We start from the raw sequence: 904,128 nt of genomic DNA on the forward strand, positions 1-904,128 counted from the left end.
CCGGCGGCGTCAGGGGAATGCCCATGGCGTTCTCCTCCGGCCCTTGGCGGTCCTGGTGAAAATGGGCCGCTTCCGGCGCAACGGGCCCGGAAGCCTGGGGCTCAGTTCCAGTCATGGCGGCTGAACAGGTAGCCCTTACCCCGCACGGTCTTGATCCGGGAAGGATTGTCCGGATCATCCCCCAGCTTTTTGCGCAACCGGGAAATACGGGCATCGATGGAGCGGTCCAGGCCGTCGAAGCCGATGCCCCGCAGGCGTTGCAACAGATCGTCCCGGGACAGCACCGTGCCCGCATTGCAGGCCAGGAGCCAGAGCAGGTCGAATTCGGCGGTGGTGAGGTCGATGGGCTCCTCCCCCAGGGTGGCGGAGCGGGTGGCTTGGTTGATGTGGAAACGGCCGAAGCTCAGCTCGTCCCCATGGCTCCCTTCCGCCCCTTCCCCGACCGCCGGGGCCCGGCGCAGCAGGGCCCGAATCCGGGCCAGCAGCACCCGGGGCTGAACCGGCTTGGAGATGAAATCGTCCGCCCCCAGTTCCAGGCCCAGAATCTGGTCCATGTCCTCGTCCCGGGCGGTAAGCATGAGGATCACCCCGGCGTAGGTGGGGCGCACGCTGCGGCAGACCTCGAAGCCGTCCTTGCCCGGCAGCATCACGTCCAACACCACCAGGTCCGGAATTTCGGCGGGGATACGGGTACAGGCCGTATCCCCCCGGGGTTCGATGGCCACTTCAAAATCGTTTTTACGCAGATATTCGGCGGTCAATTCCGCCAGACGTTCGTCGTCTTCGACCAGCAGGATGCGGGGAGATGCCATGGTGCGCCACTATGCCTTGGTTGGTTGGGCCCGAGGGCGGAAAAGCCCGAGTTTACCCCGAGTTGCCGCCCGACAGGAGGCCATTCCGCCTGGCTCCCGGCGGGGAACTGTTTCGCCCCCGGGCAGTCTCAACGGGGGCTTGCCCAAAGGGGCGGAAAATCTGGGCAGACCCCCCTTTCCAGCGCCCGCTTAGCCACTGCCGGCGGATGCCCCTTTGCCCTCCCACCCTCGACCCAAGGACTCCCACTCCCATGTACACGGGCCTGATCCACCTCCCCTGGTGGGGCTTCCTCCTGGTAGCCCTGGCTTTGACCCACGTCACCATCGCCGCCGTCACCATTTTTCTCCATCGCCACCAGGCCCACCGCTCTCTGGAACTGGGGGCCCTGCCCGCCCACTTTTTCCGGCTCTGGCTGTGGCTCACCACGGGCATGGTGACCAAGGAATGGGTGGCCATTCACCGCAAGCACCATGCCAAATGCGACACACCGGAAGATCCCCACAGCCCCCAGACCCGGGGCCTGAGGAAGGTGCTCACGGAAGGAGCGGAGTTGTACCGGGCCGAGGCCAGCAACCCGGAAACCCTGGCCCGCTACGGCCAGGGCACCCCGGATGACTGGCTGGAACGTCACGTCTATGCCGCCCATCCCCTGGGGGGCATCCTCCTCACCCTGGCCCTGGACGTGCTCTGCTTCGGCCCCCTGGGCCTGACCCTGTGGGCCATCCAGATGGTGTGGATTCCCTTCTGGGCCGCCGGGGTCATTAACGGTCTGGGCCATTACTGGGGCTATCGCAATTTCAATTGCACCGATGCCAGCACCAATCTCATCCCCTGGGGCATCCTGGTGGGGGGAGAGGAGCTGCACAACAATCACCACGCCTTTGCCAATTCGGCCAAGCTTTCCAACAAGTGGTACGAATTCGACATCGGCTGGGCCTATATCCGGGCCATGGAAATCCTGGGCCTGGCCCGGGTAAAGAAGGTGGCGCCCCGGCTCAAGCTGGCGGCCCTGCGGCCCCAGGTGGACATGGCCACCCTCCAGGCCCTGCTCACCCACCGCTATGACCTGCTGGCCCGCTACGCCCGCAGTCTGCGGCGCAGCTATGGCCAGGAACTGCGCCGTTGGCGGGGCCATCTGGCCCGCCCGGAATGGCGGCGGCGCAAGGAACTCCAGCCCTGGCTGCTGAAAGATCCCCGGCAACTGCCCGGGGAATGGCAGGCCCGGGTGGAGGCCCTGCTCCAGGATCACCCCCAGCTTCGCACCCTTTACGCCATGCGCCAGGAGCTAATCCAGGTCTGGGAACGGAGTTCCGCCAGCCGGGAACAGCTCCTGGCCCAGTTGCAGGACTGGTGCCGCCGGGCGGAAGCCAGCGGCATCCGCCAGCTGGCCGAACTATCTTTCCGGCTGCGCCGCTACGCGGTGAGCTAAAGACCGGTTTAGAATGCCCGGACCCCAAGGCAGGGGTCCGGCCCATGCTCCCCCAGGCCGCCCCAAGGCGGCTTTTGCATTTCAGGTCGCTTCTGGCCATTAGCGCCGGCCCTGCCCCCGAACAAGAAGGAGAAACCCATGTGGCAAAAACTGCGCGGCCGCCCGGCCTTCGCCCTGCTCGCCGTCGGCTGTCTGGGCCTGGTTGGTACGGGCATGGTCATCCAGGACCTGGACAACCTTCAGCCCTGCCCCCTGTGTATTTTTCAGCGCCTGCTCTACCTGGTCATCGCCCTCTGGGCGCTCCTGGGCCTGGTGCTGCCCCGAGCCCATCGGCTGGCCCTGGTACTCACCGGGCTCACTGCCCTGGGAGGCCTGGCCACGGCGGGCTACCAGACCTGGCTCCAGTGGGTGAATGACCCGGCCCTGGAATGCTCCTACACCAACCCCAATCTCATCGAACGCCTGGTGGATTGGCTGGGCACCCGCTTCCCCAGCCTGTTCCTGGCCACGGGCTTCTGCTCCTCCCGGGACTGGACCCTGTTCGACCTATCCATGGCCAACTGGTCCCTGATCTGCTTCGGGGCCATAGTGGGCTGGCTGTGGGTCATCGGTAAAGGGCGCCGGTAGGCCCTCCGGGCACAGCAAAAAGCCACGCGTTTGCGTGGCTTTTTTTATGGGACGCCGAGCGAAGGCCTGCGCGGCCTGGCCAAGGGAACACCCGCCCCGCCCCAACGATCAAGCTGCCAGGGTTTGGGGCTGGGCCTGTTTTTCGTAAAGGAAAGACAGGACGGCCGTCCGGTAGGCCACATAGGCAGGATCATTAGCCAGGGTCAGCCGGTTCCGGGGACGGGGCAACTTCACTTCCAGGATTTCCCCAATCGTTGCCGCTGGACCATTGGTCATCATCACAATTCGGTCGGCCAGCAGCACGGCTTCATCCACATCGTGAGTCACCATGACCACCGTGGCATGGGTGGCCTCGCAGATTTTCATCAGCTCATCCTGCAGTTTGGCCCGGGTCAGGGCATCCAGGGCACCAAAGGGCTCATCCATGAGCAACACCTTGGGTTCCATGGCCAGGGCCCGGGCAATCCCCACCCGTTGCTTCATGCCCCCGGAAATTTCCTGGGGATATTTCTGCTCCGCATGGGTCAGCCCTACCAGGGCCAGGGCCTCCTGGGTGCGCTGCTTCAGTTTGGCCTTACCTTCCTTGCCCCCGAAAACCCGCTCCACCCCCAGATAAACGTTGTCAAAGCAGGTCAGCCAGGGCAACAGGGAGTGGTTCTGGAAGACCACCGCCCGCTCCGGGCCTGGGCCGGCAATTTCCCGACCATCACAGATCAGTCCCCCTTCCGTGGGCCGGGTCAGACCGGCGATCAGGTTGAGCAGGGTGGATTTGCCGCAGCCGGAGTGGCCGATCAGGGCAATGAATTCCCCTTTGCGAATATCCAGGTTGACCTCCTGAAGCGCCACAAAGGGACCTTTTTTGGTGTGGAAGCCCATACCGGCCCGTTGGATCTGTACAAACTTTTCCATGTCAGTTCTCCCCGTAGCTGAAGCGATTCGCCACCAGCACCAGCAGCTGTTCCAAGAGCAGGCCAACCACCCCCACCACGAAAATGGCGATGATGATGTGTTCCACGTTCAGGTTGTTCCACTCGTCCCACACCCAGAACCCCAACCCAACGCCGCCGGTCAGCATTTCCGCCGCCACGATCACCAGCCAGGCCACCCCGATGGCCAGACGCACCCCGGTCAGCATGTAGGGCAGCACGGAGGGGAAGAGAATCTTGGTGAACACCTTCCATTCGGACAGATTGAGCACCCGGGCCACGTTCAGGTAATCCCGGGGGATGCGTTGGACCCCCACGGCGGTGTTGATGATCATGGGCCAGATGGAGGAGATGAAAATCACCCAGATGGCCGCCGGATTGGCGGATTTGAACACCAGCAGGCCGATGGGCAGCCAGGCCAGGGGCGATACCGGGCGCAGCAGACTGATCACCGGGGCGCTCATGCGGTGGAGAAACTCAAAGCGCCCCAGTAGGAAGCCGGCGGGAATCCCCACCAGGGCCGCCAGACCAAAACCAATCCCCACCCGCCCCAGGGAATTGAGGATATTCCAGCCAATCCCCAGATCATTCGGACCATTGCGATAAAACGGATCCGCAAACACCTCCACGGCGGAATGCCAGGTTTTCACGGGCCCAGGCAGCTGGGGGCTGGTCATGGATACCAGGGCCCACAGTCCCACAAAGACAGCCAGGCCCAAAAGGGGGGGCAACAGGATTTTGATAAAAGCCCGCAACCGGCTTTCCCCCTGGCGAGGGGGGCGGTGGCTGCCCTGGGCAGGTTTGCTCTTTACCGGCGCCACGGCCGCCGGGGATTCCGGGCTGGCCGCTGCCATGGCTACGGTCTGGTCTGGGGAGGAAGCCTCCGGGTGGGGGGCTTCCTGGAGGAGAGTCAGGGTGGTCATGGAATAGTCTCCCATTCAGTCAGAATCGGCGGCCACCGGCTTCCGTCCCGGCGGCCCGAGGCGTGATTAGGCGCGGACCTTAAAGGAGGCCGCGTATTTCTTGGGATCTTTACCGTCCCACACCACCCCATCAATAAGCCTGGATGTGCGCATATCGCTCTTGGGCAGGGGCACCCCGACCCGGGCGGCAGCCTGCTTATAGAGGGCGATCTGGTTAATTTTCCTGGCCACCCCCAGATAATCCGGGTCCTGGCGCAACAGGCCCCAGCGCTTGTGCTGGGTGAGGAACCACATGCCATCGGACAGGTAGGGGAAATTGACCTGACCGTCGTTAAAGAACTTCATGTGGTGCTTGTCATCCCAGGTCTTGCCCAGGCCGTTTTCATAGCGCCCCATCATGCGCCCCAGAATCACATCGGCCGGCGTATTCACGTAGGCTTTGCCGGCAATGACTTCCGCCGTTTCCCGGCGATTGGCCAGGTTGGCGTCAATCCAGCGGGAAGCTTCCAGGACCGCACAGGTCAGGGCCAGGGCGGTCTTGGGATACTTGGTCACAAAGTCCGAGGTAGTCCCCAGGACCTTTTCCGGATGATCGGGCCAGACGTCCTGGCTGGTCGCCACGGAAAAACCCACCTTATCCACGATGGCCCGCTGATTCCAGGGTTCCCCTACACAGAATCCATCCATATTGCCGATCCGCATATTGGCCACCATTTGAGGGGGCGGCACCGTAATGGTTTTCACGTCATGGATCGGATTAATGCCGTAGGTCGCCAGCCAGTAATACAGCCACATGGCGTGGGTACCGGTGGGAAAGGTCTGGGCAAACACATATTCCCGCTTTTCCGTGGAAATCAGCTTGCGCAGGGAGGCCCCGTCCGTCACCCCCTTCTGGTGCAGCTGGTTGGAAAGGCTGATCCCCTGGCCGTTGTTATCCAAGGTCATGAGAACGGACATGTCCTTTTTCGGGCCGCCGATCCCCAGCTGCACCCCATAGACTAGGCCATACAACACGTGGGCCGCATCCAGTTCCCCATTGACCAGCTTGTCCCGCACCCCGGCCCAAGATGCCTCCTTGGACGGAATGATCTTGATGCCGTACTTTTTATCGAAGCCTTTGACCGCGGCCATCACCACCGAGGCACAGTCCGTCAGGGGGATAAACCCCACCCGGACTTCCGTTTTTTCCGGCCCATCCGAGCCTGCCGCCCAGGCGGAGGAGGCTGATCCGACACCCAAGCCCATCATGGCCGCCCCCGCACCAAATAAGCCGGCGGATTTGACGAACTCCCGGCGAGACAATTGCACCTCATCTTGGCGCTCCTGTTTCTTGTCCATTTCAGCTCCTAGCCACCAAAAAAAAAAGAAGGCGTCACACCCCCAGCGCTGCAACAAAAGTCGCAGCGTGGAGATGGACGCCTTTGTCCATCAACTCCGGTCACTGATCGCCAAATCAGACCGACATCGGATTGAACCGCCGTTGGTTCAATTGATGAGCAGCATTAAGCAAACCGTATGCCAGGGGCCAAATTATCCAATCATCTACTTATAAATCAAAACATTACACAACACAATGCAAGCAAGCTTTATCCTGAGATCCTCTTTCTAGCCGTTGTCTATCGCACAAGCTCGGTGCAGATTGGCGGCAATCACGCACAAGGCCAGGGAATCGGCCAGGCGCCTCCCCTTCAAATTCCCGTAACACGCCCTCTTTAGGATAAAGCCTTCCCGGAACTGCGCCCCAGGGGCGCCGCAAGCTAGGCCTTTCTCCCTATGAATCTGCCCTTCACCGCCCCCTCCACCCTGCCCCTCCCCCCGCCGCCGTCTGCGGGAAGAACCGGGCGCCGCCTGCCCCATCCCCTCTGGGCCTGGCTGCTGATTATGTTACCGGGGGCCACTTTTTCGGCTTACATGGTGGCCTATCTGGGCACCCATATGTCCTCCCTCCAGGAACTCCACCCGGCTTGGGAATGGAACGCCCTGGCCCTCCGATTTGGGCTGACTCAGTTGCTGCTCCTACCCCTGGTGGCCCTGCTGTGCCGCACCATTGGGCGGCGCTTTCATTTTTCCTTGGGATTACGGGAAGCCATGGTCTTAATTGCCATCACCCCCATTCCCCTGTGGCTTTCCAGCTTCGCCCTGCTCATTCCCAGTCTTTTTTACAGCGAAGTGTTCATTGGCTTCGCTCTGCTCTCCAGCATCCAACTGTGCTTTTCCGGGGTAGATCGGCTCTGTGGCGAGGGGGATGAGGTGGCCAAGTTTCTCCTGGCGGGCCTCACCTGCCTAGGCGGCACCCTAGGGGGGACCCTGACCCTGGCCTCCCTGTTGCTGGCTTAGTCCCCGCCTCGCGCCCCGCCCAAAAGAAGGGACGCTGTCCAGGGTCCCCTTCCCACTTTGCCACCAGCCTCGGGCAATTTTGCGCCCGGGAGGCCTCCAGCCGACCCCGGCCCTTGGCACCCCGAAATATCGGGTCCGCTCCCCTCTACCGCTAGAGTTCTCCCCCTGGGGGCCATCCTCCTGCTCTTACATCAGAGCAAGAGCTTGGCCATAGCCACCATATCCTGAGCCACCTTGGAGAGGCTCTGCCCCCGGTCCATGGCAAGACGGCGGAGGGTGTGATAGGCCTGATCCTCATCCAGCTGACGGGTTTTCATCAAAAGGCCCTTGGCCTGATCGATGATCTTCCGGTCAGAAAGCTTTTGCGTGGCCTGTTCCAGCTCCCGGCGCAGGGCCTGGGTTTCCTCGAAGCGGACCCGGGCCACCTCCACAATAGGCTTGATTCGGGACGGGTCCAGGCCATCCACCACATAGGAAGCAACACCGGCTTTGACCGCCTTGCGGATCACATCCCCGTCGTCGTCATTGGCGAAAATAATCACCGGCCGGGGCATATCCCGGTTCATGGCGGAAAGGTGTTCCAGGGTGTCCCGGCTGGGACTTTCGGTCTCAATCAGGATCACGTCCGGCTTTAGTTCTTCCACCCGCTGGGATAAATCCAGGGCCGAAGCCAGGACGGCTGCCACCTGATGACCGGCCAGCACCAGACCGGCGCAAATATCCGCCGCCCGGCTTTGGGACTCATCGATCACCAGCACCCGCAGCATGGCATCAGGCCCCACAGACTGAGTCGGGCCCGCCGCCCCGCCCTTTCCCGGGAGGGGCCCATCGCAAGCAGAGGAGGTTGGACGTTTGCTACGCACCATAATGGAAAAATTCCACGACCGTTAAAGGGAATCCCCGCAAATTTTGGCCCTTTTTTGCAGCAGAAACCCTGGGCCCCGGGCTACCCCCATCACCACCGATGACAGGCGGTAGCCATGCAAAACACATTCCAGCAAAACAGCAAGGAGCGCCCGCCCGGACGCCCACTCCAGCCCGATCTGAACAATACGCCACCGGCAGCCATCTCCTGGGCACAGTTTCACCCGCCCGCCACCATACGCTTCAGTTCCGGAACACAGGAACCGCAGCTGGTACCGCACTTGAGCTGGTCTTTTAGCCCCTCCACGTCAGCCCCCCGGGCAATGGCGGCGCGGATTTCTGACTCGGAAACATTCAGGCAGTTGCAGATGGTCTTGCCCCGACCGCAGGCCCCGGCGGGAGGCTGGGCCAGGGGCGCCAGCAGCCAGGCGCGGAACTGGGCGACGGGCTGTCGCGCCACGATCAAATCCCGCAACCAGGGTTCCGCCGCCGTTTCCCCGATCAGGCTCAGGCCCATCAGCACCTCCCCCGCCATCAGGGCCCGTTTGGCAATGCCCCGGCAGCTATCCCGATAGGACAGGCAGTCCGGCTGATCCAGGTCCATCAACCGATTCAGAGCCTCCAGCCAAGCCTCGGGCAGCGGGCGATCATGGGCCAGCCGCAGCACCACCGCAGGATGCTCCCGTCCGGCAAGAAACACGGCGCCATAGGCAAAATGGGGCAACCAGCGGGCACAGGCCGCCCCAATTTCCAAAGTGCGCCCCACGGCTTCCTTGGCTTCGGGGAAAGTCCGCATAAACAGGGCCTGATAGGGCAAGGACACCGTTTCTACCCGAACCGCAGCCTGCTTCAACTCCGGCTGCATGGAAAAGGGATCCACCTGATTCAGGGTCAGTTCGTTGGCGCCACTGGAATTGAGCACATTGCGCCCCCAGTGCATGGCCACGAAGGCGTGTCCCGGCTGCAAGCTGTCCGCCGACTGGGCGCGCAGCACCACACTCCCCCGGCGACTGGAAACCCGCACCAGATCCCCCTCCTGAATCCGAAAGCGGGCCATGTCCTCAGGATGAAGTTCGATCCTGGGCTCATCCACATGGCTATAGAGGCGGGCCACTTTGCCCGTGCGGCTCATCCCGTGCCACTGATCCCGCAGACGCCCGGTGATGACCCGCAGGGGGTAATCCCGATCCGGTTCCTCCGCCGCCACCTCCAGGGTGGGCACCAGGAAACGGGCGCGCCCCGAGGGGGTGGGAAAGCGGCCACTCCCATAGAGCCGGGCCTGCCCGGCCCGGGCGCCCCGGGGAAAGGGCCACTGCTGGGGCCCCAGGTCCTCCAGAAGGCCGTAGGTCAGCCCGGAAATATCCAGATCCCGCCCCTGGGTACTGGCGGCATGTTCCAGAAACACCGCCTCCGGTCCGGCGTAGGGAAAGAGGCGTTGGGCCTCCGCCTCCCGGCCCAAGGCGCGCCCCAGGGCCTGGGCAAAGTCCACACCGATGCGCCAATCCGCCCGGGCTTCGCCCAGGGGCGGGACCGCCGGATTCACATGGGTAATGCGGCGCTCCGAATTGGTGACCGTGCCTTCCTTTTCCCCCCAGGTGGCCGCCGGCAACAACAGGTCCCCATAGGCGGCGGTCTCCGTATTTCCGTAGGCTTCCTGAACCACCAGGAATTCGCAGCGCTCCAGGGCTTCCCGGATCAAGGCCTGGTCGGGCATGGAATGGGCCGGATTGGTACAGGCCACCCAGAGGGCCTTGATCTCGCCCCGGCGCACTGCCTCGAACAGGGCCACGGCGGAGGGCCCGGGCTTGCTGGGGACGGAGGGCACCCCCCAGAAATGGGCGATTTCCGCCAGATCCTGGGGATTTTTCATATCCCGATGGGCCGACAACAGATTAGCCATGCCCCCCACTTCCCGGCCCCCCATGGCATTGGGCTGGCCGGTGAGGGAAAAGGGGCCATTGCCCGGCGTTCCCAGACGGCCGGTGGCCAGGGACAGGGCAATCAGGGCCGCCCCGTTGTGGGTGCCATGAACCGACTGGTTTAGGCCCTGACACCAGAGGGACAGGGCCCGGGGGGAGGCGCCCCACCAGCGGGCCGCCTGCACGATGTCCGCCTCTGGCACCCCGCAGATCCGGGCCGCCACCGCCGGCCCCATGTCTTGCACATGGGCCTGCAGCGCCGCAAAGCCTTCCGTATGGGCCTCCAGATAGGTCCGATCCACCAAGCCTTCCCAGATCAGCACATGGAGCATGGCATTGAACAGCCAGATATCGGTACCCGGCCGAATGGCCAGATGCAGGTCCGCCATGGCCGCCGTATCGGTACGGCGAGGGTCCACCACAATCAGGCGCATGTCCGGGCGTTCGCTCTTGGCCGCCTCAATGCGCCGAAAGGCGATGGGATGGGCATAGGCCATGTTGCTGCCCACAATCAGCAGACAATCCGCCTGTTCCATGTCCTCGTAGGAGCAGGGTGGGGCATCCACCCCCAGGGTCTGCTTGTAGGCGGCGACGGCGCTGGACATGCATAGGCGGGAATTGGTATCCACATTGTTGCTGCCGATAAATCCCTTCACCAGCTTGTTGAAGACGTAGTAGTCCTCCGTGAGCAACTGGCCCGACAGATAGAAGCCCACGGATTCCGGACCCTCCCGCTGGATCAGTTCGGCGAATCGGCGGGCAGCCGTTTCCAACGCCTCAGACCAGCTGACCCGCGCCCGGGGCAAATCCCGGGAACGCCGTAATTCCGGGTAGAGCAGGCGGGTTTCGGGCCGGGTACTCAAGTGAAGAGACGCCCCTTTAGTGCACAAGCGCCCCCAATTGGCCGGATGGTCCGGATCCCCCCGCACCCCCAGGATCTGCTGCCCGTCGTGCTGAATCCATACCCCGCAGCCCACCCCGCAATAGGGGCAGGTCGCCCGGGTTTCCTGTAACGGCTGGGGAGCATTCATGGAGCGAAAGACCTTTGTTGGAGTGAAAGAAAAATACCCAAGGTCAGGAGGAAATGCCTTGCCCTGGGACAGGGGAACCGAGAGACCGCCCAGGGAAAGTCATTGCCGCCACCCTCACGGCAGTTGAACCCACACCTGATCCGCCACCAGGGAGACCGGATAGGGGGGCGTACACCCCACATCGGGGGCCACCGCCTGACCGCTCGCCAGTTGAATCTTCCAGCTATGCAGGGGGCAGGTGACAACGTCGCCATGCACCATGCCCTGGGACAGGGGGCCCCCCTTGTGAGGGCACTTGTCGTGCACCGCGAAAATGCGATCGTCCCGGGTACGGAACAGGGCCACGTCCAGGCTACCCAGGCGCATCACCCGGGAGCCCAGGACGGGGATTTCCGCCAGGGAACAGGCCGAGTGCCAGCCTTCACCGGCCGGTGGCTGATTTTGAGTCGTGATATTCATGATTTAAGCCTCCAGAATTTGAAATTCCCGCTGTAGCGCCCCATCGCCCTCGGGCTTGGTCCGTTCGGCCCAGGGGTCCTCCGCCCGCGCCAGGGCATCCTTCAGTCGGGCGTAAAGCTCCCGGCGCCGTTCCGGGTTATCCACCACCTGGGCCTTGATGCTATCCAGCCCCACCCGGGCCACGTAATGCACGGTGCGCTCCAGGTAGAAGGCCTCCTCCCGGTAGAGCTGGAGGAAAGCGCCGGAATATTCCATCACCTCCTCGTCCGACTGCACCTTGCAGAAGAACTGGGCCACTTCGGTCTTGATGCCCCCGTTGCCAGCCACATACAGCTCGTAGCCCCCATCCACACCGATCACCCCCACATCCTTGATGCCGGATTCGGCGCAGTTCCGGGGACAACCGGAGACGGCCAGTTTCACCTTGTGGGGGCTCCACATGCCGAACAGCATTTTTTCCAACTTGACCCCCAGGTCCATGGAACGCTGGGTGCCGAAGCGGCAGTGTTCCGCCCCCACACAGGTCTTCACGGTGCGCAGGCTTTTACCGTAGGCATGGCCGGAAACCAGCCCGGCCTGGGCCAGATCCGCCCACATATGGGGCAGGTCTTCCTTTTTGACCCCCAGCAGGTCGATCCGCTGGCCCCCGGTCAGCTTGACCGTGGGCACCTGGTATTTTTCTGCCGCATCCGCAATGGCCCGCAGTTCCGCCGGGGTAGTCAGCCCGCCCCACATCCGGGGCACCACGGAAAAGGTGCCGTCTTTCTGGATGTTGGCGTGGGCCCGTTCGTTAATGAACCGGCTCTGGGGATCGTCGGCAGCCTCCTGGGGCCAGGTGGATAGGCAGTAATAATTCAGGGCCGGGCGGCAGGTGGGGCAGCCATCCGGATTTTTCCAGTCCAGGGCAGCCATGGCCCCCCGGGCCGAGAGCAGATGCCGCTCCCGAATGGCCTGACGCACTTCCCCGTGGGAAAGCTCGGTGCAGCCGCATACCGGCTTATCCTTGCTGTCCGTGGTTTGGTAAGCCCCGCCAACGGTGGAAGCCAGAATCTGCTCCACCAAGCCGGTACAGGAACCGCAGGAACTGGAGGCCTTGGTGTGCTTACGCACCTCTTCCAGGGTGAACAAGCCTTTTTCCTTGATGGCCTTGACGATGGTGCCCTTGCACACCCCGTTGCAGCCACACACCTGGGCGTCGTCCGGCAGGGAGGCCGCCAGGTTCTCGCCCTTGTGCCCCGTATCCCCCAGGTGGGACTGGCCGAACAGCAGATGGTCCCGAATCTCGGACACATCCTGCTTGTCTTTCAGCAATTGGAAATACCAGGAACCGTCCGCCGTATCCCCGTACATCACGGCACCGACCAGATGCTTGCCCTGAATGACCACCCGCTTGTATATCCCGGCGCCCGGATCATGGAAAACCACGTCTTCCATTCCTTCCCCGCCGGAGAAATTGCCGGCAGAGAAGACATCGATCCCGGTGACCTTGAGCTTGGTGGAGGTCACGGACCCCTGGTAGCGGCCAATCCCCATCTGGGCCAGGTGATTGGCGCACACCTTGGCTTGGTCGAAGAGGGGCGCCACCAGGCCATAGGCGATGCCCCGGTGTTCCGCGCATTCCCCGACGGCGTAGATGGAGGGATCGTAGGTTTGCAGGGTATCGCTGACCACCACCCCCCGGTTGCAGTACAGACCGGCGGCCTTGGCCAAGTCGATATTGGGACGGATACCCGCCGCCATGACCACCAGATCGGCGGGCAAAATTTCCCCATCCTTGAATTCAATGGCGCCGACTCGCCCCGCTTCGGAGGGCAGCAGGGCCGCCGTCTGCTTTTCCAGAGCGAACTTCAAGCCCTTCTTTTCCAAAGCCCCCTGGAGCATCCTGGCCGCCGTGCGGTCCATCTGACGCTCCATGATCCATTCGGACAGATGGACCACGGTAACGTCCATACCCCGAATCGCTAGCCCGTTGGCAGCTTCCAAGCCCAGCAGCCCGCCACCGATCACCACCCCATGACGGTAATCCCGGGCCGCCTCGATCATGGCCTGGGTATCCGCAATATCCCGATAGCCGATCACCCCGGGCAGCTCCTTCCCGGGAACCGGGAGAATAAAGGGGCTGGAGCCCGTGGCCAGCAGCAGACGGTCGTAATGGGCAACCGTTCCGTCTTCGCCGATCACCTTTTTATGAATCCGGTCGATAGCCACGACCTTGGTGCCCGCATGCAGGGTAATGCCGTTTTCCTGATACCAATCCAGGTCGTTGAGCATGATGTCGGGGAAAGTCATTTCCCCGGACAATACGGGGGACAACATGATGCGGTTGTAGTTACCGTATGGCTCTGCGCCGAATACCGTAATCTCGTACATATCCGGTGCCAGCTTGAGCAGCTCCTCCAGGGTCCGCACCCCGGCCATACCGTTTCCCACCATTACCAGTTTCTGTTTTGCCATCGCCGTTTCTCCAAAAAACAATCTAATTTCCAAGGGGTTCAAGCCACCCGGCGCTGGGGGCAAAGGGGGGCAGGTCCATCTTTAGCCCCCGGCGTGCCGGCTATCGCCGCTTGCCAGGCCAACCCCACCACATCTCCCACCACGATCAGGGCCGGTGCGAGCAGACCGGCGGCATTCACCCGAGCCTCCAGATCAGCCAGGGAGCCGATCACCTGCCGCTGCCCCGGCAAAGTCCCCTGGGCGATCACTGCAGCCGGGGTTTGAAAAGGCAGGCCACCGGCCAATAGGCCCTGACAAATGGAGGGCAGCCGGGAAAGCCCCATGTAAATCACCAGGGTGGTGCCGGTTTTGGCCAGGGCAGCCCAATCCGGCTCACCGTTTTCCCGGGTATGGCCGGTGACCAGGGTTACCCCATGGCAGTAATGACGATGGGTGACAGGAATGCCCAGGGTGGCAGGCACCGCCAGGCCGGAGGAAATACCCGGCACCACTTCCACCGGGATGCCCTGCTGCCCCAGAAACGCCAGTTCCTCGCCGCCCCGACCGAATACCAGGGGATCTCCCCCTTTCAACCGGACGACCCGCCTTCCCTGGCGGGCATAGCGCAGCATTAAGCGTTGGATGAAATCCTGGGGGGTGGCTTTTCCCCCGCCCCGTTTGCCGACCCGAACAATGCGGGCATGGGCGGGGACGTAGTCCAGCACCTCGGAGCCAACCAACTCATCCACCAACACCACCTCCGCCTGCCCCAATCGCTGGGCACCCCGCAGGGTCAACAAATCCCCAGCGCCAGGCCCGGCCCCAATCAGGCATACCCCGCCCGTCCCAGCCGCCCTGATTCCTTGCTTTTGGGCCATACCGATAAACCTCCCGGGCCAGACCAATCCGCAAAAAAAAACGCCTGCCCGCGAGTAATCGCAGGCAGACGTCTTTGTCCTGAGGTAACACCGCCGTTGGCGTTACCGATGTCCTTTTAAAGCATGGCCCGTGCCATTCTGCTTTTTTCCCCGCCAGAGGCCGAATGGGCGGCTGCAGCCCTATTTCCCGTCACGCCCCAAAGCCAGCCCCATGCACCATGATGAACACGCATTCCAGGAATCACGCTCCAAATGAGGGCTTAAAGAGGGACACCCCCACCCGGCTGGCAGCACAGTCCCCCTCTCCGATTCCGCCCCCCCGGTTCCGCCTCCGGAGACACCGCCCGTTCTCCCATCTTCACCCAACCGAGCGGCTGGCTTCCCAGGTAAGGATTGGAGTCGGCCGATATCCCGCCACACTCAATGGGGAGTAGAGATCAGGGACTCCGAACGGCATTCAGGGGCAAATTTCCCACAAGCCCACCGTTATTTCCCAATCTGGCGGCTAACACCATTTTCCTGCTGGTTCAAAGTATGCCGCTCTTGCCCCGTAATGTGCCCGCCATTCTGTCGAGCCATGTCCCGTTCTTCCTGGCGGATTTGATGGTCTTCGCGGTGCAACTGATGGGCCTGTTGTTTGGAGATTTCCCCTTCCCGGACCTCTTTGTTAATCCGCCGATCCTGGTCATGCAGGCGTTGATTCACCGCTTCCCGGCGGGGATGCGCCTTCTCCCACTGACTCTCCCCGGCAAAGGCTGATCCTACAGCCCCGAGAGACATGATGGCGATCAGGGTCAGGGCGGCGATTTTCCCGGTCATTTTCGGCATTTGGAAACTCCTTAAGCGGTTTGATTGATTCACCAGGGAAATGTCCTGATGTGCAGAAATTAACGCCCAGCCCAGATCTCGGTATGACCGTACAGAGGTAACAACTTAGCGCCAAAGGTTACGAAAAGTTTCCGTGCCCCACCATAATCAATGGCCACCCCACTCACTCCGCCCGAGCAATTGCCATCGTTGCTCTTTAAATCCGCCCCATGACGGAGCCCGCCCTCAGTAGGGCTAGCGCAAAAGTGCCTTTTTCCGCAACAAAAGCCCACCGCCCCATCCCCCTTCAGGTATTCGCAAAAGAAATCAGGGGAACCAGGAGAAAAATCGGGTTGCGCCCCAAAAGCTCTTTGAGACAAAGGAATTCGCAACAAAACCCCGTATCTGACAAAGCTGATAGGCCCACTATTACTCTTAGCCCCCGCCGGTCTTCCAGGATAGCCAGGAGGCCCCAGGAAGGTTCTAAAGTAAATAAACGGCAGAGCGGGAATGAAAAGCTATAGGCCGCCCCGAGATTTTGGGCTTGTAGGCGCACCAAGGGCGTTCAAGTCTCACTGAGGGCTTGAGAACCAGGGATGGAATGGGCTTCTTGGAAAAGGCAGTGGGTGATTTTGTCACCCTGCTGCCACCCTAGCGTCACTCTGAAACCGATGCGGGGAGGCTATGGGGGAAATCTGACAAGGATAGACAGAAAAGAAAAAAGCCCTGATTTCTCAGAGCTTTTCTTGAATTCCTGGTCGGGGTGAGAGGATTCGAACCTCCGACTCCTGCGTCCCGAACGCAGTACTCTACCAGGCTGAGCTACACCCCGACGGCTGTTGGCGAATGAGACGACGCTTACGGGGAACGTCGTTCAGTAGCTTCTCGCTACAGCGAAGAGGGCTAATTCTATCAGCGAATCTTTGTATTGAGAAGCCGGAAGGGTATCCAGGGCCCGGATAGCGGCCTGGGATTCCACGTCCGCCTGCTTCCGGGTGTGGTCCAGGGCACCCGTGGTCCGGATGGCGGCCAGCACCTTGGCGAAATCGTCCCGGCCCCCTTCCTCGATGGCATGGCGCACACAGGCGGCCTGCTCGGGGGAACCGTGTTCCATGGTGTAAATAAGCGGCAGGGTAGGCTTGCCTTCCGCCAGATCGTCCCCCAGGTGCTTGCCGGTTTCCGCCTCATCGGCGGAATAATCCAGCACATCATCGATGAGTTGGAAGGCGGTGCCCAGGTGCATGCCATAGGCCGTCAGCCCCGCTTCCACGGCGGGAGACGCCTGCCCCAGGATGGCGCCAATCTGGGCCGCGGCCTCGAACAACTTGGCGGTCTTGTAATGGATCACCTGAAGGTAGCGGGTTTCATCCACGTTGGCGTCGTGGCAATTCATCAATTGCAGCACTTCCCCTTCCGCAATGATGTTGGTGGCGTTGGCCAGCACCTGCATGACCCCCATGTTGCCGGTAGCCACCATCATCTGGAAAGAACGGGAATAGAGAAAATCCCCCACCAGAACGCTGGCGGCATTGCCAAACAGGTTGTTGGCAGTCTCCCGGCCCCGGCGCAGATCGGACTCATCCACCACGTCGTCGTGGAGGAGCGTGGCGGTATGGATAAATTCCACCACCGCCGCCAGGTTGTGGTGTTCCACCCCCTGATAGCCCACGGCACCGGCGGCCAGCAGCACCATGGCCGGGCGCAGCCGCTTGCCGCCGCTGTTAATAATGTATTCGGCCACCTGCCGCACCAGCACCACATCGGAATGGAGCTGACGGCGGATAACCGCGTCCACGGCCCCCATGTCGGGGCCAATCAGGGAATACAGCTTGTCTAGCGCCACAGGATTTCGAGAACAAAGGAGTGGAAAGGGGGCTTCTTCAACCACGAAAGGCGAGGGAAAAGATAGCCAAACCGCCGCATCTTAGGCGCCCGCGCTTAAGGCCGTCAAGGGAAGCCAGGAGCGGGAAAGCCGCGCCCGCCCTATCCCGGCCGCCGCCCCCCGGAAAATCCGCCGAAGCCTTTGACTAACAACCAAAAATCCGTATAATGCGCGGTTCTGCACTTCAATCCGTTTTTTGGAGCTTCCAACAATGTATGCGGTCATAAAAACCGGCGGCAAGCAGTATCGCGTCGTCGCTGGCGAAAAACTTAAAGTAGAACAGATACCGGCAGAAGTTGGCGCGCAAGTCACCCTCGACCAAGTCCTCATGGTAGGCGAAGGCGAGTCCGTGAAAATTGGCGCCCCGCTGGTTCAGGGTGCTGCCGTTCAGGCCACCGTGTTGGCCCACGGCCGCCACGACAAGGTCAAGATTTTCAAGATGCGCCGTCGTAAGCATTACCAAAAGCATCAAGGACATCGGCAAAACTTCACCGAGATCCGCATCGACGGTATCTCGGCCTGATCGAGGAGTAGCACAGCATGGCACACAAAAAAGCTGGCGGTAGTTCCCGTAACGGCCGCGACTCAGAATCCAAACGCCTGGGCGTCAAGCGCTACGGTGGCCAAGTGGTAGTGCCGGGTAACATCCTGGTGCGCCAACGGGGCACCGAGTTTCACCCGGGTGAAAACGTAGGTATCGGCAAGGATCACACCCTGTACGCCCTGACCGGCGGCCGGGTGGAATTCACCATCAAGGGTGAAAAGCGCCGTCGCACGGTGCGCATCGTTCCCGTTGCCGCTGCCAACTAAGCAATTTTCCTGACAGCCTTAAAAGCCCTATCCTGGTGATAGGGCTTTTCTATTTCTCAGCCATGAAATTCATCGACGAAGCCAAAATTCTGGTCATCGCCGGCAAGGGCGGCAACGGTGTTGCCACCTTCCGGCGGGAAAAATACATTCCCAAAGGCGGCCCGGACGGCGGCGACGGCGGCCGGGGCGGCAGCATCTACGCCATTGCGGATCGCAATATCAACACCCTGATCGACTACCGCTATACCCGGAAATTTCTGGCGCAGAACGGGGAAAGCGGCCGGGGCGCCGATTGCTACGGCAAAGGCGGGGATGACATCACCCTGCGCATGCCCGTGGGCACCGCCATCAGCGACCTCAACACCGGGGAGCTGATTGCCGACTTGGATACGGACGGAAAAAAATTCCTCATCGCCAAGGGTGGTCAGGGCGGCTTGGGCAATATCCACTTCAAGTCCAGTACCAACCGAACCCCTCGCCAGTGCACCAAAGGTGAACAGGGGGAAGAGCGGGAACTGAAGCTGGAGCTCAAGGTTCTGGCCGACGTGGGCCTGCTGGGTCTCCCCAATGCGGGGAAAAGTACCTTCATCCGCTCCGTTTCCGCCGCTAAACCCAAGGTGGCCGACTACCCCTTCACCACCCTGCACCCCAATCTGGGCGTGGTCCGGGTGGATGACAACAAGAGTTTTGTCATTGCCGACGTACCGGGCTTGATTGAAGGCGCGGCGGATGGGGCCGGCCTGGGACACCGCTTCCTCAAGCACCTCTCCCGCACCCGGCTATTGCTCCACATTGTAGATTTGGCCCCCACGGACCCAGACGCCGATCCGGTGGCCGAAGCCAAGGCCATCGTGGCCGAGCTGGAAAAATTCAGTCCGGACCTGGCGGCCAAACCCCGCTGGCTGGTGCTCAACAAGCTGGACCTGGTTCCGGAAGAAGAACGGGAAATCCGGCAGACCGCTTTCCTGGAGGCCTATCAGGCCGCCACCGGCACAGCTCCCCGCCACTTCGCCATCACAGCCATCAGCGGTGACGGCTGCCGCCCCTTGGTCTATGCCATCCAGCAAACCCTGGAGACCCTGGTGCCGCCGCCCCCGCCAACAGACGACGAAGAGGATGAGGATGCCGGGGATGCCCCGGCCACCCCGGACAGCACTACCCAAAATCCAGCAGACGAGGTTTAATTCTGCCCGGGCGTCCCGGGGAACCGGGCGCCCTGTCATTCCCGTCACCTAAGACGCGGAAGGTGGGACCGGCCTAACCGCTCTCGCACCCGGGTTTTCGCCCGGCAACCCCGCCTTCCTCGTGTTGTTCCCGCACAAACAGGAAGGCTTCATGTCCCCCACTTCCCGCATTGCTCAAGCCAAACGACTGGTGGTCAAAGTCGGCAGCGCTCTGGTCACCAACAACGGCAAAGGTCTGGATCTCCCGGCCATTCACGCCTGGGCGAAGCAAATCGCCCAACTCAAGGGCCACAAAAAAGAAGTCGTACTGGTCTCATCCGGCGCCATCGCCTGCGGCATGCAACGCCTGGGCTGGGATAGCCGCCCCAAGGCCGTCCCCGAGCTTCAGGCCGCCGCCGCGGTAGGGCAAATGGGCCTGGCCCAGGTCTATGAGACCGCCTTCTCCGAACACGGCATCAAAACCGCCCAGATTCTGCTCACCCACGATGACATGGCGGACCGCAAGCGCTATCTGAACGCCCGGGCCACCCTGACCACCCTGCTGGCTTTGGGAGTGGTGCCCATCATCAACGAAAACGACACGGTGGTGACGGACGAAATCAAGCTGGGGGATAACGACACCCTGGGAGCCCTGGTGGCCAACCTGGTGGAAGCGGACGCCCTGATTATCCTTACCGACCAGGACGGGCTGTTCACCGCCGACCCCCGCAAGGACCCTGCCGCCACCCTTATTCAGGTAGCCGCCGCCGGAGACAAGCAGCTGGAATCCATGGCGGGCGGCGCCGGTACCAGTATCGGCAAGGGGGGCATGATCACCAAAGTTCTGGCCGCCAAGCGGGCAGCCCGCAGCGGCGCCGACACAGTCATCGCCAGTGGCAGGGAAGCCAATGTGCTGCCCCGCCTAAGCCAGGGCGAAAGCGTAGGTACCCTGCTCCAGGCCGAACACCCCCCCATCGCCGCCCGCAAACAATGGCTGGCCGATCACCTGCAAATGGCGGGGCGGATTTTCCTGGACGCAGGCGCCGTCAAAGCCCTGCGGGACGGCAGCAGCCTGCTCCCAGTGGGAGTAACCCGTATCGAAGGGGAATTTGAACGGGGCGCAGCGGTGCGCTGCATGACCCCAGAAGGCAAGGAACTGGCCCGGGGCCTAGTGAACTACAGCAGCGACGACGCCAACAAAATCGCCCGGCAATCATCGGACCACATAGAAGCCATCCTGGGCTACGCCGGAGAGCCGGAGCTGGTGCACCGGGATAATCTGGTACTGGTAGGTTAAAAGGAACTTTGACCGAGTTTTGTCCGAAGAAAAGGGCCCCAAACTTCAACCATTCTGAGACTAGATTTTAAGCATAAAAAAACGGGCGCCGAAGCGCCCGTTTTGCTTTCTGATCGGAGAACCGATTAGAAGGAGTGACGGATACCAACACCCAGGACTTGGGGATTGGAACCAGCGGCAACGCCAGTATCCAGACCACCGGTGGAAGAGTAGCCAACCGGGCCATTGGCGAAGTTGAAGTTGGACTTATCCTTGTTGTCGATGCGGGTGTACAAAGCATAGACTTGGGTGCGCTTGGAGAAGTTGTAACCATAGCGCAGGGTCCATTGGTTCGCACCGGTATCGCTGTTGCCTTGCCCCGGATGCAGCGTGGACACCAGATTGCCACCCAAATCGCTAGCGTGTTGATAAGACACCGCAAATTCATGGGCACCCAGAACGTGCTTCAAGCCCAAGAAATAGGAGTTACGGTTCAGGTCGGTAGAACCACCAGAGGTGATATCCATATCACCTTTGTAATGTTGGTACATACCGACCAAGGTGGTACCTTGACCGAAGTCATAGGAAGCAGCCAGCAAGTTGGCTTTGTGGTCTTCGGCGCTCAGACCAACACCAGCAGCAGCACCAACGCCAACATCATTCAGTTTCAGGTAAGAATAAGCCAGCTTCAGGCCACCATTGGCGTAATTCAAAGCCAAGTTCCAGCCGTAGGGGTTGGTGGTGGCAGTGTTAGTAGCCACATCTTCAGAAGACTTGGCGGCGTTAGGCACGTAGGCGATCACACCAGAAAAGCCGTTGAAGGAAGGAGAAGCGTAGGCGATAGCGTTGGTACGGAACACCAGGTTAACAGCGCCCAGAGCTTTACCGAACACACCATTGTCAGAGCCAGACCCAGCGGACCCGGGAACCACGTCAAAACCGGTCACGATGGAACGGTAGGGAGTGGAAACATAGCCACCCAGCACGGTACCGAAGTTGCCGGACAGAGCAACGAAGGTGTCACGCTTGGAACCGAACAGGCTACCGGTGTTGGCGCCAACGGCGGAAGGAGCAACGGTATTGCCGTTGTTGGCGGAGGTGCTGTTAGCCAGATCGACGGTGGATTCGAATTGGAACAGAGCCTTCAGGCCATTGCCCAGATCTTCACTACCCTTGAAGCCCAGCAGGGAAGAATTAGTGTTCAGGCGGGTGCGGGAGTTAACGTTGGTGCCGTTGTCGGCAGCGCTATCAGCCTTAACTTGTTCGAAAGAAGCATCAGCAACGCCATAAATGGTGACGTTGGACTGGGCGAAGGCACCGGCGGAGGCCAGGCCGGCAACAGCCAGGGCGATCAGTTTCTTTTGCATTAGAGAATCTCCTTTTGAGATTTGGACAAGGTCTTCGGCAGATGCCTGGACCCCGAAATTACCTTCCCCGAGAGGAAGCTGGCTGCATTGTGGCAAAGGGCCAGGGGGGGAGCAACGGTTGGATGGCTTTCTTTATAGCGCCCGGGCAACAGTGTTGTGTTTTTGCAACACACCGTTTTTTAGGGCGCTTGCATAGGCAAACAAAAGGCCTAGATACCAATCAGGACGGGCCGGATCAGGGGAAGGGGAGAGACTTATCCCTTGCTGACGCGGCCTGTTTAACAAAAGCATCCGGAGGTTTTCTGAGGCCGCCCCGATTTCCCTTCGGGACAAATTAAGCTCTCCCAGCAGGCAATCGCCGCCCCATTGGCCTCTGTAGTAGAGAAGAGTAGGCGAAATTAGAGCCCTTCCCCTGGGTTGGCTGGCCGGCGTTCCCGAAGCGCCCCAAACGCGCTCCGCTATGCCAGCAAACGGCCTACATAGACAGAAGGGTGGAGAGGGAAGCCAGCTGGGCCACTAGGGGGCACCATTACTTCTAGCACTAGACTTGGAAGGCGCACCTTTCAGGCAAGGCGTTTCCGCTGCCCCCCAGCCTGCCCACCCGCCACCAAATAACCTGGGACTACTAAGTGGAATTTCCACAAACAGGCGCCCCAAAGGCCGGAGCCCCAAATTTCCCTAGCCCTCCGCCGCCCCGCTTCCTGCAAAAAACAGCCGTTCCAGGGCCTCACCCGGGTCCGGCTCCCGCATGAAGGCTTCCCCCACCAGGAAGGCGTGGATGCCCTTACCGGTCATGAGAGCCACGTCGGCGGGGGTGTGGATGCCGCTTTCCGTAACCACCAGTTTGTCGGCGGGCACCCGGGCAGCCAGGTCCAAGGTGGTTTGCAGGCGGGTCTGGAAGGTACGCAGGTTGCGGTTGTTGATGCCCACTAGGGGCGTTTGCAGGGCTAGGGCCCGGTCCAGCTCAGGGGCGTCGTGGGATTCCACCAGCACGGCTAGGCCCAGGCTCAGGGCCAGGGCTTCCAGCTCCACCATGAGGCCCTGGTCCAGGGCGGCGACGATGAGCAGTACGGCGTCCGCCCCCATGGCTCGGGCTTCGTATATCTGGTAGGGATCCACCACGAAGTCCTTGCGCAGCACGGGCAGGATAACCGCAGCCCGGGCGGCCTGGAGGTATTCGGGCGCCCCTTGGAAATACTGGCGGTCGGTGAGCACGGAAAGGCAGGTGGCACCGTGGGCGGCGTAGCTTTTGACAATTGCGGCGGGATGGAAATCGGGCCGGATGATGCCTTTGGAGGGGCTGGCCTTTTTCACCTCGGCGATGACCGCCGCCTGGCCTGCTTTGGCACGGCCCATCAGGGCCCCGGCGAAATCCCGGGCCGGGTTGTCCCGCACCGCCGCTTCGGCTTCCGCCCGCAGGGCGGCCAGGGGCTTAAGGGCGGAGGCGGTGGCGATTTCCTCGGCCTTGGTGGCCAGAATTTTTTCCAGTATGTCGCTCATGATGGGGGCAAAAAAAGAAGGAAAAGAAAGGGGTCAGGGGAAATCGCCCCCTGGCAAAGGTTGCGTGGAAAAGGGAGGGGAAAGCCCCTGCCCCTAGGCGTTGGTGAATTTCACGAATTCATCCACCTTGGCCCGGGCGGCACCGCTGGCAATCACGTCCAGGGCGGTTTCCACCCCGCCGGCCAAATCCTGGCTGCGGCCCGCCACGTAGAGGGCAGCCCCCGCGTTCAGGGCCACCACGTCCCGGGCCGGGCCATGGGTGCCCTCCAGGGCCGCCAGGAGCATGAGGCGGGACTCTTCCACATTGGCCACCCGGATCACCTTGGGATCGTGCACCGGCAGATTGAAATCCTCCGGATGAACGTCGTATTCCCGAATGCGCCCGTCCTTCAATTCCCCCACCAGGGTGTGGCCGGAGATGGAGATTTCATCCAGGCCTTCCCGGCCACAGACGGTGAACGCCCGCTGGGAGCCCAGGCGTTGCAGCACCCGCACCAGAATGCCCACCAGATCGGGGTGAAAGACCCCCAATACCTGGCGCTCCGCCCCAGCCGGATTGGTCAGGGGACCCAGGATATTGAACAGGGTACGCACCCCCAGTTCCCGCCGCACCGGGGCCGCGTGTTTCATGGCCCCGTGGTGGTTGGGGGCGAACATAAAGCCCAGGCCCAAGGTTTCGATACTTTCCCCAATACGGTCGGGGGACAGGTTGAGATTGACCCCCAGGGCTTCCAGTACATCCGCCGAACCGCTTTTGGAAGAAACAGAGCGGCCGCCGTGCTTGGCCACCTTGGCCCCGGCGGCGGCGCAGACAAACATGGAGGCGGTGGAAATATTGAAGGTGTGGGCCCCGTCACCGCCGGTGCCCACAATGTCCACCACTTCCCCTGGGTCTGCTACCGGGACCCGGGTGGCAAATTCCCGCATCACCTGGGCGGCGGCGGCAATTTCCCCCACGGTCTCCTTTTTTACCCGGAGACCGATGGTGAGGGCGGCGATCATGACCGGAGACATTTCCCCCGTCATGATCTGGCGCATAAGGTCGAGCATTTCGTCGTGAAAAATTTCCCGGTGCTCAATGATCCGGGTCAAAGCCTCTTGTGGATTCATGATGTCCTCGAAATAGGGGAAAACCAGGGCGGAGGCGGCGGGGGCCGGCCTCCCGAGCCTCAGCGGTTTTCCTCGAGAAAATTGCGCAGCATGTCGTGACCGTGTTCCGTGAGAATGGATTCGGGATGGAATTGGACCCCTTCCACCGCCAGGGTCTTATGGCGCACCCCCATAATTTCCCCGTCTTCGGTCCAGGCGGTGATTTCCAGGCAATCGGGCAGGCTTTCCCGCTCAATGGCCAGGGAGTGGTAGCGGGTGCAGATCACCGGATTGGGCAGGCCCTTGAACACCCCCTGGCCCAGGTGATGGACCGGGGAGGTCTTGCCGTGCATAAGGCGCTTGGCGTGCACGATGCGCCCGCCGAAGGCTTCCCCAATGGACTGGTGCCCCAGGCAGACCCCCAGGAGAGGAATCTTGCCCGCGTATTCCCGAATGGCGGCCAGGGAAATACCCGCCTGGGCCGGGGCGCAGGGCCCGGGGGAAATCACCAGATAGTCGGGCTTTTGCTGCCCCACTTCTTCCACCGTAATGGCGTCGTTGCGGAACACCCGCACCTCCTGACCCAATTCGCCAAAGTACTGGACCAGGTTGTAGGTAAAGCTGTCGTAGTTGTCGATCATCAAGAGCATGATTCCATCCCTTTCCTGCCACGGCCGGGCCTTTGCCCCACCGCCGGTTTTACCGTATTCACCCGATGGAGGCGGAAGCGGGGCCTCGCCCCTTCCGCCGTCCTTTCAGCCGAGCCGGGTATCCAGCCCGGTTTCAGCGATTTCCGCCGCCCGCAGCACCGCCCGGGCCTTGTTCTGGGTTTCCTGCCATTCGGTCTGGGGATCGGAATCGGCCACGATGCCCGCCCCCGCCTGGACGTGGAGCTGGCCGTCCTTGATCAGGGCGGTACGGATGGCGATGGCCAGGTCCATATCCCCCTGGAAGCCCAGGTAGCCAATGGCGCCGCCGTAGAGGCCCCGCTTCATGGGTTCCAGCTCGTCGATGATTTCCATGGCCCGCACCTTGGGGGCGCCGGACAGGGTTCCAGCGGGAAAGGCCGCCTTGAGCACATCCAGGGAGGACAGCCCGGCTTGCAGCTTGCCTTCCACGCAGGAAGTAATGTGCATCACATGGGAGTAGCGCTCGATGACCATGTTGTCCGTGACCCGCACCGAACCGGTCTGGGACACCCGGCCCACATCGTTGCGACCTAGGTCCAGGAGCTGGACGTGTTCGGCCCGTTCCTTTTCGTCGCCGATCAGCTCGGCGGCCAGGGCATTGTCCTCTTCCGGAGTGGCGCCCCGGGTGCGGGTGCCGGCGATGGGCCGCACCGTGACCGTGTCCCCTTCCAGGCGCACCAGGATTTCCGGGGACGCCCCCACCACATGGAAATCTTCAAAATTGAAGTAGTACATGTAGGGGGAAGGATTGAGGCTGCGCAGAGCCCGGTAAAGGGCCAGGGGACTGGCTTTGAAGGGCTTGGTCATGCGTTGGGAAAGGACCACCTGCATGATGTCCCCTTCCGTGATGTAGGCCTTGGCCCGTTCCACTGCGGTCTGGAAGGCCGCTTCCCCCACCACGGACTGGGCCGGCAGGGAAGGCGCCGGGGATTCGGTGGGAACGGCCACCGGCTGGCGCAACTGGGTCAGCAGCTCCTTCAGCCGGTTCTGAGCCTTGTGGTAAGCCCCAGGCACATCGGGTTCCGCGTACACCACCAGGGTCAGCTTGCCGGACAGGTTGTCCACCACCGCCAGTTCCTCAGAGAGGAGCAGCAGCACGTCCGGCGTGCCCAGGTCCCCGGCCTTGGGGCCCTGGTGCAGCCGGGGCTCCACGTAACGCACCGTGTCGTAGCCGAAACAGCCCACCAAGCCGCCGCAGAAGCGGGGCAGGCCCGGGGTGGGAGCCACCCGGAAACGTTGCCGGTAACGGGCCAGGAAATCCAGAGGATTGGTGTCCTCTTCCTTTTCCGCCACCCGCTGGCCGGTGAGCACCAGCACCTGGCGGCCATAGACCGCAATGCGGGTCTGGCTGGCCAGACCGATGAAAGAATAGCGGCCAAACCGTTCCCCCCCCTGGACCGATTCCAGAAGGTAGGAATAGGGGGCGTTGGCCAGCTTCAGATAAATGGAAAGGGGAGTGTCGAGATCGGCAAAGGTCTCGAGGGTCACCGGGATACGGTTGTAGCCCTGGGTGGCAAGCGCCTGAAATTCGTTTTCTGTCATGGAAGACCTCGCAAGAGAGGGGAATTACTCAATGCTTACCCGGGAGTCTGGTTTCAACTCGCCGCCCGGGCCCGGACGGGTCATCAGTCAAAGTTGGCGCGGGGAGCGCCACCAGGCACCACGCCAGCTCCAGGCGGCGTGGGAGACCATCAGATAAGCATTGAACTTGCAGGTCACGATGAGTGGGATATCTTTTTTTGTCTCACGCCCCGGGGACAATCCACCGGGCTGCGGCGACGAGGTCTGATACTAGCGCATCGCATTCGCCCCTGTCTACGGGCCTTCCCTCGTTGTAGCCATAGGGAACGGCCAGGGCCGGGCATCCTGCGGCCCGGGCGGCGCGAAAGTCATTCACCGAATCCCCCACGTGCACATTGGCGGCGGGCACCGTGCCCAGGGCCCGGCAGGCATAGACCAGGGGCTCGGGATGGGGCTTGCGATGGGGGGTGGTGTCCCCCCCCACCACACATGCGAAATAGGGGCTGAGGCCCAGCTGTTCCAGCAGGGGGAAGGTAAAGGCTTCCGGCTTATTGGTCACCACCCCCAGGGCCAGGCCCTGGGCCCGGCACAGGTCCAGGCCTTCCTTCACCCCGGGAAACAGGCGACTGGCCTGGCCGTTGAAGTGGGCGTAATGGCGGCGGAAGACCACCAGGGCCGCTTCCACCTGGGCGGGCTCGGGAGCCTGGCCCCAGGTAAGGCAGCGTTCCACCAGGGACGCCATGCCCTGGCCCACAAAGCGGGCGATATCCCCGTCACTGCGAGGCGGCAGGCCCAGTTCAGCCAGGGCGGCGTGGGAAGCGGCGGCCAGATCCGGCAGGGAATCCACCAGGGTGCCATCCAGGTCGAAGGTAACGGAGCGATAGGTCATGGGGGCAATCGGGCAAAAATCCGGGGCCGGGCTCCCCCCAGGGGACACCCAGACCCAACAACGGAGAAAGGGGGCCTCAGACCTGGGCCAGGGCGCCCCGCAGGGCGGCGATCACCGTATCGTAGCCATGGGCATCGGTGGCCAGGGCGGCGCCGAAGACGGCGGAACCGGCCACGAAGGTATCCGCCCCGGCCCGAGCGATAGCGGCGATATTGTCCGTCTTCACCCCCCCATCCACCTCCAGGCGAATGGCCCGGCCAGTCCGGGCCGTGTAGGCGTCGATACGGGCCCGGGCTTCCTTGAGCTTATCCAGGGTGCCGGGGATGAACTTCTGACCGCCAAAGCCCGGATTGACGCTCATGAGCAGAATCACGTCCAGCTTATCCATGACGTAATCCAGGTAATGGAGGGGGGTGGCCGGATTAAACACCAGCCCGGCCTGACAGCCCTGGTCCCGGATCAGGGCCAAACTGCGATCCACGTGGTCCGAGGCTTCCGGATGGAAGGTGATGATATTGGCCCCAGCCTTGGCAAAGTCCGGAATGATCCGATCCACGGGCTTGACCATGAGATGGACGTCGATGGGAGCCGTGGTGTGGGGACGGATGGCCTGGCAGACCAGGGGGCCCATGGTGAGATTGGGCACATAGTGGTTGTCCATGACGTCAAAGTGAATCCAGTCGGCACCGGAGGCGATGACAGACGACACTTCCTCGCCCAGGCGGGCGAAGTCGGCGGAAAGCAGGCTGGGGGCGATAACGAACATGGGCACACCGGAACGGGGATAAAAGAGAGATTTTACGCCCAAACCCCCGCCACTCCCCTGCCCCACCAGCCCGCCGGTCGCCCCGGCGGAAGGCGAAAATGGCGGCCCATCTTGTCAGGGGGCGCCTTTCCTGGGCACACTCTCCCCACCCCAACCCCTTGGTTCCCCTCATGGCCGACAGCAAAAAATATCAGATCGCCGTGGAAACCCTGCCCCAATATCTGGCGGACCAGTCCGACTCAGAGCAGGACCACTACGTTTTCGCCTACACCATCACCCTGCGCAATACGGGTACGGAAGCGGCCCAGCTCATTTCCCGCCACTGGATCATCACCGACGCCAATCAGGAGGTTCAGGAAGTGCGAGGCCTGGGCGTAGTGGGCCAGCAGCCCCTACTTCAGCCCGGCGAAGAATTTAAATACACCAGCGGCTGTGCCCTGGAAACCCCGGTGGGCACCATGCAGGGCAGCTATCAGATGGTGGCGGCAGACGGCACCCCCTTCGCGGCGGACATTCCGGAATTCGTCCTGGCCGCCCCCCGGGTACTGCACTGAGTCCATGAGCCTGCGCCACAGCTACACCCTGATCGCCCCGTTCTACGACGTCCTGCTGGCTTCCGCCACCGGGGGAATGCGGCGCCAAAGCCTGGCCCAGCTCCCCGCCACCCCGTCCCGAGTGTTATTGCTAGGCGTGGGCACGGGCCTGGATCTGCCCTATCTGCCGCCCCAGCACCACTACACCGGCCTGGACCTGACCCCGGCCATGCTGGCCCGGGCCCAACGCCGGAGCGGCTCCCTCCCCTTCTCGCCCCTGCAAGGCGATGCCCAAGCCCTGCCCCTGGCGGACGGTGCCTTTGACGTGGTGGTGTTACACCTGATTCTGGCCGTTGTGCCCGCCCCCCTGGACTGCCTCCGGGAAACGACCCGAGTATTACGCCCGGGGGGCCAGCTGCTGGTGCTAGATAAATTTCTCCGCCCGGGCCAGCGCGCCCCTCTGCGCCGCTGGCTCACCCCCCTCTCCCGCCATCTGGCGACCCGCCTGGATGTGGAATGGGAGCCCCTGCTGGCCGCCGTCCCCGAGCTTATCCTGGAGGATGACCAGCCCGCCCTGGCGGGGGGCTGGTTCCGCCGTATCCGGGCCCGCCGCCTAGGCTAGACGCCGCCCGCCGGGCAGGTGCTGGTAGCAGGGGTTATCCAGGCGGGCCACGGCCTGGCACAAGGCCTCCAGGGCTTTAAGCCGGGGGAAACCTTCCCGCCAGGCCAGGGCAATGCGCCGGGAGGGGGCCGGGTCGGAGAAGGGGATAATGCGCAGAAAGTCCGTGGAATAGGGCTTGCACAGGGCTCCCGCGGGCAGCACGGAAATACCGAAGCCGGAGGCCACCATGCAGCGGATGGTCTCGATGGAATGGCCCTGGCGCACCTCCGTATCCGCCCCGCTGATCTGGGGACAGGCGTCCATGACCTGATCCCGGAAGCAGTTGCCCGCCTTGAGGAGCAGCACCTCCTCCCCATCCACCTCCTCCGTACTCACCAGGGGCCGGTCCTGCCAGGGGTGGCCGCAGGGCACCACCACCTTGAAAGGCTCGTCGTACAAGGGCCGCACCCGGATACCCGGCTGGGCGAAGGGCAAGGCCAAAATAGCGGCATCCACTTCGCCCCGGGCCAGCATTTCCGCCAGGGTGGCGGTCATGCTTTCCTCGATGGCCAGGGGCATGGCCGGGGCCAGGGTGCGCAGGGAAACAATCAGATCGGGCAGCAGATAGGGCCCCACGGTGTGGATAACCCCCAGCTTCAGTTCCCCTTCCAGGGGATTGCGGCCCCGATGGGCAATCTGGCGCACCCGTTCCGCTTCCTCCAGGGTGCGGATGGCCTGGGCCACCACCTGTTCCCCCACCTCGGTGAGGGAAACCTGGTTCTTACCCCGCTCAAAGAGAGGCACCTCCAGCTCCTCTTCCAGATGCTGGATGGCCACACTCAAGGTGGGCTGGCTCACGGAACAACGTTCCGCCGCCCGGGAAAAACGGCCTTCTTGGGCTAAGGCCACGATGTAGCGCAGTTCGGTCAAAGTCACGGATCCTCCCTTCTTGTTATGTATCCGGCCCTGGCTGGGTATTAAAGCTTATAGGTTTTGGCTATCGGCCCGATAGGCATTTACTATCATAAGTCATTGATTTAAATCAACATTATACCCTTTTGCCACCCGGAGAATGGGGCCTTGAAGCTCTCGCTTCAAACACCTGCAAATTAGGGAGAAATTATGAAAAAACGCGCTTTCATCCCGGTCCTCCTGGCCGGGCTCGTCTGGATGGGCAGCAGCCATGCCGCCGATCCCTTTGAACGGTACAAGGCTTTATTCAAGCCCCTGCCCGCCATTCCCCCCATTCCCGCCAACAACACCCAGACCCCGGCCAAGGTGGAACTGGGCAAAATGCTGTTTTTCGATGCCCGCCTGTCCAGCGACGGCAATATCGCCTGCGCCACCTGCCACAACCCGGCCCTGGGCTATACGGACCGGGTTTCCCGGGCCATCGGCCACGGCGCCCAGCGGGGCCCCCGCAATTCCCCCACGGTGCTGAATGCGGCCTTCCTTTCCTCCCAATTCTGGGACGGACGGGCCCCTAACCTGGAAACCCAGGCCCTGGGCCCCCTGCAAGCGGCGGTGGAACACAACACCACACTGGAAAAGGCGGTAGCCACCCTGAAGAGCTTCCCCGAGTACCAGAAGCGCTTTAGCGAATCCTTCGCGGAAAAGGACCCGATTACGGCAGAAAACCTGGCCAAGGCCATCGCCGCCTTCGAGCGCACCCTGATCACCCCCCATTCCCCCTTCGACCGCTATCTGGCGGGGGATGAACAGGCGCTCAGCCTGCAGCAGAAGCAGGGCATGAAGTATTTCGTGGAAAAGGGCTGCGTCGGCTGCCATAGCGGTCCCAACTTCACCGATGGCCAATTCCACGCCATTAAGGTGCCCGGCTCCACGGACGAGGGGCGTTATCTGGTCACCAAGAAGGACAGCGACAAGCACGCCTTCCGTACCCAGACCCTGCGCAACGTGGCCCTCACCTACCCCTACTTCAACAACGGCTCCGTCTGGAAGCTAGATGAAGCGGTGAAAATCATGGGCAAGGAAATGCTGAAAACCGATCTGAAACCCAATGAGGTGGACGACTTGGTGGCCTTCCTCCACAGCCTCACCGGGGAAATGCCTAAATTCACCATCCCGGCCCTGCCCTAGGAAAAACCGGCAAAAAGAAAAGGGGAGCCAGCCGGCTCCCCTTTTTTATCCCTCGGCCCGGGCATCAAAGCCCGGGAGCAAGGATTAACTCCGGTAATCCGCGTTAATGGTCACGTAGTCGTGGGACAGATCGCAGGTATAAACCCGGCTTTCCGCCTCACCCCGAGCCAAATCCACCCGGACATCGATTTCCCCATTGGCCATGATGCGCTGGCCGTCCTGTTCCGTGTAGCTGGCGGCCCGGCCGCCCAGTTCCGCCACCAGCACCTGATCCTTGCCACTGCCCAGCCAGACCCGGATTTGATCCACGTCCAGATCGTCGATCCCGGCGTAGCCGATGGCCGCCAGAATCCGCCCCAGATTGGGGTCGGAAGCAAAGAAGGCGGTTTTCACCAGGGGGGAATGGGCGATGGCGTAGGCCACCCGACGGCATTCTGCCCGGGTCTTGCCCCCTTCCACCTGGATGGTGATGAATTTGGAGGCTCCTTCCCCATCCCGCACCATGGCCTGGGCCAGTTCTTCCGCCACGGCGATGACCGCCTGACGCAACTCCGCCCAGGCCGGATCGGCGGCCCCGGCAATTTTCAGTTCCCCCTGGCCGGAGGCCATGAGAATGAAGGAGTCATTGGTGGAGGTATCCCCATCCACCGTAATGCAGTTGAAGGAGTGGTCCGCCGCCTCCTTCACCAGGCCGTCCAGCAGGGCCTGGGGCACGGCGGCGTCGGTGGCGACAAAGCCCAGCATGGTGGCCATATTGGGGTGAATCATGCCCGAACCTTTAGACATGCCGGTCACGGTCAGGGTCTTGCCCCCCACCGTGAGGCGGCGGCTGGCGGCCTTGGCCACCGTATCCGTGGTCATGATGGCGTGGGCAGCGCTGTGCCAGTTGGCTTCCGCCAGATCGGCAATAGCCGCCGGCAGGCCCCCTTCCAGGCGCTCCACGGGCAGGGGTTCCAGAATCACCCCGGTGGAAAAGGGCAGCACCTGGGCACCGCCGGACAGGCCCAGGAGCCCGGCCAGGGTAGCGCAAGTCCGCTCCGCCGCCTGGCGCCCCGGTTCCCCGGTGCCCGCATTGGCAATGCCCGTATTGATGACCAGGGCCCGGATGCCCGGGCCGCCGGCCAGGTGCTGGCGGCAGAGCTGGACCGGCGCGGCGCAGAAACGATTCTGGGTGAAGACCCCGGCCACCGTGGCCCCTTCCGCCAGGGTGATGACCGTCAGGTCCCGCCGCCCCACCTTGCGGATGCCGGCCTGGGCAACGCCCAAGCGTACGCCGGCCACAGGATAGAGGGCTTCAGGTGCAGGAGTCTGGTAATTGACGGTCATGGATTTTCCTTTTTCAACGAAAAAAGACGCCGCCCGCCGGGCCCGCCCATTCCCAGGGGAAGGGGCGGACGGTGGGGCGGGCGGCGCCTTGAATCACAGGGGCAACGGAGCGATCAGCTCAATTTGCCGTGGCAATGCTTGTATTTCTTGCCGCTACCGCAGGGGCAGGGATCGTTACGGCCCACCTTGAGGCCGTCCCGCTGGGCCGGTCCCTGGGCTTTTTCGCCTTCTTCGACCGCTTCCTCTTCCGCCTCTTCCCCATCAAATTCCGGGTGGTCGAATTGGAGATTGGCCAGTTCGGCAGCCGTCTCTTCTTCCACATCCTCGTCCGCCTCTTCCACGGAACGGATCTGGACGGTGAGCAGCAGGCGGGTCACTTCGGAGCGGATGCTGTTAAGCAAGGCTTCAAACAGCTCGAAGGCTTCCCGCTTGTATTCCTGCTTGGGATTTTTCTGAGCATAGCCCCGCAGGTGGATGCCTTGGCGCAGATGGTCCAGAGCGGCCAGATGTTCCCGCCATTGGGAATCCAGGGTCTGCAACATCAGATCCCGCTCGAACTTGTGGAATACCTCGGGCTCGGCCACCTGGGCGATTTTTTCCCCGTATTCCTTCTCCACGGTTTCGATGAGGCGCCGCGCCAGGTCTTCGTCGCTCAGGCTGGTGTCGGACTTGAACCATTCCCCTACCGGGGCCTTGAGGTGAAATTCGGATTCCAGAGCGGCTTCCAGGCCCGGGATATCCCACTGCTCATCCACGCTGTTTTCCGGCACATAGACCCGGAACATGTCGTAGAGCACGCCCTGACGCATGGCCGTGATGGTTTCGGAAATGTCGTCCGTTTCCAGGAGTTCGTTACGCTGGGCGTAGATCACCTTGCGCTGGTCGTTGGCCACATTGTCGTATTCCAGCAATTGCTTGCGGATGTCGAAGTTGCGGGCTTCCACCTTGCGCTGGGCGGATTCCAGGGAGCGGCTCACCAGGGGATGCTCAATGGCTTCCCCTTCCGGCATCTTCAGCCGGTCCATGATGGCTTTCAGCCGATCCCCGGCGAAAATACGCAGCAGAGCGTCGTCCAGGGACAGGTAGAAGCGGGAAGAACCCGGATCCCCCTGACGCCCGGCCCGGCCCCGGAGCTGGTTGTCGATACGCCGGGATTCGTGGCGTTCGGAGCCGATGATGTGCAGACCGCCAGCGGCCAACACCTGGTCGTGACGGGTTTGCCAGGCGGCCTTGATGGCCTCCACCTGCTGGGTCTTTTCTGCATCGGAGAGGGCTTCGTCCGCCTGAACCTGGGCCACCTGCTTATCCACATTGCCGCCCAGCACGATGTCCGTGCCCCGACCGGCCATGTTGGTGGCGATGGTAATCACCCCGGGCTGCCCAGCTTCCGCCACGATGTCCGCTTCCCGGGCATGCTGCTTGGCGTTCAACACCTGGTGGGGCAGCTTTTCCTTATCCAACAGCTGGGACAGGAGCTCGGAATTTTCGATGGAGGTGGTCCCCACCAGCACGGGTTGGCCCCGGCCATAACATTCCCGGATGTCCGCGATAATGGCCGCGTACTTTTCCTGGGCCGTGCGATACACCTGATCCTGCAAATCCTTCCGCTGTACCGGCCGATGGGTCGGAATCACCACGGTCTCCAGACCGTAGATTTCCATGAATTCGTAAGCTTCCGTGTCGGCGGTACCGGTCATGCCGGCCAGCTTGCCGTACATGCGGAAGTAGTTCTGGAAGGTGACGGAGGCCAGGGTCTGGTTCTCGTGCTGGATTTTCACCCCTTCCTTGGCTTCCACGGCCTGATGCAGGCCGTCGGACCAGCGCCGACCCGGCATCAAGCGGCCGGTGAATTCGTCCACGATGATCACTTCCCCGTTCTGCACCACGTACTGCTGGTCCCGCAGATAGAGGGTGTGGGCCCGGAGGGCGGCATTCAGGTGGTGCACCAGGACAATGTGGGCGGCGTCGTAGAGGCTGCGGCCTTCGGTGAGCATGCCCATGCCCACCAGAATTTCTTCCACGTGTTCATGGCCCTGCTCGGTGAGATAGACCTGGTGGGCCTTTTCGTCCACCCAGTAATCCCCGGGAGCAGTCTCGTTCTCAGCCCGCACCAGTTGGGGCGCCACCTCATTGAGGCGGATATAAAACTCGGTCTGGTCTTCGGCCTGGCCGGAAATAATCAGGGGGGTCCGGGCTTCGTCGATGAGGATGGAGTCCACCTCATCCACGATGGCGTAATTGAGGCCCCGCTGCACCCGGTCTTCGGCGGCGTAGACCATGTTGTCCCGCAGATAGTCGAAGCCGAATTCGTTGTTGGTACCGTAGGTGATGTCGGCGGCGTAGGCAGCCTGCTTGGCATCGTGGTCCATCTGGGACAGATTCACCCCCACGGTGAGTCCCAGGAAGCGATGCAGGCGCCCCATCCATTCCGCATCCCGCTGGGCCAGATAGTCATTCACCGTGATGACATGGACCCCCTTGCCGGCGATGGCATTGAGGTAGGACGGCAGGGTGGCCACCAGGGTTTTGCCTTCCCCGGTGCGCATTTCGGAAATTTTGCCATGGTGCAGCACCATGCCCCCGATCAGCTGCACATCGAAGTGGCGCATGCCCAACACCCGCTTACCCGCTTCCCGTACCACAGCGAAGGCTTCCGGCAGCAGGTCGTCCAGGCTCTGGCCCTTGGCGTAGCGCTGTCTGAATTCCTCCGTCTTGGCCTTTAGGTCCGTGTCGGAGAGGGCGGAAATGCCCGCTTCCAGGCTGTTGATCTTTTGCACCACCTGGAAGTACTGCTTGACCAGCCGATCATTGCGACTGCCAAAGATTTTTTTGAGGAGACCGGAAATCATTGTGGGGGACGGCGTGCGTCGCGGAGAAAAAAAGGGATTCTATCATGGGCAACCCGCCCCACATCGCCCCGCCACTTCCCCGGGACGCCGCCCCCTGGACGCCCGCGTCCAGAAAGCCCGGCAGGCTTAACGCCGGGCCACCCGAATACCGTAGCGGGCCGCCAGATCCAGATATTTGGCCGGGTTCTGGGCCGCCCCCTGATAACGCACCTCAAAGTGCAGATGGGGCCCGGTGGACCGGCCCGTATTCCCGGACAGGGCGATTTCCTGCCCCCGGTTGATCATCTGCCCGGGACGCACCAGGATTTTGGACAGGTGGGCATAGCGGGTGGAGAAACCGTTGCCGTGATCCAGCTCAATGAGATTGCCATATTCCGGGTGATGCACTGCCTCCTTCACCACCCCGCCGGCAGAGGCGGCCACGGGGGTGCCCACGTCGGCTACAAAGTCGATGCCTTCATGCATGGCCCCCACCCCCGCAATGGGGTCCACCCGGCGGCCAAAGGGGGAGCCAATGCCCTTGGCCTGGATGGGCAGGGCGGAGGGCAAGAGAATCTGGCGGATACGCCGATCCATGAGCCGATCCTCCAGATACCGAAACATCAGGGTCTGCTCGCTGACCTGGGCTTCCAGGCTGGACAGGGTGCGGGCCAGGCTTTCCGGAGAAAGGGGCGCCGGGGTACGGGCTAGCACCAGGGGACCGCCCTGCCCCCCCTTAATCAGGGCCAGGGGCGCCTGCACGGGGGTGGTCCGGATCGGGTCCCCGGGTTTAAGACCGGCCAGGGTGGTCAAATGCTGACCCAGGGTATTGAGGTGCAGGAGCTGGGCCTGGAGCGTGCCCACCTGCTTGGCCAGGGCATTCAGGCTGCCCTTGAGGGCCCCTTCCCGATCCACCTCCCGGCTTTGGCTGGCGGAAGCCAACCAGGCCTGAGCGCCGGGCACCTGATAGCGCAGGGCCAGCCAGGACAGGCTCAGGGAGGAAAACACCACAGCCAGGGTCAGCACCGCCAGCCCCAAAGCCAGACGGGTAGGGGTTAAAACAATGCTCTTGGCCGTTGCCAGCCGATTGGAGACGAGAATAATATGCACGACGCTCCTCCAAGAAGATATCGATGCACCATCCAGTTGAAAAATACCTCAATACCGGCAATGCGGCCGCCAGCGTTCTCGCCCATGGATGGCAGGTGTTGCAGGCGCAGCGCGCCTACCAGGAATTTGCGCCGGCCTTTCTCGGGCAGGGCAGTACGGTTGCCAATATCAAGCAGGGAATTGTGGTGATTCACGCCGAAAGTGGCGCTATCGCCGCCAAATTGTCCCAGATGACCCGGTCGTTGGCTGGCGAGTTTGCAAAAAGAGGGTTCGAGTGTAGTGAGGTCAAGGTGAAAGTACAAGGGCGAATTACTACGCCCCTGCCGCCCCCGCCCCAGGTCCATCCCATTTCCCAGAGCGCCGGTTCCCAGCTCACCGATCTGGCCCATGGGCTGCCGGAGCAATCCTCCCTGCGCCGAGCCCTGGAAGAACTGGTACAGCGGGCCGCCATCAAAGCATAGGCAGGAGGCGCTCCAGGACCAACAGGGCGAACACCAGCAGGGCCACCATCAAGGCATAACGGAAGAGACGCCAGGCCCAGTCCAGATAACGGGAATTACGGGTAAACAAAAAGAGCGCCACGGCGGCGCCCACTCCCAGCAAAACCAGGATTCCCAACAGTCTCAGCAGCAACATGGCTTCTCCCGTGCCGCCCCCAAGGGACTTACGCCGCCTGGGCAGGCAATTCCAGCCAGCGCAGGACACCGGCGGGCGCCGTTGCCTGATCCTCGAAGGTAACGATTTCCCAGGCATCCCGCTCCTTGAGCAGTTGCCGGGCCAGCTGGTTATTCAGGCCATGACCGGACTTGTAGGCGGAAAAGGCCGCCAGCAGAGGATGGCCCAGGAGATAAAGGTCACCGATGGCGTCCAGCACCTTGTGTTTGACGAACTCATCCCCGTAGCGCAGGCCGTCCGCGTTAAGCACCCGGTATTCGTCCAGGACGATGGCGTTTTCCAGACCGCCCCCCAGGGCCAGACCATTTTCCCGCAGCATTTCCACATCCTGCATGAAGCCGAAGGTGCGGGCCCGGGCCACTTCCCGAGGATAGGACTGGTCAGCGAAATCGATGGTGACGGACTGGGCCGATTTGTCGATGGCCGGGTGGTTGAAGATGATGGAAAAGGACAGCTTATAGCCGTCGTAGGGCTCGAAACGGGCCCACTTGTCCCCGTCCCGCACTTCCACGGGCCGGGTAATCCGGATAAATTTCTTCGCCGCCGCCTGTTCGGCGATACCGGCGGATTGAATCAGGAAAACGAAAGGCGCCGCCGAACCGTCCAGAATGGGCACTTCCGCCGCATCCAGATCGATATAGACGTTGTCGATGCCCAAGCCCCCCAGGGCGGACATCAAATGTTCCACGGTCCCCACCTTAACCAACCCTTCCGGGGTTTGCTGCTCCAGGCAGGAGCAGAGGCGGGTGTCCCCCACCAGCAAAGCATCAGCGCGAAGATCCACGGGCTCCGCCAGATCTACCCGGCGAAACACGATCCCCGTGTCCGGTGCAGCCGGACGCAGCACCACATTGACCCGGACGCCGCTATGGAGCCCGACGCCGGAGGCGCGAATCAGGGATTTGAGGGTACGCTGCTTTAACATGGCATGGGAATAAGAGAAGAGGGGCGCATTTTACCACGGGCGCCCCTCCCCTTAAGGAGGCGATTGTTACAGTCTGTTGCCGGCTGCCGACGTCGGGGCCTGACCCGGCACGGCGTGGCGGGAGGCGACGCCAGCCGTGGCCCGCTGGCGAAGCGGGACGGCGGGGTCAGCTTCCCCGAAGCGCCGGAGCCGGATCAATCCGCCTGCTTGCGCAGGAAAGCCGGAATGTCGTAGCGATCCACGCCGCTGTTGGCCAGGGCTTCCACCGTGGCGTTGCGGCCCTTGCGGATCACAGCGGGCACTGCGTCCAGCTGGCCGTAATCCACGGTCAGGGCCGCGTCGTCCGTCCCGGTCCGCACCGTGGTGGCGGTGTTGATCACTTCCAGGGGCTGGCGCTTGGCCTGGGCTTGGCCCAGACCGGTGGCCACCACGGTGACCCGCAGCTGTTCGCCCATTTCTTCGTCAAACACCGCACCGAAGATGATGTGGGCGTCCTCGGCGGCGAATTCCTTGATGGTATTCATCACCTCGTTCACTTCCTTCATCTTCAGGCTGCGGGAGGCGGTGATATTCACCAGCACGCCCCGGGCGCCGGACAGATTGACCCCTTCCAGCAGGGGAGAAGCCACGGCCTGTTCGGCGGCGATACGGGCCCGATCCACGCCGGAGGCGTAGGCGGAGCCCATCATGGCCATGCCCATTTCCCCCATGACGGTGCGCACGTCTTCAAAGTCCACGTTCACCAGGCCGGGGTAGTTGATGATTTCCGCGATGCCGCCCACGGCGTTGCGCAGCACGTTGTCCGCCGCCTTGAAGGCTTCTTCCATGGAGACGTCGTCCCCCAGCACGTCCATCAACTTGTCGTTGAGGATGACGATGAGGGAATCCACGTGCTTTTGCAGCTCGGCGATGCCCGCTTCGGCGATCTTGGCCCGCTTGCCTTCAAAGGCGAAGGGCTTGGTGACCACGCCCACGGTGAGGATGCCCTTTTCCCGGGCCACTTCCGCCACGATGGGGGCTGCGCCCGTACCGGTACCACCGCCCATGCCGGCGGTAATGAAGACCATGTGGGCCCCTTCCAGCTGCTCGGCGATGCGTTCCCGTTCTTCCAGGGCCGCATTACGACCGGCTTCCGGCTTGGCCCCGGCCCCCAGACCGGAACTGCCCAATTGCATCTTTTCCGCGGCCAGGCTGCGACCCAGAGCCTGGGCGTCGGTGTTGGCGGCGACGAACTGCACCCCCTGCACCTCTTCCCGGATCATGTGGTCCACCGCATTGCCCCCCGCCCCACCGACACCGATGACTTTGATCACGGTGCCGGCGTTTTCTTCCTTATCGATGATTTCAAACATGGACTTCGCCTCCTACGGATGATTCACTGAAAACAAAAATTGCGTTGAAAGATTGATGCTTAAAAGTTTTTTTCGAACCAGGACTTCATGACGCCAAAAATCTGCTTCACATTCCGCGTTTCCTGCACCTTCTGACCCCGCTTACGCTGCGCCTGGGCTTCCAGAAGCAGGCCGTAGGCGGTGGAAAACCGGGGGCTTTGCACCACATCGGCCAGGGCCCCCGTGTATTTGGGCACCCCCATGCGCACCGGCATGTGGAAAATCTCCTCCCCCAGTTCGATCATGCCGGGCATGACGGAAGCCCCACCGGTGAGCACGATGCCGGAGGACAGCACCTCGTCGAAGCCGGAGCGGCGCAGCTCGGCCTGGACCAGCTCGTAAAGCTCCTCCACCCGGGGCTGGATCACGTCGGCCAGGGCCCGGCGGGACAGCTTGCGGCTGGGACGGTCGTCCACCCCGGCCACTTCAATCACGTCTTCCGGATCGGCCAGTTGGGACAGGGCGCAGCCGTACTTACGCTTGATGTCTTCCGCTTCCCGGGTCGGGGTGCGCAGGGCCATGGCGATGTCGTTGGTCACCTGATCCCCGGCAATGGGGATGACGGAGGTGTGGCGGATGGCGCCCTGGGTCCAGATGGCGATGTCCGTGGTACCCCCACCGATATCCACCAGGCACACTCCCAGGTCCTTTTCATCCTCGGAGAGCACGGCGTAGCTGGAGGCCAGGGGCTGGAGCACCAGGTCATTCACCTCCAGGCCGCAGCGACGCACGCATTTGACGATGTTCTGGGCGGCGGAGACGGCACCGGTGACGATGTGCACCTTCACTTCCAGGCGGAAACCGCTCATGCCGATGGGCTCCCGGATACCGTCCTGGTCGTCGATGATGAATTCCTGGGTGAGGATGTGGAGGATTTCCTGATCCGCCGGAATGGGCATGGCCCGGGCAGTCTCGATCACCCGATCCAGGTCCATGGTGGTCACTTCCTTGTCCTTGATGGCCACCATGCCGTTGGAGTTGAAGCTCTTAATGTGGCTACCGGCGATCCCCGTATAGACGTTGGTGACCTTGCAGTCGGCCATCAGCTCCACTTCCTGGACCACCCGGGAGATGGCGCTCACCGTTTCCTCGATGTTGACCACCACGCCCTTGCGCAGGCCCCGGGATTCCTGACTGCCCATGCCGATGACGTTAAGGTGCCCCTCCGGCGTGACTTCGGCCACCAGCGCCACAATCTTGGAGGTGCCGATATCCAGGCCGACAATCAGATCCTTGCTATCCCTGCTCATGCTACTTTCCTTTGCCATCAACGCCCGCAGCCGCCAGCCGCAGGGCAAAACCATTGGGGTACCGCAAATCCACCGCCCCGGGCTTGCGCTCCGCCAGGGTGGAGGAATACACCGCTACAAACCGGGACAGCCGGGTAGCCACCGGGGACTTGGGCTGCTCCCGCCCCAGTTCCAGCACCATGCCGTTGTCCAGAACCACCTGCCAGGCCAGCCGGGGACTCAGCACCAGCTGCCGGGGCTGGTGGCCGACGGGCCCCAGGGCCCGGGTAAATTCATCAAAGCGCCGCAGCACGTCCTGGCTGGAGCCCGTGGGCCCGGCCAGCTCGGGCAGGGCGTCCATCTGGGTCTGGGGCATCACCGCCTCAAACACTTCCCCGTAGGAATTCACCAGTTCCGTGCCGCTGGTTCCCCAGCGGGCCACGGGCTGTTGCTCCTCCAGGCGGATTTCCAGCTTGCCCGGCCAGCGCCGCCGCACTTCCACCTTGCGCACCCAGGGCAGCTTTTCCAGGGACTGGCGCAGCAGATCCAGATTGACGCTGAAAAAGTTGCCCCGCAGCAGACCGGACAGGGTGCGTTCGATTTCCCCCCGCTGCACTTCCTTCAAGGGCTGGACAAAATCCACTTCCTTGAGGGGAAAGAGGGGCAGGCGCATGGCGCCCAGGGCCAGGGCCGCCAGCAACGCCGCCGCCCCTGCTACGAAGAGCAGGTCAGCGATGGCGGTCATGAGCTGGGGCTTGTGCCACATGGCGGAGGCGTCCTTATCCTTAACCCAGGCTGGCCAGGGCCAGAACCTGCATCACCAGGTCTTCGTAACTGATGCCGGCCACCCGGGCGGCCATGGGCACCAGGGAATGGTCGGTCATGCCCGGGGCCATGTTGGCTTCCAGGAAATGGGCCTGACCCGCTTCATCCATGAGGAAATCCACCCGGCCCCAGCCCCGCCCGCCCAGCACCTTAAAGGCCCGCAGGGCATCAGCTTGGATGGCCCCTTCCCGGTCAGCAGGCAGGCCGCAGGGGCAGAGGTAACGGGTGTCGTCCCGGAGATACTTGGCTTCGTAGTCGTAGAAGGCGTTGGCCGGCTCGATTTTGACGATGGGCAGCACCTGTTCCCCCAGGATGCCCACGGTGTATTCCCCTCCGGTCACCCCCTGCTCCGCCAGCACCAGCTTGTCGTGGCGGGCCGCTTCCCGGTAAGCCCCTTCCAGGCCGCCGGGCAGGGTCACCATGGAAACCCCGATGGAGGAGCCTTCGCAGGCGGGTTTGACGAACAGGGGCAGGCCCAGTTGTTCTTCCACTTCAGCGAAATTGCTTTGGTCGTCCAGCAGGGCGTAGTTGGGCACCCGCAGGCCAGCGGCTTGCCAGAGCAGCTTGGTGCGCCATTTGTCCATGCCCAGGGCGGAGGCCAGTACCCCGCTGCCCGTGTAAGGGATGTCCATCAGTTCCAGGGCGCCCTGGATGGTGCCGTCTTCCCCGTAGCGGCCGTGGAGGGCGATAAACGCCCGGTCATAGCCCTTCAGCTCGTCCAGAGACCGTTCCGCCGGATCAAACCCGTGGGCATCCACCCCCTGGCTGCGCAGGGCGGAGAGCACCCGGGAGCCGCTGGAGAGGGAGACCTTGCGCTCCCCGGACTTGCCGCCGAAAAGCACTGCCACTTTGCCGAAACTGCTTGCTTGACTCATTGTTCTAACCTTTCATGGGGCAACCGTGGCCGCTTGCAACCAGCCGGTCTGGGTTTTCACGGTCGCCGTGCATCATCGAATCCTTCTGCCTTCAAACCTTGCCGGCGGCCAACTTGCCGGGCACGGTGCCGATGGAGCCAGCACCCATGGTGAGCACCACGTCCCCGTCCCGGACCAGGTCCAGAATGGCCTGGGGCATGGCCGCCACTTCTTCCACAAAAACCGGTTCCACCTTGCCCGCCACCCGCAGGGCCCGGGCCAGGGAGCGGCCGTCCGCCGCCACAATGGGGGCTTCCCCGGCGCCATAAACCTCGGTGAGCACCAGGGCATCCACGCTGGACAACACTTTGACGAAATCTTCGAAGCAATCCCGGGTGCGGCTGTAGCGGTGGGGCTGGAAGGCCAGCACCAGGCGGCGTCCCGGGAACGCGCCCCGGGCGGCGGCCAGGGTGGCGGTCATTTCCCGGGGATGGTGGCCGTAATCGTCCACCAGGGTGAACGTGCCCCCCTTGGGGCAAGGCAGTTCGCCGTAGCGCTGGAAGCGGCGCCCCACCCCCTTGAATTCGGCCAGGGCTTTGACGATGGCGTCATCGGACACCCCCAGCTCGGTGGCCACGGCAAAGGCGGCCAGGGCGTTAAGCACGTAATGGCGGCCCGGCAGGTTGAGGGTGATGGAGACCCGGTGTTCGCTGCCGTTTTTGCGCACCGCGTCGAACTGCATCTGGCCACCGGCTTCCCGGACGTTTTCCGCATAGACGTTGCAGATGGCCGGGTCAAAACCGTAGCGCAGCACCTGTTTCGGCACCTGGGGCAGGATGTCCCGCACATTGGGATCATCCACGCAGAGCACGGCCACCCCGTAGAAGGGCAGGCGATTGAGGAAATCCACAAAGGCCTGCTTCAAACGGCCGAAATCGTGGCCGTAGGTCTCCATGTGATCCGCGTCGATATTGGTGACAATGGAAATCACCGGGGACAGGTAGAGGAAGGAAGCGTCCGATTCGTCCGCCTCGGCCACCAGAAAATCCCCCGTGCCCAAGCGAGCATTGGCTCCCGCCGCATTGAGGCGGCCGCCGATAACGAAGGTGGGGTCCAGCCCCCCTTCCGCCAGGATGGAGGCCACCAGACTGGTGGTGGTGGTCTTGCCATGGGTCCCGGCCACGGCGATGCCCTGCTTTAAGCGCATCAGCTCGGCCAGCATCTGGGCCCGGGGCACCACGGGCACGTGGGCGGACCGGGCCGCCACCACTTCCGGGTTGTCTTCCTTGACGGCGGTGGAGACCACCACGGCGTCCGCCCCAGCAATATTTTCCGCGCTGTGGCCCTGGACCACCCGGGCGCCCAGCCCGGCCAGACGGGCGGTCGCCGCGTTTTGGCCCAGGTCGGAACCGCTCACTTCGTAGCCCAGGTTGAGGAGCACTTCGGCAATACCGCTCATGCCAGCGCCGCCGATACCGACGAAGTGCAGGTGTTTGATCATGTGTTTCATGCTGGCAACCTCTTGCTAGGGAAAAGCCCGGCAAGCAACAGGCCCCGCCGGGGGGCCGGGATTATACGCAGGGAGAAGGGTTTCCGGGTCATTTGGCCACCTCGGCGCAAACTTGGGCGACCCGGGCAGTGGCATCCGTCTTGGCCAGTTCCCGGGCCTTGGTGGCCATAGCGGCCAGCTGGGTCCGATCCAGTCCCGCTAGGAGGCTAGCCAGGGATTCAGCCCCCAGTTCCCCCTGGGGCAGAAGGCGGGCCGCCCCCTGCTCGGAAAGGAAACGGGCGTTGCCGGTCTGGTGGTCATCCACCGCATGGGGATAGGGCACCAGCAGGGAGGCCACCCCAGCGGCGGCCAGCTCGGCCACGGTCAGAGCCCCGGCCCGGCAGATCACCAAATCCGCCCAGGCGTAAGCCCCAGCCATGTCTTCGATGAAGGCCACGCAATGGCCGCTTACCCCCACCTGGGCGTAGGCGTCCTTGAGAGCCTGGATATGCTTTTCCCCGGCCTGATGCACCACCTGGGGCCGACGCTCCGGCGGCAGCAGGCTCAAGGCCTGGGGCACCGCATCGTTGAGGGCCTTAGCCCCCAGACTGCCGCCCACCACCAGGATTTGCAGAGGACCCTGGCGCTCCGCGTAGCGGGTGGCTGGATCGGTCAGGGCGGCGATTTCCGGACGCACCGGATTGCCCACCCACTCGCCTCCGGCAATTACCCTGGGAAAGCCGGATAGCACCCGGGTGGCCCAGGAGGCCAGGGCCTTGTTGGCCATGCCGGCCACGGAATTCTGTTCATGGATGACCAGGGGCACCCCCCGCAGCCGGGCGGCCACGCCCCCGGGGAAGGTGATGTAACCGCCCATGCCCAGCACCACGTTGGGCCGCACTTCCTTAATGGCCCCCAGGGCCTGGCCCAGGGCCCGGGCCAGATTGAACGGCAGAGCCAGCTTGCGCAGCAAGCCCTTGCCCCGCAGGCCGCCAAAGCTCACCCCAGCCAGGGGGAAATGGTGGGCGGGCACCAGACGGCCTTCCATGCCTTCCGGATTGCCCATCCACACCACTTTCCAGCCCTGATCCCGAAGCCGTTCGGCCACCGCCAGGGCGGGGAAAATATGGCCACCGGTACCACCGGCCATGACCAACAGGGTTTGCCCGCTCATACCTTGGCCCCCCGCATCAACTGGCGATTTTCCCAATCCACCCGCAGCAGAATGCCCAGGGCGATGCAGTTGGCTACCACCCCGGAACCGCCGAAACTCATCAGGGGCAAGGTCAGCCCCTTGGTGGGCAGCAAGCCCATATTCACTCCCATATTGATAAAGGCCTGGACGCCAAACCAGATGCCGATCCCCATGGCCACCAGGGCCGGGTAGAGGCGATCCAGAGCCACGGCCTGACGGCCGATGAGAAAAATCCGATGCACCAGGAGGGCGAAGAAGAAAATCACCGCCAGCACCCCGGCAAAGCCCAGTTCCTCCGCAATCACGGCCAGGAGGAAGTCCGTATGGGCTTCCGGCAGATAGAAAAGTTTTTCCACGCTGGCCCCCAGACCGACGCCGAAGAATTCCCCCCGGCCAAAGGCGATCAGGGCGTGGGACAGCTGGTAGCCCTTGCCGAAAGCGTCCTGCCAGGGATCCATAAAGCCCAGGAGCCGTTCCCGCCGGTAGGGGGACGTCCAGATCATGATCAGGAAGGCCACCACCAACACAGCAATGAGGATGGCGAAAAGCCGGGCCCGCAGGCCGCCCAGGAACAGGATGCCCATGGAAATACTGACAATGACCACGAAGGCGCCGAAGTCCGGCTCCCGCAGCAGCAGGGCGGCCACCACCACCATGGCCGCCGCCAGGGGCAGGAAGGCCTTTTTCAGGTCATGCATGAAAGCCATTTTGCGCACCGTGTAATCGGCGGCGTAGAGCACGGCGAAGAGCTTCATCAATTCGGAGGGCTGGAGATTGGCGATCCCCAGGGAAATCCAACGCCGGGAGCCGTTTACCGAGCGGCCCAGGCCGGGCACCAGGACCACCGCCAGGAACACCACCCCGATCATGAACAGCCAGGGAGCCCATTCCTGCCAGGTTTTGGTGGGCACCTGGAAGGCAAAGGCTCCCGCCACCAGGGCAATGGTCAGGAACACCCCGTGGCGGATGAGGAAATAGGCGGGCTGGTAGCCGGTGGTGCGGCTGCCTTCGGCGGTGGCGATGGAGGCGGAATAGACCATCACTAGGCCGGTGAATAACAGGGCCAAAGCCGACCACAGCAGCACCATGTCCACCTCAGTGGGCATGCGCCGGGGGCCGTGGATGGCGCTCATCACATTCACGACCGGTCTCCCGGCAAGGCGCCCACGGCGGCGATGAAGTCGGCGGAGCGTTCAGCGTAATTGCGGTACATGTCCAGGCTGGCGCAGGCCGGGGAGAGCAAGACCCCGTCTCCGGCCTGGGCCTGGGCGGCCAGCCAGGTCACGGCCTCGGCCATAGTGGCAAAGGAGGCCAGGGGCAGTTCCAGTCCCGCCAGGGCCTGACCGATGGCTGGGCCATCCCGGCCAATCAGGGCCACGGCGCGGCCATGCTGGGCCAGGGCGGCTTTGAGGGGGGAAAAGTCCTGCCCCTTGCCGTCGCCGCCCAGGACAATGGCCAAGGGACGGCCCAAGCCCTCAATGGCGGCCAGGGTGGCCCCCACATTGGTGCCCTTGGAATCGTCGTAATAATCGGCGCCGTTTACCCGGGCCACCCATTCCACTCGATGGGGCAGCCCCTGGAAAGCCTTCAGCGTCGCCAGCACCCGTTCGGGAGCGATCCCCACGGCTTCCAGCAGGGCCAGGGCGGCCATCACATTGGCCGCGTTGTGCAGGCCGGTGAGCTTCAGGTCTCGGAGGGCGATCAGGGCTTGGCTCCCCCGGCAGATGGCACCATCCACCAGGCCGTAATCCTGCTCCCGAGCCGGCCGGTCCAGGCCGAAGGAGACAAAGGCTTGGCCGCAGGCGGCCTGACCCAGGCTCCGGTCATCATCCCGGTTCAGGACCATGACCCGGGCGCCCTGGAACACCCGGGCCTTGGCCTGGGTGTAAAGGTCCATGGAACCGGCGTAACGGTCCAGGTGATCTTCCGACACATTGAGGAGGGCCGCCCCGTCCGCGTTCAAGCTGTGGGTGGTTTCCAGCTGAAAGCTGGAAAGCTCCAAGGCCCACAGTTCGGGCATTTGGCCCGTTTCCAGGGCTTCCATCCAGGCATCCAGGGCGGAGGGAGAAATATTGCCCGCCACCTGGGTTTTCACCCCGGCCCCGTTGCCCAGGGCACCCACCAGGGTAGTGGTGGTGGTTTTGCCGTTGCTGCCCGTTATGGCGACCAGCTTGGCCCCGGGAGTCTTTTCCCGCAGGGCCCAGAGGAACAGTTCGATTTCGGAGACCAGGGGCTGATCGGCCCGGAGGTGGGGCTGTACCTGCTGCACCGGCACCCCGGGGGAAACGGCAACCAGATCCCCGTCCCCAAAGGTGGTATGGCTGAAGGGGCCGCACACCAGAGTGGCGGCCGGAACGGCTTGCTGCAAAGCCTCCCGATTGGGAGGCGCAAGGCGGCTGTCGGCCACCCGAACCCGGGCGCCTTCCCGGCTCAGCCATTTGGCCATGGCCAGGCCGGACTCCCCGAGTCCCACCACCACCGCCAGTTTGCCTTGGAGTTTCATTTCCGCGTTTTCCTCTTTGTTCCTTAGCGCAGCTTCAGGGTGCTCAGGCCGAACAGCACCAGAATGATGGTGATAATCCAGAAGCGCACCACCACCTGGGTTTCCTTCCAGCCGCTCAATTCATAGTGGTGATGGAGGGGGGCCATGCGAAAAATGCGCTTGCCCCCGGACCATTTGAAATAGCTGACCTGTAGGGCCACGGACAGGGTTTCCGCGACGAACACCCCGCCCATGATGGCCAGGACAATTTCCTGGCGGACGATGACCGCCACCGTGCCCAGGGCGGCCCCCAGGGCCAAGGCCCCCACGTCCCCCATGAACACCTGGGCCGGGTAGGCGTTAAACCAGAGGAAACCCAGCCCGGCGCCGCACAGGGCACCCATGAATACGGCTAGTTCCCCGGCGCCCGGCACATAGGGCATGAAGAGGTAATGGGAATAGACGGCGTGACCGGCCACGTAGGCGAAAATCGCCAGGGCGCCCCCCACCATGACGGTGGGCATAATGGCCAGCCCGTCCAGGCCGTCGGTAAGATTCACCGCATTGGAAGAGCCCACGATGACGAAATAGGTGAGGATGACGAAGCCCACCACGCCCAGGGGATAGGCCACGGTCTTGAAGAAGGGGACGATCAGTTCCATCTGGGTGGGATGGATGGAGGAAAAGCCCAGATAGAGGGCGGCGCAGAGCCCCAGCAGGGATTGCCAGAAGTATTTCCAGCGGGCCGCCAGACCCTGGGGATCGTGATAGACCACCTTTTTCCAGTCGTCGTACCAGCCCACGGCGCCAAAGCCCAGGGTAACCACCAGCACCACCCACACATAGCGGTTGGAGAGGTCGCCCCAGAGCAGGGTGGTAATGGCAATGGCGATGAGGATCATCACCCCACCCATGGTGGGGGTGCCGGACTTGGCCAGGTGGGTCTGGGGACCGTCGGTCCGCACCGCCTGACCGATTTTCTTGGCGGCCAGCCAGCGAATCACCCCGGGGCCGGAAACGAAGGAAATGGCCAGAGCCGTCAGGGCCGCCAGCACGGTACGCAGGGTGATGTAATTAAAGACGTTGAACAGGCGCACGTCCTGACCAAGCCATTGGGCAAGTAGTAACAGCATCAGGCTTTCTCCCCGTTTCCGATCTGGGTCAGGGCATCCGCCACCCGTTCCATACGCATGAAGCGCGATCCTTTCACCAGCACCGTGGTGCTGGCGGTCAATTCAGGCCGCAGGGCGGCCAGCAGCTCTTCCAGTTTCTTGAAATGGCGGCCACCGCTACCGAAGTTGCGGGCCGCCAGGGCGGAGGATTCCCCCAGGGTGAAGAGCTGGTCGATGCCCTGGGACTTAGCGTATCCGCCGATTTCATCGTGGAACTGGGCGCTCATTTCGCCGATTTCCCCCATGTCCCCCAGAACCAGGATCTGCTTGCCCACGGTGGCGGCCAGCACATCAATCCCGGCCCGTACCGAGTCCGGATTGGCGTTGTAGGTGTCGTCCAGAATCACCGCCCCTTGGAGACCGGGTTTCCGTTGCAGACGCCCCTTCACCCCGGCAAAACCTTCCAGCCCCCGGCGCACCGCGTCCATGGAAGCACCGGCAGCCAGGGCGGCGGCGGCAGCGGCCACCCCATTGCGGGCGTTATGGAGACCGGGCACCTGGAGGCGGATATCCGCCTCCCCTTCCGGGGCCCGGAGATGGAGCTGGACTTCCAGGCCGTGGGCCTGGACCGTGCCAGTCACATCGGCCCCGGGTTTCAAGCCGAAGGTACGCACCCGGCGCCCCTGGTTAATGCCCAGCCAGTAATCGGCGAAGGCGTCATCCCGATTCACCAGGGCCACCCCGTCGGTGCCCAAACCGGAATAAATGGTGCCTTTTTCTTCCGCGATACCGGACAAATCCCCCATGCCTTCCAGGTGGGCCCGCTGGGCATTGGTCACCAGAGCCACGGAAGGCTGGGCGATGCCCACCAAATAGGCAATTTCCCCCGGATGGTTCATGCCCATTTCGGCCACGGCGTAACGGTGCTGCTCCATCAGTTGGAGCAGGGTCAGGGGCAGGCCGATGTCGTTGTTAAAGTTGCCCCGGGTGGCCAGCACCCGGTCGGCTCCCACTTCGGCCTGGAGAATGGCGGCCAGCATTTCCTTGGTGGTGGTCTTGCCGTTGGAGCCGGTCACCGCCACCAGAGGCAGGGCAAAGCTGGCCCGCCAGGTCCGGGCTAGGTCGCCCAGAGCCAGACGGGTATCGGGCACCGCCACCAGGGGCAGATCCAGGGCTTCCAGCCCGGCGACCGCGTCTTCCGCCACCAGGGCGGCCACCGCCCCCTGGGCTTTGACTTGAGCCAAAAAGGCATGACCGTCGAACCGTTCCCCGCGCAGGGCGATGAACAGTTGCCCGGCGCCGATGGTCCGGCTGTCGGTACTCACCGAGGCAAATTCCCGGTTTTCTCCGATCAGACGTCCCTGGGTCGCCCCGGCCAGCCGTTGCAAATCCATCATCATCAAGCTTCCTTTTCCCGACGTAAGCCTAGAGCGCGCTCCGCCGTCGTCACGTCCGAATAGGGGAGACGCACCCCTTTAATTTCCTGATAGGGCTCATGGCCCTTGCCCGCCACCAGCACCACATCCGGGGCGGCGGCGTTGATTACGGTCTGTTCCACGGCCCGGGCCCGTTCCGGTTCCACCGGCGCTTCCGGGGCCCCCGCCCGGATGTCTGCCAGGATGGTCAGGGGATCTTCGTTGCGGGGGTTGTCGTTGGTGAGCAGCACCTGATCCGCCAGCCGCTGGGCGATGGCGCCCATCTGGGGCCGTTTGCCGTGATCCCGGTCGCCGCCGCAGCCAAACACGCAATGGAGCTGGCCGCCCCGGGCCGTGGCCACTTCCCGCAGGGCGGTGAGGGCGTTTTCCAGGGCGTCCGGGGTGTGGGAGTAATCCACCACCACCAGGGGCTCATCCCGCCCGCCCAGGCGCTGCATCCGCCCGGGGGGCGGCAGCAGGGCGCTGAGGCGTTCCCCCACCTGGTCCAGGGGCAAGCCCAGGGCCAGCAGGGTGCCCGCCACCGCCAGGAGATTGGAAACGTTGTAGCCGCCTACCAGGGCCGTCCGCACGGCCACGGCGCCCCCGGGGGCCACCAGGGTAAAGGCCATGCCTTCCGGGGTATGGGTCAGGTCCCGGGCTTCCAGCAGCCAGTCGGCTTCGGGGGCCTGGCGCCCTTCCCGGGTGTAGCCGATACGCAGTCCGGCGGTGGTTTGGGCGATCAGGTGGCGACCGAAGGGGTCATCCAGATTGATCACCGCTTCATTCAATTCGGGCCAGGAGAACAGGCGGGCCTTGGCGGCCCCGTAGGCTTCCATGGTGCCGTGATAATCCAGATGATCCCGAGTTAGGTTGGTGAACACCGCCACGGCAAAACGAGCGCCGTTGCAACGGCCCTGATCCAGACCGATGGAAGAAATTTCCGCGGCGCAGGCCCGGGCGCCCTGGGTCAGGTAGTCTGCCAGGAGCCGGTGCAGGGCCAGGGCGTCCGGGGTGGTATTGGCGCTGGCGTCCAGACCCCGGTTCAACAGGCCGTTGCCCAGGGTGCCGATGACGGCGCAGGGCTGGCCCGCTCCGTCCAGGGCTTGGGCAATCCACTGGCTGCAGGAGGTTTTGCCGTTGGTGCCGGTGAGACCCACCAGCTTGAGCTGTTCCGAGGGGCGGCCATAGACCAGATGGGCCAGGTGCCCGGCAAAGGACTGGAGGCCTTCCACCCCTACTTGGGGCACGGTCCAGTCCGTCGGCCAGACGAAATCCCGGGCCTCCCAGAGCACGGCCACGGCGCCCCGCTCCAGGGCCATGGGGATGAATTTCCGGCCGTCCGCCCCGTGGCCCGGATAGGCCACGAACACGTCTCCGGGCTGCACCCGGCGGCTGTCATTTTCCAGCCGGGTCACCTGGACGCCCTGGGCGGTGAGCCGGTCGAGGAGCATTTGGGCCATGAGGGTCTGGGTCACATGACCTCCTTGGCCGAATCTTCGGCGGCAGCGGGCTTGTCCCCGGCGGTCTGGGGCGCATCCTGGGGAATGCCCAGCACCCGCAGGGCCCCACCCATGATGTTGGCGAAGGCTGGACCGGCCACGTCGCCCCCGTAGTGCTTGCCGTTGGAGGGCTCGTCGATCATCACCGCCACAATCAGGCGGGGATTGGACATGGGGGCGATGCCCACAAAGGAAGCCACATATTTCTTGGCATAGACGCCGTTTTCCAGCTTGTAGGCGGTTCCGGTCTTGCCCCCCACCCGGTAGCCAGGCACCTTGGCCATGGGGGCGGTGCCCCCGGGCTGCACCACCAGTTCCAGCATGTTCCGCATTTCCTGGACGGTCTGAGGCGAAAACACCCGCTTGCCCGGCACCGGCCCGTCCCCGACCCGGGTCAGGGACAGGGGCACCACGTCCCCGTCCCGGGCGAAGACCGTATAGGCATGGATGAGCTGGACCAGGCTCACGGAAATACCGTGGCCGTAGGACATGGTGGCCTGCTCGATGGGGCGCCAGTTTTTCCAGGGCCGTACCCGCCCGGTCACTTCCCCGGGGAAACCCAGATGGGGCACCTGGCCGAAGCCCAGGTTCTGGAAGTTTTCCCACATTTCCTGATAGCTCAGGGTGGCGGCGATCTTGGCCGTGCCCACGTTGGAGGATTTTTGGATCACCTGGGCCACGGACAGGTCGCCGTGGGCGTGGGAATCGTTGATGGTGGCGGTGCCGATGGTGAGCCGGCCCGGCGCGCAATGAATGATGGTGCCGGGCTGGACCCGGCTCTTTTCCAGGGCCAGAGAAACGGTGAAGGGCTTCATGGGGGAGCCCGGTTCGAAGGTATCGGTCACCGCCCGGTTGCGCAGCTGGGGCCCGGTGAGATGCTGGCGGTTATTGGGGTTGTAGGTCGGCCAGTTGGCCAGGGCCAGGATTTCCCCGTTGCGGGCATCCACCACCACGGCACCGCCGCCCTTGGCGTCGTTGTCCTGAACGGTTTTTTGCAGCTGGCTAAAGGCCAGATACTGGATTTTGGAATCCAGGGCCAGGGTGATGTCCTTGCCGTCCTGGGGCGGCTTGGCGGCGCCCACGTCTTCCACCACCTGGCCGCGCCGGTCCTTGATCACGGTTCGGCTGCCGTCATGGCCCATGAGCTGGTTCTGGAAAGCCAGCTCCACCCCTTCCAGACCCTTGTCGTCAATACCAGTAAAGCCCACGATGTGGGCAGTCATTTCCCCGGAGGGGTAGTAGCGGCGGTATTCCTTGTCCTGGTGGATACCCGCCAGTTTCATTTGGGCGATGCGCTCCCCGATTTCCGGGGGAATCTGGCGTTTGAGGTAAACGAAGTTCCGGTCCTCCGCCAAACGCCGCTTCAATTCCCGCTCGTCAATTTCCAGTAGGGCGGCCAGGCGCTGGGACTGTTCCGGCGTCAGCTTCACGTCCCCGGGGATAGCCCAGATGGATTTCATGGGGGTGGAAACCGCCAGAATTTCCCCATTCCGGTCCGTAATCCGGCCCCGGGAGGCGAACACGTCCAGCTCCCGCCGGTAGCGGGAATCCCCCTTCTCCTGAAGAAAATCGTTATTGATGATCTGGAGATAGAAGGAACGGCCCACCAGGGCAGCAAAGCCCAGGAGCAGCATGAGGGCCACAAAGCGGGAGCGCCAGGCCGGCATGCGCAGCTGGAGCACGGGGCTTTCGGCGAAGCGGTGGGCTTTGGGCTTATTGACCCGCATTAGGGCCGCCCCCCTTGACCGGCGGGCAGGGAGGCATTGATCACCTTGCTGGAATCCGGGCCGTGCATTTTCAGTTTTTCCCGGGCGATTTTCTCGATCCGGGGATGGGCGGCCCAGGTGGACAGTTCCAGCTGGAGCTGGCCCCATTCCACATCCAGGCTGCGGGACCGCTCCTGCTCATTGTCCAGATCCTGGAAGAGCTTGCGGGCCTTGTGCTGGGAGGTGACCACCCCCATGGCGCAGATGGTGGCCACCAGCAGGAGTACCAGATTCACTCTCAGCATGGCCGGCTCCCCGCCGGGGCACGGAACGGAACCGGGGCGCTCATGCCGACACCTTTTCCGCCACCCGCATAATGGCGCTCCGGGCCCGGGGATTGGCCGCCACTTCCGCCTCCGAGGCCCGCACCGGCTTGCCCACCAGATGAATCTTGGGGGGCGGCAGCTGGTCGGCCCGCAGGGGCAGGTCCTTGGGCAGCTTATCCGGCTCGGCCTGCTCTTTGAGGAAGCGTTTGACGATCCGGTCTTCCAGGGAATGGAAGGAAATGACCACCAGGCGGCCGCCGGGTTTCAGCAGCTCCAGGGCCTGGGGCAGGACTAGCGCGAGCTCCTGGAGTTCTTGATTGATATGAATCCGTATAGCTTGAAAGCTTCGCGTCGCCGGGTCCTGGCCTGGCTCACGGGTCCGCACGGCCTCAGCGACGAGCGCGGCAAGCTGCCTTGTGGTTGCAATAGGCCGTTCGGACCGAGCAGCCACAATCTTCTTTGCAATCTGCTTAGCAAACCGTTCTTCCCCATAATCTTTTATGACCTCCGCGATTTCAGATTCTTCCGCCCGCGCCAACCATTCCGCGGCAGTCTCGCCCCGGCTGGTATCCATGCGCATATCCAAGGGGGCATCAAAACGAAAGCTGAAGCCCCGCCCCCCCTCGTCAATCTGGGGTGAGGACACCCCGATATCGAACAACACCCCATCCACCTGCCCCAGCCCCTCGCCCCGGGCCACTTCGGCCAGCTGACTGAAGGGAGCGTGACGCAAGGTAAAGCGGGAATCCACCAGACTCGCCCCAGCCACCACGGCCTGGGGGTCCCGATCCAGGGAGAGGAGACGCCCCCCTGCCCCGAGCCGGGACAGAATGGCCCGGCTATGACCGCCCCGGCCGAAGGTGGCGTCGATGTAACGACCTTCCGGGTTCACGTGGAGAGCCGCCACTGCCTCCTCCAGGAGGACCGTGACGTGTTGGTTGCCACCGGCACTCACAGCGCGATTCCCTCGAAGCCTGGTATTGGTTGATCACTTTGGAGCGCCGCCAGGGCCGCGTCGTTTTGCCGCTGCCAGCCCTCGTCGCTCCAGATTTCAAAATGGGAGCCCATGCCCACCAGCCAGACCTGTTTCTCCAGCTTGGCGAAGCCGCGCAATTCGGAAGCCACCAGGAGACGCCCCGCCCCGTCCATTTCCTCTTCCCGGGCATTACCCACCAGGACGCGCTTCAGCGCTGCGGAACGGGGATCGAAACTGGGAGCCTTGAGTATCTGGTCGCGAATGGGTTCCCAGGCGGGAACCGGATAGAGCAGCAAGCAGCCATGGGGGTGGGCGGTGAGGACCAGGGTGCCGTTCGCGGTCTGGGCGAGCGCTTCCCGGTAGCGCGCCGGAATGGCGAGCCGACCTTTAGCGTCGAGACTCAGCGAAATCGTCCCTTGGAACATTACTCCCCCGTTACTTGCTTTGTTCCACCGAGCTGGCCCCGACCCTCTCAATTTGGTCGAAGCAAACCCTGTTTACCCACTTTTTACCACCTTTTCCCACTTTAGAGTAATTACCCTACCCGGTCAAGGGAATTTCCAGATTTTTTTCAATGGAGACAAGGACTTAAAGCGTCTTTGTCAGAAAAATCACAGAAAATTTTCCCCTTAAAAAACAATGCAGATAGGGAAATATGTGAAAGTGCTTTATGAGAAACGGCAAGAAATTGCCGCCGCCCGCGGGGGCGCATGCCATGAACATGGAACGGAGGGGGAAATATCCCGGGGGAAAGGGCCGAAAGGGGATTTCGTCCTTGGGGAAAAAGAAGTGTGAAGCCGACCGATAAGCCGGGTTCTGTCGCACGCCTTGCGGCGCCGTGGCAGCCATTCCTCTAGGCGCACCGTTACCAGTGCGCTCCAGCAACCTACCCGGAAGCAGCGCGAGCCACGCCTAATGCTTCCCTATTTGGTCTTGCTCCGGATGGGGTTTACCGAGCCAGTCCTGTCGCCAGTCCTGCGGTGGGCTCTTACCCCACCGTTTCACCCTTGCCTGATCTTCCCGAGGGAAGCCATCGGCGGTCTACTCTCTGTTGCACTTTCCGTCGCCTTCGCCTTTCGGCTTATAGCGCCCGGCCGTTAGCCGGCATCCCGCTCTATGGAGCCCGGACTTTCCTCCCGGCCCTCCCCGAAGAGAGGTCCCAGCGGCTGCCTGGTCGACTTCACCGGCCCATTATACCTGGGATAGGCCCGAAGACCGGCGCCCGGGGCGAAACTGCCAGGTATCCAGGTAATACTCCGGGCACTCGCTCTCCGGCATCACCCCGGGAATGCCCAGGAGGGGCACGGGATGGAGTTCCCGGGGGCGGGCGTAGTGCCCCGCCGCCAGATCGGCGGCCAGCCGGGCATCCACCTCCCACAACTCGCCCCGATCCACCGCCCCCAGGGTTGCCGCCGTCACCTGATAGAGCACCGCCTTGGCGGTAAGCCCCCGATAGGGCTGAAACAGGGCTTCATAGGTGGCATGGCCGAAGACCAACCAGCGCATGTCCCGGCGCACCCGGTCCCGGGCCTCCCAGAACAGTTCCCGCCAGCGAAAGTCCGCCAGCAAGGCCAACAGGGAAGGATCGGCGGCAAGCACCACCAAGCCACATTCGTCAAAATGGGTCATGGCATCCCGTACCGCGCCCCGGGGGGCGGGGGAAGCCCCCAGGTTTTCCTGGTGACGCCCGCTCAGGGCCGCCTTGGCCGCCGGGAAGGCGCACCAGACTAATCCGTTGAAAAAGTCATGCCAGTTGTCTGGTCGGGTCTCCACCTCCCCCTTGGCGGCAATCCGGGCCTCGTAGCCCAGGCCGTCAGCCTGGGGCGACACAAAGCGCAGAGGCAATCCCCGGGCCGTAACCAATTGCCTTTGACGCGCCAGGGTATTCAACAGCGCCGTATCTGGCCGGTCAGGCCAGGGCGGAGACAAGTTCGACAGCAGGGGGGCCAGGGGCGCAAAAAGGGGCCCCTGGTAAGGCGGAGGAAAACTCACCGGGACGTGGTAGCGGGCGCCCCATCCCCTTGGGCGGAAGCTCCCGCCCCATCGGCACCATCCGGGCTAGAGCTGGGAACGACCCCAGCCCCACTCCCGGTTCCTGGGGCTGCCCCAGGGGCGGGGTTAGCCGGAGCGGGCGCCGCTTGAAAGCGCAATCCCTGGCCCTGGCCTTGATCCCGGAACACCCCCAGCTTGGTGCCCATGCCCCCCGGGGGCGGGCCATCCAGGCGCCGGAAGCCTTCGCAAGTCTGGGTTTCGCTCAGGAACACCTTATCCCCCACCTGGAGCAAATAGGTTTCCGGCCCGGCCTGCCACAGCTCGATCTGGCTATTCAGGGGAGCCGTGGTGATTTTGTGGCGCCGCTGACAGTCCGGCAGCCGGGCGGCCACCACGTCCAGGGTCACGGTCTTTTTCCAGAAATAGGGCTGTTCCCGGATGATGGTCAGAGCGTGGTCCTTGCCATCGATGAGGTAGGACGCCGCATCATCCACACAGCCCGCCAACAGGGCCACCCAGGGCAACAGCAAGTAGATTCCCCGTTTCATCTCGGATCTCCGAAAAAATCAGACCAGCCGCCAGGCCAGGGTTTCCCCGGCACAGAGGGGGGTCAGGGTGGCCCCATCCCCGTAGGGCAGGGTCAGGGGCACAGTCTGGGCTTCCTTCACCAGGGTAACCGTCTCCCGATTCCGGGGCAGGCCGTAGAAATCCGGACCGTGGCAGCTGGCAAAGCCTTCCAGCCGGTCTAAAGCCCCGGCATCCTCAAAGGCCTGGGCATAGAGTTCCAGGGCCGTCAGAGCGGTATAGCAGCCAGCGCAGCCGCAGCCGGTTTCCTTGGCCCCCGTGGCGTGGGGAGCGGAATCCGTGCCCAGGAAAAACTTGGGGTTGCCACCGGTAGCGGCCTCCACCAAGGCTTGCCGGTGGGTTTCCCGCTTCAGCACCGGGAGGCAGTAATAATGGGGACGCAGACCACCGGCAAAAATGGCATTGCGGTTGAAAAGCAGGTGATGGGCAGTAACGGTGGCGCCCACCCGGGGCCCCGCCTCGGTGACAAAGCGGGCGGCGTCGGCGGTGGTGATATGTTCAAAAACCACCTTCAGATCCGGATGCCGGGTCAGCAGGGGCAGCAACACCCGGTCGATGAAGGTTTTTTCCCGATCAAAAATATCCACCGCCGGATCGGTCACTTCCCCGTGCACCAGCAGGGGCAGGCCCGTTTCCGCCATGGCCGCCAGGGTAGCGTCGCAACGGCCCAGATCGGTCACCCCGGCGTCCGAATTGGTGGTGGCGCCAGCGGGATAGAGCTTAACCGCCTTGATGCACCCGGCCGCCACCGCCCGATGGATTTCTTCCGGCGGGGTGTTGTCCGTCAGATACAGGGTCATCAGGGGCTCAAAACTGGCCCCCTGGGGCAAGGCCGCCAGAATGCGCTGACGATAGGCCAGGGCCTGTTCCACCGTGGTCACCGGGGGCTTCAGGTTGGGCATGATGATGGCCCGGCCGAACTGGCGGGCGGAATGGGGCAACACGGCGGCCAGGGCGGCACCGTCCCGCAGGTGCAGATGCCAATCGTCGGGGCGAAGCAGGGTGATTTCCATGGAAAAGTCCCAAGTGGGCCCGGACCGGACGGCGCCGGGCACAGCAATATCATTCAATAGCAGGGGGGGCGCCGGAATACCGGGCCTGTGCCGCGAGACGGGAAACGCTCCACGCACCCGGGCGTTGGGCCCCGATTCTAGCCATTTTTCATGGCCAGGGCGCGGGCGTACAGGTCATTTTTTCCCGCTCCCGTAATTTCCGCCGCCAGCTTGGCACATTGCTTAACCGGCAGACCTTCGGCCAGGAGCAGGGCCAATACCCGCTCCCCTTCCCCGCCCCGGTCAGCCTCCGGCGCCCCCTGGACCAGGAGCACGAATTCCCCTTTGCGCCGGTTGGCGTCCGCCGCCAGCCATTCCGGCGCATCCCCCAGGGCCAGGGGCTGAATGGTTTCGAAGAGCTTGGTCAGTTCCCGGCAGATGACGATTTCCCGATCACCGCCCAGCACCTGGGCCAGGGCCCCCAGGGTGTCTTCGATGCGATGGGGGGCTTCGTAGAAAACCAGGGTATAGGGCAAGGCCGCCAGGCTTTGCAGTTCCCGCTCCCGCTGGCCAGCCTTGGTGGGCAGAAAGCCGTAGAACAGGAAATGGGGCGCATCCAGGCCGGAAGCGGAAAGGGCCGTAATGGCAGCACAGGCCCCGGGCAGGGGCACCACCGGGTAGCCCGCTTGCCGCACCCGGGCCACCAAGCGAGCCCCCGGGTCGGAAACCGCCGGGGTACCCGCATCGGTCACCACCGCCACCGATTCCCCCGCCGCCAGTTTGGCGATCACCTGCTGGGCTGCGTGCTCCTCATTGTGTTCGTGGGCCGCCAGGAGCTTGGCCTGGGAGCCGAAATGGCGCAGCAGGGGCTGGCTGTGGCGGGTGTCTTCGGCCGCCACCCAGGGCACGGCCTTGAGCACCTCCAGGGCGCGCAGGGTAATGTCCCCCAGGTTTCCCAAAGGGGTGGGAACCACATACAATGCAGTATATTCGTTTGTCATATTTTCATCATGTCCATGCCGCCCAAAGATACCACGCTCACCGCTCCCGGGAAGGGACGCTTGGCGGAAAACCAGGCAGCTGCCTATCTCACCGCCCGGGGCCTGGCCATTCTCGCCCGCAATTACCGGGTCAAAGGGGGAGAGCTGGATCTGGTGGCCATGGACGGCCCGACCCTGGTGTTTGTGGAGGTACGTTTGCGCAGTCGGATGGATTTCGGCGGCCCGGAAGCCAGTGTCACCGGGGCCAAACGCCGCCGCCTCAGCCTGGCCGCCCGCCATTGGCTGGCGGGCCCGGGAGCCCGGCACCGGGGCCCCTGCCGCTTCGACTGCCTGCTCCTGCGCCGGGTGGATGACCCGGCGCCGGAATGGTTGCGCCACGCCTTCGACGAAGAAGGCCATGAATAGCCGGTCCCGCCCCGGCCCCCTCCTCCTGGCAGCCCTCCTGACCGGACTGGGCGGGCCGGGGCACGGAGCCGAAGGGCCGCCCACCCTGCGCATCCTGATCCAGACCTCCCCCCTGGCCGGGGCCCAATACTATGCCGCCAACCGGGTCTGGGACCAGCTCCGCCCGGGGGACCGGCTGACCTTAGCCCGGGAAGGGGAAAATCCCCACGATTCCCGGGCCATCCGGGTCGCCTGGCACGGGGTACAACTGGGTTACCTGCCCCGTCTGGAAAACGACGCAGTAGCCGATGCCATGGACCGCCACGCCCCCCTGGAAGCCCGTATCAGCCGCCTGCGCCCGGACTCGGATCCCTGGCGTCGGGTGGAAGTCCAGGTCTTTCTGGTGATCCGGAGGAGCGTGTTAGAATGAGCTTCCAATTTCACCTGCAAGTGCCTCACTTAACGATGGATTTAATCGCCCGCATCAGCCAAAACTTCCAGGACAGCGCCCAAACCAAACTGGACGCCATGGAGTTGCTCGCCGCCCCCATCGCCGGTGCCGTGGAAACCATGGTCACCGCCCTGGTCAATAACGGAAAAATCCTGGCCTGTGGCAACGGGGGCTCCGCCGCCGACGCCCAGCATTTCGCCGCCGAGCTGGTGGGCCGCTTTGAAGCGGAACGCCAGGAATTGGGCGCCATCGCCCTGACCACGGACAGTTCCATTCTCACTGCCGTGGCCAACGACTACAGCTACAACCAGATTTTCGCCAAACAGGTCCGCGCCCTGGGCCAGCCCGGGGACGTGCTGCTGGCCATTTCCACCTCCGGTAATTCCGCCAATGTGATGGAAGCCATCCAGGCCGCCCACGACAACGACCTGCGGGTGGTAGCCATGACCGGCAAGGGCGGCGGCAAAATCGGCGAAATGCTGAAGGACGGAGACATTCACCTCTGCGTTCCGGCGGATCGCACCTGCCGTATCCAGGAAACCCACCTGCTTACCATCCACTGCATCTGCGACGGCATCGACTGCCTGTTGCTGGGAGTTGAAGAATGAAATCCACCATGCGCCGTCTGGCCCTCCCCCTGCTACTGGCCGCCGTCACCGCCGGTGTCCAGGGCTGCTTTCCCTTTGTCGCCGGGGGCATGACCGCCGGCGCCCTGATGATGGCGGATCGCCGCTCTTCCGGCACCTACGTGGAAGACGAAGGCATTGAGCTGAAAATCGGCAATCGGATCAGCGAACAGCTGGGGGACCAGGTCCATGTCAATGTGACCAGCTACAACCGCAAGGCCCTCATCACCGGGGAAGTGCCCAGCGCCGAAATCAAGGACAAGGTGGGCCAGATCGCCGCCGAGGTGCCCAACGTCACCGGCGTGCATAACGAAGTCCAGGTGGCCGGCATCAGCTCCTTCTCCGCCCGCAGTTCGGACACCCTGATCACCTCCAAGGTCAAAGCCCGCTTCGTGGATGGCAAGCGTTTCAGCGCCAACTGGGTGAAGGTGACCACGGAAGCCGGCGTGGTCTATCTCATGGGCCTGGTTACCCAACAGGAAGCGGATGACGCCATTGAACTGGCCCGCACCACCTCCGGAGTCACCAAGGTGGTCAATCTGATGGAAATCATCAGCTACTCCCAGGCCAAGGAACTGGGCACCCGCTCCAACGACAATCCGGGCGTCCCCTCCCCCAACAATACGGCCCGGTAATAAGGCTTACGGCCAAGGGCCACGGGGCGCGGCGCTCAAGCTAAAGCACCGCGCCTGTGCCACGCCAACGCTAGCACAAGCTTCGGACCTTCGAGCCAAAGCTGCCTCGGTTGGGCAAACCAGGGCCGACAAAAAAAGGGCGGGATATCCCGCCCTTTTTCTTTGCCAATTTTCCGATCAGCGGATGCGCCGGACCCGGGCGCCCAGGCGGGAGAGCTTTTCTTCAATGCGCTCGTAGCCCCGGTCCAGGTGATAAATACGCTCAATCACCGTTTCCCCGTGGGCCACCAGACCGGCGATCACCAGGGATGCGGAGGCCCGCAGGTCGGTAGCCATCACCGTGGCGCCCTGGAGCTGTTCCACTCCCTTGACCACCGCCGTGTTGCCGGTGATATCGATATTGGCGCCGAGCCGGGCCAATTCCACCGCGTGCATGAAGCGGTTTTCAAAAATGGTTTCCCGAATGGTGGCCGCCCCTTCCGCCACCGTATTGAGGGCCATGAACTGGGCCTGCATGTCCGTGGGGAAAGCCGGGTAGGGGGCGGTACGCAGACTCACCGCCTTAAGCCGGGCGGGGGCTTTGAGATAGATGGAATCGGCCTCGCAGCGGACTTCGCAACCCGCTTCCAGCAGCTTATCCACCACCGCCTCCAGATAGGAACAGGAGGTGCCGGTAAGGCGCACCTCGCCCCCCGTGGCGGCGGCGGCACAGAGATAGGTGCCCGTTTCGATGCGGTCCGGCATGATGCTATGGCTGGCACCGTGGAGTTTTTCCACCCCCTGGATACGGATTACGTCCGAGCCAGCCCCGGTAATTTTGGCGCCCATGGCGATCAGGCAGTTGGCCAAATCCACCACTTCCGGTTCCCGGGCGGCGTTTTCCAGCACCGTTTCCCCATCCGCCAGGGCGGCGGCCATCATGAGGTTTTCCGTACCGGTCACGGTCACCATGTCGGTACAAATCCGGGCCCCCTTCAGGCGACCGGCCTTGGCGTGGATGTAGCCGTGCTCCACCCGCACCTCCGCCCCCATAGCCTGCAAGCCCTTGATGTGCTGATCCACGGGCCGGGCACCGATGGCGCAGCCACCGGGCAGGGACACCTTGGCCTGGCCGCAGCGGGCCACCAGGGGCCCCAGCACCAGGACGGAGGCCCGCATGGTCTTCACCATGTCGTAGGGGGCTTCCGGATTGTTCATGGCCTGCCCGTCCAGCACCACACCATCCGTGCCTTCCAGGGTGACCGCCAGCCCCATCTGGCCAAGCAGGCGGAGCATGGTGGCCACGTCGTTCAGATGGGGCAGATTGGTCAGGCGCAGCACGTCAGCGGTGAGCAGCCCGGCGCAGAGAATGGGCAGGGCGGCATTCTTCGCCCCGGAAATGGGCACTTCGCCCCGCAGGGGCACGCCGCCCTGAATCGCCAGCTTATCCATGTTGCAGTTCTCTCCATTCTTCCGGGGTATAGGTGCGCATGGACAGGGCGTGTATTTCCCCGCTATCCACCCGCCCACCCAGGCATTGAAAAACCCGTTGCTGCCGCTGCACCCGGTTCATGCCGGCAAATACCCCGCTCACCACCAGGGCCTGGAAATGGCGGCCATCGCCTTCCACTTCCAGGGTCTGGCAGGGCATGCCTTCCTGAATATAGGTGCGAATCTCTTCCACCTGCGCCATCTTAACCTCTCAACTTGTAACCGCGCCCCAGCAATAGGAGACTTCCCCCCACCACCAGGAGCAACACACCGCCGGATACCGCCAGACTGAGCCAGGGGTCCGCATCCCCCACCCCGAAAAAACCGTAGCGGAAACCGTCAATCAAATAAAACACCGGATTGTAATGGGAGACGCCCTGCCAGAACGGGGGCAGGGAATGAATGGAATAGAACACCCCGGACAACATGGTCAGAGGCATGATGAGGAAATTCTGGAAGGCGGCCAGCTGATCGTATTTATCCGCCAAGATTCCGGCCACCATACCGGCGGCCCCCATGAGGGCGCCCCCCAGCAGGGTGAAGGTGAGAATCCAGAGCGGATGGGCAAAGGTCAGGGGAGCAAAACAGGCAGTCATGGCCAGCACCCCGGCCCCCACCGCCACGCCCCGAACCACGGCCGCCGCCACGAAGGCAAGAAAGAATTCCCCATAGGACAGGGGCGGCAGGAGCACGAACACGATGCTGCCCGTGACCTTGGACTGGATCAGGGAGGAAGAGGAATTGGCAAAGGCGTTCTGCAGCACGGACATCATCACCAGCCCGGGGGCCAGAAAGGCCGTATAGGGCACCCCGTGGACCTGGAGGCGACCTTCCAGCACATGGGCAAAGATGAGCAGGTACAGGAGGGCGGTCAGCACAGGGGCCGCCATGGTCTGAAAGCCCACCTTCCAGAAACGCAGCACTTCCTTGCGGAACAGGGTGAGAAAGCCGGTCATGGAGCCCCCTCTCCCCTTCGGACATCGGCCCCATCCCCTTCCATCAAATGGAGGAAGACGTCTTCCAGGTCCGGCGCCAGCAGGCGCACATCCTTGACCGGGCAGGCGGCCTCCTGGAGGCGATTCAACAAGGGCCCCATTTCCTGCCAGCCCGCCAGGGGAATGCGGATCTGGCCCGCCCCATCCTCCCGCCCCCGAGCCGCCAAATCCGCAGGCAGACGGCCACCGGGCAACAGACGCAGGGCCAGGGTGTGGCCGGAATAGCGGCGCAGCAGGGCCTCCGTCCGATCCAGGGCAATCAGCTGCCCGCCCTTTAACATGCCAATGCGGCCGCAGAGGGATTCCGCTTCTTCCAGGTAATGGGTGGTAAGAATGATGGTGTGGCCGTCCCCGTTCAGGCGGCGGATGAATTCCCACAGGCCTTGGCGCAATTCCACGTCCACTCCGGCGGTGGGCTCGTCCAGGACGATCACCGGGGGCCGGTGTACCAGGGCCTGGGCCACCAGCACCCGGCGCTTCATGCCCCCGGAAAGGCGGCGCATATTGGTGTCTGCCTTGTCCGTCAGATCCAGATGGAAAAGGATTTCGTCAATCCAGGCATCGTTGTGGGCCAGACCGAAATAACCGGACTGGAGACGCAGGGTTTCCCGCACGGAGAAAAAGGGATCGAAGACCAGTTCCTGGGGCACCACACCCACCAGGCGCCGGGCGGCCCGGTAGTCCCGGCCCACGTCGTGGCCGAGAATGGCAATGCGCCCGGAGGAGGGCCGGGTAAGCCCGGCCAGACAGGAAATCAGGGTAGTTTTGCCGGCCCCGTTGGGGCCCAGCAGGCCGAAGAATTCCCCGGCCTCAATGTCCAGGGATACCCCGTTCAAGGCGGTAAAGTCGCCGAAACGCTTGACCACCGCCTCAAAGGAGACCGCCACCGTCATGGGGAAACACCCCTGGCGTCAGGCCAGGGGCAGTAACTCGGTGACGCCGTATAAGCCGGCCAGACTCAGAAGGCTTTGGGGAGCATGGGCGATCTTGAAGCTGTGGCCCCGAGCCGCCCCTTCCCGCAACCAGGCGAAGAGCACGGTGAGGGCGGAGGAATCCGCCTCAGGCACTTCCGCCAGATCCACGATCTGCACTCCGGCATTGGCCGCCAGCAGCGCACTGCCCTGCTCGGCCAGATCCCGGGCCGTATCCATGCGGATGGATTGCTTCACCCGCAGGGTGGCACCCGCCAGTTCCATCATTTTTTGCCGTTACCCGAATCCAGGGCCTTGTTCTTGGCCTGGAGCATCTTGATCAAGCCGTCCATGCCGTTGCTATGGACTTCTTGGCTGAAGGAGCTGCGATAGTTGGTCACCAGGGAGACCCCGGCCACCACCACGTCATAGACCTTCCAGCCGTCCGCTTCCTTTTCCAGCACGTAATCCAGCTGAATGGGCTTGCCCCGCTTCTGATTGACCTGGGTACGCACGGTCACGTCCGTATCCCCGGGGGCCATCTTGAAGGGCTTGTATTCCACGGTCTGATCCCGATAGGCGGTCAGGGCGTTGGAATAGGTACGCACCAGCAGGGTCCGGAATTCCTGGGTCAGCACCCGCTTTTGGTCCGGGGTGGCCTTGTTCCAGTCCCGGCCCAGGGCCAGGCCGGTCATGCGGGTGAAATTGAAGTGGGGCAGCACCTTGGTTTCCACCAGGGCAACCGCCTTCTTGGTATTGCCGTTCTGGAGGTCCTTATCCTGCCGGACAATGGTCAGCACTTCTTCCGTTACGTTTTTCACCAGCACGTCGGGGGTGCTGGTATCCACGGAAGCGAAAGCGGAAGCGGCACAGGCCAGAGCGCCGATAAATAGGCCAATTTTTTGCAGAAGCTTCATCACTCAATCCATCTCAAAACAGTTGTAATCGCTCACCGCCTCAAGGCTGGGCGGCAGGAGCGGCGGGCGTGGCGTCATCCCCGGAAGCGGCCCCTGTGTCGGCCGACCCGTCATCATCGGTCGCGGCCGGCGGATTGCCGTCATAAATCAGGCTGCGACGATTTTGCAGGTACGCATCCCGGATATAGGAGTATTTGTCGATGGCGGCTTCGTCGATCACCTGTTCCGCCGGCAGGGCGGCGGCCCGGGCATCGATCACCCGAAGCAGGAGCAGGCTGTTCCGGGTGGGAATGTTGCTCACATTCCAGACCGGATCAAAGTGGGCGTCCATGGCGTAGCCAAAGGAGTCCCGCAGCGTCCGGGGCCCGATCACCGGCCACACCACATAGGGGCCATCTCCCACGCCCCAGCGACCGAAGGTCTGACCGAAGTCTTCCTCATGTTTTTCCAGCCCCGCGTTGGAGGCCACATCGAAGAGACCGAAAATCCCCACCGTGGTGTTAATCAGGAAACGCCCCGTATCGGAAGCCGCATCCTTGGGCTTGCCTTGAAGCAGGTCGTTCACCGCGATAAACACATCGCCCACGTTGGAGAAGAAATTGCTCACCCCGAGTTTTACCGGGTCAGGAAGCGCCGCATCGTAGCCCTTGGCCACCGGCTTCAACACCGCTTTGTCCAGGCCTTCATTGAAGGAGAACATGGTGCGGTTGAAGCCCTCCCACGGATCCCGGGGATTCTGAGCCGAAGCGCAGCCCCCCAGAATGAGCAGGGAAGACAGCAGCAGGGCAAGGGAAGCTGTGGGCTTCTTGGCGATTTTTCGATCCACGACGTTTCCTTTGTATCCGTTCAGGCCCCTGGGGCCCTATTGTTTTTCCGCCGCATCCGTTCCTTCGGACGCCTTGTTGAAGAGGAACTGGCTAATCAGCTTCTCCAGCACCACGGCGGACTGAGTCTTGGTAATGGTGTCCCCGGGGGCCAGCATCTTTTCATCGCCCCCCACATCCAGGCCCACGTATTGTTCCCCCAGCAGACCGGAGGTCAGGATGGAGGCAAACGTGTCCTTGGGGAATTTGTAGCGGGAATCCACATCTAGGGTCACCACCGCTTGGTAGCTCTGGGGATCAAAGCGGATGGCGGAGACGCGGCCCACCAGCACCCCGGCGCTTTTCACCGGTCCCCGGACCTTGAGCCCGCCGATGTTATCAAATTTGGCCTGGAGCTGGTAAGTCTCGGCGAAATTGGAGCCGGACAGGTTGCCTACCCGCAAGGCAAGGAAAACCAAGGAAAAAAAGCCGATGACGACGAACACACCGACCCACAGGTCGAGTACTTTGCGATTCATTGATTACGCTCCCCGGAACATAAACGAGGTAAGAATAAAGTCGAGAGCCAGGATCACCAGGGCGGAAGTCACCACCGTACGGGTGATGGCGCGGGACACGCCCTCCGCCGTGGGCTGGGAATCATAGCCTTCGAAAACTGCAATCAGGGTAACGGCCATACCGAAGACGAAGCTCTTGATGACGCCGTTCAGCACATCGGTCTGGAAGTCCCCGGAAGCCCGCATCTGGGACCAGAAGGCGCCGGAATCCACCCCGATGAAGACCACCCCGATCAGGTAGCCGCCAAACACCCCCATGGCGGAAAACAAGCCCGCCAGGAAAGGCATGGAAATGACCCCACCCCAAAAGCGGGGCGCCACAATGCGGGCCAAGGGATTGACGGCCATCATGTCCATGGCGGTGAGCTGCTCGGTGGCCTTCATCAAGCCAATTTCCGCCGTCAGGGAAGTCCCGGCCCGGGAGGCAAACAGGAGCGCCGCCAGCACCGGCCCCAGTTCCCGGGTCAGGGCCAGGGCCACCAGGGTCCCCAGAGCTTCGGAGGAACCGTAACGCTGGAGAATTTCATAACCCTGCAAGCCCAGCACCAGGCCAACGAAAAGCCCGGACACCAGGATAATCACCAGGGACAGCACCCCGCAGAAATAGATTTCCCGGATGGTCAGGGGAAAACGCCGGAAGGACTGACCGGAGTAGCGCAGGATGGCCCAGAAAAAGCGGGTGGCGAAACCCAGGCGCCAGACCCGGTCCATCACCCCCGCGCCGATGGAAGTAAAAAAGCGCTTAAGCATGGGAGCCCGCCAGATTCAAATCTTCGCCCAGGGCACCGGCCGGATAGTGGAAGGGCACCGGCCCGTCCGCTTCCGCGTGGACGAATTGATGCACAAAGGGGTCTTGGGAGGCCCGGATTTCTTCCGGAGTCCCTTCCGCCACCACCCGACCGCCGGACATGAAGTAGATGTAATCCACAATTTGCAGGGATTCCTGCACATCGTGGGTCACCATTACCGAGGTGGCTCCCAGGGCATCGTTCAGGGCGCGGATCAACTGCCCCACCACCCCCAGGGAAATGGGGTCCAGACCGGTAAAGGGCTCGTCGTACATGACCAGGGCCGGGTCCAGGGCCACGGCCCGGGCCAGAGCCACCCGCCGGGCCATGCCGCCGGATAGTTCGGCAGGCATGAGTTGGGCGGCCCCCCGCAGTCCTACGGACTGGAGCTTGAGCAGTACCAAATCCCGGATCATGGCCTCGCTCAGATTGGTGTGTTCCCGCATCTGAAAGGCCACGTTGTCGAACACGGACATGTCGGTGAACAGGGCGCCGAACTGGAACAACATGCCCATGCGTCGACGCAGGGCATAAAGATCGGCGGTGGAGAGTTCATGGACCACCTGACCGTCCACCCGCACCTCGCCCCCGGTGGGGCACAGCTGGCCGCCAATCAGACGCAGCAGGGTGGTTTTGCCACAGCCGCTGCCGCCCATGATGGCGACCACCTTGCCCCGGGGGAAGCGCATGTTGATGCCGTCCAGAATACGGCGATGCCCTTCATCCGTGGGGTAAGAAAAGGTCAGATCGCGAATTTCAACCAGGCTGTTTGCCTGCACGTTCAAATCCAGAAGAAGTATTAGAGCTTGCTATTCTATCAGATACACCCCGGATTCCTGGCAGCACGCCAACGGAATAAGTGGCGCCCGGCTTAACCCGGCCCCCGTTCCCGGCCTTTCCACGTCCCCTGGGCATCCAGCGCCCCACCGCCTGGCTTTCCGGAATTTTTGCGACCCACCTCTTGCGCAATATATTCGTATGGGATATTTTTCCCGCAGAAGCCGTTACAAATCATTACATTAATTACACACATCTATTTTTCCATCCTTTCCCGAGGCGCCATCGTCCATGCACGCCCCTTGGCTTTTCCGCCGCCCCCTGCCCACCTGGGCGGCACTTGCTTCCTGGATAGGATGGCTCAGCGGCTGCTCCACGCCCCTGGCACCCCCGCCCGACCCCGCCCATCTGCAACAAGCGGCCACCATCCCAACCGCTAGGGCGCCCATTCCCCCCATCTCCCGCGGTGAACTCCTACCGCCTCCACCCATTCCCGGGCAGGAGGAAGAAACATACAACGTGGTGGTGCATCAGGTGGAACTCCCTGACCTCCTCTTTGCCCTGGCCCGGGACGCTAGGATCAACGTAGATATTCACCCGGGCATCCACGGCGTCGTCTCCCTCAACGCAGTGAATCAGACCCTGCCCCAGATTCTGGACCGGCTGGCCCGCCAGGCGGATATCCGCTACCGGCTGGGGGACGGCCTTCTGGAAGTAATGCCCGACACGCCCTACCTCCACACCTACAAGGTGGATTACGTGAATATGGAACGGGATACGGCGGGTACGGTGGCGGTCACCACCCAGATCGCCACCGCCGGACCGGGCGCCAATCCGGCGGCGGGCACGGTCACCCCCACCAATGCCACCCAGGGGAGCGGCAACAGTTCCATCACCCGGGTGGAAAACAAGGCCCACCACAAATTCTGGGAATCCCTGATCCAGAATCTCAAAGACCTGTTGCGGGAAACGGACAAAATTCTTCCCGAAGGTTCCAGTGAAACCGTGGTGGAACAGGCGTCGGCCCAAACCACCACGGGCACGGGCAGCACAGCCCCGGCTCCCCGGGGCAAAGGCAGCACGGTGCAAAATGGCCTGGCGGCCAGTCCCAATCCGGCCACCTTGCAAAACAGTGGCACCACCATCGTGCGCAAAACCACGTTCCGGGAGGCCGCCTCGGTAATCGCCCACCCGGAAACCGGCACCCTCACCGTACGGGCCACCCAGAAGCAGCAGGAAAAGGTGCAGGAGTACCTGGATGCGGTCATGGCCAGCGCCAAGCGTCAGGTGCTCATTGAAGCCACCATTGCGGAAGTCCAGCTGTCCCAGAACTACCAGCAGGGTATTGACTGGCTGCGACTCAACCCGGGCTCCGGCTGGTCCGTGGTTCAGGAAGCCTCCGCCAATCTGACGGACCTGAACGCCAATTTCTTCCAGCTCAGTTACACCCGGGCAGGGGACGGGCGTAGCAACCAGGGCACTCTGAAATTGCTGGAATCCTTTGGCGTGGTGAAAGTCCTCTCCAGCCCCAAGATCAGCGTCATGAATAACCAGACGGCGGTGATCAAGGTCATCGACAACGAGGTCTATTTCACCATCAAGGCGGACACCACCCAGAACCAGACCACCACGGTCACCACCTACACCACCACCCTCAACTCCGTCCCGGTGGGCTTTGTCATGAACGTCACCCCGGAAATCAGCCACCACGACAGCGTGCTGCTCAACATCCGCCCCAGCATTTCCCGCATCGTCAGCTATGTGGCCGATCCCAATCCGGCCCTCCGGGCCAATGCGGCCAATGGTCTGCAAAGCGATATCACCAGCCAGATTCCGGTCATCCGCACCCGGGAAATGGAAACCATGATCCGGGTGGAAAACGGCAACATCGCCGTCATGGGGGGCCTGATGGAGGAAGGGCTGCGCAACGCGGACAACACGGTCCCCGGCCTGTCTCGCATTCCCCTGCTGGGCAATCTCTTCACCCATCGGAACGACGCCACCAGCAAGACCGAGCTGGTTATTTTCCTGCGCCCCACGGTCATCCGGGAAGCCAGCCTGGACGGAGACTACCGGGGGCAAAAGCGGCTTTTGCCCGATCCGGAATTTTTCCGCCACAACCCGGGGCCCCGCCAGCAAATGGCCCCCTCCGGAGGGGAGAACGCCCCATGAAGCCCGGTGCCTGCTCCCAATTTCCGGCCCCCGGCTATCAAGCTCCGGAAGAAAAGCTACAGGGTCCCAAGCCCTTTCTGATCCTGGACGTCCTGGGCCTTTTGCTTGCAGCCACCCCCTCGTCCCCGCTCCTGGCCGGAGCTCCCTCCCTGCAGGAGGCGCCAGCCCAGGCCCAATCCTCCCCCCCCGCCCCTAGGGCCAAGCCCGCCGCTCCCTCCGCACGGCTTCCGGCCCATCCGACTGCAACGAAACCGGGATTAGCCGGGAGAGCCAGAGTCCGCGCCCCTGCCAGCGACATTCGTATCACCCCCAACCCGGCCCCCACGGATCTCCTAACCCAGGCCTATCAAGCCCTGGTGGCCGGTCAGGACGGGCCCGCCGGAGCACTTTACGCCCGAATACTGGCCCACCACCCCCATCATCCGGACGCCATGAACGGTTTGGCGGCCCTGGCCCTACGCCAAGGGCAATACGGTCCGGCAGCGGCCTGGTATCAAAAAGCCCTGGCCGCCCATCCCCAGGATGTGACGGCCCGGGTGGGCCTGCTCCGGCTCAAGGGAGAAATCAATCCCATGGCCACGGAAAGCGCCCTGCACCAGCTGTTGCAGGAAAGTCCGGAGGCCTGCGACGGCTACCAGGCCCTGGGCATCCTCCTCGCGGATCAAGCCCGCTGGGGAGAAGCTCGAGAAGCTTTTCAGCAGGCCAACACCTGTCGGCCGGGGAATCCGAATACGCTGCTCAATCTGGCCGTCAGCCTGGATCACCTGAGTAAAAGCCAGGCCCGGGACTACTACCGGCAGGCCTTGCAGGCTGGAGAACCCGGGGCTGCCCATTTTGACCGGGAAGGAGCCCGAGCCCGACTAGCGGCCCTGGAAGGGGCCGAGGCCTCCACCCCATGAACGAGCCCCAGTCCCGCCCGGCCCTGCAACGGCCCCTGGGCCAGGAACTCCTGGCCCGGGGGGCGATTTCACCGGATCAACTGGAGATTGCCCTGCGGGAACAACTGCGGGAGCGGGCGCCCCTGGGGCGGCTGCTTACCGGTCTGGGTTTCATCTCGGAAGCCACCCTGCGGGATTTGCTGGCGGAACACCAGGGCATCCCAGGCATCGACCTGGATCAGGTCCTGATCGCCCCGGAAGCCTTGGCCCGCATTCCCAAAGCCTTTGCCCAGCAACACCATCTCCTGCCCCTAAACCTCAGCACCCGACCTCCCCGGCTGAGTCTGGCCATGGCCAATGCTTGGGACGTGGTGGCTAAGGATCGGGTACGGGCCCTGCTGGGGCCGGAGTGGGAGCTGGACATTTATCTGGCAGGAGAATCGGAAATTGCCCAGGCGGTGGAGCAGCATTACGGCGGCGCCCTGTCCATCGACGCCATCCTGAAGGAAATCGAAGAAGGCCCCGCCCCCGCCGCCGATCCGGGGACCGCTCCCCGGGATTTTCAGCAGCCAGTGATCCGCCTGGTGGATGCCCTGCTGGCGGACGGGGTACGGCAACAGGCCTCGGATATTCATTTCGAACCGGAGGCAGGCTTTCTCCGCATCCGCTATCGCATTGACGGCCTGTTGCGCCAGATCCGGGCCCTCCATCTGGCCTACTGGCCCGCCATGGCTGTCCGTCTCAAGGTCATGAGCGGCCTCAACATCGCGGAAAGCCGGGCCCCCCAGGATGGCCATTTTCAACGCCAGCTGGGGGGCCGCCGGGTGGATTTTCGGGTCTCCACCCACCCCACCCTGCACGGGGAAAACCTGGTCCTACGTATCCTGGACCGACACCGGGGCCTGCTGCCCCTGGCCGCCCTGGGCCTAGCGGAAGACCACCGGACCACCCTGGAGCGCCTGTTGCATCGCCCGGAAGGCATCCTCCTGGTCACCGGCCCCACGGGCGCGGGCAAAACCACCACCCTCTATTCCCTGCTGGCCCAGCTGAACCAGGAAGGGGTGAATCTCATGACCCTGGAGGACCCGGTGGAATATCCCACGGCCCTGATGCGGCAAAGCTGTGTCAATGAAGGGGCCCGGCTGGATTTCGCCAACGGCATCCGCACCCTCATGCGCCAGGATCCGGACATTATTCTGGTAGGGGAAATCCGGGACCCGGATACGGCCATCATGGCCTTCCGGGCGGCCATGACCGGCCATCAGGTGTTTTCCACCCTGCACGCCAATTCCGCCCTGGGCGCCATTCCCCGGCTCAAAGACCTGGGCATCGGCCCGGACATCCTGTCCGGCAACCTAATCGGGGTAGTAGCCCAGCGCCTGGTGCGGAAAATCTGCCCCCATTGCCGGGAAACCTATACCCCCACGCCCCAGGAGTCCCTGCAACTGGGCCTCCCCGGGGAAGAACTGGTGCTCTATCGGGGCACCGGCTGTGATCATTGCCAGCACCAGGGCTACCGGGGCCGGGTCGCCATTATGGAATTGTGGGAAAACACCCCGGAGCAGGATGATCTGATCGCCCAGGGCGCCTCCCTTCCCCTGCTCCGAACAGCCGCCCGCCAACAGGGCCTACGCAGCCTGCAGGAGGACGGCTGGCGGCGGGTCCTGGACGGCACCACCACCCTGGCGGAACTCCTCCGGGTGGTGGGTCTTCCTCCCCGGGAGCCGGCACCATGACCCTCTACCGCTATCGGGCAGTCGATCCCCGGGGCCGTCGCCAGGAAGGCCAGCTGGAGGCCGCCCACCTGGAAGACCTGGAAGCCCGCCTGCACCGTCTCGGGCTGGATCTGATTGGAGCCCGCCCCGGCACTTATCGCCGGCGGGGAAGGGGCACCCTGGGCCGCCGGGATCGCATCCTCCTCTATTTCCATCTGGAACAATTGCTCCACGCTGGCCTTCCCCTCTGGGAAAGCCTATTGGAAATCCGCCATGGAGAAGAAAGCCCCGCCCTGGGGGATGTGGTCACTGGCCTGATCGAAGGTCTGGAAGGGGGACTGACCCTGTCCCAGGCCATGGCCCACCACCCCGGCCCCTTTCCCCCCACGGAAATCCAGCTGATCCGGGCCGGGGAACTATCCGGACGGCTTCTGGAAATTCTCCGGGAACTGACGGAAACCCTGAAATGGGAAGACGAAATTCACGCCCAAACCCGCCGCCTGCTCCTCTACCCGGCCCTGCTGGCGGCCATGGTGCTGGGAAGCAGCGGCTTTTTACTCATCTACCTGGTGCCCCAGCTACAGAGCTTTGTCCGCCACCTGGGCCATGAGCTGCCCCTCTCCACCCGCCTGCTGTTCGCCCTCTCCGATCTGCTGGTGTACCACGGTCAGGCCCTAGCCCTGGGCCTGCTGGGACTGGGATGCCTGGGAATCCTCCTGTCGCGCTGGACGCCCCGATTCCAGGACTTTCGGGACCGTTGGCTGCTGCGCCTGCCGAAAATCGGCCCCCTCTTGGAAAAAAGCCTGCTGGCCAGATTTGCCCGCAGTCTTGCCCTGCTCTACGGCGCCGGCATTTCCGTGCTGGAGGGGCTCCAGGCCTGCGCCACCCTGGTGGGCAACCGCCATGTCCATGGCGGCATTGTTCGGGTGGGGGAACAGATCGCCGCCGGCACCAGCCTGAGCGGCGCCTTTGCCAGCGCCCACCTGTTTCCGCCCCTGATGCTGCGCATGGTGCAGATGGGGGAAACCACCGGCGCCCTGGACCAGGCCCTGCGCAATGTAGCCTATTTCTATGACCGGGATATCCGGGAACAGCTGGGGCGCCTGCAAGCCCTACTGGAGCCCTGCCTGACCCTCATCCTGGGAAGCCTGCTGGGCTGGATCATGGTCGCCATCCTGGGGCCCATCTACGACGCGGTGGCAACCCTGGGACACTGACCGCCATGGGCCTCCACCGCATTCTCTACCTCACGGATCAGGGCCTGATCGTCTTCCGCCGGGAAAAAGGGTGGGTTCGGGAAGAGGCCCGCTTTTCCCCGGACCCGGAGGGGCAGACCCGGTACACCCGCTTTCTGGATCTGTCCCCGGGCCGCTATGACCTGCTCTGGGATCTGGGACAGGAAGTCTATCGGGAAGAAGCCCTGCCCCGACTCCGAGGTAGGGAGCGGCAGCAGCTGATACAGCGCAAACTGGCCCAGCACTTTCCCCACAGTCCCTTTCGCGGCGCCCTGCCCCTGGGCATTAGCCAGCAGCAGCGGGAAGAAGAAAGTTTCCTCTTCCTGGCCCTCACCGCCCCCGAAGTCACCCAGGCCTGGGTCGCCCCCCTGGAAGCCCGACAGCTGCCCGTGGGTCAGGTCACCTGCCTGCCCCTGATTCTGGCCCAGTTGGTGCGCCAGGGCTGGCTGCCGGGCCAGGGTCTGCTCCTCACCCGGCAGGGGGACCGCCTGCGGCAAAGCTATTTCGCCCAGGGCCAACTCCATTTTTCCCGTCAGGTGAACCTGCCAGCGGGGCCGGAAGCCTGGCCCCAACTCCTGAGGGAAACGGCCCACTGCCACCAATATCTGCTTGGACAGCGGCTCCTGGAGCGGCACCAGCCTTTGGCGGTCCATCTGCTTTCCCCGGGGGAGGAGGAGCCCGAGGGCAGGGCAGAAGGCCAGGAGCCGCCCTGGTGCCGCCTGGACGCCACGGCCCTTGCCCGCCATCTGGGCGCCTCCCCGGCCAGTCCTTCCATCACCCTGCCCCAGCTTTGGGCCCAGGCCCTGGTGCGCAAGCCCCCCTCCACCGCCTTCGCCCCCGCCGCCCTGGGCCAGACCTACCGTTGGCAACGTTGGGAACGGACCCTGGTGGGGGCCGGAGCCGGCAGCTTTTGCCTCGGCCTCGCCCTGGGGGCCCTGGATCTGGGGGAAGCACGCCAATGGCAACAGATAGCCACCGCCAACCAACAGGCCCTGATTGCCTCCCCGGAGCTACTCCCCACCGGGGAAACCCAGAGCCCCACCCCTCCTTCCGTACCGCCAACCTTGCTGGCCCGGCTGGAGCAGCAGGAAGAACAACGCCCCGATCCCCGCCGCCTGCTCCATCAGCTCAGTGGGCTGCTGGACCAGGCCCCGGGCCTTCGGCTAACACGCCTGGAATGGACCGGTGAAGAGGCGGGAGAAGCGCCCTCTCCCCTGTCTGCCTCCACCAAACACCCTCTCCCCCAGGGCCCCCATTTGGCCTTGGAAGGGGAAATCCAGGAGGAGGAAGGCCCGTCTCCCGTCCGCCGGGAGGCTGACTTCGCCACCCCCCTAAATCAATTCCGGGCAGCCCTGGAGGCCAACGCCCAACTTCAGGGCCGAATTCAGGGCGATGCCACCAGTTCATCCCCAGCTTTCCGGGGCGAAATCTGGTCCAGGAACAAGCCATGAGACAGCTTCCGCCACAATTCGCCGCCCTCCGCCGGGGCATCCTGGTGGCCCTCCTGGGGGTGGGGGGCGGGCTGATGATCTGGGGCGGCAGTCATTCCGCCTACCTGAAAGCCAAGGATCAAGCCCAAGCGAGCCAGGCCCAGGTGGAACAACAGGGCCTGGCCCGGCAGCGGGGGATTCAGGCTCAGAAACAGCGCCAACATCTGGCCCAGCGCCTGAGCCAGGCCCAAGGAAAAGGCTGGATCACCGCTTCCCGGCCAGGGGAAGATCGTCCCCTGGCCCCCCTCCTTTCCCCTGCCCGTTATCCCGGCCTTACCCTGCGCCCTGCCGAGCCCCGCTTTCTGGCTCAGGAAGCGGGCTGGCGTCTGGTTTCCCAGTCCATTCAGATTCACCTTCCCCTGCGTCATGAAGCTCAGTTGCTTGATCTCCTGGGGCAGCTCCAGTCGCCCGGCCAGGGGCTGCTGCGGGTACAAAACTGCCAAGTGGCCTGGGCCGAGCCCCCGGAGGAAGGGGGGCTCACCGGAGAGCCTCCCCAGCCTGGAGCCCTGGCAGCCGACTGCCGGGTGGAGCGGCTCACCCTCCAGGCTCCCCCTCCAGGGGAGACATCACCATGACCCGGTCCCAGGCCGAACTCCTGGCCGCCTTGCTGCTGGGCATAAGCCTGCCCGTCCCCGGGGAGGAGGAACTGGGGCGCCTTTTCTATACTCCGGAGCAGCGGCAACTGCTGGACTGGCAGGCCCTGCACCCGGGAGGGGCCCCGGCACCAGCGCTGGGCGCCCCCACCCTGGTGCTGAACGGCCTGGTACAACGCTCCCGAGGCCCCCAGACCCTGTGGATCAACGGTCAGGCCCTGTCCGCCCCGGGCCGGGAGGCGCCCCCGCCTTTCCGCTACCTGCCCCGGCATCCGGGAGCCCTTCTCCTGCCCGCCTCCCCCCGGCGCCCGGCCCTCAGTTTCCGGGTGGGGGAAACATGGCAGCAGGGCCATGCCCGTCCCCGCTCCCTCCTGGAACCGGGCCATGCCGCCAGTCCCTGAGCGGCGCTGCCCTGAAAATCGGGGGCTACGGGGCGGCCACCTTCCGCAACAAGGCGCCGCCTTGTTGCTGCTTCTGGTCCTAATGGCCGGATGGCTGGCCCTGGTCCCCTGGTTTTTCCCCCGCCCCGCCAGCCCGGACCCGGCCCTGAGCCAGGCCAAGGAAGCCCTGATCGGCTTTGCCGCCACCTATCGGGATCGCTATCCGGACCAGATGTTCGGCTACCTGCCCTGCCCCGACCGGGATGGGGACGGGGTGGCCGATCCCCCCTGCGGCGCCCAGGAGCAGGCCGCCATGGGCTATCTGCCCTACAAGACCCTGGGGCTTCCGGCCCTCACGGACAGCCAGGGCAACTGCCTCTGGTACGGAGTGGCCGGGGGCTTCAAGGACAATCCGGCCAGTGCCACGCCCCTGAATTGGGACACGCCGGGCCAATTTCTCCTCCCTGCCCCGGCGGGCGCCACTCCCCTGGAGGGGGCCCTGGCCGCCGTGATTTTCGCCCCCGGACCGCCCCTAACCCCGCAGCGGCGCCGCCCGGGAGCGGGCAACTGCGGCGGAGATCGGGCCGAGGACTGGGCCCAATACCTGGAAAGCCTCAGCCCCGGCGCTGATCTGGCAGCCCCCCTAACCCTCCGCCCGGGACTCCCCGGCCAGGGCGACAACAATGACCGGCTGCTGGGCATCGGCACGGAGGAGCTGTTTTTCCGCCGCATCCGCCTGCGCCGGGATTTTCAGGGGCCCGGGTCGGGGCGCCGGGGCATCAACGGCTGGCTCGCCAATATCCGGGACTGCCTGCAAAGTGGGGCCGCCTTGCCCCGGCCCTCGCCCGCGGCCCCCCAGGCCGCCAATCCGGAACTGGTCACCGGCCGGATACCGGCTTCCTGCGCCAATCTGGCACCCCTGGGCTATGGCCGGGCCTTTGGCGATCACCTGTTCTACTCCCTGTGCGCCAGCAACCGGACCTGCCTCTCGGTCAATAGCCAGGCTTGCAGCGGCGCCCTGGTCTTCGCCGGGGAGCGGCAGACGGGCCAGGCACGGCAAACTCCGGCCCAGCGGGAACGGTGGGAAAACTACCTGGAAGCCCCCAATCTGACGACTCTGACCCGGACCGGACTGACCCTGGCGGGGGCCAGCACCTACACGGTCAGTGACGTGAGCCGCCCCGCCGCCCAGGACGTGGTTCTCTGCCTCAATCCACCCGCCGACCGGCTGTCCTTTGCCCAGAACATGGACAAGCTGCTGCCCGGCACGCCCTCTGGCGGCCCGTCGCCCGCCCTGGCCACCCCGGACGGCCCCCAGCAGACCCTCACCCTGGGCGCTCTGGGGGCAACCACTAGCCACGGCCTTCCCGCCGCCAGCCTATCCGGCTGTGCCTGGTTTGGGGATACCCTGGCCTTTGACGGGGGCCTGCGCCTTTATTTTCGCTTCCAGATCAAGAAAATCGGGGAGGGCTTCACCCTGGTCCTGGCGGACGGGGAGCGGAATTCCGGGGCCGACCATTGTGGCGGCGGGGGCGGCCTGCTGGGCTATGGGGGGCAAAGCCCGGGCAGCGGCATCGCCCCCATCCTGGCCCCCAAAATCGGTCTGGAAGTGGACACCCGGGCCAATCCGGGCTGGGCCGCCCCGAGCGCCCCCAACGGGGGACGGAACGATCCGGACAATCGGCACGCCGCCCTGGTGTTCTGGGGCAGCGCGCCCTACCCGGCCAGCCCCGACAATCCGGGACCGGGGGACGACAATGTGCATGGGGCCGGGGCCAATCCCACCAATCCCTCCGGCCCGCCAGGGCTGGCATCTCTGGCCGCCCTCCAGGCCAGCAGCGCCGCCCAGCGGGCTTTCCACCTCCGCCTGGACGTGGTGCGCCAAAGCACCGCCCAGGGCGCCACCTTCCTGATCCAGGCCTGGATTCTGGATGTAAATCAACCCGCCCTGACCCTCCCGGTGCTGGAAGCCATGGGGGATATAAACCAGGATTTCTCCCCCCGTTTTCCCCGCCTGGCGCCGACCCTCAGCCAGACCCTGACTCTCCCTGCCCTCTCCGGGCAGGACCTCTGGCGCCGGGTGCGCCTGGGCTTTACCAATGCCCAGAGCTCGGTGGATCAGCAAATTCTCATCACCCTGTTCGCCGCCCGCAGTCGACCATGAACCACCCCCGCCCAACCCCGCCCCAGCCCTTCATGACCGGCTTTTCCCTGGTGGAACTGGCCCTGGTCCTCATCGTTGCCGCCCTCCTGGCGGGCAGCCTGATGACCGCCGCCCGGGGGCAACGGGACCAGACCGCCCGCCAGCAGACCCAGCAGCAACTGGTGGACGCCCAGGAAGCCCTGCTGGGCTTTTTCCTCGCCCAGGGCCGTTTCCCCTGCCCCATGCCCCCGGGCCAGGGGGGCGTTGCCCGGGAAATGCCCGAGGGGGGCGGGGATTGCCTGGCTTGGAGCGGCTATCTGCCCGGCACTACCCTGGGCCTGGGGCCCACGGATGAAGCGGGTTATGTGCTGGATGCCTGGGGCCAGCGCCTGCACTATCAGGTCAGCAGCGTTGCCATTGGCGCCCAGAGCCACGGTTTCACCACCGCCAACGGCCTGCGCAGTAACTGGGCCTCCCTGGCCGCCCCTCCGGCCCCGGACCTCTGGGTCTGCCCCGGGGCCGATACCTGTAGCACCACCACCGCCCTGACCCGGGAAGGGCTGGTGGTGGTTTTTTCCACCGGGGCCAACGGGGAAACGCCCCGGGGGGCGGACGAAACGGCCAATCTGGATGGGGACAACCGCCTGGTCAGCCACCCGCCCACCCCGGCGGACCATCCCCAGGGGGCCTTTGATGACCAGCTGCTCTGGCTCTCCCCGGTGATTCTCTACAGCCGTCTCACGGCGGCGGGGCGGCTCCCTTGACCCGACCCGGAGGGGGCTGTCAGTATTGTTGCGTCACCTCTCTCTTTTCCCGACGCCGCCGCGCTCTTTCTTCATGACCTTCGGTTCAGGCTTTCGCCATTCCCTGGAGACCCTGGGCATTCGCCCGGAAGACCCGCCCGCCCTGCAAACCGGCAAACTGATCCTGGTCCTGGCCACCGTGCTGGTCTGCGCCGCCGCCATGGCCTGGACCCTGCTCTACAGCTACCTGGCCCCCCAACTGCCCCTGGGCACCGCCCTGGTCTTTCAAGGCCTGCTTCTGGGCAACCTGGCCTTTTTCCTCAAAAACGGCAATTTCCCCCTCTTCCGCCTCACCCAGCTGGGCCTCTTCATGGTGCTGCCCTTTGTCGCCCAATGGCGCCTGGGCAATTTCATCAACGGCAGCGGCATCAGCCTGTGGGGACTGCTGGGGCCCATCGGCGTCATTCTGGTCTCCGGGGTAAAAAAGTCCGCCCCTTGGTTCATCGCCTACCTGCTCCTCACCCTGCTCACCGGGATCTGGGACATTCTCCAGACTTCCCTGCCGGGCCACGGCCCCGTGGCCATTCCGGAAGCCACCCAGCTGATTTTCTTCACCCTCAATTTCGCCTGTGTTTCCTCCATCGCCTACCTCATGCTGCGCTTCGCCGCCCAGGAAAAGGACCGGATCCAGGCCCGCATGGAAGACACCCTGCACATGCTGGAGCAGGAGCAGGAACGGGCCGAAGCCCTGCTCCTCAACGTGCTGCCCGAGCCCGTGGCCAAGCGCCTCAAATACGAAGACGCCATCATTGCGGACGGCTTCGCCGAGGTGTCGGTCATGTTCGTGGATATCGTCAATTTCACCCGGGTGGCGGAAGGCCTTTCGCCCCAGCAGGTGTTTTCCATGCTCAACCGGATTTTTTCCTCCCTGGACGAGCTGGCCGAGTCCTTCGGTCTGGAAAAAATCAAAACCATCGGGGACGCCTACATGGTGGCCGGGGGCTTGAACGGGGATCAGGGGCCTTACACCCAGGCCATGGCCAGCATGGCCCTGGCCATCCAGGAACTGCTGCACCGGGATTTCGACATCAACCGCATGCATCTGGAAGTCCGCATCGGCATTGCCACGGGGCCGGTGGTGGCCGGGGTGGTGGGCAAGAAGAAATTCATCTACGACCTGTGGGGCGACACGGTGAATACGGCCAGCCGCATTTCCAGCGAAGGCTCCCCGGGCAATATTCTGGTGGATGCCCCCACCTACCAGCGCCTAGCCAGCCAATTCTCCTTTGCCCCGGCGGAAACCCTGGAACTCAAGGGCAAAGGCCCGGTCCCAGTGTACCGGCTGCAGGCCCCCTCCAACCTTTAGCGGGGCCGGTAGTTCCGACAAAAATATTTATATGGCATTATTTTGACCTCCTCTTCTCTCCTGCTGGAGGCGGTCCATGCCCACCCGGAACCGGGGTTTTACCCTCATCGAAATCGCCATTGTGCTGGTCATCATCGGTCTCCTGCTGGGCGGGGTGCTCAAGGGCCAGGAGCTGATTACCCAGGCCAAGATTCGCAACATCGCCAATGACCTGAACGGCTTGTCCGCCGGCATCCTGTCCTACCAGGACCGGTACCGGCGCCTGCCCGGGGACGACCCGGGAGCCACCCGCTGGAGCCTGATTACCGCCCCGGGCAACGGCAACAGCATCATCGAAGGAAGCTATCAGGACACGGATGCCGCCCAGGAAAGCCGCCTGTTCTGGGCGGAAATGCGCCTGGCCGGTTTTCTCGCCGGGAACACGGCCACCCTGGCCGCCGCCACCCAACCGGCCACCAACGCGGCCAACGGGATCATGGGGGTGCAATGGGGCGCCCTGGGCCTTTCCGGCCTGGTGGTCTGTTCCGGCAATCTGCCGGCCAAGGTCGCCCAGGCCCTGGATGCCCAGTTCGACGACGGGGCTCCGGCCACCGGCAATCTCCGGGCAAAACTGGAAACCACCGTCCCCACCAGCGTGGGCGCGGGGGAAAGCCCGGCGGGGAATTACCAGGACAACAACACCAATCTCTACGTGGTCTGCAAGAGTGTCTGAGCTGGGCCCGACCTCCGCCCCTCAGCCTTTCAGGAGGCGCCGCTCCGCCCCATCCAGGGCCTCGTCGGTGCCGAGGAGCACCACCACATCCCCGGCCAGAAAACGGGTTTCGGGCAGGGGCTCCATGGCCCGAATGTCCCGGCGGCGAATGGCGCTCACCTCCACCCCCAGGGGCGCCAGAGCCAGTTCCCCGATGCTTTTGCCCACCCCGTAAGCCCCTTCGGGCAACACGATGGAATGGAGACGGGATTCCTGGCCTTCCGGCTCCTCCTCTCCCCGCAGACCGCCCTTAAAAAAGCCCCGCAGCAGTTTGTAGCGCTTGGCCCGAATGGCCCGCAGGCGCCGCAACACCCGCTTCATAGGCACCCCGAGCAGCACCAGGGCGTGGGAGCCCAGCATCAGGCTGGCTTCCAGGGATTCGGCCACCACCTCCGCCGCCCCGGCCCGGGACAGGACTTCCAGACTGCCCTCGTCCGCCGCCCGTACAATGACCGGCAGGTCCGCCTTGATTTCCCGGGCATGGAAAAGAATTTTTTCCGCCATGGCCACATTGGCAAAACTGACAATGATGACGCTGGCCCGGGCCGCCCCCACGGCCATGAGGTTTTCCCGCTGGGAAGCGTCCCCATAGACCACGTTTTCCCCGGCGGCGGCGGCCTCCTGAACCCGTTCCGGGTCCAGGTCCAGGGCCACGTAGGACACTCCTTCCTGGGCCAGATAGCGGGCCAGGTACTGGCCGCTGCGGCCAAAGCCGCAGATGATGGCGTGTTTTTCCGTGGCCATGGTCTGGGCCGCCATGCGGGTCAGGGCCATGGAACGGAGCATCCATTCGCTGCGGGCGAAGCGCAGCACAATTTTCTCGCTGAACTGGACGATCAAAGGCGCCAGAAGCAGGGACAGCACCAGCACGGACAGGGTTACCTGCAACACCCGGGCGGGCAGCAGGTGGGCGTCGGCAATGTCCGTGAGGAGCACAAAGCCGAACTCCCCCCCAGCGCACAACCACAGGCCTGAGCGCATGGCATTGCCCGGAGTCGCCCCAAAAGCCCGGGAGAGCAGGGCCACAATGCCGAACTTGGCAGCCAGCAGGGCTACCAGCCCGGCGGCTACCCAGGGCAGGGCGCGCAAAACCTCGTGGAGATCCAGCAACATGCCCACGGTAATGAAAAACAGGCCCATGAGCACATCCCGGAAAGGCTTAATGTCCTCTTCCACCTGATACCGGTATTCGGTTTCCGATATCAACATCCCGGCCACAAAGGCCCCCAGGGCCAGGGACAGACCCGCCATTTCCGTAATGTGGGCCAGCCCCAGGGTGATGAGGAGAATGTTGAGGATAAAGAGTTCCGCCGACTTGCCCCGGGCCACGATGAAAAACCAGGGCCGCACCAGTTTTTGCCCGAGGAACAAGACCACGGTCAGCACCCCCGCCGCCTTGAGCAGGGCCCAGGCCAATTCCAGGGCCATGGCGGAAGGGGGCTGGGTAAAGGCGGGAATCAGAATCAACAGGGGCACCACGGCCAGATCCTGGAACAGGAGCACCCCCAGCACCTCCCGGCCATGGGGAGATTCCAGCTCCATGCGCTCGGCCAGGAGCTTGGAAAGCACGGCGGTGGAAGACATGGCTACGGCGCCCCCCAGGGCCACCCCGCCCTGCCAGGACAATCCCAGCCCCAGGGCCAGGGCCGCTGCCACCGCCATGGTCAGCAGCACCTGGGCCATGCCCAGGCCAAACACCAGGCGCTTCATGGCGTAGAGCTTGGGCAGGGAAAATTCCAGGCCAATGGAGAACATGAGGAACACCACCCCGAATTCCGCCAGATGCTCCGCCCCCCGCACGTCCTTCATGATGGAGAAGGCGTGGGGACCCACCACCACTCCCACCACCAGGTAGCCCAGGATGGGAGGCAGACCCAGGCGGCGGAAAAAGATCACCACCAGAACGACGGCCAGCAGGAGGAAGAGGAGAAATTGCAGGGAGTGCATGGAAAGACTAGGCGTAGGGGGTGAAACCGCAGGGCGGAGGGCCCGGCCGGGGGGCCTCCGTGGGCAATGGTATACTGCAACGCATCATAATCGCTGTCAGAACATGAACCAAATTTCTCCCAGTCCGGAACACCCGATCCAGCCCAGCCCCCGGGCCCTGGACCTGGCCCGTCAGGTGCTGCGCATCGAGGCCGATGCGGTGGCCGGACTCATTCCCCGCATCGACGACGCCTTTCTCCGGGCCGTGGGCCTGGTGCTCAATTGCCGGGGCCGGGTGATCGTCAGCGGCATGGGGAAATCCGGCCACATCGCCCGGAAAATCGCCTCCACCCTGGCCAGCACCGGCACCCCGGCCTACTTCGTCCATCCCGGGGAAGCCAGCCACGGGGATCTGGGCATGATTCTTCGGGAAGACCTGGTCATCGCCCTCTCCAATTCGGGGGAAAGCGACGAACTGCTGGCCATCCTGCCCAGCGTCAAACGTCAGGGCGCCAAGCTGGTGGCCATCACCGGCCATCCGGAGTCCACTCTGGCCCGGGAGGCTGACGTACACCTGAACGGGGCCGTAGCCCAGGAAGCCTGTCCCCTCAATCTGGCCCCCACCGCCAGCACCACCGCTGCCCTGGCCCTGGGCGACGCCCTGGCGGTGGCCCTGCTGGACGCCAAGGGTTTCGGCCCGGAAGACTTCGCCCGCTCCCATCCGGGGGGCGCCCTGGGGCGCAAGCTCCTCACCCATGTACGAGACGTGATGCGCCCCGGCCCGGAAGTGCCCCAGGTGCGACCGGAAGCTTCCCTGGCGGAAGCGGTCCTGGCCATTTCCCGGGGCGGCTTGGGCATGACCACGGTCACCGATCCAGAGGGCCGGGTGCTGGGCATTTTCACCGACGGGGATTTGCGCCGGGCTTTTGAACGGGATGTGGATCTGCGCCGGGTGCCCATCGGTCAGGTCATGAGCGTCCAGCCCCGCAGCATCCGGGAAGACAAGCTGGCCGTGGAGGCGGTGGAAATGATGGAACGGCACAAGATCAGCCAACTGCTGGTCACGGACGCAACGGGGCACCTCCTGGGGGCCCTGAACATGCATGACCTGTTCCAGGCCAAGGTGATCTGATGCCCACCTCCTGCAACGATCTGCGCCTCATGGCCTTTGACGTGGACGGGGTGCTCACGGACGGGCGCCTCTATTACAGCGACCAGGGGGTGGAGCTGAAGGCCTACCACGCCCAGGATGGCCGGGCCATGAAGCTCCTGCAAAAGGCCGGCATTACCCTGGCCCTCATCACCGGCCGCAACACCCCCGCCGTGGCCAACCGAGCCCGGGACCTGGGCATCGACATCGTGCTCCAGGGCATTCTGGACAAGCGCACCGCCATGGGCGAACTGCTCGCCGCCCGGGGCCTGGATTTCAGCCAGGCCGGTTACATGGGGGACGATGTGCAGGACATCAAAATCCTGGCCGCCTGCGGCTTTTCCGCCGCCCCCGCCGACGCCCACCCCCTGGTCAAGGACCATGTGGCCTATGTGAGCACCCTGGGGGGGGGCCACGGCGCGGTGCGGGAAGTCTGTGAACACATTCTGGCGGCCCAAGGCCGTCTGGACGCCCTCTTTGCGAGTTATCTGCCATGAAGCGTTTTACCGGCGCCCTTTTCCCCCTGGTCCTGCTGGCCGCCCTGGCCGGGCTCACCTTCTGGCTGGCCAAGGCCGTGGAATTGCCGCCCCTGGATTCGGGAGGCCGTTTCCGCCATGATCCGGATTACGAGGTAAGCAATTTCACCGTGCGCAAGTCGGACGAAACCGGCACCCTGCGCTACACCCTGACCGCCAAAACCCTGGTCCATTACCCGGATACGGAAGGGTCGGACGTGCAGCAGCCCAAGGTGGTCTTCCTTAAACCCGGCCAGCCCCCGGTGAGTCTGGGGGCCGACTGGGCCAAGCTCAACAGCGATGCCAGCGTGGTCAAGCTCTACCGCAACGTCACCCTGATCCGGGCCGCCACCGCTGACCGGGAAACCCTGGTGGGCACCGCTCCGGACCTGACCATCCTGCCCGATGCGGAAACCGCCCACACGGACAGCCCAGTACAACTGGTCCAGGGCCAGTCCTGGCTCAAGGGCAAGGGGCTGGACGTGGATAACGCCACCATGACCTACACCCTCCGTTCCCGGGTCACCGGGGAATTTCAACCCCATAAGCACTAGCCATGATCCCATTCCTCTCCTCCCCCCGCCTTTCCTCCCCCCTGCTCCTGGCCGCCTGTCTGTTGTTTACCGGCACCTCCGCCCTGGCGGAAAAAGCCGACCGGGATAAGCCGGTGACCCTGGACGCGGACCGGGCCTCCGTGGATGACGCCAAGAAGCAGCACATTTTCGAAGGCAACGTGGTGCTCACCCGGGGCACCCTGGTCATCCATGCGGACAAGCTGGTGGTGACCCAGGACCAGGACGGCTTCCAGAAAGGGGTGGCCTACGGCAAACCGGCCCGCTTCAAGCAAAAGCGGGAAGGCAAGGATGAGTACGTGGAAGGGGAAGGGCTGCGCATCGAGCACAACGAGCGCACCCAGGTAACGGAATTCTTCGACCGGGCCTATGTGAAGAGCGGCCAGGACGAGGTGCGGGGCCAGTACATCCAATACGACGGCCTCACGGAGCAGTACTACGCCACTGCCAGCGGTAAAAAAGGCAATGGTCCCGGCGCTTCCTCCGCCCCCACCGGGCGGGTACGCGCCATCATCCAGCCCAAGAATGGGCCCCAGGCGCCGGCCCCCAAGGGTCGTGGCATGACCTTGAAGCCGGCCTCCCAACTACCATCAGAAACGGAGTAAGCCCCATGTCTTACGAATACATCACCGTGGAAACCAAGGGCAAGGTCGGTCTCATCACCCTGAACCGGCCCAAGGCCCTGAATGCCTTGTGCGACGCCCTGGTGGACGAACTCGGTGAAGCCCTGACCCAGTTCGAAGCGGACGAAGCCATCGGTGCCATGGTCATCACGGGCTCCGACAAAGCCTTCGCCGCCGGGGCCGACATTGCGGCCATGAAGGATTACAACTACATGGACGCCTACAAGGGCGACTACATCACCCGCAACTGGGAAAAGGTCAAAACCTGCCGCAAACCCGTGATCGCCGCCGTGGCCGGTTACGCCCTGGGGGGCGGCAATGAACTGGCCATGAGCTGCGATTTCATCATCGCCGCCGACACCGCCCAGTTCGGCCAACCGGAAGTGAAGCTGGGCATTCTCCCCGGCGCCGGCGGCACCCAGCGTCTGCCCCGGGCCGTGAGCAAGGCCAAGGCCATGGACCTCTGCCTCACCGCCCGCATGATGGATGCGGCGGAAGCGGAACGGGCCGGTCTGGTCTCCCGGGTGGTCCCCGCGGACCGGCTGCTGGACGAAGCCCTGGCCGCCGCCACCAAGATCGCCTCCTACTCCCTGCCCGTGGTGATGATGATCAAGGAAAGCGTGAACCGGGCTTTTGAAGGCCCCCTCCACGAAGGCATGCTCTTTGAACGCCGCCTCTTCCACTCCTGCTTCGCCCTGGAAGACCAAAAGGAAGGCATGGCCGCCTTCCTGGAAAAGCGCAAACCGGCGTTCAAAAACGCCTGAGCGCCAAGCGCCCACAAAAAAGCCGGGGAATCTCCCGGCTTTTTTTTATGGCTCCTTCGGCACTTCCGCTGCCCCCTGGGAATCGCAGCCCCAGCCTTCCCCGATCCAGCGCAATATCAACCGCCGGAAGAGGGGCAACCAGGCCTCCGGCAGGCCGGGCACCAGGCGCCGGGGATCTTCCGCCAGGCCGCAACTGTAACGCCCCAGGGAAGCCCGCCAGATCAGAGCCGGACAGGGCCCGGTGCGGCGCAGGTAGCGCAGGCGCCCCAGGGGACAGGTGGTAGAAGCGCAACAAACGCCGCAGCCGTTGCAGCGAGCGCCATAGGAGGGTTTGGCGGGAGCGGAGCCTTGCAGCTCCACCCAATCCGGATTTTCTGGGGCTTTCATGGTCTCAGGCGCCTCCCAACGGGGACCGGCGACGATTCCCCGCCCAATCATCCCCCGTGCTCGGGAAAGCCCTGCGGGTGGCAAACCTGAGCCCGGCCCACCAGCCAAGCGCCAACCGCAGCACCAGGCCTAAACGCCCCCCGGTCTTCTGGCTCCCCAGGAGCCGCCCGTCACCCCCCATACCCCGCCCCCGTTAGCGCCAGCGGTTAATGCTGTTCCGGGTTTCCAGGGCCGCCTGGCGGGAAACCTGGGCGAAATCCTCCCCGGTACCCGCGTAGAGAATGGCCCGGGAGGAATTAATCATCAGCCCGGTACCGGCGCCGGTACGGCCCGCTTTCACCGTGGCTTCAATATCCCCGCCTTGGGCGCCGATGCCGGGCACCAGCAGGGGCATGAAACCGGTGATTTCCCGTACCCGGGCGATTTCATGGGGATAGGTGGCGCCCACCACCAGGGCGCATTGGCCGGTCCGGTTCCATTCTTCCGCCACCAGCCGGGCCACCCGTTCGTAAAGCCGCTCCGGTTCTTCCCCGGCCTTGCCTCCCTGCACGTGGAGGAATTGGAGGTCGCTGCCCCCCGGGTTGGAGGTGCGGCACAGCAGAATCACCCCCTTGTCCGGATAGGCCAGATAGGGCTCCACCGAGTCCCGGCCCATATAGGGATTGACCGTTACCGCGTCGGCACGGAAGCGCTCAAAGGCTTCCACCGCGTACTGCTGGGCGGTACTGCCGATATCTCCCCGTTTGGCGTCCAGAATCACCGGAATGCCCGGATGGCGCTCGTGGATGTGGGCGATCAGGTCTTCCAGCTGGTCTTCGGCCCGCCGAGCGGCAAAGTAGGCAATCTGGGGCTTGAAGGCGCAGACCAGATCGGCGGTGGCATCCACAATGGCTTTGCAGAATTCCAGGATGGCGTCGTCCCGGCCCTTGAGATGGGCGGGGAATTTGGCCGGGTCCGGGTCCAGGCCCACGCACAACAGACTGTTGTTGCGCTCCCAGGCGGAGGCCAGGGTCTGGGTGAAGGTTGCGCTCATTTCTTGTCCTCGGTTGGCGTCGCGGCGGGCTCCGGAACAGGCTGGGCCGGCCGCGGCGGGCGATTCTTGTCGTCGTTGGCAAAACGGAAGCGGCCGTAGAGCACGCAGCCCTTCATGCCCGGATCGCAGGGCAGGCCCTTGATCCGGGTGCAACGGTCATCCACCTCATGGGGGCATCCCCAGCCGCCGCCCATCTTTAGGCTCCCACCTTGCCCCAGGAGTCCTTCAGGGTCACGGCCCGGTTGAACACCGGGGCGCCGTCCCGGGAATCCACCCGGTCGGCGACAAAATAGCCGTGCCGCTCAAACTGGAAGCGGTCTTCCGCCCGGGCTTCCTTCAGGGAAGGCTCCAGCTGCGCCCGGATGACCACCTTGGCATTGGGATTGATGTCGTCCAGGAAACTCCGTTCCAGACCTTCCGGGTCCCCTTCCCGCCGGGCGCCCGGGGCAGGCACGCTAAAGAGGCGGTCGTAGAGGCGCACATCGGCCGGGTAGGCCTGGGCCACGGACACCCAATGGAGGTTGCCCTTGACCTTGACGCTGTCCGCCCCCGGGGTGCCGGACTTGGTGTCGGGCAGATACTCGCAGAGCACGGCGGTCACGTTGCCGTCCCCGTCCTTTTCACAGCCGGTGCATTTCACCACATAGCCGTAGCGCAGCCGGGCCATGTTGCCGGGGAAGAGACGGCGGTAGCCCTTGCTGGGCACTTCCATGAAATCTTCCCGTTCGATCCACAGTTCCCGGGAGAAAGGCATGGGCCGATGGCCCAGCTCCGGCTTCAGGGGATGGTTGGGGGCCTGGCATTCTTCCACCTGGCCTTCCGGGTAATTGGTGATGATCAGCTTCAAGGGGTCCAGCACCGCAATGCGCCGCTGGCAGGAGTCATTCATAGTCTCCCGCATGCAGTCTTCCAGCAGACTGTAGTCGATAAGGGAGTCGGACTTGGAGACCCCGATGCGCTCAGCGAAGAGGCGGAAGCCTTCCGGGGTATAGCCCCGGCGCCGGGCGCCCACCAGGGTGGGCATGCGGGGATCGTCCCAGCCTTCCACGTGCTTTTCTTCCACCAGCTGAATCAGCTTGCGCTTGGAGAGCACCACATAGGTGAGGTTGAGCCGGGAAAATTCGTACTGCCGGGGCAGGGGCTGGTTGAGGCAGCCCATTTCCCCCAGACGCTCGTTGAGCCAGTCGTAGAGGGGGCGGTGATCCTCGAATTCCAGGGTGCAGATGGAGTGGGTAACATTTTCCAGGGAATCGGACACCCCATGGGTGAAGTCATACATGGGGTAAATGCACCACTTGTCCCCGGTGCGGTGGTGGCTGGCGTGACGAATCCGGTAGGCGATGGGGTCCCGCAGGGTGACGTTGGGACTGGCCATGTCGATTTTCAGGCGCAGCACGTATTTGCCGTCGGGGAATTCTCCCCCCTTCATGCGCCGCAGCAGGTCCAGGTTTTCCGCCACGGGCCGATCCCGCCAGGGGCTGTTCTTGCCCGGCTCGGTGAGGGTGCCCCGGTTGGCCCGGATTTCTTCCGGGGTCTGCTCATCCACGTAGGCCAACCCCGCTTCCACCAGCTTTTCCGCAAAGGCATAGAGGTGGTCGAAATAGTCGGAGGCGAAATACTGGTGGGAAACTCCGTTCCATTCCCAGGTAAAGCCCAGCCATTGCACCGCATCCACAATGGAATCCACGTATTCCTGGTCTTCCTTGGTGGGATTGGTGTCATCGAAACGCATGTGGCAGACGCCGCCAAAATCCCGGGCCAGGCCGAAATTGAGGCAGATGGACTTGGCGTGACCGAAGTGCAGGTAACCGTTGGGCTCGGGGGGAAAACGGGTGCGAATCTTGGCCGGGTCCAGGGGGCCCTGGGCATGCTCGGCGGCGGTGCCAGGATGGCCGGCCCAATGGCGGGTGGCGTATTTACCGGCCGCCAGGTCGGCTTCCACCACATTGCGAATGAAATTGGCAGCCGGCGCGGCAGCGGCGGCTTCGTTGGCTTGACCCTTGTTGCTCACGGCGAGTTCCTTGATTGGGGATGGGGTATTTTACCGGCTGCCACGGCAAAATCCCTAGAAATCCAGCCATCTCCCCCGGTCTCGCCCTCAGAACCGGCTTTTTTCAGGCCCTGCCCCACCCGTTAATAGGTGGTATCGGAAAAGGAGTCTTCCTTGCGGTGAGCGGCCAACCAGCGGTGGCGCAGGCCGTGGGTGAACACCACAAATAGGGAAACCAGACCGGCCAGCAGCAGGAAGGCCATGAGCATGGCGCCGAACCAGCGAACCCAAACGCTGTGGCCGGATAGGGCGGCCAGGGTGAACCCAGCGACCAACAGAAACAGCAAGGCAAAGCCGATACGGGTCAAGAATTTCACGGCGTTCTCCTCATGCCGGCGGCGGATCATTCCCCTCTGTCCGCCCCCTTATTAGGCTCGCCCGCTTAGGCGGCGGGCCCGCAAATTATGCCTTTCGGATAGACCGCCTACCATTAGACAAAAGTCAGATTTGCCCGGCTTTCCCGGGCCTATTTCTCCGCCGGGAGGAGCCTCTCCGGTACTCCCGGGAAGAGAACAGACGCCCTCCCCTCCGGTGAGTGGATTTTTAGCCCCGGCGCCCCTTGCCCAAACCGGCTTTTGGCGGGAGACTTGGGCCCTTTTTCCCCTTTGCGGCCGTTCTTTTCGGGACGGCTTTGGATGCATCGCCCATGAAGTCTGCCCCCCCCCGCTCCGCGCCCCTTCCGGATTTTTCTGACTGTCTGACCACGGATCGCCCCCGGCTGCGCGCCCTGGCCCGGACCGCCGCCCAGGGCGGGCCCCGGGGCGATCAGGCCCGGGAAGATTTAAATGCCCTGGTGGAGCGCTCCCAGGCGGCCTGTGGGGAACGTCGGGCCCGGCTGCCCAAGCCTGAATTTGCCAAAGATTTGCCGGTCAATCTCCGACGGGAGGAAATCAAGGAATTAATCGCCGCCCATCAGGTGGTCATCGTCTGTGGGGAAACGGGCTCGGGGAAAACCACCCAGTTGCCCAAAATCTGCCTGGAACTGGGCCGGGGTGCGGCGGGCCTCATCGGCCACACCCAGCCCCGGCGTCTGGCGGCCCGTTCCGTGGCCAGCCGGGTGGCCCAGGAGCTCCACACCCGCATCGGGGAAGGGGTGGGGGTGAAAATCCGCTTCCATGACCGGACCGGACCCGCTTCCTACCTGAAGCTCATGACCGACGGCATTCTTCTGGCGGAGACCCAGACCGATCCCTACCTCAACGCCTACGACACCATCATCATCGACGAGGCCCATGAGCGCAGCCTGAACATCGACTTTCTTCTGGGCTATCTGAAGCAGCTCCTGGTCAAGCGCCGGGACCTGAAACTCATCATCACCTCCGCCACCATCGACGCGGAACGCTTCGCCTCCCATTTCGCCCACCAGGGCCGGCCCGCCCCGGTGATTGAGGTTTCCGGCCGTCTTTACCCGGTGGAAATGCGCTATCGCCCGGTACAGGACGACGGGGAGGACGAGCGGGATCTTTACGACGCCATCAGCGACGGGGTGGATGAGCTGTGCCGCCTGGGCCCAGGGGACGTGCTGGTCTTCCTGCCCGGGGAGCGGGAAATCCGGGAGGCTGCGGAAACCCTGCGCAAGCGCCGTTTCGGCGGGCCCCAGCCGGAAATTCTGCCCCTCTTTTCCCGGCTTTCTGCGGCGGAGCAGGACCGGGTTTTTAAGACCGGCGGCGGGCGGCGCATTGTGCTGGCCACCAATGTGGCGGAAACCTCCCTCACCGTGCCGGGCATTCGCTACGTGGTGGACACGGGCCTGGCCCGGGTGAAGCGCTATTCCTACCGGAACAAGGTGGAACAGCTCCAGGTGGAGAAAATTTCCCAGGCGGCGGCTCGGCAACGGGCCGGGCGTTGCGGCCGGGTGGCTTCCGGGGTCTGCGTCCGGCTCTACGATGAGGCGGATTTCAAGGCCCGCTCCGAATACACGGACCCGGAAATCCTGCGCTCTTCCCTGGCCGGGGTAATTCTGCGCATGAAGGCCTTAAAACTCACCGAAGTGGAGAGCTTTCCCTTCATTGAACCGCCCTTGCCCAAAGCAGTGGCGGACGGCTACACCCAGCTCCAGGAACTGGGCGCCCTGGATGAGCAGAACCGGCTCACGGACGTGGGCCGGGCCCTGGCCCGCCTGCCCCTGGACCCGGCCATCGCCCGCATGATCCTGGCGGCCCGCCATTACGGCTGCCTGGAGGAAATGCTGGTGATTGCCGCTGCTCTGTCCGTGCAAGATCCCCGGGAGCGGCCCCAGGAAAAGCAGCAGGCGGCGGATCAGGCCCATCACCGCTTTGCCGACGACAAGTCCGAATTTCTCACCTGGCTGAAACTGTGGCGCTGGTACAGCGAGGAACTGGAACACAAAAAATCCCAGCGCAAGCTCCAGGACCATTGCCGGGCCAATTTCCTCTCTTGGCTGCGCCTGCGGGAATGGCGGGAAGTGCATCAGCAGCTGCGCTCCATGGCTGCCGAACTGGGCTGGTTGCCCCATGCCGCCCCGGCCCCCCGGGACGAGGATGGGGCTCGCCCGCCCCTGCCGGAGGCCAAGCTCCCCGACCTGCGTCCCGAGCTTTACGCTCCCCTGCACAAGGCCCTGCTCACGGGGCTCCTGGGCAACATCGGCTGCCGCTCCGACGAGTCGGCCCATTATCTGGGGGCCCGGGGCATCAAATTTCTTATCCACCCGGGCTCGGCCCTGCATAAAAAGGCCGGGAAATGGGTGGTCTGTGCCGAATTGACCGAAACCAGCCGGCTCTACGCCCGCTGCGTCGCCCGCATTGAGCCAGACTGGCTGGAAGAGGTAGGTGCCCACCTGATCCGGCGCAGCTATTTCGACCCCCACTGGGAAAAGAAGTCCATGCAGGTGGCGGCCTACGAGCGCACCACCCTCTACGGCATCGTGGTCAATCCCAAGCGGCGCATTAACTACGGCCCCCTGCACCCGGAGGAAGGCCGGGAGATTTTCCTGCGCCAGGGGCTGGTGGGGGGGGAAATCGCGGAGGATTACGCCCGCCGCTGGCCCTTCTGGCAACACAATCAGAAACAGATCCACGCCATTGAAAACCTGGAGCACAAACAGCGCCGCCAGGATGTGCTGGTGGATGACGAGCTCATCTATGCCTTCTACGACCAGCTAATTCCGGCGGGCCTCTACAACGGAGCGGACTTCGACAAGTGGCGCAAGGAGGCGGAGCGGGACAATCCCCAGCTGCTGTTCCTGGCCAAGGACGATCTCATGCGCCACGAGGCGGCGGGGGTCACCACCGACGCCTTCCCCTCCCGCATGCGCCTGGGGGGCTTGGAATATGCCCTCAGCTACCACTTCGAGCCGGGCAGCCCGAAAGACGGGGTGACCCTGGTACTGCCCCTGGCCCAGCTCAACCAGGTGCCCGCCCCCCGTTGCGAGTGGCTGGTGCCCGGCCTGCTCAAGGAAAAAGTGGTGCAGCTGGTGAAAACCCTGCCCCAGCGCATCCGGGCCAAGCTGGTACCGGTGCCGGAATTTGCCGAAGAATTCATCGCCTGGGCTAGGGCGGAAGACAAGCGCATGGCCCCGGGTCTGATTGGCCCCCTGATTGACTTCATTCTCAGCGCCCGAGGCCTAAACGCCCGGGGCTGGTCCGTGACCCCGGATGCATTCCGTCCAGACCAGCTGCCGGCCCACCTCACCATGAATTTCAAGCTGGTGGATGAACATGGGCGCCAACTGGACATGAGCCGCAGCCTCAGCGCCCTGCGGGCCGAATGGGGCCGGGAAGCCAAGCAGGAATTCGCCGAGGCCCACGAAACACCCCGGGAATACACCGGGCTTACCGACTGGACCTTCGACGCCCTGCCCGAGCTCATGGAAGTCACCGTGGGGGGCCAGCGCCTGTTGGGCTACCCGGGGCTGGTGGATGAGGGGGACAGTGCCTCCCTGCAAGTCTTCGATTCCCCGGAGGAAGCCCTGGTGGCCCATCGCAAGGGCCTCTCCCGCCTGTTCCAGATCCAGCTCAAGGAGCAGGCCCGGTACTTTGAGAAAAATCTTCCCGGACTCTCCCAGATGTCCATGCAGTACATGGCCCTGGGCTCGGCGGAGGACCTGCGGGATCAGCTGGTAGGCCTGATTTTCCAGCGGGCCTGTCTGGGGGATCCCCTGCCCACGGACGCCCGCAGTTTCAAGTCCCGCTGCGGCGATGCCAAGAACCGGCTCGGCCTGCTGGCCCAGGAAATCTGCCGCTTGGTGGGGGCCATTCTGAGCGAGTGGCAGGGGCTGGAGAAAAAACTGGGAGCCACCAAAGGCCACCCGGAAGCGGTACAGGACGTCCGCCAGCAGGTGGGCCGCCTGATCCACAAACAGTTTGTGGCGGCCACCCCCTTTGAGCGTCTGCAACACTTCCCCCGCTATCTGAAGGCCGCCGCCCTGCGCCTGGATAAGCTGAAAGCCAATCCAGCCCGGGACGCCCAGCAGTTAAAGGATTACACGCCCCTGTGGAGTCACTACGAGCGCCGGGCCGTGCAGGTGGCCCGCCAGGGCGTCCCCAACGCCCAGCTGGAGCAGTTTCGCTGGCTGCTGGAAGAGCTGCGGGTTAATCTCTTCGCCCAGGAACTCAAAACCCCCGTGCCCGTTTCGGTGAAACGGCTGCAAAAAATGTGGGAAAGCATCCAATATGGTTAATTCGGGCCTTTGCCCCCGGCGTCCCGCCTTATCTGGCGGGGTCGCCCTTTTCCAGCCTGCCCGGCTCGGCGGGCCCATTTTCCTGGGAGTCTCCCCATGTCCGGTCTGATCCTGGCGTTCATGCGCAGCCTCAACACCCTGGGCCGGGGCCGAGCCTGGGCTTTTTTACTGGCTCCCGCCGGCATCGCCCTGGTGGCCTGGGCCCTCCTCACCATTTTCGGTCTGGAGCGGCTGACCACCCTGTTCCTGGAATTACCCCCCATGAACTGGGTAGCCTCCTGGGGCTGGCACGGTTTGGCGGGCTTCATGGCCCGGGTGGGCGCCTGGCTGACCCTGCTGGCCCTGGCCTATTTTCTCGCCATCGCCCTGGCGGGGGCCTGGATTCTCCCTTGGCAGCTGGGCTGGCTGGCCCAGGCCGAATATCCCCGGTTGACGCCTCTGGGTCGGGCAAGCCTGATCGGCTCCACCGCCAACAGTCTGTGGGCGGGAAGCCTGTTTCTCTGCGGCTGGCTGGTGACCCTGCCCCTTTGGCTGATCCCGGGCCTGGGCCTCATCCTGCCCGTGCTCTGGACTGCCTGGCTTTACCGTCGCACCTTCGCCTATGAAGCCCTGAGCACCCACGCCACTCGGGAAGAATGGGCCCAGTTTCGCCGGGAACAGGGCCAGCCCCTGCTGCTCATCGGTCTGGCCCTGGCCATTCTTTCCCCGATTCCCCTGGTGGGGCTCCTGGCCCCGGGCTTCGGTGCCTTTGTTTACGGTCACTTTGCTCTGGGCGCCTTGGCGCGTCTGCGGGCCGAGTCCGCTGAATCCGGCCCCACCGTTATCGACGGCGAAGCCATCCTCATTGATCCCTAAAGGAGTTCCCATGGAAGTGTCCGCCACCCGCTTCGGCGCCCTCATCATTGGCGACGAGATCATCTCCGGCAAACGCATCGACAAGCACTTCAGCCGATTGGCGGAGATTCTCGGCGCTCGAGGCCTCCAACTGACCTGGGCCGAATACCTGGGGGATGACCGGGCCCGGCTCGCCGCCACCCTGCAACGCACCTTTGCCAGCGGCGAAGCGGTGTTTTCCTTCGGCGGTATCGGCAACACCCCGGACGACCACACCCGTCAGGCGGCCGCTGCTGCGCTAGGGGTGGATTTGGTCCTGCAACCCGACGCGGAGCGGGAACTACGGGCTCGCTTCGGGGAGGAAACTACGGACGTGCGGCTCCTCCTGGGCACCTTCCCCCGGGGAGCGGAAATCATCCCCAATCCGGTAAATCGCATCGCCGGTTTCATGATCCGGGAGCATTACTTTGTCCCCGGTTTTCCCCAGATGGCCCATCCCATGGCGGAGTGGGTACTGGACACCCATTACCCCCACCTCTTCCATCAAAACATCAAAGCCGATAAGGCGGTCCTGCTCTCCGGCCCCAACGCCTACGAAAGCGCCCTCCTGGACTTAATGGAACGGATAGTAGCCACCTACCCGGACCTGCGCCTTTATTCCCTCCCTTCCATGAGCGCGGAAGGGGTGCGCCGCCACCTGGAGCTGGGCGTGGAAGGTGCCCCCGCCCGGGTCGATGCGGCAATGCAAGATATCTTGCAGGAAGTAGCAGCTCGCCAGCTCACCTGGCAGTGGCGGGACCCGGTCAATCAGTGAGTAACACCGGCGTCTTTCCGAGCCAGGGAACCGCACCCCAAACCTTTGTTATATATAAAAAATAATTTCCAATTTGATCATCTGTTAGGTGTTGACAGTGGAAGCAAAGCCCATATAATGACTTCCACATGTTGCATCGCAGCAACGATTCCGCAGACGCAATAAGAGAATCGTCATCTTTGGCGAGCATCATCCACCTTTCCGCAGGCCTTCTATCTTGGAGATGAACATGACTTTCTTCGCTACCCCCGAACAATTTGCTGCCGCCAACAAAGCCACTGTCGATTCCCTGCTGACCCTGGCCAACACCGCTTTCGCCAGCGCCGAACGTATTGCCGCCCTGAACCTGCACACCGCCCGTTCCGTACTGGAAGACGGCGTTGCCAACGCCAAGACCCTGCTGGGCGCCAAGGATGCTCAAGAAGCCCTGGCCATCCAAGCTTCCCTGGCCCAACCCAGCGTGGAAAAGGCCGTTGCCTACTCCCGCAGCGTCTATGAAATTTCCGCCCAGACTCAGGAAGAACTGTCCAAGCTGGTGGAAACCCAATTCGCCGAATTCAACAAGAACGTTGCCGGCCTGCTGGACAAGGTCTCCAAGACCGCTCCCGCCGGCTCCGACGTGGCCGTGGCCGCCGTCAAGTCCGCCATTGCCGCCGCCAACTCCGCCTACGACAGCCTGAACAAGGCCGCCAAGCAAGTGGCCGAAATCGCCGAAGCCAATGTAGCCGCTGCCACCAACGCCACCGTTAAGGCCGTGGGCGCCACCACTTCCGCTGCTGCCTCCAGCAGCAAGAAAAAGGCCGCCTAAGCTTTACCGACAAAGCGCGCTACCGCGCCTTTTCTGCAACACCAAAAGCCTCGCCTAAGCGGGGCTTTTTCTTAGCCTCAGGCAAATTAGCTAACTAATTTCCGCCGACGCCCGGATTCATTGTGTAACGCCATGGAAAACATTTCCGGGGTATGCTAGTTTGATAGGGGTGGGAGACAAACTACCCCTGGTGTTTCGTTTCCCGACGCCAATGGAGACTGGCGGAATTTCATATTTTGACGCTACTTGGAGGACTACCCATGAGCAGCACGAACTTGGATCAAATTTCCGCAGCACAAAAAGCCAACGCCGATGCCTATGTGGCGCTCATTCGCTCCACCTTCGACGGAGTGGAGAAAATCGCTGAACTGAACCTCTCTGCGGCTCGGGAATTCCTCAACACCTCCGTGGAAACCACCCAGTCCCTCATGGGCGCCAAGGATCTCAAGGAAGCGACTGAACTGCAGACTTCCCTGGCTCAACCCAACCTCTCCAAGCTGACGGAGTATTATCGGAAGCTGTACGAGTTAATCACGGAGACGCAGAAGGACGTCACGGGGATCATGGAGGAGCACTACAACAGCCTGTCCCAGCGGGCGGCGTCGGCGATTGAAACGTCTTCGTCCAAGGCGCCGTTGGGAGGCGACGTAATGGCGGCCGCCATGAAGACCCTGATGGGAGCCTCCACCCAGGCTTTCGAGAACTTCACGAAGTTGAGCAAGCAGATCACAGAGATAACGGAGGGAGGGGTAACGGCGGGGAGCGTGACGGCGAAGGCAGCGCGGAGCACGGCGAAGAAAGCGTAAGCCAAGGAATAGGAAGAAATGGAACCCGGCGGAAGCCGGGTTTTTTTATGGGGGGGGCTGGGGGAAGGAGTTGGCGGGAAGCGCTGGCGGCGGGGAGAAAGGAAGCCTAGAGAGGGGATGCAGGGGTTTTCTCCGTCGGAGGCCGGGAAGCCCACAGCGGATAGCCTAGGCAGCAAGGAAACAAGGAGAGGGAGGAAGGTAAAGCGAGGAGAAACGAGTGGGGGGAGATACAAAAGTAAAAGCCCCCGCCAAGAGAATGGCAGGGGCTTTTGAGGAGGAGCCTGGCGGTGACCTACTTTCGCACAAGAGATATGCACTATCATCGGCGCAACTCCGTTTCACGGTCCTGTTCGGGATGGGAAGGGGTGGGTCCAGAGCGCTATGGCCGCCAAGCGTAACTTGTCCGTGCTCCGCTAGGCGGGGCACGCAAAAAGGAGAAAGAGTTGTGATTGCAGCTGAGTTGCTACTTAAAGTTATAGGATCAAGCCTCACGGGCAATTAGTATCGGTTAGCTTAACGCATTACTGCGCTTCCACACCCGACCTATCAACGTGGTGGTCTTCCACGACCCTACAGGGGGATTGAATCCCCAGGGAAGTCTCATCTTGAGGCGAGTTTCACGCTTAGATGCTTTCAGCGTTTATCTCTTCCGAACTTAGCTACCCGGCGATACGACTGGCGTCATAACCGGTACACCAGAGGTTCGTCCACTCCGGTCCTCTCGTACTAGGAGCAGCCCCTCTCAAACTTCCAACGCCCACGGCAGATAGGGACCAAACTGTCTCACGACGTTTTAAACCCAGCTCGCGTACCTCTTTAAATGGCGAACAGCCATACCCTTGGGACCGGCTACAGCCCCAGGATGAGATGAGCCGACATCGAGGTGCCAAACACCGCCGTCGATATGAACTCTTGGGCGGTATCAGCCTGTTATCCCCAGAGTACCTTTTATCCGTTGAGCGATGGCCCTTCCATACAGAACCACCGGATCACTATGACCTGCTTTCGCACCTGCTCGACTTGTGGGTCTCGCAGTCAAGCACGCTTATGCCATTGCACTATTAGCACGATGTCCGACCGTACCTAGCGTACCTTCGTACTCCTCCGTTACTCTTTGGGAGGAGACCGCCCCAGTCAAACTGCCTACCATGCACGGTCCCCGATCTGGATTCACAGACCAAGGTTAGAACCGCAAACAAACCAGGGTGGTATTTCAAGGTTGACTCCACCAGAACTAGCGTCCTGGTCTCACAGTCTCCCACCTATCCTACACAGGTCGGTTCACAGTCCAATGCAAAGCTACAGTAAAGGTTCATGGGGTCTTTCCGTCTAGCCGCGGGGAGATTGCATCTTCACAAACATTTCAATTTCGCTGAGTCTCAGGAGGAGACAGTGTGGCCATCGTTACGCCATTCGTGCAGGTCGGAACTTACCCGACAAGGAATTTCGCTACCTTAGGACCGTTATAGTTACGGCCGCCGTTTACCGGGGCTTCGATCAAGAGCTTGCACCCCATCACTTAACCTTCCGGCACCGGGCAGGCGTCACACCCTATACGTCCACTTTCGTGTTTGCAGAGTGCTGTGTTTTTATTAAACAGTCGCAGCCACCATTTCACTGCAACCCCATCGAGCTTCAATCGCGAGGATCTACACTCTACCGGGGCGCACCTTATCCCGAAGTTACGGTGCTAATTTGCCGAGTTCCTTCTCCTGAGTTCTCTCAAGCGCCTTAGAATTCTCATCCTGCCCACCTGTGTCGGTTTGCGGTACGGTCTCTTTGTAACTGAAGCTTAGAGGCTTTTCTTGGAAGCTTGGTATCAATCACTTCGCGGTCAAAGACCACTCGTCATCACGCCTCAGCTAAGCTTTCCGGATTTGCCTAGAAAGCACGCCTACACGCTTAAACCGGGACATCCAACACCCGGCTGACCTAACCTTCTCCGTCCCCCCATCGCATTACAAAGAGGTACAGGAATATTAACCTGTTTCCCATCGACTACGCTTCTCAGCCTCGCCTTAGGGGCCGACTCACCCTGCGCCGATGAACGTTGCGCAGGAAACCTTGGGCTTTCGGCGAGCGGGCTTTTCACCCGCTTTATCGCTACTCATGTCAGCATTCGCACTTCTGATACCTCCAGCATCCCTCACGAGACACCTTCGCAGGCCTACAGAACGCTCTCCTACCATATCTAAAAGATATCCGCGATTTCGGTGCATAGTTTGAGCCCCGTTACATCTTCCGCGCAGGACGACTCGACCAGTGAGCTATTACGCTTTCTTTAAAGGGTGGCTGCTTCTAAGCCAACCTCCTGGCTGTCTAAGCCTTCCCACCTCGTTTCCCACTTAACTATGTCTTTGGGACCTTAATCGGCGGTCTGGGTTGTTTCCCTCTTGACACCGGACGTTAGCACCCGATGTCTGTCTCCCAAGCTCGCACTCCACGGTATTCAGAGTTTGCTATGGCGAAGTAAGTCGCGATGACCCCTTCAACCATTACAGTGCTTTACCCCCGTGGGTGATACTTGAGGCACTACCTAAATAGTTTTCGGAGAGAACCAGCTATTTCCGGATTTGTTTAGCCTTTCACCCCTATCCACAGCTCATCCCCTAACTTTTCAACGTTAGTGGGTTCGGACCTCCAGTGCGTGTTACCGCACCTTCATCCTGGCCATGGATAGATCATCCGGTTTCGGGTCTACGCCATGCTACTAATCGCCCTTATCAGACTCGGTTTCCCTACGCCTCCCCTATTCGGTTAAGCTCGCAACATAACGTAAGTCGCTGACCCATTATACAAAAGGTACGCAGTCACCCCACGAAGGGGCTCCCACTGTTTGTATGCATGCGGTTTCAGGATCTATTTCACTCCCCTCCCGGGGTTCTTTTCGCCTTTCCCTCACGGTACTGGTTCACTATCGGTCGATCACGAGTATTTAGCCTTGGAGGATGGTCCCCCCATGTTCAGACAGGGTTTCACGTGCCCCGCCCTACTTGTCGCAAGCTTAGTTCCACTAAAGGGTTGTCGCGTACGGGGCTATCACCCACTACGGCGCAACTTTCCAGATGCTTCCACTAACCCTTCAGCTAAAACTTGCAGGCTGTTCCCAGTTCGCTCGCCACTACTTTGGGAATCTCGGTTGATTTCTGTTCCTCCGGCTACTTAGATGTTTCAGTTCACCGGGTTCGCCTCCCATACCTATGTATTCAGTATGGGATACTCCTTGCGGAGTGGGTTTCCCCATTCGGATATCTCTGGATCAAAGCTTTATTGCCAGCTCCCCAGAGCTTTTCGCAGGCTTACGCGTCCTTCATCGCCTGTGATCGCCAAGGCATCCACCACATGCACTTAGTCGCTTGATCCTATAACTTTAAGTCCTCCGAAGAGGCGTTATAGGCAACTCAGTTTGTGCGTATCGTGCTAGCTGTAACACGATACGATGCAATCACAACTTGTATCTGGTCTTCGGTTGTCGGCAACCAGATACATCTTTCTCCAATTTGTTAAAGAACGAACAGCATTTAAGCTTTCTGACCAAGGGTCAGAGATAAGAGCACTGCGTGCGCTTATCTCTAAGTCCTGGTGGAGGCAGACGGGATCGAACCGACGACCCCCTGCTTGCAAAGCAGGTGCTCTCCCAGCTGAGCTATGCCCCCGATAAGTTGGTGGGTCAGGTTGGAATCGAACCAACGACCCCCGCCTTATCAAGACGGTGCTCTAACCGACTGAGCTACTGACCCTGTTTGTCGGGGCCAGCGGCAAGACCAGGAGCCAGCACCTTTCGGTTACTCCTCACTCCTTGCTTCTTACCCCTTGCTGCTCTTTATTGACAACCGATAGGTTGTGGATACTTGGCGGATGCTTTCTCTAGAAAGGAGGTGATCCAGCCGCACCTTCCGATACGGCTACCTTGTTACGACTTCACCCCAGTCATGAATCCTACCGTGGTAATCGCCCTCCTTACGGTTAGGCTAACTACTTCTGGTAGAACCCACTCCCATGGTGTGACGGGCGGTGTGTACAAGACCCGGGAACGTATTCACCGTGACATGCTGATCCACGATTACTAGCGATTCCGACTTCATGCAGTCGAGTTGCAGACTGCAATCCGGACTACGATCGGCTTTCTGAGATTAGCTCCACCTCGCGGCTTGGCAACCCTTTGTACCGACCATTGTATGACGTGTGAAGCCCTACCCATAAGGGCCATGAGGACTTGACGTCATCCCCACCTTCCTCCGGTTTGTCACCGGCAGTCTCATTAAAGTGCCCAACTAAATGATGGCAATTAATGACAAGGGTTGCGCTCGTTGCGGGACTTAACCCAACATCTCACGACACGAGCTGACGACAGCCATGCAGCACCTGTGTCCAGGCTCCCTTTCGGGCACCAATCCATCTCTGGAAAGTTCCTGGCATGTCAAGGGTAGGTAAGGTTTTTCGCGTTGCATCGAATTAATCCACATCATCCACCGCTTGTGCGGGTCCCCGTCAATTCCTTTGAGTTTTAACCTTGCGGCCGTACTCCCCAGGCGGTCAACTTCACGCGTTAGCTGCGGTACTAATGGGTTTAACCCCACCAACACCTAGTTGACATCGTTTAGGGCGTGGACTACCAGGGTATCTAATCCTGTTTGCTCCCCACGCTTTCGTGCATGAGCGTCAGTACTGGCCCAGGAGGCTGCCTTCGCCATCGGTATTCCTCCACATCTCTACGCATTTCACTGCTACACGTGGAATTCTACCTCCCTCTGCCGTACTCTAGCCTCGCAGTCACAAGCGCAGTTCCCAGGTTAAGCCCGGGGATTTCACGCCTGTCTTACGAAACCGCCTGCGCACGCTTTACGCCCAGTAATTCCGATTAACGCTCGCACCCTACGTATTACCGCGGCTGCTGGCACGTAGTTAGCCGGTGCTTCTTATCAAGGTACCGTCATCTACACCAGGTATTATCCGGTGCAATTTCTTCCCTCGCGAAAGAGCTTTACAACCCGAAGGCCTTCTTCACTCACGCGGCATGGCTGGATCAGGGTTGCCCCCATTGTCCAAAATTCCCCACTGCTGCCTCCCGTAGGAGTCTGGACCGTGTCTCAGTTCCAGTGTGGCAGATCATCCTCTCAGACCTGCTACGGATCGTCGCCTTGGTGAGCCTTTACCTCACCAACTAGCTAATCCGACATCGGCCGCTCCAAGAGCGCGAGGCCCGAAGGTCCCCCGCTTTCCTGCTCACAGAATATGCGGTATTAGCGTAACTTTCGCTACGTTATCCCCCACTCCAGGATACGTTCCGATGCATTACTCACCCGTTCGCCACTCGCCACCAGGAGCAAGCTCCCGTGCTGCCGTTCGACTTGCATGTGTAAGGCATGCCGCCAGCGTTCAATCTGAGCCAGGATCAAACTCTTCAGTTCAATCTCTGCTTAAAACTCGCTTGACGGATGTGAATTCAAGTTTCCTTGAACTACATCTGTGTAAGCGCTCAATCTTTTGCCTGACTTACGTCAGTACATCCAACCAAGCACCCACACCTATCGGTTGTCTTCTTTTTAAAGAACTCTCTGCAAATTCAACTACTTACCGCTCTTTTGCAGCGCTGCCGTAGCAACGAAAGATGCGCATTTTAGAGAAAACCCAGAACCTCGTCAACTCTTTTTTGCAGCACCCGGAAAATTTTCTTTCCGTCTGTCGCGCCTTTCCAACGAATTCCCGGTCGCTTCCGCTTCCTTCACATCCGCCGTCAGTCACAACAGGCCGCGCATTCTATACGTTCCCCAATTACCGTCAACCCCTAGGGAACGCCGGAAAACGCCTTTTCACCCCGATCATCCCTCGAATCCCCACGCAAACAACACCTTAGCTTCCCTATATAAATACGAATTTTTTTAGAAAAATAGCTTTACCAGAGCGAATTGCCACAAAAGCCCCGAAGAAAAACAAAAGGCGACCGAAGTCGCCTTTCATTCCGTTCAGCAAGAAAATTAAACGGAAAAGGAAGAGCCGCAGCCACAGGTGGAGGTAGCGTTGGGGTTCTTGATGACGAATTGGGACCCCTCCAAGCCTTCCGAGTAGTCGATTTCCGCTCCGACCAAGTACTGGAAGCTCATGGGATCAATTAGCAGGGTCACGCCATTCTTTTCCATTAGGGTATCGTCTTCGTTGGCCGCTTCATCAAAGGTAAAGCCGTACTGGAAGCCGGAACATCCGCCACCGGTCACAAACACACGCAGCTTGAGGGCCGGATTACCTTCTTCTTCGATCAATTCCTTGACCTTGTTAGCAGCGCTATCGGTAAAAATCAAAGGGCCATTTTCGACAGCCGTATCCATGGTTCATCTCCAATAAGAGTCAAAACAACGCTATTCAGCAAGATCCACGCCAGTTGTCGAACCTGCTATTCACCCAAAAACCGCAAGGCACCGGAGACCACCGCCCCCTGGCGCACCTCCAAGCTTTTGTATTCCACGTTCCCTGTGACCTTCGCTCCCGCCTGTAGTTCCAGGGACTCACTCACCGTTAACGGCCCCGCCACTTCCCCGTTCAGGATAGCGTGGGCCACGGAAACGCTGCCTTCCACCCGGCCATGTTCGCTTAGCACCAAAATGCTGGAGCCCCCGTCTGCCGCCGTAATATTCCCGACAACCTCACCATCAATACGCAGACCGCCGGAAAACGAGACGTCACCACATACCTTGACTCCCCGCCCTATCAGCCCATCTATTCTTGAATGGGGCGAAGTCCCCCGCTTTCCACGACCAAACATTCCTGCCTCCCTGAAAACTACAGCCCCACTTCTTGATGAATCATCACCGCATCGCCATCCAGAATCTGCACATCCACTGAGGAGATCGCGGCCGCTTCCGGCACACGGAAAGCACCGCGCACACGGACAAAGCGCTTAACCACAATCAGAAATTCCTTGGAAGCGGCTTGATCGCCGGGGGATGGATAGAAAATCATAGCATCTTTCCCCCCCTGGTTTAGCTTGATCGCCAAACGCAGCCGCCCCCGGAATTCCCCCTTTGCAGGCCCAGCTCCGCGCTGAACAACGAACTCATAGACGTAAACGCCCTTGCCGCCAGCCCCCGGTTTTACGGAAACTCGAGCGATTTTTGGTAGAGCACTATCAGGGACTGGGCCAGGAGCATCCGGGAGCGCCCCGCCTTTCATCCGTTCATAAAAGGTGAGTCGCTCTTGAAGACGGGAATTTTTTGCCTCCAAATCGGCGATTTGCTGAAGCAAGCCCTGTTTTATCGATTCTTCTACCTTTTTCTGCCCCCCGTCCCGCGCAGAAAAAACGCTTGAACCGGCAGCTTTTCCCTCGGCAACTGGCCCCCACCAACGAGCAGCACCAACGCCCGCCACCGTCAGAGCACATCCCACGCAAACGCCAACCCCCACCTTGAGGTAATCCGGTACCACGCGGCCCACCGGCACCGTTGGGGCATCAATGCCAATCCCCAAGAGGCGCCGCAGCCAACGGAATCTGTGTTTAAGCGACCTAAGCATAGCGATATTATGAAGCACATGCCCGCGTCAAACCACATAAAAAAAGCCGCCAAAAGGCGGCTTTTTTCTGAATCCAGGCGATTAACGCTTGGAGAACTGTTTCCGGCGACGGGCTTTGTGGAAGCCGACTTTTTTCCGTTCCACTTCCCGAGCATCCCGAGTCACGAAACCAGCCTTGGACAGAGCAGGCTTCAGGGCGGCGTCGTACTCGATCAGAGCACGGGTAATACCGTGACGCACGGCACCGGCTTGGCCGGATTCGCCACCACCGGTCACGTTGACCTTGATGTCGAAGCCTTCCAGTTGTTCCACCAGGGCCAGAGGCTGACGCACAATCATGCGCCCGGTTTCACGGGAGAAGAATTCATCCACGGGCTTGCCATTCACGGTGATGGCGCCGCTGCCCCGCTTCATGAACACACGGGCAACCGCGCTTTTCCGGCGACCAGTACCGTAATAGTAGTTTTCAGCCATGACTTAACCTTAGATATCCAGAGTTTTGGGCTGTTGAGCACTGTGCGGATGGGCGGCACCGGCATAGCACTTCAGCTTCTTCAACATTGCGTAGCCCAGGGGGCCCTTCGGCAGCATCCCTTTGACCGCATTCTCCAGAACGCGAGCGGGGAAGCGCTGTTGCAGCTTGTTGAAAGTCGTTTCGTAAATGCCACCGGGGAAACCACTGTGCCGATAGTACTTCTTGTCAGTAGCCTTATTGCCCGTCACCCGAATCTTTTCCACATTGGTGACCACAATAAAATCCCCCGTATCCACGTGGGGCGTGTATTCAGCTTTGTGCTTGCCACGCAGCCGGCTAGCGATTTCGGTGGCGAGGCGACCCAGCACCTTGTCCGTGGCATCCACCACGAACCACTCGCGCTTCACCTCGTGCGGCTTGGCGGAAAAAGTTTTCATCTACCTCGTCCTTTAAATGCCTAATATCAGAAAGGCGCGGATTCTATCCTACAAATTCATGCACAGTCAAGCGCTTAACCCGCCGAGCAGGAAATCCCTAGCCCTCAGCCGCCCTTTAGACTCCTTTAGGCAAAAAAAAACGCGACTCACGAGGAGTCGCGCTAAATCCACACCAAAGGAGGAGGGTGGAGGAGACAAACAGTGGAAGTACGAACAACCGGTTTGGCTGCTATCCGCACTTCGGTCAGTTTCATTATTGACCAAACTCAAACCGGAGGCAAGAATTTTTTTGTGCAACGCACCAGCGCCCATTTTTCCTCAAGCGGGCCCGTGCCCGGAAAGCCAGTTTCCGTTTTTATTTTGCCGGGCTCCCCTTATAGCAAGCCCAGGCACTTAGACACACCGCCTTGACCAACCATACGTTGCCGTATCTTTTTGTGCGGCGCACAACACCGCCCCACCAGGCTCCAGAACCCGAAAATTCGGGGGACCGGTAAAATGAAGCACCTTTACCCTTTACCAACAGAGAGCCGATAACAATGGAATGCACCGTCAAGTGGGTAGACAACGTCACTTTTCTCGCCGAGACCGGCAGCAATCACGCCATTTTGATGGATGGCGCCCCGGAGGCGGGCGGGCGGAATCTAGCACCCCGCCCTATGGAGCTGTTACTGGCAGGGGCAGGCGGCTGCACCGCCTTCGATATTGTGCTGATTCTGAAGCGGGGCCGGCATCAAGTGTCTGGCTGCGAAGTTTCCCTGAAGGCCGGCCGGGCGGAAACCGACCCGAAAATATTCACCCACATTCACTTCCACTTCAAGGTAAGTGGCAAGCAATTGAAGCCCGAGGCCGTGGCTCGGGCCATCGACTTATCCAAGGATAAATACTGCTCCGCTTCCATCATGCTGGGAAAGACGGCCACTATTACCCACGACTACGAAATTATTGAGGAGGCCTAACCCTAGGCCTTATACATAATAGGTGAGCTTGGTCATCAGGCGAGACGTCACCTTCATGGCCAGCTTTACCGCACCGGGCAATTCGGCCGCCCCCAGAGACTCGGCCATACGGGAGTGGCCGATTTCATCTTCCTTCATCTGCTCCAGAATAGCCCGGGAGCGTTGATCCTGGGCAGGCAACACGGCCAAATGTCCCTGCAGGTGGCGCTCCACCTGCCGCTCCGTCTCCGCCAGGAAACCCAGATTAAAGGCATCCCCCGCCTTTCCCGCCAGCACCCCGATGGTAAGGGACCCCATATACCAGAGGGGATTCAGCAAACTCTTGCGGGAACCCAGTTCCGCCAAACGGCCAGCGGTCCACGCCAAGTGTTCCGTTTCTTCGTCGGCGGCGGCCGCCAGGTTTTTTTTCAAGGCTACGGAGGGAGAGGCGATGGCCTGCCCTTGATACAAGGCCTGGGCGCAAATTTCTCCGCAATGGTCGATACGCATCAAGCCCGCCACGTGGCGGCGCTCCGCCTCCGATAGCTCCGCCTCCGGCTTGTCCCCTCCCGGGAGAGGTCGTCGGGAGTGGGCGGGAGCAAACACGGCCCGGAGGGCCTTATCGAATTCCGTGATGACCTGATCCAACGCCATGCTATTTCTTACCTCCCGCCTTGAGCGCGGCCACACCTTCTTCCGCTTTCTGGATGGCGATACCGTCCGGGCAGAAAAACTCCCTGGCCAGGGTCTGGGCGTAGCCATTCACCGTATCGGTACGCAACCGGCGCCACTCATTGCCCCGAGCTTTAGACCAGCTGCCGTCTTCCCGCCCGAAGGCGTAGTAGCGCCGCTCATAGGTATCGCAGCGCAGGCCTTCGAAACTCACGTTTTTGGCGCCGGAGGGGGAAAGAATGATTGCCACATAGCGCACCACCCGGTCCGCCCCCACTGATAGGCTGGCTTCATCGACGAAAAAGCGATTGCGAGCCGTAGGCCCCAGGTCCAATTCCACCATGGATTTTTCCTGGGGAGCAGGGGGTAATTGGGCGGCGATTTCCGCCCAGGGCTTTTTCTCGTAGTCCTCTTCAAAGCCCGGGTTATCGATGCGGCCGTTCAAGCTTCTCAGATAATCCTGGTCCGCCCGGGCAAAAGGAATCAAGGCCCACAGCAGACCACACACCACACCTACCATTCTCAGATTGGGCGACACCCTAATCCTCCAGCTGATCCAGCGCTTTTTGCAAACGATTGGCATGGGCCCGCTCTGCTTTGGTGAGCGCTTCGAACCAGGCGGCGAGTTCCACCAACCCCTCTTCTCGCGCCTCCAGGGCCATGCGGGGGTACATTTGATCACAATCGGCCAGTTCGCTGACCAAGGCTGCTTTAAGACTTTCCCGCAGGGAAGAAAAAGGCAGATCCGTAACCGGATCACCACAGCTTTCCAGATATTCCAGATGGCCGTGGGCGTGCCCCGTCTCCCCTTCCGCAATGGCGCGGAACACCTCCGCCACTCCTGCTTGGCCCAGCACATCGGCCTTGGCAGCAAAATAAAGGTAGCGGCGGTTAGCCTGGGCTTCCTTGGCGAAAGCTTCCTTCAGGTTGGCCTCGGTACGGCTGCCTTTCAAACGCATGGTCGGCAACCTAGGCCTTGCCGCCGTCGGGACGGCGATTGTGGCCCCGATGGTGTGGACGATCGGCGTCAATGAAGCGCATCAATTCATTCAAGGCTTGTTCGTACACGCCCCGCTTGAACTCGATGACCGACTCCAGGGGCACCCAGTAATCGTTCCAACGCCAGGCGTCGAATTCCGGGTGATCGGTCGCCCGCAGGGAAACGTCCGAATCCCGGCCGGTGAGACGCAACAAAAACCAGATTTGCTTCTGGCCCTTGTAACTACCCCGCCACTCTCTCTTTATCCACTGCGTCGGCACATCGTAGCGCAACCAATCCCGGGTTCGCCCCAGAATCCGGACATGCTCGGGCATCAGCCCCACTTCCTCATGCAGTTCCCGGTACATTGCCTGCTCGGGAGTTTCACCGCGCTTGATACCGCCTTGAGGGAACTGCCAAGAATGTTCGCGTATCCGCTTACCCCAAAAAACCTCATTTCGGGAGTTGCAAAGAATGATGCCGACGTTCGGGCGATAGCCTTCGCGATCAAGCATGAAAAAACCTGCTAAAAATATTGGGTTACCAGCATTTTTTCACATTTCAAAACGCTTGGAAAGGAAACCGCCCCGGCCTGCCAGGCACCACCATTCCCCCTTCTCTCCCCACGTCTTGTAAAATTAGATATTTAGATACCCTTATAACCATTCATCATGCGCACCTCGCAATTTCTCCTCTCCACCCTTAAAGAAGCTCCGGCAGAAGCGGAAGTCATTAGCCACAAACTGATGATCCGAGCCGGCCTCATCAAGCGCCTGGCTGGCGGCATTTATACCTGGATGCCCCTGGGCCTGCGGGTGTTGCGCAAAGTAGAAGCCATTATCCGGGACGAAATGAACCGGGCGGGCGCCCAGGAACTGCTCATGCCCGCCGTGATACCGGCGGAGCTTTGGCAGGAAACGGGACGCTGGGAAAAATACGGCCCTGAGCTGCTGCGCATCAAGGACCGGCACCATCGGGACTTTGTCATCGGCCCGACCCACGAAGAAGTGATCACCGACGTGGTACGGCGGGAAATTAAGAGCTACCGCCAGTTGCCCATCCACCTCTACCAAATCCAGACCAAATTCCGGGACGAAATCCGTCCCCGTTTCGGCGTCATGCGGGGCCGGGAATTCCTGATGAAAGACGGCTATTCCTTCCACACCAGCTTTGCCGACCTGGAGCGGGAATACGGGAATATGTACGACACTTACCACCGGATTTTCCAACGCCTGGGGCTGAAATTCCGGGCAGTGGCAGCGGACACCGGCTCTATCGGCGGTACGGGTTCCCACGAATTCCACGTACTGGCGGACTCGGGGGAAGACGCCATCGCCTTCTGCCCGGATTCGGACTATGCCGCCAACGTGGAACTGGCGGAGGCCCTGGCCCCCACCACGCCCCGGGTCGCTCCCGACGCCCCCCTGGCTAAGGAACCTACCCCGGACAAAACCCAATGCGGGGATGTGGCCCAATTCCTCGGCACGGACGTTACCCAGCTGGTCAAATCCATTGCCGTGGTGGCCGCAGAAGGCGGCTTCACCCTGCTGCTCCTCCGGGGCGACCACGAGCTGAACGAAATCAAGGCGGAAAAGGTGATTGGGGAATTCCGCTTTGCCAAGGACGACGAAATTGTCACCGCCCTGGGCTGCAAGCCCGGCTACATCGGTCCGGTGGACATTGATGCGGGCATCCGGGTTATCGCTGACCGCAGCGTGGCGGCCATGGGGGACTTTGTCTGCGGCGCCAACCAAGCGGGTTACCACTTCACCCACGTCAATTTTGGTCGGGATCTGCCCGAGCCCGCTCAGGTGGCGGACATCCGCAACGTGATTGCGGGGGACCCCTGCCCGGACGGCAAAGGGCCTCTGGAACTTTGCCGGGGCGTGGAAGTGGGCCATATTTTCCAGCTCCGCACCCGATACTCCCAAGCCATGAACTGCAAGTTCCTGGACGAAAACGGCAAGGAGCAGGTCATGGAAATGGGCTGCTATGGCATCGGGGTTTCCCGGATTGTGGGAGCGGCCATCGAACAGAATTTCGATGATCGGGGCATTATTTTCCCCGCCGCCATCGCCCCCTTCCAAATCGCCATCGTCCCCATGGGCTATCATAAGAACCCGGTGGTGAAAGAAGCGGCGGACAAACTGCTGGTGGAACTGGAAAGCCTGGGCCTGGATGTGCTGCTGGATGACCGGAACGAACGCCCCGGCTCCATGTTCGCCGATATGGAACTGATCGGCATTCCCCATCGCCTGGTAATCGGTGAACGTACCCTCAAGGAGGGGCAGCTGGAATACAAGGGACGCCGGGACGAAGCCGCCACCCTGATCCCCGCCGGGGATGTGCAAACCTTTATTCGGGAGAAATTGTGCGCCGCCTAACGGCCTTGCTCCTGGTCCTGGGCCTGCCTTTGGTAGCCCAGGCCGGGGCCCAGCGTTACGAACCCCTGTCCGCCAGTGTCCAGGCCGCTTTGTCCAAAGCGGTGGCGGACCAGGCGCCGCCCTACAGTTCCTTCAAAAACCCCATGGCGGCCGCGGACTGGCTGACGGAAATGTCCCGTCGCCTGACGAAACGCATCCCGGACCAGAAGGAACGCCTGGAATTTCTGCGCTCAGTCCATTACGAAGCCACCCGGGCGGGGTTGGACCCCCAGTTGGTCCTGGGCCTGATCCAGGTAGAGAGCGGCTTCAAGAAATACGCCCTATCCTCCGTGGGCGCCCGGGGCTATATGCAGGTCATGCCCTTCTGGATCAAGCAGATCGGAACCCCGGGCAACGACCTGTTCCAGATGCGCACCAACCTGCGCTACGGCTGCACCATCCTGCGCTTCTATCTGGACATCGAAAACGGCGACCTGTACCGGGCCCTGGGCCGCTACAACGGCAGTCTGGGCCAACCCGAATACCCCAATATGGTCCGTGCCGCCTGGCAGGGCCAATGGTCCTACAGTACACGCATGGCCATGCAATAAAAAAGGCGGCTTCAGCCGCCTTTTTTATTGGGCAAACCCCAGAAACGATCTTCAGCGCATCCCGGGCATCATGCCCTTCATGCCCCGCATCAGCTTGCCCAGGCCACCCTTGGCAAAGGACTTCATCATTTTCTGAGTCTGTTCGAACTGGTTGAGCAAGCGGTTCACCTCCTGCACCTGCACCCCAGCTCCCGCCGCAATGCGCCGCTTGCGGCTGGCTTTGATGATTTCCGGCTTGGACCGTTCCCCCGGAGTCATGGAATTAATAATGCCTTCGATGCGCCGAATGGCTTTTTCCTCCGCCCCACCCTGCAACTGACCAGCCGCCTGGGCAAACTGGGCCGGCAACTTGTCGATAAAGGCCGACATGCCCCCCATGTTGCGCATCTGGGCAATCTGATCCTTGAAATCATTGAGGTCGAAGCCCTTGCCGGACTTCAACTTCTTGGCCATGGCCTTGGCCTTTTCCTCATCCACTCCCTTACGGGCTTCCTCCACCAGGGACAGGATGTCCCCCATGCCCAGCACCCGGGAGGCCATACGATCCGGGTAAAAGGGTTCCAGGCCGGAGAGTTTTTCCCCCACCCCGGCAAATTTGATGGGCTTGCCCGTGACCTGACGCACGGACAGGGCGGCGCCCCCCCGGGCATCCCCGTCCAACTTGGTCAGCACCACCCCGGTGAGGGGCAGGGCGTCATTAAATGCCTTGGCCGTATTCACCGCGTCCTGGCCCAGCATGGAATCCACCACGAACAGGGTTTCAATGGGCTTCAGCACTTCATGGAGGCGCTGAATTTCTGCCATCATGGCCTCATCAATGGCCAGGCGCCCGGCCGTATCCACCAGCACCACGTCGTGATAATGGCGCTTGGCCCAATCCACCGCCGCCAGGGCAATAGCTTCCGGTTTATCTTCCGGGGAAGAGGGGAAAAAATCCACACCAGCCTGGGCCGCCACAGTCTGCAACTGTTCAATGGCGGCGGGCCGATAGACGTCACAGGAAACCACCAGCACCTTCTTCTTTTGGGTTTCCTTGAGCCACTTCGCCAATTTACCGGTGGTGGTGGTCTTCCCCGCCCCCTGCAAGCCAGCCATTAACACCACGGCCGGCGGCTGGGTAGCCAGATTCAGGCTGGCATTGGCGCCCCCCATGAGGGCGGTCATTTCCTCGTGCACCACCCCGATCAGGGCCTGGCCCGGGGTCAGGGAACCCACCACCGCTTCCCCCACGGCCTTTTCCTTGACGGCGGCGATGAAGTCCTTGATGACCGGCAGGGCCACATCCGCTTCCAGCAGAGCCAGCCGCACCTCCCGGAGCGCATCGGCAATATTGGCGTCCGTGAGGCGGGCTTCTCCGCGCAGGGTCTTCATTACGCGGGCAAGGCGTTGGGTCAGGTTGTCGAGCATGGGAAATTGGGCTTGGTGTAAACTAATTAGATGTCGCCCATTTTACTGCACTTCCTGCCCCACTACCTGGCCGCAGCGGTCTTTGGCTTGCTGGGCGTTCATTTCTGGCGCAGCCGCTGGGCGAATACGGAAAACGCCCGGGTCGCCGTGCCCATGCAACCCTGGGAACGGCTCCTGATCCTGGGGGGGCTGGTCCTCCATGGCCTAGCCCTATACGACGGCATTATGGGTAACGGGGAAATGCGCTTTTCCTTCGCCCTGGCCCTGGCCCTCATGCTCTGGCTGGCGGTGCTAATCTACTGGCTGGAAAGCTTCCACGCCCGCATGGAAGGGATGCAGCCCATGGTGTTGCCCTTGGCCGCCGTCTGCGCCCTAGCCCCGCCCCTCTTTCCCATCGCCCACCCCTTACCCCACGCGGCCTCCTTGGGCTTCAAGCTTCACTTCATGGCCTCCATGCTGGCCTACAGCTTTTTCACCCTGGCCGCCATGCACGCCGTTTTCATGGGCTTCGCCGAGCGCAAACTGCATCGCCGGGCATTAACTAAAAGCCTGGCCAGCCTGCCCCCCATCCTGGTCATGGAATCTTTGCTGTTCCGCATGATTTTCCTGGGCTTCCTCCTGCTCACCGTCGCCCTGGCCTCCGGCGTCCTGTTTTCCGAGGAATTGTTCGGCAAAGCCCTGACCTTCGACCACAAGACCATCTTCGCCTTCATTTCCTGGGGCATTTTCGCCGCCCTGCTACTGGGACGCCGCATCTACGGCTGGCGCGGCCGCCTGGCCCTGCGCTGGACCATGACCGGCTTCCTCCTCCTGCTCCTGGCCTACATCGGCAGCCGCTTTGTTCTGGAAGTGATTTTGGGTAGGGCGGGTTAAAGCCCCACGCCCTAGCGCCCTGCGCGGCCCTTGCCTTCAAACTAGGCCTTATGACTTAAGGTTTACAATCCCAGACCACGCGGGCATCATCATCCCCACTTTGAGCGCGGGATTTGTCCTACACGTTTGCCCCAGCGCCCCTCCCTTCTAGTCAAGCCCAGCTGAATTCGAGAACTTTCATGGCAGCAACGCTACAGGTACCCCTCAGCGGTTTAGCGCGTGCGCTGGTACAAGCGGAACGGATAAAGGAATCCGAAGCCGATACCTTCATGGCTCAAGCATCGAGCACCGGGGGTACATTCATTGGCCAGCTAGTAGCCACCAAACGCTTTTCCGCCCGGGATATTGCGCTCTTTGCCGCAGAAACCTTTGGTTACCCCCTGCTGGACCTGGATGCCTACGACGATAGTCAAATCCCTACGGATGCCATTGACCGAAAGCTCATTGCAACCCACCGGGTCATCCCACTCAATAAGCGGGGCAACCGGCTCGCCATTGCTGTGGCCGACCCCACCAATCTGCGTGCTTTAGATGAGATCCGGTTTCAGACCGGCTTAGCCGTCGACCCGATTGTTGTTGAAGAAACAAAACTTACCCCCCTGGTCGCAAAACATTCCGAAGCCGCCGAAGACTCCTTGAAAGCCTTTGCTTCGGAAGATTTGAACCTTGAATTCGCAGAAGAGGAATCGGAAAAGGCGGACGAAGCCGTCACCTTAGAGGTGGACGATGCACCTGTCGTCAAATTTATTCAGAAAATATTGCTGGATGCTATTAACGATGGAGCCTCTGACGTCCATTTCGAACCCTATGAAAAGTATTACCGCATCCGCTTTCGTATCGACGGCGTATTAAGGGAAATAGCCACGCCCCCCTTGGTCATCAAGGAAAAAATCGCATCCCGGATTAAAGTCATTTCCCGTTTGGATATTTCCGAAAAACGTGTTCCCCAAGACGGCCGGATGAAATTGGTTTTATCCAAAAATCGGGCCATTGATTTTCGCGTTAGCACCCTCCCCACCCTGCATGGGGAAAAAATTGTTATGCGGATTTTGGACCCCACATCCGCCACCTTGGGTATTGAAGCGTTGGGTTATGAACCCGAGCAGCAAGCCGCCCTAATGGACGCCATCCACCGCCCCTACGGCATGGTGCTAGTTACCGGTCCTACCGGCTCAGGGAAAACGGTTTCCCTTTATACTTGCCTGAATCTGCTCAACGACCCAGGAACCAATATTTCCACAGCGGAAGATCCTGCTGAAATCAATTTACCGGGAATTAATCAGGTTAACGTAAACGAAAAAGCTGGCCTCACCTTTTCCTCCGCCCTAAAAGCCTTTTTGCGTCAAGATCCGGACGTCATCATGGTGGGGGAAATTCGGGATTTGGAAACGGCAGAAATCGCCATCAAGGCGGCCCAAACCGGGCACATGGTGCTTTCTACCCTGCACACCAACGACGCACCGACGACCCTGGAACGGCTAAAGAATATGGGGGTTCCTACCTTCAATATCGCCGCCTCGGTGATTCTCATAACTGCACAGCGCTTGGCCCGCAGGCTCTGCACTTGCAAGGTTCCCCTTGATGTTCCGAGAGATACCTTACTGGATGCGGGCTTCAAAGAAAGCGATCTGGACGGAAGCTGGACTTTGTTTGGCCCTCGAGATGGCGGCTGTGACCGCTGCAAGGGAACTGGCTATAAAGGCCGGGTTGGCATTTACCAGGTCATGCCGATTACCGAAGAAATTCAGCGCATTATCATGGGCAATGGGAATTCCATGGATATTGCGGCTCAAGCCCAAAAAGAAGGGGTAAAGAACCTTCGCCAATCCGGCTTGTTGAAAGTAAAGCAAGGAGTGACCTCCTTGGACGAAGTTCTTTCCACGACCAACGCCTAGCTTAGCCAGTCATTCGATAAAGGGAGCTGATTCATGAACAGCGCCGCAAAAAAACCGATCAAGAAAATTGATAGCGGCTTAAAAGAAAGTGTTTTTCTTTGGGAGGGGAAAGACAAACACGGCAAATTGGTACGGGGGGAAATGCGCAGCACCAGCGTTACCGTGGTGCAAGCCACCCTGCGCAGGCAAGGTATTATCGTCGCAAAAGTATCTAAGCAACGATTTCGTTCTGGAAGAAAAATCACGGAGAAGGATATTACCCTTTTCACTCGGCAACTTGCTACCATGATGAGATCCGGCGTCCCGTTATTACAGGCATTTGATATTGTTGGAAAGGGGCACGCCAACCCCTCCGTATCAAAACTTTTATCAGATATTAAAAGTGATGTCGAAACAGGTAGCTCGCTTAATCAAGCCTTTAAAAAATACCCTCTATATTTTGATAGCCTATTTTGTAACTTGGTTGCAGCCGGTGAGCAGGCCGGCATATTAGACAGCATACTAGACCGCCTTGCGGTTTATAAGGAGAAAATCCTTGCAATAAAAAGCAAAATTAAATCTGCCTTATTCTACCCAACGGCAGTGCTTGCTGTAGCTTTCATTATCACAGCAATTATTATGATTTTTGTAATTCCAGCCTTTAAAAAGGTTTTTAGCGACTTTGGCGCTGACTTACCTGCACCAACTGTTTTTGTAATAGCAATTTCTGATTTTTTCGTCGCTTATTGGCCGCTTATATTAATTGCCTTGGGCGGTGGCATATACGGCGCATTACAGGCATGGAAGCGCTCAGAAAAAGTGCAAATGTTTATGGACCGAGCGCTGCTAAGAGCACCGATATTCGGAGAGATTATCCGTAAATCCACTATCGCCCGTTGGACCAGAACCCTCGCCACGATGTTTGCTGCGGGAGTACCGCTGGTCGAAGCGTTGGATTCGGTAGGAGGCGCCTCGGGGAATTACGTATATAAAGTCGCCACCGCAAAGATTCAGAGTGAGGTCAGTACGGGCACCAGCCTGACCGCCGCTATGCAAAACGCATCCATATTTCCCAATATGGTGGTACAGATGGTTGCAATTGGGGAAGAATCCGGGGCTTTGGACGCCATGCTCTCAAAGGTCGCAGACTTCTTTGAACAGGAGGTAGACGACTCGGTAGAGGCTCTCTCCAGTTTAATGGAACCGATCATTATGGTGGTGCTGGGTACGCTGATTGGCGGTATGGTTATCGCCATGTATCTTCCTATCTTCAAACTCGGCTCTGTGGTTTAAATGTAAAGGGGCGGAAATAGAAGATGGTTGAAATCTGGCAATTACCTAATTCCCTGGGACCAACGCTACTGGCCGCCTTATTAGGCCTGTTGGTCGGCAGTTTCTTAAACGTCGTGATTTACCGTCTCCCCAAGATGCTGGAGCGGGACTGGCAGGGGCAATGCGCGGAATTGCGGGGGCTGCCGCCGCCGGAAGGGGAGCCATTCAATCTGGCCACACCCCGCTCCCGTTGCCCCCACTGCGATCACCTCATTTCCGCAAAAGAGAACATTCCCATCCTTAGCTACCTGCTGTTGGGGGGGAAATGTGCCGCCTGTGGCGCTCCCATTTCCATACGCTATCCCCTAGTGGAGGGCCTGACCGCCCTGCTTTCGGGCTTTGCCATCTGGATTTTCGGGGCTAATGGGGCGGGGCTGGGCGCCCTGTGCCTGCTCTGGGCCCTTATTGCCCTGACCTGGATCGACTTCGACACCCAGCTGTTACCTGACTGCATCACCCTGCCCCTGTTATGGCTCGGGCTGGCTTTCAATCTTTACGGCACCTACACCTCCCTGGAAGCCGCCGTCATCGGCGCCATGGCCGGGTATCTGAGCCTATGGACCGTTTATTGGCTGTTTAAACTGGCGACGGGCAAGGAAGGCATGGGCTACGGAGATTTCAAGCTACTGGCGGCCATCGGCGCCTGGCTGGGCTGGCAGATGTTGCCCCTGACCATTCTGCTCTCCTCCTTCGTCGGCGCCGTGGTAGGCATCGGCCTGATGGTGGCCACCAAACGGGGCCGCAATGTGCCCATTCCCTTCGGACCCTACCTGGCCACAGCCGGATTGCTGGCGCTTTTTTGGGGCAAGGACCTGACCCACGCCTATCTGCGCCTGCTATAAAAGCCTTGAAACCTGGGGCTCCGCCCCCATCTCCCGGAAAGGTTCCGGCAACCCGGGTTGCCGGTTCGGGTATAATTCCACCTTTCCGGAGTTTAGTGATGCCGATCTATTCTTATCGTTGCGAATCTTGCGGTTACGAAGACGATCACCTGCAAAAGATGAGCGACGAACCGCTGACCACTTGCCCCAAATGCGGCAAGGAAACTTATAGCAAGCAACTGACCGCCGCCGGTTTCCAATTGAAAGGAAACGGCTGGTACGCCACCGACTTCAAGGACGGAGGCAAAAATACGGATGCCCCGGCCTGCCAGGGCGGCAGCGGAGGCTGCGCGTGCGCGGGTCACTAATCAAGCGCTACTTCATTACCGGGTTGGTGATCTGGGTACCCCTGGCTATTACGGCCTGGGTACTCAACCTGATTATTGGCACCATGGACCAGTCCCTCCAGCTTTTGCCGGAGGCGGTCCACCCCAAGAATCTGTTTGGCTTTGACATCCCCGGAGCCGGGGCCATCCTGACCCTGCTGGTGATTCTCGTCACCGGCGTGGCCACCGCCAACTTCATCGGTCAGAAGCTGGTGCGCTGGTGGGAAAAGCTGTTAGCCCGCATTCCCGTGGTGAATTCGGTCTATAACAGCGTCAAGCAAGTTTCCGACACCCTTTTCTCCTCCAGCGGCCAGGCCTTTCGCAAAGCCCTGCTCATCGAGTATCCCCGCCGGGATTGCTGGACCATCGCCTTCCTCACCGGCCAGCCCGGGGGCGATGTGGTGAATACCCTGGAGGGGGAATACGTGAGCGTTTACGTGCCCACCACCCCCAACCCCACTTCCGGCTTTTTCCTCATGCTGCCCAAGAAGGATGCAGTGGAGCTGGATATGAGTGTGGACGAAGCCCTCAAGTACATCATTTCCATGGGCGTTGTGGCTCCGCCGGTCCGGCACAAGGACGCCACCGCCTCTCAGCACCCGTAACACCCCAACTATCTGGATCACCATGCGTACTCATTATTGCGGACAATTGAACGCTGGCCTCGTCGGCCAGGAAGTTTCCCTTTGCGGCTGGGCCCACCGTCGGCGTGACCACGGCGGCGTCATTTTCATCGACCTGCGGGATCGGGAAGGGCTGGCCCAGGTGGTCTGCGATCCGGATCGGCCCGAAATGTTCCAGGTAGCCGAATCCGTCCGTAATGAGTTTGTCCTGCGCATTACCGGCAAGGTCCGCCCCCGTCCGGCGGGCACGGTGAATCCCAATATCCCCAGCGGGGAAGTGGAAGTGCTGTGCCACGAAATCGAAGTGCTCAACCCGGCGGTCACCCCCCCCTTCCAGCTGGATGACGAAAACCTCTCCGAAACGGTGCGCCTCACCAACCGGGTGGTGGATTTGCGTCGGCCCCAGATGCAGAAGAACCTGATGCTGCGTTACAAGACCGCCATGGCCTTCCGTCGCTTCCTGGACAGCAAGGGCTTCATCGACATCGAAACCCCTATGCTCACCAAGAGCACTCCGGAAGGAGCCCGGGACTACCTGGTGCCTTCCCGGGTGCATCCGGGCCAATTCTTCGCCCTGCCCCAGTCCCCCCAGCTCTTCAAGCAAATGCTCATGGTGGCGGGCTTTGACCGCTACTACCAGATCACCAAGTGTTTCCGGGATGAGGATCTGCGGGCCGATCGCCAGCCCGAGTTCACCCAGGTGGATATCGAAACCTCCTTCCTGAACGAAACCCAGATCACCGGCCTCATGGAAGAGCTGATCTGCACCGTGTTCAAGGAAGCCCTGGGAGTGGATCTGCCCCAGCCCTTCCCCCGCATGACCTACGGGGAAGCCATGTCCCGCTTCGGTTCCGACAAGCCCGACCTGCGCGTCACCCTGGAACTCTCGGACGTGACCGATCTGGTCAAGGACGTGGCCTTCAAGGTCTTCTCCAACCCCGCCAATAGCGGCAACGGCCGGGTCGCGGCCCTGCGGGTGCCCGGCGGCGCCGCTGGCGACAAGGCCCTGACTCGAGGCGAAATCGACGAACTGACCAAGTTCGTGGGCATCTACGGAGCCCGGGGCCTGGCTTACATCAAGGTCAATGACGTTACCCAGCCTAACGAACAGGGCCTCCAATCCCCCATCGTCAAGAACCTCCACGAAGCCGCCCTGAAGGGCATTCTGGAAAAGACCGGGGCCCAAAGCGGCGACCTGATTTTCTTCGGCGCCGACAAGGCCAAGGTGGTGAACGACGCCCTGGGCGCCCTGCGTATCAAGCTGGGCCACGACAAGGGCTATGTCACCGGCGAAGCCTGGCGGCCCCTGTGGGTGGTGGATTTCCCCATGTTCGAATACGACGAAGAAGACAAGCGCTGGGTGGCCTGCCACCACCCCTTCACCAGCCCCAAGGACGAACACGTGGAGTTGCTGGCCAGCGATCCGGGCAAGTGCCTGGCCAAGGCCTACGATCTGGCCCTGAATGGCTGGGAAGTGGGCGGCGGCTCCATCCGTATCCACAAGGCGGACGTCCAATCCAAGGTCTTCGACGCCCTGAAGATCGGTCCGGAAGAAGCCCAGCTCAAATTCGGCTTCCTCCTGGATGCCCTGAAGTATGGCGCGCCTCCCCATGGCGGCCTGGCCTTCGGCCTGGATCGGATCGTCACCATGATGACCGGCGCCGAATCCATCCGGGACGTAATCGCCTTCCCCAAGACCCAGCGGGCCCAATGTCTGCTCACCAACGCCCCCTCCGAAGTGGACGAAAAGCAACTGCGGGAACTCCATATCCGTCTGCGGCAAAAGGCTGAAGCCCCGGCGGAAACGCCCAAGGCCTGATGAAACGCCTGCTCTGGTGGCTGAGTCTGCTGGGGGCACTGGTGTGCCTCCTGCCGACCCAGACCCAAGCCCGGGCCTTTTACAGTAGTGCCGGAGTCGTCCGGGCCCAGGACCTGCCCCAGGAAGCCTGGGATACCCTGTCCCTGATCAAACGGGGCGGGCCTTTCCCCTACGCCCGGGACGGGGGGGTGTTCGGCAACTACGAGCGACGCCTCCCTTCCCGCCCCCGGGGCTATTACCGGGAATACACCGTGCCCACCCCCGGCCTGCGCAACCGGGGCCCCCGTCGTATCATCGCGGGCCAGGGACCGGGCCAGGACGTGCGTACCTCGGGTGAGTATTACTACAGCGACGACCACTACCGCAGTTTTCACCGCATCCGGGAATAAGGACGTCAGGACCATGGTTTCCTCCCCCAACCACCCTCCCGCCGCTGCACCTCACCGGCTCCAAGCCCTGCCTCCGGCAGGATTGGACGCCCTTATCGCTCAAGCCCGGCAGCAGGGCTGGCAAATCTTCCATCTCGCTTTACAAGACGCCCGGCTAGACCACGCCCTGGTTGCCCTTGGCCGCAGTCTGGCCTTTCCCGAGTGGTATGGCGCCAACCTGGATGCCCTGGCCGATTGCCTGGGGGATCTTTCCTGGCTCCCGGAGACGGGGCTGGTCCTATGTCTGACCGGCGGCGCCGCCATGGCCCGGGAAGCGCCCCAGGACTGGCTAGCCCTCCAGGAGGTGCTCCAGGACGCCGCTACCACTTGGGCCGCCACCCAGCGCCCCTTCCAGGTCTATCTGGACCCGCCCCCCGGGCATCCCTAAGCCCATGCCGACGTACAAGCGCCCGGTTTCGGTACTGGTGGTAATCCACAGCCCGGATTTACAAATCCTGCTGCTGGAACGGGCCAGCCACCCCGGGTATTGGCAATCCGTCACCGGCAGCCAGGAAGGGGAAGAAAGCCTGGCTGACACGGCCCGACGGGAGGTAGGGGAAGAAACCGGCTTGGATTGCGACGCCTTCCGGCTCCTGGACTGGCACCAAACCCAGACCTTTGAAATTTTTCAGGAGTGGCGCCACCGCTACGCTCCCGGCGTCACCCACAACCAGGAACACGTGTTTTCCCTGGAATTACCCGCCCCCCAACCGGTGCGCCTCGCCCCCCGGGAACATCTGGCCTACCGCTGGGTACCCTGGCAACAGGCGGCCACGGAGGTCTTTTCCTGGACTAACCGGGACGCCATTCAGGCCCTGGGAGAGGGGTTCCGGCCTACCTAGGCCTTTTCCGCCCGGCCTTGCCCTTCCAGCCCCTTAGCCTCGCTACGGAATTTCTCCAGGCAAGCCGGGCAATAGCAGCGTCCGCCCCCGTCCAGCACCTTGCCACTGGGGGGTAGATGAAAACACCAACAGTCTTTTTCTCCCGCCGCCACCCCACAGGCCACCGGCGCTCCACAGCCGGGGCAAGGGTGGAGTGGGCCTTGTTGCTTGGCTTCCGTCATGGAGTCATTCCAGAGTGATCAGGGCGCCCATTATGGCCAATCCCTCGGGCCTTGAAAAATTACCCCCCGACGCCATATGGGAGTTATGCGATCGCCAAGTCGCTTCTGGCAAACAAACGGAAAGGAGATTCCCATGAGCAACCATCTGACCCGCTTCAGCCCGTCTCTGGATTCTTTGGACGATTTGTTGCACGGCTTTTTCGTGCGCCCCATGGAATTCCAAAGCCCGGTGACCACCCCCAGTATTAAGGTGGACGTGAAGGAGGATGCGGCGGCCTATCAGGTCCACGCCGAACTGCCTGGGGCCAAGAAAGAGGACATTCATGTGGCCGTGGAAGGCAATACGGTATCCATCAGCGCGGAAATCAAGCAGGAAAAGGAAGTGAAAGAAGGGGAACGGGTGCTGCGTTCCGAACGCTACTTCGGTAAGGTAGCCCGCAGCTTCCAGCTGGCCCAGGAAATTGACGACGGCGCCGCCGTGGCTAAATTCACGGACGGGGTGCTGGAACTGAACCTACCCAAGAAAGCCAGCGCCACCAGTAAGCGGCTGGAAATCCAGTAAAACCCTGGCCCCCTTCCTCTGGAAGCCGACGCACACTGCGTCGGCTTTTTATTTCCCTCCCCGGGCGGGTAAAATCCGCCCCACCATTGATTTCCTGCGGACCATGCCATGAGCGCCCTCACCCCCGATTCCAGCCTCCAGGCCGACATCCTGGCCGAGGCCCTGCCCTACATCAAACGCTTCCACGGCAAGACCATCGTGGTCAAATACGGCGGCAACGCCATGACCGACGAGCACCTGAAACAGTCCTTCGCCCGGGACGTGGTGCTTTTGAAGCTGGTAGGGATGAATGTGGTGGTGGTCCATGGAGGCGGCCCCCAAATTGAGCACCTGCTGAGCCGGGTCGGCAAAAAGGGCCATTTCATCCAGGGCATGCGGGTCACCGACGCGGAAACCATGGAAGTGGTGGAAATGGTCCTGGGGGGCCAGGTAAACAAGGAAGTGGTCAATCTCATCAACCAGGCCGGGGGTAAGGCAGTGGGCCTGACGGGCAAGGACGGGGCCTTTATCCGGGCCAAGAAACTGCTCATCCCCAACCAGGACAATCCGGAAGACCTGATCGACATCGGCCAGGTGGGCCAGATTACCCAGGTGGATCCCTCCCTCATCGGCCTCCTGGATTCGGGGGATTTCATTCCCGTGGTCGCTCCCATCGGCGTGGGTAAGGACGGGGAAACCTACAACATCAACGCGGACGTGGTGGCGGGCAAGCTGGCGGAAGTGCTCAAGGCGGAAAAGCTGGTGCTGCTCACCAACACCCCCGGGGTGCTGGACCAGGATGGCAAGCTCCTCACCGGCCTGACCCCCAAGCAAATCGACGACATGGTGGCGGATGGCACCCTGTCTGGCGGCATGCTGCCGAAAATCGGCTCCGCCCTGGACGCGGCCCGCAACGGGGTGAAAAGCGTGCACATCATCGATGGCCGGGTGGAACATTCCCTGCTGCTGGAAATTCTCACGGACGTGGGCATCGGCACCCTGATCAAGTCCCACTAAGCCTTTCCGCCCTGAATCGTCACCAGGGGCCCGGCACCATGCGGCCGGGCCATTCCCCATGTCCGCTCCCCACGCTGCTCCGGTCTGGATCTTCGATCTGGACGATACCCTGCACAACGCCAGCGCCCACATTTTTCCCCATATCAACCGGGCCATGACGGCGTTTATGGTGGAGCGGCTGAACCTGTCGGAAAGCGCCGCTTCCCAGCTACGCCAGCACTACTGGCAACGCTACGGCGCCACCCTGCTGGGGCTGATGCGGCATCACCACATCGCCCCGGAGGATTTTCTCCACCATACCCACCAGTTCCCGGACCTGAAGTCCATGCTGGTGCTGGAGCGGGGCCTCAAAGCCATGCTCCAGCATCTGCCCGGGCGCAAGCTGCTGTTTTCCAACGGCCCCTGGCAGTATTCCCAGGCCGTGCTCAGCCTCACCGGCCTGCGGGAACAGTTCGCCGCCGTCTATTCCGTGGAACGGGTGCGTTTCCATCCCAAGCCCGACACCCGGGGCTTCCGCTACCTGCTCCAGGCCGAAGGCTTGCGGCCGGAACGCTGCGTCATGGTGGAAGACAGTCTGGCCAACTTGGCCACGGCCAAGCGCCTGGGCATGAAGACGGTCTGGATCAGCCGCAGCACCCGCCGCCCGCCCTGGGTGGATTTGCGCCTGCCTTCCGTCCTGGCCCTGCCCCGGCACTACGCCCGCTTCCGTCCCCAGCCGCTACAGCCATAAAAAAAAGGGGCCCCAGCCCCTTTTTTTGGAAACAACGCCCCTCAGGCCTGTTTCAGCCACTCCGCCGCATCCAGGGCAAAATAGGTGAGGATGCCGTCCGCCCCGGCGCGCTTGAAGCAGAGCAGGGATTCCATGATGGCCGCCTTTTCCGCCAGCCAGCCGTTCTGGATGGCAGCCCGGAGCATGGCGTATTCCCCGCTCACCTGATAGGCGTAGGTGGGCACACCGAACTCGTCCTTCACCCGGCGCACCACGTCCAGATAGGGCATACCCGGCTTGACCATGACCATATCCGCCCCTTCCTGAAGGTCCAAGGCCACTTCCCGCAGGGCTTCGTCCGAATTGCCCGGGTCCATCTGGTAGGTGTACTTGTTGGCCTTGCCCAGATTGGCCGCCGAGCCCACCGCGTCCCGGAAGGGACCGTAGAAACAGGAGGCGTACTTGGCTGAGTAGGCCAGGATACGGGTGTAGATGAACTGCTTTTCATCCAACGCGGCGCGGATGGCGCCGATACGCCCGTCCATCATGTCTGAGGGGGCAATCACATCCACCCCGGCTTCCGCATTGGTGAGGGATTGCTTGATCAGCACTTCCACGGTTTCGTCATTAAGCACATAGCCGCTGTCATCAATGAGACCGTCCTGACCGTGGGTGGTGTAGGGGTCCAGGGCCCCGTCCGTAATCACCCCTAGCTCCGGGAATTCCTTTTTCAAGGCCCGCACCGTGCGGGGCACCAGACCTTCCGGGTTGTAGGCTTCTTCCGCGTTAAGGCTCTTACCCGCCCCGTCAATCACGGGGAACAGGGCCAGGGCCGGGACGCCCAGCTGCACCGCCCGTTCCGCCGTCTTCAACAGCTGATCAATGCTTTCCCGCTGAATACCGGGCATGGAAGGCACTGCCTCCACCCGATTCTGGCCGTCCAGCACAAAGACCGGGTAAATCAGATCATCCGCGGTCAATACGGATTCCCGCATCAAACGGCGAGAAAAATCGTCCCGGCGCATGCGGCGCATCCGCACTCCGGGATAGGCTCCAAGTTTGTCCAGATATTTCATGAATCACGATTCCTTTTATGGAAAAACGGACGGGTGCCCCCAAGAGCAAAACTCAAGGGCGAAAAATTATTAGCTCCGTCCGGGAACTTTTCCCCCGGCTCCCCATCTCACCACAAGATGGTTTACACCGTCTCCCGCTTTACCTCCCTGAGCGGGTGCCTTAATCACCTTAAGGCATTTTGCCCCCGGTTACCCCTTTGCCGGGGGCTTTTTTATTTGTCCCCTCTGTACCACCGCCCGTTTGCCACCAGGCGCATGGCGGGAATTGCGTTTGGCGCCGGCAGCGCTCCGGGCCGAACGAATCGGCCGGGGCGCCGGGGCGGGTTTCGCCTCGGGGATCTCCATGCCCAGCCACTGGGCGATCAGGGCTTCCGCCTCCTCCACCCCCAGCTTTTTCAGGCTGGAAAAAAGCTGCACCGTACACCGTTCCCCCAGGGACGCCAAGGCCTGGCGGACCTGACGCAGGGCCAGGGTCTGCTCCTGCCGGGTCAGCTTATCCGCCTTGGACAGGAGAATATGGATGGGCTTGCCAGTGGCGCCAAACCAGTCAATCAAATGCTGGTCCAGGTCGGTAAGGGGATGGCGGCTATCCATAATGAGCACCAGGCCCACTAGGGGCGCCCGCTCTTGCAGATAGGGGCCGAGGAGGTTTTCCCACTGGCTGCGGATTTCTTCCGGGGCCTTGGCGTAACCATAGCCGGGCAAGTCCACCAGATATTTGCCTTCGGCCAGGGTGAAATAATTGAGGTTCTGGGTCCGCCCCGGGGTCTTGGAGACAAAGGCCAGCCGGGTCTGATTGGCCAGGGTATTGATAGCCGAAGACTTGCCCGCATTGGAGCGTCCGGCAAAGGCCACCTCGCCGGTGGCGTCACCCGGCACATCCCGTAATTGGGCCACCGTGGTGAAAAATTGCGCTTTCTGAAACAACGCCATGGCGCGGCTCCCTCCCTTTCCTGCCTCGCTCACGAGGTTCAAAGTGTTATAGAATAACAGGATTTGCTAGGTTAATTTCCCTAGCCCCTGGTTTCCCAAGCTCGCAGGCCGGCCCGGTGGCCTGATCAGGCTCAAGATTTTTGAATCCTTAGAAGGAGTTGGACATGATTCGTACCACGGCACTGGCGCTCCTGCTCGCCGCCAGTTTCACCGCCTCCGCCGCTGACCCGGTCAAACCCAAAGCCGACCCCGCCAAGGGGCAGCCCATTGCCGCCAGCGTCTGTGTTGCCTGCCACGGCGCCGATGGCAACAGCCCGGTTCCCGTGAACCCCAATCTGGCCGGTCAAATCCCTGACTACATCTACAAGCAACTGACCAACTTCAAGGCCGGTGCGGACGGTAAGCCCCCGGTGCGTAACAACGCCACCATGAACGGCATGGTAGCCGCCCTGTCCGATGACGACATGCGCAATCTGGCCGCCTACTTCTCCCAACAAAAACTCCATCCGGACGTAGCCAAGGATCCCAAGCTGGTGGCGGAAGGCCAAAAGCTGTGGCGCGGTGGTGACGTGAACCGGGGTATCCCCGCCTGTGCCGGTTGCCACGGCCCCGCCGGTACCGGTCTGCCCGCCATGTTCCCCCGTCTGGCCGGTCAACATCCGGACTACACCACGGCCCAGTTGAAGGCCTTCCGTAACGGGGACCGGGCCAACGACCCGAGCAAGATGATGCAGACCATTGCCGCCAAACTGAGCGACAAGGACATCGCCGCCCTGGCCGATTACGCTGCCGGCCTGCGCTGAGCTTTACGCTTCCCCCAAAAAAGGCGGTCAATGACCGCCTTTTTTATTGCCGCTTTTCCACCCAGCTATTCGCGCACTGCCCGAGGCTAAATACCACTGCCCCAGGCAAAACCAGGCGCTTCTGGGGGAGCAACGCCCCCGTTTATTTGCCTTGAGGTTGAAAGCGGATGATGGCCCGGCCATCGGCGGTCTGCTTGGGGACGCCCTTCCAGGCGTGACCAAAGAGGATTTCCACGGTGGCGGGCAGTCGCCCCTCCCGACGCAAGGCCTCATAGCCCGCGGCGACCTGGGCCCACCATTGGCGCCCGCCCAATCCCTGGCGATGGCCCGGGGCGGCGCAGGCGTTGCCACCAAAACGGCACTCCCGAATCAGGGTAGCGAAATCCCCATAGGTGAGGGTCAGCATTTCCATGTCCATGACAGGATCGGCAAATCCGGCGGTCACCAGCATGTCTCCCCAATCGTGCATATCCAGGAAACTCTGGGTATGCACGTCCCCATCGGGAAACACGGAACGTAACTCCTTCAGAGTATCCGGTCCCAGGGTGGAGAACATGAGCAGGCCATCCACCGCCAGCACCCGGTGCATTTCTGCCAGGGCAGCCCGGGGATCGTCCAGCCAGTGGAGCATTTGATTGGACCAGACGAAATCTATCTGGTCGGAAGCCAGGGGCAGAGTCTCAGCCCGGCCGCTCACCAGGACGGTAGAAGGAGTGGATTGGCGGCCCAGCAGCCGCCGCAGGTAGGACGGGGCCCGGCAATGGGGACGGGCTGCCGCCACCATAGCGGGCGCCCCATCCAGGCCCATCAGGAGGGAGGCCTGGGGAAAACGAGCTTTGAGGTGGGGTAGGAAGGCCCCGGCGCCGCAGCCCAGGTCCAGAATGCGCTGGGGCTCCAGACGCAAATACTCCAGCCTTTCCCCCATGCGCTGCTGCACTTCCTGATCCAGGAAGCTGGAGAATTCCCCGGCCGCCGCCGCCCGGTCAAAGCGGCGGCGCACCAGGGCCCGGCTGCTAGCCGGAGGCGCCCCAAGGGAAAGCTCCGAGGAACTCAAACCGCTTTCAGGCCCAGTTTGGCAAAGAGGGCGTCGTCCTGGCCGAACTCCCCGTTAGGGGTGGTCAGCAGGGCTTCCCCGTAAAAAATGGAATTGGCACCGGCCAGGAAGCAAAGGGCCTGCTGCTCTTCCGACATCTGGGCCCGACCGGCGGAAAGCCGCACGTAGGAAGCAGGCATGGTGATCCGAGCGGCGGCGATGGTACGCACAAATTCAATGCCGTCCACCGGCTTGGCGTTTTCCATGGGGGTCCCCGCAATGGGCACCAGATTGTTGATGGGCACGGATTCGGGGGCCGGGTCCAGGTTGGCCAGTTGGGAAATCAGAGCCGCCCGATTACGCCGGCTTTCCCCCATGCCAATGATGCCGCCGGAGCAAATGTGGATACCCGCGTCCCGCACGTGGTGCAGAGTGTCCAAACGGTCTTCCTGGGTATGGCTGCGGATGACCTGGCCGTAAAAATCCTTGTCCGTATCCAGATTGTGGTTGTAGTAATCCAGGCCGGCTTCCTTGAGGCGGGAGGCCTGTTCTTCCTTCAACATCCCCAGGGTAACGCAGGTTTCCAGACCCAGGGCCTTCACGGCGCTGATCATTTCCGCCACCTGATCCAGGTCTTTGTCCTTGGGGCTACGCCAGGCGGCCCCCATACAGAAGCGGGAAGAGCCGTTGGCCTTGGCTACCTTGGCTGCCGCCACCACTTCATCCACGCTCATCAGCTTTTCCCGTTCCAGGCCCGTATCGTGGCGAGCAGACTGGGAACAGTAGCCGCAGTCCTCGGAACAACCACCGGTCTTCACGGACAGCAGGGTAGAACGTTGGATGGCGTTGGCGTCGAAATGCTGCCGATGCACCTGCTGGGCCCGGTAGATCAGGTCCATGAAGGGCAATTCATACAGGGCCAGCACTTCCTCTACCGTCCAAGCCTTGGCCGGCTGGGGAGAGGGGGCAGATGGGGACACAGAGGCGGGAGTGACAACAGCATTCATGGCAGAATCCTTACGAAAAACCCTACTGGCTTCCATACTACTCAGTATGGACGGTAATTATGAATAATCGGATATGGGAGGCTAAATGTCAATTTTAGCTCAGATATCTCATAGGCTTAGGGACTTGGGTGAGGACCTGACCCAATTGCTGCTCCCCGGCACCTGCCTGCTGTGCGGCAATGCCACGGCCCAGCCCCTGATCTGCCCAGGCTGCGAGGTGGATCTACCGGGTTTAGGGAGCGATCTTTGCCCGGCTTGCGGCCTGCCCTCCCCCGGTGCCCAGATTTGCCTCCATTGCCGCCGCCAGCCCCCAGCTTTCGATGGCGTTACCGCCCTGTGGCCTTACGACTTCCCTGCCGACCGGCTCATCCAGGCCCTGAAATACGGTCACCAACTGGCCGTGGGCGGCTACGTGGCACGGCGGCTGGCCCAGCGCCTGGAAGGGCCCCACTGGGACGGGATACTGGCCGTCCCCCTCCATCCGGACCGGCTGAGTCAGCGAGGCTTCAATCAAAGCATGGAAATCGCCAGACCCCTGGCGAGGCGCCTGGGCCTCCCCCTGCTACGGCAGGTTTGTGTGCGGGCCGTGGACACCCGGCCCCAGGCCGCGCTTCCCCACCGGCAGCGGGCCAAGAATATCCGCAATGCCTTTCTTTGCCACCAGGATTTGACGGGCCGACACTTACTGGTGGTGGATGACGTACTCACCACCGGGGCCACCCTCAATGAACTGGCCCGGATTCTGAAAATCCACGGGGCCGCCACGGTCCATGTGGCCGTGGCCTGCCGCACCCTGCCCCACCATTAGGTGGAAATTCAGCGGCTGTGCTGTTCCGCATAGTTGGCCAGATCCCCGGGCAAGCCCATGGCCTTGGCCGTGGCAAAAGCCTTTTTGGCCTCTGCCCCGTTACCCTCTGCTTCCAGGGCCATGGCCAGACCGAGCCACCAACGGCCCTCATTGGGGGCAATGGAAAGGGCGGCCCGATACTGGTCCGCCGCCTCATGGTGGCGCCCCAGGCGCTGGAGAACCGCGGCGGTCAAGGCGTGGTATTCCACACTGGCCGCCCCCTGGGAACTCATGCGTTGCAAGGTGCGCCAGGCACCGTCCCCATCCCCTTTTTCCATTTGCAGCCGAGCCAGGGCTAGGCCCCAGGAAAGACGTTCCGGATTCTGCTTCAAGCCCTCTTCCAATAAGGCTATCGCCTCCCCAAAGGCCCGCTGATCCACCAGCAGCTTAAGCAACAGCTGCCGGGAAGGGCCGTGGCCCGGGTTTTCCTTTAACACCGCCCGCAGCACATTGGCCGCCTCACTGCCTCGCCCCTGGCCAACCAGCCCGGCGGCCCGGCGATATTCCTGGTCGCTGTGTTCCTGGGCGCTCCCCCCCGGCAGACTTTTTTCTATCTTGCCCCGGGGAGCCCCATCCCCCAGGGCCACCCCTTTAGGCTTTTCTCCAGCAGGCAAAGGCATGGGGCCGCTCTTGGCGGCGGGGACCGGGGGAGTTTCGTTTTTACTAGAGGCCGGGGCCTTGTCCCCCACACCGGCGGCCCGGGGCGCGTTGGTAGCCACGGAAGGCTTGGCGGGAACCTCCTCCGCCGACCGGACCGGAGCGGCGGGCGGCGGGGAAAGGGTATCGTCCCACTTCAGGATGGGGTCGGCCTCAAGCATGGCGGTGGATACGGCCGCCGGGGCCGGAACGGGGGGAGTGGCAGAGGCCGCCACAGGCGGGGTGGGGGCACTCCCCACCGGGGCCTTACCGGCGGGCCCGGACAGGGGCCCGGCCCAGAACGCCCAGGCGGCGACGCCGGCAACCAATACCAGGGCGCCCCCCAAGGCCCCCCACAGGGCCCCGGACATACCGCCGGAAGACGGGGGAGGCAGATCCGGCAAAGGGCGCACCCCGGGGGGCAAACCACCCCGCTCCTCGGAGGAAGCGTGGCGGGCGTCCAGGTCTTTCAGCATCTGATTAATCAGGCTCATGATTCCCTACCACCAGCGGCCGATGGAACGGGCCCCTTCCGTATCCCGGGCCGCATCCCGCACATGGCGGCGCAGGGCCTGATGACGGCCTTCTCCGAATACGGACATGAGGGTCTTGTGGCCCAGGATATTGACCAGGCGGGGAATGCCGCCGCTGGCCTGGGCCAGGGCTTTGAGGGCCGCAGGAGAAAAGGGATTCTGGCCCAGCAGCCCGGCCACTTTAAGACGGTGGGCCACATAGGCGGCCACCTCCGTCCGGCCCAGGGGCTGAATGCGGTAATGGAAGGCAATGCGCTGACGCAGCTGACGCAGGCCTTCCTGGGCCAGTTTTTCATCCAATTCGGGCTGGCCGAACATGACCCATTGGAGCAGCTTGCGCTTCTGGGTTTCCAGATTGGACAGGAGACGGAGGGATTCCAGACTGGCCTCGGGCATGGCCTGGGCTTCATCGATGCACACCACGGCCGCCTTACCCGACTTGGCAATATCCAGCAGGCGCTGGTTGAGGGCCTTGAGCAGGTGATACTGGTCCGCATCCGGGTCCAGATCCGCCTCCAGCTCCTCCCCCACCGCCAGAAGCAGGGTCCGGGGTTCCAGATCCGGATTGGGCAGGTAGGCCACCTGATACCGATCCCCCATAGCCTGAAGCAGGCGGCGGCAGAGCAGGGTTTTCCCCGTGCCCACCTCCCCGGTAATCTTGATGAAACCTTCCCCGCTGTTCAGGGCAAAGGCCAAGGTATTCAGCGCTTCCTGGTGGGTGGCAGCGCGAAAGGCAAAGCTGGTATCCGGCGTCAGGCCGAAGGGCAGTTCCCGGAGACCGAAATACTTCAGGTACACCCGGTCACCTCAAGGCTGGCTACGGGGGGGATTCAAATCCTCCAGCCGGCTTTCCGTGGCTTCCAGATCCCCCTTCCAGTCTTCATCGTCCTGGATCACGGTGGGCTTGATGAGGATCACCAGTTCCCGCTTGCTCAAATTCTTGGAGCGCTGACCGAACAGATTGCCCACCACGGGAACGGTGGACACACCGGGCAAGCCACTTCGCGTGTCATCCTGATCCTGCTTCATCAAGCCGCCGATGGCCACAATATTGCCATCCCGCACCCGAACGATACTGTCCGTCTCGCTCACATCGCTACTGGCCATGGGTAGCTGGTAATTGCCCATGGAGCCCAAATTGATGGTGCGGTTATCCTGGGTCACCACCGCAATGGAGGGATGGATGTGCAGGGTAATCATGGAATCGTCGTCGATCTGGGGCGTCACATCCAGGGAAATACCGGAGAAAAAAGGCTGCAGGGTAATGGACGGAGTGGTCACCGTCCCGCTGCCAGAAGCGGTGGTAGTGCTGCTCACGTTAGTCACGTAGTAATTATCCGTACCCACCTTCAGCACTGCCTTTTGATTGTTGATGGTAGCGATGCGGGGATTGGACAACACATGAACGGTCCCCTGGGTATCCAGGAAATTAAGCAGGGCGGCAAAATTCCGGGTTTGTAGGGCTAAACCCGAGAAGCCGCCCCCCAAGGTATTGGTACCGGTGGTCGCCAAAGCGCCCTGGGCCACGGCCACCGTACCATTGGCGGTGGTAGCCCCAATGGTGGTGCCTGCTGGCCCCAGGGCTGCGTTGTTGCCCGCCACACCGATGGCCACATTAGGGCTGTTGCCCATTTTGAAGGAGCTCCAATTTACCCCGGCCTGATAGGAGTCGTTCAGGCGAACGTCCAGGATTTTGGCTTCCAGCATCACCTGGCGTTCGATCACCAGCTGGGTAGCTTTCAGATACTTTTCCACCTCCCGCATTTCCGTGGGGAAGGCCTTCACCACGATAACCCCGGACATAGCGTTGAGCACCACGCTGCGACCGTTTTCGTTGCCCACAATGGCCTCCAGGGAGGTCTTCAGATCCGGCCAGAAATCCGCGTCCTGGGTGGTAAAGACCCGGGCTGCGTCCTGGGCCCGGGTGCCCGCCGGGCTGTTGGGGTCGTTGGTGGTCTGGGTGCCCGTATTGCTGCCCGTACTGGTACCGCTCCCGGAGGTGCTCCCCGGAGCCACCACGCTGATGGAGCTGGAGGTGACCCGCACGTCGCTGGTCCCCCGACGCCGCCCGGACAAGTAATTCACCTTGAACACCCGGGTTTGCAGGGTGTTGGGCATGACCGTGATACGGGTACCCTTCACCCGATAATCGTAGCCGTACAAATCCCGCAGGGAATCCAGGGCTTCTTTCAGGGTGACATTTTTCAGGCTAATGGAAATGGAGCCTTCCACTTCCGGCGGCACCAGCATGCTGTAACGGGTGCCGGACACCAGGGCCATGAACACCTGGGGCGCAGGGGCGTTGCTGACGGAAAGGTCAAAGCGGGATTCATGCTTGCTGGGGGCCGGCATATCCACCTGGATGGGAGGCAGCAGGGCCTGGCTCACCGCATCCACGGAATCCTTCTTGCCCGCGCTGGCAATGGCCCCCTTCATCTCGGACTGAATCTGATCGTAGGTGGCCCCCGGGCGCCCGCCAATATTGCTGCAAGCCGCCAGCACCCACGCCAGACCAATTGCCAGATATGCGCTCTTCATCATGCACCGCCCCTATTTTTCTTGCTGTCCTGCCGAATCAGCGGAGACTTGACCGTTTGTTTCGCCACATCGGGCGTCAGATAGAGCACCTGAAGCCCCCCCGGCCCGCGCAACACGACCCGGTTCTGGGTAACCCGCACCAGGGTGGCGTCCCCCACCTTATCGCCCTGCATTACGGTCATGCCGTTGATCACCGCCACGGACTTGCGGCCATGGCGATACAAAATGGATTGCAACACCGGCGCCGCCCCTTCCCCTTCCGGGGCGCTTTCCCCGCTCGCCACGCTAGCGGGAGGCCGGGTGGGGTCCGCCAGACCGTCCTCCGCGAAAGCGGCTCCGGTCCAGAAAGCGCCCAGAAAGCCCAGCAGTACGGCAGCTTGCCAAAATTCTTGTTTCATAGCTTCAACCACACCTTGTCCAGACTCAGGGTATAGACCCGCAAGGTCAGTACGGTTTTGGGATAGGCATCCACTTTGAAGCTTGCCTGATCCCACAATAATCGCTCCGGTGCCTGCTCCAGCTCGGACAGATAGCCCAAGAGATCGGCGTAGGAGCCCACCAGTTTCAACTCCACCCCGTGCCGGTAAATATTGCCCGAATCTTCCCCCTTGGCGACCAAGGCTGGGGCCGGGGAGCCCCCATTCGGGGCTTTGCCGTCATCCGCCTTCTTGGGCCGTTGCAGCACCGGCTCCGGCGCCAGGGTTTGCAGGGATTGCAGGCGAATTCCCTTGCGGTGGCTGAGGAGATGCTCCAGCAGGGCATCCATGGCTTCCGGCCGCACCAGGGTGGCATCGTACTCATGGAGCTTGGCGTCCGCGTCGTCCAGTTCCTTTTGCAGACGCGCCATCTCCTGCTTATGGGTCTGGGTCAGGGAAGCCGCTTCCAGGGAAAGGTTCTTGATCTGTTGCTGGGTCGTCTGCAAGTCCGCCTGGCTTTGATCCGCCCCACTGGTTTGGGCGTTAACCTTTCGGCTCAGGGGAGTCAGGGCCAGCCCATCCATCAGGGAAAACAGGCAGACCAGCACCACGCCAGCCAGCAGGGCCCGTTCCCGTCGGCTACGGGCCTCAAATTTTTCGACCAGGGCTTTCCAATCCAGGGTCACGACTTACCTCCCACGGACGTGGATGCCGCCGGGGCGCTCACCGCACCACCTTTGGAATCGCCAACCGGGGGCACTGCGGCCACGGGCTTCAATACAAATTCCAGGTAATTGGCCGGAGTACCGGCCTTCGCCGTCCCGGCCCCACTATCGCCGCCCTCCTTCTTGCCGTCGGCATCCTCCGGCGTATTCACTTCCAGGGCGGAAAACTGAATGTTCTTGAAAACTTCTTCCTGTTCCAGGTGCCGGATGTATTCGGCCAGTACGGACTGGTCCGTCATCCGGCCCCGAATCTCGATCCCCGTACCACCTGCCCCCACGGTAAAGCCGGTCAGCCACAGGCCGGACACGGTGCGCTTGGCCAAACCGCGGAAATAGTCGGAAAAGCCCTTACCCTCTTCCGGGGAGCCTTTCGCCAGGTTATCCAGGATTTGCTTCCGGTCATCCACCCGCCCCTGAAGCGCGTCCCGGGCCTGGATCAAGACCGGGTTCTTACGGGCATCATCCACCTGCTTGGAGAGGGTATCCAGAATCGCCCGCTGCTTCGCCAACTCGGCGGCGGTTGTCTGGGCCCGGGCGGTTTCACGATGCAGGCGATAGGTCTGGATGCCCATCCAGGCGAAAAGCACTACGGCCAGGGCAACCGCCGCCACTAGGGTATTGCGGGCAGTTAGCCAATCCTTGACCGGCAGCAGGGCCCGATTGCAGAGATTTACCTGTTGGCTCATGACGAAAACGGCCTCAAGGCGGCCCCTATAGCCAACAGGGCAGAAGCCTGGACTTCAGGGCGCAGCAAATCCGGTTGCAGGGACAAATCCATCACATTGGAGAGGGCAAAGTTTTCCACCGGCACGTAAACGCTTTCCGCCAGTTCCTTTTGCAGTTCTTCCGCTCCAGGCAAGGGGCCCAGGTACAGGCGATCAATGGGCAGGTGGCCGAATTGGCGATCAAAGGTATCCAGGGTGCGCTGGATTTCCAGCACTACCCGTTCATAGAGCTGGGCCCGGCGCTCCCCATCCGCCTGACGCAGACTGGCCAGGGAAACTTCAATGCGTCGGGAGGCGTAAAGGTCGCCGCCCCCGGAGAAGGTCAGCAAGCCCCCCTCATCGCTGAGGCTGAAAAACGCTACACCCCGTCCCGGCTTTTCACACAGGATGGCCAGGTTACGCTGGGCCATTTCCGGAATATCCACCACGGCCAAATCCAGCTTGGCTTCGGCAAACGCCAACATGAGTGGACGCAAGGCACTGTTATTGGCGGCCACCGCATAGAGCTGACCGGGGCGTCCAGGGGCACCGGGAACGGTAAACACGTCCAGGGAAGCATCTTCCACGGGAAATCCCAAAGCGTCCTTGATCTGCCAGCGGACCGCCTCTTTCACTTCATCCACCGCCACTCCGGCGGGGGCCTCGGTCTGGACCAACTGATAATCCCCAGGCAACAACAGGGTAGTACAGCGGTAAGCGCCCCCCAGGGCTTTGCCCAGACGCAACAAATCCTGGGCCAGCACATCGCCCCGCTCGAAACTGGCAAAGGTCTCCACTTGGGGCAGGTTATCGGTGATTTGACGCACCCGAACCACATCTATCCTCCCTGGATAGACATTGACCGCCTGCCACCCTGCCGTACCGCCCGGTTTTTTACCTATAAACGGAAGTCCCATAGGGTTTTCTTCATGTTTTATGGGAGAAGGATAGCATAGCCCCCTAATAACACTCAGGAATTATTTCTCTTTAGTAGCGTTCCCGCATATAGATATAGGGGGCTTTGGAAGACCCGAAACGCAAGCGAGCATTAGGATCTTGGTAATAGGCGGCAGCATTGCGACAAGAGGTCGCCGGCCCCCAAAAACCGCGCAACCAGGGCATGCTGGCCGGGGTCACCGTTGTGGAACCTTGTAAGGACGACACGCAGGTATTGAAGGTATCCCCCACATTGCCCAAGTCCAGGGCCACATCCATACTTCCCGAGACCGGCGTACCGCCAGAAGAGGGGGCGGAGAAGGCCAAATAGCCCTGCCCCCCGCTAAGCTGTAACTTGGACAGGGAAGAAGACAAAGCACTGGCACCCAGGGTCGTGGCCGCCACGTTGTTCGTGGCTACCGTTGTGCAATTATCCAGACCATTTAGTTGAAAACCTGTATTGGTGTAATAAAGCGCCTGCATGGGCAGGTTCAGGCCCAACAGTTCAGAACCGTAGGCGCTGAGCAGGCGCAGGACTCCGAAACGCTCCTTGGTAGCGGTGGAGGCCACCCGGTCATTGGTGCTATCCCCATCCGCGCTGAGATTCAAGGCCTTGGGGTCCAATGTCACCTGATCCGCATCTTTGGGCACCACCCCTAAAGTAAAGTTGTCGTATGGGCCGTCGGGAGACGCGGCACGAGCGAGCTGGACACAAGCAGAAAATTTCCCCTTCCCAGCAGAAAAGCTCCCAGAAGGAAGGGCACAACTTCCTACGGACGCGCTATTTACCTGGATACGCCCAGCGGGAAAAGTGGTTTTTTGCCCCCCCAAATCAATGCCCCAAAGGTTTAAATTGGAGGCGGAAACGCTGCTAGCCCCAGTAGAAGAAATCCAGTTAGCAGCCACCGTACCGTCAAGACGAGCCCAGGAAGTGGAATTGCTATCCAATTTGCTGGTGTCGTAATTCACCGTGGGAGCGTTTGCCGAATTCCTCGCGGTAAGAATAAATGCCACCTGAATCGGCTCCCCCATATAAGTAAAGCCGTCCCCATTTCTGGAGTTGCAGGTCGTTTCACTTCGATTATCTAAGGTCACTGTGTCAACATCAAAATGGTCCGGCACGAACCTACCCCACAACGACTTTTGCGAAGTAGCAATATAACAACCTACTTTATCATTATCATTATTATCAGCCTGATTCAGATAGGCCGCCCCGCTAGTCTTATCGGTATAGCAATCCTGAATACCATTTCCCTGGTCTACAGCGGTAAAAGTAGTGTCAACTATCGCGTAGGGGTTAAGAATAAAATAACCAACTTCCCCATAATTACACTTCCCGCTGGCCGTACCGCTTACCGCAGCATCGATGGCACAAGTCAAAGGAGCGGGGGAAATAGAAGAAACACCTGTACTGGCATTAAAAGATGCCCCATCAAATATATTTGAGCTATCCAAACCAGGCGTACCGGAATAGCTGGATACGATGGCTGAGTTATTATCATAAGCTTGGATGCTCACGGAAAAATCCGCCCCAGCCTTAACCACCGAAGCCGTAGCAACCGTTCCACCGCCACTGGTGGGGCCCGTCGCAGAAAAGCTCAAATAGGCCGGACGGACAGAAAATGCATCAGTAGAGCAAGCCGGACCTACCTTAGAGGGAGATGTTTGAGTAACCTGCACATGGACTATTTTATACGCACTATTTAACGTTATATCGGAGGTAAGCCAATATCCATTCTGCCCATCATGGGAACCTGCTGGAATAGTTATAGTCTGAGGCCCTCCAATCGGAGCGCCTTTACAAGCGGTTGATGAGTTACTGTCATCAAACAACTGTACCTGAACCGTCTTCGGCACACTGGTGACATATCCGGAAAGAATGCTCGTAGCAACCCCCCCTGACACGTTTAAAGCAGCAATCACTAGCTTGAATGGCTGATTTACTAGCTTCGTGAAAATATGGCCAGAAATAGCATCCATATTACCCACATTACCATTGGTGCTAGTCCAATAATAGCTATCTATTGCATTAAAAGCCCCAGCCGCCGAGCCGTTAACCGGATATATCTTTAGTGCGCAAATACGCAACCCACTCAGCTCATGATAGTTGTAATTATCCCCAGTCGACCCAGTGAACGACAATTTCCAAAAGTCAGGCACCGCATTAATAGGTGTAGTTGGTTTAAGCGAATAAATATTACCCACATTCCACAAGGACGAATAAGCCGTTGGGCAAAAATCCGTTGTACATCCAGTAGTATTTATCTGAACGTTAGCCGATTGATTCGCTGCGGTATAATTTCTTGCATCGACGACAATCTGATAATAAGTGCCCACAGAATTATTGATAGGAACCGAGTTTGATTTACCTAAGAATGGATACCCATGCAAGTAGTCATTATAAAATGAGCCTCTAGCCGCCACCACCCCCGGGAAAGACCCGGGGCCACCAGTTCTGCCTTCACTATTGTTAGAATAATTACCAAATTCATCAAACCCCACCCCTAACCATCCCCCAGCAAAACCATTTATTCCGGTCTTTTGGGCATACCCAAGAGACCCCCCAAAGGCACCGGGGTTAGGCGTAACGTAGGAATCGGACAGTACCATCGCCAGCCCGTCGGCCCCATTGCCACCATAAGCATATTGGCGAAACTCTACGGAAATGTAATTACCCGCAGCAGGGAAAACCGCACCCAAAGTTGCGGAGGTCGACTCTTTTGTAGCCGCACTGGTCAAACGCAAGCGATTATTGATGAAATTTGGAGTATAGGCATTACTCCCGGAAGAACTTACCGTCCAAGCTGAATTCAATATAGCAGAACTAAGACTAGTTCCGTTGAAGCTATCGCAATAGCAGGTGACTCCTGCTGGGACGAAGGCAGGCGTGGGGCACTGTCCCGTTGGTGCGGAACAGCGGTCATAACTACGGGAGGCATCCCCCGGGTCTGTCAAGGAATTCAGGTCGGAGGAGCACACTCCCACAACCGAACTGGATTTATCAATAGTCAAAGCGCTGGACCAGGCACCAGCGGTAACATTTCCATAGACTGTAGTATTGGTACTCAAATTAACCGTATTATTGGTCGAAATACTTACAGAGTTAGTAGATGTACCAATAGTGCTCCCCCCAACCGAAATAGCGACACCATTTCCGCCCGCGACACTTCCTGACGGAATAGTCGTATTGGCAATACTAATGGTTCCCGCACTCGCCGTCACATTCCCGGTAACCGTACTCCCGGTCAAGGTTACGCCACTACTATTGCCATTGGCTCCGCTATTTAAAGTAGCGCCACTAGCAAAAACACCGTTACCACTTACAGCACCAGAAATAGTACCACCGGTAATAGACACTTTACCGCTACTATCGGTCACAGCGCCCGTTACACTGGTGTTTGTTAAGGTAAGGCCATTACCCTTTGCAGTCACATCGCCATAAATAATGCTGGAACTACCCGAATTAGGCTGATTGGCCGCCATGGAATTATTTGAGACGGAAATATCAACGCTATCGGTGGGGTCCCCGATAGTATTATTTCCATCCAGAACCAAGGTTCCAGAAGAAATCACAAGGGCAATGGAAGTTGACGCAGAAATAGTATCTCCATTTTTTAATTCAATACTTCCTGAGCAGGTGAACTGCGAATTGCCATATGTCCAGGTACCATTATTGCAATTCGGTAGATTGCTGGTCAGCCACCAGTTCCACCAATTAGCAGAAAAATAGTAATCCGTAGCACAGGCTAACGGAGAAACAAAAAAAGTTACCAACAGCAGCAAAACGGCTACCGACCTACGTTCAAAAAATTGTATGAACCGCCATTTCAGTAAATAATTCATAGCGTCACCTCAATTCTTCGCTCGATATAGCCAGCACCCGGATTAGTGGTATTGGGACAAGCCCCGTTAGTCGGTTGATTACAGGCCACGGCTACAATGGAATAGACCACGGGATTGGAAACGGCCGCCGTACAGGTCACAGACACCGTAAATCCGGATAAGGTCGGCGCCGCCGGGGAAAAAGACTGGGGGGTAGCCACACAGGAGCCGTTGATGGATTGCCGATAAAGCCCCCATTCAATCCCGGCTCTGGCCGCCTGATAGGCCTGGCTCCCCTGGGCTTCCATCCCCAGCCGGGCGTTTTCTCCGGAAAAGAGATTGACCATGGCCGCCGCAATGGCGGCTAAGACCACAAGAATAAACAGGGCGGTGGCGATGGCAAAACCCGCCGAGCGCTTCTGTAGCAACACTTTCCTTGGCGTACTCATGGGGTGTTATCCACGTGGATTTCCCGGAACAGGCTAACGCAGTCACCGCCCCCCTGCCCCGCAGCGGAAGAGACATTCAGGGTGATACTCAACAGGCCGGAACGGGTGGCCCCCGGGTTGTTGGTGTAATTCACCGAACAGGTGATATGGTCCGCGACCATGGCCGAGCTGCCCGCTCCGGTCTGGCCGCTGAATCCATATTTCCAGTAGCGCATCAACTTGCCCCCATTACTCTGAGGGCAGGCCCCATTGGAGATGGCAGCCGGACAGGTATAGGCCACCGCCTGCTGGCTGGCGGGGACCACCTGAAAGCGGCTATTGGGGGATGGCAGGGGGGGGCTTTGGGCGGCAAAGGGATTGGCGCTGAGGGTCACCGTATTACCGGCAATCTTGCTGATGGCCGCCCGATTGGTGCCTGCATAGGCATTGCCCGGGTTGTCCCCGATGTTGAAGACCACGATGGAATCCCCCACTGCCATGCCCTGGGGCATGGGCCCCACCACATCGAAGGAGGTGGCAGCGGTATTGGTGAAATCCAGGGGGTTGCCTGCCTGTCCATCCCCCATATCCCGGTAACGGCCGCCCCCGCTGGTCATAATGAACTCAATGGTATTCACGCCCCCTGCCTGGGTAACCCGCAGGGAATTGGGCAGGGCCAAGTGCACGTCCCGGGATAAACGGCGCAGCGCGGTATCCGCCACATCGGTCATATCCGCCCGGCGGGAGGAATCCATATAGGTGACGAAGGGCAAGCGCATGACGGTGGCGACAATAGCCACCAGAATGCCCATAACCACCATGGACACAATGGCTTCGACGAGGGTGAAGCCCCCCTGGCGGAGGATCGGTTGGAGAGGGGTATTCATGGCAAGGTCGTGGGAGCGTAGCGGGCCCGGTAGCCTTCCAGGGTGACACTGGCCGCCCCGTTGGTAACCGTTACCCGGATACGCAGTACGTTCATGGTGGAAGCATCGTTGGCAGAGGCGGGAGCGGCGGATCCAATCTGGGCGCCCCCAGGCCCCAGGGCTTCCGGGATTAGCTGGATGGAAGCGGAATACCCGGCCGGGCTCGCCCCAATGCCAGTCAGGTCCGGGATGGGGCTGGCCAGGGTATAAACGCCGCCGTTGGCGGTGGCATAGTCCGGCACGTTGTTGAAGGGATTGGTGCTACTCCCCCGCTGTTCCCCATTGGCCGGGCCCAGGCCCTGGACCATGGAGCTACATCCGGTACCGCCCTTGGTGGCGGATGTAGCCGTGGCCGCTTGAGCGTCCGCCGGGTCGCAGTAGGTGAAAGGCTGCATTTCCACCTCTTCCAGCAAGGCTTCCGCAATGGCCAGGCACTGCTTCTGCACCAGGGGGTCCGTATTGCTGCGGGTCACGTAATTGATGACGGAGAGTATGCCCAGCAGACCCACGCTCACCACCACAATAAAGACCAGCAGCTCAATCAGGGTCATGCCCCGGGCCTGGGCCGCCCCCACCCAACTGGGGCGAAAACTATTGGACGGAGCCATGGACATAGCCACTCTCCCCTTCCACGGTGACGCTCCAGGTGCCGCCCCTATTGATCTTATAAATTTGGGGGTCCACCAAGTTTCCTTTTTCGTCGGCCGGACGGCCCAGGGGGTCAAACTGGAGGCTAGCAGGCCCGGTGAGGGTCACCCCGGCGCCGGGGCAAACCTGATTGGTAACGTTGGCCGCACAATGACTATCCGCCACGGGCAGGGCCACCCCCACCCCTTTGTCGCCACAGGCGGAGCAGCTGCCCCCGGTATCAAAAGGTAGATTGTTGCCGTCCTGTAGTACGGCCAAACTACTGTCCTGCAACAACTGAACGCAGACACAACGACGGGAAGAAATGGCCAGCTGGTGGGCGAACTGGAGGGTGGAGCGGACCCGGTCGTAATAGCCCCGGTCTTCCACGGAAAGCATACTCAGCTTGGGGCCGATCACCGCCGCCAGGATGCCCACGATGACAATGGTGGTAATCAGCTCCACCAGGGTAAATCCCCGGCTGGGAACGGGGCCCGGCCCAATCCCGGCCCGCCTCCCGGTGCCAGCGGTACGGCGACGGCTCCCTTTCCCGACGATGCAAGCAAGCACTGCGCGCACTCCCTTTTTAGCCTTCCCCTGGGAGGAAGTATAACGGAACCACTCCGGCCCCATTCCGTTCCCTAGGGCTGGCAGACCTTCAAATCCGGGGCTTTCTGCCCTTCCGCCTTAGCCAGGGCCTTTGTCAAAGCCGCCAGCGCCTCTTCCGCCCCGGATTTCTTCTCCTTTTCCGCCGGGGTCCTGGTCCCCCGGGCAGCTAGGGCTAAATAGCGGCAAGCTTCTTCCGTCTTCCCCCGGGCCAGCAGGGTATTACCCAGCAGGCGCCGGGTAACCGGCTCCCCGGGCAGCACTTGCAGGGCGGCCCGCAGCTTGGCTTCCGCCGCGGCCCCCTTACCCGCCAGCCCCAGGTTAATGCCCTGAAGATTCAGACAGGTGCCCTTGAGGGGTGCCGGTATGGCCGCTTTTCCCCCCAAGGCCAGCACCTGATCACAACTGTGGGCGGCGGCGTTCAGGTCATTGCGCCCCAACTCCATGGCAATCATTTTCGCCAATACGGGGAAATTACCCGGATGTTGCTGGGCAAACTCCGCCAAGCTAGCTTCCCCTTCCTTGCCCTTGGCCAGCTGAAGAAAGCCCATGGCCCGGTTAATGGCCACATAGCCCGAATCCGGGTTATCCAACTGGGCCCAGGTCCACAGGGTCAAATCCCGCTGCCACAGGGGGGCCGTAACGCTCACCGTGTAGGCCGCTCCCATGAGCCACAGGCCCGCCACCAACAGTTTGGCGTAGGTAAAGGCCTGACGCCGGGTCTCCGCCCCGGCAGCCACGGGGCCATCGACCCAGGCCGCCACCGCCAGGGCAAAAAAGACAGCGGGCAGCATGAGGAAACGATCCTGATAGAAGCTGTCCGCAATGGTCATGGGGCGGAGGTTAATGACGGGCACCACCGCCACCAGGGCCAGCAGGGAGTAGCCGGCGATCCGCCCCCAGGGGCCGTTCCGGGCCACGCCCCCCAGCAGCACCCAGGGCAGCACCAGAGCACCGATCAGGGCCCCCAGGGCCCAGCGGTCATGGGCAGCAATGGGCAGCAGGGTGCTATGCACCGGGGAGACGGAGGCGAAGGGAAACACCATGGTGCGGCAATAGGCCATGAGGGATTTACCCACCAGCAGGGCATGCTGCCAGGGCGTACCGGCCCCCTGGGGAATCTGACGCACCGGATGGAGCAGATAGCCCAGCACCCCGTAGCGAATGGCCAGGTAGGCCAGACCGGTGACCAGGAGTCCAAGCCAGAGGCGCCATTGGGGCAACAAACTCCGCCCCAGGGCAGCCTTCAGGGACAGGCCACCCCGACGCTGGTCGAGAAACACCAACCCCACCATGAGCAGGGGGAAGGGCGCCACGGATTCCTTGCAGAAAGCCGCCAGGAAAAAGCCCAGGCAGAGCACCACGACGGACGTCCAGCGCCCCCGGGTCAGCCGCCAGGCCCAGAGGCCGAGCAGCAGAAAAAAGGTGGCCATCAAGTCGAAGCGGCCGGAAATCCAGGCCACCGCCTCCACCAGGGCCGGGTGGAGACCGAAAAACAGGGCGCCCAAAATGGCCCCCAGAAGGGAAGCGCCGCTACGCCGGATAAAGTCGAAAAGCAGGGCCGTACTGGCCAGATGCAAGACCAGATTGGTGACGTGGGGAATGGCCGGGTTTAGCCCCCCCCAGACCCCCTCGGGGAAAAAGGAGGCCAGCGCCAGGGGCCGGTAATAGTCCGCCGAGAGCACCAGGGGCGCCCCCAGGGTCGGCCAGAAGTGACGGAAGCTACGGAAGGTGTCCCCTTTGAGGAAGAAGGTGTAGTCATCCCAGACGTAGCCGTAATCCCAGACGCCCCAGTAGGAAAACAACACCATGAACAGGCACAGGGCCAGGCCCAGCAACACCCGGTGCCGGGCCACAAAGGGATTTTCGAGAATGGAAGACATGGCAACAGGCAGTTTCAAAAAGCGGGGGCACCGGCCCCGGGGACCAGGCGCACCAGGGCGCTCCCCGGTTCTCCGGACGCCTGGAAGCGGATAATGGCTGCCCGCAAGGCGGCGGCACTGGCCCCATCCACCCCATAAAGGGAAACCACGCTGGAAGCCGGGGTAATCCGGGGCGGGGGCAGGAGCAAGACCCCCACCTTGATCCAGGAGGAAGGCCGCCGGGGAAACCAGTTATCGTAAATGAAGGCGTAGCGCACCCCGTGGGCCGCCATGAGCTGGCCCATCCAGGCCCCATCCCGGGCCGTGCGGCGGTAATTGAGGGCCTCCCGGGAGCCTAGGCCCCACAGATCCAGCACATATTGTCCCGAGTTATAGGCCATCCATCCAAGGTCGTTCACCGCTACCGGGGACTTCAGAAAATCCCGGTTCAGCAGGCTCATCTGGTATTGCTGGTCGTGGATATTGCGGGCGGCAGCGGGGGTCAGCATGGTGCAGATGCGCAGCACGGGAAAAAACCAGAGCAGCACCATCACCATCAGGACCGCCCAGACGGCCTGACCCTTGGGAAGCCGCTCCTGTTCCAGGAACCGCCCCACCATGAGGAAACCGTACATCAGGAAAAAGACCTCATAGCGGCCAAACCAGCCATAGCGCCCGCCGGCCAGATACAGCAAGGCAGGACCAAGCAGGAGGAAAAAGACCTCCTCCGCCCGGCGCCGCACCAGAAGAAATATCGTGGCTCCCAGCAACAGGACCCAGTAGGGCCACAGGGCAAAAAGATTGGCCAGAGCATTGAGGCCCATGCCGCCCAGGGGATGGCCCTGGCCCAGGACGGACTTCACCATGATGGAAGCGGGCAGATAGTCCAGACCCAGGGCCAACAAAAAGAGGGAAAAAGCCCCCAGCAAGGCGACGGAAGCGCCCAGGGAAACCAGGGACGCCTTACGCTGCCCCCGCCAGAAGGCATAGGCCAGGAGGGGCAGGGTAATGGCCCCATCCTCGTAGCGCACCAGGGGCAGCAGTACGGCCAGCCAGTAAAAGAGCGGTGGAGGCTGATCCCGGTCCCACAACGTCACCAGCCACACCACCAGAAAGACCTGGAGGGAATGTTCCAGGCCGGTAAAAACCAGTCCGTAGATATTCAGGAGATAAAGCAGGGCCAAGCTTAGGATGGCACTCCACCACCACTTCCAGAAGCGGGAGAAATAGCGAAAGAGCAGGAGGGCGGTACCGCCGCAGGCCAGGGTGTTGATAACCAAGGGCAGCCAGTCGAAATGGGGCAGCCGGGCCCAGGGGGCCAACAGAAAGGGCCACAGGATGCTGGAAGACGGCGCATCCACTTCCCCCGGATTCAGGCCGTAATGGCCCAGGTTCAGTTGTTTCGCCAGGGCCAGATGGATGTAGGGATCATCCAGGGTATAGAACATTCCCCCGCACTGGGCGTAGATCAGCCAACCCAGCCAGACTAGAGGCAGGGACAGCAACACGGCCCAGCCCAGGGAAACTTTGAGGGATGAAGAATGAGCGCCAAACATGGGCAGAAACCCGCTCCCTTTCAGGGAAATTCAAATCCAATCCAGCCAACAAAAAACGGCCCCAAGGGCCGCTTTTTGTTGGTTCGGAAACGCCCTAGCAACCGGAAGACGTAATGGTGTAGGTGGGTTGGGTGCCAGCAGCAGTAGGCGCCGTATAGCTGATATTGCAATTGGCTTGGGCCGTACCCCCCGTACCGTAGGACAGGGTATTGGTGCTCACCACAAAATTCCCTGTGCTGGTGGTATCCAGCTGGGCAGCCTTGACCAGTTCGGTCAGGCTGGTGGCATAGCCGTAAGAGGTGCTGACAGAAGTAGCCGCATCAATAGCCACAGCCGTAGCCGTGGTGGAAGCCGTAGCACCCGCCAAAGCCGCCTTGCCGTACACCATGTTATTGGCGCCTTGCAGGGCCCCTTGGGCGCCCTTGACCACCGCCACCCGGGCATCCTTGCCGAAGTCAATGAACTTGGGCAGGGCCGTGGCGGCCAAAATCCCCAGAATCACAATCACCACGATCAATTCGATCAGGGTGAAGCCCGCTTCTTTGTATTTCATCTTTTTCTCCTAAAACAAAACCAAAAATTCAAAAACACGAATTAGATACAAGGCGACGTGGTGCTCGGCAGAGTCACCACGGGAGCCACCACCACATTGCTCGCCACGGTGGCGGCTTGATAGGTGAATTGGCAGGTGGAACCCGTGGCCCCAGGCACGGCAATAGTCAGGGTGTTCCCGGCAGCAGTACCACCGCCAGAAATCACGTAATCCACCCCGGTGCCCACGGAATTACCGCCCGCCACGCCGGCAGCCGCCAGAATCCCGGCGGAATCGGCGGTGGGATACTGGGCGATACCGGTGACGCTGGTCCCTTCCATATTGATAGAGATGGCGGTACCACTATCCGCCGGGCAGGCCGTTCCGGTGCTGGTGCCCGCCTGGGTCAGGCAGGTAGCGTGATAAAGGCTGGAAGCTGCCCGCACCGCAGCAACAGCGCCTTGCAGCTTGGCGTAGCGGGCCTGTTCTTGCAGGTTCACGAAGCGGGGCAAGGCCACCGCCGCCAGAATCCCCAGGATGATGATGACCACCACCAGTTCGATCAGGGTAAAACCCTGTTGCTTGTTCCGTTTCATGCTGTCACTCCCTTTTTATTACCGTGCGCTCGATTCTGTCAGCTGCGATGCACCCGCTTTAACCAAGCGCAGGCGCAATCCCCCGCAATGCCGATGCCGTTGAAGCCCCGTCTAGCCGAGCCCCCCGAATCATATAGAACTATTTGGAACTCTACGACATTCCTTTTGTCCCCGTCCATGAAAAAGTTGTCGTGAAATCGGGGTAAATAGACGATTTTTAAATTTTTAACATCAAAAAACCAACTTCCCGGCGCCCCCGTTCCCGGGCCCAGCCAGGCACCGCTATAACCAGGTATCCGCGCCTGGAGATGAAGAAAAGGATTTTCCCCAGCCAGGCGCACCACACCGCCCTCCCCCTCCCCCACCATGCGGGTAGCCGCCGCGGCCCACAGACCGGCTTGCAGGGAATCCAGGGCAGAGGAAACCGCCGCCCGCTCCGCCGCCTCCTGAACGTCTCGCAGCCGCACCAGGAAAGCCACAGAGAGGATGCCGATCAGGGCAATCACCAACATCAGTTCCAGGAGGGTAAAGCCCTTGGCCCGGGCCTTTCCGCCCCCGCCCCCCCTCCGGCAGGCGGGGGGCAGAAAAAGATCAATGTTTGCCAAGGGCCACCCGACCCAGGTCCCAGATGGGCAGGAAAATCCCCAGGGCCAGAATGAGCACCAGCACGCCGAGACAGACGATCAGGATGGGTTCGATCTGCTGGGAAAGGTTTTTCAGGTCGTATTCCACTTCCCGCTGATACATTTCCGCCACTTCCTGCATCATGTCATCCAGGGCGCCGGATTCTTCCCCCACGGCCACCATTTGCAGCACCACCGGGGTAAATACCTTGGCGTTGGCTGCCGTGCGCAGCACCGATTCCCCCCGTTCGATGCCCTCCCGCATTTTCTCGATTTTGTCCGCCACATAGACGTTGTCCACCGTCTGGGCCACCGTACTCATGGCCTGGATCACGGGCACACCGCTACGGGTAGCCAGGGCGAAACTGCGGGCAAAGCGGGCCAGGGTGGCCCGCAGGATAATTTTTCCCGCAATGGGGAAAGAGAGTTTCCATTTATCCCAGCCGTAATGGCCCGAGGGAGTGCGAATCCAGGAGCGAAAGGCAAAGGCTGTCCCCACGGCCCCGGCCAACATCAACAGGCCGTTACTCCGAACAAAATCGGAAAAGCCGATGAGAATCCGGGTCATAAGGGGCAACTGGGCATGGAATCCCTTGAATACCGTGGCGAAAGCCGGAATCACCCAGACATTGACCACCGCCAGGGCGATGATCATGGCGGTGACCACAAAAATGGGATAGCGCAGGGCGGATTTCACCTGATTGCGCATGAATTGCTCAAATTCCAGGTGATAGAAGAGGCGGAGGAACACTTCTTCCAGGCGCCCGGTCATTTCTCCCACCCGGATCATGGCCAGATAGAAAGGGGCGAACACCTCCGGATGGCGGGCCAGGGAGGCGGCCAGTTCACGCCCCGAATCCAGGCTTTCCCGCACATCCTGCAAGACCTTGCGCAGGGCCTGACTGCTGGAGGATTCCTGCAAGCCCGCCAGGGCCCGCATGATAGGCACCCCGGCCTTGAGCAGGGCGTGAATCTGGCGGCTAAACAGGAGAATGTCCTCGTGGCGGACCTTTTCCTTGAAAAAGGACAGGCCGCTCAGCACCGACCCGCCGGCCGCGCTTTTGCCCCCCACCTTCGCGGGTTTGATTTCCAGGGGCCGCAGCCCCTGGCCGAAGAGATTGTCGGCAGCCGCCGCCGAGGTAGTGGCTTCCACCATCCCGGTGACCAGCACCCCTTGAGGGTTGCGGCAGCGATAGGCAAAGAGGGCCATGGCTTAGCCTTCTTCCTCGGTCTGGCTGGCCACCCGCATGGCTTCTTCCACCGTGGTGCGTCCCAGGGTAGCCAGGCGCACCGCATCGCTGCGCAGGGTCTGGCCGGACATCTGCCGCCGACCGGCCTGCATGAACAGGGCCGGTTCTCCCTGATTCACCGCTTCCACCATTTCGTTGGTCATTTCCAGCATTTCCCAGATGCCGGTCCGGCTCTGGTAGCCCGTGTTGCTGCAATGGGGACAGCCCTTGCCTTTGACGAAGTGGTATTGATCCACCCGATCCCCCAGCTCATAGCGCAACCATTCCCGCTCATGGGCTTCCAGTTCGTGGGGCGCCCGGCAGGATTCGCAGACCACCCGCACCAGCCGCTGGGCCAATACTAGGTGGAGGGAGAGGGCCACCATGTAGCGGGGCACCCCCATGTCCAACAGGCGGATAGGCGTGGACAGGGCATCATTGGTGTGCAGGGTAGATAGCACCAAGTGGCCCGTCATGGACGCCCGCATACCGATTTCCGCCGTCTGCTGGTCCCGCATTTCCCCCACCAGAATAATGTCCGGATCCTGGCGCAGGGCGGTGCGCAGCACCCGCTCGAAGGACAGGTCGATTTTTTCATGGACCTGGACCTGGTTAATGCCCGGCAGCCGGTATTCCACCGGGTCTTCCACGGTAATGATCTTTTTTTCCGTGGTATTCAGCTCGGACAGGGCCGCATAGAGGGTGGTGGTCTTACCGCTCCCCGTGGGGCCGGTCACCAGCACAATGCCGCTGGGCCGGTGAATGGCGTTGCGCAACCGGTTGAGCATGTGGTCCGGCATATTCATGTGGTCCAGGCCAAGAATGCCGCCGGACTGGCTGAGCAGCCGCATCACCACCGATTCCCCGTACTGGGTCGGCATGGTGGAAATCCGCACGTCCACCGGGCTGTTGCGCACCTTAATAACAAAGCGGCCATCCTGGGGCAGACGCTTTTCCGAAATATCCAGGCCGGACATGAGCTTCAGGCGCAGGGCCACGGCGGTGGCAATTTTCGGGTCCGCGTCGGTCTGGATGTGGAGAATGCCGTCGATACGGAAGCGAATGCGCAGGGAGCTTTCCTGGGGCTCGATGTGAATGTCCGAGGCCCGGGTGCGCATGGCTTCTTCAAACACGGTCTGGAGCAGCTTCACCACCGGGGCGTCTTCCGCCCCCGGGGTGAGACCCAGCAATTCGCCGAATTCGATGGGGGCATCCCCCAGCTCCGCCTTCAGTTCCTTGGCCAGGCCGGAGATTTCCTCCGTACGCCGGTAAATGCGGTCAATGGTGGCCAGCAGGTCCGTTTCCGTCACCACCGCCAGTTCAATGCCCCGCCGCACAATCCGGGTAATTTCGTCGTAGGCCAGAAGGTCCGTGGGATCCACCAGCCCCACCAGTAGGGTATCGCCCCGGTCTTCCAGGGGAATGGCGCGGAAACGCCGGGCCTGGGCTTCCGGCAACAGCTTGGTGAGCGCCCCGGCCGGGGTATAGGTGTGCAGATCCACAAAAGGAATGCGCAGCTGGCGGGCCAGGGCCTGGGAAATCTGCTCTTCGCTGACAAAACCGCTATCGACGAAAATGCGCCCCAGCTTGCGACCGCTCCGTTTCTGCTCTTCCAGGGCTGATTTCAACTGCTCATCGCTGAGCAGACCCTGCTGAATCAGCAAATCTCCCAAACGGATTTTTTCCGGCCGCGCCATAACAACTCCAATTCACCTTAAAATAGTGGCGTAATTTTATGAACTATAGCGCCTTTTTAATTTCTAACGCCACTTTGTCGAGCCCATGATCGCCATCGTTCTTTATTGCCCGGAGATTCCCCCCAACACGGGCAACATTATCCGGCTCTGCGCCAATACGGGCTGTGAATTACATCTCATTGAACCCCTGGGCTTCGCCCTGGATGACAAGCACATGCGCCGAGCCGGGCTGGATTACCATGAGTACGCCAGCATGAAGCTCCATTCTTCCTGGGAAGTCTGCCGGGCAGCCCTGGCCGGACGCCGCTTTTTTGCCGTCACCACCAAAGGCGGGCAACGCCACGATCAGCCCCATTTTACGGACCAGGACGTTTTTCTCTTCGGTCAGGAAACCCGGGGCCTGCCCCCGGAAATCATGGCCCAGTTTCCCGAGGAGCAACGGCTGCGGCTGCCCATGCGGCCGGGGCAGCGCAGCATGAACCTATCCAATGCGGCGGCCGTCATGGCCTTTACCGCCTGGGGTCAGTTGGGCTATCCGGGAGGCGTCTAAAGGGCGCCCCCTTTACAGGCCTTCCAGCTTGGGATCCCGGGCCAGGAGCTGTTCCACCGCCAGGGCCGCCGACAGGCCCCGGTGCAGCACCCCATCCACGGCCTGGGTAATGGGCATGTCGATACCCAGGCGGGTAGCCAGCCCGGCCACTTCCCGGGCCGTATTCACCCCTTCCGCCACATGGCCCAGGTCCGCCAGGATTTGCTCCAGGGTCTTGCCCTGGCCCAGGGCCAAGCCCACCCGGCGATTGCGGGACAAATCCCCGGTGCAGGTGAGAATCAAATCCCCCATGCCCGCCAGGCCCATCAAGGTTTCCCGGCGCCCCCCCATGGCCAGACCCAGGCGGGCGATTTCCGCCAGCCCCCGGGTAACCAGGGCGGCCCGGGCATTGAGGCCCAGGCCCAGACCGTCCGCAATGCCGGTGGCGATGGCCAGGACGTTTTTCACCGCACCGCCGATTTCCACCCCCACCACATCATCATTGGCATAGAGCCGCAGACGGGGAGAATGGAGGGCCAGGACGGAACGTTTGGCGAAGTCCAGATTGGTGGAGGCCAGGGTTACCGCCGTGGGCATGCCCCGGGCCACCTCATCCGCAAAACTGGGGCCGGAGAGGGCGCCGCAGCAGCGCCCTTCCCCCAGCACCTGGGCCACTACCTGATGGGGCAGGAGTGCCGTTCCCGCTTCCAGCCCCTTGCAGGCCCAGAGCAGGGGCGCCTCCGAGAGGGGTGCCAGACGGCTCAGGGTGGGCCGTAGGCCCGCCGTGGGGGTGGCGATCAACAACAAATCCGCCCCCGCCACCGCCGCTTCAAAATCGTCCCCCACCTGAATGCTGTCCGGCAGGGCCACTCCGGGCAGATAGCGCTCGTTGCGCCGGGTCCGGGCCATTTCGGCCACCTGATCGGTTTCCCGGCTCCACAGCCGGACCCCATGGGCCGGCGCGAAGGCAATGGCCAGGGCCGTGCCCCAGGCGCCGGCCCCCAGTACCGCAAGATTCATGATGTTTTTGCTTTTCCAGACAAAAGACAAAGGGCGGTCAACACTGACCGCCCACCGGTTTCGGGACCTATCGTCCCGCGGTTCCTAGAGGCCCCAGACCTGATTGTCCCGCACATAGCCGGTGGTCCCGTCCCGATGCTTGACCTGGGCCCAGCCCGGCGGCCCCACCTGCACCAGTTCCAGGGCCACCCCCTTGGCGGCGCTGAAGGCGACGGGGGCATTGGCATCGGCGGACTGGCGAATCTGGGCGGTATCGGCCGTAACCTGCACCGTGCGCCGTTCCACCAGTTCGTTTTTGGCAATCCAGCAGAGGCCTCCGTCCCGGTCCCGCACCTTGACCCAGGCTTCCAGGCTCACCACCACTTCCACCGGGGTATAGCGGCGAATCAGGTAGAGCTTTTTGGCCTTGGAGGAAGGGGCGTCGTAAAGGATGGCAGCCTCTCCGGAGGCCGGTTCCACGGAGCGGAAATCCGCCGCCCAGGCGGCGACGGCCCACAGTCCGCCCAACCCCAGGAGCAACAGGCGGCGCCAGGAAAGGTATGGGACCATGGTCATTTCCTCCCCAAAACTTATTGAATGGGCACTTCCTGATTACCGGCAGCGGCTTGTTCTTCCGCCTTGCGGGACAGGTAAAGGGCTTCAAAATTGACCGGTTGGAGCACCACCGGGGCAAAGCCCGCATGGGCCACACAGGTGGAAACCACTTCCCGAGCATAGGGGAAGAGCACATTGGGGGCGGCGATGGCCAGCAGGGGCTCCATGTTTTCTTCCGGCACGTTGAGAATGCGGAACACCCCGCCCTGACCCACTTCCGCCAGGAAAACGGTCTTGTCCTCCAGCTTGGCGGTGACGGTCACGGTCAGCACCACGTCGTAAAGGCCATCCCCCAGCCCCTTGCCTTCGCTGCGCAGTTGCACGTCCAGTTCCGGAGTTTCCCGTTGCAGGAAAATTTCCGGGGCGTGGGGCACTTCCACGGACAAATCTTTCACGTACAACTTTTCGATGGCAAAAACGGGGCTGTTTTCTTCTTGGCTCATGGAGAACTTTCCAAATCAGTTTGGTTAAAAATCAATCGTTTTGCAGCAGGGGCAGCAAATCCCCGGCCCGATCCAGGGCGTAGAGGTCATCGCAGCCGCCCACGTGGGTGTCGCCGATAAAAATCTGGGGCACGGTGCGGCGGCCGGTACGGCTCATCATCTGCTCTCGTAATTCCGGCTCCAAATCCACCCGGAGTTTTTCAATGTCGGTCACGCCCCGGGCCCGGAGCAGCTGCTCGGCCCGGACACAGTAGGGGCAAACCCCGGTGGAATACATCTGCACCGGCTTCATGGTCAGGCCTTTTTCCGGGTCAGGGGGAGATTGGCTTCACTCCAGCGGCCCATGCCCCCATCCAGGTTTTTCACCTGGGTGAAACCGGCTTTGGCCAACTGGCCGCAGGCCGTGGCGGAACGCATACCGGAAGCGCACACCACCACAATGGGGCGATCCTTATATTGGGCCAGTTCGCTGATCCGTTCCCCCAGCTTGGCCAGGGGTACGTTTTTGGCTTCCGGAATGTGGCCCCCGGCGAATTCCGCCGGGTCCCGCACATCCAGTACCAGGGCGTCTTGCCGGTTAATCAACAGGGTGGCATCCACCACCGAAATGGCGGGGCCGCCGGAGCGACGCAGCAGGGAGGCCAGAAAAGCGCCGCCGCTCACCACCACCAGGCCGACGAGAAAAATATTTTGCTTAATGAATTCCAAAACCAGCTCCATGCAGAGAAAAAAAGAGGGGCGGGATGCCACCGGAGGGTGCCCGCCGGTTTAATTTCCGTCCCGGCGGCAGAACACTTCCCGCATCATCACAATCAGTTGCAGGGTACGGGCATCCCCGACCCGGTAAAACACACGGTTGGCGTCCTTACGGGTCAGCAGCACGCCCTTTTCCCGAAGAATGGCCAGATGCTGGGAAATATTGCTTTGAGAAGTGCCCACCGCATCCACGATTTCCTGGACGCAGACTTCCCCGTCCCCAACCACGCAAAGAATTTTCAGCCGCAGGGGATGGGCAATGGCCTTGAGGGCACGGGCCGCCTGCTCGATCTGCTCTTGCTTGTCGATAAATTGATTGAGTGATTCCACTAAGGACCGCCTTCTTAACCCAAGTTACGAAACCCGTTCCCCCTGGCGTCGGCTTGGGTGGACCGTCCTGCCCCCCAGGGGCTAGAAAAAACATTATAAAATACTCCGCTAGTCTAGCCTAAGACGGGCTTGAGGAGGGTTTTCCGACCCCGTTGCGGCGGCCCCGCCCCCTCACTCCTCCAGGCCCGCCCCCCCGGTCGTCATCCCCAGCCCCCATGTCTCCCCACTTCCCCTCCGCCCCATTCCCTGCCCCCTCTTCCCCCCGTCCGCCCCATGGCTGGAGCCGTCTGGCCGCCTGCTGCCTGATGCTGATCTGGGGATTGGGGGCCATCCAGCCCGCCCTGGCGGCCAAAGAAAAGGAACGGAGCCACAAGGAAAAAGACTCGCCCCCGGAAAAAACGGCGATCCGCAGCGCCCAGAAGCAGATGAATCAGAAGCAGGGTGATTTGCAGGATGTACGGGGCAAGCTCACCCATTTGCGCAAGGAAGTGGCCACCACGGAAAAAACCCGCTCCGATGTGGCGGACCAGTTGCAGGACGTGGAGCGGAATATTTCCTCCGCCACCCGGGAGCTGCGGGATCTGGCGGATCAGCGCAATAGCCTCCAGGACAAGCTGCACAGCCTGGCGGACCAATCCCGGGTCCTGTCAGGCACCCTGGATACCCAGCAGAACCAGCTCCAGAAGCTAGTGGTCCGCCAGTACACCCGGGGGGACACGGACTCCCTGCGCCTGCTCCTGAACGGTAACGACCCCAACCAGATCGCCCGGGACATGTATTACCTGGCCGCCGTGGCCAAGGCCCGCAGTGCCTTGATGCAGCAGCTGGGAGAATCCCTCAAGCAGAAGCAGGACCTGGCGGAAGAAACCAAGCGCCAGGAAGGGGAACTGGCCCGGGTGGAAGCCAAGCAAAAGGATGAGCAGGCTCGGCTGGAAAGCCTGAAACAGCAGCGCCAGGCCACCCTGGCCCAGCTCTCGGACCGGATTGCGGACCGGCGTAAGCAGATCACCTCCCTACAACAGGACGAAAAGCATCTCTCCGACCTAGTCGCCAATCTGTCCAAGTCCATCGCCGAAGCCCAGGCCCGGGAAAAGGCCCGGGCGGAGGCCGCTGCCCGGGCACGGGCCAAGGCTGAAGCGGCAGCCCGGGCCAAAGCGGAGGCCGAAGCCAAGGCGGCGGCCCGAGCCCAGGCCCTGGCCAGGGAAAAGGCGGCCAAAGCAGGTAAGCCCCTGCCGCCGCAAAAGCCCATCCCCCGCCCGGCTCCGCCCCCCCGGGAACCGGAGCTGCAAAACGAAAAAATTCCGGAAGCCGTTCCCAGCGGCGCCTTCGCCCGCCTCAAGGGCAGCCTGCACCTGCCAGTCCGGGGCGCGGTCAGCAACCGCTTCGGCAGTAAGCGTGGCGAAGGTGGCTCCTGGAAGGGCGTCTTCGTCCGAGCTGGCGCCGGCAGCGAGGTTCGGGCAGTGGCCGGCGGCCGGGTGGCCTTCGCCGACTGGATGCGGGGGTTTGGCAACCTGCTCATCATCGACCACGGGGATGGTTACATGACCATCTACGGCAATAACGAATCCCTCTATAAAAAAGCCGGGGATACGGTGAAAGGTGGGGATGTAATCGGGGCCGTCGGCAGCAGCGGTGGCAACGGAGAATCCGGTTTATACTTTGAACTTCGCCGTCAAGGACAACCGCTCGACCCATTGCAGTGGGTGGGCTTGAAGTAGGAGAGCAGGACAGATGGGTAAGCAGTTGAAAACGGTGGGTCTGGTCAGCGTCGGCTTTGTCGCCGGGGTGCTGTTGAGCTTGCAGATTTCCGCCATGGCGGAAAAGGAAAACCGGGCGGGCCTGCCGGTGGAAGAGCTGCGCACCTTCGCGGAAGTCTTCAATGCCATCAAACAGGGCTACGTGGAGCCGGTGGAGGATAAGAAGCTCATCACCAATGCCATTTCCGGCATGCTCTCCAACCTGGACCCCCACTCCTCCTATCTGGATGCGGATTCCTTCAAGGAACTCCAGGTCGGCACCCAGGGTGAGTTCGGCGGCCTGGGCATTGAAGTGGGCATGGAAGACGGCTTCGTCAAAGTGGTCTCCCCCATTGAAGACACCCCCGCCTACCGGGCCGGGCTCAAGGCCGGGGACCTGATCGTCAAGCTGGACGACACCCCGGTGAAAGGCCTCACCCTGTCCGACGCGGTAAAGCGCATGCGGGGCAAGCCCAAGACCCCCATTACACTGACCGTGGTCCGCAAGGGGGAACAAAAACCCCTGGTGATTACCCTGACCCGGGAAGTGATCAAGGTGCAGAGCGTCAAATCCAAGCTCCTGGACGGGGCCTATGGCTATGTGCGCATCACCCAGTTCCAGGAAAATACCGGGCCTTCCCTGGTGAAGCACCTCAATGATCTCTATAAACAGGCCAAGCTGAAGGGCCTGATTCTGGATTTGCGCAACGATCCGGGCGGCCTGCTGAACGGGGCCGTGGGCGTGGCTGGCGCCTTCCTGCCGCCCAAGGCTTTGGTGGTTTCCACCAATGGCCGCCTGGCGGATTCCAAGCACGAATTCCGGGCCGTTACCGAGGATTACGCCCGCAGCGCCAAGGAAGACTACCTGCAAGGCCTGAATCCGGAAGTGAAGAAGGTGCCCATGGTGGTGCTGGTGAACGGGGGCTCCGCCTCCGCCTCGGAAATCGTCGCCGGCGCCTTGCAAGACCACAAGCGGGCGGTGGTCATGGGCACCCAGACCTTCGGCAAGGGCTCGGTGCAAACCGTGCTGCCCCTGCCCAACAACACGGCCATCAAGCTCACCACGGCCCGCTACTACACCCCCTCGGGCCGCTCCATCCAGGCCAAGGGCATTGTGCCGGACATCGAGGTGGAAGAATCCGCCAACGGTGGCAATGGCCGGGATCATCTGCTGCGGGAAGCGGATCTGGAACACCACCTGAACAACGACAAGGACAGTGGGGCCGCTAAAGATTCTGCCCTGAAGCCGGCTAAGGACCTCAAAGACAACGGTAAGACCAAGGGCAAGTCCAAGGAAGAAGACGACAAGCTGGACATGCAGCCTCCGGTGGAACCGGCCTCCAAGGACGACTATCAGGTGAATCAGGCGGTCAATCTTCTCAAGGGCCTGCAGATCATGCAGAATCGCCAGTAGCTTTTCTTGCCAGGAGGTGGGATATGCAGCGCACCATGGACATCCCCGGGGGGGCGCCCCGAGACACCCAGAAGCGCCGGGAAATTCTCTTTTCCCGTTTCCCACCGGGCCAGGTTCCCGAGGCCCGGACCCTGCTGGAGGGCCTACCCGCCCTCCAGGTGGCGGATCACCGGGATAGGCCCGCACTCAGCGTGGCCTATCGGCTGGAAAACTACACCTTGCAGGGACTGGAAGCCGGGCTCACGGACCAGGGCTTTCACCTGGACAACACCCTCTTGGCCAAGCTGCGCCGGGCCCTGATCTACTACGTGGAAGAAACCCAGCTACACAACCTGGGCGCCCCCACCAAACCCCTGAAAGACAACAGCAGAGACGCTGCCTACGTGCAGGCCTGGGACCGGGAACTCCACGGTGACCGGGACGACACCCCGGAAGAATGGCGCCACTACCGCTGACCTTTCCCCTCCCCCTCTTCTTCCGGGCCGGTTCTACCGGCCCGATGTTTTCCCCATGGACGACCAGCAACTTCTCCACTACAGCCGCCACATTCTTCTAGAACCCATCGGTATCGAAGGTCAGGAGCGCCTGCTCCAATCCCGGGTATTAATTGTGGGAGCCGGGGGGCTGGGCTCCCCCGCCGCCCTCTACTTGGCGGCCGCCGGGGTGGGACGTCTGGTGCTGGCGGACGGAGATACGGTGGATTACACCAATCTGCAACGGCAGATTCTCCATAGCCCGGATACGGTGGGCATGGCCAAGGCCCTGTCCGGAGAACGGCGCCTACACCAGCTCAACCCAGAATGCCGGGTGGAGGCCCTGACCCGGCGCCTGGAAGGGGAAGACCTGGAAGCCCAGGTAGCCCTGGCGGACGTGGTACTGGATTGCTGCGACAATTTTCCCACCCGCCATGCCGTAAACCGGGCCTGCGTGGCCCAGAAAAAGCCCCTGGTGTCCGGTGCTGCGGTGCGCTTCGACGGCCAGATCAGCGTCTTTGACCAGCGCCAGGAAGATGCTCCCTGCTACCACTGCCTGTTTCCCGAAGGGGAAGATGTGGAGGAGCTGCGCTGCGCCGTCACCGGGGTCTTCGCCCCCCTCACCGGCATCATCGGCGCCATGCAAGCCGCGGAAGCCCTCAAGCTCCTGGTGCCCTGCGGTACCCCCTTGAGCGGCCGCCTATTGTTGCTGGACGCCCTGACCATGGAATGGCGCAGCATCCGCCTGGCGAAAGACCCGGACTGCCCGGTCTGCGGGCATCATTAGGGCTTCCCCTGCTTTGGGGCAGCCCGAGGTTGCCCCTGCGCTCCGCCGCCCGGACCCGGGCAAGCACCCACAGTCCCTGAGGGTTTCAGGCCCGCCGGGCCAGAATACGAAGATCCGTACCGACCTGGCGCAGGTCGTGGAAGCGCCAGTGGGGCGCCGCCTCCAGACTTTCCAGATCCGGCCAGTCCAGGAGCCCCCGGCCGCCCCCACCGATCAGGCAGGGAGCCAGATACCAGAGCAGTTCATCCGCCAAGCCCTGAGCAATGAGCGCCCCGTGCAGCCGGGCGCCCCCTTCTCCATGGACCTCATTTAAGCCCCGGCGCCCCAGTTCCGCCAGCAGACCGGGCAAATCCACCCGGCCATCGGCCCCTGGCAACACCAGCACCTCCGCCCCCTGATCCTGCAAGGAGCGGGCTTTGGCCCCGTCCTCACAGGCCGTCACCACCAGGGTGCCGCCCCCTTCCAGGATCCGGGCGTTCCCCGGGGTAACCAAATGGCTATCCACCACCACCCGCAGGGGCTGACGTTCCGTTGCCACGCCCCGTACCGTGAGTTGGGGATCATCCGCCAACACCGTGCCGCTGCCGGTGAGAATGGCACAGGCCCGGGCCCGCCAGCGGTGGCCATCCTGGCGCGCCGCCGGGCCCGTAATCCATTGGCTAACCCCGTTGGCCAGGGCCGTGCGGCCATCCAAACTGGCCGCCCCCTTGAGGCGCAGCCAGGGGCGCCCCCGGGTCATCCGGGCGATAAAACCAATATTCAGTTCCCGGGCTTCCTCCGCCAGCAGACCCGCAGCAGTGGCAATGCCCGCCGCCCCGATGCGGGCTAAGCCTTGTCCGGAAACCAGGGGATTGGGGTCTTCCATGGCCGCCACTACCCGGGCCACCCCGGCCTGGATCAAGGCGTCGGCACAGGGGGGAGTCCGGCCGAAATGGCTACAGGGCTCCAGAGTCACATAGGCGGTGGCGCCCCGGGCCGCTTCCCCCGCCGCCCGCAGGGCATGGACCTCCGCATGGAGGCCACCGGCTTTTTGATGCCAGCCTTCGCCAACGATCTGACCGTCCTTGACCAGGACACAGCCGACCCGGGGATTGGGGGAAGTGGAAAAAAGGCCTTGGGCAGCCAGGCGCAGGGCCCGCGCCATGAAGCGGTGATCCTGGGCGTCGAACATGGGAGGGAGAGAAATCAGGCGTCGCGGGAACGACGGGGAGGCTTGGGGGACACCGGGCTACGGGGGGTGACTTCCCGCACCGCGTGGGAAAACTCGTCCACGTCTTCGAAATTGCGATAGACGGAGGCGAAGCGGACATAGGCGATCTTGTCCAGTTTCTTCAATTCCCGCATGACCATTTCACCTAGCTTTTCCGAGGGCATTTCCCGTTCCCCCAAAGCCAGGAGTTTTTCTTCAATGCGGGCAATGGCCCCTTCCACGCTTTCCGTGGAAACGGGCCGCTTGCGCAGGGCCAGCCAGAGGCTGGCGGCCAGCTTTTCCCGGCTGAAATCCACCCGGGAACCGTTTTTCTTGACCACCTGGGGCAGGCGGATTTCCGCCCGCTCGTAGGTAGTGAACCGCTTCTCGCAGGAGAGGCAGCGGCGGCGACGGCGCACGATGTCGCCGTCGTCGTTGATGCGGGTATCGACGACGGTGGTGTCAGGAGCGTTGCAGAATGGACACTTCATCCGTCGGCGATTCCCTTTAGGCCCCGTAAACCGGGAACTTGGCGCAAAGAGCGGACACCTTGGCCCGCACTTCCGCCAGCTTGGCTTCATCTTCCGGGGCGTCCAGCACGTCGGCCACCAGATGGGCCACCTGTTCCGCTTCCAGCTCGGTGAAGCCCCGGGTGGTCATGGCCGGGGAGCCGATGCGAATGCCGGAGGTGACAAAGGGCTTTTCCGGGTCATTGGGGATGGCGTTCTTGTTCACCGTGATGTGAGCCTTGCCCAGAGCGGCTTCCGCCAGCTTGCCGGTGATTTTCTTGGCCCGCAGATCCACCAGGAAAACGTGGGATTCGGTCCGACCGGAGACAATGCGCAGGCCCCGTTCTTCCCCCAGCACCCGGGCCATGACCCGGGCGTTGGCCAGCACCTGTTCCTGATACACCTTGAATTCAGGGGACAGGGCTTCCTTGAAGGCCACGGCCTTGGCGGCGATGACGTGCATCAGGGGACCGCCTTGCAGGCCCGGGAAAATGGCGGAATTAATGGCTTTTTCGTGCTCCGCCTTCATCAGGATGACGCCGCCCCGGGGACCGCGCAGGGTCTTGTGGGTGGTGGTGGTCACCACATCGGCGTGGGGCACCGGGTTGGGGTAGCAACCGGCAGCTACCAGACCGGCGTAGTGGGCCATGTCCACCCAGAGGATGGCGCCCACTTCCTTGGCGATTTTGGCGAACCGTTCGAAATCGATGCGCAGGGAGTAGGCGGAGGCACCGGCCACGATAATCTTGGGCTTGTGTTCCTTGGCCAGGGCTTCCAGCTTGTCGTAATCGATTTCTTCCTTGGCGTTGAGGCCATAGGAAACGGCGTGGAACCACTTGCCGGACATGTTCAGAGCCATGCCGTGGGTCAGGTGGCCACCTTCGGCCAGGCTCATGCCCAGGATGGTGTCACCGGGCTTGGCAAAGGCCATGAGCACGGCCTGATTGGCCTGGGAGCCGGAATTGGGCTGCACATTGGCGGCTTCGGCACCAAAGATTTTCTTGACCCGGTCGATGGCCAGTTGTTCGGCCACGTCCACGTATTCGCAACCGCCGTAATAGCGCTTGCCGGGATAACCTTCCGCGTATTTGTTGGTCAGCTGGGAGCCTTGGGCTTCCATCACCGCCTTGGAAACGTAGTTTTCGGAGGCGATCAGCTCGATGTGATCCTCTTGGCGACGGTTTTCGTTTTCGATCGCCTGCCAGAGTTCGGAATCCACTTTTGCCAGGGTTTGTTGCGCGGAAAACATCGGGGGAGCCTTTCAAGCCATTGAAAAGGGGGGAAATTGTATCATGTCAATCCCCCCCGCAGAAAACCTCGTGCCCCTTTTTGGGGAAAACCCTTAGGCCGTTCCCGCCTGCCTCCCCGGGGAACCGGTCCTTGGCCCCCCAGCCCGCCCCGTTTCAGGCGTTGGCCAACTCGTCCAGGCTGCCGGGCTGGAGGTGTTCCGTGCAGGCCCAGGCTTCCACCACCCAGCCTTCCCCTTCCCGACGCACCCAGTTGAAGCCGGCGTTGGGAATCTGGAAATCCCGGGGCGCCTCCAGGGGCAAAGCCCGCAGGTAGCGGTTGAGAATATCCAGTACCCCGCCGTGGGTCACCAGCACCACCAGCCCCCCGGGATGGGCCTGGGCCAGGGCTTCCAGGGCCGGGGCCACCCGGGCCCGCATCTGCACCAGGCTTTCCCCGCCCCCGGGCACCCCGTAGGCCGGGTCCCGGATTTCAAAAGCCCGATAGGCCTCCGGATGCTGGGCCCGGGCCTCGTCGTAGGTCAGGCCCTCGAAAATACCGTAACGCCGTTCCCGGAACTGGGGCGCCAGCACCGGAGCCAGGCCCAGGCAGGCGCCGATGCGCTCGGCGGTGCTCCGGGCCCGGGTCAGATCGCTGCTGTAGAGGGCCGCCACCGGCTGCCCCGCCAGGGCCCGCCCGGCCAAAGCCGCCTGGGCCTGGCCGGTGTCGCTCAGGCCAATGTCGGTTTGACCCTGGATGCGCCGTTCCGCATTCCAGGGGGTTTCCCCGTGGCGGACCAGACAGAAGCGGGTGGCCGCCCCCATGGTCAGGCCCCGGCCACGGTCATGCGCTCGATGAGCACGGAGCCAGACTGCTTGGAGCCCCGCACCACCACATCGTTACCGATGGCGCCGATGTTGAGGAACATGTCCTTGAGATTGCCGGCGATGGTGATTTCTTCCACCGGATGGACGATTTCCCCATTTTCGATCCAGTAACCCGCCGCGCCTCGGGAATAGTCCCCGTTCACGTAATTCACCCCCTGGCCCAGCAGTTCGGTCACCAGCAGCCCCCGCTTCAGGCCCCGGATCAGGCCGTTCAGGTCTTCCTGGCCCGACTTCAGGATCAGGTTGTGGCAGCCCCCAGCGTTACCCGTGGTGGTCATGCCCAGTTTGCGGGCGGTGTAGACGCTGAGGAAATAGCCGTTCAGCACCCCATCCGTCACCACTTCCCGGGAACGGGTAGCTACTCCGTCGTTATCGAAGGGGCCGGAGGCCAGACCCTTGGGCAGATCGGGCCGTTCGCTGATCTGCACCAGAGGGGAAAACACTTTCTTACCCAGGCTATCCACCAGAAAGCTGGCCTTGCGGTACAGGCTGCCACCGCTGGCCCCATAGACGAAATTGCCCAGCAGGGCGCAGGCCACGGGGGCCTCGAAAATCACCGGCACCTGGCAGGTTTTCACCTTGCGCGCCCCCAGTCGGGACAGGGCCCGCCGGGCGGCGTAGTCCCCAATGGTTTCGGGGGCGGGGAAATCCGCCGGGTCCCGGTGGGTGGAATACCAGTCATCCCGCTGCATGGCGGCGTTTTTGCCCGCTTCCCCCGTAATCACGGAGCAGGCGATGTAATGCCGGGAGGTGGGATAACCGCCCCGGAAGCCCAGGCTGTTGGCCGTGGCGAACTGGCCTTCCTGCAAGGACAGGGAGGCCCCTTCGGAATTTTTCACCAGGGGACTTACGGCAAAGGCCGCCGCCTCGCAGCGCCGGGCCAGGTCGATAGCCCCTTCCACCGGAATATCCCAGGGGAAATAAAGGCCCGGGTCCTGCCAATCCTTGGCCAGCCATTCGGCCTCGGGCAGCCCGGCGCAGGGGTCTTCCGCCGTGTAACGAGCAATGTCCAGGGCAGCCGCCACCGTCTGTTTGACCGCCAGAGGGGAAAAATCGCTGGTGGAGGCGTAACCCTTGCGTTGGCCCAGATAGACCGTAATGCCCAGACCCTTGTCCCGGTTGTATTCGATGGTTTCCACCTCCCCTTGGCGCACCGTCACGGACTGGCCGAAACCTTCCGACACATCCGCTTCACAGGCTGAGGCGCCCCCCTTGCGGGCCAGACGGACCGCGTCGTCGGCCAGATTCTGCAAATCGGCCAAAGGCAGGGAAAAACGGCTGGAAACCGGGACCGGCGGGGCTTTTTTCGCGGAAGAGGAACGGGGGGAACGGACTTTGGCCATGGGGACTGCCAGCAGTGAGGGGTGGAAAGCCGCTATCATAGCAGTTTGGCGGCAGCCGCCGCCCCTTCCACCCCGTCTCTCCAAGCCGATCCCATGGACAAGCCCTCTTCCAACGACCAAGACCTGCCGCCCAGTAAAACCCAGCGCAAACGCGCCATGGAAGATTTGCAGGAACTGGGGGAAACCCTGGTAGCCCTGCCCCTGGACCGGCTCAAGCGCCTGCTGGATAAGCAGGACCTGCCCGACATTCTCCGGGACGCCCTGCTGGAGGCCTACCGCATCACCAGCCACGGAGCCCGTAAGCGTCACCTGCAATACATCGGCCGGCTTATGCGGGAAGTGGATCCGGAGCCCCTGCGTCTGGCCCTGGACGTAGTGAACGGCGCCTCCGTGGCGGAAAACGCCCGGCTGCACCGCCTTGAACACCTGCGGGAAACCCTGCTGGACGACGAGCAGACCCTGAACCACATCGCCACCACCTACCCGGGGGCGGACCTGACCCATCTGCGCCAGCTGCGCCGCAACGCCATCAAGGAAAAGGAACAGAACAAGGCCCCCCGTAATTACCGGGCCCTGTTCCAGGCACTCAAGGAGTTGGACGACCGGAGTCTTACGACTCTTGCCCCTCTCGCCCCCACGGGCGGGGAGGAAGACGGGGGGGAAATCTGATGGACCAGGAAATCCTGCGGGTCGGTCTGGTCTCCATCAGCGACCGGGCCGCCACCGGCGTGTATGAAGATAAGGGGCTGCCAGCCCTGGAAGCCTGGCTGGATCAGGCGGTGCTTAATCCCATGGAGCGGGAACGGCGGCTCATTCCGGACGATCAGGCGGGCATTGAAGCCACCCTGAAGGAGCTGGTGGATGAACGGGGCTGCCATCTGGTGCTGACCACGGGAGGCACCGGCCCGGCGCCCCGGGATGTGACCCCGGAAGCCACCCTGGCGGTGGCGGACAAGGTCATGCCCGGCTTTGGGGAACAGATGCGCCAGATCGGCCTGTGTTTCGTCCCCACCGCCCTCCTCTCCCGCCAGGTGGGGGTGATCCGGGGCGGGGCCCTGATCCTTAATCTGCCGGGCCAGCCCAAATCCATCCAGGAAACCCTGGAAGGCCTGCCGGCCCGGGACGGGCAAAAAGCGGTACCGGGTATTTTCGCCGCCGTGCCCTACTGCCTGGATTTGATCGGCGGCCCCTACGTGGAAACCCGGGAATCGGTGGTGGCGGCCTTCCGCCCCAAGTCCGCCCGGCGCCCCAAGGCCTAAGCCCTTCCCCAACCGCCCCCAAGGTCCGGAAGGCCCCACGGGCTTCCGGACACCCCATCCCCACCGGTCCTTGCCAGTCCTTATCCGGCGGCGCTCAGGGGCTGGGCCTGGCGGTAATGGGCGATTTCGTAATCCGACCCGGCTTCCGCCAGTTCCACCGGGGTCAGGAGACCGCCACCGTTACCGGGTAATTCCAGGGCTTCCCGGGGATCAAAGGTGGCCCGGGGCAGCACCAGACGCACCACCCCCGGTTCCCCGTCTTCCAGACGCAGGCCCGGCACCCCGCCGGACAGGGCGTAGGAGGCCGCCATCCGGGGCCGCAGGCTGAGACACTGGGCCTGACGACCCACGGTGCGAATGCCCACCTGGATCAGATCATCCCGCTCCTTCACATAGCGGCGCACCACCCCAATCACCCAGTTGTCCCCTCCGTCCGGGCGCATGGCCAGGAGGGCGCCGACCCGCAGCCAGTCCCCATGGCTGCCCGTCACCGTGGCGCCGAAGCCGCCCCGGCTCACGTCTTCCACAATCCAGCTTTCCGCCGCAGCCGGGTCCAGCCCGGGAAACTGCACCGCCTGCCGGGCCCCATCTAAGCCATGGACCACGGTCATGCGGCTTTTTACCCGGTGCCGGGGATGGTGGCGCTGGGGGGGAATGGGCTGCCAACATTGTTGCAGGTGGCGCAGCACGCCCAGCACCAGGGGCAGGGGATACTGCCCCCCCAGGTTGAGCTCCCCTGGCAGACGGCCCTGCTCCACTTCCCGGGTCAAGTTATTGAGCCGCTCCACCGCCCGGCCGGGGGCCAGAAAATGGAGGGTGGGGCTGGCCTCCGGCTCCATCACCAGACGCATGGGGGCCAGGCCCTGGGCCGGGTCCACCCAGTAAACGCTGTCCGGCCCGGATTGGCGGGAAAAGTTGAAGCCGCCGTAGAAATGGTTGATGAGGCGCTTGGCCAGCTCGATTTCCACGGGCAGCAGACAGTCCATGGAAGAGGCGTAGCACATCAGTACCTTGACGTATTCCCCCCCGGGGGAAGTGAGGCCGTGGGAAGCGGGATAGAGGCCCACCGCCTTGTCCCCCAGCCCCGCCCCTTCCGCCACCAGAAACAGGCGTCCCAGGCGCTGCCACAGTTCCCCGTCGATGGGGCCGTAGCGGAACAGCTGCCACTTGCAATAGACCCCCAGGGCGCCGATGGCCCGGCTCAGGAGCAGGGGCAGATCGCTTTTCAGGTTATCCGCCGCCCGCTTTTCGCCCCCCGTTTCCTGGCCCTCGTAACGGTCCAGACAGGTTTCGTAATTTTTCGCCAGATTAGCCCAGAAACCGGCGCACACGGCCCACAGGCGCTTTTCCTCGGTACGGGAAAGGCGGGGGGAAAGGAGATAGTCCCGGGTCAGGCGTCGCAGATGGGGCTGGGCCGCCTCGTCCAGAGCCCGCACCACGGCAAACAGCTTGTCACAGCGAAAGTCGGTGGCGGAAGGCAGGGATTCCAGCCAACCGTTTATTTCATCCACCGCCCGGAAGGTGTTGTCCAGGGGCAACTCGGCGATGGTGCGTTGCAATTCCTTGGGATCGGCCAGGGGATGATCGGGCTTGGGGGAAAAGAGGTCGAGAATCACGGCGGAAAGACCCTTGCAAAGGGGCTGTCTGGCAGCCAGGGGATGGGCGAAAGTATAACCGGGAATTCCGTTGGGATGGGGCCCGGGCCCGGCCCTAGCCCCCGCCAGGCCCCTTTCCCCCGGGGGAGGGACGGCCGGGGATAGGCTACAATAAGCCGTTTCCAATTCCTTGGGATTCCCCCCCATGCAGCAGTATCTGGACCTCATGCGCCATGTGCTGGACCACGGCCAGGTGAAAGCCGACCGGACCGGTACCGGCACCCGCTCCGTTTTTGGCTGGCAGATGCGTTTCGACCTGGACCAGGGCTTTCCCGTGGTCACCACCAAGAAACTCCACCTGCGTTCCATCATCCATGAGCTGCTGTGGTTTCTCCAGGGAGACACCAATATTGCCTACCTGAAGGCCAACGGGGTTTCCATTTGGGACGAGTGGGCGGACGACAAGGGCGAACTGGGACCGGTGTACGGCAAGCAATGGCGGCGCTGGGAATGCGCCGACGGCCGGGTGATCGACCAGGTGGCCCAGCTGGTAGAAAACCTGAAAAAGAATCCGGATTCCCGCCGTCACATCGTCTCCGCCTGGAACCCGGGGGACGTGGACGCCATGGCCCTGCCCCCCTGCCATTGCCTGTTCCAGTTCTACGTGGCTCCGGCCCCGGAAGGGGCGGCGGATGCCCGGCCCCGGCTGAGCTGCCAGCTCTACCAGCGCAGCGCGGACATTTTCCTCGGGGTGCCATTCAACATCGCTTCCTACGCCCTGCTCACCCTCATGGTGGCCCAGGTCTGCGGCTACCGGCCCGGGGATTTCGTCCACACCCTGGGGGACGCCCACCTCTACAGCAACCACCTGGATCAGGCCCGGCTCCAGCTGTCCCGCAGCCCCCGGCCCCTGCCCACCATGCGGATCAATCCGGAGGTGAGGGATTTGTTCGCCTTCCGCTTCGAAGATTTCCAGCTGGAAGGCTACGATCCCCATCCCCATATCGCCGCCCCGGTGGCAGTCTGATCCCACCCCATGCCCATGGATATCACCCACAGCCCGGAATGGCAGGCCCTGCTGGCCCACCGGGAACAGGTCAAACACCGCCATCTGCGGGACTTTTTCGCCGCCGACCCGGAGCGTTTCAGTCATTTAGCCCTACGCCACAACGACTTTCTCGCTGACTTTTCCAAGCAGCGGGTCAGTCAGGAAACCGTAGCGCTCCTGGTGGCCCTGGCCCGGGCCGCGGAAGTGGAAAGCTGGCGGGACCGGCTTTTTGCCGGAGAGGCCATCAATTTCAGTGAACATCGGGCGGTGCTGCACCCGGCCCTGCGCTTTCTCGGCCCGGGCCCCTTCCCCACAGCGACGGACAATGTGATGCCCCAGGTGCGCCAGGTGCGCCAGCACATGCGGGACTTTTCCGAGCGGGTGCGCAGCGGCCTGTGGCGGGGCTTTTCCGGGGAAGCCATCCGCAATGTGGTAAATCTGGGCATTGGTGGCTCGGACCTGGGGCCGAAAATGGCCGCCAAGGCCCTGTCCGCCTATGAGCATCCCGGCCTCCACGTCCATTTCGTTTCCAACCTGGACGGGGCCCAGCTGGCCCCCCTGCTGGAAACCCTGGATCCCCGCTCCACCCTGTTCATCGTCGCCAGCAAGACCTTTACCACCCAGGAAACCCTGCGCAACGCCCAGACCGCCCGGGAATGGCTGCTAGCCTCCGCCGGGGAAGAAAACCGGGAAGCGGTGATCGCCCGCCATTTCGTGGGGGTAACGGCCGCCACGGAAGAGGCTGGCCGCTTCGGCATTCCTCAGGAAAACCTGTTCGCCATGTGGGACTGGGTGGGGGGCCGCTATTCCCTGTGGTCCGCCGTGGGTCTGGCCCTGGTGCTAACCATCGGCATGACCCAGTTCGAGCGCCTGCTCACCGGCGCCCAGGCCATGGACAAGCATTTTCTGGAAACGCCCCTGGAACGGAATCTGCCCGTGCTCATGGGGCTGCTGGGCATCTGGAACACCAATTTCCTCGGCGCCGAGACCCTGGCCATCCTGCCCTACAATGAGTCCCTGCGCGCCCTGCCCGCCTACCTGCAACAGCTGGAAATGGAGAGCAACGGCAAGACCATTTCCCGCACCGGCAGCCCCCTGGGCTGTCAGCCCAACCCCATAGTCTGGGGAGAAATCGGCATCAACGGCCAGCACGCCTTTTTCCAGCTCCTGCACCAGGGGGGCTGGCTGATTCCCAGCGATTTCATCATTTCCGCCACCAGCGACTATCCCCTGCCCGGCCATAACGGCCCCCTGCTGGCTAATTGTCTGGCCCAGAGCGCCGCCCTGGCCTTTGGCCGCACGGAAGGGGAAGCCCGAGCCGATCTGGAAGGGGAAGGCCGCCAGGAAGCGGAAATCCAGGCCCTGCTGCCCTACAAGGTGTTTGCTGGCAACCAGCCCTCCACCACCCTGGTCCTGCCCCGTCTGGACCCCTATCACCTGGGTCTGCTCCTGGCCCTATACGAGCACAAGGTATTCGTTCAGGGGGTGGTGTGGGGCATTAATTCCTTCGACCAGTGGGGGGTGGAACTGGGCAAGAAACTAGCCCGCCGCCTCCAGCCCGCCCTGGAAGGCCATCCGGACGATTCCCTGGATGCTTCTACCCGGGGCCTGATCGCCTATTGCCGCCGTTACGGCCAGCTCTGAAGCGCCGCCTCTGCCGCCCCCTTTTCCGAACCTTATCGCCCCATGACCTCTGCCCCTGCCACACCCCCCCTGGCCCTCATCGCCGCCGTTGGCGCCAATCGGGCCATCGGTCTCAACAACCGCCTGCTCTGGTCCCTGCCGGAGGATATGGCCCATTTCAAGGCCCTCACCCAGGGGCGTACCGTGCTCATGGGGCGTAAAACCTGGGAATCCCTCCCCCCCCGTTTCCGCCCCCTGCCGGGACGCCGCAATATCGTCATCAGCCGCAACCCGGATTACCAGGCCCCTGGGGCAGAGCTGGCCCACTCCCTGGAAGCCGCCCTGGCCCTGGCAGCCCGCCCCCAAGGGGGGCAAGAGTCGGCCGCGGCCAGCCTGGCGGAGGTGTTTGTCATCGGGGGCGCCCAGCTTTACGGGGAAGCCCTGGCCCTGGCTGACCGCCTCTACCTCACCGAGGTGGCGGACAGCCCGGCGGCAGACGCCTTTTTTCCCCCGGTGGATGGGGCCCGGTGGCCCGAAACGGCCCGGGAAACCCACCGCACGGATTCCGGGCTGATTTACGCCTTCGTCACCCGGGAGCGGGCGGCCTAAGCCCCCGTCCCCCCAAAGAAAAGGGCGCCTCTTGGCGCCCTTTTTCATGTCCAGCCCGAAGCTGGCTTAGCGTTGCCGCACGCAATCCACGAAATAGTGGATTTCCCCTTCAATGTCCGTCTGCACCAGACCGTGGATATCGGTCTCGAAGCCGGGGAATTTATCGTTAAATTCCCGGGCGAATTTCAGGTACTGGACGATGGTCTGGTTGAAGCGCTCCCCAGGAATGAGCAGGGGAATACCGGGAGGATAGGGGGTGAGCAGCACGGAGGTGATGCGCCCTTCCAACTCGTCGATGGGCACCCGGTCGATTTCCCGGTGGGCCATTTTGGCGAAGGCATCTGCCGGACGCATGGCAGGCACCATGTCGGACAGGTACATTTCCGTGGTCAGGCGAGCCACGTCGTTTTCCTTGTAGACGTGGTGAATCTGGCGGCACAGGTCCCGCAGCCCCACCCGCTCGTAGCGGGGATGCTTGGCGACGAATTCGGGCAGCACCTTCCACAGGGGATGGTTTTTGTCGTAATCGTCCTTGAACTGTTGCAGCTCGGTCACCAGGGTATTCCAGCGACCCTTGGTAATGCCGATGGTGAACATGATGAAGAAGGAGTAGAGCCCGGTCTTCTCCACAATCACCCCGTGTTCCGCCAGGTACTTGGTGACGATGGCGGCGGGAATGCCCCGTTCGGCGAATTCCCCGTCCACATCCAGCCCCGGGGTAATGATAGTGGCCTTGATGGGGTCCAGCATGTTGAAGCCTTCGGCCAGATCGCCGAAGCCATGCCACCGGTCCCCGGCCCGCAGCATCCAGTCTTCCCGGTCCCCCATGCCTTCCGCGGCCAGGTAATCCGGGCCCCAGACCTTGAACCACCAGTCGGCGCCCCATTCCTCGTCCACCTTGCGCATGGCCCGGCGGAAATCCAGGGCTTCGGCGATGGATTCTTCCACCAGGGCCGTGCCTCCCGGCTCTTCCATCATGGCCGCCGCCACGTCACAGCTGGCAATAATGGCGTACTGGGGCGAGGTGGAGGTGTGCATCAGGAAGGCTTCGTTGAAGCTGTGCCGGTCCAGTTTGCGGGTCTTGGAATCCTGCACCAGGATCTGGGAGGCCTGGGACAGGCCCGCCAGGAGCTTATGGGTGGACTGGGTGGAAAAGACCATGGATTCCTTGCAGCGGGGCCGGTCCTTGCCGATGGCGTGCATGCCCTTGTAGAAATCGTGGAAGGTGGCGTGGGGCAGCCAGGCCTCGTCGAAGTGGAGGGTATCGATTTTGCCATCCAGCTCGGACTTGATGGCTTCCACGTTGTAGATCACCCCGTCGTAGGTGGACTGGGTAATGGTCAGCACCCGGGGCTTGCCCTTGGCTTCCTTGGCGAAGGGGTGGGCGGCGATCTTTTTCTGGATGTTTTCCCACTTGAACTCGGACTTGGGAATGGGCCCGATGATGCCGTAGTTGTTCCGGGTGGGCATGAGGAACACGGGGATGGCCCCGGTCATCATGATGGCGTGGAGAATGGACTTATGGCAGTTGCGGTCCACCAGCACAATGTCCCCCGGCGCCACGGTGGAGTGCCAAACGATTTTGTTGGAGGTGGAGGTGCCGTTGGTGACGAAATACAGGTGGTCGGCGTTGAAAATTCGCGCCGCGTTGCGCTCCGACGCCGCCACCGGACCGGTATGGTCCAGGAGCTGGCCCAGTTCTTCCACCGCATTGCAGACATCGGCCCGCAGCATGTTTTCCCCGAAAAACTGGTGGAACATCTGGCCCACCGGGCTTTTCAGAAAGGCCACGCCCCCGGAGTGACCGGGACAGTGCCAGGAATAGGAGCCATCCGCCGCATAGTGGGTCAGGGCCCGGAAAAAGGGCGGCGGCAGGGAATCCAGGTAGGCCTTGGCTTCCCGCACCACATAGCGGGCGATGAATTCCGGAGTGTCCTCGTACATGTGGATGAAACCGTGGAGCTCCCGCAGCACGTCATTGGGAATGTGCCGGGAGGTACGGGTTTCCCCGTGGAGGAAAATGGGAATTTCCGCGTTGCGGAAACGGATTTCCTTGACGAAGGTACGCAGGTCCGCAATGGCCTTATCCGCCGCTTCGGGAGAAAAGAATTCCTCATCGTCGATAGACAGAATAAAGGCGGAGGCTCGGCTCTGTTGCTGGGCGAAAGAGGACAGATCCCCGTAGCTGGTCACCCCCAGGACTTCCAGACCTTCATCCTCAATGGCTTTGGCCAGGGCCCGGATACCCAGTCCCGAGGCATTCTCGGAACGGAAGTCTTCGTCGATGATGAAGACGGGAAAACGGAATTTCATCGCAGACTCCTAAAGCAGACGCCCCGGCTGGCGGGGCGTCGCAAAAGTAAACGGTTCGGGTGACGGGACAATGACGGTCACTATATCTTGGGCAGGGTGACGCCCACCTGACCCTGGTACTTGCCGCCCCGATCCTTGTAGGAGGTCTCGCAAACCTCATCGGATTCAAAGAACAGCACCTGGGCGCAACCTTCCCCGGCGTAAATTTTGGCAGGCAGGGGGGTGGTGTTGGAAAACTCCAGGGTCACGTAGCCTTCCCATTCCGGCTCGAAGGGGGTGACGTTCACAATAATGCCGCAACGGGCGTAGGTGCTCTTCCCCAGGCACACGGTCAGCACATTGCGGGGAATGCGGAAATATTCGATGGTGCGGGCCAGGGCGAAGGAATTGGGGGGAATAATGCAGCAATCCGACTCAATTTCCACAAAGGACTGGGGATCGAAGGACTTGGGGTCCACCACCGTGGAGTTGATATTGGTAAACACCCGGAATTCCCGGGCACAGCGGATATCGTAGCCGTAGCTGGAAGTCCCGTAGGAAACGATCTTTTGGCCATTCACCTCCCGCACCAGTTCGGGCGCAAAAGGTTCGATCATGCCGTGTTCCTGCGCCATGCGGCGGATCCACTTGTCGGACTTGATGGACATCCGGGTTACCCCAATACCTTGGAAAAAGCGGGATTCTACTTGGTGTCGGGGGGCATAAAAAGCACAATTTTGCAACAAGGCCACGGGATGCCCGTCAGTGGGCGCCCCCCCGGGGCGCCCCTGCCGCTTCTAGGAAAGACGCGCCCAGCCCCATGGTACGCCTGCACCGCCCCCTCGGGGGCGGAGGCCAGCCCCCCCTCCCCCGCCTAGCCCCATAAAAACCGGGCCGGCCCGGTTACCCGGTGCCGGCCCTGGCGGGGGAAAGCCCCAACGGCCGCCTCAGGTGTTCTGCACCACGATATTGGGGAATTTGTTGGTCATGTCCTTGGCCCGTTCCCCCACCCGCACCGCCACCTTGCGGGCAATGGCCCGGTAGAGTTCCGCCGGACGGGAATCGGGGGCTCCCACCACGGTGGGTTTGCCGCCGTCCGCCAGTTGCCGGATGGCCATGTCCAGGGGCAGCTTGCCCAGGAACTCCACCCCGTAGTCCTGACACATCTTTTCCCCGCCCCCCACGCCGAAAATGGCTTCTTCGTGGCCGCAGTTGGAACAGATGTGGAGGGACATGTTTTCCACAATACCGAGAATGGGAATACCCACCTTCTCAAACATCTTCAATCCCTTGCGGGCGTCGATGAGGGCCAGATCCTGGGGCGTAGTGACAATCACCGCCCCGGTGACGGGCACCTTCTGGGCCAGGGTCAACTGGGTGTCCCCGGTGCCCGGAGGCATATCCACAATGAGGTAATCCAGGTCGCGCCAGTTGGTATCGTGGAGCAGCTGTTCCAGGGCCTGGGTGACCATGGGGCCGCGCCAGACCATGGGGGTTTCCGCGTCTTCCAGGAGAAAACCGATGGACATGGCTTGCAGGCCGTAGGCTTCCAGGGGCTCCAGGCTGTTGCCGTCCTTGGAATCGGGCTGGCGGCCGGAAAGGCCCAGCAGCTGGGGCTGGGAGGGACCGTAAATGTCCGCATCCAGAATGCCCACGGTGGCCCCTTCCTGGGCCAGGGCCAGGGCCAGATTGACGGCGGTGGTGCTCTTCCCCACCCCCCCCTTGCCGGAAGCCACGGCAATAATATTTTTCACCCCGGGCAGGAGCTTGATGCCCCGCTGCACCGTATGGGAGACGATTTTGCTATAGACGTTGGCGGACACGTTGCCAACCCCGGGCAGGGCTTTCAGGGCCTCGATCACCGCCTTGCGGATGAGGTCAATCTGGCTCTTGGCCGGGTAGCCCAATTCCACGTCCAGGGACACGTCATTGCCATCCACCCGGATATTACGAGCGGCTTTGCTGGTCACGTAGTCCTGCTGGGTATTGGGGTCCTGAAGGGACCGGAGGGCGGCTTCGACGGCCGCGACGGTAAGGGTCATGGGGGGCTCCTGAAGATACCTGAGTATTTACGTCAAGTATAAAACAAAAGGGGCCCCTCCGGCAGGGGCAGAAAGCACAGGGGGAAGCCCGGGCCCTCCGCCCACCCCGGGGGAACGGGAGTTTGACCGCCACACAAGGTAGAATGTGGTCTTTTCGCCCTCACCTTTCCCGCCATGAAGCGCAAGATTCTCGTCACCTCCGCCCTCCCCTATGCCAACGGCTCCATTCACCTGGGCCACCTGGTGGAGTACATCCAGACCGACATCTGGGTGCGCTTCCAGAAAATGCGGGGGCACGACTGCTGGCTGGTGTGCGCCGACGACACCCACGGCACCCCCATCATGCTGCGGGCTCAGAAGGAAGGCATTCGTCCGGAACAGCTCATCGCCCGGGTCTATGAGGAACACACCCGGGACTTCGCCGGCTTTCTCATTGGCTTCGACAATTACTACTCCACCAACACCCCGGAAACCCGGGAACTGGCGGAAGAGATTTACGCCAAGTTGCAGGCCGCCGAGCTCATCGAAGTGCGCTCCATCGAACAGTTCTACGACCCGGTGAAGGAAATGTTCCTGCCGGACCGGTTCATCAAGGGGGAATGCCCCAAGTGCGGCGCCAAGGACCAGTACGGGGACAACTGCGAGGTGTGCGGCGCCGCCTACACCCCCAATGAGTTGAAGCATCCCTATTCCGCCGTATCCGGCGCCAAGCCGGTGCTGCGCACCTCGGACCACTATTTCTTCAAGCTTTCCGATCCCCGCTGTCAGGGCTTTCTCCGGCGCTGGACCCGGGAACCGGGCCGGCTGCAGCCGGAAGCCGCCAACAAAATGCAGGAATGGCTGGGGGCGGAGGGGGAAAACAAGCTTACCGACTGGGATATTTCCCGGGACGCCCCCTATTTCGGCTTTGAAATCCCCAACGCCCCGGGCAAATATTTCTACGTCTGGCTGGACGCCCCCATCGGCTACATGGGCTCCTTCGCCAATCTGTGCGCCAAGCAGGGCCTGGATTTTGACGAATACTGGCGAAAGGACGCGGCCACCGAGCTGTACCACTGCATCGGTAAGGACATTCTCTACTTCCACGCCCTGTTCTGGCCCGCCGAACTGACCCACGCGGGCTTCCGCACCCCCACCAAGATTTTCGCCCACGGCTTCCTCACGGTGGACGGCCAGAAAATGTCCAAGTCCCGGGGCACCTTCATCACCGCGGACAGCTACCTGAAGCAGGGCCTCAATCCGGAATGGCTGCGCTATTACTTCGCCGCCAAGCTGACCAACACCCTGGAAGACATCGACCTGTCCCTCCCCGACTTCATCGCCCGGGTGAATTCGGACCTAGTGGGCAAATACGTGAATATCGCCAGCCGGGCCGCCGGTTTCATCAGCAAGCGCTTCGACGGCAAGCTCACTGTGGCCGATGAAAGCCTGGCCCCCTATGCCGCCATCCGGGAAGCGGCCCCCCGCATCGCGGAACTCTACGAAGGTCGGGAATACAGCAAGGCCCTGCGGGAAATCATGGCCCTGGCGGACACGGTGAATCAGTACGTGGATACGGTGAAGCCCTGGGAACTGGCCAAGCAGGAAGGCCAGGAAGCCGCCCTCCACGCCGCTTGCAGCAATGCCCTGAATCTCTTCCGCCTGCTCACCATTCTCCTGAAGCCGGTGCTACCCGCCCTGGCGGACCGGGTCGCCGCCTTCCTCAATGTGGCGCCCCTGGCCTGGAGCGACCTGGATAGTCTGCTGGCTGCCGGTCACGTAATCCAGCCCTACCAGCATCTGATGACCCGGATCGACCCCAAGCAGGTGGATGCCCTGGTGGAAGCCAACAAAGCCTCCCTGGCCCCCGCCCCGGCGGCGGCGCCCCACTCGGAACAGCGCCACGGGGAAAAGCAGCAGCAGGCCGCCAAGGACGGCGCCATGGCCGCTGCCGCTGGTCCCCACATCAGCATCGACGACTTCATGAAGGTGGATCTGCGCATCGCCAAAATCGTGGAAGCCTCCCATGTGGAAGGGGCAGATAAGCTCATCCGCCTGCTCCTGGACATCGGGGAAAAAAAGCCCCGTCAGGTCTTCGCCGGCATTAAGTCCGCCTACGACCCGGCCACCCTGGTGGGCCGGCTCACGGTGATGGTGGCCAACCTGGCGCCCCGCAAAATGAAGTTCGGCCTCTCGGAAGGCATGGTGCTGGCCGCCTCCGATCCGGAAGGTAAAACCGGCGGCCTCTACATCCTCTCCCCGGACAGTGGCGCCCAGCCGGGCATGCGGGTGAAATAGACAGAATTCCGCCCTTTCCCGGTGCCCGGCCCCTGTAAGGGCCATGTCAGCCCCCCGCCCTAGCCTGATTTCATGACCCGATCCGGCTGGGGCGTTGTTCCTTTCGGGACCGCCCGACACCCCCTCCTGCCAATCCGCCGCCCCCGCTCCTGGGCCCGGCCCACCTGCCGCCCGCTCCCTTGAGGAAAGGCGGCCCCCTCCCCATGTTCACCTTCCATCCCAAACTCCTGGACTGCCTGCCCGGCTATAACCGGGCCCAATTCGGCCGGGACCTTTCCGCCGGTATTACGGTGGGGGTCCTGGCCCTGCCCCTGGCCATGGCCTTCGCCATCGCCTCCGGCCTTAGCCCGGCGGCGGGTATCTGGACCGCCATTGTGGCCGGGCTGGCCATTTCCGCCTGCGGCGGCTCCCGGGTCCAAATCGGCGGCCCCACCGGGGCCTTCATCGTCATTCTCTACGGCATCGTGGCCCGCTACGGCCTGGCCAATCTGCTCATCGCCACCATGCTGGCCGGGATCATCCTCATCCTCATGGGGGCGGTGCGGCTCGGGGCCCTGATCCGCTTCATTCCCGTCTCCGTGGTCATCGGCTTTACCAACGGCATTGCGGTGCTCATCTTCCTCAGCCAGATGAAGGATTTTCTCGGCCTGCCCACGGGAGCCCTGCCGGCGGAATTCTTTGCCCGCATGGCCCAGTTGGGGGCGGCCCTACCCCACGCCCACTTGCCCACCCTGGCCCTGGCCGGGGCCTCCCTGGCCCTGCTCCTGGTCTGGAACCGGTTGGTGCGGGCCGGGGTGCCCCTGCTGCGCCTCATTCCCGGGCCCCTGGCGGTGCTGGTGCTGGGCACCCTGGCCCAGGCCCTGGGCCAGTTCCCCGTGGAAACCATCGGCAGCCGCTTCGGCGGCATTCCCCAGGGCCTGCCGCCCTTCCAGCTGCCCGCCTTCAGCCTTTCCACCCTGCACAACCTGATCGCCCCGGCCCTCACCATCGCCCTCCTGGGGGCCATTGAATCCCTGCTCTCCGCCCGGGTCACGGACGGCCAGATCGACGACCGCCACGATCCCAACCAGGAACTGATCGGCCAGGGCATCGCCAATCTCCTCGCCCCCCTGTGGGGCGGTTTTGCCGCCACCGGCGCCATTGCCCGTTCCGCCACCAATGTGCGGGCCGGGGGCCGCACCCCGGTGGCCGGGCTAATCCACTCCGTCACCCTGCTGGCCATCGTGCTCCTGGCCGCCCCCCTGGCCCGGCATATTCCCCTGGCCACCCTCTCCGCCATTCTGGTGGTGGTGGCGGTGAATATGGGGGAATGGCACGGCTTCAAGGAACTACCCCGCTATTCCCTCAATTACCGGGTCACCCTGCTGGCCACCTTTTTCATTACGGTGATTTTCGATCTCACCCTGGCGGTGGAAATCGGCATGGTGCTGGCCTCCCTGTTTTTCATTTACCGCATGTCCGAACTCACCCATGCGGACGCCCTGCCCCTGCCGGACTGGGCCCGGGGCCAGCCGGTCACCGCCTATCGGCTCTATGGCTCCCTGTTTTTCGGCGCCGTGGGCAAGCTTCAGACCCTGATTGACCAGAACGCCGCCCACACCCGCTGGGTGCTCCTGGATTTGCACCAGGTCATCAACCTGGACACCACGGGTCTGGACACCCTGGAAGCCCTGCACCGGCTCCTGGCCAAGCGGGACGGGGGCCTGATCCTGGCGGGGCTGCAAGCCCAGCCCCGTTCCCTGATCCACCGCTCCGGCTTCGCCGACACCCTGGGAGACGCCAATCTGGTGGACGACCTGGATCAGGCCTGGAGCCGGGTGGCCCTGCGCCTGCCCCGGGATGACGGGGCCCCCACCGAGGAAACCGACCATGACCGATAAAGCGGTGCGCCTGATCATCCACGGCCGGGTTCAGGGCGTGGGCTTTCGCTGGTATCTGAGCCGGGAGGCCGATGTCCTGGGCCTTTGCGGCTGGGTGCGCAATCGCCGGGAAGGCACGGTGGAAGCCCTGCTTCGGGGCCCCACGGAGGCGGTGGATTGTCTGGTGGGCTGGGCCCACAAAGGGCCACCCTCGGCCCGGGTCAGCCTGGTGGAGGTCCACCTGGCGGAAGAAGAGAGCCCCTTTCCCTGCCCGTTTGAACAGTACCCCACCCTCTGACAAAATAGCCGCTATGGATAATCTCCTGCGCGGCGACGCCCCCCTGGAACTCTATACCTGGCTACGGCCAGACGAAGAACTGCCCAACTGGAATTTCCAGAGCGGCGGCCCCTTCGCGGCCAATCTGGCGGCCCCCGCCGGGGGCGACCCCCTGCTGGTGCAAAGCTATTTTGCCGAATACAACCTGGAGTTTTTCCGCCAGCGCAGCTTCGGCCACTACCCCTCCCGGCTCCACGCCCTCTTTCTCTTCGCCACCCGCATCGACGCAGAAAACTACCGGCAGAAATTTCCCGCCCGGGTCTTCGGCAAACAGCTCACCCGGGTCTGCACCCGGGGCGCCTACCTGTGCTCCTACCACGACGCCAGCTGGATCGAATACCTCCACCTGCCCCACAACATGGACCTGGACACCCTGGGACAACTGGCCCAGGCCTATTGGTCGGGAACTTTAGTGGAAGAAGTTGGCCTTAGCTTCATGGACCAGCCCTGGCGGGAAGTGCCCGTCATCGAAGCCCTATTCCAGGGCAACCTGGTGGCCACCCCCGCGCCCTACTTGAGCGCCAGCCTGTTTCCAGGCCTGGGCGCAAATTGACAGGGACTTTCCGGGTCGGTTAGATTCTTCGGGTTCCTGCGGCCTTCGGGCCACTTCGACCTACAAGCAGCATTCCCAACTTTCATACATCAAGGAGAAACAACATGGCCGTTCTCGTCGGCAAGCAAGCTCCGGACTTCAGCGCCTCCGCCGTACTCGGTAACAACGAAATCAAGGACATCAAGCTGTCCGAATTCGTCAAGGGCAAGTACACCCTGCTGTTCTTCTACCCCCTGGACTTCACCTTCGTCTGCCCCTCCGAAATCATCGCTTTCGACCACCGTCTGGAGGAATTCAAGAAGCGCAATGTGGAAGTCATCGGCTGCTCCATCGACTCCCCCTTCACCCACCTGGCCTGGAAAAACACCCCGGTGGAAAAGGGCGGCATCGGCAAAGTGGGCTACACCCTGGTGTCCGATGTGAAACACGAAATCATCCAAGCCTATGACGTGGAATCCGCCGGTGGCGTGGCTTTCCGTGGCGCCTTCCTGATCGACAAGGAAGGGGTGGTGCGTCACCAATACGTGAACGACGGCCCCCTCGGCCGTAACGTGGACGAATTCATCCGCCTGGTGGACGCCCTCCAATTCACCGAAGAACACGGGGAAGTCTGCCCCGCCGGCTGGCAAAAAGGCCAATCCGGCATGAAGGCCTCCACCGAAGGCGTGGCCGACTACCTGGCCAAGAACGCCGCCAAGCTGTAAGCCCCGTAGCCGCAAGGCGCAAAAAAAAAGCCGCTCTTTGGAGCGGCTTTTTTTATGGGCAGCAGGCAGAATCGGAAGGCTAAGTGTAGAGCGGAGTTTTGGGGATGACGAAAACCGCGCTAACTAAGGCCTCCGGTAGCACGGGTCGTCTCCTGACTAAAAGCGGAAGTTGCCGGCTTGGAAAAGCAGACGTTCAACGTGGAGTTGAGGGGCCTCGCACGGTTTTTCGCGCGAGGCCCCTCTCGAACGCAGGGTTAGACCTCTTGGTAGCTACCGCTCGCATTTCAGTCCGAGCTTGAACCAACGATAACAACTGCCTCATTCTCTTTCCTGAGCAGAAACGCAAAATCCCAGAAAACAGGATAGGCGGGGTGCCCCTCCTTCAACCAGAACCGCTCAATTCGTGTTGATCGCGCAACGGCAGCACCTACTTCGGCGAGCACGGTATCAAGCAGCTCTGCAAAGTGCTCGGACTGCATTGCCTGTGGAGCGGGGCCAGCGCCACTGTCCCCTGCATAGGTAAGCGACTCTTTAACCTCTGCCAACGCCTCCGCAGGCGTGACCTCGCTGCAACCACCAACAACCGCCGTAGCACCCAGCGCACTATGTATGACCACCTCTGACGAGACGCTCGCAGCGAAGGGCGTGCCGTAGCTCTGAAGAAAGACGCTGTAGTTCCAGCCTGCAGCATTGAGGAACTCAGCTAGAGCAGAGAGAGCATCTTGGTTCATCGCGAAGAGGTCTAACGTCCTAACTAATCGGCGCTCCGCCGCTAGGCGGAGCGCCCGTGTTGATATCTATGGGCACACTGCTTCAACCGGGGTTCCTCTTAAGCTCAAGCTTTCCATTACGAATAGCGTCAATGAGCGTGTCGACACTTCCATCGCTCGGCTTGCGGCGCTTGTAGTCTTCAAGATTCTTTAGGGCCTGATCTTTGTCGCCAAGCATCAAATACGTCATACCGATAGCGTACGCTGCATCAACAACACCAACGGAAAGCGCTTTTTCAAGGTAAGTGAGGGCCTCTTTCGGCTTACCAATGCCCGCGAGAAACGTTCCATACATGTAGTTACCCCGCGGATCAGAAGGTATTGCCGCAAGGAGCTTGAGGAAGATTGAATTCGCTTTTTCAGCTGCCCCGGGAACATCAAGATTGTGGCCCATGCTATTGAGGTAGCCAGCTCGGATTAGAAGGTCTGGATTTGGGGTCGGGACGTTAATCATGATGTCTAGCAGTCCAGACACCACCTTCACGTCTTGGGCAGCGCGTTGTTTATCTTGTGGAGTATCAAATATGGGCGGGTAGTTCTTCGCATGGGCCGAGAGATCATTCAGTATTTGGTCAAGATACGCACCATTAAAACCATATTTCTTCCCCGAAGGAGTTTCTGAAATCGTAAGCAAACGCTTAGGATCGTAGTGTCCGTACTCCCTCGCACTTGCGTTGAATGCAACAAGTACTACGAGAACAGCAAGAGCAAGTTTTCGCATGATGTATAGATACATAACGTAATGTGGACGTTACTTCGCAAGGTTACTCAGACGTGTGACGGATAACCTAGCGCCCATCATTAGGTAATCAATTGTTTTAAACAATGAATCTCCGAATACTGTCAGCCAACACACAGTACTAAATATTTCGCCATCCCCCGCAAACACTCAAAAAGTGCCAATGGCATTATACGGCCGCTTTTCGGTAGTTTGATCTTTGAGCGCTCTTGGCCGAAGGCAGAAGCAAGCCCCCCCCCTATCTCCCGCCCCCACATCAGCCTCAAACCTCCCCCTTCACGGCTGCCCATCCACCACCAGTTGATACTTTTCCCCGCCCGGGGAAACGCAATCTCCCAAGGCCCGGGAGCCTCCAAAGAGGAACTGGCAGCTTAGTTGGGCGCCGTCTTCCGCTTTCAGGTAGGCCCGGGCGGCGTTGCTGTTGATGATGGTGGTGCTGTCCCGGGGGAAACCCCGCCAGGCGGGCCAGCTTTGGGTGGTGGTGGCCAGGCCGGTTTCCACCAGGTAGAAGCCCCGGTAATGGCGAGTGCCGATATCCACGCTCAGGGTCTGGGGCCCGGGCAGGAAGGTGCCCCGATAGACATGGGCCTGGCTATCCAGCAACTGGAAGGGCACGGGGGCCGGAGCGGCGCAGCCGGCCAGGGCGAGGCAGGATAGGGCGGCAGGCTTCCAGGGAAAGGTCATGGCAAGCTCCTGGGCAAAGGGTAAGCCTGCATCATAACCGCAGGGGCCGGCGCCTTCACCACCCCTGCGACATAAGGTCGCACCTGTGGTCTGGGGCAGGTTGGCGACAGGAAAGCTCCGTAGCATCGGCCCACTTTCCGGCTCCGGCCCCCTTTTTCACCTTCCGAGGCGCCCTATCCATGCCCCTGCATCGCCGCCCCTGCCCCGCCCCCCTTTCCCTCACCGCCCTGCTTCTCTCCCTGGCCTGGGCCCCCACGGCCCTGGCCTGCGCCGGTTGCGGCTGCACCTTGAGTTCCGACTGGGAAAGCCAGGGGTTTTCCACCACTTCCGGCTGGAAGGTGGATCTGCGCTACGACTATCTGAACCAGGATCAGCTGCGCCACAACCGGAGCAAAGTTAACGCGTCCCAGGTGCCGGACGGCCAGGAGCTAGAAACCTATTCCCATAACCGCTACTTGACCCTGGGCCTGGATTACAGCCCGGCCCCGGATTGGGGGGTGAATGTGCAGATTCCCCAGATTGACCGGGAACACGGCACCCTGGGGGAAGACCACGCCAGCCCGGACCATTCCAGCCACAACGATCTGGGGGATATCCGGGTGCTGGGCCGCTACCAGGGCTGGCTGCCCGGCCACAATCTGGGCCTCCAGTTCGGACTGAAACTGCCCACCGGCAGCCACACCCAGACCTTTGACAGCAGCGCCCCCCTGGACCGGGGCCTGCAACCGGGCAGCGGCACCACGGACCTGCTCCTGGGGGCCTACTTTTTCGATGCCCTTTCCCAGAACTGGGATTATTTCGCCCAGGCCCTGGCCCAAACGCCGCTGGATAGCAAGGACCAGTATCGGCCGGGTAAATCCCTCAATTTCAATCTGGGGGTGCGCTACATGAACGGGGGCAACTGGGTGCCCCAGGTGCAGATCAACGCCCGGGTGGCGGGCAAGGATCAGGGGGCCCAGGCAGACCAGGACAATAGCGGCGGACGCCTGGTGTACCTGAGCCCGGGGGTGACCTACAAGATCAATGCCCAGACCTCGGTCTATGGCTTTGTCCAGGTGCCCCTGTTCCAAGACGTGAACGGCTATCAGCTGACCCCCAAGACCACCGCCTCCCTGGGCGTACGCTATGCCTTCTAGGCTCCTGAGCCTGATTCTGGGGCTACTGCTCCTGGGCTTGAGTCTGAGCGCCCGGGCCCTGGAGGTAGGCAGCCCGGCCCCGGACCTATCCGGCACCCTGCTAGACGGCCAGCCCCTCGCCCTGCACCCGGCAGCACCGGGAACGGCCCGTGCCCCGGTGGTGCTGATCCATTTTTGGGCCACCTGGTGTGAGCCCTGCCGCCGGGAAATGCCGATTCTGGACGCCTACTATCGCCGCCACCGGGATCAGGGCCTGGTCATTCTGGCCATCAGCCTGGACGACCCGGGGGCCAGGGCCCAGGTGCGCCAGACCCTGGCCTCTTACGGCTTTGCTGGCGCCATGGCCCGGGACATGCATTACCCGGGCTGGGGGCGTATCTGGCGCATTCCGGTGAGCTTTGTGGTGGATCGCCAGGGCATCCTGCGGCACAACGGCTGGTCCGGCCCGGCGGAATGGACGGAAGCTAGCCTGGAAAGCCAGATCACGCCGCTACTGACGGCCGCCGAGGCCCCTTAAGCTCGGAGCGCAGGAAGCAGGCTCCTTCGCCCCACTTCCTACGGAGATTCAGGCGAACAGGGCTTCCAGGGAGGCCAGATAGGCCGCCGCTTCCGGGGCCCCCTCCGGGGGCGCCCAGGGGGCCTTTTCCGCCTCCGTCAGGGGCAGAAAGGGCCCGGCCTTGGCTTCAAAAAACACCGAGCCCGGGGCCAAAGAGAGGATGGCGTGGAAGCAGCCATGGGGAATATCCATGCCCAGGGCGGGCCCGCCCGCCGCCAGCACCACCCGGTCCAGCACCCGCCCCCCCTCATCGAACAACACCAGCCCGAAACGGCCCCGCAGCACCACCAGGGTTTCGTCCTTGGCCGGGTCCAGGTGCCGGTGGGGGCGGATGTAGGAGCCCGGTTCCACCCCGTTGAGCAGGCGGTGGGCAGGGAAGTCATCCGTGGGATGGAAGTTGCGATTGCGGCGCAGGCGGGGCAGTTGCCGGGCCTGGGCGCTGAGTTCATCCAGGCTGGCCTGGTCGATGAGGGTGGGAGCGGTCATGGGGATTCCAAAGGAACGAAGGGAGAGCCGGTGGGGCCACCAGGGGAAACAAACACCCCAGGCCCAGAAGCATGGCAGGGGCGGGAAACCAACACCGGAGCGGGATTAAGGCAAGACGGGGGCCCGCGGCCCGGCCCCGGTGGGAGACCGCCCCCGGCGCCCCGGATTACTTATGCAAGCCCTGGGCGTTGAGCTGCACCGCCTTGCCGTCCAGGAAAACAATGGTGATGCGCCTTTCCACACTGCCCCAGGAACAATGCTGTTCCACCAGGGAGTCATCGCAGCGGTCCGGGCTGCCCAGCACCGCCACCACCTGATCGTAGGTCTGGCCCACTTTCAAGCGGGCGTAATTGTCCTGGGTCACATGGACATGGCAGCCGCCCAGGCCCAGAAGCAGGGCCAGGGCACCGGCCCCCAGGGGGGCGGCGGCAATGGGGTGGGAGGGGAACATGGGTAGATTCCTTGGCGGGGGCCGGGGCGCGCCCCCTATTGATATTGCAAATCCACGGCTTCTGGCGTCAGCCAGTCCCGCAGGCTTTTGAGCAATTCCTCGTCGGGGCGCACCCGGGCCTTTTCCCCCAGGAGCAGTTCGCAGGACGCCACCGGGTTGGTGTAGGCAATGCGGATGGGGCAGCCTTCCGGGCTCACATAGGGGGCGATCAGGTTTTGCAGTTTGCGGGCATCCCCGTTGCCGTTCATGGCCAGGCGCAGCTGGCGGGCGAAACGGCCCCGGGCTTCGGCCAGGGTGTAAATGTTTTCCGCCACAATGCGCAGGCCGCCGGAAAAGTCGTCCTTCTGCACCTTGCCTTCCACCACCAGCACCTCGTCTTCCTTGAGGCGCTGCCGGTTGGCGTCGAAGGTTTCGCTGAAGACGGACACTTCCTTCATATCGCTGCCGTCGTCCAGCTGGATGAAGGCCATTTTGCCCCGCTGGGTAATTTTGGTGCGCACCCCGGTGACCAGCCCGGCCAGGAGCTGAAAATCCTTCTGGGGTTCCAGCTGGGACAGGTTGCGGCGCACGAAGCGGGACACTTCTCCCTTCACCGCGTCAAAGGGGTGGCCGGAGAAGAAAAAGCCCAGGGCCTGCTTTTCCTGCATGAGCCGTTCCCGCTCATCCCAGGGGGGCACGCTGACGAAATCCACCGCCGTTTCCACGGAGGCGGGACCGGCATCAAAGAGACCCGCCTGGAGGGCGTCCCGCTGGACCTGTTCTGCCGCTTCCAGGGCGATGCCCACGGAGGCCAGCATCTTGTGCCGGTCCGGGTCCAGGGAATCGAAGGAACCGGCCCGGATCAGGGCTTCCACCGTGCGCCGGTTCACCATGCGCTTATCCACCCGGCGGCAGAAATCGAACAGGTCCTTGAAGGGGCCGTCCGCTTCCCGGGCGGCCAGAATGCATTCCACCGCCTGCTGGCCCGTGCCTTTGACCCCGCCCAGGCCATAGCGGATGGTCTTGGGATCCACCGGGACAAAGCGGTAATCCGAGGCATTCACGTCCGGCCCCAGGATGGTCACCCCGTTTTTCAGGGTGTCCTCCACGAAAATTTTCACCGAATCCGTGTTGTCCATGTCCACGGACATGGTGGCGGCCATGAAGGCGGCGCAATGGTGGGCCTTGAGCCAGGCGGTCTGGTAGGTGACCACCGCATAGGCGGCGGTGTGGGACTTGTTGAAGCCGTATTCGGCAAACTTCTCCATCAAGTCGAAGAGCTGCATGGCCAGATTTTCATCGTAGCCTTTCTTGCGTGCGCCCTCCCGCATGATGTCCCGGTGCTTGGCCATTTCCTCGACTTTTTTCTTCCCCATGGCCCGGCGCAGCAAGTCGGCGCCCCCCAGGGTGTAGCCGCCGATGATCTGGGCGATCTGCATCACCTGTTCCTGGTACACGATCACCCCGTAGGTGGGCTCCAGGGCGGCTTTCAAGTCTTCGTGGAAATAGTCGATTTTCTGCTGGCCCTTTTTCCGCAGAATAAAGTCATCCACCATCCCGGAACCCAAGGGGCCCGGCCGGTAGAGGGCCAGCACAGCGATGATGTCTTCGAAGCGGTCCGGCTGCAGCTTTTTCAGCAGCTTTTTCATGCCCTCCGATTCCACCTGGAAGATGGCGGTGGTGTTGGCATCCTTGAGAATCTGGTAGGCCGCCTGGTCCTCGTAGCCCAGAGCCAGCAGATCGGGGCAGCTCCCGGTGAGCCGCTCCACGTAATCCACCGCCAGCTTGATGATGGTCAGGTTGCGCAGCCCGAGAAAGTCGAACTTCACCAGGCCGACTTTTTCCACGTCGTCCTTGTCGTACTGGGTTACCACGGAATCTGAACCCAGCTGGCAGTAGAGGGGGCTGTATTCGGTGAGCTTGCCCGGGGCGATCACCACGCCCCCGGCGTGCATGCCGATGTTCCGGGTGGTGTCCTCCAGCTTCATGGCCAGCTCGAAGAGTTCTTTGATTTCCTCTTCCGAGTCGATTTTTTCCTTGAGCTGGGGCTCGGCTTCAATGGCCTTGGTGAGGGACAGGGGCTTGTTCTGCTCCACCGGAATGAGCTTGGAGAGGGAGTCGCAGAGGCTGTAGGGCAGGTCCAGCACCCGGCCCACGTCCCGGATCACCGCCTTGGAGGACATGGTGCCGAAGGTGGCGATCTGGGACACGGCGTCCAGGCCGTAACGGTGGCGCACGTAGTCGATCACCCGGCCCCGGTTGTCCTGGCAGAAGTCCACGTCAAAGTCAGGCATGGACACCCGTTCCGGGTTCAGGAAGCGTTCGAACAACAGGGCGTAGCGCAGGGGGTCCAGGTCCGTAATGCCGATGCTGTAGGCCACCAGGGAGCCGGCCCCGGAGCCCCGGCCCGGGCCCACGGGCACCCCATTGTTTTTGCCCCAGTTAATAAAGTCCGCCACGATGAGGAAGTAGCCCGGGAACCCCATCTGGATCACCGTGTTGATTTCCCGTTCCAGGCGGGCATCGTACTCGGGGCGCCGGGCCAGGCGCTCCTCCGGGTCCGGGTAAAGCTGGGCCAGGCGCACTTCCAGGCCGTCCCGGGCGGTCTTGGCCAGGTAATCGTCCAGGCTCACCCCATCCGGCGTGGGGAACTGGGGCAGGAAGTTTTTGCCCAGCACCAGATTCACATTGCAGCGCTTGGCGATTTCCACCGTGTTTTCCAGGGCCTCGGGCAGGTCGGCGAAGAGTTCCGCCATTTCCCCCTGGGTCTTGAAATACTGTTCCTCGGTGAAATTCCGGGGCCGGCGCCGATCCCCCAGCACATAGCCCTGGGCAATACAGACCCGGGCCTCGTGGGCCTTGAAGTCTTCCCGATCCATGAACTGGATAGGGTGGGTGGCCACCAGGGGCAGGTCCAGCTCCGCCGCCAGGGCCACCGTATCCCGCACCATGGCTTCCTGCTGGGGCTGGCCGTAGCGCTGCACCTCCAGGTAGAAACTGTCGGGGAAACGCCGGGCCCATTCCCGGGCCCGCTCCGCCGCCAAGGCGGGCTTGCCGTTGCGCAGGGCTTCCCCGATGTCCCCGTGGTCGGCGCCGGACAGGGCGATGAGGCCGCCGCAGCCCAGCTCGTCCAGCCAGGCCCGGCGGATTTCCGCCCGCTCCGGCCGGTCCGGCACCAGATAGGCCTTGGAGAGCAGCTCGCAGAGGCGCAGGTAACCATCCTGGTCCCCCACCAGCAAGAGCAGCCGATAGGGATTGGTGGGGTCCGCCTCGTTGGCCAGCCACAGGTCGCTGCCGAAAATAGGCTTAATGCCGTGGGGCCGGGCCGCCCGGTAGAACTTCACCAGGCCGAAACCGGCGGCCAGATCGGTGAGGGCGAAGGCCGGCATGCCGTCCGTTTCCGCCCGCTCGATGGCCGCGTCCAGACGGACGATGCCTTCGGTGATGGAAAACTCGCTGTGGAGACGGAGGTGGATAAAGCGGGGATCGGTCATGGGCGGATTTTACCCCGGCCGCCCCCCCGGCGCATGGGCGGCGGCGGGGCAAGGGAGGCACAGGAGAAGACAAAAACGCCCCGGAAAGGGGCGTGGTTACTGGAAGAAAACAATCGGCCCCGGCATCGGGGCCTGGGGCTTTAAGGCCAGGGGAGGCTGCCGGGAGAAGACCGTCATGCGGCCCTCTCCACCGGAAGGAAATCTACAGGTCCAAAAGACGGCCCTTCCGGGCCGGTTTTCAGCCGCCGATGAGGGCCATGACTTCCGCCACGGTGGCGGGGGTCACGGGCTTTTTGATGAAATGGACGCCCATGGCCTGGGATTTATCCCGAATGGCGTCCTGCACATTGGCGGTCATCAGGGCCAGGGGCGCCATACAGCCCGCCAGGCGGAGCTTGGCCGCCAGGGTCAGGCCGTCCATGCCGGGCATGTTGAAATCCAGGGTCACCAGGTCGTAGGCCGCCTCGCTCACCTTGGCCCGGGCCTCGTCCCCGTTGGCCGCCTCATCCACCACCCAGTCCCCGTGCTTGTCCTGGACCAGGGCCTTGACCATCATCCGGCTCACCCGGCTGTCGTCCACCACCAAAATACGCTTGCTCATGCTGTTCTCCGGCCGGGGCGGGGCTCCGCCTGTCAGGTCCGCTCTTGGATCAGTTCGATTTTATAGCCATCCGGGTCTTCCACGAAGGCGATGATGGTGCTGCCGTGTTTCATGGGCCCGGCTTCCCGCACCACCTTGCCGCCCCGGGCCCGGATTTGGGCACAGGCCGCCGCCGCATCCGGCACCCCCAGGGCCACGTGGCCGAAGCCCGTGCCCAGGTCGTAGGCCGGTGTATCCCAGTTATGGGTCAATTCAATGACCGCCTGTTCCGCTTCCGGACCGTAGCCCACAAAGGCCAGGGTGAAGCGGCCTTCCGGGTAATCCTGACGGCGCAACAGGGTCATGCCCAGCACTTCCGTGTAGAAAGCCAAAGAACGGTCCAGATTGCCGACCCGCAGCATGGTGTGGAGGAGACGCATGATTTTCCTTTCAACGGAGGGTTGGTTCGGCCCAGCGGGGCAAGCCCGGGGCCAGGCGGCGCAGCTCGGCCCGGGCCTGACGGTGGTCCGGATAAAGGGAAGCCACCACCTGCCAGAACCGGGGGGAATGGTTCATTTCCCGTAAATGGGCCACTTCGTGGGCCACCACGTAATCCCCCAGGGCTGGGGGAAAGTGTAGCAGGCGCCAGTTGAGGCGGATGCCGCTTTGCTGGCTGCAACTGCCCCAGCGAGTACGGGCGGCGGACAGGGCCAGGGGAGGCACAGCCACCCCCAGGCGCTGGCAATAATCGGCCAGCCGGGGGGTGAAATAGTCCAGGGCCCGCTGGCGCAGGGCCCGTTCCAGCACCCGGGCCAAATCCCCGGCCCGGGGCTCCCGGGGATGGCCCAGCTGCAACAGCCAGCCCCCCTCCTGGCCCCGGGGAATCCAATGGGCGCCCCGCCGCCCGGGTTGCAGCCAGAGTTCCGCTTCCTGGCCCAGCACGGGCAGTTTCAGCCCGTCCGCCAGCACCAGGGGGGGAGGCTCGGCCGCCGCCCGCTGCTGCCACTCGGCAAGCTTGTTCAGGACCCAGGCTTGATGCTGGCGGATCACCCCCTCCACGTCCGTGAGGGAGGCTTTCAGGGGAGCCCCTACCCGCAGGCCCCGCTGGTCGATGGAAAGGCCGATGGAACGGCGCCGGCTGCGGCGCAGGGCGTAGGCCACGGCCTGGCCCGCCAGCAGGAGGCTGCGGCTGCTTTCCGCCGCCCCGCCCCGGGCCACGGAGGTCTCAGGCCCCCTGGGCTGGTTCCGCAGCGCGGCCATGGGATTTACGGTGCCCCCGGGAAATCTGGGCCATTTCCCCTTCGATCCAGGCTTCCACCTGGGCATTCAGGGCGGTTTCCGTCATCCCGGTGGGATCGATTACCGGGCCGATGCTCACCGTAATGGTGCCGGGGCGCTTGAGGAAAGCCTGACGGGGCCAGAGTTCCCCCGCGTTGTGGGCCACGGGCACCACCTTAGCCCCCGCATGGATGGCCAGATGGGCGCCACCGATTTTGTAGCGGCCCTTTTTGCCCGCCGCCACCCGGGTACCTTCCGGAAAAATAATGACGCCGATGCCCTGTTTAAGCCGTTCCCGGCCCTGTTCCACCACCTGCATGAGGGAATCCCGCCCAGCCCGGCGGTTGATGGAGATCATTTTCAGGGTGGCCAAGCCCCAGCCGAAAAAGGGCACGCTCAAAAGCTCCCGCTTCAGCACAAAGACCACGGGGGGAAAGTATTCCTGCAAGCCCACGGTTTCCCAGGCGGACTGGTGCTTGGCCAGCACGATGCAGGGTTCCTTGGGGACATTTTCCAGGCCCTTGACCTTGACCCGGATGCCCAGCACGTAGCGGGACAGCCAGAGAAAGCCTTTGCGCCAGGCCACGCCAATGCGATAGCGCACCCGGAACGGCAGGGGCCGGGCCAGGTTGAGGAGCAGGGAAATAACGATGGTGAGGGGTACCACACCCACCATAAACAACAGGGAGCGGAGAAAGATCATGGTTTGTCCGTTTTTTCTGCCTTTTCAGGCTTTTCCGCTTTCTCAGGCTTGTCTGCCTTATCGCCCTTCTCCGCCTTATCGGCTTTGTCAGACTTTTCGGGCTTTTCCGCCTTCTCCCCCTTATCCGGGGCCGTGGCCAGCAGGTGATCCACCAGGGCGGCCAGATCGGGGAACACTTCCGTGCCCTCGGGCAAATCCCCGTCCTCCCGGGTCTTTTCCCCCTTGCCGGTAAGCACCAGATAGGGCTTGGCCCCCACGGCGGCAGCGGCCTGGAGGTCCCGCAGGGAATCCCCCACGGCGGGCACCCCGGTCAGCTCCACGTTGTAGCAGGCGGCCAGGCGATAAAACATGCCGGGCTTGGGTTTGCGGCATTCGCACTTGGAATCCGCCGCATGGGGGCAGTAGAAAATGGCGTCGATGCGGCCCCCGGCGGCCTGGACCGTCTTGTGCATTTTTTCGTGGATGGCGTTCAGGGTGTCCATGTCGAACAGACCCCGGCCCACCCCCGACTGGTTGGTGGCCACCACCACCCGGTAGCCCGCCTGGTTGAGCCGGGCAATGGCTTCCGGGCTGCCCGGAATGGGTTTCCATTCCGCCGGGGACTTGATGAACTGGGCGGAATCGAAATTGATGACCCCGTCCCGGTCGAGGATGACCAGCTTCATATCACTTCTCCACGGCCAGCCGGGAAATGTCCGCCACCGCATTGAGCTGGTCGGACAGGGATTGGAGCAGGGCCAGACGGTTGGCCCGCACCAGGGGCTCGTCCGTCATCACCATGACTTCGTCGAAGAAGCCGTCCACCTCGGCCCGCACGGCGGAGAGGGCCTTCAAGGCGGCGGTGTAGTCTTCGTTGGCAGTGAAGGACTTGATCTGGGGGGCCAGATGGAGCACCCGCTCGAACAGGGACTTTTCCGCCCCTTCCTGGAAGAGGGCCACATCCGGCTCGCCCACCGGGCCTTCCGCCTTTTTCAGGATATTGCCGATGCGCTTGTTGGCAGCGGCCAGGGCCTGGGCTTCCGGCAGGGTGACGAAGACCTTCACCGCTTCCAGCTTGGGCACCACCCGGTCGATGCGGGTGGGCTTCTGGGCCAGCACCGCTTCCACCCCATCCTGGGCATAACCCGCGTCCTTCAGGTAGCCCCGCAGCCGGTCCAGCATGAAGTCCAGCAGATGGTCAGCAAAGTCCCCTTGCAGCACCCCGGGGACGAACCCGGCGGCGGCGTCCTGGATCAATTCACCCAGGTCCAGGGGCAGGGGCGTTTCCAGGAGAATGCGCAGCACCCCCAGGGCGGCCCGGCGCAGACCGAAGGGGTCCTTGTCCCCAGTGGGCACCTGACCGATGCCGAAAAAGCCCACCAGGGCATCCAGCTTATCCGCCAGGGCCGCGGCGGCGGCCACATTGCCCTGGGGCAAGGCATCCCCGGCAAAGCGGGGCTGGTAGTGGGCGGCAATGGCTTCCGCCACTTCCGGCGCTTCCCCGTCGTGAAGGGCGTAGTAGCGGCCCATGATGCCTTGCAATTCGGGGAATTCCCCCACCATGTCGGTAACCAGGTCCGCCTTGGCCAGACGGGCAGCCCGGGCCGCCAGGGAGGCGTTGCTTTGCAGGCGCACGGCGATTTTCTGGGCCAGGGCTTCGAGCCGTTCCACCCGTTGCAGCTGGCTGCCCAGCTTGTTGTGGTACACCACCGCCCCCAGCTTTTCCAGGCGGGAGGCCAGGGTGGATTTCCGGTCCTGGTTGAAGAAGAAGCGGGCGTCCGCCAGCCGGGGCCGCACCACCCGGGCGTTGCCGCCCACGATGTGCTTGGGATCGGCCACCGCCATGTTGGAGACGATGAGGAACTTGTTGATCAGCTTGCCCTGGGCGTCCAGCAGGGGGAAGTATTTCTGGTTCTGCTGCATGGTGAGGATCAGGCATTCCTGGGGCACTTCCAGGAATTCGGGCTCAAATTCCCCCACATAGACCACGGGCCATTCCACCAGGGCCGTCACCTCGTCCAGCAGACCTTCCGCCGGATTAATGGTGGCCTGGAGTTCCCGGGCCTTGGCATCCAGTTGGGCGGCGATGTTGGCCTTGCGCTGGGCGTAGGAAGCCATGACCTTGCCCTGATTTTCCAGGGTGCTGGCGTAGGCGTCGGCGGAAGGCAGGGTGATTTCCCCCCGGGAGAGGAAACGGTGGCCCAGGGTGGTCTTCTGGCTGGACAGGCCCAGCACTTCCCCGGGCACCACCCGGTTGCCGTGGAGCATCACCAGACCATGGACCGGACGCACGAAGAGCACGTCCCGGTCGCCCCAGTGCATGAGCTTGGGGATAGGCAGCTTTTTCAGGGCGTCGGCCACGATACCGGCCAGCACCTCGTCCAGCTTGGCCCCCTTTACGGTGGCCTGGTAGTAGAAGGTTTCCGACTTACCGTCCACCCGCTTTTCAAAGCTGGGGATGGCGCTTTCCGGAATACCCTTAGCCGCCAGCTTTTTCAGCAGGGCGGGGGAAGGATTGCCGTTGGCGTCCAGGGCCACGGACACCGGCATGATTTTCTCGAACACCTGGGCGTCCGGGGCCTGAACCAGGACCTGGGGCACCTGGATGGCCAGGCGGCGGGGGGTGGCGAACCATTCATAGGCGCCCCCGGCGGGGGTCAGGTTACGGCTGGAAAGTCCGGCATGGACACCGGCAGCGAACACCTCGCCGAGCCGGGCCAGGGCCTTGGGCGGCAGTTCTTCCGTGCGCAGTTCGATGAGCAGGGTCTGATTCATGTTATTTGCCCTCCCCGGCCCGCACCATGGGGAAACCCAGGGCCTCCCGGGAGTCGTAGTAGGCCTGGGCGACCTGGCGGGCCAGCGCCCGCACCCGGCCGATATAGGCGGCCCGTTCGGTGACGGAAATGGCGCCCCGGGCGTCCAGGAGATTGAAGGTGTGGGAGCACTTCATGACCATTTCAAAGCCCGGCAGGGGCAGGCCCGCCTCCATGAGGCGCTTGGCCTCGGCTTCGTATTCGTTGAAATGGCGGAAGAGCATCTCCACGTTGGAATACTCGAAGTTGTACTTGGACTGTTCCACTTCGTTCTGATGGAACACGTCCCCGTAGGTCACGACCCGGTCGCCGTTTCTCGCCCACACCAGGTCATAGACATTTTCCACGCCCTGGAGGTACATGGAGAGCCGCTCCAGGCCGTAGGTGATTTCCCCCAGCACGGGCTTGCAGTCCAGGCCGCCCACCTGCTGGAAGTAGGTGAACTGGGTCACTTCCATGCCGTCCAACCAGACTTCCCAGCCCAGACCCCAGGCACCCAGGGTGGGGGATTCCCAGTCGTCTTCCACGAAACGCACGTCGTGTTCCTGGAGATTGATGCCCAGAGCTTCCAGGGACTGGAGATAGAGTTCCTGAATATTGTCGGGAGAGGGTTTGATCACCACCTGATACTGGTAGTAATGCTGAAGCCGGTTGGGATTTTCCCCGTAGCGGCCGTCCTTGGGACGGCGGGAAGGCTGGACATAGGCGGCAGCCCAGGGTTCGGGGCCCACGGCGTGGAGGAAGGTGGCGGTGTGGAAAGTGCCCGCGCCCACCTCAATATCGTAAGGCTGGAGCAGCGCGCAGCCCTGCTTGTCCCAGAAATTCTGCAACCGCAGAATGACTTCCTGAAAAGTTGGCATGGTTTGCCCGGTGAGATTTGGTGAAACGGAGGATTTTACCTTGTCGGGCCCGGTTTGCCGAACCTAAGCGCCAGCAGGCAGAAACGGGGCCGAGGAGTCCGCTCACCCCGGGAACGGCGCCGGGGTAGGCTCCGGCCCCATGGGGGCAGGGGCAGGGGCCCCGCCGCCCTTTAGCGGGCAGAACCGGTCGGCCGGTCGCCCCAGCCCAGCACCCCGGGTAGCAGGCAGAGCACGGCCAGTATCAGCATCAGGACATTGCCCCAGCGGGCATAGGGGGTGAGCCCCTGGTAGCCCTGCACATCCCCCACCAGAGCGCCCCGGGTAAAGGGGGGCAGCTGGTCCTGGACCCGGCCATCCGGGGTGATGATGGCGGTCATGCCCGTATTGGTGGCCCGCAGCATGGGGCGGCCGTTTTCCATGGCCCGCAGGCGGGAAATTTGCAGGTGCTGGGGCTGGGCCAGGGAACGGCCAAACCAGGCGGTGTTGGACATATTCACCAGCAGGGTGGCCCGGGGCAGGGCCTGGCGGATTTCCTCGCCGAAGCCGTCCTCATAGCAGATATCCGGCGCCACCTGCTGCCCGGCCAGGGCCAGGGGGGGACGCCCCACCTGGCCCGGAGTGAAGTCGGACATGGGCATGTGCATCATGTCCAGGAACCAGGCGAAGCCCGGGGGAATGTATTCGCCGAAGGGCACCAGATGGGCTTTGTCATAGCGCTGCATGGGGGAAGCCCCCAGGCTCACGGCGCTGTTGGTGTAGCGCTCCCCTTCCCCATACACCACCCCCACCAGCACATCCCCCTTCTGGCGATGGACCAGATCCCGCAGGTCGGAGAGAAATTCCGGAGGCAACTGCTGGTAATAGGCGGGCAGCGCCGTTTCCGGCAGCACGGTGAGTTTGGCCGGGTTTTCCAGCACCAGCCGCAGATAGGATTCCAGGGAATCGTAAAATCGTTCCGGCTGCCACTTCATATCCTGGGCAATATTCCCCTGGAGCAGGGCCACCCGTACCGGCGCCCCCACGGGATGGACCCAGGGCACCCGGGTCAGGCCATAGCCGCCCCCCAGGATCAGGGCCACGGGCAGAAGCATGGTCCAGCGCCGGGAAGCCACCACCTCGGCGGCGCAGGCGGCCAGCAGGGCGGTCACCAGGCCCATGCCATAGACCCCCAGCACCGGGGCGAACCCGGCCAGGGGACTGGGGGGGGTCTGGGAATAGCCGAGACTGAGCCAGGGGAAACCGGTGAGGAACCAGCCCCGGGCCCATTCGGTCAGGGTCCAGAGACCGGCGAAGGCGAACACCAGAGCCCAGGGTCCCAGCCCCCGGCCCTTCAGGCGCCCCAGGCCCCAGGCGGCCAGGGCGGGGAAAAGGCCCAGATAGGCGCACAGCAAGGCGCTGGCGAAGGCGGCCATGGGCAGGGCCATGCCACCGAAGTCGTGAAGACTCACGTAAACCCAGGAAACCCCGGCGAGGAAATGGCCAAAGCCGAAGGTAAAGCCCAGCCAGCCCGCTTCCCGGGGGCTGTCGGCCCGGGACACGAACAGATAGAAACCGGCCCAGGCCAGCCAGGCCAGGGGAAACCAGCCGAAGGGGGCAAAGGCGGCCACGGCCATGGCACCCAGGCCGCAGGTGGCCACGCTGAAAAATCGACGACGGGGAATGGCAGCCATGAACGGCAACACTCTTCTGAATTCGGAAAACGTTTGAAAAGGCGGGGAAACCACCGGCCCCGGGTTCCCGGCCACCGGGAGCGCTCCCGCCACTGCGCCCGGCAGGATACCCGGAAGGGGCCGCCGGGGGAAATCAGGCAGCCGGGGCTTCCGTCCGGGGCAGGCGTTCCACCAGGAGGGTATAGAGGCGCCGGCTGTCCGCCCGCAGCACCTGGAATTTCAAGCCCTCCAGCTCCAGCACCTCATTGCGCTTGGGCACCCGGCCCAGGGCGGCCATCACCAGCCCCCCCACCGTATCGCAGCTCTGATCCTCGAAATGGGTGCCGAAGGTTTCGTTGAAGGCGTCGATCTCGGTCTGGGCCTTGACTCGGTAGCGGCCGGACTGGTCCTGGAGAATGTTGTCCTTGTCCTCATCGAAGTCGTATTCGTCTTCGATGTCCCCCACGATCTGTTCCAGCACATCCTCGATGGTCACTAGGCCAGCCACGCCGCCGTATTCGTCCACCACAATAGCCATGTGATTGTGGGAGACCCGGAATTCCCGGAGCAGCACGTCCAGACGCTTGGATTCGGGGATAAAGACGGCGGGACGAAGCCAGTCCCGGAGGGCGAAGGCCGGGTCGCCAAAGGCCCGCAGCAGGTCTTTGGCCAGGAGGATGCCCAGGATGTCGTCCTTGTTGTCCCCTACCACGGGGAAACGGGAGTGGGCGGTGGTAATGACCGTGGAAATCAGGGCCGGCAGAGGCTGATCCAGGGTGAGGAAATCCATCTGGGCCCGGGGCACCATCACGTCCCGCACGGCGGTTTCGGAGGCGGCCAGGGCCCCTTCGATAATGGTCAGGGCGTCCGCGTCGAGCAGGCTGCGCTCGAAGGCGGAATGGAGCAATTCCAGGAGTTGCTCCCGGTCCTCCGGCTCCCGCAACAGGAGGGAGGACAAGCGTTCAAGAAAAGTGGGTTTGGGGGTACTGGGGGAACTGTCCATGATGGAGATTTAGCGGCTCTCTGATCGGGGAAGGGAAGGCGCCTGGTCGGGAGGCTCGCCGCGTTCGGCGGCATAGGGGTCGGGATAGCCCAGGGTGGCCAGGATTTCCCGCTCCCGGCCCTCCATGACTTCGGCTTCCTGATCGTTTTCGTGGTCGTAGCCCTGTAAATGCAGCATACCATGCACCACCAGGTGGGCGTAGTGAGCCTCCGTGGGGATGCCCTGCTCCGCCGCTTCCCTGCGCACCACGTCCGGGCTGATGACCAGGTCGCCAAAGACCACCGGCTCCTGGTCATAGGGGAAGGACAGCACATTGGTGGTGTAGTCCTTGCCCCGATAGTCCCGGTTCAGGTCCCGGCCTTCTTCCGGGGCCACAAAGCGCACCGTAATCTGGCCCCCCTTCATGCCGTCCACATTGAGGGCCGCCCGGGCCCAGCGGAAAATGGCCGGACGGGCGGGAACGTCCTCGGGGCGGATGACGTATTGCACGGAAAGATTGAGGCGGCGGCTGGGGGTCACGAGGCTTGCTTCCGGGTGTGGTCTTCGTAGGCGGAGACGATGCGGGCCACCAGGGGATGGCGCACCACGTCTTCTTTGAGAAACTGGGTAAAGGCGATACCCCGCACGTCCTTGAGGATCAGGGCCGCTTCCTTGAGGCCGCTGCTGTGGCCCTTGGGTAAATCCACCTGGGTCAGGTCCCCCGTAATCACCGCCTTGGCGCCGATACCGATGCGGGTCAGGAACATTTTCATCTGTTCCGGCGTGGTGTTCTGGGCTTCGTCCAGGATGATGAAAGCGTGGTTCAGGGTGCGGCCCCGCATAAAGGCCAGGGGGGCGATTTCAATGGCGCCCTTTTCGTAGAGCCGGGTCACCCGGTCAAAGCCCATGAGGTCGTAAAGGGCGTCGTAGAGGGGGCGCAGATAAGGATCCACCTTCTGGGCCAGATCCCCGGGGAGAAAACCAAGCCGTTCCCCCGCTTCCACCGCCGGACGGGTAAGGACGATGCGCTCCACCAGATCCCGCTCAAAGGCATCCACGGCGCTGGCCACGGCCAGATAGGTCTTGCCCGTGCCCGCCGGGCCAATGCCGAAGGTGATGTCGTGTTCCTGGATGGCTTTCAGGTATTCCACCTGGCGGGGGGTGCGGCCATGGAGCTCGGTCTTGCGGGTCACCAGGGCGGGGGTGCCCACCGCCGGCGCCGGAGCCGCCGGGGCGGAGAGGCGCCGCACCGGCCGGTTAAGGATTTCCACCAGCCCCAGCTGCACGTCGTCCACCGTCAGGCCGTCCGCCGCCCGGTCGTAGAAATGGCGCAGGGCCTCCGCCGCTCGGGCGGTGTGCTCTGCCTCGCCGCGCAGGGTAAAGCGTTCTCCCCGGCGGGCAATGGTCACATCCAGGGCGGTTTCGATCTGGCGCAGGTTTTCGTCCAGGGCGCCGCAGAGGTTGGACAGCTGGGTGTTGTCCAGGGGGTCGAGAATGACTTCCAGGGGACGGGCCTTGGCCGCCCCCGTTTTGGCGCTGCCACGGGGGCTCATCGTCCTTGTTCCTTATCTGTCATGCCGTTCAGGCCTCGCGCTCCCGGGTCACAATCTCCCCCCGCAGGGAGTGGGGCAGGGCCGAGGTAATGGCCACTTCCACAAAATGGTGGATGAGCCGGGGATTGCCGACGAAATTGACCACCCGGTTGTTGTCCGTGCGCCCCGCCAGCTCCCCTGGATCTTTCTTGGAAACCCCTTCCACCAGCACCCGTTGCACCGAGCCCACCATGGTCTGGGAAATGGCCATGGCCTGGGCCTCTATCTGCTTTTGCAGCCGCATCAGGCGCTTTAACTTCACGTCCTGGGGCGTATCGTCGGCCAGTTCCACCGCCGGCGTGCCCGGGCGGGGGCTGTACACAAAGCTGAAGGAGGTGTCGAAATTCAGCTCCTCAATCAGGCTCATGGTCTTTTCAAAGTCCGCTTCCGTTTCCCCGGGGAAACCCACGATGAAATCGGAACTCAGGGACAGGTCGGGCCGGGCGGCCCGCAGCTTACGCACCACGCTCTTGTATTCCAGGGTGGTGTAGCCCCGCTTCATGGCCGCCAGCACCCGGTCCGCCCCGGCCTGCACGGGCAGGTGGAGGTGGGACACCAGCTTGGGCACCTTGGCATAGGTTTCAATAAGCCGGGCCGTCATTTCCCGGGGATGGGAAGTGGTGTAGCGGATGCGCTCCACCCCGGGCATGTCGGCGATGTATTCGATCAGCAGGGCCAAATCCGCCGTTTCCCCTTCCGAGCCGCCCACCTGGCCCCGGTAGGCGTTCACGTTCTGGCCCAGGAGGGTGATTTCCTTGACCCCCTGCTCCGCCAGCCCGGCCACTTCGGTGAGGATGTCCTCAAAGGGGCGGGATACTTCGCCGCCCCGGGTGTAGGGCACGATGCAGTAGGTGCAGAACTTGGAGCAGCCTTCCATGATGGAAACGAAGGCGCTGGCCCCTTCCGTCTTGGCCGGGGGCAGGGCATCGAATTTTTCGATTTCCGGAAAGGACACATCCACCGCCGCCCGGCCCTTGGTACGCCGATCCGCGATCAATTGGGGCAGCCGGTGCAGGGTCTGGGGCCCGAACACCACATCCACGTACGGGGCCCGGGCCACAATGGCCTCCCCTTCCTGACTGGCCACGCAGCCCCCCACGCCGATCACCAGATCAGGTTTGGATTGCTTCAGGTGGCGCACCCGGCCCAGGTCGTGAAACACCTTTTCCTGGGCCTTTTCCCGCACGGAACAGGTGTTGAAGAGAATGATATCGGCGTCTTCCGGGTTATCGGTTTTCTCGATCCCGCCCGCCTGGTTAAGCACATCGGCCATCTTGTCCGAGTCGTACTCGTTCATCTGACAGCCAAAGGTTTTGATATAGAGCTTTTTCGCCACAGGGTTTCTACACAGAAAGGGAAAAACAAAGCCGTTGGAACGGGAGCACCGGCCCCTAGTTCCAGGTCGCCGTTGCGGCGGTGGTCCGGTTGGAGGGGAGAGGCAGGGGCTGGGGCGGCATCCGCTTCGGGTCCAGCACCGCCAGTTCCTGGTTGGTCAAAATCCAAATCCGCTGCACATCCCCGTTCATGTCCGTCAAATAACGAACGTACAGGGTGCCGTTCAGATTTTGCAGCGCGCCCACCAGCACCAGAAAATTGTTCTGATCCCGGATCACCAGACCCGGCGCCAGGTGGTACGTATATTTGTCGATGGTCACGTAGCCATTGGCCGGCGCCGACATTTTGCCGAAGGCCGCCGTCACCGGAATGGGGCGCACAATCGTCTGGGCCTGTACCCCCAGACAGCCGCCCCCCAGGGCCAGACACAGCCCCATCAGGCACAACAGGCGACGCAACCCTGTCCGCAAGCCGGACTCCTTGGACTAAACGATTGAATAATTATACACAATCCCCCTCCCCCACCGCCCCGCCCCCGGATTTTTACGCCATCCCCGCGCCCAAACCTTGACCTGCCGCCCCCGCCCCAGATAGAATCTGCACCCTCCGTCTGCCGCCCTCCCGGGCGCAAAGGAAAAAAGGTGATGTAGCTCAGTCGGTTAGAGCGATGGATTCATAACCCATAGGTCGGCAGTTCGATTCTGCCCATCACCACCAAGAATGCCAAAAGCCGCTGATCCACAAGGATCAGCGGCTTTTTTCATTTGCAGAGCCCCCGCGCACCTGTCATTACAGGCCACAGATTCCCTTCAAGGGCGCCCCGCGGACATGCTTTGGTAGATGCTCTGCCCCGCCCCGAAGTAGTTCTCATAGATATGGGCGTAGGTCTTCACCCGCTTGTCCTTCTTCAGATCAGGGGTATAGGACTTGGGGAGATGAATATAGAAATCACGGATAGTGCGCTCCACATCCGCCTTGGTCTGGGTCTTCAAGCGCCAATCCAGGACAAGTTTCTCCGCCTTCAACTTGGCCAACAGGTCCTTGGCCACCTTCTTCACCTCGTTCTTGTCCTTATCGCTCAGTTCCGGTTCGTGCTGGGTCAGCAGGTCAAAGATAGCCAGTTCCTCCTCAGAGAGATTTTCCCGGTGTGCCCGCTGTTCTTCTTGGGTCAGAGTCTGGGCAAAGTCCATCAGCTCTTTGAAAAAGCTTTCCAGGTTGTGACTGGAGGCGTTGTAGCTTTCGATCAGCTTCTTGAACTTCTCCATGAAGTCGATCCGACCCTTGTTCTCACGGACCATCTTGTCCAGCTTTCGCTCGATCTGTCCCTTCAGTTTTTCGGTCTCGGTGGCCTTCTGGCCTGCCTCGAACTTTTTTTGAAGGGCGGCAAAGTCGATTTGGGACAGATCAATCAGACCTTCAGCGGCAGGACGCCCCCCAATGTGATACCCCTCGGTGGCGATGGAATTATCCAGCAGCGCTTCCAAGTCGCTCATCACCCCGGAAATATCAGGGACGGGGCGCAACGCCTTGATCATGGCTCCCAGGTAAGAGATCAACACCGACATGGGGGCATAAGCATTCGCCGCGCCATCGGGCAAAATGGCCTGGAAGGCACGCGCTATTTGCCCCGCCAAGAGCAAGTAGGCCCTAACCTTATCTTCCCCGGCGGCAAGAATAGCGTCCATGGCCTTCTGCAATGCTTCCAAACGTTTTTCCGGGGGGATGCTGACCAGCTGCTTGAGATCAACATCCAGGAGCGCACAGAAGGCTTCCGCCTGTTTGAGCAAGCCATCCAGCAGTTCGACCAGCGCCCCCTTGTCCTTGATCGGCAATTGTCCCGGCTGGTTGGGCTTGGCGTAGATACGCAGGGCATCCTGTAGGTTACGAAAGATACCCACGTAATCCACAATCAGACCGGCACTCTTGCCCGGCGCCACCCGGTTGGCCCGAGCAATGGTCTGCATCAGGGTGTGATTGCGCATCGGCTTGTCCAGGTACAAGGTGGAACAGGTGGGCACATCAAAGCCGGTAATCCACATGGCACAGACAAAGACCAGACGGAGAGAACTCTCCGGGTCTTTGAATTTCTCGTCCAAGTCCTCCTTCAGCATCCGCTGCCGGTGGAGAACGATGTCCAGCCCCTTGGCCTTCAGGTCTTCCACTTCATTCTGGGATTGGGACACCACCACCGCCATATCGGTGGTCTGCATGACCATAATCTTTTCCGCCAGCACCTCCTTGGCATCCCCGGTGGCTGTCTTCAGTTGCTCGCGCAGATCGGCCAACTGTTTCTTCCAGCAGGCCTGCACCTTGTCGTACATGCGCACCGCCGTGGCTTTGTCGATGCAGACCATCATGGCCTTGCCCCGGTAACCCCGGCCAAGGAAATGCTTAACCAGATCGGCGGCAATGGCATTTAGTCGATCATCCCGGGTAATCAGGTGATACTCCCGGGCAAATTCCCGCTCCAGCTTCTTCTCCTGGGCCTCGTCCAGTTCCGCCGCCTCAAGGAGCTTCTCCATATCCCGGTTGAGATTCTTGTTGGTGATCTGAAGCTCGGGTGTACGGTTCTCGTAATACAACGGCACCGTGGCCCCGTCTTCGATGGAGCGGGCAAAGTCGTAGACCGAAACGTAATCCCCGAACACTTCCCGGGTACGCTCCTCCTCCCCCGCAATCAGCGGCGTCCCGGTAAAGCCCAGGAAAGCGGCATTGGGCAAGGCATTCCGCATGTTCAGGGCAAAGATGTCGTACTGGCTGCGGTGGGCTTCATCGGTAATGACAATGATGTCGCTGCGGTCGGAAATCTGGGCATAAGTCTCCCCCCTATCCGTGTGGAATTTCTGGATGAGGCTAAAGACATAGCGGTGGTCCTGGGAGAGGAGCTGCTTCAGATGTTCCCCGCTGTTGGCCTGAACTTCCGCCCCCGTAATGGCGCCGGTGGCCGTGAAGGTCTTGTAGATTTGATCGTCCAGTTCGGAGCGGTCCGTGACAATCACAAAGGTCCACTTTCCCGGCAGGGTACGCAAAATTTTCTGGGTAAAAAACACCATAGAAAGGCTCTTGCCACTCCCCTGGGTATGCCAGAAAACCCCCAGCTTTTTCGCCGCTTCCCCGTCCCCGGATTCCCGCAGCTTGCGCATCTGGGCAATGGCCTTGTTCACCCCCAGGTACTGGTGGTTCTTGGCCACCTTTTTGATCAAACCACCCCGGGCCGTTTCGAACAGGGTGAAGTTCTCCACCAGGTCGAGCAGGCGCCTCTTGTCACAAAGCCCCCGAATGGCCGTCTCCAGACTGGTGGAGCCCGCCTCCTCTTCATCGTCAATGCGCCGCCACTCGAAGAAGTGCTCCCAGGGACTAGTCAGGGTCCCCACCCGGGTCTGCAAGCCATTAGAAAGCAGGATGAAAGCATTGGGGTGGAACAACTGGGGAATGCTCTGGCCCTTGTAGTCCTTCAGGTTGTCGTCGTAGGCAGACTTCAGGGGCACATGGGGCCCCTTTAGTTCGATGAAGACCAGCGGGATGCCATTGACAAAGCCCAGCAGGTCACAGCGGCGCTTGTACATCTCCCCCGACACCCACATCTGCTGGGCCAGGAAAAAGTCATTGTTCTCCGGGCGGTTCCAGTCGATGGCAGAAAGTTCCACCGTCAGGGGGTTGCCTTCGTTATCGGGGACCTCCACCTTCACCCGGTCCCGCAACAGCTTGTAGAAGGCCTGGTTGGCATTGACCGGAATCTGCTTGGAGCGATCCTCGGTCAGTTGCTCGATGGCCTGTTCGTAGGCGGAGGCCGGGTAACCGGGGTTGATGCGTTCCAGCGCCTTGCGAAGGCGAGGCACGAAGATGACTTCGGCGGCAGACTTGCGGCCCTCCGTGCCGTCCGGGCCGAAGGTCTCGTTGTAGAGGTTAGCCGTCTCCCAACCAAGGGATGCAAAACAGTTGATCGCGGGTAGCTCGACCAGAGCCAGTTCCCCGTAGGTGGCTGTGACTTCCTTGGCTGTGAGAACATTAGTCATGCCGCGACGGCCTCCTCAGGTTCAGGTAGGGTAGAAACGTCGAGTTCGCCGGAGATGAGCTTGGGGAGCAGGAGGTCTCTTGTTTGCCGAAGAATTCGATTCTTCTTCGCAAGGTTTGTTATGGACGCAAGCATTGGCTCTACGGTCTTATCGAAAGATGCTGCAAGATTTTTATCTGGTAATACCAACGAGAGCCAACTCACTGTCTTTTGATTGATACCGGGCTGAGCGGCATTCGCATTTGTTGCTCGAATGGCATCTACCGTTTCAGTGCGCTGTAACCAAAGATACAGTTGGTTCTGGGTCAGATGAATTCCCGATGAGCGGAGAAGAAAGACGTGTTCGTTGACTGCACAGACACGATGAGGAAATGAGTCTCTGAAGTAAGTTGACCTTCCTATGTAGGCTCCGTCCTTATAGACAGCGACATCTCGATCAGCGACAACCCCTTTTTTCATCGAGGCGAAAAACTCCTTGGAAATTAGCTTCTCAGAATCGAAATTGTGGCGACCAATCGAAATCACGTTTTCAGCCCCAATACTTGGCACCCCTTCGTCTATTTCGGAAATTCCCCCTTTGGGACGCTTCCCTGATTCAATCGATATCAAGTGCTCCCCGAGCTTTCCTGCAATCCACCCCTCCGGGATCAACCCCAGTTCCGACTCCACCATCTTCACCTGTTCATGCCCCGGAAAACGGAAGCGGACGAACCACTCCTCGTAGATTCTCCGCGCCATTTCCTCAAGGATGGCGATCCGTCGCGTGTTGTTTTCGATCAGGTCGTCGTATGCGGAAAGGATGGAGACGATGCAGCGTTGAGTTTTCAATGGAGGGAACGGCACCTCCAGATCAGATATTTGCTTTGCACTTACATTTGGCTGTCCGGCTCCAAGTCCTTGGGCATACAAGGTCTTCTCATAATTCGGCAGCGACAGAACATAAAAAACAAAGGCCGGATCACACTTGGCCTTATCAGGTCGAATAATTCCAACACGCTGATTGACCAAAAACCGTTGTGAAACTTTTAGCATCCGACCAAACTTGCCTACACTTCCGGCTCCGGTCATAGCAACTAAGCTGTCTCCCTGCTGTAAAACGTATCGGTTTAATTTGCCGGTAAAAAGCTCTCTCGGGAAATGGTCCGCACAGCGAGACTGGACGCACCCAGCTTGGATGTTCCCAATCTTGATCACGGGTATTCCACTACTTCCGAGGTCGGAACTCTTAAATGCAAACCCGGAGAAAACAGTAGCAATTTCTCCTAATTGCACCTTTGTATGGCCAGTTTTCTTCATGAGGCCGAAATGGAGAGAAGATTTGATGCGTTGTCACTAATGGCTTTTTCCAATTCGCCAGCTTCGAAGTTCAGCAACTCCAACTCTTCCGTCAATGCTTCAAATCTCTCAACAAAATCAAAGTCGTCCGCCCCCTTATCTGCAACCCCAACATAGCGTCCTGTATTGAGACTCCAACCTTGCGTCTCAATCTCGGCGAGGTTCACTGCTCTGCACACCCCAGCGATGTCCCGATAGACCCCTTCCGGGAACTGCTGCTGGAGCATTTCTTGACTACCTGCACCAGTCTCGATGGCCTCTCCACGCCACAACCGCACGATGTTGGAGAGAAATTCGATCTGTTCTGGCAGGAAGTCACGGATCGCACGGCTGACCTGCCGGTAGTAACCCCGCGCATCGATGAACAGCACTTGATCCTTGCGTTTTCCTCTGGTCTTGGCCTTATCGAAGAACCACAGGGTACACGGCAAGGTTACCGTGTAGAAGAAGTTGGAGCCCACCGAGACGATCACATCCACGCCCCCGGTCTGGATCAGCTTCTTGCGGATTTCCAGCTCCGTCCCCCGGGCATCCCCCGCCGAGTTGGCCATGACAAAACCCGCCCTGCCCGATTCGCTTAGGGTTGTGTAGAAAAGCTGTATCCAGAGGTAATTGGCGTTGTCCGTGGATGGAATACCGAAGGGGAAGCGAGGGTCGTCCTTCAACCGTTCCTTATCCACCCCCGAGACATTGAACGGAGGATTGGCCATGACAAAGTCGAACCGGCCCAGGGCATGGTGGGGGTCTTCGTAGTAGGTATTGGCTTCCCGGATATCCCCGGAAAGGCCATGCACCGCCAGATTCATTTTGGCCAGCTTCACCGTGTCATTGGCCTTTTCGGTACCAAAAACGGTGAGTTCTTCCCCGGCCCGTTTGTGACGACGCTGCACGAAGTCCGCACTTTGCACAAACATGCCCCCGGAGCCACAGGCCGGGTCAAAAATCTTGCCGTGAAAGGGCTCGATGATTTCGACGATAAGTTTGACGATGCTGGTGGGGGTGTAGAACACGCCCCCCTTCTGACCTTCCGCCAGGGCGAACTTGCCCAGGAAATATTCGTAGATTTTGCCGAAAGCGTCCCCTTCGATTTTGCCCAGGTCGTTCATCAGGCGCAGCAGCTCGATCAGGACCGGATTGGGGAGCTTGCCGTAGGAGCGGGGCAAGACACCTTTCAGCTCTTCGTTCTCCAGCTCCACCGCCGCCATGGCTTCATTGACGGCTCGCCCCACATCCAGGCCCTCGGCCAGATCCAGCAAATAGGAAAACCGGGCCTGAGGGGAAAGGTACAGCGCCCCTTCCGCCTGATAATCGAATTTCTCGATTTCGCTGGGGTCCATACCGCGCTGGATCAGCTTTGCCTCAGCCTCCCCAAAACGCTTCTCGGCATAACGCAGAAAGAGCAGCCCCAGAACGGGATTGGAAAATTCAGCGGGTTTCAGGCCGGTATTGGCCCACAGTTGGTCAGCAGCCGCCCATAGGCGGGATTCAATCTGGTTCTGGTCAATGGTCATTGTTCTTGTAATTGCCAAGCAAACGGATACGGGAGTCGATTGTACCCCGTGACCTATCCAGACCTCGCCTCCTCAAAGGAGCCGCACCTTCCGGCAAATCCTCCAAGCTTGGTAGTCCCCAAAGGGCGAGTATTACCAAGCCACAATATTGCCACCCAACCGATGGCCAGCCACCACCCTGGCACCAGAAGACCGTTCCTATTATGATGAATCCGTTTTTTCGATCATCAACGGCTCGGCATGGGCTTTCCCTCTACTTCCTATCCTGCAAATAGCGTTATCAGCTTCCCCCTTTCCCCCTCACCGGCTTTTCTCGGCTCCAGCCGCAGCGCGGGTCAGGGGAGGGTCGGGCCTTTACGGAACGCCGGTTTCACCCTGGTGGAGCTGGTCATTTCTATTCTGGTCCTGGGGATTTTGGCGGCGGTGGCCCTGCCCATTTATGCGGATTACCGATCCGCCGCCCGGGCGGCGGCGGTGAAGGGGCTGGGGGGATCGGTGAATTCGGCCATGGGCATTGTGAATTCCCTGATTGCGGTGCGGGGGGCGGGCACGGTGGGGAAAGAGACCAACATTACCTGGGTCACCATGACGGACGGCTCCCAGGTGCGGGTCTGGAGCGGCTATCCGGACCGGTGGTGCGATGGCATCGGGGCCACCCAACTGGGGATGGAAGCCCCAGCCAATGATGGCTGCTATTTATCCACGGCGGCGGTCAAAAATGGCCAGTTCAATTTCTACGGCTATGGCAATGGCTCCATTCCCAACGGGGACGCGGGCTGGCGCCTGGAAGACGCCACGGACCCCATGTATTGCTCGGTGCAATACACCTATAACGGCACCACGCCGCCGGTGGTGACTTTGAATACCAAGGGCTGCTAATAGTTGGGGTCAGGGCCCCGGGTAAGACCGCGATGCCCTCTTTGCTTCTGGCCCGGCCCAGCCTCTCCTTGTAGCCCTTTTCCCTCCTTGCCCCTTCGGGACTGGTTTATTCCTGCTCTTTCTGAGCACCCCATACCGGGGCATCCCTTGGAGAAGGCCGTCCCTGCTGGTTCTTCCCTAATTATGGCGAATAGCCTAGAGGCCCCATTGGGTTACACTCTTCCGATTAAGGGCTTGTTGCGTTGCTGACAAGCCCCTCATGAGCCGGTTACCTACGAAAGCACGATCCCATGCCAAGAGCTGTGCCTGCGAACAGCCATGAGGTGAAGCTGCAACCCCATGAGCTCATCGTCACCAAGACCGATCCTAGCGGTCACATCACCTACGCCAACCGGGTATTCATGCGCATTGCGGAATATGCGGAATACCAGTTGCTGGGCCAACCCCATAACATCATCCGACACCCGGACATGCCCCGGGGGGTGTTTCGCCTGATGTGGAAGACCCTGCAAGGGGGCAATGAGTTTTTCGGACTGGTGAAGAACTTCACCGCCAGCGGCAACTATTACTGGGTCTTCGCCAATATCACCCCGGATTACGATGCCCAGAAGCAACTGGTGGGCTATTACTCGGTACGCCGCCCGCCCCTGCGGGCGGCGGTGGAAACGGTGATTCCCCTGTATCGCGCCATGTGCGACATCGAGGCCCAGGCGGGCAAATCCGCCGGGCCGGATGCTTCCGTCGCCTGGCTGGAGGAACAGATGGCCCAGCGCCAGATCAGTTATGAACAATTTGTCCTGCAACTGAATGGGGATGCCCTGGGCTGTAAGGCGGGAGGACGGTCATGAGCACGGCACGGAAATATCCACCCTTCCTCAAAACCCAGATCGGCTACTGGCTCATCGCCTTCAACACCATGATGGTGCTGTATGTAGCCACGGAACTGCTGCTACCCGGTCCAGCCCACATGGTGGTGGGCGTGTTCCTGGCCCTGCTGTCCATCGGTCTGGCCCTTTACGTCTGGCGCAATCTGCACCGGATTTTTTCCCTGCTCTCCTCCCTCCATGAACAGTTGGGGCTGGCGGGCAAGGGGGAATTCCACCACCGGGCGGTGCATACCCGGGACATGGGGGAAGTGGGGCTGGTGGCCTGGGAATTGAACGATCTGCTGGATTTGATCGAAACCTACTTTAAGGAAATCAACACCTGCTTCCGTCGGGTTAGTGCCGGGGATTACAGCCGGCGGCCCATCAGCGCCGGGTTGCCGGGCATTCTGGCCGAATCCCTGAAGGGCATGAATCAGTCCATCCAGGCCATGGCGGACAACAGCGCCTTTGTGCATCGTAACCGGCTCGCCTCCCAGCTGGCGGCCCTGAACAATCCCCATCTGCGCAACAACCTGTCCGGCAGCCAGAACGATCTAACGGAAATCAGTCATGCCATGGAGCAGGTGGCAGACATTACCCGGGACAACGCCTCCGGCGCCCGGGCCAGCCTGGAAAGTGCCCAGGAACTGTCCGGGGAGCTGGACACCATCGTCCATTCCGTCAATAACATGAACGAGGCCAGCCACGCCCTGGCCACCGAATGGCGAGGCATCGAAACCTCCCTGGCGGACATTTCTGCCATTGCGGACCAGACCAACCTGCTCGCCCTGAATGCGGCCATTGAAGCGGCCCGGGCCGGGGAATCGGGCCGGGGCTTCGCGGTAGTGGCCGACGAGGTGCGCAAACTGGCGGAGCGGAGCAAGAGCACAGCCAACCAGGTGCAGGGCATTCTCGCCACCCTCTCCGGCCGCATCGACGACATGCAGCAACGGGCAGGCAAGGCGGGCTCGGTGGCAGATACGGTGAAGGATTCGGTGGAATCTTTCCGGCAGCGCTTTGAAACCCTGGCCCAAAGCTCGGATCAGGTGCTGCGTCGGGTGGTGCGGGTGCGGGACAAATCCCAGACCACCTTGCAGAAGGTGGGCCACATCATGCGCAAGCAGCTCACCTACACCTCCCTAGAAGAAGGCCAGACCCACGAAATGAGTTCCGACCTGAGCAGTTGGCGCACCGAGGAAGGGCTACGGGAATTCGGCGACACCGCCGCCTTCGGCGCCATGCAGGCCCCGGAAGCCCGGATTCGGGAACAGGTGCGCCTGGCCCTCACGGAAGGGGGCAAGGAAATTCCGGACGAGGCCGTAATCCTGGCGGCCATGACCGTTCTGGAAGGGGAAAGCGACCGGCTCCTGGCCCTCTTCGACCGCATGGTGGAAGAAAAGCACCTCCAGGCTTAGGCTCCCGCCGAAGCAAAAACCGGGGCGGAGAACATTTCGCCGCCCCGGCCTTCTCTTCGAAAACAGGGCAGAACACCCGCCCCGCCGTTTATTTCCCAGTATCCGCCTGATCCGCCGCCAGGGCCTTCAGGCGACGCAGCAGGGCCTGATCCCGATGGGCCACGGCCCGGGCCAGTTGGTCCGGATTCGGGGGACCGAAGGCATCCACCAGCATGGCCCGGGTAGGTTCATCCAGATGAACTTCCCCCAAGGCGGCCCACCAGGTTTCCATGGCTGGGCCCAGGTGGTCGAGAAAGTGGGCCATGCCCCCCTGGCCGCCGGCCAGATGGAAGGTCAGGCTGGGGCCCATGATGGACCAGCGTTGCCCCGGCCCGGCGGCCACCGCCAAATCAATGTCTTCCACCGAGGCTACCCCTTCCCGGGCCAGATAGACCGCCTCCCGCCAGATGGCCGCCTGCAGCCGGTTGGCGATATGGCCCACCACTTCCTTGCGCAGGCGGATGGGGGTCTTGCCCAGGCGGCGGTAGAAATCCATGGCCAGGGTCACATAGGGCTCGGTGGTGGCCTGCCCAGGCACCACCTCCACTAGGGGAATGAGGTGGGGCGGGTTAAAGGGATGGCCCACCAGCAGGCGTTCCGGATGTTGCAAAGAGGCCTGGAGCTGGCTCGGCATAATGCCGGAAGTGGAGGAGGCAATCAGGGCCTGGGGCGCCAGCACGGCTTCCAGGGCAGCATAGGTTTCCCGCTTCACGTCCAGGCGCTCCGGCGCATTTTCCTGCACCAGATCCGCGCCCCGGGCCGCTTCCCCTCCATCGGCACAAAACACCAAAGCCCCCTGGGCTGCTTCCAGGCTGCGCCCGCCATGACGCCCCAGGCTGACCATGTCCGGCCAGGCCTGGGCGACAAAGTCCCGCAACCGGCCTTCGGCCCCGGGGGCCGGGTCCGTGGCCCGTACCGTCAGCCCGGCACCAAGAAAAGCCACGGCCCAGCTGGCCCCGATCACCCCCGTCCCCACCAGGGCTACGGTTTTGATGTCATCGGCTTGCATAGGAAAATCCTCCGAAATAAGGAAAGGCCGCCCGCTTCGGTCTTCCGGCAGCGGAGCCAAGGTCCGGCGCCAGACCGGAAGAACGGCCAAGGAAAAGGGCCCGGCAATGCCGGGCCCCCGTTGGAATCAACATCGCGCCGAAGCCAGCCCAGGGAGACCTGGCCTCCCCGGAGACTCAGGCCCGGGCTTCCGCCCCCGCCACGTCCGGGTGGAAGGTGGTGTAGACATACACCTTACCCGGATAGTCCGCCAAAGCCTGGGCGACCAGGGGCTGTACCGCCGCCCAATCCAGGCCGCCCACCCCCGTGGCCAACCGGGGCAGGGCCAGGGACTGGATGTTTTCCGCCGCCAGCCAGCGGGCCAGCTCTTTCAGGCTGTGGCGCACATTTTCCACCGTGGCCTTGCCCGGTTTGCCCCCCGGATTGTCGCTACCGGCTTGGGTGAAAAGGCAGACGATGCGGGGCCCGCCCACCCCGCTCCAGGCCCAGAGGCTCCCGGGACGGGGGGAATGGAGATGGCAATAGTGGCGGAAATCCTTGTACAGGGCCGGCCACCGCTCCCGCAGACTGAGAGCCAGACCGCTGTCGAAGTTGTCGTTGGGGGCTATGCCGTGGGCAATAGCCTGGGCTTGGGAAAGAAGGAGATCGCCGTCGAGTTCGATAATCATGGGTGGTCCTTTTTTTAGGTTTTGCGAAAGTGCGTGTGTTGTCGCTTGCCTAGGCCAACCAACGATTTCATCCTACCCCCCGGCCCCTCCCGTTCTTTGATGCGGGTCAACAAACGGGCCGGCCCGCCGCCCGCCGAGCCACGCCCCCTCAGGCTTTCAGCAGCTCTTCCCGGCTGCCCAGCCAGCGCCGCAGGTGGCGGGCCGCCACCTCGGGGGCCTGACGCAGCAGGCTTTCCGCCAGGCCCCGGGCGGCCTCCACCAGATCCTGGTCCTGCTCCAGGTCCGCGTAGCGCAGGAGGGGGACGCCGCTCTGGCGGCTGCCCACAAATTCCCCCGGGCCCCGGAGCTGTAAATCCTGGCGGGCGATTTCAAAACCATCCGTGTTTTCGTAGATAATTTTCAGCCGGGCCCGGGCCGTTTCCCCCAGGGGACCGGCGTAGAGCAGCACACACACCGAGTCGTGCACGCCCCGGCCCACCCGGCCCCGCAGCTGGTGCAGCTGGGAAAGGCCAAAGCGTTCCGCGTGTTCGATCACCATCAGGCTGGCATTGGGCACATCCACCCCCACTTCGATAACCGTGGTGGCCACCAGGACCTGGATGTCTCCGGCGGCGAAGGCCCCCATCACCGCCGCCTTTTCCTCCGGCTTCAAACGGCCATGGACCAGGCCAATGCGCAATTCGGGCAGGTCTTCCACCAGGGCGGCGTAGGTGTCCATGGCCGCCTGAAGATCCAGCTTTTCGCTTTCCTCAATGAGGGGGCAGACCCAGTAGGCCTGACGCCCGTCCGTCACCCCGTCCCGCACCCGGGCCACCACCTCGTCCCGGCGGGCATCGGCCACCAGCTTGGTCCGCACCGGGGTGCGCCCGGGGGGCAGCTCGTCCAGCACGGACACGTCCAGGTCGGCGTAATAGCTCATGGCCAGGGTCCGGGGAATGGGGGTAGCGGACATCATGAGCTGGTGGGGATTCAAACCCTTTTTGCGCAATTCCAGGCGCTGGGCCACGCCGAAACGGTGCTGCTCATCCACGATGGACAGGCCCAGGCGGGCGAAATCCACCCCTTCCTGAATCAGGGCGTGGGTGCCCACAATGAGCTGGGCGTCGGCGGCGGCCTGTTGCTGGGCCGCCTTTTTCTTGGCGGATTTCAGGCTGCCGGAGAGCCAGGCCACCCGGATGCCCAGGGGCTCCAGCCAGGCCGAGAGCTTCTGGAAGTGCTGTTCCGCCAGGATTTCCGTGGGGGCCATGAAGGCAGCCTGATAGCCGCTTTCCATGGCCTGGCAGGCGGCCAGGGCAGCCACGATGGTCTTGCCGCTGCCCACGTCCCCCTGGAGCAGGCGCTGCATGGGATAGGGCTGGGCCAGATCGGCGGCAATCTCCCGCCACACCCGGTCCTGGGCGCCGGTGAGGCGGAAAGGCAGACGGGCCAGGAGCTGGCGGGCCAGCTCACCGGAAGCCGCCAGCCGGGGCGCCCCCTTTTCCCGCCGGGCCAGATAGGCGCGGCGCAGGGACAATTGCTGGGCCAGCACTTCGTCGAATTTAATGCGTCGCCAGGCCGGATGGTGGCGCTCTTGCAAGGCCCGCTCATCCACTCCCGGGGGGGGCCGGTGCAGCAGCCGAGCGGCCTCCCCGAAGGGCATGAGGTGAAATTTTTCCCGCAGGGCGTCGCTTAAGGAATCCCCCAGATCCGCTTCCCCCAGGGCCCGCAGCACCAGTTTGCGCAGGGCGGACTGGGCCAGACCGGCGGTGGTGGGGTAAATGGGGGTCAGGGCCTGGGGCAGGGCTTCCCCTTCCGCCACCAGTTTGTAGCGGGGATGGACCATTTCCCGGCCGAAAAAACCACCCCGGATTTCCCCGAATACCCGCAATTGCAGGCCCTCGTCCCGGGCCCGTTCCAACTGCTTGGTCTGGCTGCCGTAGAAATTGAGAAAGCGCAGCCACAGCTCACCGCTGGCATCCTTGACCCGAGCCAGTAGCTGGCGCCGGGGGCGGAAGTGGATGGCCACGTCCTCCACCCACACCTGGAGCTGGACCGGGGCGTCCCAGGGGGCCTCCTCCACGGTGGTCACCCGGGTCTCGTCCTCGTAACGCAGGGGAAAATGGAGCAACAGATCGTCCCGGGTCACCAGACCCAGGCGGCGCAGCTTTTGTTGCAGCGCCCCGGCGCCTTTGGAAGGCTTCTTGGCCGGGGCCGGGGCGGCTTTTTTCTCGGCCAAGGGAGAAGTCTCAGCCGACGTAGAGAACGGCGTCCGCTTCCACCAGGGCGCCCTTGGGCAGGGCGGAGATACCCAGGGCGGCCCGGGCGGGATAGGGTTGGGGGAAGTAGCGGGCCATGGTCTCATTGACCTTGGCGAAATTGGCCAGATCGGTGAGATAGACGTTGAGTTTCACCGTATGGCCCAGGGAGGCCCCCGCCGCTTCCGCCAGGGCCTTGAGGTTTTCAAAGACCCGCACGATCTGGGCGTCAATGCCGTCCACCAGGTTGCCGGTGGCCGGGTCCAGACCGATCTGGCCGGACAGATAAACGGTGTTTTCCACCTTCACGGCTTGGGAATAGGTGCCGATGGCGGCGGGCGCCTTGTCGGTGGCGATAATGGTCTTGCCCATGAGGAATCCTTTCAGAGAGGGGCTTCTCGCCCCGGAAAAACGGCGAACAGGGGCAAATGTTAACGGACCCGCCCCCACCGCGCCAGCCCGCCGCCCCCGGCATCCCCGCTCCGATGGCCCCTGTGGCCTCGGAAAAGCGCCCCACCGGGGAACGGAAACCAAGTCCCGGGTCTCCAAACAGGAGGGCAAGGTTTCCCCTTAGCCCTTATCGAGAAAGCCCCACCATGACTGCCTCCGTCATTGAAAATCTGGAAAAACTACTGGCCGGTCCCCGGGATGGCGCCCTGCTCCGCTATTCCCTGGGCAATGAATGGCTCAAAGCAGGGAACCCGTCCCGGGCGGTGGAACATCTGACCGAGGCGGTCGCCCGGGACCCGAACTTTTCCGCCGCCTGGAAACTCCTGGGCAAAGCCCGTCAGGAAGGGGGGGACCTGCCCGGCGCCCTGGCGGCCTACCGGCAGGGGGTAGCCGTGGCCACAGCCCGGAAGGATATGCAGGCCGCCAAGGAAATGACCGTGTTCGCCCGGCGCCTGGAAAAACAGCTAGCGGCGGAAGCGGAGGCAGGGTCCGGAGGGTGAAGGCTTAGGGAAAGCGGGACGGAACCGGACCCAGAGAAACGGCAGGCCCGGTTCGGGCAGGGGCAGCGGCCTCCGCCGGAGGCCGGTTTAAACCAGGGAAGCCGGGGGAACGCCCCCGGCGGTTCAGGGGTTCAACGGTTTAGGTGTTCAGCGGCTGCGGGGTGGCAGTAGGACGGAATCGATGCCCAGGGCTTTCAGCTTTTCCCGGGCCGCATCGGCCTCCGCCTTGGACTTGAAGGGCCCCACGCTGACCCGGGCTTCCATGTTGGCGGGAATACCGTTGAGCTGGAGTTTGGCGTACAGCTCTTCCGCCCGCTGGGCGCTGGTAAATACCCCGGCCTGCAACAGATAGCCGGAGAACAGCCGGGGCGGGGCCGGTAGTTTGGTCACCGGCGCGGGCACCACAGGAGCCGGCGCAGGCGCTTGGCTGGCGGCCGCCTGACTGGAGGTAGTGGTCTGGGTGCCCGGGTGACGGGCGGGGGCGGCCTGGCGGGTCACCTGGGCCGGGGCCGGGCTTTTCGCCACCGGGGCCGGAGCGGTGCTGGGGGCGGGGGCAGGAGCCGCGGCAGTCTTGGCGGCAGGGGCAGGGGCTGAAGTCTGGTCATGGACCCGACCCACCTTTTCCCCGCCCTTGCTTCCTTCCCGGGGCGTGGCGGCCTTGGCCGGAGGGGCGCTGTGGGTGGGTTTGGCACTCACCGCCGGGGTGGGCAGGGGCTCGGGCGCAGGAGCGCCCTTCTCCACCGGGGGAGCGCTCACGTCCGGCTCCGCCGGTTTTTCCGAATCCGTGGAAGTGCTGGGCGCGGTGCTGGTACTGGGGGCCGGGGTAACAGGCTGGGAGACTTCCTTGGGGGGGCTGGGAGGCAGGGGCGCGGCGGCCTCGGGCTGGGGCTCCGGCTCCGGGGCGCTGAGCCGGTCAAAAAGGGCCAGGGCCCCCAGGAGCACGGCGATCAGCACCCCGGCAAAGGCCATACGGCGGCCCAGCTGGCGCTTCATGTCCTCCTGGGCCTGATCCAGGGGATCGGGCGTGCCTCCCTTGCCCGGCTTGGGGGCGGCTTTGCCCTTTTGGGGAGCCTTGTTGCCCACGATTTTCATCTCAGCCATGACCTCTCCCTAAAATTCATTCGCTCCGGTTGGTGGCCAGGGCCACCACCAGTTCCGCCTCTGCCCGGGCAATACCGCAGCGCTCCGCAATGGTCTCCGCATCATGGCCCGCCATGGCCATCTGCATGGCGTCGCTGTAGAGGGGGGAGACGTTCTGGGAGGCTTTGAGCTGGCTCACCTGATTGCGGACTTCGTCCCGCAGCAGGGAAAATTCCTGACGTAGCATGGCCACCTCGTCCCGCAGCTGGTCCAGCTCCCGTTCCACCCCTTCGATGAACTTTTCTTCACCGAAGGTGGCGGGGGGCTCGTTCCAAGCGAAATCCCGGGGGGGAGTGACCGGCGCCGGGGCGGGGGCCGCTTCCGGGTCCGGGGCCAGGGTGCCGGTTCGGGTATACACATCCCCCAGCAGATCCGGATCGGTCTTATCCTGGTCCTTGAGCGGGGGCAGATCGGCGGCCCGCCCGCCAGGAGCGGCGGGATGGCGGATGCGGTTCAGGCGCAGGAAGGCCAGGACGATATAGACGCCGAGCAGGCCGATCAGGGCAATCACCCCATCCCGCCAGCTCAATCCGACGGACGCCAGCCACCCTTCCTGGTTCATTGTTTGTGCGGCCCCAAGTGAGTCATGGGCACGTATTATGCCAGAGGGCTCCCGGGGGGGCGGCCCTTGTTGCGTAATCTTTACCGCCCCGCTCCCTGGGAAAGGCTTCCCAGCCCCTCCCCGCCCTGCCCCGCCGCCCCTTTGCGGCGGAAAAAAGCCTTATCGGCAATATAAACGGTGCGCTCCACCTCCGTGTGCACCACCCCCTGGGAATCCTTCAACAGCACCGTGTAGGTCCGTTCACATTCCCCGTCCCGGGCCACCAGACGGCGCACTTCCGCCGCTTCCCCCGGAGCCAGGGCAAATTCCCCGTACAGGGTGGTCCGCCCCGGACGCCGGTAGCGGATGGCCCCGGCCTTGTCCCAGAGGATGTAGCCGGGCCCCAGCTGGAGGGCCAGGAGGGTGGGATGGATGCCGTCGGTGGCGGCAAACAGGGCGCCACCGAAAAGGGTGCCCATGGCGTTGCGGGTGCCCCGGTGCAGGGGCAGGGCCACCACCAGGGAGCCCATGTCCGGCGCCACCCGCAGTACCCGGGCGCCGGTGGCCCGCCAGGCGGGGAACCAGTTAAAACCAAGGCGCAGGGCCGTGGGCCGCCAGCGGGGCGGCAGGGCCATCCACCATTTGGGCAGCATGGTGACAATCTCCTAGCAAGGAACCGGGGGCCGATTCTGTCCCCGGTGGGTTCGAGGCCTAGGGGCGGCCCTTAAAGGGCCTGGAACAGGCCCGCCGCCCCCATGCCGGTGCCGATGCACATGGTCACCATGCCCCACTTGCCCCCGGTGCGGCGCAGGCCGTGGGTCAGGGTGGCGGTCCGGATGGCCCCCGTGGCCCCCAGGGGATGGCCCAGGGCAATGGCCCCCCCTTGGGGATTAACCTTGGCCGGGTCCAGATCCAGTTCCCGGATCACCGCCAGGGCCTGGGCAGCGAAGGCCTCGTTCAGCTCGATCCAGTCCAGGTCGGACTGGGCCACCCCGGCCCGGGCCAGCACCTTGGGAATGGCCGCGATGGGGCCGATGCCCATCACTTCCGGCGGCACCCCGGCCACGGCAAAGCCGGCGAAACGGGCCAGGGGCTGAAGATTGAAGCGCTTCAGCACGGCTTCCGAGACCAGGAGCACCGCCCCCGCCCCGTCGGACATCTGGGAGGAATTGCCCGCCGTGACGCTGCCTCCGGCGGCGAACACGGGCTTGAGCTTGGCCAGTTTTTCCAGGCTGGCATCCAGCCGGGGCCCTTCGTCCTGGTCGCAGACCTGTTCCAGAAGACGCACCGTGCCGCTGGCCAGGTCCGGCACATGGGCCCGCACCGTGTAAGGACTGATTTCCGCCTGAAAATGGCCCGCTCCCCGGGCGGCGGCGGCCTTCTGGTGGGAGGCCAGGGCAAAGGCGTCCTGATCTTCCCGGCTGACGCCCCATTTCTGGGCTACCTTTTCGGCGGTGAGGCCCATGCCGTAGGCGATGGCCAGATGGTCGTTGCCCTCGAAAATAGCCGGATTGAGGGAAACCTTGTTGCCCATCATCTGGGACATGAGGCTCATGGTCTCGGTCCCGGCGGCCAGCATCACCTCCGCCTCCCCTAGGCGGATGCGGGCCGCCGCATCGGCCACGGCCTGGAGACCGGAGGAGCAGAAGCGATTGATGGTCACCCCGGGCACCGTGTCCGGCAGGCCCGCCAGCAGGGCGCCGATGCGGGCCACGTTCATGCCCTGCTCCGCTTCGGGCATGGCGCAGCCCACGATCACATCCTCCACCAGGGCCGGGTCCAGCTGGGGCACCTGGGCCAGCACGGCTTGCAGGGCGTGGGCCAGCATGTCATCCGGTCGGGTGGTGCGGAACATGCCCCCCTTCTTGCCCACGGGCAGGCGGGTGGCGGCGACGATATAAGCGTCTTGTATTTGTTTCATGGTGTCTCCTCCGTAACGCGGGCTTAGCCGCGTGGTCCGGCGCCGGGGCAGTGGGAGCCCCGGCGCCCACCGTCAGTTGCGCAGGGGTTTGCCGGTGTCCAGCATGTGCCGGATCCGGGCCTGGGTTTCCGGGGTCTTCAGGAGGGCGAGGAATTCCTGGCGCTCCACGGTCAGAAGCCAGTCCTCGTCCACCCGGCTGCCCGGCTCCACGTCACCGCCGCAGAGGGCGGTGGCGGCGGCCTTGCTCACCCGGTAATCATGGGGGGAGATAAAGCCCCCCTCCCGCATATTCACCAGCAGCATTTCCAGGGTGGCGATGCCGGGACGGCCTGCCACTGGCACCTGGCGGGCCCGCAGGGGTGGCCGCCAGCCCGCTTCGGCCATGGCCCGGGCCCGGCGCAGGGCCACGTAAAGCAGCTCCCCGGCATGGAACAGCACATCGTCCCCGGCCTGGGCAAAGCCCTGGTCTTTGGCTTCCAGGGCACTCTTCATGACCTTGCCCATGGCGATGGTCTGGAAGACGTTTTGCAGGTAGGGCAGCACCTCTCCCCCCGCCTGCCGGGCCCCGACCCGGGCCGCCTGGAGAGCAAACTCCTTGCAGCCGCCCCCGGCGGGGATTAGGCCCACCCCCACTTCCACCAGGCCCACGTAGCTCTCCAGGGCCATGACCCGGTGGGCGGCGTGCATAACGAACTCGCAGCCGCCCCCCAGGGCTAGGCCCTGGACCGCCGCTACCGTAGGCACCTGGGCGTATTTGAGGGCCATGGAGGCCTGCTGGAACTTGGCCACGGTGGCTTCCAGGCGCTCGAACTGGCCGGCGGCACAGGCCTCGCTCACCTGCTTGAGATTGGCCCCCACGGCAAAGGGGGCCTCATGCCACAGCACCAGGCCGTCGAAATCCCGCTCCGCCCGAGCCACCGCTGCCAGCAACCCATCCAGCACCTCATCCCCGATGGTGTGCATTTTGGACGTGAAGGAAAGAATGGCAATTTTCGGGTCCAGGCCATGGACCCACAGGCGGACGCCCGGGTTTTCCCACACCGTCTCGCCCCGGCCCCGGGGCGCTTCCCCCAGCACCGCTTCCGGATAGAGCTGGCGCCCATAGACCGGCAGGCTGGAACGGGGCACCAGACTGGCCGTGACCGGGGACCAGGAGCCGGCGGGCTCATGGACTCCGCTGCGGGCCGTGACCCAGGCGGGCAAAGGCGCCGGGCTCAGGCTTTCCCCCGCCGCAATGTCCGCCTGAATGGCCTGGGTGATGTCCCCCCAGCCCGCCGCCTGCCAGGTTTCAAAGGGCCCCAGGCTCCAGCCGAAGCCCCAGCGCATGGCCAGATCCACATCCCGGGCGTTATGGGCGATGTCCGCCAGATGGTAGGCGCAGTAATGGAATAGATCCCGGAAAATGGCCCAGAGGAAACGGGCCTGGGGATGGGGGCAGGCCCGTAGGGCGGCAAACTTTTTCGCCGGGTCCCGCTCCCCCAGAATGGCCCCCACTTCCGGCGCCAGGACCGCCTCGGCGGAACGGGCGGGCACGTAGTCCCCCCGGGCCGGGTCCAGCACCTGGATTTCCTTACCCTGCTTGCGAAACACGCCGCAGCGGGTTTTCTGGCCCAGGGCCCCCTGGCTGATGAGCCCAGTCAGCCAGCCGGGAATCTGGAAATGGCCGTGCCAGGGATCATCCGGCAGGGTATCCGCCATGGTCTGCACCACATGGGCCAGGGTATCCAGGCCCACCACGTCTGCCGTGCGGTAGGTGGCGCTCTTGGGACGGCCAATGGCCGGGCCCGTGAGGGCATCCACCTCGTCAAACCCCAGACCCAGGCGCTGGGTGTGGTGCATCACCGCCAGCATGGAAAACACCCCCACCCGGTTGGCGACGAAATTGGGAGTGTCCTTGGCCCGGATCACCCCTTTGCCCAAGCGGCTGGTGAGCCAGGTTTCCAACTCGTCCACCATGGCACCGTCGGTGCTGGCCGTGGGGATGATTTCTACCAGGGGCATGTAGCGGGGCGGGTTAAAAAAGTGGATGCCGCAGAAGCGGGAGCGCCGGGCTTCCGGCACGGTCGCCGCCAGGGCACCGATGGAAAGGCCCGAGGTATTGGAAGCCAGAATGGCCTCCGGAGCCAGGTGGGGGGCGATTTTCCGGTACAGGTCCGCCTTCCACTCCATTTTTTCCGCGATGGCTTCAATGACCAGATCGCAATCCGCCAGCCGTTCCAGATGCTGGTCGTAATTGGCAGGCTCGATGTGGGCCAGCCGGTCCGGTGCCGCCAGGGGCGCCGGGTCCAGTTTTTTCAGCCCGGCCAGGGCTTTTTCCGCCACCCCGTTGGGGTTTCCTTCCGGGGCGGCCAGATCGAAGAGCAGTACGGGGATGTCCCCATTGGCCAGATGGGCGGCAATCTGGGCCCCCATTACCCCGGCCCCCAGAACGGCGGCACGGCGAACGATCAAACGGGTCATTGCAGGTCTCCTTTTATGTTCTGGTTATGTGCAGTCGGGGGCCGGGCGGCGGCCAGGCGCCGCCCGGCAACCTCTTAGAACTGCATGGAATACTGGACACCCAGGATTTGCACGTGGCTCTTGTAGGTCCCATCCAGCACACCGTTTTTCATGGCGTCGGCCGGGGTACCGGAGTCGTGAATCTTGGCGTCCTTGGCATTCAGATAGGCATAGCCCACGTCGATGGTGTGGCCAGGCATGAGCTTGTATTGCAGGCCCAGGGACAGCCACAGCCGGTCTTCATCGGGCAGGCGGGGGGTACGGTAGGTGCTGCCGTCCAGGGGGGTCTTATCCACCGCCACCCCGAACTTCAGCTTGGTCCGTTCGGACAGGGTGTAATTGGCTCCCAGGGCGACCCGCCAGGAATCCTTCCACTTGTAGGTGGAATATTTGTCCGGGGCGCCGTTGGAAAACTTGATGCGCAGTTCGGGCACGGAGGACCAACCCGTCATGCTCACATCCCCCAGCAATTCCCAACGGTCGTTGAGCTTGTGGGTGGCGCTCAGGATCCAGGTTTCCGGCAGCTTGATGGACACCTTGGCGTTACCTGAGGTGCTGGGATACCCCGCCGCGTTAATCACCGGGGTGGGCAGGCCGCTCAGGTTATAGTTGCCCTTCACCTCGTGCTGGATGGCGGAGCGATAGGAGACCCCGATCTTGGTCTGGGGGGACAGGGTAAACAGGGCCCCCCCATTCCAGCCCCAGGCCCAGTCATCCCCGTTCACCTTGAATTTGCCGTCCCCGTAAACACTGCCATTCACCGCGGAGGTCAGTTCCGCCTCGAATTTCTGGTAGTTCAGACCAAAGCCCAGGGACACCCAATCATTGGCCTTGTAGGCAATGCTGGGGTTGAGGTTGATGGCCTGGATGTCGGACTTCAGGGCCAGATACTTGCCCCGGAAATCCGAGGGATAGTCGGTGCGCAGGCCGAAGGGGCCGCCGGCGCCAAAGCCGATATACCAGTTGGGGGTGATTTCCTTGGTGAAGTAGAAATTGGGCACCACCGCCGCATCCCCCGCATCCCCCCCGTCATTGCTCAGGTTCCGGGCATAGGGGCCATAGGGATTGGCGGAATTGCCGTTGTGAAACTGGGTCTTCAGGGTGATGTAGTTAAAGCCCACGGACAGGTTGTTGCCCGCCAGTTGGGTCATACCCGCTGGATTGAAATAGACGGTGGAAGCGTTTTCCGCCACCGCCGCCGAACCGGCAAAGGCATTGCCCAGGCCGCTGGCGCTCTGCTCCAGCAATTGGAAAGCTGCGGCTCCCGCCTGGGCGGAAAAGAGCCCCAGCAGCGTAGCGGGCAGGGCCCGCGCCATCAGTGCTTTGTTCATGCGTTTGTCTCCTCTGGTTATTAGTGGGGGAGTTCCCTGCTCCCCTCGGTTTTCCACCCCCGGGCCAAGGGGCCCGGGCGGCAAAAAATCAGCTTTCTTCCGGCGGCAGCTCCCGCTTGTTGCCCCCCACGTCGATGGCCACATAGGTGAGAGTGGCTTCCGTCACCTTGACGGTCACCGGCCGGAAGTAATTGCGCTCAGCGAACACTTCCACGTCGATGGTGATGGAGGTGCGGCCCACCTTGATGATCTTGGCGTAGAGGCTGACCACGTCACCGATGGACACGGGCTGTTTGAACTGGAAGGAATTGACCGCCACGGTCACTGCCCGGCCCCGGGCCCGGCGCATGGCAACGATGCCACCGGCCATATCCACGTGGGACATGACCCAGCCGCCGAAAATATCGCCGTTCTGGTTCACGTCGGAGGGCATGGCCATGACGCGCAAAGTGGGTTCCCGGTCGGGAAGTTGGATGGGGTTATCAGACATTTCGGCTCCTTGCGTAATGAAGCGGTCCGCCCCGGAAGGGAGCGAAGCCGGTGCCGAATATTACCCCCCCGTCCGCCAGGTCCTGATCCGCCACCACCCCGTCGGCCACCAACTGGGCCGTGCGGGCGATAAGGGGCGCCAGCAAACGCTCCCCCAATCCGGCCGGAACGGGCCCCGCCGCCCCCTTGCGCACCTTGCCCCCCGGGTAGGGGTAGAAGCCCTGACCGGTCTTGCGCCCCAGATGGCCCTGCTGGAACAGGCGGGTCAGGCATTGGGGCGACGCCGCCCCTTGGCGGGTCAGGGCCTGACCGGCGGCCATGGCAATATCCAGGCCCACGGTATCCGCCAGTTCCAGGGGCCCCATGGGCATACCGAAAGCCAGGGCAGCCTCATCCACGGTCTCCGGCGTCAGGCCTTCATCCACACAAGCCATGGCCTCCAGAAGGTAGGGACCGAGCACGGCATTCACCAGGAATCCGGGGGCGCTTTTTACCGGCAGGGGCAGCTTGTCGATGCGCCCCACAAAAGCACAGGCCTTACGGGCCATGGCCGGGTCGCCCCCCGCGGCGCTCACCACTTCCACCAGGGGCATCCGGGCCACCGGATTAAAGAAGTGGAGGCCCACCAGCCGCTCCGGCCGCTGCAACACCCGGCTCAGGTCTTCCAGGCACAGGCTGGAGGTATTGGTGGCCAGCACCGCCTCCGGCTTCATCCGGGCCTCCAGGTCCTGGAGCAGGCGCTGCTTGGCCCCCAGGTTTTCAAAAATGGCTTCAATGACCACATCGGCATGGGCCGCCCCATGGCCTTCCGGGTCCGGGATGAGCCGGTCCATGACGTTCCGTAGTTGGAGCTTGTCCTTCAGGCGCTTGGAAAGGCTTCCGTAGGCCCGCTGGATGGCCGGGGCAATCCGGGCCACGGTCTGATCCTGCAATGTCACGGTGAGGCCCCGGGCGGCACACCAGGCGGCAATGTCGCCCCCCATGACCCCGGCCCCCACTACATGGACCCGGGCCGGAGCAAAATCCCCGCCCTTGCCAAAGGCCTTGAGCCGTTCCTGGAGCCGGAATACCCGCAGCAGATTGGCGGTGGTGGGGGAAGCCACGATGGACTCTAAAATTTCCGGCGCCCCCAGGGGGTTGCCGTCGTGCTTGGCCCACAGGTCGATGATGGCGTAAGGGGCCGGATAATGTTCGGGCCAGGCCCGCTTGGCCACCTGCTGGCGGGCCTGACGGGCCACCACCGGGCGCAGAGGCCCGAGGAAAAGGCGTTGCAGCAGGGGCAAAGGCTGATGCCGGGGCGGGGTCAGGGCCAGGCTACGGGCGGCGGCTTCCATCACCCGGGGCGGCACACAGGCGTCCGCCAGGCCCAGGCGCTTGGCCTTTTTGGCATCCACGGTCTTGCCCGTGAGCATCAGGTCCAGGGCCAGCCCCGGACCCACCCGCCGGGGCAGCCGGGCCATGCCTCCCCAGCCGGGGAAAATGCCTAGCATGACTTCCGGCAGGCCCAGCTTGGTCCCCGGCTCATCCACCACCACCAGGGTCCGGCAGGCCAGGGCCAGCTCCAGGCCGCCCCCCAGGCAGTGGCCCCGCACCAGGGCCAGGGTGGGATAGGGAACGGCGGCCAGCCGGTTGCAGAGCTCCCAGCCCCGGGTAACCATGGCCCGGGCCGCGGCAATATCCGCCAGGGCGTCAAATTCTCCGATGTCGGCTCCGGCGATGAAGCCGGCCGCCTTGGCGGAGCGCAGAATCAGGCCCCGGGGCGGATGGCGCTCCAGTTCGTCCAGCACCCCGGACAGTTCGGCCAGAACGGCGGCGGAAAGGGAGTTGGTACTCTCCCCCGCCTTATCCAGGGACAGCCAGGCAAGGCCTTCCCCGTCCCGGGTCAGTTGCCAGTGCTGCCAGGCGGTGGCATCGCTATGGATCATTTTCATGCGGGTTCTCCCCCGGTTTCCACCAGCATGGCGCCCCCCTGGCCGCCGCCGATGCAGATACTGGCCATGCCCCGGCCACCGCCCCGGGCCCTCAGGGCGTGGAGCAGATGCAGGACGATGCGGGCCCCGGAAGCCCCCACCGGATGGCCCAGGGCCACGGCCCCCCCGTCCACGTTGAGTTTGTCCGGATCCAGGCGTCCCAGGGCTCCAGGCAGGCCCAGTTCCTCCCGGCAATAGGCCTCATCTTCCCAGGCCCGGAGACAGGCCAGGACCTGGGCGGCAAAGGCCTCGTTAATTTCCATCAAATCCAGATCATTGGGGCCCAGACCGTGGCGTTGCAGGATGGGAGTCATGGCATGGACCGGCCCCAGGCCCATCTGGGCCGGGTCCAGCCCCGCCCATTGGACATCCAGGATGCGGCCCAAGGGTTGCAGATTCCAGCGCTTAACGGCGCTGGCCGAGGCCAGCAACAGCCAGGCAGCGCCGTCTGTAATCTGGGAGCTGTTGCCCGGAGTCACCCGGCCATAGGGCTTATCAAAAAAGGGCTTGAGCTTTTGGAGTCCCGCCAGGCTGGCGTCGGGGCGCACCCCGTCATCCTCGGCGTAAATCCGGCCGTCCATGTCCACCAGGGGGACGATTTCCCCCAGGGCTCCCGCCGCCCTGGCCGCCATAGCCCGCTGGTGGGAAACCAGGGAAAAGGCATCCATTTCCTCCCGGCTAATGGCGAAACGCCAGGCCAGGTTTTCCGCCGTCTGGCCCATGAGCAGGCCCACCACCGGATCGGTGAGGCCCTTCATCAGGCCAATGACCGGGTTGAGCAGGCGATTCGGACGCAGTTTGAGGAAATGGCGGGCTTTCTGGCCCAGGGTCTTCATCTGCATCATGGCGGCAAACCACAGCACCATGGCGTTGTTGTAGAGCAGGGGGGCCCGGGACAGGGCATCCACGCCCCCGGCCAGTACCAGCTGGGAGCGACCGGACTGAATGTTGGCCATGGCCGAATCCAGGGCCTGCATACCGGAGGCGCAGTTGCGCATCACCGTCCAGCCCGTCACCTTGTCGCCACAGCCCAAGCGCAGGGCCGCCACCCGGCCGATATTCACCTCGTCCGGGCTGGGGCTGGCACAGCCCAGGATCACCTCGTCCAGATCCTCCGGAGCGAAGGGCTGGCGGGCCAGCAGGGCGCGCCCGGCCTGGACCGCCAGATCGGCGGCGGCAAAGGGGCCAGGGCCGCTTTTCGCCTTGAGGAAGGGGCTGCGCGCCCCATCCACCACATAGACCGGCTCAAAGGCTTGCGGCTGGGCCATGTCTCTCTCCTAGGGTTGTTCTGCTTGTCGGTTAGGGGGCCGGGCTCTGGAAGCGTGGTGCGACGCCGCTTCCAGGGCAGGCGGGGGTCAGGCCGCCTTGCGGGCCTCCGGTTTATTTAGGGCCGAGGCCACACCAAAGTCCGACGGAAAATCATCCACCCGGATAACCCGGTCCCGCAGGGCATTACGGCGCTGGAGCAAGGCGTATTCGGCGGCATTCACCACACCGGCGGACAGGGCGGCCTGGGCCACATCCCGCACATTGGCCAGGGGATTGGCGTCGAACAGCCCCTGTTTTTCGGCTTCCCGAATTTTGGCTTCGATGGGTTCAGCCTCCAGGGTGGCGGCCAGGGCCAGTTCCACGGCCCCCACCGCATCCTCTTCCGTCTTGGCTACATAGCAGCCAGCGGTAAGCCGATCCCGGGTGGCCCCGGGGGCGATCAACGCCTTGGCCACATGATGGCCGATGGCATCGGCGGGGGCCCGGTGGGGGCGGCCCAGGGGGAACAGGAGCGCTTTCAGAGCCCAGCCCACCAGAGGCTTGGGGAAATTGGCCAGCACCCCCAGGAAGGCTTCCTGGGCCTGGACCAGGGCATCCTGAACCGACCAGTGCAACAGGGGGAGATCGGCGGACTGGCGGCCTTCCGACTCGTAACGCTTCAGGGTGGCGGAAATCAGATACATCTGGGCCAGAATGTCTCCCAGGCGGGCGGAAATCTTTTCCTTGCGCTTCAGGCTGCCCCCCAGCACCAGCATGGACACGTCGGAAAGAAAGGCAAAGGCAGCGGAAAAGCGGGTCAGCTGCCGATAGTAGGAGTGGGTTTCCGGGGCCACATCGGCGGCGACGGTGGCGAAGCGGGCACCGGTCAGTCCCAGGGCAAACGCCCGGAGCCCATTACCGGCGGTAAAGGCCAGATGGCCGAAGAGTGCCCGGTCGAAACCGGCCAGATCGTTCCCCTGGGCACTCTCCATTTCCGCCAGCACATAGGGATGGCAGCGGACGGCGCCTTGGCCGAAGATGATCAGGCTGCGGGTAAGGATATTGGCCCCTTCCACCGTGATGCCGATGGGAATCTGCTGATAAGCCCGGCCCAGGAAATTGGAGGGCCCCAGGCAAATGCCCTTGCCGCCGATCACGTCCATGCCGTCATTGACCACTTTCCGGGCCCGTTCCGTGACATGGTATTTGGCGATGGCGGAGACGACGGAGGGCTTTTCTCCCAGATCCACGGCCCCGGCGGTCATCACCCGGGCTGCGTCCATCATGTAGGTATGGGCGCCAATGCGGGTCAGGGCCTCTTCCACCCCTTCAAACTTGCCCACGGCCATCTTGAACTGGCTGCGCACCCGGGCATAAGCCCCCACGGCCCGGGCCGTCAGTTTGGCCATGCCCGTGTTGGAGGACGGCAGGGAAATGGAGCGCCCCGCCGCCAGGCATTCCATCAACATGCGCCAGCCCTGGCCCGCCATGGCCGGGCCGCCAATGATGAACTCCAGAGGCATGAACACTTCCTTGCCCCGGGTCGGGCCGTTGTGGAAGGCGGCGTTCAGGGGGAAGTGACGGGTACCGATTTCCACCCCCGGATGGTCGTGGGGCACCAAGGCACAGGTGATGCCCACGTCCTTCTTGTCCCCCAGAAGCCCCTGGGGGTCGTAGAGGCGGAAGGCCAGGCCCAGGACGGTGCACACGGGCCCCAGGGTGATGTAGCGCTTATCCCAGGTCACCTTCATGCCCAGGACTTCCCGGCCCTGCCACTGGCCCTTGCAGACCACTCCGTAGTCCGGGATGGAGGCGGCGTCCGAACCGGCCCAGGGGCTGGTCAGGGCGAAGGCGGGCACATCCAGGCCCCGGGCCAGGCGGGGGAGGTAATGGTTTTTCTGGGCATCCGTGCCGTAGTGGAGGAGCAGCTCGGCGGGCCCCAGGGAATTGGGCACCATGACGGAGACGGCCAGGGCGGAGGAGCGGGTGGATAGCTTGGTCACCACCTGGGAATGGGCGTAGGCGGAAAACTCCAGGCCACCGTACTTTTTGGGAATAATCATGCCCAGAAAGCCCTTTTCCTTGATGTATTGCCAGACCTCCGGCGGCAGGTCATAAAGCTCGTGGGAGACTTTCCAGTCGTCGGTCATGGCGCAGGCCGTCTCCACCTCATTGTCCAGGAAGGCCTGCTCCTCGGCGCTGAGCCGGGGCTGGGGATAGGCCATAAGCTTGGCCCAGTCCGGCTTACCCCGAAATAGCTCTCCCTCCCACCACACCGTACCGGCCTCCAAGGCCTCCCGCTCCGTATCGGACATCTGGGGCAAGATGCGCCGGTAGATGGCCAGCAAAGGCCGGCTCAGCAGGGGGCGGCGTAGGGGAGGCACTGTCACTAAGGCCAGAACGGCGGCCAGCAGGACCAGAGGTAAAAGCCAGAGGTTCAGGTGCATCATGGTTTGTCTCCTTTTAGGGTCTCCCACCGATCTACGTCGGCATGGGGAGTCGTGATTGATTCAGGGGCCAGCGGGGGGCAAGGGGGCACGCAGGCCGCCGAGCAGGAATGACATGAGCCGGGGTAGCAGCTTGGCCGGAGCCTCCTCGTCGTCCTGGGGGGGAATGCCCCAATCGGTGATGATGCGCAGGGCGTCAGTGCCCGCAATGGCGTAGGAAGTAGCCCCCAGCATGAAGTGGAAGCGCCAGACGATTTCCGCCTTGGGCACGTCGGGGAGGGCCGTAAACAGGGCCTGTTTGTAGTGCTCCACCACGGCCGCGTATTCCTCGGCAAAAAAAGCCCGGATGAATTCGGAGGGCTCGGTAAGGGTGCGGCCGATCAGGCGCATGAAGGTCCGGCCTCCCTGCTCGTCCTGCTCGGCCATACGGATCAGGGTGCCAAAAAAGGCATCCACGATCTGGGAAGGCTTTACCCGCCCGTCCGGCGACTGACGCTCCAGCTCATCCAGGAGCCGCAGTCGTTCCCGGTTCAGCCAGGTGAGGCGGCGCCGGAACACTTCCTGGATGAGCTGTTCCTTGGAGCCGAAGTGATAATTCACCGCCGCCAGATTGACCTCTGCGCCGCCGGTGATCATGCGCATGGACGTGGCGTCGAAGCCGTTTTCCGTAAAAAGACGCTCGGCCGTATCCAGGATCCGTTCCCGGGTAGCGGCGGCGATTTTGCTATCGTTGGTGGCAGCGAGGGCAGCCATGGATTTTCCAACCTTCTTATAATTTAAAACGAACGTTTGAATCATACCGAATGCATCCGCCTTGGCAAGAGTTTTTTTTCATTCTTTTGCCATTCTTTTTCCCCGGCGCGCCCCCTGGTCAAGGTGACGTAGCGGGCCTACACTTGCCCCGCCCTTTTTCCCTAGCGTTCTCTGCGCCTGCTATGAAGACCCTATTTCCTCGCCTCTCTCGCCTCCTCCCCCTTTTCCTGACCCTGCTGTTGGGGGCCTGTGCCACCCCAGGTAACCAACGGCCCGTGCTCTATCCCAATGACCACCTGAACCGGGTGGGCCAGGCCCGGGCCCAGGAAGACGTGGATCACTGCCAGGGCAAAGCCCAGGAAGCGGGCCTGTCTCCTACGGGAGGCAGCCAGGTGTTGCGTAGCGGTGCGGAGGGGGCGGCGGTGGGCGCTGCGGCGGCGGCAGCGGGCAGCCTGATCCGGGGCAGCAATCACTGGGGGCAGAATGCGGCAGCGGGCGCCGCTGCCGGTGGGGCAGCCGGAGCGGTACATGGGGCCTTCCGGGGGGACAAAGCTAATCCGGTGTATCGGAATTTTGTCCAGCGCTGCCTGCGGGATATGGGCTACGACGTTATCGGCTGGAACTGATTGCTCCGGAGGCACCGAAAGGGCGGGCCCGAGGTGGCCCTGAGCCGCCACCGGATAACGGGCACCCCGCTCCCGGCCTGATAAAATGGGCCATGCGCCATACCCTGCCCCCCGATCCCCAACGGCCTGCCCCGGAACTGCACATCTGGCCGACCCTGAAAGCCCTTTTCCCCTACCTCTGGCAATTCAAGGGCCGGGTTTCCCTGGCCATGGCCTGCTTATTGGGCGCGAAGCTGGCCAATGTGGCCGTGCCCATCGTTTTCAAGCACATCATCGACGCATTGACCGGGCCCCGCAGCCTTCTGGCCCTGCCCTTAGTGCTGTTGCTGCTCTACGGCTTGCTTCGCTTTGGCACGTCCCTGTTTACCGAACTCCGGGAAATGCTCTTTGCCCGGGTCACCCAGCGGGTGGTCCGGCACGTGGCTCTACAGGTGTTCGGCCACCTACACAGCCTATCCCTGCGCTTCCACCTGGATCGCCAGACCGGGGGGGTCTCCCGGGATATTGAACGGGGCACCCGCTCCATAGCCAGTCTGATCAGTTACACCCTCTATTCCATTCTCCCCACCCTGGTGGAACTGGCCCTGGTGCTGGGCATCCTCATTGCCCGCTATGACCCGGCCTTCGCCGTCATCACCGGGATCTCCCTGGTCACCTACATTCTTTACACCGTCTGGCTGAGCAACCGGCGCATCGCCATTCGCCGGGCGGTCAATGAAACGGACTCCCGGGCCAACACCCGGGCGGTGGATAGCCTGCTCAATTACGAAACGGTCAAATACTTCAACAACGAGGATTTTGAGGCCCACCGCTACGATACGGACCTGGCCCAATGGGAAGACGCCACCACCCGCAGCCAGATCAGCCTTTCCCTGCTAAATCTGGGGCAACAGGCCATCATCGCCCTGGGCATCACCGCCATGATGTGGCGAGCCACCCTGGGGGTACTGGACGGTTCCATGACCGTGGGGGACTTGGTGCTGGTCAATGCCTTCCTGATGCAGCTTTACATGCCCCTCAATTTCCTCGGCGTGGTCTACCGGGAAATCCGCCAGGCCCTGACGGATATTGAACGCATGTTCGCCCTGCTCAATGAACACCAGGAAATCGGGGATCGTCCCAACGCCCAGGTGTTGGACCGGGGCCCGGCGGAAATCCGCTTCCATCAGGTGGACTTCGGCTACCAACCAACCCGTTCCATCCTTCAAGGGGTCAGCTTTACCATTCCGGCGGGAAAAACTCTGGCAGTAGTCGGGGAATCGGGGGCGGGGAAATCCACCCTAGCCCGCCTGCTCTACCGCTTTTACGATGTGACTGGGGGAGCCATCACTATCAACGGCACAGACCTGCGGGACCTGACCCAACACAGCCTGCGCAGCGCCATCGCCATCGTTCCCCAGGACACGGTGCTGTTCAACAACAGCATTTTCTACAACATCCAGTACGGTCGCCCCGGGGCTTCCCGGGAAGAGGTCATCAAAGCCGCGGAGGCAGCCCAGCTAGGCGCTTTTATCGCCTCCCTCCCCGAGGGCTGGGACACCCCGGTAGGGGAACGGGGCTTGAAGCTATCCGGGGGAGAAAAGCAGCGGGTAGCCATCGCCCGGGCCCTACTGAAAAATCCCCCCATCCTCATTTTCGATGAAGCTACCTCTGCCCTGGATTCGGCTACGGAACAAGCCATCCAGGGACAGCTCACGGAAGCAGCCCGGGGCCGCACCACCCTGATTATCGCCCACCGCCTCTCCACCATCCGGGAGGCGGATCGGATTCTGGTACTCAAAGCCGGCCAGGTGGTGGAAAGCGGCAGCCACGAGGAACTCCTGGCTGCCCGGGGCAACTACTACACCATGTGGCAGCTCCAGCAGGCAGCGGATCAGGGAGAAGAAGATTTGCAGTAGGGCTTCTGCCCCCTGGCCCGGTTGAAGGCTGGCCCACTCCCGCCCCGAGTTCTCCCCCTCCCTACACGGTCCAGGATTGCTTCCCCACGGGGCCTTCCGCAAATAAAAAAGCCAGGCACAGGCCTGGCTTTTTTTGCTACGAAACCCTTGGCTTATTCAGCAGAGGCTTCCGCAGGAGCTTCAACGGCTTCTTGGGGCTCGGGGCGATCCAGCAGTTCCACGATGGCCAGGGGAGCATTGTCCCCGTCACGGAAACCGCACTTCAGGATACGCAGGTAGCCACCGTTACGGGATGCGTAACGGGGTCCGAGCTCGTCGAACACCTTGACGACGATTTCCCGGTCACGGAGACGGTCAAACGCCAGACGGCGGTTGGCCAGACTCGGCTTCTTGCCCAGGGTGATGATCGGTTCAACAACCCGACGCAACTCCTTGGCCTTCGGCAGAGTGGTCTTGATGACTTCGTGGCGCAACAGGGAGACGCTCATGTTGCGCAGCATCGCCAGGCGGTGGGCACTGGTACGATTCAATTTGCGGAGACCCAGACGGTGACGCATTTTCTATTCCTCTCTATTCGCGAAACGCGTTAGACCTTTTCCAGACCAGCGGGCGGCCAGTTTTCCAACTTCATGCCCAAGGTCAAGCCACGCGCAGCCAGAACTTCCTTGATTTCGTTGAGCGATTTGCGCCCCAGGTTCGGAGTCTTCAGCAGTTCGTTTTCGGTCCGCTGAATCAGATCGCCAATATAGTAGATGTTTTCCGCCTTCAAGCAGTTGGCAGAACGCACCGTCAATTCCAGGTCATCCACCGGACGCAGCAGCACCGGATCCACCTGGGCGGGTTTCTGGGCTTCCACTTGGGGAGCGGTGCCTTCCAGATCCGCGAAGACGGAAAGCTGTTCCATCAGAATCCGAGCAGCGGTACGGATGGCTTCTTCCGGATCAACGACACCGTTGGTTTCGATGTCCATGATCAGCTTATCCAGGTCGGTACGTTGCTCAACCCGGGCGCTTTCCACGGAATAGCTCACCCGGCGCACCGGGCTGAAGGAAGCATCCAGCACCAGCTTGCCGATGCTCTTTTCGTCCCCCAGGTTGCGCATGGTACCGGGAACATAGCCCCGGCCCTTGGAAACCTTGAGTTCGATAGCCAGTTTGCCACCGGGAGAAACGTGGGCAAGAACGTGATCCGGGTTGATGATTTCCACATCGTGGCTCAACTCGATATCACCGGCCTTCACCACACCTTCGCCGTCGTGCTTCAACTGCAGCACCACTTCATCCCGGCCGTGCAGCTTGAAGACAATACCCTTCAGGTTCAGAAGGATGTCCACCACGTCTTCTTGCACCCCATCGATCGTGGAGTACTCATGGAGTACCCCTTCGATCGCCACTTCCGTGGGGGCGTAGCCCTGCATGGAGGACAGAAGAATCCGCCGCAGGGCGTTGCCCAGGGTGTGACCGTAACCGCGTTCAAACGGCTCCATCACCACCCGCGCTTGCACCGGCGACAGACTTTGCACATCAATGATGCGCGGTTTTAAAAGTCCACTGCTTTGCATGTGCTGTCCTTTGTCCGTTCAGTCAAACTTCCCAAGCATTACTTGGAATAAAGTTCGATAACCAGGCTTTCGTTAATGGTGGACGGCAGTTCGGAGCGCTGCGGACGGGCCTTGAAGGTTCCCTTGCCGGCCTTGGCATCCACTTCCAGCCATTCGGGGAAACCACGGCCTTCAGCGGCTTCCAGAGCGGCTTTAACGCGCAGGGAGCCACGGGCCTTTTCGGTCAGTTCCACCACGTCCCCGGGACGCACTTGGAAAGACGGAATATTGACCCGGTGACCATTAACCAGAATGCCGTTGTGGCGAACCACTTGGCGGGACTCGGAGCGGGAGGCGCCAAAACCCATGCGATAAACCACGGAGTCCAGACGGCTTTCCAGCAGTTGCAGCAGATTTTCGCCGGTCACGCCCTTGCGACGGTCGGCTTCCCGGTACACGGACCGGAACTGGCCTTCCAGCACGCCGTAAATACGACGAATTTTTTGCTTTTCGCGCAGGTGAACGCCATAGTCGGAAAGCCGTTGGCCGGACTTTTGACCATGTTGCCCAGGGGCGTAGGACCGACGTTCAACGGAGCACTTGTCCGTAAAGCACTTTTCGCCCTTCAGGAACAGCTTTTCGCCTTCCCGGCGGCACTGACGGCACTTAGGATCGAGATTACGAGCCACGTTAAACTCCTATTAGATACGACGCTTCTTCGGGGGACGGCAACCATTGTGAGGAATGGGCGTCACGTCGGAGATGGCAGTGATCTTCATACCCAGAGCATTCAGGGCACGAACGGCGGATTCGCGGCCAGGGCCAGGGCCCTTGATCCGGACTTCCAAGTTCTTCACTCCGCATTCTTGAGCGGCCTTACCGGCAGCTTCAGCGGCCACCTGGGCAGCAAAGGGAGTGGACTTACGGGAGCCCTTAAAACCGGCACCACCAGAAGTCGCCCAAGACAGAGCATTGCCTTGCCGGTCGGTGATGGTGATGATGGTGTTATTGAAAGAAGCATGAATGTGGGCGATACCTTCGGCCACATTCTTTTTTACTTTTTTCCGTACTTTGGCAGCAGTCTTAGCCATTTCCTATCCTTTTATTTACCCTTTTGGATGGCCTTGCGCGGACCCTTCCGGGTACGGGCATTGGTCCGGGTGCGTTGCCCGCGGACGGGAAGCCCCTTACGGTGACGCAGACCACGGTAGCAGCCCAAATCCATGAGCCGCTTAATGCTCATGGTAACTTCACGACGCAGATCGCCTTCCACGGAGAACTTGGCGACCTCTTCGCGAAGCCGTTCCATTTCGGCGTCGGTCAGGTCTTTAACTTTGGTAGAACGCTGAACGCCCGCAACGTCGCAGATTTTCTGCGCACGGGAACGTCCAACACCGAAAATCGCGGTCAAAGCGATCTCGGTATGTTGATGGTTGGGAATATTTACCCCAGCGATACGGGCCATTGAGTCACCCCGAAGATGCGAAACTTGTGATTATACTGTTGAATTAACTTCAAATTCAACCCGAAAACACCACCAGGGACTTAGCCTTGGCGCTGTTTGTGACGGGGATCGCTGCAAATTACGCGAACCACGCCGTGGCGCCGAATGATCTTGCAATTGCGGCAGATTTTCTTGACAGATGCCAGCACTTTCATGATTTGCTCCTAAATACCGGGCGCCTGGCGCAGCCAGCCATTAACCCAATTACATCCAACTGCGTAGAGACTTGCTTACTTGACCCGGAAAACGATCCGGGCCCGGGACAGGTCGTAGGGCGTCAGTTGCACCGTTACCTTGTCCCCCGGAAGGATACGGATGTAATGCATCCGCATTTTTCCGGAAATAAAACCTAACACCATGTGTCCGTTTTCTAACTTGACACGAAAAGTCGCGTTGGGGAGGTTCTCGACCACCTCCCCTTGCATTTCAATCAGATCTTCTTTCGCCATGATCCGAGTAGCGTCGAAGGAATCCTACTTGGCTAAGGGAAACCCACCACCTTTGAAATTGGCTTTCTTCAGCAGACTTTCGTACTGGTGGGACATAATGTAAGCCTGTACTTGAGCCATGAAATCCATGGTCACAACCACAATAATCAGCAGAGAAGTCCCACCAAAGTAGAACGGCACGTTCCACTTCAGGATCAAAAATTCCGGCAGCAAGCAGACGATGGTGATGTAGGCCGCGCCCACCAGGGTCAAACGCATCAAAATCTTGTCAATGTAACGAGCCGTTTGTTCCCCAGGACGAATACCGGGAACGAAGGCACCGCTCTTCTTCAGGTTATCCGCGGTTTCCTTGGAATTGAACACCAGGGCGGTATAAAAGAAGCAGAAGAAAACAATGGCCGCAGCGTAAAGCAGCACGTAAATCGGCTGCCCCGGCGACAGGGTGGCGGCGATGTCCTTGAGCCAGTGCATGGAATCACTAGAACCAAACCAGCCAGCCACGGTAGCGGGGAACAGTATGATACTGGAAGCGAAGATGGGCGGGATCACCCCGGACATATTCAACTTCAGGGGCAGATGGGAACTCTGACCACCGTAAATCTTGTTGCCCACCTGGCGCTTGGCGTAATTCACCAGAATCTTGCGTTGGCCCCGTTCCACGAAAACAACGAATGCCGTAACCAGGAATACCAGGGCGGTGATGAAAATAGCCGTCACCGGATGCATGGCACCGGTGCGCACCAATTCCAGCAAACCGCCAATGGCGTTGGGCAGACCAGCGGCGATACCACCAAAGATGATAATGGAAATACCGTTGCCCAGACCCCGTTCGGTGATCTGCTCACCCAGCCACATCAAGAACATGGTGCCCGTGACCAGGGTAGTCACCGTGGTCAGGCGGAACATAAAGCCGGGGTCCAAAACCAGACTAGGCTGGCCTTCCAGCATCATGGCTATGCCCAATGCCTGGAAGAAAGACAGCGCCACGGTACCGTAGCGCGTGTACTGAGTAATCTTGCGACGACCGGCTTCCCCTTCTTTTTTCAGCGCTTCAAGCTGGGGGGAGGCGATGGTCATGAGCTGCATGATGATCGATGCCGAAATGTAAGGCATGATCCCCAAGGCAAACAGAGTGAACCGCTTCAAGGCACCACCAGAGAACATGTTGAACATGCCCAGGATGCCGCCCTGCTGGGTCTGGAAAAGATCCGCCAATACGGCGGGATCAATTCCAGGCACAGGGATGTGAGCGCCGATCCGATAAACCACCAACGCGCCCAAAAGGAAAAACAAACGACGTTTGAGGTCGCCGAACTTCCCGCTATTTGCGTTGAGATTGCTATTGGTAGCCAAAATCGAATCCTATCTCACGTAAAACTAATTACTCGGCAACGTTGCCACCGGCAGCTTCAATGGCTGCCTTGGCACCCTTGGTCGCGCCCACACCCTTCAAGACCACCTTGCGGGAGATTTCCCCGGACAGGATAACCTTGGCGGAGAGAGCGTTCGCGGGAATCACGTTCGCTTGCTTCAGCACCAGCAGATCGATTTCTTCCACGGGCAGCGCCTGGATTTCGGACAAGCAAACTTGCACGTTACGGGCGTTGGTGAAAGAGAAGAAGCCACGCTTCGGCAGACGGCGATACAAAGGCATTTGACCGCCTTCGAAACCGACCTTGTGGTAACCACCGGCACGGGACTTTTGCCCCTTGTGACCACGACCGCAGGTCTTGCCGAGGCCGGAGCCAATGCCCCGACCCACGCGACGCTTGGAGTGGGTCGCCCCCTCCGCGGGTTTGATGGTATTTAACTGCATCTTAGTTCTCCACCTTCAACAGGTAAGAAACCTTGTTGATCATCCCGCGCACGGCCGGGGTATCAATCAACTCGGAAGAAGAATTCAGGCGACGCAAGCCCAGGCCCTTCACGGTAGCACGATGGTCCTGTTTGGTGCCAATGACGCTCTTCACCAGCGTCACTTTGATCTTTTTGTCAGCCATAGTTCTTACCCCAGGATTTCTTCAACGGACTTGCCACGCTTGGCAGCAACTTCGGAAGGCGTATTCATGGCCTTCAGACCGTTCAGAGTAGCGCGAACAATGTTGTAAGGATTGGTGGAACCGTGGGCTTTTGCCACCACGTTGGTCACACCCATCACTTCGAACACTGCACGCATGGCGCCACCGGCAATGATCCCGGTACCATCAGGAGCCGGCATCATCAGAACGGAAGAAGAACCATGCTTACCCACCACAGCGTGTTGCAGCGTGCCGTTCTTCAGGCTCACTTTCACCAGCTTACGGCGAGCTTCGTCCATCGCTTTTTGGACCGCCACGGGCACTTCGCGGGACTTGCCCTTGCCCATGCCGATGCCACCGTCTCCATCACCAACCACGGTCAGGGCAGCGAAGCCCAGAATCCGGCCACCCTTAACAACTTTGGTGACCCGGTTGATGGAGACCATCTTTTCGCGCAGACCATCGTCCCGTTCGTCGGACTGCTGCGTTTTCTTGGTTTGCGGTTTAGCCATGTCTTACCTCGAATTTAACAGCCCGATCAGAACTTGAGGCCGCCAGCACGGGCCGCTTCGGCAAGCGCCTTGACTCGGCCGTGGTATTGGAAACCGGAGCGATCGAACGAAACCTGTTCCACGCCCGCCTGTTTGGCACGCTCGGCGATCAGGGCGCCAATGCGCTCGGCCGCGTTCACGTTGCCACCGTTGGCCATTTCCTTGCGCACTTCGGGTTCCACGGTGGAGGCAGCAGCCAGCACCTTGGAGCCGCAGGCGGAAATAACCTGGGCGTAAATATGGCTGTTGGTGCGATGCACACACAAGCGCACGGCCTTCAGCTCGGCAATTTTGGCCCGGGTTTTGCGGGCTCTGCGCAAACGCGCCTGCTTCTTGTCGATCATTTACCCACCTACTTCTTCTTGGTTTCCTTGATGATGACCACTTCGTCCGAATAACGGACGCCCTTACCCTTATAGGGTTCGGGACTGCGGTAAGAACGAATCTCCGCAGCAACCTGGCCGACCAATTGCTTATCCACACCCTTGATGACCACTTCCGTTTGGGAAGGGGTTTCCACCTTGATGCCGGCGGGCATCTTATGGACCACGGGGTGGGAGAAGCCGAGCGTCAAATTCAGCGCATCGCCTTGAGCTTGAGCACGATAGCCCACCCCAACCAGGGTCAGCTTACGTTCGAAGCCCTTGGAAACGCCTTGAACCATATTGTTCAAGTTGGCGCGCACCGTACCCCACAGCGCATCGGCGTTGGGATAATCCCCCGCCAGGCTGCAAACCAGTTGTTCACCTTCGGTTTGCACCGCAACAGCGGGCACGGCTTTCATCTTCAAAACGCCCAGAGGGCCCTTGACGGTGATTTCATCACCGACGGAAACCTCGACGCCTTTCGGCAGGGCGATGGGATTCTTACCTACGCGAGACATATTCCCCCCTTAGGCCACGATGCAGAGGACTTCGCCGCCCACGTTCTGGGTACGAGCCTTGCGGTCAGTCATGACGCCCTTGGGGGTGGAAACGATAGCCACACCCAGACCGTTCATCACACGGGGAATATCCTGGCTGCCCTTGTAGACGCGCAGCCCGGGACGGGAAATACGTTCGATGCGTTCGATAACCGGACGACCGGCATAGTACTTCAGCACCAGTTCCAACGTCGGCTTACCTTCCACTTCACGAACTGCGAAGTCGTCGATGTAGCCTTCGTCCTTCAATACCCCAGCGATCGCGACCTTCACCTTGGAAGAAGGCATCGCAACGTTAGCCTTTTCGGCTTGCTGGGCATTACGGATACGGGTCAGCATATCCGCGATAGGATCACTCATTGCCATTCCTATAACCTCCCGCTTACCAGCTAGCCTTGGTCAAACCGGGAATTTCTCCCCGGAAGGCAATTTCCCGGAGCTTGTTCCGGCACAAGCCAAACTTCCGGAACACGCCGCGAGGACGACCCGTTACTTGGCAACGATTACGCAGACGAGACGGGCTCGAGTTACGCGGCAGTTGTTGCAACTTCAGGCGAGCCTGGAACCGATCCGCATCGCTCAGCGCTTGGTCATCGATAACAGCCTGGAGCTCAGCCCGCTTTTTGGCGAACTTAGCCACAGTCTTACGACGTTTTTCATCCCGATTAATCAAAGACAGTTTTGCCATGATCGCCTCAGTTCTTGAACGGGAACTTGAAAGCAACAAGCAGGGCCCGAGCTTCTTCGTCCGTCTTAGCAGTAGTGGTGATGCTGATGTTCATCCCCCGCAGCGCATCGATCTTGTCGTACTCGATTTCCGGGAAAATGATCTGTTCTTTGACGCCCACGTTGTAGTTGCCGCGACCGTCGAAGCCCTTGCCAGAAATCCCACGGAAGTCGCGCACCCGGGGCAGAGCCACGGAAACCAGACGATCCAGGAATTCGAACATGCGGGGGCCACGCAGGGTCACCATGCAGCCGATGGGATAACCTTGACGAATCTTGAAACCAGCGATGGACTTGCGGGACTTGGTCACCACAGGCTTTTGCCCGGCGATTTTGACCATGTCGCCCACAGCGTTTTCCAGAACCTTTTTGTCCTGGACCGCTTCACCCACACCCATGTTCAGGGTGACCTTGGTGATGCGAGGCACTTCCATGATGGATTTGTAGCCGAACTGCTTGATCAGCCCGGGCACCACGGTTTCTTTGTAAAAATCAAACAAACGCGCCATGATTCCTTAAGCCTCCACGGTTTGACCGCTGGACTTGAAGACGCGCACTTTCTTGCCGTCTTCCAGCAGCTTAAAGCCAACCCGCTCCGCCTTACCGGTAGCAGGATTAACGAGGGCCACGTTGGAGATATGGATCGCCATATCCCTTTCAACGATACCGCCGGTCACGCCCTTCACAGGATTGGGGCGCACATGCTTTTTCACGCGGTTAACCCCTTCCACTACCAGATGGTCTTCATCCACCCGACGCAGAACGGTACCGCGCTTGCCTTTGTCTTTGCCTGCAATGACGATTACTTCGTCACCCTTGCGAATCTTTTCCATCTTCGCTCCTTACAGAACTTCAGGCGCAAGCGACACAATCTTCATGAACCGTTCGTTACGCAGTTCCCGCGTAACCGGCCCGAAGATCCGGGTGCCAATGGGTTCCAGCTTGGTGTTCAGCAGAACCGCCGCATTGTTATCGAACTTGATCAAAGAACCGTCAGCCCGACGCACACCCTTGGCGGTACGCACAACCACCGCGTTATAGACGTCGCCCTTCTTGACGCGCCCACGAGGAGCCGCATCCTTAACGGATACCTTGATAATGTCACCAACGCCGGCATAGCGACGCTTGGAGCCACCAAGGACCTTGATACACATCACTGAACGCGCGCCGGTATTGTCGGCCACATCCAGAATAGTCTGCATCTGAATCATTTTTCGCTCCAACTTTCCCGCACAAGTGCGGTTAGTCTTGGACCCCGTAGGGGGAGGATTAAAACGCGGGGGCCCGACGACGCGGGCCCCCGAAGAGGAGGCAGGATATTAACCAATACCCCGCCATAATGCAAGCACTATTTTTAGATGATCCGCGCTTTTTCCAGCAGCTTGGACACCTTCCAGGACTTGGTGCGGGAAAGAGGACGAATCTCCTCAATTTCCACCAGGTCGCCGGATTTGGCTTCGTTGCCCTCGTTATGGGCGTGATACTTCTTGGACGTGGTGATGATCTTGCCGTACATCGGATGCTTCACCCGACGCTCGATCAGGACCGTCACGGTCTTGTCCATTTTGTCGCTAACCACACGCCCGATGAGCGTGCGCTTGATGCTGGTAGCTTCAGTCATTGCTGCACCGCCTTTTCACCGAGAAGGGTACGCACCCGAGCGATATCCTTGCGCACCTTGCCCAGCTGGCTGGTGTTGGCCAGCTGTTGAGTCGCAGCTTGCATACGCAGGGAAAACTGGGCCTTCAACAGGTCGACAAGCTCTTGATTGAGCTCTTCGACGCTCTTTGCTCTGAGTTCTTTGGCTTTCATGATTACCCCAACTGACGGGTCACGAAGGTCGTCGTGAAAGGCAGCTTGGCGGCGGCAAGCGCAAAAGCTTCCCGAGCCAGGGCTTCATCCACACCGTCCATCTCGTAAAGGACCTTACCGGGTTGAATTTCGGCAACGTAGTATTCCGGATTGCCCTTACCGTTACCCATCCGAACTTCGGCGGGCTTTTTGGAAATGGGTTTGTCCGGGAACACACGGATCCAAATCCGGCCGCCACGCTTGATGTGACGGGTCATGGCACGCCGGGCGGCTTCAATTTGACGGGAGGTCAAACGGCCCCGCTCGGTCGCCTTCAGGCCGAATTCACCGAAGCTAACCTTGGCGCCACGGGTCGCCAGACCCGTGTTACGGCCTTTTTGCTCCTTACGATACTTTCTGCGGTTAGGCTGCAGCATCTTTGGTACCTGCCTTTCTTACTCGTTTCGCGGGAGCACCTTCGCCCTCGCCAGCCTTGGTGTTACGCCGAGGCTTACGAGCCGGCTCTTCTCCGGCGTTGTCGTTGGCGGCAACAGTGGACTCACCGCCCAGAGATTCGCCCTTGAACACCCATACCTTGATCCCAATCAGACCATAGGTAGTACGGGCTTCGGAGGTGGCGTAATCGATGTCGGCGCGCAGAGTGTGCAGAGGCACCCGGCCTTCCCGATACCATTCGGTCCGGGCAATTTCCGCACCGTTCAGCCGGCCGGAGCTCATGATCTTGATGCCCTGGGCACCCAAACGCATGGCGTTTTGCATGGCACGCTTCATGGCACGACGGAACATGATCCGCTTTTCCAGCTGTTGGGCGATGGAATCAGCAATCAGCTGGGCATCCAGCTCAGGCTTGCGGATTTCTTCGATGCTGACGTGAACCGGCACACCCATGATGCGTTGCAATTCGGTGCGCAGGCTGTCGATATCTTCACCCTTCTTGCCGATCACCACACCAGGGCGGGCGGAATAAACCGTCACCCGGGCGTTTTTGGCCGGCCGTTCGATCAGAACCCGACCCACGGAAGCGTGGGCCAGTTTCTTTTTCAGGTAATCCCGAACCTGGATGTCCTCACCCAGCATGGAGGAGAACGCTTGGCTACCGGCATACCAGCGGGAAGCCCAATTGCGGTTCACGCTCAGGCGAAAACCAGTCGGATTGATTTTTTGTCCCATTGCTGATCCTCAGTTCCCGACAGTCACAAAAATGTGACAGGTAGGCTTCAGGATGCGGTTGCCCCGCCCCTTGGCCCGAGCAGTGAAACGCTTCAGCGTCGTCCCTTGCTCCACGTGAATGATCTTCACCTTGAGTTCGTCGATGTCGGCACCGTCGTTATGTTCCGCATTAGCAATGGCGGACTCCAGTACCTTCTTGACGATCTTGGCGCCCTTTTGGGGGGCGAAGGTCAGAATATTCAACGCCTGACCCACTTGCTTTCCCCGGACCAGATCCGCCACCAAACGGCCTTTTTGGGCGGAGAGCCGGACGCCGCGCAAATTTGCACGAGTTTCCATATACGCTCCTTTACTTCTTCGCCTTTTTACCGGCGGTGTGACCCTTGAAGGTCCGAGTCAAAGAAAATTCACCGAGCTTGTGGCCAACCATGTTTTCGGTCACATAAACGGGGATGTGTTGCTTGCCGTTATGAACCGCAATGGTGAGGCCAACGAAATCGGGGAGAACCGTGGACCGGCGAGACCAGGTCTTGATGGGTCGCTTATCGTTGCTAGCGCGGGCAGCGTCCACCTTCTTGATCAGATGGGCATCGACAAACGGGCCCTTTTTTACAGAACGTCCCATGTTTTACCCCTTACCGTTTGTGACGACGCTGCACGATCATGGAGTTCGTGCGCTTGTTGCTACGAGTACGATAACCCTTGGTCTTGGTACCCCAGGGGCTGACCGGATTCATACCGGCAGCGGTACGACCTTCACCACCGCCGTGGGGGTGATCCACCGGGTTCATGGCCACACCACGAACGGTCGGGCGGATACCGCGCCAACGGTTGGCACCGGCTTTACCGATGGACCGCAGGGAATGTTCCTCGTTACCCACTTCACCGATGGTGGCACGGCATTCGACGTGCACCCGGCGAATTTCACCGGACCGCAGACGAAGCTGAGCGTAGGAGCCTTCCCGCGCCAGCAGCTGGACGGAGGTACCAGCGGCACGAGCCAGCTGGGCACCCTTACCAGGCAGCATTTCGATGCAGTGGATGGTGGTACCCACGGGGATGTTCCGGATCGGCAGGGCGTTGCCCATCTTGATCGGCGCTTCGGAACCGGAGATCACTTGCTGACCGACCACCGCACCCTTGGGGGCGATGATGTAGCGACGTTCGCCGTCGGCGTAGCAGAGCAGAGCCAGGTTGGCAGAGCGATTAGGATCGTATTCCAGGCGTTCGATTTTGGCCGGGATACCGTCCTTGTTGCGCTTGAAGTCCACAACCCGGTAGTGCTGCTTGTGGCCGCCGCCTTTATGGCGAGTGGTCACGTGGCCGTTGTTGTTACGGCCGGAGCCCCGGTTTTGCTTTTCCAACAGACCAGCAACGGGCTTACCTTTATGCAGGCCCGGGGTCACCACTTTCACGACCGCACGACGACCGGCGGACGTAGGCTTAACTTTGATCAGTGCCATAGCTTATTACTCCCCGGCCGCAAAGTTAATTTCTTGACCGGGCTTCAGGCTAACGAAAGCCTTCTTCCAGTCATTCCGGCGACCGATAAAGCGACCGAAGCGCTTTTGCTTGCCCTTGACGGTAGCGACCTGAACGGATTCCACCTGGACCTTGAAGAGCAGCTCGACCGCAGCCTTGATTTCAGGCTTGGTGGCGTCAGACGCAACCTTGAAGACGACCTGTTCGTTCTTGTCGGCAACGAAGGTAGCCTTTTCGGAGATTTGCGGTGCCAGCAACACCTGCAACAGACGTTCTTGGCTCATCCCAACACCTCCTCAAACTTGGCAACCGCACCCTTGGTCAGCAGGACCTTGGGGAAGCGCACCAGGGAAACCGGATCGGCCTCGGAGACTTCCAGCACCAGAACATTGGGAAGATTCCGGGAAGCCAGATAAACGTTCTCTTCCAGGGCATCCGTAATCACCAGCACGGAGTCGTAGCCCATGCCCTTCACCTTATTGGCGAACAGCTTGGTCTTCGGCGCTTCAACGGAGAGATTTTCCACCACAGCCAGGCGGTCTTCCCGGGCCAGCTGAGACAGAATGGCAGCCACACCAGCGCGATAAACCTTGCGGTTCAGCTTCTGGGTGAAGTTTTCTTCCGGAGAGTTCGGGAAAGTCCGACCACCTCCACGCCACAGGGGACTGGAAGACATACCGGAACGAGCACGCCCCGTCCCCTTTTGCCGCCAGGGCTTATGGGTGGTGTGCTTCACATCGGTACGATCTTTTTGCGCCCGATTGCCGCTACGGCCATTGGCTTGGTAGGCGACGATCACCTGATGCACCAGGGCTTCGGAGTATTCACGCCCGAAAAGCGCATCGGATGCTTGCAAGCGGCTAGCTTCTTGCCCTTGCTCGTTGATAACCTTGAGTTCCATCACGCCCCCTTACTTGGCCTTAACCGCCGGACGCACGATAACGTCAGCGCCCTTGGAACCGGGAACACCACCCCGAACCAACAGCAACTGCCGTTCAACGTCCACGCGAACCACTTCCAGGCTTTGCACCGTGCGTTTTACAGCACCCAGATGCCCAGCCATACGCTTGCCGGGGAAAACCCGACCCGGATCCTGGGCCATACCGATGGAGCCCGGAGCGTTGTGGGAGAGGGAGTTACCGTGGCTAGCACGGTTGGAACTGAAATTGTGACGGGTAATGGCGCCAGCGAACCCCTTACCTTGGGAGGTAGCGGTCACATCCACCTTTTGCCCGACAGCGAAGATTTCGGCAGAAATCTTGTCGCCAGCCTTCAGCCCGGACAAATCCTCGGCGGAAACCGGGAATTCCTTCTGCACGGAACCAGCTTCCACACCAGCCTTAGCAGCATGGCCAGCGAGAGCTTTGTTCACGCGAGAGGGGCGACGAGCACCGAAGGTCACCTGGACGGCGGAATAGCCGTCGGTTTCCGGCGTCTTAACCTGGGAGACGCGATTGTTCGACACATCCAACACGGTTACCGGGATCGCAACACCTTCCTCGGTAAACACGCGAGTCATGCCGACCTTGCGCCCAACAAGGCCTAGAGTCATGGTTATTCTCCTCTTTGCAGGCTACGATTGGCCTGCAAGAACGTCAAATGGGCAGTGCTGACGCACTGCCCGCCAAAGAGCGCGGATTATACGCGCAAGCTACTGATTATTGCAACTTAATTTCTACATCCACGCCAGCCGGCAGATCCAGCTTCATCAGAGCGTCCACCGTCTTGTCGGTGGGATCGATGATATCCATCAAGCGCAGATGGGTACGAATTTCGAACTGATCCCGGGAAGCCTTGTTAACGTGCGGGGAACGCAGCACGTCGTAACGCTGAATCCGGGTAGGCAGAGGAACTGGGCCGCGAACAACAGCGCCGGTGCGCTTGGCGGTTTCCACGATTTCCAGAGCAGACTGATCGATCAGACGATAGTCAAAAGCTTTGAGACGGATACGGATTTTTTGATTTGCCATGGTTGGTTTCCAAAAAGAACAACGGGGCGGAAACCACTCCGCCCCGACAATCAGAAAAAATTACTCGATGATTTTCGCAACAACACCGGCGCCGACGGTCCGGCCACCTTCGCGGATAGCGAAGCGCAGACCTTCTTCCATGGCGATCGGGCAGATCAGCTTCACGGTCATGGCGATGTTGTCGCCAGGCATGACCATTTCAGTACCGGCCGGCAGTTCGATGGTACCGGTCACGTCCGTGGTCCGGAAGTAGAACTGGGGACGGTAGCCGTTGAAGAACGGGGTGTGACGACCACCTTCGTCCTTGGACAACACGTACACTTCGGCGCTGAAGTGGGTGTGGGGGTTGATGGAGCCGGGTTTGGCCAGCACTTGACCCCGTTCCACTTCTTCACGCTTGGTACCACGCAGCAGCACGCCCACGTTGTCGCCCGCTTGACCTTGGTCCAGCAGCTTGCGGAACATTTCCACGCCGGTGCAGGTGGTCTTGACGGTGGGCTTGATGCCGACGATTTCGATTTCTTCGCCGACCTTCACCACGCCCCGTTCCACACGACCGGTCACCACGGTGCCGCGGCCGGAGATGGAGAATACGTCTTCGATGGGCAGCAGGAAGGGTTGATCCACAGCCCGTTCCGGGGTGGGGATGTAGGAATCCAGAGCAGCGGCCAGTTGGAAGATGGAGGGCTCACCGATTTCGGATTGGTCGCCTTCCAGGGCCTTCAGAGCGGAACCCTTGATGATGGGGATGTCGTCGCCCGGGAAGTCGTACTTGGACAGCAGTTCCCGAACTTCCATTTCCACCAGTTCCAGCAGTTCGGCGTCGTCCACCATGTCGCACTTGTTCAGATAGACGATGATGTAGGGCACGCCCACCTGACGGGCCAGCAGGATGTGTTCCCGGGTTTGGGGCATGGGGCCGTCGGCCGCAGACACCACCAGGATGGCGCCGTCCATCTGGGCGGCACCGGTAATCATGTTCTTTACGTAGTCCGCGTGCCCCGGGCAATCCACGTGGGCGTAGTGGCGGGTTTCCGTTTCGTATTCCACGTGCGCCGTGTTGATCGTGATACCGCGAGCCTTTTCTTCCGGAGCAGCATCAATCTGGTCGTACGCACGGGCTTCGCCGCCCCACTTCCGGGCCAGAACCGTGGTAATCGCCGCCGTCAGCGTCGTCTTACCGTGGTCAACGTGCCCAATCGTACCCACGTTTACGTGCGGCTTCGTACGTTCAAATTTTTCTTTGGCCATTTTTCAGATCCTCAATACAAAGTTATTTCTTGTTGATGACGGCTTCCGCCACATTCTTGGGAGCTTCGGAGTAGTGCTTGAACTCCATGGAGTAGGTTGCGCGACCTTGGGTCAAAGAACGCAACTGGGTGGAGTAGCCGAACATCTCGGCCAGAGGCACTTCCGCCTTGATCGCCTTCATCCCGCCGGGGATGTCATCCATCCCTTGCACGATGCCACGACGACCGGACAGGTCACCCATCACGTTCCCCATGTACTCTTCCGGGGTTTCTACTTCCACCGCCATCATGGGTTCCAGCAGGGTGGGGCTCGCCTTACGCATCCCTTCCTTAAAGGCCATGGAGGCCGCCATACGGAAAGCGTTTTCGTTGGAGTCCACGTCGTGGTAGGAACCGTCAAACAGGGTGAACTTCACGTCCACCACCGGGAAGCCGGCCAGTACGCCGCTACCGATGGCATCTTGCAGCCCCTTGTCCACCGCCGGGATATATTCCCGAGGCACCACACCGCCCTTGATGGCATCCACGAATTCGTAGCCCTTGCCGGCTTCGTTGGGCTCGATCTTGAGCCAAACGTGACCGTACTGACCGCGACCACCAGACTGCTTGACGAACTTGCCTTCCTGTTCGACCGCTTTCTTGATGCATTCCCGGTAAGCCACCTGGGGAGCACCCACGTTGGCTTCCACGCCAAATTCCCGGCGCATCCGATCCACAATAATTTCCAAGTGGAGCTCGCCCATCCCGGAAATAATGGTTTGACCGGATTCTTCGTCAGTACGTACGCGGAAAGACGGATCTTCCTGAGCCAGACGATTCAGGGCGATACCCATCTTTTCCTGGTCAGCCTTGGTCTTGGGTTCCACGGCCACGTGAATCACGGGATCGGGGAATTCCATCCGTTCCAGGGTGATGATGGCATCCGGATCGCACAGGGTTTCGCCCGTGGTCACTTCCTTCAAGCCCACGAAAGCGGCGATGTCGCCAGCGCGCACTTCCTTGATTTCCACCCGGTTGTTGGCGTGCATCTGCAGCAGACGACCAATCCGTTCCTTACGACCGCGCACGGGGTTGTAAACCGTGTCACCGGAATTCACCACGCCGGAGTACACCCGAACGAAGGTCAGTTGACCTACGTAGGGGTCCGTCATCAGCTTGAAGGCCAGGGCGGAGAACTTCTCATCATCGGCAGCCTTACGTTCGGCTTCCTTGTCATCGTCGTCATGGCCCGTAACCGGGGGAATATCCACCGGGGACGGCAGGAGTTCGATAACCGCGTCCAGCATCTTCTGCACGCCCTTGTTCTTAAAGGCAGTACCGCAGAGCATGGGCTGGATTTCGCAAGCAATCGTCCGAGCGCGCAGACCCTTGATGATGTCAGCTTCGGGCAGATCGCCGCTTTCCAGGTACTGATTCATCAGCTCCTCGGAAGCTTCGGCGGCGGCTTCCAGCATTTGTTCACGCCAGGTTTGGGCCAACTCTTGCAGGTCAGCCGGGATATCCCGGTATTCGAACTTCATCCCTTGGGACGCTTCATCCCAATAGATGGCCTTCATCTTAATCAGGTCCACCACGCCTTCGAAGTTTTCTTCGGCACCGATGGGGATCACGGTAGGCACAGGATTGCCCTTCAAGCGGGTCTTCATTTGGTCATAGACCTTGAAGAAATCCGCACCTTGGCGGTCCATCTTGTTCACGAAGGCCAGACGGGGCACTTTGTACTTATTGGCCTGACGCCACACGGTTTCAGACTGGGGCTGAACGCCACCCACAGCACAGTACACCATGCAAGCACCATCCAGAACACGCATGGAACGTTCCACTTCAATAGTGAAGTCCACGTGCCCCGGGGTGTCGATGATGTTGATGCGGTGCTCGGGGAAAGACATATCCATGCCCTTCCAGAAGCAGGTGGTGGCAGCGGAGGTAATGGTAATACCCCGTTCCTGCTCCTGCTCCATCCAGTCCATGGTGGCCGCGCCATCGTGCACTTCGCCAATCTTGTGATTGACGCCAGTGTAGTAGAGGATGCGTTCCGTCGTGGTGGTCTTGCCGGCGTCGATGTGGGCGCTGATACCGATGTTACGGTACCGTTCAATAGGAGTTTTACGTGCCACGTTAGTAACCTTCGCAGAGGGAATTGCGTCGCAAGACGATTAGAAACGGTAGTGGGCGAAAGCCTTGTTGGCTTCGGCCATACGGTGAACTTCATCCCGTTTCTTCACGGCACCGCCGCGGTTTTCGGAGGCTTCCAGCATTTCGGCAGCCAGACGTTGGCCCATGGACTTTTCGGAACGCTTACGAGCAGCTTCCTTCAGCCAGCGCATGGCCAGAGCCATACGACGAGCGGGGCGCACTTCCACAGGCACCTGATAGTTGGCACCACCAACCCGGCGGGACTTCACTTCCACCAGGGGGCGTACATTGTTGATGGCAGCCGCGAAGACTTCCAGAGGATCCTTGCCACCCTTGGCGGAGATCAGATCGAAGGCACCGTAAACGATGCGTTCGGCAACAGACTTCTTGCCGCTTTGCATAACCGCATTAACGAACTTGGAGACATCCACGCTACCGAACTTAGGATCGGGCAGGATATCCCGTTTCGGGACTTCACGACGACGGGGCATAACAACCTCTCAATTGACGATTCAGTTGACCCCCGGACTCCCATAGCCCGGGGCTCTTGGCTACCCAGCAGAGCAGCCACTTACTAAAGCTACCTAATGGATTAGGCAGCCTTCGGGCGCTTGGCACCGTACTTGGACCGGGATTGCTTCCGGTCCTTGACGCCTTGCGTATCCAGAGAACCACGCACGGTGTGGTAACGCACACCCGGCAAGTCCTTAACCCGGCCGCCGCGAATCAGAACCACGGAGTGCTCCTGCAGATTGTGGCCTTCACCACCGATGTAGGAGATCACTTCAAAGCCGTTGGTCAGGCGCACCTTGCAGACCTTCCGCAGAGCGGAGTTCGGCTTTTTCGGAGTGGTGGTGTAGACCCGGGTGCAAACGCCCCGCTTTTGCGGGCACTTGTCCAGGGCCGGAACCTTGCTCTTCAGGGTTTCAGCGACGCGCGGCTTGCGCACGAGTTGGTTAATGGTCGGCATAGCTAATCCTCAAGACGGCGGCCAGCGCCGCCAGAAACTGATCCGGCGCGGTAGAACCGCGCCGAGTCAGGTTTTTTTATACAAGCATAGGCAATGGTTAGCCTATGCCGCGAAAAGACCCGAGATTTTAGAGGTTGACAACCCCTAAGTCAACGCCGGGTCAAAAGTCAAGCCGCGTCGTTTTGCCCGGTACCGTCGGCTTCCACCGGAGTCTCGGCGGGAGCTTCGGGAGCCACATCCCCTTCCAGACCACGGCTTGCAGCCATGTCCTGGCCGGCGGTTTGGAAACGACGCACATTGTGGTAAGCCAAGCCGGTACCAGCCGGGATCAGGCGACCCACGATGACGTTTTCCTTCAAGCCACGCAGTTCGTCCCGCTTGCCCATGATGGCGGCTTCGGTCAGCACTCGGGTGGTTTCTTGGAAGGACGCGGCAGAGATGAAGGAATCGGTGGACAAGGACGCCTTGGTGATCCCCAACAGCATGGGTTCGTACACCGCGGGAATCTTGCCTTCCGCTACCATCCGGTCGTTTTGGTCCAGCACTTCGGCCCGTTCCACCTGTTCACTCTTGATGAACTTGGTGTCGCCCGGATCCACGATGGTGCAACGACGCAGCATTTGCCGCACGATCACTTCAATGTGCTTGTCGTTGATCTTCACACCTTGGAGTCGGTACACGTCCTGGACTTCGTCGGTGATGTAACGGGCCAGAGCCTCCACACCCTGCAAGCGCAGGATGTCATGGGGATCGGGCTCACCGTCCACGATGGTTTCGCCCTTGGTCACCAACTGACCATCGTGGACCATCACGTGCTTGTCCTTGGGAATCAGGTATTCGTGGGTAGCGCCATCGCCGTCGGTAATCACCAAGCGTTGCTTGCCCTTGGTGTCCTTACCGAAGCTGACCGTCCCGGTGATTTCTGCCAGCATGCCCACATCCTTGGGGGTACGAGCTTCAAAGAGCTCGGCCACCCGGGGCAGACCGCCGGTAATATCCCGAGTCTTGGCAGATTCTTGCGGAATCTTGGCCAGGACGTCGCCCATGCCCACCCGCTGACCGTCCACCACGGTAATGATGCAGCCCACCTGGAAGGTGATGGTCACCGGATGTTCGGTCCCGGTGATCTTCACTTCCTCGCCGTTTTCGTCCAGCAGCTTGACCTGGGGACGCAGGCCCTTGGTCTGGGCCTTGCCGCCCCGCTTGGGATCGATGACCACCAGGGTGGACAAGCCGGTCACGTCATCCAGCTGCTTGGCCACCGTACTGCCCTCTTCCACATTTTCGAAACGCACCTGACCGGCGTATTCCGTAATGATGGGACGGGTGTGGGGATCCCAGGTCGCCAGCTTGGTGCCGGCCTTGGTCACCTGACCGTCATTGACCGTCAGGGTGGCGCCGTAGGGGACTTTATGGCGTTCCCGCTCCCGGCCGTTGTCGTCCGTCACCAACACTTCCCCGGACCGGGTAATGACGATTTTCTCGCCCTTTTCGTTGGTCACGTAGCGCATGGCTTCGGTGAAGCGGATCACGCCGTTGGACTTGGTTTCCACCTGGGAAGCGGCCGCCGCCCGGGAGGCCGCGCCCCCCACGTGGAAGGTCCGCATGGTCAGCTGGGTACCCGGTTCGCCGATGGACTGGGCAGCAATAACCCCCACCGCCTCGCCCACATTTACGGGGGAGCCCCGGCCCAGATCTCGACCGTAACACTTGGCGCAGAGACCATAGCGGGTATCGCAGGTCAGCGGCGTACGCACCTTGACCTCATCCACGCCCCGTTCATCGATCAGGGTGCAGATGTTTTCATCCAGCAGGGTTCCGGCTTCCACCAGGGTGGCACCGGTTTCCGGATCCACGATATCCACGGCGGCAACCCGGCCCAACACCCGGTCACGCAGGGCTTCGATCACTTCCCCGCCTTCGATCATGGCCTTCATGGTCACGCCGTTGGTGGTACCGCAATCGTCTTCCACCACCACCAGATCCTGGGTCACATCCACCAGACGCCGGGTCAGGTAACCGGAGTTAGCGGTCTTCAAAGCCGTATCGGCCAGACCTTTCCGGGCACCGTGGGTGGAGATGAAGTACTGAAGCACGTTCAGCCCTTCACGGAAGTTGGTGGTAATCGGGGTTTCAATAATGGAACCGTCCGGCTTCGCCATCAGGCCCCGCATACCGGCCAACTGACGAATCTGAGCCGCGGAACCCCGGGCCCCGGAGTCGGCCATCATGTAGATGGAATTGAAGGATTCCTGTTTGACGGTCTTGCCGTGCCGGTCCACCGTTTCTTCCTGGCCCAGCTGTTCCATCATGACCTTGGCCACCGCATCCCCGGCCCGGCCCCAGATATCCACCACCTTGTTGTAGCGTTCGCCGAAGGTCACCAGACCGTTGGTGTACTGGGTCTCGATGTCCTTCACTTCCTTTTCGGCATCGGCAATGATCTGGTACTTCTTGGCCGGCACCTTCATGTCGTCGGAGCAGAAGGAAATACCGGCCTTGGTGGCCAGGGCGTAGCCGTTCTGCATCAACTTGTCGGCGAAGATCACGGTTTCCTTCAAGCCGCAGCGGCGGAAGGCCGTATTGATCAGCTTGGCGATTTCCTTTTTCTTCAGGGGCCGGTCAATGACGGAGAACGGCAGGCCCTTGGGCAGGATTTCGGAAAGGATGGCGCGACCGCAGGTGGTGTTGTAACGGGTGATCTTTTCCACCCATTCACCGCTTTCGCCCTTCACATATTCCTTCAGGCGCACGGACACCTTGGCGTGAAGGTGGGCTTTACCCGTATTCACGGCCCGCAGCACTTCGCTCACATTGGCGAAGTTCATGCCTTCCCCTGGGGCGTTGATCCGGTCCCGGGTGGCGTAGTAGAGGCCCAGCACGATATCCTGGGACGGCACAATGATGGGGTCCCCGTTGGCGGGAGACAGCACATTGTTGGAAGCCATCATCAGGGTGCGGGCTTCCATCTGAGCTTCCAGGGACAGGGGCACGTGCACAGCCATCTGGTCACCGTCAAAGTCGGCGTTAAAGGCCGCGCAGACCAGGGGGTGCAGCTGAATGGCCTTGCCTTCGATCAGCACCGGTTCAAAGGCCTGAATCCCCAGACGGTGAAGGGTAGGCGCCCGGTTCAGCATCACCGGGTGTTCCCGAATGACCCCTTCCAGGATGTCCCACACCACCGGCTCTTGGGACTCCACCATTTTCTTGGCTTGCTTGATGGTGGTGGCCAGGCCCATGACTTCCAGCTTGTGGAAAATGAAGGGCTTGAACAGTTCCAGGGCCATCAGCTTGGGCAGACCGCACTGGTGCAGCTTGAGCTGGGGACCCACGGTAATCACGGAACGACCGGAGTAATCCACCCGCTTACCCAGCAGATTTTGCCGGAAGCGACCGCCCTTACCCTTGATCATGTCGGCCAGGGATTTCAGGGGGCGCTTGTTGGCGCCGGTCATGGCCTTACCGCGACGGCCATTGTCCAGCAGGGAATCCACGGCTTCCTGCAACATGCGCTTTTCGTTACGCACGATGATTTCAGGGGCCTTCAGTTCCAACAGGCGCTTCAGCCGGTTATTCCGGTTGATGACCCGACGGTACAGGTCATTCAGATCGGAAGTAGCAAAGCGGCCGCCGTCCAGGGGCACCAGGGGGCGCAGATCGGGGGGCAGCACCGGGAGCACTTCCAGGATCATCCAGTCCGGCTTGATGCCGGACTTCTGGAAGCCTTCCAGCACCTTGAGGCGCTTGGCGATTTTCTTGTTCTTGGTTTCGGACCCGGTGGTTTCCAGCTCCCCATGGAGCCGTTCCACTTCGTGATCCAGTTCCAGGTTGCGCAGCAATTCCCGAACGGCCTCGGCGCCCATCATGGCGACAAAATCGTCACCGTACTCTTCCACCTTGGCCAGGTAGTCGTCTTCCGTCAGCAACTGGCCCCGGTTGAGGGGGGTCATGCCCGGTTCGATCACCACATAGGCTTCGAAATAGAGCACCCGCTCAATATCCCGCAGGGTCATGTCCAGCACCATGCCGAGCCGGCTGGGCAGACTCTTCAGGAACCAGATGTGGGCAACGGGGGAGGCCAACTCAATGTGGCCCATCCGTTCCCGACGCACCTTGGCCAGGGTGACTTCCACCCCGCACTTTTCGCAGATAACACCCCGGTGCTTCAGGCGCTTGTACTTGCCGCACAGGCACTCGTAGTCCTTGATCGGCCCGAAAATCTTGGCGCAGAACAAACCGTCCCGTTCCGGCTTGAAAGTCCGATAGTTGATGGTTTCCGGCTTTTTGACTTCGCCGTAGGACCAGGAGCGGATTTTCTCAGGAGACGCGAGACTGATGGTGATCGCGTCGAATTCCTCTTCCTGGGTCACCTGTTTAAACAGGTCGAGCAGTGCTTTCATCGTTCACTCCAAACGGAATGTGAATAGTGCAGACAAATTATTACGTATTGCGTGACGGCTACGGTCGGCTTTAGAAGCGATCCAGGTCGATATCGATCCCCAGAGAACGGATTTCCTTGACCAGCACGTTGAAGGACTCGGGCATGCCCGCGTCGATCTTGTGTTCGCCCTTGACGATGTTTTCGTACACCTTGGTACGGCCATTCACGTCATCGGACTTCACAGTCAGCATTTCCTGCAGCACGTAGGAGGCGCCGTAGGCTTCCAGGGCCCACACTTCCATTTCCCCGAACCGCTGACCACCGAACTGGGCCTTACCGCCCAGAGGCTGCTGGGTCACCAGACTGTAGGGGCCAGTGGAACGGGCGTGCATCTTGTCGTCCACCAAGTGGTGCAGCTTCAGGTAGTGCATGTAGCCCACGGTCACCGTGCGGTCAAACGGGTCGCCGGTACGGCCGTCGTACAGCTGCACCTGACCGGAGTCCGGCAGACCCGCCATTTCCAGCATGGCCTTGATTTCCTCTTCTTCCGCCCCGTCGAACACCGGAGTGGCGAAAGGCACGCCTTCCTTGAGGTTTTCCGCCATGTTCATGATTTCCTGGTCGTTCAGCTCGTCCAGGTTTTCCTTCTTGCCCCGGGTGTTGTAGATCTTGTCCAGGAAGCTACGGATTTCCGCCACGTTGGCCTGCTTTTGCAGCTTTTCGGCAATCTGCTTGCCCAGACCCTTGGCGGCCCACCCCAGGTGGACTTCCAGAATCTGACCAACGTTCATCCGGGACGGCACCCCCAGGGGGTTCAGCACGATGTCCACCGGCGTACCGTCAGCCATGTAAGGCATGTCTTCCACCGGAACGATGCGGGAAACCACACCCTTGTTCCCGTGACGACCGGCCATCTTGTCCCCGGGCTGGAGGCGGCGCTTCACGGCCACGTAGACCTTGACCATCTTCTGGACCCCCGGCGGCAATTCGTCGCCTTGGGTCAGCTTTTTGCGCTTTTCTTCAAAGGCAATGTCGAAGTCTTTCCGGGTTTGTTCCAGGGAAGCCTTCAGCTGTTCCAACTGCTGGGCCACTTCTTCGTCCGCCATGCGGATGTCGAAGCGGGTGTGGGGATCAATGCTTTCCAGGTAATCCTCGGTAATCACCGTGCCCTTGGCCAAACGCTTCGGGCCGCCATTGGCCACCTTGCCGACGATCAAACGGCCGACCCGGGCGAAGGTATCCCGTTCCACAATCCGCATCTGGTCGGCCAGATCCAGCTTGTAGGAACGCAGCTGTTCGTCAATGATGGACTGGGCCCGCTTATCCCGCTCGATACCTTCCCGGGTAAAGACCTGAACGTCGATCACCGTCCCGGCGATACCGGAGGGTACCCGCAGGGAGGTGTCTTTTACGTCGGAGGCCTTTTCACCGAAGATGGCGCGCAGCAGCTTTTCTTCCGGGGTCAGCTGGGTTTCGCCCTTGGGGGTCACCTTACCGACCAGTACGTCACCGGCTTCCACTTCGGCGCCGATGTACACAATGCCGGATTCATCTAGGCGGGAGAGCTGCACTTCGCCCAGGGAAGCGATATCCCGGGTGATTTCTTCAGGTCCCAGCTTGGTGTCCCGAGCCACCACGGTGAGTTCTTCCACGTGGATGGAGGTGTAACGGTCGTCAGCCACCACCTTTTCGGACAGCAAAATGGAGTCTTCGTAGTTGTAGCCGTTCCAGGGCATAAAGGCGATGAGCATGTTCTGCCCCAGGGCCAATTCCCCCTTGTCGGTAGAAGCACCGTCAGCCACCACGTCGCCCTTGGCGATAATATCGCCCACCCGGACTTGGGGCCGCTGGTTGATGTTGGTGTTCTGATTGGAACGGGTGTACTTGGTCAGGTTGTAGATATCCACGCCGACTTCACCGGGAACGGTTTCATCGTCATTCACCCGCACCACGACGCGGGAGGCGTCCACGTAGTCCACCAGACCGCCCCGGAGGGCTTGCACGGCGGTACCCGAGTCAACGGCCACGGTACGTTCAATACCCGTGCCCACCAGGGGCTTTTCCGGACGCAGGCAAGGCACGGCCTGACGTTGCATGTTGGCACCCATCAAAGCCCGGTTGGCGTCATCGTGCTCCAGGAAGGGAATCAGGGAAGCCGCCACGGAAACGATCTGACCCGGAGCCACGTCCATGTACTGCACCCGGCTGGGTTCGGCCAGAATGGTTTCGCCCTTTTCCCGGCAAATCACCAGTTCGTCGGTGAGCTTACCTGCGTCGTCCAGGCCAGCGTTGGCCTGGGCGATCACGTAATTGCCTTCTTCAATGGCGGACAGGTATTCGATCTGGTCCGTCACCTCGCAATCCACCACCTTGCGGTAGGGGGTTTCCAGGAAACCGTATTCGTTGGTCCGGGCGTAGAGGGCCAGGGAGTTGATCAGACCGATGTTCGGGCCTTCAGGGGTTTCAATTGGGCAAACACGACCGTAGTGGGTCGGATGCACGTCGCGGACTTCGAAGCCGGCGCGCTCCCGGGTCAGGCCGCCCGGGCCCAAAGCGGAAACCCGACGTTTGTGGGTAATTTCGGACAGGGGGTTGGTCTGGTCCATGAACTGGGACAGCTGGCTGGACCCGAAGAACTCCTTGATCGCGGCGGAGATGGGCTTGGCGTTGATCAGGTCATGGGGCATCAGGTTGTCGGATTCGGCCTGGGACAGACGTTCCTTGACCGCCCGCTCCACCCGGACCAGACCGGCGCGGAATTGGTTTTCCGCCAGTTCGCCGACGCAACGGACCCGACGATTGCCCAAGTGGTCGATATCGTCGATTTCACCCCGACCATTGCGCAGTTCCACCAGGATCTTGATGGCTTCCACGATATCCCGGGGAGACAGGGTCATCTGATCCTTGACGTCCACATGGGCGCCAGCAGCCTTCAGCTTGGCAGCCAGGGCATCGGCAGCTTCCCGGGTCATGTTTTCACAGGCAGCCCGGTGGCCGTATTGCAATTCACTCAGCAGTCCCTGGGCGGCGGCAGCGGTCAGGCCGACTTCATCCACCAGCACCTTGACGATGGCTTCGTTCTTGTTGGGAGCGGAGGTGATCATCACCTTGCTCTCCACCACATCGGCACGACCCACCCGGCGGTTGAACTTCATCCGGCCAACGGCGGAGAGGTCATAGCGCTCGTCGGAGTAGAACAGGCCTTGGAAGAGGATTTCCACCGCTTCTTCCGTGGGGGGTTCGCCGGGGCGCATCATGCGATAGATGGCCACCCGAGCCGCCTGACGGGAGGCGGTGTCGTCCAGACGCAGGGTGTTGGAAATGAAGGAACCCCGATCCAGATCATTGGTATACAACGTCTGGATGTCTTCCACACCGGCTTCCCGCAGCTTGGCCAGCAGGGATTCGGTAATTTCATCGTTGGCGTTCGCCAGCACTTCACCGCTGTCTTGGTCAATGATGTTCTTGGCCAGCACCCGACCGAGCAGGAAGTCGTCGGGCACGGCGATTTGGCGTACCTGGGCCGCATCCAGTTCCCGAATGTGCTTGGCAGTAATGCGCTTGTCCTTGGGGACAATGACCTTGCCGGCTTTGTCGGTAAAGTCGAAGCGGGCGATTTCGCCCCGCAGCCGTTCCGGCACCAGGGTGAAATCCACCCCGTTCTTGAGAATCTTGAAGGTGTCGAATTCGAAGAACTCAGACAGGATTTGCTCGTGGTTCAGACCAATGGCCTTGAGCAGAGTCGTGACCGGCATCTTGCGGCGACGGTCAACCCGGAAGAACAGGGTGTCCTTGGGATCGAATTCGAAGTCCAGCCAGGACCCCCGGTAGGGGATCACCCGGGCGGAGAAGAGCAGCTTGCCGGAGGAGTGGGTCTTACCCCGGTCATGCTCGAAGAAGACGCCGGGAGACCGGTGCAACTGGGAGACGATAACCCGTTCCGTACCGTTGATGACGAAGGAACCGGTGGTAGTCATGAGCGGAATTTCGCCCATGTACACTTCCTGCTCCTTCACTTCCTTGATGGTATCCGGGGATTCCCGGTCCATGATCACCAGCCGCACCTTGGCCCGCAGGGCGGAAGCCAGGGTCAGGCCCCGCTGTTGGCATTCCTTCACATCAAAGGTGGGTTCGGCCAGCTGGTAGCTGACGAATTCCAGCCGGGCGTTTCCGGAATGGGAAACGATGGGGAAGATGGAAGAAAAAGCAGCTTGCAGCCCATGGTTCTTGCGCTGGGCAGTGGGAATATCGGCCTGAAGGAAGCTGGTATAGGATTCGAGCTGGGTCGCCAGCAGGAAAGGCACGTCGAGGACGCTCGCACGCTTGGCGAAACTCTTGCGGATGCGTTTTTTCTCGGTGTAGGAGTAGGTCATGGTCGCTCCGAGCTCAAAAGACAAATTTCCTCAAAGAGGGAAACCGGCGGGACATCCCGTCGGGTGCAACGTGTAAATCAAAGCAGGGGTGGCTTGCTTGGATTTAAACGCTGGGGCAGAAACAGAAAAACGGCACCTAGGCCGACCTGAAAGCACAAAAGGGCTGGCAGCAAATCTGCGGCCAGCCCGATCCACGCAAGGGGAAATTACTTGATTTCGACCTTAGCGCCAGCGTCTTCCAGTTGCTTCTTCAGGGCGTCAGCATCAGCCTTGGACACGCCTTCCTTGATGGCCTTAGGAGCGCCATCCACCATGTCCTTGGCTTCCTTCAGGCCCAGGCCGGTAGCGGCACGAACCACCTTGATGACTTCAACCTTCTTGTCGCCGACAGCAGCCAGAACAACCGTGAATTCGGTTTGTTCTTCAGCAGCGGCAGCAGCACCACCGGCAGCGCCAGGAGCGGCAACAGCCATGGCAGCGGCGGAAACGCCAAATTTTTCTTCGAAGGCCTTGACCAGATCGTTCAGTTCCAGAACGGTCATCGCGCCAACGGCTTCCAGGATTTCTTCTTTGCTAATAGCCATATTGATAAACTCCTAAATCGTATATCTTGGGAGAGCGATTAAGCGGCAGCGCCTTCTTCTTCCCGCTTCTTGGCCAGAGCGGCCAAAGTGCAGGCGAGACCGGACACCGGAGCGAGCATGACGCCCAGCAACTTGGAAAGCAGCTCTTCGCGGCTCGGGATGGACGCCAGGGCTTGCACCCCCGCCTTATCCATCACGTTACCGGCGTAGGAACCCGCCTTCACTACCAGCTTGTCGTTCTTTTTCGAAAAGTCGTACAGCACCTTGGCGGCGGCAACCGGATCTTCGGAGATACCGTAGATCAGCGGCCCAGTCATTTGCTCGGCCAACCCGGCGAAGGCAGTGTCAGCCACCGCACGACGCACCAGGGTATTTTTCAGCACGCGCAAATAGACCCCAGATTCCCGGGCGTTTTTCCGCAGCGTCGTCAGGTCACCGACCTCGATACCACGGTATTCAGCCACGACAATCGTTTGGGCTTTGGCTACTTGTGCCGACACCTCGGCCACTACGGCCTTCTTGTCGCTAAGATTGAGACCCACAGGCCTTTCCTCCTTTCAAGTCAACTCATGCCACCCTACTGCTGGTGACACACCCACGGCGACCTAAAGCAGGAACACGATCGGCAATTGCCAATGGAGAATCCTGTTCGGGTAACACCGTCTGCGCAGGCACCTTGCGGCGCTTAGGTCAGACCAGGTCCAACACCTGCGGTCTTTGACGATCCTGGGACACGGAAACCGTGCCCCAGGCCCAAAGTTCTTACTATGCTACAGCGTGAATTAGGCGGAAACGGTGGCCTGATCAACGCGCACGCCGGGGCCCATGGTGCTGGCCACAGCAATTTTCTTCAGGTACTGACCCTTGGCGGCAGCCGGCTTGGCCTTCACCAGGGCTTCGATCAGGGCCTTCAGGTTCTTTTCCAGATTTTCCACGGAGAAAGAAGCACGACCGATGGTGGCATGGACGATACCGGCCTTGTCGGTCCGGTACTGCACTTGACCAGCCTTGGCGTTATTCACGGCGGTGGTCACGTCCATGGTCACGGTGCCGACCTTGGGGTTAGGCATCAAGCCCCGGGGCCCCAGGATTTGACCCAGTTGGCCCACAACCCGCATGGCGTCCGGCGTGGCGATAACCACGTCAAAGTTCAGATTGCCGGCCTTGACTTCAGCGGCCAGGTCATCGAAACCCACCACGTCCGCACCAGCGGCCTTGGCGGCTTCGGCTTTTTCGCCTTGGGCGAAAACGGCCACGCGAACGGTCTTACCGGTACCGGCGGGCATCACCACGGAGCCCCGCACCAGCTGGTCGGACTTACGGGCATCAATGCCGAGGACGACAGCCACGTCGATGGATTCATCAAACTTGGCGGTGGCGCATTCCTTGGCCAGGGCCAGGGCGTCGGGGGCGGAATACAGCTTGGCGGCTTCCACCTTGCCTTGCAGCGCTTGTTGACGCTTGGTCAGCTTAGCCATTTCACACACCCTCCACGTTGATGCCCATGGAACGGGCGGAGCCAGCGATGGTACGCACGGCGGCGTCCATGTCGGCAGCGGTCAGATCGGGCATCTTGGCCTTGGCGATTTCTTCGGCCTGAGCACGGGTGATGGTGCCCACCTTATCCACGTTGGGACGGGCAGAACCCTTGTCGATCTTGGCAGCTTTTTTGATCAGGATGGTGGCCGGGGGCGTCTTCATCACGAAGGTGAAAGACTTGTCGGCAAAGGCGGTGATCACCACAGGAATGGGCAGACCGGGTTCCATGCCTTGAGTCTTGGCATTGAAGGCCTTGCAGAATTCCATGATGTTCAGGCCGCGCTGGCCGAGGGCCGGGCCAATGGGGGGGGAAGGATTGGCCTTACCAGCCGGCACTTGCAGCTTGATATAGCCGATGATTTTCTTTGCCATGAATGGCTCCAGATGTGATTGAGTGGTAGCGCAATTTCGACCGAGGCCTACTTTTGCTCCTCTGTCCGGTTAGTTTCGCCAGGCACCGGACTGCCCTATGAACCGGCAACGACTCAGGACTTTTCTACCTGGCCGAATTCCAATTCCACCGGCGTGGCCCGACCAAAGATGGTCACGGACACCCGCAGCTTGTTCTTTTCGTAATTGACGTCTTCCACGGAACCATGGAAGTCGGTAAACGGGCCTTCTTTGACCCGCACGGTTTCGCCGATCTCGAACAGCACCTTGGGACGGGGCTTTTCCACCCCTTCCTGCATCTGCTGCATGATCTTGTCCACTTCCTTTTCGGAAATGGGGGTGGGCTTGGTGGCCGTGCCGCCGACAAAACCAGTCACCTTGGAGGTGTTCTTCACCAAGTGCCAGCTGTCGTCGTTCATTTCCATTTCCACCAGCACATAGCCGGGGAAGAACTTTCGTTCGGAGATGCTTTTCTGACCGCCCTTCATTTCCACCACTTCTTCGACCGGCACCATGATGCGCCCGAACATGTCTTCCATGCCCGAACGAGCAATACGATCGGTCAAAGCCCGCTGCACACTCTTTTCAAAGCCAGAGTAGGCATGGACGACGTACCAGCGTTTGCTCATGATTTTTTCCATCCCAAAACGAGGTCGTACAACACCCACTCAAGACTCTTGTCCGTCAGCCACAGGAACAAGGCCATGACCACCACGAAGGCGAAAACGATACCGGTGGTTTGCAAGGTTTCTTTACGAGAGGGCCAGACGACCTTTTTGGTCTCCGTAATGGCGTCCCGGGTAAACACCACAAAGCGCTGGCCGGGCTCAGTTTGCCAGCCCACCGCCAACGCAGCACCCACGCCCGCCAACACGCACAGCACACGCAGGATCATTGCCTGCTGGCCAAGCAGATAAAAGCCGGCCACGCCGGCAGCAAGAAGCAGTAGTGCCAGCGCAAACTTGATCTTATCGGCCATTTAGATTTGTCTTATAGGATGGCAGGGGCAGAGGGTCTCGAACCCCCAACCTTCGGTTTTGGAGACCGACGCTCTGCCAATTGAGCTATGCCCCTGCAGCAGAGACCACAAAAGCGCCCCGGGGTTACGGGGCGCTTCCTGTACAGCTTATCGAGGGTTACTCGATGATTTTCGCAACAACACCGGCGCCGACGGTCCGGCCACCTTCGCGGATAGCGAAGCGTAGACCTTCTTCCATGGCGATCGGGCAGATCAGCTTCACGGTCATGGCGATGTTGTCGCCAGGCATGACCATTTCAGTACCGGCCGGCAGTTCGATGGTACCGGTCACGTCCGTGGTCCGGAAGTAGAACTGGGGACGGTAGCCGTTGAAGAACGGGGTATGACGACCACCTTCGTCCTTGGACAGCACATACACTTCGGCGCTGAAGTGGGTGTGGGGGTTGATGGAGCCGGGTTTGGCCAGCACTTGGCCCCGTTCCACTTCTTCGCGCTTGGTACCACGCAGCAGCACGCCCACGTTGTCGCCCGCTTGACCTTGGTCCAGCAGCTTGCGGAACATTTCCACGCCGGTGCAGGTGGTCTTGACGGTGGGCTTGATGCCGACGATTTCGATTTCTTCGCCGACCTTCACCACGCCCCGTTCCACACGACCGGTCACCACGGTGCCGCGGCCGGAGATGGAGAATACGTCTTCGATGGGCAGCAGGAAGGGTTGATCCACAGCCCGTTCCGGGGTGGGGATGTAGGAATCCAGAGCAGCGGCCAGTTGGAAGATGGAGGGCTCACCGATTTCGGATTGGTCGCCTTCCAGGGCCTTCAGAGCGGAACCCTTGATGATGGGGATGTCGTCGCCCGGGAAGTCGTACTTGGACAGCAGTTCCCGAACTTCCATTTCCACCAGTTCCAGCAGTTCGGCGTCGTCCACCATGTCGCACTTGTTCAGATAGACGATGATGTAGGGCACGCCCACCTGACGGGCCAGCAGGATGTGTTCCCGGGTTTGGGGCATGGGGCCGTCGGCCGCAGACACCACCAGGATGGCGCCGTCCATCTGGGCGGCACCGGTAATCATGTTCTTTACGTAGTCCGCGTGCCCCGGGCAATCCACGTGGGCGTAGTGGCGGGTTTCCGTTTCGTATTCCACGTGCGCCGTGTTGATCGTGATACCGCGAGCCTTTTCTTCCGGAGCAGCATCAATCTGGTCGTACGCACGGGCTTCGCCGCCCCACTTCCGGGCCAGAACCGTGGTAATCGCCGCCGTCAGCGTCGTCTTACCGTGGTCAACGTGCCCAATCGTACCCACGTTTACGTGCGGCTTCGTACGTTCAAATTTTTCTTTGGCCATTCCGGTACCTCGAAATATAGAAGATTAACAAAACTTCCGGCGCGATATAGATGAGGGTAGTGGTGCCCATGGGCAGGATTGAACTGCCGACCTCTCCCTTACCAAGGGAGTGCTCTACCACTGAGCTACATGGGCATCGCTTACAACTTGTTGCCGCAACCTGGAGCGGGTGAAGGGAATCGAACCCTCGTCTTAAGCTTGGAAGGCTTCAGCTCTACCATTGAGCTACACCCGCAATCTCTTCACCTGCAACAAGTCGTTGCTGCAACAGCAACTGGTGGAGGGGGAAGGATTCGAACCTTCGAAGGCAGAGCCGGCAGATTTACAGTCTGCTCCCTTTGACCGCTCGGGAACCCCTCCGAAACGAAGCCGCGAATTATGGCGATTCAGCACAAAGCTGTCAAGCCGTTTCGCGAAGCGAGGGCGCATTATAGCAAAAGATTTCTCGACGTCCAGCCGCAAGTTGAAAAAAACGCCAGTCTCCGCCCTCGGCCCCCTATCGACCTCGTGTTCGCCCAAAAAATGGGCCAGTAGTAGACTGGCGAACTTCCCGCTGTATGCGGTTACCTATAATTGATCATGGCCTCTTCCCACGTTCTCACCGCCCGCCCCTGCCCTCTGAATTCCTCTCCCAACTCAAAACCCAGTTCGGCCCCCGCTTCTCCCAAGGGGATTCGGTTCGCCTGCAGCACGGCCGGGATGAATCCGTGCACCCAGAGATGCTGCCCGACGGCGTGGTGTTCGCCCAAAGCACCGAAGAAGTCGCCTGGGTAGTGCGCCACTGCAACCAATACCGGGTTCCCCTCATTCCTTTTGGTGTGGGTAGTTCCGTGGAAGGCCATGTGCTGGCCCCTCATGGGGGCTTGAGCCTGGACCTGTCCGGGATGAATCAGGTACTGGCAGTCCATCCGGAAGACCTGGATGCCACAGTACAAGCCGGGGTTACCCGGCTCCAGCTCAATCGGGAGTTGAAGGGCACTGGATTCTTTTTCCCCATCGATCCGGGCGCTGACGCCACCCTGGGGGGCATGGCCAGTACCCGTGCCTCCGGAACCAACGCGGTGCGTTACGGCACCATGCGGGAAAATGTACTGGCCGCCACGGTGGTGACCCCCACCGGAGAAATCGTCAAAACCGGCAGCCGGGCCCGCAAGTCCTCCGCCGGCTACGATCTCACCCGATTGTTCGTTGGCGCGGAAGGCACATTGGGGGTGATTACGGAGTTGACCCTGCGCCTACACCCCGTACCGGAGGCTATGTCCGCCGCCGTCTGCGCCTTCCCGGACGTGGATTCCGCCGTACAGACGGTCATCCAGACCATCCAGATGGGCATTCCCGTGGCCCGCATTGAACTGCTGGACAGCTTCACCCTCCAGGCCGTCAATCGGCACAGTCATACGGAGCTCCCCGAAGCCCCCACCCTGTTTTTTGAATTCCACGGCAGCGAGGCTAGCGTGGAAGAGCAGGCCCAACTCACCCAAGAACTGGCCAGCGGCAACGGCGGCCAGGGGTTCCAGTGGGCGACCCGGCCCGAGGACCGCTCCCGCCTCTGGGAAGCCCGGCATCAGGCCTATTTCGCCTGCTTGCAGATGAAGCCCGGTGGCAAGGTTTTCCCGACCGACGTCTGCGTCCCCATTTCCCGGCTGGCGGAATGTATTCATGCCACCAACCAGGATATCGCCCAGGTTTCCATTCCCATTGCCCTGTTCGGCCACGTGGGAGACGGCAATTTCCACCTGGTGGTGCTGGTGGATACCCAGAATCCCAAGGATGTGGCGGAGGCCCAATGGATCAATGAGCGGGTGGTGGAGCGGGCCATCGCCATGGAAGGCACCTGTACCGGGGAACACGGTGTCGGCATGGGCAAGCGCAAGTTTCTGGAACGGGAACACGGCGCCCCCGCCGTTGCCCTGATGCGCCAGTTAAAAGCCTGCCTGGACCCGGCCAACATCCTGAATCCGGGGAAAATTATTCCGGATTAGGTATTCCGCTCAATTAAAGTAAATAACTCGCTTTTTGACCAACTCGGGATTACCGCCTAAGGGGCTGGGGGCTTTACCGATCCAAAGACAAAATCTAGCTTCCTTTGTTTAACTCAGATCACAGCTCTAATAATAAAAGAGTCGAAAACCCTTAGAAGAGCCGCTCAAAAAACGCGGCCTTTTTTCCGTCCGCTCTTCCATCTTAGCAACTGCTCCTCAATGCAGTAAGTAATGGCAGCTTCGACGCCCCCCTTTGCGCCAACTAGGCATTTCGAAAGTTGCTTTTTGCTTCGGCCAAAACAGCCTCAAAAGCGCCTAGCTCAAAAGACCATACCCCCCCAATCGGGAGCCGCAAAAATTTCAATCTGAATTGCCTGGCCATCTTCACAAGAGATTTCTGCAACTTGGTCATTTCCAAGCCATATGTCGGACACAACATTTTTTTATCAGGAAGACTAGCGATTTGCAATGTTAGCGATTTCATTTTTTGGGGGGTTCCAAGAAGCCAATAAATTTGGCTTTCGCGTTATACCGCACACCTCGATCGTCGGGCACAACAATATCTGTTACCTGTCCGAAGCGTCCTGTATTCCTTTGGGTTGCAGTAATTGCCGAGTTGGTCAAATTTCCTTTAGCAATTTGTTGTGCTTGCTCGTTAACGGTCACAGGGCTTTCTTCTGCACTTGGGAAGCCAATGATCTGTTCTTCGATGAATCGCTTTTTCATGTCCAATCTCCTTGTCGTGGTGGATCGGACTCTAATGTCAGGCGCTACTCAATTTCGGGAGACGTCGAGGGTGACCAGCTAGTACCGGAAAGCCTCCTCCGGATATACCTATCTCCCCTCTCCCCCGCGTTCTGCGTGCTGATCCAAGCACAGTTAAAGTTTCAATTGTTCCAAGATTGAATTTATAGACTCCTCGTCTAACTCAACTTCCCTTAGAAGAATACGTGCATTTTCTACATTTTTTTCTTCGACCGCTTTGTAAAAATCATCAAATAACCCACTGACGTAAAGTCGTTCGTTAACTGTCATTCCAGAATATTTCATTTTCCAATACCTAGCGCTTAAGAACAGAGAAGTCAATTATTTTTACGTTTTTTGGATTAATAATCAACTCTGGAAGACCCCCCCTATTTCCATCCAAAGGTAGAGCCGGCCTTGACTTAATAACATCGACAGCTTTCACTCTTCCCTCAATCAAAAAGTTAGCTGTATTATTCGCCCCACTTGCCCCACCGGATGGCAGGCCAGCTACATCTCTATAATTCTGAACAACGAGAGGATTCTCTGTTGTCCACGAAAACCCTTCCGCTCGCGCATCTCCGCCAAAAACCCGATAAACAGCTACTTTATAAAGTGAATCATTTACTCCTTTATAAATAATTTTCAGGAGTCTTCCGCTCCCAATTAGATATAACTCCGGCGCCACCGCTTCCACACCCTCGCTTGGTGTTTTATAGGCTTGTATAAGCGAATCTGTTCTAAGTTTTAATCCCGCAAGTTCAAAAAAGTTCTTTTGGGCGGTTTCCTGTGCAGAAGCATTTTTCGCCGCCGCTAATGATCCAAATTCTTTTTGCAATACTTGACTATTTTGAACTCGGAACAAATTGGGGTCTTCGTATTGGCTTCTACTAGATTCAAAAGCCCGTAATATATTTCCGTCTGCGACAATCGGATTTCCATCTTTACCTAAGATTTCGGCCCCACTCAGCCCACTGACAATATTTCTTGCATACTGAGCATCCGACAGATATTTATTGATTCCTACCCTATCTCCACTCGCTTCCGCAGCCACCAATCCTGCCAGCTGTTGGTTTCTTATTTCGTTACCTTTTTTGTCAACTTTAGCCAGAGCTTCTGCTTCCAGTTGGTCATACCAATATTGCTCTAGCGCTTTCCTCTGATCAGAATCCAGTGTTTTTCCTGCATAGCGATCAGCCACTATCTTTTTCGCAGAGGCTTTTAGGGCATTTTCTTCCTGAATGTGCAGTTGGCGATTATTGGCATCAATATCAAACGCCATCGCGCCACCCGCATCGCTCTTACTGGCTATGGCCCCCAGGGCCGTAGCCGTTCCAGTCGCCATCAGTTGGCCCAAAGCCTGAGCTACCTCAGAAGAAATTCCTTGGTTTTCCAGGCCTGTTGCTACTCGATCTTGCAAATTACTCAGTAGCGGAGCCGCTGCTGCTGCCGTCCCGGCTCCTACCGCACCGCTTACCCCCCCGGCCAGCCCACCTATCGCCGTATGCAACATGCCCCGGTAGAGCCCACCTTCGCCCCACTTTGCCGCCTCGCTTCGATACCCTTCGGCTTCGTCAGATTTCCCTAATAGCTCTGCATTCTGTGCCAACGTTTTATATTTGCTAGCTTGCACTTCTGCATATTCGGCAATGACCTTGGGCGCTAGCTGTCCAAATATTTGGGTAATCTGTACCTGGGCATCTAGGCTGTCTTCCACCTTCTTGGCATCGAAGATTTTGCCTATCCCGGTTTCTTTGTCCCCGGTCCGGGCATTCTTATTACCGGCAATCCCACTAATGGCTGCCTGGGTCGTGCTGCTGGCAGAGCCGCTCTCACTTCCCACCCCGGCCATGCTTCCAGCCGGTGTCCAGGTACCCTTCTGATTTACCCCCGCACCAATGTTGAAGCCACTGGCATCGCCCTGATAATCCGCTTTGTTTTTCAGGTCCTGGGTACTGAGGGTGCCGCCGGTGCTGAACTGATTAGCGCCATCCTCCACCGCTTTCTGCGTGCTGAGTATGGCCCCCCCTTGTAGGGTCGTATCTCCCGTCACAGCCACCTGGAAGCCGCTATCCCCCGCTTTCAGGCCACTTTGTTCCGTGACACTCCGATAGTCACTATTGACGTTACGGGTGCTGGCACTCACGCTGCCGCTCAAACCCCCCGCGCCCAAGGGGACACTGATACTGAAACCATTGCTATTGAAGTGGCTGTCGTAGGTACTGGTATCTTGCAAGCTGACAATGTTCAGATTGCCACCCACCTGGGCAACCACCTGCCCGCCCTGGGCCACCGCGCCTTGCAGGGTGGTATCTCCCCCAGACTTCAGGGTCAGCTTTTGGCCAGCCTGGATTTCCGTATTGGTCCAGGTGAGGTCGTCCCCATTACTTTTTCCCTTACTACTATTGGCACTGGCTTGGATTGAGAATCCGCTGCTGGTGTTGTAGCCCACCCCCAGGCTGCCACTACTACTGGAACTGCTGCTCCGGGTGGAGTTGGTATTTTGGGCTGCCAACAGGCGAATGGCGTTCTCAGCCTCCAAATCAATGTCCCCCCCCGCCTTCAGGGCGCTGCCCTGTACGGTGACATTGCTGTCCTTACCTCCACCAACGGCTTTCACCGAGATATTGCCCCCGGCCACAATGGTAGAAGCGGAAGCCGTATCGCTATGCTGGGTGGTAGTGCTCTTGCTCTGACTGCTGCCTACACTAACGCTAATGCCAATGCCCCCCACTTTGTCGGCGGCATTAGCATCCCGAGAAGAAACACCCCCCTTTCCATCCTGCTGGGTAACGATCTGGTCGTTCTTAACCGTGCCGTCTTCGCCTGTAACGGTTACCCCTTGACCAGCCATTACCGCTTTTTCTGCATCCCGAGCCGCAAGGGCTGTCCCGGCCAAAGCCAGGGCCTTCATCCGAGGATCCGAAGTCTTGTCGCTGGCGTGAGACAGCTGACTCGCGGTCTGCAAGGCCCCCAGCACCGGGTTACTCACCGCCAGGGTCAAGCCGCTTTGCTCAAACTTGGTGTCTTGCCGGTAATCGTTGGTATTCCGGGCTTCCTGAATCGTGACCGTCTTGCCTTGAATGGCCACATTCCCGCCCGGGGTCTGGATACCACTGCCCGTTTGAGTATAAGCCCCCCCGGCCTGCATCACCACATCCCCAGAGACACTGCCAATCGTGCTCCCCACGGCTGTCGTCGCCGTATCCCGACTATCCGTCGTCAGCTTCTGAGTTCCCAGGGTGACACTGGCTCCGCTACTGAATATGCCTGAACTGGTTTTCTTGTAATAGTGCTGTTCGGTACGCGTCTCTGTCGCCGCATCCACCGTTAGGTCGTTGCCCGCTAACAGCGTCGTCCCTTGAGAAGAGACCACATTGCTGCCCGTCACATGCAGATCACGGCCGCTTTGCAGACTGACCTGATTGGCCGACAGCAGACTACCCGCCACCAACGTTTCATTGAGTTGATCCCGAGAGGTCTCGGTCTTGCTTGACAGGAAGCCTTTGCTTTTCTGTTGGTGGAAATCGTCCACGGAATCACTTCGGTTCGCCGCACTCACCGATATGTCCCGTGCGGCAACCACCGTTAGCTTCCCCTGATTGCTTTGAACTTGGGCTCCCCGAGCACTGACGTCCCGACCAGCGCTTAGCTGAATGTCGCCCCCCGTACTCAGGGTAGTACCCACTTCCGCCGTCTGGCTTTCCTTGTGGTAATTCTTGTCGTTCCAAACAATGGACTGCTGATTACGCTCCGTCACCGTCCCGAAATTGAGGTCCTGACCGGCTACCAGGGTTGTAGTCCCCGTACCATTGCTGACGGACGCCCCGTTGAAATTAGCTGTGCGACCCGCCACTGCTGTCAGGCTGCCTCCATCCCCGGTCACCGCCAGGGTGGCTACCCGGTCAATATTGGTCCGGCTGCCTTGGCTACTCTGACTATTCTGGGTGGTGGACACCACATTCAGGTCTCGCCCGGCACTGACCGCCAATTGCTTGGCCGCATCAATACGTCCCCCCAGGTTGTTGATATCCAACTGAGCGGTTGCCAGAACGTTCTGCCCGGTAATCCGCCCTTTAAGGTTATTCAGGGTGTCAGCCGTCAGAATGGCCGTATTGCTGGCAGCAATCGTGCCGCTGTTGTTCAGGGAGCCTGCCACGTTCAATTGCACATCATTGCCCGCAATCAAGGCCCCATTACCCGTCACCGTAAAGTCTTTGGCCTTGAGATATACCTCCGGCACCAAGGCCTTCACCTGACTGCCATCCGCCAGGGTGACGGTTTTCTCAACCAGCCACACCATGTCGTTAGTCAGCTGGGCCATCTGCTCCGCCGTCAGTGCCACCCCCGGGGTTAAATGCCAGGTGTCCCCATAGCTCACCCCACTGGCCATCAGGGCCTGATATTCCTGTTCCGTGTTGCTATACCCCGCCAGCAGACTTTTGCCGCTCAACTGACGAACCTGATCAGCGACCAGTTTTTGTTCGTAAAAACCATCCCCCAGCCGCTTCACCGCCGTATCCGGATTCACCCCCAGACGAGTCAGCATGTAATCGGAGGTAACCCAGGTCCGGTAATTCGCGAACCGAGGATCGGTTTCCACATAGCTGTGGGCGTTGGAACTGGGATTGACGGTATAAAGGCTGCTATTCGGCACCCAGGTATTGGGCGTGGTGGTCCGGACCTGGCTACCGTCGGTCGCACTGGCCTGAAGCACCGGATTGGCGGAAATGGGACTGACCTGAACGGAAGTGGCAGCGGATGCCGTGTTGGCTTCGTAAAGCGTCGGGGTCAGATCAACACCAGTTATGGTAGGCGCGGGGTTGTAACCGCTGGACTTCGATCCCTGAGCTCTCTTTTTGCCCCCGCCACGATGGCGATACCAGAAATAGGTAGAATCCCCGGAGTCACGCACCACATGCTGGCCATCTACAGCGGTATTAGTCAGCGCCCCAATGGTGCCACCTAAAGTCCCCCCCGCAATAATCTGACTTTTGTCATTCAAAACGGAAGTAGCAGTAAGTTGTATTCCACCCCCTGCCAGAATTTTTCCAGGGTCGGAGGTCATCACACGGTCTTCCGACACCGTCCGTGTGTAGTTATATTCGTAGAATTTTCCCTCGCTGCTGCTGCCCTCTGGGGTATAGAGAGTATGGGTACTCTCGTGGTTGTCCTGCTTCACATAGGCTTGGCCGGGCAGCCAACGTGTTGAATGACCAGGAAGCTGGTATTCCGTAATGTGGGTTTGGGAAAGCACCACGGTTTGGGTCGAGAAATGCTGATTGGTGTTGTTAAGTTGGGATGCACCAATCACCGCATTCCCCAGGGCTTCTATAGTTGCACTGGCGTTATTGATTTGCCCCGCTTGCCCGGTGGCCTGCCGATTGCTATCCAACGCCCCGCCGATTACCAAGTCACCCGCGCTCAGTAAAGTGGCGTGTTCCTGGTTGTTTAGGGTAGTTACCCCCAGGTCCAAGCGATTCCGGGCGGCAATAACCGGCGCACTTCCGTTTTCCGCGCTATTGGTTAGCGTGGTGGCCCCAATGGAAAGATGGTCTCCGTAAATCCGGCCCGTTCCCAGGTTATTCAGTGTCACCGCGTCCAGGGCGACCTCGCCCCCATCGATCAGCCCCCGGTTCGTCAAGGTATGGGTATCGGTAGCGGTCACATGAACCTGGTTTCCGGAAATTTCTCCCGTGCCCTGGTTATCCAGGGTAGCGGCCTTAACCGCCAGCCTCTGGCCGGCTTGAATCGTCCCTGAATTGGTCAGGAGTCCTCCCACTGTCAGGGAGAGATTTCCATTAGCCTGCACCTTGCCGCTTTGCAAATAGTCGCCGGAGAGATTCAAACTACCGTCGCCCCAACTCAGAATCTGCCCATTGCCCGCCAAAGTAGCGGCTTGCACAGTCAAAGAGGCGCCGGTACTACCGCTCTTTCCCACCACGACCGTGCCGTTATCGTTGTTGATAGTGAGACTGGGTACCCCTTGGCCATCCAGGATCGACAGGGTCGTGCCAGCAGACAGTTTCCCTTGGCTGTTGTCCAAGGTCCCGTGACTGAAGAGATCGGTTTCAAGGCCCGCTTGGAGGTTGCCCTGGCGGTTGCTGATTTGGTCCGCCGTAACGGACAGCTTATTCCCGGCCTGAATGCCCTGCCCGTTCCCTTGGGTGTTGGCGTTATCCACGCTACCGGCGGACAGCGTCACATTCCGGTTGGCCTGGATGACCCCGCCTTGGTTGGTCACGCTGCCAGACCCCGCCTCCCAGTGGAGGTCATTCAAAGCCACCACTTGGCCCCCCTGGTTACTCAGGCCCAAGGAGTTCCCGGTGAGGTCCGTAGCGGCGTAGAGCACCCCACCGTCGTTTTTGACCTGGCCCGCCACGGCGGAAAGGCTCAGCTTGCCCTGACCTTGAGTCGTTGCCTGGCGGTGATCAATATCCCCCTGGGTGGCAATCCAGGTAATGTCGCCCCCGGCCTGGGTTTGGGCCCCGGCCAGATTCAGAGCCCCCCCTTGGAAGCTCAGACTGCCCCCGGCCAAATTCCGGCCAACGGCCCGCAGGGTATCCACTGCGGTGACTTGAAGACCGCCTTTGCCCGTCACCGCCCCTTGAGTATCCATCCCGGCGGCAAATACCCCGCTGGCATCCACGGATTGGGCCGTGACCGCCACATCGGCCTGACTGGCGACCAGGCCAGTGTTCTGCAGAGTGCCCCCACTGGAAAGGGACACGCCCTGTTGTCCATACAAGGTTCCGGAATGGACCAGGTCTTCCCCTGCGGAAACAGTGGCCTGGCCGTTACCGATCACCGTCCCGGACAAGGTCACTTTCCCCGCGTTGGTCAGGGAGAAGTCCCCGGCCTGAGCGGCCAGCGTCCCTGCCACATTAACGCCCACCCCGGCTTCTGTTCCCACCAGCCGGATCTTGTTGGCGTACATCCCCCCCAGGGCAGCCACGTCGATCCCCACGGTGGGCTGGCCGGTCTGTCCCGGAATCAGCTGTACGCCCAAACTAGCGTAATCCACCCGATTGGGCCCGGTGATCACATTCAGGTTCTGGGCCCAAAGGTTAGCGTTGACCTGGACGGATCGGGCAATCAAGTCCAGTTGGTCCAGGTTGCTCCCGTTCAGGCCGTTCCCTTGCACGGCAATGTTGCCGCCGGTTACCCGGAAGGCGTCCAGACTGCCGCTCCCCCCAAACACCGGCGTACCGGTGGTCAGTACCCCCCGGCTGGTATTGATGAAGCCGCAGCCGTCACAGGTGATCCCGTTGGGGTTGGCAATCACCACCTCGGCCTTCTGCCCTGCCACTTCCGTATACCCTTTCAGGCTGGAGGGCAGATTGGAGGTGACTTCGTTGAGGATGATCCGGGCCATCCCGTTGTTCAGGTTGGCATTGCCTTCAATCCACCCGGCCTGCTGGGTCTGGGTCAGGGTCCGGCTGTTGTTCAGCACCACCCCCCGCTGGTCCACATTGAACTGTTGGTATTGGTTGTGGGATACCCCGGCCCCGTTGGGCGTGGCGATCTGCACCACCGGCACCCCGTTCTGGGCGGCCCCCACCCGGGTTCCCGGAGTCGATCCAGCGGCAACCACCTGGGCTGCCGCCGCCAGGGGCTGGCCCACAAAGGCGGTGAGCGTCAGCCAAAGGACCCAGCGCTTAAAGGGGGAAACCGGAGAGGTGGTCACCGCCAGGGAAGGAAGGGGAGTGGAGGAGGAAAGGGGTGCCATGGCTGGCCTTCAAGAAATCAGGGATTAAAACTGGTAGCCGATCTGGAATCCCGTGGCGGGATGAGCCGAGGTGAATCCATCGGGCTTTTGAATGGGGACACTCAGGAAGACGTCGTAATAGGCGCCCTGCCAGGCGCCCCGGAGGCCAAGAACGCCTCCGGTGAGGTGTTTGCCGGTCAGGGTTTCCGTACTGGGGCCACCCACCCGGCCATGATCCACCCCCCCATAGAGGGATTGGCCGCTGGCGCCCAGGGCAAATTCCAATTCGTTGCGGAGATACCAGCCCCGCTCTCCCGACAGGGTTTGTTCCCCATCGAAACCCCGCACGGTGTAGCGGTTGCCAATGGCGATCTGGTCCGCCGCGTAGAGAACGTCGTGGGTGGTCTGCCCATGAAAGGCGCCGATCCAGCGCACCGGTTGGCTCCCCAGATGGAAGGCAGCCAGCCCCCCCACATCAACCACGGTCATGGCATAGCGGTAGGTGGGGTTGGCGGAAGTATGGCCAGCGGGGTCGTCATAGCCACCGAACCAGGGAACCCCCTCCCGCCGGGCAAGGCTGGCGTCCAATTGGACGGGGCCCACGTATTGGCGTTGCTGGAGGGCCAGTTCGGCAAAGGCGGCACGACGGTGTTGGACCTGGATTTCCGTATCGGCGACAAAGCTTTGGGACAAGCGTTGGCCGGTACGGAACTGGAGGGTAGTTTTACTGCTTTGGTCCCGGTACATCAGGCGCTGAATTTTCAGTTCCTGGCTACGGGACGCGCCGCTGGAAATGAAGGATTGATTGATCCCTGAAACGGTCTGGTGATAGCGGTACACACTTTCCGAAGCACCAAAGGTCCAATAGCCCCAAGGAAGGGAATACTGCCAACCGTAGCCGGCGGTTCCCCGCCATTCGTCGTCTTGCTGGGCATCGCTGTTGAGATTGAGGGAGAAGAGATCGTTCAAGCCCAGGGGGTTGTCCCAGGCGTAGTTCAGGGACGCCTGCCGCTTGCCCGTGTCTTTCAGCCCGGAGTCGTCCAGGGATACCCCCAGGCGCCAGGCTTTGCTCCGCTTGATCTTCAGGAGGACATCGCTCTCTCCCGGTTTATCCCCCGGCACAATGTCCATTTCCGCATCCTGGGAAGGTACCCGCTTGAGTTGTTCCAGGCCCTGCTCCAGATCCCGAAGGTTGAGTAAATCCCCGGGTTTCATGGGGAAGGCGTTTTGCCAATGGGTATCGGAACTCCCTTCGGCGATACGGATGGCCCGCAGGACGCCGGGGACCAACACCAGTTTCAAGGTGCCAGATGAAAGGTCCTGGGCAGGAATCCCAATCCGGGTGGTGACGTAGCCCTCCGCAAGGAGTTGGGCACCGATCCGTTTGACGATCAGATTGATGCCTCCTTGGCCGATACAACGGCCGGCATAGTGCTGGAGGTAGGGGGCGATCCAGGCGAAGGGGCGGGCTTGGGCCCCGTCCACTTCCAGGGTATGGATGGGGAAACAGGGGCTTTCGTCCGGCAGGCTAAGATCATCCAAACGAGGCGCGACCTCTGCGGGAAGCCGGACATCCGGGGCGGACTGCTGTTGGGCCCGTTCCTGAGCTTGTTGTTGCGCCCGGCGCCGCTGTTCTTCCTGGTCTGTCATGCTTTGGCCCCAGGCATGAAGGGCCACGCTTAAACATCCGACGGTCGCCAATAGCCGGCTAGGAACGGGCGCAATCCGTCCCCAGGCCCGGTTCGGCCTTAGTTTTTGCATGAGTCGTGGAATTCTGGAATAAGGAAAATGACAATGGGCGGTCCCTGCCCGCCCATCTTTTTATGGCCGCATTCTAAAACTCGACAACTTCATATGCTATTAGACTTTATGGATAGCCGTTTCTGGTTATCCGGGCCTGGACTTTGCTTAATTTTCGAAATACCTCAGTGCCAGTTACCATCGATCTGTGTTTTCATCGGCATGCCACAGCACCCGGAATTGATACGCAAACTTTTTTCATCCAGCCTCAGGCTATATTCCAGCCTTCCCCGGAAGGCTTATCAGGAAGCAGACACAGGAAAATCCCATTGGTCTCTGATCTTCACTACGAATGGGGGGACTGGCTCCCTTCCGAAGCGGCCCGGTCCGCCGATAGGGTGATCCTGGCGGGGCATGTGGAACATGGCACCCTAGGTATCCAGTGGGCCAGTCCCCCCTTCCCCGGGCAAACCGTGGTCTATGTGGCCGGGAACCATGCGCTCTACCGAAACAGCCTGGACCTGGTGGAGAAGCTACGGGAACCGGAAAGGAAGGCCTACGGCATCCATTTCCCGGAGCAGCCCATGCTGGCCCCCCGGGGTACGCATCCTGCAGGTAATCACCCAAACACCTGTCTGATTGCCTGCTTTTAACTGTATTTTTCGGCTTTCGACTGTAATTTGTAAGAACATAGGCCCCGTCAAGGAAACTCCGGGAAGATTTAGCACTCTATTCATACGAGTGCTAAAATTGAATCTGTAAGCCCAGGAAGGGCTACGGATGTTAGGAGGTTTCCGGATGTCTCAAGCCATGACCTTATCGCAAGGATTCGCCCTGCCCTCCGCGGCAGGCAATCTGGACGCTTATATTCAAGCCGCCCAACGCTTCCCGGTACTGCGGGAGGAAGAGGAGTTGGCACTGGCCAAGCGTTTTCGGGATAACAACGACCTGGATGCCGCCCGGCAGCTAGTGCTTTCCCATTTGCGCCTGGTCATTGCCATCGCCCGGGGCTACCTGGGTTACGGCCTGCCCCATGCGGACCTGATCCAGGAAGGCAATATCGGCCTGATGAAGGCGGTCAAGCGCTTTGATCCGGATCGGGGGGTGCGTCTGGTGTCCTTCGCCATCCACTGGATCAAGGCGGAAATCCACGAATACATCGTGCGCAACTGGCGTCTGGTGAAGATTGCCACCACCAAGGCCCAACGCAAGCTGTTCTTCAATCTGCGCAGCATGAAAGCGGACACGGACACCCTGAGCCCGGCGGAAGCCGCCCAGATTGCCGCAAAACTGGCGGTGAAGCCGGAAGAAGTGGTGGAAATGGAAACCCGGCTGAGTGGCCGGGACATGGCCCTGGACGGCAATCCGGATGACGAAGAGGGGGAACGGCTGGCCCCCATCACCTATCTGGCGGACGGGGACCATGAGCCCACCCGGGTATTGGAAAACCGGGAGCGGGAACACCAACAAAACGAAGGCCTCCAGTCGGCCCTGGCCAGTCTGGACCCTCGCAGCCGGGAAATTGTGGAATCCCGCTGGCTGCGGGAGGAAGACCCGGCCACCCTGCATGATCTGGCCGCCCGCTTTGGGGTTTCCGCTGAACGTATCCGCCAGATCGAAGCCAAGGCTCTACAAAAAATGCGGGGCGCCCTGGGAGCCCCGGTCTGATTAGACCCGCTCTACCCTCCCAAAGGCCGGATATCTCCGGCCTTTTTTATTGGCACTACTTTTTCCCACCTATGGCAGAATCCTCCCACCTCATTTCCCTGTAGATACCGCCATGGACGCCACTTCCATTGTTCAATTTGGTCCGGAATTTTATGTCGGCGTCGGGGAAATCGATGACCAGCACCAACGCCTCTTTGACATTGTGGCCAAGATTCAGCACGCCCTTCTGGGAGATCCGGAGGCCACCCTGGCTACGGCGACGGAAGCCGTAACCGAACTGCTGGACTACACCCGCTACCACTTTTCCCACGAAGAAGCCCTCATGGCCGCCGCCGCTTATCCCGGTCTGGCGGAACATCAGCGCCTGCACCAGTCCCTGCTGGCCCAGGTCAACGATATGGAGCTGCGGGTAGGGCTGGGGGATGATTCCGCCGCCCTGGATCTTTCTGTCTTTCTTTCCCACTGGCTGATCAATCACATCCAGGCGGTGGACAAGAAGGTGGGGGCCTTCCTGCAGTCCCATAGCTAGACGGTAAAACCCAAAGAAAAAGGCCGGCAATGCCGGCCTTTTTTTGACGCTCGAAAAAGCTTATTCGAACTCGATGATCACTTCGTCCACCGACAGGCTGTCGCCCGCCTTGGCGGTGATCTTCTTCACCTTGCAGTCCTGCTCGGCCTTGAGGATGTTTTCCATCTTCATGGCTTCGATGACCGCCAGCTTTTCCCCGGCCTTCACTTCCTGACCGACCTGGACGGACACTTCCCGCAGTAGCCCAGGCATAGGAGACAGGAGGAACTTGGACAGATCGGGTGCGGGTTTGTCCGGCATCAGGGCCAGCAGTTCGGCGGCCCGGGCCGGCATGACCATCATGTTGGCCTGGGTGCCCCAGTGGAAGAGCCAATAAACCATGCGGTGGCGTTCCACTTGCAGGGTGAATTCCTCACCGTTGCAGGTACCGTTGAAAATGGGTTGGCCAAGGCGCCAGGAGGAAACGATCTCGTAGGTTTCACCCTTGTATTCCACCACGTAACCACCGGTGATGGGACGGGCCACCACGGGATGATGTTCCCCGTTGTAGATCACCACCCATTCGTCACCCACCTTGCGTTCATGGCCCGGCAGTTGGCCGGAGACCTTGGCGGCCCGGTCAATGTAGCGGCGATGGACGAAGGCAGCCACGGAAATCAGCAGGGCCGGATCATCGTGGGGCACCATGGAGGGATCGAAGCCGTTGGGGTATTCCTCCGCCAGGAAGCCAGTGTTGAAATTACCGGCCTGGAAGCGGGGATGCTGCATCAACGCGGCTTGGAACGGAATGTTGGAGCGGATACCACGAATCACGAAGCCGTTCAGGGCATCCCGCATCCGGGCAATGGCTTGTTCCCGGGTAGCGCCATGAACGATCAGCTTGGCGATCATGGAGTCGTAATACATGGAAATTTCGCCGCCGTCATAGACGCCCGTATCTACCCGCACCTGACCATCCACTTCCGCTGGCGGCAGGAAGCGCACCAGACGACCGGTGGAAGGCAGGAAGCCACGGAAGGGGTCTTCCGCGTTGATCCGGCATTCCATGGCCCAGCCTTGACGCTTCACGTCGGCCTGGGTGAGGGGCAGCTTTTCCCCAGCGGCCACGCGGATCATCAGTTCCACCAGATCCAGACCGGTGATGAACTCGGTGACCGGGTGTTCCACCTGGAGACGGGTGTTCATTTCCAGGAAGTAGAAGGACTTGTCCTTGCCCACCACGAATTCCACCGTACCGGCGGATTGGTATTGCACCGCCTTGGCCAGGGACACGGCTTGTTCGCCCATGGCCTTGCGGGTGGCTTCGTCCAGGAAGGGAGACGGGGCTTCTTCCAGCACCTTTTGGTGGCGACGCTGAATGGAGCATTCCCGCTCGTTCAGGTACACCACGTTGCCGTGGGCATCGCCCAGCACCTGGATTTCGATGTGGCGGGGTTCTTCCACGAATTTTTCGATGAAAACCCGGTCATCGCCGAAAGCGTTCTTGGCTTCGTGCTTGCAGGAGGAGAAGCCTTCGTAGGCTTCTTCGTCGTTGTAAGCAACCCGCAGGCCCTTACCACCGCCGCCGGCGGAGGCCTTGATCATCACCGGGTAGCCGATGTTCTTGGCAATTTCCACGGCGTGTTCCGGGGTATCGATGGCATCGTTGTAACCCGGAATGGTATTGACCTTGGCTTCCTTGGCCAGTTTCTTGGAGGCAATCTTGTCCCCCATGGCTTCGATGGCGTGGGTCTTGGGGCCGATGAAGACGATTCCGGCCGCTTCCAGCTTGGCGCAGAACTCGGAATTCTCGGACAGGAAACCGTACCCCGGATGGACCGCTTCGGCGCCCGTTTGCTTGCAGGCGTCGATGATCTTTTCCATCACCAGATAGGATTCCTTGGAAGCGGCCGGGCCGATGCAGACGGATTCGTCGGCCAGCAGCACGTGGCGGGAATCCTTATCGGCTTCGGAATAGACCGCAACGGTCTGAATACCCATCTTGCGGGCGGTCTTGATAACACGGCAGGCGATTTCGCCCCGGTTTGCAATCAGAATCTTCTTGAACATTGTCTGTGTCCTCCCGTCGCTTAAAGCGGAATGTTGCCGTGCTTACGCCACGGGTTTTCCAGTTTCTTTTCACGCAGCATGGCCAGGGAACGGCAAATGCGGCGGCGGGTTTCGTTCGGCATGATGACGTCGTCGATGAAGCCACGGTGACCGGCGATGAACGGATTGGCGAACTTGGCCTTGTATTCCGCTTCCCGGGCGGCAATCTTTTCCGGATCGTTCTTTTCGTCCCGGAAAATGATTTCCACAGCGCCCTTCGGGCCCATCACGGCAATTTCCGCAGAGGGCCAGGCAAAATTCACGTCGCCCCGCAGGTGCTTGGAAGACATCACGTCATAGGCGCCGCCGTAGGCCTTACGGGTAATCACGGTGACCTTGGGCACGGTGCATTCCGCGTAAGCGTAGAGGAGCTTGGCGCCGTGCTTGATGATGCCGCCGTATTCCTGGGCGGTACCGGGCATGAACCCGGGCACATCCACAAAGGTCACCACGGGGATATTGAAAGCATCGCAGAAGCGCACGAAACGGGCTGCCTTGATGGAGGACTTGATATCCAGACAGCCGGCCAGCACCAGGGGCTGGTTGGCCACGATGCCGATGGGGTGGCCGTCCATGCGGGCAAAGCCGGTAATGATGTTCTTGGCGTAATCCGGCTGGATTTCGAAGAAGTCACAGTCATCAACGATCTTGATGATCAGTTCCTTCATGTCGTAAGGCTTGTTGGCGTTGTCCGGCACCAGGGTGTCCAGGGACATGTCGCAACGGCTGGCCGGATCGTTGGTCTTTTGGACCGGAGGCATTTCCTTGTTGTTCGCCGGCAGGAAATTCATCAGGCGACGCAGGTAATGCAGGGCTTCCACATCATTTTCGAAGGCCAGATCGGCCACACCGGACTTGGCGGTGTGGGTCACGGCGCCGCCCAATTCTTCGGCGGTCACTTCTTCGTGGGTCACGGTCTTCACCACATCCGGACCGGTCACGAACATGTAGGAAGAATCCTTGACCATGAAAATGAAGTCGGTCATGGCCGGGGAATACACGGCGCCACCGGCGCAGGGCCCCATGATCATGGAAATCTGGGGAATCACCCCGGAAGCCATGACGTTACGCTGGAACACTTCCGCGTAGCCGCCCAGGGAAGCCACCCCTTCCTGAATCCGGGCGCCGCCCGAGTCGTTCAGGCCGATCACGGGAGCCCCCACCTTCATGGCATGGTCCATGATCTTGCAAATCTTTTCCGCGTGGGCTTCGGACAGGGAACCGCCGAACACGGTGAAATCTTGGGAGAAAACAAAGATCAGACGGCCATTGATAGTGCCGTAGCCAGTCACAACCCCGTCGCTGGGGATGACCTGTTCTTCCATCCCGAAGTCGGCGCAACGGTGGCCTTTAAACATGTCCCATTCCTCGAAGGAGTGGGGATCGAGCAACAGCTCGATGCGTTCACGGGCAGTCAGCTTGCCCTTCTTGTGCTGGCTGTCGATGCGCTTCTGGCCCCCGCCGAGACGCGCCGCCTCCCGCTTTTCTTCCAGCTGGCGGATGATGTCTTGCATGAGAACTTCTCCCTAACGGTCGAATGGTTAAACGTTACGTTTGCAGGTCCGCCAGCAGCTTGTAAGCAGCTGCGGCCGGCGTGGTGCGTCCCTCGGCCACCGCGTGGGTGAGGTCGGGCAGATCCCGGCGCACCGCCGGGTGGTTTCGGAAATATTGCCGCAAACCGGAGTCGATCAGACTCCACATCCAATCAATGGACTGGCGGTGACGGCGAGCCGCGAAATCCCCGCTGGGAACCAGGGCGGCCTGATAGGCCTCCACCTGCTCCCAGAACGCCTCGATGCCTTCCTTGTGCAAGGCCGACAGGGTGAGGACCGGGGGTTCCCAATGGGAACTCGTGTGCCGCAACATGTGCAGGGCATTGCGCCACTGGGCACGCACCACCTGGGCCGCCCGGGGATCAATGTCCGCCTTGTTAATCACCACCATATCCGCAATTTCCACAATGCCTTTTTTGATTGCTTGGAGGTCATCCCCCGCATTGGGCAACTGCAATAAACAGAACATATCCACCATGCCCGCCACCGTGGTTTCCGACTGGCCAACGCCTACGGTCTCCACAATGATGACGTCGAAGCCGGCGGCTTCGCAGAGCAGCATGGCTTCCCGGGTTTTTTCCGCCACCCCCCCCAGACTGCCCGAGGACGGGCTGGGGCGAATGAAGGCTTCTTCCCGCTGGCAAAGGTTTTCCATCCGGGTCTTGTCCCCCAGGATGGAACCGCCAGAAACGGAAGAGGAAGGATCCACGGCCAACACGGCCAGCCGGTGCCCCCGGTCGATTAACCAGGTGCCCAGGGCCTCGATGAAGGTGGACTTCCCCGCTCCCGGCACCCCGGAAATACCGATACGGATGGCCTTGCCCGTTTCGGGCAGCAGCCGTTCCAGGAGTCGGTGAGCCCGTTCCTGATGGTCCGGACGGGAGGACTCGATCAGGGTGATGGCCTTGGCCAGAGCCCGGCGCTGGCTGGCCAGCACTCCTTCCGCCAACGCTTGGTCGGCGGGAGGAAGCGCGGTCTGTCGGGGCTCGGCGGCCTCAAGCATGGACATGGAAACCGGGTTTAGGCGCGGGCCTTACGGATTTCTTCCAGCACCCGCTTGGCGGAATCTTCGATCCGGGTACCCGGCCCGAAGATGGCCTTGGCACCGGCCTGAAGCAGGAAGTCGTAATCCTGAACCGGGATCACGCCGCCGGCGAAGACGATGATGTCGTCCGCGCCTTGATCCTTGAGGGCCTGCACCAGGGCAGGCAGCAGGGTCTTGTGACCGGCAGCCAGGGAAGACACCCCGATGGCGTGCACATCGTTTTCAATGGCCTGACGGGCGGCTTCTTCCGGAGTCTGAAACAGGGGGCCCATGTCGATATCAAAGCCCAGGTCAGCGAAGGCCGTGGCCACCACCTTGGCACCCCGGTCGTGGCCGTCCTGGCCCAGCTTGGCGATCATGATACGGGGACGACGGCCGTCTTCTTCCGCGAACTTGGCCACGTCAGCCTTCAGACCTTCCCAACTGGTTTCACCTTCCACAACGCCTCCGTACACCCCGGAAATGGTTTGGTTGTTGGCGCGGAAGCGGCCGAAGACCTTTTCCAGGGCGTCGGACACTTCCCCCACGGTAGCCCGCAGGCGGACGGCCTTAACGGTCAGGTCCAGGAGATTGCCTTCGCCGGATTCGGCGGCTTGGGTCAGGGCGTCCAGAGCGGCTTGGACGGCAGCTCCATCCCGCTTGGCCCGGATGTCCTTGAGGCGAGCGATCTGGGCTTCCCGCACGGCAAAGTTGTCGATTTGCAGGATATCCACCGGATCTTCCGTTTCCCGGCGGTACTTGTTAACCCCGACGATCACGTCCTTGCCGGAGTCGATCCGGGCCTGCTTGTCGGCGGCACAGGTTTCCACCTGCATCTTGGCCCAGCCGGATTCCACGGCCTTGGTCATGCCGCCCATGGCTTCGATTTCCTGGATGGTGGCCCAGGCCTTGTCGGCCATGTCCTGGGTCAGTTTTTCCATCATGTAGGAACCAGCCCAGGGATCCACCACATTGGTGATGTGGGTTTCTTCCTGGATGATCAGCTGGGTGTTCCGGGCGATGCGGGAAGAAAACTCCGTGGGCAGGGCGATGGCTTCATCCAGGGAATTGGTATGCAGGGACTGGGTGCCGCCGAAGACGGCCGCCATAGCTTCAATGGTGGTCCGCACCACGTTGTTGTACGGATCCTGTTCGGTGAGGGACCAGCCAGAGGTCTGGCAGTGGGTCCGCAGCATCATGGACTTGGGCTTCTTCGGGTTGAACTGACTCATGATGCGGTGCCACAGCATCCGGCCGGCGCGCATCTTGGCAATTTCCAGGTAGAAATTCATGCCAATAGCCCAGAAGAAGGACAGGCGGCCCGCGAAGGCATCCACGTCCAGCCCCGCATTGACGCCGGTACGCACGTATTCCAGACCATCCGCCAGGGTAAAAGCCAATTCCAGAGCCTGGGTCGCCCCGGCTTCCTGGATGTGGTAACCGGAAATGGAAATGGAGTTGAACTTGGGCATGTTCGCCGCCGTATATTTGAAAATATCGGCGATGATGCGCATGGAAGGCTTGGGCGGATAAATGTAGGTATTCCGCACCATGAACTCTTTCAGAATGTCGTTCTGAATGGTGCCGGATAGTTTTTCCTGGGAAACGCCCTGTTCTTCCGCGGCCACGATGTAGCCCGCCAGAATGGGCAGCACGGCCCCGTTCATGGTCATGGAGACGGAAATTTTGTCCAGGGGGATGCTATCGAAGAGAATTTTCATGTCTTCGACGGAGTCAATGGCCACCCCGGCCTTGCCCACGTCCCCCAGCACCCGGGGATTATCCGAGTCATAGCCCCGGTGGGTGGCCAAGTCAAAGGCCACGGACACCCCTTGGCCGCCAGCGGCTAGGGCTTTGCGATAAAAAGCGTTGGATTCTTCCGCCGTGGAAAAACCGGCGTACTGGCGGATGGTCCAAGGACGCACCGCGTACATGGTGGCCTGGGGCCCCCGCAGATAAGGCGCGAAACCCGGCAGGGTATCGGCGTAAGGCAGGGCGTCCGTGTCCTTCTTCGTATACAGCGGCTTTACCGTAATCCCTTCCGGCGTCACCCAATTCAGGTGCTCCACATCCCCCCCCGCGGATTTGGCGGCGGCGGCGTGCCAGGCGTCCAGATTGTCGGAATTGAAAAGCTGCGGCTTATCAGACATACGAACCCTTCCTTTTTTATATATCTGCCGACCCTCTCGGGGGAATCCGGCATCAGCGTTCAGCATACCACCCGGTCCAGGCTTTTCATCCTAGGGAAAACGCTACATTTCCCTGACTGGAGCGGGACCTGGCCCAGGTTGACATCGAGAATCGGTAATAATACTGTATCCATAATTATGTATGCAAGGCTTGCTCTTTCCCGGGGCCGGTTATAATTCCCCACTTGCCAACGCATCTCATTTCCTTACTTTCATGAACGCCATCCGGATTGCCCAACCAGCCCTCTACGAGGAAGTCGCAGAGCGCTTGCGTGAGCGCATTTTTGCCCACGAACTCCCCCCGGGAACCTGGATTGACGAACAGGCTCTGGCCGAAGACTACGGTATTTCCCGCACCCCCCTGCGGGAAGCGCTGAAAGTGCTGGCCGCCGAGGGCCTGGTCACCCTGAAGCCCCGCCGGGGCTGCTACGTCACCGAATTGTCGGTGGACGACATCCAGGAAATTTTCCCCATCATCGCCATGCTGGAAGGTCGCTGCGCCTATGAAGCGACCCAGAAAGCCACGGCCACCGACCACGAGAAACTGGAGCAGTTCCAGAAGGTGCTGGAGCAGGCCTGCCTGGATAACGACATCCCGGCCTATTTCCAAGCCAACCAGGATTTCCATGTGGAACTGCAAAGCATCGCCGGCAACCGCTGGCTGCTGCTGGTCATTCAGGACCTGCGCAAGGTGCTTAAGCTATCCCGCTTCCAGTCCCTGTCCGTGGATGGCCGCCTGAAAAAATCCATGGAGGAACATCGGGAGCTCATGGCCGCCATCAAGGGCAAGGACCCGGTCCATGCCGAAGAGGTCATGCGCCGGCACCTGCTGGCAGGCAGCGAGGCTATGATCAAAGCCGCTTCCCGCTGATTTTTCCTTTCCTTTTCGCTTCAGTTCTCAGCCCACTGTTTTTACTATGACCGGAAGTATTCTCCTGGCCCGTGAGGCCAATGTCGCCACCGTTACCCTCTCCAACCCCCAAAAGCTCAACGCCCTGAACTTCTCCATGTGGGAAGAACTGGCCCGCACCATGGCCGAACTGAGCCAGGACCAGAGCCTGCGCTGTGTGGTGCTGCGCGGAGAAGGGGAAGCCTTCGCCGCCGGCGGAGACATCGAAGAATTTCTCACCCATCGGGCCACCCTGGAACAGGCCCTCCATTATCACGGCCAGGTGGCGGAAGCCCTGGACGGGGTGCGCAACTGTCCCCATCCCACCGTGGCCCTGATCCAGGGGCCCTGCATCGGTGGCGGCCTGGAAATCGCCGGCAACTGCGACCTGCGCATTGCCGCCGCTTCTTCCAAATTTGGCGCCCCCATCAATCGCCTGGGTTTTTCCATGTATCCGGGGGAAATGTCCGGCCTGCTGGCCCTGGCCGGTCCCGCCGTGATGGCCGAGATTCTCCTGGAAGGCCGTATCCTGACGGCGGAAGAGGCCCAGCAGAAAGGACTGCTCACCCGGGTGGTGCCTGACGCCCAGCTGGAAGCGGAGGTGAAAGCGACCACCCTGCGCATCGTCGCCGGCGCCCCCCTGGTGGCCCGCTGGCACAAGCAGTGGATTCGCCGCCTGCAGGAAAACCGGCCCCTCTCTGAGGCGGAAAAAGCCGCCTCCTTCGCCTTTCTGGACACGGAAGATTACCGCACGGGGCTCACCGCTTTCCTGGAAAAGCGGAAGCCCGAATTCAAAGGCCGCTAGTCCCTCCGGACGGCGTCGCCCCCATCCCTCTCCAAGGAGTCATTATGAGTCAGCGTCCCTTCAAGGTTCTCGGCGTTCAACAAATTGCCATTGGCGGCCCTTCCAAGGACCGGCTGCGCACCCTCTGGGTGGACATGTTCGGCCTGGACATCACCGGCAATTTCCAAAGCGAACGGGAAAACGTGGATGAGGACATCTGCGCCATGGGCAAGGGCCCCTTCAAGGTGGAAGTGGATCTGATGCAGCCCATGGACCCGGAAAAGAAGCCCGCCGTCCACACCACCCCCCTGAACCACGTGGGCCTGTGGATCGATGACCTGCCCAAGGCCGTGGAATGGCTCACCGCCCAGGGTGTGCGCTTCGCGCCCGGGGGCATCCGTAAAGGCGCCGCCGGTTTCGACATCTGCTTCCTCCACCCCAAGGCCAATGACCAGTTCCCCATCGCCGGGGAAGGGGTGCTGATCGAAATGGTGCAAGCCCCCCAGGAAGTTATCGACGCCTTCGCCAAACTGGCCGCCTAAGCTTTAGGCTGGCACCGGGGGCTCCCCGCCCCCGGCTCACCGGCCATGACCACTATTCATGCCCCCGTCCAGCGCCCTTATTCAAGTCTGCCGTGCGGCCCGCAGCCGCTACCAGCGGGGCATGCTCACCTGGCTGCACGCCGCCGGTGACCCGGCGGGGCTGCCGGAAATGCGGGGTGCCCTGCGGGATTTAGCCCCCCACCTGGAGGGCGACGAATACGCCCATCCCTTCTGGGCCACCGCCCAGACCTTTCTCCGCGCCATTTCCGACGGCGCCCTCACGGTCAACGGGGAAACCCGCCGTCTCTGCGCCCGCATCGATCTCCAGATGCGCAATGTGCTGGAAGACAGCCGGGAAGCCTTAACTTCCCTGGAGGAAGAACTGGGGGAACTGCTGCGCCAAGGCAGCGGCCATGCACCGCCCCCCACCGAACTCATCAGCCTGCTGCAACCGCCCCCGCCGCCCCAATTGGACGAAGCCGCGGTCGCCCAGTGGCAGGAAGGCTGCCGGGACCTGGAAGCGGCCTGGAACGACCCGGAAGACGTCCATGGCAGCGCCTTCCGCCGGGCCATCACCAGCCTGTGCAGCGCTGCCACCCAGCTCGGCCTGCCGGAGACCCTGGCCCTCACGGAAGGGCTGGCGGAAGTGGCGGATCGGCTGGAAAGCCCCGGTGCCGCCGACGATCCCTATCTGCGAGCCGCCATGGCCGCCACCCTGGAATTGCTGGGGGAAAAGGAACTGCTCGGTCTGGCCTCCTTCGCCCAGCGGGTGGAGCTGCTCCTACCCCGTCTCGCCGCCCCCCAACCCCAGGTTCCCCGCCCCTCCCCTACCCTGGTGCGGCTCTTCGCCCAGGAAGTGGGCGAACAGGTGGATTTAATCCGGGACGAACTGGACAAGCTGGACCCGGACCCGGAAACCATCGCCAAGGCCGCCCTGGCCCTGGCGGAGCAGGCGGGTCACCTGGGCCTCACCGCGCCCCGTCGGGTGGGAGAAGGCTTGGCCCGGGTCGCCGCCCACGCCCGGGGCCCCCACCCGTTTGAAGCCCCCACCCTGCGTCAGGTTTTGGAAAACACCCTGGGGGAACTGGAAACCATGGCGGAATTTCTCTCCGCTGGTCACGAATTGCCGGAGGGGGAAGAGGAAGAGTTGCTGCGGGAACTGAAAGCAGCGCTGTCTGCCTCCTGAACATCGCCGCCCTCTCTCAGAGGACCGCTGCCCCCAGAACGGCTTCGCCCTGGTCTTTTTCCCTTAACCGTTCTCCCGAAATAGAAATGGCGCCCTAAGGCGCCATTTCTTTAGCCAGAGCCCCTAAATACGGTATTGGCTAACCACCTGCTGCATTTCCGCCGCCAGGGTAGCCAGCTCGGAAGCCGTATCCGCCGTGGATTGGGCCGCGGCGCTGTTTTCTTCCGACATCTGGGCGATTTTTTCCACCTGCTGGGCAATGCTGGTGCTGGCCACGCTCTGTTCCCGAATGGCGTCGGAAATATCCCCCACCATGGCCACGGTCTGCTGGGAGCTGCCGCCGATTTCCTGGATGGCCTGATTGGCCTTTTCCGCTTTGGCCACCCCATCCTCGACCCGGCCCACCACCGCCTGGATGCCCTGCACCGCATTCTGGGAACCGGTCTGCATTTCCGTGATGGTGGCAGCAATTTCCTGGGTGGACTTGGTGGTCCGCTCCGCCAGCTTGCGCACCTCATCGGCCACCACGGCAAAGCCCCGACCCTGTTCCCCGGCCCGGGCCGCTTCAATGGCCGCATTCAGGGCCAGGAGGTTAGTCTGGTCCGCCACGTCCTTAATGACCGCCACCACCGCGTTGATGCGTTCGCTGTCCGTTTCCAGGCGGGCGATCTGCTCGGCCGCCTGGTGCACTGTTTCCGCAATACCGTTAATGCCTTCCACGGTCTGGCCAATGATGGCCTGGCCGCCCACCGCCAGTTCCCCGGAGGAAGAGGATAGCCGGTTGGCTTCCCCGGCCCGATCCGCCACATGGTTGATGCTCACGGTCATTTCTTCCACCGTGGCCGCCATGCTGGAGGCCGCTTCACTCTGGTAGCTAGAGGCGGTGGACATTTCTTTGGAGGCGGTAGCCACCCGATTGGCGGCGGAATTCACCGCCGCCGTGCGGTCGGCAATCTGGCGGAAACTGCCTTGCAGCTTCTCAACCAGGGCGTTGAACGCCACCACTGCCTTGCCCACCTCGTCGTCATGGCGCACTTCGATACGCCGGGTGAAGTCCAGATGGGCCATGACGGCTTCGAAGGCCTCCACCATGCGCGCCAGGGACCCGGCCACATGCTGGTAAACCCAGAAGCCGAACCCGGCGGTAAAGAGGGTTACAAACACCGTCACCACAATGGACACCACCACGCTGCTCTCATAGGTGGCCGCCGCGTTTTTTCCCTGCTCCTTAGCCAGATTCTCGTTGAACTGGTAATGGTTGGTGATATTGGACACCGTGTCGTCGGAGATTTGCTTACCGTTGCCGAACAGATAGTCCTTGGCCTGATCCACCTTGTTTTCCCGGGAAAGCTCCAGGGCATGATCCACTAGCTTGTTGTATTCCCCAATCAAACGCTTGCTGTTGGCCAGCAGACGGGCATCTTCGTCATTGCTGACCAAGCCCTCATACTCATGCATCAGGGTTTCCATCTTCTGCCGGTGATCCTGAATCAGCTTCTCGTCCGCCTGCTTCTGAGCCGGATCATTGTGGGCCAGGTGATACATGATCCGGGTCCGCATCCGCAGAAACTCGGATTCCACCGCCGCAGCCACTCCCAGGCTGGGCAAACTGTTGGTGGTGATGTATTCCAGGTTTTCATCGATCACCTTGGCCTGCCGTAATCCCCACAAGCCAATCCCCACGACCCCGAAAACCGCCACCAGGATCAGTACCAACATGCGTTTGGCAATAGTCATGAACATCCCCCACGTATTTGTGTATTATGGCCCGCTAATATGCCAAAGGTTATAGCTTCCGGCAATAGCAAAAGCGGGAAAAAGCCCTATAAAAATAACACGATAAACCCACCCTCCACCGCTCACCCACAGGACTTTTTTCGCCACTCGGCTGCGCTGTGGGAATAGACCTACTCCACCTTTCCGCAATGCAGCAAAAATGGGCAAAAAAAACCCGGCCAAAGGCCGGGCAAACAGGGGTTGGGTCAAACCTGGGGAGCCGCTTACATATTCCGTCGATACTGCCCTCCCACGGCGTAAAGGGCCGAGGTAATCTGGCCCAGGGAGCAGACCCGTACCGCCTCCATCAGCACCCCAAACACATTACCGTTGTCGATAACGGTCCGGCCCAGGCGTTCCAGCATGGCAGGGGCCTCATCCCCATGGCGGGCCTGGAAGTCCCGCAGCCGGGCGATCTGGGACTGCTTTTCCGCTTCGGAAGAACGGGCCAGTTCAATTTCCACGGGAACACTCCCCTTGGGATTGAGGAAGGTATTCACCCCGATGATGGGATAGGTGCCGTCGTGCTTCTGGTGCTCATAGGTCATGGATTCTTCCTGGATCTTGCCCCGCTGATAGCCGGTTTCCATGGCCCCCAGAACACCGCCCCGGGCGGCGATGGCTTCGAATTCCTTGAGCACCGCTTCTTCCACCAGATCGGTCAGTTCTTCCATGATGAACGCGCCCTGGTTGGGGTTTTCATTTTTGGCTACGCCCCATTCCCGATTGATGATGAGCTGGATGGCCATGGCCCGGCGCACCGATTCCTCCGTGGGGGTGGTAATGGCCTCGTCGTAAGCGTTGGTGTGCAGGGAATTGCAGTTGTCGTAAATGGCGATGAGGGCCTGGAGGGTGGTACGGATATCGTTGAAATCCATTTCCTGGGCGTGGAGGGAACGGCCCGAGGTCTGAATGTGATATTTCAGCTTCTGGCTCCGCTCATTGGCGCCGTATTTGTCCCGCATGGCCACGGCCCAGAGTCGGCGGGCCACCCTGCCGATGACCGAGTATTCCGGGTCCATGCCGTTGCTGAAGAAAAAGGACAGGTTGGGGGCGAAGTCGTCGATATTCATTCCCCGGGCCAGGTAGCTTTCCACATAGGTAAAACCGTTGGCCAGGGTAAACGCCAGTTGGGAGATGGGATTGGCCCCGGCTTCGGCGATGTGGTAGCCGGAAATGGAAACCGAATAGAAGTTCTGCACCCGGTTCTGCACAAAGAATTCCTGAATATCCCCCATCATTTTCAGGGCGAATTCGGTAGAGAAAATACAGGTGTTCTGGCCCTGATCCTCCTTGAGAATGTCCGCCTGCACCGTTCCCCGCACGGTGGATAGGACCCACTGGCGTAGGGCCGTGGCCTCCTCAACCGTAGGCTCCCGACCCCGCTCCCCCCGGAACTTTTCCCATTGCTGGTCCAGGGCGGTATTGAAGAAGCAGGCCAGAATAATGGGGGCCGGACCGTTGATGGTCATGGACACGGAGGTAGTGGGGGCGCACAGGTCGAAACCGTCGTAGAGCACCTTCATGTCGTCCAGGGTGGCGATGGACACCCCGGAATTACCGATCTTGCCGTAGATATCCGGCCGCTCGTCCGGGTCGCAGCCATACAGGGTGACCGAATCAAAGGCCGTGGATAGGCGATGGGCGGGCATGCCCTCGGAGACCTTCTTGAAGCGTCGGTTGGTGCGGAAGGCATCCCCTTCCCCGGCGAACATCCGGGTCGGGTCTTCCCCTTCCCGCTTGAAGGGAAACACCCCGGCGGTATAGGGGAAAGCCCCGGGCAGATTTTCTTCCATGAGAAAGCGGAGCAATTCCCCATCATCTTCAAAGCGGGGCAGAACCACCTTGGGAATGGGAGTTCCGGAAAGGGAGCGGGAAATCAGCCGGGTACGCACCTCCTTACCCCGCACCGTGCTCACATATTCCTCTCCCCCGTAGGTCCGCCGGGTTTCCGGCCATTGCTGCAAAAGATGGCGGCTCCGGGGTTCCAGTTCCCCCTCCTTGGTCGCCAGCAGCGCGTCAAATTGAGCCAGGGCGGACTGGGCCTCCCCCGAACCCTGGGCGAAGAGGGCTTTGGCCAGAGTCAGGGCCTGGCGCTCCCGGGCGACCCGGACCTGGGTTCCCACCTGCCGGTGGTAGCCCCGCAGGGTATCGGCGATTTCGGCCAGGTAGCGGGTACACTCCACCGGCACAATGGCCCGCCCCTGGGAGGAAGCTTTCACCGAGACCCGGGGCAGCTTGCCTTCCTTGCAACGGAGGCCAACGTCCGCCAGCTTGGGCACCAGGGCCTGATACAGGGCGGTGACCCCGTCGTCGTTGAAGCGGGCGGCCATGGTCCCAAAGACGGGCATGGCCTCAGGCGCCTGGGTAAACAGCTCCCGGTTGCGCTGATACTGCTTGCGTACATCCCGCAGGGCATCCTCCGCCCCCTTGCGGTCAAATTTATTGATGGCGACAAAATCCGCGAAATCCAGCATGTCGATTTTTTCCAGCTGGGAAGCGGCGCCGAACTCGGGGGTCATGACATAGAGGGACACATCCACCAGAGGCACAATAGCCCCATCCCCCTGGCCGATGCCCGAGGTCTCCACAATGACCAGATCAAAACCGGACAGCCGGCAGGCGGCGATCACCTCGGGCAGGGCGGGGGAAATTTCCGAGCCCGCTTCCCGGGTGGCCAAGGAACGCATGAAAATGCGGGGATGGGCGATGGCGTTCATGCGAATCCGGTCCCCCAGCAAGGCGCCGCCCGTGCGTTTGCGGGAGGGATCGATGGAAATGATGGCCATATTGAGGCCATCTTCCTGATCCAGGCGGAAGCGGCGCACCAGCTCATCGGTCAGGGAGGATTTGCCCGCCCCCCCGGTCCCCGTAATCCCCAGGGCGGGGGTGTGGGTCACCCGGGCGGCCTCCGTCAGCAGACGTTGCCGGAGGGTTTCCGGATAGGCCCCGTTTTCCAGGGCCGTGATTATCCGCGCCAGCTGGCGCCGGTCCCCGGAAGCCAAGGCGGCCAACACCGCCGTTTCGTCCTGGGGGGCGGCACTGGAGAGCTCAAAATCCGCCCCCTGTACCACCTCATTGATCATGCCCTGCAAGCCCAGGCGCTGGCCTTCTTCCGGGGAATAAAGCCGGGTCACCCCATAGGCCTGGAGCCCCTCGATCTCCGCCGGCACAATCACCCCACCGCCGCCACCAAACACCCGGATATCGGCCCCGCCCCGCTGGCCCAGGAGGTCGATCATGTATTTAAAGAACTCCACGTGGCCGCCCTGGTAAGAGGTCACCGCAATGCCCTGCACGTCTTCTTGCAGAGCCGCGTCCACGATTTCTTCCACGGACCGGTTATGGCCCAGGTGAATCACCTCCACCCCGGTGGATTGCAAAATCCGCCGCATGATATTGATGGAGGCATCGTGACCGTCGAAGAGGGCGGCGGCGGTGACAAAGCGCACCTTGTGGGTAGGCTTATAGGGCGTCAGATTCTTGGCAAGGCTCAGGTCCGTCATGGCAGTCTCCTCCGGTTCTTATTAGGAACTGGCATCTTAGAGGCGCCCCCCACCAGGATGCCATTGCGCTGGCCGCCGTAATTCGTGCAAACTCCGCCAATCTTCACCCTGCCATCCACGCCCCATGCCCACCACCCCCCTGCCCCCGCCGCAACGTACCGTGGCCCTGGGCTTTGTCACGGGCATGGTGGCGGCCCTGCCCCACCAGGGCATTCCCCCTGGGCCCCTGTTCCAGGCCGTGGGGCTGGGGGCCTGCCTGGGAGCGACGCCCCCGCCCCGCATTCCCCTCCAGGCCTATGCGGATCTCTATAACCGGGTGGTGGAAAGTCTGGGGGATGAGGGCTTTGGCCTCTTTTCCCGGGCCCTGCGGCCAGGCTGCTTTGAATTTCTCTGCCGCAGCCTGATGGGGGCCCCTTCCCTGGGGGTCGCCTTGGACCGAGCCCGGCGTTTTCTCGAACTGGTGCTCCCCGATCTCCACATGCGCCTGGAAATCCAAGGGCCCCGAGCCCGGCTCCTGCTGTGGGAAAGCCGGGATTTGCGCAGCCAGGGCGGGGAAACCGGGCGCATCTTTGCCTACGAATGGCTGCTGCGCCTCATCCACGGCCTCAGTTCCTGGCTGGTGGCCCGGGGCCTAGCCCTGGATCAGGTGGCTTTTCCCTATCCGGAACCGCCCCACGGGGGCGACTACCGGGCTATTTACACCGCCCGGCCCCGTTTTGGTCACCATCGGTTGGAAGCGGAACTGGCCGCCGATCTCCTGGACCTGCCCCTGCGCCGCAACGAGGCCGATCTGGCCGCCTTTCTCGTGGGCGCTCCCGGGCGTATCAGCACCCTCTACCGGCGGGACCGGGAAACGGTGCAGGCGGTACGGGACAGCTTACAGGACGCCCTCCCCGCCAGCCTCAGCCTGGAGGACGTGGCCCGCCGCCTCTACCTATCGCCCCGCACCCTGCACCGGCGTCTGGCCGAAGAACTGTCCAGCTTTCGCGCCGTCAAGGAAGCCCTGCGACGGGACCTGGCCCTTTCTCGCCTGATGCGCAGTGACCAGCCCGTGGCCCGCATCGCCCAGGATCTGGGCTATGGGGACCCCTCCGCCTTTTATCGGGCTTGCCAGTCCTGGACCGGGCGCTCCCCCACGGCCTACCGGAAATGGCGGCAGCACAGCCCGGCTGCCCCCCTTCAGGAGGTGGCGGGAGAGGAATGTTCCGGCGCCGGGGGCGTAAAGCCGGGGCGGCCGGGCAGCAAAAAATAGGTGAGCAGGCTGGAAAAACCGCAAATCAGCCAGAACAGGAAGAACCCCAGGGAATAGGTGGCGATGGGGGACAAATCTACCGGCAACCCCCGAAAATAGAGGTGCTCCGGTGCCATCACCAGGAAAAACAGCAGTTCAGCAAACGCCGCCGCCACAAAGGACGGCCAGGATACCCAAATCAGATGACGCATCGGAACCTCCTACACTGTTCCGGCCGCCTCCCAGCAGCTTCGGCCTGATTTATGGACGATTGTTGTGCTTCCATTTAAGCATAGGCGGCTCCAGGGGGAAACCCTGGCAAAGGCCCATGAATAAAGCCTCTCGTAAGAGGCTTTTGACGACGGTAATTCCAGCGAGGTTGGGGACAGCTCCCGACCCTTTGCTGCCGGTCGTGCCTTGGAATAGCGGACGTTCAGGAACGTAGAAGTGAGCGGCCTGCGCGGCTTTTCGCGCAGGCCCGGTGGAATGATAGGTTGGGCGGCGGATTACCACAACTTCCACCACGGCTTTGGTGGTTGTTCATCGGAGAGCTTAAACCCAGAAATCTTCGTTCCTGGTTTGAGATGGCACACCTGCTCATGAAGTTGCCCGCGAAGATTGAGCGCAACCACAAAATCTCTTGCCTCCACGTTTTCGTGTGCAATTTGGCCGCCTACTCTCGGGTGGAGTTTGAAGTCATAGCACTGGGTGGGGGCCAGACAAATATTGGACTTGACCAAGAAGTCGATCAGCGGAGACATCAAGTAAGTGTCCTGCCCATGCTCAGTGGCGAGTGCTTCGTTTAGCTCTTCTCGGGTTTCAAAGAGCCTCTTGATGTTTCCTTCGAGCGTATCAAGGAACCAGATTCCATCGCCGGCCGAGAGAAAGACATCGGCAAAGGCGGTAACGAGAATGACCTGCTTTCCATTTAGATCAAGCCAATGCCATGACTCAAGGGCGCGCTTCAGCGCCTGCGAGGAAGGAGATATGAAGTAGCTCATGTGATGTCCGTGTGCTTACGCCGCCCAACGTTTGACATGAGGGGCCGCCGTAGCGGCAACGCCGCGAAGGGAGCCTGCAAGCACAGCTTGCAGGCGGTCCCTCTCGACGGAATTGTTAGGCGTATACGGCATGCTCTTCTATCCTTGATCGAAGCTGAGGTAGTTAAGATTGCCGTTAACGACCCAGACGACACACCAAGTATTTACGTTGCTTTCATCAGTGAAGAGAAGCGTGTGCTCTAACGATATGGTGTCTTGAAACGCCTTTTTCTTGGCGTTAACAAAGTTGCAACTGTCACCATTTATATCGCTCGGTGTTTCATCATCACTCACAAGCCACGCGAAGTCTTCACCCCACTCTGGATTTAAAAGCACTTTCTTCGGCGGCTTCAAATTCAGCTTGGCAATAACCAATGACCAATCAGATGGAGTGAACTTGCAGCGGATAGCAAGCCTGTCATCGACGCCAATGCCCCCGCTATAGAAATTCAGTGAGTAGTCGAGCCCATTAGGTTCTGGATTAAAGCCCAAGACGTTCTTGATGATGCGGGTCGCCTTTTCTCTATCAGCATCGGAACTGTTGTAGCGGTAATCACCCCCATCATAGGGATGCATGTCAGTGTCTTTCATGGAGACGCCTAACGTGGAAGTGAGGGGCGCCCAGCCGTTAGGCGGAGCGTCCCTCTCGACTGAAGGGTTAGGCAAAGCACGATGGATAGTTTTTACTTCTTGCCACCGCCTGTCGGTGCATTACTGCGACCACCTCCCGATGGGTTGCCAGTACCGCTAGGCCAGCCGCCACCATTGCCTTGACCACGACCGCCGCCAGACGAGCTACCACCTTTACCGCCGCCAGCTCCACCGCCTTTACCTCCACCACTGCTTCCACCTTTACCTCCACCACCTGTAGCCATGATTGCTCCTTTTAGTCGTGAAATGCCGGATTCAGATTCCCGCTATCGGCCCGGCAAAACGATAGCGAGTGAATGATTCTTGTCGTGGGGGAACAGGCTCATGACAAATGGCCTAACGTTTGAATTGAGCGGCCTGCGCGGCTTTTCGCGCAGGTCCGCTCGAATGATGGGTTGGGCACCAGGTCACCGATGCTTCGCCAGGACAACTTCAATCGTGTGTTCAGCCGACTGGACACCCGCAGGATCAGTAGTTACCTTGTCCTTTAGCGCTATCTTTGCGCCATTCAGGGTACGGGGCGAAATTCCGTCCATGCTGATTCTGAGCTTCCCCTCTTGATCTTTGATCTTGAGGCTGGCCGTTGCCTCTTCAGCCCCCTGCGGTATTGCCTGAAAGTACCTCGACAGATATTCCCACAGTGCATCGTACGCAGTGGAAAGCGCCCAATCCAAAAGCCCGGTTTGCTGGAGAGCAACCAATATCGATACGTGCTGAGGCAACTCAGTAAGTTCAATGGCGGCCTTCATCATTGGCTCTGACAAATCTACCTCGTAACCAGCCGGATGGGCGGCACACCAAGCATCGTTACCGATCTTGAATTCCGCGTCGATGTACAGTTTATGCATCATGACTCCTGAAAGCGTGAGGGCGGTTTATGGTGCCCAACTTTGTTTTAGGGAGCAGTTTTGACGCATAACTTGGGCGCCTGCCTCCCTAACTTGGGGGCATCATATCGCCGGAAACTGTCACGCCTACAGGTTTTTGCGGGATTGGATTTGGAGGACATGGCTACTAAAAATCCGTAAAAAGTGGCAGGTCAGCACATTAGCATAAGCCCTCCTCAGGTGTCTGCTATGGGCAATTACAGCTAAGGTCTGCTCATGGCCGAGTGCTAACATTTGATGCCCGGTTCATGATCCTCAACTTTCACCGATTTCCCGAAGTTCCTTTCTCTTCGCGGCAAATAAAAAAGGGGCCTTTCGGCCCCTTCTGCTTGCTTATACCCCGACCAACTTTATGCGCTGATCTCCATGGCCGGGCCTCCCTTCCCTATTCCACGGTCACCGACTTGGCCAGGTTACGGGGCTTATCCACGTCCGTTCCCTTTACCAGGGCCGCGTGGTAGGCCAATAGCTGCAAGGGCACCACGTGGAGCAGAGGGGACAAGCGCCCCACGTACTCGGGCAGGCGCAGCAGGTGGAGGTTTTCCGAGGACTGGAAGCCGCTATCCCCATCCGCGAAAACGTAGAGTTCTCCGCCCCGGGCTTTGACTTCCTGGAGGTTGGATTTGAGCTTTTCCAGCAGGGCGTCGTTGGGGGCCACGGCAATGACCGGCATATCCCGATCCACCAGGGCCAGGGGGCCGTGCTTGAGTTCCCCGGCCGGATAGGCTTCGGCGTGGATGTAGGAAATTTCCTTGAGCTTGAGCGCCCCTTCCAGGGCAATGGGGTAATGGGCTCCTCGCCCCAGGAACAGGGCGTGCTGCTTCATGGCGAAGTGACCGGCCCATTCCTGAATCTGGGGTTCCAGGTCCAAGACCCGGCGCAGGGCTGTGGGCAGGTGGCGCAGGGCTTCCAGTTGGCGTGCTTCCTCTTCCTCCGGTAACCGCCCCCGGAGCTTGGCCAGGACCAGGGTGAGGAGGTAGAGGGCGGCCAGCTGGGTGGTAAAGGCCTTGGTGGAGGCCACGCCGATTTCTGGACCGGCCCGGGTGATAAAGCGCAGGGCACATTCCCGCACAATGGCGGATTCAGGCACGTTGCACACCGCCAGGGTCTTGGCTTGACCCAGGGACTTGGCATGGCGCAGGGCAGCCAAGGTGTCCGCCGTTTCCCCGGACTGGGAAATGGCGATGACCAACTGGTCCGGGTTCGGCACCGATTCCCGGTAGCGGTATTCGCTGGCCACTTCCACCGTACAGGGGAGACCGGCCATGGCCTCGATCCAGTAACGGGCGGTCATGCCCGCGTGACTGGAGGTGCCGCAGGCCAGGATGAGCACGGAGTGCACCTGGCTGAGCAAGCCTTCCGCCTCGGCGCCGAAGAGCCCGGGCTGGATCCGGCTAGCGCTGCCGATCATCTCCAGGGTGTTGGCCAGGGCGTCGGGCTGCTCGAAAATTTCCTTCTGCATGAAATGGCGGTAGGGCCCCAATTCCACCGCATCCGCAGACAGGGAGGATTGGGATTCGGCCCGTTCCACCGGGGTGCCGTCGGCCCGGCATACCCGCCAGCGACGCGGGGTCAGTTCGGCCACGTCCCCGTTATCCAGATAGACGATGCGCCGGGTCACCTGAAGCAGGGCGGAGGCGTCGGAAGCGGCGTAATTGCCCTGCTCCGACACCCCGAGAATAAGGGGAGAACCTTCCCGGGCCACCACGACCCGGCCCGGCTCATCCTCTTTCACCACCGCAATGGCGTAGGCGCCTTTTAGGCGCCGCACCGTGGCGCACACCGCCTTGAGTAAATCCGGTTCCTGCTTCAGGGTGTGGTGCAGCAGATGGGCGATGGTCTCCGTATCCGTTTCGGAGGTGAAGACGTAGCCCGCCGCCGTCAGTTCCTGACGCAGGGCCTCGTAGTTTTCGATAATGCCGTTATGCACCACCGCCAGCCCGCCGGAAACGTGGGGGTGGGCGTTGCGTTCGCAGGGCACCCCGTGGGTGGCCCAACGGGTATGGGCAATGCCCGTGGCCCCCCGGGCGCCAGCGGCTTCGGCCTTGGCGGCCAGCTGGGCGACCCGGCCCACGGCCCGCACCCGGGTCAGGCCCTGATCGATGACCGCTAGGCCGGCGGAGTCATAGCCCCGGTATTCCAGCTTGCGCAGGCCTTCCAGCAATACCGGAACCACATTGCCGTCAGCGGCGGCAGCCACAATCCCACACATGGCTTACTCTCCCCGATCCTGCTTTTGCTGTTCCATCTGGGCCTGATGCACGGCCCGCACGGCGAAATAGGGGCCGAAGGCATAAAGCGCTCCGGAGGCCACGGCCACCAGCAATAGGCCAATCATGAGCTGGCGGGCGGATTTGGCGAACTCGGTCCAGTGCTTCAGGGAGAAAATCAAAGAACCGGCCAGGGGCAGGCACAGGGTCAGGACCGCCCAGCGCCACCCGAAGGCGATGGAGGCGGGCACCGTGTCGATATAGCCGACCAGGAGCAGCATGGCCCCCACGGCAACGGTCAGGGCCACCACGGTGACAAACAGGGTGAAATAGATATCCATACTTACCTCTCAAACTTTCTTTTGCGGGCGTTGCCAGCCCGGAACGGCCAATTGCTTGGCACGGGAAATGGTCAGGGTATTCGGGGGCGCATCCTTGGTCAGGGTGGTGCCCGCCCCCAGGGTGGCACCCCGGCCCACGGTCACCGGTGCCACCAACTGGGTGTCCGAGCCGATGAAAGCATCGTCTTCGATCACCGTGCGGAATTTGTTCACCCCGTCGTAATTGCAGGTAATGGTACCCGCGCCAATATTCACCCGGGTGCCCACAGTGGCATCCCCCACATAGGCTAGGTGATTCGCCTTGGAGCCGGCCCCCAGGGTGGTGTTTTTCAGTTCCACGAAATTCCCCACATGGGCCCCGGCTTCCAGGGTAGTGCCGGGCCGCAGGCGGGCGTAGGGGCCCACCACCGCGTCTGGCCCCACCCGGGCACCGTCCAGATGGGAGAAGGCGGCAATGCGGGCTCCCGCCGCCACGGTGACATTTTTCAATACGCAGTAGGGGCCCACTTCCACCGCTTCTTCCAGCACCACCCGGCCTTCGAAGACGCAGCCCACGTCAATGCCCACATCCCGGCCGCAGACCAGTTCACCCCGCACATCCAGGCGGGCCGGATCGGCCAGACGCACCCCGGCTTCCAGCAACTGGGCCCCAATGCGCCCCTGGAGAATGCGTTCCAGCTCGGCCAGCTGGGTCTTGCTATTCACCCCCAGCACTTCCCAGGGGCCTTCCGGATGGGCTGTGCGCACCGGCACCCCCTGGGTCACCGCCAGACCGATCAGGTCGGTCAGATAGTATTCTCCCTGGGCGTTGTTATTGGAGAGGGCACCCAGCCAGTCGGCCAGATGGGCTGTGGGTATGGCCATAATGCCCGTATTCACTTCCCGGATGGCCCGCTGGGCGTCGCTGGCGTCTTTTTCTTCCACAATGGCGGTCACCTGCCCGGCAGGATTGCGCAGGATACGGCCGTAGCCCTGGGGGTTATCCAGGTCCACGGTGAGCACGGCCAGACCGTCTTGGGCTGCCGCCAGGAGGCGCTTCAGGGTGCTTTCCTGCACCAGGGGCACGTCTCCGTACAGCACCAGGGTATGGCTGCCCTGGCCCAGGTAGGGCAGGGCCTGCTGCACCGCATGGCCGGTGCCCAGTTGGGGGCTTTGCTCCCCGAATTGCACATCCGGGGCGGCTACGGCTTGGCGCACCACCTCGCCCCCGTGGCCCACCACCACGCAGAGGCTTTCCGGGGCCAAGGAACGGGCCGTATCCAGGACATGGCCCAGAAGGGGCTTGCCCGCCAAGGGATGGAGCACTTTGGGCAAATTGGAATGCATACGCTTGCCTTTACCGGCAGCGAGAATCACCACATTCATGAAAATATCCAGTTAAAGGAAACACCGCCCGGGACCGGGCGGTGGCGCGTCAATGCGAGTAAGGACAAGGGCTATCAGGCGCTTTTCTTTTCTTCCTGGCCCAGGATTTCCGCCAGCATCTGGCGGCCCTTGTTGGAAACAAACCAGTGGAGCACGTTCTTTTCGTTGATCCGGGTTTCGATAATCCCCTGGTTCTTGAGGATGGTCAGGCGCTGGCTGATCACGTCTCGGGCCAGGCCCGTCTTGTCTTCCAGGGCGGCCAGGTTGCCGTACACGTAGCAGTCGTCCGCCACGGCCCGGAGCAATTCCACATCATTATAGGAGAGGGCATCCTTGGGGTCCGGGCGGGGTTCCCGAACTTCCACCGGCTCTTTGACCGGGGCCGGCATCACCACCGGCTCGGGCTTACGCTCCTTGAGCTGGCGCACATCCCCCTTCACCTGATCCAACTGGGAGAGCAGCTTGTTAGCCATGTTTTCAAACAGGCGGCGGGAAGCCACCACGTAGAGAAGACAGAAACCGGCCACCACGAAGTAATCCACCGGGCGGGAACGGGCCCCCTCCAGCAGGGTGGAGGAAATCATATTGAGGAAAAGGGGGACGGTGAGAGCGGCCACCACCCCCAACACCGGGTACTTGAGCCCGTCGTTCCGCTCCCCGTCGTTTTGCCGGTCCCGCAGGAAATAATTGGCCAGGCCCCCCAGTATGCCCATGGCCACCAGAATGGCGCAGATGATCAGCAGGCTGATATCCAGGCCGCTGCTCGTCCCCATTTGTGTTGCCGTCTGCAAATCCATCTTTTCTGCCTCCCCGGATGAAGGTCGTAATATGCCACAGGGGACGGTCCCTGCCAAAACAAAACCCCGCACCAGGGCGGGGTTTTGTCGGTTAGGTACCTAAAGGCCTTAGCGGGGCAGCAGGGTTTTGCCGCCGTTCAGGAAAGCATCCACCGCCCGGGCGCATTGGCGCCCTTCCCGGATGGCCCAAACCACCAGGGATTGGCCCCGGCGCATGTCGCCAGCGGCAAACACCTTGGGCACGTTGGTGGCGTAGCAGCCTTCCCCTTCCGTGCTGGCAGCGATGTTGCCGCGCCGGTCCTTGTTCACCCCAAAAGCTTCCAGGATGGGGGAGATGGGATGGACAAAGCCCATGGCCAGGAGCACCAGATCCGCCTGCAATTCAAACTCAGAGCCGGGGACTTCCACCATCTTGCCGTCCTTCCATTCCACCCGCACCGCCTTCAGGGCCTTCACGTGGCCATTACCGTCGGTGACGAATTCCTTGGAAGCCACGGCAAATTCCCGCACGCAGCCTTCCTTGTGGGAAGAGGAGGTGCGCAGCTTGATGGGCCAGTAGGGCCAGGTCAGGGGCTTGTTTTCCTCTTCCGGCGGACGGGGCATCAATTCCAGCTGGGTGATGGACAGGGCGCCGTGACGGTTGGAGGTGCCGACGCAGTCGGAACCCGTGTCGCCACCACCGATAACCACCACGTGCTTGCCCTTAGCGGAAATGGGGTTAGCCCCATCCCCGGCCACTTCCTTATTCTGAGGAATGAGGAATTCCAGGGCGAAGTGGATACCGTCCAGTTCCCGACCCGGAATGGGCAGGTCCCGGGGCACTTCCGAGCCGCCAGACAACACCACCGCGTCGAAATCCTTCTTCAACTGTTCGGGGGTGACGAAATTGGAGGCATCGCAGGTGATCCCGGCGGGCACGGACTTGGCGCCCACCAGGGTATTGGTGCGGAAGCTCACCCCTTCGGCCTGCATCTGTTCCATGCGCCGATCGATCAGGCCTTTATCCAGCTTGAAGTCGGGGATGCCGTAACGCAGCAGACCGCCGACCCGGCCATTCTTTTCGAACACGGTCACATCATGACCGGCCCGGGCCAGTTGCTGGGCGGCCGCCAGCCCGGCGGGGCCGGAACCGACCACGGCCACTTTCTTGCCGGACTTGATCACCGGGGCCTGGGGCTTGACCCAGCCCTTCTCCCACGCCTTATCGATGATGGCGTGTTCGATGGACTTGATCCCCACGGGATCGCAGTTGATGCCCAGGGTGCAGGCGGCCTCGCAAGGCGCCGGGCAGATACGGCCGGTGAATTCGGGGAAATTATTGGTGGAATGGAGGACCGTAATGGCCTTCTCCCACTCGCCCCGATACACCAGGTCATTCCAGTCCGGAATGATGTTGTTCACCGGGCATCCGTTATTGCAGAACGGAATACCGCAGTCCATACACCGGGCCCCCTGAATGGTGGCTTGTTCATCGGTCAGGTGACCAACGAACTCCTTGTAGTTCTTCACCCGTTCTTCAATCGGCGCGTAGGACTCGGATTGACGGGGGAATTCCTTGAAACCGGTAGGCTTGCCCATTTACACGGCCTCCTGTTGCTTTTGTTGCTGGGCAACGATTTCCGTCAGCGCACGACGGTATTCGTTAGGCATGACTTTGACGAACTTGGCCCGGTAATTGGCCCAGTCGTCCAGGATTTGCTTGGCACGGGGCGAACCGGTGGCCGCCAGATGGCTTTCCACCAGCCCCTTGAGCAGGGCTTCGTCGGACATGGCCAGATGGCGCACATCCACCTTGCCGTGGCCGGAGAGGTCGCTGCAGGCGCCCAGGGCGGGAGCGGACTTTTCGTCCTTAACCCCGTCCAGGGAAACCTGGGCCAGATTACAACGGCTTTCGAAGTCCCCGTCCTCATCCAGCACAAAGGCTACGCCGCCGGACATCCCGGCCGCGAAGTTACGGCCGGTCTGACCCAGCACGACCACCGTACCACCGGTCATGTATTCGCAGCCGTGGTCGCCCACCCCTTCCACCACCGCAGTGGCACCGGAGTTACGCACGCAGAACCGTTCCCCGGCCACCCCGTTGAAGAACACCTCGCCGTCGATGGCGCCGTAAAGCACCGTATTGCCGACAATGATGTTTTCCGTGGAAGTGCCCCGGAAGCTTTCCGGCGACTTGATGATGATGCGACCACCGGACAGGCCCTTGCCTACGTAGTCATTGCCTTCGCCCACCAGCTCGAAGGTAATGCCCTTGGAGAGGAAAGCGCCGAAGCTCTGACCCGCGGTGCCGCTCAACTTCACCTGGATGGTGTTGTCGGGCAGACCGGCGTAGCCGTAGCGGCGGGCCACTTCCCCGCCCAACATGGCACCCACGGTGCGGTTCACGTTTCGGATCGGGGTTTCGATGACCACCTTCTCGCCCTTTTCCAGGGCCGGCTTGGCGGCCTGGATCAGGGTGTTGTCCAGGGCCTTGCCCAGGGCATGGTCTTGGGTTTCCCGATGCAGCCGGGCCACATCGGCGCTCACCGGCGGCATGTAGAAGATGCTGGAGTAATCCAGACCCTTGGCCTTCCAGTGATCCACACCGGCCTTCATGTCCAGCAGGTCAGCCCGCCCGATCATGTCGTCCAGTTTGCGGATACCCATGGAGGCCATGAGTTCCCGCACTTCTTCGGCAACGAAGAAGAAGTAGTTCACCACATGTTCCGGCTGGCCGGAGAAACGGCGGCGCAGTTCCGGATCCTGGGTCGCCACGCCCACCGGGCAGGTGTTCAGGTGGCACTTACGCATCATGATGCAGCCTTCCACCACCAGGGGAGCGGTGGCGAAGCCGAATTCATCAGCCCCCAGCAGGGCACCGATGACCACGTCCCGACCGGTCTTCATCTGACCGTCCACCTGGACCCGGATGCGGCCGCGCAAGCGGTTCAGCACCAGGGTCTGCTGGGTTTCGGCCAGGCCCAGTTCCCAGGGCGCACCAGCGTGCTTGATGGAGGACAGGGGAGAAGCCCCGGTGCCGCCGTCATGGCCGGAGATCACCAGGTGATCGGCCTTGGCTTTGGACACCCCGGCAGCCACCGTACCCACGCCCACTTCGGACACCAGCTTGACGGAGACGGACGCCATGGGATTGACGTTCTTCAGGTCGTGGATCAGCTGGGCCAAGTCCTCGATGGAGTAGATGTCGTGGTGGGGCGGGGGCGAAATCAGGCCGACACCCGGCACGGAGTGGCGCAGGAAACCGATGTATTCGGAAACCTTGTGACCGGGAAGCTGACCGCCTTCACCCGGCTTGGCGCCTTGGGCCATCTTGATCTGGATTTGGTCCGCATTGACCAGGTATTCGGAGGTCACCCCGAAGCGGCCGGAGGCCACCTGTTTAATGGCGGAGCGGAGGGAATCCCCTTCCTTCAGTTCCAGATCCCGTTCGATACGACCGGCACCGATGATTTCGGACAGCTTCTGCCCGGCCTTCACCGGCTTGAAGCGGTTCGCATCTTCGCCCCCTTCCCCGGTATTGGACTTGCCGCCAATCCGGTTCATGGCCACGGCCAGGGTGGTGTGGGCTTCCGTAGAGATGGAGCCCAGGGACATGGCACCGGTCGCAAAGCGCTTGACGATGTCCTTGGCGGATTCCACTTCTTCCAGGGCGACGGGGGGGCCCGCCGGCTTGATATCAAACAGACCGCGCAAGGTCATGTGACGCTTGCTCTGGTCGTTGATGATCTTGGCGTATTCCTTGTAGGTGTCGTACTTGCCGCTGCGGGTGGAATGTTGCAGCTTGGCAATGGCGTCCGGCGTCCACATGTGTTCTTCGCCGCGGATGCGGAAGGCGTAGTCGCCCCCTGCGTCCAGAGCATTGGCCAGCACCGGGTCCGGGCTGTAAGCGCCACGGTGGATGCGCAGGGCTTCCTCCGCCACTTCCTTCAGGCCGATGCCTTCCACCTGGGTGGCGGTACCGGTGAAGAAACGCTTCACGAACTCGGTGGAAAGACCGATGGCCTCGAAAATCTGGGCGCCACAGTAGGACTGGTAGGTCGAAATGCCCATCTTGGACATGACCTTACGCAGGCCCTTGTTCACCGCCTTGATGAAATGCTTTTGGGCATCGTAGGCAGTCACATTGCCGGGCAGCTGGGCCGCCAGATCGGCCAGGGTGTCCATGGTCAGCCAGGGGCAAACCGCTTCCGCGCCGTAACCGGCCAGGAGGGCGAAGTGGTGGGTTTCCTTGGCGGCCCCCGTATCCACCACCAGGCCGGTGGAAGTGCGCAGGCCCTTCTTCACCAGGTGATGATGGACGGCGGAGGTAGCCAGCAGGGCAGGAATGGCCACCCGGTCCCGACTCACGGAACGGTCGGAGAGGATCAGCACATTGAAGCCGGCCACCACACTCTTTTCCGCTTCGGCGCAGACCTTTTCCAGGGCCTTATCACAGCCTTCCGCCCCTTCGGCGGCGGGCCAGGTGATATCCAGCACTACGGACTTGTAACGGCCCGAGGTAGAACGGTCGATAGCGCGCAGCTTGGCCATATCCGCATTGGTCAGCACCGGTTGGTGCACTTCCAGACGGATCGGCGGGCAGGTTTCTTCCTCCCCCAGCAGATTGGGCTTGGGCCCAATGAAGCTGGTCAGGGACATGACGATCTCTTCCCGGATGGGGTCGATCGGCGGATTGGTCACCTGGGCAAAAAGCTGCTTGAAATAGTTGAAGAGGGGCTTGTTCTTGTCAGACAGCACGGGCAGGGAGGAATCATTGCCCATGGAGCCCGTGGCTTCTTCACCCTTTTCAGCCATGGGCTTGAGGATGAATTTCAGGTCTTCCTGGGTGAAACCGAAGGCCTGTTGCACGTCCAGCAGGGAATCATAGCGGGGAGGCAGTTCGCCACCGGCTTCCGGCAGTTCGCCCAGGAAGTAGCGGGATTGCTCGATCCACTGACGGTAAGGCTTGGCGGCGGCCAGGGATTGCTTCAGTTCCTGGTCATCGATAATGCGGCCTTGTTCCAGGTCGATGAGGAACATCTTCCCGGGCTGGAGACGCCATTTCTTGACGATCTTTTCTTGGGGGAAAGTCAGCACCCCCATTTCGGAGGCCATCAGCACCACGTCGTCTTCCGTTACCAAATAACGGGCGGGACGCAGGCCATTCCGGTCCAGGGTGGCGCCAATTTGACGACCGTCGGTGAAGGCCACGGCGGCGGGGCCATCCCAGGGTTCCATCAGGGCGGCATGGTATTCGTAGAAGGCGCGCCGTTCTTCGTCCATGAGGGGATTGCCGGCCCAGGCTTCCGGGATCAGCATCATCATGGCATGGGCTAGGCTGTAGCCGCCCATGGTCAGCAATTCCAGGGCATTGTCGAAACAAGCGGAATCGGACTGACCTTCCTGGATCAGGGGCCAGAGCTTATCCAGATCCTCAGCCAGCCACTTGGATTCCATGGCCTTTTGCCGGGCCTTCATCCAGTTCACGTTGCCCCGGACGGTGTTGATTTCACCGTTGTGGGCAATCATTCGGAACGGATGGGACAAATCCCAGGTGGGGAAGGTGTTGGTGGAGAAGCGTTGGTGCACCAAAGCCAGGGCGGAAACGCAACGGGGGTCCTCCAGGTCGGAGAAGTATTCACCCACCTGATGAGCCAGCAGCAAGCCCTTGTAAACAATGGTCCGGGAAGACAGGGACGGAATATAGAACTGGCTGCCGTCATCCAGCTTGAGCTTGCGCACCGCATGTTCGACCCGCTTGCGGATCACGAACAGCTTGCGTTCAAAGCCGTCCTGGTCCGCCACATTGGCGCCCTTGCCGATGAAGACTTGGCGCACCACGGGCTCGGAATCCTTGGCGGCCTGGGCCAGCCCCTGGTTGTTCCGGGGCACATCCCGCCAGCCGAGGAAAACCTGACCTTCTTCATGAACAATCCGGGCGACGGCGGACTCGCAGGCCAGCCGACCGTTGTCGGACTGGGGCAGGAAGATGTTGCCGCAGGCGTAGCTGCCGAACTCGGGCAGGGTAATGCCCAGTTTGGCCGCCTCGGGACGCAGCAGGGCGTCGGGCAGCTGCAGCAAAATCCCGGCCCCGTCCCCCAGCAGAGGGTCGTAACCGGTCGCGCCACGGTGATCCAGATTTTTCAGGATCTCCAGACCCTGTTCAACGATCCCGTGGCTCTTTTGGTTTTTGATATGGGCCACGAAACCGACGCCGCAGGCGTCCTGTTCGTTGACCGGATCGTACAGGCCCTGCCGTTCGGGGACGGCCCCACCTGGGACAACACTATCCATCACGCTAGAGTCCTCGTTCAAAAATGCCGACCGCATGGACACGGGGGCGGCAAAAAAGCCGGTGCGTGGACACCGGCTTTTATCGTTACAAATTTAAAGGGCAACTGCGGACTATAGCGCGAACGCCACGCCCCATCAAGCCCCTCTTTCTTAAGCGCTTTCACCGCTCACCACCGCAAAAATCCGTTGATGCTCCCGCATGGCATAGCGGTCCGTCATCCCCGCCACATAATCCGCTACCGCCCGGGGCCCATCCTCTTTGGCCATTTGCTGATACTGGGGCGGCAGCAGACGGACGTCATCCAGAAATACCCGGAACAGGTCCCGGATAATGCCCTTGGCCTTGGTGGTCATGCGCAGCACCTGGTAGTGCTGATACAGGTTGCGCCGCAGGAACTGCTTCATCGCCTGCTGGGAAGCTGCCATGGCGGCACCAAAGCCCACCATGGGCGGCGCCTGGCGCACCTCCGCCGGACTGGTTGCCCCCAGCTGATCCAGATTGCGCCGGGTGGTTTCCACCAGATCGGTCACCAGGGCATTAATCATGCGCCGGGTGGTTTCATGGAGACAGCGGCGGACAGCCAGATCGGGGTACCTGGCCCGCACTTCCCGGAAGAAGTCAGAAAAAAGACCGACCCCTTCCAGCTGCTCCACCGTGATCAGCCCAGAACGCAGGCCGTCATCTACATCATGGTTGTTGTAGGCAATTTCATCCGCCAGATTGCACACTTGGGCTTCCAGGGACGGACTGCCCCCTTCCAGAAAACGGCGCCCCACTTCCCCCAACTGACGGGCGTTTTCCTGGGAACAGTGCTTGATAATGCCTTCCCGGGTTTCGAAACACAGATTCAGGCCAGAAAATTCCGCATAGCGGTCTTCCAGCAAATCCACAATGCGCAGGGACTGGAGGTTGTGCTCGAAGCCGCCCCAACGGGCCATACAGTCATTCAGGGCTTCCTGGCCCGCGTGGCCGAAGGGGGTGTGACCCAGGTCGTGGGCCAGGGAAATGGCTTCCACCAAATCCTCATTGAGGTCCAGGGCCCGGGCAATGCCCCGGGCGATTTGGGCCACCTCCAGGCTGTGGGTAAGGCGGGTGCGAAACAGATCCCCCTCATGGTTCACAAAGACCTGGGTCTTGTATTCCAGACGGCGAAAAGCGGTGGAATGGACAATCCGATCCCGGTCCCGCTGGAATTCACTGCGATAGGACGGGGCCGGCTCGGGCCATTGACGCCCCCCACTCGTTGCTTCGGACACGGCGCAGGGACGTAGATTCATGACTCGCCCCTAATGGTCCGAGCGGCTGCGGATGGCGGCGAGAATCTGCTCCGGCGTCGCCTGATCGCTCACCACCCCATGACCTAAGCCCTGGAGCAACACTAGGCGCAGGTGACCATCCTGCACTTTTTTGTCGTGGCGCATGAGGGGCAGGTACTGGTCCGCCGTCATGGCGGCAGGCCCCCGCACGGGCAGCCCGGCCTGGGTCAACAGAGCCTCCACACGAGCCACGTCAGCCTGGGACAGCCAGCCCAGCTGGTAGGACAAATCCACGGCCATCATGGTACCCGCCGCCACCGCCTCTCCGTGGAGCCAGACCCCGTACCCCATACCCGCCTCGATAGCGTGGCCGAAGGTGTGCCCCAGGTTAAGCAGGGCCCGCTCCCCCCCTTCCCGTTCGTCCCGAGCCACCACTTCCGCCTTGTTTTCACAGGAACGGCGCACGGCCTCGGCCAGCAGGGATTTGTCCCGGGCCAGCAAGCCCGCCATATGGGCTTCCAGCCAAGCGAGGAAAGGCAGGTCCCGGATCAGGCCATATTTGATCACTTCCGCCAGTCCGGCCCGCAGTTCTTGGTCCGGCAGGGTATCCAGGGTATCCAGGTCGGCCAGTACCAGCTTGGGCTGGTGGAAAGCCCCGATCATATTCTTGCCCAAGGGGTGGTTGATGGCGGTCTTCCCCCCCACGGAGGAATCCACCTGGGCCAGCAAGGTGGTGGGCACCTGAATGAACGGCGCCCCCCGTTGGTAGCAGGCAGCGGCAAAGCCGGTCATGTCCCCCACCACCCCGCCCCCCAGGGCCAGAATCGGGGTAGAACGCTCGCAGTTGTGGCCGAGCAGACCGTCAAAAATTTGATTGAGGGTTTCCCAGTTTTTGAATTGTTCCCCGTCTGGCAGCACGACGGGGATCACCTTCTTACCCGCCCCCTCCAGCAAGGCGGTAAGCCGAGCCAGGTAAAGGGGCGCCACGGTTTCATTGGAAACCGCCGCCACCCGGCGGCCCGGCACATAGGGATCCAACCAGTCCGACTGGTCCAGCAAGCCACAACCGATCCAGATCGGATAGGAGCGTTGCCCCAACGCCACGTTCAATACCGTAGGATTCATGGGAATCGTCTCGTAAATTCCTTGGTCAGCAGATTAACCGTACCTGCTGCCGAATGCTTGGCCCCATCCACCACAAAATCCGCCACTTCCCGGTACAGGGGATCTCGCAGGGCGAGGAGATCCCGAAGCTTCTGCAACGGGTCTTGCACCTGAAGCAGGGGCCGGTTGCGGTCATTTTTAGTCCGTTCAAACAGCAGATGGGGGGGCGCACTTAGATAGACCACCCAGCCGTTGCGCTGCAAACAGGCTCGGTTCTCCGGGCTCATCACCACACCACCGCCCGTCGCCATCACCAGCCCCGTGCACCGGGCCAAATCCGCCACTACCAGCTCTTCCCGACGCCGGAAGCCCCCTTCTCCCTCGATTTCAAAAATCACCGGAATGGGCACTCCCGTACGGGCTTCGATTTCCTGGTCCACATCCACGAATGTCAGCCCCAGCCGCTTGGCCAAGAGCCGCCCCACCGTCGTCTTCCCGGCCCCCATGAGGCCTACCAGAAAAATATTGTGTCGATTCGCTTTCACGGCGGAATTCTAGCAGCAAAAAGGCCGGCAGAAGCCGGCCTTTTTAGGAGGTGAAGGGGGGGGATCAGCGCAAGGCCAGATTATCCGATACGATTTTCGGCGTAATAAAGACCATCAACTCTGTCTTGCTGTAATCCGTCTTGGTATTGCGGAACAGAAAGCCAACATAAGGCAAATCCCCGAGGAAAGGAATGCGGCTAACCGTCTTAGTATCGGATTCTTCATAAATACCGCCGATAACCACGGTACCGCCATTATCCACCAGAATATCGGTCTTAATATGCTTTGTCTTAATCGCTACCGCACCAGCCACACTTGTGGTATCTGGTTCATCCTTATTGATATCCAATGCCATGATAACCCGGCCATCCGGCGTGATCTGAGGACGCACCTTCAAAGACAAATTAGCTTTTTTAAATTGCACAGCCGTAGCACCGGAACTAGTAGCCTGCTGATAAGGAATTTCCGTACCTTGCTCGATTACCGCTTCAGCTTGATCAGACGTCATTACCCGGGGACTGGAAACCACTTTCCCTTTCCCATCTTGCTCCAGAGCAGAAATTTCCAAATTCAGGAATTTAGTTGCCGACGGATTAAATAAAGTCAAAGAGAACGCTCCGGCCTCAGTTCCATTAATCGACGACGCAGGCAAATTAACGCTTGTAGCGCTGTCGTTTGTAGAGACCCCACTAGTCAAAAAAGAAGGTTTATCAGATAACTGACCAGTCAAATACGCATTACTGTTTATCGTACCAATGCTAGATTGAATACGATTAGATCGTGTTGCTTTTTGCCCTGCATCAGTAACCCCCAGACGAGCCCCCAAATTTTTAGCGAAATCATCGCTAGCGATAACTATTCTAGCCTCAATCAATACCTGTCGCACCGGCACATCTACCTTAGCAATTATTTTCCGCAATTCTTCTAACCGCGCAGGCGTATCTTGGATAAATAAGGTATTGGTACGCTCGTCAATAACTGCGCTACCTCGTTTTGAAAGAATCCGCTGTTTGTCGTCAGTCAGAATCTTTTGGAAAGCTTCCGCCTTTTGATAATTGAGCTGGAAAGTTTCTGTGCGCAAAGGCTCAACGTCGCTGATCTGCTGAAGCGCCTGCATTTCCATTTCTTCTTTTTTCATCAGCTCGTCCTTAGGCGCCACGAGCAACACGTTACCACGCTTCCGCTTGTCCAAGCCCCCCTTCTCCAGAATCAGATCAAACGCTTGATCCCAGGGAACATCTTGCAAGCGCAAGCTGATAGAGCCCTGCACCGAGTCGGACATAACTACGTTATAGCCAAACTCTTCACCCAATGTCTGCAGCAATTGTTTAATGGGGGTATTCTGAATATTCAAAGAAATCTTATCTCCGGAATACTCCGCCGCACTATTTCCCTTGGTTAATTTATTAGGGTCTTGCACCGCTTTATGCAGTTCGATAATGAATTGATTATCCGCTTGATAAGCTTGGTGCTCCCAGTCACCCCCCGCTTTCACCACAAGATGCACATTCCCTTTTTCCCGGGAAACCAGGAAAGAATTTACCGGCGTTCCAAAATCCGTGACATCAAAGCGTTTGAGCAAATCGCCCGGCAAGGTCACGCCTTGGAAATCGGCCACCAAATCACGCCCTTGACGACGCACATCCACACCAACGGACGGATCGCTCAGGTCCACCAATATCCGGCCTTCCCCACTTTTACCCCGACGGAAACTAATGTCTTTAATGGAGTGGGTAGTTTTCGCATATACGGTAGGAGCGAAATGGGCAGGGGCCTCAGCATAATTAATAGCCGCTTGTACAACTTTCAAGGCCACAACGACGGCATTCCCCTCGACACGGGTATCGTAGCTGGCATTCTGGGAAAGATTGAGGACCACCCGGGTCCGGTTACCCACCTGGACCGCGTTAACACTTTTCAGCAATCCGGAAGACATTTGCTGGGCAGGCTTACCCAGGCCGTTGGCCACCCCCACGAAATCCAGGGCAATACGGGCCGGATTGGCTACGCTAAAGCTGTTGGGCGGCGTTGCAATCGCTTCCTTGAAATTCAACCGCAGGGTTACCGTATCCCCGGTCGTTGCCAGATTGACGCTTTCCAGGGTATTGGGGAGGTTATCATCCGCCACCGCACCCAGGACGACCCCCAGGGTTAACACCGCCCCCACGACCCAGCGCAGGATTTTATTAATACCCGTCATTTACCCGTCTCCTTATCCTGCAGCTGCAAAGAGCTTACACGTTCGCTCCAGTCCCCGGAGGTGTCCTGGACCAATTCACGAAGCTTTATTTCCGTCTCAGAAATGGATGTCACAATACCGAAGTCTTGGCCCAAGTAATTACCCACTTTTACCTGGAACAGAGCACCGTTTGCCAACACCATGGCATAGGGCACTTTGCCGCGATGTAAAAAACCCACATATTGGAGAGAATCCAGGGGATAGGCTTCCAATGGCTCCTTTGGCCGATTGAAATCAGGACGCATGCCGCCCCCACCTAATTCCCGGCCCTTTTCCAGTTTTATGTCATTAAACGGATCGGTCATCCCTGCCGCATCATAAGCAATAGGCACATAGGGATTGACTTGGGGCAACGGGGGAATTTTTCCCCGAAGATTTTGTTCCGAACTACGCATCCATTCTTTTATATCGTCATGGTTACCGCCACCACAAGCATTTAAGCCAAGCAGCACCAAGAAACAGAGGCCAAATAAACGCATCATTTTTTCTTGCCCCCCGCCGCTTTTGCCGCTTTTTTCTGTTCGGCAACTTCTTCTTCGTCCAGGTAGCGGAAAGTCTTGGCTGTTGCCTCCATCACCAACGGTCCGCCGCCTTTGGCACCGGTTTTACCATCTGGTGCGACAATACTGATGTTGTTCAGGGTAACGATACGGGAGAGTTTCCCCACATCTTCTGCAAATGCACCGAAATCATGGTAATTCCCGGTGAGCCGGATAGCGACCGGAAGCTCCGCATAGAAGTCCTTCAAGGCTTCCTGTCCGGGACGGAATAGATCAAAGGTCAGGCCCCGACCGATACCGGCCTGATTGATTTCGCTCAGGAGGGCATCCACTTCCGATTTATTGGGCAGCTGCTTCAGCAGGTTGCCAAAGGACCGGTCTATTTCATTAAGCTGTTCGGTGTACAAATCCAGATTGATGGCTTGACGCTTTTTATTCAGATACTCATCCCGCAGCTGCTGCTCTTCCTGCTGCTTGGTGCTCAGCTCGCTTAACTGGTCACTCCAGAAGAACCACCATCCGCCAGCCAGCACAAAAAGGAAAATGGCCACCAGCAAGGCCATACGGGGATAGAGCGGCCAAGCACCAATGTCATTGGGATTCAGCCCCCTGAACTCATTGGCAATGGTCTGAAAATCCAGATCTTTAAGTGATAAACGCCCCATTTTCATGGTTTAGCCCCCTTGGGCGGAGCCGGGGGAATAGGAGAAACTCCACCTTCTTTTCCTTCACCCCCGACGGTTCTGGTCACCGTCACCGTCATAGAAAACTCATTCAAGCGCTTCTTATTGACGTCCACCGCCTTGATTTCGATGAGATTAGGCTTCTCCAGCCACGGAGAAGCCTCCAGGTTGCGCATGAACACGGACACCTTGGCATTGGACTGGGTAAAGCCATCCAGGCTGACCTGCTGCCCGTCCTGTTTCATGGATTTCAGATAAACCCCATCGGGCGTCAGCTTCACCAGTTCGCTTAAGAGACGCACAGAATCGGAGCGATCCTGCTGCAAAGACTCGATAATATTTTTCCGCGCTAACAGTGCTTGGGTCTGATTCTTCAGTTCCTTGATTTGGGCAATCTGCTTATCCAGGCCGCTGATCTCCTTTTTCAGGAACTGGTTTTTGCTGTCCTGAGCACCGATGTATTCACCGATAGCCGAATACACCAGAACGACCAGCAGGGCAGCCAGGATAGCGACCCCCCCGGCCATGGTGTAGAACTGCTGGCGCCTAGCTTTGCGTTGCTCTTCCCGGTAGGGGAGCAGGTTGATACGAATCATGCGTCGAACCTCCGCAGCGCCAAACCGCAGGCCACCATCAAGGAGGAGGCATCCGCCACCAGGCTTCTCGCCCGCACCCGGTCCGAAACCGCCATTCCGGCAAAAGGATTGGCCACGATGGTATTCACCTGAGTCTTTGTGGCCACGACCTCGTCAACCCCCGGAATCACCGCACACCCACCCGCCAGGACAATGTGATCTACCTGATTGAACTGGGTCGAGGTAAAGAAGAATTGCAAGGAACGGGAGACCTCAAGGGCCAGGTTTTCCACAAAGGGCCGGAGCAGTTCCGATTCAAAATTGTCCGGCAAGGAATTGGCCCGCTTGGCGGCCTCCGCCTCCTCGTAGCTCATGCCATATTGCCGGGCGGCTTCCTGGGTCAGCTGACTCCCCCCGAAGGCCTGCTCCTTGGTATAAACCTGCAGCCCATTGCGCAGCACCGTGAGATTGGTGGCGTTCGCCCCCACGTCGATCAGGGCAATCACCTGATCTTTGCCCTGATCTGGCAGCTGGCTGAGCACCAAATCAAAAGCGGCCAGGGTGGCAAAATTTTCCACATCCATAACCAGAGGCTTGAGTCCTGCCGCCTCGGCCACCGCCACCCGGTCTTCCACCTTTTCCTTACGGGAAGCGGCAATCAGCACCTCCACCTCATCCGGGGAGGAAGGGGCGGCCCCAACGACCTGGAAGTCCAGATTCACTTCTTCCAGAGGGAAAGGGATGTATTGGTTGGCCTCGGACTCAACCATCACCTCCATTTCCTCCTCCCGCTGGCCGGAAGGGAGAATGATTTTCTTGGTGATGACGGATGCGGCAGGCAAAGCCAGGGCCACGTTGCGGGTGGTGGTGGCCATGCGTTTCCAGGCGCGCCGCACCGACTCGGAGGCTTCTTCCAAATTGATGATATTGCCGTCCGCGACCACGTCTTTGGACAGCACTTCGATGGTGTAGCGCTCTACGCGATACCCATCTTTCCCATTTCCCGACAGCTCCACCATCTTGACTGCGGAGGAGCTGATATCCACACCGATTAACGGCTTGGACTTGGGATTGAAAATAGAAAGGTCGAGCTGCAAAACAAGCCCCCCGCAAAAATCCCTGAAAAAATTTATAGTTAGGGAATATACGTATAATTCACTTTAGATGCTAGCAACAACCATAAGACCTGTAAAGCGATTCTACCGGCGCCCCTACGCCAGCTTATAATGCGCCATCCTTCCCCCTGGGGCTGCCGTCTTGTCTAATAACACCCGCTGGATACTCTATCCTTTCCTGGGCCTTCTCGGCCTAATGGTTTTCGGCATCGCCGTTATCGGTCTGATTGCCGTCTTTGCCTATCCCAACCTGCCGTCCCTGGACGTGCTTACCGATTACCGGCCCAAGGAACCCCTCCGGGTCTATACCGCCGACGGCTACCTGATCGGCGAATTCGGCGAAGAACGCCGCGCCGTGGTACGCATTCAGGATGTGCCCCCCATCATGAAAGAAGCCATCCTGGCGGCAGAAGATGAACGCTTCTACCAGCACGGCGGAGTGGACACCATGGGAGTGCTGCGGGCGGCGGGCGCCAACCTGATCAGTGGCGGCAAGCGTCAGGGGGCTTCCACCATCACCATGCAGGTGGCCCGGAACTTCTTCCTCTCCAGTGAAAAGACCCTTTCCCGCAAGCTCTATGAAGTGCTCCTATCCCTGAAGATTGAGCACAACCTGAGCAAGGATCAGATTCTTCAGCTCTACATCAACCAGATTTACCTGGGTCAACGGGCCTACGGCTTCGGCTCCGCCGCCCAGATTTATTTCGGCAAACCCCTCCAGGAATTGACCGTGGCGGAAGCGGCCATGCTGGCCGGGCTACCCAAAGCCCCTTCTTCCTACAACCCGGTGATCAATCCCAAGCGGGCCCGGCTGCGCCAGGAATATGTGCTGCGCCGCATGCATGAACTTCACTTCATCGACGACAAACAATATGGGGAGGCCCTGAAGCAGCCCCTGGTGGTCAAGCACGATGCCAACACCTTTGCCGTCCATGCGGACTACGTGGCGGAAATGGCCCGGCAGATCGCCGCCGCCCGCTTCCCCAACGACGTCTATACCCGGGGCCTGAAGGTGTACACCACCATCCTCAAGGACGACCAGGAAGCGGCCTACACTTCGGTGCGTAAGGGGGTCATGGACTACGACCGGCGCCATGGCTACCGGGGGGCGGAAGCCTATGTGGACATGAGCGACGTCAGTTCGGACCAGGACGATGAACTGGAAGACCTGCTCCAGGACTACAACGACGCGGACAATCTCCAGGCGGCCCTGGTGCTCCAGGCCGGGCCCAAGGCGGTGCGGGTCTACCGGCGCAACGGGGAAATCATCACCCTCTCCGGAGATGCCATAAAATTTGCCGCCAAGATGCTGGACGACAAGGCCCCCGCCAACAAGCGGCTGCGCCGGGGCGCCATCATCCGGCTGATCCAGGACGACAAGGGCAATTTCCAGATTTCCCAATTGCCGGAAGTGGAATCCGCCTTCGTTTCCGTGGATCCCAAGGACGGCGCTATCCGGGCCCTGGTGGGCGGGTTTGACTACAACCGAAACAAGTTCAACCACATCACCCAGGCCTGGCGTCAGCCCGGCTCCAGCTTCAAGCCCTTCATCTACTCGGCGGCCATGGAAAAGGGCTTCACCCCTGATTCCGTAGTGGATGACGCCCCCATCACCATTCCCTCGGCGTCCACCGGCAGCACCCCCTGGTCGCCCCATAACTACGACAACAAGTACGAAGGCCCCATGAGCCTGCGCCGGGCCCTGGCCAAGTCCAAGAACATGGTCTCCATTCGGCTGCTCCAGGCCATCGGCACCCAGTACGCCCAGGACTACATCACCCACTTCGGCTTTGACGCCGCCCGCCACCCCCCCTACCTGACCATGGCCCTGGGGGCCGGCTCCGTCACCCCCTGGCAGATGGTTACCGCCTACACGGTGTTCGCCAGTGGCGGCTACAAGCTGCAGCCCTATGTGGTGAAGAACATTGTGGATGAATCGGGCAAGGTGCTCGCCCAGGCCCAGCCCATCCAGGCCGGGGATGAGGAGCATCGGGCCATCGACGCCCGCAACGCCTATCTGATGGATTCCATGCTGCGGGACGTAGCCACCTATGGGACGGGGGCCAGGGCTTCTGCCACATTGAAACGCCACGATCTGGCGGGCAAAACTGGGACCACCAACGAATACGTGGATGCCTGGTTCTGCGGCTACCAGAAAACCGTGGTGGGTTGCGCCTGGATCGGCTTCGATCAGCCCCGTAAGCTGGGAGGCGGGGAAACCGGCGGCACCGCCGCCCTGCCCATCTGGATCGGCTATATGCAGCAGGCCCTGAAAAACGTCCCCGAAGCCTATATGCCCGTGCCGGAAGGTATGAGCAGCGGCAGCAGTAGCAACTCGGATGACAAGGACGGCAACGGCGGAGGCGCCCCTGGCGACTCCCCCACCGATGCCACGGACGACAGCGCCAAGCCTACGGACTAGGCCGGGCGCCGCCCCATCAGAAAGGAAGGCTCATGCAGAAAGTACTTATCATCGCCCACGGCGCTCCCTACGGCAGCGAACGGATGCTCTCCGCCCTGCGTCTGGCCACGGCCCTCACCGGTCAGGAGCCTGCCCCGGCGGTCAAGCTGTTCCTCATGTCCGACGCCGTGGTCACCGGCCTGGCAACCCAGGTGCCTGCTTCCGCCGGAGGCGGGCTGCGGGAAATGGTGGAAGGCCTGACGGCAGCCCGGGTCCCCATCAAACTCTGTCGTACCTGCGCCCAAGCCAGGGGAATCCACGAACTACCCCTGATCGCCGGGGTGGAAATCGGCACCCTGCCCGAACTGGCCCAATGGACTCTGGAGGCGGACAAGGTCATTACCTTCTGAAGCGCCCTAGCGCCAAGAACGTCACAAAAAAAGGGAGGATCAAGCCTCCCTTTTTTATTGCAGCGCCACCGGACTCCCGGCCTGCTCGGAAACCAGGCGGGAGAGTTTGGCGAACAACTCCTCCCCATCCCGGGTATCCAGCCAGCGCTCCCCGTCCCGCCGGAAGTGGAAGCCCCCGGAGCGGGCCGCCACCCAAATCTCCTGGGCAATGGCATGGCGGTTAATAATCATCTTGGAGCCGTCCTCGAATTCCACCTCTAGAACGCCGCCGGCCCCCAATTCATAATCCAACTCCGCCCCGGAATTTTCCAGGCCGTCCTGGATTCGCTCCAGAGTCGCCTCCGCCAGGGCGTTAAACTCGCTCTCATTCATGCTGAAATCCTTGTGCTACCATGCGCGTTTTGCAACCGTGAATCGCCTCCGCGAACCCACCATGCGCCGTCTGCTCTCCCTGCTGGGAATTTCCGCCGTCGTCGCCCTGGCCGGTTGCGGTACCCGGGGTCCCCTGGTACTGCCGCCCCGCCCCGGCGCTACGCCAGCGCCGACCAGCCCCAGCACCCCACTGCCGTCCCATGTTAGCACGGACGACGACTACAACCCCTGAATCGACCACCATGACTCCCTTCGCCTATCGGGCGGGTGAGCTGCACGCGGAAGACGTGCCCCTTTCCCGCATCGCCGAAGAATTCGGCACTCCCTGTTACGTCTATTCCCGGGCCGCCCTGACGGCCTCCTACCGGGAATTCCAGGAAGCCCTGGCCGCCCATCCGGCGGGCCGGGACGGCCTAGTGTGCTTTGCGGTCAAGGCCAATTCCAACCTGGGAGTGCTGTCCCTCTTCGCCCGTCTGGGTGCGGGGTTTGACATCGTCTCCGGCGGCGAGTTGCGCCGGGTCTTGGCCGCCGGGGCGGATGCGGGCAAGGTGGTGTTCTCCGGCGTGGGCAAGACCGAAGGGGAAATGGCCCAGGCCTTGAACGCCGGTATTTTCTGCTTCAACGTGGAATCCGCTCCCGAGCTGGAACGGCTCAACGGGGTAGCCCTGCGCCTGGGCAAGCGGGCCCCGGTAAGCCTGCGGGTCAATCCCAATGTGGATGCCCACACCCACCCCTATATTTCCACCGGTCTGCGCCAGAACAAGTTCGGCGTGGCCTATGAGGACGCCCTGGCCCTCTACCGTCAGGCCGCCGCCCTGCCCGGCCTGAACGTTACCGGCATCGACTGCCACATCGGCTCCCAGCTCCTGGACCCCAGCCCCTTTGCGGAAGCCCTGGACAAGGTGCTGGCCCTGGTGGATCAGCTGGCCGCCTCCGGCATTACCCTGCACCATATCGACCTGGGCGGTGGCCTGGGCATCCGTTACGGAGAAGCGGGGGAAGGGGAAGCCCCCCGGGTGCTGGACTACCTCACCCCCCTGCTGCAAAAGCTGGAAGGACGGGGCCTGCGGGTCATCCTGGAGCCGGGACGGCGCCTGGTGGGCAACGCCGGGCTGCTCCTGACCCGGGTGGAATACGTGAAGACCGGGGAAGAAAAGAACTTCGCCATTGTGGACGGGGCCATGAACGACCTGATGCGCCCGGCCCTCTACGAGGCCTACCACGACATCCAGGCCGTCAAGCCCCGGGGAGAAGCCCCGGAAGTTTATGACGTGGTGGGGCCCATCTGCGAATCCGGGGATTTCCTCGGCCGGGAACGGGAACTGTCCGTAGGGGGCGGCGACCTGCTGGCCATCCTTTCCGCCGGGGCCTACGGCTCTTCCATGAGCTCCAACTACAATTCCCGCCCCCGGGCCGCCGAGGTTATGGTGGAAGGGGAACGGGTGCACCTGGTCCGCCACCGGGAAAAGGTGGAAGACCTCTACGCCAGCGAAATCCCCCTGCCCCGGGAATAAGCCCGGCAAGCCCCCGGCGCCAGCCGGGTTACCTCCCAGGAAGGGGCGCACCATCAGGTAAGCGCCCCTTTTTCCGTTGAAGGGGCGCGAAACGGCGGGGGCTTTCTGGAATATCCCCTCCCAGGAGACTTTTGCTGCGGAGTTTCCTGGGAGGATTCTTTTTCCCCCTTGTGTGCTGAAGCTTTGCTACCAGCCAGCACACTCTGGGTTAGCCCCTAGCCCACAAAGTCGCCCCTGTTTTTCCTGGGGGTCCCTCCGTCCCCGCCGCCGCTGCGACAAATAGCCGCAGCGGCGCCTCTCCCCCTCCGTCCGTCCAGGACATAAAATGGGGCGGATGCCCCCACTCGATCTCACCGCCTCCCTGCAACGTCTCGCCGCCCTGCGCCGGGTGGAGGTCGTCGCCCAGTCCCTGGTCCTGATCCTGGCCGTGGGCTGGATGCGCTACCCCCTGCCCGTGCCGGTGATGGTGGGCGCCATTCTCGCCCTGGCCCTGGCCAACCTCCGCACCGACTGGCAGCTGCGCCGCAGCGCCGGCGTCTCTCCTCGCTGGTTCTTCCTGGAGCTGTGCCTGGATGTGGGAGTTCTTACCCTGCTCCTTTATTTCGCCGGGGGCTCGGCCAATCCCTTCGTCTCCCTCTACCTCATCCCCCTCACCATCGCGGCGGCGGCCCTGCCCTCCCGCCTCACCTGGGCCATGGCGGCGGTAACCCTAGGGGCCTACACCTTCCTCCTCTTTTTCAATCTGCCCCTGCCCGCTCCCCAGGGCGAATTCCAGCGTCTGGACGCCCTCCTGGCCCGGGCCAGCGGCATGCCGGCGGAACACGCCGGGCACAGCGGCGGCTTCGCCCTCCACGTCCTGGGCATGTGGTTCAACTTCCTGGTAAGCGCCCTCATCGTGGCCTATTTTCTTTCCAAGCTGGCGGCCAACCTGCGCCAGCGGGACCAGGAGCTGGCGAAAATCCGGGAACAGGTGCTGCGCCACGAACAGATCCTTTCCCTGGGCACCCTGGCCGCCAGTGCCGCCCACAAGCTGGGCACCCCCCTTTCCACCATGGCCGTGGTACTCCGGGAAATGGAACTGGCCCACGGGCCAACCCAGCCCGAACTGGCAGAAGACCTGGGTCTGCTGAAACAGCAGGTGGGGCAGTGCAAGGACATTCTCTCCAATCTCCTGGCCAATGCGGGGGCCTCCCGCCTCTCCGCCGCCGCTCCGGAGCCCCAACCCCTGGATCGCTGGCTGGCCCAGACCGTGGCGGACTGGCAGCTCCTCCGCCCCCAAATTCCCGTGGTTTGGGAAACCCCCTCGGGCCCGGCGCCCCAGGTCTGCCCGGACCGCACCCTGGAATACGCCCTCACCAACCTGCTAGACAACGCGGCCGATGCCTCGCCCCAGGGGGTCAGCCTGCAATGGGGGCCGGCCCAGGGAACGGAGACCCCGGCCTGGCAGATTCGTATCCTGGACCGGGGCCCGGGCATTTCCCCGGCGGTAGCAGAAAAACTCGGCCGTCCCTTCGTCTCCACCAAGCATCCGGATGGGGAAGGGGCGGGGGGCATGGGCATCGGCTTTTTTCTCACCAACGCCAGCATCGAAAACCTGGGGGGACGGGTGGAATTGCTGCCCCGCCAAGACGGCCCGGGCACCTGCACCCGTATCACCCTGCCCCTGGCCGCCCTCCTGCCCGGCCAGGGAGCCCTGCCGGCCCCAGGGGCCACCTCCCACCATGCCGCCCTCCACCCCTGATCTCATCCACCAAGCCCTAAATCCCATGACTGCGCCACTCTCTGACCCTGACAACGACCGTCCCAGCCTGCTGCTGGCCGATGACGACGAGGTGTTCCGCCGCGTCCTCACCCGGGCCCTGGAACGCCGGGGCTATGGGGTACAGGCCGCCGCCAGCGAGGCGGAAGCCCTGGCTCTGGCGGAAGCCAATCCCCCGGAATATGCGGTCATCGACCTGAAAATGGGCAACGACTCCGGCCTGCATCTGATCGAGCGCCTCGCCGCCCTGGATGCGGGCACCCGCATCGTCATGCTGACCGGCTACGCCAGCATCGCCACCGCCGTGGAAGCCATCAAGCTGGGGGCCACCCACTATCTGGCCAAACCCGCCGATGCGGACGAAATCGTCGCCGCCCTGCACCGCACGGAAGGGGACGCCAGCACCCCGGTGGCGGAAAATCCCCTGCCCGTGGAGCGCCTGGAGTGGGAACACATCCAGAAGGTGCTGGCAGAAAACGGCGGCAACATTTCCGCCACCGCCCGGGCCCTGAAAATGCACCGGCGCACCCTGCAACGCAAACTGGCGAAAAAACCGGTGCACGAATAGGCCCCAAGGCCTAGCCCCGACCCGGCCAGCCCCCCCTCCCCTGCCCCATCTCCGCCCCTCGCCCCTTTCCCTGGGCCTCGGGCCAGGGTATTGTTCCCTGCGCTTCGCCCTCTGCCGCCCCCAGGGGCCCTGAGAAGGCGGGGCTTTTCCTAACCAACTCCCCAATACCATGATCGACTTCTACCAATTCCCCGGCACCTGTTCCCAGGGCGTCTATGTGGCCCTGGAAGAAACGGCCACCCCCTACCGTCCCCATCTGGTCAATCTGCTGGATGGCAGCAGCCACCAGCCCGCCTATCTGGCGGTCAATCCCGCGGGCCAAGTGCCCGCCCTGGGCCTGGAAGACGGCCAGGTGCTCACGGAAGCCGGGGCCATTCTCTTCTGGCTGGGGGAAACCCACCCGGCAGCAGGCCTGCTGCCTAGCGCCCCCCTGGAACGGGCTCGGCTGCTGGAAACCCTGTCCTTCATCAGCTACAGCCTGCACGGCACGGCGGGCAATATCTGGAAACCGGAAAAACTCACCGATGACCCGGCCAGCGCCCCGGCCCTGAAAAGCCACGCCATCCGCCGCTATCTGGCCGCCCTGGCCATCCTGGAAGAACGCCTGGGGGACAAGCCCTGGCTGCTCGGGGATCGGTTCAGCCTGGCCGACTGCCATCTGCTGCCCTTCTGGCACTGGGCCAAGCGCTGGAAACTGGACCTGAGCAATTTGCCCCGGCTGAACGCCTGGCATGCCCGCATGCTGGCCCGGCCCGCCGTGGAAAAAGTGCTGGCGGAAGAAAAGGCCGCCCTCAAAACCCTGCTGGGCAAATGAGTTTGGACGAAACCGCTCCCCAGGCGGAAACCACCGCCCCCATTGACCCGGAAACGGTGCCCGGCTGGAGCCGGGAGGGGCGGCTGCGCCTGGACAAATGGCTGTGGGCCGCCCGCTTTTTCAAGACCCGGGCCCTGGCCCACGCCGCCGTGGAAGGGGGCAAGGTCAAGCTCAACGATGCCCGCCCCAAGCCTTCCCGGGAAGTGGTCGCCGGGGACCGGCTGGAAATCACCCTGGAAACGGAGCACTGGACGGTGGTGGTGGCCGGGCTCAATGAACACCGGCGCCCGGCGCCGGAGGCCCGCCTGCTCTATCGGGAAAGCGCCGAATCGGCTGCCCGCCGGGCGGCGGACGCCCTGGCCCGAAAAGGGGCGCCCCAGGCCGAACATGGGGGCCGCCCCACCAAAAAGGCGCGGCGCCAATGGGAGCGCTGGCAGGAAGGCTGAGGGCGACGCCCCAGGGAGCCCCAACCGGGCCCCTGGAAACACCGAAGTCACCCGGGCGGCACCCTTGCGGGCCTGGCTTTCCTGCCCCGGATTATCTCAGCGGGCTATTTTTCCCGATCCCCGCCACCCCTCCCCAAAAGCTGGTCCGACCCTCCGGAACGCTTTAGCAGAAGCCATCCCAGCCTCAGCGCTTCACCCAGCGCCAGCCCCCATCTCACCGGTAAAGGGCAAAGAAAAAGGGCGGCTAGGCCGCCCTTTTTTTCCGACGTTTGCCCCAACATCACAACACGTAGCGGGACAAATCCTCATCCTGGGATAGTTCCCCCAGGCGGCTTTCCACATAGGCCCGGTCGATGGTCAGGGTTTCGTTCCCCCCCTTGCCGGCGGTAAAAGACACTTCCTCCAGCAGCCGTTCCATCACCGTGTAAAGGCGACGGGCACCGATGTTTTCCGTCTTTTCATTAACCTCGTGGGCAATTTCCGCCAAACGGCGAATACCGTCCGGGGCAAATTCCAGGGTCACCCCTTCCGTGGCCAGCAGGGCCTGATACTGGCGGGTCAGGCAGGCGTCGGTCTGGGTCAGAATGCACTCGAAATCCGCCACGGACAGGGAATCTAACTCCACCCGAATGGGCAGCCGGCCCTGGAGTTCCGGGATTAGATCAGAGGGCTTGGCCAGATGGAAAGCGCCACTGGCAATGAACAGCACATGGTCCGTTTTCACCATGCCGTGCTTGGTGGAAACCGTGGTGCCTTCCACCAGGGGCAGCAAATCTCGCTGCACCCCCTGACGGGACACATCGGCCCCCTGCATTTCGGAGCGGGTGGCGATTTTGTCGATTTCGTCCAGGAAGACGATGCCGTTCTGCTCCACGTTTTTTAAGGCCGCTAGCTTAATTTCCTCGTCATTGACCAGCTTGGCCGCTTCCTCCTCCACCAGGAGCTTCTTAGCCTCGGCGATTTTCAGCTTGCGGGTCTTTTTACGGCCCTGGCCCATGTTCTGGAACATGCCCTGAATCTGGTTGGTCAGCTCTTCCATCCCCGGGGGGGCGAAAATCTCTGCCTGCATAGCGGGGGCGGCCACTTCGATGTCGATTTCCTTGTCGTCCAGTTCCCCTTCCCGGAGCTTTTTGCGGAATTTCTGCCGGGTGGAGGAATCCTCACTGCCCTGGTTTTCCCCGAAAAAGCCCGCGCCCCGGGCGGCAGGCAGCAGGGCGTCCAGAATGCGCTCTTCCGCCCCATCCTCGGCCCGAGCTCGGACCCGCTTCATGGCCTGTTCCCGTTCCCCCTTGATGGCGATTTCCACCAGATCCCGGATGATGGTGTCCACATCCCGGCCCACGTAGCCCACTTCCGTGAATTTGGTGGCTTCCACCTTGATAAAGGGGGCATTGGCCAGCCGGGCCAGGCGCCGGGCGATTTCCGTCTTGCCCACCCCGGTGGGGCCGATCATGAGAATGTTCTTGGGGGTGATTTCCTGGCGCAGGGGCTCAGCCACCTGGGCACGCCGCCAGCGGTTGCGCAGGGCCACGGCCACGGCCTTTTTGGCCGCCGCCTGACCGACGATGTGCTTATCCAGTTCGGAGACGATTTCTTGGGGAGTCATGGTGGACATGGGCAAACCTTTCCCGCCTCCACCCACCGGGCCGCCGGAGCGGAAAGCTCCGCCGCCGGTGGGGCGGCGGCTTAATCCAGAGTTTCTAGGGTGAAATTACGGTTGGTGTAGATGCACAGGTCCCCGGCGATTTCCAGGGATTTGCGCACCACGTCCAGGGGCGGCAGCTCGGTGTTTTCCAGCAGGGCCCGGGCGGCGGACTGGGCGTAGGCGCCACCGGAGCCGATGGCCACAATGCCCTGTTCCGGCTCCAGCACATCCCCGTTGCCGGTGATGATCAGGGAAGCCTCCCGGTCTGCCACGGAGAGCATGGCCTCCAGGCGCCGCAGGGCCCGGTCACTACGCCAGTCCTTGGCCAGTTCCACGGCGGAGCGCACCAGATTGCCCTGGTGCTTTTCCAGCTTGGCTTCGAAGCGTTCAAAGAGGGTAAAGGCGTCCGCCGTACCCCCGGCGAAACCCGCCAGAATCCGATCGTTGTAGAGGCGGCGCACCTTGCGGGCCGTGGCCTTGACCACGATATTGCCCAGGGTCACCTGGCCGTCACCGCCCATGGCCACGGCGTTGCCCCGGCGCACCGAGAGAATGGTGGTGCCGTGATACTGTTCCATGCAATTCCTTATTTTCTGAGAGGCAGGATGCGGGCCACCCCGGTGACCCCCACCAGGGCCAGGAGCTCCGCCACCAGCCGGTTGGCACCCCGCACGAAGACCGCCTTGCCCGCCTGTTTGGCCGGGGTCAGCACATTCACCAGGGCTCCGGCGCTGACAAAGTCGATGCGCACCACGGCGGCAAAATCCACCACCACCGGGTCCCGGGTGGCGGCAAAGTCCTTGAGATCGGGGAAACGCTCATTGCGAATTTCCCCCACACAGCGATACACGTCCCCCTGGACATGGCCCCCTTCCGCCTCTTCCGGGGATTTTTCCGGCGCCTGGCTCTGATCCTGGGGCTGAACCCGGTGGCCGTCCCAGGACGGGGGAGAAACCTCAAAGGTGACGGCGTAATCCACCGCCTTTTCCTCAAAGGCCTCCTGCTGGCCCTGGCGTTGCAGCAGCTCCAGCTGCAACAGCCAGCAATCCGGATCCTGGCGCTGGCCCGGCACCACCTTGGCACTCAGGAGGTGCTCCAGTTGGGCCAGTCCCAGCAGGGCCAGGGGCTGTTTGCGCTTGGCGCTTTGCAGCAGCAAATCCAGGAAGCGGGCCGCCCCTTCGTTGTCCAGGGACTGGACCTTGGATAAATCCAGACGCAGGCGGGCGGACTTTTCCAGGCTGTCCGCCAGAATGCCGAAGGCCGCGTGGTTGTTGCCCACCATATCCCCCCGGAAAACGGCGGCGGGCACCCGGTCCGGCGCCGGACCGGGCACCGCACAGGCGTTATGCCAGGAGGGGGAGGATTTTTCGAAAACCTTGGCAAATTCCAGGCTCAGGGATTCGAAGGATTCCTTCTCCCCAGCCATTTGATACAAATCCAGGAGCATCAGCCACAGGCGTTCCGCCGTGGTGCCGCTGCGGTAGCGGGCCACCGCATCTTCCAGGGTGGAACGGGCGACGCTGTCCTGACCGTTGGCGTAGAGCACCGCCGCCTGTTCCACCACGGATTGGAGGGGGTCCCCTTCGTCTTCCAGGAGAATGCCCCCGTTATCCAGGTCCCCCAGGGACAAGTCGGTGAAATCGGCGGAGGAAAAGCCGTGGGAATCCGTCACCGGCGCCCCCACCCCCTCTTCCCCCACAGCAGGGGCCGACACGGGGGCGCCGGAGGGCGTCACCTCCTGGGCGGCGGGCACCCGCACCACTTTCGCGGCGGGCACCCGGTCATCTTGGGATTTTTTCTTGAACAGCGAGAAAATCATGTCCGACTTTCAAACTGGCACCCGAGGAAAAGGGCGCTTGGGGCTAGGAATTTTGGCACACTCGGCCCGCCGACCGCAACGCGGGCAGGGCTTATCCACCTTGCATTGTGCCAAGGCCAGCGCCCCGGCGCAGCTTTTTTACAGCCCTGCCTCATACCTGACAAAGCAGACCCTTCAGATATTCCCCCTCCGGGAAGGCCAGGGCGATGGGGTGATCCGGGCCGGCGGCCAGGTGGCGCAGGATGCGGGCATCCACTCCCGCGTCCTGGGCGGCCCCGGCGACGATTTTCTGGAACAGGTCCACGCCGATGCCCCCGGAGCAGGAATAGGTGAGCAGATAGCCCCCCGGATTGAGCAGGCGAAAACCCAGGAGATTGATGTCCTTGTAGGCCCGGGCAGCCCGGGCCGCGTGGGCGGCGGAAGGGGCGAACTTGGGCGGGTCCAGGACAATCAGGTCGAAACGCCGCCCCTCCTGGCGCAACTGGCGCAGGGCCTGGAACACATCCGCCTCCCACCATTCCGCCCGCTCGGCGGGCAGGGCCGGATTCAGGGCCACATTGCGCTTGGCCGTGGCCAGGGCCGGGCCAGAGGAATCAATGGACAGCACGGAGGCGGCCCCGCCGGCCAGGGCCTGGAGACTGAAGCCCCCGGTATAGCAGAAGCAGTTGAGCACGGCCTTGTCCGCCGCCAGGGCCCCGGTGAGGCGCCGGTTTTCCCGCTGGTCCAGGTAGAAGCCCGTCTTATGGCCTCCCACCACGTCCACCAGCAGGCGCACCCCGTTTTCCTCGATGCTGATGTCTCCCGCCGGGGCTTCCCCATGGAGCCACCCGGTCACCGCCTTTAAGCCCTCCAGGGCCCGCACGTCCGAATCGGAACGCTCATAGACCCGGGCGCAACCCGTAGCCTGGACCAGGGCGGACACAATGGCTTTGCGCCATTTTTCGCCCCCCGTGGAGGTGAGTTGGAGCACCAGGGTGGCATCCGGCCCCAGGCCGTACTGGTCGCAGATCACCCCGGGCAGGCCGTCCGACTCCCCGTGGAGCAGGCGGATACCCTGCTCCCGGGCCAGTTCGGGCAGGGCCCGGCGGCGAGCCACCGCTTCGCCGATACGACGCTTGAAGAAAACGTCGTCCACGCTCACCCCTTCGGCAAAGGTCCATACCCGGGCCCGGATCTGGGAATCCGGGCTATAGGCCGCCCGGGCCAGAAAGCGCCCGTCGTCCGCCAGCACTTCCACCGTATCCCCGGCCCGGGCCTGGCCCTTGAGACGGCCCACGGAGCCGGCAAAAATCCAGGGATGGCGGCGCAGCAGGGAACGTTCCTTGCCGGGCAGAAGAATCAGTTGGGACATGATGGGGATAATCCAGAGAATAAAGGCCGGAGCAGCGCTCCCGGTTCTGAAGAGTCAGCCGGGCAACGCACAAAGGGGAAGTGTACGGGAAAAGCCCGGCCCCGGGCTAGGGCGACCGGGCCAAGCAGGGGAAAAACCGGAGGATCAGCCCACGCCTGGGGGATAACCAGGCTTGAAGCCGCCTGGCTCAGGAGGTCCGGCCGAGCTCCAAATCGGAGCCAAGGCGGCAAGCGCCCCTCGGTTTTAAGCCCCCAGCCAGCGCTCCACCGCCCAACCGGCCCCATAGGTGACGGCGGCAGCCGCCGCCCCGATGACCAGTTGGCGCAGGCCGGAGAACCACAGGCCCCGGCCGGTAAAGACGGAAATCCCGGCGCCGATGAGGAACAGGCCCAAAGCGCTGGCCAAAGCGCTGCCCAGCACGGCGCCGCTGCCATGGAGCACCAGGAGGGGCAACACGGGCAGCAGGGCCCCCACCACAAAGACCAGGAAGGAGGTCACCGCCGCCAGCCGGGCCGAGCCCCCCAGATCGTCCGGATTAATGCCCAGTTCTTCCCGGGTCAGGGTATCCAGGGCCGTATCCGGATTGCGGATCACCCGGGCGGCAATGGTGTTGGCCTCTTCGGCGCTAAAGCCCTTGGCCTGGTAGATCAGGCTCAGTTCCGTCTGCTCTTCCTCGGGCACCTGGGCCAGTTCCTCCGCCTCGGCGGCGATCTGGTGGGCGTACATTTCCCGGGAGCTTTGCACCGACACCCATTCCCCCATGGCCATGGAGCAGGCTCCGGCCAGCATCCCGGCCAGCCCGGCCGCGGCCACGGCGCCGGAGGAAAACTGGGCCCCCGCCACCCCCATCACCAGGCTGAGGGTGGACACCAGACCATCATTGGCCCCCAGCACGGCGGCCCGCAGGGCGTTGCCGCCCCCGGCTCCGTGCCGCCCTTCGATGCGGGCATAGGCGCTGCCGTCCCACCGGCCTTCGTGGCTGCCCACGGCCATGCGGGTGAGGAGGCGGGCATGGGAACGTTCCTCGTCGGGGAGACGGGTGTCCTGGGCTTCCTTCTGATCGTCGTAATTACCCTGATCCTGGGCTTCCTGGGCCGCCACGGTGGGCAGCACGGAGGCGGCCCCCAGGCGCCGGGCGGCCCAGATCAGCACCTTGGCCCGCCAGCCCGGATGGAGCCTGGGCAGTCGGGCCCCAGCCTGTTCCAGGCGGTGGCGCCAGAATGCCACGTGGGCTTCCTCCGCCTCCGCCAGACGCCGGTAAATGGTGGCCAACTCCGCCTTGGGCTCCACTGCCGCCATGGCCCGGTAGAGGGCGGCACTATCCACTTCGGCCTGGAGGTTGCGGCGGTAGCGTTGCAGGTCTTCCGGGGTGGGGGCGGTCACGGCTTGTCCTTGGCTTTACGTTTGGCCCGGGGGTGGGCGGCGTCATAGACCTGGGCCAGATGCTGGAAATCCAGGTGGGTATAGACCTGGGTGGAAGCGATGCTGGCGTGGCCGAGCATCTCCTGCACTGCCCGCAAATCCCCGGAGGACTGGAGCACGTGGGAGGCGAAGGAGTGGCGCAGCATGTGGGGATGGACCCGGGAGGGCAGGCCCTGATGCACGGCCCGCTGGGCCAGCCGGGCCTCAATGCCCCGGGGAGAAAGGCGGCCCCCCCGGTGATTGACGAACAGGGCCGTTTCCCCGGGGGCCGCCAGCACGGGGCGTTCCACGGCCCAGCGGGCAATGGCTTGACGGGCCTTGCTGCCCACGGGCACCAGGCGCAGCTTGCTGCGCTTGCCCAGCACCCGCACTTCCCCGGCGGCCACGTCTTCCAGGCAATCCACATTGAGACCGGCCAGTTCCGCCAAACGCAGGCCGGAGGAGTAGAAAAGCTCGAACATGGCCTGATCCCGGGCCTCCAGGGGCGTCTCCACCGGGGCATCCAGAAGCTGGGCGGCCTGATCTGGAGAGAGCACCTGGGGCAGGGCCTTGGGGCTTTTGGGCGCCCGAATGCCGTCCACCGGATTTTTGCTCACCAGCCCCCGCCCCCCCAGCCAGCGGTAAAAGCCCCGCCAGGCGGAGAGGGTACGGGCGATGGAGCGACCGGAAAGGCCCCGGCCATGGATCTGGCCCATGAAACGGCGCAACTGGAGGCCCTGGAGCCGGACCAGGGACACCGGGGGCTGGGCCTCCCGGGCCAGGGCCAGGAGGGCCGCCAGATCCCGGCCATAGCCGGCCACGGTCAAGGGGGACTGGCGGCGCTGATCCGTCAGTTCCGCCAGATAGGCGTCCACCAATTCCTGGTCCGTCATGAGGACGCCCCTCCCGCCTTCCGCCCCGCCTTAAGCCAGCGTCAGGCTCAGGCCGGGCGCAGGGCCCGGCTGATGGCGGCGGAAACCAGTTCCCCCAGCCGTTCCAGGTAGAGGGTGCCCATGTCGGAATAAAAGCGCTGGGGATCTTCGCTGCCCAGGGCCACCATGCCGAAGGTGCCATCCCCCTTTTGCAGGGCGATCAGGGCCTGGGAGCGGATCTGGGGCGAGGCTTCGCCAAACCAGGTGGAGGTCTCGAAGCCGGAGGTGGTACCGCAATAGGGCCGGGAAAGGGTTTCGGCAAAGACCTGGAGTTCCTCGGACACGGCGGCGAATTCGGGCAATTCCCCCACTCCCTGGGGCTGATCCCAGAGGCGCAGGGCCACGTGGGGTACGGCGAAATCCTCTTCCAGGTGGAAATCCAGCACATGGATCACCGCCTGGAAGGTGGACGCGGCCACCAAGCCCACAGCCAGGCGGTGCATTTTTTCGCTGATGGCGTCGTTATCCTCGCCAAACTGGATCAGTTCCCCCAGCTTGCCCGCCAGGGCCTTGTTCTTTTCCCGCAGGTCGATCATCTGCCGTTCGGTAATGGAAATGGTCCGGCCACCGTGGGGATGGGGCAGCACCAACCGGGTCAGCAGGTCCGGGTGTTCTTCGAAAAACTCCGGGCTCTCCAGCAGGTACTGGGCCACTTCGTCGCTGTTCAGGCTCATAGATCGATTTCTCCGCTAAAAACGGTGACCGCCGGGCCGGTCATGAGCACCGGAGTGCCCGCCCCCGCCCAGGCAATGGAAAGTTCGCCGCCCCGGGTGCTCACCCGCACCGGGGAATCCAAAAGGCCCCGGCGGATGCCGGACACCACGGCGGCGCAGGCGCCGGTGCCGCAGGCCAGGGTTTCCCCGGCGCCCCGCTCATAGACCCGGAGCTTGATGTGATGCCGGTCCTGGACCGCCATAAAGCCCGCGTTCACCCGTTGGGGAAAGCGGAGATGGGATTCGATGAGGGGACCTTCCTCCGTCACCGGATGCCGATCCACGTTCTCCACCACCTGCACGGCGTGGGGGTTGCCCATGGACACGGCGCCGATCTCCACGGTCCGGTCCCCCACCTTAAGGGGCTGGACCGGGGCATCCGTATCGCTGACAAAGGGAATGCGGGCCGGTTCAAAGATCGGGACGCCCATATCCACGGTCACCAGACCGTCCGCCTCCAGACGGGGGCCGATGACTCCGGCTTGGGTTTCCACCCGGATTTCGGACTTGGCGGTAAGGCCCTGGTCATGGACAAAGCGGACAAAACAGCGGGCGCCATTGCCACACTGCTCCACCTCGCCCCCGTCGGCGTTGAAAATCCGGTAGCGGAAATCCACCCCCGGCTGACGGGCCGGCTCCACCAGCAGCAGCTGGTCGCAGCCCACGCCGAAATGGCGATCCGCCAAAAAGCGGATCTGCTCCCGGGTCAGATGAACGGACTGACGCACCCCGTCGATCACGACAAAGTCGTTACCCAGGCCGTGCATCTTGGAAAATTTAAGCTTCATGATGGGAATTCGCTGTTATTAGGCGCAAGCCGCCGTTTGCAAAGGCTTGGCCATTATAAAGTCATCCATGACGAAGCCGTGGCCGATGTCACGGCACACTGCCGCCCGCTGCCGGAAACCGTAGGCCCGATAGGCCGCCAGGGCCCGGGTATTGCCCTTATTTACCGCCAGCACCAGGGTTTGCCCTCCCGCCTCCCGGGCCGTGGCGGCGGCCCAATCCACCAGGGCCCGGCCCACACCCCGGCCCTGGGCCTGGGGATGGACGTAGAGCTTGTCCAGCTTGAATTCCCCGGGAGTATCCGTGGTTTCCAGGCAGGCAAAGCCCACCATGGCATCCTCCAGACCAGCCGTCATCCAGCACACGGTCCAGCCCGGGCCGGGGGCACCAGCCTGGGCGGCCAAATCCCGGGGCTGGTAGCGCTCCGCCAGCATGTGGTCGATCTGGGCCTGGGGAATCAGGGCCGAATAGGTGTCCTGCCACACCACCCGGGCCAGGGCGATAAGCTCGGGCACCCGGTCCGGAGCTAGGGGCGCCAGATTCAGGGAGGAAGGGGTAGGGGCGGAGACAGCAGAGGAAACGGCGGTCATGGGCAGAAAAAGGTCGAAACTGGAGACAGAACCAGGAAGCCCCCATCTTACCCCCGCCCGAAGGGGGCGCTGCCCCGGGACTTAGGGGTAAAAGCGGGCTTCCCCGGGGGGACGGGTCTTGAAGCGCTTATGCAGCCAATAATATTGGGCCGGACACTGGCGCACCCGGGCTTCGATAAAGGCATTCATGCGCCGGGTGTCGGCATTAAGGTCCGGCCCCGGATAGTCCTCCCAGGGGGCTTCCAGGGTCACCCGATAGCCCTGGGGGGTCATCCGGGTCAGGCAGGGCAGCACCCGGGCATGGGCCAGCTTGGCGAGCCGGGGCACCCCGGTGATGGTCGCCGCAGGGGTACCGAAAAAGGGCACGAAAATGGCATCCCGGGGGCCGAAATCCAGGTCCGGCAGGTAATAGAAGGGACGACCGGAGGCCAGGCCCCTCACCGCCTTACGCAGGCCGTCCAGGCGGGAAAGAAGCTGGGGCTGGTTGAAGCGCATACGCCCGGCGTAGAGAGCGGCGTCGAAGACCAGATTTTTCTGGTTGGCGTACACCGACAGCATGGGCATTTCCAGGGTGAGCCGGGTCCAGCCCGCGTCCAAGCCGACAAAATGGGGACTGAGGAGTATCACCGGCGTTCCGTCGGTAGGCAGATGTTCCAGGCCTTCCAACTGGATCAGGCGGCGCAAACGCGCTGGCGAGGCCCACCAGAGCAGGCTCCGGTCCAGAAAAGACTGGCCGAAGGCGATGAAGTGCTGCAAGGCCAGGCGGCGCCGCGCCTCGGGTGCCAACTCGGGGAAACACAAGCCCAGGTTGGTGAGGGCCACCCGGCGCCGTTCCCGGCCCAGGACATAGAGCAGACGGCCAAAACCGGCCCCCAGGGCCCGCAGCCAAGCCAGGGGCAGAAAATGGAGGAGCCAGAGCAGGCCCACGGCCAGCCGGGTCATGGCCGCTCCTCCCCCACCGGGGCGGAGGCCCCGCCCTCCCTGGAAGGGGATCGCCCAGTCTCCATGGCCGCCGGCGCCACATGCCAGCCGGAGGCGGGCGCGGGACTTGGGGACAGGGCCCCGGCGGGGGGCGGCTCGGCGCCGGAGGGCCGCTTGTAACGGTTATAGCCCCACAGGTACTGGCTCGGACATTGGCGAATCAGGCCTTCCAGCTCCTGGTTGATCTGGGCCGCCCGAACTTCCGTGGAGCCCTCCAGAGGGTGGAGGGTTTCCTGAAGATGGAGATGGAAGCCCCGCCCTCCGGGCAGGCGCTCCGCGTAGGCCAGCAGCACCCGGGCGCCGGTTTCCGAAAGACGGGCGGCCAGGGTCATGGTGTAGGCGGGGCGACCAAAGAAATCCAGCCATTTGCCTTCCCCGGCTCCCGGCGCCTGGTCCGGCAGCATGCCCACCGCTTCCTTGCGCTTTAAGGCGCGGAGCAGGTGGCGCACCCCGGAGAGGTCGGCGGGGGCCAGTTGCAGCCGCTGATCCCGGGCCCGGCCCTGGACGATCAGGGGTTCCAGCCAGGCCTGTTTGGGGGGCCGGTAGAGCACCGTAATGGGGGATTCGGGACGGCAATGGGCGGCGTAATACTGGGCGGTCACCTCGAAGCAGCCCAGGTGGGGGGTGAGGAAAATAATGCCCCGGCCTTCGGCCCAGGCCGCTTCCACCAGCTCCCAGCCGGTCACCCGGACCACCCGGCCCGCCGCTTCTTCCAGGGGCCGCAGCCAGACCTTGGGCAATTCCAGCATGCCTTTACCCGCTTCGGCCACCGCCTGGGGCACCAGCCGGGCCGCCGCCTCCGGGGCGTAGGCCAGGGCCAGGTTTTCTTCCAGATGGGCCCGGTAGACGGGGGACAGGCGATAGGCCAGGCGGCCCACCAGGGCCCCCAGGGCGTGAAGCCAGGAAAGGGGCAGAAGGGAAAGGATACGGAACAGAGCGGCCAAGGGAGTGTCTCAGTACCAGGTCGCCCTGGTTTGACCCGGGGCGGGTGAAAAATTAGAATTATCGCGCCGCCGAGTTAATCAGGACAACTTGCAGGGCGGATCAAAAATTCTGCTAAAGCGTCGCCTGCTCCTCCCCCCGAGCGGTAACGCCATCCACCACAACAAAAGGGGAGAGGAGTATTTATCTTGGCAAAAGAGTTTCTGTTTACCTCGGAATCCGTTTCCGAAGGCCATCCGGACAAGGTCGCTGACCAGATTTCCGATTCCGTGCTGGACGCCATTCTGGCGGAAGACCCCAAGGGCCGGGTCGCCTGCGAAACCCTGGTATCCACCGGTCTGGTGGTCATGTCCGGGGAAATCACCACCAAAGCCAACATCAATTACCGGGACATCGCCCAGGAAGCGGTGCGGCGCATTGGTTACACCGATTCGGAAATCGGCTTCGACTACAAGTCCTGCGCCATTCTGGTGGCCATCAACAAGCAATCCCCGGACATCGCCCAGGGGGTGAATGAAGGGGAAGGCCTGGATCTGGACCAGGGTGCCGGCGACCAGGGGCTGATGTTCGGCTATGCCTGCAACGAAACCCCGTCCCTCATGCCCCTGCCCATCTACTACGCCCACCGCATCATGCAGCGTCAGGCCGAGGTGCGCAAGGATGGTCGCCTGCCCTGGCTGCGTCCCGACGCCAAGAGCCAGCTCACGGTGAAATACGTGGACGGTAAGCCGGTGGCCATCGACACCGTGGTGGTTTCCACCCAGCACAGCCCGGAAGTCTCCCACGCCCAGATTACCGAAGCGGTGGTAGAAGAAATCATCAAGCCCGTGCTGCCCCCGGAATTGCTCAACGGCAACACCCGCTACCTGATCAACCCCACCGGCCGGTTCGTAGTGGGCGGTCCCCACGGGGACTGCGGCCTCACCGGGCGCAAGATCATTGTGGACACCTACGGCGGTGCCGCCCACCACGGCGGCGGCGCTTTTTCCGGCAAGGATCCTTCCAAGGTGGACCGCTCCGCCGCCTACGCGGGCCGCTATGTGGCCAAGAACATCGTGGCCGCCGGTCTGGCGGACAAGTGCGAAGTCCAGGTAGCCTATGCCATCGGCGTGGCCAAGCCCGTTTCCCTGATGGTGAATACCTTCGGCACGGGCAAGATCGCCGATGAAAAAATTGTGGAACTGGTGGGCCGTCACTTCGACCTGCGTCCCAAGGGCATTATCCAAACCCTGGACCTGCTCCGCCCCATCTACGCCAAAACCGCCGCCTACGGCCACTTCGGTCGGGAAGAGCCGGAATTCACCTGGGAAGCCACGGACAAGGCGGCTGCCCTGCGGGCCGACGCGGGCCTATAATCCGGGGCGCGCCTGCGCCATACTGCTTTTGTCGTAGCTCAGACGCCCAGCCACCCGCTGGGCGTTTTTGTATCCGCCCACCCGGCGGCCGCCACCGGGCCCCAAGCCCCGCCTGTTCTTTTGCAAAGGTCAAACAACAATATGCCGGTCCAACTCGTCGCCGCCACGCCTTCCGCCTATGCCTTTCCCCTGCTCATCAAGCACCTGCTCCACTCGGCCCTGACCCAGCATCCGGATCAGGAAATCGTTTACCGGGACAAGGTGCGCCACACCTACCGGGATCTGGAACAGCGCATCGGCCGGCTGGCCAACGGTCTGGCCGGGCTGGGGGTGGAAGCGGGCAAGACGGTGGCCATCATGGACTGGGACAGCCACCGCTATTTGGAATGTTTTTTTGCCGTGCCCATGATGGGGGCGGTGCTGCAAACGGTGAATGTGCGCCTCACTCAGGACCAGCTCCTGTACACCCTGAACCACGCCCGGGCCGACGTGCTTCTGGTCAATAGCGAATTCCTGCCCCTCCTGGCCGCCTTTGCGGACAAGCTGGAAACGGTGAAGACCCTGGTACTGATCCACGGAGATCAGGCCGGGGAAAGCAAGGCGGGCCTGGACCTGCCCTTCGCCACGGATTACGAAACCCTGCTGGCCCAGTCTTCCCCGGACTACGATTTCCCTGACTTTGACGAAAACGCCAAGGCCACCACCTTCTACACCACCGGCACCACGGGCTTGCCCAAGGGGGTCTATTTCAGCCATCGCCAGCTGGTGTTGCACAGCCTTTCCGCGGCCACCGCCCTGGGCACCGCCGCCCGCCAGGGGCGCCTGCACCGGGACGACGTGTACATGCCCATCACCCCCATGTTCCACGTGCATGCCTGGGGCCTGCCCTACGTGGCCACCATGCTGGGCCTGAAACAGGTCTATCCGGGCCGCTACCAGGCGGACATGCTCCTCAAGCTGCGCCGGGAGGAAAAGGTGAGCTTTTCCCACTGCGTCCCCACGGTGCTGCACATGATCCTCAACCATCCCCACGCCAAGGACACGGACCTGTCCGGCTGGAAGGTGATGATCGGCGGCTCCGCCTTGGCCCAGGCCCTCGCCTGTACGGCCCTGGCCCGGGGCATGGACCTCTTTACCGGCTACGGCATGTCGGAAACCTGCCCCATCCTCACCATCGCCCACCTCCCCAGCGACCTGGTGGATGCCCCGGCGGAGGAGCAGGCGGTGTACCGGGCCAAGACCGGCCTCACCCTGCCCCTGGTGGATTTGCGCCTGACCGACCCCAACATGGGGGAACTGCCCCGGGACGGCCAGACCACGGGGGAAGTGGTGGTGCGCTCCCCCTGGCTCACCCAGGGCTACCTCCACGCTCCGGAAGCCTCGGAGGAGTTGTGGGAAGGGGGCTACCTGCACACCGCCGACATCGGTTTTATGGACGCCCAGGGCTGGCTGCAAATCACGGACCGGATCAAGGACGTGATCAAAACCGGCGGGGAATGGACCTCCTCCCTGCAACTGGAAGACATCGTGGGCCAACACCCGGCGGTCCATGAAGTGGCCGTGGTGGGGGTGCGGGACGACAAGTGGGGGGAACGGCCCCTGGCCCTGGTGGTGTTAAAGCCGGAATGGGAAGGCAAAATCACCGCCCACACCATCCGCAACTTCGCCGCCCACGCAGCGGAAGTGCAAGGCGTCACCCGCTACGGGGTGCTGATCCAGGTGAGCTTCGTCAAAACCCTGGCCCGCACCAGCGTGGGCAAAATCAACAAGCGCCAGATCCGGGAAGATTTGTCCAAGGCCAAGGGCTAAGACCGCCGGCCTATCGGACTTCCGGGTAACCTACCGCCGAACCTTCCGCATAGGGCATCCGGCCGCCCAGGGCCGCGGGAAGCCAATTTCCCTTCACCCCGCCGCAAGAATGGCTTCCAGCTTGGCTCTCCCGCCCGGCAAAAGTAAGAAGCCCGTCTTTCTTCCCTCTCCGGGCAGAAAAGAAAAGGGGCCGAATGGCCCCTTCATTGCAGCGATTGGGCCGCCCCGGGCGGCCTGCCTCACACCCGGTACTGGCCCACCACCTGACGCATGGCGCCAGCCAGTTCGTCCAGATGCCGGGCCGTGTCCGCCGTGGCGGCCGCCGCGGCGCTGTTTTCTTCCGTCATCTGGGCGATCCGTTCCACCTGCTGGGCAATGCTGGTGCTGGCCACGCTTTGTTCCCGAATGGCTTCGCTGATTTCCCCCACCCGGGCTTCCGTGTCCTGGGACACCTGGCTGATTTCCCGGATCGAGTCGCTGGCCTGGGCGGTACGGGCCACGCCGCTTTCCACCTGATCCACCGCCGCCCGCATGCCTTCGGCGGCGCTCTTGGCGCTGGTCTGCATGGAACCGATGGTGGAGGCGATTTCCTGGGTGGAAGAGGCGGTGCGTTCCGCCAGCTTGCGCACCTCGTCAGCCACCACGGCAAAGCCCCGGCCCGCTTCCCCGGCCCGAGCCGCCTCGATGGCCGCATTCAGAGCCAGGAGATTGGTCTGATCCGCCACTTCCCGAATCACCGCCACCACCGTATTCACCTTGGCGCTGTCCTGATCCAGCAGATCGATGTGTTCGGCGGCGCTGCGCACCACCTGGGCGATGCCGTTGATGTCTTCCACCGTATGGCCGATCACCTCCGCCCCTTCGGTAGCCACCTGGCCGGAACGCACGGCCAGCTGGTTGGTTTCCCCGGCCCGGTCCGCCACGTGGGTGACGCTCACGGTCATTTCTTCCACCGTGGCCGCCATGCTGGCCGCCGCATCGCTTTGCTGGGAGGAACTGACGGACACCTGCTGGGCCGCCGTAGCCATCTGGGCGGCGGCGTCGGACACTTCGGAGGCGTGCTTGGTAATGTCGGACAGGCTTTGCTGCATCCGGTCCAGCAACCGGTTGAAGGCCGCCGCCATAGCGGAAATTTCGTCCTTACCCGTGACCGGCACCCGGCGGGTGAAATCCAGCTCGCTTTCCACCTCTTCCACCAGCCGTTCCACGGCCACCAGGGGCCCTTCCACCCGACGGTAGGTCATGACCCCCATGACAATGGAAAATGCCGCCGCCAGACCGATAACCCCGAGCAGCAGAATAATGCTGTTGTGGTAATCCGCCGCCGAAGCCTGGGCCACTTTCCCGGTCAGGGAAGCCTCATAGGCCAGCAGGTTATTGACCGCCTGCATCATGGCCTTGATCTGGGCCCCATGGCTCAGAATCATCTCCCGGGCCGCCTCGTTTTTACCGTCATTGGACAGGGCCAGGGCCTGGTCCACCAGGGCGAAATAACGGCTCACCTGGGTATTGGCTTCCTGCAACAGGGCCCGGTCCTGGTCATCCAGGGGACGCTGGCGCCCCACCTTATCCAGGAAAGACTTGCGGGCTTCCTGGATGGATGCCATGACGGCCGCCTTGCGGGTGGTGTCAGTGACCAGGATATGGGTCAGCACCAGGGAACGGCTTTCAAACAACTGGGCCGCCGCCCCGTCCGTGCCAATGACGCTGGGCATGACCGATTCGTTAATTTCATTGAGGCGCCCGTCCAGGCGACCCGCCGTATCCAGGGCCACCCAGCCGAGTATGGCCAGGGCAATGAGGGAAGTACAAACCAGCAGAATGAGACGTTTGGCGACCGACATGGGGAACTCCGTAAGGCTGAAGGACAAAAGGGGCCGGGGCCCCACTCTGGCGCTATGTTTTTTATCGCGGTCCCGGATCTGCGCCGGGAGGCTGGCCGCCAGTTGGTCAACTTCCCTGTCACCAGGATCACTACTGTTGGCGATATTTTATCGGACAACGGCATATTACTTCATATTACTTTTGTATTAGATTGTAACTTGCACTTCTCCCCCAAGCCAGAAGAGCCAAGTTATAATGGCCGTCCTCCGAGGAGCGCTGCGAGATTATTGATCCCAGGCTCGGAGTTCCTGGCCACGGGCAGTCGCCCTGGTTGTAACAACGGCGCTCACCTGTTCAACCCTGCCGGCGCGGGGTGCAGCGTGAGTCCGCGTGAGTTCCTTATCTCCCGGTCCCCTGCTTCCCGTTTGTCCGGCTTCCGACGAAGGAGCCACACTGTGACCGCCCAACTCTCCCACGAATACGTCGTCGCCGACCTGAATCTGGCCCCCTGGGGCCGCAAAGAAATCCGCATTGCGGAAACCGAAATGCCCGGCCTCATGGCCATCCGGGAAAAATTCGCCACCGCCCAGCCTCTGAAGGGCGCCCGCATTACGGGCTCCCTGCACATGACCATCCAGACGGCAGTGCTCATCGAGACCCTGACCGCCCTGGGGGCGGAAGTGCGCTGGGCCTCCTGCAATATTTTCTCCACCCAGGATCACGCCGCCGCCGCCATCGCCCAGGACGGGGTGTCCGTTTTCGCCGTCAAGGGCGAATCCCTGGAAGATTACTGGAACTACACCCACCGCATTTTTGAATGGCCGGAAGCCAACGGTGCCCCCGTGTTCAGCAACATGATCCTGGACGATGGGGGTGACGCCACCCTGCTGCTGCACCTGGGCGCCCGGGCGGAAAAAGATCTGTCCGTGCTGGATCATCCGGACAGCGAAGAAGCCACCGTGCTGTTCGCCGCCATCAAGGCCAAGCTGAAGACCGATCCCACCTGGTATTCCACCCATCTGGCCCATATCAAGGGCGTCACCGAAGAAACCACCACTGGGGTGCACCGGCTCTACCAAATGCACGCCCGGGGCGAACTGAAGATTCCCGCCATCAACGTCAATGACTCGGTAACCAAGTCCAAGTTCGACAACCTCTACGGCTGCCGGGAATCCCTGGTGGACGGCATCAAGCGGGCCACGGACGTAATGGTGGCGGGCAAGATCGGCGTGGTGCTGGGTTACGGCGACGTGGGTAAGGGCTGCGCCCAATCCCTGCGCGGCCTGGGCGCCACCGTGTGGGTCACGGAAGTGGACCCCATCTGCGCCCTGCAAGCCGCCATGGAAGGCTACCGGGTGGTCACCATGGAAGAAGCCGCGCCCCTGGGGGACATTTTCGTCACCACCACGGGCAATGTGGGGGTCATCACCCACGACCACATGGCGGCCATGAAGAACAACGCCATTGTCTGCAACATCGGCCACTTTGATTCCGAAATCCAGGTAGCCAGCCTGCGCCAGTACCAATGGGAAAACATCAAGCCCCAGGTGGATCACGTCATTTTCCCCGACGGCAAGCGCATCATTCTCCTGGCCGAAGGCCGTCTGGTGAATCTGGGCTGCGCCACCGGCCACCCCAGCTTCGTCATGAGCAACTCCTTCGCCAACCAGACCCTGGCCCAGATCGAGCTGTTCACCAAGACCGCCCAGTACCCGGTGGGGGTGTATGTGCTGCCCAAGCACCTGGATGAAATGGTGGCCCGCCTGCACCTGGAAAAAATCGGCGCCCACCTGACCACCCTGACCGCGGAACAGGCCGCCTACATTGGCGTCCCCGTGGAAGGCCCCTACAAGGCGGAAAACTACCGCTACTAAGACCCGCACTGGATCGGCCTCCCCCCGGAGGCCGACCCAGTGCCCCCCATTCCGGCGGAAGCCGCGCTCTTCTTTGCTCGGCGCCGCTTCCGCCTTTTTCCAGGAGCCCCCATGACCCCGGAAATTTCCATCGAATTTTTCCCGCCCCAGACCAGCGAGGGCGTGGATAAGCTGCGGGCCGTGCGCCAGCAGCTGGCGGCGGCCCAACCCGCCTTTTTCTCCGTCACCTACGGGGCGGGCGGCTCCACCCGGGAGCGTACCGCTGCCGTGGTCAAGGAAATCGCTAGCGAAGGACGGGTCGCCGCCCCCCATCTTTCCTGTATCGGCTCTTCCCGGGATTCCATCCGGGCCATCCTGGACGACTACCGGGCCGCCGGTATCCGCCATCTGGTGGCCCTGCGCGGCGACCTGCCGTCCGGCATGGCCCAGTCCGGAGAATTCCGCTACGCCAACGAACTGGTGGAATTCATCCGCCAGGAAACCGGCGACTGGTTCCGTCTGGCCGTGGCCGCCTACCCGGAATGGCATCCCCAGGCCCCCAGCCCGGCCGCCGACCTGCAAGCCTATGTGGGCAAGGTCCAGGCCGGGGCGGACATCGCCATCACCCAGTATTTCTACAATGGGGACGCCTATTTCCGCTTTGTGGACGAGGCCCGGGCCGCCGGGGCGGATATTCCCGTGTTTCCCGGCATCATGCCTATCGCCAGTTTTTCCAAACTGGCCCGCTTCTCCGACGCCTGCGGCGCCGAAATTCCCCGCTGGATGCGGCGTAAATTCGAATCCTTCGGGGATGATGGGGATTCCATCCGGGAATTCGGCCTAGATGCGGTCACCGCCCTGTGCCAGCGCCTGCTGGACGGAGGCGCCCCGGGCCTGCATTTTTACAGCATGAACCAGTCCGGCCTGATCCTGGAAATCTGCCGCCGGCTGGGCCTTTCCTAAGCCTTTTCCCAGTCTTTCCCGGGCCTTTCGGCCCGGGACCGTTCCCCTGGACAGGGAAGCACGACATAATGCCGTCATGCTGCTCGTCCCCCTGCCTCGGCGCCCGGATTGGCGCCATCCTCCCCTGGTCACCCTGGCCATCATGGTGCTGTGCACCCTGATCTACTTTTTCTGGCAGATCCCGGGGGACAAGGTCCAGGAGCAGGCCCTGGATTACTACGGCAAGTCCGTGCTGCGGGAGGCGGAACTGCCCGCCTACCTGAACTATCTTTCCGAGCAAGGCGGAGAAAAAGCCCGCCGCCTACGCCAGGCCTACGCCCATGACCGGTGGCCCCTGGTGCTGGCCGCCATGGAAAACGACGGGGAATTCCAGCTTCGCCTGCATCGGGGTCAGGTCATTACCCCCCACTCCCCCCTCTATCCCCAGTGGCAGACCGCCCGCCGCCATTACGAAGATCTCCGCAATCGGGCCGTCACCAGCCGCTACGCCTTCACCCCCACCGATCCCCGCCCCATCACCTGGTTCAGCCACATGTTCCTCCACGGGGACGAAAGCCATCTGGTGGGCAATATGGTGATCCTCTTCATTACCGGCTATCTGGTGGAAGAGGCCCTGGGAAGCCGGCGCTACCTGCTCTATTACCTGCTCGCCGGACTGGGGGCCGCCGGACTGGATCTGGCTCTCCACGGCCAGCGCAGCACCGGCAGCATCGGCGCTTCCGGGGCCATTGCGGGGGTCATGGCCATGTTTGTGGTGCTCTTCGGCGCCCGGCCCATCCGCTTTTTTTACTGGATCGTTTTCTACTTCGACTTCTGCGTCGCCCCCGCCATCCTGGCCCTGCCCCTATGGCTGGCCAACGAGGCCTACCAGCTCTGGGCCCACCCGGAAAGCCCCATCAATTACGTGGCCCACATGGGAGGCTTTGTCGCCGGCGCCCTGCTGGCCGCCTGGTTCCGCTGGCGCCATCCCCACCAGGCCCTACCCGATCCGGGGGCTACGCTGACGCCCGCGCCAGGGGAGGCGGAGCCCGCCGCCAGCCTGGCCCGCATTCAAATCCTGATTCGGGAACTCAAGGTGGATGAAGGGGTGGAGGCCCTGCGCCGCCTTTCCCGCCGCTATCCGGAAGACGAGACGGTGGTGAATCCCTATTACCAGCTGGCCAAACTCCACCCGGCGGACGATCACTACCATCGGGCCGCCGCCCGGGTGTTTGCCCTGCCCGCGGGGGACGGGGCCCGGGAGGCCCGGGTGCGGGAGGTGCTGCTGGAGTACATGAGCCTGGCCCGACCCTGTGTGCGTTTTACCCCGGACGGCCTGGCCACCCTGGCCCGGCGCCTGATTCTGGCCGGTTACGGGGAAGACGGGGAACGCCTGATCCGGGCCTTGCAGGCCCGCAACCCGGACCATGCCCAGATCGCTCCCCTGCTCATGGTCCTGGCCCGGCACCACGCCCGTCAGGGCAATCAGGAAGCCTTCCGCCGGGGTCTGGAAACCCTGCGCCAGAATTTTCCCGAAACGGAAGAAGCCCGGCTGGCCACCCAGCTGCTGCGCTAGCCGGGGGAGGGGCGCCCCTCAGGCCTGGGCCAGACGGGCCAGGGTGGCCAGATAGCGTTCCGCCTCGGCCCGCAGGGGATGGTCCGGGTAGCGGGCTTTCAGGGTTTCCAGAATGCGCCCGGCCATGGGGTCCTGGTGGAACTGCTCGCAGAGGATTTGGGCGCTGAGCAGATAGACGGCGGGAATGTCCCCGTGGCCCGGATTGCGGCGATCAAAACCCTTCATCACCTCCAGGGCCCCCCGAAAATCCCGGCCCCGGGCGGCGGCCTGGGCCAGGCCCAGCACCGTTGCCTCGGGCGTCTCCCAGGCGGCGTCCAGCTGGCGGCAGCGGCGCCATAGGGCCCAAGCTTCCGCCAGCTGGCCCCGGGCTAGATACACGGGCAGCACGGACCGGGCGTGGCTCAAGAAACGCTCCGTCTTATGGCCTAGAAGCAGCAGTTTCAGGTACCGGTCCTGGGCCCGGAAATCCCCGGGGGCCAGACGCTGGGCCTCATAGGCCACATCCAGGGCCTGATCCACCTGCCCGGCGGAAATAAGGGCGGCGATCCGCTCCCCCGGGTCCGCCGCCCGCTCCCCTTCCGGCCCGGCCAGCCCCTCATCCCCCTCGGCGGCCAGACCCAGGTCTCCGTGGTATTGGTACAGCACGTAGCCCATCAGGTTGAACATGATGAGGGTGAAATACATGAGGATGAAATTGATGGCGGGCACCATGGCCCAGAGGGGCAGCCGGGGCGCCACCAGCTTGAGCAGTTCCGGTCCCCCCAGGGAGAGGAGGAAGAGGAAGGCGCAAAGGCCCAGATAGGGCAGGCCGATGCTCCGAATCACCCGCCACAGGCCGGCGGGGCTAAGGGCGGCCCCCATGCTGCCGGTCAGGGTCAGCACCATGATGCTGGCGGGCATGGACAGATTCACCACCCCCTGGGCGACAAACGCGGCAAAGCGACCCGCCAGGGAGCACAGCCCCAGGGCCAGGCCCATGACAAAAAACACGGCGAATTGCTTGTAGGGTAGGGAATTGCGATGGGAGGTATCGGTCCGGTCGTAATCCTCCGGCGTCAGGTGCCCCCGGGCCGTCTCCTCCAGCACCCCGTAGGCGTAGCGGGTCAGGGCCAGCCAGGCGCCGAGGCAGGCCACCGCCGTAATCAGCAATTTGAGGGGCTTGATCATGGGCAGGACCAGGCCCGCCCCGCAGCAGGCGGCGAGAAAGAGCAGATAGCCCAGGGTCCGGGGCGCCAGGGGGAAGAGAAAGAAGCGGGGCAGGCGCTGCCAGAACGGGGTGATGGGGGCGGCAGAGAGGGCCATGGCGGAAGCTTCCCGATGTGATGACAAAAGGGTAGCCGAGGCCCCCGCCCCTTGTCCATCGCGCCAAAGCCATAGGCCCCCTCAGGCAGACTTGGGGCGGCTCACCAGTAATACCCCCACCAGCACCAGCCCGGCCCCCAGCAATTGGGCCCCAGACATGGGTTCCTTGAGCAGCCACCAGCTGAAGAAAATGGTCAGCATGGGCCCCAGGGTACCGATCAGCACGGAGCGGGAGGCGCCGATGCGGCGAATTGCCGCAGACTGCATAAACACGGGCAGCACCGTGGAAAACAGGGCCATGCCCGCGCCGCAGGCGTAGATGGGCCAGGGCTGGATGAGGGCGCCCAGGGGCTGGGTGAGGACAAAATGGACCTGGGTGGCACCGGTGGAGACCAGCATGGCCAGGGCGGTGAAGCGGGCCGAGCCCAGGCGCTGGATGGCCCCGGCGCTGCCCGAGAGGTAGAAGGCGTAGCTCAAGGAGGAAGCGAAGACAAAGGCGCTGCCCACCAGCACCGTGCCCAGGTCGGCGGCGAAATGGAGGTCATGGGCAAAGGCCAGGCCGATGCCCAGATAGGAAATGGCCAGGGAGGCCACCTCCCGCTTTTCCAGGCGCTTGCCGAGAAAGGCCACGGCAATGAGCACGGTGAGGGTGGGATAGGTGAACAGGATGAGCCGTTCCAGGCCGGCGGAAATGTAGCGCAGGCCGTAGAAATCCAGCAGGCTGGAACCGTAGTAGCCGAGTATGCCCAGGGCCGAGAGTTTGAGCCATTCCCGGGCGCTTAAGGGGGGCGCCCCCCGGCTCGAGCGGATACCGATCCAGAGAAAGGCGGGCAGGGCCAGGACCATGCGCAGGGAAAGCAGGGTCACCGCATCCACCGGGGCGGCGGGGGATACCAGATAGGCCAGTTTGACGAAAATGGCCTTGAAGGAAAAACCCAGGGCCGCCAGGATGGCGAGGACAATACCCAGGCGTTCGGAGGACCAGGGGAGGCGGGACATGGCGGCACTTCAACGGGGGAAAAGGCCCATTAGGCCAGGGCCAAGACGGGAAGACAATTGGCCTTCCCCCAAGGTAGGATTCGTCCACATCGAACGCTTATAGAAAGCCTTCAAGCGCCATGCACTACGATCTCACCGATCTACGCCTCTTCCAGGCCATTGCCGAGGCGGGCAATCTGACCCGGGGTGCGGAAAAGACGAACCTTGCCCCCTCCTCCGCCAGCCACCGGCTACGCCAGCTGGAAGGGGATCTGGGCACCCCCCTGTTTCTGCGCCAGGCCCGGGGTCTGCGGCTCACCCGGGCCGGGGAAGCCCTGCTGCGCCACACCCGCCAGGTTTTCGCCCGGTTGGAACAGATGCACGCGGACCTGGCCCCCTACGCCCAGGGCATTCGCGGCCACGTAAGCCTGTGGGCCAACACCCACGCCACCCACAGCTTTCTTCCCGACGACCTGGCCGACTTCCTCCGGGCCCACCCCCAGGTCAGCGTCACCCTGGAGGAACACACCAGCCCGGTCATTGTGCTGGCGGTGGCCGCCGGGGAGGTAGAAATGGGCGTGGTGGCCGGGGGCGCCGAGGGGGCCGGGGTGGAACTCCTGCCCTACCGCCAGGACCGGCTGGTGCTCATCACCCCCGCCGCCCATCCCCTGGCGGCCCGGGCCCGCTGCGGCTTCGGGGAGGTGCTGGACTACCCCTTTGTGATGCTCCACGCCGGCTCCGCCATCCACACCTTCACCACCAACGCGGCGGCGGCCCTGGGGCGCCACCTCAATGTGCGCATCCAGGTGCGCAGCTTCGAGGCGGTCTGCCGCATGGTGGGGGCCGGGGTGGGCATCGGTCTGGTGCCCCGCTCCGCCGTGCCTGGCGCCAATCTCCGGGAACCTCCCACGGTGGTGGAGCTGGACGAGCCCTGGGCCCGGCGGGACCTCTCCATCTGCATCCGCCGCCGGGACGCCCTCACCGGCTTCGCCGCCGCCCTGGTGGAAGAATTGGCCCGCCAGGGCGGCACGGGCGAACCCTGACGCCCGCCCCTTGTCCACCCAGCCGGGACCCGGGACTTTTCCCGGCCCCGGACCGTCAGGACCCGTTATGCCCAATCTGCTTGCCCAAGAGACCTCCCCCTACCTGTTGCAACACGCCCACCAGCCCGTGGACTGGCACCCCTGGGGCCCCGCCGCCCTGGCTTTGGCCCGGGACCAGGACAAGCCCATCCTCCTTTCCATCGGCTACGCCGCCTGCCACTGGTGCCACGTCATGGCCCACGAAAGCTTCGAGGATCCGGACATCGCCGCCACCATGAACCGGCTGTTCATCAACATCAAGGTGGACCGGGAGGAGCGGCCGGACCTGGACCACATCTATCAGACCGCCCATCAGCTCCTCACCCGCCGCCCCGGCGGCTGGCCCCTGACCCTGTTCCTCACCCCGGAGGGAGACGCCTTTTTCGCCGGCACCTACTTTCCCCCCGAGCCCCGCCATGGGCTGCCCGCCCTGGGGGAACTACTGGAACAGGTGGCGGCGGTGTACGCCCACCGCCGGGCAGACATCGCCCGGCAGAATCAGAGCATCCGCCACGCCCTGGCGGCCACCCTGCCACGCCCCGGGCAAGAGCCTCCCCGCCTCAAGGCCGAGCCCCTAGCCGCCGCCCAGGCCGAACTGGACGCCACCTATGACCGGCGCCGGGGCGGCTTTGGCGACGCCCCTAAATTTCCCCGGCCCACGGATCTGGATTTTCTCCTGCGCCGCAGCGCTACCACCGGGGATGACCACGCCCGGACCATGGCCCTCACCAGCCTGGAGAAAATGGCCGCCGGGGGCCTGCAAGACCAGCTGGGGGGCGGCTTTTTCCGCTACAGCGTGGATGGGGCCTGGACCATTCCCCACTTTGAAAAAATGCTCTATGACAACGCCCAGCTTCTGGCCTGCTACGCCAACGCCTGGGCCCTGGACCACCGGCCCGCCTTCAAGGCAGCGGCGGAGGGCATCGTAGCTTGGGCGGACAGGGAAATGGCCCTGGCCCAGGGGGGCTACGCCGCCTCCCTGGATGCGGACAGCGCCGGGGAAGAAGGGGCCTACTACCTGTGGACGCCAGAAGCCGCCCAGGCGGCCCTGAGTCCGGAACAGTGGGCCCTGGCCGCCCCGGCCTGGGGCCTGGACCGGGTACCCAACTTCGAAGGCCAGGCCTGGCACCTCCAGCAGGTGCGCAGTCCGGAAGCCCTGGCGGACGACCTGGGTCTGGCCCCCACGGCGGTCCGAGCCGGGCTCCAGGAAGCCCGGGCTGCCCTCCTGGCCGCCCGGGAACCCCGTCCCCGCCCGGCCCGGGACCACAAACTCCTGACCGGCTGGAATGCGCTGATGATCAAGGGACTAGCCCGGGCCGGACGTATTTTCGGCCGCTCCGAGTGGATAGACCGGGCCCTATCCACGGTGGATTTTCTCCAGGATCACCTGTGGCAGGAAGGCCGCCTGCTGGCGGTGCGGGCCGGAGGCCAGAGCCGGCTGCCCGCCTACCTGGACGACTACGCCCTCCTCCTGGACGCATTGCTGGAATGCCTCCAGGCCCGCTGGCGGGAAAAGGACCTGGCCTTCGCCCGGCGACTGGCGGACGGCCTGCTGCACGACTTTGAAGATCCGGCGGCGGGGGGCTTCTTTTTCACCGCCCACGACCAGGAAGCCCTGATCCACCGGCCCAAGCCGGCCCAGGACAACGCCCTGCCCGCGGGTAACGGGGTAGCGGCCCAGGCCTTGGGGCGCCTGGCCCTGGTGACAGATCATGAGCCTTACGCCCGGGCCGCCCGGCGCACCCTGGACCTGTTCTATCCCCTGCTGGAGCGCCAGGCCATCGCCTCCGGCGCCCTCCTGGGAGCCCTGGAAGACGCCCTGACGCCCCCCACCCTGGTACGCCTCACTGGACCGGCGGCGGAGCGGGACCAATGGAACGCCGAACTGGGCCGCCGGTTCCTGCCCCAGACCCTGATTCTGGCCCCAGAACCCGCCCCGCAAGACCTGCCCCCCAGCCCCCGTGTCAACGCCTGGGTCTGCCAAGGCGTTAAGTGTCTGCCGCCGGTAAATGAGTGGGAGAGCTTGCTGGGCATTATTTCCAAGCCGCCCAAACTGCATTAGTATTGGCGGGCTAAACAACAGCAAAACCCAACCTTCCTTTACGGAGCGAGAGCATGAAAGCTATTTACGTATCCCTGCTGGCCGCCGCCGGCATCCTGGCTGCTGGCGCCGCCCAAGCCGCTGATGAAACCGCCCTGGCCCAAAAGAGTGGCTGTCTGGCCTGCCACGCCGTTGACCACAAGGTCGTCGGCCCGGCCTACAAGGACGTCGCCAAGAAGTACGCCGGTAACAAGGCCATGGTCGGCAAGCTGGCCGACAAGGTCATGAAGGGCGGCGCCGGTGTCTGGGGTCAAGTTCCCATGCCCCCCAACAACGTGAGCAAGGCCGATGCCACCAAGCTGGTGACCTGGGTGCTGAGCCTGAAGTAAGGCGCTCCGCCAAGAAAAAAACCGACCCCCGGGTCGGTTTTTTTCTGCCCGCCGTTTTCCTCCGGCTCCGCCCGTCCTTTGGGCGCCCATGCCCCAAGGGGAGGCATTGGGGGGATAAAAAGCCCGTTTTTCCCCCCGTCTTCACCTCGATCCGCCCCACTCTGGTGCCTTTTTCCCCAGCCCCCTGCCGGGCCCCGGGCGAAAGCTTCCTGGCGGCTTGAAGGGAGCGCCGATTGGCGGTTGACAGGGGCTTTCACCGGCCACCAAAATCAATGCCCATGCGTTACGCCCCCCTTTTCAGGAGATAGCCCATGTCTTCCCCCCGTCCCGGTACCGCCCTCTTGGCCATGGCCGCCGCCCTGGCCCTGGTCGGTTGCAGCAACAAGGACAGCAGCGCCCCCGCCCCAGGCAGCTCCACCGGTTCCGGGGAAAGAACGGTCCTCATCGGCCACGCCGCCCCCCTCACCGGGCCCCAGTCCCATCTGGGCAAAGACAATGAATACGGCGCCAAGCTGGCCATTGAGGAACTCAACGCCCAGAACCTCACCATCGGCGGCCAGAAAGTCCATTTTGAACTCCAGTCCGAGGACGACCAGGCGGACCCGAAACAGGGCACCATCGTCGCCCAGAAGTTCGTGGACGCTAAGGTGAACGGGGTCATCGGCCACCTCAATTCGGGCACCACCATGCCCGCCTCCAAGATTTACGCCGATGCGGGCATTCCGGAAATCTCCGGCTCCTCCACCACCCCGGCCTATACCAAGCAGGGCTTTAAGACCGCCTTCCGGGTCATGGCCAATGACGAGCAGCAGGGCCGGGCCCTGGGCACCTACGCCACCCACCAGCTGGGGGCCAAGAAAATCGCCATCGTGGATGACGCCACCGCCTATGGCCGGGGCCAGGCGGACGAATTTGAAAAGGGTGCCAAGGCAGGCGGCGCCACCATCGTCACCCGGGAATACACCAACGATAAGGCCACGGACTTCAAGGCCATTCTCACCAAAATCAAATCCACCCAGCCGGACCTGATTTTCTTCGGCGGCATGGACGCCCAGGGCGGCCCCATGGCCAAGCAGCTGAAGGAACTGGGCCTGACCGCCAAGTTCCTCACCGGGGACGGGGGCTGCACCCCGGAATTCATCAAGCTGGGGGGCGCCGCCACGGAAGGCCAGTATTGCTCCCTGCCCGGGGTGCCCCTGGACAAGATGCCCGGCGGCCCGGCCTTCCGGGCCAAGTACGAAGCCAAGTTCAAGTCCCAGATCCAGCTCTACGGCCCCTATGTGTACGATGCCGTGATGGTGCTGGTGGATGCCATGAAGCGGGCCAATTCGGTGGAACCGGCCAAGTATCTGCCGGAAATCGGCAAGACCGACTACCCGGGGGTCTCCGCCCGCATCCAGTTTGACGCCAAGGGGGACCTGAAGGACGGGGCCATTTCCTTCTATCAGGCCCGCGCCGGCAAGTGGGTCTTCCAGGAAACCCTGGGTACCACCAGCGCCCAACCTTAACCAGGAAACGGCCCGACCGCTGGACGGCGCCCCCGGGCGCCGTCCCCTTGTCAGGCCCACGAGTCATGGACATCTTTCTGCAACAAGTCATCAACGGCCTGGTTCTGGGGAGCATCTACGCCCTGGTGGCCCTGGGCTACACCATGGTGTACGGCATCATGGGCCTGATCAACTTCGCCCACGGGGAAGTGGTCATGATCGGCGCCCTCACCTCCCTCACGGTCATCGACCTGCTGGCCAATTCCGGCCTGCCCGGCCCCATCCGGGCCCTGATCGGTCTGGCCGCCGCCATCCCGGTGTGCATGGTGGTGGGCTACCTGATGGAGCGCATCGCCTACCGGCCCCTGCGCAAGGCGCCCCGGCTGGCGCCCCTGATCACCGCCATCGGCGTCTCCATCGTCTTGCAAAACCTGGCCATGATGATCTGGGGCCGGGATTACCACGCCTTCCCTCCCATTTTCCCCGCCAGCCAGCATCTGGTCCTGGGGGCCACCTTCAGCGATTTGCAGGTGCTCATCGTGGTAGCGGCAGCGGCCATGATGGGAGGCCTGCTCCTGCTCATTAACCGTACCCGCCTGGGCCGGGCCATGCGGGCCACGGCGGAAAATCCCCAGATCGCCCAGCTCATGGGGGTGAATGTGAACCACATCATTTCCCTCACCTTCCTCATCGGCTCCGCCCTGGCCGCCGTGGCCGGGCTCATGGTCAGCGCCAATTACTCCATCGCCCACTACTACATGGGCTTTATCCTGGGTATGAAAGCCTTTACCGCCGCCGTCCTGGGGGGCATCGGCAATCTGGCCGGGGCCATGATCGGCGGTATTCTCCTGGGGCTCATCGAATCCCTGGGGGCGGGCTATATCGGCGACCTCACCGGCGGGGTGCTGGGCTCCAATTACCAGGATGTGTTCGCCTTCTTCGTCCTGATTCTGGTGCTCATCTTCCGTCCCTCCGGCCTGGTGGGGGAAAAAGTGGCGGAGCGGGCATGAACCGGCCCCTTGCTCCCGCCGCCCCGGCCCGGTTTCTGGGCCACCCGACCCCTTTTGTCCCACCTAGCGGCCTCCCTTCCCTAAAGGATTTCCGGCCATGAACTGGCAGACCTTCAAACAAGACCGGCGCAGCCTCTGGCTGGGTTATGGCCTCCTGGCCGTGGCCCTGGCGGTGCTGCCCTTTGCCGTGGGGGCCGGGCTGGGCAACGCCTGGCTGCGCACCCTGAATTTCGCCCTGCTCTACATCATGCTGGCCCTGGGCCTGAATATCGTGGTGGGCTTTGCCGGGCTCCTGGACATGGGCTACATCGCCTTTTACGCCGTGGGAGCCTATCTCTACGCCCTGCTGGCCAGCCCCCACCTGGGCAATGCCTTCCCCGCCCTGTTCCCCGGCGGCCTGCACTGGCCAGTGTGGGCCATCATTCCCCTGGGGGCCGGGGTGGCCGGGCTGTTCGGCCTGCTCCTGGGGGCCCCCACCCTGCGCCTGCGGGGGGATTACCTGGCCATCGTCACCCTGGGTTTCGGGGAAATCATCCGGATTTTCATGAACAACCTGAGCGCCCCCATCAACATCACCAACGGGCCCCAGGGCATTTCCAGCATCGACCCCTTCCATCTGGGGGACCTGACCCTGGCCAAGCCCATTGCCGTGGCCGGGCTGGAGCTACCGTCCCTGCACGCCTACTACTACCTGTTCCTGGCCCTGGCCCTGGTGATCATTTTCATCACCGTGCGCCTGGAAGATTCCCGCATTGGCCGGGCCTGGGTGGCCATTCGGGAAGATGAGGTGGCGGCCAAGGCCTGCGGCATCAACACCCGCAACATCAAGCTCCTGGCCTTTGCCATGGGGGCCACCTTCGGCGGCGTGGCCGGGGGCCTGTTCGCCAGCTTCCAGGGCTTTGTCAGCCCCGAATCCTTCGGTCTCATGGAATCGGTCATGGTGCTGTGCATGGTGGTGCTGGGGGGCATGGGCCACATTCCCGGAGTCATCTTCGGCGGCGTCCTGCTCACCATCCTCCCCGAGCTGTTCCGCCATGCGGCGGCCCCCATGCAGCAGGCCCTCTTCGGCCATGTGGTGGTGGATCCGGAAAGTCTGCGCATGCTGCTCTTCGGCCTGGCCCTGATTGTGGTCATGCTCTACCGACCCGCCGGGCTCTGGCCCTCCGCCACCCGGCGCCGGGAACTGAAGGGAGGGGCCCAATGAGCGCCGCTCCCCTGCTCCTGGAAGCCTGCCAGATCAGCCGCCGCTTTGGCGGCGTCCAGGCCCTGAAAGATGTCTCCCTGACCATCCGGCAAGGGGAAATTTACGGGCTCATCGGCCCCAACGGGGCGGGCAAGACCACTTTCTTCAACTGCCTCACCGGCCTTTACGTGCCCAGCGGAGGCAGCCTGAACTTTGACGGCGCCCCCCTGAAAGCCGCCGCCCCCCAGCAGGCGGCCCAGCGGGGCATCGCCCGGACTTTCCAGAACATCCGCCTCTTCGCCAATATGACGGCCCTGGAAAATGTTATGGTGGGGCGTCACCTGCGCACCCGCACCGGGGTCATCGGCGCCATTCTCCGCACTCCGGGGGCCCGGGCCGAGGAACGGGCCATTCAGCGCCGGGCGGAGGAACTGCTCCATTACGTGGGCATCGCCGACCGGGCTCAGGATCTGGCCAAGCACCTGTCCTACGGGGACCAGCGTCGCCTGGAAATCGCCCGGGCCCTGGCCACGGAGCCCAAGCTCCTGGCCCTGGATGAGCCCGCCGCCGGCATGAACGGGGCGGAAACCCTGGAGTTGCGTCAATTGATTGAAGGTATCCGACGGGACGGGGTAACCGTGCTGCTCATCGAACACGACATGAAACTGGTGATGGGACTCTGCGACCGGGTGGCGGTCCTGGATTACGGCAGCAAGATTTGCGAAGACATCCCGGCGGCGGTGCAGCGGGACCCCCGGGTGATCGCCGCCTACCTGGGGGGTGATGCCCCCGCCGCCCCGGAGGAGACCGGCCATGAGTGAAGCCCTGCTCATCGCGGAAGGTCTGCGCATCGCCTACGGCGGCATTCAGGCAGTCAAAGGCATCACCTTCCACATTAATCCGGGGGAAACCGTAGCCCTGATCGGCGCCAACGGGGCGGGCAAGACTTCCACCCTGAAGGCCCTGGCCCGGCAACTGGACCCGGCGGGGGGCAGCATCCGCTACCGGGGCCAGGAAATCAGCCGCCTGCCGCCCCACGACGTAATCCGCACCGGCATCGCCCTGGTGCCGGAAGGCCGGGGCACCTTCGCCCGCCTGACGGTCACGGAAAACCTGGAAATGGGCGCCTACAGCCGCAATCAGCCCCGGGAAGCAGCCCAGGACATGGAGCGCATTTTCACCCTCCTGCCCCGGCTCAAAGAACGGCGCCACCAGCTGGCCGGCACCCTGTCCGGAGGGGAGCAGCAGATGCTGGCCATGGGCCGGGCCCTCATGGGCCGTCCCCAGCTCCTGCTCCTGGACGAGCCCTCCATGGGCTTAGCGCCCCTCATGGTGCAGAAGGTTTTTGAGGTGGTGAAGGAAGTGGCGGGCCAGGGCATGACCATTCTGCTGGTGGAACAGAACGCCCGCCTAGCCCTGGAGGTGAGCCAGCGGGGCTATGTGATGGAATCGGGCCAGATCACCCTCCAGGACGAGGCCCGGGCCCTGCTCCACAATCCCCGGGTCCAGGCCGCCTACCTGGGTGAATAGGGTCGGGGATTCGCCCCATTCGGGGCGACCTGCCCTATTCCATCTTATCCGCGAAGCTCAGGGCTTCCAGGTGGGCCCGATTCACGTCGTCCGCCTTTAAGCCCAGCATGGCCGCCGAGGCCGCCAGGCCTTCCCCGTCCAGGGCTTCCGTGGCCAGGGCCAGATCGTAGAAGGGCTGGTAGATGCCGCCCCGCCCCAGCAACAGGTCGGTAATGGTCTCGGGCAGGTGCATGGCTTCCAGCACCTGATCCATGGGCACCCCCAGCATGTGGTCCAGGAGGGAAAAGGCTCCGGCGATGAAAAGGTTGTCGTATTCCGCCCGATCCACCAGGCCGTGGCCCAGGGTTTCCATGAGCCGGCCCCGGGTCAGGGCGGTGTGCATCATGGCCGGCGCCATGGGGTCCTTGGAGGCGGTAACCAGGAGCAGGGACAGCCACTTGTTGAGCTTGTCGTAGCCGAGAATAGTCACCGCGTGCTTGAAGGACTGGATTTCACAGGACAGGCCAAAGCCCACCGAATTGATGTAGCGCAGCAGCTTGTAGGAAAGGGCCACGTCCTGCTTCAAGGCCGTCTCGATCTTGGCCACATCCTCGTTGTTCCGCACCAGATTGAGCACCCGGATGATGTGGGCGTGGCTGGGGTTGAGACTCTTGCCCGCGGGCACGGTGAGGCGCTTGAAAAACCAGCCGGAGGCGGCGGATACGCCGCTATCCATGGCCGCCTGGAATTCCTGGGGGGTATCCGTATTAAAGGCCAGGGGAATGCCGAAGGCCTTGGTTTTGGCCACCAGCCCGGAAATTTGGGCCGGGGAATAGCTGTCCACATCAAAGCCGATGAAACGGAAGGGCAGGCCGGACGCCAGGTTATCCGCTCCGTCCTCGCCAAAATCCAGGCTCAGGGCGCAGGGATGGGCCTGTAATTCTGCCCGCAGGGCCCCGTCCCCGTTCCCCAGGGCATAGGGGGGAATTTCCAGCACGGTGTTTTCCGGCGGCGCCCAGAGCAGGAGATCCGGCCCCAGAGGCGCGCCAGCGCTGATAAACACGGACTTTTCCCCCTGGGGCCAGACCTCGGCCAGGGCGGTGAGGGCCGCGGCGGCGGCGGACATATCTCCCTGGGGATCGGGGAAATTGAGCCGGAAGCGGTTGGCGATAATTTTGCCCTGGCGGTTAAGCACGGGCTGGCGGGACAGAAAAACCTCAGGCATGACGCCTCCAAAGGCGGTCGATTCAGGCGGAAAAGGTGAAGGAATCGGCGAAAAATTCCGTTTCAGGCAGGGCGCAGCGACTAGCAAAATCCCGCCGGGCCGAGTCGATCATGGCGGGCGCCCCGCAGGCATAGACCTGGAAGCCGGACAGGTCGGGAAAATCGGCCATCACCGCCTCGTGGACGAAGCCGGTGCGGCCGCTCCAACCGTCTTCCGGCGCCGGGTCGGAAAGCACGGGCACGTAGTGGATATGGCCATGGTCCGCCGCCCACTGGCGGGGCAAGGCGTCCATATACAGCCCGGCCCGGTTCCGGTTACCCCAGTAGATGTACAGGGGCCGTTGGTCCCCTTCCCTCAGGGCGTGCTCCACCAGGGCCTTGATGGGGGCGAAGCCCGTGCCCCCCGCCAGAAGAATGGCGGGCTTAGGGGAGTCTTCCCGCAGAAAGAAGGTGCCGTGGGGGCCGTTGAAGCGGAGGATGTCCCGCTCCTTCATGGTCTCAAACACCTGGGTGGTGAACAGGCCGCCGGGCACCAGGCGCACATGGAGCTGGAGCAGGTTGTCGTCCCGGGGCCCGTTTGCCAGGGAAAAGCTGCGCCGCTTGCCGTCCTTGAGCAGAATGTCGATGTACTGGCCGGCCAGGAACTGGAGCCGTTCGCTGGCGGGCAGGCGCAGATGGAGCACCATCACGTCCGGGGCCAGTTTTTCCATTTTTTCCACCCGGGCGGGCAGGGTTTTTACCGGAATATCTTCCTGGGAGCGCACTTCCCGGCATTCCACGGTGAGGTCGCTCTGGGCCTTGGCACAGCAGAAGAGCACCAGCCCCTGGGCCTGTTCCGCCTCGGTAAGGGCGTGGGGCTGGAAAGCCCCCAGTTCCACCTCACCGCACAGCACCTTGCCCTTGCAGGCGCCACAGGCCCCGTTGCGGCAGCCGTAGGGCATCACCAGGCCCTGGCGCAGGGCCGCATCCAGGAGGCTCTCCTCCCCTTCCGCCGTAAATTGATGTTTGCTGGGTTCAATGCTGACCTTGAAGCTCATTTCCCGTCCTATTCCCCATGGAGGTTGCCCTGCCCCCGTCCCGCCTACCCGACCGAAGAAGTCGGATAAAATCGGGGGGTGCAAAAATTATTGATCGTGGGCTGCGGCGACGTGGCCCAACGGGCCCTGCCCCTGCTCCTCCCACGTTACCGCATCTATGCCCTGGTCCGCCGGCCGGAGCAGGCCGACGCCTGGCGCCAGCCCGGCGTGACGCCGATTCTGGCGGACCTGGACCACCCGGCCAGTCTGCAGCGCCTGGCCGGACTGGCCGACCTGGTGCTGCACCTGGCCCCGCCGCCCAACCGGGGCGCGGTGGACACCCGCACCCGGCACTTGCTGGCGGCATTGGCTCGGGGAAAAAGTCTACCACAGCGTCTCACCTACATCAGTACCACGGGAATCTACGGAGATTGCCGTGGGGCCTGGGTTTCCGAGACCCGGCCAGGGGCTCCGGCAACGGCCCGGGGACAACGCCGTCTGGATGGGGAAAAGCAGTTGCGCGCCTGGGGAGCCCGCACCGGGGTAACCGTGACCATTCTCCGCGCCCCGGGTATCTACGCCGCCGAGCGCCTGCCCCGGGAACGACTGGCGGCGGGGACCCCGGCCCTGCGCCCGGAGGATGACGTCTTCACCAACCACATCCACGGGGACGATCTGGCCGGGCTCTGCGCCCTGGCCCTGCGCCGGGGCGGCGCCAACCGCTGCTACAACGCCTGCGACGACGGCCAGCTCACCATGGGGGACTATTTCACCCTGGTGGCCCGCCACCTGGGCCTGCCTCCGCCCCCCCGCATTTCCCGGCAGGAGGCAGAACAGCGCCTCTCCCCCCTGCTCCTGTCCTTCATGAGCGAATCCCGGCGCCTCTCCAACCAGCGCATCAAGACCGAACTGGGTTACCGCCTGCGTTACCCGGACGTCTCCCAGGGATTGGTCGGTCTGGGGCACAATACGCCCCTGGCCTGATGGCCGGACCCGCCGTCCTGCCGCCCCCACCGCCTTCTGGAGCCCTTCATGGTCTATAACGTTCTCAAAGCCCTGCACATCGCCTTTGTGGTCTGCTGGTACGCTGGTCTTTTCTACCTGCCCCGGATTTTCGTCAATCTGGCCATGGTGCCCGCCGACAGCGGGGCGGAACGGGACCGGCTCCTGCTCATGGCGGGCAAGCTGTACCGCTTCATGACCCCCCTGGGCATTCTGGCGGTGATTTTCGGCGCCTGGATGTGGCTGGGCTTCGGGGTCCAGGGAGCCTGGATTCACGCCAAACTTACCCTGGTGCTGGTGCTGGTGCTCTACCACGCCTATTGCGGGCGCCTGCTGACGGACTTCGCCACGGGGTCCAACCGGCGCAGCCACCGCTGGTTCCGCTGGTTTAACGAACTGCCGGTGCTGATCCTTTTTGCCGTGGTCTTCCTGGCCGTGCTCAAGCCTTTCTGAGGCTTTTCCGGCCCCGCCACCCTTTTTCCGGTTTCCCCGTTTTTGCCGTTGTGCCGAGCCCCGTGCCCGGACTGAAAGCCGCCCATGTTTAAACTGTTCGCCACCTGTCCCCGGGGCCTGGAAGCCCTGCTCGCCGAAGACCTAGCCGCCGCCGGGGCCAGCGATATCCGCATCGTCGCCAGCGGGGTCGCCTGCCGGGGCTCCTGGGAGACGGTGATGCTGACCAATCTCCATTCCCGCATCGCCACCCGCCTCCTGCTCCAGCTGTCATTCGGCAAATACGCCAAGGAAGAGGACATCTACCGCCAGGCCCGCAAGGTGGATTGGCCCCAGCATTTCGACGTGAGCCGCTCCATCCGGGTCTATGTGACCGCCATCAAATCCCCCCTGAAGAGCCTGGAATTCATCACCCTGCGCATCAAGGACGCGGTCTGCGACAGCTTCCGGGATACGGTGGGGGAACGGCCCAACGTGGATACCCGGGATCCCCAGGTGCGCATCCACGCCTTTCTCACCGCCGAGGACTGCACCCTCTACCTGGACACCAGCGGCGCCCCCCTCTATCAGCGGGGCTACCGGCAAAAGACCGTGGAAGCGCCCCTCAAGGAAAACCTGGCCGCCGGCATTCTGCGCCTGGCGGGCTGGCAGCCCGGCACCGTGCTGCTGGACCCCATGTGCGGCAGTGGCACCTTCCTCCTGGAAGCCGCCCAGCAGGTCTGCGGTATCGCCCCCGGCGCCCGGCGCAGCTTCGCCTTCGAGAATTTCCGGGAGTTTGACGCCCGCCGCTGGCGCCAGTTGCAGCAGGCCGCCCAGGCCAAGGAACAGGCGCCCCAGGGCCAGCCCACCCTCTTTGGCCGGGATCAGGCCCCCGCCGCCTATCGGGCCACCCTGGCCAATCTGGACCGGGCCGGGCTGCTCGGCGCAGTGAGCCTGAGCCAGGGAGACATTCTGGAAATGGAGCCCCCCACCACGCCGGGCATCATGGTCTGCAACCCGCCCTACGGGGAACGGCTGGAGGAAAAGGACACCCTGGCCGCCTTCTACCCGGAACTGGGCCACGCCCTGAAGCAGAAATATGCGGGCTGGACCTGCTATTTCCTCACCGCCGACACCGCCCTGCCCAAGGGCGTGGGGCTCAAGCCGGGGAAAAAGACCCCCCTCTACAACGGGGCCCTGGAATGCCGCCTCTACCAGTTCAAAATGGTGGCCGGCTTTAACCGGCGCAAAAAACCGGAAGGGGCGGAGGCCCCCGCCGCCGACTGAAACCCCGGGGCATCGCCCGGGAAGATGCCGGGAGGCCCCGTCCCCTTTCTCTTCGCCCCGGAGGCCTGGCATGTCCGGCATGTTCTTCCCCCGTTCCACCCCCCTGGGGCGTGCCGCCCCCTGGGGCACCATGCTCTCCCTGCTGGCCCTGGGCCTGGGGCTGGGCAGCGCCCCGGCCCAGGCCGACGATCCGGCCACCCCGGCGGCCCACCAGCGCACCTATTTGCCCGGCTATCTGGCCCCGGGGGCCCTACCGGATAGTCTGGCTCTGCTGCCCCCGCCCCCGGCCCCCGGTTCCGCCGCCCTGGCTGAAGACCGGGCCGTGGCCCAGGCCAGTTTTCAACTGCGGGGGACAGCCCGCTGGGCCCTGGCCGCCGCGGATGCGGATTTGTCCTTTCCCCACGCCGCCACCACCTTTTCCTGTGCCCTGGGCCTGCCCATCGCTCAAGCCACCAGTCCCCATCTCTACCAGCTCCTCCAGCGCAGCCTGAGCGATCTGGGACTGGCCACCCGGGCCGCCAAACAGCATTACCAACGCCCCCGACCCTTCCTGGAAAACGGCCAGCCCATCTGCACTCCCGATGAGGCGGCGGCCCTGGCCAAAAGCGGTTCCTATCCTTCCGGCCACACCACCGCCGGCTGGGGCTGGGCCCTGATGCTCAGCGAACTGGCCCCCCAGCGGGCCGATGCCCTCCTGGCCCGGGGACTGGCCTTCGGGGAAAGCCGCAATGTGTGCAACGTGCATTGGCATAGCGATGTGGTCCAGGGGCGGACTCTGGCGGCCGGGGTGGTGGCCAAGCTGCACACGGCCCCGGAATTCCTGGCCGATCTCACGGCAGCCAAAGCAGAGGTAGACGCCCTGGGGGCCCGGGGAGCCACCCCGGAGCAGGACTGCGCCGCCGAAGCCCGAGCCCTGGCCCTACCCCCGTCCCTGGCCCAGTAAGGCCCCGGGGACGGCGGGCCCCTTTCCCGGGGCCGCCCTTAGTCCTTGAGTTCGGCCCAGCACCGAGTCCGGGCCGCTTCCAGGGCCGGACGCCGGTCTTCGGGTACCAGGGGTTCAACCTGGGCGAAAAAGTCAGCCAGAGCCCGCTCCACCCGTTCCCGGGGTAGGGCGGCCCCAGCCCCGGGGGCGGCCTGAACAGGCTGATCTAAAGCCTGGAGCAACTGGTACTTAGGGAAAAACCGGGGGCCTGCCGGACCGGTGCCGATCATGGGACCGGTTTTCACATATTCCTGGCCTTCAAAAAGAAAGCGGGCCCCCAGGGGCAAAAGGTGGATTTTCATGGCGCGGGGGGACGGCCCGGAGCCGTCCGGGGAGATAGGCTAGACAATATCCAGGTGGCCGATGCCGGCGGACAGATCCCGGTCCTTGGATTCCTTGCCGTTAAGCTTGATCTGGAGGCGCAGGTCGTTCAGGGAATCCGCATTGCGCAGGGCATCCTCGTAGGAAATTTTCCCCGCTTCGTAAAGCTCGAACAGGGACTGGTCGAAGGTCTGCATCCCCAGTTCCCGGGACTTTTTCATGATTTCCTTAATCTCCGCCACTTCCCCCTTGAAAATCAGGTCGGAAATGAGGGGGGAGTTGAGCATGATTTCGATGGCGGCGCAGCGCCCCTTGCCGTCCTTCAGGGGAATCAGGCGCTGGGAGACCAGGCCCCGGAGATTGAGGGACAGGTCCATGAGCAGCTGCTGACGCTTTTCTTCCGGGAAAAAGTTGATGATCCGGTCCAGGGCCTGATTGGTGGAATTGGCGTGGAGAGTGCCCATGGCCAAGTGGCCGGTTTCGGAAAAGGCGATGGCGTGTTCCATGGTTTCCCGATCCCGGATTTCCCCAATCAGGATCACATCCGGGGCCTGACGCAGGGTGTTTTTCAGGGCCGTTTCCCAGGAATCCGTATCCACCCCCACTTCCCGCTGGGTGATGATGCAGTTCCTGTGCTCATGGACATATTCCACCGGGTCTTCGATGGTAATGATGTGGCCGTAGGAGTTTTCGTTGCGGTAGCCGATCATGGCCGCCAGGGAAGTGGATTTCCCCGAGCCCGTACCCCCCACGAAGAGCACCAGACCCCGCTTGGTCATGGCCACGTCCTTCAGGACCGGCGGCAGCCCCAGGGCTTCCAGGGTGGGAATGGTAGTGTTGATGGTCCGGCAGACCACCCCGATGCGCCCCATTTGGACAAAGGCATTGACCCGGAAACGGCCAATGCCGGCGGGGGCAATGGCGAAATTGCATTCCTTATGGGCTTCGAATTCCGCTGCCTGGCGGTCATTCATGATGGCCCGGGCCAGTTCCGCCGTGTGCTGGGCCGACAGGGTCTGGTTGGAGACCGGGGTGAGCCGGCCATCCACCTTGATGGCCGGGGGAAACCCGGCGGTAATGAACAAATCCGAGCCCTTTTTGCTGACCATGAGGCGCAGCAAATCGTGCATGAAATTAAGCGCCTGATCCCGCTCCATACCTTATCTCCTCAACGCGCCGGGCATGGGCCCGGGCACGGCAACTGGGGGGCTTAAGCCCCGAACATGTCCTTATTCACCGCTTTGGCCTTGGCTTCCACGGGGGCCACCAGATTGCGGCGCACCAGATCCAGGAGGCATTGGTCCAGGGTCTGCATGCCGTAGGACTGGCCGGTCTGGATGGAGGAATACATCTGGGCCACCTTGTTTTCCCGGATCAGATTGCGGATAGCCGGGGTGCCCAGCATGATTTCGTGGGCCGCCACCCGACCGTTACCATCCTTGGTTTTCAGCAGGGTCTGGGAAATCACCGCCCGCAGGGATTCGGACAACATGGCCCGAATCATGTCCTTTTCCGCCGCCGGGAACACGTCGATGATCCGGTCCACCGTTTTGGCGGCAGAGGAAGTGTGCAGGGTGCCGAACACCAAGTGGCCCGTTTCCGCCGCGGTCATGGCCAGCCGGATGGTTTCCAAATCCCGCAATTCCCCCACCAGAATCACGTCCGGATCTTCCCGCAGGGCGGAACGCAGGGCGTTGTTGAAGGACAGGGTGTGGGGTCCCACTTCCCGCTGGTTGATCAGGCTCTTCTTGGCTTCATGCACGAATTCGATAGGGTCTTCCACGGTCAGGATGTGGCCGTAGAAGTTTTCGTTCACGTGATTCACCATGGCCGCCAGGGTGGTGGATTTCCCCGAGCCCGTGGGACCGGTGACCAGCACAATGCCCCGGGGATATTCGGCAATATCTTTGAAAATTTTCGGACAGTTGAGTTCTTCCAGGGTCAGGACCTTGGACGGAATGGTCCGGAACACGGCCCCGGCACCCCGATGCTGGACAAAGGCATTGACCCGGAAACGGGCCAGATTGGGGATTTCAAAGGAAAAGTCGCACTCCAGGTTTTCCTCGTAATGCTTACGCTGGGAGTCGCTCATGATGTCGTACACCATGGCATGCACATCCTTGTGCTCCATGGGGGGCAGGTTGATGCGGCGCACGTCGCCGTTAACCCGGATCATGGGCGGCAGGCCCGCGGAAAGGTGAAGGTCGGAAGCCTTGTTTTTGACCCCGAAAGCGAGAAGTTCGGTGATATCCATGGAGGAAGTCCGGGAAGGGGAGGAAGGGAGAGGCACCGGGCGGCCCCGGGAACGCCTCAGGCGGGGCCGGGAAGGGGGACGGTGCTATACTTTTGGGCTATAGGATAGCTTTGGATTATGACGCCAATTTTTGCCAACCTGCAAGCCGTGGGGGCCCGTCTGGACGGGGCTGCCCGGGCCGCCGGACGCCCCCCGGAAAGCATCCGCCTGCTGGCCGTGTCCAAGACCAAGCCCGCGGAAGACGTGGTGGCGGCGGTGGCCGCCGGGCAGACCGCCTTCGGGGAAAATTATGTCCAGGAAGGCTGCGCCAAAATCGGCCAGGTGGCCGATCTGCTTGCCGCCCAGGGCACCCCAACGGCCCTGGAATGGCACTTCATCGGCCCCCTGCAAAGCAATAAGACCCGGCCAGTGGCGGAAAACTTTGCCTGGGTCCACGCCATTGACCGGCTGAAAATCGCCCAGCGCCTCTCGGACCAACGCCCGGCGGAACTGCCGCCCCTCCAGGTCTGCGTGGAAGTGAATGTATCCGGGGAAGCCAGCAAGAGCGGCTGCGCCCCGGAAGAGGCCCTGGCCCTGTGTCAGGCCGTGGCCGCCCTGCCCCGCCTGCAATTGCGGGGCCTGATGGCCATCCCGGCCCCGGCGGAGGACGAGGCGGCCCAGCGCCTGCCCTTCCGCCGCCTGAAAGCCCTCTTCGACCAATTGCAACAAGCCGGTCTGCCGGTGGACACCCTGTCCATGGGCATGAGCCATGATCTGGAAGCCGCGGTGGCGGAAGGCGCCACCCTGGTACGTATCGGAACGGCCATTTTCGGGCCGCGAATCAAAAAGGAAATCCCATGAAAATCACTTTTCTCGGCGGCGGCAACATGGCCAATGCCCTCATCGGCGGCCTGGTCAACAAGGGCTTTGCCGGCAGCGACATCCGGGTCATCGATCTGAACAAGGAAAACCGGGAACGCCTGAGCAAAACCTACGGCCTCACCGCCTTTGCCAATGTGGAAGCCGCTGCCGTGAGCGGCAGCGACGTGGTGGTGCTGGCGGTCAAGCCCCAGCAGATGAAGGAAGCGGTGGCCCCCCTGGCGGGCCTGCTGCAAGCCTCCCAGCTGGTCCTCACCATCGCCGCCGGCCTGCCCCTGGCCGCCCTCTCCCGCTGGCTCAAGGGCCACAGCAACCTGGTGCGGGCCATGCCCAACACCCCGGCCCTCATTGGCGCCGGCATCACTGGCCTTTACGCCCTGCCCAAGGTCTCCGACAGCGACCGGGAAAACGCCGCCCGCATCGTTCAGGCCGTGGGGGAAACGGTGTGGATTCAGAACGAAGCCCAGATGGATTCCATCTGCGCCCTCTCCGGCAGCGGCCCGGCCTATGTCTTCCTGTTCATCGAAGCCTTGCAGGAAGCCGGGGCGGCCATGGGATTCAATGAAGAACAGTCCCGCCGCCTGGCCATCGAAACCGTCCTGGGCTCCGCCAAGCTGGCCGCCCAGTCCGACGAACCCGCCAGCATTCTGCGGGAACGGGTGACCTCCAAGGGGGGCACCACTGCCGCCGCCCTCACCGTGATGGGGGAACGGGGCACCAAGGAAGGCATTATTGCCGGGGTCCGGGCCGCCGAAGACCGGGGCCGGGAACTGGGCCAGCAACTGGGCGCGGCCTAAGGCTCCGCCGGGCTTGTCCCGGGGACCGCAGACGGCGGCCCAGGCCGCCCATTGCGCCCCAGGCATCAGGTAAATCCGGGCATCCCGGCCGATCCCTGCCCCTGGCCGGGCCCCCGTTCCTTCCTGGCCTTCCCCCCTTCTTTCCTGATTCCGAACCGGCCTCCGGCCGCCCTGAGAGAGACCCATCATGCTGACGGACATCCTGAGCCTGCTACTGGAAGCCTGCGCCGGATTTTTCGGCTATCTCCTGCTCCTGCGCTTTCTCCTCCAATGGCGTCGCGTTTCCTTCGCCAATCCCCTGGCCGAACTGACCATGCGCACCACCAACTGGGTGGTGCTGCCCCTGCGCCGGGTTCTGCCCGGGCTTTTGGGTCTGGATCTGGCCAGCCTGGTTCCCGCCTGGCTGCTCCAGGTGCTGGCCAAGTACATCCAGCTCCTGTTCAAAGCCGCCTCCCTGGGCGCCGCCCCTTTCCTGGCGGTGCCCGCCCTGGTCCTGGGGGTCTTTGAGGTACTCCACATGGGGGTCATGATCCTGGTGGTGGCCATGCTGCTCCAGGCCGTGCTGTCCTGGGTCAATCCCTACTCCCCCCTGTCCGCCCCGGTGGCCGCCCTCACCGATCCTCTGCTGCGCCCCATCCGCCGGGTGCTGCCCCCCATTGCCAATTTTGACCTGTCCCCCCTGGTGGCCCTGCTCATCGCCCAGGTGGTCTTCATTCTCCTGGCCTACGCCAAAGCGGCGGTCATGCCCCTGGTGTTCTGATGTGGGCCCGGCGCGGCCCGGAGGGCCGCCTCACCCTGAGCCTGCATATCCAGCCGGGGGCCCGCAAAACCGAAGTCATGGGCTTACACGGGGAAGCCCTGAAAATCCGCCTCGCCGCCCCGCCGGTGGACGGCAAGGCCAATGAGGCCCTGCTGGCCTTCCTGGCCAAAACCCTGGGCCTGCCCCGGGCCCGGATCAGCCTGAAAAGCGGCCAGACCAGCCGGGCCAAGGTGGTGGAAATTCTGGAGGCCCCGGCGGATACAGAATCCCGTCTCTGGCCCCAGGCCCCGGCCTGAAGGGGCTGGCGCCCAGTCCCTCGCTCCGCGGCCCCGAACCACCGCCTCACCCGCCGTCCCGCCAGCCCCCTTTTCCCGCCATTACCCCACGGCAAGCGCCTCCCTAAGCCAGCCCCAGGCGTTCCGCCACCGCCGCCGTGCGGCCCCGGCTGATGGGTACCCGACTGGCGGGGAAGGTGGCCATCACCACCCACTGCCGATCCCCTTCCTTTTCCAGACGGGCCGCATAGGCCATGGCGATGATGTGGCTGCGATGCACCCGGAGAAAGGCCCCTTCCGCCAGACGCCGTTCCAGGGCCGCCAGGCTCAGGTGGCAGAGAAAGGAATCCCGGGCCGTAAAAATCCGGGCGTAATGGCCTTCCGCCTGGAGATGAACCGCTTCCTCCAAATCCAGCAGCACCGTGGCGCCCCCCTGCAGCACAGGCAGCTTGGCCAGGGGACGGAGCCCGCTCACCGGGGCGGGCAGGGCCTGGCGCCCAGCCCGGGGCAAATCGTAGAAAAAGAGGCAAAAGCCTTCCAGACCCTGACGATCGCTTAGCGCCGTGAGTTTGATGAGCAGGGGCCGGTCCGGCACATTGATCATCATGGCCAGGGGCGAAGCATCCCCGGGGGCCTGGGCGGCGGCTTCCTGCAACAGCCAGGCGATTTTTCGCCGGGCGGGCTCCGGGTGAAATTCGGTTACCGGACGGCCGATCCAGTCCCGGTGGTAATGGCCCAGCACCTGTACCGCCAGGGGATTGGCGGAGCGTATGCGGCCCTGGCGATCCAGGATCACCACCCCGGGCTCCGCTTTCTGTAGCTGATATTCCAAACTTTCCATGGTTTCACTTTCCCGACCCGGCCGCCGTTCACGCCGCTCCGCCGCCGTTGGTGCAGACCGTCGGCTATTGGTGCATTGTCCCTTGTTCCCCGGCGCCTCCCCGGCACAATAGAGCCCATCTTACCTTTGGGAACCGGGACCATGGCCAAAATCGACCGCTACGAATCCTTCCAGGGCATCGACTGCTTCCGCAATGCCAGCGCCGTCATCGAGCGGGTGCTGCTCCATGTGAACGGCCCGGAAAAGACCAATATCTACTGGGAGTACTTCGTCAAAAAAATCCCGGAAGGCTATTACTCCCAGACTCCCACGGAAGACCTGCTCTATCTGGTCTGCTCCAACACCTACTACATTGAGGAGCTGTTCGAGAAATTCGAGGACCAGGAAGGCTTAAGCCGCCTGCAGAAATGTGAGCTGGAATGCTGCTGACCCAGTCCTTCCTCCCATAAAAAAGCCGGCAGTAAGCCGGCTTTTTGGTTCTGGGAATCCGGCCACAAGGGCCTGGATCAGGCCTGATACACCACCTGCCCCCCCACCAGGGTGCTGCGCACCCGACCCCGGAGCTCCCGGCCCAGGAAGGGGGTGTTGCGGCCCCGACTGCGCAGGGTGTCGGCCCCCACGGTCCATACCGCTTCCGGATCGAAGACGGTCACATCCGCCACCGCCCCCACGCTCAGATTGCCCGCATGGAGCCCGGCTACCGCCGCCGCGTCGCTGGTAATGCGGGCCAGGGCCTGGGGCAGGGCCACCCCGGCATCCTTGGCCCAGGCCAGGGTCAGGGGCAGGAGCAGTTCCAGGCCGATGGCACCGGGTTCCGCTTCGTCAAAGGGCAGGAGCTTGTCTTCCGCACTACGGGGATAGTGGTCGGAACAGATGGCCTGGATGGTGCCGTCGGCCACGGCCTGAACCAGGGCTTCCCGGTCCCCCTGGGTCCGCAGGGGCGGATCAAAGCGGGCCAGGGGATCGAAGTAGCCGATATCCTCTTCGGTGAGGTGGAGGTGATGCACATCCACGTCGCAGGTCACGGGCAGGCCCTGGGCCCGGGCGGCGGCCACCAGGCGCACCCCGGCGGCAGAGGAAAGGCGCATCAGGTGGAGGCGTACTCCGGTGGTCCGGGCCAGTTCCACCAGAGTGGCCACGGCCACGGTCTCGGCGGCCACGGGAATGCCAGCCAGCCCCAGGCGGGCCGACACTTCCCCGTCGTGGGCCACCCCATCCCGGGACAGGGTGTAGTCCTCGGGTTGGAGCCACACCGCGTAACCGTAGGTGGCGGCGTATTGCATGGCCCGCAGCAGGGCCTGGAAGTCGGTCACCGGAGAGGAGGCCTGGGACATGGCGATACAACCGGCACCGGTGAGGCCGGCCATGGCCGCCAGACTCTGACCTTCCAGCCCCTGGGTCAGGGCCCCCAGGGGACGCACCCGGGCTTGGCCCTGGGCCTTGGACAGGCGCACCAGGCGTTCCACTAGGCCGGGTTCATCCAGTACCGGCTTGGTGTCCGGGGGGCAGACCAGGGTGGTGACACCGCCGGCTACGGCGGCCTGCAATTCGCTGTCCAGATTGGGCAAGCGGGCGGAAAGATCCACCAGTCCGGGGCAAACCACCGCTCCGGCGGCGTCTAGTTCCCGGTCCGCCGTGAAACCGACGGGGGCCGCGCCCACGGCGGCCACCCGGCCATCGGCCAGATAGAGGTTGTGCTGGCCGTCCACCCCGTTGGCGGGATCAATAAGGCGGCCGTTTTTGATAAGAATGTTCATGATCTTCAGTTTCCGGCGAGGATGCCCATTACCGCCATGCGCACGGCGATGCCAAAGGTGACCTGGTTGAGGATGACGGCCTGGGGACCATCGGCCACGGCGGAATCGATTTCCACCCCCCGGTTCATGGGGCCCGGGTGCATCACAATGGCGTCCGGCTTGGCCAGGGCCAGCCGTTCCGGGGTCAGGCCGTAGCTCTTGAAGTATTCCCCGGCGGAGGGCAGCAGGGCCCCGTTCATCCGTTCATTTTGCAGGCGCAACATGATGATCACGTCGCAGTCCTTGAGGCCTTCATCCATGTCGTAAAAGACCCGCACCCCCAGGGTTTCCAGGTAGCCGGGCAACAGGGTCTTGGGTCCCACCGCCCGGATTTCTCCGCAGCCCAGGGTACGCAGGGCGTGGAGATCGGAACGGGCCACCCGGGAGTGGAGAATGTCCCCCACAATGGCCACCCGCAGACCGGTGAAGTCCTTTTTGTAGTGGCGGATGGTGTACATGTCCAGGAGCCCCTGGGTGGGGTGGGCGTGGCGCCCGTCCCCCGCATTCACCACGTGGATGTCGTCCCGGCCCATGCGGTGGAGATGCTCCGCAATGAGGAAGGGGGCGCCAGAACTGGCGTGGCGCACCACGAACATGTCCGCGTGCATGGAGCAGAGGTTGTCGATGGTATCCAGCAGGGTTTCCCCCTTGGCCGTACTGGAGCGGGACACGTCCAGATTGATCACATCGGCGGAAAGGCGCTTGGCGGCAATTTCGAAAGTGGTCCGGGTACGGGTGGAGTTTTCGAAAAAGAGGTTAAAAACGCTCTTACCCCGCAGCAGGGGCACCTTTTTCACTTCCCGGTCGGACACTTCCAGGAAGGAAGAGGCCGTATCCAGCACCTGATTGACCACTTCCAAGGGCAGTTTTTCGGTGGACAGGAGGTGTTGCAAACCGCCTTCCGCATTCAATTGGGGATTACGCACGCTCCTGACCTCCCAGCTTCCAGTACAAACGGCCATCTTCCTGCCGTCCCAAAATCAATTCTTCCCCGTCTCCCAGCTGCACGTCCCAGACACAGAACTGGGGAGCGATGGGCAGTTCCCGCTCGCCCCGATCCGCCAGCACGGCCAGATCGATGCGGGCCGGACGGCCGTAGTCGAACAATTCGTTAATGGCCGCCCGGGTGGTACGGCCGGTGTAGAGCACGTCATCCACCAGAATCAGGGGCCGGCCTTCCACCTCGAAGGGGATGGCACTGGGCTTAACCTGGGGATGGAGGCCCTTGGCGGCGAAATCGTCCCGGTAAAAGGACACATCCACCGTGCCGGTGGCTTCGCTGACGCCGAGCAGGCTGCGCAGGCGTTCCGCGATCCAGGCGCCGCCGCTGTGGATTCCCACCAGAGCCGTGTCCGGCGTCAGGTGGGGGCGGATGCGGTCGGCCAGGGTGGCCAACTGGGCTTCCGCATCGGGAAGGGTATCAATGGGCATCGAAATAACTTTGCAGGATAAGTTGGGCCGCCACGGCATCCAGATGGGCCTTGGCGGTTTTGGCGGAATGACCGGTCTCGCGCAAGCGCTCCTCGGCATCCAGAGAGGTCAGCCGTTCATCGGCATAGGCCACGGGCAGATTGAAACGGCCCCGCAGCTGATTGGCGAAACGGGTGCAGCGGGCGGTCATGGCGTGGGCTTCCCCGTCCAGGGAGACGGGCAGGCCCACCACCAGCAGCACGGGACGCCATTCATCCAGCAGGGCCTGGATGGCGCCGAAACGTTCCTGGTTGGAGGGGGCGTGCAGGGTGGTGAGGGGATGGGCCTGGCCCAGCAGGGTTTCCCCGATGGCCACGCCGATGCGCTTTTCCCCGAAATCGAAGGCCAGCACCGTGCCGCTCGGGGTCTGGAGGGGGGGGTGCAGCGCCGCCTCAGGCATGCCCGGCTCCCCCGGCCAGATTGGCGAAATCAATGCCCAGGGCCAGCATGGCGGAGGCCAGACGTTCCTCCGGCGGCAGGTTAAACAGCACCTCTTCCTCCGCCGCCACCGTCAGCCAGGCATTCTGGGCCAGTTCGTTCTCCAGCTGGCCCGCCGCCCAGCCTGCGTAACCCAGGGTCATGATCACGTCCCGGGGCACCCCGTCCTGGCCCATGGACACCAGAATGTCCCGGGAACTGGTGAGGCCCACCCGGTCGGTGACCTTAAGGGTGGACTGCCAGGGCCCCAGGGGGCGATGGAGCACAAAGCCCCGGTCAGTCTGGACCGGCCCGCCGAAATAGACGGGCAGATCCCCATAGCCTTCCGCCTGGAGGGGCACATCCACCTTTTCGAAAAGCTGGGCCAGGGTCATGTCGATGGGCCGGTTCACCACCACTCCCAGGGCTCCCTGGTCGTTGTGTTCGCACACATAGACCAGGGATTTGGCGAAATAGGGGTCCGCCATCGCCGGCATGGCGATGAGGAAGTGGTTGGTGAGATTGACGCTGGGCATGGCGGCTCGAATTTTAATCCGGGAGAGGTGGGGAACAAAGCGCTTTCGCCCCCGCCTTTCCGGGAGTGGGGCGGGAAAGGCCACCGGGCGGGGCCCCGCCCCCATTTGGGCAGGAGGGGCTGACACCAGAGTACAGGAAGGCGGACGGAGGAACCACCCGGGGCTAGAGACATGGGCCCGGGTAGTCTGGCTATCCGGGAAATGACGCCCCCGGAGCCCATCAGAAAGCCGCCCCCACCCCTCAACAGCCCCACGAAAGCCAAGGCCCACCCCACCTTCCTAAGTACGGACAACAGGGGCTATGGGCCCGCCCCCGTTGCTCCCCGGCCCGGCTGAGGTATGCTTGACGGCCCCGGGCATTACCCCGTTCCCCGCCTTTTCCCACATGCTCGACAAAGCCCTCGTCTGGTTCCGCCGGGACCTGCGCAATTTCGACCACGCCGCCCTCCATGCCGCCCTCACTGGTGCCCGGCAGGTCTGGTGTGTGTTCGTTTTCGACCGGGACATTCTGGCGCCCCTCCCCCATCCCCTGGATCGGCGGGTGGAATTCATTCACCGCAGCGTGGTGGAACTCCACGCCGCCCTCGCGGCCCAGGGTGGCGGCCTGATCCTGCGCCACGGCCGCCCGGTGGAGGAAATTCCCGCCCTGGCCCGGCAGCTGGGCGTCCAGGGAGTATTCGCCAACCGGGATTACGAGCCCCAGGCCAAGGTCCGGGACCGGCAGGTGGAGACCGCCCTGGCGGCTGAGGGGATTAGCCTGCATCTGAGTAAGGATCAGGTGCTTTTTGACGGGGACGAAGTCCTGACCCGGAGCGGCAATCCCTATACCATTTTCACCCCCTACAAAAACGCCTGGCTGGCCCGTCTCGCCGCCCCCGAGGGGGACTTTTTCCTGCGCCCCTATCCCATTGAGGCCCACGCCCACCGCCTGGCGCCCCTGCCTCCCGGAGAAAGCTCCCTGTCCCTGGCCGATCTGGGTTTTGCCCCCACGGACCTGGATAAATTAGGCGTGACGCCGGGCATGGCCGGGGCCCAGGAACGCTGGGAGGATTTTCTGCCTCGCCTGGACGCCTACGGGGAAAAGCGGGATTTCCCCGCCCGCAAGGGAGTTTCCTACCTCTCGCCCCATCTCCGCTTCGGCACCCTGTCCCTGCGCCACCTGGCCGCCCAGGCCTGGCGCCAGGGCACAGCAGGGGCCACCACTTGGCTGGCCGAATTGGCCTGGCGAGACTTCTATTTCATGCTCCTGGATCATTTTCCCCAGTTGCCGGAGCGCTGCTTCAAACCCGAATTCGACGCCCTGGAATGGGACCAGGCCCCCCATCTGCTGGCGGCCTGGCAGGCAGGAGAAACGGGCTATCCCCTGGTGGATGCGGCCATGCGCCAGCTGACCCACTGCGGCTGGATGCACAACCGGCTGCGCATGGTCACCGCCTCCTTCCTCACCAAGGATCTGGGCCTGGACTGGCATCTGGGGGAAGCCCACTTCGCCCGGCACTTGCTGGATTTCGACCTGGCCGCCAACAACGGGGGCTGGCAATGGGCTGCCTCCACGGGCTGCGACGCCCAACCCTGGTTCCGCATTTTCAATCCGGTCACCCAATCGGAGAAATTCGATCCCCGGGGAGAATTCATCCGCCGCTATCTGCCCGAGCTAGCCCGGGTGCCGGACCGATACATCCACGCCCCCTGGCTCATGAGTGCCGCAGAGCAAGCGACCTGTGGCCTGCGCATCGGCAAGGATTACCCGGCCCCGGTGGTGGATCACGCCCAGGCCCGGCAGCGCACCCTGGCCCGCTTTGAGGCCGTCAAGCACCAGGGCAAAACCGCCCTCTAGGGCCCCTGGGCGCTTCCCAACGGAAGGAAAAGGAGGCGCCGCCCGCCCAAACAAAAGCCCCCTGCCGGAAGGGAGGGGGCTTGGGGAGGGAGAAAATCCGGGCCTAGACCGGTTTCACCCCGGTGTAGCCCCGGACCAGTTCCAGCAATTCATCTTCCCGGTAGGGCTTGCCCAGGTAGTTGTTCACCCCGATTTCGAAGGCGTAATTGCGGTGCTTATCTGCCGTCCGGGAGGTGATCATGATAATGGGGATGGCCTTCAGCCGAGCGTCGGCCCGCACATTGCGGGTCAGGTCGAAACCGTCCATGCGGGGCATTTCGATATCCACCAGGAGCACGTCGGGCAGGGTATCGATCATCTTTTCCAGAGCATCCACCCCGTCCTTGGCGGTAACCACGTGGAAACCTTCCCGGGTCAGGAGACGGCTGGTGATTTTGCGCACCGTCAGGGAGTCATCCACCACCATGACCGTGGGCAGGGTAGCGGTGACGCTCTCGGCTTCCGGCACGGGCGCCGCGGCCCCTGGCGCGGGGGTAGGCGCCACGCCAACGGCGGGAGCGGGAGTAGCGGTGGCCCGGGACACGGCCAGGGCCACCGGGTTCAGGATCAACAGCACCTGACCGTCCCCCAGTACCGTAGCGCCTGCAATGCCCACCACCCGGGCCAGTTGGGGCCCCACGTTTTTCACCACAATTTCCTGATTGCCGTCCAGTTCATCCACCTGGACCGCGGTGCGCTGGCTGCCGCTGCGCAGGTAGAGCACCCAGGAGAGGCGCCGGGGCTCGGGCTGGGCGCCCTTGTCCCCGAGCAGGTGGGGAAGGAAGTAGTAGGGATAGTGGTTGCCCATCCACACCGCTTCCCCGGCCTGACGCACGGTCTCCAGGCTGGAGGCGGAAATTTCCTGAACCTGTTCGATCAGGGCGGAAGGCACGGCATAACGCTGGCTGCCCACCCGCACGATGAGAGCCTGGGTAATGGCCAGGGTGAGGGGCAGATAGATGCGGAAGGTCAGACCCTTGCCCGCCTCGGACTGCAATTCCACCCGTCCCCCCAGGTTACTCACCTCGGTGCGCACCACGTCCATGCCCACGCCCCGGCCCGCCACCTGGGTCACCACCCCGGCGGTGGAAAAGCCGGGAGTGAAGATGAAGTCGGCCAGACGGGCGTTATCCACCGTTTCCCCAGGACTGAGCAGGCCCATGGATTCGGCCTTGGCGCGGATTTTATCCAGGTCCAGACCTGCCCCATCGTCGCTCAGGGACAGAATAATTTCGTTGCCCTGCTGGGCGGCCTTGAGCAGCACCGCCCCGGCTTCCGGCTTACCCAGCCCGGTCCGCACCTCCGGCGCTTCCACCCCGTGGGCCACCGCATTGCGCAGCATGTGTTCCAGGGGCGCCACCATTTTGTCCAGCACCCCCCGATCCAGTTCCACCTGACCGCCCTGGATGTCCAGGCTGACCTTCTTGCCCAATTCCCGGGCAGTCTGGCGCACCAGCCGTTGCAGGCGCTCGGCCTGGCTGGCAAAGGGCACCATGCGGACACTCATCAGTTCCTGCTGCAATTCCCGGTTAAGCCGGGCCTGGGCGACGATGGCCGCATTGGCCTCGTCCAGGTTTTTCAACAGATTCTGCTGCACCGTGGCCACGTCATTCACCGACTCGGCCATCATCCGGGTCAATTCCTGGAAGTGGGTAAACCGGTCCAGTTCCAGGGGATCGAAATCCGCCTGATGTTCCGTGGCCTGGGCCTGACGGGCCTGAATCTGGGTTTCGGCCTGGATTTCCACTTCCCGCACCTGGCGGCGCAGACGGATGACGTTTTCCGTCAAATCCAGGAGGGAATCCTTCAGGCTGCGCATTTCCCCTTCGATCCGGGAACGGGCGATGGAAATTTCCCCAGCCTCATTCACCAGCCGGTCCACCAGATCCGCCCGCACCCGCAGATTGGCCTTGAGGGCAGCGGTTTCCGCCTCCAGGTCGGGCATGGCGGGCACCACCCCGGGAGCCACGGGCCGCACCCCCATCACCCCGGGCTGGGGTTCGGGGGCGGGCGCCGGGGCGGCTTCTTGAGCAGGAATCTCCGGCACGGGGGCAGGGGCCGGTTCGGCCTCCGCCGCTTGTTCGTGCGCTTGTTCCGCCGCCCCATTCCCCATTTGTTCCGCCGGAATTTCGGCGGGAAGCTCGGGGGCGACCTCCGTACTGGCAATCCCTGGGGCAGCCGCCTCGGGATTCACCGGCGCTTCCTCCGGAGACTCGGTTTCCAAAGCCGCAACAGGCTCCGGCACCCCTAGGGCGGCCGGTAGCTCGTCTCCGGCGGTTTCCCCAGCATCAGCCAGGGTGGTTTCCTGCGCCGGTGCAGGCGTTTCTGTGGCCTCGGCAACGCCAAGGTCCCCATCAACAGGCGCATCCCCTTCCGGAGTCTCCAGGGCAGGAGCCGGGCTTTCGTCCCAGACACCGTCGTCCCCGCTATCCGGCAATTCGGGCAAGGAAATTTCTTCGGCGGGCAGTTCTTCCGTGCCCTCTTCCGCCGCCAGTTCTTCCAGGGATACCTGGGGCTCGGTGGCGGCTTCAGATAGGGCCGGGGGTTCGGGCAGGTCGATGGCTTCCGTTTCGGGCACAGGGGCACCAGTGACCGAGACCTCCAGCCCTTCCGCCAGGCTCAGTTCCTCGGCGGAGGCGGGCACTTCCAGCGCGGGCTCAAGCGCGGTTGCTCCGGGAACGGCGGGCGCCGCCGGAGCATCGGCCTGGGCGGGCACCACGGCGGGCACATCGGGCCGTTCCCCCTGTTGCAGCCGATCCACGATCTGGGCAATGACGTCGAAATCGGCCTGGACGTCGTCGATGGCTTCCGGGGTCACCGCCCCGGATTTATAGGCCTGTTCCACCCGGCTTTCCAGGGCGTGGGTCAGATCCCCCAGGGCCATGGCCCCGGCCATCCGGGCGCTGCCCTTGAGGGTGTGGAGCAGGCGCCCCAGGGCATGGCCCACATCCCCGTCATCCGGCCGTTCCCGCCAGGCTTCCAGCTGGGTGTTGATGTTCTGCACCAAATCCTGGGCTTCTTCCAGGAAAATGGGCAGCAACTGGTCGTCCAGCTCGTCCTGGGCGTCCCCGCTGGGTTCGGGCAGACCGGGGATTACCGCCGGAATGTCCTCCTGGGGCACACACACTTCCCCCGGAATAGGCGCAGGGTAGAGGCTTTCCAGGGCGTCGATGAGCAGGGGCTCGGCCACCGGAGGCTGCTGCTCGGCCACGGCGGCTACCATGTCTTCCAGGGAAGAGATGGACAGGCGCACCGTTTCCAGGGCTTCCAGGCTGGCGGGCTGGGCCGCCTGCTGGCGCCGCAGCAGGGCTTTTTCCAGGGCATGGGAGAGTTCGTTGATGGCCGTCAGGCCCACGGTGGCGGCAATGCCCGCCAGGGTGTGGGCCGCCCGGGCCATGGGCTCGGGGGTGGGCATAGCGGGAGCCGTTTCCAGCTCCCCGAACTGCTGTTGCAGGGTGACCAGATGGCCCCGGGCCTCATCCAGGAAAATCTGGTAGAGGGTGGCGGAAATGGTCAGGGTCAGCTTGGGCTTGGCCAGTACCTCTTCCGGGACAGGAGCAAAAGGAGCGGCAGCTTCGGCGGCAAGCGGCGCCTCGGGGGCGGAAAAGTCCAGGTCGGGCAGGGGGCTTTCCAGGGCCGGTTCGGCCGGGGCCTCGTCCCCATCGTCCAGGGGCGGCAGGCCGAAATTGATGACCGTTTCTTCCAGGGAGGGGGAAGTTTCCGCTTCCGGCACCACCGGGGCGGGCGCCACTTCCGGCTCTTCCACGGCGGGGGCGGCGGGGGTTTCGGCCAGACGCATCCGGTCCGCTTCCCCAATCAGGGCGGTAGGGTCGGGGACCGTGCCCTGGTGGCTTTCCAGGTAATGCACCCAGTCCCCGAAGAGGGCGTGGGCCTTTTCAATGAGGGCAAAGAGCGGGTCGGAAACCCCATATTCCTGGCGCAGCCAGAGATTGAGCACCTGCTCGATGGCCCAGGCGGTTTCCCCCAGATCCTTGAGGCCCACCATGCGGCCCGAACCCTTCAGGGTGTGGAAGCCCCGCCGGATATTGGTGAGGAAGTCCGCATTCTGAGGCTGCTGGTGGAGCAGGCCGATGTGTTCGCCAATGGTGGCCAGCACTTCCTGGGCTTCTTCCAGGAAGATGGAAAGGAGTTCCGCGTCCAGCTCTTCGCCGGAAGCCTGGGACAGGGCCAGGGTTTCGGCGGAGGGGGCGGGGGCGGCAGCGCTGGGGCCTTGCAGGGTGGCCACCGCGGCTTCCAAATGGGGCACCGCTTCCCCGTGGGCGGGGGGCGTGGCTTCCAGGGCGGAGAGGGCCGCTTTGGCCTGTTCCCCCAGGGTTTTGTCCGCCACCAGATCCGCGCCCTTTTGCAGGGATTCCAGATTTTCCTTCAATTCCTGGCGCAGGGACGGATCGGCGGGCTGTTCTTTCAGGGCGGAAAGCAGGTTCTGGGTTTCCCGCTTTTGCTTGACCAGCTCCTGCTCCACGGAAGGCATCACGGCCGCCGCTTCCGGCAGAGGGTCCGCCTCCTGGGTATCAGGCTGGGGCCCCAGATGGTGGGTGAAGGCGGTGAAATCCGCCGTACCCTTGGCCAGTTCCCGGGGCAGGGCCTCCACAAAGAAGCCGAGAGCGGAAAGCTGGTCGGCCACCCCTTCGAAATCCTGCTCCGTCGGCTGGTAGTCGTCCTGGGCGAAGCGGTCCACCTGGGCGGCGCAATCCCGCAGGGCGTTGGCGGCGGCTTCCTGGCCGAGCATACTCAGGGCGCCCACGGCCTGCTTGAGCAGGGCCTGGGCACTGGCCAGATCGTCCCGCCGGCTCGGGTCCCGGAAAAAGCTGTCCAGCACCTGTTCGATCTGAACCAGATTGGACTGGATTTCCTTGGCTACCTGGCTGTTAAGGAGCTTTTCCTGGGCCTGCCGGGACATTTCGTCCAGGCCCGGCACCTCGGCGCCAGCGGCGGGAGGCGTACCCGCCAGACAGGCGGACAGGCGGGCGGTCATGACCTCCACCTGATGGGGGAAATCGGCGCCCAGACGATGGAAATTTTCCAGGGCCTGGCTGACCAGCAGAATGGCGGTGGCCATTTCCATGGCCAGGGCTTCGCTGTGCCGGGAAGGCTGGGCCGCCACCCAGGCGGCAGCCTGGGCCAGGGCATCCGCCAGATGGGCCAGATCGGGCTGTTGCAAGCCCCGACAGCCCTGGGCCAAGGCACCGGTCTGATCCTTGAAGGTCCCCAGGGCGGAGGCGCTGCCGGCGCAGAACTTGCCCCAGGCTTCTTCCCCGCTCACCACCACTTCCCGCAGACGGCGCAGGAGGCCATCCTGGGGCGGACGTTCCGGGCGGCCAGCACTCTGCTGTGCAGGCAGCAGGGAGGTAAGGCCGTAGGATTGTTGTACCGCCGCCACCGCCGGGTCCGCCCCGTCGCTCTGGGCCACCTTGTAGAGCACGTCCCGCAGCAGGCGTTCGGCGAAATTTCGGGAGCCTTCGATGAGGCGGCGAATTTGCAGGTCGATGCGGGCGCAGAGGGATTTCACGTCCGTGCCTGCCGCCAGACTGCCTGCGGCCAGGGCCGCCAGGAAGCCCTGGGAGGCCCACCAGAAAGCCCGGGCCGACGGCACGTCTTCCTGGCTGGATTCGATGGCCGCCAGGGCCTGGCCCATGGTGGTCAGCCCAGCCCGGTCGCCCCGCAGCCAGGCCAGCAGGCCCCGCTGGAACAGGGCCCGTTGTTTTTTCAGATGTTTGGTCAGGGCCGCCGGGGCCAGGGGGGCCACCGGGGCGCTGCGCCGGGGAGGACGCACGGACAGGTCCGGGTAAAACAGGTCGGCACCACCGGCACTGTCCACACCCCGAGCCCGCTGCACTTCCTCATAGAGATCCAAAAGCCGCAGGGGCTGGTTGGGCTCCCCATTGAGGAGGTCGTCCAGATAGCGACGAATGGCCTGGAAGGCCCGGCGCACCAAGGCCAGGGCCGGTGCATCGGCAGGGCGCTTGCCCTGCTCCAGATCGTCCAGTTCCCCTTCCACCGCCTCGATGAACTGGGTCACCCCGTCCAGACCCACGATGGTCAGAGCGCCCTGGACCTGGTGCAGATGGGTACGGGCAAACTTGATCTGGGTGAGATCGCCGCCTTCGGCCGACTCATATTGGCCCAGGGCCTGCTCGGCCCGATCCAGGGCCGCGTCGATTTCCCCCTTCACCCAGGTGAGGGGCCCCACATCAAATTCGCTTGCTGCCGTCATCAGTGGCTTTCGTTTGAGTCAGGGGATCAGGACACCTTGAAGCCCGCCACCGAGCCCTTCAGTTCGGTAGCCAGACTGGCCAGTTCGCCGACGGCTTCGGCGGTCTGCTTGGTCCCGGCCGTGGTTTGTTCGGTCACCTTGAGAATGTCCTGCATGGCTTCCGCCACACCGGCGGCGGAACGGGCCTGTTCCTGGGTCGCGGAGGAAATGTTTTCGATCAGGCTGGCCAGGTTCTGGGACACGGTACCGATTTCCGCCAGGGCCTGACCGGCGGCATCAGACAGCTTGGCCCCTTCCACCACGCCCTGGGTGGATTGTTCCATGGCGGACACGGCGTCCTGGGTATCCGTCTGAATGGTCTTCACAATGGCCGCAATCTGCTTGGTAGCCTCGGCGGACCGTTCCGCCAAACGCTGCACTTCTTCCGCCACCACCGTGAAGCCGCGCCCGGCTTCCCCGGCGGAAGCGGCCTGAATGGCCGCGTTCAAAGCCAGTACGTTGGTCTGTTCCGTAATGTCGGAAATCAGTTCCACGATTTCGCCAATTTCCTGGGAGCTTTCCCCCAGCCGCTTAATCCGTTTGGCGGTTTCCTGGATCTGCTCACGAATTTCGTTCATGCCCTTGATGGAATCCTGCACGGCCTGGGTCCCCTTTTCGGCGGCGGACAGGGACTGGCGGGCCACCTGGGCGGACTGGGTGGCTTCCCCGGACATCTGGCTCATGGAATTGGCCACGGACAGCACGGATTCCCCGGCGTTCTGAATTTCCTGGGACTGGCGTTCGGCGGCCAGCAGCAGTTCTTCAGAGGTACGCCGGGCCATTTCCGTGGCCTGGGTCACCCGGTTGGCCGCGTCGTTGATCCGGCCCACCAACACCCGCAGTTCTTCAATGGTGTAGTTGATGGAGTCGGCGATGGCCCCGGTGATGTCCTCGGACACGGTGGCGGTCACGGTCAAATCCCCGTCGGCCAAGTCCCCCAGCTCATTCATCAGCCGCAGAATGGCGTCCTGATTCTGCCGGTTCTGTTGTTCCGATTCCTGGCGCATGCGTTCGGATTCCGTCGCCCGGCGCCGGGTGTCATCCAGGTAAATCTTGGCCATCAGCACCAGGGCAGCCAGGGCGGCCAGCACCAGGAGCACCAGCAGCACAATGTAGATGGCCCGTTCGGACAGTTCGTCCTGGTAGCCCTGGGCCAGCTTGTCCGTAGCACTCAGCAGTTGTTCGCTGCCGCTGAAAATGGCGGAACCGGCCTGCTTGGCCAGCACCAGGCGCTGCATATTGCCCAGAATGCCGCCCACGGCCTGCTGGTATTCCTTGAAGACTTCATCCAGTTCCGCCAGCTTGGCTCCCACGTCACTGGGGGAGGAGGACTTGGGACTGGTTTTGATCAGGTCGTCCAGAATGTCGCGAAAGCTGTTGGTGTCCTTCCCCAGGAGGAAGGCCACTTCCGGGTCGATGGCACTGCCCACCAGCAGGGCGGAAGCGTTCTTGGCAATCCGCTGGGTCAGCATCACCAGCTGGTTGGCGGCGGCGATGTCGTGGGCGCCCCCGTTACTTTGCAGCTTCATGGCCGCCACCTGCTCGGACAATTCCAGCAGCTGGGGATTTTTGCCGTTGATGGTGGACACGTCCTTGCCCAGGGATACCAGGTTCTTTTCCATGCCCAGCAGGGCCTGGGCATTTTTATTGGTCTTGTCCCATTCCGTTACCAGGGCCTGCAACTGGGGCTGAACCCCGTCCGGTGAAGGAGGCACCGCCACGTCGTTGATTTCACCGCCGGAGGACAGATGCTGGAGCAGGGAGGAGAACTTTTCCCGGGAATCCTTCAACTGCTGGAAGGCCACCGGATTCCCTTGCAGGGCCTGGGCGGAAGCCTTGGCCAGGCGTTGGGACAACATGCGCATTTCCCCGGAAGCCGCCACATAGGCCGTGCCGTAGGTGGAGTCCCGGTTGTCATGGTAGATCAGCCCCCCGGTCACCAGCACAATGACCAGCAGCCCGGAGCCGAGAATCTGCAACTGCTTGATAACCGGATATTGGCCGAGGAAATTGGCCACCACCGCCGCCGGTTCCTTGCTCTTTTTCTTGTGCTTCTTGGGGGCAGCGGCTGGGGCCTGGGCTTCCATGATCTTGGTGGGAGCGGCCAGCGTTTCATCACCGATGGGTTGGGCGGATTTGCCCTTGCCGAGAGAGAATTTGGGCAATTTCAGCTTGAACGCCATTTGGGTCTCCAAAATGAATCGGGGGTCGGCATAAGGCAGTCACCCATGACCGGACTCAACCACATATCTGCATGAAATTCGGATCGGACAGCAGGGCCCGTACTTCCAGCTTGCGCCAGGTACGTTGTTCGCCATCCGTGAAAGAGGCCTGTCCCCAGGCGGGCGCCGCCGTATCGGCGGGCCGGGAGGTCAGGGTGTCGATGTTCTTCAAGCCCAGGGAACGGGTCACCAGCAGGGCCGCGTTGCTGCCGTGGCGGGTGCCGATGAGTAACAGCCGGGCATTGCTGTTCCGGGGGGTGGGCTCCCCCCCCAGGAAGGCGGAGAAATCTGCCACGGCATAAAGGCTGCCCCGAATATTGGCCAGCCCGGCAAACCAGGGCTGGGTCAGGGGCACCGGGGTGAGTTCGGCGCTCAGGGGCACGATTTCCCCCGTATCGCTCAGATTCAGCAACCACAGGGCATTGCCCGCCTGTACGCCGAGCAAACCCGCCGCCCCCTGGCCCTTGGCCGCCCCGGAGAGGCGGGAGGCCAGGTGTTCCTGGAATTCGCGGAGACTGATCTTTTTCGCCATACCGGCCGGGCCCCAGGTTTAGATGGCGGAAATCTTCGCCAACAGCTCTTCCGGATTAATGGGCTTCACCAGGTAATCCTGAGCCCCCTGGCGCAGGCCCCAGATTTTGTCCGTTTCCTGGCCCTTGGAGGTGCAGACGATGACCGGGATGTCCTTGGTATCGTCATCCCGGGTCAGGGTGCGGGTGGCCTGGTAGCCGTTGAGGCCGGGCATCACCACGTCCATCAGCACCAGATCCGGCTTTTCCGCCTTGGCCTTGGCGATACCATCCTCGCCATTTTCCGCCGTCACCACCTGGTAGCCGCTCTTGGTCAGAATTTCCACCATGAAATGGCGCTCTGTGGGGGAGTCGTCCACCACCAGAATTTTTTTCACAGACATAGAAAACCTCTTGCTCTCTCTAATTTCATTCACTGCACCTGGGGCTGACCGTGTTCCGCCACGGCCAGGAGCAGGCTGTCTTTGGTAAAGGGTTTGGTGAGGTATTGGTCGGAACCGACCATCCGCCCCCGGGCACGGTCAAACAGGCCGTCTTTGGAGGACAGCATGACCACCGGAGTGGAGCGAAAACGGGGATTTTTCTTGATCAGGGCACAGGTCTGATAGCCATCCAGACGGGGCATCATGATGTCGCAGAAGACGATATCGGGCTGATGATCGGCAATCTTGGACAGGGCATCGAATCCGTCTTCTGCCAGCACCACCTGGCACCCTGCCTGAACGAGGAAAATCTCCGCGCTGCGACGGATGGTATTGCTGTCGTCAATCACCATCACCTTCACGCCACGCAGATTGTGGACTTCCGGCACATCGACCTCCCAATATCTGGGCTATTAACCAGTCTTATGAATTATGCGGCAATACTAATACGGTCCCCCCAATTTGCCTAGATTTCCATGAAATGCTTATGGTCATTTCTTAGAAAACCCGGCCAGGGTACGGACTAAAAAGCACTTTTTACCCTATTTCCTGATCTTCGAGCGCACTTTTTCCCACCTATTTCCTTCCCCTTCCCAGGTTTTTTCCCGGCCTCCCGTCTTTTCCCCGGCCCGGGGCTCCCCGGGACAAAGCCGGGACTTTCCCCGCCGATTCATGGGGAAGGGGGATTCAGGATAAAATTGGGTGACTTTTCCCAGCCGGGCTCCGGCCCGCCCCCTCCAGGCTCCATGACCACACCCACCCCCCAACTGCTGCCCCCCATCGTTCTTACCTTTGCCGCCGCCGACCCTTCCGGGGGCGCGGGCATCCAGGCTGATCTGCTCACCCAGGCCAGCCTGGGCTGCCATCCCCTGTCCGTCATCACCGCCCTGACGGTGCAGGACACGGTGGGGGTGGAGGCCATCCAGGCCATGGACCCGGACTGGGTGGAGGATCAGGCCCGCTGCCTGCTGGAAGACATGCCCGTGGCCGCTTTCAAGATCGGGCTGGTGGGCAGCGTGGAAAATACCTCGGTAATCGCCAGCATTGTGTCCGATTACCCGGACATTCCCCTGGTGCTAGACCCGGTACTGGCGTCCGGCCGGGGGGATGAACTGGCCACGGAGGACATGATCGCCGCCCTGCGGGAAATGCTCATTCCCCAGGCCACCCTAGTCACCCCCAACAGTCTGGAAGCCCGCCGTCTGGCGGACGAGGATGACGAGGAGGAGCCGGAGCTGGACGAATGCGCCCGGCGCCTCCTCAGCTACGGGGCTGAATTCGTGCTCCTCACCGGCACCCACGAAAACACCGCCAAGGTGATCAACACCCTCTACGGGGAAACGGGCATGGTCCGGGCCGACCGCTGGGAGCGCCTGCCGGGCAGTTACCACGGCTCGGGCTGCACCCTGGCCTCCGCCATCGCCGCCAATCTGGCCAACGGTCAGAGCATCGGCGATGCGGTGCGGGATGCCCAGGACTACACCTGGCAGGCCCTGGCCGCCGGTTTCCGCCCGGGCATGGGCCAGTACATTCCGGACCGCTTTTTCTGGGCCCGGGCCGCCGAGGACAATGGCTCCGGCCATGTCTGAGCAGCGTTTTCCCCGCCACGCCCCGGCCCGGGGGCTCTACGCCGTCACCCCGGACGGTCTGTCCACCCCTGCCTTACTGGCCCAGGCGGAAGCCGCCCTGGCCGGCGGCGCCCCCCTGCTCCAGTACCGGGAAAAAAGCGGCGACCGGACCCGGCGCCGGGAACAGGCCACCGCCCTCCTGGCGCTCTGCCAGCGCCACGGCGCCCGGCTGATCATCAACGACGACCTGGAACTGGCCCTGGCCATTGGGGCCCACGGGGTCCATCTGGGCCGGGAAGACGGGAATCTGGCCGCCGCCCGGGCCGCCCTGGGGCCGGACCGGATACTGGGGGCCTCCTGCTACAACGAATTCGCCCTGGCCCAGCAAGCCGCCCAGGCGGGGGCCAGCTACGTGGCCTTTGGCGCCATCTATGCTTCCCCCACCAAGCCCGGCGCCGTCCAGGCCCCCTTGAGCCTGCTCCAGCGGGCCCGCCGGGAACTGCTCCCCGCCTATCCCGGCCTCACCCTGGCCGCCATCGGCGGCATTACCCTCACCAACGCCGCCCCGGTGCTGGCTGCCGGCGCCCAGTGTCTAGCGGTGGTGAGCGACCTTTTTCAGGCCCCGGACATCCCTGCCCGGGCCGCCGCCTATCAACGTCTTTTTAGGGAAAGCACCTGCCATGACCAGCCGTAACCAGTCCCTGTTTGAAGCCGCCCAGCGCCATATCCCGGGCGGCGTGAATTCCCCCGTGCGGGCCTTCGGCTCCGTGGGCGGCATCCCGCCCTTTTTCGCTGGCGGCAAAGGCCCCTGGGCCTGGGACGCGGACGGCAAGCGCTATCTGGACTACGTGTGCTCCTGGGGCCCCCTGATCCTGGGCCACGCCCATCCGGAAACCGTGGAAGCGGTCCAGGAAGCCGCCTCCCGGGGGCTTTCCTTCGGCGCCCCCACGGAAGGGGAAGTGGAACTGGCGGACCTGCTCTGTGACCTGCTGCCCTCCGTAGACATGGTGCGGCTGGTGTCCTCCGGCACGGAAGCCACCATGAGCGCCATCCGCCTGGCCCGGGGCCATACGGGCCGGGATCTGCTGGTGAAATTCGAGGGCTGCTACCACGGCCACTCGGACAGCCTGCTGGTGAAGGCGGGCTCGGGCATGCTCACCTTCGGCAACCCCTCCTCCGGCGGCGTCCCCGCCGACGTGGCCAAGCACACCCTGGTGCTGGACTACAACGATCCCCAGCAGCTGGCCGACGCCTTCGCCACCCGGGGTCAGGAAATTGCCGCCGTGATCGTGGAACCGGTGGCGGGCAACATGAATCTGGTGGCCCCCAAGCCCGAATTCCTCAAGGCCGCCCGGGAGCTGTGCACCCGCCATGGCGCCGTGCTCATTTTCGACGAGGTGATGACCGGCTTCCGGGTCGGGCCCCAGTGCGCCCAGGGCCTCTTTGGCATCACCCCGGACCTGACCACCCTGGGCAAGGTCATCGGCGGCGGCATGCCCCTGGCAGCCTTTGGCGGCAAGCGGGAAATCATGGAAAAAATCGCCCCCCTGGGCCCGGTCTATCAGGCCGGCACCCTGTCCGGCAACCCGGTGGCAGTGGCCGCTGGCCTGGTAACCTTGAAGGCCACCCGGGCTCCGGGCTTTTATCAGACCCTATCCACCCGCACCCGGCAGCTCACGGATGGCCTCACCGCCGCCGCCCAAAAGCACGGTATTCCCTTCTCCGCCCAGGCGATGGGGGGCATGTTCGGCCTCTATTTCCGGGCCGCCCCCCCCACTTCCTACAGTGAAGTGATGGAATGCGACAAGGAACGCTTCAACCGCTTCTTCCACACCATGCTGGACGCTGGCCACTACTTCGCCCCCTCCACCTATGAAGCGGGTTTTGTCTCCGTGGCCCATAGCGAAGCCGACGTAGCCAGCACCCTGGCCGCCGCCGAAAAGGCCTTCGCCGCCCTCTAAGTTACTCCGTAGCGCCCATCCCCGGCCCTCCCCGGCCGGGGACCTTTCCCCCTCCCGCTCCTCCGCCCCTTTCCCCGGGGCCGATTCCTCCTCCGGGGTGAAATCCGACATTTGTCGCATTTCTTACAGCCCCTTCCCCGTACCGCCATTTCATTACAAGCCTTTGTTTTAACTTGAATTAGCCACTGTCATTCCGGTTGGCACCCTTATTGCGTAGTCCCTGGCGAGAGGTTATGCCATGACGACGAACCGGATCATCACCATTAACGACACCACCCTGCGGGACGGCGAACAGACCGCCGGGGTCGCCTTTACTGCCGAGGAAAAGCTGGCTATCGCCCGCGCCTTGGCGGCGGCGGGCGTGCCGGAAATGGAGGTGGGCATTCCGGCCATGGGCCCCCTGGAGCAGGAAGTGATCCGGGCCATTGCGGCGGAAGACCTGCCCTCCCGGCTCATGGTCTGGGGCCGCATGTGCGCCAGTGACCTGGAAGTGGCCCGCCAGTGCGGCGCCCACATCGTCAATCTGTCCGTCCCCGTCTCCGACCTGCAAATCCGCCACAAGCTGGGCAAGGACCACCGCTGGGTGCTGGACAGCATCCGCCGCTTCGTCCCCCTGGCCCGGGACGCGGGGCTGGATGTGTGCGTCGGCGGGGAGGATTCCTCCCGGGCCGATCTGGATTTCCTCCATCAGGTGCTGGCCGCAGCCCAGGCCGCCGGCGCCCGCCGTTTCCGCTTCGCCGACACCCTGGGGGTGCTGGACCCCTTCGCCACCTTCGACCGGATCAAGGCCCTGCGGGCGGAGAGCGATCTGGAAATTGAAATGCACGCCCACGATGACCTGGGCCTGGCTACCGCCAACACCCTGGCTGCCGCCTGTGCCGGAGCCACCCACATCAACACCACGGTGAACGGTCTGGGAGAACGGGCGGGCAACGCGGCCCTGGAAGAATCGGTGGTGGCCTTGAAGCACCTCTACAACATGGACACGGGGGTCGATCCCCTGAAATTCCCGGAAATTTCCGATCTGGTGGCCCGGGCCTCGGGCCGGCCGGTGGCGGTGAATAAAAGCATCGTGGGGGCCAACGTATTCACCCACGAAGCGGGCATCCACGTGGATGGCCTGACCAAGAATCCGGCCAATTACCAGGCCTTCGATCCGGCGGAAATCGGCAAGGGCCACCGCATCATCCTGGGCAAGCATTCCGGCTCCAGCTCGGTGATCCACGCCTACCGGGACCTGGGCATTGAACTGAGCGAAGACCGGGCCCGGCGCATTCTGCCCCGGGTGCGCAACTACGCCATGGCCTACAAACGCCCCCCCGGATTTCGGGAACTGATGAGTTACTACCTGGAGAGCAGCCGTCCGGCTGCTTCCTGAAAAGGAGAAAGCCATGGAAGCCCTGATGGACGAACTGCAAAAGCTTTCCAGCGCCGAAGAGTTCCTCAATTACTTCGGCCTGGAATACGACCCCAAGGTGGTAAGCGTTTCCCGCTTGCACATTCTCAAGCGCTTCAACCAGTACCTGGCCCGGGAAGGCGGCCTGACGGGCCTCAACGACGGGCTGGCCCGGGCCAAGTGCCAGGAGCTGCTGCTCCGGGCCTATACGGACTTCGTCCATTCCTCCGGTATCGAACAAAAGGTTTTCAAGGTCTTTCATCAGGGTGTGCAGCAGGTGTCCCTGGACAGCCTGCGCCACTCCTTAGGAGAAGCTCGCCATGCATAGCGTCGTCTGTATCAAGCAGGTGCCGGACTCGGCCCAGATTCGGGTGCACCCGGTCACCAACACCATCATGCGTCAGGGGGTGCCGGCCATCATCAACCCCTTCGACCTCTTCTCCCTGGAAGAAGCCCTGCGCCTGAAGGACAAGTTCGGCGGCACGGTAACCGTGGTCTGCATGGGGCCTCCCATGGCGGAAGCGGCTCTGCGCAAGTGCCTCTCCTTCGGGGCGGACGACGCCATTCTGGTCTCCGACCGGGCCTTCGCCGGTTCGGACACCCTGGCCACCTCCTACGCCCTGTCTTCCACCATTAAGAAAATCATGGAAAAGCAGCCGGTGGACATCATTTTCACCGGCAAGCAGACCATCGACGGGGATACGGCCCAGGTAGGCCCAGGCATCGCCAAGCGCCTCAATTACCAGCTGCTCACCTACGTTTCCAAGATCGTCGGCGTGGATCTGGAAAAGCGGGAAGTCCAGGTGGAACGCCGGGCCGAAGGCGGGGTGCAGCTGCTCAAGACCGCCATGCCCTGCCTCATCACCATGCTGGAAGGCACCAATGAAATGCGCTTCGGCGACCTGGACGATCTGTTCCGGGCCGCCCGCTACGACCTCAAGGTGTGGAACCGGGAAATGGCAGGCATCGCCGAGGTGACCAATATCGGCCTCAAGGGCAGCCCCACGGTGGTGGGCAAGGTCTTCGCCCCCAAGCCCCGCAGTCAGCGGGCGGAAATGATCGAGACGGTGGACGGGGACCCGAAGAACCTAGCCGCCACGCTGCTGGCCAAGGTGTTCACCCAGAACCCCAAGCTGGAAAAGGAAATCGCCAAGCGGGCGATGTAACAGGGAGACATCAACATGAGCGAACAAGTCAAAAAACCCGCGCGTAAGAAGGTCGAACTGGACCCCCGCTTCGTCAATTACAAGCACGTCTGGGTATTCATCGAAAGCGAACGGGGGGAAGTGCACCCGGTTTCCTGGGAACTGCTGGGGGAAGGCCGCAAACTGGCCGACACCCTGGGGGTGGAACTCTGCGGCGTGGTCATCTGCGGCCCGGGGGAACGGGGCGCGGGCATCTGCCAGGAAGCCTTCCACTTCGGTGCCAACAAGTGCTACCTGCTCCAGGATGAGGTGCTCAAGGATTACCGCAATGAGCCCTACACCAAGGCCCTCACCGACCTGGTAAATACCTACCAGCCGGAAATCCTCATGCTCGGCGCCTCCACCCTGGGCCGGGATTTGGCCGGCTCCGTGGCCACCACCCTGGGCACCGGCCTGGTGGCGGACTGCACCGAGCTGGTCATCGAGGAAGGGGGCCGCAATCTGGCCTCCACCCGGCCCACCTTCGGCGGCTCCCTGCTCTGCACCATCATGACCCAGCGCCACCGGCCCCAGATGGCCACCGTGCGCCCCCGGGTCATGGCCATGCCGGACGAGGACAAATCCCGCACCGGGGAAATCATCCCTGTGCCCTTCACCATGCTGGAAACCAGCATTGTCACCAAGGTCCTGGAATTCATCCCGGATGACACCCGCAACAAGCCCAATCTGCCCTTTGCCGACATCATCGTCTCCGGCGGCCGGGGCCTGAAAAAGCCGGAAAACTTCCAGCTGGTCTGGGATCTGGCCAAGGTGCTCGGGGCGGAAGTGGGGGGTTCCCGGCCTGTGGTCCAGGCAGGTTGGGTAGAACTGGACCGGCAGGTGGGCCAGTCGGGCAAGACGGTGCGCCCCAAGCTCTACATCGCCGCCGGGATTTCCGGCGCCATCCAGCACCGGGTGGGCATGGACGGCTCGGACGTGATCATCGCCATCAACACGGACCCCAATGCCCCCATTTTCGACTTTGCCCACTACGGCATCGTCGGCAATGCCATGACCATCCTCCCGGCCCTGACCGAGGCCTTCAAGGCCCACATGGCCCAGGTCCGGAAAGCGGGTTGAGCCATGTGCCCGGGCCAGCCCACCCTCCGCCCCCGTTTCCTCTTGCCCACCTCGGGAAGCGCCGCCAGACAAGCGGTCAGCGTTTTCCGGAAGGAGTCTTAAATGCCTGAAAAATTTGACGTCATCGTCGTAGGAGCCGGCATGGCCGGTAACGCGGCGGCCTACACCCTGGCCAAGGGCGGCCTCAAGGTCCTGCAGATCGAACGGGGGGAAACCCCGGGTTCGAAAAACGTCCAGGGCGCCATTCTGTATTCCGACGCCATTGAAAAAATCATCCCGGACTTCCGGGACGAAGCGCCCCTGGAACGGCACCTGATCGAACAGCGGGTGTGGGTCCTGGACGACAGCTCCTACATCGGCAGCCACTACCGCTCCGAGGATTTCAACAAGCCTCCCTACAACCGCTACACCATCATCCGGGCCCACTTTGACCAGTGGTTCAACAAAAAGGCCCGGGAAGCGGGAGCCCTGGTGATCTGTGAAACCACGGTCACCGAACTGCTCCTGGACGGCAACAAGGTGGTGGGGGTGCTCACGGACCGCAAGGGCGGGGAAATTCACGCCGACGCCGTGATCCTCTGCGACGGGGCCAATTCCCGCCTAGCCACCAAGGCCAACTTCCATCCAGAGATCAAGCCCAAGGACGTGGCCCTGGCGGTGAAGGAAATCCACTTCCTGCCCCAGGAAACCATCGAATCCCGCTTCAACATCGGCGAGGATGAAGGGGTGGTCATCGAAATGGCGGGCAAGATCAGCGCCGGCATGATGGGCACCGGGTTCCTCTACACCAACAAGGAATCCATCACCCTGGGGGTGGGCTGCATGCTCTCCGACTTCAAGAAACAGAAAGTCACCCCCTACCAGCTGCTGGACCAGATGAAGAACCATCCCTCCATCGCCCCCCTGATCGCCGGCAGCGAAATGAAGGAATACGCCGCCCACCTGATTCCGGAAGGGGGCTTCAACGCGGTGCCCCAGGTGTATGGGGACGGCTGGATGATCGCCGGGGATGCGGGCCAGTTTGTGAACGGCATCCACCGGGAAGGCTCCAATCTGGCCATGACCACCGGCATGCTGGCGGCCCAGACCCTGGTGGAACTGAAAGCGGCAGGCAAGCCCTTCAACGCTGCCAACCTGGCCGCCTACAAGGCCCGTCTGGACGACAGTTTTGTCATGAAGGACCTGAAAAAATACCGGCGCATGCCGGACATCTTCCACCAGAACAAGCAGTTCTTTACCACCTATCCGGAACTGCTGTCCAAGGCCGCCCAGCATCTGATCCGGGTGGATGGGGTGGATAAAAAGACCAAGGAAAAGGAAATCAAGAAAAGCTTCCTGGCTTCCCGTTCCCTTTTTGGCCTGATCGGCGACGCTTTCAAGTTCTGGCGTGCGGTGGAGTAAGCGGAGGATATGACCATGATGAAGGTAGAAGAAAAGCTGTTCCAGGACCGTTACCGGGTGGATGGGGGCCGGCCCCACATCAAGATCAAGGACCCGGAGGTCTGCATCCACCAGTGCGCTGACCAGCAATGCACGGTGTGCTGCCCGGCGGGCTGCTACACCCAGGAAGGCAACGGCAAGGTGGTACTCATCTCCGACGGCTGCCTGGAGTGCGGCACCTGCCGCATCATCTGCGACGAACACCGGAACCTGGACTGGGAATGGCCCCGGGGCGGCTTCGGCATTCTTTTCAAGTTCGGTTGAGCCGTACCGGGTCCCCGGGGGCAACGGCGCAGGTCCGCCGCCCCCGGCCCCCTTTCCTCACAAGGTAAAAGAACATCATGGACGACATACATCTCTTCCTGGCCCACGCCATCCGTCTGGAGACGGATTCGGCCCGGCGCTATGAAGAACTGGCCACCAGCATGCAGACTCTGGGCAGCGCTGACGTGGCCGCCTTTTTCCGCCAGATGGCCCACTTCTCCCGCCTGCACCTGGCGGAAGCCACGGAACGGGGCGGCTTTCGCCACCCCCCGGTGCTGAAGCCAGAAGAATATCAATGGCCCGATGGCACCAGCCCGGAAACCGCGGCCTGGGCCGGGGTGGACGGCTTCATGGACGTGCCCGGGGCCCTGGCCCTGGCTCTGGACGGAGAACAGCGCAGCCGGGCCTTCTACGCGGACATCGCCGCCGCCACGGCCAATCCCCGGGTGAAACGCATGGCGGAGGAATTCGCCAAGGAAGAAGGGGAACACGTGGCCGCCCTGGAAAAGCGCATCGCCGGCAACGCCTCCTAGGCACGGCTCCGGGCCCGGCAAGGTTTTCAGGGAGTTTCCGGCAGACGCGGCGCAAAGAACGCCGCCCCCGGCAGAGAACAACAGGAGTTCAGCATGGCCAAGCCCAAGAAGCACGTCTTTGTTTGCACCCAGAGCCGCCCCCCGGGACACCCCCGGGGCAGTTGCAGCGCCACCGGCGGCCAGGCGGTAATGCAGGCCTTTTTCCAGGAGCTCACCAACCGCAACGCCTTTGACCGCTTCGCGGTTACCGCCTGCGGCTGCCTCGGCCCCTGCGACGGCGGCCCCCACGTGCTGGTCTATCCGGAAGGGGTCTTGTACCAGCACGTCCAGGTGGAAGACGTGGGGGAAATCTTCGACCGTCACCTGGAATTCGACGAGCCGGTGGAAAGATTGCTGGCGCCCCCCTTCCTATGGGGCTAATCGAAGAACTGGCGGACCCGGACGGGGGCCCCCTGCCCGGCTATTGCGGCGATGTTCCCGATCCGGTGGCCCGGCTGCTCCTGGCCGCCGCCGAAACCCGGGACGACGGGGAGGGGGAAAGCCTGCTGCGCCAGGCCCACCAACAGGCACCGGACAACTTCGCCGTGTACCTGGGACTCTACAAATTCCACTTCTACCGCCAGCACTTCCCGGAGGCGGAACACTGGATGCGGGCCGGGCTGGCGGCCGCTGCCGGGGCCGCCGGGTTTCCCCTGGACGCCCCCGGGCCCAACCATTTCGCCGAGCCCCTGGGCCCGGCGCCCCGGTTCTACCTCTTTTCCCTGAAAGCCCTGGCCTTTACCCTGCTGCGCCAGCACCGCACGGCGGAGGCCAGAAGCTACCTGGATCAGCTGGAACGCTTCGATCCCCAGGATCGGGTAGGGGCGGAACTGGTGAAGGCCATCGCCGCCCAGTGCTGAAAAGCCCCCGTTCGGGCCGGACCATAAAGCCGACCCACCGGCGGTAAAAAAAGGGCGGAGCGTCCGGTTTCCCCGGCACCCCGCCCGACCAATGTCCCATGGGGACGCGACGATAAAACAAACCTCTTCCCTCACCGGTCCGGGGTAAGCCCCCGGACCGGTGCCTCTTACAGGGAGGCCAGGAAGCGCAGCAAATCCTCCCGGCCTCCCCGATCCAGTGCCACAAAGCGCTGCCGCGCCCGCCGGGCTTCTCCCCCGTGCCAGAGAATGGCCTCCGTCACATTGCGGGCCCGGCCATCGTGGAGCAGGGTGCTGTGCTCGTTGATCTTTTCCTGTAGCCCCAGGCCCCACAGGGGCGGCGTGCGCCACTCCCGGCCCCCGGCCCGGAAATCCGGCCGGCCGTCCGCCAGACCGAGCCCCATGTCATGGAGCAGCAGGTCGGTGTAGGGGGCAATGGTCACCTTGGCCAGTTGGGGGAAGGCCCTATGGGCGCCGGTGTGGAGCTCGGGCTGGTGGCACTGGCCACAGCCCAGGCGGCTAAACAGGGCCTTGCCCCGCATGACCGGCGCCTGATCCTGATCCCGGGGGGCGGGCACGGCCAGGAGGGCCAGATAGGTACGCAGATCTTCCAGCTGGGCGGCGGTCAGCTCCGGCTCACCCCCGGCGGGGGCCCGACGGCAGGCGGTCTGGCCCGCCATGCAGTTCTGTTCCGGGAAAATGGGGGAGGTAATGCCCAAATCCCCCCGCATGGCCCCGGCGATCTGCTGGACCAGACTGGGCATATTGGCCTTCCAGCCAAAGCGGCCCACCACGGTTTTGCCCGCCGTGGCGTCCCACACACGGTTCACCCGGCCCCGCACCCCGTCCGGCTTGGCCGCCCGGGCCCGGGCTTCCAGGTCGGCCACAGGCACCGCCTCCAGAAGCCCCAGGCCGAATACGGAGGGCCCCACCCGGGGAGAGGTCAGCACCCCGTCCAGGGGCCCGTAGGCCAAATCCACGAAATGCAGGGTCATGCGCCGCAGGGGCACCCGGGTGCCGTCTCCCAGGGTTACCGGCGCCAGTTCCTGCCAATGAACATCCGCCCGGCCTTCCCCGGGGACGCCGGGAATGCCTTCCTCGTTGAGTTGATCCCCGTAGGCCGGATGGGGCTTGGGTCCCCCGTGGGGCCCCCGGCCCGGCACGGAAAGGCGCACCAGCATGGACTGCATGCGCTGCTCCGGCCCGTCCGGTGCCTTGCCCCGGCCCTCCTTGGGGTGACAGGAAAGACAGGCCAGCCGGTTGTAGAGAGGCCCCAGCCCATCCACCGTATCGTCCTTGGCGGGGGCCACTACCCAGTCCTGGCGAAACAGGCTGCGGCCCCGAAGAAAGGCCTGACGCTGGCTTTCGCTCAGCCCGGGCAGGGGCTTGGTATAGGCTTCCCGACTGTCGTCCGCCACGGTCCCGCCGCCCCAAGCGGCGAGAGGAGGCAGGCCGGCCCCAGCCAGCAAGGCCAGGGCCCCCAAACGTTTGAAATTTTTCATACGCCCAACTCCTTGAGGGCCTGGTCGGCCTGGGCCCGGCGTTGGGCACAGGCGGCCCGCCAGGCCGCCTCCACGGCGGTCACCGGGGATTCGTCCCCTTCCACCCGGTCCCGATAGGCCGCCAGCAAGGCCGGATCGGCGGCCTGGGCCTCGCTCAGGGGCGGCACCCCCAGCAGCCGGGAGACATCCGCCAGGGCCTGGGGCCCGGCTCCCCGCTCCCGGGCCAGCCGGGTACGCCGCCACAGGTCCGCCTGTTGCCCCTGGGGCTCGATGAGCATTTGCTGGAACAGGGCAGCCACCAGGGAGAGCCGATCCCGGGTGCGGGGCCCGTCGTAGTCATAGGCCCCCTGGGCCGCGGCCTGGAAGGGCCGGTGGTAGTCCGCCGGCAGCCCCTCATAGACGGTGGGGCGTACCGGCAGTTTGCGGATGTCCCCATGGGTGAGGAGCTTTTGTCCGGTTTGGGACAAAACAAACTGGACAAAGGCGGCGGCCCCGTCGCCATGGGGGGCGGCGGCGGTCACGGCAATCTGGGCCGGGTTAATGCCCCCGTGGGTCGGATAGACGAAGCGAATGGGGGCTCCGTTGGCGATGGCGGACTGGACAAAAAAGTCGATGGACAGGCCTACTGCGGCCCGGCCTTCTGCCACCTCGTCCCCCACAAAGGTGGCGCCCCGATCCACCAGGCGGGACTGGGCGGCAATCTGGCTCCACAGGGTCCAGCCCTCATCCCAGCCATAGGCCTGGAGCACCAGATCCACCATTACCGGGGCAAACCCCACCCGGGCCGGGATGGGCAGGGCGATACGCCCCGCCAGCCGGGGATCGGCCAGATCGCGCCAGTCCCGGGGCAGGGGCACCCCCAGTTGCTTGAGTAGGGGCTCGTTACAGGCGAAGCCGTAACCCGCCATTTCCGTGGCCGTATAGGTGGCCGCCGAATTACGCAGCTCGGTCTTACCGATGTGGTCGGGCAGGCCTTCCAGAGCCACGGGCAGGGGGCGCCAGGCCCCTTCCTGGTGGAGGCGGGCGAAATTCCGGGGGGAGGCTGACCAGTACACATCCACCCCGCCCTGGCCCGGTTGTTCCAGGTAAGGCAGGGCATCGTGGGGCATGCGCCAGATGAGCTGGAGCCGGTACTGGGGATAGGCCTGTTCAAAGGCCGCCTCAAAGCGGGACAGCACCTCATCCGGATAGGCGGTGAGCACCACCACCGGGGTGGGTTTGGTCGCCGCCCAGAGGGGCCGGGCGGCCAGGGCCAGGGCACTCACCCCCAGGGTTTGCAAGGCCCGACGCCGATCGGGGCGAAAAACCCGGGAGGTAAGGCTAGGAGAAAATTTGGACATGGACTTCCTCACAGGGGGGCGTTGAACTGGACGAAGAAGGTGCGGCCTTCCTCGTAAAAGCCTTCGCTATAGGCGTAGAGGCGGTCGAAGAGATTGCGGATGCCCGCTTCCACCACCGTGCCGTTGCCGAAGCGGTAGCCGGTCTTCAGATTGGCCACGGCAAAGCCGTGGGCCACCTGGCTGCCGTCCGTGGAGGAATAGCGATAGGAGGAAGCTTCCACGCTGCCCGTGGTGCTCCAGGCGCCATGGTGCAAGGTGCCGAAGGAGAAGAGCTTGTTGCGGGGGGTGTCGGTGAGCCGTACCGTGGGATCGGATAGATTCACCCGGTCCAGGTAGGTGTAATTGCCCCCCAGATCCCAGGGCCCCAGGCTGCCGGAGAGGGACAGTTCCACCCCCTTGGCCTCCGCGTGGCCCACGTTCTGCATCTGGGTGCAGGGCGGGGTGGAACAGGCGGTGGGCTCGATGCGCACGGACTGGATCAGGTCCCGGATGTCGCTATAGAACAGATTGGCTTCGCCCAACCAACGTCCGGCCAGGAGATCGCTGTAACCCACTTCGTAGTTATTGGCCCGCTCCATTTTCAGGTCCGCGTTGGGAATGGCGGTACCCATGCGGTAGGAGTAACGGTCCTTGATGGTGGGGAAGCGGCTTTTCCGAGCCATCGTGGCGTGCAGCTTGCCGGTCTCGGAAGTCTTGTAGAACAGGCCCAGTTGCAGGTCCGTGGCCGAGTTGTCGCTGGGTTTGAAATCCGACACCACCCCGGTTTTGCTGTTGTAGTCCTGGGCTTCCAGGCTTTCCCGCCGGGAGAAGGCCACGCCTCCCACCAGGGAGAGGCGTTCGCCCAACTTCTGGGTATCTTCAAAGGCCACGTCCTGGGTGCGGTCCTTGAAATGGCGCACCGGCTCCCCGGCGTTGTGTTCCCGGTGCACGTCCTCCTTCCAGTGGTAGGCCACCTTCAGCACATTGCTGGCGCTCAGGTCCAGATCGTCTTCCACGCTGGCCCCGTCCGTGTAGTCGTTGTACCAACTCTTGAAGGAAGACTTGAACTTCATGGAGTTGTAATTGCTGTTGTCGAAGGCGAACAGGGAATTCCGGTAGGTATCGTGATAGACCTTGAACTTCAGGGTCTGGCGCTCAAACCGGGTACTGGAAATGAAGTACAGGCTGTCCTTATCCCAGTAGGGCCATTGCCAGTAGCGGGGCGTCTGACCGGCCACCGTGCCCGCATAGGGGGGCGTGCCCTTCACCCCATGCTGGTTGATGTAGTTGATGCTGTATTCGTCCGTGGCGTTGGGGGTGAAACCCAGCTTGAGATTGACCTTGCCGTCCCGGTTGTAGCTGTTGTTCCGGTCCCCCCCGTCTTCCCCCGGGGCTCGGGAAAAGCTGTCGGGCAGGCGGAAATATTCCTGATCCAGATAGGAGGCGCTGGCCTGGAAGTACCAGGAGCCCTGGTTACTGCCCACATTGGCGTAGGCCCGGTAGCCGTTGCCCTCCCCCTTGTCCGTGAGGGTGAAACCGCCCCCCACTTCCCCCTCGAAGGCTTTAGTGGGCCGCCGGCTCACCAGATTAATGGCGCCCCCCAGGGTATTGGGCCCGTAGGCCAGGGAACTGAAGCCCTTAGAAACCTCGATGCGGGACAGGTCAAAGGTGTTGAAACGACCCAGATCCACATAGCCGTCATAGGGCACATACACCGGAATGCCATCCACGAAGACCGGCACCTGGCGCAGGTCAAAGCCCCGCACATAGGCCATCTGCTCGTTGCGGGCCCCCACCTTGCTGATATTCACCCCGGGCAACAAATCCAGGGCCGTGCCCACGGTTTCCCGGTCATGCAGGCGCATTTCCTCCAGGTCCACCACGGCGGAGCCGGGAGCTACCTCCTGGAGGGGGGAACCGTTAACCTGCACCTCCCCCAGGGTAAATACCGGCTCATCCGCCCCCTGGGCCCCGTTCAGCAGCAGGCTCCCCAAGAGGCCTACCCATATTTTCCGTTCCATGCTGTCCCTTTTTTCCCCGGCGGTCGGAAAGCCAACCGTCCGCCAATATGTTGTTGGATATATAACGATTGTCGGAATGCGGGATTCCAAGGGCCCTTTAGCGAAGGCCGTGCCAGGGCCTAGCCATCCGTTATATTTTCAAGGAAACAACCAGATTTGGCGGGGCTTCGGCCATCCCACCCCCATTGACAGCCCCGGGTCAGCAATGCAACACGATGTATCTTTTCGTACATAGCGCACCAGGATAGGGAGGCCCTTCCCCAAACCCGGGTCCGGGCGCTGATCTGCCCCACCCTGTCGGCTCTACGACAAGGGATTCCACCCAGGGCCGCCCGGCCCGCTCCCAGCTCGCCCCCCGGCTTCCCGGCGGGGCAGACCCGGCGCCCCTCTCCGCCCCTCTCCCGGTCCGTGGCACGCTACTCGCTTATATAGCGACATTCGAAGAACAAATTGAAAGGTAGCCCACCATGTCCCACTCTCCCTCCACCCTCCTGCCCTCCCCCGCCCTGGCTGCCGGTTGGCCCAATCCGGCGGCCTGCGATGGGGAACACGAACGTCTGGCCTGGCTGGAGCGGGCCGTGCGGGCCAACGGCATGCTGCCGGTGCCGGCGGCGGAGAGCGGCTCCGCCCGGCGAGCGGTCCAGGAAATGAATAATCTGGCGGGGGAAAGTATTGCGGAATGGGTGGAAGGGGACGTGGGCTGCGGCCTGCGCCTGACCTATCGGGGACGCCGCCTGGCAGTGGCCCTGGTGGCCCTGCGCCAGGAGCAGGACCGGATGCTGGAACGGTTCGGCGAGCACTTCGCCGACGACCTGCGCCTGCTGGACCGGGTGACGGTGCGCACCAGCGCCCGCAACCAGTTTTTCTGCCGGGTGGAACACATTGCGGAACAGGGCATTCAGGACCGGGTCACCCTGCGCCTGCCCGGAGGCCAGGCCCTGCGGGCCAGCGTTACCCGCAACAGCGCCCAATCCCTGGGCCTGACCCCGGGCCAGGAAGCGGTGGCCCTGATCAAAGCCTCCTCCATGCTCCTGGTGGGCTGCGGCGACGGAGAGGATTACAGCGACTACAACCGGCTTTGCGGCCGTATTTCCCGCCTCCAGCGGGACGCGGACATGACCGAGGTGTGCGTGGAACTGGGCGCCGGAGTCACTGCCGTGGCGGTCATGGCCAACGCCCTGGCCGCCAATCTGAGCCTGGGGGGTAATAGCACCCTGGCCTTCCGCCCCTCCGCCGTGATCCTCGGCGTGGTGGCCTGAGCCGGGCCCCACCGGACAGGCGTTCCGACGGGGAAAGCGCCTGCCCGGGGACATCCCTCCGCCCTCTGGGGCGGGCCTGTTCATTGCTTAGTCTCTAGGTAGCGGCTTTTCTTGTCGGGCTTACCACACCCTAGGTGGGGGGCGACCAGAAGGCCGGGGGCCCGCCCCAGGCGCCCTGAAATCAGGGGCGGCAAGGCGCGGGCCCCGCTTGATGTCTGCCAACGAGGCCCCACGGTGTCGGAAACTCCACACAATTCGTCCCCCAACCCACCGGACACCGGGAGTCCCCGGCCCGGTCCGGTGCCCAAGGCAAAGCGGCTACTGGTGCCGATTCCGCCCCTCCAGCTGCCCCCGCCCCTGCCCGGGGCGCTCCGGGAAATGGGGGAAGAAAAGCTGCGCTGGCGCTGCCTGACCCTGGCGGAAGAACTCCAGGCCGGGCCTCTGGCCCCCTGGCTTCCGGAAGATGCAGACGAGTTTTCCGATCTGGCCGCCGAACTGGCGGAATTGGTGGTGAGCGGTCTGGCCCCGGGCAGAAAAGCCCGGGCGGTGCTGGCCTACGCCCGCATCACCGGCCGCCACGGCCCCTTGAGTCTGAGTCCCGCCGCCCGGGCCGCCTGGTTACAGGCCTGGGCCCGACAGCTGCAACGGGCCCGCCTGCCTCACGCCACCCAGCGTCAGCTCTGGCAGTGGATGGCCCGGCTCATCGCTCCCTGGGTCCGGCACGAGGGGGATGCCCTGGTGCTGCCCTGGCCCGGCGCTCGGCCCCGGGGGCGGCCTTAGGCCTTGAGCGGCGTCACCGCCTCTGACTTCTTCCCACGGTCCTGCCAATCCACGTAGGTAGGAACCCTCACCGGGATTCACCCCCCAAGGAGCAGGTCTCGCGGAAAGGTGGGATCGGGAGGGGGAAGAGAGGACGAAGCTTCGCCATGGGCCGGGAGAGGCCCCTTTGGGGGAAAGGCTAGTCCTCATCCCCCAGCAAGGCGGGAGAAAGCGGTTCCTCTGCACGAAGGGGACCTCACCGCCGGATCAGGCCTGATCCGGGCTCCCTGCACATTGATGTTTCACCGCGGGGGCTTCCCCCCAGCGCCCCCCGGACACCCCAGGGCTCCCGCCCTAGGCATCCCGGACCCCAGGGCCTCGGAGCCCCGGTCAGCACACGGAAAAATCCACCTGCACGTCCCGGGGCGGCGCCATATAGGGGGCGGAGGACACCAGCACCTGGGCTCCGGCGGCCACATAGGCGGCCCCGTTGCCCGCGTGGATGCCTCCAGCGGCGGCCAGCCGGGGCGTCAGCCCCTCCGCCGCCAGAGCCTGACGGCAGGCGGCGATCTGCTCGGGGAAAAACTTTTCCAGCTGCAAAACATCGGCCCCGGCCCGGGCCCAGAGCAGGGCCTCGTCCTGGTTCTTCACCTCCACCACCACTTTTTTCTCCGGCTGGCGCTGTTGCAGCCGGGCGATGCATTCCCGGGGCTCTTCCGAGAGAAAGAGCCGGTGTTCGGGAAAGACCAGCAGGGTTTCGGAGAGGCCCAGGCGGTGCATGACCGCGCCCCCGGCAGCCACGGCCTTGGCCGCCAGAGCCTTGGTGCCCGGGGGATTTTTCCGGGTGCAGGCCACAGGCACGGGGGCGGCCACCCGCACCAGTTCCGCCGCCCCGGTAGCCAGGCCGCTGGCCCATTCCACCAGGATCTGGGCGGTTTTCCAGGCCAGATGCAGGGAACCGGCCGGGCCCTCGGCCCGCAGCAGCACCTGGCCCCCGGGAGCATCCAGGCCAGTGCCATGGACTAACTCCGCCTCCGCGCCGGCCAGCAGAAAGAGGCGTACCGCCTCTTCCACGCCGCACACCCGCATGGCCTGCCGGGCGGAAAACACCAGACGGCCCCGGCACCCGGCAATGCCCAGGGCCTGGGTGGTCAAATCCCCATAAGGGGCATCCTCCGCCAGGAGGGCGGTTAATTCCCCGTCCGTCAGCACACAGCGGTTATCCCCGAAGCGAGGGGGGCAATTCAGTGGGGGGAAAACAGATCTTTCAGCTTGCATAGTAGTTTGGTCGGATTAAAGCGGGGATCGGGCAACACCTCCCCGGCCACCACCTTGGCCAGGGCCCGACCGGGATCGGTTTCCCCGGTGAGCAACACCTGGGCGCCCCGCTTGGCCATGTGGCGTAAAAAGCCGTCCCCGGCGCTGGCGGCAATGACCACCCCCATCCCGTCCAGGGGATGGGGCTGGGCGTCGTCCGCGTAGTGGATGACCTGTTCTTTTTCTAGACTGAGCCGGGTCGGCCCGGGCAGGGGCTGGCCCGGCTGGCAGTCGTAAATCAGCCATTGCCGGGCTTGACCCGCATGTCCGGCAACGGTGGCGAAATCCTTGGTGGCGATGGCGATTTTCATGGTGTCGGGTTTGGGACACAGGTTGTAGTCAGTTTTTCCCGAAGCGAGTTCCGTACCCGCCCCATTTTTCCCCACGGCTTTGGCCCCAGGGCGGTCTCCGCCGCCCTGACCGCCGATCAGGCCAGCAGGGCGACGGCCTTGATCTGGGCCCAGACCCGGGCGCCGGTGCGTATGCCCAGCTGATCCCGGGAGCGGCGGGTGATCCGGGCCAGCAGGGGCGTTCCCCCCGCGTCCAGGCGCAGCAGCACGTGGGCTGGGGTGTCGGCTGCGCTTTCCGCCACCACGGTGGCGGCCAGCACATTGAGTATGGAAGTGTCCTCCGCCCGATTCAGGGTCAGGCTCACGTCCCGGGCCCGCACCTGAAAGCGCAGACGGCGGCCCAGCTTCACCCCGTCGTGGGCCACATGGACCGCGCCCCCGGGGAAGTCGATGCGCACCAGGCCGTATTCCGGGTCCAGGGCCGCCACCGTCCCTTCCACCACCACCCCGGCCTCGTCCCCCAGGGCCAGGGGCAGGTCCAGGCGGGCCAGGGTTTCCTTCAGGGGGCCGCTGGCCAGCACCTGGCCCTCGGCTAGGAGCACCAAATGGTCCGCCAGCCGGGCCACCTCATCCGGGGAATGGCTCACGTAGAGCATGGGAATATCCAGCTCGTCGTGAAGTTTTTCCAGGTAGGGCAGAATTTCCGCCTTGCGCTGGTGATCCAGGGCGGCCAGGGGCTCATCCATGAGCAACAGGCCGGGGCTGGTAAGCAGGGCCCGGGCAATGGCCACCCGCTGGCGCTCGCCCCCGGACAGGTGGTCCGGGTAGCGACCCAGGAGATGGCCGATATCCAACAGGCCCACGGCCTGATCGAAAGCTACCCGCCGATCTGCCCCGGGCACCCGGCGCTGGCCGTAAGCCAGGTTGGCCTGGACCGATAAATGGGGAAAGAGGCTGGCCTCCTGGAACACATAGCCCAGGGGACGCCGGTGGGTGGGCAGGAAATGGCGGCCTTCCTGCCAGACCTGGCCGTTCACCGCCAGATAGCCCCCCGGGTGCCGCTCCAGCCCGGCAATGGCCCGCAGCAGGCTGGTCTTGCCACAGCCGGACTGGCCAAACAGGGCGGTAACGCCCCGGCCGGGCAGGGTCAAATCCACATCCAGGGAAAAATCCCCGTAGCGGATGGCGAAGCGGGCCACCAGGCCCTCCCCCGCCTCTGTGGAGGCCACCGTGCCGCTCCGGGCTTCCCGGCTCAGAGCGGCTTCCAGGTTAGCGCCCATGGCGCACCCCCGGTTTGAAAACGTACATCACCAGCAACACCAGGAAGGAAAACACCAGCATGCCTCCCGCCAGCCAGTGGGCCTGGGTGTATTCCAGGGCTTCCACATGGTCGTAAATTTGCACCGACACTACCCGAGTTTCCCCCGGGATATTGCCGCCGATCATCAGCACTACGCCGAATTCCCCCACCGTATGGGCGAATCCCAGAATGGCGCCGGAAAGAAAGCCAGGCACTGCCAGGGGCAGGGCCACGGTACAGAACCGGTCCCAGGGGGAAGCCCGCAGGGTCGCCGCCACTTCCAGGGGACGGTCTCCCATGGCCTCAAAGGCGTTCTGCACGGGCTGGACCACGAAGGGCAGGGAATAGATCACCGAGCCCACCACCAGGCCGGTGAAAGTAAAGGGTAAGGTGCCCAGGCCCAGGGCCTGGGTGAAGTGGCCCACGGGGCCGTTGGGGCCCATGACCACCAGCAGATAGAAGCCCAGTACCGTGGGGGGCAGCACCAGGGGCAGAGCCACCAGGGCGCCCACCGGGCCTTTCCAGGCGGAGCGGGTACGGGCCAGCCACCAGGCAATGGGGGTACCCACCAGCATCAGCAGCAGGGTCACCAGGGTCGCCAGGGCCAGGGTCAGGCGTATGGCCCCCCAGTCGTCAGGGCTGAACATAACAAAATCCGCAGAAAAAAATGGGGGCCGGGCCCCCAGGCGCCAGCCCGGCGAACCTTCCGAAAAAGGTCCGCCGACAGACGGGCTTACAGGTCGTAGCCGTAGGATTTGATGATGGCCTTGGCCTTGGCGCCCTTGAGGTATTTCATCAGGGCTTCGGCGGCCGGTTTGCCCTTGCCCTTGGTGAGCACCACCCCGTCCTGACGGATGGGGTTATAGAGCTTGGGGGGCACAATCCAGGCGGAACCGGACTTCAGGCGACCGTTTTCCCAAACCTGGGAGAGGGCGACAAAACCCAGCAGGGCATTGCCCGTGGCGACAAACTGGTAGGCCTGGGAAATGTTGCCCGCCTGGACGATCTTGCTTTGCAGGCTGTCGTAGATGCCCAGGGATTTCATGGTTTCCACGGAGGCCAGGCCGTAGGGGGCCAGCTTGGGATTGGCGATGGACAGGTGGTCAAACCCGCCCCGCTTCAGCACTTCCCCCTTGCCATCCACCAGGGCGGATTTGGCGCTCCACAGCACCAGTTTGCCGATGGCGTAGGTGAAGCGGCTGCCCGGCTCAATGCCCCCTTCCTTTTCCAGCTTCATGGGGGTTTCGTCGTCGGCAGCCAGGAACACTTCAAAAGGCGCTCCGTTCTTGATCTGGGCATAGAACTGGCCGGTGGCGCCGAAGGACAGCACCGCTTTGTGGCCCGTGTCCTTTTCGAACTGGGCGGCAATTTTCTGCATGGGGGCGGTGAAATTGGCGGCCACCGCCACCGCTACCTCATCGGCCCGGGCCAGGGCGGAGAGGGAAGAAATACCGGCGGCCAAACAGAGGCCGACCAGCCAGGAACGGGAAAAGCGTTTGGGCATTACACACTCCTCGTAAAAGATAAAAAATCAGGCGTAAACCGCCAGAATCACGCTGGAGGCCTTGAACACGGCGCAGGCCTTGACGCCCGGCGCCAGGCCCAGGTTTTCAATACTGTTTTTGGTCACCACGGCGGTGACGCTCTTGCCCCCGGAGAGGGCCAGGGTGACCTCGCTATTCACCGGGCCGTCGTGGATTTGCACCACCTCGCCCCACAGCTGGTTGCGGGCGGTGATTTTCAGGGCCGGGTCGGTAATCAGTACCGGGGAGGAGGCTTTGACGAAGGCGAAGACTTCCTTGCCGATGGCCAGTTCCAGGGTTTCCGCCGATTCCCGGGTAATGACGGCCACCACCTCATGGTCCGCCTCCAGGCGAATGCGCACCTCGAAATCCACATCCCCTTCCCGCAGGCCGACGATTTTCCCGACGAACTGGTTGCGGGCACTGGTTTTCATGGACAGGCGCCGCATCATGGACTGGAACTTGCGCATGTCCCCGCTCTGCACCTCGTCCATACGCTCCGTCAGCCGGTCCAGGGCATCCTGGTATTCCTGCTCCATGGCCCGGAACAGGCCGATGATCTTGCGACCGTAGTCGGTGAGCACCGTACCGCCCCCGTGTTTGCCACCGGTGGTACGCACCACCAGGGGCTCTTCCGCCAGATTGTTCATGGCATCCAGGGCGTCCCAAGCCGCTTTATAGGACAAGGGAACCGCCTTGGCCGCCTGGGAAATGGAACCGTGGCGGTCGATGGCTTCCAGGAGGCGGATGCGGGTATCCCCAAGGAAGGGGCCGAATTCGGTTTCCAGGGCCAGCTTGCCCACCAGTTTGGCGTTGCTCTGGGGCATGGCAGATTCCTTACAGAATATGTAATGAGTTATACAACGGTACAGCAGGAGCAAATAGCCTGCCATAATCATTTTGAACTATTGTCGTCGCTATGGTTGTGACTTAGCAGCGCTTTTTCCTAGAATGGTTTCAGTCAGGCAGCAGTTCATTATCTACTTTGGTGCATAGCGCACCAGCTTGTGGCATTGCCCAGGAGAACCGACATGAAAGCCAGCGCCCGTAACCTGTTCAGCGGAAAAGTCACCGCCATCCGTCCCGGAGCCATTAACGCGGAAGTGGAACTGACCACCGCCGGGGGGGACAAAATCACCGCCATCGTCACCCAGACCAGTGTCCAGACCCTGGAACTGGCGGTGGGCAAGGAAGCCATCGCCCTGATCAAGGCCCCCTGGGTGATGCTCCTCACGGAGGACGGGGATATCAAGCTGTCCGCCCGCAACCGGGCTTCCGGCAAGGTGAGCAAGCTGGTCAAGGGGGCGGTGAATACGGAAGTGGCCGTAACCCTGGCCGGAGGCAGCACGGTGTACGCCATTATCACCAACGACGCGGTGCTGGAGCTGGGCCTGGCCGAAGGCCGGGATGCCACGGTGCTGTTCAAGGCCAGCCACGTCATCCTGGGCGTCCCCGCCTGATTCGCCCCAGCCCCATTCCCCCAGCCCCGCCCAGCGGGGCTTTTTTATGGGGGATGTAGGAGAAAAGCCGGAGTTGGAATCCCTCGGCCCGAAAAGGCCCTTCCGGGTGGCTTGCCCCTCCCGGCCTCAGCCGGGCAAGGCCCGCCCCCCGGGCAGGGTGCGGAAATGGACCAGGGGCGCCCCATCTTCACTGCCAAAGCATTCCCCGTAACTGGCACAGACGCCGCAGGAGGGGGCGCGGCAGGCCCGCACCTGGGCCCGGTCGCAGAGTTGCTTGTAGAAAAACTTTTTCCAGCGCATGGCCGGCCGGTTGGCCCGCACCAGGGAAGGGAAATGGTCCGCCATGAGCCTGCCCAGCACGTCCCGGCTGGGCAGGCCCAGATCCTGCCAGAGATGGTTCTGGCCCATGGAGCCCAGGGCCAGGGCCGCCGCCAGACGGCGCCGATCCGGGTCTAGGGGCCCGGGGGGGGGCGCCGCCTCCAGCAGGAGGGCCAGAATGTCCTCGTATTCATCGTCCCGCTCCCGGGGCAGGGCCGCCAGACGGGCGTGATCCATCAAAGACAGATAGCTTCGGGCATCCATCACATTCTCCTTCGCCTCCCCGGCCGCCTCCGGCCCGCCGCCCGACCAAGGGCGGCTACCGCCTCACACCGTGGCCGGGGTGTGGCTGATGCACTTCTTGGAACAGTTCCGGGCACAGGCTTCGCAGCCCACGCAGTTTTCCGGATGGACCACGGTCATCACCTTCTTTTCGTAGTCATCATCATCCCCGTCCTCCAGGGCCACCAGTTCCCCTTCGTCATCCACGGCCATGAGGGACAGTACATCCCGGCCGCAGGTCTTGAAACAACGGCCACAGCCGATGCATTTTTCCTGGTCGATCCCGGCCACGAAGTTGGGGGTCCATTCCACGCCGGAGGGCAGGGTTACGCTGAAATTGGCCATCTTGAGTTCCTTTATTTCCTTTGGGTTGTAATGGGGCCGCCCTAGCGGGGCAGGCCCTTGCTCAGGGTGTAATGCCGATATTCCGGCGCACAGGCACAGGCTGCCCCGTGTTCCCGGGTGCAGACCAGCCATTGGCCGCCCAAACGCCAGGCCATGCGGGACTGGCCGTAGCTGCGGGCTTCCTCGAACAGTTCGCCGTCTTCCTCGTCCAAGCCCTGGGGCGCCCGGCATTCGTAGACCTGGTGGTAGAAGCAGGCTTCCCCCCAGCGGTCATAGCCCCAGACCCGGGCGCCTCCCGCCGCCCGGTCCCGGGCCAGGGCAAAGCGCACCGGCACGGCCACCCGGCGGGCGTAATCCGTGGGCAGGAAGCGGCGCCATTCCCGGCGCCAAGCCACCTCGTTCCAGTTCAATTCGGGCAGATGTTCCATGGGGCTTGAGGCAGACGGGCATCCGGACCTATTCCAGGGCGGCCAGCTGCTTCCGCGCCTCGGTCAGGGCGGCGTAGATATCGTGGGTTTTCTGGGCTGTTTCCATGATCTTTTCCCAGTTCATGGGCAGCTCTTCCGAAAGATCGTGGAGATTCATCTTCCAGTTGGTGGCCTGGACCGAGAGTTTCTTTACCCGGGCCTTCAGTTCTTCCGCACTTTCACTCATGGTGTGCTGTTCCTTCCTTGTTTCCTGCGCCTTAGCCGTAATTCACCACGGCGCTGAACTGGCCGATCATGGTGGCGGCCTCATTGACGATCTTGTCCCCCACGGCAGCCATGGCTTCCAGGGAGTCGAAACCGAAGCGGTGCACGTCCCGGTGGTATTTGTTGAAGACTATGAGGCGGCCGGCGATGAGCACCACCCGACCGAAGCCTTCGTGGCTCATCTTGATCATGGGGCCGCACATGGCCCCGGTACGCCGCTCAATGGCCAGCCCGGCGGCGTTGTAGAACAGTTCCAAGCGCCAGAGCAGGTCCGGGTCCGGATCGTCGATGATGGGGATGGCCTTGCGGGCTTCCTTATCCACCACATAGGGGCCCAGCACCTCCTCATCCGTTTTGCCGTCCCAGTGGCCGTAGCTGTCCTGGGAACGGAGCTGCTTGAGGAGCTCGGAGAGAAAGGGGGAATCGTTAATTACGGAGCTGGCGACTTCAGGCATGGGGGGCTTCCTCTTCTTCCAGAAAGGCGTCGAAATTGCGTTCCTGGCCCTTCATCAGGGCCTTGCGCAACCAGGGGGGCGGGGTGCCCCGGAGCACGCCCTGGAGCTTGCCGATAATTTCCGCAATGCTTTCCGGGCTGGGCACTTTCACCGGATGGATTTTCATATTCACCACCCGGGCCGCCGCCGAACCGCCAATGGCCGCCACATAGACGATGGCGCAGTCCTTGATGGCGTTGAGCTTGGCGGAGAGTTTGTCCTCCGAGCCGTCTTCTTTCAGGTCCCCTTCAAACTGGACCACCTCCACCAGCCGGGCGTCCTCCGGGGTGATGTCGTAGACAGCGATGTGGCGGGCCCAGCCGAAGTGGGCATCCACCGTCTTCAGGTCCTCGCTGGCAAAGGCCACTTTCAATGGGTTGCTCATACCGCGCCCCTCCTTGGGTTGATCAATGACAAGAGACAGCCGCCGGCATTTCGGGCCGGACCCCGGCGGCGGGTTGGGAGTGCTCTGGCGTGTGTTCATGCTGGTTTTCGATAAAGACATTGCCCACCTCGAAGATCAGATCCCGGGTTCCCCGGTAGCCCACGCTCACCCGATGGGCGGCGCCGAGGCGGTCGAAAGTCGGCAGACCACACCGCCAGAAAGGAATACCCAGGCGGGCGGCCGCCTGGCGCCCATGGGAATGGGTCACCAGCAGGTCCGCTCCTTGGGCCCCCTGTTCAAAGTCCTCCAGATCGCCGATGAGCACCTCCTCCGCCGGCAGCCGTTCCAGCACCGGGCTGTCGGTGGTGGTCACGGCCACCTGAATTTCCGCCCCCATGTCCGTGAACCAGGCACAGAGGGCGTAGAGCAGATCCGGCTCGGCGGCTACCGCCACCTTCTTTTTGCCGAAATGGAAATGGCCGTCCAGCATGGCGTCCAGCAGCTGACTGCGCTGGCGGCGATATTTGGCGGGCACCTCGTTTTCCGAGAGGCGAGCCAGGAGGGCAAGAAAGTCGTCACAGGGCTTGAGCCCGGTGAGCCGGTCGAAGACCTTGTAAGGCACCCCGGCGATTTCCTTAAGCTTGGCCGCTGCCCCTTCCATCTGGGTCCCCAGGGCGATGGTCAGGGCCGATTCCCCCATGGCCTTGACGTCTGCCAGACGGGTGCCCCCCAGGGTGGTGGGGAGAAAGGTCTCGGGCATGTGGCCGTCCAAGGAGCCGGACAGGTCGGGGAGAATCAGGGGGGTGAGGCCGAAGGCTTCCACCGTTTCCCGAACTTCTTCAATGTCCCCCGGGGTGAGATGGCAACCGGGCAGAATATTCACCTGCCAGGGCCGCCGCACCCCGGAGGGCCGGGCGATTTTGGCCACCATACGGGTCACGGCCTTGGCCCAGCCGTCTTGGAAGGCTCCGGCAAAATCCGGGGTGGAGACAAACACCACCTCCATATCCGCCAGTTCCGGATGCCGTTCCCGGATCAGGGCCAGAAAGCCTTCCACATCGTCCCCCTTGGCTTCCGTAATGCCAGTGGACACCAGGCCCACCAGGGCCGGATGGGATTTTTTGTGGATGGTGAGCAGGGCCTGCTCCACGTTTTCCAGGCCCCCCAGCACCGTGGTCACCTCGTTCATGGCCGTGGTTTGCAGGGGAATGGTTTCCCGGAAGTGTTTGACGAACAACACCAGGCCGAAGGCAGTGCAGCCCTGGGAGCCGTGCATCAGGGGCAGGCAGGCGTCCATGCCGAGAAAGGCCAGGGCGGCGCCGATGGGCTGGCTCATTTTCAGAGGATTGACCGCACAGGCCTTTTTATTGCTCTTAATGTCAGTCATGGGCGAGCTCCGAAGCGGGGGCAAACCGAGGAAGGGAAAGGGCCAGGGCGCTCATAGGGCCTCCTCTTCCCAGCCCCAGTCCGGCTTTTCCCAGGGGGCGGGTTCCCGCACCTGGGCCCAGATGGGGTTGTAGAGGGCTTTGTCGATTTCCTCCACCAGGGCCACGATGCCCTCGTAGCCCGCCAAGGCGTGGTGGCGCTCCTGGTTGATTTCCACCCAGGGAGTCTTGGCCTTCAGGGCCACGAACTGGGAGCGGCCGCCGGACAGCATGATGTCCGCCTTGGCGTCCTTGAGCTGCTGGTACATTTCCCGGGGGGGCAGGGAATCGAACATGTGGGCGTCCGTGCCCATGATTTCTTTCACCTTTTCCCGGTCGTTCATGGTGGTTTTGCGCATGGAAGTGCCGACGATTTCCATGCCCACTTCCTGAAGGGCGGAGACCACGGACCAGGATTTCACGCCGCCGGTGAAGAGCAGTACCCGTTTCCCCTTGAGCCGGGGTTTGTAGCTTTCCAAACGGGCCCAGGCCTTGGCCTCTTCCCGGGCAATGAGGGCTTCAGCCCGATCCAACAAATCCGCCGGGGCGCCCCGCTGCACCAGCAGGGCACTGATCTTGCGCAGGCAGTCGCTCATGTCGGAAATGCCGTAGAAGCTCCCTTCAAAATAGGGAATGCCGTAGCGTTCTTCCATTTTCCGGGCCACGTTGATGAGGGCCTGGGAGCACAGCATGATGGCGGCCCGGGCCCGGTGGGCACAGGCAATGTCGTTGTAGCGGCCATCCCCGGAAATGGTGGCGAGAATGCGGATGCCCAGCTCATCGAAAAGGGGCTTGATCTGCCACAGTTCCCCCACCACGTTGTATTCCCCGATCAAGTTAATGTCGTAGGGGGTGGTGGATTCGGGTTCCCGGGTGCCGATGACGTAATCCAGCAGGGCTTCGCCGCCCAGCTTGTTGCCCAGGTTCTTGCTGCCCACAAACCCGGGGGCATTGACCGGCACCACGGGCTTACCGAATTTGGCGGCGGCCGCCTTGCACACCGCCTCGATGTCGTCCCCGATCATGGCGGGCAGACAGGTCTGGTAGACGAATACGGCGGGAGGATCGTATTTGTCGATGATTTCCTTGATGGCGCGGAACAGCTTTTTCTCCCCCCCGTACACCACGTCCATTTCGTTCATGTCCGTCGTGAAGCCGGTACGGTAAATCTGGGGGCCGGAGGAGAAAGTATGGCGGGAATCCCAGGAGTTGCCTTCGCAGGCAATGGGGCCATGGACCAGATGGGCCACGTCCGCAATGGGCTGGAGGGCGATTTTGGCCCCGTCGAAGGCGCAGCCCCCGGCCGCTGCCCCCGGGGTCAGCACCTTGCGGCACCCGGCCTTGCGCTCCTTGTCCCCCTTGGCCTGATTCTTGGCACACCCGGGTTCTTCCAGGACACTGGCGACCCGCTGTTTCAACGCGCTCATGTCATCTCTCCTACATCTTTTTTTGTCACCCCTCTAAAAGCAGGTTTGGTGCCACGCGGCCCCGGTTTTTCCAAGGGGCTGATAACACGGTGGTTTCCATAAAATCTCAGGAGCTACCGGGCCCGATCAATGTCAGGGAGGCGACACATCCAGGGGGGCTTTGTCACAGGGGGGAAGGGCGGAGCGGAGTAAGGCTCGGGCGGCCCGGAAACCCGGGCCGCCGGCCTTTTCTTATGGATAGAGAAAGGGAGTTTCTCTATTGGGGGGAGTGCGTAGGCTGGGAGAGAGTCACCCACACACCGGTGCGACACTGGTACAGGGGGCCTGACGGGCAGACCTCCGAAATTCTTGGGGGCTCAAACGGGGCGGCAATTCCCCTGCGATGGGGGAAAAGAGACCCCCCAACCGGCTAAGGCCGGGGGGCCAACGTCACCGCACGACGTCGAAACCATCACTACTCCCATACCTGGCGGGCCGGCCGTCATGAATCCGGCTCGTCAGACTTGGTAACCCTATTTAGCGAATGTCGTGCCAGCTCCTCGAAATTCTCAAAAATCGCTTTAAATCATGGCGATATCAAAAACAACCCGCCCCTTTGAGGAACAGGGCGGATGGCGCGGCCGGAACATTTTTGGGGGGAAAACCCACAAATTTGTCGCATAGGAACCAGCCCCATCCAGTCAGATTCCCAGCCACCGGCCCGACTAACGGATAGAAAAAGGGCGCCCCAGCGGGAGCGCCCTTTAAGGCTGAGGGAAGGCTTCCCCCGGTGGCGGCACTGCCCCCCGAAGCCTCCGACCTAGAACTTCACCGCAATATCTTCATCCAGAAGCATGTACTGGCAGGCCAGACGCCACACCGGGGCCACATCTTTCACTTCCAGATCGGCCAGATCGCTTTTTTTGATCTTGCCCGCCAGAACCAGGGCCACCTTTTCCTTTTCCGTCAGGTGGGTGGCCAGGGGCGGCTTGTGTCCCAGGGGCATGACCTGAACCGCACAGGAGCCGCAATTGCCTTCCTGACACTCAAAGTCAATGGGCAGCTTATGGTCCTTGGCCAATTGCAACAGGGTGCCCCGGGAACCGGTGACCGCATAAACGGTGACGTCTTTTTTCAGTTTCGGGGAAATGAAGGTTACGTTGGGCATGGAAGACTCCGCATAAAAAAGCCCCGCCCGGCCCCCCCAAAGGGGGCATGGGGGCGGGGCTGGGGGTTAGCGCACCACGTCGAAGCTGAGGCCCTTGGTATCTTGGTCCAGCACGTCGAAGATCTTGTCCAGAATCTTCACCAGCACATTCAGGCCGCCTTGGTAGCCCCAGATGGGGAAGCGGTGATGATGGTGCCGATCGAAGATGGGGAAGCCGATACGGATCAGAGGCACCCCCGTATCCCGTTCCAGGAACTTGCCGTGGGAGGAACCGATGAGGAAGTCCGTGGGTTCCGTGGCCATCAGGGAACGGAGGTGCCACAGATCCTTGCCAGCGTAGAGCTTGGCTTCCTTGCCGAAGGGGCTGGCTTCCAGCAGGGCATTCAGGGCGGCATCAAATTCCTTGGTGGAATTGGTCACCACGATGTGCTTGGGCTCGGCCCCCACTTCCAGGAGGAAGCTCACCAGACCGTAGACCATGTCCGGATCGCCGAACAGGGAGAAGGTCTTGCCGTGGAGATAGGCCTGGGAGTCGGCGATGGCATCCACCAGCCGGCCCCGTTCCTTTTCCAAGGATTCAGGGATGGGCTTGCCGGTGACCCGGGACACTTCCATAAGGAAGGCGTCCGTAGCCGTCACCCCGATGGGGTTGTGCAGGGCCACCACTTCCTGGCCCGCCGTCTTGATGAATTCCCCGGTCTTGGCGGTGCAGAAGCCTTGCAGCAGGAAGGTGGCCTTGGCGTTAATGGCCGCCTTACCCGCTTCGATGGTGGTACCCCCGTCGTACATGCGGAATTCCCCATCCGCCGGGGTATCGAACACATCGGAAGGATCGGAGAGCAGGGTGAAATCCACGCCCATCATGCTCAGCATGCGCTTGATTTCCCGATTGTTGCCCACGCAGTAGCCGTCAAAGCCCCCATTGACGTTGATGGCGTTGCTTTCCTTCCGTTCCTGACCGGCCCACAGGTTGGTCAGCATGCCCTTGAGCATGTTGTCGTAACCGGTGATGTGGCTGCCCACGAAGGAAGGGGTGTGGGCGAAGGGCACCCGGAATTCTTCCGGGATGGAACCCTTTTGCTTGGCGGTCTTGATGAAGGCGTCCAAGTCATCGCCGATCACTTCCGCCATGCAGGTGGTGGACACGGCAATCATCTTGGGCTTGTAGAGGGCGTAGGCGTTGGCCAGACCGTCCACCATGTTGTTCATGCCGCCGAACACGGCCGCGTCTTCCGTCATGGAGTCGGAAACGCAGGAGGAAGGTTCTTTGAAGTGGCGGTTGAAGTGGGAGCGGAAGTAGGCCACGCAGCCTTGGGAACCATGCACATAGGGCAGGGTGCCTTCAAAGCCGGAGGCGCACAGCACGGCGCCCAGGGGCTGGCAGGCCTTGGCCGGATTGACGGTCAGGGCTTCCCGCTTGAAATTGATTTCCCGGTATTCCCAGGACTTGGTCCAGGCTTCGGTTTCCTTCACCTTGTCGGCGCAGGGAGCCTCTTCGAAGGCCTTTTTCCGGGCCATCAGGTCCTGATACTCGGGCTGCTTAAACAGCTCGTTGTGGTCGAGCACTTTGTCAGCGGATTGCGGCATTTTGAATCTCCTTTTTACGCCCCGGGCGGTCATCCCCGCACCAATGGCGCTTCAAGTTTCCGACCGCTTCCTAACCCGGCGCTGCCAAGCGGCGGGCATGAAGGGCGGACTGGGTGCTGCGGGCGGCCGGGCTTATTTCTTCCAGGGCGCCTTGGTCATGGACCAGACCGGGCTGTTGATGGCCATGTCCATATCCCGAGCGAAGATGGCGAAGCCGTCATAGCCGTGGTACGGACCGGAATAGTCCCAGGAGTGCATTTGCCGGAAGGGCACACCCATTTTCTGGAAGATGTACTTTTCCTTGACCCCGGAACCCACCAGATCGGGACGGATTTTTTCCACGAACTTTTCCAGTTCGAAGCCATTCACGTCGTCATAGATCAGGGTGCCGTCTTTGACGTAGTGGGTGGTACGCTGGTAGTCATCGCCGTGGGCGAATTCGTAACCGGCCCCCACCACTTCCATACCCAGATCTTCGTAGGCGCCCACCACGTGACGGGGACGCAGACCGCCCACGTAGAGCATGACCTTCTTGCCGTCCAGACGGGGCTTGTACTTGGCGATCACCCCATCCACCAGGGGTTGATACTGGGCGATGAGCTTTTCCGCGTTTTCCTTGATCTTGTCGTCGAAGTGGGAAGCGATTTCCCGCAGGGAGGCAGCGATCTTGGTGGGTCCGAAGAAGTTGTATTCCACCCAAGGAATCCCGTACTTCTCTTCCATGTGCCGGCTGATGTAGTTCATGGACCGGTAGCAGTGGAGCAGGTTGAGCTTCACCTTGGGGGTCTTTTCCATTTCCTTCAGGGAACCGTCCCCGGACCACTGGGCGACCACGCGCAGGCCCAGCTGTTCCAGCAGGATGCGGGAAGACCAGGCGTCACCGCCGATGTTGTAGTCACCGATGATGGCCACATCGTAGGGGCCGGGTTCGAAGGCCTTGTTGTCCGCCTTGTCCAGGACCCAGTCCCGCACCATGTCGTTGGCGATGTGGTGACCCAGGGATTGGGAAACCCCCCGGAAACCTTCGCAGCGCACGGGCACGATGGTCTTGTTGCTTTCCTTACCCTTACGCTTGGCCACCGCTTCGATGTCGTCACCGATCAGGCCGATGGGACATTCGGATTGGATGGAAATACCGTTGGACAGGGGGAAGAGCTGGTTGATTTCATCGATCACCTTGTCCAGCTTCTTGTCGCCGCCGAACACGATGTCCTTTTCCTGGAAGTCGGAGGTGACTTGCAGGACGATGAAGTTATCCACCCCGGTGGTGCCGGAGGCGTAATTGCGCCGGGTGCCCCAGGAATACTGGCCGCAACCCACGGGACCGTGGGAGATGTGCACCATATCCTTGATCGGGCCCCACACCACGCCCTTGGAACCGGCGTAGGCGCAGCCCCGGATGGTCATCACCCCGGGCAGGGACTTGATGTTGGATTTGACGCCGCAGTCGGGCTTGCCTTCCTCATAGACGTTGAGGTGCTTGGCCCGCTTTTTCGCCGCCTTTTCCGGGTAGGCTTCCAGGACTTCCTGGATCAGCGCTTGATTGCGCGTTTTATCGTCGAGTACCGCACTCATGTGATTCTCCTAAATGCTGTGTAGCCTGCGGGGGCGGCGCCAAGAGCCCGCCCCCCGGGGGATTAGGCGGCGCTCTTGGCCTTGCCGACGACGGATTCGTCGTCCCGTTGCATGATGCCGAATTCCAGCAGCAGGTCTTCCAGTTCGTCCATGGAGATGGGGGTGGGGATCACGCCGTTGCCCTTGTTGGCATGGACCTTCTGAGCCAGGGTCCGGTATTCGGCGGCCTGGGAGCATTCCGGGTCGTATTCCAGCACGGTCATACGGCGCAGTTCCGCGTGTTGCACCACGTTGTTACGGGGCACGAAGTGGATCAGTCTGGTGCCCAGCTTCTTGGCCAGAGCGTCCGCCAGTTCGTATTCCTTGTCGGTCTTACGTTCGTTGCAGATCAGACCGCCCAGCCGCACGCCACCGGCGTTGGCGTACTTCAGAATGCCCTTGGAAATGTTGTTGGCCGCGTACATGGCCATCATTTCCCCGGACATAACGATGTAGATTTCCTGGGCCTTGTTTTCCCGGATGGGCATGGCGAAACCGCCGCATACCACGTCACCCAGCACGTCGTAGGAGACGTAATCCACGCCTTCGTAGGCGCCGTTTTCTTCCAGGAAGTTGATGGCCGTGATCACGCCCCGACCAGCGCAGCCCACGCCAGGTTCCGGACCGCCAGATTCCACGCAGCGGATGTCCCGGTAACCCACCTTGAGCACGTCTTCCAGTTCCAGGTCTTCCACGGAACCGGCGTCAGCGGCCAGGGACAGCACCGTGTCCTGGGCCTTGGCGTGAAGAATCAGACGGGTGGAGTCGGCCTTGGGGTCGCAGCCGACGATGAGGATCTTTTGGCCCATTTCCGCCAGGGCCGCCAGGGTATTTTGGGAGGTGGTGGACTTACCGATGCCACCCTTGCCGTAGAAGGCGATTTGACGCAGGTCACTCATTTCATTCCCCTCGATGGTTGAAGTCACAAACTATTCCCGGCGGTGCCAGGCTCGACCTCCTTATCGCAAGGGCTGTGCCAACCCTAAAAACATTCATTACGTCATTGTTTTTATTGAATTAATTTAGATACCCCCAGGGTTTTTACACGTGTTGTGAAAACGACAATGGCCGAAATGCCATGTCGTAAAGACCGCATAGGCAACCCTGGTTTCCTTTGCGACAAAAGGCGCCAGGGCCCCATTCCCCACCTGAGGAATAAATGTTGCTTATGGAATGGCAATGGACGCCATTTCCCAATTTCCTGTCGGTCACAGCACCAACCTAGTGGGATTGCCCACCGGGCTGCTGGCCAGCGCCGCCTTTAACGACTATCCCCAGCCCCTGCACATTGCCGGGGTTCGGGAGACCAACCCGGCCCTCTTCCGTATGTTGGAAGACGCCACCTGTCGGGACGAGGGGGCAGAGGCTTTCGAGAAGTACATGATGGCGGTGTTCGGCATTCAACCCGCCGCCCCGGGCCGGCCCCTGGTGCCCCACCGCTTCCGCTCCAGCTACCGGCTCCTGCTCCAGGGCTGGGGCTTCGACGCCAACGGGCCCCAGGGGGCGGTGCTGAAAGGCTGGGTGGAAAGCCGCTTCGGTCTCATGCCCACCTTCCACAAGGAGGCCCTGGGCCACTACCCTTCCGCCGCCTGGATGGCCTATGTGGAAGAAAAGATGAATGGCCGCTATCACAACAATTCCATCCACCTCCAGCTGGACCTTTTGTATGAATTCGGCCAATGGATGATGGAGCACTACTGGCTGCCCGGGCGCCAGCACCTGACCCTTTACCGGGGCGTGAATGACCTGGAAGAACACCAGATCATTGAGCGGGTCAGCAAGCGGGAAGCCATCGTGCGCCAGAACAATCTGGTCTCCTTTTCCGAAAGCCGGGAGGTGGCGGATCAGTTTGGCGACACCATCCTGGAAGTCCAGGTGCCCCGGGTGAAGGTGCTGTTTTTCCACGGACTCCTCCCCGGAGCCTTTCTCAGCGGGGAAGGAGAACATCTGGTGCTGGGGGGGGATTACCGGGTGCGGATGACCTATTTTTAAAGGCGGCTCGGCCCAAACCGGACCGCTAAGGAGAAATGTCGTGTTTCTGACCAGTCGCCGGAAAAAGGCGGACGATCTGCTGCGCCGGGCCCGGGGCGCCTACCTGGCCTTTGCCTGCGGCGACGCCCTGGGGGCCACGGTGGAATTCCTCACCGCCGGGGAAATCCGCGCCCAATACGGGGTACACCGCCATCTGGTAGGAGGCGGCTGGCTGCGCCTGAAACCGGGCCAGATCACGGACGACACCCAGATGAGCCTGGCCCTGGGGGATGCCCTGGTGGAAAAAGGGGACTGGGATCTGCCCTGCATCGCCGACCACTTTCTCGCCTGGCTCAAAACCAAGCCCATCGACGTAGGCAACACCTGCCGTCGGGGCATTACCCGTTATATGCGCCACGGCACCCTGGAATCCCCCTACAGCGACGGGGATGCGGGCAACGGGGCGGCCATGCGCAATCTGCCCGTCATCCTGGCCAGCCTGGGGGACGATGATGCCTTTGCCCGCTGGACCCTGGCCCAGGCCCATTTCACCCACAACCATCCCCTGTCTGACCTGGCCACCCTGACCCTGGGCTGCATGACCCGGGCCCTGCTGCTCGGGGAAGGCAAGACTAAGGCCCGGTCCATTGCGGACGCCCTAGTGGCCGGGCACCGAAATTTCCGCTTCGATCCCTACCCCAAGCGCTGCACCGGCTATGTGGTGGATACCCTGCAAACCGTCTGCCATTGTTTCTTTAATACGGACAGCCTGGAAGAATGCCTGGTGGAAACGGTCAATCTGGGAGGGGATGCGGACACCAACGGGGCCATCGCCGGCATGCTGGCCGGGGCCTACTACGGGGAAGAAGCCCTGCCTTACCGCTGGATGCGGCGCCTGGACCGGCCGGTGCAGGCCCATATCGGCAGTCAGGTGGACGGACTGCTGGCCCTGGCCTGGTCCCGGGCCACCGGGCCGAAAAACAAGAGCTAAGGCCCCCCGGGAGCCGGGGTTAAGGCCGCCTAGGCCCGCCCCTGGCCCCTCCGCCCCATTCCCCGGCCCCCGGCCAATGGGGTATGGTTACGCTTATTTCATTTTTCCCCTCGCCCATGGCCCACGCCGACAACACCCAACACGAAGTCTTCAACCAGCTCGGGAAAATGACCCGAAACCTGCACAAAACCCTGGGCGACCTGGGGCAGGACAACACCCTGGAAAAGACCGTGGCCGAAATCCCGGATACCCGGGAGCGCCTCAACTACGTTTTGACCATGACCGAGCAGGCCGTATCCCGGGTGCTCAATGCGGTGGATGCCATCAGCCCCAGCCAGGATCAGATGCAGACCCGGCTGGCGGCCCTGGAAAAGGCCTGGGCCCAATGCGGCGACGGAGACCAGTTGCCGGCTCCCTGGCGGGATGCCCTGGCCCAGACCCGGGGCTTTTTTGCCCAATTGGACCAGGAAGCGGCCAACAACAAGGCCCAGCTCACGGAAATTGTCATGGCCCAGGAATTCCAGGATGTGACCGGCCAGGTCATCAAGAAAATTGTGGATCTGGCCCAGGACATGGAAAGCCAGCTACTGTCCATCCTGGCCCGCACGGCACCCAAGGATTTGGCCAAGCCCGCCAAGACGGAAACGGGAGCCAGCCCCCTGCTCAATGGCCCGGCCATGGCGTCGGAAAAGGAAACCCAGCAAGCCCTGGGCTCCCAGGCGGAGGTGGACAGTTTTCTCGACAGCCTGGGGTTTTAGGCTGTGCAGACGGAAGACCTGGAAAAGCTGGTACGCCTAGCCATGCCCTTCGGCAAGTACAAAGGGCGGGTCATCGCCGACCTGCCCGGCAATTACCTTAACTGGTTCGCCCGGGAAGGTTTTCCCCCCGGGGAAATCGGCCGACTTCTGGCCCTCATGCAGGAAATCGACCACAACGGCTTGAAATCCCTGCTCCTGCCCCTGCGCCGGGGCAGCTAGGGCCCTTCAGGCGATCTGGAAACAACTCCCCATTTCCCCGTCATCCCCCAGCCGGGCCAGTTCCCGGCGCACATGGCGACGCAGATCGCTCCCCGCCTCCACTCCATCCCGTAGCACCACTTCCCAGCCCTCGGCCCCGGGGTGGATGTCCGCCAGGGTTTCCGCCAGGATTTCCGGCACCCCGTCTTCCAGACCGTAATAGCGCTCGATCCACCGCAGGCGGTGAAACGGTAGGGCGGCCAGGCGTTCCGCCTGCTGGGCCAGGGCGGCGGCAATCACCCGGTCCATGGCCCAGGCCATGGACACCCCCGGGTTTTCCGGAAGCTCATGGCAAACCACCATCCAGCTGTCCGGCTCCATCCCGGGGATGAGGGAGAGGCCACACAGGCCCGGACGCCCCCGGCGGTCGCGAAAATGGACGAAATCCACGGACCGGGTCCTCAGCGGTCAGGCCAGGACCGCACTCAAACCGCTCACCACCTGATCCAGGGGCTGATCCACCACCCGAATGCCCTGCTCCCGAATAAAGCGCAGCTCGTTCTTGGTGAGCTCCCCTTCGGGCAGCACCGCGTAATGGGGCCCGGCGGAACGCTTCATCACCTGACGGGCGTAGCTACGGGACAGCTGATCCCGAAAACGGCAGCCGAGGAAGAGGAAACCACAGTGACTGCGCCGCTCCTGCACCGTGGTGGGGATAGGGGTCTGGATGTCGATTTCCGTCAGTACTTCGACAAAATCCGAATCGGAAATGATGAAATTACCTTCCGGCTGCACCGATCCCAGGGGCTTGTAGAGCACGGTATGACGGCTTTCCAGGGCGCTTTCCGGCAGGGTCGCCCCGTCCGGGCCATAGCACCGGTACCAGCTATCCCTTACCTCGGCCCGGCTCACCCCTTGGATCTGGCCCCAATCATCCCCACCCAAAACCGTGGGCAGGGCGCTGTCGTAATTGGTATCCACCATCAGGGGCGGCGCCAGACGGGCCAGCAACCGGTACAGCTCAGGGGGCTCCGCCGGGGTGGCGTAGGCTTCCAGCATGAGCTTTTTCAGGGTTTTACGGTGGCGGAAGTTCTCAATGTACTGGGCCGCCGCCGTGGGGTTACGCCGAATGCGGGAAGGCACCGTGGCCCGTTTGGAGAGAAAGGTGGCCAGGGCTTCCGGCGCAATGGGCAGGCTTTGGTTGTCCGGCGCCAGCAGCAGGGCCTCGGGCCCCAGGTAGGGGGCCAGGGCCCCACTTTTCAGGCCTTCGGCCAGCGTCGTCAGCAGGGCGTCGCTCATGGCGTTCCCCCTCAGGCTTCTTCTAGCTTACGGGCTTCCACGGTGACGGGCATCGGGGTGGTTTCCGCCATGTCCGGCAGAGCCAAACGCCAGCCGTTACCCAGGGTGATCACACCGCCCCAGAGGGTCGCCTTTTCCGTGGCCACCACGTCCTGTTCCAAATCCTTTTTGGGCACGTAAACCGACAGATTGCCGTTCTTATCCTTGCGCAGGGTGATTTTCACGATGCCCTCTCCTGTGATGTCCAACGATTCGATTTCGCGTCCCTTCATGCCGACCAGGCAACCCCGGTCCACAAAGTCCACGCCGTAGATGTAAAACTGTTGCAGGAAGGAGCCGATGCTGGCGACGTAGCCCACATCCCCCTTCTTCACCAGTACTTCGCCGATCTCCCGGCCCGGGTAGGTGCCATCGTTACGAATATGGCGCCGAGCCCGGACCTTTTCCCCGTAGGTGTAGGCGGGGGGACCGTCCAATTCCACGATATCGCTGTCCCGGGCAAACATGGGCTTACCCCTTGGTCTGGTTGCAGGTACCGGTGGGAGCGGCTTCCCGCTTCATGAAGGTCACTACGCCCACCCCGGGAGCACCGCCAGAAGTGGCGCCACAGCCGCAAACATGGGGGGCCGCCGGATTGTCGAAAACCAGTCCGCCGACGGTGGCGCTTTCCCGAAAATCAATGGTGCAGCCGGTGAGCAGGTTGCAGGATTCCGGGGTGAGAAAAAGCAGGGCGCCGTTTTGCTCGATGATGGTGTCCCCGGCCTGGGGCTGCTCTTCCACGGTAAAGGAAGAATCCAGGCCGGAACAGCCGCCGGGCTTCACCGTAAGGCGAAAGCCGGCGGCGGCGGAGCCTTCACCGAAACGCACCATCCGGCGCATGTATTTGGCCGCACGGGGTGTGATGGTTACGCACATGGCTCGCTCCTAGAAAAGGGCTTAGGCTTGGTAACGGGGCACGCTCTTGTCCACCACAATGCAGTCCGCCGGGCAGGCGGCCAGACATTGGGGATCGTCGTAGTGGCCGATGCACTCGGTGCACTTGTCGGCTTTGATGGCGAACAGGCCGTTCTTTTCGTAGATGGCGTCGTTCGGGCATTCGGATTCGCAGGCGGCACACGCGGTGCAAGCGGAAGCGTTGATTTTGTAGGCCATGATGATCTCCTGTCGTTGGCTGACGTTGTAAGAATTAGGCGGCTTGGCGTCCCTTATCCCCGGCCTTGGCCGCCAGATGGCGTTGGAACCAGGCGAGAATGGACGCTTCGATGTATTCGTGGGCGAAGTCCTGGACCGGCTCAATGCCCGCTTCTTCCAGCTCTTTCATGGGGCAATGGCCGATCTTGGCCACCAGTACGGCGGCGCAATCCTTGAGGGAATCCAGAATGGAAGGCATGGCTTCCTCTTCCTCGTAGCCCCCGGCACAGTAGTGGTCCACCTTGCGGTGGCCGATGAAGCGCACCCCGGCGGCGGAAGCTTCATAAATCTGGAATTCGCTGGCGTGGCCAAAGTGCTGGTTGATGCGCCCGCCCCCCTTGGTAGCCACGGCCACCAGAGCCCGGGCATCGCCCACCACGGCCTGAAGTTGTTGGCGAGCTTCCGCTGCCTGCTGATCGGCCCTTTCTTTTTCCACGTAGGCCCGATAAGCCTCCCGGGCGGCCGGATCGTACTGCACGGTACGGGTTTCCAGCTTGTCCGTGGTGAATTCCTGGCTCCGGTCTTCCCCCAGCATCCCCACGGCGTCGGCCCGGCACTGGCGGCAGTGGCGCATGAGGCGCATATCCCCTTCCAGAGAATCCTGAAGGGCCTGCAATTCCTGGGGCGTGGGGCCCCGCTGGCCGTTCAGGCCGTAATAGGTGCCATGGGCCGGGTCGGAAATGAGGGGCATGATGTTGTGCAGGAAAGCCCCCTTGGACTTCACCACCCGGTTCACCTCTTTCAGGTGCTCATCATTGATGCCGGGGATGAGGACCGAATTCACCTTCACCAAGATGTCCGCTTTTACCAGCATTTCCAGGCCCAGCATTTGCCGTTCGTGGAGGATGCGGGCCGCTTCCACGCCGTGGTAGCGCTTGTGGTTGTAGAAAATCCAGGGGTAAATCTTGGCGCCCACTTCCGGGTCCACCATGTTGATGGTGATGGTGACGTGATCCACGTTAAAGCGCTTGATGGTTTCCACGTAGTCCGGCAGGGCCAGGCCGTTGGTGGAAAGACAGAGCTTGATGTCCGGCGCCGTGGCCTGGATCAGCTCAAAGGTGCGGAAGGTCTTGGCCGGATTAGCCAGGGCATCCCCCGGGCCGGCAATGCCCACCACGGAGAGCTGGGGAATTTCGGCGGCCACGGCCAACACCTTTTTCGCGGCCTGGTCCGGCGTCAGCTTTTCGCTGACCACCCCGGGGCGGCTTTCATTGGAACAGTCGTATTTCCGGTTGCAGTAGTGGCATTGAATGTTGCAGGCCGGGGCCACCGCTACGTGCATACGAGCGTAATGGTGATGGGCCTCCGTGCTGTAGCAGGGGTGGTCCTTGATCTTGGCCCAGATATGCTCGGGGAGCGTCCCGGCACCTTCCTGGGAGCCACAGCTTCCGGAGCTGCATCCCCCGCTGGTGGCGGGGCTGCTGGCGGCGATGGGAATCACCCGCATCGGGCGGGCCCCGGGTTCTGCTTCCAGACGGTTTTCCGGCATGGTCGGCTCCATAAACATGCCACGCCACTGCGCGGCTTGCTTTCCTTAGAGCAACCCATGTGCCAGGGCCAATTTTCTCTTGTTAATTCCTTATTTATCAATGAATTGACGAGCGCTTCCCGGCGGATTCCCCTGTGTCGTGCTTACGACGTCCCTGTATCGAAGCTGACAAAGGCCCGGCCGCCCCCCGCTTTTCAAGGAAAGGCCGGAAATGGCCGTCCTTCCTGGCTTTTAAGCCAATTGGCCGGATTGGCACAATTCTCGCAAATGGGGAACAGAAACGTTCCTTTTTCTTTCTACGAGGCCATCATGACCCAACTCTTTACCGCACTGGCAGGCAAGCTGTTGTCCCCCACCTTCAACGGTCCCACCGGCAAGTCCAATCGCTTCGGCTTCCGGGGCGAGCTGGGCTTGAAATTCCCGGAAAGCATGGCCGGGGAAGCCCGTCCTCCCCTGGTTAAGGCCGACCAGGTGATCTTGGCCGCCGAGGGCGATAAGCTGGTATTTTTCGCGGCCCACGTGGATTCCCTGGCCGAGCTGGACCTGATCATGGACACCCTGGGGGACGGCCTCAACTCGGAGGGAAAGTACTTCCTCTTTGCTGGTAACGTGGATTTCTCCAAGAAGTACAAGGTGGAGGTCAAGGGCATCCCCTGGCATGTGCTGCCCCTGGACGAAGCCACGGTGTGGAATGAAACCCTGGATCTGCTCTACCTGGAACGGAGCGACCTGAAGCGCCTGTCCCCGGAAGCCAAGGTGGATGCGGTGGTGGATGCTGCCCTGGCCTATAACGGCAAGCTGCCCGAAATCCCCTACAGCCAAGCCCTGGCGGAAATGGGGCCGGTGAAGGTGGCGGAAAACCGTCCGGTTTAAATCACTCGTTAAGGAGAACGGGCCATGGCCCTGGTGGTGTTTTACGAAAAACCCGGTTGCGGCGGCAATGCGCGACAAAAAGCCCTGCTCACCGCAGCCGGCCACCAACTGGAGGTGCGCAACCTGCTCACCCATCCCTGGACGGCGGCCACCTTGCGGCCCTTCTTCGGCACCAAGCCGGTTAAGGACTGGTTTAATCTTTCCTCGCCCAAGGTGAAAAGCGGGGAAATCGATCCGGCCAGCTTTTCTCCGGAGGAAGCCCTGGCCCTGATGGTACGGGAGCCTCTGCTCGTCCGCCGTCCCCTGATGCAGGTGGGGGAGGAGCGGCGCAGCGGCTTCGATGGTGCAGAGGTAGCCGCCTGGGTCGGTCTTGGTGACCAGGCGGTGCCGGAAGATATCGCCAGCTGTATGAAGGGCCACGCCCATACCCCGTGTCCTGAGCCTGAACCCTAAAGGACTGCTCTTCCGACCATGCCTAGTCGGGTTAGAGGTTGGTCTACGAGAAAAGGGGGCGCCGGAAAGCGCCCCCTTTTTCTATGGGGCTTATAGCCGCTTAACCTCGATGTTGTACTTCTTCAGGGCATAGCCAATCTGACGGGGCGTGAGATTGAGCATTCGGGCCGCTTTAGCCTGGACCCAGCCACACTTTTCCATGGCATCCACAATCCGGTCCCGCTCACTCATGAACAGGGGATTGTTTTCCCCTTCCAGCACTTCCAGATCCCCGTCTGCCGCTTCCCCTTCCCCCGCCACCGGCGGCATCCCCATGGGAGGTGGGCTGGGCATGGTGGGGAAAGAAGGAGCCCCGGCGGGCCCACCATGGCTCATATCGATAATGGGATGGCAGGCCCGGGTGGAGGCGGATTCCAGGAGCACGGAGGAAAAGCACTGTCCCTTCTGGCAGCGCATATCCACTTCCCGGATTACCGCTCCCCGGGTCATGGTGGCGGCCCGCTCCACACAGTTTTCCAGTTCCCGTACATTTCCCGGCCAATTGCACTGGAGCAGAATTTCCAGGGCCCCCGGGCTCATGGCCAGCTTGCGCCCATTTTCCCGATTGAAGCGGGTCAGGAAAAAATCCACCAGTAGGGGGATATCTTCCTTCCGTTCCCGTAAGGCCGGTAAAAATATGGCCACCACGTTCAGGCGAAAATAAAGGTCGGCCCGGAAGTCCCCCTTCTGAACCATTTCCTCCAAGTTCCGGTTGGTCGCGGCCACCAGACGGAAATTGGCTTTCAGGGTCTTGTTACCCCCGACCCGCTCAAATTCGTGTTCCTGCAACACCCGGAGTAGTTTGGCTTGGAAGGAGGGGGAAACGTCGCCGATTTCGTCGAGAAACAGGCTGCCCCCGTCCGCCATTTCAAAGCGGCCCTTGCGCTCCGAAGTGGCACCGGTAAAGGCACCCTTTTCGTGACCAAACAGCTCGGATTCCAGCAGAGTTTCCGGCAGAGCCGCACAGTTCACCTTGATGAACGGACCTTTGGCCCGGGGTGACAGGTAATGGATGGCATGGGCAATGGCCTCTTTCCCTGTCCCCGACTCTCCCCGCAACAGGATGGTGGAGTTGCCTGGGGCCGCCTGATGCACGTCGGCAAACACTTCCTTCATGCGCCGGGAACGGCCAATGACGTTTTCCACATCATAGTTGGACTGAAGCTGCTTCTGGAGCCGATGGGTATCCAGAATGAGCTGTTCCCGCTCCGCCGCAATCGCCCGGTGCAGCTTTAGGGTTTGGCTCATCAACCCCGCCACCAGGGTCAGCAGGCGCACATCCCGGTCAAAGCCAATGGGCCCCTGGGTATCCGGAGGACGATCTACGCTGAGGATGCCGATAATTTCCCGGTTATCCTTGATGGGCACAGCAATGAGGGCCACTCCCACACAGCGGCTCAAATCCCGGCCGGTGCGATTGACGAAGAGGGAATCCCGAGTGATGTCCGGCACCACCATGGGGGAACCGGTACGGATAATCTGACCGGCCACCCCGGTCTCCGTATCCAGCACAATGTCCTCATCCTCGGCGAAGGGGACCCCGGCCGCACCAACCACGTGCAACTTGCCCTCTTCTTGCACCAAGCTAACCACCCCGTGCTGCATCCCCAGGTGGGTCAGCATCACATTGAGGGTTTCCCGCACCGCCCGCTGGAAATCCAGGGAGGCAGTCAGGATTTTGCTGATCTCATAGATGGTTACCAGCTCGAGATCCGCACTGCGATCGGCCAATTCGGTTGCCATTTGCTTGCTCCTGGAGCGCTGCGATAACTTACCCGCACCGATTTCTTGTTTTAGTTGGCTATAGAGAGGCAAGAACCACACCAATCCAGGGTATTTATCCCTGGTATTAGGGATTTTTATCCAATAACGCCCTTTAAGCCGGATGGAACAGGGGTATCCAGTTGAGCAAGCAGATAACGGAGGGGGGGGGGTGGCAGCGGGGAGCGTGACGGCGAAGGCAGCGCGGAGCACGGCGAAGAAAGCGTAAGCCAAGGAATAGGAAGAAATAGAACCCGGCGGAAGCCGGGTTTTTTTATGGGGGAGGCTGGGGGAGCAAGTAGGAAGGAGGCACAGGCTACGGAGAGAAGGGAAGGCTAGAGAGGGGGAAGCGGGGAGTTTTCCCCACCGGAGGCCGGGAGCCCGCAGACGATATGCCTAGGCAGCAAGGAAACAAGGAGAGGGAGGAAGGTAAAGCGAGGAGAAACGAGTAGGGGAGATACAAAAGTAAAAGCCCCCGCCAAGAGAATGGCAGGGGCTTTTGAGGAGGAGCCTGGCGGTGACCTACTTTCGCACAAGAGATATGCACTATCATCGGCGCAACTCCGTTTCACGGTCCTGTTCGGGATGGGAAGGGGTGGGTCCGGAGCGCTATGGCCGCCAAGCGTAACTTGTCCGTGCTCCGCTGGGCGGGGCACGCAAAAAGGAGAAAGAGTTGTGATTGCAGCTGAGTTGCTACTTAAAGTTATAGGATCAAGCCTCACGGGCAATTAGTATCGGTTAGCTTAACGCATTACTGCGCTTCCACACCCGACCTATCAACGTGGTGGTCTTCCACGACCCTACAGGGGGATTGAATCCCCAGGGAAGTCTCATCTTGAGGCGAGTTTCACGCTTAGATGCTTTCAGCGTTTATCTCTTCCGAACTTAGCTACCCGGCGATACGACTGGCGTCATAACCGGTACACCAGAGGTTCGTCCACTCCGGTCCTCTCGTACTAGGAGCAGCCCCTCTCAAACTTCCAACGCCCACGGCAGATAGGGACCAAACTGTCTCACGACGTTTTAAACCCAGCTCGCGTACCTCTTTAAATGGCGAACAGCCATACCCTTGGGACCGGCTACAGCCCCAGGATGAGATGAGCCGACATCGAGGTGCCAAACACCGCCGTCGATATGAACTCTTGGGCGGTATCAGCCTGTTATCCCCAGAGTACCTTTTATCCGTTGAGCGATGGCCCTTCCATACAGAACCACCGGATCACTATGACCTGCTTTCGCACCTGCTCGACTTGTGGGTCTCGCAGTCAAGCACGCTTATGCCATTGCACTATTAGCACGATGTCCGACCGTACCTAGCGTACCTTCGTACTCCTCCGTTACTCTTTGGGAGGAGACCGCCCCAGTCAAACTGCCTACCATGCACGGTCCCCGATCTGGATTCACAGACCAAGGTTAGAACCGCAAACAAACCAGGGTGGTATTTCAAGGTTGACTCCACCAGAACTAGCGTCCTGGTCTCACAGTCTCCCACCTATCCTACACAGGTCGGTTCACAGTCCAATGCAAAGCTACAGTAAAGGTTCATGGGGTCTTTCCGTCTAGCCGCGGGGAGATTGCATCTTCACAAACATTTCAATTTCGCTGAGTCTCAGGAGGAGACAGTGTGGCCATCGTTACGCCATTCGTGCAGGTCGGAACTTACCCGACAAGGAATTTCGCTACCTTAGGACCGTTATAGTTACGGCCGCCGTTTACCGGGGCTTCGATCAAGAGCTTGCACCCCATCACTTAACCTTCCGGCACCGGGCAGGCGTCACACCCTATACGTCCACTTTCGTGTTTGCAGAGTGCTGTGTTTTTATTAAACAGTCGCAGCCACCATTTCACTGCAACCCCATCGAGCTTCAATCGCGAGGATCTACACTCTACCGGGGCGCACCTTATCCCGAAGTTACGGTGCTAATTTGCCGAGTTCCTTCTCCTGAGTTCTCTCAAGCGCCTTAGAATTCTCATCCTGCCCACCTGTGTCGGTTTGCGGTACGGTCTCTTTGTAACTGAAGCTTAGAGGCTTTTCTTGGAAGCTTGGTATCAATCACTTCGCGGTCAAAGACCACTCGTCATCACGCCTCAGCTAAGCTTTCCGGATTTGCCTAGAAAGCACGCCTACACGCTTAAACCGGGACATCCAACACCCGGCTGACCTAACCTTCTCCGTCCCCCCATCGCATTACAAAGAGGTACAGGAATATTAACCTGTTTCCCATCGACTACGCTTCTCAGCCTCGCCTTAGGGGCCGACTCACCCTGCGCCGATGAACGTTGCGCAGGAAACCTTGGGCTTTCGGCGAGCGGGCTTTTCACCCGCTTTATCGCTACTCATGTCAGCATTCGCACTTCTGATACCTCCAGCATCCCTCACGAGACACCTTCGCAGGCCTACAGAACGCTCTCCTACCATATCTAAAAGATATCCGCGATTTCGGTGCATAGTTTGAGCCCCGTTACATCTTCCGCGCAGGACGACTCGACCAGTGAGCTATTACGCTTTCTTTAAAGGGTGGCTGCTTCTAAGCCAACCTCCTGGCTGTCTAAGCCTTCCCACCTCGTTTCCCACTTAACTATGTCTTTGGGACCTTAATCGGCGGTCTGGGTTGTTTCCCTCTTGACACCGGACGTTAGCACCCGATGTCTGTCTCCCAAGCTCGCACTCCACGGTATTCAGAGTTTGCTATGGCGAAGTAAGTCGCGATGACCCCTTCAACCATTACAGTGCTTTACCCCCGTGGGTGATACTTGAGGCACTACCTAAATAGTTTTCGGAGAGAACCAGCTATTTCCGGATTTGTTTAGCCTTTCACCCCTATCCACAGCTCATCCCCTAACTTTTCAACGTTAGTGGGTTCGGACCTCCAGTGCGTGTTACCGCACCTTCATCCTGGCCATGGATAGATCATCCGGTTTCGGGTCTACGCCATGCTACTAATCGCCCTTATCAGACTCGGTTTCCCTACGCCTCCCCTATTCGGTTAAGCTCGCAACATAACGTAAGTCGCTGACCCATTATACAAAAGGTACGCAGTCACCCCACGAAGGGGCTCCCACTGTTTGTATGCATGCGGTTTCAGGATCTATTTCACTCCCCTCCCGGGGTTCTTTTCGCCTTTCCCTCACGGTACTGGTTCACTATCGGTCGATCACGAGTATTTAGCCTTGGAGGATGGTCCCCCCATGTTCAGACAGGGTTTCACGTGCCCCGCCCTACTTGTCGCAAGCTTAGTTCCACTAAAGGGTTGTCGCGTACGGGGCTATCACCCACTACGGCGCAACTTTCCAGATGCTTCCACTAACCCTTCAGCTAAAACTTGCAGGCTGTTCCCAGTTCGCTCGCCACTACTTTGGGAATCTCGGTTGATTTCTGTTCCTCCGGCTACTTAGATGTTTCAGTTCACCGGGTTCGCCTCCCATACCTATGTATTCAGTATGGGATACTCCTTGCGGAGTGGGTTTCCCCATTCGGATATCTCTGGATCAAAGCTTTATTGCCAGCTCCCCAGAGCTTTTCGCAGGCTTACGCGTCCTTCATCGCCTGTGATCGCCAAGGCATCCACCACATGCACTTAGTCGCTTGATCCTATAACTTTAAGTCCTCCGAAGAGGCGTTATAGGCAACTCAGTTTGTGCGTATCGTGCTAGCTGTAACACGATACGATGCAATCACAACTTGTATCTGGTCTTCGGTTGTCGGCAACCAGATACATCTTTCTCCAATTTGTTAAAGAACGAACAGCATTTAAGCTTTCTGACCAAGGGTCAGAGATAAGAGCACTGCGTGCGCTTATCTCTAAGTCCTGGTGGAGGCAGACGGGATCGAACCGACGACCCCCTGCTTGCAAAGCAGGTGCTCTCCCAGCTGAGCTATGCCCCCGATAAGTTGGTGGGTCAGGTTGGAATCGAACCAACGACCCCCGCCTTATCAAGACGGTGCTCTAACCGACTGAGCTACTGACCCTGTTTGTCGGGGCCAGCGGCAAGACCAGGAGCCAGCACCTTTCGGTTACTCCTCACTCCTTGCTTCTTACCCCTTGCTGCTCTTTATTGACAACCGATAGGTTGTGGATACTTGGCGGATGCTTTCTCTAGAAAGGAGGTGATCCAGCCGCACCTTCCGATACGGCTACCTTGTTACGACTTCACCCCAGTCATGAATCCTACCGTGGTAATCGCCCTCCTTACGGTTAGGCTAACTACTTCTGGTAGAACCCACTCCCATGGTGTGACGGGCGGTGTGTACAAGACCCGGGAACGTATTCACCGTGACATGCTGATCCACGATTACTAGCGATTCCGACTTCATGCAGTCGAGTTGCAGACTGCAATCCGGACTACGATCGGCTTTCTGAGATTAGCTCCACCTCGCGGCTTGGCAACCCTTTGTACCGACCATTGTATGACGTGTGAAGCCCTACCCATAAGGGCCATGAGGACTTGACGTCATCCCCACCTTCCTCCGGTTTGTCACCGGCAGTCTCATTAAAGTGCCCAACTAAATGATGGCAATTAATGACAAGGGTTGCGCTCGTTGCGGGACTTAACCCAACATCTCACGACACGAGCTGACGACAGCCATGCAGCACCTGTGTCCAGGCTCCCTTTCGGGCACCAATCCATCTCTGGAAAGTTCCTGGCATGTCAAGGGTAGGTAAGGTTTTTCGCGTTGCATCGAATTAATCCACATCATCCACCGCTTGTGCGGGTCCCCGTCAATTCCTTTGAGTTTTAACCTTGCGGCCGTACTCCCCAGGCGGTCAACTTCACGCGTTAGCTGCGGTACTAATGGGTTTAACCCCACCAACACCTAGTTGACATCGTTTAGGGCGTGGACTACCAGGGTATCTAATCCTGTTTGCTCCCCACGCTTTCGTGCATGAGCGTCAGTACTGGCCCAGGAGGCTGCCTTCGCCATCGGTATTCCTCCACATCTCTACGCATTTCACTGCTACACGTGGAATTCTACCTCCCTCTGCCGTACTCTAGCCTCGCAGTCACAAGCGCAGTTCCCAGGTTAAGCCCGGGGATTTCACGCCTGTCTTACGAAACCGCCTGCGCACGCTTTACGCCCAGTAATTCCGATTAACGCTCGCACCCTACGTATTACCGCGGCTGCTGGCACGTAGTTAGCCGGTGCTTCTTATCAAGGTACCGTCATCTACACCAGGTATTATCCGGTGCAATTTCTTCCCTCGCGAAAGAGCTTTACAACCCGAAGGCCTTCTTCACTCACGCGGCATGGCTGGATCAGGGTTGCCCCCATTGTCCAAAATTCCCCACTGCTGCCTCCCGTAGGAGTCTGGACCGTGTCTCAGTTCCAGTGTGGCAGATCATCCTCTCAGACCTGCTACGGATCGTCGCCTTGGTGAGCCTTTACCTCACCAACTAGCTAATCCGACATCGGCCGCTCCAAGAGCGCGAGGCCCGAAGGTCCCCCGCTTTCCTGCTCACAGAATATGCGGTATTAGCGTAACTTTCGCTACGTTATCCCCCACTCCAGGATACGTTCCGATGCATTACTCACCCGTTCGCCACTCGCCACCAGGAGCAAGCTCCCGTGCTGCCGTTCGACTTGCATGTGTAAGGCATGCCGCCAGCGTTCAATCTGAGCCAGGATCAAACTCTTCAGTTCAATCTCTGCTTAAAACTCGCTTGACGGATGTGAATTCAAGTTTCCTTGAACTACATCTGTGTAAGCGCTCAATCTTTTGCCTGACTTACGTCAGTACATCCAACCAAGCACCCACACCTATCGGTTGTCTTCTTTTTAAAGAACTCTCTGCAAATTCAACTACTTACCGCTCTTTTGCAGCGCTGCCGTAGCAACGAAAGATGCGCATTTTAGAGAAAACTCAGAAGCTCGTCAACTCTTTTTTGCAGCACCCGGAAAACTTTCTTTCCGCCTGTCGCGCTTTTCCAACGAATTCCCGGTCGCTTCCGCTTCCTTCACTTCCGCCGTCAGTCACAACAGGCCGCGCATTCTATACGTTCCCCAATTACCGTCAACCCCTAGGGAACGCCGGAAAACGCCTTTTAACACGGTTCTGCAGCCGAAACCTATAACAAACAGTCAGTTAGGATTTGTGGAAAAATCCAACTCTTTTTCATAAATCCAGGATATTTGGCAAATAAGGCTATTCTTTTGACCAATAACGCTGCATCCGGGGCCTGGCATCGGATCACTCTACCTAATGGTGACCGCTAGGCAGCACCATGTTGTCCGCCCCACCTGCCGCTGTTTATGCCTCACTCCCCCAAGGTAGGCCAAGAGAGAGCTACTAGTACCAACACTTAACGTAGCGCGCAGAGACATCCCCAGGGGATGTCGACCGATAAGTAGCTTACTCAATTGGCGCCGGCGCCCGCCCGCTAACACCCAACCGCATCAGTACGCTCTTTATCTAGAGCGATGGCCCAGCCCGCCTTCTCTATTGGGCTTCTATATGAATCCCACCAAGTACAACAGCTGACAGCGCCGAAGGACGGAAACAGGCGTACGCCCAACACACGTCGTTAATAGCCAGACAATAGAAAGGGGGAAAAACGAAGAAGAACCACTGGAAAAGAAAAAAGCCCTGATTTCTCAGAGCTTTTTTCTTCGAATTTGGTGCGCTCGGCGCGATTCGAACGCGCGACCCCTGCCTTCGGAGGGCAGTACTCTATCCAGCTGAGCTACGAGCGCCTTGGGAAGAGAGGCGAGAGGATAACGGTTTTTCCGCTCCACGTCTACGGCCCGTCTTTTAGGCACTGGGTGAATCCAATATAATGTGGCGATTTGTCACTTTTCATCTATAAAGGAATAGCCATGTCCCAGCAGCAGGATTCTTCCAGCAGTTCCATCTTGTTATGGACGATTGTGGGCGCCGTCGTCCTCATGCTTATTGCCGTACCTTTCGCCTACCTGGGCAAGGGCAACGGCTCCAGCAACAATGACGACGCGGAAACCCGGATCGCCCCCGTAGCCCAGGTGGAAATTCAATCTGGCGGCGCTGATGCGGACAGTGGCAAACCCAAGGACGGTCAAACCGTGGTGCAAACCGTGTGCAGCGCCTGCCACGGCAGTGGGGCCCTGGGTTCCCCCAAGATCGGTGACAAGGCGGCCTGGGGTCCCCGTATCGCCCAAGGCAAGGAAGCCCTCTATCACAGCGCTCTGAACGGCAAGAACTCCATGCCCGCCCGGGGCGGTTCCGCCACCCTGACGGATGATGAAGTGAAGGGCGCGGTGGATTACCTGATCAGCCAAGCCAAATAATTCGGTTTTCAGGCCTGGCGCCTGACCCCAAAAAAAAGGGCACCGCAAGGTGCCCTTTTTGCTATCCGTGTGATCCGGCTTACCGCCCTAGGCGGTCCGCCCTTACTTCTTGGACGTATCGGCCTTGACCGCTTCCGCCTTGGGAGCGGCTTTGGTTTCCACCTTCTTTTCCGCCTTCACCGTCTTCGCTTCGCCCTTGGCTTCCGCCTTCACTTCCGGCTTGGTTTCGGCCTTGGCACCGTCTTCCTTGGCGGCCTGTTCTTTCACTTCGTGATGTTTCTTGTGAGCCACGTGCTTGGCCTTGGCTGCCTTGCCTTGATCTTGGGCAGCTTCCGCTTTGGGCGCATCAGCCTTGGCGGCAACGGGGGCAGCCGGCGTGGCCGGGGCCGTGGCAGGGGTTTGGGCAAAAGCGGTACCGAAAACAGCGGCCAGAGACAGGGCGATCAGATTCTTGGTGATGGTCATTTTGTTACTCCTCAATGGATGAATTGTCCGGGTTTAACCGGGTCGGCCGCTTTTTTCTTCGGCCTTGCTGTCATTAACGCGGAGGATGACGGCCCGGATATCATCAGTTGAGTAACACGGCGTAACCCTTTATGCCCGAGGTGACGCTCTGTAACCCGCACCCCGTAAGGGTTTAGCAAAACACCCCAGGAAAAGTGGCTTCCTTACTGATCCCCGGAGAGCATGGCCTTGAGAGCAGCCAAGCGTGCGCTCCCCGTGGCCTTGTCCGGAACAGCAGCCTTGTCGCCGGAAAACTTCAAATCTTCCTTACCCATCTCGTCAATAAAGCGGGAGGGCTCGCAGGGCACCATTTCCTTCCCCTGTTTACGCTTCTGGCACCAGGACAGGTGCAGGCTGTGGCGGGCCCGGGTGATACCCACGTACATCAGGCGCCGCTCTTCCTCCACCTTGCCCGTTTCCACTGATTCCCGGTGGGGCAGAATGCCTTCCTCCACCCCTACCAGGAACACATGCTTGTATTCCAGGCCCTTGGCGGCATGGAGGGTGGACATCTGGATGGCGTCGATCTCCCCGCCGTCATCCCGCTTTTCCAGCATATTAATAAGGGCAATGGTCTGGGTCAGTTCCACCAGGGTCTTGCCCTCCTCATCCCCTTTGCTGGAAAGCCACTGGGTGAATTCCTTCACGTTGTTCCATTTGCTTTCCGCCGCCCGACTTTCCTCGTGGTCGTACAGCCAGGCCTCATAGCCGATAGCCCCCAGCAGATCCCCCAGCACCTGTCCCGCCGGTTCCCGGGTAGCCCGCCACTCCATGCGGTTGATGAAATTGCCGAATTCCCCCAGGGGCTCCAGCTGCCGGGGAGAAACCCGGTGGGCGAAGCCTTCTTCGAAGAGGGCGGCAAAGAGAGAGATGTGGCGCTCCCCGGCGTATTTTCCCAGGGCCTCCAGGGTGGTGGAACCCACGCCCCGCTTGGGGGTGGTGACTGCCCGGATGAAAGCCGGATCATCGTCCTGATTGGCCAAAAGGCGCAGATAGGCGGTGAGATCCTTGATTTCCGCCTTATCGAAAAAGGACTGGCCGCCGGACAACAGGTAGGGAATGCGGGCGTTGCGCAAATGCTGCTCGATGCCCCGGGCCTGGTGATTGGAACGGTAGAGAATGGCGTAATCGCTGAACTTGCTGCGATGCTCGAAACGGTGGGCCTGGAGCCGCATCACCACCTGCTCCGCCTCATGCTCGTTATCCCGGCAGGCGGTCACCGTAATCGGGGTACCGTGGCCCAGGTCGGACCAGAGCTTTTTCTCGAACAGCTTTTCGTTGTGGGAAATAACGTTATTGGCCGCTTTCAGAATGCGCACCGTGGAGCGGTAATTCTGTTCCAGCTTGACCACCTTCAGCTGGGGAAAATCCTTGGGCAGATTGCGCAGATTGTCGATATCCGCCCCCCGCCAGCCATAGATGGCCTGGTCATCGTCCCCCACGGCGGTAAACATGGCCCGGGGGCCCGCCATGAGTTTGAGGAGCTTGTACTGGCAGGCGTTGGTATCCTGATACTCATCCACCAGCAGGTAACGCAGGCGGCTTTGCCATTTTTCCCGCACCTCCCGGTTTTCCTCGAACAGCTGGGCAGGCAAGAGAATCAGGTCGTCGAAATCCACCGCCTGATAGGCCTTCAGGGTTTCCGCGTAATTCAGATAGGCCCGGGCCGCCAAGGCATCGCTTTCCGTTTCCGCTTCCTTGAGGGCCTGATCCGGGGAAATCATGGCGTTCTTCCAGCGGGAAATGGTGGATTGGAGGCGGCGCAGGGTGGCCTTGTCCGTACTCCCGGCTAGGTCGGACACAATCCCGTAGCAGTCCGCGGAGTCGAAAATGGAAAACTTGGGTTTATAGCCCAGGGCCCGAGCCTCTTCCCGGAGTATGCGCACCCCCAAGGAGTGGAAGGTACTGACGGTAAGGGCCTTGGCCGCCCCCGCATCCAGGATTTTCCCCACCCGATCCTGCATTTCCCGGGCCGCCTTGTTGGTAAAGGTGATGGCCGCAATGGTGGAGGGCTTGAAGTCGCACTGCTGCACCAGATAGGCAATTTTCTGGGTAATCACCCGGGTCTTGCCCGAACCGGCCCCGGCCAGGACCAGTAAGGGTCCGTCCAAATAGCGGATGGCTTCCCGCTGGGGGGGATTGAGGGTATCAGCAGACATGGGCGTGGCGGGACGAAAAGCAGGGGACCAGGGAAATGAAACGCCCCGGCAAGCCGGGGCGCGGGAGAATGGTGGAGGATTTTACTATTTGAGCAGGCCGCCGAACACCTTTTCCAGGAGCTTGCTGCCGGTGCCCACCGGGTCGTGGCGAATGGCTTTTTCCTGCTCGGCGATGACGCTGTAGAGCCCGTCCAGGGCCTTGCGGGTCACATAGTCATCCAGATTGGCGTCCTGGGTATCCAGCAAATGGAGCTTGGCCGCCTTCCCTGCCAGACGGTTGTACTGGTCGGCCAGCTGCACCCTGGCCGTGGCCTTTTGCACAATGGGAAGGAACTTGGCCGTCAGGGGCGTGGCCGTGGTGCGGCGGAAATACTGGGTGGCCGCATCATCCCCGCCGGTCAGAATGGCCTGGGCATCTTTCACGGTCATTTGCTTCACCGCATTCACCAATAGGGGCTTGGCTTCCGCCACGGCGCTTTCCGCCGCCCGGTTCATGGTTTCCTTTAATTCATCCGCCTGCTTGCCCATGCCCAAACCCCGCAACAGGCTTTCCCCTTTTTGCAGGGAGTCGGGCAGGGGAATACGCAGCTTGTCGTTACCCCAGAAGCCGCCCGGCTTACCCAGCTGACCCACCGCCGTTGCCGCGCCCCGGCTCAGGGTTTCCTTCAGCCCGGCCACCGCATCCTGATTGGAAACGGAACCCGCCCAAGCCGTTTGGCCCAGGGTCAGGATGACAAGGGTAGTCAAAATCCCCACAATACGTTTCATACTGATCGGCCTTTCTTCCATGTCCAGGTTCCACAAGCTTATTCTCCTGCTCGCCCTTGCCGCAATCCTGGGCGCCTGGCTGGTTACTTTGGCCAAGCGGCAGGCCGCCCCGGCGATCACCCTGCACACCCTTTCCGGCAGTTCGGTGGCCCTGCCCAGCCTGAAAGGCCGGGTAGTGCTCGTTTATTTCTGGTCCCCCAGCTGTGAGCCCTGCACCCGACAGCTAGCGGATCTGGCGGACAGCTACCGGCAACACCATGGGGAAGGCCTGGAAATCCTGGCCGTGGCCATGGCCTACGACCAACCCAATCAGGTGGCTGCCTACGCCTTCAGTAACGGCCTGCCCTTCCCGGTAATGAGCGACGAAGGGGGGCTGGCTGCCAAAACCTTCTATAACGTCCAGTCCCCCCCGGCCCTGTTCATCATCGATCGGCGCGGCCACCTGGTGCATGGCGCAGCGGAAAATCTGCTGCCGGAAAAACGCCACGTCCTGATCCAGCAGTTGCTGGAAGAAAAAGCCTGAAACTTCAGCCCTCCGGAGCCTCTTCCCCGCCCCCCGGGTGGCGCAGGGGCTGGAGCTTGCGATACAAGGTACGTTCGCTGATCCCCAGCCGGGCCGCCAGAGCGCCGGGCTTTTCATTTCCCCAAGTAGCCTGAAGCCAGGCCAGATAGCGCCGTTCCACCTCCGCCAAGGCCAGGGGCTCGGTGAGATGGAAGTCCTGGCCGGACGCCGCCCCCAGGGCTGGTAAGGCGGGGCGCCCGGATTCCCCTTCATCCAGTCCATCCAGGCAGTTTTCCAGGGAAATGACCTGACCGTCCCCCAGCAGGGCCGCCCGTTCCACCAGATTGCGCAATTCCCGGATGTTGCCGGCGTAATCCCGGCCTTGCAGCCAGGCCAGGGCTTCCGGCGCCAGGCGGCGGCCGGGCCGGGAATCCACCCGTTCCAGCAGGGAGGCAGCGAGCATGGGAATGTCTTCCCGCCGCTCCGCCAGGGACGGGGTGCGCAGGGGAAAAACGTTGAGCCGATAGAAAAGATCCTGGCGGAAGGAGCCGGCCTGGACCATGGCGGGCAGGTCCCGGTGGGTGGCCGCCACCAGACGGAAATCCGCCCGCAGGCTGTCCAGGCCGCCCACCCGCCGATAGGTGCCGCTTTCCAGGAGACGCAGCAGCTTGACCTGCAAGGTCAGGGGTAATTCCCCGATTTCGTCCAGGAACAGGGTGCCCCCGGAGGCCGCTTCCACCAGGCCCAGCTTGCGAAAATTGGCCCCGGTGAAGGCCCCCTTTTCGTAGCCGAACAGTTCGCTTTCAAACAGGGTTTCCGTCAGCCCGGCGCAGTCCACCGCCACAAAAGGCCCGTGACGGCGAGGGCTGGCTTCGTGCAAGGTCTGGGCCACCAATTCCTTGCCCGTCCCCGTGGCCCCCAGAATCAGCACCGCCGATTCCGCCGCCGCCACCCGCATGAGCCGCTCCAACAGCCGAAGGAAAGCGGGGGAGCGCCCCACCAGCCCCTGGGCGTGGCGCGCCTGACTGGCCTGACGCACCACCTGAAAGCTTTCCACAAAGTAGCGCAGCACCCTTTGCTCGTCCCGGATGGGGGTGATTTCCACATCCACATGCTCTTCGCCCCGGGAGGTATGGTGCAGGTGGAGCACTCGCCGGGTATCCCCCTCCTCCTGGGCCAGTTTCAGGGGGCAGGATTCCCCGGCCTGGTCGCAGGGCACGGTGAAGTGGTGGGACACCTCATAGCAGCAACGGCCAAGAATGGACTGGCCACCGCCGAATTCCCGGCGATAGGCCCGGTTGGCCCCCACGATGCGGTAATCCCCGTCCATCACAATCCGGGGACTGGGCAAGCTGTCGAGAAAGGACAGCAGTTCGGCCAGGGAAGAATTAGGCAGGGTGGACATGGGGCGATTTTCCGTCATATCTGACAATGCCGCCAGACTTGTTCCGCCATATTTGACAGACCGATACTCTCCATCCGCCACCCCGGCCAGGAGACCGCCATCAAGCCATTGATTTAAATCAATTCCATTTTCCACCAGGGGGATGGCACGGTACTTGTTATAGCTTTGGTCAGATCGGCGCCGAGCGCCCCCTTTTTTCGGAGTTTCCGTTTTGCAGGTTTTCCGCCAGCTGCTGGACAAGGCCAGCGCCACCTTCACCTACCTGATCGGCTCCCGCACCAGCGGCCAGGCCATTCTGGTGGACCCGGTGCTGGGCCAGTTGCCCCTCTACCTGGGTCTTTTGGCGGAGGAAGGTCTGCATCTGGCCTATGTGGTGGACACCCACCTGCACAGCGACCACCTTACCGCCGCCGACCGGCTGCGCCAGGCCACCGGCGCCCGGGTAGCCCGGGCCGCCGCCCCGGAAGTAAGCGGCGCAGACCTCTTCCTGGAAGAAGGCGATCTGGTGGGGGAAGGGGACAACCAGTTGAAGGTGCTGCTCACCCCGGGCCATACGCCGGACAGCCTGTCCCTGGTCTGGAGCGACCGGATTCTCACCGGCGACAGCCTGTTGATCGGGGACTGCGGCGGCTGCCGGGAACCGGGGAGCAATCCGGGCCAGCTTTTCGACAGCGTCACCCGGCGTCTCCTGCCCCTGGCAGATGAATTGCTGGTTTTCCCCGGCCACGCGGGAGAGGGTCGCCGGGTCAGCTGCATCGGCGAGGAAAGACAGAACAATCCCCGCTTCCAGGGGGTTTCCCGGGACGAGTTCATCGCCCGGGCCCTGGCCGGTGGAACGGGGACAAGCGAGGACCGGACGACTATACTGGCCGCCAATCGGCGCTGCGGCCGGGCGGAAGCGCCGCCGGTCCTGGCCGCCACCCCCTTAAGCCATTGATTTCATAATCACCAACCTTGTTTTCCAAGGAAAAAACCCATGAGCGAGACGAATCCTAGTCCAGCCACACCTAACTCCGGAGGCTCCCTGTACGAGAAGCACCGGAAAATCTACGCCAAGGCCGTCAGCGGGCTGTTCGCCAACTGGCGCTGGGTGATGGTTTTCATCACCCAGGCGATTTTCTACGGCGGCCCCTGGCTGCAATGGAATGGCCGCCAAGCCATTCTGCTCCACCTGGTGGAACGGAAGTTCTACCTCTTCGGCCTGATTTTCTGGCCCCAAGACGTGATTTACCTGGCCATTCTGCTCATGGTTTCGGCCTACGGCCTCTTCCTGGTCACCGCCGTGGCCGGACGGCTGTTCTGCGGTTACGCCTGTCCCCAAACGGTCTACACGGAAATTTTCATGTGGATCGAACGCATGGTGGAAGGGGACCGGAACGCCCGTATGAAGCTGGACAAGGCCCCCATGTCCGGCGCCAAGGTGGGCAAGAAGCTCACCAAACACGCCCTGTGGATCATTCTCGCCCTCTACACCAGCTTCACCTTCGTGGGCTATTTCACCCCCATGAATGAGCTCCTGGGCGAACTGAAGACCCTGCACCTGGGCCCCTGGGAAACCTTCTGGATTTTCTTCTACGCCGGTTTTGCCTACCTCATGGCCGGGTTCATGCGGGAGCAGGTGTGCAAATACATGTGCCCCTACGCCCGTTTCCAAAGCGTGATGTTCGACCCGGACACCCTGATCATTACCTACGATCCGGAACGGGGCGATCCCCGGGGCGCCCGGAAAAAAGGTGAAGATTACAAGGCGGCGGGCAAGGGGGACTGCATCGACTGCGGCGTCTGCGTCCAGGTCTGCCCCACGGGCATCGATATCCGCAACGGCCTGCAATATGAATGTATTGGCTGCGCCGCCTGTATCGACGCCTGCGACGGGGTGATGGACAAGATGGAATACCCCCGTGGCCTGATCCGCTACTCCACGGAAAATGTGATGAACAAGAAGGTGGAGCGGACCGGCATCATCGGCCATGTGATCCGTCCCCGGATTCTCATCTACTCCGGCATCCTGACCATCATCACCGTGACCGCCGGCTGGTTCCTCTTCCACCGGATCCCCCTCAAGGTGGACGTCATCCGGGACCGGGCCACCCTGGCCCGGGAAACGGACGATGGCCTGATCGAAAACGTCTACACCCTGCGGGTGATGAACACGGACGAAAAGGAACACCACTACTCGGTGAAGATCGACGGCCTAGATACAGCCTCCGTTTCCACCAAGGAAGTGGTGGTGCCCTCCGCCACCACCACGGAAGTGACGGCGGAAGTCCATGCCAGCCCGGATGCGGGCAAGAAGGGCTCCAACCCCATCCACTTCGTCATCCAGGCGGAAGACAATCCGAACATCCAGGTCAAGGAAAAAGCCGCCTTCATGCAGCCCCAGTAAAGAGGGGCGCCGCCCCGGCCGGTACGGCGGGACAGAAGGCGAAACATCCAGGGAAAGGCTTCGGCCTTTCCCTTTTTTTGTCCACCGGCCCATCTTAAACAATGAAAATTCTGGTAAAGATGGGACTCCCGGGCTCCCCCAAGGGCGCCCGTCATTCCACAATAGCCGTCTCCCCTCCCCCGACCCCGCCCATGTCCGCCCCGGAATCCTCCGCCCCCCAAATCCCCCCTGAAGTGGCCCTGATCCAGGCCGCCCTCAACCACAGCGCCCAAGGGGACACCACCCTGCCCTCCTTGCCCCCCGGCATTCCCCCGGAAAAGCTCCAGGCCGCGGCCCTCCACCTCCTGGCCATCCTGCGCCAGAACGCGGGCCAGCTGGAAGCGGCGGAGGCTTTAATGCGCCAGTCCCTGGCCCTGGAGGAAACCCCCCTGACCCTCCATTCCCTGGGCGTACTGCTGCACCGGATGAAACGCTGGGAAGGGGCAGAAGCCGCCTATCGGCAGGCCATCGCCCTCACCCCGGACTATGGGGAGGCTTACAACAATCTGGGGATTCTCTATAAGGACTGGGGCCGCCCGGCAGAGGCGGAACAGGCCTATCTGGAAGCAGTGCGGGTCAAACCCGAATACCCGGACCCCCACAATAATCTGGGGGTGCTCTACAAGGGCCGGGGGCAACTGGAGGCGGCGGAGGTAGCCTATCGCCGCGCCCTGGAGCTGCGCCCCGATTTTCCCGAGGCCCTGAATAATCTGGGGGTGGTATGCAAAACCCGGGGTGAATTCGCCCAGGCGGAAGGGTTCTACCGCCGGGCCGTGGACTTACGCCCCCATTATGCCGAGGCTCACAATAACTTGGGGGTGGTGTACAAGGAGACCCGCCGCCCGGTGGAAGCAGAAGCGGCCTACCGGGAAGCCCTGGCCCTGCGCCCGGATTACGCAGACGCCCGTTGGAACCTGGGCCTGCTTCTCCTTTCCCTAGGCCGCTACCGGGAAGCCTGGCCCTGCTACGAATCCCGCTACCACCCCAATCGCACGGAGGCGGTGAGCGTGGCGCCCCCCTTCCCCTTTCCCCAGTTGCAGCGCAACGACGACCTGGCAGGGAAATCCCTGCTCATCTGGCCGGAACAGGGCTACGGGGACGCCATCCAGTTCGCCCGCTTTCTCCCTGAAATGAAAGCCCTGGGGGTCCAGCGTATTACCCTGTTCTGCCCGCCGGTCCTGGGGGAATTGCTGGCCACCGCACCGGGGGCAGATCAGGTGATCTGGGATGGGGCCCAGCTCACCCAGCATGATTACTGGGCCTTTTCCCTCAGCCTGCCCTATTACTGCCACACCTCCCTGGGCACCCTACCCGCCGCCCCCTATCTCCACGCCCCGGCGGACCGCCTGGAGGCCTGGCGGGAACGGCTGGCCGGCCCCGGCTTCAAGGTGGGCCTAGTGTGGAAAGGCAATCCGGAGCACAAAAACGACCAGCACCGCTCCCTGCCCGGGCTTTCCACCCTGGCGCCCCTGTGGGAAGTACCGGGAGCCCGGTTTTTCAGCCTGCAAAAAGGGGCAGACGAGGGCGCTGCTGCCCAGCCCCCGGCCCGGCAGCCCCTCACCGCCCTGGGGGGAGACATTCGGGATTTCGCCGACACCGCCGCCATCGTCAGCCAGTTGGACCTGGTCATCTGCGTGGATACGGCCGTTGCCCACCTGGCGGGGGCTCTGGGCAAGCCCTGCTGGCTGTTACTCAGCGACCACGATACGGACTGGCGCTGGCTCAAACTCCGCAACGACTCCCCCTGGTACCCGGAAGTCATGCGCCTCTTCCGCCAGCCGGAAGACGGAGATTGGGCCACCGTCATCGCCCAAGTAAAAACCGCCCTGGCCCGGGCGGTAGTAGAACAGGAGTAGGGGACGAAGCCCCCCTCGAACAGGAGGGATAGCCTTCCGCTGACGGCTTCAGGCTTTCAGCAAAAACAAAAGGCCAGCCACGCCGGATCGTCGATCAAGCTTAACGCCAGCAAGATGACCAGACGATACAGTTCCGGAGACCATCGCTGCCAATAGGCGCTAAAGGGCCGGGGAAAATTCGGAGAACTCAAGATCACAACTCACGCCAGAATAGCTAACAAAAAAGGGGCAATTGCCCCTTTTTTGGATGCTACGCCAAATTCAGATGCGGGCGTAATCGCTATGGTGCTTAGAAGTGGTAGTTAATCCCGACGGTCCAGACGGACGCATCCAGTTTCACAGTCTTGCCTACCGCCTCGGCAACCTTGGAGCCCCCTACATCTTCATACTGGACCCGGGCTTCCCAGTTTTTATCGTAGAAATAGGAGACCCCCAGGCCCAAGATGGGTACAGCGGCCCGCTTTGTCTGTTGGTAGTTTTCATCCGGGTCAAAGCCTTCTCCGTCGGTATGGGCATTGGCCTTGCCTTCAGCAAACAGTACGCCGGTCTTGGCAAAGAGGCTCCATTTTTCATGGACGGGCCAGGACCACAAGGCATTCACCGCGACCCCATGAATTTTTGCCGAAGCGTGGTCACTATAACCATCCGTACGGCGGAGGGAATATTCACCCAAATCCATATAACCCCCTTCTATGGCCACATAGGGGCTGAATTTGTAACCCACATGGAAGTTATAGGCCGTGTCATCCCGATCCTGGCTCAGCCAGCTTTGGTTGGCGGAATACCCACCCGGCAGTTTCAGGTCGTAGTGAGTTTGCCCCACATCAGCCCCCACGTACCAGTTGGAATCGTCAGCCCAAGCCATTCCGCAGAACATGGCCAACATCAAACAAGCAAGCTTCCCTGAGTATCTATTTTTCATGATTTTTTTGAATGTGAGAGGAAATAAACGACGGCGATTCTAGGCGTTCTTTACACTTCTTTAAATATTACGTTTGTATTATTTATAGCAAAAATCATGGATTTCACATTAACAAACAATAGACTACCAATTTTAAGAAAGCATAAATTGAATTATTTGTCATACACCTCATCCCAAACAACACCCGCACAGACTGTTACAAACTGACCCGCTTTCCGCGTCTTCCGAAATGGATTCTGGGGCGTTAAGGGAACATGGCACTCAAATAGCGGAGACCGCACATGTTCATCAACCAGACCGAATCCAACGAATTTCTCCAATCCCTGAAACAGGCTGGGGTCACCATTCAAAACGAACGGGAAGTGACTGAGCGTTTGGCCGAAGCGGGGGAATGGCACTACGCCTTCCGTACCCTGGTCAATGCGGGCAAGCGTATCGGCATTCACTTTGCCCCTTCCACCCCGATCCAACCCCAGCAACTGGACAACGTTTTTGCCCAGTTCCGCTTCAACAGCACGGACGCCTCCGCCTTCGAGGCCGCTCTGCAAGGCTAATCGCCTACCAGACCTTGACCGGGGCACCATTTTCCAGGATGCCCCTAGGCCTGCCTCCAGAATTAAAAGCCACACCCGGTCAGGGCGTGGCTTTATTGTCCGGCTCAGGGCCCTGGGGGCAGCCAAGCCGCTCGTAGATGGTGTAATGCCCTGGCCGCCGCCAATACCCATGGTGGCCATGCCGTACCGGGCCCCACCCGCTGCATTTCGTGGCGCAGCTAGGTGACGATTACCGCTCCGGTGGCACCTACTGGGTGGCCCAAGGCAATGGGCTAAGACACCAGCCGGGCCAGGGGCTTGTGCCCCGCTGCTACCGCCTTGTCCCCATCGGCCAGCACCAGAAAAGCCGCCCCGTCATTGATGCCGGCTCCCCTATCCCTGGGCTCACCCGGCCAGGAGAGCCCCGCAGATGACAAAAAAGTAATCACCGCGTCAGGAAACGGTAGGGCCCAAGGCCCCAAACTCAGGTTCACCTCGTTACGGGCCGTCCCCATGACTCTCCAATCCTCTCTTCGTCCCACCTTCCTGGCGATAACCCTGGTGACTTCCAGCGCCGTCTATGCCCTCCCCCCGCGCCATGTGGACGTTTATAAAAGCCCCTATTGCGGCTGCTGCGAACAATGGATCGGGCACATGGGCCGAGCCGGTTTCGAAGTCATGGCCCACGATGTGCAGGATGTACCGGCTACCCGCAAAACCCTTGGCATGCCTGACCGCTACGGCTCCTGCCATACAGCCAAAGTCGGTAACTACCTCATTGAAGGCCACGTCCCCGCGGCGGATGTACAACGCCTCCTCCGGGAGCAACCCACCGCCATCGGTCTGGCCGCTCCGGGAATGCCCCAAGGGTCACCGGGGATGGAAACCGCCACACCCCAGCACTTTGCCACCTTGCTGATTCGCAAAGACGGCAGCTATGCCCTTTTCGCGAGACATTGACCGCTCAAACAAAGGCACGGTCCATTAATCCTCCAGGCTTGCCGCCCAAGCCCCCGCTGGGGAGGTCCCAAAATAAAAAACCACGCCCGGTAAGGGCGTGGCTTTTTTGTCCGGCCCAGGGCCCTGGGGATCAGCCCAACCGCTCGTAGATAGTGGTAATGCCCTGGCCACCGCCGATGCACATGGTGGCCATGCCGTAGCGAGCGCCCACCCGGTGCATTTCGTGGAGCAGCTTGGTGACGATCACCGCCCCGGTGGCACCCACCGGGTGACCCAGGGCAATGGCCCCCCCATGGACGTTGGTCTTGGCCGGGTCCAAGCCCAGACCCTGCTGCACCGTCAGAGCCTGGGCGGCAAAGGCTTCGTTGGATTCGATCAGGTCGATCTGGTCCAGGGTGAGCCCGGCTTTTTTCAGAGCCAGCTTGGCGGAGGGAATGGGGCCTTCCCCCATCACGTCGTTGGGCACCCCGGCGATGGCGTAGGACACCAGCCGGGCCAGGGGCTTATGCCCCGCCGCCACCGCCTTATCCCCGTCGGCCAGTACCAGGAAAGCCGCCGCGTCATTGATGCCGGAGGCGTTACCGGCCGTCACCGTCCCGTCCTTCTTGAAAGCCGGGCGCATCTTGGCCAGGGCTTCCAGGGTGGTCCCCGCCTTGGGATGCTCATCCGTATCAAACACCACTTCGCCCTTGCGGGTCTTCAGGGTAATGGGAACGATCTGGGACTTGAAGTAGCCCGCCTCAATGGCCTTTACCGCCCGGGCCTGGGATTCCACCGCAAAAGCGTCCTGGGCTTCCCGGCTGATGCCGTGTTTGACTGCCAGATTTTCCGCCGTAATGCCCATGTGGCCCACACCGAAGGGATCGGTGAGCACCGCCACCATGGCGTCAATGGCCTGGGTGTTGCCCATGCGGGCCCCCGTACGCAGGGCGGGCAACAGGTAAGCGCCCCGGGACATGACTTCCACCCCACCCGCCAGGGCGTAATCCGCGTCTCCCAGCATAATGGCCTGGGCCGAACTGACGATGGCCTGTTGAGAGGAGCCGCACAGCCGGTTCACCGCAAAGGCCACCGAATCCATGCTCATGCCCCCCTGAATGGTGGCCACCCGGGCCACATAGGCATAGCGGGATTCCGTGGGAATGCAGTTGCCCACGCTGGCAAACGTCACCGCTTCCGGCGCCACGCCGGAACGGGCAATGGCCTCCTTCACCACCACCCCCCCCAACTCGGCAGGTTCCATCTCCTTCAGGCTGCCGTTGAACGTGCCGATCGCGCTACGTACGGCGCTGAGAACAACAATATCCTTCGCCATCTCACTTCTCCTCATTGATGATGTGGCCCGTCACGGCCCCTTTTGCGGGATTCTTGTTGAACGTGACGCCCAGAAAAAAGGGGGCAGAATTGCTGCCCCCTCCCACGGTCCCCTCGCCACCCAAAGCAGCGGGGATACCGTTAGAGGATTCTACTATTCTTATGGCGTAAATCTGCGACCTACCCGAGGAGGAAACAGGGGCAAAAATGAGCCCTAATCAAGAATCCGTGGCCTACCATACGGTCAAGCGGACGCCAACAAAGCCAATGGTTTCGCCATTTTTTGTCAGAGCACTCCACTCACTACGCTCTTTATGGCTCACCTTGGGCGTAAGGCCACTATGGCCCGACATACGCTCGTTAAGCTTGCCCCAGTATCCGGCGCAATCGCTGTCACTGGCATTGCGCATGCAATCGTGTCCGAAGAAAGGAAGTCAGCCTTGAAATACAACCGCATTGATCTCAAAGGGAAGTCCATCGCCTACATGACGGAAGGCAGTGGCTCTCCCATCGTTCTGCTGCATGGGTGGCCGCAAACATCCCATGTCTGGCGCAAAGTTATTCCATTACTTGCTACCAAGCACCGGGTTGTAGCGATTGACTTACCTGGGCTTGGCGAAAGTCAGGCCTTTGACGTTTTTGATACTGGCGCCGTCGCGGACATCATTTCTGATGCGACCGAAACATTGGGTATTTCGAGCTTTCACTTGGTCGGCCACGACATAGGGGCATGGGTTGCCACATCCCTCGCCCTTCGGCAAGAGGGACGATTGAATTCCCTTACCGTTGTGGATGCGGGAATTCCTGGCCTCATCCCGGACGAAATATTCAAACCAAGTAATGGGTCGCGTATCTGGCAGTTCTATTTCCATGCGGTTAGCGATATTCCCGAACTTCTCACAGAGGGACGTGAGCGGGAATATCTCTCTTGGTATTTCCGCAACAAGGCAGTCGTCAAAGATGCAATCTCCGAGACCGATGTCGATCTCTATACGAATCAGTATCGGCGCAAACACGCTATGTCTAACGGATTCGGGTATTACCGGGCGTTCGCACAGAGCGCAGACCAAAATCGATCATTCCAGCAAAAACTGGCCATTCCTGTTTTTGCCGTCGGAGGTGAATCAGCCATCGGAGCGAGCATTGGCGCGGCAATGAATAAGATCGCAACCGACGTTACCACCAAGGTCATCGTCAACTGCGGTCACTATGTCCCCGAGGAGCGTCCAAGTGAGTTTTCTGAAACTCTGCTTGAGTTCATCAATAACCTTGGCCTAGTCTAAGAACGCTGCACAATAAAGCGTTGAGCAACGCCCCTGACATTAAGTGTTATGCCTATGGAGGATTTATGAAGCTGTTCGCACTGCTCATCCCTCCATTGCTCATGCTGCCCAGCGTCTGGCTTCCGCCCCGACCTGGTGATCGAGGTCTAAAACCCTAACGGCATCGCCCATGAAAAAGGCCACTTAGGTGGCCTTTTCGTTTCACCGGAGCCAAGGGAATCTTTGCCCGGTAGCGTTTATCGATGGAGAGTAGCTTTTATCGTTGTTCAGTAGCTTTTATCGATGGAATTTACAACAACTATAAATTCCATCGATAAGTGAGAACAAAATCCGTAACCTCAGATTTTTTTCACAACGATCTTCAGTAGCCAAACAACATATTTCGAGACCGGATTAAGATATCACATCGATGTTTTGGACCATATGGCCATGCCTGTCCGGAAGATCAAGAAGAACTATCGCAACGTTACTGGGATATGTGCCGCAACGAAAGCTGTCGGCGAAGCCCAGTTTGAATCTACGCTGGAGCGGGACTTTCTTCGGTTGCTGGAGTTCTCCCCTGAGATCGCGGAGTTCGAGGTTCAGCCGCTTACCCTAACCTGGGCAGACGATTCCGGTACCGAGCGTCGCTACACACCCGATGTCCGAGTCGTTTTCCATGAATCGACGGGCATGAAGCCTTGGCTATGTGAGGTTAAGTATAGATCAGACCTGAAGGAAAACTGGTCCGTCCTCTACCCAAAATTCCGTCAAGCAATCCGGTATGCCAGAAAAAAGGGATGGCGCTTCCGCCTGATAACAGAGAAGGAAATCCGGGGCAACACTCTGGAAGTAGCCAAGTTTCTCCTCCCGTTTCGCCGTAGAAATATTCCCCCTGACAAAGCAGCACACGTCTTGGCTCTCGTCGGCACGTTGAAACACACGACCCCTGAGGGCCTGCTTCAACACATTAGCGCCGACCCTCTGGTCCAGGCTGAGTGGTTACCTGCAATTTGGAAGGCCGTAGCACTCTTCCAAGTCGGAGCAGATTTTAAATCCCCTCTCTCCATGTCTTCCCGGCTTTGGAGCCTGTCATGAGCGATCAAACTCCACGCCTTGTCTTGGATTACGGAACATCTGTGTTTTATCGGGGCCGTCGCCACGTAATCTGCCAAGAATCGACGGACTTCGAATCAGTGATGCTTTCCGACCCGGATACCGGCAAGGTATTTCAGGCGCTGATTGCGGATATCTCTCCCTTCTCAGAACAACCTGTTGCCGCTGTCGGTGACTTGACGTCCATCAACGACAACAAGCTTGCAGAGGCCAATCGGAAATACGAAATTATCCGACCGCTGCTGACTATGGCGAGGCGTACCAAGGCTGATGTCCTGGCTTGCGCGAGCGCACATAGAGTCGGCACTTCCACAATCTACCGATGGCTGCATGAGTTTGATCGGATCGGCCGCGTCTCCGTATTTGTGCGAAGTACTCGTAAGGACAAAGGCCACGCTACGCTACCGGAAGCGATTGAGACGGTGCTAGCCGATACCATCAAAGTCCATTACCTCTCCAAGCAAAAGAAGAACGTCTCCAAGGTAATTCGAGAGTTGGAAGCGCTCTGCAAAAAGCTCGGCCTGGAGGCTCCCCATCCGAATACGGTCCGTAATCGTATTAAGCAGCTGAATGCCTATGAGAAGAAAAAAGCGCGGGAAGGTGGCAAAGCGGCAAGGGATGCTTACGCTGCGATTAAGGGGAAGTTTCCAGGAGCTGATTTTCCGCTTTCTGTCGTTCAGGTAGACCACACGCCCTTGGACATTGTCCTGGTAGATGACCTCTACCGGCTACCGATCGGACGGCCTTGGCTGACCCTCCTGATCGACGTGTTCTCCCGCATGGTCCTGGGCTTCTACATCTCGTTCGATCCCCCCGGCAACCTGTCGCTGGGGCTATGTCTGACCCACGCCTTCCTGCCTAAAGAAAAGTGGCTGGCCAAGCAAGGAATTGAAACAGCCTGGCCTTGTTGGGGAATTCCCCGGACGATCCACGCTGACAATGCCAAAGAGTTCCGGGGGAATATGCTGAGAAATGCCTGCAAAGAGTACGGCATTGACCTGGAGTGGCGGCCGGTGGCGACACCTCACTATGGCGCCCACATTGAGCGGCTCCTTGGCACCCTGAACACGGAAATCCATGCGGCCCCCGGAACTACATTCTCCAATCCCAAGCAGAAGGGGGAATATGACGCTAACGGTCAATCCGCCATGAGTCTGTCCGAGTTTGAAAAGTGGTTCACGATCCTCTGTGTGGAGGCCTACCACCAGCGGCCCCATTCCCAGCTCGGTATGCCCCCCATTGCCAAGTGGCAGGAAGGCATTTTGGGTACCAAGAAGAAACCGGGCGTCGGCATTCCTCCGCGCATTACCGACGAGCTGCGCCTTAAGTTGGACCTCATGCCCTTCGAAATCCGCACGGTGCAGCACTACGGCATCGTCTGGGACCACATTGAGTACCAGCACGATGTGCTTCGCCGCTGGATCAACGCGCCAGATCCGGACGCTCCCAAGCTCAAGCGCAAGTTTCTCTGCCGGCGTGACCCTCGGGACATCAGTACCATCTGGTTCTACGACCCGGAGGTTCAGGAGTACTACCCCATCCCTTATCGCAATACCTCTCATCCGGCCATCAGCATCTGGGAACTTCAGGAAGCAAAAAACCGCATCAAGAAGGAACATCCCGGGACGCCCGTGGATGAAATGCTGGTTTTCGATGCCTACGACAAAATGCGGGAAATTGAGGAGCAGGCCAAGGTACTGACCAAAAAAGTAAGGCGAGACCGGCAACGCAGCAGGATGGGCATTATCAATGCCCGTAACTACGTTTCCCCACCCCCTCCGGAGGTCATCCCTTCTCCGTTACAGAGCGACTCCACCTCGCCCCGAGTTATCAAGCCTTTCGAGGACATTGATGACATGCAAGGGGAAGACGATGACTGAGGCAGCCCCCCATCTCCTCAGCAAAGCTGCGGCTTATCTGGAGCGCTCAGATGAGGAGCGGATGGCCTACATTCGCTCCCCCCGGTGGATCGGCTACCCCAAGGCCCATGAGGCCTTAAACAAATTAGAGGAATTGCTGACCTACCCCCAATCCCATCGGATGCCGAATCTGCTCATTGTGGGCGACACCAACAACGGCAAAACCATGTTGGTCCAGCGCTTCTGCAAACAGCACAAGGCGTCCGACAATCTGGAAGGGGAAGCGGCCAACGTACCGGTGCTCTATCTGCAGGCGCCCCCGGTTCCCGATGAGGGGCGGTTCTACAACGCCATTCTCGAACACCTCTTCGCGCCCTACAAATCGGGGGATCGGGCAGATCGAAAGTTGTTTCAGGCCATCAAGATCATGAAGGCCGTAGGGCTCCGGCTTTTGATCATCGACGAAATCCACCACATCCTGGCCGGATCCATGACGAAGCAGAAGGCGTTTCTGAACGTGATCAAGTATCTGGGCAACGAGCTGCAAATCCCGATTGTCGGGGTCGGGACCAAAGATGCCTTCCGTGCGATTCAAACGGACCTTCAGCTCTCCAATCGGTTTGATCACCTCTCGATCCCCCGTTGGCACAACGATGAGGATTACCTACGGCTGCTGGCTTCATTTGAGCAAATCATTCCTCTTCGGAATCCTTCCCACCTGGTAGATGGCCCCCTGGCCGACAAGATTTACTCCATGACTGAAGGCTACCTGGGAGAGGTAGCCCGACTCCTGGTGAAAGCCGGGGAGCAGGCCGTGGCCAGTGGTAAAGAGCTCATCGACAAGAAAATACTGGATGGCTTGGGCTGGACGGCCCCCTCGGACCGCCGCAAGGAACCGAGGACCTGACATGTCCTACGGCAAGGTCTGGCCCGTCCATCCCAAACCCTTGCCGGACGAACTGTTGTCCTCCTGGATGGTGCGCCTTGCCCAGGCCAACGGGATCAAGCTGCAAACCCTCTCCTGGCAGCTCTTTGGGAATGCCCGGTCACCTTGGAACCGGGACATTGACCGCTCAGCTCCCCCCTGGTTGATTCGGGAGTTGGCCCTTCATACCGGAAGCAACTACTGGGATATTTTCCACACTACCTTGGTGACTTATCGTCAGCGTCTTTATGCCCGGCGGCGATGGTCCGGCCAGTTACCCTGGATACTGCCGGTGAATAACTACGGCATGCGCCATACGGCCTTTGGCCAGCAATTTTGCCCAGTCTGCTTGTCCAACGATCCAACTCCCTATTTCCGCAAGCAATGGCGGCTGGCTCCATTTACTTACTGCCCCATTCATCAAGTCAAACTAGTGGAGGCCTGTCCCAGCTGCGGCCTCGCCGTCATGTACTACCGGGGAGATTTTGGCAGGACGATTCAGGAAGCCCGCCCCATGCACGTTTGCCATGGTTGTGGCTACAACTACGCGGAAATAGAAGGTGAGCCGACAGAATTCTTCTCGGAAGAAATTCACCAGACCTTTAATGGCATGCTGATGTCGCTGTTGGGACCAATTTCCCAGGCGGGGACATTTACCCTCCCATTTTTCTTGGTGCTCCACCAGCTGTCCTCAATCCTGGTAGGTCTGGGCAATAAAGCTCGGCTTGAGGAATTCATCTGCCAGAGGCTGGGAACGCCGTTCGTAGCTCGGCCCCGAAGGAGGTTACCCATTGAGGGATACACGCTCACGGAGCGCCATCACCTACTTCAGTGTGGATTGTGGCTGATGGGGGATTTAGCTGGTCGCCTGGGTGAGGCGTGGGCCGGGAAGGCAATCCGGTATAACTACCTGCTCAAGGGCTTTGATGGAGCACCGAGGGAATATCGGCAATTGGTGAGGAGATTTTCTGATTGGCGAAAACTTTAGCACGGCCAAATACTTCCCCTCAAAACCGGGCCATAAAGCACCTGCTGGTAGGCGGCAAAACTGTGATGGGAAAGGGACGAACTTCGGATATGGATCATATTCAGCCAACAATCCCGGGCAGATGCTACCCAGTTGCGCCTATGGAAAGCAAGCAAAAGTGCCCACAACCGACGAAAGCTGCTCCGGTTTGTACTTTATAAACATACTACTCTGCGTATGCGAACTTGGTATGTGCCCTGCCTGTAGTATCCACGGGGAATACGAAGCTTTTCCAGTCTCCGCCCGTGTGAGCCTTCATCAGCTCATGCAACTGATGTATGAACCTATACACATTGCCTGTGGAGTCGTTCAGCCTCGCACAATGCAAAGCTCCTTCTCGGACAAACGAGAACTCAGAAGTCCCCGTCGTCAATATAGTAGTCAAACCGACAGGCCATTTCCTCATAGTTGAACTCGACGGACTGGCGCATGGCTTGAATGATTTTGTTTAGAACTTCTACCTGCTCCTAGATTGTCATTGCTCCGCCTTTTCTGAAAGAATCTTTGCGTCGGCACCACGTTTATCGAATTACCAATTGTCAAATTATCCTGCAGGGAAACGTGGTTGAGACTTAAATGGCCAACGCAGTACGTATAATTTATTACACCATATAGTAAATAATACAGTATAATTTACCATATTGTATGGTTGTTTACATGAAATCTTAGGGGATGATATGTCCAAGGCGGATACAACACAGCAGCGACTATCAACTCTTGAGCTATTGCTGCTATGGGAAGGGGTTCTGAATCGCAGCAGGCTCGCCAATATTCTTGGGCTTAGCAACATTCGAGCAAGCCAATTGATTCAAGAGTTTCGTGCTGAGTATCCCCGGTGGCTTGCATGGAACAGCAAGTCACGCAGCTATCATGTAACGCACGAAGCCTATTTAGCTACTAAGCGTGACGATAGAGCTCATGATCGTGCTGAGTCTTTGGCAAAGTACCTCAACTTGGTCGGTTTGTCTTATGTCGCAAGTGATGCTGAAGCCGCCAACCCGATATGTTCTGCATTCCCTGATCTAAGTACGCCAGAACCACAAGTCTTCGCGATCTTGTCACAGGCGATACGATCGAATTCAGCAGTTGAGATCACGTATCGGTCTATGGCGGAACCGGAGGCACATCGGCGAATTATTTTCCCTCATCATTTGGTGCGCGCCGGCCGGCGCTGGCACGTGCGGGCATTCTGCGCAGAAAGCGATTCCTTTCGGGATTACACCCTGCGTCGTATCGTTGAGGTGAGCCCGCTGAAAAATGCCGCAACGCAAGGGGCAATATATGATAAAGCGTGGATGACGATGGTCTCGGTGCGGCTGATTGCTCATCCCTTACTCTCCTTCGAGCAACAAGAGGTGATCCGCTTTGAGTACTTCGCCAACACCTCCGCGCGCGTCGATACCTGCCGCGCAGCGCTTGTTCCCTATTTCATCCAGGACATGCGGGCTGCTCTCGACCCGGAAACCCAGCGCCCCCCCGATTACCAGTTGGCGGTACAAAACCTTGCCGAGGTGAAACCCTGGGTATTTTCACCATGACCTCCTCCGCCATTAGCCTCTTCGATCGGCTGCCGCCAAACATCTTTGCCATACTGCACGGCGCGAATGCCCGCCGGGCTTGGGAGCTATTGGAGCGGCTCGCTATCCAATATTTTGGCCCCGACAACGAACTACCTTATCCGGACGGCTATCTTCATAGCGACATCACCAAGGAAATCGAACGTTTCCTCCTAGATAAGGGATGGGAGATCGATGACGACGAGGGCGTCGGACAGACCATCAATATAAAAGCCAACTATCTTCTTGCCCGCCTCGTAGAGTCGGGATGGTTGTGTGAGGATAAAGTCGGCGGACGACTGTTCATCACCATGAAGCCGGTTGTTTCGCGATTCTTCGAAATGCTGCATCAATTTGCCGCCGAGGGCCCGCCGATGATCGGCGGCAATATCCAGGTCGTGCATGCGCAGATGAAATCGGTTGTTGAGAACCCCCGGGAGCAGGCAGCCGGCTTCGTCACGGCCGCCAAGTTGTGCACGCAATTGATCGGTTCGCTGAACAGCACGGCATTCCGTGTCCGTGACCTGATGCAGGAGATCGTCAAGGAAAAGGAAATCCACCTCTTCGTCAGACGTTTCTTCTCGGAGCACATTTCCCAGATCTACATCCGCGACTTCAAGGAACTGCGCACAGAGAATCACCCGCTGCGGCATCGCATGGACATCCTCGCGCTAGTCGATGAAGTCGCCCGGAACGAGCCTTCTCGGTCGCTCCTCTTGCAGGGCTACCGCGACCTACCGGGAACCAAGCTCGGCGAGGAGGAGGTAATGCTCGAGCGCGATATCGAACGCTTTCACCGGTTGATGACGATTGAGAGGTTCCTCGAACGTATGGACCGCATAATCGAAACCGTCTATCAGCAAGCGAATGCCTACCTTGCTTACCGCCTAAAGGCCACCGAGCGGATTGAGTCCATCATTGCAGACACCATCGATGCCGCCACTCGGGTCGACAGCTTGGGCCTGACGATCGAGGGCAACATCCTATCGCCGCGCCCGCTCGTAAATGAGGATCATCTCTATTTGCCGTCCCAGCGCCGCCCAAAGCCCGCCCCGCTAGCGTGCAAAAAGCGGGAAATGACCCCCGTCGAACGAGCCATGCATCAACTGCGCAAGGCCATGATCGCCAACCGCGATACTTCCGCAGCGGAACTTCGCCTCTACGTAGAACAGAATCTACCGGAAGGGGTGACGCTCTCTGCGGCCGACCTACCGACGGGAACAGTCAAGGATCTAGCTGCACAAATGGCGCTGTCACACTTGGCTGCCATTGCTACCTATGATCTAGGGAAGTTCCGCAACGATCGCTTGCTGAGGAATCTTGGCTTTGTAGTAGAAAGTGTACCAGGTGAGCGGGTCGATACCGAATTTTTCAACATGCCGAACTTCACGGTCCGGCGCGAAAGGAAAAGCAATGCCACGTAACTGGGACGCCATCGCCGATGCTGAGGATTGCCTCTACGAGCCAGACGATTTCCGGCGGGCCATGTACCAGATCGTATGCCAGCAATGCCTCTACCTGCGCAATCCGCAGCAGGCGGTTGCATACCGCCTGATTGCCCAATACAAACCCCAGTTTGCGGAAGCCCTGGACCTGCTGGGTCTGAAGCTCATCCATAACGCGGTGCGCGAATATTGCGTGGTTACGCAGCGCGTTTCCCGTCATCAGCCCATGACGCTCCAACAGACCTACTTCCTCCTCGCCTTGCGGCAGGCTTACCACGTTCGCGCCAACGTCGGCGACCTGACGACAATGGGAGACGCTCATTACAGCATCCCTGACTTCGAGGAGTTGTACCGGGAATTGACTGGCCGGGATTTGCAGGCGACGGGGATGCAGTCTTTGCGCGATGCGTTGCGCGACGCGCAACGGCACGGCTTGGCCCGCGAGGAGAACGCCCCTGAAGATGATCCGCAGCCGTTTGTTATTGCCATCCTGCCGGGTATCACCGACATCCTCAATGAAGAGGCGATTAGTCGCTTCGGTGCCAACTTGAAGGCGACGCTGATCGAAGTCGACGCAACTCACATAGAGGCGGATGACGAAGAGGAGATGCAATCATGATGCACTTGATCGACGTTCACTTAGTGCACTTCTATCTGTGGGACTACGAAACCTTCCATCCTTCCCCCCGGGGCTTCGGTATTCTGGGCGCGAATGGTGCTGGCAAGACGAGCTTTGGCGATGCCGTCCAAGTCGCCTGGGTCGGCGGAAATGACAGGTATCTGCATTTCAACGCTCAGTCGGTGCAGAAAGATGCCCGCTCACTGCGCGACTACGGCCTTGGAATGATCCGTTCCGGACAAGGTGACCACACCGTCATCAGCCGCAAGCGGGACGAGGGGCTGACCTACATCACGCTAGTATTTAGGAGCGACCAAAATCCGGCCAACGTGGTCAGTGCTGGCATCTGCTTTCATTCACGCATCTCGGAGAAAAATCACGACACGCTGGGCCTCTATGTCCTGCCCGGCGTTCACCTTTCGCTCGATCAGCATCTTGAAAAGGTGGGCAGCGACGCCTACCGACCGATGCCCTGGGAATTGTTTGATGCCCAGGCTCGCCAACTTGCCGCTCGCGCTGGTCGCACACCCACGCTCACCGCGAAAGCAAAAGTCTATGTTGAAGAGCTCATGCACAACCTCCAGCACCCGGGGCAACCGATCAACACCGACACCTTCTTGCGCGCCTTTAGCCATAGCGTAAAGCTAAAGCACGTTGACTCGGTGGGCGAATTCCTGCGCGGCTACCTGGTCGAAGCCAAGGCCATCGAAAAGCAGGGGACGCTGCTCCACATGCAATCGCTACGTGAATTGCAGGTGCAGATCGCGGAAGTAAAGCAACAGATCGTTGAGCTGGCTTTGATTGATAAGTGTTACAAAAAGCTCGCTTCACACCTGCGCACCAAATGCACCGCGGAGGCGGTCCGGGGGCAGCTGCAGTATGAGAGCCACTCTTCGACATTGGACAGCCTCCAAGGCGATATCGACAAAGTCGGGGAGTCCATCAGGACGCAGGCTGCGCGCCTTGACATCCTGCAGAACAAGCTTCCACAGTTGAAGGAAACATATGAGCAGCTATTGGCAGCGTTCAACACGGACCCGGATGTCCTAAAGTCAAGTCAGGCAGCCCGCGTTCATGAGGCAAAGCTTAGGGCAGTCGGGCTCCTTTTCAGAGAAATCGAGCGGCTGCAATTGTTGGTCCGGGGCTCGCTAGCTGCGCTGCACGTTGCCTGGGAGAACGGATCCCAGAAAGAGGCCAAGGCGGTGGCGGATCTTCTCAAGCAGTGGGATGCCAGAGCCGAACAGGGGGAGGCGGCGGGGTTGGACGACATCAACCATGTGCTACCACTCCTTACGACTGCCGGCGAACAATTGAGTAGGCATATCTCGGCGCAGGCAAGGCGGGTCGCCGAAGCCAAGACCAACTTCGACGCCGTCACTGGCAAGATATCCGCCAGCCAGCGCGGCTTTCACGTCTCCGATGATGGCGCAGCTACGGCCATGCTGGCGCTTGAGCGGGCGGGCATTAGCACTCAGCCGGTGGGAAGTCTAGTGTCGGTGACGGCACCAGACTGGCGGCGCGCGATTGAATCGTTCCTGAAGCGGAACCGCTTCTCCATCGTGGTAGATCCGGGCCGGGAACAGGACGCCATGCGCATTATGCGCAAAGAGAACATCAGGGAAGTGACGGTGGTGGTGCCTTCCCATGTCTCCGACTGGATTGGAAGAAAGCCGCACACAGAGAGCGTCGCCGCCCTCGTCGACGGTACGCATCCGGTGGCTCTTGCCTACGTGCGCCAGCTACTTGGCAGCCTCCGGCAAGTGGAAACGGAAGAGGATCTTGAGCGTCACTCACGCTCGTTGACCCGGGACGGCATGCTAAGCGCCAACGGCGGCACCAAGGGCATCCGCCTGATCCCGGAGGCCGAATGCATGCTTGGGCGCAAGTTATCCAACGAGGACAAGGCCGGATTGCAGGCTGCCCTCATCACGGCAACCGACACTAGGGCGACGGCCCAGCAGCAACTGAATCTCCTGAAGGCAGCCGACGAGCAGATTCGCGCCACCGTGCGAGACGTTTCCCTGGAGCGCTTCGCGCGTGCTCTCAACGACTATCAGACCGCCAAGGCGGACGCCGATGCTTCCAAACCCATACAGACGGAAAAGGTATCGGAGCATTTGGTGGCGCTGAAAGAGCGGATGGATAAAGCGAAAAACGCCCTCAAGGACGCCGAGACCGAAGTCGAGAAACTACTCCCTGACCTGGGTGGCGATCGCCAGAAGCATCAAGACCTGCTCCGGCGGCATGAAGACACTCAGAAATTGATTGATACCAGCAAGAGCCTTCTTGATGAAATCCGGCAGCGGGTTGATTACGACGATGCTGATTTCGTCAAACTATACAGCCACTGCTTCGATGTCATCTCCGCCGATTCAGACACTGGTCCCGCCGACGTGATGATTCTATTGGAGAGGCAGATAAAAGGAGCCGATTCGCGCATCGGAGGTGCCGATCGCGAGGCCACTATGGCATTCGCCGATTTCATCAATCCGCGTTCCATGGTACTTCAGGAGGAGCGAAGCGACTGGCGGAAGGCCGCTGTCTGGGTCGCAAACCGGATTGAGATGCTTCAGGGCTCGACCCTAGGAAAATATGAAGAGGAAGCGGCCGATGCGCGAGCGGCGGCTGAAGCCGCCTTCCAGGCGGACGTAAAGTTCAAGATCCGCGAAGCCTGCGCAGAAGTAAAAAACAGAATCAGCGACTTAAATCGTATTCTCACGAGTTCTCCGGCTTTTACCGGCGGCGAAAAATACGAATTCGTGTTCACCCCATCCCCCGCTCACGAAGCACTGTTCAAGGCGATCATGGACCAAACTCTTGACTTCCAGCCCGGCACGATGTTCGCGAATCCCGAGATGCAGAAGGAGGTATCACGGCTGCTCGACAATTGCCAGAGCGGCCTGGACAAGAACAACAACCCCTTCGAGGATTACCGACTCTTCTACAATTTCGACCTTAGTATCCTGGTAGATGGCAAGAAGGTCGATAGCCTGAGCAATCGGATGGGGGTTGCCTCCAATGGTGAGCACCGTGTGCCGTTCTACGTCATCGCGGGGGCAGCGCTAGCGAACGCTTACCGGATCAAGGATCCGGCAACCCATCAAGGGGTCGGCATCATGATCCTCGACGAGGCATTCTACGGAATCGATGCCCAAAACAGCTTTGCCACCATGGAGTTTCTGAACAGCCTCGGGCTACAGGTCATCCTAGCAGGGCCAGACACGGATGCTGGGAAATTGGCACCAATGATGGAGGCCTATTACGAACTCATCCGGCCCAACAACGGTACGGACGTCTTTCTCGAATATATCGTCGTGAAGGAGCCGACGCACCAGAAGTTCTTGAGCGACATGCCCGAGCGTAATCCCGAACTGGTAGGACATGCCGTCGCCCAGCTATCGCTATCGATACCATGAGCGAATTAGCTAGGCGGGCGTTGAAAAAATTGCTGGCAGCAGCGGAAAATGCCATCGGGCGCGAAGCGGCTGAGCGCACGATTTCTCTATGCTTTTCTCCAGCCTCTTTCCCAGAGTATTTGTCCACGGAAACACATGCCAAGAAGGCGGCCTGCAACGCAGCCCTAATGCTGGCAGAACGCTTCGGCGCGATCAGGATCGACTGGGACCGGCGCGCCGGCGACAAGACCAGCATTGATCGCGTGGTGCTGGCTGACATGGCATTACTGGCTCAGCATCTTGACGTTGTACCGCGATGGGAAGTGATCACCAACGCAAGTGCGGAGTTTGCCAGTTGCCGCAGTGCTCATCCGATTCTGGATGACGTTCTGGAGTGCTGGCGCCGTGGTGTTCAAGCTCGCGGCACGCGCCTAGGGAACACCGCAGACTGGCTAGATGCAATTACGATCGTCGATTTCTGCCGGCAGTCAGGCGAGCTTGAGATACCGGTTCGTCGCTTAAGTGCCCACCGATTAGACGATACCAAGCGTATCGAGAAGCTTTCGTCCTTGATCGACGCTGTACTTCAATCGGATCTTTCGACGCCGGTTCGAGATCAAAATGAGATTTTTTCAGAACTCGGTCTGATGAAGTATCCGCAAACCGTTCTGATCTCGGGCTGTATTGATGTCTTAATCGATGGCGTTCCGGTACAGATACCTCGCCCTTATTTGGGGCTGCCGCCTCTATCCGTCACTGACTTTGTACTGCGGACTCAACCTTTATTCGTGCTGACGATCGAGAACTTGCAAAGCTTTCATGAGTTCGTGGCGACCATGCCGGCGGATGCTAGTGCGATCGTGCTCTATACCGGTGGTATGCCCAGTCCTTCGTGGAAGCGATTGTATGGGCTTCTGTTGAAATCGGTGAATCCGGCAACGCCACTATTGCATTGGGGGGATATCGATCTTGGTGGCTTCCGGATTGCAGGTCACGTGGCAGCCTCCTGCAAAAAACTGCTGAGAAAATTACGCTTGCACGCCATGGTGGCGCCGGTCGGCAATGCAAAGCCCTCTATTCGAAAGGAGCTGTCAAAAACCGAGGTTTCGCGAATCACAGACATCTGCAACCACTGGGGGTGGACACTTGAGGCCAAGCAAATCATAGAGTTTCCCTATGCCATCGAACAAGAGGGAATTATCTGCACATGCACGCAATATGCGTTTGTTTTGACTGCATTAGCAAACTTGGAAGAGGTCTAATCTATTGCCTTAATTGCGTTGTTCGGCTGCCACATAACTCCGAAAAACTACTAAGAACAGAGGATCGTCTCCAGGTGATGAGGCACTATTGATACCGTTCGACCTAGCGCTGCGCAATATCAGCCGCAAATAGACCATGCCGGTTCGGGATTGGAAGGCTGCGCTAACTCGCTTTACCATTCAGCTCAAAGTGCGGATGAAAGACCTTCTACCCAAACCCCGTTTATACAAAATTTCAGACACACTCATTCAACAGCCGCCTGTCTCCGCCATCCTCAAACCAAACGTTTAACGTCTGCAGGTCCAAACTTTGACCGTCGCCTTTGAATCGTTACTTGCCTGGTGACATACCCTGCAACGCCTATGGCAACAACCGGCCAAGAGCAGTCATTGAGGATTTGTCCCGATAGCGGACATCCGAGCAGTCCTCTTGGCATCTGTATTATTTGAGTTGTTATACGGACCTGTCGGAGGCCACTTCCTTGCCCCACAAGCGATTCCGAATGCATAATGGCCGCATGTATATCAATTCACATACGGACCCAGCGGGTCCGTTTAATAATTGTTAGGCCCTAAGAGGCTGTTCACAATCAATCGCATGTCGTAGACTGGGGCATGAGAAAGAGATACCCCAGTGATATCAGCAAGGAAGCCTTTGAAGAAATCAGGCCCTTGCTCGAAAGCGTGCGCAAGCAGACCAAGCCACGGACAGTTGATTTATACGAGGTGTTCTGCGGCGTGCTGTATTTGCTGAAAAGTGGCTGCCAGTGGCGGATGCTGCCCAGTGAGTATCCGAAATGGCGAACGGTACACGCCTACTTCGCCAAGTGGAGCGAGCCTGGTCCTGACGGTTTCAGCGTTTTGGAGCGGGCTTTAAAAAAATGTGGTTGGCGAGGCTCGTACAAGACAGGGGCGCAAATCCTCGACGAGCTTTTTGATCGTCGACGCGCAGAGCGTCAAGAACACGGATAGCGCGGGCGAGAAAGGCTACGACGCCGGCAAGGAGGTATCGGGAATCAAACGCCACATTGCCGTCGATACGCAGGGCTTACCCCACGCCATCGCCGTTACAACAGCCGAAGTGACCGACCGCAAGGGCGCATTGCTTGCTCTGGGCCGCTGCGCTGCCGATTTGCAAGCTGTCCAGAGCCTCTTGGCCGATGGCGGGTATGTCGGTCAGCCATTTGCCCATGCCGTTGAAGAACTTCTCGGCGCTCAGGTTCAAATCGCCAAACGCAGTGAGCTACACACCTTTGCCATCATGCCCCAACGCTGGGTAGTTGAGCGATCCTTTGCCTGGATCGAGAAATGCCGCCGTTTGTGGAAAAACTGCGAGCGCAAGCTCAACACCAGTCTGCAGTTCATCCACCTTGCCTTCCTCTCGCTTTTACTCAGAAGATCGTGAACAGGTTCTAAGAGGTAAATCAACTGCAAATTGCTCTGGTCAACGATGAGCCAACCGAGGCCTTCCCGAATGGGCGTGGAACGTGTGCCCAGTGTGGTTCCGAAATGGTTGCTAAGTGTGGTCCTCGGGTCATGCACCATTGGGCCCATCACTGGTCGCGGAATTGCGACCCTTGGTGGGAAAACGAAACCCCCTGGCATCGGGACTGGAAGAATCTTTATCCAATAAATTGTCGAGAAGTCTCACACAGGGCCGAAGATGGAGAAATTCATCGGGCTGATGTGAAAACACCAACGGGAATCATTGTTGAGCTGCAACACTCGGCAATGAGTGATAGTGAACGCATTTCTAGAGAGGATTTCTACCAAAACTTGGTGTGGGTGTTAGATGGCAGCGTCTTTGCTAAAAATTTCGACATCTACCACATGTTGCCGGCGCCAGATTCGAACATCGCACAAGACCTCGTATGGTCTAAGGCGCAGAGACACATGGAAGGAGCAAACGAGGGGCTTTTCTTTCGTGTGTCGGAGGCGCGAGAAGATGACCCGTTGGCAACGAAAGCCTCAGTTCGTGGAGGCTGGATTCATCACCTGTACGACATTAAGGAACAAGTTGCGCTTTCATATCGTGGCCATCATCAATATGACTGGGTTCGGCCCCGGAAAACTTGGCTAGATGCGAAATGCCCCGTTTTTATCGATTTTGGCAATGAGAGCTTGGTTAAGTTGTGCACTTACGATGAGTCTGATTTGCCTTGTATCCAATTTGTAGCGAAAGGCAAATTTCTACATGATTCCATGCATGAAACACGGGCCAAAGACATCGGTACAAAGTTCTACCCCATTAGTCCTGCACGGGCCTAACGATGCGTTTCAAGGGGCGTTCCCGAAGGTCCGCTTATTAAAGGCTACTTCCGCTTAGGGTCGAAAGCCGTCGTAAAGAGCAGGATGTGCTGCTGTTACCTTTTAGCAGGAACACGGATTTCCATAGTGGCACGCCAAGCAATTTTGGTGCACTTACTTTTCCGATATGCAGCCTAGGTCAGGTGACCCGCCGAAAAAAGACAAGACACTTTGTAAAATTTTAATATGTTGATTGTTATAAATAATTATCGCAATAAGCAGTACTCTCCCCTCGTCACTGCATAGACAAAAATCTCTGCACCATTTCTAACCAGCCTGTTTTTTCATTAGCTAGCCACTGCACTTCCGAGCAGGGCGCTGAAATGATCGCCCCCTCGACAAATCCCATGATCACCGGCTCCACACAGTTCTTCATTCCGGAGAACCTCACAAGGCAGGCAAGCCTGGGCCGTTCGTGATCATCCGGCCCCCGATACATCCCCCTCGAATCAATCACCCCGTCCTCGTCCACCACCAGGGGTAACGGAAATAGCGCTTCCATTCGGCCGGGTAAAACGATCCGCTCCACTTTCACGGGGTGATAGGGATAGGCCGGTTCCAGTTCCTTGCATTTGCGCTCTATCCCCTCCTTCAGCCAGTGAGGCAAAGGCGAAGAATCCTGGGATAACGGAGGCGGGACGCTCTGCCTTACGCTTACAGAGGCTTCAACGGCCCGGGTTTCGCTATTCCCCTCCGGCGTACCGAATCCCACCTGTTCCCACAGACCCGATTTCCGGTGGACGAAGACATCCACGTTCCCGAATCGAACCTTGTATTCCTCCCACAAGGGTTTATGGGTCAAATCCGGGAACCGGTCCCCCTCTCTGCCTTCAATGGATAAGAGCGACTTACCTCGGCCAGGATCATCGTCACCGAGTGACTGGTGAGCAGCCCGGGTGACCAGGGCGGTTTTTCGCTTTTCCTGATCAGCGGGGGAAGCACCTTCAGGGGAAGTCTTCGATGGCCGCCGCACCAATGGCCGCCCCAATTCATAGGACAAGCTCCGGAAGGGAAAGGGGTGGGTGCACTGGCGTAGATGAGAAACCACGAAGAGGCTTCTGGGCCGGCCCAGATATGGTAACCAGGTGCCAACCGCCGTCAGAGACGTTCTCCCCTGGAAAGGGAATCCCATGATGGGGTAGATACGGGACTTCCCTGGCAAGCCGTCAGCCGCTTCTTGAGCGCAATAACGGTACAGGCTGTCTGCCTTTTTCCAGGCGTACTCACTCATGGCCATCCGGCCAATGTCTGCGGCGGAAGCCTTGGAGATACCGTCCGCCAGCTTCAGATGCAGGTGCCCGATCTCCGACTCGTACTGCTTCACGCTCCAGAACTTTTCTGGGGTAATAGGGCCAGACCAGAGACGTTGCAGAAGTTGGCTGGAGGACCCGAAATAGAAGCGGATCAGTTCCATGCAGGGAATCAGCAAGGCCTGGATTCCCCGGGTGATTAGTAAGCAATGGGACTGGGTATGATGCTGATGCCACGGATAGAGATTAAACGGCAGCAGATAGTCGGAGCCGCAGGGAAGTCCGGCTTTGATGACACTGACGGTATCGGGATAAATCAGCTGATCGGGAAACTGCTCGAAGTCATAGGTCGGACGGCGGGTCAGTTTCCCTTGTGTCCAGATGTCACCGACCCGTAGCAAGGGCAGCAAACCGATAGGCAGCCAGACATCCCGTTGTTCCGCAGGATTGCTGCGGATCCGGTTGAACAGCAAGCAGCTGGTGGTGGGCGAAATGGCAATACGGATACTTGGCTGGCGCCGGCGATTTACCGTTGGCGGGTAAGCCACATCCCCCAGCCAATCGATACGCCAACTTCGCTCGTCCGGCGTCAGGCCGGAAATTACCGGCGCAGTTAGCGCCATGCAGCACTCCGTCTATTTTCAAGGGACAGGCGTCAGGCTATAACAGCAGCATCGTTCTTTCCAGCCTTCCTAGGGAAGGCTTATCAGGAAGCAGACAAATGAAAATCGCATTGGTCTCTGATCTTCACCACGAATGGGGGGACTGGGTGCCTTCCGAGGCAGCCCGATCCGCCGATGTGGTAATCCTGGCGGGGGATGTGGAACATGGCTCCCTGGGGATCTAGTGGGCCAATCGCTCCTTCCCTGGGCAAACCGTGGTCTATGTGGCCAGAAACCATGAGTTCTACCGAAACAGCCTGGACCTGGTGGGGAAGCTATAAGCCCCGGAATGGAAGGCCCTTGGCGTCCACTTCCTGGAGCGGGCCGTTCTGGGACTCCCTGGGGTACGCATCCTGGGGGCCACTCTATGGTCCGGCTTTTCTCTCCAAGGGGAGGGAGAGGCCCGGCAGGCCGCCATGGCTACGGCCCAGGAGCGCATCAACGATTACTGGGATATTCAGGTACGGGATGAGGGGCCCATGCTGACACCGGCCGATACCCTGGCGGTTCATGAAGCCACCGTCACCTGGCTAGACCAAGCCCTGGCTCAGCCATTCGAAGGGAAAACGGTGGTGGTCACCCACTTTCCTCCGTTACCCCAGTGTGTTCATCCCCAGATGGAAGGCACCTCCTTAGCGCCCTACTACGCAACGGACCTTTCCTGGCTCATGGAGAAGTACTCTATCGACCTCTGGTGCCATGGCCATACCCACAGCAACACAGATTTCCTGGGGCCGAACGGGTGCCATATCCTTTCCAACCACCGGGGCTACCCGGGCCAGCATACGGGGGATAAGGAAGGGGAAAAGCAGGGGAACCCAAGCAAGCATCCTTTCCGGCCAGACCTGGTGCTGACCTTGTAGGACTTTCCATGCTGCATGTCTTTTTCGATACCGAATTCACCGACCTGGGCAAAGGATCCAAATTGATCTCTATCGGATTGGTGACGGAAGATGGTAACCACCAGTTTTACGCAGAGCTGGCCGGTACCTATGAACTTTCCGAGTGCTGTGATTTTGTCCGGGAAACCGTACTGCCCCAGCTGGAGGGCGGATCAGTACCGATGGACCCGCCAACCCTGGTCCATCGCCTTGGCGAATGGCTGCTGGGGTTAGGAGAATCCGTTCAGTTAGTGACAGACTCGTTGGCCTGGGACTGGCCTTGGATTCTGGAGATTTTCTGGGAAAAAGATTCCTGGCCCCGGAATGTGTTAAGCCAACCGCTTATTTTGGGATAAACCGAAGAGATGAACGAGGCAGTAGAAGCCGCATTCGCTCAGGGACTCCGGCAGCACCATGCTTTGGATGACGCCAAAGCTAATCTCTTGGCCTGGCTATCGAGACAACGGGGAAATTAGCGCGACAGGTTATCGGCCAAAGCCGACTTACAGATGCAGGGCAATGGATAACAGCCTCCCCCATCAATGCAGCCATTTAAGAAGGGCGCTACTTTCTTGATCCGAGCCCCAAACAGAACAGAAAACTGCCCAATCCGAAGCCCGCAATGGTCAGCCCCATAGGGAAGGGGGTGCCGTTTGCAAAGTAGCCGACACAGGCCGAACCGAAAATTCCCGTTCCATACTGCAGGGCACCGATCAGGGCCGAAACCAAGCCGGCCCGGTCCGGGAAAATTTCCAGCGCGCCCACGATGGCATTGGCGACGATGAAGCCCGTGGCCGAAGCAAAGAATAAAAGCGGCAATACCAATCCCAATAGCCCGCCCCAGTCATACCAGGTATCGAGAGCTGCCACTGCCCCGGAGACGGTCGCCAGGCGGGCACCGAAGCGGATCAGGCGATCAATGCCAAAGCGGCGTACCAAGCGAGCATTGAGCTGGTTCGCCACCATGATACCGACAATGCCAAGAGCGAAAAGCAGGCCGTAATGCTGGGGCGACACCTGATGATAGGAGATATAGGCCGCCGGGGTACCGGCGACGTAGGCAAACATGCCGCCATAGAAGCATCCTCCAACCCCCGTATAGGCCAGCAACCTGGGGTGGCGCAGCAGTTGCGCGTAGCCCAGAAAGGCCGAGAGGATGGACTGAGGGTTGCGCCGTTCCGGTGGCAAGGTTTCCGGTAGAACCGTCAGGGACCAGAGGGTGAGCAGGCCCACTGCCACCAGCAACCAGAAGATGGCCTGCCAGGAGCCCACATGGAGGATCAGCCCCCCCAGGCTGGGACCGATCAAGGGGGCGACGGCCATGGCGGTGATCAATACCGACAACATTCGAGCTGCTTGATGGCCCACATAGATATCCCGCACCATGGCCCGCGACAGAACCACATTGGCGCATGCCCCCACGGCCTGCACCAGGCGCCAAGCGATCATCATCGGCACGCTGCGGGACAGCGCGCAACCCGCCGAACCTACGATGAACAGCAGTAATCCCTGGGCGATGGGCAGACGGCGGCCATAGCGGTCGCTGATCGGCCCCCAGAAAAGTTGGCCGATGCTGAAGCCGATCAGATAGCCGGAAATAGTCAGTTCCATCGCGCCCGCATCCGCGTGCAGGGAGGCCCCCATGGCTGGCAGTGCTGGCAGGTAGAGGTCTGTGGAAATGGAGGCGAAGGACATCAGGGTGCTCAAAATGGCGAGTACCCTGAGGCTTTGCCCCTGAATCGAGCCCGGATATCCGGTAGCCGACAGTGATTTGCCTTTGTTCATTCGTCTGGCAAGCCTGTTTGCTCTCAGATGTCCAGTCGCCGCTCACTCATCCATTTGACGATGGCCGGATCCCGGTGGGAGAAAAAGCTGCTGGTTCCGGTTTCCAGTTGGGCAATCTGGCTCAAGTCATCCGGGGAGAGTTCGAAGTCGAAGACCGCCAAGTTTTCCAGCATGCGCTCCTTGCGGACTGACTTGGCCAAGGCCACGATGCCCCGTTGAATCAGCCAGCGCAGCACCACCTGGCCGACCGTCTTGCTGTACCTGTTAGCAATGGCCAGCAACTGCTCGTTCTGGAACAGATTGTTCCGTCCTTCAGCAAAGGGAGCCCAGGCTTCCGGCTGCACGCCGAGTCCGGCCATGAAATCCACGCTTTCCTCCTGCTGGAGGAAGGGATTGACCTCGATCTGATTTACGGCAGGCGTGATCTGATTGAAGGCCGCGATGTCCATAAGCCGGTCGGGCTGGAAATTGCTGAGCCCGATAGCGCGCAGCTTGCCCGCCTTGTAGGCTTCTTCCATCGCTCGCCAGGCACCGTGCACATCCGAATAGGGTTGATGAATCAGGTAGAGGTCCAGATATTCCAGACCAAGACGGCGCAATGACTTGTCGATGGCGGCCCGGGTACGTTCGTAGCCTGCATCTTCCACCCACAGTTTGGTGGTGATGAAGAGTTGCTCCCGGGACACGCCACAGGACTTGATACCTCGGCCGACCGCTTCCTCGTTCTTATAGGAGGCAGCAGTATCAATCAGCCGGTAACCGGCCTGCACGGCATCCACGACGCAGCGCTCGCACTCGGCCGCATCAGCAATCTGGAATACGCCGTACCCGAGGATGGGCATGCGGACGCCATTGTTCAGGGTAACTTCTAACATTTGCATCTCCTTCACTATAGGGTGAGAGCCCCACGTTATGGTTCAGGGGTAAATCGCAACCCAGTTCCTTACAGCCCCGTTCGTTTCTCGAGTGCTTCGGGATAGCGTTCGCCGATGATCTGGATTTGCCCGGCGGTGGCCTCAATCTTTTGCAACTCGGCCTGGGACAATTCCACCCAGGTAGCGCCCAGGTTCTCTTCCAAGCGGTCAGTCTTGGTGGTGCCGGGAATGGGTACGATCCAGGGCTTCTTGGCCAACAGCCAAGCCAGGGCGATCTGGGCGGGAGAAACATCCTTGGCTACGGCGATGCCGGTGAGCAGGTCCACCAGGGAACGATTGGCCCGGCGCGCATCCTCGGAGAACCGCGGCACGATATTGCGGAAGTCACTACCGTCGAACTTGGTGTTCTCGTCGATCTTGCCGGTCAAGAAACCCTTGCCCAGGGGACTGAAAGGCACGAAGCCGATCCCCAGTTCCTCCAGCGTGGGCAGCAGTTCTTCTTCCGGTCGGCGCCACCACAGGGAATACTCGCTCTGTACCGCCGTCAGGGGCTGCACAGCATGGGCACGGCGGATGGTCTGCACCCCGGCTTCGGACATGCCGAAGTGCTTGACCTTGCCGGCCAGGATCAACTCCTTGACGGTTCCCGCCACGTCCTCGATGGGCACCAGGGGATCGACCCGGTGCTGATAATAGAGGTCGATGGCCTCCACGCCCAAGCGCTTCAGCGAGCCTTCCACGCTGGCGCGAATTAGTTCGGGGCGGCTGCTCTGCACCTGCTGGCCGTTTTCCATGTGAATGCCGAACTTGGTGGCGATGACCACCTGGCCCTTGAAGGGAGCCAAGGCCTCACCGACCAGCTCTTCGTTCACGTAAGGTCCGTAAATTTCGGCGGTATCGAAAAAAGTGACTCCCCATTCCACGGCTTGGCGGATCAGGGCGATCATGTCCTTGCGGTCCGCCGGGGGGCCATAGGCGATACTCATGCCCATACAGCCAAGGCCTAGGGCGGAAACTTCAAGATTGCTGGTGCCGAGTTTGCGTTTTTGCATTTGGGTTTTCATGGTGATTTATCTCTGAAATTAAGCCCTTTGGATTTCATGTCACATGCTGCTCGCGCCAGTTGCTGTCGCATCAGCCAGGTACTGAAGCTCGCTGACCTGTTCCAGCCAATCCACTACCTTTCCGTCCTGAGCTTCGGCGATGGCGATGTGGGTCATGGCGGAGGTTGGTGCTGCCCCGTGCCAGTGCTTCACGCCGGGAGGAATCCACACCGTGTCACCGGCCTGGATGAGCAGCACCGGGCCACCCCAGTGCTGCACCCGACCAGTGCCTGCCGTGACAATCAGGGTCTGCCCCAGGGGATGGGTGTGCCAGGCAGTGCGGGCGCCGGGGGCGAAGCTCACCGTGGCGCCGCCGATGCGGGCATCCCCGGTGCCGGAAAAAGGTGCGTCAATCCGCACGCTTCCAGTGAAATAGCTAGCTGGCCCAGTCATGCTGGACTGGCTGCCTGCCCGGGTGACCTGGACGCCCTGGGGTTCTTCCGCCAGGGTGCTGCCAGCAATCAGTCCGGCGGTGGAAACCGCGGCAATCAGATTTTTCATGTCCGTCTCCTGATGCGTTCAGAGGGCGCGCTTCAGGATGTCGGCCAGCACATCCCGGGTATAGGTTTCGGCTAGGCCAAACCACTGGGCATTGCCCTGCAGGTTGTCGAGGGTGGCTGGCAGTTCGGTGGCGGTAATACCAAGTTGGGAGAGGCGGGTAGGCGTGCCAATCTTGTCGAACCACTGCTCCAGGGCAGCGATGCCCTCTTCGGCCGTCTTCAGGCCGAATATCTGTTGGGCGAAGCGCTCAAACTGGGGCAGGTTGCGGCTGTGATACCACTTCATCCAGGCAGGCATCACCACCGACAGGCCAGCACCGTGGGGCACGTTGAACAGGGCCGACAGCGAGTGTTCGATCATGTGGTTGGGGTAGCCAAATCCCGAAGTGCCGGCATAGATGATGCCGTTGAGGGCCAGGGTGGCGGCCCAGGCGAATTCGGCGCGGGCGTTGTAGTCGTTCGGGTCGGCCAGAAGCGTTTCCGTAGTCTCCATCACCGTGGTGATGACGGATTCGACTAGGCGGGACTGGATCTTCGGCTGCACCGTGGCGGTGAAGTAGCCCTCAATGGAGTGAGCGATGATGTCGGCAGCGGAATAGACCAGGTAATCCCGGGAAATGGTCCGCATCAGCGCCGGATTGACGATGGAAACCTTGGGGAAGGTATGCACCGACTGGATGGCAAACTTTTCCCGGGTCGCTTCATTGGTGACGACCGCGCCTGAATTCATCTCGCTGCCCGTAGCGGCCAGGGTAAGGATGTCGAATACCGGTAGCGCCCCTTCAATGCGGGCCTTGCCGAGGAACAGATCCCATACATCGCCGTCGTAGCGGACCCCGGTGGCGATAGCCTTGGAACTGTCCAGCACGGAGCCGCCGCCGACGCTTAGCACGGCTTCCACCTGCTGGCTGCGAGCCAGGGCGATGCCTTCGCGAACTTTGGAGAGCACCGGGTTGCTGACGATGCCGCCGCATTCTACGAACTGGATGCCCTTATCGCCCAGGCTCTTGCTGACGACGGCATAGAGGCCATCGCGCTTGATACGCTCGCTACCGTAGGTCAACAGCACCTTTTTAATGCCATGCTCGGCCAGATACTGACCGATGGCCTGTTCCTTGTTCTTGCCGAATTCGACCTTGGTGGGATTGAAGAAGGTGAAGTTGTCCATGAATGTTCTCCAGAAGAAAGTGTGTTACGCGCGATGGACGAACTTTAGTTTCCGAACGAACATCCAACTAGCAGCAAATAATTTGTATTATTTACAACTAATAAATGTTAATTGAGTGAGCAGCCCCATGCCCATCAACGAATTGCGCTCCATCACCACCTTCATCCGCACCGTGGAAACCGGCAGTCTGAGCAAGGCAGCCGCTGTTCAGCAGATTTCCCCCCAAGCTGCTAGCAAGGCCCTGGGGCAGTTGGAACAGCATTTAGGGGTCCGGCTCTTTCACCGCACGACCCGCAGCATGTCCCTGACAGAGGAGGGGCAGCGTTTCTTCGAAGCAGTCCAACCATCACTGCTCGGTCTGCAACAGGCGCTGAATGGCGCGCGCCAGACCCGCGAGGATTTGGCGGGACCGTTGCGCATCGTCGGGCCCCGTTCGGTTTCCCTGGCTGTCATTAGCCCTGTGTTGGAGGAATACTGTCGTCTCTATCCCGAGGTACAGCCGGACATTCAGCTGGATGATCGGCGCAGCAACTGGGTTGAGGAGCGTGTAGACGTGGGTTTTCGCCTGGGTTCTTCGCCGGAGGAGGGGCTAATTGCCCGCCCGCTGTTTCCTATGCAGATGGTAATTTGCGCAGCACCAAGCTATTTGCGCAAACATGGCGCCCCGCGCAGCCTCGACGAACTGACGGCCCACCGCTGTAGCGCTTTTCGCCGTTCGGATGATGGCCGGGTCGTGCCCTGGCGGGTGCGGGTGGATGGCGGCGAGCAGGAGCACCCGATTCATCCGGCTTTTTGTACCAATGATGAGCAATTGGAACTGCACGCCACCTTGGCTGGCGAAATCATCGCCCAGATCGCAGTACCCACCGCCATTTCTATGATCCGCAATGGACGCCTGGTTCCCCTGCTGCTTCAACATATGACTGACAGTTACCAGATGTTCATCTACTACGGCAGCCGCCAGGCCCAACCGGCCCGGGTAAGGCGCTTTATTGATCTGGCAGTTCAGCGGCTTGGAAACAGCAGCGACTATGTGCTGAGCCGGGATGAGTTGGCGGCTGCGGCTGCTAACCAGCACATTGCAGCCTGATTCCGATTGTTTTTGAAACGTCAGCTAAGGCCGATTAGCCGACTAATTCTGGTTGGGCAATTACTCTGAGCAACTGCCTATAGATATCCGGAAATCTAATTTATCTATCGGAGTCTACAATCGGACCTGCGATGGCAATTTGGGATTCACTACACTACAAAAAGCAAAGTCCGGATCAATGAAAATCGCCTTCTTCTCTGACCTTCATCTGGAATGCCTACGCGCTTCCTGGGCTCCCCAGCCTTTGGAGGTGGATGTGGTGATACTGGCAGGCGACATTTCCCTAAGCACCTACGGGATGCAATGGGCAGTAAAGACTTTTTCTGCCTGGCCCAGCGCCCCAGCCGTGATCTACGTTTGCGGGAACCATGAGTTCTACGAGGGAAGCCTTCGGCTCATCGAAGAGCTGCAAAGTCCCACCTGGGCCAGGCAGGGAATAACGTTCCTTGAACAGGGAACAGTGGAATTCCCCGGGGTTCGTATTCTCGGCTGTACGCTATGGAGTGGCTTCGATTTGTACGGCGCAGGGACACAACAGGCGCTTGCCATGGCGACGGCGCGGGCCAGCATCAATGACTATTGGATGATCCTGGGGCGCAGTGGCAAGCGGCTAGAGCCCAAGGGGGCCCTGGCCCTGTTTAAACGCTCCGTAAAATGGCTCAAGTCCGAGTTGTCCAAACCCTTCGAGGGCAAAACCATTGTGGTCACCCACTTTGCGCCCCATCGGGGATGTGTCGCCCCGCAACACGAAGGCAGCGAGGTCTCCCCTTACTTCGTCACCGATCTGAGCCACCTGATGGCAGCCCATCCCATCGCCCTGTGGTGCCATGGGCACACCCACACTAACAATGACTTTATGGCCGAGAACGGCTGTCGGGTGATTTCCAATCAGCGGGGCTATCCCGGTGAGGTGGCCACTAGCGACTTTCGCCCCGACCTGGTGATCGAGGTCTAAAACCCTAACCGCATCGCCCAGAAAAAAGACCACCTAAGTGGCCTTTTTCTTCTTTGGAGAAGAATGTTCAGAGGACTATCCGAGTTCACAGTCTCAAATAGCGTTGTACGTTCTCAAATATCTATGTTCATTCTCATTTATCGATGGAATTTACAACAACTCCCGCCGTTTCCGCCTGCCGATCAGCCCAATAGCTGGAACGTACCATTGCTGCACAGGCAGCGCCGGAAAATCCCATGATTTTCGCCTGATCTTCGAACATCTTGAAGGTATCTGGATGAACGTAGCGAACCACGGGCAGGTGGTGGTTGGAGGGGGCCAGGTATTGGCCGATGGTGAGGAGTTCCACGTCGTAGGCGCGCAGGTCTCGCATGACGTCCAGGATTTCCTCGTCCGTTTCACCCAGCCCCACCATGAGGCCGGACTTGGTGGAGACCGCCGGGTAGCGGGCTTTGAACTGCTTTAAGAATTCCAGGGAGTGGGCGTAGTCGGCGCCGGGGCGGGACTGCTTGTAGAGCCGGGGCGCGGTTTCCAGGTTGTGGTTGAGCACGTCGGGCAAGGCCTGGCCCAGGATGTCCAAGGCGATGTCCATGCGGCCGCGAAAATCGGGCACCAGGGTTTCGATGGTGGTTTCCGGGGAGGCTTCCCGCACGGCCTTGATGACATCCACGAAGTGTTGGGCGCCCCCGTCCCGTAGGTCGTCCCGATCCACACTGGTGATGACCACGTAGCGCAGTTTCAGGCGGGCCACGGATTCCGCCAGATGGGCCGGTTCCAGGGGGTCGGGGGGCAGGGGCTTGCCATGGCCCACGTCACAGAAGGGGCAGCGGCGGGTGCAGATATCTCCCAGGATCATGAAGGTGGCGGTGCCCCGGCCAAAGCATTCGCCGATGTTGGGGCAGGAGGCTTCTTCGCAAACCGTATGCAGCTTCTGTTCCCGGAGCATGCGCTTGATTTCGCCGAAACGGCCCTGGTCATTACCCGCCTTGACCCGAATCCAGGAGGGTTTGCGCAAAACTTCGTCCCGGGGAACGATTTTGATGGGAATCCGGGCGGTTTTGGCTTCGCCTTTTTCTTTTACGCCGCGTTCGCTGCTCATGGGTTTGTCTCCAGTTGTTGTGCCAGATGCCGGGTCAGGGCCGCCGATGCTTGTGACACCGTGAGCGCCACGCCCAGATCCTTGAGTTGGGTCACCGGCATTCCGGCGTACCCGCAGGGATTAATGGCCTTGAATGGGGCCAGATCCATATCCACGTTGAGGCTGACCCCGTGATAGCAGCAGCCGTGCCGCACCCGCAGGCCCAGGGCGGCAATTTTCGCGGGCCCCACATAAACGCCGGGGGCCCCTTCATGGCGGCAGGCCGTCACCCCCAGCTCGGCCAACAGGTCAATGACCGCCTGCTCAATGTGGGTGACCAGTTCCCGGATTTTGAGATGGCGCCGGGGCAAATCCACCAGCAGATAAACCACTGCCTGACCAGGCCCGTGGTAGGTCACCTGGCCGCCCCGGTCGATATGGACCACGGGCACCCCGATGTCCCGCAGTACATGTTCCGGCTTGCCCGCCTGCCCCAGGGTGAACACCGGGGGATGCTGCACCTGCCAAAGCTCATCCGGAGTTTCCGGAGTACGGGCGGCGGTGAAGTCCATCATGGCCTGCCAGGTAGGCTGGTATTCCACCAGCCCCAGGTCCCGCACGATCAGAGATTGATTCACGCTGCTGCTTTCAAAAAATAAAGGCCCCTCGCCGGGTGGCTCACAACGGCGCCTGCACCTGGGTTTGCCACGGCCATAACCCCTTCTCGGCGCCTGGTGTTGCTCGCCTTGCCGTCGATCCCCATGCCCTGCATGGGGCCCCTCGCCGGGTGGCTCACAACGGCGCCTGCACCTGGGTTTGCCACGGCCATAACCCCTTCTCGGCGCCTGGTGTTGCTCGCCTTGCCGTCGATCCCCATGCCCTGCATGGGGCCCCTCGCCGGGTGGCTCACAACACCACCTTCACCAAGGGATGGGAGGTCAGGGCCCGGTAGAGGTTGTCCAGTTGTTCCCGGGAGGTGGCGCGGATGGTGCAGGTGAGGGAGAGGTAGTTGCCCTTGGCGGAGGGGCGCATTTCCATGGTGGAACCGTCGAAGTCCGGGGCGTGGCTTTGCACCAGGGTGAGGATTTCCTGGGAGAAGGTGGCTTCCATGCGGCCCATGATTTTCAGGGGGAAATCGCAGGGAAAATCCAACAGGGGCTTTTGTTCTTGGCTCATGACAGGCTCGGGGCAGAGGCAGGGCTTAGCGGTCCGCGTGGCGCATGATCTGGCGCTTGAAGTCCTGGTACCAGGCGATCATCTGCTGGCCTACGGGGCCGGGCACGCCGGCACCCACGGGCTGGTCGTCCAGGCGGGTAACGGGCAGCACTTCCTTGGTGGAGGATGTAATCCAGACCTCGTCGGCGCTGCGGAGTTCCGCTTCGCTCACGGGGCGGATATCGTGGGGCAGACCGTGGGCGGCGGCCAGTTCCAGCACCACGTCGTAGGTCACCCCGGGGAGAATGAGATGGCTCTTGGGGGGCGCCACCAGGGTGCCGTTCCGCACCACCATGATGTTAGAGGAAGAGCCTTCGGAGAGAAAGCCGTCCCGCAGCATAATGGTTTCGGCGCAGCCCGCATCCACGGACTGCTGGCGCAGCAGCACATTGGCCACCAGGGACAGGACCTTCAGATCGCAGCGCTGCCAGCGGTAATCCGGGGTGGTAATGGCGGACACGCCCCGGGCCAGCACTGCCGGGGAGGAAGTGACCAGGGGCGCGGCAAAGGCGAAAACGGTGGGGGGGACGGGGGGCTGGGGAAAAGCCTGATCCCGGATCGGCGCCGCCCCCCGGGTAACCTGGAGATAGACAGCCTGATCCTCCGCAGCCTCTTCCCCGATTAGGCGCTGGGCCACCTGGCCCCAGGCCGCCTCGTCTAGAGGATTGGCCAACTGGATAGCGGCCAGGCTGCGCCCCATGCGGGCCAGGTGTTCGGCCTGGCGGAAGGGGCGCCGGGAATAGACCGGGATCACTTCATAAACCCCGTCACCGAAGAGAAAGCCCCGGTCCATGGGGGAAATGCGGGCCTCTTCCAGGGGCAGATAGTCACCGTTGAGATAGACCGTCATGGTCAATGCCCTTCCCTTGAAAATTATTGGAACCAGAGCCGGATACTGTCCCACAGGCGGGTGAAGAAGCCGCCCAGGGGCACGTCTTCCAGAGCTTGCAGGGCAAATTCCCCGTAGGGCTTGCCGTCCAGGGTGAGCTTCAGGGTGCCCACCCGCTGCCCGGCCTTGATTGGGGCCACCAGGGCCTTCTGGGGCACGATCTGGGTCTGGATGCGGTTGCCGAAGCCCTTAGGCACGGCCACGGCGAAGTCATAGGGGAAACCGGCCTTCACCGTGCCGCTCTGGCCCTTGAAAACGGTCACATTGGCCGCCGCCTGGTTGCGGGCAAAGAGGCGGGGGGCATCGTAATACTGATAGCCGAAGTTCAGCACCTTTTGGGATTCCCCGGCCCGGGCCCCGTCGGAGGAGGTGCCCAGCACCACGGAGAGGAGGCGCCGCCCGTCCCGCTTGGCGGAGGCGATCAGGCAATAGCCGGCGCTTTCCGTATGGCCGGTTTTCATCCCATCCACGGAGGGATCGGCCCACAGCAGGCGATTGCGGTTGGGCTGGGTAATGTTGTTATAGCGGTACTGCTTCATGGAGTAGTACTTGGCGTACTCCGCGGGAAAGTCCCGAATGATGGCCGTGGCCAGCAGGGACAGATCCCGGGCCGTGGTGTAGTGCTGGGGATCGGGCAGGCCCGTGGGGTTCATGAAATGGGTATTTTTCATGCCCAGCTTGGCGGCCTGCTGATTCATCATGTCCGCAAAACGGGCCTCCGAGCCCGCAATGGCTTCCGCTAGGGCGATACAGGCGTCATTGCCGGACTGGACGATCATGCCCTGGATCAGCTCCTCCACCGTCACCGGCTTATTGGGCTCCACGAACATGCGGGAGCCCTGGACCTTCCAGGCGTTTTCCGATACCGGAATGGTCTGGTTCAGGGACAGGACCCGCTGATGCAGGGCGGAGAAGGTCAGATAGGCCGTCATCAGCTTGGTCAGGGAAGCGGGTTCCACCCGCTGTTCCCCATTCACCGAGGCCAGCACCTGGCCCGAGCCCACTTCCAGCAGCAGCCAGGCCTTGGCAGCGATGTCCGGGGTGGGGGGCATCTGCTGGGCGCTGGCGGGAGCGGCGCCCCACAGGGACGCCAGGAAAGCGAAGGAAATACCGAGGTTACGCAAAAAGGGACGCATGGAAAGTGACCTGAAGGGGGAGCGGGAATTATAACCCAGGGCGAAAAGGCCGCCGGGGCGCCCTCCCCGGCGCCGGGCCGTCCGGGGGCTCCAAAGGCGGGCTTCCGGGGCTAGGCCGGTGGCGGCTCGCCGCCCCCAAAGGGGCCCAGGGGGGGCCGCCCCATTTCGTTACAAAAAACCCCAATTCCGCCCCCATGGGGTGCGCTAGAATCCGCTCCGTCAGTTTTGCGTCAGACTTCTGACCCTTATCTGACCCACCCCTCCCCGGAGCACAAAAAAGGGCGAAAACCCTGGTTCCACCGGGGACGGCGCGGCAATGCCGGGATTTTCCCCGGCTCCCGTTTCTGAATTTGGCATATGCCTTGCTCGTTCGCCCCCATGAAACCACGATTTATCCCCACCACCCTGGCGGCCCTGCTCCTGGCCGGTTCCGCCTTCGCCGCCCGAGCCGACAACTACGGCCTGGAGCAATTGCTGCGCCTGGCCGCCACCAGCAATCCGGGCCTGCAAGCCGCCCGGGACAGCGTCCAGGCGGCCCGTTCCGACGTGGTCAGCGCCGGGGCCTTCCCCAATCCGGAAATCGAATACCTGGGCGGTAACGCCCGGGCCCGCACCCCAGGCACCAACGCCGGTCATTCGGACAGCGTCACCCTGACCCAGCGTCTGGACCTACCCCCGGTGCGCTCCGCCCGCATCGATGTGGCGGACGCGGGGCTGGCCGCCACCCACGCCGCCAGCCGCAGCTATGAAAGCGAGCTGGCGGCCCGCATCAAGCTGGCCTATTACGAACTGATCCGGCGTCAGGCCGAGCAGAAGGCGGCCCGGGAAGATTTGTCCCTGATAGAAGCCATCCGCAACCGGGTCCGGGTGCGGGTGGAAACGGGGGAAGCGCCCCGTTATGAACTGATCAAGGCCGACGCGGAATTGCTCAACGCCCAGAAGGCCCTGCAAAGCGCCCAGCTGCGGGGCGAGCAGGCCAAGGCCATGCTGCGCCAGGCGGTGGGCGCCGCCCTACCCCCGGATTTCAACGTGGTTCCGACCACGGACCCGGCGCCCCCCGCCGCCCTGGAAGCCCTGCGCCAGACCATGCTGAAAAACAGCCCGGATCTGGCCCAGACTCGGGCGGAAGCGGACCGGAGTCAGCGTCAGCTGGAACTGGAGCGCCGCCTGCGCCTGCCGGAAGTGGCCCTCAAGGCCACCCGGGACACGGACCCGGACCTGCGTACCAATAAAGTGGGGGTGGCGGTCACCATCCCCCTCTGGGACCGGCGCAGCGGGCCCATCGGCAGCGCCGTCGCCAATCTCTCCCGGGCCAGGAACCGGCTCACGGATCAGGAATTCGCCCAGCAGCGGGCCCTGGAAAACGCCTATCAGCAATATCAGATCGCCAACAGCCAGGTTTCCGCCCTGGAGCAGGGCATCCTGCGTCAGGCCGAATCCGCCCTCAAGGTGGCCGAAGCCGCCTACCGCTTCGGTGAGCGGGGCATTCTGGACTACCTGGATGCCCAGCGGGTGTACCGCTCCGCCCGCAATGAGCTGATCACCGCCCGCTATGAATTGCGTGCCGCCCTGGTGGATATCGACCGCCTGGTCGGCACCCCCCTGACGCCCCGCCCCCAGGAACAATAACCATGTCTTTCCCCCACGCCCCCACGCCCTCTGCCTGTACTCCCTGTTCCCGTCACCCTTTTCGCCTGCGCCTGGCCCTGAGCCTGGCCGGTCTGGCCCTCCTGGCCGCCTGCCACAAGGAAGCGCCGCCCCCCGCCGCCGCGCCGACGGACCCCAATCTGGTCACCATCGGCCCGGACCTAGCGAACCAGATCAAGGTGGCCACCGTGGGCAGCGCCCCCATCAGCGAAACCCTGCGGGTGGCCGGACGCCTGGATTTTGATGAACAGCATCTGGCCCGCATCGGCGCCACGGTCACCGGCCGCATCACCCAGGTAAGCGCCATCCTGGGCCAAAACGTCAAAGCCGGTCAGCCCCTGGCCCAGCTCAACAGCACGGAACTGAGCGACGCCCAGCTGGCTTTTCTCAAAGCCAATGCCCAGGCCCAGTTGGAGCGACGCAACGTGGACCGGGCCCAACAGCTCTATTCCGCCGACGTGATCGGCAAGGCCGAACTGCAACGCCGGGAAAACGAGGCGGCCATCGCCCAGGCGGAACGCCAGGCCGCCGCCGACCAGCTGCGGGTGCTAGGCATGTCCCTAGGGGATGTGGCCCAGTTGGGCCGCCGAGGCACCATCAACTCGGTCACTCCGGTGCTGTCCAGCATTGCGGGCACGGTGGTGGAACGGAAGGTCACCCAGGGCCAGGTGGTGGCCCCCGCCGATGCCCTGTTTACCGTGGCCGACTTGGGCCAGCTGTGGGCCGTGGCGGACGTGCCGGAGCAGGAAGCGGCCCTGGTTCAGCCCGGTCAGGATGTGGAACTGGAAATCCCGGCCCTGGGCGGGGAGCGGCTCCATAGCAAGCTCATTTACGTGGGGGATACGGTGGATCCGGAAACCCGCACGGTAATGGTACGGACCGTGTTGCAAAACCCGGAACGGCGCCTTAAGCCGGCCATGCTGGCCACCATGCTGATCGCTGGCAAGGCCCGGCCCCGGCTGGTGATCCCCGCCGCCGCCGTGGTCCGCCAGGATAACGGGGACTATGTGTTCCAGCAGCTCAAACCCGGCCAGTTCCGGCTCATCCCGGTGACCCTGGGGCCGGAAACCGCCGGCCATCGGGTGGTGCTCTCCGGCCTCAAGGAAGGCACACCCATTGTGGTGGATGGGGCCTTCCACCTGAACAACCAGCGTCAGGCCAAGGAACTGGAGGGCGGCGCATGACCCTCCCCCTTCACTCCGCCCTGCCCTGCCCCGCCCCCCACCCTGAGATGGGGAGGGGCCGCTCATGATCGAATCCCTGATCCGGGCCGCCCTCAAGCAGCGCCTCATCGTGGCAGTGATTGCGGTGGTGCTGCTGGTGTTCGGCGTGAACGCGGCGCGCAAGCTGTCCGTGGATGCCTTTCCGGACGTCACCAACGTTCAGGTACAGATCGCCACCGAGGCCCCGGGCCGCTCCCCGGAAGAGGTGGAGCGCTTTGCCACCGTGCCCCTGGAAATCGGCATGACCGGCATGCCCGGCCTCACCGAAATGCGCTCCCTGAATAAGCCCGGCCTATCCCTCATCACCCTGGTCTTCACCGACGACACGAACGTTTATTTCGCCCGTCAGCTGGTCATGGAACGGCTGCTGGAGGTGGGTTCCCGCATGCCCCAGGGGGTCACCCCGGTGCTGGGCCCCGTCTCCACGGGCCTGGGGGAGGTTTACCAATACACCCTGGAACGGCCCGATGACGGCAACCGGGCCCTCACCCAGGAAGAGCTGACCCAGCGCCGTATCGTCCAGGACTGGGTACTGCGCCCCCTGCTGCGCTCCATTCCCGGGGTGGCGGAAATCAATTCCCAGGGTGGCTACGAAAAGCAGTACCAGGTACTGGTGAACCCAGACCGGCTGCGCCACTACGGCCTCACCGTGGCGGACGTGTACCAGGCGGTGGGTCGCAATAACGCCAATTCTGGCGGCGGCGTCCTGCCCCACTACGCGGAGCAGTACCTGATCCGGGGCGTGGGCCTGGTGAAGAACCTGGACGACATCCGCTCCATTGTTTTGAAGGAGGTGGATGGGGTGCCCGTGTACGTGCGGGACGTGGCCGATGTCACCTTCGGCCATGCCCCCCGCCAGGGGGCCGTGGTGAAAAACGGGGTCACCGAATCCGTAGGGGCCGTGGTGATGATGATCGCCAGCGGCAACGCCAAGGAAATCGTCGCCCGCATCAAGACCAAGGTGGATGAAATCAACCGCAAGGGCATGCTCCCGGACGGCTTGAAGATCGTTCCCTACTACGACCGCTCCGAACTGGTGGATGCGGCGGTGCATACGGTCACCAAGGTGCTCATGGAAGGGGTGGTGCTGGTGGTCCTGATCCTCCTCCTCTTCCTGGGGGACATCCGTTCCGCGGTCATTGTGGTGGGCACCCTGATTCTCACCCCCCTGCTCACCTTCATGGTCATGAACCAGGTCCACCTTTCCGCCAACCTCATGTCCCTGGGGGGCCTGGCCATCGCCATCGGCCTCATGGTGGATGGTTCCGTGGTGGTGGTAGAAAACGCCTTCGCCCACCTGGGCCGGGCCGAGCCCGGGGAAAGCCGGGTGCGCACCATTTTCCGGGCGGTGACAGAGGTGGCCACCCCAGTGATTTTCGGGGTGGGCATCATTATTCTGGTGTTCCTGCCCCTGATGACCCTGGAAGGCATGGAGGGCAAGATGTTCTCCCCCCTGGCCTTTACTATCGCCATCGCCCTGGCTATTTCCCTGGTCCTTTCCCTGACCCTTTCCCCCGTACTCTCTTCCTATCTGCTCAAGGTGAAGGCAGGGGGCGGGGACCACGATACCCGGGTGATTGCGGCCATGAAGCGGCCCTACCTGCAGCTGCTCCATCTGGCCCTGGATAACCGGCGCCGCACCATGACCGTGGCCCTGGGGGCCTTTGCTGGCGCCCTGCTGCTCCTGCCCTTCCTGGGCACCGCCTTTATCCCGGAAATGAAGGAAGGCTCCATTGTTCCCGGCATTAATCGGGTGCCCAATATTTCCCTGGCCGAGTCCATCAAAATGGAAATGCAGGCCACAAAACTCATCATGACCGTGCCCGGGGTGAAATCCGTGGTTTCCGGGGTGGGCCGGGGGGAATCCCCCGCCGATCCCCAGGGGCCCAACGAGTCCTCCCCCATCGTCAGCCTCAAGCCCCGGGCCGAATGGCCCAAGGGCTGGAACCAGGATGACATTGCGGAAGCCATGCGGGACAAGCTCAAGGTGCTGCCCGGGGTGCAGATTGTTATGGCCCAGCCCATTTCGGACCGGGTGGATGAAATGGTCACCGGGGTCCGTTCCGACATCGCCGTCAAGGTTTTCGGGGACGACCTCCAGGTACTCAAAGCCAAAGCGGAAGCCATCGCCAAGGTGGCCCAGTCCATCCAGGGCGCCCAGGATCTGCGGGTGGAACGGATCACCGGCCAGCAATATCTGGTGGTGGAAATCGACCGCCAGGCCATTGCCCGCCTGGGCCTCAACGCCAGCGACGTGCACGACGTGATTGAGACCGCCATCGGCGGCAAGGAAGCCACGGACATTTACGAAGGGGAACGGCGCTTTGCCGCTACCGTGCGCCTGCCGGAAAGCTACCGGGGGGACGTGGAAGCCATCCGCCGGGTGCTGGTCACCGCCCCCTCCGGGGTCCAGGTGCCCCTGGAAGCCGTGGCCAATATTCGCCTGGAAGACGGCCCGGCCCAAATCAGCCGGGAAATGGGCAAGCGCCGCATCGTGGTGGGCGTCAATGTGAAGGACCGGGATCTGGGCAGTTTCGTGGCCGAGCTCCAGCAAAAGGTGGATCAACAGGTGAAATTGCCGGAAGGCTATTACCTGGAGTGGGGCGGCCAGTTTCAGAATATGGAGCGAGCCTTGGGGCACCTGGCGGTGATCATCCCGATCACCGTCGGTGCCATTTTTTTCCTTCTCTTCCTGCTCTTTAAGTCCCTGCGCATGGCCACCCTGATTATTCTGGTCCTGCCCTTTGCCTCCATCGGCGGCATCATCGGCCTCTTTGTCACCGGGGAATACCTGTCCGTGCCCGCCTCCGTGGGCTTCATCGCCCTCTGGGGTATTGCCGTGCTAAACGGGGTGGTGCTGGTCTCCTATATCCGCAATCTGCGGGCCGAAGGCCTGTCCGTGGAAGAAGCGGTGGTGAAGGGGGCCGCCCTGCGCTTTCGCCCGGTGATGATGACCGCCACCGTGGCCATGCTGGGCCTCATTCCCTTCCTTTTCGCCAACGGACCGGGGTCCGAGGTGCAGCGGCCCCTGGCCATTGTGGTGATCGGCGGCCTCATTACCTCCACCCTGCTCACCCTGGTGGTGTTGCCCACCCTTTATAAGTGGTTCGACGAAAAACCGGTGGAAGCTTAAAGTGGCTGGGGTCGGGGCAGCCTTCCCGGCCCCTTCCCAAACTGACCGGCCCCCTTTCTTTTCCCCCGCCCTACGGGAGACTGCGCCATGAAAGAAATCAAGGCGGTAATCCGCCCCAATAAACTGACCGCCCTGCGGGACGCCCTGCGCACCGTGCCCGGTTTCCCCGGCATGACCGTGACCAAGGCCGAAGGCTGTAGCGCCCCCGCCCGGCGTCCCGGCAACTCCATCAAGGAAGAGCTCACCGACTACACCCCCAAGGTGCGCCTGGAAATCGTGGCGGAAGACCAGGTAGCAGAAGCCCTCTTCCAGCGCATTATCGAGGTCACCCAGACCGGGCAGGTGGGGGATGGCCTGGTGTGGATGACCGACATCCACAAGGCCGCCTTCATATTCAAGACCACGCCGGGGGCGGAGGGGCTTTAGGGCCCCGTGTCCAAAGCGCTGCCCCCTGCCCTGGAACGAAAAAGGGGCCTCCCGGCCCCTTTGCAATGGCTGGAATAGGCCAGCAGCTATTCGGGCTTCAGGGTATCCCCATGGCTCTTCAGCTTCTGTGCCGCCGCTTTGCCCGCCTTGCTAGGCATGACGGAAGTATCCGCATTGGACACCCCGTCCGCTGACGGCATTTCACACTTCACATTGAGGGTGGTTCCCCAGGCTTGGTAGGTCACGGAGCCGGGGGCGCTGGCCACCCGCTTCAGGTTGGCCGGCTGACAGGGCACCTTACTGGATCCTAGCACGGCGCTGATCTGCACCGTATAGGGTTGGCCGTCCCCAATGGCCGCCAGGGATTTACAACGGGTCTGGCCGATGGGGAAGGAATCCGACCAGTCCGTGGCGTAATCCCCCGATACCACCCGCATCCAGGCCGCATACCCGGCCCCCACCAGCAGGCTGACGCAGGCCGATTGCTGGGCAAACACGGCCCCGCTACCCAACACCAGACCCGCCAGCCCCAAGCCTTTCAGACTACGACCCATCCATTTCATCGGTGACGTTTTCATGGCGATCCACTCCTGAGAAAAGGTGCCGCTGCCTGCTTTTCACCGGCCCCAGCGGCAAGAGAGCCGATCCAGGGCATGGGGGCTAAGCCCCTGGTAACGCCCTCGGACAGAATATGCATACGGCAAACTATTTGCAATTGTCATCGAACGGCATCAGAGAATGGATGGGAGGACAGGGGGGGAACACCCTCCACCTCCCTACAGAGGAGAGGCAGAAGGGAAGGGGCAAGTCGAAGGCAGGCGCCCGGAGGCTGCCGGGACTGGGGTCAGCGGGTCACAAAGGTGGGCTTGAAGCCCAGGGAGACGCGGATGCGCTCCGCCACTTTGTCCGCTTCGGCCCGATTGGGGTAGGGGCCCACTTGCAAGCGGTGGATGCCCGCCTGGCTGTTGATCTGCATACTCTGGCTCAGCCAGTCCAGATCCCGGGCCAGACGGGCCCGCAGGCTTTCCGCGTTTTCCTGGCTGGAAAAGGCCCCCAACTGGAGATAAACCCCCGGGCCCAGGGCCCGGGCGGCGGGAGCTGTGCCGGCCAGATGCTGATCTTCCGTCTCCAGACGCATGGCCAGTTCCCCCAGCTCATCCCGATCCTGACCGGCCGTATTGCTGCGGCGGCTCGGGCGCACGGGCATGGGCGGCGCCACCTGGGCGTAGGAAACCCCGGTGAGGTCGGGCACGATGGCTTCCACTTCCACTTCGCCGCTGCCCGTGGCCACTAGCCCCAGCTTGTGGGCGGCGGTGTAGGACAGGTCGATGACCCGGTCCGCGTGGAAAGGGCCCCGGTCCGTCACCCGCACCACTACAGAACGACCGTTGTGGGTGTTGGTGACCCGCACATAGGAGGGAATGGCTAGGGTGGGATGGGCGGCGGTCATGGCGAACATGTCGTAGGGTTCGCCGATGGAGGTCTTCTGGCCGTGGAATTTTTTCCCGTACCAGCTGGCAACCCCCACCGCCTTGTAGGGCTGGAGGGAGGTATTGGGCACGTATTCCTTGCCCAGCACTTCGTAGGGTTTGTTGGCGAAGCGGTTCAAGGGCTCCAGCCGGGGTACCGCATCGGGAATTTCGTCGATGTTGTCCGGAATGTCTTCCAGGGGGCCGTCGTCCTTGTAATAGCCCCCCCCTTTTTTTAGGACCAGGGGCCGGCGGACCTTGCTGGGGGTCGGGTTGCTGCCGTAGTAGCCCCCATAGGGGGAGTCGGCCCCATCCACCGGGGCCCGGGACGGGGCACCGCTACAGCCCACCAGATACAGGGTGGCCAGGGCCGCAGCCAGACCGGTGGGAGCAGCAGGCTTCACTTTTTCACCAGCATCCGGTGGGTCTGGATGCTCATGAGGATGCCCAGGCCCAGGAATAGGGTCACCAGGGCGGTCCCGCCATAGCTGATAAAGGGCAGGGGCACCCCCACCACGGGCAAAATGCCGCTCACCATGCCCATATTGACGAAGGCGTAGGTGAAGAAAATCAGGGTGATGGAGCCCCCAAGCAGGCGGGTAAACAGGGTGGGAGCGTTGGCGGCAATGACCATGGCTCGGCCGATGAGCAGCAGGTAAAGCATGACTAGCACCAGATTGCCAATCAGGCCCCATTCCTCGGAAAAGACAGCGAAGATGAAGTCGGTGTGCTTTTCCGGGATAAATTCCAGGTGGGTCTGGGTGCCGTTCAGCCAGCCCTTGCCGAAGATGCCCCCGGAACCGATGGCGATGGTGGACTGGATAATGTGATAGCCCGCCCCCAGGGGATCGGAACTGGGGTCTAGCAGGGTCAGGATGCGCTTGCGCTGGTAGTCGTGGAGCACGTTCCAAATCATGGGGGCGGCAGCCCCCGCGGCGGCCAGCATGGCCAGGATCACCTTCCAGGGCAAACCGGCCAGGAAAATCACGTAAAAGCCCGCCGCCGCCACCAGAATGGCGGTACCCAGGTCCGGCTGTTTGGCGATCAGGGCCACGGGCACCAGCAGCAGCACCGCCGCCACCAAGTGCTGGCGCCAGTTCCGGGAGGCTTCATAACACTGGTAGTACCAGGCCAGCATCAGGGGCATGGCGATTTTCATGATTTCCGAGGGCTGGATACGGGTCACGCCAATGTTCAGCCAGCGCTTGGCCCCATTCACCTTGACCCCGGCTACCCACACCCCCACCAGCAGAATGAGCCCCAGCACGTAGAGGGGAATGCCGAAGCGCATCAGGGTCTGGGGTGGCATGCGGGCGACGAACCACATGAGCAGGAAGGCGGAAAAAAGATTCACCATTTCCGGCAGCAGGCGGCTGTTACCCACGTAGGTGGCGGAATAAACGGTCATGGAGCCCACCACCATGAGGGCCAGGGCCACCCAGGTGAGGAAGGGGTCCAGATGGGCCGAAAACCGGCCCCACAGGCGCCTAATCAACTGATGCATGGCCGCTCTCGTCCCCGCCCGTGTCATTCCCGGTCTTGATGTCCGCCGCCGGGCCCTTGGGCACCTTGCCCAGGAGATAGTAGTCAATCACCATGCGGGCGATAGGTCCGGCGGACTGGGCGCCGAAACCGGCATTTTCCACCAACACCGCCAGGGCGATGCGGGGCTTGTCCGCCGGGGCGAAGGCGATGAACAGGCCATGGTCCCGCAAATGTTCCCGCACCCGGCCGGCAGCGTATTTTTCTCCCCTCAGGCTGTACACCTGGGCCGTACCGGTCTTGCCACCGGACTCATAGGGCGCCCCGGCAAAGGCCTGGGCCCCCGTCCCTTCCTTATTCACCCCCACCATGGCCCGCTTGATGGTGGCGATATTTTCCGGCTTCAGGGGAATGACCCGCACCGGCTTGGGTTCCACCACGGTACGGGCACCGCTGCGGGCGTCCGTGATGTATTTGACCAGATGGGGCCGGTACATCACCCCATCGTTGGCCAGGGTCGCCACGGCCTGGGCCAGCTGGATGGGGGTGTAGGCGTTGTAGCCCTGGCCGATACCGATGGAAATGGTTTCCCCGGCGTACCACTTCTGCTGTTCGGGACGCTTGAAGCGGCGCCGCTTCCAGGCAGGGGAGGGCAGCACCCCTTCCGCTTCCCCCTCAATATCTACCCCGGTACGCTGACCGAAGCCGAACTGGCCGACGAACTTGGAAATTGCGTCAATACCCATATCGTTGGCTAGCATGTAGTAATAGGTATCGCAGGACTGGACGATGGACTGGTAGAGATCCACCCGACCGTGGCCGCCCTTTTTGTCATCCCGGAACTGGTGTCCGCCGAAATTGAAAAAGCCCGGGTCCATGATGGCCTGGGAGGCCGTACGCTTGCCCAGTTCCAGGGCCCCCAGGGCCATGTAGGGCTTGAAGGTGGAGCCCGGGGGGTAGGCGCTGTAGATGGCCCGGTTGAGCATGGGCTTGTCCGGGTTGTTGTTCAGGCCATCCCAGTCATCCGGGCGGATGCCGTCCACAAACAGGTTGGGATCATAGGTGGGCTTGGAGACCAGGGCCAGAATGCCGCCGGTGGTGGGGTCGATGGCCACCATGGCGCCCCGCCGGGCACCGAAGGCGGTTTCGGCGATTTCCTGGAGCTTGGAATCCAGGGTCAGGGTCAGGTTATTGCCGGACACCGGGGGGGTACGGGAGAGCACCCGCACCGCGTGGCCCCCCGCATCCACTTCCACCTCCTGATAGCCGGTCTTGCCGTGCAGCTGGAATTCGTAATGCTGCTCCAGACCGGATTTGCCGAAGTGTTCCGTGCCCTTGTAATTGGCGTCTTCTTCCGCGTCCGCAATACGGTTCAGGTCATTGTCGTTGACCCGGCCGATGTAGCCCAGGGCGTGGGAAGCCAGTTCCCCCAGGGGATACTGGCGGAAGAGGCGGGCCTTCACCTCCACCCCGGGAAAGCGGTAGCGATTGGCGGCGAATTTGGCCACTTCTTCATCCGTCAGCCGGGTGCGGATGGGGATGGACTCAAAATTCTTGGCGTCTTCCAGAAGCTTGCGGAAGCGTTTCCGGTCCTTGGGGGTCACTTCCACCAGCTGACCCAGGGCGTCGATCACCTCATCCAGGGGACCATCCACCTTGGAGGGGGTAATTTCCAGGGTAAAAGCGGAGTAGTTGCGGGCCAGCACCACCCCGTTCCGGTCCATGATCAGGCCCCGATTGGGCAGGATGGGCACCAGGGAAATACGGTTTTCTTCGGCCCGGGTGCTGTAGTAATCGTTCTGCACCACCTGGAGCCAGACAAAGCGGCCCACCAGGAGAATGAAGGCGATCAGCACCAGGGCACCGGCCACCCCCAGGCGGTAGCGATACTGCTCCACCTCCCGATCCGGCGCGTTGAAGTCGTTAAAAGGCATGGGAAACGGTCCCGGAACTCAGATGGGACGGTTTTCGTCCCGCTCCACCGGCTGGTACTGGGGTAGCAGCAGGATATAGGTGGCGGGCACCCACAGGGCGGCCGCCAGGAAGGGGCCCATGAGATAACCCAGGCCGGGGAAGGCAGCGCCAGCCATCATGCGGGCGCCCACCTGAATGAGCTGGACCAGCATGAGCAGAGGGAAAATCTGCAAAGCCTGCTGCCCCAGGGGAAACCAGAGAATGCGCCGGGACAGGCTGGTGGCGCCGTAGGAGAGGAGCACATAGGCCAGGGCATGCTGGCCCATCAGGCTGCCGTCCGCCACATCCATCAACACCCCGAAGAGAAAGGACCAGCCCATGCCCACCCGGCGGAATTCCCGCAAGCTCCAGAAGCACAGGGTCAGGGCCACCCAGTCGGGCATGGCGGGCCACCGGGCCGTGGGCAGCAAATTCAGCAGCAGGGCCACGAACAGGGAAAAGAAAATGAACCAGGGCCGGACCGGCAGCAGGATGCGGGAGGAGGTGAACGAGGATTGCATGGGACCTCCCTATTTGCCCGCCGCTTTGGCCGCTGGCTGGACCTTGGTCCGCACCGGCGCGGGCTGGTTGGCCCGCCGGTTGCCGGCGACCGTGTCCGGCGTGGGGGCGGGGGCGATGTCGTTGTTGCGGGGATTTTCCGGGGGCCGGGGAGGCAGGGCTTCCCGGGGATTGAGGATAAGCACTTCGCCGAAGCTTTCCACCGAACCCACGGGGGCGCAGATGATGCGGGCGAAGGTGTAGGTGGTGTCCCGCTCGATGTAAATCACCTTGGCCACGGGGAAACCGGCGGGGAAAACCCCGTCCAGACCGGAGGTGACAATTAGGTCGCCGTTCTGCACATCCGCATTGGCGGGGAGAAAGCGCAGCTCCAGCTGGCCATTGCCCAGACCGAACACCACGGAGCGAAGTCCGGAGCGTACCACCTGGACCGGCACCGCCTGATCCTTATCCGTGATCAGGGTAACTTCCGAAACCATGGGATAAACTCGGGTCACCTGGCCGATCAGGCCCCGGTGATCCACCACCGGCTGGCCCGCTGCCACCTTGTCCTGCAGGCCCTTGTCCACAATCACCCGACGGGAAAAGGGGTCCCGGGCGGCGTAGAGGATCTGGGCCATCTGGCCGCCGGCGGGCAGGTGTTCCTTGGCCCCCAGCAGGGCCCGCAGATGGGCGTTTTCCGCTTCCAGATGCTGGACCCGTTGCAGGGTGGTGGCCACCGCCAGCTGGGAGTGCTTCAACTGGCCGTTTTCTTTTTGCAGCTCGGTCAGGGTGGTGAAGTAGTCACCCAGCTGATAAGCCGCCTCCCCGGGGGCGTGGGCCACCATGTGTAGGGGCGCGGTGACCATGGACACGCCTTGGCGCACCCATTCCAGGTAGTGGAAACGGTGGTCGAGCACCAGAAGGGACAGGCTCAGCCCCAGGTACAGGGAGAGCATGGCCACGGGCGCCGGGCCCCGTTTGAAGAAAGGTGGTGGTATGTGGTCGATGCCGGCCACGGTGGTCTTTCAGAACGTCAAAGCCGCCCGAAGGCGGCGGAGATAGCGGGAAGGGTAATCAGCGGGCGGGGAAGGGAGCCCCCGGCGGACCGATTACCCAGCCGAAATTTACTCGGAAGCGAAGATACTGCCAAGCTTGTCCATCTTTTCCAGGGCCATGCCAGAGCCCCGCACCACGCAGGTCAGGGGATCTTCGGCCACGATCACGGGCAGGCCGGTTTCTTCCATGAGCAGGCGATCCAGGTCCCGCAGCAGGGCGCCACCACCGGTCAGCACCATGCCCTTTTCCGCGATGTCCGCTCCCAGTTCGGGAGGGGTCTGTTCCAGGGCGCTCTTGACGGCGGAGACGATGGAATTCAGGGGATCGGTCAGGGCTTCCAGAATTTCGTTGGAAGAAATGGTGAAGCTGCGGGGAATACCCTCGGCCAGATTGCGACCCTTCACTTCCATTTCCTTCACTTCGGAACCCGGGAAGGCGGACCCGATTTCCTTTTTGATGTTTTCCGCCGTGGTTTCACCAATCAACATGCCGTAGTTACGGCGGATGTAGTTGATGATGGACTCGTCGAACTTATCACCGCCGACCCGCACGGAACCGGCGTAAACCATGCCGCCCAGGGAGATGACCCCCACTTCCGTGGTACCGCCACCGATATCCACCACCATGGAGCCGGTGGCATCGGCCACGGGCAGACCGGCGCCGATGGCGGCGGCCATGGGTTCCTCAATCAGGTAAACCTGGGAAGCCCCGGCACCGATGGCGGATTCCCGGATGGCCCGACGTTCCACCTGGGTAGAGCCGCAGGGGACGCAGATGATAATACGGGGGGAGGGGGAGAAAAGCTTGGAATCGTGGACCTTCTTGATGAACTGCTTGAGCATCTGCTCAGTCACCGTGAAGTCCGCGATCACCCCGTCCTTCATGGGACGGATGGCGGTGATGGAACCGGGCGTTTTGCCCAGCATCAACTTGGCTTCCTTACCCACCGCCTGGATGGTCTTCTTGGCATTGGGGCCGCCTTCCAGGCGGATTGCCACCACGGAGGGTTCATCGAGAACGATGCCCTGGCCGCGACAGTAAATCAGGGTGTTAGCCGTGCCCAGGTCAATGGCCAGGTCATTGGAGAAATAGCTGCGTAGAAAACCGAACATGGGGGGAAGATTCCGTACAAGGCTGCTGGGGTAAAGGTTTTATGATACCTTATAAAGCTTTCCGGTATAAGACCTTACCGCAGGCAAGCCCATGTCTCTTTCCCTCGACGAAGTCCATCGCATTGCCCATCTGGCCCGCATCGAAATCACCGACGCGGAGGCCAATGCCACCCTGGGCCAGTTGAACGGTATTTTCTCCCTGATCGAGGCCATGCAGGCCGTGGATACCGCCGGTGTGGCCCCCATGGCCCACGCCCAGGACCTGCCCCAACGCCTCCGGGAAGACCGGGTGACCGAATCCGACCAGCGAGCCGCCTTCCAGGCCGTGGCCCCGGAAACGGAAGCCGGGCTTTACCTGGTGCCCAAGGTCATCGAATAGGGCAGGGTCCGGGGCCCTTTTCCTTTGGAACTGCGTCCCTTCCCCCGTTTCCTTTTCCAGCGTCCGATTCCGACCCCCTTCATCCGTCGCGGTCCGGCCGCCGCTCCCCCCGGGAGCTTCCGCCGCCGCCAGCCACCCTCAGAAACGCCATGATCAACGCCAGCCTCAAAGAACTGTCGCAGGCCTTAGCCGACAAGAAAATTTCCAGCGTGGAACTGACCCAGCTCTACCTGGACCGGATCGCCCGTCACAACCCGGCCATTAACGCCTACATCACTGTGAATGGGGAGCGTAGCCTGGCCCAGGCCCGGGCCGCCGACGCCCGGCGGGCCGCCGGAGATGGGGGTCCCCTGACCGGCATCCCCCTGGCCCAGAAGGACATTTTCTGTGCCCAGGGCTGGCGCACCACCTGCGGCTCCCACATGCTGGCCAATTTCGTCAGCCCCTATGACGCCACGGTGATCCAGAAATTTGACGCTGCCGGGGCCGTGAATCTGGGCAAGACCAACATGGACGAATTCGCCATGGGGTCTTCCAACGAAACCTCCTGGTTCGGGCCGGTAAAAAACCCCTGGGATCAGGAACGGGTGCCCGGCGGCTCCTCCGGCGGCTCCGCCGCTGCAGTGGCCGCCCGGCTGGCTCCCGCCGCCACCGGCACGGACACGGGGGGCTCCATTCGCCAGCCCGCCGCCCTGTGCAACCTCACCGGCTTGAAGCCCACCTACGGGGTGGTTTCCCGCTGGGGCATGATCGCCTTCGCCTCCTCCCTGGATCAGGCGGGCCCCATGGCCCGCAGCGCCGAAGATTGCGCCCTGCTGCTGAACACCATGGCGGGCTTTGACCCCAAGGATTCCACCAGCCTGGAACGGACGCCGGAAGATTACGGCCGCCTGCTGGACGCCCCCGCCGGGGCCAAGCCTCTGGCCGGGCTGAAAATCGGCCTGCCCAAGGAATTTTTCGGCGCTGAGGAACAGGCGGGCTGTGACACGGAAGTCATGGCCACCATCCAGGCCGCCATCGCCACCTATCGGGAACTGGGGGCGGAAACCGTAGAAGTCAGCCTGCCCAGCATGAAGCTGGCCGTGCCCGCCTACTACGTGATCGCCCCGGCGGAAGCCAGCTCCAACCTCTCCCGCTTCGACGGGGTGCGCTACGGCTATCGGGCCCCGGAATACGGGGACCTGAACGACATGTACTGCAAGAGCCGGGCCCAGGGCTTCGGCGAGGAAGTGAAGCGGCGCATCCTCATTGGCACCTACGTGCTCTCCCACGGCTATTACGACGCCTATTACCTCCAGGCCCAGCGCATCCGCCGCCTCATCGCCGACGACTTTGCCGCCGCCTACGCCCAGTGCGACGTTATCCTGGGGCCCACCAGCCCCACCCCGGCCTTCAAGCTGGGCGCCAAGTCCGGGGACCCGGTGCAGATGTACCTGTCCGACATTTACACCATTGCGGTGAATCTGGCGGGCCTGCCCGGCATGTCCCTGCCCTGCGGCTTTGTGGGCGGGGCAGACAAGCCCCTGCCCGTGGGGCTCCAGCTCATCGGCAACTATTTTGACGAGGCCCGGCTGCTCAACGTGGCCCACCGTTACCAACAGGCCACGGACTGGCATCAGCGCCAGCCCGCCGGCCTGGAGTAAGGGGAAGGCGCCGTGGCCCGCCCCCTGTGCCCCTCCCCCTTACCGCTCCGCCTCGGGGCGGCGGGACTGCTGGCCGCCCTGATCCTGGCCGGTTGCGCCACGCCTCCCGGCCAGGCGCCGGTGGAAGAAGAAGGGGTGGGCGCTCCCGCCGTAACCCCGTCCGGGGTGCTGATCAACGCCCCCTTGAAACACCTGTCCAAACGCAAACTGGCGCCCATGCCGGTCCGTCCCCTGAATGTGCAAACCCGTTGCGCCTTCCGGGACGATAACGGCTACGGCGGCAGCATCCAGCTGCTGGTGAAGGAAGCCCAGGTGCAGCAATTCAGCGCCAATGTGGATATTCCCAACCAGGGTAGCTGCCATTTCGATCTGAAGGATTTCCGCCAGACCGGCACCCTGCCCCAGATCGCCCTGGCCGCCAACGCCGGGGACTGCGCCGTGCATATGTGGGAGCAGGGCCCCCGGGTCACCGTGGCCTTCGCCAATTGCCGCGCCCAATGCAGCGGCGACGCGGTGGATTACCTGTGGCCCATCCAGGTGGATCCCCGCAAACACGACTGTTTTTAACCTCTTAACGATTTTTCCTGGAAATGCCCCATGAGTGCTAGCAACTGGGAAGTGGTCATCGGTATCGAGACCCACGCGCAACTGGCCACCTGCTCCAAGATTTTCTCCAGCGCCGCCACCGCCTTCGGCGCCGAGCCCAATGTCCAGGCCTGTGCCGTGGACCTGGCCCTGCCCGGGGTGCTCCCGGTACTAAACCGGGCGGCGGTGGAATGCGCCATTAAGCTGGGCCTGGCGGTGGGCGGCCAGGTGGCCCCCCGTTCCGTTTTCGCCCGGAAAAACTACTTCTACCCGGATCTGCCCAAGGGCTACCAGATCAGCCAGTACGAGCTGCCCGTGGTGTCCGGCGGCGGTATCACCCTGCGCCTCGGGGAAGGGGAACAGGCCACGGAAAAGGTGGTGCGCCTGACCCGGGCCCACCTGGAAGAGGATGCGGGCAAATCCATCCATGAAGGCTTCCATAACAAGACCGGCATCGACCTGAACCGGGCCGGTACGCCCCTGCTGGAAATCGTTTCCGAGCCGGACATGCGCTCCTCCGCCGAGGCTGTGGCCTACGCCAAGGCCCTCCACGCCCTGGTCACCTGGATCGGCATCTGCGACGGCAACATGCAGGAAGGCTCCTTCCGCTGTGACGCCAACGTCTCCGTGCGCCGCAAGGGGGACCCGGAATTCGGCACCCGGCGGGAAATCAAGAACCTCAACTCCTTCCGCTTCATGCAGCAGGCCATCGACTACGAAGTCCAGTGGCAGATCGACACCCTGGAAGACGGGGGCCGCATCCAGCAGGCCACCGTGCTCTTCGATCCCAGCACCGGGGAAACCCGGGCCATGCGCACCAAGGAAGACGCCCACGACTACCGCTACTTCCCCGACCCGGACCTGCTGCCCCTGGTGATCGCCCCGGAATGGGTGGAACGGGTTAAGGCAGAACTGCCCGAACTGCCCGGTGCTAAGCGGGATCGGTTCATGGCCGACTATGGCCTCTCCGGCTACGACGCCGCCACCCTCACCGCCGCTCTGGACACCGCCGACTACTTTGAAGCCGTGGTGCGCCTGGCGGGCAAGGCCCAGGCCAAGACCGCTGCCAACTGGGTAATGGGAGAACTAGCCGCCCGCCTGCACAAGGAAGACAAGGCCCTGGGCCAATCCCCGGTAAGCGCGGAACAGCTGGCCGGTCTGGTGGCCCGCATCGGCGACAACACCATTTCCAACAGCATCGCCAAAAAGGTTTTTGAAGCCCTGTGGGCCGGGGAAGGCGCCAGCGCCGACCAGATCATCGAGCAAAAGGGCCTGAAGCAGATCACGGACAGCGGCGCCATCGAAAAGCTGGTGGAAGAAGTGCTGGCCGCCAATCAGAAATCCGTGGAGGAATTCCGGGCCGGCAAGGAAAAAGCCTTCAACGCCCTGGTGGGTCAGGTCATGAAGGCCGCCCGGGGCAAGGCCAATCCCCAGCAGGTTAATGAACTGCTGAAAGCCAAACTGGGCGCTTAAGCCCCCTAGGGCAGCAATCAAAAAAGGGCGGCCTGGAGCCGCCCTTTTTCTTTGTCCGCGCCCGCCCCCCTAGGGCAAGCCACCGGGCCAGGCGGAAAACACCAGCAGGGCAAGGAAACCGCCACCGATGGTGAGCAGGGTATTGCGCCGCCAGGCGGCCAGCCCTACCGCCACCAACCCCGCCGCCGTGCGGGCGCCCAGGTGGAAACGGCCCTGGAGCAAAAACAGGTCGGGAGTCACCAGGGCAACCAGCGCCGCTACAGGCACCAGGGGCAGGAGCGCCACGAACCAGCGGGGCGTCCCCAGGCGGCCCTGGAGGGCGATAAAGGAAAAGCGCAGGAGAAAGGTCGCCGCCCCGGCCCCCAGGAATATCCAGCCCACCCTATCCATGGCGCCCTTCCTGCCCACCAGGGGCAGTCCGCCGGGGTAGAAACAGGGCTCCCGCCCCCAATCCGGCCAGGGCCGCCACAAACAGGCCCAGCTTATAGGGCCAGAGGGCTCCCAGCACCGCCACCGTCCCGGCCACCAGGGCCGCCACGGCCTGGGCCCGACGGCGAATGAGGGGCACGGCAATGGCGATAAAGGTCAGGGTGGCGGCAAAATCCAGGGGTAATTCCGGGGGCAGCTGGCTGCCCAGCACCACCCCGGCCAAAGTCGCCAGCTGCCAGCCGGACCAGAGGCTGAAGCCCGCCCCCAGGAGTATCCAATGGGCCTGCCCCTGTTTATCCCCCTCCAGCAAATGGGGAATGGCCGCCGCGTAGGCTTCGTCGGTGAGCAGGTAGGCCAGCAGGGCTTTCCAGAGGCGATTGCGGCCCGCCAGGACGGGGGCCACGGAGGCGCTATAGAGGAGATGGCGCAGGTTGATCAGGGTCACGGTGGCCAGCATCACCAGGGCCGAGGCCCCGGCCCCCAGGAGCTGGGCCAGAACGAATTGGGCAGAACCGGCAAAAACCACGGAGGACATGGCCACCGCCGCCACGGGGGAAAGGCCGGACCTTAGGGCCACCACCCCGTAAATCAGGCCGAAGGGCACGGTACCCAGGAGCAGGGGCGCTAGGGCGCGGCAGCCGAGGAAGAAGGCAGCACGGGGGGTCATACAAGGGGATGGGGCCTGGGCCCCAGGGGAAAGAGACGCCTCAATGGGGCGCCAGGGCCGGATGGAGCTCGCCGTTATGGCCGCTGATCAGCTCCTGGTAGCGCTTCCGGTCCGCTTCGTAGCGGGCATTGGCGGCGCCTAGCTCCTGCCGTTTCTGGTTCAACTGGTCTTGCAGGCTGCGAATGTCGTAGCCGTTGTCCTTCACCTGTTTGGTCAGGTCCGGCGGCATGGGCTTGTTGCGGTAAAACTCCGCCTCATTCTGCAAATGGGTGCGCCGTTTCAGGGCTTCGTTCAAGCGCCCCTGGAGCTGGCGCTGTTGCAGGGTGATGTCCTGCTGGCTGCGGGTCTGCTGCTCCTGGATATCCTGCACGCTGGCATACATGTTGAGCAGAGCCTGATCCTTGCGCTTCTGCTCCTTGGCCGCCTGATCCTGGGCTTTTTGCTTTTCCAGCTCCGCCGCCCGACGGGCCTGCTGTTCCGGGGTCAGTTGCCCTTCCACCTGGCGGGTCACCACCCCCTGGGGATTGAGTTCCTGGTAGCCCCGTTTCTGGCACAGGGGCGGCACCGTATCTCCGCACACCTTGTGGCCGTGGGCGTCCTGACAGCAGTAGAGCTGCCCCGCCCCGGCAGGCAGGGCGGTGAGCAGCAAGAGCAGGAGGCTAGCGGGCCGCCACACCGTAACGGTCCCGATAGGCGCCGATGGCGGGCCGGAAGGCGGCCAGATCGGGGCGCCCTTCCAGAAAGGCCATCAGATCCTGAAGACTGGCCACGGCAATCACCGGAATGCCGTAATCCCGCTCCACTTCCTGGACAGCGGACAACTCGCCCTTGCCCCGCTCCATGCGGTCCAGGGCGATGACCACCCCGGCGGGGGTGGCGCCCCCGGCGCGAATCAGTTCCACCGATTCCCGCACCGAGGTACCGGCAGAAATCACGTCATCCACAATCAGCACCCGGCCAGAGAGGGGGGCGCCCACGATGGTGCCGCCTTCCCCATGGTCCTTGGCTTCCTTGCGGTTGAAGGCGTAGGGCAGGTTGCGCCCTTGCCCCGCCAGGGCCACCGCCACGGCAGCCACCAGGGGAATGCCCTTGTAGGCCGGGCCAAAGAGCATGTCGCACGGGGGGGCCGCTGCCTCGATGGCTTTCGCGTAAAATTGGGACAGCTTACCCAGGGAAGCGCCGTCGTTAAACAGCCCGGAGTTGAAGAAATAGGGCGAGAGGCGCCCGGCCTTGGTCTTGAATTCGCCGAAACGGAGCACCTCCCGGGCCACGGCGAATTCGATAAATTCCTGACGAAAATCCATAACACTTCCTAACACGCCCTCCGGGCGCAACGCGGCTATGTTACGCATCATCTCCCTCAATCTCAACGGCATCCGCTCCGCCTGGAGCAAGGGCCTACCCCAATGGCTGGCGGCCCAGGAGGCGGACGTGGTCTGTCTCCAGGAACTGAAAGCCCAGGAAAAAGACCTGAGCCCGGACATGTTTGCCCCCGAATCGGGCCGGGGCCCATTCCACGGCCATTTCCACTACGCGGAAAAGAAAGGCTACAGCGGCGTGGGCATCTGGAGCCGCCAGGCGCCGGACCGGGTCACCGTGGGCATCGGCCATCCGGGCTTCGACGCGGAAGGCCGCTACCTCCGGGCCGACTTCGGCCAGCTCTCGGTCATTCCCGTCTACGTGCCCTCCGGTTCCAGCTCCCCGGAACGGCAGGAAGCCAAATTCCAATTCCTGGACGAATTCCTCCCGGTCCTGGCCACCCTCAAGGCGGAAGGCAGGGAAGTGGTGCTGTGCGGCGACTGGAACATCGCCCACCAGGAAATCGACCTGAAAAACTGGAAATCCAACCAGAAAAATTCCGGCTTTCTCCCGGAAGAACGGGCCTGGCTCACCCGGGTCCTGGACGAACAGGGCTGGATGGACGTATACCGCCACCTGCACCCGGACACCACGGGCGAGGCCTACACCTGGTGGTCCAACCGGGGCCAGGCCTGGGCCAAGAACGTGGGCTGGCGTATCGACTACCAGATCGCCACCCCGGGCCTGGGCGCTAAAGCCTTGCAAACCAGCATCTACAAAGAGCAGCGCTTCTCAGACCATGCGCCGCTGACGGTGGATTACGACTGGGAGGGGTAAGGAGGCGGAGGTTGGCTGTCGGCCGGAAGCGGCCATACAATGCCATTGGCACGATTTCAGAGCTTGCAGGGTTTGACGGAATATTTAGGACTAGAGGTAGGCCGGCATAATAATGAAATCCAATTGAAAAACAATTGATTGCATCATTATGTGCCGCCAGGTTATCCATCTCGAATCCGTGAAACCCTGCAAAATTGACGTCTACTTTACGTTAGAGATCTCATCATGATGCAATGGGTCGTTGAAAAGTTTATTGCGCTAATCCCCGCGTTTGAAAAGGCGTCCTCTCTTCGGCGGGACATGCAAGACAATGCCCTTCGCGCAATCTCACATGCTCTGAATGAGACCTTCCTTTACTACCGCGACATTGACAGCGGGAAGCCACGAAATCTAGATGTAGAAGCACAGCTATCTCGTTATTGGGCTGCTGCGGCAATTCCCTTACGCCATTTAGATCGCGAACTTGCTGGAATCTGCGAGTACAAATCCGAGTATTGGGTTAATCCGGAAACGTGGAAGCACGAAGACGTTGAAAGGCTCGGTATCGGGCTTGAGAAGGTCCGTGACCAGTACCGTTCCCTTCTAGCACCAAAGAAGTTTTCACTTGCGGATAAGCGCGGTGGTCGCGATCTCTGACCTTTCGTTCGAGAGGGACCTCGCGCGAAAAGCCGCGCGAGGTCCCTCAACTCCAAGTTATACATTTGGGGCTCGCACGTCATGAAAAGAAACCAAGTACTTGCCGCCCTTGAAGACACGCAATGGGCCTATGCACCAAATGATCAAGCGCATGCTTTGCAAGAGCTTGCCCAGCGCATTGCCAGAACAGGGCGCCTTAACCGGTCTCTCATTTCATATTCAAATCTTGTCGCTGGTGTTCGTTTTCAGTTTTCGAATGTCAACAACGGCGAGCCATTCGAAATAGATACGCACAATTGGCATGGCCTTCATCGCAGAATTATTGGCGATCTATTAGGGTATCTATCGTTCTTGTCGTATCGCGATTACGACTTCATGGCTAGTGCACTCGTCGCAGGCCTAATCGAAAACAGACCAAGCGAAATTTTCTTTGAATGGATGGAGTCGTTGGGGGCACTGCCAAATCTATCAGAAGATGCAATCACTGAGTTTTGGGTTGGCGAAGTCAACAAGGCAGTTAATTGGTATCGGCAAAACCCTCAAGGATTCCATGTATAACACTTCGGTCAACTGGGGTGCCCAAACAGACGGCTTCGCCGCCTGTTTGGGCACCCGTTACCTCCGACGTTAGAGCACTACACCATGCCCGCTCCGCTCACTGATGCCGTAATCATTGCCGTGGCGCGTCTCGTAGACGACGCACAAACGGAGACTCGCGAGCCTAGCCACTCCGATATCGAGTTTCAAATTCAACGGTCCCGGCTCACGGCAGGCGATCCCAAAGCACAAGGTCAGTTGGTGGGAAAGGCCAAGCGAGTGCGAGGCACGCTCAATTGGGCACTGAAGAACAATGCTGCCGCTGGGGAGTCTCTTATTGAAAACATCATTTCCCTAGTTCGTGGCTGCGGTGGCTTCCGGCCTGCCTCGCCCAACTTCGTCGGCTCCGAGGCCATCGAAAATGCAACCGCTGCGTTTCGTACCGAGGGCTTCGTTCTAACAAGCGATGGAGAACTACACGCTGTCGTTCTTGAAAACTTGTCCGGTGCCGCACTTACTGATGCACTTCAGGCCTATGTTCGCCGCGCCAAGCGCGGCGCTGACGACGCAGCTCTACTCACTGGTACGGGCAAAGATCTTCTTGAGGCAACCGCCGCTCACATTCTTGTCGAAAAGTCTGGCTCTTATCCCCGGGGAGCCAACTTCGAAGGTCTCTTAGGCCAAGCTTACGTAGCAATGGGGCTTGTAACTCCTCAGCATCCGGTGCAGCCGGGTGAGGCGCCTCAACGAAGGATCGAAAGGGCCATGTTTGATCTCGCCTGTTCTGTAAATGCCTTGCGAAATAAGGCAGGTACTGGTCACGGTCGTCCTTGGCTTCCAAACGTTACCGATACCGAAGCAAGGGCGGCTATTCAATTCATGGGCACTATTGCGGAGTGGCTGCTGTATGCACTTAGCAAGCGACCGTAGTACTCTAATTCCCCCCAAACCCGCCGCCAGACGGCCCTGGCGCGTTGCTTTTGCGCCCCAGTCCGGCTAACCTTTGGGCTGGAACCATCGCTGCACCATAACCAATACGCATCACCTAGCCTTCGGGCGTTTCTTCAAGAGGATAAATCATGAGCACCCCCGCTTCCGAACTCTCCAATCTGTCCGCCGTCTCCAAGGACAAACTGGTCTCAGACCTGCGCGTCGTCGTTGCCGATGCGGAAGAAATCCTGAAAGCCACCGCCAGCCAAGCCGGTGAAAAGGCCGCCGAACTGCGGGAAAAGATTTCCGCCCGCCTGCGGGACGCCAAGCTGCGTCTGGCCGACGCGGAAGCCGCCCTGGCCGACAAGACCAAGGCCGCTGCCCGGGTGACCGACGACTTCGTCCATGACAATCCCTGGAAGGCTGTTGGCATCGCCGCCGGTGTGGGTCTGCTCCTCGGCGTCATCATCGGTCGCCGCTAACGCGACCCATGCCTGAGCAAAATCCCGGACGGGAAGGGTTCTTCAAGTCCTTGAAGAACCTGCTGGCGACCCTGGTCGCCATGGGCCGCACCCGCCTCGAACTCCTGGCTACGGAGTTCGAGGAGGAAAAGCTGCGTATCGCCAATCTGCTGATCCTGGCCGTGGGCGCCATGGTCTTTCTCGGCATCGGCATCGTACTGCTGGTCGCCCTGCTGGCCGCCGCCTTCTGGGAAAGCCGGATCGTGGTCTTTGCCGTGGCCTCCCTGATTTTCTTCGGCGGTGGCATCGGCCTGGGTCTGGGCTTTTTCCGCCTCTCCCGGCGTCCCTCCAACCTCTTCTCGGCCAGCCTGGACGAATTGCGGCGGGACATCGAAGCCCTCAAGCGGGAACAGCAGCCGTGAATCCCCGGCGCCTGGAACTGGCCACCCGGCGAGGGGAGCTGCGGGCCCGTATCGCCGCCCAGCGGAACGATCTGGCCCGGCTTTCCTGGCCGGTACGCAATACTCTGGATTTGGCTGACCAGGGGGCCAAGGGCCTGCACTGGCTGCAAGACCACCCGGGCACGGTAAGCGCCGCCGTGGCCGCCAGCGTGGTGCTGCGTCCCCGACGCATGTTCCGCTGGCTGCGCCGGGGCTATTTTCTCTGGCGCGGCTACCAGGGCCTGAAACGGCGTCTGGATCTGGCCCTCCACGGGGCCGGCCAATAATTCCCATGGCGCCTGGCCACCCCTCTTCCCACCCGGGCGCCCACTCCGGCAGCGGTCCCCGGCATTGGTGGCAATGGCTGATCGCCGCCCAACGCCGGGAAGCCAAACGGATTCTCACGGAAATGCTGCAAATGCGGGGGCTCATGCCCCTGCTCATGAAGCCCCGCAACGGGGCCAGCTGGACGCCGGAAGAGCGGCGCCAACTGCTCGGCCAACTGCGCCGCCTGTCCCGCCTTTCCCCCTACCTGCTGCTCCTCATCCTGCCCGGTTCAATCCTGATTCTGCCTTTCTACGCCTGGTGGCTAGATCGGCGGCGGCAGCGCCGGGTCACGCCTCTGGAGCCCTAAACGCCCGTCCCCTGGCGTCTTCCCTCACACCTGGGGCGCAGCTTCCTGACGCCAGGGGGCCACTTTCACCAGCAGGGCCATACCCGGCAGGGCCAAAAGGGCGCAGAGCAGGAAAAAGGTGGTCCAGCCCAGGTCATCTACCAGCACCCCGGCAGAGGCATTGATAAAGGTCCGGGGCACCGCCGCTAGGCTGGTAAATAAAGCCAGCTGGGTGGCCGTATAGGCCGGATGGGTGGTGCGGGCGATAAAGGCCACGAAGGCCGCCGTGCCCAGGCCCACCCCCAGGGCTTCCATGCCGATCACCAAAGCCAGAGAGGCCTGCTGGGCCGGGCCGATGTCCGTGTGGGGCCCGAGCCAGGCCAGCCAGGCAAAGCCCAGGATGGACACCACCTGGACCACGCCGAAGAGCCAGAGGGCCCGGTTAATCCCCAGGCGCACCATCCACAGGCCCCCCAGAAGCCCGCCGATCACCGCCGGCCAGAGGCCCGCGTGTTTGGCGATGAGGCCGATCTGGGACTTGGTAAAGCCCATGTCCAGATAGAAGGGGGTGGCCAGGGCGGTGCACAGGCTGTCCCCCAGCTTGTAGAGGAAGATGAAGGACAGGATTAGCAGGGCGCTGCGCCAGCCCTGGCGGCTGATGAATTCGTGGAACGGCTCCACCACCGCCTGACGCAGGGTGCGGGGCGCTCCTTCCCCGGCGGCGGGTTCCTTCACCAGCACTGCCATGACCATGCCCGGCACCATGAACAGGGCGGTGATCCAGAACACCAGGGCCCAGGGCAGGTGATCCGCCAGGATCAGGGAGAGGGAGCCGGGCACCAGGCCCGCCACCCGGTAGGCATTGACGTGCACCGAGTTGCCCAGACCCAGTTCCGCTTCCCCCAGAATTTCCCGGCGGAAGGCGTCCAGGGCGATGTCCTGGGTGGCGGAAAGGAAGGCCAGAAGGGCGGCCAGGGCCATGATGGCCCCCATCTGGGTCTGGGGCGCCAGGCCGCCCAGGGCACCGATCACTCCCAGCAGGCCCAGCTGGGTCACCAGCATCCAGCCCCGGCGACGGCCCAACCAGGGAATGCCGAAGCGGTCCAGGAAGGGGGACCAGAGGAATTTCCAGGTATAGGGAAACTGGACCAGGGCGAAAAAGCCGATGGTCTTTAAATCCACCCCCTCGCTGCGCAGCCAGGCGGGCAGGAGGTTGAGGAGCAGGTAGAGGGGCAGGCCGGAAGTAAAGCCGGTAAAAACGCAGACCAGCATGCGCCGGGTGCACAGGGCCCGCCAGGGAGACGGGGCGGTGGGGGAATCAGGATTCATAGGAAGCAGAAAGGGGCGCCGGGCCCCGGGGCTGGGGAAAAAGGGGAAGACGGGTAGGGCAAGGAGAGCGCCCCATGAAAAACCGGCCCCTGGGGGCCGGAGAGGGCAGGGGGACAGGGCCCCACACCGGGCCGGACCTGAAGCGATGGGGCTCCAGGTCCGCCATTTTAGGCCCGTCCCAGGCGGCAGAGGGCCATGCTAGCGAGGAAATTGGGTTCTTCCGTCACTTCCTTGCCGTTATCGAAGGCCTTCAGCTCCTTGATGACGATGCCCTGCTCCCGGCACAGAGCCTCAAAGTCCGCAATGGTGAAAAAGCGCACGTTGGGGGAGTCGTACCACTGGTAGGGCAAGTCCTTGGAGACCGGCATACGGCCATTGAGAATGGCCTGCCGGTGGCGCCAGTAGGCAAAGTTGGGGAAGGACACCACGGCTTCCGCCCCCACCCGGAGCATTTCCTGGAGCAGACGCTCCGTATGCTTCACGGTCTGGAGGGAGAGGGACATGATGACGTGGTCGAAAAAGCCGTCCTCGAATTCCACCAGGCCCTGATCCAGGTTGGTCTGAATCACATTGACCCCGTTGGCCATGCAGGCCAGCACCTTGTCCGGGGCGATTTCCACCCCGTAGCCCCGAATGCCCCGTTGGGCGCGCAGATAGCCCAGCAGGGAACCGTCGCCGCAGCCCAGATCCAGCACCCGTTCCCCGGGGGCGATCCAGTTGGCGATGGCGTCGAAGTCAAAACGGTCGATTGCGTTATTGGTCATGGTAGGCGCCTCAAACCTTAATGCCCTGGAAGTAGGTGCGCATTACCCCGTGATACTGGGGATCGGTGAGCAGGAAGGAGTCGTGGCCCGCATTGCAGTCGATTTCCCCGTAGGAGACGTTGCGGCCGTTGTGGAGCAGGGCATAGACCATTTCCCGGCTGCGCTCCGGCGCAAAACGCCAATCGGTGGTGAAGGAGACCAGGAGGAAATTGGCCCGGGCCCGGGCCAGGGCGGCCTTCAGGTCGCCGTCGTACTCCCGGGCCGGATCGAAGTAATCCAGGGCCTTGGTGGTGAGGAGATAGGTGTTGGCGTCGAAAAAGCCGGCGAACTTATCCCCCTGATGGCGCAGATAGGATTCGATTTCAAAATCCACGTCGTAGCTGTACTTGAGCACCCCTTCCCGGAGCTGGCGGCCGAATTTTTCCCCCATCTGATCGTCGGAAAGATAGGTGATATGGCCCACCATGCGGGCCAGGCGCAGGCCCCGGGCCGGCACCACGCCATGGTCGTAGTAGTTGCCGCCGTGGAAATCCGGATCGGAAAGAATGGACTGACGGGCCACCTCGTTAAAGGCAATGTTCTGGGCCGTGAGCTTGGGGGCGGAGGCGATGATCAGGGCGTGGCGCACCCGGTCCGGGTAGGCCAGGGTCCATTGCAGGGCCTGCATGCCTCCCAGGCTGCCCCCCAGCACCGCCGCCCACTGCTCAATGCCCAGCAGATCGGCCAACCGGGCCTGGGTTTCCACCCAATCCTCCACCGTGGCCACGGGGAATTCGGCCCCATAGGGCTTGCTGGTGGCCGGATTGAGGGACATGGGGCCGGTGGAGCCGAAACAGCCCCCCAGGTTATTCACCCCCACCACAAAAAACTTATCCGTATCCAGGGGTTTGCCCGGGCCCACCAGGTTGTCCCACCAGCCCACATTCTTGGGGTTGTCGGCGTAATAGCCGGCCACGTGGTGGCTGCCGGACAGGGCGTGACAGACCAACACCGCGTTGGAGTGATCCCCATTCAAGGTGCCGTAGGTTTCATAGACCAGATCGTAGCCGGGCAATTCAAAGCCCCCGGCGAGGCGGATGGGTTCGGCAAACCGGGCCTTTTGGGGGCTCACGGCGCCGACGGAATGCTTTGGCGACATCGTTTTCCTGAAAACAATAAGCCCTGTCGGAGTTGCGATAGCTAGGATCGGCTCGGACAGGGCGTCGGTCCCGCTTTAGCCGCATTTTTTAAGCGCCCGCAAGCTGTTGGTTCAAATCGGCGCTAGAGCAGCATGATAACCAAGCCCGGGGAGCGGTGCAAACCGGCTCCGGCCCGGGCCCTGCAAAGTCAGACGTTGATTTTCTCGATCTGTTCCCGGATTTTCTGGGGCTCGTTGTAGCGCAGGATTTTGCGCACCACCGGGCCCAGGAGGGAAACGTCACTTTTCAGAATCTGCCGCTTCACTTCCAGGATCTGGGTGGGGTGCATGGAGAAAATGCGCAGGCCCATGCCCAGGAGCAGGCGGGTCATGGCCGGGTCCCCGGCCAGCTCGCCGCAGACGGAGACGGGCAGCCCGGCCTTTTCCCCGCTGTAGAGGGAATGGGCCATGAGCATGAGCACCGCCGGGTGCAGGGGGTCGTACAGGTGGGCCACCTGTTCGTCGGAACGGTCGATGGCCAGGGTGTATTGGATCAGGTCATTGGTGCCGATGGAGAGAAAATCCAGGCGGCGCAGGAACATGCCGATGGCCAGGGCGGCGGCGGGGATTTCGATCATGCCCCCCACTTCAATGCCCTCGTCGAAAGCCAGTTTCTGTTCCCGCAGGCTCTGTTTGGCCTGCTGCACCGCCACCAGGGTGGCGTCAATCTCATGGGCGTGGGCCAGCATGGGAATGAGGATTTTCGCCTTGCCGTAACGGGAGGCCCGGAGAATGGCCCGCAGCTGGGTGTGGAACATCTTGGGCTCGGCCAGTTGCAGGCGGATGGCCCGCAGACCCAGGGCCGGATTGGTTTTCACCCGGTCCAAATCCACCAAGCTTTTATCCGCCCCCAGGTCGAAGGTGCGGATGGTCACCGGCTTGCCTTCCATGCCCTTCAGCACCTTGCGGTAGGCCTCGAACTGCTCGTCCTCCGTGGGCATGTCGCCCCGGTTCAGGTAGAGGAATTCGGTACGGAACAGGCCAATGCCCTCGGCCCCCGCTTCCTTGGCCGCCTCCACGTCGGAGGGCAGTTCGATATTGGCGTAGAGGGCGATATCCACCCCGTCGATGGTGGTGGCCCGGGCTGTCTTCAGGCGCTTTAACTTGGTCCGCTCCAGTTCCAGCTCGCTCTTGCGCAGCTGGTATTCCTCCAGCACCCGGTCATCCGGATTGACGATCACCACGCCCCGGGTGCCGTCCACGATAATCAGTTCTCCGTCCCGGATCAGGTCCCGGGCCCGGGGCAGGCCCACAATGGCCGGGGTAGCCATGCTGCGGGCCAGGATGGCGGTGTGGGAGGTGGCGCCCCCCACTTCGGTAATGAAACCGGCGAAATGCTGGTCCTTGTAGCCGATGGTGTCGGCGGGAGCCAGATCGTGGGCGACGATAATCTGCTCTTCCGTCTTCAGGCCCTTGCGGGGCTTCAGGGTCGTGCGTCCGGGCCGGCCCAGGAGCACCTTGACCACCCGTTCCACCACCTGAATCACATCCGCCTTGCGTTCCCGCAGGTAGGGGTCGCCCATGGCCTCAAACTGCTTCACCAAGGCTTCCATCTGCTGCACCAGGGCCCACTCCGCATTGCAGCGCCGTTCCCGGATGATTTTCTTGGGGGCCTCCGCCAGTTCCGGATCGGCCAGGATCATGGCGTGCAAATCCACGAAGGCCCCCAGTTCCGCCGGGGCGCCTTCCGTGTTCTGGCGCAATTCCAGCAGCTCCTGGCGCACCGACCCCACCGCCGCGTCAAAGCGGGCCAGCTCTTTCTCGATCTGGCGGGGATTCAACACCAAGTGGGCCACCTCCAGGGTGGCGTAGGACATGAGCTGGGCGTTGCCGATGGCGATGCCGCCGGAAACGCCCAAACCGTGGAGGGTAAAACTGACGTGCTGGCTGGCCGTGGCCAAGGGCATCACTCGCCCTCCCCGAACTTGTCGGCGATCAGGGCCACCAGGGCGTCCATGGCCTCCTGGGCGTCCTGGCCCTCGGTTTCCAGCAACACCTTGGAACCCTTGCTGGCGGCCAGCATCATCACCCCCATGATGCTTTTGGCGTTGATGCGGCGACCATTCCGTTCCATCCACACCTGGCAGGAAAATTTGCTGGCGAGTTGGGTCAGCTTGGCCGAAGCTCGGGCGTGTAGCCCCAGCTTATTGACGATTTCCACTTCGTTACGGCAGGTCTGGCTCATGGCATCTCCGCGTTGTCGGCGTCGGGGGAAAGGCTTATTCCAGGATGGCCGTGCATTCCACGGCCGCGGTCAGGGCCCGGGCCGCCAGGGGGGCGGCGGGCAAATTACGGTCATTGAGGGCACGCAGCAGGATAGGCATGCTCACCCCGGCCAGGGCCGCCACCTTGCCCGAATGAATCAGCTCCCGGGCGAAATTGGAGGGAGTGGCGCCGAACAGGTCGGTGAGGATGAGGACCCCATTGCCCTCGTCCAGGACCCCAATCTCCCGCCGGGCCAGGGCCAGAAAGGCCTCCCGGGGCTCGTCATGACCGGCGGAAAGGGCCGTCAGGCGCTCCGGGGTGCGGCCCAGGATGTGACTGGCACAGTCGATCAACACTTGGCCCAGCTGGCCGTGGGCAATTATCAGGATTCCTGTCTGCATTTTATTCTGGGTGAATTCCGCTCAAACATCGCAGGCGGGGCGGGGAAGCCAGGGCTTCCGGGGCGTCCGCCCCGCCGGGAAACCATCATGGTCCCACGACTTCCGTATCCACGCCACTCTCGAACTTGATCCGGTCATCCAGGGCCCGGGTCACCTGGACCTTGCCACTGGCATCCACCCGCAGGGCCTGGCTCACCCCCAGTTGCCGGGCCAGGCGCAGCCACTGGCTGGGGCCGCCGATGAACAGGGGCTTGGAAGCCGCATCGGACAAGGCGCCCGCGTGGGGACCGGGGGGAATGAGCACAGTCACCGCTTCCGTCCCTTCCGCCGGATGGCCGGTGCGGGGGTCCAGGAGATGGCAGTAGCGTTTGCCCCCCACCTCGAAAAATCGCTGGTAATCCCCGGAGGTGCCGATGGCTTCCCCGTCGTGCAATTCCAGGGTGGCCATGGGGCCCGGCTTGCGGGGATGCTGAATCCCCACCCGCCAGGGCTCCCCATGCTTGTCCCCCAGGGCCAGCACATTGCCGCCGATATTGATCAGGGCATGGTGGATGCCCCGGGCCTTGAGCATGGCTGCGGCCCGGTCCAGAGCCACCCCCTTCAGGTAGCCGCCGAAATCCAGGGCCACCGCCGGGTTGGGGGAATAGAGCTTATCGCCCCGGATCTGCACCCTTTGCAGGGAGGGATGGGCAGCGGCGAGGAAGGAGACCCGGGCCATGTCCGGCAGCTGGGGACGGAATTCGTCATTGTGGAAGCCCCACACCTGCACTAGGCGGCCGATCCCCGGATCGAAAAGCCAGTCCCCCTTCCGAGCGATGGTCTGGGCATCCGCCACCAGCCCCCGCATTTCCGGGGACACCCGGACGGCCTGGCCGTTCTGGAAGGCCTGGTTCACCCGGGTCAGCTCGGAGGGCTGCCAGGCGTGGTAGGTCCGGTGCAGCCGGTCAAATTCCTGGAGCACCGCAGCCACCGCCGGACGGGCCTGGGCCTCCGGCTGATCGGCCACCAGTACCTCCACCCGGGTGCCGAAAACGTAGGCTTCCTGGCGATAGGGTTCGGGAGCGTGGCTACAGGCGGTCAGCGCCACCCCCGCCGCCACGGTCAGAGCGGCCAGCAAGCCCCGCCAGGGGGACCGGACGCCGCCCCGGCAGGGCGCCAAAACAGTATTTCTCACACACATACCTCCGCACCCCGGCTCCGGGGCCATGCACCGGTCAGGCTTCGCCCCAGGCCCGTTCCAGGGCCGTGATGACCGTGCCCGCCACATCGAAGCCGGTTTGCTGTTGAATTTCCACCATGCAGGTGGGGCTGGTGACGTTGATTTCCGTGAGGCTGTCACCGATCACGTCCAGGCCCACCAGGAAAAGCCCCCGGGCCGCCAGGATAGGGGCCAGGGTTTCGGCAATCTGCCGGTCCCGGGGGGTGAGTTCCCGGGCCACCCCGGTGCCCCCGGCGGCCAGATTGCCCCGGGTTTCCCCGGCCTTGGGAATGCGCGCCAGGCAATAGGGCACCACCTTGCCCCCCACCAGGAGAATGCGCTTGTCCCCCTCCCCGATTTCCGGGAGAAAACGCTGGGCCATGACCGTGCGCTGCCCCAGCTGGGTCAGGGTTTCGATAATCACATTGCGGTTGGGCTCAAAACGATGGACCCGAAAAATGGAGCTGCCCCCCATGCCGTCCAGGGGCTTCACCACCACGTCCCGCTGCTCGTCGATAAAGCGTTGCAGCACCGCCCCGTCCCGGGAAACCAGGGTGGGTACGGTGAATTGGGGAAATTCGGCAATGGAAAGCTTTTCCGAATGGTCCCGCAGGGCCCGAGGCCGGTTAAAGACCTTGGCCCCTTCCGCCTCGGCCCGTTCCAGGAGCCAGGTGGCGGTCACGTATTCCATGTCGAAGGGGGGATCCTTGCGCATCAGCACCCCATCGAAATCCTTCAGGGCCACCCCTTCCTGGGCCGCCTCCCGGTACCAGTCGTGGTCATCGGGCCGGGTGCGGAGGCGCACCGCCTCCCCCCGTACCCCGCCGGACTGGCTCCATTGCAGGGTTTCCGCCTGGAGGGTCCAGACTTCGTGACCCCGGCGTTCCGCGGCCCGCATCATGGCCACGGAGGAGTCTTTGTAGGCCTTGAGTTCGGCCAGGGGATCGACGATGAAGGCGAGACGCATGGGGATTACTCCTCAGGGGCGGTGCGCTCCAGTTCCACCGAGGCGGCCAGGAGGGCAAGACGGGCCACCACGCCATAGGCGTAGAAGCGGTTGGGAGGGGCATCGGGCCCCAGGGCGTGTTCCGGCTGGTTGCAACAGGTCTCGAAAGCCAAAGGCTTGAAGTGCATGCCCGGGGCGTTGAGGTTTTCGTCCCGGCTGCGGCTGCCGTGGACCCGGTAGAAGCCGCCCACCACATAGCGGTCCATCATATAGACCACCGGCTCGGCCACTCCGTCATCCACGGTTTCGAAGGTATGCACCCCTTCCTGGATGATTACCTCGGAGACTTCCAGACCTTCCTTGATCACGCTCATTTTGTTGCGCTGCTTGCGGTTCAGGCCCACCACCTCGGAGGCGTCCCGCACCGTCATCACCCCCATGCCGTAGGTGCCCGCGTCGGCCTTGACCACCACGAAGGGGGTCTCGTCGATGCCGTATTCCCGGTACTTTTCCCGGATGCGGGTGAGGAGCATATCCACGTTGGCGGCCAGGCAGTCTTCCCCCTGGCGCTCATGGAAATTGATCTGGTTGCAGACGCTGAAATAGGGGTTGATGCGCCAGGGGTCCAGGCCCAGGGCCTCCCCGAAGGCCCGGGCCACCTCATCGTAGGCGGCGAAATGGTGGGATTTGCGGCGCACCGCCCAGCCTCCGTGGAGGGGGGGCAGGAGAAACTGCTCGTTCAGGTCTTTGAGAATGTCCGGAATCCCAGCCGACAAATCGTTGTTAAGCAGAATGGCGCAGGGATCGAAATCCTTCAGGCCGAGCCGGTACTGGCTGCGCACCAGGGGCTCCAGGAGCAGGCGCTGGCCGTTTTCCAGGTCGATGGGGGTAGGCTCGGTGATTTCAGGAATCAGGGTGCCCAGGCGCACATTCAGGCCCGTCTGGCGCAGGATGGTGGCCAGGGTGGCCACGTTTTGCAGGTAGAACTGGTTGCGGGTGTGGTTTTCCGGAATTAGCAGCAAATCCCGGGCTTCCGGACACAGGCGCTCCACGGCGGACATGGTGGCCTGGACGCAGAGGGGCAGAAAGGCCGGGTTCAGGTTATTGAAACCGCCGGGGAACAGATTGGTATCCACCGGCGCCAGCTTGTAGCCGTTGTTGCGCAAATCCACGGAGGCGTAGAAAGGCGGCGTGTGCTCCAGCCACTGGCCCCGCAGCCATTGTTCAATGCGGGTGCTGTTGTCGAGGAAAGCCTTCTCCAGTTCCAGCAGGGGGCCGGAGAGGGCGGTGGTGAGATGGGGAACCATGGGATGCGTCTCCACGGGCAACCTCCAGACGATGGGTCGGAAGGCCCAGGGTAAAAGACAAATCTTACCAAACCGGTGCGCTCCCCACCGGCCCGGGAGCGCCAATCCATACCGCCCAGGCGCCGCCGGGGGCGAAGAGGCAAGGGTAGGGGCCTCGGGACGGCTGTCGGTGTCGGTGTCGGTGTCGGTGTCGGTGTCGGTGTCGGTGTCGGTGTCGGTGTCGGTGTCGGTGTCGGTGTCGGGTCGGGTCGGGTCGGGTCGGGTCGGGCAGAAAGCTTAGGGCCAGTGGACCGGGGGCGGGGCAAAAGATTCCGTCCGGACCGGGAAAGGGCCGTGGATAGGCTCCCCACGCCCTTTTTTTGCCCTGCCGGGCAAGGAAATTGCTCCAAATTCCCCCGTCCGGAGTCCCCAGACGGGCAAAAAACCTTTAAAATCCAGGCCCCAATATCCAACTTTCGTCAGATCTGGAGAATTCAAATGGCTTCCACCTCCAACCGTACCCGTCGTTCCACCCTGGAACGCCGCTGCCTGTCCAAGGCCGCCAAGCGCCTGTTCCTGAGCAGCTCCAAGGAAGTTCGCAAGGCCGTCTACGCCGCCGAATGCTCTTCCCGTAACAAGCCCGCCCTGGGCGCCGGCAAGTAAGCCCGGACCCGATTCTGGCTTGATCCGGGGGCGGCTTGACCGCCCCCGGTGCTTTTCCGCACCGCCCCCGCCCCCATTCCTTCCGGGGCCGTGCTGTAACGCTCCGAGGAGGCCATCCTCGCCCCCTCTCCAAGGACACCCATGCTCGTCGCCGCCAATATCACCATGCAGTTCGGGGCCAAGCCCCTGTTTGAAAACGTCAACGTCAAGTTTGGCGAAGGATTCCGCTACGGCCTTATCGGCGCGAACGGGGCGGGTAAATCCACCTTCATGAAAATCCTTTGCGGCCTGCTGGAACCCACCGGGGGCAACGTTTCCAAGGATACCCACGAACGCATGGCCTATCTGCGCCAGGACCAGTTTGCCTACGAGGACATGCGGGTGCTGGACGTGGTACTCATGGGCCATGAGGAAATGTGGGCCTGCATGCAGGAAAAGGACGCCATCTACGCCAATCCGGAGGCCACGGAAGAGGATTACATGAAGGCCGCCGAACTGGAAGGCAAGTTCGCGGAATACGACGGCTACACGGCGGAAGCCCGGGCCGGGGAGCTGCTCCTGGGGGTGGGTATCCCCACGGACAAGCACAACGGCCCCATGCGGGAAGTGGCCCCGGGCTGGAAGCTGCGGGTATTGCTGGCCCAGGCCCTGTTCGCCAATCCGGACATCCTGCTCCTGGACGAACCCACCAATAACCTGGACATCAACACCATCCGCTGGCTGGAAGACGTGCTCAATGAGCGCAATTCCACCATGGTCATCATTTCCCATGACCGCCACTTCCTGAACCAGGTCTGTACCCACATGGCCGACCTGGACTACGGCAAGATCACCCTCTACCCGGGCAACTACGACGACTTCATGGAAGCCTCCACCCAGGCCCGGGAACGGCAGCAGCAGGCCAACGCCAAGGCCAAGGAACGGGTGGCCGAGTTGCAGGACTTCGTGCGCCGCTTCTCCGCCAACAAGTCCAAGGCCAAGCAGGCCACCAGCCGCCTGAAGCTGATCGACAAGATCAAGCCGGAAGACATGAAGCCCTCTTCCCGCCAGTACCCCTGGATTCGCTTCGAGTACGACGACAAGGACAAGCTCCACCGTCAGGCTGTGGAAATCGAAAACCTGAACTTCGGTTACGACCCGGCCCAGCCCGTGATTCAGAACTTCACCTGCACCATCGACGCTGGCGACAAGGTGGCGGTGATAGGGGAAAACGGGGCGGGGAAAACCACCCTGCTGAAGCTGCTCATGGGCCAGCTGCAAGCCCAGCACGGCCAGATTAAATGGGCGGAAAAGGCTCGCCTGGGCTACTACGCCCAGGACCATGCCGCCGACTTCGCCGACGACACGAGCCTGGCCGACTGGATCACCGAATGGGTGCGCATGGGGGGCTACGAAGGGGGCGACGTGGAAACCTTGATCCGGGGCACCCTGGGCCGCCTGCTCTTCTCCGGGGACGAGGTGAAAAAGTCCGTCAAGGTCATCTCGGGGGGCGAACAGGGCCGCATGCTCTTCGGCAAGCTCATGCTGCTGCGCTCCAACGTACTGGTGCTGGACGAACCCACCAACCACTTGGACATGGAATCCATCGAATCCCTCAACACCGCCCTGGACCTCTTCAAGGGCACCCTGGTGTTCGTCTCCCATGACCGGGAATTCGTCTCCTCCCTGGCCACCCGGATCATCGAAGTGAAGCCCAGCGGCCTGGTGGATTACAAGGGCACCTACGAGGAATACCTCTCCAGCCAGGGCATCGAATAAAACCGCCCCAGGGCGCCCCACGGCACAGAACGGGCCTCTCCCCAGGACAACCTGGGGGAGGCCCGTTTTTATTGGGTTTAGCAGCAGAGGGCTGGGAAAAGGACGGCCAGCACGGAATCCCACCGGGCGGCTGCGAAGAAGGGCCCCGGTATTGGGTCTGGGGGCATTTTTTGGCGGACAGTTAAGAGACTACCCAGCCCCCAAGCACCGCAGCCGGGACATCAAAGCCCGGGGGGCGGGTGCAACGAGACTCGGGGCATCTACCGGATAGGGCCCAGGCCCCCGTACCCCTGGGCAGAAGAATCCTTGGGCGAACGACCCGAACAATCACCCCTTCCCCCTGCCGCCCCACCCAGCGTTCCCTCTCCGCAGGAATCGGGCCCCCATCGGGATCACCGATTTGGCATAAACTCTGGCCTGGATTTATCCCCGGATTCTTATCGCCCCACCTCGAGGAGAACACCAATGCACTGGGTATTTCTAATGGTAGCCATCGTGAGCGAAGTCATTGCCACCTCCGCCCTCAAAGCCTCAGAAAGCTTTTCCCGCCTGGGCCCCTCCGCCGTAGTGGTCCTGGGCTACGCCGCCGCCTTCTACTGCCTTTCCCTCACCCTGAAAACCATCCCGGTGGGCGTGGCCTACGCCATCTGGTCCGGCGCCGGCGTCGTCCTCATCGCCCTCATCGCCCTCATCGCCTGGATACTCTACGGCCAAGCCCTCAACCTAGCCGCCATCCTGGGCATCGCCCTGATTGTCGCTGGAGTAGTTATTTTGAATCTATTTGCGGTGACCCACTGATAGGCGCCTTTCCAGGTATTACGCAATACAAATATAGCAAACCGGCAATATCCAACGTATTCACCAAAATTTCAGGCCAAGGACTAAAGGGCAGCCTGCTTGCTTATACAATCCCAGGCTTATCCAAACTCATTGCGTTGCAAGCAACATAGAGGCAATCTCGTTATATTAATTACTCTGGCCTTCATACAAGCAGGGATTTATTTTCTAGCTAGCTAGGGCGTTAATCTAAAGATCGAACCCAACGCAAAACTGCGATTTGAAGACCTGGATTCATGGCGGAGACAAAGCATCTCGATACTGCCGTAGGAGGACGATAATTGACAGTAATAAAGGAATTTTTTCGTTTTTTTCTGTTTATTGTTCGACCACTCTTCTTTAATCTCAATTCGCTTCTATGGCTATCATTTTTCCTACTTATTTTTAATGGAATAAACAATACCATCACAGCTATTCGGATGGAAATTCCAAGCATAGAAAAGGTAAGCCGCATCTCTGGAATCTTTGTTGACACTGGGGAAACATATAGAAGAGGCAGCTTGTTTGATATCGGCATCATGGATAAGCAAGGGGTAGTACATAGATGTAACTGTGAGCCGCTGGATTACTCAAATTGTTTGGGGAGGGAACCTGCAGATTACGCGCAAATACTAAATAAATTGGACACAAAAATATTAGAAAGCCGTGGATTACAAACAGCAATAGTTCATTGGCTGGCTGGTCAAAGCGGTGAGATTTGGATGTACCCCAACAATAGTTTCTGGCCAACCAAGAGATACTCTTGTTATAAAATCTCGAGCAATTCCCTTGTGCTTCGCTCGTTCGAGCAGTCTGTTCAGGAATATTCGCGGATAAAGAACGGGATAAGCGTCTATCTGTTTTGGTTTTTTGCGTTTCTGGGAATAGTTATTTTTATTATTTATTTAATTATTCGGATTGATACATACCTCAGGCTGCGCAAAAGCAATCATCAGGATTGATTGAACAATGAATTCGAGTTTTGCGAGGCAAATAGTGGTAGTAAATTGGTGAGCCAGCAATTTACAGTAAGAGACTGAGTTGAATTAAGCCAATCCTTAGACTGTATTGGTGACATATTCCCGTCCGCCATTTAATAGAAATTTGTCTATACCTAAGGTATCGCGTTTTTACCCTCAGCCTCCTCAGCGTTCTTTTGCCCCTGTTTGTCGCCGAGCAACGGAGCTTGCGGCGGGAAAAGGGCGAGGACTGTCTGAGGCCCGTAGGGCCGAGTTCCGCAGCCCCCGCCGCAAGCGAGTAGCGCAGGGAACCCCGTAGGGGCGACAAACCGGGGGCGCCTTCTTTTGGCTACTTTTCTTGGCAAGACAAGAAAAGTACGTCCGCCGGTCAGCGGCGGAACACAGCGGAAACTTAGCCTCCCGCGTCCGAGGCACCTCGCACCTCGCACCTCGCACCTCGCACCTCGCTTCCGGAGCCCGGAGCCCGGAGCCCGGAGCCCGGAGCCCGGAGCCCGGAGCCCGGAGCCCCTAAAATCGTAGGCCAATTGTCCCCACGATGCCCCCATTCCCCGGGGGACACGCCACGCCCCACCTAATTCCCGCTAGGATCACTGCCTCACCAAAAGGTAGCCCCCCAAAGGCGGCCACCCAGCAGCCTTTCCTCAGGCCAGGGCGACGCCCCTTATTCCCCTTGCCCCCGCCGCCGCTGTTCCGCCTCCCAGGCGGCCTTGTCGGCGGCTTGCTGTTGCTCCTTGGCCAGGCGCTTGGCGGTCTTTTCCGCCACCCGTTTTTCCCGGTCCGCCACGTTTTGCCGGACTTCGTCTTCCGGAGTGGCACCGTTGCCGCCCTTGGCCTGGGCTTTGGCCACTTCTTCGTTATGTTCGGCCAGGCGCTTGGCCCGGTCCTGGGCGTCTTTCACCGCCTTGGTGTGGCCTTCCTGGGTCCGGCGTTGCAGGTCGGCCTGGTTCTGGCTGCGATCCTGTTCCGCCTTGCTTTGTTCCGCATGGAATTGCTGGACCTTTTCTTCGGTCTTGGCCGCTTCCCGGGGGGCGTCAGCGGCCTTTCGGGCGGACTGGGTGGCCAGATCCCGGGCATTGGCTTCCCGGCGGATGGCCCGGGCCTGGGCTTCCTTTTCCCGGGCCACCTGAATCACCTTGACCCGTTCTTTTTTGGCGTCCGAGATGCAGGCATTGACCAGGAATTTCTGATAACAGGCTTCCTGATCCTGGGTGAACTTGGTTTCCGCCCCGTTTTTCATGGTGGCCGCCTCTTCTTCCAGTTGCTGGGCCTGGCCCAGGAGCCGGGCCTTTTCCCCATCCTCAAGCAAGGGCAGGTCCTCGGCCCGGGCCAGGGCGGCCAGGACCAGGAGAAGAAGGGGGGAACAACGGCGCAGGGTGGCAAGCATGGGGAACGCTCCGGCAATCGGATGGGCGGCAGGGCCGCAAGAGCGGGAATTTTAACGGCTGGGCGGGGCCGGGGTAAGGGGCAGCCCCGGCACCCGGGGGATTTATGCAGCGGCGGGAAGCCAGGCGGCGATGTCGATGGACCAGGTTTCCGGGTCTTCGTGGGCCACGATCCGGTCCTGGGATTTGGACAAATCCACCTCTTCCGGGGTCAGGTAGTGGCGGTGGGCGGCGCTGTAGAAGAGCTTGACCCGGGGCTGGAGCAGTTTATCCGCGTGCTGTTCCAGCACCACCCCCATGCGGCCGCTTTCCAGGCGTACCAGGGAGCCTGAGGGATAGATGCCGATGGTGCGGATGAAGGACTGGACCAGCTCCGGATTGAAGTGGAATTTGCTCCACTCCAGGAGCTTTTTCAGGGCATCCGTGGGGGCCATACCCTTGTGGTAGACCCGGTTGGAGGTAATGGCGTCGTACACATCCACGATGGCCCCCATCTGGCCGTAGAAGCTGATTTCCTGGCCCTTCAGCTTATTCGGGTAGCCCGTGCCGTCAAAGCGCTCGTGGTGCTGGGCGGCCACGTCCAGGGCGATTTCGCTGATACCCGGGGTGTTGTGCAGGATGATCTTGCTCTGCACCACGTGGGACTTCATTTTGTCGAATTCCCCGTCGGTCAGCTTGCCCGGCTTGTTGAGGATGTCGTCCGGCACCTTGGCCTTGCCCACGTCGTGGAGCAGGGCGCCAATGGCGATTTCCTTGATCACCTCCCGGGACAGCTTCAAGCCCCGGGCAAAGGCCACCATCAGGGCGCACACCGAGACGGAATGCTGGAAGGTGTATTCGTCATGGGTTTTCAGCCGGGCCAGGGGAATCAGGGCGTCTTGGTGGCGAAAAATGGAATCCACCATTTTTTCCACCAGGGGTTCCACCTTTTCCATCTGGATCTGCTGGCCCAGGCGGATGTCCCCCATGATGTCTTTGACGATCCGGTTGGCTTCCCCGTGGAGCTTCTTGGCCCGCCGGGATTCATCCTCCAGGGGGGCGGCCAGAACGGGCTTCTGCTCGTCGTGGGCAATGGCCTCCAGGCGCCGCTCCATGGCCTGGCTGGTTTCCTCTTCCGTGGGGGCCGTGCCCCCATCCGCCACATCCAGGCCCTTTTCCGTGTCGATGTACAGCTCATGGACCCCCGTCGCCCGCACCCGTTGCAGGATGTCCCCATCCTTCACGGCAAAGGCATTGCGCAGGAAGTTATGGTCCATCCAGTTCAGGTTCAGATCGTGGATGTACATACCGGTCTGCAGGGCATCAATGGGAATGAGCTTGATCATCGGCAAAAAGAGGTATCAGATTTTTTCAATTATCACTGAATCCGCCCCCTAAGGATATTCAAAAATACTGATAACCCCCTGACACCGGGCCGAAGAGGAGGGACATCGTTACAATACGCGCCTCCCCCTTCGGCATCCGTTTCATGATCACCCTACGCAATCTCAGTTTTGGCCGGGCCGGCCGCCCCCTGGTGGAAGGCGCCAGTCTCCAGCTCCACGCCGGTCACAAGGTGGGCCTCACCGGCGCCAACGGCTGCGGTAAATCCTCCTTTTTCGCCCTGGTCACCGGCGTCCTGCACCCGGAACAGGGGGACCTGGAACTGCCCGCCGCCTGGGTCATTGCCCACGTGGCCCAGGAAACTCCGGCCCTACCGGATCAGGCCCTGGAATTCGTCCTGGACGGGGACCGGGAATTACGCCGCATCGAAACCGAACTGAAGGAAGCGGAAGCCCGCCAGGACGGGGTGCGTATCGCCGCCCTCCATGCCCGCTACGGGGAAATCGGCGGTTACGGCGCCCGGGCCCGGGCGGCGGAGCTGCTCCACGGCTTGGGCTTCCGGGACCCGGATTTCACCAAGCCGGTGGCGGAATTTTCCGGGGGCTGGCGGGTGCGCCTGAACCTGGCCCAGGCCCTGATGTGCCGCTCCGATCTGCTGCTCCTGGACGAGCCCACCAACCACTTGGACCTGGATGCCGTGCTCTGGCTGGAAAGCTGGCTGAAGAGCTACCGGGGCACCCTGCTCATGATTTCCCATGACCGGGACTTTCTCGACGCGGTGGTGGGCCACATCCTGCACATCGAGCAGGGCCACATGAAGCTTTACACCGGCGACTACTCCGCCTTTGAGCGTCAGCGGGCGGAACAACTGGCCCTGCAACAGGCCCTCCACGACAAGCAGCAGCGGGAACGGGCCCACCTGCAAAGCTACATCGAGCGCTTCCGCGCCAAGGCCACCAAGGCCCGCCAGGCCCAAAGCCGGATCAAGGCCCTGGGCCGCATGGAGGAAGTGGCGGCGGCCCACGCCGATACCCCCTTCACCTTCCGCTTCCGGGATCCGGTGTCCAGCCCGGACCCCCTGCTGGTGCTGCGACAGGCCCGCATCGGCTACAACGATAAAACCCTGCTGGACAATCTCTCCCTCACCCTGCGGCCCGGGGAGCGGGTCGCCCTGCTGGGTCGCAACGGGGCGGGGAAATCCACCCTGATCAAGCTCCTGGCCGGGGCCCTGGCGCCCCAGGCCGGGGAACGGCGGGAAGGCAAGGGCCTCAATATCGGCTACTTCGCCCAGCACCAGCTGGAACAGCTGCGTCCGGACGAATCCGCCTTGCAACACATGGCCCGTCTGGCCCCGGAGGTGCGGGAGCAGGAACTGCGGGACTACCTGGGGGGCTTCGATTTCCGGGGCGACCAGGCCACTCGGCCCTGCGGCGTCTTTTCCGGGGGAGAAAAATCCCGCCTGGCCCTTGCCCTGCTCATCTGGACCCGGCCCAATCTGCTGCTCCTGGACGAACCCACCAACCACCTGGACCTGGAAATGCGGGAGGCCCTCAATCTGGCCCTCCAGGAATACGACGGGGGGGTGGTGCTAGTCTCCCACGACCGGCACCTGCTGCGCACCACCGCCGACCAGCTTTATCTGGTGGCGGAGGGAGCCATGACCCCCTTTGACGGGGATCTGGACGACTACACCGACTGGCTGGCCCAGCAGCGCAGCGCCGCCCACCAGGACCCGGACCGGCAGGCGGACAAGGCGGAACGGCGCCAGCAGCGCCAGGAAGATGCGGCGGCCCGCCAGGCCCTGCTGGCCAAGCGCCGCCCCCTGGTGAAGGAAGGGGAACAGCTGGAAAAGAAACTGGCCTCCTGGCAGGGGGAATTAAAGCTCCTGGAACAGCGCCTGGCGGACCCCAGCCTCTACACCCCGGAACAGAAGGCCCAGCTGGAACCCCTGCTGCGCCGCCAGGGGGAATTGAGCAGTCTGGTAACGGCGGGGGAAGAACGCTGGCTGGACATCCAGACCCAACTGGACGAGCTGCCCGCCCCTTAAGCCCCACCCGGCCCGGACGGCCCGGGGCGGCAGGGGGAAATGGTAGAATCCAGGTTTTTTCCGCCCGTCACCCCGGGCCCGAACTGGAAGGAGCTTGCCGTGCAGATCGTCTGTCTCGACCTTGAAGGGGTATTGGTTCCCGAAATCTGGATCGAGTTTTCCAAGCGGACCGGCATTCCGGAACTGCAACGCACCACCCGGGAAGAACCGGACTACGACAAGCTCATGACCTACCGGCTGGGTATCCTGAAGCAGCACGGTCTGGGCCTACCCGACATCCAGAAGGTCATCGCCGACATGGGCCCCCTGCCCGGGGCCAAGGAATTTATCGCCTGGCTGCGGCAGCAGTATCAGGTGGTGATTCTTTCCGACACTTTCTACGAGTTCGCCATGCCCCTGATGGCCCAGCTCAACTACCCCACCCTCTTCTGCCACAAGCTGGAAGCGGATGCCCAGGGCTTCCTGGTCAATTACCACCTGCGCATGGCCAACCAGAAGCAGGAGGCGGTGAAGCGCTTCAAGGAACTCAACTTCCAGGTGATCGCCTCCGGCGACTCCTACAACGACACCAATATGCTGGGGGAAGCCCATGCGGGCATCCTCTTCCGCCCGCCGGAAAACGTCATCCGGGAATTCCCCCAGTTCCCCGTGGTCCAGGACTACGCCGGTCTCAAGGAAGAAATCCTCAAGGCCAGCGCCCGTCTCTGAGGCCCCACCGGCGCCCCGCCCCGCTCCCCTCCGGGAAAGGGGGCGGGGCCCGGGCCCCATCCCCAAGGTTTTTGCCATGCAACGCCAACACCATTACACCCTTTCCGCCTCCTGCCCCGACCGGGTCGGGATCGTGGCCAAAGTGGCCAGCTTTCTTGCCGAACACGGGGGCTGGATCCTGGAAACCGCCCACCACGCGGACAACGAGGAAGGCCGCTATTTCATGCGCATTGAGGTGAAGGCGGATTCCCTGCCCTTCATGCTCAGCGAATTCCGGGAACGCTTCCGCCCCATCGGGGAAGCACTGGAAATGCGCTGGAAAATCACCGACAGCGCGGTGAAAAAGCGTCTGGTGATTCTGGTGTCCAAGCAGGAGCATTGCCTCTACGATCTGCTCTCCCGCTGGCAATCCAAGGAGCTGGACGTGGAAATTCCCTGCGTCATCTCCAACCACGAGGATTTTCGCGGCTTTGTGGAATGGCACGGCATTCCCTTCCACCACGTGCCCGTCACCCGGGACAACAAGGAACAGGCCTTCGCTGAAATCCACCGGATTTACGAAGAAGTGAGCGGGGACACCATGGTGCTGGCCCGCTACATGCAAATCCTGCCCCCAGACCTGTGCTCCGCCTTCCCCGGCCAGATTCTCAACATTCACCACAGCTTCCTGCCCAGCTTTGTGGGGGCCAAGCCCTACCACCAGGCCTACGCCCGGGGGGTGAAGCTGATCGGTGCCACCTGCCACTACGTCACCCCGGATCTGGATCAGGGCCCCATCATCGACCAGGACGTGATCCGGGTGGATCACTCGGATACCCCGGACGATCTGGTGCGCTACGGCAAGGACATCGAAAAAACCGTGCTGGCCCGCAGCCTGCGCTATCACCTGGAAGACCGGGTGATCGTGCATGGCAACAAGACGGTGGTCTTCCGCTAGGCACCGCTGCCGCGCTTTCGGGCCTAACCGAAAGTCCCCATCCGGCGCCCTTCCCCCCGCCCGCCCCGGGCTAAAATAAGCCCGGCGCCCCTTCCCGGCGGGCGCCGTCCCTTAAGGCTTTTCATGGAGGATGCCCATGCCCCGCTCCCTGCTGCTTCCCCTGGTCTGTGCCGCCGCCCTAGTCCTGGCGCCCCAGGCCCAGGCCTATCCGGTCCGGGTTACCAGCGTGCCCCAGGTGGATTTGTCCCGCTATCTGGGCAAATGGTACGAAATCGCCGCCCTGCCCATGTTCTTCCAACGCAACTGCGTCGGGGACACCACAGCGGAATACAGCCTGAACGGGGACGGCAGCATCGCCGTCCATAACCGCTGCCGCACCAAGGACGGGGTGGATGAGGCCAAGGGCCGGGCCACGGTGCTGCCCAAGTCGGGCAACGCCCGGCTGGAAGTGAGCTTTTTCTGGCCCTTCAAGGGGGATTACTGGGTCATCGGCCTGGACCCGGAATACCGCTGGGCCCTGGTGGGCCAACCCTCCCGCAAATACCTGTGGCTCCTCTCCCGCACCCCCCAGCTGCCCCAGGCGGACATCGACAAGGCTTTGGGCATCGCGGTCTCCCAGGGCTATCTGCTGCGGGAACTGAAATTCACCCCCCAAACCCCCTTGCCCGTGATCTCGCCCCCGGAAGCGGCGGCGGAAAGCAGTACGGCGACCCCGGAAGCCAAGTAGGACGCCCTTCCGCCTTGGGGCTGAGCGCCCCGCCCGGCCTCCGGACAATCCCCGCCCAAACCGGGCCAGGTACCTTACCCACAAAAAGCCCCCGCCACCGGAAGGTGGGCGGGGGCTTTTTTGTGGCCCAACCACTAGGCTTGGGGGCTAAGCCCGGGCCCGTTGCCGGTAATCGGTCATGAACTGGACCAGACGGGCTACCGCTTCCCGGGTCAGGCCGTTGTAGAGGGAGGCCCGCAGGCCACCCAGGGAGCGGTGCCCCCCCAGGCCAGAAAAACCGGCGGCTTCGGCGGCAGCCAGGAAGGCCCGATCCTGCTCCGGGCTGCCCAGGGTAAAGGCCACGTTCATCAGAGACCGGTCTTCCGGGCGCACGTGGCCCCGATAGAAGCCGTCGCTATCATCCAGCACCCCGTAGAACAGGCCCGCCTTGTCCCGGTTCAGGGCATCCATGGCGGCCAGGCCGCCCACCGTGTCCTTGAGCCAGCGGGTTACCAGGAGTACGGCGTAAATGGCGAACACCGGCGGGGTGTTGTAGATGGAATGGGCGTCGATCTGGGCCCGGTAATCCAGGAAGGGGGGCAGAGTCCCGGCCCGGTCACCGAGAAAATCTTCCCGCAGCACCACCACGGTCACCCCCGCCGGGCCGATGTTTTTCTGGGCGTGGGCGTAGATGAGGGCGAAGCGCTCCGCCTCACAGGGCCGGGAAAGAAAGTCGGAGGACATGTCACAGACCCGGGGCACGGCCTCTAGCCCCAGCACCCGACGAAACTGGAGGCCTTCCACGGTTTCATTGGAGACATAGTGGAAATAGGGGGCCGCCGGGTTATAGGCCAGCTCCCCGTCCTCGGGCAGGCGCCGAAAACCTTCATCCGCGCCGCTCCAGAGCAGATTCACCGGACCCTCCCGCCGGGCTTCCGGCAGGGATTTACCGCTCCAGTAGCCGGTGTGGAGGTAATCCGCGGCCACCGGGCTGCCCCGCAGCCAGGTCATGGGCACCATGGAAAACTGCTGGGTGGCGCCCCCTTGCAGGAACAACACCCGGTAGTTTTCCCCCAGGCCCAGGAGCTGGCGCACGTTGTCTTCCAGCTCCCGTACCACCTGGGCGAACCAGTCGGAGCGGTGGCTGATACCCAGGACCGAGAGCCCCACCTCGGGCACCGCCCGGATGGATTCCTGGAGCTGATCCAGTACCGGCTCGGGGAGCACCCCCGGGCCACCGGAGAAATTGAGCCGGTTATCCCGCTGGGGAGCGTTCATGGGGCTGCCTCCGTCACCGGGTCCGTCCCGGCACGCCGGGCCAGCAGGGCCCGAAAAGCGTTTTTCACCCGGGCCATGGGGGCCTGTTTATAGGGGAAGGTGTCCACCGGGTCCATGGCATGGACCACCATGGCGTTGCCCACTTCAAAGGCCAGCAGGCGACCCTCCGCCGTTTCGCCACAATCCAGGCACAGGTAATCCAGGCCCACCCGCCGGGCGATTTCCTTAAGCGCCGCCCCGTGGCGGGCGGCAAAAGCGTCGAAGCCTTCCATGAAGGCCCGTTCCTCTTCCCGCTTGGCGCCGTCCTCGTACATGCCCGCATTCACGTAGTGGATCATCCAGTGGTCGGAGACCCCCAGATGGCCCGGGTAGGGCTCCCCCTCCACCAGCACCACCCGGTATTTGCGGTAAAGGCCGTCCGGGCCCCGATAATCCACAAAGGGAGCGTGAAAAAAGCTGGTGACTTCCGGATTGGCCGCCAGATAGCCAGCCAGGGCCTCCGGGCCCGGGAGATAGTCCAGGCCGTGACCGGCGTGGGAGCCCACGGGACGGAGGATACAGGGGAAGGGTTCGTTGCCGGCGCCCACCACGGTGGATAGGGCCCCCGGGGGCAGTTGGCCCTGGGCTACGGCAGTAAGCAGGCGCCGGGGCACCCGGCTGACCCGGGGCGCCATCAAGCCGGGAATATCCTGGAAGAGGTTGCTGGCGGCCTCCCGGCCGGTACGCAGAATGGCCGCCGGGCCGTTGAGGACGGGCCGGGGCCAGCGGGCCAGGAGCAGTTCCAGGGCGATGAGCAGGGAGCGGTATTCATCCGCCTCCGTGACTCCCACAAGCACAGCGTCGTGGTCCGGCACGGGCACCGCCAGGGGATTGCCCGGGGTCAGGTAGTAGAAAATTAGGGTGACGTCGCTGTCTTCCAGGAGACAGTCCAGGGGGGTATTGGCCGCCAGATCCCCGGGGGCCACCAGCACCAGGAGGCGCAGGCGGGCGGGTTGGCTGGCTTCCCGCACATAGACCCGGCTCATGGCCAGGGCCTGGGACTGGGCGGCCAGGCCCAGGTCCCGCTGTTGCAGGCAAAACAGGACGGTGGCCAGATTCATCCACAGTTCCGGATCGTTTTCATCGGCCTGGGCCCGGGCCAGCAAGTCCTGGCAGGCGGGACGCAGATCCTCCCCGGCGATGCTGCGGCGCAGGAAGGGGGCCAGACCGAGGAAAGGGGTACGGTTCTGGGAGGGGGTCACCGGCAAAATAAGGCTCATAACATCCCTAGGGTGGGCAAGGTCGGCGGGAGGGGGCCACTTAACGGCGCCCAGGCTCCCAATGTCCCCGCTGGCGGGCCGGGGGTCAAGACGGGGAAAGGTAAAAAGCCCTCTCCCCCGAAGTCGGCTTCTGGGTCTAAGACCCAATCAGCATAAGCCTTTCCGGCCAGTGGGGAGAGGATTATAGAACCGGGAAAGGGGTTCCAGGAAACGGCCCGGGAAGGGGCCTTGAAGGAAGCCGGTAGGGCAGGGAAGGGGAAGAGCGGGGCAGAGCGAAAAGGAGGGGCGGAGCCAGGAAGCAAGCCCGGATACCCGGGGAAAAATTCCGGCGCCTGCCGCCCCTGGCCCACCAACCAGTGGCGGCGGCCAGCTTCCCTAGCGGGACAGGGTCAGCACCCCGCCCCCCATGCGCAGATTGAGGCGGTGGAGGAAGCTCATGCCGATCAGAATGGGGCCGCTGCTGCCCACGGACACCATCACGTTGCGCAGCACCAGGCCCCCCACCTGGATTTTGGGCACGGTGATTACGGAATCTATGGTTTTGCCGTTGGCAGTCTGAAACTGCTGTTGCTTGCCGTGGCTGGCGTCAATGCCGAAGTGCTTGGCGGATTCCGGGCTCATGGCAATGGTGGAGGCGCCGGTGTCGATCATCCCCTGCTCCGTCACCCCGTTAATGGTCACGGGGGCAAAGTAGTGGTTATTAGCGGCGGCCACGAAGCTGGCGGCATGGGCCCCTTCTCCCTGGCCGCCCCCATAACAGTAGTCCCCCAGGCATTCCTTGCCGCCGCCCAGGGAGGCCAGCTGGTCATGGTGGGCCACCCATTCCCGGGCAATGCCATCCCCGCTTTTGGCGGCCCGGCGATACCAGTATTCGGCCCGGGACGGGCTGCTCTGCACCAGATAGCCGGTTTCATAGGCCACGGCCAGATCCCGCTGGGCCTGGGCCTGACCAGCCCCAGCCTGGTGTTGCAGGCCTTTCAGGGTCAGGGCCGGGGGGGAATGGGGCCGGGCGCTGCCCCCTTCTGCCATGGCAGCGTCAGGGCGGACGCTGTCTGCCCCGGCCATGCCAGCCCCCAGGGCCAGCCCCGCCAGCATCAGCAGGCGGCACCAGCCGCCCCGGCGCCCCTGGGCACCATTGCTGAACTTAGCGCCCCCATGTTTCCATCCGTGCATGATCATTCCCTCGTCATCCATGGGCGTCATGATGCCCGGAGCCCGGAGGAAGAACAAGGCGGCGAGGGGAAGGCCCCCTCAGGGCTTCACCCCCTGGCCGATGAGCACTCCATTCACCCGGGTGCCGTAGAGATTGACCCCGTCCCCTTCGTGGAAGCGCTTCCGGGTGGCCTCAATGTCCCCGTTGATGAGGCGGGGGTCCTGGGGCCGCTCATGCATATTGACGAAGGCGGCCACGTCCCAGGCCTCCTGGTCGCTCAGGGTTTCCCCCTTGCCCAGGGGCATGTTGTGCTGGATGAAACCGGCGGCGGTGTTGATGCGATGCATCCCCGCCCCCCAGTTGTAGGAATCCTTGCCCCACAGGGGCGGAAAGACGTAGCTGGCCCCCACCTTCTGGCCCTGGCCGTTGTCCCCGTGGCAGAGGGCGCACTGGCCCTTGTACACCGCTTCGCCCCGCACCAGGCTGTAGCCTCCCTTGGGGGGCGGCGGCTCGTCGAAGCCCCGGCCCGGCAGGGCTTTGCCCACGGGAGCGCCAGTGGCGGTCCAGTAGGCGTAGGCGGTGAGGGCGGTGAGCACCTCGCTGTCCGCCGCCGGGGGCTTGCCGTTCATGCTGAACTGGAAGCAGCCCTGCATGCGCTCCACAAAGGTATTCACCTTGTTGTTCTTTTTCCGGTAGGCCGGATACATGCCGTAGGCCGCCCACAGGGGCGCGGAATTGGCCTTGCGGCCCCGGTCCAGGTGGCAATTGACGCAATTCATTTCATTGCCCACATACTGGGGCGCCAGGGCCTTGGTATTGACGAACAGGGCCTCGCCCCGGCGCACCATTTCGCCGAAGGCGTTATTGGGCAGCTCCCCGATCTGGGGGGGCTGAAAATAGGGGGACCCCCCCTTGGTGGGAGCCTTGGGCAACTGGGTCTGGTCATCCAGGTGGCTAGGGGCGGCCTGGGCCCCCAGGGAAAGGCCCAGCAGGGCGCCCAGGGCCAAACGGGCAGACAACAGAGTGGACATAAAATCTCCTGAAGGGGGCGCCTAGCGCAGCCGGTGCTGGGAATCGTCGAAGGGCTCGTCCGAATCCCCCATGCTGCCGAAGTATTCGGCCAGGGATTTGATTTCCGCCCCGGTGAGACTGGCCGCAATGTGGGCCATGAGGCCATTGGGATCGTTATGACGGGTGGCCGGAATCAGCACCGGCTTGCCCGGTTTGCCATTGCGCTGCCGGGGGCCCGGCTCGCTACGGCCCTTCCAGGCCCACAGCTGGGATTCCAGATAGGCGGCGGACTGGCCCGCCAGGGGCGGAAAGGTGTTGCCCACCCCCAGGCCCGAGGGACCGTGGCACAGGGTGCATTCGGGAATATTACGGGACCAGGCGCCCCGCAGAGCGATCCATTCCCCGGAGCCGGGCACCGGCTGGGCGGTGGGGGCGGCGGCCGCCACATTGACCCGGGGCCGGGCGGCGAGGAATTCCGCCACGCCGGCGATCTCCGGCTCGGTCAGGGCCTTGGCGATGGGCTGCATGACCGGATTCAAGCGCCGGTCGGCGCGGAAATCGTGGAGTTGTTTGACGATGTAGGCAGCGGGCAATCCCGCCAACCGGGGAAAGCCGGAAGCGGCAATCCCTTTGGCATCGGCGCCGTGGCAGGTGATACAGGGCAGGGCGGCCGGATTGTTGCCCCCATGCACCATCACCGCCTCCCCATCCACGGCCCAGGCCGTACCGGCCAGCCCCCCCGTCATCAGGGCGCCTAGCGCCCCCATGGCGAAGCGGCGGAGCCCCTTCCCCCTTATTCCCATGGCTAATTCCTTGTCTTTTTGGGGCGGGCACCTTGGCCCGCGACGGTCCATTAGACAAAACGAATATAGGGAAGTTCCGACGGGCGTCGGCCTTCCCTGGGCTGGTACGGGGGAAACCCACCCGGGGGGGGGGGCGCTCCGCGCCCCGGCCGGGGAAACGCTTAACGGCGCCGCTGGGCGGGGCCGAAGGAAGAGGGGGGAGTGCGACCTTCCAGGTGACGGAAGGTAATGCGGGCCTTGCTCAGATCGTAGGGAGAGATTTCCACGGAAACCTTGTCCCCCGCCAGAATGCGGATGTGGTTCTTGCGCATTTTCCCGGCGGAATAAGCCACCAGCTCGTGGCCGTTATCCAGGGTCACCCGGTAACGGGAATCGGGTAGCACTTCCTCTACCACGCCCTGCATTTCGATGAGTTCTTCCTTAGCCATGCAAAACCTTTACAAAAGACGGTCCCCGCAAACGGCGGCGGACCGTAGAAAATAAACGGGGGAACACCGTCCCGGAACCACCTTTCCATCCCAATCACCCTGTCAGTGCCTGACACCCCGCAAAGGGAAGAGGCACACCATCGCGCCCGGGCGGGGGGAATGGGGAAAACGGGTAAAAGCAGGTGGAACAGGAGGCGAAAACCGATAGACCATGCCGGGGGCCGGGCGGCAAGGGTGGCACTATGATGCAGATAGCCGATTTTTGCAATATTTCCCCCCGAACCGGTTCCGGGCCCGGCTTTCGCCCCTTTTAAGCACCTTTTCGCGGGCGTTTGCCCCCTACGCCTCCGCCCCCCCATCCCCTTCCACCAACTCCACCCCGGCATAACCGTAGTGGTGCAAAAGCTCCCGCAGCACCAATACCAGGGCGGCGAATTCCGGCCCCTCGGGCAACCCGGCACTGCCTCCCGGACGGGCCTGGCAAAGACGCTGAAAACACTGTTCCAGGGCTTCCCGGGCCAGGGCAGGGGCGGCGTCCCCCGCCACCAGGGCGGTGAGGGCGGTGATCAGGGGATCGGCACACCACAGGCGCCCGGCGGAGGGCACCCGGGGCCGGGCCGGGGCCAGCTGATCCTCCACCGCCATAATGGCCGCCTCCCATTCCTCCGGACGGGGGGGCCGATGGGGGAAAAGGGACGCCAGCTCGGCATAACCCAAGGGCAGAGCCAACCCCTCTTCCAGCGCCGCGCCCCAGACCAGATTCAGGGTCCGGGGCCCCAGGTGGAGCAGTACGGGCGCCGCCGGACTTCCGGGGCAACGGCGCCACAGGGCCACCAGGTCCGGCGCGGGGAAAACAGGCAGGGGCTCCTGCCATAACAGGGGAAGGGACATGGACGGGCTCGGGGGAAAACCTCACCTTACCGCCCCCGGCAGGGGCCGGACAACGGTAGAGGAGGGAAAACCACCGTTGGGTCAGGGCAGAGGCCATCGGGGATAGGGGCACACACTGGCCGGGCCCGATCCGGCGGACGCTCCACCCAGGCGAAAAAAAGGCGGGCACCGGGGTGCCCGCCAACACTGGTAACGCCGTGAATTAGTAGTGGTACGCGGATTCCCCGTGGGAGCTGGTGTCCAGACCTTCCCGCTCCTGCTCTTCGCTAACCCGCAGGCCGAAGACCATATCCACCAGTTTGTAGGCAATGAGGGACACCACCCCGGACCAGACCACGGCCGTGCCCACGCCCCACAGCTGGCTGATCATCTGGGCGCTCATGTCGAAGTCCCCCACCTTATTGGCCACGTAGTCGAAGACCCCGGTGCCGCCCAGGGAAGGGCTGGCGAAGACGCCGGTGAGCAGGGCGCCCATGATGCCGCCCACGCCGTGGACCCCGAACACATCCAGGGAATCATCCATGCCCAGGAAGTTCTTCAGGCCATTCACGCCCCACAGGCAGACCACCCCGGCCAGCAGGCCGATGACCAGGCCCCCCATGACCCCGACAAAGCCGCAGGCCGGGGTAATGGCCACCAGGCCCGCAATGGCGCCGGACACCGCCCCCAGGAGGGAGGGTTTGCCCTTCAGCCACCATTCGGCGAAGGTCCAGGACACGGTAGCGGCGCAGGTGGCCAGGAAGGTGTTGAGGAAGGCCAGGGTGGCGGCCCCGTTGGCTTCCAGATTGGAGCCCACGTTAAAGCCGAACCAGCCGGCCCAGAGCAGGGAGCCGCCGATCATGGTCATGGTCAGGCTGTGGGGCGCCATGATTTCCTTGCGGAAGCCAATGCGCTTGCCGATCATGAAAGCCCCCACCAGACCCGCCATGGCGGCGTTGATGTGCACCACCGTGCCCCCGGCAAAGTCCAGGGCCCCCTTCTGGAAGAGGAAGCCTGCCGTAGCCGTGGCCTTATCCGCCGCGGCCGCCGTGGTGTAGGCATCCGGACCAGCCCAATACCAGACCATGTGGGCCATGGGGATATAGGAGAAGGTAAACCACAGCACCATGAAGGCCAGCAGGGCAGAGAACTTCACCCGTTCCGCCAGGGAGCCGATGATCAGGGCCGGGGTGATGGCCGCAAAGGTCATCTGGAAGGCCACGTAAATCAGCTCCGGCACCGCCACGCCCTTGGAGAAGGTGGCGGCCAGGGTATCCGGCGTCACCCCCTTGAGGAACAGCTTGGAAAAGCCCCCAAAGAAGGCGTTGCCCTCGGTAAAGGCCAGGCTGTAGCCGTACACGCACCACAACACCCCGAGCATGGCGAAAATCACGAACACCTGGACCATGACGGAGAGCATGTTCTTGGTGCGCACCATGCCGCCGTAGAACAGGGCCAGACCGGGCACCGTCATAAGAATCACCAGCACGGTGGCCACGATCATCCAGGTGGTGTCCCCCTTATCCACCTTATCCACGGGAGCCGGGTCAGCGGCAGCCACCATTGCTGGAGCGGCAGCGGGGGTGGCAACAGGGGCAGGGGCCGCCACCGTGGGCGCCGTCACCGTACTGGCGGTGGCAGACGCCACCGGGGCATCGTCTGCCAAGGCGGCGGGGGAGAGAGTCAAACAGGCCCCGGCTAGGGCCAACAGGGCAAGAAAACGTTTCATGTCGGGCTCCTAAAGGGCGTCGTCACCGGTTTCACCGGTGCGGATGCGGATCACCTGATCCAGGTCGTAGACGAAGATCTTGCCGTCGCCGATTTTGCCGGTGGCGGCGGATTTTTCGATGGCCTCGATGGCCGATTCCACCTGATCTTCACGGAGAGCGGCTTCCAGCTTCACTTTGGGCAGGAAATCCACCACGTATTCGGCGCCCCGATAGAGTTCGGTGTGCCCCTTTTGCCGGCCGAAACCCTTGACCTCGGTGACGGTGATGCCTTGTACGCCCACCGTGCCCAGGGCTTCCCGGACCTCGTCCAGCTTGAACGGCTTGATGATTGCGGTTACCAGTTTCATGTTGGCTCCTTGGTTGGGGCAGGGATCACCCGCCCGCAAACTGAGAAAAACCCGCATCCCGGAGTCCACAAAGGCGGTTGGGTGGCGCCGGACCGGGGATGTTCTACGCGCTGGCCCTTACTTACACCCTGGCCCCCACCCCCTTTCCGACGCCCCCGGCAGGGGGCGCCCCGCGGGAAAGGGGGGGACTGTCCCAGCCCTCCCAGCCTTCCCCATGGGCCAATTCCTGTCTGCGTTCCGCCGAGCGCAGGGTATTTTCAATGAGCATGGTGACGGTCATGGGGCCCACGCCTCCGGGCACCGGGGTAATCCAGGAGGCCTTTTCCATGACCCCGTGGAAATCCACGTCCCCCACGATGCGCCCGTCTTCCAGGCGGTTAATGCCTACGTCGATGACCACGGCCCCTTCCTTCACCATCTGGGGCACGATGAGGCCGGGCTGGCCCGCGGCGACGATGAGGATGTCCGCCAGAATGGTGTGCTGGGCCAGGTTATGGGTCTTGGCGTGGCACACGGTGACCGTGGCTTCCTTTTGCAAGAGCATCAGGGCCATGGGCTTACCCACGATATTGGAGGCCCCCACCACCACCACGTTTTTACCGGCCACGGCCGTGCCCGTGGTTTCCAGGAGCAGCTGCACCCCGTAGGGAGTACAGGGGGGAAAAATGGTGTTGCCCACCACCAGGCCTCCCACGTTATAGAGGTGGAAGCCATCCACGTCCTTATCCACGGCAATGGCTTCCAGTACGTGACGTACGTCGATATGGGGGGGCAGGGGCAGCTGCACCAGGATGCCGTGCACCGCCGGATCGGCGTTGAGCTGGGCAATGGTGTCCAGCACCTCCTGTTCGCTGGCCTCTGAAGGCAGGGCGTGGTGAAAGGAGCGCACGCCGCATTCGGCGCAGGCCTTCACCTTGTTGCCCACGTAAACCTGGGAAGCCGGGTTGTCCCCCACTAGGATGACCGCTAGACCGGGAACCACCCCGGCCCGTCCCAGGGCTTCCACCCGGGTCTTGTATTGCTGGCGCAGCACCTTGGAGAGGGCCTTGCCGTCGATGATCTGTGCCGCCATGACGGGTTCCTTGCCGGAGCCGGGGCGGCCAAGCCGCCCCCTGGGGAAAGGCCCGCTTCCGCCCGCACCAGGGCAGGAGGCCTTTCCCTGCGAATACCTTTGGGACTACCGGGCCAGGGCGCCTTGAGAGCCCCGGCCCGGTCAGCCCGCCCTCAGTAGCCCCCTACCCCGGGAATCCAGCTGGTCCCGGCCAGGGGCACGTGGGCCATGGCCGCCGCTTCCAGGGTCAGGGCCACCAGATCTTCCCGTTCCAGGTGATGGACGTTCTGCTTGCCGCAGGCCCGGGCGATGGTGGTCAGCTCCATGTTCAGAGTCTTCAGGTAGTTCTTCAGGTGCTTGGCCCCCATTTCCGGTTCCAGGCGCTGCTCCAGAATCGGGTCCTGGGTGGTAATGCCCACCGGGCACTTGCCCGTATGGCAGTGGTGGCAGTAGCCGGGCACCGTGCCCAGGGCCTGGTAGTCCGCCAGGGCGGAATGGTGCTGGCCGTTCTGGTAGTAAGTTTCCCCGTTGCAGCCCATGGCGATCATCACCCCCTGGCCGATGGACACCGCATCCGCCCCCATGGCCAGGGCCTTGGCCACGTCCGGGCCGGTACGCACGCCGCCGGAGATGATGAGCTGGACCTTGCCCTTCATGTCCAGGTCTTCCAGGGCATCCACGGCCTGGCGCAGGGCGGCCAGGGTGGGAATGCCGATGTGTTCGATAAAGCAGGTCTGGGTGGCGGCGGTGCCGCCCTGCATGCCATCCACCACCACCACGTCGGCCCCGGCGTGGACCGCCAGCTTGACGTCGTTGAAGGTACGGGTGGCTCCCACTTTGACGTAGATGGGCTTTTCCCAGTCGGTCATTTCCCGCAATTCATGGATTTTGATGGCCAGGTCGTCCGGGCCGGTCCAGTCCGGGTGACGGCAGGCGGAGCGCTGATCCACCCCGGCGGGCAGGGTACGCATCCCGGCCACCCGTTCCGACACCTTTTGGCCCAGCAACATGCCGCCGCCGCCCGGCTTGGCCCCCTGGCCGATCACCACTTCAATGGCGTCGGCCCGGCGCACGTCGTCCGGATTAAAGCCATAGCGGCTGGGCAGGCATTGGTACACCAGGGTCTTGGAAGACAGGCGTTCTTCCGGGGTCATGCCCCCGTCCCCGGTAGTGGTGGAGGTACCCACTTCCGTGGCCGCCCGGCCCAGGGCCTCTTTCACATTGGCGGACAGGGCGCCGAAGCTCATGCCGGCAATGGTGATGGGGATTTCCAGTTCAATGGGCTTTTTGGCAAAGCGGGTGCCCAGCACGGTCTTGGTCAGGCACTTTTCCCGATAACCCTCCAGGGGATAGCGGGACATAGAGGCGCCCAAAAACACCAGGTCATCGAAATTGGGCAGCTTGCGCTTGGCCCCCATGCCCCGGATTTCATAAAGGCCGTGGGCGGCGGCATTGCGGATGTAATCCAGGGTCTTGCGGTCGTAACCGAAGGACTCTTCTTTGGAGAGATGTTGCAGCTGAACGGGTTTGGCTTCCATGATGGGACTCCTAGTATTCTTGATTGGCGTCGGCGTTCCAGTGGTACAGCTCACGCTTGGAGGCGATGCGCTTGAACTCCTTGGGGTCGTGGGCAAGCCCGGCCTGCTGGAGCAGGTCGGCCACGGTGGCGTAATCCGCCTCGGTCATGGGCTCCTCGTAGGCGTCCGCCCCCAGGGAGTGGGCCTTGCCCCGCAGATAGATGACCGCTTCGTAGAGGGAATCCCCCAGGGCGTCCCCGGCGTCGCCGCAGATGACCATGCGGCCAGCCTGGGCCATGAAGGCGGAGAAACTGCCCACGGAGCCGCCCACCACAATGTCCCCCCCCTTGAGGGAAATGCCGCAGCGCAGGCCCGCGTCCCCTTCGATGACCAGGAGACCGCCATGGGCGGAGGCCCCGGCCCCGTTGGAGGCGAAGCCCTTCACATGGACCACGCCGCTCATCATGTTTTCCCCCACCCCGGTGCCGGCGCTGCCGTCCACCACCACCCGGGCGCTCTTGTTCATGCCCCCGGCGTAGTAACCGGCGTGGCCGATGATTTCCACTTCCACCGGGCAATCCAGGCCCACGGCCAGGTTGTGGGCCCCGTCCGGGTTGGTGACGAGAACCTTCCCCACCCCGCCTTTGGGGGCCTCCTGGTGCAGAAAGGTGTTCAGCTCGCTGACGGACTGCTGGGCGAGATCAAAGGTCAGACTTTCCATACGTACATCTCCTCAGGCGCGGGCTCAAACACGTGGGCGTCTTTGACGCCCGGCAGATGGGCCAGGGAACGGAATTCGGAAGCGATGGCCACGTAGTCGTCGGTTTCGGCCACCACGGCGGGTTTGCAGGCAAAGGGATCGCGGATCAGGGCCAGCTTGTCCGGGGTACCCATGAGGAAGGTGTAGAAACCATCCAGTTCCTCGAAGCCTTTTTTCAGGGCCTGTTCCAGGTCATCCCCTTCCCGCAGCCGCCATTCCAGGTAGCGGCAGGCCGCTTCCGTGTCGTTGTCGGTTTCAAAGTGGATGCCCCGGGGCTCCAGCTGACGGCGGATACCGTTGGGGTTGGAGAGGGAGCCGTTATGAACCAGGCAGAAATCTTCCCCGGCGGTGAAGGGGTGGGCCCGGTCCGGGGTCACGGCGCTTTCTGTGGCCATACGGGTGTGGCCCACCAGATGGGTGCCCTTGAGGCCGCTGAAGCGATAGCGGGCTGCCACTTCCGCCGGCGTGCCGATATCCTTGTAAAGGTCCATGCAGCGGCCCGTGGCCAGCACATGGAGCTTGGGATGGTTTTCCTTGAGCCAGTGCTTCACCGTTTCCGGGGGCAGGGCAAAGCTCAGGATGGCGTGATTGCCCAAGGGGCTGATCTGGGCGTCCGCCCCCAGGTGTTCCTTGAGGGCGTCAGCCAGGCCGAGCCAGTTAAAGTCCGCCCCTTCTTCCGTGAGCCCGGAATAGAGGCTCAGCTTCCGTTGGGCGCCGGGCAGGGGCTCGGTGAAGACGGCCAGACCCGCCGAATCCGGCCCCCGTTCGGTCATGCCGATAAGCATCGGCACCATCAGCTCCCCCAGCTTTTCGCGCAGGGCGGGCTTTTTCACCAGCAATCCGACAATTCCACACATAGTTTCTCTCCAGTTGCGTACCCCGCCGCTCCCCGTACCGCCGGGCCCGGTGGGGCGAAAAAATCAGAAAAATTCCAGGTAGCTCTTCAGTTCCCAGTCGGACACATGGCGCATGTATTCCACCCACTCCATGTGCTTCAAACTGAGGAATTCCCCTGCCACCGGGCCCAGGGCTTCCTGCAGGATGGTGTCCTGCTCCAGTTCCGCCAGAGCTTCGTGGAGGTTCTGGGGCAGCACACCGATGCCCCGGGCCTTGAGTTCCTCCGGGGAAAGCTCGTAGAGGTTGATGTTCTGGGGTTCCCCCGGGGCCAGGTTGCGTTCAATGCCGTCCAGACCGGCGGCCAGCACGGCGGCGGTGGCCAGGTAGGGATTGCAGCCCCCGTCGGGCAGGCGCAGTTCCAGACGGCCCCCGGGGATGCGCACCATGGAGGAACGGTTGTTGTCCCCGTAGCTGATGTAGGCGGGAGCCCAGGTGGCGCCAGTGAGGGAACGGCCCACCACCAGGCGCTTGTAGGAATTCACCGTGGGGGCGCAGATGGCCGCCAGGGCGGGGGCGTGGGCCAGGACCCCGGCCAGGAACTGGTAGGCCAGCTTGGAAAGGCCCAGGCCCCGGCTATCCGCCTTGTCGGCAAAGAGGTTGGTTTTGCCGTCCCCCAGGGACATGTGCATGTGCATGCCGTTGCCCGGGCGGTTGGCGAAGGGCTTGGGCATGAAGGAGCAAATCAGGCCCAGTTCATTGGCGATTTCCGAGGCGGCCATCTTGAAGAAGACGTAGTGGTCGCAGGATTTCAGACAGTCGGCAAAGGTGTAATTGAGCTCGAACTGGCCGTTGGCGTCCTCGTGGTCGATCTGGTAGATGTCGATATCCACCGCCTTCATGCTGTCCGTGAGCTTTTCCAGGAAAGGCCGCACCCGGGACAGGCCCTTGTAGTCGTAGCAGGGCTTGGGCAGGGTATCCGTGGCGTCGCAGGGGACGATCTGGCCATCGGCGGTGCGCTTGAGCAGGGAGAACTCGGGCTCCAGACCGGTGTAGAAGGTCAGGCCCTTGGCCTCCAGGCGCTTCAACTGCTGCTTCAGCACCACCCGGGTGTCGTACTTCCAGGGTTGGCCCTGGACATGGCCATCGCAGACGATGCGGGCGTAGCCGGGCTGCCAGGGCACCAGGGAAAGGGTGGCCACGTCCCCCACGGCCATGAAATCCGGCCCATGGGGATCGATGCCCAGGCCCCACACCGCAAAGCCCGCGAATCCGGCTCCGGAGGTGAGGATTTCCTCAAAGTGGTCGGCGGGAACCGCCTTGGTTTTGGCCGCGCCGTGGATATCCACGAACTGGGCCAGGACATATTTGACCTGGTTTTTTTCCAGGAACTGCTTGGCTTCTGCCGGGGTCATCACAAATCTCCGTCAAGGTTTCGAAGTCGTTCTTGGTGTCCCGTCCGGTAAGGTCCGGTAGGGGATTGCTGCCAACTGCCGTTCAAGCAAAAAACCAGTTCCGCCGCCCTTCAGGAGGCCAGAGCGTCCAGGCCCACGGGCCCGCCGCCCAGCTCGGCGGCAATGGCCGTCAAGGTGCGCCACAGATAGGGGCCATAGGTGCCGTCGCACCACAGCCGGTATTGGGGCAAGCCCCCCGCCGAGCCAGGCAGGACGGTGACCGTGACGCCGGCCATGGAAGTCAGCACCACGGGCCGGGCGGCCAGATCCAGACTGGCAAAATTGACGCTGCACACCTGGGCCAGCAGGGATGGCAGAGCCTCCCCTTGGAGCATCAGAGCCGCGTCCTGGCGCAGCACCGGATAGACCCGGACGCCAGGCTCGGCCAGACACAGGGCGTCCAGGGGGTCCGCCGGGCCTTCCACGAGAAACTCGCTGCGGCCCAGGCGCAGCACCCGCCCGCCCTGGGCCAAGGGCGCCCAGGTATTGGGGGTCTCCGGCACGGGCAGGCCCCGGCCCGCCAGCCAGGCGGCGGCACCGGGCCCCTTGCCCCCCCAGCGGCGTTGGCAGGACACATCTGCCACCCCCAGCACTCGGGCCTGGGCGGCTTCCCCGGCGGGGTCACCGAAATGTTTGGGGAGGGCTCCCTGATCCCCTTCTTCCCAGGCGGGTTGCAGGCCCCCCAGGAGGTCGAAGAGGGGGGAGACGGGGGTGGCTTGTGGCATGAGATCGGTCATCACGCTTCCTTCTGGCGCAGGTTTTCCGGGTCATAGAAGGGGGTGGCGGCGGTCTGCACCGTGACCCCGGCACCGTCGGAGAGGCGCGCTTCCAGGGCCAGGCCGGGCTTGGCCAGGTCCGGACGGACCAGGGCTAGGCCGACAAAACCCTTGAGGGTGGGGCTCCAGGCAATGCTGGTGACCCGGCCGACGATTTCCCCTTCCCGGATGAAGAGGTGGCATTCCTGGGGTACCCGGGCTTCCGGGCCCCCCGGGATGACAAAGCCGATGAGGCGTTTGCGGGGGTGTTTGCGGGCCTCGGCCTGGAGGCTGCGCTGGCCGATGAAGAAGGGCTTATCCAGCTTCACCGCCCAGTCCAGGGCCGCTTCGTTAGCCGTGGTTAGGCCATCCGTATCCTGGCCGATGATGATGTGGCCCTTCTCCAGGCGCAGCAGGCGCTGGGCTTCCACACCGAAGGGGCGGATGTTCTGGTCCGCACCGGCGGCCAGGAGGGCATCCCACAGGGCCCCGGCCTGACTGGCGGGCACGTGGATTTCGTAGCCCCATTCCCCCACAAAGCCGACCCGCATGAGGCGGGCGGGAATGCCCGCTACCCGGCCCTCCCGGATACCTAGGTAGGGGAAGGCGGCGGCGGACAGATCCAGATCGGTGAGCTGGGCCAGCACCTGGCGGGACCGGGGGCCGGCCAGATTGATGCCGGCGTAGGCCCCGGTCACATTGACCAGGCCGCAGTCCAGCTTCCATTCCAGGGCCAGGCGGGAAAGCTCCCGGTAGATGCCGGCGGCTCCGGAGGTGGTGGTGGTGAAGTAGAAGTGGTCTTCCGCCAGGCGGGCCACCACCCCATCGTCGATGACCACACCGGACTCGTCGCACATCACGGCGTAGCGGGTCATGCCCACCTTCAATCCGGCGTAGCGGGAAACATAGGCCCGCTCCAGGAAGGCGGCAGCGTCCGGGCCCCGCACTTCCAGCTTGCCCAGGGTGCCCACGTCGATCAGGCCCACCCCGTTGCGTACCGCCAGGGCTTCTTCCCGGATGCAGGTAATACGGCTCTTGCCATCCCGGGCGTAGTACTCGGGCCGCTGCCACACCCCGGCAGGCATCCACACCGCCCCCAGGGCGTCATGGCGGGCCTGGAGGGGCGTCTGCCGTTCCGGGTGGAACCCCCGACCGCCCAGATGGGCCATGGGCACGGGATGGAAGAAGGGACGGGCGGTGGTGGTGCCCACTTCCTGGGGCTTTTTGCCCGTGAGCCGGGCCAGGAGGCGCAGGGCATTCATGTTGGAATGCTTACCCTGGCTGGGGCCCATGCCCACGGTGGAATAGCGCTTGAGCAGCTCGATGTTGTCGAAGCCTTCCTGGACCGCGTTGGGGAAGTCCTGGAATTGGATGTCTTCGTCAAAATCCACGAAATTCTTGCCCTTGGGGTGGGCCACCATGGGCCAGGGATGGCTGGGGCATTCCGTCTCCGGCGGCACCGTGACGGGCCGGGGGCTGCCGAAACCGGCGTGGGCAGCGGCGGCGCTGCCCGCCCGTTCCCCATCCAAGCGGCGGGCGGACCAGTCATGCACCCCGTTCACCTTGCCGCAGGCAAACACCCCTTCCGGCAGCACATCGGGGACGAACTGGTGCAGGGTTTCCCGGTAGGCCATGCGGGAGCCGGCCTGGTAAAGGAGGTTGGCGGCGGGGGCCCAGCCCACGCTCACCGCCACCCCGTCGCAGGGAATTTCCGCCACGGGGGTGCCCGCCCGACCGTCGTCGAAAGCGGCCAGACGCACGGCCTTGAGGGCCTTGTGATCCCCCGTGGGGACGGCTTCCCCAATACAGGTGGCGGCATGGACCGGGATGCCCAGGGCCTTGACCTGTTGCACCAGGGCCGGGTTGCCGTAATGGGGGCGCAGATCTACCACGGCAGCCACCTGGACCCCGTGGGCCGCCAGATCCAATGCGGCCCGGTAACCGGCCCCATTGGCGGTGAGCACCACGGCCCGCTGCATGGGCTTTACGGCGTAGCGGTAAAGCAGGCGCTGGGCGGCGGAGGCCAGCATGATGCCGGGCAGGTCGTTGTAGCGGAACACGGCGGGCTGTTCAAAGCCCCCGGCCGCCACCACCACCGCCTTGGAGCGCATTTTGGTGATCTTGTCCCCCTCCACCAGAGGCACCCACTGGTCGGCGTAATAACCCGCCGCATAGGTGGCGGTCATGACCCGGATGCGGGGATGGGCACTCACCTTGGCCAGTAGCTCCCGGCCCTGGCGCACCCGCTCGCTGTCGGCGCCAAATTCGTAAGTGGCGGAGCCCCCCGCCCGGGCGTTTTCATCCACCAGCACCACGTCCGCCCCCTGGTCGGCGGCGCTCAAGGCCGCCGCCATGCCGGAGGGACCGGCCCCCACCACCAGCACGTCGCAGAAGCCGTAGCACTTGGGGCTGTAGCGCCGGGGGGCGGTCACATCCACCTTGCCCAGGCCGGTGAGGGTGCGGAACATCTTTTCCCAGAGGGGAAAGAGCTTCTTGGAATAGAAGGCCTTGTAATAGAAGCCCACGGGCAGGAAGCGGGAGAAAGCGCCGAGCACCGCCGCCTTATCCGATTCCAGGCTGCCGAAGGTATTCACGGCCGTCAGGGCCATGCCCGGCTGTACCGGGGTCACGTCCATGCGCAGGTTGGGCATGGGGCCCCACTGGGCCACGTTGTTCATGTCGTGGTTGGCCAGGGAGAGAATGCCCCGGGGCCGGTGGTACTTGAAGCTGCGCCCCAGGAGGGTACGGTCATTGGCCCACAGGGCCGTGCTCACCGTATCGCCCCCATAGGCCCGGTAGGTCCGGCCCTCGAAGCTGAACTCCACGCTGCGGGAGCGGTCGATCCACTCCCCTTCCATAGCAGGCAGTCGCATTAGCCTTCCTCCCCAACCAGATAGGTGCGCAGCACCCGGTCTTTTTCCGTATCCCGCTCGGCGATGAACCAGGTGTTGCTGGGGGTGTGGCACCACCACTCCTTTTTCACCCCGGGGGCGCCGTTGCGGTTGTAGACGTAGTCGGCCCACTGGTCGTCGCTGGCGGTGGCCGGGTCCGGCATGGGGCGGATTTCGCCCCCGTAGGTAAATTCGCTAATGGCCCGGGGGCCATTGATGGGACAGGTCATGAGTTTCATCGGGGTAGCTCCTGGGGATTCTCTGGACTAGTGGCCCACGGAGGCGGCGCCCTTTTCGCCCGTGGGGGCGAACTGGCGAAAGCGGTCCAGGGAGAAGCCGGTAATCAAGGGATGGGGCTGGTCGTTGGCCACGGTGTAGGACATGGTCTTGCCCGACACCGGGGTGGCTTTGAAGCCCCAGGTGCCCCAGCCCGAATCCAGGTAAAAGCCTTCCACCGGGGTCTTGCCCATGATCGGGGCGAAGTCCGGAGTCATGTCCGCCATGCCGGCCCACTGGCGCATGACCTTCACGTTGGAAAGGAAGGGGAACATGTTCAGCATCTGGCCCGACAGGTGTTCCACGAAATCCAGGGTGGAGCGGGTGGCCTGCACCTCGTAGGGGTCCAGGGAAGCCCCCATCACCAGCTCGCCCCGGGCGGACTGGCTGATGTAGACGTGCAGGCTGCCGGACACCAGAATGGGGTCAAGCCAGGGCTTCAGGGGCTCGCTGACCATGGCTTGCAGGGGGTGGACATGGATGGGGGTGCGCACATCCACCATTTTCAGAATGCGTGGGGTGGAACCGGCCACGGCGCAAAGCACCTTGTTGGTGGCGATATAGCCCCGGCTGGTCTTCACCCCCCGGACCTTGCCGGCCACCACGTCGATACCCGTCACCTCGGTCTGCTGGTGGATTTCCACTCCCCGCATGTCCGCGCCCTTGCCGTAGCCCCAGGCCACCGCGTCGTGGCGGGCCACGGAACCGGGGGCGTGGTAGAGGGCCCCTAGGATGGGGGCCTGGCCGCTACAGGAGAGGTCGATCATGGGAGCGGCTTCTTTCACCGCCTCCGGCCCCACCAGTTCGGAATGGACGCCGTAGTGCTTGTTCACCTCGGCCCGCCAGCGCATGGTGCGCAGGGAGGCGTCGGTGTGAGCCAGGGTGAAGTGGCCCCGGTTGGCGTAAAACAGGTTCAGGTCAAATTCCTGGGACAGGTCCTGCCACAGATTCACCGAGGCGTCGTAGAACTGCACCCCTTCGGGGGTCAGGTAATTGGAGCGGATGATGGTGGTGTTACGCCCCGTGTTGCCGCCACCGATGTAGCCCTTCTCTAGGACGCAGACATTGGTGATGCCAAAGTCCCGGGCCAGGTAGTAGGCGGCGGCCAGACCGTGGCCCCCACCTCCGATGATCACCACGTCGTAGGCGGATTTGAGCTTGTCGTGCCGCGTGAACATGCGCGGCTCCGGGTGTTTGTTGGATAGGGCGAAACGCAAAAGTCTCCAGGGCATGCTGGGCTCCTTAGCGGAAAACGACCGTCTTGTTGCCGTGCACCAGCACCCGGTCTTCCAGGTGATAGCGCAGGCCCCGGGCCAGGACGGCCTTTTCGATGTCCTTGCCGTAACGCACCAGGTCGTCGGGCAGGTCCGAGTGATCCACCCGGATCACGTCCTGGTCGATGATGGGTCCCTGATCCAGGTCGGCGGTGACGTAGTGGCAGGTGGCACCGATCAGCTTCACCCCCCGGGCGTAGGCCTGGTGGTAGGGCTTGGCCCCCACAAAGCTGGGCAGGAAGCTGTGGTGAATGTTGAGAATCTGGCCCGGGTAGTTGGCGCACAGATCCGGGGAGAGGATCTGCATGTAGCGGGCCAGCACCATCACATCCCCCTGGGCCTGCTCGAAGAGCTCCGCCACCTTGGCGTAGGCGGCGGCCTTGTTGTCCGGGGTGACGGGCACGTGGTGAAAGGGGATGCCGTGCCACTCCACGAAGCCCTTGAAGGTGTCGTGGTTGGAAATGACACAGGGGATTTCAATATCCAGTTCCTTGGACTGCCAGCGGGCCAGAAGGTCGTAGAGGCAGTGTTCCTGCTTGGAGACCAGGATCACCACCCGCTTTTTCCGGGCGCTGTCGTTGATCTTCCACTTCATGTCGAACTGGGCGGCGATGGGAGCGAACTTTTCCCGCAGCACGGCCAGATCGAAATCCAGGGATTCGGCCAGGATGTCCTGGCGCATGAAAAAGCGCTTTTCTTCGCTATCCGCGTGGTGGTTGGCCTCGGTGATCCAACCCCCGTGGGCGGCGACGAACTGGCTCACGGCAGCGACGATGCCCACCCGGTCGGGGCAGGAAAGGGTCAGGGTGTAGCGGCGGGGTGGGGACATGGCGGTTAGGGCTCGGTTGGGCGGTGGTGTGATTCAAAGATTCATATAAGGCAACATTTGTGAGCATTGTGCATCCTTCATTCTTATTGGTCAACATTTTTTCCTATTAAGAAACTTTATGGTGTGGGATAATGGGTTCGTCATTCCGGCAGAGACCGGAACACGCAGGTAACACGCGAAAAAACAAGGAGATTTCGCTATGAGCGATCACGAAAGCAGCGACAGCCTGTCCCGCTATTTGGGCAGCACCATCCGGGATCTGCGCCAACAGCACGGCCTGACCATTGCGGATGTGGCTGACCGGACCGATATCAGCCGGGGCATGCTGTCCAAGATTGAAAACGCCCAGACCGCCACCAGCCTGGAAACCCTGTCCCGGCTGGCCCATGCCCTGGGGGTCTCCCTTTCCACCCTGTTCCGCCATTACGACGTGCCCGGTGGCGGCGCCCAGCTGGTGAAGGAAGGGGAGGGCATGGAGGTGGTGCGGCGCGGCACCAAGCGGGGCCACACTTACCATCTGCTGGCCTATGACCAGGGGCCCACCAAGGTCTTCGAGCCCTTCCTGATCACCATTGATCACGAATCGGAGGTGTTCCCCACCTTCGAGCACCCGGGTACGGAATTCATCTACATGCTGGAAGGCAAGATCGAATACCGGCACGGGCAGAGCACCTATGTGCTGGAGCCGGGGGACAGCCTGACCTTCCGGGGCGAGGTGCCCCACGGCCCGGAAACCCTGATCCAGTGTCCCATCCGCTTCCTCAGCGTAATCATCTACAACAGCGCCCAGCCCGGAGAAATGTAATGGCCCCCGCCCCCGTCACCCTGGATGCCGCCACCCCGGCGGACCTTCCCGATCTGATTGCCCTGCTCCGCCGCCTGTTCGCCATCGAGCAGGATTTCCAGGCTGATCCGGAAAAGCAGGTGAAGGGGCTAACCCGGCTCATGGCCAGCCCGGCCATGGCCCGCATTGGGGTAGCCCGGGACGGGGACGGCCGTGTGGTAGCCATGGTCAGCGCCCAACTGGTCATTTCCACGGCAGAAGGGGCGCCTTCCGCCTGGATCGAAGACATGGTGGTGGCCCCGGACTGGCAGGGCCAGGGCGTGGGGCGCCGGGTGTTGGCATCCGTCCTGGCCTGGGCCAGGGCTCAGGGCGCCACCCGGGCCCAGCTGCTGGCGGATTTAGACAACGCCCCGGCCCTGGCCTATTACGACCACCTGGGCTGGCAGGCCACCCGCCTGGGGGCCCAGCGCCTGATGCTGTAAATCCCCCCGCCTTCAAGCGGGCGCCACATCCCCGTCGTAAAGCCAGCCCTTGGACCATCCACCCCGGGTGCCCCACTCGCTGGGAACGGTCTCCGGAGCTATTCCCCTAGGAGTAAGCCCATTCCCTCACCCCGCCCCCTGGCGGGGTTTTGTTTTGGCCCAAAAATACGGTCCACGAAAAAGGGCGCCCCGAGGGGCGCCCTTGCTCACGGTGAAGTGAGGGGAAATTACAGGTGGTAGGCTTGTTCGCCGTGGGAGGTAACGTCCAGGCCTTCCCGTTCTTCTTCTTCGGGAACCCGCAGGCCGATGAAGATATCCACGATCTTGTAGGCGATCAGGGAAACCACACCGGACACCACGATGGTGGTGGCCACGCCCGTGGCTTGGATGATCACTTGATCCACGATGGAGTAGTTATCCGCCACCTTGTTGGCCACATAGTCGTAGATGCCGGTGCCGCCCAGGGAGGGGCTGGCGAACACACCGGTGAGGAGCGCGCCCAGGATACCGCCCACGCCGTGCACCCCGAAGACGTCCAGGGAGTCATCCACGCGCAGCAGCTTCTTCAGGCCATTCACGCCCCACAGGCAGACCACACCAGCCAGGAGACCGATCACCAGGGCACCCATCACACCGACGAAACCGCAGGCGGGGGTGATGGCCACCAGACCGGCCAGGGAGCCGGAAGCAGCACCCAGCATGGAGGGCTTGCCCTTGATCAGCCATTCAGCAAACAGCCAGGACAGGGTCGCCGCAGCGGTGGCCAGCCAGGTGTTGATGAAGGCCAGGCCAGCGGAGCCGTTGGCTTCCAGAGCGGAACCAGCGTTGAAGCCGAACCAGCCGAACCACAGCAGGGAGGCACCGATCATGGTCATGGTCAGGCTGTGGGGAGCCATGGAATCCTTGCCCAGACCAATCCGCTTGCCTATCACGTAGGCACCCACCAGACCGGCGACGGCGGCGTTGATGTGCACCACGGTACCGCCAGCGAAGTCCAGAGCACCCTTTTGGAACAACCAGCCAGCGGTGGCGTTCAGCTTGTCAGCGGCAGCGGCGTCGATGTAGCCGTCGGGGCCCGCCCAGTACCACACCATGTGAGCCATGGGCAGGTAGGAGAAGGTGAACCACAGGGCGCAGAACACCAGCACGGCGGAGAAGCGGATCCGTTCAGCAAAGGCCCCCAGGATCAGGCAGGCGGTGATGGCCGCGAAAGCCCCTTGGAAGACCACATAGATGAACTCGGTCACCACCACGCCCTTGGAGAAGGTGGCGGCCACGGAATCCGGGGTCACGCCCTTCATAAAGAGCTTGTCCAGGCTACCGAAGAAGGGATTGCCTTCGGTAAAGGCCACGCTGTACCCGTAGATGCACCACAGCACGGTGATCATGGAGAAGACCACGAACACTTGGATGAGCACGGACAGCATGTTCTTGGAGCGCACCAGGCCACCGTAGAACAGGGCCAGGCCCGGGATGGACATGATGATGACGAAGGCGGCAGCCACGATCAGCCAGGCGTTGTCACCCTTATTGGGCACCGGAGCAGCGGCAGGGGCAGCAGCAGGCGCGGCGGCGGTGGCCGCAGCGGGAGCAGCCGCATCGGCGGGCTTGGCAGCGTCCGCCGGAGCGGCAGCAGGAGCCGTAGCCGCCGGGGCGGCAGAAGCGGCGGGGGCGTCGTCGGCAAACGCCGGGGCGGACAGGCCAACCACACCCAGCAGTGCCAACATAGCGAGCATGCGTTTCATTGTTTTCTCCCGATCAAAGGGCATCTTCGCCGGTTTCACCGGTGCGGATGCGAATGACTTGTTCCACGTCGAAGACGAAGATCTTGCCGTCACCGATCTTGCCGGTGCTGGCGGATTTTTCGATGGCTTCGATGACCTGATCCGTCAAGTCATCCTTCACCGCCGCTTCCACTTTGACCTTGGGCAGGAAATCCACAACGTATTCCGCACCCCGGTACAGCTCGGTGTGCCCCTTTTGCCGGCCGAAACCCTTGACTTCGGTGACCGTGATGCCTTGTACGCCGATGGCGGACAAGGCTTCACGCACTTCGTCAAGCTTGAACGGCTTGATGATGGCAGTTACCAGTTTCATGTTGGCTCCCAATCAGTTGGAAATCCGGTTTTATCCGGTGCCCCCGACCCCGAGGACACCGGTGACACTAAGAAAAAAGCGGCTTAGAAAGTCTTGGTGAAGGACAGTTGGGCGGCACCCTTGCCCAGATCCTTACCCAGCAGGCTGCAATAAGGTTGGACACCATTGCCGTTGCAGTCGCCGTGGGCATTGGTGTCGTAGTAGGACAGAGCCACCACGCCGAAGCCCACATCCTTGGTCACGCCCAGTTTGTAGTCGGAGTAGGAAGCGCGGCTGTAATCCTTGATGGATTGGTGGCCCACGTGGCCCACCAGGCCCCAGCCAGTACCCAGATCGTAGTTGGCATTGACTTCGAAGTAGCCGGAACCACTGGTGTTGCCATTGCCACCGTTCTTACCCCACCCGAAGATATGGTCGGAAGTGGTCAGAGAGTATTTGGCAGACAACCATTTCCAGCCGATAGCGCCATAAATTTCCGTGGTGTTGGGGCTATTGGAACCCACGGTCAAATTACCGCTGTGGGGGTAGTTATAGGTCAGGACGCCCACGTCGTAGTTCCAGTCACCACCGGCGAAGGTGTTCTTGTAACCGCCGTAGATGTCGATTTCAGTAGGAGCGCTGCCGCCAGAGCCATCGGTCAGCCAGGAGATGGAAGACCCCCAGACACCGGCGTAGAGGCCGGAGGAATGGGAATAGTCAAAGCCGCCTTGAATGGCCGGCTTGCGGTTGGACTGGGCGATCCCCCGGTAGATGTACTCGGAAGTCAGGCTCACGTTGGCGGTGAAGGTGTGTTCCGGCGTGGCGGCGGCCGCAGGGGCGGCGTCGTCGGCGAAGGCCGGGACGGACAGACAAGCAAGAACGGCGGTGGCGATGAGAGTTTTTTGCATTGCAGACTCCTGATAATAAAAAGAGAACTTCGCGGAATGCATCTAGCACAGGTCGTGCCAATCTTTTTTTCACCCAAAAACAGGGGATTGCATAAACTTTATAACCCATTCCCATGGGGGCCGCACCAAGGGAGCGCATCCCCAAAAGGGTGCGCACAGCTTCGGTGCGGAACGGCCCGGCGGCCCCCGCCGACCCCTGTGCTAAACTTTGCCGCCTGCTTATTGACCCCCGGATGCGCACCATGCTCGATCCCAAACTTTTCGAAGATTTCAGCCAGCGGCTGAGCACCCTGATGGCCGGCACTCCGGCCGCCGACCTGGAAAAGAACGTGAAGGCCATGCTTTCCGGCTTTTTCTCCAAGCTGGACCTGGTAACCCGGGAAGAATTCGACGTTCAGGCCCAGGTTCTGGCCCGCACCCGGTCCAAGCTGGAAGCCCTGGAAGCCCGGGTCACGGCCCTGGAAAATCCCCCCGCCCAGGATTAAGCCCGGCGTCCAGGGGACGCCAAGCCTTTATTATCATGGCATAATCGGCGCCATTTTCCACGGGCCGCCGCCATGCCTCTCGCCCTCGTTCACAGCCGCGCTTTAGCCGGAATGGCCGCTCCGCCGGTGACGGTGGAAGTCCATATCGCCAACGGCCTGCCCGCCTTTTCCCTGGTGGGCTTGCCCGAGGCCGAGGTGCGGGAAGCCCGGGATCGGGTACGGGCCGCCCTGCTCACTAGCGGCGCCGATTTCCCGCCCCGGCGCATTACGGTCAATCTGGCCCCCGCCGACCTGCCCAAGGAATCGGGCCGCTTCGATCTGCCCATCGCCCTGGGCCTGCTAGCCGCTTCGGACCAATTGCCCAGCGCCGCCCTGGAAGGCTATGAATTTGCGGGGGAACTGTCCCTGTCCGGCGACCTGCGCCCGGTACGGGGCGGACTCGCCATGGCCCTGGCCGCGGGGCGGGCCGGACGCCCCCTGGTGCTGCCCCGGGAAAGCGCGGCAGAAGCCGCCTGGGCCCGCCACACCACCCTGATCCCCGCCGCCACCCTTCTGGAAGTCTGCGCCCATCTGCGGGGCGACGCCCCCCTTCTCCCCCTCGGCGCCCCGCCCCCCGTTCCGCCGCCCCCTTACCCGGATCTGTCGGACGTGAAAGGCCAGGCGGGGGCCCGCCGGGCCCTGGAAATCGCCGCCGCTGGCGGCCACTCCCTGCTCTTCTGCGGCCCGCCGGGCACGGGCAAATCCATGCTCGCCCAGCGCCTACCGGGCATCCTGCCGCCCCTGGCAGAAAAGGAAGCCCTGGAATCCGCCACCCTGCTGTCCTTAGCCGGGGAATTTCAGCCGGACCGCTGGACCCTGGCCCCCTGGCGCCATCCCCACCATACGGCTTCCCCCGCCGCCCTGATCGGGGGCGGCAGCAAAGCCCTGCCCGGGGAAATCTCCCTGGCCCACGGGGGCATTTTATTTTTGGACGAGCTCCCTGAATTCGACCGCCGGGTACTGGAAGCCCTGCGGGAGCCCCTGGAAACCGGCGCCGTGCAAATCTCCCGAGCCGCCGCCAAAATCAGCTATCCGGCCCGTTTCCAGCTCATCGCCGCCATGAATCCCTGTCCCTGCGGCTTTCTCGGCCATCCCCGGCGAGCCTGCCGCTGCACCCCGGATCAGGTGGCCCGCTACCGGGGACGGCTCTCCGGCCCCCTGCTGGACCGGCTCGATCTGGCCCTGGATGTGCCGCCCCTGAGCCCGGAGGAGCTGGCCGCCGCCCCCACCGGAGAAAGCTCCGCCCCGGTGCAGGAACGGGTCAGCCGGGCCCGGCGCCGCCAGGAAGCGCGCCAGGGCGGCCTCAATGCCCATCTGGAAGGGGCGGCCCTGGAGCAGCACTGTCGTCCGGAAAAAGAGGCCCAAGCCCTGCTGGCCCGGGCGGTGGAGCAAATGCAGCTGTCGCCCCGGGCCTACCATCGTATACTGCGGGTAGCGCGCACCATCGCGGATTTGGCGGGCAAGGATGCGCTAGAACCCGCCGCCGTGGCGGAAGCCATCCAATATCGGCGCTTCGACCGGGCCCGCTGATCCCGCCTCACCTGGCCGGACGGGGCCGCCGAGAAGGTTTCCCCTTACCGGCCCATTAAGCACCTCCCGGCCCCTATGGGGCCCCTGACCGCCGTCGGCCCCTGACTGGGTCCGGAACACCCCCTTTGAGGCTTTCTTTGAACAGCGAAATTTCCTATCGCCTGCTGGCTGTCCTGTTGGCCGCCCTGTCCGCCCTGGGCCCCTTTTCCATCGACACCTACCTGCCGTCTTTCCTGGAAATCGGCGCCAAGCTCCAGGCCAGCCCCTGGGAAGTGCAGCAGACCTTGACCGCCTACATGCTGCCCTTCACCGTCATGACCCTGTGGCACGGGGCCATTTCCGACGCCTACGGGCGGCGCCGCATGATTCTGGGGGCCATGGTGCTCTTCGCCCTGGCCTCCCTGGGCTGCGCCCTGGCCAACAGTATCCAGATGCTGTGGTTGATGCGGGCCCTCCAGGGCGTCACCGCCGGCGCGGGCCTGGTGGTGGGCCGGGCCGTGGTGCGGGATGTGTACCAGGGGCCGGAAGCCCAGCGCCTGATGGCCCACGTGGCCATCATGTTCGCCCTGGCCCCCGCGGTGGCCCCCATCCTGGGGGGCTGGCTGCACACCTGGTTCGGCTGGCGCTCCGTTTTTCTCTTCATGGCCTTTTCCGCCCTGAGCCTGTTCGTTGCCTGCCGGGCCCTGCTGCCGGAAACCCTGCCCCCCGCCGCCCGCCAGCCCCTTAATGCCCCCTATCTGCTGGGAGCCTACAAAGGGGTGATGTCCTCCCTGCCCTTCCAGGCCGCCTGTCTCGCCGTATCCTGCAACTTCCTGGGCTTTTTTATCTACGTCACCTCGGCACCGGTGTTCCTCATCCGCCACCTGGGGGTCTCGGAAACCGGCTTTTTCTGGCTCTTCGGCCCGGCCATGGCAGGCATGATGTGCGGTGCCTGGCTCTCGGGCCGTCTGGCTGGCCGCTGTTCCGCCCCCCGGCTGCTGCTCCTGGCCTACGCCCTCATGGGCCTGGGGGTGGCGGTGGATCTGGGGGTGAGTTTCTTGCGCCCCCCCGGCCTGCCCTGGAGCGTCATCCACCTATTCATCTATAACCTGGGCATGGCCCTGTCCATGCCCACCCTGACCCTCCTGGCCCTGGACCGCTTTCCCCTCCAGCGGGGGCTAGCCGCCTCCTGTCAGGCCTTTCTCCAGTCCGGGGTCAATACCCTGGCGGCCGCCGCCCTGGTGCCCCTGCTCTGGGGCAGCGTCGGCCATCTGGCCCTGGGCACCCTGGCCATGTGGAGCCTGGGCGGACTCTTCAGTTACGGCTTTTTCCGCCTCTCCCTCCCCCGCCTCCCCCAAAGGGAGTGATGACAGGGGGAAGAGCCGCCCCTATACTCGGATCGTCCCCTTTCGCCCAACCCCCATGCCCTCCCTGCAAAAGCGCCTGCGCCGCAGCTTGCTGATCCGCATCATCGCCCTGGTCTCCGCGTCCTTGGCCTTGTTCGCCCTGGGCGCCTATTTCCTTCTGGTTCAGCCCGTGGTGCGCCAGCTGGCTTCCCGAGAAATGGACTGGGCCGCCGCCCAGGTGGCGGATCTGAGCAACGAGGAACTGGACGGGGGAGAAACCCTGCTGCGCCTGACCCGGGGCTGGGGGGAGGAAGAAACCCTGCCCCTGGACGATCCCCGGGCCTTCAACCGCCGTTTCATGCCCCTGCTGCGCCAGCATCCGGCCACCGCCTCCCTCCATGTGGCGGACAGCCAGGGCCGGGAAATGCTGCTCCTGCGCAACCCGGACGGCACCTGGCTAAATCGCCTTTCCGACCCGGCCTGGGGCGGCAAGGTGCGCCTCTGGCACTGGGATGACCATCTCACCCTGCTGGACAGCCGCTGGCAGACCCTGACCTACGACGCCCGGCAGCGGCCCTGGTTTACCGGCGCCCTGGGCCTGAAAGCCCAGCAGGAGTTTTTCTGGAGCGAGCCCTACACCTTTTTCACCACCAAGCAACCGGGCATCACCGTCTCCAGCCGCTGGCAGCGGGACGGCCAAACCTACGTGGCGGCCTTCGATCTGCTCCTGCAAGACCTTTCCCATTTCACTTCCCACCTGGATGCAGGCCAACATGGCTACGCCGCCATTCTTTCCGCCGACGGCCGGCTCCTGGGCCTGCCCCGGGGGGAACAGCCGGAGGGGAGCCCCCCCCGGGAAAGTTACCTACTGCAAAAGGCGGATACCCTGCCCAACGCCGCCCTGCAAACCGGTTACCGCTACTGGGAGGCCAACGGCCATGCGGCCTTCGACCGGTCCCTGGAGGTGGAGGGCCGCCACTGGCTGATCCGCTACCAGGCCCTGCCCCGGGCCAACACCACCCTCTGGCTGGCCATCCACGCCCCCCTGCGGGACTTCCTCCCCAGCTCCATGGCGGACGCCCTGGTCTTTGTCCTCCTCGCCCTGGTATCCCTGGTGGCCAGTATTTTCCTCGCCGCCCGGCTCAGCCGTCAGGTGGGCCGCCCCCTGGAATACCTGGCGGCGGGGGCGGACCGGATCAGCCATCTGGATTTCAGCCCGGCCCCGGACCCGGTCTACCCCTGGGAGGAAATCCACCGCATTTTCCTGGCCCATGACCGGATGCGGGAAATTCTCCGGGACACCACCCAGAATCTGGAAAAGCGGGTGGCGGAGCGCACCCAGGAAATGGAAGGGGTGCTGGAACGGCACCGGCGCACGGAAAAAAGCCTGATCCAGGCTGAACAGGCCCTGAGCGAACAGCTGGCCTTCCAGCGCGCCCTCACCAACGCGGTGCCCATTCCCCTCTTTTTCAAGGGGCCGGACAACCGCTACCTGGGCTGCAACACGGCCTACGAACAGGCTTTCCGGGTGCAATCCGACCATCTGGCCGGGCTTTCCCTGCTGGAAATGCCCTTTTTCGCCCCGGAACTGGCCACCCAGGTCCATCAGCGCAACCAGCAGGCCATTACGGAAAACAAGAGCTGGCGGGACGAATTGATCATGGTGTTCGGGGACAACCACCCCCACCAGGTCATCTACTGGGCCAACGCCTTCCGCCTTCCGGACGGCAGCCCCGGGGGCCTGATCGGCTCCATCCTGGACATCACCCCCTTGAAGGAGGCAGAGGCCGCCCTGCGGGAAGCCAAGGACGAGCAGGAAGCCATTTTCCTTTCCGGCGCCCTGGGCATGGTCTATCTGCGCCAGCGCATCATCATCCGCTGCAACCGGAAGATAGAAGAAATGCTGGGCTACGAGCCCGGGGAAATGCTGGGACAGAGCACCCAGCTCTGGTACGCGGACCAGGAATCCTTCGACGCCGCCGCCCAGGAAGCCTATCCCCGCCTGGCCCGGGGCGAAACCTATCAGGGGACGTGGCCCTTCCACAACAAGACCGGCGAGCTCCTGTGGGTGCGCATCTCCGGCCGGGCCATCGACCCGGAAAGCCCGGAAAAGGGCAGCGTCTGGATGCTGGAGGACATTACCCAGGAGCGGGAAGCTAAGCGCATGCTCCAGGAGACGGAAGCCTGGTATCGGGCCATCCTGGAATCCGCCCCGGTGGGCCTGCTGGTGGCGGACGAGGGGGGCACCATCAACCTCACCAACCGGCAGACGGACCAGATGTTCGGCTATGCCCCGGGAGAACTCCTGGGCCATCCCCTCACCGACCTCATTCCCCCCGCCGCCCATGCCCACCATCCAGCCCTGGTGCAAAACTATTTCCAGCACCCGGCGGTCAAAACCCTGAACAATGGCCGGGGCCTGGAAGGGCGGCGCAAGGACGGCCGGGTCATCCCCACGGAAATCGGCCTCAGCCCCCTGCCGCTCCGGGAAGGCAAACCCCGTCAGGTGGCGGCCTCCATTCTGGACATCACCCAGCGCCTGCGCACCGAAGACACCCTGCGTCAGGCCAAGGAAGAGGCGGAATCGGCCACGGCGGCCAAGTCCCTGTTCCTGGCCAACATGAGCCACGAAATCCGCACCCCCATGAACGCCATTATCGGCATGTCCCACCTGGCCCTGAAGACGGAGCTGACGCCCCGGCAGCGGGACTACGTGGGCAAGGTGCACAACGCGGCGGTGGCCCTCCTGGGCATCATCAACGACATCCTGGACTTCTCCAAAATCGAAGCCGGGAAAATGGCCCTGGAAACCCTTTCCTTCAATCTGGAGGAGGTGCTGGACAACGTGGCCACCGTGCTGGGGATGCGGGCCCAGGATAAGGGGCTGGAACTGCTCTTCGACATTCCCCCCGCCACCCCGGACGGGCTCCGGGGCGACCCCCTGCGCCTCAATCAGATCCTCACCAATTTGGTGGGCAATGCGGTGAAATTCACCGAACACGGCCAGATCACCGTGGCCGTCCGGCCCCTGGAACAGGTGGGGCAGCGGATCAAACTCCAGTTTTCCGTCACCGACACGGGCATCGGCATGACCCCGGAACAGCGGGCCCACCTCTTCCAGGCCTTTACCCAGGCGGATGGCAGCACCACCCGCAAATACGGGGGCACCGGCCTGGGCCTGTCCATTTCCAAGCGGCTGGTGGAAATGATGGGGGGCAACATCTGGGTCAAATCCGCCCCCGGGGACGGCAGCACCTTCAGCTTCACCGCCTGGTTCGAGCGGGATGACGAACGGGCCCGGCCCCACACCCTGCCCGAATCCCTGCGCCAGCTGCGCACCCTGGTGGTGGACGACAACGCCGCCGCCCGGGAAATCCTGGTGGAAATTCTGGAACAGCTCAATCTGCGACCGGAAGCCGCCGCCAGCGGAGAAGAGGCCCTCAGCCGCTTGGCAACCAGCACCCAGGGCAAGGACCCAATCCGGCTGGTGTTCCTGGACTGGCAGATGCCGGGCATGGACGGGGTGGAAACCCTGCGCCGCATCCGCAGCCACCTGCCCGCCGACCAGCAGCCGGAGGTCATCCTCATCACCGCCTACGACCGGGACGAACTGCGCCGGGCCGCCAGTGAAATGGGCATTCCCTCCCTGCTGGTGAAACCGGTGAGCACCTCCCTGCTGTTCGACACCCTGGTGGCCCGTTTCGCCCCGGCCCACAGCCAGCATCCAGAGCCCACGGAAGAGGAAAGCCTGGCGCCCCTCAAAGGCCTGCGGGTGCTGCTGGCGGAAGACAACGAAATCAATCAGCAGATTGCGGTGGAGCTTTTGGCCAGCGTGGGGGTCAGCTGTACCGTGGCCCGCAATGGCCGGGAAGCGGTGGACCAGCTCACCCGGGCTCCGGAGGGAACCTTCCGGCTGGTGCTCATGGATCTGCAAATGCCGGAAATGGACGGTTTTGAAGCCACCCGCCTGATCCGCTCCCTGCCCCAATACGCCCAGCTGCCCATCCTGGCCATGACCGCCCACGCCCTGGACGAGGAGCGGGAACGGTGCCTGGCCGGAGGCATGAACGACCATCTGGCCAAGCCCATCGATCCCCAGGCCCTATTCGCCGCCCTGCTGCGCTGGAGCGCGGAAGGCGGGGAGGGGGCCGCAGGAGCCGAGGCTCCCACCGTGCCCCCGGTGCCGGAAAGCGCCCCCTTCCCGGCCATTGCCGGAGTGGATACCCGGGACGGTCTGGCCCGCATGGCGGGCAACGCCAGCCTGTATCGCCGCCTGTTGCGCCAATTCGCCGGCAGCCAGCCGCGCCAGTGGGAAAAACTGGTGCAGGCCCTGACCGGGGAGCCGGCGGAAGCCGGACGCCTGCTCCATAGCCTCAAAGGCCTGGCGGGCAACCTGGGGGCCAAGGCCCTGCAACAGCGGGCGGAAGCCCTGGAGCGGGCCCTGGCCGGGGACGACCCGGCGGCGGCCACCCAGGCCCAGGAAGCCCTGGGCCTGGCCCTGCACCAGGTGGTGGATGCCATCCAGCAGACCATTCGGGGCGGGGACGAACCCCCGGTCCGCGCCGCCGCCCCCACCGCCAGTCCGGACCAGCTACGCCTCCAGCTGCAACGTCTGGAAGCCCTGCTCATTGCCAGCGACAGTGAAGCAGAGGACTATTTCAATGACATTCGCGCCGATCTGGCGGACCATCTGGCTCCCGCCGACTTCGCCGCCCTGGGGCGGGCCATCAGCGCCTTTGACTTTGACGCCGCCCAGACCCTTTGCCGTCAAGCCCTGGACCGCCTCGCCCCTGACGTCTGAAGTCCCGATTCCGGAGGAAGACACCATGACCGTTCTGCCGTCCACCCTAAGCCCCAAACCCGTCGTCCTGGTGGTGGACGACACCCCGGACAATCTGGCCCTGATGAGCGCCCTGCTGCGGGGCTATTACACGGTGAAGGTGGCCAACGGGGGGGAACGGGCCCTCCGGGTGGTGGCCCAGGGCCCCCTGCCGGATCTGATTCTCCTCGACGTGATGATGCCCGGCATGGACGGCTTTGAAGTGGCCCGCCAGCTCCATCTGGACCCCCGCAGCCGGGACATCCCCATCATCTTCCTCACCGCCAAGGCGGCGCCGGAAGACGAACAGCGGGGCCTGGACCTGGGGGCCGTGGACTACATCACCAAGCCCATCAGCCCCCCCATCGTCCTTGCCCGGGTAAAAAACCACCTGACCCTGAAGGCCGCCCGGGACTTTCTCCGGGACCAAAACGCCTACCTGGAAGAAGAGGTGCAGCGCCGCACCCGGGAAGTGTCCGTGATCCAGGACGTGACCATCATGGCCATGGCTTCCCTGGCGGAAACCCGGGATAACGAAACGGGCAACCACATCCGCCGCACCCAGAACTACGTCCGTGCCCTGGCCCGCAAGCTCCAGCGCCATCCCCGCTTTGCCGACCTGCTGGACGACGCCACCATCGACCTGCTCTACAAATCCGCCCCCCTCCACGACATCGGCAAGGTGGGCATTCCGGACCGCATCCTGCTCAAACCGGGCAAGCTCACCCCGGAAGAGTTTGAGATCATGAAGACCCACACCACCCTGGGCCGGGACGCCATTCTCCACGCCGAAAGTCTGATCGGCAGCCCCAACACCTTTCTGCGCCTGGCCCGGGAAATCGCCTACTGCCACCAGGAAAAATGGGACGGCTCCGGCTATCCCCAAGGCCTGCAAGGGGAAGCCATTCCGGTCTCCGCCCGGCTCATGGCCGTGGCCGACGTGTACGACGCCCTCATCAGCCGCCGGGTCTACAAACCCCCCTTCCCCCATGAAAAAGCCGTCGCCATCATCCGGGAAGGCCGGGGCCAGCACTTCGACCCGGACATGGCCGACGCCTTCCTCGCCATGGCCGAAGACTTCCGTCTCATCGCCGCCCAGTTCCAGGACACGGACGCCGACATGGCCCGGGAAGAGGAGCGCTTGAAGCTGGTGATTCAGACGGGGGAAGGGGCGGCCTAGCCCGGTAGGGGGCGCAGCGGGCACGCCGGGGCAGCACTTCCACCACTCCCGGCAGGGGAAAGCTCACAAAGCCAAGAGGCTCACTGCTTTAGGCAGGAAAGTCCCTTGGCTTTTTGCCGCCCCGTTCTGCGGCACCAGAGGCACCTCTCACCCCTTAGGACGCCCGCTCCGCCAACCAGGCCTTCAGTGCTTCCCCCACCTGGGCCACCACGCCGTCCCAATCCCCCTCCCTTGCCTGACGGAATAGGGTGGCGCTGGGGTACCAGGGGCTGTCCTGGCGCTTGAGGAGCCAGCGGAAATCCGGGGTGTGGGGCAGCAGCAGCCAGAGGGGCAGGCCCAGGGTGCCAGCCAGATGGGCCGGGGCCGTATCCACGGAAATGATCCGATCCATCTGCCCGGCCAGGGCTGCGGTCTGGGCGAAGTCGGTGAGGGCCGCGCCGGGACAATGAAGGCGGCCTCCTGGAAACGGAGCAACCCGCCCGGGCACCGCCGCCGCCCTACCGGCTTCGGCTTCGGCTTCGGCTTCGGCTTCGGCTTCGGCTTCGGCTTCGGCTTCGGCTTCGGCTTCGGCTTCGGCAGAGTCTGAGGCAAAACCAGAAGCAGCCAAGCTTTTTTCCCAGCAGGGCCAGGAAGGCATCGGGGTTTCCGGGGTTTCTTGAGTCTCCCGAACCGCCGCTCCCGTCCCCAAGGCGGCAGAAAGACCCTGGCCAGACGCCCCGTGCACCGGGGCTCCCGGGGGGGTGTCCTCTCCCCGCCGCCAACCCTTTTCCTCCAGCCAGGCCCGGTCTGTTTCCCGCAGCTCGGGCTGGAGCAGGTACCACTCCACGGGCAGGTCCAGCAGGGGCGCCAGTTGAGCCAGGGGCAGGCTGCGCCGGGCATCGTTGCCGTGTTGGGGGGAACCGCTCACCACCAGACCGATGCGGGGCCGGGCCGGGGTGCCGTCCGTTGCCCGGCCCCCCAAGCGGCGGGCCCAGGAGGCAGCAACCGCTGGGGGAACGGTAGCCCCAGCCAGGGGCGGGGGCACCGTGTCCACGGTGAGGCCCAGGGCCAGGGGCAGGCTGAGGAGGGGCAGGTGGCAGTCGAAGGGGGGCAGGGGGTCCCCCTTGGCCACCAGTTGGGGCGCCGGGCCCTCCCCCCAGGACCAGGCCCGGGCCAGGGGCAGGAGGGCGTCGGGCACCTCCAGGATCACCGCTGCGGCCTGACCCAAAAGGGGCTGAATCAGGCGAGAGAACTGGAGCCAGTCCCCATAGCCCTGCTCGGCCCAGACCAGGAGCCGCTGCCCGGCCAGGGGCTCGGCCCCGAGCCAGAGGGGCTGGGAATAGGCGCGCCGGGGCTCGAGAAACTGGGGGCACTGCCAGCGGGCCTCATAATCCCGCCAGCCCCCGGAAAAATCCCCCACCAGCAGTTGCAGCAGGGATTTAGCCCAGCGCCCCGTGGGCAGGTCCGGGCCCAGGGCCAGGGCCTTCTCGTAGTCCTGGATGGCCGCCCCATGGTCCTCCCGGGCCAGATGCACGTCGCCCCGGGCTTTGTAGGCCGCCCCGGAACCGGGCAGCAGGGCCACGGCCCGCTCGGCGGCAGCCAGAGCTTCGTCCAGGCGTCCCAGCAGTTCCAGGGCCTTGGCCCGATGCTGGCAGGCCAGGCCCGAATCCGGCACCCGGGCCAGCACCCCGTCAAAATCCGCCAGAGCCGCCCCGGGCCGCCCCATGGCCAGATGCAGGGCGCCCCGGTTACCCAGTAGTTCCGGCTCCCCGGGCCGCAGCTTGAGGGCCTCGCCCCAGGCAGCCAGCGCTTCTTCCCCCAGCCCCAGTTCCTGGCAGACCTGGGCCAGATGGACCCGGGCATCCCCATCCCCGGGCTGGAGTCGAAGAGCCCGGAGCAGGGCCTCCCGGGCCTCGGCCCAACGCCCCTGGCGGGCCAGGGCCACCCCCAGGTGACTGGCCACCCGGGGCTGGGCGGGCTGGACCGCCAGGGAGCGGGTCAGCAGGGTTATCCCTTCCGCCAGATTGCCCCGCTGCAATTCCAGAGTACCCAGGCCAGTGAGCAGCAGGGGATGGGCCGGCTGAAAGGGCAGCCAGCGGCGGAACAGGCGGGCTGCCTCTTCCAGACGACCGGCCTGATGCAGGCCCACGGCCTCCCGGATTTCCGTTTCGGCGCGGCGGGAGCGGGAAGAGGAACTCATGGCAAAAAGGGGAAAGGGGAAGAGGCGGGAATTGTAGCGCCCCCGGGGGAGAAGCCGGGGGTGGCGAAACCTCCCAAGGCATGGGCCGGGGAGTGGCCTTGGGGGAAAACGGCGGGCTCCTTGGCCCTTACGCGGGTCGAACGGTTCTGACGGGTCGGTTGGTCGGTCGAATCGCTCCGTGCCGTGCCGTGGCTGGGCTGGCTGGGCTGGGCTGGCTGGCTGGCTGGCTGGCTGGCTGGCTGGCTGGCTGGCTGGCTGGCTGGCTCTGGCTCTGGCTCTGGCTCTGGCTCTGGCTCTGGCTCTGGCTCTGGCTCTGGCTCTGGCGAGGACGAGGACGAGGACCATCATGGTGTGGGGCGCCGAAGCCCGCCGCCACTGCCCCGCCTTTTCCCCAGGCCCCTTCCCACCGCTCCGCCCCAGATTTTTCCCCGCCGGATCAAGGCCTTTGCTAGGCTAGGCGTCTGGCTTATTGGAGCGCCGCCGAGACGGCGTGCCTTGGCAGAAAGGGCCGCAACCCGTAAAATTCGCCCCCTGCCGAGGAGCGTTGCGACCCAGGGAATATCGGGGCCAGGCTCGGCATCGAACAACGGCGCTCACGAACCCTAGTCCGGTTTGTGGCGCCGTTCGTCTTTTCGGGCGCCCGCCGGCTGATCCGCCGAGGACACCATGCAGCCCGATCGCAGCACCGAAATCACCGCTCTCCTAAAACAGCGCATCCTCATCCTGGACGGGGCCATGGGCACCATGATCCAGCGCCATGGCCTGGGCGAGGCCGATTACCGGGGCGAGCGCTTCCGGGATCACCCCCACGATCTGAAGGGCAACAACGATCTGCTGCTCCTCACCCAGCCCCAGATTATCCGGGGCATCCACGCCGCCTATCTGGAGGCGGGTGCGGACATTATCGAGACCAACACCTTCAACGCCACGGCGGTGTCCCAGGCGGATTACAACCTCACCGAACTGGTCTATGAGCTGAATTTTGAGGGGGCCCGGCTGGCCCGGGAAGTCTGCGACCATTTCACCGCCGCCAATCCGGCCAAGCCCCGCTTCGTCGCCGGGGTGCTGGGCCCCACCAGCCGCACCGCCTCCATTTCCCCGGACGTGAATGACCCCAGCTACCGCAATGTGAGCTTTGACGCCCTGGTAGCCAATTACACCGAATCCATCCAGGGCCTGGTGGACGGGGGGGCGGATCTGCTCCTGGTGGAAACCGTATTCGACACCCTGAACGCCAAGGCCGCCCTGTTCGCCATCGAGCGCTTTTTCGACCAGCTGGGTCAGCGTCTGCCGGTGATGATCTCCGGCACCATCACGGACGCCTCCGGGCGCACCCTGTCGGGCCAGACGGCGGAAGCCTTCTGGAATTCCCTGCGCCACATCCAGCCCCTCTCCTTCGGCCTCAACTGCGCCCTGGGGGCCGGGGAACTGCGCCAGTACGTGGCCGAACTGTCCCGGGTCTGCGATTGCTTTGTTTCCGCCCACCCCAACGCGGGCCTGCCCAACGCCTTCGGCGGCTATGACGAAACCCCGGAAATGCTGGCGGAAGCCCTGGCCGAATGGGGCCGCTCCGGGCTCATCAACATCGCCGGGGGCTGCTGCGGCACGTCTCCGGACCACATCCGGGCCGTGGCCCAGGCCCTGGCCGGGCAGGCGCCCCGGGTGCCCGCCCAGCCCGCCCCGGCCCTGCGCCTTTCCGGGCTGGAGCCCTTTAACGTAGGGCCGGACAGCCTCTTTGTGAATGTGGGGGAACGGACCAACGTCACCGGCTCCAAGGCCTTCGCCCGCATGATCCTGGAAGGCCGTTTCGACGACGCCCTGGCGGTGGCCCGCCAGCAGGTGGAAAACGGCGCCCAGGTCATCGACATCAACATGGATGAAGCCATGCTGGATTCCCTGGCCGCCATGGACAAGTTCCTCAAGCTGGTGGCTTCCGAACCGGATATTGCCCGGGTGCCCATCATGCTGGACTCCTCCAAGTGGGAGGTGATCGAGGCGGGCCTGAAGTGCATCCAGGGCAAGGGCATCGTCAATTCCATTTCCATGAAGGAAGGGGAGGCCAAGTTCTTGCACCAGGCCCGGCTGGCCCGGCGCTACGGGGCGGCGGTGATTGTCATGGCCTTTGACGAGCAGGGCCAGGCGGACACCTACGCCCGCAAGACCACCATCTGCGAACGGGCCTACCGGCTCCTCACCGCCCCGGAAGCGGAAGGAGGGGCGGGCTTCCCGGCGGAAGACATCATTTTTGACCCCAACGTGTTCGCCATCGCCACGGGCATTCCGGAACACGACAATTACGCGGTGGATTTCATCGAAGCCACCCGCTGGATTCGCCAACATCTGCCCCACGCCGGAGTGTCCGGCGGGGTTTCCAACGTCTCCTTCTCCTTCCGGGGCAACAACCCGGTGCGGGAAGCCATCCACACCGTCTTCCTCTACCACGCCATTCAGGCCGGCATGACCATGGGCATCGTCAATGCGGGCATGCTGGGGGTGTACGACGATCTGGACCCGGAATTGCGCCGCAAGGTGGAGGACGTGGTCCTCAACCGCCATCCGGCCGCCGGGGAAGCCCTGGTGGAATTCGCCCAGACCGTGAAGGAAGGGGCGGCCAAGGACACGGGGCCGGACCTGAGCTGGCGCCAGCTGCCCGTGGATAAGCGCCTGGAACACGCCCTGGTAAAGGGCATCACGGACTTCGTGGTGGCGGATACGGAAGAGGTACGGGCCACCTTCGCCGCCCAGGGCAAGCCGCCCCTGTCGGTCATTGAAGGCCCCCTGATGAACGGCATGAACACGGTGGGGGATCTCTTTGGCGCGGGCAAAATGTTCCTGCCCCAGGTGGTGAAATCCGCCCGGGTCATGAAACAGGCCGTGGCCCACCTGATTCCCTACATCGAAGAGGAAAAGGCCCGCACCGGCGCCGGTTCCAAGGGCAAGATCGTCATCGCCACGGTGAAGGGGGACGTGCACGACATCGGCAAAAACATCGTGGGCGTGGTGCTGGGCTGCAACGGCTATGAAGTGGTGGATCTGGGGGTCATGGTGCCCTGCGACAAGATTCTCCACGCCGCCAAGGAGCACGGCGCCCAGGCCATCGGCCTCTCCGGCCTGATTACGCCGTCCCTGGAAGAAATGGCCCACGTGGCAGACGAAATGCAGCGCCAGGGCTGGGCCGCCAGCGGGGTGCCCCTGCTCATCGGCGGCGCCACCACCAGCCGGGCCCACACCGCCATCAAAATCGCCACCAACTATGAGGGCCCCGTGGTCTACGTGCCCGACGCCTCCCGGGCCGTGGGGGTGGTGACCCGCCTCCTTTCCCAGGTTCAGCGGGACGACTACGTGGCGGAAGTGGCGGCGGATTACGAGCACATCCGGGAGCAGCACGCGGGGAAAAAGGGCAGCCCCCTGGTCACCCTGGCGGAAGCCCGGGCCAACGCCTACCCCATCGACTGGGGCCACTATCAGCCCCCCGTGCCCAAGGCCCCCGGCCTCCATGTGCTGGGCGAGGTGCCCCTCTCCACTCTGGCGGATTACATCGACTGGGGCCCCTTCTTCCAGACCTGGGATCTGGCGGGCCGCTTCCCGGCCATTCTGGACGACGCCGTGGTGGGGGAAACCGCCCGGGGCGTGTACCGGGACGCCCAGGCCATGCTGGCCCGGATCGTGGCGGAAAAATGGCTCACCGCCAAGGCCGTCTTCGGCCTCTGGCCCGCCAACCGAGAAGGGGACGACCTCCACTTCTACCCAGACGAAAGCCGGACCACCCCCAGCTTTACCTGGCACGGCCTGCGCCAGCAGCACAAGCGCCCGGCGGACAAGGCCAATCTCTGCCTGGCCGACTTCGTCGCCCCGAAGGACAGCGGCGTGGCGGACTACGCCGGGGCCTTTGCCGTCACCGCCGGCCTGGGCATCGAGGCCAAGCTGGCGGAATTTGAAGCGGCCCACGACGACTACCAGTCCATCCTGCTCAAGTCCCTGGCCGACCGGCTCGCCGAAGCCTGCGCCGAATGGCTCCATGAGCGGGTACGGCGGGAATACTGGGGCTACGCCCCAGAGGAAGCCAGTAGCAACGAAGACCTGATCAAGGAAACCTACCAGGGCATCCGCCCCGCCCCCGGCTACCCGGCCTGCCCGGATCACACCGCCAAGGGCGGCCTGTTCCGGCTCCTGGACGCCCCGGCCAACGCGGACATGCACCTCACGGAAAGCTTCGCCATGTCCCCCGCCGCCTCCGTCTCCGGCTTCTACCTCTCCCACCCGGAATCCCAGTACTTCGCCATGCAGAAAATCGGCCAGGACCAACTGGAAGACTGGGCCCAACGCACCGGCCACAGCCTGGAAGAAGCCAAGTACTGGCTGGCGCCGTTGCTGTAAGCCAAGCTGGGCCTATTCGGGCCAGCACCCCAAAGGACCAAAGGGCGGCAACTAGCCGCCCTTTTTTTATCCCGATGCTTTCAAGAAGAAGCCCTGCCATCGGCCCCCAAAGGCCTTGTGCCCTAGGGGGTCACACCGACATCGCCACCCCACAGCCCCAAACGCCCCATGGGCGGGGTTCAGCCGGTATAGGACAGCCCCCGGATTACGCCCCCTCGGCGTCCTTTTCCGCCGCCTTCCCCCGTTCCTCCACATCCTCCACCACCACCGCCAGGGCGTTGGTGGAAATCAGCACTTCCATGAGGGAGAGGACCAGGGAGACGGCCAGGGCGAGGATGCTGATGCCGAAGAGGAGTTTGCCCAGGGTGGTTTCATGGACGTACAGGGCGAACATGGAGAGGGCGCAGAGGAGGAAGCTCAGGACGCCAAAGCTCTGCATGTACTGGATGAGCATGATGCGCCGCTTGAGGCCGGGGATTTGGCGCTGCACCAGGCGGCTTTCCCGTTCCACCGAGGCGTGGAGCTGGCGGATAACCTGGGCCAGGGTAAGGAAGCGGTTGGTGTAGGCCAGGAGCAGGAGGGAAATGGCGGGGAAGAGCAGGGCAGGGGTGGTGAGATCCATGGCGGAGGCGGCGGGGGATAGGGGCCCCAGTAAAGCAGGGCTTGGGCTTCCGGGCAAGGGGGGCGGGCCCGGCGGGGGCTTCCCGCCGCCAGGGGAAGGCTCAGCCCCTTAATGCCGGGGAGCGCCGACTTCCCTCGGGAGCGCCTAGCTTTGGGCCGCCTGAAGCGGTGGTCTTCCCGCCGCCGCCCGGCCTTTTCGGCACCGCTCCCCGGGCCCGCCGGGAAAATTGGCCCCGCCCCGAGGCCCCACAACCCTTACAATAGGGCTTTGCTCCTAACCCCCTACGCCCATGACTTTCAAGGTATTCATCGACGGCCGTCACGGCACCACCGGGCTCAAGATCGACGAACGTCTGTCCATCCGCCCCGAGGTGGAAATCCTGACCATCCCGGAAGCCCAGCGCAAGGACCCGGCGGTCAAGGCCGAGTACATCAATAACGCGGATCTGGTCTTCCTCTGTCTGCCGGACGCCGCCTCCCGGGAATCCGTGGCTCTGCTGGCCCCGGGCAACACCCGCACCCGCTTTCTCGACGCCTCCACCGCCCACCGCACCCATCCGGACTGGGTCTACGGCCTGCCCGAGCTGAACGGCAGCCAGCGGGACCGGATCAAAACGGCCCAGAAGGTGGCCGTGCCCGGCTGCCACGCCAGCGGCTTCATTATGCTGATGGCGCCCCTGGTGGCGGGGGGCCTGGTGCCCCGGGACTACCCGGCCAGCACCTATTCCATCACCGGCTACAGCGGTGGCGGCAAGGACATGATCGCCGACTATGAAAGCTACGGAGACGGCCCGGTGCCCGACGCCATGCGCAGCCCCCGGTTCTACGCCCTGGGCCTGGGCCACAAGCACCTGCCGGAAATGCAGGCCATCACCGGCCTAGCCCACAAGCCCCTGTTCACCCCCATCGTGGGCAATTTCGCCCAGGGCATGGTGGTGGCCGTGCCCCTCCTGCCCCGGGTGCTACCCAAGGCCCTCACCCCGTCGGACGTGCACGCCTATCTGAGCGAATACTACCGGGGCGAAACCTTCGTCCGGGTCATGCCCCTGGATACGGCCCCCGTGCTGGACAAGGGCTTCCTCCCCGCCACCGCCTGCAACGGCACCAACCGGGCGGAAATTTTTGTCTTCGGCCACCAGGACCAAATCCTCCTGGCCTCCCGCTTCGACAACCTGGGCAAAGGTGCCTCCGGCGCCGCCATCCAGTGCATGAACCTGATGCTGGGCATGGACGAAGCTACGGGCTTGCAGGCTTAAGACACCAAGCTTCGGGCAATAAAAAGGCCGGAACGGGCAACCGTTCCGGCCTTTTACGTTGACTCCCTCGCCGTGCCCCAGCCCCGGCAATCGCCCTGATCCAGAGGCTTTAGTCCGCCCGCCCCAGCCGTTGCAAAACCACGTCCACCGTCAGGCTGATGTGGTCCAGGGCGGCGGCGCGGGCCCGGCCTTCCGGGGTGGCCCGGTGCAGGTGGGGGGTCATGGCCAGGAGGTCGGCGATCTGGGGCTGGCCGTCCACTTCCAGGGCATAGGTGAAGGTTTCCCGGCCCAGGAGGCGAAAGCCCGGGGGCAGGGGGGTAGCGGGTTTTTCCGGCTTTAGGCGGGGGTAGATGACTTCCCGCAGCTCTCGCAGATGGTCCGGCCCCGGGTCCAGCATGAGGAGCTGGCCCTCCGGACGTAACACCCGGGCGAATTCCCCGTAGACAGGAAAGCCGAAGAGGCATAGCAGCCGATCCACGCTGGCGTCCGGCACAGGCAGGCGGGCGTTGCTGCCTACCACCCAGGTGGCCCCGGGGGCCTGTTTGGCCGCCGCCTGCACCGCCCATTTGGAAATATCCAGACCCAGTACGGCCAGGGGCCGCTCCCCGGCCAGGGCGGCCAGGCGCCGCAGATAGTAGCCTTCGCCGCAGCCCCCATCCAGGCAGGTGGGCAGCCCGCCGGCGGGCAGGTCCGCCAGTAGGGCCCGGGCCACCCCGTCCGCCAGGGGCTGATAGGCGCCGCTATTGAGAAAGCGGCGCCGGGCGGCCACCATGGCCTTGCTGTCCCCCGGGTCCCGGGAGCGCTTGAGCTGCACGGGCAGGAGATTCACGTAGCCCTGGGCGGCCACGTCGAAGCAGTGACCGTCCGGGCAGCGCCAGCTGGGGCCCTGACGCACCAGGGGGACGCCATCCAGGGGACAGGTGAGGTGGGGGAAGGGCAGGAAGGCCATGGGACGGCCTCAGTAGAGCAGGAAGGGGCGCCGGGCTTGGGCCCAGGCGGCTTCATCCGGAGCCACGGCCCGCTCCAGGTCCCCGGGCTGGGCCTGGGGATCATCCACCCATTGGCGCAGCAGGGGACCTCCGTTGATCAGGTCGATGGCCAGCCGGTCCCGCTCGTATTCGTAGGGGAAGTCCCGCCACAGGGGGTAATCGGGCTGCAAGCGGCGCAGGGCCTTGAAGGCCAGGGCTTGCAGGCGCCAGGGGCGGAAGGCGGCGTGGTGGTAATGGGCCGGATCTTCGGTGTGGATCTGCACCCCGTGGCAGAGCTGGCCCACATGCTTGTGGAAGGTGGGCTCGAACCAGCAGTCCCGCAGGACGCAGCCTTGCAGCCAGGCCGGAGCCAGGGCGGTCATTTCTCCCAGCAGGGCCCGGGCATCCAGGTCCGGGGCGCCGAACAATTCCAGGGGCCGGGTGGTGCCCCGGCCTTCGGAGAGGGTGGTGCCTTCCAACATCACCGTGCCCGGGTAGGCCCGGGCCATCCACAGATTGGGGGCGTTGGGGCTGGGATTGATCCAGGTCCGTTCCCCCTGGGGCCAGCCGTAACCCGGCCCGGCCTCCGGCCGCCAGCCGGTCATGGTCACCACCTGGCAATCCACGTCCAGGTTCAGGGTGGCGATAAACCAGCGGGCCAGTTCCCCCATGGTGAGGCCGTGGCGCATGGGCAGGGGCGCGGCCCCCACAAAGCTTTCCCAGCCCGGCACCAGGAGATTGCCTTCCACCGGGCGGCCCACCGGATTGGGCCGGTCCAGCACCCAGACGCTCTTACCGTGGGCGGCAGCGGCTTCCAGCACATAGCGCAGGGTGGTGATAAAGGTGTAGATGCGACAGCCCAGGTCCTGCAAATCCACCAGCAGCACGTCAAAGGTATCCATCATGGCCGGGGTGGGCCGCCGGGTTTCCCCGTAGAGGCTGAACACGGGAATGCCCAGGCGGGGGTCCCGGTAATCCGGGGATTCCACCATATTGTCCTGCTTATCCCCCCGCAGCCCGTGCTGGGGGCCGAAGGCAGCGGTAAGGTTCAGGTCGGGCAGGGCCCCCAGGGCATCCAGGGAATGGGTCAGGTCCCGGGTCAGGGAAGCGGGGTGGGCCAGCAAGGCCACCCGCCGCCCCGCCAGGGGGCGCCGCAGGGCCGGGTCTTGCAGCAGGCGGTCGAGGCCGAAAAGCACGGTCATGGCAGTGATTCCAAGAAATTCCGTCAAAAATCCGGGGGCAGGGCCAGAACAAAGCCCTTTTCCCCGTGAAAGTCCGGCTGGCCTGCCCCGTGGGCCAGGGCCCAGTAGGCCAGACTACCGTCTTGCCGCTCTACCACCGTGGCCAGGGCCACTTGCAGGACGCCGGGCCCAGGGAGCAGGGCCCCCCCTTCCAGGGTGGCCCGGAGGGCCAGTTCCCCGGGGCCCCGGCTTATCTCCAGCTGGGGCGGGGGCGGCAGGGGCGCCTCCGGGTCCCGCAGCCGGTAGGCGGCAAAACCGTAGGAGGCCCATTGGCCGGAGGGGGAAAAATTGAATTCCCGGTAGGGCAGGGCCGGGGGCGGCAGCCGGGGGTCGGCGGCGGGGCGGAGCGTTGGTTCCGCCGGAGCGCTGGCAGCAAGGCCACCCCTACGGCGCAGAAACACCTCGCAGCAGGTGTGGGCCCAGAGCCGATCCGCCGGTGCCGGGTGGGCGGCGCTGGGCAGGCGCAGGGCCTCCAGGTCCCCCTGGAGCCGGTAATCCAGCACCAAGGCCCCGCCGGGCCCCCGGCCCAGGGTCACCTGGATCAGGGAGAGGGGGGCCGGGGCGCTGTCCGGATGGGGCACCAGCAGGGCGGCGCCGGGAAAAAGTGGGGTTATCATTGGCGGGCGATTTTACCCTTGCCGCCGGAATCACCGCCCATTTTTGGAGGAATCCGTCATGCCCCTTTGCCCCCCTGCCCTGGTTTTCCACCTCCGCCGCACCCTGCCCGTGGCCCTGTTGTGCGGCGCCGCCCTGCCTCTCTGGGCCGCTGACGCCCCCGCCGGACTGCAACTGGTGTGCGGCGGCATCGGCCAGGACGAGTCGGCCCAGATGCTGGCCGCCACGCCCAAACACGCCCTCACCCTGCTCTTCGTCGCCCGGGACGGCCACTACCTTTCCGGGGTGGCCACCAAGGTGGACGATCCCCTGGGGGATAAGGAAGCGGCCAACGGGGACTGCGGCCCCCTGGCCCAGGTGGATGTGGCCAAGGCGGGCCGCTACCGGGTGAAGGCCAGCTTTGACGGCCAACAGTGGGAGCAATGGCTGAAATTGGCTCCCAAGGCCGGCGCCAAGCGGGTCATCCGCTTCAAGGCCGACGACTAGGGCTTCCCGGGGCCACCAGGCTCCAGGGGATTAAGCAGCGGGCTTTGCCGCACCACCCGGTTGGAGAGTGGCGCCAGTCCTTGTTCTTCAAGGCCACCTAGTGAATCGCCTTGTTGGCTGGGCCTGAGCCGCCGCCCCCTCCGCTCCCCCTCCCGCCCCTTGCCTGAGCCGGTGGCTTTTCGGTAGATTCAAGCAGGACGCCCCTTCCCAGGCCTTTTTTCGGACCCCGCCCAGGCCACCCAACCCTTTCCACCGACGGGAATGGGGCCTAGGCGCCCCGGCTCCCTTTTCCACCTCCTACTCCCAATCCCTATGGACGACCACGCCTTTCCCATCCGCTACGTGGAGCCCGTGTACCGGCCCCCCAGCGAAGCCCAGTCCCTGATTCTGCCCCTCACCAACGGCTGCTCCTGGAACCAGTGCACCTACTGCGACATGTACACCGCCCCCCAGAAGCGCTTTCGCGCCCGGGACGAGGGGGAAACCCTGGAGTCCATTCGCCGGGCCGGGGCCGGGTACGGGGACCAGGTGAAGCGGGTCTTCCTGGCGGATGGAGACGCCCTGGTGCTGCCCACCCGGCGCCTGCTGGCCGTGCTCGCCGCCATCCGGGAACACCTGCCCGGGGTGCGCCGGGTCTCCAGCTACTGCCTGCCCCGCAACCTGGCCCGCAAATCCGTGGCCGAACTCACCGAGCTACGGGCCGCCGGCCTGAGTCTGGCCTACGTGGGGGCCGAATCCGGGGACGACACGGTGCTAGCCCGGGTGCACAAGGGGGAAAGTTTCGATTCCACCCGGGCCGCCCTGGATAAGCTGGGGGAGGCGGGCATCAGCCGCTCCGTCATGCTCCTCAACGGCCTGGGGGGCGCCGTCTATTCGGCCCAGCACGCCGCCGCCTCGGCCCGGCTGGCCAACGCCACCCAGCCTGAATTCCTGGCCACCCTGGTAGTCAGCTTTCCCCTGGGGGAAGCCCGGTTCCGGGCCGCTTTTCCGGAATGGACGCCCCTGGACCCGGTGGGCCTGTTCCGGGAAATGGAAGCCCTGATCGGCGCCCTGGAACTGAAGCGCACCGTCTTCCGCAGCGACCACGCCTCCAACTGGCTGGTGCTCAAAGGCAACCTGCCCACGGACAAGGAGCGACTCCTGGCCCAGCTCCGCGCCGCCATCGCCCAGCCCCAGGAAGCCCCCCTGCGCCCCGCCTGGGCCCGGGGGCTGTAGGCCCTCGGCCAGCATCCCCGGGGGAAACCGGCGGCGGCCCCGAGGAGGGCCCGCCCCCTTCAGCCACTTCAGCCAACTGCCGCCGGACCACGCCGATTCCAGCCCAATTCCGGCCCGATCCCCGCCCCGGGCCCCTATAATGGCTCCCTACCGAATTTGCCCCTACCCATGTCCGTTCCCATCCGTTCCCTTGCCGACCGTCTGCGTCAGGTAGCCCTGTTTGAGGTGCTCGGCCTGGCCCTGGTGACACCCCTGTTTTCCTGGGCCAGCGGCCAGCAGGGCACCAGCTCCCTGGTGCTGCTGGCCATTCTGGCCGGGGTGGCGGCCCTGTGGAACACCGCTTTCGCCAGCGCCGTGGATTGGGTCCAGGCCCATTATTTCGGCCTGCGGGCCGACCTGCGGGGCTGGCGGGCCCGGGCCGTCTATGCCCTGGCCTTTGAGGGCGGCCTAGCCTGCCTCACCCTGCCCATCATCGCCGCCTGGACGGGCCTCTCCTGGTTCGCCGCCCTGGTGGCCGATCTGGGTCTGGCCCTCACCTACACGGTCTATGCCTACCTGTTCAACTGGGTCTATGACCGCTGCTTTCCCCTGGGGGAGCGGCCCCTGGCCCCGGAAGCGGGCGGGGTAGAATAGGCGCCCCCTTCGGAACCCGCCCGCCGGAATCCCTCCCCATGACCATCCAGCTTGCCCCAGCGGCCCAGGAGGCCGCCATCGCCTCCCTGCAACGCTATTTCCGGGAAAACGCCGAGGAGCCCCTGGGCCACCTGGGGGCCCGGGCCCTGCTGGATTACCTGCTGGCGGAAATCGGCCCGAGCATCTACAACCAGGCGGTGGCCGAGGTGCAGGCCCGGATGCAGCAGCTGGTGCTGGATCTGGACATCGACCTCCACGCCGAAGAATTTTCCTATTGGACCCAGCCCAAGGGCCGCCGGGGGAAAAAGGCCTGACCCGGCCCCCCTGCCACCACAGGCACTACCCGCCGCCCCTTTCCGTCCCTTCCTTACCTCCCACGCCTACGCCCATCATGCTGCCCCCCTTTGTCCAGGCGGACGCCGATCTCGCCCCCCTCAACACCCTGGCCCTGCCCGCCCGGGCCGCCTTTCTCGCCACCGTCACCCACCCAGACGAGCTAGGCCAGCTGGCCGTCCATCCGGACCTAGCCCGGCGCCGCCGCTTCGTTCTGGGCGGGGGCAGCAATCTGGTCCTCACCGGGGACGTGGATGGTCTGGTGCTGCGCATGGCCATCCCGGGCAAGGCCCTGGTGGCGGAGGACGACGACGCCTGGTACGTGCGGGCCGGGGCCGGGGAAAGCTGGCACGACTTTGTGCGTTGGACCCTGGCCCAGGGCTGGCCCGGCCTGGAAAATCTCTCCCTCATCCCAGGCACCGTGGGCTCCGCCCCCATCCAGAACATCGGCGCCTACGGCCTGGAAGCGGGAGACCGGTTTTATCGCCTGGAAGCCCGCGACATGGCCACGGGGGAAGATTTCACCCTGGACCGGGAAGCCTGTCGCTTCGCCTATCGGGACAGCCGCTTCAAACAGGAAGGCTGGCACCTGGACGGCAGCCACGTCATCACCGCCGTCACCTTCCGCCTGCCCAAGGCCTGGCAGCCCCTCACCCGCTACGCCGATCTGGCCAAGGAACTGGAGGCCCGGGGCCTCACCCAACCCAGCGCCCGGGACATTTCCGACGCGGTGATCGCCGTGCGCCAGCGCAAGCTGCCGGACCCGGCCACCCTGCCCAACGCGGGCAGCTTTTTCCAGAATCCGGTGGTGCCGGGGCCAGTGGCCGCCAGCCTGGTAACCACCCATCCCCACCTGCCCCACTATCCCCAGCCCGATGGCCGGGTCAAACTGGCCGCCGGCTGGCTCATTGAACAATCTGGCTGGAAAGGCCGAGCCCTGGGCCCCGCCGCCATGTACGAGAAACAGGCCCTGGTGCTGGTGAACCGGGGCGGCGCCACCGGCGCCCAGGTGGCCGCCCTCATGGCAGCGGTGCAGGCCGATGTGGGGGAGAAATTCGGCGTTGAGTTGATGCCGGAGCCGATTTTTTTATAAGAATTGATTGTGCAGCTATTGGTCTATCCCCCATTTCCCAATATTTAGCATCAAGCGTCAGGGAGGAAACTCCCAATTATGGCAAATACAAGCAGCGCACCGCCACCAACAAGAGCAACCCAATTCCATAGGGTAATTTTTGAATTTTCAGAGCCTATTGCCTCAATTTTTTTATTAATTTCTAACGCCGCCGCATTCATCGGGATGAGCGGTACAAAACTCAACATTGAGGCAAGCCAATAGGGGTTAGGCAAACGCCAAAGGGATTGCAATATAAAATAGAAAACCGCAAGAATTCCTATTAATGAAGGAGCCGGGACCCCTTTCTCATTAGCAGCCAATTTAATATATTTAAAACAACTATAAGCCCATAGCGGAGCAAATAACGCTCTCAAGAAAGGCATTATTCTTTTATTTGATCTCGCCTTAATCAATACCCAGTTTTTATAAAACCAATATAGTTCATAAATCCCTAAGGTACAGGCAGACATTAGGATGAACTTTAGGGTCGAAGGGGAAAAAAAATAAGGTCGTTGCTCAATTACTTCCTCCGATCTCTCAATCGGGTTGTCAACGTTTATCTCTGTTACAACTCGGTTCATAGCTCCCCCATTTTAATTGGCAACGTGAAGTAAATTCCAATAGCAGCATCTATTTCTGGCCTAATAATCGTACATATAAAAATCTGTGTTTCGCTATCCTATGGCCACGGCGACATTAATGTCAAATGGGTTATGTTATTAAGATAACTAACGCAACGATACCTCCATCACTCCGACTGAGCCTCACAGCCCCCCAGCAAGGTCGGGAGTAAGGAATCTGGTTTTTTTGTTAATTCTTTGAGAAATAAGAAGATTACGCTCACCGAATTTAGGCAGAACTTAGCCTTTCCGGAGCGTAACGTGGCAGCAATATTATCCAGTCGTCCCGGATACCCACGCTGCAAAGCGCAAGCCCCAACATCCAAGCTCCTACTGCCGCCCCTCCCCCTTGTCCGCCCTCAACTCCATCATGCAGGCCGCCAGCCCGGTGGCGATGCCATCCGCCATGCGGGCCTGGTTGGCGGGGTCGGCCAGGGCCAGTTCTTCTTCCCGGTTTTTCAGCATGCCCGCTTCCAGGAGCACGGCGGGGACGGTGGTGTGGGAGGTGACCAACAGGGTGTCGTAGAAGCGCACCCCGTTGGTTTCGTCGGCCCAGGGGCGGGGGGTGCCTAGGGCGGTGGCGCTGTGGTGGGTGGCCCGGGCGAAACCCAGGCGGCGCAGGCGGGCACCGATGGCGGAGGCGCAGGCTAGGCTTTGGGCCACGTCCGGGTTGCGGTGGGAAATGAAGAGGGCAAAGCCCCGGAAGCGGGGTTCGTCGTTATAGGTTTCCGGCCGCCCGTCCCACTCCCAGAGGTGGAGGAAGGAGGGGTCCAGGGAATCGTGGTGCAGGGAAATGAAATAATCCGCCCCCACGGCCGCTTCGGGACGGGCCGCCAGGCTGGGGATTTTGCCGTCGAAATTGATCCGGGTAACGGCCAAATGCTTGGCTTCCAGGGCCGTGGCCAGCTGCCGGGCCAGGTCCAGGTTGAAGGAAAACTCGCTGCGGCCCCGGGCGCTGATGGCGCCGCTATCTTTGAGGGAATGGCCCACATCCACGGCCACCCGGGGCAGGGCAACGGGGGGCCGGGCCGTGGGCGAGGGGAGGGTGGGGGCCACGGCCCCCGCAGGGATTTCCCCTTCCTCCGCCGCCCCCGTGGCGATTCCTTCCCCAGCCAGGGTGGGAAGGGGAGCCATGCCGCTCCACAGCGCTACAATGAGTGCCCAGCGGCCCAGCCGGGGCCGCCCCTTGCTCCGGCCCAGAGTCGGCGCCCTTTTTTCCTGCCCAATTTTTGCCATTGCCATCATGGTCCATCCTGTTCGTTACACCCTGACCCCCGCGTCCCCCGAGGCCCATCTTTTCCACATCACCTGCCGGGTGGCGGCACCGGACCCGGCGGGCCAGCGCTTCGCCCTGCCCACCTGGATTCCAGGCAGCTACCTGATCCGGGAATTCGCCCGCCAGGTGGTGAGCATCCAGGCCCAGGCGGACGGCAAGCCGGTGGCCCTGACCAAGCTGGATAAGCACAGCTGGCAGGCGGCGCCGGTGAAACCGGGCCGGGCCCTGGAGGTAAGTTACCAAGTTTACGCCTGGGACCTGTCCGTGCGGGGCGCCCATCTGGATCGGAGCCACGCCTATTTCAACGGTCCCAGCATCTTTCTCGGCGTGGTGGGCCAGGAACATCTGCCCTGCCGGGTAGAACTGGCGCCCCCGGCGGGCAAGGCCTATCAGGACTGGCGGGTAGCCACGGCCATGCGCCCGGCCAAGGGGGAAAAGGGGGCAGCCAAGCGCTGGGGATTTGGCCTGTATGAGGCGGCGGATTACGACGAGCTGCTGGATCACCCGGTGGAAATGGGCCATTTCGACGTGGTGGAATTCAAGGCTTGCGGCACGCCCCACGCGGTGGCCGTCACCGGTCGCCATGACGGGGATCTGGAGCGCTTGGCCAAGGACCTGAAGCCCATCTGCGAAAGCCACATCCGGCTCTTTGCCAAGACCGCCCCCATGGACCGTTACCTGTTCCTGGTCACCGTGGTGGGCAAGGGCTACGGCGGCCTGGAACACCGGGCCTCCACCTCCCTGTTGGCTTCCCGCAACGACCTGCCCGGGACCCAGACCCCCACGGAAGGGCCTCTGCCGGACAGTTACGTGAATTTTCTCGGCCTCTGTAGCCACGAATATTTCCACAGCTGGAACGTGAAGCGCATCAAGCCCGCAGCCTTCATCCCCTATGACCTGGACCGGGAAGCCCACACCCACCTGCTCTGGGCCTTTGAAGGCTTCACCTCCTATTACGACGATCTGGGCCTGCTGCGCAGCGGCCGCATCGACGCCAAAACCTACCTCAAGCTCCTGGGCAAGACCGCGGAACGGGTACGTCAGGCCCCGGGGCGCTTGAAGCAAAGCGTGGCCGATTCCTCCTTCGACGCCTGGATCAAAGCCTACCGGCCGGACGAAAACACCCCCAATGCGGTGGTCAACTACTATACCCAGGGCGCCCTCATCGCCCTGGGCCTGGACCTGGAACTGCGCCGGGGCAGCCACGGGCGCAAGAGCCTGGATCAGGTGATGCAGGTGCTCTGGCAACGCTACGGCCAAAGCGGCACGGGGGTGGGGGAAGGGGACATTTTCACCGCCGTGGCGGAAGTGGGGGGCCCCACCGCCGCCCGCTGGCTGGAAAAGGCCGTAACTACCCCGGGGGACGTGGCCCTGGAAAAGCCCCTCAAAGCCCTGGGGGTAAAACTCCAATGGCAGCCCCTGGGAGACAAGCCCAGCTTGGGGGTACGCACCACGGTGGAAGGGGGGGATCTGAAGCTCGCCACCGTCTTCAGCGGCGGTCCGGCGGAACGGGCCGGGCTGGCGGGCGGCGACGTGCTGGTGGCCTGGAACGGCCTGCGTATCAGCCCGGACGGCCTGGATGAGCTGCTCGCCCGGCACCGGGCGGGGGACGACATCCAGCTCCACTATTTCCGCCGGGATGAACTCCAGGAAACCCACCTGGTACTGGCTCCGCCCCCCGCCCATCGGGCCGAGCTGCGGCTAATGGAAGGCCTGCCCGAATCCACGGGCCGGCTGCGCCGGGGCTGGCTGGGGGAATAGGTGACCCAGGCCCGGGGAAGGGCCGGAAGATTTTTCCGCCCCCCGGGCTTTAGGCCCTAGCCTTCAATCCCCAAGCCACCGTCTTCGTAGAAATCCTGGGCCGCTTCCCAGGTGACCGCCTTTTCCGCCTTGGCGGCCTGGGCGAACATGCGGATGAAGGGCTGGGCCCGGGTGGCCAGGGCCACCACTTCATGGGGCTCCATGCCGATGCCCGAATCTTCCAGCAGCTGGGCTTTGCCGTCCTTGGCGGGCTTTTCCAGGCCCTCCAGACGGGCCACGGCCTGATCCAATTCCCCTGGGGCAATCACCCCCCGGGCGGTGGGTTCCTTGCCCAGCAAACGGAGCAGCAGGCGGGCCACATCGGCAAAGGTAATGACATCGGCGGCGGCGGTACTTTGGAATTTTACGATCATGATTTTTCCTCTCTGGCCCATTCTACCTTTGTCAGGAAAATCATCCGGTTTCGCGTTAAAATAGACAGGCGTTATTAATAATTATAGAAAGACTTCATCCCCATGGCAGGAAACGCTGGGCTGGAACATTTGTTTGAGCAAAACCGTGCATGGTCAGAAAGTATCCGGGCAGAAGACCCCACTTTCTTTGACCGGCTGGCTCAGCTCCAGGCTCCGGAATATCTGTGGATCGGCTGTTCCGATTCCCGGGTGCCCGCCAATGAAATTACCGGGCTCCAGCCCGGAGAAGTCTTTGTCCACCGCAACGTGGGCAACGTGGTGGTCCACAGCGACATGAACTGCCTCTCCGTGATCCAGTATTCCGTGGAAGTGCTGCGGGTAAAGCACATCATGGTGGTGGGGCATTACGGTTGCGGTGGGGTGCTGGCGGCCCTCAACAACCTGCGCCTGGGCCTGGTGGATAACTGGGTGCGGCATATCCAGGATGTGCGCCAGAAGCATGGCAAGCTCATTGAAGCCATTGAAGATCCCCAGGCCCGCCACGACCGGCTCTGCGAACTCAATGTGATCGAACAGGTGTTCAATGTCTGCCATACTACGGCGGTACGGGGCGCCTGGGATCGGGGCCAGGACCTGACTGTTCACGGTTGGGTCTATGGCCTCTCCGACGGGCTGGCCCACGACATGTATGTCTCCAGTACCAATTACCCGGATTCCTTGACGGCTTACGAGGCCGCCATCGCCCGGATCAGTTCGCCGGCCTGAACGATCCTGTGCACGCCGCTTTCCACCGGAAGCGTCGCTGACGGGTGGTCCTATCGGGCCCCCGGGCCGGAGCTTTTTTAACCGACATAGCAGTTATAAAACCCATACACCAAAGGAGTTGATCCATGTCTGCAGGAACACGGATTCTGAACGCTGCCCTGCGCAGCAAGATCATGTCGGCCGAGGAAGCCGCCGCCCTCATTCCCTCCGGCGTTAACGTCGGCATGAGCGGCTTTACCGGTGCCGGCCATCCCAAGTCGGTGCCCGCCGCCCTGGCCAAGCGCATCATGGATGCCAATCTGTATGGCAAAAAGTTCAAGATCGGCGTGTGGACCGGTGCTTCCACCGCCCCCGAACTGGACGGCGCCCTGGCCATGGTGGACGGGGTGGAAATGCGCCTGCCCTACCAGTCCGATCCCACCTGCCGGAAACGCATTAATGCGGGGGAAATGGAATACATCGACATCCACCTTTCCCACGTGGCCCAGTCCGTCTGGTTCGGCTTCCTGGGCAAGCTGGACGTGGCCGTGGTGGAAGTCTCCGGCATTCTGGAAGATGGCCGCCTGATTCCCTCCTCCTCCGTGGGCAACAACAAGACCTGGCTGGACTGTGCCGACAAGGTGATCCTGGAAGTTAATTCCTGGCAGCACCCGGCCCTGGAAGGGATGCACGACATCTATTACGGTACCGCCCTGCCGCCCCACCGTAAGCCCATTCCCATCATCAAGACCGATGATCGGATCGGGGAACCCTATTTCCGCGTGGATCCCAACAAGATCATCGCCATTGTGGAAACCCACCAGACCGACCGGAATTCCGCCTTCTCCGCGCCGGACGAAAGCTCCCGCAAAATCGCCGGGCACATCCTGGAATTCCTGGAGCACGAAGTGGCCAAGGGCCGTCTGCCCAAGAACCTGCTGCCCCTCCAGTCCGGCGTGGGCAATATCGCCAATGCGGTGCTGGCCGGCCTCAACAAGGGCCCCTTTGAAAATCTGACGGCCTACACGGAAGTGTTGCAGGACGGCATGCTGGAGATGATCAAGTCCGGCAAGCTGACCGTCGCTTCCGCCACCGCCTTCTCCCTGTCCCCCAGCGCTCTTACGGAACTCAATTCCGACCTGGACCGCTTCAAGCACAACATCATCTTGCGGCCCCAGGAAATCTCCAATCACCCGGAAGTCATCCGCCGCCTGGGGGTCATTGCCATGAACGGCATGATCGAAGCGGACATCTACGGCAACGTCAATTCCACCCACGTCATGGGCACCAAGATCATGAACGGCATCGGCGGCTCCGGCGACTTCGCCCGGAACGCCTTCCTGTCCTTCTTCATGACCCCGTCCCAGGCCAAGGGCGGGGAAATCTCCTGCATCGTGCCCATGGTCTCCCACGTGGATCACACGGAGCACGACGTTCAGGTGATCGTCACCGAACAGGGTCTGGCCGACCTGCGCGGTCTGTCTCCCAAGCAACGGGCCAAGGTGGTCATCGAAAATTGCGCCCACCCCCATTTCAAGCCCGCCTTGATGGACTACTACAAGCGCTCCCTGGACCATTCTCCCGGCAAGCAAACCCCCCACCTGCTGGAAGAAGCCCTGGCCTGGCACCTGCGCTACCTGCGGGAAGGCCAGATGTAATTCCCGGGAAATCCTCCCCCCAAAGCCCCGCTTCTGCGGGGCTTTTTCTTTTCCCCTACACTGGCGGCTGTCCCGTGTTTTTCCCCATTCCCATGCGCATCGGCATTGACCTTGGCGGAATAACGACCATCTGATATCCAATAATAACGATTATTATCTAATTGAATTAAATCCTTGGTTTCATTATTTTACTAAAATCCTATTATCTATTGACTATTACCAGCCATATTATCCATATTTCGTCATAATCGTACTCAGGTTTTCTACTAATGCTCTCACCCATCAATCCAATAAGTTCTTCTAGCAGCAGATTTTATATTGTCGTGTTTCATTAAACGGTAACTCGTTTCGGATGATTCTGTTTCAATGCTACTTATTTACTCAAGTTCAAATGAAACTACCTAACTCGCTCACCGGTTACCCCCGCGTTGCTGGACTGGCGCTCATCATCTACATCGGTACCATGATATTACCCGTGTGGTGCCACGGCATCCCACTCCCAAGCAACCAACAGACGCCCCCTCCCAAGCATTGTCAGCCGGCAAACTTCGCCCTTGGGAGCTCCACAAAATTCTGCCTGCAAACGGACCGAACCAACTCACAGGCGCTGACCCTGCACATCTACCAATCTACTGCTTCTGGTACTTATCGTCTGAGCGATACGTTATCCATCGAAGATTGGTATAGCAATGGCTTTGCCAAAGTCCTGCAAACAGGTCCCAACCAAGCCGATATGATAGTTGCCCAAGGAACCGGAACCCACGGCACAGGAGTCGGCCAAACTCTGATCTATCTGATTGCCTACCACAACCAGCGTTTTGAACCGGTGCTATTTGAGTCTCTATCGCATACGCTAACCGAGCCAGAAGGCATGAAACGTTGCGAAGGCACTCTTTCTCTTGAACTACTTGGGAAACTTCGGGTTTTCACCAAAAAGGGCAAACCCATCGCTAGAATCGACTATCGGTTTCGAGGTGACTATCAGCCAGACACTGAAACTTCACCCAAGACACCTGCCCGGCACATGCGCAATCAATGGCACGATGAACTGTCTTATTGTCCCGCAACAGCTTCTTTTTACGGCTGCCAATCAAGCAATAGAAAAAAGCCGACCAACGTCGTCAGGGCCGCTATCGATAAAGCACGCCAGGAATTTGTTAAGCAACGCCCGTCTGTCTACCCAAGTCAATCAGAAGAACAAGAAAGCCCGACCACCAGCATGTGGGGGCTTCTCGATAATATCATCCGATATCCTGAACTAATGCGCACTAATCGCACCGATATCCCGAACTAATGCTCACTGAGCGCGCAAGAGTCTTTGAATTCAAGCTTTTCTGACCATATGCAGGGAAAGGCCGAAAGGCGGAAATTACCCTAGCTTTCCTACTCGAGTCCATCCGACATTATCGGTCATGAACTCGGCCAGTAAGGCAATTAATGTGGTATCTCAGCGACGTTTACAAGGCCATGGTGATCGGCTAGCTAATAGTTAGTCCCCAAGGCTTACTTTTCGACCTTTTTGCGCCTTTGGAAGGCCGTTCCGCCCCAGCCTTAATGCCTCAGCAGCTTGGAGCTCATTGTTTCGTGGCCCCGGTACGGATCGTATTTCGAACGCTTTTATTTCTTGATGGCAACTTGGTGCACTTCCGTGATCGTTTTTCTCATCAGCATGGTGAGTTACACGAAGGCGCAGTCGTTGTATTCAGTGTGCTAACCAGACTAAAAATCGATTGGCAGGGAAACGGGGTGTTGACGTTTCTGCGGTCACGGGATTGCAGCAAACGATGGATTTGAAACGCCCTTACCGCAGAAGGTGAGGCTGGGAGCAGCAAACTAATGCGGCAGCCACCTTGGTGAAGCAAATTATGCTCTGGGGGGGCATTCATCGTGCATCCAAGTCTAAAGTCAGAGGTATTTTTTGCTAACTTTGGCCACCAGCAAAACCAGAGGCAAGACCAATAAAGTACTCAACAAGCCTCTATTAAATAATAATGCATACAACAGGCTTCCTGGATACCCATTTTATTTTAATTAGATACGTAGCCATAGAAAATCTGAAACATTACTTCATTAAAAATCATGCCACTACGTATTGGAATTGATCTTGGCGGTACAAAAATCGAAATCCTGGCCCTGGATGACCAGGGCCGGGAACTCCTGCGGCGGCGGGTGCCCACCCCGGCCCGGGATTATTCGGCCACCCTGGCCGCCCTGGTGGGGCTGGTGCAGGAAACGGAGGCCACCCTGGGCTTAAAGGGCTCGGTGGGGGTAGGCATTCCGGGGGCCGAATCCCTGGCGGATGGGCGGGTGAAGAACGCCAATTCCACCTGCCTCATCGGCCACCCCCTGGGCCGGGACCTGGAAAGGGCCCTGGAACGCCCGGTACGCCTGGCCAACGATGCCAACTGCTTTGCCTTGTCGGAGGCGGTGGATGGGGCAGGGCAGGGGGCGAACAGCGTTTTCGGGGTGATCCTGGGCACCGGGGTGGGGGGCGGTATCGTGCTCCAGGGCCGAGTGCTGGTGGGAGCCAACGCCATTGCCGGGGAGTGGGGCCACAACCCCCTGCCAGCTCCCCAGAAAGAGGATTTGCCGCTGCCCGCCTGCTACTGCGGGCGCCGGGGCTGCATAGAAACCTATCTGTCCGGTCCCGGCCTGCTGGCGGACTACGAACGCCAGCCCGGCGCCGACCCGGAGATCAAGGACGTAGCAGACCTGGCAAGCCGGGCGACGGCCGGGGATCCCTTGGCGGAGGCCGCCCTGGGCCGCTACGAAGCCCGGCTGGCCCGCAGCCTAGCCACGGTCATCAATGTGCTGGACCCGGAGGTCATTGTTCTGGGGGGCGGCCTGTCCAACCTTACCCGGCTTTACCGCACCGTGCCCCGGCTGTGGGGGCCCCATGTCTTTTCCGATACCGTCCGCACCCGGCTTCTGCCCAACCGCCACGGGGATTCCTCCGGGGTCCGGGGTGCCGCCTGGCTGTGGCCCCAGGAGTCTCACCCGTGACCACGCCTGACTTCGCCCTGACGCTTCAAAGCGTCTATACCGGCGGCCCGGGCCCCCTGCCGGACGGCCGCCCCAGCGGCATCTACAAAACCCTCCGGGACACCCCCCTCACCGTGACCACCCTGGGCATACAGGGGGACCACCAGGCGGACCCTCGGGTCCATGGGGGTCCGGACAAGGCCATTCACCTCTTTCCCCGGGAAAATTACCGGGCCCTGGCCACGGCCTTTCCCCACCTGGCAACGCGCCTGGTGCCCGGGATGCTGGGGGAAAATCTCAGCACGGCGGGCGGTGACCAGGCGGCGGTGTGCATCGGGGACCGCTACGCCTGGGGAGAGGTGGTGCTGGAATTAAGCCAGCCCCGCCGCCCCTGCTGGAAAATCGACGCCCGCCTGGAGCAGGACGGAGTGGCCGCCTACGTGGCAGAGCAGGGCCTGACGGGCTGGTATTTTCGGGTGCTGCGGGGAGGCCTTGCCCCGGCCCGGGGGCAGCTTACCCTGGTGGCACGCCCCAATCCCGGCGCCACCCTCACCGCCCTGGCAGACCTCATGGGCCAGCATCGCCCGTCTATAGGGGCCCTGGAAGCAGCGGCCCGGTGGCCGGGGCTGGCAGGGGATGTGGCCCGGCGCTTGAGGCAGCGGGCGGATTGGCTGGGCCACCAGCCGGAGACCGACTAGGGGCGGGCAAGCTAGAGCGGGAATAGGGGAGATCGGGCTGGGCGTTCCCCATGGGCTTTGGGGAAAAGACCATCTGGCGGGGCTAATCCGGCCTATCAAAGGCGCTCTCGGCACCAGACCACGGTGAGGCGCAGGCCCAGGCCCCCGTCTAAAACTCCAGGGGATCCACTTCTAGGTGCCAGCGCAGCCGGGATGGTGCTTTGATGGCCGTAATTTCCGGCACCCAGGCGGAAAGAAAGGCCTGGAGCGCCGGGCGCACCATGGATTCCGCCAGTAGCTGGCCCCGCTCCAGATTGGCCAGCCGGGCCATGCGCATGGGCACCGGGTCATAGAGGGCCACGGCCCGCCCCTGATCCAGAGCCGCGCCCCGGGCCCGGGCCTCACTGAGGAACTTGAGGGCATCCCCCATATCCGGGGCTTCCGCCCGCAGCATGGCCTGGAAGGCAAAGGGAGGAAAGCCCGCCTGGCGCCGCTCTTCCAGTTGGGAAGCGGCAAAGGCCGGGTAGTCGTGCTGTACCAGGGCCCCATACAGAGCATGGCCCGGCTGCTCGGTCTGGATCAGCACCTCCCCGGGCAGCTCGGCCCGGCCAGCCCGCCCCCCCACCTGCATGAGCTGGGCGAAAAGCCGCTCCGGTGCCCGCCAGTCGGCGGCGAAGAGGGCCGCATCTGCCCCCACCACCTCCACCAGGGTAAGGCGGGGAAAATCGTGGCCCTTGGCCAGCATCTGGGTACCCACCAGGATATCCGCCCGGATCGCCGGGTCCGTGCTGTGGATCTGGGCCAGCAGGCCTTCCCATTGCTTGCGGGAGCGGGCCGAATCCCGATCCACCCGCAGGATATGGGCCTGGGGAAAGCGCTCCGCCAGGGCCTCTTCCAAGCGCTGGGTGCCCCGGCCAAAGGGGTGGATGTCCTGATTGCCGCAGGTGGGGCAGGCCCGGGGGATAGGGGTCTCGAAACCGCAGTGGTGGCAGCGCAGGCGCCGGTCCGCCAGATGGAGCACCAGATTGGCGGCACAGCGGCGGCAGCGGGAAATCCAGCCACAGGCCGGGCAGGCCAGCACCGGGGCATAGCCCCGCCGGTTAAGGAACACCAGACTCTGTTCGCCCCGCTCCAGGCGTTGCTCCAGGGCCTGCCAGAGGGCCTGGGAAAGGCCGTCCTGGAGCTTTTCCTTGCGGGTATCCACCAGACGCACCGTGGGCAGCTGGGCGTTGGCCACCGCCCGATCCCCCAGGGTGAGGAGGGTGTAAGGGTGTTTGTTGCCTTCCCCGATGGCATTGGCCCAGGATTCCAGGGCCGGGGTAGCGGAGCCCAGCACAATGGGCACAGCCCGCTCCCGGGCGCGGAACACGGCCACGTCCCGGGCGGAATAACGCATTCCGTCCTGCTGCTTGAAGGAGGCGTCGTGCTCCTCATCCACCACAATCAGGCCCAGGTCCGGGAGCGGGGTGAATACGGCCAGCCGGGTGCCCAGCACAATGCGGGCGCTACCGTCGAAGGCCGCCTTCCAGTGCCGGGTGCGGGCCGCTTCCCCCAGTTCGCTATGGAGGGCTACCAAGCCCACTTCAGGAAAACGGCTGCGGAAGCGGGCCTCCAGCTGGGGCGTGAGGTTGATTTCCGGCACCAGCACCAGGGCTTGCCGCCCCTCCGCCAGGGCCCGGGCCACCAGACGCAGATAGACCTCGGTTTTGCCCGAGCCCGTAATACCGTAGAGGAGGAAAGGATGGAAGCCGGGACCGGCCCCCAGCACCGCCTCCACCGCCTGGGCCTGGCCCGGGGTTAGTTCCGGAGGCGGCGCCCCGGGGGGCACCTTGGCTCCAGCCCGGACAGCCCGGGCCTTGGGGGGATGGGGGCGACGCAGGCCCACGGGCAGGGCGGCCAGCATGGCTTCCCCCAGGGGCACATGGTAATAAGCGGCGCAGAAGCCGCAGAGACGCAACCAGTCCGGGGGCAGGGGGGGCAGGTCCCGGAGAATCTCATCCACCGGCTTCAACTGCTCCGGCGGCAGCTCTCCCTGTTCCAGCACCTCGGTGATGATGCCGATCTTTTCCCGATGGCCGAAGGGCACCCGCACCCGGCGCCCCACGTCCCCCGGCACCCCGTCCGGGGCCAGGTAATCGAATTGACGATACAGGGGAACATCCAGGGCGACCCGCACCACAGCCATGGCGGCTCAGCTCCGAACCAGGGAGAGAGGGAGCAAAAACCCGCCTTCCATGGGGAAGCGACAGGGGCATGGGGCGGCCCCCCGCACCCGGCCAGGGCGGAAGATCGGCCCCCCCTGGGCCTCCCAGGCCTGACCCGGTTTTTTCCCCACACAGGCTGTGGATAACTTTGTGGGTTTTTTTGCCTTCCCCGTGACCTGCCCGGGGGATAACACCTTCCGCCTACCCGCTGTGATAACAAAAGCATCACTTTTATTCATGTAAATCATTAGCTTATTTAAGACTCTTAATTCTCTACAATGAATTGTGACGCTTTGTATCGGGTGGGGAAAACTGTGCATAAGTCTTGGGACAACCGGGGGAGCCTCGGGCCCACCCCGGTCCCCTTCCGGCTCAGGCGGGGAAGCGGGTGTAGCCGTGCACCGTCTGCACCAGGGCACTCACGTTGTCCGGCGGGGTGAATTGGGAAATGCCGTGGCCCAGGTTGAAAACATGGCCCGTATTGCCCGGGCCGAAGGCTTCCAGCACCTTGCGGGTTTCCGCCGCCACCACTTCCGGGGTAGCGAAGAGGACGCTGGGGTCCAGATTGCCTTGCAGGGCCACCCGGTCACCGACCCGGCGCCGGGCTTCCCTAATATCCATGGTCCAGTCCAGGCCCACGCCCTGGCAGCCGCTAGCGGCGATATCTTCCAGCCAGAGTCCGCCTCCCTTGGTGAAGACGATGGCCGGTACCTTTTCCCCGTCCCGTTCCTTGATCAGACCGGCCAGGATGCGCTCCATGTAGGACAGGGAAAATTCCTTGTAGGCGGCGGCAGACAAGCTGCCTCCCCAGGAGTCGAAAATCATCACGGCCTGGGCGCCGGATTCGATCTGGGCGTTCAGGTAATCGGTCACCGCCCGGGCGGTCACATCCAGGATGTGGTGCAACAGCTCCGGCCGGGAGTAGAGCATGGTCTTAATCTGGCGGTAATCGCTGGAGGAACCGCCTTCCACCATGTAGCAGGCCAGGGTATAGGGGCTGCCGGAAAAGCCGATGAGGGGGACGCTGTTGTCCAGGGCCCGACGGATTTCCGCCACCGCATCCATCACATAGCCCAGGTGCTGATGGGGGTCAGGCACCCGCAGAGAGCGGATTTCCCACTCATTGCGCAGGGGCGACTCGAACTTGGGGCCTTCCCCTTCGGCAAAATAGAGCCCCAGGCCCATGGCGTCGGGCACGGTGAGGATGTCGGAGAAGAGAATGGCCGCATCCAGATCGTAGCGGGCCAGGGGCTGGAGAGTAACCTCGCAGGCCAGATCCGGATTTTTACAGAGATCCAGGAAGCTGCCGGCCCGTTTGCGGGTCTCGCAGTATTCGGGAAGATAACGCCCGGCCTGGCGCATCAACCACACGGGAGTGTAGTCGGTGGGTTCTTTGAGCAGGGCACGGAGAAAATTGTCGTTGCGGGGTCGGGTCACGTCGGGCTCCGCCGGAGAAAAACGGGAATTATCCGCTATTCCCGCGCCCCCCGCCATTTTCCCGGAACGGTTCGCCCGCTTCCTGGACAGGAAACAAGGGCCCGAGGGGAGCCCTCAGGCCTCTTCCCCCTTACGGCCCGTGGACACCCCCAGCTGCTTCAGCTTGCGATAAAGGTGGGTACGCTCCAGGCCGGACTTTTCCGCCACCCGGGTCATGTTGCCCCCGGTCTGCTTGAGCAGGTATTCGAAATAGAGCTTTTCGAAGGCGTCCCGAGCTTCCCGCAGGGGCTGGTCCAAAAGGGGCAGCAGGGGCTGCTGGCCGGCTTCACTTTCCGCCTCGCTGTGCAGGAGATGGGCCACATCCTCGGCGCTGATTTCCTCCTCCAGGGCGGTCAGTGCCAGATTGCGCACCGTGGCCTGCAACTCGCTCCAGCCGTCCCCATGCCAGCGGTGCATGCGCAGAGCGTTGAGGGCGCCGCTGGCAAAGCGCCGGGTCGGCACATCCCCCCGTTCCACCAGATGGCCCAGGAGCAGGCTGGCAATTTCCGGCACCTCGTCCCCATGGTTGGCCAGTTGGGGCAGGGCCAGCCACACCGCCCCCAGGCGGGAGAGCAGGTCTTCGTCCCAGCCCCCTTCCTTGAGGGCCGTCAGGGGCTTGGTACAGGCGGTAACCAGAAGCAACCGGTGCTTTTCCAGGCGTTCCAGGGCATAGACCAGATTCATCTGCTGCATCCGCCCCAAGGCCGCCAGGTCCCCCACAAACACCACGCCACCGGCAGAAGCCTGTAAGCGCTCCTGGGTGAGGGGGCCAGATTCCGCCGCCAGATCGAGCCAAGGGGAATGGGGCACCTGGAGGGTCCGGGCGCAGATTTCCGCAATGGCTCCGCTGCCCCCCTTGAGATGCAGGATGGCACTGCCCTTGGCCGCTTGGTCCAGACGCTTTTTTAAATCCTTTAGCAGGGGAGAGCGGGCGAATGCGTCCAGGGTCAAAGGCGGCTTCTGGGCCTGGGGATCATACTTGAGGGCCTTTTTTACCGTGGCCAGGAGCTTTTGCAGAGCGATGGGCTTTTCCAGGAAATCCACCGCCCCCAGGCGGGTGGCTTCCACCGCCGTATCAATGGTGCCATGGCCGGACATCATCACTACCGGCATGGTCAGAAGCCCAGCCCCCCCCCATTCCTTGAGCAGGGAAATACCATCCGTATCCGGCATCCAGATATCCAGCAAGACCAGATCCGGGCGCTTTTCCGCCCGCAGCCGACGGGCGGCGGCGGCATTTTCCGCCAGCCAGGTCGTATGGCCCTCGTCGGCAAGGATTTCGGAAAGCAGTTCCCGGATGCCGATTTCGTCGTCAACGACCAGTATCTGTGCCATGCGTGTCCTCCCCGGCGATGGGCAGGCGGATGGTGATTTCCGCCCCGGCCACCTGACCGGTTGAAAGTCCAGGTTTGTTGGTGATGTGAATACTGCCCCCGTGCTCGTCCACGATTTTGCGCACAATGGCTAGGCCCAGCCCGGTGCCCCGGGGCTTGGTCGTGACGTAGGGCTCGAAAGCTCGGGCAAGAATTTCCTGGGGGAAACCGGGGCCGTTGTCCCCCACGGTAAGCTGGACGTAGCGCCCGGCCAGGGAAGTAGTGAGGTCGATCAGGGCGTCCGGGCTATCCGCCAGGGCGTCCTCCGCGTTGCGCAGCAGGTTGTGGATGATCTGGCGCAGCTGGGTGCCATCGCCCCGCACCGGGGGCAGGTTGTCCCCCAACCGGACCCGGAGTTGGGCGGAGGAGGTTTCGTAGAGGCCCAGCACTTCCCGCACCAGGGCATTCAGGTCCAGGGGGGCCAGCTGGGGGGGCGGCATCCGGGCGTAATCCCGGAAGTCGTCCACCATGTGCTTCATGGCCTGCACTTGATTGATGATGGTCTGGGTAGAGCGTTGCAGCATATCCGCTTCCCCCCCTTCCAACCGATCCGCCAGTTTCATTTGCAGGCGTTCGGCGGAAAGCTGAATGGGGGTGAGGGGATTCTTGATTTCATGGGCCAGGCGCCGGGCCACTTCCCCCCAGGCGGCGCTGCGCTGGGCGGCAATGAGCTGGGTAACGTCGTCAAAAACCACCACGTAGCCGCCACCGCTGGCCTCCGGCAGGGAAGAGCCCCGCACCAGCAGTACCTGGGGCGCGCCCCCGTCCCGCTCCAATTCAATCTGGGACTGCCATTCCTCTTCTTTGTGTTCCCCAAAGCCGTCCCGAATGGCCCGGCCCAGGACGGACTGGCGCGGCCAGGCCTCCACCGGGTCCCCCAGGAGGCCGACAAAATCGTCTCCCAGGATGGCGGACGCGCTCTGGTTCAGGGCCCGCAGGACAAAGCGCCGGTCAAAGGCCAGCACCCCGGCAGACAAATTGGCGAGGATTTCTTCCAGGTAAGCCCGGGCCGATTCCAGTTCGGAACGGTGCCGCTCCGTCTCCCGCCGGGCGTCGTCCAGCTGACGGGTCATTTGGTTAAAGGACTGGGTCAGCACCCCCAGCTCATCCCGGCTGTAAATGGCCTGTCGGGGGGTGAAGTCCCCGGCGGCGACAGCCTGGGTGCCCTCGGCCAGGATAGAAAGGGGCGCGGACAGGCGCCGGGCCAGCACGTAAGCCACCGCAATGGCGGTAAACAGGGCCAGGAGCAGGGTCAGGGTCAGGGTCAGGGCATAAATCTGGGTCAGGCCCTGGCGGGCCAGGGACAGTTCCTGATAGTCCCGGTACACGTCCTGGACTGCCTCCGCATTCTGGGCGATGGTGGCGGGGACGGGCTGGGTCAGCTGGAGAATGCGGGGTTCTTCCTGCAAACTGAAAATGGGGAGGGGCACCAGCACCCGCAGCACCATATCTTTGCCCGCTTCCCCCTCGATGGTGCTGATGCCCCGGGAAGCCAGCCGGGCCTGCTTAAGCTGGGCCACGCTGGGCAGGAGGGGAATAAAGCTGGAGTAGCTGGCGTTGGCATTGGCCACCACCTGGCCGGACAGGGAGAAAAGGGCGGCCGAATCCACCCCGGCCTGGTCCCGCAGCCGGTTGAGCAGCAGGTGACGGGCCATGTCCGGATGGCCCGCCAGTTCCCCCGCCATGTGATGGCCCTTTTCCGTGAGGTCGGACAGCAGGGTATCCAGGGTGCTGCGCCCCAGGTTCAGCCCGGATTCCAGGGCCTTTTCCACCCGCACGTCAAACCAGGAATCAATACTCTTGGTGACAAACTGCACCGAGACCCCGTAAATCACCACCCCGGGCAACACCCCCATGAGGGCAAACATCACCAGCAGCCGCAGTTTCAGACGGGAGCCGAACACCCTGGCCCGGTATTCCCGCCACAGGCTGCGCAACTGCCACGCCACTAGGCCGGCCAGGGCCAGGGCCATCAGGGCATTAAGGCCGAGGAGCCAGGGATAGTGCTGGGCGAAGAGGGAAGTATTGGCGCTGGCGCTGGCCAGAAGGAACAGGAGGATGGTCCCCACGGCCGCTGCCACTACGACCAGGGCCTTCATCCTAGCGGGCCTCCCGGGGTTCGGGGATAAAGTTCCAGCGGGCCCAGTCCGAGCTCAGATTCCATTCCCGATAGGCTAGGGCCGTGAGCTGGAAGGGTTTGGGCAACTGACTGGTATCCAGGCGGAAGCGCACGGAAGCCTGATAGGGCTGGCCATAGACCAGGCCGCTACTGCCCCGCTCCAGCACCGTCCAGTTGCGCAGCCGGGAAAGGAGGCGCAGGGCCGATTCCAGGGAATTAAAGTTCTGGTGCAAAGCCCCATTGGAAAGCCGGTAGAGGCGGGTCAGGGCGTTATAGGACAGGCGGTAGGTCAGGGTCCGGCTCGCCACCTTGTCATCCAGCCAATACCAGCGGTGGCGGTTCAATTCGAAGTCCACCACGAAATAAAGCACCACTCCCCGATCCACCGCCTCTTCCAGACGGTTATTGAAGTCGATGTTGAAATCGGCGGACAGGGCATAGCCATCATCCGTAGGCGTCAGGCTGGGATTGCGCACCTCCACGTCGGCAGCCGCCGCCCAGGGCAGCCACACCAGGAGGAGCAGGAAAAACAGGGGATTAAGGACGTTTTTGCAGCAGTGCATAGTAAAAGCCATCATGGCCGTCCCCATCCGTCCGGGGCAGCAATTGGATTTCTGTCACGCCCTCTGCTTCCCCCGGGAGGGGCACCCGGAGCGCGTCCGGATGACGGTCCACAAAGGCGGCAATCTGGCGGGTATTTTCTTCGGGGAACAGGGAACAAGTTGCATAGAGGAGTTTACCTCCCGGGGCCAGGCAGGACCACAAAGCTTCCAGAATCTGGCGCTGTAATTTGACCAGTTTGGGAATGTCCCGGGAGCGGCGCAGCCATTTGATGTCCGGGTGACGCCGTACCACCCCGGAAGCGGAGCAGGGTACATCGGCCAGAATCCGGTCAAAGGGATGGCCGTCCCACCAGCCCCTGGGGTCGGCACCATCTCCCACCTTGACCCTCGCCCCGGTCAGCCCCAGGCGCTGGAGATTTTCCCCAATACGCTGGCAGCGGGCCGGTGCAATATCCAGGCAGAGCAAATCCACCCGGGCCTTTTCCAGGATGTGGGCGGACTTACCCCCTGGCGCGGCGCAGGCATCCAACACCTTTAGGCCATCCTCCAGGTCCAGATAGGGGGCGGCCCGTTGGGCGCCTCCATCCTGAACGGAAACCCAGCCCTCGCTAAAATGGGGCAGGGCGGTGACTGCCACTGGCTTTTCCAGGCGCAGGCCCACGCTCCCCAGGGGGGTGGCCGCCAGGCCCTGCTCCTGCAACAGCTTCAGATAGGCGTCCCGCTCAATATGCCGAAGATTGACCCGCAGAGCCATGGGCGGGGGAAGACGACAGGCCTCCACCACCGCCGGCCACTGGTCCGGGTACGCCTGCACTAACTTTTCTCGCCACCATTGGGGAACCCAGCTGGCCGCCTCCGGATTGTCCGTCAGCCCTTGGAGGAGTGCTTCCCGGCGGCGCAGGTAGTTGCGCAGCACCCCATTGACCAGGCCTTTGAATTTTCCTCCCGCCAGATAGGCAGCCGCTTCCACCGCCTGGTCCACCACCGTAAAACCAATGTCGCTGCGGCTTTCCAGGCGATACAAAGCCACCAGCAGTAGGCTGTGCAAATCCCCGTCTTTCAAGGGTTGGCGCAACAACTGGGCTAACAGGCCTTCTCCCCAGCCGTAGCGGCGCAGACAGCCGAAGCATAAATCCTGGAGTTGGGCCCGCATGGCCGTATCCAGACGCTGTTCCGCCGCCAGGGCGTCGGTCAGGCTGCGGCCCTGACGGACCTGATTGACCAGACCGGCTGCCAGATACAAAGCCAAAGCCATGGAATCCCGGGGGAGGGGAGGAAGATGGGCGGACACAGGGAACCAGGAAGGGAAATTGGGCCGCACAGTTTAGCATGGCCGAGCAGGGCCCATTTTTAGGGGATAATTCGCCCCATGAACTCCAAGCCTTTGACCCGTTACGCCTGGCTCTCCATTGCCGCCGCCGTGGCCACCATTCTGCTCAAGGGAGCGGCCTGGTGGCTCACCGACTCCGTCGGCCTGCTATCCGACGCCCTGGAATCCTTTGTCAATCTGGCCGGAGCCGTCATGGCCCTGTGGATGCTGGGCCTGGCCGCTCTGCCGCCGGATGAAAACCATGCCTACGGCCATACCAAGGCAGAATATTTCGCCAGCGGCTTTGAAGGTCTGCTCATTCTGGCCGCAGCCGGAGGGATCGGCGTTACCGCCATCCTCCGCCTACTTCATCCCCAGCCTTTGGAACAGGTCAGTCTGGGCCTGGGGATTTCCCTGCTCGCCTCCCTGGTCAATTTCTTCACCGCCCAGGTACTGCTTCGGGCGGGCAAGTCCCGGGGCTCCATTGCCCTGGAAGCAGATGGGCGCCACCTCATGACCGATGTCTGGACCTCCGTAGGGGTTATCGCCGGGGTGGGTGCCGTGGCCCTTACCGGCTGGCTCTGGCTCGACCCCCTGCTGGCTCTGGTGGTCGCGGTGCATATCCTGGCCACAGGCTGGGAACTGGTACATCGATCCGCCTCCGGTCTGATGGACGAAGCCTTACCCCCCGCCCGGCAGGCCGCGGTGGACGCCCTCCTGGACCACTACCGGCAACGGGGGATCGGCTTCCACGCGGTACGCAGCCGTCAAGCGGGCACCCGAGCCTTCGTCACTCTCCACGTGCTGGTGCCCGGCGTCTGGACCGTGCAGAAAGCCCATGCCCTGGCGGAAGAGGTGGAAGCGGGCATTCGGGAAGCGGTCCCCGGCGCCAACGTCATGACCCACCTGGAGCCCTTGGAAGACCCCCTGTCCCACGCGGACATCGACTTGGACCGCTGAATGCAGCCCCGGGAAGGGAGAAGCCGCTTCTTTCTCGGGAAAGCCGCCCTGGCCCTCCTGGCCCTGAGTCTTTCCTTTTCCGCCGTAGCCTGGAATGGCACTGGCCATAGACTCATCGCCCACATCGCCTGGCAGCAATTAAGCCCGGAGGAACGCGTCCTCCTGGGGAACTGGCTGCAACGCCATCCGGATTATCCCCACTGGCTAAAGCATCGCCCCGCCTACCCAGGCGCCTCCCCTGCCTATGTGGCTTTTGTGGAAGCGGCCACCTGGGCCGACGACATCCGTCGCCAGCGCCATAGTTTCCAGGAAGATTCCATTTCCCCTTTTACGGAAACAGAGGAACTCGCCTCCCATCCGGATTGGCACTTTCAGGATGGCGCCCGTTCCGGCCCGGAAGCCGGGCGACTGGCAGAGGCCCTGGAAACCTTGCCCGGGCAACTCAAGGGAAGAGGAAATATTTCCCCCTTGGCCCTGGTCTGGCTGGAGCATCTGGTGGGGGATGCCCACCAGACATACAAGTTGACACGCCGAAGGCATGAGGAGCAAGTTCGTATATGATGGACAAATATTTCGGAATGGGTAGGGTTTTTTGTATCTATTTAATAAAAAGTCTGTGGAGCTGTCGGAAGCTGCCGACGCGGCTCTCTGTACCGATGGTCAGCAGGGAGGAGGTGCTGAACTTGGCATCATCGTCGCTAAAGGCCGGGTCCGGCGCACGCTGATATGGCTACGCGAGCGCGTCGGAGATGCGGCCATCGTGGCCGCTGTGGGCCAGTTGCCCGGCACCCGCAAGCCTTGCCTTTCAAACCTCGTTAAATTGTTGGGCGAGCCCTTTCCGGAAGGGCTGAAAGTCACCGACCGAGACACTGCTTTGAAGCACATAGCAGCCTTGCGCGCAAAGCTCACCGGCGAAAGCGAACGGTGAAGAGACTCCGAAAGGTCCTGATCCCGGTTTTCGTATTAACCGAGACTTGTGACGCCTGCAATCCACTCGGCTTTAAACGGAACATCCCACAGGGGAAAGGGCGTGAATCATTCAACTATCACTATCGTTCCGTGATTGAGCCGATTACAGGGCAACGCCGAAACTACAACTTGTTTCCTGTTGTTCTAGACTCTTCTGGTGCGCCTTGGGGTATTGCCAACAACTACCTGCTTTGCAAACTAGAGGCAGAACCCCAACCAAACATGAACTCGTGCATGAGCCAAGCAGACGATCTTGGCGCCTATCGCGAATGGTTAGATGAACATACCAACCCCGACGAGTTGCTGTTCCACTTCCCAAGGAACAAGCTGGCACGGGTGACATATCGGTATCGTGGCCATCTAATACAGAAGATTTACGCACGGGAACTTGCGCCGGCGACGGCCAAAAGGCGCATGGGGGTGGTGATCAGCTTTTATCGCTGGTTGATCGAAGAAAATCTGTTTGAACCCGACTTCCCTCCCTGGCAAGAACGCCAATATCTGCTCTCTGTCAAGAATACTCATGGGTTTTCAATGACGAGATCTGTCGCCTCTACCGATATTTCAATCAAGGCATCCAAGACTGATGACCCCTTCGAGGGCACCATTCAGGACGGGAGTAAGCTGCGGCCCCTTTCCGTCGAGGAACAACAATGGGTGATGGAGGGGGCACGTACGCTCGGCAACCCGGAGATGCAATTGCTGATCCTTTTCATGCTCCTTACCGGCGCGCGAATCCAGACCGCTTGCACCTTACGCGTACGTCACTTTATCGGCACGAATCCACACTTTGGTAGGGCGCTGTCGAGCGACATCCAGATATTCAAGCTACCCGTCGGCCCCGCAACTGGAATCGACACTAAGAACGACAAGAACATGGTCTTGCAGGTCCCTCGTGCGCTATACGAGGTCTTGCGTACCTACGCCCAATCCAGTCGGGCCAAGCGTCGTCGCGAGCTAACGATCGATGGCGACAATCCCGATCAATACCTGTTCCTCACACAACAAGGTCGTCCCTACTTCACCGGCAAGGACGAGGCGCTGACCTTTGACCCCAAACTGAAACGCCGCCATCAGAAAACCGGCGGCACGGTGCGGCAGTACATCAAGGACCACCTGATCCCCTACATTCGGCATAGATACGACAAGAACTTCCACTTCCGCATCCATGATCTGCGGGCATCCTTCGGCATGAACCAGACTGACATGCAGATGTCTCTGGTCGAAAAGGGGGACATCACCTTGGCTAAGGCACGCATAGCTGTCATGGCCTTGATGGGACATGCTAGCAGTGCAACTACTGACCTCTACCTAGACTACCGCAAGCAGATGCAGCAAGCTTACGCTGCCATAAACGGCTACGGAGATCAGGTGCAGGCATGGATCAGCGATGCGATAGCGGGCATCGGATATAACGATGAATGAGCCGATTGAAAACCACTTCAGTTCCCGCCCAGCCTACGTTCTCGGTCTGCCGCTGAAGGATGAAACACTTATCATTCATCCGGAGCAGGTGATCCTAAAAATTGGATCGGATTATATGGATGTCGGCGCACTCTGCTATGCGCTGCGCTCGAACAACAAGGGCAAGCGCAGCCAGCCAGCCAAAGTCGTGTTGCCGTCTTTGCTTAAACAGCGCCCTGCGCAAATACTTAAGCTCATCACGGTGCTCTCGACTATGCTGGATGGGCGCCGGCCGAGCACTATTTCCAGTCTATACAAGTATTTGAAGGCCCTGCTGGACTGGGCTGATACCAACGGGCATACGGACTGCCTCGCTGGAGGCAATGCTACCCGTAACGCTTTCCGTTCCTACGCAGCCCACGTAGAGGACCGATTTCGGCGGCAAGAAATCGGATCAATAAGCGCCTACCACCAGCAAAAAGGTGTTCTTTATTTGCTCGAAGCAATCACCGGCCTTGAGGAAATTGCACGCGGTGTGCGACTCATAAAACAAACTCACCAGCCGAATGGGGGCACTGAACCCGTACCGGATCACGACTTTGCACAAAATCTCGCGATAAGCCAGATGCTATTCGATGGATTGTCAGATTTGGTTCTCGAAAATCGCGCTTTCCCGTTCAAACTCGAATTACCGGAATCCCTTGGCTGGGAACACAACCATCTTTGGTTGTTTCCAGTGCATCAATGGCGATTACCCCCGCATAGATGGAGTATGCGCAAAATGCAGGCCAACCCGAACTGGGCCTACGACTACCAGAATGGCCGTCTCGCCACCGTGGAGGAAATCTGGCGCAATTACAGTCTGAGAGAATCCCCCAAGGTCGCACGAACAAGGGCCGCCTTCAATATCCGAAAGGCCCAACGACGCATCAACAACGCAAACGCTAATTCCCGTGACCGCGTTCGTTTCATGCTTGGCATGATTGCCCACAACTCGTTCTGCTATCTGCTTCACGCCAATTCTGGTGGCAACCAGCAACCGATTCTTGATTTGGAAACTGACGGCATGCTGGATACAGTCGTCACGAACCAGGGGTATCGGAGCATCAAATTTAGAGCATCGGGAAAAGAAGTATTTATACCCATTCCGATTTCTTTCCTACCCTCGTTACGCCGCTTTCTGGAACTGCGCACATGGCTTCTCAACGGCACATTCAATCCTTATCTGTTTATCACGTATGGACCGCCCACCAAAAAATTTCTCCAACCGCAAAAAGCTTCCAACAGGATTCTCGAAGCCCACTACAACGTCCTTCTTAGGATCGAACCTAAGCTGAAACGCATTCGCGCCCTTGCAACCCGCGCCACGGTAAACGACGCACTCCTACGAAAGCACGATGCCAGTATCGTCGCAAAAGTCATGGGGCACTCCGAGGCCACAGAACTCATGAAATACGGGCGCGGCTCGGTAGTCGATCACCGGGACGATATGACTACCCTTTTTCAAAAGATCTCAGCTGCCGCAAAAAAGCAAAGGGTCATTCCGGTTCGATCCGCTCTTGGAGAGAAAACGATACCACTGGAACAGGGGGGCGGCTGCGCGCACTACGGCTATCCCGACCCAATGACGGACGCCGCTGCATTCCAACCTGATTGTGGGGGCGGCTGCTGGTTCTGCGGTCACCGCTTGTTGGTGGCCGACGAGGAGGATGCACGCAAGCTCGCATCTGCATCCTTTGTCATGCTGCAATTGATCCTTGGCCCGCAACATGAGGCCAAGCTACGTCCGCTGATCAGCAAATGCGAGTCCGATCTGGAAACCATTGCTCAAACCTTTGACTGCCGCCCCATGGTGGAGAGGATCAAGAAGGACGTACATGAGGACGGGAACCTCACGCGCTACTGGGCCGAGAAGTACCTCCTCTTCCTTGAGCTTCAGGTGATCGTATGAGCGTGATGCTCGGTGCATGCTTCGAAAAGAAAGGGGTATGTGCTCCAGACCCATGGCTGGATAGTTATGGCATATCGCTGCCATTGGATCATGTCGTCACCCGTGACAAAAACGGTGGGCCAATTTCACGTTTGGGCGATTTCAAATGGGATTTGACAGCGTATACCGCCCATGGAGAAAAGTGCATCCTGCATTTTGATTATTGGGCAGGTTCTAGCCGCAAGGAGATCAACAAATCTCAATGCACTGACTCCCGAATCGGGCGTATGCGTGAATTGCAGTTTCTGATGTGCAAGAGGTTATATCCTGCAGATGGCAGCACCAGCAGTCCTCGCTCACTCATGCGTAATCTGCTCGTTATCCGGAAGGTCGCACTTTTCGCTGAACAGCATGACCGCTCGCTGCAAGAAATTTTCGAGCAACCTGAATGGCTTGATGCCTGCATTTCCAAGATGCCTGACTTTCAGTGCAACCATTTCATGGCTTGGCTCAATTTCCTCAACAAGCTCAACCCAATAACTGAACTTGGATTCCAAGTCGCCAAGCCGCTTCGCATCAGGGATCTCAGTAATCGCGGCAGGCGATATAGGGAAAAGATGAAGCAACATGCGGCGTTACCGACGCGCATCTATTCTTTACTAATCACCAATCTTTCGACTGAACTGGACGACATTGAGACACATAAGGAAAGACTGCTTGATCTGTTGCGCGATGCGATCCAAGTCAGCACTAAAGCCAAGATAGCAGGGTGGCGAAGTTATGAGACGCCTATAAGAAGTCTGGGCTCACGGTTGATCACGAAACACGACTTGGCGGACTATTTTAATAAGCGCGGATACGTTCATAGCATGCACAGTATTTCGGCTTTCATCAACGAAATTTTTCATGTCTGCGCCCTTCAAATCCATACATTTTCTGGGATGCGTCACAACGAAGGGAGAACACTCCCTTTTTACTGCATGGAATCCGAAAAACGCAACGGGCGATCCCATGCGTTGTTCGTTGGTGCAACAACAAAGTTCAACGGCGGACGGCGAACGCGAACCAAATGGGTTACAACAGACAAGGAAGGATTTAGAGCCGCGCGGCTAACGCAGGAATTTGCTACCGTCATCTACGAGTACATGGGCATCACGCCTAGCGATGACGAAGCCACCAAGGACCGCTATCCGCTGTTTATTTCAACGGAATACTTACCGTGGGGTATCCACCGTTCCGGTGACACCGAACGGTTTCATCAGCTAAAGGCACGAAGTTACAAAGCACTCTCTGCACGACTACTGCCAACCATTTCCGCCGCAGACATTGACGAACTGGAAGACATTGACCCCTTCCGCGCCTGGGCTAACGAAGAGGAATTCACTATCGGCAACCGTTGGAAGTTGACTAAGCATCAGCTACGTCGCTCGCTTGCCCTGTATGCCCGCGCCTCCGGTTGCGTACGCCTGTCCTCACTCCGCCGTCAGCTCCAACATATCAGCAATGACATGAGCGCCTATTATGGTAATGGCTGTGCCTTTGCCAAGGATTTCCTAGCCGATGATTCCGAAAATTTCAGGGAGCATATTGCACTCGAGTGGCAAGAAACGGAGGCAGAGGCAGCAGTGCTCGCAATGGTTTGGGATGTACTCAAATCTAATGAGCCACTGTATGGTGGCGCGGGCAACTTCCACGATCAGCAGCGCAGGAATGGCAGCCTGATGACGCGAAAGCAAATAGAAAAAGCTGTCAAAGCAGGAACGCTTGGCTACACCCCCCACCCCTTGGGCGCATGCGTTAAGCCCGGACCCTGCGAAAAGCGCATGGGTCTAAACTTCATTGACATAGCCTGCGCGAACGACAACTGCAAGAACCTCGTTGGCAAGCACTCCAAAATCATCCAGGTAATCAAGGCAAAGTGCGGGATGCTGGAGCGCATAGACAAAACCACGCTGACCTACAAAGCAGAAAAGGAAGAGTTAGATGAACTGGTGAAGATAGAGGCTCGCTGGAGGCCGCAAAACGGCCTGGCAACGCCTTTACGGGAGGCAGAGAATGGCTGACATCCTCGACGACTACCGCGAAGCTCTGGAACGGCTAAAAAAGGGCCGCCCGATCAAGGTAACCAAGGGGACGAAGATCACCAATGATTCGGTGAGCCTAGAGGCCGGGCGCAAGAAGGGCACTATCAAGCGCAGCCGGCCAATCTTCAAAGACCTGATTGCCGAGATCGATGCCGCTGGCGCAGAGCAGTCAAACCCAAAGGACGAATCGAAGGCCAAACTCACGGAGTTGAAAGCTGAAGTTATGAAATACCGGACACTATGGGAAGAAGCGCTAACGCGCGAAGTATCGCTGGTAAAGCAGCTTTGGGACGAGCGGCAGGAGTGGTCCAAGGAAAAGGCCATGTTGACTGGCGAAAAGGTGACGGCAATCAATAGAAGAAAAATGGAACGGTAAGCCTTGGAGATACCGTCCGCCAGTTTCAGATGCAGGGGCCCATTTCCCGGCTCGTACTGCTTCACGCTCCAGAACTTTTCTGGGGTGATGGGGCCAGACATCCCTTTGTTCCACAGGATTGCTGCGAATCCGATTGAACAGCAGACAGCTGGTGGTGGGCGAAATGGCAATACGGACACTTGGCTGGCGCCGACGATTTACCGTTGGCGGGTAAGCCACATCCCCCAGCCAATCAATACGCCAACTTCGCTCGTCCGGCGTCAGGCCGGAAATCACCGGCGCAGCTAGCGCCATGCAGCACTCCGTCTATTTTCAAAGGACAGGTGTCAGGCTATAACAGAGGCATCGTTCTTTCCAGCCTTCCCAGGAAGGCTTATCAGAAAGCAGACACATGAACCTCGCATTGGTCTCTGATCTTCACCACGAATGGGGGGACTGGGTGCCTTCCGAGGCAGCCCGGTCCGCTGATGTGGTGATCCTGGCGGGGGATGTGGAACATGGCACCTTGGGGATCCAGTGGGCCAGTCGCTCCTTCCCCGGGCAAACCGTGGTCTATGTGGCCGGGAACCATGAGTTCTACCGAAACAGCCTGAACCTGGTGGAGAAGCTACAAGCCCCAGAATGGAAGGCCCACGGCGTCCACTTCCTGGAGCGGGCCGTTCTGGAACTCCCTGGGGTGCGCATCCTGGGGGCCACTCTATGGTCCGGCTTTTCTCTCCAAGGGGAGGGAGAGGCCCGGCAGGCCGCCATGGCTACGGCCCAGGAGCGCATCAACGATTACTGGGATATTCAGGTACGGGATGAGGGGCCCATGCTGACACCGGCCGATACCCTGGCGGTTCATGAAACCACCGTCACCTGGCTAGACCAAGCCCTGGCTCAGCCTTTCGAAGGAAAAACGGTGGTGGTCACCCACTTTCCTCCGTTACCCCAGTGCGTCCATCCCGAGATGGAAGGCACCGCCCTGGCGCCCTACTACGCAACGGACCTTTCCTGGCTCATGGAGAAGTACCCCATTGATCTCTGGTGTCATGGCCATACCCACAGCAATACGGATTTCCTGGGGCCGAACGGGTGCCATATCCTTTCGAATCACCGGGGCTACCCGGGCCAGCATACGGGGGATAAGGAAGGGGAAAAGCTGGGGAGTCCGAGCAAGCATCCTTTCCGGCCGGACCTGGTGGTGACCTTGTAGGACTTCCCATGCTGCATGTCTTTTTCGATACCGAATTCACCGACCTGGGCAGAGGATCCAAATTGATCTCCATCGGGTTGGTGACGGAAGACGGTGACCACCGGTTTTATGCGGAATTGACCGGTACCTATGAACTTTCCGAGTGCTGTGATTTTGTCCGGGAAACCGTGCTCCCCCAGCTGGAAGGCGGATCAGTACAGATGGACCCGCCAACCCTAACCCATCGCCTTGGCGGATGGCTTGTGGGGTTAGGAGATTCCGTGCAGTTAGTGACAGACTCGTTGGCCTGGGACTGGCCTTGGATTCAGGAGATTTTCTGGGAAAAGGGTTCCTGGCCCCGGAATGTGTTGAACCAACCGCTTATTTTGGGACAAACCGAAGAGATGAACCAGGCGATTGAAGCCGCATTCGCCCAGGGACTCCGGCAACACCATGCGTTGGATGACGCCAAGGCTAATCGCCTGGCATGGCTATCGGGGCAGAAGGAGAATTAATACCTAGTGTGCGGCAAGTTATCGGCCAAAGCCGTCATCCGGCCACCCTCGTTCGTATGGCAGGTTTAGGTTGCCAAACTGACGCTTAAAGTTGCCCACGAAAGTCAGGTCGATTCAATGTCATGCTAGTCACCTACCCGCATTTTTCAAGATGGTATGATCACAACATGGATTAATACCCCGCCAAACTTGGCGGCCAATTCATAAAACAAATCCTAGTATCTGAGGGAGGTACAAGCCCGTGGCAGGAGAGCGTCCATACTTCAAGCACGGTATCGCAAATCTTGAGTCGATCTTTGAAAGCTCTCGTTCCAATGCCGCTATCTGTAAATCCCTTGTTGAAGAGCTGAAACAACGAAAAACTGCCAGGGCCGCTGAACTACTTACTCAGGTTAAAGCAGCATTGGCGCAAATATCAGGATCAAAACCTCAAGAGAGAGATAAATCTCTTCGACAATTCACCCCTCCTAAAGAAGAGGCCGTCCCTTCGGCTGTGACAGAGGAGCAAGCCGCACCCAAACCTAGTACTCCCCGGAGTACTCCTTTACCCAATACGCCAGAAGCCATTCTTGCTGCTTGGACGGCGATGGAAGCGCTTTCTCCTCAGACCTATCGGCGTCCAGCTGATCTTGTGAACGGAGACAAGCACTGTGTAGCGTTGCTAGATGGCGATGACCTTCCGTGGTTCAGAGGTGAAAAGTCGCGCCCTAAACAAAAGTTGTACTACCAAATAGTTTTGGGCAGTGTCCACGTTGACCGTGCCACTAATGCACTTATCCGGGTATTTGGCGAAGACGAAGAACGCAGTGCAAGGGAACGAGAGAAGGCAGTTCTCGCTGCAATCTTGGTGGATAAAGATGGGTTTTTGCTAGAAGAAAGCTCGGTGGCAATTTCCAGTTTTGGGTGGGCACTCCCGATTGCTTTAGCTGGCGACCTAGCCGGACTCGGCGCATGGGGGGACGCAGAACGGCCTCTTGTCGATGGACTAACGAAGCAACTCTCCCGACAGGACAGAGATGGCAACGCGTTGCCATTAGATGCAGCTGTCCTTAACAAGGCATTTCAGTGGCTCGTTGCCTCATTGAGATTGCCGACCGACCTTTATGAACAGCCTAGCTTTGTGCTTCGCATCTTTCATTACTTTAAGTCGAAGACTCCACCAGAAGTCACTCTCCTTAACTCATTCTTTCTTTCCGACTTAGCACGCGCTACCAGTTTGGTAAGGAATAGCCAACCTAATCAGGTTTTAGCACGATACCTCGGGGCCGAGAAAGTCTCTCATAGCCCAAATCTACTTGAAAACCTTTCGCTAGTTGAGTCCCTGGTTGCTCCTGCGCTGACGCCGGCTACTCGTTGGCCGGCGCCTGGTGGGCATCCCTTGGTAACCTTGCAACAAGCAGCAGTGAACGCGTCGCGCATGGAACTCGCGGGTGGGAAGGCGGGCATCGTTGCTGTGAATGGCCCGCCAGGAACTGGAAAGACAACCTTGCTACGCGACATCGTCGCTAGCTGCGTGCTTGACCGCGCGACTGCGATGGCGGAGTTTGATGATCCCCGCACGGCCTTCAAGACTACAGGGCTGAAAGTTTCTGCCGGGAGCAGTGCGTTCTTCCATCTCTATAGCGTAGATGAGTCTTTGAAGGGCCATGAGGTGTTAGTTGCATCGAGCAACAACAAGGCCGTAGAAAACGTAAGCAAAGAGCTCCCTTCCCTAAAAGCAATTGGCCGTGATGTGGCCTACTTCAAAACAGTTTCCGATAGAGCCTTATCCAAGCGAGCAGAAAGTGGCGAGATTGTTGCAGGAGAGCCTACTTGGGGGCTAATCGCCGCAGTCTTGGGTAATGCCAAGAACCGCCAGGTTTTCCAAGAAGCCTTATGGTGGGACGACGATAAGAGCTTACGGTTATATCTGAAAGCGGCCAGGGGTGACTCGGTTGTCCGAGAAATTAAGGACGAATCAGGCAATGTTATCCGGCGGGAGGTTCCGTCCATTATTGATGCCGAAGCGCCTCCTTCACCGGAAGAGGCGCGAGTGAATTGGCGCAAGGCACGTTCACGCTTTAAGACGCTTCTCTCTGAGGTTGACGCAGAGCTACGCTTGCTCGAATCCGTACGAAAAGTCTGTTTAAGTATTCCGTCCGCCCGAGGTGAAGTGAATGCTGCTAGCTCTGATTTAATTATTGCAACTCAGGCTATGTCTGCTCAGGAAGCAGTTGTCAATACAGCACAAGCTAACCTACGTACAGCAGAAGCCGCGAAAGTAGATGCAATACAAGTAGAACAGAGCGCCTTCTCAAGCCGGCCTAGTTGGTGGCATCGACTGTTCAATACACAACGTATGAAAGCGTGGCATCGCATTTACGATCCATTACTCTCCGCTCGCCAAACTTCTGAACGCCGATCAGAAGCCGCCAGCACTGCTTATAAAAATTCGACAGCCTTATTAAATGAGGCAGAAGCAAATGTCCAATCAGCTCAGCAAATCTTAGAAAAGCAGAAGGCAAAACTCTCGTCCTTAGAGCAAGAGATTGATTCGCATCGGCCGCGTTTGGGGTCGCGCTTAGTTGACGAAGAGTTTTTCGTAAAAGGTCACGAGCACTGGAACTTAGCCTCCCCTTGGCTCCCGGATACCCTTCACCAGAAGCGGGAGGGGCTATTTGTTGCGGCACTGGAGCTTCATCGAGCATTCATTGATGTTTCAGCTCAAAGAATCTCTCACAACCTTGGTGTCTTGATGGGCGCTATGCAAGTGGGGGCACTCCATGAGGAAGCAAAGAAAGCATTGCTGGGAGACTTATGGTCCACCCTGTTCTTGATCTGTCCCGTTGTCTCGACTACTTTTGCTTCGGTGGATCGTATGCTCGGAGACTTACCTGCTGCTAGTTTTGGGTGGGTTCTAGTGGATGAAGCCGGCCAGGCGACACCACAGTCTGCGGTGGGCATGCTAATGCGGGCAAAAAGAGCCATCGTCGTCGGCGATCCTCTCCAAATCCCTCCGGTCGTATCCCTACCGCAACGGCTCGTTTCGGAAATAGGTAAATTCTTCGGCCTAGAAACTAATAAATGGCTAGCACCAGAAGCGTCAGTGCAGACATTAGCGGACCAGGCGTCTCGTTTGAAAGCTGAGTTCCAAGCCGATGTTGGCGTGCGCGAAGTAGGACTCCCTTTGCTTGTACATCGCCGATGTCAAGAACCCATGTTCGGTATATCCAACCGCATCGCATACGATGGGCAGATGGTTTATGCCGCAGGAAATCCATCAATTGGTTTCGTCGCTCAAGTCTTGGGCAATTCCCAATGGTTTGATATTGATGCGACAGCAGAGAGTAAGTGGTGCGCTGAAGAGGGGGAGTTTGTCATTCAACTCTTATCCAAGCTCGCAATGGCTGGCGTCCAGCAGCCGGATATCTACATCATCACGCCATTCCGCATCATTGCTCAGGAGCTGAGACGGCGAATTGAGTCGGAATCTGGTTTATTGCAGAGTCTGGGGGTTGATGCAGATGAGTGGCTAAACGATAGGGTAGGAACAATCCATACGTTCCAAGGCAAAGAAGCGGAAGCCGTTATTGCGGTACTGGGGGCTCCGATGTCAGCACAGCAAGGAGCCCGGCGATGGGCTGCGTCCACCCCCAACATCTTTAATGTGATGGTTTCTCGGGCGAAGCAGCGCTTATACATTGTTGGCTCACGCGCAGCCTGGTCAACGGTAGGACACGGCAAGGCCGTTTCGAGCGCACTAAATCGAACTTGAGGCGGCTGCGGAAGAGTCCGGAATTTCGTGTAAAGCGGGCATTGCTCATTCCAACGGAAAATGACTGGTTTGGCCGATTAGCACGCAGTCAGCCTTCTGGCTGCACAACTGCTCCGTTCCGTAACCAACCGCTCGGCTACCGAGATGGTGAATGTCTTTAATGGGACGATTTGAGCAAATCAGGTCAGATTCGCTCTTTAAGCTGTTTTTTAGCTGCAGCGAGTGTCTCCGTCAGATCTGCGTCGGAAATCTTTCCGTTAGCCAGTAAGAGAAGAAGGATCGCCATGGTCTGGGGAATGTTTCTACCTGATTCGTACCTTGAACCGGCCGATTGCGTCGTTCCAAGCTGGCCCCAGAAATCGAGTTGGCTCATCCCCAAAGCCTTACGGTATTCACGAATCTCGGTGAGAGCAAACTTTTTCTTCATGGCAATGCCCACAGTGATTTGAGTGTAGGAGACGGGCATTCTATGCTAACCGACAGCCCGGTCGGTCGTTCCGGAGCCTCCTAAGTCAAGACCTATCACATTTTTCCTATGTCATAAATGAATTAATTGTCATAGACTCGGGCCGGTTCAAAAATAGCGAACCGGCCTTAGCATGACCTCCCTCAGCGACCTGCTTCCCAGTTATGGAAGCGCCTTTCGTCAGACCCATCGTTTAATTACCCTCTCGGTTTCCGGCTTAGAAGCAGAAAAGCTCTTGCCTCTGGAGGTGAGTGGCACGGAAAGCCTGGAAACCGACTACCGGATTCAGGTGACCTGCCTGTCGCCGGACACCCAGATGGAACTCAAGCAGCTGGTAGGGCGGGCGGCCCAGGTGTCGGTACTGCTGCCAGAGGGGGCCTATCAGCCCCGGTCCGGCCTGATCAGTCAGGTAGGCCTGATCGGTAGTGACGGGGGATTTGCCCGATACCAACTGGTTATCGAGTCCGGCTTCAGCCTGCTGACCCATCGGACCAACAGCCGTATCTTCCAGGACCAGAGTGTTCCGGAAATTCTGGATACGGTGCTAGGCGAACATCGGGCCCAGGGTGGTCCCTGGGCAACCGCCTTTCATTGGCAGAACCGGCTCAGTAAAACCTATCCCCCCCGCTCCTACTGTCTCCAATACCAGGAATCCGACTACACCTTTCTGCGTCGTCTCCTGGCCGAAGAGGGCATTGCCACCCGCTACGAATTTCAAGGGGAAGAAGCGGACAGTCCTGCCCATACCCTGGTTCTCTTTGACGATCCCTACGACGCTCCCGCTGCCGGACAGCAAGCCATTCGCTATCACCGGGACGACGCCACGGAGGAAGATGACACGCTCACCACCTGGGATGGCGTCCGTCGGGTACGCAGCAGCCAAAGCACTCTGGCCACCTACGACTACAAGCCCGTGGCCCCCCTGCAAGGGGAATCAGGTACCCGGATCGACCAGGGAGAAATGGGCAACGCCCTGGAAAGCCAGCTCACGGCCTATACCCCCCTGACCCACTACTACGGCAGCGACACCGACGATCTCTCCCGCTACACCCAGCTCCGCCAAGACCGGCTGGACCGTGAGGCTAAGGACTACGAAGGGGCCGGAAACGCCCGGGGCATGGCCGCTGGCACCTGGTTCCAGCTGGAAGACCACCCTCGTCATGAAGGGCAGGATGCCGACAGTCGGCGCTTTCTCGTCAGAAGCCTGGACTGGCAGGCCCAGAACAACCTTCCCGCTGACCTGACACAAGGCCTGGCCCAGTTGTTGGGCCAGGACAAGGCAGCATCGCCAGAGGGGCAAGCCCCTTACCATGTCCGTTTCAACGCCGTCCGCCGGGACACTCCGGTTCTTCCCGGTTTTGCTTCGGCGGTCAAACCCACGGCCCCCGGACTACAAAGCGCCACGGTGGTGGGCCCGGCAGGAGAAGAAATCCATACGGACGACCTGGGACGCATCAAAGTGCAATTTCATTGGGCCCGGAACCAGGACCATCCCAACGGCGGAGCCGCCCTGGATGACCGGTCCAGTTGCTGGATTCGGGTCTCCACCCCCTGGGCGGGGTCCCAATGGGGCAACCAGTTTCTGCCCCGGGTGGGCCAGGAAGTACTGGTGGACTTCCTGGAAGGCGATATCGACCGGCCCATCGTCACCGGCGCCGTCTACAACGGACGCCACCGCCCCCCCGACTACTCCGGGCTGGGCTCGCTACCCGCCAATCGGACCCTGGCGGGGATTAAGACCAAAGAATACAAAGGGGGCGGTTACAACGAACTGCTCTTTGACGATAGCACGGGACAAATCCGGGCCAAGCTTTCCAGCGAACACGGGAAAACCCAGCTGAATCAGGGCTACCTGATCCACCCCCGTAGCGAAGGCAAGGGGGATCCCCGGGGCGAGGGGTTTGAACTCAGAACGGACAAAGCCGGTGCCCTCCGGGCCGCTCAGGGCCTCCTCCTTTCTACGAACGCCAGAATCAATGCCTCTGGCAACCAACTGGACCGAGCGGAACTGATTGGTATCCTAAAAATTTTGGAGAGCCTGCATAAAAGCTTGTCTGAAACTGCCAAAAGCCATCAGGTGGACGAGACAGATATTCAGCCCTTAGCCCGGCTTCGTGAACATGTGGAGAACTGGGAAAAGAGTAGCAACACAGCGGGGGGCAAACCCGATGCCAAAGGTGGTAAGCCCATCATGGCCCTGACGGCACCGGAAGGGCTGGTGGTAGGAACCTCAGCCAATATAAACATAGCAGCGGAAAACCACATTGATGTAGCCAGCAACCAGAACATCCAAATGTCCGCCGGGAGGCGGTGGCTGGTTCGTGCGGCGGAAAGTGTCAGCCTGTTTGCCCATCAGACCGCCAATACCATTGCCATGAGACTTATCGCCGCTGGCGGGAAAATCCTGGTCCAGGCCCACAGCAACAATGTGGAAGTAACTGCCGCCAAAAAAATCATCCTGACCGGCCTGGAAGAGATCAGCCTCAATGCCCCAAAAATCCATCTGGTTGCCAATGGAGCCCAAATCACTTTGGGAGGCGGGAGCTTGACCACCCAATGTTCCGGCACCCATACCCAGATGGCTGGCCACCACAACCTGACGGGGCCCGGTGGCGGAGCGGTGTCCGGTTCACTCCCTGCTAGCCAGGCGTCCTACGACGAAAAATTTCGTCTCCACTTTCCCAACGGGGATCCCATGGCGAATCTCCCCGTAGAGGTGCGAGATGGTAAAGGCAAAGTCCTCTGGAGCGGCAAGACCGATGGAGATGGATATACCGAGCTGCTGAAAAAAGACCTTCCGGAAGATGCCCGGATTAAATTCAAGAAAGGCTAAAAGCTGATGAGTGGCGAAACCTTCCGTCGTGTTCAGTTGCACTTTGACGAACACATGAATCCCCAAAGCGACTCGACTCTTAGTCGGGATGCCTGCACCCTTCGAGCTATGGGCATTTGGCCACCCCGAGCGGTAGTTCCCGTGATTTTTCTGCCGGGAATTATGGGGACAAACTTGAAATCGAAGAGCAGTGGTGACGCTGCTTGGATACCGCCTAACAAACTTGGAGAAAAGCTATCTGAGGTATCAGCCAGAAAACAGCAATCGCCTGATCAACGTCAAATTCAGCTGACGCCGGAAGACTGTGATGTCTATGATTATCAAAAGGCGATTACTGTTCCTGAAACCTACATGGCTTTGGATGATAAAGAAGCCAAAGCCAGACATTGGGGAGAGCTGCACGCCGAGAGCTACCTTCAGTTTCTGCTAACGCTAGAGAATGCCCTGAATTTCCCTTGGGTAGGTTTGGAGGAAAGCAGTCCGAAACCATCGGACGTCTGGAAAGGGGTATTTCATCCCAAAGGCTGGAAGCCTCAAGCCCCCTTGACGGAAGCGGAGTTCAAAAGTCGGATGGGAAAGGTTTATTTCCCGGTGTTTGCTTGTGGCTACAACTGGCTGCAAGACAATGCAGACTCCGCCGAGCGGCTGAAAGAACGCATTACCGAGATAGAGTCCCGCCTCAGCACCAGCAGTTATTTCCAATATAGCAACAAGGTAATCCTGGTGACCCATTCCATGGGAGGCTTGGTGGCGAGAAAGGCGGTTCAAGACTTAGGTGACAAAGTGCTGGGGGTGTTTCACAGCGTTCAGCCGGTTACAGGGGCCCCAGCAGTCTATCGACGTTTTAGGGCAGGGACAGAAGTGGATGGTCTCTTTGATTTTTCTGGGGCTGGAGCGGCCGTAGTTTTGGGTTGGGATGCGGCCGATGTGACCTGTGTCCTAGCGAATGCCGTGGGTCCATTGGAATTATTACCGACCCAGGACTATCCCGCCGAGTGGTTACACATCACGGACGGGGAAAAAACCATCAAGATGCCTGCTCAGGGGGAGAGTCCCTATAAGTCAATATATTCAGTTTCATCTACAGATAAATGGTGGGGAATGGTCACCCCGGAATTGATTGATCCGGCAAATATATATATTTCAAAAAAGCCGAACATGGATATATTTAAGGATCATTTTTTGTCACTAATGAATGACGCAGAAGAATTTCATTCGTCGATCCAGCTTAACGCTCACGCTTGTACCTACGCCAATTACGGAAACGATCCTAGCCAAAGAAGTTTTGAAACAGTGAAATGGCGGACGACACAAGATATTGCGAATTGCTCGGAATCTGACATCCTTAGTGCCACCACAACCCATAAAAAGCTAACTGGTCGCGTAGAGGTAAAGATTCATGAGAAACGGGTGAGTTTTTATCCGGACAACAAAAATGAACCCGGGGACGGGACAGTGCCGGCCCCTTCGGGCAAAGCGGTGGGAAAATTGACGGGTATCCAAGAGGTATTTGAACTCACCGGATTTGATCATCAGCACAGCTATTGTGATTCTGTTTCACAGAAAACTGCACTGTATGCGATAACAAAGATCGTGCAAAAGTTAAATATTGAGGCTGATGACGAATGCAAAAATTCTTAATGCTAGTAACGGCATTGTTTTTGACAGTGAGTGGGGCCAACGGACAAGGAAATAACTCAGTAATGCAGACTATAAATTTAGGCAGGTTCCTGGTGAGCATCCCGAAAGACGTGAACATTGTAGGTCAGGGGTACTTTTATGTGGACGATTTAATTATAAAAAAAACGAGTTTTGATTCGCTTCAAAATTCCATAAAAGAAGATGAAGACAAAATAAACTCAAAGAACAGCAAGTATCAGGTTGTAAAAATTGTTAATGGAGCAAAAAAAGGTAGTAGCGTAATAATTAAAAGAAGAAAAAATTATATTGTTTATGGACATGAATTGGGGTATGAGTTATCTGGTTATTTTTGGCTAAATGGATATTTGTATCAATTAAAGTCAGAATGTAGTGTGGATAGGCTCACACCAACATTAGAGAAAATGCTGAGCTTAATTTCAAGCGCCCAGCCGCTGAATGACAGAGAGATTCCAACAATTCCAGGGTTCTGTGTGAAAGGGGCATTTTTTCCAGGTGTGCCACCATATGACCATTACGAAAGCGCGGAAATCTTCCTTAGATTAAAAAAATATCCTGATGTAACAGTAAAGATTTCCGTTAGAACAAATGCAGGGAAAATGGATGACGGGCTTATTAGCCGAGTTGATAAAAAGCCGCTTCCTGCAGAATTTAATGAAATTGCTAAAGGCATAAAAAAGCTGCGAAAGGGAAAGCATAACGTAGGAAATATGGAAGGAGAAGAAATATTAGAAACCTATCCAACCGATGATGGATATTCTGTTCATACCTTTACCTGGGAAAGCGATGGTAAGCCAAATGATATTTATCATCCGGTCATGGTCGTCAACGTTAACTCAGGAAGAAGCGAAATGGGTGGATTTGAAAAACCCCTGATTTCAGACAAAGAGGCGATCTCCCTGTTCGATGAAATCGTAAACTCCATCCGTGTTCGCCCCATAAAGTGAACTGCAACTTTCCCTCCATGCGAGCGCTAGGTGGAGTACGGCGGATGCAATATGCGAATATGCATATTGCATCCTCTGGATTGCCGGTGCTACCGTAAAAGCCTCAACTTTGGGAGGAGGCTGGACATGAACCGCGCAAAGGCTTGGCTTGTCGTTTTCCTGAGTTCCGCGTTCTTGCTGGTCGGTCAGGCAGAAGCTCGGCATCCTAAACACTCGTCCTCTTCCCAGGAGACCGCCACCCAGCAAGGGACGGCCGGGCAATTCGATTACTACCTCCTGACCCTCTCCTGGTCTCCCACCTATTGTTTGACCCATCCCGGCGACACCAAGCAGTGCGGAAACAAAGGCCTCGGATTCGTCCTACATGGCTTGTGGCCTCAGTACAATTTCGGCGGTTATCCGCAAAACTGCCCGACCCAATACCAGCTGACTCCGGAAGCCATTGCCTTCGGTGACACGATTTTTCCCAACAGCAATCTGATCAGCCATGAGTGGAGCAAACATGGCACCTGTAGCGGCCTGGATGCGTTAGGTTACTTCCAGGCAGCGGATCAGGCCCGTACCAGCGTCAAGGTTCCGGAAGCCTTTGATGCCCCTAAGACCACCTTCGCCACCACCGCCAAAGACATTGCGGCCCAATTCACTGCAGCCAATCCTAACTTCCCCGAGCACGCCGTGGTGGCTTCCTGCAGTGGGCCTGAGTTGGCCGAAGTCCGTATTTGCTTAGACAAAGACTTGAATCCCCAAGCCTGCGGTACCTCCGTTAAATCCAACTGCGGACAACGAAGCGTCCGAGTGCCTTCCGTGCATTAGAAGAGCAGGAGCCCTCCATGTTCTCTTCTACGCTAGCGGCCTGCCGCCGCCGACTGCTTCTCCCCCTGGCGGCGGTAACCCTGGCCCTGGGGGGCTTCCTCCAACTCCCGGCCTGGGCTGATGATCTGGCGGCTCCGGTGCCTTTGGTTGCCAAGGGCCAACCCGCCAACTGGTGGTTCGTTTTCAAATTCAACGCCAAGGCTTTTCCCCAATGCGGAGGGAGTTCAATTGCCTGTCCCTTTGGGGGAGAGCCCAAGCGTTATATCGCTGGCCAACAATACGTTTCTGCCAGTGACCAAGCCCCTAGCCTAGCCAAAGGCGAAGGCTGCCTGGGGGATACGGCATCTGATCCAGTGGGGGCCACCTACGATGAGATCTATAACGGGGCCTGGTATTACGTGGTTTGGAACGACCAGTTCTATGATGCTCCGAGTATCCCGGGATGCTCGGGGAACTGCAGCTCCCCCTGGGGCCATTCCAAGGGCCTGCTGGCCTGGAATGAAGCGGGAGAGGGATTAGTCCTTCAGGTCAGCACCCCGTCCTGGCCGGGCGCCGGGAGTGCCCAGTATCCCCGCCAAGGGGATGGCAATACCCTGGGATGCATCACCGACGATGACGTGAAGGTCAGCCAGCACTTCTTCTCCGTGAAGCTATCCAAGGACGATGTGGTTCTGGTGCTTCAGGCCCTGGATCATGCCAGTGTGGCCACGGATCCCTCCAATCCCCAGATCGTCCACAACGGGGGCCCCGCCGATATCCAGGCCCTGGTGGAGAATTTAGGGCACAAGCGCCACGACACCGCCGTCACCACAGCCAAGCTTTCCTCGGGCGTCACCCTGATCTCCAAGCCTTCCGATCTCAATGTCCCGCCCTGGCAAATGGTTTCTGCCGTGTTAGGAACGGTTCCTCTCCGTACGGCAACCTGGTGGGCTTCTCCCCGAATTCCCTCTACCGACCCTTCAACCCCGGTGGACTGCTGGGATGGACAGTTAGGAAAGCCAGGGGCGGTAGCTATTGCCACCAGTGGCCAGTGGGACGGACAGACCTTCGGATTGAAGGGGGGGCCGGGGCCTGACTTTAATCACGCTAAAATCGGTGTCTCCACGGACGATAGTAGTCACCTAGCCATTTTTGGCGATTTGAACCAGCAAGGGTCTTTGTCTGGCCCGAACTGCAAAAGCAGTCAAAACGGCCGGGGAGGCCTGTTCTATGTGCTCGATAACGCCTCCCTGTCGGACAGTCTCCGCCTGCTGATCCAAGGCGACACTGCCCCACCGGCAGAGTAGGTTGAATTCATTTGGGAGTTCCTATGGCATCCCTTCATGAAGCGCCTGTACATAAGCTGCGGCCGACCCAATTGACCGTCGGCATGATTGAAGTGCACGACAAACAAAAGCACCTGGAGTCTCTGGCCCCCGCTGCCCAGCGGGATTTTATGGCGGTTCATCCGATCCCAGCCGTCAAAGGCCCCGGCGACCAGCTGTTTATTACGGACCATCACCATCTGGCCCGGGCGGCCCAGGATGCGGGGGTGGAAAGCGGCTTCTTCCAAGTGGAAGCGGACTTTTCCGCCTATGACGAGGGACGCTTCTGGCCGGAGATGGACAAGCACGCCTGGGTGCATCCCCTGGACCGGCACGGGGTACGGCATTACTACACCCTGATTCCCAAGCACGTGAGCCAACTGGAAGACGATGTCTATCGGTCCCTGGCCGGATATGTGCGGAATGCGGGGGGCTACGACAAGACCCCCACAGCTTTTGCCGAATTCGTCTGGGCTGACTTCTTTCGGCGCTCTATTCCGGTGGAAGCGGTCCAGGCCGATTTCAGTGAAGCGGTGACCCAAGGGTGCGCCCTGGCCTTGAGTGATCAAGCCAAAGGCCTGCCCGGGTATCGCGGCAAATAGGAGCCAATCATGGACGCTACCCCCACCTCACCCCGGGGGACTACCTCGGGCGGGCGCAATATCGTGCTGTGCTTCGATGGCACCAACAACCGCTTTGATGCGACCAATACCAATGTGGTCAAGATGTACAGCATGGTGGATCGTACCCATCCGGATCAGCTGGCGTATTACCAACCCGGGATCGGGACCATGCCGCCTCCTGGCATGTGGGGGAAGCTCAAGCGTTGGTTTGTGACCCGGCTCGACCTAGCTGTAGCGTGGCTCTTGCCCGAGCACGTGTGTGATGGCTACCGCTTCCTGATGCGCTATTACCAGGAAGGGGACCGGATTTTTATCTTCGGGTTTAGCCGGGGCGCCTATTCCGCCAGAGTGTTAGCCGCCATGCTCTATAAGGTGGGCTTGCTCACCCAAGGGAATGAGGAACTCATTCCCTTTGCCTGGACTATGTTCAAGAAGGAGCAAGACTCTGAGCTTTATAAGGGCTTTCGGCATACCTTCGGGCGACGGGTTCGTGTCCAGTTTCTGGGGCTCTGGGACACGGTCAGTTCCGTGGGCTGGTTCTGGAATCCCAAATCCCTGCAATTTACGGCGAACAACCCCATCGTTGATGTGGTCCGCCATGCCGTCTCATTGGATGAGCGACGGGCCTACTTCCGGCAGAATCTCTGGGGGAGCCGCTATGAAACTACCGATGTGCTCCAGGTCTGGTTTCCCGGGGTGCATTGCGATGTAGGCGGAGGCTATCCGGAGGCGGAGTCCGGCCTATCCAAGCTGGCGCTCCGTTGGATGTTCGAACAGGTGAAGCCTTATCACCTGAGGTTTCACCCCAAGGCGGTGGCGGAACTGCTGCCCGAAACGGATACCCCGGGTGAAGCGGCCCCCAGCCCGGTCGCCTTGCAGCACGAGTCCTTAGCGGGCCTTTGGTGGTTGGTGGAATACCTCCCCAAGCCCGTTCAGAAAAAAGTCGGCCCTGACCGGTATGAGACCGAATGGATAATCCCGGGAGGGCGCCCACGCAAAGTTCCGGGGGATGCTCAGATTGATCCTTCCGTCTATGAGCGGATTCAGGCCGTCCCGGCTTATGATCCGCCGAATCTACCGTGACCCCACGGGGAGACGCTCAGAGCCAGCTGGCCACACCACCGTGGTGAGAGCAGGTGCCGCGATGGTGCTGGCTGAAGGAATAAGAGCCGTCTTCACATTTTGCGGAGGCTCCTGCGGGCGCTTTCCCGGACTTGGAATGGGCCGGGGAGTGGACGACCTTGCCTGACTTATTGACGTAGTGGTGATGTTCCACTAACTGGCCTTCGTTCTGAAGGTCATCCATGTAGGGATTGTGGTGCCGGATAGTCCGGGCTTCGCTAAGGGAGGGGGAGAGCGAAGTGAGGGCCATTAAGCCCAGTAGGACGATATGTCGGAGCTGCATGGAAAGTATCCTCAAGGATTAAATCGGTTCCCGTGGTCCCCAAGGATCCGGGGAGAGGGGGCGTGGCGTGCCTTTGCGAAGATAAGCGCCGATGGCTCCTTCAGGCGTATTGGCTAGTTCTCGACCAACCCGGTCAAATCCCCGATCAACCAGGTTACTTCCTCTTAACTCGTTGCCCTTGAGGCCAATGCCCACAATGAGGGCTAGGTTGATTAGGTCGGCCAGGCCAAAGCGATGGCCGTAGGGGATACCCCACAGATACCCCTCCGGACTGGGAAACAGTGCATAAGCCAACATTCCCACAATGAGCACTATAGCCCCATAGCTCCACAGTTTGTGCCAGCAGAGCCAAAGCCCTCCGAAGATCAGTCCTGGGAAGGAAAACCCCTCCTTGATGGCGACCAGTCGTTGGTCCGGATGCTGATAAATTCGGTAGGTTCGCATAGGTGCAGGCAACGAAAAGGTTACCTATTATTACGCCATTGGCGTTTATCTGACTGTGAATTATGACTTTGGTGTTTTGAAGCGTAAGGTTAGTGTGGGAAGTAAACAAAATGTAGAAGCTGTCATTCCCTGTTTCTGAATGGTATTAACCGGTCTGTACTCAGAACCGGCTTTTTTAGGCGCCACTGGCGGCTTTGGGTTTCCTGACGTATTGGGGGTAACGTCAAACGAAGTGGGGTAGGGGAGTATGCCTAATTTCCGCTCCTCGGCCTAAGCGGTCACCCAGTGCTTGTCGCTCGAACGTCCGGAACCTGGAGCACTTCCGCCATTCGTCCTTTTAGGTTGAAAGACGTTGAAAGACCAGTGTCGGAGCAATCGACTGAAGTTAAGTTCTTGAGTTCTCATGAACACCGATCGTACCGAGTCAGTAATGTTAGCTCAACGGACGCTCGACCCAGTTCAAGACCGATCCGACGGAAGCTTGTCGGACTCCGCTCCAGCCGCTATTGCTTCTTCGGCCAATCCATCAAGTACGGCGAAGACTTCAGCCAGATTTTTGCGATACGAAGCTATGTAGTTGGTTGTGACTACATAGCGCTCTTTGACGTGCATGGCTCGTTGGCGAATGAGATTCTGGTGCTGACTCCAATACCGTCCCATCTCCCTCGAATCAAGACCCCCTGGAAGCTCAGCCTTTGACGCAGAGTAGCCCATTTCATCTCTGCCCGAATAGAACGAGCGACTCAAGTGCGATAGACAGTGGTCTAGAAAATGAAAGACGTTGTCCTCGTCGATATCGGGGTTGAAGCAGACGCCAAAGGCGTACTCGTTCATCAGCCTTGCTATACCGCCACCATCGTCAGTCCCACACTCGTCATAATGCCCGCAGCCCACTCCTGACCCATTTGGGGGCAGCGGATTGCTCAGCTGGTAGATCACGAAGGACTTTACGGAAGAGCGCGCCGAGGAAACGTGCTGAGCAAGGAAAGCGGAACCTTGCTTGAATTGATCATCTCTTGATGCCTGCTGGCCAAGTTGAGACAAAGCTTCGCCGAGAAACGCTTCAACTGGGGCGTCACTGACTTCTGAAAGGAAGTTTCGCTGCGGATCAATGTAGGTTTGCTTGAACAGCGCGAACACCGTCTGAGACAGTCTTCTCATTCCCATCAATGCGAGATTACTGACCAAACCACTTGTCACAGCGCTTCGATCCTGATGGACGATAAGGGCTGAATGCAGGTTGTAAAGTTGTCCCTGACGATCTGCGGAGCATTGGAGCCTGAACAACATGAGGTCGTTCCAGGCAAGGACGCCGCGATCGCTGCTGACAAGGCGTTGAAGTAGGCCTTTGCCTTCGTACGAACGTTCGCCGAAGATCCGCCATGCAATCTCTATGACATTCTCAGCGGTATTCGAGAGACGACGACCCGATGTCCTCCCCCAACCAGCTCGATCTAAGAGTCTAAGCAGGGAGTAGATCGATCTATGTCTTAATCCTAAACCATCATCTCTGATCGCCGAGTAGTGCGGCAGATAGTCAACCAGCATGTCGATCGCATCTTCGGCAACGGCACGAGTGAAGTCATGAGACTGATTGACGAGTACTCTCCAGAACTGATCATGTGCGCGCTCCCCTCGTTCCAATCGAAAGTCAGGCGACGTCAGAACTGAAGCAATGGGCACTCCCTTCCGAACTCTTTCCACGGCCCCCTGATACAGAATAAATGTCTCCTGTGGCTCGGGCGTGGCGAACCGCACAATCAGCTTGAGGTACGCCTCCAGATTCCTGAAAGAGTCCTGATTGAAGCAGGCACGTGACGCCAGGACCGCCTCATCTACGTCACTTTGATCACCAAGCTTCAGAGTTATCACATCGAAAAGCTGTTTCAATAGGAATCCAGCGGCCCCTGAGTGCTCCTTCACAAGTTCCGAAAACTCAGCAGAGTTCTTGAAGTTTGGTTCTCCGTATTCGCGGCTCACCGAGAAAATCCCGGAACGCCCTTCCGTCTCTTCTGCATAGATAAGCCTAAACAATCCTGGGTAGTTCAAATGCAAGAGCATGAGGTTGATGAGGTCGCGTTTATTGAAGTCCGTTCGACCTAAGTCGCTTTTCTCTATTTGCATGAGCAACGAGGCATTGACGAAGCGCTTTACCTTGCGCAAGTCACCCACAAGGGGCAAGTACTTCGCCGCCAGCTCGCCATCGAGAATATCCGCCAACTCGTTGAGCACCGCGCCAAGCTTCACCATCGTGTCGGAAGGAATTGAGCCCAGTTGATTTTCCGCGCGTTGCCAGTCTCTTCGTAAGAAGTCCCGAATGCTGGAGCTATCGACGAACAAGCTCAGCTTGACTGTCACAAACTTTTCAAGGAACTCCCGTGCCCTCGAACCCTCGTCCTTGCTCCCAGCAAATATCTCGGTGTCGTAACAAAGGACGTAGGTGGCCTGAGAGAGCTTGAACGTCCGTCGCGTTGCGAACAGAACGTTGTTGGTAGTTTTCGCATCCAATCGATCCAGATCGTCAATTACGATGATTACTCGACGTCCAATCCGCCTAAGGACTTCGTCAATATCATCAAGCAATTCATCAACTGTTTCCTGCGACGGCTCCAAAGAAAGTTTAAAGCCAAGGAACGACAGGTCGGCCTTTCCTTTTATCAGTCGAGAGTACCGCGATGCTGCCGGTCGAAATTCTGGGACGTAGACCTTTCGTTGAATTGCAGCGGACAAGTCACGAATCAAGCGGCCTGCAAGATCGGGCTCAGATGCATACCGAAGGGGTTCGAATCGACAGACGATAGCTCTATCTTCGGCACGTGCCCAGTAACGTTCCGCGAGGTTAATGAAGCTTGTCTTGCCGACTCCCCACGGTCCATCGACCCCAAAGACAAGCCCCTGGTGCGCACCGCTTGCGAGCACAGTCTCCGCGAACGACTTAGCTTGCGCCTCGCTCGCAAGCAGATCTTCTTGCTCGTCTCCGATTTCCTCATCCGCAATGAAATACAGCTGTGGAGTCGTTTTTTTGGGTCTAGGCCAGTACTGTTGAACCAGTGGCGACAACAGCACGGCGCAGAGCAGGACGAAAACTGCCAGTCCCCATTGAGGATCGGCATTCTTTAGTACCGCATGAGCCTCGGCTAGCCAGGGAGAGGTCAACTCGTTTGTCCAGATGCCGATGCTGACAGCAACCAGCAGATCGATGCGGAGACTGCGAGCCATTCGCACAGCGGCAACGTACGCGCTCCGGTTAGCCGCGTAGACCAGACATAACAGTGTTCCGAGCAGTATCCCGACGATCTTAGCCCAGAGGGCTACATCAGAAAATATCGGAGCGGCGTTCGCACCGAGGTAGAAGGAATCCCGCCACACCTCTGCACCTACAAAGCCTACGGCAAGTAACCTTGCGAAGACCTGCACCTCGGGCATCTTCATGGCTGGCTTGGTAGCCATCATCTATTCCTCCTCCGTGGTGTGGAGCGATGTTCTCGCGCCCCCCGCTAAACTGCCGCCGACGTTAATACTCTACACGAGCGCAGTTGGCTTATCGCCTCAACGTTAGCAACCCGCGCTACATTGGCCACTCCGCTGAGTTAGTACCGAATTGCCCCGACTTTCGTAGCCTTGCCGCAGGCTGCATGGGGGGAGCGTGTCCGGAATTTTGTGTAAAGCTGCCATCGGCAGTTCTTCTAACAGATGGCAGCTTTGGCCGATTAGCCGACTAATCCTGGTTGGGCAATTACTCCGAGTAATTGCCTATAGATATCCGGAAATCTAATTTATCTATCGGAGTCTACAACCTATCCTGCGATAGTGAATTCGGATTCACTACACGACAACATGCAAGGTCCGGATCAATGAAAATCGCCCTCTTTTCTGACCTTCACCTGGAATGCCTACGCGCTTCCTGGGCTCCCCAGCCTTTGGAGGTGGATGTAGTGATACTGGCGGGTGACATTTCCCTAAGCACTTACGGGATGCAATGGGCAGCAAAGACTTTTTCTGCCTGGCCCAGCGCCCCAGCCGTGATCTACGTTTGCGGGAACCATGAGTTCTACGAGGGAAGCCTTCGGCTCATCGAAGAGCTGCAAAGTCCCACCTGGGCCAGGCAGGGAATAACGTTCCTTGAACAGGGAACAGTGGAATTCCCCGGGGTTCGTATTCTCGGCTGTACGCTATGGAGTGGCTTCGATTTGTACGGCGCAGGGACACAACAGGCGCTGGCCATGGCGACGGCGCGGGCCAGCATCAATGACTATTGGATGATCCTGGGGCGCAGTGGCAAGCAGCTAGAGCCCAAGGGGGGCCCTGGCCCTGTTTAAACGCTCCGTAAAATGGCTCAAGTCCGAGTTGTCCAAACCCTTCGAGGGCAAAACCATTGTGGTCACCCACTTTGCGCCCCATCGGGGATGTGTCGCCCCGCAACACGAAGGCAGCGAGGTCTCCCCTTACTTCGTCACCGATCTGAGCCACCTGATGGCAGCCCATCCCATCGCCCTGTGGTGCCATGGGCACACCCACACCAACAATGACTTCCTCGCCGAGAATGGCTGTCGGGTGATTTCCAATCAGCGGGGCTATCCCGATGAGGTGGCCACTAGCGGCTTCCGCCCCGACCTGGTGATCGAGGTCTAAAACCCTAACTGCATCACCCATGAAAAAGGCCACTTAGGTGGCTTTTTACCCTGTTCAAACAGGCTAAGAAAAGCTCATCGGACGGCAGTACCAAGTAAGGACGCCTCGATTTTGCCTTTTATGGACGTTTGAATATAATGGGCATCAGAGCTGCCTGACGTCAGCTTGCCCGTCCACGATGGCGAAGCTGGTTCAGCAACGTTGGTTTCATGGCTGCCCGCCCAAAGGTTGGCTATCTTGTTGTGTGGACGCATCAAGAATCAGCCGAACTTAGGAGCGTGCAGATGCACAACCATTTTTCGTCTACTCATATTGAGTATCTTCGTCGTCAAGCCAAGAAGCTTTCCAAAACAGACGACATCCCTCTAAGTAAGGCACTAGACTTAATTGCACAGCAGAATGGCTGGAGCAATTGGTCGCTGTTAGTCAAGAATCGTCTGCCAGACGACTCACCCGACAACGGATACCAGCTACGCCGTACGCGGGATGAATTCATCCAAGCGATCCGCAAGTTTCAAGTTAAGCAACCCCGCAGGGGAAGAGTAAACCGCTATGTTGAGGTATTGAGGCAGACAGAGGACATTTGCAATAGATTTGTCTCTGCAAAGAACGCGATCAAATTCGCTGTCTCGTACATTGAAACCCTCCTCAAGGTTCCGAGATTCCAGGTTCAGGTATCGTCTCTTGTGGATGTCGAGATGCATCGCTGGCTGCCTTACTGCCTGGTTGCAAAGGGAAATGAAGGCCAGATTCTTTTGAATCGCAAGTACAAGCCGGTTGGCTTGATCGGCGACACTTGGGTCAATTACGAAGACTTTCCTCATCTACAAACTCACTTAAAGGAAGAGCAGCTTTGGGATATGTCTCACCCGAAGGCAACCACTCCAGGCTTCTTCTATTACGACGGGGATAGCCCTTGGCGAGGACGAGCAGAGGCCTCTGCCTATCTCGAACGACTCAAGATAGCCCAATCCTTGTTATAGAAATCCGAAAAGTTCGGGGCTCGGCATGCATGTAGGCTACGGATCATAGCGATCACCTCCGACAGCCGACACTCAGCCTAGCGGCTTCCGCCCCGGCTTAGTGATCGAGGTCTGAGCCTAGAACTAGGGGCTCACTCATAAAAAAGGCTACTTAGGTGGCCTTTTTCCTCTTTGGAGAAGAACGCGTTTAGACAACTATCCGAGTTCACAGTCTCAAATATCTATGCTCATTTTCATTTATCGATGGAATTTACAACCGCCGATCATCGGCGCGATTGACTAGACCGCTGCCCTCAACAATGGCCGCTGCTTGCGCACCTCTTGGACCAGCCGTAAGGCACGCTCTCTGATCAGGGGAGTATTTGTTCGCTTTGCTCATAGCTCCATTCTTTCTAGTATTGGAGCCTCCTTAATTCTGAACTGACCCCCAGAAGTTGGACGGTCACGACCCCGCCGATCTGGCGGTGCTTCTCAGCCGGAACGCCACCGGACTGAGCCCCTGCAGCCCGAGCTTTATGCGCTCGTGGTTGTAGTAGTTGATGTAATCATGTACGCCCGCTTCGAGCGCATAAATGCTGTCGGGCATCTCAAGGTGGAAATACTCGGCCTTCAGCGTGCCGAAAGAAGCTTTCAATCGCCGCGTTGTCGAAACAGTTGCCCTTACGGCTCATGCTTTGCTTGACTCCACTCCGCGCGAGCATCGCTCGGTAGGGCTGCATCTTGTAGTGCCAGCCCTGGTCCGAGTGCACGATCAGTTCGGAGGCGGATCCGATCCGCGAAAGCGCCGCCTCGAGCGTACCGGAAACCAGCTCAAAAACCGGACGCGTAGCCATGCGGTACGCGACGATCTCGCCGTTGTAGCGATCCATGCAGGCCGACAGATAGAGCTTGCGGCCATTCACATTGAACTCGGTGACGTCGGTCGACCACTTCTGGTTTGGCGCGGCCGCGCAGAAGTCGCGCTGCAGAACGTTGGGCACGTGCTCATCGCTCATGCCCGGGATATGTCGGGAGCGCCTCCTCGCCCGGATCAACGCGCGTAGCCCCATCTTTTTCATCAGGCGCTGCACGCACTTGTGGTTGACCGGTTCCTCCGTCGAACTGCGTAGCACGGCCGTGATCCGTCTGTAGCCGTAGCGGCCCTTGTGCTCGTCATAGACGACGCGAATCTTGGCCTCCATGGTGCTTTGCTGGTCGGCACGCTGGGTCGCCTGGATCTGATAGTAGAACGTGCTGCGTGCCAGGCCTGCGACCCGCAGTAGATCCGTTAATTTATGGTGACGCCTCAACCCGGAAATCAGACGCGCTTTGTCGGCGCAACTGACCTCTTCGACCGGATCAAGGCCTGCAATTTTTTTAGGTACGCGACCTCCGTGCGCAGTCGCTCATTCTCTTCGCGCAGGGCTTGCGTCGAATCGGTGGCGACCATGTTCGAGGGCGCTGCGCAGCGTCGTTCTGGCTTCATGTTGGGACGCTCTTCTTTCTCGTCCCCGAGCGTCTGCACGTCACCTTGATCGAGATTGCGACGCCAGACCACGACTTGGTTTGGATTGCGAATATCATAGATCGTCGCCACCTTGCGGCTCGAAAGCTTTTCACGGTCCTGATGGGCCAGCACCTCTAGCTTGAACTGCGTACTGTACGCGCTGCGCTTGGGGCGCAACCCGTCAATGCCGTGGAGGCGATAGTGGCTCACCCAGGTGCGGATCTTCTCCTCGGGCACCTTCCAACGCCGGGCCAGCAACTTCGCCTCGCCTTCTCCAGCCAGAAAACTCTTGACGACCTTGAGCTTGAACTCCGTTTTGTACTTCTTCATGGAAACCCTCGAAATTTGTCCAACTTCTGGGGGTCAGTTCATTCCCGGGGCGATTCAGGACACAATATTTAACATTCTCCAAAAAAAATGGACTCAACAGACTAAAGATGTCCATCCCAACTCACATTGCGATTGACCGAAAGAATATGGCTAACTTCTTGATTTACCATCTCACTCAGGTAGTCCGTCATTTAGAAACTTGCACATACCACCAACCTTTGCATACCTGGAGCCGAAATCTCCCTTCAGGCCAGTCCGACAGGGGTGGCAACGGTCTCACCCTGGCCGGAGACGATGTCTCCGGCAGAGAAGCCAATCTCCATACCTATTGGGACGAACTAGCTGGTCCCAGGGGCTTACGGGGAGCCGCCCTGGCTCGCCGGGCAGAAGCGCTGAGTCGACTTTGTGGCAAACCTAAAAAAATGCAGGGTCCAACCATCTGGTTACAAGAAAGTCGTAACCTCGCAATAACCGTAGCCTACGGGGATTTACCCCCATGGCCACCGGTTTCCCTATCCCCGACCTATGCCGCTCGAGCCCAGCAGGTTGGAGATCAACAACTCTGTAAGGCCGGAAAACGGCTAGGTGCGCTGCTCCAGCAACAACTAACGGGTGATGGCTTCCCTCATTAAAAAAGGGCGGGTGTTTCACGTGAAACACCCGCCCTTTTTTTATCCAACCCTAAGCTACCGATACAGAGAACTGCTGCCCCACCTGCACCGGATGTCCCGCCAAAAACTGGGCAACAGGAAGACGCTTACCTCCCGCCTTCTGCAGCTCCCGAATGACCAGAGTCCCCTGACCACAGGCCACCCGAATGCCCTGGCGGGTTACTTCCAATACCTGGCCCGGATTCCCCTCGCCGGCTTCCGCTACCCCATTCCAGATTTTCAGCACATTGCCGCCCAGGTTAGCCGTAGCACCGGGAAAGGGATTAAAGGCCCGCACCTGACGGCTCAGGACTTCGGCGGACTGGCGCCAGTCCAGGGGAGCTTCCCCCTTACTCAGTTTGGCCGCATAAACAGCTCCAGCTTCTTCTTGGGGCTGGGCAACCAACTTACCGGCTTCCAGACCAGCCAGGGCTTCCACGATTAACTCGCCCCCCAAAACCGCCAGACGATCATGGAGCAGGGCAGTGGTATCCGTCTCCAGAATGGGCTCGGCCCGGCGCAACAAAACGGGCCCCGTATCCAGACCAGCTTCCATAGCCATAATACAGACACCGCTTTCCCGATCACCAGCCAGGATGGCCCGGTGGATAGGGGCCGCGCCTCGCCAACGGGGCAACAGGGAAGCGTGGATATTGAGGCAACCCAACCGGGGGATATCCAGCACCGCCTGGGGTAGCAACAAACCATAGGCGGCCACCACCATCACGTCCGGGGCTTCCCGGCGCAGCCGGGCCTGGGCCTCTTCGTCCTTGAGATTAAGGGGCTGGAATACTTCCGTGCCGTGTTCCAAGGCCAGACGCTTTACCGGTGACGCCTGGAGACTCATTCCCCGTCCAGCGGGCCGGTCCGGCTGACTGAGCACCAGGGAAATCTGGTGGCCAGCTTGGTAAAGGGCGGCCAGAGCCGTAGCGGCGAAATCCGGGGTACCGGCAAAAACAATCTTCATGCAGCGTCCAAAGGAAGAGGGAAGGGGTCAGGCCGTAATGCGGGATTGCTTGGCCAGCTTGGTCTTGATGCGGTTCTGCTTGAGCATGGACAGGTATTCCACAAATACCTTGCCTTTCAGGTGGTCGATTTCATGCTGAATACACACCGCCAGCAAACCCTCCGCCTTCAGGGTTTGGGTTTTGCCGCTCAAATCCTGGAAGCGCACAGTCACCTTTTCGGCCCGTTCCACCTTGTCGTAGATACCGGGGACGGAAAGACAGCCTTCTTCCCCCAGAATCAGACCTTGCTCATCCAGAATCTGGGGATTGATCAGCACCAGCAACTGATCCTTTGTTTCAGAAACATCGATGACAATCAATTGCTTATGCACATCCACCTGGGTCGCAGCCAAGCCCACCCCAGGTGCCTCGTACATGGTTTCCGCCATATTTCCGGCCAGGGTACGGATGTCATCGTCAAATTTTTCCACCGGCGCCGCCACCTTTTTCAAGCGGACATCCGGATAGCGCAAAATGGGAAGTAAAGCCATAAAATGCTTGCCCGAATAACGTATTACATGCAGAATTTAAAGAGAATCTCTAGCTTCGGAGCCCTTGCCCTTGTTTCCTCAAGCCAGACCCAATCCATCGCTTGAGACCACAAGGCTACCCCCGCGTTCCGAATAATCGAGGATAAGCCTATGTTTCGGACCCCGTTCCCAGCTCCAGGTACCCGGTGGGGCACCCGCCTTGCCCGCATTATAGCCACCCTGGCGTTCAGCGTCGCCGTCACCCAGGCCCAGGCCGTCCAAGGGGACGTGACCTTGGCGGACGGCGCACCGGATCACTACGTGGTAGTGAAGGGAGATACCCTCTGGGGAATCGCCGGAAAATTCATCAAGGAACCCTGGCGCTGGCCAGAAATCTGGCACCTCAACAAAGGCACCATACACAATCCCAACCGCATTTACCCGGGGGACATGGTGTTGCTGGTCCGGGGCGCAGACGGCCGCCTCCAGCTCAAGGTCGCCCATCCCTATAAGGGCAACCGCTCCGGCACCGTAAAGCTGGAACCCAAGGAATATACGGAAAAGGAAGCGGACGAAATTCCCGCCATTCCCCCCAAGGACATCGAGCCCTACCTGACCCGTCCCCTGGTGGTGGATAACAAATCCATGGATGACTCGGGCCGTATCGTGGCGCCCCAAGAAAACCGGGTCAATCTGGGCGCTGGGGACAAGGCCTATGTGACCAATGTGCGCAGCGACGGGGAAAACTGGGAAATCTACCGCCCGGGCAAGGCCCTGGTAGATCCGGATACCAAGGAAGTGCTGGGCTACGAAGCTTTCCACCTGGGCACTGCCCGGCTGGTCCGGCCCGGCGACCCGGCCCTCATGGAAATCACCACCGCCGTTCAGGAAATCAGCAAATTCGACCGCATGCTGCCGGCGGAAAAGCCCCCCCTGCTGGATTACATTCCCCACAAGCCTGACAACTTTGTGGAAGGCCGCATTCTCTCGGTCTACGGGGGCGTCAGCACTGGCGGCCGGGGCTCCGTGGTTACCCTCAGCAAGGGCGCCCGGGAAGGGCTGGAAGTTGGCCATGTGCTGGCCATCTATAGCGATTCCAAGAGCTTCGTCCAACGTAATGAGCAGGACAAAAAGGAAACGGTCTACATTCCTGCGGAACGCTACGGTCTAGTCTTCGTCTTCCGGGTTTTCGACAAGGTCTCTTACGGACTGGTCATGGAAGCCGAGCACCCCCTAGCGATCAGCGATCAGGTCAAAACCCCCTGATGCAAGATCGGGAAGCCCTGGCCGCCTGGCTACGCCTGACCCTGATCCCCGGGGTCGGGCCCCAGACCCAGCGCCAGTTGCTGGGCCAATTCGGCCTTCCCCACACCCTGTTCGCCACCCCCCGCAGCACCCTGCGCCAACATGTAGGTAACAAGGCCGACCTGCTCCTGGATACGGACAATCAGGAAGGGGTGGATCAGGCCCTGGCCTGGGCCGAGCAACCGGGTAATCACCTGGTCACCCTGGCGGACGCCGCCTATCCCCGCCTGCTGCTGCAAACGGAAGATCCACCCAGCCTGCTCTACGTCAAAGGCCGTCTGGACCTCCTCAATACCCCGGCCCTGGCCGTGGTGGGCAGCCGCAACGCCAGCCCCCAGGGAGAACAGGATGCCCGGGCCTTTGCCGCCACCCTGGCCCGCCAGGGGCTCACCATCGTCAGCGGCATGGCCCTGGGCATTGATGCGGCGGCCCACCGAGGAGCCCTGGCCGAAAACGGCAACACCATCGCGGTCATCGGCACGGGCATCGACCGTATTTACCCGGCCCGTAACCGGGATCTGGCCCTTGCCTTGGCGGAAAAGGGCGCCCTGATTTCCGAATTTCCCCTGGGCACCCCTGCAGTAGCCCACAATTTCCCCCGCCGTAACCGCATCATCGCGGGCCTGTCCCTGGGCTGTCTGGTGGTGGAAGGGGCGGTGGAAAGCGGCTCCCTCATTACGGCCCGTCTTACCGGTGAACAGGGCAAAGAAGTTTTCGCCATTCCCGGCTCCATCCATTCCCCCCTTTCCAAGGGCTGCCACCGGCTCATTAAGCAGGGCGCCAAACTGGTGGAGTGCGCCCAGGATGTGCTGGAAGAGTTAAAACTCACCGTGCCGCCTCCCCCCTCCGATCCGGAACCGGATATTCCCTCCCCGCCCCAGGAGCCATCCTCCGCCTTCCCTGAAGAGGCGCCGGTACTGGCGGCCCTGGGCTTTGACCCGGTTTCCCTGGATACCTTGGTGCAGCGCACCGGCTTGACGGCGGATGCGCTATACGCCATCCTCGTGCGCATGGAGTTGGCCGGAGAGGTGGCCAGCTTGCCCGGTGGACGCTTCCAGCGTCTCACTGCCACCTGAGCCTGCCATGTTTGACATTCTTGTTTACCTGTTCGAAAACTACTACGAATTCAGTTCCCGCCCAGAACCCGAAGTTCTGACCCGCAAACTCACCGCCGCCGGATTCACCGAAGAAGAAATCACCGAAGCCCTGGGCTGGTTGGCTGGCCTCAAGGCAGAAGGGGCCGTGCGCGCCTTTCCCCAGGCCGATCCCCAGGCCATCCGCTTCTACAATGAAGAAGAGCTGCACAAACTGGGCAGCGACTGTCGGGGCTTTCTCCAGTTCCTGCAAAATGCGGGGGTACTGAGCTCTGAACTGCGGGAACTGGTCATCGACCGGGCCCTGGCCTTGGCGGAAGAGCCGGTGGATCTATCCCGCTTCAAGGTCATTGTGCTCATGGTGTTGTGGAGCCGGGAAAAGGACCTGGATACCCTGATCGTGGAAGAGCTCCTCTCCGACGCCGACCCGGATCTGCTCCACTAGAACCTGGGCCCGTTTTTCCCTCCCGCCGTACCCGCCGAATCTCCCTGGCGGCCTTGACAACTTGCCAAGGCCGCCTTGCGCCTCTTATCATCCCCCGCACCTTTACCGGATTTCCCAGAGAAAGCCTTCATGGGCAAAAAGTTGATCATTGCCGAAAAGCCTTCCGTCGCCGCGGACATTGCCCGCGCTTTGGGCGGCTTCACCAAACAGGACGACTTCTACGAAAGCGACGCCTATGTGCTTTCGTCGGCGGTCGGCCACCTGCTGGAACTGGCGGCGCCGGAGGAATTCGAGGTCAAGCGAGGCAAATGGTCCTTCGCTAACCTGCCGGTAATTCCCCCCCATTTTGACCTGAAGCCCATTGCCAAGACCGAGTCACGCCTCAAGTTGCTGACCCGGCTGATAAAGCGCAAAGAGGTAGACAGCCTCATCAACGCCTGTGACGCGGGACGGGAAGGGGAACTGATCTTCAACTACATCGCCCGGCACGCCAAGACCACCAAGCCGGTACAACGGCTATGGCTGCAATCCATGACCCCGGGCGCTATCCGGGAAGGCTTTGTCCGCCTGCGTCAGGGCGAAGCAATGCAAGGCCTGGCGGACGCCGCCATGTGCCGTTCCGAATCCGACTGGCTGGTGGGTATCAACGGCACCCGGGCCATGACCGCTTTCAATTCCAAGAGCGGCGGCTTTCACCTGACCACCGTGGGCCGGGTGCAAACTCCCACCCTGTCTCTGGTGGTGGCTCGGGAGCGGAAAATCCGGGAATTCAAGGCCCATCCCTATTGGGAAGTGGAAGCCACCTTCGGTGCCGCTGCTGGAGAATATCTGGGCAAATGGTTCGATACGGGCTTCAAGGGCAAGGCCGAGGATGAACACGCCCGGGCCGACCGGGTCTGGGATGAAGCCAAGGCCAACGCCCTCCAGGCCAAGTGCCAGGGCAAGCCGGGCACGGTGACGGAGGAAGCCAAGCCTTCCACCCAGCTTTCCCCCCTGCTCTATGACCTAACCAGCCTGCAACGGGAAGCTAACAGCCGCTTCGGCTTTTCCGCCAAGTCCACCCTGGGCCTGGCCCAGGCGCTGTACGAAAAGCACAAGGTACTCACCTATCCCCGGACCGATGCCCGGGCCCTGCCGGAAGACTATCTGGCCACGGTGCGCACCACCCTGGAAATGCTCAAGGGAGACAACGGAGCCAAGGGGACGGAAAGCTTCGTCGCCGACCGCTACGGTGTCTTTGCTGGCCAGATTCTGAAGGGCGGTTGGGTGGTCCCCAACAAGCGCATTTTCAACAACGCCAAGATTTCTGATCACTTTGCCATCATCCCCACCACCCAGGCCCCCAAACACCTGTCCGAGCCGGAGCAAAAGCTTTACGACATGGTGGTCAAGCGCTTCCTGGCCGTGTTTTTCCCGGCGGCGGAACACCTGGTCACCACCCGGATCACCCAGGTGGAAGGGGAATCCTTCAAGACCGAAGGCAAAGTTCTGGTAAAAGCAGGCTGGCTGGCCGTTTATGGTCGGGATAACCAAACCGGTGAGGAAGGCAATCTGGTCCCCGTGGCCCCCAAAGAAACGGTAACCGCCCAAGAAGTGGCGGTCACGGCGCATGAAACCAAACCCCCTGCCCGCTATTCGGAAGCCACCCTGCTGTCCGCCATGGAAGGGGCGGGCAAGATGGTGGATGACGAAGAACTCCGGGCCGCCATGGGTGGCCGAGGTTTGGGTACCCCAGCCACCCGGGCCCAGATTATCGAAGGCCTGATTAACGAACAGTACATCCACCGGGACGGCCGGGAACTTATCCCCACGGCCAAAGCTTTCTCCCTCATGACCCTGCTCAACGGCCTAGGTGTGGCGGAACTCACCTCTCCCGAACTGACGGGGGAATGGGAATGGCAGCTGGCCCGCATTGAGCGGGGCGAACTTACCCGCCATGATTTCATGGATGAAATCGCCGATATGACCCGGCGCATCGTGGAGCGGGCCAAGAGCTACGACAGCGACACCATTCCCGGGGATTTCGGCGAACTGACCACCCCTTGCCCCAAGTGCGGCGGCAAGATTCGGGAAACCTACAAGAAATTCCAATGTTCCGACTGCGACTACGGCCTCTGGAAAATTGTCGCAGGCCGCCAGTTTGAGCCCGGGGAAATCGAAACCCTGCTCACCCAGGGCCAGGTGGGGCCCCTCACCGGCTTCCGCAACAAAATGGGCCGGCCCTTCAACGCCATTATCAAACTGAATGACAAGAAGGAACCGGAGTTCGATTTCGGCCAGGACAAGGGGGACGAAGCCGGGGCAGAACCGGTGGATTTCTCCGACCAGCAGTCCCTGGGGATTTGCCCCAAATGCGGGGCGCCGGTGTACGAACACGGCATGGCCTATGTCTGTGAAAAGTCCGTGGGCCCGGCCAAGACCTGCAATTTCCGCTCCGGAAAAATCATTCTCCAGCAGCCGGTGGAACGGGAGCAGATGGAGAAACTGCTCACCACCGGCCGTACCGATCTCTTGAAAAACTTTGTCTCCGCCCGCACCCACCGGAAGTTCTCCGCTTTCCTGGTCCGGGCTCAAGACGGCAAAGTGGGCTTCGAGTTCGAAAAACGGGAACCCAAGGCCGGAGCGAAGAAAGCCCCCGCCAAAACCACGGGGAAAAAGCCTGCCGCCAAGAAAACGGCAGACACCACGGAATAGGGGCTAGCCCCTTTCCAGCACCCAAAAAAGGGCCCCTCGGGGCCCTTTTTTCATGGAAGGGATCGGAAAAGCATCCCCAAGGGGCGTTTCCCTTCTCCTAGACCAGCACCGGCGGCACCTGGGTTGCCAGGGCCTGCTTTTCCTGCACCCCATCCCCGGCCAGGGCAAAGCCCAGCAGGTTGCCGGCCCCATCCTTGAACAGGGCCCGGGCCCCGGTTTCTTCCACCCTTTCCTCCCAGCCCCCCTGGACACCGGGAGCGGGGGGACACACCACCACGGGGCAGGCAGGGGTCTTTACCGCCACCGGCATGGCCGGATAAACCACCGCTGTGGGGGTCCCCGCCAGAGTGGCCGCCAGGGCCCGGGAAGCCTGCATAATGGGCAGTACGAAGGGCAACACCAGACCAGCCACCTCAGCCCCGTCCCCCAAGGCGAAAATATTGGCATCAGAAGTCGCCAGCTGGCGATCCACCACAATGCCCCGATTGACCGTAAGACCGGCTTCCTGGGCTAATCCCAGCCGGGGGCGCAGTCCCACGGCGGAGAGCACCACGTCCGCTTCCCCGGTCTTGCCCTGGGCCGTGGTGAGGCCATAAGCCCCCGGCCCGCCTTCCACCCGGGCCACTGAATCCTCCAGCTGCCAGCTCACCCCTGCGGCCGCCAGACGGTCCCGGAAAAAGCCCGCCACACCGGGAGGTAACAAACGTCCCAGGGGCAGGGGAGAGGGATCGTAAATGGTGGGGGCATAGCCTCCCTTCACCAGGTCATTGGCAAATTCACAGCCAATCAACCCGCCCCCCAGAATGGTCACCCGCCGAGCACCGACCAGCTTTTCCCGGAAACGGGCGTAATCCCCCAGGTCATTGACGGACAATACGGTTGCCGCCCCGTCTCCCTGCAAGGGTAAGCGGATGGGATCGGCGCCGGTTGCCAATACCAGGCGGGAATAGGTCTGCTCCCCACCAGCCCAAGAAACTCGCTGGGCGGCCCGGTCGATGGCCTGCACCCGTACCCCGGGGATGAGGCGCAAATTGAGTTGGGTGGCAATCTTCTGGGCGGGAGTATTAACCAGGGTAGCCCCGTCCTTGCCGTTGGCCAGAGCATTGGAGAGCATGGGCTTGGAGTAGAAATCCCCGGAATCGGAGCAAATCATGACCAGGGGCACTTCTTTATCCAATTTCCGCAATTCCCGGGCCAGCCCGTAACCGGCCAGCCCGGAGCCGATGATGACAATGGGTTCCACGGCAACTCTCCTTAATTTTTTTAGGGTGTTTTCTGTTGGGATTGGGGTCAGGCTATTTTTTTAGAGGGCTACCATTTCGAAATCGGACTTGCCCACCCCGCAATCGGGACAGCACCAGTCTTCCGGTACATTTTCCCATTTGGTCCCCGCCGGGATACCTTCATCGGGCAACCCCAAGGCTTCGTCGTAGATGAAACCGCAAACGATACATTGCCATTTTTTCATGATGAAACTCCTAAAATTTATTTTCTGCTTAAAAGTTAAAACTTCAGTATTTTCGAATACTTTTGCAAAAATCAGCCTTTGACCTTAGCCAAAGTCTCTTTGTAGTGGTTGGCGTGCCGTTCTTCAACCCGGGCCAAAGCAGCGAAACGCTTGGCAGCCTTGGCTAAAGTGGCGGCAAACTGTTCCGCATGTTCCTTGGATTCAGCGATCTGCTGATCGATCTCGGAAACCGCGCCGTGATGGCCTTCCTGCTCTGCCGTCTCACGGAATGACGGATACATTTCCGTATATTCGTAAGTTTCGCCAGCGATGGCCATTTCCAGACATTTTGCCGGGGACAAAGTGGCCGCCGGATAGAGCAGATCCAGGTGACCGAAAGCATGCATCACTTCCTGATCGGCGGTGGCTTCGAAAACCTTGGCGGTTTCTTCGTCGCCCATGGCCCGACAGATCTTGGCGAAGTAGCGGTACTTGATGTGGGCCATGGATTCGCCGGCGAAGGCGCCTTCCAGGTTTTTCAGGGTGGGGGAGGTATGGTCAGCCATGGTGTTTCTCCTTTGGATTAGCACTTGGGAACAACTTCGATGGAAGGAATACTAGACCTGGGAAAATAATTAATCTAATTGATTAAAAAAATAACATCTATAGTCAATGACTATACAACCCGTAATCCACCTTCTCCCCGGAGCCCGTCCTCAAAGCCCCTGCACACCGGGGGGTAAATCCCCCAGAATCGCAGCCCGCAGGGCATCGATGGCCTGGGGACGGGGAAAGGTCACCCGCCAGGCCAGCACAATGCGCCGGGAAGGCACCGGATCGGTAAAGGGAATCACCCGCACCAGATTCGGGTCCGGCGGATTGGCGGCCACAGCAGAGGCGGGCAATACGGCCACCCCCGCACCGCTGGCCACCATCAGGCGCAGGGTCTCCAGGGAGCCCCCTTCGTAGGATCGCTCCAGGCCCCCCGGCTCCGTAAGACGGGGGCAAGCAGCCACCACCTGGTCCCGAAAGCAGTTGCCCTGCCCCAGCACAAGCAACTCTTCCCCAGACAACTGGGCCGCGGGAATGTTCTCCTTGTCCGCCCAGGGGTGCTGGGCCGGAACCAGCAGACAGAAGGGTTCTTCGTACAGGGCCTGGGTGACGATGCCCCCCTCTTCAAAGGGATGGGCCACCACCACCGCATCCAACTCCCCGGATTTCAGTAGTTCCGCCAGCCGATGGGTGAAGTTTTCCTGCAAATAGAGGGCCATTTCCGGCACCCGGCTATGGAGGGAAGGAACCAGCCGGGGCAGCAAGTAGGGGCCGATGGTGTAGATCACCCCCAGGCGCAGAGGCTGGGCGAAGGGATTTTTGCCCCGGGCCGCGATTTCCTCCACCTGCATGGCTTCGCTAAGCACCTTTTCCGCCTGGAGGGCCACATCCCGCCCCACGGGGGTGAGCTTCACTTCCGCGGCGCTACGCTCGAAAAGGATGGCGCCACAGCGCTCCTCCACCTTTTTTAAAGCCACGGACAGGGTCGGCTGGCTGACGTGGCATTTTTCCGCCGCCCGCCCGAAATGGCGCTCTTTAGCGAGGGAAACGATGTAGCGCATTTCAGTCAGAGTCATGGTGTGCATAAGTGGTGGAAGAAAAGGGGTATCCATTGTGCACAAGCCGGGAAAAACACCAGGGGGCCAAAACTGTCCACAATTTGCCCACACCCTTCCCGGCCACTTACCAACACCCGGATTTCCCCTTTAACTTACTAAAAATAAATGAAAAAAAAAGTTATCCACAGACTTAGGTCTAGGTTAACTGGTTTACGTCTTTGTATACAGAAAAAACCTATACAAAACCAAAATCACCTGGGGCAAGCCCCAGCAGGGAAAAATCCGAGGACTCTAGCCAGCGCCATTGGCCTGGCAACAAGTCCTCGGACAACTGCAACTGGCCCATGGCACAACGATGCAAGGCTTCCACCCGGTTCCCGGCAGCCGCCACCATGCGTTTCACCTGGTGATACTTGCCCTGGCTGATGGTGAAACGCAGGCAAAAATCGTCTTCAGCAAGGCAGGCATCGGCCTTGAGGCATTCCGTTTCCCCATGGAGTAGCACTCCCTGCCAAAGCTTTTCCAGAAACTCGGGGTTAATCGGATAGCGCAGGGTAGCCAGATAGGTTTTGCTGACCTTCCGTTTGGGGGAACTCAGTCCATGGATGAATTGCCCGTTATCGGAAAGAAGCAGAAGCCCGGTGGTGTCTTCATCCAGACGCCCAACGCACTCCACCCCCCGAAGTACCAAAGGCGCCGGCAGCAAGGAAAAAACGCTAGGGTGATGTTGGGGCGCATGGGAACACTCCACATGGGCCGGCTTATGGAGCAGCAGGTAGGCCTGGGGCCGATAGGGCCAAACCTGGTCATCCACCTGAAAATTTGGGGTTTCATTGGAAAAGAAAGGGGTGCTCGGATCCGTCGCCAACCGTTCCCCTACCCGAACCCGCCCCTCCCGTATCAGTTGGGCACACTGTTTGCGACTGCCGAAGCCTTGGCTTTGCAGCATTTTTTCCAATGTCATGGACTTCATGGGACCATCTTGGCACAGTTTTTCTGTTTTGCCAGCGGGGGGATTGGGGATAACTTCTATTGCCCAATAGGAGGGCAAAAGCCTTGAGGGACGGTTCCCTGGCTTCCCAGGACGGATTTTAGGGGGGAAATTTCCCACCGGTTATCCCCAGATTTATGAACAGGCTGGGAAGGGGAAAAAGGTCTTGACCTTATGATTCTTTTACATTTTTCCCCTCACCCGGGGTCAGGAAATGGACTATGATGTAAGTGAAATCCAAGGGGTAAGCCCGATGGGCAACCATTTCCCCAGGAGGTCTTCATCATGTCCACCATCTCAACCAACTACGGCTCTTCCAGCTACTACGACTATTACGCGGCTACCCAGGTAGCGGCGGGGTCGGCTGCCGGTAGCACCAGTTCCGGTTCGGTGGCGGGAAGCGGTACTAGCCTGACTGCTACGGATTCCACCAGTTCCAGCGCTAGCAGCGCTTCCAGCCTTTCCAGTAGCTCGGTCACCAATCTGGTGAATACGGCGGTAAATCTGGCTTCCCAGGCCAACCTGATTGCTACCCTGGGTTCCAGCTCTTCCACGGTGGATGCGGCTTCCTTGCTCAATACCTTGATGCAGGCTGCCCAGGAAGGATCTAGGACGGCTAGTAGTATCAGCGGCACCTCGGGGGATAGTGGCGGCAGTGCTTCCGGTTCCTCCTCCACTTCCACCAGTTCTTCCAGCAGCTCCGGTTATTCCTCGGACGTGAATGCCAATTGGGCCAGCCTGCTTAAGACCAATCCCTCCCTCTCCTCCGTGGTAGCTGCCTATTCCACCAATGCGGCCATTGTGGGCTCCGTACTGTCCGCCGCCGCTTGAATCCTGGCGTCGGCCCTGGTTCCTAGCGCCCCGGTTTCCCCGGGGCGTTTTGCTGGGGGCTTGGGGAGGTAGGGGCAACAAATTCTTACATCTGGGGCCATTTGCTTACCTTTGCCGGGTCGCCTTTTTTTCCTGCCGGGCGTTGAAGGATCAGGCCGGGAAAATCCGGATCGGTAAACGGTTGGGTGGAAAGCCTCCCATGGACAAAATCTTCTGCACCTTGCTGCTGTGTTGCCTGATGGGCACGGCCTGGGCGGCGCCCCGCTCCTGGGCCCAGCGTCATCCCCGGTTGCACGCCCATGGCAGAAACGGGGTATCCGTATCCCGGCATCTGCTCGGGAGCAAGCCCCATCCGGCACCTTCTGTCCTCACCCGTCCCCGATCCTCCCATGCCCCGGTCACGGCCGCCGTCTCCCCCTAGGAAGCGGCGATAAGGAACCCGGTAGCCGCTCAGGCAGTGGTCAGCCCATCCCCCTACCATGGGATGGCCCTTCCTTCCTCGGGCGGCAATTCTGATCGGCAGGTGAAACCCATGACCAAAGCTGTGCTCACGGCCGCCCTGGTGGCGGCCACCCTCTCCCTGTCCGCCTGCGTGGTGGTGCCGCCCCAAAGGCCCGTGGCCGTCTGGGCCCCCATGGCGCCGCCCCCGCCTCGGGTGGAGGTGATTCCGCCCCAACCCTATCCGGAATATGTATGGATTACGGGCCACTGGGCCTGGGAAAATGACCGTCATCGTTGGGTGGAAGGCCGCTGGGCGGCGCCCCGCCCCCATGAACACTGGGAACCCCATCGCTGGGAACCGGGGGAAGGCGGCCGCTGGCAGCTCCATGGGGGATACTGGCGCCATGACTGAGCCCCTGCCCTTGTGCCTCGTTCCCGTTTCCCGGGGACGACAGAACCGGCCCTGACGGAGGGGGCAATGGCAAAAATTTTGACGGAAGACTGGCCTCTCCACCGCCTCGCCTTCGGGCCCGATCCGATCAGCCGGGAGGCCCTGCAACGCCTGGGTTTTCGCGGCTGGGTGGAGGAGCAGCTGGCGCCGGGGACGGATCCGGAAGGGGAACGGCGTCTGGCCGCCCTGCGTCTGCCCATCCGCTATGGGGAGGACCTGGAAAAGGGTTGGCCTGCCGTGGACGAACAGCGCCCTCTGCAATGGTTGCAGGCCCCCATTGAATCCCTATGGGCCCTCCACGGTGGGGAAGGGCGCCCGGTCGCCCCGGCGGAAAAGGCCCGGCCCCGCAATGAAGCCATTGCTGCAACCCTGGTGCGGGCCGTGTATAGCCCCTGGCAGCTCAGGGAAGTGCTGGCGGATTTCTGGCATGACCACTTCAACGTCAATGCCTGGGACCAGACCGTGGGCATTGCCTTTCCCGTCTATCAGCGGGAAGCCATCCGGCCCCACAGCCTGGGGAACTTCCGCACCATGCTGGGTGCGGTGGCCCGCAGCGCCGCCATGCTCCGCTACCTGAACAACAGCAGCTCCCGGGCCGGGGCGCCCAACGAAAACTACGCCCGGGAGCTGTTGGAACTCCACACCCTGGGCCGGGACGCCTATCTGAACGGCCTTTACCAGCGCTGGCGGGAAGTGCCCGGCGCCCTCCAGGGCCATCCCCAGGGCTATATCGACCAGGACGTGTACGAGGCAGCCCGGGCCCTCACCGGCTGGACCCTGGAAGACGGGGCCCACCTGGGGGGCGGCCAGACCCAGCCCCGCACGGGCCGTTTCGCCTACGTGGAGGCCTGGCACGACAATTACCAGAAGCGGGTGCTGGCCCGGGATTTCGACCCTTACCAGCCCCCCATGGCGGACGGGGAAGGGGTTCTGGACCTGGCCGCCTTCCATCCTGCTACGGCCCAGCATCTGGCCCACAAACTTTGCGTTCGCCTGGTGGATGACCGGCCCCGTCCGGCCCTGGTGGCCGGCGCCGCCCGGGTCTGGCGGGAGACGGCCCGGCGGCCGGACCAGATCGCCCGGGTGGTGGAATACATTGTTCTCTCCCGGGATTTTGCCGCCAGCCGTCAGGCCAAGGTGAAGCGGCCCCTGGAACTGGTGGCGGGCTTTATCCGGGCCACCGGCCTTAATTTCCAGCCCACGGAAGGCCTGGTGGGGGAAATGGCCGCCGCCGGTCAGCGCCTCTACGGCTGGCCCACACCGGACGGCCATCCGGAGGACAGCGCCTACTGGCTCTCCAGCAACGGCATACGGCGGCGCTGGACCCTGGTGGCGGGGCTGGGGGAAAACTGGTGGGGTAACGGTACCTGGAACCCCTTTCCCGAGCCCCTCAGCCCCGGGGTGGCGGCGGGCCGCTTTGTCGCCTTCTGGCTGGACCGGCTCTATGGGGCGACTCCGCCGCCCCTGGCGGAGCGGCTCCTGGCCACGGCGGGCCTGCGGGCAGGCCAGTCCCTGACGGCGCCCGGTCCGGCTAGGCATCTGGTGGCCTGGGCCGCCATGGTGCCCGAATATCAATTGGGTTAAAGGGATGGAACCAGTATGAAGCGGCGGCAATTTCTCCAGGCGGCCCTGGCGGCCGGGGCCCTCTCCCCCTGGTGTGGGGTGTCCCGGCTGGCCTACGGCGCGCCCACCGCGTCCCATCCCCTGCTGGTCAGCCTGTTTCTCCGGGGCGGGGCGGACGGTCTCCATTTGCTGGGCCCGGCGGCGGACCCGGATTATCAGGGGGTGCGTCCCCCGGAACTACGGGTCATGGATCGGGGGCCGGATCAGGGCTGGCCCCTGGCCAACAGTCTGGACCCCTGCCTGGATTTCCGCCTGCATCGCCAGGGAGCGGCCCTGGCCCAGCTCTACGGAGCCGGGGTGCTGAGCTTTGTCCATGGGGTGGGTCTGGAAGATGCCACCCGCTCCCATTTTGTCGCCCAGGAATTGGTGGAAGGGGGCCTGACGGAGGAAAAAGCCCTGTCCGGCACCCCCGGGGGCTGGCTATCCCGGGCCCTGGGCCATTTTTCCCTGGCCGGACCGGTCCCCGCTTTTTGTGCCGGGACCAATACGGACCGCAGCCTGGCCGAGTTTGACCGGGTGCTGTCGGCCCCGGACCTGAACCACGGCCTGCTGCCCCCCTGGGGCGAAGCCACCCGGCAATTGCTGCAAGCCAGTGCAGAGGCGGGGGATAGCCCGGTCCATGTGGCCACTCGGCAGACCCTGGCCTTGGTGGAAGCGGTGGACGGTCGCCTGCCCCGCCAGGGCCGGGACCGGATTGAGGCCTACGTGCCGGGGGGCAAGGCGGATTACGGTAAGGGCGGTGAAGCCGGGCGGGGTCTGGCCGCCGTGGCCCGTCTGGCCCGTCTGGACGTGGGCTTGCAGGCCGCCTGCGTGGATATGGGGGGCTGGGATACCCACGAAGGTCAGGCCGGACGCTTCGCCGCCCAGATGGGCCAGCTTTCCGCCGCCCTGGCCGCCTTTCACGAAGACATGGCCGCCGCCAACCGGCCCTATGTGCTGGTGGCCATGACCGAATTTGGCCGCCGCCTGCGGGCCAACAAGAGCGGCGGTACGGACCACGGCCACGGCGCCTGCTGGCTAGTGATGGGCCAGGGGGTCAGGGGCGGGCGCATGGCGGGCCGCTGGCCCGGCTTGAGCACCCGGGCCCTGGATCAGGGCGTGGATCTGGCCGTGACCACCGATTACCGCCAGGTTTTGGCGGAGGTGGTGGCGGGTTGCGGCTGGGGCAAGGCGGCAGGCCCCGTCCCGCTCCCTGGTTCCCGGCCCCTGGGCCTCTTTGCCTGAAACCGGGGAAAAAGCCCGGCCCACCGGGGGCTGAAAACCCAGCCGAAGGCCGGGCGTTCCTTTCGGGCCGGGGCTAGAAGCAGGATATCCCCGGCCCCCCAGGCTTCCACCAGATACAGGGCCCGGGAGGGCAGGATGAGGCTTTCCCCCGGGCCCAGTTCCCGGTCTCCCAGGGGCGGGGGGCCGGAGATCAGCAGGGGGCCTTGGCAACAGACCAGGGTCCAGCCCTGGAGACGGCTCAGGGAGAGCAACTGGCCAGGGGAAAGCCGCTGGCGGCGGGGCAGGGGGGACATGGGAATGACTCCGGATCGGGGGCCCCAGTGTGGTCCGCAGCCCCGGCCCGCCCAAGGTACAGGGGGGTAACTAATCCCCGTGCTGTCCGGGCCGGCTTGGGCCACTGTACCGATCCGGCTACCGGTACAGTTTGCGGCGCTCCCCGGTCCCACCCCTGGGGTCTTTCCCGGCCCCTCTGCTAAAGTAGGGCGATGGACGCCCCTACCCAACTCCCCGCCCTGGACCGGGCCGGGGAACTCTCCCTGGTGGACCAGCTGGTGGGCCACCTCACTGCCCGGATCGACAGTGGCCAATGGCCCCCGGGCACCCGCCTGCCTTCCATCCGCAAACTGGCCGCTGCCCTGGGGGTGAGCCCGGCCACCGTGGTGGGGGCCTATGACCGGCTGGTGGCCCGCAGCCTGATTGAATCCCGGGCCGCTTCCGGCTATTTCGTCCGTCAGCGCCGCTACGCGCCCCGCCTGCCCGCCCCCATGCTGCAACGCAGTGAGCTGGATGCGGTGTGGTTGCTGCACAAGCTCATGGAACGCCAGGACAACGTGACGGCGGTGGGCAGCGGTTTTCTTCCCGAGCACTGGCTGGAGGACATGCTTTCCTCCCGGCTCCTGGCCCAGTTTTCCCGCAAGGGCAAAAAGAGCTATGCCCTGCCCTGTGCGGCGGAGGGTTATCCCCCCCTGCGCAGCCAGATAGCCTTGATGCTGGCCCAGGCCGGGATCAAAGCCGCCCCGGAACAGGTGCTCATGACCTTTGGCGCCACCCAGGGCATTGACCTGATCTGCCGGGGGCTGCTCCAGGCCGGGGATGCGGTGGCGGTGGAAGAGCCCGCCTATTTCGGCCTCTATGCCCGGTTGCGGGCCCAGGGCGTACGCCTGCTGGGGGTGCCCCGGCGGGATGATGGTCCGGATCTGGCAGTCCTGGACCAGATTTGTACCCAGCACCGGCCCCGGCTCTTTTTCACCCAGACCCTGTTGCACAACCCCACGGGCAGCAGCACCAGCCCGGCCACCGCCTTCGGCCTGCTGGAACTGGCCCGGCGCCACGATCTGCGCCTGGTGGAAGACGACGTGTTCGGCGACCTTCACCCCAGCCCCAATCCCCTGCGTCTGGCCCAGGTGGATCAGCTGGAGCGGGTGATATTCCTGAGCGGCTTCACCAAGGTGCTGAGCCCCAGCATCCGGGTCGGCTATCTGGCCGCCGCCCCGGAACTGATCCAGTGCTTTCTTGAGCAGAAAATCCTGTCCGTGCTGTCCACCTCCGAGCTGGATGAGCGCCTGGTTTTCGAGCTGCTCTCCAACGGCAGCTTCCACAAGCATCTGGAACGGACCCGGGCCCGCCTGTCCCACCACCGGGCCCAGGCCGTGCTGGGCCTGGCCCGGGCTGGGCTCAAGCCGATTCTGGCGGACGAAGGGGGGCTCTTCATCTGGGCCCGCCTGCCCGATGCCGTGGCGCTGAAGCCCCTGGTGGAAGACGCCCTGACCCAGGGCTTTTTGCTGACCCCGGGGGACGTGTTTTTTCTGGAACAAGCCCCCGGGCCCTGGCTGCGCTTTAACGGGGCGGCGGCCAACGACGGCCGTCTTTTCGCCTACCTGGCAGAACGCTTGGGGGCGGCGGGCCGGTAGCCGTCCGTCAGGGTGCGGAGAAAAGCCTCCAGATCCTGGAGATCCCGGTGGCTGAGCCGAGGCCGCTCCCCGGGGCGGCCGCCGAAGGGAGCTTCCTGGCTCACATTGGCCCGGTAGGCCGAGGGCAGGTCGTTGTAGCGCTCCACCGTGCCGTCCGGGCGCCGGGGATACCAGCGTTGGGGCGCCCCATCCCGCTCCCCGTAAAAGCGCAGGGCATCGGCCAGGGAATGGATCACCCCGTTGTGGAAAAAGACTCGGCGCAAAGCCACGTTGCGCAGGCTGGGCACCCGGAATAGGCCGCAGTATTCCGCATGATCCTTCAGGTCCTGGCGGGCCGGGCCGCACAGGCCCAGGTCAAAAAAGGCCGGGTCCCGGTTCTGGGGCAGTTGGGCATTACGGGGCAGGCCCAGGGCCTGGTAGCCGAAATCGGTAAAGGCGGGAAACGCCCCGTCCGCCGTGGGGCGGCTGGGATGGCAGGCGGCGCAGTTGCCCCGCCGGGGGTCTTCAAACACCGCCAGGCCCCGGGCTTCCCGCCGGGAGAGCTTGGCCTGGCCCCGCAGATAGGCGTCGTACTTGCTGCTGTAGGGATAAAAGCGGTCGGGCTGCTGTTGAAAGGCTTCCAGGGCCAGGAGGGCGGCCTGGACCAGGGTATCGGGCCGGGCTTCCACCTCCGGGCCGAAGAGGCGCACTAGGGCGGCCCGGTGGGGCCCCTGGCGGAGCTTGGCGGCCAGGTTGGGGATATCCGGATTGGCCATTTCATTGGGGGCGAAGAGGGGAATGGCGGCCTGATCGTGGAGGGAAGGGGCTCGGCCGTCCCAGGTGAAGCCCCCCGTGGGGCCCTGGTCTTCGCTGTCCCGGCCATCGTTATCGAAAAAGTGTTCGCTGAAGGGGGGCAGGGTCTGGAGATAGCGGAGGGACGGGGCCGCCCGGCCGCCCACCTGGTCCATGGCTGGCCCCCCGGTCTGGGTCGCCCGGGGATTGTCCGGCCCGAAAGCCCGCCCAGGACTGTGGCAGGTGGCGCAGGCCAGGCGGCCGGAGGCGGACAGGCCCGGGTCCATGAACAGGGCTTCCCCCAGGGCCGCCAGGGCGCGGAAATCGGGCCGATGTTGGGCCAGCAGCTGGTAGGGAGAGATGGGGCCGGGCGCCCCTTCCCCAGCCAGGGCGTTACCAACCAAGCCGATCAGGGCCCCCAGGGCCAGGCCTAGGAAAAGGCGGAAGAGGGAAGCGCAACCCAGGAGCCTGGGGGGCGGGGAGAGGGGGGATTGGGTGGGCGGCGGGTAGGGGTGGGACATGGGCGAAAGGAAAAGGGGGAATCAGGGAAGCCGGGCGGTTGGGGCACCCAAAACCAGGGCATCCCCAAGCCAAGGGGCTAATCCCTTGGGAAACCGGGCAAAGTAAAGGGCAAAGCTCGGCAAAACGCCAGCCTAAGCCCTTTCCATGACAGGTCTGTGTCCCGGGGCGCGGTCACAGGGCTGTCATGGGCCTGTCATGGCCCGGGACGAGAATTCTTCCCCGTCCTTGGCCCGGCCCGGGGGCGTTCGCCAGGGGAGAGCAGCCTGTCACCCTTGGGCGATCCCGGGCCTACGCCCTTAATTCCCTTTCCCTTCCCTTTCCCTTCCCTTTTTCGGCCCCTGCCGGTTTTCTGCGAGGAATGTTCCGCCATGAAATCTCCCTTTCTGCTGCCGCCCCTGGCGGCGCTTATGGCTCTGCTGGGGGCCCCGGCCCAGGCGGCGTCCGCCAATGGCCTGGAAAAAATTCATACCCTGGTGGTGATTTATGGGGAAAACCGCAGCTTCGATAATCTCTACGGCCTTTTTCCCGGGGCTGACGGCATTCCCGGGGTGAACCCCAGCTCCTCCCAGCGCCAGGCCGTGCCCCAGAAGGATTTTGACGGCTCCGTATTGCCTGCCCTGCCGCCCACCTGGGGCGGTTTCACCGCAGCGGGCCAGGCCGTGACCCTGCCCCAGGCCCAGACCGCCGGTTGGCCGAACCAGCCCTTTGCCATTGATGATCCCAAGGGGGTGGCTGGCACCGGGGTGGTGGTGAATGGCCAGGTGACTACCCGGGATCTGGTGCATCGCTTCTACAACAACCAGATGCAGATCGGCGATGGCGCCAATGACCGCTTCGCCGCCTACTCGGACGCCGGGGGCCTGACCATGGGCTATTACGACGGCAGCGCCATGGCCCTGTGGAAGCTGGCCCGGCACTATGTGCTGGCGGACCACTTTTTCATGGGCACCTTTGGCGGTTCCTTCCTCAATCACCAGTATCTGGTCTGCGCCTGCGCTCCTGAATATGTCCATGCGGACCAGTCCCCGGCCAAGGGCCTGATTTCCGCCATTGACCAGGACGACCAGGGCCATTTCCTGCGCCTCACCCCGGGCACGGGCAATCCGGCCTCCGTGCTGGAAGGCAAGCCGGTGTACCAGAAGGATGGGGCCCTCACCCCGGCGGACAAGGAAGGGCGCTTCTATGCGGTGAATACCATGCAGCCGCCCTACCAGCCCAGCGGCAATCCCCCCGCCGGGGACAGCCGCTATGCCGATCTGGCCAAGGCCTCCACCCTGCCGCCCCTTACCCAGCAGACCACCATTGGGGACATTCTGGACGCCAAGGGGGTGAGCTGGGCCTGGTACGCAGGGGCCTGGGACCAGGCTAGTCGGGACCGGGCGGCCATCTACAACGACAAAATTCCCAACTTCCAGGCCCACCACCAGCCCTTTAACTACTACGCCAAGTTTGACCCGGTGACCCGGGCGGCTTACCGGGCCGCCCACCTCAAAGACGGGGATCGGCTCCTGGCGGACGCCAAGGCGGGCAAACTGCCCGCCGTCACCTTCTATAAGCCCCAGGGCAATCTGAACCAGCATCCGGGCTACGCCAATGTGGCGGACGGGGATGCCCATGTGGCGGCGGTGATCGCCCGGCTGCGCAAGAGCCCCCAGTGGAAGCACATGCTCATTGTGGTGACCTACGACGAAAACGGCGGCTTCTATGACCACCTGCCCGTGCCCAAGGGGGATCGGTGGGGCCCGGGCAGCCGCATTCCAGCCATTCTCATTTCCCCCTATACCAAGCGCCAGCAGGGCCAGGGCGTGGTGGATCACACCCCCTACGACACTGGCTCCATCCTGCGCTTCATCACCCGCCGCTACGATCTGCCCGCCCTGCCGGGGCTGACGGAGCGGGATCAGGCCCTGGCCGCCCATCACGAAGCCCCCCTGGGGGATTTGAGCCAGGCCCTGGACCTGACCGCCCCGCCCCACGATTAAGCTGGCCTTTCCCTTCTTCCGGCCCGCCGTTTTGGCGGGCTTTTTTTATGGGGCCGGGCCCGGGAGTTTCGGGGCCCGGATAGTCCATGTCAAAGCCATAAATCTGGGCGGTTTTTGCGAACAATGCCAAACGGGTAATAGTGGACTGTGCCCCCGGCTTAAGACAAAAGTGAGAAAGTCTCCGTCCTAAATCCAATCGTATATGGCATAGGTCTAATTGTGGCGCGGCTCTTGGCGGGTCACCATACGACTTTCCTGAAGGGAGATTAGGGAGTCCATCATGTCCACCACCACCGTGCCTTGTCGTTTGCTCTGCGCCAGCCGCATGGCCTACATGATCAGCGACAACGATCAACCGGTTCCCGGGTGCCCCCCCTACGACGGGGCGGCGGGATTCAAGGAAGCTCCCGTGGGATTTGTGGCTGGTCCCCTGGGCATTAACGCCGCCATGGTGGGCACCTCCGCCGATGGGGTGGTGCTTACCTTCCGGGGCACCCTGCCACCGGATAGCCCCAATCACGAGCAAACCATTCTGGACTGGCTCAACGATGCGGACGCGGTGCTGATTTCCGTGCCCGGCATCCAGGGCAAGGTCCATCAAGGCTTCTGGAATGCCCTGGATTCCCTGTGGCCTGCTCTGGAGGCGGAGGTGCGCCAGCAGATGGAAGCCAGCCCGAAAGCCTCCCTGGTCATCACCGGCCACAGCAAGGGCGGGGCCATGGCCGATCTGGCCGCCGCCCGTTTTGCCCAGGCCGGGGTAGGCAGCACCGTTTATACCTACGCTGCCGCCCACCCGGGCAATCAGGAGTTTGCCGGTTACTACGCCACCCTGGCTGGCATTCAAAGCTCCTACCGCTACGAATACGCGGATGACATCGTGCCCCATCTGCCCCCCAGCCTGGTTTTGCGCCAAGCGCTGAAGGACGTGCCGGGCTTTGAAAAATTCCACGCCGAGCTGGCGACCCGGGATCAGGTGGATATTGACTACGCCCCCGTGGGTACCCTGCGCTTTATCAACTGGGAGGGGGTGGTGGTGAAAGATACCCCCCTGCTGCCCCTGGAACGGGCCTATCACCTGGTGGATTTGATTCTGCACCGGCAGTTCGAGCAAATAGTGCGGGACCATTCCATCGACTGCGGCGGGGGCTACGCCACCGCCATCTGCCCCACCGGCGTATGCGGGTAGGGCACCGGGCCCCCGGGGCCCGGGCTTTCTCCCGCCGGTTCCCTTAATCCTTCCCTCCTGATGCAAGGCTCCCGGCCCCGGGGAGGGGGCACGGGATGTGCCCATTTTTTCCGCCTGCGACCCTATGTCGCATCGTTTCTCCGATGCTGTGCCTCTAGAATGCCCGACTTTTCTATAAATAATAGACAAATCATATATTTAGAAATTTCTAATATAGGTTTGTCGGCCAAGGACGGGGCATGGAAAAAAGGCGGATGGCGGGGTGGCTGGCGGGACTGTTGCTGGGCTTGGGGGCACGGGGGGCGGTAGCCGCCAATTCGGGCTCCGGGGCGGCCCCGGGGGCCGGGGAAGAGGCGGCGGTCACCCTGGGGGAGGTGGTGGTTAGCGGAGCGGCGGGGGGCAGCCTGCCCACCCGGAGCATTCTCTCCTCAGTGAATATTCTGGGGGCCGACCAGATCGAAAATCAGAACATCAAATCCCCCTGGCAACTTTTCTACCTCATGCCCGGGGTCATGCTGACCCAGTACAACATGGGCACCACCTCGGGCAAGCTTTCCTTTCGCGGTTTCAACGGGGAAGGGGAGGTGAATGCGGTGAAGCTGCTCATCGACGGCATTCCCAGCAACAGCAACGACGGCAACATGCCCTACCTGGATCTCCTGTTTCCCCTGGAAATCCAGTCCGTGGAACTGGTGAAGGGCACCAACGATCCCCGCTACGGCCTGCACAACATCGCCGGTAACGCCAACCTGACCACGGACACGGGGGGCAATTACACCAAGAGTCGGGTGGCTCTGGGCAGCTTTGATAGCCGGGAGGTGCAGCTGGGCCGGGGGGTGGAAGGGGATGGCCTGTCCCAGAATTATTTCTTTGGCTACCAGAGTGCTAACGGCTGGCGCGCCCATGACGATTCGGAGCGCTACGCCCTCTCCGGCAAGTGGTTTGTCACCCCCAACGGGGGCCGTACCAACCTGGGCCTGACCTTCCGGGCCGCCAAACAAAAAGCGGATGAGCCGGGCTATCTGAGCCAGGCCCAGAGCGACGCCAACCCCCGCATGTCCCCGGCCAACAACCGCACGGATGGGGGGGAGCGGACCATGGAGCAGATGAGCCTCCAGGGGGACCACCAGTTCAACGACCGCTGGTTCGGCGCCCTCAAGGCCTACGTCAATCACATCGACGACCGGCGCTGGTTGGATTACGGCCAGGGCACCACGCCCCAGGAACGGGCCATCCAGGAACTGCACCAGGGCTTTATCGCCACCCTGACCTGGCGCCCGGAGGTGCATCGCCTCTACGACCTGGCCATTGAGGGCGGGGTGGATGGGGAATGGCAGCAGAACCAGAGCCAGCGCTACAACATCAACCAGCGGGTGCGCCTGGCCCAGACCCGGGATCAGCGCTTTGACTTCAATGTGGCCGGGGCCTACCTCCAGGCCGTGATTCGCCCCACGGAAAAACTCAAGATCGTGCCCGCCTCCCGGGTGGATAAGTTCAACGGGAATTTCACCGACCGGCTCACCGGCAATAGCTACGGCATGAACGATTACGGCTGGATACACCAGCCCAAGCTGAGCGCCATGTACACCCTGGTGCCGGGCTACAGCCTTTACGGCAACTATGGCCGGACTTTCCAGGTGGGGGTGGGGTCCGGCGCCTACCGCCTGAGCCAGACCGGCTCCCAGAGCCCGTCCCTCAACGACGGCTGGGAAGTGGGCCTGAAGATGCAGCCCGCCGCCGGTACGGAAGCTCGGGTCGCCCTCTGGCAGCAGGTGGCCTCCGACGAGCTGCGGCGCATGCTCTACGGCGCTGCCAACGATATGGAAGCGGTGGGTAAGACCCGGCGCCAGGGCATGGACTGGGAACTGTCCACCCAGGCCACGGAAGCCACCCGCCTGTGGGCCTTCTACTCCTACCAGAATTCCAAGATTCTCAAGGCCGGGGCCCAGGAGCCCGGGGCCCAGGGCCAGGAAATCGACCACGTGCCCCACTACATCGTCTCCGCCGGGGTGGAACATCGGCTCAACGCTGATCTGCGCCTTACCGCTAGCCTCAACGCCCAGGGCAGCTCCTACCTGGAGCGCACCAACACCACGGCCAAATACGGGGCCTACACCCTGGTGAATGTGGCCGCCAATTACCGGCTGGACAACCACACCAGCCTGGATTTTCAGGTGCAGAACCTGTTCGACCGGCGCTATGAATACGTGTGGTACATGAGCGGGGAAACCTTCCACGCCCCGGCGGACGGGCGGGCCATGTTTGTGGCCCTTAACCTACGCTACTGACCGTGGCGGCCAATAAACGGCGCCTGCGGGCCCGGTGGCTGGGGCTGCACCGCTGGCTGGGCCTGCCCCTGGGGCTGGTGTTTGCCCTGGTGGGGGTGAGCGGCAGCCTGCTGGGCTTTTACCCGGAGCTGGACCTGGCCCTCAATCCCCCGCCCCACGCCCTCCTAACCGTGGGGCCAGACTACTCCTGGCAACCGGTAGCCGACCGCCTGCGCCGGGCCTACCCGGCCTACGACGGCCCCTGGCGCATCGAGGTGCCCCTGGCCCCCGGGCAGCCCATCCTGGCCCGCTACTACCATCCGCCGGAGCGCCCGGGCAAAAGCTTCGGCCCCCGGCTGGTGAGCCTGGACCCGGCCACCCTGGCCATTCTTCAGGACCGCTATTGGGGCGACGGGGGCCTCACCTGGGTCTATGACCTGCACTACACCCTGTTCCTGGACCGCAGCGGCCGCCAGCTACTGGCGGGCATGGCTGCCTTGCTCCTGCTCTCCCTGGGCTCCGGCCTCTGGCTCTGGTGGCCCACCCCGGGCCATTGGCGGGAACGCAGCCGCTGGCGCATCCGCCCCGGCCGGGTGCGGGCCACCTACGACTGGCATGTGTTGAGCGGCCTCTACAGCGCGCCCCTGCTGGCCCTGCTGCTGATGACCGGCCTAGTGCTGGAAATCCCAGAACCCGTGGAACGTCTGCTCCAAATCCCCCAACCGGCTCCCCCGACCTCGTCTCCCCCGGCTCCTGGCCAACGCCCCATCACCCTGGATCAAGCCCTGGTTGTGGCCCGCCACACCTTTCCCGGAGCCCAATCCCGCTGGCTGGAAATTCCCCCACGGGCTGGCGGCCTCACCCACATCACCCTGTGGCAACCCGGCGAACCGGGCCGCCGCTTCCCCAAAACCCAGGTCTGGCTAGACCCCCAGGGCCACCTCCTGGCCCAACGTAATCCCCTCAAGGAACCCACGGCACCTAGCCTAATGCGCTGGCTCCATCCCCTACACAATGGCGAATGCCTAGGCCTCCCCGGCCGTCTCGCCGTCACCCTAGCGGGGCTATTGCCACTGGGGTTATGGGTGAGCGGATGGAGGCGGTGGCGGCAGAAGCGGGGTGGAAAAGAAACGAACAAACTTAGGGCTAGTAGCGACTAAGCGCCTGCTCAAATAATCCCCGAATTTTGTTTTTAGGGTACATAGATAAGCCAGTATCCATGTAGCCCTCATTTTCGAGGTGGAGCCAGAGTTCTAAGGCTGATATCAATCCCAGACAATCCTGTTCCGAAGCCAACTACGCCTTTCCTCTTACCTGAATCGGGCGGCAAAGCGCAAGTCACCTGGCGCTCAGGAATTGCCGTTCAGCGCGCGTTGCAGTCGTCAGATCAAGATTTATCAGAGACGGCCTAGAAGCCAAGCGACGACAGCCAATCCATCAAGGAACGAGTGCTTCGGCTGACAAGTGGACTTAAATAACATCGCAACCCAAAATGGATCCCCCTTACTTGAGATCATGATAAATTCATGGTCAACTCAAATAAATGCTACATGGGATACACGTTGTATATCACTGCACCGATACTGGATGACCTTTTAAGGAAGGTTTTTCAGAAACTGCTAAACAAAAAGCTGCTCAACGGCAGAGGGCGGGTCAATCCCACGAAGGGCCCTAACGTCGAACGAACCGGGGTGATGTTAAATATTGACAAGCCAAGGGCACGTCTTAGCAGAACAGAGCGAAAGGGAACTCTTTTCAGCTGCTTGGGTGAGTTTCTTTGGTATGCCTCGGGTTCATCCAGTTTAGATTTCATCAATTATTACATCTCTATCTACGATCAATTTGCGGAGGAGGATGGAAGTATCCATGGTGCTTACGGACCTCGTATATTCGGGGAACCCAATGGCCAGTTAGAACGAGTAATTTCAGGCCTTAAAGCGAACCCTGCTTCACGAAAAGCCGTAATCCAAATCTTTGATGCAGCAGATACCGAAAAAAGCTACAAAGATGTGCCATGCACATGCACTATGCAGTTCTTCGTTCGATCTGGTCGTTTGGATATGGTGACTTACATGCGCTCAAACGATGCATTTAAGGGCCTCCCACACGACGTATTTGCCTTCACGATGATACAGGAACTCGTTGCACGGTCGCTCGGCGTAGAGTTGGGCACTTACAAACATGTCGTCGGTAGTCTCCATCTTTATGATGAAGATAGAGATAAAGCCGAGGAGTTTCTATCAGAGGGCTGGCAAAGCGAAGTTTTGATGCCAGAAATGCCTCGCGGTGATCCTTGGCCAAGTCTGAGAATGCTACTTGATGCAGAAAGCGATATTCGACTAGGCAAGGTTGTTGGTGCAAACCTTCAGGAAGTTGATCCTTATTGGGCCGATTTAATCCGCATTCTTCAAATTTTCAACTACACAAAAGATACCCAAGAGCACGCGAAGTTTGCATTGATTACCCCGCTAAAACAACGGATGGCATCCAACATCTATTCAGTCTACATAGATAAACGGGAGGCATCACATCTAGATAAGATGGCTCACCACACTGGACCGGAACAACTCGAACTGTTGTCCGTGCCGGTAACGGAGGAAAAATGATTCCTGCTCTACGGGATCTTGTACGAAGACTGGAAAGCCCAGATATAGCCAAAGCTGGAGTTATTCAATGGGGGAGTCCAGTCCCCGCATTTGGTAACTTGGGATCATCTCAAATTGCCACATTAGGCCTAAATCCGAGTAATCGCGAATTTGTGGATATAACAGGAAACGAGCTAATTGGCCCATTTCGTCGATTTCAAACATTACGCTCATTAAGGTTAAACCATTGGTCTAATGCAACTTCCAAACATCTTCATCTGATCGAAGAATCGTGCACCAATTATTTTTTAAGGAACCCGTACGACGCATGGTTTAAAGAGCTAGACAGCCTTCTTGGCGGCGTTGCCTCCTACTATTACGAAAACTCGACGCGATCCGCATGCCATCTGGATGTAATTCCATATGCTACCTTATCAAAGTGGACTGATCTATCAGCACTCCAACGTTCAAAATTGATTGAAATAGCAGGCGATACGCTGGGTCTATTGCTTCGAGATTCGTCAATCAAATTTCTGATACTAAACGGAAATTCTGTAGTTAAAAATGTTGAGTCGGTCTCTGGCTCACGACTAACATGTATAGAGATGCCAGACTGGACCTTGCCAAGAAAAGCTCACGGTGGAGTTCGTGGTGTTTCTTATTTTGGGCGTATTAATAAAATCCGTGGGGTTAACTTAGGTCGCGAAATTACTGTCTTGGGCTTTAATCACAACATTCAAAGCAGTTTCGGGGTTACGAACGAAGTAAAGACAAACATTCGTCGTTGGATAATTGATTCAATTGGGGGGGGAATTTCTTGAGAAGCCACGATATTCAATTTGCAGACAGCCTAGAAGGTGCACTTAGGCAGTATCATAATACGATTAGGCCACTTCCTGGGATTACCCAAGCATCATGTATTCAATCGTTGATAGAGCAAGTTATTGACAGTCGTCGCCGCATTGAATTCGTCAATAAGATACTGTCGCTAACTCATAGTCCGAATCGCGCAGATCCATTATGCGACCTATTTGACCCTCTTCGAGCAGCCGTATTGCACCTTCGCCAAGAGGAAATTGACGAAGCATGCTGGCTTATTTTTCTATCAATTCACTTCGGAAAACATTCTCGATCTGGGTGGCGCTTAGTCCGTGATGTCTATAGCAAACTCGGTGAAGATGAGCCATGGACTTGGGAGCGCACATCTTCGGATCCGGGCGCCTTCTTTAATTGGATGTCTCAACGCTATCAAGCACTATCAGGGCATGGCAGAGGATTTGGTAATCATCGAAAATACGAAAGTCTGAAGCCAACAGCCAAAGGAACAGGCTCAGTCATAATGAGCTATGTTGATTGGATTCGTCCTTACGGTAGCCACTCTGCACTTTTCGCACACGCTCAGGACATTGTCGGAGCAGACCCCAAAGCAATGTTCGGATATCTGTATCGGACCATGCCGGTACTGCGATTCGGTAGGACAGCAAAATTTGATTACCTAACAATGCTTGGAAAGATGAGAATCACACCGATCCAGCCAGATCTCGCATACCTTACTCAAGCTACAGGGCCATTACGTGGCGCCCGTCTTCTTTTTGGAGGTGCGACAAACTCCAATATTTTGGCAGCCACCCTTGACGCTTGGTTGGTCGAACTGGATTCTTACCTTGGTTTAGGCATGCAGGTTTTGGAGGACTCTCTTTGTAATTGGCAAAAATCGCCTGGAAACTACATTAGATTTCGAGGATAGCTAACTCCAGGAAAAGCGATTTTTAAGTCGGGCCATTTCAGAATGGCCTAGTATTTTTCTGAATTGGAGCTGCCCTACAATTATTCCAGGGGACACCCCAATTTTTCTTGCAAATCGAATAATTGCCTTTGCATCTTTTGGTAGAGAGCGCAGTTCTGACTCTAGCTCAGGGGGGATAAGGAAAGAGGAGGCAAATTGGTTTGCCTCTTCTTCTTCTTTACTAAAACAAGTTCCTTTTCCCTCCATAAAAATCAACTCATTACTATGGAGTAGCAAGTGCGCAGCTTCGTGAAAGAAGGTAAACCAAAAATGGTCGTCCGATAGATATCTGAAACTAAGCATTAGTAGAGCTTTTTCAGGAGAAATAAATTTTGTTGCACCGCTAGCACGACAGCCTGACGGAACTCGAACGATCACTACTGCAACCCCACAAGCCGCACACAGAGCTTGCAGCCTTGGCAAAAATGCTTGGGGATCTTTCTCCCGCGTTAACAAACGAACTGCATTAAGCTGAGATCTGAATGCTTCAGAATTCCAATCTGCGCAATTAAGTCCTTTCGCCTCACGCTCTCCTTCTCGGAGCCAAGTAGCGGTAGCTATTTCTTGCGAATCAAAGGTCTGAGATGTCCTAAAAGCCGTTTTTTGTAGGAGATCGTCGAATCTTCCTTGCAAAGCTCGAATATTTGGAAGATCGAAAAAACGTAGCGCTTCGCTCGCGTAATCAGATGGTTTGGAACAATGGGGAATCCAGCCAAACTCGACCATATCCTTTATCGGAAGCTGTTTTAGCAAGCCGCTAATCGATTCGAGCGAATCCTCTTCGGCATATAGGCGATCCAAATCCTGCCGATACTGTTCCTCCCTGGCTATCCAAAACGTTTGGGATGTGCCAAAAAATGTCGCTAGTCGTTCAGCCAAGATGAGATCAATAGCATGACGGCCATCTAGTAGCTTGGTAGCAGTCGAACCACATTCTCCAATTGCATCAGCGAACTCATCGAATGAAATGGATCGATCGTTAAGTATATCGAGAATCGTAGCCCCCGGCGGGCTAGCCCACCTCGGTCGAAAACTGAATTCAGTCCAGAGCATGCTTTTCTATCCCAAGAATGCGAATACGGGTAACCCGTGACCAATCAACAACTCCAGAAGCCGCTATGGGCAACTTATTGTGATTCGCACAAAAAACCAGTTTGTAATTATTACCAAGATCAATCGACATACGAGCCCCATTTGGATCGCCATATGCTTGAGGGTTGCCGACAGGAATCTGGCCGATCCGTTCTATGGCGCGGAGATCTGACAATCTTGCATGCAACGTTGTTGCAGTTGCCTCTCCAAGTTCCCGCTCTGCTTTAGTAGGATCTTCGCAAAGATCCCGCAGTGATCTATGTTCGAAAGAGAGTTCCAACGAAAATAAGCCTCAGGACTAGGCATTATAAAAACAAGCAAAGTTGACATTCTTGAGCTAGCGCTTCCTGCAACAGTTCCGATTTCATTTTTTTAGCACAAGTAATAATTTGCACCCTCGTTCCTGCAAAAGCACCCAAGAGAAGTGCTTTCTCCCGACATTCTACCGTAATGTCATAGTGTGGATATGACGCATTTCTTTGAAACCACGATCGGCGTAACCCCAGGAGAATTGCAAATGAATGCAGTTCACTCAATGAGTCTGCTACAAGGTGGCACCAGAACTTTCCTTGCCACTCGATACGTGCATTATCTACATAGACTGTCATACGAACCCAAAACTGTGATTTTCAACGCAACACACATAACAATTTCAAACTAGGCTTCCTCAGAAGAGCGAATTTAAGCACACTAGGGCAATCAGCGAACAGCCCTGGCTAAGGGGGGAAACGTTAGTGCGACGATGTCACATGCCAACGTCCGCTCAGGCCGAGTAGCAGACGTAAAAAAGCCACTACTGTGAGTGGCTTTTTTAGGTTTCTAGGATTCTAATTACTTCTAGATTTGTGAGACAAATCTAGAAGTAAATGAGATCCTACAATATCAAATATCAATATTCTGCGCATGTAGCGCATTGCTTTCAATGAACGCCCGGCGGGGCTCCACCAATTCGCCCATGAGCATGGTGAAGACTTCGTCGGCGCCGATGGCGTCTTCGATGCCTACCTTGAGCATACGACGCACGGTGGGGTCCATGGTGGTTTCCCAGAGCTGTCCCGGGTTCATTTCGCCCAGCCCTTTATAGCGCTGTTTGCTGATGCCCTTTTCCACGTCGGCCAGGAGCCATTTCATGGCGTCGGAGAAGGCGGCGGCGGTCTTTTTCTTTTCGCCCCGGACGATGGTCAGGCCCGGACCAAAGAGGCCGGCCAGGGTTTCGGCGGTTTCCCGCAGTTGGGAGTAGTCGCCGGAGAGGAGGAAGTCCGGGTCGATGAGGCCCACCTTGAGGTTGCCGTGGCGCATTTTTTCAATGCGCAGCAGCCATTGTTCCCGGGCTTCGTCGTAGTGGTGGTAGATGCGAATGGCCGGGTCCACCACCTTGGTCATGGCGTAGGCGCTGGCCTGGGCGGCGGCTTCGTCGGTCAGGTCCAGGTGGATGTTGTTGCGCACCATCATGCGCAGCACTTCCGGATCAATGATGGCGGAGAGGCGGGCGATGACCGCGTCGGCCAGGAGGAATTCTTCCGCCAGGGTTTTCAGGGTGTCGCCGGAGATGGGTTCGGCACCGGCCTTGGGGATGATCTGGGTGCCGTCCAGGGCCATTTGCAGCAGGAATTGCTGGTACTCGTTGTCGTCCTTCAGGTAGCGCTCCGTCTTGCCGTGCTTAACCTTGTAGAGCGGCGGCTGGGCGATGTAGATGTGACCCTGTTCCACCAGCTCGGGCATTTGCCGGTAGAAGAAGGTGAGTAGCAGGGTACGGATGTGGGCGCCGTCCACGTCCGCATCGGTCATGATGATGATGCGGTGGTAGCGGAGCTTTTCCGGCTTGTATTCGTCCTTGCCGATGCCCGTGCCCAGGGCGGTAATCATGGTGGCGATTTCCTGGGAGGAGATCAGCTTGTCGAAGCGGGCCTTTTCCACGTTCAGGATCTTGCCCTTCAGGGGCAGGATGGCCTGGAACTTCCGGTCCCGGCCCTGCTTGGCGGAGCCGCCGGCGGAGTCCCCTTCCACTAGGTAGAGTTCGCAGAGGGAAGGGTCTTTTTCCTGGCAGTCGGCCAGCTTACCGGGCAGGCCCACCCCGTCCAGAATGCCTTTACGCCGGGTCATTTCCCGGGCGCGGCGAGCAGCGTCCCGAGCCCGGGCCGCATCCACGATCTTGCCGGTGATGACCTTGGCGTCCGCCGGTTTTTCCAACAGGAATTCGGTGAGTTTGGCCGCCACCACTTCTTCCACCGCCGGACGGGCTTCGGAAGAGACCAGCTTGGTTTTGGTCTGGGAGGCGAACTTGGGGTCAGGCATTTTCACCGACAGCACACAGGCCAGGCCTTCCCGCATGTCGTCCCCGGTGATGTCCACCTTGGCCTTTTTGGCGATTTCGTGTTCTTCGATGTACTTGTTGATGATCCGGGTCATGGCCGCCCGCAGGCCGGTCATGTGGGTGCCGCCGTCGGCCTGGGGAATGTTGTTGGTGAAGCAGAGTACCTGTTCCGCATAGGTGTCGTTCCACTGCATGGCTACTTCCACGCTGATAACGCCCCCATCGGCCAGGGTGCTTTCCCCTTTGGAGTAGAAGACGTTGGGGTGGAGCACAGTCTTGTTGCGGTTGATGTAATCCACAAAGCCCTTTACCCCGCCGGAGAAGGCGAAGTTTTCTTCCTTGCCCGTGCGTTGATCCACCAGGCGGATTTTCACCCCGTTGTTGAGGAAGGAGAGTTCCCGCAGGCGCTTGGCCAGGATTTCGTAGTGGAATTCCACGGTGCCGAAAATTTCTTCGTCGGCTAGGAAATGGACTTCCGTACCCCGCTTGTCCGTGGGGCCCAGGATGCGCATGGGGGAAACTTCCACCCCATTCTGGACTTCCACCACCCGGTTCACGACCTTGCCGTGGTTGAACTCCATGAAGTGCTTTTGCCCGTCCCGGCGAATGGTGAGGCGCAGCCACTTGGACAGGGCGTTGACGCAGGAAACCCCCACCCCGTGGAGACCGCCGGACACCTTGTAGGAGTTCTGGTTGAACTTGCCCCCGGCGTGGAGCACGCACATGACGATTTCCGCCGCGCTACGCTTGGGCTCGTGTTTGTCGTCGAACTTAACCCCGGTGGGAATGCCCCGGCCGTTGTCGGCCACGGAAATGGAATTGTCCGCGTGGATGGTGACTACGATGTCGTCGCAGTGGCCGGCCAGGGCTTCGTCGATGGCGTTATCCACCGCTTCGAAAACCATGTGGTGCAGGCCGGTGCCGTCGGAGGTATCGCCGATGTACATGCCGGGGCGTTTGCGCACGGCTTCCAGGCCTTCCAGCTGTTGAATACTGGACTCGTCGTAATCGTCTTGGGGTTCGTTGGGAATCATAGGGTCTTCCGAAAAGGGGCAACGGGTTGGCGTCGGGGGGAGGGCAGGGGCGCTCCGGCGGGGCAAAGGGGGCGCAGTGGCTCCCTTGCCTCGCCGTATGGCGGTTGGCCCGGCCGGGGTTAGATGCGCATGGGCATCACGACGTACTTGAAGCGCTCGTTGCCCGGGATGGTGATGAGGGCGCTGGAGTTGGCGTCATTGAAGCTGAAAGACACCTCGTCGTTCTGGATGTTGTTCAGCACATCCAGGAGGTAATTGACGTTGAAACCGATATCCAGAGAATCGCCGGCGTAAGCCACTTCCAGCTCTTCCTGGGCTTCTTCCTGCTCGGCGTTGGCGGACATGACCTTGAGGCTGCCGTCGGTGAGCACCAGGCGCACGCCCCGGAATTTTTCGTTGGTCAGAATGGCCGCCCGAACCATGGATTGGAGCAGGGGCATCCGTTCCACCTGGAGGTGGTTCTTCAGGGTGGCGGGAATGACCCGTTCGTAGTCGGGGAATTTGCCGTCGATGAGCTTGGAGACCAGATTCACGTTGCCGAAGTCGAAGCGCACCTGATTCGGGGTGAGGGTGATTTCCAGGGGAGCGTCGTTGTCCGCCAGCAGGCGGTTCAGTTCCAGCACGGTCTTGCGGGGCAGGATCAGTTCCTGGCGGGGCAGTTCCGCTTCCACTTCCATGGAGGCGTAGGCCAGCCGGTGGCCGTCCGTCGCCACCGCCCGCAGTTCCTTGCCTTCGGTGAGGAGCAGTAGGCCGTTCAGGTAGTAGCGTACGTCCTGGGCGGCCATGGCGTATTGGGTCTTGGCCAGCAGGTGGCGGAACTGTTGCTGGGTAACGGTGAGGGTTTGGGCTTCTTCCGTGGCAATGGCCATGCGGGGGAAGTCATCGGCGGGCAGGGTTTGCAGGCTGAACCGGCTCTTGCCGGCGCGCAGCTGCAAGCGCTTTTCTTCCAGGGTCAGGCTGACCTCGGCGCTTTCCGGCAGGCTGCGGAGAATATCCTGGAATTTGCGCGCCCCAACGGTAACGGCCCCGTCTCCTTCACCTTCCGCACCTTCGGCGCTGGTGGTGATCTGGATTTCGATGTCCGTCGCCAGGAAAGTGAGCTTGTCGCCCTTCTTTTCCAGCAACACGTTGGAGAGGATCGGCAGGGTATGCCGCTTTTCCACAATGCCGGAGACCGCCTGCAGCGGCGTCAGCAGCGTGTCGCGTTGGGTCTTGGTTAAGAGCATATATATAAATCCTCTAAAGATAATAGCGGCGCTAATTCTGTGGATAGTTTCCGTTCAGGCTTTGTTTTCAGAGCCTTGAAGGCTTAAAACCGGATTGTATAACCCTGTATTTTCCTGTGAATCAAAGTGGAACTCTTTTTGCGTCGAGGGGGAAACGGGACTTTATCCACATTTCCTCCCCCGGCTGGGACAGGGCTTATCCACCGCCGTCCCGGCATATCTGATCATCCTTTTAACACTTGCAGCAGCACATGCAAATCATGGTTTAGCTCGTTGTCCTTGACCCGCAGGCCGTCGATGGTGCGTACGGCGTGCAGGACGGTGGTGTGGTCCCGGCCCCCGAAGGCTTCCCCGATCATGGGATAGCTGTGGGGGGTGAGGTCCTTGGCCAACCACATGGCCACCTGGCGTGGCCGGGCAATGGCCCGGGTGCGCTTTTTGGAATACAGGTCCGCCACCTTGATTTTGTAATACTCGGCCACGGTCTTCTGGATGTTTTCCACCGTGATCTGCCGGTTGAAGGCGCCGATGACGTCCTTTAGGGCGTCTTTGGCCAAATCCAGGGCAATTTGCCGACCGTGGAAGATGGAATAGGCCAACACTTTTTTCAAGGCCCCTTCCAGTTCCCGCACATTGGAGCGCAGGTGCTTGGCGATGAAGAAGGCCACTTCGTCGTCCAGGGCCACCCCTTCCGCTTCCGCCTTCTTCTTCAGAATGGCCACCCGCATTTCCGTTTCCGGGGGCTCGATCTGTACGGTAAGGCCCCAGTCGAAGCGGGTGATCAGCCGGTCTTCCAGACCCGAAATGTCTTTCGGGTAGGTATCGCAGGTGATGATGATCTGTTTCTTGGCCTCAATCAGGGCGTTGAAGGCGTAGAAAAACTCTTCCTGGGTGCGGTTTTTGCCGTTGAAAAACTGCACGTCATCTACCAGCAGCACATCCAGGGATTTGTAATAGCGCTTGAAGACATCGAAGGCCTTCTGCTGGTAGGCCCGCACCACGTCCGAGTAATAGTCCTCGGCGTGCACGTAGCGCACCACCTTTTCCGGATGCTGACGTAGGATGTGGTTGCCGATGGCGTGGATCAAGTGGGTCTTGCCCAGGCCCACGCCGCCGTATACGAAGAGGGGGTTGTAGGACACCCCCGGGTTCTGGGCCACCTGCATAGCGGCCGCCCGGGCCAGGTCATTGGCCTTGCCCACCACCAGATTGTCGAAGGTGAAGGTGGGAATGAGTCGGGTTTTTTCGTAGCTGCCGTTGCGCTTTTCCGCCGGGGGCGGGGCCACGGGGGCCGCTACCTGGGGCGCCGGGGCGGCCCCTTGGGCGGGAGCGCCACCGGGAATAGCCATGCGGGGGGCGCTGGGGGCTTGCACCGGGGACACATTGACCCGCCGGTCCCCCACGCCCAGGGTAATGCTCACCGGGGCTTCAAAAAAGCTCCGCCCCAGTTCTTCAATACGGGAAAAATAGCGTTCCTTCACCCATTTCAGAATGAAGCCGTTGGGAGCCAGGAGGCGCAGACCGTTTTCCGGGTGCTCTTCCCCTTCCAGACGCAGGGGTTTAATCCAGGTGTTGAATTGCTGCGGCGGCAGTTCTTGTTCGAACTGGCTGAGGCAGGATAACCAGAAGCTGCTCATACCTTACCAAGAAAGACTTTGCGCCCGCCCGAAGGGGGCACAAAGGTTACGGCTGTGAATAAGTGTTTCCGTCACTGGAGGGGTTGGAGAACCGGCTTCAGTTATGCACAGGTGGAAAAGTCCGTGGATGGAAACAAAAAAAGCCTACTGATCAATAGGCTGGCGCATTATTATGCTTTGCAGTTGGGGGGGGCGGGGAAGCGCTGAAAAGCCCTGCCGGCGCCGAAGTCAGGGCCCATTTTAACCCGTCCGGGACGACTTATCCACAGGCCGGAGGAAATTCTTGGGTTGACAGGGAGGGCGGGCTCCGGTCTAATTGCGCGTTTATCTTTCCATAAGCATCAAGGACTTAAACCATGAAACGCACCTTCCAACCGTCCGTTGTGCGTCGCAAACGTACCCATGGCTTTCTGGTTCGCATGAAGACCCGTGGTGGTCGCGCCGTGATTCGTGCCCGTCGCGCCAAGGGCCGTCATCGTCTGGCCGTTTGAGCCAACAGCCCGGTAACGGGATAGGGAGAGGCATGAGCCTGACCCACCACCCGTTTCCCAAGCAGTATCGCCTGACCAAAACGGATGAATTTTCATCCGTTTTTGGTTTTCGGCGGGCCATCAAGAGTACCTATTTCCTGCTGCATTGGCGTGAGCCCGGCCCGGAAGGGGAGGTTCTGCCTGATCGGGGCCCCCGTCTGGGTGTGGTGGTGGGAAAGAAACAGGCCCGTTTCGCCCATGACCGGAATCTGGTCAAACGCCTCACCCGGGAAGCTTTTCGCCTGCGCCGTCCGGATCTGCCCCCGGTGGATATGATTTTGCGCCTGGGCGTTTCCCTGGATAAGGCCAGCCCCCGTCCGAACCGGCGCCAATTGGCCGGTGAGATTGTCAGCTTGCTGGAACGTTTGTCCCGTAAGCTGTCCGGCGGCGGTCTGGGACCCGGTACGCCCTCTCCCCGTTTTCCCCGCAAAGGGGCGCCGGGATGAAGTGGCGGTCCTGGGTTATCGCGCCTTTTCTTGGCTTAATCCGCCTCTATCAATATACAATCAGCCCCTTTCTCGGCCACAATTGCCGCTTTGTGCCGAGCTGTTCCGAATATACCGCCGAGGCCCTGAAGAAATACGGGGTGTTCAAGGGCCTCTGGCTGGGACTTAAGCGCCTGGGCCGCTGCCATCCGTGGCACCCGGGCGGACACGACCCCGTGCCCTGAGACCTTTAAGGATAGGCCGTTCATGGACAATCGACGCCTGATTCTGCTCTTCATCTTTCTCTTCTCCAGCTACCTGTTGTGGAACGAGTGGGTGAAGTTCAATCATCCCCAACCCGTGGTCGCCAATGGCGCCCCGGCCACCAGCACTGCCGCCAATGGCGCTGTGCCCACTCCCTCGGCGACTCTGCCAGCGGCGGCTGTGCCTGGCGCTACCGCGTCCAACCCGGCTGCTCCCGTCGCGGGTCAAACCGTGACGGTGAAAACCGACCTGGTGAATGCGGACATTTCCACCCTGGGTGGGGATCTGGTGCAGATGACCCTGCGCAACTACCAGGGCACCACGGACAAGAGCCAACCCTTCACCCTGTTCGGTGCCAACCACCGCTATGCGGCCCAGACCGGCCTGATCGGGGACAACCTGCCCAATCACAAGAGCCTCTTCAAGCTCCTGCCCGGTCCTCTGGACATGGGCACGGGGAACGAACTGAAGGTGGCCCTGGAAGCGGACACGCCGGATGGGGTCAAGGTGGTGAAGACCTACACCTTCCACCGGGGCACCTATCTGGTGGATGTGGGCTACGACATCGTCAATGGCAGCACCCATCCCCTCAATACCCATGCCTATTTCCAACTGCTGCGGGATGACAAATCCCCCGGCGGCGAACCTCGCATGGTGAATACCTATACGGGCCCGGCCTTCTATACGGAAAGCGACAAGTACCACAAGGTGAGCTTCTCCGATGTGGATAAGGGCAAGGCCAAGCTGCCCCAGCCGGGTACGGATGGCTGGGTGGCCATGGTGCAGCACTATTTCGTCTCCGCCTGGGTGCCCCGGGACAAGACGCCTCGGGAATTTTTCCTGCGTAACGTGACGCCGGCCCAGAATGGCCAGCCCGGCACCTACGCCGCCGGAGTGATCGTGCCCGTGAGCCCGGTGGCGCCTGGGGCCAAGACCAGCATTGATGTGCCCCTGTTCGCCGGTCCCCAGATCCAGTCCGAACTGGAAAAGGTGGCCCCGGGTCTGAATCTGGTGGTGGATTACGGCTGGCTGACCATCATTGCCTCCCCCATTTTCTGGGCCCTGGAATGGATCCACAAGGCGGTGGGCAACTGGGGCTGGGCCATCGTGGTCCTGACCGTGCTCATCAAGCTCATTTTCTTCCCCCTCTCGGCCGCTTCCTACAAGTCCATGGCCAAGATGCGGCAGATCACGCCCCGCTTGCAGCACATCAAGGAACACTTTGCCGATGACCGGCAACGCATGAACCAGGAGATGATGGAGCTGTACCGCAAGGAAAAGATCAATCCCCTGGGGGGCTGTCTGCCCATCGTCATCCAGATTCCGGTCTTCATCGCCCTGTACTGGGTGCTTCTGGGGGCGGTGGAAATGCGTAACGCCCCCTGGATCGGCTGGATTACCGATCTGTCCACAGCGGACCCCTACTACGTGCTGCCGGTGATTATGATGATCAGCATGTTCATCCAGACCCGGCTCAATCCCACGCCGCCGGACCCCATGCAGGCCAAGATGATGATGATCATGCCCATGATTTTCGGTGTCATGTTCTTCTTCTTCCCCGCCGGTCTGGTGCTCTACTGGGTGGTGAATAACATCCTCTCCATTGCCCAGCAATGGCAGATCACCCGGATGATCGGAGCGGCCAGCGCGGCGGCGAACGACGCCAAGGCCTAAGGTTTCCTCCGGAACTCATTCAAGGGCGGCTTGCGGGCCGCCCAATTTATTTGTTAGCTGCCCATGGCTCCCACCCAAGACATCATTGCCGCCGTTGCCACCGCTCCCGGTCGGGGCGGCATTGGCGTGGTGCGTATTTCCGGCCCGGCCCTGGCCGATTACGGCCAGCAACTTCTTGGCCAGTTGCCCCAGCCCCGCATGGCCACCCTGGTGGATTTCCCCGATGGGGCGGGGGCGGTGATTGACCAGGGGCTGGCCCTCTACTTCCCCGCTCCCCACTCCTTCACTGGGGAAGATGTACTGGAACTCCAGGGCCATGGGGGCCCGGTGGTGCTGCAACTGCTCCTGGCCCGGTGCCTGGATCTGGGGGCCCGCCTGGCCGAACCGGGGGAATTTACCCGGCGGGCCTTCCTCAACGGCAAGCTGGACCTGGCCCAGGCCGAAGCCGTGGCCGACCTTATCGACGCCAGCACTCAGGCGGCGGCCCGCAGCGCCGTGCGTTCCCTGCAAGGGGAGTTTTCCCGGGAAATCCACAGCCTCAAGGATGAGCTGGTGGAACTGCGGGCGTTGACCGAAGCTACCCTGGACTTTCCCGAAGAAGAAATCGACTTTCTCCAATCCGCCAACGCCTTTGGCCGTCTGGATGCCCTGCAAGCCCGTCTGGACGGCCTCTTCGCCCGGGCCCACCAGGGCAAGCTGCTCCAGGGCGGTCTCCACGTGGTGCTGGCGGGGCGCCCCAATGTGGGCAAGTCCAGCCTGCTCAACGCCTTGGCGGGGGACGAACTGGCCATTGTGACCCCGGTGGCCGGAACCACCCGGGACGTGGTGCGGGGTAGCCTGCAAATTAACGGCATTCCCCTCCACATCATCGACACCGCCGGCCTCCGGGAAACGGAGGACGAGGTGGAACGCCTGGGCATTGCCCGGACCTGGAAGGAAATCGAGCAGGCCGACGTGGTGGTGCTGCTTCAGGGCCCCGATGCCGAACCGGAAGGGGCGGCCCTGGCGGAACGCCTACCTGCCCATCTGCCCCGCCTCACGGTGCATAACAAAATCGACCTGAGCGGCGCTCCGGCGGCCCGGGAAACGGGGCCGGACGGCCAGGTCAGCCTGTACCTCTCGGCCAAGACCGGCGCCGGGATGGACCTGCTCAAGGAAGAATTGCTGCGGATAGCGGGCTGGCACCAGGCGGAGGACGTGTTTATCGCCCGGGAGCGCCATCTGCGCGCCCTGTCCCAGGCCCGGGACCATGTGGCCGCAGCCCGGGCCCGCTTGCCCGCTCTGGAGCTATTTGCTGAGGAATTGCGCCTGGCCCAGGGCGCCCTGGGGGAAATCACCGGGGAGTTCAGCGCGGACGACCTGCTGGGGGAAATCTTCGGCCGCTTCTGTATCGGAAAATAGCGTCGCCCCTGTTCCCACCCCTGGGTTGGTCGCGGGGGAAAAGGGAAAAAATCCCGTAGAAACAAGCAGAAAATGAAAAAGCCCGCGAAAAGCGGGCTTTTTTGAATTTGGCTCCCCGACCTGGGCTCGAACCAGGGACCTGCGGATTAACAGTCCGTCGCTCTACCGACTGAGCTATCGGGGAATAGGTCGCGCATTATATAGGTGGTTTTCGGTTTAGGCAAAGACTTTTTGCAAAATAGTTCCGGAAAGGGGATTCGGTGGGGAGGCGGGGCCTGTCCTCCTGGCCCGGGGACGGCGGAGCCGGGCCTTTCTGGTGTTGGGGGAGGGGGCGGGGGGAACCGGGATTTTGGTACGGATTGTGCATTGATTTGGCCGTGGCCCGGGGCTTTCCACCCAGTGGGGTGGCGGGGTCCGGGTCGGACACGATGGAGGTGGATCATGACGGGCACGGAGCGGCGTATTTCTCTGGCGGAATCCAGGACCATTTACGATGTGGCCCAGATCGAACGGGCCATGGAAGATCCCAACACGGCGCGCAATGAATCCCTGTGCGGCCTCTACGAAAAAATGAAGCAGAAGGGCGGCGCCCGCTACCTGATTCGGCCCTCGGGCCCGGACCAGTTGGATGGCCTCTACGATAGCTGCCCTAATTTCAGGGCGGTGCTGGACGACCTGCGCAAATACGTGGCCCTGGCGGTGGCGGGCAACGAGCCCATGAGCTTTACCCCCATCCTGCTCCTGGGGGAGCCGGGGGTGGGCAAGACCCATTTTGCCAAAGCCCTGGCCCAGGCCCTGGGCACGGGCTACGAGTTCGTGGCCATGAGTTCTCTCACCGCCGGCTGGATATTGTCCGGTGCCTCTTCCCAATGGAACAACGCCAAGCCGGGCAAGGTGGCCCAGACCCTGGTCCATGGGGATTTCGCCAATCCGGTGCTGGTACTGGATGAGGTGGATAAGGCGGGAGGCGACAGCCGCTACGATCCCTACGGCTCCCTCTATGGCCTGCTGGAGCCGGACACGGCCCGCCACTTCAAGGACGAGTTCGTGGAAGTGGATATGGACGCCTCCCATCTGCTCTGGGTGTCCACGGCCAACGACGAGCGCCAGCTGCCCGAGCCCATCCTGAGCCGCATGAACGTCTATGAGATTCCCCGGCCCGACCCGGCGGCCGCCCGGGTGATTGCCGCCCGCCTCTACCAGGATCTGTTGGAGGAGCACGACTGGGCGTTTGCCGAGGAGCTGGAGGAGGCCTCCCTGGAAGTAATGGCTGGCCTGCCGCCCCGGGAAATGCGCAAGGCCCTGCTGGCGGCCTTTGGCAATGCCTTGCTGGACGGACGTCGGGCCCTACAGGTGCGGGATTTCGAGGCCGCCCGGCCGGGCCGTGCCCGGAAAATCGGCTTCTAGGCCGGGGCACCGGAAGAGGGGGCTTGGGGCATAATCGGGTTCCCCCTCCGGAGGCGCCATGGCCTGGAATCCCGATCAATACCTGCAATTTGCCTCCCAGCGGCTGCGTCCTGCCCGGGACCTGCTGGGGGCGATTTTTCTGGAGCGGCCCCGGCATATCACTGACCTGGGCTGTGGCCCGGGCAATGTGACCGCCCTGCTGCACGCCCGCTGGCCTGAAGCCGCCCTGGTGGGGGTGGATCGGGACCCGGCCATGCTGGCCCGGGCTCGGCAGGATTACCCGGCCCTGGAATGGCGCCAGGGCGATGCCGCCACCTGGGTGCCAGACGGGCCCCAGGATTTGATCTTCTCCAACGCCGCCCTCCACTGGCTGGGGGGCCACGACCGCTTATTTCCCCGGCTCATGGACTGCCTTGCCCCGGGGGGCGTGCTGGCGGTGCAGATGCCCGCCAATTTTCAGGCCCCGTCCCACGCTCTGATTCGGGCCCTGGCTGCCCGGCCTCCCTGGGCTGATCTCCTGGCCGGGGCGGCCATGGGCGCGGTGGCTGAGGTGGAGGATTATTACCGGCTCCTGGCCCCCCTCTCCGGGCACCTGGAGCTGTGGACCAGCGAATACTGGCAGGCCCTGGAAGGCGCCAATCCGGTGCTGGGCTGGCTGCAAGGCACCACCCTGGTGCCCTATCTGGCGCCCCTGGACCCGGCGGGGCGTCAGGCCTTCCTGGGGGCTCTAGGCGACGAACTGGCCCGGGCCTATCCCCCGGATGGGGCCGGGGTCACCCTCTATCCCTTCCGCCGTCTCTTCCTGGTGGCCTACAAGCCCGGGACTCCGGCATGAGCCTGGGGGTGGATGTCTGGGACCCGGCGATGGCTTGGGGGCCCCTGGTGATCCTGTTTATCGCCTCCGGATTTGCCGGGTATGTGGATGCGGTGGTGGGGGGGGGCGGCTTGGTGCAGATTCCCGCCCTGTTTTCCGTGCTCCCCGGAGAAGCCCCGGCCACCCTGTTCGGCACCAACAAAATCGCCAGTGTGGTGGGCACGGGCAACGCTGCCTGGCGCTACGCCCGGCAGGTGGCCATGCCGTGGCGGGCCACCCTGGCGGCGGCCCTGGCCGCCTTCTGCCTAGCCTACCTGGGGGCGGCTGCCGTGGCCTGGTTGCCGCGCCAGGCCCTGCGCCCGGTGATGCTCCTGCTGCTTCTGGGGGCGGCGGTCTACACCTTCCGGCGCAAGGACTTCGGCCTGGAGCATCGCCCCGGACTGGCGGGAAATCGGGAGCTGTTCTGGGCCCTGGCCCTGGGGGGCGGCATTGGCTTTTACGACGGCTTTTTCGGGCCGGGGACCGGAAGTTTTCTGGTGTTCCTCTTCATCCGGGGATTCGGCTTTGACTTTCTCCATGCCTCGGCGGCGGCCAAGGTGGTCAATGTGGCCACCAATCTGGCGGCCCTGGCCTATTTTGTGCCCCATGGCCATTTTCTTGCCCTGCCTGCCCTGTTGATGGCGGTGGGGAATGTGGCCGGTTCGGTGGCTGGAACCCGGATGGCTTTGGCCCGGGGCAGCGGCTTCGTGCGCCGGGTGTTTTTGGGGGTGTTGGTGGTGCTTATCGGCAAATTTGCCTGGGATACCTGGTGGCTTTTTTAAGGCGCTAGGGCAGGGTGGGGCAGAGAATGGCCAAGGCTTGATCGGCGGGGTTGCGCCCCAGCCTAAAGGGGGTATGATCCGCAGCCATTCGTCGTGGTGCAGGGCAACAAACGGGGCCGGAAAACGGCTCAAAAAGCCAGGAAATACCGGGGTTTTGGCTTTTTGCCCAGACCGCTGTTTCCCAGCGGCGGAGCAAGAATTTTCCCGCGTCCTTCCTAGAAGGGGCCGGGAGTCAGCAATGCGTTTCAGCCTCAATTCGGCGGCCAGCAGTAGGGCCGCCATTTTTTTGTCCGGAATTTGCCCGGACGCCCGTTTCTGACCGCCGCTGGGGGCGGGAACTAGACCAGAATGTCCGTATTGATGCCGTATTTGGCGGCCACCCGCTGGTACAGCTGACGGGCGGTGATGACCCGGGGGTCCTGGGGATTTTTGGCCCGGGCTTTTTCCAGGTAGGTGTGGGCCTTGGCGGCCAGTTCCTCTTTCCAGCCCTTGGCGTCCATAAGGCTGTAGATGGCGTCCGCGGCGTTGATCAGGAATTGCAGGTTGGGGACCCGCTCCGCCGCTTCCACCAGCATATCCACCGAACCTTCCAGGTCCCCGGTGCGGGCGGCGGTGACGCCCTGGTTGTTGATTTCCACGATTTCCCGGTTCACGTCGTCCAGCAGGGCCTGGCCCGCTTCCGGATTGCCGTTCTTGGCGAAAACCCCCTGGATGTGGGCCAGGATGCTCCGGTCCTCATTGTTTTCCGCCGCCACTTGGCGCATTAGCTTTTCCCCTTCCTCCGCCTGACCGTTGGCCATACAGGCCTGAGCCAGATCCACGGCCAGTTTCTGGGAAAGGTTGGCATTGCCATCGGACTGGCTAGCTTCCTGGAGAGACTGGTGCAGGGCCAGGGCCTGTTCCAGGCTCTTGGTGGACTTGGTTTTTTCCCCTTCCTTGGCCAGGGCCAGGCTTTCCAGGATCAGGGAAGCCATTTCCCCCTGCTTGTTGCCCCGCCAGTCCCGGCGTAAATCCTGGGCGATGCGCCGCACCCCTTGGGTATTGCCCCGTTCCATGAGAACCCGGGAGAGATTGGCGTAGTCATCCACGGTGCGCAGGGAAGAGCCCTGGCCCCGGGTCAGCACGGTCTGGAAAGCTTTTTCCGCCACTTCCAGGTCGTTGTTGCGGATAGCCATATCCCCTACGGAGCGCTGACGCAGGGTGTTGTTGGGGGAGATGACGGCGGCTTCCTGCAAGGTGTGCTGGGCTTCCTGGGCCAGGCCGGATTCTTCCTGAAGGCGGGCGAGAAAGTCGTAGGCGGCCAGATATTCGGGGAAGTTCTTCACCAGATCCTGAACCAGGGGCAGGGCTTCCCCCAGCTGGCCCTGACCGTGGAGGGCCACCGCCAGCCCCATGCGGGCCCAAGGCAAATCCTTGTCCGCCAGAAGCTGGCGGTAGGCGCTTTCCGCCTCCGTGTAGCGGCCCAGGGAGTTGAGCAGTTCGCAGCGCAGGCGTTGGGCTTCCTGCTGGAAGGCAGGGAATTGCTCCGCAATGTGGTTGCAGGATTCCAGGGCCTGGTCGAAGCGGGCTTTTTCCATGTGCTGGTAGGCCCGGAAAAAGATGTGTTTTTTGAACAGGGCCCGCCCCAGGCGCTGTTGCAGCTGATCCCCGGTGAAGGGCTTAATCAGGTAATCGTCCGGGATCAGCTCGGCCACTGACACCACATTTTTGTAGCTCCGCTCGGCGGTAATGACCATGAAGACGGTGGAAAGGGAAATGAGCTGCTTGTAGCGCAGTTCTTCCAGGAGCTGCTGGCCATCCCGGCCGTCGTCCAGCAAATAATCGGAAAAAATGATGTCGTAGTGGTTGGACTTGACCTGACGCAGCACTTCAATGCTGGACCCGGCCCCGTGTACCGTGGTGATGCCCAGGGTGGAAAGCATCATGCGCAGGGAATTACGGGCCTCCGGATGGCGGTCCACAATGAGGACCCGCTTGTTGGGGAGGTCGCCCTGAAGTTTTTGTAATTGCTGGGCGGCGAGGTCGTTGGCGTCCATGGTGGCGGCAGGCTAGTGTTTATTTTTAGGTCGACGCCCGGGAACTTACGCCAAGTCTCCCTGTTTTCGCAAGGAAAGCCGGGGAATTCTGTTAAATTTCATGGAACTGGCGTATCATCGCCACCTCCGTTCGAGGGTCTGACGGCCCTCTCCGTAATTCTTTCTTCGCCCACCCGGGGGTGACTCCGGAGGCTCCTGATTCCATGCTGTATCCAACCCGGTTCGATGTGATTGTCGTCGGCGGCGGCCACGCCGGTACCGAGGCTGCCCTGGCGGCGGCCCGTGCCGGAGCCCAGACCCTGCTCCTTACCCATAACCTGGAAACCCTGGGGGCCATGAGCTGCAACCCCTCCATCGGGGGCATCGGCAAGGGGCACTTGGTCAAGGAAGTGGATGCCCTGGGGGGCGCCATGGCGGCGGCCACCGACGAAGCCGGTATCCAGTTCCGTATTCTCAATAGTTCCAAGGGGCCGGCGGTGCGCGCCACCCGGGCCCAGGCGGACCGGCTGCTGTACAAACAGGCTATCCGCAGCCGTCTGGAAAACCAGCCCAATCTCACCCTCTTCGCCCAGGCCTGCGATGATCTGATGGTGGAGGGGGACCGGGTGGTAGGGGCGGTGACCCAGCTGGGGGTGCGCTTCCAGGCCCGGGCCGTGGTGCTGACGGCCGGAACCTTCCTCAATGGCCTGATCCACGTGGGCATGGACCATTACACCGGGGGCCGCATGGGGGATCCCCCCTCCGTGTCCCTGGCGGCCCGACTCAAGGAATTGCAGCTGCCCCAGGGGCGCTTGAAGACCGGCACCCCGCCCCGGCTGGACGGCAAGACCATCGATTTTTCCGTGATGACGCCCCAGTACGCCGACACGCCCCTGCCGGTGTTTTCCTTTCTGGGCCGTCCGGAACAGCATCCGGAGCAATTGCCCTGCTGGACCACGGATACCAATCTCCGTACCCACGACATCATCCGGGCCAACCTGGATCGGTCCCCCATGTACGCCGGGGTGATCGAAGGGGTGGGGCCCCGCTATTGCCCCTCCATCGAGGACAAGATCAACCGTTTCGCCGACAAGGACAGCCACCACGTCTTTCTCGAGCCGGAAGGGCTGACCACCCACGAGTATTACCCCAATGGGATTTCCACCAGCCTGCCCTTTGATGTCCAGCTGGAAATTGTTCATTCCATCAAGGGCCTGGAAAACTGCCACATTCTGCGGCCCGGCTATGCCATTGAATACGACTACTACGATCCCCGGGGGCTGAAATCCTCCCTGGAATCCAAGGCCATTCAAGGGCTGTTTTTTGCCGGCCAGATCAACGGCACCACCGGCTATGAAGAAGCGGCGGCCCAGGGCCTGCTGGCCGGGGCCAATGCGGCCTTGCAGGTACTGGGCAAGGAACCCTGGTGCCCGCGCCGGGATGAGGCCTATCTGGGGGTGCTGGTGGATGACCTGATTACCCGGGGAGTGTCCGAGCCCTACCGAATGTTCACCAGCCGGGCCGAATACCGCCTGCAACTGCGGGAAGACAATGCGGATCTGCGCCTCACGGAAAAGGGTCGGGAACTGGGCCTGGTGGATGATGTGCGCTGGACTGCCTTCTGCCGCAAGCGGGACGCCATTGCCGCCGAGGCCGAGCGCCTGCGGGGCCTGTGGGTGCGCCCCCAGACCCTGTCCCGGGAAGCGGCGGAGCGGGCGCTGGGCAAGGCCATCGAACACGAATACAACCTTTTCGAGCTGCTGCGCCGGCCCGACGTGAGCTATGCCCAGCTGCTGAGTCTGGACGTGGCGGGGGAAGGGCTGACCGATCCCCTGCTGGTGGAGCAGCTGGAAATCCAGGCCAAGTATCAGGGCTACATCGACCGCCAGCAGGAGGAAGTGGCCAAAGCCGCCACCTTTGAATCCCTGGCCCTGCCCGCCGATCTGGATTACGAAACGGTCCATGGCCTGTCCAAGGAAGTGCGGCAGAAGCTGGGCCAGCACCGGCCTGAGACCATCGGCCAGGCTTCCCGTATCCAGGGCGTTACCCCTGCTGCCATTTCTCTGCTCTTGGTTCATCTCAAGCGCCAGCCCCGGGGCAAAGCCCGAGGGGAAGCCTGATGGATCAGGCTTCCCTGCTGGCCCAAGGCCTGGATTCCCTGGGCCTTGCCCTGGACGGGGAGGCACAGGGTAAACTGCTGGCCTATCTGACCCTGCTGGAGAAGTGGAACAAGACCTTTGCCCTTACCGCCCTGCGGGACCGGGACAAGGCGGTGAGCCACCATTTGCTGGATTCCCTGGCCGTTTTGCCCCAAGTGGATGCTCTGGCCGGCAATCGGCTCCTGGATGTGGGCAGCGGCGGCGGCCAGCCGGGCATTCCCCTGGCTATCGCCCGTCCGGGCTTGAACATCACCCTGGCGGACAGCAATTCCAAAAAGGTGGCGTTTTTACGCCAGGCGGTGATTGAGCTGGGATTATCCCGGGTGGCCGTCCAGGCCGGGCGCATCGAAGCCTGGCAGCCGGAGGGACCCTTTTCCGCCATCATTTCCCGGGCCTTTGCCGACACGGGGGATTTTGTCCGGCTGACCCGCCATCTGCTGGCGCCGGGGGGCGTCTGGCTGGCCATGAAAGGGGTTTATCCCCGGGAAGAATTGAGCCATCTCCCCCCTGGCGTGGGAGTGGCGGCGGTGCAGGAATTGCAGGTACCCGGCGTGGAAGGAGCGCGCCATTTGGTTGTTCTGAGGGAGGAGTAAACCCGTGAAAATTCTGGCCATTACCAACCAGAAAGGGGGGGTGGGTAAAACCACCACCAGCGTGAACCTGGCGGCCTGCCTGGCCCAGCTGGGGCAACGGGTATTGCTCATCGACCTGGACCCCCAGGGCAATGCCACCACCGGCTGCGGCATTTTCAAAAAAGAAGCCCTGCCCACCGTCTATCAAATCCTCCTCGGCCAGGCGACCCTGGAACGGGCCACCCTGAAGACCGAATTCGGTTTTGACGTCATACCCGCCAACCGGGAACTGGCGGGGGCGGAAGTGGAACTGATTGACATCGGGGAACGGGAAAAGCGCCTCAAGGATGCCCTGGACGGCAAAGCCTACGATTTTGTCCTGATCGACTGTCCCCCGGCCCTCAACCTGCTTACGGTAAACGCCCTGGCGGCGGCCCAGGCGGTGATGATCCCCATGCAGTGCGAGTATTACGCCCTGGAAGGCCTCTCCGATCTGGTGGCGACCCTGCGCAAGGTGCGCTTGAGCCTCAATCCGGTGCTGGAAATCGAAGGCCTGCTGCGCACCATGTACAACGCCCAATCCACCCTCAATCAACAGGTGTCGGCGGAGTTGGAAGAGCATTTTTCCGGCAAGGTGTACCGCACCGTTATTCCCCGCAACATCCGGCTCGCCGAGGCGCCCTCCTACGGCAAGCCGGTGATTGCCTTCGACAAAAACTCCAAGGGGGCCCAGGCCTATATGGCCCTGGCCCAGGAAATGCTGGACCGCCGGGTGGCTTGAGCCAGAGGACGCGACTATGAAAATGAAGGGATTGGGGCGGGGGCTGGATGCCCTGCTGGCCGCTGATAACGACACCGGGCGGGACGAACAGCGCACTTTGCCCCTGGATGCCCTAAAGCCGGGCAAATACCAGCCCCGGACCAAGATGGACGAGGCGTCCTTGCAGGAACTGGCCGCTTCCATCCGGGCCCAGGGCATTATGCAGCCCATTCTGGTCCGGCCCCTGGGCAACGGCTATGAAATCATTGCCGGGGAGCGGCGCTGGCGGGCCGCCCGTCTGGCCGGACTGGCGGAGGTGCCGACCCTGGTGCGGGAAATTCCCGACGAGGCGGCGGCGGCCATGTCCCTCATCGAAAACATTCAGCGGGAAAACCTCAATCCCCTGGAAGAGGCCCTGGGCCTGCAACGGCTGGTGGACGAGTTCGGTCTCACCCACCAGCAGGCGGCGGACGCGGTGGGCCGTTCCCGCCCGGCGGCTTCCAACATGCTGCGCCTTTTGCAACTGGCGGCGCCGGTGCAGGATCTGCTCCTGGAATCCCGCATCGACATGGGCCACGCCCGGGCCCTCCTGCCCCTGCCTGGGGCGGAGCAGGTCCAGCTGGCCCAGCGCATCGCCCTGAAGGGACTGTCCGTGCGGGAAGCGGAGCGGCTGGTGCAGAATCTGGTGAATCCGCCGAAAAAGCCGGAAAAGAAGGTGGATCGGGATTTACTGCGCCTGGAAGAAGAACTGTCCGACAACCTGGGGGCCAAGGTGTCCCTGCGGGCCAATGCCAAGGGCGCCGGGCGCATCAGCATCGATTTCACCAGCCTGGATCAGCTGGATGAGTTGCTGGGGCGTTTGCGCTGAAAGCGGGTGAATTTTTCCCGCCGTCCGGGGTGAGGCAAGAGTCTGGGCGAAAGGGGAAAATGTACGGAATAGGCTGCAAATGACAGGGAAAAGGGGGAGTTTGTTCCCCGATTTTCATTGACTTTAGGCCTATTAACTCTTATATTAATTATCTTTGTGTGCAGCGGCTGGCTGCCCACCGTCCGGGAGCTTGGCTCCCGCCCCCACTAGGAATACCACGGAAAAAATATAATGTTCCGGGCAGTCTTTTACCAAGTGGGGGCGGTTTTCGTGACGGCGGTGTTGTCCAGTCTCTTTGCCGGCTGGGGTGGAGCAGCGTCGGCGGGAATCGGGGGGGCATCTGCCATCATTCCCAATTTCCTCTTTGCCATGCGTCTGTCCCTGGCGGTTCGCCGGAACAAAAGCCCATCTGTGGTGGGCTTTTTTGTGGGCGAAGCTATTAAGGTGGCTGCCACGATCGGTTTATTGGCGATTGCCGCCAAGCTTTATCAGGGGCTGGTTTGGCCAGCCCTGTTGATTGGCCTGGTGGTGGCGCTACAGGCGAGTTTTTTGGCTTTTTGGAAGAAATCCTGACATGGAAACTGGCAAGGAAATAGTAGAAGGCGCCGTGGAGCATGGGCCGACCGCTGGCGAGTACATCGTCCACCACTTGACCCACCTGAATACCACCGGCCACGCGCAAAAGGCGGTAATCGATTTCTCCATCCTCAATCTGGATACCCTGTTCTTCTCCGTGCTGGTCGGCGTTATCGGCCTGTTCGTGATGTGGCGGGTAGCCAAGAGCGTCAACTCCGGCGTGCCGGGACGGCTTCAGGCGGCGGTGGAAATTGTGCTGGAGATGGTGAATAACCAGGCCAAGGGCATCGTTCATAGCGAACAATCCCGCAAGTTTGTGGCTCCCCTGGCGCTGACTGTGTTCATCTGGATTTTCCTGATGAACTCCATGGACTTCCTGCCCGTGGATCTGCTGCCCCGCATTTGGCAAGCCGCCCAAGGCAATCCCCACGCTTTCCTGCGGGTGGTGCCTACCGCCGATCTGAACGGTACCCTGGGTCTGTCCATCGGCGTGCTGCTGATCTGCATCTACTACAACATCAAGATCAAGGGCCTGGGTGGCTGGGTGCATGAACTCTTCACCGCTCCCTTCGGTTCCCATCCCCTTCTGTATCCCATCAACTTCCTGATGCAGATGATCGAGTTTCTGGCCAAGACCATCTCCCACGGTATGCGGTTGTTCGGCAACATGTACGCCGGCGAGCTGGTGTTCATGCTGATCGCCCTGATGGGTGCGGCGTGGGCGGGTACCGCTTCGGGTGCCATGCTGTGGGTCGGCGGCGTTCTCGCCGGCTCCATTTGGGCCATCTTCCACCTTCTGATCGTCGCCTTGCAGGCCTTCATCTTCATGATGCTGACCCTGGTGTATATCGGACAGGCCCACGAAGGCCATTGAGCCTCTTACGATTCATCCCTTTTAATTTTCAACCTACCTACTTAGCAAGGAGTCAACATGGAACAAATCCTCGGTTTCGTCGCTCTGGCCGCCGGTCTGATCATCGGTCTGGGTGCCATCGGTGCCTGTATCGGTATCGGTATCATGGGGTCCAAGTATCTGGAAGCTTCCGCCCGTCAGCCTGAACTGATGAACGAACTGCAAACCAAGATGTTCCTGCTGGCCGGTCTGATTGACGCCGCCTTCCTGATCGGTGTTGGTATCGCCATGATGTTCGCCTTCGCCAACCCGTTCGTTCTGAAATAATTATTTCCGGCTCGAACAACTTTAGAGGGTTAGTGCCGTGAATCTGAACGCAACTCTGTTCGCACAGCTCGTTGTGTTCTTCATCTTGGCGTGGTTCACGATGAAATTCGTGTGGCCCCCCATCGTGAAGGCGCTCGACGAGCGGGCGAAAAAAAATTGCCGACGGCTTGGAAGCCGCCGAGCGCGGCAAGCACGACCTGGAACTGGCTACCAAGCGTTCCGCTGATGCTATGCGGGAAGGCAAGGAAAAGGCTGCTGAAGTGATCTCCGGTGCGGACAAACGTGCCGCCCAGATCGTGGATGAAGCCAAGACGGCAGCCCAGGTCGAAGCCGACAAGGTCGTGGCGAACGCCAAGGCCGAGATCGAACAGGAAGTCGTGCGTGCCAAGGAAGAACTGCGCGCCCGGGTGGCCGAACTGGCCGTATCCGGTGCGGAGAAAATCCTGCGTCGTGAAATCGATGCGAAGGCCCATGCTGACATCCTGGCCGCGATCCAAAAGGACCTGTAACGCATATGGCTGAATCCGTCACCATCGCTCGTCCCTATGCGGAAGCGGTATTCCGCCTGGCGCGCGAAGGCAAGACGCTGGCTCAGTGGTCGGATACCCTGAAGCTCCTGGCAACCATTGCAAAGGACCCGGAAATGGTCCAATGCATGGGGAACCCGGAGCTTTCCTCCGAACAGCTGACCCAGCTTTTCGTATCCCTCAGCAAGGGGGAAGGTAACCAGGATCTGGTTGGCTTCGTCCGGGTGCTGGCGGAAAACGATCGCCTCGTGCTGCTGCCGCAAATCCAGGAGCTCTACGAGCAACTCAAGGGCGCCGAAGAGGGTATCAAAGAGGCTGTGATCTACAGCGCTTTTCCTCTCGACGATGCGCAAGTGAAAAATCTGATGGGCCAACTCGAATCCCATTTCCAATCCAAGCTGCAGCCCCGAGTGGTGGTTGACCAGGCGCTGATTGGCGGGGTGAAAGTGGCGGTGGGTGACCAGGTGCTCGATGCTTCGGTGCGCGGAAAGCTCGAAGCAATGGCCACGGCGCTCAAGAACTAGGAGAAATTCATGCAGTTGAATCCTTCCGAGATCAGCGAACTGATCAAGAGCAAGATTCAAAACCTGCAAGTGGGCGCCGAGACCCGCACGCAGGGTACCGTCGTCTCGGTGACGGACGGCATCTGCCGCGTTCACGGTCTGCAAGACGTGATGCAGGGCGAAATGCTGGAATTCCCCGGCAATACCTTTGGTATGGCTTTGAATCTGGAACGGGACTCCGTCGGGGTCGTGGTTCTGGGTGAATACGAACACATTTCCGAAGGCGACACGGTGAAGTGCACCGGCCGCATTCTGGAAGTGCCCGTCGGTCCCGAACTGGTAGGCCGGGTGGTTAACGCCCTGGGCCAACCCATCGACGGCAAAGGTCCGCTCAACAACAAGCTGACCGACAAGATCGAAAAGGTCGCCCCTGGCGTGATTTGGCGGAAGTCCGTGGATCAGCCGGTCCAAACCGGTCTGAAGTCCATCGACTCCATGGTGCCGGTTGGCCGTGGCCAACGGGAACTGATCATCGGTGACCGCCAAACCGGTAAGACCGCCGTGGCTATCGACACCATCATCGCCCAGAAGGGTCAGAACATGACCTGTATCTACGTGGCGGTGGGTCAAAAAGCCTCCACGGTGGCCAATGTGGTGCGTAAGCTGGAAGAGTTCGGCGCCATGGAATACACCATCGTGGTGGCCGCGACCGCTTCCGAATCTGCTGCGCTGCAATTCATTGCTCCGTACTCCGGTTGCACCATGGGTGAATACTTCCGCGACCGCGGCCAAGACGCCCTGATCATTTACGATGACCTGACCAAGCAAGCCTGGGCCTATCGTCAAATCTCCCTGCTGCTGCGCCGTCCGCCTGGACGGGAAGCCTACCCTGGCGATGTGTTCTATCTGCACTCCCGCCTGCTGGAACGGGCTGCCCGGGTCAATGCGGAATTCGTTGAACGTTTCACCAACGGGGAAGTGAAAGGCAAGACCGGTTCTCTGACCGCCCTGCCCATCATCGAAACCCAAGCCGGTGACGTGTCTGCCTTCGTGCCGACCAACGTGATTTCCATTACCGACGGCCAGATCTTCCTGGAAACCGACCTTTTCAACGCCGGTGTCCGTCCCGCCATTAACGCCGGTATTTCCGTGTCCCGCGTGGGTGGTTCCGCTCAGACCAAGCTGATCAAAAAGCTGTCCGGCGGTATCCGTACCGACTTGGCCCAGTATCGGGAACTGGCGGCTTTCGCCCAGTTCGCCTCCGACCTGGACGACGCGACCCGTAAGCAGTTGGAACGGGGCCGTCGTACCGTGGAAGTGCTGAAGCAAGTCCAGTACGCCCCTCTGTCCGTCGCCAACATGGCTCTGACCCTGTTCGCGATCACCAAGGGCTACACGGATGACGTGGATGTGAAGCGGATTCTGGACTTCGAAAAGGGTCTGCATGCTTTTGCCGCGCAAAAGTACGCCGATCTGGTCGCCAAGATGGATTCCACCAAGAACCTGGATGCCGAGACCGAGAAGCAAATGGTCGCTGCCATCGAGGACTTCAAGGCTTCTTGGGCCTAATCCGTCGAGGAGAGCGTAATGGCTGGCGGTAAAGAGATCCGCAACAAGATCAAGAGCGTCGAAAACACGCGCAAGATCACCAAGGCCATGGAAATGGTGGCCGCTTCCAAGATGCGTAAGGCGCAGGAACGTATGCGTCAGGCGCGTCCTTACGGCGAAAAAATTCGCCGGGTGGCGGCTCACCTGTCCCACGCCCTGACCGAATATCGGCATCCGTTCCTGAGCAAGCGCGAACCCGTGAAGTCCGTGGGTCTGATTGTCGTTTCGTCCGACAAAGGCCTGTGCGGCGCGCTGAACTCCAACATCATGCGCACGGTGCTGCACAAGATGAAGGAATGGGAAGACAAAGGCATTCAGTTCCAAACCACGGCCATCGGCAACAAGGGCCTGGGCTTCCTGCAACGCTCCGGCGCCAAGGTGGTTTCCCAGGTCGTGGGCCTGGGGGATAAGCCCCATCTGGAACGCCTGATCGGGCCGGTGAAGGTGCAGCTGGATGCCTTCGTGAAGGGCGAAATCGACCAACTGTTCATTGCCTATACCCGGTTTGTGAACACCATGCGTCAGGAAGCGGTAGTGGAACAACTGCTGCCCCTGTCCGGAGAAGTGGTCGGTTCCGAGTCTTCCCGCTGGGATTACGTCTATGAGCCGGAAGCCAAATCGGTTATCGATGATTTGCTGGTGCGCTACGTTGAAGCGCTGATTTACCAGTCCGTCGCGGAAAGCATGGCCTCTGAGCAAAGTGCCCGTATGGTCGCAATGAAATCGGCCTCCGATAATGCCAAGAACGTAATCGGCGAACTGAAATTGGTCTATAACAAGACCCGTCAGGCCGCGATTACCAAGGAATTGACGGAAATCGTCAGCGGCGCGGCGGCGGTCTAACAGGTTTCAATAGTTTGAGGGATTCAATATGAGTCAAGGTACGATCGTTCAGTGCATTGGCGCTGTGGTGGACATCCAGTTCCCCCGCGATGCCATGCCCAAGGTCTATGATGCCCTGATGCTCGACGCTTCCGAAGAACACGGGAATGTCGAAAAAGGCCTGACCTTTGAAGTGCAACAACAGCTGGGTGACGGCATTGCCCGCACCATCGTTCTGGGTTCTTCCGACGGTCTGCGTCGGGGGATGAAGGTTAACGCCACTGGCGCTCCTATCTCCGTTCCCGTGGGTCGTGGCACCCTGGGCCGGATCATGGACGTGCTGGGCCGCCCCATCGACGAAGTGGGCCCCATCGAAACCGAGGAAAAGCGTCCTATCCACGCCCAAGCCCCGGCTTTCGACGAACTGTCCCCCTCCGTGGATCTGCTGGAAACCGGTATCAAGGTTATCGACTTGGTCTGCCCCTTCGCTAAGGGCGGTAAGGTGGGCCTGTTCGGTGGCGCCGGCGTGGGCAAGACCGTGAACATGCTGGAGCTGATCAATAACATCGCCAAGCAACACAGCGGCTTGTCCGTGTTTGCCGGCGTGGGCGAACGGACTCGGGAAGGTAACGACTTCTACCACGAAATGTCCGACGCCAAGGTTATCGACCAAGAAAACCTGGCCAACTCCAAGGTGGCCATGGTCTTCGGTCAGATGAACGAACCTCCCGGAAACCGGCTGCGCGTGGCCCTGACCGGCCTGACCATGGCCGAACGGTTCCGTGACGAAGGTCGGGACATTCTGTTCTTCGTGGATAACATCTACCGTTACACCTTGGCCGGGACCGAAGTGTCCGCCCTGCTGGGCCGGATGCCTTCCGCTGTGGGTTACCAACCGACCCTGGCTGAAGAAATGGGCCGCCTGCAGGAACGGATTGCCTCCACCAAGGTGGGTTCCATCACCTCCATCCAGGCCGTGTATGTGCCTGCCGATGACTTGACCGACCCGTCTCCCGCCACCACCTTCCTCCACTTGGACTCCACCGTGGTGCTGTCCCGGGATATCGCCGCGCTGGGTATCTACCCCGCCATCGATCCCCTGGATTCCAGCTCCCGTCAGCTGGATCCCCAAATCGTGGGTGAAGAACACTACGGCGTGGCCCGTCAGATCCAGGTCATCCTGCAACGCTACAAGGAACTGCGGGACATCATCGCCATTCTGGGGATGGACGAACTGGCGCCGGAAGATAAGCTGGCCGTGGCTCGTGCCCGGAAAATCCAGCGTTTCCTGTCCCAACCGTTCCACGTGGCCGAAGTATTTACCGGGGCTCCCGGCAAGTACGTACCGCTCAAAGAAACCATCCGTGGTTTCAAGATGATCGTGAACGGCGAGTGTGACAGTCTTCCCGAACAGGCTTTCTACATGGTGGGTAGCATCGACGAAGCCTTTGAGAAGGCCAAGACCCTCCAGTAATCAACCGGTTGCCGCGCCCTTCCGGGTGCGGCGTACCAGAGGGGAACCCCTAACATGGCATTAAGAGTACATGTGGACGTGGTCAGTGCCGAAGAATCCATCTTCTCCGGCGAGGCCGAATACGTGGTGCTTCCGGGCGAAGCCGGCGAGCTGGGCATCTGGCCGCGGCATACCCCCCTGCTCTCCCGTATTAAGCCTGGTACGGTGCGCATCAAAATGCCGGACGACGATTTCGAAATGATCTACGTCTCCGGTGGCATGCTGGAGGTGCAACCGCACTTGGTCACCGTTCTGGCCGATACCGCCATCCGCGGTAACGATCTGGACGAAGCCAAGGCCATGGAAGCCAAGAAAGCCGCCGAGGAGGCCTTGCAAAACAAGACCGCCAAGCTGGATTTGGCCCAGGCCGAAGCCGAACTGGCCGAAGCCGTGGCCCAACTGGCCACCATCGAGAAGCTGCGCAAGCGTCGCCACTAAGCACGCCGGTGCAATCAAAAAAAGGCAGCCCAAAAGGCTGCCTTTTTTATTGCCTGAATGGCAATGGGCGGACTTTACCCCAGAAGAAATTGGCTCCGAAAGGGGGCTGCTCTTCCGTAAAAGGGTGAAGAACTCGACCCTAGGAGCAGGGGAGCAGGGGAGGCCAGGGCCCCTTCGCCTAACGATAACGGGGGTCAGGCGCCCCGACGCCGGGCTTCCAGGGCGCCCAGCCGCCCTTCTAGACGATCCGCTTCTTTCGCCGTTTCCTGGATTTCCAGCCCCAGCCGTTCCGCTGCGGCCCGGTCGGCCAGATAGGGGGAATCGTCCTGGAGGTATTCGGCCACATTTAGGCCCAGGCGTTGCCAGGTGTCCTTTTGCCAGGCCCAGAGGCGGTTGCCCGTGGTCACCAAACGGTGGGCCGCCAGGTCGCCGATACGGGTTGCCAACTCCCCTTCCACATCCCAATGGAGGTTACGCAGCACCTGCCCCAGGGCTTCTGCCAGATCCGCCGGGCCTTCCAGGTGGGCCCGGGCGAAGAGGCTTTCCGGCCCGGCCAGGAGTTCCCAGGGGGCGGGCAGGGGCAGGCGGATGGTCACATCCGTTTGGCCATCATCTTCCAGGGGCTCCAGCAGACCGCTGGCCCCCAGCTGGGCTCGGAGTAAGGGCAAGCCCCCTAGGGAAATGGCCAGACTGCGCCCGGCAAAGCCGCGAAACCGGCCCCGGGCCCAGGTTTCCTGGCGCAGGAGGTGGTTGAGAAAGCTCAGGGAAAGACGGGGAATCACGCCAGGCTCCGCAGGGGGAATTCAGGACAGTTGCTGGATGCCGGCCACGGTCCAGCCCCGGCTGCCATCCGTGGGTTTCACCAGGTTCCAGACTTCGTCGAAGGGGTTAGCCGGGCCATTGGCTTCTTCCCGGACCAGTCCGTGGAAGCGCACGCTGGCAATGTAGCGTTGGTTTTCCGTGACCACTTCCAGGAGATTGGCCTCCAGCTGCACCACCTCCGTAACCTGGGGCGTCTTCCCCCGTTCGGCCAGTTGCAGCTTTACCTCGGCAAACATTTCGGGAGCCAGGAATTCCCGCAGATCATTTTCATCCCCCGCATCATTGGCGGCCTGGAGGCGGATGAAGTTGAGCTTGGCGATGCGTAGAAATTCTTCCCCGTTAAAGCCTTCGGGCAGGGCGGGAGCGGCTACCGGCGTGGTGGGCGCAGGGGTACTGCCTCCATAGTTGCCCTGAATAGGGGGCATTTCTCCGTTAAAAGGGGGCTGAACCGGAGGCATAGGCTGGAGATGGGGGCCGCCCACGCCGGAATAATGGAGGGGCTCCTCGGGCCGTGGGGCAGGGGCGGTACGGCGCAGCAGGCGCAGTACCAAGCTGAAGACCACCATGACTGCCACGATAGTCAGCAGAGTGCCCAGGAGGCCGCTCAAACCGCTTCCACCGCCCGCCAGCAGGGCGCCCAGGCCCAGACCGGCAGCGAGACCGGCCAGGGGGCCCGCCCAGCTGCGTTTGGGTTGGGCCGGCGTGGGGGTGGAAGGCTGGGGCGCGTTGGGGCTGGCCGCCTGACGGGGCTGGCCGATGGGGGACTGGGGCGCGGCGTAACGCTGACCGATGGCTTCCCGCTGCATACCGCTATTGCGGGCGCCGCCCAGGCGCCGGGCATCCGCGTCCTGAACCAGAAGGCCGAGCCCCAGGAGCAGGGCGCACAGGGAGAGGAGGGTACGTCGCATAGGGCGCTCCTTAAAACTTGTAACCCCGGTGCAGTGCCACCACACCCAGGGTGAGATTGAAATATTCCACTCTTTCCAGACCCACTTTTTCCATCATGGATTTAAGGGTTTCCTGATCCGGGTGCATGCGGATGGATTCGGCCAGATAGCGGTAGCTGTCTTCATCCTGCACCACCAGCTTGCCCATGCGGGGAATGACCTGGAAGGAATAGAAGTCGTAAATGGGGGCCAGGGGCGCCCAGATCCGGGAAAATTCCAGCACCAGGAGGCGGCCGCCCGGCTTCAACACCCGGCGCATTTCCGCCAGGGCCTGATCCTTATGGGTCATGTTGCGCAGACCGAAGGCCACGGTGACCAGGTCGAAGTAATTGTCCGGGAAGGGCAGCTTTTCCGCGTCGCACTGGGCTACGGGCAGCACATAACCTTTGTCGCAGAGCCGGTCCCGGCCCCGGGTGAGCATGGCGTTATTGATGTCGGTGAGCCAGACCTGGCCCGATTTGCCCACCCGCTTGGCGAAGGCCAGGGACAAATCCCCCGTGCCCCCGGCCACGTCCAGTACCCGGAAACCTTCCCGCACACCGCTCTGGGCGATGGTAAAAGCTTTCCAAATGCGGTGCAGGCCGCCGGACATCAGGTCGTTCATGACGTCGTAGCGCTGGGCTACGGAAGAAAACACGTCGGCCACCTTTTGGGCCTTTGCTTCTTCGGCGACCTGTTGAAAGCCAAAATGTGTTTGTTCGCCCATGGCGGATTCCATCAATGATGATGCCCACAGCCGCCCGGAGCGGGGCTGGCGGGAGCGGTGTTATCGGGATCGCGGGAAAGGCCGGCGGCCTCCAGCTGGCTCAGGTACTGCTGCCATAAGGTCTCCTGGCGTTGCCCCAGATCATAGAGACAGTCCCAGGAGTAGAGGCCGCTGTCGTGGCCGTCGGAAAAGACCAGCTTGATGGCGTAGTTGCCCACACCCTCCACCCGCTCCACGGTGACTTCCCGCTTGCCTGCCTGGATTTTTTCCTGCCCGGGGGCATGGCCCCGGACTTCGGCGGAAGGGGAGAAAACCCGGAGAAACTCGTAGGGCAGGAGAAACTGGGTCCCGTTGTCGAAGTGAATTTCCAGCTGACGGGATTTCTGGTGCGCCTTGATCTCGGTGGGAATGGGGGTGTCTTTGGTCAGCCCGGCCATGGCCGTCAATCCTCGCGAAAGAACGCGCTATCATAGCGCAGAAGGCGTTCAGCCGGGAGTTTCGGGGGCTGGCGGGGGGCCTGGAATGTCATCTAATTGTCACCTGACTGCAATACACTGAGCCTGAAAAATCATTATTCATCGGGAGTCGGGTTTAGCCATGGCAGCCAACATTCTTGTGGTGGAAGACGAACCGGCCATTCAAGAGCTGATTACGGCCAATCTCCAACATGCGGGCCACTGCGTTTTGCGGGCCCTGGATGCGGAGGAGGCGGAACGGCGGGTGCGGGAAGTCTTGCCGGACGTGATTTTGCTGGATTGGATGCTGCCCGGCATGTCCGGCCTCCAGCTGGCCCGCCGCCTGCGAAGCGATGACCGGACCCGGGATGTGCCCATTATCATGCTCACCGCCCGGAGCGACGAGCAGGACAAAATCGCCGGCCTGGATTCGGGGGCCGATGACTACATTACCAAACCCTTTTCCCCCCGGGAGTTGCAGGCCCGGATCAAGGCCGTGCTGCGTCGCCGGGCGCCCCAGATGACGGAGGATCCGGTGGATGTGGAGGGGCTGCGCCTGGACCCGGTGACCCACCGGGTCACGGGCAACGGGCAACTGCTGGACCTGGGGCCCACGGAATTCCGCCTGCTGCACTTTTTCATGACCCACCCGGAACGGGTCCATAGCCGTCCCCAATTGCTGGATCAGGTCTGGGGCGACCATGTGTTTGTGGAGGAGCGCACGGTGGATGTCCATATCCGGCGCCTGCGCAGCGCCCTGGAGGATACGGGTCACCACCGCCTGATCCAGACTGTGCGGGGCAGCGGCTACCGATTTTCCTCCCAGGCCGAGTGAGTTCATCCCATGATGCTGGCGTGGTGGGGAACTTGGCTGAGTCTGGCGTTTGTTTTTATTTCCGGTTTGATTCTGGGCCTCTGGCTCGGGCCTTGGTGGGCCTGGGGCCTGGGGCTGGCGGCCCTGCTGGCCATGGCGGGCTGGCAGATGTGGTTTGTGAACCGGCTGTTGAAATGGCTCAAAGGCCCCATGGATGCCCGGGTGCCCCGGGCCTGGGGCGTCTGGGATCTGGTCTTCGCCGGGCTGCACCGCCGGGTGCGGGTGCGCATGGAGCAGCAGCAGATGCTCCAGGAGGCCCTGGAACGCCTGCGTCGGGCCGGGGAAGCCCTGCCCGACGGGGTCATCACCTTCAACCGCTTTCGCCAGATTGACGGCATCAATGCCCGGGCGGCCCTTCATTTCGGCCTCAACCCCATGGTGGATAAGGGCCAGCCCCTCACCAACCTGATCCGCCAGCCCGAGTTCGTGGCCTATCTGGAAGCGGGGTATTACGACGAGCCCCTGACCCTGCACAACGACCGGGTGCCCGGTCAGACCCTGCAGGTTCAACTGGTGCCCTACGGGGAAGGCCAGACCCTGCTCCTGTCCCGGGATATCAGCCAGCTGGAAAAGCTGGAAACCATGCGCCGGGATTTTGTCGCCAACGTATCCCACGAACTGAAGACCCCCCTGACGGTGGTGAACGGCTTCGTGGAAATGCTGGTGGATGACTACGGCGCCCATTCCCCGGAAGAAGCGGTCCATTACCTGCGCTTGGTGCAGGATCAGGCGACCCGGATGCAGCACTTGATCGAAGACCTGCTCACCCTGTCCGCCCTGGAAACGGGGGGCTCGGCCCCTACGGAGGAGCGGGTGGCGGTGGCTCCTCTGCTGGAGGCCATCCTGGCGGAAACCCGGGCCCTTTCCGCTGGCAGCCACGAAATCAGCCTGGATTGTCACGGCCCGGCCATTCTGCTGGGCAACGGGCCGGAATTACGCAGCGCCTTCGGCAATCTGGCCTTCAACGCCGTGCGCTACACCCCGGCGGGGGGCCGGGTGGAAATCAGCTGGCAGAGCGACAGCAACGGGGGCGGGGTGTACAGCGTGACGGACACGGGGATCGGCATCGCGCCCCAACATCTGCCTCGGCTGACCGAGCGCTTTTACCGGGTGGACCGGAGCCGTTCCCGGGAAACCGGAGGCACGGGGCTGGGGCTGGCCATTGTCAAACACGTGCTGACCCGCCACCAAGCCCGGCTGGAGATCACCAGCGAATCGGGCAAGGGCAGCCGCTTTAGCGTCCGCTTTCTCCCTTCCCGGGTGGCGGAAGAATAGACGGCTCTTCCCTGGCGGGCGCAGTGGGGTGGGGGCCTAGGCTTCCAGCGCCTGGCGGATGGCGGCCCCCAGGGCAGCGTCATCCGGTGCCCGGGGCGGTTGGGCTTCGGTTTGGGTTTGGGGCCCCCAGATGGAATTGGGGAAATGGGGGTCGCTGCGGCGCCGGGGAATGATGTGCCAGTGCAGGTGGGGCACCATGTTGCCCAGGCTGGCCAGATTGATTTTGTCCGGGTCCATCAGCTGGCGCAGGGCCGTTTCCACGGCGCAGAGTACCTTCAGACAGTGGCTGCGCTGGTCGGGAGACAGATCCGTCAGCTCCGCCACATGGTTTTTCCAGATCAGACGGCAAAAGCCCGGATAGAGGGGATCTTCCACCCGGATAACGCGGCACAGGGCATCTTCCCAGAGGATGGCCCGGTTTTCTTCCGCCGTGGGGTGGCAGAGGGGGCAGGAGGGGGACATGGGCGGCTTTCCGAAAATCAGTGGGCCGCCAGTGTAAGCCGCCCCGCTGTCCCCGTCATGCCTGGCAGGCCACCAGATCGAAGTCGTAGCCGTCCAGCAGCACCCGCTCCAGATGGCAGCGCAGATTGGGCTGGGGGCCCAGTTCCACCGGCCGCTGCAACTGGAACCAGCCCCGGGGCAGCACCAGCTCCGGAACGGGGGAAGCGCTGTGGGGCGGGCGCAGGGCAAAGGCCAGCACCACCGGGTGGGTGGCGGCCACCCCGCCGGTGCTGCTGGCCGTAATGCCGCTCACGTCCCCCAGGAAGCGGCGGGCCTTGATGACCACGCCCCCATCCTCGGTCTGCATCAGGCTGGAGACCCGGCACAGCCACCAGGAAGACAGGCCGGGCTGGCGCACCGCCAGGAGCTGACCCAGGGCGATTTTGCCTTCACCGCGGGCCCGGTAGAGGCGGAAGGCCTGGGCGGTGGCTTCCAGCAGGGACCAGTTTTCCCCGGGAAAGCGCTGGCTGAGCTGATCCTGCAAATTGGTTTGGCCTGCTCCCGGCTCCTCTCCAAAGATGAAGACCCGGTCCGCATCCTGGCGGGAGAAGTTTTCGTAACGGCTGGCGGGCAGCAGTTCCCGGCCCGTGAGGCGGACATGGATAGCCTCGAAACCCAGCAACACCTCCGCCGTGCCGGCCGGGCTTTTCAGGGAAAAGGGCCGGGCAATGGCGGTGAGGCTCCACGGATATTTCAGGTGGGTCATCAGCCGGTTGGCGTCCGCCGGGCTGCAATCGTCCCCCAGGAGCAGGGTTTCCGGGCTCAGGCCCTTGGCCAGCCCATGGCGGACCTTGTGCAGGTGCTTGGCCAGATCGGCGACCTCCAGGGCCCGTACCTGGCTGCCCAACTGGGCCCCGGGCAGCATGGTGCGCACCGGGCAATCGCTGTCCAGATCCAGAAGAAAGGGCGGGGGGGGCACGGGCACCGGGGTGATATGGGCCAGCTTGGCCATGAGCCGGGCCCAGCGCAGCACCCAGTTCATGTCCCGGGAGGTGAGACCATAGGGCTTGGCCAGATCAAAGAGGAGCACCGGCAGATAGCTCCGGGCACAGCTGCGCTTACGGCCCTGGGCGTCCAGATATACGGTTTCCGCCCAGCCCCGCCGTTCTCCCTCGGCGTAGGCCCGGTTCAAAAGCCGCCAGGCGTCGGCGGGCACCTGACAACGGGCTTTCAGGTATTCCAGGGGCACCATGCCGCGAAAATAGACAATGCGCTCCAGCACGTGGAGCTGGGTGTCCGGGGCCAGGCCGCCACCGGAACGTTCCGGCAGGCAGTGGCTCCAGGCTTCCCCCCCTGCCTGCCAGAGGGCCACGATGCGGAGAAACAGGGAGAGCTCGCCGCCGGTGTAGGGCAGGGGTTTGTGGCGCAGGCGGCGGGTGGCGTCTTCCTGGACGAACAGCAATTCCGTTTCGCTGTCTTCCAGCAGGGCGATGCGCTCGTCCACCGGCAGGGACCCCAGGGTCAGTTGGGCATAGAAGCGCCCCAAGGCCTCATGGGTACGGACCGGATCGGTGACCGGTAGGCCGGACAGGGCCGCCCGGGCGGCGGCGCCATCGGCGAACGGACTTAAGGGGGTGCTCATTGCCCGTCTCCAAAGAAAAAGCGTTTCAAGCTTTTTGCATAAAGTGTGAATTAATTCACATTTTGCTGATTGGGGCCTGACTTGCCAAGTCGGGGGCTTAGACGCCCAGCAGGTGGAGGATCAGGTTTCGATGCTGGGGGTGTTGCCGGTGCTCGTAGCAGTATATGCCCTGCCAGGTGCCCAGGGTCAGCCGTCCCGCCAGGAGAGGCAGGCTCAGGGAGCTTTGGGTGAGGGCGCTGCGGATGTGGGCGGGCATGTCGTCCGGCCCTTCCAGACTGTGCCGGTAGGCCGGGTCCCCGTCCGGGGCCAGGCGGGCGAAAAAGCTGTCCAGGTCGCGGCGCACGTCAGGATCGGCGTTTTCCTGGATCAGCAGGGAGGCGGAGGTGTGGGGGCAGTAGACGGTGAGCAGGCCTTCCTGGAAGCCGCTTTCCGCCACAAAACCCGTCACCTCCCGGGTGATGTCGTAAAGGCCCCGGCCCCGGGTGGCCAGGGTCAGGGAGCGGTGTGTCAGGGATAGGTCCATAGGGGCTGGGGGCGGGGCCAAAAAAAAGGGGGGCGATGCCCCCCGGGATTTACAGCAGCACCCGCTCGATGCCCCCGTCGTTGGCCTTGGCCACGTAATCGGCCATCCAGTTTTCTCCCAGCAGGGTCTTGGCCATTTCCACCACCACGTAATCGGCCTGGATGTCCGCATCCGGCTCGTAGCGGGACAGGCCCTGGAGGCAGGAGGGGCAGGAGGTGAGGATTTTCACCTGGCCATGGAAAGGTGTGACCTGACCGTGGGCGTCCGGTTCCCCGGCGGCTCGCAGCAGGGCGGCGCCCTTTTCGATTTCCTCCTGCTTGCGGAAGCGCACCTGGGTGGAGACGTCGGGCCGGGAGACCGCCAGGGTGCCGGATTCGCCGCAGCAGCGGTCGTTCAGATCCACCCGCTGGCCCATCAGGTCATTCACCACCTTGATGCCCGAATAGGTCTTCATGGGGGTGTGGCAGGGCTCATGGTACATGTAGCGCACCCCCTGCACCCCTTCCAGCTTGACCCCCTTCTCCAGCAGATATTCGTGGATGTCCAGGAGGCGGCAGCCCGGGAAGATTTTCTCGAATTCGTACTTTTGCAGCTGGTCCATGCAGGTGCCGCAGGAGACGATCACCGTCTTGATGTCCAGGTAATTCAGGGTGTTGGCTACCCGGTGGAACAGTACCCGGTTGTCCGTGATGATCTTCTGGCCCTTGTCTTCCTGGCCCGCGGCGGTCTGGGGATAGCCGCAGCACAGGTAGCCCGGGGGCAGGACGGTGACGGCGCCCACCTGGTAGAGCATGGCCTGGGTGGCCAGCCCCACTTGGGAGAAGAGCCGTTCCGAGCCGCAGCCGGGGAAATAGAAGACCGCGTCCGAATCCTCCGTGGCCTTGCGGGGGTCCCGGATCACCGGAATCACCTCATTGTCCTCGATGTCCAGGAGGGCCCGGGCGGTGCGCTTGGGCAGGTGGCCCGGCATGGGCTTGTTGATGAAGTGGATGATCTGGGCGCGCAGGGGCGGCCGACCCAGGGTGGCGGGGGGGTGGCGCAGTTGCTCCCGGCTCAGGCCCAGGGCCTTGGCCGCTTTGACGGCGAGACGCTGGGCCCGATAGCCCCAGTCGATCATCACCTTGCGCACCAGCTTCACCGTGGCCGGGTCCTTCATGGTGAGGAAGGCCATGGCGGCGGCCTTGCCCGGATCGAACTTCTTCTTGCCCTGCTTGCGCAGGAAGTTGCGCATGGCCACGGACACATCGCCGAAATCGATATCCACCGGGCAGGGCTTCACGCAACGGTGGCAAACCGTGCAGTGGTCGGCCACGTCGTTGAATTCGTCGAAATGTTGCAGGGAAATGCCCCGCCGGGTCTGCTCCTCATAGAGGAAGGCCTCGATCAGCAGGGAGGTGGCGAGGATTTTGTTGCGCGGGCTATAGAGCAGATTGGCCCGGGGCACGTGGGTGGAGCAGACCGGCTTGCACTTACCGCAACGCAGGCAGTCCTTGATGCTGTGGGCGATTTTGCCCACCTCGGACTGCTCCATGATGAGGGATTCGGCCCCCAGCAGGGAGAAGGAGGGGGTGTAGGCATTGCGCAGATCGGCCCCGGGCATGAGCTTGCCCTTGTTGAAATGGCCGTTGGGGTCCACCTTGGCCTTGTAGGCCCGGAAGGGGGCGATTTCCTCTTCCGAAAGAAAATCCAGCTTGGTAATGCCGATGCCGTGTTCCCCGGAAATGACCCCGCCCAGGGAGCGGGCCAGGGCCATGATGCGGCTCACCGCCCCGTTGGCGGTGCGGAGCATTTCGTAATGGTCCGAATTCACCGGGAGATTGGTGTGCACATTGCCGTCCCCGGCGTGCATGTGCAGGGCGACGAAAACCCGGCCGCGCAGCACTTCCTGGTGCAGGGCCTCGAACTTGTCGATGATGAGCCGGTACACCTTGCCGTCGAAAATGGCGGTGAGTTCGGGCTTCAGCTCATTTTTCCAGGACACCCGCACGGAGTAATCCTGGAGCCGGTGGAAGAGGGTGGGATTGGCGGCCCGGTTGGTGAGGGGGCCCGCTTCGATGCCCAGGGCGGCGAAATGGCTTTCCGCCTCGGCCAGGGGCATGTCCAGGTTGTCCAGCAGCCACTGCCAGCGGTGGCGGATGCCTTCCACCAGCTCCAGGGCCGCCTGGCGCCGGTCGCCGATGAGCACGTCCTTATCCAGGTTGGCGTCGCCGCTGGAAAGGGGCAGGTCGCCCTGGAGGAAATTCACCAGGGTGTCGCACAGCTCCAGCTTGTTGCGGGTGGACAGCTCGATATTGATGCGCTCGATGCCGTCGCAGTAATCCCCCATGCGGGGCAGGGGAATCACCACGTCCTCGTTGATCTTGAAGGCGTTGGTGTGCTTGGAGATGGCGGCGGTACGGGAGCGGTCCAGCCAGTATTTCTTGCGCAGCTCCGGGCTCACGGCAATGAAACCTTCCGCACCCCGCTGGTTGCACATGCGCACCACTTCGGAGGCGGCGTGCATCACGGCGGCTTCGTCGTGACCCACGATGTCCCCCAGCAGCACCATCTTGGGCCGCCCCAGGGTTTCCCCCTTGCGCTTGGCTTTGGTGGCATAGCCCACCGCCTTCACATAGCGCTCGTCCATGTGTTCCAGGCCCGCCAGCTGGACCCCGGCAGCGTGACCAGCGCCACCCGGCTTGAAGAAGTCGGTGATTTCCACGATGGAGGGCACCGCTTCCCGGACCTGGCCGAAAAATTCCAGGCAGACGGTGCGGGTGATGGGGGGCATTTTGTGCAGTACCCAGCGGGCGGCCACCACCAGGCCGTCACAGCCTTCCTTCTGCACTCCGGGTACCCCGCCCAGGAATTTATCGGTCACGTCCTTGCCCAGGCCCGCCTTGCGGCAGCTGGCCCCGGGCAGGGAAAGGATGTCTTCCTGGAGCAGCTTTTCCCCGGAGGGATCAAAGCGTTTCAGGCGGAAGCGCACCGTGGGCTGTTCGTGGATTTTGCCCAGGTTGTGATCCAGGCGTTCCACTTCCAGCCAGTTGCCGTCCGCGTCCACCATCTTCCACCAGGCCAGATTGTCCAGGGCGGTGCCCCACAGCACGGCCTTCTTGCCCCCCGCGTTCATGGCGATATTGCCGCCGATGCAGGAGGCTTCCGCTGAGGTGGGGTCCACGGCAAAGACCACGCCGGCGGCTTCCGCCGCTTCCGAAACCCGCTTGGTGACGACCCCGGCGCCGGTGCGGATGGTGGCCACGGGGCGGCTTACCCCGGGCAGTTCGATTTCTTCCACCGGCCCCAGGTCGATGAGCTTTTCCGTATTGATGACGGCGGACAGGGGGGTGAGGGGCACGGCACCCCCGGTGTAACCGGTGCCACCCCCCCGGGGAATGACGGTGAGGCCCAGCTCGATACAGCCCCGCACCAGGGGGGCGATTTCTTCCTCCGTATCCGGGGTGAGGACCACGAAGGGATAGGCCACCCGCCAGTCCGTGGCGTCGGTGACGTGGGATACCCGGGCTAGGCCGTCGAAGGCGATATTGTCCTTGCGGGTATGGCGGGACAGGCTTTTTAGCACCTGATGGCGCAGGTGTAGGGTGTCCACGAAGCGCTGTTCAAAGCGGTCCACGGCCTTTTCCGCCGCCTGGACCAGGGCCGCTACCTTGCGGCTACGCTGGGGATCTTCCTTTTCCGTGGCCTGACGGCGCTTCTCTACTTCCCGCAGGCGGTGGCGCATGGCCTCCACCAGGGCTTCCCGGCGGTGCCGGTTGGCCAGCAGGTCGTCTTCCAGGTAGGGGTTGCGGCGCACCACCCAGATATCCCCCAGCACTTCATAGAGCATCCGGGCGGAACGGCCGGTGACTCGCTCCAGGCGCAGTTCATCGAGCACCTGCCACATGTCTTCCCCGAGCAGGCGGATGACGATCTCCCGGTCGGAGAAGGAAGTGTAGTTGTAGGGGATTTCGCGCAGACGTACGGTCATCGGAAGGGGCGGCCAGGGCCGTGTCTTTCAAAAAGGGGATTTTAACGTATTGCACTGTCCCGGGTAGAGCGGGGTGGGTCAAGGCCCGGGACGGCGATGCCAGGTTGGCCCGGCGCTGGCCTAATCCGGTCCCTCCGGGGAGCGGTGCCAGGGGCTTGGTTCAGGCTCAGACCGTCCGGCGGGCCGGATGTTCCGGGCGCCGCACCGGACTTGCGCCCCAGGCCCTTTCCGGGCGGGGGAAAAGGCCCTGGCTTCATGGACTTGACCGGAGCCCGGGGGGTACACTGATTTCTTTAAGTTTCCCGCCCCATTCCATGCCCCACGATTACCTCACCAAAATCCTCAACGCCCGGGTGTACGACGTTGCCGTCGAAACCGCCCTGTCCCCCATGCCCAACCTCTCCCGTCGTCTGGGCAACCGCTTTCTGCTGAAACGGGAAGACACCCAGCCGGTGTTTTCCTTCAAGCTGCGGGGGGCTTACAACAAGATCGCCAGCCTTTCTCCGGCCCAGCTTAAGCGGGGGGTGATTTGCGCCTCCGCCGGCAACCACGCCCAGGGCGTGGCCATGGCCGCCGCCAAGGTAGGGTGCCGGGCGGTGATCGTCATGCCCACCACCACGCCCCAGATCAAGGTGCAGGCGGTGGTGGCCCGGGGCGGCGAAGCGGTGCTGGCCGGGGAATCCTTTGATGAGGCCTATGCCCACGCCCTGGAATTGCAGAAGCGGGACAAGCTCACCTTCGTCCATCCTTTCGACGATCCGGAAGTGATTGCCGGTCAGGGCACCATTGGCATGGAAATCCTGCACCAGCACAGTAAGCCCATCCACGCCGTGTTCTGCTCCATCGGCGGCGGCGGTCTGGCCGCCGGGGTGGCGGCCTACATCAAGGAAGTGCGTCCGGACGTGAAGGTGATCGGGGTGGAAACCTTTGACGCCGACGCCATGCAGCGTTCCCTGATCGCCGGCAAGAGGGTGCGCCTCAACCAGGTGGGCCTGTTTTCCGACGGCACGGCGGTGAAATACGTGGGGGAAGAAACCTTCCGCCTGTGCCAGGAATATCTGGATGAAATCGTCCTGGTGGATACGGATGCCATCTGCGCCGCCATCAAGGATGTGTTTGAAGACACCCGCTCCATTCTGGAACCCGCCGGCGCCCTGGCCCTGGCCGGGGCCAAGGAATACGCCAAGCAGCACAAGCTGAAGGATCAGGCCCTGGTGGCCGTGGCCTCCGGGGCCAACACCAATTTCGACCGGCTCGGGTTCGTTACCGAGCGGGCCGAGGTGGGGGAACAGCGGGAAGCCATTCTGGCGGTCACCCTGCCGGAAAAACCCGGGGCCTACAAAAAGTTCGTCAGCCTCATCGGCAACCGGAGCATTACCGAATTCAACTACCGCTATAACGATGCCCAGGAAGCCCATGTCTTCGTCGGTATCCAGGTGGCCAACCGGGCCGAATCCCTGAAGCTGGTGGAAAGCCTGCAAAAGCACGGCTACGCCACCCTGGATTTGACCGAAGACGAAATGGCCAAGCTCCATGTGCGCCATCTGGTGGGGGGCCACGCCCATCAGGTGCAGAACGAGCTCCTCTACCGTTTTGAATTCCCGGAACGGCCCGGCGCCCTGATGCACTTCCTCAACCAAATGAGCGCCAGCTGGAATATCAGCCTGTTCCACTACCGCAACCACGGCGCCGACTATGGCCGGGTGCTGGTGGGGATGCAGGTGCCCCCGGCGGAAAAGAAGGAATTCCAGGCCTTCCTGAAAACCCTGGGCTACCGTTCCTGGGACGAATCCAAGAACCCGGCCTATAAGCTCTTCCTCGGCTGAGCCGGGATTTGCCTCTAAGAAAGCGGGCTGGGGCCCGCTTTTTTTGTTAACGCCTGCTTCCGGGAAATGCCCGCTGCACGGCCTTCTCCGCCTAAACGCGACCATATGCCGCATGCCCTTTTGGGTAGGGACTGCCTACCATTCCCCCCTTTTAACCGGGTCGGTCATGGGGCGCATAAGCCCTGGGCCGTTACTTTAGGGAGGCAATATGGGGTCGGGAAAGCGGGGCTTGGCGGGCGGTTTGGTGGCAATGGCCGTGGGGGGATTGGCCTGGGGGGCGGACGGGGTGCCCACCCTGGGGGAAGTGGAAGTCCGGGGCACGCCCTTGGACAGCGCGACTACGGAGGGTTCCGGTTCCTACACCAGCCCGGCGGTAACCGTGGCCGGCAAGGAAGCCGTGCCCCGGCGGGAAATTCCCAATTCCGTGTCCGTGGTGACCCGCCAGCAGATGGACGATCAGGCCATGGTGACGGTGACTGACGCCCTCCAATACACCACCGGGGTGACGGCCATCCCCAACGATCCCAGCCAGGCCCAGTTCAGCGCCCGGGGCTATGCCCTGGGGGTGATGTATGACGGTATGCCGGCCTACAGCAGCCTGTCCGGCTATCAGCAGTTTGATCTGGCCATCTATGACCGGGTGGAAGTGTGGCGGGGGCCCGCCGGATTGCTGCAAGGCTCAGACGATCCGGCCGGGGTGGTGAATCTGGTGCGCAAAAAAGCCCGTTCCGAGTTTGCCGCCAATGCCACCCTTTCCACCGGTTCCTGGAACGATAACCGGGCCGACCTGGACGTGACCGGGCCCCTGAACCAGGACCGGAGCCTGCGGGGCCGGGTGGTGCTGTCCGGGGAGAGCAAGGACTTTTTCTATGACCGGGCCCACGACAATCGCTGGTTAAGTTACGGGGAACTGGAGTACGACCTGTCTTCCCGTACCACCCTGTCCTTGTCCAACACGATCCAGGTGGATAAGGGGCCCTCCTGGAGCGGCCTGCCCGCTTCCACCACCGGGTCTTTCCTGGATGTGTCCCGCTCCACCAATGCCTATCCTTCCTGGTCTTCCATGTACTGGCGCACGGAAGAAAACGTGCTGGCCATGGAGCACCATTTCGATAACCAGTGGGTAGGCAAAATCAGCCTTTCCCAACGGGACCAGCGCCAGGATTTCTTCGACGCCTATCCCTCCTCCGGGGTGAATCCGGCCACCGACACCCTCTCCTATGCCCGGCGCCACTTCCAGTACGACTATCACCGCCAGGGGGTGGATGCCTATCTGACCGGGCCTTTCCAGTGGCTGGGGCGGCAGCACCGGGCCCTGCTGGGTTTTAATTACGACAAGTTTTCCTACACCTACCGGGGCTTCAAGGCCGCCGGCCTGAACGGTATTCCCTGGGGCGATCCCCAGGCCGTCACCCAGCCCAGCCAGCCCTACGACCGGGGCGGTGCCAACGAAAATCTGGAACACGGGGTCTTCGGCCAAGTGCGCCTGAGTCTGGCCGATCCGTGGAAACTGACCCTGGGGGCCCGGGTCACCGATTTCAGCACCCGCAGTCGGGGGCAAAGCCCGGGGGCGGTCACTCCGTGGCAGCCCGGGGCGCAGGCGTTTCAACATATCACCCCCTACGGTGGGCTGACCTACGACCTCAACCGGCAGTGGTCCCTGTACGCCAGCTATAGCGAAATTTTCATGCCCCAGACCGCCCAAACCTACCAGGGGCGTACCCTGGACCCCCGTATCGGCAGCCAGTACGAGCTGGGGACCAAGGGGGAATTGCTGGACGGTAAGCTCAATACTTCCTTTGCCGTCTTTCACATAGAAGACCGGAATCGGGCCATGGATGACCCGAACCATCCGGACTATTCCATCCAGGCGGGCAAGGCGGAGAGCAAGGGGTGGGAAACGGAAGTTTCCGGCAGTCCCCTGACCGGTCTGGAACTGAGCGCCGGTTACACCAATCTGATCACCCGCCTGGAGCGGGATGACAGTGCCCAGGGCCAGCCCCTCAACAACTGGTGGCCCCGCCATACCCTCAAGCTGTGGGGCAACTACCAGTTCAGCGGCAGTCTCCAGGGCTTTAGCGCCGGCCTGGGCCTGAATGCCATGAGCCGCTTTGCCGGGAACGGCAGCAGCGCGTCCCGGGAACAGGGGGGCTACGGGGTGGTGGATGCCCGCCTGGGCTACCGTTTTACCCCCAAATCCAGCGTTTCCCTGAATGTGAAAAATCTGTTCGACCGGTCCTATTTTGCCCGGATTGGCGGTTCCAATACCTACAACACCTACGGGGAGCCCCGCAGCGTCATGCTGACCTGGCGGTTGTCCCTGTAGGCGGGTAGGGCCCCGGGCCTCCGGGGAAAAACCGGGGGCCCGGGTCGGGGCGGCTAGACGGGTCGGGGGTCAAGGGGCCCCGGTTTCCTTGGGAGCCTCTTCCCTGGGCCTTTTCCGGGCCCCGGCGCCTAGGGCCAGAGAAACATCATGCGGGGAGGGGTGCCCGGCCGATCCGGGAAGGCGGCCCAGGGAATGGCCCGGAAGCATTGCTCTGCTTCCCGCGGCCGATGCTGGGCCAGGAGGGCGTAGCCCCGCAGAATGCGGGCGTCCAGGTCCTTAGGGTCGGCTGCCAGCCGTTGTTCCGCTTGGCGCTGTACCCGGAGGGCGTCCCCCTGGCGCTGCATCAGCAGAACCAGGCGTTGGCCGAACCAGAAATGGGTTAAATCTAGGGCCGGGATGGCCTGGGGCTGTTTGGGATCGTTGTGGCAGGACTGGCACTCTGCCGAGGTCCAGTGGGCCAGCTCATGGACGATGTGCTCCAGGGCCTCCCGCTCTTCCCCTTCCCGGCCTTCCAGCTGGGCGAGCCGGGCCCGGAGGGCCCAATAGCGGCGCTGATCCCGGGTATTGATGGCCTCTAGGGGCTGGACCTGGGCCAGTTCCTGCCGGGCGGCGGCAAAATTGCCCTCATCCAGATAGCCGTTGGCTGCTAGAACATGGGCCAGGGCTCTCAGGGAAAAAGGGTCCGTGCCGTTCTTCAGGGCCTCCAGGGTGGTCCGGTCCCCGTTGCGCACCGCCGCTTCCCGGGAAAGGCGCAGCCAGGTGGCCCGATCCGCCGTAGTCTGGGGCTCCCCGGCCATGGCGGCCAGGGCTCGGGCCGTTGCTGCCGGGTCCTGACGGGCGTTTTCCCTGATCTGTTCCAGCCGTTCCCTGACCCCGGTGGGGGCGGCGGGACTTTCGCTGGCTCCGGCCGCCAGGGAGGGGAGGGCGCTCAGGGCCAGGAGCAGGGCTCCTGCCAGCACGGACAGGGGGGAATGGGGTAGGGGCATGGCTGGGTCCGGAAAAAAGGAAAGGGGGGATTGTTCCCCTCCCGGGGCCGGGCCCGGAATGCGGCGGATTGTCGCAGGGGTGGGTGGGGGCCGCCGGGCTCAGGCCTGGGGCGGGGAAAAGCGGAAAATGCCCGCTTCCGTTACCAGGGCGTCCAGGGGCATGTCGTGGGCTTCCGGGCGAATATCCGCCACCCGGGCCTGTTCAAAACCCACGCCGATAGCCAGGGGGCGGGGGGCCAGGGCGGCCAGGGTGCGGTCAAAGTAGCCGCCCCCATAACCCAGCCGGTAGCCTTTTTCATCCACCCCATTAACCGGCAGCAGCAGGACGCTGGGGACGACCCAGTCCCCGGTGGCCGGGGTGGGAATGCCGTAGCGGTCCGGGGTCAGGGGGGTATCCGGGGTCCAGGGGCGAAAGGCCAGGGGGGCGGCGTTTTTCACCACCACCGGCAGGGCCGGGGTGGCGCCCCGGCGGGCCAGGTCCACCAGGGCGGGGCGCAGGTCCGGTTCGTTATGGACCGGCCAGCAAAAGCCCACTACCTGCTGGGCCAGTTGGGGAAAGCCCGCCAGCAGGTGGGCGCAGATGGCCTGGGAAAGGGCGGCCACCTGTTCCGGGGCCAGGGCCAGACGGGCGGCCACCAGCTGCCGGCGCAGGGCGCTGCGGCAGGAAAGGGAGTGGGGGCCGGCGGGGGCCGGGGAGGAAGGGGCGGCGCTCATGTGCTATGCTGCGAATGCTGTAGTCCTGGCGTCCAGCTTATCACACACGATGTTCTCCCCCTTTTCCTCCTCCCGCTTTTCCGCCCCCCTGGCTCCCTGGCGTGCCGGGCTCGGCAAACTTCTGTGGATCGGCCTGTGGGCCTGTTCCTCCCTGGCTTCCGCCTATACGGATGACCGCTTTCTCCTCGCCCGTGACGCTTTCCGGGCCGGGGATGCGGCCCGGCTGGAACGCCTGGCTCCCGAACTCCAGGGCTCCGATCTGGGGCCCTATGTGGATTATTACCGGCTGCGCATTCACCTGGATCAGACCGATCCGGCGGCCATCGCGGATTTTCTCAACCGGCAGGACAAAACCTACCTGGCGGAAAAGCTGCGGGGCGATTGGCTGCGCTTCCTGGCCAAGCAGCAACGCTGGCAGGAATTCGACGCCGAATATCCCAAGGTTTCCCAGCCGGACCAGGATTTAGCCTGCTACGCCTTGCAGGGACGCATTCAGCGGGGCGATGGTCGGGCCCTGGATGAGGCCTTGCCCCTCTGGCGCAGCCTGATGGACCCGCCCCCGCCCTGTGTGCCGGTGCTGGAAGCCCTGGTGCTGAACAAGCGGGTGCTGGCCGCCGATGTCTGGGACCGCATCCATCTCCAGTTTGAAGCCAACAAAACGGCCCAGGCCTGGAATACGGTCCAGTATCTGCCCGTCTCCCAGGCCCCGGACAGCCGGACCTATGCCCAGGTGGTGGATAAGCCCCTGGTCTGGCTCTACCAGCTGCCCCCCAGCTTTGCCGCCAACCGGCAGGTGCGGGAATTGGCCCTCCTGGCCCTGCAACGGGTAGCCCGCAATGACCCGGCGGTGGCCAAGGACCGGCTGGAAAAGCTCCAGGACCAGTTCCAGGCCAACGACCTGCACTGGATTTGGGGCGAGGTGGCCTGGCAGGCCGCTTCCCGCCATTTTGGCGATGCCCTCAATTGGTATAAGCGGGCCGGGGACGGGGTGTTGAGCGACGAGCCCCAGGCTTGGCGCGTGCGGGCCGCCTTGCGGGCCCAGGATTGGGGCGCCGTGCGGGACGGGGTGGAGGCCATGCGGCCGCCCCAGTCCGAGGACCCCACCTGGATTTACTGGCTGGGCCGGGCCTATAAGGCGGGGGGGATGCTGGACAAGGCCAACCGGCTGTTCCAGCGCATCGCCGGGCAGGCCAATTTCTACGGCAGTCTGGCGTCCGAAGAACTGGGCCGGCCGGTGCGGGTGCCCCCCGCCGCCAAGGCCCCCACGCCGGAAGAAATGGCCCGGGTCAGCAACAACGTTTCCGTGCGCCGGGCCCTGGCCCTGTTCAGCCTCAATCTGCGTTTTGAAGGCAGCAAGGAATGGTCCTGGGCCCTGAAGGGCATGAGTGACCGGGAATTGCTAGCCGCCGCCGAAATCGCCAAAAACAGCAATATTTTCGACCGGGCCATCGCCGCGGCGGACAAGACCCGCAACGAGCATGACTACAGCCTGCGCTATCTGGCTCCCTACGTGGATCAGGTGCGTCCGGCGGCCCGCAGCCAGCAGCTGGATGACGCCTGGGTGTACGGCCTGATGCGCCAGGAAAGTCGCTTCGTCACCTCCGCCAAATCCAATGTGGGGGCCTCGGGCCTGATGCAGCTCATGCCCGCCACCGCCCGCTGGGTGGCCAAGAAAATCGGTCTGCGGGACTATTCTCCCAATCAGGTGGCGGATACGGAAACCAATCTCATGCTGGGTACCAGTTATCTGCGCCTGGTCATGGAAAGTCTGGATAATCACCCGGTGCTGGCCTCCGCCGCCTATAACGCCGGTCCGGGCCGGGCCCAGAAATGGCGCGGCAGCCAGCCCCTGGAAGGGGCCATCTACGCGGAGACCATTCCCTTCGCCGAGACCCGGGATTACGTCAAGAAGGTAATGAGCAATTCCATTTACTATTCCATCCTGTTCAATGATCAACCCCAGTCCCTGAAACAGCGGCTGGGGGTGGTCATGCCCAAGGGCAGCGGTATCGGGGCGGTTAGCCCGAGCAGTCTGCCTTAGCCGGATGGTCCGGGGAAACGGCCCGTCGGCCGCTTCCCCCGGTCGCTAGCCCCCGGAGGTCCCGGGCGCCGGAAGTTTCGGCCCGGGTCCGTGCCGCCGGGGACGACGGCCGACATTCAACTACCCGTAACTGTCAGAGGAAAGCCATGGCGCTGAAAAATATTCTCTTGTTGGGCGGTAGCGGTTTCGTCGGCGGGCATATTGCCCACCTCCTGTCCAACCAGGGTGGTCTGCGGATCACCATTCCCACCCGCCGTCTGGAACGCTCCCGGGATCTCCTGCCTTTGCCCGGGGTGCATCTGGTGGAGGCGGACATCAACGACCCGGGAGTGCTCCTGTCCCTGGTCAAAGGCCAGGACGCAGTTATCAATCTGGTGGGGATTCTCCATAGCGACAGCGCCCAGCCCTACGGCAAAGCCTTTGCCCGAGCCCATGTGGCCCTGCCCAAGAAGGTGGTGGCGGCCATGAAACAGGCCGGGGTGCGCCGTCTGCTGCACATGAGCGCCCTGAAGGCCGATCCCCAGGGGCCCTCCGAATACCTGCGCTCCAAGGGAGAAGGGGAGGCGGTGGTGCTGGCCGCCAAGGACGACCTGGAGGTGACCGTCTTCCGGCCTTCGGTGATTTTCGGCCAGGGGGATTCCTTCCTCACCACCTTCGCCCGTCTGCTGCGCAAGGCGCCCCTGTTCCCCCTGGGCTATCCCTTTGCCCGCTTCCAGCCCGTATTTGTGGAAGATGTGGCCCGGGCCTTCGTGGACAGCCTGGAAGATCCGGCCAGCTATGGCCGCAGTTTCGACCTTTGCGGTCCCCAGATTTACACCCTGCGCCAGCTGGTGGAATACGTGGGCAAGGTGACCGGTTACCCCCGGCCCGTGGTGCGTCTGCCGGAACTTGTGGCCTACCTCCAGGCCGGGCTTATGGCCCTAGCGCCCCGGCCCCTCATGTCCCCGGACAACCTGCGTTCCCTCCAGGTGGATAACGTGGCGGAAGGCCGGGACCGGGCTCCCGCCGGGTGGCTGCCCACGGCCCTGGAGGCGGTGGGTCCGGCCTATCTGAATCCCCACGTGGGCCACGCCAAGCTGGACAGCTATCGCTACCGGGCGCGCCGCTAGGCCGCCTGCCCCTGCCACCGGAACGGAGAACCCCATGCTTAAGCTGGTTATCGGCGACAAGAAGTTTTCTTCCTGGTCTTTGCGACCCTGGCTGCTGCTCAAACAGGCGGGCATTCCCTTTGAGGAACTCCCGGTACGCCTGCGCCAGGCCGATACGGGAGAACAAATCCGCCGTTATTCCCCCTCGGGCAAGGTGCCCCTGCTTATGGACGGGGCGACCCGGGTCTGGGATTCCCTGGCCATCTGTGAATATGTGGCCGAACTGGCGGCGGACCGCTGGCTGCCCCTGTGGCCGGAAGACCGGGCTGCCCGGGCTCGGGCCCGTTCCGTGAGCGCGGAAATGCATTCCGGCTTTCCCGCCCTGCGCACCCACATGGGCATGGACGTGGGGGCCCGCCTCCCCGGACAGGGCCGGGACCCGGAGGCTTTGAAGGATGTGGCCCGGGTGGTGGAGATCTGGACCGGCTGCCGGCAGGAATTTGGCCAGGCGGCCAACGGCCCCTTCCTCTTCGGCGCCTTTTCCGTGGCCGACGCCATGTTTGCCCCCGTGGCCTTCCGCTTCCAGACCTATGGGGTGGAATTGCCCCCGGTGGCGGCGACCTACCGGGATGCCCTTCTGGCCCTGCCGGCCATGCAGGAATGGGCGGCCGCCGCCCAGGCGGAAGGAGCCTGACCGGGTGGATATCTACATTGTGGGGGGCGCCGTCCGGGACGGCCTGCTCGGTCTACCCGTTCAGGACCGGGATTTCGTAGTGGTGGGGGCAACCCCGGAACAAATGCTGGCGGCGGGCTACCGGCCCGTGGGCAAGGATTTTCCCGTGTTTCTCCACCCCACTAGCCATGAGGAATACGCCCTGGCCCGCACGGAGCGCAAGACGGGCCGGGGCTACCACGGCTTCGCCTTCCACGCCGACCCGGACGTCACTCTGGAAGAGGACCTGGCCCGCCGGGACCTGACCATCAACGCCATCGCCCAGGCCCCGGACGGCACCTATATCGATCCCTACGGCGGTCTGGCCGACCTGAAGGCCCGGGTGCTGCGCCATGTGGGCCCGGCCTTTGTGGAAGACCCGGTGCGCATTCTGCGCCTGGCCCGCTTTGCCGCCCGCTTCACGGAATTTTCCGTGGCCCCGGAAACCTTCGCCCTCATGGGCACCATGGTGGCCAATGGGGAAGTGGATCATCTGGTGCCGGAACGGGTCTGGCAGGAGCTGGCCAAGGGCCTCATGGAAGCCCGGCCGTCCCGCATGATCCAGGTGCTGCGCCAGTGCGGCGCCCTGGCCCGGCTGCTGCCCGAGGTGGACCGGCTCTACGGGGTGCCCCAGCGGGCCGACTATCACCCGGAAGTGGATACGGGGGTCCATCTGGAGCTGGTGCTGGATACCGCCGCCGCCCGGGGCGAACCCCTGCCCGTGCGCTTTGCCGCCCTGACCCACGACCTGGGCAAGGGCACCACCCCGGCGGACATCCTGCCCCGGCACATCGGCCACGAAGCCCGTAGTCTGGAGCTGCTGGAAGGGGTCTGCGCCCGCCTGCGGGTGCCCACGGACTGCCGGGATCTGGCCCGGCTGGTGGCCCGCTACCACAGCGATGTGCATCGGGTGGCCGACCTGAAGGCCACCACCCTGGTGAAACTCCTGGAGCAGGCCGATGCCCTGCGCCGTCCCCAGCGCTTTGACCAGCTCCTGGCCGCCTGCACCTGTGATTTCCTGGGCCGGGGCGGGGATTGGCCCACCCGTCCCTATCCGTCTCCCGATCGGCTGCGCCACGCCTTGGCCGCCGTCCAGACCGTGGATGCGGCTGCCATCGCCAAGGCCTGCCCCGATCCTCGGCAGATCCCGGAACACCTGCACCGGGCCCGGGTGGCGGCGGTGAGCCAGGCCCTGGCCGACTTTCCGGCCTGAAGGGGCTGCCCGAGCCCTATGGGATGAGCCGGAGGGTGCCCCATTGCCCCGGCAAAGCGGGGGCGGCGGAGTCTGTTTCTAGCCGCCTCGCCACCGTGTTAAATTGCTCCTTGGGCCGCGAGGATTCCCCCGTGGCCCTCCCAAAAAAGGAGCGGGCCATGGATCAGGGCAAATCTCAACGCCGCCGCCGCCCGGTGTGGCTTACCTGGCTGCTGGCCGCCGGTCTGGCCCTTCTCTGGGGCACCGCCCCGGCCCAGGCCCTCTATAAAACCGTGGGACCGGACGGCCGGGTGACCTACACGGACCACCCGCCGGGCAACGCCAAAGCCAAGCCCCTATCCACCGGGAACCCCACCCTAAGCTACTCCCCGGGGGCCACCGCCAACCCCTCCTCCCCCAGCGCCCGTTCCCGGATCGGGGCCGTTACCCTCTATTCCGCCGTCTGGTGCGGCTACTGCCGCCAGGCCAAAGCCTATTTGGGCAGCCACGGCATCGCCTACCGGGAAGTGGACGTGGAATCCCCCAGCGGCGCCGCCGATTTCGCCCGAGCAGGCGGGGGGCGGGGCATCCCCCTCCTGGTCGCCGGCGGCCAGCAAATCCGAGGTTATTCCCCGGCCTCCTACGACGCGTTGTTTGGGCGCTGAGGCTCCCCCAAAAGCCGAAAAGCGATGGGCCGGATGCCTTTGGCCATTTTTTCTGCGCTATTTTTGCCGGATTGAAGCTTGGCGTTTTCCTTGGGGAAGGCTGTATTCCTAACAATATGTGACGAAAGTCACATTATTCCCATGCCATAAGGGGCAGGTTACAATGCCGCCTTTCATGCAATTGGTATGTTGGTATGAAATCCCTGGCGGAGCTATTGGAGAGTTACGGAAGCGGGTATTTGCAGGCGGGGCGGCAGTTCGGGTTGCAACTGGGGGATGGCCAAGTCTGGTCGGAACGGCTGTTACCCCACGCTCTGGAAGGGGAAGAAGGTCTCTCCCAGTCCTACCGCTACCGGGTGGAATGCCTGTCCCCGGACGTGGGTCTGGAACTCAAAAGCCTCCTGGGCTTAGCCGCCGCCCTGACGGTGGAAGGCCAGGATGGGGCCCCGGTGGTGCGCTGCGGCGTGGTCAGCGGTGCCGAAGCCCTGGCCAGTGACGGGGGCTTCGCCCGCTATGCCCTGACCCTGGAACCGCCCCTGGCCCTGCTCAAGCTCCGCCACACCAGCCGGGTCTTCCAGGACCTCACCCCAGACGCCATCATCCGCCAGATCCTGGACGAACACCGGGCCGCCAACCCGGTCTTTGCCGCCCAGCAACAGCTGGACTTCCACCTGACCCAGCCCCTCTCCCCCCGCAGCTACTGTCTCCAGTACCGGGAGACCGACTACGACTTCATCGTCCGCCTGCTCCACGAAGAAGGATTGGCCTGGCGCTTTGACCATAGCCAGGAAGGTACGCCCCACGTCACCCTGGTGGCCTTCGACGATCCCTATGCGGTCCCGGCCGCCCCCCTGGAGCGGGTACGCTTCCACCGCAGCGACGCCACGGAGCAAGAAGACGGCCTCAGCCACTGGGAAAGCCAGCGCCAGGTGGTCTCCAGCAAAGTGAGCCTGGCCAGCTTCGACTACCAGCCTGTCACCACCCTGCAAGGAGGGGATGGGAGCCACGTGGAACAGGGAAAAGACGGCCAGGCCGCCGGCACCACCCTGGAAGACTACGACCCCCAAAGCCTCTACTACGCCCAAGACCCGGATCAGCTGGAACGCTACGCCCGCCTGCGCCAACAGGCCCATGACCGGAGCGCCAAGGCCTTCACCGGCCAGGGCACGGTGCGGGGCCTTCTGGCGGGTCAATGGTTCCGCCTGGACGACCACCCGGCCCTGGACGGGAAGGGCAGCGACCAGCGGGAATTCGTGGTTACCCGGCAACAGTTCGCGGCCAGGAACAACCTGCCCGGAGAACTGGCCCAGCAACTGCCCCCCAGCCTTTTGGGGCAAAGCGCCCTGACCAGCCCCACCGCCGGCACCTCAGGCGCCGGGAGCCTCTCCCCCACAGAAGCCCAGCCCTTCCAGACCCACCTCACCGCCCAGCGCCGGGGCCTCCCCCTCACCCCGGCCTATGCCCACAGCGACCAGGCCAAACCCACGGCCCGGGGCGCCCAGACCGCCACCGTGGTGGGCCCCTCGGGGGAAGAAGTGCATACGGACGCCCAGGGCCGCATCAAGGTCCAGTTCCACTGGCAACGGCCCGACGAACACCCCACCGTGGGGGCCAATCGGGACGACACCTCCAGCTGCTGGCTCCGGGTCGCCATGCCCAGCGCCGGGGCCGCCTGGGGCCACCAGTTCATTCCCCGCATCGGCCAGGAAGTGCTGGTGGACTTCCTGGAAGGGGACATTGACCGGCCCCTCATCACCGGGGTGCTCTATAACGGCAGCCACCTTCCCCCCACCTTCAGCGGCGCCGGCACCCTCCCCGCCAACAAAACCCTCTCCGGCATCAAGAGTAAGGAACACCAGGGGGGCCAATACAACGAACTGCTCTTCGACGACACCCCGGGGGAAGTGCGGGCCAAACTCTCCAGCGAACACGGCAAAACCCAGCTCAACCAGGGCTTCCTCACCCATCCCCGGACCGAGGGCAAAGCCACGCCCCGGGGAGATGGCTTTGAACTGCGCACCGACCGGCAAGGCGCCCTAAGGGCGGGCCAGGGCCTGCTCCTCAGCACCGAAACCCAGGCCAACGCTGGCGGCAAACAACTGGCCCGGAGCGGCATCCAGCACCAACTGGAAAGCGCCCTGGCCCTAAGCCAGGCCCTGGGCGAAAACGCCACCCATCAGCTAGCGGATACGGTGGAAACGGGCCCGGAACAAATTCAGCCCAACAACGCCAAGGCCAGCAAAACCCCCACGGGCCACCTGCACCACCAGGTCAGCGCCTTGAAAGCCTGGGAAGGGGGCAGCAACACGGACCCGGAAGGGAAAACCGCCCAGGACCAGACCGGGCGCCAGCCCCTCATGATCCTCTCCGCCCCCGGGGGCCTGGCTGCCGGCACGGAACAGAGCGCCACGGTGAGTGCCGGCACCAACCTGGACCTGATCGCCCAACGGGACACCCAACAAACCTCGGGCCGCCGCTGGCTCCACAACGTGGGCCAACACATCAGCCTCTTCGTCGCCGGAGTGAAAGATCAGATCGCCCTCAAGCTTATTGCGGCCAAGGGCAAGGTCCAGGTGCAGGCTCAGAGCGATGCTTTGGAAATTACGGCGGATAAGGATGTCACCATTACTTCCTGTAAGAATCGGGTCGTTGTGGCAGCAAAAGAAGAAATTCTTCTGGCCTGTGGAGGGGGGTATATCCGCATCAAGGGAGGCAACATTGATATCCATTGTCCTGGAAGTTCAAGTTTCAAGGCGGGGAATTATTTGCTTACCGGACCAACAAACTTGGGTTATCCCTTGCCGTGGTTTAAAACAACCCACGCCTATAGTGTGCAATTCAAGATAAAGAACAAACTTGGTGAAATTCAAAAGAATATGCCATATAAAATGTACAGCAAAACGGGGCTGGAATATGTAGGGAAGACAGACAATGAGGGCATGACAAAAAGGATATACGCAGAGAAAAATTTAAGTTTTTTTTTGGAGCAGATCTATCCGAAATCAACAGATACAGATGACATTAAAGAACGAACGGAAAGGTTTTATGATGATGACTCCAATTGAGAAAGAAAGAACAGACAAAGATCATACAAAAACAAAAGACGCTGTAATAATATGTGCATGTAATAGAGAGCTAACTCTGGAAGAATTATCTTCCATTTATTCAGAGCAAAGTAAGAAAAGAGTGGCGATCTTCATAAAAAGCATAAATGAAACAATGCAAAAATATGGGATAGATACGTGCATGAGGAAAGCTCATTTTTTAGCCCAAATTGGTCATGAATCTGGTAGGTTGCAGTTCACAGCAGAAGTGCTTAAAAAAAATCAGAATGAAAATGACGTTTATGATGGATACAAGGGGCGTGGGCTAATACAATTAACTTATAAGAAGTCGTATGTTGATTATGGTAATTACTTGGGGATTGATTTAACGGGTAACAATAAAGTCAAGCTAGAGTCGCCAGGGCTTGCAACCGATTCGGCGGGTTGGTTTTGGACATTAGCAAAAAGTACAAATATAAATTCATTAGCTGACGCTAATGATTTTATTGCAATTACATTAAAAATAAACGGCGGCCTTAATGGGTATAATGACCGTTTGTTAATTTTACAAAAAGCTGCTAGAACTATAGGCCTTGATGTGTGCAAAACATTACAGCCACTAAGGGAATATCTTCCTGATGTTGCGGATACTGCACTATCCACGAAAGAATATAGCATTGTTGATAGTTCAGAATACCCTAATGCTAGAAGCTGCTTTGCATGGGGCTATTGGCACGACAATTCAAAAAAGACTAGCGGGACTAACAAAGACAACAAAAACGCGGTCATTGGCTATTCGAGATTTTTAAAACTTACAGAGAATAAGCCTTATACAAAGCGCGCATTTGGTTTGGCTCCAGAGCAAATGGTGGATATTGCAAATAATTACATCAAAGAAAATGAAAAAAAAATCAAATAACCTAATTGTTTTAAATTTAATGCTTTTTTTATTTAGCACATCTTCACTTGCGGTGGAAATACAAAAAAAAATTCCGGCAGTAATAGTCGACGGAAAATTAAAAACACCGGATTTTGTGCAATATTTTCAGGATAAAAAAAGAGTACCTTCATGTTATATAGAAGGTGAGGATATGAAGCGCGTTAACATTATTATATTCGATGATGATGACGACCAAGATTATTCAAACTGCAACGGGATATTTCCTCCGAAAATTATTTTTCATAATGGCGTCACATATGCAGTGTTTGAGTTTTTGGAAGAAGAGACTAAAGGAGTGATATCAAGTCACTACTTTTATGTAAAGCTTAAGCCTAATGGCTTTGATTACTGTAATAATAGCGAAGAGCTTTCGATGCGGGTAAAAATAAATAAATCCACAAAGGCGTCTAACGTGGAGGCTCTATCCTCATTAGGGTGCTCTACCGATCCCCAATAGGTGTGTGCCCCATGTTTCTAAGAAAGGTTTTGTCGGCTACGTTTGGACTACCTTTTTTCCGTTGAGACGCCACGCATTTTGGTGTGCCTCTACTCCGAAGTCACTGTATGGGTTGTACGCGTTAATTGGGAAGGACTCTGATGGTGGTGTATATGGGATGCGTAGCATATCCAAAAAAAATCAAAAAAATGGTCTGGTAATATTATTTCTTTGATATTGGGAGGTGCTTCTTCCAATAATTAAAAAAACTATTTTTGGGTAATGGATGCCGACATAGCCCAGGGCGAAACGGATCGCCATACCCCGAGCCATATGGCATCGTCTGGTGACCGAGTGGATGCCCAATACGTCGTTCAGCCTGGAGACACCCTGGGGAAGATTGGAAAAATCTTCAAAGTCAGTGCGGAGAAAATTAACAGCGCCAAATATCTCAAAGACCTTAATCGGATTTACTCCGGTCAACGGATTATTATTCCTACCTCGAGAAATGCTGCAGTTTCTATCGCGGTGCCACCTCCGGCATCTAAGCCCTCACCCCAGAGCACTCCAGCCCCTACAACGCCAGCGAGGAGCAAGGAGGGAAAAAGGAAATGGTAGCTGACCAAAAAAGAGCTCCATGGATGGAAGTTGCCGTAGCGGAGGCAAAAAAATGGGCAGGTTATTTCGAGAGCCAGAGAGCCTTCCTTGAGAAGAAAAAGAAAGCAGAAAAGAAAGGGGGGGCTACCCCTATTGGTGTGATCCCAATTAATTATCATAAAGAAGTAGGGGTTGGAATAAAAAATGCCTCTTTAGGGAATACCGCGTGGTGTGCTTCGTTTGCCAATTATTGCCTAAAAAGTGCTAATTATGAGTATGAGTTGAGTGCAAGTTCTAGGTTTCCTGTTCATAGTAAAAAGTTCGTGAAAATTGATAGCCCCGTATATGGTGCGTTGGTTGTGTACAAAAATCCTAAAGAGCCAAAAAAAGGGCATGTGGCATTTGTGTACAATAAAATAGAAAAAGGAGATATTGCTGTTTTAGGGGGCAACCAAGGAGATGCGATAACGATTAATGGCGATGCCGCGGTTTACGATGCCATTTTGCACTACGAGAAACTTGGATATTTTGTGCCCGCATCCTATTTGAAATATGCCGAAAGTGTTTTGGCTAAGGGCGGGGATCTTGGATCTCCGGTACCTATAAATAAACTAAGAGAACTTTTGTTTGGGCGGAATGGCGGGGATACTTTGAGGACTGAGTAGCATGAGATATTTATACGTAATATTTTTTATATTTTATTGGGTTGATGCGTTTGCGCAAGATGCTTCTGAGTTGCTTTCGTATGATGAATATATTGGTATAAAAAAAATAATGTTTTCTAGTGACGGGAAATGTGACATTGATAAAGTGCTTGCTTCGTCAAAAATTCTTAACGTTCCGGATTATTATTATGAGCTTGGGGATGATTCATCAGCAGGGTACCCTTTAAGTAAAATGAAGCGCTCTGCGCTATGCTTAATATCAATTAGCTCAGATATGTCATTTATTGGGCCAAAAAAAATATCGAAGAAAATTAATCCGGATCCATATGCATATAATCATGATGTATATGAAGTCTTCCCGAAAGGGAAATTAGTGGCAGAAATAATATTTATGCCGCCAATGAGACTAAGAAAATTATGCGATGAAAATGGTATTCCGGCTATTAATGTTTCTTTTAAAAAGAAAAATGGAAAGCTGGTGCGGGTTATAGGGTATGATCCATATTTGTCAAGGTGCGCATTGGATGTTGCAAAGAAAATCAAATAATGGATCCTTAAGTGCTCGACGAACTACACAATTACTAATAATGCCGTCCGTTGGTTTTTTATGTTAGAAAATCATGTTTGATGCGATTTTGAGCAAAAGGCTTGTTAAGAGCTTGTGTGAGATATTGGTTCTATTTTCTATTTCCTTATTCGCTTTCTCTGGAGAACGAGGCTATCGCATAGTGTTTTATGATTTGTCGGTAAATGGTTTTCACGATAGCCAATTTTATAATTATAGAGAGAATTTTTGGGGGCGAGAAAAAGATAAGTGCTGGAATAAACGTTCGGGAGGAGGTATTGATGTGGCTTATTATAAAAAGCCTGTGCGTGGTATTGACGGAGCTTCGGCTAAAGAGGTGGTTGATGGATCAAGCCAGCGGGCACTAAAAATATTAAGGGAAAGGCTTCGTGGATATAAGGATGACTTGGTGTCTCAAGGGTTTGATGGGGTTATTATAATAAACAAAAGTGGTAACAGAATTTATGCATATGGGCCTGTTTCCGGAGCAATTTCTGTTCCGTATAATAAAAATACGAGTATGCCGAGATTCGACTATTTGATATGCAAAGCATCTGCCGCGTTTGATGAAGACTATCAGCCGTGATTTTTTTGCATGGGGTGACTTGCAGTGGTAACGCTGCTTCACTCTAAAGGACAGCTGCGTGATGGCTACTTAAGTAGCCTTTCTTTAGGAGGATGTGTGAGGTATGTAATTGCCGTGTTATTGCTGTGTATTAGTTCTATTTCCCTGTCTGGGGAAAGAGGATATTACGTTGTTGCAATAGATTTAAGCGGAGGATTTTGGGATACACCATATTATAAAAATTACCTCAATTCTAGTAATGAAGATTTCCCTTGTTGGGATAAGAGGGCAGGGAATGGAATTGATTTTTTTTCAAGGAAAAAAGTTCCTTCAGAAATAAATGGCGATATTGTAAGATTAGCGTTATCGGGGAACAAAGATTCTATTAATAGACTTAAGAATATACTCCGGAGCTATACCGATGAAAAAGTTATTTCTGGCTATGACGGATTGTATGCTATTGAGCATACTCATGAAATGATAAGAGTGTATGGATTTGGCGCTCGGTCTGGCAGGATAAAAGTGGTAAATAGAGCGTTGAAGCCCGTAGCAAACGGATTCCCTGTTGGATTACTAAATAATATATTTTGTGCGGCTGCTGCTCCCTTTGATGATAAATTTTCACCCTGATATTTTCCTCGCTAACACTTGGATTCAATTCGTCGCCTTAGTTTCCAGGGGTAACCCCGCCTCACTCCAGCCGTCGATACCACCTTTCAGCACTCGTGCAGTGATGCCTTTTTGCTGGAGCGGGCGGGCAGATTTGGTGGCGGAGGTGCCGTGGGGGTAGGGCGCAGTAGGGGACGATGGGAATGTCCCTGGGTCACTGCCGGTGCATTAGACGAGGACGGCTAGTTCCACGTAGCGAGTCCCCGGGATGGGGCGGCCGAGAGGGGTGAGTTGGGCGGAAGCTGGGTGTATATCTACCACCAGTATCCGTTGCTCGTTTCCAGCGAATTGAAGGATTTCTCCTACGACCTTGCGGGACAGCCTCAGCCTAGAAGAGAAAATACTCAAAATATATGTAGAAAGTTGGGCGAGCGTATGAAATATTTTATATTGTTAATTCTGTTGCTTTCGCCATTTGTGTTTGCTGGGGAAAGGGGATTTTATGTTGTGGCGATAGACTTAAATGGCGGATTCTGGGATACACGATACTATAAAAATTATCTTGATTCTGATAGTGAACCGGCGCCTTGCTGGGAAAAGCGTGCAGGGAATGGAATTGCTGTTTTTGCGAGGAAAAAAATTCCAATTGAAATAACGGTTGATATGGTCAAGTCTGTAGTTGCGGGAAATAAAGAATCGATCTCGAAGATAAAAAATATTCTTAGATCCTATCAAGGGCCTAAGGTTGGGTCCGGGTTTGATGGATTGTATGCAATTGATTATAAGCCAGGATTTATTTCTGTTTATGGATTAGGCGCAAGGTCCGGACGGATAGTCGTTGTTAGGAGAAAAATAAAACCGCCGGTAGTAGGAGATACGACAGATATTTTAGAAAATATATTTTGTAAAGCTGCCGCTCCCTTCGATGATAAATTCTCCCCCTAATATTTTTTCGCTAACACGCGGATTCAATTTGTCGCCTTAGTTTCCAGGGGTAACCCCGCCTCACTCCAGCCGTCGATACCGCCTTTCAGCACTTGTGCAATGATGCCTTTTTGCTGGAGCAGGCGGGCGGCTTTGGCGGCGGAGGCGTCTCGGGGGCAGGCGCAGTAGGTGACGATGGGGATGTCCCGGGGCCAGTCCTGGTGGCTGGTCTGGGCCAGGGTGGCCAGGTCCACGTGGCGGGCGCCGGGGATGCGGGGGCCTAAGGGGAGTTGGGGGGAGGCGGGGCGCACATCTACCACCAATACGCTTTGCCCGGCCTCCAGCAGTTGGGAGAGTTCGCTCACCGCCATGCGGGGCAGGCGGGCGGCAGCCCGGGCTTCCCAGGCCCGGCGCCAGAGGCGGGCGGCCACGTAAAGGACCACGGCAGCGGCTACGGCAGGCAGGGCCACATTCCCCAGACGTTCCAAGAGGCCCAGCAGGGCGTCGATTTGGCCGTGGAAGACCATGCCGGCCGCCAGGCCGCTACCGGCCCAGAGAGCGGTGCCTGCCAGATTGAAGAGCAGGAAGTTGCGCCAGGAAAGGCCCAGGGCGCCGGCCAGGGGCGGGGCCAGGGTGGAAAGCCCGGGGACGAATTTGGCGATTACCAGGGTGGCGACACCGCGCCGGGAAAAACTGACTTCGCTCTGGCGCACGCAGCTGTCCGGGGAAATGGAGACCCGGCAGAGGAGGCTGAGGATGGCCCGCCCCCAGCGCCGCCCGGCGCCGAACCAGACACCGTCTGCTGCCAGGGAGGCCAGGGTGGCCAGAACCAGGGCCTGAACCGCGAATACCCCGTCTGCCACCCCCTGGGCTCCGGCCAGCAACAGGATGGGCAGGGCTGGCAGGGGCGCCCCCGCCTGCTCGATGAGCACCCCAAAAAAGACCACCGCCAGGGCATGTTGGTCAAAGAGGGCGAGGAGGGTGTCCATGGTCGGGGCCTGTTGGGGAAAGTCCGTGGGGGTGGAGGCTGGGAGGGCTAACCGGGGGGCGTTAGGGCCGCTGTCAGGGCTAGCTGAATGCCCCACCAACAAAGGGCCATCCTAACGCGGAATTCCTTCCCCCTGCCGTCTTCCTAGCCCAGGCGTCCTTCCCGGTAGTCGTTCAGGGCTTGGTAGATTTCCTGTTCCGTGTTCATCACAAAGGGGCCGTACTGGGCGATGGGCTCGTTCAGGGGGCGACCGGCCAGAACCAGTACCCGAGCGGCTTCCGGGGCGGTGAAGGCGATGCCGTCCCGTTCTGGTTGGGTTTCCAGGAGGGCCAGATGGGCGCTGGGCACCAGGGTTTCCCCCACCTGGACGCTGCCCCGATAGGGGTAGAGGGCGGCGTTGTGGCCCGGGTCCAGGGGTAGATGAAAGCTGGCTCCGGCGGGCAGATGCAGGTCCAGGTAGAGGGGGGCGGTGGCGGCCCGGGTGACGGCCCCGGTGACCCCCAGGCATTCCCCGGCGATCACCGTGACTTCCACCCCCGCGGCAGTAGTGCAGCGGGGCAGGGCGGCGGCGGGGAAATCCTGATACCAGGGGGGGCAGAGCTTGTCCTGGGCGGGCAGGTTGAGCCAGAGCTGGAAGCCCTCCATGACCCCTTCTTCCTGCTGGGGCAGTTCGGAGTGGATGACGCCCCGTCCGGCGGTCATCCATTGCACTCCGCCGTTTTCCAGCAGGCCGTGATGGCCGGCGCTGTCCGCGTGGGCCATGCGTCCGGCGATCATGTAGGTCACCGTTTCAAAGCCCCGGTGGGGATGGTCGGGAAAACCAGCGATGTAGTCGTCGGGCTGGTCGCTGCCAAAGGCGTCCAGCATCAAAAAAGGGTCCAGGCGGCGTTGCAGGTCCTGGCCCAGCACCCGGGTCAGTTTGACCCCGGCGCCATCGGAGGTGACCCGCCCGCGCACCAGGCGTTCCACCCGGCGAGGCTGTTGGGGTTGGGGGGCATTCACTTGAGGGGTCATGGCCATCTCCTGGATAAAAAAATCGGGCAGCCGGTTCTCGTTGGGGTTGGGAGGGGGAGGCGGCTGCCCGGGGCCGGGAATGATCCCGGCGGAGCGTTAGGGCGACGGGGGCGGGGGCTTGGCCCCTCGCCGGAAGACCGTGGTCGGCCTTCTTCCGTGGCCCGGTGGGTTTAAGCCAGGGCGGCGATTTCCTTGGCCGCGTTGGCAAAGCCCTGGGCGGCGGCGTCCGGGCCCATGTTCAGGCCTTCCGCGTAGATGAAGGTAACGTCGGTCATGCCCAGGAAGCCCAGCACGGCCTTCAGGTAAGGCACTTGGGAATCCGCCGGGGTATCCCGGTAGAGACCGCCCCGGGCCAGGGCCACATAAACTTTCTTGCCCTTGACCAAACCTTCGGCGCCGGCGGCGGTGTAGCGGAAGGTCACGTTGGCCCGGCACACGGCGTCAATCCAGGTCTTGAGCTGGACCGGAATGCCGAAGTTGTACATGGGGACCCCCAGCACCAGCACGTCCGTGGCTTGCAGCTGGGCGATCAGGGCGTCGTCTAGGGCCACCCGGGCGGCCTGTTCCGCCGTGCGTTTTTCGGCGGGGGTGAACAGGGCGCCCAGGGCGTCCTTGTCCAGCACGGGATGGGGATCGGTGGCCAGATTGCGCACGGTCACCTTGGCGTCCGGGTGGAGGGCCACCAGGCGGGCGGTCACATCGTTGGCTACCTTGGTGGAGTTGGCGCCGTCGACCCGGGCGCTGGCATTGATTTGCAGGAGATTCATGGCAATTCCTTTAGCGGTGGAAAGGGAGAAGCGATGGAGTGACTTTAATCGTCCAGAATTCTTACCGGAAGCCCATGAATCGGATAAGATTGTTCCACCTATGGATCAATTAGACCCCAACGACCTGCTTATCTTCGCCCGGGTGGTGGAAGCAGGCAGTTTCAGCAAAGGCGCGGAACGGCTGGGCCTGCCCAAATCCACCGTGTCCCGGCGCATTGCTGGGCTGGAGGAGCGCCTGGGGGAACAGCTGCTGATCCGTACCACCCGCCGCCTGCGCCTGACCGAGTTCGGGGAAAGTCTCCTGGAACACGGCCGTCAGGTGGCGGCGGAGGTGGAAGCGGTGGCGGCCTTGAGCGAATTCCGCCGGGCCCGGCCCAGTGGCCGCCTGCGGGTTTCCATGCCCAGCGACGTGGCCACCGTGCTGCTGCCGGAGATGCTGGCTGCCTTTGTCGCCCTCCACCCGGCCGTATCCCTGGAGCTGGATCTCTCCCCCCGGCGGGTGGATTTGCTCGGGGAAAACTTTGATCTGGCGGTGCGCATGGGGGATCTGCCGGATGACGGCCTGCTGGCAGCCCGGCGCTTGGCCACCTTCACCTACGGTCTTTACGCGGCTCCCGCCTATCTGGCGGAACAGGGAGACCCGGAACGGCCCGAAGCCCTCATGGACCATCAGGCCCTGCGCCTGCTGGCCCGGGACGGCAGCCCCCGGCCCTGGCACTTAAGCCGCCGGGCTGGGGACAAAACGGAAGACTGGACCGGGGTACCCCCGGGCCGGGCCATGGCCAACCAGCCCGAATTGCTGATCAAGCTGGCGGTGGCCGGGGCAGGCATCGCCGCCGTGCCCGACTGCTTCGCCGCCTTTGCCGTGCGCCGGGGGGAACTGCGCCGGGTGCTGCCCGATTGGCAACTCCCCTCCCTGGCCGCCTGGGCCGTATTCCCCGGCCGGCGCCTGATGCCCGCCAAAACCCGGGCCTTTGTGGACATGCTGTCCGCCGCACTGGGGGGCGGGGCTTCCGACACCGGGGTGAGTTAAAGGGCCTGGCGCCCCCTTCCTGGGCGAGAACCCTGGCAATACGGGGACCGATGCCAGAACTTGCTCCGGTGACGAGGGTCGATTTACCGCGACGATTCAAACCCATGGGGTATGCCCACAAGGGTGTAGGCCCTTGTGCGGGGCCAGCACCACGCCGTTGTGGATAGAATGCTGAGTTCAAGGGGTGGTAACGGCGGGGCGTGAGCCTGGCTTCTTCGGTATTAGAAGCTCGGGCTTATGCCTCTAGCGCGGGTGGTTGGGTTTCCGCTGTGTTCCGCCGCTGACCGGCGGACGTACTTTTCTTGTCTTGCCAAGAAAAGTAGCCAAAAGAAAGCGCCCCCGGTTTGTCGCCCCTACGGGGTACCCTGCGCTACTCGCTTGCGGCGGGGGCTGCGGAACTCGGCCCTACGGGCCTACAGTCCTCGCCCTTTTCCCGCCGCAAGCTCCGTTGCTCGGCGACAAACAGGGGATATTCACGGTGAACACCTAGACGCAGCTTTAAATACTGAGTTTCTGCCAGCTCACCAGCGATACGACCCGTAGAAAGTATTGGCGGACCTTTCAGTAAGGTCCGGTGCATTGCAGGGTTAGGCATCGCCGTCCCAATCTTACATTTCCTTTTTCAGCCGCATCCCTTCCGTTAGCAAATCACCATCGTCTAAGACGGTAAAGACGATGTCGCCATTCTGGCCCGTGACTTTGATGGTCTTGCCGTTCACTTCGTATGGCATTTCCATCGGAAGCGCAGTACCCCCAATCGACATGCGGGCAGTTCCATCCTTCTTAAATGTGAAACTCATCTTCTGTTCGGTGACACCGGTCATGTTGCTGGAATACGTTCCTTCTACCTTTGAGACGCCGCAGGCCACAAGGAACAGAACAACCGGAATGGCAAATAGCCTTTTCATTAAGCAGCTCCCTCTTGGTTGGAAAACCGTGTCGGTTCTAGCGATCGGCATTCGGACAATGCCTTCAGTATGTTTTCGATAAATTCTTGTCTTCTGGGATGGCCCGAAAGCAATTTGGCGCTTTCAAGGAGCCGCGTCAGGATTGAGTGTTCCAAGAAGTCAGGTTCGCTGTACCAAACAGGGTTCCGCCCCTGATTTGGGTATCCGACGTTCTGTCCATCGCCATTCCACCGCACTCCAAGGCTTCGAGGTTTGCCCTCGCGACTTCCCCAAATAGCGGAATACTTGCCGTTATCGTACAAATCGATAACCGTCTTTTTGTCCCAGATGGCTGGTCTTACGCTGTCCACGCTTGGCATTCAAATCTCCCTAATAGGCGCCGACGGGGTGTCGGTACATAGACAGGCTTAGGTACTCCGTAACCTTTTGTAACGACGCCTAACGTGAAAGAGACGCCCAATCAGATGTCTACTTCGTTTGTGTGTATACAGATTGCATGGCCGCGATACTATGGCTTTTACAAAGGTCAAGTCAAAAGGAGGCAGATATAACGACAACGCGGGCCCCATGTTAAATCCCTTCACCCCCGCCGAGCAGCGGAGGACGGGCGGGGGGAAGTCGGCGAGGACTGTTTGAGGGCCGTAGGCCCGACGTATTTGCCAACCCCGGCAGCCGCCCCGACCGGCTGAGCAGCGCAGGGGAGCCCGTAGGGCCGGGGGTGGGGACCCCGTTCTTTTGGCTACTTTTCTTGTGGGGTTACAAGAAAAGTATGCCCGCCGGTCCACGGCGGAAAACAGCCGTTCCGAGCGCGTGAGCGCAAGAGGTACGGATGAAGTAGGGACTCGAAGCTTGCAGGTAGGCTCGCTACCAAGCTTCCCAAGGGGGGTGAAAAGGGGCCAACAGCCCCCACCCCAAAACCCAACGCCCGCCCCGGTCTCCCGGCAGCGGGCGTTTCCAATACTCCAGCGTCAAAAGCTGACCGCCTCAGGCCCCGGCGCCACCGCTCCGAATCAGGTGGTCAAAGGCCCCCAGGCTGGCCTTAGCCCCTTCCCCCATGGCGATGATGATCTGCTTGTAGGGCACGGTGGTGCAGTCTCCGGCGGCGAAGATGCCGGGTAGGGAGGTCTGGCCCCGGCTATCCACCACGATTTCACCCCGGTCGCTCAGGTCCAGGGTGCCCCGGAGCCAGTCCGTGTTGGGCAGGAGGCCGATCTGGACGAAGATGCCTTCCAGGTCCAGATGATGGGCCGTGCCATCCGCCCGCTGGCGGTAATCCAGACCCGTGACCTGCTGGCCGTCCCCGGTGACGGCGGTGGTCTGGGCGCCGGTGATGACGGTGACGTTGGCTAGGCTGCGGAGCTTGGTCTGGAGCACGGCGTCGGCTCGGAGCTGGTCGCCGAATTCCAGCAGGGTCACCTGGGCGACGATGCCCGCCAGGTCGATGGCCGCTTCCACCCCGGAATTGCCGCCGCCGATCACCGCCACCCGCTTGCCCTTGAACAGGGGGCCGTCGCAGTGGGGGCAGTAGGCCACTCCCTTGGTCCGGTATTCCTGTTCCCCGGGCACATTCATTTCCCGCCAGCGGGCGCCGGTGGCCAGGATCACGGTCTTGGCCTTGAGTTCCCCGCCGCTGGCCAGACGCACCCGGGCCAGGTCGTCAGGTCCGGCGGGTTCCAGGGCCGCGGCCCGTTGCAGATTGGTCACTTCCACCCCGTAACTGAGCACGTGGTTTTCCAGGGCGGCGGCCAGCTTGGGGCCTTCCGTGGCGGGGACGGAGATGAAGTTTTCGATGGCCAGGGTGTCCAGCACCTGGCCGCCGAAGCGTTCCGCCACCACCCCGGTGCGGATGCCCTTGCGGGCGGCGTAGATGGCCGCTGCCGCTCCCGCTGGGCCGCCCCCCACCACCAGCACGTCGTAGGGCGCCGTTTCCGACAGGGCTTCCGCTTTGCGGGCGGCGGCGCCGCTGTCCAGCTTGTCCAGAATTTCTTCCAGCTCCATGCGGCCCTGGCCGAAGGGCTGGCCGTTGAGGAAGAGGGCGGGCACGCCCATGATGCGGCGCTCGGCCACCTCCGCCTGATTCAGGCCCCCTTCCACCATTTCCGCCTGGATCTGGGGATTGAGCACGGCCAGGGTGTTCAAGGCCTGAACCACGTCCGGGCAGTTGTGGCAGGTCAGGGAGACAAAGGTCTCGAAGTGGAGGGGGCCGGGAATGGCGCGAATTTGGGCGATCTGGGCCGGGGTGAGCTTGGGAGGATGGCCCCCGGTCTGGAGCAGGGCCAGGACCAGGGAGGTGAATTCATGGCCCAGGGGAATGCCGGAGAAGCGGATACGGGGGGCTTCTCCGGCCCGGGCCACGGCAAAGGAGGGGCGGCGCACGGCCACTTCCGCCGGGGTCGGGGCTTGCAGGCGCACCAGAGGGGACAGGGCCGCCAGCTCTTGCAGCAGGCCCTGCATTTCCCCGGAGGCTGGGCTCTCGTCCAGGGCCGGGATGAGGTCGATGGGCTGGGTAATTTTGCCCAGGTAGGCGGTCAATTGGGTTTTCAGGTTGGCGTCGAGCATGGCGGTCTCCTGGCCGGACGGTAGTGTCCAGCGGGGTAGGGATGGGAGTGTGGGAGGGGCAGGGGGCGGACCGCCGTGGCGGGCCGTCCTGTGCCTCCCCTCAGGGAGGGGGAAGCCGGGGCTTAAACCCCGGGCTCCCCTCGGGCACCGGACCAGCGGGGGCGGAGGAGGAAGGGGGAGCTTCGTTCCCCGCCCCGGTGCCGGCCCGGTACCGGAAGGGACCTTAGAGTTTGCCCACCAGATCCAGGGAGGGGGCCAGGGTAGCGTCCCCCGGGGTCCACTTGGCGGGGCAGACTTCACCCGGGTGGGCGGCGATGTACTGGGCGGCCTGCACCTTGCGCAGCAGTTCCTTGGCGTCCCGGCCAATACCGCCGTCGTGCTCTTCCACCACCTTGATCTTGCCTTCCGGATTGATGACGAAGGTGCCCCGTTGGGCCAGGCCTTCTTCTTCGATCATCACGGCGAAATTGCGGCTCAGCACGCCGGTGGGGTCCCCCACCATGGGGTAGGTGATTTTCTGGATGGTGTCGGAGGTGTCGTGCCAGGCCTTGTGGGTGAAGTGGGTGTCCGTGGAGACTGAGTAGATTTCCACGCCCAGCTTCTGGAATTCGGCATAGTTGTCCGCCAGGTCGCCCAGTTCCGTGGGGCAGACGAAGGTGAAGTCGGCGGGGTAGAAGAAGACCACGGACCACTTGCCCTTCAGGTCAGCGTCGCTGACGGGCACGAATTTGCCATTGTGGAAGGCGGTGGCTTGGAAAGGCTTGATCTCGGTATTGATCAGGGACATGGCGTCACTCCTAAGAATAAGGGGGGTTTCCCCGGGGGGTTAAAGTCAGGATCAACTGCATCCATGGACTGAATCTTAGGAGGAGCGGGGTAATTAATCTAATTGATTGTTTGTATTTTTATAATAGTTGATCGCTATCGGAATGGCCTAATAAACCCCGGTGGGGGACCGGGGTTGGGGGAGGGAAAAGGGCAGGGACTTAGCGCACGTCGTTCCATTCCTGCTGGGCCTGGTCCCGGGCCTTCTGGGCCGCATCCACGGCCTTTTCCAGGCTCTGCTGGCGCTCGTCGTAGGCGGGCAGCAGGCGGCTGCCTCCCGTGGCCGTGCCCTGGCGTTCTCCGGGCAGGGGGTCCTGGCCGCTGGCCTTGGCCGCCTTGGCCGCCGTCAGGGCATCTTCCGCCTGACGCAGCCGGTTGTAGGCCGCGTTGCGCTTGGCCACCGTTTCATTGAGTTGGCGCTTGGCCTGGGAGGATTCCTGATTCAGGGTCTTTTCCTCCTGACGCAGGGCGGAGCGGTTCACCGGGGCATCGTCCTGGGTCTGGATGGTGCCCAGGGATTTCATGCCCTTCTGGGGCTTGTCGCTGAAAACGATGTGGCCGTCCTTATCCACCTGTTTGTAGAGGGTGCCGGCCCCGGCGGGCAGGCTGAGGCAGGCGGTGGCCAGCAGCAGGAGGGAAAAACGGAACGAATGGGAGGAAAAGGGGGTCATGACTAAGGCTCCTGAAACACCGGACAAACTATGGGACCATCATAGCAGGGCGGCCGGGACCGGGCAGGGGCCCAGATGTCAAAGAATGTAACAGGCAGGGGCCACACTGGCCGAGCGCCCGGGCCGGACCCGGGAACCCAGCACTGACGCGGAGGCGGCGATGATCATTCTTTATACCTGGGGTACCCCCAACGGCCAGAAGGTTTCCATTATGCTGGAGGAGTGCGGCCTGGCCTACGGGGTGAAGCCCGTGGATATTACCCGGGGAGAACAGCTGAGCCCGGAATTTCTGGCCATCAACCCCAACAACAAAATCCCGGCCATTGTGGACCCGGACGGGCCGGAGGGGGAATCCCTGACCCTGTTCGAGTCCGGGGCCATTCTGCTTTATCTGGCGGACAAGACCGGCCAGTTTCTCCCGGAAACCGGGGCGGAGCGCTATCTGGCCCTGGAATGGCTGATGTTCCAGATGGGTGGGGTGGGGCCCATGTTCGGCCAGGCCCACCATTTCCTCCGTTTCGCCCCGGAGCCCGTGCCCTACGCGGTGGACCGCTACACCCAGGAAACTGCCCGTCTGTACCGGGTGCTGGACCAGCGTCTGGCCCGGGTGGAGTATCTGGCGGGGGACTATTCCATCGCCGATATGGCCACTTATCCCTGGGTTGCCCGCCATGAGTGGCACAATGCAGACTTAGACAACTATCCCAACGTCCGACGTTGGTACACCGCCATCGGCCAACGCCCGGCGGTCCAGCGCGGCATGCAGGTACCCTAATGGACACACGAAGCACAGAAACCCTAGAAGTCCTCTCCCATCTCCCCTCCCGTCCCCGGCACAGCCGTCCCCTGCTGTTCGTCCATGGCGCCTACACCGGCGCCTGGTGCTGGGAAGAACATTTCCTCCCCTATTTCGCCGACCAGGGTTACAGCGCCTACGCCCTTTCCCTGCGCGGCCACGGCACCAGCTGGGGGGCGGACAACCTGGACTGGTGGAGCATCCACGATTACGTGGAAGACGTGCGCCGGGTGGTGGCGGAACTGGATGAAACCCCGGTGCTGATCGGCCACTCCATGGGGGGCTTTGTGGTGCAGAAATACCTGGAAACGGCGGAAGCCCCCGCGGCGGTGCTGATGAACGCGGTACCGCCCCAGGGCCTGCTCAATTCCTCCCTGGTTCTGGCCGTCTCCCGGCCTAGCTTGATGCTGGACTTAAACCGTATTCTGGAAGGGGAAATGGTGGAACCGGACGCCCTGCGTCAGGCCCTTTTTGCCCAGCCCGTGAGTTCGGAAGATATGACCCGCTACTTCCAGCACATGCAGCGGGAATCCCGCCGGGCCCTGTGGGACATGACCCTCTTCAATCTGCCCCAGACTTTCCGCATGTCCCGGCCCCCCATGCTGGTTCTGGGGGCGGAAAACGATGCCCTGATCCCGGCCTCCGACGTGCGGGCCACGGGGGCGATTTACGGGGTGGGGGCGGAAATTTTCCCCGACCTGGGCCACGGCATGATGCTGGAACGGGACTGGGCCAAGGTGGCGGAGCGGGTCCGGACCTGGCTCGAGGAACAGGGTCTGTAAGCGCCGGGGCGGTGGTTCAGGGAGCTACCTGCCCTGACCCCCGGGCCCCTACCTAGGCCAATGGGGGCTTCTACCCCTGCCCAAAAAAGCCCCGTATGGACGGGGCTTTTTTGGGCAGGGGTGCCGCCGGAAAGGCGCATCCCCTTACTTGCCGCTGGCCTAGCTTAGGCCGTGGTATTCACGTTCTGACCCAGGTGGGCGGGCAGATTGGTGCTGCTAGTCGTCTGGCCGCTGTCCGGCAGACCTTGCAGCAACTGCATGGCGCTTTGTTCCTGGGAGTTCATGGCCTTCTTCAGCACGGCCACTTGCAGGCTGTTGCCGTCCTGAATGTCGGATAAGGATGAGGCCATGCTGCCGATGCCGCTGACGTCCATGGTGTCACCTCCGGAAAGTGTAGTTGGGTATTCATTTTAGTAAGGCTTTCGGGAAAAAAGTTGCCCGCGGCAAAAAATATATTTCCCTTAACCTTCCGGGCCCCTATCCGTTATTCTTACTAGGCGAAAGTAATAGTTCGCGGGTTTTTCAACGGGAAGGAGTCCATCATGATGATCATTCTGGATATGGCGTCCGGCGAGCGGGAAACCGTGGCACGGAAAGCGCCGGGGATGGGTGGGACGGCTTCCCTGGCGGCGGTGGAAGCCCTGCCCATGGCCCTGCCCCGGCTGGCTGAACATGGGGTCGAAGACGGGAATGCCCGGCAAGAGGCCCGGACCGCTGCCGCCAAAGCAATGGCCCGGCAGCGCTGGCTGCTGGCAGATTAGGCCCCGGGGGGCGTTGCCCCCGATCCGGTCGCAAAAAAAGGCGCCGCCCTCCGGGGCTGGCGCCTTTTTTAATGGCGTGGCTGGGGGGCCTTACAGGGTGTGACTCCGGTCCCCCCGGGCAAAGCCCAGAAGGGGGGTGGTCAGGCCCTTGGTGAGGGCGATGACTTTGAACAATTCCCCCATTTCCTGGGGCTGGACCAGCTTTTGTACGGCGGCGGCGCCCCGGAAATAGTCGGGCCGTTCCGGGTCCAGGGCGGCGAGCCGTTCCAGGAGACCGCAGTTGAGGAGAAACTGGCCCTGGCTGGTGTAGCCCGCCACTTCCAGCCCCGCCTGGAAACCGGCTTCCGCCACGGCGGTGAAATCCACGTGGGCGGTGATGTCCGTGAGCCCCGGGTAGGAGAAGGGCTCCCCATGGGCCTGATGTCGGTAGTGGCACATGAGGGTGCCCTGGTGGCGCTGGGGATGGTAAAACTCCCGGCGGGGAAAGCCGTAGTCCAGAAGGAGCAGGGCTCCCCGCTGGAGAATGGGGCCCCAGGCGGCAGTCCAGGCGGTGGCCGCCAGGCCGATTTCGCTGGTGTAGCCGGTGGCGGTGACTTCGGGGCTGAGGCCCGCTTCCTCTGCCAGATTTTTGGCGACCCGGGCCAGTTCTCCGGTGGCCGGGCGATCCGCCCAGGCGAAGCCGGCGGTGTGGGACCAGGTGACCCCCTGCTGGGCCACGGTTTCTCCCTGCCAGCGCACCAGTTCCACGGGCATGGCGTCCAGCACCTCGTTGCCCAGCACCAGGCCGGAGAAGGTGTCAGGCAGCCGTTCCAGCCAGCGTACCCGGTCCGCCAGATGGGGCGCGGCCTGGGCCAGGGTGGCGGCCTGGCGCTCCTTGAGGTCCGGGGAGAGTTCCAGAATCAGGTATTGGTCCGGCAGGTGGCCCTGGGTTTCCAGGGCCAGGAGCAGGTCGGCGGCCAGCCGGCCGCTGCCCGCTCCCGCCTCCAGGATCACCGGGGCGCTGGCTTCCAGAATGGGAATAATCTGGGTGGCCAGGGCCTGGGCGAAGAGGGGCGTGAGTTCGGGGGCGGTGACAAAGTCCCCGGCGGCGCCGAATTTTCGGGCGCCCGCCGTGTAATAGCCCAGACCCGGGGCGTAGAGGGCCAGCTCCATGTAGCGGGAGAAGGGCATCCAGCCGCCCTGCCGGGCGATTTCCTCCGCCAGGAAGGTGCTTAAGCGTTGGCTGTGGGCGAGGGCGGCAGCATCGGGAAGGGGTAAATCCATGGCAGGGGTGGGGCGGGAAAGGCTCGGATCATGGAGCAATCCGTTAAAATTCGCAAACTCAAGGGAAAAGCCATGGATGATCAATTGACAGACCGGGTGGTGCTGGTCACCGGCGCCGCCAAGCGGGTGGGGGCGGCTATCGCCCGGGAAGTGCACGGGGCCGGGGCGGCGGTGGTACTCCACTATCGGGCCGCGGTCCGGGAGGTGCGGGCTTTGGCGGAGGAGCTGGAAGCCCGGCGCCCCGGTTCTACCCTCTGCGTCCAGGTGGATCTGCGGGACACGGCCCGGCTGCCCACCCTGATTCAGCTGACGGTGGAGCGCTTTGGCCGGCTGGACGGTCTGGTGAATAACGCCTCCAGCTTTTTCCCCACCCCCTTGGGCACCATTGACGAGGCGGCCTGGGACGATCTGGTGGGCAGTAATTTCAAGGCTCCCCTGTTCCTTACCCAGGCGGCGGCCCCTTATCTGGCGGAGCACCGGGGGGCGGTGGTGAATATCACCGATATCCATGCCGAACGCCCCCTGCTCGGCTATCCCCTGTACTGCGCCGCCAAGGGCGGTCTGCTGGCCCTGACCCGGGCCTTGGCGGCGGAACTGGCCCCGGCGGTGCGGGTCAATGGGGTGGCTCCCGGGCCTATTCTCTGGCCTGACGGGCCCGAATTTGACCAGGATGCCCGCCAGGCCATTGTGGCGGACACCCTCCTGAAGCGGGAAGGGGCGCCGGAGGACATCGCCCGCACCGTGCTGTTTCTCTTGGCCGGGGCGGGCTATGTGACCGGCCAGGTAATCAATGTGGACGGGGGCCGTACGGCCCATCTCTAGTGTTTGAAGTGGCGTAACGCCGGGAGTCTCCCGGCATCATGGCTGCCCTGGGGGGCAGGAAGGACTTAGCGTGGAACAATCCCATACCTTGCAGCGCCTGGAAAAATGGCTGCTGCGCGAAACCGGCAAAGCCATTGCCGACTACAACATGATCGAAGACGGGGACACGGTGCTGGTCTGCGTGTCCGGTGGCAAGGATTCCCATACCCTGCTCCACCTCTTGCGCCTGCTTCAGGCCCGGGCTCCCATCAAATTCCGCCTCATTGCCATGAATCTGGACCAGAAACAGCCCGGCTTTCCGGCGGACATTCTGCCCGCCTATTTCGATAAGCTGGGGGTGGAATACCGGATCGTGGAGCAGGACACCTATTCCATCGTCAAAGAAAAAATTCCCGAGGGCAAAACCACCTGTTCCCTCTGCTCCCGCCTGCGCCGGGGCATCATCTACCGTACCGCCAAGGAACTGGGTGCGAACAAGATTGCCCTGGGCCACCACCGGGACGACATGGTCCATACCCTGTTTCTCAATCTCCTCTTCGGCGGCAAGCTCAAGGCCATGCCTCCCAAACTGGTCACCGATGACGGCGCCCACATCGTCATCCGGCCCCTGGCCTACGCTTCGGAAGCGGACATTGCCCGCTACGCCCGGGGCATGGAATTCCCCATCATCCCCTGCAACCTGTGCGGCTCCCAGGACAACCTGCAACGCCAGAAGGTGCGGGAAATGATGCTGGAGTGGGACCGGAAATATCCGGGCCGCACCGAAGCGGTGTTCCACGCCCTGCAAAACGTGGTGCCCTCCCACCTGGCCGATTCCCGTCTTTACGACTTCCAGGGCCTGCAAGCCGGCACCGTGCCCGAAGGCAGCGAGGGCGGCGACACGGTCTTCGATCCCCCCGAATTCCCCCCCCTAATCCCCGCCCGGGAGCCGACAGACGGCGACAATTTCCCCCTACCCGTGGTAGCCGCCCCCTAGTGACTTTGTTATTATGGACGGCAGGGAGTCACAATATAAGTTATTAATATGAATAATGTTTTAGTTCTTTTGGCCGGTGTTGACGGCAGTCTTGTCCGTACACCTTTTTGCGGCGCGGAGGGGTGAAATGAGTGCTGCGTCTTTAGGGGTTTTGTGTGCCGATATTCCGGGGAGTGCCCGGCTTTTTGAGCGTCTTCCCGAAGGGGAAGCGCTCTATGCCCAGGAGCGCTGCCTAAAACGGATCGAACGGGTGGTTGCGGGGTTTGCCGGTCGCTTGCTGCGTTCCTCAGGCAATGAGTTGGTGGCCAGTTTCGAGAATGGGGAAGTGGCTTGCCAAGCGGCGGTGGACATGCAGCAGCGGGTAGAGGATTTGCCACCGGTCTCCGGTGTCAAACTTTCCATCCGGGTGGGGGTTCATTGCGGTGTTTTGGCGCCCGATAGCGCAGCTCCGGCAGGGGATGGCTTTGTGGGTGCTGCCCGCTTGCTGGGCATGGCCAAAGCCGGGCAGATTTTTGTCAGCGCCGAAGCGGCCAACGCTTTACCCGCTGCCATGCGTCAGGGCACCCGGGCGACGGATCGGCAAATGTCCGAAGCTGGGGCGGGAGGTGCTATTTATGAACTACCTTGGCAGGAAGCTGGCGAGCTTACCGTTCTGCGCCAACAATTGGGGGAGGTGAAGGCCTCCACTACCCAGATGGGTAGCCCCAAACTCTGTGTCCGCCACTCCGGTAAGGCGTTTTTGCTGGATGGCAAAAATGAAGGCTTGAGTTTTGGTCGGGATGGGGCCTGCGATGTGGTGATTCAGGACAAGCGGGCTTCCCGTGCCCATGCCCGGATTCTGCGGCGTCGGGATCGTTACGTGCTGGTGGATGAAAGCACCAACGGCACCTATGTGGCCTTTGAAGGGGAACCGGAAATGTTCGTACGCCACAGCGAAGTGGTGCTGGGCAATAAGGGCCTATTGGCTTTCGGCCATTCCGCCACGGGTGGGGATGCGGAAGTGGCGGAGTTCGAGTACCTCTGAAGGGGCGCGGCTTTCTCCCTTTTCTTTTCATTTTCGCCCCTGCTCCGGTGGGGGCGGCTCCCAACAAAAAGGCCAGCGGTAACGCTGGCCTTTTTGTTGGGCTGGGACGGGGCGCTTATTTGGCGGCGGCGTCGGCCTGACATTTTTTCAGGAAGGAAGCCTTGGCGGCACCCGCCAGCTTCTTGCTGGTGGCCTGGGCGGCACAGTCGGGGGCGGCGGGTGCGGCTGCTTTTTCAGGGGCCGCAGCGGCTGCCGGAGCAGGCGCGGCCTTGCCGGAGAGGCAGGACTTCATGAATTGCTTGCGGTCGTCGCCTTTCAGTTGCTTGTCCTTGGCGTCCTTGTTGCAGTTCTTCATTTTTTCCTGCTGGGGCGTGAGCTTCTTGGCGGCGTCCGGGGCGTCGGCGGCGAAACCGGCTTGGGTAAAGACCACGGCGCCAAGGGTCAGGAGAGCGATCAGGGTTTTTTTCACGGCAAACTCCTCATGGAAGGGAAGAAGGAAGGGCAATGCCCCCATCCGGCGGATGTGGGCGGAAATATGACGGGGTTATAGGTCGTCGTCAAGAATGGCTTGCTGCTGGCGACCGATGAATTCCTGCATGTTGTCGATGCCGCGCAATTGGAGAATGGTGTTGCGTACCGCCGCTTCCAGCAGCACCGCCAGATTGCGGCCGGCGGCCACGGGAATGATGACCTTGCGGATGGGCACCCCCAGCACTTCCTGGGTCTGGGCGTCCAGGGGCAGGCGGGGGGAATCCATGCCCGCCACCGGCTTTTGCAGGTGGACGATGAGCTTGAGCTTCATTTTCCGCCGGGAGGCGGTCTCCCCGAAAATGGTGCGGATGTTCAAGAGGCCCAGGCCTCGGACCTCCAGAAAGTCCCGCAACATGCCCGGGCAGCGGCCTTCCACGGTGGAAGGGGCGATGCGGGCCAGTTCCACCACGTCGTCGGCGACCAAGCCGTGGCCCCGGGAAATGAGTTCCAGGGCCAGTTCCGACTTGCCCACCCCCGAATCCCCGGTAATCAGTACTCCCATGCCGAAAACGTCCATGAAGACGCCGTGCACCGCCACCGTGTCCGCCAGACGCCGGGACAGGTAGATGCGCAGCAGGTCGATGATGGCGGAGCAGGGTTTGGGGGTGGTGATCAGGGGAGTGCTGGTGGCTTCGCAGGTGTCCCGCACCATGGCCAGCACTTCCAGACCTTCGGCCACGATCACCGCGGGTGGTTCGGCGGCAAACATGTCCTGCATCTGGTTTTTCAGGCGCTCCGGATTGGCCTTGGTGAGCCAGGCCTGTTCGGCGAAGCCGATGACCTGGAGCCGTTCCGGGTGAATGACGTTGAGGTGGCCGACCAGATCGGCACCGTAGTTGTTGCCCCGCCGTTTCAGATCGATGAAGCGTTCGCTGCCCAGGGCTGCCACCCATTCCAGGGCGAGGCGTTCCCGATGGTCTTCAAACAGCTGCGCGATGCTGATTTTCCGCATGATTTCCCCAATCGGTGAACAGGCGGTGGGCGTCGTCCATACTGTCGCAATGGCGCAGGGCCTCCCGGAACAGCTTGTCGGAGAAGCGCTGGGCCAGCTCGGAAAGAATCTGCAGATGTTGTTCCGTGGCCTGCTCCGGTACCAGGAGCACGAACATCAGATCTACCGGCTTGCCGTCCGGGGCGTCGAAGGCCACGGGGTGGGTGAGGCGGAGAAAGGCGCCGGCGGCTTCCTTGATGCCCTTTAAGCGGCCGTGGGGAATGGCCACGCCCTGGCCCAGGCCGGTGGAGCCCAGCTTTTCCCGGGCAAACAGGCTGGCAAAAACCGTGGATTGGGCAACCCCCAGGTTATTTTCGAACAACAGGGCGGCCTGCTCGAAAGCGCGCTTTTTGCTGCTGGCTTCCAGATTCAGGACGATGTTGGCGGGGGGAAGGAGTTTGGCGATGAGGTCCATGGGGCTAGGGTACTCCCCGGAAAGACGATGGGAGAAACAAGAAACCCGGGGGGCGGGAGGGAGACCCTTCAGGTGGCCGGATCATAGCGGAAAAGGCGACGCTCGGCCACCGTAGCCGCCCCCTTGGGTGGGGCGGCGGCGGTGCTAGCGATTAGGCTTCGCCGATGTGCTTATCCATGCTGTCCCGGTTGTGGGCCAGGCCCTTTTCCTTGTGCTTGATCACTTGGCGGTCCAGCTTGTCCACCAGGGCGTCCACGGAAGCGTACAGGTCGCTGTCTTCGTTTTCCACGTAGATGTCCTTGCCCGGCACCCGGACGGTGACTTCCGCTTTTTGCTTCAGCTTTTCCACGGTGAGGATCACATTCACTTCAATGACGTTGTCGAAGTGGCGCAGCACCCGATCCAGCTTGCTGCTGACGTATTCGCGGATAGCCGGGGTAACCTCGACGTGATGGCCGGTGATGTGCAGGTTCATATTATTTACTCCTTGGTTAGATGGTCTTGCGTAGGTTAGCCGGCGGGATGTTCAACGCCTCCCGGTATTTTGCTATGGTCCGGCGGGCCACCACAATGCCCTGTTGCCCGAGAATCTCGGAAATCTGGCTGTCGGAAAGGGGCTTTTTCGCATCTTCCCCGCCAATCAACTGCTTGATCAGGGCCCGGATGGCGGTGGCGGAACAGGCGCCCCCCGCTTCCGTGGCCACGTGGCTGCCGAAGAAATACTTGAGTTCGAAAATGCCCCGGGGGGTGGCCATGTATTTCTGGGTGGTGACCCGGGAAACGGTGGATTCGTGGAGCCCCAGCACCTCGGCGATTTCCCGCAGTACCAGGGGGCGCATGGCCACTTCCCCGTGTTCGAAGAACTGGCGCTGGCGTTCCACGATGGCCTGGGAGACCCGCAGAATGGTGTCAAAGCGCTGCTGTACGTTCTTGATCAGCCAGCGGGCTTCTTGGAGCTGGCCAGCCAGGGAGGAGCCCCGGTGTTTGGAGAGAATATCCGAATACAGGCGGTTGATGCGCAGCCGGGGATAGGCGTCCGGGTTGATGCTGGCCACCCACTGGTTGCGTAGCTTGCGCACCACCACGTCGGGAATAATGTAGCGGGTATCCAGGGGGGCGTACTGGGCCCCGGGGCGGGGATTGAGGCTCTTCACCAGATGGGCGGCGGCCCGTAGCTGGTCGTCGTCACAGCCCAGGAGCTTTTTCAGCTTGGTGAAGTCCCGTCCGGCCAGGAGTTCCAGATACTGGCGCACCAGTTGCAGGGCCAGATCCCGGGTGGGTTCCGGGGGCAGGGCTTCCAGTTGCAGGGCCAGGCATTCCTGGGGAGAGCGGGCCCCCACTCCGGTGGGGTCGAAATGCTGGAGGTGGCGCAGGGCGATGAGCAGGTCGTCCAGGTCGATTTCGAGCTCCGGGGGCAGGGCGTCCGCCAGTTCTTCCAGGGGCTGGGTCAGGTAGCCGTCGTCGTCCAGGGCTTCAATGAGAAAGCGTACCAGATTCCGGTCCCGGTCACTCAGGGGGGTGAGGCCTAACTGCCAGGCCAGATGGTCTCGCAGGGAGGTGCTGGCGGCCTGGATGTCCTGGTAATCCGAATCGTCTTCTTCGTCCCGGGAGGCGGAAGGATAGCTGCCCTCCGCATACCAGCCGTCATCCTCCCCGGCGGCCAGGGCATTGCCCTCGTCGCTGGCACGGATGCCCGTTTCGGCGCTTTCCCCCGGCTCCCCGTGCTCCCGGCTATCATCCTCGCCCCGCTCCGTTTCCCGGGGCGTGGTGCCCGCCGGATCAGGGGCCGCACTGTCACTTCCTTCCCCGGCGGCAGGCCCGGAAGGACCGTCGAAATCCTCGTCCTCCCGTTCCAGGAGGGGATTTTCCGTCAGGTACTTCTCCAGCTCCTGGTTCAGTTCCAGCGTGGACAGCTGCAACAACCGGATGGATTGTTGCAGTTGGGGCGTGAGCGCCAAATGCTGGGAAAGTTTAAGTTGGAGGGTCGGTTTCATGGGCGCGTGATGGGAGAAAACATGACGATGACTTCTCCGCAGACGGGCTGCTGTTGGGGGAGAAAGGGGTGATTAGAGGCGGAAATGCTCACCCAGATAGACTTTTCTTACATTTTCATTATAAACGATCTCATCCGGCCCACCAGCGGCCAGTACCCGGCCTTCATTGATGATACAGGCCCGGTCACAGATGCCCAGGGTTTCCCGCACATTGTGGTCGGTGATGAGTACGCCGATGCCCCGTTCCTTGAGGAAACGGATGATTTTCTGAATTTCCAGCACGGCGATGGGGTCCACCCCGGCGAAGGGTTCGTCCAGCAGGATGAAGCGGGGGGAGGTGGCCAGGGCCCGGGCGATTTCCACCCGGCGCCGTTCCCCGCCGGAGAGGGCGGCGGCGGAGGTGTGGCGTAGATGGCCGATGTGGAGTTCGTCGAGCAGCTCCTCCAGCTTGCTCTGGGTCGCCTCCGGGTCCAGTTCCTGGAGTTCCAGCACCGCCTGGATGTTTTCTTCCACATTCAGTTTGCGGAACACGGAAGCTTCCTGGGGCAGGTAGGAGACCCCCATGTGGGCCCGGCGGTGGATGGGCAGGTGGGTCAGTTCCTGGTTGTCCAGCCAGATGGCGCCCCCATCGGCGGCCACCAGACCCACGATCATATAGAAACAGGTGGTTTTCCCCGCCCCGTTGGGGCCCAGTAGCCCCACCACTTCCCCACAGCAGACCTCGAAGGACACGTCCTGGACCACGGTACGGGCCTTGTAGCGCTTCTTCAGGTTGTGGGCGGAAAGAATGTGGCCTTTTTGGCTGTCTTGCGGGTCGGACATGGTGCGAACCTTTTACTCGTCATCCCAGGTGCCTTGCAGCACCCGGCGGATGGTTGGGCTGCCGAAACCCCGACCGGCCAGAAAACGGGCCTGCTTGGCCCGCTCCTGGGCATCCTGGGGCAGGCTGCCGAATTTTTTGCGCCAGACCGCCAGGGCCCGCTCGGTTTCATCCCCGGCCTGGGCCAAAGCGTTGGCAATGGTGGTGTCATCCACCCCCTGGCTGCGCAATTCCCCGGCCAGGCGGGCGTTACCGTAGCGGCCGCCGCGGACGGTGACCCGCTGTTCGGCGTAACGGTCATTGGCAAGCAGGCGGGCTTTCTCCAGCTCGTCCAGCAGCAATTCCAGTTCCTCGCCGCTTTCGGCGTGGGAAGCCAGCTTGCGTTTCAGTTCAAGACGGCTGTGTTCCCGGGAGGCGAGCAGGCGCAAGGCCCGCCCGCGCAGGCTTTCAGTCATCCCCGGGGGTAGGGGCTTCCGGGGCGGGGGCAGCTTTGGTCACCCCCACGGCGGTGCGGATCTTGGCTTCGATTTCCTGGGCCAGGGCGGGATTAGCCTTGAGGAATTCCCGCACATTGTCCTTGCCCTGACCGATCTTTTCCCCGTTGTAGGAATACCAGGCGCCGGACTTTTCCACGATCTTGTTGTTCACGCCCAGCTCGATGATTTCCCCTTCCCGGGAAATGCCTTCCCCGTAGAGGATGTCGAAAATGGCTTCCCGGAAGGGGGGGGAGACCTTGTTCTTCACCACCTTGACCCGGGTTTCGTTGCCGATCACCTCGTCCGCCTTCTTGATGGAGCCGATGCGGCGGATGTCCAGACGCACGGAGGCATAGAACTTCAGGGCGTTGCCCCCGGTGGTGGTTTCCGGATTGCCGAACATGACGCCGATCTTCATCCGGATCTGGTTGATGAAAATCACCAGGGTGTTGGTTTTCTTGATGTTGGCGGTGAGCTTGCGCAGGGCCTGGCTCATCAGACGGGCGTGGAGGCCCATCATGGAGTCCCCCATTTCCCCTTCAATTTCCGCCTTGGGGGTGAGGGCGGCCACGGAGTCCACCACAATCACATCCACGCCCCCGGAACGGACCAGCATGTCGGCGATTTCCAGGGCCTGTTCCCCCGTATCCGGCTGGGAAATGAGCAGGTCACCCACCTTGACGCCCAGCTTCTGGGCGTATTGGGGATCCAGGGCGTGTTCCGCGTCGATAAAGGCGGCCACGCCCCCTTTTTTCTGGGCTTCGGCAATGACCTGGAGGGTCAGGGTGGTTTTCCCGGAAGATTCCGGACCGTAGATTTCCACCACCCGGCCCCGGGGCAGACCGCCCACGCCCAGGGCTACGTCCAGCCCCAGGGAGCCGGTGGAAATGACTTCCAGTCCCTTGTCCACTTCGGTGGCGCCCATCTTCATGATGGAGCCCTTGCCGAACTGCTTTTCAATCTGTGCCAGCGCGGCGGCGAGCGCCTTAGCCTTATTGTCTTCCATGGCTCGAAATCCCCAAAAACAAGCGTCCGATTATGGCACAAACCTTGCGGGCACGGATACGTGTAAGCCCCAATTGTTCCGGGGGCCAAAGTCAGGCAATTTCTATCCCAAATGAATGTTCTTCGCCGACTCCGCCCCTATTGGGCCCCACCCTTTTCCTTCACCGGTTTCCCCCTGGGGGGGCAGCTGGCCCTGGCTTTTGGCCTCTCCCTGGGGGCGGTCTGCCTGGGAGGGGCTCTGGGCCCCTCCTGGGGGGCGGCGGACCAGTTCCTGCCCCTGATCCTGGCGGGCGCCTGCCTGGCCGCGCTGGGTCTGCGCAGCGCTCCCCTGGTCTGGGGCGCCATGCTTCTGGGCTTATGGCAGCGCAATATCCAGGGGGGGCGCCTCTGGCTGGCTTCCCTGGGCTTGCTCGGGGCGGCCCTGGTGCTCGGCATCGCCCTGCGCTGGATTTGTAGCCGTTTCCGGCGGGGTAGTGACGGGGGGGTGGATGCCATTCTCACGGCCCAGGGCCAACTGTTGTGGTGGGCCGAGCCGGGCAGCCGGCGCCTGCTGGGGCGCCGGGGCGCCATTCCCGGCTGGTTCGGCCAGGGGGCGGTACGGGCCGGGGATAGTCTGGATGCCTGGTTGCCCGTGGTGCTGGCGGAGGACCGGGGTCCTCTGGAGGCGGCCCTGGGGGCCATGGGCCGGGATGGCTGCCGGGTGGATTTTCGTGTGCGGGACGAGGCCGGTGGCCTGCGGGTGCTGTGCCTGGAAGGGCGTCTGGTGCCCGGCAATGGCCAGGGGCCGGACCGGCTGCAAGGCAGCATTCGGGAGGTGACCGGAACCCGGGTCCGGGAGGACGGGGGGATACAACGTTGCCAGGAGCGTCTGGCCCGGCTGGGGGAAGCCCTGGCCGGGCAGGATTTCGGCCTGTGGGAATGGGAGGTGGGGACCGATCTCCTGACCATTCGGGAATCCGCCGCCGCCGCCCTGGACGAGGCCGGGCCGCCGCCTCAGCGCCTGGCGCTGACGGACTGGCTGACGGGCGTGCATGGGGAAGATCGGGCCGGGGTACTGGCCGGTCTGGGCCGGGTAGCCCAGGGCTCGGCCGCCCGCTATGTGGGGGAATTTCGTCGGGCCAACCGGCGCGGGCACTGGAGCTGGCTGCGGGGGGAGGGCAAGGCCGTGGCCTGGGATAGCCAGGGACGGGTGATCCGGCTGGCCGGGGTGTTTCGGGATGTGCAGGAGCGTCGTCTGCTGGAAGCGGACCTGGAAAAGTTCTCCCGGGCCATGGAATGGGGCCCGGCGCCCATTTTTATTACGGATGCCCAGGGGTGCTTTGAATATTGCAATCAGGCCTTCACCCGCCTCACCGGCTATGCTTTGGAAGACCTGTTGGGGGAAACGCCCTGCCTGCTCCAGCCCGCAGGTGGAGATGGGGAAGGGGCGGGGGGCGCCGCCCTGTGGCAGGCCTTGCTGGACGGTGCTGGCTGGCAGGGCGCCCTGGTGAGCCGCCGCCAGGACGGTGGCGACCTGGCCTGGCACCTTTCCCTGGCGCCCTTGCGGGACGGCCGGGGAGAATTGACCCACTTTGTCGCCATGGGCCAGGAAAGTGCCCGGGGGGAAGGGGCCAGCCCGTCCCCCGGGCTTTCCCATTCCAGCGGACGGGAGCCGGTCCGGCTTTCCTGATTCCCCCGGGGGCGGGCTGAACATCCCCCCCGGTGGCTTTCGTTCTTAAGCTGAAGCGGGGGCGTCGCCCATCTGGGACTGGATATAGTTTTCCAGGCCTACTAGCTCAATGCGCTTTAGCTGCTGCTCCAGCCAGTGGGCGTGATCCTGCTCCGTGTCGTCCAGCATTTTCAGCAGAATGTCCCGGGAAACGTAGTCCTGGTGGGCTTCACAGACCGCCATGGCGGCCCGCACCGCCTTCACCACGGAAATTTCCACCGCCAGATCGTTTTTCAGCATGTCCGGCACGGTCTTGCCGATTTTCATGGCCTTGGCCGGGACCATGCCCGGGGTGCCTTCCAGAAACAGGATGCGCTGGATGAGCCAGTCCGCATGGCCCGTTTCGTCCTGCATTTCGTGCCAGATACGCTCGTAGAGTTTGCCCAGGCCCCAGTTTTCGTACATCCGGGCGTGGATGAAATATTGGTCCCGGGCCATCAATTCTCCGGCCAGCAATTCGTTGAGCTGCTTGAGGACTGGGCTATGACCTTTCATGGCGGACTCCTGGGGCAAGGGCTGGAAGAGGCCGGAGGGGGCACCCGCTCCGGTGGGAAAGCCTATGTTAGCGGCTCGGCCCTCAGGCGGCCAGGGGGCGATCCAGGTGTTGCAAAAGCACGGTGAGGGCGTGGGCCACGGTGTGGGCCCGGACTTCTTCCCGGTTCCCGGGAAAATGCTGGGTGCCTACCTGGAGCACCTGATCCGGCCCGGCCCAGGCGAAACAGACCGTGCCCACGGGCTTACTCCGGCTGCCGCCCCCGGGTCCAGCGATGCCGCTCACCGCCAGGGCCCAGGTCATGCGCCCCTGGCGCCGGGCCCCCTGGGCCATGGCGGCGGCCACCGGCTCGCTGACCGCCCCCACCCGGGCGAGCAGGGCTTCCGGCACCCCCAGTTCCTCGGTCTTGGCCTGGTTGGAATAGGTGATGAAGCCCCGGTCAAACCAGGCGGAACTGCCCGCAATGGCGGTAAGGCTCTGGCCGATCCAGCCCCCGGTGCAGGATTCGGCGGTGGCCAGGGTTTCCCCCCGGGCCAGCAAAGCTGCACCGACCCGGGCGGCCAGGGCTTCCAGTTGGGATTGGCTGGGGGCGGCGCTGGAGGAGGATGGGGACATGGGTTTATCCGAGCAGACGTTTGGCCAGGGCCAGGGTGAGGACCGTGTAGCCTGCGGCCACCACGTCGTCCATCATCACCCCGAAACCGTTTTTCACCTGCCGGTCAAAGTAGCGGGCCGGCTGGGGCTTGGTAATGTCGTAGAGGCGGAAGAGGCAGAAAGCGCCTAACTGCCAGAGCAGGTAAGGGGGGCAGAAAAAGAGGGCGCCCCAGAAGGGCACGATTTCATCCCAGACAATGGCGCCGTGGTCCACCACTCCCAGATCCCGGCCGGTCCGGTCGCAGGCTACCACCCCCATGACGAAGCAGGCCAGGAGAAAGACGGCAAAGCCCATGTCGCTGAAATTGGGCCGGATCAGCACATAGGACGCCCAGGCGAACAGAGTGCCCGCGGTCCCCGGGGCGAAGCCGGAGAGGCCGCTGCCCAGGCCGCAGGCGACGAAATGGGCCGGGTGGCTAAAAAGAAAGCGGAGATTAGGCGGCGTGGAAATGATCAAAACCTTTCGCGGGCAGGGGCAGCTCCTGACCTTGTTCATCCAGCAGGCGCAATCCCGGGGCCGGGGTAATGCGGCCAATGCGCCACAGGGGCAGCTTTAGCACCGCCGCCACGGCGGCCAGGGTGGGCCGCTGACTGGCGGGAGCGGTGAAAGCCAGTTCGTAATCGTCCCCGCCTCCCAGCTGGCAGGCCCGGGCTAGTTCCGGGTCGGCGCCCTGGGGCAGGGGCGGTAGGTGATCCATGCGGATTTCCGCCCCCACCTTGGAGCGTTCCAGCAGGTGGCCGATGTCTCCCAGTAGACCGTCGGAAACGTCGATGGCGGCGCTGGCCACCCGGCGCAGGGAGCGTCCCAGGGCCAGACGGGGCTGGGGACGGCGCAGGGCTTCCAGGCAGGTGGTGGCCAAATCGTCGGCAAGCTGGGTTTTGTGTTGGGCGTGGGCCAGGCCCAGGGAGGCCAGGCCCGGGGTGCCGGATACCCACAGGTCGTCTTCGGCCCGGGCGCCGCTCCGGGTAATGGCCTGGCCGGGGGGCAGTTCCCCCAGGGCGGTGACGCAGAGATTGAGGGGGCCCCGGGTGGTGTCGCCCCCTACCACATCCACTCCGTGGAGCTGGGCCAGGGCGAAAAAGCCCTTGGCGAAGGCGGCGATCCAGTCTTCATCGTCTTCCGGGAAGGCGCCGGCCAGGAGCACCCAGCGGGCCTGGGCGCCCATGGCGGCTAGGTCGGATAGATTCACCGCCAGGGTTTTCCAGCCCAGGCGTTCCGGGTCCGTTTCCGGCAGAAAATGGACCCCGGCCACCAGCATGTCCGTGGTGGCGGCCAACTGCATGCCCGGGGTGGGCTGGAGCAGGGCGCAGTCGTCCCCCGGGCCGAGGACGGCGCCCGGGGTGGGACGGGCGAAGTGGCGGTCGATCAGTTCAAATTCGCTGGGCATGGGCCTTCCTTCCGCAAGGGCGCGGGGGGCGAAACCCCGCTGCCCGAAAAACCGGTGGGGGAAGGGGGCGGCGCCCCCCTGGCGACCAGGACCGGTTAGGGTTGCTGTTGCTTTTGCCGGGCGGCCACTTCCTCCGGCCGCAGTTGGGCGGCCAGATGATCCAGCACGCCGTTTACAAACTTGTGTCCGTCCGTGCCGCCAAAGGATTTGGCCAGCTCGATGGCTTCATTGATGATGACCCGGTAGGGGGTCTCGGGGAACTGGCGCAGTTCCAGGGCGCCCAGGAGCAGGATGCAGGCTTCGATGGGGGACAGTTCGTCCATGGGCCGATCCAGGTAGGGGCCGAGGAGTTCCTGCAATTCGGCTTCCTGGGCCCGGGCGCCCCGCAGCAGGCCGACGAAAAATTCCCGGTCGGCCTTGCCGAAGGTGGAGGCTTCCCCCAGATGGGCTTCCGCCGCCGCTTCGTCCTGGCCGCCGAAGCGGCATTGATACAGGCCTTGCAGGGCGAATTCCCGGGCGCGGCGGCGGGGGGACTTGTTACCGCCGTTGCGGTGGGCTTTGGCGGCGGGTTTGGCGGATTGCTTGTCGATGTCGGTCATGGTGCGCTTTTTATTGGGCCAGGGCCTGGTAGAGGCGGGCCATTTCCACGGCGGCCTGGGCGCAGTCCTTGCCTTTGGTTTCCATCCGGGCCAGGGCCTGGTCGTCGTCTTCCGTGGTGAGCACCCCGTTGGCGATGGGAATGCCCGAATCCAGCTGCACTTCCTGAATGCCCCGGCAGGCGTCGTTGGAAACCACCTCGAAGTGGTAGGTTTCGCCCCGGATAACGGCGCCCAGGGCGATGAGGGCGTCGTAGTGGCCGCTGCCGGCCAGCTTTTGCAGGGTCAGGGGAATTTCCAGGGCGCCGGGCACGGTGCAGATGAGCAGGTCCGCCGGGGCCACGCCCAGGCGTTGCAGCTCGGTGACGCAGGCAGACAGCAGGCCTTCGCAGACGTCCTGGTTAAAGCGGCTCATGACCAGACCGACCTTGAGGCCGTGGCCGTCCAGGTTGGTGTCGATTTCGGGGATGTTGTTGAAACGGGCCATATCAGAGACTTTCCGGATCGGTGACGAAACCGGTGACTTCCAGGTCAAAACCGGTCATGGAGGGCATACGGCGGGGGCTGGAGAGCAGCTTCATCTTGCCTACCCCCAGCTGGCGCAGGATCTGGGCGCCGATACCGTAGATGCGGGGGTCCCACTTCTTCGGCTCGTGCTTGTCTTCCGCCGGGGCGGCCAGGGCTTCGCGCAGGTCGGCGCCGCTCTGGGGCCGGTGCAGCATGACGATGACCCCGTTGCCGAACTTGGCCAGGGCGGCCTGGGCGGTGTCGATGGAAAAGGTGTGATGGCCCGTTTCCGGCGCCAGGAAATCCAGCACCGAAAGGGGTTCGTGGACCCGCACCAGGGCGTCCTGATCGGCCCGGATGGTGCCCCGCACCAGGGCCAGATGGACCTCGTCCGCTACCCGGTCGTGGAAGGCGTGGAGGGTGAATTCCCCGTGCCGGGTCTGGATGGTCTTGGTAGCCAGGGGCTCCACCAGGGTTTCGTGCTGGCTGCGGTAGTGGATCAGGTCGGCGATGGCGCCGATTTTCAGACCATGTTCCTTGGCCACCTCTATGAGCTGGGGCAGCCGGGCCATGGTCCCGTCCTCGTTCATGATTTCGCAGATCACCGCCGCCGGGGTCAGACCGGCCAGACCGGTAAGGTCGCAACCGGCTTCCGTGTGGCCTGCCCGTACCAAAACGCCGCCGGGTTTGGCGGTGATGGGGAAGACGTGGCCGGGCTGGACAATGTCCGCCGGCTTGGCGTTGCGGGCCACGGCTACGGCAATGGTGTGGGCCCGGTCATGGGCGGAAATGCCCGTGGTGACCCCTTCCGCCGCCTCGATGGAGACGGTGAAGGCGGTACCGTGCACGCTTTTGTTGTCCCGAGCCATGGGGGTGAGGCCCAGCTGGCGGCAGCGTTCTTCCGTAATGGTCAGGCAGATCAGACCACGGCCATGCTTGGCCATGAAATTGATGGCATCCGGGGTGACGAAATCAGCGGCCAGAACCAGGTCGCCTTCGTTTTCCCGGTCTTCCTCGTCCACCAGGATGACCATGCGGCCGGCTTTCAGCTCGGCCACGATCTCCTGGGTAGAGGCTAGGTTAGTGGAGGGGGGCATGATGAATCAGTTGCTTTCTTCGGGGTTAAGCATCCGTTCCACGTAGCGGGCGATGAGGTCCACTTCCAGATTCACCTTGGCGCCCGGGTGCAGGCGGTGCAGGGTGGTGGCTTCCAGGGTGTGGGGGATGAGGTTGATGGTGAAGGTGCTGTCCTCCACCGAATTGGTGGTTAGGCTGACGCCGTCCACCGTAATGGAGCCCTTGCGGGCAATGTATTTGGCCAGTTCCGCCGGGGCCTGGATTTCCAGGAGCCGGTTGTCGCCGATGGGGTCGAAGCGGACCACGTTGCCCACCCCGTCCACATGGCCCGAGACCAGATGGCCGCCGAGCCGGTCGGCCAGGCGCAGGGCCCGTTCCAGATTCACCGGGCCGGGTTCGGCCAGGCCCACGGTGCAAGACAGGGTTTCCGGGGACACATCCACGCAGAAATGGTCCGGGGTCTTTTCCACCACGGTCAGGCAGACCCCGTTGTGGGCGATGGAATCGCCGATGCCCACATCGCTCAGGTCCAGATTGCCGGGGGCCACGGAAAGGCGGAAGCCGACTTCCCGGGGGGTGAGATGGGTAATGCGGCCGACGGCCTCAACGATGCCTGAAAACATGGGAAAAATGCCTAGGTTGGGGGGATGGGGGATTTTATCACGCTGCCCGCCGGATGCCGTGCCCGGGCCCGGCGGAATTCCGGGGTCGGGCACGGGTCAAAAAAGGGTAAGGGGCCCGGCTGGGTTCCAGGGGCCCGGGCGGGGATCGGCGGCGGGTCATTGCCCCGGAAGTCCGCCCCCCAGGTATCCGCCTAGGCCCGGTAAAACCCGTGACCTTTGGGCTCCGGCGATCCGGGCCGGGCGGCCAGGCGTGGGCCTTTTGCCCATCGTCATGAAATTTTCACCACAAACAGGCAAGCTCTGGCACCCTGTCCTGACTCTTCTAGCGCCCCGCCCATGGTCCTGCCTCCCCTTTCCCTTCTCCCCGTGCCCTGCGGCCTGGGCGGCCCGGACCCGGGTCCGGCCCTGGCCCCTGCCGTCCTGGAATCCCTGGGTTTGCAGGAGCGGCTGGAACGCCTGGGCTGGTCGGTGCGCCGGGAAACCGCCCTGCTGACCCCGGAAGGCTCCCGCTGGACCGCCCTGGGGCGGCTCCTGGGCGCCCTGGCGGAGCGGGTGGCGGCGGAAGTGGCGGCGGGCTACCGGCCCCTGATCCTGGGGGGGGACCATGCCATTGCGGCGGGCACCTGGCGGGGGGTCGCCCGGGCCTGGGCGGACCGGGGCGACGTGGGCCTGATCTGGATCGACGCCCACCTGGATGCCCACACCCCGGCGGACAGCCCCAGCGGCAATCCCCACGGCATGCCCCTGGCCGCCCTCCTGGGCCGGGGGGCGGCGGAAATGCGGGATGTGCCCGGACCCTGGCTGAAGCCGGAACGGGTGGCCCTGGTGGGGGCGCGCAGCTGGGAAGGGCCGGAGCCAGATTATCTGGAATCTTGCGGCGTGCAGGTTTTCGCCATGGGGGAAATCCATCGCCGGGGCCTAGGGGCGGTGCTGGCGGATGCCCGGGAAATCGCCACGGCAGGGGGCAGGGGCGCCTACGGGGTGAGCCTGGACGTGGACGCCCTGGACCCGGGGGCGGCCCCCGGGGTGGGCACCCCGGAACCGGATGGCCTGGACCCCCGGGAAACCCAGAACGCCCTGGCCGGCTGGCTGGCGGACCCCCGCCTGGCGGCGTGGGAAATCAGCGAATACAACCCTATCCACGACCCGGAACGGCGCACCGGGGAACTGGTGCTGGCCCTGCTGGAAGCGGCGGCCCGGCCGGACAACGGGGCAGAGCGCAGCCCCCGCCTGTGGGATGACCGGGGGGCGGCGGTTTTCGGGAGATAGGCCCGGCGGGACCCTGTTTGGTCCCCTGGGGGTGCCTATTGGCCCCCCCATCACCCTAACGGGGGCTTGGGCGCTGGTGTAGGTGGAGAGGCGTGGTGTCCAGGTTGGCGCTCCCTCTGCTGGGGGGCAGCGCCCGGGCCGGCGCTTTTAGCCCGCCGTCAGGGTGGAAGAAAGCTTGCCCACCGCTTCCACCACCTGATGGGCGCCGCTGCGGATTTCCTGGATGGCCTGACCGGCTTCCTGGACCAGGGTAACCCCCTGATCCACTTCCCCCAGGCCCGTGCCCATGGTGTCGATGACCGAGCGGGTGTCGCTCTGGATAGCGCCGATCATGGCGGCGATTTCCGTGGTGGAATTGCTGGTCCGTTCCGCCAGCTTGCGCACCTCGTCCGCCACCACGGAAAATCCCCGGCCGCTTTCCCCGGCCCGGGCTGCCTCGATGGCCGCGTTGAGGGCCAGGAGATTGGTCTGGTCGGCGATTTCCTTGATGGTGTTTACGATGGAGGTGATCTGGTCCGACTGTTGCCCCAGCTTTTCCACCCGGCTGGAGGAATCCCGCACCAGTTCGGCGATGCGGGTCATTTTTGCCACCGTGTCTGCAATGACCGCCTCACCCTTGGACGACACTCCTTCCGTGTTCTTGGAAATGTCGTAGGCCAGCTTGGCGCTGGCCTGTTCCGCTTGCTGCTGGGTCACCCGCTCCGTAATGTCGGAGGCGATTTTCACCACCTTGATGGGCTGACCCTTGGCGTCCAGCACCGGGTTGTAGGCCGCTTCCAGCCAGACGTGGTGACCATCCTTGGCGACCCGCTCGAACTGGCCGGAAAAGGACTCGCCCCGGCCCAGACGGGCCCAGAATTCGGCGTATTCCGGGCTGTCGGCAAAGGCGGAGAGGCAGAAGTCCCGGTGGGGCCGGCCCTGGATTTCCTCCAGCCGGTAGCCCATGAGCTCCAGGAAATTGGCGTTGGCCGTGAGCACCCGGCCGTTCATGTCGAATTCGATCACCGCCATGGCCCGGTTAATGGCCGCCACCAGGGCGTGGCTCAGTTCCGCCTCCTCTTCCCGGGCGGTAATGTCCGTGGCGATTTTGTAGATGCGGGTGACCCGGCCTTCCCGGTCCAGTACCGGGTTATAGGTGGCCTGGAGCCACAGTTCCTTGCCCGATTGGGTGACCCGTTTCACCTTGTCCCGGAAATATTCCCCGGCCCGGAGTTTGGCCCAGAACTGGTCATATGCCGGGGTGGCGGTGTAATCGGCGGTGCAGAGAATACGGTGGTGTTGGCCCTGCAACTGGGTCAGGCTGTAACCCATGAGGGCGCAGAAACTGTCGTTGGCGCTGAGGATGGTGCCGTCGGGGGTGAATTCGATAATGGCCAGGGAGCGGTTCAGGGCGGCCAGCACGGCCCGGGCATCATCCCGTTCGTTCTGGCATTGGGTCAGGGCTGCTTCAAGTTTGCGGTTGCGAAACATGTACCTCTCCGGAGGTGGCAGCAGGGGGCGGCGGCGAGGAAGGTGAGGGCGCGAAACTCCCCTGTGTCAGGTGTTGTGGCTGCGTACTAGGCGCAAAGTAATAGGCTGTAATTATAGGGACAGCCTGATTGCCCTTTTGTTTCCGAATGTATCCTTCCTAACGGAGCAGGCGCCGCCGGGTAAGGGCCAGGGCCACCAGGAAAGAGACGGCGGTAATGGCCAGCAGGGCGGCCACATGGAGACCGGCCTGGGCGGGCACCTGGCCCAGGAGCAGGGGCCGGGCCAGGGCCACCCCATGGGCCAGGGGCAGCCAGGCGGCGATGCTCCGGGCCAGGGCGGGGAGCTGGTCCATGGGGAAAAAGACCCCGGACAGCAGGGTGGTGGGGGTGATGAAGAGGGTGAAGTAGTACATGAAGAAATCGTAGGAGGGGGCCAGGGCATTGATGATCAGGCCCAGGCCGGCGAAGGCCAGGCCAATCAGGGCCACCACCGGCAGCACCCACAGGGAAAGGGGGGAATGGGTCAGGCCCAGGGCCCAGATCACCAGCAGAATGGCCAGACCGGAGAGCAGGCTTTTGCTGGCTGCCCAGACCAGTTCCCCGAGCACCACATCTTCCAGGGTGAGGGGGGCGTGGAGCATGGCTTCCCAGGTGCGCTGCACGTGCATGCGGGAAAAGGCGGAATAAAGGGTCTCGAAGGTGGCCGCGTTCATGGTGCTGGCGCACACCGTCCCGGCGGCCAGGAAGGTCACGTAGGAGACGCCGCTCACCTGGGGCAGCAGGCTGCCCAGGCCGTAGCCCAGGCCCAGCATGTAAATCAGGGGATCGGCCAGATTGCCCAGCACGGAGGGCAGGGCCAGCTTGCGCCACACCAGGAAATTGCGCTGCCACACGGGAAACCAGCGGCGGGACAGGTGGGGCGGGGCGAGACAGGTGCGGAGAAAGGAGGTCTGGGTCATGGCTGGTCCGGTGGCGCTCAATCCCGCAATTCCCGGCCGGTGAGCTTGAGAAACACGTCTTCCAGGTTAGCTGCCCGGTGCAGGGTGCGCAGGCCCGGGCTCTGGGCCGCTGCGGCCAGCAGGGGCCCCGGGTCCTGGCAATAGAAAAAGGCGGTTTCCCCCACCACTTCCTGGCGGGGGGCCAGGGCGGTGTGGGCGGCGGCCCAGGTCGGGGCGTCTTCCCCGTAAATTTCCACCACCTGGGGTTCGATGTGCTGGGCGATGAGTTCCGCCGGGCTGCCTTCCGCCACCAGACGGCCGTGGTCCACCACGCCTAGGCGGTGGCAGAGCCGCTCCGCCTCGTCCATGAAGTGGGTGGTGAGGATCAGGGTTTTGCCCTGGGCGGTGAGTTCCTTGAGTCGCTCCCAGATCAGGTGCCGGGCCTGGGGGTCCAGGCCGGTGGTGGGCTCGTCCAGGAAAATCACCGCCGGATCATTGACCAGGGCCCGGGCCAGGCTGAGGCGCCGCTTCATGCCCCCGGAGAGGCTTTTCAGGGGGGCGTCCCCCTTGCCGCCCAGGCCGGCGAATTCCAGCAGGTCGGGAATGCGGGAGCGGATCAGCCGGTCTTCCAGGCCGAAATAGCGGCCAAAGACCAGGAGGTTTTCCGCCACGGTGAAATCCGGGTCCAGATTGTCGAACTGGGGCACCACCCCGGTGGCCCGCCGGGCTTCCCGGGCCCGTTCCGGCACGGCCAGGCCGTTGAGGCGGAGTTCCCCCCCGTCCGGTGCGGTGAGCCCCAGGCAGCAGCGCAGGGTGGTGGTCTTGCCCGCCCCGTTGGGCCCCAGGAGGCCGAAACAGATGCCCGGAGGCACGGCAAAGGACAGGTCGTCCACGGCGGTGAAGTCGCCGTAACGCTTGGTGAGATGGCGGACTTCCAGGGGCGCGGTCATGGCCGGTCCTGGGGGTGCCAGTTGCTCTGGATAATGTTGCGGAGAATGTGCAGGCGCCGGTGGAAGAAATGATCGGCCCCGGGCACCACCACCACGGGTAGTTCCAGGGGCTCGGCCCAGGCCAGCACATTGGCCAGGGGCACGGTGGTGTCAGCGCTGCCGTGGATGACGATGGTGTCGGCGGGCACCGCGTCGGTCTCGTAGTGGCGGGTGCCTTCCACAAAGCCGGAGGCGGTGCCGATCAGCACCAGACGTTGGACGGGCCGCCCCTCATCCGCCAGACGCTTGGCCACCCGGGCCTGGACGTAGGCGCCGAAGGAAAAGCCTCCCAGGACCACGGGCAGATCGCCGAAGCGCTGCCGGGCGTAGTCCAGCACGGTAAGCATGTCCTCCGTCTCGCCCCGGCCCTCGTCGTGGCTGCCGGCGCTTTGGCCCACGCCCCGGAAATTGGGGCGCAGGGCGGCGTAGCCCAGGCCGACGAAGGTCCGGGCCAGGGTCTGGGCCACCTTGTTGGTGTTGGCGCCGCCGAAGAGGGGGTGGGGGTGGCCCACCAGGGCGATGCCCAGGGGCTTTTCCGGGGCTTCCACCAGGGTGTCGATGGGCCCAGCGGCGCCGGGAATGAGCAGGTGTTCCGTGTCCGTACGCATGGGGATCAGTCGATCTTCAGCCGTTCCACTACCCGACCGTGGAGCAGGTGTTCTTCGATGATTTCATCGATGTCTTCCTTATCCACGAAGGTGTACCAGGTGGCTTCCGGGTAAATCACCATCACCGGGCCCTGGTCGCAGCGGCCCAGGCAGCCCGACTTGTTCACCCGCACCTGGCCGGGACCAGCCACGCCGGCGGCCTTCACCTTGGCCTTGGCGTAATCCAGCAGCTCGCTGGCGCCGTGGTCGTTGCAGCAGGATTCCCCGTTGGCCCGCTGGTTGCAGCAGATCAGGGCGTGGTAGCGGTAGTAGCTCATGGCAAGGATTCCGGAGGAAAGGGCAAGGCCGGGATTATATCCGGCGGGCCACCAGCATCAGATAGGGCACGGCGGCGAAGGGCCAGAGGCTGGCGGTGATACGGGTGACCCCGTTGAAATTGAAGAAATGGCCCTGGCGCCAAGCGGCCAGGGCGGCGGCGGAATAGGGATTTTCCGGGGCCAGGTTGATGAGCACGGTGGCCGCCATGAGGCCCAGGCTGGCCAGGCTGATGCGCATGTCCGCAGGCAGCCAGACCAGCACCAGCAGGGCGGCGGCGCCCCATTCCAGGCCCAGGCGGGAGCCGGGGGTGAACCAGGCGAAGGCGTCATCCGGCCCCACCAGCACGGCGGTGGCCAGACTGCGGACGCCCAGGGCCGTCACGATGAGCAGGGGCACCCCCACCAGGGCGGGCCAGCGGTCCGCCAGCAGGGTCCGGGCGAAGAGGCCCACGGCCACCAGATTAATGCCCACGATGGCCGCTTCCACCACCTGAAATACCTGGGGCGCAAAGGGCTGGTCCGAGGGCAGGCCCACCAGATGGCGCACGTCCCCGGCGCCGAAGAGCAGGGTTTCCGGGGTCACCTGGGTGAGCAGCCAGAGGCCTAGCAGCACCACCCCGGGTTCGGCGTGGGGCCGGTCCGCCACCAGGCGGCCCTGCCAGTGGGTCAGGCTGCGGAACAGGGGCTCCCCGTAGAAAAAGGCGATCAGGGCCCCCAGGGCCGTGCCCAGGCTATTGGTGGCCAGATCCAGATTAGAGGGCACCCGAGACGGCAGCCAGGTCTGGATGCTTTCCATGGCGAAGGACAGGGCGGTACCCATGACCCAGGCCGCCAGGGCGGGCAGGGCCCGGGTGGGCAGCTGTTTCAGGGCCAAGGCCAGGAGAAAGCCCAGGGGCAGGTAGCCCGCCACATTCACCGCCAGATCGAAGACCGTCCAGTAACGGGGCCAGGCCGCGTTCAGGTAGGCGAAGGGGGAAGCCCCGGTGCTGCGCCACCCGGAAAAGGGGTGCAGGCTGGCGTAAATGACCAGCAGGCCGTAGGCCAGGGCCAGATAGCGGGGCAGGGTGGAGGGGGTGTTAGGGCGGGACATGATGGGGCCCGACAGTATGGCACAGGGATGGCGGACGGGTCACCCCGGGCCGGGGCGGAAACGGCCCGGGACGGGCCTGCCCGGGCTATTCTTTGGGAAAGCCCGGGGCACAAAAGGTTCAGGGAAATTGTCCCGGGCGCCAGCCTCAGGCGTCGTGGTGATGCACCGGTTCCGCCACATGGTGGGTGGCCGCCGCCGCATGGTGGCCGTGGGCCGGAGGGGGCGGCGGGGCGTGGGCGATCAGCTGGGGCCCCAGGGAGCCCAGCACCATGCCCCCCAGGGCGGCCAGCAGGCCGGCGAACTGGGGCGGCAGGAAGGGATCGGCCGGGCCCAGGGTGAGGAGCACCAGCCATACCGTGAGGCCGCAGCCGATGGACACCAGGGCCCCCTGGTTGGTGCTGGGCTTCCAGTAGAGCCCGGCCACCAGGGGCACGAAGGCGCAGACCAGGGTGATCTGGTAGGCGTTTTCCACCATTTTGAAAATGCTGGCGTGGGAATTCATGGCGTAGAGGGTGACCAGGGCGGTGAAGCCCAGGGTCACCAGGCGCATGGCCCGCAGCAGCCGGTGGTCGGAGAGGTGGGGCAGGAGGGGGCGCAGGATGTTTTCCGTAAAGGTGACGGAGGGGGCCAGGAGGGTGGCGGAGGCGCAGCTTTTAATGGCCGACAGCAGGGCGCCGAAAAACATCACCTGGGCGAAGAGGGGGGCCTTTTCCAGCACCAGCCGGGGCAGGATCATCTGGGAATCGCTATTCATGAGCCGGGCCACCATGGCCGGGTCAATGAGGGTGGCGGCGTAGGCCAGGAACATGGGCACGAAGGCGAAGAGGAAGTAGAGCACCCCCCCCAGCACCGAGGCCCAGATGGCGATGCGCTCGGTCTTGGAGGACTGGACCCGCTGGAACACGTCCTGCTGGGGAATGGAGCCGAACATCATGGTGATCCAGGCGGCCAGGAAGCCGATCACCTCCTTGGCGTCCGGGGCGGGCCAGAACTGGAATTTGCCCGTGCTGGCGGCGTGGTGCACCACGGCCCCCACGCCTCCGGCCATGCCGGAAACCTCCCCGCCGATGTAGAGCATGCCCAGGACAATGACGATCATCTGGATAAAGTCCGTAATGGCCACGGACCACATGCCACCGAACAGGGTGTAAATGAGGATGGTGCCAGCGCCGATGCCCATGCCCGCCAGCCGGGTGATCTGGCCGTCGGAAACCACGTTGAAGACCAGGCCCAGGGCGGTGAGCTGGGCCCCCACCCAGCCCAGGTAGGAGACCACGATGGCCAGGGTGGTGAGCACCTCCACCCAGCGGCCATAGCGCTGCCGGTAAAAGTCCCCGATGGTGAGGAGATTCTTCCGGTACAGGGGGGCGGCGAAAAAGAGTCCCACCAGAATCAGGCACAGGGAGGAGCCGAAGGGATCGGCCACCACCCCGGACAGGCCTTCCTTGAGAAAGGTGGCGGGAATGCCCAGCACGGTTTCCGAGCCGAACCAGGTGGCGAAGACCGTGGCGGTGACGATGGAAAAGGGCAGATGACGGCCGGCGACGGCGAAGTCCCGGGTGTTATGGACCCGGGTGGCGGCATAGAGGCCGATGGCGACGGAGATGACCCAGTAGGTGATGACGAACCAGAGCAACATGGGCGGAAGCGGCAAAAAAAATGGGGGGGGGGGAAGGCGCACCGCTTGACCGTCGGCCTCGGCCGTCCCAGGGCATCCGGGGCGCGGGGCCCGGGCCGTGGCCTCCCCAGGCAGGGGAAGCCCGCCGCAGCGGATTGGGCCGCATTATAGCGGTAGGGGAACCCCCGGAAACCTGACGGGGCGGGGTTTTTTTGCCGGGGCTGGAGGGGGGTGGAGCGGTGGGCGGGGACTGGTGGGGATAGGGCTAGGGTGGGTCCGGAGCGGGGAGGCCGGGTTTCTTCCGGCGGCTAACCCGGTTGGGGCCCGGCTTCCTCCCGGCCCACCGTAGTAGAATGGCCCGCCATGGCCCAAGCTAACCAATTCCTCGTCGTCCTCACCAACTGCCCGGATCAGCCCACGGCGGAAAAAATCGCCAAGCAGCTGGTGGAATCCCGTCTCGCCGCCTGCGTTAATGTGCTGGCGCCTTGCCTGTCCGTGTACCGCTGGCAGGGGGTGGTGGAAGAGGGGCCGGAGGTGCCGCTTTTGATCAAAACCACGGCGGAGCGCTATTCCGACGTGGAAGGGGTGATCCGCCTGCATCACCCCTACGAGCTGCCGGAAATTATTGCCCTGCCCCTGAGCAAGGGCCTGCCCGGTTATCTGGACTGGATCGCCGACGAATCCCGTCCCGGCTGATCCCCGCTTTTTTTCGGAGTATCCCGCCCATGCTGCGCCGGCTCCTGCCTTCCCTGTTTCTGCTTTTGGCGTTTTGCCACCTGGCGCCTGCCTCGGCCCAGGAATTCCTCGATCCCCGGATTGCCTTCAAGCCCAGTCTGGGGGCCGTGGACGACCATACGGTGGAAATCCGCTACGCCATCGCCAAAGGCTATTACCTCTACCGGGCCAAGTTCAAGTTTGCCGCCAACACCCCGGGGGTGCGCCTGGGCCAGGCCCAGTTCCCCGCCGGGAAAAAGAAGCAGGATGACAATTTCGGCGCGGTGGAAATCTATTACGACGCCGTGACCATCCGCCTGCCCGTGGAGCGCAATACCGGGGTGCCCGTGGATCTGGACCTGACACTGACGGAGCAGGGCTGCGCCGACGCCGGGGTCTGCTATCCGCCCCAGGACCACGCCCTGAAGGTGCATCTGCCCGCCGCACCGGCGGCCGCCCCCAAGGCCCCTGCCTCTGCCGCCGCGGCCCCTGGGGAAGCCCGTAAGACGGGGGTCGGAGCGGAGCCTGCCGCCTCAAGCCCGTCGGATAAGGCGGCCCCGGCCCAATCCGCTTCCGCTCCCGCCCCTGCTGGGTCGGCGGCGGAGGCTTCAGCCGATGCCCCATCCACGCCCCTCTCCACCCCGGAAACCGGTGCCGCCGGTCTGGAAAACAGCGGTGACGAAAGTGGCCATATCGCCGGTCTGCTCCGCCACGCCAGCTTCTGGGTGGCGGTGAGCCTTTTTTTCGGCTTCGGTCTGGCCCTTTCCCTTACCCCCTGCATGTTCCCCATGATCCCCATCCTTTCCGGGATCATCGTCGGCCATGGCCGCAAGGATGAGGCTCGGGTCTCCCGGGGCCGGGCCTTCGGTCTGTCCCTGATCTACGTACTGGGCATGGCCCTGACCTACGCCCTCCTGGGGGTGGCCGCCGGGCTCACCGGCACCCTGCTTTCCAATGTGCTGCAAAGCCCCTGGGTGCTGGGGGCCTTCGCCCTGCTGTTCGTGGTGCTGGCCGGTTCCATGTTCGGTTTTTACGAACTGCAACTGCCCGCCGCCCTGCAAAGCAAGGTGTCGGAAGAAAGCCGCCAGCTGGGGGGCGGCCATGGGGCGGCGGTATTCGCCATGGGCGCCCTGTCGGCGGTGATCGTGGGGCCCTGCGTGGCGGCGCCCCTGGCCGGCGCCCTGCTCTACATCGGTCAGAGCGGCAATGCCCTGCTGGGGGGCGTGGCCCTCTTTGCCATGGCCCTGGGCATGGGGGTGCCCCTGCTCATCGTCGGTCTCTCCGCCGGGGCCCTGCTGCCCAAGGCTGGGGCCTGGATGGACGGGGTAAGCAAGGCCTTCGGGGTCATTCTCCTGGCCACCGCCCTGTGGCTGGTGTCCCCCGTGTTGCCGCCCCTGGTGACCATGGTGGGTTGGGCCCTGCTGCTCATTGTGCCGGCGGTTTACCTCCGCGCCCTGGACCCCTTGCCCCAACACGCGGGGGGCTGGCTGCGCTTCTGGAAGGGCCTGGGCATTGTCATGCTCATCGCCGGGGCTGCCATGCTGGTGGGGGTGCTGGCCGGTTCCCGGGACCCCCTCCAGCCTTTGAAGACCCTGGCCGGTCCGGCGGTAGCGGCCCAGGCGCCAGGGGCGCCCCTGGCCTTTACCCCGGTCCATTCCCTGGCGGACCTGGACGCCCGGATTCGGGGAGCGAAAAAGCCGGTGATGCTGGATTTTTATGCGGACTGGTGCGTCTCCTGCAAGGAAATGGAGCGCTTCACCTTTACCGACCCGGCCATCCGGGCCCGTCTGGCGGGCTTTGAACTGCTGCGGGCCGACGTGACCGCTTCCTCCCCGGCAGACCGGGCCCTGCTGGCCCGCTTCGGCCTCTTTGGCCCCCCGGGCATCATTTTCTTTGGCCGGGACGGCAAGGAAGTGCCCGATCTGCGGGTGGTGGGCTTTCAGGACGCCCCCCGCTTTGGCCGCAGCCTGGACCGGGTGCCCGGCCCGGTTTCCGGCAGATAGCTGAAAATTATTGAACATTGGTTGAAAAGAATTCCCTTTATTCCCGCTCCGCTCTTGCGTAGCATGGAATCCCCTGAGGTTCCGCCCCCTTGCCCCTAGGGCCGTCCTCCCGGTTTGCCGGGGGATTGGGCCCCCAGGCCGGGGTTGGATCGGAGAGCGCCGGGAAGGCGCCGAACCCTACTTTTCCTTCACCTTTTTACCCCGATTGCCCATCGTGTCCGCCCAAGACCCCCTTGCCTCCTCCACCCCTTCCCCCGTGGCCGCGTCCAGCCGGGCTACCAATTGCCCGGTGGAAGAAGTGGCTGTCTGCAATCTGCCCACCCCCTGGGCCACCTTTCGCCTCCACGGTTTCCGGGAGCTGAAGACGGGCCGGGAGCATCTGGCCCTGACCCTGGGGGAAGTGGCCTGCTCGGAAGGAGGGGACGGCGGGACGGCGCCCCTGGCCCGAATGCACTCCGAATGCCTCACCGGGGACGGCCTCTTCTCCCGCCGCTGTGACTGCGGCCCCCAGCTGGAGGCGGCCCTGGAACGGATCGCCCAGGCCGGTCGAGGGGTGCTCCTCTATCTGCGCCAGGAAGGTCGGGGCATCGGCCTGCTGGAAAAAATCCGGGCCTACGCCTTGCAGGACCAAGGGCTGGATACGGTGGAAGCCAATCAGGCCCTGGGTCTGCCCGTGGATGCCCGGGATTACGGGGTGGCGGCGGCCATGTTCCACTCCCTGGGGGTCTATCAGGTGCGCCTCATGACCAATAACCCGGGCAAGGTGGCGGCCCTGGAACACGCCGGGGTGAAGGTGACGGAACGGATGCCCCACCGGGTCGGGGAAAATCCGGAAAACCGCCGCTATCTGGCCACCAAGGCCGCCCGCCTGGGCCATCTGCTGGCCCCCAAGGCTTGAATTAAGGCCGCCTCCCCGCGGGGGCGGTGTCCCTCCATTTTCCCCGGGCGGCGAGCGCCCCTTTTCCCTTCTTTTCCAGGAGAGCCAGCATGAGCGACATGAACATTCGGGTGGCCGTGGTCTATCACAGCGGTTACGGGCACACCGCCCGCCAGGCGGAGGCCGTGGCCCGGGGCGCCCGCACCCTGACCGGCTGCGACAGCCTGTTGGTGAAGGTGGAAGACATCGACCAGTACTGGGACACTCTGGAAACGGTGGATGCCATCATTTTCGGCGCTCCCACCTACATGGGCAGCGTTTCCGCCCAGTTCAAGGCCTTCATGGATGCCACCTCCCACGCCGTGTTCGCCAAGGGCGGCACCTGGGCCAACAAGGTGGGGGCGGGCTTTACCAATTCCGCGTCCCACGCCGGAGACAAGCTTTCCAGCCTGATCCAGCTCGCCCTCTTTGCCGCCCAGCACAAAATGCACTGGGTCAATCTGGGCCTGCCCCCGGGCAACAACAGCTCCACCACCAGTCAGGAAGCCCTCAACCGGGACAGCTATTTCCTCGGCGCCGGGGCCCAGTCCAATGCGGACCAGGGGCCGGATCAGGCGCCCAGCGCTTCGGACTTGAAGACCGCCGAACACCTGGGCGCCCGGGTGGCCCGGGTGGCTCTGGAACTGGCCGTGGGGCGGAAGGCTCTGGCCTAAACCGGGTCAGGCACCGTGCCCAGCCCTGGGCGACGTGCGGGAGCGCACGCCGGGCCGGACCGGGGCAAGGGATGCAATGAAAAAAGGGGGCTTGGCCCCCTTTTTTTATGGGCGCTGACGGCTCCCGTCAGCCCTAGGTCCCGCTTTGTTTTGCCTGGGTCGGCTCCCGCCGGCTCGCACCAGCTCCACCAGCTCTGGGCCGGGCCCAATCAGCTCCCCGGGTCGGCCTCCGCCTCCAGCCGGTCCGCGTCCCGCAGGCGGGGGAAGAGGCGCCACCACAGGGCCACCACCGCCAGGGTGCCCAGGCCCCCCAGGACCACGGCGGGCACGGTGCCGAACCAGGCGGCGGTGAGGCCGGACTCGAATTCCCCCAGCTGGTTGGAGGTGCCGATGAACATGGCGTTCACCGCGCTGACCCGGCCCCGCATGGCATCCGGGGTCTGGAGCTGGACCAGGGAGGAGCGCACCACCACGCTGATCATGTCCGCCGCCCCCATCACGGTCAGGGCCAGGAGGGAGAGGGAAAACCAGGGGGACAGGGCGAAAACCAGGGTGCCCAGGCCGAAGACCGCCACCGCCTTGAGCATAATCCGCCCCACTCCCCGTTTCAGGGGATGGCGGGCCAGAACCAGGGCCATGGTCACGGCGCCGATGGCCGGGGCGGAACGGAGCAGGCCCAGGCCCCAGCTGCCGGTGTGGAGAATGTCCCGGGCGTACACCGGCAACAGGGCGGTGGCGCCCCCCAGGAGCACGGCAAACATGTCCAGGGAAATGGCCCCCAGCATGACCTGGCGGGAGCGGATGAAGGCGATGCCCGCGAACAGGCTCTCCAGGCCCACCGGAGCCGGGGCCCGGGGCGCCGCCTTGCTCTGGGGCAGCCCGGCGGTGAGGCCGGCGGCCAGGGCGTAAAGCCCGGCGGCCACTCCGTACACCGTGGTGGGACCGGCCAGATAGAGCAGCCCCCCCAGGGCCGGGCCCAGGATCACCGCCCCCTGGGTGGCGGATCCGTACCAGGCCGCGGCCCGGGGAAACAGGTCCGTGGGCACCAGGCTGGGGGCCAGGGCCTGCATGGTGGGGGATTCAAAGGCCCGGGAGGCGCCGATGGCGAAGACCAGGGCGAAAATCAGGGTTTCCCGGATCAGCCCCAGGCCACTCAGCAGGGCCAGGGCCAGGCAGATGAAGAGCCCGGTGCCCTGGCTCAGGGCGGCGATGCGCTGGCGGGGATAGCGGTCCGCCACCAGCCCCACCACCAGCACCAGGAGCAGGGCCGGGATGAACTGGGCCAGGCCCACCAGGCCCAGATCCAGGGGGCGGCGGGTCAGGTCATAAACCTGCCAGCCCACCGCCACGGCCACCATGAGGTAGGCCATGGTGGTGGCCACCCGGGCGGCGAGAAAGCGGCGGAAGGGGGGCAGGTCGAAGGGCGATGGGGGGTGGGAGAGCGCAGGGCTGACCATGGGCGACTCGGGGGGCAGAAAAGGGGAGGGGAAAGGGTCAGGGCTGAGGGAGCGCAAGGCTCAGGCGTGGCGCCCGGTGGGGGCGGTGTTCTTCCATAGACGCCGGGCTGGTGCCCGCTCCGGAGCGGGGCAGAAGGGGGCCGGTTCCTGCCCTGGCCCGGGAGTTTTTACCCCGGCAAGCCGTACTGACGGGCCCGGGGAAACCGGTGGGCGGACGGCGTTCCCCCTTACGCCAGATAGCGCATCGCCTCCAGGGCCAGGGCCCCGGCGGCCAGGAGCAGCAAGAGGTGCAGCCAGCGGTCCTGGCGGGCCAGGGTGGCGCGCAGTTCCGCCATCTGGGCCCGGGTTTCTTCCTCGGGTCGGGCGGCCCGGGCCAGGGACTGGTGGGCCAGCCGGGGAATCTGGGGCAGGGTGCGGGCCCAGTAGGGGGCCTCGTTTTTCAGGTTGCGCAGGAAGCCCCGCCAGCCCATCTGATCCCCCATCCAGTTTTCCAGGAAGGGTTTGGCGGTTTTCCACAGGTCCAGATCCGGGTCCAGCTGGCGCCCCAGGCCTTCGATATTGAGCAGGGTTTTTTGCAGCATCACCAGCTGGGGCTGGATTTCCACGTGGAAGCGGCGGCTGGTCTGGAACAGGCGCAGGAGCAGCTTGCCGAAGGAAATGTCCTTCAGGGGCCGGTCGAAAATGGGCTCGCAGACCGCCCGGATGGCGGCTTCCAGCTCATCCACCCGGGTTTCCGGCGGGGCCCAGCCCGATTCAATGTGGGCTTCCGCCACCCGCTTGTAGTCCCGGCGGAAAAAGGCCAGGAAATTGAGGGCCAGGTAGTTTTTGTCGTTGTCGTTGAGGGTGGCCACAATGCCGAAATCCAGGGCAATGTAGCGCCCGTCCCCATGGACGAAGATGTTGCCCGGGTGCATGTCGGCGTGGAAAAAGCCGTCCCGGAACACCTGGGTGAAGAAAATTTCCACCCCGGCCCGGGACAGGGCCTTCAGGTCGATGCCCTGTTCCTTGAGGCGCTCGATCTGGCCCACCGGGGTGCCCACCATGCGCTCCATGACCATGACGGAGGGGGTGCACCAGTCCCAGTACACCTCCGGCACCAGGAGCAGGGGGGAGTTCTTGAAATTCCGGCCCAGCTGGGAGCAGTTGGCCGCTTCCCGCATCAGGTCCAGTTCGTCGTAGAGATGCTTGGCGAATTCCCCCACCACCTCCCGGGGTTTCAGGCGTTTGCCGTCGGCCCAGAGCTTTTCCACCAGCCCGGCCAGGGTTTCCAGCAGGGCGATGTCGTGGGCGATAACCGAGCGCATGCCCGGGCGCAGCACCTTGACCGCCACTTCCCGGCCATTGTGCAGGCGGGCGAAGTGGACCTGGGCCACGGAGGCGGAGGCCACCGGCTCCCGGTCGAATTGGGCGAAGACCTGCTCCAGGGGCTTGCCGTAGGCTTTTTCCACCTCGGCCACGGCCTGGTCCGAAGGAATGGGGGGCACCTGGTCCTGCAACTTTGCCAGCTCATCCGCCAGATCCGGGGGCAGTAGATCCCGCCGGGTGGAGAGCACCTGGCCGAATTTGACGAAAATGGGGCCCAGGGCTTCCAGGGCCAGGCGCAGGCGGGCCGCCTCGGTCTGGGCTTCCAGGTGACGCCAGAAAAACAGGCTGCGGGAGAGTCGGGCTAGACCCCGGGCGTGGCCCGTGGGTTCATGTTCCAGCAACATCTGATCGAGACCGTAGCGGATCCCGACGGCGAAGATTTTGGCGAGGCGCAGCAGACGCATGGGTGATCGGTATAGGAGGACGGCCCGGGGGGCAGGGAGCGCGGGAGGGAACGGGGCGGGGGACGCCCCTCGTCTCTTCCCGGCATCGTGGGCGAGGATACCAGAAACAGGGGGAACCGGCGGCGCCGGGACAGGTATAATCCGCCCTTTACACCTTCTGTTTGCCGCTGTTGCGAATGACCCAAGATATCCGTACCCATCTATCCGACCTGCTCCGGGCCGCCCTTTCCAGTGTTGCCCCCGGCGAGGCGCAAACGACCATTGTCCTCGAACGCCCCAAGCAGGAGGCCCACGGGGACTTTGCCACCAATCTGGCGCTGCAACTGGCCCGGCCCCTGAAGAAGAGCCCCCGGGAAATCGCCCAGCGGCTGGTGGCCGAGCTGCCCCCTTCCTCCCGGGTGGAAAAAGTGGATATCGCCGGTGCCGGCTTCATCAACTTCACCCTCAAGGCTGACGCCAAGACCGCCGTGGTCCGCGCCATCCTGGAACAGGGCGAAGCCTTTGGCCGGTCCCAGGTGGGCGGCGGCCGCAAGCTCCAGGTGGAATTCGTCTCCGCCAATCCCACTGGGCCTCTCCACGTGGGCCATGGTCGGGGCGCCGCCTACGGGGCCAGCCTTTCCTCCCTGATGGCCTACGCCGGCTGGGATGTGACCCGGGAATACTACGTCAATGACGCGGGCCGGCAGATGGACATCCTGGGGGTGTCCACCTGGTTGCGCTACCTGGAAGCCCTGGGAGATACGGTGGCCTTCCCCCCCAACGGTTACAAGGGGGACTACGTCAAGGACATGGGCGAGCAGCTGAAAGCTGCCCATGGGGCCAAGTTCCAGCGGCCCGTGGCCGCCATCTACGCCGGTGTGCCGGATGTGGAAGTGGACAAGGAAGCCTATCTGGACGGCCTGATCGCCAATGCCAAGAAGCTTCTGGGCGACCAATGGACCGTCATCCACCACTACGCCCTGAGCGAACAGCGGGCGGACGGCGAAGCCGATCTGGCCGAATTCGGCGTCCATTTCGACGTCTGGTTCTCGGAAAAATCCCTTTACGACACGGGCCTGGTGGCCCGTTGCGTGGCCCGCCTGGAAGAAGGCGGTCACATCTACATCCAGGACGGGGCCAAGTGGTTCCGTTCCACCAGCTTCGGCGATGAAAAGGACCGGGTGGTGCAGCGGGACAACGGTCTCTACACCTACTTCGCCTCCGACATAGCCTATCACCTGAACAAGTACGAACGGGGCTTTGACCGCATCATCAACGTCTGGGGCGCCGACCACCACGGCTACGTGCCCCGGGTGAAGGGTGCCCTGCAAGCCCTGGACCTGGACCCGGAAAAACTCCATGTGGCCCTGGTGCAGTTCGCCGTCCTCTACCGGGGCGGGGAAAAGGCCTCCATGTCCACCCGTTCTGGGGAATTCGTCACCCTGCGCCAGCTGCGGGAAGAGGTGGGCAACGACGCCTGCCGGTTCTTCTACGTGCTGCGCAAGTCCGACCAGCATCTGGACTTCGACCTGGACCTGGCCAAGAGCCAGTCCAACGAAAATCCGGTCTATTACATCCAGTACGCCCACGCCCGGGTGTGCTCGGTGATCGACCAGTGGGGCGGCCATGAGGCGGACCTCAAGGATGCGGATATGGGCCTCCTCTCCCTGCCCCGGGAAACGGCCCTGGCCGCCAAGCTGGCCATGTTCCCGGAAATCATCGTCAATGGGGCCACTGAACTGGCGCCCCACCTGGTGGCCTTCTATCTCAAGGATTTGGCCGCCGATTTCCACAGTTACTACAATGCGGAACGTATGCTGGTGGAAGACGCCGGCCTGCGGGATGCCCGGGTGGCCCTGGCTGCCGCCGTGCGCCAGGTGATCCGCAACGGGATGAGCCTGCTCGGCGTCACCTGCCCCACTTCCATGTAAGCAGAGAATCCATTCATGACCCGCGATATGAAACCCCGCAAAGCCCCGGAACCCCGTTCCAGCGGCAGCACCCTCATGGGTGTGTTCATCGGCCTGGTGCTGGGAGTGGTGGTGGCCCTGGCCGTGGCCCTCTACGTGTACAAGGGGCCCTCGCCTTTCAAGGGCCAGGGCAAGGATCAGACGCCGGATCAGACCGCCGCCGCCCAGCCTTCCACCAATCCCCAGGCCCAGCCGCCCATGGCCCTGCCGGGCAAGCCGGGGGACCCGGTGTCGGACAAGCCCCGCTTTGATTTCTACAAGATTCTCCCGGGCAATGCGGATGCGGTGCCCGATCCCAAGGCGGACAGCAGCAAGGACGCTAAGAAGGACGACAAGGGCGACGCTAAGTCCAAGGACGCCAAGAAAGACAGCGCCAAGGACGGGGACAGCAAGGACAGCACTAAGACGGATAGCGCCAGCAAGGACAGCGGCAAGGGCAATTTCGTGCTCCAGGCCGGGTCCTTCCAGAAGGCGGGCGAAGCGGATAACCAGAAGGCCAATCTGGCCATGATGGGGGTGGAAGCGGCAGTACAGCAGGTGATGGTGGGGGATAAAACCTGGTACCGGGTACGCCTGGGACCTTTCAGCAAAATCGAAGACGTGAATCGGGTGCGCCAGGATCTGGCCAAGGCCGGTATTGACGTATCCCTGGTCAAAAACAAAGACTGACGGAGAAATCCCCATGAATCTGATGCAACGCCTGTTGGCCTCCACTGCCCTGGTACTGGGCGCCTGCTGGGCCACCCTGTCCCCGGCCGCCGCCGCTGACTACCAGCTTCTCAATCCGCCCCAGGCCACCAGCAGCGGCGGCAAGATCGAGGTCATCGAGTTCTTTTCCTACGGCTGCCCCCACTGCAACGAATTCAATCCCATGGTCACCAAGTGGGCGGAAAAACTCCCCGCCGACGTGGTCTTCAAGCGGGTGCCCGTGTCCTTTGGCCGGGCCGCCTGGGCCAATGTGGGCAAGCTCTATTACGCCCTGGAAGAAAGCGGCGAACTCCATCGTCTGGACGGGGCCGTGTTCAACGCCATCCACGTCCAGCGCGTCAATCTGTTCGACACCCGGGGCGTGACCGAATGGGCCAATAAGCAGGGGGCGGACGGCAAGAAGCTGGCCGATCTCATGGGCTCTTTCACCACCTTAAGCAAAATGACCCGGGCCGACCAGATGTCCCAGGCCTATCAGGTGGATGGGGTGCCCATGCTGGCGGTGGATGGCCGTTACCTGATTAAGGACAAGCCCTTTGCCGAATTGCTGAGCGGTGCGGATCGGGCCATCGAAAAAGCCCGGGCCGACAAAAAGCGCAAAAAATAAGGCCACGCCGGTCGGGCTATGCCCGGCCATGCTAGCCAACGTCGCCCGGACCTGTGCCGGGCGATTTTTTTAGGAGTCGCCCATGTCCCCGGATTCCCCTTCCTCCTCCGTTCCCCTGCGGGTCTTTATTACCGGCGCTTCCAGCGGCATCGGTGCCGCCCTGGCCCGCCATTACGCCGGGCAGGGCGCCTGTCAGGGGCTGGTGGCCCGGCGCCGGGAGGTGCTGGCAAGCCTGGCCGCCGAACTGCCCGGGGAGCCGGCCTGCTACGGGGCGGACGTGACGGACGCCGCCGCCCTGGAAGCCGCCGCCCGGGATTTCATTGACCGCTTTGGCGCCCCCCATCTGGTCATCGGCTGTGCTGGGGTCTCCGTGGGCACCCTGGCGGGGGGGGAAGATCTGGCGGCCTTCTGCCGCGTCATGGCGGTGAACGTCAATGGCCTGGCGGCCACCTTCGCCCCCTTCGTGGCTCCCATGGCGGCCCTGGCGGACGGGCGGCCCCGGCGTCTGGTGGGCATTGCCTCCGTGGCGGGCATCCGGGGCCTGCCCGGGGCCGCCGCCTATTCCGCTTCCAAGGCGGCGGCCATCGCCTATCTGGAATCCCTGCGCCTGGAACTGGGGCCCCAAGGCATTCGGGTGGTGACCATTGCCCCGGGCTATATCGCCACCCCCATGACCGCCATCAACCCCTATCCCATGCCCTTCCTGCTGCCCGCCCCGGAGGCGGCCCGGCGCTTTGCCCGGGCCATAGAGCGGGGCGTTTCCTACACGGTTATCCCCTGGCCCATGGGGGTGGTGGCCAAGCTCCTGCGTTTGCTGCCCAACTGGCTCTACGACCGGCTGTTCACCCGGGCACCCCGCAAACCCCGGGGCCTGCCCCTGTAGGCCAGGCCCTCGGTCCCCGGTGGGCCGCCGGAAATAGGGCATCAGTCGATGCTAATATGCGGCCCTTCCTTTCCCTTTTCTGTACTTCTGGGAGTCCCTTATGCCTATTCCCGCCAATGCCTGGTTGTTGCTGGCCATCGGCCTGGCTTCCGGCGTCGCCTCCGGGCTCTTCGGCATCGGCGGCGGCGTGCTGATTGTGCCTGCCCTGGTGCTGTTGGCCGGCTTTTCCCAACATATGGCCATCGGCACCAGTCTGGCCGTGCTCCTGCCTCCCGTGGGCCTGGGGGCGGTGCTGGCCTATTACCGGGAGGGCAATGTGGATTTCCGCGCTGCCATCCTGGTGGCGGTGGCCCTGTTTGTGGGGGGCTGGCTGGGGGGCCAGGTGGCCAATTACCTGGGGGGCGTCCAGCTGCGCCTGCTCTTCGGCCTGTTTGTGGTGGGCATCGGCGGCTACATGACGGTGAGTGCCCTGCGTACCCTGCTAGGCTGATGGCCTGGGCCGTTGATCCTGGGGCTTGGGGCGCCCCCGCCCGGACGGCCCCGGTTCCTTCCGGGGAGGCCGGAGCCGGGTATCCATCGGCTGTGGGGGAGAAAAAAGCCGATTCGGGCGGGGTTTGACCAAAATCAAGGGCTTAAGCCGGGGGCGCCCTATACTGCCCACTTCCCAAAGTGCCCGTGAATCATCATGCCCCAAGCCTCCCTGCCCGAGCTGGTCTGCCCGGCGGGCAGCCTGCCTGCCCTGAAAGCCGCGGTGGATAACGGCGCCGACGCCGTCTATCTGGGCTTTAAAAACGACACCAATGCCCGCAATTTTGCCGGGCTCAATTTCGACGACAAAACCCTCCACGAGGGCATTCGCTACGCCCAGTCCCGGGGTCGCAAGGTGCTCCTGGCCATCAACACCTATGCCCAGCCGGGCCGGGTGGACGCCTGGCGCAAGGCAGTGGATGGGGCGGCGGACCTGGGGGTGGATGCGGTGATCATGGCGGACGTGGGCCTTCTGGCCTATGCCCGGGACCGGCATCCGGACCTGCGCCTGCACCTTTCCGTTCAGGGCTCGGCCACCAATTACGAGGCGGTAAATTTCTGCCAGCGGGAATTCGGCATTAAGCGGGCGGTGCTGCCCCGGGTGCTGACCCTGGCCCAGGTGGCCACGGTTATCGAACACACGGAAGTGGATATCGAGGTGTTCGGCTTCGGCAGCCTGTGTGTCATGAATGAAGGGCGCTGCTGGCTTTCCTCCTACGCCTGTGGCGAATCTCCCAATACCGTGGGGGCCTGTTCCCCGGCCAAGTACGTGCGCTGGGAGAAAAATCCCGGACACATGGACGCCCGGCTTAACGGCATTCTCATCGACAGCTACGGGGACGGGGAAAACGCCGGTTATCCCACCCTCTGCAAGGGCCGCTTCCAGGTGGAAGGGGAAACCTATTACGCCCTGGAAGAGCCCACCAGCCTGAATGTGCTCTCCATCCTCCCCGAGGTGGTGAAAATCGGTGTGGGGGCCATCAAGGTGGAAGGCCGCCAGCGCAGCCCCACCTACACCGCCCAGGTGACCCGCACCCTGCGGGCGGCCCTGGACGCCCTGGGCCGTAACGGGGCCGAGGGTTACCAGGTGCAGCCCGCCTGGCAGGCCGAATTGACCAAGGTTTCCGAAGGTCAGCAGGCCACCCTGGGGGCCTATAACCGGCCCTGGCGCTAAGCCTGGCTCAGGCCCCGTCTTGTCTTCCCCGATTCATTTCCCCCGCCCGGCCCCCGCGGCCCGGATGGGGGCGGCCCTTCCCCGGGAGGGGCGTGCTTGCGAGAGGATTCATCCATGAAATTAGCCCTCGGTCCCCTGCTGTTTTTCTGGCCCAAGCAGGAGGTCTTGTCCTTTTACGCCGACATGGTGGCCTCCCCGGCGGAAGTCATCTATCTGGGGGAAGTGGTCTGTTCCCGGCGCCAGCAGATGCGCAGCCAGGACTGGATCGGTCTGGCCCGGGATCTGACGGAGGCGGGCAAGGAGGTGGTGATTTCCTCCCAGGCCCTGATGGAATCGGAAAGCGATCTGAAATTCCTCCGGCGCCTCCTGGAAGAAGGCCAGTGCAAGCTGGAAGCCAATGACCTGGGGGCGGTGAGCCTGGCCCGGGAACGGAATCTGCCCTTTGTCTGCGGGCCCCATCTGAACATTTACAACGAAGCCGCCCTGGCCTATTTCGCCAGCCAGGGGGCCTGCCGCTGGGTGCCGCCCCTGGAAGCGGGCCGGGACCTGGTGGGCCCCCTGCACCATAGCCGCCCCAAGGGCGTGGAAACGGAAGTGTTCGCCTTCGGCAAGCTGCCCCTGGCCTTCTCCGCCCGCTGTTTCACCGCCCGGCGCTACAACCTGAACAAGGATGACTGCCAGTTCAAGTGCCTGGAGCACGACCAGGGCATCACCCTGTACACCCGGGAGAAACAGCCCTTCCTCACCATCAACGGCATTCAGACCATGTCCGGCCAGACCCACAATCTCCTGGGTCAGGTGGGGGAAATGGCCCAGATGGGCATTGATCTGCTGCGCATCAGCCCCCAACCCGGCTACACTGGCGCCATTCTTCAGGCCTTCGATCAGGCCCGGCGCGGTGAGGCGGTGAGCGCCGATCCGGCCTGGGCGGAAAACGGTTTCTGTGACGGCTACTGGTTTGGCCGTCCCGGCATCGACTGGCAGGACCCGGCCCTACAAGCATCGTTGCAAGCATCCGGCGCTCCGGCGCCCCAAGGAGCATGACGTGAGCCAATTCACCATTCCCACTTTCCAACTTCCCGCCCTGGTGGCCCGCATCGGCCAGCGCCTGCCCCAGTGGCCCCATTCCCTGGCCCTCTGCGGCGCCCTCAACGGGGCCCGGCGCCTGGGCCTGCTGGCGGAAGACAGCCTGAGCGTCCTGGAAGGCAAGACCTTCCGGGTGGTGGTGACGGATACGGGGGGCAGCGCCAACTTCACCTACCAGGGGGGCTGGTTCAAACCCCTGCTCCACGCTCCGGAAACCCCGGACTTGACCTTCCAGGCCGCCCTGGCCGCTTACCTGCAACTGCTCACCCGCCAGGAAGACCCGGACACCCTGTTTTTCAACCGCCAGCTGTCCATTGAAGGGGACACGGAACTGGGCCTGGTGGTGAAAAACATGCTGGACGCCATTGAATGGCCCCCCCGCCTGCCCGGCCTGGATGGCCTCCTGGCCCGCCTGGGGGGCCGGGACCACAGTCCCACCCTGGGTTGAGGTTGTCTGTGGGGCGCTTATTTCCCCGCCCGGCTCCCGGATAAGTGGTCGTCTGAGCTTGCCACTCCAACAAAAAGCCCCCGGCATTGAGGTGCCGGGGGCTTTTTGTTGTCCTCCCAAGGACCGGGTTACTTTCCCTGGGGCAGTGCAGCGGGGACGGCCAGTCGGCCTGGAGCCGCCGTGGCTGATCGCCTTCGCCCTAGTGGGGCGATTCTTCCTAACACCTATTTGCGCCGGAAAATCACGTCCCAGACCCCGTGGCCCAGGCGCAGGCCCCGCTGTTCAAACTTGGTCAGGGGGCGGTAGTCCGGGCGGGGGGCGAAGCCGCCCTGCCGGGAATCCACCGTGTTTTCCAGGAGGGGTTCCCCGGACAGCACTTCCAGCATCTGGATAGCGTATTCCTCCCAGTCCGTGGCGCAGTGGAGATAGCCACCGGGGGCCAGACGGGAGGCGAGCAGGGCCACCAGGGGCGGCTGCACTAGGCGGCGCTTGTGGTGGCGCTTTTTCGGCCAGGGATCGGGGAAAAAAATATGCACCCCGGCCAGACTGTCCGGGGCGATCATGTCCCGCAACACCTCCACCGCGTCGTGCTGGATGATGCGCTGGTTGCTCAGGCCTTTTTCCGCCACCAGCTTGCACAGGCTGCCCACCCCGGGGGAATGGACTTCCACCCCCAGGTAGTCGTTTTCCGGATGGGTTTCTGCGATGGTAGCGGAGGTTTCCCCCATGCCAAAGCCGATTTCAAAAATGTGGGGGGCGTGGCGCCCGTAGAGGGCGTCCAGATCCAGCCGTTCAGGCCGGTAGGGCACGCCGATGCGGGGCATCATGGTTTCCAGATAGCGGGTCTGGGCGTTGGACATGCGGCCCTGGCGCAGGACAAAGCTGCGGATGGCCGGATGGGTGCCGCTGGCTTCCTGGGCCGGGGCGGAAAGGGGGGACTGGGGCTGGTCGGCGGTGTCGCTCATGGCTGACGGATTTCCTTATTGACGTCGAAGGCGGAACGAAGGGCGTGGCGGCTGCCTTGCAGGCCCCCCGGGCCGGGGGCCGCCAGGGCGGCGCAGAGGGCTGGATCGGGGGTATCGCCGAGGCGCTGGCGCTGATTCTGGCGCAAGGCTTCCTGCCAGCGGGTCAGGGCGTCGGCGGGGGCATTGGCCGGGTCTTTGGGCTCGGGACCGGCGGCTTCTGTGAGGGTCTGGGTGAGGCGCTGCACCGCCTCCGCCTCCAGGGGACCGTTGTCCTGTTCCCAGGCGGCCAGGGCCTTATCCAGCTGGGCCTGATCTTCTGCCGTGGCGCTGCGGCGGCATTGGGCCACCACCTCCCGGGTTTCCGTGGCCCGGCGCAGCCGTTCCCCGTCCCGGCGCACCAGCCAGAGCCGTTCCAGATCATAGCGGGGCTTTTCCAGGGCCTGGGGCAGGGTGGCGCAGGCGGCGGCCAGGGCCGGGCTATCCGTGGCGAAACCCAGTTCAGTCTTGAGTTGCAAGGCCTTAACCAGGGCCAGACGGGCCGCTTCCGGGGAGCGGTCGTGGAAATAGTAGCGGGCCAGATCCCGCTCCGCCTGTTCCGCCCAGGGGCCGTTTTTGTCCCACCAAGCCTGGTAGGCGGCCTGGCTGGGGGCGGCTTGGCCGGGCACCAGGGCGCAGGCCCGGGCCAGAAGGGTGACCCCGTGGGCCACGCCGAACAGGGTCTGCTGGGCCAGGATGGCCGGGCGGTCAAAGGCATAGCCCAGACGCTGGGGATCGGGCTTGAGGGGAGGCAGGGGGTCCGAAGCGGCCGGGGCCGGACGAACCGGGGTGGCCGTGGTCCACGGGCCAGGGGTAAAGGGGGAGGCCGGATTGCTGGGGGCGGCGGGGGCCCCAGATGTGGCGGGAGCGGCAGGGGTGGCTGACGCGATAGGCTCGGTAGGCGCGATAGACGTGGTTGCCGTAGGCTGGGGTGCAGGTGCAGGTGCAGGTGCAGGTGCAGGTGCAGGTGCAGGTGCAGGTGCAGCGGAGGGGCCGTCCGCTTCCTGGCGGCCGGTGGCGGGCGTTTGCCCAGGCGGGTTGGGGGAAGCGGCGTTCGCAGCCGCTGCCGTTGGGAGATCGGAGGGGGTGCCGGGGAGCGGTGCCGTGGGGGCGGCCTCCTGGGGCGCCGGGGCCACGGGGTGGGCCGGGCGCGCTACGCTGGCGTCGGCTGCGGCCGGGCCCTTGGCCTCTGAACTCTGTGGGGCGGGGCCTGTCGAGACAGGACTAGGGGCGGTCGTTCCGGTCGAGACCGTTGAAGTTGCCGGGGCTGTCGATGGCATCGGCGCCCCTTCGGCGCTGGGGCTGTTGGGGGCCGCTGTCGGGGCGGTGGTTTCCCCTGCCGTTTCCCCCTCCCGCCCTTTCTGGGGCAGGCCCCGGGGATTGGGCAGGGTGGCGGCGGAGCCGGGGGTGACCAGGCGGGGCAGCCACTGGCGCGGGTCCAGGGCCTGCAACACTTCCCGCAGTTCCAGCTGGGCCGGGGTAAGCAGGGTGCTGTCCTGGGCCCGGGCCCCCCAGGGTGCCATGGCACAGAGCCAGGCCAGAATCAGCCGCCGGGGGAAAGCCATGGGGAAAGGGCGCTCAGGGCTTGCCGATGAGGCCGGTGGTGGGGGAGCTGGGGTCAGCGCTATACAGCTTGCGGGGCATGCGCCCGGCCAGGAAGGCTTCCCGACCGGCGGCCACGGCCTTTTGCATGGCACTGGCCATGAGCACCGGGTCCTGGGCGTGGGCGATGGCGGTGTTCATCAACACCCCGTCGCAGCCCAGTTCCAGGGCGATGGCCGCGTCGGAGGCGGTGCCCACCCCCGCATCCACCAGCACCGGCACCTTGGCGTTGTCGATGATGAGGCGCAGATTCCAGGGATTGAGAATGCCCATGCCGGAGCCGATCAGGGAGGCCAGGGGCATGACCGCCACACAGCCCAGTTCTTCCAGCATTTTGGCCTGGATGGGGTCGTCAGCGCAGTAGACCATGACCTGGAAGCCTTCCTTGACCAGGGTTTCGGCGGCCTTCAGGGTTTCCGGCATGTTGGGGAAGAGGGTCTTGGGGTCCCCCAGCACTTCCAGTTTCACCAGGCTATGGCCGTCCAGCAGTTCCCGGGCCAGACGCAGGGTGCGCACCGCCTCTTCGGCGGTGAAGCAGCCGGCGGTGTTGGGCAGAATGGTGTAGCGGTCCGGGGGCAGCACTTCCAGCAGATTGGGCTGGCTGGGGTCCTGGCCGATGTTCATGCGGCGGATGGCCACGGTGACGATTTCCGCGCCGGAGGCTTCAATGGCCTGACGGGTCTGTTCAAAATCCCGATACTTGCCCGTGCCCACGAGGAGACGGGAACGGTAGGCCTTGCCGGCGATGACGAGTTGATCCATGGAGAGCTCCTAGCCGCCGCCCACAGCGACGACGATTTCAATATGGTCCCCTGCCGCCACCAGGGTATCGGCATGGCGTCCGCGGGGCACGATGTCGCCGTTGATTTCCACGGCGATGCGTTTGCCGGTATAGCCCAGTTCCGTCACCAGCTGGGCGACGGTAAGGGCGGCGGGGAAATGGCGGATTTCGCCGTTGAGCGTGACTTCCATGAGGGGGGTGATTTTACCACGGGCCTTTCGGGAAGCTGCCTGCCGCCTCGGGCATTAGTGCACAGGTTGGGCCCTATTCCATGGTTATAATGCCGTTTCCATGAAGGCTCCCGCCGGGGGCCGGGAAAGCGGCGCGCACGCCGGAGACGACGGAACGGCAAATATGTATCGGTGGCTGGGCCTGTTGCTGGGAGCAATACTGCTGTGGGGGGCTGCCCAGCCCGCCGGGGCGGTGCTGCGCATCGGCGTCATCGTTTCCGCCACCGGCGCCGCCTCCGCCCTGGGACTGCCCCAGCGCAACGCGGTAGCGCTGTTGCCCCGGCGCATCGGCGGGGAGCCGGTGGAATACGTGGTGCTGGACGATAACTCGGACCCGGTGCGCACCGTGGCCCTGGTCCGGGCCCTGCTCCGGGCCCCCGGGGTGGATGCCCTGATCGGCCCCACCACCACCCCCGCCTCCCTGGCACTCCTGGATTTCGTCGCCGATGCCCAGGTGCCCATGCTCACCCCGGCGGGCTCCTCCCTGGTGGTTCAGCCCCTGGAGGCCCGTAAACGCTGGGCTTTCAAACTGACCCCGAGCGAAGCCAGCCTGTCCACCGTGCTCCTGCGCCATATGGCCCGCCACGGGGTGCGGCGCCTGGCCCTGATCGGCTTTACGGACACCTACGGGGAAAGCTGGCGCTCGTATATCGAAGGAGCGGCGCCCAAGGCTGGGGTGCATCTGCTACTGACGGAACGCTACGGGCGCATGGACCAGACGGTGATGGGCCAGGTGCTCAATACCATGGCGGCCAAGCCGGACGGGGTGTTGATCGCCGCTTCCGGCCTGCCCGCCCTGCTGCCCCAGGTTTCCCTGCGGGACAAGGGTTACCGGGGCCCCATCTATCAGACCATGGGGGCGTCCCTGGGGGCCTTCCCCCTGCTGGCGGGGAAGGTGGCGGAAGGCACCTGGATGGTGGCTAATCCGGTGCTGGTGGCCGACCAGCTGCCCCCCAACCATCCCCTGGCGACCCAGGTGGCGGCTTACGCCCAGGCCTATCGGGCCCGTTACCGGGTGGCCCCTGAACCCTTCGGCGGCTATGTCTTCGACGCGGGCCTGTTGCTCCAGGCCGCCGTGCCCCAGGCCCTGACCCACGGTCATCCCGGCACCCCGGCCTTTCGTCAGGCCTTGCGTAATGCTCTGGAACACGGTGCCCCCTTGGCGGGCTGCCAGGGCATCTACCGCTTTACCCGGGATAATCACAACGGCCCCGAGCCCCTGCCCCGGGCCATGATGCAGCTGCGCCAGGGCCACTGGGTTCTGACGCCGGACTGAGGCGGCGGGGTTTCTCCGCCCTTGTTGCTCGGTTTCTCTTCTTGCTTCTCGCACCCGCACCCGCACCCGCACCCGCCAGCCCCCAGCCCCCAGCCCCCAGCCCCCAGCCCCCAGCAGGGCAGAGATGTGCTGCGGCGGCTCGGAACGCAAAAAAACGGCGGGAATTGCCCGCCGTTTTTTATCGCCCCGCCCCGAATGGGCAGGGGGCTGGACACCGTGAAAGGCCCGTGGTGGCGTCTCTCCGGCCATCGCCTTTTTTAAAACACCACCGGGCCGCCCTGTTCGCCCCGTTCGTACACCACATTGGCTCGGCCCACCAGCAGGGGGTCCAGGCGGCCGATGGCGGTGGCGTCCTTGTTGGTGTAGGGCAGCTTGTAGAGCACGTAGCGCATGGCGTTGAGCCGCGCCCGCTTCTTGCAGTCCGACTTGACCACGGTCCAGGGGGCATCCGCCGTGTCCGTGTAGAAGAACATGGATTCCTTGGCCTTGGTGTAGTTGTTCCACTTATCCAGGGAGGCCAGGTCGATGGGGGACAGCTTCCATTGCTTCAGGGGATGGTCTTTCCGTTCCTTGAAGCGGCGGCGCTGCTCTTCCCGGCTGACGGAGAACCAGAACTTGATCAGGTGAATGCCGCTGCGCACCAGATTGCGTTCAAATTCCGGCGTCTGGCGCATGAATTCGTTGTATTCCTCGTCGCTACAGAAGCCCATGACCCGTTCCACCCCGGCCCGGTTGTACCAGGACCGGTCAAACAGGACGATTTCTCCGGCGGTGGGCAGGTGTTGGATGTAGCGTTGGAAATACCACTGGCCCTTTTCCACGTCGGAGGGCTTGTCCAGGGCCACTACCTTGGCGCCCCGGGGATTCAGGTGTTCCATGAAGCGCTTGATGGTGCCGCCCTTGCCTGCCGCGTCCCGGCCTTCAAAGACAATCACCACCCGTTGCCCCGTTTCCTTGACCCAGGCCTGGAGCTTCAGCAGTTCCACCTGGAGGTGGTATTTCTGCTTTTCGTAATTCTTCCGGGACATGAGGTTTTTGTAGGGATAGCCCCCATTACGCCAGTCCTCGGCTAATTCCTCATCCGGGCTGATGGGCCGCTTTGGCGGCTGCTTTTCCTCATCCTGGAAAAGGGCCTTGCGCAGGGCCTTCACATCGTCCGGGGAAGCCCCGGCCACAATGGCGCCCAGGGTTTCGGCCACGCCGCCCAGGCCTTCCTTGGCCACGGTCTTAATAATGTCGTTCACCGCCACGGCCTTGGAGGTCTGGGCGGCAGCCACAGCTTGGCCCACCACGAATTTTTCGATGCCGCCCTGGCTGCGGGCCGGGGCCACGTCACCGGCCTTGGCAGCGCGAGGTGGCACGGCCTTGGGGGCGACGCTCTTGGTCTTGCGGACAGTGCTGGGAACGGTGCTGGGGGATTGGGGTTTTTCAGGCAACGTGCATCTCCTCTCGCGGGTGGTTTCCAAGGGGTCGGAACCCGGGGGCTCGACCATGTCCTATTGTGCGCCGAAAGCGCCGCCATGGGGATGGTCGCCAAACTAGGGATTGGCCGCTCAGGGGCCTGGGGCTTGGCTGACAGGCGTAGAGCCAGAAACCTTAAACAGGAAAAACGGGGAGGAAAAACGAAGGGTGGGGGTAAGGCGGGGAATGGAGCGGAGGGGGAAAGCTGGAGCGGGCGAAGGGAATCGAACCCTCTTCATGAGCTTGGGAAGCTCAGGTAATACCATTATACGACGCCCGCTAAGAGGAACCGGATTGTAGAGCAAAGCGGCGGCGGCGGGAAGCCCCGCCCCTGCCTTTTATCCCCGCCCGCCGGATGGGCCCGGCGGGCGGGGCGGTCGAGCTTTAGCGGCCCAGGGGCGCCAGCTGCCGGTAGGCTCCGCCCTGGAAGACCAGGGGCAAGCGTTCCGGCTGGTGCTCAAAGGCTTCCACCCGGCCGATGAAAATCAGGTGGTCTCCCCCGGGGTGGCGGGCCTCATTGGCGCATTGGAAGGTGGCGCAGCAGCCCGGCAGCAGGGGCGCGCCCCCCAGGCCCGGGGCCCAGTCCAGATCGGCGAATTTGTCCTCGGCCCGGGAGGCGAAGCGGTTGGAGAGGGCTTCCTGGTCCAGAGCCAGCACATTGACGGCGAAGTGGCTGGCCTGGACGAAGGCTTCCCGGCTGGGGGACTGGGCCGCCAGACTCCAGAGAATGAGGGCCGGCTCTAGGGAGACGGAGCTGAAGGAATTGACGGTGAGCCCCAGGGGGCGGCCGTCCGGGCCCAGGGCGGTGACCACGGTGACGCCCGTGGCATAGCTGCCCAGGGCGTTGCGGAAACTACGGCTGTCAAAGGGCGCCGCCGGGCTGGCGACGGAAAAGGGGGCGGTGGCGTTCATGGTGTGACGGTGGGTGAGGGGTGGGAAAAAAGCGGCGTGTTAAAATTTGCGACCTTACGCCAGCGCCGGACCGGAATAGGTGGGCTGCCCCTTCGCGGGGGCCCTTGCGGTCCGTGGCGTCCAGGCCCAGTGTGTGTGCTGCGGCGACAAAACCAGACGGGAGAGAACCCATGAGAATCGGTACACCCTTGAGTCCCTCCGCCACCCGCGTCATGCTGCTGGGTGCCGGCGAACTGGGCAAGGAAGTCATTATCGCTTTGCAGCGCCTGGGTGTCGAGGTGATCGCCGTGGACCGCTACGACCATGCCCCCGGGATGCAGGTGGCCCATCGCAGCCATGTGATCGACATGACGGACGGGGCTGCCCTGCGCCGTCTGGTGGAATTGGAAAAGCCCCATCTGGTGGTGCCGGAAATCGAGGCTATCGCCACGGACATGCTGGTGCAGATCGAGGCGGAAGGCCTGACGGAGGTGATTCCCACGGCCCGGGCCGCCCGTCTCACCATGAACCGGGAAGGCATCCGCCGTCTGGCGGCGGAAGAGCTGGGCCTGCCCACTTCCCCATACTGCTTCGCCGATTCCCTGGATCAACTCCAGGCTGCCATCGACGGCACGGACAGCCAGCCCGGCATCGGCTACCCCTGCGTGGTCAAGCCCGTAATGTCCTCCTCCGGCAAGGGCCAGAGCCTGGTGCGCAGCGCCGCCGAAGTGGCCCCTGCCTGGGACTATGCCAAATCCGGCGGCCGGGTGGATCAGGGCCGGGTGATCGTGGAAGGCTTTATCGACTTCGACTACGAAATCACCCAGCTCACGGTGCGGGCCCTGGGCACCACGGGCCAGGTGGAAACCTCCTTCTGCGACCCCATCGGCCACCATCAGCTGAACGGGGATTACGTGGAATCCTGGCAGCCCCAGGCCATGTCTGCCGGTGCCCGGGAAAAGGCCCGGGATATCGCCCATCGCATTACCGCCGGGCTTGGCGGCCGGGGCATTTTCGGCGTGGAACTGTTCGTCAAGGGCGATCAGGTATGGTTTTCCGAGGTTAGCCCCCGGCCCCACGACACGGGGCTGGTGACCCTGGCCACCCAGCGCCTCTCCGAATTTGAGCTCCATGCCCGGGCCATTCTGGGCCTGCCCGTGGATACCACCCTGCGCAACCCGGGGGCCTCTGCGGTCATTTACGGTGGCCTGGAAGAGACGGGCATCGCCTTTGAAGGGGTGGCGGAAGCCCTCCAGGTGCCGGGCACAGACCTGCGCCTGTTCGGCAAACCCCAGAGCTTTAAAAAGCGCCGCATGGGGGTGGCCCTGGCCAGCGGGGAAACGGTGGAAAAGGCCCGGGAACGGGCCAAGCTGGCCGCCAGCCAGGTGCGCCCGGTGAGCGGCGGCAACGGCCGTTAAGCCCCCTTTGGCCCCCACCCCCCGGGCCCTTCCGGTCCCTCTGCCCCCCGCCGACCCCGCCGCCCTCCGGGAATTCGCTTCCCGGCTGGTGGCTTGGCAGCGCCGGGAAGGGCGCCACGACCTGCCCTGGCAGAATACCCGGGACCCGTACCGTATCTGGCTCTCGGAAATCATGCTCCAGCAGACCCAGGTGAGTACGGTGATTCCCTACTACGCCCGTTTCCTGGAGGCCTTTCCCACCCTGGCGGACCTGGCGGCGGCCCCCCTGGAACGGGTGCTGGAGCTGTGGTCCGGTCTGGGCTACTACGCCCGGGCCCGCCATCTCCACGCCTGTGCCGTGGCCGTCTGCGCCCAGTACGGCGGCCACTTTCCTCCCTCTCCGGAATTGATCGCCCAGTTGCCCGGCATTGGCCGTTCCACGGCGGCGGCCATCGGCGCCTTCGCCTTCGATTGCCGGGCGGCGATTCTGGACGGCAATGTGAAGCGGGTGCTGACCCGCTGTTTCGGCATTGCCGGTTTTCCCGGCAGCCCCAGGGTGGAAAAGGGACTCTGGGCCCTGGCGGAAGCCCTGCTGCCTGAGGCGCCGGACATGGTGGCCTATACCCAGGGCATCATGGACCTGGGGGCCGGACTCTGTGCCCGGAGCAAACCGGCCTGCGTACTCTGCCCCCTTCAGGAACACTGCGTTGCCCGTCGGGAAGGGCGCCAGGAGGAGCTGCCCGAGGGTAAGCCGGGCAAGGCGGTGCCGGAACGCCAGGTGAGTGCCTGCATTTTCCACGACGGGGAACGCATTCTTCTGGAGCGTCGTCCCCCCAGCGGCATCTGGGGCGGCCTGCTGACTCTGCCGGAAGCGGGGACGGAGGAATCCGCCCCGGCCCAGGCCCAGCGTTTGGGCCTGGATCTGCTGGCAGCGGCACCCCTGCCGCCCCTGCGCCACACCTTCACCCATTTCCGCCTGATCCTGAGCCCCTGGCTGTGCCGGGTGGGGCCGGAACGCATGCTCCGGGAAGGGAGCTGGGAATGGCTGCCCTGGTCCCGGGTGGGGGAAGCGGCCCTACCTGCCCCCATCAAAAAGCTGCTCCTGGGGCTGGAAGGCGCCCAGGCGGCTCCCTCCGCCTCCTCCGGGAACTGAGGCCGCCGCCTTCCCCCTTCCCCCCGGGGCGTGGGAATAAATGTCATATATGCCACGGACAAGTCCGGGAGGGCCGTGGGACAATGGTCCCGGGGAATTTCCCCGAATCCGCCGGGTTCGGCCTTCCCCTCTTCGGGAGCCTTGGTCATGTCCTCCGTCGCTTTTTTCTTCCTCTATCTCTACGTTTTCTGGGTCCTGTTCCTGGCCTGCGCGGCCCTCTACCAGGGCTGGCACCAGGCCACTCCCCTGGTCAAGGTACTGGCCGTGCCCCTGGCCCTCACCGCTTTTGTGGTGGATCTGGTCTTCAACTACACCTTCGCCGTCCTGCTCTTTCTCCAGTGGCCGCCCCAGGGCTGCTACACCCTGACCAAGCGCATCAGCTATTACAAGAACCACGAGCCCGGCACCTGGCGGGGCAAGGTAGGTAAATTCATCTGCCAGAATTTCCTCGATCCCTTCCAGCAGGGCGGGCATTGCAGCTGAAGGATTTTTGAGCCGTTTTGCCCGGGTCACCTGACCCGGTTGGGAACGGAAAAGGGGGACGGTCTACCCATTTTTCCCGGGCCTCCCCGGTCTTCCCCCACCTCCCGGGAGAGCCTTGCCCCTTGCGGCTTTGGCCCCCTCTCGGAGGGCGCCGGGCAGGGGCCGAAAGCCCCCTGGCTTGACAAATGTCAATAGAATCAATATAGTGCGCCCCGTTGCCCCTTTGGCAACCTTCGTAATCAAGCCGGTCCTGATTGCCTCACCCCGAGGCCTTAACTGACCAATCCCGCCACCGGGCCGGCTTGCTGGCGTTCCCGCCGCCATGTGTTGAACCCCACTGTTGCCATATCTCTCGCGACGTTTCGTTTGTTCCTGTCGCGGGTTGGTGACCACAGGAAAGGAGAGAGCATGTCTACGACGATCTCACTCAAAGCCTCGACTGCCCGCGCCCTGAGCGTGTCCAGTCTGCTGCAGATCTGTCTTATCGCCGCCGGCCTTGCATTGCTGGCCGCCCTGATCCCCGTATGGGGAAACAACGACCCTGCTCCGGCAGAGGTCGAACCCGCCGTGGTTGAAGCATCCGCCGAAACGGCCGATGCCACCCCGGCCACCGTTGCCGCCGCCCCCGCGGCAAAGGTTACCCGTGCCGCCGCCGACACCTCGGCTGGCGAAAGCCTGTCGCCCCGTATGCGGGGCGCCCTGGCCTACGTGGCACACCGCTACAAAGTGTCCGCCGACGCCATGCGTCCGGTGTTCCAGGCGGTGCAGACCACCAGTGCGGAATTGCATCTGGACCCCCTGCTCATCGTTGCCGTCATCGGCATTGAGTCGGGCTTCAACCCCCTGAGCCAAAGCGTCATGGGCGCCCAGGGGCTGATGCAGGTCATTCCCCGCTTCCACAAGGACAAGCTCCCCGCCGGCGCGGGCAAAGCCCCCTTGCTGGACCCGGTGACCAATGTGCGAGTGGGGGCCAAGGCCCTCAAGGAGTACATCCGCCGCAACGGGGATTTGGTGGAAGGCCTGCAACAGTTTGCCGGCGCCGCCGATGACGAGGACCAGGCCTACGCGGCTAGGGTCCTGGCGGAAAAGCAACGCCTGGAGTCGGCCGCCCGCCGCATCCGGCGCGGCTAAGCCGCCCCTCCGGTACCGTGGCGGTGCCGGGGCAGTAACACCGGCCCGGGAAAAGCAAGAGGTCCCGGGCGCAGCATCCGGACAAAAAGCCGGGAAGGAAACTTCGGGAGTTTCCTTTCCGGCTTTTTTGGGTTTTGGGGGGGATTCAATCGAGCTTAAATCGGCGCCGTAGAGCTAATAATGTAAGCGTGAATAGGCCGATAGATATTAGGGTGTGCAGGGTAGAAAAGATTTTTAGTGTTAGCTCAGCCCCGGTTGGCTCTATGGTGGGATTCGAGGAAATTCCTAACTTTACTAAAGAATCGGGAGCCCAGATTAAAAAGGGGCGCGTTAGTTGTTCTAAAGTGAAATTGGCGATGAAGTAAAAAGAAAGTGATTGATCGCTTTTTAGGAATAGCAGATTTATTGTGTAGATAAAGCCAAAAAAGATGGCGGCTAAGGATAACCAAAGAAGTGGGCGTACAAAGCTTTGGCCATAGTCAGAAGTTAGACCATATAAGTGGGAGAAAAATTTTATTGACTTTGGCGTTATAGATTTCCTGGCCCGGGCTTGTTGCTCCAGCGCAAAGAACATCGCTTGCTCATCGCGTGCACCTAATTTCTCCATGGCAAGTTTTAATGCGCGGTAGGAGTGATCGGCTGTGCTGTAGCCTGGGTCACGAAATTTTGCGCCGTCAAAATTGACGCTTTGATGAAACGTACTGTTATAGAACCATGGCGCAATTGAGAACTGAGCGTTTTCAAAGTCCGGCCCAAGTGTGAATATTCTGTCATTAAATATTGCGTGGCCGAGGAATCTAGCATTTTTGAAAAAAGCCCCCCTTAATGGATTTTCTGATAACAGGGGTGTTTTTATTAGTCTTATATGATTGTGTAGTGAGAAATCTGCGATTCCGTCAAACGAAGCGCCAATAAAATTGAGGTAGCTTTCAAATTGCGCCCCTCTGAATCTAACAGTTTTTTTGAAATTGGATTTGACAAATATAGTATTTCCGTTGAATGCGCTATCAGAAAAGTTGGCATCGTCCGCAAACTGCGTTAACGAAAAGTTTGCGTCGCCATTGAAAGTGGTATATCTGGCATAGACTATCTTGAAAAAATAGAGGCGGCTGAAATCGACCTCGTTAGGGAAATAAGCTTTGTCTAGAGCTACTTCTGGAATGTTTTGGTAAGGCTCGCCTTGGGTACCGTCGAGGCTAACCGCTTTTATCTTGGGAAAAGTAAATTTGCCCCAATAGATTAGCCCGCTAAGATTTATAGGGGCTTCCTTTTTTATCTGCTCCTCAATGTATTTGTTGAGTAAGCTTTTGTAGTGGTCTTGTTTTTCATGATTCCAATTTTTCTTTTCTGTGTCATGGCCATGAGAATCAACTAGTGGTAAATGGAAGGGGCACCATTTTTTTCCTTCCAGTATGATCAAGTGATTTTCGTCAAAGAAATCGAATTGGCACTTGCTTCCAAAAGAATTTGTGGAACTTTCTTCTGATGTCTTTTCGGGTTTAAAGGTGCCTACATAACCAAGAGAAAATTGGCAAGGCATGGTCTAAGACCTTTTTTTTAAAGATGGAAATTGAATGGCATATTAGCAGGGTGGATGTAGGCCGTCGATCACATAAAATCTAAAGGGGGAGCGTACGGTTTCAGCGAGAAGAAAACTCCTGAAATTGCTGGAAAATTTCAGGAAGTGCCGTTTTAAGGGCTCGAGTTGAACGCCTCTTGACTAGTCTAGCTTGCAACTAAAGAGAGTTTATTTCACCCCACCAACCCCCGCTGAGCTAAATACTTCTGCAATATCTCCAGGCGAGACACCGGGTCTTCCAGTTCCAGGAGTTTTTGTTTGGCCAGGGGCTGGACGGGCATGACTTCTGCCAGCCGGTAGCCGACCCAGGCGGCGTCGTCGAAGTGGTGGGGCGGGGGGCAGTGGGCGTCGCCCCGGTCGGCGATAATCTGGCGCAGCAGGGGCACCAGGGTGGCCTGGGCGGGGGGAATGGCCCGGCTCGGGGCTTCCGCCAGGGGGGCGACCCGGGCCCGTAGCAGGCCGTCCGCCTGGGCGCTGCTTTCCAGCACATTGAAGCGTTGCCCGCCCCGAACGGTGAGCATGAGGATGCCCAGCTGGGGCATGTCCCAGCGTTCAATTTCCGCCAGGGTGCCCACCGGGTGGGGCTCGGCGGGGTGGCCCACTTCCTGGCCCTGGGCGATGAGGCAGATACCGAAGGGGCTGCCATCTTTGAGGGCGGCGGAGGCCATGTCCAGATAGCGGGGCTCGAAGACCTTGAGGTCCAGGGTTTCCCCGGGGAACAGTACGGTGTTCAGGGGAAAGAGGGGAATATCCAGAATTTCCGGGGCCGCCGCCTGGCGGCGGAAGAAGTCGCGCCAGCCCATCCTAGGCCTCCTTTTCGCCCCCCCAGGGGGCCTGGAGGGATTGGGGGACGTGGAGCTGGTCCAGGATGCGGGCGACGACAAAATCCACCAGATCATCCACGCTCTGGGGGTGGGCGTAGAAGCCCGGATTGGGGGGCAGGATCAGGGCCCCGGCCCGGGCCAGCCGCAGCATGTTTTCCAGGTGAATGACGGAGAAGGGGGTTTCCCGGGGCACCAGGATCAGGGGGCGGCGCTCCTTGAGCATCACATCCGCCGCCCGTTCGATTAGGTTATCCGCCAGGCCCTGGGCTACCGCCGCCAGGGTGCCCATGGAGCAGGGGCAGATCACCATGGCGTCCGGGGCGCCGGAGCCGGAGGCCATGGGGGCGAACCACTCTTCCCGGCCATAGACTTCCAGGGTGCCGGGCAGCTCCCCGTAGGCGGCCCGGAAGTGTTCCGCCAGTTCCTTGGGGGCGGCGGGTAGTTCCAGGTCCATTTCCTGTTTGGCCACCACCCGGGCGGCCTGGGAATAGAGGAGCTGGACCCGGCGTCCGGCGGCCAGGAGACATTCCAGCAGGCGAATGCCGTAGGGCAGGCCGGAGGCGCCGGTGAAGGCGAGGCAGACGGTGGCGGGAGCGGGGGCCATGGGGGTCTCGAATAGGGTCAGGGGCGAAGAGGCGCGCTTGCAGGGGCCGGGGAAGCCTGAGTCAGGCCCGGGAGGGGGCTGTCTTCCGCCAGCAGCCGGGCGGCGATGAGGCCGTTAATGGTGCCGAAGAAGAGGGCGGCCAGGGCGAAAACCGGAGCCAGGAGAAAGATGCCGTTATGGGGAATGAGCCAGAGCCGGGCCAGAAGTAGCTGACCGCTGATGTGGGCGAAGGCGGCCAGAATGGACAGGCTCACCGGGCCGAACCAGCGCCGGGGCAGGGCCCGGGCCAGACCCAGGGCGCCCAGGCTGAACAGGGCGCCTGCGGCGGAGAGGAAAAAGCCGGGGGCGAGAAACTGGCCCAGGAGCAGGCTGCCCGCCAGCACCCGCAGGCCGGTCACCCAGGCCGTGGCGCGCCAGCCGTGGCGTTGCAGCACCAGGAGGGTGACGATATTGGCCAGCCCGGGCTTGATGCCGGGCAGGGGGGTGGGAATGGCCGCATCCACCAGGGAGAGAAAAATAGCCGCCGTGGCCAGCCGGGCAATGCGCCGGTCCTCCGGGGTGACGGGCAGGATCAGGGTGGTGGCTCCCGGAGCGCCGGCGGGGGGAGCGGTGTCAGCGGCTGGGGGCGCGGCGGGAGCGGTGATGGGGGCAGCGCCAAAGGGGGCTTCCCCGGCCAGGGTCGGGGAGGCGGTCATGGATAAACCGGCAGCCGGAGTCGGGGCCCCAGTCGGGCTACCCGTGGTTGCTCCCGGCAGCCGGGGGTCTTCTCCGCCGGGCAAGGGGGGCTCAGTAATTGAGGGAATCATAGGCCTCATCCCGACCGGCGATTTGCAGGCTGATGTGGTTGGGGGCGCAGATGGCGATTTCTCCTGGGCGGGCCAGCCAGCCCTGGCGCACGCAGTACTGGCGCGGCCCCGGGTCCGCCGCCACCCGGGCCCGGCCCGGTTCCACCGCAATGCGGGTGAGGCCGATGGGGCCGGTGATTTCCAATTGGTGGGGCCGGGACAGGTCCAGTTGGGCCACCACCTGGCCGTCTTTCCGCACCACGGCCCGTTCCGCCACCCCGCCGTGCCAGGCCAGAGGCACCAGGGCGCCGCAGACGAGGGCCCCCAGGAGCAGGGTGAGCCAGTCTCCGGGACGCATCAGGCCCAGCCAGCGGCGGGCTGGCCAAGGGGCGGTGCGGGGTTCAGCCATGGGCCGATCCGGCCAGTTCCCGGTGGCGGCGCAGAACCCGCAGATCCCTGGCCTGATCCTTGAATTGGCTGGCCAGCCATTCCACCAGATAGACGGAGCGGTGCTGGCCGCCGGTGCAGCCGATGGCCACGGTGAGATAGGAGCGGGAATCCCGGATGTAGGCGGGCAGCCAGCGGGAGACGAAGCGGAAGATGTCCTGGCGCATTTCCAGCACCTCTGCCTGGGCTTCCAGGTAATCCGCCACGGGTTGGTCCTGGCCGGTGAGGGGCCGCAGTTCTAGGTCGTAATAGGGGTTGGGCAGGCAGCGCACGTCGAAGACCAGATCCGCATCCAGGGGAATGCCGTGCTTGAAGCCGAAGGACTGGAAAAACAGGGTCAGGCCCTGGCCCGGCTCCAGGGTGACGAACTGGTGTACCCAGGCCCGCAGGGTGGCGGCCTTGAGGTCGCTGGTGTCGATGCGATGCCCCAACCCGGCCACGGTGGCCAGGAGTTGCCGCTCTTCCCGGATGGCTTCTGCCAGGGTGCGGCCTTCCCGGGCCAGGGGATGGCGCCGCCGGGTTTCGGAAAAGCGCCGCAGCAGGGTGTCGTCCTTGGCGTCTAGGAAGAGAAAGCTCACCGTGGTGTTGGCGCTTTTCAGCTGTTCCAGGAGCCGGGGCAGTTCCCGGATGCCTTCGCCGCTACGCACGTCCATGGCAACCCCCACCCGGCGGTAGCCCTTGCGCCGCAGTTCTTCCACTAGATCGATGAGTAGGGCAGAGGGCAAATTGTCCACGCAATAGTAGCCCGCGTCCTCCAGGACGTTGATGGCGATGGACTTGCCTGAGCCGGAAAGGCCGGAAATAAGGACCAGATGCATGGGACGAGGATAACCAGGGCAGCTTCCAGGATCAAGCCGGGCTGGCTAAACTGTCAGACCGAACCGGCGCCGGAGGCGCTGCCCACCCCGGGGCGCCGGTGCCCCTTGGAGCGTGTTTTTCCATGCAAGTTCTCGATCTGCCCTATCTTGCCGAACTCACGGCCCTGCGCCGGGATTTGCACGCCCATCCGGAAACGGCCTTCCACGAAACCCGCACCGCCCAGGTGGTGGCCAAGGAACTGGCGGCCTATGGCCTGGAAGTGCACCAGGGGCTGGCCAAGACCGGGGTGGTGGGAGTGCTGCGCCGGGGTAATTCTCACCGGGCCATTGCCCTGCGGGCGGATATGGACGCCCTGCCCCTGGCGGAGCGCAACGATTTTCCCCACCGCTCTTGCCATGAAGGGCGGATGCACGCCTGCGGCCACGACGGCCATACCGCCATGCTCCTGGGGGCGGCCCGCTGGCTGGCGGAACGGGGGCGCTTCGACGGCACCCTGGTTTTTGTCTTTCAGCCGGCGGAGGAGGAGGAAAACGGGGCGGAGGTCATGGTTCGGGAGGGGCTTTTCCAGCGCTTTCCCGTGAGCCGGGTGTTCGGCCTGCACAACTGGCCCGGTCTGCCCCTGGGCCATATGGCGGTGCATGACGGCCCGGTGATGGCGGGCACCTGCGTTTTTCGCATTGCCGTGGAGGGCCATGGCGCCCATGCGGCCATGCCCCAGGAGGGGCGGGACCCGGTGGTGGCGGCCAGCCAGCTGGTGCTGGCCCTGCAAACCATCGTCAGCCGCAATCTGGACCCCCTGGAGGCGGGGGTGGTGTCCGTGACCCAGATCCACGGCGGCACCACCAGCAACATCATTCCCGACCGGGTGGTGCTGGAAGGCACCCTGCGCAGCTTCAAGCCCCAGGTCCAGGCCCGTCTGGAAGAAAGCCTGGAGCGCCTCTGCAACGGGGTAGCGACCAGCTACGGGGTCCAGGTCCGGGTCAGCTACGACGAGCGTATTCCGGCCACGGTCAATGCCCCGGCGGAAACCGCCCTGTGCCGCCGGGTGGCCCGGGCCCTGTGCGGCGCCGGGGCGGTGGCGGAAAGTCCCGCCCCCTCCCTGGCGGCGGAGGATTTCGCCTTCATGCTCCAGGCCAAGCCCGGGTGCTATGTGTGGCTGGGCAACGGTCCGGGGGAAGGGGGCTGCACCCTGCATAACCCCCGCTACGACTTTAACGACCAGGCCCTGACTCTGGGCGTGAGCTACTGGGTGGCCTTAGCGGAGGCCGCCCTGGGGAGCGAGGCCTGACGGGCCTGCCAGGGCCTGCCAGGGCCGCTCCGGCGCTTGGGGCCGTAGGACGGGCCTCAGATGCCGGCCCCCTGGTCGTTGTAGATGTAGTCCCGGGTCCAGGGCATGGTTTCCGCTCCCAGGCTGTTGGCCTTGGTGGCCACGATCTGGTGCAGGGCCACCCAGCCGTGGGAAAAGCCGTAGGCGCAGCCCGCCAGATAAATGCGCCAGATGCGGTAGCGCCGGTCCCCCACCATGGCCCGCAGGGTGTCCCCCGCCGTTTCGAAGCGGTAGGACCAGTGCTCCAGGGTGCGGGCGTAGTGGCGGCGCAGATTCTCCACGTCCGTGGCTTCCAGGCCGGCGGCGGCCATTTCCCGCAGGGTCAGGCCGATGTGGGGCAGTTCTCCGTGGGGAAACACATAGCGCTCGATAAAGCTGCCGCCCCCCCAGGGCACTTCCCCCGAATCCGGGTCCGTGGAGGTAATGCCGTGGTTGAGTACCACCCCGTCGTCCTCCAATAGCTCGTGGATGCGGGCGAAATAGGCCCGCAGATTTTTCAGGCCCACGTGCTCGAACATGCCCACGCTGGTGATCCGGTCGAAACGGCCCGTCACATCCCGATAATCCTGGAGCCGCACCTCGCACCGGTCTTCCAGTCCGGCGGTAGCGATGCGGGCCCGGGCCAGGTCGTACTGCTGCTGGGACAGGGTGATGCCCACGCAGCGGGCGCCCCAGTGCTGGGCGGCGCGCAGAATCAGGGCTCCCCAGCCGCAGCCGATGTCCAGCAGGCGCTGGCCGGGCTGGAGGCGAATCTTGCGCAGAATCAGGTCGATTTTCTGGACCTGGGCCGTTTCCAGGCTGTCCTCCGGGTGCTGGAAATAGCCGCAGGAATAGACCATGTTGTCGTCCAGCCACTGCTTGTAGAAATCGTTGGACACGTCGTAGTGGTAGGCGATGGCCTCCGCATCCATTTTCCGGTTGTGGCGCACCATGCGGCGAATGGGACCGAAACGGCCCTCCGGCTTGATTTCCCCGTCCGCCATGGCGGCGGCTACGGTAATGATGTCCCGGGCCGAGCCCGCCACCTGAATGTCCCCTTCCACATAGGCGGTGCCCAGATTATCCAGGCTGGGGGTGAGCAGGTAGCGCAGGCCGGACATGGCGGGCAGGGTGAGAGTGACCCGGGGATCTTCCCCCAGGTCGAAGCTGGTGCCGTTCCACAGCACCAGCCGCAGGGGCAGGTTGCGGGCGCGCAGGCGGGCCACCAGCGCGTTCAATTGCTTACGCCAGAACATGACAAACCTTTCGGAAAAAAAGCGACCCGAACCGGGGGACTGCCGCCGGAGAGGCGGCTGGAACGGGGCCGGGTCGGTTATCTGGCACGCTTTGCGCTTAGCATGGCGCGACAGAATTCAAAAGACCTGTTGATTATGCACTTTTTCATAGTTATGCGTATAAGTGCTTAAGCATGTACTGAAGGGGCGCCCTTGGCCGGAGGCGAATAGACGCCTCCGAATCTCAGGCGCTAGCCCGAAAAAGCCGGCATCACCCTGGGGGAGGGCGGAGCGAAAAGGGGAAGGGGGTGGCTGGGGAGGGAGGCGGGGGAGCGGGAGCCGGTGGACGGTGGGGCCGGGTGTTCCGGGCGTGGTCCGGGAAGGGCTCGGGTTTCCCCGGGGCGGGGATGGGAGGTCGGTCCGAAGGGCTTTCCCTCCGGGGGGCTGGGGGTAGAAGGCGCCCGGAAAGGGGCGTCTTCCTTGGCTTTCCCAAAGAGGGATGGGGCGGGAAGATGCTGCCGGGAGCTTGGGCCGCCAAGGGGCAGCGGCGTGGCCCTTTTAAGGCCCCTTATGGTGCCGAGGGGCCCGTTTCGCTCCCCGACGCTGGGGGCGCGTCATCCTTTCCGGACGCCGGGTTGGCCGGGGGCAGGCCGGCGATCTGTTCCGCCGTGCGGCCACAGCCCAGGCAGGTGCCGCTTTCCGGGTCCATGGTGCAGACCCCGATACACGGGTCTTCTTCCGGTATGTCCCAGGTTTCTTCCATGGGGTGTCTTCCTCTGTGCCGGGGCTCAGGCCTCGCCCCGCAGGGCGGCCCCTTCCGGGTCCCATTGCTGGCGCCGGGCCCGGCTCTGTTCCAGGATGTCCTGGCGGCGGCCGTTATCCGCCTCCCGCCAGGCGTAGATTTCTTCCAGGCTGCGAAAGCAGCCTTCGCAAAAGCCGTGTTCCTCGTTCATCCGGCAGACCCGGATACAGGGGGAGGCGACCCGTTCTTCTTCTATGGCGTCCATAAAGGCTTTCCGCAGGGTTGGGGGATACGGGGAGGCGCCCCGTACCCGGTGCATAGACCCGGCCCGGGCGCTGGTGTTCCCCGGCGGGGGTGAAAAAGGCGAGGCTGTGCCCTGAGGCCGGAGCGGCAGCTGCCTTGGGGATGGCTCAGGTATGACGGCCCGGGTGGGGGGGCGGCAGCAAAGCAGGGAACCCGGACCGGGGCTTGTGGGGCGTCAGGGTTCGCCGGTGGCAGACCTCAGGGCCGTGGCGCGGTGGGGCGGTAAAGCGGCGGGCGGCGGGCGGCGGGCGGCGGGCAGAAACGGGAAGCAACAGGCAGTGGTGGTCCGGGGCGGCGACCAACCGCCGCTCCGGGCCTCAGGCCGGTTCGTCCAGGGTCTGGGCCCAGGCGGGTTTGCGCTTTTCCAGGAAGGCGGCGATGCCCTCCTGGCCTTCGGCGGAGAGGCGCACCTGGGTGGCCCGGGCGGCGGATTCCAGGACCAGATCCCCGTCCAGGGGATGGCCGTCCAGGGCGGCCAGCATTTCCTTGCAGGCGCCCAGGGCGGCGGGACCGTTGCGCAGCAGCTTGTCCACGATTTCCCCCACCGCGTCGTCCAGGGCTTCCTCGTCCGGCACCAGTTCGTGGATCAGGCCCAGGCGATAGGCTTCGGCGGCGGAAAACCGCTCTCCGGTGAGCAGGTAGCGGCGGGCGTGGCGGGCCCCCACGGCGGCCTGAAAATAGGGGGCGGCCAGGGCGGGCAGCAGGCCCAGCTTGACGTCGGTGAGGGCGAAAAGGGCGTCGTAGGTGGCCAGGGCAATGTCGCAGGCGGCCACCAGACCCACCCCGCCCCCGTAGGCCGGACCCTGGACCCGGGCGATGACCGGCTTGGTCAGGGTGTTCAGGGTTTGCAGCATGTCCCCCAGGTTGCGGGCTTCCTGGAGATTCTGGCTGGGGGTGAAGCGGGCTGCCCGTTGCTGCCATTGGAGGTCCGTACCGGCGCAGAAGCTTTTGCCCGTGGCGGACAGCACCACCACCCGCACCTGGGCATCGGCTTCCAGCTGGCGCAGACCTTCGGTGATTTCCCCGATCAGGTGTTCGTCCAGGGCGTTGTGCCGGTCCGGCTTATTGAGGGTGAGCAGGCCCAGGGGACCGTCGGTCTCCACCAGAATGGCTTGAAATTCCATGGCATTCTCCCTGTGATTCCGCCCACCGGCCCGAATGGCGGCGGGGCCCGGCAGCGGGCCGATGAGCATCATGCCACCGGCCTGGGGCGGGCGCCAGAGCCCCGTCCCCGGTGGCCTTTCCGGGGGCGGGTTGGGATGGGCTCAGAGCTGGGGTACGTCCTTGATCCACTTGGTCACCGGCTCGGCCTGATAACGGCCCATGGCCGCCAGCAGGGCGTCCGGTTCCTGGGCTGTGAGCACCAGCTGCCGGTTCTCCTGGCGCAGGAAACCTTCTGCCACCGCATGGTCGAAGAGCCCTAGCAGGGCGTCGTAATAGCCTTCCACGTTGAGCAGGCCGCAGGGCTTGGTGTGGAAGCCCAGCTGGCCCCAGGTGATGATTTCGCAGAATTCCTCAAAGGTGCCGAAGCCCCCGGGCAGGGCGATGAAACCATCCGCCAGTTCCGCCATGCGGGCCTTGCGGGTGTGCATGGAATCCACCACTTCCAGCCGGGTGAGCTGGCGGTGTTCCAGGTGCCGCCCCGCCACTTCCTTGCCCATCAGGGCCTGGGGAATGACGCCGATGACCTGGCCCCCCGCCGCCAGACAGGCGTCGGCCACCGTGCCCATGAGGCCCACGTTGCCGCCCCCATACACCAGCTCCAGACCCTGCTCCGCCAGGCTGCGACCCAGGGCCTGGGCGGCGCTGCGATAGACGGGGCGGGTGCCGGAACTGGACCCGCAAAAGACGCAAATTCGTTTCATGATGCTTGGCTCTGTGATTGGAAAAGAGGCCGGGCCCGGTACGCCGGTCCGGCAGGGAAGGCCATGATAAGCCAGGAATGTGGCGTTTATCCTGCGGGGCCTTGCCTTGGGGGATGTGGGGCCGGTTTGGCCGCCGCGCCGGGCCAGGGAAAGCAGCCGCCGTCCCTGGGGGCGCGAACCGCTTTAGCCCTGGGGACGCCGACTGCCCCGGGCACCCCGGTTGGTGAGGATCACCCCGCCCAGCACCAGGGCGCCGCCGATCAGCACGGGGGCGGAGAGCCGTTCTCCCAGCAGCCAGTCCCCCTGGAGCACGGCGAAAATGGGCACCAGATTGATGAAGGCGGCTGCCCGGGTGGCTCCCAGGCCCCGGATGCCTTCCGCGTACCAGGTGAAGCTCAGGGCGGTACCGAACAGGCCGAGAAAGAGCACGCAGAGCCAGGCCCGCAGGCTTAAGTCCGGGGGCACCAGGGTGAGGCCCAGGGCCAGGGCGGCGGCTCCCAGGAGCAGGCCTCCCAGGGCGCAGGCGTAAAAGGTGGCGGCTAGGGGGGAGAGGGTGTGGGTGGCCCGGCGGCCGATGAAGGTGAACAGGGTCCAGAACAGGACGCAGCCCAGGATCAGCCATTCCCCCAGGCCGATGGCGCCATGGAGCAGGGCCAGGGGATGGCCGTTGCCGATCACCAGGAGGCAGCCTCCCAGGGCGGTGAGAATGCCCAGACCCTTTATTCGGTTCATGGTTTCCCCGCCGCCCAGCCAGGCTACCAGGGCCACGGCGGCCGGATTGAGGGCTACCACCAGGGCGCCCTTGCCAGCGCTGATGTGGCGCAGACCGTAGAGAAAGCAGAGGTTGTAGGCGAAGATGCCGGTGAAGCCGAGCCAGAAGACCGTGGCCCATTCCCGCCGGGAGAGGGCCCGGGGAGCGAAGGCGCTCCGGCCTTCAGTCAGGCCCAGCTGAAGCCCCAGGGCCAGGGCGGCAATAAAAAACCGCCAGAAGGCGGCGGTCAGGGGCGGGGTGTCCTGGACCACCAGACGTCCGGCGATCCAGGTACCTCCCCAGAGCACCATGGTCAGCAGCAGGCGGAGGTAAAGCCCCCCGTGGCCGCCGACCCGGTGCCAGGGGAACAACTTAGAGCATTTCCACGGCCACGGCCACGGCTTCGCCGCCGCCGATGCACAGGGAGGCGATGCCCTTCTTCTTGCCGTATTGCTTCAGGGCGCCCAGCAGGGTGACCAGAATCCGGCAGCCGGAAGCGCCGATGGGGTGGCCCAGGGCGCAGGCGCCGCCGTGCACATTGACCTTGGCCGGATCCAGCTTCAGGTCATGGATGGCGGCCATGGTGACCACGGCGAAGGCTTCGTTGATTTCCCACAGATCCACGTCGGCGGTGGTCCAACCCACCTTCTTCAGGACCTTTTCCATGGCGCCCACGGGGGCGGTGGTGAACCAGGCCGGTTCATGGGAATTGGTGCTGTGACCCAGGATTTTGGCGATGGGGGTAAGGCCCAGTTCCTTGGCCTTGGATTCCCGCATCACCACCACGGCGGCGGCGCCGTCGGAAATGGAGGAGGAGTTGGCGGCGGTGACCGTGCCGTCCTTCTTGAAGGCGGGCTTCAGACCGGGGATTTTTTCCACCTGGGCTTTGGGCGGCTGTTCGTCGTTTTCCACAATCCGGTCGCCCTTGCGGCTGCTCACCGTGACCGGGGCGATTTCCCACTTGAAGTTGCCGCCGGCGATGGCCTTTTGGGCCCGGGTGGTGGAGGTGATGGCGAATTCGTCCTGGGCCTGACGGGTGAAGCCGTACTTGGTGGCCGTGTCTTCGGCGAAGGTGCCCATCAGCCGGCCCTTGTCGTAGGCGTCTTCCAGACCGTCGAAGAACATGTGGTCGAGAATCTGGCCATGGCCCAGCCGGTAACCGCCCCGGGCTTTAGGCAGCAGGTAGGGGGCGTTGGTCATGGACTCTTGACCGCCAGCCACGGCGATGTCGAAGGAACCGGCGAGAATGTTGTCATGGGCCAGCATCACCGCCTTCAGGGCGGAACCGCAGACCTTCTGAATGGTGGTGGCGCCGGTGGACAGGGGCAGACCGGCGCCGATGGTGGCTTGCCGGGCGGGGGCCTGACCGACCCCGGCCACCAGCACATTGCCGAACAGCACTTCATCCACCTGTTCGGGCTTGATGCCGGCTCGTTCCACGGCCGCCTTGATGGCCACGCTGCCCAGCTGGGGGGCGGTCAGGGAGGCGAAATCACCCTGGAAGCCACCCAAGGGAGTCCGGGCGGCGGAAACGATAACGATCGGGTCGGTCATAGTCACTCCTTGTCTTGATGTCGGTGTGCCCGCCGCGAGCCAGGTCCGGCGGGAGATTGGGAACGCAGGCATTGCCTGGTCGCCCGAGAGGATACGCTACAAACTGTGACAAGCAATAACATTCCGCGCCCCGTTTGTTGAGCGGATTTGTCACCCATGCAGCGTACGCTCCAGTATGGCCCGGGAAAGGCCGCGGGAAAAGGGGCGGCGCTGAAATGGGGGGTGAAAAAAAATGCAATTTTTACGGCTCCCCCTGGTCCCAGGATTTATGCCGGGGGATTGTCATGTTGCCGTAAGCTCCACCCGGTTCAATGGCTCCTGGCGGTCTCCGTCGCCGCCCCGGGCTCCCCCGAAAAAACCGTCCCTTATCCATCCATGACCGCCTCCCCCCTCCACTATCCGTTTCCCACCCCTCCCGCCCCCGGCGACCTGTGTCCCGTGGCCCCGGGAGTGTTCTGGCTGCGCCTGCCCCTGCCCTTTGCCCTGGATCACATCAATCTCTGGCTGCTGCGGGACGGCGACGGCTGGACCCTGGTGGATACGGGCTTAGGGTCCGCCACCACCCAGGCCCAGTGGGAAGGGGTGCTGGCCCGGCTGGACGGGCCGGTGACCCGCATTGTGGTGACCCACTTCCATCCGGACCATCTGGGCCAGGCCGCCTGGCTGGCGGAGCGCTGCGGCGCGGCGGTGTGGATGACCGCCGGGGAATTCCTCACCGCCCACGCGGTGTGGCAGGAGGTGGGAGGCCACGGCCCCGCCGCCATGGTGGCCCAGTTCCGGGACCACGGTCTGGATGCGGCCCGTCAGTCGGTCCAGTTGCAGCGGGGCAACGTTTTCCGCAAGGGGGTGCCCCACCTGCCCGCCACCTATCGGCGCCTGGTGGATGGGGAGCGGCTGGAAATCGACGGCCAGCCCTGGCGGGTGCTGGTGGGCCACGGCCATTCCCCGGAACATGGGGCGCTTTACGCTGCCGATGCCAACGTGCTAATTTCAGGGGACATGCTGCTGCCCCGCATTTCCACCAATGTGAGCGTCTTTGCCGCTACCCCGGAGGACAATGCCCTGGGCCGTTTCCTCGCCTCCCTGAAGAAGCTGGAGGCGGCGGTGGGGGAAGACACCCTGGTGCTGCCCTCCCATGGCCGCCCCTTTGTGGGGGTGGGGCCCCGGGTCGCGGCTCTCCACGAACATCACCGGGAACGGCTGGCCGAACTGGAAGCCGCCTGTGATACGCCCCAAAGCGCGGCGGACCTGCTCCCCGTGCTCTTTCCCCGGGAGCTGGACGCCCACCAGTTGATGTTCGCCATGGGGGAAGCCATCGCTCATCTGAATTATCTGGATCAGGCCGGACGGCTGGTCCGTACCCGGGGTACGGACGGGGTCTTCCGGTATTGCCGCAGCACCAATTAATCTCGTTAAAAGAGGAAGGGGACAAAGATGCCGCAAACCGCTCCACAGGAAACCCAGGAAATCGCGCCCAATCCGGCCGATGTGGCCAAGTCCTATGCGGAGGTGGCCCAGCGGGCCGCCCGCCTGCTCACCCAGTTCATGGAAAAGCAGGCCGCCGAAAAGGAGATCGGCGCCCCCGCTGACGAACTGGGCATCGCCCAGGCCTTCATGGACCTGTCCGCCCGCCTTCTGGCCAATCCCTACAAGCTGGCCCAGGCCCAGATGAACATGATGTGGGACTATTTCTCCCTCTGGCAGGGTTCCATGCTGAAAATGATGGGGGTGCCCATCCAGCCCGTGGCGGCGCCCAAGAAGGGGGACAACCGGTTCCGGGACGAGGATTGGGAACAGCATTTCCTCTTCGATTACATCAAGCAGTCCTACCTCATCGCCGCCCGCCACATCCACGACACGGTGTGCTGTGTGGATGGCCTGGACGACGTGACCCAGCGCAAGGTCAATTTCTATACCCGCCAGTACATCGACGCCCTGTCTCCCACCAATTTCGCCATGACCAATCCGGAAGTGTTCCGGGAAACGGTGAAAAGCCACGGCCAGAACCTGGTCAAGGGCCTCAACAACCTGCTCAATGACCTGGAAGCGGGGGAAGGCCAGCTGCGCATCCGCATGACCGACACCAGCGCCTTCGAACTGGGCAAAAATGTGGCGGTGACCCCGGGCAAGGTGGTGTTCCAGAACGAGCTGTTCCAGCTGGTTCAGTACGATCCCACCACTCCGGAGCAGCACAAGCGGCCCCTCCTGATCGTGCCCCCCTGGATCAACAAGTTCTACATCCTGGACCTGCGGGAAAAGAATTCCCTGGTGAAATGGGCCACGGACCAGGGCCACACCACCTTCATCATGTCCTGGGTCAATCCGGACGAGCATCTGGCCAACAAGAGCTTCGAGGATTACGTCCTGGAAGGCACCCTGGCGGCCATGGGGGCAGTGGAGCAGGCCACCGGGGAAAAGAGCCTGGATGTGGTGGGCTACTGCATCGGCGGCACCCTGCTGGCCACCACCCTGGCCTACATGGCGGCCAAGCGGGACAAGCGGGTGGCCACCGCCACCTTCTTCACCACCCTGATCGACTTCTCCATTCCCGGGGAGCTGGGGGTCTTCATCGACGAGCCCCAGGTCACCAGCCTGGAGCATAAGATGGCGGCCCGGGGCTATCTGGATGGCAGCGAAATGGCCATGACCTTCAATCTGCTCAAGGCCAATGACCTGATCTGGTCCTTCGTGGTGAATAACTACCTGCTGGGCAAGGACCCCTTCCCCTTCGATCTGCTCTTCTGGAACAGCGATTCCACCCGGATGCCCTACGCCATGCACAGCTTCTACCTGCGCAACATGTACATGGCCAACAAGCTGAAGGACCCGGGGGGCATCACCATCGCCGGGGTGCCCATCGACATCAGCAAAATCAAGGTGCCCGCCTACTTCATTTCCACCATTGAAGACCATATCGCCCCCTGGAAGAGCACCTACCTGGGGGCCCGGCGCTTCTCCGGCCCGGTGCGCTTCGTGCTGGGGGGCTCCGGCCACATTGCGGGCATCGTCAATCCCCCGGTGGCCAACAAATACTTCTATTGGACCCACCCCGGGGAACAGCTGCCGGAAACCTCGGAGGATTTCCTCGCCGGGGCGGAGCAGCATCCGGGCTCCTGGTGGACCGACTGGAACCAATGGCTGGCGGCCCAGGGGGACGGCAAAATGGTGCCCGCCCGAAAGCCCGGGGACGGCCAGCTAAAAGCCCTGGAAGAGGCCCCCGGGTCCTATGTGAAATTCCGTCTGGACACCCAGCCCGCGGCCGCTCCGGCCCAAGGGACCAAGGTGGGCAAACGCCCGGCCAAGGCGGCCTGATCCGGCGGGGACGGCTGCTCTCCGGGGACCGTCCCCGAACCCTTTTCCCGGGGCGCTGCGGCGCCCCGCCTTGTTTCCCCCGCCCGGGGGACCGACAATAGGCCAAGGGGCCACGCCGGTGGGCGGGCCTTACTTTCCTGGTTTTCCTGTTTCCCCTTTTGCCCGGCTTTCCCGGCCTCGCCGGTGAAAACCCCTTCTTTGGGAGTACGCCATGGCATTTCTTCTCACTTCCCTGGCCTTTGCCCAGCTGGCGGCCCTGCCGCCCCGCTACACCTGCGAAGGCGCCAATCTTTCCCCGCCCCTGAGCTGGAGCGGGGTGCCCCCTGGAACCCGCAGTCTGGCCCTGGTGGTGGATGATCCGGATGCCCCGGACCCGGCCGCCCCCAAGACCACCTGGGTCCATTGGGTGGTCTATAACCTGCCCGCCACCGCCCCGGGCCTGCCGGAAGGGGGCAAGCCCCTGCCCGCCGGGGCTCGGGAAGGCAATAACGACTGGCAGAAACCGGGCTACGGCGGCCCCTGCCCCCCCATCGGTCGACACCGCTATTTCTTCAAGCTCTATGCCCTGGATGTGCGCCTGCCGGACCTGGGGCCGGTCACCAAGGGGGGCCTGGAAAAGGCCATGGGCGGCCATGTGCTGGGCCGGGCCGAGTTGGTGGGCACCTACCAGAAGGGGAGCCGCTGACGCCATGAACACCTTTACCCCTGTACTTCCCGACTACCAGGGCGGCAGCCTGGTGAATCTCATGGCCTCCGTGGGGGGCGCCTGCGGCCTCAAGCCCGGGGCGGCCCTGCCCTACGCGCCTTTGTCCGGCCTGCCCGCTGCCGCCCTGTCCCGCTGCCGCAATCTGGTGCTGCTGGTGGTGGATGGCCTGGGCTATTCCTATCTGGTGGAACACAGCCGGGGCCCCTTGGGGCGCCACCTGCGCAGCCACCTCACCTCCGTTTTTCCCTCCACCACCGCCAGCGCCGTCACCACTTTGATGACCGGCCTGCCCCCGGCGGGCCATGGCCTGACCGGCTGGCACATGTGGCTGGAAGAACTCCAGGCGGTGACCGCCATCCTGCCCCTGGTGCCCCGCAGCGGCGGCCGTTTTCCCGGGGACGCCCAGGCCCTGCCGGGCCGTTTGTTCGACCATCCCTCCTTCGTTTCCCGGCTGGAACGCACGGCCTATGGCCTGTCCCCCGCGGCCATCGCCCCCAGCCCCTTTAACCGCCACCATCTGGCCGGGGGCGTCCAGGTGCCCTATCAGGATCTGGAGGACATGCTGGCCCGGGTGGTGACTCTGGCGGCGGACCCGGGGCCCAAGTACATCTACGCCTACTGGCCCGATCTGGACGCCACCGCCCATCGCCACGGGGTGGCCAGCCCGGAAACCCTGGCCTGCTTCCAGGCCTTTGAGACCGCCTTCGCCGCCTGGCTCAAGGTGCTGGAAGGCAGCGATACCCTGGTGCTGGTGACCGCCGACCATGGTTTTGTGGATTGCCCGCCGGAGCGCACCCTGCGCCTGGAAGACCATCCGGATCTGGCCCACTGTCTGGCCCGGCCCCTCTGCGGAGAGCGTCGCCTGCCCTACTGCTACCTCAAGCCGGAGGCGGAGGAGCGTTTCTGCGCCTACGTGAACGGCCCCCTGGCCCCCTACGCCCAGGCCGTCTCCCGGGAAAAACTCCTGGCGGAAGGCTGGTACGGCCCGGGCCCGGTATCTCCCCGACTGGCCTCCCGGGTGGGGGATTACGTGCTGCTCATGAAGGACAACTGGACCCTGGTGGACCGGGTGCCCGGGGAAACCCCCTATACCCTGGTGGGGGTCCATGGGGGAGTGAGCCCGGCGGAAATGCTAGTGCCCCTGGTGGTGGCCCGGGCGTGAGGCTGCCGCCGCCCCTCCATGACTGGCAATTGAGCCCGGGGGAAGCCCGGGCCCTGCAAGGGGAACTGGCGGCCCGGGTGATTCGGGAAGATCGTCCCGTGGCTTCCACCCGGGGGCCCGCAGAATTCCGGGGGGCTCCGCCGCTCTCCGGCCCCATGCCCTGGCTGCCGTCCCCCTGGGACCGGGCCGGGGTACGCCGGGTGGCGGGTATTGACGTGGGTTTTGAAGATCAGGGCCGGATCACCCGGGCGGCGGTGGCGGTGCTGGACTTCCCCTCCCTCGCCCTGGTGGAACAGAGCGTGGCCCGCCTGCCCACGGCCTTTCCCTATGTGCCCGGCCTCCTTTCCTTCCGGGAAGCCCCGGCGGTGCTGGCCGCCCTGGGCCAGCTGGACACGGTTCCCGACCTGTTGCTGTACGACGGCCAGGGGCTGGCCCATCCCCGCCGCCTGGGCATCGCCAGCCATCTGGGCCTGTGGCTGGACCTACCCAGCATCGGGGTGGCGAAAAGCCGTCTGGTGGGACACCACGGAGAGGTGCCCGGTCCTCGGGGCGCCTGGACGCCCCTGGAAGACCGGGGGGAGGTGATCGGCGCCGTGCTGCGCAGCCGGGCCGGGGTGGCGCCCCTCTACGTTTCCCCAGGCCACCGGGTCAGTCTGGAAGGCGCCCTGGCCTGGGTCATGGCCTGCCTGACCCGTTACCGCCTGCCGGAAACCACCCGCTGGGCCCATCGCCTGGCCTCCGGGTAGGGGGCGGTCAGGACCTAGGGCAGAAACCGTTCCAGCAGGGCGTTGAGGAAGTGGCGGCCCTGTTCCGTGGGGGCCACCCGGTCCGGGGCCAGGGTCACCAGGCCGTCGGCGGCGGCCCGTTCCAGATCCCGGGAAACGGTGAGCCAGGGCAGGCCGGTGCGGGCCGGGAAGAGGGCGGGGTCGAAGCCCTGGTTGAGGCGCAGGGCGTTCATGAGAAATTCAAAGGGCAGTTCGGCCGGGGGCACCGGGTGGCGCTCCTGGACCGGGTCGCCCCCGGGCAGCTTTTCCAGGTATTCCCGGGGGTGTTTCCAGCGCATGGCCCGCTCCACCTGATGGCGGCCCGTGGCCGGGTCAAAGGCGGTGATTTTGCCGTGGGCCCCGGCGCCGATGCCCAGGTAGTCGCCAAAGGTCCAGTAATTCAGGTTGTGGCGGCACTGGCGCCCGGGCCGGGCAAAGGCGGAGGTTTCGTAATGGACGAAACCGGCCGCCGCCAGCCGGGCCTCGATGGCATCCTGCATGTCGGCGCACCGGTCCGCCTCGGGCAGCTCCGGGGGGGCAGCGGCGAAGGCCGTGTTGGGTTCCAGGGTGAGCTGGTAGCAGGATAGGTGGGTGGGGCCCAGGTCCAGGGCCTGTTCCAGGTCGGCCTGGGCCTCTTCCAGTGTCTGGCCGGGCAGGCCGTACATTAAATCCAGATTGAAATTGTCGAACACCCGGGCCGCCAGCCGGGCCGCCACCAGGGCCTGTTCCCGGTCGTGGATACGGCCCAGGGCCCGGAGATGGGCGTCGTTAAAGCTCTGTATGCCCAGGGACAGGCGATTTACCCCCGCCTCCCGAAAGGCCTGGAATTTTTCTGCCTCCGCCGTGCCCGGATTGGCCTCCAGTGTGATTTCCGCGTCCGGCAACAGGGGCAGGCGCAGGCGTACCCCGTCCAGCAGGGCTTGGAGGGCCGGACCGGAAAGCAGGCTGGGGGTGCCGCCGCCGATGAAAATACTGCTGATTTTGCGGCCCCAGATCTGGGGCAGGGCCCTTTCCAGATCCCCCATGAGGGCGGCCACATAGGCCTGCTCCGGCACCTCCCCCAAGCGGGCGTCGCCCCCCGCCGGCCGCTCCAGCCCGTGGGAATTGAAGTCGCAATAGGGGCATTTGCGCACGCACCAGGGCACATGGATGTAGAGGGCCAGGGGCGGCGGGCTGTCAAAGCGCAGGGGGCCCGGGTCGGCCTGGCCGGGAACGTGGAGGGGAATGATGGGGCGGGGCATGGGCGGTGGGTGGAGTGGGCTGGGGCCGGCAGGTGAGGGAATTGGGGGCGGGTGCCGTGGTTGGGGGCGTGGGGTTAAGGGGCGGAGGGGAGGGCGAGGCTACCGGACCGGGGGCCGCTGCGGGCGGCAGGATCGGGGAAGTGAGTCGCCGGTGCACCCCATGATGCCGGGGGCTCTGCCCGTCGCCTCAGGCGGGTGGCCTGGTTCTCGTCCCCATCCTTAAAACAGGCACCGGGGCGGCGAATCGGCCGGGCCCCGGGAACCGCTGCCTTCCTTTCCCCTGGGCATCCTTGCCCCTTGGGCCTGATTCTCAGACTGCGTCCTGAATCCGGGCCAGGAGCTTTTGCAGGGCCTGGCCCCGGTGGGACAGGGTGTTTTTTTCCGCCGCCGGCAGTTCGGCCACGGTCTTGCCCAGGGAAGGGAGGAGGAACAGGGGATCGTAGCCGAAGCCGCCCTCGCCCCGGGGGGCGGGGAGAATTTCCCCGTGCCATTCCCCTTCCGCGATGAGGGGCTGGGGATCGTCGGCGTGGCGCACGAAGACCAGCAGGCAGACGTAATGGGCGCGCCGGTCGGTCTCATGGGCCAGTTCCTGGAGCAGCTTGTCGTTATTGCGCTGGTCCGATTTGGGTTCCCCGGCGTAGCGGGCGGAATGGACCCCGGGGGCGCCCCCCAGGGCCCGCACGCAGATGCCCGAGTCGTCCGCCAGGGCGGGCAGGCCGGTGAGGCGGGAGGCGTGGCGGGCCTTGGTCAGGGCGTTTTCCACAAAGGTGCCGAAGGGCTCTTCCGCTTCCGGGACCCCGAGCTGGCCCTGGGGCGTGAGTTCAAAGCCCAGGGGGGCGAGGAGGGCGGACAGTTCCACCAGTTTCTTGGCGTTATTGGAGGCGAGGACGATCTGTTTCATGGTGTCTGGAAAAAGAAGCCGCAATGAAGTTCCGGATGAATGGGCCGGATAAATAGGCCGGGGGCTGGATTGGGGGTGGAAAAGAGGGGGGGGGGAGGAAAACGCCCTCCAGCAGCGGCAATCCCAGGTAAGGCAGGTTCCCGGCGGGATAGGTTCCCGCCCCCGGCCGGGGGCGGGGAAAACTTAGGCGCCCAGGGCCTGTTTCTGGGCCTGGATGAGGTGCCCGATGCCCGCCTGGGCCAGGTCCAGCAGGGTGTTCATTTCTGCCCGGGAGAAGGGTTCCCCTTCGGCGGTGCCCTGGATTTCCACCAGGCCGCCAGCCCCGGTCATGATCACATTCATGTCCGTGTCGCAGTTGGAATCTTCCGGGTAATCCAGATCCAGCACGGGTTGGCCTTGGAAAATGCCCACGGAAACGGCGGCTACCTGGTCCTTGATCGGATTGGTGGCCAGTTTGCCGTCCGCCACCAGCTTGGCGCAGGCGTCGGCCAGGGCGATCCAGGCGCCGGTGATGGAGGCGCAGCGGGTGCCCCCGTCGGCCTGAAGCACGTCACAGTCCAGGGTGATCTGGCGCTCCCCCAGGGCCTTCAGGTCCGTCACCGCCCGCAGGGAGCGGCCAATGAGGCGCTGGATTTCCTGGGTGCGGCCGGTCTGCTTGCCCTTGGCTGCTTCCCGGGACGTCCGGGTGTGGGTGGAGCGGGGCAGCATGCCGTATTCGGCGGTCACCCAGCCCTGGCCCTTGCCCCGCAGAAAGGGGGGCACGTTTTCTTCCACGGAGGCGGTGCACAGCACCTTGGTGTTGCCCACTTCAATGAGCACCGCCCCTTCGGCGTGGCAGGTGAAATGGCGGGTGATGTGCACGGGACGTAGTTCGTCGCTCCGGCGTTGGCTGGGACGCATGGAATTTCTCCTTAAAAAGGGGGGGGACGGCGGCAAGCCGTCACTTGGGGTATTTCTGAATGGCGGAACGGATTTCCGCGATGGCTTTCTCGATTTCCGCGTCGGTCAGGTCGCTTTTTTCATTGGCGTCCTTGGCCATTTCCCCGAAGCGGGTGGCCACCATGTCCAGGGGCATGGTCTGGGTGGAAATGCTGCTCATGGAGGATTCCGGGCTGTAGCTGTCTTCCCAGCGGGCCGTCACCAGGGACAGGTTGTCCCCGTGGGGGCCGCCCTGGAGTTCCGCCAGCCCCAGGAGGGCGGGGGCGGACACCATGAGGTCCGTATTGTAGAGCTTGTCCCGGATCAGGTCGTCGCTCACCGCGCCCCACACCCCGTCGGTGCACAGGGCCAGCACGTCCCCCGCTTCCATGGGGGTTTTCCGGGAAAACTCGATTTCCGGCAGATTGTCGCCCCCCAGGCAGCTATAGACCTTGTTCCGGTCCGGGTGGATGGCGGCCTGGGCTTCGTTGATCAGGCCTTCATCCAGGAGCAGGCGCACCCGGGAATGGTCCCGGGTCTTGGCCACAATCTGGCCGCCCCGGATCAGGTAGAGGCGGGAATCGCCGCAATGGGCCCAGTAGGCCACATTGTCCTGGATCAGGCAGGCCACGCAGGTGGTGCGGGGGGATTCCTTCAACTGGTGGTCCCGGGTGTAATCCCGAATGGCGTGGTGGGCGTTGGTGAGGCTCTTTTGCAGGAACAGGAAGGGATCGTCCAGGGCCGGCTGGGCTTCCCGCTGGAAAGCGCCGGTGAGGGTCTGAACCGCGATCTGGGACGCCACTTCCCCGTGGTAATGGCCCCCCATGCCGTCCGCCACCACCATGAGCAGGGCGTCCCGGGAATAGCAGTAGGCAATCCGGTCCTGGTTATTGGGCCGTTTACCGACCCGGCTTTCCTGGTAAATGGTGAATTTCATCAGTGCTTGCCCTTGAGCTTGCCCACCAGCTGGTTGAACCACCCGTCATCCGCCTTCTTCCCGCTGTCCTGGGGCAACTGGGGGGATTCGGCCAGGGCCTTCTGCAAGGCGAAAACGCTTTGGGGGCGATAGAGGTAATTGAGGCACAGGCACCAGTCGATGGTTTCCAGCAACTGGTCCGAATAGGAACCTTCCCAGCGCTCCATGGCGGGCACCAGTTCGTCCTTTTCCTGGCGCTTGTCCGCCGGGGGCGGGGCCGACCCGGCCAGACAGGCGTACATGGAGGCCCCCACCGAGTAAATGTCGCTCCAGGGGCCCAGGTGTTCCCGCTTGTGGTAGTGCTCCGGAGAGGCAAAACCCGGGGTGTACATGGGCTTGAGGATGGGGGCATCCGCCTGCAAGGTCTGACGGGCGGCACCGAAGTCGATGAGCACCGGGGTGTTGTCCGTGCGCAGGTAGATATTGGAAGGCTTCAGATCCAGGTGCAGCAGCTTGTGGGCATGGACTTCCCGCAGGCCATTGAGCATGCGGTTGAAGACGCCCCGGATAAAGCGCTCGTGGATGCGGGAATCCCGATGGCTCTGGATGAACTCCTGGAGGGTGCGCCCCCGTTCGTATTCCATGACCATATAAACCGTGTCATTGGCCCGGAAGAAGTTCAACACCCGGATCACGTTGGGATGGGACAAGCGGGCCAGGGCCCGGCCTTCCTCGAAGAAACACTTCATGCCGTAGCGGAAGGCGGACAGGTGTTCTTGGGGGATGACGGGCTTGATCTGGCCTTCACCTCTCAGGGAGAGGCTGGCGGGAAGATATTCCTTGATCGCCACGGACTGACCGGAACCATCCTTGGCCAGGTAGACGATGGAAAAGCCACCGACGGAGAGCTGGTTTTGAATGACATATTCTTCCAGTTGAAATCCGGCCGGCAGGGGGTGGTTGGCTTGTTGGGCCATGGACTCCGAAGCTATGATAGCGGTTTCGTGCATTTTCGGGCTTTGCCCCGCGACTGTAAAGCCGCTCGGAAGTTCCGCCTCCCCTCTCAGGATTCCCATGATCTACAGCATGACCGGCTATGCCGTCCGCACCCGCGAAGTGGGCGGCGGTTCCCTCCATCTGGAATTGAAGAGCGTCAATTCTCGCTACCTGGACATCCATTTTCGGGTGGCGGACGAATTGCGCCTGCTGGAGCCCGCCCTGCGGGAAGCCCTTGCCGCCCGCCTCTCCCGGGGCAAGGTGGAACTGCGGCTGGCCTTTGTGCCGGCCCAGACCCAGGTGCGTCAGCTGAGCCTGAATACGGAAATTCTCGCCCGCCTCCGGGTGCTGGACGGGGAGGTGCGCAACGCCCTGCCCGATGCGGCCCCCCTGGGGGTGGCGGACGTGCTGCGCTGGCCCGGCATTCTGGGGGAACAGGGAGCGGACTTCGCTGCCCTCCAGCCCCAATGCCTGTCCCTGTTGCAGGAAGCCCTGGAAGACTTCGCCGCCACCCGGGCCCGGGAAGGGGAAAAGCTGGGGGCCATGATTCTGGATCGGGCCGCCCGCATGGGGGACATCGTTACCCGAGTAGCGCCCCAGATTCCCCAAATTCAAACGGCCTTCCAGGAAAAGCTGCGGCAGCGGCTGGTGGATGCCCTGGGGGGCGTGGACGAAGAACGGCTGCGCCAGGAAGTGGTGCTCTTCGCCACCCGTATCGACGTGGCGGAAGAACTCTCCCGCCTCACCGCCCACCTGGAAGAGGTGGCCCGGATTATCAAGACCGGGGGCAATGTGGGGAAGCGCCTGGATTTCCTCATGCAGGAACTGAACCGGGAAGCCAACACCCTGGGCTCCAAATCCGTGGTCAGCGCCGTATCCGACGCTGCCGTAGACCTTAAACTGCTCATCGAGCAGATGCGGGAACAGGTGCAGAATCTGGAATAGTCCGGGCCCCACGGGTCCGGCTTTGCTACCCCTTCCTTAGGAATCACCGAGTCACCAGCCATGAGCGGACATCTTTTCATCATCACCGCCCCCTCCGGCGCCGGCAAAACCACCCTGGTGCGCCTGCTGCTGGAGAACGATCCGGCCATCCGCCTGTCTATCTCTTACACCACCCGGGCGCCCCGGGCCGGGGAAGAAGACGGCAAGGCCTACCACTTCGTGGACGTGCCCAGCTTCAAGGGCATGATCGAACGCCAGGAACTGCTGGAGTGGGCCGAGGTTTACGGCAATTACTATGGCACCTCCCGGGTCTGGATCGAGGGGGAAATGGCCAAGGGCAAGGATGTGCTGCTGGAAATCGACTGGCAGGGCGCGGCCCAGGTGCGGCGCCTTTTCCCCGAGGCCATCAGCATTTTTGTTCTGCCCCCTTCCATCGCCGAATTGGAACGGCGTCTCTCTGGTCGGGGCACGGACGCCCCGGAAGTCATAGAACGGCGTCTGGCCGTGGCTCGGGACGAGATGCGCCATGTGGGAGAGTGCGACTATGTTATTATTAATAACGAGTTGCAGACCGCGCTGGACGACCTTCTCGCGGTGGTTCGCTCCTGCCGCCTGAGTCTGGTGGCCCAGCGGGAAAACCACGGCGAACTCTTCGCCGCCCTGCTTTGATTGGCGCCTGGCGCCCGCATTCCGTCATAGATTGGATTTACCATGGCCCGTATTACTGTTGAAGACTGCCTGAAACGTATCCCCAACCGCTTCCAGATGACCCTGGCGGCCACCTACCGCGCCCGGCAACTGGCCAATGGCGCCACGCCCCAGGTGGAAGCGGATAAGGACAAGCCCACGGTGATCGCCCTGCGGGAACTTTCCGAAGGCCTGGTTGGCCTGGAAGTGCTCAACCGGGGACAGGCCTAATCCGGCCTGACGGGGCGATGCCGCATTATGGACCCTGCGATGCAGCCCCAATCCGCCGCTCCTTCGGGAGCGGTGGGCCTCATTGAAGCACCCGTTTCCCCCGTTTCTCCCCCCCCTGTTTCCCTGCCTCCCGCCGAAGTCACGGTAACGCCCTCCGCTCCGGAGGCTGCCGCGCCAACCCCGGAACCCGCTCCCGGGGACGTTCGTCCCAATCCCTTCGCCAATGATCCGGCCTACCAAGTGTTCCTGGACAGCCTGGATTACCTGCGTCCGGATGAACTGGCCCGGGTCAAGGAAGCCTTCCTTTACGCCGAGGCGGCCCACCGGGGCCAGACCCGCCAATCCGGCGAACCCTATATCACCCACCCCCTGGCCGTGGCCGGGGCGGTGGCGGAATGGCGTCTGGACGCCACGGCCATCATGGCCGCCCTGCTCCACGACGTGGTGGAAGACACCCCGGCCACCAAGGAAGAGGTGGCCTCCCGCTTCGGCAAGCCGGTGGCGGATCTGGTGGACGGTCTCTCCAAGCTGGAGAAAATCGAATTCACCTCCTACCAGGAAGCCCAGGCGGAAAATTTCCGCAAAATGCTCCTGGCCATGGCCCGGGACATTCGGGTCATTCTCATCAAGCTCATGGACCGTCTGCACAACATGCAGACCCTGGGTTGCATGCGGCCCGACAAGCGGCGCCGCATTGCCCGGGAAACCCTGGAAATCTACGCCCCCATCGCCAACCGGCTGGGCCTGAACAAGATTTTCCGGGAGTTGCAGGACCTTTCCTTCAAGAACATCTATCCCCTGCGCTACGGGGTGCTGGCCAAGGCCATGAAGGCCGCCCGGGGCAACCGGCGGGAGCTGCTCACCAAAATCCTGGATGGCATCCAGACCAAGATGAAGGAGGCCAGCATCGAGGCCCAGGTCTTCGGTCGGGAAAAGAGCCTCTATTCAATCTACAGCAAGATGGTGGAAAAGCACCTGACCTTTTCCCAGGTGCTGGACATCTACGGTTTCCGGGTGGTGGTCAAGGACGTGCCCACCTGCTATCTGGCCTTGGGCTACCTCCACGCCCTCTACAAGCCCCTGCCGGGCAAGTTCAAGGATTACGTGGCCATTCCCAAGGCCAACGGTTACCAGTCCCTCCACACCACCCTGATCGGCCCCTACGGCACTCCTATCGAAGTGCAAATCCGTACCCAGGAAATGCATCACGTGGCCCAGGAAGGGGTGGCGTCCCACTGGCTTTACAAAGATTCGGAAAAGAGCGCCGCCGAACTCCAGTACCAGACCCACCGCTGGCTCCAGTCCCTGTTGGAACTGCAAAGCTCCACGGGGGATACGGCGGAGTTTTTCGAACACGTCAAAATCGACCTGTTCCCGGACGACGTTTATGTCTTCACCCCCAAGGGCAAGATTCTTTCCCTGCCACGGGGCGCCACGGCGGTGGATTTTGCCTATGCGGTGCACACGGACGTGGGCAATCGTTGCGTGGCGGCCAAGATCAATTACGAGCTCATGCCCCTGCGCACCGAGCTGAATAGCGGCGATCAGGTGGAAATCATCACCGCCGCCCACGCCAATCCCAATCCAGCCTGGCTGTCCTACGTGAAGACCGGCCGGGCCCGGAGCAAGATTCGCCATTTCCTCAAGACCCGCCAGCAGGAAGAATCCGCCTCCCTGGGGGATCGGCTGCTGCAACAGGAACTCCTGTCCCTGGGCATTAACCCGGCGGACCTGCCCCCGGCGGCCTGGGACGGGGTGGTGAAGGAATCCGGCCACCGTTCCGTCAAAGAGGTTTATACGGAAATCGGCCTGGGCAAACGGCTGGCCGCCGTGGTGGCCCGGCGTCTCCTGGCCCACCAGGCCTCTCCCCTGCTGGCCAGCGCCAAGCCCACCTCCGTGGTGATCCGGGGCACGGAAGGCATGGCCATCCAGCTTGCCCCCTGCTGCCGCCCCATTCCCGGGGACCCCATCATTGGCTCCATCAAAAAGGGCCAGGGCTTGGTGGTCCACACCCACGACTGCCAGGTGATCCGCAAATCCCGGAGCAACGAGCCCCACAAGTGGATCGACGTGGAATGGTCCCCGGAACCGGGCAAACTCTTCGACGTGGATATCAAGGTGGAAGCCCGCAACGAGCGGGGCGTGCTGGCCAAGGTGGCGACGGAAATCGCTGAGGCCGGTTCCAATATCGAGAAGGTGAACATGGCTCCCGATCCGGGCTTCTTCACCACCCTCCAATTCACCATCCAGGTGGCCAACCGGATTCATCTGGCCAACGTGATGCGGGCGGTGCGCCATATTCCGGAAGTGGTGCGCATCACCCGGGAACAAAAAGAACAGACTTAACCCCCCTTTAACCCCATCGGGAGGCACTGGTCGCAGGACGGAAGAAATGCCCAGCTTGAGCCCGACCGGGATTCCCCTGGAATCCGGCCCCGGCCCTCCGGGAAACGCAACGCCGCCCCCTCCTCCGCTTCCCTTGTCAGACCAAGGAAAATCGTGAAAATCGTTGTTCTCGGTGCGGGCGTGGTCGGTACGACCAGCGCCTGGTATCTCTCCCGGGCCGGCCACGAAGTCACGGTGGTGGAGCGTCAGCCGGCCGCCGCCATGGAAACCAGCTTTGCCAACGGGGGGCAGATTTCCGTCTGCCACGCCGAGCCCTGGGCCAATCCCCGGGCCCCCTTCCGGGCCCTGGAAATGATGGGCCACGAAGACGCGCCCCTGTTGTTCCGCCCCCGGCTGGACCCGGCTCTCCTCTCCTGGAGCCTGCGCTTCCTGCGGGAATGCACCCCGGGACGCACCCGGGAAAACATGCGCCGGGTGGTCAATCTGGCCCTCTACAGCCGTTCCTGCCTCCAGGCCCTGCGCCAGGAGGTGACGGTGGATTACGACTGCCTCACCAAGGGCATTCTCCATATCTATACCGATGCGGAGGAATACGCCGCCGCCCTGAAGGCGGGGGAAGCCATGCGCCAGTTCGGCCTGGACCGGCGTCCGGTGAGCGCCGCCGAATGCGTGGCCATTGAACCCGCCCTGGCCCACGCCAAGCCCCGGCTGGTGGGGGGAGATTTCACCCCCTCCGACGAATCCGGGGACGCCCACCGCTTTACCCAGGGCCTGGCCCAGGTGGCCCAGGACGCCGGGGTGCGCTTTCTCTGGGGCCATCCCATCGAACGGCTGGCTACCGCCGGCGGTCAGGTGGCCGGGGTGGTGGCCGGGGGCCAGCTCCTCACGGCGGACGCCTACGTGGTCTGCCTGGGCAGCTACAGCCCGGCCCTGGTGCGGCCCCTGGGCATTACCCTGCCCGTTTATCCGGGCAAGGGCTACTCCGCCACCATTCCCCTTTCCCCCGATTCGGAAGCGCCCCAGGTCAGCCTCACGGACGACGAACGGAAAATCGTCATGTCCCGCCTGGGGGACCGGCTGCGGGTGGCGGGCACGGCGGAATTCAACGGCTTTAACCTGGACCTGAACCCGGTGCGCTGTCAGGCCCTGTTCGACCGGGCCCGGGAATGGTTCCCGGACCTGAAGCCCGCCGCTGACCCGGAATACTGGTGCGGCCTGCGCCCCGTGACCCCCTCCGGCATGCCCTATATCGGCCGCACCCGTTACCCCAACCTGTGGCTCAACACCGGCCACGGCACCCTGGGCTGGACCCTCTCCTGCGGTTCCGCCTCCTCCCTGGCGGAGCTGGTCTCCGGCCGCCGCCCGGAGGCGGATTTCCCCTTCCTGGAAGGCTAGGCGCCATGGGCCTGGGCGCCACCCCTTCCGCCTGAGGCCCCACCATGTGGATCGACACCCACTGCCATCTGGATGCCCCGGAATTCGCCGCCGACTATGAGGAGGTGGCCGCCCGGGCCCGGGCCCTGGGGGTGACCACCCTGATTATTCCGGCGGTCACGGCGGACACCTTTGCCGCCGTGGACCACTGCGCCGCCACCGTGCCCGGCGCCTACCCGGCCTATGGCCTCCATCCCCTCTACCTGGACCGGGCAGGCCCCGACGACCTGCTGCGCCTGGAACAGCAGCTCGCCGCCAGCCGCCAGGGCCCCCGGCCCGCCGTGGCGGTGGGGGAAATCGGCCTGGACGGCTACATCCCCGCCTGGGCCGATCCGGCCGCCCGGGAACGCCAGGAACAGTTTTTCGTCGCCCAACTGGAACTGGCCCGCCAATTCAACCTGCCCGTGCTGCTCCATGTGCGTCGGGCCGTGGATACGGTGCTCAAACACCTGCGTCGCCACCCGGTGCCCGGAGGCATCGCCCACGCCTTCAACGGCAGCCAGCAACAGGCGGAACAGTTCATTCAGCTAGGCTTCAAGCTGGGCTTTGGCGGCACCCTCACCTACAGCGGCTCCACCCGCATCCGCCATCTGGCCGCCACCCTGCCCCTGGACGCCCTGGTCCTGGAAACCGACGCGCCCGATATCCCCCCCGCCTTCGCCCCCCAGGGCCCCAACCTGCCCGAATACCTCCCCCGCTACGGGGCGGTGCTGGCGGAATTGCGGGGAATCGGGGTGGAGGAAGTGGCGGCAGCGACGAGCTGGAATGGGCGGGAGGTGTTTGGTATATAAGTGGGTGAAGGGCTGGAGACGGCCAGATGCAGTCCTTCACAGAAACCCTCAGATAGCAGGCATTGGCGTGCTGTATATCAACCCTTTAGCATAATGCCAAATCTATTTATACTCGGTCTGCGTCTCCTTTTTTGTGAGTCGCCAACAACTGGAGAGAAAATGAGCCTGAATATTCAACTCGACTCGCGCAAACTTTGGGGAAATGAAGCAGCCGATGATGAAAGCGCAGAGCGCCTGAACTCGTACTTCGTAATGCAACCTGTGTTTGAGAGCTTTTTTGATCCAGACGAGCGCTTTTTAGTAGCTCGGGCGCGGAAAGGCCTCGGGAAATCTGCGCTTCTGAGGGAGTGCGCATTCCGTGCCGATTTGGTTGAGTCGAATTTAGTTATATCAGTAAAGGGTGGCGACCTAGTTGCGCAAAAGAAAGTCGAGACTCTGTCTCCGACAGAACATATTCACGACTGGCAACAGCGTATATGCGCAGTAATTAATCGAGCCTTAGGAAGCCAAATAGGTGCCGCCTTTTCCGACGACAAAATGGCCCTCGTGGAAGCAGCCGAACTAGCAGGCCTGAAGAATCGGAATCTAGTTGGTGGCCTGTTGGAGCGAGTTAAGGGAAAGCTTGGACTTCAATCCACGCAGATAAAAGACGACAAAGCGCTGCTAAGTCGCGTAATTGAAAACGAAGAAAAGACAGTTTGGCTAATCCTTGACGACATTGATGCAACATTTGAAGGCGGAAGAGACGAAATCCGCCGACTCTCCACGTTTTTTTCTGCCTGTCGCGAGCTTGCAGCGAATTTCAAGGGCGTAGTCATACGCGCAAGCATTCGATCAGATGTATGGACGACTATCGAACGCACCGACGAAGCTCTCGACAAGGCCGATCAATATGTCCGAGACATTCGATGGAGTAGAGCTGAAACAAAAAAGATTCTGGCTGAGCGAGTCTCCAGCTATCTGCGTCTAGAAAAAAGAATGCCCGAGTCCGACGTTGCTAAATTCAGCGACACAAAACTTTGCATGCTCGTGTTCAAGAACACATTCCCTGACCAGATTCATGTCTGGTCTGTGGGGCGCCCTCGGTGGGCTGCCCAATTGGGACGAATGGCCGGCGCGGTGGCAGTTCGGACTAAAAGCAACAAGATAACAGATGGGCATATCAGAGATATCCTCTTCGACTACGGCAAATATCGCCTAAACGATATCGCGCGAGAACACAAACTTCAGTGTGGACAGATCGAGATGATTGCGAATTCCTTCTCCAAAGGCCAAGCTGCCCTGCCCACAGAGGATTTGCTTACGCACATCCGAACCAAGGTTATCCCCAATATGCAAATCAGCATCGAAGGGCGCGACAAGCCTTCAGATATCGAGATCGCTCGCTTTCTTTTCAAGATTGGCTTCATAGTTGGTCACCAACCGTCGGCGACTGCAACGGCTCAGGAGTACTTTTCCTTTGATCAGAAACCGGATCTCCTCGTAAATGAAGCCAACCTAGATGACGGGCTCATTTGGCGCATTCAGGCCGCCTACCACAGCGTACTCAGGCTTCGCGACAACAGAAACAATAGTCTGCCCGCCCACGAGGCCGAACTCCTCAGTTAACCGGACGCTACACGGCATGCCTGGGTTGGGCCCGCCATTTCATTCTGGGCCAAGCCTAGTCAAGCCGTTCTGCGCCTGTTACCTCGAACGTTTCTGAACGTCGGCTTCTCTAGGCCGCCTACTTCCGCTAAGGGTCGTAATCAGCCATCCCAATAAAAAGGGGCCATCCTTGGCCCCTTTTTATTCCTGCAATTTCCTTCCTTCCTTACTTCTTCCCACCTTCCTTCGCCTTAGCCTCCAGCCGTCCAATCCCGTCCTGAATCGCCTTTTCCTCATCCGACCCAGGGGGCACCATGGGAAGCAGCCGCTTCCAGTAAGCAATGGCGGCCGGGTAGTCTTCCCGTTCGCCCGCAGCCACACCGGCCAGGACCAGGGCCTGGGGCTGGTTGGGATTCTTTTTCAGGGCTTTTTCCAGGAGCTGGGTGGGTTTGCCGGCGAATTTGCCGTCTTGGGCCCGGGCCAAGGTTTCGGCGTAGTCGGCCAGGAGGGCCGGGTCGCTGTCCACCATGTCTCCCGCCTTGGCGAAGGCGTCGGCGGCTTCCGGGAAGCGGCCCATGACCTTGTAGGAGCGGGCCAGCATGACCCAGCCCTGTTGGTCCCCCGGGTTTTCCTTGAGGTGGGCGGCGAGTTTTTCCACCATGCCTGCGATCTGTTCCGGGGTCACCTGGGGCTGGCCGGAGGCCTGGGGTTGGACCTGGTTGGGGTCCAGGCCCCGGGGTTCGCCGCGCAGGGCGTAGCCCAGCAAGGCGGCGGCGGGGATGACCAGGGCCAGCACAATGGCGGTGGTGCGCCCGGCGCCGGGACGGGGGGCGGGGGCGTCCTGGGGCGCGGCCACTTCTTCCAGGAGGCGGCTTTCCAGTTCTTCCTTGGCCTGCTGGTAGTCCCCATCGGCCAGGGTGCCCGCCTCCCGTTCCTTATCCAGTTCCGCCAGTTGGTCCCGGTAGACGGCCACATTGGCCTGTTGCCGGTCGGCCCCCTCGGGCTTAGCCCGCAGCAGGGGCGGGACGATGATGAAAATGGCAAGGCCCAGGAGCAGGGCGGCGGCAATGGCAAAGGAGATCATGGCTGCTGGTCTTTCAACAGGGATTCGGCCCGGGCCCGTTCTTCCGGGCTCAGGCTGCGGGCAGTGGCTTCCGCCAGTCGGGTGCGGCGGCGCAGGTAGCGCACCAGGACTCCCAGGCCCACCAGGAAAAAGAGGGCGGGGCCGAACCAGAGGAGCAGGGTGTTGTTCTGTACCGGCGGGCGGTAGAGGACGAAGTCCCCGTAGCGGGCCACCAGGTAGTCTTTAATTTCTTGGTCCGTCTTACCCTGGATGATCAGTTCCCGGATTTCCTGGCGCAGGTCCTGGGCCAGGTCGGCGGTGGAGTCGGTAATGGTTTCGTTCTGGCACACCAGGCAGCGCAGTTCCTTGCCCAGGTGCTGGAGGCGGGCTTCCACCGCCGGGTTCTGGGCCAGGGGCGCGGCTTCCTTGGCGCTGGCGCCCAGGGGTTGGAGCAGGGCCAGGCTTAGGGCCAGGCCGGTGAGCCAGGGTCGCAGGGAGGCGCTCATTGGTTCAACTCCTTCACCAGGGGCAGGATTTTCTTTTCCAGGGCTTCCGGGGTCACCGGGCCGATCTGCTTGTAGCGGATCACCCCCTGTTTATCGATCACATAGGTTTCCGGCACCCCATACACCCCGTAATTGATACCCACCCGGCCATCCTTATCCACGGCGGTGAGCTGGTAGGGGTCCCCCCGGTCCTTCAGCCAGGCCAGGGCGTCCGGGTTTTGGTCCTTATAGTCCATGCCGATCAGGGGCACCTGACCGCTGCGGGCCAGTTCCACCAGGATCGGGTGTTCTTCCCGGCAGGAGACGCACCAGGAGGCCCACACATTGAGGAGCCAGACCTTGCCTCGCATGTCCTTGGGGCTGAACTGCTGGCCCGGGGCCTGGAGTTGGGGCAGGGAGAAATCCGGGGCGGGCTTACCCACCAGGGGGGAGGGCACTTCCCGGGGGTCCAGGTTGAGGCCCACGGCCAGGAGCACCAGGAGGGCGACGAAACCAATCAGGGGCCAGAGGAATTTATTCATGGAGGCTTACCTTCCAAGAGGATTCGGGGAGCCGCGCCCCGGGCCGAAGCCCGGAACGCGACCAGTCAGGGGGATCAAGCCGTAGTCCGGGGCGAACGCCGGTTCCGGTAGCGCCGGTCGGAGATGGCCACCAGACCGCCCAGGGCCATGAGCACGCAGCCAGCCCAGATCCAATCCACAAAGGGCTTGTAATAGACTCGCACGGCCCAGGCCCCTTCCGGCTGGGACTTGTCGATGGGCTCGCCCAGGGAGACATACACGTCCCGGAGCAGACCGGCGTCAATGGAGGCTTCCGTCATGGGCATGGCGGAGGAAGCGTAATTGCGTTTTTCCGGCCGCAGCTGGGCCACCATGGTGCCGTTGCGGAAGACTTCCACCTCACCCTGCTGGGCCTGGTAGTTGGGCCCTTGAATGGTGCGGATGCCCTGGAACTTGAACTGGTAGCCGGCCACTTCCGTGGTATCGCCTTCGGCCATTTTCACGTCGCTTTCCACCTCGTAACCCTTCACCAGGCTGACCCCCACGATGAAGGCGGCTACCCCCAGGTGGGCCAGGTGCATGCCCAGGAAATTACGGGGCTGGCGGGCCAGGGCAGCCACCCAGCTATCCTGCCCCCGGGTGGCCTGTACCCGTTGGTAGATATTGAGCAGGGTGCCCAGGAGTATCCAGGCGGCCAGGAGAATGCCCAGGGCCACCAGGGCGGACCAGCGGCCATAGGCCAGGGGCACCAGGGCCCCCACGATAATGGCGGCCACCAGGGCCCAGCGCAGCACCCGGATTAGTTCGGGAATGCTGGCGGCCTTCCAGCGGGCAAAGGGGCCCACCGCAACGAGGAAAGCCACGGGCACCATGAGGGGCACGAACACGGCGTCAAAGTAGGGGGGGCCCACAGAAATTTTGCCGAAGCCCGTGGCGTCCATAATCAGGGGGTAGAGGGTGCCCAGGAGCACGGTGCCGCAGGTCACCACCAGCAGCACATTGTTGGTGAGCAGCAGGGATTCCCGGGACACCAGACCGAAGCGGCCCCCCAGGCCCACCTTGGGGGCGCGCCAGGCGAAGAGGGCGAGGGAGACGCCGATCACCAGGGCCAGGAAAATGAGGATGAAGATGCCCCGCCGGGGATCGGTGGCGAAGGCGTGCACCGAGGTAAGCACCCCGGAACGGACCAGGAAGGTGCCCAGGAGGGAAAGGGAGAAGGCGCCGATGGCCAGCATCACCGTCCAGTTCTTGAAGCTGCCCCGTTTTTCCGTCACCGCCAGGGAGTGGATCAGGGCCGTGCCCACCAGCCAGGGCATGAAGGAAGCGTTTTCCACCGGGTCCCAGAACCACCAGCCGCCCCAGCCCAGTTCATAGTAGGCCCAGCCCGAGCCCAGGCAGATGCCCAGGGTGAGGAAAATCCAGGCGGCCAGGGTCCAGGGCCGGGACCAGCGGGCCCAGGCCGCATCCAGCTGGCCGGAGAGGAGGGCGGCCACGGCAAAGGCGTAGGCCACGGAAAAGCCCACATAGCCCATGTAAAGCATGGGGGGATGGACCACCAGCCCCGGGTCCTGCAACAGGGGATTCAAATCCCGGCCTTCCGCCACGGCGGGCAAGAGGCGCAGGAAGGGGTCGGAGGTGGTGAGGATGAAGAGCAGGAAGCCGGCGGCTACCAGGCCCAGCACCCCGATTACCCGGGCCACCATGGCGTCCGGCAGCTGGCGGGAGAAGAAGGTGACGGCCAGGGTCCACAGGGAGAGCATGAGGGACCAGAGCAGCAGGGAGCCTTCATGGCCGCCCCACACCGCCGCTACCTTGTAGGCCGTGGGCAGGAGGGAATTGGAGTTTTCCGCCACATAGACTACGGAAAAGTCGCTTTGCACAAAGGCGATGGTGAGGCAGGCGAAGGCCACCACCACCATCAGGGTCTGGGACCGGGCGGCGGGACGGGCCAGGGCCATCCAGGCCACCTGGCCCCGATGGGCGCCCGCCAGGGGCAGGATGCCTTGCACCAGGGCCAGGCAGAAAGCGAGGATCAGGGCGAAATGCCCAATTTCTGGAATCATGGGAACGGCTTTCGGTTACCGGGGGTTATTGGGGCTTGCCACCTTGGGGAGCGGCGCCGTCTTTGGCGGCTTTTTCGGCCGCCTTGGCCGCGCCCCGGGCATGGGCGTCATCCACCGCTTTTTTGGCTTCCGGCGGCATGTAGTTTTCGTCGTGCTTGGCCAGGACTTCCGAGGCAACAAACACCCCGTTTTCCAGCTTGCCCTGGGCCACCACCCCTTTACCTTCTTGGAACAGGTCGGGAAGGATGCCCTTGTAGCGCACCGGGATGGATTTATCCGTATCGGTGACGATGAAGCTCATGGTCACTCCGTCTGCTTCCCGTTTCAGGGTGCCCTTTTCCACCAGACCGCCGATGCGGAAGGCCTTGCCTTCCGGGGCCTTGCCCGCCACCACGTCGGTGGGGGAAATGTAGAGGGCGATATTGCTGTTTAAGGCGTTCAGTACCAGGGCGGTGGCGCCCCCCAGAATGGCCAGGGCGGCCACGATCAGAACAATGCGTTTATGGCGGGTCTTCATTCCGGAGTCCTTTCCCCTGACTGTTCCCGGGCTTCCGCCGCCAGCTGGCGCCGCAACCGGGCGGTCAGGGCCCGGCGACGCCGGGCCAGCAGCAGGGGTTCGCCGATCAACATCAGGGCGGTGGCGCCGAAGGAGCCCCAGACATAGCCGGCGTAGCCCCCCATGGCGAGAAAATCATTGAGACTGTTCCAATGCATGGTCGTTCCTTCCCCCGGGCTTAAGGCCGGGGCAGCAGCAGTTGCCGCACCCACTCCGTGTGCCGTTCCCGTTCCAGCATGATGACCCGCACCCGGGCCAGGACCACCGCAATGGTGTACATCCAGAAGCACAGGGCCAGGAGCAGCATGCCCCAGAGCATGGTGGCGGCCATGGAGGGGGACTTGGTGAGGGAGACGGAAGCGCCCTGGTGCAGGGTGTTCCACCATTTCACCGAGAAATAGATGATGGGCACATTGACTACCCCTACCAGGGCCAGCACGGCCCCGGCCTTGTCCGCCCGGCGCGGGTCGTCAATGGCGGACTGGAGGGCGATAAAGCCGATGTAGAGGAAGAGCAGGATCAGTTCCGAGGTGAGCCGGGCGTCCCACACCCACCAGGTGCCCCACATGGGCTTGCCCCAGAGGGCGCCGGTCCACAGGGAGAGAAAGGCGAAAAAGGCGCCGGTCGGCGCCAGGGCGGTGGCCATCATGCCCGACAGCCGGGTATTGAAGGCCAGACCCAGCCCGGCCCAGAAGGCCATGACCAGATAGATGAACATGCTCATCCAGGAGGCGGGCACGTGCACAAAAATGATCCGGTAGCCTTCCCCCTGCTGGAAGTCCGTGGGGGCGACGAACAGGCCCAGCCACAGCCCCCAGGCGCCGAACACCACGGCCAGGGCGGCGAAATAGGGAATCAGCCGGCCCGCCAGGGGGTAGAAGGTGGCGGGGGAGGAGAACTTGAACCAGTTGATCAGTCGGTTGTTCATGCTTGGCCTCGAAGGGCGGCCGCCCGGTGGGTCATGGTGGGGCTACTCCAGGGAAATGCGCAGGGCGGCGGCGCTGGCCCAGGGGGCCAGTACCAGGCTCCCCCCCAGGATGGCGCCGAGGAGGGACAGGTGGGCTTGGGGCCCCAGGCCCGTCACCGCTGCATCCACGGCACCGGCGCCGAAAATCAGCACGGGAATATACAGGGGAAGGACCAGCAGGGATACCAGCACCCCGCCGCCCCGCAGGCCCAGGGTGAGGGCCGCGCCGATGGCACCGATGGCGGAAAGGGCCGGGGTGCCCAGGAGCAGGGCCAGGGTGAGGATTTCCAGGGCCTCCCCGGAAAGATCGAACTGGAGCCCCAGGACCGGGGCCAGCAGGGTCAGGGGCAGGCCGGTGGTGAGCCAGTGGGCCAGGGTTTTGCCCAGCACCACCAGGGTCAGGGGCTGGGGCGTGAGCACCAGCTGTTCCAGGGTGCCGTCCCGGTAATCGTCCCCGAACAGGCGGGGCAGGGTGAGCTGGGTGGCCAGCAGGGCGGCGACCCACAGTACCCCGGGGGCCAGCTTGCGCAGCAGGTCCATTTCCGGACCAATACCCAGGGGGAAGAGGCTGACCACGATAATGAAGAAAAACAGGGCGGAGACCAGATCGGCCTGGCGCCGCAGGGCGAGCTTCAGATCCCGGGCGATGACGGTGAAGACGATGTTCAGCATGGGGCCCCCAGGGTCAGGCTGCGCACCGCTCCGGCGGGAATATCCACCGCCTGGTGGGTGGTCATCACCGCCAGTCCGCCCCGTTGCAGGTGGCCGCCGATAAGCCCGGCCACCATGTCCACCGCCGCCACGTCCAGGGCCACAAAGGGCTCGTCCAGCACCCACAGGGCGTGCCGGTCGTGGATCAGGCGGGCCAGCCCGACCCGGCGCTTCTGGCCCTGGGACAGGTATTTGGCCTGCAAATCTTCCCGTCCTCCCAAACCCACCCGGGCCAGGGCATCCAGGGCTTCCTCTTCCGTCAGGCGGACCCCCGCCAGGCGGGCGCCGGAAAGGAGGTTTTCCAGGGGGGTGAGTTCTTCCTTGATGGCGTTGTGGTGGCCCAGGTAGCACAGCTCGGCCCGGTAATCCTCGGCCAGCTGGCGCACCGGTTCGCCCCGCCAGCGGATTTCCCCGGCGGCGGGCTGGGCCAGACCCACGATCATGCGCAGCAGGCTGGTCTTGCCCGCCCCGTTACGGCCCTGGAGATAGAGCAGTTCCCCGGCGTCCACGCGGAAATCCACGCCGGCGAACAGGCGTCGGTCGCCGCGCACACATTCCAATTGGGAGGCTTCCAGCATGGGGAGAGAAGGGGGGACTAGCCGTGGCAAGGAGAAGGCCGGATTTTAGCCTTGGATCGGGCAGAAGCAAAATCCGGGAAAGCTTGTTACATCCGGCGGTGCGGGCTTTTTGCCGGTCCCGGGCCCGGCGGGGGAAGAGGGGGGCGCCTGGGGCGCCCTGTCCGCCTCCCTTTTTCCTTCCCTTCTGGCCTCCGTGCCCCCGACCCCAGGGAGGCGCGGGAAGGGCGGAGCCCGGGGGCGGGCCGGGCGGCTGACGCGGGGGCCGGAACGTGCTTAACTTTACCGTTTGGCTCAAGGGAAACAAGGCAAATGGCAGCGAATATGGAAGCCCTGGCCGCCTTTCTGGTGGAGGCGGACAAGCTCAAAGGGGTGACCCGGGCCGGGTACCTGTGCACCGGGGAGCGCCACGAAAATTCGGCGGAACACAGCTGGCATCTGGCCCTGGGCCTGGTGACCCTGGCCCGGGAACTGGACCTGCCCCTGGACTTACCCAAGGCCCTGACCATGGCCCTGATCCACGACCTGTGCGAGATCGACGCCGGGGACACGCCGGTGTACAGCCAGCGGGCCGACCAGCATCAGGCGGAAGCCCGGGGCGTGGCCCGGCTGGCCGGTTTCGGCCTGAAATTCGGCCCGGAACTCCAGGCCCTGTGGCAGGAATACGAAGCCCAGGAAAGCCGGGAGGCCCGCTGGGTCAAGGTGCTGGACCGGCTCCTGCCCTTTCTCAGCAATCTCGCCACCCAGGGCCGTTCCTGGCAGGACTGGTCCGTACGTCGCTCCCAGGTGCTGGCCCGCAATCAGGTGATTGCCCAGCAGGCCCCGGAAATTTACGCCTGGTTGGTGCAACGTCTGGACGAGTGTGTTGCCCAAGGCTGGTTGTTACCCGATGAGGAAAATACCGTGACCCGAGACTTTTTCGCCCACAAAGCCGCCGCCTTCGACCAGGGCGGCCATCGCACGGACAACGTGGCCAACATCGCCCGGGCCATCCAGGCCGCCGTGCCCCTGGCCCCCGCCATGCATCTCCTGGATTTCGGCTCCGGCACCGGCCTGCTTCTGGAAGCCCTGGCGCCCCAGGTGGGCCGCTTTACCGCCATTGACCAGTCCGCTGCCATGAACGCCCAGCTGGAGCGAAAACGGGCCGCCCTGCCCTGCGCCCTCACCCTGGTGGCGGCAGACCTGGAAGGGGACTGGTCCGCCGTCCTGGCGCCGGAGGAGGGGGGCGACGCCGGTTTTGACGGGGTAGTTTCCTCCATGACCCTGCACCACATCCGGGACGTGCCCGCCCTGCTGGCCAAGCTCCATGGGGTTACCCGCCCCGGCGGTTTCCTCGCCGTGGCCGACCTGGATACGGAAGACGGCAGCTTCCACCAGGAAGATACGGGGGTGTTCCACACCGGCTTCGACCGGGACTGGCTGGCCAAGGCCGCCCGGGACGCGGGCTTCCTCCAGGTGGCGGTGACGGACGCCAGCGTGGTGCACAAACCCCAGGGGGACTACCCGGTGTTCCTGCTCACCGCTCGGCGTTAGGGGCGGTTGAGGGCTTGCCCGTTTGTCCCCACCGCCGGGGCGGGTAACATGCAGGCTCCTCTGTATTCACTGCCTGGGAGGCGGGCGTGACTTCTTCCTTGCCTGAAAATCGATTGGAACTGGCCCTGGCCTGGGGGGACGGTGCCATTACCGGCGCCCGGGTGGCCGCCGGACGGCCCCTGGCGGCCCGCCTGCTTAACGGGCGGCCCGTGGGAGAGGCCCTGGCCCTGGTGCCCCGGCTCTTCAGCCTGTGCGGCACGGCCCAGGGGGTGGCGGCCCGGGTGGCCCTGGAAGCGGCCCTGGGCCTGCGTCCCCGTCCTGATGAACGGCATCAGCGGCTGGTGGGCCTGTGGCGGGAAGTGGTGGGGGAACACCTGTGGCGGCTGGCCCTGGATTGGCCCCGTTGGTTCGGCACCGGGCCTAGGCTGAATGATTTTCCCGTCTGGCGCTGCCATCTGCTCCAGGGCCAGGCCCTGGAGGGGGCGGCCCTGCCCGTCTGGGCAGATTTTCGGGAAGGGGCGGCGGCCCTGCCCGCCCTGGCGCCCTCTCCGGTCCAGCCCCTGCCCGGGATGGATCTGGGGGAATGGGCGGACTTTCTCCTGCCCGTGTGGCTGGCAGGGGGCTGGGAAGAGGTGGCGGCGGCCCCGGCCTTGTCCGAGGGGGCGGTGGAAACCGGCCCCCTGGCCCGCCTTCTGGGCGGTTCGGAGGACGGGGCGGCAGCCCAGGAAATCCGCCAGTTGTGGGACCAAGGCCGCCGTCCGGCGGCCCGGCTGGCGGCCCGCTGCGCCGAACTTACCCGACTGGCGGCCCAGGCCCCGGATCAGGGCCTGCCCCCGGACTGGGTGGGAGGCGCCAACCTGGGGTCGGGCACGGGTCTGGCCCGGGTGGAAACGGCCCGGGGGCCCCTGCTGCACATTTTGCAGGTGAAGGACGAGCGCATTCTCCACTACGGCATCATCGCCCCCACGGAATGGAATTTTCATCCCCAGGGGGCCTTCATCACGGACGTAACGGGCCTTCAGGCGCCGGACCGGGAGGCTGCCCGCCATCTGGCGGAAGGTCTGGCCCTGTCCCTGGACCCCTGCGTGGAGTGGTCCCTGACCTGGGATGAGGGCGGGGAAGCTCCCCGGGGAGGCCGCCATGCATGAAATGTCCCTGGCGGAAGGGGTGTTGCAGATCGTGGAAGACGCGGCCAAGGGTCCCCAGGGCTTTGCCCGGGTCAAGGCGGTGGTGCTGGAAATCGGCCGCCTTTCCTCCGTGGAGCCCGAGGCCATGGCCTTCTGCTTTGAGGCGGTGAGCAAGGGCACGGTGGCGGACGGGGCCCGGCTGGAAATCGTGGAGGTGCCGGGCCGGGGCCTGTGCCTCAATTGCGGCCAGGAAGTGGCCCTGGATCAGGTGTACGACCCCTGTCCCGCCTGCGGCGGCTATCCGGTTCAACCCATCAGCGGCACGGAAATGCGGGTGCGGGAACTGGAAGTGGATGACTGAGCCGTACCCCTCGGCCGCCCTCGGGCCCGGCCCCCGCCGGGTGGGGAAGGCCGTGGGACGGTCTTTCCCGACCCGGCGGGTTTATTCCGAAAGAATGGGGGCGGCGATTCCGCCCCATGCTCTTGGCAAATCCTTGGCCGATCAGGGGAAAAAGCCAGGGCGGCCAGGGGAAAATTTCGGCCAAAACGCCTAAAATTACCCCTCCCCTAGGAGAAAAAAACATGTGCACCACTTGCGGTTGCGGTGAGGGCGAAGCCCGGATTGAAGGCGAGGCCCTCCACCCCCACGATCATTCCCACCCCCATACCCACGGGGATGATCCCCATTGGCACGTCCATGCAGACGGCACGGCCCACAGCCACGCTCCCTCGCCGGAGGTGGCGGAACAGGCCCACGATCATGACCACGGTCACAGCCATGAGCACGATCACGGCCACGACCATGCCCACAGCCATGACCATTCCCATGGCGAAGGCCAGCTCAATTACGGCAGCGGCCCGGCGGGGGCCCACGCCCCGGGGATGAGCCAGTCCCGCATGGTGCAGATCGAAAAGGACATCCTTTCCAAGAACGATGCCTATGCGGCCCGCAACCGGCAGCAGCTGGGGGAAAAGGGGGTGCTGGCCCTGAATTTGGTGTCCAGCCCGGGTTCGGGCAAGACCACCCTGCTCTGCCGCACCGTGGAAGCCTTGCGGGGCAAGGTGCCGGTGGCGGTGGTGGAAGGGGATCAGCAGACCAGTTTCGACGCGGACCGTATCCGGGCCACCGGAGCCCCGGCCTTGCAGATCAATACGGGCAAGGGCTGCCACCTGGACGCCCACATGGTGGGCCATGCCCTGGAACAGCTGAAGGTGGCGGAGGATAGCCTGCTGCTGGTGGAAAACGTGGGCAATCTGGTCTGTCCCGCCGCCTTTGACCTGGGGGAAGCGGCCAAGGTGGTGATCCTTTCCGTCACGGAAGGGGAGGACAAGCCCCTCAAATATCCGGACATGTTCCGGGCCGCCCAGCTCATGCTCCTTTCCAAATGCGACCTGCTGCCCCATCTCCAGTTTGATGCGGATCAGGCGGAAGCCTATGCCCGCCGGGTCAATCCCCAGTTGGAAGTGATCCGTCTTTCCAGCACCACCGGGGAAGGTTTCGGGGACTGGCTGGCCTGGATCGAAGGGGCCCTGGCGAAGGCCAAGGGCCAGCGCCAGGCTACGGTGGCCGGGCTCAAGGCCCGCATCGCCCAGCTGGAGGCCCAACTGGCCGCCCAGGGGGATGCCCCGTCTGCGCCCACGGCCTCCCGGTGATGGGCTTTCCCCCGGTTCCGGCCCCAGGCCGGGCCGCTGCCTCCCGATTTCAGGTGGGGCGGCGGGCCTGGCGGCGGGGCGGTGAAACCGCCGGATATTTTCCCCCCACCGTTTACGCTGCACAGGCCTGACATGGGCGCCGCCGCTCCTTCTTCCTCCCTGCCTTCCCTGGCCGGCCAGTGCCGCCGCATTCGGGTGCGGGGCCTGGTCCAGGGGGTGGGCTATCGTCCCTTCGTCTATCGGCTGGCCTTCGAGCTGGGCCTGTCCGGCTGGGTGCGCAATGACGCGGAAGGGGTGGATATCGAAGCCCGGGGCCCGGCTCCGGCCCTGGAGCGCTTTGTCGCCCGGCTGCGCAGCGAAGCCCCCTCCCTGGCCCGGGTGGAAGGGGTGGAACAGCGCCAGGCGGCTCCGGAAGGGGGCCTGCCCGGTTTCCTCATTCTGGAAAGCCGGGGCGGCCACGCCAGCACCGCCATCGGCCCGGATAGCGCCCTCTGCCACGACTGTTTGCGGGAATTGTTCGACCCGGACAACCGGCGTTACCGCTACGCCTTCACCCACTGTACCCACTGCGGCCCCCGCTATTCCATCACCCGGGAACTGCCCTACGACCGGGCCCGCACCGCCCTGGCCCCCTTTCCCCTATGCCCGGAATGCGGCCGGGAATACGGGGACCCGGCCAACCGGCGTTTTCACGCAGAAGCCAACTGCTGCCCGGTGTGCGGTCCCCGGCTGAGCCTGCTGGATGCCCGGGGGCGGTCCCTGGCCGGTGCCGGTCTGCCCACCGCCGGGGATGACCCGGTGCTGGCGGCGGTGGCCCTCCTCAAGGCGGGGAAAATCGTCGCCATCAAGGGCTACGGCGGTTTCCATCTGGCCTGCGATGCCGCCAATGCCGCCGCCGTGGCCGAACTGCGGCGCCGCAAACAGCGGGAAGAAAAGCCCTTCGCCCTGATGCTGGCCAATGTGGCCAGCGTGGGCCGCCTCTGCCAGCTTTCCGGGGACGAAGCCGGGCTCCTGGAACTGCCGGAACGCTCCATTGTGCTGCTGCGCCGCCGGGCCCAGGCGGCCCCGGGGGCCGCGCCCCTGGCGGCCAATGTGGCTCCTGGCCTGTCCTGGCTGGGCTGCATGTTGCCCTACGCCCCCCTCCATTACCTGCTCTTCCACGCCGCCGCCGGTTGCCCCTCGGGCCTGTCCTGGCTGGCGGCTCCCCAGGATCTGAGTCTGGTCATGACCAGCGCCAATCCGGGGGGTGAGCCCCTGGTGACGGACAACGCCCAGGCCTTGAGCCGCCTGGCCGGTCTGGCGGATGCCTATCTGCTCCACGACCGGGACATTGTGGTGCGGGCCGACGATTCGGTGGTGCGCCACGCCGGGGGCGCCGTCCAGTTTCTGCGCCGGGGCCGGGGCCAGACCCCCCGGCCCATCAAGCTTGCGGACGACGGCCCCTGTGTGCTGGCCTTTGGCGGCTTTTTGAAAAACACCCTGTGTGTCCTCAAGGGCCGGGAAGCCATTCTCTCCCAGCACATCGGCGACCTGGGCAACGCCGCCACGGTGGATTACCTGGAACAGGCGGCCCGCCACCTGCTCCACGTGCTGGACGCCACCCCGGCGGCGGTGGCCTACGACCTGCACCCGGATTTCCCTTCCTCCCGGCTGGCGGCGGATTTCGCCGCCGCCCGGGGCCTTCCCGCCTATCCCATCGCCCACCACCACGCCCATATCGCCGCCGTGCTGGCGGAAAACGGGGCCCAGGCCGGGCGCAGCAAACCGGTGCTCGGCCTGGCCCTGGATGGCTTCGGCCTGGGCCCCGCCGGGGAATTGTGGGGCGGGGAATTGCTGCGGGTGGACGGGGCCGAGTGGCAGCGTCTGGCCGGCCTTACCCCCCTGGCCCTGCCCGGGGGGGACAAGGCCGCCCGGGAGCCCTGGCGCCTAGCCGCCGCGGCTCTCTGGCGCCTGGGCCGGGGGGCGGACATCCCGGCCTTCCTGGCCCGCCGCTATCCGGATCTGGACCCGACCCTGGCCCAGGGCATCGGCCAGATGCTGGCCCGGGGCCTGAATTGCCCAGGCACCTCCAGCCTGGGCCGCCTGTTCGACGGGGTGAGCGGCCTCCTGGGTCTGCGCGCCAAACAAAGCTTCGAGGCCCAGGCCGCCATGGAACTGGAAGGTCTGGCGGACGCCTGGCTGGCGGACCACGGCCCCCTGCCGCCCCTGCCCGGGGGCTGGACCGTGGATGGCGCCGGGGACCTGGATTTTGCCCCCCTCCTGGCCTGGCTGGCCGAGTGTCCGGACCCGGCCCTGGGCTCGGCCCGCTTCCACCTCACCCTGGCCGCCGCCCTGGCGGACTGGACCGCTGCTGCCGCTGCCCGGGAAGGCTTGTCCACCGTGGCTCTGGGGGGCGGCTGCCTGCTCAACCACGTCCTTTCCCAGGCCCTGGTGACCCAGCTGGTGGCCCGGGGCCTGTCCGTCCTGGAAGCCCGCCAGGCGCCCCCCAACGACGGGGGCCTGTCCCTGGGCCAAGCCTGGATTGGCCGCCGTCTTTTGAGTCTTGGCCATGACTGAAGCCCTTGCTCCTACCCGCCCTGGGGACGTTGATTTCGCCCCCTTCCTGGAATGCTCCCCGGAAATCGACTGGGATCAGCCTGCCGTCCTGGCCCTGGCGGAAGAACTGGGGGCGGCGGGCCGGGGTGAGCCCCGCCGGGTGGCGGAAGCCTGCTTTTTGTTTGTGCGGGACCAGATTCGCCACAGCATCGATTACAACCTGGCCCCGGTGACCTGCCGGGCCTCCCGGGTGCTGGCGGAGACCGCGGGCCTTTGCTACGCCAAGAGCCATCTCCTGGCCGCCCTGCTGCGGGCCAACCGTATTCCCGCCGGGCTCTGCTACCAGCGTCTGGTGCTGGCGGCGGGGAGCCCCCAGTGCTGCCTGCACGGCCTGAATGCCCTTTATTTGCCCGATCTGGGCTGGTTCCGGGTGGATGCCCGGGGCAATAAGCCCGGAGTGGACGCCCGCTTTGAACCGCCCCGGGAAATCCTGGCCTTTCCCCTGGCGAGCCCGGAAGAGCAGGATTTCCCCTGGATTTTCAGCCGCCCTCTGCCTGCCCTGGTGGCGGCCCTGAACACCGGGGAAACCCTGGACCAACTGCTGCCCCATTTGCCGGACCGGGCCACCTTGTCCCCGGCGGACGGGGGACCGGATAATGTCTGCCTTGCTTTGCCCGTCTCCCCCACGGGCCTTTTTGGAGAACCCCAACCATGTGTTTAGCCCTACCCGCCAAAGTGGTGGAATTGCTTCCCGATGATCAGGCCCGGGTGGACCTGGGGGGGGTTCAGAAAGAAATATCCCTGGCCCTGGTGGACGGGGTGGCCGTGGGGGATTACGTCATTCTCCACGTGGGCTACGCCCTGACCCGGCTGGACCCGGAAGAGGCGGAACGGACCCTGGCCCTGTTTGCCGAACTGGGGGCGGAAGGGGCCGGGGAACCGGGCCAGACCGAAGACGGCACGGGCCTCTCCGGAGAAGCCGCCCCAGCCGGGGCTCCCTCCCTGGGAGAGCGGTCATGAGCCGGGGAGATCCCCACCGGACGGCCCTGGTGGCCGGGCTGCCCGGGACAGGGTTGCCCCAGGCCATGCTCCAAGGGGGGTCTAGCCAGATCGCCAATCCACGCCCCTTTCCCGGCATTTTTGGGGAGGCCTGCTGATGAAATATGTGGATGAATACCGGGACGGGGAACTGGCCCGGGGCCTGGCCCAGGCCATTGCCCGGGAAGTGGAACCGGGGCGGGACTACCGCTTTATGGAATTCTGCGGCGGCCACACCCACGCCATTTCCCGCTACGGTCTGGCGGACCTGCTGCCCCCCAATGTGCGCATGATCCACGGCCCGGGCTGCCCGGTCTGCGTCCTGCCCATCGGCCGCATCGACCAGGCCATCCGTCTGGCGGTGAATCACGGCGCCCTGGTGTGCACCTACGGGGATTGCCTGCGGGTGCCCGCCTCCGACGGCCTCTCCCTGCTCAAGGCCAAGGCCCGGGGCGGGGACGTGCGCATGGTCTATTCCAGCGCCGACGCCCTGAAACTGGCCCAGGCCCATCCGGACCGGCAGGTGGTGTTTTTCGCCATCGGCTTTGAAACCACCACCCCGCCCACGGCGGTGGTGGTGAAACAGGCCCGGGCCCTGGGGCTGAAAAATTTTTCCGTGCTCTGCTGCCACGTGCTCACCCCCCCGGCCATGGCCCACATCCTGGCCTCCCCGGAAATCAGCCGGACCATGGCCCTGGATGGCTTCATCGGCCCGGCCCACGTGTCCGTGGTCATCGGCAGCCGCCCCTACGAGCCCTTCGCCCAGGATTACGGCAAGCCCGTGGTGATCGCCGGCTTTGAGCCCCTGGATGTGATGCAGGCCGTTCTCATGCTGGTGCGCCAAGTCAATGCAGGCCGGGCGGCGGTGGAAAACGAATTTGCCCGGGCCGTGACCCGGGACGGCAACGCCAAGGCCCAGGCCCTGGTCCAGGAGGTACTGCACCTGCGCCCCGACTTTGAATGGCGGGGCCTGGGCACGGTGGCCCATTCCGCCCTCTGTCTGGCCCCGGATTACGCCGACCTGGACGCGGAACAGCGCTTCCAGGAAGCCTATGTGAGCGTGCCGGACCACAAGGCCTGCGAATGCGGCGCCATTCTCCGGGGGGAAAAGCGGCCCCAGGAATGCAAGCTCTTCGGCACCGTGTGCACCCCGGACAATCCGGTGGGTTCCTGCATGGTGAGTTCGGAAGGGGCCTGCGCGGCCCATTACACCTATGGACGTTTTCGCCAGACGGAGGCGGTATGAGCGTATTGACCAGCGCCCTCCTGGGTATCCTGGAAGAATCCGGCGCGGCGGTGCTGACCCTGACGGAAACCCTGGAAGAGCAGGAATTCCTCAACGCCCAGCTGACCCGGGAAGAGGCGGTGAAGCATCTCCTTACCATGGCCAAGACCGTGGCCAGCGCTCCCCCGGAAATGCGTCAGGCCATGCCGGAAATCGACTGGGATGGCTGGGCCCTGCTGGGCAAGGAACTGAAGGGCAAGCGCCGCCAGGACGGGGGCGCCCTGTGGCACGGGGTCCGTTCCCTGGTGCCCGCCACCCTGCTGTGGCTGCGGGTCTATCGCCAGAGCCACCCGGATTTATTTGTCTGTAAACCATGAGTCAACCGAAACACGGCTGGGAAGGCTGGTTGCTGGTCTTGGGAGTGCTGCTGCTGATGCTGGCGGGGCTCTGGGCCGAACAACTGCCCGACCTGCTGGTGGCCCTGCTGCGCCGCCTGGGCCTGGAGCGCGGCTGGGGCACCACTTACACCCCCTGACACGGAAACCCTATGAAAAACCACTATATCCGTCCCCTGGACCTGAAACGGGGCCGGGTGGATATGTCCCACGGCAGCGGCGGCCGGGCCATGGCCCAGCTCATCGACGAGGTGTTCGCCCCGGCCTTTGACAACGAATTCCTGCGCCAGGGAGACGACGGCGCCCGCTTGCCCGCCGCCCCGGCAGGGGCTCGCCTGGTGCTGGCCACGGACGCCCACGTGGTTTCCCCCCTGTTTTTCCCCGGGGGCGATATCGGCGCCCTGGCGGTGCACGGCACCATTAACGACGTGGCCATGATGGGGGCCACCCCCCTCTATCTGACCGCCAGTTTCATCCTGGAAGAGGGCTTTCCCCTGGCTGACCTGGAACGCATTGTGGCCTCCCTGGCCCGGGCCTCCCGGGAAGCGGGGGTGCCCGTGGTCACCGGGGACACCAAGGTGGTGGAACAGGGCAAGGGGGACGGGGTGTTCATCTCCACCACTGGCCTGGGCTGGCTGCGTCCGGACCTGACCCTGTCCGGCAGCCGGGCGGCGCCGGGGGATGCGGTGCTGGTCTCCGGCCCCATCGGCGACCACGGCATGGCCATCATGAGCCAGCGGGAAAGCCTTTCCTTCCAGGCCCCCATCCTCTCCGATTCCGCCCCCCTCCATGGTCTGGCGGCGGCCCTGCTGGATAGCGGCGTGACGGTGAAAACCCTGCGGGACCCCACCCGGGGCGGCCTGGGCACCACCCTCAATGAAATCGCCGCCCAGTCCGGGGTGGGCATGATGCTGGAAGAGGGCGCCATTCCGGTGCGCCCGGCGGTGGCGGCGGCCTGTGAACTCCTGGGCCTGGACCCCCTCTACTGCGCCTGCGAAGGCCGCATGGTGGTGGTGGTGGCGGGGGAAGACGGGGAGCGGGCCCTGGCGGCCCTGCGGGCCCATCCCCAGGGCCGGGAAGCGGCCCGCATCGGCACGGTGCATCGGGACGAACACCACTTCGTGCAAATGACCACCGGCTTCGGCGGGCGACGCATTGTGGATTGGCTCACCGGGGAACAGCTGCCCCGCATCTGCTGAGATCGGGCCCCCCGGGCCGGAGGATGGGCCGGCCCGCAGGGCGGCAGAAAAATGCCCTGGCCCTGACCGGCATGACCGGCGGGGCTGGGCAGGCATCCCTAAAGGGGAATGGGGGGGCCACTACCAGCGGGGCCCCATTTGGCCTGGCTGACCGGTCATCGACTGTTCAGGAATCCTGGATCGCCAGGGGCGGGCAAGGTCTGCCCTTTGCGGAAGTCCAGCCCAGGGGCGCTTCAAAGGGCCTCTCGGTTTCTCCTCGAAACCCTTTTCCTCATCGCTCCATTCCTCTGGGGTTCCCGGGGCCCTTCCCCGGGCGGCCCATAGGCCGGTTTCCCTACCGCGGCGCGCTGCGGGGCCAGGGGCGGCAACGGTGTTACAGGGCCACCAGGACGGAGGCCACATCCGTCAATTCTTCCCGGACCATGCGCCGCACGTCATCCTCGTTGCGGGCGTTGCTGATGCTGTAAAGGTGGTGTTCCCCGTTCAGAAAGCGCACGGCGGCCAGGTATTCCAGGCGGGGTCGCCGCCGGGACGGGGTGGTGCCGCTGGCCCGGGGCGTGTTGCCGGAACTGGGGGCGGGGCGGGACGCCCGTTGTTGTTTCGCCATAATTTTTTCCTCCCTAAGATACAAAACGGTTCCTCCTCCAGGAACCGTGGCAACCATCCTAGCGAAAGCTAAGGCCATGAAAAATTAGACAAAAGTGATAGCGCTATGCGGTGCGGGTGACAACGCCCTGCCAGGCCCCACGGTTAGGGGGAAAGGGAAAAATGAAAATTCCTAAAAAATCCGAATGGAATGAAAAAAATCCCCCTTTTTGGCAAGTTTCCTGAAAGGCGGCCCCGGGGACATCGCCTGGCCGGGGCCTTGTCCTTCACCGGGGTTTCTCCGGGGCCGCCCCCCCGATGGCTGGGGGTGGCTAGGGGGGACGGGCGGCTCCCCGTGGCTGGCGACGGTGCCAGGGGATGCCTGCCCCGGGAGAATCCCCCCATCTGTCCAGGGGGCTGGAGCGGCTTCCCTGGGCCCCCTGGCCGTGGGGCCGGAAACCCGGCGTGGCCTTGTTTTCGGCCTTCTCCCCCGCTACCTGCCCCCCCGGCGATTCCCCGGCTCCCCCGATTTTTTTCCCCTATCCCCCGGTAGGAGGATGGGGCGGCGGGCCGGTAACGGATAAAATGGCGTCTATGGGCCGGACTTCCTCTATTTCCCTCTTTTTCCTTCCCCCACGGGGCGGGGCCTCCGTGCCCGGCGCGGCCCTTGGGGCAGGGGGACGCTGACCATGGCCCGTGCCCCTTTGCCCGCCGTGCTGGTGGTGGATGACGAGGTCCGCTCCCAGGAGGCCCTGCGCCGTACCCTGGAGGAGGATTTCCAGGTCTTTACCGCCAGTGACGGGGAGGGGGCCCTGGCCATCATGGCCCAGGCCGGGGATTCCATTCAGGTGGTGCTCTGCGACCAGCGTATGCCGGGCATGTCCGGGGTGGCCTTCCTCAAGGAGGTGCGGGAACGCTGGCCCGAAGCGGTGCGCATCGTGCTCTCCGGCTATTCGGAGGCGGAGGACATCATTGCCGGGATTAACGAGGCGGGCATCTACCAGTACCTACTCAAGCCCTGGCAGCCGGAACAGCTGCTCCTCACCCTGAAAAATGCCGCCGCCCTGTGGCGCCTGCAACAGGAAAACCAGCGCCTCTCCCTGGAACTGCGCACGGCGGAGCCGGTGCTGCGCCAGCGGGTGGAGATGAAGTACGAGCGGGTGAAGCGGGAATTCGGTCTGGACGGCCTGACCCGGGCCCCCAACAGCCCCATGAACGATGTCTGCCTGATGGTGGAAAAAATCGCTCCCTACGACCTTTCCGTGTTGCTCACCGGGGAGTCGGGGACGGGCAAGGAAATGCTGGCCCGGGCCATCCATTACCAGAGCCGCCGCAACCGTCAGCCCTTTGTGGTGGAAAACTGCGGCGCCCTGCCGGACCAGCTCCTGGAAGCGGAACTGTTCGGCTATAAGCGGGGCGCCTTCACCGGCGCCTACGAAGACCGCCAGGGCCTGTTTCAGCAGGCGGACGGGGGCACCATTTTTCTGGACGAAATCGGGGAAACGTCTCCCGCCTTCCAGGTCAAGCTCCTGCGGGTGCTCCAGGAAGGGGAATTCCGTCCCCTGGGGGGCACCCGGCCGGTGACGGTGAATGTGCGGGTGGTGGCCGCCACCAACCGGGATCTGGAAGCGGAGGTGCGGGCCGGGCGTTTCCGGGAAGACCTGTTCTACCGCCTAGCCACGGTCACCCTGGTGGTGCCCCCCCTGCGGGAGCGGCCCATGGATATTCCCCTCCTGGCCGCCCGGCTGCTAGAGGTTTCCCAGCAAGCTTTGGATAAACAGGTCGGGGGCTTTAGCGCCGAAACCCTGGCCTGCATTGCCTCCTACCGCTGGCCCGGCAATGTGCGGGAATTGCAGAACGAAATTCTGCGCATGCTGGCCCTTTGCGAAGGGGAGCGCATCGGCGCCGAACTCCTTTCTCCCCGGGTGCTGCGGGCCCCGGTGGGGGATAGCCAGGCGGCGGAACTGAGCTTCCTCGCCGATCTTTCCGGCGGTCTCAAGGAGCGCATGGAACAGCTGGAGGCCAAGGTGGTGAAGGAGGCCATGATCCGGCATCGCTGGAACAAATCCCGGGCCGCCCAGGAGCTGGGCCTCTCCCGGGTTGGCCTGCGCAACAAGCTGGTGCGCTACGGTCTGGAGAAGGCCTGATGGGGCGGCGGAATCCTCCCTGGTTGGCCGCCCGCCCGTGCCCCCGGTTCCCGGGAGCGCGGCCATGAGCCTCAATCTTCTCTGGCTCCAGGCGGGCGGCTGCGGCGGCTGCACTCTGTCCCTGCTGGGGGCGGATGCCCGCAATCTTTTCGCCACCCTGGACGACGCGGGCTATCACCTGCTCTGGCACCCGGCCCTGGCGGAAGCCTGCGGGGCGGAGGCGGTGACGGTGCTGGAAGAGGCCGCCGCCGGGCGCCTGCGGGTGGATGTGCTGTGCGTGGAAGGGGCCATTCTGCGGGGCCCGGAGGGCACGGGCCGGTTTCATATTCTGGCCGGGACTGGCACCCCCATGCTGGACTGGGTGAGGCGTCTGGCGGCCCAAGCGGGCACGGTGCTGGCCATCGGCAGCTGTACGGCCTTTGGCGGCGTACCGGCGGCGGGGGACAACGCCACGGATGCCTGCGGCCTGCAATTTGAAGGCATGGAACGGGGTGGGGTACTGGGGGCGGATTTCCGCGCCCAGGGCGGCCTGCCCGTTGTCAATGTGGCGGGCTGCCCGACCCACCCGGGCTGGATCGTGGATACCCTGCTGGCCTTAGCCCTGGGCCAGCTCGGCCCGGGGGATCTGGATGCCCTGCAACGGCCCCGCTTTTACGCCGACCAGCTGGTGCACCACGGCTGCCCCCGCAACGAGTTTTACGAATTCAAGGCCAGCGCCCATAAACCTTCCGACCTGGGCTGCCTCATGGAAAACCTGGGCTGCAAGGGCACCCAGGCCCACGCGGACTGCAACACCCGGGTCTGGAACGGGGTGGGCTCCTGCCTGCGGGGCGGCTACCCCTGCATTTCCTGCACCGAGCCGGTGTTCGAGGAACCGGGCCATCCCTTCCTGGAAACCCCCAAGGTGGCGGGCATTCCCATCGGCCTGCCGTCGGACATGCCCAAGGCCTGGTTCGTGGCCCTGGCCGCCCTGTCCAAATCCGCCACCCCGAAACGGGTGCGGGAAAACGCCGCCGCTGACCATCCGGTGGTCATACCGGCCATCCGCAAAACGGGGTTGAAATGAGCGATCACCCCCATGGCCAGCACCGTGGCCGGAAAAACACCGTGGTAAAGGCCGTGGATAGGCGTTCTAATTTTGCCCCAGCCGCTGACCGGCTTGCCCTGGCCTTCTTGGGCTGGGGTGGTTGGAAGGCCTTAAACCATGCCCATTTCCCCAGCCCCCTGTCCCTGATGCCCGGAGCACGCCCATGAGCCGCCTGGTCATGGGCCCCTTTAACCGGGTGGAAGGGGATCTGGAAGTGAGCCTGGAAGTGGCCGCGGATCGGGTGGCCGCCGCCTGGGTCACCGCTCCCCTGTACCGGGGCTTTGAAAACATGGTGCTGGGCAAGGCGCCCCTGGACGCCCTGGTGATCGTGCCCCGCATCTGCGGCATCTGCTCCGTGGCCCAGTCCGCCGCCTGTGCCGCCGCCCTGGCGGACGCCATGGGCCTGGCCACCCCGGACAACGGCCGCCTGGCCCGGAACCTGATCCAGGCCGGGGAAAATGTGGCGGACCACCTGACCCATTTCTACCTCTTTTTCATGCCCGACTTCGCTCGGGCCGCCTACGCCAACCGGCCCTGGTTCGACGGGGTGGCGGAGCGCTTCAAGGCCACCCGGGGCAGTGCCACGGCGGACATGCTCCCGGCCCGGGCTGGCTTTCTGCGCCTCCAGGGCTATTTGGCGGGAAAATGGCCCCACACCCTGGCCCTCCAGCCCGGGGGCAGCACCCGGGCCGTGTTGGCGGGGGAAAAAATCCGCCTCCACGCCGTGCTCCGGGAATTCCGCAGCTTTCTGGAACAAACCCTGTTCGGCGACCGGCTCGAAGCCGTGGCCGCCCTGGATTCCGCCGAAGCCCTGGCTGCCTGGGCGGCGGACCGGCGGGGAGATTTCCCCCGCTTCGTCGCCCTGGCCCGGGAAGAGGGCCTGGACACCCTGGGCCGGGGGCCGGACCTGTTTCTTTCCTACGGGGCCTACGCCGGGGAAGTGGGCCAGTTTTTCCCCGCCGGGGTGTGGGATCAGGGCCGGGGCTGCCGCGGCGCCCTGGAGGTTTCCCGCATCGGGGAAGACGTGAGCCACGCCTGGATGGCCGGGGAGGAACCCCGCTCCCCCATGGAAGGCCTGACCCAGCCCCTACCGGACAAGGCGGGGGCCTATACCTGGTGCAAAGCCCCCCGCTACGGGGGCCGCAGCGCCGAGGTGGGGGCCCTGGCCCGGCAACTGGTGGCCGGCCATCCCCTGGCCCGCCATCTGGTCAAGCAGGCCGGGGCGGGCACCGTGTACGCCCGGGTGGTGGCCCGGCTCCTGGAAGTCGCCCAACTGGTGCCCGCCATGGAAGCCTGGGTGGCCCAACTCAGCCCCGGCGCCCCCTTCTGCGCCCAGGGCCAGCTACCGGACCGGGCCCAGGGGGTGGGCCTGGTGGAAGCCGCCCGGGGCGGCCTGGGCCACTGGCTGCGCATTGAAGAAGGCCGCCTGGCGGGCTACCAGATCATCGCCCCCACCACCTGGAATTTCTCCCCCCGGGACGCCCAGGCCCAGCCCGGCGCCCTGGAACAGGCCCTGGTTAATACCCCGGTAGCCCCCGGCGACGCCACCCCCGTCGCCGTCCAACACGTGGTCCGCTCCTTCGATCCGTGCATGGTGTGCACGGTCCATTGAGGTTCCGGGGACCGTTCCTTCAAGCCAGCCGGGAGATTTGCTCCGCCATGGCCGCCAGATGGGTTTCCAGGGCCCCGATGCAGGGCCGGAAGGCGGCGGAGAAACCGCTTTCTTCCCGCAATCGGGCTAGGTAATCCCGGGCCACCCCCAGAGCCCGCCGCCACGCTTCCGCCCCAATGGCCGGGGGCAGGGGGGCGGAGGCCAGAGTCTGGGGTAAATCTCCTCCCGCCGTGGGCGCAAAGGCCATGGGCAACATGTCGTAAGCGGGGGCCAGGGCGTAGGGGGGGGCCTCTGCGGCAATGAGAGAGAGATTGCCTGGATGCATGTCGGTATTGCCGATCAGGTGGCCGAAGGCCTGGAGTCGGGCCGCTTCCCCCACCCCCTCCTGGGAGAGAATGCCCGCCCGGGCCAGGGCCTGGCAGATGACCGTCCAGCCGCCCCGGCCTACTCCCGTGAATTGGGCGTCCACCGTCCCCAGACTGAAGACTCCCCGGCGGCCCAGGGTCCCTATCCGATCAAATCGCTCCCCCTCGAGAAAACGCTGATTCCCCCAGTCCAGCAGGCGACTGGAGACGGCCGGAATGCCCGCCTGATTCAGGGCCTGGAGGGCCAGATGTTCGGCCAGCAGTAGGTCTCGCCAGCGCTGGCTGACCGGGTTGGCGGCGGGGAGGGTGAATTTCACCAGCACGTGGCGGGGGCCCGACTCTCCCTGAACGTAGGCAATGAACTTAGGCTGTTCCCCTCCGGCGGAGGAGCCGGGTAAGGCGCCCCGGGCGGCGGCTTCCGCCAGACGGGGATAGGCTTCCGGCAAATCCTCTTCCCTAATGGCCGGGCCCGGCAGATCGGCCAGAAAAGTGGCTCGGGCCCCTTCGCCGAGCAGCAGATTGCCGATGCAGTCGGCGCCGTCCTGGAGCAGGGCTCTGAGTACATGGGTGTCATCCCAGTCCTTAAGCTGGGCGGGGAGCCCCAGATGCTCCCATTGACGGGCCACATAGAGGCGTCCCAGGTAGCCCTGGGGGCGCATGTCATCCAGCCACCAGGGCAGGCTGTCGCTATGGCTGGTCTTGCCGTCCGGCTGAATCAGCACAAACCCTGCGGGGCGCACCGGGAGCAGGCGGCCCAGATCTTCCAGGGTGCCCCCTTCCCCAACCCGGTAAACCGGGATTTCTCCCAGGCCCCGGCCGGAGTCTCTTAGTCCATATTGAATGGATCGGCCCCGGCCTATCCGGATAATTTCCGGGCCTAAAGCCTGGACTGCCCGGGAGAGGGTGGGTTGGCTAAGGCCTAGTTTTTCCTGGATTTCCCGGGGAGATAGGGGGCCTTGTCCAAGTAAAAAGGCCAGCCGTTCAGTGTGTTTGGCCATGGACTTTTAAAAAAATGAATTGAAAAGTGAATAGATTATTGAATATAAACTAAGCCTTCTCAAGTCCTAAATTAACAACTTGGGAGGCTTTCGCCGTCTTGGTTTTTGGGGGGGGCTTGGGTGGCCTTGGGTTAGAGCCGGTAGGGCCCGGGGCTTGGGGCCTTACCCGGATTGGGTTAGGCTGTGGGCGTTGTTTCTTTTCCTTTGCTTGCCGGTTGGGAACGACCGGTACCGTTCAGGAGTGCGCCATGTCCCGCATCATGCTGGTGGATGACGAAGCGAATATTCTCAAGGCTCTGCGCCGGCTGCTGGGGGCCACGCCCTGCACCTGCGGGGGAACGGTGTTCCGCTTGCAGATCGAAACCTTTACGGAGCCGGAGGCGGCCCTGGAACGGGCTTCCCAGGTGCCTTTTGAACTGGTGCTTTCCGATTACCGGATGCCGGGCATGGATGGGGTGGCCTTTCTGTCCGCCTTCAAGGGCCTGCAACCGGATGCGGTGCGCCTCATTCTTTCCGGCTACGCGGACCTGAATGCCCTGGTGGGGGCCATCAACCAGGCCCAGATCTACCGCTTTCTCTCCAAGCCCTGGAACGATTACGAGCTGGTTTCCACCATTGCCCAGGCCCTGGCCTATCGCCAGCTGACCCTGGAAAACCAGCACCTGGCGGATCAGGCCCGGGTGGCCCAGGGCGCCATGAGCGCGGAGGAGTGGGAGTTGAAGCGCCTGGAGCAGGAATCCCCAGGCATTACCCAGGTGAATTGGGGGCCGGACGGTTCGGTGATTCTGGACCCGGATTTGCTGGAAAAGCCTTAGGCCGGTGGGCCAGCTCCGGTGCCCTATGGGGGCAAGGGGCTGGGGATGGCCGTCCTGCTTGGGCGGGAGGCCGGGAGGCCTGGTCCGAGCCGTGGCTAGGGGCGCGGCGGGGGGTGGTGGGCGAGATTGGCTTGCTGCTTGGCTTGGCGGGCAGGTTTTGGGGGGCGGTCGTAGGGAGCCGCTGGCTTCTGGGGGCAGGGTAGGGCGGCAAGCCCCCTCAACCCCAGGCCCATTTCGGGCTTTTGCGTGTGCTGACTTTGCTCCGGGCCGCTGTCCCCATACTCCGACGGGGCTTTACTCCCGCGTTGTTTCCCTGCCCCGCTAGCGCCTCGGATATTGCTGGGACGCCCAGCCCAGCCCAGCCCGGCCCAGGTCAGCCTCAGCCCAATTCCAAAGCCGCCGCCCCCAGGCGAATGGCTTCCACCGCCGGATGGCGGATACGCCGCTCGTTGGAGATGGCGTAATACTGTTCCCGCACGTCTTCCATTTCCCCCACCGCCTGGGCGCCGAATTGTTCCGCCAGATTGGCGGCGAGGAGGCTGGGGGCGGGGAAAAGGCCCAGGCCGGAGCGGCCGAAGGTCATCAACAGGGCGCTGTCCTCGAATTCCCCCACCACGTCCGGATGCAGGTTGCGGGCCGAGAGCCAGGCGTCGATGCGGCTGCGCAGGGCCGTGTCCCGGGTGGGCAGGAGCAGGGGCGCCCCTTCCAGGGAGGCGGGAAAGCCCGGCCCCAGCTGGTCCGCCAGGGCTGGGGTGGCGTAGAAGCCGATGCGGCATTCCCCCACCGGGTGGCTGAACACCCGGAGATTGGGGCGGCTGCCCGCGGGCCGGTCCGTGAGCACCACGTCCAGCTTGTGCAGGGCCAGGTCCGCTAGCAGTTCGTCGAATTCCCCTTCCTGGCAGATGAGGCGCAGGCCCTGGGGCAGGTGCAGGGCCGCCTCCAGGAGCCGGTAGGCGATGAGCTTGGGCAGGGCGTCGGAAATGCCCACGGTGAGCCGCAGCCGGTGGGTTTCCCCCTGGGCTTGCAGGGTTTCCTGGAGCTGGGCGCCCAGGAGAAAAATCTGGTCCGCGTAGTGCAGGGTGGTGCGGCCCGCCTCGGTGAGCACCAGGCGGCGCCCTTCCTGGGTGAACAGGGCGGTGCCCAGGGTTTGCTCCAGTTCCTTCAATTGGCTGCTGATGGTCTGCACTGCCACCCCCAGGCGGGCCGCCGCCCGGCTGATGCCCCCTTCCTTGGCGACCACCCAGAAATAGTGGAGATGGCGGTGGTTGAGGGGGGCAAGGGGCAGGGCGGGGGAGGTCATGGTCAGGAAAAATCGTCAGAAAAAACCGAAGTAATGCTTCGATTCTCTCTGCTTTTTTAGAAGGATGAAAGCCCTTAAGCTGGACCCCGTCATCTTCCCTCCTCAAAGGAGACTGTCATGGAAACGAAAATCGTCGCCAGGAAAACTGCGGTGGGTGCGGAACTGCGCGCCTATGTGGCCCGCCGGCTGGGCTTTGCCCTGGACCGGAGTGGCAATCGGGTTCAATCTGTTACCGTGCGTTTGGCCGACCAGAACGGTCCCCGGGGCGGGGTGGATAAGCTCTGCTCCCTCCAGCTGGCCCTGCCCGGCCAGCCCGATCTGGTGGTGCGGAGCGTGGCGGGGGATGTGCGGGCCGCCATTGACGGTGCCGCCCACCGGGCCGCCCGGGCCCTGGCCCGGCTCGGCCGCCGTATCGCTACCCGGGCCGTGGCTGCGCCCCGCCGGGACAAGGCGGCCCGGGAACAATCTGGTATAAGGAACGACCTGGAATCACCGGCGGCCCTGGCCCTGCCCGCAGGGGCTTGAGCCTGGCCACCCTCGCTTGAATGGAGAGACTCCCATGAAACGTATTTTGATTTTTCTTGCCACCAATCTGGCCATCATGGTCATGCTGGGCCTGGTGGTGAATATCCTCGGCCTGAACCGCTTCCTCACCTCCGCCGGGCTCAATCTGCCCATGTTGCTGGGCTTTGCGGCGGTTATGGGCTTTGGCGGCTCCTTCATTTCCCTGGCCATGTCCAAGTCCATGGCCAAATGGAGCACCGGGGCCCAGGTCATTGAGCAGCCCGCCAACCAGACCGAAGCTTGGCTGGTGGAAGTGGTGCGCCGTCAGGCCCAGGCCGCCGGGGTGGCCATGCCGGAGGTGGCCATTTACGAAGGGGAGCCCAACGCCTTCGCCACCGGCCCGAGCCGCAACAATTCCCTGGTGGCCGTGTCCACCGGCCTGCTCCAGTCCATGGCCCCCCAGGAAGTGGAGGCGGTGCTGGCCCACGAAATGAGCCACGTGGCCAACGGGGACATGGTGACCCTGACCCTGATCCAGGGGGTGGTGAATACCTTTGTCTTCTTCCTCGCCCGGGTGGTGGGCTATCTGGTGGATAACGCCCTGCGCAAGGACGATGAGGAGGCGGCGGGCCCGGGCATGGCCTACATGGTCACCACCTTCGTCTGCGATCTGGTGTTCGGCTTCCTGGCCAGCTTCATCGTCATGTACTTCTCCCGGGTGCGGGAATTCCGGGCCGACGCAGGGGCCGCCCGGCTCATGGGCACGCCCCAGCCCATGGTGGCTGCCCTGCAACGCCTGGGGGGCATGCAGAGCGAATCCCTGCCCGCCAACATGGCGGCCAGCGGCATTGCCGGGGGGCGTAGCTGGATGAGCCTGCTGGCCAGCCACCCCAGCATTGAAGAGCGGATCGCCGCCCTGCAAAGCCGGGGTTAAGCCCGACGGCGGCCGTGCCCGCCATGGGCGCCGCGTCCCTGTATCGGGGCCCGGATCGGGAAATCGGTCCGGGCCCTGTTGTATTGGCGCCTCCGGAGGTTTTGCCCAGCCCGGGGCAAAAGGGGCCGGGTGGGGAAGGGCCTGAATTAGGGTTTCCCCCGGCCTCCCGCTTGCCCTGCTTTTGGTAGACTGGCCCTTTCCCTGGGGTCTCGGCCCCGCGTCTTTTCAAGCTTTCGGCCTGGCCGGGCCGAAAGGGAGCCTGTTATGGAACGCATCACCATTTCCCTCGACACCGAACTGGCCCGGGAATTCGACGCCCTGATGGTGGAACGGGGCTACAACAACCGTTCGGAAGCCATGCGGGACATTCTGCGCAGCCAGCTGGAAGCCTGGCGCCAGACCCGCCAGGAGGTGGCCCGCCAGGAGGGCCACTGTGTGGCCAACCTGTCCTACGTCTATAACCACCATGAGCGGGAGCTGGCAGAACGGCTCACCGGCCTGCAACACGACCACCACGACCTCACCGTGGCCACCCTGCACGCCCACCTGGATCACGAAAACTGCATTGAAAGCACCATTCTGCGCGGCCCCACCGGGGAAGTGCGGCGCTTTGCCGAGGCCTTGATGGCGGAGCGGGGGGTGCGCCACGGTAAGCTCAATCTGGTCTCCGCCGAACTGGGGGACACTGACCACGGCCACGGGGAAACCGGCGCCACGGCCCACCCGGCCAGCACCCATCACCATGTCCACTTCAAACCGGTCCGCTGAAGCCGCCCCCCGGCCCCGTCCGGCCAAAGGGGCCCGTCCCCGTTCCCCCGGGGCCGCCGCCCTGCCCGCCGCGCCTGCCCCCGAGGGCATGAACGAGCAGGCCTGGATCGAGGTGATCCAGAAAATGGACGAGGTCTACGCGGACCTGCTCCAGTACGAAGTGGCCCTGGAGCAGAAAAACGGGGCCCTGGAAGAATCCCACCGCTTTATCGCCAGCGTGCTGGCGGCCATGAGCGACATTCTGGTGGTTTGCAATCGGCAGGGCCTGATTGAGGAGGTGAATCCGGCCTTCCAGCGCTTTACCGGGCGGGGGGAGGAGGAACTGCGGGGCACCCCCATTTTCGACCTCTTCCCCGATCCGGAGGCCCGCCAGCGGGCCCGGGCTTTTTTCGAGGCCCCGCCCACGGAGCGGGGCGCCAATCAGGATGTGGAACTACCCCTCCTGAGCGGGGGCGGCGGCACCGTGCCCGTGTCCTTCAACTGGACCCCCCGCCGTTCCGGCACGGGCAAGCGCATCGGTATGGTGGTCACCGGCCGTCCCGTGGGGGAACTGCGCCGGGCCTATCAGGAATTGCACCAGGCCCACGAAGACTTAAAGCGCACCCAGCAACAGCTCATTCAGGCGGAAAAAATGGCCTCCCTGGGCCGTCTGGTGGCCGGGGTGGCCCACGAACTGAACAACCCCATCAGCTTTGTTCTGGGCAATGTGCTGGCCCTGCGCCGCTATGCGGACCGGCTCCAGACCTATCTGGGCCGGGTCCATACCCAGCCCGCTCTGGCGGCGGACGGGGAACTGGAGGAACTGCGCCGGGAGCTACGCATCGACCGCATTCTGGAAGACATGCAGCCCCTCATCGATGGCATGATCGAGGGGGCGGAACGGACCCGGGATATTGTGGATGGTCTGAAGCGCTTTTCCGCCCAGGATCGGGAGCGGGACGAGGCCTTCAATCTCACGGAAGTGGTGGCTCGGGCGGTGCGCTGGGTGTCCCGCAGCGGCAGCGCCAAGGCCCCGGCCCTGGAGGTGGCCCTGGACCTGCCCGCCCGCCTGCCCATGAAGGGCGCCCCGGGCCAGTTGCAGCAGGTGTTTATGAATCTGGTGCAGAACGCGGCGGACGCCACCGCCGGCCAGGCCGCTCCCCGGCTCACCGTGCGGGCCGAAGTGCTGAAGGATGGGGCGGAAGGCCCGGCGGTGCGCCTCTACTTCCAGGACAACGGACCGGGCATTCCGGAAGAGGCCCTGGGCCATCTCTTCGACCCCTTTTTCACCACCAAGCCCGTGGGCCAGGGCACGGGCCTGGGGCTCTCCATCAGCTACGGCATCGTGCTGCGCCACGGTGGCCGCCTCTGCGCCAGCAACGGCCCGGAAGGGGGCGCCGTGTTCTGTCTGACCCTGCCCCTGGCCGGGGATTAGGGGCCGAGGACGTTTCCCCGCCCCCCTGCTGCCGGGCGCTGCGGTGGCTGAGGCCGGGCCTTGGGCGCGCCCCGGACGCCCCGTACCGTGGTTCGGGCGACTGGGCGCGGAACCCAGTACAGTAAACTCGCCCCTCTCCAGCCTTGATCCGGCCCCTGGGCTTCCCTCTTCTTCCCCCGATTATGGGCCGGAACGTATACCCCCCATCCCCTTCCATGGGACCAGTGGTAGGAGAAAAGTGATATTCTTCACACCGCTTTCTTAACCACTTTTTCCCTTTGTCATGGAAACCCTGCCCCACGATTGGCTGGCCCTAGCCTCCCTGGTACTTATCCTGGGTATGAAGCACGGCTTTGACGCGGACCATCTGGCGGCCATTGATGGCCTAACCCGCTATAACAGCCGCCATCATCCGGCCATCGCCCGTTATTGCGGCACCCTCTTTTCCCTGGGCCATGGCAGCGTGGTGGTGTTCATTTCCCTGCTGGTGGCCACCCTGGCTAACCATTGGGCTGTGCCTGGCTGGATGGATCTGTTCGGCAATTTGGTGTCCATTCTGTTTCTCTCCCTGCTGGGGCTCGTCAATCTGTGGGCGGTGCTGGCCGCCGATCCCCAGGAAATGGTGGCCCCCGTGGGCTTCAAGGGGCGCTTTCTCGGCGGCCTGCAACGCACCCGCCATCCCCTTCTGATCGCCGGGGTGGGGGCGATTTTCGCCATTTCCTTCGACACCATTTCCCAGGCCGCCCTGTTCGCCTTTACCGCCACCCGCTACGGGGGCTGGGAGCAGGCCCTGGGGTTGGGCCTGCTGTTCATGCTGGGCATGTTGCTCACCGATGGTTTGAACGGCCTGTGGATTTCCCGGCTCATCGCCCGGGCCGACCAGGTGGCCCGTATCGCCTCCCGGGTCATGAGCCTGGTGGTGTCCGGCATCAGCCTGCTGGTGGCCGCCTATGGCGCCGCCCGCCTGCTCTCCCCGACCCTGGACGCCTGGGGGGATGGCAAGGAGCTGGCCCTGGGCCTGGGCGTGGTGGGGGTGGTGGCCCTCAGTTTCTTCCTCGCCCTACGTTTGTCCCGCTCCGCCGTGGCGGAAGACTGAAGGCCCCGCCGGGGCTTTTTTATTTGTCTGTGCCGCTCCTAGGGGCGGCAATTTTGCTGATTGATGGGGATAGTTGTGGGCTTCGATAGGAAAAAAATAAAAAATCGCTTAATTTTTCAACGGCGTGCCGGGGGCCTGGAAGGGGCGGCCCGGGTTGCCCCAGTGAAGCTGGGCGGGCGTTTCCCCGCCCGTCTCTCCGGTTCCCTGGGCCTGTCCCTGGCCCTGAGCCTGGGCTTGCCCGGTGCTGCCTGGGCCGCCGGGGTGCCCACCCTGGAGGAAGTGCAGGTTTCGGCCAACCAGGAGGATCTGGCGGGGGTGGCGGATTCCGCCTCCGTGGGCACGGTGACGGCCGCCCAGTTGGCCAACCGGCCCCTGCTGCGCCCGGCGGAGGCCCTGGAAACGGTGCCGGGCCTGATCGTCACCCAGCACGCTGGGGACGGCAAAGCCAATCAGTATTTTCTGCGGGGCTTTAACCTGGATCACGGCACGGACTTCGCTGCCTATGTGGACGACGTGCCCATCAACCTGCCCACCCACGCCCACGGTCAGGGCTACCTGGATCTGAATTTCCTCATCCCCGAACTGGTGGATCGGATTCGCTACAAAAAAGGCACCTACTTTGCCGACGAGGGAGATTTTTCCGCCGCCGGGGCGGCCCATATCGATTACGCCCGGAGTCTGCCGGATAACTTTGCCAGCCTGGGGGTAGGGGAAAACGGCTACCAGCGGGTGCTGGTGGCGGGCAGCCGGGCCGCTGGGGACGGCAATCTGCTGGGGGCCATAGAGGGCTACCACTACGACGGCCCCTGGACCGTGCCGGAGGACAACCGGAAAATCAACGCCCTGTTGCGCTATTCCCAGGGCAGCCGGGACCAGGGCTTTGCCCTCTCCGCCCAGATTTACGATGCCGCCTGGACGTCCACCGACCAGCTGGCCAAGCGGGCCGTGGATGAGGGCCTGGTGGGCCGTTACGGCAGCCTGGACCCTAGTGACGGGGGCAAGACCCATCGCTACAGCCTGGCGGGCCAGTGGGCATCCCAGCGGGACGATGGGGTGCAGACCCGGGCCAATGTGTATTGGGTGGATTACGGCCTCAACCTATTTTCCAATTTCACCTACGCCATGGATAACCCGGTCCAGGGGGACCAGTTTGAGCAGGTGGATCGCCGCCATGTGATGGGCTTTGGCCTGAACCAGTCCCGCCTGACCCGCTGGGCCGGGAAGGATCACCAGATTACCTACGGCGTGCAGGGCCGCTACGACGACATCGGCAACGTGGGCCTGTATCGCACGGAAGACCGCAGCCGCCTCTCCACCGTCAGCCAGGACGCAGTCCAGCAGGGCAGCGTGGGGGTCTTCCTGGAAGCGGCTAGCCAATGGACGCCCTGGTTCCGTACCGTGGCCGGGCTGCGGGAGGATTTCTACCATTTCCGGGTCAATGCCAATGTGGCGGCCAATTCGGGCAGCGCCTCGGACCACATTACCAGCCCCAAACTGTCCTTCATTTTCGGGCCCTTCGGCCATACCGAGTATTACCTCAACCTGGGCCAGGGCTTTCACTCCAATGACGCCCGGGGCGCCACTATTCGGGTGGACCCGGCGGACGGGGTAACGCCCCAGTCCCGGGTCACGCCCCTGGTCAAGGCCCGGGGCCAGGAAATCGGGGTGCGTACCGTGCCCCTGGCGGGCTGGCAGACCTCCCTGGCCCTCTGGCGCCTGGACCTGGATTCGGAACTGGTGTTTTCCGGGGACGCGGGTACCACGGAAGCCAGCCGCCCCAGCCATCGCACTGGGGTGGAGTGGGGCAATTTCTGGAAGCCCCGCAACTGGCTCACCGTGGATGGGGACATTTCCTGGTCCCGGGCCCGGTTCACCGATGGGGACCCGGTGGGGGACCGGATTCCCGGCGCCGTGGAGCGCACCGCTTCCCTGGGCATGACGGTGAGCGATCTGGGCCGCTGGCAGGGGGGGCTGCGCTTCCGCTACTTCGGCCCCCGGCCCTTGATCGAAGATAACTCGGTGCGTTCCGCCAGCTCCTTCCTCACCAATCTGAATCTGGGCTACAAGCTGGCCCCCAAGACTACCCTGACCCTGGAGGTGCTCAACCTGTTCGACCGCAAGGTGAGCGACATCGACTACTACTATGCCTCCCGGCTGCGCAGCGAGGCCGGGGCGGTGGACGATATTCACTTCCACCCGGCGGAACCCCGAACTGCCCGGGTGATCCTGACCCTGCACTTTTAGCCTGCGACAATTTGCCGCGGTGGCTTGTGTTGCACCGGGTTTTTCGCCTATCGTGACGCCCCATGTCTGCCGTGCTGTACCCCGCCCCTGCCATTTCCCCCGCCGACCTGTCCACGCCGCCCCGGCGTCACGGGCTCGGCTGGCCGTTCTGGGTGTTTTCCCTGGGGGTGCACGGCCTGGCCCTGTTCGCCTGGCATCGTCCCAATGAGGTGATTCTGCCCCCCGTGCCCCTGGCGGTGACCCTGACCGGCCACGTGGGGGCGCCCCATCCGGTGCCCGTACCCCAGGTCCATCCCACTCCGGAGCCGGCCACTACCCATCCGGTCAAGGCTGCCCATCCGATTCCTACCCCGGTGACCGTTCCCCATCCCACTCCCAGTCCCAAGGTGGCGCCCGCCAAGCCGACGCCGGAGGCCAAGGTGCTGGCCGTGGCCGGTCCCCGCATGGCGGCCCCTGCCGCCCCGGCGCCCGGGGGCGGCAGCCCGGCGCCTACCGGTGCCAGCGGCGCCAATGCGGGGGGCGTGGCGGCCCCCAGTGGTGACGGCGCCCCCGCCCCTCTCCATCCCCCTTCCTTCAATGCGGACTATTTGAATAATCCGGCCCCTGTCTATCCTTCCCTGGCCCGCCGCCAGGGGGTGGAAGGCCGGGTCATGCTGGATGTGCTGGTGACGCCGGAAGGCAAGGTACGCTCCCTGAAGGTGCGCCAATCCTCCGGCAGCAATGCCCTGGATGAGGCGGCCCAGGCCGCGGTGCGAGACTGGCGCTTTGTTCCTGCCCGCCGGGGCGACACCCCGGTGGAGGCCTGGGTCGGGGTGCCCGTTTCCTTCCACATGAGCCATTAGCTCCCGTCCTTTGGCGGGACAGCTGGAGCTTTTCCCTGGCCGCCGCTGAAGGCGCCGCCGGAGCATCTTCGACAGCCGGTTGGATACGGCGCGGCGCAACATGGCTGTTACAGCAAGTGCCACAGTGAAGACGTATAATGCTCGGTTTCCCAAATTGCCGGCGCCTGTTTCCCGGGACCATCCGGCTCAGCATTCGAGGTACTTCTGATGGAAAAGAACCTGCGCGACGCAGCTCTTGAATACCACCGCCTTCCCACTCCGGGGAAGATTTCCGTTCAGCCCACCAAGGGCCTGACCAACCAACGGGATCTGGCCCTGGCCTATTCCCCTGGCGTGGCCTACGCCTGCGAGGAAATCGTGGCCAATCCGGTGGCCGTGGATGAAATGACCTCCCGGGGCAATCTGGTGGGGGTGGTGACCAACGGGACCGCCGTGCTGGGCCTGGGCAACATCGGCCCCCTGGCCGCCAAGCCGGTGATGGAAGGCAAGGGTTGCCTGTTCAAGAAATTCGCTGGCATCGACGTCTTCGACATTGAAATCGCCGAAAAGGACCCGGACAAGCTGATCGAAATGATCGCTGCCCTGGAACCGACCCTGGGCGGGGTCAATCTGGAAGACATCAAGGCGCCGGAGTGCTTCTACATCGAGAAGCAGCTGAAGGAACGGATGTCCATCCCGGTCTTCCATGATGACCAGCACGGCACCGCCATCATTTCCGCCGCCGCCATGCTGAATGGCCTGAAGGTGGTGGGCAAGAACCCCGCCGAAGTGAAGGTGGTGGCTTCCGGTGCCGGCGCCGCCGCCATCTCCTGCCTGGATTTGTGGTGCGAACTGGGCATCAAGCGGGAAAACGTTACCGTTTGCGATTCCAAGGGCGTCATTTACGTGGGCCGGGACGAAAAGATGGAGGCCAACAAGGCCCGCTTCGCCCGGGAAACCACCGCCCGTACCCTGGGGGATGCCATCGCCAACGCGGATGTGTTCCTGGGCCTGTCCGCCGCCGGTGTGTTGAAGCAGGAAATGGTCAAGACCATGGCCAAGAATCCCCTGATCTTCGCCCTGGCTAACCCGACCCCGGAAATCATGCCGGAACTGGTCCAGGAAGTCCGTCCCGACGCTATTACCGCCACGGGCCGTTCCGACTACGCCAACCAGGTTAATAACGTCCTTTGCTTCCCCTTTATTTTCCGGGGCGCCCTGGATGTGGGGGCCAAGCGCATTACGGAAGAAATGAAGCTGGCCTGTGTCAAAGCCATTGCCGCCCTGGCCCAGGAAGAGGTGAGCGACGAAGTGGCCATGGCCTATCCGGGGCTGAACCTGACCTTCGGTCCGGGCTACCTGATCCCCAAGCCCTTCGATCCCCGCCTCATTTCCATCATCGCCCCCGCCGTGGCCCAGGCCGCCATGGATTCCGGCGTGGCCACCCGGCCCATCACGGATATGGAAGCCTATCGGGACAAGCTGAAGGAATTTAACAGCCACACCGGGGCCGGCATGCGTTCCGTATTCACCGCCGCCAAGCAGGGTCAGACCCAGCGCATCGTCTATGCGGAAGGGGAAGACGAGCGGGTGCTGCGGGCCGTCCAGATTGTGCTGGAAGAACGGCTGGCCGCCCCCATCCTGGTGGGCCGTCCCGAAGTCATTACCCAGCGCCTGGAAAAGATCGGTTCCAAGCTCAAGGTGGGCACGGATTTCGAGGTGGTGAATCCCAATTACGATGACCGCTACAAGGAATGCTGGAGCGCCTACCATCAACTGATGAAGCGCCACGGCATTACCATCGACATCGCTAAGATGCGCCTGCGTTCCGATAACACCATTATCGGTGCCATGCTGGTGCGTCAGGGCTATGCCGACGGCCTGATCTGCGGTGTGACCGGCCGCTTCGCCCACCACCTGCGTCAGGTGGAAGAAGTGATCGGCAAGGCGCCGGGCCACAACACCCTGGCGGCCATGAACTATCTGCTGCTGCCGGGCCGTTCCCTGTTCCTCTGCGACACCCATGTGAACGAAAATCCGGATGCGGATCAGATTGCGGAAATCACCCTGATGGCGGCGGAAACGGTGCATCGCTTCGGCATTCAGCCCAAGGTGGCCCTGCTGTCCCATTCCAATTTCGGCTCCTCCCAATCCCCCGCCGCCCGGAAAATGGCCGACGCCCTGGAACTCATCCGGGCCCAAGCCCCGACCCTGGAAGTGGATGGAGAAATGCACGGGGATTCGGCCCTGAATGACGACATCCGCCGCCAATCCGACCCCGAATCCCCCCTGAAGGGCGAAGCCAATACCCTGGTCATGCCCAATCTGGACGCCGCCAACATCTCCTACAACCTGTTGAAGATGACCGGTGGAGAAGGGGTCACCATTGGCCCGATCCTCCTGGGTGCCGCCAAGCCGGTGCACGTGCTTACCTCCACCGCCACCGTGCGGCGCCTGGTGAACATGACTGCCCTGGCCGCTGTGGGTGTGGGCTCCGCCAAGTAGGCCGCCCCCGCCCCCCGAAAAAAGGCCCGCAAGGGCCTTTTTTTATTGCTTGTAGCGCCCGGGATATGGGAACTGGTGACGGGCAAGAGGCAGGAAAGCCGATTTAAGCTAGTTGGCTTGAGGTTTGGAGGACAGAGAATTGTCCGTCTGCACTGTGCAATTCTTTATGTTTGAGCCCGGAAAGAGAATGAAACTGTTCGCCAGGGCGGTGGGCGGTGAGATGAGGAGGGGGGGGGCTCGGCTGAGTCGCCGAAAAGGGGGAGGGGTACAAAGCAAAAAGCCCAACCGGTTAGGCTGGGCTTTTTACGAAATGCTTTGGTGGGTTGTGAGTGGCTCGAACACTCGACCTACGGATTAAGAGTCCGCTGCTCTACCAACTGAGCTAACAACCCGTGAAGGCTTCGCATTATAGTCACTTCGCGGTGTTTTGTGAAGTGGTGGGTCGGCCGAGATTCGAACTCGGGACCAACGGATTAAAAGTCCGCTGCTCTACCGACTGAGCTACCGACCCATAAAACGAAGGGGCGCATTATAGTTTGCGCCCCTTTCTTCTGTCAAATCGCGGGCTTACTGGGCGGGGCCCGGCACGGCCATTTCCGGCCTTAAGCCTGGGGGGCGTAGCGGGTGGGGTCGGGGAGCCCGGCGGCGGCGAAGCCTTCCTTGCGCAGGCGGCAGGAGTCACAGACGCCGCAGGCCCGGCCTTCGCTGTCGGCCTGGTAGCAGGAGACGGTGAGGCTGTAGTCCACCCCCAGGTCTGTGCCCTTGCGGGCGATTTCCGCCTTGGAGAGGCGCATCAGGGGGGCGTGGATGGTGAGCTTGCTGCCTTCCACCCCGGCCTTGGTGGCTAGGTTGGCCATGTGCTCAAAGGCCGCCACAAATTCCGGGCGGCAATCCGGGTAGCCGGAGTAGTCCACCGCATTGACGCCGATAAAAATGTCCTGGGCTCCCAGAACTTCCGCCCAGGCCAGGGCCAGGGAAAGCATGACCGTGTTGCGGGCCGGTACGTAGGTGACCGGGATGCCCGGATGGAGGCCGTCCGTGGGCACCTCAATGTGGGTGTCCGTGAGGGCGGAACCGCCGAATTGGGCCAGATCCAGGCGCACGATGCGGTGTTCCACCGCACCCAGGGCCTGGGCGACCCGGGCCGCGCCTTGCAGCTCGGTCTGGGAACGCTGGCCGTAATCAAAGGAGAGGCAGTAGGGGGCGTAGCCCTGGTGCTTGGCGATGGCCAGGCAGGTGGAGGAGTCCAGACCGCCGGAAAGCAGGACGACGGCGGGTTTCAAGGTGTTTTCTGTCATGGGTACAAGCAGGGGGAGAAGGGTCAGGCGGGGGATTGGGTGGCACCGGCCACCAGGGCCGCCAGGTCCCGGTTGAGTAGGGCGTCATCGCCCAGGTTGAGTTCCACCAAGCGACGCAGGTGGCTGATGCTGTCCAGGTCGATGTCTTCGCAGCGCAGGCCGATCTGGGTGGGGGAGACGTGGGCCAGGTGGCCGCTCATGGTGACCCGGGTCTGACCTTCCCCCAGATCAATTTCTAGGCGGCAGGACTGGCCCGAATCCCCTTGCCAGGGGGTCTGGGGCGAGAGCAGGGCGCCTTTTAGAGAAAGGTCCCGTATCTCCCCCTGGAGGGTGGTGCCGTCGGCCAGAATCAGCCGGGCGGGGGTCTGGAACAGGACGCGGGTGAAGTGACGACGATCAGCTTGGGTCATGGCGGCCTCCGCAGGTTATTTCCCCCGCATGTTACCCCAAAGGACCTTGTGGAGCTGAAGCTGGAAGCGGACGGGGAGACCATCCTCCAGGATCCAGGCGGCCAGGTCGGCGGGCTCCAGGTGGCCCTGGACGGGGGAAAAGAGGACGGCGCAGCGCCGTGCCAGGCCCCGGTCCCGCAGCTGACGCACGGCCCAGTCGTAGTCCCGACGGTCGGAAAGAACCAGCTTGAGCTCGTCCCGGGGGGTCAGATAGGCCAGGTTTTCCCAGCAGTTGCGGGCCTCTTCTCCGGACCCCGGGGCTTTCAGGTCCATGATTTTCGCCACCCGGGAATCCACCTGGCTCACGTCCAGGGCTCCGCTGGTTTCCAGGGACACGTCGTAACCGGCGTCGCACAGGGCGGTAAGCAGCCGGGGACAGGCTTTCTGGGCCAGGGGCTCACCACCGGTGACGCAGACCCGGCGGCAAGGGTATTGGCCAGCCGCGGCCAGAATGGCTTCCAGGTCCATGACCTGGCCACCGCTGAAGGCGTATTCCGTATCGCACCAGGTGCAGCGCAGGGGACAGCCGGAAAGGCGGATGAAAATGGTCGGCAGGCCGACCCGGGAGCTTTCCCCTTGCAGGGAATAGAAAATTTCGTTGATCTTGAGACTGTCTTGGGGCATGGGCGCAGGGGAGGGGCGGGCAAAGCCGCTAACGGGCGGCAAGATAACCCGCCCGGGGATGGGGAGCAATAGGCCGATACCCGGCGTGGGCCGCCGGGCCGGGGCGAAAAAAGAAAAGGGCCCGGAGGCCCCGTTGTTACTTATGTTTCAGCTGCTGCTTGGCCCGGTCCGCCGCTGGGCTGCCCGGGTATTTGGCCACCAGGGTTTCCAGGGTCTTTTTTCCGGCCTTGGCATCCCCCTGCTCCTGTTGGCAGGCGGCAATGCTCAGCAGCGCTTCCGGGGCCTTGGGATTTTTCGGCCACTTGGCCACCACCTGGTTCTGGGCGGCGATGGCGCGCTTGTAATCCTGCTGGGCGTAATAGGCATTGCCCAGCCAATACTGGGCGGCGGGGGCCAGTTGGCTGTCCCCGTGTTTTTTTACAAAGGCGTCCAGGGAGGCGGCGGCGTCTTTGTATTTGGCGGCCTTGAAGAGATTCAGGGCGGCTTCGTATTCCTGGGATTCGGCGGCGGGATCGGCCTTGGCGGGCGCAGCAGCCGGGGCACTTTCTTCCCCGTTGTCGGCGGCGGCCGGAGCGGAGCCACTACTGGCACCCCCTTCCAGCTTGCGCAGGCGGGTGTCCAAATCCACGTAAAAATCCTGTTGCCGCTTTTGGGCGGACTGCTGCTCGTAGGTCAGGACTTCCACCTGCCCCACCAGCTTGGCTAGATCGGTCCGAAGGGCTTCAATCTGGTTCGACAGATCGATATTGCCCTTCGCGGCCGCATCCAGCTTATCCAGGCGTTCGGCGGTCTGGGCACGCAGGTCAGCAATCTGCTTACGCGCCACATCGTCGTCGAACAGCCCGGCATGAGCGCCCGTGGCCGCTACCAGGAAAAAGGGCAGGAACAGCCAGCGGGCGCGCATGTTAGAACTCGCCGTTGTAGAGGATGTCGGAACGACGGTTTTCAGACCAGGCGGATTCGTCGTGGCCATCGGCCTTGGGCTTTTCCTTACCCAGGCTGACGGATTCCACTTGGGCATCCTTCACACCCAGCAGGGTCAGGGCCTTTTTCACGGCGTCGGCACGCTTTTGGCCCAGGGCCAGGTTGTATTCGCTGCTGCCCCGTTCATCGGTGTTACCTTGGATCAGCACCTTGGCGTCCTTGTTTTCGGACAGGTACTTGGCGTGGGCGGCCACCAGATCCTTGTATTCGGCCTTGACGTCATACTTGTCGAAGTCGAAATAGACGGAGCGCTTGTACAACACGTTGTTCGGGTCGTTGTAGGGCTTCAGGGCGGTGGCGGAGCTGTCTACGCCGTTGGCAACGGCGGTGGCGGCGTGGTTTTCCACCGCGGCACCTTTGTTGTCAGCGGTGGGTTGGCTACTACAACCGGTCAGGACGCCGGCGGCCAGGGCAGCCAGCAGAGCAGGGATAGCGAGCTTTTTCATTTATAAAATCTCCAAGGGGATGGGCCGTTTACTTCACGGAAGGTCCCCACGCCGGCTCCCGCACGTCCCCGGAAAGAACGGTCAGGCGTTGCTTGATGCGTCCGTCCGGGGAAACGGCCGAGAGCACCTGGCGGCCGCCGGAGACGGTGGCGTACAGGATCATCTGACCATTGGGTGCGAAGCTGGGAGACTCGTCCTTAGACGAATCCGTGAGGATTTGGGTTTGATGGCTGGCGATGTCCATGATCGCCACCTGGAAGCGCCCGCTGTTGCGGGAGATATAGACCAGGTTCTTGCCGTCGGGGGAGGGCCGGGGGGAGACGTTATAGGCGCCGTCATAGGTAACCCGCTCAGCGCTGCCACCCATGGTGGGCATGCGGTAAATCTGGGGGCTACCTCCCCGGTCGGAGGTGAAATAGATGTACTGGCCATCGGCGGAGTAACGGGGCTCGGTGTCGATGCCGGAAGAATAGGTCAGACGTTGCACCCCGGAACCATCCGCATTGATGGTGAACATCTGGGAGCCGCCGTCCTTGGAGAGGACGATGGCCAGACGGCGGCCGTCAGGGGACCAGGCGGGGGCGGAATTGGAACCCTTGAAATTGGCCACCACGGCACGCCGGCCCGTGGCCAGGGTGTGCACGTAGATGACCGGCTTCTTGCTTTCAAAGGAGACGTAGGCCAGCTTGCTGCCGTCCGGGGACCAGGCCGGGGAAATGATGGGTTCCTTAGAGACCAGGGCCGGTTGGGCGTTCTGGCCGTCGGAATCGGCAATCATCAGCTCGTAGCGGCCCCGTTGCTTGACCACGTAGGAAATGCGGGTGGAAAAATAGCCAGGGATGCCCAGCAGTTTTTCGTAAATGTAATCGGCGATGCGGTGCCCGGCGGCCCGCAGGGTGGCTGGGGAGGTGACGAAGGCAGCGCCGCCCAGGGAGGCCTGTTTGGTGATGTCGTAGAGGCGGAAGCGAGCTTCGTAATGGCCGCCGCCGCTGGCCAGGCTGCCTCCCGCCACGGCGTCCGCGCCCTTACTGCGCCAGTTGCCGAAATTGACCGGATCGTTTTCCGTCATCGGCGTGGGGCCCGGATCCACCATTTTGAACATGCCGCAGTGTTCCAGGTCATTGCGCACCACGGAGGTGACCGCCTTGGCGCTGGCCAGGTCGCCGCCAAAATCCGCAATGGACACGGGAATACGGTTATTGCCGCTGCCCCCGGTAATTTCAATGGAGAGCTGGGCGTGGGCCACGGTGGCCGCGAGGCCGAGGGCGAAGACAACAGCGTGGCGCAAAACGGAGGACATGAAGTGAAACCTGGCCGAGAAAGTCAAAATTATAGCTTTGCGGTTTAACGCCAATTTGTAATGTTTTGTAATCGTTCCCGCCGGAGGGGCCGGGCATTTGTCCGTTTTCTCCGGCGGGGCTGGGCTGGCGGGTGCTCAGTATTCCAATGTAATGATTGGGGGCAAGCTATTTGTTACATCCCGAATCCTGGGGACAGAAGGTCAGGTGCAATTCCCGCTGGAAGGAGGACTTGTCTTCCGGCTGGGGCAGGGGCGAGGATTTGTTGATGGCCCGCTCCAGGGCGTCGTCGTAGGCCGGGATGCCGGAAGACTTCACCTTGCGCACATTGATCACTTCGCCGCTGGGCAACTGGGTGACCACGAAGACCGCCGAAGGATTGCCCGTCAGTCCGGGAGGCTCGATAACATTGCCCCGTACCTTGGCCCGAATCTTGGCCGCGTAGCCCGGATCGCCCTTGTGGCCGCCACCACCGCCATTACCGTTACCGGCGCTGTTGCCCGCGCTGCCCGAACCCTTGCCGCCCAGTTCCTTGGCCGCCTGGGCCCGGGCCGAGGCCAGGCCTTTGGAGTGGCTCAAGTCTTTCAGATCTTTGTTCAAATCTTTATTGAAATCCGCCATGGGGTCGTACTTCCGGCTCGGGGGGACGGGCTTATCATTCTTGCTCGGTGGCGTTTCCGGGGTGGTTTTGGTGTCCGGCTTTTTGGGCGTTTCCTTTTTCGGCTCCGGCTTCTTCGGCTCTTCCTTCTTGATTTCAGGCTTGGGCTCCGGCTTTTTCACTTCTTCTTTTTTCGGCTCGGGCTTTTTCTTTTCCTGCTTCAAGGCAATATCCGGCTTATCCACCGGCGTGGGGGTGGCCTTGGTTTCCGCCTTGGGCGTGGGCTCGGGCTGGGCCTCCGCCACCTTGGGAGGCGGGGGCGGCGGAGGGGGAGCGGAAGCGGCGCTTCCCGGGGTGCCCGGGATGTCGCTCCACATTTCCACGGCCATGCTGGCGTCGTCCTGATGCTGCCAACTCACGCCCACCACCAGAAAGAGGATGAGCAGGATGTGCACCAGGGCCGCAAGCCCCAGGGCTTTCCATTTGTCCGGGTCTTCCCGGTCGCGCTCGTAGGGAGTCATGGGCCTGGCTTATTTAGACCCGGTGGGTTGCACCAGTAGGCCGACCCGTTTGATCTGCTGCTGGCGCAGCTTATCCATGACCTCCATCACCTTGGAGTATTCCAGCTTCTTGTTGCCGGCGATGAGCACGGGCTGGTCCGGGTTTTCCGATTGGACCGCCTGCACTTCATCCACCAGATCGTCCGCCTCAATGTCCCGTTCCGGGGTGTTCTTGGCCAGATCATGGAGGGCCAGGGAGCCGTCGGCCCGGATAATCACTTCCAGGGGCGGGGAAGGAGGCTGGGCGGCTTCGCCCACGGAGGGCAGGTCGATTTTGCCCGGGGGCTGCATCATGGGGGCGGTGACCATGAAAATCACCAGCAGCACCAGCATGACGTCGATGTAGGGGACGACGTTGATTTCGTTTTTGAGACGGCGGGGACGCATAGGGCTTTACTCGAATCCGGTGGCGGACAGGTTCCCGAACGCCCAGGGGCGCCCGGGGCCGGGCTTATCGCATCTGCCGTTGCAGGATGTTGGAGAACTCTTCCATGAAGCTCTCGAAGCGGGTGGACAGACGGTCGATGTCGTGGGCAAAACGGTTGTAGGCGAGCACGGCGGGAATGGCGGCGAACAGACCGATGGCCGTGGCCACCAGGGCTTCCGCAATACCGGGGGCCACGTTGGCCAGGGTGGCCTGACCCACATTGGAGAGGCCCCGGAAGGCGTGCATGATGCCCCACACGGTGCCGAACAGGCCCACGTAAGGGGAGACGGAACCCACGGAGGCGAGGAAGGCCAGGTGGGATTCCACATCGTCGATTTCCCGCTGGTAGGTGGCTCGCATGGCCCGGCGGGAGCCGTCGATAACGTCCTTGGGGTCCAGGTTTTTCTGGCCCCGGAGTTTGGTGAATTCCCGGAAACCGGCCTCGAAAATCCGCTCCATGGCCCCCGTATTGTTCCGGTCATGGACGGCGCTCTGGTACAGGGCGTTCAGATCGCCGCCGCTCCAGAAATCCCGCTCGAACTGGTCGGTGCGGGCGTTGGCGTCCCGCACGGTGAACCATTTGCGGAAAATGTAGAACCAGGACATGAAGGACACGGACGCCAGGATGGCCATGACCACCTGGACCACGGCACTGGCGTGGGAAATGAGTTCGATGATGGAAAGGTCTTGGCTGACGTTCATTGCAGGGTTTCCAGTTTTTCGCGGAGAAAAGCGGGGATGGGGGTGGCTTTCATGGGGTTGAGATTGACGCAGACCACTTTCACCGTGCTGGTGAGAAGCAGGGTTTGATCCTCCTCCCGATACACGGTTTGCCGGAATACGGCTTGGGAGGCCCCCAGTTTTTCCACTTCCAGGGTGATGGTGAGCAGGTCGTCCAGGAGGGCGGGGCGCAGGTAATCGGCCTGAACCGAGCGGACGGCAAAAGCGATGTTGTGTTCCCGGGCCAGGAAGGCCTGATCGTGGCCCGTTACCGCCCGCATCCATTCGGTGCGGCAGCGTTCCAGAAAGCGCAGGTAATTGGCGTAATAGACCACGCCCCCCGCATCCGTGTCTTCGTAATAGACGCGTACCGGAATGGAAAAAGTGTGGCCGGGCGTGGCGGGAACAGGGCGCATGGGGCGAAATTTTAGGAAAGGGCGGCGGGGGAGCCTGTAACAGTGTGTAATCCGGCAGCCCGGTAAAACGGGCTGAAAGCCCCGTTTCAAGGGGGTTCCGGGGCGAAAGTTTTTTCTCGGGTGGGGCGGCAGCCTTAAGCGCCGGAGAGCAAATCCCGGTCCCGTTGCACCGGCTCCAGCCCCAGGTGACGGTACACCGCCGCCGTGGCGATGCGGCCCCGGGGCGTGCGTTGCAGATAGCCCTGCTGGATCAGGTAAGGTTCCAGCACATCCTCGATGGTGTCCCGGGCTTCCCCGATGGCGGCCGCCAGATTATCCACCCCCACCGGACCGCCGCCGAATTTGTCGATGACGGCGGAGAGGAGCTTCCGGTCCATCACGTCCAGACCGCCATGATCCACGTCCAGCATGGACAGGGCGGAGTCGGCCACGGTCCGGGTAATGATGCCGTCCGCCTTGACCTCGGCGTAGTCCCGCACCCGGCGCAGCAGCCGGTTGGCGATACGGGGCGTACCCCGGGAACGGCGGGCGATTTCCAGGGCCCCTTCCGGTTCAATGGCCACGTTGAGCAGCTGGGCCGAGCGGGTGACGATGTGGGTCAGTTCCTGGGCGTTGTAAAACTCCAGCCGGGCGACGATGCCGAACCGGTCCCGGAGGGGGTTGGTGAGCATTCCGGCCCGGGTGGTGGCCCCTACCAGGGTGAAGGGGGGCAGGTCCAGCTTCACTGACCGGGCCGCCGGGCCTTCCCCGATCATGATGTCGATCTGGAAGTCTTCCAGGGCCGGGTAGAGGATTTCTTCCACCACCGGGGAGAGGCGGTGGATTTCGTCGATGAAGAGAACGTCGTTGGGTTCCAGATTGGTGAGCAGGGCGGCCAGATCCCCGGCCCGTTCCAGCACCGGCCCGGAAGTCTGGCGCAGATTGACCCCCATTTCGGCGGCCACGATGTGGGCCAGGGTGGTTTTGCCCAGACCCGGAGGGCCGAAGAGCAGTACGTGGTCCAGGGCTTCGCTGCGGCGCTTGGCGGCGTCGATGAAAATGCCCAGCTGCTCCCGAATCTTGGCCTGGCCCACATAGTCGGCCAGGCGCTTGGGGCGCAGGGCCCGCTCAATGGCCTCTTCCTGGGAGGATTTGCTTTCGGGGGCGATCAGGCGGCCGTCGGAGGCGTCGCCGAAAACGTCGGTTTCGATCATGGTGGAAGCGCTGGGGGCGAAGCCCGGTCAAGGCCCGGTTTCACCGCAAGAAAAGGGGATGGGGAAAGGCCCTATCTTACCTCCGCCGGCCCCTGGCCGGGCGGAGGTGCAACGGGGACTCAGGTTGGCACTCAGCTTTTGGACAGGAGCTTCAGGGCCTGGCGGATGCCGTCGGACACGGTGAGCCCGGCGGGCAGCTGCTTCAAAGCGGCCCCCGCTTCCCGGTCGTTGTAGCCCAGGGCCAGGAGCGCGTTGAGAATGTCCTGCTGGTCGTCATGGACCACGGCCACGGCGGCGGGACCGCTGGTGGGCAGTTTGTCCTTCAATTCCAGGAGCAGGCGTTCGGCGGTCTTTTTGCCGATGCCCGGCACCTTGGTGAGGCGGCCCGTTTCCTGGCGGGCCACGGCGGCGGCCAGATCGGCCACGGAAAGGCCGGAGAGCACGGAGAGGGCGGTGCGGGCGCCGACCCCGGAAATTTTCAGGAGCTGGCGAAAGGTGAAACGTTCCGCCTCGGTGAGAAAGCCGAAGAGAAACTGGCCATCTTCCCGCACCGCGAAATGGGTCAGCAGGGTGACCTTTTCCCCCAGACCGGGCAGGTTGTAAAAACTGCTCATGGGCACATCCAGTTCATAGCCGACGCCGTGCACGTCGAGCAGGATATGGGGCGGGTTTTTTTCGGCCAGGAGGCCGGTGAGGCGTCCGATCATGGGAGTTTCCGGAAAAAGGTGAAGGAAAGGGGGGCGGGGCTGGTGCTTCCGATCCCGGCGCCGACGCTGGCGGGGGCAAGTCGGAGGGCGGAGCCCCTCTCAGAATGCCGGGGGCCGCCAGCTGGCCCCGGGCCCCGCCAGCCACAGCCCCAGGGCCAGGAGAAGACCGTGGAGATTGGCAGCCAGGATGGTGAGCTGGATGGGAGTGAGTAGGGCTTCCGGCCGTTCCGCGTCCGCCAGCAGCATACGCCCGGCGTGGAGGCTCAGGGGCGCGGTGAGGGCGCCCAGGGCGGCCCGCTGGGGCAGCCGGTCCAGGCCGATGAGCAGAATCAGCCAGAGATAGGCGAAGAGGGCGATGCCCAGGTAAAGCCAGCGGGCTGTGCCCGGCCCCAGGCGCACCACCAGGGTGGCCTTGCCCGCCTGGGCGTCCGCCTGCCGGTCGGGAAACTGGTTGATGAAGAGCAGATTGGCGACCAGCAGGGCGTAGGGCAGGCCCAGGGCCACGGGCTGCCAGGAAAAACCGTGGCGCTGCACATAGTCGCTGCCCACCACCACGGCCAGCCAGCCCAGGGTGATGGCGATTTCCCCCAAGCCCCGGCTCACCAGTTGCAGGGGCGGGGCGGAATAGGCCCAGCCAGCCAGAAGCCCCAGCAAGCCGATGATCACCAGCCCGGGGCCGGATTGCCAGGCCAGCCACAGCCCGGCGGGAATCACCGTGGCCAGCAGGGCATAGCCGAAGGTGGCGGTGGCGGCGGGGCTAAGCACCCCATTCTGAATGAAGCGGCTACCGCCGGTGAAGGGGAAGAGCCGGGCCGTGTTGGCGGTGTCCGTGCCGTTTCGGGCGTCGTAGTAGTCGTTGAGCACATTTACCCCGGCGTGGGTGACCAGGGCGAAAAGCACGGTGAGGGCCGCCGTTAACCCGTTGATGGCCAGACCGCAGGAGACCGCGCCGGCCAGGCCCAGGAGGCAGGCCACCAGGGTGACGGAGAGAAAGGCGGGCCGGGTGGCGGCGAAGTAGCGGGCCAGGGGCCGGGGGTAAGCGGCCAGGCTGGGTTCGGGGGGCGTCATGGTGTCAGCGGATGAGGCGGCCCTGGCGCACCCGGTAACCGGCGGTGGCCAGATGGCCCAGGCCCTGGCCGCCGTGGGCGTGGCAAATGGCGCAGGCCAGGGCGTCCGCCGCATCGGGGGACGGGTCGCCGGTGAGGGCCAGGAGCCGTTTCACCATGTGCTGGACCTGATCCTTGGCCGCTTTGCCATGGCCCACCACCGCCTGCTTGATCTGCAAAGCGGTGTATTCCGCCACCGGCAGGCCCGCCGCCACCAGGGCGGCGATGTCCGTGCCCCGGGCTTGGCCCAGGAGCAGGGTGGATTGGGGATTGACGTTCACGAACACCTTTTCGATGGCCGCCTGCTGGGGGATGTAGCGTTCGATCACTTCCCCCACCCCGCGAAACAAGGTGAGCAGGCGTTCCGGCAGGGGCGCCCCGTCTTGGCTGCGGATACAGCCGCTGGCCACGTAGGTGAGGTGGCTACCCTGCCGGTCAATGACGCCGAAGCCGGTGATGCGCAGCCCCGGGTCAATGCCCAGGATGCGGACCGGCTCATCCACGGTCCGCTCCTATCCCGGCGGCGGGGGCCGGGAAAAAGAAAAAGCGGTGCCGGGCACCGCTTTTTTCGGGGAGGGAAGGCACCCGGTTCATTCGTCCATGACGGCGGAGGAATAGACTTCCTGCACGTCGTCCAGGGCTTCCAGGACGTCGATGAGACGCTGCTGCTTTTCCACGTCTTCCCCGGTGAGTTCGGTCTCATTCAGGGGCTTCATGGTGACTTCCCCGAATTCCGGGGTGAAGCCCGCCTTTTCCAGGGCGTCCTTCACGGTCATGAAATCGTTGGGGGGAGTCAGCACTTCGATGGAACCGTCGTCGTTGGTCACCACATCGTCTGCGCCGGCTTCAATGGCCGCTTCCATGAGGGCATCTTCGTCGGTGCCGGGGGCGAACAGCATCTGGCCGCAGTGCTTGAACTGGAAGGCCACGCAGCCTTCCGAGCCCATGTTGCCGCCGTATTTGGTGAAGGCATGGCGCACATCGGCCACGGTGCGGGTCTTGTTGTCGGTGAGGCAATCCACCATGAGGGCGGCGCCGCCGATACCGTAACCTTCGTAGCGTACTTCCTCGTAGGTCACCCCTTCCAGCTGGCCCGTGCCCCGCTTGATGGCGTTGTCGATATTGTCCTTGGGCATGGACTCGGCCTTGGCCTTTTCAATGGCCAGGCGCAGGCGGGGATTCATGGTGGGATCCCCCCCGCCCATTTTGGCGGCGACGGTCACTTCCTTGATCAGTTTGGTGAAAACCTTGCCCCGCTTGGCGTCCTGCCGACCCTTGCGGTGCTGAATATTGGCCCATTTGGAATGCCCGGACATGGCGAACCTCGTTGCGGAATACGTTGGTGGGAAACGGCGAATTCTAGCATAGGCGTTCCGGCGTCTCAGCCCCCGGGGGAAGGGTGGGGCCCCCGGGGGGCTGAGGCGCCGGGAGAAAAAAGGGGGCGGGGGCGGGCAGGGGGACGGCCTGGGGCCTTGTCCTCCGCGCTGGCCCTGGGCCCCGGTTGGGCGTCGGGCGAAGGCGCAAGGGACAGGGGCCTTCGTGCTAACCTTTCCCCTTCCCCCACTTCCCTCTTGGCATTGTTATGGCCCAACCCCTTTGCTTTGCCCGTCACGGCCAGACCGATCTGGCCCTGTTGCCCGCCCTGGCCAATCGCCACGGCCTGATTGCCGGGGCCACCGGCACGGGCAAGACCATTACCCTGCAAGTGCTGGCGGAGCGGTTTTCCGCCATCGGCGTGCCGGTTTTTCTGGCGGATGTGAAGGGCGACCTTTCCGGCCTGGGGGCCCCGGCCCAAGATAGCCCCAAGCTCCAAGAGCGGCGCGCCAGACTGGGGGTGACGGACTGGCAGCCCGCCGCCTGCCCCACCGTGTTCTGGGACGTGTTCGGCGCCCAGGGCCATCCGGTTCGGGCCACCATTTCCGACATGGGGCCGGTACTCCTGGCCCGGCTTCTCAACCTTAACGACACCCAGGCCGGGGTGCTCCAGCTGGTGTTCAAAATTGCCGACGACAGCGGCCTGCTGCTCCTGGACCTGAAGGATCTGCGGGCCATGGTGCAGCACGTGGGGGAACAGGCCAAGGACTACACCACGGCCTATGGCAACATTTCCGCCGCCTCCGTGGGGGCCATTCAGCGGGCCCTGCTGACCCTGGGGGAAGCGGGGGGCGAGGTGTTTTTCGGTGAGCCCATGCTGGATATTGCCGACCTGCTCCAGACCAGCGATGGCCGGGGCGTGGTCAATGTGCTGGCGGCGGAAAAGCTCATGGCCTCGCCCCGGCTCTATTCCACCTTCCTCCTCTGGCTTCTTTCCGAACTCTACGAATCCCTGCCCGAGGTGGGGGACCTGGAACAGCCCAAGCTGGTGTTCTTTTTCGACGAAGCCCATCTGCTCTTTAACGAAGCCCCGGCGGCCCTCTTGGAAAAGGTGGAACAGGTGGTGCGCCTGATCCGCTCCAAGGGGGTGGGCATCTACTTTGTGACCCAGAATCCCCTGGATATTCCGGACACGGTGCTGGGCCAGCTGGGCAACCGGGTGCAGCACGCCCTGCGGGCCTTTACCCCCCGAGACCAGAAGGCGGTGAAAACCGCCGCCGAAACCCTGCGCCCCAATCCGGCCTTTGACGCGGCCGCCGCCATTACGGAACTGGGGGTGGGGGAAGCCTTGGTGTCCTGCCTGGACGATCAGGGTCGTCCCCAGGTGGTGGAGCGGGCCTTCATCCTGCCCCCCGCCTCCCGCATCGGCCCCCTGACGGCGGCGGAGCGCCAGGCCCTGATCCAGTCCTCCGTGCTCTACGGCCACTACGAACAGGCCGTGGATCGGGAATCGGCCTACGAGGTGCTGAAGGGCCGGGTGGCCCAGAGCGGCGCCGGGGCTGGGCCCGCCCCAACCGCTCCGGCTGGCGGTGGCCTGCTGGGCGACGTGTTGGGCGGACTCCTGGGGAGCGGGGCTTCCCGGGGGCGGGGGGATTCGGTCCTCACCACCGTGGCCAAAAGCGCCGCCCGGGCCATCGGTTCCCAACTGGGCCGGGAAATCATCCGGGGGGTAATGGGCTCCCTGCTGGGAGGCAGCGGCGGCCGTCGCCGCTAAGCTTTTTCGGGCATTCCGGTGCTGGGACTGGTATATTAACGTTTCCTAATATTACAAACCCCAGGAGTTCCCATGTCCCGTCTGTTCGCCGCCGCCCTGGCGTCCGCCCTTGCTTTCCCCGTGCTGGCCGCCGGTCCCCAGCAGGCCCCTGACCTGGCTGCCCTGTTGCAGGACACCCGGGCCAAGGCCCTGCCCATCTTGCCCCAGGTGGTGGCAGCCATGCAGACGGCGGTGAAGGAAAAAGGGGTGGAAGGGGCCATTCCGGAATGCCGGGAAAAGACCCCCCGTCTCCTGCAAAGCCTGCGGGAGCGCACCGGCTGGCAAATTCAGCGGGTCAGCCTGAAAGCCCGCAATGTGGGCACGGGCACCCCGGACGCCTGGGAAGCCCGGCAGCTGGCCGATTTCGACATCAAGGTGGCGAACGGGGCCAAGGCCGAGCAGTTGGAAAGCTCGGAAATCGTCACCGGTCCCGACGGCAAGCGCTATTTCCGCTACATGAAGGCCCTGCCCGTGGGGGAAGTGTGCCTCAAGTGCCATGGCCCGGCGGAGACTCTGCCCGCCGGACTGAAGACCGCCCTGGCCACCAACTACCCGGCGGATCGGGCCACCGGCTACCGTCTCGGCGAAGTGCGGGGAGCCCTCAGTGTGCGGCGGCTGGTGCCGTAAGCTGAAGGTGCATTGGTGTGGAAGAAGAGCCCTCCGGAAGACGGGGGGCTTTTTTATTGGGGGAAAGTTGCGGGGGTATTTTGTACGCCCGATGCTTTCCAGGAGGCGATGCCGCTGATCTCGGTGTAAAGAAGTGCGCTGCTAGTAATCATCCCCATGCCAGTCAGAGGTACCGGGGCTGTCTAGGCTTGCACTGGAAATGTCGGTGCCGTCGAGACCGTCATCACTGTGCCTGTGGTGGCTTGGGGCAAGATCGCTATCTCCATCGGGCAAATTTTGCTTCGCCATGCACGTCATCTGATGGATCAGAGATGCGGCCAAATAGCCCATGACGATGCCACCCACAGTGCAGCAAAAAAATACCGTCAAATCTGTGGCAATGGCCCAGATGGCAAGATTGGGACCCATGGCAATAATGGCCACAATGGTCCCAAGCGCCCCACCTACCATGGCGCCATACTCTCTGTATTCTTGGACAGTCTTTTTGTCTTGCGCACCGCTAGGCGACATGGTGACTACTCCAATGGAGCTTCTTGCGACGTCGGACGATCAAAAATCGTCAAAGTAAAACCCATGAGCATGATCCTAGGGCGCCAAGAAGGGGGATGTCAAAAGGACACGGATGTCTCTAATCCCGCTCCTGGGATCGGTTGTTGCCGCGAAGGCTCTTGAAGAAGGGTTTCTTAGGGGAAGCTCCCTTGTGGGTGAGGAAGGCAAGCTCACTGGCTTGTTCTTATTGAAAAATAGCCAAAAAAATCCCTCCACGAGGGAGGGATTTATGTCTGAATATTTCCGAGGTTAAGCGAACAAATCTCCAGTCCTTGCTCGGAATGACGACGCCGTTGAGTTACCGAATGTAGCTAAACATTCCGTGGAGCTTGGCAAGGTTTAAGGCCGCCCCAAACCGCCGGGCTTGGGGCGGGACCCAATGGGGCCCTATAGCTTCCCCGCATGCCGTACCGCGGCCACTGCCACCACCTGCCCTTCCCGGACGAAGGCTTCCACGTTTTCTTCCAGGTCGTCCGGGTCGTAGAGGTAGTTGACCATCATCCCGTAGGATTGTTTGAAGCCCTTGGGGGCGGTGTCGGCGAGGAAGTTGAGCCGTTCGACCCGGGCGCCGTTGCCCAGGTGGAAGCGGGCCACCGGGTCCGCCGGACGGTCGCCCCGCTTGCCGTGCATCAGGTAGCGGGCGGCCACCCGGGTCAGACCCGGTTCCAGGAGCCGGGCCAGGCGGGGCTTGGTACCCCAGTCGCCCTGGGGCAGGTAGGCCTGGAGGGCGGCGGCAGTGGGTTCGATGTCCGCCAGCTTGGCGATTTTTTTCAGCTCCCCTTCCGTGAAGGCCCCGGCAAACAGTTCCGGGTTGCGGTCGGCCCAGATCCGCAGGCCGGGCAGGGGGGAGAGGGTGGCGAAGGTCTTGAGGCGGGGGAAGTCTCGCTTCAGATCCTCGATCACCCGCTTCAGTAGGAAGTTACCGAAGGAGACGCCCCGCAGGCCCACCTGGGTGTTGGAGATGGAGTAGAAAATGGCGGTGTCGGCCCGCAGGGGGTCGGCGGTGGGGGCGGCCTCGTCCAGCAGGTGTTGGACGCTGTCCGCCAGATGGTTGATCAGAGCCACTTCCACAAAAATCAAGGGCTCGTCCGGCATCCGGGGATGGAAAAAGGCGTAGCAGCGCCGGTCCGAATCCAAGCGGTTTTTTAGGTCGGTCCAGGAGCGGATTTCATGGACCGCCTCATAATCGATGAGCTTTTCCAGCAGGGCGGCCGGGGTGTGCCAGGTGAGCCGGTGAAGTTCGAGAAAGCCCACGTCGAACCAGGCGCTGAGCCGGTTTTCCAATTCCCGGTCCAGAGCCTTCAGTTCCGGGTCTTCCTTCAGGTAAGAAAGCAGATTGGCGCGCAAATCCACCAGGAATTTCACCCCCTGGGGCAGGGCGTTGAACTGGGTCAGGATGCGCAGCCGGGTGGAACGCATGGCGGCCCGCAGGGCGGCCTCCGCGTCCCATTGGCCCGGGCTGCCCACGGCAGCCTGATAAGCGTCGTGGGCCTTGGCCACTTTCTTCGGGTCCGGGCCGAATTCCAGGGCGATAAGGCGGAGGATTTCGTGGCGCCCGGCGTCGTTCAGGGCCAGATAGGTTTCTGCCAGCTTGGCGGCCCGATGTCGGGCGGACACTTCACCGCCCAGGCCGGCAGCACATTCCTTGAGCAGGGTGCGAATACGGGCCAACTGCTTGGCCGGTAAAGGGGGCTTGCTGTTTTCCGTCATGTTGCGTGTCTCCAGAGTGTTTTTATTGTGGAAAAAAGGGGGTTAGCGGCGCCGGTAGGCCACCACCATCATGGCGAGACCAATGAGCACCATGGGCAGGGACAGCCATTGGCCCATGCTGACCACGTAGCTTTGCCCGAAAATGCCCGCATCCGGCTCCCGGAAATATTCTGCCATGGAGCGGAAGATGCCGTAGCCGATGAGAAAGGCGCCGGAGATGGCCGCCCGGGGCCGGGGCTTGGCCGAATAGAACCAGAGGATGAGGAACAGGGTCAGGCCTTCCAGACCGGCCTGATACAGCTGGGAAGGGTGGCGGGGCTGGGCGTCCACCTGGGGAAAAATCATGGCCCAGGGCAGGCTGGGATCGGCCACCCGGCCCCACAGTTCCCCGTTGATGAAATTGCCAATGCGCCCCGCCGCCAGGCCCAGGGGCACCAGGGGGGCGATGAAATCCGTAATGGTGAAAAAGGATTTGCCGTGCTTGCGGCCCCAGGCGGCGCAGGCGATCAGCACCCCGAGGAAGCCGCCGTGGAAGGACATGCCCCCCTTCCACACGGCGACGATTTCCAGGGGATGGGAAAAGTAATAGGCGGGTTCGTAAAACAGCACCTGACCCAGGCGCCCTCCCAGTACCACCCCTAGAACGCCCCAGAAGAGCAGATCGTCCAGCTCCTCTTCGCTCCAGGGGGTGCCGTCACTGGCGGCCTTGCCCTGGCGGATGCGGTGGCGGCCCAGGAGGTAAAAGGCGATGAAGGCCACCAGGTACATGAGGCCGTACCAGCGGATGGACAGGGGGCCGAGGGAGAGGGCGACGGGGTCGAACTGGGGATGGATCAACATGGGGGAGGTACGGCCAGGCTAACGAAAGGTCGTTAGCCTAGCAGTATCCGATTAAACCTTGAAGCGATCAGCGGTTTGTCCCATGGCGGAAGCCAGTTGGGAAAGCTCCTTAGCCAGGTCCGCAGTCTGGGTGGCGCCCAGGGTGTTTTCCTCGCTCATGCGGGCGATCTGCTCCACATGGATGGCGATCTGGTTGCTGGCTTCCCCCTGTTCCCGCAGGGCATCGGAAATGGCATTTACCTCTTCCTCCACGGCCCGGGCCCGGTCATTGATCTGGGTCACCGCCGCCCCGGCGGAATCGGCCAGGGCCACGCCGCTTTCCATGAGGGTCACCGTATGGTTCATGGTGTCCGTGGCCGTATCCACTTCCCGCTGAATGCCGGAAATCTGTTCCCCGATTTCCTGGGTGGCGCCGCTGGTCCGTTCCGCCAGCTTGCGTACTTCGTCCGCCACCACGGCAAAGCCTCGACCCTGTTCCCCGGCCCGGGCCGCTTCAATGGCGGCGTTCAGAGCCAGGAGATTGGTCTGATCCGCCACGTCCTTAATCACTTGGACAATGCTGGAAATCTGCTGGGAGGCCTGGCCCAGGGCCTGGATGGCCTGGGCCGTGTCCGTAATGCGGGCGGCGATGGCTTTCATCTGGGTGACGGTGTCGGAGATCACCTTGCCCCCTTCTTCCGCCGCCTGGCCGGAAGCCACGGCCAGTTCATGGGCCCGCTGGGCGTTGTCCCCCACCTGATTGATGCTCACGGTCAGCTCTTCCACCGTGGCGGACATGGAGGCGGCGGCCTCGGATTGCTTGGCCGAACTGTCGGAAACCTGGTGGGAGGCCTGGGCCATGTCCTGGGCCATGTGGTCCTGGCGCCCGATGCCGTCCCGCAACTGACGCAGGGCCTGGCGCAGGGCCCCGGTGAGCTGGTTGATGGAAGCGGCCACCGCCGAGGTTTCGTCCCCTCCGGACGCGGGCAGGGTGACGGTGAAATCGTTGCGTTCCTGGATGTCTTTCACCGCGTTCTGGATGCGGGTTAAGGGATTGTTGATGGCGTGGTAGAGCCAGAAGGCCAGCCCAGCCCCCAGCACCAGGGCTACCAGGGCGCAGCCGATGAGCCAGATTTTGGCGGTGGCGGCCAGTTCCTGGGCCGCTTCCCGGGAGACCCGGGCGTTGCGGGCGCTGCCCTCCACCGCGTCATCCACCACGGGCCGCAGATTCCGCAAGGCTTTGCGGGAATCCCCCCGGAAATAGGCCAGGGCCTCTTCGTGCTTGCCGCTCCGGACCAGGGCCACCAGCTGATCGTGGGTTTTCAGGTAGGCGCTGAGTTTGCCCTGGTAGTCCTGGTACTGCTGCTTTTCTTCCGGAGCATCCAAGTGGGCGGAAAATTCCTCTTCATGCTTACGCAGTTGGGCCAGATTTTGGTTGCCCCGCTGGAGGGCGTCGTCCACTTCCGCCCCATTGGCGGCGATGAGCAATTGGGTTTCCCGATTGCGGAAGTCCAGCAGTTCGGCGGCCACTCCGGAGGCGGCCCGCACCTTGGGCAGCCAGTTATCGGCGATGTCGTTGAAGCGATCTTCTAATTGATTGAAGCGGACCACCCCCATGATTCCCACCAGCAGCATTAAGGCGAGGAGGGCGGAAACGGTGAGGGCGAGCTTGCGGGAGATAGGCATGACGTCTGTCCTCTTGTGGCGGAAGGGGGCGGCGCGGGGCGGGAAGGGCTCGGATCAGCGTGCTAGAATCGGCCCCTTACCAACGCCGCTGCCTGTTATTTTATTGTCATTGCGGCGTTTTGTCGTCTGGAGATATCCCATGCCTGCCTATCGTTCCCATACATCCACCCACGGCCGCAACATGGCCGGCGCCCGCGCCCTGTGGCGTGCCACCGGCATGAAGGACGGCGATTTCGGCAAACCCATCATTGCCGTGGTGAATTCCTTCACCCAGTTCGTGCCCGGCCACGTCCATCTTAAGGATCTGGGCCAGCTGGTGGCCCGGGAAATCGAGGCGGCGGGGGGCATTGCCAAGGAATTCAACACCATCGCCATCGACGACGGCATCGCCATGGGCCATGACGGTATGCTCTACAGCCTGCCTTCCCGGGACCTCATCGCCGATTCCGTGGAATACATGGTGAATGCCCACTGTGCCGACGCCATGGTGTGCATTTCCAATTGCGACAAAATCACCCCGGGGATGCTGATGGCCGCAATGCGGGTGAATATCCCCACCATCTTCGTCTCCGGCGGCCCCATGGAAGCGGGCAAGGTCCAGTGGGAAGGCAAGACCGTGGCGGTGGATTTGATCGATGCCATGATCAAGGCCGGGGATACCAAGGTTTCCGACGGGGAAGTGGAACAGTTCGAACGCTCCGCCTGCCCCACCTGCGGTTCCTGTTCCGGCATGTTTACCGCTAATTCCATGAACTGCCTGACCGAGGCCCTGGGCCTGTCCCTGCCGGGTAACGGCACGGTGGTGGCCACCCACGCGGACCGCAAGGAGCTGTTCCTGGGGGCCGGGCGGCGCATCGTGGAACTGGCCAAGCGCTGGTACGAAAAGGACGACGCCTCCGTTCTGCCCCGCAGCATCGCCAGCTTTAATGCCTTTGAAAACGCCATGAGCCTGGATGTGGCCATGGGCGGTTCCACCAATACCGTGCTCCACCTCCTGGCCGTGGCCCAGGAAGCCGGGGTCAATTTCACCATGCAGGACATCGACCGGCTTTCCCGCAAGGTGCCCTGCCTCTGCAAGGTGGCCCCCGCCACCCAGAAGTATCACGTGGAAGACGTGCATCGGGCCGGCGGCATCATGGGCATTCTGGCTGAGCTGGACCGGGCCGGGCTGATCCACCGGGAAGCGGGCACGGTGCATCTGAAAACCCTGGGCGAAGCCATCGACACCTATGACGTGACCCGTTCCGCCACCCGGGAAATCCTGGAGTTCTACAAGGCTGCCCCTGGCGGCGTGCCCACCCAGGTGGCCTTCTCCCAGGATCGGCGCTTTACGGAACTGGATCTGGACCGCACCCACGGCTGTGTGCGTAACCTGGAAAACGCCTATTCCAAGGATGGCGGCCTGGCCGTGCTCTACGGCAATCTGGCGGAAAACGGCTGTATCGTGAAGACCGCCGGGGTGGATGAATCCATCCTCAAATTCACCGGCAAGGCGCGGGTTTACGAAAGCCAGGAAGCGGCGGTGGAAGGCATTCTGGGCAATGAAGTGGTAGCCGGGGACGTGGTGGTGATCCGCTACGAAGGCCCCAAGGGCGGCCCGGGCATGCAGGAAATGCTCTATCCCACCAGCTACCTGAAGTCCCGGGGTCTGGGCAAGGAATGCGCCCTGCTCACCGACGGGCGCTTCTCCGGCGGCACCTCCGGCCTGTCCATCGGCCATGCCTCCCCGGAAGCGGCGGAAGGCGGCACCATCGGCCTGGTGCAGACCGGCGATACCATCGAAATCGACATTCCCAACCGGCGCATCCACCTGGCCGTGGCAGATACGGAACTGGCCAAGCGGCGGGCGGCGGAAGAGGCTAAGGGTGCCCAGGCCTGGAAGCCAGGCCAGCGTCAGCGGGTGGTTTCCAAGGCCCTCCAGGCCTATGCCCTGATGGCCACCTCCGCCGACAAGGGCGCGGTGCGGGATTTGTCCCAGCTCACGGTGAAGAAATAAGTCCGGGGTTTTCCTCAGGCAAAAGCCCCCGTGCCGGTGACGGCATGGGGGCTTTTTTTATGGGGCGAAAGCGGCGGGGAAAAAGCGGCAATTGGGATGCCCCGGAGAGGCGCCCCGGGGTTTCCGGGGAACCCGGTGTGGCTGGCGAGGTCGGTGAGGCCGTCCCCTAAAGCAGGCCGTAGAGCATCTTCACCGCCAGCACCAGCAAGACGCCCGCAAAAATGCGCTTCAAGCGGGCGACGGGCAGGCGATGGGCCAGATTGGCACCCATGGGGGCGGTGAGAGTGGAACCAGCTACTCCCAGCAGCACCGCTGGCAGATAGACGTAGCCCAGACTGCCCCAGGGTAAGCCCGGCTGGCCCCAGCCCTCCCAGAGATAGCCCAGGCTACCGAAGAAGGCGATGGGCAGACCCAGGGCGGCGGAGGTGCCGATAGCCTCCGTGAGGGGCACACCGCACCAGGCCAGGAAGGGCACGGTGAGGGACCCGCCGCCAATGGCCACCAGGGAGGAGAGGGCGCCGATGCCCGCCCCCACGGCGGCTATGCCCCAGGGGCCCGGCAGGTGGCGGCCTGCCTTGGGGCGTAGGTTCAGGCCCATTTGCAGGGCCACGAGGAAAATGAAGCCGGTGAAGAACAGGGCCAGTTCCCGGGTCGGTACCCGGGTGGCCAGTTGGGGGCCGAGCAGGGCGCCGGCCAACACCCCAGGGGTGAAGGATTTGAGCAGTTCCCAGCGCACCGCCCCATGCCGGTGGTGGGTGCGCAGGCTGGCGGTGGCGGTGAAGACGATGGTGGCCATGGAAGTGCCCAGGGCTAGGTGCAGCACCTGGGCCTGGGGAAAGCCCTGGGCGTCAAACAGCATGGCCAGCAGGGGCACCAGCACCACGCCGCCGCCGATGCCCAGGAGCCCCGCCACAAAGCCGGAAAAAAGCCCCAGGGCAAGAAAGGCGAACCAGGCGGGATCGAAACTCATGGTGGCGGGGGAGAAGAAAGGGGAGGGAGGGAAATGCGGGTCAGGTTAGGGCGGACCCGCCAGGCCCGGGGGGCGGCGCCCCGTTTGGGGCCGTGACGGTGGGTGCGTGAGCCACAAAAGAAAACAGCGTGGCAAAAGCCACGCTGTTTCCGTACTGCTGGGCCCCCGCCTGTGCCGTTAGGTCGGCATCCTGAACCGGGGGTCCAAGACGGCTGCCTGCCAGCCACTTCAGGTGCGCCCGACTGGGGGCGCTCACAACAGCGGCGTTTTGGCGGACAACCTGATGCCAATTAGCATTGGTTCAAGGAATGTATGACCTTGACGCGCACCGCAGGGGACACTGGGCGGAAGTTCAGTCAGAACAGGGGCGACTGGGTTTGCAGTACCGCGTCCAACTGAGCTTCCATGTCTCCGATTCTACGCTGAAAGTCAGGCTTGTCAAAAGACTTGTGAATTTGTTCGGAAGCCCCGTCTTCATTGGCTTCCAGGGCAGTGGAGGGGGCCGGTTTGCGGCGTTCGGCGAGGAGTTCGCTGGCCAGATTCAGGGCCACCATGACGGCCACCCGTTCCGGGGCCAGATTCTTGGCTTTGCCCGCCACGTCCTGCATCTGTTGTTCCAGGTAATCCACGGCTTCCAGCAGGGCTTCCCGCTCTTCCGAAGGGCAGGCTACCCGATATTCCCGGCCCAGCAGCCGAACGTCCAGATGCAGCGCTTCTCCGCTCATGCCTTGTCTTCCCCTGGCAATTGTTGGATCAGGGTTTCCAAACGGGTCCGGGCTGCGTCCATGCGCAGGGCCAGACGCTGCTGCTCTTCCTCGGCGGCCGCCAGGCGTTGACGCAAATCCTGGTTTTCCGTCTTCAGGCTCTGGCAGAGCGTGACGACCTGGGCAACCTTGGTTTCGAGGGCGTTCAGTTCGGTATCCATAGGCGCGCACTATAGATGTTAAATCCCTGCAAGGTCAAGGAATAAGGGGCGTTTTTGAAGGTGTTTTGTGGCATTACTTTCCGCCTACCCCTCGCCATAATTAGGGTAATCCGTTACACTTTGTCACACGCTCGATCACCAATCGGGCGTTTTTTCCTTTCAGGTGCCGCGTTGGAAGCCCTTCCACGCGGTTAAACGGGAAACAGGTGCGGGGCACGCTCGATCGTGTGCCCCAATGCCTGTGCTGCCCCCGCAACGGTGAGGAAGTGTGGGTCCGCCACAGCAAGCCACTGGGACTATCCGTCCTGGGAAGGCGACGGATCAAGACTTCCGAGCCCGGATACCGGCCTAGAAGGAGTTTGGCGGTAGTGCCGCGGGGAGGCGGCGAGTCCGGTGGCCGGCTTTCGGCATCCTTACTCTGATTCCCTCTTGTCGCGGTATTGCCTCGGTACTCACGTGAGCCGAGCGGGGACGCATCGGCCGCCCTCTGGAGCAACTCCATGCAATTCAAGTGGCAACCCAGCCTTATCGCCGCCAGTCTGGCGACTCTCTTTTCTTCCGCCTACGGCGCCGACGTGGATAACGTTCTGGCGGACGTGGTGGTCACCGCCACCCGGGTGCCCGGGGCCGCGGCCAATCCGGCCCAGGATGTGTCCGTGGTGAGCCGGAACCGCATCGAAGCGGCAGCCAGCACGGATCTGACCTCGGCGTTGTCCCAGGAGGCGGGGATTGAAAGCTATAACAGCGGCGGCCCCACGACGACCTCCGGGGTCTACCTGCGGGGTACAAAAACTTCCCAGACGGTGATGTTGGTGGACGGCTTTCGCCTGATGAATCCCATTGACGGCAGTACCCCCCTGGACCAGGTGCCCCTGAATGCCCTGGACCGGATCGAAGTGTTGCGGGGCGGGGCCAGCAGCCTCTATGGCTCCGGTGCCATCGGCGGCGCCATCCAGCTCTTCACCCGGGAACCGGATCGGGCGCCGGCCTTCGACGGGGCCGTCACCGTGGGCCGTTACGGCACCTATCAGACCCAGGCTGGCTACGGCGGCCGCCAGGGCAATACCTCTTTCTACGTGGGCCTGGGCTGGGACGGGGCCGACGGCTATTCCACCACCAAGCCCCAAAGCAGTTCCTATGAGGCGGATGACGACGGCTACCGGCGCCGCAATCTGGTGGCCAATCTGCGCCAGGATTTCAGCAATGGCCACAGCCTCCGTCTGGTGGCCATGGAAACCCATGACCGGACCGATTACGACAACGGCTTTTCCGTCCGGCCTTACATGCTGGGCAACACCAGCCTGGTGGGGGCAACCTATGAATTGCCCGTGACGGCCCGCTGGCAGGCGGAATTCAAGCTGGGTCAGGCCCTCTACGATTACGAAAGCAAGACCGGCGGCAGCGCCTATGCCCCCAAGACCCGCAGCCAGCAGGCCAGCTGGCTCAATCACTTCAGCTTTGACAGTGGCAAGCTGACCCTGGGCATGGAATTCGAGCGCCAGACCGTGAACGGCCCCGGGATTGATACCTACGACAAGACCCAGCGTAATCTTCACACCCTGCTGGCCCAGTGGCTGGGGGATTACGGCAAGCACCACGTCCAGGCCAATGTGCGTTCCGACAGCTGGACCGACTACGACAACCAGACCACCGGCAGCCTGCTCTATGCCTATGACCTGACCAAGGCCTGGGCCCTTACCACCAGCGCCGGTACGGCCTTCCGGGCACCTACTCTGCTGGATTTGTACTACCCCTGCTCCATGTGGGGCTGCTACAACAACCCCAATCTCCAGCCGGAAAAGTCCCACAACTTTGAAATCGGTACCCGCTACCGGCAGGGGGCGGACACGGTACGCCTGGTGGCCTTCCGGAATAGCATCCACAACGACATCGAACTGGATGCCAACTACGTGCCCCAGAACTACGAAGCCTTGATCAAAGGCTTTACCGCTACCTGGGAACATGCCGCGGAGGACTGGCGCTGGACCACCAGCTATACCCACCAAGACCCCAAGGAGGTGGATACGGGGGATCAGCTGAACCGGCGCGCCAAGAACCTGGCCAGCGCCTCCCTGGAACGGCGCTGGGGCGCCTGGGGCCTGGGCGGGGAATTCAAGACGGAAGGGGAACGTTATGACCGGATGTCCAACAAGGACAGCAACCGCATGGGCGGTTACGGTACCCTGAACGCCTACGTGACCTACGCGGTGAGCAAGGATCTGAGCCTCCAGGCCCGGGTGAACAACCTGACCGACAAGGATTACGAAACGGCCCAGTACTTCAACGTGCCCGGGCGCTCCCTGTTCCTGACCCTGCGCTATTCGCCTAAGTAAGGAGTTTTGCGGTAACCATGCCCACCCGTCGTCGCGCCCTGTTGCTTCTGGCTCTTCTGGCCCTCTTGGCCGGGGGGAGCCTGTTGTGGGCGTTGATGGCGGGGACTCTGCCCGTGGCGCCCCGGGATGCCCTGGGGGCCCTGCTGGGCCAGGATCAGGGCACGGCGGGGGAGGTGGTGCGCAGCCTGCGTCTGCCCCGGGCCCTGGCGGCCTTTGCCTGCGGCGGCCTGCTGGCCGTGGCCGGTGCCCTGATGCAGGTGCTCTTGCGTAATCCCCTGGCCGACCCCTATGTGCTGGGTATTTCCGGCGGGGCCGGGGTGGGGGCCTTGTTTGCCATTTTGTTCGGCTGGGCCGTAGTGGGGATTAACTTCCTGGCCTTTCTCGGCGCCCTGGGGGCCACCTTCCTGGTTTTCGGCCTGGCCCGGGGGGACGGGAGCTGGACCCAGACTCGCCTGCTGCTTACCGGGGTGATTGTGGCCTCGGGCTGCGGCGCCTTTGTCACCCTGCTCCTGGCCGTGGCGCCGGAACATAAGGTCCAGGGCATGCTGTACTGGCTCATGGGGGATTTGTCCCAGGTGCTGGACCCCAAGCCCGCCCTGGTGATCCTGGTGCTGGCCGTGGCGGGGGTGTTGCCCTTTGCCCGGGAACTGAATCTTCTTGCCCGGGGCTTGGCTACTGCCCAGTCCCTGGGGGTCGCGGTGCCCCGGCTGCGCCGCCTCATCTATTTTGTCGCCGCCCTGGCCACGGCCACGGCGGTGACTACCGCGGGGGCCATCGGCTTTGTCGGCCTGGTGGTGCCCCATCTCACCCGTCTGGCGGTGGGCAACGATCAGCGTCTGCTGATTCCCGCCTCCGCCCTGGGGGGCGGCGCCCTGCTGACCCTGGCGGATACCTTGGCGCGCACCGTGGTGGCGCCGGAGCAGTTGCCCGTGGGGGTGCTCACCGCCCTGCTCGGGGTGCCCGTGTTTCTCTTCCTCCTCAGCCGTCGTCCCCGATGAGCGCCGTGTCTACGTCTTCCCCCGTCCTGCCTCTGCTCCAGGTCCGTGATCTGGCCGTCAGCGTGGGGGGGCACCGGGTTTGTCAGGGCCTGGGCTTCGACCTCTTGCCCGGGGAGCGGCTGGCCATTCTGGGCCGCAACGGGGCGGGCAAATCCACCCTCCTGTCCACCCTGGCCGGGCTGCGGGCCCCTGGGGCAGGGCAGGTGCTCCTGGAAGGCTGTCCCTACGGGGACTGGGGCCCCCGCCAGGCCGCCCTGCGCCGGGGCTGGCTGGCCCAGAGCCAGGGGGATGCCTTTTCCTCCACGGTGCTGGAAGGGGCCCTGGCCGGGCGCCATCCCCACCTGGGCCGCTGGGACTGGGAAAGCGAACAGGACCGGGCCCTGGCCCAGGCGGCCCTGGCCGCCGTGGGGCTGGCCGGGCTGGAGCAGCGTCAGAGCGCCACCCTCTCCGGCGGCGAACGCCAGCGCCTGGGCATTGCCACCCTGCTGACCCAGGCGCCCCATCTGTATCTGCTGGACGAACCCCTGGCCTACCTGGATTTGAATCACCAGGTGGCCATGCTGGAACTCTTTTCCGCCCAGGCCCGGGAAGGGGCCGGGCTGGTGCTGGTGCTCCACGACCCGGCCATGGCCGCCCGCTACTGTGACCGGGTGCTGTTGCTCTACGGCGACGGGGAGGCGGAGGTGGGCCCAGCGGACCAACTCCTCACCGGCGAGCGCTTGACCCGGCTCTACGGCCATCCCCTGGAACGGGCCGAAGTCCACGGCCACGTGGTTTTTATTCCTGCTTAATTCCCATGACCCTCTCCACTTGCTGCCAGCGCCTGAGCCGCTTGGGCGCCTTTCTCTCCCTTTCCTTAATCCTCACCCTGAGCGTGGCCCAGGGGGCGGAAACTGTGTCGCCCCAACCCGCCTGCCCGGACGGGAGCCGCATCGTCAGCCAATCCCCCTACCTGACCCTGGTGGTGCAATGGCTGGGCCGGGGCGGCTGTCTGGTGGGGGTGTCCCGCTACGACAAGCTGGACCTGCCCCACACCGGCGGGGTGCTGGACCCGGATGGGGCGGCCATTGCCAAGCTCCATCCCACGGTGCTCCTGGCCCCGGACTGGGTGACGGCGGCCACCCTGGCCAAGGTCACGCCGGCGGGGGCCCAGGCCGTGCGCCTGGGGGGCTTTGGTTCCGTGGCGGACATGATCGCCATGATGGAAGCCACCGCCCGGGCCATCCATGCCCCGGAAACTCTGCCCAAAATCCAGGCCTTCCAGACGGAACTGAACCAGCGTTTGGCCGCCGGGCCGGGCAAGGGGCGGCGGGTGCTGCTCCTCTCCGCCTGTAGCGGCGCCCCCTACGCCTATGGCCCCCAGACCCTGCTGGGGGACCTGTTCGCCCGGGCCGGGTTTGAAATTCTGGCCACCGATCCCCGGCTCAAGTTCTACGGCGACGTGCCCGCCCTGGCCAAGGACGTGGCGGCCCTGAAACCCGAGCTAGTGCTCAACTTTTCCCCCGTGGCGGCGGCCCAGTGCAGCGCCGCCCTGGGCAATTTGCCCGCCCGCATCGTTACCCTACCGGGGGACGATTTCGCCCACCCGGGCCCCCGCCTGCTGCGGGGCCTGGACGATGTGCAGGAGGCCCTATGACCCCCCCGAACCAGCCCCAGCCCCCCTCGGCAGACGCCCCGGATCGGGAGGCCCGACACCAGCAGCGCATGGCTCGCAAACAGGCGGTGATCCAGTCCCACATTACGGCGGCGGACCAGCGCCGGGGTGTACTCCTGATCCACACGGGCAACGGCAAGGGCAAGTCTTCCGCCGCCTTTGGCCTGGTGGCCCGGGCCCTGGGCCATGGCCTGGGGGTGGCGGTGGTGCAATGGGTGAAGAGCCGCTCCGATACGGGGGAAGAAGCCTTTTTCCGGCGCCAGCCCGGGGTGGCCTGGCAGGTCATGGGGGAAGGCTTTACCTGGGACACCCAGGATCGGCAACGGGACCAAGAGGCCGCCCGGCGGGCCTGGGCCGCCGCCGTTCCCTATCTGACCGATCCCAAGGTGGGCCTGGTGGTGCTGGATGAACTGACCTACGCCTTCAAATACGGCTGGCTGGACCTGGCCCCGGTGCTGGCGGTGCTGGCCGCCCGCCCGGCGGGCCAGCATGTGGTTATTACAGGCCGGGGCGCGCCCCCGGAACTGGTGGCCGCCGCCGACACGGTGACCGACATGGGCATGGTGAAACACGCCTTCCAGGCCGGGGTGGCGGCCATGCCCGGGGTGGAATTCTGAGCCGCCCTCCCTTTTCCTGCCCCCCGTTCCGGAATCCCCGCCCATGAGTGATAGCGCCGCCCCGACCTGCCCCGCCCTGCTGGTGGCGGCCCCCGCCTCCGGCCAGGGCAAGACCACGGTGACCGCCGCCCTGGCCCGTTATCACCGCAATCAGGGGCGGCGGGTCCAGGTGTTCAAATGCGGGCCGGATTTCCTCGATCCCCAGATTCATGCCGTGGCCTCGGGCCGCCCCTGCTACAACATCGACTTTGCCATGGCCGGGGAGGCGGATGCCCGCTGGCGCCTGGCCCGGGCCGCCCGGGAAAACGATCTGATCCTGGTGGAAGGGGTCATGGGCCTCCACGACGGGGAACCCTCCGCCGCCGAACTGGCCCGGCGCTTGGGCCTGCCCGTGCTGCTGGTGCTGGATGCGGCGGCCATGGCCGGTTCCTTCGGCGCCCTGGCCTGGGGCCTGAAACACTACCGGGAAGGGGCGGGGGGCGGCGCCCCAATTGCCGCCGCCCTGGCCAACCGGGTGGGCAGCGCTTACCACGCCACCCTCTGCCGGGACAGTCTGGCGGATAGCGGCATCGCCTGGTGGGGCCACCTGCCCCGGGATCGGGAAAGCGCCCTGCCCGAACGCCATCTGGGCCTGCTGCCGGCGGCGGAAATTGCTCATCTGGAGCAGGGCCTGGAAGCCATGGCCGCCGCCCTGGGCGCCACCCCCGCCGCCGCCCTGCCGCCCCCCGTGACCTTTGCTTCGGCCCCAGCCCCGGAAATACCGCCCCTCCTGGCCGGGCGCACCATTGCCGTGGCTAGGGACGCCGCCTTCTGCTTTCTCTACCCGGCCAATCTGGATTGCCTGGAAGCCCTGGGGGCCCGGCTGGTCTATTTCTCCCCCCTGGCGGACCCGGCCCTGCCCCCTTGCGACGGGGTGTGGCTGCCCGGGGGCTACCCGGAACTCCACGCCTCCGCCCTGGCCGCCAACCGGGCCATGGCCGCCGCCCTGGAAGCCCACGTGGCCGCGGGCAAGCCCCTGGTGGCGGAATGCGGCGGCATGATGAGCCTGTTCGCCACCCTTACCACCGTGGCGGGGGACAGCACCCCGGCCTTCGGCCTGCTCCCCGGGGAATGCCGCATGACGCCCCGCCTGGCCGCCCTGGGCCTGCTGGCGGCAGACCTGCCGGAAGGCCGCCTCACCGGCCACACCTTCCACTACTCCCAATGCACCACCGACCTCCCCCCCTGGCGCCAAGCCCGACGCCTGGGGGGCGGGGAAGGGGCAGGAGAAGCCCTCTTCCGCCGCCAGGGCCTTACGGCCAGCTATATGCACTTTTACTTTCCCTCCCAGCCTCAGGCGGCTGCGGGGTTGTTTTTTGTGGAGGGGTAGGGGGATGAAGCACGGTCTGCTGACTATTCAGTTGTATTTACGCTGATTGGCTTTAAATACTTTGGCATAGAATGAGGAAATCAATCCGCAAATATTGCGCCTGACCACGTAACCGATAACAACACGCTCCGCAAACAGAAATGTCCAAATCCTTAGCCGAATTCAAACGCTTCTTGGCCAAGTCGGCCCCGAACCTGTCCGAATACGAGAAAAAGCTGGCTAACCTGATGCTGGGAGGGTTTGACGAAATCGCAGCGGTAGGGACGGCTGGTGGACGGCGCGGGAAAGTTTTGGCGAGAATAATTGCCGCCAAGGGGGAAACAGCGCCTTCGGCACTTGATATTGTGGCTCACGAAGCGAACGCCAACGAGAACGAGATTGTTCGGCTTACAAAAGTGGACGTCGAGCATTTTCGTGGTTTTTCCGACAAGCACACTTTCGAATTCAAAAAACTGTACACCTTCGTCTATGGGCCGAACGGAACGGGAAAATCAAGTCTCTGTGAGGCGCTCGAATACGGATTGCTTGCTTCAATCCACGAAGCGGATTCGAAGCGAATTCCCGTCTTGGACTACATAAGGAATGCTATATCGAAAAAATCGGTGAAACCCGTCTTGTACGGAGATACCGTGAAGGAGCTGGGAGTCAAAGTGAAAGCCGACCCTCGCAGTTTCGAATTTTGTTTCATTGAAAAGAACCGGATCGACGGATTTGCGCGGGTGGCTGCTAATAGCCCGGCCGCTCAGCAGGCGCGGTTAGCAGCACTGTTCGGCTTGGAAGAGTTCAACACGTTTGCTACGCAGTTCAATGAGGCCCTCGACTCTTACTTGGACTGTGTCGGAAAAAAGGGGAGGGATCTTGCTGACCGCGCGAAGGGCATCGCTGGACACAAGGCTATCCTCGAAGGCCTCCCGGTGAAAGCCAAAGCCGCTGAGACGCGAGGTACCGAGCTGCTTGCGAAATATCCAGAGTGCAAGAACCTCAATGAGGTGAAGGTTGCCCTTGCCGGTCCGGAAGGCAACGGTGGCAAGCAAAAGGTGAACAACACCGAAATAGGCCGCCTGCAGAACCTTAAAACGGCCGATGATCCCGGGACGGAGCGTATTCTAGCGGACGCCGATGTACTACTCCGGCTCATTAAAGAGAAGTCGGAATCGGAAAAGTTTCTTAACCAGTACAAGGCCGAGCTTTCCCTTCGGGACCTTTACGGCGCGATCCTGGGGAACCGGGATAAGTTCGGGAACGAGTGTCCCGCGTGCGCCTCAGAACTCTACCGCGACGGTCGACTCGCCGTTCCGGTTGATCCATACGGCAACGCGAAGGAAAAGCTGAAGCAATTCGATGCCGCCCTAAGGGCCGAAGGGCGGATCAAGGAAATCCAGGAGGCACTCAACCTCGGCTGGCGAAACTTGCTTTCGAATATCGCCAAGCTTCCGGCGTTCGCCGCGGCCGTCGGGTTCGTCAGAGCGCCTGAGATCGGCTCGTTCAGCACTGAGGCTTCCGATGCCAAGGATGCGGTGGGCATCGAGACCTTCCTCCGCGTCGTGCTGGCCAAGTGCGAGCTCCTTCAGGCACTGAAGGACGCGACTGCGACACATAATGAAAAGGTCGAGCAATCCAAAGCCGCGATCAAAAAACTCGAGGCCGATAATCTCGCGATCTCCAAGGACCTTGAGGAAATTGTTGCCATTTCGACACTCGTCGCTGCGAACTCGAAGAGTGAGACGGAGGCGACGCAGGCTATCGAGAAGTTCAATCGGGAGAATGAGGAACTCATCAGGGCAGCGGAAGCCGAGAAACCGGGAGTTGCGAGAAACCTGAGCTACAGCCAGGCTTACGCCTCGTTTCGCGGAAGGCTCCTGGCCTACAATGCCAGTCTGCCTTTGGCCCTGGCCGCAGACCTTAACGAGAAGACGCTCAAGTTCTACAACGAGATCAACAAGAACGACCACCTTTCCGACAAGCTCAAGTCCCTGAGGTTGCCGACGGCTGCTGGGGAAAAGATAGAGATTGAGTTCGCGAACGGGGATAGGTGCGACGCGCTCCAGGTCCTCAGCGAAGGTCACATTCGCTGCCTCGGGCTCGCAATCCTGTTGGCGAAGATATCCAGAGATGACCTCCCGTTCCTGATTTTCGACGACGTCGTAAACTCGATCGATGACGAGCATCGGGGCGCGATTATCGACCTCATCCTAAATCCGGAAGAGGTCGGTAAGAGACAACTGATCGTCACGACCCACGGTGAGGACTTCATGAAGCGCCTCGAGAACGCCGTGCCGATGAAGACGTATAAGGAAACAGTGACCCGAATCGACTTCCTCGTGCCGTTCGACGCCAAGAAGATTACCGTGAAGCTCGATTCGCCCCGCCACTACCTCACGGTGGCAACTCGAAGCTACGAAGAAGGGCGTACGCGCGATTCCTTGAGTTACATCCGGAAGTCCTTCGAAGAGGAGCTCAACCGTCTCTGGAAGAGGATTGCAAATAAGAGGCTGTTGGCGCAAATAAGCGTCGGGATGAGGGGGCCGGGAGACCCCGACCTCATGAGTTTGGCGACAGGACTCTACCAGTTTCTCGGTAGGAAGGACGTGTCCGTGTTCCAAGAAGCCCTGCCGCATCTGTGCGAAATACTTGGATATGGCGAGAAGTACCCACTCGAGTGGAACTACCTGAACAAGGGAACCCATGAAGAGGATCGGACAGAAGAGTTCGACGCCGCTGTAGTTCGGCGTATGCTTGAGACAGTAATCAAGCTCGACGAGGCTATCGAGGTTCCGTAGGCTCGATAGTGGCCCCTGACAGCCATCCTCGCCCCCCCGCCCGCTAAGATGGCGCCCATGAAAAAATATCCCCTTAGTTTTCTGGTGATGGAGGCCCTGGGCCTTCTCTGCCTGATTCCCGCCCTGGTCAGCCTGCTGGGCCTGGGGGCTCGGCTTCATCCCATGTTGGCCGATAGCGGTGCCGGTCTGGCCCTGCTGGTGACCGCCGTGTCCCTCATCATTTCCGGCTTTTTTCCCTTTGTGCTGCGCCGCTTGATGAATGGGGATCAGGGGTAGGGCGGTGGTTTGAACCGGGCTCGATTCCGCTCAGGTGTATGACCCGGGAAGGGCGGCGGGGAAGCTTTCCCCGGGGATGTGGTTGGGATATTACTTTTGTTATAAGCTATCCCCATGGTTGGTGAAGTGAGGGGGTAGCAAAATGGGACGGCGGACAGACGTAGGGGATCGGGAAATCCGGTTGCCAGAAATGGAAGCCCAGGCGTTTCAGCCCATCATTGACGCCCTGACGGCCCATGTGGCCCTCCTCGACGGCGCAGCCACCATTGTGGCGGTGAATCGGGCCTGGATGCGCTTTTCCGATGCCAATCAAAATCATCAGGCCAATTACGGCATTGGCTCCAATTACCTGGCTTTGCTTGATGCCACGGAGCGTTGTCCCTGCGGCCGCAAGGCGGCGGAGGATGGGGCCGTGGCCCGGCAGGTGGCGGAGGGGCTGCGTCAGGTGCTGGCGGGGAGCCGGGATAAGTTCCAGATGGAGTACCCCTGCGATTCCCCCACGGAACGCCACTGGTATCTGCTCACCATTACTCCCTTCCCGGGGGACGGGCTGCTGCGGGCGGTGGTGGCCCATGAGGATCTCACCCCCCTGAGACTGGCCCAGGAAGCCAGCCTGAATCAGGCGGTGCAACTGGCGGGAGCCTTTAGCGGCGCGGTGGAAGCCATTGTCCGTTTTATTGAAAAACGGGACCCTTACACGGCGGGCCACCAGCATCAGGTGGCGACCCTTTGCCAGGCCATGGCCGAAACCATGGGCCTGCCGCCCCGGCAGCGGGAAGGGCTGATTCTGGGGGCGAAAATCCACGACATCGGCAAAATCGCCGTGCCCGTGGATATTCTCTGTAAGCCGGGCAAGCTGAGTGGGCCGGAAATGGAGATTATCCGTATGCATCCCCAGACCGGTTACGACATTCTCCAGGACATCCCCTTCCCCTGGCCCATTGCCGCCATGGTGGCCCAGCACCACGAGCGCCTGGATGGTACCGGCTATCCGAACGGACTGAAGGGCGACGCCATTTGCCTGGAAGCTCGCATCATTGCCGTGGCGGACGTGTTCGACGCCATTACCTCCCACCGGCCCTATCGTCCGGCCCGGGATCAGGCCTGCGGCATTGAGGAACTCCAGTCCGGCCGGGGGCGCATTTACGATGCCCGGGCGGTGGATGCCCTGCTGGCCCACCTGGCGGGGGAACGGGCCCCGTTTAAGGCCGCCTAACGCCGGTGGGGTGACCGGGCTGGGAGCCCCGTCCTGCCTTGATCTGGCCTTTTGCGGCGGCGCCAGCTAGCTGCGCAGGGTTTCCGAGGGTAGTTCGCCGAACAGGCGGCGGTAATCCTGGGCGAACTGGCTCAGGTGGGAAAAGCCCCAGTCGTAGGCGATGCAGGAGATGGAGCGGGCCGTACGGCTGCGCAGCTGGCGGCGCACCTGGTTGAGCCGCAGGCTGCGCACATAGGCCAGGGGCGCCAGGCCGGTGGTGTCTTCAAAACAGTTTTGCAGGGCGCGGCGGCTGATGTGCAGTTGGGCGCAAAGCTCGGCCACGCTGGGCGGGGTTTCGGGCTGGTCCAGAACCCGCCGCCGTACCTTATCCACAATCTGCTGGTGTTGCAGCCGGGTGCGGTTAATGGCCGCCGGTTGGGCATCCTGGCTGGTCAGCACCCCGGCCAGGGTTTCAAAAATGCGCTCCTGCAAGTCGTCCACCGTGGCGCTGTCGGGGTCGCTCTGGTTGGCGTCCGCCAGGATATTGGTCAGCTTGCGGCACAGGTGTTCCTTGCGCCCCGGCTCCAAGTCCCGCACATCCCCCTGTTGCAGTAGCCGGTCCAAATCCAGATGGCGGGTGGTGTCCAGATGGCGGGCCAGGCTGGCCCGGTCCACCACCACGCCGAAGAGGTCAAAGTCCGGGGAGGTGAGCAGATCGAATTCCGCCCCCCCGTCCCGGATACAGACGGCCCGGGCGGAAAGCTGTTTGCCCCCCATGGCCATGAGCCCGTCCCCCATGTCCGGGATGCCAAACCACACCGAGTTGGGCCAGGCGGCGCAGGTCTGGCGCAGTTGCTGATTGGCCCGCTCGACGAACACCTGGGTTTTGGGCAGCCACAACTCCGTGACTTCGCCGCTGAACCGGCCCGCCGAAAGCTGGTCGTAGCGCTGATCCCATTGGGACAGGTTGCGGGCGTGTTCGTCCGCGTCATGGGCCCGGGTTTCCCGGCGCAGGGGTCGGGCGTAGTCCGGGGGAAGGGGAGAGCGTGGGCTCATGGTGGTTTTTCAGGAGGGGGATAGCCCCCCGGGGAGCAAGGGACGTACCACACCGCCCCGAAAACGGGCCCGGAGGGCCAGGAGCGTTAGCCCATGGGCCCCCCAATTTTCAGGCCATGACGGGTAAATGGGGCGGGGCCAGGGAAAAAGGAGCCGGGATGGTGCATGGGGGCCTTGGGGCGGCACTGCCCCGGTGCGCCCCGGGAAAATCCCCCGGCGGCAGGGGAAAACGTGCCGATTTTTGATATTCGGGTGCTGATTTCTGATACGTGCTGCTGCTGGCCCCGGGCCATGATGGCCACACCAACATTTTTGGAGTGAATCATGTCGACCTCTTCCCCTGCCGGGTCTCAACTTTCGGCAAGCCTGGGCACCTGGCAACTGTGGGGCATTGCCGTGGGCCTGGTAATTTCCGGTGAATACTTTGGCTGGAGCTTCGGCTGGGCCACCGCCGGTACCCTGGGCTTTCTGGTGACCACCCTCATGGTGGCCGTGATGTACGGCACCTTCATTTTCAGCTTCACCGAACTGACCACCAGCATTCCCCACGCCGGTGGCCCCTTTGCCTACAGCTACCACGCCTTTGGCCCCACCGGCGGCTATCTGGCCGGTATGGCAACCCTGATCGAATTCATTTTTGCGCCTCCGGCCATTGCCCTGGCCATCGGCGCTTACCTGAATGTGCAGTTCCCGGGCCTGGACCCGAAAATCGCGGCCACGGGGGCCTACGTGGTATTCATGGGCCTGAATATGGTGGGGGTCACCATCGCCGCCACCTTTGAACTCTTCGTCACCATTCTGGCGATTTTTGAACTGCTGGTGTTCATGGGCGTGGTGGCGCCGGGCTTTTCCTTCGCCCACTTTGTGGCGGGCGGCTGGAGCGGGGTGGATCATTTCTCCCTGGGTTCCCTGACCGGGATTTTTGCCGCCATTCCCTTCGCCATCTGGTTCTTCCTCGCCATCGAAGGGGTGGCCATGGCCGCCGAAGAGGCGCGGGACCCCAAGCGTTCCATCCCCATCGCCTACACCACGGGCATTCTTACCCTGGTGGTGCTGGCCATCGGCGTCATGGTCTTTGCTGGCGGCGCCGGTGACTGGACCAAGCTGGCCAACATCAACGATCCCCTGCCCCAGGCCATGAAGACTGTGGTGGGGGCTTCCAGCGGCTGGCTGCACATGCTGGTGTGGCTGGGTCTGTTTGGCCTGATCGCCTCCTTCCACGGCATTATCCTGGGCTATTCCCGGCAGATTTTTGCCCAGGCCCGGGCCGGGTTCCTGCCGGGCTGGCTGGGCAAAATCCACCCCCGCTTCAAGACCCCCCACCGGGCCATCCTGGCCGGGGGCGTGATCGGCATCGCCGCCATTTTCAGCGACGAACTGCTCTCCTTCGGGGGCCAGAGCCTGACCGCCAACATCGTCACCATGTCTGTCTTCGGCGCCCTGCTCATGTACGCCTTGAGCATGGCGGCCCTGTTCAAGCTGCGCCTCAGCAAGCCCGATCTGGCCCGTTCCTACAAGGTGCCCTTCTACCCTGTATTCCCCATCATTGCCCTGGTGGGTTCCCTGGTCTGCCTGGGCACGGTGGCCTGGTTTAACCGGATGCTGGCGGGCCTCTTTGTGCTGATTCTGGTGGCGGGCTATGGCTACTTCCGCCTGACCCATGCCCAGCGGGCGGCGCAGCCGGTGGCTGAACTGGCCCCCGAGGCTGAGTAGATCGGGCGAGGGAGAGCGCCATGATCTACGCCAGCACCCTGGGCCAGCAGCGTTACGTTTTCCCCGACCTTAAGGCGGTGCTGGCGAAAGCCAGCCCGGCCCGGTCTGGGGACATGCTGGCCGGCGTGGCCGCCGCCAGCGAGGCGGAACGGATGGCGGCGCGCCTGGTGCTCGCCGACATTCCCCTGGCCCACTTTCTGAACGAAGCCCTGATTCCCTACGAGGCAGATGAGGTCACCCGCCTCATTATCGACAGCCATGACGCCGCCGCCTTTCAGCCGGTGGCCGGGCTCACGGTGGGGGAGCTGCGGGACTGGCTTCTTTCCGACGCTGCCACGACGGCCAGCCTGGCGGCCCTGGCCCCCGGCCTGACGCCGGAAATGGTGGCGGCGGTAAGCAAGCTCATGCGCAATCAGGATCTGATTCTGGTAGCCGCCAAATGCTCCGTGGTTACCCGTTTCCGCAACACCCTGGGCCTGCCCGGGCGGCTGGCGGTGCGCCTGCAACCCAACCACCCCACGGACGATCCCCGGGGCATTACCGCCTCCATGCTGGACGGCCTGCTCTATGGCGCCGGGGATGCGGTGATCGGCATTAATCCGGCCACGGACAGTCTGGCGGCCATCGTCACTCTGCTGCGCCTCATGGACGATTTTCGCACCCAGTACGCCGTGCCCACCCAGAGCTGCGTTCTCACCCATGTGACCAATTCCCTCCGGGCCATGGACCAGGGGGCACCCCTGGATCTGGTATTCCAGTCCATTGGCGGCAGCGAGGGCGTCAATCGCAGTTTCGGCGTGTCCGCCGCCCTGTTGGACGAGGCCAATACGGCGGCCCGGGCCCTGAATCGGGGCACCGTGGGCAACAACGTGATGTATTTCGAAACGGGACAGGGCAGCGCCCTCTCCGCCAATGCCCACCATGGGGTTGATCAGCAGACCCTGGAAGCCCGGGCCTATGGTCTGGCCCGGCGCTATCAGCCCCTGCTGGTCAATACGGTGGTGGGTTTCATCGGTCCGGAATACCTCTACGACGGCAAGCAGATTATCCGGGCCGGTCTGGAAGACCATTTCTGCGGCAAGCTTCTGGGCCTGCCCATGGGCTGCGACATTTGCTACACCAACCATGCGGAAGCGGACCAGGATGACATGGACACCCTGCTCACCCTGCTGGGGGTGGCGGGGATCAATTTCATCATTGGCGTGCCCGGGGCCGACGACATCATGCTCAATTACCAGAGCACCTCTTTCCACGACGCCCTTTATCTGCGCCGGGTGCTGGACCGCCGCCGGGCCCCGGAATTCGAGGAATGGCTGGAAACCATGGGCATTACGGACTACCGGGGTGAGCTGCTGCCCCAGGGCAGCGACCAGTATCCCCTGCTGGGGCTGGCCGAAAGCCTTCAGGAGGCCCCATGAGCCAGAAACCGGCCATTCTTACTCCCGATCCCTGGCAGTCCCTGCAAGGCCTGACCCAGGCCCGGGTGGCCCTGGGCCGGGCCGGGGTCAGCCTGCCCACCCGGGAAGTGCTGGGCTTTAGCACCGCCCATGCCCAGGCCCGGGATGCGGTGCATCTAGCCCTGGACGTGAACGGCCTGGCGGAGGAATTGCAGGAGGACGGCTTCCAGACCCTGGCGGTACGCAGCCAGGCGCCGGATCGGGCCACCTATCTGCGCCGCCCGGATTACGGCCGCCGCCTGGACCCGGCCTGTAGCGCCCAGCTCGCTGACCCCGGCCAGAACCGGTGGCCCCAGCCCCGCCGTCTGGCCCTGGTGGTGGCGGACGGCCTTTCCGCCTTGGCTACTCGCCGCCACACCCGAGCTTTTCTCGCTGCCCTCAAGGCCTACCTGCCCGATTTACCCAGCCAGCCCCTGGTGATCGCCACCCAGGCCCGGGTGGCCCTGGGGGACGAAATCGGCCACTGGCTCGGTGCCGAGCAGGTGGTGGTGCTGATCGGCGAACGTCCGGGCCTGTCTTCCCCGGACAGCCTGGGCCTGTATTTGACCGCCGGGCCCCGTCCCGGGCTCACGGACGCCCAGCGCAACTGCATTTCCAACGTGCGCCCGGAAGGGCTGCCCTATGCCGCCGCCGCCCGCAAGCTGGCCTTTCTCATTGAGGGGGCCCGCCGCCTTGGACGTACCGGCGTGGATCTCAAGGACGACAGCGATGCTCCGGCCCTGGTCGCTCCTGAGGCAGCACCGGCCCTGGCCGCCCCCCTTTCTCCCCCTTCTTTTTCAACCTTGAACCTTTAGGAGATCACAGCATGAGCTTCAATTTTTATGGACCGGGCGCCGCCGCCCTGCTCGCCAGCGCCTGCCTCGGTGGGGCGGCCACTCCCGCCCTGGCGGAGGGGGACAGCGCCTGGACCTTTCCGATCAATGTGAGTCTGGTCAGCGATTACATCTTTCGCGGCCAGTCCCAGACCTGGGGCAAACCCGCCCTCCAGATCAGTGCGGAAGCGGACCACGCCTCCGGCGCCTATGTGGGCACTGCCGTCTCCAACGTGTCCGATCACTGGCTGCCCGGCGCCACCACGGAACTGGACCTCTACGGGGGCTACCGCAACAAGCTCACCGAAGACATTGGCTATGACGTGGGCCTGATCTACTACACCTACCCGGGGGCCAACTGGAGCGACTCCGTGTTTAACGGCTTCAATGCTTCCAAGAGCCTCAATACCCAGGAAGCTTCCCTGGCCCTGAACTACAAGTGGTTGACCTTCAAGACCGGTACCACCCTGACCGATTATTTCGGCTGGAGCACCAACAATTCCCCGGTCCATGGGGGCTTCAACGGGGATTCGGGGGCTGGGGTCACGGGCAGCACCCGCTATTCCTCCTTTGTGGAATTCAATGCCGCTTATGAAGTGGTACCCGGGTGGACCTTGAATGGACAGATTGGCCGGCAAATGATCCGCAACTCCACTGGCCTGGATATCTCCTACTACAAGGCCGGCGTCACCCGGGCCTTGGCCGACGGCTGGACGGTGAGCGCGTCCTACTCGGCCACCAACGAACCGGCGGCTTACAAGAACTTCCTGAGCCTGTCCAACGGCACCTCCTCCTCCGACATCGCCCAGAACCGGTTCTTTGTCAGCGTCAATAAGGCTTTCTGAACGACCTGCTGTTTCACTTGCGAAAAAGGGCCGGGAAACACTTCCCGGCCCTTTTTTTGTGGGCCTCCCCGGGTGATGCGCTGTGAGGCTCAGGCCCACTGCCGGGGGGCCACCCAGGTGGCCGTCAAACCCTGGGTTAGGGGCGGCCATGGGGCGGCAGGCCGGGATGGGGCTGCCCTAGCCCGGCGCTCAAGCGGACTCCCGGCAGCCGGCACTCCTCAGCCTCTCAGTCCCCTTATTCCCAGTTCAGCGCCCCTCCAGTCTGGTATTCCGTCACCCGGGTTTCAAAGAAGTTTTTCTCCTTGCGCAGATTCACCTGTTCGTCCAGCCAGGGCACCACGTTGGCGGCGCCGGGAAAGGGCTCTTCCAGGCCCAGCTGGCGGGCCCGGCGGTTGGCGATGAAGCGGAACTGCTCCCGGTGCAGGTCGGCGCTGTAGCCCAGCATGGGTTCCTGGAACAGGTAGCCCGCGTAAGCGGATTCGGCCGCCTCCGCCTCGTCCCAAAGCAGGCGCAGGGCGGCGGGGTCGAGCTGGAGGTCTTCCTCCTGGATGAGCTGGCGCACCACCCGGATGCCGAAGCCGCAGTGCAGCACCTCGTCTCGCATGATGTACTGGAGCTGTTCCGCCGTGCCCTTCATGAGGCCCCGCCGTTGCAGGGCGAAAATGGGGGTGAAGCCGTTGTAGAACCAGCAGCCCTCGAAAATGCCCGCGAAAAACAGGTAGGACAGGGCGAATTCGTGGAGGGTGTCCCGGTTGCCCATGTCCAGGCCGGAGCGCAGCACGGCATTGAGGCGCCGGTTGGAGAGGGCGATTTTGCCGTGGATTTCCGGCACCACCCGGTAGCGGTTGTAAATCTCCCGCTGGTCCAGGTTCAGGGTTTCGATGCAGTGCTGGTAGGTCCAGGTGTGGAGAGATTCTTCGTAGACCTGGCGGGCCTGGTAGATCTGCAATTCCGGGGCGGTCATTTTTTCCATCACCGCCAGGCCGATATTGCGCATGGCCAGAATGTCGGAGGTGGTCAGGTAGGCCAGCACATTTTCAAAAACGTGGCGTTCCGCTGGGGTGAGCCGGTGGTGGTAATCCTGCACGTCCTGGGCCATGTTGATTTCCAGGGGCGTCCAGTGGTTGCGGTTGGCCTTGAGGAAATATTCCCAGGCCCAGGGGTACTTGAAGGGGGCCAGTTGGTTAATGTCGGCCCGGCCCCCCACCACCCGCTTGTCCTGGGGATCGATGGGGGCCAGGGCCGCCGGGTCTTCCCCCAAGGGGGGGAGGGCGTTGGCGGCGGGAATGGGGGGTGTCCGGGGGGCGGTGGCCTTGCCTGAGTCCGTTACCGGGCGTGCCGGAGCCTCTGTTTCCGGCGCCATGGCCCGGGGAGCACCGTGGACAGGGGTGGAAGCGACGGGGGCCGGGCTCTGGTCCCAATCCGCGAATAGGGTGTCGGGCCGGGCAGCGCCGGTCCGGGTGGGGGCGTTGGCGCTCATTGGCAGGCCTCGCAATCCGGGTTGTCGATGGAACAGAATTTGGGGGCGGCCGGGGCCTCGGTTTCCCTTTCCTGCTCCCGGCGGCCGTCCGTGGTTTTTTCCGCCTGACTGGCCCCCAGGGTGCGCAGGTAATAGGTGGTCTTCAGGCCCCGCAGCCAGGCCAGCTTGTAGAGTTCATCCAGCTTGCGACCGGACGGTGTGGCCAGATAGAGATTGAGGGACTGGGCCTGATCGATCCATTTCTGGCGCCGGGAGGCCGCTTCCACCAGCCACACCGGGTCCATTTCAAAGGCCGTGGCGTAGCGGGCCTTGAGGTCTTCCGGCACCCGGTCGATGGGGGCCAGGGAACCGTCGAAATATTTCAGGTCCGCCACCATCATTTCGTCCCACAGGTCCAGGGCCTTCAAGTCCCGCACCAGGGCCGGATTGACTACGGTAAATTCCCCGGAGAGGTTGGATTTGACGTAAAGGTTCTGGTAGTCCGGCTCTATGCCCTGGGAGACCCCCACAATGTTGGAAATGGTGGCGGTGGGGGCGATGGCCACGCAGTTGGAATTGCGCATGCCCTTGTCCAGCACCCGGCGGCGCAGGGCATCCCAATCCAGGGTCTGGTGCCGATCCACTTCCAGGAAATTCCGGGCCGGGTCGTCACTCAGATGGCTGCGGGCTTCCGCCAGCCGGTCCAGGGTGTCCGGAGGCAGAATGCCCTGGCTCCACAGGCTGCCCTGGTAGCTGGGATAGGTGCCCCGTTCTTCCGCCAGTTCGGTGGAGGTCCAGTAGGCGTGGTAGCACACCGCTTCCATGGATCGGTCGGCAAAGGCCACGGCCTCCGGGGAGGCGTAGGCCAGGCCCAGGGCGTGGAGGCAGTCGGCAAAGCCCATGATGCCCATGCCCACGGGGCGATGGCGCAGATTGGCGTTGCGCGCCTTGGGGGTGGCGTAATAGTTGAGGTCGATGACGTTGTCCAGCATGCGCAGGGCGGTGCGCACCGTGCGTTGCAGCTTTTCCTGGTCCAGGCCGCCCCGGGCTACGTCCAGGTGGGCGGCCAGATTGATGGAGCCCAGATTGCAGACGGCGGTTTCCGTGGCCGAGGTGTTGAGGGTGATTTCGGTGCACAGGTTGGAACTGTGCACTATCCCCTTGTGCTGCTGGGGCGAACGCAGATTGCAAGGGTCCTTGAAGGTGACCCAGGGATGGCCGGTTTCAAAGAGCATGGTGAGCATGCGGCGCCACAGCTGGACGGCGGACACCTTCTTGAAATGCTTCAGCTCCCCCCGGGCGGCCCGGTCTTCGTAGGCCTGGTAGGCGGTGTCGAAATCCCAGCCGTATTTGTCGTGGAGGTCCGGGGTCTCGTCCGGGGAAAAGAGGGTCCATTCCCCCCCGGCCATGACCCGCTCCATGAACAGGTCCGGAATCCAGTGGGCGGTGTTCATGTCGTGGGTGCGGCGCCGTTCGTCCCCGGTGTTTTTGCGCAGTTCCAGGAATTCCTCGATGTCCAGGTGCCAGGTTTCCAGGTAGGCACACACCGCCCCCTTGCGCTTGCCCCCCTGGTTCACCGCCACGGCGGTGTCATTGACCACCTTGAGGAAGGGAATCACCCCCTGGCTCTTGCCGTTGGTGCCCTTGATGCGGGCCCCCAGGGCCCGTACCGGGGTCCAGTCGTTGCCCAGGCCGCCGGCGTATTTTTGCAGCAGGGCGTTTTCCTTGACGGCCTGGTAAATGCCCTCCAGGTCGTCACTGGTGGTGGTCAGGTAGCAGGAGGAAAGCTGGGGATGGCGGGTGCCCGCGTTGAACAGGGTGGGGGTGGAGCACATGAAATCGAAGCGGGAGAGCAGGTGGTAAAACTCCACCGCCCGGGCCTCCCGATCCACCTCGTTCAAGGCCAGGCCCATGGCCACCCGCATGAAAAAGACCTGGGGCAGTTCAATGCGCCGTTCCTCGATGTGGAGGAAGTAGCGGTCATAAAGGGTTTGCAGCCCCAGGTAGGTGAATTGGAGATCCCGCTCCCCCTCCAGGGCGCAGGCCAGCTGGGTCAGGTCGAATTCCAGCAGGCGGGGGTCCAGGAGTTCCGCTGCCACCCCCAGGCGGATGAATTCGGGGAAATAGTCCCCGTAGCGCTGGGCCATGTCGGCCTGGAATACCTCTTCCCCCAGCACCTCCCGGCGCAGGGCGTGGAGTTGTAGGCGGGCCGTGGCCTGGTCATAGGCCGGGTCCCGCTCGATGAGGCTGCGGGCGGCCAGCACCAGGGCTTGATGCACCTCCGCCAGCTTCACCCCGTCATAGAGATTGCGCAGGGCCTGTTCCCAGATCAGGGCCGGGTCCGCGTCTGGCAATCCCTGGCAAGCGGCCTGGCAGAGGGCCAGCAGGGCCTGCCGGTCCAGGGGGCGGCGCACCGGGCCGTCCACCACGTGGAGCACCGGGGCTTCCTCTTCCCGGGGCTGGGCCTGGGCCGCCTGGGCGGCCCGTTCGGCGGCCCGCCGTTCCCGGTAGAGCACGTAGGCCCGGGCCACATCGTGTTCCCCGGCCCGCATTAGGGCCAGTTCCACCTGATCCTGGATGTCTTCGATATGCACCGTGCCCCCGTCCGGGAGGCGGCGAGTGAGGGCCTGAATGGCGTCTCCGGTGAGGCGCAGCACCCGGTCCCGGATGCGGGCCGAGGCGGCCCCCTGGGCGCCGCTCACGGCGAGGAAGGCCTTGGTCATGGCCAGGGCGATTTTGTCCGGGTTAAAGGCCACCACGGCGCCGTTGCGGCGGATGACCTGGAGCCCCAGTACGGTCTGGCGACAGGACTCGGAGAGGGCCTGGAAGGCCAGGCCGAAGGGGCTGGTGGCGTTGGCCTCGGTCTCAGGGGCTGGGCCGGCGGTAATGCTGGAAGGTGGTAGAGATGGGCCCCGTTGGGCGGTGGAACTGGCTTGCTGCATGAAGACTCCCCGTATGCGAGCGGAACGGGGGTCGGAGAAGGTCTGGAGCGGGCCGGAATGGGGCAGATAGCCCCGGGCACGGTTCCCGGGCGGACGGGCCGACCGGGCCAGCCTTCCGGGAGACACCCCGCTCCTGGTAAGCAAATGAACGTGGCGAGGGCAGGTCTCCTGGCTTGCGGGTCAATGTCGCCCGGCCTTGTTGCCACGAACCTTCCCGGAAGAGGCTTCCAGTGGTTCGGGTCCGGCCGGGGACTCACCGCCTACAGTTGCGGGGGCAGCTCCGGAATGGGGCCCACCGGGGTGGGCGCCGCACCGGATTCCCTTTTACTTCCCCTTGGGGGGAACCGTCGCGTGGGGCCTATGTTGCCCCGGCCCCAGGATGACGTCAAGATTGAAATACTAAATGTAGTGTGCTATCGGCGTATCGCCACTATAGGTAGTGGTTGTGGGCCGCTCTCCCCGGGGTGGGGGCGTGTTCCCCGTATCCCCACGGGATGGGACCGCCTGGGGCGTGGCGGGGCGAAAGCGGGGGGCATCCGCCCCCGCCAGATTGCCCAGGGCGGCGGCCCGTTCCCGGGCCAGACGCCGGGTCAGGCGGGTGGCCCCTTCCACATCCCCCCGGGCCAGGCAGGGGCAGAGTTCCTCCTGGGCCGCGGTGAAAATGCTCTGATTGAGGCGTCGGAATTCCGGTCCCCAGCCCAGGAGCAGCTTGTCCCCCAGGGCCCGGATTACGTCTTCCAGATACAGATTGCCCGCCGATTCCATGAGCCGGTCGTAGAAGTTTTCCTCCGGCGCCTGGGGCCGGTCCTGATGCAGGCCCAGGCCAAAGCCCCGGCGTCGGGCAGCCTGCTGGACGGTGAAGGTTTCCACTAGGGTGAGCACGGTGAGCAGCTCGTCCAGGTCCCGGGGGGAGAGGCGGGCCACGGTGCATTCCTGACGCACCCCGTTGCGCAGATGGATGCAGAGCAGGCCTTCGTGGGCCAGCACCTTCACTGCTTCCCGCACCGGGGTGCGGCTCACCCCGTATTCCCGGGCGATGGCCCCCTCGTCCAGGGGCGTGCCCGGCGCCAGCTGGTGCTTGAAAATGCGCTCCCGCAGGGAATCCGCAATGCCTTCGTAGAGGGCGCGGGGGTGATCGTGGCGGTCCGTGTGCATGGGGGTCTCCTGAAAATTCGGTATTCCCGACGCCGGTGGATCCCAAGGGCCCGTGGCGGGGGGCACCGTGCCCCCGGATCCGGCTTGCCAAGCGCCGGGAATGTTTGCAATATACGCATCCCAAAAATGGCGTAAATAACTGAAATGGCGAAGATAATCGAAGGTTTTTCCGGAGTTTTGCGAATTTTGCGAATGGGGCCGGTCCCCGGCTCCCAGGGACGGGGCTTCCGGGGCCGGGGGCTGTCTTTTGCCGGGGCGGGGCGGCCATGAAAAAATCCTTCATGGGGGTGCGCTTGAAACGCCTGCGGGAGGAGCGTCAGCTCACCCAGGTGGCCCTGGCCCGGGCCCTGGGCCTGTCTCCCAGCTACCTCAATCAGCTGGAACAGAACCAGCGCCCCCTCACGGTGTCCGTGCTGCTCAAGCTCAACGGGGTGTTCGGGGTGGATGTGCAGCGCTTTGCCGAGGACGACGAGGCCCGGCTGGTGACCGAATTGCAGGATGTGCTGGCCGAGGCCCCCGGCGGGGAAGGGGTGTCCCAGGCGGAAATCCGGGAATTGGCCAGCGCCATGCCCGCCCTGGCCCGGGCCTTTCTTGGCCTGCATCGCCGTTATCGCCAGGGGGCGGAGCAGGTGGCTGCCCTGTCCGCCCGGCTCGGGGGCACGGGGGAGGGGACGGTGGCCGCCCCCGCGCCCTTTGAGGAGGTGCGGGATTTGTTTTACGCCCGCCATAACCACGTGGCGGAGCTGGATGCTCTGGCGGAACAGTGCTGGGCCCAATGGGGCCTGACCCCAGGGGATACGGCCCCGGCCCTGGCGGACATCCTGGCCCGGCGCCATGGGGTAAAGGTGGTTCTGGGGGACAGCCGGGAGACGGGGGCGGCAAGGCCGGAGGCCCCCGGGGAAGCCCTGCGTCGTTACGATGCCCGCCAGCGCCTGCTCACCCTGGCGCCCCACCTCAATCCGGGTCAGCGGGCCTTTCAGTTGGCTACCCAGTTAGCCTTCCTCGAAGGGAGGGAGGTGATCCAGCGCCTGGCGGCGGAGGCGGACCTGTCCGGGGAGGAAGCCCGGCGCCTGGCCCGCATCGGCCTGGCCAACTATTTTGCCGGGGCCCTGCTGCTGCCCTACGCCCCCTTCCTGGCTGCCGCCGAAAGTCTGGGCTACGACATCGAACGCCTGGGGCGCCGCTTCGGCGTGGGCTTTGAAAGCGTCTGCCACCGCCTCTCCACCCTGCAACGGCCCGACGCCCGGGGAGTGCCCTTTTTCTTTGTGCGGGTGGATCGGGCGGGCAATATTTCCAAACGCCAGTCCGCCACGGATTTCCACTTCTCCCGGGTGGGGGGCAGTTGCCCCCTGTGGAATGTGTACGAGGCCTTTGCCCAGCCCGGCCGCATCCTCACCCAGCTGGCTGCCATGCCCGACGGCCGGGCCTATTTCTGGCTGGCCCGCACTGTGCGTCGGGGCTACCAGGGCTGGGGCGCCCCGGGCAAAACCTTTGCCGTGGGCCTGGGCTGCGATCTGGCCTACGCCCACCGGCTGGTCTATTCCCATGGCCTGGATTTGCAGGACCCGGCGGCCCGTACCCCCATCGGTGCGGGCTGCAAGGTCTGCGAACGGGCAGACTGTCCCCAGCGGGCCTTCCCTCCCCTGGGCCGCCCCCTGGCGGTGGACGAAGACCGAACCAGCTTTGTGCCCTATCCGGTGGGGGGCTGAGGGGGGAGGCCTAGGCGCCTAAAACAAGAAGTAGCGTTGGGACAGGGGCAGGGTCTGGGCGGGCTGGCAGGTGATGGGAACCCCGTCAATGCTGACTTCGTAGCTCACCGGGTCCACTTCCACGTGTGGCGTCAGGTCGTTGAGGCGCATGTCCTTTTTGCCCACGGTGCGGCAGTTTTTCACCGGCGCCACCAAGCGGTTCAGCCCCAGTTTTTCCCGGATGCCCCCTTCGTAGGCGGCGCCGGAGACGAAGGTGAAACAGCTGCGGGGGGCGGCCAGGCCGTAAGCGCCGAACATGGGCCGCATGATGACTGGCTGGGGCGTGGGGATGGAGGCGTTGGGGTCCCCCATTTTGGCGGCGGCAATGACCCCGCCTTTCAGCACGTAATCCGGTTTGACGCCGAACAGGGCCGGATTCCAGATCACCAGATCCGCCAGTTTCCCAGGCTCCAGGGAACCCACGTAGGTGGAGATGCCGTGGGTGATGGCTGGGTTGATGGTGTATTTGGCCACATAGCGCTTGGCGCGGAAGTTGTCGTTATCCTCCCCGGCGGCTTCCGGCAGCTGGCCCCGTTGTTTCTTCATTTTGTCGGCAGTCTGCCAGGCTCGGATGATGACTTCCCCCGGCCGTCCCATGGCCTGGGAATCGGAGTTCAGGATAGATATGGCGCCCATGTCATGGAGCACATCTTCCGCCGCCAGGGTACCAAAGCGGATTCGGGACCGGGCGAAGGCCACGTCTTCCGGCAAGTGGGGGTCCAGGTGATGGCAGACCATGATCATGTCCAGATGCTCGTCGATCACGTTCTTGGTGAAAGGCATGGTAGGACTGGTGGAGGACGGCATCACATTAGGGAATCCGGCGGCCTTGATAATGTCCGGCGCATGGCCACCGCCCGCCCCTTCCGTGTGATAGGTATGGATGGCCCTTCCGGCGATGGCGTTCATGGTGCTTTCGAAATATCCGGCCTCGTTCAGGGTATCGGTGTGGATGCAGACCTGAACATCGTAGGCATCCGCCACCTGGAGACAGGTATGGATGGCGGCAGGAGTGCTGCCCCAGTCCTCATGCAGCTTCATACCGATGGCTCCGGCCCGGATTTGTTCTTCCAGGGGGGCGGGGGAAGCGCAGTTGCCCTTGCCGAGAAAGCCGAAATTCATGGGAAAGGCTTCCACCGCCTCCAGCATTTTTTGCAGATTGAATTCCCCGGGGGAGCAGGTGGTGGCATAGGTGCCCACGGCGGGGCCGACGCCGCCGCCGATCATGGTGGTCATTCCGGCGTAAAGGGAGGTTTCCACCTGTTGGGGGCAGATGTAATGGACATGGGTATCCACTCCGCCAGCGGTGACGATTTTGCCTTCCGCCGATACCACTTCCGTTCCGGCGCCCACTACCAGGGCCGGGTGTACCCCATCCATGATGTCTGGATTGCCCGACTTGCCGATGGCGACGATCTTGCCTTCCTTGATGCCGATATCGGCCTTGACGATGCCCCAGTAGTCCAGAATCAGGGCATTGGTGAGCACCATGTCCAAAGCCCCGTTTTTGTTGGTCATGGCGGTGTTTTGCCCCATCCCGTCCCGGATGGTTTTACCGCCGCCGAATTTCATTTCGTCCCCGTAGGTGGTGTAGTCCCGCTCCACTGCGATGAACAGATCGGTATCGCCAAGGCGCACCTTGTCGCCCGTGCTGGGGCCGTACATGGCCGCATATTCCTGACTTGAAAGTTCCACGCTCATGCTGATTGCTCCTCTAGAAAGCCAGCGCTCCGGGCTTTATCCAGCGCCCGGGGCAGGGAATCGGGATGGGTCTGACCGTCAGTTAGCCGGTTTAAACCGAACACCGCACCCTTGCCCCCGATCCGCACCAGGTGAACCTCTTTGCGTTCCCCTGGCTCGAAACGAATGGCGGCGCCGGAGGGAAGGTCAGGGCGAAAACCAAAGGCTGCTTGACGGTCGAAGGCGAGGAAGCGGTTGGCTTCAAAAAAATGGAAGTGGGAACCCACCTGGATGGGGCGGCTGCCCCGGTTTTCCACGGACAGGCATCGAGTTTCCTGCCCCTGATTCAAGATGCGTGGGGTGTTTCCACAAATGACTTCGCCGGGTTTCATGATGATTTCCTTCTGATTCAGCGGATGGGGTGGTGGACGGTGACTAGCTTGGTGCCATCATCAAAGGTGGCCTCCACCTGGACTTGACGGAGCATTTCCGCCACCCCGTCCATGACCTGCTCCCGGCTTACCAGGGTGGCGCCTAGGCTGACCGCTTCCTTGACGGTCTTGCCTTCCCTGGCCATTTCCATGACCTCTGAGGCAATCAGGGCGATGGCTTCCACGTAGTTCAGTTTCAGCCCCTTCTCTCGACGCTCCTTGGCCAGATTGCCAGCCGTGTGCAACATCAGTTTTTCCAATTCCCTGGGGGTGAGATGCATGTCTGTGGCTCCCTGCTTGACTGAAGATGAAGCAGAGTATGAAGAAAATAAAAAACGTATTACATACGCGAGATGGCGTAGATGGGGCGAGATAAAAGGGGGCGGAGGCTCAATGGAAATAAAAAAAGCCGCCCCTTCGCTAAAAGGCGCGGCGGAAAAGGGGGGAAGCCGCAAGCACCCCCCCGAGGGTTGGGGAAGAAGCTAGCTAGCCTGGGGCGGGCAGGTGTTGGCCTGTTCCCGGAGTTCCCGAGCGGCGGCCACCATGTTGACCAGGGCGGGCAGGACTTCCTGCCATTGGCGGGTTTTCAGGCCGCAGTCCGGATTTACCCAGAGCCGCTCCCGGGGAATTCGCTGGGCGGCCCGGTTTATCAAGTCCTCCATGGCCTCCCGGGTAGGGATGCGGGGGGAGTGGATGTCATAGACTCCTGGACCGATGGCGTTGGGGTAGCGGAAGTTCTCGAAAGCCTCCAGCAATTCCATGTGGGAGCGGGAGGTTTCGATGGTGATCACATCCGCGTCCATCCGGGCGATGGCGGCGATGATGTCGTTGAATTCCGAGTAGCACATGTGGGTGTGGATCTGGGTCCGGTCTTCTACCCCGTTGGCCGCCAGCCGGTAGGCGTCCACGGCCCAGTCCAGGTAGCCTTGCCAGGCGCTGCGCCGCAGGGGCAGGCCTTCCCGCAGGGCCGCTTCGTCAATCTGGATAATGGGAATTCCTGCCCCCTCCAGGTCTTGCACTTCTTCCCGGATGGCCAGGGCAATCTGGCGGCAGGTGACGGCCCGGGGCTGGTCGTCCCGCACAAAGGACCAGTTGAGGATGGTCACCGGTCCGGTGAGCATGCCTTTCATGGGCTTTTCCGTGAGGGAGGCGGCGTAGGTGATCCACTCCACGGTCATGGGCCGGGGCCGGTACACGTCGCCAAACAGGATCGGCGGTTTGACGCAGCGGGAACCGTAGGACTGAACCCAGCCGTTGCCGCTGAAGGCGAAACCTTCCAACTGCTCGCCGAAATATTCCACCATGTCATTGCGTTCCCCTTCCCCGTGTACCAGCACGTCCAGGCCCAGGGCTTCCTGGGTGCGCACGGTGTAGGCGATTTCCTGGCGGATGCCTTCCCGGTAAGCGCTTTCCCCCAGATGTCCGGCCCGGAATTCCCGCCGCAGATGGCGGATTTCCTTGGTTTGGGGGAAGGAGCCGATGGTGGTGGTGGGGAACAGGGGCAGGGCCAGCCGTGAGGCCTGCAAAGCCGCCCGCTGGGGGTAGGGACTCTGTCTTTCCCCCATGGCCGGGGTGATCCGGGCCAGGGTTTCCCCCATCCAGGGTTGATGCACCCGGGAAGACGCCTGGCGGGACGCCCAGGCGGCCCGGGCAGCCGCCAGCCCCGGGGCCACGGCCCCTTCCCCTTGGTTCATGGCGGTAGCCAGGAGGCTAAGCTCCTCCAGCTTTTGCTGGGCGAAGGCCAGCCAGGATTTCACTTCCCCATCCAGGGCCGTTTCCGGTGTCACGTCCAGGGGCACATGGAGGAGAGAACAAGACGGGGCCAGCCACAGGCTGCGCCGGGGGCCGGCCTGGAGGCGACCCAGGGTTTCCAGCACTCCGTCCGGATTGCAGCGCCAGATATTGCGCCCGTCGATCAGTCCCAGGGAAAGCACCTTGTGGGCGGGCAGCCAGTCCGCCACCGTCGCCACTTCCTCCGGCGCCCGCACAGCGTCGATGTGCAGCCCTTGGACCGGCAGGCGGCAGGCCAGATTGAGCTGATCCTGTAAGGGGGAAAAGTAGGTGGCAAGCAACAGCTGGGGGCCACCCGTCAGGCGGGCATAGGCGGGCTCGAAGGCCTGGCGCCATTCCGGGGGCAATTCCAGGCCCAAGATGGGCTCATCCAGCTGGACCCAGGTCACCCCCATGGCTTTTAGCCGGGCCAGGATTTGGCCGTAGACCGGCAGCAGCCGTTCCAGCAGGGAGAGGCGGTGGAAATGGGGCCCCCGGACTTTGCCTAGCCAGAGGAAGGTGAGGGGCCCGAGCAGGGCCACTTTAACCGGATGGCCCAGGGCCTGGGCCTCTGCTACCTCCTCAAACAGGCGTTGGCTGCCCAGCTGGAAGCAGGTGTCCGGTGTCCACTCCGGGACTAGGTAGTGGTAGTTGGTGTCGAACCACTTGGTCATTTCCAGGGCCGCCGCCCCCGGTTCCGTTCCCCGAGCGGCCCGGCCCCGGGCCAAAGTGAAATAGCGGTCCAGTTCCTCCGTTTCCGGGCGGAAGGCAAAACGGGCAGGTTCGCAGCCCAGGAGCTGGATATGGTTGGCCACGTGGTCGTAGAAGGCAAAGTCCCCCACGGTCACCCAGTCCAGCCCGGCTTCCCGTTGCAGAGCCCAGTGCCGGGCACGGAGTTCCCGCCCCACCCGTTCCAGGTCGGAGGGCTGGGTCTCTCCCCGCCAGTAGGCTTCCAGGGCGAATTTCAATTCCCGTTGGGCGCCCATACGGGGAAAGCCCAGGATATGGGTGGCGATCATGGCGGTACCTCGGTGTGGAAAAGCCTTGGATGATGCCGGGGGAAGATTTATGATTCAAACGATAATTTTTATGCTTTCGTATGAATATTTCTCATGATTCAGAGTCCCCTTGAACTGCGCCACCTGCGTACCCTGGCCGCGCTGCGGGATACGGGCAGCCTGTCCCGGGCGGCGGAATTGCTCAATCTCACCCAGTCGGCCCTGTCCCACCAGTTGAAACTGCTGGAAGGGGCTTATGGGGCGCCCCTCTTTGAGCGCAAATCCGTGCCGCCCCGGTTCACTGCCCTGGGGGGCAAGTTACTGGAACTGGCGGACGCCTTTCTGCCCCGGGTGGCGGAGACGGAGCGGGACATTGCCCGGCTAGCAGCGGGGGCGGCGGGCCAATTGCGCATTGCCGTGGAATGCCATACCTGCTTCGACTGGCTGATGCCAGCTATGGATGCCTTTCGGGAACGCTGGCCCGAGGTGGAGCTGGATATCGTCTCCGGCTTTCATCCGGACCCGGTGGGACTGGTACACCAGGATCGGGCCGATTTCGCCCTGGTGTCGGAGGTGGACGGAGAAGAGCGGGGCATCCATTTCTATCCCCTGTTCACCTTTGAAATTGTGGCCGTCCTGGCCGCCAACCATCCCCTGCTGGCCAAGCCCTGGCTGGCAGCGGAAGATTTCCGGGAGCAGACTCTGATCACCTATCCCATTCCTGACGACATGCTGGATTTGGTACGCCAGGTTTTGGCCCCTGCGGGGATTCAGCCCCAGCGCCGCACCACGGAACTGACCATTGCCATGCTCCAGCTGGTGGCCAGCGGTCGGGGGGTGGCCGCTGTGCCTTTCTGGGCGGTGCAAAATTACTTGCAGCGGGGCTACGTGCAAAGCCGCCCGGTGGGCCCCCGGGGGCTCTACGGCCGTCTTTTTGGCGCCTGTACCGACTCCCGGGCCGGACTGCCTTATATGACCGATTTTGTCCGGCTGCTGAGGGAAAAGTGCTTTCTGACTCTGCCGGGTATTCGCCTGCTATAAGCTTGCCCCGGGCTGGGGCGGTCATCAGGGCTGAGGTTGCCCCTTTCCTCTCTCCGCCTTCCGCTACAATGGCTGCCGGTTTCCTTTCCCTGCGGGCCTTCCATGGAATTTCACGCCTGGCTGGACATGCTGGTGGGGCTGACGGTGATCGTCAATCCCCTGCTCGGCGCCACGGCCTACACCACCCTGACTAGCGGCAGCGACCGGGCGTCCCGGCAGCATACGGCTCGGCTCTGCGCCCTGACCGTGGGGGCGGTGCTGAGCGTGGCGGCCCTGGGAGGGGAAGCCCTGCTGCGGCTCTTCAACATCGGCCTGCCCGAATTCCAGGTGGGGGGCGGCATTCTCCTGCTGCTCATCGCCATCTCCATGCTCCACGCCCGTCTCAGCCCGGCCCGGGCCAATGAGGAAGAAGCCTCCGAGGCCCTGCAAAAGGACCAGCTGGGGGTGGTGCCCATCGGCATTCCCATTCTCTCCGGCCCGGGGGCCATCAGTACGGTCATCATCTACGCCCATCAGGAGGCGGGCTGGGCCCATCTGGCCCAGCTCATCGGGGAAATCTGGGTGGTGGCCGGGGGCGTCTGGCTAGCTCTCACCGTTTCGGACCGGCTCCTGGCGGCCCTGGGCAAAACCGGCATCAATATCGCCACCCGGATCATGGGCCTGTTGCTGGCGGCCATTGCGGTGGGCTTTGTCACCAAGGGCTTAAAGCTGCTCCTACCCGGCCTGGGTTAGGGAGTGGTGGCTGGGGGGAGCCGGGGACGGGCTCCGCCCGGCTACGGGAAAGCCCCCTTTCCGCCCGCCGCCGGATTCCGGGATAATGGCCCCCGTGTGGCCCCCGCGCCCCGGTGGCGCCTCCCTACTTCCGGCCATTCCGGCCCGAGCCATCGGGCCCGCCGTGGGCCGTGCCGCCCCTCCCTTCTTTCAGGATTCCCCATGTCAGTGACCCAGATTCCGGGCAAGGATGCCCCCCTCGAAACTTCCATTGCCCGTATGCAGGCCACCCTGGCGGCGGCGGGCTTTCAGGTGGAGGAGAGCGCCTGGCTGAATCCGGTGGAAGGGGTGTGGTCCGTGCATTTGCGGGATCGGGATTGCCCCCTCATTTACGTCAATGGCAAGGGGGGCTCCCAGTTGGCGGCCCGGGCCAGCGCCCTGGGGGAATTTTTCGAGCGCCTGTGCTGCAATTATTTCTGGAGCCATTACTACTGGGGCGTCCGGGCCGGGGCGGCGGGGTTTGTCCATTATCCCCAGGAACGCTGGTTTCCCCTGGGGGACGGGGAGGCTTGGCCCGCCGATCTGCTGGATGAGACCCTGCAAGCCTTCTACAACCCCCGGGGCAATATTCCCGCTCGGGCCCTGGTGGATTTCAATTCTGGCAACGCTGACCGAGGCATCTGCGCCTTGCCCTTCCAGCGCCAGGGGGACGGGGCCACCCTCTATTTCCCCATCAATGTCATCGCCAATCTCTATGTGAGCAACGGCATGTCCGCCGGCAACAGCCCGGCGGAAGCCCAGACCCAGGCCCTTTCTGAGATTTTCGAGCGCTATGTGAAATTCAAGGTGATTGCCGAGGGCCTGTGCCTGCCCGAGGTGCCGGAAGAAGTTATCGCCCGCTATCCCCGCATCGCTGCCGGGATCGCCGGACTGCGGGCCGCTGGGTTCGGCATTCTGGTGAAAGACGCCTCCTTGGGGGGCCAATTCCCGGTGATGAACGTGACCCTGCTCCACCCCGGGGATCGGGGCTGCTACGCCAGCTTTGGCGCCCATCCCCGCTTTGAGGTGGCCCTGGAACGGGCCCTCACCGAGCTGCTCCAGGGCCGGGCTCTGGACGGCCTGTTCGGCTTCCCCGAACCGGGCTTTGATTTGGAAGAAGCGGCCAGCGCCCCCAATCTGGAAATTCACTTTGTGGATTCCAGCGGCGTACTGCACTGGAATTTCCTCCGCCGGGAGGCGGATTTCCCCTTCTGCGATTGGAATTTCGGTGGTGCTTCCAGCACCGGGGAGCGGGACTGGCTGGTTAATCGGGTCCAGGAACTGGGCCACGACGTTTATCTGGCCGAATTCGGCCACCTGGGCGTCTATGTCTGCCGCATCCTGGTCCCCGGCCTGTCCGAGATTTATCCCGTGGATGACCTGGAATGGGAAAACACCAGCGTCATCACCGACCTGCGCGCTCCCATCCTCGCCCTGGATGGCTTGGACGACGAGGATTGCGGCGACCTGCTGGACGCCCTTATCGATCGGGGCATTGCCGACGACCGACCGGTGGCGGCCCTCCTCGGTCTGGCCCCGGACGAGGGCTACTGGAAAAGCCTGCGGGTGGGGGAACTGAAGACCCAGCTGGCCCTGGCCTGCGGCGACCGGGAGGCCATTCTGGAAGGCTGTCAGTGGGCCCGCTATTTCGAGGAAAACGACCCGGAACGGCGTCGCCTCTACGCCTGCGTGGAAAGCCTGGTGAAGCTGGAAGACCTGGGGGATGGGGCGGACGTGGCGGAAGATTTCGGCCAGCCCCTGGCCCAGCTTTACGGCCCGGCCGTCCTGGCCCAGGCCCAGGCTCTGCTGGAAGGGGAACAGCGTTTCCCCGGTTTCCTTCCCCTGGGGGCCGATCTGGAAGCCAGTGATCTGCACCGGCGGCTCATGGCCGGCTACGCCCGGCTCCAGGCCAGCCGGACGGAACGATGAAAACCCCAGCCCGCCTGGAACCCCTGGTCACGGATGGCCTGGTGGACGAAGTGC

At 62.4% G+C, this 904,128-nt stretch carries 844 protein-coding genes, 15 tRNA genes, 6 rRNA genes, 2 other RNA genes, 3 pseudogenes and 5 riboswitches (2 of these 875 running past the window's edge); of the genes and pseudogenes, 367 read left to right on the forward strand and 503 right to left on the reverse strand.

The annotated features are described in order from the left end of the window. Window positions 1-25, reverse strand: partial view of an ATP-binding protein gene (locus Azoinq_RS04015; RefSeq protein WP_216125639.1) — the start only. Its footprint begins 1,358 nt before the window's first position; only the first 25 of its 1,383 coding nucleotides appear in the window; it begins with the start codon at window positions 23-25; the stop codon falls past the left edge of the window. Window positions 26-101: 76 nt separating this feature from the next. Further along, window positions 102-812: a winged helix-turn-helix domain-containing protein gene (locus Azoinq_RS04020; RefSeq protein ID WP_216125636.1), complete on the reverse strand. Its 711-nt coding sequence runs from the start codon at window positions 810-812 to the stop codon at window positions 102-104. Between the two features lie 251 nt (window positions 813-1,063). Between Azoinq_RS04020 and Azoinq_RS04025 the strand changes: the two genes are divergently transcribed. Both Azoinq_RS04025 and Azoinq_RS04030 read left to right on the forward strand, forming a co-directional pair. Then, window positions 1,064-2,242 (forward strand): DesA family fatty acid desaturase, encoded by a 1,179-nt coding sequence (locus tag Azoinq_RS04025; protein WP_216125633.1) that lies wholly within the window; start codon window positions 1,064-1,066, stop codon window positions 2,240-2,242. Between the two features lie 138 nt (window positions 2,243-2,380). Beyond that, the gene (locus tag Azoinq_RS04030) at window positions 2,381-2,869 is read left to right on the forward strand and encodes a disulfide bond formation protein B (RefSeq protein WP_216125624.1); all 489 of its coding nucleotides are present in this window, start codon (window positions 2,381-2,383) and stop codon (window positions 2,867-2,869) included. A 108-nt stretch (window positions 2,870-2,977) separates the two neighbouring features. Here the strand turns inward: Azoinq_RS04030 and Azoinq_RS04035 are convergent, their stop codons facing one another. The 3 genes from Azoinq_RS04035 to Azoinq_RS04045 all read right to left on the reverse strand — a co-directional run bounded on the left by Azoinq_RS04035 (window position 2,978) and on the right by Azoinq_RS04045 (window position 5,966). Further along, window positions 2,978-3,778: an ABC transporter ATP-binding protein gene (locus tag Azoinq_RS04035; RefSeq protein ID WP_216125621.1), complete on the reverse strand. Its 801-nt coding sequence runs from the start codon at window positions 3,776-3,778 to the stop codon at window positions 2,978-2,980. 1 nt (window position 3,779) lies between these two features. After that, window positions 3,780-4,718, reverse strand: a complete 939-nt coding sequence (gene ntrB, locus Azoinq_RS04040) for a nitrate ABC transporter permease (RefSeq protein WP_232368549.1) — start codon at window positions 4,716-4,718, stop codon at window positions 3,780-3,782. A 66-nt stretch (window positions 4,719-4,784) separates the two neighbouring features. Then, window positions 4,785-5,966 carry a CmpA/NrtA family ABC transporter substrate-binding protein gene (locus Azoinq_RS04045; RefSeq protein WP_216132228.1) on the reverse strand — a complete coding sequence of 394 codons (1,182 nt, stop codon included), beginning with the start codon at window positions 5,964-5,966 and terminating at the stop codon, window positions 4,785-4,787. 525 nt (window positions 5,967-6,491) lie between these two features. On the opposite strand from Azoinq_RS04045, the gene Azoinq_RS04050 reads away from it, so the two are divergent. After that, a complete protein-coding gene (locus Azoinq_RS04050; RefSeq protein ID WP_216125618.1) occupies window positions 6,492-7,055 on the forward strand; it encodes a DUF1282 family protein in 564 nt (187 codons plus the stop codon). Window positions 7,056-7,246: 191 nt separating this feature from the next. Here Azoinq_RS04050 and Azoinq_RS04055 read toward each other — a convergent pair whose 3' ends face one another. The 8 genes from Azoinq_RS04055 to ispB form a co-directional block, all read right to left on the reverse strand. Next, entirely contained in the window at window positions 7,247-7,837 is a 591-nt protein-coding gene (locus Azoinq_RS04055; RefSeq protein ID WP_232368550.1) for an ANTAR domain-containing response regulator, read from the reverse strand. Window positions 7,838-8,139: 302 nt separating this feature from the next. Next, the gene (locus tag Azoinq_RS04060; protein ID WP_216125615.1) at window positions 8,140-10,869 is read right to left on the reverse strand and encodes a nitrate reductase; all 2,730 of its coding nucleotides are present in this window, start codon (window positions 10,867-10,869) and stop codon (window positions 8,140-8,142) included. A 114-nt stretch (window positions 10,870-10,983) separates the two neighbouring features. Beyond that, complete coding sequence (nirD, locus tag Azoinq_RS04065) at window positions 10,984-11,328, reverse strand: nitrite reductase small subunit NirD (protein ID WP_216125603.1); 345 nt, start codon at window positions 11,326-11,328, stop codon at window positions 10,984-10,986. 3 nt (window positions 11,329-11,331) lie between these two features. After that, the gene (gene nirB / locus Azoinq_RS04070) at window positions 11,332-13,782 is read right to left on the reverse strand and encodes a nitrite reductase large subunit NirB (RefSeq protein ID WP_216125600.1); all 2,451 of its coding nucleotides are present in this window, start codon (window positions 13,780-13,782) and stop codon (window positions 11,332-11,334) included. A gap of 38 nt (window positions 13,783-13,820) precedes the next feature. Continuing rightward, window positions 13,821-14,561: a uroporphyrinogen-III C-methyltransferase gene (gene cobA, locus Azoinq_RS04075; protein WP_232368551.1), complete on the reverse strand. Its 741-nt coding sequence runs from the start codon at window positions 14,559-14,561 to the stop codon at window positions 13,821-13,823. Between the two features lie 564 nt (window positions 14,562-15,125). Beyond that, entirely contained in the window at window positions 15,126-15,467 is a 342-nt protein-coding gene (locus Azoinq_RS04080) for a hypothetical protein (protein WP_216125594.1), read from the reverse strand. A gap of 734 nt (window positions 15,468-16,201) precedes the next feature. Beyond that, window positions 16,202-16,278, reverse strand: a tRNA-Pro gene (locus tag Azoinq_RS04085). Window positions 16,279-16,320: 42 nt separating this feature from the next. Next, the gene (ispB, locus tag Azoinq_RS04090) at window positions 16,321-17,289 is read right to left on the reverse strand and encodes an octaprenyl diphosphate synthase (RefSeq protein ID WP_216125591.1); all 969 of its coding nucleotides are present in this window, start codon (window positions 17,287-17,289) and stop codon (window positions 16,321-16,323) included. Between the two features lie 250 nt (window positions 17,290-17,539). Between ispB and rplU the strand changes: the two genes are divergently transcribed. The 4 genes from rplU to proB all read left to right on the forward strand — a co-directional run bounded on the left by rplU (window position 17,540) and on the right by proB (window position 20,598). Beyond that, entirely contained in the window at window positions 17,540-17,851 is a 312-nt protein-coding gene (rplU, locus tag Azoinq_RS04095; RefSeq protein WP_216125588.1) for a 50S ribosomal protein L21, read from the forward strand. A gap of 17 nt (window positions 17,852-17,868) precedes the next feature. Next, entirely contained in the window at window positions 17,869-18,138 is a 270-nt protein-coding gene (rpmA, locus tag Azoinq_RS04100) for a 50S ribosomal protein L27 (RefSeq protein ID WP_216125585.1), read from the forward strand. Window positions 18,139-18,200: 62 nt separating this feature from the next. Then, entirely contained in the window at window positions 18,201-19,322 is a 1,122-nt protein-coding gene (obgE, locus tag Azoinq_RS04105; RefSeq protein ID WP_216125583.1) for a GTPase ObgE, read from the forward strand. A 151-nt stretch (window positions 19,323-19,473) separates the two neighbouring features. After that, complete coding sequence (proB, locus tag Azoinq_RS04110; protein ID WP_216125581.1) at window positions 19,474-20,598, forward strand: glutamate 5-kinase; 1,125 nt, start codon at window positions 19,474-19,476, stop codon at window positions 20,596-20,598. A gap of 125 nt (window positions 20,599-20,723) precedes the next feature. Here the strand turns inward: proB and Azoinq_RS04115 are convergent, their stop codons facing one another. The 7 genes from Azoinq_RS04115 to rpe form a co-directional block, all read right to left on the reverse strand. Continuing rightward, a complete protein-coding gene (locus tag Azoinq_RS04115; RefSeq protein ID WP_216125575.1) occupies window positions 20,724-21,944 on the reverse strand; it encodes a porin in 1,221 nt (406 codons plus the stop codon). 678 nt (window positions 21,945-22,622) lie between these two features. Continuing rightward, on the reverse strand, window positions 22,623-23,444 hold the full coding sequence (gene trpC / locus Azoinq_RS04120; protein ID WP_216125573.1) for an indole-3-glycerol phosphate synthase TrpC: 822 nt from the start codon (window positions 23,442-23,444) through the stop codon (window positions 22,623-22,625). Window positions 23,445-23,537: 93 nt separating this feature from the next. Further along, on the reverse strand, window positions 23,538-24,554 hold the full coding sequence (gene trpD / locus Azoinq_RS04125; RefSeq protein WP_216125570.1) for an anthranilate phosphoribosyltransferase: 1,017 nt from the start codon (window positions 24,552-24,554) through the stop codon (window positions 23,538-23,540). A 59-nt stretch (window positions 24,555-24,613) separates the two neighbouring features. After that, the gene (locus tag Azoinq_RS04130) at window positions 24,614-25,183 is read right to left on the reverse strand and encodes an anthranilate synthase component II (protein ID WP_216125567.1); all 570 of its coding nucleotides are present in this window, start codon (window positions 25,181-25,183) and stop codon (window positions 24,614-24,616) included. A 105-nt stretch (window positions 25,184-25,288) separates the two neighbouring features. Further along, entirely contained in the window at window positions 25,289-26,764 is a 1,476-nt protein-coding gene (gene trpE, locus Azoinq_RS04135) for an anthranilate synthase component I (protein ID WP_216125564.1), read from the reverse strand. Window positions 26,765-26,966: 202 nt separating this feature from the next. Further along, window positions 26,967-27,632 carry a phosphoglycolate phosphatase gene (locus Azoinq_RS04140; RefSeq protein ID WP_216125561.1) on the reverse strand — a complete coding sequence of 222 codons (666 nt, stop codon included), beginning with the start codon at window positions 27,630-27,632 and terminating at the stop codon, window positions 26,967-26,969. 76 nt (window positions 27,633-27,708) lie between these two features. Further along, a complete protein-coding gene (gene rpe, locus Azoinq_RS04145; protein WP_216125558.1) occupies window positions 27,709-28,398 on the reverse strand; it encodes a ribulose-phosphate 3-epimerase in 690 nt (229 codons plus the stop codon). A 170-nt stretch (window positions 28,399-28,568) separates the two neighbouring features. On the opposite strand from rpe, the gene apaG reads away from it, so the two are divergent. Continuing rightward, window positions 28,569-28,952, forward strand: a complete 384-nt coding sequence (gene apaG, locus Azoinq_RS04150; protein WP_216125551.1) for a Co2+/Mg2+ efflux protein ApaG — start codon at window positions 28,569-28,571, stop codon at window positions 28,950-28,952. A gap of 4 nt (window positions 28,953-28,956) precedes the next feature. Next, window positions 28,957-29,553: a class I SAM-dependent methyltransferase gene (locus Azoinq_RS04155; RefSeq protein WP_216125538.1), complete on the forward strand. Its 597-nt coding sequence runs from the start codon at window positions 28,957-28,959 to the stop codon at window positions 29,551-29,553. Here the strand turns inward: Azoinq_RS04155 and Azoinq_RS04160 are convergent. Beyond that, entirely contained in the window at window positions 29,545-30,468 is a 924-nt protein-coding gene (locus Azoinq_RS04160; protein ID WP_216125528.1) for a LysR substrate-binding domain-containing protein, read from the reverse strand. The two genes, Azoinq_RS04155 and Azoinq_RS04160, sit on opposite strands and share 9 nt — an antisense overlap. 186 nt (window positions 30,469-30,654) lie before the next feature. Between Azoinq_RS04160 and Azoinq_RS04165 the strand changes: the two genes are divergently transcribed. Next, window positions 30,655-31,632, forward strand: a complete 978-nt coding sequence (locus Azoinq_RS04165; RefSeq protein WP_216125526.1) for a cytochrome-c peroxidase — start codon at window positions 30,655-30,657, stop codon at window positions 31,630-31,632. Window positions 31,633-31,716: 84 nt separating this feature from the next. Here Azoinq_RS04165 and argJ read toward each other — a convergent pair whose 3' ends face one another. The 3 genes from argJ to Azoinq_RS04180 all read right to left on the reverse strand — a co-directional run bounded on the left by argJ (window position 31,717) and on the right by Azoinq_RS04180 (window position 36,896). Beyond that, on the reverse strand, window positions 31,717-32,958 hold the full coding sequence (gene argJ, locus Azoinq_RS04170; protein WP_216125524.1) for a bifunctional glutamate N-acetyltransferase/amino-acid acetyltransferase ArgJ: 1,242 nt from the start codon (window positions 32,956-32,958) through the stop codon (window positions 31,717-31,719). Window positions 32,959-33,071: 113 nt separating this feature from the next. Then, window positions 33,072-35,807, reverse strand: coding sequence for a preprotein translocase subunit SecA (gene secA / locus Azoinq_RS04175; RefSeq protein WP_216125522.1), 2,736 nt, complete (start codon window positions 35,805-35,807; stop codon window positions 33,072-33,074). A 126-nt stretch (window positions 35,808-35,933) separates the two neighbouring features. Next, on the reverse strand, window positions 35,934-36,896 hold the full coding sequence (locus Azoinq_RS04180; protein WP_216125520.1) for a M23 family metallopeptidase: 963 nt from the start codon (window positions 36,894-36,896) through the stop codon (window positions 35,934-35,936). A 23-nt stretch (window positions 36,897-36,919) separates the two neighbouring features. Between Azoinq_RS04180 and Azoinq_RS04185 the strand changes: the two genes are divergently transcribed. Beyond that, entirely contained in the window at window positions 36,920-37,357 is a 438-nt protein-coding gene (locus tag Azoinq_RS04185; protein WP_216125517.1) for a DciA family protein, read from the forward strand. Here Azoinq_RS04185 and Azoinq_RS04190 read toward each other — a convergent pair. The 22 genes from Azoinq_RS04190 to rsmI all read right to left on the reverse strand — a co-directional run bounded on the left by Azoinq_RS04190 (window position 37,347) and on the right by rsmI (window position 59,565). Beyond that, window positions 37,347-37,532 (reverse strand): hypothetical protein, encoded by a 186-nt coding sequence (locus Azoinq_RS04190; RefSeq protein WP_216125514.1) that lies wholly within the window; start codon window positions 37,530-37,532, stop codon window positions 37,347-37,349. The two genes, Azoinq_RS04185 and Azoinq_RS04190, sit on opposite strands and share 11 nt — an antisense overlap. Window positions 37,533-37,560: 28 nt before the next feature. Then, window positions 37,561-38,496, reverse strand: a complete 936-nt coding sequence (gene lpxC / locus Azoinq_RS04195; protein ID WP_216125512.1) for a UDP-3-O-acyl-N-acetylglucosamine deacetylase — start codon at window positions 38,494-38,496, stop codon at window positions 37,561-37,563. Window positions 38,497-38,690: 194 nt separating this feature from the next. Beyond that, window positions 38,691-39,848 (reverse strand): cell division protein FtsZ, encoded by a 1,158-nt coding sequence (gene ftsZ / locus Azoinq_RS04200; protein ID WP_216125510.1) that lies wholly within the window; start codon window positions 39,846-39,848, stop codon window positions 38,691-38,693. 59 nt (window positions 39,849-39,907) lie between these two features. Next, on the reverse strand, window positions 39,908-41,137 hold the full coding sequence (gene ftsA, locus Azoinq_RS04205) for a cell division protein FtsA (RefSeq protein WP_216125507.1): 1,230 nt from the start codon (window positions 41,135-41,137) through the stop codon (window positions 39,908-39,910). A gap of 1 nt (window position 41,138) precedes the next feature. Continuing rightward, complete coding sequence (locus Azoinq_RS04210; RefSeq protein ID WP_216131991.1) at window positions 41,139-41,882, reverse strand: cell division protein FtsQ/DivIB; 744 nt, start codon at window positions 41,880-41,882, stop codon at window positions 41,139-41,141. A 19-nt stretch (window positions 41,883-41,901) separates the two neighbouring features. Beyond that, on the reverse strand, window positions 41,902-42,816 hold the full coding sequence (locus Azoinq_RS04215; RefSeq protein ID WP_216131989.1) for a D-alanine--D-alanine ligase: 915 nt from the start codon (window positions 42,814-42,816) through the stop codon (window positions 41,902-41,904). Window positions 42,817-42,907: 91 nt separating this feature from the next. Next, window positions 42,908-44,305 carry a UDP-N-acetylmuramate--L-alanine ligase gene (murC, locus tag Azoinq_RS04220; protein ID WP_216131987.1) on the reverse strand — a complete coding sequence of 466 codons (1,398 nt, stop codon included), beginning with the start codon at window positions 44,303-44,305 and terminating at the stop codon, window positions 42,908-42,910. A gap of 88 nt (window positions 44,306-44,393) precedes the next feature. Beyond that, a complete protein-coding gene (gene murG / locus Azoinq_RS04225; protein WP_216131985.1) occupies window positions 44,394-45,458 on the reverse strand; it encodes an undecaprenyldiphospho-muramoylpentapeptide beta-N-acetylglucosaminyltransferase in 1,065 nt (354 codons plus the stop codon). Next, entirely contained in the window at window positions 45,455-46,612 is a 1,158-nt protein-coding gene (gene ftsW / locus Azoinq_RS04230; protein WP_216132223.1) for a putative lipid II flippase FtsW, read from the reverse strand. The genes murG and ftsW overlap by 4 nt, the downstream gene beginning before the upstream one ends. A gap of 5 nt (window positions 46,613-46,617) precedes the next feature. Beyond that, a complete protein-coding gene (gene murD / locus Azoinq_RS04235; RefSeq protein ID WP_216131984.1) occupies window positions 46,618-47,982 on the reverse strand; it encodes a UDP-N-acetylmuramoyl-L-alanine--D-glutamate ligase in 1,365 nt (454 codons plus the stop codon). A 23-nt stretch (window positions 47,983-48,005) separates the two neighbouring features. Then, window positions 48,006-49,094, reverse strand: a complete 1,089-nt coding sequence (gene mraY / locus Azoinq_RS04240; protein ID WP_216131982.1) for a phospho-N-acetylmuramoyl-pentapeptide-transferase — start codon at window positions 49,092-49,094, stop codon at window positions 48,006-48,008. Continuing rightward, entirely contained in the window at window positions 49,094-50,470 is a 1,377-nt protein-coding gene (locus Azoinq_RS04245) for a UDP-N-acetylmuramoyl-tripeptide--D-alanyl-D-alanine ligase (RefSeq protein ID WP_216132221.1), read from the reverse strand. Before Azoinq_RS04245 ends, mraY begins: the two co-directional genes overlap by 1 nt. Window positions 50,471-50,472: 2 nt before the next feature. Next, a complete protein-coding gene (locus tag Azoinq_RS04250) occupies window positions 50,473-51,963 on the reverse strand; it encodes a UDP-N-acetylmuramoyl-L-alanyl-D-glutamate--2,6-diaminopimelate ligase (RefSeq protein WP_232368553.1) in 1,491 nt (496 codons plus the stop codon). Continuing rightward, complete coding sequence (locus tag Azoinq_RS04255) at window positions 51,960-53,714, reverse strand: peptidoglycan D,D-transpeptidase FtsI family protein (protein ID WP_216131972.1); 1,755 nt, start codon at window positions 53,712-53,714, stop codon at window positions 51,960-51,962. Before Azoinq_RS04255 ends, Azoinq_RS04250 begins: the two co-directional genes overlap by 4 nt. Beyond that, window positions 53,714-53,998 carry a cell division protein FtsL gene (gene ftsL / locus Azoinq_RS04260; protein WP_216131970.1) on the reverse strand — a complete coding sequence of 95 codons (285 nt, stop codon included), beginning with the start codon at window positions 53,996-53,998 and terminating at the stop codon, window positions 53,714-53,716. Before ftsL ends, Azoinq_RS04255 begins: the two co-directional genes overlap by 1 nt. A 40-nt stretch (window positions 53,999-54,038) precedes the next feature. After that, entirely contained in the window at window positions 54,039-54,974 is a 936-nt protein-coding gene (rsmH, locus tag Azoinq_RS04265) for a 16S rRNA (cytosine(1402)-N(4))-methyltransferase RsmH (RefSeq protein ID WP_216131966.1), read from the reverse strand. Continuing rightward, window positions 54,971-55,420, reverse strand: a complete 450-nt coding sequence (gene mraZ / locus Azoinq_RS04270) for a division/cell wall cluster transcriptional repressor MraZ (protein ID WP_216131963.1) — start codon at window positions 55,418-55,420, stop codon at window positions 54,971-54,973. The genes rsmH and mraZ overlap by 4 nt, the downstream gene beginning before the upstream one ends. A gap of 364 nt (window positions 55,421-55,784) precedes the next feature. After that, window positions 55,785-56,177: RNase P RNA component class A (gene rnpB / locus Azoinq_RS04275), an RNA gene on the reverse strand. Between the two features lie 9 nt (window positions 56,178-56,186). Then, the gene (locus tag Azoinq_RS04280; protein WP_232368554.1) at window positions 56,187-56,840 is read right to left on the reverse strand and encodes a DUF3025 domain-containing protein; all 654 of its coding nucleotides are present in this window, start codon (window positions 56,838-56,840) and stop codon (window positions 56,187-56,189) included. A gap of 143 nt (window positions 56,841-56,983) precedes the next feature. Next, the gene (locus tag Azoinq_RS04285) at window positions 56,984-57,535 is read right to left on the reverse strand and encodes a hypothetical protein (RefSeq protein ID WP_216131957.1); all 552 of its coding nucleotides are present in this window, start codon (window positions 57,533-57,535) and stop codon (window positions 56,984-56,986) included. A gap of 18 nt (window positions 57,536-57,553) precedes the next feature. Continuing rightward, on the reverse strand, window positions 57,554-58,585 hold the full coding sequence (pyrC, locus tag Azoinq_RS04290) for a dihydroorotase (RefSeq protein WP_216131954.1): 1,032 nt from the start codon (window positions 58,583-58,585) through the stop codon (window positions 57,554-57,556). A gap of 137 nt (window positions 58,586-58,722) precedes the next feature. Then, window positions 58,723-59,565 carry a 16S rRNA (cytidine(1402)-2'-O)-methyltransferase gene (gene rsmI, locus Azoinq_RS04295; RefSeq protein WP_216131951.1) on the reverse strand — a complete coding sequence of 281 codons (843 nt, stop codon included), beginning with the start codon at window positions 59,563-59,565 and terminating at the stop codon, window positions 58,723-58,725. A 15-nt stretch (window positions 59,566-59,580) separates the two neighbouring features. Here rsmI and Azoinq_RS04300 point away from each other — a divergent pair, with 15 nt between their 5' ends. Genes Azoinq_RS04300 through Azoinq_RS04315 form a run of 4 tightly spaced genes read left to right on the forward strand, consistent with a single transcriptional unit; the run spans window position 59,581 to window position 61,661 of the window. Beyond that, the gene (locus tag Azoinq_RS04300; protein ID WP_232368555.1) at window positions 59,581-59,970 is read left to right on the forward strand and encodes a YraN family protein; all 390 of its coding nucleotides are present in this window, start codon (window positions 59,581-59,583) and stop codon (window positions 59,968-59,970) included. Further along, entirely contained in the window at window positions 59,963-60,379 is a 417-nt protein-coding gene (locus Azoinq_RS04305; protein ID WP_216131946.1) for an HIRAN domain-containing protein, read from the forward strand. Before Azoinq_RS04300 ends, Azoinq_RS04305 begins: the two co-directional genes overlap by 8 nt. A 35-nt stretch (window positions 60,380-60,414) precedes the next feature. Beyond that, window positions 60,415-61,008, forward strand: a complete 594-nt coding sequence (locus Azoinq_RS04310) for a phosphoheptose isomerase (RefSeq protein ID WP_216132217.1) — start codon at window positions 60,415-60,417, stop codon at window positions 61,006-61,008. Continuing rightward, complete coding sequence (locus Azoinq_RS04315; RefSeq protein WP_216131944.1) at window positions 61,005-61,661, forward strand: BON domain-containing protein; 657 nt, start codon at window positions 61,005-61,007, stop codon at window positions 61,659-61,661. The genes Azoinq_RS04310 and Azoinq_RS04315 overlap by 4 nt, the downstream gene beginning before the upstream one ends. Before the next feature lie 177 nt (window positions 61,662-61,838). Here Azoinq_RS04315 and murA read toward each other — a convergent pair whose 3' ends face one another. Genes murA through Azoinq_RS04365 form a run of 10 tightly spaced genes read right to left on the reverse strand, consistent with a single transcriptional unit; the run spans window position 61,839 to window position 68,902 of the window. Continuing rightward, entirely contained in the window at window positions 61,839-63,092 is a 1,254-nt protein-coding gene (gene murA / locus Azoinq_RS04320) for a UDP-N-acetylglucosamine 1-carboxyvinyltransferase (RefSeq protein ID WP_216131941.1), read from the reverse strand. Beyond that, a complete protein-coding gene (locus Azoinq_RS04325) occupies window positions 63,085-63,333 on the reverse strand; it encodes a BolA family protein (RefSeq protein WP_216131938.1) in 249 nt (82 codons plus the stop codon). Before Azoinq_RS04325 ends, murA begins: the two co-directional genes overlap by 8 nt. A 1-nt stretch (window position 63,334) precedes the next feature. Then, a complete protein-coding gene (locus Azoinq_RS04330) occupies window positions 63,335-64,087 on the reverse strand; it encodes an ABC transporter permease (protein WP_216131936.1) in 753 nt (250 codons plus the stop codon). Beyond that, window positions 64,084-65,019 (reverse strand): ABC transporter ATP-binding protein, encoded by a 936-nt coding sequence (locus Azoinq_RS04335; RefSeq protein WP_216131933.1) that lies wholly within the window; start codon window positions 65,017-65,019, stop codon window positions 64,084-64,086. The genes Azoinq_RS04330 and Azoinq_RS04335 overlap by 4 nt, the downstream gene beginning before the upstream one ends. 18 nt (window positions 65,020-65,037) lie before the next feature. Beyond that, window positions 65,038-65,325, reverse strand: coding sequence for an STAS domain-containing protein (locus Azoinq_RS04340; RefSeq protein WP_216131928.1), 288 nt, complete (start codon window positions 65,323-65,325; stop codon window positions 65,038-65,040). Continuing rightward, window positions 65,322-65,954, reverse strand: a complete 633-nt coding sequence (locus Azoinq_RS04345) for an MlaC/ttg2D family ABC transporter substrate-binding protein (RefSeq protein ID WP_216131925.1) — start codon at window positions 65,952-65,954, stop codon at window positions 65,322-65,324. The genes Azoinq_RS04340 and Azoinq_RS04345 overlap by 4 nt, the downstream gene beginning before the upstream one ends. 40 nt (window positions 65,955-65,994) lie before the next feature. Then, window positions 65,995-66,780, reverse strand: coding sequence for an MlaA family lipoprotein (locus tag Azoinq_RS04350; protein ID WP_216131922.1), 786 nt, complete (start codon window positions 66,778-66,780; stop codon window positions 65,995-65,997). A 36-nt stretch (window positions 66,781-66,816) separates the two neighbouring features. Further along, entirely contained in the window at window positions 66,817-67,296 is a 480-nt protein-coding gene (gene mlaD, locus Azoinq_RS04355) for an outer membrane lipid asymmetry maintenance protein MlaD (RefSeq protein WP_216131919.1), read from the reverse strand. A 3-nt stretch (window positions 67,297-67,299) separates the two neighbouring features. Further along, window positions 67,300-68,085: a lipid asymmetry maintenance ABC transporter permease subunit MlaE gene (mlaE, locus tag Azoinq_RS04360; protein WP_216131916.1), complete on the reverse strand. Its 786-nt coding sequence runs from the start codon at window positions 68,083-68,085 to the stop codon at window positions 67,300-67,302. Next, entirely contained in the window at window positions 68,078-68,902 is an 825-nt protein-coding gene (locus tag Azoinq_RS04365; RefSeq protein WP_232368557.1) for an ABC transporter ATP-binding protein, read from the reverse strand. The genes mlaE and Azoinq_RS04365 overlap by 8 nt, the downstream gene beginning before the upstream one ends. 289 nt (window positions 68,903-69,191) lie before the next feature. Between Azoinq_RS04365 and mshL (Azoinq_RS04370) the strand changes: the two genes are divergently transcribed. The 11 genes from mshL (Azoinq_RS04370) to Azoinq_RS04420 all read left to right on the forward strand — a co-directional run bounded on the left by mshL (Azoinq_RS04370) (window position 69,192) and on the right by Azoinq_RS04420 (window position 82,327). Further along, on the forward strand, window positions 69,192-71,072 hold the full coding sequence (mshL, locus tag Azoinq_RS04370) for a pilus (MSHA type) biogenesis protein MshL (RefSeq protein WP_216131913.1): 1,881 nt from the start codon (window positions 69,192-69,194) through the stop codon (window positions 71,070-71,072). 431 nt (window positions 71,073-71,503) lie between these two features. Then, window positions 71,504-71,971 carry a hypothetical protein gene (locus Azoinq_RS04375; RefSeq protein ID WP_216131911.1) on the forward strand — a complete coding sequence of 156 codons (468 nt, stop codon included), beginning with the start codon at window positions 71,504-71,506 and terminating at the stop codon, window positions 71,969-71,971. Beyond that, a complete protein-coding gene (locus Azoinq_RS04380; protein WP_216131909.1) occupies window positions 71,968-73,686 on the forward strand; it encodes a GspE/PulE family protein in 1,719 nt (572 codons plus the stop codon). Before Azoinq_RS04375 ends, Azoinq_RS04380 begins: the two co-directional genes overlap by 4 nt. After that, window positions 73,683-74,882: a type II secretion system F family protein gene (locus Azoinq_RS04385; RefSeq protein ID WP_216131906.1), complete on the forward strand. Its 1,200-nt coding sequence runs from the start codon at window positions 73,683-73,685 to the stop codon at window positions 74,880-74,882. Before Azoinq_RS04380 ends, Azoinq_RS04385 begins: the two co-directional genes overlap by 4 nt. Before the next feature lie 5 nt (window positions 74,883-74,887). Beyond that, a complete protein-coding gene (locus Azoinq_RS04390; protein ID WP_216131903.1) occupies window positions 74,888-76,351 on the forward strand; it encodes a hypothetical protein in 1,464 nt (487 codons plus the stop codon). Continuing rightward, window positions 76,348-76,965: a hypothetical protein gene (locus tag Azoinq_RS04395; protein WP_216131900.1), complete on the forward strand. Its 618-nt coding sequence runs from the start codon at window positions 76,348-76,350 to the stop codon at window positions 76,963-76,965. Before Azoinq_RS04390 ends, Azoinq_RS04395 begins: the two co-directional genes overlap by 4 nt. Continuing rightward, window positions 76,962-77,384, forward strand: coding sequence for a hypothetical protein (locus tag Azoinq_RS04400; RefSeq protein ID WP_216131897.1), 423 nt, complete (start codon window positions 76,962-76,964; stop codon window positions 77,382-77,384). Before Azoinq_RS04395 ends, Azoinq_RS04400 begins: the two co-directional genes overlap by 4 nt. Window positions 77,385-77,445: 61 nt before the next feature. Beyond that, window positions 77,446-79,527 (forward strand): hypothetical protein, encoded by a 2,082-nt coding sequence (locus Azoinq_RS04405; protein ID WP_216131894.1) that lies wholly within the window; start codon window positions 77,446-77,448, stop codon window positions 79,525-79,527. Then, the gene (locus Azoinq_RS04410; protein ID WP_216131891.1) at window positions 79,524-80,270 is read left to right on the forward strand and encodes a type II secretion system protein; all 747 of its coding nucleotides are present in this window, start codon (window positions 79,524-79,526) and stop codon (window positions 80,268-80,270) included. Before Azoinq_RS04405 ends, Azoinq_RS04410 begins: the two co-directional genes overlap by 4 nt. Before the next feature lie 73 nt (window positions 80,271-80,343). Next, on the forward strand, window positions 80,344-81,615 hold the full coding sequence (locus Azoinq_RS04415) for an adenylate/guanylate cyclase domain-containing protein (RefSeq protein WP_216131888.1): 1,272 nt from the start codon (window positions 80,344-80,346) through the stop codon (window positions 81,613-81,615). Window positions 81,616-81,691: 76 nt separating this feature from the next. Continuing rightward, window positions 81,692-82,327, forward strand: a complete 636-nt coding sequence (locus tag Azoinq_RS04420) for a prepilin-type N-terminal cleavage/methylation domain-containing protein (RefSeq protein WP_216131885.1) — start codon at window positions 81,692-81,694, stop codon at window positions 82,325-82,327. Window positions 82,328-82,348: 21 nt separating this feature from the next. On the opposite strand, the gene Azoinq_RS04425 is transcribed toward Azoinq_RS04420, so the two are convergent. Continuing rightward, window positions 82,349-84,313 (reverse strand): monovalent cation:proton antiporter family protein, encoded by a 1,965-nt coding sequence (locus tag Azoinq_RS04425; protein ID WP_216131882.1) that lies wholly within the window; start codon window positions 84,311-84,313, stop codon window positions 82,349-82,351. Window positions 84,314-84,416: 103 nt separating this feature from the next. Here Azoinq_RS04425 and Azoinq_RS04430 point away from each other — a divergent pair, with 103 nt between their 5' ends. The 5 genes from Azoinq_RS04430 to Azoinq_RS04450 are packed head-to-tail and all read left to right on the forward strand — an operon-like array spanning window position 84,417 to window position 87,916. Then, a complete protein-coding gene (locus tag Azoinq_RS04430) occupies window positions 84,417-85,424 on the forward strand; it encodes a KpsF/GutQ family sugar-phosphate isomerase (protein ID WP_216131879.1) in 1,008 nt (335 codons plus the stop codon). Beyond that, a complete protein-coding gene (locus Azoinq_RS04435) occupies window positions 85,424-85,939 on the forward strand; it encodes a KdsC family phosphatase (protein WP_216131876.1) in 516 nt (171 codons plus the stop codon). Before Azoinq_RS04430 ends, Azoinq_RS04435 begins: the two co-directional genes overlap by 1 nt. After that, the gene (gene lptC / locus Azoinq_RS04440; protein WP_216131873.1) at window positions 85,936-86,511 is read left to right on the forward strand and encodes an LPS export ABC transporter periplasmic protein LptC; all 576 of its coding nucleotides are present in this window, start codon (window positions 85,936-85,938) and stop codon (window positions 86,509-86,511) included. The genes Azoinq_RS04435 and lptC overlap by 4 nt, the downstream gene beginning before the upstream one ends. Window positions 86,512-86,513: 2 nt before the next feature. Beyond that, window positions 86,514-87,134, forward strand: coding sequence for a lipopolysaccharide transport periplasmic protein LptA (gene lptA / locus Azoinq_RS04445; protein ID WP_216131871.1), 621 nt, complete (start codon window positions 86,514-86,516; stop codon window positions 87,132-87,134). 5 nt (window positions 87,135-87,139) lie between these two features. Beyond that, window positions 87,140-87,916, forward strand: a complete 777-nt coding sequence (locus tag Azoinq_RS04450) for an enoyl-CoA hydratase (RefSeq protein ID WP_216131868.1) — start codon at window positions 87,140-87,142, stop codon at window positions 87,914-87,916. Between the two features lie 45 nt (window positions 87,917-87,961). On the opposite strand, the gene Azoinq_RS04455 is transcribed toward Azoinq_RS04450, so the two are convergent. The 5 genes from Azoinq_RS04455 to Azoinq_RS04475 all read right to left on the reverse strand — a co-directional run bounded on the left by Azoinq_RS04455 (window position 87,962) and on the right by Azoinq_RS04475 (window position 91,703). Further along, window positions 87,962-88,303, reverse strand: coding sequence for a hypothetical protein (locus Azoinq_RS04455; RefSeq protein WP_216131866.1), 342 nt, complete (start codon window positions 88,301-88,303; stop codon window positions 87,962-87,964). A gap of 193 nt (window positions 88,304-88,496) precedes the next feature. Beyond that, entirely contained in the window at window positions 88,497-89,336 is an 840-nt protein-coding gene (pyrF, locus tag Azoinq_RS04460; RefSeq protein ID WP_216131864.1) for an orotidine-5'-phosphate decarboxylase, read from the reverse strand. Beyond that, window positions 89,333-89,530 carry a hypothetical protein gene (locus Azoinq_RS04465; protein ID WP_216132464.1) on the reverse strand — a complete coding sequence of 66 codons (198 nt, stop codon included), beginning with the start codon at window positions 89,528-89,530 and terminating at the stop codon, window positions 89,333-89,335. The genes pyrF and Azoinq_RS04465 overlap by 4 nt, the downstream gene beginning before the upstream one ends. 2 nt (window positions 89,531-89,532) lie before the next feature. After that, on the reverse strand, window positions 89,533-91,347 hold the full coding sequence (locus tag Azoinq_RS04470; RefSeq protein WP_216131861.1) for a glutamine--tRNA ligase/YqeY domain fusion protein: 1,815 nt from the start codon (window positions 91,345-91,347) through the stop codon (window positions 89,533-89,535). Window positions 91,348-91,469: 122 nt separating this feature from the next. After that, window positions 91,470-91,703, reverse strand: coding sequence for a hypothetical protein (locus Azoinq_RS04475; protein ID WP_216131858.1), 234 nt, complete (start codon window positions 91,701-91,703; stop codon window positions 91,470-91,472). Window positions 91,704-92,032: 329 nt separating this feature from the next. On the opposite strand from Azoinq_RS04475, the gene hrpA reads away from it, so the two are divergent. The 5 genes from hrpA to Azoinq_RS04500 all read left to right on the forward strand — a co-directional run bounded on the left by hrpA (window position 92,033) and on the right by Azoinq_RS04500 (window position 99,287). Continuing rightward, window positions 92,033-96,025 (forward strand): ATP-dependent RNA helicase HrpA, encoded by a 3,993-nt coding sequence (gene hrpA, locus Azoinq_RS04480; protein WP_216131855.1) that lies wholly within the window; start codon window positions 92,033-92,035, stop codon window positions 96,023-96,025. A gap of 96 nt (window positions 96,026-96,121) precedes the next feature. After that, window positions 96,122-96,880 (forward strand): EI24 domain-containing protein, encoded by a 759-nt coding sequence (locus Azoinq_RS04485; RefSeq protein WP_216131853.1) that lies wholly within the window; start codon window positions 96,122-96,124, stop codon window positions 96,878-96,880. A gap of 10 nt (window positions 96,881-96,890) precedes the next feature. Further along, window positions 96,891-97,673 carry a competence/damage-inducible protein A gene (locus tag Azoinq_RS04490; RefSeq protein WP_216131850.1) on the forward strand — a complete coding sequence of 261 codons (783 nt, stop codon included), beginning with the start codon at window positions 96,891-96,893 and terminating at the stop codon, window positions 97,671-97,673. 229 nt (window positions 97,674-97,902) lie between these two features. After that, on the forward strand, window positions 97,903-98,481 hold the full coding sequence (locus Azoinq_RS04495) for a phasin family protein (protein ID WP_216131847.1): 579 nt from the start codon (window positions 97,903-97,905) through the stop codon (window positions 98,479-98,481). Window positions 98,482-98,741: 260 nt separating this feature from the next. After that, a complete protein-coding gene (locus tag Azoinq_RS04500; protein ID WP_216131844.1) occupies window positions 98,742-99,287 on the forward strand; it encodes a phasin family protein in 546 nt (181 codons plus the stop codon). A 279-nt stretch (window positions 99,288-99,566) separates the two neighbouring features. Here the strand turns inward: Azoinq_RS04500 and rrf (Azoinq_RS04505) are convergent. The 10 genes from rrf (Azoinq_RS04505) to rplM all read right to left on the reverse strand — a co-directional run bounded on the left by rrf (Azoinq_RS04505) (window position 99,567) and on the right by rplM (window position 107,705). Then, window positions 99,567-99,680 (reverse strand): 5S ribosomal RNA (rrf, locus tag Azoinq_RS04505). 84 nt (window positions 99,681-99,764) lie between these two features. After that, window positions 99,765-102,649 (reverse strand): 23S ribosomal RNA (locus Azoinq_RS04510). A gap of 218 nt (window positions 102,650-102,867) precedes the next feature. After that, a tRNA-Ala gene (locus tag Azoinq_RS04515) sits at window positions 102,868-102,943 on the reverse strand. 7 nt (window positions 102,944-102,950) lie between these two features. After that, window positions 102,951-103,027 (reverse strand) — tRNA-Ile (locus tag Azoinq_RS04520). 131 nt (window positions 103,028-103,158) lie between these two features. Continuing rightward, a 16S ribosomal RNA gene (locus tag Azoinq_RS04525) occupies window positions 103,159-104,698 on the reverse strand. Together the 16S, 23S and 5S rRNA genes with 2 tRNA genes alongside form the textbook arrangement of a ribosomal RNA operon. A 567-nt stretch (window positions 104,699-105,265) precedes the next feature. After that, the gene (gene erpA / locus Azoinq_RS04530) at window positions 105,266-105,613 is read right to left on the reverse strand and encodes an iron-sulfur cluster insertion protein ErpA (protein ID WP_216131841.1); all 348 of its coding nucleotides are present in this window, start codon (window positions 105,611-105,613) and stop codon (window positions 105,266-105,268) included. 65 nt (window positions 105,614-105,678) lie between these two features. Continuing rightward, entirely contained in the window at window positions 105,679-106,047 is a 369-nt protein-coding gene (locus Azoinq_RS04535) for a bactofilin family protein (RefSeq protein ID WP_216131838.1), read from the reverse strand. 17 nt (window positions 106,048-106,064) lie between these two features. After that, window positions 106,065-106,748, reverse strand: a complete 684-nt coding sequence (locus Azoinq_RS04540) for a hypothetical protein (RefSeq protein ID WP_216131836.1) — start codon at window positions 106,746-106,748, stop codon at window positions 106,065-106,067. A gap of 126 nt (window positions 106,749-106,874) precedes the next feature. Further along, complete coding sequence (rpsI, locus tag Azoinq_RS04545; protein WP_216131832.1) at window positions 106,875-107,267, reverse strand: 30S ribosomal protein S9; 393 nt, start codon at window positions 107,265-107,267, stop codon at window positions 106,875-106,877. A 9-nt stretch (window positions 107,268-107,276) separates the two neighbouring features. Next, the gene (gene rplM / locus Azoinq_RS04550; protein WP_216131828.1) at window positions 107,277-107,705 is read right to left on the reverse strand and encodes a 50S ribosomal protein L13; all 429 of its coding nucleotides are present in this window, start codon (window positions 107,703-107,705) and stop codon (window positions 107,277-107,279) included. Window positions 107,706-108,244: 539 nt separating this feature from the next. On the opposite strand from rplM, the gene Azoinq_RS04555 reads away from it, so the two are divergent. Continuing rightward, window positions 108,245-108,664: an OsmC family protein gene (locus Azoinq_RS04555; RefSeq protein WP_216131825.1), complete on the forward strand. Its 420-nt coding sequence runs from the start codon at window positions 108,245-108,247 to the stop codon at window positions 108,662-108,664. Window positions 108,665-108,673: 9 nt separating this feature from the next. Here Azoinq_RS04555 and coq7 read toward each other — a convergent pair whose 3' ends face one another. From coq7 to Azoinq_RS04575, 4 genes are read right to left on the reverse strand one after another with little or no spacing between them, the layout of a single operon-like run. Further along, window positions 108,674-109,297: a 2-polyprenyl-3-methyl-6-methoxy-1,4-benzoquinone monooxygenase gene (gene coq7, locus Azoinq_RS04560; RefSeq protein ID WP_216131822.1), complete on the reverse strand. Its 624-nt coding sequence runs from the start codon at window positions 109,295-109,297 to the stop codon at window positions 108,674-108,676. 1 nt (window position 109,298) lies between these two features. Next, window positions 109,299-109,802, reverse strand: coding sequence for a CNP1-like family protein (locus Azoinq_RS04565; RefSeq protein WP_232368558.1), 504 nt, complete (start codon window positions 109,800-109,802; stop codon window positions 109,299-109,301). Window positions 109,803-109,854: 52 nt separating this feature from the next. Then, the gene (locus Azoinq_RS04570) at window positions 109,855-110,274 is read right to left on the reverse strand and encodes a rubrerythrin family protein (RefSeq protein ID WP_216131819.1); all 420 of its coding nucleotides are present in this window, start codon (window positions 110,272-110,274) and stop codon (window positions 109,855-109,857) included. Window positions 110,275-110,284: 10 nt separating this feature from the next. Continuing rightward, window positions 110,285-110,809 carry an RNA pyrophosphohydrolase gene (locus Azoinq_RS04575; protein WP_216131815.1) on the reverse strand — a complete coding sequence of 175 codons (525 nt, stop codon included), beginning with the start codon at window positions 110,807-110,809 and terminating at the stop codon, window positions 110,285-110,287. A gap of 156 nt (window positions 110,810-110,965) precedes the next feature. On the opposite strand from Azoinq_RS04575, the gene Azoinq_RS04580 reads away from it, so the two are divergent. Together Azoinq_RS04580 and Azoinq_RS04585 are read left to right on the forward strand one after the other, a co-directional pair. After that, complete coding sequence (locus Azoinq_RS04580) at window positions 110,966-112,678, forward strand: proline--tRNA ligase (RefSeq protein ID WP_216131812.1); 1,713 nt, start codon at window positions 110,966-110,968, stop codon at window positions 112,676-112,678. Next, window positions 112,666-113,268 carry a transglycosylase SLT domain-containing protein gene (locus Azoinq_RS04585; RefSeq protein WP_216131809.1) on the forward strand — a complete coding sequence of 201 codons (603 nt, stop codon included), beginning with the start codon at window positions 112,666-112,668 and terminating at the stop codon, window positions 113,266-113,268. Before Azoinq_RS04580 ends, Azoinq_RS04585 begins: the two co-directional genes overlap by 13 nt. A 51-nt stretch (window positions 113,269-113,319) precedes the next feature. Here the strand turns inward: Azoinq_RS04585 and ffh are convergent, their stop codons facing one another. Then, window positions 113,320-114,675: a signal recognition particle protein gene (ffh, locus tag Azoinq_RS04590; RefSeq protein ID WP_216131806.1), complete on the reverse strand. Its 1,356-nt coding sequence runs from the start codon at window positions 114,673-114,675 to the stop codon at window positions 113,320-113,322. A gap of 30 nt (window positions 114,676-114,705) precedes the next feature. Here ffh and Azoinq_RS04595 point away from each other — a divergent pair, with 30 nt between their 5' ends. The 10 genes from Azoinq_RS04595 (at window position 114,706) to nudB (ending at window position 123,673) form a co-directional block, all read left to right on the forward strand. Continuing rightward, on the forward strand, window positions 114,706-115,548 hold the full coding sequence (locus tag Azoinq_RS04595; protein WP_216131803.1) for a cytochrome C assembly family protein: 843 nt from the start codon (window positions 114,706-114,708) through the stop codon (window positions 115,546-115,548). A 179-nt stretch (window positions 115,549-115,727) separates the two neighbouring features. Beyond that, entirely contained in the window at window positions 115,728-117,443 is a 1,716-nt protein-coding gene (pilB, locus tag Azoinq_RS04600) for a type IV-A pilus assembly ATPase PilB (protein WP_216131801.1), read from the forward strand. Window positions 117,444-117,476: 33 nt separating this feature from the next. Next, the gene (locus tag Azoinq_RS04605; RefSeq protein WP_216131798.1) at window positions 117,477-118,715 is read left to right on the forward strand and encodes a type II secretion system F family protein; all 1,239 of its coding nucleotides are present in this window, start codon (window positions 117,477-117,479) and stop codon (window positions 118,713-118,715) included. A gap of 23 nt (window positions 118,716-118,738) precedes the next feature. Continuing rightward, window positions 118,739-119,596 (forward strand): prepilin peptidase, encoded by an 858-nt coding sequence (locus tag Azoinq_RS04610; RefSeq protein WP_216131795.1) that lies wholly within the window; start codon window positions 118,739-118,741, stop codon window positions 119,594-119,596. Window positions 119,597-119,694: 98 nt separating this feature from the next. Then, entirely contained in the window at window positions 119,695-119,943 is a 249-nt protein-coding gene (locus tag Azoinq_RS04615; RefSeq protein ID WP_216131792.1) for an FmdB family zinc ribbon protein, read from the forward strand. Further along, window positions 119,943-120,566, forward strand: coding sequence for a DUF502 domain-containing protein (locus tag Azoinq_RS04620; protein WP_216132211.1), 624 nt, complete (start codon window positions 119,943-119,945; stop codon window positions 120,564-120,566). The genes Azoinq_RS04615 and Azoinq_RS04620 overlap by 1 nt, the downstream gene beginning before the upstream one ends. Window positions 120,567-120,588: 22 nt before the next feature. After that, window positions 120,589-122,403: an aspartate--tRNA ligase gene (gene aspS, locus Azoinq_RS04625; protein ID WP_216131789.1), complete on the forward strand. Its 1,815-nt coding sequence runs from the start codon at window positions 120,589-120,591 to the stop codon at window positions 122,401-122,403. Continuing rightward, the gene (locus Azoinq_RS04630; RefSeq protein WP_216131786.1) at window positions 122,403-122,792 is read left to right on the forward strand and encodes a ribonuclease domain-containing protein; all 390 of its coding nucleotides are present in this window, start codon (window positions 122,403-122,405) and stop codon (window positions 122,790-122,792) included. The genes aspS and Azoinq_RS04630 overlap by 1 nt, the downstream gene beginning before the upstream one ends. Before the next feature lie 13 nt (window positions 122,793-122,805). Further along, entirely contained in the window at window positions 122,806-123,219 is a 414-nt protein-coding gene (locus Azoinq_RS04635; RefSeq protein ID WP_216131782.1) for a barstar family protein, read from the forward strand. Window positions 123,220-123,223: 4 nt separating this feature from the next. Beyond that, window positions 123,224-123,673, forward strand: a complete 450-nt coding sequence (nudB, locus tag Azoinq_RS04640; RefSeq protein WP_216131780.1) for a dihydroneopterin triphosphate diphosphatase — start codon at window positions 123,224-123,226, stop codon at window positions 123,671-123,673. Here the strand turns inward: nudB and Azoinq_RS04645 are convergent. Continuing rightward, the gene (locus Azoinq_RS04645) at window positions 123,670-123,894 is read right to left on the reverse strand and encodes a cysteine-rich CWC family protein (RefSeq protein ID WP_216131776.1); all 225 of its coding nucleotides are present in this window, start codon (window positions 123,892-123,894) and stop codon (window positions 123,670-123,672) included. The genes nudB and Azoinq_RS04645 overlap by 4 nt on opposite strands. 133 nt (window positions 123,895-124,027) lie before the next feature. Here Azoinq_RS04645 and Azoinq_RS04650 point away from each other — a divergent pair, with 133 nt between their 5' ends. The 3 genes from Azoinq_RS04650 (at window position 124,028) to Azoinq_RS04660 (ending at window position 126,182) form a co-directional block, all read left to right on the forward strand. Continuing rightward, window positions 124,028-124,456, forward strand: coding sequence for an Hsp20/alpha crystallin family protein (locus tag Azoinq_RS04650; protein WP_216131775.1), 429 nt, complete (start codon window positions 124,028-124,030; stop codon window positions 124,454-124,456). Between the two features lie 108 nt (window positions 124,457-124,564). Continuing rightward, window positions 124,565-125,452: an acetylglutamate kinase gene (gene argB / locus Azoinq_RS04655; protein ID WP_216131772.1), complete on the forward strand. Its 888-nt coding sequence runs from the start codon at window positions 124,565-124,567 to the stop codon at window positions 125,450-125,452. 58 nt (window positions 125,453-125,510) lie between these two features. Beyond that, a complete protein-coding gene (locus tag Azoinq_RS04660) occupies window positions 125,511-126,182 on the forward strand; it encodes a pyrimidine 5'-nucleotidase (protein ID WP_216131769.1) in 672 nt (223 codons plus the stop codon). Between the two features lie 41 nt (window positions 126,183-126,223). Here Azoinq_RS04660 and hemB read toward each other — a convergent pair whose 3' ends face one another. Both hemB and yihA read right to left on the reverse strand, forming a co-directional pair. Beyond that, window positions 126,224-127,237: a porphobilinogen synthase gene (gene hemB / locus Azoinq_RS04665; protein ID WP_408627101.1), complete on the reverse strand. Its 1,014-nt coding sequence runs from the start codon at window positions 127,235-127,237 to the stop codon at window positions 126,224-126,226. Between the two features lie 189 nt (window positions 127,238-127,426). Continuing rightward, on the reverse strand, window positions 127,427-128,170 hold the full coding sequence (yihA, locus tag Azoinq_RS04670; RefSeq protein ID WP_216131766.1) for a ribosome biogenesis GTP-binding protein YihA/YsxC: 744 nt from the start codon (window positions 128,168-128,170) through the stop codon (window positions 127,427-127,429). A 164-nt stretch (window positions 128,171-128,334) separates the two neighbouring features. On the opposite strand from yihA, the gene Azoinq_RS04675 reads away from it, so the two are divergent. Continuing rightward, on the forward strand, window positions 128,335-128,973 hold the full coding sequence (locus tag Azoinq_RS04675; protein WP_216131763.1) for a c-type cytochrome: 639 nt from the start codon (window positions 128,335-128,337) through the stop codon (window positions 128,971-128,973). 142 nt (window positions 128,974-129,115) lie between these two features. On the opposite strand, the gene Azoinq_RS04680 is transcribed toward Azoinq_RS04675, so the two are convergent. After that, window positions 129,116-130,027, reverse strand: coding sequence for a methyltransferase domain-containing protein (locus Azoinq_RS04680; protein WP_232368559.1), 912 nt, complete (start codon window positions 130,025-130,027; stop codon window positions 129,116-129,118). Further along, a complete protein-coding gene (bioB, locus tag Azoinq_RS04685; RefSeq protein WP_216131760.1) occupies window positions 130,024-131,013 on the reverse strand; it encodes a biotin synthase BioB in 990 nt (329 codons plus the stop codon). Before bioB ends, Azoinq_RS04680 begins: the two co-directional genes overlap by 4 nt. A gap of 124 nt (window positions 131,014-131,137) precedes the next feature. On the opposite strand from bioB, the gene Azoinq_RS04690 reads away from it, so the two are divergent. After that, window positions 131,138-131,821 (forward strand): ComF family protein, encoded by a 684-nt coding sequence (locus Azoinq_RS04690; RefSeq protein WP_216131757.1) that lies wholly within the window; start codon window positions 131,138-131,140, stop codon window positions 131,819-131,821. Window positions 131,822-131,829: 8 nt separating this feature from the next. Here Azoinq_RS04690 and Azoinq_RS04695 read toward each other — a convergent pair whose 3' ends face one another. From Azoinq_RS04695 to Azoinq_RS04785, 19 genes are all read right to left on the reverse strand, one after another. After that, a complete protein-coding gene (locus Azoinq_RS04695) occupies window positions 131,830-132,990 on the reverse strand; it encodes a tetratricopeptide repeat protein (protein WP_216131754.1) in 1,161 nt (386 codons plus the stop codon). Between the two features lie 6 nt (window positions 132,991-132,996). After that, window positions 132,997-133,827, reverse strand: a complete 831-nt coding sequence (locus tag Azoinq_RS04700) for an ExeA family protein (protein ID WP_216131751.1) — start codon at window positions 133,825-133,827, stop codon at window positions 132,997-132,999. 9 nt (window positions 133,828-133,836) lie between these two features. After that, the gene (mshL, locus tag Azoinq_RS04705; RefSeq protein WP_232368560.1) at window positions 133,837-135,570 is read right to left on the reverse strand and encodes a pilus (MSHA type) biogenesis protein MshL; all 1,734 of its coding nucleotides are present in this window, start codon (window positions 135,568-135,570) and stop codon (window positions 133,837-133,839) included. Continuing rightward, on the reverse strand, window positions 135,567-135,965 hold the full coding sequence (locus Azoinq_RS04710) for a general secretion pathway protein GspB (protein ID WP_216131748.1): 399 nt from the start codon (window positions 135,963-135,965) through the stop codon (window positions 135,567-135,569). The genes mshL (Azoinq_RS04705) and Azoinq_RS04710 overlap by 4 nt, the downstream gene beginning before the upstream one ends. Beyond that, window positions 135,962-136,669 (reverse strand): type II secretion system protein GspM, encoded by a 708-nt coding sequence (gspM, locus tag Azoinq_RS04715; RefSeq protein ID WP_216131745.1) that lies wholly within the window; start codon window positions 136,667-136,669, stop codon window positions 135,962-135,964. Before gspM ends, Azoinq_RS04710 begins: the two co-directional genes overlap by 4 nt. Continuing rightward, the gene (locus tag Azoinq_RS04720) at window positions 136,666-137,394 is read right to left on the reverse strand and encodes a PilN domain-containing protein (RefSeq protein WP_216131742.1); all 729 of its coding nucleotides are present in this window, start codon (window positions 137,392-137,394) and stop codon (window positions 136,666-136,668) included. Before Azoinq_RS04720 ends, gspM begins: the two co-directional genes overlap by 4 nt. Further along, window positions 137,391-138,239: a type IV pilus biogenesis protein PilM gene (gene pilM, locus Azoinq_RS04725; protein WP_216178448.1), complete on the reverse strand. Its 849-nt coding sequence runs from the start codon at window positions 138,237-138,239 to the stop codon at window positions 137,391-137,393. The genes Azoinq_RS04720 and pilM overlap by 4 nt, the downstream gene beginning before the upstream one ends. 160 nt (window positions 138,240-138,399) lie before the next feature. Continuing rightward, window positions 138,400-142,191 carry a DUF6701 domain-containing protein gene (locus Azoinq_RS04730; protein ID WP_216131736.1) on the reverse strand — a complete coding sequence of 1,264 codons (3,792 nt, stop codon included), beginning with the start codon at window positions 142,189-142,191 and terminating at the stop codon, window positions 138,400-138,402. Further along, window positions 142,188-142,619, reverse strand: coding sequence for a hypothetical protein (locus Azoinq_RS04735; RefSeq protein ID WP_216131733.1), 432 nt, complete (start codon window positions 142,617-142,619; stop codon window positions 142,188-142,190). Before Azoinq_RS04735 ends, Azoinq_RS04730 begins: the two co-directional genes overlap by 4 nt. After that, window positions 142,616-143,485 carry a type II secretion system protein gene (locus tag Azoinq_RS04740; RefSeq protein WP_216131730.1) on the reverse strand — a complete coding sequence of 290 codons (870 nt, stop codon included), beginning with the start codon at window positions 143,483-143,485 and terminating at the stop codon, window positions 142,616-142,618. Before Azoinq_RS04740 ends, Azoinq_RS04735 begins: the two co-directional genes overlap by 4 nt. Further along, window positions 143,482-144,132, reverse strand: a complete 651-nt coding sequence (locus tag Azoinq_RS04745; RefSeq protein ID WP_216131727.1) for a type IV pilus modification PilV family protein — start codon at window positions 144,130-144,132, stop codon at window positions 143,482-143,484. The genes Azoinq_RS04740 and Azoinq_RS04745 overlap by 4 nt, the downstream gene beginning before the upstream one ends. Beyond that, a complete protein-coding gene (locus Azoinq_RS04750; RefSeq protein ID WP_216131724.1) occupies window positions 144,116-144,616 on the reverse strand; it encodes a pilus assembly FimT family protein in 501 nt (166 codons plus the stop codon). The genes Azoinq_RS04745 and Azoinq_RS04750 overlap by 17 nt, the downstream gene beginning before the upstream one ends. A gap of 176 nt (window positions 144,617-144,792) precedes the next feature. Continuing rightward, a complete protein-coding gene (locus Azoinq_RS04755; RefSeq protein WP_216131720.1) occupies window positions 144,793-146,640 on the reverse strand; it encodes a hypothetical protein in 1,848 nt (615 codons plus the stop codon). 14 nt (window positions 146,641-146,654) lie between these two features. After that, window positions 146,655-148,175 carry a hypothetical protein gene (locus tag Azoinq_RS04760; RefSeq protein WP_216131717.1) on the reverse strand — a complete coding sequence of 507 codons (1,521 nt, stop codon included), beginning with the start codon at window positions 148,173-148,175 and terminating at the stop codon, window positions 146,655-146,657. A gap of 94 nt (window positions 148,176-148,269) precedes the next feature. Beyond that, the gene (locus tag Azoinq_RS15055; protein ID WP_216131714.1) at window positions 148,270-148,728 is read right to left on the reverse strand and encodes a type II secretion system protein; all 459 of its coding nucleotides are present in this window, start codon (window positions 148,726-148,728) and stop codon (window positions 148,270-148,272) included. 41 nt (window positions 148,729-148,769) lie between these two features. After that, window positions 148,770-149,303 carry a type II secretion system protein gene (locus Azoinq_RS15060; RefSeq protein WP_216131711.1) on the reverse strand — a complete coding sequence of 178 codons (534 nt, stop codon included), beginning with the start codon at window positions 149,301-149,303 and terminating at the stop codon, window positions 148,770-148,772. 38 nt (window positions 149,304-149,341) lie between these two features. Continuing rightward, window positions 149,342-149,815: a type II secretion system protein gene (locus tag Azoinq_RS04775; protein ID WP_216131708.1), complete on the reverse strand. Its 474-nt coding sequence runs from the start codon at window positions 149,813-149,815 to the stop codon at window positions 149,342-149,344. A 79-nt stretch (window positions 149,816-149,894) separates the two neighbouring features. Then, on the reverse strand, window positions 149,895-151,136 hold the full coding sequence (locus Azoinq_RS04780; RefSeq protein WP_216131705.1) for a type II secretion system F family protein: 1,242 nt from the start codon (window positions 151,134-151,136) through the stop codon (window positions 149,895-149,897). A gap of 3 nt (window positions 151,137-151,139) precedes the next feature. Continuing rightward, window positions 151,140-152,852, reverse strand: coding sequence for a GspE/PulE family protein (locus tag Azoinq_RS04785; protein ID WP_216131702.1), 1,713 nt, complete (start codon window positions 152,850-152,852; stop codon window positions 151,140-151,142). Between the two features lie 85 nt (window positions 152,853-152,937). On the opposite strand from Azoinq_RS04785, the gene trmL reads away from it, so the two are divergent. Further along, window positions 152,938-153,402, forward strand: a complete 465-nt coding sequence (gene trmL / locus Azoinq_RS04790) for a tRNA (uridine(34)/cytosine(34)/5-carboxymethylaminomethyluridine(34)-2'-O)-methyltransferase TrmL (RefSeq protein WP_216131699.1) — start codon at window positions 152,938-152,940, stop codon at window positions 153,400-153,402. A 12-nt stretch (window positions 153,403-153,414) separates the two neighbouring features. Here the strand turns inward: trmL and Azoinq_RS04795 are convergent, their stop codons facing one another. The 6 genes from Azoinq_RS04795 to Azoinq_RS04820 form a co-directional block, all read right to left on the reverse strand. Further along, window positions 153,415-154,401: an NAD(P)H-dependent glycerol-3-phosphate dehydrogenase gene (locus Azoinq_RS04795; RefSeq protein WP_216131696.1), complete on the reverse strand. Its 987-nt coding sequence runs from the start codon at window positions 154,399-154,401 to the stop codon at window positions 153,415-153,417. Window positions 154,402-154,485: 84 nt separating this feature from the next. After that, window positions 154,486-154,950 carry an SH3 domain-containing protein gene (locus Azoinq_RS04800; protein ID WP_216131693.1) on the reverse strand — a complete coding sequence of 155 codons (465 nt, stop codon included), beginning with the start codon at window positions 154,948-154,950 and terminating at the stop codon, window positions 154,486-154,488. A gap of 20 nt (window positions 154,951-154,970) precedes the next feature. After that, window positions 154,971-155,438, reverse strand: coding sequence for a protein-export chaperone SecB (gene secB, locus Azoinq_RS04805; RefSeq protein ID WP_216131690.1), 468 nt, complete (start codon window positions 155,436-155,438; stop codon window positions 154,971-154,973). A gap of 31 nt (window positions 155,439-155,469) precedes the next feature. Continuing rightward, window positions 155,470-155,730, reverse strand: a complete 261-nt coding sequence (grxC, locus tag Azoinq_RS04810) for a glutaredoxin 3 (RefSeq protein WP_216131687.1) — start codon at window positions 155,728-155,730, stop codon at window positions 155,470-155,472. Window positions 155,731-155,732: 2 nt separating this feature from the next. Continuing rightward, window positions 155,733-156,146, reverse strand: a complete 414-nt coding sequence (locus Azoinq_RS04815) for a rhodanese-like domain-containing protein (protein ID WP_216131684.1) — start codon at window positions 156,144-156,146, stop codon at window positions 155,733-155,735. Between the two features lie 60 nt (window positions 156,147-156,206). Then, complete coding sequence (locus tag Azoinq_RS04820) at window positions 156,207-156,524, reverse strand: ArsR/SmtB family transcription factor (protein ID WP_216131681.1); 318 nt, start codon at window positions 156,522-156,524, stop codon at window positions 156,207-156,209. Window positions 156,525-156,739: 215 nt separating this feature from the next. Between Azoinq_RS04820 and Azoinq_RS04825 the strand changes: the two genes are divergently transcribed. The 4 genes from Azoinq_RS04825 to Azoinq_RS04840 are packed head-to-tail and all read left to right on the forward strand — an operon-like array spanning window position 156,740 to window position 160,934. Then, window positions 156,740-158,242: a murein hydrolase activator EnvC family protein gene (locus Azoinq_RS04825; RefSeq protein WP_216131678.1), complete on the forward strand. Its 1,503-nt coding sequence runs from the start codon at window positions 156,740-156,742 to the stop codon at window positions 158,240-158,242. 13 nt (window positions 158,243-158,255) lie between these two features. Further along, window positions 158,256-159,674 carry a S41 family peptidase gene (locus Azoinq_RS04830; RefSeq protein ID WP_216131675.1) on the forward strand — a complete coding sequence of 473 codons (1,419 nt, stop codon included), beginning with the start codon at window positions 158,256-158,258 and terminating at the stop codon, window positions 159,672-159,674. 23 nt (window positions 159,675-159,697) lie between these two features. Further along, window positions 159,698-160,129, forward strand: coding sequence for a hypothetical protein (locus tag Azoinq_RS04835; protein ID WP_232368561.1), 432 nt, complete (start codon window positions 159,698-159,700; stop codon window positions 160,127-160,129). Between the two features lie 55 nt (window positions 160,130-160,184). Next, the gene (locus Azoinq_RS04840) at window positions 160,185-160,934 is read left to right on the forward strand and encodes a HesA/MoeB/ThiF family protein (RefSeq protein WP_216131672.1); all 750 of its coding nucleotides are present in this window, start codon (window positions 160,185-160,187) and stop codon (window positions 160,932-160,934) included. 85 nt (window positions 160,935-161,019) lie between these two features. Here the strand turns inward: Azoinq_RS04840 and ribD are convergent, their stop codons facing one another. From ribD to pmbA, 5 genes are all read right to left on the reverse strand, one after another. Further along, window positions 161,020-162,105 (reverse strand): bifunctional diaminohydroxyphosphoribosylaminopyrimidine deaminase/5-amino-6-(5-phosphoribosylamino)uracil reductase RibD, encoded by a 1,086-nt coding sequence (gene ribD, locus Azoinq_RS04845; RefSeq protein WP_232368562.1) that lies wholly within the window; start codon window positions 162,103-162,105, stop codon window positions 161,020-161,022. Between the two features lie 14 nt (window positions 162,106-162,119). Further along, window positions 162,120-162,614, reverse strand: a complete 495-nt coding sequence (gene nrdR / locus Azoinq_RS04850) for a transcriptional regulator NrdR (RefSeq protein WP_216131669.1) — start codon at window positions 162,612-162,614, stop codon at window positions 162,120-162,122. A gap of 16 nt (window positions 162,615-162,630) precedes the next feature. Next, window positions 162,631-163,881 carry a serine hydroxymethyltransferase gene (gene glyA, locus Azoinq_RS04855; protein WP_216131666.1) on the reverse strand — a complete coding sequence of 417 codons (1,251 nt, stop codon included), beginning with the start codon at window positions 163,879-163,881 and terminating at the stop codon, window positions 162,631-162,633. 154 nt (window positions 163,882-164,035) lie between these two features. After that, entirely contained in the window at window positions 164,036-164,683 is a 648-nt protein-coding gene (locus Azoinq_RS04860; RefSeq protein WP_216131663.1) for a histidine phosphatase family protein, read from the reverse strand. A 2-nt stretch (window positions 164,684-164,685) separates the two neighbouring features. Continuing rightward, window positions 164,686-166,089: a metalloprotease PmbA gene (gene pmbA / locus Azoinq_RS04865; RefSeq protein ID WP_216131660.1), complete on the reverse strand. Its 1,404-nt coding sequence runs from the start codon at window positions 166,087-166,089 to the stop codon at window positions 164,686-164,688. 21 nt (window positions 166,090-166,110) lie between these two features. On the opposite strand from pmbA, the gene yjgA reads away from it, so the two are divergent. Together yjgA and mog are read left to right on the forward strand one after the other, a co-directional pair. After that, complete coding sequence (yjgA, locus tag Azoinq_RS04870; protein WP_232368563.1) at window positions 166,111-166,758, forward strand: ribosome biogenesis factor YjgA; 648 nt, start codon at window positions 166,111-166,113, stop codon at window positions 166,756-166,758. After that, window positions 166,758-167,348, forward strand: a complete 591-nt coding sequence (gene mog / locus Azoinq_RS04875; protein WP_216131657.1) for a molybdopterin adenylyltransferase — start codon at window positions 166,758-166,760, stop codon at window positions 167,346-167,348. The genes yjgA and mog overlap by 1 nt, the downstream gene beginning before the upstream one ends. 80 nt (window positions 167,349-167,428) lie before the next feature. Here mog and Azoinq_RS04880 read toward each other — a convergent pair whose 3' ends face one another. Then, window positions 167,429-168,964, reverse strand: coding sequence for a hypothetical protein (locus Azoinq_RS04880; RefSeq protein WP_216131654.1), 1,536 nt, complete (start codon window positions 168,962-168,964; stop codon window positions 167,429-167,431). Between the two features lie 184 nt (window positions 168,965-169,148). Here Azoinq_RS04880 and Azoinq_RS04885 point away from each other — a divergent pair, with 184 nt between their 5' ends. Genes Azoinq_RS04885 through Azoinq_RS04895 form a run of 3 tightly spaced genes read left to right on the forward strand, consistent with a single transcriptional unit; the run spans window position 169,149 to window position 172,223 of the window. Then, window positions 169,149-169,970, forward strand: a complete 822-nt coding sequence (locus Azoinq_RS04885; RefSeq protein WP_216131651.1) for a thymidylate synthase — start codon at window positions 169,149-169,151, stop codon at window positions 169,968-169,970. A gap of 15 nt (window positions 169,971-169,985) precedes the next feature. After that, window positions 169,986-171,635: a glucose-6-phosphate isomerase gene (gene pgi / locus Azoinq_RS04890; protein WP_408627111.1), complete on the forward strand. Its 1,650-nt coding sequence runs from the start codon at window positions 169,986-169,988 to the stop codon at window positions 171,633-171,635. A gap of 42 nt (window positions 171,636-171,677) precedes the next feature. Next, a complete protein-coding gene (locus Azoinq_RS04895; protein ID WP_216131645.1) occupies window positions 171,678-172,223 on the forward strand; it encodes a dihydrofolate reductase in 546 nt (181 codons plus the stop codon). A 66-nt stretch (window positions 172,224-172,289) separates the two neighbouring features. Here Azoinq_RS04895 and Azoinq_RS04900 read toward each other — a convergent pair whose 3' ends face one another. The 3 genes from Azoinq_RS04900 to apbC form a co-directional block, all read right to left on the reverse strand. Further along, complete coding sequence (locus Azoinq_RS04900; RefSeq protein ID WP_216131642.1) at window positions 172,290-174,536, reverse strand: arginine/lysine/ornithine decarboxylase; 2,247 nt, start codon at window positions 174,534-174,536, stop codon at window positions 172,290-172,292. Window positions 174,537-174,616: 80 nt separating this feature from the next. Further along, window positions 174,617-175,183, reverse strand: coding sequence for a dCTP deaminase (dcd, locus tag Azoinq_RS04905; protein WP_216131639.1), 567 nt, complete (start codon window positions 175,181-175,183; stop codon window positions 174,617-174,619). A gap of 279 nt (window positions 175,184-175,462) precedes the next feature. Next, on the reverse strand, window positions 175,463-176,557 hold the full coding sequence (gene apbC / locus Azoinq_RS04910; RefSeq protein ID WP_216131637.1) for an iron-sulfur cluster carrier protein ApbC: 1,095 nt from the start codon (window positions 176,555-176,557) through the stop codon (window positions 175,463-175,465). Between the two features lie 174 nt (window positions 176,558-176,731). On the opposite strand from apbC, the gene metG reads away from it, so the two are divergent. The 5 genes from metG (at window position 176,732) to Azoinq_RS04935 (ending at window position 182,287) form a co-directional block, all read left to right on the forward strand. Further along, the gene (gene metG, locus Azoinq_RS04915; RefSeq protein ID WP_216131634.1) at window positions 176,732-178,834 is read left to right on the forward strand and encodes a methionine--tRNA ligase; all 2,103 of its coding nucleotides are present in this window, start codon (window positions 176,732-176,734) and stop codon (window positions 178,832-178,834) included. Window positions 178,835-179,037: 203 nt separating this feature from the next. Beyond that, window positions 179,038-180,714, forward strand: coding sequence for a SulP family inorganic anion transporter (locus Azoinq_RS04920; protein WP_216131631.1), 1,677 nt, complete (start codon window positions 179,038-179,040; stop codon window positions 180,712-180,714). Further along, the gene (locus tag Azoinq_RS04925; RefSeq protein WP_216131628.1) at window positions 180,704-180,991 is read left to right on the forward strand and encodes an acylphosphatase; all 288 of its coding nucleotides are present in this window, start codon (window positions 180,704-180,706) and stop codon (window positions 180,989-180,991) included. Before Azoinq_RS04920 ends, Azoinq_RS04925 begins: the two co-directional genes overlap by 11 nt. Window positions 180,992-181,004: 13 nt before the next feature. Beyond that, complete coding sequence (locus Azoinq_RS04930) at window positions 181,005-181,583, forward strand: hypothetical protein (protein ID WP_216131625.1); 579 nt, start codon at window positions 181,005-181,007, stop codon at window positions 181,581-181,583. 104 nt (window positions 181,584-181,687) lie between these two features. After that, window positions 181,688-182,287, forward strand: coding sequence for a peroxiredoxin (locus Azoinq_RS04935; RefSeq protein ID WP_216131623.1), 600 nt, complete (start codon window positions 181,688-181,690; stop codon window positions 182,285-182,287). A 284-nt stretch (window positions 182,288-182,571) separates the two neighbouring features. Here the strand turns inward: Azoinq_RS04935 and Azoinq_RS04940 are convergent, their stop codons facing one another. From Azoinq_RS04940 to Azoinq_RS04950, 3 genes are all read right to left on the reverse strand, one after another. Next, window positions 182,572-183,018 (reverse strand): hypothetical protein, encoded by a 447-nt coding sequence (locus Azoinq_RS04940; RefSeq protein ID WP_216131619.1) that lies wholly within the window; start codon window positions 183,016-183,018, stop codon window positions 182,572-182,574. 82 nt (window positions 183,019-183,100) lie between these two features. After that, window positions 183,101-183,793 (reverse strand): tetratricopeptide repeat protein, encoded by a 693-nt coding sequence (locus tag Azoinq_RS04945; RefSeq protein ID WP_232368564.1) that lies wholly within the window; start codon window positions 183,791-183,793, stop codon window positions 183,101-183,103. A gap of 279 nt (window positions 183,794-184,072) precedes the next feature. Next, the gene (locus tag Azoinq_RS04950; RefSeq protein ID WP_216131616.1) at window positions 184,073-184,480 is read right to left on the reverse strand and encodes a hypothetical protein; all 408 of its coding nucleotides are present in this window, start codon (window positions 184,478-184,480) and stop codon (window positions 184,073-184,075) included. A 179-nt stretch (window positions 184,481-184,659) separates the two neighbouring features. Between Azoinq_RS04950 and Azoinq_RS04955 the strand changes: the two genes are divergently transcribed. Continuing rightward, entirely contained in the window at window positions 184,660-185,616 is a 957-nt protein-coding gene (locus tag Azoinq_RS04955) for a transporter family protein (protein WP_216131614.1), read from the forward strand. Continuing rightward, on the forward strand, window positions 185,606-186,133 hold the full coding sequence (locus Azoinq_RS04960; RefSeq protein WP_216131610.1) for a TlpA disulfide reductase family protein: 528 nt from the start codon (window positions 185,606-185,608) through the stop codon (window positions 186,131-186,133). Before Azoinq_RS04955 ends, Azoinq_RS04960 begins: the two co-directional genes overlap by 11 nt. Before the next feature lie 48 nt (window positions 186,134-186,181). On the opposite strand, the gene Azoinq_RS04965 is transcribed toward Azoinq_RS04960, so the two are convergent. The 16 genes and pseudogenes from Azoinq_RS04965 to Azoinq_RS05040 all read right to left on the reverse strand — a co-directional run bounded on the left by Azoinq_RS04965 (window position 186,182) and on the right by Azoinq_RS05040 (window position 202,823). Beyond that, window positions 186,182-186,658 (reverse strand): WbuC family cupin fold metalloprotein, encoded by a 477-nt coding sequence (locus Azoinq_RS04965; RefSeq protein WP_216131607.1) that lies wholly within the window; start codon window positions 186,656-186,658, stop codon window positions 186,182-186,184. A gap of 166 nt (window positions 186,659-186,824) precedes the next feature. After that, window positions 186,825-187,109 (reverse strand): outer membrane protein assembly factor BamE domain-containing protein, encoded by a 285-nt coding sequence (bamE, locus tag Azoinq_RS04970; RefSeq protein WP_216131603.1) that lies wholly within the window; start codon window positions 187,107-187,109, stop codon window positions 186,825-186,827. Window positions 187,110-187,144: 35 nt separating this feature from the next. Further along, window positions 187,145-190,582, reverse strand: a complete 3,438-nt coding sequence (dnaE, locus tag Azoinq_RS04975; protein WP_216131600.1) for a DNA polymerase III subunit alpha — start codon at window positions 190,580-190,582, stop codon at window positions 187,145-187,147. 238 nt (window positions 190,583-190,820) lie between these two features. Further along, window positions 190,821-191,183: a response regulator gene (locus Azoinq_RS04980; protein WP_216131597.1), complete on the reverse strand. Its 363-nt coding sequence runs from the start codon at window positions 191,181-191,183 to the stop codon at window positions 190,821-190,823. A 32-nt stretch (window positions 191,184-191,215) separates the two neighbouring features. Beyond that, complete coding sequence (gene gloA, locus Azoinq_RS04985) at window positions 191,216-191,602, reverse strand: lactoylglutathione lyase (RefSeq protein ID WP_216131594.1); 387 nt, start codon at window positions 191,600-191,602, stop codon at window positions 191,216-191,218. 10 nt (window positions 191,603-191,612) lie between these two features. Next, complete coding sequence (locus Azoinq_RS04990; protein ID WP_216131591.1) at window positions 191,613-192,422, reverse strand: M48 family metallopeptidase; 810 nt, start codon at window positions 192,420-192,422, stop codon at window positions 191,613-191,615. Next, window positions 192,388-193,143 (reverse strand): lysophospholipid acyltransferase family protein, encoded by a 756-nt coding sequence (locus tag Azoinq_RS04995; protein ID WP_216131588.1) that lies wholly within the window; start codon window positions 193,141-193,143, stop codon window positions 192,388-192,390. Before Azoinq_RS04995 ends, Azoinq_RS04990 begins: the two co-directional genes overlap by 35 nt. A gap of 134 nt (window positions 193,144-193,277) precedes the next feature. Continuing rightward, window positions 193,278-193,808: pseudogene (gene gmhB, locus Azoinq_RS05000) on the reverse strand (D-glycero-beta-D-manno-heptose 1,7-bisphosphate 7-phosphatase); the annotation flags it as partial. Between the two features lies 1 nt (window position 193,809). Next, complete coding sequence (gene glyS, locus Azoinq_RS05005; RefSeq protein WP_216131582.1) at window positions 193,810-195,897, reverse strand: glycine--tRNA ligase subunit beta; 2,088 nt, start codon at window positions 195,895-195,897, stop codon at window positions 193,810-193,812. 1 nt (window position 195,898) lies between these two features. Next, window positions 195,899-196,795 carry a glycine--tRNA ligase subunit alpha gene (glyQ, locus tag Azoinq_RS05010; protein ID WP_216131577.1) on the reverse strand — a complete coding sequence of 299 codons (897 nt, stop codon included), beginning with the start codon at window positions 196,793-196,795 and terminating at the stop codon, window positions 195,899-195,901. A 170-nt stretch (window positions 196,796-196,965) separates the two neighbouring features. Next, window positions 196,966-198,465 carry an apolipoprotein N-acyltransferase gene (lnt, locus tag Azoinq_RS05015; protein ID WP_216131574.1) on the reverse strand — a complete coding sequence of 500 codons (1,500 nt, stop codon included), beginning with the start codon at window positions 198,463-198,465 and terminating at the stop codon, window positions 196,966-196,968. Between the two features lie 133 nt (window positions 198,466-198,598). Continuing rightward, entirely contained in the window at window positions 198,599-199,447 is an 849-nt protein-coding gene (locus Azoinq_RS05020; protein ID WP_216131571.1) for an HlyC/CorC family transporter, read from the reverse strand. A gap of 9 nt (window positions 199,448-199,456) precedes the next feature. Further along, window positions 199,457-199,966 (reverse strand): rRNA maturation RNase YbeY, encoded by a 510-nt coding sequence (ybeY, locus tag Azoinq_RS05025; protein WP_216131568.1) that lies wholly within the window; start codon window positions 199,964-199,966, stop codon window positions 199,457-199,459. Further along, window positions 199,963-200,979, reverse strand: a complete 1,017-nt coding sequence (locus tag Azoinq_RS05030; protein ID WP_216131565.1) for a PhoH family protein — start codon at window positions 200,977-200,979, stop codon at window positions 199,963-199,965. Before Azoinq_RS05030 ends, ybeY begins: the two co-directional genes overlap by 4 nt. A gap of 28 nt (window positions 200,980-201,007) precedes the next feature. Beyond that, complete coding sequence (gene miaB, locus Azoinq_RS05035; protein ID WP_232368601.1) at window positions 201,008-202,315, reverse strand: tRNA (N6-isopentenyl adenosine(37)-C2)-methylthiotransferase MiaB; 1,308 nt, start codon at window positions 202,313-202,315, stop codon at window positions 201,008-201,010. A gap of 94 nt (window positions 202,316-202,409) precedes the next feature. Then, window positions 202,410-202,823, reverse strand: coding sequence for a hypothetical protein (locus Azoinq_RS05040; RefSeq protein ID WP_216131558.1), 414 nt, complete (start codon window positions 202,821-202,823; stop codon window positions 202,410-202,412). Between the two features lie 170 nt (window positions 202,824-202,993). On the opposite strand from Azoinq_RS05040, the gene Azoinq_RS05045 reads away from it, so the two are divergent. Then, window positions 202,994-203,070 (forward strand) — tRNA-Met (locus Azoinq_RS05045). Window positions 203,071-203,162: 92 nt separating this feature from the next. Here the strand turns inward: Azoinq_RS05045 and Azoinq_RS05050 are convergent. The 3 genes from Azoinq_RS05050 to Azoinq_RS05060 are packed head-to-tail and all read right to left on the reverse strand — an operon-like array spanning window position 203,163 to window position 209,214. Then, window positions 203,163-206,369 carry a type I restriction endonuclease subunit R gene (locus Azoinq_RS05050; protein ID WP_216131555.1) on the reverse strand — a complete coding sequence of 1,069 codons (3,207 nt, stop codon included), beginning with the start codon at window positions 206,367-206,369 and terminating at the stop codon, window positions 203,163-203,165. Beyond that, entirely contained in the window at window positions 206,366-207,664 is a 1,299-nt protein-coding gene (locus Azoinq_RS05055) for a restriction endonuclease subunit S (RefSeq protein ID WP_216131552.1), read from the reverse strand. The genes Azoinq_RS05050 and Azoinq_RS05055 overlap by 4 nt, the downstream gene beginning before the upstream one ends. Continuing rightward, on the reverse strand, window positions 207,661-209,214 hold the full coding sequence (locus Azoinq_RS05060) for a type I restriction-modification system subunit M (RefSeq protein WP_216131549.1): 1,554 nt from the start codon (window positions 209,212-209,214) through the stop codon (window positions 207,661-207,663). Before Azoinq_RS05060 ends, Azoinq_RS05055 begins: the two co-directional genes overlap by 4 nt. A gap of 378 nt (window positions 209,215-209,592) precedes the next feature. Between Azoinq_RS05060 and Azoinq_RS15065 the strand changes: the two genes are divergently transcribed. From Azoinq_RS15065 to Azoinq_RS14815, 3 genes are all read left to right on the forward strand, one after another. After that, window positions 209,593-210,093 (forward strand): type IV pilin protein, encoded by a 501-nt coding sequence (locus Azoinq_RS15065; protein ID WP_269751308.1) that lies wholly within the window; start codon window positions 209,593-209,595, stop codon window positions 210,091-210,093. A gap of 290 nt (window positions 210,094-210,383) precedes the next feature. Beyond that, on the forward strand, window positions 210,384-210,941 hold the full coding sequence (locus Azoinq_RS05070) for a PAS domain-containing protein (RefSeq protein ID WP_216131543.1): 558 nt from the start codon (window positions 210,384-210,386) through the stop codon (window positions 210,939-210,941). Beyond that, window positions 210,938-212,374, forward strand: coding sequence for a methyl-accepting chemotaxis protein (locus Azoinq_RS14815; protein WP_232368565.1), 1,437 nt, complete (start codon window positions 210,938-210,940; stop codon window positions 212,372-212,374). The genes Azoinq_RS05070 and Azoinq_RS14815 overlap by 4 nt, the downstream gene beginning before the upstream one ends. A gap of 88 nt (window positions 212,375-212,462) precedes the next feature. On the opposite strand, the gene Azoinq_RS05080 is transcribed toward Azoinq_RS14815, so the two are convergent. The 4 genes from Azoinq_RS05080 to Azoinq_RS05095 form a co-directional block, all read right to left on the reverse strand. Beyond that, complete coding sequence (locus Azoinq_RS05080; protein WP_216131540.1) at window positions 212,463-213,422, reverse strand: 3-hydroxyacyl-CoA dehydrogenase NAD-binding domain-containing protein; 960 nt, start codon at window positions 213,420-213,422, stop codon at window positions 212,463-212,465. A gap of 175 nt (window positions 213,423-213,597) precedes the next feature. Further along, window positions 213,598-214,089, reverse strand: coding sequence for a macro domain-containing protein (locus Azoinq_RS05085; protein ID WP_216131538.1), 492 nt, complete (start codon window positions 214,087-214,089; stop codon window positions 213,598-213,600). Between the two features lie 148 nt (window positions 214,090-214,237). Next, complete coding sequence (recG, locus tag Azoinq_RS05090; RefSeq protein WP_216131536.1) at window positions 214,238-216,304, reverse strand: ATP-dependent DNA helicase RecG; 2,067 nt, start codon at window positions 216,302-216,304, stop codon at window positions 214,238-214,240. A 10-nt stretch (window positions 216,305-216,314) separates the two neighbouring features. Next, entirely contained in the window at window positions 216,315-216,695 is a 381-nt protein-coding gene (locus Azoinq_RS05095; protein WP_216131533.1) for a RidA family protein, read from the reverse strand. 224 nt (window positions 216,696-216,919) lie between these two features. On the opposite strand from Azoinq_RS05095, the gene Azoinq_RS05100 reads away from it, so the two are divergent. Further along, window positions 216,920-217,273: a tetratricopeptide repeat protein gene (locus Azoinq_RS05100; protein ID WP_216131531.1), complete on the forward strand. Its 354-nt coding sequence runs from the start codon at window positions 216,920-216,922 to the stop codon at window positions 217,271-217,273. A 147-nt stretch (window positions 217,274-217,420) separates the two neighbouring features. On the opposite strand, the gene Azoinq_RS05105 is transcribed toward Azoinq_RS05100, so the two are convergent. The 11 genes from Azoinq_RS05105 to Azoinq_RS05155 form a co-directional block, all read right to left on the reverse strand. Beyond that, window positions 217,421-218,374 carry an SPOR domain-containing protein gene (locus tag Azoinq_RS05105; RefSeq protein WP_216131528.1) on the reverse strand — a complete coding sequence of 318 codons (954 nt, stop codon included), beginning with the start codon at window positions 218,372-218,374 and terminating at the stop codon, window positions 217,421-217,423. A gap of 16 nt (window positions 218,375-218,390) precedes the next feature. Further along, complete coding sequence (locus Azoinq_RS05110) at window positions 218,391-218,975, reverse strand: DUF2802 domain-containing protein (RefSeq protein WP_216131525.1); 585 nt, start codon at window positions 218,973-218,975, stop codon at window positions 218,391-218,393. Window positions 218,976-219,055: 80 nt separating this feature from the next. Beyond that, window positions 219,056-219,607, reverse strand: a complete 552-nt coding sequence (locus tag Azoinq_RS05115) for a PaaI family thioesterase (RefSeq protein ID WP_216131522.1) — start codon at window positions 219,605-219,607, stop codon at window positions 219,056-219,058. 71 nt (window positions 219,608-219,678) lie between these two features. Continuing rightward, a complete protein-coding gene (locus Azoinq_RS05120) occupies window positions 219,679-220,875 on the reverse strand; it encodes an acetyl-CoA C-acyltransferase (RefSeq protein WP_216131519.1) in 1,197 nt (398 codons plus the stop codon). Between the two features lie 72 nt (window positions 220,876-220,947). After that, window positions 220,948-223,335: a 3-hydroxyacyl-CoA dehydrogenase/enoyl-CoA hydratase family protein gene (locus Azoinq_RS05125; protein ID WP_216131516.1), complete on the reverse strand. Its 2,388-nt coding sequence runs from the start codon at window positions 223,333-223,335 to the stop codon at window positions 220,948-220,950. Window positions 223,336-223,409: 74 nt separating this feature from the next. Then, window positions 223,410-224,705 carry an OmpP1/FadL family transporter gene (locus tag Azoinq_RS05130; protein WP_216131514.1) on the reverse strand — a complete coding sequence of 432 codons (1,296 nt, stop codon included), beginning with the start codon at window positions 224,703-224,705 and terminating at the stop codon, window positions 223,410-223,412. 88 nt (window positions 224,706-224,793) lie between these two features. After that, window positions 224,794-225,195, reverse strand: coding sequence for an acyl-CoA thioesterase (locus tag Azoinq_RS05135; RefSeq protein WP_216131511.1), 402 nt, complete (start codon window positions 225,193-225,195; stop codon window positions 224,794-224,796). Then, complete coding sequence (locus Azoinq_RS05140) at window positions 225,188-227,119, reverse strand: 3-hydroxyacyl-CoA dehydrogenase NAD-binding domain-containing protein (protein ID WP_216132194.1); 1,932 nt, start codon at window positions 227,117-227,119, stop codon at window positions 225,188-225,190. The genes Azoinq_RS05135 and Azoinq_RS05140 overlap by 8 nt, the downstream gene beginning before the upstream one ends. Before the next feature lie 2 nt (window positions 227,120-227,121). Continuing rightward, window positions 227,122-228,432, reverse strand: a complete 1,311-nt coding sequence (locus Azoinq_RS05145) for an acetyl-CoA C-acetyltransferase (protein ID WP_216131508.1) — start codon at window positions 228,430-228,432, stop codon at window positions 227,122-227,124. 87 nt (window positions 228,433-228,519) lie between these two features. After that, the gene (locus Azoinq_RS05150) at window positions 228,520-230,859 is read right to left on the reverse strand and encodes an acyl-CoA dehydrogenase (protein ID WP_408627112.1); all 2,340 of its coding nucleotides are present in this window, start codon (window positions 230,857-230,859) and stop codon (window positions 228,520-228,522) included. A 63-nt stretch (window positions 230,860-230,922) separates the two neighbouring features. Next, window positions 230,923-231,612 (reverse strand): TetR/AcrR family transcriptional regulator, encoded by a 690-nt coding sequence (locus Azoinq_RS05155; protein WP_216131502.1) that lies wholly within the window; start codon window positions 231,610-231,612, stop codon window positions 230,923-230,925. Window positions 231,613-231,794: 182 nt separating this feature from the next. On the opposite strand from Azoinq_RS05155, the gene Azoinq_RS05160 reads away from it, so the two are divergent. Both Azoinq_RS05160 and Azoinq_RS05165 read left to right on the forward strand, forming a co-directional pair. Beyond that, window positions 231,795-232,238 carry a hypothetical protein gene (locus Azoinq_RS05160; protein WP_216131500.1) on the forward strand — a complete coding sequence of 148 codons (444 nt, stop codon included), beginning with the start codon at window positions 231,795-231,797 and terminating at the stop codon, window positions 232,236-232,238. A gap of 92 nt (window positions 232,239-232,330) precedes the next feature. Further along, window positions 232,331-234,136, forward strand: coding sequence for an ABCB family ABC transporter ATP-binding protein/permease (locus Azoinq_RS05165; RefSeq protein ID WP_216131497.1), 1,806 nt, complete (start codon window positions 232,331-232,333; stop codon window positions 234,134-234,136). A gap of 152 nt (window positions 234,137-234,288) precedes the next feature. Here Azoinq_RS05165 and rplQ read toward each other — a convergent pair whose 3' ends face one another. The 46 genes from rplQ to Azoinq_RS05395 all read right to left on the reverse strand — a co-directional run bounded on the left by rplQ (window position 234,289) and on the right by Azoinq_RS05395 (window position 266,590). Further along, window positions 234,289-234,693 carry a 50S ribosomal protein L17 gene (gene rplQ, locus Azoinq_RS05170; protein WP_216131494.1) on the reverse strand — a complete coding sequence of 135 codons (405 nt, stop codon included), beginning with the start codon at window positions 234,691-234,693 and terminating at the stop codon, window positions 234,289-234,291. A 29-nt stretch (window positions 234,694-234,722) separates the two neighbouring features. Further along, complete coding sequence (locus Azoinq_RS05175; protein WP_216131491.1) at window positions 234,723-235,697, reverse strand: DNA-directed RNA polymerase subunit alpha; 975 nt, start codon at window positions 235,695-235,697, stop codon at window positions 234,723-234,725. Window positions 235,698-235,735: 38 nt separating this feature from the next. Continuing rightward, window positions 235,736-236,365 (reverse strand): 30S ribosomal protein S4, encoded by a 630-nt coding sequence (rpsD, locus tag Azoinq_RS05180; protein WP_216131487.1) that lies wholly within the window; start codon window positions 236,363-236,365, stop codon window positions 235,736-235,738. Between the two features lie 12 nt (window positions 236,366-236,377). Then, window positions 236,378-236,767, reverse strand: coding sequence for a 30S ribosomal protein S11 (rpsK, locus tag Azoinq_RS05185; protein ID WP_216131484.1), 390 nt, complete (start codon window positions 236,765-236,767; stop codon window positions 236,378-236,380). Window positions 236,768-236,778: 11 nt separating this feature from the next. Next, window positions 236,779-237,141, reverse strand: a complete 363-nt coding sequence (gene rpsM, locus Azoinq_RS05190; protein ID WP_216131481.1) for a 30S ribosomal protein S13 — start codon at window positions 237,139-237,141, stop codon at window positions 236,779-236,781. 80 nt (window positions 237,142-237,221) lie between these two features. After that, window positions 237,222-237,335 (reverse strand): 50S ribosomal protein L36, encoded by a 114-nt coding sequence (rpmJ, locus tag Azoinq_RS05195; protein WP_216131477.1) that lies wholly within the window; start codon window positions 237,333-237,335, stop codon window positions 237,222-237,224. Between the two features lie 75 nt (window positions 237,336-237,410). Beyond that, window positions 237,411-237,629, reverse strand: coding sequence for a translation initiation factor IF-1 (gene infA, locus Azoinq_RS05200; RefSeq protein WP_216131474.1), 219 nt, complete (start codon window positions 237,627-237,629; stop codon window positions 237,411-237,413). A 24-nt stretch (window positions 237,630-237,653) separates the two neighbouring features. Next, on the reverse strand, window positions 237,654-238,982 hold the full coding sequence (secY, locus tag Azoinq_RS05205; protein ID WP_216131471.1) for a preprotein translocase subunit SecY: 1,329 nt from the start codon (window positions 238,980-238,982) through the stop codon (window positions 237,654-237,656). Between the two features lie 28 nt (window positions 238,983-239,010). Continuing rightward, a complete protein-coding gene (gene rplO / locus Azoinq_RS05210; RefSeq protein ID WP_216131468.1) occupies window positions 239,011-239,445 on the reverse strand; it encodes a 50S ribosomal protein L15 in 435 nt (144 codons plus the stop codon). A gap of 1 nt (window position 239,446) precedes the next feature. Next, window positions 239,447-239,629, reverse strand: coding sequence for a 50S ribosomal protein L30 (rpmD, locus tag Azoinq_RS05215; protein WP_216131465.1), 183 nt, complete (start codon window positions 239,627-239,629; stop codon window positions 239,447-239,449). 5 nt (window positions 239,630-239,634) lie between these two features. Continuing rightward, the gene (gene rpsE, locus Azoinq_RS05220) at window positions 239,635-240,159 is read right to left on the reverse strand and encodes a 30S ribosomal protein S5 (protein ID WP_216131462.1); all 525 of its coding nucleotides are present in this window, start codon (window positions 240,157-240,159) and stop codon (window positions 239,635-239,637) included. A 26-nt stretch (window positions 240,160-240,185) separates the two neighbouring features. Further along, complete coding sequence (gene rplR, locus Azoinq_RS05225; protein ID WP_216132191.1) at window positions 240,186-240,539, reverse strand: 50S ribosomal protein L18; 354 nt, start codon at window positions 240,537-240,539, stop codon at window positions 240,186-240,188. A gap of 11 nt (window positions 240,540-240,550) precedes the next feature. Continuing rightward, window positions 240,551-241,081 carry a 50S ribosomal protein L6 gene (gene rplF, locus Azoinq_RS05230; RefSeq protein ID WP_216131460.1) on the reverse strand — a complete coding sequence of 177 codons (531 nt, stop codon included), beginning with the start codon at window positions 241,079-241,081 and terminating at the stop codon, window positions 240,551-240,553. Between the two features lie 9 nt (window positions 241,082-241,090). Next, window positions 241,091-241,486, reverse strand: coding sequence for a 30S ribosomal protein S8 (gene rpsH / locus Azoinq_RS05235; RefSeq protein WP_216131457.1), 396 nt, complete (start codon window positions 241,484-241,486; stop codon window positions 241,091-241,093). A 16-nt stretch (window positions 241,487-241,502) separates the two neighbouring features. Next, window positions 241,503-241,808: a 30S ribosomal protein S14 gene (rpsN, locus tag Azoinq_RS05240; protein WP_216131453.1), complete on the reverse strand. Its 306-nt coding sequence runs from the start codon at window positions 241,806-241,808 to the stop codon at window positions 241,503-241,505. Between the two features lie 7 nt (window positions 241,809-241,815). Then, the gene (rplE, locus tag Azoinq_RS05245) at window positions 241,816-242,355 is read right to left on the reverse strand and encodes a 50S ribosomal protein L5 (protein WP_216131450.1); all 540 of its coding nucleotides are present in this window, start codon (window positions 242,353-242,355) and stop codon (window positions 241,816-241,818) included. A 6-nt stretch (window positions 242,356-242,361) separates the two neighbouring features. Beyond that, entirely contained in the window at window positions 242,362-242,679 is a 318-nt protein-coding gene (gene rplX / locus Azoinq_RS05250; RefSeq protein WP_216131447.1) for a 50S ribosomal protein L24, read from the reverse strand. Between the two features lie 9 nt (window positions 242,680-242,688). Further along, window positions 242,689-243,057: a 50S ribosomal protein L14 gene (gene rplN / locus Azoinq_RS05255; protein WP_216131446.1), complete on the reverse strand. Its 369-nt coding sequence runs from the start codon at window positions 243,055-243,057 to the stop codon at window positions 242,689-242,691. 143 nt (window positions 243,058-243,200) lie between these two features. Continuing rightward, the gene (gene rpsQ / locus Azoinq_RS05260; RefSeq protein ID WP_216131443.1) at window positions 243,201-243,467 is read right to left on the reverse strand and encodes a 30S ribosomal protein S17; all 267 of its coding nucleotides are present in this window, start codon (window positions 243,465-243,467) and stop codon (window positions 243,201-243,203) included. Beyond that, window positions 243,464-243,658 carry a 50S ribosomal protein L29 gene (rpmC, locus tag Azoinq_RS05265; RefSeq protein WP_216131440.1) on the reverse strand — a complete coding sequence of 65 codons (195 nt, stop codon included), beginning with the start codon at window positions 243,656-243,658 and terminating at the stop codon, window positions 243,464-243,466. The genes rpsQ and rpmC overlap by 4 nt, the downstream gene beginning before the upstream one ends. 2 nt (window positions 243,659-243,660) lie before the next feature. After that, window positions 243,661-244,074, reverse strand: a complete 414-nt coding sequence (rplP, locus tag Azoinq_RS05270; protein WP_216131437.1) for a 50S ribosomal protein L16 — start codon at window positions 244,072-244,074, stop codon at window positions 243,661-243,663. Beyond that, window positions 244,061-244,828 (reverse strand): 30S ribosomal protein S3, encoded by a 768-nt coding sequence (gene rpsC, locus Azoinq_RS05275; protein WP_216131434.1) that lies wholly within the window; start codon window positions 244,826-244,828, stop codon window positions 244,061-244,063. Before rpsC ends, rplP begins: the two co-directional genes overlap by 14 nt. A 9-nt stretch (window positions 244,829-244,837) precedes the next feature. Then, window positions 244,838-245,167 carry a 50S ribosomal protein L22 gene (rplV, locus tag Azoinq_RS05280; RefSeq protein ID WP_216131430.1) on the reverse strand — a complete coding sequence of 110 codons (330 nt, stop codon included), beginning with the start codon at window positions 245,165-245,167 and terminating at the stop codon, window positions 244,838-244,840. Window positions 245,168-245,177: 10 nt separating this feature from the next. Beyond that, the gene (gene rpsS, locus Azoinq_RS05285) at window positions 245,178-245,453 is read right to left on the reverse strand and encodes a 30S ribosomal protein S19 (RefSeq protein ID WP_216131427.1); all 276 of its coding nucleotides are present in this window, start codon (window positions 245,451-245,453) and stop codon (window positions 245,178-245,180) included. 10 nt (window positions 245,454-245,463) lie between these two features. After that, window positions 245,464-246,291, reverse strand: coding sequence for a 50S ribosomal protein L2 (gene rplB, locus Azoinq_RS05290; protein ID WP_216131424.1), 828 nt, complete (start codon window positions 246,289-246,291; stop codon window positions 245,464-245,466). A gap of 6 nt (window positions 246,292-246,297) precedes the next feature. Beyond that, complete coding sequence (gene rplW, locus Azoinq_RS05295) at window positions 246,298-246,594, reverse strand: 50S ribosomal protein L23 (RefSeq protein WP_216131421.1); 297 nt, start codon at window positions 246,592-246,594, stop codon at window positions 246,298-246,300. After that, complete coding sequence (gene rplD / locus Azoinq_RS05300) at window positions 246,591-247,211, reverse strand: 50S ribosomal protein L4 (protein WP_216131418.1); 621 nt, start codon at window positions 247,209-247,211, stop codon at window positions 246,591-246,593. Before rplD ends, rplW begins: the two co-directional genes overlap by 4 nt. A gap of 9 nt (window positions 247,212-247,220) precedes the next feature. After that, on the reverse strand, window positions 247,221-247,862 hold the full coding sequence (gene rplC, locus Azoinq_RS05305) for a 50S ribosomal protein L3 (protein ID WP_216131415.1): 642 nt from the start codon (window positions 247,860-247,862) through the stop codon (window positions 247,221-247,223). Between the two features lie 106 nt (window positions 247,863-247,968). After that, entirely contained in the window at window positions 247,969-248,280 is a 312-nt protein-coding gene (rpsJ, locus tag Azoinq_RS05310) for a 30S ribosomal protein S10 (protein ID WP_216131411.1), read from the reverse strand. 60 nt (window positions 248,281-248,340) lie between these two features. Beyond that, window positions 248,341-249,531, reverse strand: a complete 1,191-nt coding sequence (gene tuf, locus Azoinq_RS05315; RefSeq protein WP_216131374.1) for an elongation factor Tu — start codon at window positions 249,529-249,531, stop codon at window positions 248,341-248,343. 22 nt (window positions 249,532-249,553) lie between these two features. Further along, complete coding sequence (fusA, locus tag Azoinq_RS05320; protein ID WP_216131407.1) at window positions 249,554-251,647, reverse strand: elongation factor G; 2,094 nt, start codon at window positions 251,645-251,647, stop codon at window positions 249,554-249,556. Between the two features lie 39 nt (window positions 251,648-251,686). Next, window positions 251,687-252,157: a 30S ribosomal protein S7 gene (rpsG, locus tag Azoinq_RS05325; RefSeq protein WP_216131403.1), complete on the reverse strand. Its 471-nt coding sequence runs from the start codon at window positions 252,155-252,157 to the stop codon at window positions 251,687-251,689. A 101-nt stretch (window positions 252,158-252,258) separates the two neighbouring features. Beyond that, on the reverse strand, window positions 252,259-252,636 hold the full coding sequence (rpsL, locus tag Azoinq_RS05330; RefSeq protein ID WP_216131400.1) for a 30S ribosomal protein S12: 378 nt from the start codon (window positions 252,634-252,636) through the stop codon (window positions 252,259-252,261). Between the two features lie 167 nt (window positions 252,637-252,803). Beyond that, complete coding sequence (gene rpoC, locus Azoinq_RS05335; protein WP_216131397.1) at window positions 252,804-257,036, reverse strand: DNA-directed RNA polymerase subunit beta'; 4,233 nt, start codon at window positions 257,034-257,036, stop codon at window positions 252,804-252,806. A gap of 70 nt (window positions 257,037-257,106) precedes the next feature. Further along, window positions 257,107-261,390, reverse strand: coding sequence for a DNA-directed RNA polymerase subunit beta (rpoB, locus tag Azoinq_RS05340; RefSeq protein WP_216131394.1), 4,284 nt, complete (start codon window positions 261,388-261,390; stop codon window positions 257,107-257,109). A gap of 206 nt (window positions 261,391-261,596) precedes the next feature. Further along, the gene (gene rplL / locus Azoinq_RS05345) at window positions 261,597-261,974 is read right to left on the reverse strand and encodes a 50S ribosomal protein L7/L12 (protein ID WP_216131391.1); all 378 of its coding nucleotides are present in this window, start codon (window positions 261,972-261,974) and stop codon (window positions 261,597-261,599) included. Between the two features lie 38 nt (window positions 261,975-262,012). Continuing rightward, a complete protein-coding gene (rplJ, locus tag Azoinq_RS05350; RefSeq protein ID WP_216131389.1) occupies window positions 262,013-262,516 on the reverse strand; it encodes a 50S ribosomal protein L10 in 504 nt (167 codons plus the stop codon). Window positions 262,517-262,756: 240 nt separating this feature from the next. Next, window positions 262,757-263,452, reverse strand: a complete 696-nt coding sequence (gene rplA / locus Azoinq_RS05355) for a 50S ribosomal protein L1 (RefSeq protein WP_216131386.1) — start codon at window positions 263,450-263,452, stop codon at window positions 262,757-262,759. 1 nt (window position 263,453) lies between these two features. Next, window positions 263,454-263,885, reverse strand: a complete 432-nt coding sequence (rplK, locus tag Azoinq_RS05360) for a 50S ribosomal protein L11 (protein WP_216131383.1) — start codon at window positions 263,883-263,885, stop codon at window positions 263,454-263,456. A 113-nt stretch (window positions 263,886-263,998) separates the two neighbouring features. Beyond that, window positions 263,999-264,532, reverse strand: coding sequence for a transcription termination/antitermination protein NusG (gene nusG, locus Azoinq_RS05365; protein WP_216131380.1), 534 nt, complete (start codon window positions 264,530-264,532; stop codon window positions 263,999-264,001). Beyond that, complete coding sequence (gene secE / locus Azoinq_RS05370; RefSeq protein ID WP_216131377.1) at window positions 264,529-264,882, reverse strand: preprotein translocase subunit SecE; 354 nt, start codon at window positions 264,880-264,882, stop codon at window positions 264,529-264,531. The genes nusG and secE overlap by 4 nt, the downstream gene beginning before the upstream one ends. 19 nt (window positions 264,883-264,901) lie before the next feature. Continuing rightward, a tRNA-Trp gene (locus Azoinq_RS05375) sits at window positions 264,902-264,977 on the reverse strand. A 62-nt stretch (window positions 264,978-265,039) separates the two neighbouring features. Continuing rightward, window positions 265,040-266,230 carry an elongation factor Tu gene (gene tuf, locus Azoinq_RS05380; RefSeq protein WP_216131374.1) on the reverse strand — a complete coding sequence of 397 codons (1,191 nt, stop codon included), beginning with the start codon at window positions 266,228-266,230 and terminating at the stop codon, window positions 265,040-265,042. A 60-nt stretch (window positions 266,231-266,290) separates the two neighbouring features. Then, window positions 266,291-266,365, reverse strand: a tRNA-Thr gene (locus Azoinq_RS05385). A gap of 26 nt (window positions 266,366-266,391) precedes the next feature. Beyond that, window positions 266,392-266,465 (reverse strand) — tRNA-Gly (locus tag Azoinq_RS05390). 40 nt (window positions 266,466-266,505) lie between these two features. Further along, window positions 266,506-266,590: transfer RNA gene (locus Azoinq_RS05395), tRNA-Tyr, on the reverse strand. Between the two features lie 197 nt (window positions 266,591-266,787). Here Azoinq_RS05395 and Azoinq_RS05400 point away from each other — a divergent pair. Next, window positions 266,788-268,212: an FAD-binding oxidoreductase gene (locus Azoinq_RS05400; RefSeq protein ID WP_216131371.1), complete on the forward strand. Its 1,425-nt coding sequence runs from the start codon at window positions 266,788-266,790 to the stop codon at window positions 268,210-268,212. Between the two features lie 480 nt (window positions 268,213-268,692). Here the strand turns inward: Azoinq_RS05400 and Azoinq_RS05405 are convergent, their stop codons facing one another. The 3 genes from Azoinq_RS05405 to Azoinq_RS05415 all read right to left on the reverse strand — a co-directional run bounded on the left by Azoinq_RS05405 (window position 268,693) and on the right by Azoinq_RS05415 (window position 278,314). After that, on the reverse strand, window positions 268,693-268,938 hold the full coding sequence (locus Azoinq_RS05405; protein WP_216131368.1) for a hypothetical protein: 246 nt from the start codon (window positions 268,936-268,938) through the stop codon (window positions 268,693-268,695). Between the two features lie 334 nt (window positions 268,939-269,272). Further along, on the reverse strand, window positions 269,273-276,685 hold the full coding sequence (locus Azoinq_RS05410) for a hemagglutinin repeat-containing protein (protein WP_216131365.1): 7,413 nt from the start codon (window positions 276,683-276,685) through the stop codon (window positions 269,273-269,275). 24 nt (window positions 276,686-276,709) lie between these two features. Next, window positions 276,710-278,314 (reverse strand): ShlB/FhaC/HecB family hemolysin secretion/activation protein, encoded by a 1,605-nt coding sequence (locus Azoinq_RS05415; protein ID WP_216131362.1) that lies wholly within the window; start codon window positions 278,312-278,314, stop codon window positions 276,710-276,712. Between the two features lie 419 nt (window positions 278,315-278,733). On the opposite strand from Azoinq_RS05415, the gene Azoinq_RS05420 reads away from it, so the two are divergent. From Azoinq_RS05420 to Azoinq_RS05430, 3 genes are all read left to right on the forward strand, one after another. Beyond that, on the forward strand, window positions 278,734-279,057 hold the full coding sequence (locus Azoinq_RS05420; RefSeq protein ID WP_216131359.1) for a metallophosphoesterase family protein: 324 nt from the start codon (window positions 278,734-278,736) through the stop codon (window positions 279,055-279,057). Window positions 279,058-279,202: 145 nt separating this feature from the next. Further along, on the forward strand, window positions 279,203-280,072 hold the full coding sequence (gene rpoH, locus Azoinq_RS05425) for an RNA polymerase sigma factor RpoH (protein ID WP_216131356.1): 870 nt from the start codon (window positions 279,203-279,205) through the stop codon (window positions 280,070-280,072). 112 nt (window positions 280,073-280,184) lie between these two features. Continuing rightward, complete coding sequence (locus tag Azoinq_RS05430; RefSeq protein ID WP_216131351.1) at window positions 280,185-280,601, forward strand: bacteriohemerythrin; 417 nt, start codon at window positions 280,185-280,187, stop codon at window positions 280,599-280,601. Between the two features lie 60 nt (window positions 280,602-280,661). On the opposite strand, the gene accC is transcribed toward Azoinq_RS05430, so the two are convergent. The 4 genes from accC to scpA are packed head-to-tail and all read right to left on the reverse strand — an operon-like array spanning window position 280,662 to window position 287,416. Then, the gene (gene accC / locus Azoinq_RS05435) at window positions 280,662-282,650 is read right to left on the reverse strand and encodes an acetyl-CoA carboxylase biotin carboxylase subunit (protein ID WP_216131348.1); all 1,989 of its coding nucleotides are present in this window, start codon (window positions 282,648-282,650) and stop codon (window positions 280,662-280,664) included. A gap of 20 nt (window positions 282,651-282,670) precedes the next feature. Then, a complete protein-coding gene (locus Azoinq_RS05440; protein ID WP_216131345.1) occupies window positions 282,671-284,203 on the reverse strand; it encodes an acyl-CoA carboxylase subunit beta in 1,533 nt (510 codons plus the stop codon). Window positions 284,204-284,237: 34 nt separating this feature from the next. Further along, window positions 284,238-285,251 carry a methylmalonyl Co-A mutase-associated GTPase MeaB gene (gene meaB / locus Azoinq_RS05445; RefSeq protein ID WP_216131343.1) on the reverse strand — a complete coding sequence of 338 codons (1,014 nt, stop codon included), beginning with the start codon at window positions 285,249-285,251 and terminating at the stop codon, window positions 284,238-284,240. An 11-nt stretch (window positions 285,252-285,262) separates the two neighbouring features. Beyond that, window positions 285,263-287,416 carry a methylmalonyl-CoA mutase gene (gene scpA, locus Azoinq_RS05450; protein WP_216131340.1) on the reverse strand — a complete coding sequence of 718 codons (2,154 nt, stop codon included), beginning with the start codon at window positions 287,414-287,416 and terminating at the stop codon, window positions 285,263-285,265. Window positions 287,417-287,669: 253 nt separating this feature from the next. Between scpA and Azoinq_RS05455 the strand changes: the two genes are divergently transcribed. From Azoinq_RS05455 to Azoinq_RS05470, 4 genes are read left to right on the forward strand one after another with little or no spacing between them, the layout of a single operon-like run. After that, a complete protein-coding gene (locus Azoinq_RS05455) occupies window positions 287,670-288,326 on the forward strand; it encodes a GntR family transcriptional regulator (protein WP_216131337.1) in 657 nt (218 codons plus the stop codon). 46 nt (window positions 288,327-288,372) lie between these two features. Next, window positions 288,373-289,149, forward strand: a complete 777-nt coding sequence (locus tag Azoinq_RS05460; protein WP_216131334.1) for an enoyl-CoA hydratase/isomerase family protein — start codon at window positions 288,373-288,375, stop codon at window positions 289,147-289,149. A gap of 44 nt (window positions 289,150-289,193) precedes the next feature. Continuing rightward, window positions 289,194-289,670, forward strand: coding sequence for a VOC family protein (locus Azoinq_RS05465; RefSeq protein WP_216131332.1), 477 nt, complete (start codon window positions 289,194-289,196; stop codon window positions 289,668-289,670). A gap of 58 nt (window positions 289,671-289,728) precedes the next feature. After that, window positions 289,729-290,856 carry a hypothetical protein gene (locus tag Azoinq_RS05470; RefSeq protein WP_216131329.1) on the forward strand — a complete coding sequence of 376 codons (1,128 nt, stop codon included), beginning with the start codon at window positions 289,729-289,731 and terminating at the stop codon, window positions 290,854-290,856. Window positions 290,857-290,979: 123 nt separating this feature from the next. Here Azoinq_RS05470 and Azoinq_RS05475 read toward each other — a convergent pair whose 3' ends face one another. Together Azoinq_RS05475 and icmF are read right to left on the reverse strand one after the other, a co-directional pair. After that, window positions 290,980-292,593, reverse strand: coding sequence for a methyl-accepting chemotaxis protein (locus tag Azoinq_RS05475; RefSeq protein WP_216131326.1), 1,614 nt, complete (start codon window positions 292,591-292,593; stop codon window positions 290,980-290,982). A gap of 263 nt (window positions 292,594-292,856) precedes the next feature. Beyond that, window positions 292,857-296,138: a fused isobutyryl-CoA mutase/GTPase IcmF gene (icmF, locus tag Azoinq_RS05480; RefSeq protein WP_216131323.1), complete on the reverse strand. Its 3,282-nt coding sequence runs from the start codon at window positions 296,136-296,138 to the stop codon at window positions 292,857-292,859. Window positions 296,139-296,262: 124 nt separating this feature from the next. Here icmF and Azoinq_RS05485 point away from each other — a divergent pair, with 124 nt between their 5' ends. Further along, a complete protein-coding gene (locus Azoinq_RS05485; protein WP_232368567.1) occupies window positions 296,263-297,390 on the forward strand; it encodes an AraC family transcriptional regulator in 1,128 nt (375 codons plus the stop codon). On the opposite strand, the gene Azoinq_RS05490 is transcribed toward Azoinq_RS05485, so the two are convergent. The 18 genes from Azoinq_RS05490 to Azoinq_RS05575 all read right to left on the reverse strand — a co-directional run bounded on the left by Azoinq_RS05490 (window position 297,318) and on the right by Azoinq_RS05575 (window position 318,882). Further along, the gene (locus tag Azoinq_RS05490; RefSeq protein ID WP_216131321.1) at window positions 297,318-297,581 is read right to left on the reverse strand and encodes a hypothetical protein; all 264 of its coding nucleotides are present in this window, start codon (window positions 297,579-297,581) and stop codon (window positions 297,318-297,320) included. The two genes, Azoinq_RS05485 and Azoinq_RS05490, sit on opposite strands and share 73 nt — an antisense overlap. A 294-nt stretch (window positions 297,582-297,875) precedes the next feature. After that, entirely contained in the window at window positions 297,876-298,370 is a 495-nt protein-coding gene (locus Azoinq_RS05495) for a DUF1851 domain-containing protein (RefSeq protein ID WP_216131318.1), read from the reverse strand. Window positions 298,371-298,508: 138 nt separating this feature from the next. Further along, on the reverse strand, window positions 298,509-299,000 hold the full coding sequence (locus tag Azoinq_RS05500; protein ID WP_216131315.1) for a hypothetical protein: 492 nt from the start codon (window positions 298,998-299,000) through the stop codon (window positions 298,509-298,511). Between the two features lie 467 nt (window positions 299,001-299,467). Beyond that, entirely contained in the window at window positions 299,468-299,911 is a 444-nt protein-coding gene (locus Azoinq_RS05505) for a hypothetical protein (protein ID WP_216131312.1), read from the reverse strand. 421 nt (window positions 299,912-300,332) lie between these two features. Then, on the reverse strand, window positions 300,333-302,159 hold the full coding sequence (gene glmS, locus Azoinq_RS05510) for a glutamine--fructose-6-phosphate transaminase (isomerizing) (protein WP_216131309.1): 1,827 nt from the start codon (window positions 302,157-302,159) through the stop codon (window positions 300,333-300,335). A gap of 3 nt (window positions 302,160-302,162) precedes the next feature. Beyond that, the gene (locus Azoinq_RS05515; protein WP_216131306.1) at window positions 302,163-302,498 is read right to left on the reverse strand and encodes a hypothetical protein; all 336 of its coding nucleotides are present in this window, start codon (window positions 302,496-302,498) and stop codon (window positions 302,163-302,165) included. Between the two features lie 9 nt (window positions 302,499-302,507). Further along, complete coding sequence (gene glmU, locus Azoinq_RS05520; RefSeq protein WP_216131303.1) at window positions 302,508-303,863, reverse strand: bifunctional UDP-N-acetylglucosamine diphosphorylase/glucosamine-1-phosphate N-acetyltransferase GlmU; 1,356 nt, start codon at window positions 303,861-303,863, stop codon at window positions 302,508-302,510. A gap of 74 nt (window positions 303,864-303,937) precedes the next feature. After that, window positions 303,938-304,636, reverse strand: coding sequence for a YEATS-associated helix-containing protein (locus tag Azoinq_RS05525; protein WP_232368568.1), 699 nt, complete (start codon window positions 304,634-304,636; stop codon window positions 303,938-303,940). A 132-nt stretch (window positions 304,637-304,768) separates the two neighbouring features. Further along, window positions 304,769-306,238: a glutamate synthase subunit beta gene (locus tag Azoinq_RS05530; protein ID WP_216131298.1), complete on the reverse strand. Its 1,470-nt coding sequence runs from the start codon at window positions 306,236-306,238 to the stop codon at window positions 304,769-304,771. Further along, entirely contained in the window at window positions 306,239-310,933 is a 4,695-nt protein-coding gene (gene gltB / locus Azoinq_RS05535) for a glutamate synthase large subunit (RefSeq protein ID WP_216131295.1), read from the reverse strand. A gap of 150 nt (window positions 310,934-311,083) precedes the next feature. Beyond that, window positions 311,084-312,211, reverse strand: a complete 1,128-nt coding sequence (locus Azoinq_RS05540; protein WP_216131292.1) for a deoxyguanosinetriphosphate triphosphohydrolase — start codon at window positions 312,209-312,211, stop codon at window positions 311,084-311,086. A 9-nt stretch (window positions 312,212-312,220) separates the two neighbouring features. Continuing rightward, window positions 312,221-313,315 carry a 3-dehydroquinate synthase gene (gene aroB, locus Azoinq_RS05545; RefSeq protein ID WP_216131289.1) on the reverse strand — a complete coding sequence of 365 codons (1,095 nt, stop codon included), beginning with the start codon at window positions 313,313-313,315 and terminating at the stop codon, window positions 312,221-312,223. Then, window positions 313,312-313,800, reverse strand: coding sequence for a shikimate kinase (locus tag Azoinq_RS05550; protein WP_408627113.1), 489 nt, complete (start codon window positions 313,798-313,800; stop codon window positions 313,312-313,314). The genes aroB and Azoinq_RS05550 overlap by 4 nt, the downstream gene beginning before the upstream one ends. A 103-nt stretch (window positions 313,801-313,903) precedes the next feature. Continuing rightward, on the reverse strand, window positions 313,904-316,039 hold the full coding sequence (gene pilQ, locus Azoinq_RS05555; protein WP_216131283.1) for a type IV pilus secretin family protein: 2,136 nt from the start codon (window positions 316,037-316,039) through the stop codon (window positions 313,904-313,906). After that, the gene (locus Azoinq_RS05560) at window positions 316,036-316,560 is read right to left on the reverse strand and encodes a pilus assembly protein PilP (protein WP_216131280.1); all 525 of its coding nucleotides are present in this window, start codon (window positions 316,558-316,560) and stop codon (window positions 316,036-316,038) included. Before Azoinq_RS05560 ends, pilQ begins: the two co-directional genes overlap by 4 nt. Continuing rightward, complete coding sequence (locus Azoinq_RS05565) at window positions 316,557-317,249, reverse strand: type IV pilus inner membrane component PilO (protein WP_216131277.1); 693 nt, start codon at window positions 317,247-317,249, stop codon at window positions 316,557-316,559. The genes Azoinq_RS05560 and Azoinq_RS05565 overlap by 4 nt, the downstream gene beginning before the upstream one ends. Beyond that, entirely contained in the window at window positions 317,246-317,857 is a 612-nt protein-coding gene (locus Azoinq_RS05570; protein ID WP_216131274.1) for a PilN domain-containing protein, read from the reverse strand. Before Azoinq_RS05570 ends, Azoinq_RS05565 begins: the two co-directional genes overlap by 4 nt. Further along, window positions 317,854-318,882: a pilus assembly protein PilM gene (locus Azoinq_RS05575; RefSeq protein ID WP_408627104.1), complete on the reverse strand. Its 1,029-nt coding sequence runs from the start codon at window positions 318,880-318,882 to the stop codon at window positions 317,854-317,856. The genes Azoinq_RS05570 and Azoinq_RS05575 overlap by 4 nt, the downstream gene beginning before the upstream one ends. Window positions 318,883-319,147: 265 nt before the next feature. Here Azoinq_RS05575 and Azoinq_RS05580 point away from each other — a divergent pair, with 265 nt between their 5' ends. Both Azoinq_RS05580 and Azoinq_RS05585 read left to right on the forward strand, forming a co-directional pair. Next, entirely contained in the window at window positions 319,148-321,373 is a 2,226-nt protein-coding gene (locus Azoinq_RS05580) for a penicillin-binding protein 1A (protein ID WP_216132185.1), read from the forward strand. Window positions 321,374-321,405: 32 nt separating this feature from the next. Beyond that, window positions 321,406-321,762, forward strand: a complete 357-nt coding sequence (locus tag Azoinq_RS05585) for a DsrE/DsrF/TusD sulfur relay family protein (protein ID WP_216131268.1) — start codon at window positions 321,406-321,408, stop codon at window positions 321,760-321,762. A 54-nt stretch (window positions 321,763-321,816) separates the two neighbouring features. On the opposite strand, the gene cyaY is transcribed toward Azoinq_RS05585, so the two are convergent. After that, window positions 321,817-322,134 (reverse strand): iron donor protein CyaY, encoded by a 318-nt coding sequence (cyaY, locus tag Azoinq_RS05590; RefSeq protein WP_216131265.1) that lies wholly within the window; start codon window positions 322,132-322,134, stop codon window positions 321,817-321,819. Window positions 322,135-322,171: 37 nt separating this feature from the next. On the opposite strand from cyaY, the gene lptM reads away from it, so the two are divergent. The 6 genes from lptM to Azoinq_RS05620 all read left to right on the forward strand — a co-directional run bounded on the left by lptM (window position 322,172) and on the right by Azoinq_RS05620 (window position 327,235). Next, complete coding sequence (lptM, locus tag Azoinq_RS05595; protein ID WP_216131262.1) at window positions 322,172-322,366, forward strand: LPS translocon maturation chaperone LptM; 195 nt, start codon at window positions 322,172-322,174, stop codon at window positions 322,364-322,366. Window positions 322,367-322,376: 10 nt separating this feature from the next. Next, window positions 322,377-323,648, forward strand: coding sequence for a diaminopimelate decarboxylase (gene lysA, locus Azoinq_RS05600; RefSeq protein ID WP_216131258.1), 1,272 nt, complete (start codon window positions 322,377-322,379; stop codon window positions 323,646-323,648). A 334-nt stretch (window positions 323,649-323,982) separates the two neighbouring features. Beyond that, window positions 323,983-325,389 (forward strand): ATP-binding protein, encoded by a 1,407-nt coding sequence (locus Azoinq_RS05605; protein ID WP_232368569.1) that lies wholly within the window; start codon window positions 323,983-323,985, stop codon window positions 325,387-325,389. A 25-nt stretch (window positions 325,390-325,414) separates the two neighbouring features. Continuing rightward, a complete protein-coding gene (locus Azoinq_RS05610; protein ID WP_216131252.1) occupies window positions 325,415-325,975 on the forward strand; it encodes a response regulator transcription factor in 561 nt (186 codons plus the stop codon). A gap of 169 nt (window positions 325,976-326,144) precedes the next feature. Continuing rightward, a complete protein-coding gene (locus tag Azoinq_RS05615) occupies window positions 326,145-326,789 on the forward strand; it encodes a glutathione S-transferase family protein (RefSeq protein WP_216131249.1) in 645 nt (214 codons plus the stop codon). Beyond that, entirely contained in the window at window positions 326,786-327,235 is a 450-nt protein-coding gene (locus tag Azoinq_RS05620) for an RNA-binding S4 domain-containing protein (protein WP_216131246.1), read from the forward strand. Before Azoinq_RS05615 ends, Azoinq_RS05620 begins: the two co-directional genes overlap by 4 nt. A 280-nt stretch (window positions 327,236-327,515) precedes the next feature. On the opposite strand, the gene hslU is transcribed toward Azoinq_RS05620, so the two are convergent. The 11 genes from hslU to Azoinq_RS05675 form a co-directional block, all read right to left on the reverse strand. Then, a complete protein-coding gene (gene hslU, locus Azoinq_RS05625; protein WP_216131243.1) occupies window positions 327,516-328,850 on the reverse strand; it encodes an ATP-dependent protease ATPase subunit HslU in 1,335 nt (444 codons plus the stop codon). 71 nt (window positions 328,851-328,921) lie between these two features. Then, a complete protein-coding gene (gene hslV / locus Azoinq_RS05630; RefSeq protein WP_216131240.1) occupies window positions 328,922-329,458 on the reverse strand; it encodes an ATP-dependent protease subunit HslV in 537 nt (178 codons plus the stop codon). An 8-nt stretch (window positions 329,459-329,466) separates the two neighbouring features. Next, on the reverse strand, window positions 329,467-330,699 hold the full coding sequence (locus Azoinq_RS05635; RefSeq protein ID WP_216131237.1) for an STAS domain-containing protein: 1,233 nt from the start codon (window positions 330,697-330,699) through the stop codon (window positions 329,467-329,469). A 151-nt stretch (window positions 330,700-330,850) separates the two neighbouring features. Further along, window positions 330,851-332,050 carry a class I SAM-dependent rRNA methyltransferase gene (locus Azoinq_RS05640; protein WP_216131234.1) on the reverse strand — a complete coding sequence of 400 codons (1,200 nt, stop codon included), beginning with the start codon at window positions 332,048-332,050 and terminating at the stop codon, window positions 330,851-330,853. Between the two features lie 243 nt (window positions 332,051-332,293). Further along, entirely contained in the window at window positions 332,294-333,433 is a 1,140-nt protein-coding gene (locus Azoinq_RS05645) for a VIT1/CCC1 transporter family protein (RefSeq protein WP_232368570.1), read from the reverse strand. Then, window positions 333,430-334,344, reverse strand: a complete 915-nt coding sequence (gene xerC / locus Azoinq_RS05650; protein WP_216131231.1) for a tyrosine recombinase XerC — start codon at window positions 334,342-334,344, stop codon at window positions 333,430-333,432. Before xerC ends, Azoinq_RS05645 begins: the two co-directional genes overlap by 4 nt. 47 nt (window positions 334,345-334,391) lie before the next feature. Continuing rightward, entirely contained in the window at window positions 334,392-335,057 is a 666-nt protein-coding gene (locus Azoinq_RS05655; RefSeq protein WP_216131228.1) for a DUF484 family protein, read from the reverse strand. Next, complete coding sequence (gene dapF, locus Azoinq_RS05660; RefSeq protein ID WP_216131225.1) at window positions 335,054-335,884, reverse strand: diaminopimelate epimerase; 831 nt, start codon at window positions 335,882-335,884, stop codon at window positions 335,054-335,056. Before dapF ends, Azoinq_RS05655 begins: the two co-directional genes overlap by 4 nt. An 18-nt stretch (window positions 335,885-335,902) precedes the next feature. After that, a complete protein-coding gene (locus Azoinq_RS05665; protein ID WP_216131223.1) occupies window positions 335,903-336,472 on the reverse strand; it encodes a GNAT family N-acetyltransferase in 570 nt (189 codons plus the stop codon). 81 nt (window positions 336,473-336,553) lie between these two features. After that, window positions 336,554-337,414: an LpxL/LpxP family acyltransferase gene (locus tag Azoinq_RS05670; protein ID WP_216131220.1), complete on the reverse strand. Its 861-nt coding sequence runs from the start codon at window positions 337,412-337,414 to the stop codon at window positions 336,554-336,556. Continuing rightward, entirely contained in the window at window positions 337,411-338,397 is a 987-nt protein-coding gene (locus Azoinq_RS05675; RefSeq protein WP_216131217.1) for a lysophospholipid acyltransferase family protein, read from the reverse strand. The genes Azoinq_RS05670 and Azoinq_RS05675 overlap by 4 nt, the downstream gene beginning before the upstream one ends. Window positions 338,398-338,583: 186 nt before the next feature. Here Azoinq_RS05675 and metK point away from each other — a divergent pair, with 186 nt between their 5' ends. After that, window positions 338,584-339,750, forward strand: a complete 1,167-nt coding sequence (gene metK, locus Azoinq_RS05680; RefSeq protein WP_216131214.1) for a methionine adenosyltransferase — start codon at window positions 338,584-338,586, stop codon at window positions 339,748-339,750. Window positions 339,751-339,891: 141 nt separating this feature from the next. Beyond that, window positions 339,892-341,559: a fatty acid--CoA ligase gene (locus Azoinq_RS05685; RefSeq protein ID WP_216131209.1), complete on the forward strand. Its 1,668-nt coding sequence runs from the start codon at window positions 339,892-339,894 to the stop codon at window positions 341,557-341,559. Between the two features lie 239 nt (window positions 341,560-341,798). Here the strand turns inward: Azoinq_RS05685 and Azoinq_RS05690 are convergent, their stop codons facing one another. Then, window positions 341,799-343,403: a methyl-accepting chemotaxis protein gene (locus Azoinq_RS05690; RefSeq protein WP_216131206.1), complete on the reverse strand. Its 1,605-nt coding sequence runs from the start codon at window positions 343,401-343,403 to the stop codon at window positions 341,799-341,801. Between the two features lie 242 nt (window positions 343,404-343,645). Beyond that, a riboswitch (S-adenosyl-L-homocysteine riboswitch) is annotated at window positions 343,646-343,738 on the forward strand. Window positions 343,739-343,838: 100 nt separating this feature from the next. On the opposite strand from Azoinq_RS05690, the gene ahcY reads away from it, so the two are divergent. The 3 genes from ahcY (at window position 343,839) to Azoinq_RS15070 (ending at window position 347,754) form a co-directional block, all read left to right on the forward strand. Continuing rightward, window positions 343,839-345,257, forward strand: a complete 1,419-nt coding sequence (gene ahcY, locus Azoinq_RS05695) for an adenosylhomocysteinase (protein ID WP_216131204.1) — start codon at window positions 343,839-343,841, stop codon at window positions 345,255-345,257. Window positions 345,258-345,368: 111 nt separating this feature from the next. Next, window positions 345,369-346,199, forward strand: coding sequence for a methylenetetrahydrofolate reductase [NAD(P)H] (metF, locus tag Azoinq_RS05700; RefSeq protein WP_216131201.1), 831 nt, complete (start codon window positions 345,369-345,371; stop codon window positions 346,197-346,199). A gap of 76 nt (window positions 346,200-346,275) precedes the next feature. Continuing rightward, window positions 346,276-347,754 carry a rhomboid family intramembrane serine protease gene (locus Azoinq_RS15070; RefSeq protein WP_216131198.1) on the forward strand — a complete coding sequence of 493 codons (1,479 nt, stop codon included), beginning with the start codon at window positions 346,276-346,278 and terminating at the stop codon, window positions 347,752-347,754. 18 nt (window positions 347,755-347,772) lie between these two features. Here the strand turns inward: Azoinq_RS15070 and Azoinq_RS05710 are convergent, their stop codons facing one another. Beyond that, window positions 347,773-349,056, reverse strand: coding sequence for a tetratricopeptide repeat protein (locus tag Azoinq_RS05710; RefSeq protein WP_216131195.1), 1,284 nt, complete (start codon window positions 349,054-349,056; stop codon window positions 347,773-347,775). Between the two features lie 81 nt (window positions 349,057-349,137). After that, a complete protein-coding gene (locus tag Azoinq_RS05715; RefSeq protein ID WP_216131192.1) occupies window positions 349,138-350,055 on the reverse strand; it encodes a DMT family transporter in 918 nt (305 codons plus the stop codon). Between the two features lie 119 nt (window positions 350,056-350,174). Here Azoinq_RS05715 and Azoinq_RS05720 point away from each other — a divergent pair, with 119 nt between their 5' ends. From Azoinq_RS05720 to Azoinq_RS05755, 8 genes are all read left to right on the forward strand, one after another. After that, complete coding sequence (locus tag Azoinq_RS05720; protein ID WP_216131189.1) at window positions 350,175-351,077, forward strand: LysR family transcriptional regulator; 903 nt, start codon at window positions 350,175-350,177, stop codon at window positions 351,075-351,077. Between the two features lie 67 nt (window positions 351,078-351,144). Beyond that, window positions 351,145-353,178, forward strand: coding sequence for a thioredoxin domain-containing protein (locus tag Azoinq_RS05725; RefSeq protein WP_216131186.1), 2,034 nt, complete (start codon window positions 351,145-351,147; stop codon window positions 353,176-353,178). A 53-nt stretch (window positions 353,179-353,231) separates the two neighbouring features. Continuing rightward, window positions 353,232-353,546, forward strand: coding sequence for a c-type cytochrome (locus Azoinq_RS05730; RefSeq protein ID WP_216131183.1), 315 nt, complete (start codon window positions 353,232-353,234; stop codon window positions 353,544-353,546). Window positions 353,547-353,857: 311 nt separating this feature from the next. Next, the gene (locus Azoinq_RS05735) at window positions 353,858-355,054 is read left to right on the forward strand and encodes a branched-chain amino acid ABC transporter substrate-binding protein (RefSeq protein WP_232368571.1); all 1,197 of its coding nucleotides are present in this window, start codon (window positions 353,858-353,860) and stop codon (window positions 355,052-355,054) included. 65 nt (window positions 355,055-355,119) lie between these two features. Continuing rightward, complete coding sequence (locus Azoinq_RS05740; protein WP_216131180.1) at window positions 355,120-356,043, forward strand: branched-chain amino acid ABC transporter permease; 924 nt, start codon at window positions 355,120-355,122, stop codon at window positions 356,041-356,043. Between the two features lie 97 nt (window positions 356,044-356,140). Continuing rightward, the gene (locus tag Azoinq_RS05745) at window positions 356,141-357,247 is read left to right on the forward strand and encodes an ABC transporter permease subunit (RefSeq protein ID WP_216131177.1); all 1,107 of its coding nucleotides are present in this window, start codon (window positions 356,141-356,143) and stop codon (window positions 357,245-357,247) included. Then, the gene (locus Azoinq_RS05750; protein ID WP_216131174.1) at window positions 357,244-358,047 is read left to right on the forward strand and encodes an ABC transporter ATP-binding protein; all 804 of its coding nucleotides are present in this window, start codon (window positions 357,244-357,246) and stop codon (window positions 358,045-358,047) included. The genes Azoinq_RS05745 and Azoinq_RS05750 overlap by 4 nt, the downstream gene beginning before the upstream one ends. After that, window positions 358,040-358,756 (forward strand): ABC transporter ATP-binding protein, encoded by a 717-nt coding sequence (locus Azoinq_RS05755; protein ID WP_216131171.1) that lies wholly within the window; start codon window positions 358,040-358,042, stop codon window positions 358,754-358,756. Before Azoinq_RS05750 ends, Azoinq_RS05755 begins: the two co-directional genes overlap by 8 nt. A 34-nt stretch (window positions 358,757-358,790) precedes the next feature. Here Azoinq_RS05755 and Azoinq_RS05760 read toward each other — a convergent pair whose 3' ends face one another. Beyond that, window positions 358,791-359,960, reverse strand: a complete 1,170-nt coding sequence (locus Azoinq_RS05760; RefSeq protein WP_216131167.1) for an EAL and HDOD domain-containing protein — start codon at window positions 359,958-359,960, stop codon at window positions 358,791-358,793. Between the two features lie 22 nt (window positions 359,961-359,982). Continuing rightward, window positions 359,983-360,996 carry a CDP-6-deoxy-delta-3,4-glucoseen reductase gene (locus Azoinq_RS05765; protein ID WP_216131164.1) on the reverse strand — a complete coding sequence of 338 codons (1,014 nt, stop codon included), beginning with the start codon at window positions 360,994-360,996 and terminating at the stop codon, window positions 359,983-359,985. Between the two features lie 78 nt (window positions 360,997-361,074). On the opposite strand from Azoinq_RS05765, the gene Azoinq_RS05770 reads away from it, so the two are divergent. The 4 genes from Azoinq_RS05770 (at window position 361,075) to Azoinq_RS05785 (ending at window position 364,636) form a co-directional block, all read left to right on the forward strand. Then, entirely contained in the window at window positions 361,075-361,959 is an 885-nt protein-coding gene (locus tag Azoinq_RS05770) for an SDR family oxidoreductase (RefSeq protein ID WP_216131161.1), read from the forward strand. 48 nt (window positions 361,960-362,007) lie between these two features. After that, window positions 362,008-362,430: a CopD family protein gene (locus tag Azoinq_RS05775; RefSeq protein ID WP_216131158.1), complete on the forward strand. Its 423-nt coding sequence runs from the start codon at window positions 362,008-362,010 to the stop codon at window positions 362,428-362,430. A gap of 84 nt (window positions 362,431-362,514) precedes the next feature. Beyond that, a complete protein-coding gene (locus Azoinq_RS05780) occupies window positions 362,515-363,693 on the forward strand; it encodes a THUMP domain-containing class I SAM-dependent RNA methyltransferase (protein WP_216131155.1) in 1,179 nt (392 codons plus the stop codon). Between the two features lie 70 nt (window positions 363,694-363,763). Next, a complete protein-coding gene (locus Azoinq_RS05785) occupies window positions 363,764-364,636 on the forward strand; it encodes an acid phosphatase (protein ID WP_216131152.1) in 873 nt (290 codons plus the stop codon). Window positions 364,637-364,674: 38 nt separating this feature from the next. On the opposite strand, the gene Azoinq_RS05790 is transcribed toward Azoinq_RS05785, so the two are convergent. Genes Azoinq_RS05790 through Azoinq_RS05800 form a run of 3 tightly spaced genes read right to left on the reverse strand, consistent with a single transcriptional unit; the run spans window position 364,675 to window position 367,250 of the window. Next, window positions 364,675-364,977, reverse strand: a complete 303-nt coding sequence (locus Azoinq_RS05790; protein WP_216131149.1) for a hypothetical protein — start codon at window positions 364,975-364,977, stop codon at window positions 364,675-364,677. Window positions 364,978-365,016: 39 nt separating this feature from the next. Beyond that, complete coding sequence (locus Azoinq_RS05795; RefSeq protein WP_216131146.1) at window positions 365,017-366,153, reverse strand: PilT/PilU family type 4a pilus ATPase; 1,137 nt, start codon at window positions 366,151-366,153, stop codon at window positions 365,017-365,019. A gap of 53 nt (window positions 366,154-366,206) precedes the next feature. Next, on the reverse strand, window positions 366,207-367,250 hold the full coding sequence (locus Azoinq_RS05800) for a type IV pilus twitching motility protein PilT (RefSeq protein WP_216131143.1): 1,044 nt from the start codon (window positions 367,248-367,250) through the stop codon (window positions 366,207-366,209). Between the two features lie 117 nt (window positions 367,251-367,367). On the opposite strand from Azoinq_RS05800, the gene Azoinq_RS05805 reads away from it, so the two are divergent. From Azoinq_RS05805 to Azoinq_RS05820, 4 genes are all read left to right on the forward strand, one after another. Beyond that, on the forward strand, window positions 367,368-368,090 hold the full coding sequence (locus Azoinq_RS05805) for a YggS family pyridoxal phosphate-dependent enzyme (protein WP_216131140.1): 723 nt from the start codon (window positions 367,368-367,370) through the stop codon (window positions 368,088-368,090). Beyond that, window positions 368,087-368,905: a pyrroline-5-carboxylate reductase gene (gene proC, locus Azoinq_RS05810; protein ID WP_216131137.1), complete on the forward strand. Its 819-nt coding sequence runs from the start codon at window positions 368,087-368,089 to the stop codon at window positions 368,903-368,905. Before Azoinq_RS05805 ends, proC begins: the two co-directional genes overlap by 4 nt. 187 nt (window positions 368,906-369,092) lie before the next feature. After that, window positions 369,093-369,665 carry a YggT family protein gene (locus tag Azoinq_RS05815; protein WP_216131134.1) on the forward strand — a complete coding sequence of 191 codons (573 nt, stop codon included), beginning with the start codon at window positions 369,093-369,095 and terminating at the stop codon, window positions 369,663-369,665. Then, the gene (locus tag Azoinq_RS05820) at window positions 369,665-369,961 is read left to right on the forward strand and encodes a DUF167 domain-containing protein (RefSeq protein ID WP_216131131.1); all 297 of its coding nucleotides are present in this window, start codon (window positions 369,665-369,667) and stop codon (window positions 369,959-369,961) included. The genes Azoinq_RS05815 and Azoinq_RS05820 overlap by 1 nt, the downstream gene beginning before the upstream one ends. Window positions 369,962-370,064: 103 nt before the next feature. Here Azoinq_RS05820 and Azoinq_RS05825 read toward each other — a convergent pair whose 3' ends face one another. Continuing rightward, entirely contained in the window at window positions 370,065-370,781 is a 717-nt protein-coding gene (locus tag Azoinq_RS05825) for a PAS domain-containing transcriptional regulator (protein WP_216131128.1), read from the reverse strand. 141 nt (window positions 370,782-370,922) lie between these two features. Between Azoinq_RS05825 and cowN the strand changes: the two genes are divergently transcribed. Then, window positions 370,923-371,210: a N(2)-fixation sustaining protein CowN gene (cowN, locus tag Azoinq_RS05830; protein WP_216131124.1), complete on the forward strand. Its 288-nt coding sequence runs from the start codon at window positions 370,923-370,925 to the stop codon at window positions 371,208-371,210. 77 nt (window positions 371,211-371,287) lie between these two features. Here the strand turns inward: cowN and Azoinq_RS05835 are convergent, their stop codons facing one another. Genes Azoinq_RS05835 through Azoinq_RS05855 form a run of 5 tightly spaced genes read right to left on the reverse strand, consistent with a single transcriptional unit; the run spans window position 371,288 to window position 375,000 of the window. Next, on the reverse strand, window positions 371,288-372,538 hold the full coding sequence (locus Azoinq_RS05835) for a dihydroorotase (RefSeq protein ID WP_216131121.1): 1,251 nt from the start codon (window positions 372,536-372,538) through the stop codon (window positions 371,288-371,290). A gap of 5 nt (window positions 372,539-372,543) precedes the next feature. Further along, on the reverse strand, window positions 372,544-373,503 hold the full coding sequence (locus Azoinq_RS05840; RefSeq protein WP_269751310.1) for an aspartate carbamoyltransferase catalytic subunit: 960 nt from the start codon (window positions 373,501-373,503) through the stop codon (window positions 372,544-372,546). After that, a complete protein-coding gene (gene pyrR / locus Azoinq_RS05845; RefSeq protein WP_216131117.1) occupies window positions 373,496-374,008 on the reverse strand; it encodes a bifunctional pyr operon transcriptional regulator/uracil phosphoribosyltransferase PyrR in 513 nt (170 codons plus the stop codon). Before pyrR ends, Azoinq_RS05840 begins: the two co-directional genes overlap by 8 nt. Continuing rightward, complete coding sequence (gene ruvX, locus Azoinq_RS05850) at window positions 373,998-374,447, reverse strand: Holliday junction resolvase RuvX (RefSeq protein ID WP_216131114.1); 450 nt, start codon at window positions 374,445-374,447, stop codon at window positions 373,998-374,000. Before ruvX ends, pyrR begins: the two co-directional genes overlap by 11 nt. Next, window positions 374,440-375,000, reverse strand: a complete 561-nt coding sequence (locus Azoinq_RS05855) for a YqgE/AlgH family protein (protein WP_216131111.1) — start codon at window positions 374,998-375,000, stop codon at window positions 374,440-374,442. The genes ruvX and Azoinq_RS05855 overlap by 8 nt, the downstream gene beginning before the upstream one ends. A gap of 385 nt (window positions 375,001-375,385) precedes the next feature. Between Azoinq_RS05855 and Azoinq_RS05860 the strand changes: the two genes are divergently transcribed. Further along, window positions 375,386-376,837 (forward strand): cryptochrome/photolyase family protein, encoded by a 1,452-nt coding sequence (locus Azoinq_RS05860; protein ID WP_216131108.1) that lies wholly within the window; start codon window positions 375,386-375,388, stop codon window positions 376,835-376,837. A 103-nt stretch (window positions 376,838-376,940) separates the two neighbouring features. Here the strand turns inward: Azoinq_RS05860 and Azoinq_RS05865 are convergent, their stop codons facing one another. From Azoinq_RS05865 to Azoinq_RS05885, 5 genes are read right to left on the reverse strand one after another with little or no spacing between them, the layout of a single operon-like run. Next, on the reverse strand, window positions 376,941-383,111 hold the full coding sequence (locus Azoinq_RS05865; protein ID WP_216131104.1) for a hybrid sensor histidine kinase/response regulator: 6,171 nt from the start codon (window positions 383,109-383,111) through the stop codon (window positions 376,941-376,943). Between the two features lie 26 nt (window positions 383,112-383,137). Beyond that, window positions 383,138-385,333 (reverse strand): methyl-accepting chemotaxis protein, encoded by a 2,196-nt coding sequence (locus Azoinq_RS05870; RefSeq protein ID WP_216131102.1) that lies wholly within the window; start codon window positions 385,331-385,333, stop codon window positions 383,138-383,140. Window positions 385,334-385,388: 55 nt separating this feature from the next. Then, window positions 385,389-385,904 (reverse strand): chemotaxis protein CheW, encoded by a 516-nt coding sequence (locus tag Azoinq_RS05875; protein ID WP_216131099.1) that lies wholly within the window; start codon window positions 385,902-385,904, stop codon window positions 385,389-385,391. An 18-nt stretch (window positions 385,905-385,922) separates the two neighbouring features. Then, window positions 385,923-386,285 carry a response regulator transcription factor gene (locus Azoinq_RS05880; protein WP_269751311.1) on the reverse strand — a complete coding sequence of 121 codons (363 nt, stop codon included), beginning with the start codon at window positions 386,283-386,285 and terminating at the stop codon, window positions 385,923-385,925. A 29-nt stretch (window positions 386,286-386,314) separates the two neighbouring features. Beyond that, window positions 386,315-386,677 (reverse strand): response regulator, encoded by a 363-nt coding sequence (locus Azoinq_RS05885; RefSeq protein ID WP_216132173.1) that lies wholly within the window; start codon window positions 386,675-386,677, stop codon window positions 386,315-386,317. A 393-nt stretch (window positions 386,678-387,070) separates the two neighbouring features. Between Azoinq_RS05885 and thiD the strand changes: the two genes are divergently transcribed. From thiD to Azoinq_RS05945, 12 genes are all read left to right on the forward strand, one after another. Next, the gene (gene thiD, locus Azoinq_RS05890) at window positions 387,071-387,913 is read left to right on the forward strand and encodes a bifunctional hydroxymethylpyrimidine kinase/phosphomethylpyrimidine kinase (protein WP_216131096.1); all 843 of its coding nucleotides are present in this window, start codon (window positions 387,071-387,073) and stop codon (window positions 387,911-387,913) included. After that, window positions 387,906-388,586, forward strand: coding sequence for a thiamine phosphate synthase (gene thiE / locus Azoinq_RS05895; protein WP_216131093.1), 681 nt, complete (start codon window positions 387,906-387,908; stop codon window positions 388,584-388,586). The genes thiD and thiE overlap by 8 nt, the downstream gene beginning before the upstream one ends. Next, window positions 388,573-389,853, forward strand: a complete 1,281-nt coding sequence (gene hemL / locus Azoinq_RS05900) for a glutamate-1-semialdehyde 2,1-aminomutase (protein WP_216131090.1) — start codon at window positions 388,573-388,575, stop codon at window positions 389,851-389,853. The genes thiE and hemL overlap by 14 nt, the downstream gene beginning before the upstream one ends. A 238-nt stretch (window positions 389,854-390,091) precedes the next feature. Beyond that, entirely contained in the window at window positions 390,092-391,231 is a 1,140-nt protein-coding gene (gene nifV / locus Azoinq_RS05905; RefSeq protein WP_216131087.1) for a homocitrate synthase, read from the forward strand. 13 nt (window positions 391,232-391,244) lie between these two features. After that, window positions 391,245-391,577, forward strand: a complete 333-nt coding sequence (gene nifW / locus Azoinq_RS05910) for a nitrogenase stabilizing/protective protein NifW (protein ID WP_216131084.1) — start codon at window positions 391,245-391,247, stop codon at window positions 391,575-391,577. Further along, entirely contained in the window at window positions 391,570-392,415 is an 846-nt protein-coding gene (locus tag Azoinq_RS05915) for an electron transfer flavoprotein subunit beta/FixA family protein (RefSeq protein WP_216131081.1), read from the forward strand. Before nifW ends, Azoinq_RS05915 begins: the two co-directional genes overlap by 8 nt. Window positions 392,416-392,430: 15 nt before the next feature. Continuing rightward, the gene (locus tag Azoinq_RS05920) at window positions 392,431-393,513 is read left to right on the forward strand and encodes an electron transfer flavoprotein subunit alpha/FixB family protein (protein ID WP_216131078.1); all 1,083 of its coding nucleotides are present in this window, start codon (window positions 392,431-392,433) and stop codon (window positions 393,511-393,513) included. 102 nt (window positions 393,514-393,615) lie between these two features. Further along, on the forward strand, window positions 393,616-394,914 hold the full coding sequence (locus tag Azoinq_RS05925) for an FAD-dependent oxidoreductase (protein WP_216131075.1): 1,299 nt from the start codon (window positions 393,616-393,618) through the stop codon (window positions 394,912-394,914). Window positions 394,915-394,929: 15 nt separating this feature from the next. Further along, window positions 394,930-395,217: a ferredoxin family protein gene (locus tag Azoinq_RS05930; RefSeq protein WP_216131072.1), complete on the forward strand. Its 288-nt coding sequence runs from the start codon at window positions 394,930-394,932 to the stop codon at window positions 395,215-395,217. 77 nt (window positions 395,218-395,294) lie between these two features. After that, window positions 395,295-395,750 carry a ferritin-like domain-containing protein gene (locus tag Azoinq_RS05935; RefSeq protein ID WP_216131069.1) on the forward strand — a complete coding sequence of 152 codons (456 nt, stop codon included), beginning with the start codon at window positions 395,295-395,297 and terminating at the stop codon, window positions 395,748-395,750. Between the two features lie 93 nt (window positions 395,751-395,843). Then, a complete protein-coding gene (locus tag Azoinq_RS05940; RefSeq protein ID WP_216131066.1) occupies window positions 395,844-396,170 on the forward strand; it encodes a (2Fe-2S) ferredoxin domain-containing protein in 327 nt (108 codons plus the stop codon). Further along, entirely contained in the window at window positions 396,161-396,649 is a 489-nt protein-coding gene (locus Azoinq_RS05945) for a hypothetical protein (protein WP_216131063.1), read from the forward strand. The genes Azoinq_RS05940 and Azoinq_RS05945 overlap by 10 nt, the downstream gene beginning before the upstream one ends. Window positions 396,650-396,816: 167 nt before the next feature. Here the strand turns inward: Azoinq_RS05945 and Azoinq_RS05950 are convergent, their stop codons facing one another. From Azoinq_RS05950 to Azoinq_RS05960, 3 genes are read right to left on the reverse strand one after another with little or no spacing between them, the layout of a single operon-like run. Continuing rightward, window positions 396,817-398,169, reverse strand: a complete 1,353-nt coding sequence (locus Azoinq_RS05950; protein WP_216131060.1) for a di-heme oxidoreductase family protein — start codon at window positions 398,167-398,169, stop codon at window positions 396,817-396,819. Then, complete coding sequence (locus Azoinq_RS05955) at window positions 398,166-399,509, reverse strand: ABC transporter substrate-binding protein (RefSeq protein WP_216131056.1); 1,344 nt, start codon at window positions 399,507-399,509, stop codon at window positions 398,166-398,168. Before Azoinq_RS05955 ends, Azoinq_RS05950 begins: the two co-directional genes overlap by 4 nt. An 8-nt stretch (window positions 399,510-399,517) precedes the next feature. Continuing rightward, window positions 399,518-401,509 carry a TonB-dependent receptor plug domain-containing protein gene (locus Azoinq_RS05960; protein WP_216131053.1) on the reverse strand — a complete coding sequence of 664 codons (1,992 nt, stop codon included), beginning with the start codon at window positions 401,507-401,509 and terminating at the stop codon, window positions 399,518-399,520. Between the two features lie 467 nt (window positions 401,510-401,976). Between Azoinq_RS05960 and Azoinq_RS05965 the strand changes: the two genes are divergently transcribed. After that, the gene (locus Azoinq_RS05965; RefSeq protein WP_216131050.1) at window positions 401,977-402,768 is read left to right on the forward strand and encodes a TOBE domain-containing protein; all 792 of its coding nucleotides are present in this window, start codon (window positions 401,977-401,979) and stop codon (window positions 402,766-402,768) included. A gap of 324 nt (window positions 402,769-403,092) precedes the next feature. Next, entirely contained in the window at window positions 403,093-403,548 is a 456-nt protein-coding gene (locus tag Azoinq_RS05970) for a globin family protein (RefSeq protein WP_216131047.1), read from the forward strand. Window positions 403,549-403,917: 369 nt separating this feature from the next. Here Azoinq_RS05970 and modD read toward each other — a convergent pair whose 3' ends face one another. From modD to Azoinq_RS06000, 6 genes are all read right to left on the reverse strand, one after another. Continuing rightward, window positions 403,918-404,739 (reverse strand): ModD protein, encoded by an 822-nt coding sequence (modD, locus tag Azoinq_RS05975; protein ID WP_232368572.1) that lies wholly within the window; start codon window positions 404,737-404,739, stop codon window positions 403,918-403,920. 32 nt (window positions 404,740-404,771) lie between these two features. After that, window positions 404,772-405,155, reverse strand: coding sequence for a NifB/NifX family molybdenum-iron cluster-binding protein (locus Azoinq_RS05980; protein ID WP_216131041.1), 384 nt, complete (start codon window positions 405,153-405,155; stop codon window positions 404,772-404,774). Between the two features lie 116 nt (window positions 405,156-405,271). Next, window positions 405,272-406,414, reverse strand: coding sequence for a molybdenum ABC transporter ATP-binding protein (gene modC, locus Azoinq_RS05985; RefSeq protein ID WP_216131038.1), 1,143 nt, complete (start codon window positions 406,412-406,414; stop codon window positions 405,272-405,274). After that, entirely contained in the window at window positions 406,404-407,081 is a 678-nt protein-coding gene (gene modB / locus Azoinq_RS05990; protein WP_216131036.1) for a molybdate ABC transporter permease subunit, read from the reverse strand. The genes modC and modB overlap by 11 nt, the downstream gene beginning before the upstream one ends. A gap of 86 nt (window positions 407,082-407,167) precedes the next feature. Continuing rightward, a complete protein-coding gene (gene modA, locus Azoinq_RS05995; protein ID WP_216131033.1) occupies window positions 407,168-407,938 on the reverse strand; it encodes a molybdate ABC transporter substrate-binding protein in 771 nt (256 codons plus the stop codon). 27 nt (window positions 407,939-407,965) lie between these two features. After that, window positions 407,966-408,784 (reverse strand): TOBE domain-containing protein, encoded by an 819-nt coding sequence (locus tag Azoinq_RS06000; protein WP_216131030.1) that lies wholly within the window; start codon window positions 408,782-408,784, stop codon window positions 407,966-407,968. Window positions 408,785-408,988: 204 nt separating this feature from the next. On the opposite strand from Azoinq_RS06000, the gene Azoinq_RS06005 reads away from it, so the two are divergent. Continuing rightward, window positions 408,989-409,417, forward strand: a complete 429-nt coding sequence (locus Azoinq_RS06005) for a TOBE domain-containing protein (RefSeq protein WP_216131027.1) — start codon at window positions 408,989-408,991, stop codon at window positions 409,415-409,417. A 126-nt stretch (window positions 409,418-409,543) separates the two neighbouring features. Here Azoinq_RS06005 and Azoinq_RS06010 read toward each other — a convergent pair whose 3' ends face one another. The 12 genes from Azoinq_RS06010 to nifH form a co-directional block, all read right to left on the reverse strand. After that, window positions 409,544-409,999 (reverse strand): nitrogen fixation protein NifQ, encoded by a 456-nt coding sequence (locus tag Azoinq_RS06010; protein ID WP_216131024.1) that lies wholly within the window; start codon window positions 409,997-409,999, stop codon window positions 409,544-409,546. Window positions 410,000-410,062: 63 nt separating this feature from the next. Next, window positions 410,063-410,362 (reverse strand): ferredoxin III, nif-specific, encoded by a 300-nt coding sequence (fdxB, locus tag Azoinq_RS06015; RefSeq protein WP_216131021.1) that lies wholly within the window; start codon window positions 410,360-410,362, stop codon window positions 410,063-410,065. Between the two features lie 41 nt (window positions 410,363-410,403). Further along, window positions 410,404-410,790 carry a hypothetical protein gene (locus tag Azoinq_RS06020; protein WP_216131018.1) on the reverse strand — a complete coding sequence of 129 codons (387 nt, stop codon included), beginning with the start codon at window positions 410,788-410,790 and terminating at the stop codon, window positions 410,404-410,406. A 28-nt stretch (window positions 410,791-410,818) separates the two neighbouring features. After that, window positions 410,819-411,016: a CCE_0567 family metalloprotein gene (locus Azoinq_RS06025; RefSeq protein ID WP_216131015.1), complete on the reverse strand. Its 198-nt coding sequence runs from the start codon at window positions 411,014-411,016 to the stop codon at window positions 410,819-410,821. A 31-nt stretch (window positions 411,017-411,047) separates the two neighbouring features. Continuing rightward, on the reverse strand, window positions 411,048-411,509 hold the full coding sequence (locus Azoinq_RS06030) for a NifX-associated nitrogen fixation protein (RefSeq protein WP_216131012.1): 462 nt from the start codon (window positions 411,507-411,509) through the stop codon (window positions 411,048-411,050). Beyond that, entirely contained in the window at window positions 411,502-411,933 is a 432-nt protein-coding gene (nifX, locus tag Azoinq_RS06035) for a nitrogen fixation protein NifX (protein WP_216131010.1), read from the reverse strand. Before nifX ends, Azoinq_RS06030 begins: the two co-directional genes overlap by 8 nt. 22 nt (window positions 411,934-411,955) lie before the next feature. Then, window positions 411,956-413,320, reverse strand: a complete 1,365-nt coding sequence (gene nifN / locus Azoinq_RS06040) for a nitrogenase iron-molybdenum cofactor biosynthesis protein NifN (protein ID WP_216131007.1) — start codon at window positions 413,318-413,320, stop codon at window positions 411,956-411,958. A 51-nt stretch (window positions 413,321-413,371) separates the two neighbouring features. Next, on the reverse strand, window positions 413,372-414,784 hold the full coding sequence (gene nifE, locus Azoinq_RS06045; RefSeq protein ID WP_216131004.1) for a nitrogenase iron-molybdenum cofactor biosynthesis protein NifE: 1,413 nt from the start codon (window positions 414,782-414,784) through the stop codon (window positions 413,372-413,374). A 799-nt stretch (window positions 414,785-415,583) separates the two neighbouring features. Next, the gene (locus Azoinq_RS06050; RefSeq protein WP_216131001.1) at window positions 415,584-415,931 is read right to left on the reverse strand and encodes a 2Fe-2S iron-sulfur cluster-binding protein; all 348 of its coding nucleotides are present in this window, start codon (window positions 415,929-415,931) and stop codon (window positions 415,584-415,586) included. 66 nt (window positions 415,932-415,997) lie between these two features. Next, window positions 415,998-417,518 (reverse strand): nitrogenase molybdenum-iron protein subunit beta, encoded by a 1,521-nt coding sequence (gene nifK, locus Azoinq_RS06055; protein ID WP_216130998.1) that lies wholly within the window; start codon window positions 417,516-417,518, stop codon window positions 415,998-416,000. Window positions 417,519-417,650: 132 nt separating this feature from the next. Continuing rightward, window positions 417,651-419,093 carry a nitrogenase molybdenum-iron protein alpha chain gene (gene nifD / locus Azoinq_RS06060; protein ID WP_216130995.1) on the reverse strand — a complete coding sequence of 481 codons (1,443 nt, stop codon included), beginning with the start codon at window positions 419,091-419,093 and terminating at the stop codon, window positions 417,651-417,653. Window positions 419,094-419,155: 62 nt separating this feature from the next. Beyond that, window positions 419,156-420,031, reverse strand: a complete 876-nt coding sequence (nifH, locus tag Azoinq_RS06065) for a nitrogenase iron protein (protein WP_216130992.1) — start codon at window positions 420,029-420,031, stop codon at window positions 419,156-419,158. A gap of 280 nt (window positions 420,032-420,311) precedes the next feature. Between nifH and Azoinq_RS06070 the strand changes: the two genes are divergently transcribed. The 4 genes from Azoinq_RS06070 to Azoinq_RS06085 all read left to right on the forward strand — a co-directional run bounded on the left by Azoinq_RS06070 (window position 420,312) and on the right by Azoinq_RS06085 (window position 423,071). Next, on the forward strand, window positions 420,312-421,124 hold the full coding sequence (locus Azoinq_RS06070; protein ID WP_216130988.1) for an NAD(+)--dinitrogen-reductase ADP-D-ribosyltransferase: 813 nt from the start codon (window positions 420,312-420,314) through the stop codon (window positions 421,122-421,124). A 40-nt stretch (window positions 421,125-421,164) separates the two neighbouring features. Further along, on the forward strand, window positions 421,165-422,094 hold the full coding sequence (draG, locus tag Azoinq_RS06075; protein ID WP_232368573.1) for an ADP-ribosyl-[dinitrogen reductase] hydrolase: 930 nt from the start codon (window positions 421,165-421,167) through the stop codon (window positions 422,092-422,094). Between the two features lie 116 nt (window positions 422,095-422,210). Continuing rightward, window positions 422,211-422,852 carry a protein phosphatase CheZ gene (locus Azoinq_RS06080; RefSeq protein ID WP_216130985.1) on the forward strand — a complete coding sequence of 214 codons (642 nt, stop codon included), beginning with the start codon at window positions 422,211-422,213 and terminating at the stop codon, window positions 422,850-422,852. Window positions 422,853-422,855: 3 nt separating this feature from the next. Next, window positions 422,856-423,071 carry a DUF3820 family protein gene (locus Azoinq_RS06085; RefSeq protein ID WP_216130982.1) on the forward strand — a complete coding sequence of 72 codons (216 nt, stop codon included), beginning with the start codon at window positions 422,856-422,858 and terminating at the stop codon, window positions 423,069-423,071. A gap of 6 nt (window positions 423,072-423,077) precedes the next feature. On the opposite strand, the gene Azoinq_RS06090 is transcribed toward Azoinq_RS06085, so the two are convergent. From Azoinq_RS06090 to nifB, 6 genes are read right to left on the reverse strand one after another with little or no spacing between them, the layout of a single operon-like run. Beyond that, entirely contained in the window at window positions 423,078-423,500 is a 423-nt protein-coding gene (locus Azoinq_RS06090) for a hypothetical protein (RefSeq protein ID WP_216130979.1), read from the reverse strand. 18 nt (window positions 423,501-423,518) lie between these two features. Further along, the gene (locus Azoinq_RS06095) at window positions 423,519-424,349 is read right to left on the reverse strand and encodes an SIR2 family NAD-dependent protein deacylase (protein WP_216130976.1); all 831 of its coding nucleotides are present in this window, start codon (window positions 424,347-424,349) and stop codon (window positions 423,519-423,521) included. Window positions 424,350-424,360: 11 nt separating this feature from the next. Beyond that, on the reverse strand, window positions 424,361-424,855 hold the full coding sequence (gene nifT / locus Azoinq_RS14825) for a putative nitrogen fixation protein NifT (protein WP_232368574.1): 495 nt from the start codon (window positions 424,853-424,855) through the stop codon (window positions 424,361-424,363). 4 nt (window positions 424,856-424,859) lie between these two features. Further along, window positions 424,860-425,264, reverse strand: a complete 405-nt coding sequence (locus Azoinq_RS06110; protein ID WP_216130973.1) for a HesB/IscA family protein — start codon at window positions 425,262-425,264, stop codon at window positions 424,860-424,862. Window positions 425,265-425,285: 21 nt separating this feature from the next. Continuing rightward, window positions 425,286-425,501, reverse strand: a complete 216-nt coding sequence (locus tag Azoinq_RS06115) for a 4Fe-4S binding protein (RefSeq protein WP_216130970.1) — start codon at window positions 425,499-425,501, stop codon at window positions 425,286-425,288. 34 nt (window positions 425,502-425,535) lie between these two features. Then, a complete protein-coding gene (gene nifB, locus Azoinq_RS06120; protein ID WP_232368575.1) occupies window positions 425,536-427,029 on the reverse strand; it encodes a nitrogenase cofactor biosynthesis protein NifB in 1,494 nt (497 codons plus the stop codon). A 309-nt stretch (window positions 427,030-427,338) separates the two neighbouring features. Between nifB and Azoinq_RS06125 the strand changes: the two genes are divergently transcribed. Both Azoinq_RS06125 and Azoinq_RS06130 read left to right on the forward strand, forming a co-directional pair. Further along, entirely contained in the window at window positions 427,339-427,902 is a 564-nt protein-coding gene (locus Azoinq_RS06125) for a hypothetical protein (RefSeq protein ID WP_216130967.1), read from the forward strand. A 24-nt stretch (window positions 427,903-427,926) separates the two neighbouring features. Beyond that, on the forward strand, window positions 427,927-428,355 hold the full coding sequence (locus tag Azoinq_RS06130; protein WP_216130965.1) for an ArsC/Spx/MgsR family protein: 429 nt from the start codon (window positions 427,927-427,929) through the stop codon (window positions 428,353-428,355). A 90-nt stretch (window positions 428,356-428,445) separates the two neighbouring features. On the opposite strand, the gene nifA is transcribed toward Azoinq_RS06130, so the two are convergent. The 7 genes from nifA to Azoinq_RS06165 all read right to left on the reverse strand — a co-directional run bounded on the left by nifA (window position 428,446) and on the right by Azoinq_RS06165 (window position 436,846). Further along, window positions 428,446-430,137: a nif-specific transcriptional activator NifA gene (gene nifA, locus Azoinq_RS06135; RefSeq protein ID WP_216130962.1), complete on the reverse strand. Its 1,692-nt coding sequence runs from the start codon at window positions 430,135-430,137 to the stop codon at window positions 428,446-428,448. A 527-nt stretch (window positions 430,138-430,664) separates the two neighbouring features. After that, window positions 430,665-430,778, reverse strand: a 5S ribosomal RNA gene (gene rrf, locus Azoinq_RS06140). Window positions 430,779-430,862: 84 nt separating this feature from the next. Beyond that, window positions 430,863-433,747, reverse strand: a 23S ribosomal RNA gene (locus tag Azoinq_RS06145). Window positions 433,748-433,965: 218 nt separating this feature from the next. Further along, window positions 433,966-434,041 (reverse strand) — tRNA-Ala (locus Azoinq_RS06150). Between the two features lie 7 nt (window positions 434,042-434,048). Continuing rightward, window positions 434,049-434,125, reverse strand: a tRNA-Ile gene (locus Azoinq_RS06155). Window positions 434,126-434,256: 131 nt separating this feature from the next. Then, window positions 434,257-435,796, reverse strand: a 16S ribosomal RNA gene (locus Azoinq_RS06160). Window positions 435,797-436,769: 973 nt separating this feature from the next. Continuing rightward, window positions 436,770-436,846 (reverse strand) — tRNA-Arg (locus Azoinq_RS06165). Between the two features lie 123 nt (window positions 436,847-436,969). On the opposite strand from Azoinq_RS06165, the gene Azoinq_RS06170 reads away from it, so the two are divergent. Further along, window positions 436,970-437,416, forward strand: a complete 447-nt coding sequence (locus tag Azoinq_RS06170; RefSeq protein WP_216130958.1) for a c-type cytochrome — start codon at window positions 436,970-436,972, stop codon at window positions 437,414-437,416. Window positions 437,417-437,518: 102 nt separating this feature from the next. Here Azoinq_RS06170 and Azoinq_RS06175 read toward each other — a convergent pair whose 3' ends face one another. The 3 genes from Azoinq_RS06175 to Azoinq_RS06185 form a co-directional block, all read right to left on the reverse strand. Further along, the gene (locus Azoinq_RS06175; RefSeq protein WP_216130956.1) at window positions 437,519-437,881 is read right to left on the reverse strand and encodes a hypothetical protein; all 363 of its coding nucleotides are present in this window, start codon (window positions 437,879-437,881) and stop codon (window positions 437,519-437,521) included. 203 nt (window positions 437,882-438,084) lie between these two features. Beyond that, a complete protein-coding gene (locus Azoinq_RS06180; protein ID WP_216130954.1) occupies window positions 438,085-440,079 on the reverse strand; it encodes a UvrD-helicase domain-containing protein in 1,995 nt (664 codons plus the stop codon). An 84-nt stretch (window positions 440,080-440,163) separates the two neighbouring features. Further along, window positions 440,164-440,847: a DUF4197 domain-containing protein gene (locus Azoinq_RS06185; protein ID WP_216130952.1), complete on the reverse strand. Its 684-nt coding sequence runs from the start codon at window positions 440,845-440,847 to the stop codon at window positions 440,164-440,166. Window positions 440,848-440,866: 19 nt separating this feature from the next. Between Azoinq_RS06185 and Azoinq_RS06190 the strand changes: the two genes are divergently transcribed. Further along, on the forward strand, window positions 440,867-441,370 hold the full coding sequence (locus Azoinq_RS06190; RefSeq protein ID WP_216130950.1) for a peroxiredoxin family protein: 504 nt from the start codon (window positions 440,867-440,869) through the stop codon (window positions 441,368-441,370). Window positions 441,371-441,374: 4 nt separating this feature from the next. Here the strand turns inward: Azoinq_RS06190 and Azoinq_RS06195 are convergent, their stop codons facing one another. Further along, entirely contained in the window at window positions 441,375-442,754 is a 1,380-nt protein-coding gene (locus tag Azoinq_RS06195; protein WP_216130947.1) for a sigma-54 interaction domain-containing protein, read from the reverse strand. A 211-nt stretch (window positions 442,755-442,965) separates the two neighbouring features. On the opposite strand from Azoinq_RS06195, the gene Azoinq_RS06200 reads away from it, so the two are divergent. The 3 genes from Azoinq_RS06200 (at window position 442,966) to Azoinq_RS06210 (ending at window position 447,035) form a co-directional block, all read left to right on the forward strand. Then, the gene (locus tag Azoinq_RS06200) at window positions 442,966-443,691 is read left to right on the forward strand and encodes an MBL fold metallo-hydrolase (RefSeq protein ID WP_216130944.1); all 726 of its coding nucleotides are present in this window, start codon (window positions 442,966-442,968) and stop codon (window positions 443,689-443,691) included. Between the two features lie 39 nt (window positions 443,692-443,730). Next, on the forward strand, window positions 443,731-445,140 hold the full coding sequence (ccoG, locus tag Azoinq_RS06205) for a cytochrome c oxidase accessory protein CcoG (protein ID WP_216130941.1): 1,410 nt from the start codon (window positions 443,731-443,733) through the stop codon (window positions 445,138-445,140). 191 nt (window positions 445,141-445,331) lie between these two features. Beyond that, on the forward strand, window positions 445,332-447,035 hold the full coding sequence (locus tag Azoinq_RS06210; protein WP_216130938.1) for a tetratricopeptide repeat protein: 1,704 nt from the start codon (window positions 445,332-445,334) through the stop codon (window positions 447,033-447,035). 289 nt (window positions 447,036-447,324) lie between these two features. Here Azoinq_RS06210 and Azoinq_RS06215 read toward each other — a convergent pair whose 3' ends face one another. Continuing rightward, window positions 447,325-447,900, reverse strand: a complete 576-nt coding sequence (locus Azoinq_RS06215) for an outer membrane beta-barrel protein (protein ID WP_216178452.1) — start codon at window positions 447,898-447,900, stop codon at window positions 447,325-447,327. A 338-nt stretch (window positions 447,901-448,238) separates the two neighbouring features. Here Azoinq_RS06215 and Azoinq_RS06220 point away from each other — a divergent pair, with 338 nt between their 5' ends. Continuing rightward, on the forward strand, window positions 448,239-448,511 hold the full coding sequence (locus Azoinq_RS06220; RefSeq protein ID WP_216130933.1) for a hypothetical protein: 273 nt from the start codon (window positions 448,239-448,241) through the stop codon (window positions 448,509-448,511). Between the two features lie 492 nt (window positions 448,512-449,003). Further along, complete coding sequence (locus Azoinq_RS06225; RefSeq protein WP_216130930.1) at window positions 449,004-449,450, forward strand: DUF411 domain-containing protein; 447 nt, start codon at window positions 449,004-449,006, stop codon at window positions 449,448-449,450. A gap of 130 nt (window positions 449,451-449,580) precedes the next feature. Here the strand turns inward: Azoinq_RS06225 and Azoinq_RS06230 are convergent, their stop codons facing one another. Further along, a complete protein-coding gene (locus tag Azoinq_RS06230; RefSeq protein WP_216130927.1) occupies window positions 449,581-450,765 on the reverse strand; it encodes an acetyl-CoA C-acyltransferase family protein in 1,185 nt (394 codons plus the stop codon). Window positions 450,766-451,204: 439 nt separating this feature from the next. Here Azoinq_RS06230 and Azoinq_RS06235 point away from each other — a divergent pair, with 439 nt between their 5' ends. The 13 genes and pseudogenes from Azoinq_RS06235 (at window position 451,205) to Azoinq_RS06290 (ending at window position 467,498) form a co-directional block, all read left to right on the forward strand. Continuing rightward, the gene (locus Azoinq_RS06235; RefSeq protein WP_216130924.1) at window positions 451,205-452,047 is read left to right on the forward strand and encodes an alpha/beta fold hydrolase; all 843 of its coding nucleotides are present in this window, start codon (window positions 451,205-451,207) and stop codon (window positions 452,045-452,047) included. A gap of 423 nt (window positions 452,048-452,470) precedes the next feature. After that, a complete protein-coding gene (locus tag Azoinq_RS06240) occupies window positions 452,471-453,124 on the forward strand; it encodes a TnsA endonuclease N-terminal domain-containing protein (protein WP_216130921.1) in 654 nt (217 codons plus the stop codon). After that, on the forward strand, window positions 453,121-455,022 hold the full coding sequence (locus tag Azoinq_RS06245) for a Mu transposase C-terminal domain-containing protein (RefSeq protein ID WP_216130918.1): 1,902 nt from the start codon (window positions 453,121-453,123) through the stop codon (window positions 455,020-455,022). The genes Azoinq_RS06240 and Azoinq_RS06245 overlap by 4 nt, the downstream gene beginning before the upstream one ends. Further along, entirely contained in the window at window positions 455,015-455,908 is an 894-nt protein-coding gene (locus Azoinq_RS06250; protein ID WP_216130915.1) for a TniB family NTP-binding protein, read from the forward strand. Before Azoinq_RS06245 ends, Azoinq_RS06250 begins: the two co-directional genes overlap by 8 nt. Window position 455,909: 1 nt before the next feature. Continuing rightward, window positions 455,910-456,914 (forward strand): TniQ family protein, encoded by a 1,005-nt coding sequence (locus Azoinq_RS06255; RefSeq protein WP_216130912.1) that lies wholly within the window; start codon window positions 455,910-455,912, stop codon window positions 456,912-456,914. A 716-nt stretch (window positions 456,915-457,630) separates the two neighbouring features. Continuing rightward, window positions 457,631-458,491 (forward strand): helix-turn-helix transcriptional regulator, encoded by an 861-nt coding sequence (locus tag Azoinq_RS06260; RefSeq protein ID WP_216130910.1) that lies wholly within the window; start codon window positions 457,631-457,633, stop codon window positions 458,489-458,491. Continuing rightward, complete coding sequence (locus Azoinq_RS06265) at window positions 458,488-459,933, forward strand: Wadjet anti-phage system protein JetA family protein (RefSeq protein ID WP_216130907.1); 1,446 nt, start codon at window positions 458,488-458,490, stop codon at window positions 459,931-459,933. Before Azoinq_RS06260 ends, Azoinq_RS06265 begins: the two co-directional genes overlap by 4 nt. Beyond that, window positions 459,923-460,573, forward strand: a complete 651-nt coding sequence (locus tag Azoinq_RS06270) for a DUF4194 domain-containing protein (protein ID WP_216130905.1) — start codon at window positions 459,923-459,925, stop codon at window positions 460,571-460,573. Before Azoinq_RS06265 ends, Azoinq_RS06270 begins: the two co-directional genes overlap by 11 nt. Next, window positions 460,570-463,989, forward strand: a complete 3,420-nt coding sequence (locus Azoinq_RS06275) for an SbcC/MukB-like Walker B domain-containing protein (protein WP_216130902.1) — start codon at window positions 460,570-460,572, stop codon at window positions 463,987-463,989. The genes Azoinq_RS06270 and Azoinq_RS06275 overlap by 4 nt, the downstream gene beginning before the upstream one ends. After that, window positions 463,986-465,230, forward strand: a complete 1,245-nt coding sequence (locus Azoinq_RS06280; protein WP_216130898.1) for a Wadjet anti-phage system protein JetD domain-containing protein — start codon at window positions 463,986-463,988, stop codon at window positions 465,228-465,230. The genes Azoinq_RS06275 and Azoinq_RS06280 overlap by 4 nt, the downstream gene beginning before the upstream one ends. Window positions 465,231-465,267: 37 nt before the next feature. Beyond that, a pseudogene (locus tag Azoinq_RS15210) lies at window positions 465,268-465,429 on the forward strand (IS256 family transposase); the annotation flags it as partial. A 416-nt stretch (window positions 465,430-465,845) separates the two neighbouring features. After that, a protein-coding gene (locus Azoinq_RS06285) for an IS5 family transposase (RefSeq protein WP_408627106.1) occupies window positions 465,846-466,635 on the forward strand; the annotation gives its coding sequence in 2 pieces (ribosomal slippage) (window positions 465,846-466,108 and window positions 466,107-466,635; 792 coding nt in all). Between the two features lie 326 nt (window positions 466,636-466,961). Continuing rightward, window positions 466,962-467,498, forward strand: a complete 537-nt coding sequence (locus Azoinq_RS06290) for a hypothetical protein (protein ID WP_216130892.1) — start codon at window positions 466,962-466,964, stop codon at window positions 467,496-467,498. A 274-nt stretch (window positions 467,499-467,772) separates the two neighbouring features. Here the strand turns inward: Azoinq_RS06290 and Azoinq_RS06295 are convergent, their stop codons facing one another. Beyond that, window positions 467,773-469,410: a hypothetical protein gene (locus Azoinq_RS06295; protein ID WP_216130889.1), complete on the reverse strand. Its 1,638-nt coding sequence runs from the start codon at window positions 469,408-469,410 to the stop codon at window positions 467,773-467,775. Between the two features lie 98 nt (window positions 469,411-469,508). Here Azoinq_RS06295 and Azoinq_RS15075 point away from each other — a divergent pair, with 98 nt between their 5' ends. The 3 genes from Azoinq_RS15075 (at window position 469,509) to Azoinq_RS06305 (ending at window position 470,686) form a co-directional block, all read left to right on the forward strand. Further along, the gene (locus Azoinq_RS15075) at window positions 469,509-469,634 is read left to right on the forward strand and encodes a hypothetical protein (RefSeq protein WP_269751312.1); all 126 of its coding nucleotides are present in this window, start codon (window positions 469,509-469,511) and stop codon (window positions 469,632-469,634) included. A 231-nt stretch (window positions 469,635-469,865) separates the two neighbouring features. Continuing rightward, complete coding sequence (locus Azoinq_RS06300; protein WP_216130886.1) at window positions 469,866-470,312, forward strand: metallophosphoesterase; 447 nt, start codon at window positions 469,866-469,868, stop codon at window positions 470,310-470,312. Window positions 470,313-470,320: 8 nt separating this feature from the next. Next, window positions 470,321-470,686 carry a hypothetical protein gene (locus Azoinq_RS06305; RefSeq protein WP_216130883.1) on the forward strand — a complete coding sequence of 122 codons (366 nt, stop codon included), beginning with the start codon at window positions 470,321-470,323 and terminating at the stop codon, window positions 470,684-470,686. 208 nt (window positions 470,687-470,894) lie between these two features. On the opposite strand, the gene Azoinq_RS06310 is transcribed toward Azoinq_RS06305, so the two are convergent. The 5 genes from Azoinq_RS06310 to Azoinq_RS06330 all read right to left on the reverse strand — a co-directional run bounded on the left by Azoinq_RS06310 (window position 470,895) and on the right by Azoinq_RS06330 (window position 475,761). After that, window positions 470,895-472,115, reverse strand: a complete 1,221-nt coding sequence (locus Azoinq_RS06310; RefSeq protein ID WP_216130880.1) for a multidrug effflux MFS transporter — start codon at window positions 472,113-472,115, stop codon at window positions 470,895-470,897. Between the two features lie 23 nt (window positions 472,116-472,138). Beyond that, window positions 472,139-472,990, reverse strand: a complete 852-nt coding sequence (locus Azoinq_RS06315) for an aldo/keto reductase (protein ID WP_232368576.1) — start codon at window positions 472,988-472,990, stop codon at window positions 472,139-472,141. 68 nt (window positions 472,991-473,058) lie between these two features. Further along, entirely contained in the window at window positions 473,059-474,042 is a 984-nt protein-coding gene (locus tag Azoinq_RS06320) for an aldo/keto reductase (protein ID WP_216130874.1), read from the reverse strand. A 51-nt stretch (window positions 474,043-474,093) separates the two neighbouring features. Next, window positions 474,094-474,594: a (R)-mandelonitrile lyase gene (locus Azoinq_RS06325; protein WP_216130871.1), complete on the reverse strand. Its 501-nt coding sequence runs from the start codon at window positions 474,592-474,594 to the stop codon at window positions 474,094-474,096. Between the two features lie 18 nt (window positions 474,595-474,612). Continuing rightward, window positions 474,613-475,761, reverse strand: coding sequence for an iron-containing alcohol dehydrogenase (locus Azoinq_RS06330; RefSeq protein ID WP_216130868.1), 1,149 nt, complete (start codon window positions 475,759-475,761; stop codon window positions 474,613-474,615). 127 nt (window positions 475,762-475,888) lie between these two features. Between Azoinq_RS06330 and Azoinq_RS06335 the strand changes: the two genes are divergently transcribed. Both Azoinq_RS06335 and Azoinq_RS06340 read left to right on the forward strand, forming a co-directional pair. Further along, window positions 475,889-476,851 (forward strand): LysR family transcriptional regulator, encoded by a 963-nt coding sequence (locus Azoinq_RS06335; RefSeq protein WP_216130865.1) that lies wholly within the window; start codon window positions 475,889-475,891, stop codon window positions 476,849-476,851. Between the two features lie 178 nt (window positions 476,852-477,029). Next, window positions 477,030-477,806, forward strand: coding sequence for a metallophosphoesterase (locus Azoinq_RS06340; RefSeq protein ID WP_216130862.1), 777 nt, complete (start codon window positions 477,030-477,032; stop codon window positions 477,804-477,806). A 133-nt stretch (window positions 477,807-477,939) separates the two neighbouring features. Here the strand turns inward: Azoinq_RS06340 and lipA are convergent, their stop codons facing one another. The 5 genes from lipA to Azoinq_RS06365 form a co-directional block, all read right to left on the reverse strand. Then, window positions 477,940-478,905, reverse strand: a complete 966-nt coding sequence (gene lipA, locus Azoinq_RS06345) for a lipoyl synthase (protein WP_216130860.1) — start codon at window positions 478,903-478,905, stop codon at window positions 477,940-477,942. Beyond that, the gene (gene lipB, locus Azoinq_RS06350) at window positions 478,902-479,522 is read right to left on the reverse strand and encodes a lipoyl(octanoyl) transferase LipB (protein ID WP_232368577.1); all 621 of its coding nucleotides are present in this window, start codon (window positions 479,520-479,522) and stop codon (window positions 478,902-478,904) included. The genes lipA and lipB overlap by 4 nt, the downstream gene beginning before the upstream one ends. Before the next feature lie 268 nt (window positions 479,523-479,790). After that, on the reverse strand, window positions 479,791-480,060 hold the full coding sequence (locus Azoinq_RS06355) for a YbeD family protein (RefSeq protein ID WP_216130856.1): 270 nt from the start codon (window positions 480,058-480,060) through the stop codon (window positions 479,791-479,793). 25 nt (window positions 480,061-480,085) lie between these two features. Beyond that, entirely contained in the window at window positions 480,086-480,949 is an 864-nt protein-coding gene (locus Azoinq_RS06360) for a D-amino acid aminotransferase (RefSeq protein WP_216130853.1), read from the reverse strand. Between the two features lie 23 nt (window positions 480,950-480,972). Continuing rightward, window positions 480,973-482,124, reverse strand: coding sequence for a D-alanyl-D-alanine carboxypeptidase family protein (locus Azoinq_RS06365; RefSeq protein ID WP_216130850.1), 1,152 nt, complete (start codon window positions 482,122-482,124; stop codon window positions 480,973-480,975). Window positions 482,125-482,502: 378 nt separating this feature from the next. Between Azoinq_RS06365 and Azoinq_RS06370 the strand changes: the two genes are divergently transcribed. The 4 genes from Azoinq_RS06370 to Azoinq_RS06385 all read left to right on the forward strand — a co-directional run bounded on the left by Azoinq_RS06370 (window position 482,503) and on the right by Azoinq_RS06385 (window position 488,553). After that, window positions 482,503-483,753 carry a TolC family protein gene (locus Azoinq_RS06370; protein WP_216130847.1) on the forward strand — a complete coding sequence of 417 codons (1,251 nt, stop codon included), beginning with the start codon at window positions 482,503-482,505 and terminating at the stop codon, window positions 483,751-483,753. A 2-nt stretch (window positions 483,754-483,755) separates the two neighbouring features. Further along, window positions 483,756-484,955, forward strand: a complete 1,200-nt coding sequence (locus Azoinq_RS06375; protein WP_216130844.1) for an efflux RND transporter periplasmic adaptor subunit — start codon at window positions 483,756-483,758, stop codon at window positions 484,953-484,955. Between the two features lie 64 nt (window positions 484,956-485,019). Beyond that, window positions 485,020-488,127, forward strand: a complete 3,108-nt coding sequence (locus tag Azoinq_RS06380) for an efflux RND transporter permease subunit (protein WP_216130841.1) — start codon at window positions 485,020-485,022, stop codon at window positions 488,125-488,127. An 87-nt stretch (window positions 488,128-488,214) separates the two neighbouring features. Further along, complete coding sequence (locus Azoinq_RS06385; protein WP_216130838.1) at window positions 488,215-488,553, forward strand: P-II family nitrogen regulator; 339 nt, start codon at window positions 488,215-488,217, stop codon at window positions 488,551-488,553. 86 nt (window positions 488,554-488,639) lie between these two features. Here Azoinq_RS06385 and Azoinq_RS06390 read toward each other — a convergent pair whose 3' ends face one another. The 7 genes from Azoinq_RS06390 to Azoinq_RS06420 form a co-directional block, all read right to left on the reverse strand. Further along, on the reverse strand, window positions 488,640-489,131 hold the full coding sequence (locus Azoinq_RS06390) for a hypothetical protein (protein ID WP_216130835.1): 492 nt from the start codon (window positions 489,129-489,131) through the stop codon (window positions 488,640-488,642). 266 nt (window positions 489,132-489,397) lie between these two features. Beyond that, the gene (locus tag Azoinq_RS06395) at window positions 489,398-490,426 is read right to left on the reverse strand and encodes a septal ring lytic transglycosylase RlpA family protein (RefSeq protein ID WP_232368578.1); all 1,029 of its coding nucleotides are present in this window, start codon (window positions 490,424-490,426) and stop codon (window positions 489,398-489,400) included. Beyond that, window positions 490,423-491,526 carry a rod shape-determining protein RodA gene (rodA, locus tag Azoinq_RS06400; RefSeq protein ID WP_216130832.1) on the reverse strand — a complete coding sequence of 368 codons (1,104 nt, stop codon included), beginning with the start codon at window positions 491,524-491,526 and terminating at the stop codon, window positions 490,423-490,425. The genes Azoinq_RS06395 and rodA overlap by 4 nt, the downstream gene beginning before the upstream one ends. After that, window positions 491,510-493,438 (reverse strand): penicillin-binding protein 2, encoded by a 1,929-nt coding sequence (gene mrdA / locus Azoinq_RS06405; RefSeq protein ID WP_216130829.1) that lies wholly within the window; start codon window positions 493,436-493,438, stop codon window positions 491,510-491,512. The genes rodA and mrdA overlap by 17 nt, the downstream gene beginning before the upstream one ends. An 18-nt stretch (window positions 493,439-493,456) precedes the next feature. Next, window positions 493,457-493,978: a rod shape-determining protein MreD gene (mreD, locus tag Azoinq_RS06410; RefSeq protein WP_216130826.1), complete on the reverse strand. Its 522-nt coding sequence runs from the start codon at window positions 493,976-493,978 to the stop codon at window positions 493,457-493,459. A 9-nt stretch (window positions 493,979-493,987) separates the two neighbouring features. After that, a complete protein-coding gene (gene mreC, locus Azoinq_RS06415) occupies window positions 493,988-494,914 on the reverse strand; it encodes a rod shape-determining protein MreC (protein ID WP_232368579.1) in 927 nt (308 codons plus the stop codon). Window positions 494,915-495,082: 168 nt separating this feature from the next. Beyond that, window positions 495,083-496,126, reverse strand: coding sequence for a rod shape-determining protein (locus Azoinq_RS06420; protein WP_216130820.1), 1,044 nt, complete (start codon window positions 496,124-496,126; stop codon window positions 495,083-495,085). A 91-nt stretch (window positions 496,127-496,217) separates the two neighbouring features. Between Azoinq_RS06420 and gatC the strand changes: the two genes are divergently transcribed. The 4 genes from gatC to gatB all read left to right on the forward strand — a co-directional run bounded on the left by gatC (window position 496,218) and on the right by gatB (window position 500,206). After that, the gene (gene gatC / locus Azoinq_RS06425) at window positions 496,218-496,505 is read left to right on the forward strand and encodes an Asp-tRNA(Asn)/Glu-tRNA(Gln) amidotransferase subunit GatC (RefSeq protein WP_216130817.1); all 288 of its coding nucleotides are present in this window, start codon (window positions 496,218-496,220) and stop codon (window positions 496,503-496,505) included. Between the two features lie 149 nt (window positions 496,506-496,654). After that, the gene (gatA, locus tag Azoinq_RS06430) at window positions 496,655-498,148 is read left to right on the forward strand and encodes an Asp-tRNA(Asn)/Glu-tRNA(Gln) amidotransferase subunit GatA (RefSeq protein ID WP_216130813.1); all 1,494 of its coding nucleotides are present in this window, start codon (window positions 496,655-496,657) and stop codon (window positions 498,146-498,148) included. A 12-nt stretch (window positions 498,149-498,160) separates the two neighbouring features. After that, window positions 498,161-498,715, forward strand: a complete 555-nt coding sequence (locus Azoinq_RS06435) for a hypothetical protein (protein WP_232368580.1) — start codon at window positions 498,161-498,163, stop codon at window positions 498,713-498,715. Between the two features lie 30 nt (window positions 498,716-498,745). Further along, entirely contained in the window at window positions 498,746-500,206 is a 1,461-nt protein-coding gene (gatB, locus tag Azoinq_RS06440) for an Asp-tRNA(Asn)/Glu-tRNA(Gln) amidotransferase subunit GatB (RefSeq protein ID WP_216130810.1), read from the forward strand. A 69-nt stretch (window positions 500,207-500,275) separates the two neighbouring features. Here the strand turns inward: gatB and Azoinq_RS06445 are convergent, their stop codons facing one another. The 4 genes from Azoinq_RS06445 to pyrE are packed head-to-tail and all read right to left on the reverse strand — an operon-like array spanning window position 500,276 to window position 502,606. After that, window positions 500,276-500,596, reverse strand: coding sequence for an AzlD domain-containing protein (locus Azoinq_RS06445; protein WP_216130808.1), 321 nt, complete (start codon window positions 500,594-500,596; stop codon window positions 500,276-500,278). Continuing rightward, window positions 500,589-501,302, reverse strand: a complete 714-nt coding sequence (locus tag Azoinq_RS06450; RefSeq protein WP_216130806.1) for an AzlC family ABC transporter permease — start codon at window positions 501,300-501,302, stop codon at window positions 500,589-500,591. Before Azoinq_RS06450 ends, Azoinq_RS06445 begins: the two co-directional genes overlap by 8 nt. Before the next feature lie 40 nt (window positions 501,303-501,342). Continuing rightward, window positions 501,343-501,978: a DUF4124 domain-containing protein gene (locus Azoinq_RS06455; protein ID WP_216130803.1), complete on the reverse strand. Its 636-nt coding sequence runs from the start codon at window positions 501,976-501,978 to the stop codon at window positions 501,343-501,345. Next, entirely contained in the window at window positions 501,962-502,606 is a 645-nt protein-coding gene (pyrE, locus tag Azoinq_RS06460; RefSeq protein ID WP_216130801.1) for an orotate phosphoribosyltransferase, read from the reverse strand. The genes Azoinq_RS06455 and pyrE overlap by 17 nt, the downstream gene beginning before the upstream one ends. Window positions 502,607-502,643: 37 nt before the next feature. Here pyrE and Azoinq_RS06465 point away from each other — a divergent pair, with 37 nt between their 5' ends. From Azoinq_RS06465 to Azoinq_RS06500, 8 genes are all read left to right on the forward strand, one after another. After that, window positions 502,644-503,438 carry an exodeoxyribonuclease III gene (locus Azoinq_RS06465; protein ID WP_216130799.1) on the forward strand — a complete coding sequence of 265 codons (795 nt, stop codon included), beginning with the start codon at window positions 502,644-502,646 and terminating at the stop codon, window positions 503,436-503,438. Between the two features lie 225 nt (window positions 503,439-503,663). Continuing rightward, entirely contained in the window at window positions 503,664-504,074 is a 411-nt protein-coding gene (locus Azoinq_RS06470; protein ID WP_216130797.1) for a hypothetical protein, read from the forward strand. Window positions 504,075-504,155: 81 nt separating this feature from the next. After that, window positions 504,156-504,632 (forward strand): hypothetical protein, encoded by a 477-nt coding sequence (locus Azoinq_RS06475; protein ID WP_216130795.1) that lies wholly within the window; start codon window positions 504,156-504,158, stop codon window positions 504,630-504,632. 84 nt (window positions 504,633-504,716) lie between these two features. Beyond that, on the forward strand, window positions 504,717-505,541 hold the full coding sequence (locus Azoinq_RS06480) for an abortive infection family protein (RefSeq protein ID WP_216130793.1): 825 nt from the start codon (window positions 504,717-504,719) through the stop codon (window positions 505,539-505,541). 149 nt (window positions 505,542-505,690) lie between these two features. Further along, the gene (locus tag Azoinq_RS06485) at window positions 505,691-506,023 is read left to right on the forward strand and encodes a DUF883 family protein (protein WP_216130791.1); all 333 of its coding nucleotides are present in this window, start codon (window positions 505,691-505,693) and stop codon (window positions 506,021-506,023) included. An 8-nt stretch (window positions 506,024-506,031) separates the two neighbouring features. Next, window positions 506,032-506,424: a phage holin family protein gene (locus Azoinq_RS06490; protein ID WP_216130788.1), complete on the forward strand. Its 393-nt coding sequence runs from the start codon at window positions 506,032-506,034 to the stop codon at window positions 506,422-506,424. After that, window positions 506,421-506,729 carry a YqjK-like family protein gene (locus tag Azoinq_RS06495; protein WP_216130786.1) on the forward strand — a complete coding sequence of 103 codons (309 nt, stop codon included), beginning with the start codon at window positions 506,421-506,423 and terminating at the stop codon, window positions 506,727-506,729. The genes Azoinq_RS06490 and Azoinq_RS06495 overlap by 4 nt, the downstream gene beginning before the upstream one ends. Window positions 506,730-506,734: 5 nt before the next feature. Next, window positions 506,735-507,076 (forward strand): hypothetical protein, encoded by a 342-nt coding sequence (locus Azoinq_RS06500; protein WP_216130784.1) that lies wholly within the window; start codon window positions 506,735-506,737, stop codon window positions 507,074-507,076. A 24-nt stretch (window positions 507,077-507,100) separates the two neighbouring features. Here the strand turns inward: Azoinq_RS06500 and Azoinq_RS06505 are convergent, their stop codons facing one another. From Azoinq_RS06505 to gshA, 9 genes are all read right to left on the reverse strand, one after another. After that, window positions 507,101-508,384: an AmpG family muropeptide MFS transporter gene (locus tag Azoinq_RS06505; RefSeq protein ID WP_232368581.1), complete on the reverse strand. Its 1,284-nt coding sequence runs from the start codon at window positions 508,382-508,384 to the stop codon at window positions 507,101-507,103. Between the two features lie 167 nt (window positions 508,385-508,551). Further along, window positions 508,552-509,148, reverse strand: a complete 597-nt coding sequence (gene metW, locus Azoinq_RS06510) for a methionine biosynthesis protein MetW (RefSeq protein ID WP_216130782.1) — start codon at window positions 509,146-509,148, stop codon at window positions 508,552-508,554. A 10-nt stretch (window positions 509,149-509,158) separates the two neighbouring features. Continuing rightward, complete coding sequence (gene metX, locus Azoinq_RS06515) at window positions 509,159-510,286, reverse strand: homoserine O-succinyltransferase MetX (RefSeq protein ID WP_216130780.1); 1,128 nt, start codon at window positions 510,284-510,286, stop codon at window positions 509,159-509,161. A 58-nt stretch (window positions 510,287-510,344) separates the two neighbouring features. Continuing rightward, window positions 510,345-510,419: riboswitch (SAM riboswitch) on the reverse strand. Window positions 510,420-510,474: 55 nt separating this feature from the next. After that, complete coding sequence (gene ptsP, locus Azoinq_RS06520; RefSeq protein WP_216130777.1) at window positions 510,475-512,232, reverse strand: phosphoenolpyruvate--protein phosphotransferase; 1,758 nt, start codon at window positions 512,230-512,232, stop codon at window positions 510,475-510,477. Beyond that, on the reverse strand, window positions 512,232-512,510 hold the full coding sequence (locus Azoinq_RS06525; protein ID WP_216130775.1) for an HPr family phosphocarrier protein: 279 nt from the start codon (window positions 512,508-512,510) through the stop codon (window positions 512,232-512,234). Before Azoinq_RS06525 ends, ptsP begins: the two co-directional genes overlap by 1 nt. A 34-nt stretch (window positions 512,511-512,544) precedes the next feature. Further along, a complete protein-coding gene (locus Azoinq_RS06530; protein ID WP_216130772.1) occupies window positions 512,545-512,931 on the reverse strand; it encodes a PTS sugar transporter subunit IIA in 387 nt (128 codons plus the stop codon). A gap of 85 nt (window positions 512,932-513,016) precedes the next feature. Continuing rightward, window positions 513,017-514,111 carry an FAD:protein FMN transferase gene (locus tag Azoinq_RS06535; RefSeq protein WP_216130770.1) on the reverse strand — a complete coding sequence of 365 codons (1,095 nt, stop codon included), beginning with the start codon at window positions 514,109-514,111 and terminating at the stop codon, window positions 513,017-513,019. A gap of 34 nt (window positions 514,112-514,145) precedes the next feature. Beyond that, window positions 514,146-515,096 (reverse strand): glutathione synthase, encoded by a 951-nt coding sequence (gene gshB / locus Azoinq_RS06540; RefSeq protein ID WP_216130768.1) that lies wholly within the window; start codon window positions 515,094-515,096, stop codon window positions 514,146-514,148. 5 nt (window positions 515,097-515,101) lie between these two features. Beyond that, window positions 515,102-516,382: a glutamate--cysteine ligase gene (gshA, locus tag Azoinq_RS06545; protein WP_216130765.1), complete on the reverse strand. Its 1,281-nt coding sequence runs from the start codon at window positions 516,380-516,382 to the stop codon at window positions 515,102-515,104. Window positions 516,383-516,859: 477 nt separating this feature from the next. On the opposite strand from gshA, the gene Azoinq_RS06550 reads away from it, so the two are divergent. From Azoinq_RS06550 to Azoinq_RS06565, 4 genes are all read left to right on the forward strand, one after another. Further along, a complete protein-coding gene (locus tag Azoinq_RS06550; RefSeq protein ID WP_216130763.1) occupies window positions 516,860-517,024 on the forward strand; it encodes a hypothetical protein in 165 nt (54 codons plus the stop codon). A gap of 141 nt (window positions 517,025-517,165) precedes the next feature. Then, window positions 517,166-518,782, forward strand: a complete 1,617-nt coding sequence (locus Azoinq_RS06555) for an ABC-F family ATPase (protein WP_216130761.1) — start codon at window positions 517,166-517,168, stop codon at window positions 518,780-518,782. Window positions 518,783-519,247: 465 nt separating this feature from the next. Continuing rightward, on the forward strand, window positions 519,248-519,580 hold the full coding sequence (locus Azoinq_RS06560; protein ID WP_216130759.1) for a DMT family transporter: 333 nt from the start codon (window positions 519,248-519,250) through the stop codon (window positions 519,578-519,580). Between the two features lie 320 nt (window positions 519,581-519,900). Beyond that, on the forward strand, window positions 519,901-520,560 hold the full coding sequence (locus Azoinq_RS06565; protein ID WP_216130758.1) for a hypothetical protein: 660 nt from the start codon (window positions 519,901-519,903) through the stop codon (window positions 520,558-520,560). Between the two features lie 679 nt (window positions 520,561-521,239). Here Azoinq_RS06565 and Azoinq_RS06570 read toward each other — a convergent pair. Then, window positions 521,240-521,962 (reverse strand): hypothetical protein, encoded by a 723-nt coding sequence (locus tag Azoinq_RS06570; protein WP_216130756.1) that lies wholly within the window; start codon window positions 521,960-521,962, stop codon window positions 521,240-521,242. 102 nt (window positions 521,963-522,064) lie between these two features. Next, window positions 522,065-523,285: an HD-GYP domain-containing protein gene (locus Azoinq_RS06575; RefSeq protein WP_216132150.1), complete on the reverse strand. Its 1,221-nt coding sequence runs from the start codon at window positions 523,283-523,285 to the stop codon at window positions 522,065-522,067. 143 nt (window positions 523,286-523,428) lie between these two features. Here Azoinq_RS06575 and Azoinq_RS06580 point away from each other — a divergent pair, with 143 nt between their 5' ends. The 4 genes from Azoinq_RS06580 (at window position 523,429) to Azoinq_RS06595 (ending at window position 527,702) form a co-directional block, all read left to right on the forward strand. Beyond that, entirely contained in the window at window positions 523,429-525,330 is a 1,902-nt protein-coding gene (locus Azoinq_RS06580) for an ATP-binding cassette domain-containing protein (RefSeq protein WP_216130754.1), read from the forward strand. Between the two features lie 99 nt (window positions 525,331-525,429). After that, a complete protein-coding gene (gene thrH / locus Azoinq_RS06585; protein ID WP_216130752.1) occupies window positions 525,430-526,038 on the forward strand; it encodes a bifunctional phosphoserine phosphatase/homoserine phosphotransferase ThrH in 609 nt (202 codons plus the stop codon). 76 nt (window positions 526,039-526,114) lie between these two features. Continuing rightward, on the forward strand, window positions 526,115-526,975 hold the full coding sequence (purU, locus tag Azoinq_RS06590; RefSeq protein WP_216130750.1) for a formyltetrahydrofolate deformylase: 861 nt from the start codon (window positions 526,115-526,117) through the stop codon (window positions 526,973-526,975). 136 nt (window positions 526,976-527,111) lie between these two features. Further along, window positions 527,112-527,702: a lipocalin family protein gene (locus Azoinq_RS06595; RefSeq protein ID WP_232368583.1), complete on the forward strand. Its 591-nt coding sequence runs from the start codon at window positions 527,112-527,114 to the stop codon at window positions 527,700-527,702. A 147-nt stretch (window positions 527,703-527,849) separates the two neighbouring features. Here Azoinq_RS06595 and Azoinq_RS06600 read toward each other — a convergent pair whose 3' ends face one another. From Azoinq_RS06600 to purU (Azoinq_RS06690), 19 genes are all read right to left on the reverse strand, one after another. Beyond that, entirely contained in the window at window positions 527,850-528,959 is a 1,110-nt protein-coding gene (locus Azoinq_RS06600) for a phosphoserine transaminase (protein ID WP_216130746.1), read from the reverse strand. Further along, complete coding sequence (locus tag Azoinq_RS06605) at window positions 528,956-530,218, reverse strand: ATP-grasp domain-containing protein (protein ID WP_216130744.1); 1,263 nt, start codon at window positions 530,216-530,218, stop codon at window positions 528,956-528,958. Before Azoinq_RS06605 ends, Azoinq_RS06600 begins: the two co-directional genes overlap by 4 nt. Window positions 530,219-530,593: 375 nt before the next feature. Beyond that, window positions 530,594-531,391 (reverse strand): retropepsin-like aspartic protease family protein, encoded by a 798-nt coding sequence (locus Azoinq_RS06610; protein WP_216130742.1) that lies wholly within the window; start codon window positions 531,389-531,391, stop codon window positions 530,594-530,596. Between the two features lie 78 nt (window positions 531,392-531,469). Continuing rightward, a complete protein-coding gene (locus Azoinq_RS06615; RefSeq protein ID WP_216130740.1) occupies window positions 531,470-532,402 on the reverse strand; it encodes a c-type cytochrome in 933 nt (310 codons plus the stop codon). 21 nt (window positions 532,403-532,423) lie between these two features. After that, window positions 532,424-533,185, reverse strand: a complete 762-nt coding sequence (locus Azoinq_RS06620; protein WP_232368584.1) for a c-type cytochrome — start codon at window positions 533,183-533,185, stop codon at window positions 532,424-532,426. Between the two features lie 161 nt (window positions 533,186-533,346). Further along, a complete protein-coding gene (gene infA, locus Azoinq_RS06625; protein ID WP_216130738.1) occupies window positions 533,347-533,613 on the reverse strand; it encodes a translation initiation factor IF-1 in 267 nt (88 codons plus the stop codon). Window positions 533,614-533,952: 339 nt separating this feature from the next. After that, window positions 533,953-534,504, reverse strand: coding sequence for a hypothetical protein (locus tag Azoinq_RS06630; RefSeq protein WP_216130736.1), 552 nt, complete (start codon window positions 534,502-534,504; stop codon window positions 533,953-533,955). Between the two features lie 202 nt (window positions 534,505-534,706). Then, window positions 534,707-536,212 (reverse strand): ammonium transporter, encoded by a 1,506-nt coding sequence (locus Azoinq_RS06635; RefSeq protein ID WP_216130734.1) that lies wholly within the window; start codon window positions 536,210-536,212, stop codon window positions 534,707-534,709. A 9-nt stretch (window positions 536,213-536,221) separates the two neighbouring features. Beyond that, window positions 536,222-536,560 (reverse strand): P-II family nitrogen regulator, encoded by a 339-nt coding sequence (gene glnK, locus Azoinq_RS06640; protein WP_216130732.1) that lies wholly within the window; start codon window positions 536,558-536,560, stop codon window positions 536,222-536,224. A 121-nt stretch (window positions 536,561-536,681) separates the two neighbouring features. Continuing rightward, on the reverse strand, window positions 536,682-537,632 hold the full coding sequence (gene folD / locus Azoinq_RS06645) for a bifunctional methylenetetrahydrofolate dehydrogenase/methenyltetrahydrofolate cyclohydrolase FolD (protein WP_216130730.1): 951 nt from the start codon (window positions 537,630-537,632) through the stop codon (window positions 536,682-536,684). A gap of 152 nt (window positions 537,633-537,784) precedes the next feature. Further along, the gene (locus tag Azoinq_RS06650) at window positions 537,785-539,149 is read right to left on the reverse strand and encodes an FMN-binding glutamate synthase family protein (RefSeq protein ID WP_216130728.1); all 1,365 of its coding nucleotides are present in this window, start codon (window positions 539,147-539,149) and stop codon (window positions 537,785-537,787) included. 10 nt (window positions 539,150-539,159) lie between these two features. After that, entirely contained in the window at window positions 539,160-539,849 is a 690-nt protein-coding gene (locus Azoinq_RS06655) for a GltB/FmdC/FwdC-like GXGXG domain-containing protein (protein ID WP_216130726.1), read from the reverse strand. Further along, a complete protein-coding gene (locus Azoinq_RS06660; RefSeq protein WP_216130724.1) occupies window positions 539,837-540,745 on the reverse strand; it encodes a class II glutamine amidotransferase in 909 nt (302 codons plus the stop codon). The genes Azoinq_RS06655 and Azoinq_RS06660 overlap by 13 nt, the downstream gene beginning before the upstream one ends. Before the next feature lie 63 nt (window positions 540,746-540,808). Then, a complete protein-coding gene (gene glnT / locus Azoinq_RS06665; protein ID WP_216130722.1) occupies window positions 540,809-542,137 on the reverse strand; it encodes a type III glutamate--ammonia ligase in 1,329 nt (442 codons plus the stop codon). Window positions 542,138-542,247: 110 nt separating this feature from the next. After that, window positions 542,248-542,913, reverse strand: a complete 666-nt coding sequence (locus tag Azoinq_RS06670; protein ID WP_216130721.1) for a hypothetical protein — start codon at window positions 542,911-542,913, stop codon at window positions 542,248-542,250. Next, window positions 542,913-545,804: a 2Fe-2S iron-sulfur cluster-binding protein gene (locus tag Azoinq_RS06675; protein ID WP_216130718.1), complete on the reverse strand. Its 2,892-nt coding sequence runs from the start codon at window positions 545,802-545,804 to the stop codon at window positions 542,913-542,915. The genes Azoinq_RS06670 and Azoinq_RS06675 overlap by 1 nt, the downstream gene beginning before the upstream one ends. Next, window positions 545,804-546,061, reverse strand: a complete 258-nt coding sequence (locus Azoinq_RS06680; protein WP_216130716.1) for a sarcosine oxidase subunit delta — start codon at window positions 546,059-546,061, stop codon at window positions 545,804-545,806. Before Azoinq_RS06680 ends, Azoinq_RS06675 begins: the two co-directional genes overlap by 1 nt. A 27-nt stretch (window positions 546,062-546,088) precedes the next feature. After that, entirely contained in the window at window positions 546,089-547,276 is a 1,188-nt protein-coding gene (locus Azoinq_RS06685; RefSeq protein WP_216130714.1) for an FAD-dependent oxidoreductase, read from the reverse strand. Window positions 547,277-547,340: 64 nt separating this feature from the next. Further along, the gene (purU, locus tag Azoinq_RS06690) at window positions 547,341-548,201 is read right to left on the reverse strand and encodes a formyltetrahydrofolate deformylase (protein ID WP_216130712.1); all 861 of its coding nucleotides are present in this window, start codon (window positions 548,199-548,201) and stop codon (window positions 547,341-547,343) included. A 199-nt stretch (window positions 548,202-548,400) separates the two neighbouring features. On the opposite strand from purU (Azoinq_RS06690), the gene Azoinq_RS06695 reads away from it, so the two are divergent. Both Azoinq_RS06695 and Azoinq_RS06700 read left to right on the forward strand, forming a co-directional pair. Next, window positions 548,401-549,006: a helix-turn-helix domain-containing protein gene (locus tag Azoinq_RS06695; protein ID WP_216130710.1), complete on the forward strand. Its 606-nt coding sequence runs from the start codon at window positions 548,401-548,403 to the stop codon at window positions 549,004-549,006. Further along, window positions 549,006-549,467 carry a GNAT family N-acetyltransferase gene (locus Azoinq_RS06700; protein WP_216130709.1) on the forward strand — a complete coding sequence of 154 codons (462 nt, stop codon included), beginning with the start codon at window positions 549,006-549,008 and terminating at the stop codon, window positions 549,465-549,467. The genes Azoinq_RS06695 and Azoinq_RS06700 overlap by 1 nt, the downstream gene beginning before the upstream one ends. A 227-nt stretch (window positions 549,468-549,694) precedes the next feature. Here the strand turns inward: Azoinq_RS06700 and Azoinq_RS06705 are convergent, their stop codons facing one another. The 3 genes from Azoinq_RS06705 to Azoinq_RS06715 form a co-directional block, all read right to left on the reverse strand. After that, window positions 549,695-551,212, reverse strand: coding sequence for an ammonium transporter (locus tag Azoinq_RS06705; protein ID WP_216130707.1), 1,518 nt, complete (start codon window positions 551,210-551,212; stop codon window positions 549,695-549,697). Between the two features lie 13 nt (window positions 551,213-551,225). Beyond that, window positions 551,226-551,564 carry a P-II family nitrogen regulator gene (gene glnK, locus Azoinq_RS06710; RefSeq protein ID WP_216130705.1) on the reverse strand — a complete coding sequence of 113 codons (339 nt, stop codon included), beginning with the start codon at window positions 551,562-551,564 and terminating at the stop codon, window positions 551,226-551,228. Between the two features lie 83 nt (window positions 551,565-551,647). Then, window positions 551,648-552,451 (reverse strand): TorF family putative porin, encoded by an 804-nt coding sequence (locus tag Azoinq_RS06715; RefSeq protein ID WP_216130703.1) that lies wholly within the window; start codon window positions 552,449-552,451, stop codon window positions 551,648-551,650. A gap of 242 nt (window positions 552,452-552,693) precedes the next feature. On the opposite strand from Azoinq_RS06715, the gene Azoinq_RS06720 reads away from it, so the two are divergent. The 5 genes from Azoinq_RS06720 to Azoinq_RS06740 all read left to right on the forward strand — a co-directional run bounded on the left by Azoinq_RS06720 (window position 552,694) and on the right by Azoinq_RS06740 (window position 561,829). After that, window positions 552,694-552,936 carry an accessory factor UbiK family protein gene (locus Azoinq_RS06720; RefSeq protein ID WP_216130701.1) on the forward strand — a complete coding sequence of 81 codons (243 nt, stop codon included), beginning with the start codon at window positions 552,694-552,696 and terminating at the stop codon, window positions 552,934-552,936. Window positions 552,937-553,008: 72 nt separating this feature from the next. Continuing rightward, window positions 553,009-554,505 (forward strand): YifB family Mg chelatase-like AAA ATPase, encoded by a 1,497-nt coding sequence (locus tag Azoinq_RS06725; RefSeq protein WP_216130699.1) that lies wholly within the window; start codon window positions 553,009-553,011, stop codon window positions 554,503-554,505. A 137-nt stretch (window positions 554,506-554,642) separates the two neighbouring features. After that, window positions 554,643-555,851, forward strand: coding sequence for a multidrug effflux MFS transporter (locus Azoinq_RS06730; protein WP_216178454.1), 1,209 nt, complete (start codon window positions 554,643-554,645; stop codon window positions 555,849-555,851). 55 nt (window positions 555,852-555,906) lie between these two features. Further along, window positions 555,907-560,631 carry a response regulator gene (locus Azoinq_RS06735; RefSeq protein ID WP_216130695.1) on the forward strand — a complete coding sequence of 1,575 codons (4,725 nt, stop codon included), beginning with the start codon at window positions 555,907-555,909 and terminating at the stop codon, window positions 560,629-560,631. 25 nt (window positions 560,632-560,656) lie between these two features. Beyond that, window positions 560,657-561,829: a response regulator gene (locus tag Azoinq_RS06740; protein WP_216130693.1), complete on the forward strand. Its 1,173-nt coding sequence runs from the start codon at window positions 560,657-560,659 to the stop codon at window positions 561,827-561,829. 154 nt (window positions 561,830-561,983) lie between these two features. Here Azoinq_RS06740 and Azoinq_RS15080 read toward each other — a convergent pair whose 3' ends face one another. Continuing rightward, a complete protein-coding gene (locus Azoinq_RS15080; protein ID WP_216130691.1) occupies window positions 561,984-564,008 on the reverse strand; it encodes a tetratricopeptide repeat protein in 2,025 nt (674 codons plus the stop codon). A 530-nt stretch (window positions 564,009-564,538) separates the two neighbouring features. Then, window positions 564,539-564,610: riboswitch (S-adenosyl-L-homocysteine riboswitch) on the forward strand. Window positions 564,611-564,674: 64 nt separating this feature from the next. Between Azoinq_RS15080 and metH the strand changes: the two genes are divergently transcribed. Then, window positions 564,675-568,385: a methionine synthase gene (metH, locus tag Azoinq_RS06750; protein ID WP_216130689.1), complete on the forward strand. Its 3,711-nt coding sequence runs from the start codon at window positions 564,675-564,677 to the stop codon at window positions 568,383-568,385. A gap of 205 nt (window positions 568,386-568,590) precedes the next feature. On the opposite strand, the gene Azoinq_RS06755 is transcribed toward metH, so the two are convergent. Then, window positions 568,591-569,007, reverse strand: coding sequence for a DUF2721 domain-containing protein (locus Azoinq_RS06755; protein WP_216130687.1), 417 nt, complete (start codon window positions 569,005-569,007; stop codon window positions 568,591-568,593). A gap of 289 nt (window positions 569,008-569,296) precedes the next feature. On the opposite strand from Azoinq_RS06755, the gene argC reads away from it, so the two are divergent. Continuing rightward, window positions 569,297-570,262: an N-acetyl-gamma-glutamyl-phosphate reductase gene (gene argC, locus Azoinq_RS06760; RefSeq protein WP_216130685.1), complete on the forward strand. Its 966-nt coding sequence runs from the start codon at window positions 569,297-569,299 to the stop codon at window positions 570,260-570,262. Window positions 570,263-570,371: 109 nt separating this feature from the next. On the opposite strand, the gene Azoinq_RS06765 is transcribed toward argC, so the two are convergent. Genes Azoinq_RS06765 through Azoinq_RS06775 form a run of 3 tightly spaced genes read right to left on the reverse strand, consistent with a single transcriptional unit; the run spans window position 570,372 to window position 573,088 of the window. Further along, window positions 570,372-571,211 (reverse strand): putative RNA methyltransferase, encoded by an 840-nt coding sequence (locus tag Azoinq_RS06765; RefSeq protein ID WP_216130683.1) that lies wholly within the window; start codon window positions 571,209-571,211, stop codon window positions 570,372-570,374. A gap of 9 nt (window positions 571,212-571,220) precedes the next feature. Next, window positions 571,221-572,432, reverse strand: coding sequence for an exo-beta-N-acetylmuramidase NamZ family protein (locus Azoinq_RS06770; protein WP_216130681.1), 1,212 nt, complete (start codon window positions 572,430-572,432; stop codon window positions 571,221-571,223). 23 nt (window positions 572,433-572,455) lie between these two features. Continuing rightward, window positions 572,456-573,088: a DOMON-like domain-containing protein gene (locus Azoinq_RS06775; RefSeq protein ID WP_216130679.1), complete on the reverse strand. Its 633-nt coding sequence runs from the start codon at window positions 573,086-573,088 to the stop codon at window positions 572,456-572,458. Between the two features lie 58 nt (window positions 573,089-573,146). On the opposite strand from Azoinq_RS06775, the gene Azoinq_RS06780 reads away from it, so the two are divergent. The 5 genes from Azoinq_RS06780 to murB all read left to right on the forward strand — a co-directional run bounded on the left by Azoinq_RS06780 (window position 573,147) and on the right by murB (window position 576,846). Beyond that, window positions 573,147-573,572 (forward strand): hypothetical protein, encoded by a 426-nt coding sequence (locus tag Azoinq_RS06780; RefSeq protein WP_216130677.1) that lies wholly within the window; start codon window positions 573,147-573,149, stop codon window positions 573,570-573,572. A 312-nt stretch (window positions 573,573-573,884) separates the two neighbouring features. Then, entirely contained in the window at window positions 573,885-574,787 is a 903-nt protein-coding gene (locus Azoinq_RS06785) for a radical SAM protein (RefSeq protein WP_216130675.1), read from the forward strand. Between the two features lie 168 nt (window positions 574,788-574,955). Then, window positions 574,956-575,420 (forward strand): PACE efflux transporter, encoded by a 465-nt coding sequence (locus Azoinq_RS06790; RefSeq protein WP_216130673.1) that lies wholly within the window; start codon window positions 574,956-574,958, stop codon window positions 575,418-575,420. 38 nt (window positions 575,421-575,458) lie between these two features. After that, window positions 575,459-575,734 (forward strand): DUF2164 domain-containing protein, encoded by a 276-nt coding sequence (locus Azoinq_RS06795; RefSeq protein WP_216130671.1) that lies wholly within the window; start codon window positions 575,459-575,461, stop codon window positions 575,732-575,734. A gap of 77 nt (window positions 575,735-575,811) precedes the next feature. Further along, window positions 575,812-576,846, forward strand: a complete 1,035-nt coding sequence (gene murB, locus Azoinq_RS06800) for a UDP-N-acetylmuramate dehydrogenase (protein ID WP_216130670.1) — start codon at window positions 575,812-575,814, stop codon at window positions 576,844-576,846. Between the two features lie 50 nt (window positions 576,847-576,896). On the opposite strand, the gene Azoinq_RS06805 is transcribed toward murB, so the two are convergent. Together Azoinq_RS06805 and Azoinq_RS06810 are read right to left on the reverse strand one after the other, a co-directional pair. Further along, complete coding sequence (locus Azoinq_RS06805) at window positions 576,897-577,337, reverse strand: hypothetical protein (RefSeq protein WP_216130668.1); 441 nt, start codon at window positions 577,335-577,337, stop codon at window positions 576,897-576,899. Window positions 577,338-577,817: 480 nt separating this feature from the next. Next, a complete protein-coding gene (locus Azoinq_RS06810) occupies window positions 577,818-578,621 on the reverse strand; it encodes an N-acetylmuramoyl-L-alanine amidase family protein (protein ID WP_232368586.1) in 804 nt (267 codons plus the stop codon). Between the two features lie 109 nt (window positions 578,622-578,730). Between Azoinq_RS06810 and Azoinq_RS06815 the strand changes: the two genes are divergently transcribed. Beyond that, a complete protein-coding gene (locus Azoinq_RS06815) occupies window positions 578,731-580,524 on the forward strand; it encodes a M61 family metallopeptidase (protein ID WP_216130666.1) in 1,794 nt (597 codons plus the stop codon). A gap of 56 nt (window positions 580,525-580,580) precedes the next feature. Here the strand turns inward: Azoinq_RS06815 and Azoinq_RS06820 are convergent, their stop codons facing one another. Further along, window positions 580,581-580,937: a DUF1840 domain-containing protein gene (locus tag Azoinq_RS06820; protein WP_216130664.1), complete on the reverse strand. Its 357-nt coding sequence runs from the start codon at window positions 580,935-580,937 to the stop codon at window positions 580,581-580,583. Between the two features lie 102 nt (window positions 580,938-581,039). Here Azoinq_RS06820 and can point away from each other — a divergent pair, with 102 nt between their 5' ends. The 5 genes from can to Azoinq_RS06845 all read left to right on the forward strand — a co-directional run bounded on the left by can (window position 581,040) and on the right by Azoinq_RS06845 (window position 587,019). Beyond that, window positions 581,040-581,702 (forward strand): carbonate dehydratase, encoded by a 663-nt coding sequence (can, locus tag Azoinq_RS06825; RefSeq protein ID WP_216130662.1) that lies wholly within the window; start codon window positions 581,040-581,042, stop codon window positions 581,700-581,702. Window positions 581,703-581,827: 125 nt separating this feature from the next. Next, window positions 581,828-583,339 (forward strand): acetyl-CoA hydrolase/transferase family protein, encoded by a 1,512-nt coding sequence (locus Azoinq_RS06830; RefSeq protein WP_216130660.1) that lies wholly within the window; start codon window positions 581,828-581,830, stop codon window positions 583,337-583,339. A gap of 391 nt (window positions 583,340-583,730) precedes the next feature. Beyond that, window positions 583,731-584,633: a hypothetical protein gene (locus tag Azoinq_RS06835; RefSeq protein WP_216130658.1), complete on the forward strand. Its 903-nt coding sequence runs from the start codon at window positions 583,731-583,733 to the stop codon at window positions 584,631-584,633. Between the two features lie 785 nt (window positions 584,634-585,418). Beyond that, window positions 585,419-586,342: an ROK family protein gene (locus tag Azoinq_RS06840; RefSeq protein ID WP_216130656.1), complete on the forward strand. Its 924-nt coding sequence runs from the start codon at window positions 585,419-585,421 to the stop codon at window positions 586,340-586,342. After that, window positions 586,339-587,019 carry an MOSC domain-containing protein gene (locus Azoinq_RS06845; protein ID WP_232368587.1) on the forward strand — a complete coding sequence of 227 codons (681 nt, stop codon included), beginning with the start codon at window positions 586,339-586,341 and terminating at the stop codon, window positions 587,017-587,019. Before Azoinq_RS06840 ends, Azoinq_RS06845 begins: the two co-directional genes overlap by 4 nt. 148 nt (window positions 587,020-587,167) lie before the next feature. Here Azoinq_RS06845 and Azoinq_RS06850 read toward each other — a convergent pair whose 3' ends face one another. The 6 genes from Azoinq_RS06850 to rsmB all read right to left on the reverse strand — a co-directional run bounded on the left by Azoinq_RS06850 (window position 587,168) and on the right by rsmB (window position 595,988). Then, the gene (locus tag Azoinq_RS06850) at window positions 587,168-589,183 is read right to left on the reverse strand and encodes a primosomal protein N' (protein WP_216130654.1); all 2,016 of its coding nucleotides are present in this window, start codon (window positions 589,181-589,183) and stop codon (window positions 587,168-587,170) included. Between the two features lie 391 nt (window positions 589,184-589,574). Further along, window positions 589,575-590,639, reverse strand: coding sequence for a uroporphyrinogen decarboxylase (hemE, locus tag Azoinq_RS06855; RefSeq protein WP_216130652.1), 1,065 nt, complete (start codon window positions 590,637-590,639; stop codon window positions 589,575-589,577). 114 nt (window positions 590,640-590,753) lie between these two features. Next, entirely contained in the window at window positions 590,754-592,013 is a 1,260-nt protein-coding gene (locus tag Azoinq_RS06860) for a sigma-54-dependent transcriptional regulator (RefSeq protein ID WP_216130650.1), read from the reverse strand. Then, complete coding sequence (locus Azoinq_RS06865) at window positions 591,991-594,150, reverse strand: sensor histidine kinase (RefSeq protein ID WP_216130648.1); 2,160 nt, start codon at window positions 594,148-594,150, stop codon at window positions 591,991-591,993. The genes Azoinq_RS06860 and Azoinq_RS06865 overlap by 23 nt, the downstream gene beginning before the upstream one ends. A gap of 1 nt (window position 594,151) precedes the next feature. Continuing rightward, window positions 594,152-594,748 carry a DUF4390 domain-containing protein gene (locus tag Azoinq_RS06870; protein ID WP_332460835.1) on the reverse strand — a complete coding sequence of 199 codons (597 nt, stop codon included), beginning with the start codon at window positions 594,746-594,748 and terminating at the stop codon, window positions 594,152-594,154. Beyond that, a complete protein-coding gene (gene rsmB, locus Azoinq_RS06875) occupies window positions 594,708-595,988 on the reverse strand; it encodes a 16S rRNA (cytosine(967)-C(5))-methyltransferase RsmB (RefSeq protein WP_216130646.1) in 1,281 nt (426 codons plus the stop codon). Before rsmB ends, Azoinq_RS06870 begins: the two co-directional genes overlap by 41 nt. Window positions 595,989-596,102: 114 nt before the next feature. On the opposite strand from rsmB, the gene Azoinq_RS06880 reads away from it, so the two are divergent. From Azoinq_RS06880 to Azoinq_RS06925, 10 genes are all read left to right on the forward strand, one after another. After that, on the forward strand, window positions 596,103-597,002 hold the full coding sequence (locus Azoinq_RS06880; RefSeq protein WP_216130644.1) for a cation diffusion facilitator family transporter: 900 nt from the start codon (window positions 596,103-596,105) through the stop codon (window positions 597,000-597,002). Further along, the gene (locus Azoinq_RS06885; RefSeq protein WP_216130642.1) at window positions 597,003-597,563 is read left to right on the forward strand and encodes a S1/P1 nuclease; all 561 of its coding nucleotides are present in this window, start codon (window positions 597,003-597,005) and stop codon (window positions 597,561-597,563) included. Between the two features lie 31 nt (window positions 597,564-597,594). Then, window positions 597,595-597,930, forward strand: a complete 336-nt coding sequence (locus tag Azoinq_RS06890) for a hypothetical protein (RefSeq protein WP_216130641.1) — start codon at window positions 597,595-597,597, stop codon at window positions 597,928-597,930. A 275-nt stretch (window positions 597,931-598,205) separates the two neighbouring features. Beyond that, window positions 598,206-599,396: a tyrosine-type recombinase/integrase gene (locus Azoinq_RS06895; protein ID WP_216130639.1), complete on the forward strand. Its 1,191-nt coding sequence runs from the start codon at window positions 598,206-598,208 to the stop codon at window positions 599,394-599,396. Next, the gene (locus tag Azoinq_RS06900) at window positions 599,389-601,326 is read left to right on the forward strand and encodes a site-specific integrase (protein WP_216130637.1); all 1,938 of its coding nucleotides are present in this window, start codon (window positions 599,389-599,391) and stop codon (window positions 601,324-601,326) included. Before Azoinq_RS06895 ends, Azoinq_RS06900 begins: the two co-directional genes overlap by 8 nt. Further along, on the forward strand, window positions 601,323-603,368 hold the full coding sequence (locus tag Azoinq_RS06905) for a hypothetical protein (RefSeq protein WP_216130635.1): 2,046 nt from the start codon (window positions 601,323-601,325) through the stop codon (window positions 603,366-603,368). Before Azoinq_RS06900 ends, Azoinq_RS06905 begins: the two co-directional genes overlap by 4 nt. Then, window positions 603,361-603,765: a hypothetical protein gene (locus tag Azoinq_RS06910; RefSeq protein WP_216130633.1), complete on the forward strand. Its 405-nt coding sequence runs from the start codon at window positions 603,361-603,363 to the stop codon at window positions 603,763-603,765. The genes Azoinq_RS06905 and Azoinq_RS06910 overlap by 8 nt, the downstream gene beginning before the upstream one ends. A 391-nt stretch (window positions 603,766-604,156) precedes the next feature. Next, window positions 604,157-604,960 carry a metallophosphoesterase gene (locus Azoinq_RS06915; protein WP_216130631.1) on the forward strand — a complete coding sequence of 268 codons (804 nt, stop codon included), beginning with the start codon at window positions 604,157-604,159 and terminating at the stop codon, window positions 604,958-604,960. Between the two features lie 8 nt (window positions 604,961-604,968). Next, on the forward strand, window positions 604,969-605,454 hold the full coding sequence (locus Azoinq_RS06920) for a 3'-5' exonuclease family protein (RefSeq protein ID WP_216130629.1): 486 nt from the start codon (window positions 604,969-604,971) through the stop codon (window positions 605,452-605,454). Between the two features lie 241 nt (window positions 605,455-605,695). Then, a complete protein-coding gene (locus tag Azoinq_RS06925) occupies window positions 605,696-609,208 on the forward strand; it encodes a DEAD/DEAH box helicase (protein WP_216130627.1) in 3,513 nt (1,170 codons plus the stop codon). 184 nt (window positions 609,209-609,392) lie between these two features. On the opposite strand, the gene Azoinq_RS06930 is transcribed toward Azoinq_RS06925, so the two are convergent. Then, on the reverse strand, window positions 609,393-609,674 hold the full coding sequence (locus tag Azoinq_RS06930; protein ID WP_232368588.1) for a helix-turn-helix domain-containing protein: 282 nt from the start codon (window positions 609,672-609,674) through the stop codon (window positions 609,393-609,395). 133 nt (window positions 609,675-609,807) lie between these two features. Between Azoinq_RS06930 and tssI the strand changes: the two genes are divergently transcribed. The 7 genes from tssI (at window position 609,808) to Azoinq_RS06965 (ending at window position 618,936) form a co-directional block, all read left to right on the forward strand. Then, window positions 609,808-612,507, forward strand: coding sequence for a type VI secretion system Vgr family protein (tssI, locus tag Azoinq_RS06935; RefSeq protein ID WP_216130625.1), 2,700 nt, complete (start codon window positions 609,808-609,810; stop codon window positions 612,505-612,507). Window positions 612,508-612,513: 6 nt separating this feature from the next. Further along, window positions 612,514-614,148 (forward strand): esterase/lipase family protein, encoded by a 1,635-nt coding sequence (locus Azoinq_RS06940; protein ID WP_216130623.1) that lies wholly within the window; start codon window positions 612,514-612,516, stop codon window positions 614,146-614,148. Next, a complete protein-coding gene (locus Azoinq_RS06945) occupies window positions 614,133-615,113 on the forward strand; it encodes a T6SS immunity protein Tli4 family protein (RefSeq protein WP_216130621.1) in 981 nt (326 codons plus the stop codon). Before Azoinq_RS06940 ends, Azoinq_RS06945 begins: the two co-directional genes overlap by 16 nt. Window positions 615,114-615,239: 126 nt before the next feature. Further along, window positions 615,240-615,926, forward strand: coding sequence for a ribonuclease T2 family protein (locus tag Azoinq_RS06950; RefSeq protein ID WP_216130619.1), 687 nt, complete (start codon window positions 615,240-615,242; stop codon window positions 615,924-615,926). A gap of 17 nt (window positions 615,927-615,943) precedes the next feature. Beyond that, complete coding sequence (locus tag Azoinq_RS06955; RefSeq protein WP_216130617.1) at window positions 615,944-617,212, forward strand: deoxyribonuclease II family protein; 1,269 nt, start codon at window positions 615,944-615,946, stop codon at window positions 617,210-617,212. A 23-nt stretch (window positions 617,213-617,235) separates the two neighbouring features. Further along, window positions 617,236-617,832 carry a ParB-like protein gene (locus Azoinq_RS06960; protein ID WP_216130615.1) on the forward strand — a complete coding sequence of 199 codons (597 nt, stop codon included), beginning with the start codon at window positions 617,236-617,238 and terminating at the stop codon, window positions 617,830-617,832. A 9-nt stretch (window positions 617,833-617,841) separates the two neighbouring features. Next, a complete protein-coding gene (locus Azoinq_RS06965; RefSeq protein ID WP_216130613.1) occupies window positions 617,842-618,936 on the forward strand; it encodes a T6SS phospholipase effector Tle1-like catalytic domain-containing protein in 1,095 nt (364 codons plus the stop codon). Window positions 618,937-618,952: 16 nt separating this feature from the next. Here the strand turns inward: Azoinq_RS06965 and Azoinq_RS06970 are convergent, their stop codons facing one another. The 3 genes from Azoinq_RS06970 to Azoinq_RS06980 all read right to left on the reverse strand — a co-directional run bounded on the left by Azoinq_RS06970 (window position 618,953) and on the right by Azoinq_RS06980 (window position 623,155). Beyond that, window positions 618,953-619,258, reverse strand: coding sequence for a DUF3761 domain-containing protein (locus tag Azoinq_RS06970; RefSeq protein ID WP_216130611.1), 306 nt, complete (start codon window positions 619,256-619,258; stop codon window positions 618,953-618,955). A gap of 18 nt (window positions 619,259-619,276) precedes the next feature. Next, a complete protein-coding gene (locus Azoinq_RS15215; protein ID WP_216130609.1) occupies window positions 619,277-619,702 on the reverse strand; it encodes a DUF2628 domain-containing protein in 426 nt (141 codons plus the stop codon). A 459-nt stretch (window positions 619,703-620,161) separates the two neighbouring features. Beyond that, window positions 620,162-623,155, reverse strand: coding sequence for a KAP family NTPase (locus tag Azoinq_RS06980; RefSeq protein WP_216130607.1), 2,994 nt, complete (start codon window positions 623,153-623,155; stop codon window positions 620,162-620,164). A gap of 401 nt (window positions 623,156-623,556) precedes the next feature. Between Azoinq_RS06980 and Azoinq_RS06985 the strand changes: the two genes are divergently transcribed. The 3 genes from Azoinq_RS06985 to Azoinq_RS06995 all read left to right on the forward strand — a co-directional run bounded on the left by Azoinq_RS06985 (window position 623,557) and on the right by Azoinq_RS06995 (window position 625,317). Then, window positions 623,557-624,021 (forward strand): metallophosphoesterase, encoded by a 465-nt coding sequence (locus Azoinq_RS06985; protein WP_216130605.1) that lies wholly within the window; start codon window positions 623,557-623,559, stop codon window positions 624,019-624,021. A gap of 28 nt (window positions 624,022-624,049) precedes the next feature. After that, window positions 624,050-624,334, forward strand: coding sequence for a metallophosphoesterase family protein (locus tag Azoinq_RS06990; RefSeq protein ID WP_216130604.1), 285 nt, complete (start codon window positions 624,050-624,052; stop codon window positions 624,332-624,334). Window positions 624,335-624,543: 209 nt separating this feature from the next. Further along, window positions 624,544-625,317, forward strand: a complete 774-nt coding sequence (locus tag Azoinq_RS06995; RefSeq protein WP_216130602.1) for a hypothetical protein — start codon at window positions 624,544-624,546, stop codon at window positions 625,315-625,317. A gap of 442 nt (window positions 625,318-625,759) precedes the next feature. Here the strand turns inward: Azoinq_RS06995 and Azoinq_RS15220 are convergent, their stop codons facing one another. From Azoinq_RS15220 to Azoinq_RS07010, 3 genes are read right to left on the reverse strand one after another with little or no spacing between them, the layout of a single operon-like run. Further along, entirely contained in the window at window positions 625,760-625,903 is a 144-nt protein-coding gene (locus tag Azoinq_RS15220) for an IS3 family transposase (protein WP_216130600.1), read from the reverse strand. A gap of 1 nt (window position 625,904) precedes the next feature. Continuing rightward, window positions 625,905-626,606 (reverse strand): IS3 family transposase, encoded by a 702-nt coding sequence (locus tag Azoinq_RS07005; protein ID WP_216130598.1) that lies wholly within the window; start codon window positions 626,604-626,606, stop codon window positions 625,905-625,907. An 8-nt stretch (window positions 626,607-626,614) separates the two neighbouring features. Next, entirely contained in the window at window positions 626,615-627,133 is a 519-nt protein-coding gene (locus Azoinq_RS07010; protein WP_216130597.1) for a transposase, read from the reverse strand. A gap of 146 nt (window positions 627,134-627,279) precedes the next feature. On the opposite strand from Azoinq_RS07010, the gene Azoinq_RS15225 reads away from it, so the two are divergent. Beyond that, window positions 627,280-627,765 (forward strand): S1/P1 nuclease, encoded by a 486-nt coding sequence (locus tag Azoinq_RS15225; protein ID WP_408627114.1) that lies wholly within the window; start codon window positions 627,280-627,282, stop codon window positions 627,763-627,765. Between the two features lie 49 nt (window positions 627,766-627,814). Here Azoinq_RS15225 and fmt read toward each other — a convergent pair whose 3' ends face one another. Together fmt and def are read right to left on the reverse strand one after the other, a co-directional pair. Beyond that, a complete protein-coding gene (gene fmt / locus Azoinq_RS07020; RefSeq protein ID WP_216130593.1) occupies window positions 627,815-628,750 on the reverse strand; it encodes a methionyl-tRNA formyltransferase in 936 nt (311 codons plus the stop codon). Window positions 628,751-628,777: 27 nt separating this feature from the next. Then, window positions 628,778-629,281: a peptide deformylase gene (gene def, locus Azoinq_RS07025; protein WP_216130591.1), complete on the reverse strand. Its 504-nt coding sequence runs from the start codon at window positions 629,279-629,281 to the stop codon at window positions 628,778-628,780. A 150-nt stretch (window positions 629,282-629,431) separates the two neighbouring features. On the opposite strand from def, the gene Azoinq_RS07030 reads away from it, so the two are divergent. The 4 genes from Azoinq_RS07030 to Azoinq_RS07045 all read left to right on the forward strand — a co-directional run bounded on the left by Azoinq_RS07030 (window position 629,432) and on the right by Azoinq_RS07045 (window position 634,798). Next, a complete protein-coding gene (locus Azoinq_RS07030) occupies window positions 629,432-630,526 on the forward strand; it encodes a LysM peptidoglycan-binding domain-containing protein (protein ID WP_216130589.1) in 1,095 nt (364 codons plus the stop codon). Continuing rightward, window positions 630,526-631,641: a DNA-processing protein DprA gene (gene dprA / locus Azoinq_RS07035; protein ID WP_216130587.1), complete on the forward strand. Its 1,116-nt coding sequence runs from the start codon at window positions 630,526-630,528 to the stop codon at window positions 631,639-631,641. Before Azoinq_RS07030 ends, dprA begins: the two co-directional genes overlap by 1 nt. A 7-nt stretch (window positions 631,642-631,648) precedes the next feature. Continuing rightward, the gene (locus tag Azoinq_RS07040; RefSeq protein WP_216130585.1) at window positions 631,649-632,104 is read left to right on the forward strand and encodes a DUF494 family protein; all 456 of its coding nucleotides are present in this window, start codon (window positions 631,649-631,651) and stop codon (window positions 632,102-632,104) included. Window positions 632,105-632,233: 129 nt separating this feature from the next. Further along, window positions 632,234-634,798 carry a DNA topoisomerase III gene (locus Azoinq_RS07045; protein WP_216130583.1) on the forward strand — a complete coding sequence of 855 codons (2,565 nt, stop codon included), beginning with the start codon at window positions 632,234-632,236 and terminating at the stop codon, window positions 634,796-634,798. 97 nt (window positions 634,799-634,895) lie between these two features. Here the strand turns inward: Azoinq_RS07045 and Azoinq_RS07050 are convergent, their stop codons facing one another. The 5 genes from Azoinq_RS07050 to Azoinq_RS07070 form a co-directional block, all read right to left on the reverse strand. Further along, window positions 634,896-636,041, reverse strand: coding sequence for an FAD-dependent oxidoreductase (locus Azoinq_RS07050; protein ID WP_232368589.1), 1,146 nt, complete (start codon window positions 636,039-636,041; stop codon window positions 634,896-634,898). A 60-nt stretch (window positions 636,042-636,101) separates the two neighbouring features. Beyond that, the gene (locus tag Azoinq_RS07055) at window positions 636,102-636,266 is read right to left on the reverse strand and encodes a rubredoxin (RefSeq protein WP_216130581.1); all 165 of its coding nucleotides are present in this window, start codon (window positions 636,264-636,266) and stop codon (window positions 636,102-636,104) included. A gap of 71 nt (window positions 636,267-636,337) precedes the next feature. Next, on the reverse strand, window positions 636,338-636,811 hold the full coding sequence (locus Azoinq_RS07060) for a rubrerythrin family protein (protein ID WP_216130579.1): 474 nt from the start codon (window positions 636,809-636,811) through the stop codon (window positions 636,338-636,340). 150 nt (window positions 636,812-636,961) lie between these two features. Next, the gene (locus Azoinq_RS07065; protein ID WP_216130577.1) at window positions 636,962-637,873 is read right to left on the reverse strand and encodes a hydrogen peroxide-inducible genes activator; all 912 of its coding nucleotides are present in this window, start codon (window positions 637,871-637,873) and stop codon (window positions 636,962-636,964) included. Between the two features lie 217 nt (window positions 637,874-638,090). Continuing rightward, complete coding sequence (locus Azoinq_RS07070) at window positions 638,091-638,828, reverse strand: pseudouridine synthase (protein ID WP_216130575.1); 738 nt, start codon at window positions 638,826-638,828, stop codon at window positions 638,091-638,093. A gap of 303 nt (window positions 638,829-639,131) precedes the next feature. On the opposite strand from Azoinq_RS07070, the gene Azoinq_RS07075 reads away from it, so the two are divergent. The 6 genes from Azoinq_RS07075 (at window position 639,132) to Azoinq_RS07100 (ending at window position 645,326) form a co-directional block, all read left to right on the forward strand. After that, a complete protein-coding gene (locus Azoinq_RS07075; RefSeq protein WP_216130573.1) occupies window positions 639,132-639,677 on the forward strand; it encodes a hypothetical protein in 546 nt (181 codons plus the stop codon). A gap of 199 nt (window positions 639,678-639,876) precedes the next feature. After that, window positions 639,877-640,098 carry a hypothetical protein gene (locus Azoinq_RS07080; RefSeq protein ID WP_216130571.1) on the forward strand — a complete coding sequence of 74 codons (222 nt, stop codon included), beginning with the start codon at window positions 639,877-639,879 and terminating at the stop codon, window positions 640,096-640,098. A gap of 111 nt (window positions 640,099-640,209) precedes the next feature. Next, window positions 640,210-640,530, forward strand: a complete 321-nt coding sequence (locus tag Azoinq_RS07085; protein WP_216130569.1) for a YXWGXW repeat-containing protein — start codon at window positions 640,210-640,212, stop codon at window positions 640,528-640,530. 66 nt (window positions 640,531-640,596) lie between these two features. Next, window positions 640,597-642,153 (forward strand): DUF1800 domain-containing protein, encoded by a 1,557-nt coding sequence (locus Azoinq_RS07090; RefSeq protein WP_216130567.1) that lies wholly within the window; start codon window positions 640,597-640,599, stop codon window positions 642,151-642,153. Between the two features lie 15 nt (window positions 642,154-642,168). Continuing rightward, window positions 642,169-643,416, forward strand: coding sequence for a DUF1501 domain-containing protein (locus Azoinq_RS07095; protein ID WP_216130565.1), 1,248 nt, complete (start codon window positions 642,169-642,171; stop codon window positions 643,414-643,416). A gap of 485 nt (window positions 643,417-643,901) precedes the next feature. Then, window positions 643,902-645,326, forward strand: a complete 1,425-nt coding sequence (locus tag Azoinq_RS07100) for an aminotransferase-like domain-containing protein (RefSeq protein WP_216130563.1) — start codon at window positions 643,902-643,904, stop codon at window positions 645,324-645,326. On the opposite strand, the gene Azoinq_RS07105 is transcribed toward Azoinq_RS07100, so the two are convergent. Beyond that, window positions 645,290-646,618 carry a cytochrome-c peroxidase gene (locus tag Azoinq_RS07105; RefSeq protein WP_216130561.1) on the reverse strand — a complete coding sequence of 443 codons (1,329 nt, stop codon included), beginning with the start codon at window positions 646,616-646,618 and terminating at the stop codon, window positions 645,290-645,292. The genes Azoinq_RS07100 and Azoinq_RS07105 overlap by 37 nt on opposite strands. A 369-nt stretch (window positions 646,619-646,987) precedes the next feature. On the opposite strand from Azoinq_RS07105, the gene acpA reads away from it, so the two are divergent. From acpA to Azoinq_RS07140, 7 genes are all read left to right on the forward strand, one after another. Continuing rightward, window positions 646,988-648,601, forward strand: coding sequence for an acid phosphatase (acpA, locus tag Azoinq_RS07110; RefSeq protein ID WP_216130559.1), 1,614 nt, complete (start codon window positions 646,988-646,990; stop codon window positions 648,599-648,601). 280 nt (window positions 648,602-648,881) lie between these two features. Beyond that, window positions 648,882-649,787 carry a lipase family protein gene (locus Azoinq_RS07115; RefSeq protein WP_216130557.1) on the forward strand — a complete coding sequence of 302 codons (906 nt, stop codon included), beginning with the start codon at window positions 648,882-648,884 and terminating at the stop codon, window positions 649,785-649,787. A 254-nt stretch (window positions 649,788-650,041) separates the two neighbouring features. Then, window positions 650,042-652,075, forward strand: a complete 2,034-nt coding sequence (locus Azoinq_RS07120) for a TonB-dependent receptor (RefSeq protein WP_216130555.1) — start codon at window positions 650,042-650,044, stop codon at window positions 652,073-652,075. A gap of 2 nt (window positions 652,076-652,077) precedes the next feature. Further along, window positions 652,078-653,214, forward strand: a complete 1,137-nt coding sequence (locus Azoinq_RS07125) for a PepSY-associated TM helix domain-containing protein (RefSeq protein WP_216130553.1) — start codon at window positions 652,078-652,080, stop codon at window positions 653,212-653,214. A 366-nt stretch (window positions 653,215-653,580) separates the two neighbouring features. Then, window positions 653,581-654,660, forward strand: a complete 1,080-nt coding sequence (locus Azoinq_RS07130) for a thymidylate synthase (RefSeq protein ID WP_216130551.1) — start codon at window positions 653,581-653,583, stop codon at window positions 654,658-654,660. Next, the gene (locus Azoinq_RS07135) at window positions 654,657-655,460 is read left to right on the forward strand and encodes a hypothetical protein (RefSeq protein ID WP_216130549.1); all 804 of its coding nucleotides are present in this window, start codon (window positions 654,657-654,659) and stop codon (window positions 655,458-655,460) included. The genes Azoinq_RS07130 and Azoinq_RS07135 overlap by 4 nt, the downstream gene beginning before the upstream one ends. Next, window positions 655,457-656,386 (forward strand): alpha-glutamyl/putrescinyl thymine pyrophosphorylase clade 3 protein, encoded by a 930-nt coding sequence (locus Azoinq_RS07140; protein WP_216130548.1) that lies wholly within the window; start codon window positions 655,457-655,459, stop codon window positions 656,384-656,386. Before Azoinq_RS07135 ends, Azoinq_RS07140 begins: the two co-directional genes overlap by 4 nt. On the opposite strand, the gene Azoinq_RS07145 is transcribed toward Azoinq_RS07140, so the two are convergent. From Azoinq_RS07145 to dnaA, 6 genes are all read right to left on the reverse strand, one after another. After that, window positions 656,387-657,478: an ImmA/IrrE family metallo-endopeptidase gene (locus Azoinq_RS07145; RefSeq protein WP_216130546.1), complete on the reverse strand. Its 1,092-nt coding sequence runs from the start codon at window positions 657,476-657,478 to the stop codon at window positions 656,387-656,389. Further along, window positions 657,465-657,797, reverse strand: a complete 333-nt coding sequence (locus tag Azoinq_RS07150; protein ID WP_216130544.1) for a hypothetical protein — start codon at window positions 657,795-657,797, stop codon at window positions 657,465-657,467. The genes Azoinq_RS07145 and Azoinq_RS07150 overlap by 14 nt, the downstream gene beginning before the upstream one ends. 25 nt (window positions 657,798-657,822) lie before the next feature. Further along, the gene (locus tag Azoinq_RS15230; RefSeq protein WP_216130542.1) at window positions 657,823-658,125 is read right to left on the reverse strand and encodes a DUF4031 domain-containing protein; all 303 of its coding nucleotides are present in this window, start codon (window positions 658,123-658,125) and stop codon (window positions 657,823-657,825) included. A 274-nt stretch (window positions 658,126-658,399) separates the two neighbouring features. Continuing rightward, window positions 658,400-660,865, reverse strand: coding sequence for a DNA topoisomerase (ATP-hydrolyzing) subunit B (gene gyrB / locus Azoinq_RS07160; RefSeq protein ID WP_216130540.1), 2,466 nt, complete (start codon window positions 660,863-660,865; stop codon window positions 658,400-658,402). A 119-nt stretch (window positions 660,866-660,984) separates the two neighbouring features. Next, window positions 660,985-662,091: a DNA polymerase III subunit beta gene (dnaN, locus tag Azoinq_RS07165; protein ID WP_216130538.1), complete on the reverse strand. Its 1,107-nt coding sequence runs from the start codon at window positions 662,089-662,091 to the stop codon at window positions 660,985-660,987. A 224-nt stretch (window positions 662,092-662,315) separates the two neighbouring features. Next, complete coding sequence (dnaA, locus tag Azoinq_RS07170; protein ID WP_216130536.1) at window positions 662,316-663,728, reverse strand: chromosomal replication initiator protein DnaA; 1,413 nt, start codon at window positions 663,726-663,728, stop codon at window positions 662,316-662,318. A 356-nt stretch (window positions 663,729-664,084) separates the two neighbouring features. Here dnaA and rpmH point away from each other — a divergent pair, with 356 nt between their 5' ends. The 5 genes from rpmH (at window position 664,085) to mnmE (ending at window position 668,022) form a co-directional block, all read left to right on the forward strand. Next, on the forward strand, window positions 664,085-664,219 hold the full coding sequence (gene rpmH / locus Azoinq_RS07175) for a 50S ribosomal protein L34 (protein WP_216130534.1): 135 nt from the start codon (window positions 664,085-664,087) through the stop codon (window positions 664,217-664,219). Between the two features lie 32 nt (window positions 664,220-664,251). Beyond that, a complete protein-coding gene (rnpA, locus tag Azoinq_RS07180) occupies window positions 664,252-664,704 on the forward strand; it encodes a ribonuclease P protein component (RefSeq protein ID WP_216130532.1) in 453 nt (150 codons plus the stop codon). Further along, window positions 664,701-664,928: a membrane protein insertion efficiency factor YidD gene (gene yidD, locus Azoinq_RS07185; protein WP_216130530.1), complete on the forward strand. Its 228-nt coding sequence runs from the start codon at window positions 664,701-664,703 to the stop codon at window positions 664,926-664,928. The genes rnpA and yidD overlap by 4 nt, the downstream gene beginning before the upstream one ends. A gap of 22 nt (window positions 664,929-664,950) precedes the next feature. Next, window positions 664,951-666,621, forward strand: coding sequence for a membrane protein insertase YidC (yidC, locus tag Azoinq_RS07190; protein ID WP_216130528.1), 1,671 nt, complete (start codon window positions 664,951-664,953; stop codon window positions 666,619-666,621). A gap of 63 nt (window positions 666,622-666,684) precedes the next feature. Then, window positions 666,685-668,022 carry a tRNA uridine-5-carboxymethylaminomethyl(34) synthesis GTPase MnmE gene (gene mnmE, locus Azoinq_RS07195; protein WP_216130526.1) on the forward strand — a complete coding sequence of 446 codons (1,338 nt, stop codon included), beginning with the start codon at window positions 666,685-666,687 and terminating at the stop codon, window positions 668,020-668,022. A 108-nt stretch (window positions 668,023-668,130) separates the two neighbouring features. Here the strand turns inward: mnmE and Azoinq_RS07200 are convergent. Beyond that, window positions 668,131-668,206 (reverse strand) — tRNA-Asn (locus Azoinq_RS07200). 257 nt (window positions 668,207-668,463) lie between these two features. Here Azoinq_RS07200 and Azoinq_RS07205 point away from each other — a divergent pair. Genes Azoinq_RS07205 through Azoinq_RS07215 form a run of 3 tightly spaced genes read left to right on the forward strand, consistent with a single transcriptional unit; the run spans window position 668,464 to window position 671,064 of the window. After that, window positions 668,464-669,429 (forward strand): AAA family ATPase, encoded by a 966-nt coding sequence (locus Azoinq_RS07205; protein ID WP_216130523.1) that lies wholly within the window; start codon window positions 668,464-668,466, stop codon window positions 669,427-669,429. 58 nt (window positions 669,430-669,487) lie between these two features. Further along, the gene (locus Azoinq_RS07210) at window positions 669,488-670,264 is read left to right on the forward strand and encodes a methyltransferase domain-containing protein (protein WP_216130522.1); all 777 of its coding nucleotides are present in this window, start codon (window positions 669,488-669,490) and stop codon (window positions 670,262-670,264) included. Beyond that, window positions 670,261-671,064, forward strand: a complete 804-nt coding sequence (locus Azoinq_RS07215; RefSeq protein WP_232368590.1) for a sulfite exporter TauE/SafE family protein — start codon at window positions 670,261-670,263, stop codon at window positions 671,062-671,064. The genes Azoinq_RS07210 and Azoinq_RS07215 overlap by 4 nt, the downstream gene beginning before the upstream one ends. Window positions 671,065-671,402: 338 nt before the next feature. Here Azoinq_RS07215 and Azoinq_RS07220 read toward each other — a convergent pair whose 3' ends face one another. After that, a complete protein-coding gene (locus Azoinq_RS07220) occupies window positions 671,403-673,100 on the reverse strand; it encodes a response regulator (protein ID WP_216130520.1) in 1,698 nt (565 codons plus the stop codon). A gap of 203 nt (window positions 673,101-673,303) precedes the next feature. Between Azoinq_RS07220 and mnmG the strand changes: the two genes are divergently transcribed. The 13 genes and pseudogenes from mnmG to Azoinq_RS07285 all read left to right on the forward strand — a co-directional run bounded on the left by mnmG (window position 673,304) and on the right by Azoinq_RS07285 (window position 684,605). Beyond that, complete coding sequence (gene mnmG / locus Azoinq_RS07225) at window positions 673,304-675,199, forward strand: tRNA uridine-5-carboxymethylaminomethyl(34) synthesis enzyme MnmG (protein ID WP_216130518.1); 1,896 nt, start codon at window positions 673,304-673,306, stop codon at window positions 675,197-675,199. Then, window positions 675,199-675,831, forward strand: a complete 633-nt coding sequence (rsmG, locus tag Azoinq_RS07230) for a 16S rRNA (guanine(527)-N(7))-methyltransferase RsmG (RefSeq protein WP_216130516.1) — start codon at window positions 675,199-675,201, stop codon at window positions 675,829-675,831. Before mnmG ends, rsmG begins: the two co-directional genes overlap by 1 nt. Before the next feature lie 4 nt (window positions 675,832-675,835). Then, window positions 675,836-676,591, forward strand: coding sequence for a ParA family protein (locus tag Azoinq_RS07235; protein WP_216130514.1), 756 nt, complete (start codon window positions 675,836-675,838; stop codon window positions 676,589-676,591). A 16-nt stretch (window positions 676,592-676,607) separates the two neighbouring features. Next, a complete protein-coding gene (locus Azoinq_RS07240; RefSeq protein WP_216130512.1) occupies window positions 676,608-677,438 on the forward strand; it encodes a ParB/RepB/Spo0J family partition protein in 831 nt (276 codons plus the stop codon). Window positions 677,439-677,669: 231 nt separating this feature from the next. After that, window positions 677,670-678,011 (forward strand): ATP synthase subunit I, encoded by a 342-nt coding sequence (locus Azoinq_RS07245; RefSeq protein ID WP_216130510.1) that lies wholly within the window; start codon window positions 677,670-677,672, stop codon window positions 678,009-678,011. A 1-nt stretch (window position 678,012) separates the two neighbouring features. Then, on the forward strand, window positions 678,013-678,888 hold the full coding sequence (gene atpB, locus Azoinq_RS07250; protein WP_216130508.1) for a F0F1 ATP synthase subunit A: 876 nt from the start codon (window positions 678,013-678,015) through the stop codon (window positions 678,886-678,888). A 57-nt stretch (window positions 678,889-678,945) separates the two neighbouring features. Continuing rightward, on the forward strand, window positions 678,946-679,194 hold the full coding sequence (gene atpE, locus Azoinq_RS07255) for a F0F1 ATP synthase subunit C (RefSeq protein WP_216130506.1): 249 nt from the start codon (window positions 678,946-678,948) through the stop codon (window positions 679,192-679,194). A 37-nt stretch (window positions 679,195-679,231) separates the two neighbouring features. Continuing rightward, window positions 679,232-679,703, forward strand: a pseudogene (locus Azoinq_RS07260) (F0F1 ATP synthase subunit B). 5 nt (window positions 679,704-679,708) lie between these two features. Further along, a complete protein-coding gene (locus Azoinq_RS07265) occupies window positions 679,709-680,245 on the forward strand; it encodes a F0F1 ATP synthase subunit delta (RefSeq protein WP_216130502.1) in 537 nt (178 codons plus the stop codon). Window positions 680,246-680,254: 9 nt separating this feature from the next. Further along, window positions 680,255-681,793, forward strand: coding sequence for a F0F1 ATP synthase subunit alpha (atpA, locus tag Azoinq_RS07270; protein WP_216130501.1), 1,539 nt, complete (start codon window positions 680,255-680,257; stop codon window positions 681,791-681,793). A gap of 18 nt (window positions 681,794-681,811) precedes the next feature. Further along, window positions 681,812-682,675 carry a F0F1 ATP synthase subunit gamma gene (gene atpG, locus Azoinq_RS07275; RefSeq protein WP_216130499.1) on the forward strand — a complete coding sequence of 288 codons (864 nt, stop codon included), beginning with the start codon at window positions 681,812-681,814 and terminating at the stop codon, window positions 682,673-682,675. A 28-nt stretch (window positions 682,676-682,703) separates the two neighbouring features. Then, window positions 682,704-684,128, forward strand: a complete 1,425-nt coding sequence (gene atpD / locus Azoinq_RS07280; protein ID WP_216130497.1) for a F0F1 ATP synthase subunit beta — start codon at window positions 682,704-682,706, stop codon at window positions 684,126-684,128. A 54-nt stretch (window positions 684,129-684,182) separates the two neighbouring features. Then, a complete protein-coding gene (locus tag Azoinq_RS07285) occupies window positions 684,183-684,605 on the forward strand; it encodes a F0F1 ATP synthase subunit epsilon (protein WP_216130495.1) in 423 nt (140 codons plus the stop codon). Between the two features lie 194 nt (window positions 684,606-684,799). Here the strand turns inward: Azoinq_RS07285 and Azoinq_RS07290 are convergent, their stop codons facing one another. Genes Azoinq_RS07290 through Azoinq_RS07305 form a run of 4 tightly spaced genes read right to left on the reverse strand, consistent with a single transcriptional unit; the run spans window position 684,800 to window position 687,517 of the window. Further along, window positions 684,800-685,387 (reverse strand): ubiquinone biosynthesis accessory factor UbiJ, encoded by a 588-nt coding sequence (locus tag Azoinq_RS07290; RefSeq protein ID WP_216130493.1) that lies wholly within the window; start codon window positions 685,385-685,387, stop codon window positions 684,800-684,802. Window positions 685,388-685,408: 21 nt separating this feature from the next. Further along, window positions 685,409-686,335, reverse strand: a complete 927-nt coding sequence (locus tag Azoinq_RS07295) for a Tim44 domain-containing protein (RefSeq protein WP_216130491.1) — start codon at window positions 686,333-686,335, stop codon at window positions 685,409-685,411. Window positions 686,336-686,345: 10 nt separating this feature from the next. Next, window positions 686,346-687,080 carry a bifunctional demethylmenaquinone methyltransferase/2-methoxy-6-polyprenyl-1,4-benzoquinol methylase UbiE gene (gene ubiE, locus Azoinq_RS07300; RefSeq protein ID WP_216130489.1) on the reverse strand — a complete coding sequence of 245 codons (735 nt, stop codon included), beginning with the start codon at window positions 687,078-687,080 and terminating at the stop codon, window positions 686,346-686,348. Window positions 687,081-687,091: 11 nt separating this feature from the next. Further along, on the reverse strand, window positions 687,092-687,517 hold the full coding sequence (locus tag Azoinq_RS07305) for a gamma-butyrobetaine hydroxylase-like domain-containing protein (protein ID WP_216130487.1): 426 nt from the start codon (window positions 687,515-687,517) through the stop codon (window positions 687,092-687,094). A 160-nt stretch (window positions 687,518-687,677) separates the two neighbouring features. Here Azoinq_RS07305 and phoB point away from each other — a divergent pair, with 160 nt between their 5' ends. Together phoB and phoR are read left to right on the forward strand one after the other, a co-directional pair. Next, the gene (gene phoB / locus Azoinq_RS07310; RefSeq protein WP_216130485.1) at window positions 687,678-688,370 is read left to right on the forward strand and encodes a phosphate regulon transcriptional regulator PhoB; all 693 of its coding nucleotides are present in this window, start codon (window positions 687,678-687,680) and stop codon (window positions 688,368-688,370) included. 9 nt (window positions 688,371-688,379) lie between these two features. Next, complete coding sequence (gene phoR, locus Azoinq_RS07315; protein WP_216130483.1) at window positions 688,380-689,684, forward strand: phosphate regulon sensor histidine kinase PhoR; 1,305 nt, start codon at window positions 688,380-688,382, stop codon at window positions 689,682-689,684. A gap of 36 nt (window positions 689,685-689,720) precedes the next feature. On the opposite strand, the gene Azoinq_RS07320 is transcribed toward phoR, so the two are convergent. The 4 genes from Azoinq_RS07320 to Azoinq_RS07335 all read right to left on the reverse strand — a co-directional run bounded on the left by Azoinq_RS07320 (window position 689,721) and on the right by Azoinq_RS07335 (window position 696,257). Further along, on the reverse strand, window positions 689,721-690,146 hold the full coding sequence (locus Azoinq_RS07320) for an HIT family protein (RefSeq protein ID WP_216130481.1): 426 nt from the start codon (window positions 690,144-690,146) through the stop codon (window positions 689,721-689,723). A gap of 55 nt (window positions 690,147-690,201) precedes the next feature. Then, window positions 690,202-691,767: a hypothetical protein gene (locus tag Azoinq_RS07325; RefSeq protein WP_216130479.1), complete on the reverse strand. Its 1,566-nt coding sequence runs from the start codon at window positions 691,765-691,767 to the stop codon at window positions 690,202-690,204. Between the two features lie 97 nt (window positions 691,768-691,864). After that, entirely contained in the window at window positions 691,865-692,290 is a 426-nt protein-coding gene (locus tag Azoinq_RS07330) for a secondary thiamine-phosphate synthase enzyme YjbQ (protein WP_216130477.1), read from the reverse strand. Between the two features lie 49 nt (window positions 692,291-692,339). Further along, window positions 692,340-696,257 carry a DUF3683 domain-containing protein gene (locus Azoinq_RS07335; RefSeq protein WP_216130475.1) on the reverse strand — a complete coding sequence of 1,306 codons (3,918 nt, stop codon included), beginning with the start codon at window positions 696,255-696,257 and terminating at the stop codon, window positions 692,340-692,342. 314 nt (window positions 696,258-696,571) lie between these two features. Between Azoinq_RS07335 and ilvA the strand changes: the two genes are divergently transcribed. Next, window positions 696,572-698,083 carry a threonine ammonia-lyase, biosynthetic gene (gene ilvA / locus Azoinq_RS07340; RefSeq protein ID WP_216130473.1) on the forward strand — a complete coding sequence of 504 codons (1,512 nt, stop codon included), beginning with the start codon at window positions 696,572-696,574 and terminating at the stop codon, window positions 698,081-698,083. Between the two features lie 208 nt (window positions 698,084-698,291). Beyond that, window positions 698,292-700,409: a TonB-dependent siderophore receptor gene (locus Azoinq_RS07345; RefSeq protein ID WP_216178456.1), complete on the forward strand. Its 2,118-nt coding sequence runs from the start codon at window positions 698,292-698,294 to the stop codon at window positions 700,407-700,409. Between the two features lie 128 nt (window positions 700,410-700,537). On the opposite strand, the gene Azoinq_RS07350 is transcribed toward Azoinq_RS07345, so the two are convergent. Then, entirely contained in the window at window positions 700,538-701,395 is an 858-nt protein-coding gene (locus tag Azoinq_RS07350; protein WP_216130469.1) for a tetratricopeptide repeat protein, read from the reverse strand. Window positions 701,396-701,494: 99 nt separating this feature from the next. After that, complete coding sequence (locus tag Azoinq_RS07355; RefSeq protein WP_216130467.1) at window positions 701,495-702,109, reverse strand: 5-formyltetrahydrofolate cyclo-ligase; 615 nt, start codon at window positions 702,107-702,109, stop codon at window positions 701,495-701,497. 49 nt (window positions 702,110-702,158) lie between these two features. On the opposite strand from Azoinq_RS07355, the gene Azoinq_RS07360 reads away from it, so the two are divergent. From Azoinq_RS07360 to Azoinq_RS07425, 13 genes are all read left to right on the forward strand, one after another. Further along, window positions 702,159-704,150, forward strand: coding sequence for a lytic transglycosylase domain-containing protein (locus Azoinq_RS07360; protein WP_216130465.1), 1,992 nt, complete (start codon window positions 702,159-702,161; stop codon window positions 704,148-704,150). A 146-nt stretch (window positions 704,151-704,296) separates the two neighbouring features. Beyond that, window positions 704,297-705,259, forward strand: a complete 963-nt coding sequence (locus Azoinq_RS07365; protein WP_216130463.1) for a complex I NDUFA9 subunit family protein — start codon at window positions 704,297-704,299, stop codon at window positions 705,257-705,259. Window positions 705,260-705,293: 34 nt separating this feature from the next. After that, window positions 705,294-705,932 carry a glutathione S-transferase family protein gene (locus tag Azoinq_RS07370; protein WP_216130461.1) on the forward strand — a complete coding sequence of 213 codons (639 nt, stop codon included), beginning with the start codon at window positions 705,294-705,296 and terminating at the stop codon, window positions 705,930-705,932. Between the two features lie 4 nt (window positions 705,933-705,936). Beyond that, window positions 705,937-707,163 (forward strand): multifunctional CCA addition/repair protein, encoded by a 1,227-nt coding sequence (locus Azoinq_RS07375; protein ID WP_216130459.1) that lies wholly within the window; start codon window positions 705,937-705,939, stop codon window positions 707,161-707,163. Between the two features lie 131 nt (window positions 707,164-707,294). Beyond that, on the forward strand, window positions 707,295-707,807 hold the full coding sequence (locus tag Azoinq_RS07380; RefSeq protein ID WP_216130457.1) for a glutaredoxin domain-containing protein: 513 nt from the start codon (window positions 707,295-707,297) through the stop codon (window positions 707,805-707,807). Window positions 707,808-708,001: 194 nt separating this feature from the next. Beyond that, window positions 708,002-710,872: a type VI secretion system Vgr family protein gene (locus Azoinq_RS07385; RefSeq protein WP_216130455.1), complete on the forward strand. Its 2,871-nt coding sequence runs from the start codon at window positions 708,002-708,004 to the stop codon at window positions 710,870-710,872. Further along, window positions 710,853-711,770: a glycoside hydrolase family 19 protein gene (locus tag Azoinq_RS07390; protein WP_216130453.1), complete on the forward strand. Its 918-nt coding sequence runs from the start codon at window positions 710,853-710,855 to the stop codon at window positions 711,768-711,770. The genes Azoinq_RS07385 and Azoinq_RS07390 overlap by 20 nt, the downstream gene beginning before the upstream one ends. Then, window positions 711,751-712,248: a hypothetical protein gene (locus Azoinq_RS07395; RefSeq protein ID WP_216130451.1), complete on the forward strand. Its 498-nt coding sequence runs from the start codon at window positions 711,751-711,753 to the stop codon at window positions 712,246-712,248. Before Azoinq_RS07390 ends, Azoinq_RS07395 begins: the two co-directional genes overlap by 20 nt. 590 nt (window positions 712,249-712,838) lie before the next feature. Continuing rightward, a complete protein-coding gene (locus Azoinq_RS07405; protein WP_216130447.1) occupies window positions 712,839-713,489 on the forward strand; it encodes a CHAP domain-containing protein in 651 nt (216 codons plus the stop codon). Between the two features lies 1 nt (window position 713,490). Beyond that, entirely contained in the window at window positions 713,491-714,036 is a 546-nt protein-coding gene (locus Azoinq_RS07410; RefSeq protein ID WP_216130445.1) for a hypothetical protein, read from the forward strand. A 73-nt stretch (window positions 714,037-714,109) separates the two neighbouring features. Further along, window positions 714,110-714,640, forward strand: a complete 531-nt coding sequence (locus Azoinq_RS07415) for a hypothetical protein (protein ID WP_216130443.1) — start codon at window positions 714,110-714,112, stop codon at window positions 714,638-714,640. Window positions 714,641-714,664: 24 nt separating this feature from the next. After that, window positions 714,665-715,249, forward strand: a complete 585-nt coding sequence (locus Azoinq_RS07420) for a hypothetical protein (protein WP_216130441.1) — start codon at window positions 714,665-714,667, stop codon at window positions 715,247-715,249. Window positions 715,250-715,534: 285 nt separating this feature from the next. Then, entirely contained in the window at window positions 715,535-716,173 is a 639-nt protein-coding gene (locus Azoinq_RS07425; RefSeq protein WP_216130439.1) for a hypothetical protein, read from the forward strand. Between the two features lie 23 nt (window positions 716,174-716,196). Here Azoinq_RS07425 and Azoinq_RS07430 read toward each other — a convergent pair whose 3' ends face one another. The 3 genes from Azoinq_RS07430 to Azoinq_RS07440 form a co-directional block, all read right to left on the reverse strand. Further along, window positions 716,197-717,141 (reverse strand): VTT domain-containing protein, encoded by a 945-nt coding sequence (locus tag Azoinq_RS07430; RefSeq protein WP_216130437.1) that lies wholly within the window; start codon window positions 717,139-717,141, stop codon window positions 716,197-716,199. 143 nt (window positions 717,142-717,284) lie between these two features. Next, a complete protein-coding gene (locus Azoinq_RS07435; RefSeq protein WP_216130435.1) occupies window positions 717,285-718,154 on the reverse strand; it encodes a pirin family protein in 870 nt (289 codons plus the stop codon). A gap of 170 nt (window positions 718,155-718,324) precedes the next feature. Then, complete coding sequence (locus tag Azoinq_RS07440; protein ID WP_216130433.1) at window positions 718,325-718,921, reverse strand: FMN-dependent NADH-azoreductase; 597 nt, start codon at window positions 718,919-718,921, stop codon at window positions 718,325-718,327. A 100-nt stretch (window positions 718,922-719,021) separates the two neighbouring features. Here Azoinq_RS07440 and Azoinq_RS07445 point away from each other — a divergent pair, with 100 nt between their 5' ends. Continuing rightward, a complete protein-coding gene (locus tag Azoinq_RS07445) occupies window positions 719,022-719,954 on the forward strand; it encodes a LysR family transcriptional regulator (RefSeq protein ID WP_216130432.1) in 933 nt (310 codons plus the stop codon). Window positions 719,955-720,562: 608 nt separating this feature from the next. Here Azoinq_RS07445 and Azoinq_RS07450 read toward each other — a convergent pair. The 4 genes from Azoinq_RS07450 to Azoinq_RS07465 form a co-directional block, all read right to left on the reverse strand. Continuing rightward, a complete protein-coding gene (locus Azoinq_RS07450) occupies window positions 720,563-720,862 on the reverse strand; it encodes a hypothetical protein (RefSeq protein WP_216130429.1) in 300 nt (99 codons plus the stop codon). 984 nt (window positions 720,863-721,846) lie between these two features. Next, window positions 721,847-723,421, reverse strand: coding sequence for an alkyl hydroperoxide reductase subunit F (gene ahpF, locus Azoinq_RS07455; protein WP_216130427.1), 1,575 nt, complete (start codon window positions 723,419-723,421; stop codon window positions 721,847-721,849). A gap of 223 nt (window positions 723,422-723,644) precedes the next feature. After that, entirely contained in the window at window positions 723,645-724,208 is a 564-nt protein-coding gene (ahpC, locus tag Azoinq_RS07460) for an alkyl hydroperoxide reductase subunit C (RefSeq protein ID WP_216130424.1), read from the reverse strand. A gap of 199 nt (window positions 724,209-724,407) precedes the next feature. Continuing rightward, complete coding sequence (locus Azoinq_RS07465) at window positions 724,408-724,917, reverse strand: DUF4124 domain-containing protein (protein WP_216130423.1); 510 nt, start codon at window positions 724,915-724,917, stop codon at window positions 724,408-724,410. A gap of 160 nt (window positions 724,918-725,077) precedes the next feature. Between Azoinq_RS07465 and Azoinq_RS07470 the strand changes: the two genes are divergently transcribed. After that, window positions 725,078-725,692, forward strand: coding sequence for a glutathione S-transferase N-terminal domain-containing protein (locus tag Azoinq_RS07470; RefSeq protein ID WP_216130421.1), 615 nt, complete (start codon window positions 725,078-725,080; stop codon window positions 725,690-725,692). After that, window positions 725,692-726,495 (forward strand): alpha/beta hydrolase, encoded by an 804-nt coding sequence (locus tag Azoinq_RS07475; protein ID WP_216130419.1) that lies wholly within the window; start codon window positions 725,692-725,694, stop codon window positions 726,493-726,495. The genes Azoinq_RS07470 and Azoinq_RS07475 overlap by 1 nt, the downstream gene beginning before the upstream one ends. A 164-nt stretch (window positions 726,496-726,659) precedes the next feature. Here Azoinq_RS07475 and Azoinq_RS07480 read toward each other — a convergent pair whose 3' ends face one another. After that, window positions 726,660-726,869 (reverse strand): YjfB family protein, encoded by a 210-nt coding sequence (locus Azoinq_RS07480; RefSeq protein WP_216130417.1) that lies wholly within the window; start codon window positions 726,867-726,869, stop codon window positions 726,660-726,662. Window positions 726,870-727,037: 168 nt separating this feature from the next. Here Azoinq_RS07480 and Azoinq_RS07485 point away from each other — a divergent pair, with 168 nt between their 5' ends. After that, on the forward strand, window positions 727,038-727,256 hold the full coding sequence (locus tag Azoinq_RS07485; protein ID WP_216130415.1) for a hypothetical protein: 219 nt from the start codon (window positions 727,038-727,040) through the stop codon (window positions 727,254-727,256). 90 nt (window positions 727,257-727,346) lie between these two features. Here the strand turns inward: Azoinq_RS07485 and Azoinq_RS07490 are convergent, their stop codons facing one another. Beyond that, on the reverse strand, window positions 727,347-728,519 hold the full coding sequence (locus tag Azoinq_RS07490) for a class I SAM-dependent methyltransferase (RefSeq protein WP_216130413.1): 1,173 nt from the start codon (window positions 728,517-728,519) through the stop codon (window positions 727,347-727,349). 72 nt (window positions 728,520-728,591) lie between these two features. Here Azoinq_RS07490 and Azoinq_RS07495 point away from each other — a divergent pair, with 72 nt between their 5' ends. The 3 genes from Azoinq_RS07495 to Azoinq_RS07505 all read left to right on the forward strand — a co-directional run bounded on the left by Azoinq_RS07495 (window position 728,592) and on the right by Azoinq_RS07505 (window position 731,341). After that, complete coding sequence (locus Azoinq_RS07495; protein ID WP_216130410.1) at window positions 728,592-729,341, forward strand: pteridine reductase; 750 nt, start codon at window positions 728,592-728,594, stop codon at window positions 729,339-729,341. A gap of 70 nt (window positions 729,342-729,411) precedes the next feature. Next, complete coding sequence (gene ttcA / locus Azoinq_RS07500; protein ID WP_216130408.1) at window positions 729,412-730,317, forward strand: tRNA 2-thiocytidine(32) synthetase TtcA; 906 nt, start codon at window positions 729,412-729,414, stop codon at window positions 730,315-730,317. A 127-nt stretch (window positions 730,318-730,444) separates the two neighbouring features. Continuing rightward, window positions 730,445-731,341 carry an adenylate/guanylate cyclase domain-containing protein gene (locus Azoinq_RS07505; protein WP_216130406.1) on the forward strand — a complete coding sequence of 299 codons (897 nt, stop codon included), beginning with the start codon at window positions 730,445-730,447 and terminating at the stop codon, window positions 731,339-731,341. 115 nt (window positions 731,342-731,456) lie between these two features. Here the strand turns inward: Azoinq_RS07505 and Azoinq_RS07510 are convergent, their stop codons facing one another. The 8 genes from Azoinq_RS07510 to recA form a co-directional block, all read right to left on the reverse strand. Then, on the reverse strand, window positions 731,457-731,810 hold the full coding sequence (locus Azoinq_RS07510; RefSeq protein WP_216130404.1) for a PsiF family protein: 354 nt from the start codon (window positions 731,808-731,810) through the stop codon (window positions 731,457-731,459). Between the two features lie 75 nt (window positions 731,811-731,885). Beyond that, complete coding sequence (gene hprK, locus Azoinq_RS07515) at window positions 731,886-732,824, reverse strand: HPr(Ser) kinase/phosphatase (RefSeq protein WP_216130402.1); 939 nt, start codon at window positions 732,822-732,824, stop codon at window positions 731,886-731,888. Next, window positions 732,793-733,278 carry a PTS IIA-like nitrogen regulatory protein PtsN gene (ptsN, locus tag Azoinq_RS07520; RefSeq protein WP_216130400.1) on the reverse strand — a complete coding sequence of 162 codons (486 nt, stop codon included), beginning with the start codon at window positions 733,276-733,278 and terminating at the stop codon, window positions 732,793-732,795. The genes hprK and ptsN overlap by 32 nt, the downstream gene beginning before the upstream one ends. 151 nt (window positions 733,279-733,429) lie before the next feature. Then, on the reverse strand, window positions 733,430-733,753 hold the full coding sequence (gene hpf / locus Azoinq_RS07525) for a ribosome hibernation-promoting factor, HPF/YfiA family (protein WP_216130398.1): 324 nt from the start codon (window positions 733,751-733,753) through the stop codon (window positions 733,430-733,432). 16 nt (window positions 733,754-733,769) lie between these two features. Continuing rightward, entirely contained in the window at window positions 733,770-735,272 is a 1,503-nt protein-coding gene (locus Azoinq_RS07530; protein WP_216130396.1) for an RNA polymerase factor sigma-54, read from the reverse strand. 72 nt (window positions 735,273-735,344) lie between these two features. After that, on the reverse strand, window positions 735,345-736,094 hold the full coding sequence (gene lptB / locus Azoinq_RS07535) for an LPS export ABC transporter ATP-binding protein (RefSeq protein ID WP_216130394.1): 750 nt from the start codon (window positions 736,092-736,094) through the stop codon (window positions 735,345-735,347). 12 nt (window positions 736,095-736,106) lie between these two features. Further along, window positions 736,107-736,547, reverse strand: a complete 441-nt coding sequence (gene recX / locus Azoinq_RS07540) for a recombination regulator RecX (protein WP_216130392.1) — start codon at window positions 736,545-736,547, stop codon at window positions 736,107-736,109. Then, the gene (recA, locus tag Azoinq_RS07545; RefSeq protein ID WP_216130390.1) at window positions 736,540-737,574 is read right to left on the reverse strand and encodes a recombinase RecA; all 1,035 of its coding nucleotides are present in this window, start codon (window positions 737,572-737,574) and stop codon (window positions 736,540-736,542) included. Before recA ends, recX begins: the two co-directional genes overlap by 8 nt. Before the next feature lie 111 nt (window positions 737,575-737,685). Between recA and Azoinq_RS07550 the strand changes: the two genes are divergently transcribed. Continuing rightward, window positions 737,686-739,242 (forward strand): PAS domain-containing protein, encoded by a 1,557-nt coding sequence (locus tag Azoinq_RS07550; protein ID WP_216130388.1) that lies wholly within the window; start codon window positions 737,686-737,688, stop codon window positions 739,240-739,242. Window positions 739,243-739,287: 45 nt separating this feature from the next. On the opposite strand, the gene bfr is transcribed toward Azoinq_RS07550, so the two are convergent. The 8 genes from bfr to Azoinq_RS07590 form a co-directional block, all read right to left on the reverse strand. After that, entirely contained in the window at window positions 739,288-739,776 is a 489-nt protein-coding gene (bfr, locus tag Azoinq_RS07555) for a bacterioferritin (RefSeq protein ID WP_216130386.1), read from the reverse strand. An 82-nt stretch (window positions 739,777-739,858) separates the two neighbouring features. Continuing rightward, the gene (locus tag Azoinq_RS07560; protein WP_216130384.1) at window positions 739,859-740,389 is read right to left on the reverse strand and encodes a CinA family protein; all 531 of its coding nucleotides are present in this window, start codon (window positions 740,387-740,389) and stop codon (window positions 739,859-739,861) included. Window positions 740,390-740,393: 4 nt separating this feature from the next. Further along, a complete protein-coding gene (locus tag Azoinq_RS07565) occupies window positions 740,394-740,885 on the reverse strand; it encodes a phosphatidylglycerophosphatase A family protein (protein WP_408627058.1) in 492 nt (163 codons plus the stop codon). Next, complete coding sequence (gene thiL / locus Azoinq_RS07570) at window positions 740,863-741,816, reverse strand: thiamine-phosphate kinase (RefSeq protein ID WP_216130380.1); 954 nt, start codon at window positions 741,814-741,816, stop codon at window positions 740,863-740,865. Before thiL ends, Azoinq_RS07565 begins: the two co-directional genes overlap by 23 nt. A gap of 95 nt (window positions 741,817-741,911) precedes the next feature. Continuing rightward, a complete protein-coding gene (gene nusB, locus Azoinq_RS07575; RefSeq protein ID WP_216130378.1) occupies window positions 741,912-742,415 on the reverse strand; it encodes a transcription antitermination factor NusB in 504 nt (167 codons plus the stop codon). Window positions 742,416-742,425: 10 nt separating this feature from the next. After that, window positions 742,426-742,899, reverse strand: a complete 474-nt coding sequence (ribH, locus tag Azoinq_RS07580) for a 6,7-dimethyl-8-ribityllumazine synthase (RefSeq protein ID WP_216130376.1) — start codon at window positions 742,897-742,899, stop codon at window positions 742,426-742,428. Between the two features lies 1 nt (window position 742,900). Further along, window positions 742,901-744,016 carry a bifunctional 3,4-dihydroxy-2-butanone-4-phosphate synthase/GTP cyclohydrolase II gene (gene ribBA, locus Azoinq_RS07585; RefSeq protein WP_216130374.1) on the reverse strand — a complete coding sequence of 372 codons (1,116 nt, stop codon included), beginning with the start codon at window positions 744,014-744,016 and terminating at the stop codon, window positions 742,901-742,903. Window positions 744,017-744,022: 6 nt separating this feature from the next. After that, on the reverse strand, window positions 744,023-744,619 hold the full coding sequence (locus tag Azoinq_RS07590; RefSeq protein ID WP_216130372.1) for a riboflavin synthase: 597 nt from the start codon (window positions 744,617-744,619) through the stop codon (window positions 744,023-744,025). A 336-nt stretch (window positions 744,620-744,955) separates the two neighbouring features. On the opposite strand from Azoinq_RS07590, the gene Azoinq_RS07595 reads away from it, so the two are divergent. After that, window positions 744,956-745,888 (forward strand): arginase, encoded by a 933-nt coding sequence (locus Azoinq_RS07595; RefSeq protein ID WP_216130370.1) that lies wholly within the window; start codon window positions 744,956-744,958, stop codon window positions 745,886-745,888. A 147-nt stretch (window positions 745,889-746,035) separates the two neighbouring features. Here the strand turns inward: Azoinq_RS07595 and Azoinq_RS15085 are convergent, their stop codons facing one another. The 7 genes from Azoinq_RS15085 to Azoinq_RS07630 form a co-directional block, all read right to left on the reverse strand. After that, window positions 746,036-747,358 carry a methyl-accepting chemotaxis protein gene (locus Azoinq_RS15085; protein WP_216130368.1) on the reverse strand — a complete coding sequence of 441 codons (1,323 nt, stop codon included), beginning with the start codon at window positions 747,356-747,358 and terminating at the stop codon, window positions 746,036-746,038. A gap of 157 nt (window positions 747,359-747,515) precedes the next feature. Continuing rightward, window positions 747,516-748,316: an ABC transporter permease gene (locus Azoinq_RS07605; protein WP_216130366.1), complete on the reverse strand. Its 801-nt coding sequence runs from the start codon at window positions 748,314-748,316 to the stop codon at window positions 747,516-747,518. A 17-nt stretch (window positions 748,317-748,333) separates the two neighbouring features. Further along, entirely contained in the window at window positions 748,334-749,245 is a 912-nt protein-coding gene (locus Azoinq_RS07610) for an ATP-binding cassette domain-containing protein (protein WP_216130364.1), read from the reverse strand. Next, on the reverse strand, window positions 749,242-749,892 hold the full coding sequence (locus tag Azoinq_RS07615; RefSeq protein ID WP_216130363.1) for an alpha/beta hydrolase: 651 nt from the start codon (window positions 749,890-749,892) through the stop codon (window positions 749,242-749,244). Before Azoinq_RS07615 ends, Azoinq_RS07610 begins: the two co-directional genes overlap by 4 nt. Before the next feature lie 5 nt (window positions 749,893-749,897). Then, window positions 749,898-750,209 (reverse strand): (2Fe-2S) ferredoxin domain-containing protein, encoded by a 312-nt coding sequence (locus Azoinq_RS07620; protein ID WP_216130361.1) that lies wholly within the window; start codon window positions 750,207-750,209, stop codon window positions 749,898-749,900. A 34-nt stretch (window positions 750,210-750,243) separates the two neighbouring features. Continuing rightward, window positions 750,244-751,299 (reverse strand): VanZ family protein, encoded by a 1,056-nt coding sequence (locus Azoinq_RS07625; protein WP_232368437.1) that lies wholly within the window; start codon window positions 751,297-751,299, stop codon window positions 750,244-750,246. Between the two features lie 145 nt (window positions 751,300-751,444). After that, a complete protein-coding gene (locus Azoinq_RS07630) occupies window positions 751,445-752,938 on the reverse strand; it encodes a sodium:solute symporter family protein (protein WP_216130359.1) in 1,494 nt (497 codons plus the stop codon). Window positions 752,939-753,280: 342 nt separating this feature from the next. On the opposite strand from Azoinq_RS07630, the gene cutA reads away from it, so the two are divergent. From cutA to Azoinq_RS07650, 4 genes are all read left to right on the forward strand, one after another. Further along, entirely contained in the window at window positions 753,281-753,613 is a 333-nt protein-coding gene (cutA, locus tag Azoinq_RS07635; protein WP_216130357.1) for a divalent-cation tolerance protein CutA, read from the forward strand. 29 nt (window positions 753,614-753,642) lie between these two features. After that, complete coding sequence (dsbD, locus tag Azoinq_RS07640; protein WP_216130355.1) at window positions 753,643-755,634, forward strand: protein-disulfide reductase DsbD; 1,992 nt, start codon at window positions 753,643-753,645, stop codon at window positions 755,632-755,634. A gap of 214 nt (window positions 755,635-755,848) precedes the next feature. After that, on the forward strand, window positions 755,849-756,532 hold the full coding sequence (gene ribA, locus Azoinq_RS07645) for a GTP cyclohydrolase II (protein WP_232368438.1): 684 nt from the start codon (window positions 755,849-755,851) through the stop codon (window positions 756,530-756,532). A gap of 89 nt (window positions 756,533-756,621) precedes the next feature. Then, window positions 756,622-757,224 carry a flavodoxin family protein gene (locus tag Azoinq_RS07650; RefSeq protein ID WP_232368439.1) on the forward strand — a complete coding sequence of 201 codons (603 nt, stop codon included), beginning with the start codon at window positions 756,622-756,624 and terminating at the stop codon, window positions 757,222-757,224. Window positions 757,225-757,433: 209 nt separating this feature from the next. On the opposite strand, the gene Azoinq_RS07655 is transcribed toward Azoinq_RS07650, so the two are convergent. Continuing rightward, entirely contained in the window at window positions 757,434-758,681 is a 1,248-nt protein-coding gene (locus tag Azoinq_RS07655) for an MFS transporter (RefSeq protein WP_216130352.1), read from the reverse strand. Window positions 758,682-758,908: 227 nt separating this feature from the next. Continuing rightward, complete coding sequence (ubiB, locus tag Azoinq_RS07660) at window positions 758,909-760,450, reverse strand: ubiquinone biosynthesis regulatory protein kinase UbiB (RefSeq protein WP_216130350.1); 1,542 nt, start codon at window positions 760,448-760,450, stop codon at window positions 758,909-758,911. A 176-nt stretch (window positions 760,451-760,626) separates the two neighbouring features. Here ubiB and argS point away from each other — a divergent pair, with 176 nt between their 5' ends. From argS to ubiT, 8 genes are all read left to right on the forward strand, one after another. After that, window positions 760,627-762,360 carry an arginine--tRNA ligase gene (gene argS, locus Azoinq_RS07665; protein WP_216130348.1) on the forward strand — a complete coding sequence of 578 codons (1,734 nt, stop codon included), beginning with the start codon at window positions 760,627-760,629 and terminating at the stop codon, window positions 762,358-762,360. Between the two features lie 15 nt (window positions 762,361-762,375). Continuing rightward, window positions 762,376-763,068 carry an SPOR domain-containing protein gene (locus Azoinq_RS07670; protein ID WP_216130346.1) on the forward strand — a complete coding sequence of 231 codons (693 nt, stop codon included), beginning with the start codon at window positions 762,376-762,378 and terminating at the stop codon, window positions 763,066-763,068. Window positions 763,069-763,081: 13 nt separating this feature from the next. Then, window positions 763,082-763,714 (forward strand): thiol:disulfide interchange protein DsbA/DsbL, encoded by a 633-nt coding sequence (locus Azoinq_RS07675; protein ID WP_216130344.1) that lies wholly within the window; start codon window positions 763,082-763,084, stop codon window positions 763,712-763,714. 82 nt (window positions 763,715-763,796) lie between these two features. Beyond that, complete coding sequence (locus Azoinq_RS07680; RefSeq protein ID WP_216130342.1) at window positions 763,797-764,597, forward strand: SDR family oxidoreductase; 801 nt, start codon at window positions 763,797-763,799, stop codon at window positions 764,595-764,597. Between the two features lie 100 nt (window positions 764,598-764,697). Further along, window positions 764,698-765,087, forward strand: coding sequence for a sulfite exporter TauE/SafE family protein (locus tag Azoinq_RS07685; protein ID WP_216130340.1), 390 nt, complete (start codon window positions 764,698-764,700; stop codon window positions 765,085-765,087). A gap of 195 nt (window positions 765,088-765,282) precedes the next feature. Next, window positions 765,283-766,299, forward strand: coding sequence for a ubiquinone anaerobic biosynthesis protein UbiU (gene ubiU / locus Azoinq_RS07690; protein ID WP_216130338.1), 1,017 nt, complete (start codon window positions 765,283-765,285; stop codon window positions 766,297-766,299). Window positions 766,300-766,413: 114 nt separating this feature from the next. After that, on the forward strand, window positions 766,414-767,343 hold the full coding sequence (locus tag Azoinq_RS07695) for a U32 family peptidase (RefSeq protein ID WP_216130336.1): 930 nt from the start codon (window positions 766,414-766,416) through the stop codon (window positions 767,341-767,343). Between the two features lies 1 nt (window position 767,344). Further along, a complete protein-coding gene (gene ubiT, locus Azoinq_RS07700; RefSeq protein WP_216130334.1) occupies window positions 767,345-767,833 on the forward strand; it encodes a ubiquinone anaerobic biosynthesis accessory factor UbiT in 489 nt (162 codons plus the stop codon). A 224-nt stretch (window positions 767,834-768,057) separates the two neighbouring features. Here ubiT and trmB read toward each other — a convergent pair whose 3' ends face one another. Genes trmB through thiS form a run of 4 tightly spaced genes read right to left on the reverse strand, consistent with a single transcriptional unit; the run spans window position 768,058 to window position 771,408 of the window. Beyond that, window positions 768,058-768,798, reverse strand: coding sequence for a tRNA (guanosine(46)-N7)-methyltransferase TrmB (gene trmB, locus Azoinq_RS07705; protein ID WP_216130332.1), 741 nt, complete (start codon window positions 768,796-768,798; stop codon window positions 768,058-768,060). Further along, window positions 768,795-770,399, reverse strand: a complete 1,605-nt coding sequence (locus Azoinq_RS07710; protein WP_216130330.1) for a hypothetical protein — start codon at window positions 770,397-770,399, stop codon at window positions 768,795-768,797. The genes trmB and Azoinq_RS07710 overlap by 4 nt, the downstream gene beginning before the upstream one ends. Before the next feature lie 13 nt (window positions 770,400-770,412). Further along, the gene (locus Azoinq_RS07715) at window positions 770,413-771,198 is read right to left on the reverse strand and encodes a thiazole synthase (protein ID WP_216130329.1); all 786 of its coding nucleotides are present in this window, start codon (window positions 771,196-771,198) and stop codon (window positions 770,413-770,415) included. A gap of 9 nt (window positions 771,199-771,207) precedes the next feature. Next, complete coding sequence (gene thiS, locus Azoinq_RS07720; RefSeq protein ID WP_216130327.1) at window positions 771,208-771,408, reverse strand: sulfur carrier protein ThiS; 201 nt, start codon at window positions 771,406-771,408, stop codon at window positions 771,208-771,210. Window positions 771,409-771,571: 163 nt separating this feature from the next. Here thiS and Azoinq_RS07725 point away from each other — a divergent pair, with 163 nt between their 5' ends. Then, window positions 771,572-772,723 (forward strand): ABC transporter substrate-binding protein, encoded by a 1,152-nt coding sequence (locus tag Azoinq_RS07725; protein WP_216130325.1) that lies wholly within the window; start codon window positions 771,572-771,574, stop codon window positions 772,721-772,723. 257 nt (window positions 772,724-772,980) lie between these two features. Here the strand turns inward: Azoinq_RS07725 and ppk2 are convergent, their stop codons facing one another. The 3 genes from ppk2 to Azoinq_RS07740 form a co-directional block, all read right to left on the reverse strand. Then, window positions 772,981-774,216 carry a polyphosphate kinase 2 gene (gene ppk2 / locus Azoinq_RS07730; protein ID WP_216130323.1) on the reverse strand — a complete coding sequence of 412 codons (1,236 nt, stop codon included), beginning with the start codon at window positions 774,214-774,216 and terminating at the stop codon, window positions 772,981-772,983. A gap of 174 nt (window positions 774,217-774,390) precedes the next feature. Further along, window positions 774,391-774,464, reverse strand: a tRNA-Gly gene (locus tag Azoinq_RS07735). Between the two features lie 104 nt (window positions 774,465-774,568). Further along, entirely contained in the window at window positions 774,569-775,096 is a 528-nt protein-coding gene (locus Azoinq_RS07740; protein WP_216130321.1) for a flavin reductase family protein, read from the reverse strand. 170 nt (window positions 775,097-775,266) lie between these two features. On the opposite strand from Azoinq_RS07740, the gene purT reads away from it, so the two are divergent. From purT to Azoinq_RS07760, 4 genes are all read left to right on the forward strand, one after another. Next, window positions 775,267-776,493, forward strand: coding sequence for a formate-dependent phosphoribosylglycinamide formyltransferase (gene purT / locus Azoinq_RS07745; protein ID WP_216130319.1), 1,227 nt, complete (start codon window positions 775,267-775,269; stop codon window positions 776,491-776,493). A 7-nt stretch (window positions 776,494-776,500) separates the two neighbouring features. Beyond that, complete coding sequence (gene mutY, locus Azoinq_RS07750) at window positions 776,501-777,625, forward strand: A/G-specific adenine glycosylase (RefSeq protein ID WP_232368441.1); 1,125 nt, start codon at window positions 776,501-776,503, stop codon at window positions 777,623-777,625. Window positions 777,626-777,772: 147 nt separating this feature from the next. Continuing rightward, entirely contained in the window at window positions 777,773-778,108 is a 336-nt protein-coding gene (locus Azoinq_RS07755) for a hypothetical protein (RefSeq protein ID WP_216130317.1), read from the forward strand. 408 nt (window positions 778,109-778,516) lie between these two features. Continuing rightward, complete coding sequence (locus Azoinq_RS07760; protein ID WP_216130315.1) at window positions 778,517-779,239, forward strand: transglycosylase SLT domain-containing protein; 723 nt, start codon at window positions 778,517-778,519, stop codon at window positions 779,237-779,239. A 145-nt stretch (window positions 779,240-779,384) separates the two neighbouring features. Here the strand turns inward: Azoinq_RS07760 and Azoinq_RS07765 are convergent, their stop codons facing one another. The 6 genes from Azoinq_RS07765 to rapZ all read right to left on the reverse strand — a co-directional run bounded on the left by Azoinq_RS07765 (window position 779,385) and on the right by rapZ (window position 784,296). After that, a complete protein-coding gene (locus Azoinq_RS07765) occupies window positions 779,385-780,779 on the reverse strand; it encodes a pentapeptide repeat-containing protein (RefSeq protein WP_216130313.1) in 1,395 nt (464 codons plus the stop codon). A gap of 212 nt (window positions 780,780-780,991) precedes the next feature. After that, complete coding sequence (locus tag Azoinq_RS07770; RefSeq protein ID WP_216130311.1) at window positions 780,992-781,621, reverse strand: LON peptidase substrate-binding domain-containing protein; 630 nt, start codon at window positions 781,619-781,621, stop codon at window positions 780,992-780,994. Window position 781,622: 1 nt separating this feature from the next. Further along, complete coding sequence (locus tag Azoinq_RS07775) at window positions 781,623-782,246, reverse strand: flavin prenyltransferase UbiX (protein WP_216130309.1); 624 nt, start codon at window positions 782,244-782,246, stop codon at window positions 781,623-781,625. A gap of 17 nt (window positions 782,247-782,263) precedes the next feature. Further along, complete coding sequence (locus tag Azoinq_RS07780) at window positions 782,264-782,818, reverse strand: Gx transporter family protein (RefSeq protein ID WP_232368607.1); 555 nt, start codon at window positions 782,816-782,818, stop codon at window positions 782,264-782,266. Between the two features lie 214 nt (window positions 782,819-783,032). After that, window positions 783,033-783,440: a NusG domain II-containing protein gene (locus Azoinq_RS07785; protein ID WP_232368442.1), complete on the reverse strand. Its 408-nt coding sequence runs from the start codon at window positions 783,438-783,440 to the stop codon at window positions 783,033-783,035. Continuing rightward, a complete protein-coding gene (gene rapZ, locus Azoinq_RS07790) occupies window positions 783,433-784,296 on the reverse strand; it encodes an RNase adapter RapZ (RefSeq protein ID WP_216130305.1) in 864 nt (287 codons plus the stop codon). Before rapZ ends, Azoinq_RS07785 begins: the two co-directional genes overlap by 8 nt. Window positions 784,297-784,418: 122 nt before the next feature. On the opposite strand from rapZ, the gene Azoinq_RS07795 reads away from it, so the two are divergent. After that, window positions 784,419-785,585 (forward strand): M20 aminoacylase family protein, encoded by a 1,167-nt coding sequence (locus Azoinq_RS07795; protein WP_216130303.1) that lies wholly within the window; start codon window positions 784,419-784,421, stop codon window positions 785,583-785,585. A gap of 56 nt (window positions 785,586-785,641) precedes the next feature. Here the strand turns inward: Azoinq_RS07795 and Azoinq_RS07800 are convergent, their stop codons facing one another. From Azoinq_RS07800 to Azoinq_RS07830, 7 genes are all read right to left on the reverse strand, one after another. After that, complete coding sequence (locus Azoinq_RS07800) at window positions 785,642-786,859, reverse strand: SAM-dependent methyltransferase (RefSeq protein WP_216130301.1); 1,218 nt, start codon at window positions 786,857-786,859, stop codon at window positions 785,642-785,644. A gap of 547 nt (window positions 786,860-787,406) precedes the next feature. Beyond that, entirely contained in the window at window positions 787,407-787,601 is a 195-nt protein-coding gene (locus Azoinq_RS07805) for a DUF1289 domain-containing protein (protein WP_216130299.1), read from the reverse strand. Window positions 787,602-787,626: 25 nt separating this feature from the next. Further along, a complete protein-coding gene (locus tag Azoinq_RS07810) occupies window positions 787,627-787,845 on the reverse strand; it encodes a DUF1289 domain-containing protein (protein ID WP_216130297.1) in 219 nt (72 codons plus the stop codon). 355 nt (window positions 787,846-788,200) lie between these two features. Then, window positions 788,201-789,007: an enoyl-CoA hydratase/isomerase family protein gene (locus Azoinq_RS07815; protein ID WP_216130295.1), complete on the reverse strand. Its 807-nt coding sequence runs from the start codon at window positions 789,005-789,007 to the stop codon at window positions 788,201-788,203. 141 nt (window positions 789,008-789,148) lie between these two features. After that, complete coding sequence (locus tag Azoinq_RS07820; RefSeq protein WP_216130293.1) at window positions 789,149-789,748, reverse strand: LOG family protein; 600 nt, start codon at window positions 789,746-789,748, stop codon at window positions 789,149-789,151. A gap of 183 nt (window positions 789,749-789,931) precedes the next feature. After that, window positions 789,932-790,870, reverse strand: a complete 939-nt coding sequence (locus Azoinq_RS07825) for a DMT family transporter (RefSeq protein ID WP_216130291.1) — start codon at window positions 790,868-790,870, stop codon at window positions 789,932-789,934. A 1-nt stretch (window position 790,871) separates the two neighbouring features. Next, on the reverse strand, window positions 790,872-792,053 hold the full coding sequence (locus tag Azoinq_RS07830; protein ID WP_216130290.1) for an acetyl-CoA C-acetyltransferase: 1,182 nt from the start codon (window positions 792,051-792,053) through the stop codon (window positions 790,872-790,874). A 375-nt stretch (window positions 792,054-792,428) separates the two neighbouring features. On the opposite strand from Azoinq_RS07830, the gene Azoinq_RS07835 reads away from it, so the two are divergent. From Azoinq_RS07835 to nfi, 5 genes are all read left to right on the forward strand, one after another. Further along, complete coding sequence (locus Azoinq_RS07835; RefSeq protein ID WP_216130288.1) at window positions 792,429-793,460, forward strand: MBL fold metallo-hydrolase; 1,032 nt, start codon at window positions 792,429-792,431, stop codon at window positions 793,458-793,460. Window positions 793,461-793,487: 27 nt separating this feature from the next. Then, the gene (locus tag Azoinq_RS07840; protein WP_216130285.1) at window positions 793,488-795,365 is read left to right on the forward strand and encodes a PHA/PHB synthase family protein; all 1,878 of its coding nucleotides are present in this window, start codon (window positions 793,488-793,490) and stop codon (window positions 795,363-795,365) included. A gap of 211 nt (window positions 795,366-795,576) precedes the next feature. Further along, a complete protein-coding gene (locus Azoinq_RS07845) occupies window positions 795,577-796,050 on the forward strand; it encodes a YbhB/YbcL family Raf kinase inhibitor-like protein (RefSeq protein WP_216130283.1) in 474 nt (157 codons plus the stop codon). A 4-nt stretch (window positions 796,051-796,054) separates the two neighbouring features. Next, complete coding sequence (locus Azoinq_RS07850; RefSeq protein WP_216130281.1) at window positions 796,055-797,233, forward strand: alkaline phosphatase family protein; 1,179 nt, start codon at window positions 796,055-796,057, stop codon at window positions 797,231-797,233. Then, window positions 797,230-797,979: a deoxyribonuclease V gene (gene nfi, locus Azoinq_RS07855; RefSeq protein WP_232368443.1), complete on the forward strand. Its 750-nt coding sequence runs from the start codon at window positions 797,230-797,232 to the stop codon at window positions 797,977-797,979. Before Azoinq_RS07850 ends, nfi begins: the two co-directional genes overlap by 4 nt. 14 nt (window positions 797,980-797,993) lie before the next feature. Here nfi and hemW read toward each other — a convergent pair whose 3' ends face one another. From hemW to Azoinq_RS07880, 5 genes are all read right to left on the reverse strand, one after another. Continuing rightward, the gene (gene hemW, locus Azoinq_RS07860; protein WP_216130279.1) at window positions 797,994-799,238 is read right to left on the reverse strand and encodes a radical SAM family heme chaperone HemW; all 1,245 of its coding nucleotides are present in this window, start codon (window positions 799,236-799,238) and stop codon (window positions 797,994-797,996) included. A gap of 310 nt (window positions 799,239-799,548) precedes the next feature. After that, window positions 799,549-800,139, reverse strand: coding sequence for an RdgB/HAM1 family non-canonical purine NTP pyrophosphatase (rdgB, locus tag Azoinq_RS07865; RefSeq protein ID WP_216130277.1), 591 nt, complete (start codon window positions 800,137-800,139; stop codon window positions 799,549-799,551). 183 nt (window positions 800,140-800,322) lie between these two features. Next, window positions 800,323-801,039: a ribonuclease PH gene (rph, locus tag Azoinq_RS07870; protein WP_216130275.1), complete on the reverse strand. Its 717-nt coding sequence runs from the start codon at window positions 801,037-801,039 to the stop codon at window positions 800,323-800,325. Window positions 801,040-801,079: 40 nt separating this feature from the next. Continuing rightward, complete coding sequence (locus Azoinq_RS07875; protein WP_216130273.1) at window positions 801,080-801,994, reverse strand: PP2C family protein-serine/threonine phosphatase; 915 nt, start codon at window positions 801,992-801,994, stop codon at window positions 801,080-801,082. Next, window positions 801,994-802,950 (reverse strand): serine/threonine protein kinase, encoded by a 957-nt coding sequence (locus Azoinq_RS07880; RefSeq protein WP_216130271.1) that lies wholly within the window; start codon window positions 802,948-802,950, stop codon window positions 801,994-801,996. Before Azoinq_RS07880 ends, Azoinq_RS07875 begins: the two co-directional genes overlap by 1 nt. A 97-nt stretch (window positions 802,951-803,047) precedes the next feature. Here Azoinq_RS07880 and Azoinq_RS07885 point away from each other — a divergent pair, with 97 nt between their 5' ends. The 7 genes from Azoinq_RS07885 to Azoinq_RS07915 all read left to right on the forward strand — a co-directional run bounded on the left by Azoinq_RS07885 (window position 803,048) and on the right by Azoinq_RS07915 (window position 811,011). Then, complete coding sequence (locus tag Azoinq_RS07885; protein WP_216130269.1) at window positions 803,048-803,914, forward strand: YicC/YloC family endoribonuclease; 867 nt, start codon at window positions 803,048-803,050, stop codon at window positions 803,912-803,914. 60 nt (window positions 803,915-803,974) lie between these two features. After that, window positions 803,975-804,583, forward strand: a complete 609-nt coding sequence (gene gmk / locus Azoinq_RS07890; protein ID WP_216130267.1) for a guanylate kinase — start codon at window positions 803,975-803,977, stop codon at window positions 804,581-804,583. A gap of 42 nt (window positions 804,584-804,625) precedes the next feature. After that, window positions 804,626-804,832, forward strand: a complete 207-nt coding sequence (gene rpoZ, locus Azoinq_RS07895) for a DNA-directed RNA polymerase subunit omega (RefSeq protein WP_216130265.1) — start codon at window positions 804,626-804,628, stop codon at window positions 804,830-804,832. 39 nt (window positions 804,833-804,871) lie between these two features. After that, window positions 804,872-807,178: a RelA/SpoT family protein gene (locus Azoinq_RS07900; RefSeq protein WP_232368444.1), complete on the forward strand. Its 2,307-nt coding sequence runs from the start codon at window positions 804,872-804,874 to the stop codon at window positions 807,176-807,178. A 153-nt stretch (window positions 807,179-807,331) separates the two neighbouring features. Continuing rightward, window positions 807,332-808,573: a D-amino acid dehydrogenase gene (locus Azoinq_RS07905; protein WP_216130263.1), complete on the forward strand. Its 1,242-nt coding sequence runs from the start codon at window positions 807,332-807,334 to the stop codon at window positions 808,571-808,573. A gap of 44 nt (window positions 808,574-808,617) precedes the next feature. Beyond that, a complete protein-coding gene (locus Azoinq_RS07910) occupies window positions 808,618-809,403 on the forward strand; it encodes a TatD family hydrolase (RefSeq protein WP_216130261.1) in 786 nt (261 codons plus the stop codon). Window positions 809,404-809,562: 159 nt separating this feature from the next. Next, the gene (locus tag Azoinq_RS07915) at window positions 809,563-811,011 is read left to right on the forward strand and encodes a P-loop ATPase, Sll1717 family (RefSeq protein WP_216130259.1); all 1,449 of its coding nucleotides are present in this window, start codon (window positions 809,563-809,565) and stop codon (window positions 811,009-811,011) included. A 205-nt stretch (window positions 811,012-811,216) separates the two neighbouring features. Here the strand turns inward: Azoinq_RS07915 and ccmI are convergent, their stop codons facing one another. The 9 genes from ccmI to ccmA form a co-directional block, all read right to left on the reverse strand. Beyond that, window positions 811,217-812,074 carry a c-type cytochrome biogenesis protein CcmI gene (ccmI, locus tag Azoinq_RS07920; RefSeq protein WP_216130257.1) on the reverse strand — a complete coding sequence of 286 codons (858 nt, stop codon included), beginning with the start codon at window positions 812,072-812,074 and terminating at the stop codon, window positions 811,217-811,219. Beyond that, window positions 812,071-812,559: a cytochrome c-type biogenesis protein gene (locus Azoinq_RS07925; protein WP_216130255.1), complete on the reverse strand. Its 489-nt coding sequence runs from the start codon at window positions 812,557-812,559 to the stop codon at window positions 812,071-812,073. Before Azoinq_RS07925 ends, ccmI begins: the two co-directional genes overlap by 4 nt. Next, window positions 812,556-813,080: a DsbE family thiol:disulfide interchange protein gene (locus Azoinq_RS07930; protein WP_216130253.1), complete on the reverse strand. Its 525-nt coding sequence runs from the start codon at window positions 813,078-813,080 to the stop codon at window positions 812,556-812,558. The genes Azoinq_RS07925 and Azoinq_RS07930 overlap by 4 nt, the downstream gene beginning before the upstream one ends. A gap of 74 nt (window positions 813,081-813,154) precedes the next feature. Beyond that, window positions 813,155-815,122, reverse strand: a complete 1,968-nt coding sequence (locus Azoinq_RS07935; RefSeq protein WP_216130251.1) for a heme lyase CcmF/NrfE family subunit — start codon at window positions 815,120-815,122, stop codon at window positions 813,155-813,157. Between the two features lie 25 nt (window positions 815,123-815,147). Further along, window positions 815,148-815,639, reverse strand: a complete 492-nt coding sequence (gene ccmE, locus Azoinq_RS07940) for a cytochrome c maturation protein CcmE (protein ID WP_216130249.1) — start codon at window positions 815,637-815,639, stop codon at window positions 815,148-815,150. Continuing rightward, on the reverse strand, window positions 815,636-815,836 hold the full coding sequence (gene ccmD, locus Azoinq_RS07945) for a heme exporter protein CcmD (protein ID WP_216130247.1): 201 nt from the start codon (window positions 815,834-815,836) through the stop codon (window positions 815,636-815,638). The genes ccmE and ccmD overlap by 4 nt, the downstream gene beginning before the upstream one ends. A 20-nt stretch (window positions 815,837-815,856) precedes the next feature. Next, window positions 815,857-816,606: a heme ABC transporter permease CcmC gene (ccmC, locus tag Azoinq_RS07950; protein ID WP_216130245.1), complete on the reverse strand. Its 750-nt coding sequence runs from the start codon at window positions 816,604-816,606 to the stop codon at window positions 815,857-815,859. Between the two features lie 42 nt (window positions 816,607-816,648). Next, window positions 816,649-817,317, reverse strand: coding sequence for a heme exporter protein CcmB (gene ccmB / locus Azoinq_RS07955; RefSeq protein ID WP_216130243.1), 669 nt, complete (start codon window positions 817,315-817,317; stop codon window positions 816,649-816,651). Continuing rightward, complete coding sequence (gene ccmA, locus Azoinq_RS07960; RefSeq protein WP_216130241.1) at window positions 817,311-817,934, reverse strand: cytochrome c biogenesis heme-transporting ATPase CcmA; 624 nt, start codon at window positions 817,932-817,934, stop codon at window positions 817,311-817,313. Before ccmA ends, ccmB begins: the two co-directional genes overlap by 7 nt. A gap of 309 nt (window positions 817,935-818,243) precedes the next feature. Between ccmA and Azoinq_RS07965 the strand changes: the two genes are divergently transcribed. From Azoinq_RS07965 to hypE, 11 genes are all read left to right on the forward strand, one after another. Further along, window positions 818,244-819,464: an HD domain-containing protein gene (locus tag Azoinq_RS07965; protein ID WP_216130239.1), complete on the forward strand. Its 1,221-nt coding sequence runs from the start codon at window positions 818,244-818,246 to the stop codon at window positions 819,462-819,464. Between the two features lie 86 nt (window positions 819,465-819,550). Continuing rightward, window positions 819,551-820,612: a nickel-dependent hydrogenase large subunit gene (locus Azoinq_RS07970; RefSeq protein ID WP_216130237.1), complete on the forward strand. Its 1,062-nt coding sequence runs from the start codon at window positions 819,551-819,553 to the stop codon at window positions 820,610-820,612. Continuing rightward, on the forward strand, window positions 820,605-820,952 hold the full coding sequence (gene hypA, locus Azoinq_RS07975; protein ID WP_216130235.1) for a hydrogenase maturation nickel metallochaperone HypA: 348 nt from the start codon (window positions 820,605-820,607) through the stop codon (window positions 820,950-820,952). The genes Azoinq_RS07970 and hypA overlap by 8 nt, the downstream gene beginning before the upstream one ends. Window positions 820,953-821,173: 221 nt before the next feature. After that, window positions 821,174-822,244, forward strand: a complete 1,071-nt coding sequence (gene hypB / locus Azoinq_RS07980; protein ID WP_216130233.1) for a hydrogenase nickel incorporation protein HypB — start codon at window positions 821,174-821,176, stop codon at window positions 822,242-822,244. A 132-nt stretch (window positions 822,245-822,376) separates the two neighbouring features. Further along, entirely contained in the window at window positions 822,377-824,800 is a 2,424-nt protein-coding gene (hypF, locus tag Azoinq_RS07985; RefSeq protein ID WP_216130231.1) for a carbamoyltransferase HypF, read from the forward strand. Next, window positions 824,793-825,500: a transglutaminase-like domain-containing protein gene (locus Azoinq_RS07990; protein WP_216130229.1), complete on the forward strand. Its 708-nt coding sequence runs from the start codon at window positions 824,793-824,795 to the stop codon at window positions 825,498-825,500. Before hypF ends, Azoinq_RS07990 begins: the two co-directional genes overlap by 8 nt. Continuing rightward, a complete protein-coding gene (locus Azoinq_RS07995; protein WP_216130227.1) occupies window positions 825,491-825,799 on the forward strand; it encodes a HypC/HybG/HupF family hydrogenase formation chaperone in 309 nt (102 codons plus the stop codon). Before Azoinq_RS07990 ends, Azoinq_RS07995 begins: the two co-directional genes overlap by 10 nt. Before the next feature lie 136 nt (window positions 825,800-825,935). Further along, window positions 825,936-827,063, forward strand: a complete 1,128-nt coding sequence (gene hypD, locus Azoinq_RS08000; RefSeq protein WP_216130225.1) for a hydrogenase formation protein HypD — start codon at window positions 825,936-825,938, stop codon at window positions 827,061-827,063. Beyond that, window positions 827,060-827,419, forward strand: coding sequence for a hypothetical protein (locus Azoinq_RS08005; RefSeq protein WP_216130223.1), 360 nt, complete (start codon window positions 827,060-827,062; stop codon window positions 827,417-827,419). The genes hypD and Azoinq_RS08005 overlap by 4 nt, the downstream gene beginning before the upstream one ends. After that, on the forward strand, window positions 827,416-827,577 hold the full coding sequence (locus Azoinq_RS08010) for a hypothetical protein (protein ID WP_216130221.1): 162 nt from the start codon (window positions 827,416-827,418) through the stop codon (window positions 827,575-827,577). Before Azoinq_RS08005 ends, Azoinq_RS08010 begins: the two co-directional genes overlap by 4 nt. 12 nt (window positions 827,578-827,589) lie before the next feature. Then, window positions 827,590-828,636 (forward strand): hydrogenase expression/formation protein HypE, encoded by a 1,047-nt coding sequence (hypE, locus tag Azoinq_RS08015; protein ID WP_216130219.1) that lies wholly within the window; start codon window positions 827,590-827,592, stop codon window positions 828,634-828,636. A gap of 373 nt (window positions 828,637-829,009) precedes the next feature. Here the strand turns inward: hypE and Azoinq_RS08020 are convergent, their stop codons facing one another. Next, window positions 829,010-829,243 carry a hypothetical protein gene (locus tag Azoinq_RS08020; protein ID WP_216130217.1) on the reverse strand — a complete coding sequence of 78 codons (234 nt, stop codon included), beginning with the start codon at window positions 829,241-829,243 and terminating at the stop codon, window positions 829,010-829,012. A gap of 667 nt (window positions 829,244-829,910) precedes the next feature. On the opposite strand from Azoinq_RS08020, the gene Azoinq_RS08025 reads away from it, so the two are divergent. From Azoinq_RS08025 to Azoinq_RS08035, 3 genes are all read left to right on the forward strand, one after another. Then, the gene (locus Azoinq_RS08025; protein WP_216130215.1) at window positions 829,911-831,368 is read left to right on the forward strand and encodes a sigma-54-dependent transcriptional regulator; all 1,458 of its coding nucleotides are present in this window, start codon (window positions 829,911-829,913) and stop codon (window positions 831,366-831,368) included. 64 nt (window positions 831,369-831,432) lie between these two features. Then, window positions 831,433-832,434 carry an NADH-quinone oxidoreductase subunit B family protein gene (locus tag Azoinq_RS08030; RefSeq protein WP_216130213.1) on the forward strand — a complete coding sequence of 334 codons (1,002 nt, stop codon included), beginning with the start codon at window positions 831,433-831,435 and terminating at the stop codon, window positions 832,432-832,434. Window positions 832,435-832,618: 184 nt separating this feature from the next. Next, on the forward strand, window positions 832,619-834,067 hold the full coding sequence (locus tag Azoinq_RS08035) for a nickel-dependent hydrogenase large subunit (protein ID WP_216130212.1): 1,449 nt from the start codon (window positions 832,619-832,621) through the stop codon (window positions 834,065-834,067). A gap of 19 nt (window positions 834,068-834,086) precedes the next feature. Here Azoinq_RS08035 and yjjJ read toward each other — a convergent pair whose 3' ends face one another. Continuing rightward, window positions 834,087-835,430, reverse strand: coding sequence for a type II toxin-antitoxin system HipA family toxin YjjJ (yjjJ, locus tag Azoinq_RS08040; RefSeq protein ID WP_216130210.1), 1,344 nt, complete (start codon window positions 835,428-835,430; stop codon window positions 834,087-834,089). Window positions 835,431-835,678: 248 nt separating this feature from the next. Between yjjJ and Azoinq_RS08045 the strand changes: the two genes are divergently transcribed. Beyond that, a complete protein-coding gene (locus tag Azoinq_RS08045; protein ID WP_216130208.1) occupies window positions 835,679-836,245 on the forward strand; it encodes a response regulator in 567 nt (188 codons plus the stop codon). 379 nt (window positions 836,246-836,624) lie between these two features. Here the strand turns inward: Azoinq_RS08045 and nhaR are convergent, their stop codons facing one another. After that, the gene (gene nhaR / locus Azoinq_RS08050; RefSeq protein ID WP_216130206.1) at window positions 836,625-837,545 is read right to left on the reverse strand and encodes a transcriptional activator NhaR; all 921 of its coding nucleotides are present in this window, start codon (window positions 837,543-837,545) and stop codon (window positions 836,625-836,627) included. Window positions 837,546-837,662: 117 nt separating this feature from the next. Between nhaR and Azoinq_RS08055 the strand changes: the two genes are divergently transcribed. The 8 genes from Azoinq_RS08055 (at window position 837,663) to Azoinq_RS08090 (ending at window position 847,831) form a co-directional block, all read left to right on the forward strand. After that, complete coding sequence (locus tag Azoinq_RS08055; protein WP_216130203.1) at window positions 837,663-838,070, forward strand: HPF/RaiA family ribosome-associated protein; 408 nt, start codon at window positions 837,663-837,665, stop codon at window positions 838,068-838,070. 34 nt (window positions 838,071-838,104) lie between these two features. Continuing rightward, complete coding sequence (htpX, locus tag Azoinq_RS08060; protein WP_216130201.1) at window positions 838,105-838,983, forward strand: protease HtpX; 879 nt, start codon at window positions 838,105-838,107, stop codon at window positions 838,981-838,983. A 264-nt stretch (window positions 838,984-839,247) separates the two neighbouring features. Beyond that, window positions 839,248-839,751: a nickel-responsive transcriptional regulator NikR gene (gene nikR / locus Azoinq_RS08065; RefSeq protein WP_216130199.1), complete on the forward strand. Its 504-nt coding sequence runs from the start codon at window positions 839,248-839,250 to the stop codon at window positions 839,749-839,751. Further along, complete coding sequence (locus Azoinq_RS08070; RefSeq protein ID WP_216130197.1) at window positions 839,726-841,165, forward strand: sensor histidine kinase; 1,440 nt, start codon at window positions 839,726-839,728, stop codon at window positions 841,163-841,165. Before nikR ends, Azoinq_RS08070 begins: the two co-directional genes overlap by 26 nt. Window positions 841,166-841,448: 283 nt before the next feature. Further along, window positions 841,449-842,261 (forward strand): HoxN/HupN/NixA family nickel/cobalt transporter, encoded by an 813-nt coding sequence (locus Azoinq_RS08075; RefSeq protein WP_216130195.1) that lies wholly within the window; start codon window positions 841,449-841,451, stop codon window positions 842,259-842,261. 162 nt (window positions 842,262-842,423) lie between these two features. Next, entirely contained in the window at window positions 842,424-844,505 is a 2,082-nt protein-coding gene (locus Azoinq_RS08080; RefSeq protein ID WP_232368445.1) for a TonB-dependent receptor, read from the forward strand. A gap of 62 nt (window positions 844,506-844,567) precedes the next feature. Further along, window positions 844,568-845,347 (forward strand): energy transducer TonB, encoded by a 780-nt coding sequence (locus Azoinq_RS08085; RefSeq protein ID WP_216130193.1) that lies wholly within the window; start codon window positions 844,568-844,570, stop codon window positions 845,345-845,347. Between the two features lie 207 nt (window positions 845,348-845,554). Continuing rightward, window positions 845,555-847,831, forward strand: coding sequence for an NADP-dependent malic enzyme (locus Azoinq_RS08090; RefSeq protein ID WP_216130190.1), 2,277 nt, complete (start codon window positions 845,555-845,557; stop codon window positions 847,829-847,831). Between the two features lie 316 nt (window positions 847,832-848,147). Here Azoinq_RS08090 and Azoinq_RS08095 read toward each other — a convergent pair. The 17 genes from Azoinq_RS08095 to Azoinq_RS08175 all read right to left on the reverse strand — a co-directional run bounded on the left by Azoinq_RS08095 (window position 848,148) and on the right by Azoinq_RS08175 (window position 859,973). Next, window positions 848,148-848,223, reverse strand: a tRNA-Lys gene (locus Azoinq_RS08095). Between the two features lie 43 nt (window positions 848,224-848,266). Beyond that, window positions 848,267-848,342, reverse strand: a tRNA-Lys gene (locus Azoinq_RS08100). Window positions 848,343-848,433: 91 nt separating this feature from the next. Then, complete coding sequence (queC, locus tag Azoinq_RS08105) at window positions 848,434-849,129, reverse strand: 7-cyano-7-deazaguanine synthase QueC (protein WP_216130188.1); 696 nt, start codon at window positions 849,127-849,129, stop codon at window positions 848,434-848,436. Between the two features lie 23 nt (window positions 849,130-849,152). Beyond that, window positions 849,153-849,539, reverse strand: coding sequence for a PilZ domain-containing protein (locus Azoinq_RS15090; protein ID WP_216130186.1), 387 nt, complete (start codon window positions 849,537-849,539; stop codon window positions 849,153-849,155). 15 nt (window positions 849,540-849,554) lie between these two features. Further along, complete coding sequence (gene queE, locus Azoinq_RS08115) at window positions 849,555-850,202, reverse strand: 7-carboxy-7-deazaguanine synthase QueE (protein WP_216130184.1); 648 nt, start codon at window positions 850,200-850,202, stop codon at window positions 849,555-849,557. A gap of 136 nt (window positions 850,203-850,338) precedes the next feature. Next, the gene (gene ybgF, locus Azoinq_RS08120) at window positions 850,339-851,106 is read right to left on the reverse strand and encodes a tol-pal system protein YbgF (RefSeq protein ID WP_216130182.1); all 768 of its coding nucleotides are present in this window, start codon (window positions 851,104-851,106) and stop codon (window positions 850,339-850,341) included. Between the two features lies 1 nt (window position 851,107). Continuing rightward, entirely contained in the window at window positions 851,108-851,632 is a 525-nt protein-coding gene (pal, locus tag Azoinq_RS08125) for a peptidoglycan-associated lipoprotein Pal (RefSeq protein ID WP_216130179.1), read from the reverse strand. A 28-nt stretch (window positions 851,633-851,660) separates the two neighbouring features. Further along, window positions 851,661-852,932, reverse strand: a complete 1,272-nt coding sequence (gene tolB / locus Azoinq_RS08130; protein ID WP_216130177.1) for a Tol-Pal system beta propeller repeat protein TolB — start codon at window positions 852,930-852,932, stop codon at window positions 851,661-851,663. Window positions 852,933-853,098: 166 nt separating this feature from the next. Further along, the gene (locus Azoinq_RS08135) at window positions 853,099-854,049 is read right to left on the reverse strand and encodes an energy transducer TonB (RefSeq protein ID WP_216130175.1); all 951 of its coding nucleotides are present in this window, start codon (window positions 854,047-854,049) and stop codon (window positions 853,099-853,101) included. A 9-nt stretch (window positions 854,050-854,058) separates the two neighbouring features. Then, window positions 854,059-854,475, reverse strand: coding sequence for a protein TolR (tolR, locus tag Azoinq_RS08140; protein ID WP_216130173.1), 417 nt, complete (start codon window positions 854,473-854,475; stop codon window positions 854,059-854,061). A gap of 64 nt (window positions 854,476-854,539) precedes the next feature. Further along, complete coding sequence (tolQ, locus tag Azoinq_RS08145; protein ID WP_216130171.1) at window positions 854,540-855,217, reverse strand: protein TolQ; 678 nt, start codon at window positions 855,215-855,217, stop codon at window positions 854,540-854,542. Beyond that, complete coding sequence (gene ybgC / locus Azoinq_RS08150) at window positions 855,214-855,651, reverse strand: tol-pal system-associated acyl-CoA thioesterase (protein ID WP_216130169.1); 438 nt, start codon at window positions 855,649-855,651, stop codon at window positions 855,214-855,216. The genes tolQ and ybgC overlap by 4 nt, the downstream gene beginning before the upstream one ends. 134 nt (window positions 855,652-855,785) lie before the next feature. Then, window positions 855,786-856,844 carry a Holliday junction branch migration DNA helicase RuvB gene (gene ruvB, locus Azoinq_RS08155; protein WP_216130167.1) on the reverse strand — a complete coding sequence of 353 codons (1,059 nt, stop codon included), beginning with the start codon at window positions 856,842-856,844 and terminating at the stop codon, window positions 855,786-855,788. 131 nt (window positions 856,845-856,975) lie between these two features. After that, on the reverse strand, window positions 856,976-857,551 hold the full coding sequence (ruvA, locus tag Azoinq_RS08160) for a Holliday junction branch migration protein RuvA (protein WP_216130165.1): 576 nt from the start codon (window positions 857,549-857,551) through the stop codon (window positions 856,976-856,978). Between the two features lie 99 nt (window positions 857,552-857,650). Beyond that, window positions 857,651-858,619 (reverse strand): prenyltransferase, encoded by a 969-nt coding sequence (locus Azoinq_RS08165; RefSeq protein WP_216130163.1) that lies wholly within the window; start codon window positions 858,617-858,619, stop codon window positions 857,651-857,653. Window positions 858,620-858,623: 4 nt separating this feature from the next. After that, on the reverse strand, window positions 858,624-859,160 hold the full coding sequence (ruvC, locus tag Azoinq_RS08170; RefSeq protein WP_216130161.1) for a crossover junction endodeoxyribonuclease RuvC: 537 nt from the start codon (window positions 859,158-859,160) through the stop codon (window positions 858,624-858,626). Between the two features lie 87 nt (window positions 859,161-859,247). After that, window positions 859,248-859,973: a YebC/PmpR family DNA-binding transcriptional regulator gene (locus Azoinq_RS08175; protein ID WP_216130159.1), complete on the reverse strand. Its 726-nt coding sequence runs from the start codon at window positions 859,971-859,973 to the stop codon at window positions 859,248-859,250. 266 nt (window positions 859,974-860,239) lie between these two features. Here Azoinq_RS08175 and Azoinq_RS08180 point away from each other — a divergent pair, with 266 nt between their 5' ends. Both Azoinq_RS08180 and Azoinq_RS08185 read left to right on the forward strand, forming a co-directional pair. Then, the gene (locus Azoinq_RS08180) at window positions 860,240-861,745 is read left to right on the forward strand and encodes a helicase HerA-like domain-containing protein (protein ID WP_216130157.1); all 1,506 of its coding nucleotides are present in this window, start codon (window positions 860,240-860,242) and stop codon (window positions 861,743-861,745) included. A gap of 72 nt (window positions 861,746-861,817) precedes the next feature. Beyond that, a complete protein-coding gene (locus Azoinq_RS08185; RefSeq protein WP_216130155.1) occupies window positions 861,818-862,411 on the forward strand; it encodes a Tll0287-like domain-containing protein in 594 nt (197 codons plus the stop codon). A 141-nt stretch (window positions 862,412-862,552) separates the two neighbouring features. Here Azoinq_RS08185 and Azoinq_RS08190 read toward each other — a convergent pair whose 3' ends face one another. The 4 genes from Azoinq_RS08190 to Azoinq_RS08205 all read right to left on the reverse strand — a co-directional run bounded on the left by Azoinq_RS08190 (window position 862,553) and on the right by Azoinq_RS08205 (window position 867,175). Then, window positions 862,553-862,921: a hypothetical protein gene (locus Azoinq_RS08190; protein WP_216130153.1), complete on the reverse strand. Its 369-nt coding sequence runs from the start codon at window positions 862,919-862,921 to the stop codon at window positions 862,553-862,555. A gap of 426 nt (window positions 862,922-863,347) precedes the next feature. Beyond that, window positions 863,348-864,670: a malonyl-CoA decarboxylase gene (locus tag Azoinq_RS08195; protein ID WP_216130151.1), complete on the reverse strand. Its 1,323-nt coding sequence runs from the start codon at window positions 864,668-864,670 to the stop codon at window positions 863,348-863,350. Window positions 864,671-864,712: 42 nt separating this feature from the next. Next, on the reverse strand, window positions 864,713-865,510 hold the full coding sequence (lgt, locus tag Azoinq_RS08200; RefSeq protein WP_216130149.1) for a prolipoprotein diacylglyceryl transferase: 798 nt from the start codon (window positions 865,508-865,510) through the stop codon (window positions 864,713-864,715). Window positions 865,511-865,561: 51 nt separating this feature from the next. Beyond that, on the reverse strand, window positions 865,562-867,175 hold the full coding sequence (locus Azoinq_RS08205; protein WP_216130147.1) for a methyl-accepting chemotaxis protein: 1,614 nt from the start codon (window positions 867,173-867,175) through the stop codon (window positions 865,562-865,564). A gap of 139 nt (window positions 867,176-867,314) precedes the next feature. Here Azoinq_RS08205 and ilvD point away from each other — a divergent pair, with 139 nt between their 5' ends. Next, entirely contained in the window at window positions 867,315-869,171 is a 1,857-nt protein-coding gene (ilvD, locus tag Azoinq_RS08210) for a dihydroxy-acid dehydratase (RefSeq protein ID WP_216130145.1), read from the forward strand. Between the two features lie 166 nt (window positions 869,172-869,337). On the opposite strand, the gene Azoinq_RS08215 is transcribed toward ilvD, so the two are convergent. The 4 genes from Azoinq_RS08215 to Azoinq_RS08230 all read right to left on the reverse strand — a co-directional run bounded on the left by Azoinq_RS08215 (window position 869,338) and on the right by Azoinq_RS08230 (window position 871,066). After that, complete coding sequence (locus Azoinq_RS08215; RefSeq protein WP_216130143.1) at window positions 869,338-870,141, reverse strand: sulfite exporter TauE/SafE family protein; 804 nt, start codon at window positions 870,139-870,141, stop codon at window positions 869,338-869,340. Between the two features lie 158 nt (window positions 870,142-870,299). Continuing rightward, window positions 870,300-870,481: non-coding RNA, 6S RNA (gene ssrS / locus Azoinq_RS08220), on the reverse strand. Window positions 870,482-870,497: 16 nt separating this feature from the next. Next, window positions 870,498-870,866: a cell division protein ZapA gene (locus Azoinq_RS08225; protein ID WP_216130141.1), complete on the reverse strand. Its 369-nt coding sequence runs from the start codon at window positions 870,864-870,866 to the stop codon at window positions 870,498-870,500. Beyond that, complete coding sequence (locus Azoinq_RS08230) at window positions 870,863-871,066, reverse strand: hypothetical protein (protein WP_216130139.1); 204 nt, start codon at window positions 871,064-871,066, stop codon at window positions 870,863-870,865. The genes Azoinq_RS08225 and Azoinq_RS08230 overlap by 4 nt, the downstream gene beginning before the upstream one ends. 144 nt (window positions 871,067-871,210) lie before the next feature. Continuing rightward, window positions 871,211-871,432, forward strand: a riboswitch (cobalamin riboswitch). Between the two features lie 134 nt (window positions 871,433-871,566). Between Azoinq_RS08230 and Azoinq_RS08235 the strand changes: the two genes are divergently transcribed. The 9 genes from Azoinq_RS08235 (at window position 871,567) to Azoinq_RS08275 (ending at window position 882,309) form a co-directional block, all read left to right on the forward strand. After that, window positions 871,567-873,399, forward strand: a complete 1,833-nt coding sequence (locus tag Azoinq_RS08235) for a TonB-dependent receptor domain-containing protein (protein ID WP_216130137.1) — start codon at window positions 871,567-871,569, stop codon at window positions 873,397-873,399. Window positions 873,400-873,416: 17 nt separating this feature from the next. Continuing rightward, window positions 873,417-874,397, forward strand: coding sequence for a FecCD family ABC transporter permease (locus Azoinq_RS08240; protein WP_216130135.1), 981 nt, complete (start codon window positions 873,417-873,419; stop codon window positions 874,395-874,397). Further along, the gene (locus tag Azoinq_RS08245) at window positions 874,394-875,188 is read left to right on the forward strand and encodes an ABC transporter ATP-binding protein (protein ID WP_216130133.1); all 795 of its coding nucleotides are present in this window, start codon (window positions 874,394-874,396) and stop codon (window positions 875,186-875,188) included. Before Azoinq_RS08240 ends, Azoinq_RS08245 begins: the two co-directional genes overlap by 4 nt. A 5-nt stretch (window positions 875,189-875,193) precedes the next feature. After that, window positions 875,194-876,033 carry an ABC transporter substrate-binding protein gene (locus Azoinq_RS08250; RefSeq protein ID WP_216130131.1) on the forward strand — a complete coding sequence of 280 codons (840 nt, stop codon included), beginning with the start codon at window positions 875,194-875,196 and terminating at the stop codon, window positions 876,031-876,033. Beyond that, the gene (cobO, locus tag Azoinq_RS08255; protein ID WP_216130129.1) at window positions 876,030-876,668 is read left to right on the forward strand and encodes a cob(I)yrinic acid a,c-diamide adenosyltransferase; all 639 of its coding nucleotides are present in this window, start codon (window positions 876,030-876,032) and stop codon (window positions 876,666-876,668) included. Before Azoinq_RS08250 ends, cobO begins: the two co-directional genes overlap by 4 nt. 43 nt (window positions 876,669-876,711) lie before the next feature. Continuing rightward, window positions 876,712-878,037, forward strand: a complete 1,326-nt coding sequence (locus tag Azoinq_RS08260) for a cobyrinate a,c-diamide synthase (protein ID WP_216130127.1) — start codon at window positions 876,712-876,714, stop codon at window positions 878,035-878,037. A gap of 140 nt (window positions 878,038-878,177) precedes the next feature. Further along, a complete protein-coding gene (locus Azoinq_RS08265; protein ID WP_216178406.1) occupies window positions 878,178-880,817 on the forward strand; it encodes an AAA family ATPase in 2,640 nt (879 codons plus the stop codon). Window positions 880,818-880,874: 57 nt separating this feature from the next. After that, window positions 880,875-881,093, forward strand: a complete 219-nt coding sequence (locus tag Azoinq_RS08270) for a hypothetical protein (RefSeq protein ID WP_216130121.1) — start codon at window positions 880,875-880,877, stop codon at window positions 881,091-881,093. 142 nt (window positions 881,094-881,235) lie between these two features. After that, the gene (locus Azoinq_RS08275) at window positions 881,236-882,309 is read left to right on the forward strand and encodes an HD-GYP domain-containing protein (RefSeq protein ID WP_216130119.1); all 1,074 of its coding nucleotides are present in this window, start codon (window positions 881,236-881,238) and stop codon (window positions 882,307-882,309) included. 66 nt (window positions 882,310-882,375) lie between these two features. Here Azoinq_RS08275 and Azoinq_RS08280 read toward each other — a convergent pair whose 3' ends face one another. Further along, window positions 882,376-883,344 (reverse strand): helix-turn-helix domain-containing protein, encoded by a 969-nt coding sequence (locus Azoinq_RS08280; RefSeq protein WP_216130117.1) that lies wholly within the window; start codon window positions 883,342-883,344, stop codon window positions 882,376-882,378. A 324-nt stretch (window positions 883,345-883,668) separates the two neighbouring features. Between Azoinq_RS08280 and eat the strand changes: the two genes are divergently transcribed. Genes eat through Azoinq_RS08300 form a run of 4 tightly spaced genes read left to right on the forward strand, consistent with a single transcriptional unit; the run spans window position 883,669 to window position 888,171 of the window. Further along, window positions 883,669-885,057, forward strand: a complete 1,389-nt coding sequence (gene eat, locus Azoinq_RS08285; RefSeq protein WP_216130115.1) for an ethanolamine permease — start codon at window positions 883,669-883,671, stop codon at window positions 885,055-885,057. Window positions 885,058-885,077: 20 nt separating this feature from the next. Further along, window positions 885,078-886,475, forward strand: a complete 1,398-nt coding sequence (locus tag Azoinq_RS08290) for an ethanolamine ammonia-lyase subunit EutB (RefSeq protein ID WP_216130113.1) — start codon at window positions 885,078-885,080, stop codon at window positions 886,473-886,475. Next, window positions 886,472-887,308, forward strand: a complete 837-nt coding sequence (eutC, locus tag Azoinq_RS08295; protein ID WP_216130111.1) for an ethanolamine ammonia-lyase subunit EutC — start codon at window positions 886,472-886,474, stop codon at window positions 887,306-887,308. Before Azoinq_RS08290 ends, eutC begins: the two co-directional genes overlap by 4 nt. Before the next feature lie 11 nt (window positions 887,309-887,319). Then, window positions 887,320-888,171, forward strand: a complete 852-nt coding sequence (locus Azoinq_RS08300) for a TorF family putative porin (protein ID WP_216130109.1) — start codon at window positions 887,320-887,322, stop codon at window positions 888,169-888,171. Between the two features lie 235 nt (window positions 888,172-888,406). Here the strand turns inward: Azoinq_RS08300 and Azoinq_RS08305 are convergent, their stop codons facing one another. From Azoinq_RS08305 to Azoinq_RS15095, 3 genes are all read right to left on the reverse strand, one after another. Beyond that, window positions 888,407-889,651, reverse strand: a complete 1,245-nt coding sequence (locus Azoinq_RS08305; protein ID WP_232368446.1) for a ribonucleotide-diphosphate reductase subunit beta — start codon at window positions 889,649-889,651, stop codon at window positions 888,407-888,409. After that, window positions 889,648-892,572, reverse strand: a complete 2,925-nt coding sequence (locus Azoinq_RS08310) for a ribonucleoside-diphosphate reductase subunit alpha (protein ID WP_216130107.1) — start codon at window positions 892,570-892,572, stop codon at window positions 889,648-889,650. Before Azoinq_RS08310 ends, Azoinq_RS08305 begins: the two co-directional genes overlap by 4 nt. A 141-nt stretch (window positions 892,573-892,713) precedes the next feature. Next, window positions 892,714-892,936, reverse strand: a riboswitch (cobalamin riboswitch). A gap of 35 nt (window positions 892,937-892,971) precedes the next feature. After that, window positions 892,972-893,727: a GntR family transcriptional regulator gene (locus tag Azoinq_RS15095; RefSeq protein ID WP_216130105.1), complete on the reverse strand. Its 756-nt coding sequence runs from the start codon at window positions 893,725-893,727 to the stop codon at window positions 892,972-892,974. A 266-nt stretch (window positions 893,728-893,993) separates the two neighbouring features. On the opposite strand from Azoinq_RS15095, the gene Azoinq_RS15100 reads away from it, so the two are divergent. Next, window positions 893,994-895,436, forward strand: a complete 1,443-nt coding sequence (locus Azoinq_RS15100; protein ID WP_216130103.1) for a short-chain fatty acyl-CoA regulator family protein — start codon at window positions 893,994-893,996, stop codon at window positions 895,434-895,436. Window positions 895,437-895,454: 18 nt separating this feature from the next. Here Azoinq_RS15100 and ureC read toward each other — a convergent pair whose 3' ends face one another. From ureC to metE, 4 genes are all read right to left on the reverse strand, one after another. Beyond that, window positions 895,455-897,176: an urease subunit alpha gene (gene ureC / locus Azoinq_RS08325; protein WP_216130101.1), complete on the reverse strand. Its 1,722-nt coding sequence runs from the start codon at window positions 897,174-897,176 to the stop codon at window positions 895,455-895,457. Continuing rightward, on the reverse strand, window positions 897,173-897,547 hold the full coding sequence (gene ureB / locus Azoinq_RS08330) for an urease subunit beta (protein WP_216130099.1): 375 nt from the start codon (window positions 897,545-897,547) through the stop codon (window positions 897,173-897,175). The genes ureC and ureB overlap by 4 nt, the downstream gene beginning before the upstream one ends. Before the next feature lie 17 nt (window positions 897,548-897,564). Continuing rightward, window positions 897,565-897,867, reverse strand: coding sequence for an urease subunit gamma (gene ureA / locus Azoinq_RS08335; protein ID WP_216130097.1), 303 nt, complete (start codon window positions 897,865-897,867; stop codon window positions 897,565-897,567). Between the two features lie 201 nt (window positions 897,868-898,068). Continuing rightward, window positions 898,069-900,375 (reverse strand): 5-methyltetrahydropteroyltriglutamate--homocysteine S-methyltransferase, encoded by a 2,307-nt coding sequence (gene metE, locus Azoinq_RS08340; protein ID WP_216130095.1) that lies wholly within the window; start codon window positions 900,373-900,375, stop codon window positions 898,069-898,071. Window positions 900,376-900,468: 93 nt separating this feature from the next. Here metE and Azoinq_RS08345 point away from each other — a divergent pair, with 93 nt between their 5' ends. The 4 genes from Azoinq_RS08345 to Azoinq_RS08360 all read left to right on the forward strand — a co-directional run. After that, complete coding sequence (locus tag Azoinq_RS08345; RefSeq protein ID WP_216130093.1) at window positions 900,469-901,395, forward strand: LysR family transcriptional regulator; 927 nt, start codon at window positions 900,469-900,471, stop codon at window positions 901,393-901,395. Window positions 901,396-901,497: 102 nt separating this feature from the next. Next, window positions 901,498-902,127, forward strand: a complete 630-nt coding sequence (locus tag Azoinq_RS08350) for a MarC family protein (protein WP_216130091.1) — start codon at window positions 901,498-901,500, stop codon at window positions 902,125-902,127. 201 nt (window positions 902,128-902,328) lie between these two features. Continuing rightward, window positions 902,329-904,074: a 30S ribosomal protein S12 methylthiotransferase accessory factor YcaO gene (ycaO, locus tag Azoinq_RS08355; RefSeq protein WP_216130089.1), complete on the forward strand. Its 1,746-nt coding sequence runs from the start codon at window positions 902,329-902,331 to the stop codon at window positions 904,072-904,074. Further along, window positions 904,071-904,128, forward strand: the beginning of a protein-coding gene (locus Azoinq_RS08360) for a PA4780 family RIO1-like protein kinase (RefSeq protein ID WP_216130087.1). Its footprint extends 827 nt past the window's final position; only the first 58 of its 885 coding nucleotides appear in the window; it begins with the start codon at window positions 904,071-904,073; its stop codon lies beyond the right edge, outside the window. Before ycaO ends, Azoinq_RS08360 begins: the two co-directional genes overlap by 4 nt.

This window comes from Azospira inquinata (genome assembly GCF_018905915.1).
GTDB lineage: Bacteria > Pseudomonadota > Gammaproteobacteria > Burkholderiales > Rhodocyclaceae > Azospira > Azospira inquinata.

Excerpts from the sequence above, each read along its gene's own strand:
- glnK (WP_216130705.1), bottom strand. The coding sequence starts at position 551,564 with ATGAAACTGGTAACTGCCATCATCAAGCCGTTCAAGCTTGACGAAGTG.
- Azoinq_RS06960 (WP_216130615.1), top strand. The coding sequence starts at position 617,236 with ATGGCATCCCTTCATGAAGCGCCTGTACATAAGCTGCGGCCGACCCAA.
- Azoinq_RS08010 (WP_216130221.1), top strand. The coding sequence starts at position 827,416 with ATGAGTCAACCGAAACACGGCTGGGAAGGCTGGTTGCTGGTCTTGGGA.
- nifK (WP_216130998.1), bottom strand. The coding sequence starts at position 417,518 with ATGCCGCAATCCGCTGACAAAGTGCTCGACCACAACGAGCTGTTTAAG.
- fdxB (WP_216131021.1), bottom strand. The coding sequence starts at position 410,362 with ATGGCCAATTTCAGCGTAACCCTGCCCTCCGGCGTGGAATGGACCCCC.
- ribBA (WP_216130374.1), bottom strand. The coding sequence starts at position 744,016 with ATGCCCCCCTCCACTAACCTAGCCTCTACCCAGGAGATCGTGGCCGAG.
- Azoinq_RS05730 (WP_216131183.1), top strand. The coding sequence starts at position 353,232 with ATGAAAGCTATTTACGTATCCCTGCTGGCCGCCGCCGGCATCCTGGCT.
- Azoinq_RS06070 (WP_216130988.1), top strand. The coding sequence starts at position 420,312 with ATGGACGCCATTTCCCAATTTCCTGTCGGTCACAGCACCAACCTAGTG.
- Azoinq_RS06615 (WP_216130740.1), bottom strand. The coding sequence starts at position 532,402 with ATGTCCACTCTGTTGTCTGCCCGTTTGGCCCTGGGCGCCCTGCTGGGC.
- nifD (WP_216130995.1), bottom strand. The coding sequence starts at position 419,093 with ATGAGTGCGGTACTCGACGATAAAACGCGCAATCAAGCGCTGATCCAG.
- Azoinq_RS06025 (WP_216131015.1), bottom strand. The coding sequence starts at position 411,016 with ATGAGTGAAAGTGCGGAAGAACTGAAGGCCCGGGTAAAGAAACTCTCG.
- Azoinq_RS05610 (WP_216131252.1), top strand. The coding sequence starts at position 325,415 with ATGACTGCGCCACTCTCTGACCCTGACAACGACCGTCCCAGCCTGCTG.
- Azoinq_RS07765 (WP_216130313.1), bottom strand. The coding sequence starts at position 780,779 with ATGCCTTGCCAATTTTCTCTTGGTTATGTAGGCACCTTTAAACCCGAA.
- dnaN (WP_216130538.1), bottom strand. The coding sequence starts at position 662,091 with ATGCTCTTAACCAAGACCCAACGCGACACGCTGCTGACGCCGCTGCAG.
- rpsK (WP_216131484.1), bottom strand. The coding sequence starts at position 236,767 with ATGGCTAAGACTGCTGCCAAAGTACGGAAAAAAGTAAAAAAGAATGTG.
- rpsL (WP_216131400.1), bottom strand. The coding sequence starts at position 252,636 with ATGCCGACCATTAACCAACTCGTGCGCAAGCCGCGCGTCGCTGAAACC.
- Azoinq_RS04980 (WP_216131597.1), bottom strand. The coding sequence starts at position 191,183 with ATGAGCAAGCGTATTTTGGTGGTGGACGACAGCCGGGTGAGCCGGATG.
- Azoinq_RS06895 (WP_216130639.1), top strand. The coding sequence starts at position 598,206 with ATGAGCCAAGCAGACGATCTTGGCGCCTATCGCGAATGGTTAGATGAA.
- Azoinq_RS05530 (WP_216131298.1), bottom strand. The coding sequence starts at position 306,238 with ATGGGCAAGCCTACCGGTTTCAAGGAATTCCCCCGTCAATCCGAGTCC.
- Azoinq_RS08275 (WP_216130119.1), top strand. The coding sequence starts at position 881,236 with ATGGGACGGCGGACAGACGTAGGGGATCGGGAAATCCGGTTGCCAGAA.
- Azoinq_RS04465 (WP_216132464.1), bottom strand. The coding sequence starts at position 89,530 with ATGGGCGGCGGCTGGGGATGCCCCCATGAGGTGGATGACCGTTGCACC.
- Azoinq_RS06355 (WP_216130856.1), bottom strand. The coding sequence starts at position 480,060 with ATGAGCCAAGAACAAAAGCCCCTGTTGGATTTTCCCTGCGATTTCCCC.
- Azoinq_RS04025 (WP_216125633.1), top strand. The coding sequence starts at position 1,064 with ATGTACACGGGCCTGATCCACCTCCCCTGGTGGGGCTTCCTCCTGGTA.
- proB (WP_216125581.1), top strand. The coding sequence starts at position 19,474 with ATGTCCCCCACTTCCCGCATTGCTCAAGCCAAACGACTGGTGGTCAAA.
- Azoinq_RS08045 (WP_216130208.1), top strand. The coding sequence starts at position 835,679 with ATGTCCCGCATCATGCTGGTGGATGACGAAGCGAATATTCTCAAGGCT.
- Azoinq_RS08260 (WP_216130127.1), top strand. The coding sequence starts at position 876,712 with ATGAGTGATAGCGCCGCCCCGACCTGCCCCGCCCTGCTGGTGGCGGCC.
- folD (WP_216130730.1), bottom strand. The coding sequence starts at position 537,632 with ATGGCGGCACAGATCATCGACGGCAAGGCCCTCTCCAAGGTGCTGCGC.
- aroB (WP_216131289.1), bottom strand. The coding sequence starts at position 313,315 with ATGAATCCTACGGTATTGAACGTGGCGTTGGGGCAACGCTCCTATCCG.
- Azoinq_RS07090 (WP_216130567.1), top strand. The coding sequence starts at position 640,597 with ATGGCAAAAATTTTGACGGAAGACTGGCCTCTCCACCGCCTCGCCTTC.
- Azoinq_RS05400 (WP_216131371.1), top strand. The coding sequence starts at position 266,788 with ATGCGGTTACCTATAATTGATCATGGCCTCTTCCCACGTTCTCACCGC.
- Azoinq_RS07010 (WP_216130597.1), bottom strand. The coding sequence starts at position 627,133 with ATGAAGAAGTACAAAACGGAGTTCAAGCTCAAGGTCGTCAAGAGTTTT.
- Azoinq_RS05670 (WP_216131220.1), bottom strand. The coding sequence starts at position 337,414 with ATGACCCGGCTGGCCGTGGGCCTGCTCTGGCTCCTCCATTTTCTGCCC.
- Azoinq_RS04155 (WP_216125538.1), top strand. The coding sequence starts at position 28,957 with ATGAGCCTGCGCCACAGCTACACCCTGATCGCCCCGTTCTACGACGTC.
- cobO (WP_216130129.1), top strand. The coding sequence starts at position 876,030 with ATGACCCCCCCGAACCAGCCCCAGCCCCCCTCGGCAGACGCCCCGGAT.
- Azoinq_RS04945 (WP_232368564.1), bottom strand. The coding sequence starts at position 183,793 with ATGTATCTATACATCATGCGAAAACTTGCTCTTGCTGTTCTCGTAGTA.
- rpsG (WP_216131403.1), bottom strand. The coding sequence starts at position 252,157 with ATGCCCCGTCGTCGTGAAGTCCCGAAACGGGATATCCTGCCCGATCCT.
- Azoinq_RS06685 (WP_216130714.1), bottom strand. The coding sequence starts at position 547,276 with ATGTTCACGCGGCACGACAAGCTCAAATCCGCCTACGACGTGGTGATC.
- metX (WP_216130780.1), bottom strand. The coding sequence starts at position 510,286 with ATGTCGCCAAAGCATTCCGTCGGCGCCGTGAGCCCCCAAAAGGCCCGG.
- nikR (WP_216130199.1), top strand. The coding sequence starts at position 839,248 with ATGGAACGCATCACCATTTCCCTCGACACCGAACTGGCCCGGGAATTC.
- Azoinq_RS08005 (WP_216130223.1), top strand. The coding sequence starts at position 827,060 with ATGAGCGTATTGACCAGCGCCCTCCTGGGTATCCTGGAAGAATCCGGC.
- glnK (WP_216130732.1), bottom strand. The coding sequence starts at position 536,560 with ATGAAACTGGTAACCGCAATCATCAAGCCGTTCAAGCTGGACGAGGTC.
- Azoinq_RS05455 (WP_216131337.1), top strand. The coding sequence starts at position 287,670 with ATGAACGCCATCCGGATTGCCCAACCAGCCCTCTACGAGGAAGTCGCA.
- atpE (WP_216130506.1), top strand. The coding sequence starts at position 678,946 with ATGGAACAAATCCTCGGTTTCGTCGCTCTGGCCGCCGGTCTGATCATC.
- Azoinq_RS04255 (WP_216131972.1), bottom strand. The coding sequence starts at position 53,714 with ATGCGGGTCAATAAGCCCAAAGCCCACCGCTTCGCCGAAAGCCCCGTG.
- ribH (WP_216130376.1), bottom strand. The coding sequence starts at position 742,899 with ATGGCCCGTTTCAACAACATCCCCGAAATCGACACCAACCTGGACGGC.
- metH (WP_216130689.1), top strand. The coding sequence starts at position 564,675 with ATGCAGCCCGATCGCAGCACCGAAATCACCGCTCTCCTAAAACAGCGC.
- Azoinq_RS06295 (WP_216130889.1), bottom strand. The coding sequence starts at position 469,410 with ATGGCGCTAACTGCGCCGGTAATTTCCGGCCTGACGCCGGACGAGCGA.
- Azoinq_RS04940 (WP_216131619.1), bottom strand. The coding sequence starts at position 183,018 with ATGAACCAAGATGCTCTCTCTGCTCTAGCTGAGTTCCTCAATGCTGCA.
- Azoinq_RS04860 (WP_216131663.1), bottom strand. The coding sequence starts at position 164,683 with ATGGGGGCGGCCACCCGCTTCTGTCTGGTCCGCCACGGGGAAACCCCC.
- mraY (WP_216131982.1), bottom strand. The coding sequence starts at position 49,094 with ATGCTGTTACTACTTGCCCAATGGCTTGGTCAGGACGTGCGCCTGTTC.
- Azoinq_RS07805 (WP_216130299.1), bottom strand. The coding sequence starts at position 787,601 with ATGGAAGAAACCTGGGACATACCGGAAGAAGACCCGTGTATCGGGGTC.
- Azoinq_RS06735 (WP_216130695.1), top strand. The coding sequence starts at position 555,907 with ATGCCCTCCCTGCAAAAGCGCCTGCGCCGCAGCTTGCTGATCCGCATC.
- Azoinq_RS08290 (WP_216130113.1), top strand. The coding sequence starts at position 885,078 with ATGATCTACGCCAGCACCCTGGGCCAGCAGCGTTACGTTTTCCCCGAC.
- Azoinq_RS04500 (WP_216131844.1), top strand. The coding sequence starts at position 98,742 with ATGAGCAGCACGAACTTGGATCAAATTTCCGCAGCACAAAAAGCCAAC.
- Azoinq_RS06315 (WP_232368576.1), bottom strand. The coding sequence starts at position 472,990 with ATGTTAGAAGTTACCCTGAACAATGGCGTCCGCATGCCCATCCTCGGG.
- bfr (WP_216130386.1), bottom strand. The coding sequence starts at position 739,776 with ATGAAAGGTCATAGCCCAGTCCTCAAGCAGCTCAACGAATTGCTGGCC.
- Azoinq_RS08230 (WP_216130139.1), bottom strand. The coding sequence starts at position 871,066 with ATGGATACCGAACTGAACGCCCTCGAAACCAAGGTTGCCCAGGTCGTC.
- Azoinq_RS04455 (WP_216131866.1), bottom strand. The coding sequence starts at position 88,303 with ATGAAAGCCCCAGAAAATCCGGATTGGGTGGAGCTGCAAGGCTCCGCT.
- Azoinq_RS07205 (WP_216130523.1), top strand. The coding sequence starts at position 668,464 with ATGACGGGCACGGAGCGGCGTATTTCTCTGGCGGAATCCAGGACCATT.
- Azoinq_RS04315 (WP_216131944.1), top strand. The coding sequence starts at position 61,005 with ATGAAATCCACCATGCGCCGTCTGGCCCTCCCCCTGCTACTGGCCGCC.
- Azoinq_RS06810 (WP_232368586.1), bottom strand. The coding sequence starts at position 578,621 with ATGGCTCCCCTTCCCACCCTGGCTGGGGAAGGAATCGCCACGGGGGCG.
- rplV (WP_216131430.1), bottom strand. The coding sequence starts at position 245,167 with ATGGAAACTCGTGCAAATTTGCGCGGCGTCCGGCTCTCCGCCCAAAAA.
- ycaO (WP_216130089.1), top strand. The coding sequence starts at position 902,329 with ATGTCAGTGACCCAGATTCCGGGCAAGGATGCCCCCCTCGAAACTTCC.
- Azoinq_RS07085 (WP_216130569.1), top strand. The coding sequence starts at position 640,210 with ATGACCAAAGCTGTGCTCACGGCCGCCCTGGTGGCGGCCACCCTCTCC.
- murA (WP_216131941.1), bottom strand. The coding sequence starts at position 63,092 with ATGGATAAGCTGGCGATTCAGGGCGGCGTGCCCCTGCGGGGCGAAGTG.
- Azoinq_RS04305 (WP_216131946.1), top strand. The coding sequence starts at position 59,963 with ATGAATAGCCGGTCCCGCCCCGGCCCCCTCCTCCTGGCAGCCCTCCTG.
- Azoinq_RS07755 (WP_216130317.1), top strand. The coding sequence starts at position 777,773 with ATGTCCTCCGTCGCTTTTTTCTTCCTCTATCTCTACGTTTTCTGGGTC.
- Azoinq_RS05795 (WP_216131146.1), bottom strand. The coding sequence starts at position 366,153 with ATGGAGCGGGATCAGGCGCTTAATTTCATGCACGATTTGCTGCGCCTC.
- Azoinq_RS06840 (WP_216130656.1), top strand. The coding sequence starts at position 585,419 with ATGCCACTACGTATTGGAATTGATCTTGGCGGTACAAAAATCGAAATC.
- purU (WP_216130750.1), top strand. The coding sequence starts at position 526,115 with ATGCAACGCCAACACCATTACACCCTTTCCGCCTCCTGCCCCGACCGG.
- Azoinq_RS05155 (WP_216131502.1), bottom strand. The coding sequence starts at position 231,612 with ATGGCTGCCCTCGCTGCCACCAACGATAGCAAAATCGCCGCCGCTACC.
- Azoinq_RS07990 (WP_216130229.1), top strand. The coding sequence starts at position 824,793 with ATGACTGAAGCCCTTGCTCCTACCCGCCCTGGGGACGTTGATTTCGCC.
- Azoinq_RS05565 (WP_216131277.1), bottom strand. The coding sequence starts at position 317,249 with ATGAAAATGGGGCGTTTATCACTTAAAGATCTGGATTTTCAGACCATT.
- ureC (WP_216130101.1), bottom strand. The coding sequence starts at position 897,176 with ATGAGCGTGGAACTTTCAAGTCAGGAATATGCGGCCATGTACGGCCCC.
- ptsP (WP_216130777.1), bottom strand. The coding sequence starts at position 512,232 with ATGCCCTTGGCCACGGCCAGCCAGCACGTCAGTTTTACCCTCCACGGT.
- Azoinq_RS08025 (WP_216130215.1), top strand. The coding sequence starts at position 829,911 with ATGGCCCGTGCCCCTTTGCCCGCCGTGCTGGTGGTGGATGACGAGGTC.
- rplQ (WP_216131494.1), bottom strand. The coding sequence starts at position 234,693 with ATGCGTCACCGTCTGGGTCTCCGCAAATTGAATCGTACCAGTGCCCAC.
- Azoinq_RS04395 (WP_216131900.1), top strand. The coding sequence starts at position 76,348 with ATGAGACAGCTTCCGCCACAATTCGCCGCCCTCCGCCGGGGCATCCTG.
- Azoinq_RS06815 (WP_216130666.1), top strand. The coding sequence starts at position 578,731 with ATGGTCCATCCTGTTCGTTACACCCTGACCCCCGCGTCCCCCGAGGCC.
- hypE (WP_216130219.1), top strand. The coding sequence starts at position 827,590 with ATGAAAAACCACTATATCCGTCCCCTGGACCTGAAACGGGGCCGGGTG.
- murD (WP_216131984.1), bottom strand. The coding sequence starts at position 47,982 with ATGAAACTCCAAGGCAAACTGGCGGTGGTGGTGGGACTCGGGGAGTCC.
- Azoinq_RS07615 (WP_216130363.1), bottom strand. The coding sequence starts at position 749,892 with ATGCGTACGGACACGGAACACCTGCTCATTCCCGGCGCCGCTGGGCCC.
- Azoinq_RS06290 (WP_216130892.1), top strand. The coding sequence starts at position 466,962 with ATGAGTGATAGTGAACGCATTTCTAGAGAGGATTTCTACCAAAACTTG.
- Azoinq_RS04115 (WP_216125575.1), bottom strand. The coding sequence starts at position 21,944 with ATGCAAAAGAAACTGATCGCCCTGGCTGTTGCCGGCCTGGCCTCCGCC.
- Azoinq_RS06525 (WP_216130775.1), bottom strand. The coding sequence starts at position 512,510 with ATGAGCCAGACCTGCCGTAACGAAGTGGAAATCGTCAATAAGCTGGGG.
- Azoinq_RS05820 (WP_216131131.1), top strand. The coding sequence starts at position 369,665 with ATGTGGGCCCGGCGCGGCCCGGAGGGCCGCCTCACCCTGAGCCTGCAT.
- Azoinq_RS04995 (WP_216131588.1), bottom strand. The coding sequence starts at position 193,143 with ATGATCTTTCTCCGCTCCCTGTTGTTTATGGTGGGTGTGGTACCCCTC.
- ybgF (WP_216130182.1), bottom strand. The coding sequence starts at position 851,106 with ATGCGCGCCCGCTGGCTGTTCCTGCCCTTTTTCCTGGTAGCGGCCACG.
- Azoinq_RS04045 (WP_216132228.1), bottom strand. The coding sequence starts at position 5,966 with ATGATGGGCTTGGGTGTCGGATCAGCCTCCTCCGCCTGGGCGGCAGGC.
- nifT (WP_232368574.1), bottom strand. The coding sequence starts at position 424,855 with ATGTTTGCCCGGGACAGCGATATCGTGGAATTGGACGGTCCCCCCGCC.
- Azoinq_RS05620 (WP_216131246.1), top strand. The coding sequence starts at position 326,786 with ATGAGTTTGGACGAAACCGCTCCCCAGGCGGAAACCACCGCCCCCATT.
- Azoinq_RS04285 (WP_216131957.1), bottom strand. The coding sequence starts at position 57,535 with ATGAAACGGGGAATCTACTTGCTGTTGCCCTGGGTGGCCCTGTTGGCG.
- ilvA (WP_216130473.1), top strand. The coding sequence starts at position 696,572 with ATGCCCCACGATTACCTCACCAAAATCCTCAACGCCCGGGTGTACGAC.
- Azoinq_RS04495 (WP_216131847.1), top strand. The coding sequence starts at position 97,903 with ATGACTTTCTTCGCTACCCCCGAACAATTTGCTGCCGCCAACAAAGCC.
- Azoinq_RS15090 (WP_216130186.1), bottom strand. The coding sequence starts at position 849,539 with ATGACCCAAGCTGATCGTCGTCACTTCACCCGCGTCCTGTTCCAGACC.
- Azoinq_RS04535 (WP_216131838.1), bottom strand. The coding sequence starts at position 106,047 with ATGTTTGGTCGTGGAAAGCGGGGGACTTCGCCCCATTCAAGAATAGAT.
- Azoinq_RS07075 (WP_216130573.1), top strand. The coding sequence starts at position 639,132 with ATGTCCACCATCTCAACCAACTACGGCTCTTCCAGCTACTACGACTAT.
- rpsQ (WP_216131443.1), bottom strand. The coding sequence starts at position 243,467 with ATGACTGAAGCTACCAGCATCAAGCGCACGCTCATCGGGCGTGTGGTT.
- Azoinq_RS04710 (WP_216131748.1), bottom strand. The coding sequence starts at position 135,965 with ATGAAACAAGAATTTTGGCAAGCTGCCGTACTGCTGGGCTTTCTGGGC.
- Azoinq_RS15100 (WP_216130103.1), top strand. The coding sequence starts at position 893,994 with ATGAAAAAATCCTTCATGGGGGTGCGCTTGAAACGCCTGCGGGAGGAG.
- Azoinq_RS05020 (WP_216131571.1), bottom strand. The coding sequence starts at position 199,447 with ATGGACAGTTCCCCCAGTACCCCCAAACCCACTTTTCTTGAACGCTTG.
- Azoinq_RS07395 (WP_216130451.1), top strand. The coding sequence starts at position 711,751 with ATGAAAAAAAAATCAAATAACCTAATTGTTTTAAATTTAATGCTTTTT.
- glmU (WP_216131303.1), bottom strand. The coding sequence starts at position 303,863 with ATGAATGTGGTGATTCTCGCTGCCGGTAAAGGCAAGCGTATGCATTCC.
- mlaE (WP_216131916.1), bottom strand. The coding sequence starts at position 68,085 with ATGCTTAAGCGCTTTTTTACTTCCATCGGCGCGGGGGTGATGGACCGG.
- Azoinq_RS04390 (WP_216131903.1), top strand. The coding sequence starts at position 74,888 with ATGGGCCTCCACCGCATTCTCTACCTCACGGATCAGGGCCTGATCGTC.
- Azoinq_RS08180 (WP_216130157.1), top strand. The coding sequence starts at position 860,240 with ATGGCCCAACCCCTTTGCTTTGCCCGTCACGGCCAGACCGATCTGGCC.
- rnpA (WP_216130532.1), top strand. The coding sequence starts at position 664,252 with ATGAGCCTGACCCACCACCCGTTTCCCAAGCAGTATCGCCTGACCAAA.
- Azoinq_RS04385 (WP_216131906.1), top strand. The coding sequence starts at position 73,683 with ATGACCCTCTACCGCTATCGGGCAGTCGATCCCCGGGGCCGTCGCCAG.
- lnt (WP_216131574.1), bottom strand. The coding sequence starts at position 198,465 with ATGGCTGCCATTCCCCGTCGTCGATTTTTCAGCGTGGCCACCTGCGGC.
- Azoinq_RS05130 (WP_216131514.1), bottom strand. The coding sequence starts at position 224,705 with ATGAACAAAGCACTGATGGCGCGGGCCCTGCCCGCTACGCTGCTGGGG.
- Azoinq_RS05440 (WP_216131345.1), bottom strand. The coding sequence starts at position 284,203 with ATGCAAGACATCATCCGCCAGCTGGAAGAAAAGCGGGAGGCGGCGCGT.
- Azoinq_RS05135 (WP_216131511.1), bottom strand. The coding sequence starts at position 225,195 with ATGTCTGATAACCCCATCCAACTTCCCGACCGGGAACCCACTTTGCGC.
- ffh (WP_216131806.1), bottom strand. The coding sequence starts at position 114,675 with ATGCTCGACAACCTGACCCAACGCCTTGCCCGCGTAATGAAGACCCTG.
- mnmE (WP_216130526.1), top strand. The coding sequence starts at position 666,685 with ATGGCTCCCACCCAAGACATCATTGCCGCCGTTGCCACCGCTCCCGGT.
- Azoinq_RS07390 (WP_216130453.1), top strand. The coding sequence starts at position 710,853 with ATGATGATGACTCCAATTGAGAAAGAAAGAACAGACAAAGATCATACA.
- Azoinq_RS08070 (WP_216130197.1), top strand. The coding sequence starts at position 839,726 with ATGTCCACTTCAAACCGGTCCGCTGAAGCCGCCCCCCGGCCCCGTCCG.
- Azoinq_RS04345 (WP_216131925.1), bottom strand. The coding sequence starts at position 65,954 with ATGAAGCTTCTGCAAAAAATTGGCCTATTTATCGGCGCTCTGGCCTGT.
- Azoinq_RS04760 (WP_216131717.1), bottom strand. The coding sequence starts at position 148,175 with ATGTTTGGCGCTCATTCTTCATCCCTCAAAGTTTCCCTGGGCTGGGCC.
- mshL (WP_216131913.1), top strand. The coding sequence starts at position 69,192 with ATGCACGCCCCTTGGCTTTTCCGCCGCCCCCTGCCCACCTGGGCGGCA.
- Azoinq_RS05475 (WP_216131326.1), bottom strand. The coding sequence starts at position 292,593 with ATGACTATTGCCAAACGCATGTTGGTACTGATCCTGGTGGCGGTTTTC.
- Azoinq_RS05865 (WP_216131104.1), bottom strand. The coding sequence starts at position 383,111 with ATGACGGCAGCAAGCGAATTTGATGTGGGGCCCCTCACCTGGGTGAAG.
- glmS (WP_216131309.1), bottom strand. The coding sequence starts at position 302,159 with ATGTGTGGGATTGTGGCTGCCGCCGCTGACGGCAATGTGGTTCCGGTA.
- Azoinq_RS05750 (WP_216131174.1), top strand. The coding sequence starts at position 357,244 with ATGAGCGCCGCTCCCCTGCTCCTGGAAGCCTGCCAGATCAGCCGCCGC.
- gshB (WP_216130768.1), bottom strand. The coding sequence starts at position 515,096 with ATGCGTCTCGCCTTCATCGTCGATCCCCTGGCCGAACTCAAGGCCTAC.
- Azoinq_RS06700 (WP_216130709.1), top strand. The coding sequence starts at position 549,006 with ATGGCCCCCGCCCCCGTCACCCTGGATGCCGCCACCCCGGCGGACCTT.
- Azoinq_RS07850 (WP_216130281.1), top strand. The coding sequence starts at position 796,055 with ATGAACACCTTTACCCCTGTACTTCCCGACTACCAGGGCGGCAGCCTG.
- Azoinq_RS05760 (WP_216131167.1), bottom strand. The coding sequence starts at position 359,960 with ATGCCTGAGGTTTTTCTGTCCCGCCAGCCCGTGCTTAACCGCCAGGGC.
- lysA (WP_216131258.1), top strand. The coding sequence starts at position 322,377 with ATGACTCCCTTCGCCTATCGGGCGGGTGAGCTGCACGCGGAAGACGTG.
- ccmC (WP_216130245.1), bottom strand. The coding sequence starts at position 816,606 with ATGAACAACCGACTGATCAACTGGTTCAAGTTCTCCTCCCCCGCCACC.
- murB (WP_216130670.1), top strand. The coding sequence starts at position 575,812 with ATGCTGCCCCCCTTTGTCCAGGCGGACGCCGATCTCGCCCCCCTCAAC.
- Azoinq_RS07595 (WP_216130370.1), top strand. The coding sequence starts at position 744,956 with ATGGTCCTGCCTCCCCTTTCCCTTCTCCCCGTGCCCTGCGGCCTGGGC.
- trpD (WP_216125570.1), bottom strand. The coding sequence starts at position 24,554 with ATGAATCCACAAGAGGCTTTGACCCGGATCATTGAGCACCGGGAAATT.
- cutA (WP_216130357.1), top strand. The coding sequence starts at position 753,281 with ATGGCCCAAGCTAACCAATTCCTCGTCGTCCTCACCAACTGCCCGGAT.
- rplM (WP_216131828.1), bottom strand. The coding sequence starts at position 107,705 with ATGAAAACTTTTTCCGCCAAGCCGCACGAGGTGAAGCGCGAGTGGTTC.
- purU (WP_216130712.1), bottom strand. The coding sequence starts at position 548,201 with ATGTCCCCACCCCGCCGCTACACCCTGACCCTTTCCTGCCCCGACCGG.
- trpC (WP_216125573.1), bottom strand. The coding sequence starts at position 23,444 with ATGAGCGACATACTGGAAAAAATTCTGGCCACCAAGGCCGAGGAAATC.
- Azoinq_RS06505 (WP_232368581.1), bottom strand. The coding sequence starts at position 508,384 with ATGAATCCTGATTCCCCCACCGCCCCGTCTCCCTGGCGGGCCCTGTGC.
- Azoinq_RS06465 (WP_216130799.1), top strand. The coding sequence starts at position 502,644 with ATGTTACGCATCATCTCCCTCAATCTCAACGGCATCCGCTCCGCCTGG.
- Azoinq_RS06390 (WP_216130835.1), bottom strand. The coding sequence starts at position 489,131 with ATGAAAACGTCACCGATGAAATGGATGGGTCGTAGTCTGAAAGGCTTG.
- Azoinq_RS06580 (WP_216130754.1), top strand. The coding sequence starts at position 523,429 with ATGATCACCCTACGCAATCTCAGTTTTGGCCGGGCCGGCCGCCCCCTG.
- cowN (WP_216131124.1), top strand. The coding sequence starts at position 370,923 with ATGGCCAAAATCGACCGCTACGAATCCTTCCAGGGCATCGACTGCTTC.
- Azoinq_RS06265 (WP_216130907.1), top strand. The coding sequence starts at position 458,488 with ATGACCTCCTCCGCCATTAGCCTCTTCGATCGGCTGCCGCCAAACATC.
- Azoinq_RS05485 (WP_232368567.1), top strand. The coding sequence starts at position 296,263 with ATGCCCACCACCCCCCTGCCCCCGCCGCAACGTACCGTGGCCCTGGGC.
- Azoinq_RS15060 (WP_216131711.1), bottom strand. The coding sequence starts at position 149,303 with ATGAAACGGAACAAGCAACAGGGTTTTACCCTGATCGAACTGGTGGTG.
- Azoinq_RS06880 (WP_216130644.1), top strand. The coding sequence starts at position 596,103 with ATGAACTCCAAGCCTTTGACCCGTTACGCCTGGCTCTCCATTGCCGCC.
- Azoinq_RS07045 (WP_216130583.1), top strand. The coding sequence starts at position 632,234 with ATGGGCAAAAAGTTGATCATTGCCGAAAAGCCTTCCGTCGCCGCGGAC.
- hypA (WP_216130235.1), top strand. The coding sequence starts at position 820,605 with ATGCATGAAATGTCCCTGGCGGAAGGGGTGTTGCAGATCGTGGAAGAC.
- Azoinq_RS06375 (WP_216130844.1), top strand. The coding sequence starts at position 483,756 with ATGTCTTTCCCCCACGCCCCCACGCCCTCTGCCTGTACTCCCTGTTCC.
- Azoinq_RS07040 (WP_216130585.1), top strand. The coding sequence starts at position 631,649 with ATGTTTGACATTCTTGTTTACCTGTTCGAAAACTACTACGAATTCAGT.
- Azoinq_RS08185 (WP_216130155.1), top strand. The coding sequence starts at position 861,818 with ATGTCCCGTCTGTTCGCCGCCGCCCTGGCGTCCGCCCTTGCTTTCCCC.
- Azoinq_RS08165 (WP_216130163.1), bottom strand. The coding sequence starts at position 858,619 with ATGACGCCCCCCGAACCCAGCCTGGCCGCTTACCCCCGGCCCCTGGCC.
- mlaD (WP_216131919.1), bottom strand. The coding sequence starts at position 67,296 with ATGAATCGCAAAGTACTCGACCTGTGGGTCGGTGTGTTCGTCGTCATC.
- Azoinq_RS07880 (WP_216130271.1), bottom strand. The coding sequence starts at position 802,950 with ATGGCCCAACAAGCCAACCACCCCCTGCCGGCCGGATTTCAACTGGAA.
- Azoinq_RS07590 (WP_216130372.1), bottom strand. The coding sequence starts at position 744,619 with ATGTTTTCAGGCATCGTTGAGGCCGTCGGCCGCATTACCCATCTCACC.
- mnmG (WP_216130518.1), top strand. The coding sequence starts at position 673,304 with ATGCTGTATCCAACCCGGTTCGATGTGATTGTCGTCGGCGGCGGCCAC.
- Azoinq_RS04165 (WP_216125526.1), top strand. The coding sequence starts at position 30,655 with ATGAAAAAACGCGCTTTCATCCCGGTCCTCCTGGCCGGGCTCGTCTGG.
- Azoinq_RS04595 (WP_216131803.1), top strand. The coding sequence starts at position 114,706 with ATGTCGCCCATTTTACTGCACTTCCTGCCCCACTACCTGGCCGCAGCG.
- Azoinq_RS06720 (WP_216130701.1), top strand. The coding sequence starts at position 552,694 with ATGCTCGATCCCAAACTTTTCGAAGATTTCAGCCAGCGGCTGAGCACC.
- Azoinq_RS07930 (WP_216130253.1), bottom strand. The coding sequence starts at position 813,080 with ATGAATAAATTCCTCTGGCCCCTGATTGGTTTCGTCGCCCTCCTGGTG.
- Azoinq_RS06360 (WP_216130853.1), bottom strand. The coding sequence starts at position 480,949 with ATGACGGTCTATCTCAACGGTGACTATCTGCCCCTGGAAGAGGCCCGC.
- Azoinq_RS07450 (WP_216130429.1), bottom strand. The coding sequence starts at position 720,862 with ATGAAAAGGCTATTTGCCATTCCGGTTGTTCTGTTCCTTGTGGCCTGC.
- Azoinq_RS07770 (WP_216130311.1), bottom strand. The coding sequence starts at position 781,621 with ATGGGCTGGCGCGACTTCTTCCGCCGCCAGGCGGCGGCCCCGGAAATT.
- Azoinq_RS04080 (WP_216125594.1), bottom strand. The coding sequence starts at position 15,467 with ATGCCGAAAATGACCGGGAAAATCGCCGCCCTGACCCTGATCGCCATC.
- rplD (WP_216131418.1), bottom strand. The coding sequence starts at position 247,211 with ATGGAACTCAAGGTTATCAACGAGCAAGGGCAAGAAGCTAGCCGCTTG.
- Azoinq_RS06695 (WP_216130710.1), top strand. The coding sequence starts at position 548,401 with ATGAGCGATCACGAAAGCAGCGACAGCCTGTCCCGCTATTTGGGCAGC.
- can (WP_216130662.1), top strand. The coding sequence starts at position 581,040 with ATGGCAGGAAACGCTGGGCTGGAACATTTGTTTGAGCAAAACCGTGCA.
- Azoinq_RS04130 (WP_216125567.1), bottom strand. The coding sequence starts at position 25,183 with ATGCTCTTGATGATCGACAACTACGACAGCTTTACCTACAACCTGGTC.
- Azoinq_RS05825 (WP_216131128.1), bottom strand. The coding sequence starts at position 370,781 with ATGGAAAGTTTGGAATATCAGCTACAGAAAGCGGAGCCCGGGGTGGTG.
- Azoinq_RS06575 (WP_216132150.1), bottom strand. The coding sequence starts at position 523,285 with ATGATCAAGCTCATTCCCATTGATGCCCTGCAGACCGGTATGTACATC.
- Azoinq_RS07115 (WP_216130557.1), top strand. The coding sequence starts at position 648,882 with ATGTCCACCACCACCGTGCCTTGTCGTTTGCTCTGCGCCAGCCGCATG.
- nirB (WP_216125600.1), bottom strand. The coding sequence starts at position 13,782 with ATGGCAAAACAGAAACTGGTAATGGTGGGAAACGGTATGGCCGGGGTG.
- secA (WP_216125522.1), bottom strand. The coding sequence starts at position 35,807 with ATGATTTCCGGTCTCCTCAAAAAAATCTTTGGCAGTCGCAATGATCGG.
- Azoinq_RS04300 (WP_232368555.1), top strand. The coding sequence starts at position 59,581 with ATGCCGCCCAAAGATACCACGCTCACCGCTCCCGGGAAGGGACGCTTG.
- yihA (WP_216131766.1), bottom strand. The coding sequence starts at position 128,170 with ATGGCGTTGTTTCAGAAAGCGCAATTTTTCACCACGGTGGCCCAATTA.
- mreC (WP_232368579.1), bottom strand. The coding sequence starts at position 494,914 with ATGCTCTCCCTGTACCTGGGGCTGAGCCTGTCCCTTCTGGTGCTCGAC.
- Azoinq_RS07710 (WP_216130330.1), bottom strand. The coding sequence starts at position 770,399 with ATGGCTTTCCCCCGGCGGCTGATTCTGGCCTGGCTCTGTGCCATGGCA.
- Azoinq_RS07760 (WP_216130315.1), top strand. The coding sequence starts at position 778,517 with ATGTCTACGACGATCTCACTCAAAGCCTCGACTGCCCGCGCCCTGAGC.
- Azoinq_RS05495 (WP_216131318.1), bottom strand. The coding sequence starts at position 298,370 with ATGAGCTACTTCATATCTCCTTCCTCGCAGGCGCTGAAGCGCGCCCTT.
- Azoinq_RS05640 (WP_216131234.1), bottom strand. The coding sequence starts at position 332,050 with ATGTCCCAACTGATTCTTCTGCCCGGCAAGGAACGTTCCCTGCTGCGC.
- ntrB (WP_232368549.1), bottom strand. The coding sequence starts at position 4,718 with ATGACCACCCTGACTCTCCTCCAGGAAGCCCCCCACCCGGAGGCTTCC.
- Azoinq_RS05460 (WP_216131334.1), top strand. The coding sequence starts at position 288,373 with ATGACCGGAAGTATTCTCCTGGCCCGTGAGGCCAATGTCGCCACCGTT.
- rpmA (WP_216125585.1), top strand. The coding sequence starts at position 17,869 with ATGGCACACAAAAAAGCTGGCGGTAGTTCCCGTAACGGCCGCGACTCA.
- Azoinq_RS07370 (WP_216130461.1), top strand. The coding sequence starts at position 705,294 with ATGCTTAAGCTGGTTATCGGCGACAAGAAGTTTTCTTCCTGGTCTTTG.
- Azoinq_RS05930 (WP_216131072.1), top strand. The coding sequence starts at position 394,930 with ATGATGAAGGTAGAAGAAAAGCTGTTCCAGGACCGTTACCGGGTGGAT.
- Azoinq_RS05175 (WP_216131491.1), bottom strand. The coding sequence starts at position 235,697 with ATGCAAAGCAGTGGACTTTTAAAACCGCGCATCATTGATGTGCAAAGT.
- Azoinq_RS07915 (WP_216130259.1), top strand. The coding sequence starts at position 809,563 with ATGAGCCTGAATATTCAACTCGACTCGCGCAAACTTTGGGGAAATGAA.
- Azoinq_RS05790 (WP_216131149.1), bottom strand. The coding sequence starts at position 364,977 with ATGAAAATCCACCTTTTGCCCCTGGGGGCCCGCTTTCTTTTTGAAGGC.
- Azoinq_RS04615 (WP_216131792.1), top strand. The coding sequence starts at position 119,695 with ATGCCGATCTATTCTTATCGTTGCGAATCTTGCGGTTACGAAGACGAT.
- Azoinq_RS07725 (WP_216130325.1), top strand. The coding sequence starts at position 771,572 with ATGTATCGGTGGCTGGGCCTGTTGCTGGGAGCAATACTGCTGTGGGGG.
- Azoinq_RS04675 (WP_216131763.1), top strand. The coding sequence starts at position 128,335 with ATGATTCGTACCACGGCACTGGCGCTCCTGCTCGCCGCCAGTTTCACC.
- Azoinq_RS06450 (WP_216130806.1), bottom strand. The coding sequence starts at position 501,302 with ATGACCCCCCGTGCTGCCTTCTTCCTCGGCTGCCGCGCCCTAGCGCCC.
- Azoinq_RS04840 (WP_216131672.1), top strand. The coding sequence starts at position 160,185 with ATGGACGACCAGCAACTTCTCCACTACAGCCGCCACATTCTTCTAGAA.
- Azoinq_RS05725 (WP_216131186.1), top strand. The coding sequence starts at position 351,145 with ATGCCCAATCTGCTTGCCCAAGAGACCTCCCCCTACCTGTTGCAACAC.
- accC (WP_216131348.1), bottom strand. The coding sequence starts at position 282,650 with ATGTTCAAGAAGATTCTGATTGCAAACCGGGGCGAAATCGCCTGCCGT.
- recA (WP_216130390.1), bottom strand. The coding sequence starts at position 737,574 with ATGGAAGACAATAAGGCTAAGGCGCTCGCCGCCGCGCTGGCACAGATT.
- Azoinq_RS08195 (WP_216130151.1), bottom strand. The coding sequence starts at position 864,670 with ATGACGGAAAACAGCAAGCCCCCTTTACCGGCCAAGCAGTTGGCCCGT.
- Azoinq_RS06670 (WP_216130721.1), bottom strand. The coding sequence starts at position 542,913 with ATGACCGATCTCATGCCACAAGCCACCCCCGTCTCCCCCCTCTTCGAC.
- Azoinq_RS04955 (WP_216131614.1), top strand. The coding sequence starts at position 184,660 with ATGCCCCTGCATCGCCGCCCCTGCCCCGCCCCCCTTTCCCTCACCGCC.
- Azoinq_RS15230 (WP_216130542.1), bottom strand. The coding sequence starts at position 658,125 with ATGACAGTCTATGTAGATAATGCACGTATCGAGTGGCAAGGAAAGTTC.
- hypB (WP_216130233.1), top strand. The coding sequence starts at position 821,174 with ATGTGCACCACTTGCGGTTGCGGTGAGGGCGAAGCCCGGATTGAAGGC.
- Azoinq_RS06660 (WP_216130724.1), bottom strand. The coding sequence starts at position 540,745 with ATGTGTGGAATTGTCGGATTGCTGGTGAAAAAGCCCGCCCTGCGCGAA.
- ftsZ (WP_216125510.1), bottom strand. The coding sequence starts at position 39,848 with ATGTTTGAAATCATCGATAAGGAAGAAAACGCCGGCACCGTGATCAAA.
- yjjJ (WP_216130210.1), bottom strand. The coding sequence starts at position 835,430 with ATGGCCAAACACACTGAACGGCTGGCCTTTTTACTTGGACAAGGCCCC.
- ubiB (WP_216130350.1), bottom strand. The coding sequence starts at position 760,450 with ATGCGTCTGCTGCGCCTCGCCAAAATCTTCGCCGTCGGGATCCGCTAC.
- Azoinq_RS05465 (WP_216131332.1), top strand. The coding sequence starts at position 289,194 with ATGAGTCAGCGTCCCTTCAAGGTTCTCGGCGTTCAACAAATTGCCATT.
- Azoinq_RS06980 (WP_216130607.1), bottom strand. The coding sequence starts at position 623,155 with ATGATGGCTACCAAGCCAGCCATGAAGATGCCCGAGGTGCAGGTCTTC.
- Azoinq_RS05940 (WP_216131066.1), top strand. The coding sequence starts at position 395,844 with ATGGCCAAGCCCAAGAAGCACGTCTTTGTTTGCACCCAGAGCCGCCCC.
- Azoinq_RS07795 (WP_216130303.1), top strand. The coding sequence starts at position 784,419 with ATGCAAGTTCTCGATCTGCCCTATCTTGCCGAACTCACGGCCCTGCGC.
- Azoinq_RS06675 (WP_216130718.1), bottom strand. The coding sequence starts at position 545,804 with ATGCGACTGCCTGCTATGGAAGGGGAGTGGATCGACCGCTCCCGCAGC.
- ilvD (WP_216130145.1), top strand. The coding sequence starts at position 867,315 with ATGCCTGCCTATCGTTCCCATACATCCACCCACGGCCGCAACATGGCC.
- Azoinq_RS07925 (WP_216130255.1), bottom strand. The coding sequence starts at position 812,559 with ATGAGCGCCTCCCTGCGACCCTGGCTCACCGGCCTGGCCCTAAGCCTG.
- ftsL (WP_216131970.1), bottom strand. The coding sequence starts at position 53,998 with ATGCTGAGAGTGAATCTGGTACTCCTGCTGGTGGCCACCATCTGCGCC.
- Azoinq_RS05740 (WP_216131180.1), top strand. The coding sequence starts at position 355,120 with ATGGACATCTTTCTGCAACAAGTCATCAACGGCCTGGTTCTGGGGAGC.
- Azoinq_RS08075 (WP_216130195.1), top strand. The coding sequence starts at position 841,449 with ATGGAAACCCTGCCCCACGATTGGCTGGCCCTAGCCTCCCTGGTACTT.
- Azoinq_RS08280 (WP_216130117.1), bottom strand. The coding sequence starts at position 883,344 with ATGAGCCCACGCTCTCCCCTTCCCCCGGACTACGCCCGACCCCTGCGC.
- Azoinq_RS05030 (WP_216131565.1), bottom strand. The coding sequence starts at position 200,979 with ATGAGCCCCCGTGGCAGCGCCAAAACGGGGGCGGCCAAGGCCCGTCCC.
- hemB (WP_408627101.1), bottom strand. The coding sequence starts at position 127,237 with ATGAAATATCTGGACAAACTTGGAGCCTATCCCGGAGTGCGGATGCGC.
- queE (WP_216130184.1), bottom strand. The coding sequence starts at position 850,202 with ATGCCCCAAGACAGTCTCAAGATCAACGAAATTTTCTATTCCCTGCAA.
- Azoinq_RS08225 (WP_216130141.1), bottom strand. The coding sequence starts at position 870,866 with ATGAGCGGAGAAGCGCTGCATCTGGACGTTCGGCTGCTGGGCCGGGAA.
- thiE (WP_216131093.1), top strand. The coding sequence starts at position 387,906 with ATGTCTGAGCAGCGTTTTCCCCGCCACGCCCCGGCCCGGGGGCTCTAC.
- trpE (WP_216125564.1), bottom strand. The coding sequence starts at position 26,764 with ATGACAGAAAACGAATTTCAGGCGCTTGCCACCCAGGGCTACAACCGT.
- trmB (WP_216130332.1), bottom strand. The coding sequence starts at position 768,798 with ATGAGCGACACCGCCGACCAGCCCCAGTCCCCCCTTTCCGCCCCGGCC.
- Azoinq_RS06865 (WP_216130648.1), bottom strand. The coding sequence starts at position 594,150 with ATGAAGGCCCTGGTCGTAGTGGCAGCGGCCGTGGGGACCATCCTCCTG.
- Azoinq_RS07550 (WP_216130388.1), top strand. The coding sequence starts at position 737,686 with ATGAATGTTCTTCGCCGACTCCGCCCCTATTGGGCCCCACCCTTTTCC.
- Azoinq_RS04245 (WP_216132221.1), bottom strand. The coding sequence starts at position 50,470 with ATGATGGATTTGCAACGGCTGGCCGGGGCGACCCAGGGACGTCTGATC.
- Azoinq_RS05800 (WP_216131143.1), bottom strand. The coding sequence starts at position 367,250 with ATGGATATCACCGAACTTCTCGCTTTCGGGGTCAAAAACAAGGCTTCC.
- Azoinq_RS06380 (WP_216130841.1), top strand. The coding sequence starts at position 485,020 with ATGATCGAATCCCTGATCCGGGCCGCCCTCAAGCAGCGCCTCATCGTG.
- mreD (WP_216130826.1), bottom strand. The coding sequence starts at position 493,978 with ATGCAATCCTCGTTCACCTCCTCCCGCATCCTGCTGCCGGTCCGGCCC.
- Azoinq_RS05855 (WP_216131111.1), bottom strand. The coding sequence starts at position 375,000 with ATGCCCAGCGTCAATCTCACCAACCACTTCCTCATCGCCATGCCGGCG.
- ptsN (WP_216130400.1), bottom strand. The coding sequence starts at position 733,278 with ATGGACCTCATCGCCAAACTCCTTCCCCCCGCCAACATCGTCCTGAAT.
- ribD (WP_232368562.1), bottom strand. The coding sequence starts at position 162,105 with ATGTTCGACGCCCAGGATCACCGCTTCATGGCGCGGGCCCTGCGCCTG.
- ccmA (WP_216130241.1), bottom strand. The coding sequence starts at position 817,934 with ATGCTGGAAGCCTCCCAATTGGAATGTGTGCGCGGCGACCGACGCCTG.
- Azoinq_RS04695 (WP_216131754.1), bottom strand. The coding sequence starts at position 132,990 with ATGAGCCTGATTAATCAGATGCTGAAAGACCTGGACGCCCGCCACGCT.
- Azoinq_RS04925 (WP_216131628.1), top strand. The coding sequence starts at position 180,704 with ATGACCGATAAAGCGGTGCGCCTGATCATCCACGGCCGGGTTCAGGGC.
- Azoinq_RS08090 (WP_216130190.1), top strand. The coding sequence starts at position 845,555 with ATGGAAAAGAACCTGCGCGACGCAGCTCTTGAATACCACCGCCTTCCC.
- Azoinq_RS05165 (WP_216131497.1), top strand. The coding sequence starts at position 232,331 with ATGCGCCATACCCTGCCCCCCGATCCCCAACGGCCTGCCCCGGAACTG.
- hrpA (WP_216131855.1), top strand. The coding sequence starts at position 92,033 with ATGAAGTCTGCCCCCCCCCGCTCCGCGCCCCTTCCGGATTTTTCTGAC.
- Azoinq_RS04965 (WP_216131607.1), bottom strand. The coding sequence starts at position 186,658 with ATGACCGCTCCCACCCTCATCGACCAGGCCAGCCTGGATGAACTCAGC.
- Azoinq_RS08345 (WP_216130093.1), top strand. The coding sequence starts at position 900,469 with ATGATTCAGAGTCCCCTTGAACTGCGCCACCTGCGTACCCTGGCCGCG.
- Azoinq_RS05140 (WP_216132194.1), bottom strand. The coding sequence starts at position 227,119 with ATGATCCATAGCGATGCCACCGCCTGGCAGCACTGGCAACTGACCCGG.
- Azoinq_RS06340 (WP_216130862.1), top strand. The coding sequence starts at position 477,030 with ATGAAAATCGCCTTCTTCTCTGACCTTCATCTGGAATGCCTACGCGCT.
- Azoinq_RS06170 (WP_216130958.1), top strand. The coding sequence starts at position 436,970 with ATGTCCCAGCAGCAGGATTCTTCCAGCAGTTCCATCTTGTTATGGACG.
- Azoinq_RS05100 (WP_216131531.1), top strand. The coding sequence starts at position 216,920 with ATGACTGCCTCCGTCATTGAAAATCTGGAAAAACTACTGGCCGGTCCC.
- Azoinq_RS04990 (WP_216131591.1), bottom strand. The coding sequence starts at position 192,422 with ATGGCCGCGCTGCGGAACCAGCCCAGGGGGCCTGAGACCTCCGTGGCC.
- lptA (WP_216131871.1), top strand. The coding sequence starts at position 86,514 with ATGATCCCATTCCTCTCCTCCCCCCGCCTTTCCTCCCCCCTGCTCCTG.
- Azoinq_RS04570 (WP_216131819.1), bottom strand. The coding sequence starts at position 110,274 with ATGCGTTTGAAAGGCAGCCGTACCGAGGCCAACCTGAAGGAAGCTTTC.
- Azoinq_RS05145 (WP_216131508.1), bottom strand. The coding sequence starts at position 228,432 with ATGGCCCAGCCGCAAGCCTTTGAGCCGGTCTATGTGGTGGATGGGGCG.
- Azoinq_RS04310 (WP_216132217.1), top strand. The coding sequence starts at position 60,415 with ATGGATTTAATCGCCCGCATCAGCCAAAACTTCCAGGACAGCGCCCAA.
- Azoinq_RS07495 (WP_216130410.1), top strand. The coding sequence starts at position 728,592 with ATGGATGATCAATTGACAGACCGGGTGGTGCTGGTCACCGGCGCCGCC.
- atpB (WP_216130508.1), top strand. The coding sequence starts at position 678,013 with ATGGAAACTGGCAAGGAAATAGTAGAAGGCGCCGTGGAGCATGGGCCG.
- lptC (WP_216131873.1), top strand. The coding sequence starts at position 85,936 with ATGAAGCGTTTTACCGGCGCCCTTTTCCCCCTGGTCCTGCTGGCCGCC.
- Azoinq_RS06005 (WP_216131027.1), top strand. The coding sequence starts at position 408,989 with ATGAAAGCCAGCGCCCGTAACCTGTTCAGCGGAAAAGTCACCGCCATC.
- glnT (WP_216130722.1), bottom strand. The coding sequence starts at position 542,137 with ATGACCCCGGCAGAAGCCAAGCAGTTCCTGGAAAAAAACCAGGTCAAA.
- thiD (WP_216131096.1), top strand. The coding sequence starts at position 387,071 with ATGACCACACCCACCCCCCAACTGCTGCCCCCCATCGTTCTTACCTTT.
- Azoinq_RS04650 (WP_216131775.1), top strand. The coding sequence starts at position 124,028 with ATGAGCAACCATCTGACCCGCTTCAGCCCGTCTCTGGATTCTTTGGAC.
- Azoinq_RS06275 (WP_216130902.1), top strand. The coding sequence starts at position 460,570 with ATGATGCACTTGATCGACGTTCACTTAGTGCACTTCTATCTGTGGGAC.
- thiL (WP_216130380.1), bottom strand. The coding sequence starts at position 741,816 with ATGCCCAGCGAATTTGAACTGATCGACCGCCACTTCGCCCGTCCCACC.
- miaB (WP_232368601.1), bottom strand. The coding sequence starts at position 202,315 with ATGAACGAGTACGACTCGGACAAGATGGCCGATGTGCTTAACCAGGCG.
- Azoinq_RS06325 (WP_216130871.1), bottom strand. The coding sequence starts at position 474,594 with ATGAAAAATCTGATTGCCGCGGTTTCCACCGCCGGACTGATTGCTGGC.
- Azoinq_RS06725 (WP_216130699.1), top strand. The coding sequence starts at position 553,009 with ATGCCTCTCGCCCTCGTTCACAGCCGCGCTTTAGCCGGAATGGCCGCT.
- Azoinq_RS06190 (WP_216130950.1), top strand. The coding sequence starts at position 440,867 with ATGTCCAGGTTCCACAAGCTTATTCTCCTGCTCGCCCTTGCCGCAATC.
- Azoinq_RS05805 (WP_216131140.1), top strand. The coding sequence starts at position 367,368 with ATGACGCCAATTTTTGCCAACCTGCAAGCCGTGGGGGCCCGTCTGGAC.
- Azoinq_RS08215 (WP_216130143.1), bottom strand. The coding sequence starts at position 870,141 with ATGAGTTTCGATCCCGCCTGGTTCGCCTTTCTTGCCCTGGGGCTTTTT.
- Azoinq_RS07065 (WP_216130577.1), bottom strand. The coding sequence starts at position 637,873 with ATGACTCTGACTGAAATGCGCTACATCGTTTCCCTCGCTAAAGAGCGC.
- metF (WP_216131201.1), top strand. The coding sequence starts at position 345,369 with ATGACCCCGGAAATTTCCATCGAATTTTTCCCGCCCCAGACCAGCGAG.
- Azoinq_RS05945 (WP_216131063.1), top strand. The coding sequence starts at position 396,161 with ATGGGGCTAATCGAAGAACTGGCGGACCCGGACGGGGGCCCCCTGCCC.
- Azoinq_RS06010 (WP_216131024.1), bottom strand. The coding sequence starts at position 409,999 with ATGGATGCCCGAAGCTATCTGTCTTTGATGGATCACGCCCGTCTGGCG.
- Azoinq_RS05965 (WP_216131050.1), top strand. The coding sequence starts at position 401,977 with ATGTCCCACTCTCCCTCCACCCTCCTGCCCTCCCCCGCCCTGGCTGCC.
- Azoinq_RS04660 (WP_216131769.1), top strand. The coding sequence starts at position 125,511 with ATGTCCGCTCCCCACGCTGCTCCGGTCTGGATCTTCGATCTGGACGAT.
- metE (WP_216130095.1), bottom strand. The coding sequence starts at position 900,375 with ATGATCGCCACCCATATCCTGGGCTTTCCCCGTATGGGCGCCCAACGG.
- rplW (WP_216131421.1), bottom strand. The coding sequence starts at position 246,594 with ATGAGCCAAGAACGTCTGTTGCAGGTGTTGCTGGCACCGCAAATCTCC.
- Azoinq_RS04745 (WP_216131727.1), bottom strand. The coding sequence starts at position 144,132 with ATGGCTCCGTCCAATAGTTTTCGCCCCAGTTGGGTGGGGGCGGCCCAG.
- rpmJ (WP_216131477.1), bottom strand. The coding sequence starts at position 237,335 with ATGAAAGTGCTGGCATCTGTCAAGAAAATCTGCCGCAATTGCAAGATC.
- Azoinq_RS04580 (WP_216131812.1), top strand. The coding sequence starts at position 110,966 with ATGCGCACCTCGCAATTTCTCCTCTCCACCCTTAAAGAAGCTCCGGCA.
- Azoinq_RS06930 (WP_232368588.1), bottom strand. The coding sequence starts at position 609,674 with ATGCCCGTCTCCTACACTCAAATCACTGTGGGCATTGCCATGAAGAAA.
- hslU (WP_216131243.1), bottom strand. The coding sequence starts at position 328,850 with ATGTCCACCATGACTCCCCAAGAAATCGTCTCCGAACTGGATAAGCAC.
- Azoinq_RS06995 (WP_216130602.1), top strand. The coding sequence starts at position 624,544 with ATGGCTGCCCGCCCAAAGGTTGGCTATCTTGTTGTGTGGACGCATCAA.
- rpmH (WP_216130534.1), top strand. The coding sequence starts at position 664,085 with ATGAAACGCACCTTCCAACCGTCCGTTGTGCGTCGCAAACGTACCCAT.
- atpD (WP_216130497.1), top strand. The coding sequence starts at position 682,704 with ATGAGTCAAGGTACGATCGTTCAGTGCATTGGCGCTGTGGTGGACATC.
- Azoinq_RS04380 (WP_216131909.1), top strand. The coding sequence starts at position 71,968 with ATGAACGAGCCCCAGTCCCGCCCGGCCCTGCAACGGCCCCTGGGCCAG.
- Azoinq_RS07355 (WP_216130467.1), bottom strand. The coding sequence starts at position 702,109 with ATGAGCGCCGCCCCTTCCTCCCCGGCCCCCGCCGGCCCCCACTCCCTT.
- Azoinq_RS07415 (WP_216130443.1), top strand. The coding sequence starts at position 714,110 with ATGTTTGATGCGATTTTGAGCAAAAGGCTTGTTAAGAGCTTGTGTGAG.
- Azoinq_RS05505 (WP_216131312.1), bottom strand. The coding sequence starts at position 299,911 with ATGATGCATAAACTGTACATCGACGCGGAATTCAAGATCGGTAACGAT.
- Azoinq_RS07480 (WP_216130417.1), bottom strand. The coding sequence starts at position 726,869 with ATGGACGTCAGCGGCATCGGCAGCATGGCCTCATCCTTATCCGACATT.
- Azoinq_RS07320 (WP_216130481.1), bottom strand. The coding sequence starts at position 690,146 with ATGTCCCCCTCCTGCCCCCTCTGCCACCCCACGGCGGAAGAAAACCGG.
- rpmC (WP_216131440.1), bottom strand. The coding sequence starts at position 243,658 with ATGAAAGCCAAAGAACTCAGAGCAAAGAGCGTCGAAGAGCTCAATCAA.
- Azoinq_RS04825 (WP_216131678.1), top strand. The coding sequence starts at position 156,740 with ATGTCTCCCCACTTCCCCTCCGCCCCATTCCCTGCCCCCTCTTCCCCC.
- Azoinq_RS05050 (WP_216131555.1), bottom strand. The coding sequence starts at position 206,369 with ATGACTAATGTTCTCACAGCCAAGGAAGTCACAGCCACCTACGGGGAA.
- queC (WP_216130188.1), bottom strand. The coding sequence starts at position 849,129 with ATGACAGAAAACACCTTGAAACCCGCCGTCGTCCTGCTTTCCGGCGGT.
- Azoinq_RS06080 (WP_216130985.1), top strand. The coding sequence starts at position 422,211 with ATGGCCCACGCCGACAACACCCAACACGAAGTCTTCAACCAGCTCGGG.
- Azoinq_RS04630 (WP_216131786.1), top strand. The coding sequence starts at position 122,403 with ATGAAACGCCTGCTCTGGTGGCTGAGTCTGCTGGGGGCACTGGTGTGC.
- obgE (WP_216125583.1), top strand. The coding sequence starts at position 18,201 with ATGAAATTCATCGACGAAGCCAAAATTCTGGTCATCGCCGGCAAGGGC.
- Azoinq_RS05110 (WP_216131525.1), bottom strand. The coding sequence starts at position 218,975 with ATGAACCAGGAAGGGTGGCTGGCGTCCGTCGGATTGAGCTGGCGGGAT.
- Azoinq_RS06680 (WP_216130716.1), bottom strand. The coding sequence starts at position 546,061 with ATGAAACTCATGACCTGTCCCATCAATGGCCCCCGGGCCATTAGCGAA.
- Azoinq_RS05920 (WP_216131078.1), top strand. The coding sequence starts at position 392,431 with ATGAGCGAACAAGTCAAAAAACCCGCGCGTAAGAAGGTCGAACTGGAC.
- Azoinq_RS08205 (WP_216130147.1), bottom strand. The coding sequence starts at position 867,175 with ATGCCTATCTCCCGCAAGCTCGCCCTCACCGTTTCCGCCCTCCTCGCC.
- Azoinq_RS15080 (WP_216130691.1), bottom strand. The coding sequence starts at position 564,008 with ATGAGTTCCTCTTCCCGCTCCCGCCGCGCCGAAACGGAAATCCGGGAG.
- Azoinq_RS07120 (WP_216130555.1), top strand. The coding sequence starts at position 650,042 with ATGGCGGGGTGGCTGGCGGGACTGTTGCTGGGCTTGGGGGCACGGGGG.
- Azoinq_RS04740 (WP_216131730.1), bottom strand. The coding sequence starts at position 143,485 with ATGAATACCCCTCTCCAACCGATCCTCCGCCAGGGGGGCTTCACCCTC.
- Azoinq_RS04780 (WP_216131705.1), bottom strand. The coding sequence starts at position 151,136 with ATGGCCCTCTTTGCCTATCGCTGCCGCAACCCTCAAGGGGTGCTGGTC.
- nusB (WP_216130378.1), bottom strand. The coding sequence starts at position 742,415 with ATGACCGACATCGACAAGCAATCCGCCAAACCCGCCGCCAAAGCCCAC.
- Azoinq_RS08235 (WP_216130137.1), top strand. The coding sequence starts at position 871,567 with ATGCAATTCAAGTGGCAACCCAGCCTTATCGCCGCCAGTCTGGCGACT.
- rpsJ (WP_216131411.1), bottom strand. The coding sequence starts at position 248,280 with ATGGCAAATCAAAAAATCCGTATCCGTCTCAAAGCTTTTGACTATCGT.
- Azoinq_RS15095 (WP_216130105.1), bottom strand. The coding sequence starts at position 893,727 with ATGCACACGGACCGCCACGATCACCCCCGCGCCCTCTACGAAGGCATT.
- rplU (WP_216125588.1), top strand. The coding sequence starts at position 17,540 with ATGTATGCGGTCATAAAAACCGGCGGCAAGCAGTATCGCGTCGTCGCT.
- rplL (WP_216131391.1), bottom strand. The coding sequence starts at position 261,974 with ATGGCTATTAGCAAAGAAGAAATCCTGGAAGCCGTTGGCGCGATGACC.
- secE (WP_216131377.1), bottom strand. The coding sequence starts at position 264,882 with ATGGCCGATAAGATCAAGTTTGCGCTGGCACTACTGCTTCTTGCTGCC.
- Azoinq_RS05095 (WP_216131533.1), bottom strand. The coding sequence starts at position 216,695 with ATGGGCAAGACCATTATCGCCACCGACAAGGCGCCCGCCGCCATCGGC.
- Azoinq_RS07350 (WP_216130469.1), bottom strand. The coding sequence starts at position 701,395 with ATGCCCCTACCCCATTCCCCCCTGTCCGTGCTGGCAGGAGCCCTGCTC.
- Azoinq_RS07100 (WP_216130563.1), top strand. The coding sequence starts at position 643,902 with ATGGACGCCCCTACCCAACTCCCCGCCCTGGACCGGGCCGGGGAACTC.
- mog (WP_216131657.1), top strand. The coding sequence starts at position 166,758 with ATGGACCAGGAAATCCTGCGGGTCGGTCTGGTCTCCATCAGCGACCGG.
- Azoinq_RS06130 (WP_216130965.1), top strand. The coding sequence starts at position 427,927 with ATGGCCCTGGTGGTGTTTTACGAAAAACCCGGTTGCGGCGGCAATGCG.
- rapZ (WP_216130305.1), bottom strand. The coding sequence starts at position 784,296 with ATGCATCTGGTCCTTATTTCCGGCCTTTCCGGCTCAGGCAAGTCCATC.
- modB (WP_216131036.1), bottom strand. The coding sequence starts at position 407,081 with ATGTTCAGCCCTGACGACTGGGGGGCCATACGCCTGACCCTGGCCCTG.
- hypD (WP_216130225.1), top strand. The coding sequence starts at position 825,936 with ATGAAATATGTGGATGAATACCGGGACGGGGAACTGGCCCGGGGCCTG.
- Azoinq_RS07145 (WP_216130546.1), bottom strand. The coding sequence starts at position 657,478 with ATGCTCTGGACTGAATTCAGTTTTCGACCGAGGTGGGCTAGCCCGCCG.
- Azoinq_RS07220 (WP_216130520.1), bottom strand. The coding sequence starts at position 673,100 with ATGGACGCCAACGACCTCGCCGCCCAGCAATTACAAAAACTTCAGGGC.
- Azoinq_RS08245 (WP_216130133.1), top strand. The coding sequence starts at position 874,394 with ATGAGCGCCGTGTCTACGTCTTCCCCCGTCCTGCCTCTGCTCCAGGTC.
- Azoinq_RS06775 (WP_216130679.1), bottom strand. The coding sequence starts at position 573,088 with ATGATAACCCCACTTTTTCCCGGCGCCGCCCTGCTGGTGCCCCATCCG.
- Azoinq_RS07810 (WP_216130297.1), bottom strand. The coding sequence starts at position 787,845 with ATGGACGCCATAGAAGAAGAACGGGTCGCCTCCCCCTGTATCCGGGTC.
- argB (WP_216131772.1), top strand. The coding sequence starts at position 124,565 with ATGAGCGCCCTCACCCCCGATTCCAGCCTCCAGGCCGACATCCTGGCC.
- Azoinq_RS08270 (WP_216130121.1), top strand. The coding sequence starts at position 880,875 with ATGAAAAAATATCCCCTTAGTTTTCTGGTGATGGAGGCCCTGGGCCTT.
- Azoinq_RS04960 (WP_216131610.1), top strand. The coding sequence starts at position 185,606 with ATGCCTTCTAGGCTCCTGAGCCTGATTCTGGGGCTACTGCTCCTGGGC.
- Azoinq_RS07475 (WP_216130419.1), top strand. The coding sequence starts at position 725,692 with ATGGACACACGAAGCACAGAAACCCTAGAAGTCCTCTCCCATCTCCCC.
- Azoinq_RS06555 (WP_216130761.1), top strand. The coding sequence starts at position 517,166 with ATGCTCGTCGCCGCCAATATCACCATGCAGTTCGGGGCCAAGCCCCTG.
- Azoinq_RS06950 (WP_216130619.1), top strand. The coding sequence starts at position 615,240 with ATGAACCGCGCAAAGGCTTGGCTTGTCGTTTTCCTGAGTTCCGCGTTC.
- Azoinq_RS07440 (WP_216130433.1), bottom strand. The coding sequence starts at position 718,921 with ATGAATCTCCTGCAAATCAATGCCAGCGCCCGGGTCGACGGCGCCAAC.
- ybgC (WP_216130169.1), bottom strand. The coding sequence starts at position 855,651 with ATGCGCCCTGTTCCCGCCACGCCCGGCCACACTTTTTCCATTCCGGTA.
- rpsC (WP_216131434.1), bottom strand. The coding sequence starts at position 244,828 with ATGGGACAAAAAATCAATCCGACTGGTTTTCGCCTGAGCGTGAACCGC.
- Azoinq_RS08085 (WP_216130193.1), top strand. The coding sequence starts at position 844,568 with ATGTCTGCCGTGCTGTACCCCGCCCCTGCCATTTCCCCCGCCGACCTG.
- Azoinq_RS06595 (WP_232368583.1), top strand. The coding sequence starts at position 527,112 with ATGCCCCGCTCCCTGCTGCTTCCCCTGGTCTGTGCCGCCGCCCTAGTC.
- ahpC (WP_216130424.1), bottom strand. The coding sequence starts at position 724,208 with ATGTCCCTGATCAATACCGAGATCAAGCCTTTCCAAGCCACCGCCTTC.
- Azoinq_RS05055 (WP_216131552.1), bottom strand. The coding sequence starts at position 207,664 with ATGAAGAAAACTGGCCATACAAAGGTGCAATTAGGAGAAATTGCTACT.
- apaG (WP_216125551.1), top strand. The coding sequence starts at position 28,569 with ATGGCCGACAGCAAAAAATATCAGATCGCCGTGGAAACCCTGCCCCAA.
- Azoinq_RS07630 (WP_216130359.1), bottom strand. The coding sequence starts at position 752,938 with ATGTTGCTCTGGTTCGTCATCACCTACTGGGTCATCTCCGTCGCCATC.
- Azoinq_RS06985 (WP_216130605.1), top strand. The coding sequence starts at position 623,557 with ATGAAAATCGCCCTCTTTTCTGACCTTCACCTGGAATGCCTACGCGCT.
- Azoinq_RS06850 (WP_216130654.1), bottom strand. The coding sequence starts at position 589,183 with ATGGCTGTGGTGCGGGTCGCCCTGGATGTTCCCCTGTATCGTCAATTC.
- pyrR (WP_216131117.1), bottom strand. The coding sequence starts at position 374,008 with ATGCCCATTGATACCCTTCCCGATGCGGAAGCCCAGTTGGCCACCCTG.
- phoB (WP_216130485.1), top strand. The coding sequence starts at position 687,678 with ATGGCAGCCAACATTCTTGTGGTGGAAGACGAACCGGCCATTCAAGAG.
- Azoinq_RS06605 (WP_216130744.1), bottom strand. The coding sequence starts at position 530,218 with ATGAGCCTTATTTTGCCGGTGACCCCCTCCCAGAACCGTACCCCTTTC.
- tolR (WP_216130173.1), bottom strand. The coding sequence starts at position 854,475 with ATGCGTCCCCGCCGTCTCAAAAACGAAATCAACGTCGTCCCCTACATC.
- Azoinq_RS06970 (WP_216130611.1), bottom strand. The coding sequence starts at position 619,258 with ATGCAGCTCCGACATATCGTCCTACTGGGCTTAATGGCCCTCACTTCG.
- Azoinq_RS05870 (WP_216131102.1), bottom strand. The coding sequence starts at position 385,333 with ATGGCGTTCAAGCTGAAATTGCCCAAATTCTCTCTCGGCAAGGGCAAA.
- Azoinq_RS07060 (WP_216130579.1), bottom strand. The coding sequence starts at position 636,811 with ATGGCTGACCATACCTCCCCCACCCTGAAAAACCTGGAAGGCGCCTTC.
- Azoinq_RS07265 (WP_216130502.1), top strand. The coding sequence starts at position 679,709 with ATGGCTGAATCCGTCACCATCGCTCGTCCCTATGCGGAAGCGGTATTC.
- Azoinq_RS06835 (WP_216130658.1), top strand. The coding sequence starts at position 583,731 with ATGAAACTACCTAACTCGCTCACCGGTTACCCCCGCGTTGCTGGACTG.
- ubiE (WP_216130489.1), bottom strand. The coding sequence starts at position 687,080 with ATGGGCGAACAAACACATTTTGGCTTTCAACAGGTCGCCGAAGAAGCA.
- Azoinq_RS04610 (WP_216131795.1), top strand. The coding sequence starts at position 118,739 with ATGGTTGAAATCTGGCAATTACCTAATTCCCTGGGACCAACGCTACTG.
- bioB (WP_216131760.1), bottom strand. The coding sequence starts at position 131,013 with ATGAATGCTGTTGTCACTCCCGCCTCTGTGTCCCCATCTGCCCCCTCT.
- rplE (WP_216131450.1), bottom strand. The coding sequence starts at position 242,355 with ATGGCGCGTTTGTTTGATTTTTACAAAGAAACCGTGGTGCCCGGGCTG.
- gatA (WP_216130813.1), top strand. The coding sequence starts at position 496,655 with ATGATCAACGCCAGCCTCAAAGAACTGTCGCAGGCCTTAGCCGACAAG.
- nirD (WP_216125603.1), bottom strand. The coding sequence starts at position 11,328 with ATGAATATCACGACTCAAAATCAGCCACCGGCCGGTGAAGGCTGGCAC.
- Azoinq_RS07285 (WP_216130495.1), top strand. The coding sequence starts at position 684,183 with ATGGCATTAAGAGTACATGTGGACGTGGTCAGTGCCGAAGAATCCATC.
- Azoinq_RS08310 (WP_216130107.1), bottom strand. The coding sequence starts at position 892,572 with ATGCAGCAAGCCAGTTCCACCGCCCAACGGGGCCCATCTCTACCACCT.
- nifX (WP_216131010.1), bottom strand. The coding sequence starts at position 411,933 with ATGAGCAACCCATTGAAAGTGGCCTTTGCCAGCGAGGACCTGAAGACG.
- Azoinq_RS06470 (WP_216130797.1), top strand. The coding sequence starts at position 503,664 with ATGATGCAATGGGTCGTTGAAAAGTTTATTGCGCTAATCCCCGCGTTT.
- hslV (WP_216131240.1), bottom strand. The coding sequence starts at position 329,458 with ATGGAACAGTATCACGGCACCACCATTCTCTCGGTGCGCCGGGGCAAC.
- Azoinq_RS04400 (WP_216131897.1), top strand. The coding sequence starts at position 76,962 with ATGACCCGGTCCCAGGCCGAACTCCTGGCCGCCTTGCTGCTGGGCATA.
- apbC (WP_216131637.1), bottom strand. The coding sequence starts at position 176,557 with ATGACCCTTACCGTCGCGGCCGTCGAAGCCGCCCTCCGGTCCCTTCAG.
- argC (WP_216130685.1), top strand. The coding sequence starts at position 569,297 with ATGACTTTCAAGGTATTCATCGACGGCCGTCACGGCACCACCGGGCTC.
- Azoinq_RS04325 (WP_216131938.1), bottom strand. The coding sequence starts at position 63,333 with ATGGCGCAGGTGGAAGAGATTCGCACCTATATTCAGGAAGGCATGCCC.
- Azoinq_RS06770 (WP_216130681.1), bottom strand. The coding sequence starts at position 572,432 with ATGACCGTGCTTTTCGGCCTCGACCGCCTGCTGCAAGACCCGGCCCTG.
- Azoinq_RS06910 (WP_216130633.1), top strand. The coding sequence starts at position 603,361 with ATGGCTGACATCCTCGACGACTACCGCGAAGCTCTGGAACGGCTAAAA.
- Azoinq_RS07405 (WP_216130447.1), top strand. The coding sequence starts at position 712,839 with ATGGTAGCTGACCAAAAAAGAGCTCCATGGATGGAAGTTGCCGTAGCG.
- nifB (WP_232368575.1), bottom strand. The coding sequence starts at position 427,029 with ATGCCGGAAAACCGTCTGGAAGCAGAACCCGGGGCCCGCCCGATGCGG.
- Azoinq_RS06620 (WP_232368584.1), bottom strand. The coding sequence starts at position 533,185 with ATGGGAATAAGGGGGAAGGGGCTCCGCCGCTTCGCCATGGGGGCGCTA.
- secB (WP_216131690.1), bottom strand. The coding sequence starts at position 155,438 with ATGAGCCAAGAAGAAAACAGCCCCGTTTTTGCCATCGAAAAGTTGTAC.
- icmF (WP_216131323.1), bottom strand. The coding sequence starts at position 296,138 with ATGACGGACCTGAGCCTTGCCAAGAATCTGACGCCCTATAAGCCTACC.
- Azoinq_RS06655 (WP_216130726.1), bottom strand. The coding sequence starts at position 539,849 with ATGGAAAGTCTGACCTTTGATCTCGCCCAGCAGTCCGTCAGCGAGCTG.
- nifV (WP_216131087.1), top strand. The coding sequence starts at position 390,092 with ATGACGACGAACCGGATCATCACCATTAACGACACCACCCTGCGGGAC.
- Azoinq_RS04720 (WP_216131742.1), bottom strand. The coding sequence starts at position 137,394 with ATGAGCCAACAGGTAAATCTCTGCAATCGGGCCCTGCTGCCGGTCAAG.
- Azoinq_RS06180 (WP_216130954.1), bottom strand. The coding sequence starts at position 440,079 with ATGTCTGCTGATACCCTCAATCCCCCCCAGCGGGAAGCCATCCGCTAT.
- Azoinq_RS06755 (WP_216130687.1), bottom strand. The coding sequence starts at position 569,007 with ATGGATCTCACCACCCCTGCCCTGCTCTTCCCCGCCATTTCCCTCCTG.
- Azoinq_RS05585 (WP_216131268.1), top strand. The coding sequence starts at position 321,406 with ATGCAGAAAGTACTTATCATCGCCCACGGCGCTCCCTACGGCAGCGAA.
- meaB (WP_216131343.1), bottom strand. The coding sequence starts at position 285,251 with ATGTCCATGCTTGAGGCCGCCGAGCCCCGACAGACCGCGCTTCCTCCC.
- Azoinq_RS06870 (WP_332460835.1), bottom strand. The coding sequence starts at position 594,748 with ATGATGGCTTTTACTATGCACTGCTGCAAAAACGTCCTTAATCCCCTG.
- Azoinq_RS06305 (WP_216130883.1), top strand. The coding sequence starts at position 470,321 with ATGCTGCATGTCTTTTTCGATACCGAATTCACCGACCTGGGCAAAGGA.
- Azoinq_RS07470 (WP_216130421.1), top strand. The coding sequence starts at position 725,078 with ATGATCATTCTTTATACCTGGGGTACCCCCAACGGCCAGAAGGTTTCC.
- gatB (WP_216130810.1), top strand. The coding sequence starts at position 498,746 with ATGAGTGCTAGCAACTGGGAAGTGGTCATCGGTATCGAGACCCACGCG.
- Azoinq_RS06900 (WP_216130637.1), top strand. The coding sequence starts at position 599,389 with ATGAATGAGCCGATTGAAAACCACTTCAGTTCCCGCCCAGCCTACGTT.
- Azoinq_RS04050 (WP_216125618.1), top strand. The coding sequence starts at position 6,492 with ATGAATCTGCCCTTCACCGCCCCCTCCACCCTGCCCCTCCCCCCGCCG.
- Azoinq_RS07620 (WP_216130361.1), bottom strand. The coding sequence starts at position 750,209 with ATGAGCTACTACCGCTACCACGCCCTGATCTGCTGCAACCAGCGGGCC.
- rpsM (WP_216131481.1), bottom strand. The coding sequence starts at position 237,141 with ATGGCCCGTATCGCTGGGGTAAATATTCCCAACCATCAACATACCGAG.
- Azoinq_RS04795 (WP_216131696.1), bottom strand. The coding sequence starts at position 154,401 with ATGAATCTTGCGGTACTGGGGGCCGGCGCCTGGGGCACGGCCCTGGCC.
- Azoinq_RS06765 (WP_216130683.1), bottom strand. The coding sequence starts at position 571,211 with ATGGCCTTCCTGCCCTTCCCCCACCTCACCTGTCCCCTGGATGGCGTC.
- pilQ (WP_216131283.1), bottom strand. The coding sequence starts at position 316,039 with ATGACGGGTATTAATAAAATCCTGCGCTGGGTCGTGGGGGCGGTGTTA.
- Azoinq_RS07680 (WP_216130342.1), top strand. The coding sequence starts at position 763,797 with ATGTCCCCGGATTCCCCTTCCTCCTCCGTTCCCCTGCGGGTCTTTATT.
- Azoinq_RS06860 (WP_216130650.1), bottom strand. The coding sequence starts at position 592,013 with ATGGCACAGATACTGGTCGTTGACGACGAAATCGGCATCCGGGAACTG.
- Azoinq_RS07055 (WP_216130581.1), bottom strand. The coding sequence starts at position 636,266 with ATGAAAAAATGGCAATGTATCGTTTGCGGTTTCATCTACGACGAAGCC.
- tuf (WP_216131374.1), bottom strand. The coding sequence starts at position 249,531 with ATGGCCAAAGAAAAATTTGAACGTACGAAGCCGCACGTAAACGTGGGT.
- xerC (WP_216131231.1), bottom strand. The coding sequence starts at position 334,344 with ATGACGGACCAGGAATTGGTGGACGCCTATCTGGCGGAACTGACGGAT.
- Azoinq_RS06530 (WP_216130772.1), bottom strand. The coding sequence starts at position 512,931 with ATGCAGACAGGAATCCTGATAATTGCCCACGGCCAGCTGGGCCAAGTG.
- rpoC (WP_216131397.1), bottom strand. The coding sequence starts at position 257,036 with ATGAAAGCACTGCTCGACCTGTTTAAACAGGTGACCCAGGAAGAGGAA.
- Azoinq_RS06650 (WP_216130728.1), bottom strand. The coding sequence starts at position 539,149 with ATGGAAGCCAAACCCGTTCAGCTGCAACATCTCTCCAAAGAAGAGTCC.
- pgi (WP_408627111.1), top strand. The coding sequence starts at position 169,986 with ATGGATATCACCCACAGCCCGGAATGGCAGGCCCTGCTGGCCCACCGG.
- Azoinq_RS06905 (WP_216130635.1), top strand. The coding sequence starts at position 601,323 with ATGAGCGTGATGCTCGGTGCATGCTTCGAAAAGAAAGGGGTATGTGCT.
- Azoinq_RS05540 (WP_216131292.1), bottom strand. The coding sequence starts at position 312,211 with ATGAATCTACGTCCCTGCGCCGTGTCCGAAGCAACGAGTGGGGGGCGT.
- Azoinq_RS07245 (WP_216130510.1), top strand. The coding sequence starts at position 677,670 with ATGTTCCGGGCAGTCTTTTACCAAGTGGGGGCGGTTTTCGTGACGGCG.
- Azoinq_RS05775 (WP_216131158.1), top strand. The coding sequence starts at position 362,008 with ATGGTCTATAACGTTCTCAAAGCCCTGCACATCGCCTTTGTGGTCTGC.
- Azoinq_RS06365 (WP_216130850.1), bottom strand. The coding sequence starts at position 482,124 with ATGCGTCCCTTTTTGCGTAACCTCGGTATTTCCTTCGCTTTCCTGGCG.
- Azoinq_RS05615 (WP_216131249.1), top strand. The coding sequence starts at position 326,145 with ATGATCGACTTCTACCAATTCCCCGGCACCTGTTCCCAGGGCGTCTAT.
- Azoinq_RS05935 (WP_216131069.1), top strand. The coding sequence starts at position 395,295 with ATGGACGACATACATCTCTTCCTGGCCCACGCCATCCGTCTGGAGACG.
- rpmD (WP_216131465.1), bottom strand. The coding sequence starts at position 239,629 with ATGGCTGACAAAAAGATCAAAGTGACGCTGGTGAAGAGCGTCATTGGC.
- Azoinq_RS06000 (WP_216131030.1), bottom strand. The coding sequence starts at position 408,784 with ATGCCCCAGAGCAACGCCAAACTGGTGGGCAAGCTGGCCCTGGAAACC.
- lpxC (WP_216125512.1), bottom strand. The coding sequence starts at position 38,496 with ATGTTAAAGCAGCGTACCCTCAAATCCCTGATTCGCGCCTCCGGCGTC.
- tuf (WP_216131374.1), bottom strand. The coding sequence starts at position 266,230 with ATGGCCAAAGAAAAATTTGAACGTACGAAGCCGCACGTAAACGTGGGT.
- Azoinq_RS05105 (WP_216131528.1), bottom strand. The coding sequence starts at position 218,374 with ATGGCTGAGATGAAAATCGTGGGCAACAAGGCTCCCCAAAAGGGCAAA.
- Azoinq_RS05415 (WP_216131362.1), bottom strand. The coding sequence starts at position 278,314 with ATGACAGACCAGGAAGAACAGCGGCGCCGGGCGCAACAACAAGCTCAG.
- gyrB (WP_216130540.1), bottom strand. The coding sequence starts at position 660,865 with ATGATTCCCAACGAACCCCAAGACGATTACGACGAGTCCAGTATTCAA.
- Azoinq_RS06270 (WP_216130905.1), top strand. The coding sequence starts at position 459,923 with ATGCCACGTAACTGGGACGCCATCGCCGATGCTGAGGATTGCCTCTAC.
- ppk2 (WP_216130323.1), bottom strand. The coding sequence starts at position 774,216 with ATGGTCGAGCCCCCGGGTTCCGACCCCTTGGAAACCACCCGCGAGAGG.
- Azoinq_RS06820 (WP_216130664.1), bottom strand. The coding sequence starts at position 580,937 with ATGATCGTAAAATTCCAAAGTACCGCCGCCGCCGATGTCATTACCTTT.
- Azoinq_RS06020 (WP_216131018.1), bottom strand. The coding sequence starts at position 410,790 with ATGGAACATCTGCCCGAATTGAACTGGAACGAGGTGGCTTGGCGCCGG.
- pyrC (WP_216131954.1), bottom strand. The coding sequence starts at position 58,585 with ATGGAAATCACCCTGCTTCGCCCCGACGATTGGCATCTGCACCTGCGG.
- Azoinq_RS08305 (WP_232368446.1), bottom strand. The coding sequence starts at position 889,651 with ATGAGCGCCAACGCCCCCACCCGGACCGGCGCTGCCCGGCCCGACACC.
- dprA (WP_216130587.1), top strand. The coding sequence starts at position 630,526 with ATGCAAGATCGGGAAGCCCTGGCCGCCTGGCTACGCCTGACCCTGATC.
- Azoinq_RS05410 (WP_216131365.1), bottom strand. The coding sequence starts at position 276,685 with ATGGCACCCCTTTCCTCCTCCACTCCCCTTCCTTCCCTGGCGGTGACC.
- Azoinq_RS15055 (WP_216131714.1), bottom strand. The coding sequence starts at position 148,728 with ATGAAATACAAAGAAGCGGGCTTCACCCTGATCGAATTGATCGTGGTG.
- Azoinq_RS15220 (WP_216130600.1), bottom strand. The coding sequence starts at position 625,903 with ATGCCCGACAGCATTTATGCGCTCGAAGCGGGCGTACATGATTACATC.
- Azoinq_RS05500 (WP_216131315.1), bottom strand. The coding sequence starts at position 299,000 with ATGAAAGACACTGACATGCATCCCTATGATGGGGGTGATTACCGCTAC.
- rsmB (WP_216130646.1), bottom strand. The coding sequence starts at position 595,988 with ATGGCTTTGGCTTTGTATCTGGCAGCCGGTCTGGTCAATCAGGTCCGT.
- Azoinq_RS06790 (WP_216130673.1), top strand. The coding sequence starts at position 574,956 with ATGTCCGTTCCCATCCGTTCCCTTGCCGACCGTCTGCGTCAGGTAGCC.
- Azoinq_RS04730 (WP_216131736.1), bottom strand. The coding sequence starts at position 142,191 with ATGAATTATTTACTGAAATGGCGGTTCATACAATTTTTTGAACGTAGG.
- rplA (WP_216131386.1), bottom strand. The coding sequence starts at position 263,452 with ATGGCTAAGCTGACCAAGCGTCAACAAGCGCTGCAAGGCAAGGTGGAA.
- tolQ (WP_216130171.1), bottom strand. The coding sequence starts at position 855,217 with ATGAACGTCAGCCAAGACCTTTCCATCATCGAACTCATTTCCCACGCC.
- Azoinq_RS06175 (WP_216130956.1), bottom strand. The coding sequence starts at position 437,881 with ATGACCATCACCAAGAATCTGATCGCCCTGTCTCTGGCCGCTGTTTTC.
- ftsA (WP_216125507.1), bottom strand. The coding sequence starts at position 41,137 with ATGAGCAGGGATAGCAAGGATCTGATTGTCGGCCTGGATATCGGCACC.
- Azoinq_RS04185 (WP_216125517.1), top strand. The coding sequence starts at position 36,920 with ATGCACCATCCAGTTGAAAAATACCTCAATACCGGCAATGCGGCCGCC.
- Azoinq_RS06445 (WP_216130808.1), bottom strand. The coding sequence starts at position 500,596 with ATGGATAGGGTGGGCTGGATATTCCTGGGGGCCGGGGCGGCGACCTTT.
- ccmD (WP_216130247.1), bottom strand. The coding sequence starts at position 815,836 with ATGCATTGGAACAGTCTCAATGATTTTCTCGCCATGGGGGGCTACGCC.
- Azoinq_RS05570 (WP_216131274.1), bottom strand. The coding sequence starts at position 317,857 with ATGATTCGTATCAACCTGCTCCCCTACCGGGAAGAGCAACGCAAAGCT.
- yidC (WP_216130528.1), top strand. The coding sequence starts at position 664,951 with ATGGACAATCGACGCCTGATTCTGCTCTTCATCTTTCTCTTCTCCAGC.
- Azoinq_RS06220 (WP_216130933.1), top strand. The coding sequence starts at position 448,239 with ATGTTCATCAACCAGACCGAATCCAACGAATTTCTCCAATCCCTGAAA.
- gshA (WP_216130765.1), bottom strand. The coding sequence starts at position 516,382 with ATGGTTCCCCATCTCACCACCGCCCTCTCCGGCCCCCTGCTGGAACTG.
- nifA (WP_216130962.1), bottom strand. The coding sequence starts at position 430,137 with ATGGCAACCGAATTGGCCGATCGCAGTGCGGATCTCGAGCTGGTAACC.
- lipA (WP_216130860.1), bottom strand. The coding sequence starts at position 478,905 with ATGAGCAGCGAACGCGGCGTAAAAGAAAAAGGCGAAGCCAAAACCGCC.
- gmk (WP_216130267.1), top strand. The coding sequence starts at position 803,975 with ATGAGCGGACATCTTTTCATCATCACCGCCCCCTCCGGCGCCGGCAAA.
- Azoinq_RS05735 (WP_232368571.1), top strand. The coding sequence starts at position 353,858 with ATGTCTTCCCCCCGTCCCGGTACCGCCCTCTTGGCCATGGCCGCCGCC.
- grxC (WP_216131687.1), bottom strand. The coding sequence starts at position 155,730 with ATGAAGCCGGTGCAGATGTATTCCACCGGGGTTTGCCCCTACTGTGTC.
- ureA (WP_216130097.1), bottom strand. The coding sequence starts at position 897,867 with ATGCATCTCACCCCCAGGGAATTGGAAAAACTGATGTTGCACACGGCT.
- Azoinq_RS05860 (WP_216131108.1), top strand. The coding sequence starts at position 375,386 with ATGCTCGACAAAGCCCTCGTCTGGTTCCGCCGGGACCTGCGCAATTTC.
- Azoinq_RS07685 (WP_216130340.1), top strand. The coding sequence starts at position 764,698 with ATGCCTATTCCCGCCAATGCCTGGTTGTTGCTGGCCATCGGCCTGGCT.
- Azoinq_RS05580 (WP_216132185.1), top strand. The coding sequence starts at position 319,148 with ATGGTTTTCGGCATCGCCGTTATCGGTCTGATTGCCGTCTTTGCCTAT.
- Azoinq_RS06335 (WP_216130865.1), top strand. The coding sequence starts at position 475,889 with ATGCCCATCAACGAATTGCGCTCCATCACCACCTTCATCCGCACCGTG.
- glyQ (WP_216131577.1), bottom strand. The coding sequence starts at position 196,795 with ATGCCAACTTTTCAGGAAGTCATTCTGCGGTTGCAGAATTTCTGGGAC.
- Azoinq_RS06030 (WP_216131012.1), bottom strand. The coding sequence starts at position 411,509 with ATGCCTGAAGTCGCCAGCTCCGTAATTAACGATTCCCCCTTTCTCTCC.
- Azoinq_RS05915 (WP_216131081.1), top strand. The coding sequence starts at position 391,570 with ATGCATAGCGTCGTCTGTATCAAGCAGGTGCCGGACTCGGCCCAGATT.
- infA (WP_216130738.1), bottom strand. The coding sequence starts at position 533,613 with ATGGCTAAGGAAGAACTCATCGAAATGCAGGGCGTGGTAGAGGAAGTG.
- Azoinq_RS04450 (WP_216131868.1), top strand. The coding sequence starts at position 87,140 with ATGTCTTACGAATACATCACCGTGGAAACCAAGGGCAAGGTCGGTCTC.
- Azoinq_RS06215 (WP_216178452.1), bottom strand. The coding sequence starts at position 447,900 with ATGGCTTGGGCTGACGATTCCAACTGGTACGTGGGGGCTGATGTGGGG.
- Azoinq_RS05880 (WP_269751311.1), bottom strand. The coding sequence starts at position 386,285 with ATGTCTGTGAAAAAAATTCTGGTGGTGGACGACTCCCCCACAGAGCGC.
- Azoinq_RS05150 (WP_408627112.1), bottom strand. The coding sequence starts at position 230,859 with ATGCACCTGAACCTCTGGCTTTTACCTCTGGTCCTGCTGGCCGCCGTT.
- fmt (WP_216130593.1), bottom strand. The coding sequence starts at position 628,750 with ATGAAGATTGTTTTTGCCGGTACCCCGGATTTCGCCGCTACGGCTCTG.
- Azoinq_RS04215 (WP_216131989.1), bottom strand. The coding sequence starts at position 42,816 with ATGAGTCAAGCAAGCAGTTTCGGCAAAGTGGCAGTGCTTTTCGGCGGC.
- Azoinq_RS06280 (WP_216130898.1), top strand. The coding sequence starts at position 463,986 with ATGAGCGAATTAGCTAGGCGGGCGTTGAAAAAATTGCTGGCAGCAGCG.
- nusG (WP_216131380.1), bottom strand. The coding sequence starts at position 264,532 with ATGAGCAAACGCTGGTACGTCGTCCATGCCTACTCTGGCTTTGAAAAG.
- Azoinq_RS07715 (WP_216130329.1), bottom strand. The coding sequence starts at position 771,198 with ATGGATCAACTCGTCATCGCCGGCAAGGCCTACCGTTCCCGTCTCCTC.
- Azoinq_RS07965 (WP_216130239.1), top strand. The coding sequence starts at position 818,244 with ATGGCAGCGAATATGGAAGCCCTGGCCGCCTTTCTGGTGGAGGCGGAC.
- phoR (WP_216130483.1), top strand. The coding sequence starts at position 688,380 with ATGATGCTGGCGTGGTGGGGAACTTGGCTGAGTCTGGCGTTTGTTTTT.
- pilB (WP_216131801.1), top strand. The coding sequence starts at position 115,728 with ATGGCAGCAACGCTACAGGTACCCCTCAGCGGTTTAGCGCGTGCGCTG.
- Azoinq_RS04210 (WP_216131991.1), bottom strand. The coding sequence starts at position 41,882 with ATGTGGCACAAGCCCCAGCTCATGACCGCCATCGCTGACCTGCTCTTC.
- Azoinq_RS05525 (WP_232368568.1), bottom strand. The coding sequence starts at position 304,636 with ATGGGGACGAGCAGCGGCCTGGATATCAGCCTGCTGATCATCTGCGCC.
- rsmG (WP_216130516.1), top strand. The coding sequence starts at position 675,199 with ATGGATCAGGCTTCCCTGCTGGCCCAAGGCCTGGATTCCCTGGGCCTT.
- rpe (WP_216125558.1), bottom strand. The coding sequence starts at position 28,398 with ATGTTCGTTATCGCCCCCAGCCTGCTTTCCGCCGACTTCGCCCGCCTG.
- Azoinq_RS06940 (WP_216130623.1), top strand. The coding sequence starts at position 612,514 with ATGAGTGGCGAAACCTTCCGTCGTGTTCAGTTGCACTTTGACGAACAC.
- ureB (WP_216130099.1), bottom strand. The coding sequence starts at position 897,547 with ATGAAACCCGGCGAAGTCATTTGTGGAAACACCCCACGCATCTTGAAT.
- Azoinq_RS04935 (WP_216131623.1), top strand. The coding sequence starts at position 181,688 with ATGGCCGTTCTCGTCGGCAAGCAAGCTCCGGACTTCAGCGCCTCCGCC.
- Azoinq_RS05635 (WP_216131237.1), bottom strand. The coding sequence starts at position 330,699 with ATGATTTTCTCGCTGTTCAAGAAAAAATCCCAAGATGACCGGGTGCCC.
- Azoinq_RS07505 (WP_216130406.1), top strand. The coding sequence starts at position 730,445 with ATGAGTGCTGCGTCTTTAGGGGTTTTGTGTGCCGATATTCCGGGGAGT.
- Azoinq_RS04575 (WP_216131815.1), bottom strand. The coding sequence starts at position 110,809 with ATGCTTGATCGCGAAGGCTATCGCCCGAACGTCGGCATCATTCTTTGC.
- Azoinq_RS06225 (WP_216130930.1), top strand. The coding sequence starts at position 449,004 with ATGACTCTCCAATCCTCTCTTCGTCCCACCTTCCTGGCGATAACCCTG.
- Azoinq_RS15225 (WP_408627114.1), top strand. The coding sequence starts at position 627,280 with ATGGCTAACTTCTTGATTTACCATCTCACTCAGGTAGTCCGTCATTTA.
- murG (WP_216131985.1), bottom strand. The coding sequence starts at position 45,458 with ATGAGCGGGCAAACCCTGTTGGTCATGGCCGGTGGTACCGGTGGCCAT.
- Azoinq_RS05060 (WP_216131549.1), bottom strand. The coding sequence starts at position 209,214 with ATGACCATTGACCAGAACCAGATTGAATCCCGCCTATGGGCGGCTGCT.
- Azoinq_RS05560 (WP_216131280.1), bottom strand. The coding sequence starts at position 316,560 with ATGATGCGTTTATTTGGCCTCTGTTTCTTGGTGCTGCTTGGCTTAAAT.
- Azoinq_RS04555 (WP_216131825.1), top strand. The coding sequence starts at position 108,245 with ATGGAATGCACCGTCAAGTGGGTAGACAACGTCACTTTTCTCGCCGAG.
- lptB (WP_216130394.1), bottom strand. The coding sequence starts at position 736,094 with ATGTCCGACCCGCAAGACAGCCAAAAAGGCCACATTCTTTCCGCCCAC.
- pal (WP_216130179.1), bottom strand. The coding sequence starts at position 851,632 with ATGAAAAAGCTCGCTATCCCTGCTCTGCTGGCTGCCCTGGCCGCCGGC.
- nifH (WP_216130992.1), bottom strand. The coding sequence starts at position 420,031 with ATGAGTGACCTGCGTCAAATCGCCTTCTACGGCAAGGGTGGCATCGGT.
- Azoinq_RS07365 (WP_216130463.1), top strand. The coding sequence starts at position 704,297 with ATGGCGCTGAAAAATATTCTCTTGTTGGGCGGTAGCGGTTTCGTCGGC.
- eutC (WP_216130111.1), top strand. The coding sequence starts at position 886,472 with ATGAGCCAGAAACCGGCCATTCTTACTCCCGATCCCTGGCAGTCCCTG.
- Azoinq_RS05655 (WP_216131228.1), bottom strand. The coding sequence starts at position 335,057 with ATGAGCCTGAACAGCGACGAAGTGGCCCAGTACCTGCTGGAGAGCCCG.
- rpoH (WP_216131356.1), top strand. The coding sequence starts at position 279,203 with ATGTCTCAAGCCATGACCTTATCGCAAGGATTCGCCCTGCCCTCCGCG.
- Azoinq_RS05755 (WP_216131171.1), top strand. The coding sequence starts at position 358,040 with ATGAGTGAAGCCCTGCTCATCGCGGAAGGTCTGCGCATCGCCTACGGC.
- ruvA (WP_216130165.1), bottom strand. The coding sequence starts at position 857,551 with ATGATCGGACGCCTCACCGGCCTCCTGGCCGAAAAAAACCCGCCCCAT.
- Azoinq_RS06715 (WP_216130703.1), bottom strand. The coding sequence starts at position 552,451 with ATGCAAAAAACTCTCATCGCCACCGCCGTTCTTGCTTGTCTGTCCGTC.
- Azoinq_RS08135 (WP_216130175.1), bottom strand. The coding sequence starts at position 854,049 with ATGACTCCCTACGAGCGCGACCGGGAAGACCCGGACAAATGGAAAGCC.
- atpA (WP_216130501.1), top strand. The coding sequence starts at position 680,255 with ATGCAGTTGAATCCTTCCGAGATCAGCGAACTGATCAAGAGCAAGATT.
- Azoinq_RS04335 (WP_216131933.1), bottom strand. The coding sequence starts at position 65,019 with ATGACGGTGGCGGTCTCCTTTGAGGCGGTGGTCAAGCGTTTCGGCGAC.
- Azoinq_RS06250 (WP_216130915.1), top strand. The coding sequence starts at position 455,015 with ATGACTGAGGCAGCCCCCCATCTCCTCAGCAAAGCTGCGGCTTATCTG.
- Azoinq_RS07830 (WP_216130290.1), bottom strand. The coding sequence starts at position 792,053 with ATGACCGACCCGATCGTTATCGTTTCCGCCGCCCGGACTCCCTTGGGT.
- metG (WP_216131634.1), top strand. The coding sequence starts at position 176,732 with ATGAAGCGCAAGATTCTCGTCACCTCCGCCCTCCCCTATGCCAACGGC.
- erpA (WP_216131841.1), bottom strand. The coding sequence starts at position 105,613 with ATGGATACGGCTGTCGAAAATGGCCCTTTGATTTTTACCGATAGCGCT.
- Azoinq_RS06780 (WP_216130677.1), top strand. The coding sequence starts at position 573,147 with ATGCCCCTTTGCCCCCCTGCCCTGGTTTTCCACCTCCGCCGCACCCTG.
- nifN (WP_216131007.1), bottom strand. The coding sequence starts at position 413,320 with ATGACTGACATTAAGAGCAATAAAAAGGCCTGTGCGGTCAATCCTCTG.
- Azoinq_RS05875 (WP_216131099.1), bottom strand. The coding sequence starts at position 385,904 with ATGGCGAAAAAGATCAGTCTCCGCGAATTCCAGGAACACCTGGCCTCC.
- Azoinq_RS05710 (WP_216131195.1), bottom strand. The coding sequence starts at position 349,056 with ATGGCCCTCTCTGCCGCCCCCATCACCCCGTTCTGGCAGCGCCTGCCC.
- Azoinq_RS07030 (WP_216130589.1), top strand. The coding sequence starts at position 629,432 with ATGTTTCGGACCCCGTTCCCAGCTCCAGGTACCCGGTGGGGCACCCGC.
- gltB (WP_216131295.1), bottom strand. The coding sequence starts at position 310,933 with ATGGATAGTGTTGTCCCAGGTGGGGCCGTCCCCGAACGGCAGGGCCTG.
- Azoinq_RS08055 (WP_216130203.1), top strand. The coding sequence starts at position 837,663 with ATGGAAACGAAAATCGTCGCCAGGAAAACTGCGGTGGGTGCGGAACTG.
- recX (WP_216130392.1), bottom strand. The coding sequence starts at position 736,547 with ATGACTGAAAGCCTGCGCGGGCGGGCCTTGCGCCTGCTCGCCTCCCGG.
- Azoinq_RS05950 (WP_216131060.1), bottom strand. The coding sequence starts at position 398,169 with ATGAAAAATTTCAAACGTTTGGGGGCCCTGGCCTTGCTGGCTGGGGCC.
- Azoinq_RS04430 (WP_216131879.1), top strand. The coding sequence starts at position 84,417 with ATGAACCAAATTTCTCCCAGTCCGGAACACCCGATCCAGCCCAGCCCC.
- Azoinq_RS04950 (WP_216131616.1), bottom strand. The coding sequence starts at position 184,480 with ATGACCTTTCCCTGGAAGCCTGCCGCCCTATCCTGCCTCGCCCTGGCC.
- Azoinq_RS04645 (WP_216131776.1), bottom strand. The coding sequence starts at position 123,894 with ATGACGGAAGCCAAGCAACAAGGCCCACTCCACCCTTGCCCCGGCTGT.
- Azoinq_RS04895 (WP_216131645.1), top strand. The coding sequence starts at position 171,678 with ATGACCTCTGCCCCTGCCACACCCCCCCTGGCCCTCATCGCCGCCGTT.
- Azoinq_RS06255 (WP_216130912.1), top strand. The coding sequence starts at position 455,910 with ATGTCCTACGGCAAGGTCTGGCCCGTCCATCCCAAACCCTTGCCGGAC.
- dapF (WP_216131225.1), bottom strand. The coding sequence starts at position 335,884 with ATGAAGCTTAAATTTTCCAAGATGCACGGCCTGGGTAACGACTTTGTC.
- Azoinq_RS06915 (WP_216130631.1), top strand. The coding sequence starts at position 604,157 with ATGAACCTCGCATTGGTCTCTGATCTTCACCACGAATGGGGGGACTGG.
- Azoinq_RS06370 (WP_216130847.1), top strand. The coding sequence starts at position 482,503 with ATGAAACCACGATTTATCCCCACCACCCTGGCGGCCCTGCTCCTGGCC.
- Azoinq_RS05605 (WP_232368569.1), top strand. The coding sequence starts at position 323,983 with ATGCCCCCACTCGATCTCACCGCCTCCCTGCAACGTCTCGCCGCCCTG.
- pyrF (WP_216131864.1), bottom strand. The coding sequence starts at position 89,336 with ATGAGCGCAACCTTCACCCAGACCCTGGCCTCCGCCTGGGAGCGCAAC.
- modA (WP_216131033.1), bottom strand. The coding sequence starts at position 407,938 with ATGCCCAAACGCTTTTCCCGTTCCTGGCTGGTCGGCCTCTGTTTGGCC.
- Azoinq_RS06260 (WP_216130910.1), top strand. The coding sequence starts at position 457,631 with ATGTCCAAGGCGGATACAACACAGCAGCGACTATCAACTCTTGAGCTA.
- Azoinq_RS07785 (WP_232368442.1), bottom strand. The coding sequence starts at position 783,440 with ATGGCTGAACCCCGCACCGCCCCTTGGCCAGCCCGCCGCTGGCTGGGC.
- Azoinq_RS06210 (WP_216130938.1), top strand. The coding sequence starts at position 445,332 with ATGTCCGCCCCGGAATCCTCCGCCCCCCAAATCCCCCCTGAAGTGGCC.
- Azoinq_RS05835 (WP_216131121.1), bottom strand. The coding sequence starts at position 372,538 with ATGAACATTCTTATCAAAAACGGCCGCCTTATTGATCCCGCCAACGGG.
- hypF (WP_216130231.1), top strand. The coding sequence starts at position 822,377 with ATGGGCGCCGCCGCTCCTTCTTCCTCCCTGCCTTCCCTGGCCGGCCAG.
- Azoinq_RS07410 (WP_216130445.1), top strand. The coding sequence starts at position 713,491 with ATGAGATATTTATACGTAATATTTTTTATATTTTATTGGGTTGATGCG.
- Azoinq_RS07070 (WP_216130575.1), bottom strand. The coding sequence starts at position 638,828 with ATGAAGTCCATGACATTGGAAAAAATGCTGCAAAGCCAAGGCTTCGGC.
- coq7 (WP_216131822.1), bottom strand. The coding sequence starts at position 109,297 with ATGGCGTTGGATCAGGTCATCACGGAATTCGATAAGGCCCTCCGGGCC.
- gatC (WP_216130817.1), top strand. The coding sequence starts at position 496,218 with ATGTCTCTTTCCCTCGACGAAGTCCATCGCATTGCCCATCTGGCCCGC.
- Azoinq_RS06560 (WP_216130759.1), top strand. The coding sequence starts at position 519,248 with ATGCACTGGGTATTTCTAATGGTAGCCATCGTGAGCGAAGTCATTGCC.
- Azoinq_RS05690 (WP_216131206.1), bottom strand. The coding sequence starts at position 343,403 with ATGTCGGTCGCCAAACGTCTCATTCTGCTGGTTTGTACTTCCCTCATT.
- modC (WP_216131038.1), bottom strand. The coding sequence starts at position 406,414 with ATGGGCGCTAACCTGGAAGCCGCTCTGAGCCGGGAAGCCCGGAGCGGC.
- Azoinq_RS05665 (WP_216131223.1), bottom strand. The coding sequence starts at position 336,472 with ATGACCGCCGTTTCCTCTGCTGTCTCCGCCCCTACCCCTTCCTCCCTG.
- Azoinq_RS06230 (WP_216130927.1), bottom strand. The coding sequence starts at position 450,765 with ATGGCGAAGGATATTGTTGTTCTCAGCGCCGTACGTAGCGCGATCGGC.
- rplP (WP_216131437.1), bottom strand. The coding sequence starts at position 244,074 with ATGCTGCAGCCTAACCGCAGAAAGTATCGTAAGGAGCAAAAAGGCCGT.
- Azoinq_RS05925 (WP_216131075.1), top strand. The coding sequence starts at position 393,616 with ATGCCTGAAAAATTTGACGTCATCGTCGTAGGAGCCGGCATGGCCGGT.
- Azoinq_RS04755 (WP_216131720.1), bottom strand. The coding sequence starts at position 146,640 with ATGTCTTCCATTCTCGAAAATCCCTTTGTGGCCCGGCACCGGGTGTTG.
- nifE (WP_216131004.1), bottom strand. The coding sequence starts at position 414,784 with ATGAGCGCGTTGAAACAGCGGGTCGCCAGTGTCCTGGAAGAACCCGGG.
- Azoinq_RS06740 (WP_216130693.1), top strand. The coding sequence starts at position 560,657 with ATGACCGTTCTGCCGTCCACCCTAAGCCCCAAACCCGTCGTCCTGGTG.
- nrdR (WP_216131669.1), bottom strand. The coding sequence starts at position 162,614 with ATGAAGTGTCCATTCTGCAACGCTCCTGACACCACCGTCGTCGATACC.
- Azoinq_RS04190 (WP_216125514.1), bottom strand. The coding sequence starts at position 37,532 with ATGTTGCTGCTGAGACTGTTGGGAATCCTGGTTTTGCTGGGAGTGGGC.
- Azoinq_RS05685 (WP_216131209.1), top strand. The coding sequence starts at position 339,892 with ATGCCGGTCCAACTCGTCGCCGCCACGCCTTCCGCCTATGCCTTTCCC.
- Azoinq_RS04330 (WP_216131936.1), bottom strand. The coding sequence starts at position 64,087 with ATGACCGGCTTTCTCACCCTGTTCCGCAAGGAAGTGCTGCGTTTCTGG.
- trmL (WP_216131699.1), top strand. The coding sequence starts at position 152,938 with ATGATCGCCATCGTTCTTTATTGCCCGGAGATTCCCCCCAACACGGGC.
- rplC (WP_216131415.1), bottom strand. The coding sequence starts at position 247,862 with ATGACTCTAGGCCTTGTTGGGCGCAAGGTCGGCATGACTCGCGTGTTT.
- mraZ (WP_216131963.1), bottom strand. The coding sequence starts at position 55,420 with ATGTTCCAAGGGACGATTTCGCTGAGTCTCGACGCTAAAGGTCGGCTC.
- Azoinq_RS05720 (WP_216131189.1), top strand. The coding sequence starts at position 350,175 with ATGCACTACGATCTCACCGATCTACGCCTCTTCCAGGCCATTGCCGAG.
- Azoinq_RS06115 (WP_216130970.1), bottom strand. The coding sequence starts at position 425,501 with ATGGCCTACAAAATCAACGCTTCCGCTTGCACCGCGTGTGCCGCCTGC.
- ccmB (WP_216130243.1), bottom strand. The coding sequence starts at position 817,317 with ATGCTGAACATCGTCTTCACCGTCATCGCCCGGGATCTGAAGCTCGCC.
- Azoinq_RS05490 (WP_216131321.1), bottom strand. The coding sequence starts at position 297,581 with ATGCGTCATCTGATTTGGGTATCCTGGCCGTCCTTTGTGGCGGCGGCG.
- infA (WP_216131474.1), bottom strand. The coding sequence starts at position 237,629 with ATGGCGAAAGAAGATCTGATTGAAATGCAAGGGGAGGTGGTCGAGAAC.
- Azoinq_RS07995 (WP_216130227.1), top strand. The coding sequence starts at position 825,491 with ATGTGTTTAGCCCTACCCGCCAAAGTGGTGGAATTGCTTCCCGATGAT.
- hemL (WP_216131090.1), top strand. The coding sequence starts at position 388,573 with ATGACCAGCCGTAACCAGTCCCTGTTTGAAGCCGCCCAGCGCCATATC.
- Azoinq_RS05160 (WP_216131500.1), top strand. The coding sequence starts at position 231,795 with ATGAAGACCCTATTTCCTCGCCTCTCTCGCCTCCTCCCCCTTTTCCTG.
- Azoinq_RS07435 (WP_216130435.1), bottom strand. The coding sequence starts at position 718,154 with ATGACCCCTCAAGTGAATGCCCCCCAACCCCAACAGCCTCGCCGGGTG.
- Azoinq_RS05815 (WP_216131134.1), top strand. The coding sequence starts at position 369,093 with ATGCTGACGGACATCCTGAGCCTGCTACTGGAAGCCTGCGCCGGATTT.
- ruvB (WP_216130167.1), bottom strand. The coding sequence starts at position 856,844 with ATGATCGAAACCGACGTTTTCGGCGACGCCTCCGACGGCCGCCTGATC.
- rplK (WP_216131383.1), bottom strand. The coding sequence starts at position 263,885 with ATGGCAAAGAAAATCATCGGCTATATCAAGCTGCAAGTGCCGGCTGGT.
- Azoinq_RS07840 (WP_216130285.1), top strand. The coding sequence starts at position 793,488 with ATGCCGCAAACCGCTCCACAGGAAACCCAGGAAATCGCGCCCAATCCG.
- Azoinq_RS06965 (WP_216130613.1), top strand. The coding sequence starts at position 617,842 with ATGGACGCTACCCCCACCTCACCCCGGGGGACTACCTCGGGCGGGCGC.
- lgt (WP_216130149.1), bottom strand. The coding sequence starts at position 865,510 with ATGTTGATCCATCCCCAGTTCGACCCCGTCGCCCTCTCCCTCGGCCCC.
- Azoinq_RS07325 (WP_216130479.1), bottom strand. The coding sequence starts at position 691,767 with ATGAGCACCCCCTTAAGTCCGTTCGCCGATGGCGCCGCCGCCCGGGCG.
- Azoinq_RS07625 (WP_232368437.1), bottom strand. The coding sequence starts at position 751,299 with ATGTCCCGCCCTAACACCCCCTCCACCCTGCCCCGCTATCTGGCCCTG.
- Azoinq_RS06945 (WP_216130621.1), top strand. The coding sequence starts at position 614,133 with ATGCAAAAATTCTTAATGCTAGTAACGGCATTGTTTTTGACAGTGAGT.
- nudB (WP_216131780.1), top strand. The coding sequence starts at position 123,224 with ATGCCGACGTACAAGCGCCCGGTTTCGGTACTGGTGGTAATCCACAGC.
- Azoinq_RS04415 (WP_216131888.1), top strand. The coding sequence starts at position 80,344 with ATGACCTTCGGTTCAGGCTTTCGCCATTCCCTGGAGACCCTGGGCATT.
- Azoinq_RS05085 (WP_216131538.1), bottom strand. The coding sequence starts at position 214,089 with ATGATTATCGAACTCGACGGCGATCTCCTTCTTTCCCAAGCCCAGGCT.
- Azoinq_RS07910 (WP_216130261.1), top strand. The coding sequence starts at position 808,618 with ATGTGGATCGACACCCACTGCCATCTGGATGCCCCGGAATTCGCCGCC.
- Azoinq_RS07130 (WP_216130551.1), top strand. The coding sequence starts at position 653,581 with ATGGTCAACTCAAATAAATGCTACATGGGATACACGTTGTATATCACT.
- Azoinq_RS06245 (WP_216130918.1), top strand. The coding sequence starts at position 453,121 with ATGAGCGATCAAACTCCACGCCTTGTCTTGGATTACGGAACATCTGTG.
- eat (WP_216130115.1), top strand. The coding sequence starts at position 883,669 with ATGTCGACCTCTTCCCCTGCCGGGTCTCAACTTTCGGCAAGCCTGGGC.
- Azoinq_RS07215 (WP_232368590.1), top strand. The coding sequence starts at position 670,261 with ATGAGCCTGGGGGTGGATGTCTGGGACCCGGCGATGGCTTGGGGGCCC.
- Azoinq_RS06420 (WP_216130820.1), bottom strand. The coding sequence starts at position 496,126 with ATGTTCGGTTTTCTACGCAGCTATTTCTCCAATGACCTGGCCATTGAC.
- dnaA (WP_216130536.1), bottom strand. The coding sequence starts at position 663,728 with ATGAGCAGCTTCTGGTTATCCTGCCTCAGCCAGTTCGAACAAGAACTG.
- Azoinq_RS06830 (WP_216130660.1), top strand. The coding sequence starts at position 581,828 with ATGTCTGCAGGAACACGGATTCTGAACGCTGCCCTGCGCAGCAAGATC.
- Azoinq_RS04485 (WP_216131853.1), top strand. The coding sequence starts at position 96,122 with ATGTCCGGTCTGATCCTGGCGTTCATGCGCAGCCTCAACACCCTGGGC.
- ahpF (WP_216130427.1), bottom strand. The coding sequence starts at position 723,421 with ATGCTCGACGCCAACCTGAAAACCCAATTGACCGCCTACCTGGGCAAA.
- Azoinq_RS08350 (WP_216130091.1), top strand. The coding sequence starts at position 901,498 with ATGGAATTTCACGCCTGGCTGGACATGCTGGTGGGGCTGACGGTGATC.
- Azoinq_RS07305 (WP_216130487.1), bottom strand. The coding sequence starts at position 687,517 with ATGGCCGGGCTGACCAAAGACACCCCCATTCCCACCGAGATCAAGGCG.
- Azoinq_RS04885 (WP_216131651.1), top strand. The coding sequence starts at position 169,149 with ATGCAGCAGTATCTGGACCTCATGCGCCATGTGCTGGACCACGGCCAG.
- Azoinq_RS05120 (WP_216131519.1), bottom strand. The coding sequence starts at position 220,875 with ATGAAACAAATACAAGACGCTTATATCGTCGCCGCCACCCGCCTGCCC.
- Azoinq_RS06570 (WP_216130756.1), bottom strand. The coding sequence starts at position 521,962 with ATGCTTGCCACCCTGCGCCGTTGTTCCCCCCTTCTTCTCCTGGTCCTG.
- rplO (WP_216131468.1), bottom strand. The coding sequence starts at position 239,445 with ATGCAGTTAAATACCATCAAACCCGCGGAGGGGGCGACCCACTCCAAG.
- Azoinq_RS04375 (WP_216131911.1), top strand. The coding sequence starts at position 71,504 with ATGAACGGTTTGGCGGCCCTGGCCCTACGCCAAGGGCAATACGGTCCG.
- Azoinq_RS04605 (WP_216131798.1), top strand. The coding sequence starts at position 117,477 with ATGAACAGCGCCGCAAAAAAACCGATCAAGAAAATTGATAGCGGCTTA.
- Azoinq_RS06095 (WP_216130976.1), bottom strand. The coding sequence starts at position 424,349 with ATGAGCGACGCCCTGCTGACGACGCTGGCCGAAGGCCTGAAAAGTGGG.
- proC (WP_216131137.1), top strand. The coding sequence starts at position 368,087 with ATGAAAATCACTTTTCTCGGCGGCGGCAACATGGCCAATGCCCTCATC.
- Azoinq_RS06480 (WP_216130793.1), top strand. The coding sequence starts at position 504,717 with ATGCCCGCTCCGCTCACTGATGCCGTAATCATTGCCGTGGCGCGTCTC.
- Azoinq_RS08035 (WP_216130212.1), top strand. The coding sequence starts at position 832,619 with ATGAGCCGCCTGGTCATGGGCCCCTTTAACCGGGTGGAAGGGGATCTG.
- ccmE (WP_216130249.1), bottom strand. The coding sequence starts at position 815,639 with ATGAAGACCCGCCATAAACGCATTGTTCTGATCGTGGCCGCCCTGGCC.
- Azoinq_RS07775 (WP_216130309.1), bottom strand. The coding sequence starts at position 782,246 with ATGGCCCCCGCTCCCGCCACCGTCTGCCTCGCCTTCACCGGCGCCTCC.
- Azoinq_RS06500 (WP_216130784.1), top strand. The coding sequence starts at position 506,735 with ATGGCGCCTGGCCACCCCTCTTCCCACCCGGGCGCCCACTCCGGCAGC.
- rpoZ (WP_216130265.1), top strand. The coding sequence starts at position 804,626 with ATGGCCCGTATTACTGTTGAAGACTGCCTGAAACGTATCCCCAACCGC.
- Azoinq_RS08020 (WP_216130217.1), bottom strand. The coding sequence starts at position 829,243 with ATGGCGAAACAACAACGGGCGTCCCGCCCCGCCCCCAGTTCCGGCAAC.
- Azoinq_RS06110 (WP_216130973.1), bottom strand. The coding sequence starts at position 425,264 with ATGTGCGTAACCATCACACCCCGTGCGGCCAAATACATGCGCCGGATG.
- Azoinq_RS15070 (WP_216131198.1), top strand. The coding sequence starts at position 346,276 with ATGCTGCTCGTCCCCCTGCCTCGGCGCCCGGATTGGCGCCATCCTCCC.
- acpA (WP_216130559.1), top strand. The coding sequence starts at position 646,988 with ATGAAATCTCCCTTTCTGCTGCCGCCCCTGGCGGCGCTTATGGCTCTG.
- Azoinq_RS05960 (WP_216131053.1), bottom strand. The coding sequence starts at position 401,509 with ATGGAACGGAAAATATGGGTAGGCCTCTTGGGGAGCCTGCTGCTGAAC.
- rpsI (WP_216131832.1), bottom strand. The coding sequence starts at position 107,267 with ATGGCTGAAAACTACTATTACGGTACTGGTCGCCGGAAAAGCGCGGTT.
- Azoinq_RS06635 (WP_216130734.1), bottom strand. The coding sequence starts at position 536,212 with ATGAAACGTTTTCTTGCCCTGTTGGCCCTAGCCGGGGCCTGTTTGACT.
- Azoinq_RS07800 (WP_216130301.1), bottom strand. The coding sequence starts at position 786,859 with ATGTTCTGGCGTAAGCAATTGAACGCGCTGGTGGCCCGCCTGCGCGCC.
- mrdA (WP_216130829.1), bottom strand. The coding sequence starts at position 493,438 with ATGCCTTTTAACGACTTCAACGCGCCGGATCGGGAGGTGGAGCAGTAT.
- Azoinq_RS07610 (WP_216130364.1), bottom strand. The coding sequence starts at position 749,245 with ATGACCGCGCCCCTGGAAGTCCGCCATCTCACCAAGCGTTACGGCGAC.
- Azoinq_RS04735 (WP_216131733.1), bottom strand. The coding sequence starts at position 142,619 with ATGAGTACGCCAAGGAAAGTGTTGCTACAGAAGCGCTCGGCGGGTTTT.
- Azoinq_RS06485 (WP_216130791.1), top strand. The coding sequence starts at position 505,691 with ATGAGCACCCCCGCTTCCGAACTCTCCAATCTGTCCGCCGTCTCCAAG.
- Azoinq_RS07845 (WP_216130283.1), top strand. The coding sequence starts at position 795,577 with ATGGCATTTCTTCTCACTTCCCTGGCCTTTGCCCAGCTGGCGGCCCTG.
- nhaR (WP_216130206.1), bottom strand. The coding sequence starts at position 837,545 with ATGACCTCCCCCGCCCTGCCCCTTGCCCCCCTCAACCACCGCCATCTC.
- dcd (WP_216131639.1), bottom strand. The coding sequence starts at position 175,183 with ATGTCCATCAAGTCCGACAAGTGGATCCGCCGCATGGCGCAGGAACAC.
- Azoinq_RS08240 (WP_216130135.1), top strand. The coding sequence starts at position 873,417 with ATGCCCACCCGTCGTCGCGCCCTGTTGCTTCTGGCTCTTCTGGCCCTC.
- Azoinq_RS07655 (WP_216130352.1), bottom strand. The coding sequence starts at position 758,681 with ATGGTCAGCCCTGCGCTCTCCCACCCCCCATCGCCCTTCGACCTGCCC.
- Azoinq_RS07695 (WP_216130336.1), top strand. The coding sequence starts at position 766,414 with ATGAAATTAGCCCTCGGTCCCCTGCTGTTTTTCTGGCCCAAGCAGGAG.
- Azoinq_RS07080 (WP_216130571.1), top strand. The coding sequence starts at position 639,877 with ATGGACAAAATCTTCTGCACCTTGCTGCTGTGTTGCCTGATGGGCACG.
- Azoinq_RS07485 (WP_216130415.1), top strand. The coding sequence starts at position 727,038 with ATGATGATCATTCTGGATATGGCGTCCGGCGAGCGGGAAACCGTGGCA.
- rplF (WP_216131460.1), bottom strand. The coding sequence starts at position 241,081 with ATGTCTCGCGTAGGTAAGAATCCCATCGCCCTGCCGAAAGGCGTCGAG.
- Azoinq_RS06475 (WP_216130795.1), top strand. The coding sequence starts at position 504,156 with ATGAAAAGAAACCAAGTACTTGCCGCCCTTGAAGACACGCAATGGGCC.
- ruvX (WP_216131114.1), bottom strand. The coding sequence starts at position 374,447 with ATGCCTGAGGCGGCGCTGCACCCCCCCCTCCAGACCCCGAGCGGCACG.
- tssI (WP_216130625.1), top strand. The coding sequence starts at position 609,808 with ATGACCTCCCTCAGCGACCTGCTTCCCAGTTATGGAAGCGCCTTTCGT.
- Azoinq_RS06705 (WP_216130707.1), bottom strand. The coding sequence starts at position 551,212 with ATGAAACGCATGCTCGCTATGTTGGCACTGCTGGGTGTGGTTGGCCTG.
- dsbD (WP_216130355.1), top strand. The coding sequence starts at position 753,643 with ATGCTGCGCCGGCTCCTGCCTTCCCTGTTTCTGCTTTTGGCGTTTTGC.
- Azoinq_RS07740 (WP_216130321.1), bottom strand. The coding sequence starts at position 775,096 with ATGAACGCCACCGCCCCCTTTTCCGTCGCCAGCCCGGCGGCGCCCTTT.
- argJ (WP_216125524.1), bottom strand. The coding sequence starts at position 32,958 with ATGACCGTCAATTACCAGACTCCTGCACCTGAAGCCCTCTATCCTGTG.
- Azoinq_RS07465 (WP_216130423.1), bottom strand. The coding sequence starts at position 724,917 with ATGACCCCCTTTTCCTCCCATTCGTTCCGTTTTTCCCTCCTGCTGCTG.
- Azoinq_RS05470 (WP_216131329.1), top strand. The coding sequence starts at position 289,729 with ATGCCCCCGTCCAGCGCCCTTATTCAAGTCTGCCGTGCGGCCCGCAGC.
- thiS (WP_216130327.1), bottom strand. The coding sequence starts at position 771,408 with ATGGAAGTCACGCTCAACGGCGAAATCCGCCATTTCCCCGCCGCCCTT.
- purT (WP_216130319.1), top strand. The coding sequence starts at position 775,267 with ATGAGAATCGGTACACCCTTGAGTCCCTCCGCCACCCGCGTCATGCTG.
- Azoinq_RS07210 (WP_216130522.1), top strand. The coding sequence starts at position 669,488 with ATGGCCTGGAATCCCGATCAATACCTGCAATTTGCCTCCCAGCGGCTG.
- Azoinq_RS06600 (WP_216130746.1), bottom strand. The coding sequence starts at position 528,959 with ATGAACGCTCCCCAGCGGGATAACCGGCTCAATTTCTCCGGTGGCCCG.
- Azoinq_RS06330 (WP_216130868.1), bottom strand. The coding sequence starts at position 475,761 with ATGGACAACTTCACCTTCTTCAATCCCACCAAGGTCGAATTCGGCAAG.
- Azoinq_RS04800 (WP_216131693.1), bottom strand. The coding sequence starts at position 154,950 with ATGGTCCCATACCTTTCCTGGCGCCGCCTGTTGCTCCTGGGGTTGGGC.
- murC (WP_216131987.1), bottom strand. The coding sequence starts at position 44,305 with ATGAAACACATGATCAAACACCTGCACTTCGTCGGTATCGGCGGCGCT.
- Azoinq_RS05780 (WP_216131155.1), top strand. The coding sequence starts at position 362,515 with ATGTTTAAACTGTTCGCCACCTGTCCCCGGGGCCTGGAAGCCCTGCTC.
- Azoinq_RS07885 (WP_216130269.1), top strand. The coding sequence starts at position 803,048 with ATGATCTACAGCATGACCGGCTATGCCGTCCGCACCCGCGAAGTGGGC.
- gloA (WP_216131594.1), bottom strand. The coding sequence starts at position 191,602 with ATGCGTCTCCTCCACACCATGCTGCGGGTCGGCAATCTGGACCGTTCT.
- Azoinq_RS04835 (WP_232368561.1), top strand. The coding sequence starts at position 159,698 with ATGCAGCGCACCATGGACATCCCCGGGGGGGCGCCCCGAGACACCCAG.
- Azoinq_RS04030 (WP_216125624.1), top strand. The coding sequence starts at position 2,381 with ATGTGGCAAAAACTGCGCGGCCGCCCGGCCTTCGCCCTGCTCGCCGTC.
- Azoinq_RS05745 (WP_216131177.1), top strand. The coding sequence starts at position 356,141 with ATGAACTGGCAGACCTTCAAACAAGACCGGCGCAGCCTCTGGCTGGGT.
- metW (WP_216130782.1), bottom strand. The coding sequence starts at position 509,148 with ATGACCAATAACGCAATCGACCGTTTTGACTTCGACGCCATCGCCAAC.
- rph (WP_216130275.1), bottom strand. The coding sequence starts at position 801,039 with ATGCGTCCCAGCCAACGCCGGAGCGACGAACTACGTCCCGTGCACATC.
- Azoinq_RS15085 (WP_216130368.1), bottom strand. The coding sequence starts at position 747,358 with ATGTTTCGCAACCGCAAACTTGAAGCAGCCCTGACCCAATGCCAGAAC.
- argS (WP_216130348.1), top strand. The coding sequence starts at position 760,627 with ATGACCCAAGATATCCGTACCCATCTATCCGACCTGCTCCGGGCCGCC.
- Azoinq_RS05115 (WP_216131522.1), bottom strand. The coding sequence starts at position 219,607 with ATGCTGCCCAAATGGTGGATGGCCCTGCCGCCCCGCTGGCGGCCCACG.
- Azoinq_RS15215 (WP_216130609.1), bottom strand. The coding sequence starts at position 619,702 with ATGCGAACCTACCGAATTTATCAGCATCCGGACCAACGACTGGTCGCC.
- tolB (WP_216130177.1), bottom strand. The coding sequence starts at position 852,932 with ATGTCCTCCGTTTTGCGCCACGCTGTTGTCTTCGCCCTCGGCCTCGCG.
- Azoinq_RS08030 (WP_216130213.1), top strand. The coding sequence starts at position 831,433 with ATGAGCCTCAATCTTCTCTGGCTCCAGGCGGGCGGCTGCGGCGGCTGC.
- Azoinq_RS04035 (WP_216125621.1), bottom strand. The coding sequence starts at position 3,778 with ATGGAAAAGTTTGTACAGATCCAACGGGCCGGTATGGGCTTCCACACC.
- Azoinq_RS04900 (WP_216131642.1), bottom strand. The coding sequence starts at position 174,536 with ATGAAATTCCGTTTTCCCGTCTTCATCATCGACGAAGACTTCCGTTCC.
- cyaY (WP_216131265.1), bottom strand. The coding sequence starts at position 322,134 with ATGAATGAGAGCGAGTTTAACGCCCTGGCGGAGGCGACTCTGGAGCGA.
- Azoinq_RS07490 (WP_216130413.1), bottom strand. The coding sequence starts at position 728,519 with ATGGATTTACCCCTTCCCGATGCTGCCGCCCTCGCCCACAGCCAACGC.
- Azoinq_RS04830 (WP_216131675.1), top strand. The coding sequence starts at position 158,256 with ATGGGTAAGCAGTTGAAAACGGTGGGTCTGGTCAGCGTCGGCTTTGTC.
- Azoinq_RS06885 (WP_216130642.1), top strand. The coding sequence starts at position 597,003 with ATGCAGCCCCGGGAAGGGAGAAGCCGCTTCTTTCTCGGGAAAGCCGCC.
- hprK (WP_216130402.1), bottom strand. The coding sequence starts at position 732,824 with ATGCGGAAAATCAGCATCGCGCAGCTGTTTGAAGACCATCGGGAACGC.
- Azoinq_RS05885 (WP_216132173.1), bottom strand. The coding sequence starts at position 386,677 with ATGGTGATTGACGACAGCAATACCATCCGTCGCAGCGCGGAGATTTTC.
- Azoinq_RS08300 (WP_216130109.1), top strand. The coding sequence starts at position 887,320 with ATGAGCTTCAATTTTTATGGACCGGGCGCCGCCGCCCTGCTCGCCAGC.
- dnaE (WP_216131600.1), bottom strand. The coding sequence starts at position 190,582 with ATGACCGATCCCCGCTTTATCCACCTCCGTCTCCACAGCGAGTTTTCC.
- Azoinq_RS06610 (WP_216130742.1), bottom strand. The coding sequence starts at position 531,391 with ATGCACGGATGGAAACATGGGGGCGCTAAGTTCAGCAATGGTGCCCAG.
- glyA (WP_216131666.1), bottom strand. The coding sequence starts at position 163,881 with ATGTTTTCCGCGCAACAAACCCTGGCAAAAGTGGATTCCGAACTCTGG.
- rplN (WP_216131446.1), bottom strand. The coding sequence starts at position 243,057 with ATGATTCAGATGCAGACTATTCTGGATGTGGCCGACAATACCGGCGCG.
- Azoinq_RS05405 (WP_216131368.1), bottom strand. The coding sequence starts at position 268,938 with ATGAAAAAGCGATTCATCGAAGAACAGATCATTGGCTTCCCAAGTGCA.
- Azoinq_RS07330 (WP_216130477.1), bottom strand. The coding sequence starts at position 692,290 with ATGGACCTATCCCTGACACACCGCTCCCTGACCCTGGCCACCCGGGGC.
- Azoinq_RS08175 (WP_216130159.1), bottom strand. The coding sequence starts at position 859,973 with ATGTCCGGGCATTCCAAATGGGCCAATATTCAGCACCGCAAGGGTCGG.
- def (WP_216130591.1), bottom strand. The coding sequence starts at position 629,281 with ATGGCTTTACTTCCCATTTTGCGCTATCCGGATGTCCGCTTGAAAAAG.
- ccoG (WP_216130941.1), top strand. The coding sequence starts at position 443,731 with ATGAGCGAGACGAATCCTAGTCCAGCCACACCTAACTCCGGAGGCTCC.
- Azoinq_RS07295 (WP_216130491.1), bottom strand. The coding sequence starts at position 686,335 with ATGCGACGTACCCTCCTCTCCCTGTGCGCCCTGCTCCTGGGGCTCGGC.
- bamE (WP_216131603.1), bottom strand. The coding sequence starts at position 187,109 with ATGTTCCCCTCCCACCCCATTGCCGCCGCCCCCCTGGGGGCCGGTGCC.
- Azoinq_RS05550 (WP_408627113.1), bottom strand. The coding sequence starts at position 313,800 with ATGGGGGCCGGGAAGACGACGGTGGGGCGGCTCTTGGCCAAGCGGCTG.
- Azoinq_RS04425 (WP_216131882.1), bottom strand. The coding sequence starts at position 84,313 with ATGCACTCCCTGCAATTTCTCCTCTTCCTCCTGCTGGCCGTCGTTCTG.
- Azoinq_RS05430 (WP_216131351.1), top strand. The coding sequence starts at position 280,185 with ATGGACGCCACTTCCATTGTTCAATTTGGTCCGGAATTTTATGTCGGC.
- Azoinq_RS05070 (WP_216131543.1), top strand. The coding sequence starts at position 210,384 with ATGCCAAGAGCTGTGCCTGCGAACAGCCATGAGGTGAAGCTGCAACCC.
- Azoinq_RS06920 (WP_216130629.1), top strand. The coding sequence starts at position 604,969 with ATGCTGCATGTCTTTTTCGATACCGAATTCACCGACCTGGGCAGAGGA.
- Azoinq_RS06195 (WP_216130947.1), bottom strand. The coding sequence starts at position 442,754 with ATGTCCACCCTGCCTAATTCTTCCCTGGCCGAACTGCTGTCCTTTCTC.
- Azoinq_RS04420 (WP_216131885.1), top strand. The coding sequence starts at position 81,692 with ATGCCCACCCGGAACCGGGGTTTTACCCTCATCGAAATCGCCATTGTG.
- Azoinq_RS07530 (WP_216130396.1), bottom strand. The coding sequence starts at position 735,272 with ATGAAACCGACCCTCCAACTTAAACTTTCCCAGCATTTGGCGCTCACG.
- Azoinq_RS07815 (WP_216130295.1), bottom strand. The coding sequence starts at position 789,007 with ATGGAATTTCAAGCCATTCTGGTGGAGACCGACGGTCCCCTGGGCCTG.
- rdgB (WP_216130277.1), bottom strand. The coding sequence starts at position 800,139 with ATGAAACAGATCGTCCTCGCCTCCAATAACGCCAAGAAACTGGTGGAA.
- Azoinq_RS07445 (WP_216130432.1), top strand. The coding sequence starts at position 719,022 with ATGGATCAATTAGACCCCAACGACCTGCTTATCTTCGCCCGGGTGGTG.
- Azoinq_RS07345 (WP_216178456.1), top strand. The coding sequence starts at position 698,292 with ATGGGGTCGGGAAAGCGGGGCTTGGCGGGCGGTTTGGTGGCAATGGCC.
- Azoinq_RS07875 (WP_216130273.1), bottom strand. The coding sequence starts at position 801,994 with ATGAAATTCACCATTTACCAGGAAAGCCGGGTCGGTAAACGGCCCAAT.
- Azoinq_RS06550 (WP_216130763.1), top strand. The coding sequence starts at position 516,860 with ATGGCTTCCACCTCCAACCGTACCCGTCGTTCCACCCTGGAACGCCGC.
- Azoinq_RS07835 (WP_216130288.1), top strand. The coding sequence starts at position 792,429 with ATGACCGCCTCCCCCCTCCACTATCCGTTTCCCACCCCTCCCGCCCCC.
- rpoB (WP_216131394.1), bottom strand. The coding sequence starts at position 261,390 with ATGACCTACTCCTACACCGAGAAAAAACGCATCCGCAAGAGTTTCGCC.
- Azoinq_RS04140 (WP_216125561.1), bottom strand. The coding sequence starts at position 27,632 with ATGACCTATCGCTCCGTTACCTTCGACCTGGATGGCACCCTGGTGGAT.
- Azoinq_RS06535 (WP_216130770.1), bottom strand. The coding sequence starts at position 514,111 with ATGTGTGTGAGAAATACTGTTTTGGCGCCCTGCCGGGGCGGCGTCCGG.
- pmbA (WP_216131660.1), bottom strand. The coding sequence starts at position 166,089 with ATGGCCAAAGTCCGTTCCCCCCGTTCCTCTTCCGCGAAAAAAGCCCCG.
- Azoinq_RS04060 (WP_216125615.1), bottom strand. The coding sequence starts at position 10,869 with ATGAATGCTCCCCAGCCGTTACAGGAAACCCGGGCGACCTGCCCCTAT.
- rplX (WP_216131447.1), bottom strand. The coding sequence starts at position 242,679 with ATGGAAAAGATTCGCAAGGGTGACGAAGTAATCGTCATTGCAGGCAAA.
- Azoinq_RS08265 (WP_216178406.1), top strand. The coding sequence starts at position 878,178 with ATGTCCAAATCCTTAGCCGAATTCAAACGCTTCTTGGCCAAGTCGGCC.
- Azoinq_RS06300 (WP_216130886.1), top strand. The coding sequence starts at position 469,866 with ATGGCTACGGCCCAGGAGCGCATCAACGATTACTGGGATATTCAGGTA.
- pyrE (WP_216130801.1), bottom strand. The coding sequence starts at position 502,606 with ATGGATTTTCGTCAGGAATTTATCGAATTCGCCGTGGCCCGGGAGGTG.
- Azoinq_RS06630 (WP_216130736.1), bottom strand. The coding sequence starts at position 534,504 with ATGTCCCTTCCCCTGTTATGGCAGGAGCCCCTGCCTGTTTTCCCCGCG.
- glyS (WP_216131582.1), bottom strand. The coding sequence starts at position 195,897 with ATGAATCAGACCCTGCTCATCGAACTGCGCACGGAAGAACTGCCGCCC.
- rpsS (WP_216131427.1), bottom strand. The coding sequence starts at position 245,453 with ATGGGACGTTCTGTAAAAAAGGGCCCGTTTGTCGATGCCCATCTGATC.
- Azoinq_RS06795 (WP_216130671.1), top strand. The coding sequence starts at position 575,459 with ATGACCATCCAGCTTGCCCCAGCGGCCCAGGAGGCCGCCATCGCCTCC.
- rpsE (WP_216131462.1), bottom strand. The coding sequence starts at position 240,159 with ATGGCTAAACCGCAAACCAAGAAAACGCAGCAGTCCGACGAACGGGAC.
- Azoinq_RS06125 (WP_216130967.1), top strand. The coding sequence starts at position 427,339 with ATGACCCAACTCTTTACCGCACTGGCAGGCAAGCTGTTGTCCCCCACC.
- aspS (WP_216131789.1), top strand. The coding sequence starts at position 120,589 with ATGCGTACTCATTATTGCGGACAATTGAACGCTGGCCTCGTCGGCCAG.
- Azoinq_RS07360 (WP_216130465.1), top strand. The coding sequence starts at position 702,159 with ATGTTCTCCCCCTTTTCCTCCTCCCGCTTTTCCGCCCCCCTGGCTCCC.
- Azoinq_RS05785 (WP_216131152.1), top strand. The coding sequence starts at position 363,764 with ATGTCCGGCATGTTCTTCCCCCGTTCCACCCCCCTGGGGCGTGCCGCC.
- nifW (WP_216131084.1), top strand. The coding sequence starts at position 391,245 with ATGGAAGCCCTGATGGACGAACTGCAAAAGCTTTCCAGCGCCGAAGAG.
- Azoinq_RS07335 (WP_216130475.1), bottom strand. The coding sequence starts at position 696,257 with ATGACCGTACGTCTGCGCGAAATCCCCTACAACTACACTTCCTTCTCC.
- Azoinq_RS05080 (WP_216131540.1), bottom strand. The coding sequence starts at position 213,422 with ATGCAAGCCGATGACATCAAAACCGTAGCCCTGGTGGGGACGGGGGTG.
- hemW (WP_216130279.1), bottom strand. The coding sequence starts at position 799,238 with ATGCCCCGCCCCATCATTCCCCTCCACGTTCCCGGCCAGGCCGACCCG.
- Azoinq_RS04020 (WP_216125636.1), bottom strand. The coding sequence starts at position 812 with ATGGCATCTCCCCGCATCCTGCTGGTCGAAGACGACGAACGTCTGGCG.
- Azoinq_RS07650 (WP_232368439.1), top strand. The coding sequence starts at position 756,622 with ATGAGCGACATGAACATTCGGGTGGCCGTGGTCTATCACAGCGGTTAC.
- Azoinq_RS07105 (WP_216130561.1), bottom strand. The coding sequence starts at position 646,618 with ATGTCCCACCCCTACCCGCCGCCCACCCAATCCCCCCTCTCCCCGCCC.
- Azoinq_RS06785 (WP_216130675.1), top strand. The coding sequence starts at position 573,885 with ATGGACGACCACGCCTTTCCCATCCGCTACGTGGAGCCCGTGTACCGG.
- Azoinq_RS05955 (WP_216131056.1), bottom strand. The coding sequence starts at position 399,509 with ATGTCCAAATTTTCTCCTAGCCTTACCTCCCGGGTTTTTCGCCCCGAT.
- rodA (WP_216130832.1), bottom strand. The coding sequence starts at position 491,526 with ATGCATCAGTTGATTAGGCGCCTGTGGGGCCGGTTTTCGGCCCATCTG.
- Azoinq_RS07095 (WP_216130565.1), top strand. The coding sequence starts at position 642,169 with ATGAAGCGGCGGCAATTTCTCCAGGCGGCCCTGGCGGCCGGGGCCCTC.
- Azoinq_RS04930 (WP_216131625.1), top strand. The coding sequence starts at position 181,005 with ATGGATAATCTCCTGCGCGGCGACGCCCCCCTGGAACTCTATACCTGG.
- Azoinq_RS05980 (WP_216131041.1), bottom strand. The coding sequence starts at position 405,155 with ATGAAAATCGCCATCGCCACCAAGGATTTCGCCACCGTTGCCGGACAT.
- Azoinq_RS06240 (WP_216130921.1), top strand. The coding sequence starts at position 452,471 with ATGGCCATGCCTGTCCGGAAGATCAAGAAGAACTATCGCAACGTTACT.
- ubiU (WP_216130338.1), top strand. The coding sequence starts at position 765,283 with ATGCCCCAAGCCTCCCTGCCCGAGCTGGTCTGCCCGGCGGGCAGCCTG.
- Azoinq_RS07935 (WP_216130251.1), bottom strand. The coding sequence starts at position 815,122 with ATGATTCCAGAAATTGGGCATTTCGCCCTGATCCTCGCTTTCTGCCTG.
- Azoinq_RS04490 (WP_216131850.1), top strand. The coding sequence starts at position 96,891 with ATGGAAGTGTCCGCCACCCGCTTCGGCGCCCTCATCATTGGCGACGAG.
- Azoinq_RS06320 (WP_216130874.1), bottom strand. The coding sequence starts at position 474,042 with ATGCAAAAACGCAAACTCGGCACCAGCAATCTTGAAGTTTCCGCCCTA.
- Azoinq_RS04775 (WP_216131708.1), bottom strand. The coding sequence starts at position 149,815 with ATGTTGGTGATTGCCCTGATCGGCATCCTCTCTGTGGCTTTCCTGGTG.
- rpsH (WP_216131457.1), bottom strand. The coding sequence starts at position 241,486 with ATGGCAATGAGTGATCCTATCGCGGATATGCTGACCCGTATCCGTAAT.
- Azoinq_RS07605 (WP_216130366.1), bottom strand. The coding sequence starts at position 748,316 with ATGACCCAGACCTCCTTTCTCCGCACCTGTCTCGCCCCGCCCCACCTG.
- htpX (WP_216130201.1), top strand. The coding sequence starts at position 838,105 with ATGAAACGTATTTTGATTTTTCTTGCCACCAATCTGGCCATCATGGTC.
- atpG (WP_216130499.1), top strand. The coding sequence starts at position 681,812 with ATGGCTGGCGGTAAAGAGATCCGCAACAAGATCAAGAGCGTCGAAAAC.
- Azoinq_RS07560 (WP_216130384.1), bottom strand. The coding sequence starts at position 740,389 with ATGTCCCCATCCTCCTCCAGCGCCGCCCCCAGCCAATCCCAACTGGAA.
- mshL (WP_232368560.1), bottom strand. The coding sequence starts at position 135,570 with ATGATGAAGAGCGCATATCTGGCAATTGGTCTGGCGTGGGTGCTGGCG.
- Azoinq_RS04340 (WP_216131928.1), bottom strand. The coding sequence starts at position 65,325 with ATGATGGAACTGGCGGGTGCCACCCTGCGGGTGAAGCAATCCATCCGC.
- scpA (WP_216131340.1), bottom strand. The coding sequence starts at position 287,416 with ATGTCTGATAAGCCGCAGCTTTTCAATTCCGACAATCTGGACGCCTGG.
- Azoinq_RS04410 (WP_216131891.1), top strand. The coding sequence starts at position 79,524 with ATGAACCACCCCCGCCCAACCCCGCCCCAGCCCTTCATGACCGGCTTT.
- rplB (WP_216131424.1), bottom strand. The coding sequence starts at position 246,291 with ATGGCACTGATCAAAGTTAAGCCTACGTCCGCCGGTCGTCGTGCGGTC.
- yidD (WP_216130530.1), top strand. The coding sequence starts at position 664,701 with ATGAAGTGGCGGTCCTGGGTTATCGCGCCTTTTCTTGGCTTAATCCGC.
- Azoinq_RS07135 (WP_216130549.1), top strand. The coding sequence starts at position 654,657 with ATGATTCCTGCTCTACGGGATCTTGTACGAAGACTGGAAAGCCCAGAT.
- Azoinq_RS07430 (WP_216130437.1), bottom strand. The coding sequence starts at position 717,141 with ATGGACACCCTCCTCGCCCTCTTTGACCAACATGCCCTGGCGGTGGTC.
- Azoinq_RS05715 (WP_216131192.1), bottom strand. The coding sequence starts at position 350,055 with ATGTCCCGCCTCCCCTGGTCCTCCGAACGCCTGGGTATTGTCCTCGCC.
- Azoinq_RS14815 (WP_232368565.1), top strand. The coding sequence starts at position 210,938 with ATGAGCACGGCACGGAAATATCCACCCTTCCTCAAAACCCAGATCGGC.
- Azoinq_RS04635 (WP_216131782.1), top strand. The coding sequence starts at position 122,806 with ATGGTTTCCTCCCCCAACCACCCTCCCGCCGCTGCACCTCACCGGCTC.
- Azoinq_RS07820 (WP_216130293.1), bottom strand. The coding sequence starts at position 789,748 with ATGAAACGAATTTGCGTCTTTTGCGGGTCCAGTTCCGGCACCCGCCCC.
- Azoinq_RS06050 (WP_216131001.1), bottom strand. The coding sequence starts at position 415,931 with ATGCCCAACGTAACCTTCATTTCCCCGAAACTGAAAAAAGACGTCACC.
- ccmI (WP_216130257.1), bottom strand. The coding sequence starts at position 812,074 with ATGATCTCCTTTGCCATTGCCGCCGCCCTGCTCCTGGGCCTTGCCATT.
- Azoinq_RS07900 (WP_232368444.1), top strand. The coding sequence starts at position 804,872 with ATGCAGCCCCAATCCGCCGCTCCTTCGGGAGCGGTGGGCCTCATTGAA.
- Azoinq_RS08190 (WP_216130153.1), bottom strand. The coding sequence starts at position 862,921 with ATGTCGCCTAGCGGTGCGCAAGACAAAAAGACTGTCCAAGAATACAGA.
- Azoinq_RS06310 (WP_216130880.1), bottom strand. The coding sequence starts at position 472,115 with ATGAACAAAGGCAAATCACTGTCGGCTACCGGATATCCGGGCTCGATT.
- Azoinq_RS06385 (WP_216130838.1), top strand. The coding sequence starts at position 488,215 with ATGAAAGAAATCAAGGCGGTAATCCGCCCCAATAAACTGACCGCCCTG.
- Azoinq_RS04435 (WP_216131876.1), top strand. The coding sequence starts at position 85,424 with ATGCCCACCTCCTGCAACGATCTGCGCCTCATGGCCTTTGACGTGGAC.
- hpf (WP_216130398.1), bottom strand. The coding sequence starts at position 733,753 with ATGAACCTGCACATCACCGGCCATCACGTCGAGGTTACCCCGGCTATC.
- ftsW (WP_216132223.1), bottom strand. The coding sequence starts at position 46,612 with ATGAGCGCCATCCACGGCCCCCGGCGCATGCCCACTGAGGTGGACATG.
- rpsN (WP_216131453.1), bottom strand. The coding sequence starts at position 241,808 with ATGGCAAAACTGTCTTTGATTAATCGGGATGAAAAACGTCGTAAGACT.
- Azoinq_RS15075 (WP_269751312.1), top strand. The coding sequence starts at position 469,509 with ATGAAAATCGCATTGGTCTCTGATCTTCACCACGAATGGGGGGACTGG.
- Azoinq_RS04785 (WP_216131702.1), bottom strand. The coding sequence starts at position 152,852 with ATGGCGCGGCCGGAAAAAATCCGTTTGGGAGATTTGCTGATTCAGCAG.
- Azoinq_RS05765 (WP_216131164.1), bottom strand. The coding sequence starts at position 360,996 with ATGAGCTTCAAGGTCAGCATTGAACCCAGCAAACATCAATTTACGGCG.
- Azoinq_RS07670 (WP_216130346.1), top strand. The coding sequence starts at position 762,376 with ATGACCCGCGATATGAAACCCCGCAAAGCCCCGGAACCCCGTTCCAGC.
- Azoinq_RS06185 (WP_216130952.1), bottom strand. The coding sequence starts at position 440,847 with ATGAAACGTATTGTGGGGATTTTGACTACCCTTGTCATCCTGACCCTG.
- Azoinq_RS05515 (WP_216131306.1), bottom strand. The coding sequence starts at position 302,498 with ATGGATATCTATTTCACCCTGTTTGTCACCGTGGTGGCCCTGACCGTT.
- rsmI (WP_216131951.1), bottom strand. The coding sequence starts at position 59,565 with ATGACAAACGAATATACTGCATTGTATGTGGTTCCCACCCCTTTGGGA.
- Azoinq_RS07675 (WP_216130344.1), top strand. The coding sequence starts at position 763,082 with ATGAATCTGATGCAACGCCTGTTGGCCTCCACTGCCCTGGTACTGGGC.
- Azoinq_RS07385 (WP_216130455.1), top strand. The coding sequence starts at position 708,002 with ATGAAATCCCTGGCGGAGCTATTGGAGAGTTACGGAAGCGGGTATTTG.
- Azoinq_RS08250 (WP_216130131.1), top strand. The coding sequence starts at position 875,194 with ATGACCCTCTCCACTTGCTGCCAGCGCCTGAGCCGCTTGGGCGCCTTT.
- Azoinq_RS05125 (WP_216131516.1), bottom strand. The coding sequence starts at position 223,335 with ATGACCCGTTTGATCGTTCGCCGTGCCGCCGTTCTGGGGGCCGGGGTA.
- Azoinq_RS04920 (WP_216131631.1), top strand. The coding sequence starts at position 179,038 with ATGTTCACCTTCCATCCCAAACTCCTGGACTGCCTGCCCGGCTATAAC.
- Azoinq_RS06955 (WP_216130617.1), top strand. The coding sequence starts at position 615,944 with ATGTTCTCTTCTACGCTAGCGGCCTGCCGCCGCCGACTGCTTCTCCCC.
- Azoinq_RS06805 (WP_216130668.1), bottom strand. The coding sequence starts at position 577,337 with ATGTCTGCCTGTACCTTAGGGATTTATGAACTATATTGGTTTTATAAA.
- Azoinq_RS07240 (WP_216130512.1), top strand. The coding sequence starts at position 676,608 with ATGAAAATGAAGGGATTGGGGCGGGGGCTGGATGCCCTGCTGGCCGCT.
- Azoinq_RS06490 (WP_216130788.1), top strand. The coding sequence starts at position 506,032 with ATGCCTGAGCAAAATCCCGGACGGGAAGGGTTCTTCAAGTCCTTGAAG.